Raw genomic sequence first — 922,746 nt, 5'->3', positions numbered from 1 at the left:
ATAAAAGAATGCCTTGCTAGCGGAATGAACAAAACCGCCTGGTGTAGGGAACATGGTATTTCTGATAAGTCATTCTTTTATTGGCAGCGCCGGCTACGTGAAGAGGCTTATATTTCTACAATAGAGTCTTCTTCACCTCCAGCAGTCAAATCTGTAAGTATACCTGCAGACCCATCAGTTGATTTTGTTGAATTAAGGTTACCTGAACAATCCGTCGTATCATCAGCTGCATTCAGGCCAGATGTGATCATTCGAAAGGACTCCTTTTCGATAGAGATTTCAAACACTGCTTCTGCGGAACTTCTAAGCAGGATCGGAGGCCTTTTACATGCTGAATGATGCAACCGGTTTTGACAAGATTTTTATCGCAACAGGATACACCGATTATCCGAGAAGAATTATTATCCGAGAAGATTCTGGTTATTATAGTCAATAGCGATATTCTCAATAATTCTTCTCGAATAATATTTTACTTTCTCTTCAGAAATCCAGGGATATTTGTTTTGGCTTCCTTCACTTTTACATTACTGCCAAACCATTTGTCATTCCATTCTTTAAGTTTCCTATCAACAGAATCCTGCGACATTTCTGCATAAATCTGTGTTGTCTGTACAGATACATGTCCAAGGATATTTTTGATTGTCACAATATCTACTCCCGCTTCTATCAGATGACAGGCTGTACTATGCCTCATGGAATGGGGCGGATAACTGTCCTTAAGGAACATATCTGGATGTTTCTCTTTTGGTAAACGTCAAATCCTACGCCCCTCTGCAAATGTCAAGCACTTTTTTACATTGTTAGGTAAGATGTTTTTTACATCGTATGGTAAGGAGTTTTTTACATACCCTGGTAAGCAGATTTTTACATTGTATGGTAAGTACTTTTTTACATGATCCAGTAAGCAAATTTTTACATCCCTGTTTCTCCCTGCGGGTACAGGTGTTTATTGTATAATAAACCTTAACTTCCTGAGTTTTTTAACCCTCAACGCTAATTGCAGTCATCACTTGTCCCCATCTGGATCATCATAATACCCGAGTTCTATGCGAACGTTTTCCATCATATATCCCAGATCATCTGATACGCCATACCCCAGAGGATCGGCAGTAGATATGAGGTTTTCGAATTCTGTTTCGTGGAGGCTGAAGAAATCCGGATGCAGTTTCGCATAATTCAAAAATTTTTCAGCTGAGGATTCAAGGCTGTTGTAAAATCTTTCCCCATAGTCACCGTATACTGCACTAAGTTCTGCGGCTTCGGCAGCGAAAGCAAGGTGCATCAGAGCCTTCGTTCCTTCATCTACAGTTCTGCTTAGGTAGTCGTTCAGCACACCTTTGCATTCACTCAAAGAAAACTGTTCCTTCCAGAAAACCTTTTCTAATCGTTTCTGCAGACTGGCTATCAATTCATCATTGGATTCCACGCTCCAACAACTGCTTTCGATATCCTTGAAAACTTTAGAAGATTTGAACATTTCAAATAAATGCGCTTCTAATTCATCTCTGGTTAAAGATTTAATTACTTTTTTATACTGCGTTAGTGTCATCATGCTTTTTCTTCCCCTGTCCAATTGTTATGTAACACTCAATCTTCTGACGGCCTATTCCCTTGCAGGAATTCAATGACTTCTGCAAGGGTTTTCTCGCTTTTTGAGAATGCTTCCAGGAGCTGCTTGTTATCCCGCTCCTTCCGTTTCGTCAGAAGCTTTTCCAATTCATCAACTGCCTTATCGTATTTCACTTTTGTTTCGGCCACATTGATCTGAGCTTTCTCTATCTTTTCTTCTAATGTCACAACCCGTCTCGCCATCTTCCTTGAATATTCTGCGGTGGCGGAGCCACCCAATCTCCTGGAATAGAGCCATGGAATCCGTTATCGAGAGCCAATCGTCCGATGGTGGGAGCCATGACCCGTGTCGTGGCTCCCAGTAGGATGATTTAGTTTTTGATCATCCTTTTCCTTTGCCGCATTGAAACATCCCCGTCAATCCGCATGGTATAGGCAGATGGGATGATACGGTCAAGGATGGAATCGGCAAGGGCACTGCCTCCTAATCTTTCATGCCAGCCTTCCGGCATGAACTGGGAACAGAAGATGGTGGAGACCTGGCCGCAGCGGTATTCCATCAGTTCCAACAGATCCCTTTGCTCCTGCTCGGAGGCAGGGATCAAAAGGAATTCATCAAGAATCACAAGTGGAAGCTTTTGAAACTGCTTCATCACTTGATGATATTTTCCCTGTATCCTCGCTGCTTCCAGTTCGCTGAACAGTTCCGGCAGACGGATATATCTAGTCTTATATCCGGATTGGCAGGCGTTGACTCCCAGTGCATTAGCAATAAAGCTTTTGCCGGTACCTGTAGCCCCGATCAGGATGACATTCAGCCCTTGGCGGATGTAGTCATTATCCGCCAGGCTCTCCAGAAGATCCCGGTTCAGGTGCCGGTCCGGCAGATAATCAATGTTTCCAAGAAATGCAGATGAGTCAGAGAACTTCGCGTTCTTGATCAATCTTTTGATATTGTTATTATGCCGGGAATCGTATTCCGCATCAACCAACAGCATGAGACGTTCATGGAAGGACATGGAGCCGTATTCAGCTTCCTGGTCGATCTGTTTTTCATAAGCTTCCGCAAAGGCAGGCAGCCTCATGGACTTTAACTTTTTCACCGTATCATTTTTCATGGCTGCCACCTCCGTAATAAGAAGCCCCACGGACCAGGGCATAGCTTTCGTCATGGATAGCCTCAGAGGATTGGTTTGATGGGCCAGCAACCTTGTCATTGCCAGATTCCAGGATCAGGCGGATATTCTTATAACGCGGGCTGGGGATCCGCTCCAAAGCTGCTTTGCAGGCATGTTCCAATCTTTCCGGAGTATATTTATCAGCCAGTTTCAGGAGAGACAGGCAACCCTTATAAGCCTGCTCTTCGATCCGGTAGGAATCAAAGATCCCCTGGATCACCTGATGGGTTGACTCACCGATACCAGATGCCCACTTAAGGAACCTTGCCTTATCCCATTCACTGTACAGCTGATGGTTGACAGGCATGTGCTCCGGGATCGTGGAATACTGCCCGCGGCGTCCATAAAGACGTTTGTGGCTGCAGATCCGATTCCCTTTGTAATAAACCTCAATGCTGCTCTTGGTGTACCGGACATCCACTTTCTTGCGCACATACTCATAAGGGACCGAATAGTTCTGAAAATCTATGGCAATGTGGTAGTTCAGCTGAACGGTAGCGGATTTCCATTGGGCAAACTCATATGGATATCTGGGAAGCGGCTGTAAAAAGGGAAGTTCCTCTTCCAGAAATACAGAGTGACGGGAACCGTCTTTTTTCTGGAAAGGAGCCTCATTGAACCGATCCAGTTCCTTTCGGATCGCTGCATTCATGGTATGGATGTCAAAAAATTTCCGGTTCCGCAGACGGGCAATGATGTGGGAAGTCAGATTCCCAACACTCCCTTCTACAGCTGCTTTATCACGCGGGGCCAATACCCGGGCGGGAAGCAATGCAGTGTGATAGTGATCCGCAAGCTCCTGGTAAGAGCGGTTTACGACTGGATCCTCGTATTTTCTGTTGCTGAGGATCCCAACCTTCAGATTATCCGGGGTCAGGATCCTGGTGACACCGCCGAAGAACTCATACATAGCGATATGCGCATTGATCCAGTCCTCCTCTTTCATGGTACGGCATGCCTGCGCATAGCAGTACATGTTGAAAGGCAGCGTCGCTACAAACAGATAAACCTTGCTGCTGTTCCCAGAGATCTTATCATAAAGGGGCAGAGCGGTCCCGGCCCAATCGACCATCAGTTTGTCACCAGGTTTATGCTGGATATGCATGGTAAGCTTATTTTTCGAAACATAATCCTGATATAACTTGCAGTATTGGGAGTAGCCGTATGGCGGTTTTCCGGCATCCCGGCAGGTATCAACATACTCCTGCCATAACAGCTTTAATGTTACGCCGCTTTTCAATAATTCCTTATGAATATAAGGAAAATCCGGCGTGACTAATGTTGGGAGCAATGCTTCTTCTGGAAAAAGTGTATTGTGGATTTCCATTTCTTCCATGGATTCCAGTGCATCTTTCGATAACTGGTGATCTGAGGCTGCTTTCGCCACCTTAGCAACCGTATTCCTGGATACGCACAAGGTACTGGCAATGTGCCGTTGGCTATAACCATCCAGCAGCATATGTAAAATTTGTTTTTCTTTGGACATTTGATCGTCCTCCTCTCAAAGTATTACGGATTCATCCGTTAGGATGATTGTATTGCTTCAAGAGGTGGCTCTCAACAGCGGATTGCCCTTATAATTCAGGTGGCTCTATCGTTCGGAATGGATGGCTCTCTGTAACGGATTGAATGGCTCTGAAGCCACGGAATACTCATTCCTGCCCTCCCATATCACAGTGTTTTCATTTGTTCGTTTGCTGCTTTTTCAAACTCCTCAACCTCAATCCTTGCCAGATCTGAACTGATTGCAGCCGCCTGTTTCTGTACATTAGATGCTGTAAGGCCGAAAGCTTTCAGGATCTCTTTTTGTCTGGCAGTAACTGCATAATCCAAACGGTATTCATTATCAGCACCTTTTAGCATCTCTATCTTTTCCAGTTCCTTTATGGCTGCAGGCACTGTCATGAAATTTCTCCTGTGTTCCTGTCGGTCCATTTCGTCTTTCAGACAGGTATATATCTTACTTCGGATAATCGTGGCTACAAACTCTATAAATATCTTTGTATCCATTGACTCATTAGAGTAAACCCGCTCACTCCGCGCCCCGAGATACGATTTATCTCCCCGGAAAAGTTTCTCCGATCCATCCCTGCTCTTATACAGCGTCAGCGCTTCCTCTGCTGTCATCTTATCCGAAGTCACAATCACAAAATAACCACAAAGCTGTATCTCCCGGTTGATTATTTCTGTCTTTTCGATTCCGGACATGAACTTCTCATCTTCCAGGCCTTCATGCCAGTACACCAGATCGAAATATTTAATAAAATCTCCTCTCAGACGAACTGGCAGCCCCATACAGTCTTTTAGTTTCTTTCCCATCTGGTCAATTTTATCTTCAAATTTTTCCCGCTCAGACTGCCTTTTGCTGTCACTATAATAAATATGGAAATACCTCTCTTTTTCATCATCTGCATATAGTTTCCGCCGAACAGTTGTGCCACTGACTTTGTAGGCGCGGATACTGTTTTTCCGATCATCCTCGAAACGTCCTCTTCGCTCCAGTATGATATCGCTGACCAGTTTTTTCATCCCCTTGGCCATGATAACGAAATCATATCCATTATCATCCATGAACCGGATATTTTCCTTGCTAAAATATCCCCGGTCCAGAATAAACCCAACCCGTCTGTACCCATATCCCTTCGCTTTGCCAAGCGTATACTGAAGCTGGGATATGTCTACAATGCTTCCGGGATAAGACTCGTAGAACAAAGGCTCTCTATTATTCCGGTCATAGGCAATGGAATAATTAAAGATTTCTTTCCCCTGGTCATCTTTTGGATGGCCAAACTCTACCAGATCGATGTCGCCGGCCTGGCTGTTTTTGTTTGTGGAATCGTAAGAAATATAGATCCTTTCCCTATGATCTCTCTTCTCGTTCCATTCATTCAAAAACAGAATCCGTTGGTCTGTCGTAGTCCGGCTAAGAAAATCGGACACTTTCGAATCACTGTATATACGCATATCCTCTGTCATCAATGGATGGTTGAAAGCATAATCCGGATAATACTGGGCGGCATTTCCTTCGGTAATGATTGTATAGGCAGCCAGATCCAGAAACAGCCCCGCATCCTTTCCAACGATTCTTGCAAGCATCAGATCCAATCTGTAGTCAGATATGACCTTCCGAATCACAATATAAGCCCCAATACGAAGGCAGCCACTTCGGTATCCCTGTTTCTCTTCCGGCAGGATTTCCTGTGGAAATATCTTTAAGAACTTGTCATTCGGCAACATGAGTGCAGGCTGGCCCGGAATCTGCTTGCCGATACATATCCGTCTCGGTGTGTTATACTTCTTATCTTTCAGATAAATCCGCGCGTATTCATAATAGATATACGTCGTTCCCTTGATTGTCTTCTTCGTGATTTTCCCGTTTGAATCACCTTAACTTCCTGAGTTTTTTAACCCTCAACGCTAATTGCAGTCATCACTTGTCCCCATCTGGATCATCATAATACCCGAGTTCTATGCGAACGTTTTCCATCATATATCCCAGATCATCTGATACGCCATACCCCAGAGGATCGGCAGTAGATATGAGGTTTTCGAATTCTGTTTCGTGGAGGCTGAAGAAATCCGGATGCAGTTTCGCATAATTCAAAAATTTTTCAGCTGAGGATTCAAGGCTGTTGTAAAATCTTTCCCCATAGTCACCGTATACTGCACTAAGTTCTGCGGCTTCGGCAGCGAAAGCAAGGTGCATCAGAGCCTTCGTTCCTTCATCTACAGTTCTGCTTAGGTAGTCGTTCAGCACACCTTTGCATTCACTCAAAGAAAACTGTTCCTTCCAGAAAACCTTTTCTAATCGTTTCTGCAGACTGGCTATCAATTCATCATTGGATTCCACGCTCCAACAACTGCTTTCGATATCCTTGAAAACTTTAGAAGATTTGAACATTTCAAATAAATGCGCTTCTAATTCATCTCTGGTTAAAGATTTAATTACTTTTTTATACTGCGTTAGTGTCATCATGCTTTTTCTTCCCCTGTCCAATTGTTATGTAACACTCAATCTTCTGACGGCCTATTCCCTTGCAGGAATTCAATGACTTCTGCAAGGGTTTTCTCGCTTTTTGAGAATGCTTCCAGGAGCTGCTTGTTATCCCGCTCCTTCCGTTTCGTCAGAAGCTTTTCCAATTCATCAACTGCCTTATCGTATTTCACTTTTGTTTCGGCCACATTGATCTGAGCTTTCTCTATCTTTTCTTCTAATGTCACAACCCGTCTCGCCATCTTCCTTGAATATTCTGCGGTGGCGGAGCCACCCAATCTCCTGGAATAGAGCCATGGAATCCGTTATCGAGAGCCAATCGTCCGATGGTGGGAGCCATGACCCGTGTCGTGGCTCCCAGTAGGATGATTTAGTTTTTGATCATCCTTTTCCTTTGCCGCATTGAAACATCCCCGTCAATCCGCATGGTATAGGCAGATGGGATGATACGGTCAAGGATGGAATCGGCAAGGGCACTGCCTCCTAATCTTTCATGCCAGCCTTCCGGCATGAACTGGGAACAGAAGATGGTGGAGACCTGGCCGCAGCGGTATTCCATCAGTTCCAACAGATCCCTTTGCTCCTGCTCGGAGGCAGGGATCAAAAGGAATTCATCAAGAATCACAAGTGGAAGCTTTTGAAACTGCTTCATCACTTGATGATATTTTCCCTGTATCCTCGCTGCTTCCAGTTCGCTGAACAGTTCCGGCAGACGGATATATCTAGTCTTATATCCGGATTGGCAGGCGTTGACTCCCAGTGCATTAGCAATAAAGCTTTTGCCGGTACCTGTAGCCCCGATCAGGATGACATTCAGCCCTTGGCGGATGTAGTCATTATCCGCCAGGCTCTCCAGAAGATCCCGGTTCAGGTGCCGGTCCGGCAGATAATCAATGTTTCCAAGAAATGCAGATGAGTCAGAGAACTTCGCGTTCTTGATCAATCTTTTGATATTGTTATTATGCCGGGAATCGTATTCCGCATCAACCAACAGCATGAGACGTTCATGGAAGGACATGGAGCCGTATTCAGCTTCCTGGTCGATCTGTTTTTCATAAGCTTCCGCAAAGGCAGGCAGCCTCATGGACTTTAACTTTTTCACCGTATCATTTTTCATGGCTGCCACCTCCGTAATAAGAAGCCCCACGGACCAGGGCATAGCTTTCGTCATGGATAGCCTCAGAGGATTGGTTTGATGGGCCAGCAACCTTGTCATTGCCAGATTCCAGGATCAGGCGGATATTCTTATAACGCGGGCTGGGGATCCGCTCCAAAGCTGCTTTGCAGGCATGTTCCAATCTTTCCGGAGTATATTTATCAGCCAGTTTCAGGAGAGACAGGCAACCCTTATAAGCCTGCTCTTCGATCCGGTAGGAATCAAAGATCCCCTGGATCACCTGATGGGTTGACTCACCGATACCAGATGCCCACTTAAGGAACCTTGCCTTATCCCATTCACTGTACAGCTGATGGTTGACAGGCATGTGCTCCGGGATCGTGGAATACTGCCCGCGGCGTCCATAAAGACGTTTGTGGCTGCAGATCCGATTCCCTTTGTAATAAACCTCAATGCTGCTCTTGGTGTACCGGACATCCACTTTCTTGCGCACATACTCATAAGGGACCGAATAGTTCTGAAAATCTATGGCAATGTGGTAGTTCAGCTGAACGGTAGCGGATTTCCATTGGGCAAACTCATATGGATATCTGGGAAGCGGCTGTAAAAAGGGAAGTTCCTCTTCCAGAAATACAGAGTGACGGGAACCGTCTTTTTTCTGGAAAGGAGCCTCATTGAACCGATCCAGTTCCTTTCGGATCGCTGCATTCATGGTATGGATGTCAAAAAATTTCCGGTTCCGCAGACGGGCAATGATGTGGGAAGTCAGATTCCCAACACTCCCTTCTACAGCTGCTTTATCACGCGGGGCCAATACCCGGGCGGGAAGCAATGCAGTGTGATAGTGATCCGCAAGCTCCTGGTAAGAGCGGTTTACGACTGGATCCTCGTATTTTCTGTTGCTGAGGATCCCAACCTTCAGATTATCCGGGGTCAGGATCCTGGTGACACCGCCGAAGAACTCATACATAGCGATATGCGCATTGATCCAGTCCTCCTCTTTCATGGTACGGCATGCCTGCGCATAGCAGTACATGTTGAAAGGCAGCGTCGCTACAAACAGATAAACCTTGCTGCTGTTCCCAGAGATCTTATCATAAAGGGGCAGAGCGGTCCCGGCCCAATCGACCATCAGTTTGTCACCAGGTTTATGCTGGATATGCATGGTAAGCTTATTTTTCGAAACATAATCCTGATATAACTTGCAGTATTGGGAGTAGCCGTATGGCGGTTTTCCGGCATCCCGGCAGGTATCAACATACTCCTGCCATAACAGCTTTAATGTTACGCCGCTTTTCAATAATTCCTTATGAATATAAGGAAAATCCGGCGTGACTAATGTTGGGAGCAATGCTTCTTCTGGAAAAAGTGTATTGTGGATTTCCATTTCTTCCATGGATTCCAGTGCATCTTTCGATAACTGGTGATCTGAGGCTGCTTTCGCCACCTTAGCAACCGTATTCCTGGATACGCACAAGGTACTGGCAATGTGCCGTTGGCTATAACCATCCAGCAGCATATGTAAAATTTGTTTTTCTTTGGACATTTGATCGTCCTCCTCTCAAAGTATTACGGATTCATCCGTTAGGATGATTGTATTGCTTCAAGAGGTGGCTCTCAACAGCGGATTGCCCTTATAATTCAGGTGGCTCTATCGTTCGGAATGGATGGCTCTCTGTAACGGATTGAATGGCTCTGAAGCCACGGAATACTCATTCCTGCCCTCCCATATCACAGTGTTTTCATTTGTTCGTTTGCTGCTTTTTCAAACTCCTCAACCTCAATCCTTGCCAGATCTGAACTGATTGCAGCCGCCTGTTTCTGTACATTAGATGCTGTAAGGCCGAAAGCTTTCAGGATCTCTTTTTGTCTGGCAGTAACTGCATAATCCAAACGGTATTCATTATCAGCACCTTTTAGCATCTCTATCTTTTCCAGTTCCTTTATGGCTGCAGGCACTGTCATGAAATTTCTCCTGTGTTCCTGTCGGTCCATTTCGTCTTTCAGACAGGTATATATCTTACTTCGGATAATCGTGGCTACAAACTCTATAAATATCTTTGTATCCATTGACTCATTAGAGTAAACCCGCTCACTCCGCGCCCCGAGATACGATTTATCTCCCCGGAAAAGTTTCTCCGATCCATCCCTGCTCTTATACAGCGTCAGCGCTTCCTCTGCTGTCATCTTATCCGAAGTCACAATCACAAAATAACCACAAAGCTGTATCTCCCGGTTGATTATTTCTGTCTTTTCGATTCCGGACATGAACTTCTCATCTTCCAGGCCTTCATGCCAGTACACCAGATCGAAATATTTAATAAAATCTCCTCTCAGACGAACTGGCAGCCCCATACAGTCTTTTAGTTTCTTTCCCATCTGGTCAATTTTATCTTCAAATTTTTCCCGCTCAGACTGCCTTTTGCTGTCACTATAATAAATATGGAAATACCTCTCTTTTTCATCATCTGCATATAGTTTCCGCCGAACAGTTGTGCCACTGACTTTGTAGGCGCGGATACTGTTTTTCCGATCATCCTCGAAACGTCCTCTTCGCTCCAGTATGATATCGCTGACCAGTTTTTTCATCCCCTTGGCCATGATAACGAAATCATATCCATTATCATCCATGAACCGGATATTTTCCTTGCTAAAATATCCCCGGTCCAGAATAAACCCAACCCGTCTGTACCCATATCCCTTCGCTTTGCCAAGCGTATACTGAAGCTGGGATATGTCTACAATGCTTCCGGGATAAGACTCGTAGAACAAAGGCTCTCTATTATTCCGGTCATAGGCAATGGAATAATTAAAGATTTCTTTCCCCTGGTCATCTTTTGGATGGCCAAACTCTACCAGATCGATGTCGCCGGCCTGGCTGTTTTTGTTTGTGGAATCGTAAGAAATATAGATCCTTTCCCTATGATCTCTCTTCTCGTTCCATTCATTCAAAAACAGAATCCGTTGGTCTGTCGTAGTCCGGCTAAGAAAATCGGACACTTTCGAATCACTGTATATACGCATATCCTCTGTCATCAATGGATGGTTGAAAGCATAATCCGGATAATACTGGGCGGCATTTCCTTCGGTAATGATTGTATAGGCAGCCAGATCCAGAAACAGCCCCGCATCCTTTCCAACGATTCTTGCAAGCATCAGATCCAATCTGTAGTCAGATATGACCTTCCGAATCACAATATAAGCCCCAATACGAAGGCAGCCACTTCGGTATCCCTGTTTCTCTTCCGGCAGGATTTCCTGTGGAAATATCTTTAAGAACTTGTCATTCGGCAACATGAGTGCAGGCTGGCCCGGAATCTGCTTGCCGATACATATCCGTCTCGGTGTGTTATACTTCTTATCTTTCAGATAAATCCGCGCGTATTCATAATAGATATACGTCGTTCCCTTGATTGTCTTCTTCGTGATTTTCCCGTTTGAATCAGGTATCTTTATCGTACAGTCCAGGTACATATGGCACTCCATCCGTTTAATATTTGAGGGTTAATTGCCTCTCTTGTATCATGCCATATTTTTCCAAAAAATACAAGTGAAAAATGGGATTTTCCTTGATTTTACAGGCTTTTTTCAGCTTCCCCAATGAGCGCCAATTTATTGAGTGTCAATTTTTTTGGAAGTTCAGAAATCAGGTATCTTTATCGTACAGTCCAGGTACATATGGCACTCCATCCGTTTAATATTTGAGGGTTAATTGCCTCTCTTGTATCATGCCATATTTTTCCAAAAAATACAAGTGAAAAATGGGATTTTCCTTGATTTTACAGGCTTTTTTCAGCTTCCCCAATGAGCGCCAATTTATTGAGTGTCAATTTTTTTGGAAGTTCAGAATAAAATTGGTTCTTCCGCATTTATTAGTATTTATTGCAGATTGTCGGGCTAAACGGACACCTGTGCCATATTCGGCGGACAGTCTGAGACATAATTAGCGGACAAGTAGGGACACATTAACCGGACAATAGATCTTCAGATATAATAAGCGCATCTCCTTAAAATGGAGAAATATTATATCTGGAGGTCCTACTATGGATTACAAAAAAGTACTACGGCTTCACTTTGTGAACCATCTTAGCTGCCGTGAGATTGCCGAAAGCTGCGGCGACTGCAGCAAAACAACCGTAAACGAGTTCCTGAAGCGTTTCAGAGAGAATCCGAAACTCTCATACCCTTTACCGGCAGATGTCACGAATGAATACATTGAGAGTATTCTCTATAAAAAGCCTGGTGTATCAGCGAACCAGCTTCTCTATCGGGATTTTAACAAGGAAGCTGTCTACAAGGCTTTAGCCCGCAAAGGGGAGACCCTGAAACATCTGTGGCAGAAATACAATGCCATAGGTATCGTAGACGGGAAGAAACCTATGAGTTATCGCCAATACTGCAGGCGTTACAGCGAATGGGCTGATTCCAAACAGCTGACCTTCCACATCCAGCGTTATCCCGGTGTCAATCTCGAACTGGACTATGCGGGGAAGCAGCTCTATCTGCATAACCGCCGGAACCCGGATGAGACCATAAAGGTCACGATCTTTATCGCTGCCCTCACCTACAGTGATTACTTTTACGCTGAAGGAATGACCGAATGCGATATCCGGAACTGGATCCGGGTCAACAATAATGCTCTGTCCTATTTTGGCGGCGTGACGCCGACAATCACCCCGGATAATTGCAAAGTAGCAGTTGCCCGGAATAAAGACTGGATCAGCCCTGTCCTGAATAAAGATTTCCAGGCATGGGCAGAACATAACAATACGGTTTTAACCCCTGCCAAAGTGAAATCCCCCCGCTGGAAACCAGTTGTGGAAGGCCACGTAAAGATCATTACCATGCACATCCTCATGGATATGGAAGATATGGTCTTTTATTCGCTGGATGATTTAAACCGTGTCCTGATGGAAAAGGTGGATGCCGAGAATCGGAAGCCTTTTGAGGGGCTCACCTATTCCCGGTACGATCTCTTTACGACAGAAGAGAAGGAGACTCTCCTGCCTCTTCCGCCCAGTCGTTTTGAATATCTTGAACGAAAGACTGTTAAAGTAGCACAAGATTTCTCCTTCACCTTCGACAAGGTCCATTATAGCATGCCCCGGAAATATCTGCGACAGGAACTTGAGATCCGGGCAGGGGAAAAAGAAATCTATGTCTATAACAAACACGGCGACTTCATCCGGACGCATAAGCGGAGCTACACACCGAAAGACTGGGTGATCATCCCCTCGGACATGCCTGCCGAATACAAAGACTATGGCTATTGGACGGTGCCTTATTTTCAACAGAAAGCATCTGCTATCGGACCCAGCACCCGTGCTTTGATCGATGCAGTCATTCGAAAATACGCTTATCCGGTGCAGTCATTCCGAAGCTGCTTTGGTATTCTGCGGTATGCGGAGAAGTACTCGCCGGAAGCCCTGGAACGCTGCTGTAAAGACGCCGTTTTAGCTGGGAGATGCAACTATTCCTATATCTGTAACACAATCTCAACTTACCATAAAGAGCCGCTGCAAAGTACAATGCCACAGAGCAGTCCCAACGAAGATGCTGCAACAGCCGTATCCGGCGCCTACAAAGATGATGACAGCAAGTATTCCCTTAAGAACCTGCTGAAGCGTCAGGAAACGGAGGCAGGCAATGAAGAATAAGACTACTGATATCTATGAGATGTTGGACACACTATCCCTGCCGGTAGCCGCCCAGCGTTTCGCAGAACTGTCTAAAAGTCCTGAATTCGGCAGCTATACCGCTTTGCAGTTTATCCGTGAGGTTCTGGAACCTCAGTACATAGAAACACTCAACAACAGGTTTGAAACAAATCTGCGGCTCAGCAGCCTGATCAATAAAGGTGCTTTGGCCGAGAATCTGAAAACCGGCAACGGACGCATCTACAATGATGCCACCGTTGAACAGATCCTGAAATTTCATTTCGCTGAGAACCGGCAGAACGTCGGGATCTATGGAGTCACCGGTGCCGGCAAGTCTTATTTCCTGTCTGCCTGTTGTGTGGAAGCATGCAGACGTAATTACCGTTGTAAGTTCGTAGACTATAGTGACCTGCTGGACGAACTGATCGTCCTCAACCGCCAGGAAGACCTGAACAAGTATCGTAAGAGGATCAGGTACTATGCACGGATCCAGCTGCTGTTCATTGATGATTTTGCCATAAGCAGGTATTCAGAAGAAGGGATCAAGATCCTGTATCATCTCATAAAACTTCGGGATGACCTTGGCACCTCCACACTCTTCAGCTGTCAGTATTCTCCAGATGAGTGGGGAAATCAGCTGAGTGACGAAAAGGAATGCTACGGTAAGCTTGACGGGATCAGACGCAGACTAACGACAGGATTTACTGTACTTATTGAGAAAGCATAGCTTTCTTCTGGAACACCGATCAATACTGATCAGTGGGGCGGAGTACCCTCTGCCCTGCTGATATCCCAGGCTGTCCGTTTAATATGGCCCGGACTGTCCGGGAAATGCGGCCCTGCTGTCCGCAGAAAGTGGCTGTTTGCACCATTTGAAAAAGGGACACTTTTCCTCTTCTGCGGCAAGCGGTCCGACCGCTGTAAAGGACTGCTCTGGATGGGGACGGGATTTCTGCTTTTGTATAAAAGATTCGAAAACGGGCGGATGTCCTGGCCAAGGAATACACAGGAGGCAGCCGATCTTACGGAGGAGCAGTTCCATTACCTGATGATGGGGCTTAACCCGCTGGATCTCAGGGTGAAAGAGGTGGCGCCCGAAAAAATATATTGAACTGATTGTGCAAAACAGAGAAATTTTTCTTCTCTTTTATCCGCCTGAAAATCAGTGTTCCAGAGGCGTAGAAGGTATCTCCTAGTGCAGCAGCAGAGCCTGGCAGCGATACTTCCGGGGACAGGCAAAGTTTGAGAATCCTATATTTTACAGGCGGCCAGTCCAAAGCTGGACATGCCAGAAAACAGGGCAAAATGACGGATTGCCTTTCTTCCGTGATTGGCGCAAGTGCGCACTTTCTGGTATACTTTTTTACAGGAAAGGCGGTCGTCAGTATGTGTCAGAAATTTACACCCGAACAACTGAAAAACATGGATATGGAGACAAAAGACAGTGTCATTTTTCAGATGCAGGACCGTCTGGATAAGCTGGAGCATGATTATGAAAATCTGATCGAGCAGATCCGCCTGGCAAACCAGCAGCGTTTCGGACGGCATACAGAAAAACTGGACGAGATTGCAGGACAGCTCTCCTTTTTTAACGAAGCGGAAGCGAACTGCGCGGAAGACGCGCCAGAGCCAACAATAGAGGAAACCATCTGTCTGGAACTGAAACCTGTACGCCGCGCAAAGAAAAAAGGACAGAAAGAGGAAGACCTGAAGGAGTTCCCGCAGGAAGAAATCCCCCATGATGTTCCGGAGGAGGAATTGATCAAAACCTTTGGTGAAAGTAATTATAAAAGCATGCCGGATGAGGTTTACTGGCAGCTGCGGTTCGAACCTGCGAAGTGGATCGCAGAGAAACATATCGTAAAGGTATATGTTGGTACAGATGGACTCCATCAGGATGAATTCCTGCGGGGAGACCATCCTTCCACTTTGTTTAGAGGGAGTATTGCCACCCCTTCTCTGGAAGCGGCGATCATCAATGCGAAGTACGTGAACAGTAATCCCCTGGATCGTATTTCCAGAGATTTTCAGACAAATGGGCTTCAGTTATCGAAACAGACCATGTCAAACTGGACGGTCTGGACAGCGGAACGATATTTCCAGCCGGTATACGACTGGATGAAAAAACGTCAGCTGGAAGTTCATGTCAACCAGTGTGATGAAACAACGGTAGAAGTGATCCATGACGGCAGACCTGCAGGCAGTAAAAGCTATATGTGGGTGCATCTCACCGGTGAACTCAGTCCAGGTCCAAAGATTGTTGCGTACGAGTACCAGAAGACCAGGCACAGCAGCCATCCCAAAGAGTATTATAAAGACTTCAAAGGAGTCCTGATGACGGATGGACTGGAACAATACCATAAGCTGGCAAGGGAACTGGAAGGGGTGACCAATGCGAACTGCATGGCGCATGCGAGGCGTCATTTTGCCAATGCGATCAAGGCGATCGGGAAAGGCAATGAAGAAGCCATCCGATCTTCCATTGCGTATAAAGCACTGGTAAGGATCGGGGCGATCTATAAGCTGGAGGGAGCCTTAAAAGGACTGACTGCGGAAGAACGCCTGAAGGAACGGCAGGCCTCAATCAAGCCATTGGTTGAGGAATATTTCGCGTGGGTCAGAGAGATCTGTTCTGACCAGACGGTCCTCCCGAAGGGAGAAACTGCAAAAGGATTGAATTACAGCCTGAATCAGGAAGAATATCTGAAAGTATTTCTTACGGATGGGGAAGTGCCGATCGATGATTCGGCCAGTGAGCGCGCGCTGCGGAATTTTACAGTTGGCCGGAAAAACTGGGTGACGATCAATACAGTCAGAGGTGCGCAGGCAAGTGCGGTCATTTACAGCATCACGGAGACAGCCCGGGCGAATAACCTGAATGTTTATTATTATATCCGGTATCTGCTGACAGAGCTGATAAAGCGAAAAGATAAAGACGGAAATATAGATGAAGCAATGTTGGAGTCGATCATGCCATGGTCGAAAGAACTTCCAGCAGAATGTTACAGCAAGCGCCGCCAATGAACAGCGGCGCATGACTTATGAGGGGCGTAGGATTTGACGTTTACGAATAACCTGAATCCCTTCCGCTATCTGGAATACGTCCTGACTGTGATGAAGGACCATCAGGAAGATACGGATTACCGTTTTATGGAAGATCTGCTTCCATGGTCAGGGCAGCTGCAGGAAATCTGCCGGAGCAAAACAAAAACAACAAATGTATAAACCGGCCGCCGGGAACGGCGGTCAAAAAATACGCTGGTACTTATGATTTACCGTATATGATTGAATACAAGACACCGGCTGAATGCTACTATCCGGCAATGTTGTTGCCCTATGTAGCTTAGCATATATGGGAACTGGAGTATTTCAACATCCTACTCCTGTTCCCCGTAACTTATCCACCATATCAGTTCATTATAAAAATCTTAGATTTTTGTCTTGACAACTGAGCTACTATACCCGTCCGGTAGACCACATGTAACTCTTATTATTCGCTGGACGCCCATTCTTCGTATACGGGGACTGGGGATTTACCGTGTACGATTGATGTGGTACAATGATTGCATATATTTACGTAAAAATAACAGGATTTTGCCTGAAATTTCTCTTTTCAAATCATATACTATATATAGCCAAATGTGTGTTTGCGCAGAAGTTTATGCTGATAAAAGAGATTTCTACAAAAAATACTGTAGATATAGAGATAAAATACAAAAGGATAAAGGTTGTATTTCAATGAAGAGAATTTATTATGTTACAGCGAATCCTCAAAAAGTGAAGGAAGTAAAACAGATTTTTGAACTACACGGTATGGATTATGAGGTGATTCAATTTGAAAAAGAAATTTTAGAAGTACAAAGTTTAGAAAAAAAAGATGTTTTACGAGATAAAATTAAACAGGCGTATCGAGAACTTCAGCGTCCGCTTATAACTGATATTACGTCCATCTATTTAGAGAAATTAAGAGAATTACCCGGCTCCTTATCTTCGGTTTTTTTTGAAGTTATGGGAAATGAGGTCATTATAAAATATTTTAAGGGGAGCAGAGCAAAAGTTTCTACCAGCTTGGCGTATTGTGATGGGAAAAATATTTACTATTTTTTCAGCAATGAAATTCACGGAGAAATTGTAGAAAAGAAGACAAAGGAAAAAGGATTTGGCTGGGATCAGATTTTCCGACCGGATGGCTATGACGATACATTTGCTGATCTTGATGAAGAAGAAAAAAATACAATTTCTATGAGAGCTGATGCTATAAAGCAATTAATTCAACATTTGAAAAAAAAGCCTCTTCCAGAATCTTCGGACGATGAGTATAAAAAAAATATCTCTAAAATAGTAGACCAAATAGTCGAAAAAAGACTGGTATTGTTTTTGGGAGCAGGTGTGTCAGCTGCTGCGGCAGGCTTACCGTTCTGGAGAAAGTTAGTTGAAGAAATGGGGCAAGAGTTGACTTATGACGAAGAAGTTTTTTTGAATTCAGATGATTATTTGATGTTAGCTGAATTTTTTAAACTGAATAAAGGCATCAATGTTTTCACAGAACTTATGAAAAGAAAGTGGAAAGTTGACGATGAGATCCTTAAAAATAACCAGATTTATTCAAATATACGCAGATTGAATCTGCCTGTTATCTATACTACAAATTTTGATAATTGTTTTGAAAGAAGTCAAAATTTAGATGATATATATCCAAGATATGAAACGGTTTTTGATTTGGATAGTTTTATAACAAGAGATGATAAATTAGGTAGATACATGAAGTTTCACGGTGATATTGATCACGATAATACAATTGTACTGTCGGAGGAACAATATTATGAGAGAATGGATTTCAATTCTTTTATGGATATCTGTTTGCAGTCAGATATAATGGGAAGAAGTGTATTGTTTTTGGGATATAGCCTTAGTGATATCAATATAAAACTTTTGCTTTACAGAATCAGGCGGACGATGAAAGACCAGAAGGTACCGGAATCTTATATTTTTGTTGACAAACCAGATGATATACGGTCTCGAGTTCTAGCACAAACAAAAGGTATAAGAACGGTATTGTCTCCAATGACGAATAGAAAAGAAAGTTTGAATAAGTTTTTGCAAGATTTAGTAGAGGAGTTGGAGAAAAGAAAAAATGAATAATATTATTATTGTATATGAGTCTGTAAAACAGGCGCTGGCACTCTGGTTGGAGCTGTTTTTTCATCTATGTGGTATTGAAGTTGGTCTTTATGCTTTAAATAAACCAAAAAAACAAAAGAAAAAAGAATGTAAATATCTATATTTAGGGACAGAGCGATGGATAAATTTTATAGAGGGTATTGACAATACTAAAGATGTTTTTGTGATGAAACTTAAGGATTGTGGTGAGTTGGATCATAATACTTTATGTATTGACAGTTTAAAAAAATATTCTAATTATAATTTGGAAATTTTGTACTCCTTGATTGATGTCCTTTACGATTCGGATATTGTTTTGAAAGAAATAGCTCGAGAATATAATTGGACAGATCTATTAGCTGCACATATTTATCATCAATGTATATATAAAGATCCTCAATTACTTGAGCAAGCCTATGAAATATATAAGCTTGCCCTGTACAAGGTAATGAAAAACGATATTATTAAAAACGATAAATTTCACTCGTGGTATATCGAACTATTTATTAAATGGAGAATGAACGATGTCAACCAAAAATTAAAGCAGCCCTGTGATTATAAGCTGAGCCAGCAGGCTGAAAAATTATTTGCTGAATATGGTGAGTATTCCGCAGTAGGAAATTTATGTGCAGATATTATTGGCGGGGAGTATTATTCTACTTCGTTTATGTCTTTATATTGTGATTTTAATGCAGCTAATGACTATCAATTAGTCTATGAACTTGGTAAGTATTTTTGGAAAACCAGGGAATATGAAAAGGCGGAAAACTGCTATATAGCATCCTATAGAAAGAATCAATATTTTTTCAGGCCCTTATATAAATTGGCTAAGTTGTGTGAAAAAAGAGAAGAGATAGGTCAGGCATTTGATTTATATGACAGAATAATAGAAATGTTGGAGTATAGAAAAGACAGAGGCAGACTTACACCATTGGAGGCGGAGTATTTATACAAATCTTATTTGAGCAAGGGATTGATATGGAGCCGGATACTAAAGAATCCTAAATTGGTGGAAAAATATAATGAGAGGATGAATGAGGTTATGTGGTTCGCTCAAAAAAATAATCGGTTCTTTGATGATTTAGAAAAATTTATTACAATAAAAGATCAATCAAAATTAAAAGATTTAATGAAGGGCAGATTGTCAAATATAATAGATTGTCAAAAATAGGATAATGAAAAAGGGATGAGAAAAATGACAGAAGATAAAAAAATAGTAAAATTGGGATATGCATATGGGGTGCGTTACGAAGCGGTAGATAGTTTCGAAAATTCTGTATTTAGTGAAGAGTATTCAAAAGCCAGTTTTGCTGTTCGTGAAATAGTGGAGAGAAATCACCAGTTAAATGAGGACTATAAAAAGAGCGGAACAGAATACAGAAATAGACAACAGATCTGTAATGTCCTGGCTTTTGTAGGGAGGCGGGGATCTGGAAAGACATCGGCAATGCTTTCGTATCTGGAATATCTTAAAGACTATTATAAGCTAATATCCAGAGCAGAAATAGATGAGTATCGTGTTACTGATAAAGATGATGAAAAGGTCATGTTTACAGGGCTTGAGTATATAGATGCGGCTTTGCTGGAACAGGATGAAGATTTGCTGGAGCTGGTTCTGGTAAAGATGCTCAAAAAATTTATGGAGTTGGATCAGGAAGCAGCCCTTGAGAGAAGAAATGATTATGATTATAAAAAACGTGAACTTTATCGCTGTTTCAATAATGTGTATGCCGGTCTTAAAAATTTGAATAATAAATCGGACATTTTCAGACAGGATGGCGGCATTTCATTGGATCCTTTAAAGAAGCTGTCTTTTAGTCAGAATATAAAAGAGGCATTTCAGAAATTAGTAAGTCAGTATTTGGATATAATGCAGTATTCTGAGATCATGGATCAGACATATCCGCAGAACAGATATCTTGTTATTACCATTGATGATATGGATATGAATGCATCGAAAGGTTTCGATATGCTGGAAAAGATCCAGCGGTATTTTATGATACCAAATGTAATAGTATTGCTTGCTATTGATTACGAACAAATGGAAAGAGTCTGCCAAAAACATTTTGTAAATGAATATTCAATAAAATGTCCGAGCGAAGATGCTGAAGAAATATATCAAAGAAGCATGCGACTTGGAACGGAATACCTGGAAAAAATCATTCCTTTGGGAAAGAAAGTTTTTATGCCAGGGATAAAGAATCGAACAGGGATTATATATGATGAAATAAAATATGCATATAATGAGGACGAACAAGGGGAAGGTTTTACAGGGAAAGACCTGATATTAAGAAATATGTATAATAAATTGGGGCTTTGTGTAGATCCGATTAGTGAAGAAATACATTACTTAGAGCCATCAACATTGCGGATGATAAATGCAATTACAAAGGATCTTCATGATCTGCCGGATATCTTACAGTTTGAAGGAAAGGATCTGGATGACAATAAGAGAAGAGAATTAAGAGGAAACTATACATGGTTTTGGAATGAGATATTAAATAAATATTTGCAGAAGCCCTTAAATAAACAGGAAAAGCATCTTATAGAGAGGATAGGAGAAATATCTTTTAAAGACAAGAATCAGTATGTAATTGATTTTTGTAGTTCTCAATTACATTTGTTAGGGAATTCGCTGGTGAGATACGGAGATTTTGGTTGCATGTTATATATGCTTCATTTGTATGAAAAAGAAAGCCGGGAGAACAGGGGATTTACAAACTGGATTAAAGCATATTATTCTATGCTGTTATCACGTCTTTTTGTTTTACAGAAATATGAAAAAGATAAATCGGAAAGATGGAATAAATATATTGATTATATTTTGCATGGAGAAGTACTCGGGCCATGGGAATCCGAAATATTTCCTAAATTTATGTCTGAGAACATGGGCGTCCCGTTGGATATTGGAAGGTTTGAACTTAAGTGTGGAAGTGGTTATGTATTTACTAATGATTATATAATAGAAAATCAAACTGAAGACAACGAAAAGGACAATAAGAAATATTTTAGGGATATTCAGATGCTTATATTTATGTTTTGTAATGCAGATGAGGATACAGAGCAATATATAAATATTCTACCAACTGAATCTGCTAATACAACCGGTTCAAAGCAGTCGATTAAAATTCAATTATTTAATTGTGATAAGTCCTTTAGCGTTTCAAGTTTCTTTTTTAACTGTATAAAATATGATAGAATTTTTGCCAAGATTGAAAAAGAATTGAAAGAAAAAGACTATTTAAAATATAGTGTTCGAAAAGAATTTGATGATTGGAAAGATAAGTATAATACTACAATGGCATTCCCGTTCAATAACATTGAATTGTTGATGAACTTGGCGCAAGACCTTGAAATTAAAAGGGATACTTCAATTTATGGGGATGAAGAAAAGATTAAAGTGCCAATTAAGTCATATTTAAATGTGATTGAGAAAAAGTTACAAGACGTTGATGAGTATTATAAAAATAACTTGAAAGTGGAAAAAAAATGTGGTTATACGGAAATTTTTCGAGAGTGTCCTGTAGTTGATTGGTTGAAAAATGTGGTAGAAAGAGATTCTGCGCCAGATCAGGATTCTTCTGCTTTAATAAGCGTATATAAAGTTGCAATTTCTCAGAATGAGATGGGGGAAGTAGATACTTCCTTTCAATAAATTAGGTATTATGGAGAATATAGCATATGGATAATATTAGAAAAATGTTGAGCATAATGTTGGGGAAAATACCGCCTAAAGCCATATTGACAAATAAACTTACATACGATGATTTCAGTGAGGAGTCATTTGTGAGATTGTCTACATATTATGCAAATGACTATTCTAATACGGAGTTACATAATCTATATTCTTGTTTGCGAGACGAGTATGAACGGCAGACAAACTGGCTGGAAGGAAAGGCGTATAGGCAAATATCGCATAAAATGAACGTGTTTCATGTTGTACGTGTTTTTGCTATGCATGTGCTAATTGAATATGATGGGATTCCTGTTTGTCGTTATGAGAATCTTTTGAGATGGAGAATGACATCTCATGAATTGGATGAGGATATATTTACTACTTCTTTTCTGGCTTATAATGATCTGCATCATTTTAGAAAGAGAGAGCAATTTTATTGGAGACCGGTTATAGGACATAATAATGCATATTTGAATCGTATTCTGGGACAAGGGATGGCAGAAAACCATTTTCACTTAAAAGGTTCAGCTCCCCAGTTTCCACTCTCGTGGATTAACCTTATGAATGACGTGACAAATAAAGAATTTTTTAAAAAACTGAAAAAGTATGAAAAAGAGCGTTTAGTAAGCCGTTATCAGACCGAATATTCAGATGATACGCTTGTTATTTATTGGTGGAAAGCAGCACTCTTGAGATGTTTTCTTTATGCAAAACTTACGGGAAAATTCCTGGATATTAAGGATCATTATGTATATCCGAATGAGGTTATCTATAAAATGAGTGAGGCACTGATTCGGGCAAATGGATACGAAGATAAGGAGACACTTCTAAGAGATCTTGGTCACAGACGTTATAATCTAAAACAGCTTAAAATGTTTTTTGAACAAAGGATATTTTATGAATTGTATGATCAATTTACTGAAAGAGTGGTTCAGAGGCTGCTGGAATCGTCAGAAGATGATATTGAATTTTATCTTGCAAATTTACAAAGACAGATCAGAGAATTCCAAATAGATGATTTGTTTTCAAGAGAAGACAATGCATCTTTGGATTATGCATTGAATGCATTGAGAAAAAGGGGGAGAGAATCATCTGTAAGCGGATGTAACGAAATTTTAGGAGGGGAAAGATGGTTCCTTTATACCATGTTCAGAGAAATATTTTCTTATTCAACAACGTATGAGAAATATAAAAATTGGTTCTATGCTTATTTGGTAATAAAAATTTATATTCGCTCGGAATTGATACAGGTGAATCATAATATTGGATTTGATAATTTCTTGAATTATCAAAATAGGAAAGAAGATTTTGTGGAAGATACTAAAATGGAAGATATATATCTTCAAATGGCAGTGAGGGATACTGTGGAGAACCAACCGATTCGCTTTTTGGAGGCAAGAGTATCGCCGAGAAAGACGGCTAAAGAAGATGCTGATTATATAACTAGACTTGATAATAAAATTAATGCAAAGGATAGGAATAAATACTTTTATGTATTCCATTTTGTCAAAGAGAAAGACGAAAAGGCGGAAAATCTCCCAGATGGGGACATACAATACCGGCATTATAAATTTAGAAAAAAAATAAAAAGTCAGGCCATAGCCATAGCTGAATTGCGAAAAAATAATTATGAGGTGGCGAGACGAATTCACGGTATTGATGCCTGCTCAGCAGAAATCCCTTGCAGGCCAGAAGTTTTTGGTCAGGTATATAGATATTTAAAAAATCATGAAGTCTTTTTTGAGGCACAGGGCGAAAAAGAACAATATTATTTGGAAATGGAGGAAAATGATAATATAGAAAAGCTGCCGCGCCTAAGGACTACATATCATGTAGGAGAGGATTGTGAAGATATAATTGATGGACTAAGAGCGATAGACGAGGTTATTCGATTTTGTAATTTGGAGCGGGGAGATCGAATTGGGCATGGTTTAGTACTTGGAGAAGACATTGTAGAATGGTATAGACGGCGAAATTACATTGTAAGTTTATCGAAGCAGAACTATCTGGATAATATTGTTTGGTTATATTATCAGATACAAAAATTTGGTCTGGTAGAATATGAAGACGTGGCAGTGCTTCTGGAAAAAACATATGAGGAATTATTTCAAGAAATTTATGGGGCGAATTTAAATGAACCTTTTATGAATGAGGTGATTCATAACGCAAGGCAATATTTCAGAGAGTATGTTGTGTCTCGTAAAGATGAGTTTGTTGATGCGTACAGGGATGGATTTTATGTTTATGGTCGGGGAAATTATAAATTCCATATATCTACATATTACAACTCCTGGAAACTAAGAGGAGATGATCCGGAGTGTTATGAAAATGGTTTTTTTATGCATAAAGATTTTGAAGATTCTTTATGGAATTATTATGCTGTAAATGCGGAAGATACAGATGAATTTGACATCAGGTATAATCCAGAGTGTACTTATTTGTATTTTATGTACCATTATAATAAAAGAGCAAGAAAAATCGGCGAAGAAGATATTGAAGTAAAAGTAAGTACAAGATTAGTTCAGTGTTTAGAACAAGTTCAACAAAGGTTATTGGAATATATTGCTCAGAAGGGAATTGGAATAGAGACAAATCCATCTTCCAATTATTTAATCGGCAGTTTTAAGAGGTATGATAGCCATCCGATTATCAAGTTTTATAATAAAAGCTTAGAAAATGACCAGAAAAAGATTGCTATGTGTCCTCAAGCACTAGTCTCAATAAATACAGATGATCAAGGAGTGTTTTCTACATATCTTGAAAATGAGTATGCATTACTAGCTTTAGCATTGGAAAAGAAAAAGGATCAAAACGGAAATCCTATGTATAATAGAAGTAAAATTTATCAGTGGATAGATGAAATTAGAGAGATGGGAATTTATCAAGGGTTTATAGGAGAAATGGAATCTCATCGTAGTGAATTAAATAATGAAAGTAAACTGGATTTTCCAATCTAATTCTACAAAAATATAGAAAATACTGTAGTTACCAGATTATGGGATGGTCATTATACGGAAATAAGATTCGGTCTTGATCCACGACCACGGGAAATCGATCCATATATCAACGAACTGGAAACTGTCAGAAGCGGGCTTGGCAGGATAATGACAGTGACCCTGTTGCTAAGCCGGTTTGAACTGAGTGATCAACTGCGTTTTGAGGCCTGGAAGTATCATGATGAGGAACATGTGAAAACTTCTACGGTGATGGACTGTCTGTCATCAGAAGAGTTTATTTGTACAGCGATACGGGAGGCAAGGCAGAGAGGCTTTTGAGCGCCATTCAGAAGGACACGGATACAGAAGAATGCTTGTGATCGAGGCTCATTCATCAGAGATAGAAATATTGGTTGAAAACCGGAAAAATCAGAAAACAGCAGCGTGAAAGCCTGGGAGCTGCGCTATGTCACCAGCGTCGGAAAGGAGTGTGGGGAGATGAGAAAAAAACTTCCCATTGGAATTGAAAATTTTAAGGAATTCTCATCTGAAGACTTTTACTATGTAGATAAAACTTTGTTTATCAAAGAGTTGTTACAGAACTGGGGAAAGGTAAATTTGTTTACCCGTCCCAGACGCTTTGGCAAGTCCCTCAATATGAGCATGCTGAAATGTTTTTTTGAGGCAGGGAAAGATCCGGCATTGTTTAATGGACTGAAGATCATGCAGGAAAAAGAACTGTGTGAAAAATACATGGGGAAGTTCCCTGTGATTTCCATCAGTCTGAAAAGCGTGGATGGTTTAAATTATGAGTCAGCGTCTGCAGCATTACGGACGGTGATCGGGAATGAGGCCGGAAGATTCCGCTTTTTAAAGGACAGTGACAGATTGACGAATGACGAAAAAGAGGCCTATGCACAGCTGACAGAGGTTGGTTCATCACAAGGCGGAATTTACACGATGACAGAAAAAATGGCAGAAGCAAGTCTTCAGACACTTTCTCGCCTTTTAGCCAGGCATTATGGCCAGAAAACTATCCTGCTGATCGACGAGTATGATGTCCCGCTGGACAAGGCATTCCAGGGCGGATATTATGATGAGATGGTATCTCTCATCCGCAATCTGTTTGGAAATGCGCTGAAGACGAATGACAGCCTGTACTTTGCTGTACTTACCGGGTGTCTCAGGATCTCAAAGGAAAGCATTTTCACAGGGCTGAATAATTTAAACGTAATGACCATGTCAGATCCCTATTTCTGCGATAGTTTTGGATTCACAGAAGATGAGGTGACAGAACTTTTGGATTATTACGGACTGGATAATTTCCATGACACCGTACGGGATTGGTATGATGGGTATCGTTTTGGAGATACATCTGTGTACTGTCCGTGGGACGTTATAAAGTATGTCCAGATCCTGCTGAAAGATAAGAGCGCTGAACCAGAGAATTACTGGGCCAACACCAGCGGGAATGATCTGATCCGGCGGCTGCTGAAGAAAGCGAACCAAAGCACAAAAAATGACATCGAGTGTCTGATCAATGGTGGAACGATCACAAAAACAATCCGTCAGGAACTGACTTACCGGGAGATAGAGGATTCCATTGATAATATCTGGAGCGTCCTTTATTCCACCGGGTACCTGACATGCCGCAGGAGAGTACCTGGAAAGAAGATGGAGCTGGCATTGCCGAACCGGGAGGTAAGGGATCTGTTTATCGATCTGGTAAAGGACTGGTTTGAAGAAATGACTCAGGCAGACCATGGAAGAATCAGCCGCTTCTGCGCGGCATTCCCGGATGGTGATACGGATACGATCCAGGAAATGCTTGGAGATTATTTGTGGGATTCCATCAGTGTGCGGGACACGGCTGTGCGGAAAAATATGAAGGAAAACTTCTATCATGGGATGCTGCTCGGGCTTTTGCAGAACCAGGACAGTTGGCTGGTAAAGTCCAACGCGGAGACCGGTGAGGGTTACAGCAACATCTCTATCCAGACGCCGGACAGAGTGGGGATTGTGATCGAACTGAAATATGCGGATGATGGGAATCTGGAAGCGGCATGCCGGGAAGCACTCAGGCAGATTGAGGAAAAGAAATACGCGGAAGGTCTGAAACGTTGCGGCATGAAGAGGCTCATTAAATATGGGATCGCATTTTGCGAGAAAGAATGCCTGGTGGTGATGGCGTAGAAGGCTGGACTGTTATGGGTACAGATAAGCAATATATATTTGGGAAGAGATGGGAAAGAGAATATAGAAAATATCTTTATAATAGAGACTCAAAATGAAAAATTAAAACTATAAGGGGGAATAGTCTTTAAAATATTGACCAATGAAATGCGTTAGCATATAATACAATCAAAGAAAATGAGTCATGGAGGTGACATGATGCAGGATATTGATATTGTAGTTGCTAATAACATCATTGAGCAGATGAAAAAGAATAATACGAAGCAGATCGATCTGGCAAATGCAATTCATGTATCGAAACAGATTATGAGCAAAATGTTGAATGGAACCAGGTTGATCAGTATTGCTGAACTTCATAAAATTGCAGATTTTTTTCATATTACAATGGATGATTTATTAAAAACTCCAACAGAGTCAACAGAGATAGATGTTATGAGGGCTTTTATGGGGAAAGTTGGCTCAGAAGAGGCCAGAGAGGCATTGCGCACAGCGGATAAACTGGCAGATATGATTATCTTTCATGCCAATGTGCGGGAAAATGCAAAAGTTATGTCTGAAAAATGGGAGATGTAAGAGTGGCTTTACTATTTGATAGTATTTTATACAAAGCAGATGCAAAAAGATTTGAACAGATCAGGGAGATTTCCGCGGGATTTTCCAGTTATTATATCGGTCAGAACATTATCCAGGATGATATTTTTGCTGTGATCGAGAACTATGCGCGGACAAAGGAAATGCCTTTAGAATGGCTGCGTTTCCCGATCCGTGATCCGGAATTATGTGCTTGTACTTTTATCCGCAGCGGGCGTATTTTTGTTATGATGAATTCCGGTATTCCAATGTCTAAACAAATTTTCGCAGCAGCACATGAATTATATCATATACGCTGTTTTTTGGAAGAGGATAATCCTGAGTTGATAAAAAGAGGATCTATTTTAAAGGCTGCCACGATCGATGCTGGAGCTACGGAAGAGGAAGAAATGGAAGCGAATGCATTTGCCGGTATCCTTCTGGTGCCGGTAGATGCACTTGAACAGCAGATCAGGATTTATCAGATCAATAAGGAAGCAATAGAAATGAATGATATCCTCACACTTATGGACATTTTTGCGGTCCCCTATAAGGCAATGGTGCTTCGCCTGTTGGAAGAAAAGATAATTTCTGATGATCAGGCGAGAAAAATGACAGCTGTTCCTTTTTCTAAAGTAAAAAAACTTATACAAATGACAGGCAAAGCAAAGCGATGGGATATGATTCCGTCAGGCTATGAAAAATTTGGGAATCTTGTAGAAAATCTCACGATCAATACAGAACAAGAAGCTCTGCCTAAAAGCAGATTGGATAGCGATTGGAAGGAACTGGAAAGAATCAAAGAGTTATATGGGATTAAGTGAGAAACTATGGCAGACCAACAGAAATATGCGGTTTTGAATGATATCTATGAGGGACGTTATTATGCCAGAAAAGATGGAGACTTACAAAAAATTATATAAAAAACTTAAAAGATGAAAAGGAGACTATAAACTATGAGTACAATTTTCAAAGACAAAACCCTTCTGATCACCGGTGGTACCGGCTCTTTTGGAAACGCAGTCCTTAACCGTTTCCTTGACACTGATATCGGTGAGATCCGCATCTTCTCCCGTGACGAGAAGAAGCAGGATGATATGCGTCATGAATATCAGGTGAAATATCCGGAAGCAAGCAACAAGATCAAGTTTTACATAGGAGACGTCCGCGATCTCCAGTCGGTAAAGAATGCGATGTACGGTGTGGATTATATTTTTCATGCGGCTGCGCTGAAGCAGGTACCGTCCTGCGAGTTTTTCCCAATCGAAGCGGTGAAGACAAACGTACTGGGCACAGAGAATGTGCTGACTGCTGCGATTGAAGCCGGAGTTAAAAAGGTAATCTGCCTTTCTACGGATAAAGCTGCTTATCCGGTCAATGCCATGGGAACTTCCAAGGCGATGATGGAAAAAGTTATCGTGGCAAAATCCCGTACTGTCTCCCCGGAGAAGACGAGTATCTGCTGTACCCGTTATGGTAATGTTATGTGTTCCAGAGGATCTGTGATCCCGCTCTGGATCGAGCAGATCAAGAGCGGCAATCCGATCACTGTGACAGAGCCGAGCATGACTCGTTTTATCATGAGTCTGGAAGAAGCGGTGGAGCTGGTAGTATTCGCATTCCAGAATGCTGAATCAGGGGATATTATGGTACAGAAGGCTCCTGCATGTACGATCGAGGTACAGGCGCAGGCGGTGAAAGAGCTGTTCCACTCGGATGATGAGATCAAGGTGATCGGTATCCGCCACGGGGAGAAGATGTACGAGACTCTCCTTACGAACGAGGAATGCGCGAATGCGGTTGATATGGGCAATTTCTATCGTGTGCCCTGCGACAAGAGAGATCTGAATTACGATAAGTATTTCAAAGACGGAGACGTAGAGAGAAATCCGCTGACAGAGTTTAATTCCAATAATACAGAACTCCTGGATGTGGAGCAGGTGAAAGAGAAGCTGCTGAGTCTGAAGTATATCAGGGATGAACTGGAAGAGTGGAAAGAAAAAAATGATCAATAGATCGAATAGATCTTGCAAATTAAGATAACGAGAGGTACATTCCATGAAAATACTTATTACCGGAGCTGCCGGCTTCGTAGGGAAAAATCTTACAGCCGCCCTGGAGAATATCCGGGATGGCAAAGACAGGGTACATAAGATCAAAGGGCTGGACAAGCCGTCAGACCTTGTAATCTATAAATATGATATCAGTTCTTCACCAGAAGATCTGGATACATACTGCCGTGAGGCGGATTTTGTATTTAATCTGGCAGGCGTGAACCGCCCGAAAGATCCGGAAGAATTCATGAAAGGTAATTTCGGATTCGGATCTAAACTTCTGGAGACTTTAAAAAAATACGGCAACAAAGCGCCTGTCATGCTGTCCAGCAGCATCCAGGCGAGCCTGGAAGGCCGCTATGCAGGCAGTGAATATGGGAAGAGCAAGCTTGCCGGGGAAGAACTTTTCAGAAAATACAGCGAAGAGACGGGAGCAAAAGTGCTGATCTACCGTTTCCCGAATCTGTTTGGCAAGTGGTGCCGTCCGAATTACAATTCAGCAGTGGCAACGTTCAGCAATAATATTGCAAACGGCCTGCCGATCACGGTAAATGACCGGGAGACGGAGCTGGAGCTGCTTTATATCGATGACCTGATCGAGGAGATGATCCTGGCACTGAATGGCGAAGAACATCGGTGCAGCCAGACGCTGCCGGATGGCGGGGTGAGAGAATTCTGTTTCTGCCCGGTGACGTTTAAGGTGACGCTGGGACAGATCGTGGATCTTCTGTATAGCTTTAAAGAAAGCAGATCAGACCTTTCTGTGCCGGATATGAGCGATGGATTTACGAAGCGCCTGTATGCAAATTATCTGTCATATCTGCCGGCAGATGGATTTTCGTATAAACTGAAGATGAATAAGGATGACAGAGGCAGTTTTACAGAAATCCTGCGGACCGCAGACCGCGGACAGGTATCGGTCAATATCAGCAAACCTGGTATTACCAAGGGACAGCACTGGCATCATACGAAGAATGAGAAGTTTGTCGTTGTTTCGGGGAAAGGGCTGATCCAGCTCCGGAAGGTAGGGACAGATGAAAATGGAGAGCCTTACCCTGTTATCAATTATGAGGTGAGCGGAGACGAGATCACGGTTGTGGAGATGATCCCGGGGTATACGCATAATATTATCAATCTTTCAGACACAGAAGACCTGGTCACTGTAATGTGGGCGAACGAGCCTTTTGACCCGGAGCACCCGGATACTTTTGGCGAGCCTGTGTGAGATAAAAATGTGGATGAAAGACAGCAGGAGGAGTTATGAGAACAGATTATTCAGAAATCAAATTTAAAGATATCGGAAGACTGAAGCTTCTGATCATTGTGGGAACGAGACCGGAGATCATCCGCCTCGGTGCGGTGATCAATAAATGCAGGAAATATTTCGACACGATCCTCGCGCATACGGGACAGAATTATGATTATAATCTGAACGGAGTTTTTTTCCGCGACCTTAAACTGGACGACCCGGAAGTATATATGGACGCAGTCGGGGATGACCTGGGGGCAACGGTCGGGAATATCATCAATGCTTCTTATAAGCTGATGGTGCAGACAAGGCCGGACGCGCTGCTCATACTGGGGGATACGAATTCATGCCTTTCCGCGATCCCGGCGAAGAGACTGCATATCCCGATCTTCCATATGGAGGCAGGAAACCGCTGTAAGGACGAGTGCCTGCCGGAGGAGACGAACCGCAGGATCGTGGACATTATCTCTGATGTAAATCTGGCATATTCGGAACATGCCCGCAAGTATCTGCATGAGTGCGGCCTGCCGAAGGAAAGAGTATACGTGACAGGCTCACCGATGGCAGAAGTGCTGCATCAGAATCTCGATGAGATCCGCCAGTCAGATATCCTGGAAAGGCTTGACCTGGAACCGGGAGGATATATCCTGCTGTCTGCACACCGTGAAGAAAATATTGATACAGAGAAGAATTTCCTGTCTTTATTTAATGCGATCAATAAGATGGCGGAGAAGTATGATATGCCGATCCTGTATTCCTGCCATCCGCGTTCGAAAAAGCGGCTGGAGCAGTCTGGCTTTGAGCTGGACAAAAGGGTCATGCAGCACGAACCTCTTGGATTCCATGATTACAATCATCTGCAGATGAATGCTTTTGCAGTTGTATCGGATTCGGGTACGCTCCCGGAGGAGAGTTCATTCTTTACCTCTATCGGGAATCCATTCCCGGCAGTATGTATCCGGACGTCCACAGAGCGGCCGGAAGCTCTTGACAAGGCGTGCTTTATCCTGGCTGGGATCGATGAGAAGTCATTGATCCAGGCGGTGGAGACAGCGGTGGAGATGAATGAGAACGGGGATTACGGAATCCCGGTGCCGGATTATGTGGAAGAGAATGTGAGCACCAAGGTCGTGAAGATCATCCAGAGTTATACAGGGGTGGTTGATAAGATGGTTTGGAGGAAATAGGGCCGAAAAGATAGTCATTTTTCCAGAAGAACAGCATATAAATTAATAATATAAGTTTTAGGAGTTTATAGATGCTGCATGCTTTTGGTGTGAAAAATTACTATAATCTGAATATGGCAGCCCCAGTAGTTTTGCAGAAGGGAGTCTCATTTATATATGGAATATGCGGCTCAGGGAAAACTAATTTATGCAGGGCGTTGGGAGATATTATAGAGTTTTGCCCTGACAGCAGAGGGAAAAAAAGCCCACGGTTTTATTATCATTTTTCCAGTCAGGGATTTGATCTGATTTATGAGTATGACAGAGACCACAGGGGACAGGTGGGACATGCTTCTGTTGTGATACCGCAGTTTGGATTTTCGTTTCAATGTGCTGATGTACTCTATGAGGCGATGGATATTTTTCGGGTATGCCGCACATACGAGAAAAGAACAGCTGTATACAACGTTATTTGCATGTTTGAAGAGTATCTTTTTCGTGAATTTAGGGTTATCATACCGGAATGTAAAGCAGCACTGCAGGAAAATTTATATAAAGATGTTCTGAAAACAAAAGAGATTGATATAGAAAAAATGATCATGAAAGAGCCGGAGAATATGACGCTCATTGTCGATGATCTTGAATATAATGGAATGCTGAATCCTGAGATGCTGATAGATGCTATTTTATCCTTCCGGCATCAGGCAATCGTAGCTGTCAGAAAAAGTAAGTGGATCAATGATATATATGGAAATCTGGGACAGTACTATTTTATGAAAAATGGTAATCTGCTGCCGGCTTCTGATTGTCTGGAGAAAGAACTACGGTCAGTAGAGCAGCTGAAAAATTTGTTTGTAAAAGGATATTTTGATGAGGAATAAAAGTTTATAACAAAGTGCTGTATTTTTTTTACGGCAACTGTTGTAAACTTTTTTTTTATATTGTAAGATAAAAATAATATATGGATACTAATAAAAAATATATTAATGCTGTGAAGGGATGTCAGAATATGCTGAGAAAATTTACACTAAAAAACTTTAAGAATTTTAAAGATGAACTGGTTCTGGATCTGTCAAAGGTAAATAATTATGAATTCAGTACAAAAGCAATCCGCAATAAAATAGTAAAAACAGCGCTTATTTATGGCGAAAACGCAAGCGGAAAGAGTAATCTTGGCTATGGACTGTTTGATATTATTCTGCATCTTACAGATAAAGAAAAAAACTTAAACTTTTATCGATTGTATGGGAACCTTGAAAAAAAGAATGCTGTGACGGAGTTTTGCTATGAATTTGAGTTTGAAGAGGGAACTCTGAAGTATCAATATAAAAAACAGTCTGCTCAGGAATTATTGGAGGAGAAAATATGGATCAATAAAGAGCTTTTGTTATGGTATGACTTTAGCAGCCATGAAGGAAATGTACTGTTGAAAGGCGCACAGACATTAAATACAGATCTTACGGAAAAGAACATTTCTTTTGTAAAATACGTTTTTAATAATACTGTTCTGGAAAAAAATAGTACAAATTTGATCTTTATAAAATTCATGAAGTTTGTTGATGACATGCTCTGGTTCAGCTCTTTGGAAAAGAATGATTATCAGGGATATCTGACGGGATCAGAGAAGCTTGCACAGGGGATCATCGAACGGGGGCGTGTAAAACAGTTCCAGGAATTTTTGGACAGATTAGGGATACATTACGAATTGGTTGCTAAAGAAATAGAGGGAGAAAAGCAGCTATACTGTAGATTTGGAGATCGGGAAGTCAATTTTTATAGTATTGCTTCACGGGGAACATGCTCATTGATCCTTTTTTATTATTGGCTGATACAACTTGAAAATGTTTCTCTTGTTTTTATTGATGAATTTGATGCTTTTTATCATGATAATCTTGCATTAGCAGTTGTTAATGAATTGTTGAGCCTTCCAAATACTCAGAGTATTTTAACAACACATAATACAGATATAATGACAAATGATCTGCTGAGGCCTGACTGCTATTTAAGGATCCAAAATGGCGGGATCAAATCATTTAGCGAAGCAACACCAAAGGAATTAAGAAAAGCACATAATTTACAGAAGATGTATAATGCAGGAGCATTTGATGACTAAAAAATACATAGCAATTATTTATGAAGGCGAGAAAACCGAACGTCAGTTAGTTAATAATCTTAATCATACATTTTTCGACAATATATCGGAGTTGGTCCCGATTATGTTTCCGGCCGGCGAAAATATCTATATGCTCTGGAAGCAGCTGAAAAAAGATGAATTTCAAACGGATCTGATAGAAGTGGTACGAGAGTATAATGCTGAAGCTGCAAAAGTACTAAAAGGATATCAGAGAAATGATTTTATGGAGATTTATCTGTTTTTTGATTATGACGGACATCAGGATAATCTGAGCGGGTCTGAAGAGAGTGTTGGTGACATATTGGAGGAAATGCTGGAGACATTTTCGGAAGAAACAGATTTAGGGAAACTCTATATTAATTATCCTATGGTGGAGTCACTTCGGGATAATAACCCACCGAAAGAAGAGTTGTGTTATCGGAATTGTACGATCAATCTCGCGGATATCAAAGATTATAAACGATCAGTTCATGATATGCGGATATATCAGGATTTTCGTAAACTGGATCGCAGAAAGTGGTATGAATTATGTATCAATGCGGCCTGTAAAGTCAATTGTATAATTTACAATACTTATTGTGTCCCTCAACGAGAGAAGTTTATAAATGAGATGGGACAGGTCAGGTTATACCATATGCAGAAAGAGAAATATGTGCCGTTTGGGAAAATTGCGGTTATAAACAGTATTCCATTGTTCCTTCTGGAATATTTTAAGAAGGAATTTTGGAATGAGATATTTGACTGTCAGAGCACTTAGTGAGGGGCAGAAGACCGCTGGCGAAGCCGATGCATGACAGTGATCTCCAGATCACAGAAGAAAGGAACACTATCTGGATCTGGCGAAAAAGATGCAGTCACAGTACATAGATCCGTATATTATTCTTTTCAGCAGGACGCAAACGTTATAGAAAGCAGCAAAATGTTTTAATCAGTTACTTGAGGAAAAAGATGTTTTATGAAAGAAGATAGGGTAAAACAGTTAAAAACTTTGAGAGATGACGAGAAGTACATTTTTGAGCTTATCAATGATGTGCAGAACGAAAAACTGAAGAAAAGAATTGCCCATGAGTTGTACACATACGCAACCAGAGCAAAAAAGTATAAATATTTATTTAAAGGCTGTATGATGATCGGGCTGTTTTTTCCTGTGCTTGCATCGGCGCTTCAAATGTGTCAAAGTGATGCTGCCGGGGCAGCGGCTGTTTTATTGATGGGCTGTGTTACCGCGGCAACGGGTCTGACCAATGGGCTGAAATATCGTGAGAAGTGGGAGCATTACAGGATGTATTGCGAGGAGATGAAAAGGGAGATCATTTACTGTCAATGTGAGATTGGGAAATATGAAAATGCGGATGAACCGGAGAAACTTCTGGCAGAAGAGCTGGAAAAAATGACAGGGAAGGAAACGAACGAATGGGAAAAGATCAAACCGATATTTCCGTCTTCAACGCAAGTGAAAAATGATAGAAAAGAAAGCTGATTGTAATGGTATTCCATCTGCATTATAATACAAATGCATAGAGAAGACCGTATAAGAAGACAGTATAGCATGACAGCCTGATCGCCGGTCACCCCATGCCACTGCCATTGGAGAGGAGTGTGGAAAAAGTGAGAAAAAAGCTCCCTGTAGGGATTGAAAATTTTGAAGAGTTTTTTTCAGAAGATTTCTACTACGTAGATAAAACCCTGTTTATCAGGGAACTCTTGCTAAACTGGGGCAAAGTGAATCTGTTTACCCGTCCCAGACGTTTTGGAAAAAGCCTAAATATGAGCATGCTGAAATGCTTTTTTGAAGTAGGGGCTGATCCGGCGCTTTTTGACGGTTTAAAGATCATGCAGGAAAAGGAACTATGTGAGAAATATATGGAAAAATTCCCTGTGATCTCTATCAGCCTGAAAAGTGTGGATGGACTGAGTTTTGAGTCGGCATCGGTAGCATTGCGGACACTGATCGGGGATGCAGCAAGACGATTTGATTTCTTAAGGAACAGCGCTAATCTATCTGATGATGACAAAGACGCTTATGCACAATTGACAGAGGTAGGACGTGCACAGGGTGGACTCTATACCATGACAGAAGGTATGGCGGCAGCAAGTTTGAAAATGCTTTCGCAGCTTCTTGAAAAGCATTATGGGCAGAAGGTCATTCTTCTGATCGATGAATATGATGTTCCTTTGGATAAGGCATTCCAGAGTGGATATTATGATGAGATGTTAAATCTCATCCGTAACTTGTTGGGAAATGCACTGAAGACGAATGAGAGTCTATACTTTGCTGTACTTACCGGGTGTCTCAGGATTTCTAAAGAAAGTATCTTCACGGGGCTGAACAACCTGAAAGTCCACACGATTTCTGATGTCCGGTATGATGAGTACTTCGGTTTTACCAATTCGGATGTGGATGAGCTGTTGGAATTCTATGGATTGTCTTCTTACAAAGGTGTGATCCGGGACTGGTATGATGGGTATCGTTTTGGAGATACGGACGTATATTGTCCCTGGGATGTGATCAATTACTGCGATGAGTTGCTGGCAGATCCGGACGCAGAGCCGGAAAACTACTGGGCTAATACCAGCGGGAACGATCTGATCCGACGCCTGCTGAAGAAAGCGGATCAAAGCACAAAAAATGATGTCGAGTGTCTGATCAACGGCGGATCAGTCACAAAAACTATCCGTCAGGAACTGACTTACCGGGAGATAGAGGATTCCATTGATAATATCTGGAGCGTCCTTTATTCCACCGGGTACCTGACATGCCGCAGGAGAGTGCCTGGAAAGAAGATGGAGCTGGTATTGCCGAACCGGGAGGTAAGGGATCTGTTCATTGACCTGATTAAAGACTGGTTTCAGGAAATAACACGGGCAGATTCAACCAGGATCAACCGCTTTTGTACGGCTTTCCTGGAGGGGGATGTGTCCATGATCCAGGAGATGCTCAGCGATTATCTGTGGGATTCCATCAGTGTGAGGGACACAGCCGTGCGCAGGAACATGAAGGAAAACTTTTATCATGGGATGCTCCTTGGGCTTCTGCGCAGCCAGGGGAGCTGGCTGGTCAAGTCCAATGCGGAGACCGGGGAAGGATACAGCGACATCTCTATCCAGACACCGGACCGGGTCGGGATGGTGATCGAACTGAAATATGCGGATAATGGGAACCTGGAAGCGGCCTGCCGGGAAGCACTCAGGCAGATTGAAGAAAAGAAATACGCGGAAGGCCTGAAGCGCCGCGGCATGAAGAAGATCATTAAATATGGGATCGCATTCTGCGAGAAAGAATGTATGGTCGTGATGGCATAGCATGACAGCCTGATCGCTGGTCATTTCGTGTCACTGTCATCTGAAAGGAGCGTGGAGAAAGTGAAGAAGAAACTTCCCATTGGCATCGATGGATTTGAAAAGATCATGACGAATGATTTTTATTATGCAGACAAAACTCTGTTTATTAAGGAACTGCTGCAAAACTGGGGAGAGGTAAACTTATTTACGCGTCCAAGACGCTTTGGAAAAAGCCTGAATATGAGCATGCTGAAATGCTTTTTTGAGGTAGGGGCTGATCCGGCGCTTTTTGACGGTTTAAAGATCATGCAGGAAAAAGAACTGTGTGAGAAATATATGGGAAAATTCCCTGTGATCTCCATCAGCCTGAAAAGTGTGGATGGACGTGACTTTGAGTCTGCTTCAGCGGCATTGCGGACGATCATCGGGAATGAAGCCGCAAGATTCCGGTTTTTAAACAGCAGTGACAGATTGACTGATGATGAAAAAGAATCCTATGCACAGCTGACAGAGGTAGGGGCGTCACAAGGCGGGATTTATACGATGACGGAGAAAGTAGCAGCGGCCAGCCTGAAAACCCTTTCTCAGCTTCTGTCCAGGCATTTTGGACAAAAAGTCATTCTTCTGATCGATGAATATGATGTTCCTTTGGATAAGGCATTTCAGAGTGGATATTATGATGAGATGTTATCGCTCATGCGAAATGTGCTTGGAAATGCCCTGAAGACGAATGACAGCCTGTATTTCGCTGTACTTACCGGATGCCTCAGGATTTCTAAAGAAAGTATCTTCACGGGGCTGAACAACCTGAAAGTCCACACGATTTCTGATGTTCGGTATGATGAGTACTTCGGTTTTACCAATTCGGATGTGGATGAGCTGTTGGAATTTTATGGATTGTCTTCTTACAAAGGTGTGATCCGGGACTGGTATGATGGGTATCGTTTTGGAGATACGGACGTATATTGTCCCTGGGATGTGATCAATTACTGCGATGAGCTGATGGCAGATCCGGACGCTGAGCCGGAAAACTACTGGGCCAATACCAGCGGGAACGATCTGATCCGACGCCTGCTGAAGAAAGCGGACCAAAGCACAAAAAATGATGTCGAGTGTCTGATCAACGGAGGAACGGTCACAAAAACTATCCGTCAGGAACTGACTTACCGGGAGATAGAGGATTCCATTGATAATATCTGGAGTGTCCTTTATTCCACCGGGTACCTGACATGCCGCAGGAGAGTGCCTGGAAAGAAGATGGAGCTGGCATTGCCGAACCGGGAGGTAAGGGATCTGTTCATTGACCTGATAAAAGACTGGTTTCAGGAAATAACGCGGGCAGATTCAACCAGGATCAACCGCTTTTGTACGGCTTTCCTGGAGGAGGATGTGTCCATGATCCAGGAGATGCTCAGCGATTATCTGTGGGACTCCATCAGCGTGCGGGATACGGCAGTGCGAAGGAATATGAAAGAAAACTTCTATCATGGTATGCTCCTTGGGCTTCTGCGCAGCCAGGGGAGCTGGCTGGTCAAGTCCAATGCGGAGACCGGGGAAGGATACAGCGACATCTCTATTCAGACACCGGACCGGGTCGGGATGGTGATCGAACTGAAATATGCGGATGATGGGAACCTGGAAGCGGCATGCAGGGAAGCACTCAGGCAGATTGAAGAAAAGAAATACGCGGAAGGCCTGAAGCGCTGCGGCATGAAGAAGATCATTAAATATGGGATCGCGTTTTGTGGGAAAGCATGTATGGTCATGATGGCATAAGGACAAGTATAACAGGTTTGAAGCAGAATTGGATAAGGCGGATAAGAGGTGTGTGATGAGTAAAACATATTCAATGAAAGTATATCCGGCTGGCAGAGGCCGTGATGTTTACAGAAATATCGAAATCTGCGGGGATGAATCGTTGGACCGGTTGTGTGGGATTATTCTGGAAGCCTTTGATTTTATTGATGAGCATCTGTATGAATTCTGCATGGACAACCATATGTATAGTGAAGATACGTATCAGTCAAATCCAGAGGGAGGTGAACCGTCAACAGATATAGCTATTGATAAGATCGGACTTTATAAAGGGCAGAAATTTTCGCTTCATTATGACTTTGGAGATGATTGGATGTTCACCATTACAGTATCCAGAATCAGTGAGGCAGGAGAGCGTTTCGCGCCACGTATAGTCAAGTCCAAAGGGTATATTCAGCAGTATCCAGATTTTGATGAAGAGGACTGGGACAAGGAATAAACTAAATGGCGAAATAATCGTACACGGTAAAGAATTAGTATCGGTATCAGCAATATGCCTGCTTAGATTGCATGGGCAAGCTTGATTGCCCCGCAGCGTAACGGTAAAATGGATGCATAACAGGTGCGTTGTATCTTTTGATGGGATTACAGAGTAATGTTGTGCTTATTCCACTGACACCGGAAAGGAGCGTGGAGAAAGTGAAGAAGAAACTTCCCATTGGCATCGATGGATTTGAAAAGATCATGACGAATGATTTTTATTATGCAGACAAAACCCTGTTTATTAAGGAACTATTGCAAAACTGGGGAGAGGTAAACTTATTTACGCGTCCAAGACGCTTTGGGAAAAGCCTGAATATGAGCATGCTGAAATGCTTTTTTGAAGTAGGGGCTGATCCGGCGCTTTTTGACGGTTTAAAGATCATGCAGGAAAAGGAACTGTGTGAGAAATATATGGGAAAATTCCCTGTGATCTCCATCAGCCTGAAAGATGTGGATGGACGGGACTTTGAGTCTGCTTCAGCGGCATTGCGGACTATCATCGGGAATGAAGCCGCAAGATTCCGGCTTTTAAACAGCAGTGACAGATTGACTGATGATGAAAAAGAAGCCTATGCACAGCTGACAGAGGTAGGGTCGTCACAAGGTGGGATTTATACGATGACGGAGAAAGTAGCAGCGGCCAGCCTGAAAACCCTTTCTCAGCTTCTGTCCAGGCATTTTGGACAAAAAGTCATTCTTCTGATCGATGAATATGATGTTCCTTTGGATAAGGCATTTCAGAGTGGATATTATGATGAGATGTTATCGCTCATGCGAAATATGCTTGGAAATGCCCTGAAGACGAATGACAGCCTGTATTTCGCTGTACTTACGGGATGCCTCAGGATTTCAAAGGAAAGCATTTTCACAGGGCTGAATAATTTAAACGTAATGACCATGTTAGAGCCTTATTTCTGCGATAGTTTTGGATTTACAGAAGATGAGGTGACAGAACTTTTGGATTATTACGGACTGGGTAATTTCCATGACACCGTACGGGAGTGGTATGATGGGTATCGTTTTGGAGATACATCTGTGTACTGTCCATGGGATGTTATAAAGTATGTCCAGATCCTGCTGAAAGATAAGAGCGCTGAACCAGAGAATTACTGGGCCAATACCAGCGGGAACGATCTGATCCGACGGCTGCTGAAGAAAGCGGATCAAAGCACAAAAAATGATGTCGAGTGTCTGATCAACGGCGGATCAGTCACAAAAACTATCCGTCAGGAACTGACTTACCGGGAGATAGAGGATTCCATTGATAATATCTGGAGCGTCCTTTATTCCACCGGGTACCTGACATGCCGCAGGAGAGTGCCTGGAAAGAAGATGGAGCTGGCATTGCCGAACCGGGAGGTAAGGGATCTGTTCATTGACCTGATAAAAGACTGGTTTCAGGAAATAACACGGGCAGATTCAACCAGGATCAACCGCTTCTGCGCGGCTTTCCTGGAGGGTGATGTGTCCATGATCCAGGAGATGCTCAGCGATTATCTGTGGGATTCCATCAGTGTGCGGGATACAGCCGTGCGGAGAAATATGAAAGAAAACTTCTATCATGGTATGCTCCTTGGGCTTCTGCGCAGCCAAGGGAGCTGGCTGGTCAAGTCCAATGCGGAGAGCGGGGAAGGATACAGCGACATCTCTATCCAGACACCGGACCGGGTCGGGATGGTGATTGAACTGAAATATGCGGATGATGGGAACCTGGAAGCGGCATGCAGGCAAGCGCTCAGGCAGATTGAAGAAAAGAAATACGCGGAAGGCCTGAAGCGCCGCAGCATGAAGAAGATTATTAAATATGGGATTGCATTCTGTGAGAAAGAATGTATGGTCGTGATGGCATAAGGCAAGTATATAATATAAAAGCATAATACATGCGTTTAGTGAAAGCCCTGAAAACGCAAAATCGTGACACAATGCTGAAACGATTGTGTCACGATTGATATTAGCCCTTCTTAAATGTCATGTTCTCTGCGATCTAACTTCCTGATAATGCGTTCCAACTCCGCATCATATTTTTCGTTTTGTATGGCTTGATAATCTGAGCTGAATTTCCAACAGTTAAATATAAATCCCCAGTTATTAAGCAGCGTTAGTGCGTCAATCAAAAAATTTTCATCAGAAAATGGCTTTAAGATATCAACGATTTTTTGGTCGGCAAAAAAATTATGGACGATCCAGATCATCAAAAGTGAGAAGACGATAAGCAATACAGCCCGCTTGCAGAATAATACAACAAAGGATAAGATATATTCTCTGTATATATCTTGCCTTTGGGCAGGTTGGTTAGGATCGTTCGAAGCAGAGTTTTTATCACAGGCCTCTAAAGAGGAACTCTGCCTGTTTCGTAATAAGGCGGTAAATAAAGTACTCTTTATTAAAAAAATATTTATAATTTTTTTGACACGAGCTTTATGTATAAATAGTAGCGTAATAAGTAATATAGCAACTAAAGACAGGATAATTTTAACCTCTTTTACAAAGAAGAAAAGGCAGCAAAAGACAGTAGTAAAGAAAAGAAGGTTTGCTGTATCATCCAGTATTTTTCTCCTTAAAGGGCGCTCGGATATTTTGCCATGCTGGGCATTCATTGTGGCCATTACAGTTATTAGAATAAGAAAAATAATGATAATAAAAACCATATAGATCATTTGTCTGTACTCCTCTCTGTTTTTTCGTCTTCTTCCTCCTCTTCATCAACAAAAGGAATAAAATTCATTGCTATTTCTGCTGTACTGTTTCGCAGATAGAGCTCAACCCGATATCGTAAGACACATATATAGTCGTCCAGGCCGCAGATGGTATTAGCAGAGGATGCAGGTGAATCTTTCGAAATACCATGATAGTTTCGCTTCAGTAATTCGAAATCCCGTGGACTGAGCAATTGCAGATACCCGAGCTGCTGAAGAATAGATACAATAGGGACGATATCTTCAGTGTCTTTTAAATCGCTGTATTTTGCATAGAGACCATATCCCCATTGGCTGGTCCAGGGACTATTCTGGAACTTCTGTAAAAATTTGTGAATAATACTTTTTATTTCATTTACATATTCAATACAAGCTTTTTTGAATGAAGCTTTTCCTTTATAGGGTAACAACTTATTATCTATTCCCTTCCCGAGAAGTGAAACAAATATGATTGAAAACAGATGATCTTCATTGTCGATTTCCCGGTTGGTTTTTGAGTCCAAAAGAGGCAGGGGGCGTGAATTCCCTAATACGCCCAAAATTAGGGTAAGCCCGTCGACCAGAGCAGCCAGGATAAGGACTCCGATTACTTTGCTCCGATATTGCGGATCGAAAATATATATTACTGCCTGCAAATTGGGATCACCATAAGCGTTAAGGGCTGTCCTGGCAGTGTTCAGCTTTGTAAGGCTGATGTCTTTTGCGTTTAAAGTGTCTGCCAGGCGGGTCAGTTTGAGATAATTTTCCTCTACAATATCTTTTTTCTCATTTAAATATGACAGCGCTTGTTCAGCGGAGCTGTCTGCTTTCAGCCAATGGACAAACTTTTCTGCAAGAGAACCTAGTGAAAGCGTATTATTTTCTTCAACTGATTCAGGCACTGCGAGATCATCAGTTGCATCTTTTAGTTCGGTATAGAGTTTATATTTATTTCGGAGCTCTTCTATATATGTATCAGAAATCTGATCCGGTTCTTGATATGTATCAGAAGTAGAGCTCAGAGTGTTTAAAGTTTTATTTAAAGCATTATAGTTTAGAATGAGCTTTGTAATGTTTGCACTTACATCAGAAGATAAAGCTGCATTTTCATCAGAACTATGGATATAATCAATTATCTGTTCCGGTGTAAGGTTCCCTCGGGCATCAGAAAGAGAATTCCGTTCATTTGTAATCTGGTTTTTAAGCCTGGTTAATTCAGGAATATTTTCAGCAGCGGCAGTTCCGGCAGGGCCGATTCCTGTGCTAGATGTAGTATTTCCAAAGTAATCAGTATAAGTGGTGGATGTTATAGCAGCATTAAGGATATCCTCATTACTTCTGATCTGTTTATCAAGGCTGGAAGATTGTGAATCGGCAGCGGAGATTAAAGAATCAGCCTTAATGAGGAGATTCTGGGCTGCTTGGTTTATCTCTTCTTCTGTAGAATTTTTTTCTAAAAGCTGATCTTTTACGGTTTCGGCTGCAGATACATATTCATTATATGTTTTTTCATATTCGTTTTCAGGCGGTAGAGTGCTGACCGCTAATCCGGTATAGGAAAATGTGGCAGAAATCAAGCAGAAAAGAACCATTAAAAAACCCGTAGCTCTTTTTCTGCGCTCTGTCTGTGAATACCTGTTAGTAAAGACAAAGAATGCAACCTGAATAGCAATTGTAAAAGCAGCCGGAGCAAAAGGCATGATATTCCCCAAGTAGTATTTTGCCCCTGCAAATGTTGTGAAAAAGGAGATTAATTGAAGGCAAAATAATATAAAGAGAACTGTTTTTCTCCCTAAATAGTACTTAATAAAAGGACTTCCGGCATAAGAAGCTTTACGGATGATCTTACTGTAAATTGAGACCATACGGCGCTCTTCGAAAGATTTTTTTACATCATTAACAACAGTTGCTATTTTTGATAAAATACGCATTTTTCATACCTCCTTCCAAATTACAAGCATAGTTTACAAAAAATGACATGATAAAAAAATAGTGGGAAAAAAGTGGGAAAAAGTTCATCAAATAGTTGAAAATCACAGCACATTATAGGCAGATAAAACAAGGGGATTGTATAAAATTGACAAATAACTTGCGCGTATTGCAAATTTTTACTATACTTGGGTGTGGAAGGGGGATGATCCAATGAGTAATATGACCAAAAAGAAAAAAGAATTAAATCAGATAATCAATAAGCGGGTGGGGGAAAATTTGGGAAAATTGCTGCAACAGAATCAGATATCACAAACAGAGTTCCCAGATAAATTAAGAGAACTGGAATGGGAATATACATTGGATCGGACTGCTATAAATAAGTTGATTAATGATCCTGACGACAGTAATCTTTCAATACCATTTCTGATTGAGTGTGCAGATTATTTTCATACTACTGTTGACTTCCTTATAGCAGATAACAGTAAAGCGGCGTATAGAGAACAAAACAGCATAGAGCAAAGAATGCCGCGAAAAGCGGAAAGCTCAGTTATAGCAGGAAAAGAGAGTAAGGAACTGCTGATAGAAAATCCAAGCTCAGTATTTTTCAAAAATTATTTAAATACCTATTTTTGCTATTATTATTCTACGATTTCAGATGAGCATAAAGAGGAGAACCCGATATTTGAAGGAGAACTCAGTTTATACGAAGAAGGCGAACGGTGTGGATGTACATTAAAGGTAGATACAAAAAAATATAGAAGTAATGGGGAAAAGTTTTATAAAACTTATATTGGAAATGCCGTGATCTGTATGGCGAGCCAGACAATCCATTGTTCAATGTGTGATTATGAAATAGGAGAGTACTGTGATCTTATTTTCAGATATTCTCAATTGAATAGCGCAAAGCAGGCATGTAGAATGGCAGAGGTCTTATCGACTTCCTCAGGACCCGATAAGAGATATCCCGTTATTCATAGAATGCTTTTAAGTATAGACAGAATTATGGAAGAGGATTACGAGCTTATTAAATCGCAGCTGTGTTTGAATAATTCGGAAATCCTCATTAGTAAAGAAAAACTTGATTCATTAAAAGATTATTCGGAAGAATACGCATCTGTTATAAAAGAGATAGAGAGTATAGGGGGAAAAGAAATCTACTTTGTAAATGAGGGAATGATAAATGAGATAGTGAAAAAGTATATGCCGGGCAAGGAAGAAGAATTTACAAATGATCTGCGTAAATGTGCGAAATCCTATCGATATAATAAAGTCAGTAAAGGAGTAGATACAAATTTATGGAATATACTGCATCGAGCAGGCTATTATAAGGAAATTACGGATGGGCAGGCATAGAAAATGGGGAATATTTTACAGGAGGAGCTTTTATAAGCTCCTCCAAAATCTTTTCCCTATTATCGAAATCCCCACTCCCAATGACGATAGTCGATCCGTATAGCCAGAGCCAATCCATCATCTGTCTTCATCATATATATTCTTTACACCTCATAAAGTTCCTCATATGTAACATACTCATTTTCCGGATCAGTCGATAAAATGTTGCTGATTTCATGAGCTGTCACCAGACTGCTCTCATGAGTTGTCTTTAAGTTGCTAAGTTTACTGTCACCGTGATGGTTGATGTATGGGCCGTCCGGAATTCGGACGGCACCTTCTCTATCCGGTTACGGTTCCAAGCATTTCGTGTTCCACTACATACTTGACCATATAATCATCGACGAGCCGCTTTTGCTGTTGGAACGCATACATAAGCGATTTTTCGCATACCCGGTTGATCATTCTCGGAATCCCGGCTGAAGCCTTATGGATTTCGTCCATTGCTTTGGTGGTAAAGATCTCCTGGCTGCATTCCGCATAATCCATGTGGCTTTTGACATACTTCTCCGTCTCTGCCCGGTCTAGATGCGGAAGTGTACAGTACATATCGATCCGCTGGCGGATTGCTGCGTACCGTTGAAGTTTCAGCTTGTTATCCCACAGTTCTGTCTGCCCTACGAGCACGACGGCCATGGGACTTACAGAATCGAACCTGTAGTTCAGAAGGAAACGGAATTCCTCCAGTGTTTCTTTCTCCAGCAGGTGCGCCTCATCCAGAACGCATACCACCTTTTTATGCTGGACACCGTGGATGATCTCGATCTGCTGTTGGAGCTGACGTTTGGAATCGCCACGGTAGAACCGTGCTTCCAGCCCCAGCTGGTCCAGCATCCCTTTATAAAACCACCGTGGGGTCAGCTTGGAATCAGAAAGATACAGGATGATATATTCTTCCCTCGGAAGTTCCGAATAAAACCTGCGGATCAGAGTGGATTTTCCACAGCCGGGATCCGCTGTTACGACCGCAAACATCTGCCGGTCTGCTACATAGCAGAGCCTGCCGAGCGTTTCCCGGAAAGCGTCAGACTCATAGAGTTTTTCTGCTGGGATGTCACGTACAAAAGGTGTATTGGTCATCCCGAAGAATGATTCATACATTGTGATCCGCCTCCTTCCGGTAAGAAGCAAACGAGATCGCGTCTGCCCGCTGGCGGGTCGATTCCGAATGTTTCTTTTCCAGCGCATCAAGGAAGCGCGAGGTTGTCGGAGTCTGTTCCTGCATTGCAGCAGGAAGTGTTGGGTTCTTATCACAGAACTCGCCGATCCTGACCGGCTGTGCGGGAAACGGCTCGTATCCCGGATAACTTACCGTAATAGTTTCCGGAGCCGCAGGATCATAGGAGATCTCAACCTTATATCCGATCAGAGCCGGTTTCGTTTCATACTTTCTGCCCCTGAAACTGATGCAGGCGCCCTTGTCTACTTTACGTATCTCATGGTGCAGAAATGCTTCGGATACAACAGAGACATCCAGATAGGTCAGAGGACGGCTGTCACGGTTCCATTCCTGAAGGGGAGTGATCCCTGATTCCGGGACTGCCGCACCAAGGCTTTCGTAGTATTCGCTGATCCCTTCATGGGGTTTTTGGTGATAGTACGCATCAAGGAACACGGCCCACAGCCGGTTCAGCTCTTCCAGGGTTTTGATGTTTTTTAGTTTTGCCTCCCGGTTAAACATATCCACTACCTGATGGAACTTTTCAATCTTCCCTTTGCTTTTGCCGCTCCGCGGTTTTGCATGGAGAACCCGGATCCCCAGTCTTGAAAGAGAGAGCCTGATCTGCCTGGCGATATATTGGGAACCGTTATCAAAGTAGCAGGCGTCAAACTTTCCGTATCGGAGGATCGCCTGGCGGAACGTATCCTCAACAATGGCTTCCTCCTGACTGTCATAGAACCGGGAAGCCAGCAGGAGGCGGGAATGGTCATCGATTGCAGAGGAAAGATACGTCTGTACTCTGGCGCCATTTTTCCCGATCGGAAGTTTGGGACCGTACTTGATATCCCCCTGTACCAGCATCATACGGTGCGGTTTGCAGAAACGTTTGGAAGAACTCCCCCGCGCATCGCGGTACATCTGCATCTGTTCCCTTCCGTAACCAGCCCGGTACAGGTGCCGTTCCAGAGTGGAGCGTTTCAGGACTCCCGGTGCAGCATAGCCTTCCAGTTCCAGTATGCAGATGATCTGTGCAACAGACCGCTCCGGGACTTCCTTACGGAGCTGGATTGCCTGCTCAAGCAGAAGATCAAAGTTTTCCGGAAGTTTCTGTGAACGGCGTTTTTCGCGTGTGGCTGGTTTTAAGCCGGCAAACTGTCCTTCACGGTAGGCTTTTTCATAGCGGTAGATGGACCGGACGGAAATATCATTGGCCTGAGCAATCTGTTTCCGGAGCCGCAGCCTCTTTGCATCGTCAAGATCTTCCCGGAGCAGCGGCGCGATCAGCTGGAATCGGGAAAGAGCTTCCTGTTCCTGCCATTGTTTGATTCTGTTTGTATTGGTATTCATATATAGTGACCTCCTTCTGAGACCACTATACCTGCCAGCTCTGTGACAGACGAATCAAAACAGGTGCATAACATCACCACGGTACAGCAGGTAAAAAACCGCCGCTGTTGTAGATGATACGGAGGATACGCTCCAGCCAGTCCTGATGTGTTTGGCGTATGGTATCGAGCAGTGACGCGTGAGAGAAAAGAAGTTCTTCTCCCAATCCAAGTATCCGGTATCCGGCATTACGCAGGAATCCTTCAATATTTACGAGGTTCATCTGGAACCACTGGAGCCATCGCAACATGGTCTGCAAGGAAGGAAAGTCTTCGGAATCAGCATCCTCCGATGTTATGATCCCGTCGATCACGCCGGAGATCACCTCGGCTTCATAATGCTTGTGGGGTACAAGACAATCAGGAAGCTCATTGTGATACCGATGACATTCCGTGCAGCGGAGCCTGCGGATCATAAGATACTCTTTCACGCCGCCTTCCTTCTTCCGGATACGTAGTCTGGTATCGCGATACTTCAAAGTACCGCCACAGACGGGGCAGACAGGGGTGTCATCACTGCTCATAACAAAAAACACCGGAGTCCGCCTTGTAGGTCAGTGTGTATTCTGATATAATAACCATGGTTTTTATAACCGGGTCTCAGAGTACACGACTTTCCAGGGAGGGTGCTCTGAGACTTTTTCTTTCTGTAGTCTTATGACAGTATACAGAGCAATCCGCTGACAGGCAAGTAGATCATAAATATGCTATTTTAAGAAATCAACAACAATATATTAGTATATTTGAAATCGAATTACAAATGAGGAAGGAGAACGAAATATGGACACTGACCAAAGTAAAGTTATCGCCCAAATAAAAGAAAACTATGCGAGTTTGGAAAAAGGGATTGTAAATCAGCTCTATTTTGAAGCTGAACATGGAGCAACGATCGGACATTACCGAGAAAAAATATGGGCAGAGATGTTTAAACGTATCGTGCCGAAAAAATTCGTTGTCGAACAGTCTGTATTTCTTATTGATTCGAGGGGAAAAGTATCAAATGAAGTAGATCTGGCGATTTTTGATGAGCTGTATACTCCTTATATTTTTAGATACTATGATCTGAAATTTATCCCTCTTGAAGCAGTGGCTGTCGTCGTAGAATGCAAAAGTACATCGTTAAATAAAGAAAATCTCGAAAGCTGGGCAGAAAGTATTTCTGAACTGAAAACATCATCAGCTCAGAAGTCATTTGTACGGCTGGCAAATAATCTTGCTTACAAACCTGTAGAAACACAGCCGGCAACGCGTCCTCTCCGTGTACTGTGCTGCCTGAATGAGCAAAAGGGACTGCCGACAGCGGCAGATACGAAGTTCGATGTAGTTGTTAGGGCGCTCAAGGAAGAGAGAAAACTGGATGTCAAGTGGGATGAAGAAAAGAAAGACCTGTATGACTGGTATCTGTGTCTGAATCAGGCAAATGGCAGAGAGCGGGAAGGAATAAAGGGGGCAGAGGAAGCAGAAGCACATGATCTGGATGAGTATATAATATACAGAACAGGAAACAATGGCTCTGGTAAAGAAGAACTTTCCCTGATGTCGTTCAATTTCCAGCTGAATCAGATCCTCATGCTGATCAACAATCCGATGCTGTTCCCGCATTTGGATTATGTGGAAATGTTTAACGGATCCAGGCGGAAGGAGGGCTCAGACAGTGAATAAATATATATCAGCTCTTTCAGTGGACAAAGTTCAGACATTTCTGACAGAAGTGATACACTCTCATACCCAGGAGAAAGAGTCGGAAGAGGCGACGCTTAAGAGCATTATCAATTCGTCTGATCAGATTGCAGGAAAATTTTTTGAGGATATATATGAAAGATTTCCTGAGGCAAAGGCAAACACACTGATGAAGTGTTCCGGCGTATTTATATTCAGCAGCGGCCAGACGGAGGAAGCGCTGGAGGAAGCGCTGAACGATTTGTTTGTAAAATATTACAGAGAATCACAGGGACAGAAAATTCTGAGATGGGTTTATTTCCCTTTCGAAGGATTAGATGAGATTTCTGCTATCCAAAAAGCGAAAAAACAACTGAAACAAGCGCAGACTCTGAACCATATCATTGAAAAGAATCAAGAACTGCTTTTCCGGTTTGATGATGGAATAAAAGCTGAGGTCAGCAATTATACCGAGGAAAGGATCAAGAAAGAGTTCCCGGTATTCGTGAGAGATGTGAATACCCTCAGGATAGAAAAGGAAGATGAGTCCCGTTTTCGCATTGCTGTCATAAAAGCGGATCTGGATAGAATGGGGGACATGTTCCGGGGGATCGACCGATATGAGAAGTACAGCAGAATCAGTGAGATCCTCAACAGTGAGATCTGCCTGGAAGGTCTGCACGAAGCTGCGAAACAGTTTAAGCCTGAGGGCAGGGAAGGGTGGCTCTTTCCTCTGTATATCGCAGGGGATGATATTTTCTTTGCGGTGGCAGCGGAAGATATGCTCAGAGGTGTAAATGTCTGCAGACAATTGATGCAGAATGTAAACCGGAAAATTGAGGAAAGTGGGAGTTGTGATGAAAAACTGGGGATGAGCCTCGGGGTGGAAATCACATTTAACAAAGAGCCGATACGCTACTATATGGAGCGGGTTGAGAGACAGCTTAAAAATGCAAAGGCTCAGGATCCGCCGGCAATACTCAGGAAGTTTTTGAACATGCGGATCTCTGTTGGAGATCTGACATTTTTTGATATTGACTATAACAAAATGAAGGCGTATCGGGAGAGTTTGAAAAATGACAGGGAGAACGGTAAGCAAAAAAAGCTGGAACTTGACTGTCAGATGCAGAATAAGCCCATATGGAACTACTTTATCAGTGATGTGAAATTCCTGAACCGTGTGAGGACAGCTGGCGGGACCTGCAGTGAATTGCTCGGGAGACCGAATTTCTTTTATACATTATTAGAAGACGTTACTGATGAGGAGATAGAGAACGATAAGGTAAAGTATATCAATCATGTCCTTTACCGCCTGGAACCCAGGTATTTTGAACATTCCGATGACGAATTGAGCCAGGCTGAGCTTGTGCTGAATGCCAGCCTGATCAGGCAGCTGTATGAAAGAGAGGAAAGCGGGTTCAGACTGGTGCTGGAAAGTGAAAATAGGAAGCGCTTTGAGACATATCTCCGGCTGATGATACTTTTCAGTGACATCCGCTTTCAATTATTTAAAACGGATACGGAGAAACATGTTGAAAAAAGAAAGCCCATTCCTGAAGCTTATAAGAGCAAAAAGGCGGAAATCCGACGGCTCCTGTTTGCCAAACCGCGCGAGTATCTCTACACCACCTGCCTGTATGCCCGGTCAAAAGAATTGACAAGTTTGTTCGTAAAAAAAGTATCTGAAGGGCGTAAATCCGGTTATCAGAAAGTTTCTCTTGAGCGTTCGTCATTTTTTAAGATGAAATCTGTGCTTTGCGAAAATGTGCCTTGTGAAAAGACGGCAGAAATCATAGAACTGCATAATCCACTTGAAAAAGAGAAGATCGATGAGATCATTAAAAAGCGAAAAGCTGAAAAAAAGCTCCCGAACAGGCTTTATTTTGACAAACAGAAAATGATAAAAACAGTAAAGAAAAGCAGTGCGTGGACACCTGATTATGTGGATTCCCTGATGCTGTTTTACAGCTATAATGAAATGTTCATGAAGATGAAAAAGTAAGTTGATATATAGGAGGAGTCAGCTATGGGATGTATTCTGAAAATACATATTAAAACGCTTTCAAATCTTTTTATCGGAGGCGCTCCGAAATCTTTTGAGATCGGAGGGATCGATCAGTGGACGGCAGCGGATGAGGACGGCTTTCCGTGTATTCCGGCATCGTCTCTGAAAGGAGCGCTGCGGGCGATCGTGAGCAGAGATACAAGTGAAAAGGCGGCGGAGATTGCGGAATGGTACAGGGAGTATTTGAGGAGAGAAAAAGAATCAGTCTGTGCGAGGGTGCTCAGTCTTGATAAACAGAAGAAGGAAGGTATGGAACGCTTTGAAAGAAGATATGACAGCGCCATAGAAAATGCATCAGCTTCCTATCTGTTTGGCATCCGGGAATTTAATGACACGCCAAAATTGTTTTTTAATGATCTGCGGGTGACAGACAGGAATCAGGAACCGAAGAAATATTTCTCCATCGATGCCAAGACTGCAATCGATAGTAATGGTTTGGAACCGAAATCTAATCCCAGAACTTATAAAGCGGTAAAAACAGGTGTGGAATTCGAAGGCGCGATTGAATTTTACGGATTCGCAGAGGATGAGAATTTTATTGAGACAAGCAAAGCTTACATTATGGATAATCTGGAGAAATTTAATTCGGGGATCTATCGGCTGGGAAATTCGAAAAGCCGCGGATACGGAAGAATATCAGTGACGTTTCCTGACTGGGACGGAGGGCGGACAGAGTGAAGAATTATAAAATTATACTAAGGTCATCAGGCACAGTCACCCAGCTGCCGGACTCTCAGAAAATATTCGGGGCGATGGTGACAGAATTATCCAGGATGCAGGGCGGGGAAGCCGCTGCGGAATTTGTGCGGAAAGTTTATAACAGGGAGGCTCATCTGGCTCTGTCAAACTTGTTCCCGCTGGGATTTCTCCCGGTCCCCCAGGACTATATTATGGAAAAGCTTGCAGAGCGAGTTTCAGAGGAGAAAAAGCCGGAGGAGAATCTGAAAAAATTGCGTGCGCAGATCAGGGAAAGAGCCTATATCAGAGAAGAAAAGTTAAACTTCATTTTGAAAAAACCGAGTGCATGCTGTTCTGTCTATCCCTATATCCGGGAAGTTTCCGGGCAGCAGCTCAGGGCGTCCCTGGAACGTGGCGGTTGGGGAATAGAAGATCTGGAGAAAAAGTTATTTACAGTGCCTGTAACTATTCTGCAGGAGATAAGCAGAGACGATGAGAGTGAAAGCAGAGGGCGGACAGTTTCAGAATTTTGTTTTTATCTTCAGGGAGACAGCGGCCAGACGGTGGAGCCTCTTGTCAGTACTGCCGAACAAATGAAGAGAACATGCAGGCCTCTGATATTGGGGAAAAGAGCTTCCCAGGGATTAAATAAGTATTATGTCGATGAAATCATGTGTATGGAAGAAGAACTTGCCGATTCTGATAAGGGGGTGTATTTAAATTTGGGAATGCTGCTCCCGGATCAGATTGACTATAAAAAATCCTGCCTGAAGCTGTTTACTTCTGAGAGAAAACCATTCTCGATGCCGGGCGGATGGAATCAGACCTATCCCAGGTGGTTTATCAGTTTTATCAGCTGCGGCAGTGTAGTTGCCCTGAAAAATGGGATTGAGCATGCGGGCAGATGTATATGGTCAAAATTTGGAGAAGACAAGAATCTCGTATTTGGAAATGCGTTTTTGTATCCGATTAATTTGTGAGGAAGAAAATCATGAAAAAGATTACATATACTATGAAGTTTTTGTCAAGTACGATCGTGTCGCCCCGCGCGGGACAGGCCTTCTATCATGGCATCGATACATTCTGCAGGGAGCCGGTGCTCTGTCCGTCTGATCCGAAGGGGGCAAAAACGGTAAAAGTCGTCTATCCTTTTTATCAGTACGGCATGTATGAAAAATATGATCCGGATCACGCAGAGTATTATCTCCCGGGAAGTTCTGTAAAAGGGGCGCTGCTGCAGAAGAATGATAAAAAGATCCATATTATGGCGGATGATATTCCTGTTGCCAGGGAGCAGATTGTGCTGAAAAATCTTGAAAAAGCCCAGTATGTCAGTGACTATAATGAAGCTGATTTTAAGCTGTTTTTTGACAATGTCGGTGTGGAAATGCTGAAAGCAGGCAGTGTACTCAGCGGAGACTTGTACCTGAAAGACGGTACAGCGTTTGAGGAAATCCTGGAGGATGCAAACAGCGCGGCAACGGCAAAAATCAGTCAGATGTGCAGGTATCTTGAAACGCTTATGAAAAATGAGTACAAGAGTGTAGAATTTAAAAAAGAATTGAAACAGATGTTGGAAAAACTTTATTCTCTGGAGAAAAGGAAAAGTATCATTCTTATTGGCGGCTATAAAGGACTTCTGCATTCCATTCTGCTGAAGGCTGACAGGAAGACAAAGAAGCGGCACGAAAACAGCGAGAAAGGACGAGGGATATTTCTCGATCGTGAGACAGACCTTCCCCATGGGCTTGCGAGTATTCGATGCGAGAGTGAAGTGCAGATTTTGTGAAAAGACAGGAGAATTCTATGGAATATATCGCGCATCTCAATGAAGAACGCACACAGACACTGAAAGACCATTTATGCGGAACGGCTGAACTCGCTGGGTATTTTGCCGGCCGGTTCGGCAAAGCGGATTGGGGCTATGCGTGCGGCATGCTCCATGATATCGGGAAGTACTCCCTTGCATTTCAGGATAAAATCAAGAATAACAGCAACAGGCAGGTGGACCATTCGACAGCCGGAGCGAAAGCATGTTTTGAAAAGGGCGGGATGTACAGTTTTATGAGTTACTGCATTGCCGGACACCATTCCGGGCTCCCGGATTACGGCAGCTCATCGGATCCGGGGAATGCCCCTACGCTGCAAGGCAGGAAAAAGAAGCATATAGAGGATTGCGGTGCATATAAGAGTGAGATCCATATTCCAGAGATAAAGACACTGCCGTTTGATCCCCAAAATTCCCCTGACCCGGATTTTTCTTTGAGCGTATTTATCCGGATGCTGTATTCCTGTCTGGTGGACGCTGATTTCCTGGATACAGAATATTTTATGAAAGAAGGGCGGACGCAGCGGGAGACAGGAGAAGAACCGTCTGTCCTTTTGGAAAAACTGAAAAAACATGTCGCGGGCTGGCTTTTGAATGAAGACACGGAAACAGTAAACGGGAGGAGAACGGAGATCCTAAGGCACTGCTTTGAATGGGGACACAAAGAAAGAGGAATCTTTCAGCTTACCGTGCCCACAGGCGGAGGAAAAACAATCGCGTCACTGGCATTCGCTCTGCAGCATGCAGTGGAAAACCAGATGGACCGCGTTATTTATGTGATCCCATATACGAGCATCATTGAGCAGAATGCAGCGGTATTCCGCAAGATCCTTGGAGAGCAGAATGTTCTGGAAAATCACTATAATGTGGATTACGAAAGCACGGAAGAATTAATGCCGATGCAGCTGGCGTCGGAAAACTGGGACAAGCCGGTAGTGGTGACGACAAATGTACAGTTTTTTGAATCGCTATTCGCAAATAAATCATCCAAATGCAGAAAGTTACATAACATCGCCAACAGCGTTATTATCTTCGATGAGGCGCAGATGCTTCCGACAGACTATCTGAAGCCGTGCATCGCGGTGATGGAAGAACTGGCTGCAAATTTCGGCTCCAGTATTGTACTATGCACAGCTACACAGCCCGCTCTGTCTCCCTTTTTTCAGAGGGAGATGCCGGTTACAGAGCTGTGCCCGAGAGTGGAGGAGCAGTTCCGCTTTTTTGAAAGGGTGACATTTCAAAATGTCGGAACTATATCAGAAGACGAATTGATAGAAAAGCTGCAAAAGGAAGAACAGGCGCTCTGTATCGTCAATACGAAGAAGAGAGCGCAGAGGCTCTATCAGAAAATGAAGGGCGAAGGGGTATTCCATCTGTCTACGGCAATGTATCCGAAACACAGGAGAAGAGTCCTGGACAAGATCAGACGGCTGGTGAAGGATGGGAAGAGATGTATCCTGATCTCCACAAGCCTTGTGGAGGCGGGGGTAGACCTGGATTTCTGCACCGTGTACAGACAGCTGGCAGGAGTGGATTCTATGATACAGGCAGCAGGCAGATGCAACAGAGAGGGGAAGAGGGCTGCGCAAGACAGCTTTGCTTATCTGTTTCAGTTTGAGGAGAAAGAATATGTCCCGGGACAGCAGCTTCAGATCGATGTGTCGAAAATGCTGCTTTCAGAGGGAGAGGATATCTCATCGCTGCACGGGATAGAGAAATATTTTGAAGCGCTGTACCATTTCCGTGGCGAGAGTCTGGATAAAAAGAAGATCTTTGAGGAGTTCAAAGACAAAAGATATAACTTTGCCAAAGCGGCGAAAGAGTTTAAACTGATCGAAGAAAATACACTGACTGTTTTCATCAGCAGGGAGGAAGATGCGGAAGAGCTGCTCTGGCAGATAAAACATCAGGGATATACAAAGTCGGGAATGAGAAAAGCAGGACAGTATTGCGTTCAGTTATATGAGAATGATATCGAAAAGCTCCGGGGAGCGGGAATGCTCCGACAGGTTCCTGGAGGAATCGAAAACTTTTATGAGCTTGTCGACAGCGGGCAGTATTCGGAAGAGATGGGGCTGGATCTTGGGATTGAGTCGGGGATAGCGGTAGTGATGTGAGCAGAAATGAGAAAGGCAGGAAGAGATAAAGTATGATCATATACCATGGAAGCAGACAAATTGTAGAATATCCTGAAATAAGAAAAGCAAAATACAACAAAGACTTTTATTTCGGGTTTTATTGCACCAGGTTTGAAGAACAGGCTAAAAGATGGGCGTCACGCTATGGTGCAGATGGATATCTGAATAAATATGAATATATACCGGACGAAAAGCTCAACTGTAAAGTATTTGAAAATATGACAGAAGAATGGCTTGATTTTATCGTGGCATGCCGCAGCGGAAAACCTCATAGATACGATATAGTAGAAGGACCGATGGCAGACGATACAATTTATAATTATGTACAGAACTATATGGATGGGAAAATCTCAAGGGCGGCATTCTGGGAACTGGCAAAGTTTAAATATCCAACGCATCAGATCAGTTTTCATACGGTTTCAGCACTTGATACATTGAAATTTGTTAGAAGTGAGGTTGTATATGGGGACAAAGAATAACAATGCACTTTTTTATACATGCAGCCTGATCGAATATATCGGCCGCAGGATGAAGCGGACAAGATGTGAAGTTACAGATTATATGGGAAAGAATAGGATCAAGAGGATTTATGAGTATGCAGATGTCTTTCACTGTGAACCAATAGAAAAGACCGCGGACGAATTTATTGAAGAAACGAATATGACAGAAGGAAGTTTTGACAATGTAAAGGAATGCCGTTATACCGTTCCCGGATATTGGGATATCGGAGAAGTATATGAGCGGTTGATTGAAGATGTCTGTGAGGATGAGAAGGTAATAGATGGTATATGGGAGATATACCATTCCTGGATTGACGGGCAGATCTCAGATTATAATACGGACTTTTATTATCAGCCGAGAGATTATATTGCAGAATGCTATAGGAAAGGAGTGGTCTTATAAATGAAACAGAGGAAGGAGGTCGAGCAATGGGAGTAGGTGTCAAGGTCAGGGTGTGGGGAAATTACGCGCTCTTTTCACGGCCGGAAATGAAGGTCGAAAGATGCTCCTACGACGTTATGACGCCCTCGGCGGCGCGGGGGATCCTGGAGGCAGTCTACTGGCATCCGGGCATGAGATGGGTGATCGATAAGATCCATGTGGTCAATCCGGTCCGATTCACAAGCGTGCGCCGGAATGAGGTGAAGAGCAAGATCCTGGCGGGGAATGTGCTCCAGGCCTATAACGGGAAAAAAGATCCCAGGTCACTGTACATAAGCACCAAAGCGGAGATCGTCCAGAGGGCGTCGCTCCTGCTGCGGGACGTAGAGTATGTGATCGAAGCGCATTTCGAGATGACAGAAGAGGCGAATGAGACAGACAATCCGGGGAAATTCAAGGACATTATCATGCGGCGGTTAAGAAGAGGAGAATGTTTCCATATGCCGTATTTCGGATGCAGGGAGTTCCCGGCGAATTTCTGCCTGTGCGAAGAGGGAGAAATCCGGACTGCGTATGACGATGTAGAGGAGAAAGACCTGGGCTTTATGCTTTTTGACATGGATTACTCGGACAGGAATAACATCCAGCCCATGTTTTTCCGGGCTGTGATGAAGCGGGGAGTCCTGGATCTGAGAGACTGTGAGGTGATACGATGATCTTACAGGCATTGGTAAAGCATTATGAAAATCTGGAAAAGCAAGGGGAAGTGGATCAGGAGGGCTGGTGCAAGGCGAAGGTTTCTTATGGCGTCAATCTGTCAAAAGACGGCAGGGTCCTGGGAATCCTCACTTTGAAACAGGAAGAGGATAGAGGAAAAAAGAAAGTACTGGTTCCTCAGCAGATCAAAGTGCCGGAGATGGTGACACGTTCATCAGGGGTTTCGGCAAATTTTCTGTGTGACAATTCAAAATATATTCTCGGCATTGACGCGGAAGGCCCGAACCAAAGAGTGATTGAATGCTTTAGAGCGGCAAAGGAAAGGCATCTGTCACTGCTGCGGGAGACAGAAGGCGAGATGGCGCAGGCGGTCCGATCCTTTTTTGAGACGTGGGAACCGGAGAAAGCATCAGAATGTATTGAGATTAAGGAACGATGGGAAGAGGTCACGGACGGAGGCAACCTGATCTTCTGTATGGGGATGCATTACGCACAGGATGATCCGTTTATACAGGCATCCTGGGAACGCGCAAGAACTGTATCTTCAGAAGGCGGACAGACAGGGGTCTGTCTTGTGACCGGAAAAGAGGCAGAGATCTCCAGGATCCATAAAACGATCAAAGGGGTTCCGGGAGCCCAGTCCAGCGGCGCAGCCCTTGTTTCGTTTAACGCTCCGGCTTTTGAATCTTATGGGAAAGAGCAGAGTTATAACGCGCCTGTCGGACGGTATGCGGAGTTTGCCTATACGACGGCTCTGAATTATCTGCTCGGGCAGAGGGACTATACATTTCAGTTGGGAGATTCCATGATCGTATTCTGGGCGGAAAGCGGAAAGGAAGAATATCAGACGGCGTTTTTCGAAGCCGCAGATCCAAAGCCTGACAATCAGGAAGAGATAAAGGGGATGTTTGAAAACCTGAAAAAGGACAGACCGTTCCATACAGGCGACGTCGTCCTGGACCCGGATCAGAGGTTTTATATCCTTTCTCTTGCGCCGAATGCGGCGCGGCTGTCCGTGCGGTTTTTCTACCAGGATTCCTTTGGGAATATATTGAAAAACCTGGCGGCGCATTATGAGAGAATGTCGATCGTTAAGCCGTCCTGGGAGAACCGCGAGCTTATGGGAATCCGGGATATGCTTGCGGAGACCGTGAATCAGAATTCTAAAGATAAGTCGCCGGTTCCGAATATGGCGGCGCTGGTGCTTCAGGCAATCCTGTCGGGAGCCGGATATCCGGCGAGCCTTTATACAGATGTCCTGATCCGGATCCGGGCAGAGCAGGGCAGGGTTACCTGGGGCAGGGCAGGGATCATCAAAGCTTATCTGATACGAAATGCGAACTGGAAGGAAGGAGAGAGTTATATGGGACTGAAAGAAGAGAGCAGAGATACAGCATATGTGCTTGGAAGGCTGTTTTCCGTATTAGAGTCGATCCAGATGGACGCGAACCCGGGGATTAAGGCGACGATCCGCGACCGGTATTTTAATTCCGCGTGCGCGACGCCGGCATCGATCTTCCCGGTGCTTGTGAAATTGAAAAACAGCCATATGAAAAAACTGGAGCGGGAGAAAGGCAGTGCAAAAGGCTATTACGAGAAGTTGCTGACGGAAATCATGGAAAAGCTGGATGAATACCCGAGACGGCTGACGCTGGAGGAACAGGGGAAATTCATTCTGGGATATTATCACCAGGTGCAGAAAAAATACGAAAAACGGGAGGAAATGTAGATGAGCGAAGTGATCAAAAACAGGTATGAATTTGTTGTGCTGTTCGACGTAGAGAATGGAAATCCGAACGGAGATCCTGATGCGGGAAATATGCCGAGGATCGATCCTGAGAGCGGACTCGGGCTTGTTACGGATGTGTGCTTAAAGCGCAAGATCAGGAATTATGTGGAGACGGTAAAAGAAGACGCGGAAGGCTTCCAGATCTATATCAAGGAAGACGTACCGCTCAACAGAAGCGACCGGGAAGCGTGCAGAAGTCTCGGGATCGAGGAGACGGAAGACAAAAAGGTGACGGAAGCGCTGAAGAAATTAAAGAAAAGCGATCCGGATACAGACCTTAAATTAAAAGATTATATGTGCGGCAATTTCTATGATATCCGTACCTTTGGTGCGGTCATGACGACATTTGTAAAAGCCTCTTTAAACTGTGGGCAGGTCAGAGGACCGGTGCAGATCGGATTTGCAAGGAGCATTGACCCGGTCATCAGCCAGGAAGTGACGATTACAAGAGTGGCGATCACCACTGAGAAAGACGCAGAAAACAAGAGCACCGAGATGGGAAGAAAGAGTATTGTTCCTTATGGATTATACCGGGCGGAGGGATATGTATCAGCAAACCTTGCGCGGAAGGTGACCGGCTTTTCGGAGGAGGACCTGGAGCTTCTGTGGGAAGCGATCATCAATATGTTTGAAAATGACCATTCGGCTGCAAGGGGAAAAATGGCTGTCCGGGAACTGATCGTATTCAAACACAGCAAAGAGCTCGGTGACTGTCCGGCGTATAAATTATTTGACGCTGTGGAAGTAAAGAGAAATGAAGGCGTGGAATATCCGAGAAAGTATCAGGACTACACGGTGGAAATACATGAGGAGAAGATACCGGATTCAGTTGAAGTGAAAAGGATGGTATGATGGAATATTCGGAAGATGATTATCTGATGATCTCGGGAATCCAGCATTTCAAATTCTGCCGGAGACAGTGGGCGCTGATCCATATAGAGCAGCAGTGGGCGGAGAATGTGCATACGGTTACAGGCGAGCTGATGCATAAGAAAGTGCATGATCCGTCACTTAGAGAAAAACGAAAGGATGTTATCACTGCCAGAGCCCTGCCAGTCTCATCCAGGGAGCTGGGGATCAGCGGCGAGTGCGACCTGGTGGAGTTCCATAAATGTGAGGATGGGATAAAGCTGCATGGCCACAGAGGGCTGTATTCGATCTATCCGGTGGAATATAAAAAGGGGAAACCGAAACTGTCGGAGGAGGATAAGCTTCAGCTTGCGGCACAGGCGATGTGCCTGGAAGAAATGTTTTCTGCGCAGGTGCCGGAGGGAGCGATATTTTACGGCGAGACGAGACGGCGTGAATCTGTGGAGATCACAGAAGAACTCCGCAGAGAGGTGAAAGATATGTTCCAGGAGATGCATGGGTATTATTCCAGAAAGTATACGCCGAAAGTGAAGTACAGCAAATCGTGCAATGCGTGTTCTCTCAAAGATATCTGTCTGCCGAAACTCGGGAAAACAGTCTCCGTGAAGACATATATTGATCAGATGCTGAAGGAGGAAGATGAATGAAAAAACTGCTGAATACACTGTATGTTACTTCTGAAAACAGTTATCTGTCTCTGGATGGGGAAAATATAGTTGTCCTGGAGGAGCAGAAAGAATTGGGCAGGATACCGCTGCATAATCTGGAAGGGATCGTTTCCTTCGGCTACCGCGGGACAAGCCCTGCGCTGATGGGAGCCTGCGCGGAGCGGAATATTTCTCTATGTTACCTTACGCCTCAGGGAAAATTTCTGGCCCGTGTTTCCGGAAGGATTAAAGGAAATGTGATATTAAGAGAACAGCAGTATGCGAGTAAAAACGATGAAAAGATCAGCCTGGAAATCGCAAGAAACTGTATACTGGGCAAGGTATATAATGCCAGATGGGTCCTGGAACGGGCTGTGAGGGATCATTCGATGCAGATTGATGCAGAACGGGTAAAAAATGCATCCGCTTTTCTGAAAGAAGCTTTGGAACGGATCCGCAGCGCGGAATCGAAAGAACAGCTCAGAGGCTACGAGGGCGAGGCTGCCAGCATTTATTTCGGCGTGTTCGATGAACTGATCCTTCAGCAGAAAAAGGATTTCGCATTCAGGGGACGGAATAAGCGCCCGCCTCTTGATAACGTGAATGCGCTCCTGTCGTTTGTCTATACCCTGCTGACAAACAGTATTACTTCAGCTCTGGAAAGTGTGGGGCTGGATCCCTATGTGGGATATCTTCACACGGACCGTCCGGGCAGGGCGTCTCTGTCGCTGGATCTGATCGAGGAACTGAGAGCAATCCTTGCCGACCGGTTTGTACTTACGCTGATCAATAAGAAGATCATCAGCGGGAAGAATTTCTCTGTGAAGGAAAACGGGGCGGTACTGATGAATGATGAACTGCGGAAAAAAGTGCTTGGAGAATGGCAGAATAAGAAAAAGGAAATCATTACCCACCCCTATCTGAAGGAAAAAGTGGAGTGGGGGATGGTGCCCTATGTACAGGCAATGCTCCTCGCCAGATATTTAAGAGGCGATCTGGACGGTTATCCTGTATTCCTGTGGAAGTGAGGTGGCGGAATGCTTGTGCTGATCACATATGATGTGAATACAGAGACCGCGGCGGGAAGGAAACGGCTGCGGAAAGTCGCAAAGCAGTGCGTAAATTATGGAAGAAGAGTGCAAAATTCTGTTTTTGAATGCATTTTGGACAATGCCCAGTGCGTTACCTTGAAAGCAATATTGGCAGATATTATTGATGAGAGTGTTGACAGCCTGAGATTCTATTATTTGGGAAATAAGTATCAGACAAAAGTGGAACATATGGGTGTTGACCGTGGAATTGCAGTGGATGATACGTTGATTTTGTGATAATATAAGAGTGCGAATAGGAAGCGGACATAAAAATGCCGGGGGATTCGCACTCTTAAATGTGCACAAACGGCGTGTTTTGTAGACGAAGAGGGGATGAAAAAAGGGGAAATTTAAGTATTTGAAATGATAATTTGTCGATTTCTGCTGAAAATGAGGAAGAATTTTTGGCTGAAATTGCGGTCGCTCCCTGCATAGGGGGCGTGGATTGAAACAATAAGAGTCATCGACAATGACGGCATCGATCAAGTCGCTCCCTGCATAGGGGGCGTGGATTGAAACGCCTTGAGGATGCAGACGCTGGCAGTCGTTCCGTACGTCGCTCCCTGCATAGGGGGCGTGGATTGAAACAAGTTTCAGCAAGCCTTCCGGCGTCAGCCAATATGTCGCTCCCTGCATAGGGGGCGTGGATTGAAACTATATTACACCTTTTAAGGTGTTTTGTCAACACTGTCGCTCCCTGCATAGGGGGCGTGGATTGAAACAAATGAAAAAGAAAACGCCTGAGCAAGAATTAAAGGTCGCTCCCTGCATAGGGGGCGTGGATTGAAACACACAGAAATCATATTAAATTTTACACAAAACTGTCGCTCCCTGCATAGGGGGCGTGGATTGAAACTGTGTATGACATGGGATATGATCGCGTGGGGTGTAGTCGCTCCCTGCATAGGGGGCGTGGATTGAAACCAAGTACGTTTTCAAGCAGGCTCACGGGGATAATCGTCGCTCCCTGCATAGGGGGCGTGGATTGAAACTCCCCATGTGTGGTACTGATTCGCTGGCAGTTCAAGTCGCTCCCTGCATAGGGGGCGTGGATTGAAACGCCAGATACTTAATAACTTTATTCTCCCGGCTGTCGGTCGCTCCCTGCATAGGGGGCGTGGATTGAAACGATGATGAAGTACTCGGGCAGGTCCGCAATAATGTCGCTCCCTGCATAGGGGGCGTGGATTGAAACGATTGTAGCGTTATACTTAACTCCTGCCGCTACGTCGCTCCCTGCATAGGGGGCGTGGATTGAAACCCGTTATACTCAAACATGTCTTACCTCCTACGCTGATGTCGCTCCCTGCATAGGGGGCGTGGATTGAAACAATATGAGATATCGCTCGGCAGGGTAGATATACATGTCGCTCCCTGCATAGGGGGCGTGGATTGAAACACAGGTATCCAGTCGGCTTGGAATGGCCTGACCGGGTCGCTCCCTGCATAGGGGGCGTGGATTGAAACCAGACCATAGGCAAAATACGTTTTAAGCGATGTAGTCGCTCCCTGCATAGGGGGCGTGGATTGAAACAAGATTACTCGGAACTGGATGCCGTCGGCTTTCTGTCGCTCCCTGCATAGGGGGCGTGGATTGAAACCTGTCTGTCCGTCCAGTAAGACATCTTCGGTTAGTCGCTCCCTGCATAGGGGGCGTGGATTGAAACAGAAAGTTCTCAACAAGCTTAATACGCTCGATGGTCGCTCCCTGCATAGGGGGCGTGGATTGAAACGGACTGATATCCGCATTTTTGATCAAGTATTACGGTCGCTCCCTGCATAGGGGGCGTGGATTGAAACCCCTCTTTTTCTTCAATCTCAAGAACTGTTTGGAGTCGCTCCCTGCATAGGGGGCGTGGATTGAAACAGAAGAATTTGTATGTGAAAGTGATGAATGCATTGTCGCTCCCTGCATAGGGGGCGTGGATTGAAACAGGTTGGTTCCAGTATTTCCGGAAACTGTTGCTTGTCGCTCCCTGCATAGGGGGCGTGGATTGAAACTATGGGACGCTTCAGGAGTTTCAAGATAAAGTCCGTCGCTCCCTGCATAGGGGGCGTGGATTGAAACACAGAATAACCGTTCATTTCAAGATACTTTTTGCGTCGCTCCCTGCATAGGGGGCGTGGATTGAAACAGCCAGTGGGTAGGGTTCTCCGGGTTGCAGGCTCGTCGCTCCCTGCATAGGGGGCGTGGATTGAAACACTACGAATGGGTGTTCGAGGTGAGCTGATGGCAGTCGCTCCCTGCATAGGGGGCGTGGATTGAAACAATCTTATCTATGTTTCGATAGATTCCGTCTGCCGTCGCTCCCTGCATAGGGGGCGTGGATTGAAACCTTGAGTAGTATAGCAGAGGACGTGTCCAAAAAAAGTCGCTCCCTGCATAGGGGGCGTGGATTGAAACATATTGTTCCATGCCTGCGACACGGAATTTTTCAGTCGCTCCCTGCATAGGGGGCGTGGATTGAAACGTCCCACACGAAGTACAAAAATTTGATTTCGCATGGTCGCTCCCTGCATAGGGGGCGTGGATTGAAACATTATTTGGCGATATGGCGACTTCAATGGGAATATCTGTCGCTCCCTGCATAGGGGGCGTGGATTGAAACGCATACATGAATGAGGGCGGTAGAGGCGAACTTAGTCGCTCCCTGCATAGGGGGCGTGGATTGAAACATTTGTCTTCCTCTCTTTCCCCTGTTCTGAAACACGTCGCTCCCTGCATAGGGGGCGTGGATTGAAACTTCATCCGGCGTGGCGATTTCCGCATCCGGGATACCGTCGCTCCCTGCATAGGGGGCGTGGATTGAAACAGGTGGATCAGGTCCAGGGAGTAGAGTTTGTGATGTCGCTCCCTGCATAGGGGGCGTGGATTGAAACGTCGAAGGCTGACTTCTCCTGTTCGGTCTGATCAGTCGCTCCCTGCATAGGGGGCGTGGATTGAAACATCTGCGATCCGTGAATAGTCATCCTCGCTCTCTGGTCGCTCCCTGCATAGGGGGCGTGGATTGAAACTATGGAATTGAATATTATTTCACTCGTACAGACGAAGTCGCTCCCTGCATAGGGGGCGTGGATTGAAACCTCATACGCTTGCCGAAAGTCCTCACAGGGCTCGGTCGCTCCCTGCATAGGGGGCGTGGATTGAAACATATTTCCCTTTCGCCATCAGGCTCACCTCGCTTCCGTCGCTCCCTGCATAGGGGGCGTGGATTGAAACCGTAGTTGAGTCCTTGCTGTGACAGCCGTCTCAGGTCGCTCCCTGCATAGGGGGCGTGGATTGAAACGTTTGTAGCAACTGCGATTCTGTGGAATGGGATCGTGTCGCTCCCTGCATAGGGGGCGTGGATTGAAACCGACAACGGCATTGTAGCCATCAATGATTGGTGCTGTCGCTCCCTGCATAGGGGGCGTGGATTGAAACTGCTTTCTTCGCCCTGTACTCAGCTTTTTCTTCGTCGCTCCCTGCATAGGGGGCGTGGATTGAAACATCAATTCGGATGAAGACCTGTCAGAGTGCTTCAAGTCGCTCCCTGCATAGGGGGCGTGGATTGAAACACAACGGACACGGTGGCAACATCGTCGCTGTCAGTCGCTCCCTGCATAGGGGGCGTGGATTGAAACCCACGTGTATTTAGATACGGATCTGGCGCTAGTGGTCGCTCCCTGCATAGGGGGCGTGGATTGAAACATTTACAAGGATTAGAACCACCAGAAATGGTGAGTCGCTCCCTGCATAGGGGGCGTGGATTGAAACAAACTCTACAGGGAAATCTGACAGCAACCGTGTAGTCGCTCCCTGCATAGGGGGCGTGGATTGAAACGTCTTTATAGCAGCTATATCTGCACTGTTAGCTGCGTCGCTCCCTGCATAGGGGGCGTGGATTGAAACAAGATAACACAGCACCTCATAATATGACTGTTTGTTGTCGCTCCCTGCATAGGGGGCGTGGATTGAAACCTCGTCTGTTGATGCAATTGCTATAGGTGTTCGTTGTCGCTCCCTGCATAGGGGGCGTGGATTGAAACCGTGCTGAAATATAGAAGCGGAAGCACGGGCGAGTCGCTCCCTGCATAGGGGGCGTGGATTGAAACAATACGAGATATCGCCCGGCAGGGTAGATATACAAGTCGCTCCCTGCATAGGGGGCGTGGATTGAAACCACCTGAACCCGGATAAGTGCGCGAAGAAGCCGGGTCGCTCCCTGCATAGGGGGCGTGGATTGAAACCCTGATGAAGCAGGAAGAAAACAAGGCAATCTGCCGTCGCTCCCTGCATAGGGGGCGTGGATTGAAACAGTGGTACATGGTCATAGCATCTCAGCTCTGTGGTCGCTCCCTGCATAGGGGGCGTGGATTGAAACGGCATGGACTATGTGGAGAAATTCCTCGGCGCGGACGTCGCTCCCTGCATAGGGGGCGTGGATTGAAACCTCTGCAATGCAGTGAATCGCTACGGAATATACATCGTCGCTCCCTGCATAGGGGGCGTGGATTGAAACAATTCAATTTGCGTAGACGCTACGGTCAAGATGGTGTCGCTCCCTGCATAGGGGGCGTGGATTGAAACGCAATCCCGATATCCTACAATAATTTCCCGGACTGTCGCTCCCTGCATAGGGGGCGTGGATTGAAACATCGAGCACGCTATCAAGGTCGTACCTGTAACAGTCGCTCCCTGCATAGGGGGCGTGGATTGAAACACTCTGAGTCAATCCCAAAGCTTTACGAAGCTCCGTCGCTCCCTGCATAGGGGGCGTGGATTGAAACAACAGAGAGGTGGACAGAATATGACCACATTCGAAGTCGCTCCCTGCATAGGGGGCGTGGATTGAAACTCTTTTACCGCAGCTTCTACGATGCGTTGAAAAACGTCGCTCCCTGCATAGGGGGCGTGGATTGAAACGACAATATTCCTAACAGAGTAACCGATTACTATTTGTCGCTCCCTGCATAGGGGGCGTGGATTGAAACACCTCCAAATCTGCATAAAAAGCGGTTCTAATTCGTCGCTCCCTGCATAGGGGGCGTGGATTGAAACGTGAGATACGCCGCCAGCTCCGCAAAGTCCTCGGTCGCTCCCTGCATAGGGGGCGTGGATTGAAACCCGGTATGCTCCCGTATACATGGTAGTACATTCCCGTCGCTCCCTGCATAGGGGGCGTGGATTGAAACAAACCGATGTGATGCAGCCGATGCTTCAGGATTTGTCGCTCCCTGCATAGGGGGCGTGGATTGAAACTGATATCTTCCTCATGCGTCTTGCGAATTTTCTCGATGTCGCTCCCTGCATAGGGGGCGTGGATTGAAACAGGATATACGCTCCATCCCCAAAGATGCCCTGATGGTCGCTCCCTGCATAGGGGGCGTGGATTGAAACGCCTGATAATTTGTGATCATGGTGTTGTGTGACTGGTCGCTCCCTGCATAGGGGGCGTGGATTGAAACTTCCAGCGGTACGACTAGTACGATTAACTCTAGCGGGTCGCTCCCTGCATAGGGGGCGTGGATTGAAACCACCGTGGTTCACTCCTTTCACAGAACAGGGTCAGTCGCTCCCTGCATAGGGGGCGTGGATTGAAACGATATCCCAGTATCGGTACGACTGCCGGATCCCTGTCGCTCCCTGCATAGGGGGCGTGGATTGAAACAAAGATCATTACTTGACGTGCTATATAATCGGGGGAGTCGCTCCCTGCATAGGGGGCGTGGATTGAAACACAAAAACCTCTTGACTTTTGCATATCGGTATATTGTCGCTCCCTGCATAGGGGGCTTGGATTGAAACCATATCAACGACGGTTTCACTGTTGACGAGTTGAACCGTCGCTCCCTGCATAGGGGGCGTGGATTGAAACTTTCGACGGATTAAATCCGCCTTCTTCTGCCCGTTGTCGCTCCCTGCATAGGGGGCGTGGATTGAAACATCTTAAAATTAAGTATACTGCTGAAAAGCTAATGGTCGCTCTCTGCATAGGGGGCGTGGATTGAAACTGTATAATCTCTAGTTGAACGTATGTCGTCTTCTGTCGCTCCCTGCATAGGGGGCGTGGATTGAAACATCCGTATCACTTGCAGGGATCGGGCGTGTATGGTCGCTCCCTGCATAGGGGGCGTGGATTGAAACACAAAAACCTCTTGACTTTTGCATATCGGTATATTGTCGCTCCCTGCATAGGGGGCTTGGATTGAAACCATATCAACGACGGTTTCACTGTTGACGAGTTGAACCGTCGCTCCCTGCATAGGGGGCGTGGATTGAAACGGTATCAAATGGCACATAAAGCTCATTTGCGTATGTCGCTCCCTGCATAGGGGGCGTGGATTGAAACGTCAACGAGCGTCCGGCGATGTTACCCTGAGGCGGTCGCTCCCTGCATAGGGGGCGTGGATTGAAACCTCGTGTATTTGAGCAGTCTGTTGAGTCTCTTACAGTCGCTCCCTGCATAGGGGGCGTGGATTGAAACATCATTCAGGAGATAACCCTCTGGCGCTTTTGTCGTCGCTCCCTGCATAGGGGGCGTGGATTGAAACGCCCTGGCCATCCCCGGGATGCCCAGCGTTACTTTTGTCGCTCCCTGCCGTGGGAGTATGGATTGAAACCATATACTATGAATCGATACGTAATAGCAAAAAAGACCTTATCGTGAATTCTTTTCAAAGAATAGTGGACTTCCAGAGGTATACATATCGAAAGTGTAGGAATGTGTTCATAAATGAAAAAGAATTATATGGAGGGGCGAAGCGTTTTGAATCAGATTATGGCATGTCATCATCATTCCGCCGGCTTTGTAAAGGGAAGCTGATATAGGAGCAGGCCATTATATTGTTAAGGCATGAGCACCTGAAATACGGATTGATGAATAAGATAGACATGCTATATGATGAAGCGTATGAGCTGGCACAGCGTAAGTATAATTATAAGACGGCTCTGGAAAAATTCAAAAAGAAGAATGGATTGTAGAATGGAAGTGAGTGTGTGGTAAGAATTGAAAAGTTGGAGATGACGGATTCGGCAGCAAGGTATAAATATTACCCAGAAAATTCTGATGGTAGTGGAATTGTTGCACTAAATAGGAATACAGGGTAGAGAATCTTAGAAGAATCTCTCGCAGGTTATGGCAATATTTAGGCAGCACATGCACTTCGCCAGATAGAAGAATATCAAAGGAATGGGAAGTCCCAGGAAAAAGATACAATTGTATGGTACTGATACCACCAATCAGAAATGGCTGGTGGCATTTTTACGCATATTTTTAGGAAAAGTATAAGAATAAATGATTTGGGGTCTGTCGTTCTCTGTATGAAAGCATGGATTGAAACAGAAGAATTTCCCGTGGGCGTGCTTATCTGAGGATAGTGTTTCTCTCAACAAGGAACGGGAGAAACACCATGAGGAATTAAGAAAGCGGGGAAGCCCTTTGATCCATCCAAAAGATTAGGAGCCTCCCTGTTGCGTGTTCAGCAGAAAGCAGGATATAATGTATCGGGAAGAAGCCACATCAGCTCAGAATATTATTAATAGAGGTAATGTCAATAACAAATTTATTGACTATGTTTTATTCTATTTATAAGAAATCCGATCATGGGGGAGGAAGGGAATGAATAAAGTTCTGGATTACTTTTCAATAGAAGGTGCAGTAGGAGGCAGCCAGGAATGGTTCAGGAATGTAGTCATGTATATTGGGGGATGCGCTGCTGCCACAGCATGTGACTGTTGTATTTATCTGGCACTGCACCGGGGACTGACGAAGCTTTACCCATATGATGTTCATAAGCTGACGAAAAAAGATTATATTAATTTTTCTATGAAAATGAAGCCCTTTCTAAAACCCAGAGTAAATGGGGTGAATAAACTTTGGATGTTTACGGAAGGGCTTGGAAACTATCTGTCTGATGTGGGTGAGCAGCATATCTCTATGGAAGAATTTCCCGGATCAGAAGACCTGCGGGCAGCGGAAGAATTTATCAGACAGCATATTAACAGCGGATATCCCGTACCTTATCTTTTGCTGAAACATAAAAATGAATACTTCAAAGACTTTGTGTGGCACTGGTTTCTGTGTTATGGTTATGAAGAGAAAGCGGATGGTATGTGGATCAGAGTCGCAACTTATGGCAGGTCGCATTCATTATTGCTCAGGGATTTATGGATGACCGGATATGAAGAAAAGGGAGGATTAATAGGTCTGAAATCTTTCGATGTTTGTAAAAAGAATTGCGGCTGATATTGAGTATGCCTGTGCAAATAAAAGAAAGATCAGTATAATAATTTGGGAAATAAACCCGCTGCAGGGTTCAGCGACAGCTGTTTTATTGAATGAGGAGAAAGAAGCATGGTGCGTTTACACGGAAATGCTCCGTACAAATACGTCCTGGTCCATGGCGGACCCGGGGCTGTTGGATCGCTGAGAGGATTTGCGGAAGAATTGAGCAGATCATCTAAGGAAGGCGTTGTGGAAGCAATCCAGTCAAAATACTCGATCGATGGACTGATCGAAGAGTTATACTGTCAGATCAGGGAAAACTGTACGGACAGGGTTTTCCTGATCGGACATTCCTGGGGTGCGTGGCTGTCGGTGCTGACGGCTGAGCGGTATCCGGAAGTTGTGGAAGCCATGACCCTGGTTGGCTGCCCTCCTCTGGAAGAGGAGGATGTCCCGGAGATCATCTCCCGCAGACTTAAGAACCTGCAGGGAGAGGCGCGGGAAGTATTCCAAAGGCTGTTGGATAACAGAGCGGATGACGAGGATATGAAGAGACTTCCGGCAGTGTTGGAGCAGGCAGATAACTACTGCATTGATAAGAAAAACATATACAGCATGGGAAAAACAGACGGAAAAATGTATAACAGTGTATGGAATGAAGCTGAAAAACTCCGGGCTGACGGGAAGTTGCCGGAGTCATTTAAAAAAGCAGGAAATGCAGGGAGCAGGATCTGCCTGATACAAGGGGCATGTGATCCGCATCCGGCAGACGGAGTCATACGCCCCCTGGAGAAAAACCATGTTAAATGCGAAGCTTATATTTTAGATCAATGCGGGCACAGCCCGTTCATGGAAAAGTATGCCAGAGAAGAGTTTTATGAGATAATACGAAAGATATGCAAAAAGCGGTAAGTCCAAAACGGATTTACCGCTTTTTGCCCGGCGGGTATATGTTATGTTTACCTGGCTGCATGGACCTGCAGGCGCAGCGCAGACAGGATAAGCCGCTATTTACGTTTCTTATGGTACGCTTCGCTGACGCCGAGCACCGCGGCGAACAGCACTGCCGCGGAGGGCCAGATGATCCATGTGCGGTGCCATTCCATTGTGTGGAAACTCCAGCCGAGGTAAACTGCTGTGACGATACACCAGTACACCGTGGTAATGATTTCGTTTCTTTTGTCGGCTAATTTCTTGTCACGGCTGTAATCGCCCTCTTCGAGGAGCTTCTGGAAGGAGCCGAAGATCACGCAGGTGCGGACCAGAAAAAATGCGCCCGCTGATACAATGACCAGACAGAAGATGACCCCGAAGATCGCAAGCATCCCTTCTTCGTCCAGGACGCCCAGCACAAATACGGGGACTGCGCTGAGGATGCAGAGCACTACGCCGATGACAAGGGAGATGCCGTGGGATGGCTCATATCCTTTTTTGCGCTTTTCTACCACACCTGTCACACCGTAGGCGAGTTCGATCGGTTCTTTTTCCAGATACTCAAAACGCTCCGTCTTCCTCGCATACCAGATGAAAATCGATACTGCCGCAGCGACCATTACCAAGAGTACGGTAAAGCCGGCTGCCACAGCCAGAGCCTCCGGGAGAATATATCCGCCCTCTTCGTCGGAAAGCCCGCCGAGGAGGATCATGAGGATCGGTGAAAGGATACACAGAGAAACCCCTGCCGCGACTTTCGCCGCCATATCTTGTGTGATATCCATAAATGTATTTGCTTCTTCCAGAGATACTGTCCTTATATCGCCGCTGCTGTCCGCATCCGGGATCGTGTCCGGTGCGGCGTACGTTATGGCTTCTTCGTCCGGCCCGTCGGAATCCTTAAGGAGATAATCCGTGCTGACGCCGAAAATTTCACTCATTTTCAGGATCTTATCAAGATCCGGGATCGAGGATGCGCTCTCCCATTTGGAGACAGACTGCCTTGATACGCCGAGCTGTCCGGCAAGTTCTTCCTGGGACCATCCGTTCTTTTTTCTTAATTCTGCTATTTTATCTGCTAAGATCATCTGTTTTCCCTCCTGCATTTGTAATTGGTCTGTCCGTATGCGCAGTACGTTTCAGTGATTTCAGCATAACAGAACCAGTGGGCGCATGCTACCAAGCGGGCTTGAAAATTTGTCAACCGGCGGTTGCGGACGCGGTTTTTCAAGATTTTTTCGGAGCTTTTGCGGTAATTAAAATCTGATAAGCAAGAATAAAATTTCTATAAAAACTTTCCAGTAACACTCGCGGAGGATTCCCGGATTTCTTCCGGCGTCCCTGCCGCGATGATCCTTCCGCCGGCCTCCCCGCCGCCGGGGCCCATGTCGATCACATAGTCAGCGTCCCGTATCACATCCAGATCGTGCTCGATAACGATCACTGTAGCGCCGCTGCCGATCAGCGTCCGGAAGACGCTCATGAGTGTCTGCACATCCAGCGGGTGCAGGCCGATGGTGGGCTCGTCGAAGACAAACACAGAGTCAGACTGTGCCTTCCCCATCTCACTTGCCAGCTTCAGGCGCTGCGCCTCGCCGCCGGAGAGGCTGGGCGTCTCTTCCCCGAGCGTCAGGTATCCCAGTCCCAGGTCCTGAAGGACCTGCAGGCGCTGGCTGACAGTCTTCAGGTGTCCGCACGCTTTCAGCGCGGAGCTGACGTCCATTGCCATCAGTTCCGGCAGGGACCAGGAGGAGGCTTCTTTGTTCTTTTTATCGACATACTTGATCCGCTGTGCGTCTTTGGAGTAACGTGACCCCCGGCATTCGGTGCAGGTGATCTTTACATCAGGCAGGAACTGTACGTCCAGGCTGATCACGCCCGTGCCGTCGCAGACCGGGCAGCGCAGCTTCCCAGTGTTGTAGGAGAAATCCCCGGCTTTGAAGCCCAGCTCCTTTGCGTCCTGCGTCCGGGCAAAGAGTTTCCTCAGCTCATCGTGCACATTGGCGTAGGTGGCGACAGTGGAGCGGACATTGATGCCGATGGGAGTGGCGTCGATGAGCTTTACCTGACGGATTCCTTCCGCCTCGATGGAGCGGACGTGCTCCGGCAGCTTCTTCCCGTTTATCAGAGCCTGCAGGCCGGGGATCAGGGTCTCCAGGATCAGCGTTGTCTTGCCGGAGCCGGATACGCCTGTGACTGCGGTCAGCTTCCCCTTGGGGATCTCTGCGTCTAATGGCTTCACAGTGTGGATCGGTCCGGTGGAGAGACAGATCCGGCCCTCGGAAAATAATTGTTCCGATGTTCTTTTTGCGACATCCGGATGCCTCTCACATCTCCCTCGGATCTCGGGAAAAATCGTGGAAGAACTCCCGGAAGACCTGAAAGAGCCGGAGAGAAACGGGCCGATCCGGGAATCCTTATTCCTGCAGATCTCATCGACCGTGCCCTCCGCGATCACATGTCCGCCGTCAGCGCCGGCTCCAGGGCCCATCTCAATGATCCAGTCAGCCTCTGAGAGGATCTGAGTGTCATGGTCCACAAGGATCACGGAGTTGCCGTCCGCGATCAGATCATGCATGACGCCGGTCAGCCCTGCAATATTCGATGGATGCAGGCCGATGGACGGCTCATCCAGCACGTACAGGACGCCGGTCGTCCGGTTGCGGACAGCGCGGGCAAGCTGCATTCTCTGCCTCTCGCCGGTGGAGAGTGTGGAGGATGCCCGGTCCAGAGTCAGATAGCCCAGTCCCAGGTCGAGGAGACGCTTCGCCGCGGTCTGGAAAGAGGCGCAGATGCTTTCCGCCATGGGGCGCATCTCTTCCGGGAGAGAAGCGGGGACGCCGCGGACCCATTCCGCCAGGTCAGAGAGCGTCATCCGGCATGCTTCATCCAGAGAGATGCCCATCAGCTTCGGCGCACGCGCCGACTCGGACAGGCGGGAGCCGCCGCAGTCCGGGCAGACGTCTTCTTTCAGAAATTTTTCGACGCGTTTCATGCCCTTTTCGTCTTTTACTTTGGAAAGAGCGTTTTCTACGGTGTACACGGCATTATAATAAGTGAAATCAAGTTCGCCTGCCTGGTTGGATTTTTTTGCTTTGTAGAAGATATGCTTTTTCTCCGCGGGACCGTTGTATACGATCTCTTTTTCCTCTTCGGTCAGTTCGCGGAAGGGCACATCCGTGCGCACTCCCATCGCCCGGCAGACATCTGTCATCAGGGACCACATCAGAGAGTTCCAGGGAGCGACGGCGCCCTCGTCGATGGTGAGCGACTCGTCGGGCACAAGGGTAGAGCGGTCTACTGTGCGGACAGTCCCCGTGCCGTCGCAGGTGCGGCAGGCGCCCTGGCTGTTGAAGGCGAGTTCTTCTGCGGACGGAGCATAAAAGTGAGCGCCGCATTCCGGGCAGATCAGCTCCTGACCCGCCGCGACAGCAAGTGTGGGCGCGTGATAGTGCCCATTCGGGCACCGGTGGCTGGCAAGCCGGGAGTACATGAGGCGGAGACTGTTGAGGAGCTCGGTCCCTGTGCCGAATGTACTGCGGATGCCGGGGACTCCCGGGCGCTGATGGAGGGCAAGGGCAGCGGGGACATACAGAACGTCGTCCACGTCAGCCTTCGCAGCCTGGGTCATGCGCCGCCTTGTATAGGTGGAGAGGGAGTCCAGATATCTTCGGGAACCTTCCGCGTAGAGGACACCCAGGGCGAGGGAAGATTTGCCGGAGCCGGATACACCGGCGATGCCGACGATCTTCCCGAGCGGGATGTCCACGTCAATGTTTTTCAGATTGTGGACCCGCGCGCCGCGGATCAGCATTTTATCGATCATATACGGTCCTTTCACAGAGCGATGGAATTGCTCCCTCCGGCGCATGTATAGTAGGCTTTGTTTTCCTCGGGCTTTACATAGATGCGGAGATCCTTCGGGTCCATCTCTTCTGCTTCGCATTTCTCCAGGATCAGTTCCTTCAGCTCTGGCATGCTGTATTCGCGGTCCTGATACTGAAGGTACAGCGTACAGTTCAGTTCGGTGCGTTTTGTTTTTGTACCTGCAGTTTTACGCGTTGTTTTGGCTGTTTGTTTTTTCATGAGAAATACCCCTTCTTTTCATATTTTAAATTCTTCGGGCAGGATGCCCTTCCATATTATATACTGCGCCGGATGAGAAGTCAAAAAAAGCGGCGGATCGGTGTTGACCGAAAAGGAAGAAAGTTTCCTGAAAGTTGATTTTTCCCGGGCAAAATTAAGCGCGGCTCCATTGTAATCCGCAGGCGGCCGTCGTACAATACCATCAAAAGTACATGCTTCCGATAAAACAGGTTACGAGTTCTGCTCGTACTCAGGAACAGTGTTGGAAATTGAAAACAGGTAAGGACAGAGAAATCCAAAGGAGTACAGAGAAATGAACGCTGTTGAATTACACAATCTATCAAAAACTTATCCCGGCGGGAAGCAGGCGGTCCGGGACGTCAGCCTGTCTTTGGAACCGGGGGAGGTGTTCGGATTCCTTGGGCCTAACGGGGCGGGGAAGACGACGACGGTGAAACTGCTGAACGGGATGCTCACGCCCACAGAGGGGACCTGCCGGGTGCTGGGCGCGGACCCGGCGCGGGAGCCGGAAAAGGTACATGCAGTCTCAGGAGTCGTCACGGAGCATGCCCGGATGTATGATAACCTGACCGGGATGCAGAACCTTATTTTCTATGCAGAACTTTTCGGGCTCCCTGCGGACGAGGCGGCAGGGCGCGCGGAAGCGCTGCTGCGGGAGATGGAGCTTGAGGAAGCGAAGGACCGGAAGCTGGCGGCGTGGTCCACGGGCATGCGGCAGAGGCTTTCCCTTGCCCGCGCCCTGATCCACGGCCCGAAGATCCTGTTCCTCGACGAGCCGACTTCCGGGCTTGATCCGGAGAGCGCCCAGAATGTCAACCGCATGATCCGGGAGATGGCAAGGAACAGCGGGATCACTGTGTTCCTCTGCACACATCAGCTTCGGTATGCACAGGAAATCTGTACCCGCTACGGGCTGATAGAAGAGGGGCAGCTCCTGGCGTCAGGGACGCTGGATGAACTGCGCGCGGAGACATTTTCCAGGATCACACTTCAGATCCGCGCGGGCAGCATGCCGCCGGGAATGGGATTCCGCCGGACCGGCGCTCTGGAATACGAGACTTCGATCCGCTCCGAAGAGGAGATACCGGAGATCGTCCGCCGTATCGCGGCAGCCGGAGGGGATATTTATAAGGTGGAGGCAAAACAGCCGGACCTGGAAGAAATTTATTTCGCGCTGACCGCGCCGGGAAGGGAGAGACTGCAATGAAAAATGCGGAAAAAGCAATCATCAAAAAAGATATCAGGGGAATTACGTCGAACAAGAGACTTTTTATCCCCCTCTGGATCGTTCCCCTGATGATGACAGTGGTCCTTCCATCCATTTTTATCTGTGCGGTGCATTTCGCCACGGACGACCCGGACGTTATGTCCCTTCTGGAACTTCTGCCGGAGTCTGCCCGCACAGGGAACGTTGAGCTGGTCATTGCAGGGATGATCTTTAACAATATCCTCCCTGCGTTCTTCCTGATGATCCCGATCATGGCAGCTTCGATCATGGCGGCAAGTGCATTTGTGGGAGAGAAAGAAAAATACACGCTGGAGACGCTTTTGTACTGCCCGCTGTCCGTGAAGGAAATCTTCCGGGCAAAGGTGCTGTCATCCTTTCTGCTGAGCATGTTTGTGTCTCTTGTTTCGTTCGCGGTGATGCTGGCGGTCCTGGAACTGGAAGCGGTCTTCCTGATGGGACACCCTCTTATCCCGGGGGTGGGCTGGGCGATCGTCCTGTTCCTGCTCTCTCCGGCAGTCTCGCTGATCGCGGTGACCCTGATCGTGAGAAATTCCGCAAAGGCACAGAGCGTGGAAGAATCCCAGCAGAGCGCGGTATTCCTCATCATACCGGTGATCCTTCTGGTGGTGGGACAGTTCGCGGGCGTAATGCTCCTGAATGTGTGGATACTGCTGGGACTGGGCGTGCTGTGCGCGGCGCTGGCATGGATGCTGCTCCAGCGGGCAGTGAGGCGCTTTACTTATGAAATGCTGCTGAAATAATGAGAGTGGGCGGGGACTGCGGCGAAAGCGCGAGTCCTGAAGAAAATGCCCCGGACGGCTGTGGGAGATATGCAGGCGGTCCGGGGCATTCCCTGTATGGGCATGGTTCACAGAGCAGCGCCCGGCAGCTCTCTGTGAGGCATTTTTTCTGTGACGGGGCAGGAGAACTGTGGTATGATATCTTTCGGAAACTGCCGAAGAGAAAATAAAGTGAGGATCGACAGGAGGAAGAGTTATGCCGAATGCAGTTGTTACATTAAAGAAAGGCGCGGGGCGCACATTAAAGCAGGGCGGTCCCTGGATCTATGATAATGAAGTGGAAAGTATTATGGGGAGCTTTACGGAGGGGGATATCGTGCTCGTCCATGATTTTGACGGGTATCCCCTGGGACGGGGATTTGTCAACCGCAATTCGAAGCTGACCGTCCGTATGATGACAAGAGACCGGGATACCGAGGTGGACGAGTCTTTTCTCCGCATGCGGGTGAAGAATGCGTGGGAGTACAGGAAGAAGGTCATGGATGATATCTCGAGCTGCCGCGTGATCTTCGGGGAGGCGGACTTTCTGCCCGGGCTTGTGGTGGATAAGTTCGCGGACGTGCTGGTCGTGGAATCCCTGGCGCTTGGGATCGACCGGTTCAAGGGGATGATCGTTGATATCCTGAAGGAGCTGATGGAGGCGGACGGCATCCATATCCGCGGCGTGTACGAGCGGAGTGACGCGAAGGTGCGCGAGCAGGAGGGCATGGAGCGCATCAAGGGCTTTATCGGCGAACCGTTTGACACGAAGGTGGAGATCGTGGAGAACGGCGTGCGCTACTACGTGGACGTAAAAGACGGACAGAAGACGGGATTCTTCCTGGATCAGAAATATAACCGCCGGGCAGCGGCGAAACTGTGCAGAGGCGCGCGGGTGCTGGACTGCTTTACCCACACCGGCTCTTTTGCCCTCAATGCCGGGCTGGCCGGGGCGGAGCATGTGCTTGGCGTGGATGCTTCAGAGCTGGGCGTGGCCCAGGCGCGGGAGAATGCGGCGCTGAACGGCCTTTCCGACCGGGTGGAATTTATCTGCGAGGATGTGTTCGACCTGCTCCCGAGACTGGAAAAGCAGGGGGAGAAGTTCGATGTGGTGATCCTGGACCCGCCCGCGTTTACCAAGTCCAGAAGCTCGATCAAAAAAGCGGTGAAAGGATACCGGGAGATCAATCTGCGTGGCATGAAGCTGGTAAAGGATGGCGGTTATCTGGCGACCTGCTCCTGCTCGCATTTCATGGATCAGGAGCTTTTCACTAAGACCATCGGGCAGGCTGCGCAGAATGTGCATAAGCGGCTGCGGCAGGTGGAGTTCCGGACACAGGCGCCGGATCATCCGATCCTGTGGGGAGCCGGGGATTCATATTATTTGAAGTTTTATATCTTCCAGGTGTGTGAGGAGAAGTAGGAGAGAACAAAAACCGAGCACACTCGATTTTTTTATTGCTATCCCCTGTCCCCCTGTGATATAATCGAAGTAATGTCAACAATAAGATAAAGAAATGGAAGGAATGAGTATGAGCTTTATATCTTATTTAATCAATGGATTGAGCCTTGGAAGCGTCTATGCGATCATTGCCCTCGGATATACCATGGTATACGGTATCGCAAAGATGCTGAACTTCGCTCACGGTGATGTCATCATGATCGGCGCATATGTGGCGCTTATCTCTATGACCCAGGCGGGTATGTCGCCGATCATCGCAATACTGATCGCGGTCGGTGTATGTACGCTGCTCGGTGTGGTGATCGAGAGGATCGCCTACAAGCCGCTGCGAAATGCGTCGTCATCACTGGCAGTGCTGATCACTGCCATCGGTGTGAGCTACCTGCTCCAGAATGTGGCGCTTCTTGTATTTGGCGCGAATGCACAGACGTTCCCATCTGTGATCAAATGGAAAGGACTGTCGCTGGCAGGCGGAAAGCTGAATATTTCCGGGGAGACGGTCGTGACTATCGTTGTCTGCCTGATTATCATGGCAGTGCTGATCACATTCGTGCAGAAGTCAAAGCCCGGACAGGCGATGCGCGCTGTCTCCGAGGATAAAGGCGCAGCACAGCTCATGGGGATCAATGTGAACGGAACGATCGCCCTTACTTTCGCGATCGGCTCCGCGCTGGCGGCTGTGGCCGGAGTCCTGTTATGCTCCGCTTATCCGAGCCTGACGCCTTACACAGGCGCCCTGCCCGGTATCAAAGCGTTTGTTGCCGCAGTATTCGGCGGGATCGGCTCGATCCCGGGAGCGTTTATCGGAGGGCTTCTCCTCGGAGTGATCGAGATTTTCGGAAGGGCATATATCTCCTCTCAGATGGCGGACGCGATCGTGTTTGCTGTCCTGATCATTGTGCTGCTTGTAAAGCCTACCGGACTTTTAGGTAAGAAGATTCAGGAGAAAGTGTAGGTGGATGATATGCAGAAGACGATGAAAAATAAAATCAGTACTATGAACAAAAATACGAGAAAGAATCTGCTCACCTACGCAATTGTCATCGTGGCATTTGCAGTCATGCAGACGCTTATCAGTACGGGCAGCGTATCCAGCCTGCTGGAAGGGCTGATGGTGCCGATCTGTATTTATGTGATCCTTGCTGTTTCGCTGAACCTGGTGGTCGGTATCCTGGGCGAGCTGAGTCTGGGGCATGCGGGCTTTATGTGCGTGGGCGCGTTCGCCAGCGCGTTCTTTTCGAAATGCATGCGGGACGTGATCACAGTTGACATTGTCCGCTTCCTTCTGGCGCTCCTGATCGGTATCGTGGTGGCGGCAGTGTTTGGCATCCTGATCGGCATCCCGGTACTCCGCCTGAAAGGGGATTATCTGGCGATCGTTACGCTTGCTTTCGGTGAGATCATCAAGAACCTGGTCAATGTCCTGTATATCGGAAAAGATGAGAATGGTTTCCACTTCTCCACAAAGGATGTGATGGCGCTGGACATGGAGCCGGACGGTACGGTGATCGTGAACGGGCCGCAGGGGATCACGGGAACGCCCAAAGACGCCACCTTCCTGATCGGATTTATTCTGATCCTGATCACTCTGTTTATCGTGCTCAATCTGATCAATTCCAGGGATGGCCGCGCGATCATGTCGATCCGTGACAACCGGATCGCAGCAGAGTCGATCGGTATCAATGTGACGAAATATAAACTGATGGCATTTACAGTTTCAGCAGCGCTTGCAGGCGCGGCGGGTGTACTCTATGCGCATAACCTGTCTACCCTGACAGCGAATACAAACAACTTCGGATACAACCAGTCGATCATGATCCTCGTATTCGTCGTGCTGGGCGGTATCGGAAATATCAGGGGATCCATCATCGCAGCGACGATCCTGACCATGCTTCCGGAACTTCTCAGAGGCCTGCCGGTATCAGATTACCGCATGCTCGTCTATGCGATCGTGCTGATCGTTATGATGCTCTTTAACTGGGCGCCAAAGGCGATCGAGTGGAGAGAGCGTTATCTCAGATTCGGAAGAAAGAAAAAGGAGGCTGTGCAATAATGGCATTACTGGATGTAAAAAATCTCGGCATTTCATTTGGCGGTCTCCGCGCGGTGAATGCATTTGATATTTCAATCGAAAAAGAAGAGCTGTACGGCCTGATCGGGCCGAACGGGGCGGGAAAGACAACGGTCTTTAACCTGCTGACCGGAGTGTATAAGCCGGACAGCGGGAAAGTCATCCTGGATGGTCAGGATATTACCGGAAAGAAGACCATTGATATAAGTAAGGCGGGAATTGCCAGGACATTCCAGAATATCCGTCTCTTTAAGAAACTGAGCGTGCTGGATAATGTAAAGGCAGGACTCCACAATAAACATCATTATTCCACGCTGGAAGGGATCCTGCGTCTGCCGGGATACCGCAGGGTAGAGCGGGAGATGGATGAGAAGGCAATGGAACTGCTCAAAGTGTTTGACCTGGAAAAGTACGCGCACGTAGACGCGGCGAACCTTCCGTACGGTCAGCAGAGAAGGCTGGAGATCGCGAGAGCCCTGGCGACAGAGCCAAAGCTTCTTCTGCTGGACGAGCCGGCGGCCGGCATGAACCCAAATGAGACGGGCGAGCTGATGGATATGATCCGTTTCGTCCGTGAGGAATTCCATATGACGATCCTTCTGATCGAGCATGATATGAAACTGGTAAGCGGCATCTGTGAGAGACTGACCGTGCTGAATTTCGGAGAGGTGCTCTCTCAGGGCAGGACATCGGATGTCTTAAATGATCCGCAGGTCATCACTGCATATCTTGGAGAATAGGAGGAGACGTGAATTATGGCAATGCTTGAAGTAAAAGATCTTGAAGTATATTACGGTGTGATCCAGGCGATCAAAGGCATCTCCTTCCATGTCGATAAAGGGGAAGTCATCGCCCTGATCGGAGCCAACGGCGCGGGCAAGACAACGACCCTGCACACAGTGACAGGGCTGATCTCGCCGAAAAACGGACACGTACTGTTCGAGGGAAAAGACATCACAAAAGTGCCGGCGCACAAGATCGTGTCCATGGGAATGGCGCATGTGCCGGAGGGGCGGCGTGTGTTCGCGGAACTGAGTGTGTATGAAAACCTGAAGATGGGCGCATATACAAGAAAAGATAAAAATGAGATCGAGGAGAGCCTGAAAAATGTCTATAAGCGTTTCCCACGTCTGGAAGAGAGAAAGAACCAGATGGCCGGGACGCTCAGCGGCGGCGAGCAGCAGATGCTCGCGATGGGGCGGGCGCTCATGTCAAAGCCGAAGATCATCCTCATGGATGAGCCTTCTATGGGACTTTCTCCGATCATGGTGAATGAGATCTTTGACATTATCCGTTCGGTGAGCGAGAGCGGCACCACGGTGCTCCTCGTTGAGCAGAATGCAAAGAAAGCGCTCGCCATTGCGGACCGCGCGTATGTCCTGGAGACTGGAAAGATCGTTCTCGAAGGGAAGGCAAAAGACCTTCTTGAAGATGATTCTATTAAGAAAGCTTATCTCGGAGAATAAAGGAGGCGTGTCCCTATGAAAAATATTGTGATCACTATCTCAAGGCAGTACGGGAGCGGCGGGAAGACGATCGGCGCGATGCTTGCCCATGAACTGGGGATCAACTGCTACAGCCGCGAGATCCTGCGCATGGCGTCAGAGGACAGCGGGATCAATGAAAGACTTTTCGGCATGTCTGACGAAAAGATCCGCCGTGCCGGCTGGTTCCGGCTCCTGAGCCGGCCTTATGAGGGCGAACTGCTCCCGCCGGAGGACAAAGGCTTTACGTCTGATGACAATCTCTTTAATTATCAGGCTAAGATCATCAAGGACCTGGCGGCAAAAGAATCCTGTGTCATCATCGGAAGATGCGCGGACTATGTGCTGAAGGATTATCCGAATGTGATGAGCGTGTTTATCCATGCGGACAGGAAGTTCTGTCTGGACCGCGCTATGGAGCGCCACAGCATGACTGAGAAAGAAATGGAAAAGTACATCCAGAGGATCGATGAGTACAGGAGCGATTTCTACCGCTATCACACAGGTCATGAGTGGGCGGACGCAAGGAATTACGATCTCTGCCTGGACAGCGGAAAGCTGGGATTCGAGAAATGCGTGGAAGAGATCAGATCCTATATGAAAATACGCTTTGAGGAGTAGAGGAGCTGGACTTTCAGGGGAACTTGCCGATCGGATAAACGTCCGAAAACCGGAAGGCTCCCCTGCTGCATAAATGCAGATTTAATCGTCCCGGAAGTGATCCCGCAGTTTTTCTACCGCGCTCTTCTCGATCCGTGAGACGTAAGAGCGGGAAATCCCTAACTGTCTGGCGATTTCCCGCTGGGTGTATTCTTCTCCGTTATAAAGACCATACCGCATTTTTAAAACGAGCTTTTCTCTCGGGGAAAGCTCGTTTTCGACTTTTTCGTAGAGTTTCTGGATGTTTTCTTTGAGATAGATCTTTTCAGGGACATCGGCCTCGTCGGTCTCTATGATGTCATAAAGTTTGATCTCATTCCCCTCCCGGTCTGTTCCTATGGGTTCGTACAGGGAGATTTCTTTTGCAGATTTCTTTTTGGCACGCAGGTGCATGAGGATTTCATTTTCCACACACCGCGATGCGTACGCGGCAAGCCGGTTCCCTTTCTCCGGGTTGAATGTGACGACCGCCTTGATCAGTCCGATCGTCCCGATGGAGAGCAGGTCCTCAGGGTCTTCTTCCAGGTTCTGATATTTTTTGATCACATGGGCCACGAGCCTTAGATTCCGTTCGATGAGGATGTGCTTTGCATTGAGGTCTCCCTCTGTATATCTCTGGATGTAATACTTCTCTTCCGAAGCGGTGAGAGGACTGGGAAATGATTTCAAGACGGCACCTCTTAGCACATTTGATATAGTGTATGAAAAAAGACAAAGGTACGTGCTTTTCCAACTAAAAGAAGGACAGTATATGGGGAAAGCAGTATGGACAGAAAAAGCAGCAGGGACGGGTGAGAAGAGCAAAAGGCGGTTATCTGAAAAAAGAGTATATTAATACCCGCATATCAGGTATAAAGTCGTTCTGCATTGACACTGGCCAGTGTGTGGGCTATTATAGACATACATTCCCGGGGATATCTTTCCCGGTAATCTCACTCCAAAAGAGTGTCTGGCCGTATCGGCCGGAAATCCAGTTATTTATTGAAAAAAGTGGTGTTTTATTCGGTAAATTTACGGAGCAGGGAACTCATAGGAAAGGAGTACAGATGAGTTTCAGTACAATTTTATCCGCTGCCATCGACGGGCTGGGAGTGGAGCTTGTCCGCGTGGAGGCAGATGTATCAAACGGTCTGCCCATGTTCCATATGGTGGGATATCTGTCATCAGAGGTAAAAGAAGCAGGGGAAAGGGTGAGGACTGCGATCCGGAATTCCGGATTCGACTATCCGGCAAAGCGCACAGTCGTTAATCTGTCGCCGGCTACACTGAGGAAAAGAGGAGCCTCCTTTGACCTGCCTATCGCAGTAGCGATACTGGCATCTCTCGGACAGATCCGCCCGGAGGCGGCCGGAGGATATCTGATCACAGGAGAGCTGGGGCTTGACGGGAGAGTGAGGAAAGTACCCGGAGTCCTGCCTGTTGTAATGGAGGGGAAGAAAAAAGGCATAACCCGGTTTATCGTACCGGCAGAGAACAGATCGGAAGGTTCTCTGGTGAAAGGTGCAGACGTGATCGGTGTGGGGAACCTGGAGGAGGTTGTCAGCATCCTTTCAGGAGGCAGGCGGCCGGAGAACAGGAAAGAGACAGGTGTTAGAGACGAATGGGGAGAAGAGATCCCGGATTTTGCAGATATCAGGGGACAGGAAAATGTAAAGCGAGCGGCGGAGATAGCTGTGGCGGGAGGACATAATCTTCTGATGATCGGTCCTCCGGGGAGCGGAAAATCTATGACCGCGAAATGCATTGCGGGGATCCTGCCGCCGCTGGATATGGAGGAAAGCCTGGAGATCACTAAGATATACAGTGTTTTGGGGATGCTGGATGAGAAGGAACCGCTTATACGCAGAAGGCCTTTCCGCGAAGTGCACCACACAGCAACCAGAGCAGCCCTGATCGGAGGCGGGATAGTCCCGCGACCGGGTGAGATCAGCCTGGCGCATGGAGGAGTCCTTTTTCTGGATGAACTGCCGGAATTTAGAAAGAGTGTGATCGAAGTCCTCCGGCAGCCTCTGGAAGAAAAGAGCGTACAGATATCAAGGAACTATGGAAATTACAGGTTCCCGGCGGATTTTATGCTGGTGGCGGCGATGAACCCGTGCCCGTGCGGATGCTATCCGGATATGAAAAAGTGTACATGCACACCTGCACAGATCCATATGTATTTAAGCAGGGTCAGCCGTCCGTTCCTTGACAGGATCGATCTGTGCGTGGAGGCGCCCAGGGTAGAATACCGGTATCTGGCTGAAGAAAGGAAGGGGGAGTGCTCGGCGGCAATAAGGAAGAGAGTGTGCCAGGCACGCGAAATACAGAAAAGGCGTTATAAAGGGACAAAAATAACGACAAATTCTACGCTTCGGGGAAATGATGTCCAGAAATACTGTGTGCTTGGGGAAAAGGAACACGCGTTGATGGAACAGGTGTTTACAGTAATGGGGCTGACCGCCCGGGCATACCACCGTATTATAAAAACTGCCCGTACGATCGCTGACTTGGAAGGCGAGGAAAAGATCAGGGAACGCCATTTGAAAGAGGCGGTAGGATATCGTGTGGTAGATGAGCGATATTGGCAGAGACAGGAGGTAAGGCTGTGAAATATGAATACTGGCTGGCGGACCTGAATGGGATACCGCTGAGTAAAAAAATACTGCTCAGGAAGTGTGTCAAAGCAGCAGAGGAACTATATTATATGGAAGAAACACAGATGAGGAAATTTGAGTTCTTGGATGAAGGAGAGCGAAATACAATACAGCAGGCGAGGAAACAAGGGGATCCGGGGGCTGAATATGATGCGATGGTAAAAAAGGGGATCAGGTTTGTGCCGTGGTTTTCGGATGAGTATCCGAAGTGCCTGAAGGAGATAGCAGACTATCCATATGCACTCTATGTTAAGGGAAGCCTGCCGGATGAAAAGTCCAGGAGAGCAGCTGTGATAGGTGCGCGCAGATGTACTCCCTATGGTGAAAAGTATGCGGTTGAGTTTGCCCGTACACTGGCAGGCATGGGGGTAGAGATCATCAGTGGAATGGCGAGGGGGATCGACGGGATGGGGCATCGCGGAGCGCTGTTAGGCGGCGGGAGGACTTATGCTGTGCTCGGGTGTGGAGTAGATGTATGTTATCCAAAAGAGCACATTGGGCTGTATGTTGATATCCTTGAGCAGGGCGGAGGGATCCTGTCTGAATTCCCGCCCGGTACAGCGCCTCTGGGCAGGCACTTCCCTGCGCGTAACCGGATCATCAGTGGTCTTGCCGATGCGGTGCTGGTGATGGAGGCGGGGCGGAAAAGCGGTTCTCTTATCACAGTGGATATGGCTCTGGATCAGGGGCGTGATGTGTATGCTCTCCCGGGGCCTGTGAACAGTCCGTTAAGCGATGGCTGCAACCGTCTGATCCGCCAGGGAGCGGGGATCCTGCTGTCTCCTGAGTCGCTCGCGGAAGAGTGGGGGCTGAGCGGAAAAGGCGTACAGCCAGGCGGGAAAGCCTCGGCCAAAAAGGATGGCAAAAATGAAAAAGTGCTTGAAACGAAAGAAAAATTGGTGTATAGTTGTCTCGGTTTGTATCCCAAGGGCGTGGATCAGGTGGCTGCGGAGACAAAGCTGGATATTAAAGATGTCATGGAACTGCTGGTCACTCTGGAATTGGAGGGATACATCAGAGAAATATCGAAAAATCAGTATATCATAGCCCGGTGTTAATGGAGGATTTAGATTTATGGCACATTATCTTGTTATCGTGGAGTCTCCTGCAAAAGTAAAGACGATCAAAAAATTTCTGGGAAGCAGCTATACGGTAGCCGCGTCCCAGGGACATGTGCGTGATCTGCCAAAAAGTTCGCTGGGGATCGACATAGAGCATGATTATGAACCCAAATATATTACGATAAGGGGAAAAGGAGATATCCTTGCCGCGTTGAGGAAGGAAGCCAAAAAGTCTGATAAAGTCTTTCTCGCAACTGACCCTGACCGGGAAGGTGAGGCAATCTCCTGGCATCTTGCGGCGGCGCTGAAGCTGGATAAGAAAAAGATGCGCCGGATCACATTTAATGAGATCACGAAAAATGCGGTCAAGGCGTCTTTGAAAGCGCCGCGTGATATTGATATGAACCTGGTGGACGCCCAGCAGGCGAGGCGTGTGCTTGACCGTATGGTCGGATACCGTATCAGCCCCCTGCTCTGGGCAAAGGTAAAGCGCGGGCTGAGTGCGGGACGTGTGCAGTCAGTCGCCCTGCGCCTGGTAGCAGACAGAGAGGATGAGATCAATGCATTTATCCCGGAAGAATACTGGACGCTGGATGCAGTGCTGAAGATCAAGGGGGAAAAGCGGCCTCTTACGGCAAAGTTCTACGGTACGGATAAGAAAAAAATGACCATCCATTCAGAGGATGAACTGAATGAGATCTTAAAAGCGACGGAGAACGCCGAATTCAGGATCACGGATATCAAAACGAGCGAACGGATCCGCAAGGCACCTTTGCCGTTTACTACCAGTACGCTTCAGCAGGAGGCGGCAAAAGCGCTGAACTTCGGGACACAGAAGACAATGCGTATCGCACAGCAGCTCTATGAGGGGATTGACATCAAAGGAAACGGGACAGTCGGTGTGATCACCTATCTGCGTACAGATTCCACCAGGATCGCGGATGAGGCGGATGCTTCTGCGAGAGAATACATTTCTTCTGTGTATGGAAATGAATATGCAGCGGCGGGGCAGGAGTCGAAAAATGACGGGAAGAAGATACAGGATGCCCATGAGGCGATCCGCCCGACGGATATCAGCAGGACGCCTGCTTCTCTGAAGGAATCTCTCACACGGGATCAGTTCCGTCTCTATCAGCTTATTTGGAAGAGATTTGCTGCGAGCCGTATGGCGCCCGCGCGCTACGAGTCTACATCTGTAAAGATCGGAGCGGGGGAGTACTGCTTTACAGTGTCAGCGTCCAAACTGCTGTTTGAAGGGTTCCGCTCGGTATATACAGAGGCTGACGAGGAGAAGGAAGAGAGCAATGTGCTCGTAGGAGGGCTGAGCATGGATTCTGTGCTCACAAAGGAGAGCCTTGATCCGAAGCAGCATTTTACACAGCCGCCGGCACATTACACTGAGGCGAGCCTTGTAAAGACGATGGAAGAGCTCGGAATCGGACGCCCCAGTACGTACGCGCCTACGATTTCCATTATCCTGGGACGGCGCTATGTGACAAAAGAGGCGAAGAATCTTTATATCACAGAGATCGGAGAGGTCGTCAACAATATAATGAAACAGTCTTTCCCGAGCATTGTTGATGTGAACTTTACGGCAAATATGGAAGGGCTCCTCGATATGGTAGAGGAAGGCAAGGTCGAATGGAAAGAGATTATCCGTAATTTCTATCCGGATCTGGATGAAGCGGTAAAAAAGGCTGAGGAAGAACTGGAAAGCGTAAAGATCGAGGATGAGGTTACAGATGTTATCTGTGAAGAATGCGGCAGGAATATGGTCATTAAATACGGCCCCCACGGAAAATTCCTTGCCTGTCCCGGCTTCCCGGAATGCAGGAACACGAAGCCGTATCTTGAGAAGATCGGAGTGCCCTGCCCGGTCTGCGGCAAGGATGTGGTCGTCCGAAAGACGAAAAAAGGCAGAAAATATTACGGATGTGAGGATAATCCGGAATGTGAATTTATGTCCTGGCAAAAGCCGTCTTCGGAAAAGTGCCCGGAATGCGGCGGATACATGGTGGAAAAAGGAAATAAGCTTGTCTGCGCGAATGAAAAATGTGGGTATGTGACGGGCATCGACCGAAAAAAATAGTAAAACAATGACGAAATTGTATTGCTATTCTGAAAATTGTGTGATAGCATAAATGTGTATATTACTATAAAAGGATTTGTGTATACAATTGCATGTGATGAATGGTATTCGGAGGAAATAATGAGCGTACAACTATTAGACAAAACAAGAAAGATCAATAAGCTGCTTCACAACAATAACTCGAGCAAGGTGGTATTTAATGATATCTGTGCTGTGCTTACCGAGATACTTGATTCTAATGTGCTGGTAGTCAGCAGAAAAGGGAAAATACTCGGAGTGAGCAAATGCCCGTCTGTCAGGGAGATCCATGAACTGATCACGGAGTCCGTCGGCTCACATATCGATGCCATGCTCAATGAGCGGCTTCTGAGCATTCTTTCTACCAAGGAGAATGTAAACCTTGAGACGCTCGGTTTTTCTGCGGATGCGGTCCAGGGATGCCAGGCGATCGTCACTCCGATCGATATTGCGGGGGAAAGGCTTGGAACACTGTTTATTTATAAGCAGGATTCCACATATTCTATTGATGATATTATCCTCAGCGAGTATGGGACCGCGGTTGTCGGGCTGGAGATGCTCCGCTCTGTAAATGAGGAAAACGCAGAAGAAACAAGAAAAGAGCATATCGTGCAGTCTGCGATCAGCACGCTGTCATTCTCAGAGCTGGAAGCGATCATACATATTTTTGATGAACTTGGCGGAACAGAAGGGATACTGGTGGCCAGCAAGGTGGCAGACCGCGTGGGCATCACACGCTCGGTTATTGTCAACGCACTGCGCAAATTTGAGAGTGCGGGCGTGATCGAGTCCCGGTCTTCCGGAATGAAGGGGACTTACATTAAAGTCTTAAATGATTATGTGTTCACAGAACTTGAAAAGATCAGGAAAGAGCGCATGTAGTCTGGAGGGTGACGGCAATGTATGAAGGCAATCCTGTTGACCTGCGGATGGAGAAGACAATTTCCGCAGATGGAATCTTTGATGAGGCGACCAGACAGTGCAGGGTATACAAATATGATCCGGAAGAGGATAATATTTATCTTGAACTGAAAGAAGATGAACTTACAGTAATTTCTCTGGATGCAAAATACCGCTGCTATATCTCTACGCGGACAGAACTCCTTTACTGTACCGGTGTTGTAAAAGAAAGATATTGTAAGGAAGACCGGAAGATATTAAAGTTTCGGATCGAAAATGGGTTCTATAATGTCTATGAAGGCAGAAGGATGACAAAGCGCGCCTGAGCGGCGCGCTTTGTTTTTGTGAAAAAAGTGTGAACGGGGTCAGACCCCTCCGGGTTGAAAATTCTGACAATTTTCCTGGCAGGGGTCAGACCCCGTTCACATTTATAAAAACCTTATAAACCAGGTTGACAAATGGAAATGGGAGTGCTATTTTATATTCATGAGGTTTAGCACTCGTAAGAAATGAGTGCTAACAAAGAAAAGCTTAAGGAGGAATTACAATGAAGTTAGTACCGTTGGGTGACAAAATTGTTTTAAAACAGTTAGAAGCAGAAGAGACAACAAAATCCGGTATCGTACTGCCGGGACAGGCAAAAGAGAAACCGCAGGAAGCAGAAGTTATCGCTGTGGGACCTGGCGGAAATATAGATGGAAAAGAAGTTGTAATGCAGGTGAAACCGGGCGACAAAGTGATTTATTCCAAATATGCAGGAACAGACGTAGAGCTCGACGGTGAGGAATATATCATCGTAAAACAGAACGACATCCTCGCAATCGTAGAGGCATAAAACACTTAGCGAGGTATTTTCGAGCTTAGTGTTTTAGCCGATACTCCGAGCAGAGGCGAGGAGGATCATCCACAGACACTTAGCGAGGTACTTTCGAGCTTAGTGTTTTAGCCGATACTCCGAGCAGAGGCGAGGAGGATCATCCACAGACACTTAGCGAGGTACTTTCGAGCTTAGTGTTTTAGCCGATACTCCGAGCAGAGGCGAGGAGGATCATCCACAGACACTTAGCGAGGCTATTTTGAAACAGACAGTCAAAGAATAATATAAGGAGATGTATTGACATGGCAAAGGAAATCAAATACGGAGCTGAAGCCAGAGCAGCCCTGGAAAAGGGTGTAAATCAGCTGGCGGATACAGTAAAGGTAACACTTGGACCGAAAGGAAGAAATGTGGTTCTCGACAAATCATTTGGCGCACCGCTGATCACAAACGATGGCGTTACGATCGCAAAAGAGATCGAACTGGAGGACGGATTCGAGAATATGGGAGCACAGCTGATCAGAGAAGTCGCTTCCAAGACAAATGATGTAGCCGGAGACGGTACGACAACAGCTACAGTCCTGGCACAGGCTATGGTCCATGAGGGAATGAAGAACCTGGAAGCAGGAGCAAACCCGATCGTCCTGAGAAAAGGTATGAAAAAGGCCACAGATAAGGCTGTTGAAGCGATCCACGCTATGAGCAGCAAAGTAAAAGGCAAAGATCAGATCGCAAGAGTCGCAGCAGTTTCTTCAGGTGATGAGGCTGTAGGAGAGATGGTGGCTGACGCGATGGAGAAAGTCTCCAACGATGGCGTGATCACGATCGAAGAGTCCAAGACAATGCAGACAGAGCTGGATCTGGTAGAAGGTATGCAGTTTGACCGCGGATACATTTCCGCTTATATGGCAACAGATATGGAGAAGATGGAAGCAGTCCTTGATGATCCGTACATCCTGATCACAGACAAGAAAATCTCCAATATCCAGGATATCCTTCCGCTCCTTGAGCAGGTTGTACAGTCAGGGGCAAGGCTGCTGATCATCGCTGAGGATATCGAGGGAGAGGCTCTCACAACACTTATTGTCAACAAGCTGCGCGGAACATTTAATGTAGTAGCAGTAAAGGCTCCGGGATACGGCGACAGAAGAAAAGAAATGCTGCAGGATATCGCGATCCTGACAGGCGGACAGGTGATCTCCGAAGAGCTTGGGCTTGATCTGAAGGAGACGACAATGGATCAGCTCGGACGCGCGAAATCCGTCAAGGTACAGAAAGAGAACACAGTGATCGTTGACGGCTGCGGAGATAAGAGTGCGATCAATGACAGGATTGCCCAGATCAAAAAAGCAATTGAAGAGACGACATCTGACTTTGACAGAGAGAAACTTCAGGAAAGACTTGCAAAACTGGCAGGCGGCGTAGCGGTTATCCGTGTAGGTGCGGCGACAGAGACTGAGATGAAAGAAGCAAAACTCCGCATGGAGGATGCTCTTAATGCAACAAGGGCAGCAGTTGAGGAAGGTATCATCGCAGGCGGCGGTTCCGCATATATCCACGCTGCAAAAGAGGTTGCAAAACTGACAGAGGAACTGGACGGCGATGAGAAGACAGGCGCAAGGATCATCCTGAAAGCCCTGGAGGCTCCGCTTTACCAGATCGCTGCAAATGCAGGACTTGAGGGCGCTGTTATTGTAAACAAAGTAAAAGAATCAGAGCCGGGTATCGGATTTGACGCGTACAAAGAAGAGTATGTGGATATGGTAGAGGAAGGTATCCTCGATCCGGCAAAAGTTACGAGAAGCGCACTTCAGAATGCGACCAGTGTTGCATCAACGCTGCTGACAACAGAGTCCGTTGTATCCACGATCAAAGAGCCTGCTCCGGCAATGCCGGCAGGAGGTGCAGGCGGAATGGGTATGATGTAAGATCTGCTTCAGGTTCCGTGATCTGAGAAAGACATAAAAGGAAGCATGGCTGAAACCGGCCATGCGGCGGAAGATTTAGTCCCGCCGCACGGCCAGTGCCATGCTTCCTTTTTTGAGTCTTTGTCTTTCGCAGGGGGTCCCCCGACAGATCCGGATTTATTAAATTGATCAATATATTAGCAAAACTTATAAATAGGGCTTAAAATAAATCAAGTGAAAAATGAGACTGCCGCCGCCAAAACTGTTGACATACCTTTTGAATTTTTGTAGTATATCAGATAACCATTTACAAAATGCGGATTCAAAAGAAAGAGAGGTCAAAATATGGGAAAGATTATTGGCGAAGGGATTACGTTTGATGATGTGCTGCTTGTTCCGGCTTACTCTGAGGTAATACCGAACGAAGTGGACCTGTCGACTTACCTTACAAAGAAGATCAGACTGAATATTCCGATGATGAGCGCCGGGATGGATACGGTAACAGAACACCGCATGGCGATCGCGATGGCGCGCCAGGGTGGTATCGGTATCATCCATAAGAATATGACGATCGAGGCTCAGGCAGAAGAGGTTGACAAGGTAAAAAGATCTGAGAACGGGGTCATTACAGATCCATTCTATCTCTCACCGGAAAATACTCTGGAGGACGCCAATAACCTGATGGCAAAATTCCGTATCTCAGGAGTGCCGATCACAGAAGGACGCAAGCTGGTCGGGATCATCACGAACCGTGACCTGAAATTTGAAGAAGACTTCTCTAAAAAGATAAAAGAATCAATGACATCCGAAGGGCTGATCACTGCAAAAGAAGGGATCACTCTTGAGGAGGCAAAGAAGATCCTTGCAAAGGCAAGAAAGGAAAAGCTCCCGATCGTGGATGATGAGGGCAACTTAAAAGGACTCATCACGATCAAGGACATTGAGAAGCAGATCAAATACCCTCTGTCGGCAAAAGATTCCCAGGGACGTCTCCTCTGCGGTGCTGCGATCGGTATTACAGCGAACTGCCTGGAGCGCGTGGATGCTCTTGTGAAAGCGAAGGTTGACGTAGTGGTCATGGATTCTGCTCACGGACATTCCGCGAATGTACTGCGTACTGTGCGCATGGTGAAAGAAAAATATCCGGAGCTTCAGGTGATCGCAGGTAATGTGGCGACAGGAGAGGCGACAAGAGCTCTGATCGAGGCAGGAGTGGATGCGGTCAAGGTCGGGATCGGTCCGGGATCCATCTGTACGACACGTGTGGTTGCGGGCATCGGTGTCCCGCAGATCACAGCGGTCATGGACTGCTATGAGGCGGCAAAAGAATATGGTATCCCGATCATCGCGGACGGCGGTATCAAATATTCAGGAGATATGACAAAGGCGATCGCGGCAGGCGCGAATGTATGTATGATGGGAAGTATCTTCGCGGGATGCGATGAGAGCCCGGGAACATTCGAGCTGTACCAGGGAAGAAAGTACAAAGTTTACCGCGGGATGGGATCCATCGCGGCCATGGAAAACGGAAGCAAAGACCGGTATTTCCAGGAAAACGCCAAGAAGCTTGTTCCGGAAGGCGTGGAAGGCCGTGTGGCTTATAAGGGAACTGTAGAAGATACCGTGTTCCAGCTCATGGGCGGCCTGCGTTCCGGTATGGGATACTGTGGCACACATACGATCGAGGAGCTCAAAGCGAACGGCAGATTCATGAAGATTTCCGCTGCATCTTTGAAAGAGAGCCATCCGCATGACATCCACATCACAAAAGAGGCTCCGAACTACAGCGTTGATGAGTAATAGAATAAAACACGTACCAAGTTGTACCCGCAGGCATGTCCTGCGGGTATTTTTCTGCGGTCAGAATTTCAGGCAAACAGAGTATCCTGCCAGAGTTCAGGGCTCTTTTGGAAGGAAAACTTGACAAAATGCGGCAGGAAGGTAAAATGATATGTGTTACTTAGTAATGAAAATGAAAGGAGAAATGCAAGTGAAGGCAAGAAAAATAGCAGGCACTGTTCTCGCGGTCCTTACGGCAGTATTCATGAGCGTTGGGGCGGTAAATGTGCAGACGGTCTCAGCAGCGGATGCAGATCCGGCAGGGAGTGTGGCAAGGGCGAAGGCAAGCACAGAGTCAGTGTGGGAAGAATACCCAACTGTTCAGGCGGCAATTGATTCGCTTGGAGAAAATACAGGAGCAGTGGAACTGTTAGCGAATGTGACAGAGAGCATTGTAATTCCTGAAGAAGCGATCTTTACCCTGAATTTGAACGGCTGCAATATTACAAATGCAGAGGGGCAGGATACGATCACAAATAAAAGTGTAAGCTTTACTGTGATCGGCAGCGGCACGGTCGATAATGTAAGCCATGGAAAAGCGGCGTTCGTAAACGAGCCAGGTGCTTTTGCGATGCTCCAGGGCGGTACATATACACGGAGTGAGGAAAATGGAAGCAGCGCTGAGGAGAGCGGGGGCAATTCTTACTATAATATTGTAAACCACGGCAGGATGACCATTTTTGATGGAGTGACTGTGATGCAGACCGGTGCATTTTCAAGTCTTTTGGAGAACGGCTGGTACAATGGCGCTCAGAATGTATCAAAAGAAGAATCTGTGCTCACCATTGCCGGCGGAACCTTTTCCGGAGGTCTGAATACGATCAAAAATGATGATTATGGCAGCCTGACGATCAATGGCGGCAGTTTTACGAATGTGGCACAGGCGGCTCTCTTAAACTGGAATAAGGCAGAGATCAACGGCGGAACCTTTGAAGCCGGAGAAAATGTGATCCTGAATGGAAAACTGGATGATGAGATGGACCGGGGTGAACTGACGATCAATGGCGGCAAGTTTACCAGTACCTCAGGAAATGCGGTTATCGCACAGATGGGAGGTTCCTCTTCCATCGGTGAGATCGTTGTCGCAGAAGGCATCAAAATCCCGGGGCTGTATTTCGCTGTAACAAAGGATGGAAAAACATTAAATTACACAACCGCGGTGGATGCGGTGGCATCTGTAGGAGACGGAGAGTCTGCGGTGGTCACTCTGTTGGATAATTATGACGGCGGCGGTGTAAAGGTTGAAGGGACAGGAAAGGATATCACGTTTGACCTTGCCGGTTATACATGGACGATAGGTACACCTCTTGTCGGCTCGGCGGGAACTGAGACAAACGCATTCCAGCTCCTGAAAGATAATACGGTGACATTCGGAAACGGTGTTATTACTTCTGATGAAGCCAAGATACTGATCCAGAATTACTGCAACCTTACACTGGACGGGGTTGATGTGTCGCTGACCACACCGGGGACAGGCATGTATGCTGTCTCCAGCAATAATGGAAGTACCGTGGTCAAAGGCGGTTCCACGATCACTGTAAATGACGGGAACTATGCAATGGATTCGTTTACTTTCGGAGATTACGACGGTGGAAACGTATTTATTGAAGACGCTGTGATCAATGGCGACCTGGAGATCGCCAATGGTGGAAAGATGACAGTGGACGGCGGCACAGTCAATGGAAATGTGAAAGTTTATAATTATGATTATGGCGAAGACGAAAATGTGGATGAACAGTCATTTTTTACTGTTAATTCGGGGCTTGTCAACGGAAATGTAGCGACTTCTGAAAAGGGACAGACTTCTATCGCAGGCGGTGAGGTTACAGGCGCGGTGACAGTAAACATTGAGAATGGCGCCGCGGCGACGATTGCAGGCGGTGTTTTCGGAAGCATAGGAGAGAATGTCACGATCGATGCTGCGGAGGTGGCAACGATCACGGATAAGGGAGTTACCAAAACGGTTGTTGGACTTGGCAATATCAATCAGGTGCTGGAAACAGTGAGCGAAAACGCGGTCGTTACGGTCCAGGAGGCTTCTGAGGGAGCGGCTCTGGAAGCGCCGGCCGGCGTGACTGTGAAGAATGAGTCAGGCGCAGCCATCAAAGTAAATGGCGAAGATCTGAAAGCAGGAAGCGAAGCTGTGGCAAAGGCTCCTGAAAGTGAAAAGCCGCAGACAGATCCTGCTGATAAGGATAAAAATAATGGAAAAGCTGAGGGTGCAAAAGCTGTTCAGACAGGGGATTCCTCGAATGTTATGTTGTGGGTAGTTCTCGCGGTGGCAGCAGTGGCAGCGGGCTTCGTAATCCTTTATCTAAAACGCAGACATAAAAAATAAGGAACATGCAGGGAGGGTGCGGATGCACCCTCTTTTTTTACAGTACTGTTTTACGAATGGCGCGGCTGGACTGTTACATTTTACGGACAGGTTATATTTTATGGTTACATTTTGGTTGGTTTACGGGCTTTTTGTGGAGAAATTTTGTGGAGAAATTTCTTGCAAGCCCCTTATTTCTGTGCTATACTACAAACGTTGCAAAAAAACACGCATGCGGATTTTTCTGATGGTGCCCAAGCCGGAAACCCGGACGGTCTCGGAAAAAATAAAACATGCGGAAGTACAAAACCAAATGGAGGAAAGAAACATGAGTGTTATTTCAATGAAACAGCTTTTAGAAGCAGGTGTTCATTTCGGACATCAGACAAGAAGATGGAACCCTAAGATGGCTCCGTACATCTACACAGAGAGAAACGGGATCTACATCATTGACCTGCAGAAATCAGTAGGCATGGTAGACGATGCATATAACGCTGTTTCTGACATCGCTGCTGAGGGCGGCACGATCCTTTTCGTAGGAACAAAGAAGCAGGCTCAGGATGCCATCAGGACAGAGGCAGAGCGCTGCGGTATGTTCTATGTAAACGAGAGATGGCTGGGCGGTATGCTCACAAACTTCAAGACGATCCAGAGCCGTGTAAAACGTCTCAAAGAGATCGAGGCAATGTCAGAGGACGGCACATTCGATGTACTTCCGAAGAAGGAAGTTATCGCTCTGAAAAAAGAGTGGGCTAAGCTTGAGAAGAACCTGGGCGGTATCAAAGAGATGAAGAGACTCCCGGATGCGATCTTCGTAGTTGACCCGAAGAAGGAAAGGATCTGCGTGCAGGAAGCTCATACACTGGGAATCCCGCTGATCGGTATCTGCGATACAAACTGCGATCCGGAAGAGCTTGACTACGTGATCCCGGGCAACGATGATGCGATCAGAGCTGTAAAACTGATCGTTTCCAAGATGGCTGACGCTGTCATCGAGGCGAACCAGGGCGCGACAGATGAGGATTACTATGAGGTAGAGGCGGCAGAAGAGGCAGCAGAGGAAGCTGTAGAGGCTGTTGAAGAGTAAGAGATCCTGAAAAGCTTCAGCCTGACAAAAGGCTGGAGCTTTTGCTTCATCAGGGATGGAGCGGTTATATAAACGATAGATCAATGATTAAACGGAGGAATTTATCATGGCAATCACAGCAGGAATGGTAAAAGAATTAAGAGAGATGACAGGCGCAGGCATGATGGACTGCAAGAAAGCTCTCACAGAGACAAACGGAGATATGGATGCTGCTATCGAGTTCTTAAGAAAGAACGGACAGGCAAAGGCTGAGAAGAAAGCCGGCAGGATCGCAGCAGAGGGTATCGTAAAAGCTGTTGTTAAAGATGACAAGCTTGCAGCGATCGTAGAAGTAAACTCTGAGACAGACTTCGTTGCAAAGAACGATGAGTTCCAGGGATTTGTTGACACTGTTGTAAATCAGATCGCTGATTCTGACGCGGCTGATATGGATGCGTTCATGGCAGAGCCGTGGGCAGCTGACAATTCCAAGACAGTGAAAGATGCGTTGGTAGAGAAGATCGCAGTGATCGGCGAGAACCTGAATATCAGAAGATTTGAGAAAGTCAGCGCTGAGAACGGATGCGTTGTATCCTACATCCACGGCGGCGGACGTATCGGTGTCCTCGTTGCGGCAGATACTGACGTTGTGAACGATGAGATCAAGACATGCTTAAAGAACGTGGCAATGCAGGTTGCTGCTATGTCTCCGAAGTATGTATCACGCGATGAGGTTTCCCAGGACTATCTGGATCACGAGAAGGAGATCCTTCTTGCCCAGGCTAAGAAAGAGAACCCGGAGAAGCCGGACAATATCATCGAGAAGATGATCATCGGACGTCTCAACAAAGAGCTCAAGGAAATCTGCCTTCTGGATCAGGTATACGTTCAGGACAGCGACCTTACAGTTGCAAAATATGTTGACAAGGTGGCAAAAGAGAACGGCGCGAACATGACAGTTAAGAAGTTTGTCCGTTTCGAGACTGGCGAAGGCATCGAGAAGAAGCAGGAGAACTTCGCAGAGGAAGTTGCTGCTCAGATGGCTGGAAACTAAGCCGGATCTTCCGCAGATTTTATAATGAAGAAAACAAGACCCGCAGGTGTATCATAAGCCTGCGGGTCTTTGCGTGTATGCACAGCAGTGCTTTGGGCCGCATCGGATATGCCTGATTGACTTTTTCAGGAAACCGTTATAAAGTGGACGTAAATACGAAGGAAAACCGGGGACATAAATGATGGGAAATATTTATGAAAATTTATTGCAGTTTAAAGGCACATGGCGGGATTATCAGGATAGTGTGCTGACCAATTCTCAGAAGTATCTCGCGGACAGGAAGCTGCATATAGTTGCCGCGCCGGGATCCGGGAAGACAACGCTTGGGATCGAACTGATCCGCCGTCTGGGCGAGCCCTGCCTGGTCCTGTCTCCAAGTATCACCATCCGGCAGCAATGGCTGGAGCGTATAACGGACGGGTTCCTTACAGACAGGTGCAGTCCGGAGACGATCCTTTCCAATGACCTTAAAAATATGAAAATGATCACAGCGGTTACGTATCAGGCTCTGTACAGCGCTGTGAAACATTATGAAGGAGCTCTGGAGGATCAGGAGGAAAGCGGAGAGGAAAGCGCAGGAGATCCGGAGACATCAGAAACTGTGGATTTCCGGGATTTTGATCTCTTTAAAGCTGTAAAAGAGGCGGGAATCCGGACGATCTGTCTGGACGAGGCGCATCACCTGAGGAGCGAATGGTGGAAGGCACTTGAAACATTTATGAAGGAGATGGACGGGGCAACGGTGATCGCCCTGACAGCTACACCGCCATATGACAGTACGCCGAATCAGTGGAAGCGTTATATCGATCTGTGCGGACCTATCGATGAAGAGATCACTACGCCGGAATTGGTGAGGGAAGGAAGCCTGTGCCCTCATGAGGATTATATTTATTTTAACTGGCCGGCGGGAGATGAGCTGAGGGAGATCGAAGAATATCAGAAAAAGACGGCGAAAGCGCGGGATGAGCTGCTGGCAGACCGTGGGTTTGCCCGGATGGTGGCATCCCATAAAGGGCTTGCGGATCCGGAAGGATACAGCGAAAAGTTTTTGGATGATCCGAAATATTTTTCCGCACTCCTGATCTTCTGCCAGGCGCAGGGGATCCCGTTCTCCCCATATCTTAAAGAGCTGATCGGTACCCGGGGAAAACTTCCGGAGCTGAATGACGAGTGGCTGGAGGTCCTCCTGCAGGGCTTCCTGTACGATGATACAGAGTCTTATCAGGTCCTGGAGGAAAAACGGACAGAGCTTCTGGGGAAATTAAAGGAAGCAGGGTGCATTTACAGGAAAAAAGTCTGCCTGACGCATAAGGATGCCATGCAGAAGCTCCTGGCCAGGAGCAGGGGCAAGATGGAAAGTATCGGAAGGATCGCGGAGGCGGAATATGCGAGTATGGGCCGGCGAATGAGGCTGCTGATCCTGTGTGATTATATTAAGAAAGAGAAGCTTTCCGTTATAGGCACGCAGCAGGAAATGACCTCGGAGATCGGCGCGGTGCCCATCTTTGAATTCCTGAGGAGAAAACAGAAGGAGGGGATCCGCCTGGGATGCCTGAGCGGCACTGTGGTCATCATCCCCCTGGATACAGAAGAAAAAATCCTGGGAATGCTGGAAAAGAAGAAGTGTGAAGGAAAACTGATCCCGCTCGGGGATACCGGTTACGGGAAGCTGCAGGTAAAGGGAAAACAGACGCATGTAGTGTCAGCGGTGACAGAACTTTTTGAGCAGGGGGAGATCAATGCTTTGGTTGGGACAAAATCTCTTTTGGGAGAAGGATGGGATGCCCCGTGCATTAATTCTCTGATCCTGGCCACCTATGTGGGCTCTTTCATGCTCAGCAACCAGATGCGGGGAAGGACGATCCGGACAGACCGGAACGATCCGGGAAAAACAGGGAATATCTGGCATCTGGCCTGTATTTTCCCGCAGAAAGAAGGGAAGAAAAAGGACGCGGATTTCTCCGGGGATTATGAGACACTGGCCCGAAGGTTTGACACATTCCTCGGGGTGTCATGGGAGTCCCCGGTGATCGAGAGCGGGATCGGACGGCTGGGCATCCCTGATTTTAATACCCGGGAAGAAATGGAAGAGATCAATGAAAAAATGCTTGCCCGGGCGTCAGACAGAGAGGGACTCCGCAGGCGATGGGCGGATGCGATGAAAGAGATCCGGGGAGAGATGGAAGTACAGCAGACTGAAGATATCCGGGATAGTGAAGCTGCGACAGGCTATTTGTTCGTCCACGCATTAGGACTGGAGATACTCAGCATTATCCTGGCGGTCCTGTCAGTCATGGGAAGAGTTTTTCTGGAAGCGGGATATCTGTCTTCTCCCGGAATTTCGATAGTGCTGTGGGCGGTTACGGTCCTGGCGTCAGCGGGCATTGCCAAATACGGGATCCGGCTCTTTCAGTTCAGTACGCCGGAACGCAGGATGAGGCGGCTCGGACAGGCGGTGGCGGATGCCCTGGCTGAGCTTGGAGAGCTGGAAGACCCGGAACACTGCCGCGTGGAAGTGGAATCTGCGGATGGCATCCTGATCTCAGTCTGGCTTAAAGGCGGGACCATGCGGGATAAGACAGTATTTGCAGCCTGTATGGAAGAAATATGGGGGATCATTGATAATCCAAGGTATCTGCTGATGCGTAAGTCTGCCGGGCGCCGGGGAAAAGAATTCTATGCGGTGCCAGAGATTTTCGGAAGGCAGAAGGAACGGGCGTATACTTTTGAACGGCAGATCCGCAGGGCCATGGGAAGCTTCCAGGTCGTGTATACGCGGACGCCGGAAGGGCGGAAGACTCTGCTGAGGGCGAGGACCAGATCTTTTGTCAACAAAAATCAGTCTGTGCTCAAGGGCCGGAAAGTGGCGAAAGGAAAATATGAATGAGATCCCTGTCCACTGCCCGCAAAGAGGGGGAAAGGAAAGATGATCTGGCCGGAGGTTGGAAAATGGACCATAAACTTGTAATAGATACAGCTGTCCTGGCGGGAGAGATCCTGTTAAAGAGCGGAGCTGAGACGTACCGGGTGGAGGATACGATGAAGCACATCCTGAATACGGGAAATACGGAGACAGCGGAAGCGCTTGTGATGCTGACCGGGATCGTTGCAACAATGGAGGATCCCGGCGTGCAGCCGGTGACCGTGATGCGGAGGGTGGATGACCGGGGGACAAATATTTACCGCATTATCGAAGTCAATGATATTTCCAGGAAGTACTGTTCCGGGAAAATGAGCCTGGAGGCGACATATGCAGCCCTGAAAAATCTGAAGAGAAGGCAGTATTCTACAGCGGTATATAATATAGCGACTGTGCTGGTCCCGATGGGCTTTGCCCCTCTGTGGGGAGGGGGACTTAAGGAGGTCGCTGCCTCGGCTTTTGTAGGAGGGGCGCTGGCGCTCCTGATGACAGCGGGCAAGCGGCTGCGGGCAGGCGGCTTCTTTCTGAATGCAGTCTGCGCAGCGGGGACTACGGCCGCTTCGATCCTGCTCTGCCGTCTGTTTCCGGCGCTGAATGTGGATACGCTGATCATCAGCGGTCTTATGCCGCTCGTGCCCGGGATGGCAGTTACCAATGCGGTCCGTGATACCCTGAGGCATGATTTTATATCTGGAGGAGCCAGGGTGCTGGAAGCGTTTATGACTGCGGCTGCGATCGCGCTTGGCGCAGGCGTTGGGATGCTGCTCATGCAGATGATCGGTCCGGGAGGTGTGTTTTTGTGACTCTGATATTAGGCATTGCGGGAAGCTTTATTGCGATCACAGGATTTGCCGTCCTGCTTGAGACTCCGAAGAAATATGTGCCGCTTGCAGGATTGACAGGTGCCATCGGCGGCTGGATCTATCTGTACTGTACCCAGAAAGAGATGGATGTAGTCCTGGCTTCTTTTCTGTCCGCTCTGGCAATTGCTTTTGTATCTCATGTTTTTGCCCGCGTGTTTAAAGCGCCTGTGACAGTTTTTCTGATCGCGGGGATCCTGCCCACCGTACCCGGGGCGGGGATGTACCGGATCGTATATTATATCATTGAAAATGACCGGGAGATGTGCGGGTATTATCTGTTACAGACGCTGGAGATCGCGGGGATGATCGCGCTGGCGATTTTTATTATGGATACGATATTTCGATTCGGAAAGCCGCTGCGGGAGTGTAATGCTGAGAAAAAATGACCTTTAAAGCAGAAAGTGATAGAAAGTCTCAATTAGCCCAAAGGAGATTGATTGACAGTAGATGGGTGCAGGACTATAATTAGCCGTGGCTAACAGACGGGGAGAGGAAAAAGTGCATAAAAAGAGAAGTTTCTGTATGTGCTTTTTTCAAAATAAGAGGATGGATCATCGTCCTCTTTCTCTTTGTAAAATAGTTAGTTAAAACTAATCACGGAGAAAGAGAGGAAGAAAGAGTGAAAAGATGGAAAACATTTGCTGCGTGTGTCCTCTGTCTCTGCATGATAGCAGCGGGCAGCGGGATATCTATGCAGGAGGTGCATGCGGCGGATGAAAAGGTGCTTGAGATTACTGACAATTATCCGGATCTGGACGGATGGCTTACTGGGATCGGCAGCGCGGACACAGTAAAGATCACGTGTACGGCGGTTGGAGCGGGAGAGACTGTCCTTCCGGCGCAGGTGACGCTGCTCAGCGGATGGGACAAGTCGTTTTTTGGTGATAACGGCCCTGCTACGAGGCAGATTGGCTACAACAGCGGAAGCTTTACATTTGCAGAGGACAGTGATGTGACTGTTCAATATATTGAATTTAATATGCCGGAAAAAAGCATAACTGTCCCGGCAGGAGTGTCGGTCGTGTTTGACAATTGTACTTTCAGCAGTACGATTGTGAACAATGGAACGGCAACTTTCAACGATTGTATATTTTCCAACGGAAAGATCGAGAACAATGGCTCTGCCCAGTACACAGGCGGGACAAAAGAGCCTGAAAATACCGGAACCCCTATTCCCTCCCATATTCCCTTGGGAATGAACCTGACCGGAGATATCTTGGAGGAAGCGGCAGTCGGGACTGAGTATTTCAGCGAGATAGGATACGAAGTGACCGGGACAAATAAAGATTCAGCTCAGATAGCTGCATCTGTGTCTCCGGCAGACTGCGGCATCACTGTGAGGACAGAAGGAACTGCCGGGAAGGGAAGCGTGATCCTGAGTGGAACACCGGTGAAAGCAGGAAATGTAAAAGTGACGCTGACGGCGGAAGCGGATGGAGATACCCCGGTATCAAAGGAACTTTCCCTTGTGATCAATGAGAGAATGGAACTTCGTCTTGATGGCACGCTTGACTGTGTGACAAAGGGCCAGAGCGGATATCAGGAGTATTTGAAAGTGTATGTGAGGACAGCCGATGAAAAAGAAATAGACTACTATGACTATGATTCGGACAGCGCTGAACTGCAGGTGAGGCTTACACCTGAGGGCAGTGGGATGACAGCATATTATCTTTATGACGGTATTGTGGTCTCCGGGACACCGGAGAAAGCCGGAACTTACCAGGTGACAGCCGTATTAAAGGATAAAGGACAGACCGTAGTTTCCAACAGCGCAGAGCTTCGGATTTACAGAGGAGACGAGACCCTGAAAGAACAGTTCGAAGGGCTGGACGAGAATGTGTCTGAATGGGATATGGAGCCGTATGAGATCTGGACCAGTGATAACGCGGTGGTGCCGACAAATCTGGAGACTATCTACGGATCTCATGAATCAGGACTTTACGGGATCATTGGAAATAATAAGTCCGTGGCATCGGATACTTTGGTGATCCCTGCGGGGTGTGATGTGACTTTTGAGAATATTAAGATTTACAGCAGTGTGAAGATCATTGTAGAAAAAGGAGGTTCTCTCACATTGCGGGATTCCGTGGCATATGGTCCGATAGAGGTAAACGGAGGAACCTTTTCCATGGATCATTATGCAGCCATCACAGATACATTGACGCTCAATGACGGTAGTGTTCTCAAAGACGCTCAGGTAATCTCAAATGCGAGATTCCTCACTGACGGCGCGAAGAAAGATGATGTGGGTACAGTTGTGATCATCAACGGAACAGTTACAGCGTCAGGGACGAATTATATAGAAGGAGACTGCGGGAGCGGAGATCTTGCCGGGCAGACAGCTCTCCAGGTAAACGGGACTCTTGTGATACCATCAGGAAGCTCGCTGACAGCAGCCGGAGGAGGTGATGAGACTTATGCTCCCGGGCATACAGGCGGCATCGGCGTCTATTTAAATGGCGGAACGGTTTCCGGCGGCGGGAAACTGGTCGCGATAGGCGGCGTAGGGAACGACGGACCGGGAGGGGACGCAATTGCCGGAAAAGGCAGAATTGAAACAAACGAACTGGAATGCATCGGCGGTGATTCCCAGAAGATCATTGACAGAGAATATGCAGGCGGTGACGCTGTGGGTGAAGAGGTGATCGTTACGACAGCAGATCCGGTGCTCAAAGGAGGAAGCGGAGACCCGGACGGCACTGCGTTCGTCACAATGACAGAAGATCCGGGAGACAGGATCCCGGATGGAAACGGGAATACATCCGGAAGCCGGGAGCCTGGGGAAAATACTGACAGCAGAACAGATGAAGATAAATATGGGGAAAAGGCTGAAGCGGCGGTAAAGACAGGGGATGGAGCAGAGACTCTTTCCTGGTTCCTGACACTTGCCGCGGCGGGAATGGTTTCAGCCGCCCTCTTTGCAGCAAGGCGTAAGATAGGATAGAGAAGAAAAGCAGCATCAGAAGATCCGGAAAGCATTTCTTAAAAATCGCGAGTTGTATTGAATCATGTAATGTTATATAGTTATATCAGATCTGCCAGGAGAAGTGCTGGACGTTTGAAAAGAGGCCGCGGCAGGGGAATGCGAAAGGAGAATTGGAGATGCTGGAACAGCTGAAAAAGGAAGTATACGAGGCAAATATGCTGCTCCCACGATACGGGCTGGTGACTTTTACATGGGGAAATGTAAGCGGGATAGACCGGGAGAACGGTCTTTTCGTCATCAAACCGAGCGGCGTAGAATATGAGAAGCTCACACCGGAGGATATGGTGGTTGTGGATCTTGAGGGGAATAAGGTGGAAGGCAGATATGATCCGTCGTCCGATACACCCACTCACACAGAACTTTATAACCGTTTCCCGCAGATCGGCGGGATCGTGCATACGCATTCTGCCTGGGCGACAAGCTGGGCCCAGGCGGGGCGGGACATCCCGTGCTATGGGACGACTCACGCAGATTATTTTTACGGGGCGATCCCATGTGTGAGGAATCTGACAAAGGAAGAGATCGCTGAAGCGTATGAGAAAAATACGGGCATCGTGATCGCAGATGAGTTTGAGCGGCAGAAGATCGATCACACCGCAGTCCCGGCTGTGCTCTGCCGGAACCACGGGGTTTTTGCCTGGGGGAAAGACGCGGCAGAAGCGGTACACAATGCCGTAGTCACAGAGGAAGTGGCAAAGATGGCGGCGAGGAGCGAATTCCTCAACCCGGATATAAAGCCGGCGCCCCAGGAACTGCAGGATAAGCATTATTACAGAAAGCACGGTGAGAATGCGTATTACGGACAGAGATCCTGAGCAGAAAGACTGTGGCTGGGAATGAATGGATAATTTCGGGAAGCAGACTGAAAATAAAGAATGATCCGTTGAAAACTGATCTTTATGCCTGTATAATAACAAGGGAGCCTGACCGGCTCCCTTTATCAAAACAGCAAAGGAGCAGATAAGAAATGAGTATTCGTATTGGAATCTTAGGTTATGGAAATCTTGGAAGAGGCGTGGAATGCGCGATAAAGCAGAATCCGGATATGGAGCTTGCGGCAGTATTTACCCGCAGGGATCCCGGGGATGTAAAGATCCTGACGGAGAATGTGCCGGTGTGCCGTATTGCGGACGCGGCTGACTGGAAAGAGAAGATCGATGTTATGATCCTGTGCGGCGGGAGCGCCACAGACCTTCCGGTGCAGACGCCGGAGTTTGCGCGCATGTTCAATGTGATCGACAGCTTTGACACACACGCAAGGATCCCGGAGCATTACGCAAACGTGGATGCAGCGGCAAAGGAAGGAAATAAAGTCGGTATCATCTCCGTGGGCTGGGATCCGGGCATGTTCTCACTGAACCGTCTGTATGCGAATGCCATCCTTCCGGAAGGAAAGGATTACACATTCTGGGGGAAGGGCGTAAGCCAGGGACATTCGGACGCGGTCCGCAGGGTAGAAGGCGTAAAGGATGCGAAGCAGTACACGATCCCTGTGGAAGCAGCGCTGGAAGCTGTTAGAAACGGAGAGAACCCGGAACTGACGACAAGAGAAAAGCATACCCGCGAGTGCTTTGTCGTGCTTGAGGAAGGCGCGGATGCGGCAAAGGTTGAGGAAGAGATCAAGACAATGCCAAACTATTTCTCTGATTATGACACAACCGTACATTTCATCAGCGAGGATGAATTAAAGAGAGACCACAGCGGGATCCCGCACGGCGGATTTGTTTTACGGAGCGGAAAGACCGGCTGGGACGGTGAGCACAGCCATCTCATCGAGTACAGCTTAAAGCTGGATTCCAACCCGGAATTTACATCTTCTGTACTCGTGGCATATGCCCGCGCCGCATACAGACTGTCTCAGGAAGGAGTCTCCGGATGCAGGACAGTCTTTGACATCGCTCCGGCATACTTAAGCGCAAAGAGCGGGGAAGAACTCAGGAAGAGTATGCTGTAAGCCTGGATCAGATAACTGAAATAATGCCGCACCGCGGACACGGATCCCTGGACAGATTTCCGGCCTGCGCGCGGCATTACGCATAAATAAGCCATATAGAAGAATAAAGCCAAAGCAGAGGGAAAAAGAAAAAGGAGGCGCTCAGGATGGGAAAAAGAGAAGAGATCGGAGAGAGGATCAAGGCGGGAAAAACAGTGCTCGGGATCGAGTTGGGATCTACGAGGATCAAGGCTGTCCTGATCGATGAGGACAAGTCTCCCATTGCCTCGGGAAGTTACGACTGGGAAAACCAGTATGTGGACCATATCTGGACTTATGATATGGACGAGGTGTGGAAAGGGCTCCAGGGATGTTACAGAGATCTGGTGAAAGATGTACAGGGGAAGTATGGCGTCAGGCTGACCAGTCTGGCGGCTGCCGGCATCAGTGCGATGATGCACGGGTACCTGGCCTTCGATGATAAAGGAGAGCTTCTCGTGCCGTTCCGCACATGGCGTAATACGATCACGGGGGAGGCTTCGGAAAAGCTCTCAGGGCTGTTTTCGTACCATATCCCGCAGCGCTGGAGCATTGCCCATCTGTATCAGGCAGTATTAAACGGAGAGGAGCATGTAAAGGATGTCCGTTTTATCACAACGCTCTCAGGGTATATCCACTGGAAGCTGACCGGACAGAAAGTGCTCGGAAGCGGGGACGCCGCCGGGATGTTCCCCATGAATATTGCTGACAAAGATTATGACAGTGTGATGCTGGATCAGTTTGATGCCCTTGTCGCTGACTATGGGTTCCCCTGGAAGATCCGTGAGCTGCTCCCCAAAGTACTGGTTGCGGGACAGGACGCGGGCTGTCTCACCGAAGAGGGGGCAAAGCTTCTGGATCCGTCAGGAAGCCTTATGCCGGGCATCCCGATGTGCCCGCCGGAAGGGGATGCAGGGACCGGGATGACAGCGACAAACAGTGTGGCGGTAAGGACGGGGAATGTCTCCGCCGGGACGAGCGTGTTTGCCATGGCAGTCCTGGAAAAAGATCTCTCAAAACCATATGAAGAGATCGATCTCGTCACCACCCCGGCAGGGGACCTTGTTGCAATGGTACACTGCAATAACTGCACCTCTGACCTGAATGCCTGGGTCGGCCTGTTCAGAGAATTCGCAGAGGCTTTCGGCATGGACGTGGATATGGATCATCTCTTTGGCGCCCTGTATAATAAAGCACTGGAAGGGGATCCTGACTGCGGCGGGCTGCTCGCGTACAATTATTTTTCGGGCGAGCACATCACAGGTTTTGACGAAGGGCGGCCTCTGTTCGTCCGTTCTCCTGAGAGCCGGTTCAATCTGGCAAACTTTATGAGAGTGCATCTGTATACTTCACTGGGAGCGCTTAAGACCGGCATGGACATCCTGCTCAAAAAAGAAAATGTCACTCTGGACCGCATTATGGGACATGGGGGCTTGTTCAAGACAAAAGGCGTAGGACAGCGGATCCTCGCCGGAGCGATCAACACGCCGGTATATGTCATGGAGACTGCCGGAGAAGGCGGCGCATGGGGGATAGCACTTCTGGCAGATTATCTCGTTCACAGAGAAGACGGAGAGAGCCTGACAGATTATCTTGCGGAGAAAGTCTTCCACGATGCAAAAGGCACGGGGATGGATCCTGTGTCAGAAGATGTGGAGGGGTATGAGAGATTTATGGAAAAATATACCCGGGGACTCGCGGTCGAAAGAGCGGCAGTGGATGCGGGGATATAAATCTGTATTTGTGGGGGAACCGGCCGATGGCTGAACGTCCGAAAACCGCCGGTTTGTTGCAGGACGTTTTCGCAGCGGACGGGGATATGGCTCTGGTTCCGGTTCCGTAATCTGGGAAAGACGTAAAAGGGAGAAAGCATGGCTAAAAGCAATTGTCCGGCGGAAGATTCGGCTCCGCCTCAGGCATCCGCCGGACAATTAACGCCACGCTTCCTCCCTTTAAGTCTTTCCGGCAGATTACTCCAAGTCACCGTCGCCATATCCCCGTCCGCCGCGAAAGGTGCATCAAAGGAGTGGTTTTCTGCGCGCATCCGATCGGCAGGTCCCCGCAGTCAAATGCAGGATTTCGAAAGTTGGATGAAAGGGGAGCTTCTGTGGCGAAACAGGAAGATTTATTAATCGGAAAGGACCGCGGACTTCCGGGAGGGGATTAGCCGTTCGATTTGGCCCAGCAAGCTGTGCCTCTCTGGCTATAGAATTCTGCCAGCTGGGGGAAGGTTATCTTTTGGCTGGAAAATCCTCTTCGTTGTAAGTTTCTCCTGACCAGAGTAGTTTTATCTTTTGCCGGGAAAGTTCTCTTCTCACTGCGTTTTTAAACGCTACATTTGTCGGGGAACCTTCCGTCTTGAGCAAAACCAGAAAACAGCGAAGCGCCTTTTTCGAAAACCTTTCAGCACGGGTGTGTGGGTGACTGAGGTGACTGCGGAGGGGCTTGAAAAAACTTGAAATCCGGGACTATGCGTTGAGATCAGCAGGGGGCTTGTCTGAGGCAACGCCGAGTTGCTCCCTGCTGATCTCTGCTTTTAGCATAATCCCGGATTTCTTAGTTTTTGCTGCCACGGAGCCGAAGCCACCCATACATCCGTGATGAATACGTCTTCGACACAACCGCTTCACTGTTTTCGGACGTTTTACTCTGACAGTGGCTCCCCCACAAATACAGATTTACAGCTTGATGTTTTTGAAAAGATCACCCAGGCTGGTCCCGATATTCTCGCTCTTCGGGATCACTACCTTTTCTTCGGGTTCTTCTTTGACTTCTTCGAGTGCCTTCATGCTCAGGCTTACTTTTCCGTCTTTGACGCCGATGACTTTGACAGTTACTTTGTCGCCCACATTGAGGACATCTGACGGCATTTTCACCCGTTTCTGAGAGATCTGTGATACGTGGACCAGTCCGGACAGACCATTTTCAAGCTTGACGAATGCTCCGTAGTTCTGGAGAGTCTCAACAGTTCCCTCAAGGACTGTGCCGATCTTCAGGTTTGCGATCTGCTCTTCACGCGCTTTTCTTTCCTTTTCTTTCAGGATCTCACGTGCGGAAAGTACGAGGCGGTTGTTCGCCTGGTCCACATCAATGACCTGTACTTCGATGTCTTTGAGCAGATATGTCTCAAGATCTTCGATGTAGGAGAGGGAGAGCTTGGATGCGGGAACAAATCCCCTTAATCCCTCTACCATCGCGATAACGCCTCCGTTGACGACTCCTTCAACTTTTACGGGGAGCACAGTCTTCTTTTCCATATATTCGGCAACCCTGTTCCAGGGATTGGCGTCATCAAAGTGTTCTTCATAATCAGCCATTGTTTCAGTTGTTTCTGTTTCGGCAGTTTCCTCAGCCTGAGCCTGGGATGTTTCCTCTGCCTGCATTGCTTCTTTCATTTCTTCGCTCATTGTACTGCACCTCAACTTACATAGATTTTTCAATGCCCCTAGTATACCATATTTAAGGCGCAAAAAACAACAGCAAGAGTAAGAAGGGTGAAAAATCTGGTTGACTATCCTGTGAAAAGATGGCAAGCTTTAGTAAGGATCAAAAAAGCAGAACACACGGCCTGGCTTTTTACACGGGGTGTTCGGCTGTATTATGGCCGGAGACGCTGCCGGGAATATGGGCGGATGCGCTTCGGGAAAGAAGGAGAAAGATATATGGGAAGAGAAAAAGAAAGAAAAATATATGTTGTAGGTCATAAAAATCCGGATACGGATTCAATATGTTCAGCTATTGTCTATGCAGCGCTTAAGACGAAACTTACAGGCAGGGTGCATGAGCCGCGCCGCGCCGGGCAGCTGAACGAGGAGACACAGTATGTGCTGGAGCGCTTCGGGGTAAAGGTGCCGCGGCTTTTGTCTGACCTGAGAGAGCAGATCAAAGACGTGGAACTTAAGGAAGTAGAAGGTTTAAAGAGCAGTGTTTCGATCAGGACTGCCTGGGAAAAAATGCGGGAGTCCAATATACATACCCTTCCGGTGACAAGGAACGGGAAGCTGGAGGGAGTTATCACGATCGGTGATATCGCGAAGACCTACATGGATGTGTATGACAGCAAGATCCTTGCCAAGGCGCGCACTCAGTACCGGAATATCGCGCGCGCGGTGGACGGTGAAGTGGTGACCGGGAATGAGCACGGCTATTTCCTGAAGGGAAAGGTTGTCATCGCGGCATCCAGCAGGATCCTGATGTCTGACTTTATCAGCAGGGATGACCTTGTGATCATGGGCGACCGGAAGGATGCGCAGAAGTGCGCTGTAGATATGGAAGCGAGCTGTATGGTCGTGTGCCAGAACGCTCCCATATCAGAGGAGATCATACGTCAGGCGGAGGAGAAGCAGATCGTGATCATCCGCACGCCCCTCGATACGTTTACAGCGGCGCAGCATATCAACCAGAGTATTCCTGTGAAATATTTTATGACAAAAGGTAATCTGGTTACCTTTCGGATGAAGGATTATGTGGACGACGTGCAGGAGGTTATGGCAAAGAAGCGTTTCCGCGATTTCCCCGTGGTGGATAATAAAGGGAAATTTGTGGGCCTGCTCTCGAGAAGGCGTATCCTTAATGTAAAGAAAAAACAGGTCATCCTCGTGGACCACAATGAGAGGAGCCAGGCAGTGGACGGTGTGGAAGAGGCGGATGTGCTGGAGATCATCGACCACCACAGGCTGGGACTGAGCATTGAGACAATGGGGCCGGTATTTTTCCGCAACCAGCCGGTGGGATGTACTGCGACGATCGTATACCAGATGTATCAGGAGGAATGTATCCTGGTGGAGCCGGTGCACGCAGCCCTGTTGTGCTCTGCGATCATTTCGGATACCCTGATGTTCCGGTCCCCGACATGTACCCCGCTGGATGAGCAGGCAGCCCGTGCGCTGGCAAAGATCGCGGGAGTGGAAGTGGAGACGCTGGCGCAGGAGATGTTCAATGCGGGAAGCAACTTAAAGGGCAAGAGTGCGGAAGAGATCTGCTTCCTTGACTTCAAACAGTTTACAGTCAATGATACAGTCTTCGGTGTGGGACAGGTGAATTCCATGAGCGGGGATGAGTTAAAAGAGATCAAGGAGATCGTGGAGCCGCATCTTGAGAGGGCACGGCATGGTCATGGCCTGGATATGATCTTCTTTATGCTGACGAATATCATCACAGAGTCCTCTGAACTGCTGTGCTGCGGGCCGGAGGCAAGAGAAAAGATACTGAATGCGTACGACCTGCCGGAAGATACGGAAGAGATCATGCTCAAGGGAGTTGTTTCCAGGAAGAAACAGCTCGTGCCTACGCTGGTCGGCTCGCTGCAGCAGTAAAGTACGGACCGCGAACGGATTTGCCGTGAGCTGCCCGCAGGATCGGAAGACAGACAGCAGCGTTTACAGGAGGGAAACAAAATGGAAAAACAGGTTTGGAAACCGGGAAATATGCTTTATCCGCTTCCGGCGGTCCTGGTCAGTACAGCGGATAAGAGCGGAAATGCAAATATCCTGACCGTAGCGTGGACGGGGACTGTGTGCACTAACCCGGCGATGGTCTATATCTCCGTGCGCCCGGAAAGGCACTCCTACAGGATGATCCGGGAGAGCGGCGAATTTGTGATCAACCTTACGACAGAGGATCTGATCCGTGCGACAGATTACTGCGGGGTGCGGTCAGGGAAAGATGTGGATAAATGGAAAGAATGCGGTCTGACAGAGGCAAAGGCAGTGTCTCTCGGATATGCTCCTGTCATAGCGGAATCCCCGGTCAATATCGAATGCAGGGTAACGGACATCCGGGAACTGGGAAGTCACCATATGTTCCTCGCGGAAGTGACTGCTGTCCAGGTGGATGAGGAGTATATGGATGAGAAAGGCAAATTCGAACTGAACAAAACAGGGCTCCTGGCGTATTCTCATGGGGAATATCTGGGACTTGGGAAGAAACTGGGAAGTTTCGGGTACAGTGTCAGAAAAAAGCCGCCGCTCAAAGAAAAAGAGCGGAGCTGTAAAAAGACGGGGAGTGCTGAAAGAATAGTGCGTGCCGGAAAAACAGGCAGTGCGGGAAAAGCAGGCGGCAAATGGAAAACAGGGAGTAACGGAAAAGCCGGAAAAACCAGAAAGCCTGCATCCGGCGGAAAGGCGGGAAAATAATGCTTGTATTTGAGAATGATTATTCAGAAGGAGCCCATGACAAAGTGTTAAAGCGTCTTCTGGAGACAAACATGGAACAGCTCCCGGGATATGGGACGGATCCCTACTGTGTTTCCGCGGCGGAGAAGATCCGAAAGGCCTGCGGTTGCCCGGAAGCGGAAATCTGTTTTCTCACAGGCGGAACACAGACAAACCAGATCGTCATCAGCACGATGCTGAAGCCCTATGAGGGAGTCATCGCGGCGGAGACGGGCCATGTCAGCTCTCATGAGGCAGGAGCCATAGAATGTTCAGGGCATAAGGTGCTCATGCTTCCCCAGGAGGAGGGGAAGATATCAGCAGATGCCCTGTCTGACTATCTTCACTCATTTTACGAAGATGAGAATCATGAACATATGGTATTCCCGGGAATGGTCTATATTTCCCATCCAACGGAATATGGTACATTGTATACAAAAGGCGAGCTGGCTGAGCTGTCAGCTGTGTGCGCCCAGTACGGGATCCCTCTCTATATGGACGGGGCGAGGCTTGGATATGGCCTTGCAGCGGAGGGGACAGATGTGACTTTGAAAGATGTGGCGGAATACTGTGATGTATTTTATATCGGCGGCACGAAGGTGGGGGCGCTGTGCGGGGAAGCGGTAGTGTTTACAAAGGAGGACATGCCGCCCCGTTTTATGACCATGGTGAAGCAGAGAGGAGCTCTCCTGGCGAAGGGACGGCTTCTGGGAGTCCAGTTTGACGCACTGTTTACGGATGGGCTGTATTTTGAGATCAGCAGGAATGCGGTCGCGGCGGCCAAAAGACTGAAGCAGATCTTAAAGGAGAAAGGGTATAAATTTTACACCGATTCACCGACCAACCAGGTCTTTGTCATACTGGAAAACAGGAAAATGGAACAGTTGAAAAAAGACGTGGTTTTCAGCTTCTGGGAGAAAAAGGATGAAGATCATACGGTAGTCCGGTTTGCCACGAGCTGGGCGACCCGGATGGAAGATGTGGAAAAACTGGCTGCACTCTTGTAGGGTGCAGTTTTTTTGTGCGATATATCTGGCGGACAGCCGTTATGTCCTTGTGAGAAGCTGTCTGTCGGGCAGCGGGCAGACAGCTATCAGATATTCTTTTGAATAGAAATCGGAGCTCCGGGGGAAAATACATAAGGCATACTGTAAATGGAAAGGACGGAGAAAGCTATGGATTATTTAGAGATCGAAAAGGTGACCGGACGGGAGATTATTGATTCCAGGGGGAATCCCACAGTGGAGGCGGAGGTGCGGCTCGCCGACGGGACCGTGGCCAGGGGCGCAGCTCCCAGCGGCGCGTCCACCGGGGAGTTTGAAGCGCTGGAATTACGGGACGGAGATAAAAACAGATTCGGAGGCAAAGGGGTTTCCAAAGCTGTGGGAAATATCAATACAGTGATAAACACTGCCCTTCAGGGGCTGGACGCAGGCGATATCTATGCGGTTGATCAGGCCATGATCCGGGCAGACGGCACGAAGGACAAGTCCGGGCTCGGCGCAAACGCCATCCTTGCCGTATCCATCGCATGCGCGAGAGCGGCTGCGGTTTCTCTTGACCTTCCGCTTTACCGTTTCCTCGGAGGCGTGAACGCGAACCGCCTTCCGGTGCCTATGATGAATATCCTGAATGGCGGAGCACATGCGGCGAATACAGTGGATGTACAGGAATTTATGATCATGCCCGCAGGTGCAGAGAGCTTCGCGGAGGGGCTGAGATGGTGTACGGAGGTATTCCACGCACTGGCGGCACTGCTGAGATCAAAGGGGCTTGCGACAGCAGTCGGGGATGAAGGCGGGTTCGCACCGGATCTGGGAAGCGATGAAGAAGCCATCCAATACATCCTCCAGGCAGTAAAAGACGCAGGATATGAGCCGGGCAAAGATTTTGTCCTTGCCATGGACGCGGCTTCCAGTGAGTGGAAGAGCGGGAAGAAAGGCGAGTATGTGCTCCCGAAATGCGGGAAGAAGTATACATCCGCAGAACTGGTGGGACATTGGAAGTCGCTGGTGGAAAAATATCCGATCTGCTCTATTGAAGACGGCCTGGATGAGGAAGACTGGGAAGGATGGCAGGTTATGACAAAGGAGCTGGGAGACAGAGTACAGCTTGTCGGGGACGATCTGTTCGTGACCAATACAGAACGCCTGAAAAAAGGCATTGACCTGGGATGCGGCAATTCCATCCTGATCAAATTAAATCAGATCGGTACAGTGTCCGAGACGCTGGAAGCGATCAAGATGGCTCACAGGGCGGGATATACCGCGGTGGTTTCCCACCGTTCCGGGGAGACAGAGGATACGACCATCGCGGATCTGGCGGTGGCGGTCAACGCCTGCCAGATCAAGACCGGGGCTCCGAGCAGGAGCGAGCGTGTGGCGAAATACAATCAGCTCATACGGATAGGGGAAGAATTAGGGCCATCAGGAATTTATCCGGGATTTGGGGCGTTTCATGGGAAAACCTTTAAGTAGGAAGAGGCTGCCTGGCTGCCGGAGAGAAACGGCAGCCGGCAGCCTTCTGCATGTTTTCCGCCGGATGAGGAAACGTACAGCTGGTATGGATCATGAACGGATCATGGCAGGGTTAGTGCAAATTATTGTCAGATATAGCAAACTCCGCAAGAATTATAAAAATGACAGCAAAGTGAAAATTGACGGGAAAGGCATTATGCCATATGATGGAGATATAAAACAAACAGGGAGGTAAAAGGCTGTGAAAGAGACCACGAGCGGAAGAGTAACAATACCGACAGATCTGGACGTTGTGCCGGAGACACTGGAACTGATGAAACGGTGGGGGGCCGACGCGATCCGTGACTGCGACGGGACGGATTATCCGGACGAACTGAAAAAAGTCGATGCAAAAGTCTATTCTACATATTACACGACAAGGAAGGATAATGAATGGGCAAAGGCGAACCCGGATGAGATCCAGCAGATGTATATCATGACCCCGTTTTATACGGCGGTGGGGAGCGAGCTGTCCATCCATCTGATGGACCATCTGTACCCGGATATGCTCAAAGTAAATGACAGAGACGATATCACAAGATGGTGGGAAGTGATCGACAGGACGACAGGAGAAGTCGTGCCCGTGTCAAAGTGGGGCTATGACCCGGAGAGCGGGAATGTGACGATAACAGACGCAGAGGAATTCCATGATTATACAGTGAGCTTCCTCGCATACATCATGTGGGACCCGGTACATATGTACAATGCAGTGACAAACGGCTGGACAGATTTTGAAAAGCAGATCACATTCGATGTGCGCCAGCCGAAGACACATAAATATTCCATGGAACGCCTGCGGAAATTCATCAAAGACAATCCGCATGTAGATGTGCTGCGCTATACTACGTTTTTCCATCAGTTCACCCTGATCTTTGACGAGCTTGCCCGTGAGAAATATGTGGACTGGTACGGGTATTCCGCATCCGTAAGCCCGTATATCCTGGAGCAGTTCGAAAAGGAAGTGGGATATAAGTTCCGCCCGGAATTTATCATCGACCAGGGATATATGAACAATACCTACCGTATCCCGTCAAAGGAATTCCGCGATTTCCAGGCATTCCAGAGAAGAGAGGTCGCAAAGTTGGCGAAGGAAATGGTAGACATTACGCATGAGTGCGGCAAAGAGGCAATGATGTTCCTGGGCGACCACTGGATCGGCATGGAGCCGTTCATGGATGAGTTCAAGACCATCGGGCTGGACGCAGTCGTCGGGAGCGTGGGAAACGGAGCGACTCTCAGACTGATCAGCGATATCGAAGGAGTCAGGTATACAGAGGGACGTTTCCTTCCGTACTTCTTCCCGGATACCTTCCACGAGGGCGGAGATCCGGTCAAAGAAGCAAAGATCAACTGGGTGACAGCGAGAAGGGCGATCCTCAGGAAGCCCATCGACAGGATCGGATACGGCGGTTACCTGAAGCTTGCGATGCAGTTCCCGGAATTCATCGACTATGTTGAGAGTGTGTGCAATGAGTTCAGGACACTGTATGACAATATCAAAGGCACGACTCCGTACTGCATCAAAAAAGTCGCAGTCCTCAACTGCTGGGGCAAGATGCGCGCATGGGGGAACCATATGGTGCACCACGCAATCTACTACAAACAGAACTACTCCTACGCAGGGGTCATCGAGGCGCTGAGCGGCGCGCCGTTTGACGTGAAGTTCATCAGCTTTGACGATATCAGGGAGAACCCGGATATCCTGAACGACATCGATGTGATCCTGAACGTGGGCGATGCGGATACCGCTTACACAGGCGGGGACAACTGGACAGACGAGAAGATCATCACTGCTGTGAAGAGGTTCATCTACAACGGCGGCGGGTTTATCGGGGTCGGAGAGCCGGCTGCGCACCAGTATGAGGGACATTTCTTTCAGCTTGCGACTGTGATGGGCGTGGAGAAAGAGACAGGGTTTACCCTGAATGTAGATAAGTATAACTGGGACGAGCACGATCATTTTATCAAAGCGGACTGCACAAAGGACATTGATTTCGGAGAGGGCAAGAAGAACATCTATGCACTTGACGGGACAGAAATCCTCGTACAGCGCGACCAGGAAGTGCAGATGGCTGTCCGCAGCTTCGGGGACGGGCGCTGCGTCTATATCAGCGGGCTTCCCTACAGCTTTGAGAACAGCCGTATCCTGTACCGCTCCATCATCTGGGCTTCCCATGATGAGGAAGAGCTGCACAAGTGGTTCAGCACGAACTACAATGTGGAAGTACATGCCTATGTGAAAAACGGGAAATACTGTGTGGTCAATAATACATACGAACCGCAGAGCACCACAGTCTACAGGGGCGACGGATCCAGCTTTGACCTGGACCTTGCTGCCAACGAGATCATCTGGTACGAGATCTGACCGGTCCGGGAACCGGTCAGTCCTCCGCGTGGGACTGCCGGTATTTGATCGGAGTGATGCCGTAATACTTCCGGAACGTCTGCGAGAAATAGGACTGTGAGGAAAACCCGGTCGAGGACGCGATGTCAGAGATCGAGAAATCTGTGTCCTTTAAAAGCTGGCAGGCGGTTTCCATACGGCGCTGGTTCAGGTACTGTATGGGTGAGAGCCCGGTGAATTTAGCAAAAGAATGCGCCATGTAATACTTGTTCATGTGAGTCAGGCGTGTGAGTGTGTCGAGGGTAATGTGTTCGGCATAATTCGCGTCCAGATATTCCTTGATCACGGCGCATTCTTTTGACATTCTTGCAGAACTGATCGGGATCGGTATGAGCTGCTGCGACCGGATGAGCATGACGACCAGGATCTCCAGAAGGTTCTGGCAGACCATGTCAGAGCCGTAGCTCTCAGTCTTTACTTCCCGGTAGATCTGCCCGATCAGATCCCCCACGGAGGGCTGGCAGTCAAAATTAGAGAATACCTTCACAGAACCGGGATCATCCATAGACTGGAAGGCAATGCCGTCGAGGCCCAGCGCGTAATATTTCAGAGGCGTATTCGGACCGGACCGCTCGGTGTGCTCCAGGTACGGAGGGATGACCAAGAGATCCCCTGCTTTGATCTTCAGGGTCTCGTCGCGCAGGAGAAATTTGCCCGCTCCTTCCAGCACATAAAATAATTCGGTAAAATGATGGGTATGAAAAACACTTGACCAGTCTTTGTCATCTATACACAGGGAGATCGATAAAAGTCGTATATCTATCTGGGGTATAGGGGAATCCTGTATTGAATAATGTCTGTGGCTCATAACATCTCCTCCTTGCTGTCTCTTTCGCTTCGCCGTTCTGCCCTTTGCGGGCCAGCCGGCCTGCAGTTCTGATCTTAATTCTATTATAAAGGAAAAAATCTCAAAGACAAGAATTATAAAACGGTATTTTAAATTTGCGGATTAGATATTGTGCACAATTATTTTTGGTATTTATCCACAAAATAAGATGTATTAGCGGTCTGAGCCGCTTCTTTTTTTAGGTAATAAAACAAAATAGCAATATTTATAAAAGAAAAACCAATATCCATATGGAAAAAAAGCACAAAGTGTTATAGAATGAAACCACGCAGTAAATAAAAGGAGGTAAAAGATATGAAAAAGGATTTACTGAAAAGATTTCTGGCTGTAACGATGGTATCCGCTATGGCTGTCGGGAGTCTTGCTGCATGCGGCAGCGGCGGCGATGACTCAGATGGGGGAAAAGACGACAGCGGCAGCGGTGATGTCCTGAAGGTAGCAGCTTTCGAAGGCGGTAACGGCGCTGACATCTGGGAGAAGATCGTAGCAGCGTTCGAGGAGGAGACAGGAGCGGAAGTGGAACTGACTCTTTCTTCCGAGCTGGACACAGTGCTTACAAGAGATATCCAGAATGGCGATATACCGGACATTGTTTATTACAATTTGGGACAGCAGAGCGGGTTTACAGAGACTATGCTGAAGGAAAACGCGGTCGCTGATATCTCAGATGTTTTTGAGGGCGAACTCGCTGACAAGATGCTGGATGGCATCCTCGACGGAACAGCGGCTCAGCCGTACGGCGACGGAAAGATCTATCTGGCTCCGATCTTCTATACTCAGACAGGTTTCTGGTACAATGCGACTCTTGTAGGAGAGGGTAAACAGTACGCGCTCCCGACTACATGGGACGAGTTCTTCGCACTCGGACAGCAGGCGAAGGCTGACGGACGTTCACTCTTTACATATCCGCAGTCAGGATACTTTGACGCTACGATCTATGCGATGCTCGCACAGGCAGGCGGAACAGATTTCTACAACAAAGCGCTCAGCTATGACGCAAACACATGGTCATCTGAAGAAGGAAGAAAAGTGCTTGACACAGTAGCACAGCTCGTATCTTCTGACAACATCTTTGCTGATACAGTATCCAACGCGAACACAGACGGTGGGTTTAAGATCAACCAGCAGGCTGTTATCGACGGCGATGCGCTCTTCATGCCGAACGGAAGCTGGGTAGTAGGCGAGATGGCAAACTCCACACCGGCTGACTTCGAGTGGGGCGTGATGGGTGTTCCGAAGTGGAGCGCTGATGAGAGCCAGGCTGTTTACACATTTACAGAGCAGATGTGGATACCGTCAGATGCAGAAAACATCGACCTTGCAAAAGAGTTTATCAAATTTATGTATTCTGATACAGTTGTAGACCTCTGCCTTGCAAACAAGACAACAAACGCTGAGACAGGCGAAGAGTCTGACGCTCCGATCGTTGTTCCGGTCAAGGGTGCGGCTGACAAGCTTCCGGAAGGCGTTATCAAGACAAGCTTCCAGACAGGTGATGATGTTGTTGCTGTAACAGGTACATGGGCAACAACAGCTCCGATCGAAGGACTTGACATGAAAGGTTCTGTATACGGTGTTATCGATTCCATCAGCACAGGCAACATGACTGTTGACGAGTGGCAGTCACAGCTTGAGGAGGTATGGGAGAAGTGCGCAGGAGCTCTTGAGTAAAAGTAATTGATTTATTTGAAACGCTGAAAGAAACGGTGAGTGTCACAGCTCACCGTTTTTAAAAAGGAAGGAGGAACAGTATGAATAGAAAACGGTCGCAGGGACGGTTCGTCTTTTTCTGTATAGCGCCGGCTGCCATACTGGTTACGCTTTTCATATTTATTCCTACCATTAACGTGTTCAGGATGTCCCTGTACCGAATGGGGGGGATCACAAATAGAAAAGAGTTTGTGGGACTCAATAACTTTAAGACATTAATGGGAGATACAAATTTCCTTCAGGCAATGCAGAACTCGATCGCGATCATCGTGCTGGTGACATTGTGCACGATTTTTTTTGCGATCATGTTCGGTGCGATCCTGCACCGCGGCAAGTTTAAAGGGAAAAATTTCTTCCGCATCATTTTCTATATCCCTAATATTTTGAGTATTGTCGTTATCGCCGGTATTTTCGGCGCTATCTACAATCCGAGCACGGGTCTGCTGAATACATTCCTGGATGCCATCGGCCTGGGATTTTTGAAACAACAGTGGATGGGAGACCAGAATATCGTACTGTATTCGATCATCTTTGCCCTGATCTGGCAGGCGATCGGTTACTATATGGTTATGTATATGGCGAGTATGGCGGCGATCCCGGAAGATCTCTATGAAGCGGCGTCCCTCGACGGGGCTACGGAGCTTCAGATGTTTTTCCAGGTAACCCTGCCTCTGATCTGGAGCAATATCCGTACAACACTTACGTTCTACATTATCAGTACGATCAACTTAAGCTTCCTTTTCGTACAGGTGATGTCGAACGGCGGACCGAACGGGCATTCAGAAGTGTTCCTGAACTACATGTACTCTCAGGCATACGGATCAAGTGTGTACGGCTACGGTATGGCGATCGGTGTTGTGGTCTTTATCTTCTCCTTTGCACTTGCGGCTATTGTAAATAAGATCACTGACAGAGAAGTACTCGAATTTTAGAAGGGAGGATGTGGATCGAATGAAAAAGGAGAATACAGTATCCAAGATCATATTTAAAGTGATCATCTATATCGCCCTCATTGCAATGACTATTTCTATAATCGTTCCAGTGCTCTGGGTCTTTATGGCAAGCTTTAAGAGAAATGCAGAGTTTATCGGAAAGGGCACAAATCCGTGGGCTCTTCCGGAACAGCTCCAGTGGCAGAACTACGTGACAGCGTTTGTCGATGCGGAAATGGGAGAGTTTTTCCTCAACTCTGTTATCGTGACAGCGCTCGCGCTGATACTTCTGCTGGTGATCGCGCTGCCTGCAGCGTACGCTCTGTCCAGGTTTGATTTCAAAGGGAAAAAGATCCTGAATGTTGCGTTTATGGCTGGTTTGTTTGTTAATATCAACTATATCGTAGTGCCGATCTTCCTGATGCTCAGCGGGGCGAACAGGATGCTTGGGGTTGACTTTTTCCTGGACAACCGCTTTATCCTGGCTCTCATTTATGCATCGAGCTCCCTGTCTTTCTCTATCTATCTTCTGAGCGGGTATTTTAAGACGCTGCCCAAAGGATTTGAGGAAGCGGCATATATCGATGGATGCGGATATTTCAAGACCATGGTCAGCATTATGATACCGATGGCAAAGCCAAGTATCCTGACGGTGATCCTGTTCCAGTTCCTGTCATTCTGGAACGAATATATCATAGCATTTACTGTAATGAATGAGCACAATACTCTGGCTGTCGGACTGAAGAACCTGATGGCAGTGGAGAGGACGGCTACCAATTACGGGATCATGTATGCAGGTCTTGTGATCGTTATGATACCGGTCCTTGTTCTGTATATCTGTGTCCAGAAGCAGCTTACAAAGGGTATGACCTTAGGCGGATTGAAAGGTTAGGAGGGGAAAGAGAATGAGCAATGTTATCAGAAATATCATTATGTTGGTTGTGTTTATTGTCTGCCTCGCCCTGATCGTTGCAGGTCAGAAAAATATCAGTGCCATGGGACTGGCTATGGAGCTGATCGGGCTTGTAGGTTTGCTGACGCTTTTATTCCTGTACAACCGGAAATATAAATAGCATCAGAAAAAGGGCCTCTGCAAAGCGGATGGATCATCTGCCGGAGCGGAGGCTCTGTTTTTATGCAGAAAAAAGAAAGGGGCTGTCGGTTAATACCGATTTTTGACTCCTGACAAACAAGACGGAGACAATCCCGAAGAATATGGACATTTTTTAATCCATAATTCTGTCGGAGATTGCCTCCGTCTTTTTGCAAGCGCTATTTTAGGGCGCAATAACCCCTTGGCTGGATTTTTCAGAGCACTCCTTTGGTTAAGCCGCTTCCTGCTCCTTTTTCCCTTCAAATTTTTCGATTTCCTGATGTAAAAACCGATGATATTTCATGATGTTCCGCCCTATGGCATACAGCATGAACTCTTTATATACTTTCTCTTTCGAACGGTAGTTAAAACGACGGAAGTTTTCGTTCTCTTTGATATCTCCAAAGTGACCCTCTGTCTGGATCGACCGTGTCTGACGTTTCAGGATCCCTTCTTCACTCTGGATATTCGTGTTGGACTCCTCCCTCAGTTCTTCCCAGCGTTCATTGATCTTCATGACCTTGTTCTGGTCCGGATTCTTTTCGGGATTGTATTTATAAAGACATTTCGATTTATATTCACATTCACTGCAGTCCGCACAGCCGTATACCTCTACTGTCTGTGTGTAGCCGTCCTGTTCTTTGCTTTCTGTCCGGATATGGTGCAGTTCTCTTCCGTCATGGCAGATATAATAGTGCTCATTCTCAAAAACGGCGTATGTCATGTTGTAATACTTCCCGATGTCTTCTTTGTATGCCCGTGTCTTCCTCTTCTCATGGTCCTGCAGCTTGATGAAGCTGCGGATCCTGTTCTCTTTCAGATACAGCAGGTTCTTTTCACTGCAGTAGCCGCTGTCGGCAGTGACTGCCTCCAGCTTATCCCCAAACGCTTTCCTGTGTTTTTCCAGAACTGGGATCAGCGTGTTGTAGTCTGTCCGGTCATTGCTTACATATCCGTGGACAATAAAGTAATTTTCTACTGCGATCTGGACGTTATAGGCAGGTTTTAACTGCCCGTTCATCATATGGTCCTCTTTCATCCGCATGAATGTCGCTTCCAGATCTGTCTTAGAATAGCTGTTGCGGTCTTTCCCCATGATCTTAAAGCATTCTTTATACTCCATCAGGCGCTTTCCGCATTCTTCCAGTCCCTCATAAAGTTTCTGGATCTCCGGCTTACGCATTCCCTTCCCGAAAACAAACTCAATCCCTTCTCCCTCTGCAATCCGCATCAGGTTCTTCTGCAGTTTCCGGATTTCAAGCGGGGAACAATGATCGATCTCGATTATGGTATTATTAGGGATCTTCTTATGCTTTGTCAGTTTCCGCTCCCTGTTCTTTTGGATGATCTTCCTGACTTTGTCCATCCCCTCAATCACAAACATATGTGCATCCCCAAGGTCATATTTCGGGCCATACCCATTGTCCAGCAGGAAAGCGTTGTACTTTGTATAAAGGGCATCAATCGTATCCAGCAGGCCTGCAAGATGGTAATTCAGGCTGCCCCGCCAGACAAAGGTATATCTGTTGGCATTTGCCTCCAGTTTCGTTCCATCGATATAAAGTTCTTTCAGTGTAAGAAACCCTTCTTTTTCCAGGCGGCGCATGAACTGGTAATTCAATTCATCCAGGACTTCCCCTGTGAGCTTTTTGCCTTTAAAATCGTAAAAAACATCCCTTTGAGGCTTCTGCCCTTTCGTCAGCCAGATAAAAGCAAGGTCTCTCTGGCACAGATCAACAATCCGGTCAACGGCCCGGACTCCGCGCATGTTTGCGTAGGTAACGACAGCATACAGCATGATTGGGTTAAACCCGGTTCTTCCCTTGTTTGGATAACAGGCCAGCAGGCCTGAAAAATCTAATTCCTCCATCACTTTTTTCAGGGTATAGACTGGATCGTCATCGGGTAGACTCAATTCGAAGAAACTGAAGTTAATTTTCTGTTGCCCAATTTCAAAAAAGTCGTTATAATAATCTTGTTTTTGCATAGTTCCATTATAACATGGAACGGAGAGAAAGATGGTTGTCGTTAGCCATCTTTTTCTCTTTTTACAGGATAAATTTCAGGGGCAGTTGTGACTCATGCGAGTCACAACTGCCCCTGTTTTGGACTATCTATTTCCCGACAGCCCCTTTCTGAGCTGTGGCCGATATAGATATATTGTGTGATCCGATATGCCTGCCTTATGGCATGGATGCCGTTTCCAGAGTAGGCGGATACGGCCGGCCGGTGATAAGTTTTTCCCCGTCAGTAAAGCCTTCTTTCCGGTCTTTCAGGGACTGGATCAGATACCCTCTCAGCTGGCTGATCCTCGCCTGGCAGCCGGGCTCGGCTGCAAGGTCAGTGAGTTCGTGGGGATCTGCTGAAAGATCAAAGTACTGTTCCTGTCCTGTTTCCGGATACCAGATATATTTGTCATGCTCCGTGACGATCCAGTGGTTGGAAAAATCGCCGTAGGAGTGTTCTCCGTGGAGCCAGCCGCGGACAGTCTCTCCTGTGTCTGCCGCAAGGGGAAGGAGGCTTTTCCCGTCCACGGAATCAGGGATTTCCGCCCCTGCGATATCAAGGAGAGTCGGCATGATATCCCGCAGCTCGGCAACGCTGTGGCAGCGCTGACCGCTCTTTACAGTGATGCCTGTGCCGCTGCCTGCCCGGAAGAGCAGGGGGATCCGGCAGCTCCCCTCATAGGGACGGGATTTGCGGAACATATGGTGGTCGCACAGCTCTTCCCCGTGGTCAGAGGTAAAGAGGATCACAGTATCTTCGTAGATCTCATGTTCGATCAGCCCCATGATGAGCCGTCCGATCTGATGGTCAAGATGGGTGATGCAAGCGTAATAGCCGATCTGTGCCTGCCTCATAAGCTCCGGATCGGCCGGACCGGTTTTGGAGTCAAAGATTCTGCCGTCTCTTTTTAAGTATTCATCGGTTTCCCAGGAACCGACGAATGGCGGACGCAGATCTTTCCCGCTGTACAGGTCAAAATAGTGCTGGGGAGCGTCAAAAGGCGGATGAGGTCTCAGGTATGACGCCATCAGGAAAAACGGCTGCCTCGGGTCGCGCCGCCTCAGAAAATCCAGCGACCGGTCTGTCACCCAATTGGTCGGATGATATTTTTCTTCGTGGGTCCAGGGACGGGCGACCCAGCTGTTGCAGTCGATCCCGGTATCTGTCACATCCGCGGAGGCGCCGAGCTGATCTTTCAGCCAGTAGAAATAGTCGTCCGCGTAAAACTGGGATTCACGGTATGGGACGCTGCCGTACCGGGCGGAGTGCAGATATCCGTCATGCAGTTCTACATTGTGGAAACCAAGGTAATTGCGGAGCGGATGGACATGCATCTTCCCTACGCACTGCGTATAATAACCGGCTTTTGAGAGCTCGCCTGCAAGCGTATGCTCATAGTTCCACGGGACTCCGTCCTCGTACCCTACACGTCCGTGATGGCTCTGTTCCATGCCCGTGTGCAGCGCAGCGCGGGCTGCGATGCAGCTGGGACACGCGCTGTAGGCGCGGTCAAACATGACCCCTGTTGAGGCGAGGGTGTCAAGATACGGTGTCTTTACATCGGGATGCCCTGCATAGCCCAGGCAGTCGCCGCGCAGCTGATCTGTCATGATCAGGATGATATTTGGTTTTTTGTCCATAAACTTTTTCTCCTTAAAGGTAGATGATCGTGAGAGCAGTACATCGGTGTAAGCTCTGTATCCACCATAATACAAATACGGATGAAAAGCAAGCGTTTACGGAGATAAGGCGCAAAGACGGGAAGACGGGAAAAGTGTGTGGCAGAAAGGACGAAAATAATGTAAGATAGAATCACAGTGACAAAGGAGAAGGGAGAAAAGTTATGGGAATGGTAATTGTTTTTTTTGCAGTGAGTATTTTATCCTCCATTGCCGGGTCCATCTGCGGGATCGGGGGAGGAGTTATCATCAAGCCTGTGCTGGATGCGACAGGCATCATGAGCGTGAGCGCCATCAGTTTCCTGTCAGGATGTACAGTCCTTGCCATGTCTGTGGTGTCTGTATATAAAAATGTACGGTCAAAGGCAGCGAAGCTCGACCTGCGCATCGCCACCGGGCTGGCAGTGGGGGCTGCTGCGGGCGGAGTGATCGGGAAGACGATGTTCCAGTCTCTCAAAGCGGCAGTCGGGAACGAAGCGGTAGTCGGGATGACGCAGGCAATTGTCCTGATCGCGGTAACTCTTGGTACACTGATCTACACGGTATTTAAGCACAGGATCAGGACGAAAACATATACGCAGATCTGGCTCTGTGTTGTCATCGGCATCCTGCTGGGAGTGATGTCCAGTTTCCTCGGTATTGGGGGCGGACCGATCAACCTGGTAGTGCTTGCGTATTTCTTTTCCATGAGCACAAAGGAGGCGGCACTGAGCTCCCTGTATATTATCATGTTTTCGCAGATCACAAGCCTGATCCAGACCTGTGCCACAGGGAGCGTCCCGAAGGTGAGCGCCGCATACCTTGCCGCTATGGTAGTCGGCGGGATACTTGGCGGGACACTCGGCAGCAAGGTCAATAAAAAGATCAGCGAAGAAGGGGTCAACAAACTGTTTATCGCCCTGATGGCAGTGATCATCGGCATCAACATATATAATGCCGTAAAATTCGGCATGGCGTGACGGTCAGCGGGCAGACATGGAAAACTCTGCGCTGAACCGGGCGTCTTCGCCGTATATGGGCTCCAGCACTGCAGAACCATAGCTGTCAAAGACGAGATCATATCCTTCGTAGTTAAAATCGCACTCCACCGAGATCCCGGCATCGGCAAAGCTGAAATCTTCGAAATAGTCCCCATGTTCCCGGATGCGGGAGAAGATCTCCTCCGGTGTATCCGGCTGGATCGAGTAGCTGTCCTGGGCGCAGATATAGGAGACAGCGGCAAGCGCCATGATCTCTCCGTAGGACGAGATCCTGACATTCTCGTTTTCCACGGAATAGGAAAAGCGGATGCCGGTTATGATGCCGTCCTTTTCTGTGAATTGAAATTCAGGCAGCGGCGCGTAGTCTCCGTCCTGATTGATATATGGAGTGCCCGGTTTCTTCGTCCATCTCGCATGAGCGTCCAGATAAAGGGCGGAATCAGGGATCCCCGCGAGACCGGATGTGATGGAAGGGGGCAGGTTCAGCTGGCGCTCAATGCCGAAGAATTCCTGGGTGTCATTAAAGTTTTCGCAGAATTCTACTACTGTGAGATCTCCTGTATTGTCCGGGATCGCTGCGTACTGGTTCAGCGTGTCTTCTAATATGAGTGAGAAAGGGAGAAGCGCGATCGCAGCGCAGATCCCCAGAGGGAGCCTGCCTTTGTTCAGGCTCAGTACAGAGTCTTCTTCCCAGTATAATATTTCTTCGTTTGTGCATGCCTTATAAGATCTGTACATGCACACGAGCCAGTAGACCGGTATGTGGAATCCGTAGCCTTTCCAAAGTACATCCCACGTACGGTGGAGCGCTTCCCGGTAAGGAAGCCTCTTCCCGCCGAGGGCTGCCACCTTCAGTCCGAAACAGAACTTGCCGGGGGTAGTCCCGGTAAATGTCAGGAACAAAGGCTCGACAAGCAGGACAATAAGGTTTGTTATAAACAGGCTGCCGACCGTGCTCAGGATCAAAAAGGTGACCGATGTGTCTAAAGAGAAACTGTCACCGATATTGACGCCGATCACAAGAGTCAGAAAGGCGCTCCAGAGCAGACTGTACAGCGTAAGGTCGATCTCCCGGGCAAAGAACCGGCGCCACGGAGCGGTCACCTTTGGGACAGTGTCTTTCTCAAGCTCCGGGGGCGCGCTGCCCTGCGGCATATCCATCATGTCGAGATAATACTGTGCGTCAAATGTGTCATAAGCCGCATGGTCGCGGCACATCTGCTCGCATACATTCAGGCACTGGCTCAGTCTGTTCTGCTCTTCTTTTAAATAACTTAGATGTTTTAAAAGCACATCTCCAAGATCCTTTTCCCCGTTTCCGGCTGCACGGATATCATCAAGGCTCAAATGAAGAGTCCGCAGAAGCCGGATCCTCTTCAGCGTTTCAAGGTCCTTTTCTGTATAATTCCGGTACCCGTTTGTATCCCTTGCTGGAGTCAGGAGTCCCTGCGACTCATAGAAGCGGATATTGGCGCGGGTCATTCCTGAAAGGTCTTCGATTTCTTTGATCGTCATAGCAAAATCCTCCCTGCGGAATTATTTTATCTGTGCCGAGTATAAGGTGTCAACAGGATTTACAGTCAAGAGAAACCTTAACGTTTTTGTAAAAAGTGAGAAAAAACCCGGATCGCGGTGATCATAAAAATGTATATAAAAAGTGTATGTCTTGAAAAACAGGGCTGTTTATCATACAATGGAACAGGAAATGAGCGGGAAGGCGGACAGGAAGCTGCCGGACGCGAGCATATAAGATTTCAGCAGGAGGAAAGATAAAATGAAGAAACCGGTTTTAGTCATCATGGCGGCAGGAATGGGAAGCAGATACGGCGGTCTGAAACAGATCGACCCGGTGGACAGGGAAGGGCATATCATTATGGACTTCTCAATTTATGACGCAAAGCGCGCAGGATTTGAAAAGGTTGTTTTTATCATTAAAAAGGAAAATGAAGCAGACTTTAAAGAGGCTGTCGGCAGGCGGATCGAAAAAGTAATGGAAGTGGCATATGTCTTCCAGGAGCTTACAAATATCCCGGAAGGATTTGAGATCCCGGAGGGGCGTGTGAAGCCGTGGGGCACAGCCCATGCGGTCTTAAGCGCTATCGATGAGATCGACGGACCGTTCGCGGTCATCAACGCGGATGATTATTACGGGCGCCATGCGTTCCAGACGATTTATGATTACCTTACCACTCACGAGGATGATAATAAATACCGCTACACAATGGTCGGCTACCGGCTGAAAAATACCGTGACAGACAACGGGCATGTCGCAAGGGGAGTATGCGGGCTGAATGCGGAAAACGAGCTTGTCAGCGTAACGGAGCGCACGCGTATCGAAAAGAGGAACGGGGGCATCGAATATTCTGAGGACGACGGCCGGACATGGACAGAGATTGACGGGGATACTCTTGTATCCATGAATATGTGGGGATTCACACACAGTATATTGGATGAGATCAAAGCGGGCTTCCCGGCATTCCTTGAGAAAGGGCTCAAAGAGAATCCTCTGAAATGCGAGTATTTCCTTCCGGCAGTAGTCAGCGGGCTTCTCGAGGAAGGTCGGGCGACGGTAAAGGTGCTGGAATCAGAGGATAAATGGTACGGCGTCACATACAAAGAAGATAAGCCGGTTGTTGTAGCGGCTGTACAGTCATTAAAAGACGCGGGGCTGTATCCGCAGGAACTGTGGGGAGAGGCGTAGGAAAGAACAGAAAGCGTGCAACATTTTTACCATAAGATGAACTAAAAATATAAAGAATTTCCGAAAGCTCCGTGCTATAATGTGCACAGAAAGAAACAAAGAGACCGCTGTGTACGGCGGGGGCCACAGAATCAGTGAAGGAGGAAAACAATATGTCCATCTTAGTAACCGGAGGCGCCGGATTCATCGGAAGCCATACATGTGTAGAACTTTTAAATGCAGGGTATGACGTTGCAGTCGTTGACAATCTGTATAACGCGTCAGAGAAAGCGCTCGATAGAGTAAAGCAGATCACAGGGAAGGACCTGAGATTCTATAAGGTAGACATCCGTGACAAAGAAGGGTTAAACGAAGTGTTTGACAAAGAGGATGTGGAGTCCGTGATCCACTTTGCAGGGCTTAAGGCAGTGGGAGAGTCTGTGCGGAAACCGCTTGAATATTATGAAAATAATATCGGCGGCACGATCACTCTCTGCGACGTGATGAGAGATCATGGCGTGAAGAACATTATCTTCAGCTCATCCGCCACAGTATATGGAGATCCGGCATTCATCCCGATCACAGAGGAGTGCCCGAAAGGCACATGCACGAATCCATATGGATGGACGAAATGGATGCTGGAGCAGATCCTGACAGACCTGCACACAGCAGACCCTGAGTGGAATGTAGTCCTTCTCCGCTACTTCAACCCGATCGGGGCGCACAAGAGCGGACTGATCGGCGAGGACCCGAAGGGGATCCCGAACAACCTGATGCCGTATATCACACAGGTCGCGATCGGTAAACTTCCGTGCCTGGGTGTATTCGGTGATGATTATGATACACATGACGGGACAGGAGTCCGCGATTATATCCATGTGGTAGACCTTGCCATCGGACACGTGCGCGCGGTGGAAAAACTGAAAGAAAAAGCGGGAGTATCTGTGTACAACCTCGGTACAGGAAACGGGTATTCCGTACTGGATATGGTAAAAGCATTCAGCAAAGCGTGTGGGAAAGAGATCCCGTATGAGATCAAGCCGCGCCGCGCGGGCGACATCGCGACATGCTACTGTGATGCTTCAAAAGCAAAAGAAGAACTCCACTGGACAGCAGAGCGCGGTCTGGATGAAATGTGTGAAGATTCCTGGAGATGGCAGAGCCAGAATCCGAACGGATATGCGGATTAAATCTGTATTTGCGGGGGAACCTTCCTGCTGACTGAACATCCGAAAACCGTCGGTTTGTTGCAGGACGTTTTCGCGGCGGACGGGGATATGGCTCAGGTTCCGGTTCCGTAATCTGGGAAAGACGTAAAAAGAATGGGATACGGCTAAGGACAATTTCAAAGCGGAAGATTCGCCTGCGGCTCAGGCATCCGCTTTGAAATTAACGCCGCATCCCATTCTTTTAAGTCTTTCCGGCAGATTACTCCAAGTCACCGTCGCCATATCCCCGCGCTGAATACGTCTTCGATACATCTGCTTCACTGTTTTCGTACGTTTTGCCAACAGGATGGCTCCCCCACAAATACAGATTTTACCCGCTTAATTGTTCCAACGGCCGTATCTGATACCCCATTTTCTCCCATTCCCCGATCAGTTCATCTAATATCTCAGCATTGGTATCGGATGTGCTGTGGAGCAGCACGACTGCTCCTGGATGGATGCGCCCCAGCAGTTTATCGAATGCCTCTTCTTTTGTGGGCTGGTCATCATCATACCAGTCTACATACGCAAGGCTCCAGAAAAAGGTTTTATAGCCCAGTTCTTTTGCCATCTGCAGGTTTGTCTCGCTGAATTTCCCCTGAGGAGGGCGGTAGTATTTGGTCATTTCTTTTCCGGTCACTTCTTTGTAGGCGCGTTCCACGTCCTCTAATTCTTTCCGGAAGGAATCCATGGACGCGATCTGAGACATATCAGGGTGGTGCCATGTGTGATTTCCCACGGTGTGGCCTTCATCGCACATTCTTCTGACCAGCTCAGGCTCGGATCCTATGTACGTCCCGACCACGAAAAAGGTGGCGGATACGTCATGCTTTTTTAAGGCGTCAAGTATTTTCCCGGTATTGCCGTTCTCATATCCGCAGTCAAAGGTCAGGTAAAGGACTTTTTCATCCGTGTCCTGTGCATACCAGGCATCATATTGTGCCAGCTCTTCAAAGGTAGCGTTGGCGACGGGCGGCTGTCCGTCTTCCTGGAAGCTCAGACCCCAGCTGCCTTCTGCTGAAGCTGGGATGGAGCCTGTGTCAGTATGCGTTTCGGCGGTGGAGGTGCGGAGCTGTCCGCTGAGGAAACCGAGCCCTGTCCCGAACGTGTAAGAGGCAAGGAAGAGCAGGAGACAGAGAGCGGTCTTTTTTGTGAGGATCCTGCTGTTTAGAAAGGGACGGATCTTGCGTTTGAAAAAACAGTTCATATCAGATATTCCTTTACAGCATGGGATTCATAAATATTATATGAGGTGAAACGCCCGAAATACCGTGAGCTGGAGGAAAATCCGCACAAAAAATCCAGAAAAAGATTGACAAGATCCGGGAACAGTTGATAATAGAAGTGTAGAAGAGTTCATGCCGGAGCAGCAGAGGACAGCAGGGGAGCTGTCCCGGACATATGAAAACAAAATCAGAGACCGTATTTGCGGAAGAAATGTACTGCGGTGCTTTTTCCGTGAACGCGGTCTTTCTGATGAAAGACAAAGAAAACGGCATAGAAAAAGACATAGAAAACAGCAGGATGGAGAAGAGAATGGAAAAAGCGGTTTTATTTTTTGATATAGACGGGACTTTGCTGAGCGAAGTTACAAAGGAGATACCGGACAGTGCGGTTGAAGCGCTCCGGAGAGCGAAGGATGCGGGGCATCTCCTGTTCATCAATACAGGGAGGACTGTGTGCAGCATCCCGGCAGAAATCCGGCGCCTTCCCTTTGACGGGTATCTGTGCGGGTGCGGGACGTGCATTGTTTACCATGATGAGATATTGTTCCAGCGTTCTCTTTCCCGGGAACGCGGGAGAGCGGTCATTGAGAAAATGTTTGAATGCAGTCTCGGTGGAGTGGCAGAAGGTCCGGAAGACGTGTATTTTCCGGAGCGCATCAGCCGTTTCGATAAGCTGGAGACAACGAGGCGCTACTTCCGGGCGAAAGGCATGGGGATCGAATGTTCCATGGAGCGGGGAGACTTTATCTATGATAAGCTGTTTATCTATGCGGATGGGAAGAGCGACCTGGGATCATTCCTTGCATTTATCGATGAGGATATGGAGGCAATGGACAGGGGCGGAAATGCTTACGAAGTCATCCAGAAAGGGTATTCCAAGGCGACAGCATGTGAGTTTATCGTAGAGAAACTCGGTTTTACAAAGGACCAGGCGTATGTATTCGGGGACAGCAGCAATGACCTTGCGATGTTTGAATACGCGGATCATGCAGTGGCAATGGGAGAACATGCGGAGGTGTTGGAACCATATACAGAATATGTGACAAAGACAGTAGAGGAAGACGGGATTTTCCATGCGATGAGACATTACGGACTGATATAAAACCAGTGAGTTTCAGGAAGAGAGGCAGAAGAGATGAAGATTTTTGCATATAATTACAGAGAATTTGACGAGGCGGAATATTTTCAGAAATTTTCAAAGGAGTACGGGGTGGAGCTCGGCATCTGCACGGACGCCCCGACTCTGGAAAATGCGCATCTGGCAGAGGGGTATGAATATGTGACGATCATTACGTCAAAGATCGACAGGGAACTGATGAAGAAGTTCCATGACATCGGAGTAAAGATGATCTCTACCCGGACGATCGGGTATGACCATGTGGATATCGAGGCGGCAAAGGAGTTTGGCATCCATGTGAGCAATGTTTCTTATTCCCCGGAATGCGTGGCGGATTATACGGTCATGCTGATGCTGATGTCTGTCCGAAAGATGAAGCGGATCATGCAGAGAGGGGAGATCAATGATTTTTCCCTTCCGGGCATCCAGGGAAGAGAACTCCCGAATCTGACTGTCGGTGTGCTGGGGACCGGCCGGATCGGACAGGCGGTGATCCGCGACCTGTCAGGCTTTGGGTGTAAGCTCTATGCTTATGATAAATATGAGAATGATGCTGTGAAAGAGCACGCACAGTACGCAGACCTGGATACGATCTACAGAGAGTGCGACCTGATCACACTGCATATGCCTCTGACGGAGGATAATTTCCATCTGATCGGAAGAGAGGCGTTCGGCAGGATGAAAGACGGAGTCGTCATTGTCAATACGGCAAGGGGCGGGCTGATCGATACAAAAGCGCTGATAGAGGCGATCGAATCCGGAAAAGTCGGAGCAGCAGGGCTGGATGTGATCGAAGATGAGTTCGGCATGTACTACTATGACAGGAAATCAGACGTGCTCAGCAAGCGCGACCTGTATATCCTCAGAGGGTTCCCGAATGTGATCGTTACCCCTCACATGGCGTTTTATACAGACCAGGCGGTAAGCGATATGGTGAAGCATTCCATAGAAAGCTGCATCCTGCGGGAAGAAGGGAAGGAAGATCCCTGGGCGGTCGTGTGAGACAGGATAAATGTTAAGACGATGAGGCAGTAATTTTGTCAGCAGCGACAGGATTCTTCTTTTTTCTTTCACACAGAGTGCTATACTGTGGCAGATCACAGTAGTACGTGCGGTGTGTCTGCCTTTGGTATTCCAGTCTGTGCAGGCGCCGCCTGGAAAGAAGGAGGAAGGATATGACAAAGAGGAGGATCATTCTCATCGCGGCGGTGATCGCTGTCCTTGTCGCTGCAGCCGCGGCGGGAGCGTATCTGTATATGAACCGGTTTGACGCAGGAGAATATGTGCAGGCAGTGCTGGATGTGTCTTACAGGAATAAGACGGACAAGTATGTGGAGATCACAGGAGTCTCAGAGAAAGAGGCGGAGCAGATCTTCGAGGATAATCTGGACGCTACGATGAAAGGTTTTGAGACGTCGGACATGCCGGAAGAGCTCCTGCCGAAATACAGGGAACTGTTCAGCGAGCTTGCGAAGAGTGTCAGTTATACAGTGGGAGAGCCGGTGCGCGGAGAAAACAATGTCTACAGTGTAACTGTTAAAGTCAAGCCGGTCACGCTGTTCCCCGATACATATGCGGCATTTCAGGAAAAGGCGCAGGCGTATGCCGATCAGGTGACTGACAGTGTGATGAATGGCGCTGAGATGCCGACAGATGAAGAGATGCAGAGAGAAATCTACCAGATCTATTATGATGTGCTCAAAGGCCAGATGGATGCAGGGATGCTCTATGGGGAAGCAGAGGATGCTGTCCTCCATGTCACCAAAGAAGGCGGAGCGGATTTTGAGATTGATAAGGAAGATATGGATAAGCTGGATTCCATGCTGATCGAGGATGCCGGGGGAGAATAAAGGACAGATGATATAATGTAACGGTTCAGCCATCGGGCTGAACTGTTACGACATTATAATAACATGGGGATGGAAAGGTTGAAATGTACACTATTGACATAGTGTACATTTTTAGTATAATGGGGGAATAAAGGAGATGATTGAAATGCTGATGGAAAATGCTACAAATGTCAGAAAAGAATGGAGCTCAGTCGTAGATTCTGTTATGCATGACAAACCGAAACTGATCAAACGGACAAGAGACAGGATGTGGCTCTCTAACCTTGAAACCATGAAGGAGATCCTCGATATATATATATTTACAGCAGAAAAGTATACAGAATCAGACGGCTCAGTAACTTTATCATTAAATGAGATCGATCTGGTGGAAAATGCACCATCGGAAGCGGAAGCCAGATTATGTATGGGACAGGCTATTATGGAATATGCGATGGAATATTATGATGAATATCAGCTTTACAGCAAGGCGCCGAACCGAAAAGGGCATGTTCCTTATGTGTTTAAGGCATTGATAACGGATGATCCCAAAAAACTGGGAGAGGACATCGTATGCCAAGATGGAAAGAACTAAAGAGGTTTTGCGAAAGAGACGGATGGGAGTTGTACAAGGACACGGACCATTACTTTTACAGAAAGATCGATGATGACGGGAGTGTGCGGCGTACAAAGGTATCAAAGGGGAGCGGAGAGATCCATCCGGCTATGTGGAAGATGATCTTGAAAAAGCAGCTCAGGGTCAGTCAGGAATATTTTAATAAAAAGATATAAATATATAGTAGAAGGCATCACCATGGAAGCGACTCCGTGGAGATGCCTTTTGAAATATATTTACAGAAGCTTTATCTCATTCAGCGGCCAGTACCGGAGCACTGCCTTGCCCAGTATCTCATCCTCTGAGACGAAGGTATTTTCCCAGTAGCGGGAGTCCCTGGAATTGTTCCGGTTGTCGCCCATGACGAAGTAGCAGCCTTCCGGCACGGTGTAAGGACCGAAGCTTCCTTCCATGGGTTCTTTGATATCCACATCTTCGAGCGGGGTGTCAGAACCATTGATATAAATGTTCCCGTCATGGATCTCTACGGTCTCTCCGGGGAGCCCGATGATCCGCTTGATAAAGAGCTGGCTCTCATCATCCGGATATTTGAAGATGATGATATCGAACCGTTTTGGATCGCTGAATTTGTAGGCAAGCCGGTTCCCGAATACCCGGTCGCCGGTCATGATCGTATTTTCCATGGATCCGGAAGGGATCTGTGCGTTTACAATCACAAAGGTATCGATCAGAAACGCCAGGATGACTGCGCCGATGATGACAAGCACCCACTGGAACAGTTCTTTCCCGACCGAAGTCTTTTCCTCTGTATCAGCCTGTATATCCTGTTTATGTGCCATGTGGATCCATCCTTTCGTATCAGTAAATTTCAGTAAATTCAGGGTCAGCATACAGAAACCCCTGTATGCTGACCCTGCTATTATAACAGATGCTTTGGGAAATGTACATGTATAAGTATCATCCCGTCCTCATATTCTGCGTCAATGCTGCCGCCCATCTGTTCCGTCAGCGCCCGGGCGATGGAGAGCCCGAGCCCGGTTGATCCTGAGGAGGCGGTCTCCACTGTGTAGAAGCGGTCGAAGAGACGCCCCACCTGTATCTCGTCCAGTTTTTCCGCGTGATTGGAGAAGGTGATCCTTCCGTTTTCTTCCAGAGTGATCTCAAGGTCCCCGTCGCTGTACTTGACAGCGTTGCTGATGATATTGCCAAAGATGCGGGACAGCGCATTGCGGTTGAGCATCCGTTTTACTTTGACATCCGGCATGGTGACTGAAGGAGTGATATGGCCCGCTTTCAGAGAAGTGTATATTGCGGACAGGCTTTCTTCCAAAGCGCTGTTCAGGATCACCGGTTCACTTGGCGTGCCGTCTGAGACAGAAGTGAATACGGAATACCGGAACAGCTCCTCTGTGAGCTGCTTCATGATCTCCGTGCGTCCCCGGATGATCTTCAGATATCTTTTCGAGTTTTCACCCTGCTCTTCTTTGTCCAGCATATCCAGATAACCGCAGACCGCAGTGAGAGGGGTCCTCAGGTCATGGGAGATGTTGGTGACGGCATTTTTCAGCTCGGCGTCGCCCTGCTGATACCGATGCCTGTCATTTATAAGTTTCTTCAGCTCTTTATTAATGGTATAAGCAAGGTTTCTCATATGCCTGTCCCGGCTGGAAAGATCGATCAGCACATTGCTGTCCGACGTGAGGCGGTCAGAAAAGGCGTCCGAGATCTCATCTGCTGATTTTTTCAGCAGATGGATCTTAAGTGTAAGCAGGATGACGATCGTAATGAGAATGCCGGTCAGGCAGCATAGCCAGAATACCATGTTACAACTCCTTTTTATGTTCGGATCCTGCAGCCGGAATGGAATATTGCGGCTGCTACTTTATATCTCTTTTGCGAAACAGGAAAATCCCGATCCCTGTCGCTGCGGCTGTGATTCCCGCGGAATAGGCGGACATGAGAAGGAATGGTGATCCCTGGTCGCCGCGGGTGAGGATGACAGACTGCCCGGTGGGCAGGAATCCATCCAGAAATTCGTAGATCTGCCGCTGGGTGCCGCGCAGATAGCCCGGGTTCGGCACGTCTCTGGTACTTGTGACAGAGCCGTCCCCGGCGAGGGCGGTGACTTCCTGGTACGTCTCAGGTTCGCTCAGCCTGGCGGATATATAGATAGACGCCACAAAGAGCAGGCATACCGAGAGGATCGTGACCACCGCTGTTACCGCTTTGTTCTGGCAGAGCATCCCCACGAGAGTGCACAGGGATGTGAAAGCCAGCGTCATGATGAAGCTGCACAGAAACATGCTGACGATATACCGGAAATCCGCGGTTTCCATCCCGCACAGAGGAATTCCCGCCGCGGCTGCCGGGAGCAGGTAGGCAAGGCACATAAAGAGTCCTGCCGCAGAACAGGTGATCAGGTTGGAAAAGTAGATCGCTGCCCTGGAGTGCCCGATGATGAGTTTGTTGCGTATCGTGCCGTCGCTGTACTCTGTCCCCACGAAAAGGCTGACAAAGGCAGCTGTCAGAAAACCGATGACCATGGCATATATAGAAAGCATGGAGTGCAGCGCAGGGGACCGGGAAAAATACTGCTGTGTGGAGATATATTCCATGATCTTCATATAGAGACCAAACACAGCCATACCGATGATGCGGTACTGTTCCTTTAAATTGTCTTCCGCAGTCATATCCAGGTAGATGGAAGGCGTTTCAACCACAGCGCCCATTCTCCGGCGGCTTTTCGTGATGCCGGGATCCGTATTTTTTGCCCCGTATAATGTATAGCTGCCGGACGTTGGCTCCTGCAGCCCGCATATGAGGCGGATGAAAGTTGTCTTTCCCGCGCCGTTTTTCCCTACAAATCCATAGATAGAGCCTTTCGGCACATGGATGGAGAAGCTGTCCAGGGCCTTGAAGTGCCTGTACTGCTTGCCCAGAGATTCTGCTGTCAGAATATACTCCATAAATAAAACCTCCTGTAATAATGTTTACAAGGATGATCCTACCAGGCAGGGGTTAAGAAAGCGGTAAAGAAAAAGGTAAAGAAACAGTTAAGATATTTCCTTAACGTATTTCCTCGTTCAACTTAAATCCAATCCCCCAGACAGCTTCGATATAGTCGTTTCCGTCAACCGCTTTCAGCTTTCTCCGCAGATTGCTGACATGTACTTTCAGAGAGCTCTCTGTACAGTCGGGAGTATCTTCGCTGATCCTGTCCAGTAACAGAGCCTCTGTGCCCGAGTAGGCCCTTGCAGTCCGGTATCCTTCTTCTGTCAGTATCTCTGCAAGCATATCTCCGATGTAAACATCATCATCAACGATGAGGATCGTACTCATAACTTTTTGCCTCCGTTAACATGTCAATCCTTGGGCCGCCGAAGCGGGCCATCTCTATTGTAACAGGAGCAGGGGAAAATTCAAGAAAACATAAAAACCGGTCAGCAGACAGGATATGGGGAATGCTTCTCAGATAAAAGACAAACTATCCATGAACAATCCATAAAATGGATAAAAATGGATTTATAATGGATAAAAGTGGTTGAAATATGGATAAAAACATGTTATCTTTGTTTTAGAAAGAAGACAGGAACTTACAGAAAGGAAGGGGAGAGAGGCAATGACGATCAAGGAAATGCAGGAGCGGAAAAGAGAGCTGGGATATACATATGCACAGATCGCGGAACTGTCCGGCATTCCTGCCGGAACCGTGCAGAAAGTCCTGGGAGGGATCACATTGACTCCCAGATATGAGACTCTCATGGCTCTGGAAAAAGTACTTGGCAGTGATACTGCTGACAGCTGGCCGGGGATGGTGCGGGAAGCGCAAAGCGTATATGGGGTGAAGCGGCAGGGGATGTATGACCTGGATGATTACTATGCCCTTCCTGACGACGTCAGGGCGGAGCTGATCGATGGGGTGATCTATGACATGACTGCGCCGACATCGGTCCATCAGATCATCGGAGGATATATCCACAGTAAACTGCTGCAGCATGTGCTGGGGAAGGGCGGAAAATGTATCCCCATGATCTCGCCTCTTGATGTTCAGCTGGACTGCGATAATAAGACAATGGTCCAGCCGGACGTGGTCATCGTATGCGACAGGGATAAGATCATTGAGCGCTGCGTGTACGGGGCCCCGGACTTTATCATTGAAGTGCTCTCAAAGTCAACGAAGAAGAAGGATTCTGTGATCAAGCTGAACAAGTATCTGAATGCGGGCGTCAGGGAGTATTGGATGATCGATCCCGCAAGAAAGACGGTCATTGTCTATGATTTTGAACATGATGAATATCCGGTGCTCTACAGGTTTGATGCGAAAGTTCCTGTAGGGATATGGGGCGGTGAGCTGGAAATCGATTTTGCGGAAGTGTATGAACAGGTACGCTTCCTGTATGAGAGGAAACAGTAAGAAAGACACAGAATTTTCACTTTTGTGAATGAAAAATAAACAATTCTAAAATAAGTGATAAAATCACTGACAAGTCTGAATACTTCTGCTAAAATCCACACTGTAACACACAGAAGGATTTTTCAGGAGGAGAAACAATGAGAATGGAAGTTTATTATAGAATGATCAACAGTGGAGCCGGAAAGAAATTAAAGGAGATCTTAAACGGTCTCATCCCGGGGCTGATCCCGGAACCTGTCCCGGTGAGAGTACCGGTCAGGAGACCGGAGCAGGGCGGTAAGCGCCGCTGACGCTGAAATTTGACACAGGCGGCTCCGGGGTGGGAAGACTCATAAGATAATAAGGGGATTTAAGGAGGGGACGCTGTGAAGAAGAGCGTGATAAGGATGTTTGATAAAAAATACAGGGTCTGGACGGCAGGCGCAGTGCTCTGTCTTTCGGCGGCATTGACTGCGTGCGGCGCAGCTGACGGGACATGGACGGGCACAGCGGGAGTCCCGGACCCTGCCGTTCAGGCAGAGTCCGCGGATACGATTGCGGAAGTGCCGGAATACGATGGCGTGCCCTATGTGGAGATCAATGACAATGAGCCGGAATTTACAGAAGCAGAGCTGACTACAGAATCGTATGAGGAATACAGTGAGCTGGATCCCCTCGGAAGGTGCGGAACTGCAGAGGCATGCATTGGCGAAGACCTGATGCCGGACGGAGAACGGGAAGACATCAGCGAGGTGGAACCTACCGGATGGGAGAACAGAGAATACGACATCGTGGACGGCGGCTATGTGTATAACCGCTGTCATCTCATCGGTTTTCAGCTCTCCGGGGAAAATGCGAATGAGGAAAATCTCATTACCGGGACAAGGTATATGAATACAGAGGGGATGCTTCCGTTCGAAAATATGGTGGCAGAGTATGTTCAGGAAACGGACAATCATGTGATGTACAGGGTCACCCCGGTGTTTGAGGGAGATGACCTGGTGGCTTCCGGGGTGCAGATGGAGGCGGAGTCCGTGGAAGACGGCGGTGCGGGCATCTGTTTTAATATCTATGTCTACAATGTGCAGCCTGAGATCATCATCGACTACTCGACAGGTGCCAACTGGGCAGACACAGACAGCGGGAATGAAAAAACTGCTGATATCAGCGCAGCGGATGACAGCGATGCTGAAAACGGAGAAGATCAGGAGCCGAAGGAACAGACCTATATCCTGAATAAAAATACGAAGAAATTCCATAAGCCGGAGTGCTCCAGCGTGGATGATATCAAAGCGGAAAACAAGAGTGGATTTACCGGGACAAGAGAGGAGCTGATCGAAGATGGATTTGATCCGTGCGGGAAATGCAGGCCGTAGGGGATGGGCCTGGGCTGTTTTGCTTACATTGGTTTTTGTTATGGGCGTATTTTCCGGCTGCGGAAAGCAGGGGCCGGACATTGATCTGGCAGATATCGATATATCTGAGATCGATAAGATCGAGCATACGGGAACTACAGGCGGAAAAGACGGAGGATTTTCATATACTTTTTCGGAAGATGAAGCCAGCGGTTTTATAGAGCTGTTGGCTCAGGTGGAGCTCGGCAGTGCTGTGGACGAAAAGGAAGCGCTGACAAGCGGGGCGGTGTCTTATTACACGATCTATTTTACAGACGGAGAAATGCTGACGATCAGCCCGGGGCGATATTTTAAGGTTGGAGATACATATTATGAGTTCAGGAATTATGATGAATTGTGGGACAGGTTTATAGAATTCAACAGCCTATCTGAACTCTTTTCTGTTTAATTCGTATCCGTCCTTAAAATATCCCTTGTTAGAAAATAATGCTTTTGGTAAAATAAATTAGGCGCTGCTAGAAAAACGGTAGGCGGTTAGTCCTTCGACAGAGGGACTGAACCCTCTGATTACATAGAAATCTCTGTAAAGAGAAATCTGCGGAAAGGAGGGCAAACTTATGAGCGATTTTGAAATGCTCTCCCTCGTACTGATGATACTTAGTATTATTGTTACGATTCTGATTGCATACATAAATCACACAAAAAAGTAACCGCCCTCGCCAAAGGTATACGGTTACTTTTTGTAACTAAATGACTTTTGGACTAACCGCTTATCGGTAGTGCCTTTTCTATTATTATTCTAGCAAAGAGAATTTGTGTTGTCAAATACGGATTGAGATTAAAGAATATTTACAGGGCTATTATAAATCAAAAGACATTATCATCTGGATAGTGTGTCATAATATCTTCAACGTTACACTCCAAAATAATACACAACTTGTCGTACTTTTTTATTTCATGCTGTTACAGTATTTGTATTTACAGAGGAGAGCAGTTATAAAAAAAGAATTATTATTTCAGCAACAAAACAACGAAAAATAAAGAAAAGCAGATTGAAAATGCTATCTCATTTTAGGAATGATTCCTGTTTGACTACATAGGAATTTTTCAAAAAATGAAAAACGCCGGAGCCCTTGAACAATCAAGGCTTCCGGCACTTCCTGGAGCAGGGGATGAGAGAATCGAACTCCCACCAAAGGTTTTGGAGACCCCTATCATACCATTTGACCAATCCCCTGTATCGCGACCTGTTATCTGCAAGCCACTCGTTCAGTATACTTGGGGATGTGAGATTTGTCAAGTGTTTTCTTTTCTGAATTTGTAAGTATTTTATAGTATTGAAAAGCAATTGATAACAGGATTATCGTGAATTCATTTGTTTTAGTAATAGTAAGACATAGAAATTAAATATTAGATTTTCATAATATAAAGCGCTATACTTGTCAATGGAGGTTGTACATTATGGAAAGAGAAGGATTTTTAGAATATCTGCGCCGGGGCAATCCTGTCACAGGCAGGTCAGAGATGCATTTACTGATGCATGAACTTGCAGCGGAAGCCCTGAAGGAGACAGCAGAGCTCAATGGATCATACCATGAACCGGAAGAGATGAGACGGCTGTTTTCAAAAATCATAGGAAAACCGGTTGATGATTCATTTTCCATGTTTCCGCCTTTTTATACGGAGTGCGGGAAAAATATTTACTTAGGAAAGAATGTATTTATCAACTGCGGATGCCATTTCCAGGATCACGGAGGGATATATATAGGGGATAATGTGCTGATCGGTTCTTATGTAGTATTTGCCACGATCAATCACGGGCAGAGGCCTGATGACCGGAGCAGTAATTATCCGCTGCCGATCCATATAGGAAACGGCGTGTGGATCGGTTCCCACGCGACAATCCTTCCGGGAGTAACTGTGGGCGACAATGCGGTCATCGCCGCAGGTGCTGTGGTAAACAAGGACGTTCCAAAAGGAGCTGTAGTCGGTGGAGTCCCGGCAAAAGTGATCAAATATATCGATCGTGAAAAGTGATGCTGAGAGCAGGGGAAGAGGAGAGATTTTGCTCCTCTGTCCTTGCTGTTTTTTTGCCGTCCTGATATAATGGTCTTCGATGCGGGACAGTCTGTCCGATAAAAATGAACGAGATGAACAGGAGGAAAATTATGGCAGATTATGTGATCACCACGGATTCTAATTCAGACGTTCTGCCTGAATTCATTAAAGAGAACGATCTTACAGTCATTCCCCAGTATTACGCGTTTGGCGATACGGTTTACGGGGATGAACTGAATATGGAGCCCCATGAATTTTATGAGACGATGAGGACCGGTGAGCTGCCGAAGTCCATGGCAAACAATCCGGCAGTGATCCGGGAGCGTTTTGAGAAGATCCTGAAAGAAGGAAAAGATATCCTGCATATTGCATTTTCCAGCGCGCTGAGTGGGAGCTGTAACAATGTCATGATGACGGCAAACGAGCTTATGGAAGACTATCCAGACCGCAGGATCGTTGTATTCGATTCCCTGAACGCGTCGCTCGGGGAGGGTGTATCTGTCTATCGCGCGGTGGAGCTCTGGAAAGCAGGAAAGACGATGGACGAGGTATATGATGTGCTCATGGAAGAGCGCGAGCATGTCAATGTGTCATTTACAGTAAATGACCTGAACCACCTTCAGAGGGGAGGGAGGGTCTCAAAGACTACGGCTGTGGTGGGCAGCCTTGTAAACATCAAGCCCATCCTGGCCGTGACTTCCACAGGAGAGCTGAAGTCCGACGGTACGGTGCGCGGACGCAAGAAATCACTTAAAACTCTGGTGAGCCGAATGGAGGCATCCCTGGACCTGGACCATTATGGAAAAGACAGGCTGGTGTGCGTGCTCCACGGTGACTGCTATGATGAGGCAAAGAGTGTGGCAGATATGGTGAAAGAGCTTGGTTTTACAAATGTCATCATCAATGATGTAAGCCCGAGTATCGGGACACATGCAGGACCGGGAGTGGTAGGGCTGGTGTCCTATGGGAAGAAACGCTAAGATTATGAAATCTGTATTTGCGGGGGAGCCAGCTGATTGGCTAAATGGACGAAAACAGTGAAGCGCGGTTATAGAAGACGTATTCAGCTCGATGATATGGCTGGCCTCGGCTCCGCTCCATGAGGCAAGTATAACTACAAAATCCGGAACTATGCTAAAAGCAGAAACTGGCAGGCGGCAACTCGGCTTCGCCTCAGACAATCCCCCCTGCCAGTTTCAACGCATAGTTCCGGATTTTTAGTTATACTAAGCTTCATTCCGAAGTCGCCTCAACCACCCATATCCCCGCGCTGAAAGGTGTTCGAAAAAGGCGCTTCGCTGTTTTCTGGTTTTGCTCAAGACGGAAGGCTCCCCCACAAATACAGATTAAATGCCGCTATTCCGCCGGTTCTACGCTCCGTGGACTGGGGTCATCAGCGCGTGTATTGCAAAACCCCAGGCCTTGGGATAAGATGTATGAAAAATCCGGAAAACGGAAATTTTTCGATACCTATGTCAGGAAGAGGAAAATACATCAGAGGAGGCAGCAGGATGGAAAACAGGACTGGGCAGTTTATTTCAGAAAGAAGAAAAGCAATAGGGCTGACGCAGAAGGAGCTGGCGGAACGGCTCGGAGTGACGAATAAGGCTGTGTCAAAGTGGGAGACCGGCGGCGGGATGCCGGACGTCAGTATGCTGAAGAAGTTAAGCGAGATACTGGAAGTCAGCGTGGATGAGCTGCTCGCCGGGGAGTATGCAGAGGAAAGAAAAGGAATCTCCCTGCACAAGCCGGAGCCGGAAATGAGAGCGCCGGGGATGATGAGCGGAAACATGGAGCATTGTGAGAGCCCCTGCCCGGGAAAACACCCGGGACAAAAGCTTGTGAGGCGGATCCTGGCGGGGCTGCTTTTCCTTCCCCTGGTGCTGACTGTGTGCATGCATGCGGCCTATCTGTATGTAAGCAGACAGAGCACGTTTGAGTACATCATTGACTGGCTTCCGTACCTGTTTTTCGGGATCAGCATCCTGATGGCTGCCTGCGGACTCTGTCTTCTTCTGCGGAATAAAAAACAGCGCATCCTGTGCGTGGGGATCGTAGCGGTTGTATTGGTCCTTCTGCTGTCGGCAGGGATCTGTACTGCTGTCCGGCCGGAGGCGAGGAAGAGCATCCTGAGCATTTCGCCGGACGGGCATATGACGGTGCTGAAGTATGAGAGAAGCACAGGCAGGGTGACTACTTATCAGAACCAGATCCTCTGGTTTGCCCGGATGTCCGATGCGTTTCCCTATACAGCCGAGGCGGATATGAAACTGCAGTGGCTGGCGGATGACGCCTGCGCGGTGACTTACCAGTCCCCGGATGACGGACAGGTCCATCAGTATGTCATGACCTACGGAGACAGGGGGAGCGGTATCACTACCTATTATGTCTACAATGTTGTACAGGGCGGATGGAGCGCGGAAGGGAAGAACACCGCGGGATGGGAGCTGACCACCGGCCCGGAGGGGATTACTGTGGTATCGCCGTCAGATGGAGAGCAGGTCTATGAAGTGGATGACTGCGTACAGTTCGGGACACTTGCCATCGCTCTCTGCGAGAACGGGCTTCCTCAGTGGACCCTTGTGCTTTTGGACGACTGTGTGGTGGGAGATGTTACAGATGTAGTGGAATCCGGCACGATAGCCCTTTGCAAGGTGACAATGGAAAAATCAGCGCCAATATATTTTACACGGACAGCTATGCCGGACGGGGCGGATATGGAGAGCGCGGAGACGCCGTCAAAAGAGGAAAACGGGGAAGCGCTCCGGGACAGGATGAAGCAGACACTCAGAGAAGATCCTGCGCTCAGCCGGTATGAGTCGGATGCTTATGGCGGCATCAGGGTTGTGACAGATGAGGAGGACATATTCTGGATCGCGAGATGCGGGCTGGAGGAGCGGTATAAGCTTCTGGCGGTGAACGGCGTGGATGTGGACTGCCAGATTCTCCATATGGAACTTCTGGCAGGGGACAGTTATGACTGCGCGGTCAGAGTCAAAGAGAAGATTACTTATGGCAGCGATTCCGGCGGCGGGGAGACTTCCACATCGGAGATGGAGACTACGTTCCGGATCATGAAGGGCGAGGGGGCGTATCTGCTCGCCTGGGTGGGCTTTGATACGGATCCCGCGGTGGGGCTGGATGCCCCGGCAATGGCAATGGAACGGGATACGGCGGGGAATGAGGATTACCATTTCTTCGTGCCCGGGGAAGAAGCATATTAGAATAGAACAGTGTGGTCGGAAAATGAGATCCACAGTGTATCAGTCAGAGCAGATACGGGAGGACAGCGATGGAAGAGATGACAAGACGGCCGGATTTTATCTGTGATCCGGTCCCGGGAAATTTCCGGCAGAGATTTGAGGGGAGAAAAGGGAAAAACCGAAGCCTGACAGTTTTGATCGTGGTACTGTTTCTTTTTGCAGTCAGTGTGCTTGACGCCATACTTTTTGCGGCGGGTCCGGATGGGGATCGGTATGCAGCTCTCGGAGGGAGCAGGGGATATGCGTTTTTGACTGCACTGCTCAAAGGGGTGCTCAGCACTGCGATCTTTACGATACTGCCGCTGGCGGGAGCGGTTAAGTGGCACAGCAGCATGACAGGGAAACTGTATGCAGCGAAGATCAGAAAGTATGAAACAGGGTGGTTTGCAGGGTTTTTTGCAGCGGACTGCCTGGTGACGGAAGATAAAAAGGGACACCGGAGCACCTGGTACTATAATGACATTGTGTCCGTGGAGGAGGAAGAGGGGATCAGCCTGGTACTCTCCGGGCAGGAAGCTTCGGAGGACGCAGCGCACAGGCAGAGAGAAATCCATGGAGACTATCTGGATTATGTGAAAAACAGTACTTCCTTTTACTATACAGAGACCAGACTGTGGGTCATCGGGGCATGCGCGGCTTACCTGATCCGCTGCGCGCTGTCAGGCAGCGGCGGCCTCTCCAGGATAGCAGGGATCAGATCCGCAGGATCCTGGAAGGACAGGGGTATTTTGTGATCGGACGGATCTATCTGTCAAAGAAAAGCCTGACAGAGGAAGAGACCGGGCAGGTGCGGGCGCTCTGCCAGAAATATGCGGGAAGAAAATACACTTATGTGGAAATGGAACCTCAGAAAGCGGGGGAAATCTTTCGGACATTCCTGCCGTTGTTGTGCTTTGGGTTCTTTACGGCAGCAGTCACGGCCGTAGAAAACGGAGTAGATTTTTATCAGGAGGATGGAAGGAACACTGACACGTGGAGTAACGGTATGTGGAGCACGGACAGAGGAAACGCAGCCGGAAGCGGGACAGACGGTACAGATGCAGACAGTAAGACGGCCGGGAAGGCAGCAGACGGGGCGGATCGTTCGGACGGGGCGGCCGGCTTTGGGGAACAGGGCAGCAGGGAGCCGGTCTACGTGACCACGCCGGACAAGGCAGCGCTTCATCTGCCAATGAGCACGGAGAGCTGGGGAACGGGACGACGGAAGCAGATATCACGGCAAAGGGATTTTACCGCGAGGTGGAGGTAGCGCGGGATGTCTGCCATGTATCCCTTGGAAAAGAATTTATGGTCTATCTGACGGACGGCGGGGTGCTGATGGGGACGGGGAATCTCCCGGCAGCAGGCGCTTGCTGTGTGGCTGTGGAGCTGATGAGTGATGTACAGTATGTAAAATGCAGTCCTTACGGGATGATCGTCCTGAAAGCGGATGGGACTGTCTGGTGCGCGGGGCGTCTGTGCGATGGGGATGGAAATGTGATCCGGGAATATGATGGATTTGAGCAGGTCATGGATCATGCGGTTTACGCAGATGCCGGAGAGAGCACTATGGCAGTGATCCGCAGTGACGGTTCGCTCTGGATGTGGGGTGACAACAGCAGCCAGCAGTGCGGAGTGGACAGCCATGTGGCAGAGAACTTTACCGAACCGACCCAGGTGAGGGAAAATGTGCGGATGGTATGGCTGGACAGGCTGGCGTTTTATGATGAACAGGAATACCAGGGATATCTGAGCGTTGCTTCGGCACCCACAGATATGGATACTTATCATACATTCCGGACATATGTCCTGCAGGATGACGGGCAGGTCTATGCCTGCGGACAGGAGGGGACATTCGTGAAGGTCACGGTGGTCGAAGGATAAGGAAGGATAAGAAAAAAGCAGCGGCGGCCCGCCGGGGGAACATTCTCCCGGCGGAGACCACGCTGCTTTTCTATTGTGGATTTTCGCAGGATCGCAGATTCTTACAGGATCCCAGATTTTATAGGGTTACAGCTTTTTACAGAAGGCCAAAGTCTTTCATCGCCTTCTCAAGCTGCTCTCTGTGCGCGGGCTCGATCTCTGTCAGCGGGGCTCTCAGCGGTCCCACTTCTTTGCCCATCAGGTTCAGGGCAGCTTTGACCGGGATCGGATTGACCTCGCAGAAGAGTGCGTCGCACATCGGAAGAGCGTCGAGCTGCATCTTGCAGCTGCCTTCTACATCTCCGGAAAGATATCTGTAGACCATGTCATGCACATAAGCAGGCGCCACATTGGACAGGACGGAGATCACGCCGATGCCGCCCAGGGACAGCAGCGGTACGACCTGGTCGTCATTTCCGGAGTACAGGTCGATATTTCCGTCGCAGAGATGCATGATCTGCGCCACTGCACCGATATTTCCGGAAGCCTCTTTTACGCCTACGATATTGTCAACATTTTTTACGAGCTGCGCCAGTGTCTTCGGCTGGATATTGCAGCCGGTGCGGCTCGGTACGTTATAGAGGATCGCAGGGAGCTTTACCTCGCGGCAGATCTGTGTGTAGTGTGCGATCAGACCGTTCTGAGTCGCTTTGTTATAGTAAGGAGTCACGAGCAGGAGTCCGTCAGCCCCGTCTTTTTCCGCTTCTTTGGAGAGTTCGACTGCTGTCCTTGTGCAGTTGGAGCCGGTGCCCGCGATGACCGGGATCCTGTGGTTTACCCGCTCAACAGTGAAGCGGATCGCTTCGCTGTGTTCAGCTTCGGTCATGGTAGCGGACTCGCCGGTGGTGCCGCAGATGATGATGGCGTCCGTGCCTCCGGCGATCTGCTCTTCGAGCATCTCATCCAGTTTGTCATAGTTGATCTCCAGGTTTTCTTTCATAGGAGTAACGATCGCTACGCCTGCGCCCTTAAAAATTGCCATTCTTTCTTCCTCCTCTTGATAATGGAATATAGTAAACAATAAAAGAAACGGCAAGATGCGCCGTCTCGAAATATACACACTGTATATCAGATAGCTCTCCATCCTGCGATGACAGTCATGCCGTTATTCACGCCATGCCCAGGGACAAAGCTCCAGGCGCTTTCTCCCTTCGGCATCTTCCCCTTTCAGGCGGCTTCTCATGTGCCTGGCACATCCGCCGTCTTACTTATGAAAAATGCGACCTCTATCTCCGTTTCTATATTTAAAAAAATCATAACACCGGCAGGGAAAGCTGTCAACTGTTTTGGCGGGAACAGAGAAGAAAAAGGTGCCCTATCCTTTGACAATACGCGCGGTTTGTGGTAAGATTAGACCGCTGAAAGTGTGAATGACCGGAACCTCATTTGCACTTTTTTTACGCAGTTTTGCGAGAGACACAATTTTGACTGACATTACGGGATCTGCCGGGGATAACTGCGCGGCAGAGTTGAGAAAGGAGAGCCATTGTGCTTACGATCAGTAATTATGTAAAAGCAAAGACGCTGGAGGAGGCGTATGAGCTGAATCAGGCGCGAAGCAGCCGTGTTATGGGAGGCATGATGTGGATGCGCCTGGGGAATGCGAAGGTCAAGACAGTGATCGATCTGTCGGGATTAGGGCTGGATCAGATCGAGGAATCGGACAATGTGATCAAGATCGGCGCCATGTGCACCCTGCGGCAGATCGAAGAGTGTGAAGCGCTCAGAGAGATGTACGGCGATGGGATCGCAGAGTCAGTACGGCATATCGTGGGAGTACAGTTTCGGAACCAGGCGACCGTGGGAGGGAGCATCTACGGAAGATTCGGATTTTCGGATGTGCTGACCGCGTTCCTGGCGCTGGATACATTTGTGGAGCTGTATGACGGAGGGACGATCCGCCTTTCTGAATTTGTCAACAGGAAGCCGGATAAGGATATCCTGCTCTCAGTGATCGTGAGAAAAAGCAAGAGAAAGTTCCGCTATGAGTCCATCCGGCAGACGAAGACGGATTTCCCTGTGATCGCCTGCTCTGTGGTCACGGGTATGGTGCATGGGAAAGAGACCTGGTATTTTTCTGTCGGCGCAAGGCCGATGAAGGCGGCTCTTTTGGAGAAGCAGTGGGAGATCCCGGCGGACGCGTCTGAGGATATGATCGCGGATTATGCGCGCCAGGCGGCGTCGGAGTTTACATATGGGACAAATATGAGAGGAAGCGCAGAGTACAGGCGGCATCTGGCAGAGGTCCTGATCCGCCGTGAGATGGCTTCGATCCTGGCGGAGGGAAAATAGATGGAGATACAGTTTGTTTTAAATCAGAAACAGGTGACAGCCGAGGCAGCTGCGGATACAGTCCTTCTGGATGTCCTGCGCGGACTCGGGTGCAAGAGTGTGAAATGTGGGTGCGAGACGACGAACTGCGGGCTGTGCACGGTCTGGATCGATGGGAAATCCCGTCTGTCCTGCTCCGTGCTGGCGGTGTCTGTCGAGGGACATGAGGTGACAACATTGGAAGGCGTTGAGAAGGAAGCTGCGGAGTTCGGCGCATTTCTTGCAGGGGAAGGAGCAGAGCAGTGCGGGTTCTGTTCCCCGGGCTTCATTATGAATGTGCTGGCAATGTTCCGGGAACTGGAAGATCCGGGGATCGACCAGATCAAGGAGTACCTGGCGGGAAATCTGTGCCGGTGCACCGGGTACATGGGACAGCTCCGGGCTATTCAGAAATACATGCAGGCAAAAGCAGAGGAAAATAACAGTCAACAGGGAGAGGAGGCTGGAGCGAGATGACGGAGATGAAGACAGGGAAGCTACGTATCGTGAACAGGCCGGTGTCCAAAGTGGACGCACATGCCCTTGTGACCGGGAAGGCGGTTTATACAAACGATCTTGCGCCTTCAGACTGCCTGATCGTGAAAGTGCTCAGGAGCCCTCATGCCCATGCGCTGATCAGGGAGATCAATACCGCGAGGGCAGAAGCGGTTCCCGGGATCGAGTGTATCCTTACCTATAAGGACTGTCCGGACAAGCGCTTTACAATGGCAGGGCAGACCTATCCGGAGCCCAGCCCTTACGACAGGCTGATCCTTGACCAGAGGGTGCGTTTCGTGGGCGACGCGGCGGCGATCATTGCCGGGACGTCGGAAGAAGCCGTGAAAAAAGCGATGAAACTGATCAAAGTAAAATATGAAGTCCTGGAGCCGGTGCTGGATTTCCGCACCGCGAAAGACAACCCGATCCTTGTCCATCCCGAGGACAACTGGAAAAGCCTCTGCCCGGTGGGCGCTGACAATAAGCGGAACCTGTGCGCCCATGAAGTGAGCGGGAGCGGAGATATCGATGCGGTACTGGATTCCTGCGATTATGTGATCGACAGGGTATATCATACAAAGGCAAACCAGCAGGCAATGATGGAGACTTTCCGCACCTATACTTATCTGGATACTTACGGAAGGCTGAACGTGGTGTCATCCACCCAGGTGCCTTTCCATGTCCGCCGCATCCTCGCGAATGCCCTTGATATCCCGAAATATAAAGTGCGTGTGGTCAAACCGAGGATCGGGGGAGGTTTCGGTGCAAAGCAGACTTCCGTATCAGAAGTCTATCCGGCGATCGTGACCTGGAAGACTGGGAAACCGGCGAAGATCATTTATACAAGAGAAGAATCACTGATCGCGTCCTCTCCGCGCCACGAGATGGAGATGCATGTCCGCCTCGGGGCTGACAAAGAGGGCAATATCAGAGGGATCGACCTGTATACGCTTTCCAACACAGGTGCTTTCGGGGAGCACGGACCGACGACTGTCGGCCTTTCCGGGCATAAATCCATCCCACTCTACGGCAAGGCGGAAGCATTCCGGTTCACCTATGACGTCGTGTACACAAATGTGATGTCCGCAGGGGCATACCGCGGCTATGGAGCGACGCAGGGGATCTTTGCCGTGGAATCCGCGGTCAATGAACTGGCCCAGGTGCTGGGGATGGATCCCACGGTGCTGCGTGAGAAAAATATGGTCCGGGAAGGACAGGTCATGCCGGCATATTACGGGGAGACCGCCCAGAGCTGTGCCCTGGACCGCTGCCTGGAGCGTGCGAAAGAGATGATCGGATGGGATGAGAAATACCCGTGCCGGGATATGGGCAACGGCAAAGTCCGTGGAGTCGGCGTTGCCATGGCAATGCAGGGCTCAGGCATCTCCGGCGTGGACACAGGCTCTGTTGCGATCAAAGTAAATGACGACGGCTTTTACAGCCTGATGATCGGAGCGACGGACATGGGAACCGGCTGCGATACCATCCTCTCGCAGATGGCGGCGGAATGCCTGGACTGTGATCTGGAAGACATCATCGTGTCCGGGGTGGATACGGATACATCCCCGTATGACTGCGGATCCTACGCGTCCAGTACGACTTATGTGACGGGAATGGCAGTCGTGAAGACATGCGAGACGCTCAGCAGGAAGATCTGTGAGCGGGGCGCGGAATATCTCGGATGTTCTCCTGCTGATGTTGAGTTTGACGGGCAGAAAGTGACGGATCTAAAGACCGGGGAGTCCATCTCCAGAAAAGAGATCGGAAACCGTGTCATGTGCAGCAGCAATCAGCCCCTGTCCGCGAATGAAGCCTTCTCCTCGCCCACATCCCCGCCGCCTTTTATGGCAGGTATTGCGGAAGTGGAGATCGATAAGGAAACAGGAGTGGTAGAGATGATCGATTACGCGGCGGTCGTAGACTGCGGCACTGTCGTGAATCCGAATCTGGCCCGCGTGCAGACCGAGGGCGGGATCGCCCAGGGGATCGGGATGGCGCTTTATGAAGATATCGTATACAACTCAAAAGGAAAGAATTACAGCAATTCCTTTATGCAGTATAAGATCCCCAGCAGGCTCGACGTGGGAAATATCCGGGTGGAGTTTGAGAGTAGCTACGAGCCCACAGGTCCGTTCGGAGCAAAATCCATCGGCGAGATCGTGATCAATACGCCGTCGCCGGCAATATCAAACGCGATCCAGAACGCAGTGGGAGTGATCATAAGAGAATTGCCCATGACGGCGGAGAAAATATATCGGGGAATGCAGAGATAAATCTGGATTTGCGGGGGAGCCACTGTCAGAGTAAAACGTCCGAAAGCAGTGAAGCGGATGTGTCGAAGACGTATTCAGCACGGGTGTGTGGGTGGCTTCGGCTCCGGGGCTCCGGGGCAGCAAAAACTAAGAAATCCGGGACTATGCTAAAAGCAGAGATCAGCAGGGAGCAACTCGGCGTTGCCTCAGACAAGCCCCCTGCTGATCTCAACGCATAGTCCCGGATTTTAAGTTTTTTCAAGCCTCTCCGCAGTCACCTCAGACACCCACACACCCGCGCTGAAAGGTTTTCGAAAAAGGCGCTTCGCTGTTTTCTGGTTTTGTTCAAGATGGAAGGTTCCCCGACAAATGTAGCGTTTAAAAACGTAGCGAGAAGGGAACTTTCCCGGCAAAAGATAAAACTACTCTGGTCAGGAGAAACTTACAACGAAGAGGATTTTCCAGCCAAAAGATAACCTTCCCCCAGCTGGCAGAATTCTATAGTCAGAGAGGCACAGCTTGCTGGGCCAAATCGAACGGCTAATCCCCTCCCGGAAGTCCGCGGCACCTTACGTTCTGGATAAATTTCTGTTTCGTCGTTGAAGCTCCCATCTCGTCCCCGTTTCGAAATCCTGCATTTGCCTGCGGGGACCTTCCGAGCGGATGCGCGCAGAAAACCGCTCCTTTGATGCACCTTTCGCGGCGGGCGGGGATATGGCGACGGTGACTTGGAGTAATCTGATGGAAAGACTTAAAGGGAGAAAGCGTGGCGTTAATTGTCCGGCGGATGCCTGAGGCGGAGCCGAATCTTCCGCCGGACAATTGCTTTTAGCCATGCTTTCTCCCTTTTACGTCTTTCCCGGATTACGGAACCGGAACCCGAGCCATATCCCCGCCCGCCGCGAAAACCTTCTGCAACAAATCAACGGTTTTCGGACGTTCAGCCATCGGCCGGCTCCCCCACAAATACAGATTTTTATTTTGTAAGGAGCATCATGATCTCGTTGCTTCTCTGTACAAAGGCGGTCATTTCTTCCGGGCTCAGCGGCTTATGCGCCAGCATTGCCAGGTCGTAGAGCTGCTTGCAGATGATCGGGACATTTTTGCTGCGTTTGTGCTCGACGAGGAACTGTACAAGCGGGTGGTTTGCGTTCAGGACCAGTGTTGCCTGGCTTCCGAACATGGATGGATCCATGCCGCCCATGCCGTACATCTTCATCATTTCCGCCATACGGCGTTCCTGTTCGGACAGGACTGCCATGGAAGCGACTTTATCATCTTTGAGTTTTTCAACTTTTACGTTAAGCTTATCGTTGCCCAGTTCTTTGCGGAAGATTTCCACAAGGCTGTCGGCCGTCTTCTGGAAGGATTCCTTCTCATCCTCTGCCACTTCGTCTTTCAGAGACTCATGGACGTCCGCATCGATGCGCAGGAACTGGATGTCAGGATGCTTCTGCTCCAGATAGGTCACAAATGCGGAGTCAATGTTGTGTGTCAGGATGATCGCATCCTGTCCCTGTGACTTGAACATATTGATGTACTGGCTCTGCTGTACCTCGTCTGTTACATAATAGATGCTGGTCTTTTCTTCCTCTTTTTCGCTGGCGTCAGAAGTCTTGTCATCTGTCTGGGCGTCTCCGCTGCCGGATCCTGTCTGCGGTGCGGTGCTGTCTGTCTTTTCGCCGTCAGATGCACCTTCTGCGGTTTCGCCGTCAGCCTCAGTTTCACCTTTGCTTTCTTTAATGATGTCGTCCAGGGTCAGATATTTGTGGTCCAGATTCTTGTAGATCATGGAATCTTTCATCTTTTCTCCGAACTTCTCATCCTTCAGGCAGCCGAATTTGATGAATGGGCTGATGTCGTCCCAGTATTTTTCATAATTCTCGCGGTCTGTTTTGAACATCCCTGTCAGCTTGTCCGCAACCTTTTTGGAGATGTAATCCGCCACTTTATTGACAAATCCGTCGTTCTGGAGAGCGCTCCTGGAGACGTTGAGCGGCAGGTCCGGGCAGTCGATGACTCCCTTTAATACCATAAGGAACTCCGGGATCACTTCTTTGATGTTATCTGCGATAAACACCTGGTTATTATACAGTTTGATCGTTCCTTCAATGGACTCATACTCTGTGTTGATCTTCGGGAAATAGAGGATTCCCTTTAAGTTGAACGGATAATCCATATTCAGGTGGATCCAGAACAGAGGCTCTTTGTAGTCCATGAATACCTTGCGGTAGAAGTCGATATATTCTTCTTTTGTACATTCGCTCGGATTCTTGCCCCACAGCGGATGGATATCATTGATGGGCACCGGACGCTTTACGATCTTTACTTTTTTCTTTGGCTCAGCCTTTTCGGATTTCTCCCCGCTGTTATCGGAAGATGAGCTCCCGGCGGAGCTGTCGTCAGCGGCGGGCGCTTCCTCGATGTGCTCGATCACTGTATCCGTATCGAGCAGGTCTTCCTCGTTGATCGTCTCATATTCCGGCTCAGCATTTGCCTTGGACAGGAAAATCTCTACCGGCATGAAGGAGCAGTATTTCTCCAGGACTTCCCTTGCGCGGTATTCATTTGCAAAGGCAAGGCTGTCTTCATTCAGGAACAGAGTGATCTCAGTCCCCACGGTCGTCTTGCTGCCGTCCTGCATCTCATACTCTGTACCGCCCTGGCTTGCCCAGTGTACCGGGACCGCGCCTTCTTTATAGGAAAGAGTGTCGATCTGTACCTCATCTGCGACCATAAATGCGGAATAAAATCCGAGACCGAAATGTCCGATCATATCATCCTCTGTGGTCTTGTCTTTATATTTTTCGAGGAACTGGGTCGCACCCGAAAATGCGATCTGTGTGATATATTCCTCTACTTCGTCTGCTGTCATGCCGAGGCCATTGTCGATGAATTTCATGGTCTTATCTTCCGGGCTGACGATCACTTCGATCTTCGGCTTATAGCCTTCGGGAAGTTCATATTCTCCCATCATGTCCAGCTTTTTTAATTTTGTGATCGCGTCGCATCCGTTGGATACCATCTCGCGCACAAAGATATCATGGTCTGAATATACCCATTTTTTTATGATCGGAAATATATTCTCACTGTCAATAGATAAGTTTCCTTTTTTAACTGCCATATTGAACACTCCTTTTCAGATTTGCCCCGCAGGCCGGGATACGGGTGGCCGCAGGGGTGGATTTTTATCTAAATGACATTCTAGTACAGCAAAAATTAAAAGTCAATAGAAAATCAGCACTCTTTTAAAGTGAGTGCTAACAACAGAGCGAGATTTTGGATTGATGAAATCAGTAAAACAGAGTATAATTGGCAGTGTTTTTTTTAATCGTTTCGGAACAGGCGGGACACGGGAGAAGATCAGGAGGACAGGGCATGCAATATGTATTACTGGGGATGGCGATCGTATTCGAGATCATCGCGACGACTCTGCTGAAGGCATCGGAAGGATTTTCAAAACTTATTCCGGCAGCGGGGTGTGTTGTCTTTTACATCCTTTGTTTTTATTCGTTTTCAAAAGCCCTGCTTAAGATCGACCTGGGGGTGGCTTATGCTACCTGGTGCGCAGGTGGGATCGTTGCCACGACGGTCATCGCAGCTGTCGTATTCGGGCAGAAGCTGAACACTGTCGGAGTGATCGCAGTGGTGATGATCGTAGTGGGATGCGTTATATTAAATCTTTACGGGACTTCCGGCCATTAAGAAAACACACCTTGTTGCAGGAAGCTGATCCGGAAAAGCCAGATACCGGGAGTGGAGAGGGAGCGTGTTATGGATAAGAATATGGATAAGAATATGGATAAGAAGAAGTTGAAAGCGCCATCCGTGTGTTTTGACCTGCCCGACAGCTATGAGGAGCTATGCAGGGTCGATCTTCAGAAGGACGGGAGTCTTGCGGTCCTTGTCAATATACTGGCTCTTGTTATTTTTCTCGCAGGAGGCGTGATCGGACATCAATTTGTCCCGATCCATACATTTTACAGTATGTCTGATGGGATGCTCCTGTATTTTGTACGGCTTGCCGCAGCGTGCGCCGGAGTGATCCTGTATGTTTTTCTCCATGAATCTGTTCATGGGATATTTATTAAACATTACAGTGGACGGAAAGCACAGTATGGTTTTACAGGTCTGTATGCCTATGCAGGAAGCGAGGCTTATTTTAATAAAAGGCAGTATCTTGTGATCGCCCTTGCGCCCATAGTGATATGGGGGATAGTTCTGACCGTATTCCTCATTTTTGTTCCTGAAAGTTGGTTCTGGGCTGTTTATTTTATCCAGCTTATAAATCTTTCGGGAGCAGCAGGGGATCTGTACGTAGTATGGAAGTTTTCCGGGATGCGGAGAGATATCCTGATACGGGACAGCGGAACCGATATGACTGTTTATGCGCCGGTGCAGGAAGCAGATATAGGACAGGGCAGCAGATAAAAAATAATCAGGAGGTTATGACTATGGAGCAATTTGAAGCAAGAAAAGCAGAAACTGATGAACAGATCCGGGAGATCGCGGATCTCGCGAATGAGATCTGGAACGAACATTTTACTCCCATTATCGGGAAGGAGCAGGTGGAATATATGGTAGAGAAATTTCAGTCCTACCCGGCCCTGAAAGAGCAGATCTCAGAGGGGTATGAGTATTACCAGATCCTCCATGACGGAGAATTCTGCGGATATACCGGCATCCATCCGGGAGAGGATAACCGGCTTTTCCTGAGCAAGCTCTACATAAAAAAAGAAAGCAGGGGGCGGCATCTGGCCACAGAGACATTCGGTTTCTTAAAGGATCTCTGCCGGGAACGCGGCTATTCCGCGGTCTGGCTCACCTGCAATAAGCATAATGACAATTCGCTCGGCGTATACCGGCATCTGGGGTTTGAGACGATCGATACACAGGAAGCGGATATCGGCGGCGGGTTCATTATGGATGATTTTATCATGGAATATAAGGTATCATAAAAAGTGCAAGGGGTCAGACCCCTCTTCAATGGGGTCTGACCCCTTGCACTTTTTATTTTCTGTTTACGATTATGATACCTGTGCTAACAAGTACAAGAGCAATCAGATTTTTCAATTCCAGTACCTGTTCCCCGAGGAGAAGCCCGGACAGGGCCACCCCGAAAATAGGGATGGTGAATGTAAAGACTGCGACTTTTCCGACCGGGTTATATTTCATCAGGATGGTCCAGATGCTGAAAGCGGCGGTCGATAAAAGTGCCATATAGATCAGGAGAGCCACACTTTTTGCAGTGAAGCCTCCCACATGCCCGCCCATTGCGAATCCGATGATGACCAGGAGATCGCCGCCCATCAGGGTCTGATAAGCAGTGATGGCCATGGGGCTTTCCTCGTCTGAGATCATCTTGAGCAGTACCATGCTGATCCCATATACGACCGTGCATATGAGGATCATCCCTTCTCCCTTCAGCGAGAAACCGCTTCCCCATGCGCCGGGGGACAGGTTGACAGCGACCACTCCCGCAAGCCCGAGAATGCATCCGACTGTTTTCTTCCATGTCATCTTCTCAGATTTCAGCATGAAATGTGAGGCGATGATCGCGACGAATCCCTGAGAGGCATTGATGATCGAGCTCTTGGCGCCGGTGGCGTAGGCGAGCCCGATATAGAAGCATACGTACTGCACGGTTGTCTGCAGGAGCCCCTGACGGAATACGTGCCATACGGAAGACCGCTTTATGGTCAGGAATCTGCGCTCCACAGCGCATCCGATCACAAAGGTAAGGATGCCGGACAAAAAGAACCGGTATCCTGCAAATAAGATCTGACTTCCTGTTCCCTCGATATCCATCCACGCGTATCCCAGTTTGATACAGGGAAACGCGCTCCCCCACAGTGCACAGCACAGAAGGGCGAGCGCGCATACAGCAGCCGGTTTTTGTATCTTTCCAGCCATAGTCCTGTTTTCTCCTTTTTATACAGTGCTTTAGACAGTTTCCGGTTCAGCGTACTCCACGCCGAAGAGTTCTGCAGTAACCTTTTTTATTACCTGAGGTTCAAGAGGACGGTCGCTGTAATCTGTTGCAGTTTCTGCGATCCTGTTTACAACATCCATGCCTTCTGTGATCTTTCCGAATGCTGCGTATGCTCCGTCAAGGTGCGGCGCTTTCTCATGCATGATAAAAAACTGACTTCCCGCGGAATCCGGGTGCATTGCCCTGGCCATGGAGAGTACGCCCGGGTCATGCGCAAGATCGTTTCGGAAGCCGTTCTGGGAGAATTCTCCTTTGATCGAGTATCCCGGGCCGCCCATGCCGTTCCCGTCCGGGCATCCGCCCTGGATCATAAAACCGCGGATCACACGGTGGAACGTCAGTCCGTCATAAAACCCCTTTTTGACCAGGGAAATGAAATTGTTCACTGTGTTCGGTGCGATCTCAGGATAGAGCTCAGCTTTCATGATATCGCCGTTTTCCATTTCAAATGTAATGATTGGGTTTGCCATGTCCATATACCTCTTTTCATGTGTTTTCATATTAGTTAAATATGTTCTTAAATATGTTCCCTGCGGGCGGAAGGACTGACTGTCCGCAGGCACAACGCTATTGTAGCGGATTTGGGTGCGCACGTCAATCGGTCAGAACCTGTATCAGAGCCCCGGTCTTTCAGGGCATTGGGTGCGTATTATCACAAATGTACATTTTTTTCTCTCTTTTTTAGTTACTCGTGACATTGTCCATTTCTGCCCGGAGAAGTATACTGATTCCAGATTCAAAGAGAAACATTTTTTAAGGAGGCAATATAACAATGGCAAGTTTATCACTTGAAGGCATTCAGAAAATTTACCCGAACGGATTCCATGCTGTAAAGGATTTCAACCTCGAGATTGCTGACAAAGAGTTCATCATCTTTGTAGGACCTTCCGGATGTGGAAAATCTACAACACTTCGTATGGTCGCAGGTCTGGAGGATATCTCCGGCGGTACACTTAAGATTGACGGAAAGGTTATGAACGATGTAGAGCCGAAGGACCGTGATATCGCAATGGTATTCCAGAACTATGCTCTGTATCCGCACATGACAGTATATGATAACATGGCATTCGGTCTGAAACTCCGCAAAGTTCCGAAGGATGAGATCGACAGAAAGGTAAAAGAGGCAGCAAGGATCCTTGACCTTGACAAACTGCTTGACCGTAAACCGAAGGCTCTTTCCGGTGGACAGAGACAGCGTGTTGCTATGGGACGTGCGATCGTGCGTAACCCGAAGGTCTTCCTGATGGACGAGCCGCTGTCCAACCTGGATGCAAAGCTGAGAGTCCAGATGCGTATCGAGATTTCCAAGCTTCATGAGAACCTGGGTGCTACGATCATCTACGTAACACATGACCAGACAGAGGCTATGACACTTGGTACAAGGATCGTTGTTATGAAAGACGGTGTCGTACAGCAGGTTGATACACCGCAGAACCTTTACAATACACCGTGCAATCTGTTCGTTGCAGGATTCATCGGATCTCCGCAGATGAACTTCCTTGATGCTGTATGCAATGTAAAGGGTGATGACGTTACACTTACGATCGGCGAACATGTGCTGAAAGTTCCGGGATCCAAGAAGAAAGCGCTCATCGATGGAGGATACAACGGAAAGACAGTTGTTCTCGGAATCCGTCCTGAGGATGTACATGATTCAGAGGCATTTATCAGCAACTCTCCGGACAGCGTTATTACATCTACGATCAAAGTATACGAGCTGCTCGGCGCAGAAGTATTCCTGTACTTCGATGTAGCAGGTACTCAGATGACAGCACGTGTTAACCCGCGTACAACACTGAGAACAGGCGACAAGGCTGTATTCGCACTCGACATGGAGAAGATCCACATCTTTGACAAAGAGACAGAGTTGACGATTACGAACTAATACTATAAAATTGGAATAGCAGCGAAGCGGTCGCTGAGATGCTATTCATGGCTGGACGGTCTTTGCCGACAGCCGCCGCTTATCGGATATATTATGGGGGCTGCACTTTTTACCTGGTGCGGCCCCTTTTTAACAGCGAGGAAAAAAGATGGATCATACACAGGAGCTGCAGAAAGCGCTGCAGGAGTTAAGACGTATTACAGGCATTGGCCTCGATGTGCAGGCAGAGTCGGAAGAGGAGACTGAGCAGGCGGTTGCGCAGATCCGGTGCCTGTGCACAGCGTATAAAGAAAAATATAATAAGACGGATTTCCTTCAGAGTCTGCTGACCGGAGGGATCCCTTCGTATGATATCCATGACCGCGCCTCACGGCTTCATATCAATGTGGACGAACGGCGCGTGCTTTTTCTCCTTGAGACAAAAAAAATGGATGAGACTGTGACTGAAATACTGAAAAGCCTGTTCCCGTCACAGACAAAGACCTATCTTGTCCCGGTCTCTGAAAAAGCGGCTGCTATCCTCCGGCCCATGAGGGCAGCAGAAACTGCTGACAATGTCAGGGCGATCGCAAGGACCATAGTGGATACGATGAATACGGAGGCTCTCGCACATGTCCGTCTGGCGTACAGCTCCATTATCGGGACGCTGTCGGATCTTCCCGCTGCTTTTCAGGAGGCAAGCCTGGCTCTGAAAGTCGGCAAGCTTTTTTATTCAGAACAGACGGTTTTCCCGTATAATGAGCTCGGGATCGGGAGGCTTATCTACCGCCTTCCGTTTCCTCTGTGTGAAAATTTCCTGAAAGAGATCTTCGGGGAGGAAATCCCCGAATCATTTGATGAGGATACGACTGCCACGATCAACCGGTTTTTTCAGAACAATCTCAATATCGCAGAGACTTCGCGGCAGCTCCACATGCACAGGAATACGCTCATCTACCGTCTGGAGCAGATACAGAAGCGGACGGGACTTGATCTCCGTCTCTTCGAAGATGCCATGACCTTTAAGGTCGCTACAATGGTAATAAATTATTTACATGCAGAAAGGAACCAGTAAATTATGAATGACGCATTATACGAACTGATCGTAGCCCGCAGACCAAAGCCGTATGACCTTCCCGTGAGGATCCTTGTGATCCTTGTGATCGTAGCGATTGCAGTGATTGGGATGCCTTTCTTTGGTTTTTTGTCTTTTGTGGTAGCAGTGTTAGCTGCGATACTTGCATATTACTTTATTTTTCCAAGGCTGAATGTGGAGTATGAATATATGCTCCTGAACCATGACCTGCAGATCGATGTGATCTACAACCGGGAAAAAAGGAAGAAACTGAAAAGCTTTGATATCCAGACAGCAGAGATCATCGCTCCAAAAGGTTCACCCCGGCTGAATTCTTTTAAGCCAGACAAGGTGCTTGATTACAGCTCGGGAAACCCTTCCGCAAAGGTGTATGCGATCATCATCTCCCTGGACCAGAACAGTGCGTGTGTCTATATCGAACCGGATGAGAAAATGCTGGATCATATGAAACACTGGATGGGGATGAAACTTTATCAGGATTAAATCTGTATTTGCGGGGAGCCGGCTGATCAGCTGAACGTCCGAAAACCACCGATGTGATCTATGGCTTATCCCCGCCTGCCGCGAAAGGCGCGTCAAAGGGGTGGTTTTCTGAGTGCATCCGATCGGAAGGTCCCCGCAGGCAAATGCAAGTTTCTGATGGCTCGTCCACAAATCCGGATTTTTAACACATACAGTCCGGAAAGAATCCTGCATCTGTGGGATAGACATAACTTTCTCCGATCTCTTTCAGGAGTACGACATTCAGATGCCCGTTCAGGTTCTTCTTGTCCAGCTTGACAGCTTCAGTCAGATCGGACATGGGCAGTCCGCAGGAAGAGGGCAGTCCATAGATTTCCAGTGCTTTTTTGATCTTTTCTGCGCATCCCGGCGCTGTCAGCCCTTTTTCTTCTGCGATCTTTGTGATCTGGTACATGCCGATCCCTACCGCTTCTCCGTGACTCTCCCTCTCATAATGATAATACTGTTCAATAGTGTGGGCAAGGGTATGCCCGAAGTTCAGGAGCATGCGCTCGCCGGTGTCGAACTGGTCAGCCTCAACGACCATCCGTTTGATATCCACGCACATGGCTATGATCTCAGTGAGTTCAGGTTTCAGATCCTCAAAAGAGTCATGAGCGCAGAGTCGGTCAAAAAGTGAGCTGTCTTTGATGCATCCGTATTTGATGACTTCCCCCATGCCGTCGCTGATGAAGTGCGGCGGGAGTGTGTCCAGGACGTCAGGGTCAATGAGCACAAGTTTCGGATGATAGAATGCGCCCACAAGGTTTTTCCCCTGGGGCAGGTCAACCGCGACCTTACCTCCTACCGAGGAGTCTACCTGAGCCAGCAGGGAGGTTGGGATCTGGACCAGCTTCACCCCGCGGAGGAAGCTGGCAGCGGCGAATCCTGCCAGGTCGCCGATCACACCGCCGCCCAGAGCGATCACAAGGTCACTGCGGGATATTTTGGCAGTGAGCAGGGCGCTGTAAATCTCAGGGAGTGTCTGAAAGCTTTTTGTGGGTTCCCCGTGGGGGAGGACAAGGGAATGGCAGTCATACCCGCAGGCGTTCAGAGAGGAGATGAGAGATTCTCCGTACAGGGGGAAAACATTGTCGTCAGATATGACCATGATCTTTTTCCCGCTGAAACACTTGGAGATATATTCTTCCGCTCTGGCAAGAATACCATTTTCAATGTAGATCGGATAACTGTTTTTATCTAAATTAACTGTTAATTCCATAAGTTGTATCTCCTTTATAGACAAGTTTGGTAAAAGGGGTCAGACCCCTGTTCAGAGGGGTCTGACCCCTTTTAGGAAAATTTACAGAATTTTTCCTACAACTTCTGCGATCTGTTTTACCTGAGTGAGCAGTGTATCGTATTTTTCCGGTTTCAGAGACTGGGCTCCGTCGCACAGCGCGCACTCCGGGTTGTTGTGGACTTCTACCATGAGTCCGTCCGCACCGGCGGCGACAGCTGCTTTTGCCATAGGTTCTACGAGCCACCATTTTCCTCCGGCATGGCTTGGGTCGATAACTACCGGGAGGTGGGTCTTTTTGTGGAGGACCGGGATACTCTGAAGATCCAGGGTGTTTCTTGTGTATGTCTCAAAGGTACGGATCCCGCGCTCGCAGAGGATGACGTTCTCGTTTCCGGCAGCCATGATATATTCTGCGGACATGATCCATTCTTCGTAGGTGGCGTTTAATCCGCGTTTGAGAAGGATGGGGCGGTCCACCTGGCCGAGCTGTTTCAGGAGATCGAAGTTCTGCATGTTGCGCGCGCCGATCTGGATCAGGTCTACTTTTTCATTGAAGACGTCAAGATACTGTGTTGACATAAGCTCCGTTACGATAGGAAGCCCGACCTCTTCTTTTACTTTGCAGAGGATATCCAGCCCTTCCAGACCGAGACCCTGGAAAGAATACGGACTTGTCCGCGGCTTGAATGCGCCGCCGCGCAGGAGATTGGCGCCGGAAGCTTTGGCTGCTTTGGCAATCTCGAGCACCTGCTCGAAAGATTCCACGGAGCAGGGGCCTGCGATGAGTCCCATATGCCCGCCGCCGATCTTGACGCCGGATACATCGATCACGGAATCCTCAGGATGGAAAGCGCGGTTTGCCAGTTTGTACGGCTCCTGTACATGCATGACTTTGTCAACGCTGCTGTCTACCTCGAAAAGCCTCGGGTCGATCAGTGTCGTATCGCCGATACATCCGATGATGGTCATCTCTGTACCGCGTACAACGTGAGTGTCAAGGCCCCTGTTTTTAATGAGGTTTTCAACACGGGTGATATTCTCTTCTGTGGTGTGTGGTTTAAGTACAATGATCATAGATGATTTCCTCCGGTTTCATTCTCTGCTGTATGCCGGTCCTGTGAATTATGCCTGTCAAAAGGCATATTGTCTGTTAACGCGGTATACTGGTGCTTTATTTGTAAAAAATGATATAATAGGAATTGATAATAAAATATCAAAACAACTTCACACTGTAAAATTTTAGCTGTTTAAAGTGTGAAAACATAAGTATCATAAAACATCACTATAGAAATGTCAACTGATTTTTAGGAGAAATCAGGTTTCCTTTTTATGCAGAACTCTTTGCGCAGAACAGGTTGCACATTCCGGTCTGTGATGGTATCTTATTTAAGCTGGTCCCAAAAGATCAGGGCGGCAAAATTATATGACAGCAAGATCAGCTGAAAAACAGAAAGGCGGAATATAATTATGAAAATCATCAGACAGATTGGGATCATCTTTCTTGTGTGCTGGCTGAGCGAGGTGATAGAGAGGCTCCTGCCTTTTACATTTCCGGCGAGCGTGATTGGTATGGCGCTGCTGCTCGCATGCCTGCTCACCGGTGTGCTGAAGATCAGGCATATCCAGGAAAAAGCAGATTTCCTGCTGGAGAATATGGCGTTTTTCTTTATACCGGCAGGAGTGAGTATTATCAATTATTTTGACGTGCTGAAAAGTTCAGCGGTGCAGCTTATCATTATCTGTGTGGTCTCCACGGTGGTCACATTCGCAGTGACAGCCTGGAGTGTGAGGTTGACCGTGCGCTGCATGGTGCTGGCTGGCAGCGGCGGCACCGGGAGCGGATCGAAGGCGGAAGATGCGCGGAAACAGGGAGAATCCGCGACAGGCGGAAAGGAAAAGGAGGGAAAGGGCATTGAGTGAGATATTTGCTTCCCCATATTTTGGCGTTGCGCTCAGCGTGATCACATTCTGGATCGGTGTAAAGCTCCAGCGCAGGCTGAAGACACCGGTATGCAACCCGCTGATCGTTGCGATCGTACTGACGTCAGGCGTGCTCCTGATCTTTCGGATCCCGTATGAATCTTATAATGAAGGCGGAGAGATCATCAATATGTTCCTTGCTCCGGCGACGGCATGTCTTGCAGTGGCGATCTATACAAAGATTGAAATGCTGAAGCAGTACTGGCTGCCGATCGCAGTCGGCTGCACAGCGGGATCGGCAGCTTCCATGCTGAGTGTGTACGGACTCTGCCGCCTGTTCGGACTTGACGGGAGCCTGACCGTATCGCTACTGCCGAAATCTGTGACCACACCGATCGCGGTCAGCATCGCGGAGCCTGCGGGAGGCATGGTGCCCATTACGGTAGTGGCTGTGATCGGCACGGGAATCCTGGGCAGCATCATCGCGCCTGTTCTGATCAGGATCTTCCGGGTCACTGACCCCGTGGCAGCGGGGCTCGCGATCGGAGCGTCCAGCCATGCCGTCGGTACGTCAAAGGCCATCGAGCTGGGCGAGGTGGAAGGAGCAATGAGTGGACTTGCAATCGGCATCTGCGGTATCATTACCGTGCTGATCTCCATGGCAGTCCTGTGATACCAGAAAAATAAGGAAGTGAAAAGATTGAAAAAAGATACCTCTTATACGATCAGAAGAGTACAGCGCCTGCCGGTCATCCTTATCGGAGAAGGGCTTCTCGTAGGGGCGGTGGGCGGACTGATCGTGATGCTATACCGGATCGCTCTTACATATGCAGGGAAGTGGCTCGGGGAGATCCTGGACTTTATCAGGGGTTATCCTCTGCGGATCGCGGGATGGTTCCTCGTGCTGGCGATTTTTGCCGTGATCGTGGGGATACTGGTAAAATGGGTGCCCATGATCTCGGGAAGCGGGATCCCCCAGGTAGAGGGGGAGATCCTGGGGAAACTTTCCCAGGACTGGAAAAAGGTGCTCCCGGCAAAGTTTTTCGGCGGTTTCTTATGCCTCCTGGGCGGTCTGTCCCTTGGACGGGAAGGACCGTCCATCCAGCTCGGGGCGATGAGCGGACAGGGGATATCCAGGCTTCTGGACCGGGGGAAGACGGAGGAGAGATACCTGATGACATGCGGGGCAAGCGCGGGGCTTGCGGCGGCGTTCCATGCGCCCCTGGCTGGGATGATGTTCGCGTTCGAGGAGATCCACAAGGGATTTTCTGTCGGGCTGATGGTATCTGTGATGACTGCCTCAGTGACAGCGGATTATATCTGTTCCCATATCATGGGGCTGGACCCTGTGTTTCAGTTTGAGCTGGAGCATGTGCTCCCCCAGGACCATTACTGGCTGCTTTTGATCCTCGGAGTGCTGCTCGGAGTGATGGGCGCGCTGTATAATAAAGTCATGCTGAAGGCGCAGGATCTTTACAAAAAGCCAAAGCGGCTCAATGAGACGGGAAGGCTGCTGATCGCTTTTTTTGCAGCAGGGATCATGGGGCTGGTGATGCCGTCTGTTCTCGGGAGCGGCGGGGACCTGATCGTGGACCTGACAGCGGGAGAGATGGCGATCGGGCTTGTGGCGCTTACCTTTGTGGTAAAATTTCTCTTCTCTGCCGTGAGCTTTGGCTCCGGGGCGCCGGGCGGCATCTTCTTTCCGCTCCTCGTGCTGGGCGCCCTTCTGGGCGGGATCTTTGCCATGGCAGGCGTAGAAGTGTTTGGGATGGATCCTGTGTATGTGAATAACTTTGTGCTTCTGTCAATGGCAGGCTTTTTTACAGCCATCGTGCGGGCTCCGATCACGGGGATCATCCTGCTCTTTGAGATGTCCGGTTCTGTGAGCCAGATGCTCTCCCTTGCGATCGTATCTGTGGCGGCATACATAACAGCATCGCTTCTCCGGTCCGAGCCGATCTATGAGAGCCTGCTCAGGCGGATCATGCCTGACCGGAAGCCCCAGAGTGGGAAAGAGTCCTATGCCGGCGGACAGAAAGTGCTGAGCGAGTTTGTGATCATGAGCGGGTCTGTGCTGGAGGACAGGACCGTCATGGAGATCACATGGCCGAACAACTGCCTTCTGGTGGCGCTGGAGAGGGAAGGCAGAGAGATGATCCCCCGGGGAAAGACAAAGCTCCAGGCAGGGGATAAGCTGACCGTGATGACAGATGAACGGGACGCAGGATATATACATGACAAAATGGAAAACTTATGTTATACTTCATTTTAGGTCAGCGGGAGCAGAGAAACGCAGATCCCGCACAGAGAAATCAAAGGAGCAGACACAATGAAAAGAGTATTACTAAAGCTGAGCGGGGAAGCGCTCGCGGGAGATAAGAAGACCGGATTTGACGAGGCGACCTGCATCGGAGTCGCGGAGCAGGTGAAGAAGCTGGTCGATGACGGGATCCAGGTGGCGATCGTGACCGGCGGCGGCAATTTCTGGAGAGGAAGGACAAGCGAGACCATCGACCGGACAAAGGCAGACCAGATCGGGATGCTGGCAACAGTGATGAACTGTATCTATGTATCAGATATCTTCCGCCATGTGGGGATGAAGACCGAGGTATTTACCCCGTTCGTGTGCGGCGCCTTTACAACCCTGTTTTCCAAGGACGCGGCAGTGGAAGCGCTGGAGGCGGGAAAGGTGATCTTCTTTGCAGGCGGCACGGGACATCCGTATTTCTCCACGGATACAGGGGCTGTCTTAAGAGCGATCGAGATCGAGGCGGACGCCATGCTTCTGGCAAAGGCGATCGACGGTATCTATGACAGCGATCCCAAGGTGAACCCGGAGGCAGTGAAGTATGATGAAATCTCCATCCAGGAAGTGATCGATAAGAAGCTGGCGGCAGTGGACCTGACAGCGTCCATCATGTGCCTGGAGAATAAGATGCCCATGCTCGTGTTCGGGCTGAACGAAGAGAACAGCATCGTGGAGACAATGAGCGGTAATTTTACAGGAACGAAAGTTACAGTTTAAACTATAAAATAAATATCCAGGAGGGCTTGAAGCATGAATGAAAAAGTGGCAGCATATGACGTGAAGATGACAAAAACGATCAACAACCTTGACAGCGAACTGGCGACGATCCGCGCAGGGCGCGCCAACCCCCATGTTCTGGACAAGCTGACCGTAGATTACTACGGAGCTCCGACACCGATCCAGCAGGTGGCGAATGTGTCCGTGCCGGAGGCGCGCATGATCCAGATCCAGCCGTGGGAGAAGAGCCTGTTAAAACAGATCGAGAAGGCGATCCTTACATCGGATATCGGCATCAACCCGACAAATGACGGGGCGTCCATCCGCCTTGTGTTCCCGGAGCTTACGGAAGAGCGGAGAAAGGAACTGGCAAAGGACGTGAAGAAAAAAGGCGAGGCGGCAAAGGTGGCTGTCCGCAATATCCGCCGCGACGGCAATGTCGCTTTTAAGAAATTGAAAGGGACAGAGATCTCAGAGGACGGGATCAAGGATCTGGAGGATGAGCTTCAGAAGATCACAGATAAGTATATCGAAAAGATCGACAAGATGGTTGAGGCAAAATCCAAAGAGATCATGACTGTGTAAGTAGTATCATACAAGGCATCAGGCAGGAAAAGGGGGCTTTGAAACGGAAGGCTCCCTTTTGTTTGACACTGCCGTGATAAAGGGAGAGGGAAGACTATGAAAGTACCACAGCATATCGCGATCATACTGGACGGCAATGGCAGATGGGCGAAAGCCAAAGGCATGCCGAGGAATTACGGGCATGCCCAGGGGAGCAAGAATGTGGAGCGCATCTGCGAGGAAGCGTGGAGGATGGGGATCAAATACCTGACTGTCTACGCGTTTTCCACGGAGAACTGGAGCCGCCCGGAGGGCGAGGTGGCGGCGCTTATGACGCTGCTGCGCAATTACATGAAGACCTGCCTTAAGACAGCGGCGAAAAATGACATGAAGATCCGCGTGATCGGGGACATCGAGCCGCTGGATGAGGATATTAAGAACAGGATACGGGAACTTGAGGCGGCCACGGTCAACAACGGCGGGCTGAATTTCACCATTGCCCTTAATTACGGGAGCCGGGACGAGATGACGCGCGCTGCGAGGAAAATGGCGAAAGACTGCGCGGAAGGAAAACTGGATCCTGAACAGATCGATGAGTCGGTGTTTGAGTCCTATCTGGATACACACGGCATCCCGGATCCGGATCTGATGATCCGCACCAGTGGGGAGCAGAGGCTGTCCAATTACCTGCTCTGGCAGCTCGCTTATTCGGAGTTTTATTTTACAGATGTGCCGTGGCCGGACTTTACGAAGGAAGAGCTGGCTAAGGCGATCGAGGAATATAATCACAGACACAGAAGATTCGGCGGTGTAGAGGAGGCGTAAAAAAGATGTTTAAGACACGGCTGTTAAGCGGGATACTTTTAGTGATCATTGCTCTTGTCACAGTGATCACAGGCGGGCCTCTCCTCTTTGGGGTGCTGCTTCTGATCAGCCTGATCGGAATGACAGAGCTGTATAAAGTGTTTGGTATCGAGAAAAAGCCTCCGGGGATCGTGGGTTACCTTTTCGCAGTGCTGTATTACGGGCTGCTGTATTTTGAACCTCAGCTTCCGGGCGAGAAGCTGACATGGTTTATGCTGCTGTTTATGGCATATCTGATCTGCCAGATGGGCGTGCTTGTGTTCGATTATCCGAAATATAATACGCAGCAGATATTTGCCGCGTTTTTCGGCGTGTTTTATGTGGCAGTGATGCTTTCTTATATTTATCAGACCAGGCTCCTTGAAGGAGGCATATTTACGGTCTGGCTGGTGTTTATCTGCGCGTGGGGATGCGATACATGTGCCTACTGTGTGGGAAAGCTCATCGGGAAGCATAAGATGGCGCCGGTCTTAAGCCCCAAAAAATCTGTGGAAGGCGGGATCGGAGGCATTGCTGGCGCAGCGCTCATCGGGGTGCTCTATGCCCTTGCCATCAACCACTGGGGCGGCGCGGGAGCTGACATCGTCCAGTACGCGGTCATCGGAGGGGCAGGCGGAGCAATCTCCCAGATCGGCGACCTGGCGGCATCAGCCATCAAGCGCTATCACAATATCAAAGATTACGGGAAGCTGATACCCGGACACGGAGGGATCCTGGACAGGTTCGACAGTGTCATCTTCACCGCGCCCATCATATACTATCTTGCAGTGCTCCTTTGAGAGAGAATGACAGGATGCATGATGTATCCTGCAAAGCTTTGAGACCGCGGTCAGAGAAATGAGGTAAGAATAATATGAAAAAGATAGCTGTTCTCGGGTCTACCGGGTCCATCGGGACACAGACCCTTGAGATCGTAAGGACAAACAAAGATATCCAGGTGACAGCCCTGGCAGCAGGGAGCAATATTGAACTTCTCGAGGCGCAGATCCGGGAATTCAGCCCGAAACTTGCCGCTGTATGGGATGAGGAAAAAGCAGCGGAGCTTAAGAGCAGGGTACGGGATCTGGATGTGCGTGTGTTTTCCGGGATGGACGGGCTCCTTGCCGTGGCGGCGGAGCCGGAAGCGGAGATTTTGGTGACTGCCATTGTGGGGATGATCGGCATCCTGCCCACGATCGAGGCGATCAAAGCCGGGAAGGATATCGCGCTTGCGAATAAAGAGACTCTTGTAACGGCAGGGCATATCATCATGCCCCTTGCGAGAGAAAATCACGTATCCATCCTGCCTGTGGACAGCGAGCACAGCGCCATCTTCCAGTCGCTCCAGGGAGGCCAGGAAAAGGCGCTGCACAAGATCCTCCTGACTGCGTCCGGCGGCCCCTTCCGCGGAAAGAAGAGGGAAGAGCTGGCAGATATCCAGGTGGAGGACGCACTGAAGCACCCGAACTGGACGATGGGGCGGAAGATCACTATCGATTCCTCCACCATGGTCAACAAAGGACTGGAAGTGATTGAGGCAAAATGGCTCTTTGACGTGAGTGTGGACCAGATCCAGGTCGTGGTACAGCCGCAGAGCATTATCCATTCCATGGTAGAATACGAGGACGGGGCAGTGATCGCACAGCTGGGTACGCCGGATATGAAGCTGCCCATCCAGTATGCCCTCTATTACCCTGAGAGAAGGTATCTCCCGGGAGAACGTCTGGATTTCAGTACTCTTTCCGAGATTACTTTTGAACAGCCGGATATGGAGACTTTTTATGGCCTGAGGCTGGCTTACCGGGCGGGCAGGGAAGGCGGCACGCTGCCGACCGTGTTCAATGCGGCGAATGAGCGTGCGGTGGCACTCTTCCTTGACCGGAAGATCGGTTACCTTCAGATTCCTGAGATCATACAGGAATGCATGGAAGCGCACGTGAATATCCTGTGCCCGGATGTGGAAACGATACTAAAGACAGAGCAGGAAACATATGAATTTATTAAAAACAGGTGGTAATACATGGGTATAATCATAGCGATCCTACTATTTAGTTTTATTATAATCTTTCATGAGCTCGGACATTTCCTCCTGGCGAAAAAAAACGGCATCCGGGTGGATGAGTTCTCCCTCGGCCTTGGGCCGACACTGTTCGGAAAGAAGTTCGGGGAGACGTATTTTTGTGTAAAACTGCTCCCCTTCGGCGGAGCGTGCATGATGGGGGAAGACGATGTGGAAGACACGTCCCCGGACAGCTTTAACAGCAAGTCCGTGTGGGCGAGGATGTCTGTCATCGCGGGAGGCCCGGCGTTCAATCTGATCCTTGCATGGATCTTCTGTATGATCCTCATCGGAGTGACGGGTTACCGGCCGCCGGTCGTGGCGGAGGTGCTGGAAGGATCTTCCGCCCAGGAGCAGGGGATGCAGGCGGGAGATGTCATAAAGGAGATCAACGGTCGCAATGTCCATATCTGGGATGACATGAACCTCTATACTTTGACACATGCGGGAGATGTTCCTTTTGAGATCGTGTACGAAAGAGACGGAAAAGAATATACTGCTGAGGTGGAGCCGAGAGTGCTGGATGAAAGCGGGTCAAAGCTCCTGGGAGTCGTCAGCGGGGAGATCGAGAAGCCGGGGATACTGGGAACGATGCAGTATGGATTCTACCAGCTGGAATACTGGGTGCACTATACTGTGGACAGCCTGCGTATGCTCGTGACAGGACAGGCGGGGCTTCAAGATCTGTCCGGTCCCGTAGGTATCGTGAACGTGGTAAACGATGTGTATGAAACAGCGGCTCCGGCAGGAACGGCGGCGATCGCCCTGAGCATGCTGAACTTCGGGACGCTCCTGACTGCAAACCTGGGGATCATGAATCTCCTGCCGCTGCCGGCGCTGGACGGCGGGCGGCTCGTGTTCCTGATCATCGAGGCGATCCGGAAGAAAAGAGTGCCGCCGGAGAAGGAAGGAATGGTGCATTTCGCGGGATTCGCGGCGCTGATGATCCTGATGGTCATTGTGATGTATAATGATATTATGAAATTGTTCTGAGAGACGGAAATTATTGAGGAGACTGCTGCATGAAGTTTGTGCGGCAGTCTTTTTGCTGAAAAAGAACCTGGTTCTAAATCTTTTGCATCTATTATATAATTAAAAAGATTATAGGCAGATGCAGGAGAGATCAATGGCACATATAAGAGCAATGCAGGAAGCATCAGAGAAAGGAAAACTCCAGATCAACGTAACCTCTACCGTGGACGGACGTCCCATAGCGGACGCCAGTATATCCATATCTTATACCGGCGTCCCTGAGAATATGCTGGAACGTGTAGAGACCAATCCTTCCGGGCAGACAGAGGTGCTGGAGCTTGATGCCCCGCCCGAGGAATGGAGCCTGGACCCGGATAATGAAAGGCAGCCTTACTCGGAGTACACTCTGGATATCAGCGCTCCGGGATTCGAGCCGGTGAGTATCGCCGGGGCAGAGATACTGGCAAATGTAAAAGCCATACAGAACGTCAGGATGAGACCGAGCGATGTGGGCAGGGAAGAGGAAGAAGTATTCGTCATCCCTGCCCATACTTTGTATGCGGAGTATCCGCCGAAGATCGCGGAAGATGAGATCAAACCCGTAAATGAGACCGGGGAGATCGTCTTAAGCCGGGTCGTCGTGCCGGAATACATCGTGGTGCATGACGGTTCGCCCCGCGATACGACAGCCATGGATTATTATGTCAAATATAAAGATTACATTAAGAATGTGGCGTCCAGCGAAATTTACGCGACATGGCCTGCGAATACCATACGGGCGAACGTGCTTGCCATCATGTCGTTCACTCTGAACCGGGTGTACACAGAGTGGTACCGGAACCGGGGATATGACTTTACGATCACTTCTTCGACAGCTTTTGATCACAAATGGATCCCGGAACGCAATATTTATGATACAATATCCGTGATCGTGGATGAGCTGTTTGCGGACTATCTTTCAAGGCCGAATGTGCGGCAGCCCATCCTGACCCAGTACTGTGACGGCAGGCGGGTCACATGCCCGAACTGGATGACTCAGTGGGGGTCAAAAGAACTGGGAGACCAGGGCTACTCGCCGATCGAGATCCTCCGGTATTTCTACGGAGATGATATGTATATCAATACTGCGGAAGAAATCTCGGGCATACCGGCATCCTGGCCGGGGTATACTCTGGAAGAAGGTTCCAGCGGGGAAAAGGTCCGGCAGATGCAGGAACAGCTCAACGTGATCGCCGGGGCATATCCCGCCCTGCCGAAGATCACTGCTGACGGGATCTACGGACCAGCGACAGAACAGGCGGTGAGAGAGTTCCAGTCCGTTTTCGGGCTTCCGGCGACTGGAAAAGTGGATTATCCTACATGGTATAAGATTTCCGAGATCTATGTCGGAGTGTCCCGGATCGCAGAGCTTACCTGAGACTGGGACAGAGATCGGATAAATGGTCCTTTGCGGCTGACGGAGAGAGGAGAGACATGGCTGACAGAAGAAGGAGACGGAGAAGAAAACGGACAGGGGCAGCAGGATGCCTCTGTGCCCTGGCGCTCCTTACGGGAGTGGGAGCCCTGGCGGCGTACGCAGTGCCCTGGGCCGGGGCAGAGCTGGGCGGGATGTTAAAGCGAGCAGCGGGAAAAGCGGTGGAGGAGACAGTGAATGCAGTCTCAGAGCAGGGGGCAGATTTCCCGGAACTTACCGTGACCATCGAGGAGGTAGAGGGGGATTTCTATTACCAGCAGCTCACAGAGGAGGAGCAGACGGTTTACAGAGAACTGCTCCAGGGGGTGCAGGATATGGAAGAATGTATCCTGCTCCATGCGGGGCGGGAAGACCACCCGGAAAAAGTGTATGAGTATCTCCTGTATGACCGGGCGGAACTGTTCTGGTGCGACGGCAGTTCAAAAATGACGGTCTATGACAGTTATACCGAATTTTATCCGGGTTATTCCTGTACGGAGGAGAGCCGAAGCCAGAGGCAGGCAGAGATCGATGCCGCGGCGGGGGAATGTCTGTCGGGCGTGGATGCGGGGGCAGCGGAATATGACAGGATCAAATACGTATTTGAGTATATCGTAAATACGGTTGACTATGATGAAAACGCTCCGGATAACCAGAATATCTACAGCGCCCTCGTGGGAGAACGTTCCGTCTGCGCCGGGTATTCAAGGGCAGCCCAGTATCTTCTGGGCAGGCTGGGGGTCAGGGCGATCTATGTGGTCGGCACTGTCGAAGGACAGGGCGCCCATGCATGGAACATCGTCAGCTGCGGCGGGGAGTATTACCAGATGGATGTGACCTTCGGGGATCCGGTCTTTTATTCCGCGGAGAGTGGGGAAAGGCTGCCGGAGAATGTGATCAATTATGACTACCTGTGCTGTACGGATGCAGAGATCTCAGTGGATCATGTACAGAACGGCGAAGTCATGTACCCGGCATGCAGCCAGGATGACCTGAATTATTACCGTCTGGAGGGGACGTATTATGACGCTTACGATCCTCAGCTTCTGCTGAATGCAATGAATGAGAGCATTTATGCAGGGGAGCCGATGTTCGTGTGCAAATTCCGGGATCATGCAGTGTACAGTGAGGCAAAGGAGGGAATGGTCAATGATCTGTTTCCAAAGGCGGCACGGACGGTGGCAGCCGTATACGGTCTGCAGAACGTCAGGTATACTTACATCGAGAGCGGAGAGCACTGCCGGATAACGGTAATTTGGGAGACAGAGCAGTGAGTTTTCTGCTCCGTGAGTATTTTGGGTGGGGAAAGCAAGGTCACTTTCGTCACCCGAAATTATTTTCATCCTGTTCCTCCCTGTATCTTTTGCCGCCCTATGAAATATAGGAACTACGGGAAAAAGCCGGGTGATATAATAAGGGCGTATGATAGAATTTCAGGGAGGTATACGTCGATGAAAATGAAACATGCAGTCAGCCTGCTGTCAGCGTTCTTTATCGCATCTGCACTTGCGGCGCCGGTAAATGCCGCTGAGGCAGATCTATGGACAGCCGATGCAGTGATATCAGACCGGGCGGGAGATGTGAATCCTGCAATAACGCCTGTTGCGGAACTGCCGGAGGAATATATCAGAGAGGCGATGAGCGGTCCGTACGCGACAGGAGTCTATGTTGAGGTGCTGCAGTCGGTGGAATCTGTGCCGGCTGATATCCTGGATCTGGTGAGCGAGAATGGGGGTATACTCAGTGTGGCAGTGTATGAAAATGCCGCGGATAAATATCCTCTGTATATATGGGGGATCAGAGGGGGGTACAGCAGCGGTAAAGAAGCTGATTTTAAACTGAAAGTATCTGTTGATGTGCCTGAGATAAAGCAGGGGGCAGCCGGAGTGATCGGCGACGGCAGCGTGGCATTTGCAACAGTATCCATGGCTCATGCCGGAGAATTGCCTGAGAATGCAGAACTGTCAATTCCGATCCCGGATGCGGAAAAATATGGGGTGCAGAATGTTTATTTTTATGACCATGACCGGGGCAGGATCACGGACCGCATCGGTTTTGCATTGACCACGGATACAGATTATGCCGGGTGGTGCACGATCAGAGGGCTCAGTGCAGGAGTGGATGCAGGAGACTATATCCTGACGCCTGCTGATCTGGATTATGATACAAAGATCTATTCGGATATCAGTGAAGCTGAGGAAAGGATAAAGAGAGACCTGCGATCGGATGAGCAGGCAGTAAATATCCGTATGGGATATTACCACGGAAATGAGTACAAGCTGTCTGCGGAGACACTCAATGCTGTGCGTGAGAGCGGTAAGGATCTGCATATCACATTCCCGGGAGTGGAGGCTTCAGCTACATATATGTGGACTTTCCACGGAAGTGAGATGGGAGAGGTAACGGCTCCGGTCGATCTGATCGTGAGGTTCCCGGTCAGCGGGGATGTTGTAGAGGCAGTGAACGGGAAGATTACGAATGATGCCGGAACGCTGATGCTTGATTTCCAGCACAGCGGGCCGCTGCCGTCAGGAACGGATTTTTCAACGCTTGCGTTTGCCTTTGATAATGCAGATCTGTCACAGAACGGATATTATTATTACTATGACGAAGGGGCGGGAACACTTCAGTGTTCAGGAAAAACACAATGGTATACGGAGATGGATCCGTCGGCTCCTAATGGGGAGAGCCTGTTTGTAAGACTGGAGGACATGACACACTGCTCTTACTACGTAGTCACGGATAAGCTGGCGGAGGGACCGGATGTGGATAATACGATCCCTGAGAGACCTGATCCGGAGAAACCGGCGGAGCCTGGGCAGGAAGACCCGCAGGATCCCGCGGATCCATCCGGCGGAGACGGGAATGATACGGAGCTGACCGGCGGGGATCAGGCTGGCGGAAACAGTGCCGTAAACGCAGGGACGCCGTCTCCGAAAACCGGTGACGGCAGTGAAATGCCGCTGATCCTGTACAGCATTGCCTTATCAGGTGCTGCCGCAGGGATATTGGTTTTAAAGAAACGTTGCGTGAGATGAGAAAGTCTGCGCTGCAAAAGCAGAAATGAAAAATGGGTATCTTTCCTCAGGAAGGATACCCATTTAATAATTCCGGAAGATATGTCTGACTTCCTGGAAATTTTTCAGCCCAAGTTTGTGAAAGATGCTTGTTTTCTGATTGGCGATCGTTTTTGGGGAGGAGAGAAGATCATTCGGGGCGCCAAGCAGGATTTCCAATACTTTACGCTCCGCCTGAGTGAGGGAAGAAAGGATTAGTTCCCGGATCAGGATCTTCTGAGGAGTATCCCCCAGCCAGGTATCCCGGATAAAATCATGCAGGTAAGGCATCTGTCCGGGGAAAACACATCCGGAGGCAAAAGTCTGCGTGCCTGCCTGTATGACTGCTGTCCTGTCCCGCGAGCGGCTGACCAGGAGAAGCTGCGCACAGGTATGCAGACGGAGCTGCCTGCCCGTGGGGATGACAGATAAGCCGTTGTCCTCTGTATCCGTTTCCAGGAGGATGATATCCGGAGCCTGCTTTACGGAAAGCTCGCAGATGTCCCGGGGACTGGACGGGGAGTATGCAAGATAAGACGTATCGTTCTGCCCCAGGACCGGGGATATATTTTCCCTGAGTTCATGTGTCCTGTACAGTGTAAGGACTCTGGGGCTGCTTTTCTGTCGGTTTTTCTGTTCCAAACTGTTTTCCTCCGTGTAAACATGCTGCTGTCCTGCGTACGGCATGTCTTTCGGCAGGACAGCTCGGTATGGATAATATATCAGACTACACCGGGCTTCCTGGAAAAGTTTTTTCCGTCAGCGTTGTTAAAAAAATAACAATATTTTTTATTGAAATATAAACGCGGTTGTAGTATAATCTTTACAATTTGAGAACGAGGGCGCTCTGGATCAAAAGACTCCAAGAGTGCCTTTGCTATGTAACGGCACAGCCGGAAAAGGCTGGTTTTCAGATTGCTGGCTATTGATCTATACGAAGGGAAAGGGTGAACAGATGAAGGCGTTTCTAATATTAGAAGACGGTACAGTATTTACAGGGACGAGTATCGGCTCGACGCGTGACTGTATCAGCGAGATTGTTTTTAATACTTCTATGACAGGTTATCTGGAGGTGCTGACAGACCCGTCCTACGCGGGACAGGCGGTCGTGATGACCTATCCTCTGATCGGCAATTACGGGATCACGCCGGACATGGAGTCAAAGAAGGCATGGCCGGACGGATATATCGTGAGAGAGCTGTCCAGGATGCCCAGCAATTTCCGCTGTGAAGGCACGATCCAGGAGTTCCTTGAAGAACAGGATATCCCGGGGGTCGCGGGGATCGATACCCGCGCGCTGACAAAGATCCTGAGGGAGAAGGGTACCATGAACGGCATGATCACTACAAATGAGGATTATGATCTGGATGAGATCCTGCCGAAGCTGAAGGCATACACAGTGGGGGATGTTGTCTCCAAAGTGACATGCGAAGAGAAATATGTCCTCGAAGGAACCGGGAAGAAAGTCGCACTCCTTGACCTTGGCGCAAAGAATAATATCGCGAAATCTTTAAATCAACGTGGCTGCGAAGTGACTGTATATCCGGCCCACACAACCGCGGAAGAGATCATTTCATCCAATCCTGACGGTATCATGCTCTCCAACGGACCCGGGGATCCGGCGGACTGCACATCCATTATCGAAGAAATCAGAAAACTCTACAACACAGACATCCCGATCTTCGCCATCTGCCTCGGACACCAGCTCATGGCGCTTGCTACGGGTGCGTCCACGCACAAGCTGAAATACGGACACCGCGGCGGGAACCATCCGGTCAAAGACTTGAAGACCGGCAGGGTGTATATCTCATCCCAGAACCACGGCTATGTGGTGGATGAGGAAAGCATCGATCCGGCAGTGGCTGTGCCGGCGTTCAGGAATGTAAACGACGGGACCAACGAGGGGCTTGCCTATGTGGGCAAGAACATTTTCACCGTGCAGTTCCATCCGGAGGCATGCCCCGGACCGCAGGATTCCGGATACCTGTTTGACAGATTCATTGAGATGATGGGAGGAGCGAGATAATGCCAAGAGATTTGAGTATAAAGAAAGTACTGGTCATCGGTTCCGGTCCGATCGTCATCGGGCAGGCAGCAGAGTTCGACTACGCCGGGACACAGGCGTGCCGTTCCCTGAAGGAGGAAGGGCTTGAGGTCGTTCTTTTGAACTCCAACCCGGCGACCATCATGACGGATAAGGACATCGCGGACCGCGTCTATATCGAGCCGCTGACCGTAGAGGTGGTAGAGCAGCTCATCTTAAAGGAGAAGCCGGACAGCGTGCTCCCGACCCTGGGAGGACAGGCAGGACTGAATCTTGCCATGGAGCTGGAGGAGGCTGGCTTCCTGAAGGCAAACGGCGTGCGCCTCATCGGGACCACATCCGAGACGATCAAGAAGGCGGAGGACCGTCTGGAGTTCAAGGCGACCATGGAGAAGATCGGCGAGCCGGTGGCAGCGTCCCTTGTCGTGGAAAATGTGGACGACGGCCTTGCGTTCGCGAACAAGATCGGCTACCCGGTCGTGCTCCGTCCGGCGTACACCCTGGGAGGAAGCGGCGGCGGTATCGCCCATGATTCCCATCAGCTGGTGGAGATCCTGGAGAACGGCCTGAGGCTTTCCCGCGTGGGCCAGGTGCTCGTAGAGCGCTGCATCGCGGGATGGAAAGAGATCGAGTACGAGGTGATGCGTGACAGCGCGGGCAACTGCATCACAGTTTGTAATATGGAGAATATCGACCCCGTGGGCGTGCACACAGGAGACTCCATCGTTGTGGCTCCGTCCCAGACGCTGGGCGACAAGGAGTACCAGATGCTCCGTACTTCCGCGCTGAACATCATCAGCGAGCTGAATATCACCGGAGGATGCAACGTGCAGTACGCGCTGAACCCGGATTCCTTTGAATACTGCGTCATCGAGGTAAACCCCCGTGTCAGCCGTTCTTCCGCGCTGGCGTCCAAGGCGACAGGATACCCGATCGCAAAGGTGGCTGCGAAGATCGCCCTCGGCTATACCCTGGATGAGATCAAGAACGCCATCACACAGAAGACCTACGCAAGCTTCGAGCCCATGCTGGACTATGTGGTCGTCAAGATGCCGAGGCTGCCCTTTGACAAGTTCATCAGCGCAAAGAGGACGCTGACGACACAGATGAAGGCAACCGGAGAGGTCATGAGCATCTGCAACAACTTCGAGGGAGCGCTCATGAAAGCGATCCGCTCTCTGGAGCAGCATGTGGACAGCCTGATGTCCTATGACTTCACAGAACTCTCAAAAGAGGATCTGATGGAGCAGCTCTCGATCGTGGACGACATGCGCATCTGGAGGATCGCGGAGGCGGTCCGCAGGGGCATCGATTACGATACTATCTTCAAGATTACGAAGATCGACCGCTGGTTTATCGATAAGATCGCTATCATCGTGGAGATGGAGAACGCGTTGAAAAACGAAGAACTTACGCCGGAGCTTCTGCGCGAGGCGAAACGGATCGAGTTCCCGGACAATGTGATCGCCCGCCTGACAGGGAAGAGCGAGAGGGAGATCCACGATATGCGCCACGAGAACGGTATTGTGGCGGCGTACAAGATCGTTGACACCTGCGCGGCAGAGTTCGCGGCAGAGACGCCGTATTATTACTCTGTATACGGAAGCGAGAACGAGGTGGAGGAGACTTCCGGAAAGAAGAAGGTGCTCGTCCTCGGCTCCGGACCGATCCGCATCGGACAGGGGATCGAGTTCGACTTCTGTTCCGTACACTGTACCTGGGCGTTCTCAAAAGAAGGGTACGAGACGATCATCGTCAACAACAACCCGGAGACCGTAAGTACGGACTTCGACATTGCGGACAAGCTGTACTTCGAGCCTCTCACGCCGGAAGACGTGGAGAGCATCGTTGACATCGAGAAGCCGGACGGCGCTGTGGTACAGTTCGGCGGACAGACAGCGATCAAGCTGACAGAGGCACTCATGAAGATGGGCGTGCCGATCCTCGGAACTTCCGCGGAGAACGTGGATAAGGCGGAGGACAGAGAGCTCTTCGACGAGATCCTGGAAGAGTGCGAGATCCCGCGCCCGACCGGAGGAACTGTATTTACCGCAGAGGAAGCAAAGGAAGTGGCGAACCGTCTCGGCTATCCGGTGCTGGTACGCCCGTCCTACGTGCTGGGCGGACAGGGCATGCAGATCGCCATCAATGACAATGACATCGACCAGTTCATCGGCATCATCAACCGGATCGCACAGGATCACCCGATCCTGGTAGACAAGTACCTGCAGGGCAAGGAGATCGAGGTGGATGCGGTGTGCGACGGAACAGATATCCTGATCCCGGGTATCATGGAGCACATCGAGCGTGCGGGGATCCACTCCGGAGACAGTATCTCCGTTTACCCGGCGCAGAGCCTGACAGAGGGCGCCAAGGCGAAGATCGCGGAGTACACGAGACGTCTTGCAAAATCGCTCCATGTCGTAGGTATGATCAACATCCAGTTCATCGTCTGCGGCGAGGACGACGTATATGTGATCGAGGTCAACCCGCGTTCCAGCCGTACTGTGCCGTACATCAGCAAGGTGACAGGCATCCCGATCGTGCCGCTGGCGACACAGGTCATCATCGGAAAGAAGATCCGGGAACTGGGATACACACCGGGACTTCAGCCGGAGGCAGACTATGTGGCAGTCAAGATGCCGGTATTCTCCTTTGAGAAGATCCGCGGCGCTGACATCAGCCTGGGACCTGAGATGAAGTCCACAGGAGAATGCCTCGGTATCGCGAAGACCTTTGACGAGGCGCTCTACAAAGCATTCCTGGGCGCAGGCATCAAGCTGCCGAAGTTCAAGAACATGATCATGACCGTCCGCGACGAGGACCAGCCGGAGGCAGTGGAGATCGGACGCAGGTTTGAGGCCATCGGCTACCACATCTTCGCTACCAGCGGAACAGCGCGCGCGCTGAACGCGGCGGGCGTGAAGGCAACCCCGGTCCGCAAGATCGAGCAGGAGTCGCCGAATCTTCTCGACCTGATCCTGGGACACAAGATCGACCTTGTCATCGACATCCCGGCACAGGGAGCAGAGCACTCCAAGGACGGATTCGTCATCCGCAGAAATGCCATCGAGACAGGCGTGAACGTGCTGACTGCCATTGATACGGCAGAGGCGCTTATCACAAGTCTTGAAAATACAGATATAAAGAAACTCACACTGATCGATATCGCGACGGTGTAGTGAGAAAATAATCCAACAGGGACCAGAGTATCTCTTCCGAGCGAAAACGCTCTAAAAAGACACTCTGGTTCCTGTTGCTTTTGTTAATGATTTTTGTATATGGCACATATACTTGACGTATGACAAGTAGGTGTGCTATCCTTTTTTAAAGGATGTGAGGATCAATGATAAAGAAGATTATTTCAGATATACAGGATATGACATATCTGGACTGGACCCGAATACGAAACTCATCTGGTACGGCAGGCAGTTTCCTGAAAGCGTATTATGAGTTAAATGGTAAAAAGATATACTATAAGCTGTCCAACTATGATTCATATAAAGGAATTGTAGGATGCGAGTGTGTCAATGAACTGATAGCTGACAGGCTTTTATCTGTACTGGGCATCGAACATCTTTCCTATCAGCTGATACATGCAAAAGTAAAAGTTTTTGACAGGGAATATATCACATGGCTGTGTGCATCAGAAGATTTTAAAAAAGCAGGAGAGAGCAAGATCGCGTTGGATATTTATTATCAGCTGGAAAGAAAAGAGGGAGAGTCTCCGCTTGAGTTCTGTATACGAATGGGATGGGAAGATTATATTTATGAAATGCTGGCAGTTGATTTCCTGATTTTAAACAGGGACAGACATGGGGCAAATATAGAAGTCCTCAGGGACAGAAGAAATAAAACAATCCGGCTGGCGCCATTGTTCGATCACGGTCTGTCATTCTTTTTCAGTTCCCGCAGCATGGAAGACATACAAAAAACAGATGTGATGGAGGATAAACCGGTGCAGTGCTTTGTCGGAGGGAATTCTGCAAAAGATAATCTGGAGCTGATCCCCTGTGATCATATGCCTAAACTTCGCTCTCTGCATCCGTCAGATAAACTGTTTATTTTGGAAGGGTTGGATAAAGTGCTGCCGAAAGAATATCTGAATAAGATATGGGAAATGATCAGGAGGCGATGGGAATATTATGAAAGCTTTTGCAATCAAAGATGACACGGTTTCTAAGAGCAGAGAGCTTGCGTATCTGCTTTATTATGAAATGCCGAGGATGTTTTTTATCGAAATTTCAGAACAGACTACCGAGTGGGAGGCGCCCCTGCTCCTGTCTTCATTTGTTAAGGATGGGAAGTATACAGTGGACGCATACTGGAGTAGAAAATGGGTGCAGCAGAGGATCGTGCCGCCGGATCGGCAGAATCTGGGGGAGATACTGCGGAAAAATGGGTTGAAAGAATATGATGAATTCAGTCTGCTGGAACTGTCAGGAGGGAAGTGCGCGCAGGACGAATGCTATATCGAACCTGTCAGCGAAGATGAAGTTTATGAGAAAATGCAGGACCGCTTTGGGAAAAAAGTGAAAAATGCAGTGCCTCTGGAAAATTACGACATCCTGCTTTTTTTTGAAAATGATATGGTTAAAAAATGTAGTTTGACAGAAACTCTGTCAGAAAAAAAGGATTTTCTGCCTCTCCGAAATAATCCCGATGTATTTGACAGGGTGAAAGTCCTCCCGGGAGGACAGGGGATCTGCTGGGGAGAAACACTGACTATATCCAATGAAGAACTGTATCAGATGGGAGAACAGATCCCGCTCACACCGGATGACTTTAACATCTATATCGAGCATGAAGTGATCTCAACGGCAGAGGCGGCGGAAAGGCTGAATTGTACCCGGCAGAACATTGAGGATCTGATCCGCAGAAATAAGCTGCATCCCGTAAAAACTATGTTGAAAAGCAAGCTTTTCCTTAATTCAGAGGTGGAACGCAGAAAGTGGAAATAGATTCTTACAAAAATTGTCGGAAACTGCAGTAAGGACTGCCAAGACGACGAAAGGATTGCCCGGAGCTTTACTTATCAGAAGAGAAGGAGCGCTGTTCCATAGATGAATGTCAATCTATGAACAGCGCTCCCTGCTGTATCTGTTTTGCCGTTATCATTTCCTGTCCGAAACAGACGGATAAGCCCTTATGACTGTTTCTGGTTCTTCAGTTCCTGCATTTTCATGGCGCGCACCTTCAGCGGCAGTCCGAAAAGGTTGATGAATCCGTCTGCGTCGTGGTGGTCATAGAGGTCGCCTGTCGTGAAGCTTGCCAGAGACTCGCTGTACAGAGAGTACGGGGAAGTTTCGCCTGCACGGATGATGTTTCCTTTGTACAGTTTGAACTTCACTTCGCCGGTCACATACTGCTGAGTCACGTCCATAAATGCCTGGATCGCCTCGCGCAGCGGTGTGAACCATTTTCCTTCATACACGATCTGTGCGAATTTATTTCCAAGGTCTTTCTTTACTTCATATGTCGCGCGGTCGAGCACCAGCTCTTCCAGCTGCTGATGCGCTTCCATAAGGATCGTTCCGCCCGGTGTCTCGTACACGCCGCGGGATTTCATGCCTACGACACGGTTTTCCACGATATCAATGATGCCGATGCCGTGTTTTCCGCCAAGGGCGTTCAGCTCTTTGATGATGTCGGATACTTTCATTTCTTTGCCGTTTACACTCTTCGGCACACCTGCCTCGAATGTCATGGTCACATATTCCCCTTTATCCGGCGCTTTTTCCGGTGTCACACCGAGCACGAGCAGGTCATCGTAATTCGGCTCGTTTGCCGGATCCTCCAGCTCCAGGCCTTCGTGGCTGATGTGCCACAGGTTGCGGTCGCGGCTGTAGCTGTGCTGTGCGTCGAACGGAAGGTCAATGCCGTGCTGGCGGCAGTACTCGATCTCATCCTCGCGGGACTGCATGGTCCACACGTCTGTCATCCTCCAGGGAGCGATGATCTTGATATCCGGAGCGAGCGCTTTGATGCCCAGCTCAAAGCGGATCTGGTCATTTCCTTTTCCTGTCGCGCCGTGGCAGATCGCGACAGCGCCTTCCTTGCGGGCTACCTCGACAAGCTTCTTCGCGATGGCCGGACGCGCCATGGATGTGCCGAGAAGGTATTTGTTCTCATAGACAGCCCCTGCCTTGACACATGGTACAATGTAGTTGTCGCAGAAATCATCCACGATATTTTCGATATATAATTTGGAAGCTCCTGAAAGCTTGGCCCTCTCATCAAGGCCGTCCAGTTCCTCCCCCTGTCCGCAGTCGATGCAGCAGCACACGACATCATAGCCGAATGTCTCTTTCAGCCACGGGATAATGGCAGTTGTGTCAAGACCGCCTGAATACGCTAATACCACTTTTTCTTTACTCATATCAAATGCCTCCTGAATGTATTTTTATTCGCTTTTCAGTTCCGCCGGGCGGGGCTGAAAACATATGTCACTGCCGTTTTTCACAAGCTAGAACATACTATACACCAAAATTTATAATTATGCAAGAGAAAACTGATAAAAAAGAATAGTATGCATAATATCACATAAAAATGCATAAAAAATCATTTTTCCTGTAAGAAAATGCATAAAATTTCAATGGGGGATCAGCGGAATACCGGGAAAGAACACCGGGAAGCTGCGCCACATAGACTGATATCAGAGCAGGGGAACAATAGCCGGCCTGCTGAAAAATCGAAACAAAGATCAGGAAGGGAAAGAATGGAATGATATCAGTCAGTCTTTGTATGATCGTCAGGGATGAAGAAGAAGTGCTTGGGCGCTGCCTGGAAAGCGTAAAAAGCACTGCTGATGAAATGATCATCGTGGATACCGGTTCGCAGGACAGGACGAAAGAGGTCGCAGCGCAGTATACGGATAAGATCTATGACTTTGAATGGAAGGAAGATTTTTCGGCAGCGAGGAATTTTTCTCTGTCAAAAGGAACAAAGGATTACCTGATGTGGCTTGATGCAGATGATATCCTGCCCGAAGAGAGTGCGGCGGCGATGTTGGAACTTAAACAGAAACTGCCGTGCGATACGGATGTTGTTATGATGCCATATGCTGTAGCGTTTGATGCCAGTGGAAAAAGCACATTCACATATGACAGAGAGCGGCTTGTGAAAAACAATGGCGCCTTTCTCTTCCGGGGACGCGTCCATGAAGTGATCCCGCCTGCCGGGAATATATATTATTCGGATGTGCTGATCGAGCACAGAAAGATCGGGTCCGGGGATGGGGACAGGAACCTTCGGATCTATCAGGACATGGAGAAAAAAGGAGAATACTTTGACAGCCGTTCCCTCTATTATTATGGAAGAGAACTTTTGTCCCACAGAGAATATGAAAAAGGCGCACAGGTACTACGGTCATTTTTGGACCGCCCGGACGGATGGGTGGAAAATCAGATCGATGCGACCCGGCAGATGGCATACTGCTTTTACGGAACAGGAGAGGAGGGCAGAGCGCTCGGTGCACTGCTGGAGGGGCTGGCATATGATGTGCCGAGGGGAGAGACCTGCTGTGACCTGGGAAGACATTTCATGGACAGGGGACAGTATGAGCAGGCGGCCTACTGGTACAGGCAGGCGCTTAGTGCAAAGAAGGCGGAACGGTCCGGGGCATTTATAACAGAAGACTGCTATGGCTACCTTCCCGCGATCTCGCTGTGTGTCTGCTATGACAGACTTGGAGAATACGGGTTGGCAGAAGAGTATAATGAGCTGGCTGAAACGTTCTCTCCCGGTTCGGATTACTGCCGTGTGAACAGGGAGTATTTCCGTAGGAGAAGATCAGACGGACAAAAAAGGGATCCTAACATACATTAATTATGAAAGGAGGTTGGCAATTATGATATGGTTCAGAAAAAAACAAAAAGATAACAAAGATGATTACGAAGTGCACGGGCAGTCCTCGTGCTGTCACAGGGATGATAACTGCGACCGGGAAAGATGCGGATGGAATCCTTTTGGATGCCAGAGACCCTGCCCGCCAGCACCGTGCTGCTGTACCGGTCCGACGGGGGCGACCGGTGCAACAGGTCCAACGGGCACAACCGGTCCAATGGGTCCGACTGGCCTGACAGGAGCAACTGGGGCAACAGGACCGACCGGCCCGACGGGCCCAACCGGTCCGGGGAGCGGAGCAACCGGCCCAACTGGCCCCACGGGCGCGACAGGTCCAACGGGTCCAACAGGTCCGACTGGTCCGAGTGGAGCGACCGGCCCAACCGGCCCGACCGGTCCCAGCGGAGCAACAGGTCCAACCGGCCCGAACGGTCCCAGCGGAGCAACAGGTCCAACAGGAGCGACCGGTCCAACCGGCCCGACCGGTCCAACCGGCCCGACAGGCCCGAGTGGAGCAACAGGTCCAACAGGTCCGACCGGCCCGAGCGGAGCAACCGGCCCGAGTGGAGCGACAGGCCCAACCGGTCCGACTGGTCCGAGTGGGGCAACCGGCCCGAGCGGAGCAACCGGTCCCAGTGGAGCAACAGGTCCTTCTGCATCGGAGCAGCAGGCCAGCTACCTGGCGGCGTATTCCACGCCATCCCAGACCGGGACGACAGGCACAGCTCTGATCTTTGACAGAAATGCTTCGTCAGGCGGGACTGATGTGACGCATTCCCAGAATACTCCGCAGGTCACGATCCAGACTCCGGGAACGTACGAGGTGTCTTTCCATGGGAATATAGGCCCGGTGAGCACATCAAGGCTTCCGTTTACGGTTTCCCTCTATCTTCAGCAGCAGGGGACTACCGTGCCGGGCACTTTGATCCAGCATACGTTCCAGGCGGCGACAGATTCGGCGGGCGTGGCATTCTCTCAGATCATTTCGGTGACTTCGGTCCCGGCAGTCCTTCAGGTGACCGGGCAGGGCGGGAACTTTTTCTACGGAGGTATCAATCTGACAGTGCAGAAGATCGGCGGCGCATCGGTATCCTGAGATGTGCCTGATATTATGGAAGCGGGCAGGCGGGATCTTTTCCTGCCTGCCTGAATTATATGGAAGTAAAAAGAATAGTATATATAAGGAAAGATCTGACGGATCAAGGCAGCGATGTAATGCAAAGGCGCCGATATGGCGGAAATTGTTACTTTTGTGGGAAAGTAGTAAATTTTACCTGTATTTTTTATTAAAATTATATAACCAAAAATGCAAAGGGATGCATAAAAAGTGCAAACTAAACGGTTCGAAATTTGGTATAATAGCATCTGTAAGCAGATTACTTTCCGTAATATTTACGGAAGGGGCTTGTTAAGACAGCATGAGGAAAGGGCTTTGACACCTGTCCGATAATTGCTAAATACCTAAAGAAAGGGGGATGAGAACATGCCAGATATTAGATTGACAAGGATCGACAATCGTCTGATTCACGGTCAGGTGGCGACACAGTGGTGCGGCGTTGTAGGCGCTAATCTTCTGCTTGTTGCGAATGATGCGGTTGCAGCGGATGAATTCCGCCAGAGCCTGATGAATATGGCTGCGCCTGCATACGCGCAGACAAGATTCTTCACCATTCAGAAAACAATCGATATCATCCACAAAGCTTCTCCGAATCAGCATATTGCGATTATCTGCGAATCACCACAGGATGTGCTTAAGCTTGTTGAGGGCGGGGTTCCGATCAAGAAAGTAAATATCGGTAATATGCACATGGCTGATGGCAAACGTCAGGTTGCAACTTCGGTTGCAGTGAATGACGATGATGTTGCAACTTTCAAAAAGCTGCAGGATCTCGGTGTGGAACTTGAGATCAAGAGAGTTCCGGACACGCCGGCAGAAAGTGTCGACAAATTATTTAAGTAATTAACAGGTTTTATCGGTTAAATGGAAAGGAGTAAATATGGAGATTTCAATTATCCAGGCAATACTGGTCTTCGTGGTAGCATTTATCATGGGAATCGACCAGTTCAGCTTCTTAGAGTCTCTGTACCAGCCAATCGTTACCTGCCCGATCATCGGTGCTATCCTTGGTAACTTTGAGCTTGGTATCGTAGTTGGTGGTGCTTACCAGCTGATCCAGATCGGCTCCATGCCGATCGGTGGTGCTCAGCCGCCGAACGCAATCCTCGGTGGTATCATGGCAACGATCTTCGCAGTATCTCTTAACATGGAGGCAACTGCTGACGGCGTTGGCGCAGCACTTGGTCTTGCAATTCCGTTCGCAGTATTTGGACAGTACGCTGTTACTCTGACATTTACATTTATGTCAGGTATGATGGCTAAAGCTGACAAATATGCAGAGGAAGCTAATGTAAAAGGTATCCGCAACCTGAACTTCCTTGAGATGGGCGTTCTGGGATGTCTGTTTGGTATCCTGGCAGTTGCTGGTCTCTATGGCGGTTCTGCACTCGGTGAGACACTTCAGCAGTTCTCCTATGACTTCTCATGGGTAATGGCTGGTCTGGACGCAGCAGGCGGCGCTATGAAGTTCGTCGGATTCGCGATCCTGATGAAAGTTATGATGTCCAACGAGATGTGGGGATTCCTTCTGGCAGGTTTCGTTATGGCACTGCTCTGCAGCGCAAATGCGACAACTTCCGGAGCAACTCTGATCCTGTGTGCATTCGTAGGTGTGGCTATCGCCCTCTATGATTTCAACACACAGACAAAGATCAAACAGAATGCAGGCGCAGGCGCAGGATATGTAGGAGGTGACTCGGATGGCATATAATATTCCAGATAAATATCAGGATTTAACTCCGGCACCGAAGCTGGACAACAAAACATTAAATAAGATGGTATGGCTGTCCTGTTTCTTACAGGCATCCTTCAACTATGAAAGAATGCAGGCTTGTGGATGGCTCTGGGGCATCCTTCCGGGTCTTCAGAAAATACATACAAACAAAGAAGACCTGAAGGCTTCTATGGCTCACAACCTGGATTTCCTGAACACTCACCCGTTCCTTGTAACATTCGTAATGGGTATTGTTCTCTCCCTGGAGCAGAACAAAGCTGATACACAGACGATCCGTTCCGTACGTATTTCTGCGGCAGGTCCTCTCGGCGGTATCGGTGACGCTCTGTTCTGGCTGACACTTGTTCCGATCACAGCTGGTCTTACAGCGAACATGGCTATGGAAGGACAGATCATTGGTGCGATCCTCTTCCTGATCATCTTCAACGTAGTTCAGTTTGTAGTACGTTTCGGACTTATGTACTGGGCCTACGGACTTGGAACAAAAGCTGTTACTCTTCTTACATCTAATGCAAAAGAGTTTACACGTGCAGCAAGCATCCTTGGTATCTTCGTAGTTGGTGGTCTTATCGCAAACTATGGAGCTACAACTGTCCGCCTGATCATTGGCGAGACACAGATCAATATCCAGAGCCTGCTTGACGGCGTACTGCCGAAGCTGATCCCGCTCCTGATCACACTTGGTATCTATGTGCTGATCAAGAAGGGCTGGACACCGGTTAGATGTATCATCCTTATCCTTGTAGTAGGTATCGTAGGATGTGCGTTCGGTATCTGGACAGGTAACTCCCAGGCTATGGACGCTGACGGAAATACACTTCCGGGTGGATATACACCGCTTGTTGAGTGGTATGAGTATCCGGTGCCGGAGGAAGCTGCTGAATAACAGCGGTTATTAAAACAAATATGATTCCAGCGCGTTTCGCGCCGGAGGAATGAGGGGAGGGATCCAGATCCCCCCCTCATATTAATCTAGAGAGAAATCAGGTGGCTGTTTGAATCCGATAACAATTTTTATAGTAGTAGTGGCGTTTGCCGCATATCTTATATTTCAGGGCATTAAAAATTTCCAGCTCCACAATCTGAACGAAAGTCTCAGGAAGCGGGACAGCGAGACTGTGGAACGGATCGCTGATATGGGAATGACCCGCAGGCTCCTCGGCGAATATGTGTGTGATCTTTATAAGCTGCGTGTTTTTTACGTGACGAAAGAAGAGGATAAGTTTGAAAAGCTTTTAAAACATATGCTGAAGGCTGAAAAATACCGTCCTGATGACAGGGAGAGTTTCCTGGAAACGTATTTCCACACATTCCTGATCAAGGGAAACCGAAAATACGCGGACTGGATCCTTGAAGCGATCAGAAAGACAGGAAATCAGAAATTTATCCGTTACAGTGAAGAATCTTATGCGGTGATGCTGGATAAGAGGAGCGATCTGATCGACAAAATGGAAGAGGATATCAATTCCAAGCTTTATTACGGATTTGCGCTGGGCGTAGTTCTGTTTATGGTTGCAAAACAGTATTCCTATCTGGGAGACGACAGAAATGCACTCGAGTATATGAGGAGTGCGAAAGCATGTTTTCATCCAAAGGCAGTTTATATGCCTGTTGTTGACAGATATCTGGAAGAAGCAGAGGCGTAATATACGTACATGCCTTGCAGATGCAGGCGTTAAACATGTTTAGAACAGGAGAGAGATTATGATTGGATTATTAGTTACAGGACATGCAAATTTTGGTACAGGCATTACAAGCTCCGTGAACCTGATCGCAGGCGAGCAGGAGGCATATCAGGCAGTTGATTTTCTGCCGACATACAGCACAGAAGATCTCACACGTGAGATAACAAAAGCGCTCGATGAATTAAAGGAATGTGAAGGGGTCATCATTTTTACAGACCTTATGGGAGGAACCCCGTTCAATGTTTCCGCACAGATCGGACATGGAAAGGATAACATCCGTATCGTTGCAGGCACGAACCTTCCTATGCTGGTTGAGATCGTGATGTCACGCAAATTTATGGATAACCTGGACGAACTGGTAGATTCCGTACTGGAGACGGGAAAAGAGCAGGTGACAAAATACGAATTCAAGCAGGTAGTTCAGGAAGCGTCAGACGACGGGATCTAAAACTGGCTGCATACTATAAATGTATGAAAACTGAGTTTCAGCCGGCGCAAGAGCCGGCATGGAGCAGCGCATCTGCCGGATGCGTGATAAAGCCGTTACGCGGCAATGAAAAAATGAAAGGGGAAAAACAATGAGTACAATCTTTAATATCACAGAAGATAAGATGAAAGACACATTCTCAACATTTACGCTGACTGAGATCTATCAGCAGCCAGCAACATGGAAAAAGACATGCGCTCAGATCAGAGAGCACAAAGATGAGATCAGGAAGTTTATCGATCAGGTGATCACATGCGATGACTTTGATGTAATCCTGACAGGCGCCGGCACCAGCGAGTTCGTTGGGAACGCACTGTTCCCGCATCTGGCAGGACTTCTGGACCATAAGGCAAAATCCTACGGGACAACAGATATCGTTGCTACACCGGAGGCTTATCTCTCCCGTACAAAGCCGACTCTTCTGATCAGCTTCGGACGTTCCGGAAATTCACCGGAGTCTGTCGGCGCTGTGGATGCTGCCGAGGCTGTGTGCGACAATGTATACCATCTGTTTGTGACATGCAATAAGAACGGAGCACTCTCCAAACGTGCTGCTACAACAGAGAACTGCTACGCGATCAACCTGACAGACGAGACACATGACCAGAGCTTTGCAATGACATCAAGCTATTCCAATATGTATCTGGCGACTCTTCTGTGCTTCCACCTGGATGAACTCGATGAGACTATTGCAAAAGTGGACAAGATCATCGCAGCTGGACAGGCATTCCTTGATGATCAGTACGGCGTGGCGCAGAAGATCGTTGACGAGTATGATTTCCAGCGTATCGTTTACCTTGGAAGCAATACTCTGAAAGGCACATCCCAGGAGTCTGCACTCAAGATGCTTGAGCTGACAGCAGGACGCGTTGTTACAATGTATGATACTCCGATGGGATTCCGTCACGGACCGAAGTCCATCGTGGATGACACAACTCTCACAGTCGTATACCTCAGCGATGACCCGTATACAAGACAGTACGAGATGGATCTGGTTAAGGAAATGAGCGGACAGCGCAAAGGCAATAAGATTGTTGTTGTTATGAGCAGCCAGGACGATGCTGCTGCAGCTCTCGCAGATTACTCCGTAGTATACGGACTGGACGGAGAGAACGAGAATATCCTGCTCGGACTGGATTATATCCTGTTTGCCCAGACTCTGGCAGTGCTGAAATCACTGTCACTTGGCATCACACCGGACAATCCGTGCCCGACAGGCGAGGTAAACAGAGTGGTCCAGGGAGTTACCCTGTATCCGTATACAAGAAAATAAGACTTACGGAAAAGGGAGGGTGCCTCAAAGCTGTTTTGAGGCACCTTCGGCAAGGAGGATAAATTACAGCTATGAACAATGTAACTGTCATTATATGGACCTGCATAACAGTCGCTGTCCTGCTCGGGATCTGCGCGCTTGTCCTGCTCTTTATTTCGTCAAGGAATATGAAGAAGAACAGAGAGGCAATGAGGGATCTCCAGGGCGCGATAAAAGTAGGGGCGAGGATTTTGTTTGCAGGTGGGATTTACGGAAAGATCGTCAGGATCAAGAATGATGTGATCGATGTAGAAGTGAATAAAAGTACTGTGATCCAGATCTCACGCTACAGCATCCAGAATGTGATTTCCGAGTAACAGACGGCATTCAGGTCCGGGATGTTCAGACCTGATGCTCATTCTGTTGTTTGTTCTGGTTTTCTGCTATTTTTTTTGCATATGCGCTCGGCGTGGTGTTGAAATACTTTTTGAACAGCCGGGAAAAATAGTGGATGGAACTAAAGCCCAGCATGTATGCGGTCTCGCTGATCGTATACTGGCTCTGCCGGATCAGCTCCTTGCTTTTCTGGAGCTTGATGTTGAGCAGATAATTTTTGGGCGAGGTATTCAGATGAGTTTTGAACAGCGCCTGAAGCGAGGAGCGCGAGATGTAAAACTCATGGCATATTTCCTCGATAGTGATCGGCTCGGTGATCCTTTTGTTCATATAAGAAAGGATTTCTGAGAGCAGATCGTTTCTTGCAGAATTGTTGTCTGCAAAGAGTGTCTTGTGGCTGATCGACTCATAGAACTGCATCAGCAGCAGGAGCGCTTCCTGGAGATAGCATTCCATGAGAGTCTTTGTATAGTATGAATTTTCCCCGCTTTCGATGAGGAGCTTCCAGAGGATCTGCTGGAGTTCGCTCGTACAGTGGAACGTATTGTTCAGGATATGCAGGGTTTTACGCTGGTTTAACTCAAAAACAGCGGTCAGGTAGGAGCAGTTCTCTCTGATATCCAGAACTGCGCGGTCTGAACGGTATATGATCAGGTCGTGAGGCTGGAGAGAATATCTGCCGGAGGACAGTTCCACATGCATTGAGCCTTCATATATGTAAAGCAGTTCATAAGACCTGTGCACAGGTTTGATGATCTGGCAGGGCTTTGAGTGTTTGGTAAACCAGCAGTCGAGTATCCTGCGCACGTGGAGCGGGACAGATACAGGCTGATAGGTATACGGGGATGGGAGAGGTACTGTCTGCGGCTGTACATGGGGCGATGCCAATGTCCATGTCAAAGGGGTCGTCTGTGGGATCAGGTTGAAGTAGATCCCGGGTTTCAGCTTTATGTAATGCCGGACCGGAAATGGCTTCAGGTCTGCCATGTCAGGTGAATCTGAGACAAGGATCAGCGCGACTCCCAGAGGGCACTCGATATACACCTCGCTTGAAAATACAAACAGCTGAGTCAGTTTTTTTGAAGGAGAAGAAATCTCCTGACGTATCAGATTATGCTTCTGCACATCTACTGGCTCATCATAAAAAGATCCATATGATTTGAAAGTACTGTCATTTGTTTGTTTATTTGTCATACTTGTTCCCTCGTGATGCATAAAAGCATTTGTACTTTTTAAATTATATTACATGTTTTTTTAAAAATCAAGATACGGGATTTTACTGATCCCGGCAATAGGCAGGAGGTATTGTTATGATCATTCAGAGTAAAAAGGTATGGTTTGCGGACCAGTTTGTGGAAGCTCAGGTTGAAGTAAAAGACGGGAAAATCGTTGATATCTGTGAGTATGGGACAAAGCCGGTGGATCAGGATTACGGGAACAGCTGGATCCTTCCGGGATTTATCGATATCCACTGCCACGGGGCTTATGGATTTGATACAAATGATGCGGAAGAAGAGGGACTGCGCTATTGGGTAAAGAATATTGTCAACGAGGGTGTGACAGCGCTCCTTGCGACTACGATCACTCAGAGTGAGGAAGTGCTCACCAATGCGCTGAAAAATGTGGCAAAGGTAGTGAACGGCGGATATGAAGGTGCGGAGATCCTGGGAGTGCATTTTGAGGGACCTTATCTTGACATGAAGTATAAGGGAGCTCAGCCGGAACAGTATATCGTTAAGCCGACGATCGAACAGTTTAAGAAATATCAGGAAGCGGCAAACGGGCTGATCAGGTATATCACAATGGCAACAGAGACAGACGAAGATTTCGCTCTGACACGTTACTGCTCAGAGCACGGCGTGGTAGTCAGCATCGGACACTCTGCGGCTACGAGCAAGCAGGCGGTCCAGGCATTTGCCCACGGTGCGAGATCCATGACACATGTATATAATGGAATGACACCGTTCAACCACAGGGCAAACGGTCTTGTGGGCGCAGCATACCGCATGAAGAGCATGTACGGCGAGATCATCTGCGACGGCAACCACTCTACACCTGCCGCGCTGCGTATGTTCTTTGACGCAAAGGGACCGCACTATGGCATCATGGTCAGCGATGCACTGATGGCTAAGGGATCTCCGGCGGGATCGAAATTCATCTTCGGCGGAAACGAGATCGAGATTTACGAAGACGGAAGCGCGCACCTGACATCATCCAAGGGGCTGGCAGGATCTACGCTGAACATCAACAAAGGTCTCCGCATCCTGATCGAGGAGGCTCTTGTGCCGATCGATACTGCGATCAACTCCTGTACGAAGAACCCGGCGGCATGCCTGCGCATTGACGACAGAAAAGGCTCTATCAAAGTCGGGCTGGATGCAGACCTTGTAGTTCTTGACCGCGATTACAATGTGCTCCAGACATACTGCATGGGCAAGGCGATGCTTGAAAAATAAACAGACTAAACGAAAGATGTGGTTAGAGAGATGAGTAAGAAAAAAGGGGCTAAACCGGTGGAGAAGATCCGCCTGTCAGGCAGAAATATTTATACGGACAAAAAAGGGCGCGTCATATTCTATGACATGATCACAAAGAAAGGGTATCTGGTAGATAAGAAGAGTGAGAACTCGGCAGTATTTTTTAAGAACCGGTTTGTTGTGATCCTGTTTGCGGCGATCCTCTTTGGAGCGACATTTTTAACAGTTCTCCAGGCAGTGATCGCGTGGGCGGTCATGATGGCTCTGGCAGAGTTTTCTTTCAGGATGGTTTTCCTGAAAAAGCTGGAACCTGTCACGGACGTGGACTTTGAGCGGCGTGTTTCCGCGCTCCGGTACATTATCGAGAATAAGGAGAAAGGGCGGATCATCGCGCTGATCATCCTTTACTTCCTGTTCTCCGTGCTGGTGCTGCTGAATGCGTACACAGAAGATTATTCCACGAAGCTGTGGGTGTTCAGCGGGTGCCTGGCAGTGGTAGGAGTTTACTTCGGGGTGCTTCATATCGTTGCCCTGATCAAAATGAAAAAATAATTGAATTGGGGACGTAGTAAAATCGGATTTTACTACGTCCCCAATTAAGTTTCAGGGTGTCCCTGAATCGATTTAGGCCTGTCCCTCAGAACCGCATACGCTGATCTTCTGTTTTACAAGCTCAGTTACATGCTGCATTCCGACCGTGCCGTATTTCTTCGGATCGAATGCATCCGGGTTTTCTTTGAGATATTCTTTCACGCCGTCGCTGTATGCGATACGAAGCTCTGTCGCGAAGTTTACCTTGCAGATCCCGCGCCTGATGGACTCGCGTACCGCATCGTCCGGCACGCCGGAAGCGCCGTGGAGCACGAGCGGGATGGATACGACCTCGCGGATCTCGCTCAGTCTGTCAAGATCCAGTTTCGGGATCCCTTTGTAGATGCCGTGTGCTGTACCGATGGCAACTGCCAGGGAAGTAACGCCCGTGCGCTCTGCGAATTCCTTTGCCTGCTGCGGGTCTGTGTAAGGATTCTCATCTCCGCCGTCCAGGTCGTCTTCTTTTCCGCCGACTTTTCCGAGCTCAGCCTCAACGCTGATGCCGGACGGAGCGCATGCTGCCGCAACGCGGCTTGTGAGGGCGATGTTATCCTCGAAGGACTCGTGGGATCCGTCGATCATGATGGATGTGTATCCTGTGCGGAGTGCCTGCATAGCCAGCTCAAAGCTGCTGCCGTGGTCAAGGTGCATCGCAACCGGGACGCTCGCGCGCTCAGCCGCTGTCTTTACCATAGCGAGATAATAGTCAAGACCCGCATATTTTACAGTGGAAGGCGTTGTCTGCATGATGACCGGAGAATTCATCTCCTCGGCAGCTTTGATGACTGCCATGACCATTTCCATGTTTTCCACATTGAAAGCGCCGACTGCGTAGTGGCCTTCCTGTGCCTTTTTTAACATTTCGTTTGTTGTAACTAATGGCATAAGATCTACCTCATTTCTTTATAGATTTTTACAGTTGTTCCTGCCCTGCGCCTGAGAATACAGGCCGGCTACGTTCTCAGTATAGCACAGAACAGCCCATGCTGTCTCTCTATTTTGCACTTTCTTAAAAAATGCAAACGATTCTTTAATAAATCCAAAGTACACCCTGTCCGAAAGTGCTACGATGAAAACAAAAAAAGGAGAAATTACAATGCGTCAGAATCCACTGAAAAAAATTGTAGAGCTGCAGAAGCAGGGAAAAAGCGTGGGTATTTACTCTGTGTGCAGCGCAAATGGTTATGTAATTGAGGCGGCATTAAAGAGGGGAATGTCAGATGGTTCCTGTGTGCTGATCGAGAGCACGGCGAACCAGTGTGACCAGAACGGAGGGTATACCGGCATGACACCGGCTGACTTCAGGAAATTTGTCCTTGATATTGCTGAGAAGAACGGATTTGACAAGGACAGGCTCTTCCTTGGCGGAGACCATCTGGGACCGCTGACATTTGCCGGAAAGGACGAGGCGGAAGCCATGGCGGATGCAGAAGAGCTGATCCGCTGCTATGTGGGCGCTGGATTTACAAAGATCCATATCGACACCAGCATGAAGGTAAACAGCGACGATCCGGATGTGCGCCTGTCAGATGAGATCATCGCGGGCCGCGGCGCAAGGCTGGCGCAGGTCGCTGAGGAGACTTACAAAGAGCTCCTTACAAGAGAACCGGATGCTATCCCGCCGGTCTATATCATTGGAAGCGAAGTGCCGATCCCGGGCGGCGCAGTCGGAAGCGAGGACAACGGGGTCCAGGTGACAAAGGTCGAGGACTTTAAAAACACAGTGGCAGCGTTTGAGAAGGCATTTGCAGAGGCAGGACTTGGCGATGAGGTCTGGGACCGTGTGATCGGAGTCGTCGTACAGCCGGGTGTGGAAGAGAAAGACAGCGGATGCACGGAGTATGACCGCGAGAAGGCAAAAGACCTGATGGCATCGATCAAAGACTTCCCGAGCCTTGTGTTCGAGGGACATTCTACGGATTACCAGACAAAGATCAAACTGCGCGAACTGGTCGAGGATGGAGTCGGCATCCTGAAAGTAGGGCCGGGCCTTACGTTCGCGATGCGCGAGGCGATGTTTGCTCTGGAAAATATCGAGAAAGAGCTGCTCTATGGTACAGAGGTGGAGCTGAGCCGTTTCGCGGAAGTGCTGGACGAGGAGATGTTAAAGAACGACAAGAACTGGAAGAAACATTACCAGGGCACAGAGCTGGAGGTGCGCCTGAAGAGGAAATATTCCTTCTCAGACCGCTGCAGATATTATATGCCTGTGCCGGCAGTGGAGGCAGCGGCAGACCGTCTGCTCACAAACCTGCGCACGCACGGCATCCCGCTGAACCTTCTGAGCCAGTTCATGCCGATCCAGTATACAAAGGTACGTGAAGGGCTGCTTGAAAACGATCCTGTTGCCCTGATCGAAGACAGGATCACGAACACGATCGATGAGTATCTGTATGCGACACATCAGAGAGAACTGATGTAAACGGCAAAATGCAAAGAAAGTCAGATCCAGTATAGAAAAATATAAAAAAGAAGAGACAATCTTATGTAAGATCAGCGGCCTGGCCGCCTGGATCTTCGGAGATTGTCTTTTTTTGTTAGAGAAAAGGATAAATACTGGAATTGACGGATGCGGGACGTTATAATCAGGATAGAAAGAGATAGATTGGATTTCAGGTACAGAGGCGGAAAAAAGTTGAACAATTCCGGACAAAGGTACGGTATAGTTAAATCATATGTGTTCTGGGAGGTGCGGACCGTGAAGCAAAAGAATATAACAGCGCAGGAGTCGGGGGCAGTGGAAGCGCTTCTGGCTGGAAATGCCGGTCTCTGGAGCTTTTCCCGTCTGCTTTTCCAGGTCTATACAGGGGAGCAGCCGCTGGTTGTCTTCCTCACTGAGCGGCTGACGGAATATGAAGGCGGGAAGGACCGCGAAAAGACTGCAAGGAAAGTGCGCAACTGGCTGCATGACCGCAATCTTCCCCAAAACAGGGAAGAAGCGTTTAAGATCTGTTTCGCCCTGGGACTAAATGAAGAGCAGGCGGAGGAGCTTCTCGGCATGACTGTGGAGAGCGGGATCCATTACCGTGATCCGGATGAACTGGTGTATGCATACTGCCTGCGGAAAGGGATCGGATATATGCAGGCTGTGCGGATGAAAGAGAGGCTGTGCGGCCCGCCTTTTCTTAAACAGATTTCATCAGAGGAGACGATGCCGGAGGAGGGACAGCCGCTGAATCTGACCGGATATGTGAGGCGGAAGTTCAGGAGCGTGGAAACAGAGGAAGAACTGACACGGTTCCTGGAATCATCTGCGGCCAGGTTCGGCCGCTACCACAATACCGCCTACCGCAAATTCTGCCGGATGCTGGACTGTCTCATACGGCCGGAGACGTCAGAGAGCGGGATGCCGCAGGAACACAGTTACAGCATAAGAAAGGCAGTGGAGGAATATCTGCGCATGGGGATCCCCTACGAGAAACGGTCATCAGGCTATACGTGGGTGCACCGGGAGATCAAGAGGCACTGGCCGTCTGCGAAATCAATTTACTTGATGCGCACCAGAAAAACAGATGTGGACCGGAAGACACTCCTGCTTTTATATATCGCAACGGAAGGAGACCATGAGATGCAGACCGAAGAGATGAAGCCGGTCGAGGAACATCACAGAAGGATGGACCTGATGCTCTCGGAGTGCGGGATGCCCCGGCTCAACGGAGATAAACCGTTTGATTATCTGGTCCTGCAGGCTGTCCGGGGCGGAGAGGAAGATGAATTTATCAGCCTGAAAATGGAGCGGATGATCCGGAAAATGTTCAGCGAGGACGGCATGGAAGAGGAAAGATAAACGGAGGAAAACGGAAATGAAGAAGGACGATATGGATAATCGGATCAGACTTCCGGAGGGATACAGGATCTCACATGGCGGAAGGAGTTACACGATCAGCAGATACGTGAGTGCGGGCGGCAATTCGATCGTATATCAGGCCTGGTATCAGGACAGTCTGATGCCGGAAAAGACCCATCAGGTTCTCATCAAAGAACTGTATCCTTACGACCCGGCGGGGCGCATTACACGTAGGGAAAACATGTGTCTGGAGATAGGGCCGGGAGCGGAAAAATTATATGGTGACCACAAGAAGAGCTATCTCCTGGGAAACAGGGTGCACCTTACGCTTGCCACGGAGGGGAAAGGCGGGATCGCAGATAATCTGGATTCCTTTGAGGAGAACGGAACTGTCTATACGGTCCTCACAGCCAGAAAAGGACAGGTCCTGGCGGAGATGCTGAAAGAGAAAAGATACTTTCCCAGTCTGGAAGATACGGTAAAGTGCATCCGCGGGCTTCTCAATATCCTGGAACTTTTCCATGAACACCGGCTGCTGCATCTGGATGTGAGCCCGGATAATATTTTTATCCTGGATCCCCGGGAAAAGGGCGCCTTTCCAACCGAACTGCTCCTGCTCGATTTTAACAGTGTCTACTCCATGGATGACCAGACGACGTATCTGGGAGATTATTATCCGGGAAAGCCGGGGTATATGGCGCCGGAGGCGGTGCTTTCCAGGACCGGGGAAATGGGACCGTGGACCGATCTGTATTCCGTGGCCGCAGTCTGGTATACCATGCTCTGTGACGGAAAGACACCGGAAGATATGGAGATTTCCAACGAAAAGGAACTGGTGTCTCCCTACTCGCGGCTCCTGCTCCACGAGAAGGAAGTGGCAGCGGAACAGGTCAACCGCATCCTGAACCGGGGCCTGCGCATTATGCCTTCGGACCGGTATCCGTCCATCAGAGATATGCGGGCAGACATCCAGGAATTGAGCGATATCCTGACCGGTGCAGTCCGGATCCCTGTCTTCCGGACCCCGTCTGCCGGAAACAGAAAAAGACCTGCCGCAGGCATCTGGGCAGCCGGAGCGGTCCTGCTTGCATGTGCCGCGTTTTTCGGAGGCAGGCTGAGCCTTACTGCGGAAAAGGGCGGTTCAGCAGCATCCGGGGAGACAGATGTTGTAACGACAGAAAATACAAAGCTTGACCTTTATCAATTTCCGCTGGAGACGGATGATTCCGTCGTGCTTACCCAGCAGGATGTCCGTTATCCTCTGGTGGACAACCGCATGGACGTCCAGGTACAGACTTCAACGGCGGTCCGGATCATGCTCAGGGATTATGAACACAGCAGGGATACCTCGGAAGTGATCGACACGTATTCGCTGTTTACGTTTTATACAGGGGAAGGCGACAAGCGGGGATGGCAGAATGCTGACCTGACCTATGATTTTTTCTATACAGAAGATAATACGCTCCACATGGAGCTGCCGTTCCAGGATCCTAACCATTTCAATCTGGATTATGTGGGAGTGATCTTCCAGAACTTTAATTACGATGAAAGTGAACTGATCCTGGATATCACCAGGTGCACTCTGGTCGACGGGGCGGGTAATTCCTACGAGATGACGGAACTGCTGGGGAGTCATCTGCTCTTTTTTGATGAGGAACGCTGGCAGCAGAATATGATCACGACTGAAAACAGGAAGTATGTTGAGACTTTTGACGATATACGGGGAGGCAGGCTGATCGTGGACGCCCGGGCCTGCTATCTGGATCCTGTCCTGGAGGTGACATGGACCAGCGATAACCCGGATATCGCCACAGTGGACGAGCGGGGAAGAGTGCAGGGGCTGCGGCAGGGGACCGCCACACTGACCGCTACGGTCAGGGATAAGAACACAGGCGAGGAGCGGAGCACCCAGATGCTGGTAAATGTCATATCCAAACTGTAAAAGTGATCTGCTTTGTGGATCTGAGCGGAAAGAAGTTGAAAAAGATATAATCCGCGTATGGTATGCTTGCCGTGAGACTAGCGGCGGGAAAAACCTGCTGCGGAAAGGTGGAAAAAATAAAACGATGAAAAACTGGAAAATGAGAATCGGTGCGCTGGCTCTGGCGGCTGCCATGGCGGCAGTCCCATGCATTGGCGCGGCGGCAGCAGAACCGGAGAGACAGTCTGCATCCCCGGCGGCAGCGGAAACTGGGAGACAGTCCACGGAACCGGCGGCAGGATCAAAGACAGATGCCCGGACTGATGAGAAAGGCCTGTATGTAGGCCTGTCAAATGGCACTGGGATTTATGAGGATGATCTGATCCGGATGGTTGAGGGCGCGTCAGGAAGCCTGACTGTGGAATTCATGAACAGGGCTGACGTTCCTGCAAGTGTCCTCAAAAAAGCAAAAGAACAGAATGTAAAACTGGTCTTTGAGATCTTCACACCTGGATTTGACGCGGCAATGTTCAACAGCAGATGGGTGTTTGAACCGTCCTATTTGTACTGGGAGCCGGATCAGGAATACTATCCGCTCGGGATCAGCCTGGATCTGGTAGGGAACCCGGAGTACCACTCTCTTCATCCTGATGCTGGCTCCAATCCGTTCAGCAGCATAGTCAGAAACGACGGAGTGGAGTGGGCGCTCTATGATCTTTATTCAGCAGAAGGCTGTGAGGGTTCTGCGTTCCCAGGCTTTTCTTATGTAGAGGTCGCGCACTGGGGTGAATTCGACGGATTACAGCAGATGCCCGTGTATTCCGTGTACTCATATAATGAGACCGGCGGCACGATTACCAACAGCGGTTATGGGGCGAAAGGGGATGACGCGGCTGTGTCTGATTCCATTGTCTGGTCTACAGTCCGCATATATAATCCGTACCAGGGCGCGAACTATGCGGTCCTGTCGGACGAACACAATTTTCTCCCGGTAGAAGAGATTGAAGAACAGATAAAAGACCCGGATATCGCTGCGGTAGACATCCAAATGGGTTCCTGTTACCTGGATGAGCAGTATGTACTGCCGGCGGAGACGCTGGATCAGCTCCGAGACAGCGGAAAAACGATGTCCCTGACATCGCCGGGAGTTGAATCGCAGCCTACATATTCCTGGTTCTTTGACGGAACTGAGATCACTGACACAATGGATATGGATCTGCATGTTCAATTTTATTACAGTCCGTATAATGTCCAGGATCTTTGGCTGCCTGCAATACTCGAGGATCTTCCTGAGGACGTTCCGTCCATACTGTTCGATTTTACCCACAGCGGGCCGGTCCCGGGCGGAACCGAAGTCAGCCTGACTGCTTCGACGGAATTTGCACAGGAGGGACATCTGTACTATGTAAATGAATCAGACGGAACCTTTGAATATGCCGGTGAGGTCTCCGCAGAAATGGAGAATGAATATTTCTGTACGCTGACTGTCTCAGGGATCACCCACTGCTCCTATTACCTTGTGTCTTCACAGAAGCTGACAGGCAGCAATGTGGTCGAGCCTGAGGATCCGTCAACCCCGGAGGGCCAGGAGCCGCCGGAAGGCCAGGAAAAACCGGAAGGTCAGGAACCGCCGGAAGACCAGGAGAAGCCGGAAGACCAGGATAAGCCGCAGGAGCAGAATGAGGCTCAGGCACAGGCGGGTAAGATCCAGGGCAGCGCGGTGAAGACGGGAGATAAAGGAGCTGTGTTCCCGGCAGTAATGGCGGCAGGGGTCTCAATTGCCGCGGCAGCCTGGGCGATACGCCGAAAAATGGTGAGATAAAAAGCGAAACGAAAAACTACAGAAAGAAAGTGTAACAGTAACAGGCACCAGATCACGAATAAGATCCGGTGCCTGCTGTTTTCAGGCCTGAAATTCCAGGTGATCCGATGCTCCCAAAGCCCGGCCGGGAAATCAGGAGAACCATTCCTTCATCGTCTGCAGGACTTTGACCAGTTCTTCCTCCCGGATCACATAGGGGACCATTGCATACATATAATCCAGGAACGGGCGGCTGAACACGCCGTGTTCATAAGCAAACTGCTGATATCCCCTGATAGTGTCAGGATCATATACTTCTATGCATACGCAGGCGCCCATGATCCGGATCTCCTTAATGCGCGGGTCGGAGAAACCTTCCATTTCACGCCGGGTGATCTCTTCGATCCTGCGGATCTTAGACATATAGTCCTGTTTTTCAAATAATTCTATGGATTTCAATGCCACGCTGCAGACCAGGGCGTTGCCCATAAAGGTAGGCCCGTGCATCAGGGCGTGGGAGGGATCGCCATCATAAAAGCCCTCGTATACTTTTCGGTTTGCAACTGTCACGGCATGTCCGATATATCCGCCGGTCAGAGCTTTGCCGAGGACAAGGATATCCGGCAGGACCAGATCCGCGGCAAAGCGGTTTCCGGTACGTCCGAATCCTGTGGCAACTTCGTCGAATACAAGGAGCACACCGTATTGGTCGCAAAGTTCGCGCGCGCGTTCCAGGAAGGAGACGCCGTACATCCTCATACCGCCCGCACCCTGCAGCAGAGGCTCGACGATAAAACAGTTCAGGCGGTCGTGGTACTGTGCAAAAGCCTGTTCCAGGGCGACTTCCACAGCAACGCTGCCGGAGTCAGAGAAAAAGCAGTGATCCAGATCTCCCGGAAGCCAGCTTTGGAGCTTTTGATACAGAACGGATACCGTGTAAGAGGTGTAGAGGACGGAAAAGCGGCTCTTGAGGCGCTGGAAAAAGAGTATGCGGATCTGATCATCTCAGATATCATGATGCCGGTCATGGACGGGTACGAACTGGTGCGCGCTCTCCGGGAAGCGGGGAACCAGACGCCGGTGCTCATGATCACCGCAAAGGATGCTTTTGATGACATGCGCAAAGGATTTCTCTCAGGCACGGACGATTACATGGTAAAACCCATCAATGTCAATGAAATGGTTTTGTGGGTGGGGGCGCTGCTGCGCCGTGCGCAGATGATCAATGAGCAGAAACTGGTCTTAGGCGGCACGGAACTGCTCCTGGATTCGCTGACCGTGGTCACGGAAAAGGATTCCTGTGTACTGCCGCAGAAGGAGTTCATGATCTTATATAAGATGGCGTCTTCCCCAGGGCGTACATTTACCAGGCAGCAGATCATGGATGACATCTGGGGGTACGAGGCGGAAAGCGATACCTATACCGTGGACGTCCATATCGGGAGACTCCGGGAGCGCTTCCGGGATAATCAGGACTTTCGGATCGTGACTATCCAGGGCGTGGGGTACAAGGTGGTGAAACTGTGAAAAAAACAGGGAAAGGGAAATGGAATTACAGCCTGGATTTTTATTTCTTTTAATGAGCAAAGTCGCTCAGGGGGATTTCACAGTAAAACTGGAAACCAGCAGCAAACTCAGCGAGATACGGAAACTGTACGGGGATTTTAACCTGATGGTCAGAGAGCTGGCGGCTACAGAGACGCTTCAGATGGATTTTGTATCCAATGTTTCCCATGAATTTAAGACGCCCATCAGCGCCATAGACGGATAGGCAGAGTATACGGACAAGATCGTATACAATGTGAGACGGCTGTCCGGCCTGGTCAGCAATATCCTTCTGCTTTCCAGAATCGAGAATCAGGCGATCCTCTCCAGGAAGGAGAAGTTCCGGCTGGACGAACAGATCCGGCAGGCAATCCTGGCTCTGGAGACAAAGTGGACGGAAAAGGAAATCAATCTGGAAGCGGAATTAGAGACAGTTGCTTACACCGGAAATGAGCCGCTCCTTCTGCATGTCTGGCTGAATCTCATTGACAATGCCGTGAAATTCAGCCCAAAGGGAGGAAGCATACGGATCCGCCTGACCGCTTCGGAGCAAAATATCCTTGTTTCCGTGCGGGATCATGGATGCGGGATCGCGGAGCCGGATCTGAAACGGATTTTTGATAAATTTTATCAGACCGACACTGCTCACAAGGAAGAAGGGAACGGGCTTGGCCTAGCGCTGGCACAGAGGATCCTGCTGATCCATCAGGGAAGGATCGAAGTGGAAAACTGCCGGACAGGAGGATGCCGTTTCTCTGTGATCCTTCCGGTGGTAAAGGAAAGTGAAAAATAATCCTTATTTTGAATCTCTTTACTTCTGGCAGGCAGGACAGTAAACGCTGCTCCTGCCGCTAATGACGGTACGAACAAGCGTTGTACCGCAGTTTTGGCATGGCTCCCCGCCATGCCCGTACACCTGCAGGAAAGGAGTATTGCGATAGTCCTGCCCTTTGCCCTGCAGATATTCTTCCGGTGAGATCCGGTTTTTCTCTATAAAATAAGACAGACATTTCGGAATTTCCGCGGCAAGGCGCTGCCATTCTTCCTCTGTCAGGCTGTTTGCCGGGCGGGCAGGTCTGATCTTTGCCCGAAACAGGATTTCATCGGAGTAAATATTGCCGATCCCGGCAATTACGCTCTGGTCGAGCAGACATTCTTTGATCGCCTTTTTTCGTCTCCCCAGTTTATCCTGCAGATATTCAGCACCGAATTTTTAGTCAAAGGGCTCCAATCCCAATTTGCCGATTCCGCTGTATGTATCTTCTTCGCCGTTTTGGATCAGCCAGAAGCGCCCGAAGCGGCGGGTATCGGAAAAGTGCAGTTCAGTCCCACTATCCAGCCGCAGAATCATATGGGTATGTTTTTCCATCGGGTGGTCGGGCGGCGCGGCAAGCAGGCAGCCTGTCATGCGCAGATGCAGGATGATCCGGCTGTCGTTTTTCAGATGTTGCCGCCAGAAAGATATTTTCGATCACACACCAGATGGTGGCAAAAGGATTCAGTTTGGAAACATATTCGCCGTTTAAGCCCTTTGACCGGAATACAGGGATAATGACATAGGGCGCTTCTTTCAGCATGGTATACTGCTTCGTAAAATTCCATCCTTCAATCCTCCGTTTCTCTGTTGATCAGCTCTGCCAGATTTTTTGTAAATGTCCGTGAGAGGGCGATGAGCTGTTCCTGCTCCTTTGGCGTAAACATAGACATGGCCGTGTCTTCTGCCCATGTGATGTGGCGGACGACTTTTAAGAACAATCCGAAATTTTACATTGCGACATGGAAACAGGATGTATTATACTTAAGGGAGAGAAAATGGATAAAACAAAACTACAATGGCATCCGGCATTTGGCGCCGCGCTGCGTATCACGCTGCAGGATGAGATGCAGTATCTGGAGATGCATGAAGAACACTTGTTGAGCAAAAAGCCTCTGCAGATGGATATACTTATTATCAAAAAACTTCAGGAAGTTCAGATAAAGAAGACGATCGGGCGGGTCTTCAGGAAACATAATATCATAGAGTACAAATCGCCTGACGACAGCCTGAGCGTGAATGATTTTTACAAAGTATACGGCTATGCCTGTATTTATCAGTCCAACACAGACAGGATTAAAGAGATCGATCCGGAAGAACTGACTCTCACCTTTGTGTGCAGCCATTATCCGAGAGAATTACTGAAACATCTGGAAAATGTCAGGGGAATGCATGCAGAGTATCAGGGAGCCGGAATCTATTATATCACGGGAGATCCCATCCTCATGCAGCTTCTGATTACGCCTGAACTGTCAGACGGGGAGAATTACTGGATCCAAAGCATGAGGACTGATCTTCGCGCAGGCGAAGAGATACGGAAACTGATGAGAGAATATGAGAAACACAGAAAATCGAAAGATTATGCTGCTGTGATGAATCTGATCACAAGGGCAAACTGGGAACAGATGGAGGTGGAAAAGAAGATGTGTGATGCATTAAACGAACTTTTTGCGGAAGAGCTGAAAGAAGCGGACAGCAGAGGAAGAACAGAAGGAATGAAACAGGGAAAACGTGAAATGATCTTTGCATTTTTAAAGGCAGGTGTGGATATTAAGACGATCAAAGAAGCAAGCGGTTTAAATGAGGGGGAGATCGAATTGATCCGCAGAGAGATGGAGCAGAGCTAAAGATCTACCGGAATAATAAAATATAAAGACTCCGCCTTTCAGGAATCCTAAACCATACAGGGATACCTGAAAGGCGGAGTTTTGTTATGTCACCGGAAATATCAACAAATGTTGAGGTTCTGTTGAAGTTTAGTTGAAGTTACGAAGTTATCATAGATGTATCAGAAATGAAAAGAAATAAATCGAATCAAAGATTACAGAGGGAAACTGTAACGATCAAGGAGTAAAGATGGACAGTTTAATAAAGTGTATCTGTTATCTGGCAATCTTAGGAATATCTTGATGTTTGTGATATAGAGGAACCCTATTCTGTTGCAGATTACCAAAAAGCAGCATACGAAGTGATCGATCAGATTTTACAGAGAGGACATATTCCTTTTCTTGTCGGCGGGACCGGGCTTTATATTTCTTCAGTAGTGCGTGGATATGACTTTCAGGAGGAAACGATAGATCCAGCATATCGGAATGAGCTGGAGAAAAAATCACTGGAAGAACTTCAGGATATGCTTTCGGACGAGGCAAAAACGTTTTTAGGTGAAAATAATTCTGACAGAAACAATAAGAGACGGCTGATCAGACTATTGGAAAAGACTAGGAACGGAGAAAAACTGACAGCACAGAATTCTCCCCGATATAAAGCACTGCAGCTTGGCGTTACATGGGAAAAAAGTATTTTACATCGCAGAATTGATGAAAGGCTGAAGCAGAGGCTGGATCAGGGGATGATCGATGAAGTACAGTGCTATCTGGCGGCAGGTAATTCCCCGGAATATCTATATCGTCTCGGGCTGGAATACCGCTATGTAGCGGACTATCTGGATGGAAAATATCCTTCGTTTGAAGAGTTTTATGATCATTTGTCACAGGCCATTAAGCGGTTTGCAAAAAGACAGATGACCTGGTTTAGAAGAGATACGGCGATCCACTGGCTCGATATGGAACGGGAATACTTTGAGCAGGCGTGTAAATTATTAGATCGCTTTTTGAAAAAATAGTATGCATCGATGAGAACCGCATTGCGCCTCCTTTCCAAACGTAGTAAGATGGTACTACAGATGGAAAGGGGGCTTTTTGTATGGAATGGACGCCGCTGCCGATAGGCGTTGACAATTTTGAAAAATTAAGGGACAGAGGATATTACTATGTAGATAAGACACTGTTCATCAAAGATCTCATTGACATGCACGGGGAAGTCAACCTTTTCACCCGCCCGAGACGCTTTGGGAAGACGCTGAATATGAGCATGCTGAGATATTTTTACGAGATATCTGACGAGGACCGCTCCCGTCTGTTTGCAGGGACTAAGATCATGGATGCAGGGGAAAAATATATCGAAGAGATGGGACAGTATCCCGTGATCTCCCTGTCGCTGAAATCTATGAAACAGGCAAGCTATAAATCCGCATTTTATTGTCTGAAAGAAGATATCTCAAGAGAATTTAACCGGCACCGCAATCTGTCAGAGGGGATTGAAACCGAGGAGATCCGGCTGAAATATCATCGCTTTGCAGCAGGTACAGCGGAAGATGACGAATATCTCACAGCATTAAAATTTCTCTCAGAATGCCTGTACTTTTTTTACGGACGCAAGACAGTCATCCTGATCGATGAGTATGATGTGCCATTGGAAAATGCGTATTTCAACGGCTTTTATGACAGGATGGCGGTGCTGATCCGTTCGCTGTTCGAGTCGGCGCTGAAGACAAATGATACGCTGGAATTTGCCGTAGTGACAGGCTGTCTGAGGATCAGCAAGGAATCTATTTTTACTGGATTAAATAATCTGAACGTTGTCTCGATCATGGATACAACTTACGCGGAACATTTCGGATTTACTCAAAGTGAAGTGGATCAGATATTGAAACATTATGGCCTTGAGAAGAATCACAGTGCGGTTAAAACATGGTATGACGGATATCAGTTTGGGGATACAGAGGTGTATAATCCGTGGAGTGTTATCAGCTATGTGAATTCCTGTTATAAAGATAAAAATGCACTGCTGAAGCCTTACTGGTCCAATACCAGCTCCAACAGCATTGTGCGCACACTCGTGGAGCGGGCGGACCTTTCGGTAAAGCAGGAGATCGAAGCCCTGATCGAGGGAAAGACCATCACCAAGCCAATCCACGAGGATATCACTTACGACGACATGGATTCTACCCAGGACAATCTCTGGAATTTTCTGTTCTTCACCGGCTATCTGAAGAAGATCAGCGAGCATCAGGATGGTGAGGAGATCCTTGTGGAGATGGCGATCCCAAACAGCGAGGTGCGTTATATCTATAAAAACACTGTTCTGCGCTGGTTTGAGGAAAAGACGAAGAAGAAAGAACTCTCACCGCTCTATGAGAGTATCCTTGACGGTGACCGGGAGAAAATGGCTGAGATCCTCTCAGAAAATCTGATGGAGACGATCAGCTTTTATGACTATCAGGAGAGCTACTATCATGGATTCCTGGCAGGGATGCTGAAAAATATCGGGAACTACATCGTACTCTCCAACCGGGAATCCGGCAACGGAAGGCCGGATATCGTGCTGAAATACCCCAGCGTCCGCGGTAAGGCGGTTATCCTCGAGATCAAGGTGGCCCGCACGTACCAGGAGCTGGAAAGCAAGTGTGACGAGGCGCTCCGGCAGATCGACGAGCAGAAGTATGAGGAGGCTCTGAGGCAGGAAGGGTATTCCAATATCCTGAAGTACGGGATCGCCTTCTACAGAAAAGAGTGCATGGTAAAATAACTGTATCAGGAGCGGTCGGGCGGATTCCTGCGGTACTGCATGGGAGTCACTCCGAGCTGCTTTTTAAAGACAGTCTGGAAATGGCTCTGGGAAGAATACCCGAGATAAACACTGATCTCTCTTAAAGATTTGTCCGTATAACGGAGGAGGCGCTGCGCTTCCTCTGTTTTTTTGATACGGATAAAGTCCGACAGGGGGATGCCTGTTTCCTCGTGGAATTTCCTGGACAGCCATGTCCGGCTGAAGTGCAGTTTTTCTGCAATTTTTTCTGTGGAGACAGGGTCCGACAGGTGGTGGCGCACATACTCAGCCACAGCCGCTGCCAGGGCGGAGGAATTCCCGTGGAGTTTAAGGTTTGACACCTGTGAGGTAAAGTCCAGGACCATGTGATACTGGAGGTTTATGATCCGGTCCGGTGTCTGCAGGAGCTCGCATTTCCGGATATAGGCGTCGCTCAGGGAAAACGCGTCCTCCACGTCCATCCCGCCCCGGACCGCCGCCCGGGATGCGAGAGTGGCTGTCACGATCAGCGTATTTTTGACCTGGCGGAGCTGATCGGGAGCTATGCTGCCGGGACGTACCGCAGGAGCATCCTTCAGCCATTCATCCAGTGCGCCGACGTCGCCTTTTTCGATCAGATCCAGAAGTGTCTGCTCGGTCCTGTAAGTGTTGTGTACTTCCTGGGCAGCAGGGTCAAGGAGATCCTGATCATATCTGTGCTCCGCATGTTCCCTGCCGAGCTGGGCATTGTACATCTGCTGTTCATCTTCGCGGATCGTCAGGTCTGTGATCTCAAGCATTTCTTCATTTAAGAAAAAGTTTACCGACAGGAGCATCTGCAGCAGGCTTTCCAGCGGCAGGGAGATGACCGCTCTCATGCCGGAGACGAAAGCATCCGTTTCTTCGGACGGCACCCCGGCGAGGAAAGCGAGCTCCCGGAGTTCCTGGACCCTTGCGGAGGTCAGCCTGGTTGGCCCGGAAATGATGCTGTAATCTTCATAATTTACGATCCCGTAGGAATAGAAAAACTGGGCGGTGTAGTAACCGATGTGGGAGCGGATGTCCAGGATCTCGTCTTCGCACAGGCAGATGGGATCTACAGGCAGCCACACGACAGAGTGGGAAAAGATGAGGCTCCTGTTTTTGTAGATGCGGATCGGCACGCCGGAAAGATTCCCGATCATCGTGCAGATATAGCGGAGTGTTTCCTCGGTTTTCCGGTTATCAGACATGGCAGTTCCCTCCTTTTTAACCTCATGCGCAAAGTTCTTTGAAATCCGTATTATCAGACACAATTATACAAAAGAAAATACAGATATGCAAGATAAGTGTATGCCCATGTGATAAGATTGATGATAGATCACTGTCAGTATTTTACAGATCAGATCACCACGGATAGTTTACCAAAATTTACAAAAATACAGGTCAAGAGGATGGATGTATGGATATTGAAAAACTGATCGGGAAAATGACTACAGAAGAGAAGGCGGCTCTTGTGTCGGGCACGGATTTTATGTACACGAATCCCATCCCGCGCCTCGGGATCCCTTCTCTGTGTATGGCGGACGGGCCTCACGGTCTGCGGAAACAGACAGGAGAGCAGGACAACGGCATCGCCCAGAGTGAACCGGCAACAGCGTTCCCCACGGCTGTGACAGCCGCTTCGTCATGGAACCCGGAGACTGCGCGCAGGATCGGGCGGGCCATCGGGGAAGAGTGCAGATATTATGGCGTGCATGTCCTTCTCGGACCCGGAGTGAACATCAAGAGGAATCCGCTGTGCGGCCGGAATTTTGAGTATTTTTCCGAGGATCCGCTCCTGGCAGGCTCCATGGGCACGGCGGAGGTCCAGGGTGTGCAGTCCCAGGGAGTGGGCGTATCTGTGAAGCATTTCGCTTTGAACAACAGTGAAAACTATCGGTTTATGGGCAACAGCATCGTGGACGAGCGCGCTGCAAGGGAGATCTACCTGAAAGCCTTTGAACAGATCGTTAAGGAGACGGCTCCGGCGTCCATGATGTGTGCCTACAATCAGATCAACGGGACGTACTGTTCGGAAAACAGATGGCTTTTGACGAAGGTGCTTCGGAAAGAGTGGGGATTTGACGGCGTTGTCATGACAGACTGGGGAGCTATGCACAACCGGGTGAAAAGCCTGAAAGCAGGACTGGACCTGGAGATGCCGGGGGACACTGCCATCTGCAGGCGGTGGATCCTGGACGCTGTCAGGGAGGGGAAGCTGTCCATGGATGTTCTGGATCAGGCAGTAAGGAATATCCTGAAATGGGTCAGCAGGTATACAGGGACAGAAAAAGCAGAGTCCGTGGACTGGGAAGCACACCATGCACTGGCGGCCCGGGCGGCGGAGGATTCGGCAGTGCTCCTGAAAAACAACGGGATTCTTCCGTTGAAAGAAGGGGAAAAGATCCTTGTCGCAGGAGAGCTCTTTGAGAAAATGCGCTATCAGGGAGCCGGGAGCTCCATGATCCATCCCACCCGGGTCACAACGGTGAAAGATGCCTTTGAAGAGAGGCAACTTTCTTATGAATATGTTCCGGGGTACAGGGTGAACAGCACTGCAGCGGACTTTGGGCTGGTCAGGGAGGCTGTGGAGCGCGCTGAGGGATATGATACAGTGCTGGTATTTGCCGGGCTTACGGACGATGTGGAGAGCGAGGGCTGTGACCGGGCGGATATGCGCCTGCCGGAGAACCAGCTGGAGCTGATCCGGGCGCTTGCAGAGACCGGGAAGAAGACCGCGGTCGTGCTCTTTGGCGGCTCGGCTGTGGAACTTCCGTTTGCGGATCAGGTGCAGGCGATCCTGCACATGTTCCTTCCGGGGCAGAACGGAGGTACTGCCGCAGTGCGGCTGCTATACGGGGATGCCAATCCTTCCGGCCGTCTGGCGGAGACATGGCCCGTCTCGTATGAGGATGTTCCGTTTTCCGGATCGTTCGGAAAGGAGATCCGCGAGATATACAGGGAAAGTGTGTATGTGGGGTACCGCTATTATCTGACAGCAGGGAAGAGGGTGCGGTTTCCTTTTGGATACGGCCTGTCCTACACGACATTCGACTACAGAGAGATGCAGGTCGAAGAGACAGAAGAGGGGTTCCGGGTCACCTGCATGGTGGAGAATACGGGGCTGCGGGACGGCGCTGAGGTCGTACAGCTCTATGTCAGTGCTCCACGCACCCGGATTTTCAAGCCGGAGAAAGAACTGAGGGCATTCCGGAAAGTCTACGTCAAAGCCGGGGAGAGTGTGCAGGTTACACTTGCGGTAAAGACGGATGATCTGCGGTACTATCATACCGGGAAGAAGAGATGGATCCTGGAGCCCGGGAAGTATGGATTCCAGCTCTGCCGGGACTGCTGTACAGTGATGCTTTCGGAGACGGTATCCCTTGCAGGGGAAGAGGCAGATCCTCCTTACAGCCCGGAAGCGGAGGAAATCTACGGGCACGCGGATCTGGAAAAAGTGACGGATGAGGTATTTACCGGGATGAGCGGTGTGACGGTCCCACAGCCGCTGCCGTCCCGGCCTGTGACTCTGGAATCCAGGTTTACGGACCTGAACCAGTCGTTTTTCGGCAGGATCCTCTTCCGCGCTGTGCTGAGTGTTGCGGAGAAGCAGAGGAAAGAGGCGGAGCGTATGCCGGAGGGAACGGACAAAGACAATAAACGCAAAGGCGCGGTATTCTTAAAGAGGATCCTGGAGTCCAATTCCCTGATCAGTATGTCCATGTCAGCGGGCAGGTCCATGCCCTACCATTTCGCCTGCGGCTTCCGGGAACTGGCGAACGGACATCTGCTGCGGGGGATCCGGTATTTCCTCTCCCCGGTGAGAGTGCCGGAACTGCCGAAGAATCAGACAGAAAAGAAAAAAGATGAAAGGAAATGAGGCTAATGAGAGAGATCACGATAAAGAAACTTCCGGCTTCGCGCATCCGGACAGAGCATATTTCCCGGAAGGAGAAGTGGCTGGGCTATCTGGCGGGACCGAGCGGTGCCCTTTTGCTCAATGCGGTCCTTGCCACTTATCTGAACGTATTTTACACAGACGTACTGAAGCTGACCGGGGTCTGGGGCGGCGCCTTCCTGATGGTGTTCCCGATCGTCTCCAAAATTATTGATGCTGTTACCAATGTGATCATGGGGAGGATCATTGACCACACGAGGTCAAAAGAAGGCAAAGCGCGTCCCTGGCTGCTCCTGTCGGCGATCCTGATGCCAGTCACAGCGATCCTGCTGTTTACCGTGCCGGGCGCCGCGGAGCATGGGGGTCGTGCTGACCGGGCAGTTTATCAAGAATATCGGCGGCCTGCCGTCTGCCTATGTGTTTATGGCACTCTTTGCGGATGTGCTGGATCATATTGAGTGGAAATACGGGTTCCGCTGCGACGGGATCTCCACATCCGTCAATACCATAATCGCCACAGTCTGTGTGGGGATCAGTGCAGGGATCCTGAATCTCTGCCTGTCCCTGTCCGGATATATTGCCCCGGAATACGACGCTCTTACAAATACTACGGTAGGATTTGTGCAGAATGCTGCCACGCAGAATGTGTTTATTTTCTTTTTCGTAGGGCTGGAAGTTATCACAGCAGTGCTCATGGTCATCCTTCTGAAATTTTTAAATGTTGAGAAAGACATCGAAAGAGAGCAGGCGGAGATCAGGGCAAGGAAAGAGAACGGAGGAAAATGATGAGAGCAGTAAATCTAAAGACAGAATATCTGAGAGATCCGATGGGGATCGATATTGTAGAGCCGCGTCTGTTCTGGAACTGCGGGGGCGGGACCGTGCAGAATGCATACCAGATCGTATGCAGGGATGACAGCGGCCGGATCCTGTGGGATACAGGGAAGGTGTCAGGAAGCAGCATGAGGGCTGTCTATTCCGGCAGTCCGCTGAAAAGCCGTACCCGTGTGCTCTGGAAGGTACGCCTGTGGGATGAGACGGACAGTCAGGGCGGATGGTCTGATGAGGCTTCGTTTGAGATCGGCCTTCTGTCCCCTTCGGATTGGAAGGCATCCTGGATCACCGGGGATTATAAGGCGGATCCGAAGAAAAGATATCCGGCAGACTGCTTCCGGAAACGCTTTGCATGCAGAGGCGCAGTGAAAGCCAGGCTCTACGCCTCTGCATGCGGAGTATATGAGGGCTGTATAAATGGCAGGAAGGCAGGAAATTTTGTCCTTGCCCCGGGAGTCACGGACTATAAGAAGCGCATCCAGTACCAGACGTATGATGTGACGGAACTGCTGAAAGACGGAGAAAATGAGCTGACTTTCCAGCTGGCGGACGGCTGGTACAGGGGAAGCACAGGCGCATGGGGCCTGCGGAACCAGTACGGCACAGAAACAAAACTGCTGGCGCAGCTGGAGCTGACCTTCCCGGACGGATCCGGGGAGACTATTGCATCAGACGGAAGCTGGGAATGGTCTTCTGACGGGCCCATCCGGTTTGCGGACAACAAGGACGGGGAGATCGTGGATGCAGGCAGGGAGCCTTCTTATTCCGGAAAGGCGAGAGTGACGTCCTGCGGCGTGGTCCCGTCTGCTTCGGACAATGTGCCGGTCACGGAGCATGAGCAGTTCACCCCGGTCCGGACAAAGACGCCGTCCGGAAAACTTCTCCTTGATTTCGGGCAGAATATGGCAGGTTATATCCGTTTTTCCTTCCGGGCGGAGCGGACCGGGAAAATGATCCTGAGATTCGGGGAGATGCTGGATGAAAATGGCGAACTGACACAGAAAAATATCCAGTGCAGCAGCAGAAAGAAGACAACACCTCTTCAGAGGATCATATACAGGTGCAGGAAAGGGCTCAATGTGTACAAGACCAGGTTTGCCGTGTTTGGGTTCCGCTACTGTGAGGTCAGTGCGGACGATCTTTCGGATCTGGAAGATGCGGAGTTCACAGCTGTGGCTGTTTACTCGGACCTGCGGCGGACGGGATTTTTCAAAAGCTCAAACGCCCTGCTCGATCAGTTCGTGGAGAGCACGGTCTGGTCGGCCAGGAGCAATTTCCTGGATATCCCGACAGACTGTCCGACCCGGGAGCGGCACGGCTGGACAGGCGATGCCCAGATCTTCTTTGACACAGCGGGCTGGCTGTTCGACTGCGCTGCGTTTTTCAGAAAATACGTGCAGGATATGTACGACTGGCAGAGAAAGGACGGATGCCTCCCTCAGATCGTCCCGGAGGGCGGAGTGGATTTTTATATGGATGCCATGAACGGATCCGTGGGGTGGGCGGACGCAGGTATCCTGATCCCCTATCGGTTCTGGAAGAGGTACGGGGACCGCTCCATACTGGAGAAATATTATAAGGGGATGAAGAAGTATGCCCGGTTCATGATAAAGCGCTGCGGGAAGCATACTCTTCTGTCGAAGCCTCTGCGGATCCCGCACGGGTACAGGAAGTACGCGGTCAATGCGGGGCAGTCCTACGGCGAGTGGGCGGAGCCCGCGGACGTCCATCCGAATAAATGGACGGACATGGTACTGCCGCACCCGGAGGTATCTACCGCATATACCAGTTTTGTCATGGGGCACATGGCGGAGATCGCGGCGGAGCTGGGGGAAGAGGCGGATTCTGACCTTTACAGGGAATATGCGCGGCAGGTGCGCAGATCCTATCAGGCGATCCGCAGCCTGCCTGAGTTTACCCTGGATACAGACCGGCAGGCAATGCTGGTGCGTCCTCTGTATATGGGACTTCTGGATACGGAAGGCAGGAAATATGCGCAGGAGCGCCTGGTGAAGGCGCTGGATCATTACGGATGGAGGCTGGGGACGGGATTCCTCTCTACTCCGCTGATCCTGGATGTGCTCTCGGAGATCGATATCGGATATGCCTACCGTCTGCTGGAAAACGAAGAGATGCCAGGCTGGCTCTTCATGCCGAAGCACGGCGCCACGACCATCTGGGAGTCGTGGGAGGGGACAGAGGCGCAGAACGGGATCGCGTCCCTGAACCATTATTCCAAGGGAACGGTGTGCGCGTGGCTGTTTGAGACCATGTGCGGGATCCGGATCGACGGGGAGAACCACTTCCTGCTCAGTCCGAAGCCGGGCGGCAGCTTTACCTATGCGGGCGCATCTTACGACAGTATATACGGAACTGTAGCCTGCCGGTGGGAGCGCAGTGATGCGGGTGTGAGATATACGGCCGAGATACCGCCGAATACGTCTGCCCGTGTCGAACTTCCGGGGATGGAACCATTTGAGGTAAAGGCGGGAAAATATGAGTGGATGGCGGAGACTGAGAAAATGACTCAGAAAAAATAGCCGCAAAGTGACAAAATCACTGTTCTATCCATATGAAATATGATATCCTCTCCTCACAGGCATGAGACTATAATGGAGAATGACATGCCGGAATAAGCAGTGCGTGAGGAAAAGGAGAATTCGCATATGGGATTTACGATCGAGACGGGAATATCAGCAGTTACTGTTTTCATACAGGGGCTTTTAAGCTTCTTTTCGCCCTGTGTGCTGCCGCTGGTGCCGCTGTACCTCGGGTACCTGGCAGGCGGGCTGAACGTGGGGACGGGCGGCGGCGCCGTCCAGGCCGGAGACCCTGGGGCAGGTCCTGCCGGGCCGGGGAAGAGAGAACGCCTGAAGCTGTTTATCCGCGTGCTGTTTTTTACGCTCGGGATCAGCGGAGCGTTCTTCGTGCTGGGGATGGGCGCGTCGGCGGCGGGCAGCTTCTTCAATGACAACCGGATGCTCTTCGCCCGCATCGGAGGAGTGCTCGTCATCCTGTTCGGGCTGTACCAGCTGGGTGTCTTCGGGAGCTCAAAAGTCCTCGGCTCGGAACACCGGCTCCCGCTCAGGCTGGAGAAGATGACAATGTCCCCGGTAACGGCACTGATCATGGGTTTCGCTTTCAGCTTCGCCTGGACTCCCTGTGTAGGTCCGGTACTGACCAGCGTGCTCCTGATGGCCGGGAGCGCGGAGACCGGGGCAAAGGGATTCCTGCTGATCGGAGTATATACGCTCGGCTTTATCCTGCCCTTCCTGGCGGCAGGGATATTCACGGCAGGCCTTCTGGCATGGTTTAAGAAACATATGAAGATCGTCAGGTATACGGTAAAAGTGGGCGGCGTGCTCATGATCCTGATGGGGCTTCTGATGTTTACGGGGAAAATGAATGACATTACAGGATATCTGTCTTCTGTGTCACAGAGCAGTACCGGGACAGATGCCGATGACAGTGACAGCGGAAAAGAAGATCCCGCAGACGGTGAAGGCAGCGGAGATGCCCGGGACAGCGGCTCAGAGGATGACGGCGCAGAGGATGACGGCAGTCCAGAGGGCGGAAGCAACGCTCAGGACGGCGGGGACACCGCGGACAGCGATGATGGGACGGATGCGGATCAGACAGTCCGGGCGTATGAGTTTGAGATGGAAGACCAGTTCGGGAATGTGCACAGGCTGGATGACTACAAAGGGAAGGTCATATTCCTGAATTTCTGGGCGACGTGGTGCGGACCGTGCAGGAATGAGATGCCCGAGATCCAGAAGCTGTATGAGGAATATGCAGCCCAGGGGGAGAATGCCGAAGTGGCTGTCATCGGCGTGGCAGGACCCGGCATGGGCGGAGAAGGATCAAGAGAAGAGATCACTGCATTTATGGAAGAAAACGGCTATACGTACCCGGTGCTCATGGATGAGACAGGAGAGATGTTCAGCTATTATGGGATCTCAGCATTTCCGACGACGTTCATGATCGACAGAGAGGGAAATGTATACGGATATGTGAGCGGCCAGCTTACGGAGGATATTATGAGGAGCATTATTGACCAGACTTTGGAGGGCGGCGCTTAAAGCCCAGTCCAAAGCAGACGCCCAGGGAGAGGATAGCACCCTGGGCGTCCTGCTTTTTCGCTTCTTCCTGAAACATTACAATGCCTGAAAACGGCGTTTGAAAGCGGGCGGGGCTTGCCGGGGGACGGCTGTCATGGTATGCTTTCAAAGTACAGATAAAAAGGCGGAGGTCATATGGTCACAATAGAGAATCAATGTTTTTCGGTTTCACAGATATGCAGGTCCGGGCAGTGTTTCCGCCTCGATCCGGCAGGAGACGGGAGTTATGAGCTGATCGCAGGAGAGAGGTTCCTTAAGATCAGTGCGGACGGCGCAGAGGCATCGGGGAAGACGGTCCTGTACTGCTCCCGGGAAGAGTATGAGTCTTTCTGGAAGGAATATTTTGATATGGATACCAGTTATGAGAAGTATCTGGCAGGGATCGATCCGGAAGACGAGTATCTGCGGGCAGCAGCACAGTTCGGCAGCGGGATCCGCATTTTAAAGCAGGATGTGTGGGAGATGATCATCACTTTTATCCTGTCCCAGCAGAACAATATCCCCAGGATCAAAGGGCTGATCCAGGCAGTCAGCGGGAAATACGGGAAGAAGATAGAGACAGAAGACGGCAGGATGTACAATGCATTTCCCACTCCTGATGAGCTGTCATCGGCTGCGGAAGAAGAACTCCGGGCGCTGAAGCTGGGATACCGCAGCAGGTATATCTGCGGCACAGCGCGCATGATCGCGTCGGGGGAAGTAGATCTGGAACAGGTGAAAAAGATGGATTATCTGACGGCGAGAGCGGAACTGATGAGGCTTCCCGGGATCGGCGGCAAGGTGGCGGACTGCATCTGCCTGTTTGCCCTGCACCATATGGATGCGTTTCCTGTGGACACACATATACAGAAAGTGCTTGACGCGAGGTACGGCGGGAAGTTCCCGTTTGAGAAATACAGGGGATGCGCAGGGGTGATGCAGCAGTACATATTTTATTATGACCTGAACAATAATGGCAAAGGCTGAGTGAAAGGAGAAGAGCAGATGAAGGTACTTGTAGTAGTGGATATGCAGAATGATTTTATCGACGGAGCTCTCGGGACAAAAGAGGCGGAGGCTATCGTGCCGGGCGTTGTGGAGATGATCCGGGGGTTTGACGGGAAGGTGATCGCCACAAGGGATACGCACGGGGAGGATTATCTGGACAGTGAGGAGGGCAGGCATCTGCCGGTGCCGCACTGCATAAAAGGGACAGAAGGCTGGGAGATCCGCCGGGAAGTGATGGAAGCCCTGGATGAAAAACAGGGATGTCTGCTGATAGACAAACCGTCGTTCGGAAGCGTGGAGCTCGGGGAATCTGTAAAAAATCTGGAAGGGGCGGAAGGATCTGTGGAAGAGATCACTCTGGCCGGGCTGTGCACGGATATCTGTGTGATCTCCAATGCCCTTCTCCTGAAAGCATGCTGTCCGGAAGTCCCCATACGGGTGGCGGCATCGTGCTGCGCTGGGGTGACGCCGCAGAGCCACAGCCAGGCGCTGGAAGCGATGAAGGTGTGCCAGATAGAAGTCTTCTGATGTCTGGCGGATTGTAAAAGACAGGACAGAGTGATAAAATACAGACAGTGACAGATTTAAAGGAGGGTTTGCTATGGATAAGAAAGTGTTTCGCAGAGTCAGAAGCAGGGGCTAAAGTATTCGGCGGGGCGGAGGCCGCTTCCGGAGTGGCAGCCCATGCAAAGAAGATCAAAGCGGAAGGAGCTGCATACTGCGACTGCCCGGCGTGTGCTGCTGTAGAGAAGATCCTGGAGAAGAAAGAAGAGATCCTGGCATAAAACATACGGCGGAATGGGACAGAAATACTTGAAATCGATACATTTAAGATTGATACAGGAGATGAGATCATGGAATCAACATTAAAAGATCTGAAAGAGAGAAGGAGCATCCGCGCGTATAAACCGGAGCAGATCAAAGAGGAAGAGCTTCAGAAGATCCTCGAGGCAGGAACTTACGCGCCTACCGGGATGGGGATGCAGTCTCCGAAGATCATTGTAGTGCAGGATAAGGAGACAAGAGATTATCTCTCGAAACTCAATGCCAGAGTGATGGACGATGAGGAGTCGGATCCGTTTTACGGAGCGCCTACTGTCCTGGTGGTGCTGGCTTCAAAGGAACGCCCCACCTGTGTGGAGGACGGCGCTCTCGTCATGGGAAATCTGATGAATGCCGCTTACGCAGTGGGAGTGGGCTCCTGCTGGATCCACAGGGCGAGAGAGGTATTTGGCTCTGAAGAGGGGAAGGCGCTTCTTAAGAAATGGGGCGTCGAAGGCGATTATATCGGCGTCGGACACTGCATCCTCGGTTACCCTGCGGATGGCGCAGTTCCTGAGGCAAAGCCGAGGAAAGACGATTACATCGTATACGTGAGGTAAGGAGATGTCAGGGATCATCTGTGTGGGCCTGGGCGGGGCCCTGGGAGCAGTGCTCCGGTATGGGCTCAGCCTGCTTCCTTATAAAGGGGATTTCCCGGTCCTTACCTTTGTGACAAATGTGCTGGGAGCGTTACTGATCGGATGTATCGCAGGCATGGCTGCGAGAAAGGATCTGCCTGCGGACCTGGTCCTTTTCCTTAAGACCGGAGTGTGTGGAGGATTTACGACATTTTCCACATTTTCGCTGGAAGCGTACACCCTGCTCGGGAAAGGACACTATGGGATGGCGTTTACATATATGTGTGCGAGCGTCATCTTCTGCCTTGCCGGTGTTATGGGCGGGATGTACATGGCGGAGAAAATCGGATGAACTGTTACTGCTAATAATTTCTTAAGAATTTTCTGTACCGAAATTTGTGGCGGCAATTACCGAACAATGGTACAATAGGGGGCAGGATGAGTGCCTGTGCGTCAGACAGATACAACAGGAGAAGAGACTGTGCAGGCCAGGAGAAAGGAGACCGGAAAATGGAATCATATATGCAGATGCTCACAGATTGCGCGAAGAAAGCTGCCGTCGAGGCGGCTAAGATGGGAACGGCAGATAAGAACAGAGGGCTGCTTGCAGTTGCGGATGAACTGACCGCGCAGCAGGATATGATACTGGAAGAAAATGCAAAAGACCTGGAAGCGGCGAAGGAGAAAGGAATCAAGCAGTCTCTGATCGACCGGCTCGCCCTCTCTGAGAAACGGATCGCTGATATGGCGGAAGGACTCAGGCAGATCGCAGCCCTGGACGACCCGGTGGGCGAAGTGCTGTATATGAAGACGAGACCCAACGGACTGAGGATCGGGAAAAAGAGAGTCCCCCTGGGTGTGGTCGGGATCATTTATGAGTCCCGCCCCAATGTGACGGCGGATGCCTTCGGACTCTGCTTTAAGACCGGGAATGCTGCGATCCTCCGCGGAGGCAGCGATGCGATCCATTCCAATCAGGCCATCGTGCGCGCCATCAAATCCGGACTGCGCAAGGAAAAACTCTGCCAGGATGTAGTCCTGCTCGTGGAGGATACGAGCCGCGAGGTTGCCGGTGAGATGATGAAGATGCACGGCGGCATTGATGTGCTCATCCCCAGAGGCGGCGCAGGATTGATCGCGAATGTGGTGGAGAACAGCACAGTTCCGGTGATCGAGACGGGTACAGGCAACTGTCATGTCTATGTGGACGCATCGGCAGATATCCGCATGGCGGCAGACATCGTGGAAAATGCAAAGACCCAGAGACTGGGAGTATGCAATGCCTGCGAGTCTCTGGTTGTCCACAGTGAGATCGCGCCGGAAGCCCTTCCACAGATTGTGGAGAGGCTGAAGGCTCATGATGTGGAAATCAGGGGCGACGAGAGGGCAAGGGCGATCAGTGAAGAGATCATCCCCGCTTCGGAAGAAGACTGGGGGACAGAATATCTGGACGCCATTATTTCAGTGAAGATCGTGGACTCCATTGACGAGGCGATCGCCCATATCAACAAATATAATACCGGACATTCAGAGTCCATTATCACGAATGATTATAACAATGCCCTGAAGTTCCAGGATGAGATCGATGCAGCGGCAGTGTATGTGAACGCATCTACCAGGTTTACGGACGGGTTTGAGTTCGGATTCGGCGCGGAGATCGGGATCAGCACCCAGAAGCTCCACGCGAGAGGGCCCATGGGGCTGGAGGCACTGACAACGACGAAATATGTGATTTTTGGAAACGGTCAGATACGGAAATAGAAGATTTCCCTGTTTACAGTATATTGACTACGAACATTGTATATACTATAATATAAGTACAGAATACTGTACGTGAAAGAGGTGATATCTTTGTTGGCAGTAAATTATACAGAACTTCGCGGGAATATGAAAGAGTGTATGGATAAGGTTTCTGATGACTATGAGACTCTTATCATAACGCGAAAGAAAAACAGGAATATTGTAATGATTTCTGAAGAAACTTATAATAATATGCTTGAAAATATGCATTTGCTTGGAAATGAAGCAAATTACAGGTGGCTGATGGAGTCAAAGAGACAGCTGGAGAACGGGCAGGCGGAAGTCAGGAAATTGATCGAGGTCGAAACGGATGAATAAAATATTTACGGTTAATGGCTGGAAAGATTATATTTACTGGCAGACCGAGGACAGAAGGACTTTGAAGAAAATTAATTCTCTGATTGAAGATATCTGCCGAAATGGAAACTCAGGAATTGGAAAGCCGGAGCCGTTGACCGGAGATCTGTCAGGGTACTGGAGCAGGAGGATCAATGATAAAGACAGACTGGTCTATAAAATAGATGAATATAATGTCTATATATTATCATGCAGATTCCATTATTCTGATAAATAATTATAAAAAAGTTCAGGCGGAGCAACAGAATTTTTTCTGCTGCTCCGCCGAACTTTTTATAAAAATTGCCAGAAGCCTCTATCATCGTCCGCCAGCCAGCCATCTGCGGTATATGTGGTAACCTCCCAGGGCGGAGAATAGGCTCAGGCGCATCATTCGGAAAACGCATAACTCGACGGCTGGACTGTTATCAGAAATGTGAAATAAATAGAAAAATACGCTTGCATAATATGCATAAAAGTTGTATTATTATGCAAGCACTCTTACTAAATATTTTCATGAAATGCTTTACTTCCTATTAAATGAGGTATATCATAGGAAACTGTGATACGCATGCTACATGCAGGACAGTAATACCAGAAAGGAAAAAAGACTATGATCAGAGTTGGGATCATCGGGGCTACCGGCTATGCAGGCGGCGAGCTCGTAAGGATATTATCAGGACATAAAGATGCAGAGATCAAATGGTACGGCTCCCGGAGCTATATCGATCAGAAATACGCAGATGTATACAGGAATATGTTTCAGATCGTGGACGCGGTCTGCATGGACGACAATATGGAGGAACTCGCTTCCCAGGTGGACGTGATCTTTACCGCGACGCCTCAGGGGCTGTGCGCCTCCCTTGTAAATGAAGACATCCTCTCAAAGACAAAGATCATAGACTTAAGCGCGGATTTCCGCCTGAAAGATGTAAAGGTCTATGAGGAGTGGTACAAGATCGAGCATAAGGCGCCTCAGTTTATAGAAGAAGCAGTGTACGGCCTGTGCGAGGTGAACCGGGAGAGCGTAAAAGGCGCAAGGCTGGTGGCAAATCCGGGATGCTATACGACCTGTTCCATCCTCACTGCATATCCTCTTGCAAAGGAGGGGATCATCGATATGGATACCCTCATTATTGATGCAAAATCCGGCACATCCGGCGCGGGAAGAGGGGCAAAGGTCCAGAACCTGTTCTGTGAGGTCAATGAGAATATGAAGGCATACGGTGTGGCGTCCCACAGGCACACTCCGGAGATCGAGGAGCAGCTCGGCTATGCTGCGGGGAAACCGATGGTCTTGAGCTTTACGCCACATCTTGTTCCCATGAACCGGGGCATCCTGGCTACAGAGTATGCAAAGCTGACCAGGGATGTGAGCTGGGAAGATGTAAAGGCAGTGTATGATAAATATTACGGAAACGAAAAATTCATCCGCGTGCTGGACAGGGACGTCTGCCCGGAGACAAAATGGGTAGAGGGCAGCAATTACGTGGACATCGGATTTAAGATCGACCCGCGGACGAACCGCATCATCATGATGGGCGCCATTGACAACCTGGTCAAAGGCGCGGCGGGACAGGCAGTGCAGAACATGAACCTGATGTTCGGCTTAAAGGAGAGCGAGGGGCTGGAGCTCGTGCCCATGTTCCCGTAAAGCGCCGGGCAGCAGGCGGCAGGACCGGCTGTAGAGAGCAGGGCAGCATTGCAGCGATAAAGTCAGAAAAGGAATGGATACTATGATACGAGTGATGACAATAGACGATTATGACGGGGTGTACGCCCTCTGGAAGAAGATCCGCGGGTTCGGCATCCGCAGCATCGATGATTCCCGGGACGGGGTGGACCGTTTCCTGAAGCGCAACCCTACCACCAGCGTGGTCGCAGAAAAGGACGGGAAGATCGTGGGGAGCATCCTCTGCGGGCACGACGGCAGGAGAGGATGCCTGTACCATGTGTGCGTGGATGAGGCGTACCGAAGGCACGGCATCGGCAGGGCGATGGTCGTATTTGCCATGAAGGCGCTCAAAGAGGAGAAGATCAACAAGGTGTCCCTGATCGCGTTTACGAAAAATGATATCGGAAATGCATTCTGGAATACCATTGGCTGGACAGAGCGCCTGGACCTGAATTATTACGATTTCACTCTGAATGAAGAGAATATCACTGCATTTAATGAACAGTAGTGATAAATGAAGAGCAGAAATAAATGAACAACAGAAATAGATGAACAGCAGAAATAGATGTACAGCAGAAATAGATGAACAGCAGATATCTGGCAGGCAGATAAAGGAGATGGGCATATGAGCATAAAAATGATCGATGGCGGAGTCACCGCCGCAAAGGGATTTCAGGCGGCAGCCGCGGCTGCGGGCATCAAGTACCAGGGCAGGACGGACATGGCGCTGATCTACAGCGAAAAGCCATGCAAGGCGGCAGGGACATTTACCACGAATGTGGTGAAAGCGGCGCCCGTGAAATGGGACCGGGCTGTGGTGGAGAGCAAAAAGAAGCCCCAGGCAGTGGTGGTCAATTCCGGGATCGCCAATGCGTGCACCGGCGAAGAGGGCATGAGATACTGCCGGGAGACCGCGGATGAGGCGGCTGAGATACTGGGGATCGAGAGGGACAGTGTGCTTGTGGGATCCACCGGGGTCATCGGCATGCAGCTTCCCATGGACAGAGTGCGGGCGGGCATCGCAGTGCTCGCGGCGGCGAAAAAGCCGGATCTGGCGAGCGGCACAGCGGCGGCGCAGGCGATCATGACCACGGATACGAGGAAAAAAGAAGCAGCCGTGACATTTGAGATCGGAGAGAAGACTGTGACCATCGGCGGCATGGCAAAGGGGTCAGGGATGATCCATCCGAATATGTGCACTATGCTCTCCTTTATCACAACGGACGCAAAGATCTCAAAAAAGGCGCTCCAGAAGGCGCTGAGCGAAGATGTGGAAGACACTTATAACATGATCTCCGTGGACGGGGATACTTCCACCAATGACACGGTGCTCCTGCTGGCAAACGGGATGGCGGGCAATGAGAAGATCCGCGTCGGCACCCCGGAGTACGAGACCTTCAAAGAGGCGCTCCACTGTGTCAACGAAACACTGGCAAAGATGATGGCAGGGGACGGCGAGGGGGCGACCGCCCTTTTCGAGGCAAAGATCATCGGGGCAAAGACAAAGGAACAGGCAAAGACGCTGGCAAAATCCATCGTCTGCTCCAACCTGACGAAAACGGCCATCGCGGGCCATGACGCCAACTGGGGACGCATCCTCTGCGCGATGGGATACTCGGGGGCGGAGTTTGACCCGGAGAAGGTAGACCTGTACTTTGAGAGTGCTGCCGGGAAACTGAAGATCATCGAGAATGGCACAGCCACGGATTACAGCGAGGAGAAGGCGACGGAGATCCTCTCCCGGCCGGAGGTGACCGCGGTCGCGGACATCAAAGAAGGAAATGAGGAAGCAGCGGCATGGGGCTGCGACCTGACACACGGATATATTGAGATCAACGCAGATTACAGAAGCTGATAGGCAGGAGGGTATTATGAACGAAAATATGCAGAAATACCTGGACAAGGCACAGGTGCTCATCGAGGCCCTGCCCTATATCCAGCGCTTTAACAGAAAGATCATTGTAGTGAAATACGGCGGCAGCGCCATGGTAGATGAGAGCTTAAAGGAGCGGGTGATCCAGGATGTGACTCTCCTGAAGCTCTGCGGTTTCAAGCCCATCATCGTGCACGGCGGCGGCAAGGAGATCAGCAAGTGGGTCGGAAAGGTCGGCATGGAGCCGAAATTCATCAACGGGCTTCGCGTGACAGATGAGGAGACCATGGAAGTGGCTGAGATGGTGCTTGGCAGGGTGAATAAAAGCCTGGTGCAGCTTGTGGAGAGCCTGGGCGTGCGCGCCATCGGCATCAGCGGAAAAGACGGGGCGCTCCTGAAGGTGGAGAAAAAATATTCTGACGGCCAGGATATCGGATATGTGGGCGAGATCAAAGAAGTGAACGCCCAGATCCTCTATGATCTCCTGGAGAAAGATTTCCTCCCGATCGTCTGCCCGGTAGGACTGGACGACGAGTACAATACATATAATATCAATGCGGACGATGCGGCATGCGCCATCGCCCGCGCCATGAAAGCGGAGAAGCTGGCGTTCCTGACGGATATCGAGGGTGTGTACAAGGATCCGGACGACCCGTCCACCCTGATCTCCGAGCTCGAGGTGGCTGAGGCGAAGAAGCTGATGGCTGACGGCTATATCGGCGGCGGCATGCTGCCCAAGCTCCAGAACTGTATCGACGCCATCGAGAATGGCGTGTCCAGGGTCCATATCCTGGACGGGCGTATCCCCCACTGTCTCCTCCTTGAGATCTTTACGAACAAGGGGATCGGGACAGCCATATTGAACAGTCAGGAAAGCAGGTATTATCATGGTGAATGAAAAGATCAAAGCAGCGGAAGAAAATCTGATCCACGTATACAACCGTTTCCCCATCGCGCTTGACCACGGCGAGGGGATGTACGTGTATGACACAGAGGGAAAAGAGTATCTGGACTTTGCGGCAGGGTTTGCCGTGACAGGGCTGGGATACGATAACAAAGAACTGAATGAGGCGTTAAAGGCGCAGATCGACAAACTGTACCATATATCAAACCTTTACTATCACGAGAGCTGCGGCGAGGCTGCGCGTGAGCTGAACCGGATTTCCGGCATGGACCGGGTATTCTTTACCAACAGCGGGAGCGAGGCGAACGAGGGCGCCCTCAAGGCGGCGAGACGCTACGCGTACACAAAAGGCACAGGCAGGTATGAGTTTATCGCCATGGAGCATTCCTTCCACGGCAGGAGCTTCGGCGCAGTGTCCGTCACAGGGCACGGGCCGTACAGGGAGCCTTTCGAGCCGCTGGTGCCTGGGGTGAAGTTCGCGAAATTTAACGACCTGGACAGTGTGGAGGCGCTTGTCAGCGACAAGACCTGCGCGATCATCCTGGAACCCCTCCAGGGCGAGGGCGGGATCAACCTTGCCACACAGGAATTTATGGAAGGAATCCGCAGGATCTGCGATGAGAATGACATCCTCATGATCTGCGATGAAGTCCAGTGCGGCATGGGGCGTACGGGGACCATGTTCGCATGGCAGGGATTCGGCGTGAAGCCGGACATCCTGACCATGGCAAAGGCGATCGGGAACGGCATCCCTGTGGGCGCATTCGCCATGACAGAGCGGGTGGCGGAATATTCCCTGAAACCCGGGGACCACGGGGCAACCTACGGCGGGAACCCGCTGGCATGCACCGCGGTAAAGACGGTGATCAAGATTTTTGAGCGGGACGATATCGTGGGGCACGTCAATCAAGTGGCACCGTATCTCACGAAGCGCCTGGACGAGCTTGTGGAAGAGATGGACTGCGTCACAGAGCGCAAAGGCAAGGGACTGATGCAGGGCATCGTGGTCACGAAGCCGCTTGCGGAAGTCAACCGGAAAGCCATCGAAGAAGGGCTTCTGATCATCCAGGCGGAAGGGAATGTATTCCGTTTTGTGCCGCCGCTGATCGTGGAGGAGAAGCACATCGATGAGATGATCGGGAAGATGAAGCGGGCGTTGTCTTAACCAGGAGAGACACACAGCGGCACAGCAATGCAGACACACTGTGGAACAAGACAGGAATAAGAAACCGGCCAGGGGACATACTAAGGGAAAAGCAGGCATAAACTGCATGGAGGTATGGAACATGGCTGGTTTTTTTATTGCCCTGATCTCCGGGGCGCTTATGAGCATACAGGGAGTATTTAACACACAGGTTACGAAGACAACCGGAGTGTGGGTCAGCAACGGCTGGGTGCAGATCACGGCGTTCGCGGTCTGTCTGGCGGCATGGCTGTTTACCGGGCGGGACAGCGTCTCTGCCATCGCAAAGGTAGAGCCAAAGTATATGCTGCTGGGCGGGGCGATCGGAGCTGTGATCACATGGACTGTGATCAAGAGCGTTGCGGCGCTGGGACCTGCGAAGTCCGCGCTCCTCATTGTCATCGCCCAGCTCGCGGTATCGTATCTCATCCAGCTCTTCGGGATGTTCGGCATGGACAGAGAGCCGTTCTCCTGGCGGAAACTGGGCGGGCTCCTTGTGGCAGTGATCGGGATCGCGGTATTCCAGTGGGAGTAGGATATGCAGGGGGGTATCGCAGATACAGATATATGTAATAAATCTGTAACAACCTGTTAATACCGTAACAAAGAATTAATTGTCTATTGTAATTTTGATAAAAATTCGTTACAATGTTACTGTCCGGCATAAAAGGGGTATCTCTCCCGGTCTGGGAACTGTGGAGAAAAATATGCATGACAGAATGAAAAAAATGAAGGCAGTATGGCTCCCGATCCTGGCAGCGGCTCTCGTGTCTGCGGGATGTTCCGATAAGGATGGAGAGAGCCTGGAAGAGCTGTCAGTCTCTGCTGAGAGCGAGACGGAAGAAGAGGGAGCTGTCCCGCAGGAAGAACAGGAGCCTGCGGAGACGGTCTATGTCTATGTGTGCGGGGCAGTGAATGCTCCCGGGGTATATGAATTAAAAAAGGACGCCCGTGTATTTGAAGCGATCACTCTCGCCGGCGGCATGACGGCGGAGGCGGCGCCTGAGGCAGTCAGCCAGGCGAGGACCGTGGCGGACGGGGAACAGATCTATGTCCCCACAGTCCGGGAGGTTCAGATGCAGGGCTCCGGGGTTGAAGATATCGTAACCGGAAATGCGGACGTAAGCGGGAAAGTAAATATTAATACAGCCGGAAAAGAGGAACTCATGACCCTGACAGGGATCGGTGAGGCAAAGGCTCAGAGCATCCTGGACTACCGTGAGGAGCACGGTAAGTTCGGGAGCATTGAGGACCTGATGCTGATCGAGGGAATCAAAGAGGGAGTATTTAATAAAATAAAAGAAGACATAACGATATGAGACAGGAGTCAGGTAGTGGAGTATGAGTAAGAAGATATTGGTGGTAGACGATGAAAAACTGATCGTAAAAGGGATCCGGTTCAGCCTGGAGCAGGAAGGCATGGAAGTGGACTGTGCCTATGACGGCGAGGAAGCGCTGGAGTGCGCAAGGAACTGCGAGTATGACCTGGTGCTTTTAGATGTCATGCTGCCGAAACTGGACGGGTTCCAGGTATGCCAGCAGATCAGGGAGTTTTCCGATATGCCGGTCGTGATGCTGACAGCGAAAAGTGAAGATATGGACAAGATCCTGGGGCTGGAGTACGGCGCGGACGACTATATCACCAAGCCGTTCAATATCCTCGAGGTGAAGGCGAGGATCAAGGCGATCATGCGGCGCACTTCGAAGAAGAAGGAGCCTGCGGGAAGCCCGGTGCTCATCAAGGGCAACATGAAGATCGACTGCGAGAGCCGCCGCGTGTTCATCGGGGAGAGGGAGATCAACCTCACGGCAAAAGAATTTGACGTGCTGGAGCTGCTTGCCATGAACCCGAACAAAGTGTACAGCAGGGAAAACCTTTTGAACCTTGTGTGGGGATATGATTATCCGGGAGATGCAAGGACAGTCGATGTGCATATCCGGCGCCTGCGGGAGAAGATCGAGATGAACCCGAGCGAACCGAAATATGTACATACAAAGTGGGGAGTGGGTTATTATTTCCAGGGTTAAACGTCAGTTTACATTCAGAGACAAGATCTTTAAAAATATGCGGTTCCGTTTTATCCTGTCCGCCATGCTGGCAGGGCTCCTGCCATGCCTGGCGGCTCTTTTCGGGATCGTGAAATTCTATGAGTCGCGCGCGGTGGAGCTTCGCACCGCGGAAATCCAGAACCAGTGCACCATACTGTGCAACCAGCTGAATAATTACGGGTATCTGTCAGATACGTCCTCTGAGGTCATCAATAGCAGCCTCACCCAGCTGACTAATATTTATAACGGTCGGGTCATGGTCATCGATAAAGACCTCAGGGTGGTCAAGGATACATACAGCCTGGATGAGGGCAAGACGGATGTGTCGGAAAATGTCGTCCGCTGTATGAAAGGCGAGAGGACAAATTTTTATGACAGGACCAACCATTATATCGAGGTGACTTCCCCCATTGTGGAGAGCGGAGGAGAGAAAGTGCTCGGTGTGATGCTTGCCAGTGTGTCCACAGATAATATCGAGACGACAAAGCAGGTGCTGTATACCCACGGCGGAGTGATCGTGGGGATCGCCATGATCCTCCTTGCCATGCTCAGCGTGTTCCTGGCAGACCGGATGGTGCGGCCTATCCACAAGATCACAGGGGCCATCGAAAACGTGACAGAAGGGTACAGCGACGATGTGCTCCATGTGGATACATTTACAGAGACAAGGCAGCTGAGCGAAGCGTTTAATAAAATGCTCGGCAGGCTGAAGATCCTGGACGAGTCCAGGGAAGAGTTCGTATCCAATGTGTCCCATGAGCTGAAGACGCCCATGACTTCCATGAAGGTCCTGGCGGATTCTCTCCTGGAGCAGGACAATGTGCCAGTGGAGATGTACCAGGAGTTCATGCAGGATATCGCGAAGGAGATCGACCGGGAGAACCAGATCATCACAGACCTGCTCTCTCTTGTGAAGATGGACCGGTCAGGCCAGACGATGAACATCCGGACCATGAATATCAATGATCTGCTGGAACAGATCCTGAAACGGTTAAAGCCGATCGCGGAGAAGAAAAATGTAGAGATGGTCATGGAAACCTTCCGGCCTGTGAACGCGGAGATCGATGAGACAAAATTTACCCTTGCCGTATCAAACCTTGTGGAAAATGCCATTAAATATAACCATGAGAACGGATGGGTCCATGTCTCCCTGAATGCGGACCACAAGTATTTTTATGTGAAGGTGGAGGACTCGGGGATCGGGATCCCGGAGCAGGACCAGGCGAATATATTTGAGAGGTTCTACCGGGTGGACAAGTCCCATTCCCGGGAGATCGGCGGGACAGGGCTTGGGCTTGCCATCGCAAGGAATGCGGTCCTCGTGCACCGCGGCTCCATCAAAGTATACAGCAATGAGGGAGAGGGGACTACATTCACAGTCCGGATCCCTCTGATCTACGTGGCAGCATAGGGGGTGTGAGGATGAAGAGGAAAATAAAGCTTTTGGCCGTCTGTCTCTGTATGTCTGCGCTGGCTGTGTCCTGTGGGAAACGCACGGATGTGGGAAAAGAAGATCCGTATATCTACTGTCTGAATGAAGACAGGACGGGGCTTGCAAAGGTTTCTTTTGATTTCCCGGAAGGGGAGGCGGAAGAGGTCGCAGAGGCAGTCCTGGAGGAACTGAAAAAGCCCTCGGAAGAGATCGAGTATACTGCCCCCATCCCCGCAGAGGTGGAAGTCCGGGAGTGCGAATTGAGAGGGAGTATCCTGGATGTGGATTTCAACAGCGCTTATCTTGAAATGGGGGCGCTGGAGGAAAAGCTGGTGAGGGCGGCGGTCGTCCAGTCCCTGGTCCTGATCGACGGGGTCAATGCAGTCTCATTCACTGTGGACGGAGAAATGCTGGAGGACAGCTCAGGGTTCCCTGTGGGGCTGATGAATGAGGACGATTTTGTGGAAAATACCGGCTCATCGCCCACTGCGTATCAGACGGATACCCTGACTCTGTATTTCGCGGATAAAGAAGGGAAGAGGCTCGTCCCGCAGAAAGTCGATGTGAGGTACAGCAGCAATGTATCCCGGGAGAAACTGATCGTGGAGAAGCTCATGCAGGGACCCTCCGGGAGCGGTGTTTATCCGACGGTCAACCCGGATGCCAACCTTTTGAGCGTAACGATCAAGGACGGGATCTGTTACGTGAATTTTGACAGTACGTTTCTTACAGGGGCTTATGACGTGCTGCCGGAAGTGACAGTGTATTCGATCGTGAATTCTCTGGTCGGGGGAACAGAGGCACAGAAAGTGCAGATCACGATCAACGGGGAAACGGATGCAAAGTATATGGAGACAGTGGATCTGTCCCAGCCTCTTGAGGCAAAAGAAGAACTGGTCGCAGCCGAAGAAGAATAAAGATCAATGAAAAAGCGGCCGCTTTGTATGGTATGCGCCCTTTTTGTGGCGGTACAGGCGATAAGAGTGTGTTTTTTCGGCGCGGGGGCAGAGGCTTCCGCGCTGGAGGACGCGCTCAACCAGAGTATGCCTTCAGCCGGGATCACGCTGGAAGGCACTGTATCTAAGATTGAAGAAAAATCAAAAGTGACAGCAGTCTGTCTAAAGGACAATGCTGTATCTGTTTCAGATCAGAATATTCAGGAACCAACCGTCATGGCCTATGTCAGGCCGGAACAGACAGAAAAAAGCGAAGAACATATCCGTATCGGGAACAGGATCCGGATAACCGGGGAGGCCGCTGTGTTTGACAGCGCGCGCAATCCGGGAAATTTCGACCAGCGCGCTTACTACGCAAGGCAGGGGATCCATGTCCTTGTGTGGGCGGACAAACTGGAAGTGATCTCCCGGGAGACAGACCGGACAGCCCAGTTCCTATCTGAGGTACGCTGCGCGTGGAAGGATATTCTGGTGAAACATCTGGGAGATTACTACGGTGGGACGATGAGCGCTGTCCTTCTGGGGGACAAGGCAGGTCTGGATGCAGAGATGAAGAAGATGTATCAGAAGAACGGGATCGGGCACCTGCTTGCCATATCAGGACTCCATATGTCCTTTATCGGTATGGGGATCTACGGACTGCTCAGGAAGACCGGGCTTGGCTTCATTCCTGCCGGCATCGCAGGAGGGGCGGTCCTTATCCTTTATACGATGATGATCGGGGCGGGAGTCTCCAGTCTGCGGGCGCTTATCATGTTTCTTATCCGTGTCGGGGCGGATATGACAGGGAGAGACTATGATCTGGCGACAAGTCTGTCGGCGGCAGCGGCGGTACTCTGCGCCCGGCAGCCGCTGTATGTGACGGACGCGGGATTTCTCCTCTCCTTTGGGGCAATCCTGGGACTGGTCCTGCTCAGTCCGGTGTTTGGGGAAATGTTCAGATCAGAGAAGCTGGAAGCAGCCGCAGGGCGGAAGAAAGGCGGGAGGACCGGATGGGCAAAAGGAAAGGGCGGGCGGCATATGATCAGGCGGTATCTCTGTGGAAAGATATTTGCAGCGGGACGATGGCTTTTAACCGGTCTTGTGTCCAGCCTGGCGGTGAATGTCCTGCTTCTCGGCCCGGTGCTGTATTTCTATTTTGAGATCCCGCCTTACTCTGTGCTGCTGAATCTCTTCGTGATCCCGGTCATGCCCGTGGCAATGGCATCCGGCATCATCGGGTCTGTGCTGACGCTTATGTCTGACAGCCTGGGCGGAGCAGTGCTCCAGGCGAGCAAAGCAGTGCTCTGGATGTACGACTGCCTCTGCGGTGCTGCGGGAGCGCTCCCGGGAAGCCGGTTTGTGACAGGAAAACCGGATATTGCCTGGCTGGCCGGATATTATGCGGTACTGGGGATCCTCTGCGGGATTTTTTATTATCTCCGCCAGAAATCAGAAGATGGCAGGAAAGGCGGCGTCTTTCGTATTCCCGGCATCCTGCTCGTAGTGTGCGCTGTGGGGATGGCGGCAGCCTGCCGTCTGGGCTGTAAAAGTGAAGAAGGGATCCGGGCAGCAGTGCTGGATGTGGGACAGGGGGATTGCATCTATATAAGAGGAGACCAGGAGGATTATCTCGTGGACGGCGGCAGCAGTGATGTGTCCTCAGCGGGGATATACCGGATCGAGCCGTATCTTCTGGCGAATGCTGTGGATACTCTGGATTATGTATTTGCCACACACGGGGACGAGGACCATATCAATGGGATCAGGGAGCTTCTCGAAAACCAGGACCTGGGAGTCCGCATCAGGAATCTCGTACTGCCTTCAGAGGGATATCTTGATGAGAAACTGCTGGAACTGGCAGAGACAGCAAGGAAAAATGGAACAAGGACAGCAGTCATGAGGGCAGGAGATAAGATCACGGAAAAAACCGGAAAGACCGAATTGAAATGTCTGGGTCCCGTGGAGGGCACAAAACTAGAACCCGGAAACGAAGCGTCGCTGGTCCTGGAACTGACGTACGGAGAGTTTTGCATGCTCCTCACCGGGGATGTGGAAGGAAAGGGTGAGGAATCCCTTTATAAAGAAGGAAAACTCCCGCAATGCGACGTGCTCAAAGCAGCGCATCACGGATCATGCGATTCCACTACAGCGGAATTTCTCAAAGCAGCCCAGCCGAAAGTCGCTGTGATCTCCGCGGGCGTGGACAACCGGTACGGGCATCCGCATGAAGAGACTTTGGAGCGGCTGAGGGAAGCGGGATGCAGTGTGTATTCTACCCAGGAGAATGGTACTCTCACTGTCCGGACAGATGGACAGAAAGTGAAGCTGTCCGGATATGTGCGGAAAAAATCTTAAGTATGATGCAGCCGGAAAGAGCAGCAGTCCAGACGAACCATTCGGAAACCCGCACAGCTTGATGGCTGGACTGTTGCCGGAAAGATGATCAAATTGAGATTTGGGTCTTCCTTTTTATGCATAGCTCTGCTATAATCCTGTCTTTGACAGTTATTGGAAGAAAAAATCGCTGTATCCCTTGTGTTTACCGGGGTGCAGCGATTTTTTCCGTTGTTTCGAACTATAGTAATTTATTCCTTCCCTTTGCTTTTTTTCTGGATTGTTCTCATTTTACTTTTAGTTATGAATTGGTAGTCTGTCCGGAAACCGCAGGCTTCATGAAGGTCATCAGTAATCTTTTCCCGCCGATACAGCGGGATGAATCCCTGCTCCTGTATCCCGGCGAAATTCATTCCTTTTAGGGTATCCAGCAATTCTTCACAGGTATATTTTGAATCCAGTTTTTTCTCAAGATAACGGTAGACGGTTAATGCGAGGAAACAGATCAGGAAATGTGCCTTGATCCGGTTCTCTTCCCGTAAATAGATCGGTCTTGCAGAAAAATCTGTTTTCATGATCCGGAAGCATTCCTCGATCTGCCACCTCCCCTCACTTACTTTTAAAATATCACCGACCTCATCATCCAAAAGATCCGTGCATACTGCATAGAGCCCATCATACTGCGCCTCTTCCGCAATCTTATCCTCATCCAGATACTGTTTGATATCCGCAGCCTCCCCATCTTTTGTAACAGCCTTCTTTCCGATAAAACGCGCCGGGTCATTCGGATTCTTACGGTTCCTTTTCGCTTTTCCCGAATCCAGCATTTTTTGTGCCCGTTCCACCTGTGTATCACGGATGGATTTCTGATACAGGGCATACTTTGGAGAATAAGTGATGATCAAGCGTTGGTGCAGTTTCTTAGTGGTATATGGTTCATCCTTGTAATAAAGCCCTTTGTCATCTTCCGGAAGTTTCGTGATATCGACAGGCTCGTCATCGGAGACCCGTTTAAACCCCTGCGGGCTCAGCGCCCATTCTTTTTCTTCTTTCTTCAGCTTTTTGATCGACTGGGTTACGATATAAGCCCTTTCCCCCATATGGTTGTATTCCCGGATGGATTCCGAACCCAGCCCGGCATCGCTGCAATAAATGAATTTCTGGCATCCGAAATCACTAAGCACTTTCTTCTCCAGTGGCTTCAGCGATGTCTGCTCGTTTGCATTTCCCGGGAAGAGAGAAAACGCAAGGGGGATCCCATCCCCGTCCATGAAAAGTCCCATTTGGATGATCGGGTTCGGTCTGTGTTCCTTCCCCTTCCCATATTTCTTGCTGCCGTCTTCCTGTTCAATCTCAAAATAATAATTCGTGCAGTCGTAATAAAGGATCTTATCATTCCTTTGACCCATGAAATGGCTGTTTTTATAGACCTCCGCCTGGATCAGGTCACATTCAGCCCCGAGGACATCCAGCGCACGGTATACATCGTGAAGTTTGTAGGATGGTTTTTCTAAAAACTCTAATGCGGTCTTGTAAGAAGCACGTTTGCTGCAAGGCTCCAGGATCCTTGCGTAGATCAAATCGGAAAGGATTGCGTTGATGTCATATTTAAACTTATATTTTTGTTTTAACTTCCGGCAGATCTTATTCATCTGCATCTGATAATAGATCGATTGGAGAAAAAGGTAGCCGCCCCGGTAAAAGACCTGCTTGCCATAGTCTAACTGCCTGTCTGCGTGAAAGGGGATCAACACTGTTTTGGCTTCTTTTTCCTTTTTATATTTTTCGGTTTCTATTTTCACTTCATTCTTTGCCCAAGTAAGAACATCATCTCTTGTCGGGCCGTGCTCGACTAAAAGCTGTTCTAAAGTTCCCAGCTTGCGGACAATCATAGAAGAAGTACTGCCATTTGCTTTTACGAAAGATTTGCAGATATAAAATGACTCTGCGTTTTTTGATTTTGATATGTGAAGATTCATAGCTGATCCCTCCTTATCCCTTATTATATCATACAATAACATAAAATAACATATATAAAAACTAAAAAATTGACACAAAAAAAGCAGGTTTTATGCGGCCTGCAAGGTATTTTTCTATTATTAAACTGTCAAACTCCCGGGAAACCCGCACAGCTTGATGGCTGGACTGTTGCCGGAAAGATGATCAAATTGAGATTTGGGTCTTCCTTTTTATGCATAGCTCTGCTATAATATAGAAGCTGTGTTTAAATAAAGAATATACACGGCAGCAAATGAGGAGACGTATCGAAGTGGTCATAACGGGGCGCACTCGAAATGCGTTTGCCCTCCGGGGCACGAGGGTTCGAATCCCTCCGTCTCCGTTTCTATCCCATGTTTTTGCTTGTTTTAGTGCGGGCGGGAGCATGGGATATTTTTGATTTGGGAAGGTGAGAAAAGTGGGACCATTGGACAATGAGTTTTTTGAAGAATATAAAAGATTAGATCGGCTTTGTTCTGATATGTATTCCAGCAAAAACGGAGTCAGCAGATATATCGAGGATATGGAAAGTCGATCCTGCAGAGGGGCAGACTCGATTCTTTCCTGGAATACGGATTATAAGCTGTTAAAACATCTGCGCTGGATAAGAAACAGGATCGCACATGATACAGATGACTATCAAATAAGTAGCGAATCTGATTTAAAGAATATGCGGAATTTTTATGAACGTATTTTTTCAGGGCAGGATCCGATTGCATTGTTGGAAAAAAGTAATGCTGATGGAGGCTGTCGGGAAGAGGAGGTACAAGCGCTAAAAGATCAAAAAAATATGCAATATAGTCATAACCCGAATAAGCAAAAATCTTTTGCCAATGGTTGTTTAGTTAGAGTTGCTGTTATTGCTCTTGTATTTATTGCGGTCGGAGTAGTAGCTGCGATTGCTTTTTTGCTAACATTCTGATAAAGGCTGTTAAGTCCTTGCAAGCCTTATTCCGAAGTTACGTCAACCACCCATATCCCTGCCTGCCGCGAAAACGTCCTGCATCAAACTACGGTTTTCAGACGTTTACCCAATCTCCGGCTCCCCAGCAAATACAGATTTAACTCTTTTGGCGTTGATTTTTCTCCCTCTTCTGCCTAAAATATAGTTATCATGTTTTAAGAAAAGAGGTCATCATTATGGATATAAAGAAAGCAACACTTGTTTTGGAGGGAGGAGCTACAAGAGGTGTCTTTACCTCCGGAGCACTGGATTATCTTATGGAGAAGGATGTGTACCTGTCCCATGTGATCGGTGTGTCTGCCGGCGCGTGCAATGCGGTGGACTATGTGTCCAGGCAGCCAGGAAGGACAAGGGACTGTATGATACCGCAGGACAAGAGCGGGAATTATTATTACGGACTGAGGGATTTTGTAAAAGAGCGCAGCGTGATGAATATGGATCTGATCTTTGACAAATATCCGAATGAAATTATTCCTTTTGACTTTGATACATATTTTCATTCGGAGATAAAGTGCGAGCTGGTGACGACCAACTGCCTGACAGGGAAAGCGGAGTATATGGATGACAGGCAGGATAAGAGCCGGCTTATGAAGATCTGCCGGGCTTCCTGCAGTATGCCTCTCCTCACGCCGATCGTGAATGTGGATGAGACGCCTTATCTGGACGGCGGGCTGGCAGATTCCGTGCCTTTGAAGAGAGCGCAGGAGACGGGGAATGATAAGATCGTGGTCATCCTGACAAAAAACGAGGGATACAGGAAGAAAGTCGTATCCCCTGCAATGCAGAGGGTATATAAGAAGGCATACAAATCCTATCCGAATCTGGTACGGACCATATTCAGGAGAAGCTTTGAATATAATAAGATGATGAACCATATCGACCAGCTGGAAAAGAGGGGCGAGATCTTTGTCCTGAGACCGCAGGTCAAGCCGGTGTCAAGGCTGGAAAAAAACAAGGAAACACTCTACGCTTTTTATGAGCACGGGTACCATTATATGGAGAGAAGATTTGACGATCTGATGGAATATCTGGAGAAATGATCTCAGAGAGCGGAAGAGATGAAGCGGCGGGCTGGAATTGGGATGAGAAGCGGGCAGGAGAGCGCAGAAGAAAGGAGAGGAGACAGCGGTATGGCAAAGCCTGAGATACTTGATTATACGCAGAACAGGGAACTGTCGTGGCTCAGATTTAACCAGAGAGTGCTGGAAGAGGCAAGGGACGAGAGTGTCCCTCTTATGGAACGGATGAAGTTTGTTGCCATATTTACGAGTAATCTGGACGAGTTTTTTATGATCCGGGTGGGCAGCCTGTATGATATGGCTGCTGTGGATAATAAAAAGCTGGACATACGGTCCGGCATGACCCCGGAGCAGCAGCTGGATGCGATCTACCGGGCAGTGGCCCCGCTGTATAAGGAGCGGGATAAGACTTATGCGGAGATCAAGAAACAGCTCCAGCCATACGGTGTGTGCGGACTGGATATCAGGGATCTGGAGCAGCAGGAAAAAAAGTATGTGAAAAAATATTTTAAAGAACAGATCCTTCCGGTACTTTCTCCCCAGATCGTGGACGCGAACCATCCGTTCCCGCATCTTTTGAACAAGGAAATCTATGTGGTGGCGAATCTGAAAATGAACGGGCATGACATGACCGGGATCGTGCCTGTCCCGCAGTATATATCGGATATCCTGTATCTCCCGGGGCATGACATCCGTTATATCCGAATGGAAAAGGTGATCATGGAGTACCTGGAGCTTGTGTTTGACAAGTACGAGGTGTCGGATAAAAATTATATCTGTGTGACAAGGAATGCGGATGTATCTCCTGATGATGAGGCGTTTGAGGACCATGAAGATTTCCGGTTCATCATGAAAGAGACCCTTCACAAAAGGCGCAGGATGGCGGTGGTCCGCCTGGAGACCGCAGCCCCTCTGGGGAAAGAGATGGAAAAATATTTCTGCAGCCGGTTTAAGATCACGCCGAAATGTATTTTCCGGACAAAGATGCCCATGAAGCTCGGGTTTATCTTTTCCATCGCGGATAAGCTCCCGGAGCCTATGAAGAGAGCGCTGACGTATGAGCCGTTTACGCCGCAGCCATCGGCGTCTCTTACGGACGGGAGTGTGATGGAGCAGGTAAAGAAAAAAGATGTCCTGCTCGCCTATCCGTATGAAAGCATGGATCCATTCCTTCAGCTGATCAGAGAAGCTGCGTCAGACCCGGATGTGATGACCATTAAGATCACGATCTACCGGCTGGCAAAGAAGGCCCGTCTGGTGGAATATCTCTGTGCCGCGGCAGAAAACGGCAAGGAAGTGACAGTGCTCATCGAGCTGAGGGCGCGCTTTGACGAGCAGAACAATATCGAGTGGTCAGAGCGGATGGAGGAGGCAGGATGCCGCGTGATCTACGGGATCGAGGGATATAAGGTCCACTCTAAGATCTGCCTGGTCACATACAGGAATAAAAATGAGATCCGCTATATCACCCAGATCGGGACGGGGAATTACAATGAAAAAACGGCGAAGATGTACACGGATTACTCCCTTATGACATCGGACCAGGAGATCGGGGAAGATGCGGCGGTGTTTTTCAAAAATATGTCTATCGGAAATCTGGATGGGGTGTACCGCCATCTGATCGTGTCTCCCACAAGCCTCAAGCAGAAAGTGCTCGCCCTGATGGACGGGGAGATCGCAAAAGGAGAGCGCGGACGCATTGTCATGAAAATGAACTCTGTGACAGATATGGATTTTATCCGCAAGACAGCGGAAGCCTGCCAGGCCGGGGTGCGTGTAGACCTTCTCGTGCGCGGCATATGCTGTATCCTGCCGGGGATACCGGGAAGGACAGAGAACCTGCGGGTGACGAGTATCGTGGGGCGGTATCTGGAGCACCCGAGAGTGTTCATATTCGGCGCCGGGGCGGACGCGAAGGTCTATATCGGTTCTGCGGACATGATGACGCGCAACACGGAAAAGCGGGTGGAAGTGGCATGCCCGGTCTATGACGAAGGGATCAGGAGACGCCTCATGCATGATCTGAAGGTCATGCTGTCAGACAATGTGAAGGCAAGGCAGATGGACAGCGACGGCACATACAGAAAGAAAAGCCAGGAAGGAGCCCCGGTGAACGCCCAGGAGACATTTATGCGAGAAGCGCTCAGCGCGAACAGGGCTTCCGCGGCCGCAGAGAAAAAGGAAAAGCGTTCCCTTCTGGCAAGAGTGTTCGGCGTATTCTGGAAGAAGAAAAAATAGGGAAAAACAGTCAGGAAAAATAACCTGCCGCCGGGTCATGGCCTTATGGACAGACAGGCAGATCAAGGGTATAATTGATACAGATGTTTTTAAAAACGGAAGGATGCCTTATCCGGTCAGGAGACGGCAGGCACAAAACAGGATTTTCAGGAGGAAAGCAAAATGCAGAAACAGGAAGCGACAGGATTCGGAGTGACATCAGACGGAAAGGAAGCCCATCTCTACACTCTGGAGAACAAAAACGGGATGAAAGCATGCGTGTCAGATTACGGCGCGGTCCTGGTGGATCTTTTCGTCCCTGACAAAGAGGGGAAGATGCGCGACGTGGTACTCGGATACGGGGATGCGGCAGGATATGAAAAAGGCGATGCTGCCATTGGGGCTGTGGTAGGAAGGAGCGCCAACCGCATCGGCGGGGCAGGGTTTGACCTGAACGGCGTGCACTATGACCTGGCGAAAAACGACAATGGGAAAAACAGCCTCCACAGCGGCCCGGATTATTATCACAAACGTTTCTGGGAAGTGGAGGAATATGATGCCGGACATATCTCGCTTCTGCTCCACAGCCCGGACGGTGACCAGGGGTATCCGGGAGCCCTGGATATGCATGTGACGTACACTCTGGATGACGACAATACGCTTACCATCCACTACGAGGCAGTGCCGGACCAGGATACAGTCATTAATATGACAAACCACAGCTATTTCAACCTGAACGGACATGACAGCGGATCTGTGCTGGATCATAAGGTGACATTAAACGCAGACTATTTTACCCCGGCTGACGCGGAGTCTATCCCCACAGGGGAGATCCGCGGAGTGGAAGGCACTCCTATGGACTTCCGGGCAGGAAGAGTGCTCGGCGACGATATCGACGCGGATTATGAGCCTCTCCGTTTCGGCAGCGGATATGACCACAACTGGGTGTTGAAAAATGAGGGCAGATTTGATAAAGTAGCAGAAGCAGTATCAGATAAGAGCGGGATCGTGATGGAAGTATACACAGACCTTCCGGGTGTCCAGATCTATACGGCGAATTTCCTGGACAATGAGCCGGGGAAAGAGGGCGCATCCTATATGAGGAGAGGCGCAGTGTGCTTTGAGACGCAGTATTATCCGGACTCTGTACACCATGAAAACTTCCCGCAGCCGGTCTGCAGAAAGGGTGAGAAATACGACACCCGCACAGCATACCGTTTTCTGACACGTGAATAAAGCGGACAGACGAGAAGGCTGCAGGTCCACTCTTTTTACATAACATAGTAGGGAGTGGACCTGCGGCGTCTCTTGTCCGGGAAAAGGACAGATCAGACTACATCATATGGCAAAAGCAGTATATATCGCGGAGAAGCCCAGTGTGGCGCAGGAATTCGCAAAAGCATTAAAACTGAACACAAAACGAAGGGACGGCTACCTCGAATCAGATGAGGCGGTCATCACATGGTGCGTAGGCCACCTGGTTACTATGAGTTACCCGGAGGAATATGACCCGGCGCTGAAAAAGTGGACTCTCCAGACTCTCCCGTTCATTCCGGAAGAATTTAAGTACGAGGTGATCCCGGGAGTGGCGAAACAGTTTCAGACTGTAAGTTCGATCCTGAACAGGGAGGATGTGGATACGATCTATGTGTGCACAGACTCGGGAAGGGAAGGGGAGTATATCTACCGCCTGGTGGAGCAGGAGGCCCATGTGACCGGGAAGAAGCGGCGCAGGGTCTGGATCGATTCCCAGACAGAGGAGGAGATCCTAAGGGGCATCCGGGAGGCGAAAGACCTGTCGGAGTACGATAATCTCAGCGCCTCGGCCTATTTAAGGGCAAAAGAGGATTACCTGATGGGCATCAATTTTTCCCGGCTCCTGACGCTGAAATACGGGAACAGTATCTCGGATTATCTCCACAAAAAATACGCGGTCATCTCCGTCGGCCGGGTCATGACATGTGTGCTGGGCATGGTCGTGCGCAGGGAGAGGGAGATCCGGGAATTTGTAAAAACCCCGTTCTACCGGGTGGTCAGCACAGTGGACGCCCAGGGGCACTCCTTTGAAGGAGAGTGGCGCGCGGTCAGAGGATCCCGGTATTTTGAATCCTTTGACCTATATAAAGAAAATGGGTTTAAGGAAAAGAAAAAGGCAGAGGAACTGATCGCTTATCTTACAGAAGAACAGCCTGTGCAATGTGTCATAGAATCTGTGGAAAAGAAGAAGGAGAAAAAGAATCCCCCGCTCTTATATAATCTGGCGGAGCTCCAGAACGACTGTTCCAAGCGCTTCAAGATCAGCCCGGATGAGACGCTGCGGATCATCCAGGAACTCTATGAGAAGAAGCTGGTGACTTATCCGAGGACAGACGCCAGAGTCCTGTCCACCGCAGTGGCAAAGGAGATCAGCAGGAATCTGAACGGCCTGTCCAAATATCCGATGGCCGCGCCGTATCTGAAGGACATCCTGGGCTTCGGGTCACACAAAGGCCTGGCAAAGACCCGGTATGTCAATGACAAACAGATCACGGACCATTATGCCATCATCCCCACAGGGCAGGGGCTTGGGGCTCTCAACTCTCTGCAGTCTGTGTCCCACAAAGTATATGACCTGATCGTGAGGAGATTTCTGAGTATTTTCTATCCGCCGGCAGTGTATCAGAAGGTGGCCATCGTCTCGAAGATCCGGGGCGAGAGCTTTTTCTCAAGCTTTAAGGTGCTGGCGGAAGAGGGTTACCTGAAAGTGGCGGGTATCCCCCAGGGCAGGAAGCAGGCGCAGGGAAGCTCTCAGGATCCCCGGACGCCGGAGCCCGGGGAGGAAGGTACGCAGGAGACTGGCGCAGAAAAGGACAGCGGGGAAAGCGCAGACCAGAACCTGGATACAGCACTGTTTGAAGTGATAAAGACGCTGAAAAAAGGGACGGTCCTCCCTGTGAAGTCGTTAGAGATCAAGGAGGGGGAGACCTCCCCGCCGAAGAGATACAATTCCGGTTCCATTATCCTTGCAATGGAAAATGCAGGACAGCTCATCGAGGACGAGGAGCTGAGGGCGCAGATCAAGGGCAGCGGCATCGGTACCAGCGCCACAAGGGCGGAGATCCTGAAGAAGCTGATACATATCCAGTATCTTGCCCTGAATAAAAAGACGCAGATCATCACACCGACCCTCCAGGGGGAGATGGTGTATGATGTGGTGGATCATTCCATCCGCCCGCTCCTGAACCCGGAGCTCACTGCAAGCTGGGAGAAGGGGCTTACCTATGTGGCAGAGGGGAGTATCACGCCGGATGAATACATGAAGAAGCTGGATGATTTTATCACCAGGAGGACTGTCGGCGTAAAAGGAATGAATAACCAGTATCAGCTAAGAGCCTGCTATGACAGAGCGGCAGGTTTTTATAAAAAGGCCGGAAGCGGCAGAAAAGGAGAAAAATAAATGGAAGCATTGACAGTAAAAGAACTCTACACACTGGATCAGACGATCGCAAAGGATATTTTTGAAGGCGTGACTTACCCGTGGGAAGTCCTGCCGAAGATCAGCAGCTTCATCGTAGAGCTTGGAAACACGCTGAGCAGCGATGAGTACGAGAAGCGAGGGGAGAATGTGTGGGTCGCAAGATCTGCAAAGGTGGCTCCCACCGCATACATCAATGGCCCTGCGATCATCGGAAAGGATGCGGAGGTCCGCCACTGTGCGTTTATCCGCGGCAATGCCATCGTCGGAGAGGGCGCTGTGGTCGGTAATTCCACGGAGCTTAAGAATGTGATCCTCTTTAATAAAGTACAGGTGCCGCACTACAATTACGTGGGAGATTCCATCCTCGGATATAAATCCCACATGGGCGCGGGCTCTATTACGTCAAATGTAAAATCTGACAAAAAACTGGTCGTTGTCAAGACGCCGGAAGGAAATATCGAGACAGGCATGAAGAAGTTCGGCGCCATGCTGGGAGATGAAGTGGAAGTCGGATGCGGAAGCGTGCTCAATCCGGGAACTGTTGTGGGAAGCCACAGCAATATTTATCCGCTCTCCTCTGTCCGCGGGTTTGTCCCGGGGAACAGCATCTACAAGAAGCAGGGCGAAGTTGTAGAGAAGAGGGCGGACTGATGAGAAAGATCGGGTTTATCGGAGTTGGGATCATGGGAAGATCCATGGTCCGCAATCTCATGAAGGAGGGATATGAAGTCCATATTTACGCGCGCACAAAGGCAAAAGTAGAAGATGTGATCAGCGAGGGGGCTGTGTTCCATGATTCGATCGCGGAGTGCGTGAAGGACAGGGATGCTGTCATCACCATCGTAGGGTTCCCCCAGGATGTGGAAGAAGTGTATTTTGACAGCGGAAATATCCTTGACAGCGCATCGCCCGGGACTTATCTGATCGATATGACGACCACAAGCCCTATGCTGGCAGAGAAAATCTGTGAGGAGGGCACGAAGAGAGGCTTCCATGTGCTGGACGCGCCTGTGACCGGAGGGGATACAGGGGCAAAAGAGGGAACACTTTCCATCCTCGTGGGCGGTGAGCGCCAGGACTATGAAGCATGCCATCCTCTTTTTGAGGCGATGGGGACGAATATCAATTATGAGGGTAAGGCAGGCAGCGGGCAGCACTGTAAGCTGGCAAACCAGATCATGATCGCAGGAACTCTCTCGGGAGTGTGTGAAGCCCTCACTTATGCGAAAGAGAAGGGGCTTGACCCGGATACATTTATGAAGTCCGTTGCCACCGGGGCGGCGGGCAGCAGGCAGCTCGATCTCTACGGGCCAAAGATCATTGCAGGGGATTATGCGCCGGGATTTTTTATGAAGCATTTCATAAAGGATATGAAGCTGGCCCTCATCGAGGCGAACAAAAGCGGCATCGACCTGGGGGTTCTGAGCCAGGTGCTGGCAAACTGCGAGGAGCTTGAGGCGGAAGGATGCGGTGAGCTCGGGACACAGGCGCTCATGAAATTTTATGATGAAGAGCACCGTTACAGCGGTGAAGAAGAGTAAATAAGATATCTATTGACAAACGGAAAAGAGTCTCGTATTATTGTACTAAATCAACAGTACAGTGGTGCGGGGCTTTTTTCTCTCCGCACAGACAGGAGGCAGTATGTTAGAGATACAGGGCTTGAGCAAATCATATGGAAAAAATCTGGCGGTGGATGAAGTCAGCTTTACTGTCCCGGACGGGCAGGTGGGCATCCTCCTCGGGCCGAACGGCGCGGGAAAATCCACGATCATAAAAAGTATCGCGGGGCTGCTCAGATACAAAGGCACGATCCTTATTGACGGGATCCCTGCGAGAAGGCTTGAAGCGAAGAGGATCTTTGCCTACGTGCCGGAAATCCCGAATATGTTTGAGGCGCTCACTGTGAGGGAACATATCGAATATGTCAGGATGGCATACAGCAGCGATATTACGGACGAAGAGATCGAGGAGATCCTGAAGGAATTCGAGATGGATGACAAGCAGGATAAGCTGGGGAATGAGCTGTCAAAAGGGATGATGCAGAAGGTGAGCATCTGCTGTGCCCTCGCTGTGAAGCCGAAGGTGATCCTCCTGGATGAGCCTATGGTAGGTCTTGACCCGGCGGCGATCAGGATGCTCAAAGAGGTGGTCCTGCGCCTGAGGGATCAGGGCGTGACGGTCCTGATCAGCACACATATGCTGGAGATGGTGGAAGAACTCTGGGATGTGATGTTTGTGATGGAAAAGGGACGCATCATCGGTTCCTATACAAAATCCGACGCAGAGGGAAGAGACCTGGATGATCTCTTCTTCGCTATGACAGGTGGTGAGAAGCAATGAGAGCGCTGATGTATCTTACCAGACGCAGCCTGGTGAATAATCTGAAAAAGGCAGTACAGAAACCCTCGACCCTGATCGCGCTGATCTTTGCCATCGGATACGGGATCTTCATCGTGGTCTCCCTGGGCAGCCTGGCTGTGAGTATCCGTATGGATTCCGTGAGAGGGCTTCTGATCATTATTACAGCATGGTGTATTTATGCTACTCTCGGGAACTTTATGGCATATTCTTCCAGGAAAGGGATCCTGTTCAAACCTGCCCACGCGCACTTTGTATTTACAGCTCCCATCAGTCCCAAGGTGGTGCTCCTGAACTCGGCCTGGATGAATTACGTGCTGTCCGTGGTACTGTGGGTCGTCCTTGCCATCGGAGGACTGACTGTATTCCAGGTGGCACCGTGGAAAGTGCTTTTGCTCATCCTCGCCGGAGGAGTGATGGAACTGGCTTTGGAAATTTCGGTCATGGTATTCCTGTATACGAATGACCGCCTGCCGGAGAAACTGATGAAAGGGATCCGCACGTTCATCAAGGTGTTCCTCATCGGTTTTACTCTCCTGGTCGTACTGTACTTCAGGAAGAACGGGATGACCGTGGGATCAGCGTCCGCGTTTGTTGACTGGGATGTGCTCCAGATGATCCCGGTGATCGGATGGCAGATCGCCGCGTACCGCCTGATCCTGCTCGGGCCGACCCTGCTCAATGTAATCTGTTCCTGCCTCTATGCGGCATCAGTGATCGTGTCAGTGGCAGCTGTGAGCCGTATGCAGTGCAGCGGGGGATATTATGAGGAAGCGGCAAAATTTGCGGACGATTATGCAGAGATAAAGAAGAGGCAGAAAAACGGCGAGACAGTCTTCGGCATCAGCGGGAAGAAGAGAAAATTCCGGCAGGTGCGCGAGCGCATCAGCGCAAAAGGCGCAAAGGCGATCTTTTACAGACAGCTCCTGGAATATAAAAAAGAGAAATTCTTCATTTTTTCAAAAGTCACACTGATCGCTGTGGTCATTGCGTTTTTCCTCTGCTATACGCTGAGGGATGCCGCGATGGAGACCGGAGTGGCTGAATTTTTCCTGCTGGGAGTCATTGCCTACATGTCGATCGTGATGAGCGGGTATCTCGGGAAATGGGAAAATGAGCTGAAAAACCCCTATCTGTATCTGATACCGGACACCCCGATGAAGAAGCTGTGGTACGCGACTCTGATGGAGCATGTCAAAGCCCTTGTGGACGGGTGCATCATCTGTATCCCCGTAGGGATCTTCTGGCATGTGGAGCCTGTGTATGTGGTGTTCTGCATCCTGATCTATGCTGTGCTCCAGGCGGACCGGCTGTATACAAAGGTGATCGCCCAGTGCCTGGTGGGAGAGATCTTCGGGAAGACCGGGCAGGACGTGCTGAGGATGTGTGTCCAGTTCGCTCTCCTGGGAATGGGAGCTGGAGTAGCGGTCATTGTCGGGATCTTTATCAATACCGGGCTGATCTTCCCGATCCTTCTGGTGTACAGTGTGATGGTCACCGCTGCGATGGGATTCCTGGCATCACTCAGGTTTGAAACGATGGAACAGTTTGTCTGAAAAGGGCAGTATGGTGCAGGGACGGGATCAGCCCTGTTCCAGAGAATGGCCGGTATCGAAACAGGCCGGAAGAATACCGGAAAAATACTGGAAAGAATAGTAGGAAAATAAGTTGACACGGGCGGTAAGCCCGTGTTATCCTATGAGCAGTTGCTTTAATGCTTTAAAGCGTTGCGCTTTAAAGCGAGTTAGCAAACGGGGAAGTCTGGCTGCACAGGCAATGGGGCAGTGGATGGAGAGGAAAGAAAAACAGAAAGATGAGGAAAAAGAAATGGGGATCAAACTTGTATTACTTGTAATATTCTTTGCCATAATGGTCGGGGTGGGCATCTATTCCAGACGCCATACTGCCAGTGTGGACGGGTTTGTGCTCGGGGGAAGGTCTGTAGGACCCTGGCTCACTGCGTTCGCATACGGTACGTCCTATTTTTCGGCGGTTGTATTCGTCGGATATGCAGGGCAGTTCGGATGGAAATACGGGATCGCAAGCACATGGATCGGCATTGGGAACGCTGTGCTGGGAAGCCTGCTTGCCTGGGTCGTACTGGGGCGCAGGACCAAGGTCATGACACAGCACCTCGGATCCAGGACGATGCCGGATTTCTTCGGACAGAGATATGACAGCAAGGCGCTGAAGGTCACAGCATCTGTGATCGTGTTCGTATTCCTGATCCCGTATACAGCGTCCGTGTACAACGGGCTTTCCAGGCTGTTTGAGATGGCATTTAACATCCCGTATACATGGTGTGTGATCGTGATGGCGGCATTTACGGCGATTTATGTCATACTGGGCGGATATATGGCAACAGCGATCAATGATTTTATCCAGGGGATCATCATGCTGATCGGGGTCGTGGCAGTAGTGGCCGCAGTGCTGAGCGGTCAGGGCGGATTTATGAACGCGATCTCTGAGATGTCTCAGATTCCAAGCGATGTGGCAGTGACACAGGGACAGCCGGGCGCGTTTACCTCTTTCTTCGGCCCGGATCCCATAAACCTTCTCGGAGTTGTGATCCTCACTTCCCTGGGAACATGGGGACTGCCTCAGATGATCGGAAAGTTCTATGCCATCAAGGATGAGAAATCCATTAACACAGGTACTGTGATCTCCACGCTTTTTGCTGTTGTCGTATCAGGGGGATGCTATTTCCTCGGCGGATTCGGACGGCTTTTCGACGGTCCGGAGATCTACGACAAGGCGACAGGGGCAGTTGTATACGACAGCATTATCCCGCATATGCTCTCAGCCCTGCCGGACATCCTGATCGGGATCGTGGTCGTACTTGTCCTCTCGGCATCCATGTCCACGCTGTCATCGCTGGTGCTGACATCCAGTTCTACTCTGACACTGGATCTTCTGAAGGACAATGTGATGAAAAACATGACAGAAAAGAAGCAGATCATCACCATGCAGGCGCTGATCGTGTTCTTCATCGTGATATCCGTTGTCATCGCACTTGACCCGCCTACATTTATCGCGCAGCTCATGGGGATCTCCTGGGGAGCGCTGGCAGGAGCCTTCCTGGCGCCGTTCCTCTACGGGCTGTACTGGAAGGGCGTGACCCGGGCAGGCGTGTGGGCAGGGTTCATCGCAGGAGTGGGGCTGACTGTGTCCAATATGTTTATCGGATACATCGAATCCCCGATCAACGCGGGCGCAGCGGCAATGGTAGCAGGTCTCATCGTAGTGCCGGTGGTCAGCCTGATCACGCCGAAGCTGAAGAAAGAAAAAGTACAGGAAGTGTTCGAGTGCTATGAAGAAAAGGTGACCATCACGAAGAAACATTCCCTGCAGGAGTAAATCTGTAATTTGCGGGGGAGCCGGACGTTTTACTCTAACAGCGGCTCCCCCGCAAATACAGATTTACAGTACGAGGGATGGCGCGGCATATGTGCGCGCCGCCATTTCCTGGTCGAGCAGGTACAGGCTCTTCGGATCGGATCCGAACAGTTCCATCTTTTTGATCAGGTCGTTCGCGTTTGTCTCTTCCTCGCCCTGTTCTTTGACGAACCAGTCAAGGAACTGCATGGTGCGGAAGTCTTTTACTTCATAGGCTGTTCCGTAGATATTGTTGATGAGGCCAGTCACATAGCGCTCATGCTTCAGCCCGGCGTTCAGGACATCGATATGTTTTTCCGCTGAGAACTCCGGCTTCCCGATCGCTTCGAATGTGATCTTGGCATCATTGTTCTGCATGTACTGCACGAAAAGCATTGCGTGATCTCTTTCTTCCTGTGCCTGGATCAGATACCAGTTTGAAAATCCGTTAAGACCTTCCTCAGAAAAATAGTTTGAAAATGCAAGATACAGATAAGCAGAATAAAACTCCTTATTGACCTGTGTGTTTAAAAGTTCAGCAACTTTTTCATTTAACATATGTATGGACTCCTTTCGTGTATTTGCTTGATCCTTATACAGTATAAGCCTGCCGGGAGAGAAAAACAATGGTTATGTTTGGGAAAAAATACCTGAAAGGGTCTTGTGTTTTCGGGGAACAGCTATATAATAAAGATATGGATAATTCCTAGTATTTAACTAGGAATTATCTGAAATCTGATAAAGGAGGAGTAAACATATGGTAAATATACAGAAAGCAGCAGTCATAGGATGCGGGTTCGTGGGTTCTACGATCGCATATACGCTCATGCAGAAAGGAGTGTTTTCAGAGATGGTCCTGCTGGATGCTGACCATCCGAAGGCAGAGGGGGAGGCTATGGATATCAGCCATGGCCTGCCGTTTTCCCATGCAATGGATATTTATGCGGGAACCTATGAGGATATTGCAGATGCATCTGTGGTGATCATCACTGCGGGGGCTAACCAGAAACCAGGCGAGACGAGACTGGATCTGGTACACAAAAACGCGAAGATCATGCAGTCCGTCATCTCAGAGATCAAGAGGGTGAAGTGTGAAGGAATCCTTCTTATTGTTTCTAACCCTGTGGATATCCTGACACAGGTGGCACTGAAAGAATCAGGTTTCCCAAAGGAGAGGGTCATCGGTTCCGGGACAGTGCTGGATACTGCAAGGCTGAAATATCTGATCAGTGAGAAACTGAATGTGGACAGCAGAAATGTGCATGCGTTTATCGCGGGTGAGCACGGGGACAGCGAACTGGCTGTATGGAGTTGTGCGAATATTTATGGGATAGGCCTGGAAGAGTTTGCACGCATGAAAGGATACAAAGACTTTTATAAAGAGAAGGAGGAAATCTACCACGCGGTTCGGGACAGTGCCTATGAGATCATTGAGCGTAAGGGTGCGACTTACTATGGCATCGGGATGGCTGCCGCAAAGATCGCGGAGGCGATCGTAAGAGACAGCCATACAGTGGCGCCGGTTTCGGTTTCACTCAATGGAGAGTACGGACTGTCCGGCTTATGCCTGAGCATACCGGCAGTAATAGGAAAAGGCGGGGCAGAGCAGGTACTGGAGATTAATTTCGATGAGGAAGAGACAAAGAAATTAAGAGGATCAGCGGAAGAGCTGAAGAGTGTATTGAAAGAAATCGGACTCGAATGAGCGGAGACGGATATGATAAAAACCGGCAGGGGAAGGACTGCCGGTTTTGTTTTGGGGTCAGCTTTGTTTTGGGATCAGAAAATATATTTTTATGACTGATCGTTATTTGATATGCCTTTTGATCGCTTCAAAGCTTTCGGAGCTGATCACATGTTCGATCCTGCATGCATCCTCTGCTGCGACTTCCGGGTTAACTCCCAGTCTCTCCAACCATGAGGAGAGAAGTGTGTGCCGCTCATAGATCCGGTCCGCGATCTCCTGCCCTGATGGAGTGAGAGTGATATACCCTTCCGGGGAGACGGTGATGTTTCCGTTTTCCCGGAGTTTTTTCATTGCCACACTGACACTGGATTTTTTGAAATTCAGTTCTGCGGCAATATCGACAGAACGTACGACCGGACGCTTCTTGCTTAAGATCAGGATTGTTTCCAGATAATTTTCAGCTGATTCATTCGTATGCATGTTGTCCACCTCGCTCGTAAGATTCGTACGCATTACTCTCTTAAAAGAGGGTAACATCTTTAACAAGTATAACACAACCGGATTTTGTGGGCAAATGAATATTTCTGAAAATAATATTTCCCAAGTTATTGACAAAAAACAAAAGTTAGTTTAAACTATCAATGGTTAGAAGTGTGACTGAGAGATGGGCGTGTTTGCCCTGTCTCCAGCAGTATGGCGAAAGGACTGGTTGATATGAATCTACTGGATGCCAGGGAAGGCGAAGAGTATATTGTAAAAAACATCGTGACAGATGATGAAGAACTGGAAGCGTTTTTATTTTCGCTGGGATGTTACAGCGGCGAGCCGATCACGGTTGTTTCACGTGTGAGGGGAGGCTGTGTTGTCTCTATTAAAGACGGCAGATACAATATTGATACTGATCTAGCGAAAGCTATTTCAATATAAAATAAAAATAGTAATCTGACTGCTATTTTTTTTGCACAAAGGTTAGTATATTCTAATCGGAATGAAGGAGGATTTGTAAGATGAGAATCGCTTTTGCAGGAAATCCGAACAGCGGCAAAACAACCATGTATAATGCACTGACAGGCAGAAACGAGCGTGTCGGAAACTGGGCTGGTGTTACGGTAGAGCGGAAGGAGAGCCTGATCAGAAAGGCTTATTACGACGGTGGGGAGGAACTGACCGCGGTAGATCTCCCGGGAGCTTACTCCATGTCTCCGTTTACATCGGAGGAGAGCATTACCAGCAGTTATGTGAAGCATGAAAATCCGGATGCGATCGTCAATATCGTAGATGCGGCGAATTTAAGCCGGAGCCTGTTTTTTACCACACAGCTCCTTGAACTTGGGATCCCGGTAGTGGTCGCCCTGAATAAGAGTGACCTTACGGATAAGAAGCAGACAAAGATCGATGTCAGGCTCCTGGCTGAAAAGCTGGGATGCCCGGTCATAAGGACGGTGTCTACTTCCTCAGGACATGAGGGACTCAAAGAGGTGGTCGCCCAGGCGGCAGCTCTAAAAGGGAAAACCCAGAAAGCACCCTATGTGCAGGAAGATATTGACCTGAAAGACAAAAAAGCGGTAGAAGCTGCGGACAGGAAACGTTTTGAGTTTGTCAATGGGATCGTGAAGCAGGTCGAAAAGAGAAAGGTGTTTACAAAGGATAAGAATTTCCAGGACAAGATCGACAGTATCATTACCCATAAGATCATCGGTATCCCGATCTTTGCGGCGGTTATCTTCCTTGTTTTTTACATATCGCAGACAACGCTGGGAACCTGGATTGCAGACTGGCTGGTAGGCTGGATTGAAACCTTCCAGGGCTGGGTCGGAGGTCTGATGGAAAACGCCAACCCACTGCTGTATGCTCTTCTCGTTGACGGCATTATCGGCGGTGTCGGCGCGGTAGTCGGCTTCCTTCCGCTCGTAATGGTGATGTACTTCCTCATTGCCCTTCTGGAAGACTGCGGTTATATGGCCCGCGCGACAGTCGTACTGGATCCGATCTTTAAGAGAGTCGGGCTGTCAGGAAAATCCGTGATCCCGATGGTCATCGGAACAGGATGCGCGATCCCGGGCGTTATGGCTTCCCGTACGATCCGCAATGAAAGAGAAAGAAGAACAACCGCGATGCTTACGCCATTTATGCCGTGCGGAGCAAAAATTCCGGTCATTGCATTATTTGCAGGAGCATTTTTTGCCGATGCGTGGTGGGTTTCTGCTACAATGTATCTGGTAGGTATTGTACTTGTCCTTTTAGGGGCGCTGCTTGTGAAGAGGATCACAGGTCAGAAATACCGCAAATCCTTCTTTATCATCGAGCTCCCGGAATATAAGCTCCCGAGCCTGAAGAGAGCGTGTGTGTCCATGCTTGAGAGAGGAAAAGCGTATATCATCAAAGCAGGAACGATCATCCTTGTGTGCAACACAGTCGTACAGATCATGCAGACGTTTAACTGGCATTTCCAGCTCGTGGAAGAAGGAGCGGAGAGCACTTCGATCCTTGCAAGCATCGCGCATCCGTTTGCGATCCTGTTCATTCCACTCGGATTCGGTGTATGGCAGCTTGCGGCGGCAGCGATCACAGGTTTTATCGCAAAGGAAAACGTGGTAGGTACTCTGGCGGTTGTCTACGGAGTTACAAACCTGATCGATACAGATGAGCTGGCGCTTGTTGGAAGCGGAAGTGAAGTGGCTACAGTTATGGCGCTCACAAAGGCAGCGGCCCTCGCATACCTGATGTTTAATCTGTATACACCGCCGTGCTTTGCGGCACTCGGAGCGATGAACTCGGAGATGAAGAGCGGAAAATGGCTGTTCGGCGGTATCTGCCTGCAGCTTGCAACCGGATATACAGTAGCATTCTTTGTATACCAGATCGGAACTCTGATCACCACAGGCGCTCTTGGTACAGCGTTTGTACCGGGACTGATCGCAGTCCTTGTATTTGCGGCGATCATCGTGTGGAGGATACGCAAGTCTGATAAAGAATTCGCGGCAGAATACAGCCTGCATGCAGCATAAGAAGAAATCATAAACAAGCCGACGGCGGACAAAAGGATCATTTTGTCTGCCGCCTGTTGCCGGATATAGAAAGGACGTGGTTTGTTATGGCAGACATTATTGTGATCATGATCCTGGCGCTCCTGATCGGAAGCGCGGCGGCATACATGATCAGGGCGAAGAAGAATGGCGTGAAGTGCATCGGGTGTCCCGCCGGGGGCAGCTGCCCTGGCAGCGGGAAGATCCCGAAAAAGAAGCTGGCCGGCCGTGTGGTCAGCCGGAGGACAATGAAGATATCGGGAATGAACTGTGCCCACTGTGTGATGGATGTGACGAAGATCCTGAACCAGATCGACGGTGTGAGCGCAGTAGTCAGTCTCTCAAAGGGCAGCGCCCGCATTTCCTGTGACAGAGAGATCGGGGATGAGATCCTTCGGAATGCAGTGGAAAAGGCAGGATACCATGTGGCAAGTATTACATAGTGTGCGCGGGCCTGCTCCTTTCCACTGTGATACAGGATCAGGAATTCTTCCATTTATAGATCCTGACTGAGGCAAAGCGGCTGAGCACCAGCATCACTGCTCCGGCAAGCAGCAGGCAGAGTATCAGTACAGGGCTGAGACTGAAGACCGCCTCAATACCTACCAGAACAGTGGATGCTCCGTATACAGCAGCGATCAGGATTGTTACGCCGATGAAAAAGACGGTTCCCCACCGTCTGCCGAGAAGGAAATAACCTACATATATGAGAGAGAGGAAGATCAGGGAGATGCTGATCCCGACGCCCCATATGCGCAGCGCTTCCGACAGAGAGACCGTATGGTGGACATATACCTGGATCATGGCGCACATCAGGGCGAACAGGTTGCAGACTGCAGCAGAACAGAGCCCGAGGATATACTTTGCAGTCACGATCTGCGCCATTGACACGGGAAATGTGGCCAGAAGCCTGGTGAAATTTGCTCTTTCTTCCTGCTCTGTCGGATATTCCAGGGCACAGCCGCCGATCAGAGGCAGGATGATCATCGAAAACAGGATATAATAATATTCGGAACGGACCAGGAATCCGACCGGTATGGTGAGCAGGCCGGCGAATATGTAGGCGGCCGCATTTTTCGGAATACAGAAATTGTCATATAAATCTTTCAGAATGATCCCTTTCATCGTATCTTTTCTCCTTTGATATAAAACAGCATGATATCTTCGATCGAGGCATTTTCAATGTGGATGTCAGAGAAAACGCGCTTAAGCTTCTGCTTGTTGGTAACCAGCACGCGGTAGCTGTACGCCTCCTTCTTATAAGCCGCGATGTCATCCGGGCTTAAGGCGTCAAAGAGCTGTCTGCCGCAGTTGATGATGCCGTAGTTATTCTGCAGGTCGTCATATGTCCTGACGAACAACAGCTTCCCTTCGTGAATGTAGGCAATATAATCCGCGATCTTATCCAGGTCACTTGTGATGTGGGAGGACATGAGGACCGCCCGGTCTTCCTCCTCAGTGAATTCCCTGAGGATATCAAGGATCTCATTGCGCACGACCGGATCCAGCCCGCTTGTCGCCTCGTCGAGGATGAGCAGCTTCGGATCGTGGCTTAATGCGGCTGCGAACTCTAATTTTACCCGCATGCCGGTAGAAAACTTTTTCAGCCGTTTCTTCGGAGGGAGCCCGAAGCGCTCCAGATAATCAAGATATTTCTGCTGATCCCAGTTTTTGTAGATCATGGAGAGCATTTTCCCGGCAAAGATGGGCGTAAAGTCCAGGTCATAGTGGGAATCGCTGAAAATGACGGCGATATCTTCTTTTATGAGTGTTTCCTGCGTCCTCAGGTCGCGCCCCAGGATGGTCACCTGATCGTACTGTGAGTCTGTGATATTGAGAAGGGCGTTGATGAAGGTGGATTTCCCTGCCCCGTTTTCCCCGATCAGTCCCATCACTGTCCCGCAGGGCAGGTCAAGAGAGATATTGTCCAGTTTGAAATCTTTGTATGTTTTTGACAGGTTTTTTACCTGTATCGCGTAATCCATAGGTCACTCCTCCGTGTAAATGACTTCCAGTGTATTTTTCAGATCATCAAGGGAGAGGCCGTTTTCCCTTCCAAGCGCCGCGGCGTCGGAGAGCAGCTTCTCCACCCTGCGCAGATTCTCTTCCCGGATAAAATCCTGGTTCTGCGCGGAGACAAAGGTCCCTTTGGCAGGGACTGTGACGATAAAGCCGTCCCGCGCCAGGTCGTCATACGCCCTCTGGGTCGTGATGACGCTCACATGCAGGTCTTTGGCGAGCCTGCGCATAGAAGGCATAGGCTCGCCCGGTTTCAGCTCCCCTTTCATGATCATCTCTTTGATCTGCGAAGTGATCTGCTCGTAGATAGGGCGGTCACTCGCATTGCTTAAAATAATTTCCATATATCCGCATCACCTCACAACATGTATTTTATTTACCGCTCGAACCCGTTCTTCCGGTAGAGCGCCAGGAAGACGGCGACAGATACGAGGAACTCCGCGGCAAGGACAAGGATGCCTTTTAGATCTGCCGCCGGCAGGGCATTGCCGATATTTGCGATGGCGTTAAAGATGATCCCGGTAAACAGAAGTCCTGAAATCTTTTCCAATGTCCCGCTGAACCCGGAGAACATGGGAATCATCATTAAGATGAGGAGAGCGGGAGTTGTGATCGTACCCGCGGACATCTGTGTTTTTGCAAAGATACCGAAGATCATGCCGATGACCGCGCTGATGGCGGAGCATGCCACTGTGATCGCGAGATAAGGGATCCACTGGGACAGCCCCATGTCAAATCCGGCGATAAATGCGCAGAGCACATTCACAACTGTGGACATCAGGACGACAGGGATCAGGCTCCCCAGGAAAAACTCCAGCCCGTTTACAGAGGACGTCATGAGCGTGCGGAGCGTATTTTTTTCTTTTTCTTCCGCAAGGGCAGCTGCCGTACAGTAGACGCCTACCATCATGAGGTTCATGAGCACGCCCAGGGCAAGGGCATAGGCGCTCATATCAAAGGCGCCTTTTGTGACTGCCCCGTAGATCGTTTTCATAAGGAAAGTAAACCCAAGAGAAAAGATGGGCATAATGATAAAGTTCTTGCTGAACAGCGCTTTTCCTTTTACTTCCATGATCGCGGCAAGTTTCCGCAGATGTACTGGTTTCATTTTCATTGTAATTCCCTCCCTGTCACTTCTAAGAATACTGTCTCCAGCGTGGGTTCGCAGGAGTGGAGCGTCTCGATCCGGCCGCTGGCCATCCAGGACGCGATCTTTTCCGCTGCCTGAGAATTCTGCTCTAAGAGATGCCTGGTCCCGTCCGTGAGCTGGACACGGTACTTTTTGTTCCGGTTATATTTCAGGCAGATCTCTTCCGGTGAGCCGTACTCCACGATAACACCCTCGTTTAAAAGAGCTACATGGTCGCACAGTTTCGTCGCTTCCTCCATGTTGTGGGTGGTGAGGAAGATGGACATGCCCTCGTCCCTCAACTCCATCAAAAGCTTATGCACCTCAAGCGCTGTGGACGGGTCCAGGCCGCTTGTCGGTTCATCGAGGAAGAGCACCTTCGGCCTGTGGAGGATCGCCCTGGCGAGGATCAGCCTCTGTGTCTGTCCTTTGGACAGCTTTGACGCAGGCTTTTTGCGGTGCTCATAGAGGCCGATCCGTTTCAGGAGAGGATCGATCTCCCTGAGGGGAACATTCAGGAGACGTGCGAAATATTTCAGGTTGTCATATACGCTCATCCTCTCATAGACGCCGCTGACGTCCGTGACGATGCCGATCTGCTCATAGATCCTTTCATCGATATGGTCACAGGGGATGCCGAGCACTTCCGCCTCCCCGGAAGTGGGGCGGAGCTGTCCGGTCAGGATCTTGATGGTCGTGGTCTTGCCTGCTCCGCTGGGGCCCAGGAAACCAAGGATCTCGCCTTTCCCGAGTTCTGCGTTTACATCCTTCAGCACAAAGTCTTTGCTGAACTTTTTGGAAAGATGCCGTATGGATATATAATGCTGATTCATCTGATTCACTCCTTTGTGATTACTGTACTTATCTGACAAGTACAGATTAACATAAACTGTAGTAACTGTCAATATCAAATATATACAGTTGTGAAAAATCAAGAGAGGAAGATGTTTTTGGACAGAGCCACAGAGAAAGCAGGCGCGGCGGAGTATAGAAAAGCATCAGGCAGCACATCCTAGAGACAGGTGTGGCGGAAATGCAGGGAGGCGCGGCATATGAGAAAACTTTATCAGAGACTGGCGCTTGTCCTCGGGATGTCAGCGGTCATGACTGTGCTGATCTTTACGGTCAGCCTGTACGGCCGCAGCCGAGCGGAGAACATCCATTACTTACGCCAGCTCCTGGATGGGGTAGAGGAGAATCTTTCCCATAACTCCGAAGATTACAGGGAGAGGCTGGAGCTTCTGGAAGAAGACTATTTAAAGAGAGCCAGGGCGGCAGAGTATATCCTGTCATCCGGCCCCGGACTGGTCTCCGAAGAGGAGCTTCAGATCATAAAAGAGCTCATGGAAGTCCGCGCGGTCACTGTCATCGGAAATTCCGGCGAAATCCTGATGAGCACCGAAGACCGGACGGGGGATGAGAGCGAGGAATCTGTCTTCCATGTGACGGTAAAGGCTCAGTCTGACCGCTTCGCAGCGGTCCGGGTGGACGCGGATCCCGGCAGGCTTGGGCTGATGGACCGGGAAGACCTGATGCGCTCCACACTCCGGCAGGCGACGACAGAGCACCGGACAGGGATCATGGCAGTGGACCCAGAGACCGGGGAGATCATCGGGTTTACGAGGAATAATGCCCAGGATTTTGAACTGGCAGGCATTGATACGGCTTCTGAGTTTTTGGGCCTGCTGGAGTCCATGGCGGACAGAAGGGCTGCTGTCCTGCGGGTGAATGAAGTGTATCAGAGGGTCCTCGTGAGGGAGACGGAGGGGTATTATCTGGTCGCTTTTTCCGCGTTGGATACAGTGTTCGCGGATATGACATGGTCTTTCTGGGAGGGGCTCATCGGCATCGGGGCTGTCAGTACCGCGGCGATCCTGCTCGTGCGCTATTATCTGAAAAAATACCTGTTCCGGCATTTTGAGACTGTGAAGGAAGACATCAGCAGGGTCCTGGCGGGAGCGGCGGGCTCAGGGGCCGCGGATGCCGGGATACCTGAGGTGCAGGCATTTGTGGCCGCCATATCAGAACTGGAGAAGGGATATCTGGATCAGGCAGAAGGGATGCACCGGATGAAGGATGAGCTGTCCCGGGCAAGGACAGAGGCAGAGCGGGATAAGCTTACCGGGCTCTATAACAGGAGAGGGATGGAGAAGCGGGTGGAAATATTCCTGAAGCAGGAGACCCCTGCGGGGACCTTTGTACTCTTTGACCTTGACAATTTTAAAAGGGTTAATGATTCAGAGGGGCATCCTGAGGGCGACCGGGTGCTGGAGAGGTTCGCGGCATGTCTGAGAGAGTGTTTCCGAAAGGATGACAGTCTGGGACGGCTTGGCGGTGATGAGTTTGCAGCGCTGATCTCAGGACCGGTTCCCGATGAGAGGCTGGAGGAAATTTTCTGTGCGGTAATGTCCGGTGTCAGGGAGGGGCTCGAAACATATTATAAGAAATACGGAGTTTCGGTCAGCATCGGGGCTGTCCCCATAGACGGTAAGGTGCGGACATATAAAGGGCTGTACAAGTGTGCGGACACCGCCCTCTATATCGCGAAATATCTTGGAAAGGACCGCTGTTATATCAATAAAGAAAAAATATCCTGCATGAAGAAGGAATGCATCAGATGCCGGGAGGACTGTCCGAGGAGCAGGCTGCTGGATCTTAAGAGCAGGGAAGAGTGACGGGAAATGAAAGAGTGTGAGACCATGAAGAACTGGATCATTATCCCGGCGCTGGAGCCGGGGGACGGATTGTGCGCATATATCACGGAGTTACAGCAGAGAATCTGCGCTTCTGTCCTGGTGGTGGACGATGGGTCCGGAGACGCCAGCAGACATATATTTGGCAGGATTGAGGAGATGAAAGGCTGCACTGTCCTGCGGCATGAGAAAAACCGGGGAAAGGGAAGAGCGCTGAAGACTGCGTTCGCTTACGTGGAGGAGCAGACAGGGAAGAGAAGCCGTATCATCTGCGTGGACTGCGATGGGCAGCACTCTCCGGAAGATGTGGAGCATATCCTCGGACTGGCAGCAGTGGAACCGGGGACGCTTATTCTCGGGGTGAGAGATTTTTCAGAAAAAGGAGTGCCGTTCCGGTCTCTTTTCGGGAACCGGGCTGTCTCGTTCCTTTTCTGGCTTGTGTGCGGGGAGTGGCTCAGGGATACTCAGACAGGACTCCGCGCGTTTGACGGGAGTCTTCTGAATCTGATGCGGGAGATACCGGGAGAGCGGTTTGAGTATGAGACACAGATGCTGGTCTCCTGCGCGAAAAACGGAGTGCCTATCGTGGACAGGCCGATACGGACAATCTATGAAGACGGAAACACGGGCTCCCATTTCCGCCCGTTCAGGGACAGTGCCAGTGTCCTCAAAGCGCTTTTCTCTTTGCGCTGAGCCGCTTTGTCACGGTGACGCCGCTGTGGAAGATTTTCTGCGATACAGCCCTGTTCTTCGCGTCATACAGGATCCAGAAGAACTGGGTGTTCGCCGGAGATAAAAGTGACCGATGTATGGACAGGGAGAGGGAGGAGAAAGATGGAGCCTGATAAGAAGAGAAACCGTATTTTTGTGCTGGCGATCTGTTTTTTTTCGATCTATCTGATCTGGAGAGTGTTTGGGACAATTCCATGGACAGATGGAGTATTTCAGGCCGCGGCCGGAATCCTTCTGGTTCTGGCGGAGATCATTACCACACTGGGCATGTTTGAACTTATGATAAGCCGCATGAAGGCGAAAAAGGTCATCCGTGACCTGCCGGATGTGCCGGGAGAACAGTTCCCGGATGTGGACGTGTTCATCGCCACTCACAACGAACCTGCGGAGCTTTTGTACAAGACGGTGAATGCATGTACATTCCTGGAATATCCGGATAAGGGAAAGGTCCATATCTATCTCTGCGACGACGGCTGCAGGCGGGAGGCGGAAGAGCTGGCACAGCGGCTGGGAGTGGGCTATCTGGGGCTTTCGGATAACCGGCATGCAAAGTCAGGCAATTATAACAATGCGCTTGCCCATACATTCTCCCCTCTGATCGCTACGTTTGACGCGGATATGATACCGAGGAGGGAGTTCCTGATGAAGACCGTACCGTATTTTCTCGATCCCGAAGTAAAGATGGGGCTGGTGCAGACGCCTCAGAGCTTTTACAACCAGGATCTGTTCCAGTTTAACCTTTTCTCGGAAAAAGATATCCCCAATGAGCAGGATTTCTTTTCGAGGGAAGTCAATGTCATGCGGAATGCGTCCAATTCCGCGGCGTATACCGGCAGCAATACGGTGATCCTGCGCAGCGCCCTTGAGGAGATCGGAGGTTTCCCGTACGGGACGGTCACAGAGGACTTTGAGACAAGCCTCCGGCTCCAGAAGGCGGGGTATATCACCTATGCATCCACAGAGGTCCTGGCGGCAGGGCTCTCCACCACGACGGTGGAAAGCATGATCCGGCAGCGGGTCCGCTGGGCGCGCGGAGTGATCCAGAGCATCCAGAATACGAACGCCATATTCACAAGGGAACTTCCCGCGGCAGGCCGTCTTGCCTATCTGAACGCTTACCTGTACTGGTGGTCATTCCTCTGCCGGATGATCTTTATCCTGTCGCCTGTCCTGTTCGCCCTGTTTGGCTTCCGGCTGGTGGAATGCGGGTTCTGGGAGCTGCTGGCCTTCTGGCTTCCCTCTCACCTGCTGTATGGTATCTCCGTGCGGTATCTGAGCACCAATGTGAGGAATATGAGGTGGAGCCAGATCATTGATACGATCCTTGCACCCTACCTGATCCTTCCGGTGTTTCTGGAATCCATCGGGATCCATCAGCACAGATTCAGGGTGACGGACAAAAAGAAGAGAAAGGGCAGGACGGCTTCCCTGCGTTTCCTGATCCCTCACGGGATCCTTCTGGCGCTCACACTGGCGTCGCTGATCAGGTTCTCGTACGGAAAATACGGCATGGCGCTCGTATACAGCAGCGTCATCCTGTTCTGGCTGTGCTATAACCTGACCGGGCTTGTCTACGCGGTGTTTTTTATGCTGGGAAGAGAGGCAAAGAGGAAAAGTGAACGGATCCGGGCAGAGGTGCCGGTTCGGATCCGGGCAGGGAAGACGGAAACGGCGGGAATGAAGGGAATGACAGTGGATGTGTCAGAGGAGGGGATCGCCTTCCGTTTATCAGGCGGAGAAAATGTGGAGGCAGAAGAGGAGGAACATTCTCCTGTGTTTAAAGGCGGAGAAAAATTCCGCATCCGCGTTCTGACGGAACATTACAGGGCAGAGCTCGACGCGGAGCTTGCCTACTCGAAGCAGGATGAAAAAGGCAGGATCTATGCGGCTTCGGTCATGCCGCTCACTGAAGCGGATAAGAGGAACTGGCTCCAGATCATCCATGACAGAGAGCATTCCCTGCCCCGGGAGCTCGATCCGTGGAGGACCGTCTACGATGATGTGCGCCAGAATATCTTCCTGAGGCGGAAAGGAGAAGGAGTTTGGAAGAGATAAGATCAGTCGTGAAAGCAGCAGTGTTTGTCCTGTCTGTCTGGGGCTGTGGATTTGCCGTACACAGAGTCCTGAAGATCCATGCTTATTTTACGCCTGTTTTTACAATGGCAGGGATCAGCCTCATACTCTATGCAGGAGGGCTTTTCGGGGCGCTCAGGCCCGCTGCTTACCTGGTCCTGGCAGGCGGACTGGCAGGCTCTGCTTATTTTTTCTGCCTTCTGCTCCGGAGAAAGACAGGGATACACATGCCGGGATTTTTCGGCGTCTGCTTCGGCGCTGTGGCTCTCGTCTTTGCAGGCCTGATCCTGCATCTGAAGCTTCTTCACTATGATAACTTCTCCCACTGGGCGGTCATGGTGAAATATCTCCTGTCAGCACACCGCTTTCCGGGACTGGATACAGAGATGGTCACATTCCTGGATTACCCGCCGGGCAGCAGTGTGTTCATCTATTATGTCTGCCTGTTTCTCGGCAGGTCCCAGGGAGTGATGCTGCTTGCGCACAATGCCCTGATCTTTGCGTGTTTCCTGGCAGTGTTCGGCGTCGTGGAGGAGAGGAGGAGATTTCTTTTATATTCGTTTCTCGCAATGGGGTGCTCCATGCTGTCTTACCTGAACCTGACGATCCGGATCAACAATCTGCTTGTTGATTTTCTCCTCCCTCTCCTTGCCATGGCATCCATTGCCTGTTCGTACCGGTACCGACGGCAGAGATGGCGGGCGTCCCTTCTGTCCGGGGTGATACTGGGATACCTGGGGATCGTAAAGAATACAGGCCTGATCTTCGCGGCGTTTGCCTTTGTCCCATATCTGAGGAATGTCTTCTCCCGTTTCACACGGAGACCACTGGGAGAACGTGAAGGAGAGGGCGCCCGGCCCGGGTCAAAGGGGACAGGATGGACGGCAGCGCTCCTGACGGCGGCTGCCGCTGTCCTGCCTTATCTCCTGTGGCAGTACCATTTAGAGACCGCGCTCGCAGGATATGAGGGGAAATTCAGCCTGAGCGCGGCAGGCGGAAATCCCGGATCTGTCACCGCGGACGCTGGTATGTACGGTGTGATCGCAGGGCGTTTTGTGAGGGAGGCGCTGGACCTCTCGGTGCGCGCGGCCCAGGTCTTCCTGCTTTGTAATCTCGCTGCGGCAGGGGCAGTGGTTTTCGCGCGACTGCACCTGAAACGGAGATGGGGGCTTTTGCGGACGCTGCTCCTGGGGGATGCGATGACTGTGGGATACTATGCGGGGATCCTTGGACTGTACCTGTTTTCCATGCCGGAAGAAGAGGCGCTGCGCCTTGCCGGTTTTGAGAGATATGCGTGCAGCATTATGGTGTTGTTTGCGGGGCTTCTGTTTATGAGAGCGGTCGTCGATATGGAGCATTCCTTTGCCGTGGATATCGATGAGGCGGGGGCTTACCGGGCATATTCTTCTCCGGCTGCGAAGCGGCGTTATCAGTATGGAGTGCTGGTTACCTTTGTCGTGGCGCTGAATTTCATATTTTCCGAATATAACGGGCTGGCAGCAGTGCAGAGGGAGTACGGAAATTCCCTGCCGGGAAAAGCAGAAAAGATCATGGGGGACAGGTGGTATCCGGGCGGAACGGAAGATCAGAGGAGATACCTTGTGGCGGTGACTGACAAAGGCGGCCAGGTGACATACGGTGAGGCAGAGTATGTGAGCAGGTATTTTCTGTATGCCCCGGATGTGGACGTTACAGATCACCTGGATGAAGAGACGGTAAGAACTGCCGCCGGGGAGTACGAATTCATTGTGATCCTCGAGCCGGAAGCAGTAAGTGACAGGGTGACAGAGCTGTATGGCGGTATGTTCCGGGCGCCGGGGATTTATCCAGCCGCTGTACCAGATATCGTGCAATAAGATATCCTGAAATAAAAAGAAAATACCCGCGGGAGCGCTCCGGGTGTTGGGCGGTCTAACGCGGGTATTTTTTGCATTTGATTTTTTAAAATCGATTTTACAGATGATCATTCAGCCGAAGGAGCAAACTCCTGGGATACGATCACTGCCCCCGTACTGTCTAAGTAGCGCACTACTACGACAGGATTGTCGATCTCCACTGCAAGCGGGATCGTGGAAGCGATGGACTCAAAGGTGGATGCCTGTGAGTCGAGACTTGACTGGAGGGCAGCAGCATCAAGGCTTGCCGCTACGTTCGGGTCGGTGATAGTAAAATTGTATACCAGCTTGTTATCCTCAGCGGTAATATCAGCAGTCAGGCCTGTGCCTTCCAGAGAAGCGATCTGGCTGTCTAACTGCTCCTGCATCAGATCAGAATTGATAAAATCCTCGAGGGTTGCATATTTGCCGGAAGCAGGGAGGTCAGAAGCATCCTCTTCATTTTCGGCCGCAGGTTCTTCCGGCTCTTCCGCTTCATCTTTCGCTGTATCCTCTTCCTCGACAGCATCGGGCTCAGGCTTATCAGACTTCCCGCAGGCAGTGAAGGCAAGTGCAAACGTTGCGACACACATAACAAGTAACATTTTTCGAATCAGATTTTTCATAATCATTGTCCCTCCTCATTCATATTGTCTGTCAGTATCTTACCACATTTGCCGGATTCAGTCGAGTAAAATAAAGTAAAATGTCATTTTGCAGATCAGGGACGGGGCGCTTTGGCCTTGCATATGAGCTGTGTCATCGTACCCATGGGGCAGTAAACGCACCATGACCGTGGCTTAAACAGCACCATTGTCACAAGGCCGAGCACAGTGGAAGTAAGCATGACACTGTAAAACCCGAAGGCAAACTGGGCGACGCCGGGGGAGAAGAGGGTCCCATGGTATGCCCAGTGCCACGGCAGCCTGAAAGTCCACAGCAGAGTGACCGCCTCCTTCAGTTCTCCGGCGCCGGAAAACACAAGCCACGTGTTCCAGAGCATGACAAAGAACATCGCGAAGAAAAATACGAGGAAGCCGTAACGGAAATACTTTGACCGCATCCACGCCGGGACATCCTTCCTGCGCGAAAGCCCGAACCTGCCGCCGATCAGGGAGAAGAGCTGCCCGCGGCCGCAGTATTTGTTGCAGTAAGCCTTGTTCCCTTTTACGACAGATATGATCAGCGGGATGAAAAAGCACAGCAGTCCCAGCCAGGCGAACAGGATGTTGAAAAATCCGAGGATCAGGTAGGTAAGGGAAAGGATCCACAGATAGTCATACCATTTCTTTTTTGTCTTCATATGCTGACCACCTCCAGACTGATGACGCTGGCAGGGCATTCTTTTACGCATTTCCCGCAGCCTACGCACAATTCTCTGTCCACTTCGGCAAATATCCCCCTTGGGACCGCAACAGCGCCCCGCGGGCATACTTTGATGCAGCACCCGCAGGCAACGCATTGCTCAGTGTTGATCTTAGCTTTTCTTTGTTGTTTCGGCATAGATAATCCTCCTGTATGTTGTGAGGAAAGTATACAGGAAAAGATATGCCGCGGTCTGTAACTTAATCACAAAGCCGGCATGGAGATAATATAAATTTTGAGAATAAATATCAAAATACACTTGCTGTTTTCCGCTGTATAGTGTATGATATCTAAAGAGTTAGATATAACTAACGAGTGAGATCCAGTCAAAAACAGGCACAGTTATCTTCATTATCATCAGGAGGTTCTATATGAGTGTTGTGATCATAGGCGGCCATGACAGAATGGTATGTCAGTATAAGCAGATCTGCAGACGGTTCAACTGCAAGGCAAAAGTATTCACCCAGATGTCCGCAAGCCTGGGCAAGCAGATCGGAAGCCCGGACCTGATCGTACTTTTTACGAACACCGTATCCCACAAAATGGTCCGCTGCGCGGTGGAAGAGGCAGGCAGGTGCAACGCAGATGTGGTAAGGTGCCACACGAGCAGTAAAAATGCACTGGAAGAAATTCTGGTGAATAAGTGTGGGTAATCTGTATTTGTGCGGGGAGCCAGTTTGTTGGATAAACGGCCGAAAACAGTGAAGCACAGATATCGAAGACGTATTCAGCGCGGGGATATGGCTGGCATCGGCTCCGCTCCATGAGGCAGGAAAAACTACGAAATCAGGGAACACGCTAAAACCAGGGATCAGAAGAGAGGAACTCGGCTCCGCCTCAGACACCCTCTCTTCTGATCCCAACGCGTGTCCCCTGATTTCTACTTTTTCCAAGCCTCATTCCGAAGTCACCTCAACCACCCATATCCCCGCGCTGAAAGATGTTCGGAAAAAGCGCTTCGCTGTTTTCTGGTTTCCTCAAGCCGGAAGGTCCCCCGACAAATGCAGCGTTTACAAACGCAGCGGAAGGGGGACTTCTCCGGGAAAAGGTAACCCATCCCCAGCCGGCAGAAACATACCACGGACGGAAACCTCTCCGCCAAAAAATAAAATCCCCCTTTCTGGCAGAATTCTATCACAAGAGAGGCCCAGCTTGCTGGGCCAAATCGAACGGCTAATCCCCTCCCGGAAGTCCGCAGCACCTTCCGTTTGGTAAATCTTCCTGTTTCGCCGCTGAAGCTCCCCTCTCGCCCCGTTTCCAAATCCTGCATTTGCCTGCGGGGACCTTCCGATCGGATGCGCGCAGAAAACCGTTCTCCTTTGATGCACCTTTCGCGGCGGACGGGGATATGGCGACGGTGACTTGGAGTAATCTGATGGAAAGACTTAAAAGAATGGGATGCGGCGTTAATTTCAAAGCGGATGCCTGAGCCGCAGGCGAATCTTCCGCTTTGAAATTGTCCTTAGCCGTATCCCATTCTTTTTACGTCTTTCCCGGATTACGGAACCGGAACCCGAGCCATATCCCCGCCCGCCGCGAAAACGTCTTAAATCACCGACGGTTTTCGGACGTTATATTCACAAGGAAGGCTCCCCCACAAATACAGATTGCCAGTCTTGTCAGGAGGATGGATTGTATTTATAATATATATCTGTGTGCAGCGGAAGATCAGCAAGTCAGGAGGGGGTATACATATGAGACAGTCAGCGGTGTACAGGACATTTTTTTATTTGCTGGGACTTTTGTTTCTGGCGCTGGGACTTACCCTGAATACAAAGGCAGGGCTTGGCGTATCGGCGATCATTTCTGTGTCCAGCAGTATTTCCGAGGTGTTCGGATACAGCTTTGGGAATACGACGCTGGGGCTGTACTCAGTGTTTATCGTGCTGGAGATCATCCTGCATACGGTCCGGGACAGGAGATATGAGAAGGAGACAGCGCAGGCATTGAAAAATGCGGGACGGAAGAACCGCAGGCTGGTGCTTTTGATGGACATTCTGCAGCTCCCGCTGAGTATTGTCTTTACCCGTGTCCTGAATGTCTTTTCGGCGGTGATCCCGGATCTTTCCTCCGGCGGAAAGAGTACGCCGGGAGAGATGGCGGTGAGGGTGGCTGTCCTCCTGACTGCGATCGCGTTTACAGGGATCGGGGCTGCGATGTCTCTGGATATGAGGATCATCCCGAATCCGGGAGACGGGATCGTGCAGGCTATCGCGGACTGTGTCCGCAAAGAAGTCGGGTTTACGAAAAACTGTGTGGATGTGGTGAATATCCTGATCAGTACATTTATCGGACTGTTTTTTGCCGGTCACCTGGCGGGCGTGGGGATCGGTACGATCCTGGCAGTGATCGGCGTGGGAAGAGTGATCTCTGTGTTTAACCGCCTGTTTTATGAAAAAATGAACCGGCTGGCGTGTGTGGAAGTGTAGCTGCTGCCAGAGAAGCATGATATTGCCGGCAGAAGAATAATACCGGCAGAAGAAAAATAATGCCGGTAGAAGAAAAGGAAAGAGGAACGTATGAAACGGAATGTAGATTTGAAGGAAATATCAGACGGCAGGCTGTATTCTTTCGGGGATATGGTCAGGGCGGACTGCCGTGACTGCGAAGGGTGCTCTGAGTGCTGCCGCGGTATGGGCAGTTCCATCATCCTTGACCCCATGGATGTGTGGAGACTGCAGAAAGGGATAAAAAAAGGGTTCCAGGCGCTTCTGGAAGAAGGTAAGATTGAGCTCAATATGGCGGACGGGATGATCCTTCCCAATCTGAAAATGGATGCAGAGCGGGAGGCCTGCCCGTTCCTGGACGGTCAGGGGCGGTGTTCCGTACATGACTGCCGTCCGGGGCTGTGCCGCCTTTTCCCTCTGGGACGGTATTATGAAGAAAATGGCTTCAGGTATTTTATCCAGATCCACGAATGCCGGAAACAGGATAGAGGCAAGATAAAGATCAAAAAGTGGCTGGGCATCCCCAACCTGAAGGGGTATGAAAATTACATCCTGGAATGGCACGGCTTCCTGAACCAGTGTGAAGATGCGCTGGAAACATTGAGCGAAGAAAATGTAAGGATCCTGGAGCTGTATGTGCTCCGCAGGTTTTTCGAGACCGCATACATGGCGGCGGATGAAAATGGATTTTATGAAGAGTTTTCCGCAAGGATGGAAGAAGTAAAAGAGAAGTTCGGATTTAAATGATAATCAAATAAAAATTAATGATAAACATTAAATAAATATTGACAAAAATAAATTCTTCATGATACGATGCAGATAAGAAGAAAGGCATCCAAAGGAAACGAAAGGAGCGGACAAACTGTCTGTAAGAAAGGGGATGGTATCATGAAGGATGAAAAGACGATCATGAAAGAGCGGTGCGATTTTTTGAGAACCGGGTTTGCTGTTGTATTCTGGGCAGTTGCAGCGTTTTGGCTCCTGCTCCTGATATCAGGGATATGGCTGGCATTCCAGCCGGCGTCAGATTTTTCCGCCGTCCTGACAGATACTCCGGCAGGTATGCAGGGAATGATATATTTTTCGGGATTAAAAGAGGGATTCATGGCGTATTGGCTGTCAGAGATGCGCTTTGATCCGGGCATCCTGAATGAGGCGGCGGGGCAGATGCCGAAATATGTATACCTGGCAGAGCAATTCAGCAATACGGCAGCCGGCATAGGGGGAGTGCTTTTCCTGTGGTATTTAAAGGAAGTATTCCGCAATATCAAGAAGTTTGATACACCGTTCATAAAAGAAAACAGCAGGGCGATCTTCCGGATGGGGATTGCTGTGATGATTTTCCTGGCTGTCAGAGAAAATCTTTTTCCCTTCCTTGCTTTTATCAAGGGGATCGGAGCCCAGGGATCTGATATTCTCAACATATACTGGTTTATCCCCGGTTCTGTTTTTTTCTGCCTTTCCGCAGTCTTTGAATATGGCCGGGTCTTACAGCAGGAATCGGACGAGACATTGTGAGGTGAAAGGATATGTCGATTATTTTACGGCTTGACCGTGTGATGGCGGATCGGAAGATGTCTTTGAAAGAGCTGGCGGAAAGAGTGGAGATATCGAATGTAAACCTGTCCAATCTGAAGACGGGGAAGGTGAGGGCAATCCGGTTTTCCACCCTGGACGCGATCTGCCGGGAGCTTCACTGCCAGCCCGGGGATATCCTGGAATATGTGGACGATGAAGAAGAGGAAGAAAAGAAATAAAAGAAGATGTAAATGGAGCGGAAACTCTGTTTACATCTTTTTTTGCAGCCAGGTGATCCGCAGGCAATGCTTCGCCCGGCGGATCTGGAATCATTATGCATCATCCATTATGCATCATCCGGCAGATCCAGATAAATTTGGATCTGGTAAATTCGGATTGACACTTTTATAAAGGGAAGTATATAATCATATTATACAATTGTCTAATATGATAAGAAAGGGGGTGCCAACGTGAAGCGGCTTCCTGATGCGGAACTGGAATTGATGATGATCATATGGGATTCCGAGCAGCCGGTTTCCAGGGCTGACATAGAGAAAAAGATGAAAGGCGGGCGGTCCGTCCTTCCGAGCACTGTGCTGACGCTTCTTTCCCGGCTGGAGAAGCGGGGATTTGTAAGGCGCGAAAAGAGAGGAAAGATCAATTACTACTATTCGCTTGCAGATAAGCAGGAATATCTGAAAGAAGAAGGGAAGAGCGTCCTGGACCGGATGTTCGGAAATTCACTGACCAATTTTGTTGCGGCTTTGTATGATGGCGAAGATATGGACGAAGAGGAGATCAAAAGTCTCCAGTCCTTTATCGACAGCCAGACGGAGGAGAAAAAATGAAGGAATATCTGATCTATCTGGCAGTGATGTCACTGGCCGCGGACCTGGTGATCCTGTGCGCCTGCCTCATACCCGGGCGGTTTTCGGGTAAGACCGGATATGGATGGAGAAAGATCCTGTGGGTGGTCGTGGCGGTACGCCTGCTGGTCCCGGTCCAGACGATCAGTTCCATGGCGCCGGTTTCTTTTGTTCCCTTTCATATCCCGATCGCGGTAAGTGGAGAGGAGGCATCTTCCCGGTCCGAAGAAAATGTTGAGGGAGAGCCGGAAGCAGAGCTTTCCGGTACTGATGATGCGAGGCAGCCGGAGCAGGAGGCGCAGCTGGATGATACGTTACGGTCAGAGCATGCGACTCAGTCGGATGATGCGTTACAGTCAGGGCATGCAATGCAGTCTGGCAATACATTACAGCCGGGGCAAGGGGCGCAGACCGGGAATACCGCCCGGAGCGGCAGCAGTGAGACAGAGACACCCGGCGGGACTGCGGGAATAGATGCTGCAGTCCCGGACAACGGATCGGGAAATCTGAGCCTGGCTTCCTGCGCAGCAGATGTGGACTGGCACTTTCTGTTTTTGTTTGTCTGGCTGACAGGGGCAGCCGGGATCCTCGGTATCCGCTCGGTCCAGTATCAGATCTTAAAGAAAAAAGCAGTCGGATCCTCTGTCCCGTGCCGGGATGCGGGGATCAAATCTATGATCCGTTCCATATGCGCGGAGCAGTCTGTAAAAGGAAAGATCAGCGTCAGGCTCAGCCGGGAGATAAAGACGCCCATGCTTTTTGGGTATTACAGGCCGGTCATCATCCTTCCCCACAGGAAATATCATGAAGACGAAGCGGAAATGATCTTAAGGCATGAGATCCAGCATTTTAAAAACCGGGATCTGTGGTATAAGTTCCTGATCATGTTCGTATGTGATCTGTACTGGTTCAATCCGATCCTGAGATTTATGAAGAAGGCGGCATACCAGGACATTGAGTGCATCTGTGATGAAAAGGTCGTGCGGGAGCTTGATCTGAAGGGAAAAAAGATTTATGCATCCACGATTTTAGAGACTGCTGCGCGGGGAAAGAGTGAAGTTGTGTTCGGCACACATTTTTCACGGGGAAAGCGTTCCGTGGAAGTGCGGATCCGAAACATTTTTACCAGAAAGAACAAATGGGGATATGTGTTCTTTGCTGTCCTGGCGCTCGCTGTCATAGGAGGAACCTGTCTGTGGAATGTCAGGGAAAATGAAAGCTCTCAGACACAGGACGGCAGGCGGAAACAGGTTTTACATTGACAGCGGATCCGTTTTGTGGGGATTCGGCAGCAATGATTATGGACAGCTCGGCAACGGGCAGAGAGACGAACTGGGCGTCTTTTATTCCGAACCGATCCGCATTGCGTCGGACGTTGTCTCAGTGGATATGTCAATGAACGGGTATTTCTGCATCTACCTCACCTCAGACGGTAAGCTGTACGGGATGGGAGCGGATATCGATCATATTTTGGGAGAGGATTCAGATCCTGAAGGCAGTCCTGAAGTAATGATAGGGCAGGAGACATTCCCGGCAGTAACAAGCCCGGTCCTGATCGAAGAAAATGTGGCATATGCGAGGACAGGCGGAAAGTGTATCGTATACCTGAAAAATGACGGGAGTGTCTGGTGGCAGGGGAGATACGAAGATATCTCTTATTCGGGAATCGTGGTAGAACAGAGGGAGGAAGGACTGCAAACAGAAGAATCGTGGAGAATGCGTGCTGTAAGCCCGCAAAAACTTCTGGACAACTGTATCTATGTGACCACCGGCGGTGAAAACGGGGCAGCGATCAGTGTCAACGGGGAACTCTATACCTGGGGGTGGAATATCATGGGACAGTGCGGTACCCCTGTGTCTGACGATGCTTTTGTAAGAGAGCCGGTGAAAGTACTGGATAACGTGCAGATGGTATGGTCAGGCAGGATGTGTTTCAACAGCCCGGAGCAGGAGATCCCGGAAATATGGCATTATAATACCCTGTATTGCTTTACTGTGTTTGCCAGGCTGAAAGACGGCACGTTCATGGCAGCAGGAGAAGGGGCAGGAGACAAGGAGATCAGAAATCTCATCGGAGGCGGGGATTTATCATCAGAAGTGATCTATCGGTATTCGGATACGTTTGTTCCAATCCAGATAGAATAAATCTGTATTTGCGGGGGGAGCTGACCGAGTGGTTAAACGTCCGAAAACAGTGAAGCGTAGGAATCGAAGACGTATTCAGCGCGGGTGTGTGGGTGCCTGAGGTGACTGCGGAGAGAAATCCTGCATTTGACTGCGGGGACCTTCCGATCGGATGCGCGCAGAAAACCGCGCCCTTTGATGCGCCTTTCGCGGCGGACGGGGATATGGCGACGGTGACTTGGAGTAATCTGATGGAAAGACTTAAAGGAATGGGATGCGGCGTTAATTTCAAAGCGGATGCCTGAGCCGCAGGCGAATCTTCCGCTTTGAAATTGTCCTTAGCCGTATCCCATTCTTTTTACGTCTTTCCCGGATTACGGAACCGGAACCTGAGCCATATCCCCGTCCGCCGCGAAACCCTACTCAATCACATCGGCGGTTTTCGGACGCTATATTTACAAGGAAGGCTCCCCCGCAAATCCAGATTTCCAGATTTATAGTACCTGTATGAACCTCCGGAATTTCTCCATCCCGTCCTCCGTGCACTTATACACTCCTGCATCTTCCAGCACCTGGCAGAAGACTTTCCCGACTTCCTGCTCCAGGATGTGTCTGATATTGTCTGCGTTGACGTCGGTATATGCGGGCAGGAATTCATCCACCCAGTCGGCATGTTTCGTGATCTGCTCATTGCTGCGGATATCTTTTCCTTCCAGGATGTATTCTTCCAGGAGTTCCATCTCGCCTTTTAAGCGGGCGGGAAGGACTGCAAGCCCCATGACCTCGATCAGCCCGATGTTCTCCTTTTTGATGTGGTGGAGTTTTGCATGGGGGTGGTATACTCCGAGAGGATGTTCCTCTGTGGTAATGTTGTTGCGCAGCGTCAGGTCCAGTTCATACATGCCGTCTTTCATGCGCGCGATCGGTGTGATCGTATTGTGCGGCACGCCGTCTGTCTCGGCGAAGATGAATGCATCTTCATCTGTATAGGAGCGCCATGCCTTCAGGATATGATCCGCCAGGTCGATGATGCGCTCTGTGTCTTCCCCGCGGAGGCGGATGACAGAGAGCGGCCATTTTACGATGCCTGCTGATACGTCCTCATAGCCTTTTACAGTAAACTCTTCGATGACAGGAGCTTTCGCCATGGCGAAGGTATAGTTCCCGCCCTGGAAGTGGTCGTGGCTCAGGATCGAGCCGCCCACGATCGGCAGGTCTGCGTTGGAGCCCAGGAAATAGTGGGGGAAGAGTTTGATAAAGTCAAACAGCTTCGCAAAGGCGTTCCGGTCGATCTTCATGGGGATGTGTTCCCCGTTAAATACGATGCAGTGCTCGTTGTAATATACATACGGAGAATACTGGAATCCCCATTTCTTTCCCTGGATGGTGATGGGGATGATGCGGTGGTTCTCCCTTGCCGGGTGGTCCAGGCGTCCCGCATATCCTTCGTTTTCCATGCAGAGCTGGCATTTCGGGTAGGAGGAGGACTTCGCCTTGCCTGCCGCGGCGATGGCTTTTGGATCTTTCTCCGGCTTGGAGAGGTTGATCGTGATGTCCAGAGTCCCGTACTTTGTATCTACCGTCCATTTGCGGTCCCTTTTGATGCGGTAACGGCGTATGTAGTCGCTGTCCTGGCTTAATTTGTAATAATAATCTGTCGCAGTCTCAGGGGATGTCTCGTATTTTTCCCAGAACTCGCTCTGGATCTGCGCCGGACGGGGCACGAGACAGTTCATGAGCTTTGTGTCAAAGAGATCCCGGTATCCGATGCTGTCTTCGATGATGCCCCTTCTGACTGCCTCGTCGAGCAGGTCTTTCAGCACATCTTCCAGAACGATATTGTCAAGATCGCAGGAGACATCCTCGTAGTTGTCTTCTTTAAAAAGATCGAGCAGAAGATTGGTGGTATAGATCCTCTCTGTCTCCGGGGTCAGACCTGTGTTGATCCCGTACTGTACCAGTTTTTTGATAGATTCATAAATCATAATGGCTTTCCTCCAAGATATTGTTTCGCCGTGACCGGCGCATCAGCGCAGTCACGGCGGGATATTACATAGAATGAACAGTTTCCGGCCGACAGTTTTTGGCCGCAGGCTGTCCGGATCAGTCGAGACGGGAAGCGCCCGCGCCGATATCTACGGTATAGAATTCAGCCTCATGCCCGACTTTTTCTTTATATGTCTTTCCGATGCTGTCGATAAATGTGTCAACAGAGTCGTTCTTTACGATGCTGACTGTGCAGCCGCCGAATCCGCCGCCGGTGATACGGGATCCGATCACGCCCGGGATCGCCCATGCAAGGTCCACCAGGATGTCGATCTCCTCGCAGGATACTTCATAGTCATCGCGCAGGGAGATGTGGGACTGGTTCATCAGCTGTCCGAACTTCGTGATGTCTCCGGCTTTGAGCGCTGCCACTGCATCGATCGTGCGCTGGTTCTCGTATACAGCATGTTTTGCGCGTTTTAACTGGATCGGATCTTTGATCAGGTCTTTGTTGGCCTCGAATTCTTCCGGTGTCAGGTCTCCCAGGGAATTGATGTCCAGCTTCGTCTTGAGGGCTGCGAGAGCGTCCGTGCACTCCTGGCGCCTGTCATTGTAAGCGGAGTCTACAAGGCTGTGTTTTACCTTGCTGTTTGTGATGATGATCTTTGCGTCGTCAAGTTTGATGGGCGCATACTCGAATTTCAGCGTGTTTGTGTCAAGGAAGATCGCGTTGTCTTTCTTTCCGTTGGCGCTGGCGAACTGATCCATAATGCCGCAGTTGCAGCCGTTGAAATTATTTTCAGAATACTGTCCGATCAGGGCCAGGTCTGTCATTGTCAGATCCGTGATGCCGAACAGGTCTGTGAGGATGACTCCCGTGAGCACCTCGAGGGATGCGGAGGAGGAGAGTCCGGCTCCGTTCGGGATATTTCCCCAGATGACCATGTCAAAACCGCTGTCAATGGGATGGCCTTTTTCAGCAAAAGCCCATACGACACCGAAGGGATAATTCGCCCAGTTGTATTCCGGCTTGTTTGTCATGTCGTCGAGGGAAGTCTCGACTACGCCGAATGTATCCAGGTTCATGGAATAAAAATGCATTTTGCGGTCGTCTCTTTTCCTTGCCGCCGCGTAGGTGCCCATAGTAAGCGCGCAGGGGAATACATGCCCGCCGTTATAGTCAGTGTGCTCTCCGATCAGGTTTACGCGTCCCGGTGCGAAATAAAAGTGCGCGCCCTCTGAACTGCCGAAAAGTTCTGCAAATTTGTCAAAAAGCTTTTGTTTCATCTGATGATCCTCCTCAGTTTGAAAATAATATTTTTGATTCGCGGTGTAATCTGTTTTCAGTATAGCCCACAAAGGGGGCTCCGTCTATAAAAAATGTTTGCAAGTTTATGTAAAAATGTTGCAATGGATAAAACTGTGAGCCTATAATATGTGTGATGTGCCGGGTGAAAAGGCGGGAAGGAGGACAGAGATGCAGGATACGTACAAACATTCATATAAAATAGGAGAAAATCTGTTGAATTCGCTTTCGGTCTATAATGTGGGATACCAGAAATGCGAACCCGAATACCAGTGGGGCCCCGGGGTCAGGGACCATTACTGTATCCACCATATCCTGTCGGGCAGCGGGTACTATTCCACCGGGAAAGTGTCCTGCCGGCTCAGCGAAGGAGATACATTTATCCTGTATCCCGGAGTGGAGCTCGAGTACCGGGCGGACCGGGATGAGCCGTGGGAGTATGCCTGGGCGGGATTCATGGGGGCGGACGCGGCGTCCATCATCCGCAATACGGGGTTCAGCCGGGAGACGCCTTACATCCTGAAAGGCAAGGTCCCGGTGGAGGAGATCCGGGACGGGCTGGAGCGTATTTACAGCATGAAAGGGAATACCTACGAGGCTTCCGTTGCCATGACCGGGCAGCTTTACAGCCTGCTCGCCCTGTTCATGCACTATTCGGACCGGGAGGATCAGGAGAAGGATATCCGCCTTACTTATGTGGAGAAGGCGGAGAGCTATATCGGAACGAACTATTCCTATCCCATTACCGTGGAGGATATCGCGGATTATGTCGGGATCAGCCGGAGCCACCTTTTCCGGTCTTTCCAGAATTACGTGAGGAAATCGCCGAAAGAGTATCTGACGGAATACCGGATCAAGCAGGCGTGCCACCTGCTGAAGGAGACCTCGCTGTCTGTGTCTGCCATAGCCTATTCCGTCGGATTTGCGAATAACCTGTATTTTTCAAAAGCATTTAAGAAGCAGAAAGGCATCGGACCGTCGGAATACCGGAAAAAGCATATGCCCGCGGACGGATGAACTGCGGACGGATGAACTGCGGACGGATGAGCTGCGGCGGGATGGACTGTCTTCCCGGGATCACCGGGCGCCCGCCGTGGAATGTGGACGGGATTTCTTTCATAACCTGTATCAGAATGAGTCAACAGACCGGGGAGAAGGACAGGATGGGAGAAAGACATGGCGAAAAACAGGAGAGGTGAGATCAGTGGAGCCGGTGAGATCAGGAGATGGATGCAGGCCCTGGCGCTGACCGCGGTGCTCATGGCATACCCGGTATCCGCTCTCTGGGAGAGGGAAGAGGCCGGGGCGGAAGTTCAGGAAGAGGTGCAGGCGGAAGTGCGGGAAGAGATACAGACAGAGGCGCAGGAAGAGGCGCAGGAGGGAACTTCCGGGGTGCGCCCGAGGGTTGCCCTGACGTTTGATGACGGGCCCAGCCCGGAATATACGCCCCTCCTTCTTGACGGGCTCCGGGAGCGGGAGGTCAGGGCGTCTTTTTTCGTCATCGGCTCGAACATCGAGAAAGAGGGCGGGGAGGAGATCATCCGGCGGATGCATGAGGAAGGGCATCTGATCGGGAACCATACCTGGCATCATGTGGATCTCTCCGGCCTGAGTACAGAAGATGCGTGGAGAGAGCTGGAGATGACGGACAGCCGGATCCGGGAGATCACAGGGGAGGAGACGGATCTGGTGCGCCCGCCCTTCGGCGAGTTCCCGCAGGGGCTGGAAGAGCCGGATAAGCTGTATGTGAAATGGACGGTGGATTCCAGGGACTGGGTGACAAAGGATACGCAGGAGATCGTGAGAAAGGTAGTGACGGATACAGAAGAAAATGATATCATTCTCATGCACGACTGTTATGGAACATCCGTGGAGGCGGCGCTTCAGATCATCGATATCCTCAGCGAGAGAGGGTACGAGTTTGTCACAGTTGACCGGCTCCTTTTAGATTAGAACAGGGCGCGCGCGGCTCATGGGGCACGTACGGCTCAGGAATACAGGTAAGGAGAAAGAGATGATAAATGAATTTTCCAGGACAGAACTTCTGATCGGGGCGGAAGCAGAGAAGCGGCTCCGCTCTGCCTCGGTGATGGTGTTCGGCGTGGGCGGCGTGGGCTCCCACTGCATTGAAGCGCTTGCCCGGTGCGGCGTGGGGAAGCTGACGCTGATCGACAACGACCGGGTGTCGCTTACGAATATTAACCGGCAGTCCATCGCGTACCACAGTACGGTGGGAAGGTATAAGACAGAGGTCATGAAAGAACGGATCCGGGATATCTGCCCGGATATCTGTGTGGATACGCATGAGATGTTTGTCCTCCCGGATAATATTGACGCCCTGTTCGGCCAGATCGGGAAGCCGGACTATATCATTGATGCCATCGATACAGTGAGCGCCAAGATCGCCCTTGTGGAGCTGGCACAGAGAGAGAATATCCCGGTCATCAGCAGCATGGGCACAGGGAATAAGCTGCACCCGGAGATGTTCCGCATCGCGGACCTGTCGGAGACGCGTGTGTGTCCTCTGTGCCGGGTGATGAGAAAAGAGCTGAAAAACCGGGGGATCCTGCATTTGAAGGTGCTGTATTCGGAAGAAAAGCCAGTGGACACAGCCGGGCGCGCCACAGGGGAGGATCCGGGCGCGAGGCGGTCTGTGCCCGGCAGTATCTCCTTCGTCCCGCCGGCGGCAGGGCTGATCATCGCGGGCGAAGTGATCCGCACTCTGGCCGGGATATGATACAGGTTCGGATATTTCGGATATAAGGAGGAAGCCATGGATTTATTTGACTATATGAGAGAAAAGGAACAGGAGAAGGAGTCTCCCCTTGCATCCAGGATGCGTCCGTCAACGCTCGAGGAAGTGGTGGGGCAGCAGCATATCATCGGCAGGGACAAGCTCCTCTACCGGGCGATCAAGGCAGACAAGCTGAGTTCTGTCATTTTTTACGGGCCGCCGGGGACGGGGAAGACAACCCTTGCCAAGGTGATCGCCAATACGACCAGCGCGGAATTTAAACAGATCAACGCCACAGTAGCAGGGAAGAAGGACATGGAGGAGGTCGTGCGCCAGGCGAAGGATCTCCAGGGAATGTACGGGAAAAAGACGATCCTCTTTATTGATGAGATCCACCGTTTTAACAAAGGACAGCAGGATTATCTCCTTCCCTTTGTGGAGGACGGGACAGTGATCCTGATCGGCGCTACGACCGAGAATCCGTATTTTGAAGTCAACGGGGCTCTTCTTTCCAGGTCCAGTGTCTTTGAATTAAAACCTCTGGAAAAAGAAGATATCAAGACACTGCTCAGGCGGGCAGTTAATGACACGGACAAAGGGATGGGGAGTTTCCATGCCGCGATCGACGACGATGCATTGGAGTTCCTGGCGGATCTGTCCGGCGGCGACGCCAGAAATGCGCTGAACGCGATCGAGCTGGGGGTGCTGACTACGGAGCGCAGCGAAGACGGGATCATCCACATTACATTGGAAGTGGCGTCGGAATGCATCCAGAAGCGCGCCGTGAATTATGATAAGCGGGGGGACAATCACTATGACATCATTTCCGCGTTTATCAAGAGCATGAGGGGCTCAGACCCGGATGCAGCGGTCTATTATCTTGCCAAGATGCTCTATGCAGGCGAGGATGTGAAATTCATCGCCCGGCGCATCATGATCTGTGCCTCCGAGGATGTGGGAAATGCAGACCCCATGGCGCTCACAGTGGCAGTGTCCGCAGCCCAGGCAGTGGAGCGCATCGGTATGCCGGAGTCCCAGATCATCCTCTCCCAGGCGGTGACCTATGTGGCCTGCGCGCCAAAGAGCAATTCCGCGGTCAATGCCATCACTGCGGCAAACGATGCGGTCCGGCGGTACCAGACTTCCGTGCCGTCCCATTTAAGGGACGCGCATTACAAGGGAGCACAGAAGCTGGGACACGGCATCGGATATAAGTATGCCCACGACTATCCCGGGCACTATGTGGACCAGCAGTATCTGCCGGATGAAATAAAAGACGCCAGGTTCTATGAACCCGGCGATCTCGGTTATGAAAAAAATATCAAAGAATATCTTCGGAAGATCCGCGGCTCTGTAAAAGAATGATCTGTCAGAGCCCGGGATCCTGCCTGAGATCCTGTGTTACAGCAGATTGGCAAGCAGCTGCGCATAGATCTGCTGGCTGTTCAGGTCCCAGCGGTTTGCGATAGCTTCGGCCTCAGTCTCGGTCGGGACCGTGAGTTTCAGATCGATGAGGCTGGAGCCGTTTTCTACGATCTGGCACCGCACTTCATATTCTTTGTTTGTGTTGAGGTAGTAGTCTGACTTGACTGCTACCTCTTCCTTTAAGTCATACTGCTTTTCCTTCAGAAAATCATCGATATCCTTTCGGATGGCAGAAGAAATCTTATTGCTGAAATAATGGATCGTCTCCGCGCCGTTCTCGGTCAGATGGTACAGCGTACGGTTGTGGGTCGTCTCCGGTCGGATCAGCCCGGAGGAAGCCAGCTCGGAGAGCGCTTCCTGGAGTTTGAAATACGAAGTATAGCCTTTGTCGAGCACAAACTCCGAGATCTGGGAGGTGGTGAGAGGGAAGTCTACCTTGTTCAGCATATATAAGATGATCAGTTTATACAGTGTAAATGTCTCAGCCATAGTACTCCTTTCCCTGCCATAGATCGTTTTCTTTCAGATACTGGTTCAGCCGGTTCAGCACCGTGCGTTTGGCGCCCGTCCAGAGCGGCGCGATGAGGAGGTCTTTCGGTCCGTCACCGGTCAGCCGGTGTACGGCGATATCCGGTCTCAGGCGGGCAATGCACCGTCCCAGGATCCGGATATACTCTTCCATGTCCGGGGTGTGGAACGGATGGTCCCGGTAGATCCCTGCCAGATCCGTCCCCTCCAGGACGTGCAGGAGCTGGAGCTTGATCCCCTGGATATCCCGGCTGTTCAGATAGTCGACCGTCTCAAGCATTCGGTCCTCCGTCTCTCCGGGGAGAAAGAGGATCACATGGACGATCACTGTGATGCCCAGCCTGCGGAGATCAGCCACCGCTCTGTCAAACACGTCCAGGCTATAACCGCGGCGGATGAAACGGGCGGTCTCTTCATGGATCGTCTGGAGCCCCAGCTCGACCCACACAGGCTTGATCCGGTTCAGCCGCTCCAGGAGCTCCAGGACGTCACTGCCCAGGCAGTCCGGACGGGTGGCGATGGAGAGCGCCCTGACGTCCGGGTCCTGTATGGCTTCCGTGAAGATCTTCTCCAGATAGCTGACAGGCGCATAGGTGTTTGTAAACGCCTGGAAATATGCGATGTAAGAATGCACGGGACGCTTTGCCAGCAGGGCTTTTTTCCCTTCGGCGAGCTGCTCTGTCACGGAGAGGGCGGCATTCCCGGCAAAATCGCCGGAGCCTTTTGCACTGCAGAAGATGCAGCCCCCTGTCCCGATGTGTCCGTCCCGGTTCGGGCAGGACATCCCGCCGTTCAGCGTGATCTTGTATACCTTTTCCCCAAATGTCTCCCTGAGGCAGCAGTCCAGGGAATAGTAACGCCTTCCGCCCCAGCGGCCAAGATCTGCCTGTGTCAACGGATCAGATCCTTTACAGCCTGGCTTACGGTGTCCGCAACGCGCGGGTCGAACGGCTGCGGGAGGATGTTGTCCTCATTTAATTCCTCGTCAGATATCAGCCCTGCGATCGCTTCTGCTGCGGCAAGCTTCATCTCTTCTGTGATCTGGGATGCGCGTCCCTCCAGCGCTCCCTTGAAGATGCCCGGGAATGCGACTACGTTGTTGACCTGGTTCGGGAAGTCAGAGCGCCCGGTCCCTACGACCTTCGCTCCGGCTGCTTTTGCAAGGTCAGGCATGATCTCCGGCACCGGATTGGACAGGGCGAAGAGGATCGCGTCCTGATTCATGGAAGCGACCATTTCCTCTGTGACCACACCGGGAGCGGATACGCCGACAAAGATGTCCGCGCCCTTCAGAGCGTCCGCGAGCGTGCCCTTCAGGTCTTCCGGGTTTGTGACCTGGGCGATCTCTTCCTTCACCGGAGTCAGGTTGTCCGCTGAGCGGGAGATGATGCCCTTGCTGTCGCACAATATAATATGGGAGAACCCATAGGTGAGGAGGAGTTTGGCGATGGCGATGCCCGCGCTTCCTGCGCCGTTGATCACTACGCGGCAGTCCTCTTTTTTCTTTCCGGTCACTTTCAGCGCATTGATGATACCTGCAAGGACGACGATGGCTGTCCCGTGCTGGTCATCGTGGAATACCGGGATATTGAGGAGCTCTTTTAACCGTGTCTCGATCTCAAAGCATCTGGGAGCGGAGATATCCTCCAGGTTGATCCCGCCGAAAGCAGGAGCGATATTGACCACTGTGCGGATGATCTCCTCCGTGTCCTGTGTGTCCAGGCAGATCGGCACAGCGTTCACGCCGCCGAATTCTTTGAAGAGTACAGCTTTTCCTTCCATAACGGGCATAGCGGCGAGGGCGCCGATATTTCCGAGCCCGAGTACAGCGCTTCCGTCGGATACAACGGCAACGGTGTTTGCTTTGATCGTATATTTGTAAGCAGCTTCCGGATCCTCTGCGATCACTTTGCACGGCTCCGCAACTCCGGGAGTGTAGGCAATGGCAAGGTCCTCACGTGTGTCCACATGGGCTTTTGCCGTTGTCTCCAGTTTTCCGTTCCACTCCTCGTGCATTTTAAGGGCTTTTTCACTGTTGTTTGACATATTGATTACCTCTTTCATTTTCTGCTGTTTTGTAGATGCCAGTCCGCGCGGGTGCTGCTGTCCGCGCAGCAACGTTTGGACTGGGACTATCATATCACTTTCTACCCTGACTTGACAAGGGCAGGTGTGAAATGTATAATAGTTGCATATTTAATGCACTTTATCGATTTGAAGTCGATTCCGACGAAAATTCCCGAAGCATTTAAAAACATAAGGACAACGAAAAACAGATCATTTTATTAATGTAAGAAAGGAAAAGGATATGACAAGAGAAAAGTATGAGTCACTCCCGCTGGCAACGCTGAAAGAGCTTGCAAAGGCAAGGAAAATGAGAGGTGTTTCCACATTGAAGAAAAGTGAGCTGATCGACGCCATGCTCGCGCTCGACGCGAAGGAGGAGCAGGCGGAGGCTGCCTCAGAGGCAAAGGAAGAGGTCCGCGAGGAAATGAAAGAGAAGAAATCCGAGACGGATATCGAGCAGCTCGACAGCGGAAATACAGCAAACGGCATACTGGAGGTCATGCAGGACGGTTTCGGCTTCATCCGCAGCGACAACTATCTGCCCGGGGAGAATGATGTCTACGTATCTCCGGCTCAGATCCGGAGATTCGGGCTGAAGACCGGAGATATCCTGACCGGGAATACAAGGGTAAAGACCCAGGGAGAGAAATTCAGCGCCCTTCTGTATGTCTCCACGATCAACGGCCTGCGCCCGGCAGAGGCGATGAAGAGAAAGAATTTTGAGGACCTGACCCCTATTTTCCCGAACCAGAGGATCCGGCTGGAAAATCCGGGGAGCAGCACGGCCATGAGGATCATGGATCTGGTATCCCCGATCGGAAAGGGACAGAGAGGTATGATCGTTTCCCCGCCGAAGGCAGGAAAGACGACTCTGTTAAAAGAGGTCGCGCTCTCTGTGCAGAAAACAGAGCCGAATATGCATCTCCTCATCCTCCTGATCGATGAGCGGCCGGAGGAAGTGACAGATATCAAAGAAGCGATCTCAGGACCCAATGTGGAAGTCATCCATTCTACGTTCGACGAGCTGCCGGAGCACCACAAACGTGTGTCAGAGATGGTGATCGCGAGGGCAAAACGTCTCGTAGAGCACGGGAAAGACGTTATGATCCTTCTCGACAGCATCACAAGGCTCTCCCGCGCGTACAACCTGATCGTGCCGCCGTCCGGCAGGACGCTCTCAGGCGGTCTCGACCCTGCAGCGCTCTACAGCCCGAAGCGTTTCTTCGGAGCGGCAAGAAATATGCGGGAGGGCGGCAGCCTGACCATCCTTGCGACAGCCCTTGTGGATACGGGAAGCAAGATGGATGATGTCGTGTACGAGGAGTTCAAGGGGACGGGAAATATGGAGCTCATCCTGGACCGCAAGCTTCAGGAAAAGAGAGTGTTCCCTGCGATCGACATCCCGAAATCCGGCACGAGGAGAGAGGACCTGCTCTTAAATAAGGAAGAGCAGGAAGCGATCTATATCATGCGCCGGGCCATGAACGGTATGAAGTCAGAGGAAGCAGTGGACAATCTGCTCAATATGTTCACCCGCACAAAGACAAACGCAGAGCTTGTCCGTCAGGTGGTCAGACAGAAGTTTATCTAAAAAACAGTTGCAAAAGAAAATACTTTATGATACAATTTAAAAGCTGTTTAGAGACTATAATAGTATTTTAAAATAGAGAGGTGAAAATCATGCGCGAAGGAATCCATCCGGAATATCATCAGGCAACAGTGACCTGCAACTGCGGCAACACTTTTGTGACAGGTTCCACAAAGGAAAACATCCACGTTGAAATCTGCTCCAAGTGCCATCCGTTCTACACAGGACAGCAGAAGGCAGCACAGGCACGCGGCCGTGTTGACAAGTTCAACAAAAAATACGGTATTAAATAAGAAGAAAAGACAGAGCAGGCTGAGGTGGGAGCATCTCAGCCTGTTTTATTAAGATGACCAGGAGGCATTATGAAATCATCGAACATAGGCGGGCAGGCGGTCCTGGAAGGCATCATGATGAGGAACGGCGGGAAGTACTCTGTAGCAGTGCGGAAGTCTGATGGAGAGATCGCGGTGGACGTGCAGGATTACCACAGCATCATACCGTGGCGGACGCCCCTTAAGATCCCGTTCATCAGAGGGATCTTTAATTTTCTGGACTCCCTCGTGCTCGGCATGCGGACGCTGATGTATTCCGCCAGTTTTTTCGAGGAAGAAGAAGGGGAAGAGCTCACGGAAGCCGAGGCTGCAAAACAGGAGAAGCAGGAAAAAGTGATCATGTATGTGACCATGGCAGTGGCGATCGTCATTGCGGTGGCGCTTTTTATGGTGCTCCCCTATTTCCTCAGCAGTTTTGTGGAGAAACATACATCGTCCAGGGCGGCGATGACGATATTTGAAGGAGTGATCCGGGTGGCGATCTTCCTTCTGTACATTTTTTTCATATCCAGGACAAAGGATATCAGGCGGACATTCATGTACCACGGCGCGGAGCACAAGTGTATCAACTGCATCGAGCATGGGCTGGAGCTGAACGTTGAGAATGTCAGGAAGAGTTCCAAACAGCACAAGCGCTGCGGGACCAGCTTCCTTTTCTTTGTTATGATCGTGAGTATCATTTTCTGTTTCTTTATCACCACGGATTCCCAGATCCTGCGCGTCGTGATCAGGATCGCCCTGTTTCCTCTGATCGCGGGCGTGTCTTATGAGATCATCCGGCTGGCGGGGAACAGCGACAATTTTCTCGTAAACCTGCTGAGCAGGCCCGGAATGTGGGTCCAGAACATGACCACAAAGGAGCCTGACGACAGTATGATCGAAGTCGGGATCCGGGCGGTGGAAGAAGTGTTCGACTGGCGGACCTGGCAGAAGGAGAACCTGGGATGATGGAATGCGTGAACCGGGACAGAGAGGCCCTCGGGCATGAGGCAGAGAAAGAGACGCTCAAAGCTGCATACACCCTGGGGAGAGAGAGGCTCAGGCGGGCAGGTGTGCCGGAAGCGGACCTGGATGCCTGGTATCTCCTGGAGTATGTGACGGGGCTTGGCCGCGCGTCGTATCTAATGGAACCGGACCGGGAGATGACAGAGCAGCAGAGCTCGCGGTATGAGGAGTGTATCTCAAAGAGAGAGCAGCGGGTGCCGCTCCAGCATATCACCGGGGAACAGGAGTTTATGGGGCTGACCTTCCGGGTGGATGAGAATGTCCTCATTCCCCGGCAGGATACGGAGATCCTTGTGGAACAGGCGCTGGAGATATTAAAGAAGGGACAGCTCCCCCGGAGCGGCGGGAAGCTGCATATCCTGGATCTGTGTACAGGCTCCGGCTGTATCCTGCTCAGCGTCCTGCACTATGCAGACAAGTGTGATACGGGAAGGTATAATGCAGGACAGTGCGATACGGGAAGGTGTGATCCGGGAAAGCGCGATGCGGGAGATCCGGCAGGTATGCCAGAGGAAATTGAAGGCACAGGGGCGGACATTTCGGAAAAGGCGCTCTCCATTGCGGGGCAGAATGCTGATGCACTGGGGATCAGGGCCAAGTTCATCCGCGGAGACCTGTTTGAAAATATCCGGGGAAAGTACGGGATGATCCTTTCCAATCCGCCCTATATCCGCAGCGCGGAGATCGACGCGCTCCAGGAAGAGGTACGCCTGCACGATCCCCGGGAAGCGCTGGACGGGAGAGAGGACGGCCTGTATTTCTACCGGCGCATTACAGACGAGGCGAGGGAACATCTGCTCCCCGGAGGCTGGCTGATCTTTGAGATCGGATACGACCAGGCGGAGGATGTCAGCGGGATGATGCGCAGCGCCGGGTATACGGAAGTCCGGGTAAAAAAAGACCTGGCAGGGCTTGACCGGGTCGTGTATGGAAGATATAGTTAGATAATGTATAGTTTGATAGAAAAGGACAAAGGAAAATGTTTGACAGATTAGATGATCTATTGGTTCGCTATGAAGAAGTGATGGGAGAGCTGGCAGAGCCGGGAGCGGCGGATGACCAGCAGAGATTCCGCAGATTGATGAAGGAGCAGAGCGACCTTGCGCCCATCGTGGAAGCGTACAATGAGTATAAAAAATGTAAGCAGAATATCGATGACAGCCTTGCTATGCTGGAGGAAGAATCTGATGAGGAAATGCGCGAGCTGGCAAAGGAAGAGCTGAATGAGTCCAGGAAGCGTGTGGAGGAACTGGAGCAGGAGCTGAAGATCCTTCTCCTTCCCAAAGACCCGAATGACGACAAGAATGTTATCGTTGAGATCCGGGCAGGCGCCGGCGGCGATGAGGCGGCTCTTTTTGCGGCTGAGATCTACCGCATGTATGTACACTATGCGGACAGCCGTCACTGGAAGACAGAGCTGATCTCCCTGAATGAAAATGGCATCGGCGGTTTCAAGGAGTGCGTGTTCATGATCACGGGACAGGGAGCGTACTCCAGGCTGAAATACGAAAGCGGCGTGCACCGTGTACAGCGTGTGCCTGAGACGGAGAGCGGCGGGAGGATCCACACATCCACTGTGACCGTGGCGATCATGCCGGAGGCAGAGGAAGTGGATATCGTGATCGACGAGAAAGATATCCGCATCGACGTGATGCGCGCGTCCGGCAACGGCGGCCAGTGTGTCAATACGACGGATTCCGCTGTGCGCCTGACCCATTTCCCGACGGGTATCGTGATCTACAGCCAGACGGAGAAGTCCCAGCTCCAGAATAAGGAGAAGGCGTTCCGGCTGCTGAGATCCAAGCTGTATGACCTGGAGCTCGAGAAGCAGCAGGCGTCTGAGGCAGAGGCGAGAAGAAGCCAGATCGGGACAGGAGACCGCTCGGAAAAGATCCGTACTTACAACTTCCCGCAGGGACGTGTGACAGACCACAGGATCAAGCTGACGCTGCACAAGCTGGACTCTATATTAAACGGGGATCTGGATGAGATCATTGACAGCCTGATCGCGGCGGACCAGACAGCGAAACTGGCGAAGATGGAGGACTGATAAGATATGACAGAACCAGTATTTAAGAGACCGGAGCTGGAAGATAAGGAGATCATTTCATCATACTTCGCAAAATCGCCCAGCAGGAGCTGCGAGCGTACGTTTGTGAATGTGTATCTCTGGTCCAGACATTATAAAGTAAAATACGCTGTGATAGAAGATGCTCTTGTATTTAAGAGTGAAGATGACGGGCTGGCGTTCGCCTATCCGGCAGGCGAGCCGGAGAATGTCAGGAAAGCGCTGGAATTCCTGATGGGATATACAAAGGAAAAAGGCTGCCCGTTTGTCCTGTACAATGTGACCCCGGAGATGTTTGAACAGCTTGGATCCTGGTATCCGGACAGATTCAGCATCGGATATGACCGGGATATAGCGGATTATGTCTATGAGACGGAGAAGCTTGCCACGCTGGCAGGGAAAAAGCTCCACGGAAAGCGGAACCACATCAATAAGTTTAAGACGCTGTACCCGGACTGGACATATGAAGCTTTAAGCGACGATAATGTGGAGGACTGTTTCCAGATGGCACTCAAATGGCGGAACCAGAATGGGTGCGAGGAGGATCTGGAGAAGAATGCGGAGATGTGTGTGACGCTCAATTCCCTGCGCCTTTACAAGGAGCTGGGATTAAAGGGAGGCGTCCTGAAGATCGGAGAGCGCATCGTAGCGTTTACAGTAGGCGAGCCGCTGAGCCCGGATACATTCGTGGTCCACATCGAGAAGGCGTTCCCTGATGTGGAGGGCGCTTATCCTATGATCAACCAGCAGTTCGTACAGCATGAGTGTATGGATTACAAATATGTGAACAGAGAAGAAGACACCGGAGCGGAAGGGCTCAGGAAGGCGAAACTTTCATACAGGCCGGTGTTCCTGGAAGAAAAGGGCGTTGTAAAAGAAAAGGAGTGACAGAAGATGATTTCAAAGAAAATGGAAAACATGGTGGCAAACAGTTCAGCGATCCGCGCGATGTTCGAGGAGGGGAACCGCCTCGCGAAGATCTACGGCGCGGAGAATGTATTTGATTTCAGCCTCGGCAACCCGAATGTGCCGGCGCCGGAAGCTGTGAAGAAGGCGATCATCGACCTTCTCAATGAGGAGGATCCGGTGGTGCTCCACGGATATACGAACAGCAATGCAGGTTATGAGGATGTGCGCCAGGCAGTGGCAGAGTCCCTGAACGGACGGTTCGGGACAAGTTTCGCTGCCCGCAATATCACGATGACAGTGGGAGCGGCAGGCGGCCTGAATGTGATCCTCAAAGCGCTCCTGAACCCGGGGGATGAAGTGATCGTGTTCGCTCCTTATTTCGGAGAGTACAGAAGCTATGTGAACAACTATGACGGAGTGATCGTGGAGATCTCCCCGGATACAGCGACATTCCAGCCGAAGCTGGATGAGTTTGAGGCAAAGATCACACCGAAGACAAGGGCAGTGATCGTGAATACGCCGAACAATCCGACAGGTGTTGTGTACTCAGAAGAAACCATCAAAAAGATGGCTGCCATTATGGAAAATAAACAGAAGGAATACAACACAGATATTTACCTGATCTCGGACGAGCCGTACAGAGAGCTTGCGTACGATGGCATAGAAGTGCCGTATCTGACAAAATACTACGCAAATACTGTCGTGGGATATTCCTACAGCAAATCCCTCTCTCTCCCGGGCGAGCGTATCGGATACCTTGTCATCCCGGACGAGGCGGCTGACAGCGAGAACCTGATCTCTGCAGCAAATGTGGCTACCCGCATCCTCGGATTCGTAAATGCGCCGACTCTCCAGCAGAAGGTCGTGAAGGCGTGCCTGAATGAGAAGACAGACATCTCTTTCTATGACAGGAACAGAGAGACCCTTTATAACGGGCTGAAAGAACTGGGATTTGAGTGCATCAAGCCGGAAGGGGCGTTCTACCTGTTCGTGAAATCCCCTGTAGCGGACGAGAAGGAATTCTGCGCGGCGGCGAAGAAGTATAATATCCTCCTTGTGCCGGGAAGCTCTTTCGGATGCCCGGGGTATGTGAGGATCGCATACTGTGTGGCATATGAGACCATCGTGAATTCCCTGCCGAAATTTAAAGAACTGGCGGCAGAGTATAAAAAATAACTGGCGGCAGAGCATAAATAGGAGCGCGGAAAGCGAGAAGGCGGAAAACGAGAAAACGGCAAGCGAGAAGACCGAGAAGAGACAGATAGAAACGGGAGACAGGAGAGAAAAGACATGGCAGTCAGAGCAGAACTTTTAAAGAATATACGGAGCGTGGAACCTTATGTGCCCGGGGAGCAGCCGCAGGAAAAGGTGGTCAAGCTGAATACAAACGAGAATCCCTATCCGCCTGCGCCAGGGGTGCAGGCAGCGCTGGATTCCCTTGATCCGGCGGATTTCCGCCTGTACCCGGACCCGACGTCCAGCGAGCTGGTGCGCTCCCTGGCGGATTACTACGGAGTGGGCGAAGACCAGGTGTTTGTGGGAGTGGGGTCGGACGATGTACTCTCCCTTTGTTTCCTGACATTTTTCAATTCAGAGAAGCCGGTCCTGTTCCCGGACATTACATATTCCTTCTATAAAGTCTGGGCGGAACTGTACCGGATCCCGTATGAGTGCCCGGCGCTTGACGGAGATTTCAGGATCGTAAAGGAAGATTATTACCGGGAAAACGGCGGGATCATATTCCCCAACCCGAACGCGCCGACCGCGATCTATGAGGAACTGGATTTTATCGAGGATATCCTGGAGCATAACCGGGATTCCATCGTGATCGTGGATGAGGCGTATGTGGACTTTGCGGGGAGATCCGCGATGGAGCTGATCGGGAAATACGACAACCTGATCGTGACCCAGACATTTTCCAAGGCCCGGAGCATGGCGGGCATGAGGATCGGATATGCCATTTCAAATCCGGATCTGATCCGCTGCCTGAATGATGTGAAGTATTCTTTCAACTCCTACACCATGAGCCGCGCCGCCCTCGTGTGCGGAGCCGCGGCGGTGGAGGACCGCGCTTATTTTGAGGACAGCGTGTGCAGGATAAAGGAGACAAGAGAACGGACAAAGAAAGAACTCGCAGAGCTTGGATTTGAGTTTACGGATTCAAAGGCAAACTTCCTGTTCGCGCGCCATCCCCGCTATGACGGCGGGCAGCTCTTCCGGGAACTGCGGGATGCGGATATCTATGTGCGCCACTGGGACGATGAAAGGATCGGACAGTATCTCAGGATCACCGTGGGCACGGACGAAGAGATGGAGATCCTGCTTAAGTTCCTTAAGGAACGGCTGTCCCAATAGGTAAATCAGTATTTGTAGGGGAACTTCTTCGACAAAAGGTGCCCTCCTCCCCAGCCGGCAGAAACATACAACTAGAGACGAACTTTTCCGCCAAAAGATAAAATTCCCCCTAGCAGGCAGAATTCTATCACAAGAGAGGCGCAGCTCGCTGGGCCAAATCGAACGGCTAATCCTCTTCCGGAAGTCCGCCGGATCTCCCGGTGGAGAAAAATTTCCGCTTTGCCGCTGAAGCTCCCTTTTCGTTCCGTTTCGAGATTCTGCATTTGACTGCGGGGACCTTCCGATCGGATGCGCGCAGAAAACCGTTCCCCTTTGATGCACCTTTCGCGGCGGACGGGGATATGGCGACGGTGACTTGGAGTAATCTGATGGAAAGACTTAAAAGAATGGGATGCGGCGTTAATTTCAAAGCGGATGCCTGAGCCGCAGGCGAATCTTCCGCTTTGGAATTGTCCTTAGCCGTATCCCATTCTTTTTACGTCTTTCCCGGATTACGGAACCGGAACCCGAGCCATATCCCCGTCCGCCGCGAAAACGTCCTGCAGCAAACCGGCGGTTTTCGGACGTCACATTTACAAGGAAGGCACCCCCACAAATACAGATCTTACTCTACTTTGACCCGGCTGTTGAACTTATCCAGCGCCAGCGCGCAGACGATACCGACCGCGATGCAGATCAGGTTGACGATAGCTGAACCTGCGGTGAGGAAGCTCTGGACCGGGATGATCATGACGGTTGCCGCGATCACAATGCCCACAATGCCGTGGAAGGCGATGGAATAGTAATTGTCAAACAGTGCGTTGATCGCCTTGGCGAGCAGGATGACTGTCACCAGTGCCCCGATCCCGCCCGGGATGAGCACTCCCATGTCAAAGTGTCCGATCCCGTCCACGAACGGCGTGTAAAGACCGAGGGGCATCAGCAGTGTGGAAAAGCTCATGCCGGGAGCGATCACGCTCAGGGCGAGGCAGAATCCGCAGAACAGATACCAGAAAAAGTTCGGCGCGATCTCAACGGATGTCATCTGAAGTCCGATGAGCAGTGCGAAAATAACACACATGCATACGACAAGAGAGATCCAGGAGCCTTTTGTCCTGCCCTGCTCGCCTGCTTCGCGGAACAGGGAGGGCAGCATGCCCCCGATCAGGCCGATGAAGAGGCAGACAGACGGATCCGGGTACTTGTTGAGGAAGAAGGCAAGGATATTTGCCACGCCCAGGAAACCGATGACGCCGCCGATGAATACGGGGATCAGTTTCGGCACATGAGTCCGGAAATTTTTAAACGGATTGGATAACAGTTCCATGATCGGCTTGTAGATGCCGAAGATCACACCCAGCACGCCTCCGGATATGCCGGGCAGGACCGCCCCGAGCCCGATCAGCGCGCCCTGTATGACGCGGAACAGAAACTGCAGTGGGTTAAAATTGCTGCTTGGCTTTTTGTCCATATGTTTGTAAATCCTTTCTTTTCTTCATATACTTATTTTACAGACCATAGTATTTATACTATTTTTCTGCGGTTTTTGCAAGTAAAATGCAGTTCCTGCATCTGCGGGGGGAGGGGATCCGTCCCTTTTGGAGCGTTGACATCACACAGCGAAATCCGTATAATGAAAGACAGAAAAAAGGAAGGAAACAGCTTATGATCTACGAGAATAATGAAGAAAAAAGAAATACTCTCTGGAGAACGGTCCTGACTGTCTCTTCGGTGATCATTATCATCATATTGATCTTTTTTATCGTAAAGCTTTTTACCGGCAATCCCCTGGAAGGGAGCTGGGTCAGCGAGGACAGCGGCGCGGTGCTTGAGATCGGTGATGACGGGGCAGTGACACTGACCGGCGGTACAGACGGGGAAGAGGAAGAGGCTGCCCCCATGTCGTATACCGTGGATACAAAAAATAAGATATTTACTGTATATACGGATTCTGCTTATGCGGAAGGCGTTCTGTCAGGATCCTATGATTACAATATCGAGAAGGATACCCTGACGCTGACAGAGCGTGAGTACGGGGATCAGATGGTCTTTACAAGAAAGTAGGCAGACAAAGAGTTGATCAGAGAGGAGTTCCGTTCGGCGGGACTCCTCTGCTATCCTGAAGGAGAAGCAGATAGAAGGAAAGGAAGAGAGAAGAAAGAAGATGGAAGGAGGAAAAGATGATGTACAGGAACCAGACAAAGGAGATTTCCATCGGCGGCGTAAAGATCGGAGGGGATAACCCGGTGGCGATCCAGTCCATGACAAATACCAGGACAGAAGATGTGGAAGCGACAGTGGCTCAGATATTGAAGCTGGAGGCAGCGGGATGTGAGATCATCCGCTGTGCTGTGCCCACAATGGAGGCGGCGGAAGCTCTCCGCGGGATCAGGAGCAGGATCCATATCCCCCTCGTGGCGGACATCCATTTTGACTACAGGCTCGCCATAGCGGCGATCGAGAACGGGGCGGACAAGATCCGCATCAATCCCGGGAATATCGGTTCGGAAGAGAAGGTGAAAGCGGTTGTTGACAAGGCGAAAGAATACAATGTGCCGATCCGGGTCGGAGTGAACAGCGGCTCTCTGGAAAAGCATCTGCTGGAGAAATACGGCGGCGTCACCGCGGAGGGGATCGTGGAGAGCGCGCTGGATAAGGTGCACATGATCGAAAGGATGGGATATGACAACCTGGTCGTGAGCATCAAATCCTCAGATGTGATGATGTGCGTGAAGGCGCATGAGCTGATCGCGAAGGAGTGCCCGTACCCGCTCCATGTAGGTATCACGGAGTCCGGGACCGTGTACTCCGGCAATGTGAAATCTTCCGTGGGCCTGGGGATCATCCTGTATGAGGGCATCGGTAATACGATCCGCGTCTCCCTGACCGGGGACCCGGCGGAAGAGATCCGCACAGCGAAACTGATCCTCAGGACGCTGGGCCTGAGAAAAGGCGGGATCGAGGTCGTGTCATGCCCGACATGCGGGAGGACGAAGATCGATCTCATCAGCCTTGCCAATGAGGTAGAGAAAATGGTGCAGGACATTCCCCTTGACAATATTAAGGTGGCTGTCATGGGCTGCGTGGTGAACGGCCCCGGCGAGGCGAAGGAAGCGGACATCGGCATTGCCGGCGGCATCGGCGAAGGACTGCTCATCAAGAAGGGCGAGATCGTAAAAAAGGTAAAGGAAGAAGAGCTGCTTGAGACGCTGAGGCAGGAGCTTCTGAACTGGGAGAGATAAGGTTGGAGCAGGTGAAGAACGATAAGGTATTTTTTCATGTATTCCCGACACTGAAGGCAGAGGATGATATACAGATCCTGTTCGCAGATGTGGAGGTTAAGAAGATCACGACGAATTCGCGCCGTGATTTTCTTCATGTGCATATTTTCAGCAGGCATCTGATCCAGAAGAAGCAGATCTGGCAGATGGAGCAGAGGATCAAGGACCAGCTCTTTGCGAAAACCCCGGTGAGCATCCGGATCATAGAAGAATACGCGCTGTCAGGCCAGTATACGCCGGAGGCGCTGATGGACGAATACCGGGAAAGCATGATCCTGGAGCTGAGGGAAACCAGCGTGCTCGCTGCCAGCATGTTCGCGCAGGCGGAGATCCATTATGAGGAAGGCAGTGTAGTCTGCCTGGAGCTTCTGGATACGATCGTATCAGAAGGGCGCAGGGAGGAGATCCTGGCTTATCTGGAAAAGATGTTTGCAGAACGCTTCCGTATGAAAGCGGATATCCGCATCTCTTACCGGGAGCCTTCCGGCACAGGGAGCCGGGAGTATGACGAGCAGAGGATCCAGCAGGAGATCAATGCCATTTTCGAGCGCCGGGCACGGCAGAGGGGCGAGACGCCGGCAGCGGAACAGACGAAAACACCGGGAGAAGGAGCGCACTCAGACGGGAAAGAGAAGACTCCCGCCGCTCCATCCGCCGGGCACGGCAGCAGCGCAGGGGCTGGAAAAGGACAGACGCGCAGTGCAGGCGCTTCGGAAAAAGGAAAGAAAGGGTTCGGCAAGGGCGGATTTAAGAAAAAAGATTTCTACCGCCCGGTCAAGACAGGAGACGATCCGAACCTGATCTACGGAAGGAACTTTGACGATGAGCCCATCACCCTGGATCAGGTGGTCACAGAGATGGGAGAGATCACCTTCCACGGGAAGATCATCAGCTTTGAGACAAGAGAGATCCGCAATGAAAAGACGATCATCATCTTTTCGGTCACAGATTTTACGGATACGATCACTGTGAAAATGTTCGCCCGCAATGACCAGCTCCCGGAAATCCTGGGAGAACTCAAAAAAGGCGCTTTCGTCAAGATCAAAGGCGTCACCACCATCGACAAATTTGACGGAGAGCTGACCATCGGTTCCATCGCGGGGATAAAGAAGATCGGGGATTTTACAGTGTCAAGGAAGGATCTCAGCCCGCTGAAAAGGGTAGAGCTCCACTGCCATACGAAGATGAGTGATATGGACGGCGTGTCTGATGTGAAAAATATCGTAAAGCGCGCCCATGACTGGGGACATCCTGCCATCGCCATCACAGACCACGGGGTGGCGCAGGCATTCCCGGAGGCGAATCATTACATAGAGACACTGGATAAAGACGATCCGTTTAAGATCCTTTACGGTGTGGAAGGATACGTGGTGGACGACCTGACAGAGATCGCGGTCAATGCGGGGGAACAGTCCCTGGACGACACGTATATCGTGTTTGATATCGAGACCACGGGCTTCAGCTCGATCCGCGACAGGATCATCGAGATCGGAGCGGTCAAAGTGGTGAACGGGGAGATCGTGGACCGGTTCAGCACCTTTGTGAACCCGGAGCGCCCGATCCCATTTGAGATCACAAACCTGACCAGTATCACGGATGAGATGGTCATGGATTCCCCGAATATTGAGACCGTGCTCCCTCAGTTCCTTGAATTCGTGGGGGATGGCGTGCTGGTAGCCCACAATGCGGGGTTCGACGTGGGGTTTATCGGGCAGAACTGCCGGAACCTCGGGCTGGATGACCGGTTTGTCTATGTGGACACTGTGGCGCTGGCGAGAGTGCTCCTGCCCACTCTGTCCAAGTATAAACTGAATATCGTGGCAAAGGCTCTGAATATCTCGCTGGAAAACCATCACCGGGCAGTGGATGACGCCGGGGCGACGGCGGAGATCTTCGTGAAATTCGTAGAAATGCTGAAAAAAGACCATATTACCACCTTAAAAGAAGTGAACCGGTATGGCGACCGCAATGTCAATGCGATCCGCAAGATGCCGACCCACCATATCATTATCCTGGCGAAGAATGATATCGGGAGATATAACCTGTACCAGCTCATTACAGAGTCTCATCTGACCTATTATGCGAGGAGGCCCAGGATCCCGAAGAGCCTGCTCAATGAGCACAGGGAAGGGCTTCTGATCGGAAGCGCCTGCGAGGCGGGCGAGCTGTACCAGGCGGTGCTTGAGAAGCGCTCTTCCGAACAGATCGCCACATTGGCTGATTTTTACGATTATTATGAGATCCAGCCCCTGGGGAATAACCGGTTCATGATCGAGAGCGACCGCACGCCGGATGTAACTTCAGACGAGGATCTGCGAAATATCAACCGGGAGATCGTGGAACTGGGAGAAAAATTCGGAAAACCCGTTGTGGCGACATGCGACGTACATTTCCTCGATCCAGAGGATGAGGTTTACCGCCGTATCATTATGGCCGGAAAAGGGTTTGACGATGCAGACACACAGCCGCCCCTCTTTCTCAGGACAACGGAGGAGATGCTGGAGGAGTTCTCCTACCTGGGCGCGGCAAAAGCGCGGGAGATCGTGATCGACAATCCGGTGAAGATCGCCCGGATGGTGGAAAAGATCTCCCCGGTCAATCCGAATAAGTGCCCGCCGGTCATCGAAAATTCGGATCAGGAGCTGAGAAATATCTGTTATCGAAAGGCGCACGAAATGTATGGGGAAGATCTCCCGGTGCAGGTGTCGTCACGCCTGGAAAAGGAGCTGAATTCCATCATCTCCAACGGATATGCGGTCATGTATATCATCGCCCAGAAGCTTGTGTGGAAGTCGAATGCGGACGGATATCTGGTAGGTTCGAGGGGATCTGTCGGCTCGTCCTTTGTGGCCACCATGGCGGGGATCACGGAAGTGAATCCGCTGAGCCCGCATTATTACTGCAGCAAATGCCATTACAGTGACTTTGAATCAGATGAGGTGAGGGCGTTCGCCGGGGGCTGCGGCTTTGATATGCCGGATAAGAACTGCCCGGTGTGCGGGGAACCGCTTGTAAAAGCCGGTTTTGATATCCCGTTTGAGACATTCCTCGGGTTTAAGGGGGACAAGGAGCCGGATATCGACCTGAACTTCTCCGGGGACTATCAGGCAAAGGCCCACAAATATACGGAAGTGCTCTTCGGCGAGGGGCATACGTTTAAGGCGGGGACGATCGGCACCCTGGCGGATAAGACTGCGTACGGCTTTGTGAAGAATTATTACGAAGAGCATGAGCAGAGAAAGCGCAGGTGCGAGATCGAGCGCATCACAGAAGGGTGCACGGGGATCCGGCGCAGCACGGGGCAGCATCCGGGAGGTATCGTCGTACTTCCCCACGGACACAGCATCAATGAGTTTACGCCGGTGCAGCACCCTGCCAATGATATGGAGTGCGGGATCATTACGACCCACTTTGACTATCACTCCATCGACCACAACCTTCTGAAGCTGGACATCCTGGGACACGATGATCCGACGATGATCCGTACTCTGGAGGATTATATCACGTCAGACGCCATGGAAAATGAATATAATGCGGAGCATCCTTTTGTGGCCACGGAGATCCCGCTGGACGACGATAAGGTGATCGAGCTCTTCCACGGCACGGACGTACTGGGGATCAAGCCGGAGGATATCGACGGCTGTAAGCTGGGCTGCCTTGGCATCCCGGAGTTCGGGACAGATTTTGTTATCCAGATGGTGGAAGATACGAAGCCCCAGACTCTTTCTGACCTGATCCGTATCTCCGGACTGTCCCACGGGACGAACGTGTGGCTCGGCAACGCGCAGGAGCTGGTAAAGTCCGGTAAGGCGACTATTTCTACCGCGATCTGTACACGAGATGATATCATGATCTACCTGATCAACAAAGGGGTGGAGAGTGCCCTTGCCTTTACGATCATGGAGAGCGTGCGAAAGGGAAAAGGGCTGAAGCCGGAATGGGAAGAGGCGATGAAAGCCCAGGATGTGCCGGACTGGTATATCTGGTCGTGTAAGAAGATCAGCTACATGTTCCCGAAGGCGCATGCGGCGGCATACGTGATGATGGCTTACCGCATCGCTTACTGTAAGATCAATTATCCCCTTGCCTACTACGCGGCGTATTTCAGTATCCGCGCGGATGCGTTCTCCTATGAGATCATGTGCCAGGGGAAAGAAAAACTGAATTACTACATCCAGGACTATAAAAAGCGGAGCGACAGCCTGAGCAAGAAAGAGCAGGACGTCATGAAGGATATGAAGATCGTCCAGGAGATGTACGCGAGAGGCTTTGAGTTTACCCCCATCGATATCTACCGCGCAAAGGCGAAGATGTTCCAGATCGTGGACGGGAAGCTCATGCCTTCTCTGGCAAGTATCGAAGGGATGGGCGACAAGGCTGCCGAGGCGGTGGAGGAGGCTTCCAAAGATGGGCCGTATCTGTCGCTGGATGACTTCCGGCAGAGGACCAAGGTCAGCAAGACGGTCATCGACCTGATGGCAGACCTGGGGCTGTTCGGCAATCTGCCCCAGAGCAACCAGATCTCGCTGTTTGACTTTGTGTGAGACGGAGGACACGGCCCGGGCGGCCGGAAAGTGCAGCGCATGCAGGCAGGATGATAAGACAGATGAGACAGATGAGGCGGGACAGATGTGAAATCATGCGTAGACGAAGCGGCGGAAGCTGTGCTATAATGGCAGAAATATGTTTTTTGCAGCAGAAAATAATTAATGGAGGAGAATCAGAATGTACGACTTTGACGAAATCAGGAACGCAGACCCAGAGATCGCAGATGTGATCAAAGCAGAGATGGAGAGACAGAATTCCCATATCGAGCTGATCGCGTCCGAGAACTGGGTGAGTAAGGCAGTGATGGCAGCGATGGGAAGCCCGCTTACGAATAAGTATGCAGAAGGCTATCCGGGGAAAAGATACTACGGCGGATGCCAGTGCGTGGATATGGCGGAAGACCTGGCGAGAGAGCGCGCGAAGGAGCTGTTCGGCTGCGAGTATGTAAATGTCCAGCCGCATTCCGGCGCCCAGGCGAACATGGCAGTGTTTTTCGCGATGCTCGAGCCGGGCGACACCTTTATGGGCATGAACCTGGATCACGGCGGCCACCTGACACACGGTTCACCGGTCAATATGTCCGGGAAGTATTTCAATGTCGTACCGTATGGCGTCAATGACGAAGGTGTGATCGATTATGACAATGTGCTGAAGATCGCGAAGGAGTGCAGGCCGAAACTGATCGTTGCCGGCGCCAGCGCTTACGCGCGCACGATCGACTTTAAGCGTTTCCGCGAGATCGCAGACGAAGTCGGCGCGTATCTGATGGTGGATATGGCCCATATCGCGGGGCTCGTGGCAGCAGGGCTCCATCCCAGCCCGATCCCGTACGCTCATGTGACGACAACGACCACGCATAAGACACTGAGAGGTCCGCGCGGGGGCATGATCCTCTCCAGCAATGAAATGAATGAGAAGTTCAACTTTAACAAAGCCGTATTCCCGGGCATCCAGGGAGGACCTCTGATGCATGTGATCGCTGCAAAGGCTGTCTGCTTCAAGGAGGCACTCCAGCCGGAGTTCAAAGAATACCAGGCACAGGTCGTGAAAAATGCAAAAGCGCTCTGCGAAGGGCTGAAAAAACGCGGGGTCAGGATCGTATCCGGCGACACGGACAACCATCTCATGCTCGTGGACCTGACTGAAAAAAATGTCAGCGGCAAAGAGCTTGAGAAACGTCTTGACGACGCGCATATCACCTGCAATAAAAATACGATCCCGAACGATCCCCGTTCTCCGTTTGTCACAAGCGGCGTAAGGCTTGGCACGCCCGCAGTGACGACAAGAGGGATGAAAGAGGACGACATGGACAAGATCGCTGAGATCATCGCAATGGTGATCGACGGGGAGGAGAATGTAGAGGCCGCAAGGAAGATGGCGGCAGAACTCACGGAGAAATATCCTCTCTGCTAGAAACCTGGATTTGGTAATATGACGAATGATATGACGGAGGGGAAGATCATCCCTCAGCTTACCGGATTTACGATCCCGCTCATACTGGGCAATCTGTTCCAGCTTACGTACAATGCGGCGGATTCCGTGATCGTGGGAAAGTTTGTAGGAGATGACGCGCTGGCGGCAGTGGGGACTGCGGGACCGGTCATGAATATGGTGATCCTGTTTATCAGCGGTATGTGCATGGGTGCGGGGATCCTGATGAGCACCCAGTACGGGGCAAAGAAATACGCGCAGCTGGAGCGGCAGGTCAGTACAGCGATGATCGGCGGGCTTGGTTTTTCTGCGGTGGTCACAGTCCTTCTGCTGGTCTTTGCCCATCCTTTGCTCGCTCTCCTTCAGGTGCCGCAGGACATTATCGGTCCTGCGGCTGTGTATCTGCGGATCATCTTCGGCGGGCTGATCTTTACCTTTATATACAATTTCTTTTCCAATACGCTCAGGGCTCTGGGGGACAGCCGTGCCCCTCTGATCTTCCTGATCATCAGCGCCGCGCTCAATGTAGTCCTGGATCTGGTCTTTGTCCTGACGCTTGGATGGGGCGTGCCCGGAAGCGCTCTGGCGACTGTGCTCAGCGAAGCGCTCTGCTGTCTGTTCTGCCTGGGTTATATCAGGAAGAAGGTGCCCCTGCTCTGTCTGGGGAAAAAGTGGAGAGTATTCGACAGGGCCGTGCTGGGACGGACGTTCTCATACGGCATCACGAGCGCACTCCAGCAGATGTGCGTCCAGCTCGGCAAGATCTGCGTCCAGACGATCGTGAATGTGCAGGGCGTGGCTTTTATCGCGGCGTTTACCGCGATCAACCGGGTAGATGATTTTGCCATGACGCCCCAGCAGAATATCGCCCACGCTTCCACTACGTTTATGGCACAGAACCGGGGCGCAGGGAAGATCCGCAGGATGAAGCAGGGATTTTACTGCACGATCCTGCTGGAGACGGTATACACGGCTGTGGTGCTGGCGCTTGTGTTCCTGTTTTCCAGGCAGATCATGGAGCTGTTTGTGGGGAATGACTCGGAAGAGGTCGTGACCCTGGGAGCTGCCTACCTGAAACTGATCGCGCTCATGTATGTGATGCCAGAGGCCACAAATATCATCCAGGGCTTTTTCCGCGGGCTGGGCGATCTGAAAGTGACATTGGTCAGTACGATACTGAATATGTCGGCAAGATTTTTGTCCGCATGGATCATGATCCATATCATGCATGGCGGCTTTGACCGGCTTGCATGGGCGAATTTTTTCGGCTGGGTCGCTATGCTGGCATTCCAGATCCCCATGATCGTGTGCCGGTGGAAGAAGGTTTTCAGAGAGGGATGACATCCGGTAAGGGATGATATCCAGTAAGGGCTCCATAAGGGATAGAAATCACAGCTTGACATGGAAAATTACTGAGAGTATGATTTTTAAGGGAAGTAGATTTTAAGAAGGGAAATTATATAAATATATTTCTGAAAGTGAGGAACCGGTAATGGCAAATGACCATGGAGAACAGATCAGGATCGTACAGGAGACCGTAGCGGGAAAGGAGATCACTTTTGCGCATGTGATGGGCGGCCCGGCTCCGATCATATACCAGAAGCTCGGGCTGAACCCTCAGCTTGATTATGGCTCGTCAGCGATCGGCATTATGAATATGACTCCGCCGGAATCGGCAGTGATCGCGTCGGATATCGCGGTCAAGAGCGGAAATGTATACCTCGGGTTTGCGGACCGTTTTACGGGAACACTGATCATTACCGGAGAGATCTCAGATGTGACATCAGCTCTCACAGAAGTTGTAGAGTATTTCCGCGACAGCCTTGGATATGTGGTGTGCAGGATTACAAAGAGATAGGAAGTGCGCTATGGCTCGTATGACAAAGGAGGAACTGCTGGAGAAGCTGTTCCACGATGACTATGAACACCTGAAGGGGAAAAAACTCCGCATGACCCGGGTGAGGGTGCCCGGCAAGGAAGTATGCCTCGCGCATATCATAACGCCTTCTGACACCAGGATCTATCAGAACCTGGCTCTGCATATCGGCGTCCATGAAGGGGAAGACCACACAGGGGAATCCATCGGCATGATCCGCTTTACCCCATGGGAGGCCGTGGTGGTAGCGGCGGATGTTGCGGTGAAGAGCGCCCATGTACAGATCGGGTTCATGGACCGCTTCTGCGGTTCTCTGATCATCACAGGCGGGCTCGCCGAAGTCCAGACAGCAGTGGAAGAGGTCGTCCGCTTTTTTAGAGACACATTGGGATTCCCTGTCTGTGAGATCCACAAAAGCTGAGAGAATGCAGGTTAAGGTGATGAGATGAAAAAGATATTTCTTATGGGGAGGAGCGAAGCGGGGAAAACATCCCTGACGCAGGCGCTTAAGGGCGAGGAGCTCCATTATGTAAAGACCCAGTATACGAATACAGCGGATGATACCATTGATTCGCCGGGCGAGTATGCCGAATCCAAACGGTTCAGCGTTGGTCTCGCCTGCTTTTCTTTTGAGGCGGACGTGGTGGCGATCGTCCAGGCGGCGGACGAACCGTTCAACCTGTTCGGGGAGAACAGCAGATGTTTTATCCAGCGGCCGCTCATCGGCATTATCACAAAGGTGGATTCTCCTTACGCGAATATACCTATGGTAAGGCAGTGGCTCGTCAATGCGGGATGCGAACGCATTTTTATGGTGAATAACGTTACAAGGGAAGGGGTCGATGAACTGATGGAGTATCTGAAGGACGACCTTCCCCATCTGACGATCGAACAGGCGGAGTTTAAACAGAGCCTCGGGTTAAATGAGTGGGATCCGCTGCCGGAAGGCGTGGATTATCCGGAAGGGATCCGCAGATTTGAAGATAAAATACAACAATGACCGATATATGCAAGTCCCCGGACAGGTTGCGGCAAAGAGTAACGTGTCCGGGGTTTGTTTATGTATACGCGTTTATGTATATGCGGCGGATGGGTGCGGGGAACAGGATTTCATTTATGGGGAAGCTGTGGTATAATCCGGTGTAAAGCTATGTAAAAACTGAGCGGAGATGTAGGGATGAATTTTTTTGATTATATACGCAATGAGTCTTTTTTCAGACCGCTGAACCTGAAGTACCGGCGGGTTTATTATGACTGTATCCAGATCCTGATCGATAAGGCAAAGGAACTGCCGGTCCTCTATGAGTCGGATGCAAAGGACAGCCTTACCCTTTATCTGAGGAACGCGGGCATAAAAGAAGAAGGGGAAGATGCGGATGAGGGCGGGGGAGAACTGCGCCCGCCGGAGATCTTAGCCCTGTTCCGCGAGTGCGGGTGGCTGATGCCCAGGGAGATCGGACGCAGCGGGGAATACGTTGTCAATCTATCGACAGACTGCCGCAGGATCATGGATTTCCTGCGGAAGATCTCAGAGAGAAAAGGGGAAGGGATGATGTCAAACCGCATCTTTTCCATGTATGAGATCATGAAGTCAGCCTTTGACGAGGACTCGCTCCGGAAAGAACGGCCATATACGAATATCCTTGTCCCTCTGCTGGACAATGAGACAGAGCTGAAAAACGAGCTGACAGACTTAAAAGACAGTATTTCCAACATTATGAAAGCGGTGGTCGTCTTCCAGGATATGAACAGCTTCGGCCAGTATATCATGAAGGACGAGATGCTGGACCGGTTTTTCCATGAGTATTTCTTCATCAAAAATAACGGGCTCATCCCCGCACAGATTTCTTTTATCAAGAACAGGCTGCGCATGCTCAGACAGGGGGAGATCTTTGAGCGCATGATCGTGGAATGCGCGGGGAGATTTCAGATGTCCATGGAGGAAGCGGAGGAAAAGATCGAGCATTACTTCGCGGAGCTGCAGTATTTCCTGAGTGTGGAATATGAAGAAAATATGGAACTGATCGATACCCGCATCAATAATTATTATAACCTTGCAAACACCCGCATCATGCTGATGGCGGGCAACGGGATCCGGCTGGAGGCGGTTTTGAATGACTTCCTGAATGCCATGCCGGAACTGGAAGAGGAGAAGCAGGATGAGGCGATGGAACGGCTCTGCGGATGTACGAGGATCATCAACCAGAAATATGTCGGATACAGATCCTTTGAGAAGAAAAAGCGGCTGAAAAATGAAGGAGAGAACATCGGGCTCTCCGGCGAGGAACTGTCAGAAGAAGAGAAGCTCGCCCAGACAGAAGAACTGTTCCGGAAAGCTCCCAACCGGTATTCCGTGGAAAAGGTCAGCGGTTTTATGGATGTCCAGATGGAGGGGCAGGAGAAAATCAGTATAAAAGAGAAACCAGTGCGGACGAAAGAGGAAGCTCTCATGTATACGGCTGCCATGTTGTATGCGGGGAACGGGGAGTTCCCGTATCAGGTGCAGATCACGGACGAAGAGGTGGAAAAAGAGGTCGCGGATATGAGCAATGTCGTGATTTCCAGAAAATAGAAGCCGGAAAAGGCATAGAAGAGGGAAAACAGGATGAGTGATTTTAGCTTTATGGATAAAATGAAAGACGAGGACGCGTACTTATTTAAACGCTGTATCCGCAGGCTGCTGGATTCTACGTTTATCGTGGCGGACAGGGATGAGAGGCTGTATGAATTTATTTCCGCCGAGGGCAATCAGTATGATATCAATGTCTATCTCGGCGCCATCGGGTACAAAGTCGTGGTGGAGGACCGCATGAAGGTCGCCATGCTCCAGCAGGCGGATGAAGATGTGGATACGGTCGGCCTGAAAAGGATCAGCCTTTACCGGTTTAACCAGAAAGAGATCCGGCTGCTCCTGGTGGTCTGGATGCTGTTCCTGGAACGGATGGGCTATGCGGAGCCGGTATTTGTGACAGTGGGGGATATCATGGACAAATGCGCACTCTATCAGATTGCGCTCACCCCGGCGGAGATCAGGGGAGCATACCGTGTTTTCAAGAGGTTCAGCCTGATCGATTATAATGATGATGACATCACAAAAGAAGACGGCGTCATCAGGCTGTACCCTTCCCTTCAGTTTTGCATGGACATCGGGCAGCTGAAGCAGGTCGTGGCAGATTATGTCCCGGATCTGTCCGGAGAAGAGACTGATCCGGGAGAAGGGGAAAACCCGGAGGATGGAACAGGGGCAGAGGGACTGCCCGGAGAGGAACCGGAGGGAGAAGAGGCAGATGAGTAAGACAGTTTTGCGCAATATACGGCTGGTCAACTGGTACGGCTTTACAAATACTACGATCCCGGTATCGGAGAACCTGACTCTGATCTCAGGGGAAAATGAGTGCGGCAAGTCTACGATACTGGATGCGGTGAAATACGCGTATACAGGAGACACACAGTTTAATAAGGCTACAAGCGGCTATAATACAGGGGTGGGCAAGAGGAATCTTGTGTCGTACACACGGTGCCTGGTGGACGCCAGCTCAGGGATCTATGCCCGGCCGGCGGAAAAGATCCCCGCGGTTTACACCCATATCGCTCTGGAATATTACGACCAGATCAATGAAAATCCATTCATACTGGGCGTGATCATCGAGACCGCCGTAACGGATATCCGAGGGAATTACTGGTATGCTTTTGACGGGAAGACTCTGGAGGAGATCGACTATGTGTATGAAGAAAATTCCATACTCAAACCATACGATGCGTCAGGATTCCAGAAAAGGTACGGGGTGCAGCTGAAAAATAAAAAAGACGGGATCACTCTGTTCATGCAGATGACCGGACTGAAGCTCGCCTGGCAGGATGTGCCAAAGTACCAGAGAAAGCTGAGAAATATCATGGCATACAATCCTGCCGCGAAGATCCAGGAATTTATCAAAGAGTCTGTCCTGGAAGAGCACAATGTAAATTTTGACAAGCTCAAAGACGCGAAGCAGAATATTGAAAAGGTCAATCAGACACTGGAGCAGATCGACCAGGAGCTCCGGGATCTGGATGCGATCTTAAAGGATTTTGACGAACATGACAGAAGGGCGCTCCGTCTCCGGATCGATGATATCAAGCTCAAATACAAAAATGTAGTCACTTACCGGGCAAAGCGCGGGGAGGCCGAGGAAACAGTAAACAGGAACCGGACTGCGTGCGATTCCCTGGAGAAGAGGATCCGGGAGGAGAGCGGAGAGATCGAAGAGATCGAAATGTATTATACGGAGGCAAAAAGCGCTCTCAGGGAGATGGATGTATCCAAGGCGATCCTGGCGTCGGAGCAGCTTGTGAGGAATTATGAGCAGCAGCTCGAAGCCCTGGAGAAAGAAAAGGAAGCCCTGGAAGCCTTCCAGAGGAAGGTGCGCCAGATCCTGGAGAGGATGAGGGAAGCTGGGAAAGAGCTGCCGGATAACGGTATGTCAGAGAAGCTGACGGCAAAAACCGTGGAAGCAGCAGAAAAGAAGGCGTATATCGAGGATCTGAAGCATGCGCTCCAGACATGCAGGGACAACATCCTGGCGGAAAAAGGCGCCGCGGATGCAGAACTGAGCCGTGTCCAGAGAGAATGTACAGAGCAGGTCAGCATCATAGAGACCTGTGAGAAAAATAAAGCAGACTTTTCCTACGCGAAAGAGCAGACAGAACTGATCCGTGAGATCAACCGGGAGTTTTCCAAAAGAGGAATCCGGGAAGAAGCGCATATGGCGTGCGAATATGTGGCTGGATTAGAGGACGAAGAGTGGCGGGACGCGATCGAGGCGTTCCTCGGTATCCACAGATATGCGGTAGTCGTAGATCCGGCGTTCTTTGATATCGCAAATGAGGTCATGGACCGGTCATCCCACCGCTATGTGGAACTGGTAAATACGAAACGGCTGATGGAAAAGGAAATCCGATGCAGGGAGGATTCTGTCTATCATTTCCTGCAGATACGGAACGAAGCCGCGGCAAAGTATTTTATGTTCTGGCTGGGCGGGATCCATGCAGTCGAGAAAAAGGATGTGCCGAAGTATGACAACGCCATGTCAAAAGAGGGGAAACTTAGCCGCAATATGGCAGTCACTTATATTAATACGAAAAAAATCAGAAGCTACTGTCTCGGCAGCGAAGCTATCGAGCTGAATAAGAGAAAGGCAGAGCGCAGGCTTCAGGAACTCGAGGACAGAGAGAAGGAACTGCTGAAATTCCGGAATGACCAGAGAGACAAGGCGGAGTTTCTGCAGGAGGGGCTCAATGGGTTCCGGGAATATGACCTGAATGCACACAGCGAGGCGGCCAGGATCACCGCAGAACTGGAGAAAGAAAGGGCACGCTGGCAGGAACTGATCGAGGCGCAGAGAGACAATGCCGAGTTTGCCGCGCTTTCCGAACGGGTCAGCATCCTTGAAAAGCAGCTCAGAGAAAAGAAAAAAGTACGGGACAGCCATCAGAAAGAAAAAGTAGTCCTGGAGGCAGAAGCAGAGACAAAAGAAAATGAGATACGCGAGTACCGGGCAAAGGAAGAAGAAGCCGGAAAGCAGATAGAAGAGGAACGGGCACGGTCCAGGAGCGTGGTGGAAACAGCTGTAAGAGAGTACGACCGTTTCCTTAGCGGGGAGGATAAAGAAGGCGGACTGATGCAGCCGTCCACAAAAGAGCGGTCTGCCCGCAGGGTGCGTGAGCTTGCCGCAATGATCCTCGCCTCCCAGCAGTCTTATAATAACCGGAAGCAGGATATGGACAGGCTGCCTGTGGGGTTGGAGTATGAGAGCGTATATCAGAAAAGGCGCGGCAAGATCTGGATCGACGATCTCCAGGGCATCCAGCAGAAATTAAAAGAGCAGACGCTGAAGTACGAGCGGATCTTTAAGAGAGAGTTTGTGCTCAATATTTACGAAGCGGCAAAGAGCGCCAGGAGCGATATCGCGGATATCAACAAAGAGCTGCGCAAGCTCCGCTTCTCCACAAAATATCAGTTCGATGTAAAGATGCTCAGCGACAGTTCGGATTACGCGAAGATCCTGCGGTATGCAGAGTACCTTCAGGAGAGCAATGACATGGGGGACGGACAGATCATCCTGGCAGCAGTATCAGGCTATGACAGTGATGAAGTGGAGTCAAGGGAAAAAGAGATCAAAGATATCATCAACAAGATCATTGAAAAAAATGATATGACCGAGATGAGGCGGTTCGCAGATTACCGCAATTATATGAGCTATGAGATCATCATCAATAATGACGAGGTGAAAGACGGAAAATTATCCAAACAGGTGGGGTATAATTCCGGTGCCGGGACCCAGATCCCGTATACGCTCATCCTGTCAGCGGCACTGTCCATGCTTTACAATGTCAGGGTCAATTCGGTCCGGCTTCTCTTTATCGATGAGCCTTTTGAAAAGATGAGCGACCACAATATAAAGCTCATGCTGGATTTCTTTAAAAATCAGGACTTCCAGGTCATCTTCTGCGCTCCGCCAAACAAACTGGAATCCATAGGGAATGAGTGCGGCGTGATCATACCGGTGCTGAAGATCAGCAATGACAACATGCAGATCGGAAAGGTAAAGTTCCATGAACAGTAAAGACTATGTCAGAGAGATCCTGGACCAGCTCATGAAGAAATATCAGAACCGCGCGCCCAGGCGCGAAGGCATGAAGTCCCAGAGAAGGGTCATGCTCAAGCCGTCGGCGCTCTACCGCCATTATGCGGACAATAATGCGGATATATCAGTCAAGCAGGAAATCCATGAAGCTGTGGACAAGCTGCTGGATCTGGGAATGGTGACGGCAGATTATCTGAAATTCAGCACAGATATCGAAAAAATCTGTCTCTGTGAAGAAAAAGCAGAGGAGATTTACCGCTATCTGGAAGAAGAGTACGGCGATATCCCCCAGGGGAGGCTCAGGCAGCAGGCGGAGAGCCTGCTGGAAAAGTACGGTGTGGGAGAAAATAGCAGCGGGATCAGAGGGTGTGCCTGGGAAACCAGCGGACACAGCGATGAAACCAGCGGACGCAGCGATGAAACCAGTGGCACAGAGGCAGGCAGCCTGGTCACACCATACATCTGCGATGTCCGGCTGATGCTTGAAAAGCCGGGGTATTGTCCAGACCCGGAACGGATCGGGGCGAATCTGAAAATGCTGAGGTTCATGGAAGAGAACAGAGAGAAGCTTTATGTGAAGGAAGCTTCCATGCTCGTATACGGGGATTCCAAATGGTTTGAAGAGCATAATTATGACGAGATATGCAGTATTGCAAGGCAGGCGCTCGGGATGCCGCAGGAGGAAGACGAGAGGAATGACGCCGTGCTGGTGCGGTTTGGCATCTATCCAACGGAACAGGAGATATTTATCAAAGGAGACTGGATACTGGAGTGGAAAGACCATGTGGTCCGCACGGCCGGGATGAAAGGCGGGATCGCGGTTTTGTCGGGCGACATACAGGATCTTGTAAAGATCAGAGTCGGATCCCCGCGCCTGATGACAGTGGAAAACAAGACTTCCTATCAGCGGATGCAGCCGGAGGGTACTGCGCTTGTCTATCTGGGCGGTTTCGCGGTGCGGTACCAGGTCCGCTTTCTGGAAAAAGTGCTGCATGATAACCCGGAGCTTGAATGCCTGCATTTCGGTGATATCGATGTGGGCGGTTTCCTGATACACAGACATCTGTGCCGTGCTGTCAGCGCCCGTTTTAACCTGTACCGCATGGGGATCCGGGAACTGGAGGATCCCAGGTTTAAGCCCTGCCGTAAAAAGCTGACAGAGAACGACAGGAGCAGGATGAAAAGGCTGATGGAGGAAGAGGAGTACAGGGAAGTGCTTGCGTATATGGATGAGCATGATGTGAAACTGGAACAGGAGATCATCAGTTATTATGAGGAGCGGGAGCAGAGGGAGAACAGGAGATATTGATATGAATAATGAAAAAGTTTATGGCATGAGGTTCGGCAAAGTCTATCCACTTCTGGTCAGTAAGGCAGAAAAAAAGGGGCGTACATTGGACGAAGTGACCCAGGTCATCACCTGGCTGACGGGATACACTACGGAAGAAATTGAAAAGGCAGCGGCAGGTTCTGTGACATACGGCGACTTTTTTCGTAATGCCCCGCAATTAAATCCAAACCGGAAGATGATTACTGGCGTTGTATGTGGTGTGCGTGTAGAGGCAGTTGAAGAACCACTGATGCGGGAGATCCGCTATCTTGATAAACTCATCGATGAACTGGCCAAAGGCAAAGCAATGGAGAAAATATTACGTGGGCAGGAGTAAACCTGTAAAAAAGCTATAAAAGCTGATGGAACACCTTATTCATTTTGATGCAGTCATTGAACATGTGAAATAATACGATTACTCCGATCTGAAGGAAATAGGCGAGGCAGCCGGGGAATATCTAATGGCGGCATGACAACAATATAAAGAAGAAATGATAAAAAAGTACAGATGTGCACCCGAACATTTGTGCTTTTTTTACTCTTCATCCTATATACTTTTATCATTATCTTTGTTATAATGTCCGAAAAGGGCAGAAAAAGGTCGGAGGTTTTTCGAGGTGTTCTGCCCGTTAAGGTTATCTTGTGCTATTTAGTCCTCAAAAAAAGCGGTTTGTGACTTTTGCCTTTCTGGATTCGTAATGGTGTCCTATAAGGCTATTATTTTGACATTTTCGTTACGAATGATTTTTTTGAGGGTGGCTGATATTGAACGTTACAGGAAAACTGTCACTGGCAGTTTTCCTGTATGCACGGCATCAAAAGTCACAAAGGAGCACCCTCCGGGTATACCATTATGCCCTGAAAAGATGGGCAAAGCTAAGGAGAAGATTTTGCTATGGATAAATTCGTTTTAAAGGCCCCGTATCAGCCCACAGGCGATCAGCCGCAGGCAATCGAGGCGCTTGTAAAAGGGTTCAAGGAAGGCAATCAATGCCAGACTTTACTGGGGGTTACGGGTTCTGGAAAGACTTTCACGATGGCCAACGTGATCCAGGCATTGAACAAGCCAACGCTGGTCATCGCCCACAATAAAACACTGGCTGCTCAGTTGTACGGAGAATTCAAGGAGATGTTCCCTGATAACGCAGTGGAGTACTTCGTCTCCTAGTGTGCTGGAGCCGGAAAATGGGGGATATCTGGTGTTATTTGACTCTGATTTGTCCATATTTTGTGGGGGAAAACAGGACGGAATAGACTGGATGATATTATGTGGACAAAATAATTTTGTGACTTTTTACAGGGAAAATTCGTAATGAGTAGAACTGGATATATAGCAGATAAAGAGGTGAGTATGGATGCAGCAATCGAATTTGTTAATGTATACTACAGAAGATGGTTTGACAAAAATTGAGGCGACTTTTGTAAATGATACGGTATGGCTTTCTATGGAACAGATGGCAGAATTGTTTCAAAGAGACAGAAGTGTTATAGGAAAGCATATACGAAATATTTTTAAAGAGGGAGAATTGAAAAAAGAATCAGTATGGGCAAAATTTGCCCATACTGCAGATGATGGAAAAACATATCAGGTGGATTACTATAATCTGGATGTGATTATATCTGTAGGATATAGAGTAAAATCTTTGCGTGGTACTCAGTTTAGAATATGGGCAACGAATATTTTGAAAGAATATATGAAAAAAGGTTTTGCTTTAGATGATGACCGTTTAAAACGCTTGGGTGGTGGAAATTATTTTGACGAATTATTAGAACGTATTCGTGATATCCGGTCATCAGAAAAGGTTTTCTGGCGGAAAGTGTTGGAGATTTACGCAACGAGTATTGATTATGATCCAAGAGCTGAAAGTTCTATTCTTTTCTTTAAACAGGTACAGAACAAGATGCATTGGGCGGCACATAAGCATACAGCTGCAGAAGTGATATATCAAAGAGCGGATGCTGAGAAGGAACATATGGGATTAACTTCCTGGCAGGGAAAATCGATAAAACGGACAGATGTAGAAGTTGCAAAAAATTATTTGAATAAGGATGAATTAGACGCATTAAATAAAATTGTTACTGCTTATTTGGATATTGCGGAAGTACATGCACTAAACCATGAGCCTATGTATATGAAAGACTGGCTGGAAACCATAGATGATTATTTGAAAATGACAAGAAGAGATATACTTAAGACTAAAGGGACTGTTACACATAAACAAGCATTAGAAAAGGCACATAGTGAATATGAAAAATATAAGAAAAAAGAAGAAAATAGAATCTCCGTAGTAGAACAACATTTTATTGAGAGTATTAGTAAATTAGAAAAGTTAAAATAAAAAGGTTAGTTTATCAGTGGTAAAGGAGAAGATTATGAGCATAGCTATTGTAAAACCTGAAGAGATAAAGAACGAAATAATGTCATTTTTTAAGAATAAGAGTATTATACCAATTGTAGGTGCTGGATTGACATGTGGTATAAAGAGTAAAAACGGGCAAGTTCCATCAGGACAATTGTATAAGGAACATATGATTGAGGCGTTAGTAGAGAGCAATAAGTTTACTGACGAAGAAAAAGAAGAGTTTCAGCTGGAGAGTTTTTCAAATATATGTGACTATTATGAGGATGATACTATTGTTTTGGGCGAAAAAAGGGTGGATTTTTGGAAAAAGAATTTTTATAGAATAAATATGGGACAGGATTATAGAAAACAGTTTTTAGATATTGATTGGCCGTATATATATTCTTTAAATATTGATGATGCAATAGAAAATAGTAGTGTATATTCAAAAGTAATATTGCCAAACAGGGAGTTCAGAAGTGAGCTTTTGAATGAGGAAAAATGTGTAATTAAACTACATGGAGATGTGAACGAACTTGTTACATATAAAGTGGCAGATAAAGTTTTTTCTTCAAAAGAGTATGCTTTAAGCATAGAAAGGAATGCCACTATATTGGGCATGCTGAGAAATGATTTTCGAAATCAAAACATACTTTTTATAGGTTGTAGTTTAGATGATGAGATGGATTTGAAAAGTATTGATTCTTTGCCGGTTGATTATCGGAATAAAGATAATTTAAGTAAGACAATTATCTTTGTTAAAGGACAACCAGGTCAAAAAATGATTTCAAAATATAAAACTTATGGAATAACAGATGTTGTGTGTTTCGACGAATATACTGAAATGTATTCTTATTTATATGAAACATGGCAAGAATCTCTTCAAGTACAAGATAGTGAACTTGATTTTTATACAGGTATACCAATAAAAAATATTCCCGCCACTGAAATCAATTCTAATTGGGAGTTTTTCTTTTGGGGAAAAAGTTTGTTTGATAATAAATTACGGGAAATGAAATCGCCCTATTTTTTTGTCAGACGAAATATCTCGTATGTAATTTGTAGGAACTTGAGTAAAAACAAAGTACATTTGATATATGGCGCTCGACTTTCGGGTAAAACATACTGCTTGGCGGAATTATTCCAATCAATTAAAGATCGCCCGGTATACTATTTTGACGGACGATCTAGATTATCACAACGGGCACTAAGTTTATTGATGGAAAAGGCAAATATCGTAGTGCTTTTTGATGTGGGGGCTTTATCAAAAGAACAATTTGAAATTGTTTTGCAAGATGCAAAATCAATAAATATGAATGGCAATAATTTTATTGTTTGTTTAAATAATAATGACAGTGATACCTTGGGAGTAGTAAAGTGGAAATTAAGACAAGGATTTATTGATGATAATGACATAATTTCATATGAAGTGCATAATAAATTTGATAATAATCAAGGAACAAATGAAATAGATGAGATTAATAGTAAATACCCCAAATTGCACTTGCCTCCATACAAAAAAGAGCGGACATTGGTTGACCAGATTATGTATGCAGAAGATGTACTGAATGTAAAATCCAGATATTCTAATAATCATATTGTGATTAGTAATGAAAAGCAATTAGCTTTGTTGATTTTGCTTGCTATAAAAGAAAAAATGTATTCACTTGAAGTCGAGAAGTACGGATTAGATGTTGAAATAATTGAGGCAATTAAAAGATATAATCCTTTGATTGAGCGGATAGAGGTAAGAGTTGCGGAAAAGGAAAATAGTGATTTATCAAATGTAAAATATGTCTTAAATTCTAAATATTGGTTACGGAGAGAATTGGGGGAATTTGCTCGAGAAATAAGTAATGAAGAATTTGTGGCAAAAGCATATTATTATATAATCGAGTGTGTAAAAAGATACAGTAAGGGAGATGAAAATAGGCAAAGAGAAACCTGCAGAGATTTGGTTCGTTTTGATGTAATGAATGATATTTTTTTAGATAGATATAAAGGGAATATAGGTTTAATAGTATGCATTTATACAAAACTACATACTTTATTGGCCGAAGACTTTAATTTTTTACACCAAAATGCCAAATGTTATCTTAACTATTTTTATTATACGAAAAACATAAATGATAAGAGGAAATATTTAGCAGAAGCAAACAAATTGGCTATTGTATCGCATGAAATGGTTGAGAAAAAACTTAATGAAACATATAATGAAAAATTAAGTATATCATTAGCGCATGTAAAATTTACAAATGCTATAATTTATAGTGAATTGTGCCGTCAAAATGAATATAAAAATATTGAATATATAGAAAAGGCGATAGAGTTAATCTTAGAGGCATGGGAATCACCGTATAATGACAAAGAAAGAAAGCGAGATGTAAAAGAACGTTCAAGTAGAGGAATCACACGATTCATTAATGAGTTAACAGAAAAAGTAGATATACAATTGCTTCCGAAAATAAGTAGGGATCAATACGAGGAGATACTAGGAATATACATTAATGGAAGATTATAAGTCATAAAGAAAAAGTATTTAGATAATGAATTGTGTACTTAAATTATATTGAAATATCAAAAATACTAAAAGACTCCCTTCCGAGTATACCATTATGCTCTGAAAATATGGGGAAACTAAGGAGTGGATTTTACATGGATCACTTTGAACTAGTATCAGAATACGCCCCCACCGGCGATCAGCCCCAGGCGATCGCCGACCTTGTCAAAGGCTTCAAGGAAGGCAACCAGTGCCAGACGCTTCTCGGCGTCACTGGTTCCGGAAAGACTTTTACTATGGCAAATGTCATCCAGCAACTGAATAAACCGACGCTGATCATCGCCCACAACAAGACCCTGGCGGCCCAGCTCTATGGCGAGTTTAAGGAATTCTTCCCGAACAATGCAGTGGAGTATTTTGTCTCCTACTATGACTACTACCAGCCCGAAGCCTACGTCCCCTCCTCGGATACCTACATCGCCAAGGACTCCTCCATCAACGATGAGATCGACAAGCTCCGTCTCTCCGCCACCATGGCGCTGACCGAACGCCGCGATGTCATCATCGTTGCCAGTGTATCCTGTATCTACGGTCTGGGAAACCCGGTGGACTATCAGAACATGGTGATCTCCCTGCGCCCGGGCATGATCAAGGACAGGGATGAAGTGATGGCGAAGCTGATCGAGATCCAGTATGACCGGAACGACATGGATTTCCACCGCGGAACATTCCGCGTGCGCGGAGATGTGCTGGAAATCATCCCCGCATACGAGAGCGAGACAGCAGTGCGGATCGAGTTTTTTGGAGATGAGGTGGACCGGATCACGGAGATCGACATCCTGACCGGCGAGATCAAGGATGAGTTAAAGCATGTGGCAATCTTCCCGGCGTCCCACTATGTGGTGGATAAAGAGAATATCAAGCGCGCGGTGCATGATATCGAGGAAGAACTGGACGAGCGCGTGAAGGAATTCAAGCGTCAGGACAAGCTCCTGGAAGCGCAGCGCATCGCGGAGCGGACGAACTTTGATATAGAAATGCTCAAAGAGACGGGATTCTGTTCCGGGATCGAGAACTATTCCCGGCATCTGGCAGGGCTTGCGCCGGGGCAGCCGCCGTACACGCTGATCGATTACTTCCCGGATGATTTTATCATGATGATCGATGAGTCCCACAAGACGATCCCGCAGATCGGAGGGATGTACCATGGGGACCAGTCCCGGAAGACTACGCTGGTGGATTACGGTTTCCGACTCCCGTCGGCGAAGGACAACCGCCCCTTGAATTTTGAAGAATTTGAGAGTAAGATAAATCAGGTCTTGTTTGTATCCGCTACGCCCGGTCCATATGAGGAAGATCATGAGCTGCTGCGCGCAGAGCAGGTGATCCGCCCGACGGGGCTGCTCGATCCGGAAGTTTCCGTGCGCCCGGTGGAAGGACAGATCGACGACCTGATCGGCGAGATCAACAAAGAGGTGGCGAAAAAGAATAAGATCCTTGTGACCACGCTGACCAAACGCATGGCAGAGGACCTGACCGATTATATGCGCGAGGTGGGCATCCGGGTGAAATATCTCCACTCCGATGTAGATACGCTTGAGCGCACAGAGATCATCCGGGATATGAGGCTGGATGTTTTCGATGTGCTGGTGGGCATCAATCTTCTGAGGGAAGGTCTGGACATTCCGGAGATCACACTTGTGGCGATCCTGGATGCAGACAAAGAGGGCTTCCTGCGCTCGGAGACATCGCTGATCCAGACTATCGGCCGCGCGGCGAGAAATGCGGAGGGACATGTTATCATGTACGCGGATACGATCACAGAGTCCATGCAGATGGCGATCGATGAGACGAAGCGCCGCCGCGAGATCCAGATGAAATACAATGAAGAGCATGGGATCACTCCACAGACGATCAAAAAATCTGTCCGCGACCTGATCAGTATTTCGAAGAAGGTGGCGGCAGAGGAGATGCGCCTGGAGAAGGATCCGGAGTCCATGAGCGCGAAGGAACTGGAAAAACTCATCGCGGACATGACCAAGCAGATGAAGAAAGCAGCTGCGGAGCTGAACTTCGAGGCAGCCGCGGAGCTGCGTGACAAGCTGGTAGAGCTGAAAAAAGCGCTCAATGATATAGAACATTAGGAAGGAAACAGAGAAGATACATGGGAACAAAGATGGATGCCCGGCAGTATATCAGGATCCGGGGCGCGAATGAGAACAACCTGAAGAATATAGACGTGGATATCCCGCGCGATGAGCTGGTCGTGCTGACGGGGCTGAGCGGATCGGGAAAGTCCTCCCTTGCGTTTGACACGATCTATGCGGAGGGGCAGAGGCGGTATATGGAGTCCCTGTCCTCTTACGCCCGGCAGTTCCTGGGGCAGATGGAGAAGCCGGATGTAGAGAGCATTGAAGGGCTGTCGCCTGCGATCTCCATTGACCAGAAATCAACGAACCACAATCCCCGTTCCACGGTAGGAACTGTGACAGAAATCTACGACTATTTCCGCCTCCTTTATGCCAGGGTCGGGATCCCGCACTGCCCGAAATGCGGGCGGGAGATCGTGAAGCAGACTGTGGACCAGATGGTGGATCAGATCATGTCTCTGCCGGAGCGGACGAAGATCCAGCTCCTCGCGCCTGTGGTGAGGGGGCGCAAGGGAACCCACGCGAAGCTGCTGGAAAAGGCGAAGCGCAGCGGGTACGTCCGCGTGCGCATCGACGGGAATATGTACGAACTGTCCGAGGATATCGCGCTGGACAAGAATATCAAACATAATATCGAGATCATCGTGGACCGCCTGGTCGTAAAACCGGGCATTGAGAAACGTCTGACAGACTCTGTGGAGAATGTGCTGCACCTGGCGGAAGGACTTCTGGTGGTGGATGTGATCGACGGGGAACCGATGAATTTCAGCCAGAGCTTTTCCTGCCCGGACTGCGGGATCAGCATCGAGGAGATCGAGCCGAGGAGTTTTTCCTTCAACAATCCCTTCGGCGCCTGCCCGGAGTGTTTCGGACTTGGATATAAGATGGAGTTTTCCGAGGAGCTGATGATCCCGGACCCGTCCCTTTCTATTAATCAGGGTGCGATCGCAGTGCTGGGATGGCAGTCCTGTACGGATAAGAACAGTTTTACCCGGGCGATCCTGGACGCGCTCTGCAGGGAATACGGGTTTGACCTGGACACGCCGTTTGAGAAATATCCGAAAAAGATCCATGATGTCCTCATCCACGGGACAAACGGAAAGTCTGTGAAGGTGTTCTATAAAGGGCAGCGGGGAGAGGGCGTGTATGACGTTGCCTTTGAAGGAATCATCAAAAATGTGGAGCGCCGTTACCGGGAGACCAGCTCGGAGACAATGAAAGCGGAGTATGAGACGTTCATGAACATCACCCCCTGCTCCGCCTGCAAAGGACAGAGGCTGAAACCGGGAGCCCTTGCGGTCACGGTCGGCGGGAAGAATATCGCGGAGGTGACTGCTCTGTCTGTCGAGAAGCTCCAGCAGTTAATGGACGGGCTGGAACTTTCCGAGACGCAGATGCTGATCGGAGGACAGATCTTAAAAGAAATCAGGGCAAGGATCAAATTTCTGATGGATGTGGGGCTGGATTACCTGACGCTTGCCCGCGCCACGGGGACGCTTTCCGGCGGTGAGGCGCAGCGGATCCGGCTTGCGACCCAGATCGGTTCCGGGCTGGTCGGAGTGGCCTATATCCTGGACGAGCCCAGCATCGGGCTCCACCAGCGGGACAATGACAAGCTGCTCGCTACTCTGAAGCATCTCCGGGATCTCGGCAATACGCTGATCGTGGTAGAACATGACGAGGATACCATGCTGGCGGCGGATTACATCGTGGATATCGGTCCGGGGGCCGGAGAGCACGGCGGGGAAGTCGTAGCTGTGGGAAATGCGGAAGAGATCATGAAAAATAAAAACTCCATTACAGGGGCATACTTATCAGGCAAGATCAGGATCCCGGTGCCGGAGGAGCGTAAAAAGCCTACGGGCTGGCTGAAAGTGGTCGGGGCAAGGGAAAATAACCTGAAAAATATAGACGTAGATTTCCCGCTCGGCGTGATGACCTGCGTGACCGGTGTATCCGGGTCCGGGAAGAGCTCCCTTGTAAATGAGATCCTGTACAAGAAGCTGGCCCATGACCTGAACCACGCCCGGGCCATCCCGGGAAAGCATAAGAAGATCCTCGGACTTGACCAGGTGGATAAGGTCATTGCCATCGACCAGTCGCCCATCGGACGGACGCCAAGGTCCAACCCTGCGACCTATACCGGCGTGTTTGACCTGATCCGGGATCTGTTCGCGGCGACTCCCGACGCTAAGGCAAGGGGATATAAGAAGGGCAGGTTCAGCTTTAATGTCAAAGGCGGGCGCTGTGAAGCCTGCGCCGGGGACGGGATCTTAAAGATTGAGATGCATTTCCTCCCGGATGTGTACGTACCCTGTGAGGTGTGCGGGGGAAAACGATATAACAGAGAGACTCTGGAAGTCAAATATAAAGGCAAGACAATTTATGATGTGCTGAACATGACGGTCGAGGAGGCTCTGGAGTTCTTTGACCATGTCCCCAGCATCCGCAGGAAGATGGAGACGCTGAATGATGTGGGGCTTTCCTATATCCGGCTGGGGCAGCCGTCTACGGAGCTGTCCGGAGGCGAGGCCCAGAGGATCAAGCTGGCCAGCGAGCTGAGCAAGAGGAGCACCGGAAAGACGGTATATATCCTGGACGAGCCTACGACAGGCCTGCATTTTGCGGACGTACACAAGCTGACAGAGATTTTGAGAAGGCTGTCCGGTGACGGGAATACTGTGATCGTCATCGAACACAATCTGGATGTGATCAAGACTGCGGACTATATCATCGACATCGGACCGGAGGGCGGAGACCGGGGTGGAACGGTAGTTGCCTGCGGCACTCCGGAGGAAGTGGCGCGGAATGAAAAATCCTATACAGGGAAATATATAGATGCTATGCTGAAGAAGCAGTAACAGTTCAGCTGCGCCATTCGGAAAACCGCACTGACGTGCTGATCGCGGCTTCCGCCGCTGTTTTCTTCATTGGCGGGCGCTCAGCCCGATGGATGAACTGCTGCAAAAAAATGAAAAAGGTCTTTCCATTTTCTGTAAAGTCGATTATACTGGTTATGCGGACAGACAGCAGAGAGGGAAGCTGTCTGATTCCGTTTTACAGGGAAAAGATGAGAACCCGCCGGGGAGAAAAGATACACGGGAAAGAGTATGAAGATTTAGAAGGGAGAATTGAATATGTCGGTAGATATCGGGATCGATCTGGGAACCGCAAGCGTGCTGGTCTATGTGCGCGGCAAGGGTGTAGTGCTGAAAGAGCCATCTGTGGTCGCCTTTGACCGGGATACGAATGTGATAAAAGCCATCGGCGAGGAAGCCCGGATGATGCTGGGGCGGACGCCGGGCAATATCGTTGCGGTCCGGCCGCTCAGGCAGGGGGTTATCTCAGATTATACAGTGACCGAGAAGATGATCAAGTATTTTGTCCAGAAGGCACTTGGGAAGCGCACGTTTAAAAAGCCCCGTATCAGCATCTGCGTGCCGAGCGGCGTGACGGAAGTAGAGAAGAAAGCCGTGGAAGAGGCCACATTCGCGGCAGGGGCGAGGGAAGTCCATCTGATCGAGGAGCCGGTGGCAGCGGCGATCGGAGCAGGGATCGACATCGCGAAGCCATGTGGGAACATGATCGTGGATATCGGCGGCGGGACCGCGGATATCGCGGTGATCTCCCTGGGAGGCACGGTAGTGAATACCTCGATCAAAGTGGCGGGAGACGATTTTGACGAGGCGATCGTCCGCTATATGCGCAAGAAACATAATCTTCTGATCGGAGAGCGGACGGCAGAAGATATCAAGATCAAGATCGGGACAACATATCCTCTTGTGGAGGAGGAGACGATGGAAGTCAGGGGAAGGAACCTTGTGACCGGGCTGCCGAAGACGGTGACAGTGACTTCATCTGAGACAGAGGAAGCTTTGAGGGAAGCGACCAGTCAGATCGTGGAGGCGGTCATTTCTGTCCTCGAGCAGACGCCGCCGGAACTGTCTGCGGATATCCTGGACCGGGGGATCGTCCTGACAGGCGGAGGCGCAATGCTCCGTGGCCTGGAGGAGCTGATCGAGGAGAAGACCGGGATCAATACCATGACTGCGGAGGATCCGATGAAGGTCGTGGCGATCGGGACAGGCCAGTTTGTGGAGTTTATGAGCGGCAGAAAAGACTTCTGATACAGAGAAACAGACAGAAACTCCGGGCACGGGAGAGCGGACAGGAACTTCTGGATCAGGAGCAGAGACGGAAAAGTTGAGTGTGTGATCGACAGGGATGTGGGCTATTTAGCAGAGCTGGATAGCGCATCCCTGTTCTGATGTAATGCGGCAGGAAGAGAAGGTAAGAAGGGAAGGCAATGGAGACAGTCACAGGATATGTGGGGCACATCGTGTTTCGGAATGAAGAAAACGGATATACGGTCTTTCATCTGGAAAACGATGACGGGGAAGTGACCTGCGTCGGGAATTTTAATTTTATCAATGAAGGAGAAATGCTGGAGCTGATAGGTGAGTTTGTGAACCACAATGTATACGGCACACAGCTCAAAGTGTCATCCCATGTGGTGAAAGAACCTGAGGACCTGGTGTCTATCGAGAGATATCTCGGCTCAGGTGCGGTCAAAGGCGTGGGGGCTGCCCTTGCAGGGAGGATCGTAAAGAAATTTAAAGAGGACACCTTCCGGATCATCGAAGAGGAGCCGGAGCGCCTGGCGGAAGTCAAAGGGATCAGCGAGCGCAAGGCAAGAGAGATCGCAGAGCAGGTGGAAGAGAAGAAGGACATGCGCAAGGCGATGATCTATCTCCAGAAATATGGGATCTCCACCAGACTTGCCGCGAAGATATACCAGTATTACGGTATGCGTGTATACAAAGTTCTGGAAGAGAACCCTTACCAGCTGGCAGATAATATAGAGGGTGTGGGATTTAAGACGGCTGACGAGATCGCCGCGCGCATCGGGATACATACGGATTCTGATTACCGGATCAAGAGCGGGCTTTTCTATACGCTGCAGCAGGCTGTGGGAGAGGGGCACATCTATCTCCCGGAGGAAGTGCTCGTCCGCCGGGCAGGCGAGCTGCTCGGCGTGGAGATACAGGATATCAGCAAACATGTGATGGACCTGTGCATTGAGAAAAAGACTGTGATGAAAGAAGGCGAGGACGGGATCAGGATCTATCCTGCTCACTATTACTATCTGGAGCTGAATACGGCGAAAATGCTCCATGACCTGAATATTGACTGCGAAATGCCGGAAGATATGATGGAGCGGAGACTGAGGAAGGTGGAAGAGACCGAGCAGATCGAGCTGGACGCGATGCAGCATAAGGCGGTGATCGAATCCATCAAGCACGGGCTCCTCGTCCTGACCGGAGGCCCCGGTACCGGAAAAACGACCACCATCAATACGATGATCCGCTTTTTTGACAGCGAGGGCATGAGCATCCTGCTGGCTGCTCCCACCGGACGCGCGGCGAAGCGCATGACCGAAGCCACGGGCTATGAGGCGCAGACTATCCACCGGCTCCTGGAAGTAAATGTAAATCCGGAGGAGACGGACAGTGTGGGCGGATTTATGCGGAACCGTCAGAATCCCCTGGAAGCGGACGTGATCATCATTGACGAGATGTCCATGGTGGATCTGCCTCTGATGCACGCCCTGCTCTCGGCAGTCGTGCCGGGGACGAGGCTGGTGCTGGTCGGGGATGTGGACCAGCTTCCCTCGGTGGGGCCGGGAAGTGTGCTGAAAGACATTATCACCTCGGAGTGCTTCCCTGTGGTGACCCTGACCCGGATCTTCCGCCAGGCAGGGGAGAGCGATATTGTGGTGAACGCGCATAAGATCAATGCCGGGGAGCCGGTAGTCCTCGACAATAAAAGCCGGGACTTCTTCTTCCTGCGGCGCCAGGATGCGGATACGATCATCGGGGTGGCTATTATGCTCATCCAGAAGAAGCTGCCCAGGTATGTGGGCGCCCAGCCCAGTGAGATCCAGGTCATGACTCCTACGCGGAAGGGGCTCCTGGGAGTCGAACGGCTGAACACGATCCTTCAGCGTTACCTGAATCCCCAGGATCCGAAGAAAGCGGAGCAGGAGATCAACGGCCGTCTGTTCCGGGAAGGGGATAAGGTCATGCAGATCAAGAACAATTACCAGCTGGAGTGGGAGGTTACGACGAAGTTTGGCCTTACTGTGGACAAAGGCGTGGGCGTGTTCAACGGAGATATGGGTGTGATCAGGGAGATAAACCAGTACACAGAGAACATAGAGGTAGAGTTTGACGAGGGGCGCAGGGTGAAGTATGGATTTGACGCAGTGGAAGAGCTGGAGCTTGCCTATGCCATTACCGTGCATAAGTCTCAGGGAAGCGAATATCCGGCGGTGATCATCCCGCTCCTCCAGGGCCCAAGGCTTCTCTACAACCGAAACCTGCTGTATACAGCGGTGACAAGGGCGAAAAAGTGCCTTACTATCATAGGGAGTGATACAGTATTTCAGGAAATGATACAAAACAAAAACGAGCAGGCAAGGTATACGAGCCTGGCGGAGAGGATACGGGAATTCCGAGAACGTATTTAAATATAGAGGGGCAGATAGAGGGGCAGAGGCAGAAGAGCGGCGTGGGAAAACTGCCGGGCAGCCTGGCAGGCAGGCTCCTGGATCTTCTCTATCCGCCGGTATGCCCGTTCTGCGGGAAGCTGTCCTCAGAAGGGATCTGCGCGGCATGCAGGAAGAAGATCATCTGTGTCAGCGAGCCACGGTGCATGCACTGCGGCAAGCCTCTCAGGGATGAGACGCAGGAGTACTGCCAGACCTGCGCGCGCCGGAGGTCCGCCATTGACCAGGGAAGAGGGCTGTGGCTCCATGCGGATCCCGTATCCGGCGCTGTCTACCGTTTTAAATACAAGAATAAGAGGAGCTGGGGAAGGATCTTTGCCGGTGAGCTTGCGCGGCAGTACGGGGGCCAGATCCGGGACTGGGGGATCGATGAGATCATCCCCATCCCGCTTCATGCGTCCAGAAAACGGCAGAGAGGGTTCAATCAGTCAGAAGTGATCGCGAGGGAGCTCTCAGACCTGACCGGGATACCATGCCGGACGGATGTTCTCTTCCGTATCAGGAAAACCGTACCCCAGAAGAAGCTGGGCCCGGACGGCAGAGCAGCCAATCTCCAGGGGGCTTTCGCAGTGTCCCGGAGATGGGATGCGTGCGGAAAAGCTCTTCTCATAGACGATATCTATACAACGGGCGCAACGGTTGAAAAAGCGGCAAAAATGCTCAAAAAAGCGGGATGCCGAAATGTCTACTTTTTGACCATAAGCATTGGACAAGGCCTCTGACTGTATGATATACTAAAACATAATGGACTGAATTTAAGAAGAAGCTAAGTACATAGGAAGGACGTGTAAAAGCGTTATGCTGGATAAGAGAAAGATACGCCTGATGACGAAGGCCGCGGTTTATGAAAAAGAGTACGGCGAGGAAGATTTTAAGATCACTGGTTATTATAAGAAAGACTATGCCAGCCTGAATACATGGATCACCCTGATCTGGATCACAGCAGGGTATGTCCTGCTCGGCGGGATCCTCTTTCTCTGTTTCGGGGAGTCTCTCCTGGAAGGGATCACTATCATGCGTCTGATCTTCCTGGTGGCAGTCGCGCTGGCGCTCTATCTGGTGCTTGTGATCCTGTATGGCATTGGAGCGGGGAATTTTTATTCCAAAAAGCATATCCGCGCCAAGCAGAGGGTAAAGAAATATTTACGGGATATAACGCGCCTTGAAAAAATGAGTAAGAAAAAGGAGATATACAGATCATGAGTACATTATTAGTCTGGAGAGAAAAACTGCAGAGACTCTATGCATCATATTCAGTCTATATACTGAAAGGGATCCAGTTCCTGTTGGGACTCCTTCTTTTTGGGCTGATCAATTATAACATTGGGTTCATGAAGATGGCATCATCCGTGTTCTGTACGGTCGGGCTGTCCGTGATCTGTACTTTTCTCCCGATGATCATTATGGTAATGGCGGCAACTGTGCTGATACTGGTGCATTTTTATGCGCTGTCGCTGCCGATCGCGCTCGTATCCGCGGTTATTTTCCTCCTGATGTATATTTTTTATTTCAGGTTCACACCGAAAAAGGCATGGCTGGTCCTGATCGCGGCCCTGGCGTTCGGGCTGAAGATCCCCTTTGTGATCCCGGTCGCTTTCGGGCTTATGGGGACTCCGGTCTGGATCGTGCCGGCGGCGTGCGGCGTGATATCTTATTATATGGTAGATTTTGTAAAAGGATCCGCGGCAGCATTAAAGAGTGCGGACGCGGACGGTATTGCGGCAAGCCTTACCGGCTTTACAAAGCAGGTGCTCGGGAACAAAGAAATGTGGCTTATGATCATGGCAGTAGTGATCGGGATCCTCGTAGTGAATGTAGTCCGCAGCCGCGCTGTCAGCAATGCGTGGAAGATCGCTTCCGCATCAGGTTCTGTGGTCTGCCTGGTTGTTGCGGCGGCGGGGAATGTAGTGCTGGAAGGGCATATTTCTTATGTGTCCATCGCGGCGAGTGCAGTGCTTGGCATCATATTGGGCTTAGTGCTGGAATTCCTTTTCTTCTCGGTGGATTATTCGCGGACTGAGAATATCCAGTTTGAGGACGATGAATACTACTATTATGTGAAGGCCATCCCAAAGGTCGGAGTATCTGCGCCGGAGAAACAGGTAAAGCATATTACAGAAGATACAGGAAGCAGCAACAGAAATACAGAGGACATTCTCCTAACAAGGAGCCTGAGCAAAGAATTAGGCATTGATAAGGAGAAGACCGAGTAAGCGAGGCGGTGGCACAGTATGTTAGGCTGGATGAGAAATTTCATCGACAATTATACACATGGTATGTATTTCCCAAAGATCCAGATAATGGATATCATTGAGATCCTGATCATTACGGTGATCGTGTACGAGATCATGCTGTGGATCAAGAATACAAAGGCATGGATGCTCCTCCGGGGGATCATCATGCTGGGCGTTTTTATCCTTGTGGCATGGATCTTTCAGATGCATACGATCCTCTTCCTTGCGGCACAGTCCATCAATGTGCTGGCGATAGCGGCAGTGGTCGTATTCCAGCCGGAGCTGAGGCGCGCGCTGGAGAAACTGGGAGAGAAGAATATACTCAACAGCATTAACCCGTTTGACAAGAACAGGGATAACGAGCGCTTTTCAGACGAGACAGCGGACAGCATCGTCCGGGCATGCTATGAGATGGGAAGTGTGTGTACAGGAGCACTGATCGTGGTAGAGCAGGCGATCCGGCTCAATGAGTATGAGATGACAGGCATTGAACTTGACTGTAAAGTGTCGTCCCAGGTGCTGATCAATATCTTCGAGCACAACACTCCGCTCCATGACGGCGCTGTGATCATCCGCGGCGACAGGATCACATCAGCTACCTGTTACCTGCCGCTCTCGGATAATATGTCGATCAGCAAAGATCTGGGGACGCGCCACAGAGCTGCGCTTGGCATGAGTGAAGTGTGTGATGCGCTCGTGATCGTCGTCTCTGAGGAGACAGGGTTAGTCTCCGCTGCTATGGGCGGCAGGCTCACCCGCGGGATCAAACGCGAAGAATTAAGGGAAATGCTGAGCCAGATTCAGTATAGGAAGTCTGAACAGAAGAGATTTACTATACGGAAAGGATGGCGCAGAAGATGAAGAAATATAAGCTTACAACGAATTTGGGATTAAAGGTCATTGCATTCATCTTTGCTGTATTTCTCTGGTTCATAGTAGTAAATTTTGACAATCCGGTAGGGAGCAGCACATTCCGGGATATCCCGGTGCAGATCCTGAACGATGATATTATAACATCTGCCGGGGAAGTATACCAGGTAGAGGGGGACAGGACAGTCACCGTCGTGGTTTATGCGACCCGTGAAGTGCGTCAGAAGCTCACCAGCGATAACATCGTGGCTACAGCGGATATCAAACAGATCGACTCAACCGGAAGGCTCGTGCCCATAGAAGTCACGATAAACGGATTCAGCGGAGAATCCGTTACCGCAGAAGCCATTCCCAGGAATCTCACGATCCAGAGAGAAAAATCAGGAAAGAAAGTCATGTCCCTGACAGTAGATACAGAGGGAGTAAAACTGGCGGACGGATATATTTTGGGGGATGCCTCTGTGGAACCTGACCAGGTTACCATAACCGGAGCGGAGTCAGTCCTTGACCAGGTTGACCGGGCAGTGGCGCAGGTCGATGAAGTAGAAGGCGTCTCAGAAGATTCTGTCCTTCCCGCATCGCTTGTCCTGTATGACGCAAACGGAAATGAGCTGAACCAGACACAGATGAGTAATAATCTGGGAGAAGAAGGACTTTCGGTTTCCGTGGAAGTGATGAAGGTAAAAGGGATCCCGGTTGTTTTCGATGTGGAGGGATCACCGGCAGAAGGATATAAATACAGCGGCTGTGTCAGCACCCCGGAGAGCGTCCAGGTATGCGGGAAGAGCGAAGATATCGACAAGATAAGCGAGATTGATGTTCCGGCATCTGTGGTCGATATCAGTGGAGCTTCCGAGCCGATCGAGATGTCAGTAGATATTACGCCTTATCTTCCGGAGGGCGTAGAGCTGGTAGATGAGAATTCGGGAAATGTCAAAGTTACTGTTAAGATCGAGCAGGAAGGTACGCTCTCCATTGATTTTATGGTGAGCTCCATAAGGATCAACAATCTGGCGGAGAACCTGCAGGTGAGCTATGAACCGGATGCGGAGATAACCTTCCGGTTTACAGGGGATGAAGATCTGCTTGACACGCTGGACATCAGCAATGCGGTTTCGGTAGATCTGAGCGATTACGACAGACCGGGCACTTATGACGTCCCTGTAAAAGTGAATCTTCCCGCAGGGATCAGCCAGGACGGACAGGTGACGGTACAGCTTACCCTGGCGGAAAAAGCATCGGAAGGAGATCAGGGCAGCCAGGGCGGAGAAGAATAGAAAAAGGCTGCATGAGATATTATCAGACGCTTATATGAAAAGATGATAAGGAGAGGATACGGATGGTAAAGGGGAAAGTCAGGATCAAGAATCCGACAGGCCTTCATCTCAGGCCGGCAGGACTGTTCTGTAAGACAGCGATGCAGTTTGACTGCAAGATCACAGTCCTGAAAAAGACCAGGCATGAAGACGTGACGGCAAATGCAAAGAGCGTGCTCAGCGTGCTCGGTTCCTGCATTAAGAGTGGAGATGAGATAGAGATCATATGTGAAGGATCGGATGAAGAAGATGCCCTCGGCACAATGGTACAGCTTGTAGAAGACGGGCTCGGAGAGTGAGATCAGACCATAGGGCATGCGGAGACAGAAAGAGACAAGGTGTTCCTGAGAAAAGGAGGAGAGGATTATGTCAAAAGCAGCACTTGTGATCATGGCGGCCGGCATCGGCAGCCGGTTTGGAGGCGGGATCAAGCAGCTCGCGCCAGTAGGTCCGGGCGGCGAGATCATCATGGATTATTCTGTCCATGACGCTCTGGAAGCAGGGTTCGATAAGATCGTTTTCGTGATCAGAAAGGACCTGGAGAAAGACTTTAAGGAAGTGATCGGAAAACGGATAGAGAAGCAGGCAGATGTGGACTACGTCTATCAGGAGCTGGATGATATCCCGGAAAAATATCAGACAAAGTTCTCTGGCAGGACAAAGCCGTGGGGGACCGGGCAGGCGATCCTCTGCTGTAAAGATGTGGTTGATACCCCGTTCCTGGTGATCAATGCGGATGATTATTATGGGAAGAGCGCTTTCCGTGAAGCTTATGATTATTTGACAACGATACCGGATACTGGTAAAATACAGATTTGTATGGTCAGTTTTGTATTAAAAAATACGCTGAGTGACAATGGCGGAGTGACAAGAGGACTCTGTAAGGTTGACGGACAGGGGATGCTGACAGGTATCGTGGAAACCCATAATATAGAAAAAGACGGCGGGCAGGCTGTGCTCCGTGAAGCGGGCAAAGTAAAGCTGCTGGATGCAGAAACTCCGGTATCCATGAATATGTGGGGGCTGACCCCGGCGTTTTTTGAGATCCTGGGATCCGGGTTTGAACGTTTCCTGGACGATACCGCTGCGGAAGACTTGAAGGCAGAGTATCTGCTCCCGACAATCATCGGAGATCTCCTCGCATCGGGAAAGATCAGTGTAAAAGTCCTCAAGTCGGAAGACCAGTGGTTCGGCGTGACATACAAAGAGGACAGGGAGACTGTGGTGGATGCGGTGAGAAAACTGGTGGAGAGCGGCGTCTATCCATCCCCTCTTTATAAGTGATGAGCACGCAGGTGCAGCGGAAAGCCAGGCACTTATGCGAAAGATAAGAAAGAAAAGGATTTTTAGATAATGGCTACTAGACACGGCACATCCGAAAGGACCGGACAAAAGAACAGACAAAGGGGAAAAGGCAGTGCGCGTCCCAAAAAGAATGGGTTTGGAAATTTCTGCCTTGTACTCCAGGCGTTAGTCAGCCTGGCATTTATGGGAGTTGTCATCCTTCTGGACATGCTCCCGCTGAAATATCTGGGACTTGCAGCGATGGTCCTCTTTTTCCTGTGGTGCATCACATTTGTGTCGCAGGCCGCAAGGAAAAAGAGAGGGATACCGGGGAAGCTGTACAGTCTGCTGATGGTCGCTGTGCTCGCTTTGGGGACATATTACGTTGCGAAGACGAATGATATGTTTGCAATGATAACAAGCGGAGGGACTAAAGTAGACAGTATGGTCGTAGCCGTATTGTCAGACGATCCGGCGGAGACGCTGGAAGAGGCATCAGAATATGTATATGGCGTTCAGTTTGAGCAGGGCGCGGATAATATGCAGGCAGCTGTTCTGGATATTGAGGATCAGCTTGGCGTTAACGACCTGAATATGACAGAATACGGATCCGTCCAGGAACAGGCCGAGGCTCTGGTGTCGGGAGAGGTACAGGCGATCATATATAACCAGTCGTATACCGAATTGATGGACGAGGCAGTAGAAGGGTATAGTGACCAGATCAAAATCCTGTACAGGCATGAGATAGAGACAAAGCTTGACTTCGGAGGCTCAGAGGAAGACGACAGCCTCACAAAGGCGCCGTTTACCGTATATATCAGCGGTCTTGATGTATATGGAGACGACAGAGATGAGGAGGGAAGGGATTCGGCACGGAGCGATGTGAACATTATCGCAGTTGTGAATCCTACGACATACCAGATCCTTCTTGTGACTACCCCGAGAGATTATTTTGTCCCCATACCGGGTATTTCAGACGGGATGAATGATAAACTGACCCATGCAGGGACATATGGCATAGACGCTTCTATGGCAACGCTCGGGGAATTATATGAGACAGATATTAATTATTATGTGCGGCTGAACTTTACTTCATTGATCGAGATCGTAGATATTCTCGGCGGAGTAGATGTGTATTCGGATTATGCGTTTAACACGGGATGGGAATCCGGATATGAAATGGCGGTTTCGGAAGGATACAATCATTTCAACGGACAGCAGGCACTGGCGTTCTGCCGTGAACGCCACAACCTGGTCGACGGCGATAACCAGAGGGGACGGAACCAGCAGGCGGTGATCACAGCTATGCTGAAGAAAGTATTATCCCCGACGATGTTATTGAAAGCAGGAAGCATACTTGACCAGGTGGGAGAAGGAGTCGAGACAAATATATCACAGGGTCAGCTGAATTCGCTTGTGAAGTATCAGCTCAGCACAGGTGCGGAGTGGACGATCCAATCTGTGGCTGCGACGGGCTTTGATGGTGAGGATTATCCTTATTCTATGCCGAATGATCTGGTATATGTGATCTATCCGGATGAGATGGTAGTGGATGAGATCATCCACCTGACAAATGTGGTAGAAGAGGGAAGGACCCTTACGGAAGGGGAACAATTGAATTAGGCTAAAGTGCAGATGAGGGCGGAAATGATGGAAAGGTCGTTTCTGCCCTTTGAGAATATGGCAGACACATAATGGATACATGTACGCATTATTCAAAAAGATGGAGGAGGATCCCGCTATGATGAAATGGGAAAAACTATTATTATCAAAACCCCAGGAAGAAAGAGAAAAAGAGCCGGAAAATGGGCGGATTATCCGATAAGTGAGTTTGAAAAGGATTATAAAAGTATAATATCCAGTGCTGCATTTCGCAGGCTTCAGGATAAAACACAGGTATTTCCATTGGATAAAAGCGATTTTGTCCGCACAAGACTGACTCATTCAATAGAAGTTTCTACGCTTGCCAAACAGCTGGGCACGATGGTGACCCAGAATACAAAAGGTTATCTCAAAGACGATTTTGATGTCAAAGCAGATATGGATCCGGAAGAGCGGAAAAAGAAGATGAAGATCGTGTCATCTATCCCGGAAGTGCTTTCCTGTGCCGGGCTGCTGCATGATCTGGGAAATCCTCCATTTGGACATTTCGGGGAAATCGTTATACGAGACTGGTTTGTCAACGAATGCAGGAAGGACAGCTTTGAATATAAGGGAAAGAAAATACGGGATTTCCTGTCAGAAAGATGCCTTAAGGATCTTTGCAATTTCGAAGGAAATGCACAGGCACTCAGGATATTATCTAAGATCCGGCATGAACCGGAAGGCTATGACATCAATCTTTCATATGCTGTGATCAATACGCTTGTGAAATATCCGGTGGATTCGGAACATATAGAGAGTGAGAGCAAGGACATACGAAAACATAAACTGGGCTATTTTCAGGCAGAAGAAAAGATGTTTCAGAATATATGTTCGGATACCGGCACGGAGATGGAAGATGGCTCTTATGCCCGCCATCCTTTGACATTCCTTTTGGAAGCGGCGGATGACATCGCTTATGCAACTTCGGATCTGGAAGATGCTTTAAAGAAGAATATGTTTACTGCGGATCAATTCGTAGGATATTTCGAAAAATGCATAGAGAAACTGCCGGCTGGTAAAGAAAAGAATAAAACAAAAGAACTTTTGGAAAATCTTAAAGAACGATTAAATGGGATTGCCGTACGGAGCAGAGAAAAAGAGCTTATTGCATTCCAGAAATGGGCGGTATATGCGAGAGGCTGGCTGATGTATGTTGTTGCGTATAGTTTTTCGAAAAATTATGATGCGATAATGAATGGTACATATGATAAGGATATGTTTGAGGAAGGCTTCCATAAATATTCGATCAGCATACTGAAAGGTGCTATGGGAGAGTTTGTCTTTGATTCTCCTGGTATATTAAAGCTTGAACTTTCTGCGCAGAAGATCATAACAGGGCTGATGGATGATTTTATTTATGCAGTCCTTTATTGGGGAGAAGAAGATAAAGATCATAAGTTGACAAAGAGTCAGAAGAAATTTATCAATATTATTTCGGAAAATTATAAGAATGACTATTTGAACTGCCGTGGAGAAGATGAAGCTGAAAATTTGTATCTGCGCTTTCTGATGGTTACTGATTTTATAAGTGGGATGACAGATTCGTATGCAAAAAATCTGTATCGGGAGCTTAATGGGATTGATTAGAAAAATAACTGAGAAAAATTCCTTGAATTTCCGTAAACTATAATGAAAAAATGAATATATCTTCCCAAAGTACTAATCTTCCAAATTTTCAAGAAATTCAGAATGGCAGTACTGAAAATAGAGGCACTTGAATAAGCCCCGCCGAAATCGGGCTTTGGGAGAACTATTGAAAATCCAATTAGAGAACTGGATAAAATTCAAAATAAATACTATAGTCAACCGTTTTGGAAGTTTGCCCAGACAAAGGATCCTCAGCATCCGAGCTGTATCACGTATACAAATCGGATGATGCTGGGGACTTTGTATTATAAAGGAATCGTCGGGATTGACAGTATGCAGGAGATGCCGGAGCAGTTTAACGACGAGGCGGTTTCGAAAAATTTGCCCGTGTTTATGGGGGAAACCAAGGGAATACGTTTCCCATCATATAACAGAGAAGAAATATTTTGAAAGGCTGAATCCTATGGAGTTGGAAGAGATCAAGCAGGACCTGGTCTACCAGATGATCAGGAGACGGTGTTTTGAAGAGGCAAGATATAAGAAGAGATGGCTTGTCATAGTAGATGGAACGTAGCTTTATTGCGGACAAAGGAAAGTGAATGAGCATTGCCTGGAACGGTGCTGCAATAAGGGGACAGACAAAGAAATCACCCTGTACCACAGAGATGTGCTGGAGGTGAAGATCTTTTTTGGCGAAAAATTAGTAGCCAGCATCGGGAGCAAATTTATTGAGAATAACGGGGAAGACCGTAGGCGGCAGGAAACAATGAGCGCAAAGGAAATCAAGCAGGATTGCGAGACAAAAGCTTTTAAACGGCTGGCAGAGCGTATCAAAAAGCGGTTTCCACGTCTGCCTGTTTTTTGTCAAGTACTTTTCCCTGAAAAAAGCGTCGGAATTCCCTTTTTTCAGCAAGGGATTTTCCCTGCCTTCAGCGGGCATTATGCATCCCTGCGCATGAGGGCGTGCTCCATTCGGTAGCTTTTCCCCTCGAAGATCAATAAATGTCCGTGATGGACAAGCCGGTCGATCATTGCAGCGGCCATCTGGTCATCCGTAAAGATCCCTCCCCATTTTGAGAATTCCAGATTGGTTGTCAGGATCAGGCTCTTGCTCTCATAGCTGTCAGATATAACACGGAACAGCAGCTGGGATCCGTCCTTATCGACTGGTACATATCCCCATTCATCCAGTATGAGCAGGTCAAGGCTGCGGAGATCCCGCAGAAGGCGCTCCAGCGTCCCGTTTTTCCGCGATTCCGCAAGCCTCAGCACAAGTTCTGTTACGGTATAAAACTTCGTCTTGTAACCGAGATTGCAGGCCTTTACGCCGGCTGCGATTGCCATATGGGTTTTACCGATGCCCACTGGACCGTAAAGCACAAGATTCTTTTTCCCCGGGACAAACTCAAGGGTTTCCAGTTCCTCCCTGCTGAATGCAGGGGGAAATTTTACGCAGTGATAGCTGTACCCCTCAAAGGTCTTATAGGTTGGGAACCCGGCCCGTTTAATCAGACGTTTTCGTCGGTTTTCATCCCGGAGAGTCAATTCCGCCTGCAGCAGTTCCAGAATAAACTCCAGCTGCTTCTGCGTCCCTTTTTCCCGGCAGATCTCTGAAATCCTGCCCGAAAGGAAGAGCTGCCGGCTTGCTCCAAGGATCTGTGTACAGAAATCCTCTTTCATCTTCGGTGTCATCATGAAACAGTGTCTCCTTCCTTCAGAAACATATCATCATATACTGCAAGGGATGGGCCTGCCTCCGGCGGTGTATAAATGCCATATCCGGTAATCCTTGCGGCAAGCACGGAAGCATCACAGATGTTAATACTGCCTCTTGTACAGGCCATCTCCATAGCGCTGGCCGCTGCTTGAAAGCCGTACTGGCTGGTCAGCTCATTCATGATCCGGAGGCAGTCCTTCAGTTTCTCTTTCGGCTGGGCATCCATGTAAGCCCTTAAAGCATCCGGTGTTTCGCGGCGCAGCCCGCTGTTTCCCCATGCTCCGGAGTTTTTCATCAGGACAGCCAGCGTGGTACTGTAATCGCTGATATCCGTGCGGTTATCTCCGTAAGCGCGCCGGTGAGTCGTGACGACCTGTCCGCCTTCTGTAAGAATGTCAACGGTATGGGCACGAATTCCCACCAGCACCTGTTTGTTTGCGTTTTCCGGCCTGGTAGAATAGAAATGCTTTCCATCCATACAGACTTTGCCGAAACCATCCGCTTTCAGCCATTCATATCGGCAGACATCGAACCGTTTTGGCGGCAGCATCAGGAGGGCTTTCCTGTCTTCTTCAAACAATTCCCGGATAGGGATCTGTTTCTTATAATGGAGTTCGGAAGCTTTCTTTTCATGGCGGGCAAGCAGCTTCCGGTTGTACTTCTCTATCTCATTGAAATGCGGGACCGGAACAAACAGGTTCGCACGGTTATAATCAACCTTGCGCTCCACATTCCCTTTTTCCCAGCCGGAATAGGGGTTGCAGAAGCGCACCCGGAAGTGATAATGGGCTCGGAAACGGGAGAAAAGTTCTGATTCATGGATCGCATCGCCAATCCGCCGCCCGACACCGGTTGCATTGTCAAAGATCAGTAACGGCGGTACGCCGCCGATAAATTCAAAGATATCCTGCAGGCCCTGGCAGACACACTCCGCAGTTTCTCCGCCGAATACCTGGCTGTATCCATCATTGCTGTAAGGGAACGACACGGTCAGATATTTCTTGCGGCAGAGCTTCCCGGCCTCATAAAAGTCAGCTTCCCCAAAATCAACTTGTGCAGGTCCGGGATCCCAGATCAGTTCCAGGTTTGCTTTCTCCGTTTGGATGGAACGGCATTTCTTCATGTAGCGTTGGACAATGCTGTAACTCCCGGTATAGCCATGTTCCTCCACGAGACGCTCATAGACTCTCTGAGCGGTATGGTGCTGCTTTCGCCAATGTTTCTTGTCTTCGTCCAGCCACTCCTGGATGATGGGCTTGAAGGGATCCAGTTTGGATGGCTTCTCCTGGATAACGGGTGGCTGCGGTGAGAAATCATCCTGCGCAAGATACTTGCGTATCGTTTTGGGATCAGCACCTGTTTTTTTAGAGATTTCACTGATCCGGTATCCACAATTGCTCAAGTCTTTGATATGATTGATTTGGGACATAGTGAGCATCTTCCTTTCCTCCTTTATCTTTGGTGGTGCTTAGATAAAGGATAAATATAATGTAAAGGGGAATCAATATGTCCCGCTTTATTTAGGGAATTTCCCTTGCTTTTTTCAGGGAATTCTGACGCTTTTTTTCGGTAAATTTAGTGTATCATAAACAGTCTGCCGATCCTGTTGCTAGTGGATAGCCTGTATGCATCGAAACTGGTCGTGGATCTGTGCCGGGAATATAAGTGGGAGTTCCTGATCCGTTATAAAAAGGGGAGTATTCCGAGCATGTATTAAGATATCAGGAAGATACGGATGCGGAGAGCACGAAATTCCAGTGACTTACCAGCATAAGGATTACCAAAGGGAATGCGGAAAAGATGGTGGAAATAGAGAGAAATAGATGGGAAATAGAGAATGAAGGATTCAATCGTCAGAAAAACTGGCAGGGAAGTATTGCCCATATATGCAGTTGGAATGACCGGGTGAAGAAGAACCATTATCTGATGGTACAGATCTCTGATTTGATAGTCAGCTTTGGATGGCAACTAACAAAAGAAGATATATTCTCAGTTGATGATTATACACAGCCATACAACTGAGATAAGTATAGCAAAGGAAGTGATGCCTGCCAAGAGGAAAAAGAACTGAATTATCCACAAAACAGACCCAAAACAGATAGATTCGGCCAACAGACTTTTGGAAGTGGATAAAATCAAGAGAAAAATAAAAAGTGTGGATAACTTATTTTTTTCTGAGAGATTCACTGACATGTGGCAGGTAAAAATTTTTTTAGCGTTCAAAACTGCTCAAGAATTGAAAATCTTGATTTAGGCTTATAAAACTGGTATTATTAAATTTATGCAATGAAATTGTAAACAAGAGGTAATTCATGAGTAATGGAAAATTAATACATTTATTGAAACGGATTCTGTTTTGCATAGCAAATGTTCTTTTTGTCTTTTTTCTTATCTTTTCTGCTTTAGTGTGTATGAGTATCTTATGGATGTTCGATACATGGCCAAATCTGTCAATGGAAGAGCTTGTATATCAATTGCAAGCATCATTTGAAGGGACAAGCAGAGGAATGGTCGGAGATTACTTGCTTTTTTCTATGCCGGTCGTTGTAATTGTTTTTGTTGTGGCAATGGTTACTGTAACTATTTTAAGAAAAAAAAAGAAAATATATCGTGGAATTATTGCTATTTCAATACTGGTTTCTGTGGTGGCCCTTGTCGGAGAATGCTATTTGGTGTGGAACCGATTGGATGTTAGGGATTATGTGGAAGGAAATAATACATATTCAACTTTTATAGATACAAATTATGTTGATCCTTCTGAAATAGAGTTGGTTTTTCCAACTGAAAAAAGAAATTTGATTTATATTTTTTTAGAATCTATGGAAGTTACTTATGCGGATGAAGAAAATGGCGGTGCATTTGATGATAATTATATACCGGAATTAGCTGAACTGGCTGTTTTGAATGAAGATTTTTCCGGTAATAGTCAAAGTCTTAATGGTGGGAGTAGCCTTTATTCTACAACATGGACGGCGGCGGCAATGTTTGCCCAGACAGCGGGTCTTCCACTTTCTTTGCCAATAGATGGAAACTCTATGGATACACAGGAAAGCTTTTTGCCCGGAATAACTACATTAGGTGATGTGTTAGAAAAGCAAGGTTATAATCAAACACTTATGATAGGATCAGCCGGGAATTTTGGTGGGCGTAGTCTGTATTTTAGCGAACATGGGGACTATTCTATTAAAGATTATTATTATTATCAAGAACTTGGAAAATATCCCGAGGATTATTGGGTATGGTGGGGGTTTGAAGATAATAAACTTTTTGAATATGCTAAAGAAGAACTAATTGAATTGAGTTCTCAGTCAGAACCGTTCAATCTTACTCTTTTAACAGCTGATACTCATTTTGAAGATGGATATACTTGTGAGTTATGCGGTTCAGAATATGGTGACAATATATATGCAAATGTGCTTTCTTGTTCAAGTCGGCAAGTTAGTGAGTTCGTTGAATGGATCCAGCAGCAGGAGTTTTATGAAAATACAACGATTGTGATATCGGGAGACCATCTTACCATGGACAGTGACTTTTGTGAACAGGTAGATGACAGTTACGAACGTAAGGTTTATACGACATACATTAATTCAGCTGTACAGCCCGAGAATCCCGAGGGAAGAAGGGAGTATTCTACGTTTGATAATTTCCCGACAACCCTTGCCAGTATCGGAGTAGAGATAGTGGGAAACCGTTTGGGATTGGGAACAAATTTGTTTTCGGACGAAAAAACTCTTGTGGAATTGTATGGTGTAGATCAAATAAACAGTGAGTTAAAGAAACGCTCTGAACTAATGGATGAGTTTACATCAACTATAGATGAAGATAGTCCCAGTTTAAAAATCAGAGAAGGGCGAGCGCCTGTCGCAAATGTTGTAACAGAATCGTATGGTCCTTTTAATGAGGAAATAAGAATAATAGTCAGTGATTTTGAGAATATTGACAATGGTATTATGATGATCACAGCAGCTGTGTGGACAGCGGAAGATCAAAGTGATTTGCAATGGGTTCAGGCAATTGAACAGGAAGATGGCACATATATAGCTGAAGTGTTTCTTTCAGGGTTAGCGTCTGTAGGAGACGAATATTATGTTGAGGTATATCTGACAGATGTGAGTGGAGTGCAATATTACATTTCGAGTGCGACAGGATATATACAATAAGGATATATTTTACTGGATAGAGAGGAATGAGAAAGATGGTAAAAAAATATTTAAAAATAGGAGTGTGTTTGACTGCAATATTGGTATGCGAGGCGGGTGGACCTGTATTTGCTGCTTCTGATAGTTTGAAGTACGATAAAGTTGAAATCAGTGCTGAACTGCTCCAGGGAAATAATGCGGGAGGGGAGAAAGCAGACGAGGAAATAGAATTTGTTAAAGGTTGGAATGGAGAAATAGATAAGAATAATAAGTGCTATTTAGATGAATTTGGAAATCAGCTTGTGGGTTTGCAGAATATCGATGGAAAGACATATTATTTCGACACAGGGGGAATAGTTCAAACAGGCTGGCAGGATGTAGAAGGGCAGTTCTTCTATTTTTCTCCGGAAACGGGAGAACGCTATGAGTCTGGAAGTTTTACCATTGATGGAGAACAGTGGTGCTTTGATGAGTACGGTGCAGTCGTGAATATATCGGTTCAGACTGAAAATGACAATGTATATAAACACCAGGATATTTGTATTGTAGAGAATAGAGCTGTTAGCGAAATAGTAGAGAGCACCGCTGGCAACCAAGAGTCGGAAGCAATATATACAGGGTGGTATTTAGCTGATGAAGGCTGGTACTATTATGATTCGGATGGGAGTAAATGTGTCGGTTGGAAATTGATTGGTCAGTTTTGGTACTATTTTGATGAGAATGGGTTAATGATCAGCGGTGAAAAAAAGGATATTGCTGGTGGAATTTATTATTTCGGTGAATCAGGAAATATGCTGACAGGCTGGATCAATCTCCCAGAGGGGTGGTACTGGGCAGATGAATATGGAAGGCTTCAGACTGGCTGGAGACAAATAGGTATTTTTACATATTACTTTGATAATAGTACAGCTACTTTCGGATTGATGGCAGCAAATTGTGAAAAGATGATAGACGGTAAAATGTATTACTTTGGCGAATCGGGAAATATGTTGACTGGTTGGATAAAACAGCCAGAAGGCTGGTACTGGGCAGATGAATATGGAAGACTTGTTTCGGGATGGCAGGATATAGGAATATTCCGCTACTATTTTGAAGAAGAGGGCTCAGAATATCCGTTCCTAATGCTTGCCAACTGTACTAAAGTTATTGATGGGGTAGAATATGTTTTTACAGAGAGCGGTGCATTGAGAACAGGCTGGGTATATGATCATGGGGATTATTACTATTATATTAATAACCAGGTTCAGACCGGCTGGCTACAAATAAATGGGACATGGTACTATCTTGACCCTGATAATTCAGGGAAAATGATTTATTCCCAATGGTTTTTAATAGATAATGAGTATTATTATTTCCATGCCAGTGGAGCAATGGAAAAAGGATGGCTCTGGTTATCTGGGGGCTGGTATTATCTGTCAGAATATGGACGAATGGTTACAGGATGGCAGCTGATAGGAAATGATTGGTATTATTTTTATAAACAAAATGATCCCTATGGCGGAATATGGGGACATATGGCTGTAAATACCGAGATTGATGGTTATAAGATTGGAAGCGATGGTAAGATGATCAATCAGGCTATTGAAGAGATAAGGAAGTATGAAGGATATCCGTATCTTTGGGGAGGGGCATCTCCGGCAGGTTGGGATTGTGCAGGATTTGTACAATGGATTTATGGAAATATTTTTGGATATGAAATTCCAAGAACCACAGGCGAGCAATATTCTGTTGCAAGCCGAGTTGATGTATCAGATATGTCAGCTTGGCAGGAAGGTGATCTGGTCTTCTTTTCTGACGGCAGTATATCCCATGTGGGAATATATTTAGGTAATGGTGAAATGATACATGCTTTAAATGAGAAATATAATACAAGAATAGACAATGTGTTTGCATATGACGCATGGGATACAGGATTATATTTGCATTCTGTTGGTAGAATTTTATAGAGTTTTGTAAGTTGATGGCTGACAAATGCGGAAATGCTCATTCCTGGTGCTTAGAAGATGGAATGGAATGAACAAATTAGCAAGATGGTATTTAGAAAATCGGAGGAACTGGTAAGGTTATCCGTTGAAATAAAAGCAATATATTGTTATCATGTAGCTATGAGATAACCGAAACAAAAAGGTTCAGGAGGGCGAGATTATGAACAAGAGGTTGAAATTTTCCGCATTTTTAGTGGTTTTAGGCTTAACAGTGTTAATGCTGTATGGTTGTGGAGAGGGAGAAAAGCCTGCAAAGCAGGAAAAGCAGGTGGAACAGGAGGAGAAGAATGAGCAGAAGGAAGATCCTGATAAGACAGAGGAAGTACAAAACGTTCAGGATACAGAGAAAGATATGGAAACTTCTTCGGGAGACTCCCAGCAGACCAGAAACGTCCGCGTTTACTATGTGGATGAGCAGAGTGGCCAAGTGACTGGAAAAAATGTGGAGATTAAAAATGAAAATGATATTTGGGCTGCACTGCAGGAGAATGCAATACTCACACCCGACTGTCATCTTTTAAGCATGACGCTGAATGAAGCTGAGAAAAAAATAGATTTGGATTTTGATTCGGCAACAGGAGAGCGGATAAGGAGTATGGGCACAACAGGTGAAATACAGATTATTGGATGTATTATCAATACCTATCTGGAAGCATATGATTGTGACGGAATTAAGCTTACAGAAGAAGGAAATCCACTGCAAACGTCACATGGGGCAACTTATGAGGGATATAGTGGTGTTATGTCTTTTTAATTCAATATGAAGCAAATGATATAAAAAGGAGCAGAAAATCATGACAAACAAATTGATAAGGGTAATAGCTGTAATAATGTTATCTGCAATGTTCGTGAGTAGTATTCCAATGCAGACAGTATATGGAATGGAGACAGATGAAAATGGGAAATCCATGACAGGAGTACAGCAGGGTGAACTACAGATTGGGAATTCGACGCTGAATGTTGACGAAGGAGAACTGGATACAGATTTAGAGGAAGGCGAATCCATGACAGAGGAATCAATGTCTGAAATAGCTGATTCAGAAAGTTCAGGGGATGAAAACAGTCAGGTACAGCCTGCGGGTGAAGAGAATGAGCCACCGCAGATAAATACAGATAGTCTGCCACAGGAAACGGAGAGCATATGTCTTGGAGATGTTAATTATGTATATATTGAAAATCCTTTTTTAAAAACACCAGATACGCAGCGTATTGTTTTCTCTTTTGACAGGGAGATTACAGGAGCAGATATGGTAACTCTTTTAGTTGCTGATGAATCTGGCAACCAGGAAGAATGGGATTTGTCTAAGCAGGTAGGAGGGTTGTATCTTTTTGAAAAGGATTATACAGGAGAAGCTTTTTCAGGATTGTATAAAGCTGTAAGTCTGAGCCTGAGCAACCAGAATGAAGAAAAAATAATAATACTTGACGATATAGATGTGGAGGCTGAATTTGGCGTCAATCAAGAATATGATGGATTTGATGAGTTAAAACCAATTGGCGGAACACCAGCGCAAAATGAGTTATCACAGGTTGAAACTTCAGTTGTGAGCATTGATGAAAATGGAGTGCCGGAGGCGCAGAACAGTATTTCGGATGCACTGAATGCTGTCAGCACGGAAAATGGCTCTGCGAATATTAGTACGTTTAGTGCCGGGACCGGAGAAAGAGCGCAGTCAGCTCGTACGGGTAATATTGTTGTTGCGCTTGATCCGGGGCATGATGCTAATGATGCCGGAGCACAGGGATATGGTCTTCGTGAAGAAGTGTTGACATTAAAAATAGCTCAGTATTGTAAGGCTGAACTGGAACAGTATGCAGGAGTCAGTGTATATATGACCAGGACTGGGCTTAGCTGTCCATATAATTGCACTAATGCAGGTGAGTGTATCAAGCAGAGAGCTCAGGCAGCTGCCGCAGCAGGGGCGGAAATATTTGTGAGCTTTCATTTAAATTCATCTGTATCATCGGCGGCAAATGGAGCCGAGGTTATTGTGCCTAATTATAATTGGAAATATGAAGTGGGGGCGCAGGGGTATGCACTTGCAGAAAAGATTCTTGAAGAACTTACAGCCTTGGGACTCAGTAACCGAGGAATTTACAGTAAAGATACCACTGTTAATGAGTACTATCCGGATGGTAGTTTATCAGATTATTTTTCGGTTATGATTTATAACAAGGAAAATAATATACCAGGAATTATTGTAGAACACGCTTTTATTTCTAACAGTGGAGATGTTAACCGTTTTCTGACGACAGAAGAAGGATTGAAGGAACTTGGAGTTGCGGATGCAACAGGAATTGCTAAGTATCTGGGGCTGTTAAAAGGACAGTGGATGGAGGAGAACGGCAAATGGAAGTGGGTTTGGGCTGACGGTACGCCTTCTCCTAAGAATCAGTGGCTTTATGTTTTAGGGTCATGGTACTGGATGGATGAGGATGGATATCGCTTATCAGATTGCTGGAAAACAATAGGGGGCCAGCGTTATTATTTTGACAATGACGGGAAAATGGCGATTGGCTGGCGTTTCCTAAATGATGAATGGTATTATTTTTTGAATTCAGGCAGAGCGTCTGTAGGCTGGCAACAGATAGGTGGATATTGGTACTGGTTTGCGGAAGATGGGAAAATGCTGACCGGATGGCAGAAGATAGGGGAATATTGGTATTATTTCCATGAAGCCGGTCGGATGCTGACGGGCTGGCAGGAGATAGGAGGAAATACATATTATTTTCTTGGAGCCGGTCGCATGGTGACGGGTACTGTAACAATTGATGGAAAGATATATGAATTTAATAAAGATGGTGTATTAGAAAAAGAGCTCATACCGGGATGGTTGTTGGAAGGTGGCACATATTATTGGATAAATGAAGATGGAAGCAAGGCAGTAGGCTGGAAACAGATAGGAGCTTACTGGTACTGGTTTGCAGAGGATGGGAAAATGCTGACAGGCTGGAAGCAAATAGGCACATATCGATATTATTTTCATGAAGCAGGGAGAATGCTGACGGGTTGGCAGGAGATAGAGGGAAATACATACTATTTTCTGGAAGCAGGACGTATGGCGACAGGCACGATAATCATTGAAGGGGAAATGTACGAGTTTGCCCAGAATGGAGCGTTAATAAAAGAAATTGTACCGGGGTGGCTTCTGGAAGACGGTATATATTATTGGATAAATGAAGATGGAAGCAAGGCAGTAGGCTGGAAGCAGATAGGGGCTTACTGGTACTGGTTTGCAGAGGATGGAAAAATGCTGATCGGCTGGCAGCAAATAGGCACATATCGATATTATTTCCATGAAGCAGGGAGAATGCTGACGGGTTGGCAGGAGATAGATGGGAATATGTACTATTTTCTGGAGGCAGGACGTATGGTGACAGGAGTTGTCACAATAGATGGACAAACGTATGTGTTTGGATCTGATGGTGCTTTGATAGAAGCATCGCAAGGCTGGCATCTGATAGGGAATACATATTACTATATAAAAACTGATGGGAGTAGGGCTACAGGCTGGGCATCAATCGGGGGATACTGGTATTGGTTTTCCGAAAATGGTGAGATGCAGACAGGATGGCAGTCAATAGGTGGTGTCTGGTACTATTTCCATGAAGCGGGTCGGATGCTGACAGGATGGCAGATGATCAGCGGAACATGGGTATATTTTGATGAGTACGGTCACTGGATAAAAAGTGGAGTGACTGCTATAACTGGAGCGGGCAATAAGACAAAAGAAGAAATGATTTCTTTTTATGAAAAGAGCGGTTTTGATTATCCCTCGGTAGCTCTAGGCAAGGGCGGCGCCCCTACGCTGGAATCGTTTGTGCAGATGTACATTGAAGAGGCAGAAGCTGAGGGTATAAGATCGGATGTCGCTTTTGCTCAGTCTATGCTTGAAACAGGATATCTGCAATATGGCGGAGATGTGCAGATTGAACAATTCAATTTTGCCGGGATAGGTGCTGTGGGCGGTGGAGAAAGTGGAGCAAGCTTTGCGGACGTTCGCACCGGGATTAGAGCGCATATTCAGCATCTGAAAGCATATGCGAATTCTGAGTCTCTTAAAAATGCATGTGTAGATCCACGGTTTTCTTATGTTGCAAGAGGGTCTTCACCATATGTTGAATGGCTTGGAATAAAGGAAAATCCAGAAGGATGTGGATGGGCAACGGCAAAGAATTACGGGTTCACGATAGCGACAATGCTGGAAAGAATGTAATGAGATAAGAGGAAGCGAGATTACAATGGAAACAAGAAAAGTTATAGTACCGACTGGTTATATGGGATCTGGGTCCTCGGCTATCACGGATCTTTTAGATGGACTGGAAGACTTCGATGTAAGCAGAAGTACTTTCGAATTTGTATTTTTACATTGCCCTAATGGCGTTTTTGATTTGGAAGACAAACTGCTCAGGGGAAATAACGCTGTCAGAAGTGATGAAGCGCTGCATAGTTTTTATAAAACTATGCGGCAATTGTATGATAAAAAATATTGGTGGGTTGGGCATTATAATGAATATATAGGTTCGGGATTTTGGGATGCGACAGAAACATATGTCAGGGAACTTACGGAGTTTTCTCCAGAATATTATTGGTATTATCAAGAAAACACTATTCCGAGAATGGTGCCGCGATTGTTTTTTAATAAGATTTTAAGGCATTTGCCAAATGGTGATAAATTTATCAAAAAACCTTTGACGTATGCACCCATGTGGATTTCGTATGTTGATCCGAAAACGTTTTATAATGTGTCAAAAAAATATATATATACTATTTTTGATATAATGGGAAAATGTGATAAAAATATCGTACTTGACCAGCTATTGCTCCCATTTAATTTACACAGGTTTTCGAATTATTTTGATGATGCTGTGGAAGTTTTTGTAGTAGAACGTGATCCGCGGGACGTGTTTATTGCGAATAAATACTATTGGAGTTCAGCAAATGAACCTGTTCCATACCCTAAAGAAGTTAATGAATTTTGTCGTTTTTATAAGAAGTTGAGACAAATAGAAAAAAGAACAGAGCATCCGCAAATTCATAGGATACATTTTGAAGACTTAATTTATAATTATTCAGATACAGTTAGTAAGGTGTTTAAGATACTAGGAGTTAAAGGTGATGCAAAAAAAACAAAATTTGATCCCTCTCGTTCGATTTATAATACGCAGCTGTTTTTGAAAGAGCAAAAATATGAACAAGAATGTACGGTGATTGCAAATCAACTTAAAGAATATCTGTATCATTTCCCATACAGGATTTTACACAAGGAAAATGAAGTTTTTTGATCCGATGTAAATAAAATAAAGTCATTTAACCTGATGAAAAAAAGTTGTAATATTTGTAATAATTTGTTATAATAGTCTGCAATGTTATTATGTGTAGAGGTGTAAAATGAATCGTGGCGAACTTGATCAGTTTAAAAGAGTATTAAGAGCTTTTGCAGCTTTACTCCTTATAATAGGAATGGCAATACTTTTTTTGTTTGTATGGAAAGAGTACTATAATTTGCGGGTCGTATTTCCTTTCTATTATAAAGGGCATTGGTTGATCGTTGTAGTTTATGCAATATTTGTAGCAATATTTTTTTACATCTATGGCGGATTGAAATTTGGTTACCTGACGTATTCCAGTATTGTTTTATCTCAAGTGTTAGCAATAATCTGTGCTAATATTTTAACATATTTAGAGATCGTACTCCTGTCAGCAAAATTTGTGGGAATTTATCCTTTGATAGTGATGACAGCGATACAGATTGTGGTTATATTTATATGGACTGCTTTCATTTCGGTAAGCTTTATAAAGATATTTCCACCAAGAAGATTGTTGGTGTTATATGAGGAATACAATCCAAGTCTGATGGCGTATAAGATAAAGAGAAGGAATGACAGGTATAAAATAGAGGGCTATATCAATATCAAGGAAACTGAAGAAGAGGATCTGCACGAAACAATTCGTAAGTACGATGCCGTCCTGATATATGATGTGCATTCTATTGAGAGAAATAAAATATTAAAGTTTTGTTATTCGGAGTCCATTCGGGTTTATGTTACACCAAAGTTATCAGATATTTTGATTAGGAGTTCCGAGACGATAGATTTGTTTGATACACCTTTGTTTTTAATGAGAAATAGTGGTATTTCTTTCGAACAAAGATTGATAAAACGTATTATGGATATTATTATATCCCTGGTGGTATTAGTAATTACATCTCCAATCATGCTACTTGTTGCAGTTGCTATTAAGCTTTATGATGGTGGACCCGTATTTTTTATACAGGAAAGATGTACAAAAGACGGGAAGGTTTTTAAGATCCATAAGTTCAGAAGTATGATTGTTGATGCAGAAAAAGAGGGAAAAGCGATCCCTGCAACTGAAAATGATCCTCGAATCACACCGGTTGGCAGGTTTATCAGAAAGACAAGGATTGACGAGCTTCCCCAGATGATCGATATTTTGCAGGGAAATATGAGTGTGGTGGGTCCAAGACCTGAGAGAGTGGAACATGTGAAAGCATATACAAAAGAGATCCCTGAATTTTCCTATCGGTTGAAGGTAAAGGGTGGTTTGACAGGGTACGCGCAGATTTACGGAAAATATAATACAACAGCATACGATAAACTTAAGCTCGATCTTATGTATATCCAAAATTATTCTGTACTGATGGATGTCAGGTTAATCTTTATGACTATAAAGATTATGCTTTTAAAAGAGAGTACAGAAGGTTTTGATGAAGAAATATCACGTAATATTGGGGATAGAGGAAGTGAAAATTAGCAGAGAAATAGTAGAGGGCTTGGATAAAAACTGAGTCATTCTACTTTTTTCTGGTTTATGATAGAAAAGAGGGTGTTATGAAAGAGTATTTTGACAGGTTATATAGAAAAGGATTTGAACAGTTTATAGAAGAGATGGAATACTCTCTGGAAAATGAAAAAAAGTGCTTTATCGTTACGGCAAATCCTGAAACATTTATGATCGGGGAAAAGGATCGGGTTATGGAGGAGATTCTGCTGAATCAGAACGTATCTGTTGTTCCTGATGGGATCGGAATCGTGAAAGCAGCTCAGATGCTGGATTATAATATTACAGACCGCATTACAGGAATTGATATAGCATATAAATTGTTAGAATTTGGTCACAAAATGGAGAAAAAGATTTATTTGTTCGGTTCCAGACAGGATGTGGTTGATGATATGAAAGAAGTTCTTGGGAAGACCTATCCGAAGCTTAAAATTGTCGGTTCACAAAATGGCTATGTTGAAGATAAAGATGCTGTTTTTTCTGATATTAAAGCGAAACGTCCTGATATTGTACTTGTGGCTTTGGGGATACCATTACAGGAAAAATTAATCTATAGGCATTTGGATGAATTTGATAAAGGAATCTTTGTTGGAGTTGGCGGGTCTTTTGATGTCATCAGTGGACATAAAAAAAGGGCGCCTCGCATCTTTATCAAGCTCAAGTTGGAGTGGTTATATAGAATTGTTCTGGAGCCTCAAAGGTTAAAAAGATTTTATGAAAGTAATATAAAGTTTATATTCAGGATTAGGAGGTATAAATAATTGATAAAGGTAATGACGATATTTGGGACAAGACCAGAGACCATAAAAATGGCGCCTTTGGTCAAGGAACTGAAGGCGAGAAAGAATATAAAAACAGTAGTATGTGTGACAGCACAGCACAGACAGATGCTGGATCAGGTATTGAATGCATTTAATATCATTCCGGACTATGATCTGGATATCATGAAGCAGGGACAGACTCTCTCTGATATTACAACACGTGTTCTGAAAGGACTTGAAAAAGTTATTGAAGAGGTAAAACCAGATCTTGTTCTTGTACATGGTGATACAACAACGACATTTGCCGGAGCTCTGGCGGCTTTTTATCATCAGATTCCAATAGGGCATGTGGAGGCCGGATTAAGAACATATAATAAATATTCTCCCTATCCGGAAGAAATAAACAGGCAGTTTGTAGGGATTGTAGCGGATTTGAACTTCGCTCCGACAGAAAAAAGTAAACAGAATCTGTTGAATGAAGGGAAAAAGCCAGAAAGTATTTATGTTACAGGGAACACAGCGATAGATGCCTTGAAAACAACAGTCAGAGAAGAGTTCTCAGATGAAATAACTGAATGGGCACAAGGATCCAGATTACTTGTACTAACTGCTCATAGAAGAGAAAATCTGGGAGAACCAATGCGGCATATGTTTAAGGCGATTAAGCGCATTATAGATAAATATGACGATATTAAAATGGTTTATCCTGTTCACTTAAATCCAATAGTAGTTGAAACAGCAAATGAAATTTTTGGGGATTGTAAAAGAGTAAAATTAGTAAAACCGCTGGAGGTTGTAGAGTTTCACAATCTTTTGAATAAGTCTTATCTGATTTTAACGGACAGTGGCGGAATACAGGAAGAAGCTCCGTCTTTGGGGAAACCTGTAATAGTTTTACGGGATACTACGGAAAGACCTGAAGGAATTGAAGCGGGTACTTTGAAACTTGCGGGCACGGAGGAAGAGGCAATTTATGAGATTCTTGAAGAACTCTTAAATGATAAACAGGCATATCAGAAAATGAGCATGGCTTCCAATCCATATGGTGACGGAACAGCTAGTGTAAAGATTGTTGATGCTATTGAAAAATTTTTTTGTGGTGAAAATAAATGATATTAGTCAGTATTATCGTACCGGTATATAATACAGAAAAGTATTTGGAAAAATGTATTAAAAGTTTGATTGATCAGACACTTCAAAATATAGAAATTATTGCTATTGATGATGGATCAAAAGATCAAAGCGGAGTGCTATTAGATCAGTTTCAAATCGAATATCCAGAGAAAATCAGAGTTTTTCACCAGCAAAATTCAGGGATAAGTGCTGTCAGAAATCGTGGTATATCACTTGCCAGAGGAAAGTATATTGCTTTTGTTGACAGCGATGACAGTGTTGCTCCCAGATATTGTGAACTGTTGGTATCAAAAATAGAAGAAGACGGTCTGGACATGGCTGTGTGTGATTATTTTGAAGTACGCGGAAATAATTTGAAAAAGATTGCTATGCCCTCAGTAGGAGAGGCTACTGTATATGAAAGATCGGAATTGCTTTTCTACATTAATACGAGCCCATGGAATAAGCTATACGATGTGGATTTTTTAAGAAGCAATCAGATAGAATTCCCGTTGAATTTGAAGTATGAAGATACTGCATTTGTCCATCAAATATTGGCAAAAGGGGCTAAGATTGGATGTACCAATATACCTCTTGTATATTACGTTATCCATGCCAAGAGTGAATCGACAGTGGTAAAAAAGAATATATTTGACATTTTTGATATTTTGGATATCGTTCAGGATGCATATCGAAAAATGCCGGATGAATGCTACGAAAAAGTGTATGACTATTTAGAATACTTTATTATAAATAGAATTACAGTATATAATCTGCAGCAAGTTTATCAAGAGGTAACGGGATTGGGAGAAGAGTTTATTTCTTGCGGTTTTAAATATCTTGCAGACAATTTTCCAAAGTGGCGTCAAAATAAGTATTTTAATAAGTATAATGGTTTAGTCAAGAGAATAATAAAAAAACATATTTGGATTACAAAAACAATTGTTAAGATCATAAAAATATTTAACAGTAGAGGTGCAGCATGAAAGAAATGATCAAAAAAAACTGGTTGCTTGTTTTAGTGGTTGCTCAGCCTATATTGGATATTATTGCGTATTTTCAATATGACAATTTATTTGGAAGTATGGCAGGATATATCCGTCTTCTTATAATGTTCGCCATACCTTTGGCAGTATTACTTCTTAAACGGAAATTAAGTTTTGGAATCTTAATGGGAGTAATAGGACTATATTGTCTTTTACATGTCGCTTCATGTTATATTAATGGATATGCTAATCTTTTTTCCGATGTTTCCTATTTGCTTAGAGTAATACAGATGCCAGTATTGGCAATTTCGTTTTGCTTTCTTTTTGACAAAGAAACATATAAAGAGCAGATTGTAAAAGGTTTTGTTATTAATTATATCGTGATTGTGATAAGTATTATTCTGGCGTTTATTACAAAAACAGGAGACTATACTTATAGGGATTATGAAATTGGATATACGGGATGGTTTGCAAATGCGAATTCACAAAGTATCATTCTTATCTCTATGGCTCCATTTGTAATTTATTATGCTATAAAGAAGAAAAATAAGGTGGGAATCATCTTGGCAATGTTTGCGGTTCCGATAGTTTTGCTGTCTAATGGTACAACTGCAGGATATTTAGCAATCTTTGTCATATTTGGCGGTTTTTTCGCTTTTTATGTAGTAGATTTCTTCATGAAAAAGAGGCAGAGAAAGAGGATTCAGCCCGCTATGATCATTGGGGCTCTTGTCATTATGATATTTTCGGGTGTTGTCTATCCTTTGACGCCGAAATATGCGATGGATACTTATGATAATGGAAAAAGAGAAGAAGAAAACGAAAAGTTAAATCAGAAAAAAAATAAAATCGGTCAAGGACACGAGATTACCCTTGAAGAGATCCTCGCGGATCCGGAAGCTAAGCAGATGCTTATCGATACTTATAAGGATGAACTTAATCCTGACCTTGTAGAAAAGTTTGGAGTGGAAAGAGTTTTAGAAGAATATGGATGGTGGCCGGACTCATATACGCTTGCCGATGTAAGATTGCAGAAGAGAATTAATGCCAAATTGATATGGGAAGACAGTAATATGCTTACAAAGTTCTTTGGAATAGAGTTTACTGAAATGGAAGATTATGATCTGGAGAACGACTATCCGGCGATTTATTACTATTATGGATATATCGGATTCGGGTTGTATGTGATTTTCCTTGCATATTTCTTAATTCTGATTATTAAAACATTGATAAAGAATTTTAAGGGATCATTTTTCTTTTTTAATTTTATATTGGCTGTTACCTATGTATTGCAGTTGGGATTGGCACAGTTTTCAGGGGCAATTCTGAGAAGACCGAATGCTTCGATATATATGTCGCTCATAATTGCTTTGATTTTTTATCAGTGCGGAAAGATAGAAAAACAAAGTAAGGATAAAGTAAAGAAAGTGGGAAAAAATGGGCAGAATACAGTACTTTCTGAAAAAAATTTTTAATCGGGAAATTATAATGTACCTGGTTTTTGGCGTGTTGACAACAGTTGTGAATTACGGAGTGTTTATAATAGGAGTCAATATTTCCGGGACAGAAAAAGCTCTTCTTGTAAATTTGTATGCATTTATAGCAGCAACACTGTTTGCATTTATTACAAATCGCCTGTTTGTTTTTCAAAAGCAGTTGGTTTGTGTGAAAATTATAATAGAAGAAATGATTAAGTTTTTTGCTGCCCGCATATTTTCACTTGGAATCGAACAGTTAGGCCTGTTGCTTGCAATCAAATATTTGGATGCCGAAAAAATCGATGTGTGTGGGATCAGTACTGTTTATATATGGAAAGTGGTGTTATCTTTCCTGGCAGTTCTTTTAAATTATTTTGCAAGTAAGTATATTGTGTTTAGGAAAAGGAACGAAGGATAATGAAAATATTATTGATTATTCCTGCTTATAATGAGGAGTGTAATATTGTAAGGACGGTGCAGAGTGTAGAGGCTATAAGGTCAGAAAAAAGGAATCGTGGATATATATTAGATTATATTGTGATTAATGACGGATCTCTTGATAACACAGAAGAGATTTGCCGGGATAATAATATTAAGTGTATTAATTTGTTTCAAAATCTTGGCATAGGTGGAGCGGTGCAGACAGGATATATTTATGCCTGCATTGCGAACTATGATATAGCAATACAATTTGACGGCGATGGGCAACATGATATAAATTCTCTGGATAAGCTGATTGCTCCAATTATAGAGGGAAAGGCAGATTTTGTTGTCGGATCCAGATTTGTTAAACCCAGGAAGTTGGATGATAATTTTCAATCTACCTTTATGAGAAGGGTTGGGATAAGGTATCTCTCCTTTTTGTTAAATCTTTTTGCTGGAATAAAAGTCAAGGATGTTACTTCGGGCTACAGAGCTGCTAATAGGCATGTGTTAGAAATGTTTGCCAACGATTATCCAGTCGATTATCCAGAACCAGAATCCCTTGTGATGTTAGCCAAAAATTCAGTCAGGATTTCGGAAGTCGGTGTAAACATGTTTGAGAGAGCCGAGGGGAAATCTTCCATACGGGCCTGGAAGTCAGTTTATTATATGATAAAAGTGTCATTAGCAATTGTATGTAGAGCTTTTCAAAAAAGCAATAATAAAAAGTGAGGGATGAGAGATGTCATTGGTCTTAAGAATCGAAATGCTGGTTGTTGCTATTTTGTTTGTCGTGCTGGTTATTAAAGTTATCAATAGGAAAAAGCTGCGTTTACAGTATTCATTGGTGTGGCTTTTAATCTCAGCCGGAATCATGTTATTTGCACTTTTACCGGATGTAGTTATCGGCTTGTCTGGGGTAATGGGAGTAGAGGTCCCTTCGAATTTCTTATATATGATTGCCTTGATAGTATTGCTGATAATTACGTTTTACCTTACTATGATAGTATCAAAACAGTCTGAAGAAATTAAGCGATTGATTCAAATGACTTCAATTGAAAAATATTTGTCAGAGGAGCGCAAAAATAGTAATGAAACAAAGAAATAAGGCTGCCAATAAGTGCATTGATCTTATAAGAGAGTATAAGTGGATTATTTTGGTTTGTATTGCGTTGTTTTTGGAAAGAGTCTGTGCGGCATATTTTTTGGGATTCTCATACAATATCAACAGTGACGATCTTTCATATGTAAAAAGTGGTATAGAATTTGCCAATACGGGACGCATAACAATGCACGGTGTATTATCAGCGCAGATTATGCCTGGGATGCCGGTGCTGATCGGTTTCTTCTCACTTTTTTGTGGGGAAGGCGAGGCGCTCTGGATTGTGCTAAAAATTGTCTGGGCGTTGATGGGAGCAATAACAGCTTTCTATATTTATAAATCTGTTTTGATTTTTGCACCCAAAATATTTGCAGTTATTTCTGCTCTGCCTCTTTTTTTGATCAATTATGTGTGGATGGATAATCTTATTCTTACGGAAACTCCTTTTATGCTTTTTTTATCGATGCTGATTTATGCAACGTTGATGATGGGAAAAAAACAGGAGAATAAGTATTTTTGGTTATGCGTTGTAACATATATGCTTGCACTTATGTTTAAGGCCAATATTGCTATTTATCCTCTTTTTGCAATGGCATACCTGTTAGCGGTGAAGTATGGGCTTGTAAGATTAATAAAGCAAGGACTTATTTTAGGTTTGGTAATTTTATGTTTTGTTGTTCCCTGGAGTATTAGAAACTATATTTATTATGATGCTTTTATTCCTTTGACTTGGGGATCTGGTAATCCTCTTTTACTTGGAACTTATCAGGGGACGGGGTATCCTCTGGACGAGGAATTGGATTATAAAACGAATGTTGAAAATGTTGTAAAAGAAGAATATAAACAATATTACGATTCGGATGGAAAGATTAAAGAGGATTATCTTGAAAAATATGTTTCGCTTGAGGCGGATGGTATCAAGGCGCGTTATAGGATGGCGGAATGGTTTGAACGTAATCCGGGGAGCATGATTTATTCTTATTTGATAAGTAAGCCTTTGGATATGATCAATGGGGTGTTTTATTGGAATGAAATATTTGATATACATGTCGGCGGATTAGTGGTTTTGAAAAAAATTAATTGTATATTATGTATTTTATTAATCCCGCTTAGCCTTCTGCTGAAAAAGGATAGAGCTGAAGTTCTTTATCTGGCAGGGACATATGCAGGGAATATTATTTTATATGCTGTTTATTTTGCATTAAACAGATATTCTGAGACCCTGATGCCATTCCGATATATCGGGATGGGTATATCTCTGTATTTTAGTATGTTATTTGCGGAACGAGTATACAAATCTATAAAGAAGAGTGGAGTGAAAGGGAAGCTAGATGAGTAAAGTTTATATAACCAGTCTGCATTTAATGCATGGCGGAGTTGAAATGGCAATTACTCTATTGGCTAATGCGTTGGTCAAAAGAGGGTTCGATGTAGAAATATTATGTATATATAATCTCGGACAACCAGCATATTCGATTGATGAAAAGGTTAAGATCACTTATCTTAGTGCCATGCACCCTAACAGGGAAGAATTTTACAGGGCTATTAAAACGAGAAATATTCCTTTAATAATTCGGGAAGGGATATATTCTGTAAAGGTTCTGTATTTGAAAAAGAAAGTAATGGCAGATGCAATAAAACAGATAGAGAAAGGTGTTATTATTTCTACCCGGAACGAGCATTCTGTATTACTGTCTAAATATGGAAGGAAAGGAGTTGAGAAGATAGCCCAGCTTCATCATGATCACAAATTTGAAAAACGATTAATAAATGATTTTAGGAAAAAATATACCAATATAGATTATTTTGTTTTACTGACAGATAGATTAAAAGATGAGGTTAAGGTCATGATGAAGGATAATACACATACCAAGTGTGTTGTTATTCCAAATTTTCTTGCTGATATGAATGAAATTGGGGATTTACAGCGTAAAAGGCAAGTACTTGCTGTGGGTCGCCTTCATGAAGTGAAAGGATTTGAACGTTTGATTAAAATCTGGAAAAGATTTGATGCTAAAGACGGAACGGTGTTAAAAATAATCGGAGATGGACAGGAAAAGGAATCTTTACAGCATTTGATTGATAAGTATGGCTTGCAGGAAAAAGTGATTATGACAGGAGAATTAAGCCATGAAAAGGTAATGGAAGAAATGCATCAGTCATTATGTTATGCGATGACTTCTTATTCCGAGGCGTTTCCATTTGTTTTAATTGAAGCTATGGCTGCCGGTCTTCCAGTAGTGGCTTATGATGTGCGAGTGGGACCGGCAGCGATTGTTCAAAACAGTGAAAATGGTTTCTTAATCCCTGATGGAAATGAAGAACTGTTTATTGATAAACTGAGAAGTTTATGTCAGAATGATAAATTAAGGGAAAAGATGTCGGAAAGCGCTGTTCAAAGAAGCAGAGAATTTTCTGAAGACAGTGTTATGAAAAAATGGTTAGATATATTGAGGATAGAGTGAGTATGAAATTAAGTGTAATAGTGCCTGTTTACAATGTAGAACCTTATTTGAGAAAGTGTCTAGAATCTTTGGCAAATCAGACTTTGGAGGATATGGAAGTCATAGTCGTAAATGATGGGTCTCCTGATGGATCTCAAAAAATTATTGATGAGTTTACGGCAGATTATCCTAAGAGAGTTATTGGTTTGATAAAAGAAAATGGCGGACAGGCAAGTGCCAGGAATCTGGCATTGCAGTATGCAAAAGGGCAGTATATAGGTTTTGTTGATGGTGATGACTGGGTTGATACGGAGATGTTTGAGACCATGTACAATAAAGCCTTATCAGAACAGGCGGATATTGTAATCTGTAATACAATGGATCATTATGATGACCATATCGTTTATCATCGACAGTCGGATGTGGGGAAATTACGTAAATGTGGATCGGTCTGCAATAAAATATTTCGGAAGGATATGATCGGTTCGGTCCGATTCCCGGAAGGTCTCTGGTATGAAGACTTATGTTTTGGAGTAAAACTCCTTATGCAGACAGAGAAAATTGCATATTGTGAAGAACATTTTTATCATGCTTTAAACCGCCAGGGTTCAACAATGAATAATAATAATTCTAAGAAGAATCTTGACATGCTTACTGTTATGACTGATATAGTAGATTATATGCATGAACATAACTTAGATGACAAATACGGTTATGATCTTGAATATATGATGATAGAGCATATACTGATTACTTCAATTAACCGTGTTTCCGAACAGAAAAATCCTGATAAGGAGAAAATTATAAGAGAATTGCGGAATTATGTTTTGAAATATTATCCTAATTTTCAGAGCGACAAAGCATTTAAGGAGTTCAAAAAGAACCAGAGGATCATCGCAGTTTTGAATGGATATGGTCTCCATAATCTCTCTAAAATCTTATTGTTTATAAAAAAGAAAATCTCAAGAGGATAGCCATTAAGGAGAAAAGTTTTGAAATCATCTTTAGCTAAAAATGCCATTTATAAAGTTATCTTAAATGTATTCAATTTATTAGTTCCATTATTTGTAGGACCGTACGTTGCGGGATTGCTTACTCCTGAATTGTATGGGGTATATAATCGCGTATATGCTGAATTTCAGGTGTTTTTCATTGTTGGAGCATTTGGAATTTATAATTATGGTGTCAGGGAAATCAGTAAAGTAAGAAATGATAAAAAAAGATTTGGCAGCATTTTTACAAGTCTTTTTGTGATAGGAATACTTTCTAATCTGCTTGTTACTATATTTTATATTGGATATATAATCTTACGAGGGAATGGGATTGATCAGTACGTATATCTTGTGATGATTATCCAGATGGTTTCGAACGTATTTTATATAGAATTTGTGAATGAAGCGGTAGAAAATTATCGATTTATAGCAATTAAAACTATTTTGATCAGAATCCTTTATCTGATTTCTATTTTTGCTTTTGTAAGAAAACCTACTGATGTTATCATATACTCAGTAGTAGTCAGCATGACTGTTTTGTTAAATAATCTTGCAAGTTTCTTTTACTTAAAAAGGCAGTATAAATTTGATTTTACAAATGTAAAAATATTGTGTCACATTATGCCGCTTATCGTTAACCTTATTTTTACAAATGTAGAATTATTATATGGACAACTAGACAAGGTACTTTTAGGCGCTTTTGTCAGTGATATAGCTGTGACAGAATATACTTTGCCCACTACCCTGGCAGGCATGCTATCGACAATACCTTTATCACTGATTACAGTTGCCATCCCCAGACTGTCAAAATATATAGGTGAAAATGACAGAGAGAGCTATATTAATACATTAAAAAGTACCTGTCGGACATATATGGCAATTTTAATACCTATGTCCTTTGGAGTAATGGTACTGGCAAAAGAGATTATGTGGCTGTATTCTAAGGATGTTTATACTTATACATATCCTGTTTTAATATGCGCGGCTCTTTCGCGGATAGTTTTTGGATATCAGTCTATCATGACTTACTTGGTAATGTATGTAAACAGTATGGAAAAAAAATTGACGGTGTTATTGTTTCAGGGAGGAGTAATAAATTGTATTCTAAATTTTTCCCTGATTTTGGTTGGAAATTTTTCGGCATTAAGTGCCTTGATAACGACAATGATTGCTGTTCTTGTTTTTATTTTTCTTTCCTTGCGATATGCTAAAAACAATTTGGATTTAAAAGGTATATTTATAACTAAAGAAATTATCGGATATTTTATAATAGGGATTTGCTTTATTCCTATATCTATTGGTGTTAATTTATTACGCTTGGGTTATATATGGAATATAGTAATTGAAATAGTTCTTTGTGTAGGACTTTATGGTTTTTATATGATTTATACAAAAGATCCATTGCTAGATGTAGTGTTCAGAAAATTTAGAATGTAAGTGAAAAGAAATTTTTTAGATAAGATAAGGCCGCCCAAAAGAGGACGGCCTTACTTTATAGATCTTTTTCTTTTTTTTCAGCTAGGAATGATCGTGCATCTTTGATAAAACTGGCAGTGATCAGAACTATAATAGCTCCGATAGGGAAGGCCGCTATAATACTCACTGATTGTAGGTTGCTCATAGAGCTTTCTGAGAATACAAGCGCAATCGGAAGCAGGATCAATAGAATACACCACATTAACTGAATCAGCATATGAGGAGATTCCTTTTCTCCCAGTCGATGGTAACTGTAACAAGATCCGATCAAGGCTATTGAATCGAATGAGGTTGCATAAAAAGCTATCATGGTAATGAGCAAAAGTACTAATACGACTGGAGCAGCCGGCAGAGTCCGTATGATAGCAATGATCACATCATAAAGGTTATTTCCGTTTTCTTGATACTGAGCAAGAAAATCAACAGCTCCGGAAACCTGTTTCCCCAGTGAATAATTACCAAGGATTATGAAACTTATCACAGTTGACCCGACGCCAAATGCGTAACCACCGAGTATTGTCTGGCGAACCGTGCGCCCTCTTGAAATGTTGCCAATGAAAAATGGGGCTGCTACACACCATACCATCCAGTACGCCCAATAGAAAATAGTCCAGTTTTGAGGAAACGATGTTGTGCGCTGAGGATCCGTATATGTAGCGAGTTCAAAAAAGTTCTGTAGCATTCTTCCTAAAGAAGAAAATCCGGTCTCAATGATGTATCTGGCTTCTCCTCCAAATATCAGCACAAAAGCCAGCAGAGCAAAAAACAGATAAACACATGATTTTGCCAAAAGGCTAATCCCTTTAAAACCATGAAGCAAGGAGTAGGTATATACGATACATGTAATGATCAGGATTATGATTGTAAGTACTGTAGAATCAAAATTTGTATGGAAGAGCTCGTTGATGGCACTTGTCATAAGTGGAGTGGCGAGACTGAATGTAGTTGCAGTCCCGGCTAACAGGGCGAAAACGGCCACCAAATCTATCAGTCTTCCCAAAAACCCGTCAGTATGTTTTCCTAAAATAGGACGGCATGCTTCGGAGTATTTTTGGCGTTCGCGTTTGCGAACATGGAGCATAAATCCAAAGGCTACGGCTAATACTAAATAGAATCCCCATGGAATCAGGCTCCAATGGAAAACAGGATATACGCTTGCCCAATCCTGAATGCTTCCCAGTTCGGCAATGTGTGGATCAGATGCATATAGTATCCATTCGGAAAATGAGTAAAACAGGATATCTGCAGCAAGTCCGGCGGTAAACATCATGGAACCCCATGTGAAGAAAGAGTATTTTGGCTTTTCGTTTTGTCCGCCTAGTACAATGTTTCCATATTTGGATGTTGCGACAAAGATTGATATAAGAAATACTCCTAATCCAATAACAAGATAATAGGTTCCAAAAGTATCTCCCAAAAAGAATCGTATCTGGCTTAAAATAGCGTTAGATTGTTCCGGCATGAAGAAAAAAAGAATGCACAGTATAATAATAATAGTAAGTGGCAGAAGAGTGATCATCCAATCCACTTTTTTCTTTGCAACAGATTCAGAAGAATTTGAGTTTGTAGTCATTTTACAGCCCTCCGTGAATATATTTTTTATAGTGGTTGTCTATTTGTGCTAATTCGTATATACTGTCTATTTCAGTAACATCTTTACGAGTCATTTCCTGAATTCCAAGATGGTAATCTTCTGGATGACAAAAAAGTGCTATGTCATCCCAATAGATTTGCTGATTTTTTTTGAGTTCAAATTCTAACTCTAAATGTTTTTTTAATTTTCTGCCATCTTGTGCAGTCCAACGAGAAATGCTATAAAGCTGCCAGCCTCCTTTTCCGCCGGATCTGCTGCATGATTTGACGACTCCATTTTCAACAGTGAGTAGCCATTCGTCTGTATCTGTATCTGTCCAGACGCAGTTGTAACTAGAACGTTCAAATTCGGATTGAAGGATAGAGTCGTTATATATTATTTGATCACCGTCCAAAATAAGTGCATCTTCGATATGATCCCGGGCCATATACAGAGAAGAAATATTATTACAGGTGTTATAGAAAGGATTTTCAATGACTTTAACTCCCGGATATTCCTCTTCCAGACTATAGAATTTCTCTTTCATATAGCCGACGACTATATATATTTCAAAAATATTGTTATTGTTTAATCCTTGTATAACAGAATCAATCATCCGAATTCCGTTTACCTTTATCAATGGTTTTGGTGTTTCAAGTGTTACAGGCTGCATCCGTTTTCCAATACCGGCCGCCATGACAATAGCTCTTTTTACTGTGTGCATAATTATTTTTGCCTCAACTTTCTTTGCCTAATTCCTTTTGAACGATTCTGTAATAGTCTTTTGCATAGCGATATTGTTGCAAAGAATATTTGCCGAAATCTACTCCGAGATTTCTTTTGTATTCACACCAGTTGCTCCAAAGAAGTCCGCAGACTGCCACATAGCAGTATATTTTAATCCGAGTTGAATCGGGGCAGTCATTTTTGAAATAAAATTGTATCGTCTGATCAATCTGGGCTCTATTGTAAAAAGAATAAATACAGAACATGGCAATATCCACATGAGGATCCTGCATCCCGGCATATTCCCAATCAATCAGCCTGATTGTTTCCTGTTGGTCAGAACCTGTTGAAAAAAGGAAATTATCAGGAACAGCATCTATATGAGTAAGTGTTTTTTTTTTGGGCTGCAAATCGATATATGGCTTTAGTGACATTACATGAGCCTTTGTTTGGTGATAATCTCTATAGATTGAATTCTTTCCGTTCCAGAGACTTTCATAAAATTCAATCTGGTCAAACAAGTTAAAGTCATGATTCACTTGCAAGTTCATTTCATGAAATGAACGTAATTTCGTCATACATTTTTTGACATCAATCATATTAAGTGGATCGCATACTCGGGTGTTTTCAATAAATTCAGTGATCTTATATCCATTTTCAGGGTTAATATATATGATATTGTCACAAATGTGTTTGTTGTTGATTTTTTGATATACATTGGCTTCTTGCTTGCGATTGATCAACTTATCTGTCCCTTCTCCGGGGATACGCATGATGTATTTGCGACCATTACAGTTAAAAAGGAAAGAACGGTTTGTCATCCCCTTTTTTAATACAGTAATCCTTGTTATAGCTTCTGGAGTTGTATTCAATGCTTTAGAAGCAGTTTCGATCGCATCTGATTTTAGTTGATTGGAATTACTGTCCAGTTCTCTGAGTTGCTCATAAGTATTGATTTCTACTGCAACATCGGCGGGAACTAGTTTAGCCGGAATGATCATTTTGTTTTTTGCGTATAGTGATTCTTCCCAGAAAGCACCGTCATATCTTTGATCGGATGCGAGCTGATGAATCCGTTCATTAACGTAAGCTGCATCCTTTTTTACAAGGTAAGTAATGCCGAGCATTGTATTTCCTTCGCCACTTCCAGTTACTGTAACAAGTTCCATTTTCCGATTGACTCGTACAGAACTGTCGCTACTCAAATGATCGCTGACCATATACCAGGAATACAGTTCGTGTTGATTGAAAGGGTTCTCAGCACACCAAATATCACACGGTATGATATAGGAATTTCCAAGGTATTTTGCTGCCAGTTTTATAGAGTGCAGATTGTTTTTGGTTGCATATTCAGTGTTTACAATTAGCCTCACTCCATACAAATCAATCAGATATTCATATTGTTCTTTCATGAAGCCCACAATTACATATATATCGGAAACGCCTACTTCATGAAGCTGTTTGATCAGTCGCTCGATTAAGGGTTCACCGTGAATTTCCAATAGTCCTTTTGGAGTTTCGGTATTAATCGGAACCATACGCATTCCAAACCCGGCGGCAAGAATGATAGCAGTTTTGGGTGACTTTACACTTACTTCCTGTATTGCCTTGTCAGTAGGAGTCATGTCTGTATTGAGGTATCCGGTGTCTATTAGCGATTTAACAGAACGGTTTACAATTCCGAGAGAATGCCCGGATGTCTGGGATAGAATCCGCTGATTTTCATAAGGTTTTGAAATAATTGCGTTCAAGATATCACATTCTTGAATGTTCATGATTAACCACCTCTTTATTTTTGTGAACAAAACTATTATATATAATATTATAGGAAGTGTCAATATGAAAATGTAATTCTGAGAATGTAATTCTTGAGTATTAAATATACGAATTGATTGAAGATTTGATGAGGTTATTGTAATATAAATATTGCTGGAAAAAGAACGTATTTCAGAGATTATATTTTAAATAACGGTTGGAAGAAAGGATGTCTTGTTTGATGAAGGAAAGAAATATTAATCTTGATTTAATCAGATGTGTAGCCGCGATTTTTGTGATTTCAGTACATTTCTGTCTTAATTCAGGGTTTTATGAATTGACATGTTCGGGAATGAGAATGCTGATTATGTGTATTTTACGTACTGCGTTTATAACCTGTGTGCCATTATTTTTGATGTTGACAGGTTACCTTATGAACAAAAAAGAATTGACTATATCGTATTATAAGGGAATAAAAAGAACTTACTGCATATATGTTCTGGTATGTATCTGTTGCCTTTTGTTCAATGTAATCTATGAAAAAGAGAACATGGGAATAAAAAAGATGATTTTAAGCATATTAGACTTTAGTGCAGATTCTTATGCATGGTATATTGAGATGTATATAGGATTATTTTTGATTATTCCGTTTCTTAATATGCAGATTGTCGGGCTAAACGGACACCTGTGCCATATTCGGCGGACAGTCTGAGACATAATTAGCGGACAAGTAGGGACACATTAACCGGACAATAGATCTTCAGATATAATAAGCGCATCTCCTTAAAATGGAGAAATATTATATCTGGAGGTCCTACTATGGATTACAAAAAAGTACTACGGCTTCACTTTGTGAACCATCTTAGCTGCCGTGAGATTGCCGAAAGCTGCGGCGACTGCAGCAAAACAACCGTAAACGAGTTCCTGAAGCGTTTCAGAGAGAATCCGAAACTCTCATACCCTTTACCGGCAGATGTCACGAATGAATACATTGAGAGTATTCTCTATAAAAAGCCTGGTGTATCAGCGAACCAGCTTCTCTATCGGGATTTTAACAAGGAAGCTGTCTACAAGGCTTTAGCCCGCAAAGGGGAGACCCTGAAACATCTGTGGCAGAAATACAATGCCATAGGTATCGTAGACGGGAAGAAACCTATGAGTTATCGCCAATACTGCAGGCGTTACAGCGAATGGGCTGATTCCAAACAGCTGACCTTCCACATCCAGCGTTATCCCGGTGTCAATCTCGAACTGGACTATGCGGGGAAGCAGCTCTATCTGCATAACCGCCGGAACCCGGATGAGACCATAAAGGTCACGATCTTTATCGCTGCCCTCACCTACAGTGATTACTTTTACGCTGAAGGAATGACCGAATGCGATATCCGGAACTGGATCCGGGTCAACAATAATGCTCTGTCCTATTTTGGCGGCGTGACGCCGACAATCACCCCGGATAATTGCAAAGTAGCAGTTGCCCGGAATAAAGACTGGATCAGCCCTGTCCTGAATAAAGATTTCCAGGCATGGGCAGAACATAACAATACGGTTTTAACCCCTGCCAAAGTGAAATCCCCCCGCTGGAAACCAGTTGTGGAAGGCCACGTAAAGATCATTACCATGCACATCCTCATGGATATGGAAGATATGGTCTTTTATTCGCTGGATGATTTAAACCGTGTCCTGATGGAAAAGGTGGATGCCGAGAATCGGAAGCCTTTTGAGGGGCTCACCTATTCCCGGTACGATCTCTTTACGACAGAAGAGAAGGAGACTCTCCTGCCTCTTCCGCCCAGTCGTTTTGAATATCTTGAACGAAAGACTGTTAAAGTAGCACAAGATTTCTCCTTCACCTTCGACAAGGTCCATTATAGCATGCCCCGGAAATATCTGCGACAGGAACTTGAGATCCGGGCAGGGGAAAAAGAAATCTATGTCTATAACAAACACGGCGACTTCATCCGGACGCATAAGCGGAGCTACACACCGAAAGACTGGGTGATCATCCCCTCGGACATGCCTGCCGAATACAAAGACTATGGCTATTGGACGGTGCCTTATTTTCAACAGAAAGCATCTGCTATCGGACCCAGCACCCGTGCTTTGATCGATGCAGTCATTCGAAAATACGCTTATCCGGTGCAGTCATTCCGAAGCTGCTTTGGTATTCTGCGGTATGCGGAGAAGTACTCGCCGGAAGCCCTGGAACGCTGCTGTAAAGACGCCGTTTTAGCTGGGAGATGCAACTATTCCTATATCTGTAACACAATCTCAACTTACCATAAAGAGCCGCTGCAAAGTACAATGCCACAGAGCAGTCCCAACGAAGATGCTGCAACAGCCGTATCCGGCGCCTACAAAGATGATGACAGCAAGTATTCCCTTAAGAACCTGCTGAAGCGTCAGGAAACGGAGGCAGGCAATGAAGAATAAGACTACTGATATCTATGAGATGTTGGACACACTATCCCTGCCGGTAGCCGCCCAGCGTTTCGCAGAACTGTCTAAAAGTCCTGAATTCGGCAGCTATACCGCTTTGCAGTTTATCCGTGAGGTTCTGGAACCTCAGTACATAGAAACACTCAACAACAGGTTTGAAACAAATCTGCGGCTCAGCAGCCTGATCAATAAAGGTGCTTTGGCCGAGAATCTGAAAACCGGCAACGGACGCATCTACAATGATGCCACCGTTGAACAGATCCTGAAATTTCATTTCGCTGAGAACCGGCAGAACGTCGGGATCTATGGAGTCACCGGTGCCGGCAAGTCTTATTTCCTGTCTGCCTGTTGTGTGGAAGCATGCAGACGTAATTACCGTTGTAAGTTCGTAGACTATAGTGACCTGCTGGACGAACTGATCGTCCTCAACCGCCAGGAAGACCTGAACAAGTATCGTAAGAGGATCAGGTACTATGCACGGATCCAGCTGCTGTTCATTGATGATTTTGCCATAAGCAGGTATTCAGAAGAAGGGATCAAGATCCTGTATCATCTCATAAAACTTCGGGATGACCTTGGCACCTCCACACTCTTCAGCTGTCAGTATTCTCCAGATGAGTGGGGAAATCAGCTGAGTGACGAAAAGGAATGCTACGGTAAGCTTGACGGGATCAGACGCAGACTAACGACAGGATTTACTGTACTTATTGAGAAAGCATAGCTTTCTTCTGGAACACCGATCAATACTGATCAGTGGGGCGGAGTACCCTCTGCCCTGCTGATATCCCAGGCTGTCCGTTTAATATGGCCCGGACTGTCCGGGAAATGCGGCCCTGCTGTCCGCAGAAAGTGGCTGTTTGCACTTAATATATTGTGGAACAATTTAAATGACGTAGGAAGGAAATGGTTAATCATAACACTGTTAGGATTAACCGCTCTTCCGAGTCTGCTAAATTGCTGGGATCTTTTGTCTCTTGGTGATCAAACAAGAGTGTATAGTGCGATTGTACCGGATTATTGGGAAACTTTATATCCCATTACATATTATTTTTTAGGAGCATATCTGAAAGAGGAAACGAAAAAAATTTTTCTTTTAAAAGAAAGCATTATTCTTCTTGGTCTGATGATTGTATTTGGACTGTTTAATTATTACCGAAGTTATGATGGGACGTATGAGTGGATAGGCTACAATAGTTTTTGGGGCGTACAGGCTATAATAATATCTGTTTTGATTTTCCGAGTATTAATGGCAGCCCCTATGATAAAAGCTCCAAATATAGTTAAGAAAGGGATTTTGAAGATATCGGAATTGTCTCTGGGAATTTACCTTGCATCAGCTATATCAGATAAGATCATATATCCCCTAATGGCAGAAAAGGTGACAGATACAGTGCGGAGAATAGATATATTTCCGGTTGTTGTGCTTAGTTCATTTGTAATAGCGTTGATATTTGCAATTCTTGTTAATATAGTCTATATACTTTTAGCAAAAGCGGTACAAGGATTAGTAAAAAGATGTCACCAATTAGAACCAATGTCAGATAGTTAGAGAATATGGTGTAAGATCATAATGAGGGGCATAATGAGTTTTGGAAAATTTCTTTAAAAAGGTAGTGGGATATGATATAATTTTTTATATATTATATGATTTGATAATTCGTGTAATACAAACAGATAAGGAGGACAGAAGCGGTGAAATGATAGGTACTAGTGATAAAATATATAATATATAGCATGGAATTTACGAGGTGAGAGAAGTGAAAAAGCGTTTTATTCAAAAGATAGTTGCCATTTCCCTTATATTGACAATGCAGGCAACACCATTATGTTATGCTGCTGAATCTGAAACGGATTGGCAAGGGGGAGCTTCAACACAATTATCAGAAGAAGGAGAACATTTAGAAAACATAGTTCAGCAGGATGAGACTGTGACGCAGGAAGAAGTGGAAGATGCAAATTTTCCAGAGACAGATGTCGCAGATATATCGGAAGAAACAAATGCTTCTGTAAATACAGAAAGCTCTGAGAATTTAGATATTTATGAAAGCACGGATAATGTTGGCGAGGCTGAAACTGCGGAAAAGAAAGTGGTTGCTGAAGAGACGGGGACTGTCGGCTGGTATCGTCAGGGAGATGAATATTATTATTATGATGAGCCCGGCATTAAGGCTTATGGATGGAGAGCAATCGGTGGGGTATGGTATTATTTTGATCAGGAAAATGTAGAGAAACCGGGAATTATGCTAGCGTCTACCAAGCGGGTAATAGCAGGTCAGACCTACTTTTTTGGTGCAAATGGAGCGATGCGCAAAGGGTGGATAAGAGAATCTGAAGGCTGGTACTATGCGAGGGACAATGGAGCTATGGCAACTGGCTGGCTACTCTTGGGAAATACATGGTATTATTTGGATGAGGCGAATGAAGAATATCCAGGTTTGATGGTAGAGAATTGTAAAAAAATCATTGGAAATGCAACGTATTTCTTTTATCCATCAGGAGCAATGTATACTGGCTGGGTATTAAGACCAGAAGGCTGGTATTATGCGAAGGACAACGGAGCTATGGCTACTGGCTGGTTGTTGCTGGGAAATACATGGTATTATTTGGATAGGGCAAATGAAGTATATCCGGGCCTAATGGTAGCAAATTGTAAGAAAATCATTGGAAATGCTACATATTTCTTTTATCCATCAGGAGCAATGCGCACAGGCTGGATTAAAGATGCAGAAGGATATTATTACGGCGACAAAAATGGTTCCACAGGGTGGAAATATGTAGGAAATGCTTGGTATTATCTGGATGGGGCAAATGAAGAATATCCAGGTCTGATGGTAGAGAATTGTAAAAAAACCATTGGAAATGCAACGTATTTCTTTTATCCATCAGGGGCAATGTATACTGGCTGGGTGTTAAGACCGGAAGGGTGGTATTATACAAATAATAGTGGAGCAATGCTCACTGGTTGGCAGTGGATCGGAACTGATTGGTACTATTTAGATGCAGCCAATGAGGAGTATCCGGGTTTGATGATAGCTAACTGTAAAAAAGAGATTAATGGCAATACATATTACTTTAATCCTAGCGGTTCTATGAAAACAGGTTGGCTTCGTGATGGGGAGAACTGGTACTATATTAATATTTACGGGCTATTTGCATCTGGATGGAATTATGTAGGCTCCGATTGGTATTATCTGGATCCATCTAATGGAAACAAGATGTTGAGCAATGGATGGTATGTAATAAATGGAGCAAAGTACTATTTGAATGTCAGTGGTTCAATGGCGAAGGAGTGGTTGCTGCTAGGCGATGAATGGTATTATCTGGGTGCAGATGGTTCTATGAAAACGGGCTGGCAGTTGGTGAATGGACGCTGGTATTATATGTATAAGGCAAATGATCCGTATGGCGGAAAAGAAGGTGTTATGGCCAAGAATACAGTAATCGACGGTTATGAGCTTTCAGATACAGGTGCTATGTATAATGAAACTGAACTGGCAGCAAGAAATGTGTTGAATAGCATTGGCTGGGATTTGCGAGCAGCATTTAACTGGTCTGCCGGTCTGACCTATTATCAAATGACGGCAGATCCATCCCCCGGAAGCGAATGGTTTGCAAATTATGGATTCCAGAATAGAAGAGGAAACTGTTATGTTATGGCGGCCACATTCTGTTATATGGCGCGTATGCTTGGATACGAGGCGCATCAGATGGCTGGCTATGTTCCGACAATAAGTGGAGGCATGACCCCTCATTCATGGTGTGAAGTTGTTATTGGGGGAACAACCTATGTATTTGATCCAGATTTTACATATGAAACAGGGAGAAATGGTTATCAGATTACATATGGAACATCAGGAACATGGGTATATTCTAGTTATTATAGAATGAATTAAAAGAAAGAGGAATGAATAAATGATAAAGAAATTATTATTAATTATAAGTATGATTTTTATTCTGGGAGTTAGTATGCTTCTTGGAGGCTGTGGGAATAATCAGAGCGATTCTGATGCAAACAAACAGGTGGAAAAACCAGAAGAAGTATTGAAAAATATTGGGACTGAGGCAGAAGGTGAAAATATATATAAAGTAGTTCTGGAAAATAAGACAGGGAAAAATATTGTCGGTTTTTCAATTAAAGATTCGTCTATGGCAGAGTTCCCCGTCAACATGTTAGAAACGGAAGATGTTTTTGCAGACCAGCAAAAGAGAAATCTTTATTATGATTCAACGAGTGCGAAAGAGATGGGGGGAGACCAGGCGGTAGAGGCTGAGGAAGATGCGAAAGTATTACAACCACAAATAGATATACAGTTGACCTTTGACGATCAGTCCGTTTTGGTTTTGTCAGCATTCCCGTTTGGTGATGTGGAAGAAGCGCAGATTTATCTGGAAGATGAAGTTGCATTTATTCAATATGAATCTTTGGCTAACAATGAAATGATTAGTACTAAGGAGGCTGAATTGACTATTAAGGCAGAGAAAGAGGCGGCGGCTCAGGCAGAAGCAGAAGCGGCGGCAGCAGCACAGGCTCAGGCGGAAGCAGAAGCGGCGGCAGCAGCACAGGCTCAGGCAGAAGCGGAAGCAGCGGCAGCAGCACAGGCCCAGGCGGAAGCAGAGGCAGCGGCTCAGGCAGAAGCAGCACGTCAGCAAGCAGCGCAACAGCAAGCCCCTAGCAATCAAAGCGACGGATGCGTAAATGGTGGCCTGGTATATTAGCGGATGATATTCCCGTTAGATACGTTGTTTTGCTAGGGTGTGAAGATTTGTGAAAGGATTGTATTAGAAAATTGAATCAAGCAGAAAGAATAAATAGTTTTTCTTATATACGGGCGATTGCATGCATTGCTATTATTGTACTCCATACATTTGCTTCCGCATCAATTCTTTTTGGGAATCAAATCGGAGTTCTGACAAATGCATGGTCTAGAGCAATATCTAATGTACTAATGTGGACTGTTCCGTGCTTTGTTATGACAACGGGAGCACTTCTTTTGGAAGAAAGTAGAAAGCTGACTTACGAAAAACTTTTTAAAAAATATATTTTGAGGATATTAGCTGCGTTGGTTATATTTACTATGGTTTTCCGCGGATTCGATATGATAATGGATGGGGAGCAGGTCGGGATAGGCATATTGCTTAGCTGGATATATGAATTGTTTACTGGGACGAGCTGGTCTCATTTATGGTATCTATATTTGTTAATTGGCTTGTATTTTATGATGCCTTTTTATAGAAAAATTGCTCAATTTAGTGAAAAATTTGATATTAGATACTTACTGATTATATATGTAGTGTTTGTTTCAGTGCTTCCGCTAACAAATCTTATTAATTTGAGAAGCGGTTTTTATATTCACGTGTCAACGATTTACCCTTTTTATCTATTTTGTGGATATGCGATACATAAAGGAATAATAAAAGTGAATCAGTGGCTGGCTGTTGCAGCTGTGTTTTTCAGTTCTTGCCTAATTGTCGTACTTACTATAATTAGATGGACGGATAGTATAGATGTAATGGAGCAGTTGTGGGGGTATTCGTCCATTTTTGTAGTAGTGCAAGCAGTTGGTATTTTTGCATTATTTGATAAAATTAAAGTAAAAGGGAGCGGTTTGATTCATAAATTTTTATTAAATATTGATCGTTGTTCTTTTGGGATTTATTTAATTCATATGATTTTTATTAGATGGATTCTTAGATATATGAGTTTTAATCCATATAAGTGTAATGAGATCATAAATTTCTTTTTGTTAATTATAGGAATATTTATAATATCTTACTTTTGTACGTGGATTCTAAAGAAAATACCTATCTTGAAAAATATATTATAAAGAATTAACCTTCCGTTGGATTAAATGTATCGAACCATCTAATTTTATTGTGTTTATGGAAAGTTTTATAGACTACATAATAAGGGAAATCTATGTAATAGAGCCTAATGTGCCTCTAAATTATCGGAATATGTGGCTCACATTCTCTGGAATGGTGACTCTTTAATTGGGGCACAAAAATGATGGGGATATTTTGAGTTTTTGGTAAGCTCTAAAAAGTTTTCATTACAATAATATGTATTGGCTGTATAGCGCGTTTGGCCCTTTTATTATTTGAATGAATATAGAGAAGCCACTAGCGATGAAAGTACATATTTCAATAGTGCGATTGCTTTTTCGACCAGTGCAGAATTGAATCGCAGATATTTAGTAGCATTCTCATATTTGTTTCCTTACATTGCACTATTAGGCTCTGTAATGAAAATTTCGGGCACAAGTATTTATGTGGCAATAATTTTAAATATTGCTTTAGATATTATAGGTGCCGGAGCAGCTTTCTTTTTCGGTTTAAAATTGTTTGGAGATTATAAAATGGGACGGCTTCTATTATACATTTGGCTGCTTAATCCGTTTCAAGTGGTGTGGTGTATGAGAGCAATGCCTATTATTGTCGTCAATACGGTTCTTATGCTTTGCCTCTGCATATGGTCATGCATGATTCAAGAAATTTTATTGAAGCGATATGTTGTATTGAGTGTGATTTTGAGTATTTTTATAGGAAGAGGAAATGCCTTCAGACCTATTTTTGTTATATTAAGGAAACAAATATTGACGCAAACAGTTTGAAAAAAACTACTGGAAATAATCCATAACACTATAGGGACTTTTGGAAATACGCAAAAATTTCTTGAATCCAGTCATACTTTGTTGTACTATGAAAAAAGTGTATAAAATTCTTATTTAGGTGATAAAAATGTCAAAAAACGTAAGACGCCGGGGGCGCAGGCGCGCGCGTGCGAAAAAAGGGAACTGGTTCACACGGATGAAGATGTGGCAGCGGGTGTTGCTTATTACAGCATGCGTTATTCTTTGCGCCGTTTTCGGGGCTGTGGCGTATGTATATGCAAAGTGGAGTAAGATCGACACGCAGGATATTAAGGCAGAAGACATCGTGATCAATGAAGAAGTAAAGATGAATAAAGAGGTTGATCTTGGAGACGGCTATACAAATGTCGCTCTTTTTGGAGTTGATTCCCGTGATGGAAATCTCGGAGAGGGAAACCGCACAGACTGTATCATCGTTGCAAGTCTGAATAACGAGACAAAGGAAATCAAGATGGTGTCTGTATATCGTGATACTTTGCTTGATCTGTCCGAAGGTACCTATCAGAAGTGTAATGCAGCATACAGTTATGGCGGACCAGTCCTTGCGATCAACATGCTGAATATGAATCTTGATTTAGACATTCAGGATTATGTGACAGTGGATTTCGGAGCCATTGCCGATGCGATTGATTTATTGGGCGGAGTGGAGATTGAGGTGACTGAGGAAGAACTGCCTTATATTAATCAGTATATACCGGAGACAGCGAATTCGGCAGGAAAAGCGGCAAATTACTTATCAAGTGCCGGGCTTCAGACCCTTGATGGTACCCAGGCAACCACCTACGCCCGTATCCGTTCCACCGCAGGAGGCGACTTTACCCGTACGGAACGGCAGCGCCTCGTGATCGAGAAGATGTTCGAGAAGGCAAAGAGTGCTGATCTGGGGACTTTAAATGCGATCATCGATAAGGTCTTCCCCCAGGTTTCCACCAGCTTCACCCTTCAGGAGATCCTGACATATGCGACGGCATACAGTGAATACAAACTTGTTGGAAATATGGGATTCCCGCAGGATAATTATACGGATCTTGTTTCAGGTCTGGGGAGTATCGTAGTCCCGGATGACCTTGTATCCAATGTGACAAAGCTTCACGAGTTTTTGTTCGGTACGACGGGGTATACTCCATCGTCTACTGTGCAGACTGTAAACAGCAACATTGCTTACACAGTAAGCTCAGCCCAGTCATCCGGCGGGACATATGACGACGGCAGCGGTACTTATTACGATGACAGCTACTATGATGACGGGTCTGCTGACTACTCGGGCGGAGATGCATATGTTCCGTCAGAACCATCCGGCGGAGATGGAACAGGAGGCGGTACAGATCCGGGTACAGGCGGCGGTACCACGGATCCGGGCGGCGGAACGGACCCCGGCGCTGGCGGTGGCACTGATCCGGGCTCTGGCGGCGGTACGGATCCCGGCAGCGGCGGCAGTACTGATCCTGGTACGGGAGGCGGTACGGACTCCGGTACAGGGACAGAGGCCGGCGGACAGTAATCACTGGACTTTTCTGCGCGGAGCGTGTATGATAGTAGGCAGTGGACAGACAGGCGGAAGCCGTGCTGTCCGTATCAAATATTATTCATAATACAGAAGAGGTAAATTATATGAAAGCATTAAAGAAATTAGCGGGTCTGGTCCTTGCGCTGTGCCTGATGGTCCCGGCATTCGGGACGGCTGTGTTCGCGGCAGATGGCGTGTTGATGTTCTCGGATCCTTCCACAAAGGTAGGGGAGAATGTGGGCGTGGACCTCGTCGTACAGAGCAGCGGCGGTACCGTGGGAAGCGTAAATGTGACGATGAGTTATGATGCGTCTGTGCTGGAGTTTGTCAGCGGCGACGGCTTTTCAGCTGACGGATCGGGGACTCTGACTTATACAGGGACAGGCAGTGGGAATGAGCTGAGGACAACAGTGACTTTCCGCGCTCTCCAGGCGACGGAGACCACACTTTCTGTGAGCAGCAGTTCTGCGACTCTGTCTTCGGGAGAGACGTTAAACCTGGAACAGGGTTCATCTGCGATCTCCATCGCAGCGGCGGATGACGGCACAACGAGCGTGGCGCCGACAGCGGCAGCAGAAACACCGGAAGCAGGATCTGACACGGGGGTCACCGTGACTGTGAACGGGACAGATTATCATTTCTCTGAGGCTTTTACTACAACAGATATCCCGGAGGGATATTCTGAGACTACGATGACATTTAATGGAGAGGAAAGGAAATTTGTCGTAAATGATGCAGGAGTATATCTGGGGTATCTGACTGATGGATCCGGGACAGGGAGCTTTTTCCTGTTTGACACGGAGGATGCGACATTTGCTCCTTTTGCCCAGCTGACGATCTCTGATACGACATCCATTATCCCTCTGGACAAACCGGATGAAGTGGATCTTCCGGATAATTATCAGGAGTCTGAGCTTACTGTCCAGGATCAGGTCTTCCCGATCTGGTCTGATCCGTCTGCATCTGACAGATATTATCTGATCTATGCGCTGAATACACGTACAGGGCAGGAGGATCTGTACCAGTACGATTCTGAAGATGGGACATATCAGTACTTTGAGGTACCGGCACCGGCAGAAGAGGAAGAGGCGGCTCCGGCGCTTCCCGGGGCGGCAGGCGCGTTTATCAGCGAGCATATCCTTCCTATCCTCGCGGCGGGGATCGCGGTATGTCTCCTGCTCCTTATACTGATGATCATTTTTGCGGTCAAACTCGTCCACCGCAATCAGGAACTGGATGACCTGTATGATGAGTATGATATCCCCTTTGATGATGAAGAGGAAGATACAAAGAAGGAAAATAAAAAGAAAAAGCCGGGAAAGAAGGCTTCTGCAGATGAAGCGGAAGAGGATGAGTATATTGATGATGAGATCGGGTACGATGAGGATGAAGACGAGTATGAGGATGACTACGACGAAGAGCCCGATGACGATGGATATGATGATTACGACGATGAGTATGGATATGATGATGACGGAGCTTTAGATCCTGAGTATGACGATGGATACGAAGATGAGGATATCTATGAGGACGATGATATCTATACAGATGATAAGAAGTCCGGAAAGAACCGCAGAGGGAAAGCAGGGAAGCAGAAAAAAGATCCAGATGATTATGACATCAATTTCATAGACCTGTAAAAGGCAGTGGACAGAGAGGCAAAGAAAGCCCGGATGATGTGAAATGTCAGCCGGGGGTTCGGAGCCTCTCTTTTTCAAGTTTTGTTAAAGGATTGAACACATTTTTATCACAAACCAAAGCTATGATATAACCGTAAAAAGAAAAAACTAAGAGAGAAAGCAGGTAATCTTATGGATAATCAATATAACTATTACAATTCAAATGATGATCTGAACAGTAACTATCAGTATGGCGGTCCCCGGCCCGGCGGGTACAATGGGGAACAGCCTGAGCAGCAAAAACCCCGCAAAGAGAAAAAACCGCATAAAAATCTTGTGAAGGCGGCTGCTGTGACAGGATTTGCGATCCTGTTCGGTGTGGTATCCAGCGCGGTATTCCTCACTACAAACCTTGTCGGACAGAAGATCCTGGGACTGGGGGACTACGGTAAGACCACGACAGCATCCTCTGACAAGATCAGCAGCGGGACGTCGCTCTCTACTTCGTCCAGCGTCGTGACATCGGATGTGTCGGATGTAGTGGAGAAGGTAATGCCGTCCATTGTCTCCATCACGAGCATGTCAGTCCAGGAAGTGCAGAGTTTCTTTGGCGGCACATATGAACAGACGAATGAAGGAGCAGGGACAGGCATCATCATCGGAAAGAATGACTCAGAGCTGCTGATCGTTACGAATAATCATGTCGTTGAGGGCAGCGATACCCTTACAGTTACATTTGACGACCAGTCCAGTGTCGAGGCGAATATCAAAGGCACAGACGCCACTTATGATGTGGCTGTGATCGCTGTCGCGCTGGATCAGATCTCAGACGATACTATGGATGCGATCTCAGTTGCTACACTTGGGGATTCTACGAAACTTCAGATCGGCGAGCCTGCGATCGCCATCGGCAATGCCCTCGGATACGGACAGTCTGTCACAACAGGCGTGATCAGCGCGCTTGACCGTTCTGTTTCCACTACAGATACACAGACCGGGGAAACTCAGGAGAGCGGGGCAAAACTGATCCAGACAGATGCGGCGATCAATCCGGGCAACAGCGGCGGCGCTCTTGTGAACGTCAACGGTGAAGTGATCGGTATCAATTCTGCGAAACTGACAGGGGAAAGCGTGGAAGGCATCGGATACGCGATCCCGATCAGCGATGTGTCTGACCTGATCCAGAATCTGATGAACCAGGAGACGAAGACAAAAGTGCCGGAGAATGAACGCGGGCTGCTCGGCATCACAGGCATGAGCGTGTCGGATGCATTTTCACAGCAGATCGATGTCCCGGCAGGGGTCTATGTAATGGAGGTCAGCCAGGGCAGCGGCGCGGACAAAGCGGGCATGACAAAGGGTTCTATCATTACAGCGATCAATGGAAGCTCTATTGACAGTATGGAGGCGCTCCAGGAACAGCTTCAGTATTATGCAAAGGGTGAGACGGTCAGCCTTACGATCCTGGTCCCGCAGTCAAACGGAGAGTATGATGAACAGGGGCTTGATGTGACGCTTGGATAAACTGTAAGTTTGGCAGATGAGCGGGATCATCAGAAAAAATCATATTAGTGTGAAGTAACAAACGATACTTATGTAAAATGCCTGTTCCGGCATAAGCAGGGACAGGCATTTTTTTAAATGTTGTGTTATAAACAGTGAATGCCGCTATTTGTCAAACTCCGGGTTGAACGCATAGAAGTTCCTGCTGTCCAGTTTCTCCTGGACGATCCTCAGGCTTTCTCCGAAACGCTGATAGTGCACGATCTCGCGCTGCCTTAAGAATCGGATCGGGTCGGCGACTTCCGGGTCTTTGACAAGCCGCAGGATATTGTCATAGGTGGTCCTTGCCTTTTGCTCGGCGGCAAGGTCCTCGTTCAAGTCAGTGATGGGATCTCCCTTGGACTGGAACACGGTCGCTGTCCACGGCATGCCGCTGGCCGCCTGGGGCCAGAGCGCCAGAGTGTGGTCTACATAGTACTTATCGAATCCGGAGCGCTCGATCTCTTCCGGGGTCAGATCCTTTGTGAGCTGGTAGACGATGGCGCAGATCATTTCCATGTGGGCGAGTTCTTCCGTACCAATATCCGTCAGCGTCCCCGTCACTTCCTTATACGGCATCGTATATCTCTGCGACAGATACCGCATAGACGCGGCGAGTTCTCCGTCCGGTCCTCCGAACTGAGAGATGATGATCTGTGCGATCTTCGGGTTCGTCTGGGTGATCTTCACCGGATACTGCAGTCTTTTTTCATAATTCCACATAAATCAGCATCCTCCTTCCTGCCACGGCCATGGCTCGTTGACCCAGGTCCAGCGCTCGGCGCAGGATTCCTCAGCGGTATCGACGGTCAGCGGCCCGTAAGCGGCGGCATATTCCTTCAGGGCATGATCACGTTTGCGGCTCATCTCGCGGAAATACGCAAGAGCTTCCCTGTCGCAGGGATGGGTATCCAGGTACAATTTTACTTCATCCACTGCGAAGCTGACCTGGTTGATGTGGTCCATGAGCTGACGGCGGTTCATGACGCTCCCGCCGGAGTGCGGCGCCATATCATTCATTCTGCGCATGGTACTGCTGTTTGGCATTGTATTCATATTCATCTGCGGCAGCCTCCTTTCCCCAGGAAGGGTTTATCCAGTTCCTGAAAAAGTGTTCCGCTTCTGAGGGCTTTGCACGGTTCGTAGATGTCCTGCCATTTCTGCCATTTGACATAAGCCATTGCGAGAGGAATGTCAGATGGGAAAAAATCATGTGTGTCCGGGCATCCGTCCATCCGGCAGGCGCAGGACGGGGCCGGAGCGGATGCCATGGGACGGCGCATATAGCGCATATTTTGACAATTTGCCATTGTTGGCGGCTCCTTTCATAGGTGGTAACTCACTATTATATTATGGAAAGGGCGTTGAGATGTGAAAAGAGACTGCTGCTGCGAACAGTAACAAGCGGCTGAAAAGAGAACAGGACATCAGAAAAAATTTCTTTACATTTGCCGGCAAATTATATATAATGTATGAGTCGGCGGGGTGTGGCTCAGTTTGGTTAGAGCGCACGGCTGGGGGCCGTGAGGTCGCAGGTTCGAATCCTGTCACCCCGATTGGTACAGAAACTATAATTTTTTATCAGACGCAGAGCATGGCAATAAGGGATCAGATCAGGTAAAAAGACTTACCGAAACTGGTTCCTTATCTATTATTATGAGTGTAGTTGCTCATCCGGGTGGACTGGATCCGGGCTGTGGGCTGCGGGAGTGAAAAGGAGAGCTTAATATGTGTGGATTCGCAGGGTTTGTGGGCGAAGTGGAAGACAGAGAACAGGTGCTGGTGAATATGATGAATACGATCATTCACCGGGGGCCGGACAGTGAAGGAAAGTATGTCGATGAGGACGCGGCGCTGGGATTCCGGCGCCTGAGCATTATCGACCTTTCGTCTGTGGGCGACCAGCCGTTATATAATGAAGACAGGAGCCTGGTGCTTGTATTTAACGGGGAAATCTATAATTATCAGGAACTCAGGGAGGAGCTGGCAGCGGCAGGGCATGTTTTCGTGTCCAATACAGATTCCGAGACACTGGTCCATGGATTTGAGGAGTGGGGCGAGAGACTGGTGGACAGGCTGCGCGGGATGTACGCTTTCGCAATCTGGGACAAGAAGAGGAAGCGCCTTTTCGCGGCAAGGGATATCTTTGGCATTAAGCCCCTCTACTATGCGCAGATGAACGGGACGCTCATGTTCGCCTCAGAGATCAAGGCGTTTATGGAGCATCCGAAGTTTGACAAGATCTTTAATGAGGATGCTCTTGGAAATTATCTCTCTTTCCAGTTCGTGCCTACGAATGAGACATTTTTTAAAGGTGTGTTCTGTCTCCAGCCGGGACATTATTTCACCTATGAAAATGGAGAGATGAAGATCACACGGTATTTTGAGCCGGATTTCACCGGGGATAATACGAAATCCTTTGAGGAGGTCGTTGACGAGGTGGAAGCGGTCATGAAGGAATCCGTGGAGAAGCATAAGATCAGTGACGTGGAGGTCGCGTCCTATCTGTCGAGCGGAGTGGATTCCAGCTATCTGACCTGGCTCGGACAGGTGGACCATACGTTTACCGTCGGATTTGACGAGGGACAGTACAGCGAGATACAGGATGCAAAAGAGTTCGCGGCGAGTATCAACATGGAGAATGACGCGAAAGTCATCACCCCGGACGAGTACTGGGACAAGCTGTCGGATATCCAGTACTATATGGATGAGCCGGTGGCGGACCCGGCTGCCATCGCACTGTATTTTTTGAGCGAGGAAGCTTCTAAGAAAGTGAAAGTCGTCCTCTCCGGCGAGGGCTCGGATGAGCTTTTCGGCGGATACAATATTTACTGTGAACCTCTGGAACACACGGCTTTTAATAAGATCCCCTTCGGGATCCGGCGCCTGCTGGGCAGATTCGCGGAGTACTGTCTCCCGCGCGGGATGAAAGGCAGGGGATTCCTCATGCGCCACGGCAGGACGCTGGAGGAGCGCTATTTTGCCAACGCTACAAACATTTTCACAGAGCGGGAGGCAAATAAGATCTTAAAGAAGGGATGCAGACCGGGCATCCAGGATGTGACCCGTCCGCTGTATGAGCGTGTGAAGGATAAAGACCCGGTGACAAAGATGCAGTATGTTGACCTGCATCTCTGGCTGGTCCATGATATCCTCATGAAGGGAGATAAGATGGGCATGGCGAATTCCCTGGAAGTCAGAGTGCCCTTCCTGGATAAGAAGGTGCTGGAGCTGGCGGAGACGCTTCCCCTTGACTATAAGGTAAGGGCTCCGAGGACAAAGGTGGCTCTCCGGGCGGCGGCGGAAAGACATATCCGCAGCAAGACTGCTGAGAAAAAGAAGCTCGGGTTCCCGATCCCCATCAGAGTATGGCTGAGGGAAGAGAAGTATTATAACAGGGTCAGAGCGATGTTCGCGACCAGCGCGGCGAAAAAGTTCTTTAATACGGATCTGCTCATGAAGATGCTGGACGACCACCGTGAAGGAAAGAATACAAATGAGAAGACAGACGACAGCAGGAAGATCTGGGCAGTGTATATTTTCCTTGTGTGGTATGACAGATTTTTTGAACACGGCAAACCGGTGCATCCGGCGATGAATACGAGACAGGTGATAATATGAGAAGCAGGACTGTCAGACCGATCAAAAATCGAGGGCAGGACAAAAAAAGCAGAAAGAAAGGCAGCCCGCGGCTCGGGGACACACAGCCCATGAGAGCCGTGGGACAGAGGGAAAGTTCCTCTTCCCTTTCAGATACGAAGCCAATGCGGCCGGTAAGTATACGCTCGGGCTATGAAAGTTATCAGAGGGCCATTGACAGGCGGCGTCAGGTGATCCGTACTCCCAAGCCGGTGCCGGAGTACAGTCCCCGCAGGCAGGCTGCCGGACCGGAAAGTGTCCGGCGCACAGGAGATATGGGACATACAGGGCAGCGGCGGCAGGCGGCGCGCCCGGCGAGAACGCCGAAACGCACCGGTCTGGCGGCAGTGATCGCGAAAAGCCGGAGCAGGGCTGCGGTAAAGGAACAGTATTTTGATTTTGACCTTCTGATGGTGATCGTATTCCTGATGTGTTTCGGACTTGTCATGCTTTACAGCACGAGTGCGTATGAGGCGCAGGCGGATTTCGGGAATGATATGTATTATTTTTCAAAGCAGGCGCTGATCGCGGCGGCAGGCGTGGCGGGCATGTTTATTGTATCCAAGATCGACTATCATTTTTACGGTGCGTTTGCCTTTGAGATCTATATATTCTCGATTTTCCTGATGGCGCTTGTGCAGACCCCTCTGGGTGTGACGGTAAACGGGGCGAGGCGGTGGATCGGCCTTCCGGGAAATATGACGGTCCAGCCGGCGGAGATCACGAAGATCGCGGTCATCCTTTTTATCTCTTATGAACTGTGCCGTCTCGGGAAAAAAGCGTATACCATGGAAGGGATCATCCGCGTCTTTGTGCTGGGAGCGGTGGCGTCGGGAGGCGTCCTCTTCCTGACGGACAACCTGAGTACGGCGATCATCGTAATGGCGATCACCTGCATCCTGATCTTTGTGATCCATCCGAAGACAAAGCCGTTCCTGGCGGTCATCGGAGTGGGAGTGGTTGTGGCTGCCATTGGCATTGCAGTCCTGGCTGTGACAGCGGAAAACAGCGACAATTTCCGCCTTCAGAGGATCATCTCCTGGCTGAATCCGGAGGCTACCATGGATGATGGAAGCTATCAGGTCATGCAGGGACTGTATGCCATCGGAAGCGGAGGATTTTTCGGAAAAGGGCTTGGGAACAGCACGCAGAAGCTGGGAGTGATCCCGGAGGCCCAGAATGATATGATCCTTGTGGTCATCTGCGAGGAACTGGGAGTATTCGGAGCGATCCTGATCCTGATCTTGTTCGGGCTCCTTCTGTACCGCCTGATGTTTATCGCCAAAAACGCGCCGGATCTTTACGGTTCGCTGATCGCGACCGGGATCTTCGCTCATATCGCGCTGCAGGTGATCTTAAATATCGCGGTGGTCACGGGCCTGCTCCCGACCACAGGCATTACGCTCCCGTTCATCAGTTACGGGGGGACTGCGATCCTGTTCCTGATGGCGGAGATGGGGATCGCGCTGGGGATTTCCAGGAGGATCCGCCTGGAGGGTGAATAAACGGACGGATTATGATGTTTGCCCGCAACAGCTGCTCAAAGGAATTTCGCGGGAAGTTCGCTCACAGGAATTTCACAGGAAAGACTTTCCTTCCGGGAAAATATATGGTATATTTAAATCTGGTATTAAAAACTACATATACTGGAAATGTAAAATACACATTGTGTTCCTGGAGGAGAGATTATGGATTATAAGATCATTGTAGACAGCTGCGGTGAGCTGACACACAAGATGAAGGAGAGCGGCATTTACACGAGCGCGCCTTTGAGCATGCAGGTGGACGGGGATGTGGTCATGGATGATGAGACTTTTGACCAGGCGGATTTCCTGCGCCGGGTGGCGGCGAGTCCGGAGTGCCCGAAGTCATCCTGCCCTTCACCGGAAAAATACATGGAACTGTACAGCGGGGAAGAGCGGAGAGTGTATGTGGTCACCCTTTCCTCTGAGCTGAGCGGGTCATATAACAGCGCACAGCTTGCGGCTAAGCTCTGGAAAGAGGAGCACGGAGAGGACGGCAGGCAGATCCATGTCTTTAATTCCAGGTCAGCGTCTGTCGGGGAAACCCTGATCGCCTGCAAGGTCAGAGAGTGCGAAGAGCAGGGGATGACATTTGAGGAGACAGTCAGTGAGACGGAGGCTTATATTGAAGGGCAGCATACGTATTTTGTCCTGGAAAACCTTGATACACTGCGCAAGAACGGACGGCTCACGGGGATCAGATCTTTTGTGGCCAGCGCGCTCAATATCAAACCAGTAATGGGTTCGACTCCCCAGGGGACGATCTGCCAGCTTGGGCAGGCCAGGGGGGTGAAGCGGGCGCTGGTTAAAATGACTGAGCAGATCGTGCGTGACGGGAAACGGACAAAAGAAAAGGTACTCGCGATCGCGCACTGCAACTGTCCTGAAAGGGCGCGAGAGGTAGAGAGGATGATCCTTGATAAGATCCATGTAAGGGACAGCTTTATCGTGGATACAGCCGGTATCAGTACCATGTATGCAAATGACGGCGGAATAATTGTTGTGCTCTGACGCAGAATGTGATAAACTGTCAATATCTGAGTGAAACACGGAAAGGAGCATATGTGATATGAGCCAGGAAAAGGTGGACCGTTATAAACAGGAGAAGGCCAACAGAAAACAGCTCATGCGGAAGCAGAGGATGATGGGGATCATCCGCAAGGGAGTCCTTACGATCGCAGCGCTTGCTCTGGTCGGATGGCTGGGGTACTCGGCTTACGATATGTATGAGTCCGGCAAAGAGAGGGTTGTGGCGGAAGTGAATTATGATTCTGTCACAGATTATCTGAACAGCCTTTCTGCTGAGACCGAAGCTGAATAAGCTGGTCCGGGCGGCAGATCCTGATGAAAGTGGGAAACCGCCCCACCTCATAATAAATTTCATGATTTTCAGTAAAAAACACAACATGTAGGGTGATGGATGAATTCCATCCTCTACATGTTCTTTTTTTGCCCTGAAAACCGCGGTTTTCAGCCGTATTTACGGCTTTCGGGAGTCACAAAAAAATCAAAAAAAGGGGTTGAAAAAGGGGGAGTGGTGGTTTAGAATGGAGTCAAGTGGTAAAGAGTGGTGGCTAGTGGTACAAAGTGGGGAGCGATGTGGAGGCTCACATTAAGAGAAAGGATTCCAGATGTTATTAGGAGAGTTTAACCATAGCATTGATGAAAAAGGACGACTCATCATTCCGGCGAAACTCAGGGATGATCTGGGCGACAGCTTCGTCATATGTAACGGGCTGGAGGGATGCCTCTTTGTTTACTCTCAGGAAGAATGGAATAAATTTGTTGCCGAGCTTGAGACCTTACCACGCATGAACAAGGATGCCAGGATCTTTAAACGTTATTTCTTCGGAAGCGCTTCGGAGGGCAGCTTCGACAAGCAGGGGAGAGTTCTTGTCCCGCCGTCGCTCCGCAAGGCTGCGCATCTGGAGAAGGATGTTGTCCTGGTGGGAGTCCAGGACAGAGTTGAGATCTGGGACAAGGCGCTTTGGGAAGAGCGCAGCCAGGTGAGCGAAGAAGACCTGGATGCCATCGCAGAGCGTATGGAATCCATAGGGATCAGGATCTGATAAGGAGGAGACCATGGCATTCGAACATGTATCCGTACTGCTGCACGAGACAGTGGACGGGCTTAATGTCAGACCGGACGGCACATACGTGGACGCCACGCTGGGCGGAGGCGGACATGCCTTTGAAGTGTGCAGCCGGTTAGGTGACAAGGGGAGATTTATAGGAATAGACCAGGATGCGGACGCTATAAAAGCGGCGTCAGAGCGGCTGGCAGGCTTCGGGGAGAAGGTCACGATAATCAGGAGCAATTACCGTGATATGAAGCCGCAGCTCCAAGCAATAGGAGTTGACAAGGTGGACGGGATCGTCCTGGACCTGGGGGTGTCATCGTATCAGCTTGATACTGCCGAGAGAGGATTTTCATACCGGGCGGATGCACCGCTTGATATGAGGATGGACCAGAGGCAGAAGATGACGGCAAGGGACATTGTCAACGGATACAGCGAGGCGGAACTTTACCGCGTGATCCGCGACTACGGGGAAGACAGATTTGCAAAAAATATCGCAAAGCATATCGTCGCAGAGCGCGCGAAGGGACCGGTCGAGACAACAGGACAGCTGAATGAGATCATACGGCACGCCATACCGATGAAGATCCAGAAGACTTCGGGGCATCCGTCAAAGCGGACGTTCCAGGCGATCCGGATCGAACTGAACCACGAGCTGGACGTGCTCAGGGATTCGCTGGATGATATGATCGACATGCTAAATCCAGGGGGACGGATCTGTATCATTACATTTCATTCGCTGGAGGACAGGATCGTGAAGAGCGCATTTCGCAAGAACGAAAATCCATGTACCTGTCCGAGCCACTTCCCGGTATGTGTCTGTGGGAAGACCTCAAAGGGAAAAGTGGTCACAAGGAAGCCGATCCTTCCGACAGAGGAGGAGATGGAGTCCAACAGCCGTTCAAAAAGCGCGAAACTGAGGATATTTGAACGTGCATAGCAGGGAGTAGTTTAAAATATTTATTTTCCGACGGGAAGGGGAGAGCCCGGAGGAGAAAAAACAGGAAAGGGGCATTGCGTTATGGCAGCAGGATACAGGACATACGATCAGAGAACAACGGGGCGCAGGGGAAATGAACGCAGCCAGTTCTATGTGTATGGCAATGCTGTACGCCAGGCGGAACCTCTTCCGAAGCGGATGTCGGGAGCGCATCCGGAGCAGCCGGAGCAGCACAGGCCGATGAGCAGGCAGGTGGCGAAGAACAGACACCGCGCAAAGAGCATCAGCCCCGCATACGCAGTATTCCTGGCGGTGGCAGCAGTATGTGCTGTAATGGTATGCATGGTATATTTAAGCCTTCAGTCAGAAGTTGTCAGCAGGTCGGAGAAGGTGACTGCAATGCAGGAACAGCTCGCAGACCTGACAGAGGCGAATGACACGGCTTATAATGCGGCGGCGGATTCTGTGAATCTCGTGACCGTGCGCGACCGTGCGATGAATGAACTGGGAATGGTTCCTGAGAATGAAGGCGCTGTCGTGGAGTATGACAGGCCGTCAGAGGAGTATGTGAAGCAGTACAGTGACATTCCCGAGAGCGGAGTGCTCGCGAAGTCGAGCGACGCATCAGAATAAGGAAAAATGATATGGCAGGAAGAAAAAGAAAAAAGAGCAGATTTGGATTTTTGACAAAAAAATTCCCGCTCAGGATGCAACGGAAGCTGGTAATGCTATTTATGGCAGTGATACTGGCTTTTGTTGTTCTTATAGGCAGGATCACATATATCAATGTAACCAAAGGGAGTAAATATACAAAGGCAGTCCTGGACCAGCAGATCTATGACAGCCGGGTGATCGCTTTTAAGCGCGGGGATATCGTGGACCGCAACGGCACAAAGATAGCGACCAGCGAGCGTGTGTACAATGTGATACTTGATGTAAAGATGCTGACGGATAAAGAGGAGTATCTGGAACCTACCAAGGAAGTACTCAGCGAGTGCTTCGGTATCGACGGAAGCGTGGTAGACGGGCTGGTCAAAGAGGATCCGGACAGCCAGTATGAGATCCTCGCACAGGGCGTGGACTATGAGACTGCGCAGAAATTTAATGAGATCGACGAGGATGATGAAAAATACCCGAATGTGGTGGGCGTCTGGCTGGAGGATGACTATACGAGGACTTACCCTTACGGAAGCCTGGCAAGTGATGTCGTGGGGTTTACCTATGCGGGGAATAATGGGGCGATCGGCATTGAAAATGCGTATAATGACGTTCTGAACGGGACTGACGGGCGTGAATACGGGTATTTTGACTCAGAGTCTTCTGTGGAAAGAACCGTGAAGCCGGCGAAGAATGGAAATACAGTAGTGTCAACGATCGATGTGACTCTCCAGAATATCGTAGAGCAGGCGATCCTGGAGTTTAACCAGGAACATGCCGGAGATGGTGAGCTTGGCAGCAAGAACACCGCTGTCATCATCATGAACCCGAATACAGGGGAGATCCTGGCAGAGGCATCGTACCCCAATTTTGACCTGAACGAGCCGAGAAACTGGTCCCAGGTATACCCGGAAGAGGCCTGGGCAGCGAAGACACAGGAAGTGGCGGAAGATTATACAGAGCAGGGCCGCACACCTGGATGGGATGAACTGTCAGACGAAGAGAAAGAGGCTGAGGTGCTGAACGACCTCTGGCGTAATTTCTGTGTCAGCGATGCATATGAACCCGGATCTGTGGCAAAACCGTTTACCGTGGCAGCGGGGCTGGAGACAGGGACGCTCACCGGGAACGAGACGTATTACTGCGGAGGCTCAAAGAATGTGATGGGATGGGAGATCGGCTGCCATTACCGGGCAGGGCACGGGACAGAAACGATCCAGGACGCGATCGCGAATTCCTGTAATGTTGCCCTCATGGACATGGCGTCAGCGATCGGGGTGGATAACTTCACCAGGTACCAGCATATTTTCGGGTTCGGAGAGTATACGGGGATCGACCTTCCGGGGGAGGCATATACGGCCGGGCTCCTGTATACTGCGGAGAATATGACGGATGTGGATCTTGCCAGCAACTCATTCGGACAGAATTTTAATGTGACCATGACGCAGATGGCTGCGGCGTTCGCTTCCCTGATCAACGGGGGATATTACTATGAACCTCATGTGGTAAAGCAGATCCAGGATGAAAACGGCAACGTGATCGAGACAAAGGATCCGGTCCTTCTGCGGAAGACGATATCATCTGATACCTCTAAGATGCTGAAAACCTATCTGAAAGCGACCATGGACTACGGGACAGGGCAGAGGGCGCAGGTAGAAGGCTATGATATCGGTGCGAAAACAGGGACCGCGGAAAAGCTTCCCCGCGGAAATGGCAAATACCTTCTTTCTTATATGGGCTATGCGCCCCAGGAAAACCCGGAGGTGCTTGTCTATGTAGTGATCGATGAGGCAAGGAACGACTCTGCCGGAGACAGCAGTCTGGTACTGGGGTTGAGCAAAAAGATCATGGAGGAGGCATTTCCGTATCTTGGCATCACAACGATCGCGGAGAGCGGTGAGAATGTCAAGACAGAAGGACAGAATTTCGGCGATACAGAGTACACGGATTACGACGAGGATTACGAGGATACCTACGATAATCCGGACGGTGCTTATATCGATGAAAATTACAGCCCGGACCTGGACGACTGGGCTTCCGGGGAGACGGCGGAATAGCGGAAACGCGAATAACCATGCAGAAGATGTAATAAGCTGTAACAACATCTTTTGCATGGTTTTTATAATATGAAGAAAAATAAGACATACAATAAAAAGAAGATCATGGTTGTCTTTCTGTGTGCTGCCCTGATCCTTGCCGCCCTGATCGGAAGGCTGGTCTATCTGATGATCTTTGACGCGGACTATTATCAGGAACTGGCCCAGGATCTCCACGAACGGGAGCGTGAGATCAAGGCCGCAAGGGGAGAGATCGTGGACCGGAATGGCGTGGTGCTGGCAACGAACCGCACAGTATGTACGATCTCTGTCATCCACAGCCAGGTGGAAGAGCCGGAGGAAGTCATCTCTGTATTGAGCCGGGAACTGGAACTGGACGAGGCGGAGGTCAGGAAAAAGGTGGAAAAGGTATCTTCCATGGAGAAGATTAAAACGAACGTGGATAAGGAAGTGGGAGACCGTATCCGCGGCTATGACCTTGCCGGAGTGAAGGTGGATGAGGATTATAAACGCTATTATCCTTATGATGAGCTTGCCTCCCGAGTCCTGGGCTTTACGGGCGGGGATAATCAGGGGATCATCGGCCTGGAAGTGAAATATGAGGAGTATCTGAAAGGGATAAACGGCACGATCCTCACAGTGACAGACGCGAGGGGAGTGGAGCTGGAAGGTGTGGCTGAGGACCGGATCGAGCCCGTGCCAGGCGAGACGCTGCAGGTCAGCCTGGACTATAATATCCAGTCCTACTGCCAGCAGGCGGCAGAGAAAGTGATGGAGGAGAAACAGGCAGAGGCAGTGTCCATCCTTCTGATGAACCCGCAGAACGGTGAGATCTACGCGATGGTCAATGTCCCGGAGTTTAACCTGAACGAGCCCTATGAGCTGAATACAGGGGCAGATGAGGCATCCCTGACCGATGAGGAACTCCAGGATGAACTGAACCAGATGTGGAGGAATCGCTGTATCAACGATACTTATGAGCCGGGGTCTGTGTTTAAGATCATTACTTCTTCCGCGTGCCTGGAAGAGGGGGTGGTGTCCCTTGACGATACGTTTTTCTGCCCGGGCTACCGGATCGTAGAGGACAGGAAGATCCGGTGCCACAAGGTGGGCGGGCATGGGCAGGAGACCTTTGTCCAGGGGATCCAGAATTCCTGCAACCCGGTGTTCATGGATATCGGGCTCAGGCTGGGCGCGGGACGGTTCTATGATTATTTTGAAGAGTTCGGGCTGATGAAGCTAACCAATATCGACCTGCCGGGGGAGGCGGGGACGATCATGCACCGGAAGGAGGACATTGGCACCGTGGAGCTGGCGACCATGACGTTTGGCCAGTCTTTTCAGGTCACGCCGATCCAGATGGCAGTGACGGTCAGCTCGATCGTAAACGGGGGGAACAGAGTGACTCCCCATGTGGGGACAGCAGTCCTTGACAGAGATGGAAATGTGGTAGAAGAGTTTGATCATGAAGTGGAGTCCGGCATAGTCTCAGAAGAGACATCCGAGACCATGCGGATGCTGCTGGAGAGCGTGGTGGCGGAAGGATCGGGGAAAAATGCATATCTGGAAGGATATTCCATCGGGGGAAAGACAGCGACGTCGCAGACGCTTCCCAGGAGCGCCAATAAGTATATCGCCTCTTTCCTTGGCTTTGCGCCGGCGGATGACCCTCAGATCCTGGGCATGGTCATCATCCATGACCCTCAGGGCGTTTACTACGGCGGGACCATCGCGGCGCCGGTGCTCAGGAGCATTTATGATAACGTGCTCCCGTATCTCGGGATTGAAAAAAAGTAAGCCATGGTTTATACTAAACAGGTTAAGAAACGAAAGAGATGAAGAGGTGGATTTATGAGCAGTCATGTAGTGATACCGGTACTGATATCCTTTGCGGTCAGCCTTGTGCTGGGACCGGTTGTCATTCCTTTTTTGCGGAAACTGAAGATGAAGCAGACTGAGCGCGTGGAGGGCGTGCAGTCTCATTTAAAGAAAGCAGGTACGCCGACTATGGGCGGCATTATGATCCTGATCTCTGTGATCGTGACATCCCTGTTTTATGTGAAAGATTATCCGAAGATCGTCCCGGTGCTGTTCCTGACGGTCGCATTCGGGCTGATCGGATTCCTGGACGACTACCTTAAGGTGGTGCTGAAGCGTTCTGACGGCCTGATGCCTATGCAGAAGATGGCGCTCCAGATCGTGGTCACAGCGGTCTTTGCCTTCTATCTGGTTAGAGTTGCAGAAATTCCGCTGACCATGCTGGTGCCGTTTTCTGATGGGTATTACCTGGATCTCGGCTGGGTGGCGTATCCGGTCCTGTTTGTCGCTGTGATCGGTACGGTCAACGGGACGAATTTCACAGACGGGCTGGACGGCCTTGCTTCCAGCGTGACCGTGCTGGTGGCAACGTTCTTTACTGTGGTGGCGATCGGCACGAAGAGTGGTATCGAGCCGGTTACCTGCGCGGTCGTGGGGGCTCTGCTCGGGTTCCTGCTTTTCAATGTATATCCGGCGAGCGTATTTATGGGTGACACCGGATCCCTTGCGCTGGGCGGCTTCGTGGCAGGGACTGCATACATGCTCCAGATGCCGCTGTTTATCATTATCGTCGGGTTTATTTACCTGGTAGAAGTGGCTTCTGTCATCATCCAGGTCACATATTTTAAAAAGACAGGCGGGAAGAGGATCTTTAAGATGGCTCCGATCCATCACCATTTTGAGCTGTGCGGATGGTCGGAGACAAGAGTTGTCGCTGTGTTTTCCATAATCACGGCGCTCCTCTGCCTGATCGCATTAATGGGGGTATAGCACGATGGAGATGAAAGGGAAAAAAGTACTTGTATTTGGATCCGGCATCAGCGGGGAAGCGGCAGCCGGACTTCTCCTGAGAGAAGGCGCTCAGGTGGTCCTGTATGACGGGAATGAGAAGCTGGATGCGGCAGAGATAAAAACGAAGATCCAGGAGAGCCTGGCAGGAACAGGCTCCGTGGACGGGAAGCCGTCAGGGCAGGATGCTGCCGGCGGCGCGGACTCTGCGGATCTCAGCGTGGTGCTGGGAGAGTTCCCGGAAGAGCTTCTGGGCGGATTGTCCCTGACAGTGATGAGCCCGGGCGTACCGACGGACCTTCCGGTCGTGGACCGGATGAGAGAGGCGGGGATCCCTGTGTGGGGAGAGATCGAGCTCGCTTATGTACTCGGAAAAGGAGATGTCCTCGCCATTACCGGGACAAACGGGAAGACGACCACAACAGCTCTCCTCGGACAGATCATGGGGAACTGGAAGGAGAGCACCTTTGTGGTGGGAAATATCGGGAATCCGTATACCAGTATTGTGCCGGAGACAAGAGAGGACTCTGTGATCGTAGCGGAGATGAGCAGTTTCCAGCTCGAGACGGTACATACTTTCCGCCCGAGGGTGAGCGCGATCCTGAATATCACTCCGGACCACCTGAACCGCCATCATACGATGGAAGCATATATTGCGGCAAAGGAGCGGATCGCGGAGAATCAGACAGCGGACGATGTGTGTGTGCTGAATTATGAGGATGATGTCCTCCGGGAATTCGGCGGAAAGATCTCCGCGGATGTTCTATATTTCAGCAGCCGGCGTAAACTTAAAAGAGGCGTGTATCTGGACGGGACCACGATCATCTGCAATGTGGACGGGGAGATCCCGGTGTGCGACGTCAGCGAGCTCCAGATCCTGGGCACTCATAATCATGAGAATGCCATGGCAGCAGTGGCTATGGCGTATGCGTACGGCGTCCCGATGGATGTGATACGCAGGACATTAAAGGAATTTGCCGGGGTAGAGCACCGGATCGAGTTCGTGGCGGAGAAGAACGGAGTCGCCTACTACAATGACTCCAAGGGCACGAACCCGGATGCGGCGATACGCGGGATCCGGGCGATGAACCGCCCGACAGTGCTGATCGGCGGCGGCTATGATAAGCAGTCATCTTATGACGAATGGATCCAGGCATTTGACGGGAAGGTAAAGAAGCTGGTCCTGATCGGGGCGACCCGGGAAAAGATCGCTGAGACTGCGGCAAGGCTTGGATTTACGGACGTTGTGCTGGCAGATACGTTTGAGGAAGCTTTTGAGAAATGTGTAGGATATGCACAGCCCGGGGATGCAGTGCTCCTTTCGCCTGCATGCGCGAGCTGGGGAATGTTTAAGAATTACGAAGAACGCGGAGATAAATTCAAAGAACTAGTAAAACAGTTGTAGGGAGTGGAGTTTATTGGAGCGTTCCAAAAGGAAGAGGCGGTATGATGAGACGCTGGCAGCGGTGATCCTGATCCTTGTGGCAGTCGGACTTGTGGTGCTTTACAGCACCAGCGCCTACAATGGCAGGATAAAATTCCATGATCCCCTGTATTATGTGAAAAAGCAGGGATTTGCCACACTGATCGGCCTTTTGGGCATGATCGTCATCGCGCAGATCGACTATCATAAGTGGATACCCCTTGCGATTCCTGGATACCTGGCAGCGATCGCCCTGTCTGTGGCTGTGATGCTGTTCGGAGATGAGTATAACGGGTCCAAAAGATGGCTGTCTTTGGGCCCTTTTTCTTTTCAGCCCTCGGAGTTCGCGAAGGTGGCGGTCATCCTCTTCCTTGCATGGCTGGTAAGCAGAAATGTCCGGCGGATGCACAGGTTCAGGACGCTGATCCTCATGATGCTGCCCGTGCTGCCTGTGGTCGGGCTGGTGGGCGCCAGCAACTTAAGCACTGCGATCATCATACTCGGGATCGCGGTCGTGCTCGTCTTTGTGGCAAGCCCGAAGTACTCACAGTTTATCTGGATGGGGAGCGCGGGAGCGGCTTTTATGGCCGTGTTCCTCGCCATGGAGAGCTACCGCCTGGAGAGGATCGCGATCTGGCAGCATCCGGAAAAATACGAAAAAGGCTATCAGACGCTCCAGGGGCTTTATGCCATCGGCAGCGGCGGACTCTTTGGCCGAGGTTTGGGGAACAGCGTGCAGAAGCTGGGGTTCCTTCCTGAGGCCCAGAATGACATGATCTTTTCCATCATCTGCGAGGAGCTGGGGCTTGTCGGGGCAGGGATCATCATCCTGCTGTTCCTGATCCTGATCTGGCGGCTGTTTGTGATCGCCACAAGGACACCGGATCTCCTGGGAGCGCTCATTGCCACAGGAGCCATGGCGCACATGATGATCCAGGTCATCCTGAACATCGCCGTTGTGACAAATTCCATCCCCAACACAGGGATCACACTCCCGTTCATCAGCTATGGAGGAACATCCGTCATGTTTCTCCTCATGGAAATGGGACTTGTCCTAAGCGTATCAAGTCTGGTAGAATGAAATAACCAGTTCAGCCATATGTAACTCCGCACACACAAACCATGCTCGCATGGTTTTGTGCGCGGAGTTACATATGGGGTGAGCGCCTGCTCATGAGCAAAACAGCGGCGGAAGCCGCAGTAAGCACGAAGTGCGGTTTTGCGAATGGCGCGGCTGAACGGAAGGACGCGGCAGGAAGCGGCGGAAGCCGCAGTAAGCACGAAGTGCGGTTTTGCGAATGGCGCGGCTGAACGGAAGGACGCGGCAGGAAGCGGCGGAAGCCGCAGTAAGCACGAAGTGCGGTTTTGCGAATGGCGCGGCTGAACGGGTAAAGGAGGCATTTGGATGAAGAGAAGAAAGCACAAAAAGAGAAGGGTATGGCTGATCGTAGTCTCGGTCATCGCCGGGCTTGCTGTCCTTGCGGCTGTGGCTGTATTTTTGTTCCGGACCCGTTCCTTTGTGGTGGAAGGCAATTCATATTATGGTGAGAATACGATAACGACATGGATACAGAATGACAGGTTTTCTGTGAATACACTGTATATCATGGCAAAATATAATCTCACGGACGCGGATCTGCCGTCCGGGGTGGAGAGTATGAAGATCTCCCTGAAAAATCCGTGGACAGTCAGGGTAAAAGTGACAGAAAAGGAAATGGCAGGATATGTTGACTATGAGGGGGCATATCTGTATTTTGACGATTCGGGGGTCGCATCTCTGAGGACGAATAAACTGATCGAAGGGACTCCTTATATTGAGAACCTGACATTTGATGCGTCGAAAGTAAAGATAGGGGAAGAGCTTCCTGTTGAAGATGACACCATTTTTGGAAAAATCGTTGAAGTTTCAAAAAATCTGAAAAAATGTGATCTTACACCGGACAAAATGTCATGCACAGACGGGAATGTCCAGGTTTATTTTGGGATCGTAGAAGTGCTCCTGGGCAGCGGCAATTATGAAGAAAAGCTGCAGCAGGTGCCGCCGATCCTGGCAAAACTTGCGGAGTTGTACCCGGATACCGCGGGAACTCTGCACCTTGAGAACTACGATCCGGAGTCAGAATCTATCCGGTTCGTGCCTTCAGCCTGACAGAACATCAGCTAAGAAAAAGGCATTCGCCAATCGTATAAAAATATCAGAAAAATAAGAAAAATCTATTGATTATTTAAAGAAAAGACTTTATTATATATTTATTGGATTCTATCGTTCAATAAAAGGGATGTATAAGAAATTAATAAGACGACAAAGGAGGAAATACTCTTGTTAGAAATTAAAACCAACGAATCAGAAGCGGCTGCAAGAATTATTGTTGTCGGAGTCGGCGGCGGCGGTAATAACGCTGTGAACCGCATGATCGATGAACAGATCGCAGGCGTGGAATTTATCGCAGTGAATACAGATAAGCAGGCACTGCAGCTTTGCAAGGCGCCGACACTGATGCAGATCGGCGAGAAGCTTACCAAAGGTCTTGGCGCAGGAGCGCAGCCGGAAGTAGGAGAGAAAGCGGCAGAGGAAAGTTCAGAAGAGATCTCGGCAGCGCTCAAGGGAGCGGACATGGTGTTCGTTACCTGCGGTATGGGAGGCGGTACAGGTACAGGAGCAGCTCCGGTCATCGCACGTATCGCGAAAGAGCAGGGTGCCCTGACAGTCGGAGTTGTGACAAAGCCGTTCCGTTTCGAGTCCAAGACGAGGATGCAGAACGCTTTGACAGGAATCGATAAATTAAAAGAAAATGTTGATACGATCATCGTGATCCCGAATGATAAGCTTCTTGAAGTCGTAGACAGACGCACAACGATGCCGGAGGCTCTCAAGAAGGCAGACGAGGTACTCCAGCAGGGTATCCAGGGTATCACAGACCTGATCAATGTTCCGTCCCTGATCAACCTCGACTTCGCTGATATCCAGACGGTTATGAAGGACAAGGGTATCGCTCACATCGGTATCGGTTCCGGACGCGGCGATGACAAAGCTCTTGAGGCGGTCAAAGAGGCTGTCGCAAGTCCGCTGCTCGAGACAACGATCCAGGGCGCATCCAATGTCATTGTCAATGTATCCGGTGATATCACACTTATGGATGCATCTGACGCAGCTGATTACGTACAGGAGCTGGCAGGAGAGAGCGCAAGCATTATCTTCGGTGCAATGTACGATGACACGAAGTCAGACGAATGTACGATCACTGTTATCGCTACAGGCTTACATAATGTAGGCGGCAGTGCTTCTAAGCTGAAAGCAAGGCTGGAAGGGCAGCAGAAGGTCGGATCGATCCTTCCGTCAGGGGATTCCCCGGTAAGGAGCCGTCTCGACAGCGAGAGCAGGACTGCGTCCAGGACACAGGGAGGCACAATGCCTACACTGCAGCCGAGGACCCCGTCCAGCACGGTAAAAGAACAGTCCATCAAGATCCCGGATTTCTTTAAGAAATAAGGGGACATGCTTAGTAAAATACAGATTCATAAAAACAGATGTCACAGGATCGTGACGTCTGTTTTTTTCTGTCGAATTATATTTCTTCACGTCCGTCACCATCTGACAAATTTCAACGGTTCAGAGAGATATAATGATACCCGGATTGATTTCCAGGGGAAGAAGGTGGAGGATGTATTATGAGCTGTACATAGATGTGTTTTTTCTGGAAAATCTCATGATGGACAGCCTGATCCTCCTGGCCCTTGACTATATCCTGAAATGCGGGAGCACACGGGGACGCCTTTTTCTCTGTGCCGCGCTGGGAAGTCTGCTCACCTGTGCAGTGGTCGCTGTCCCGCTGCCGGGTCTGGCAAAGCTTTTTTTGTTTCATGTCTGCATTAACAGTGTGATGCTGCTTACAGGATTGAAAATAAGGAGTGTCCCACAGTTTGTGAAAGCGTTTATCCTGCTCTATGTTGTATCGGTATTTATGGGCGGGATCATGCAGATCCTCCGCCCGTACATGCGTGTGGCCAGCCTGTTTTACTGTGCCGCCTTTGGATCTTATCTTCTGCTGATGCGGATGTGGAAGCTTCTTTCTCATATGGCGGAGCATCAGGGAACGATCCTGGAGGTGACTCTATATACGTCCAAAGGAGAAAAAACAGCAAGAGCACTGTGGGATACAGGAAACAGCCTGAGGGATTTTGTTACGGATGACCCTGTAAATATCCTGGATCCGGGAATCCTCCGAGAAATTACAGAGCTTCCTGAAGCAGAAAAGGGGTTCCATCTGATCCCTTACCGCTGTGTAGGGGGAGATCAGGTCATGAAGGTATTCCGGATCGAAAAAATGTGCGTGCACGCAGGCAGAGACGGAGGGGACAGATGGGTACAGAAGCCTCTGTTTGGTGTCGGGGAGGAAAGACTTTCCCAAAATAAAGAGTATGAGATCATCCTGAATCCGGGGATACTCTCATAGAAATCAAATAGAGGAGGGAATAAGATGATCATAAAAGTAGCTGTCCCGCAGCAGTTCAAACTGCGGGTCATACCGGATATCAAAAACCTGTTGTTCGGGGGTGGCAGGGAGATCCATTATATAGGAGGCACAGAAGTGCTCCCGCCGCCCCTCGAAGGAGCCCACGAGAGGGAAATGATCCAGGATCTCGGGACAGAGCGGGCGGAGGAGGCAAAAAAGACCCTGATCGAACACAATCTCCGTCTGGTCGTATACATAGCAAAAAAATTTGACAATACCGGGGTCGGCGTGGAGGACCTGATCTCGATCGGGACCATAGGACTGATCAAAGCGATCAATACCTTCAATCCTACAAAAAAGATCAAGCTCGCGACCTATGCGTCCCGCTGTATTGAAAATGAGATCCTGATGTATCTGAGGAGAAACAGCAAGACAAAGATGGAAGTGTCGATCGATGAACCCCTCAATGTAGACTGGGACGGCAATGAGCTCCTTCTCTCAGATATCCTGGGAACAGAAGAGGATACCATATACCGGGATCTGGAAAACGAGGCGGAGCGCAAGCTTCTGATCCGCGCCCTGAATAAGCTGAGCAGCCGGGAGAAGATGATCGTGCGGATGCGCTTCGGGCTGGATGACCCGGAGGGACATGAAAAGACACAGAAAGAAGTAGCGGATATGCTCGGGATCTCACAGTCGTATATATCCAGGCTGGAGAAAAAGATCATGCAGAGACTCAAAAGAGAGATGGTACGCTATGAGTGAGAAATCTGTATTTGCGGGGGAGGCTCCCCCGCAAATACAGATTTACATATTATAATAATGGGCGTATACGCCTCCTTTTGCGAGCAGGCTTTCATGTGTCCCCCGCTCTGCGATCCCGTCTTCGGTGATGACGATGATCTCGTCAGCGCCCCGGATCGTGGAAAGCCTGTGGGCAATGGTGATGGTCGTCCGGTCTTTGGAGAGCTCTTCCAGGCTCTGCTGGATCCAGCGCTCACTCTCGTTGTCAAGAGCGCTTGTCGCCTCATCCAGGATCAGGATGGGCGGGTTTTTCAGGAAGACGCGGGCAATGGAGATGCGCTGCTTCTGTCCCCCTGAGAGGCGTGCGCCGCGTTCTCCCACATAGGTGTCATATCCGTCCGGGAGTTCCCGGATAAAATCGTGGATATTGGCGCGTTTTGCCGCCTCGATGATCTCGTCCATGGAAGCGCCGGGTTTTCCGTAGGCGATGTTGTCCCGGATCGTACCCGCAAAGAGATACACATCCTGCTGGACCATGCCGATCTGGCTTCGGAGGCTTTTCAGCGTCAGGGTGCGCACATCTTTTCCGTCGATGGTGATCTTTCCGCCGGTCACATCGTAGAACCGGGGAAGAAGAGAGCAGATCGTTGTCTTCCCGCTTCCGGACGGGCCTACCAGGGCGATGGATTTCCCGGCAGGGATCTCGATGGATACATGGGACAGGACCGGGGTGTCGTCGTCGCTGTAATGGAAGGATACGTCTTCATAGCAGACCCTTCCTTTTACATTTTCCAGAGGCCGGGCGTCAGGGGCATCCTCGATTTCCGGCTCTGTCTCCATGACGTCCAGGAAGCGGCGGAATCCGGCAAGGCCTTTCTGCATCATTTCAATGAGCTCTACGAGGATCTGGATCGGGCTGATGAAGATGCCGATATAAAGGGCGTACATGGCGAGATCCTCTGCATTCATGAGACCTCTGGCGATCAGGTACCCGCCGAATACCAGTGTGACAAGATACATCATACCCTGGAAGAAAAGGTTCCATCCCATAAAACTGCCCATGCAGTTGTAGTTGTTTTTCTTTGAGATCAGGAATGCATGGTTGCTCTTTTTGAATTTTTCCCTCTCAATCTCCTCGTTGGCAAAAGACTGGACTACGCGGATGCCTGCCAGCGTATCCTGGAGACTGGAATTTACATCCCCGATCTTACGGCGGTTTTCCATAAATGTCTCCTGCATCCGCTGGTTCTGGCGGAAGGAGAAGACGAACATACAGAGCACCAGTGCGACGAGTGGAAGGGCAAGCCTCCAGTTGATCAGGAAGAGGAAGACAAAGGAGCCGGCGATCTTTACCACGGAGATGAACAGGTTTTCCGGGCCGTGGTGCGCGAACTCAGCGATGTCAAACAGGTCGGACACGAGCTTGCTCATCATCTGGCCGGAATTGTTCCGGCTGTAATAGGAGAAAGACAGCTTTTCATAGTGGTCAAACAGCTGCTGGCGCATATCCCTCTCCATGTGGGCGCCCATCATGTGTCCCTGGTAGCTCACATAGTATTTGCACAGGCTCTGGATAACGTACATGATCAGAAGTCCTGCCGCGAGGAGGGGCAGAGCGCTCAGGATGGCAGCGCTGTCCTTTGTGAAAAGCGTGTTTGTCATGGTGCGCAGGATCTGAGGATATGCCAGATCCACTAAACTGATGAAAGCGGCGCAGATCAGGTCAATAAAAAAGACCGTCTTATACGGCGCGTAATAGCTGATAAATTTTCTGAGTGTGTGCATGAAAACTCTCCTTTCTTAATGACAACAACAATATTAGCACAGGATTTTCTGCTTGACAAGAATGCCGGGTGTGTAATAAGGTAGGGACTGATGCAAACAGGGGAGAAGAACGGGAGAGAACATATGAAGATTTATCTTGCCCCACTGGAGGGGATCACAGGGTGGATATTCCGCAGCGCGGTCCATGAGTGCTTCGGAGGTTTTGACAAATATTTCGTGCCCTTTATCAGGCCGAACCAGATGGGACATTTCAGCGCCAGGGAGAAGAAGGATATCCTCCCGGAGCATAATAAGGGGATGAGGACAGTGCCTCAGATCCTTACCAACAGGGCGGATGACTTTCTCCGCACGGCTGAGAAGCTGAAAGACTTCGGGTATGAGGAGGTCAACCTGAACCTGGGGTGTCCGTCAAAGACTGTGGTGACAAAGGGGCGGGGCGCCGGATTTCTCGCTGATCCTGAGAGCCTGGACCGGTTCCTGGGAGAGATCTTTGACAGATGCCCCATCAGAATCTCGCTCAAGACAAGGCTTGGCATGGAAGATGCGTCTGAGTTTGCTGCTCTGATGGAGATCTATAACAAGTATCCGGCGGAAGAGCTGATCATCCATCCGAGAGTACAGAAGGATTTCTATAAAAATACACCGGATCTTGGGGCATTTGCCGCAGCAGCGGACAGCAGCAGGAATCCGGTATGTTATAACGGCGATATTTTCTCCGTGGATGACTATGAGCGGTTGAAAAAGCGTTTCCCGGAGACAGACCGGGTCATGACGGGACGGGGCGTCCTGAAGGACCCGGCCCTTGGGAGAAGGCTCCGGGGCGGGAGAGGAGCGGACAAGGCGGAGCTGCGCCGGTTCCATGATCTTCTGTATGCAGGATACTGTGAGGAAATGTCAGGGGACAGGACGATCCTGTATAAGATGAAAGAGCTGTGGACGTACCTTGCCCCATTGTTCACTGATTCGAAAAAATATGCGAAGAAGATCAAAAAAGCAGAGAAATGTGCTGTGTATGAACAGATCATAGATGAATTATTTTCAGAGACAGAAGTTTAGCCATGAGGGAAACCTCATGGCTGAAAGTATTTCTGCCGAAAGGGCAGGCTGTGCTATGCTGACTTCCTGCTGATTTTTTCTATGCCTGCTCTTTCTGCTGCTCCTGCTGTCTTTTCAGGGCAGCTTCCACAAACCCTTTGAACAGCGGGTGCGGCCGGTTCGGTCTGGATTTCAGTTCAGGATGCGCCTGGGTGGCGATAAACCACGGGTGGGACGGGATCTCGATCATCTCGACAATGCGGTTGTCAGGAGAGAGGCCGCACAGTGACATGCCGTGGCTTTCCAGATCTTCTCGGTAGTCGTTGTTTACCTCATATCTGTGGCGGTGGCGTTCGCTGATCTCCTTTTTCCCGTACAGGCGGGCAGCCAGGGATCCGTCCTTTAATACACACGGATAGGCGCCGAGGCGGAGCGTGCCTCCGATATCTTCCACGCCGATCTGATCCTCCATGATGTGGATGACCGGGTGGGTCGTGTCAGGCTTTAATTCCATGCTGTGCGCGTCATTGTAGCCGATCACATCCTGTGCGAATTCTACGATCGCAAGCTGCATCCCGAGGCATAGGCCGAGGAAGGGGACGCCGTGGATGCGGGCATAGCGGATCGCTTCGATCTTGCCGTCGATCCCGCGGTGGCCGAACCCACCGGGGACGAGGATGCCGCTTACATCGGAGAAGATCTCATCTGCGTTTTCCGCAGTTACTTTTTCAGAATCCACCCATTTGATGTTTACCGTTGTGTGGGAATAGATCCCACCGTGTTTCAGCGCTTCCACGACACTGATATAGGCATCGTGGAGCTGGATGTATTTCCCTACAAGGGCGACCGTCACTTCCTGCGTCGGATGTTTCAGCTTGTCAACCATCTCAGTCCAGTCTTTCAGGTCCGGTTCCGGGCAGTCCAGATGGAGGCACTCGCAGACAACCTGCGCCAGACGTTCCTTTTCCATTGCGAGAGGAGCTTCGTACAGGTATTCCACATCGAGGTTCTGGAGCACATGGCTTGCGGGAAGGTTGCAGAACAGGGAAATCTTGTCCTTCATGTCAGAGGTCAGCGGATACTCGGAGCGGCATACGATGATATCCGGCTGGATGCCCATGCTCTGGAGTTCTTTTACGCTTGCCTGGGTCGGTTTCGTCTTCATCTCCTGTGATGCGCGGAGATAGGGGATGAGCGTCACGTGGATGAGGATGACATTTTCCCGCCCTTTTTCGTGCTGGAACTGGCGGATGGATTCAAGGAAAGGCTGGCTTTCGATATCTCCGACAGTGCCGCCCACCTCGATGATGGCGATCTCCGTATCCTCCGCGGCGGGATTGCGGTAGAAGCGGCTTTTGATCTCATTGGTAATGTGTGGGATGACCTGGACCGTGCCCCCGCCAAAGTCTCCGCGCCGTTCTTTCTGGAGCACAGACCAGTAGATCTTCCCGGTCGTGACGTTGGAATTCTTTGTCAGGCTCTCGTCGATGAAACGCTCATAGTGTCCCAGGTCCAGGTCTGTCTCAGCCCCGTCGTCTGTGACGAACACTTCCCCGTGCTGGACCGGGTTCATTGTGCCAGGGTCGATATTGATGTAAGGGTCGAACTTCTGCATGGTCACTGTGTATCCCCTTGCCTTCAAAAGACGTCCCAGGGAAGCGGCTGTGATCCCTTTCCCCAGTCCGGATACAACGCCGCCTGTTACAAATACATATTTTACTGCCATTGTACATGCCTCCTGTGTGATATTATTGAAACTTTCCCTTAAAAAAGAGTACAGCCTGACTATGGGAAGGAAGCCGCTCCGTTGCGGTCCCGTGTCCCATGATAGTCAGACTGTAATATGACTTAAAAAAATACTTTATTAGTATACACCTGAAAACAGGAAAATACAATCTTTTTTAAAAGATCGTGTGCTCGTACACTGCCTCGCATGTGAGCTGTACGCCCAGCTTCTTGAAGATCTTGATATCAACATCCGAGAGCATGACCGAAGTGTGCGCCTGGCAGCCGTCCAGCTTCGGGAGCTGGGAGAGGGCGAGCCTTGCGTCCGGGTTTGCAGCCGCGCTGGCAGAGAGCGCGATCAGCACTTCGTCCGTGTGCAGGCGCGGGTTTTTGCTCTTTAAGTAATCGACTTTCAGCTTCTGGATCGGCTCGATGGACTCCGGTGAAATGATGTGGAGACCATGATCCAGTCCGGCCAGCTCCTTTAATACATTGAGGAGAAGGGCAGCGGAGGCGCCGAGCAGGTTTGTTGTCTTGCCGGTGATGATCCTTCCGTCTTCAAGCTCCAGGGCAGCGGCAGGACCGCCGGTCTCTCTGGCGCGCTCAAGTGCTTTGACAGCCACGGCGCGGTCAGCGACCGTGATCCCTGCCATGTTCATGAGCAGTTCGATCTTCTGCGCTTCCTTGTCAGATGCGTCTCCTTTAACGAGAGAATTCAGAGCCGCGTAATAACGGCGGATGATCTCCTGTTTTGAAGCTGCCCGGCATGCCTCATCGTCACAGATACAGTTCCCGGCCATGTTTACGCCCATGTCCGTCGGGGATTTGTACGGGCTCTCGCCGTAGATCTTCTCAAAGATCGTATTGAGGACAGGGAAGATCTCAACGTCCCTGTTGTAGTTGACCGTTGTCTCACCGTATGCTTCCAGATGGAAGGGGTCGATCATATTTACGTCATTCAGATCCGCTGTCGCCGCTTCATAGGCAAGGTTGACCGGGTGCTTGAGCGGGAGGTTCCAGATGGGGAATGTCTCAAATTTCGCATAGCCCGCGTGGATCCCTCTTTTGTGCTCGTGGTAGAGCTGTGAGAGACAGGTCGCCATCTTTCCGCTTCCCGGGCCCGGTGCAGTCACGATCACAAGCGGACGGGTCGTGCGGATATAGTCATTTTTCCCGTATCCCTCATCGCTGATGATGAGAGGGACATTTGAAGGATACCCGGGGATCACATAGTGCAGATACACCGGGATATCCAGCTTCTCCAGCCTGTTTTTGAACAGGAGCGCGCTTTCCTGGCCGGAAAACTGGGTGATCGTCACGCTTCCCACATAGAGCCCCTGCTCCCGGTAGGTGTCGATCAGGCGGAGCACGTCTGTGTCATAAGTGATACCAAGATCTCCGCGGATCTTATTCTTCTCGATATCTTTCGCGCTGATCACGATCACGATCTCCGCCTGGGCGCTCAGCTCTTTTAAAAGGCGCAGCTTGCTGTCCGGTGCAAAGCCCGGGAGCACACGGGACGCGTGATAGTCGTCGAACAGTTTGCCGCCGAATTCGAGGTAAAGTTTGTTGTCGAATTTGTTGATCCGGCTGCGGATGTGCTCGGACTGCATTTTCAGGTACTTTTCATTGTCAAAACCGATTCTCATTTTCCATTCCCCACTTATCTAGTTTCTCTGTTTGGTATATATGACAGGCCTCGGGGCGGACCCGCCGGATGGCAAGGTATGCTCACCGCACAGCAGACCGCCGGGAGGACATATTTCGTACCCAGTATACTATAAAAAGTCATGGTTTTACAATATTTTCATAATGTTTTTATTGATTTATGCAAAACCTGTACTTATAATGGTAATAGCTGATTTTAGGAGGAAAAGAATGGATAACCAGAATAATAAGAATAATCCTAAAAATAACCGGCAGGGCTGGGGAGTCATCCTCATTACAACCCTGCTGGTCACTTTTATGGTATTGGGATTTTATTCTCTGATGCGCGGCACAGGTCCTGAGGAGATCAGTTATGATAAATTCCTGGAGCTGGTCGACGATAAAAAGGTAGAAGAAGTCAGGCTGGGCAGCAGCCGTATCTACATCGTCCTTACCGATGAGGCAAGGATCGAGGAGGCGAAGGAACGGGCGGAGAAACAGCAGCAGAACGGCGGGATCCAGGGGATGATGGGTCAGTTCCAGGATCAGTTCCTCAGCCAGTTCCAGAACCAGGAGCAGAGCCAGAGCCGGGAAGACGAGGATGATGATACAGAGAAATCTCCGGATTATTATACGGGATATGTCGATGACTATACGCTGGCGCAGAAACTCGATGACGCCGGAGTGGAATTTAAGGGCGAGGTCCCGGATACGATGGGGCAGATGTTCTTCGAACTGTTCGTGACGATCCTTCTGCCCCTGGGACTGACGGCGCTTCTGCTGTTTTATGTCATGAAGCGGATGACAAAGGGAAGCGGCATGATGGGCATCGGAAAGAGCAATGCCAAGATGTATATGGAGAAGGAGACCGGCGTGACCTTCCAGGATGTGGCCGGGGAGGATGAGGCAAAGGAGTCCCTGCAGGAAGTGGTCGATTTCCTGCACAATCCGGGCAAATACAGCGGCATCGGTGCAAAGCTGCCCAAGGGGGCGCTCCTCGTGGGACCGCCGGGAACCGGAAAGACGCTGCTCGCAAAGGCGGTGGCAGGTGAGGCGAAGGTACCGTTCTTCTCTCTGTCCGGTTCCGCGTTTGTAGAGATGTATGTGGGTGTGGGCGCTTCCCGTGTGCGAGACCTGTTCAAGCAGGCGCAGCAGATGGCGCCGTGCATCGTATTCATCGATGAGATCGATGCCATCGGAAAGACCCGTGACACGGCAATGGGCGGCAATGACGAGAGGGAACAGACTCTGAACCAGCTCCTTGCCGAGATGGACGGATTTGATACAAACAAAGGGCTTCTCATCCTGGCGGCGACGAACCGTCCGGAGATCCTGGACCCGGCCCTTCTGAGACCGGGGCGGTTTGACCGTCGGATCATCGTGGATAAGCCGGATCTGAAGGGGCGTATCGACATTCTGAAAGTACATGCAAAAGATGTACGCATGGATGAAAGCGTGGACCTTGAGGCCATTGCACTTGCCACATCCGGAGCGGTTGGTTCTGATCTGGCAAATATGATCAATGAGGCAGCCATCAACGCGGTAAAACACGGGCGCCAGGTGGTAAGCCAGAAAGATCTCTTCGAGGCAGTGGAAGTCGTCCTTGTGGGAAAAGAGAAAAAAGACCGTATCATGAGCAAAGAGGAGAGGCGGATCGTCTCCTATCACGAGGTCGGACACGCCCTTGTGACGGCGCTCCAGAAAAATACAGAACCAGTCCAGAAGATTACGATCGTGCCGAGGACAATGGGCGCTCTGGGGTATGTGATGCAGACTCCGGAGGAAGAGAAGTTCTTAAATACGAAGAAAGAGCTGGAGGCAATGATCGTAGTCGCCCTGGGAGGACGCGCGGCGGAAGAGCTCGTGTTCGACACGGTGACCACGGGCGCTGCAAATGATATCGAGCAGGCCACAAAGATTGCCCGCGCTATGATCACCCAGTACGGGATGTCAGACCGTTTCGGCCTGATGGGGCTTGAGTCCATCCAGAATAAATACCTGGACGGAAGGGCAGTGTTAAACTGCGGCGAGGCAACAGCAGGAGAGATCGACGAAGAGGTCATGAAGATGCTGAAAGCCGCTTACGCAGAGGCTAAGAGACTGCTCGGAGAAAACAGAGAAGCCCTGGATAAGATCGCAGCCTTCCTGATCGAAAAAGAGACGATCACAGGCAAAGAATTCATGAAGATATTCCGCGAGGTAAAAGGAATACCCGAGCCGGAAGAAAACGAAACAGAAAAAACCGGAGAAAAAGAAGGACGGATCTCAATGAAGCAAGAATGAGATCTGGAAAAACTACGAAATCAGGGAACATGCTAAAATCAGGGATCAGAAGAGAGGAACTCGGCTTCGCCTCAGACACCCATCTCTTCTGATCCCAACGCATGTCCCCTGATTTCTACTTTTTCCAGGTCTCATTCCGAAGTCGCCTCAACCACCCGTCTCCCCGCCCGCCGCGAAAACGTCCTGAATTATATCGACGGTTTTCGGACTTTATATTTACAAGGAAGGCTCCCCTGCAAATCCAGATTATGCCGTTTTGATGCTTCCGTTATGTATGCTATACTATGTGCAGCTGGGTATTTACCAGAGATCTGTATATGAAACAGGAGGGGAATAAGTTGATCAGAATTCTTACAGTTGAGGATGAGAGGGCAATCTCCAATCTGATCCGGATGAGCCTGGAAAAAGCAGGGTATTCCTGCACTTGTGCGTATGACGGGGCGGAGGCGGCTGAATTGCTGGAGCACAGCAGATTTGACCTGATCCTTCTGGATATCATGCTCCCGGAGATTGACGGGTTTGAGCTGATGGAGTACATCCGGCCGACGGAGATCCCGGTTATCTTCATTACAGCGAAAGCCCGGGTGGAAGATAAAGTAAAGGGGCTGCGGCTGGGCGCAGAGGATTATATCGTCAAGCCGTTTGATACCGCGGAACTGCTGGCGCGGGTGGATGTAGTGCTCCGCCGTTATCACAAGGATCAGGCTGTGTTTGAAGCAGGCGGGCTTGTGATCGATACATGTTCCATGCAGGTGAAAAAAGACGGAAAAGAGATAAAGCTGACGAAAAAGGAATATGACCTCCTGCTCCTTTTTGTGCAGAATCCGGGAAGAGCGCTATACCGCGATACGATCTATGAGCATGTGTGGGGCGGGGAATACCAGTTCGGGAGCAAAACGGTTGACCTGCATGTCCAGCGGCTCCGCAGGAAGACAGGATGGGATGGTATCTTAAAGGCTGTGAATAAGGTGGGGTACAGGCTGGAGGTGTAGGATGAAATTCCGGGTAAAGTTTACGCTGTGCATGATCGGCCTGATGTCAGTCCTGTTCGGCATAGGGGGAAGCCTGCTTCTGAATGTTTCCTTTGACCGGGCGGTTGACAGGGAGAGGGAAGAATTATACAGCGTTTACCAGATGGTTTCGGGGACGCTCCGGGTGATAGGAGAGATCAATGGAAGCCTGACCTGTGAGGATATATCGGATACAATATTTAAAACCACGGGACAGGATGAGGGGTTATGGGAAATGATCCGGTTCAGGGAGGACGGGGAGCGGCTGATCTATGAGGACGGCGACACAAGCCTTACTGTATCCGGACAGATGCCGGAGAAAGGGACCTGTGACATCCGCCGGCAGACGCAGGGGGAAAGAGAGCTCCTTTTTTTGTCCGGAGCGCTCCTGACAGATGCGGGGAAAGTGCGCCTTGATATGGCGAGGGACGTGACAGAGCTTTATGAGGAGCGCCAGGGCTGGCACCGCATTTATCAGGGAGTATTTATCCTGATGGTGATCCTGTGCGCGCTGATGTCATACAGTACGGCCCTGCTCCTGACAGGAAATCTGGAAAAGCTTTCAGGCACGGTGAGAAAGATCGCAGATGGAGATCTGTCCAGCAGGGCAGATACAGGTTCGGGAGATGAGTTCGGGCAGCTTGGGATGGATTTTAACAGGATGGCAGACCACCTTGAGGAAACGATCCGGGGACTGAACGACGAGGTGGAGAGACAGGAACGGTTTATCGGAGATTTTTCCCATGAGCTGAAGACGCCAATGACATCGATCATCGGATACGGGGATCTGATCCGAAGCGGGATGCTGGATGGGAGCGAAGCGGCAGAGGCAGGAGATTATATTGTAAGTGAAGGGAAAAGGCTGGAAATCCTGTCGATGAAGCTGCTGGATATGATCATGGCAAAAAACAGGCCGCCTGTATTTGTAAGGACATCACCGGCGGAACTGGTCAGGCGGCTGGCGGAAAAGACAGCGTCTGCATACGGGGAAAGAGGGATCGCCCTGGATGTCAGGACAGAGCAGGGGGAACTCCTGCTGGAGCCGGACCTGGTCTACTGCCTGCTCCGGAATCTCGTGGAAAACGCTGCCAATGCGATGCCGGATACCGGAGGAGATATCCGTATCACAGAGAGGGTACGGGACGGGAAATGTTTTATATTCGTAAGGGATAATGGGAGAGGCATCCCGGAAGATTCCCTGGCGCACCTGACGGAAGCGTTTTACCGGGTGGACAGATCGCGGTCGCGCAGGGCAGGAGGAGCCGGGCTGGGGCTTTCTCTGTGCCGGGAGATCGCAGAAGCCCACGGGGGATGTATCCGTTTTAAGAGCAGGCTGGGAAAAGGTACAGTGGTGATGGCTGTATTGAAAGGAGAGAGAAATGAACAACCGGGATAAGATCTTTCCGGCTGTCGTGCTGTTCCTCACAGTGGCAGGATTTTTCCTCCCCGGGATGACAGCATGCCTGTCAGATATGAAAACAGGACAGGAGACGGTCTCAGTCAGGGATGAGGAAAGAGAGATCCCTCTGGCAGGCGGGGAAAGCGTTTTTGACATTTTAGGGGCTGCCGGAAAGCTGAAAGAATCCGTGACGCTCAGGAGCGGGGATGCTATGGACGAAAAAAGTGCGGAAACAGAGTCCGCAGAGATCCTGGGGATGCTGGCCCGGTACGGGCTGGCAGAACAGCCGGGACAGGGACAGTGGCTGATCACACCGGTGCTGGTGTCCGATATCGAAGGAAGGGAAGCGTCAAGAGTGTTCTGGGACTGTGTGTGGTATCTGGAATCCCGGGAGACAGATCCTTACAAGATAGAACTCTACCTTGATGATGAGAGCGGGTATCTGATGTCATTTACAGTCTATCCCGGGCGGGGACATCCGGGGGAAAACCCGGAAGCGACAGTGGAAAGTATGAAAGCATTCCTGAATGAGTATTATCCTCTTTCGGGAGAAACGGGATTTCAATATCAGGAGACGCTGTCAGGAAATGAATTTATCTTTACAGTCTCAGAGGGCGGAGACAGCACTTATGGTTTCCGGTTCCTGATTATGGAAAACGGGCAGATCGTTTTTAATATGTAGTGTATAATGCTGTTCTGAGGGTTTCTGATGCTGTTTTGATGGGTTTCTGATGCTGAAAATATGAGAGCTTCGTTTAAAATGGTCTGTGCGGGCAGATTGCGGCGCAGATTGTGATAAGCGGAGATAAATGCCATATGGAACAGAAGAACATTCAGAAAAAATCAGACAGGCGGAAAAAGATGATCGTGGGATCAGCAGTGGCGGCAGGGATACTGGCAGGAGCATACTTTGGCATGGCAATCTATTTCTGTTTTCATTTCCTTCCGGGGACAAGGATAAATGGGATGGACTGCTCAATGAAAACAGCCGAAGGATTCCAGCATGAACTGGAAAAATCAGTGGAAGATTATACGCTGACGGTCACTGCCCCCGGGGCGCTGGAACAGCCTGAGGTGTGCGGGGGAAATGAGGGAAGAACAGAGTCGGCAGAAAGCGGGCAGGGCGGAGAAAAAGCAGGATACAGCCGTGTCATAAGCGGAAGGGAGATCGACCTGGAACTTGCCTCTGAGGATCAGGCTCAGAGTATACTGGAGAAGCAGGATGTACTGGCATGGCCGTCCGCGTTTTTCAGAGAGACAGAAAAAGAAGCAGTGTTTTCCGTTGCTTACAATGAGCTGAAACTGGAACAGCGGATCAGGGAACTGGATCTCATACCTTCCGGTTCAACGGAAGCGGTGTCAGCACATCCGGTATTTGACGGCGGAGCGTTTGTCATTCAGCCGGAGGTTTACGGAGTGCTGTCTGATAAAACAGAAAAGAAGATCAGGCAGTGTATCGCAGACCTGACGCCGGAACTGGACCTGATGGAAGAACAATGCCTGCAGATCCCGGATTTTTCCTCAGATTCTCCTGAGGTGGAAAAGGCATGTGAAGCCATGAATCAATACTGCAAGGCCAGGATCGTCTACACGATGGGCCAGGAAGTGACAGTAGACGCGGAGCTTATTTCGGGCTGGCTGACCTGCGATGGAGACATGAACGTCAGTCTGAACGAGGAGGCAGTGGGAGAATGGGTAAACAGTTTTGCAGAGCAGTCTGATACGCTGGGCAAGGCGAGGAGTATCACTTCCCCTTCCGGGAAGACCGCAGAGGTCTCTGGCGGCACATACGGCTGGGTGATCGATACGGCGGCAGAGACCGCGGCCCTGACAGAAAATATAAAAAAGGCAGAGAGTGTATCGAGGGAACCTGCTTACAGGCAGAGGGCAGCATCCCGGTCTGCCCAGGACTGGGGCGTTACCTATGTGGAAGTGGACCTTACGGCACAGTATATGTGGTATGTAAAAGACGGTTCAGTACAGTTTGAGAGCGATGTGGTGACAGGGGAACCGGTGAACGGGATGGAGACTCCGCAGGGGGTGTACAGCATACTCTATACACAGAGAGACGCAGTCCTTATCGGAGAGACTGACCCAAAGACCGGAGAACCCATATATCGGACAAAGGTGAGATATTGGATGCCATTCACCCAGCAGGGGCACGGTTTCCACGATGCAGACTGGCAGAGCGCGTTCGGCGGGAACGTTTACACCTATTCCGGATCGCACGGATGCGTCAACATGCCCGTAGATAAGGCGGGAGAGCTGTACAGTATGCTGGAAACAGGGACACCGGTGGTCATACACTATTAAATCTGTATTTGTGGGGAAACTTCTGTCAGAGTAAAACGTCCGAAAACATCGAAGCGCGGCTATAGAAGACGTATTCAGCACGGGTGTGTGGGTGGCTTCGGCTCCGGGGCTCCGTGGCAGCAAAAACTAAGAAATCCGGGACTATGCTAAAGGCAGAAAGCAGCAGGGAGCAACTCGCCTTTGGCTCAGACAAGCCCCCTGCTGCTTTCAACGCATAGTTCCGGATTTCAAGTTTTTTCAAGCCCCTCCGCAGTCACCTCAGACACCCACACACCCGTGCTGAAGGGTTTTCGAAAAGGCGCTTCGCTGTTTTCTGGTTTACTCAAGACGGAAGGTCCCTCGACAAATGCAGCATTTCAAAACGCGGCGAGAAGGGAACTCTCCCGGCAAAAGGCAACCCATCTCCCGAAAGTCTACAGTATCTTCCGTCTTGGATAAATTCCTGTTCCGCCGCTGAAGCTCCCCTCTGACCCACCTTTTGAAATCCTGCATTTGCCTGCGGGGACCTTCCGATCGGATGTGCGCAGAAAACCGCTCCTTTGATGCACCTTTCGCGGCGGACGGGGATATGGCGACGGTGACTTGGAGTAATCTGATGGAAAGACTTAAAAGAATGGGATGCGGCGTTAATTTCAAAGCGGATGCCTGAGCCGCAGGCGAATCTTCCGCTTTGGAATTGTCCTTAGCCGTATCCCATTCTTTTTACGTCTTTCCCAGATTACGGAACCGGAACCTGAGCCATATCCCCGTCCGCCGCGAAAACGTCTTGAATCATACCGATGGTTTTCGGACGTTTAACCAATCGGTCGGCTCCCCCACAAATACAGATTTCTCGATTGATTTTTGATTTTGAAAACCGTATAATTATCTGCATGGAAAACACAAATTTTGATATACAGGAAGAATTGAAAAAACTCCCGGCCAGACCCGGGGTATACATTATGCATGACGAGAAGGACCACATTATCTATGTGGGCAAGGCGATCAGCCTGAAGAACCGTGTGAGGCAGTATTTTCAGAGCAGCCGGAACAAGGGCGTCAAGATCGAGCAGATGGTGACCCATATCCGGCGGTTTGAGTATATTGTGACGGATTCGGAGCTGGAGGCGCTGGTGCTGGAGTGCAACCTGATCAAGGAGCACCACCCCAAATACAATACCATGCTCATGGATGACAAGACCTATCCGTTTATCAAGGTGACGACCAATGAGCCCTTCCCCAGAGTGATGTTATCCAGGAAGATGAAGAAGGACAAGGCACGGTATTTCGGGCCATATACGAGCGCCCAGGCGGTGCGGGACACTATCGACCTGATCCACAAGCTGTACCATGTGAGAAGCTGTAACAGGAGCCTGCCCAGGGATATCGGGAAGGAGCGGCCCTGCCTTAACTATCATATAAAGCAGTGCGACGCCCCGTGCCAGGGGTATATTTCCCAGGAGGAATACAGGAAATCCATCGACGAGGTGATCCGGTTCCTGAACGGGAATTATGACGGCATTTTAAAAGAGCTGGAGGAGAAGATGAACGCCGCGTCCGAGGCGCTTGAATTTGAGCGGGCGATCGAGTACCGGGAGCTGCTGAACAGTGTGAAGAAGGTGGCGCAGAAGCAGAAGATCACGGATTCCAGCGGAGAGGACAGGGATGTGCTCGCCGTGGCGTCGGGAGAGGAGGACGCGGTGGTCCAGGTGTTCTTTATCCGGGGCGGCCGGCTGATCGGACGCGACCATTTCTATCTGCGGATCTCGAAAGGCGATACTCCTTCGGAAATCCTTGACAGCTTTATCAAGCAGTATTACGCGGGGACTCCTTATATCCCGGGAGAACTGATGCTCCAGGAAGAAGTGGAAGACCGGGAGCTCCTTGAGACATGGCTTACTTCCAAAAAAGGACAGAAAGTGTCGCTCCGGATCCCCAAGAAAGGGACAAAGGAGAAACTGGTGGAACTGGCGGCTGAAAATGCCAGGCTGGTGCTCAGCAAGGATAAAGAGCGGCTGAAGCGGGAAGAAGGGCGCACGATCGGAGCGGTGAAAGAGATTGCTGCCCTGCTGGATCTGGGTGAGGTCACCCGCATGGAAGCTTATGACATTTCAAATACAAATGGCTTTGAGTCAGTGGGCTCGATGATCGTCTACGAGAGAGGAAAGCCAAAACGCAATGATTACCGCAAGTTTAAGATCCGCGGGATCAAGGGAGCGGACGACTACGGCAGCATGAGAGAAGTGCTGACCAGGCGGTTTACCCATGGGCTCAGGGAGCGGGAAGAGAACGCGGAGCTGGGGAAATTTACCGTTTTTCCTGACCTGATCCTCATGGATGGAGGAAAGGGGCAGGTCAATGTGGCTCTCCAGGTGCTGGATGAACTGCATCTGGACATCCCGGTGTGCGGCATGGTGAAGGATGACCACCACCGTACGAGAGGGCTGTACTACCAGAATGTGGAGATCCCTATTGACCGGTCTTCGGAGGCATTCCGCCTGATCACGAGGATACAGGATGAAGCGCACCGGTTTGCCATCGAGTATCACAGGCAGCTCAGGAGCAAAGGCCAGGTGCATTCGATCCTGGACGACATCGAGGGGATCGGACCGGCGCGGAGGAAGGCGCTTATGCGCCATTATCTCAGCCTGGACGCGGTCAGGGAGGCGAGCGTGGAAGAACTGGCGAAAATTCCTTCCATGAATGAAAAAGCCGCTGAATCAGTATACAAGTTTCTGCATTAATATGTTATGATAGAAAAAGGTGATGGGCGCAGGAACTGCAAGGGAATGTGCCCGGACAGGAAATGAAAGATAAAGGAGAAGATTATGGGACACGGGATCAGATTAAGCGAAATTGTGGAAAAGATGGATTTGAAGAATCTCACTCCCGAGGTGGATACGAGCGAGACAGAGGTGCATATCCCTGATGTAAACCGCCCGGCCCTGCAGTTGGCGGGATTCTTTGATCATTTTGATTCAAACCGGGTGCAGATCATAGGGAATGTGGAATACACATATGTGCAGACCCTTACGGATGAGCGCAGAAGAGAGATCTATGGCAGGCTTCTGCAGCATCCGATCCCCTGTATCGTATTCTGCAGGGATATGCAGCCGGAAGAGGAATTCCTCGAACTGGCCAGGAAACATGGGGTTCCTGTTTACAAGACCGCGAAGCAGACCTCTGATTTTACGGCGGAGATCATCCGCTGGATGAACGTCAGGCTGGCGCCCTGCATTTCGATCCACGGCGTGCTTGTGGATGTGTACGGTGTGGGCGTCCTGATCATGGGAGAGAGCGGGATCGGAAAGAGTGAGGCAGCCCTGGAGCTGATCAAGAGAGGGCACCGTCTTGTGACGGATGATGTGGTAGAGATCCGGAAGGTGAGCGATGAGACGCTTGTAGGTTCTGCGCCGGATATCACAAAGCATTTTATCGAGCTGCGCGGCATCGGCATCGTGGATGTGAAATCCATGTTCGGTGTGCAGAGCGTCAGGGAGACGCAGAACATCGATCTGGTCATTACCCTGGAGGACTGGAGCAGGGATAAAGAGTATGACAGGCTGGGCCTGGAAGAAGAATATACGGAATTCCTCGGGAACAAGGTCGTATGCCACAGCATCCCGATCCGCCCGGGAAGGAACCTGGCGATCATCGTAGAGTCAGCGGCCGTAAACCACAGGCAGAAACAGATGGGGTACAATGCGGCACAGGAGCTTTACAAGAGAGTACAGGAGAATCTTGCGAAGAAGATGAAATAAAAAAGCAGTGGAAAAGCCACGGGAAGGAGAGAAAAAAGCTATGAAATATTGTTTCGGAGTAGATGTCGGGGGAACAACAGTGAAGATGGGACTCTTCGAAGAAAACGGGACGATCGTGGACAAATGGGAGATCACAACAGATACGTCAGAGGAAGGAAAGTCGATCCTTCCGAATATTGCTGCTTCCATAGCGAAAAAGACCGAGGAGCACCAGCTTGCCAAAGAAGATATCGTGGGAGTCGGAGTCGGCGTCCCCGCGCCGGTGACAGCGGACGGAGTTGTCAATGGAAGTGCGAATCTCGGATGGAAATATAAGGAGGTCAAGCGGGAGCTGGAAGAGCTTACCGGACTTAAGGCTGAGATCGGAAATGACGCCAATGTCGCTGCACTCGGTGAGATGTGGAAAGGCGGCGGCGCGGGAGAAAAAAATATGATCATGGTGACTCTGGGCACAGGAGTCGGCGGAGGCGTGATCATTGACGGGAAGATGCTCGTGGGACAGAACGGCGCAGGCGGGGAGATCGGACATCTCTGTGTGAACTATGAGGAGACGGACCGTTGCGGATGCGGAAACAGAGGCTGTCTCGAGCAGTATGCGTCAGCCACAGGGATCGTACGTCTTGCAAAGCAGAAGCTGGGGCAGGAGATGAGGCCGACCATCCTGAACAAAGAGGACGTGACAGCAAAGGATGTATTTGACGCCGTAAAAGCAGGGGATGAAGTTGCAAAAGAGATCGCAGTGACGTTTGGAAGATACCTGGGATATGGACTTGCCAATCTCGCGGCAGTGGCGGATCCGGCGGTGTTTGTCATCGGCGGCGGCGTGTCAAAGGCAGGAGAGGTGCTGATCCCCTACATCAGAGAGCCATATATGGAGAGAGCGTTTTTCGCGGATAAAAAAGTGAAATTTGTCCTCGCAGAGCTGGGCAATGACGCAGGGATCTGCGGCGCGGCAAAACTCGTACTGGACGCATAAGAGACTGGATGCATAAGAGAGTATGCAGGAATGAGATGCAAAAGAAAAAGCAGTGAAACCAAATGGTTTCCTGCTTTTTCTTTTACCTTTGCCGTGGAGATCAGGCATCAGGGGGAAGGTGGCGTGGTGGTCTCGCCAGAGCCGCCGCCATCAGAGCCGCCACCGCCAGAACCGCCTTCGCCGGAGCCGCCGCCTTCTCCGCCGCTTCCGCCGCCGGAGCCGCCTTCATCGGAACCGCCGCCATCAATGGAAGGGGTGTCCGGAGTATCGGGAGTATCCGGAGTATCTGTACCGCCTCCGTTATTGCGGTCAGTGTTATCCTCGTCGTCCTCCGGTTCTTCCGGTTCCACAGACCTGTGGCCGGGGCAGCTTTCCTTCACCACGGTCTCCTTATCAAAGTATTCCGTGAGCGACGGGCATCCGCTTACCGCAAGCTTTCCTGTCTGTGTACAGATCGTTCTCTGGACTACGGAAGACGGGATTGTAAAGTCTTTATACTCAAGCCCTTCGTGGATGCGCTGCATGATATTCCTCCAGATGACCATATGCCATGACTGGCTCATATTTTCCATGTGTTTGTTCGCATCATACCCGCCCCATACAGAAGCAGTGTAGTACGGAGTGTATGCGGAGAGCCAGAGGTCTGTACTGTTCTCTGTCGTACCGGTCTTTCCTGCAACAGGCATATTGCTCAGTCTTGCAGTTGTACCGGTTCCTTTTGTGATAACATCTTCCATGGCGCTTGTCAGCAGATAAGCGGTGGAGTCTTTGATCACTTCGTGTGTCTCAGGCTCCGTGTTGTCGATCAACACATTCCCGTCATGGTCCAGGATCTCCGTATAGAGGATCGGCTCCGTGTACACACCGCCGTTCGCGATCGCCGCATATGCGGCTGTCATCTCGATATTGTAAACACCGCGGGTGATACCGCCGAGGGCTGTAGACTGTGCGACGTCTGACATGCCCGGATAATCCGGATCGTTGTTTACCAGTGTGGTAAAACCGAATTTCTGGAGATACTGATAACCTTTTTCAAGCCCTACGGTCTCTGTCAGCGTGCGCACCGCGCAGACATTCATGGAGTGCTCGATCGCATAACGCACTCTCGCCTGGCCGATATATTTGCCGTCCCAGTTGTTGACCTGCTGTCCGCTGGCATAACGGTATGGCTCATCCTTGATCGTTGTGGCAAGCGTCATGCCGCATTCATTCAGACCCGGCGCATAAGTAGAGAGGATCTTGAAGCATGAACCGGGCTGCCTTGTAGAATCCGTCGCCCTGTTCAGCGAGAGGCTTGTAGTCTTTGTACCGCGTCCGCCTACGATCGCTTTGACTTGTCCTGTATACTGATCCATGACAACGACAGAAGTCTGAGGCTGGAGAGTCACTGTCAGGTTTTCATCTACGATATCTCCGGCTTCGGTATTGATACCGAGTGTGCTCTTGTATTCTTCGACCATGGCCCTCGCCTCTTCTTCAGAACTGAAGACGAGCGGGTTGGAGTCACCATAAGTATTGCTGATGTAAGCAGCGAGAGTTTCCGTATAATAATTTTCCGCTGTGCCGTCCGCGCGGTGGATCGTCAGGGCATATTCTACGCCGTATTCAGTCATTGGATAGAGAGACTCATCCGCGACTACCTCGTCACAGATCTGCTGGATGGCGAGATCCTGGGTGGACTTGATGGTCAGGCCGTTGCTGTAAAGCTGGTTGTAGGCCTGAGTTTCGGTATATCCTTTTTCCACCATAAGGTCATTGATCACATCCTCGATCATGGCGTCAGTAAAGTAGGAATACGGTGTCGTATCTTCTGTGATCGCCGCGGTCTGCAGGATCCTGTCGTAAACAGCGTCTGCCGCTGCCTCGTCATACTCGGTCTGGTCAATGTAGTCCTGCTCCAGCATCTTGTTGAGGACCTCTTCCCGCCTTTTGGCATTCTCATCAGGGTTCGTCACCGGATCATACTTTGTCGGGTTCTGCGTGATCGCCGCGATGACAGCACACTCTGAGAGCGTCAGGTCAGCTACGTCTTTGTTAAAATATCTTGTGGAAGCCGTCTGCACGCCGAGACAACCCTGCCCTAAGTTGATCGTATTCATATAAGCTTCAAGGATCTCGTCCTTGCTCATCTCTTTTTCAAAGGCAATCGCTAGATACTGTTCCTGGAGCTTGCGCTCGACACGGTCAAAGAGCGTGTTTTCGTTGACAAAATCCGGAAAAATATTATTTTTGATCACTTGCTGGGTGATCGTGCTGGCTCCCTCGGTGAAATCAAAGCCATTGGCAATGCCCACAAGGCCGGCGCGGATGATACCCTGGATATCGATGCCGTTATGTTCGTAGAAACGCTCGTCCTCGATCGCCACAAATGCATGCGGAAGATAATCCGAATTTGCCGTGATCTCCTCGTAAGTCTTGTACACACGGTTGGAGTCGGAATCCTTCAGCGTATCGATCACAGTCCCGTTCTGGTCCACAATGGTGGTTGTAAATCCCTTGGGCTTGATATCGTCCGCTGAAACGGCCGGAGAATCATCAATGATCTTTTTGACAAAGATCGCTCCTCCGATGACACCGATAACTGCCAGAAGGAGAATACAGATGATCAGGGCCTTAAAAAAACGGACGCCCACACGTTTCTGTTTCATCTTCTTTTTTGAAGAAATATTTTTCTTTCGCCTGGAAAGATTTCTTTTCCCATAATTCACGAATCACATCCTCCTTTTCAACTCTTATGATTATATCAAATATCATGTTTCAAATAAAGAAAAAAATAAAATCTTCATATTTTCTTAGGAATATTTAGAATTGTAAAATGTCGGTGACAGCGGTTTATATTGTGCATTTTCAGTCAGTCTGGTATAGTAGTATCAGTTTGGAAGGGGCGCGCCGCGCCGCCGGAGGAGGTCGCAATGGATTTTTACCGTACAATATATAAGGAAGGTACCGGTGAGATCGTGGAAAAGAAATCCCGGTTTATCGCAGAGGCATATCCTGTCACAGGAGAGGAGGAGGCGTTTGCGCATCTGGAGGAAGTAAAAAAGCGGTACTGGGATGCAAGGCACCACTGCTGGGCATATGTAACCGGGAGGAACCCCGGGAAGGAGCGTATGAGTGACGACGGGGAGCCGGCGGGGACTGCCGGGAAACCGATACTGGAAGTGATACGCGGCAGGGAGCTGACAGATATCTTTATCGTGGTCACCAGATATTTCGGCGGGACGCTGCTGGGGACAGGAGGGCTTGTAAGGGCATACACTTCGGCTGCCGTTGAGGCGCTTGCGCACACTGAGATTATAACCAGGATACATGGTTTTAAACTGAAGGTCACCACGGACTACACCGGGCTGGGGAAGATCCAGTATATTTTGGGTCAGAGAGGGCTCGCGGTGCTGGACACTTTATACACAGACCGGGTGGAGATCACTGTGCTCGTCCCGGACGGGGAAAAGGAGGCGCTGGGGAAAGCGCTCATGGAAGGCACGAACGGGCAGGCGCGGATGGAAGAGCTGGAAAGCTGCTGGTTCGCGGAGACAGCGGAGGGGCTTCTGCTGGACTGAGATAAAACTGTACTGAGGCAAAACAAAATATAAAAGCCTTAAACCGGGATCCCGCCTGAGCGGGTCATTGGTTTAAGGCTTTTGATTACTTTACTGTTTTATGGCCTTACGTGAGATCCTGCAAGTAGTTGATCTTGTAAGTACCTTATGAAAATTCCGGCTCGATCAGCCCGAAGGAGCCGTCTTTTCTCTTGTATACGACATTGACTTCCTCGGTATCCGCATTGGAGAAGACGAAGAAGCTGTGGCCGAGCAGTTCCATCTGGAGACACGCGTCTTCCGGGAACATCGGCTTGACGCCGAATTTCTTTGTGCGGACGATGCGGATCTCGTCGTTTTCCGGAGAGTCCTCTTCGGACTCGATGAATTCGGTCCGGATACTTCCGGAAGGAGCAGCGCCTGTGGGATGTCCCTGGCTCTTTGCAACCAGCTTGTTCTTGTATTTTCGGAGCTGGCGCTCAATGACCTCCTCCACGAGATCGATGGATACGTACATATCATTGCTTGTCTGCTCAGAGCGGACGATATTGCCCTTGACAGGGATCGTCACCTCAATCTTCTGACGTCCTTTCTCCACGCTGAGTGTTACGATGATTTCTGTTTCAGGAGTGAAGTACCTTTCAAGTTTTCCTAATTTCTGTTCAATTGCATCTTTGAGTCCCTGGGTTACCTCAATGTTCTTTCCGCTGATGATAAAATTCATGCTGTTCAACTCCTTTTTGTCAATATTTAACATAAACTTATGAAAAATATTTGTTTATATTATGTAAATATTATAACACGGAACAGCGTCAATGTATAGAACGAATCACTTCGATCCGGGTAATTTTTCCATCTTTGATCTTGGCGATGCGCAGTCCCAGGTCTGCAAAATATACGCAGGCTCCGGTGCCGATCTCTGTGCCTTCTTCCTCCATCCTGTGCATGAGTACGTCAAGGAGTGTGTCATCCTCGTCCGAGCAGGGGATATTCATCCGGAACAGCCGGTTGATCTGGCGGACCTTCTGCGTCGCGCGGAACACAGTCTTGTCCGTCTCATCAAAAGAGGAGAAGAGGAACTTCCTCGTGGCGAACAGGATGGCTATGGCGATCACGCCCAGCAGGCTGTTCACCGGTGAAGAATGGTCGATGATGATCTGCCTTGCGATGGCAAACATCAAAACCTCAAACACTGTGAGCGGCGTGTGCAGATAGAGCATGCGGATCAGCTCCACACCGATGATCAGGTTAAAGCATGCGGTGAGCAGGTCATCGTAGTTCGGGTAAGTGCTGGCGTCTGTCAGTTCCCCCATGGAGAAGCCGAGCTTTATGGTCATGATGATAATGCCGCAGGCGAGCAGGGCCGCGATCACGAACTCCAGTATCTTTGTAAGGTATTTCAGAAAAAGATGTGCGTATTTCTGCATATGCGTCCTCCTTATAAGGGCGCCCCGCGTTTCCCTGAAAATGAAGGAGAGCGCGGGTGCGGCATCCCGGATCTTTATTTCATATTACTCCGTTTGCGCAGCCTGGAGTCAAGGATCTTTTTGCGGATGCGCAGTGACTTTGGAGTGACCTCCAGAAGCTCGTCTGTGTCGATAAAGTCCAGCGCCTGCTCAAGGCTTAAGATCCTGGGCGGTGTGAGGCGGAGCGCCTCGTCCGCGCTGGAGGAGCGGGTGTTGGTCAGATGCTTTGTCTTGCAGACATTGAGCTCGATATCCTCAGCCTTGCCGTTCTGGCCGATGACCATGCCCGCGTATACCTTTTCCCCGGGCCCTATGAACAGTGTACCACGCTCCTGGGCGCTGTACAATCCGTAAGTTACGGATTCGCCGGTCTCAAATGCGATGAGGGAGCCCTGTTTGCGGTACTGGATATCGCCCTTGTAAGGCGCGTAACCGTCGAAGCTGGTGTTCAGGATCCCGTTTCCCTTTGTATCAGTGAGGAATTCTCCGCGGTAGCCGATCAGACCTCTGGACGGGATGGAGAATTCCAGACGGGTGTACCCCCCGTTTGACACGCCCATATTGCGGAGCTCGCCTTTTCTCTGGCCGAGCTTTTCGATCACAACGCCTGTGAATTCGTCCGGCACATCAATGTATGCGATTTCCATGGGCTCCAGTTTCTTCCCGCTTTCATCGGTGTGGTAGAGTACCTCAGCCTTGCTCACCGCGAACTCGTAGCCCTCGCGGCGCATGTTCTCGATGAGTACGGACAGGTGGAGCTCGCCTCTGCCGGATACTTTGAAGCTGTCCGTGTTCTCCATCTCTTCCACACGGAGACTGACGTCTGTGTTCAGCTCGCGGAACAGACGGTCGCGCAGGTGGCGGGAGGTCACGTATTTTCCTTCCTGGCCTGCAAATGGACTGTCATTGACAATGAACTGCATGGCGATCGTCGGCTCAGAGATCTTCTGGAAGGGGATCGCTTCCGGATTTTCCGGGGAGCAGAGCGTATCTCCGATGGAGATGTCCGAGATCCCGGAGATGGCAACGATGGAGCCGATGGTCGCCTCTTTTACCTCTACTTTGTTTAATCCGTCAAACTCATAGAGACGGCTGATCTTTACTTTTTCCTGTTTGTCCGGATCATGGTGGTTGACGAGCACCATGTCCTGGTTGACAGCGATGGTCCCGTTGTCCACCTTCCCGATGCCGATGCGTCCGACGTACTCATTGTAGTCAATGGTGCTGATGAGGACCTGTGTGGGCGCTTCCGGGTCGCCCTCAGGAGCGGGGATATAGTCAAGGATCGTCTCAAAGAGGGGCTTCATGTCCCGCTCTTCATCCGTGAGGTCGAGCACAGCGACGCCTGCTTTTGCGGATGCGTATACGAACGGGCATTCCAGCTGTTCGTCGGATGCCCCGAGGTCGATGAAGAGTTCCAGCACTTCGTCGATCACTTCGTCCGGCCGCGCTTCCGGGCGGTCGATCTTGTTGATGCACACAATGACCGGGAGACTTAATTCCAGCGCTTTCCTCAGGACGAATTTCGTCTGGGGCATGGCTCCCTCAAAAGCGTCCACCACGAGGATGACCCCGTTTACCATTTTAAGCACACGCTCAACCTCTCCGCCGAAGTCCGCATGGCCCGGGGTGTCGATGATATTGATCTTCACGCCCTTATAGTGGACGGCAGTGTTCTTGGAGAGGATCGTGATCCCGCGCTCTCTTTCGATATCGTTGGAGTCCATGACACGCTCCGCCACTTCCTGGTTCTCGCGGAACACGCCGCTCTGCTTTAACAGCTCGTCGACCAGGGTCGTCTTGCCATGGTCAACATGGGCAATGATCGCGATATTTCTTACATCTTCACGTTTTGTCTTCATAATATTTCGCACTCTTTCCTTAATATATGTCATTTTTCATAACTGCAACTCCCTTATTCTATCACAAAAAATTTATTTTACAAGACCGCGCGGCAATATCTGATGCCAGACCGGGTGACAATATCTGATGTCGAAGGGAGGGCAGATTTTGTCGTACGATTCACGGGGCGGAGAGGTTCTGCCGGGATGTACTGCCGCATACATTTAGTAGTGACTCAAAAATACCGAAAAGAGGAAGGGAGAGCTACAGATTATGTCAGATAAGATCATTGAGAACAATCAGGTAACAGTCATTGGGATGGTGGTGTCGGAATTTACATACAGCCACGAAGTGTTCGGAGAGGGATTCTACATGGTAGATATCCTGGTAAGGAGACTGAGCAGTTCAAATGACAGGATACCCGTGATGGTGTCGGAGCGGCTGATCGATGTGACACAGGATTACCGGGGAAAATGCATCATGGTGTCCGGCCAGTTCCGGTCGTACAACCGGCACGAGGAACAGAAGAACAGGCTGGTGCTGTCCGTGTTTGCCCGGGAGATCGAGTTCATTGACGAAGAGCCGGACGGGGCGAGGACGAACCACATCCTCCTGGAAGGGTACATGTGCAAACGCCCGGTGTACCGAAAGACCCCTCTGGGGCGCGAGATCGCGGATCTTTTGCTGGCGGTGAACCGGCCGTACGGAAAGTCCGACTATATCCCGTGCATCTGCTGGGGACGGAATGCCAGATATGCTTCCGGGTTCGACGTGGGCGAGCATGTGCGCATCCTGGGGCGGATCCAGAGCCGGGAATATGTGAAGAAGCTGTCTGAGACGGAGACAGAGACACGGACAGCCTATGAGGTGTCCGTGAGCAAGCTGGAGTGTATGGATGAATGAATGGCAGGAGCGGCTGCAGCAGGTGTCACAGTTCGGCCGCACAGTTCAGAAGACCTTGCTGATGTGCTGACCGCGGCTGACCGGTTATCAGTGTGTTTGTTAAAAGGATATCATATGTTGAGATGGAGTCTCAAATGTGATATCCTTTTTATATGGTCCGCGGCAGCGGACGGCGCGCGGGGCGCCGGACGGATGCCCGGATGACGATCAAGAGACCAGGAGGATGGATGCTATGATAAAGATGATGATGCATGGATGCAACGGTAAGATGGGAAGGATGATCACGGAGATCGTCAGAGGGGACGACAATGCGGTGATCGCTGCCGGAGTGGATACATATACAGAGGCGCCGAATGATTACCCGGTATTTGACTCCATTGAGAAATGTGATGTGGACGTGGATGTTGTGATCGATTTTTCCACGGCAAAGGCAGTGGACGGGCTTTTGGACTACTGTACGGAAAAGGGGCTTCCGCTGGTACTCTGCACGACGGGGCTTTCGGAGGAGCAGCTTAAGAAAGTGGCTGAGGCGTCAGAGAAGATCGCGGTCCTGAAATCCGCCAACATGTCCCTTGGGATCAACCTGTTCCTGAAACTGTTAAAAGACGCGGCAAAGGTGCTGGCGCCGTCGGGGTATGACATCGAGCTGGTGGAGCGCCACCACAACCAGAAGCTGGACGCGCCCAGCGGAACGGCTCTGGCGCTGGCGGATTCTGTGAATGAAGCGCTTGGAAATGAGTATCATTATGTGTATGACAGGAGCCAGGTGCGCCAGAAGAGAGAGAAGAAGGAGATCGGCATCAGTGCCGTGCGCGGCGGGACGATCGTGGGTGAGCATGAGGTGATCTTTGCCGGAACGGACGAGGTGATCGAGTTTAAGCACACGGCTTATTCCAGAGGCGTGTTTGCGAAAGGAGCTGTTGAGGCTGGTAAATTCCTGGCGGGCAAAGAAGCCGGGATGTATGATATGGGAGATGTGATCGGCCTGTAAAAGCTGGAATGAAACAGAGAAGGCTGATCTGCATCGGAGGAAGAGTATGAAAGATTTAGAGACCAGATACCTGGAACGGCTGTCAGACCTGTATCCGACTATCGCGGCCGCTTCCACGGAGATCATCAACCTGCAGTCCATCCTGAACCTTCCGAAAGGGACTGAGAATTTCCTCACGGACGTCCATGGGGAGTATGAGGCGTTTTCCCATGTGCTGAAGAATGGCTCAGGATCCGTGCGGCGGAAGATCGAGGATGTGTTCGGGAACCGCATGAGCGACAGGGACAAGCGGTCCCTTGCCACGCTGATCTATTATCCGAAGGCGAAGATGGACCTGATCCGGCAGGAAGAGCCGAATATGGAGGACTGGTACCGGGTCCATCTGTATCTGCTCATCGAGGTGAGCAAGCGGGCGGCGAGCAAATATACCAGGTCAAAGGTCAGAAAAGCGCTGCCGAAGGATTTTGCCTATGTGATCGAGGAACTGATCACGGAGAAGGCAGAGGTCAGCGACAAAGAATCCTATTATAATGAGATCATTTCCACGATCATCAGGATCGGCAGGGCGGAAGAATTTATCTGCGCGATCTCGGAGCTGATCCAGAGACTTGTGGTAGACCACCTGCATATCGTGGGCGATATCTATGACCGCGGGCCGGGGCCGCATATCATCATGGATAAACTGGTGGATTACCATTCTGTGGATATCCAGTGGGGGAATCATGATGTGGCATGGATGGGCGCGGCTGCCGGGCAGAGAGGATGTATCGCCAATGTGGTGCGCATCTGCGCGCGGTACGGAAACCTGGACATTCTGGAAGACGGTTACGGGATCAATCTGCTCCCGCTGGCGGCATTTGCCATGCGTGTATATAAGGACGACCCGTGTACCTGCTTTAGGCTGAAGGCGCCTGACAGGCCGGATTCTGAAGAGATGCAGATGAACCTGAGGATCCACAAGGCGATCTCCATTATCCAGTTTAAGCTGGAAGGGCAGATCATCCGCCGGCAGAAATCTTTCCATCTCGAGGAAAGGGCACTCCTGCACAGGATCGATTATGAGAAGGGGACGATTACCCTGAACGGGAAAGAATATCAGCTGCTCGACACGAATTTCCCCACGGTTGATCCTGCGGATCCCTACGCGCTCAGCGCGGAAGAGGAAGAGATCATGGACCGGCTGGAGCGGGCGTTCGAGAACTGCGGGAAGCTCCAGCAGCATATGAGGTTCCTTCTGGCAAAAGGCGGATTATATAAGGTATATAATGACAATCTTCTGTACCACGGGTGCGTGCCCCTGACAGAGGACGGCGAGCTGAAAGAAGTCGAAGTGTACGGGAAGAAGTACAGGGGAAAAGAACTGTATGACGTTCTGGACGCTTATGTCAGAAAAGGGTTTTTCGCCCTGGATGAGAAAGAGCGCCAGGACGGGAAAGACATCATGTGGTATATCTGGCTCCACCCGGATTCCCCGCTGTTCGGAAAGAACAGGATGGCGACTTTTGAGAGGTATTTCCTCGCGGAGCCGGAAACTCATTTGGAAAAGAAAAACCCGTATTACGACCTGATCGAGAATGAAGAGGTCATTGACCGTATCATGAGGGAGTTCGGCCTGGATCCCGGGAACTCGCATATCGTGAACGGGCACGTGCCGGTCAGGCGGAAGGATGGGGAGAGCCCGATCAAATGCGGCGGCAAAGTGCTGGTCATTGACGGGGGATTTTCAAAGGCATATCAGAAACAGACAGGGATCGCAGGATATACGCTCATCTACAATTCCTACGGGATCCGTCTGGTAGCGCTGGAGCCTTTTGAATCTACGGAAGCCGCGATCAAAAAAGAGATCGATATCCACTCCGAGACAATGGTAGTCACCAGAGTGAGAGACCGATGTCTGGTGGGCGATACCGATGCGGGAAGGGAGATGAAGGAACAGATCCGGGACCTGGAGCGTCTCCTGACGGCATACAGAAACGGCGAGATCACAGAGAAGATATAGAAAAGCGAGGCAGAAATGGAAAAAGAACAGCAGTTATCAACAGAAGAAACTATATCAGAACCGCTTAAGATCTATCTGCGGGAGATCGGGCAGATCCCGCTCCTCTCAGAAGAGGAAGAAAAAGAGCTTGGGAAAAGAATTGCAGCCGGCGATGTGTCGGCGCGCCGGAGGCTCGAGGAGGGGAATCTCCGTCTCGTCGTCTCCCTTGCAAAGCACTATACCGGTCGGGGCGTCCAGCTCATGGACCTGATCCAGGAAGGAAATATGGGGCTGATGCGCGCAGCGGAGAAGTATGACCATACAAAGGAAAACCGGTTCTCCACTTACGCGGCATGGTGGATCAAAGAGGCAATGCAGCGCGCGATCGACCAGCAGTCCAGGGAGATCCGCGTGCCGGTCCATGTGGCGGAAAATATGAAAAAAGTGCAGAAGGTATCCAAAGAGCTGCAGCAGGAGCTTGGAAGGGACGCCACTCCGAAAGAGATTGCGGAAAAGATGGGAGACCGCACAGAGGAGGATGTAAAAAATATCCTGACTTATCTGCAGAACCCGGTATCACTGGAGACCCCTGTCGGCGAGGACGGGGAGGACAGCCTGGGAGACCTGGTGGAAGACCGGTCAGAGGCAACGCCCGAGGAAGCGATGGATATCCTTGTGCGCAAGGAAGAAGTAAAGGAGCTGCTCGAGACGCTCAGCGACAGAGAGAGCCAGGTGATCCGGCTGAGATACGGGCTGGAAGACAGCAGGACACACACCCTGGAAGAGATCGGCGAGATGCTGGGAGTGACCCGGGAGCGCGTGCGCCAGATCGAGGCGCGCGCCATGGAAAAACTGCGGAAAAAAGCAAAATAAAAATCTCCCTGTGCATAAATATTGAAAAAGTGCAGATAGTAGAGTTACAACAATATTTATGGAAAGGGAGACAATCTTATGAAGAAAATGAAAAAACTTCTTGTGCTCATGACCTGTGCTTTTGTGCTGCTCGGAAGTGCTGCGTGCAGCAGCAGGGACGATGCTGACAATGGGGCGGACCAGTCCGCGGCGGATGATACTGCCGCAGATAAGGATAAGACAGACAGCGGCATGGATGATGACAACAGGGACAATGCGGATACAGATGACCGGACAATGAATGATGCTACTGAGGGAGACGGTATCCTGGATGACGCTGTACATGATGTGACAGACGGCGTGGATGATGTGACGGATGACGTTACGGACGGCGTGGACAAGGCGGCGGACGAGCTGACGGATGACAATGGGGCCCGGGAAGACATGCAGGATATGCGGTAATGGAAAAATAAAGGAAAGAACAGGAAGCCCTTCCGGAACGGCGGACGTCCCGGGAGAGGACAGGCAGCTGCCGCGGCGCGGGGGTCCCCGCGATCCAGCGGCAGCGGGCATGTCAGGGGATGCGGCGCCGGACAGGCATTGCAGGATAGAAAAAGGGAAAAGGAGATCGCGGACCATGAGGTTCAGGCCATGTATTGACATACATAACGGAAAAGTAAAACAGATCGTCGGGGGAAGCCTGCGGGACGAGGGGGACAGTGCCAGCACGAATTTTTCGTCGGAGCTGGGAGCAGACCATTATGCCCGGATGTACCGGAAAGACGGGCTGAAAGGCGGGCATATCATCATGCTGAACCATGCGGGGTCCGGGTATTATGAGGCCACCAGGCAGCAGGCACTCTCAGCGCTGGCCGCCTATCCCGGGGGGATGCAGATCGGCGGAGGGATCACGGCGGAAAATGCGGCAGGATACCTGGAGTCTGGCGCGAGCCATGTGATCGTTACATCTTATGTCTTCCGGGACGGGAGCTTCTGCCGGGAAAACATGGAAAAGCTCGTCTCCGAGGCCGGCAGGGAGCACATTGTCCTTGACTTAAGCTGCAGGAAAAGAGACGGGGCTTATTATATCGTGACAGACCGCTGGCAGAAATTTACGGAAGAATGCCTTGACTTCCAGACCCTTACAGAGCTGTCGGGGTACTGTGATGAGTTCCTGATCCACGGGGTGGATGTGGAAGGCAGGCGTGCCGGGATGGAGGAAGAGCTCGTACATATGCTGGGGGAATGGGACGGCGTGCCTGTGACCTATGCAGGCGGGATCGGCAGGACGGAAGATCTGGAACGGTTCCGGGAGCTGAGCGGCGGCAGGCTGGATTTTACCATCGGAAGCGCACTGGACCTGTTCGGAGGGGATATCCCGTATGACATGGTGAGAAGATATGGTTCCTGTTGACCTGGAACAGACAGTTCAGCTGTATCATTCGGGAAACTGCACAGTCTGACGGCTGAACTGCTGCGCTGATTTTGTTAACGATTTATGAATTGGTTGAATTACCCATCGGTTAGTGTTAGAATGGAGAACAGAGCGGCGCCGGCATTTCGCTCCGGCGCTAGATTTATACAAGGAGTTAATTGCGGAATATGGGCATTATAGAGAAGATTTTTGGGACCCACAGCCAGAACGAACTGAAGAGGATCTATCCGATCGTTGACAGGATCGAGGCGATGGAGCCGGAGATGAAAGCGCTGTCAGATGAAGAACTCAGAGGAAAGACAAGAGAGTTCAAGCAGCGTCTGGCAGAGGGGGAGACACTGGATGACATTCTCCCGGAAGCGTACGCTGTCGTGCGCGAGGCTGCATTCCGGAGCCTGGGCATGCGTCATTACAGAGTACAGATCATCGGCGGTATCATCCTTCACCAGGGGCGTATCGCGGAGATGAAGACTGGAGAAGGAAAGACACTCGTGTCTACGCTCCCGGCTTACCTGAACGCACTGGAAGGAAAGGGCGTAAATATCGTTACTGTCAATGATTATCTGGCGAAGCGTGACGCTGAGTGGATGGGAAAGGTGCATGAATTCCTCGGGCTGACCGTGGGCGTGGTCTTAAACGGCATGGACAATAAAGAGCGCCGTGAGGCTTATGCCTGCGATATTACTTATGTGACCAACAATGAGCTGGGATTCGACTATCTGCGTGACAACATGGTCATCTACAAAGAACAGCTCGTGCAGAGAGGGCTTCACTTTGCCATCATCGATGAGGTGGATTCTGTATTGATCGATGAGGCGAGGACGCCTCTGATCATTTCCGGGCAGAGCGGGAAATCTACGAAGCTCTATGAAGCCTGCGATATCCTTGCCCGCCAGCTTGAGAGAGGCGAGGCGAGCGGCGAATTCTCCAAGATGAACGCCATCATGGGCGAGGACATTGAGGAGACAGGAGATTTCATTGTAAATGAGAAGGAAAAGGCGATCAACCTGACGGAAGACGGAGTGAGAAAGGTCGAGCAGTTCTTCCATATCGATAATCTCGCAGACCCGGAGAACCTGGAGATCCAGCACAATATCATCCTTGCCCTGAGGGCACACAACCTGATGTTCAAAGATCAGGACTATGTGGTCACACCTGAGGGTGAGGTCATGATCGTCGATGAGTTTACAGGACGTATCATGCCGGGACGCCGTTATTCCGACGGTCTCCATCAGGCGATCGAGGCGAAGGAGCATGTGCAGGTGCGCAGGGAGAGCAAGACCCTGGCAACGATCACATTCCAGAACCTGTTCAATAAATTTGAGAAGAAGAGCGGCATGACTGGTACTGCCCTTACCGAGGAAAAAGAGTTCCGCGACATCTACGGCATGGACGTTGTCGAGATCCCGACCAATGTCCCGGTACAGAGAGTGGACCTGGAAGACGCGGTCTACAAGACGAAAAAAGAAAAATACAAAGCAGTCATCGAGGAAGTAAAGAGGGCGCATGCCACAGGACAGCCTGTCCTGGTCGGCACGATCACGATCGAAGTGTCAGAGCTCCTCAGCAGCATGCTCAAAAAGGAAGGCATCAAACATAACGTGCTGAATGCCAAATACCACGAGCAGGAGGCTGCGATCGTCGCTGACGCCGGACTCCACGGCGCGGTCACCATTGCCACCAACATGGCAGGACGTGGTACGGATATCAAGCTGGACGACGATGCAAGGGCAGCAGGCGGTCTGAAGATCATCGGTACAGAGCGCCACGAGTCAAGGCGTATCGATAACCAGTTAAGAGGACGTTCCGGACGTCAGGGAGATCCCGGAGAGTCCAGGTTCTACATCTCACTGGAGGATGACCTGCTCCGGCTGTTCGGCTCCGAGCGCCTCATGGGAGTTTTCAATGCCCTGGGCGTAAAAGACGGCGAGCAGATCGAGCACAAAATGCTTTCCAATGCCATTGAGACAGCGCAGAAGAAGCTGGAGATCAACAACTTCGGCATCCGTAAGAATCTGCTTGAGTATGACCAGGTCATGAACGAGCAGAGAGAGATCATCTACGGCGAGAGACGCCGTGTGCTTGACGGCGAGAGCATGCGCGATACGATCTACAATATGATCACAGAGTATGTGGAAAATGTCACGGACCGTTTCGCTTCGCCAGAGGCGGATCCGGAAGAGTGGGATATCAAAGGTCTGGATGTGAATCTCCACAATGTGATCCCCATGATGGAACTCCCGTCTGCAAAAGAGTGCCAGGGGATGCGCCAGAAAGAGCTGAAACATCTCTTAAAAGAGCGCGCTGTGAAGGCATATGAGGCGAAGGAAGGGGAATTCCCGGAGGCAGAGCAGATCCGTGAGATCGAGCGTGTCGTCCTTCTGAAAGTCATTGATGCGAGATGGATGGACCACATTGACGATATGGACCAGCTCCGCCAGGGGATCGGTCTCCAGGCATACGGGCAGAGAGATCCGCTTGTGGAATACAAGATGACAGGATACAATATGTTCGGTGAGATGACGAACATGATCGCAGAGACCACGATCCGCACCCTGTTCAATATCCGTGTTGAGCAGAAGGTAGAGAGAGAGGAAGTCGCCAAGGTGACCGGAACGAACAAGGACGACACGTCTGTGCGCGCTCCGAAGAAACGCGAGGAAAAGAAGATCTATCCGAACGATCCGTGCCCGTGCGGAAGCGGAAAGAAATACAAACAGTGCTGCGGCCGCAAGCCCCTTGGTGCAGGCAAGGCGTAAGCAGCAGTTCATGCCTTGCCCGTGCAGGGGGTAAGGCATATTGACAGAAAAAATATGAAAGAGGTGAATAAGGTGGTTTTATTAGATGAATTAAAGTCAAGACTGACAGCCTATGAAGAACCGCTGAAAGATCTGAGGGATTCACTTTGACCTGGCGTCAAAGAAGTTAAGAGTAGAAGAGCTCCAGAAGCGTCTGGAGGAGCCGGGATTCTGGGATGACCCGGAAGTCTCCCAGCAGGTCATGAAGGAACTGAAAGGCCTGCAGGACTCGGTAAAAGAGATCGAGAAACTGTATTCAGACTATGAGGATATGCTCCTGCTCATCGAGATGAGCGAGGAGGAGCCGGACGAGGAAACCGTGCAGGAGATCGAAGAGGAACTCAACGGATTTGAAGAAAAATTCGAAGAGCTTCGGATCAGTACACTCCTTACGGGACCCTATGACCGCGACAATGCGATCGTGACGCTCCACGCAGGGGCGGGCGGCACGGAATCCTGCGACTGGGCGGGCATGCTGTACCGCATGTACACCCGCTGGGCTGAGAAAAAAGGATACGATGTGGAAGTCCTGGACTACCTGGAAGGGGATGTGGCAGGGATCAAAGGTGTGACCTTTGAAGTGAAAGGGGAGAATGCCTACGGGTATCTCCGCTCGGAGAAAGGGGTGCACCGGCTTGTGCGTATCTCCCCGTTCAACGCGGCGGGCAAGCGCCAGACATCGTTTGCGTCCTGTGATGTGATCCCGGATATCGAGGAGGATATCGACATCGAGATCAATGACGACGATCTGAAGATCGACACGTACCGCTCCAGCGGCGCCGGCGGGCAGCATATCAATAAGACTTCGTCCGCGGTCCGCATCACCCATCTCCCGACGGGGATCGTGGTGCAGTGCCAGAATGAGCGCTCCCAGCATATGAACAAGGATAAGGCAATGCAGATGCTCAGATCCAAGCTGTATCTTATGAAGCAGCAGGAGCAGGCGGAGAAAATGTCCGACATCCGCGGTGAGGTGCGGGATATCAACTTTGGAAACCAGATCCGTTCCTATGTGATGCAGCCGTACACGCTGGTGAAAGACCACAGGACGAATGCGGAAGTCAGCAATGTGAACGGAGTGATGGATGGAAATATCGATCCGTTCATCAACGCATATCTGAGCGCAAATACACAGCAGGCGCCCGAGCAGTGACCCGGGAGCCTGTTTCGGCTACTATAAAGAAAGTACAGAAAGGAAAAGAGAGCAATGGTAAATATAGCAGTAATGGGATATGGTACAGTAGGGTCAGGAGTGGTCGAGGTCATCAAAACCAACGGTGATATCATCAACCAGAGGGCAGGAGATGAGATCAATATCAAATATGTGCTCGACATCAGAGATTTCCCGGGAGACCCGATCCAGGAGAAGATCGTCCATGACATCGATGTGATCATCAATGACCCGGAGATTAAGATCGTAGTGGAAGTTATGGGAGGGATCGAGCCTGCCTATACTTTTGTAAAGCGCTGCCTGGAAGCGGGGAAAAGCGTTGCCACATCCAACAAGGCTCTTGTCGCGAAGCACGGGGCTGAGCTGCTCTCCATTGCAAGGGAAAGAGAACTGAACTTCCTTTTTGAGGCCAGTGTCGGAGGCGGTATCCCGATCATCCGTGCCCTCAATTCCAGCCTGACAGCTGACCGGATCGAGGAGATCACAGGGATCCTGAACGGGACGACCAACTATATGCTCAGCAAGATGTTCTATGAGGGCGCTGACTATGACGAGGTCCTGAAGGAGGCGCAGGACAACGGGTACGCAGAGCGCAACCCGGAGGCGGATGTAGAAGGCTACGACGCATGCCGCAAGATCGCCATCCTCTCATCCCTGATCTCGGGACAGCAGGTGGACTTTGAGGATATCTATACAGAAGGCATCACAAAGATCGCAAAAGAAGATATGCTTTATGCAAAGAAGATGGGCATGACGATCAAGCTGCTGGCGTCCAGTAAGCGCTGCGGAAGCTGTCTCTCAGCCATTGTAGCTCCGGCTCTCCTGAAAAAGGGACACCCGCTTTACAGTGTGGACGATGTGTTCAATGCAGTTTTCGTCAACGGAAATGTACTGGGCGACGCGATGTTCTACGGAAGCGGGGCAGGCAAGCTGCCCACGGCCAGCGCGGTCGTAGCGGATGTGGTGGATGCGGCGAAGCATCTCCACAGAAATATCATGACCATGTGGAAGAGCGAGAAGCTGGAGCTCCAGCCGGTCGGGGATACAAGCAGGAAGTTCTTTGTGCGCATGTCAGGTGACGCAGAGGCGCGCAGAGACGAGGTTGAGAAACTGTTCGGCGAGGTTAAGATCCTGACAGTGGACGGCGTGGAAGGCGAGTTCGGCTTTGTGACCGGAGTGATGACAGAGGGCGAGTATGCCGGAAAGGCAGCTCAGGCAGAAGGGATCCTGCATATGATCCGCATTGAAGAGTAAGGAAAGAGGCTGGACTGAACATGAAATATATTGTGATCTTATGTGACGGAATGGCGGACGAACCGCTGGAAGAACTGGATGGACGCACCCCGCTGGAAGCGGCGCGGACAGTGAACATGGACCGCCTGGCAGCGGATTCGGAGATCGGGATGGTCCGCACTGTCCCGGAAGGCATGGCTCCCGGGAGCGATACGGCAAACCTGTCGGTGATCGGCTATGACCCGAGGAAATATTATTCCGGCCGTTCTCCTCTGGAAGCCCTGAGCATCGGGGCGGAAATGGGGGAGAATGACGTGTCCTTCCGGTGCAATCTTGTCACTCTTTCCGAAGAGGAAGACTGGTATGAGGACAGAGTGATCCTGGACCACAGCTCCGGAGAGATCCCGACAGAAGAGGCGGCTGCCCTTGTGGAAGCGCTCAGGGAGGGGCTCGGAAGAGAGGGCTATACTTTTTACGTGGGGACCAGTTACCGGCACCTTCTCATCCAGAAAGATGGGAAAGTAACAGACCTGACGCCGCCCCATGATATCCTGACGAAACGGATCGGGGAATATCTGCCCGAAGATCCTGTGCTCCGGGAGATGATGGTCAGGAGCTATGAGATCCTGAAAGACCATCCCGTCAATGTAAAGCGGCGCGCGGAAGGGAAAAATCCCGCCAACTCCGCCTGGTTCTGGGGAGCAGGCACGCGCCCTGCACTGCCTTCCTTTGAGGAGAAAACCGGGGTGAAAGGCGCCATGATCTCAGCGGTGGATCTGCTGAAAGGGATCGCGGCAGGCTCCGGGATGCACAATATCATCGTGGAAGGCGCAAACGGCGGGCTCCATACGAATTATGCGGGAAAAGCCCGGGCAGCGGTGAAAGCCCTGACTGAGGACGGCTATGATTTTGTCTATGTACATATCGAAGCCCCGGATGAGATGGGGCACCAGGGAAGCGCGGAAGATAAGATCAAAGCCATAGAATATATTGACGATCAGGTGATCGGCCCTGTGGCGGATGCGCTCCGCGGAGCAGGGGTTGATTTCAGGATGCTGATCCTTCCGGATCACCCGACTCCGGTGAGGGTGCGCACCCATACATCAGACCCGGTGCCGTACCTGCTGTATGACAGCACAAAGGCGCAGGAAGGATGCAGTGTGTACAGTGAGAAAACAGGCCGGGAGAGCGGAAAGATGCTGGAAGAAGGGTACCGGCTGATCGATCATCTTTTAAATCTGGATCTGCCGGGGCTCCGTGGCAGCAAAAACTAAGAAATCCGGGACTATGCTAAAGACAGGGATCAGCAGGGCGCAACTCGGCGTTGCCTCAGACAAGCCCCCTGCTGATCTCAACGCATAGTCCCGGATTTCAAGTTTTTTCAAGCCCCTCCGCAGTCACCTCACCCACCTTTTGAAATCCTGCATTTGCCTGCGGGGACCTTCCGATCGGATGCGCGCAGAAAACCGGCCCCTTTGATGCGCCATATCCCCGCCCGCCGCGAAAACGTCCTGCATCAAACCGACGGTTTTCGGACGTTCAGCCATTGGCAGGCTCCCCCACAAATACAGATTTACAATAATTGTTCGAAGGTGTCATAGAATGTGGGATATGATACATCCACACATTTGCTGTCCAGTATTTTTGTGGTTCCCTCAGCGACCAGAGCTGCGATGCTGAATGCCATTGCGATGCGGTGGTCCAGGAGGGTGTGGATGGAAGCTCCTCTGAGCTTTCCGCCGGTGATGATCATTCCGTCAGCGGTGGGGGTGACATTGCATCCCATTGCCTTTAAATTGTCCGTGACAGTTTCGATGCGGTCAGTTTCTTTTACTTTAAGCTCTGCGGCGTCTTTTATGACGGTCGTTCCTTCTGCGACAGCAGCCATGACTGCGATCACAGGTATTTCGTCTATCAGGGCCGGGATGATATCCCCTTCGATGGTGATGCCGTGCAGGGAACTCGTTTCCACAAGGATGTCTGCGATCTTTTCGCCGCCTTCTGTACGTTCGTTGAGGAGCGTGATATTGCCGCCCATATCTTCACACACTTTCAGGATCCCGGCGCGGGTCGGATTGATCCCAACATTTTCGATCAGGATCTCAGAGTCCGGGACGATGAGGCCTGCCGCGATGAAATAAGCGGCGGAGGAAATATCCCCGGGCACTGTGATCTTCTGGCCGTACAGTCCGCTGCAGGGGCGTATGGAAGCTGTGGCTTTTGTGCTGTCCAGCGCATGGGTCGTGCGGATATCCGCGCCGAATTCCCGGAGCATCAGCTCAGTATGGTTGCGGGAGAGGGATGGCTCTGTGACAGAGGTTTCCCCGTCCGCGTACAGTCCCGCGAGAAGGATGCATGACTTAACCTGCGCGGATGCCACAGGTGAGTCATAGTGGATGCCGTGGAGACTGGAAGGCGTGATGCGTAAGGGAGCGCAGCCGTTCCCGGGGATGCTCGATATATGGGCTCCCATCCGGGTGAGTGGATCTATGATGCGCTTCATGGGGCGGGAGTTGAGGGATTCATCGCCGGAAAGCCTGGACTCAAAGGGCTGGCCGGCAAGGATGCCGGAGAGGAGGCGGGTCGTTGTGCCGCTGTTGCCTGCATCCAGGATGCTGTCAGGGGCGGAAAGCCCGTGAAGGCCTTTTCCGTGTACGATGACAGAGGCGTCCTTTTCTTCGATCTCGATCCCAAGCGAGCGGAAGCACCGGATCGTGGCGAGACAGTCCGCGCCTTCAAGAAAATTGCGGACTTCTGTTATGCCGTCTGCGATAGAGCCGAACATGATACATCTGTGTGAAATCGATTTGTCTCCCGGGACAGCGACTCTTCCTTTCAGCCCGGTAATGCTGCATAATTCCATATTTAAATCCTCTTTCTGTAATTTATCTTAAATTTCTGGTAAAATCCGGTTTCGGTATCTGGCCTGATCAGGTCTCATATACCACATAGCGGTATTTCTGGAGAAGCGCGGCAGCTTTTGCCGAGGCGTCCTCTTCGTAAAATTCGATCCGCAGCACACCTTCTTCAAATTCCCTGTTGTGTATGATACCGATATTTTTGATATTGATATTGTTGCTGGCAAGGATCGTGGCGATCGTAGCAATCCCTCCCGCCTCGTCGATAATGTCGCAGTAGATGGCGAACTGCTTCTTGATCGGGCCGGCGGAGCTGTTGGGCATGGAGTCCCGGTAGTCCCTGGAAGATTCGAACATCGAGTACAGAGCGCCTTCGTCTCCGAGATCCACTGCCTGTCTCGCGCGTTCAAGGGCATGAATGTAACCTGCAAGGATATGTGAGATATTCCGGCTGTTTTTCAGGCAGATCTGCTGCCACATGACAGGAGAGGAGGACGCGATCCTCGTGATGTCTTTAAAGCCTCCTGCCGCAAGTGCTTTCATCAGGCCGTCTTCTGTGTCCGTGTCGTGCACAAAATTCACCAGGGAAGCGGCAATGATATGCGGGAGATGGCTGATCGTCCCGGTTATCAGATCGTGTTCCTTATAGTCAAGGACAATGGGGATCGCCTTCAGAGAGGAGACGAATTGCCGGTATCCCTCTACTTTTTCTTCCGGTACTTTTGCAGAAGGAGTCAGGATATAGTAAGCGTTCTCGATCAGGTGCGCTTTGGAGTTCGCGAAACCGCTTTTTTCTGACCCCGCCATAGGGTGCCCGCCGATGAAACATTCCTCCATGCCGAGTGAGATGATCTCTTCATGGATGGAAGTCTTGACGCTCCCCACGTCTGTCAATATGCAGTCCTTTCCGACCAGCTCTTTAAGTTGGGAGAGATAAGCAGTATTGCAGGAGACAGGGGCGCACAGGAAAATGTAGCTGCATCCTTTGAAATTGTCGTCAATAGACGAGCATGCGGTGTCTATGGTCCCCTCCTGTACGGCAAGGGCAAGGCTCTCCCTGCTTTTGTCAAATGCGATCAGTTCGCAGCCCGGATAGTATTTCCGGATCGCTTTGGCGATGGAGCCTCCGATGAGCCCCAGCCCGATAAACCCTGCTTTTGTTGCTGCCATATATGTCATCCTTTCCGTTTCCTGTAATAGAGCCATTTTAGCACGTTGCATCATAAAAGTAAACGGAAGAAACGCCTTCCGGCGCACCCCGGGCGATGGAAAGGGCCATCTGCCTGTCAAAATGCAAGTTATATGTGAAAAATACATAAAATAGTTGTAATTTCCAAAAGATTTTAGTACAATATATCCATGGCGTGCATGCGGGAAAGATTTAAGCGTATGCATAATAACTACATATCAAGGAGGCAGCAGCATGAAGGTTTACAGAACGGACGAAATCAGGAACGTGGTATTGCTCGGACATGGCGGGAGCGGAAAGACAAGTCTTGTCGAGGCAATGCTTTATGTATCGGGCGCCACGAACCGTATGGGAAAAGTCACAGAGTCCAACACAGTCAGTGATTTTGATAAAGAGGAGCAGAAACGCGGATTTTCCATCAGCACAAGCCTGATCCCCATCGAGTGGGAAAAAGCGAAGATCAATATCCTTGATACGCCGGGATACTTTGACTTTGTAGGCGAGGTGGAAGAAGCGGTCAGCGCGGCTGACGCTGCGGTCATCGTCGTATCCGGCAAGGCTGGCGTTCAGGTCGGCACGGAGAAGGCATGGGAGCTGTGCGATAAGTATAATCTCCCGAGAATGATCTATGTGACAGAAATGGATGTGGACGATGCCAGCTTCCGCCAGGTAGTAGAAGACCTGACAGCGAAATACGGCAAGAAGATCGCGCCGCATTTCCAGCCGATCCGCGAGAATGAAAAACTGGTCGGGTATATCAATGTCATTAAAAATGCGGGCCGCAGGTACACAGGCATCGGCCAGAGGGAAGAGTGCGAGATCCCGGATTACTGTAAGCCGAACCTCCAGATCCTCAGGGATTCCCTGATGGAAGCTGTCGCTGAGACGAGCGAAGAATTTATGGAGAGATATTTCAACGGCGAGGAATTCTCTATCGAAGAGATCCGGGCCGCAATGCGCACGGAAGTGATGGACGGGGATATCGTCCCTGTGGCAATGGGATCCAACGTGCAGGCCCAGGGCGTTGCGAATCTCCTGTCCGACATCGTAAGGTTCTTCCCGAGCCCGGACAAGAGGACATGCGCGGGCATCAACCGCAGGACGAATGAGATCTTTGAGGCTAACTATGATTTCGCAAAGGCGAAGACAGCGTACGTGTTCAAGACCATGGTGGATCCGTTTATCGGAAAATATTCCTTTGTAAAGGTGTGCTCCGGAGTGCTCAAAGGGGATGACATCCTTTACAATGCGGATACAGAGGCAGAGGAGAAGCCGGGCAAGCTGTATACGATGTGCGGGAATAAGCCGTCAGAAGTATCCGAACTGTTTGCCGGGGATATCGGAGCCATCGCGAAGCTCGCAAATACAAGGACAGGGGATACGCTCTCCACGAAGGCAACCCCGGTATCCTATGCAAAGACGGATTACTCCGTGCCTTATACATACATGAGATACCGCGTAAAGAATAAAGGGGATGAGGACAAAGTCTCCCAGGCTCTTGCAAGGATGACCGCAGAGGATGTGACGCTCAAGTCGGTTAATGACAGCGAGAACCGTCAGACACTGCTCTACGGCATGGGAGACCAGCATCTTGAGATCGCGGCGAGCAAGCTGGCGGCAAGGTACAAAGTAGAGATCGTTCTGGAAACTCCGAAAGTTGCTTTCCGCGAAACGATCCGCAAGAACTCGGATGTGGATATGAAATATAAGAAACAGACGGGCGGCCACGGACAGTACGGACATGTCAAGATGAAATTTGAGCCTTCCCATGATCTGGACACGCCGTATATTTTTGAGGAGTGCGTAGTTGGCGGTGCTGTTCCGAAGAACTATTTCCCGGCAGTGGAAAAGGGACTCCAGGAATCCGTGGTGAAAGGACCTCTCGCCGGATACCCGGTAGTCGGAGTGAAAGCGATCCTCTACGATGGATCCTACCATCCGGTAGACTCTTCGGAGATGGCGTTCAAGACTGCTACAAGCCAGGCGTTTAAGAAAGGATTCATGGAGGCTTCGCCCGTCCTGCTCGAGCCGATCGCTTCCATCAAGGTGACAGTGCCGGATGATTACACCGGCGATGTGATGGGCGACCTGAACAAGAGGCGCGGAAGAGTGCTCGGCATGACTCCGGTAGCGGGCGGCAAGCAGGTGATCGAGGCGGATATCCCGATGACAGGACTGTTCGGCTACTGCACAGTGCTCCGCTCCATGACAGGCGGACGCGGGACTTATGAATATCAGTTCGCAAGATATGAGCAGGCTCCGTCGGATGTACAGGAGAAAGAGATCGCTGCAAGGGCATCGGAAGAATAAGGATCAGATCAAAAGAAAAGGATAAAGGGACGGCCCGGGAGAAAACGCAGATAGCGTTTTCTCCCGGGTCGTTTCAGGCGCTGCACATATGAGAAAGATATGGGGGCTCTGTGGACAGTGATGATGCCGGTGTCTGTGGCCGATATCTGTTCCCACCGCCGGCGATGCTGCTCCTTGTGCTCCATGGATAAAGATGCTATAATTGCCGTATTATTTATGGATCAGGGATGCCCGGATACTGACGGAGCTGCCCTGAAAGTCCGCGCCTTTGGAGTGCGCGGAGGAAAGGAAAGAAAATGAAAAAAATCAGAACAAAACTGCTGCTCATCCTTCTGGTCATTGCGGCGCTTGGGATCTATTACTATGCGGCCCTTCCGCCGGTCAACATCCATTCGACGGAATTCTGGGTGTTCCTGTTCGTACTGGGCATCCTGGCCGCACTGATCTTTATCAAAAAGAAAAACCTGAACAGGTATGAGCTGAAAGAGTCAAAGGGGCTGAAAGTGATACTCGGTGTGGTTGCCCTTATCGTGATCGTATATCTCGTGGGGGCGCTTTTGTCATCGCCGATCGTAAATGCGAAAAAGTACCAGCAGTTGATGACCGTAGAGACAAGAGAGTTCACAACGGATATCGAAGAGCTGTCCTTTGACCAGATCCCTCTTCTCGACAAAGATTCCGCAGAGCTTTTGGGTGACAGGAAGATGGGGAGCATGGTGGATATGGTGTCGCAGTTCGAGGTGGACAGCCTGTATTCGCAGATCAATTACCAGGACCGCCCGGTCAGGGTGTCCCCGCTGAAATATGCGAGCCTGATCAAATGGTTTACGAACCAGGGAGAGGGGATCCCGGCGTATATTAAGATCGATATGGCGACACAGGACACAGAGCTTGTAAAGCTGGATGAAGGGATGAAATATACGACGAGCGACCATTTTAACAGAAATATCTACCGTCATCTGCGATTTAAATATCCGACGTATATTTTTAATGATCTCAGTTTTGAGGTGGATGAGGAGGGCATACCGTACTGGATCTGCCCGGTGAAGAAGTTTAACATCGGCCTCTTCGGCGGAGAGACGATCGGGCGCGTAGTGCTGTGCAATGCCATTACCGGCGAGACTCAGGATTATGCGATCGAAGATGCGCCCCAGTGGATCGACCGCGCGTATTCCGCGGATCTCCTCGTCCAGCTGTATGATTATTACGGGACACTGAAGCACGGGTTTTTCAACAGTGTGCTCGGCCAGAAGGACTGCCTGCACACAACGGACGGATATAATTACCTTGCGATCAATGACGATGTGTGGGTCTATACGGGAGTTACATCGATCACAGGCGACCAGTCCAATGTGGGATTTGTGCTCATGAACCAGCGGACCATGGAGACGCGGTTCTATGAGGTTGAAGGGGCAACGGAGGCATCGGCGATGTCGTCCGCTGAAGGGCAGGTGCAGAATCTCCATTATACGGCGACCTTCCCCCTGCTCCTTAATATTTCCGGGGAACCCACGTATTTTATAGCCCTGAAAGATGACGCGGGGCTGGTGAAGAAATATGCCATGGTAAATGTGCAGAAATACCAGATCGTAGCGATCGGGGATACGGTGAGCGAGTGTGAGGAAAATTACAGCACACTGATGTACGAAAACGGGATCAAGGAGACGCCGGAGGATACCCGGGATATAGAGACTATCACTGCGCGGATCACAAAGATCGCACAGGGTGTTGTGGATGGAAATTCCCATTACTATATCATGGTGGAAGGCTCGGATGCGATCTTTGATATACCGGTAGTAGATTTCATCGATATCATCCGGTATGATGTGGGGGATGAAATCACCATTGAATATAAAGAAGGCGAGAAGAGCAATACCGTCCTGTCTGTGAATGGGACAGAGAGGGAGCCTTCAGAAGGATCTGAACAGTAAGGCGCCGGAAGGACAGGAAGGAAAAATATAAGGCAGAAAGAAAAAAGGAAGTGGGCCGATCCGGGCCGCGCTTCCTTTTTCAGGCAAAAGCCTGTTCTGTGCTAAAAAAGTTTTCCCCTGGGTCAGCAGATCACATTGCAGTCATGGGAATCTATACCGGGAATATCTTTCTTCTCCGCGCTGACGCTGAGATAGAAATCGATATTGTTTTCAGTGGAAATCTTGTTCAATTTCTGAAGGAAAGCTGCAAGGCTTTCGAGGGTGATGTTTGCCTGTTTTAATACGCTGTCGATAAAGACTGCTTCGATATCATGGTTGCCGGCTGCCATGCCGTAAAGGAAGCCTACGAATTCTTCGAGTGTAAGGATATCTGGATAATCTGCCATACGGATCACGCGGATGTTAAAGTCCACAGTGTATGTATCCTTCGGGCTCTTTTTGATCAATACCACATTTCCGTTAGATGTCTTGACCTTTTCATTTGCAAGGTCGATCATTTTTTGTGTCTTTCCACTGCCTCTTGGACCTGTTACTAAATTTACCATGGCGAATCTCTCCTTTATGTAATTATTGTTTGAGACTTTCACCTCTCAAATGTTAAACCCATTATACACCATATTTATGTAGGGAACAACTAAAAAATAGATAAAAAATCAAAATTTTTTGAGCAATCTGCCCATAACGTATGCGGAAATAAGAAATACTGTAGATCATACGGGGGAAGAATGATACTGTTAGCCGGCGAAACTGTTGACAAATTCTTTTGGGAATGCATATGATAGGATACCGATAAAAATTATCGGCACATTCGAATACCGAAACGGAGGGACAATATGAACCAGAATACTTTGCTTGGGATATTGATACCATTTGCCGGGACAGCGCTTGGGGCGGCAATGGTATTTTTTATGAAAAAGGAAATGGACAGACGACTGGAAAAGCTGCTGCTTGGATTCGCTTCCGGCGTGATGATGGCGGCATCCGTCTGGTCACTTCTGATACCTGCCATAGACATGGCGGAGCAGGAGGGGGGCGCCGCATGGTTTCCGCCCGCTGTGGGATTCCTGCTGGGAATGGGATTCCTGCTTGTCCTCGATACACTGACCCCGCACCTGCACTATACGGAAGAGAAACCAGAGGGCGTTCCCGCCCATTTAAAAAAAACGACCATGCTTGTCCTTGCGGTCACCCTGCATAATATCCCGGAAGGGATGGCAGTCGGTGTGACTTTTGCGGGCGTGCTTGCGGATAACGCGATGATGACCCTTGCGGGAGCTTTCGCCCTTTCCATTGGGATCGCGATCCAGAACTTCCCTGAGGGAGCGATTATTTCCATGCCACTTAAAAGCCAGGGATTGTCAAAGAAGCGGTCGTTTGTGTACGGCGCTCTGTCCGGGATCGTGGAGCCGATCGCCGCGCTTATTACGATCCTGCTGACCGGGCTTGTCGTGCCGCTGCTCCCGTATCTGCTGTCATTCGCGGCAGGGGCGATGATCTATGTTGTGGTAGAAGAACTGATCCCGGAAGCACAGACAGGCGAGCATTCCAATATCAGCACCGTGGGGGTGGCAGTGGGGTTTGTGATCATGATGGTGCTGGATGTGGCCTTGGGATAGGAAATCTGGATTTGTGGGGGAGCCGTCCTGTTGGCAAAACGTCCGAAAACAGTGAAGCGCGGATGTCGAGGACGTATTCAGCGCGGGGATATGGCTGGCATCGGCTCCGCTCCATGAGGCAGGAAAAACTACGAAATCAGGGAACACGCTAAAACCAGGGATCAGAAGAGAGGAACTCGGCTCCGCCTCAGACACCCTCTCTTCTGATCCCAACGCGTGTCCCCTGATTTCTACTTTTTCCAAGCCTCATTCCGAAGTCACCTCAACCACCCATATCCCCGTCCGCCGCGAAAACGTCCTGCATCAAACCGGCGGTTTTCGGACGGTATATTTGAAGGAAGGCTCCCCCACAAATACAGATTTACTTCTCGTGTACCTGGATATCCCCGGATTCTGCGTTGAATTCGATGGTTTTCTCCCGGCCGCCGTCTGATGTGAAGGTCATTTCCCCGGTGCCTGGCGAGGAGAGCCTGCCGGGGATGTCATCGGAGAGTGTGATCTTTCCGAATTCGGTCACAAGGTCATAGGCGTAATCCTGCGCATCGCTGAGCACGAATACGGTATCCCCGAATTTGTTTACCCCGGTCAGTGTCTCGAGGCCGCTGGCTGCAAAATAGAGGCTGCCGGATTCTATGGTCAGGTCTGCCGAGCGGACTGTCATGCCCTGCAGCGACGCGTCTCCGTATTCGGCGGTGAGTACCAGAGTGCCGATGGCGGTGTCCTGGGTTTCGATACTGCCGGAAGCGGCGGTGATCTCTGTGTCAGTGAAGCTGCATCCTTTTACGCTCAGATTTCCGTAATCCAGACCGATCTCCGAGGTATCGGCGGTGATATTCTCCATGTCAAGATTTCCGAAATCCAGATAAATGTCGGCTTTGTCTGTGTGAATGTTTTTCATGTCCAGGTCTCCGTACCCCAGGTTCAGAGTGAGTGTGTCTGCGGTAAAACTGCTGATATCCATGCTGCCGAAATCGCTCCTGATCTCAACGTCGGAGCAGTCGGTGCCTTCCGGGAGATACAGGCGGACTACGGAGTCAGAAAAGGTGGACAGGGATCCGATATCGAGGAAGATCCCGCCGGACAGGATCCCTTTCTGGGTAACGGTAAGGGTATCGCCGGAAACGCCCCACAGAGGTTCTGCGCCGGTTCCGTCCAGAGTGTATTCCAGGTAGGCGGATCCATCCTCAGACGGCAGGAATTCGATGTCAGCCTCAGAAGTGATGTCGATCTTTATGCTGGAAAAGTCATCCAGCTTTGTCTTTTTCAGGATGTACGGCCTGGTTTCGGAGGAGGCGGAGCGGATGCCGTCCCGGGTGATCTGGACGCCGAACCAGCCGCCGGCAGCGATCCCTGCCGCTGCGGCGAGGATGCCCGCGCCCATGCAGCAGGCGGAGATGATCAGGATATTCCTAGTTGTTTTTTTCATGGTTCTTCCTCCCTTTTGTCATTTTCCCGAGAGATACGGATACTTTTCTGATGCACCATTTAAATAGGAGGACCGATCCGTATACAAGGAGGATCCCGATCCCGCCGGCAAAGAGCCCCAGGCCGATGTTGCACAGACCGTCGCCCACGGAGCGGAAGAGTACCGCGATCCCGCCGAAGAGGCAGAGGATCCCGGAAGCGATAAACGCGATAGCCGAGACTGCCACAGCAAACAAAACGATCCCTGCGCAGAGAAGAAGGACTGCCAGAACGATCAGTGTGCAGAGGGCAAAGGGGACGGTGACCGGAGCTGCGCACAGGGCGAGCACCGCGATCCAGAGGGTGGACAGGCCGCGTTTTACGGTTTTGGGTTTTTCTTTGATATTCTGGGCGGCCAGATCCATGATCAGTTCTTTTGCCGCTTCTTCCGGGCTGCCAAGATCGGAGACTGCCTGCTGTTCGTTTTCCGGTCCTGCTTCTGCGAAATATTCTTCAAAATACTCGATCGCCCTGTCATAGTCCTCCTTTGGAAGACGGCGCAGGCTGCGGGCAAGTATTTTCATGTATTCGGTTTTAGTCATTTGAGTTCCCTCCTTTTACAATGTCGTCAATAATGAATTTGTACTCTTCCCATTCTTTTAGGAGCTCTGCCTGCCGCTGCCTTCCTTCCGGGGTGATCCGGTAGTATTTGCGGTTGCGTCCCTGGTACTGCTGGTCATAGGTCACAACGAAACGGCTTTCCTGGAGCCGTTTCAGGATCGGGTAGAGGGCGGAATCTTTTGTGCTGGATGCCCTTTTGATGATCTGGCTGATCTGATAGCCATACGCATCGCCCTCAGCGATGACGGACAGTACGAGGAAGTCCATCATGGGAGCGTTCAGTGTAAACGTCATAACATCATTCCTCTCATATGTTGATCTGAAATATATATTTTATTTATGTATATTATATTTTGTATAATATATAATGTCAATACTTATCAGGATATTTTTCCGAATGAAGCGGATGAACTGTTATATTTTCAGGTGTTACATTTTCAAAGAAATATAAATCACGGGAATCTTGCCAGCAAACTGAAAAAAATGTATCATGGACTGAGAATATTTTCTGTTTGTCAGCAAGGACAGGTTTTCAAAGGAGACTGCTTTATGTATAAGATCTATATTGTAGAAGACGATGCGACTATTGCACGGACACTGAAGGAGCATCTGGAAAAATGGGATTACCAGGTGCAGTGCGCAAAAGATTTCCGCAATATCACAGAGGAGTTCGCGAGATTTTCGCCGGAGCTGGTCCTTATGGACATCCTTCTTCCTTTTTATAACGGATATCACTGGTGCACGCAGATCCGGAAGATATCCAGGGTCCCTATTTTATTCCTCTCATCCGCAGGGGACAATATGAACATCGTGATGGCGATGAACATGGGAGGGGACGATTTCGTGGAGAAGCCATTTGACCTGAACGTGCTGACCGCGAAGATCCAGGCCATGCTCCGCCGGGCGTATTCTTTTCAGGGCAGGGTCAGCCTGATCGAGCACGCCGGAGTGATCCTGAACCTGGATGATACCTGCGTAAGCTATAAGGGGAAGAAGATGGAGCTGACCAAAAATGATTTCAGGATCATGCAGGTGCTCATGGAGAACGCAGGGCGGGTCGTGAAGCGGGAGGAGCTGATGCAGAGGCTCTGGGAGAGCGATGAATTTATCGATGACAATACCCTGACCGTGAATGTGACGAGGCTGCGCAGAAAATTAGAAGAGATCGGGATCACGGACCTGATCAGGACGAAAAAGGGAAGCGGGTATCTGATACAATGACACATTTGATCACCACTTATCTGAAAAAGAACAGGAAACCAATCTTATTTTATGTTGTTTTCCTGGCCATGTTTTATCTTGTGCTGTATCTCTACGGAGTGCGCGCGGACGCTCTGGGATATGCGGTATTTTTGTCCCTGGTCACATTTACCGCGCTCGGTATTTTTGACTTCTGGCGCTATCAGGCAAGGATCAAGGCCATAGGGGAGGCGTTCCGCAATATGCCCTATGAGCTGGGAAGCCTGCCGGCGCCTCTGGACATTCCCGAGGAAAAGTACCAGGAAGAGGTGCGGACGCTGGGGGAGCGGTTTGTGGCACAGGAAAATGAAGCCCGCAGGAGCAGGCAGGAGATGATCGACTTTTACAGCCTGTGGGCGCACCAGATCAAGACGCCCCTGGCGGCGCTGGACCTGCTCCTCCAGTCCGCGGAAGCGCGGGAGGATGCTGCCCAAGCCAACCCCGGGGATGCAGGAGAGCCTGCCAGAGAGTCTGGCGGAAAGTCTGATGGAGAGCCTGGAGGGGACCGAAGCGCCAGGACCTTCCAGGAGATGCGCATGGAGCTTTTTAAGACCGGGCAGTATGTGGATATGGTGCTGTCCTATCTGCGCGCGGAGGATCTGTCGTCGGATCTGCTCCTGAAGGAATACTCGCTGGATGAGATCGTGCGGCAGGCGGTCCGCAAATATTCGGGCATGTTTATCCTCAAGAAGATCCGACTGGAATACGAGCCCTGTAAGGAGACGGTCCTGACGGATGAGAAATGGCTTCTCTTTGTGCTGGAGCAGCTTTTGTCAAACGCCCTGAAATATACGGACAAGGGTTCCATCCGGATCCGCATGGAGCCGGGTAACCATGGAGTTCTTCTGATCGAGGATACCGGGATCGGGATCCAGGCGGAGGATCTGCCCCGGGTGTTTGAGAAAGGCTTTACCGGGTACAACGGGAGACAGGATAAGAAATCCACGGGCATCGGGCTGTACCTGTGCCGGATGATCTGCGGGAAGCTGAACCATACCATTGAGATCACGTCTGAACCGGGAAAGGGCACGGCAGTGCGCCTCGATCTCTCGAGAAAAGAGATGCGGCATGAGTAGGCAGTGCGGAAAGTGACAGAAATGTAAGGATAGAGGGAGGAATGTAAGGCAGGCTTATGGAAAGCTGCCTTCTGTCTTTTTATAATAGGACCATAATAAAAGACAGGGAGGAGATCAAAGATGACACTGCTTGAAGTGAAAAACCTGAAAAAAATATATACCACAAGATTCGGCGCAAGCCAGGTGCAGGCGCTCTCAGATGTAAGCTTTTCTGTGGAGAAGGGAGAGTATGTGGCGATCATGGGGGAGAGCGGGTCCGGGAAGACTACGCTGCTCAATATCCTTGCCGCGCTCGACAAACCTTCCGGGGGCACGGTCCTGCTGAACGGCAGGGACATGAAGGGGATCAAAGACAGCGAGCTGGCTGCATTCCGCAGGAAGAACCTGGGATTTGTCTTTCAGGAGTTTAACCTGCTGGATACATTCTCCATTGAAGATAATATCTACCTGCCCCTTGTCCTTGCGGGAGAAAACTACGGGCAGATGAAGGAAAAGCTGGACCGCATCGCAGGCAGGCTCGGGCTTACGGGACTTCTGAAGAAGTTTCCCTACGAAGTCTCAGGCGGGCAGAAACAGAGGGCGGCAGTGGCAAGGGCTCTGATCACGCGCCCTCAGCTTATCCTGGCGGATGAGCCGACCGGGGCGCTGGATTCCCGTTCGTCAGATGAGCTGATGAAGCTGTTTTCACAGGTCAACCGGGAGGGGCAGACGATCCTCATGGTGACGCACAGTGTCAAGGCGGCCAGCAGCGCGGGCAGAGTGCTCTTTATCCGCGACGGCCAGGTGTATCACCAGATCTACCGGGGGAATCTGACGGACGAGGAGATGTACCAGAAGATCGCTGCTACGCTGACAGTCCTGGCGACAGGAGGTGAGGTGCGTGAATAAGGTATTTTATCCAAAGCTTGCTTTTCTGAACCTGAAGAAAAACCATAAGACCTATGTGCCCTACCTGTTTACATGTATCCTGACTGTTATGCTCTTTTATGCCCTCAGCGCGATCGGCATGAACAGCGGGATGGAGCAGATAAGAGGGGGAACATCGATCGGTACGGTTATGGAGTGGGTGACAGCGCTTACAGGAGGTTTCTCGCTGATCTTTCTGTTCTACACGAACAGTTTCCTCATCAAACAGAGGAAAAAAGAGCTGGGGCTTTACCAGGTGATGGGCATGGATAAGAAAAACCTGAGCCTGATGATGCTCTGGGAGACGCTGATCACCGCGGTGGTCAGCCTGGGAGCGGGACTTCTTCTCGGCCTGGCGCTTGGGAAGCTTCTGTTTCTTATTTTCCTGAAGATCATACATTTCCCTGTGCCGCTGGATTTTGCGGTGGAGCCGGAAGCGCTCTTACAGACAGTCCGGCTGTTCCTGGCAGTATTTCTTATCAACCTTCTCTGGAATCTGTTCCGGGTGGCGCGTTCCGGGATCACGGAGCTGGTAGGGGCCTCCCGGGCGGGGGAAAAAGAACCACGGGGCAAATGGCTCCTGGCGCTCCTTGGGCTGGCGTCGCTTGGCAGCGGTTATTATATCGCCCAGACAGCGGATTCGCCGCTGAAAGCAGTGAATGTGTTCTTTTTGGCGGTGATCTTCGTCGTCATCGGGACGTATCTGCTTTTTATGACAGGCAGTATCGTGCTCTTAAAGGCGCTCAAAAAGAATAAAAACTATTATTATAAGGCAAAGCATTTTACGGCTGTGTCCGGGATGCTCTACCGGATGAAGCAGAATGCGGCGGGGCTTGCCAATATCTGTATCATGAGCACGGTCGTGATCGTAGTGCTGTCTGTATGTGTCTGCCTCTATGCCGGGATCGAAGACTCTATGAAGAACCAGTTCCCGAAGGATGTGTCCGTAGGCATTCCCGACGGCTCGGACGAGGCCAGGACAGAGGCTTCACGCCTGATCCGGGAGACCGCAGAGGAGACCGGGGTAAAAGTGACGGGAGAGCTTGGGTACCGGTCCTTCCTGCTCCCGTGTATGCTCAGGGGCGATACGGCGATGTTCGGCAATGCGATGGACTATGGGGATGAGGAAGGCTTTACCGACTCGTACCGCGGCATGGTTTTGATCCCTCTGGAAGATTATAACGCAGTGACCGGCGGGGATGAGACTCTCCAACAGGGGGAGGCGCTGATCTACGCGCCGGAGGATGAGTATGCATATGACACGATCCTTCTGGGCGATGTCCCGTACACGGTGAAAAAAGTGCTGGATAATGTGTCTCTTGTGGCAGATGGCACGATGTCCAGTGTAGTGGGGATGTTCTATGTGATCCTTCCGGATGTAAACTCCGTGGATTCGCTGGCGCAGGAGTACGGATTCTCTTCCGAAGAGCTGAATCATGCGGGATATGATGCATGGTTTGACCTGGAAGGGGACGCCGGGGATAAGGAAAATATGGTCAGGCTGCTCGGGGAAAAGCTTGCGGAGGAGAACCCTGGTTCCTATGTCCAGTATAAAGAAGACTACCGGCAGTCTACCTATGTAATGAACGGAGGAGCCCTGTTTATGGGGATCTTTGTAGGAGCTCTCTTCCTCATATCTACAGTGCTGGTCATCTACTACAAGCAGATCTCAGAGGGGTATGACGACAGGGAGAACTTCCAGCTCATGCAGAAAGTGGGCATGGACAGAAGAGAAGTGCGGCGGACCATCCGCAGCCAGATCCTGGCAGTATTTTTCCTGCCTCTTCTGGGAGCCTTTCTCCATGTGGCGTTCGCCTTCCGAGTGATGACCATGCTGCTGGCGGTCATGTATGTGCTGAATGTGCCCCTTTTCCTTGCATGTACTGCAGGAGTAACGGCAGTGTTTACGCTGTTCTATGTGGTCGTGTATCTTCTGACATCCAGGGAATACTACCGCATTGTGCGCTAAATATAAACCGTTCAGCCTGCGCGGTCCGGGAAAACGCACTAACTAACCTGCCGGTACAGGGAGAGCAGAACGAGGAGATCTTTGGCGATGCTCTTGGTACATCAGCGGACAGCATGGATCATCTGAAGGAGATCAGTGCTTTTGTGCCGGAGACGCCGGAGACTCCCCTCACTGTATCTGTACAGGAAAAACGGCTGGAACCGTATACGTCCCTGTCAGGACAGGGACTGCCTATACCGGGGAGAGCTGGGAGAGGGGCAGCGATCCGAAAGCAGTCCTTTCAGAAGATATGCCGGGGTTCCTTGAAGACTGCCTGATGCTGCCGGGAGGGCTGGACCGTCTGGAAGAATTGTGTAAATACTGGGATACAAGTTCAGATGAAGCAGTGGGAAGGCAGATCGATGAGACGTTTGAAGCGATGGCTGTCTACGACACTGCTCCCGGATCTGTGCCGGAAGAATCTGCGTTTGAACAGGCAGAGGACGGCACATGGGAGGCACAGGTCGAAGGCAGCATGGGGCATGCGTGGTGCCAGGTGTATGAGGGTGCGGACAGAGGCTGGGTAAATAAAGAACACACGCCGGCAGCCCCGGGAAACGGGAGTGCGGCGGAACCGATCCGGGAACCGGCGTCAGGGCAGGAGACTGCGGACTCGGCAGAGGGAAACGGACTTCCCGCGATGTATGGAGGCGCTGTAAAGCTGGCGGGGCTGGCCCGGAGAACCGCTTCCCGCCCGGAGAACAGGAGAAAGAGCCGGGTAAAGAAAGAGAATGTGGACGTTTTTGGAGAAGAAGGGCTGGAACTGCTGAAAAAGGAGTGCCCGGAGGTCAGTTCAGAGGAGTGGGACTGGTTTTATGAGCAGGCAATGCGGGCTCTTTATTATCATCCGGACGATGGCAGCAAGGCGCGGGAGAGGGCACTGCGTCTGTATGGGAAGTGCGCGGACGCTGTCCTGGAGCAGATGACGGCAGGCAGACGCCTGCTCTGCCGGTATATATACGATATTTCTCAGGGGAACGGGAAAAGTGTGGAAAAAGAGAAAAAATGACGACAGGGAGAGGAAAAGATGATACGCAGATTTACGGAAAATGACAGAGAAACATATATTGAGATGGCAGGGGAATTCTACCACTCGGATGCAGTGCTCCACCCGATCCCGGATGAGTATTTCGCAAGGACTGTGGAAGAGGCGCTCCGGTCGGACTCCTATGCGGAGATTTTTTTGTTCGAGTGCGGCGGAGAGACGGCAGGGTATGGCCTGACCGCGAAAACCTTTTCCCAGGAAGCGGGAGGATATGTATGGTGGATCGAGGAAATTTATATCCGGGAAAAGTTCCGCTCCCGCGGACTGGGCAGGGAATTTTTCCGCTATCTGGAAGAAGAGAAAGGCAGGGATGTCACCCGCCTGCGCCTGGAAGTGGAGGCAGACAATACGCGGGCTGTCTCTCTCTATGAAAGGCTTGGGTATGAGGTGCTGGATTATGTGCAGATGGTGAAGGATGAGACAAAATAAGTATATTGCATACTTGTATACAATGCATGGGAAATTCTTTGAATACACCGTTGCAAGAACCTGTCGAACAATGCTATAATCCAAAGTAGCGTACTTTTGCCTTCGGGCAGGAGAAGAATTGTGAGTAGGTGACTGATTTGAAGAATAAGATCAAGCGATTTGCCAAAGGGGATTTCCACATCCCGCAGCCGGAGATCATCTTCCCGGAGACGCGGATCATCATGCGTGTCGGCGAGGGAGAAAAATACAGGGGGAGCTTTTCGCTCCAGAACCAGGGGGAGGGGACCATCCGCGGACTGGTCTATCCCTCCTCTTACCGTGTCCACTGCGACGAGCAGGGGTTTGACGGCAATCCGGTCAATATCTATTATACATATGACGGCAGCGGCCTGATGCCGGGGCATGTGGAGCACGGCAAATTCACGATCGTCTGCAACGGCGGGGAATATGACGTGGCGTTTACCGCTATCATCGAGAAACCTTTTGTGATGACAGGCTATGGCAAGATCCAGAGCCTGGAGGATTTTAAGAAGCTGTCTTTCCGGGATGCGGCTGAGGCGGTGAAACTGTTCCGCTCCAGGGATTTCTACGAGATCCTGAAGTATGAGGACAGGCGGATCCAGGCGCTCTATGACAATATGCGGAAGTGGGAGCTGGACCAGCAGGCACTGGAAGAATTCCTCGTGGGCTGCAAGCAGAAGGAGAAGATCTTCCTGACCCTGGAGGAAGAGAGCAGGGCGTTTATCTCTCTGACAGAGGCGCGGAAAGAGACGTTTACGATCAAGAAAAATACATGGGGATATCTGGAGATCGATGTGCGCACGGAGGGGGAGTTCCTGTCCGTGGAACACACGAAAGTTACTACAGAAGAGTTTATCGGAAACTCTTACCGGCTGGAGTATTTCCTGGATGTGGACAAACTCCATCAGGGAAGCAATTTCGGCAGGATCATCCTGGAGTCCCCTTATGAGACGCTGACCTATGAGGTCGTGGTGGAAAAGGATGTAAAGAGGGATGAGGAGCATCGCGCCAATGACCGTGAGTTCGCGGGGATCATCCGCAACTACCTGAAATATGAGAGCGGGAAGATGGAGCTCTCTGACTGGGTGCAGGAGGCGGTAAGGAGGATCAGCCATCTGCGGGATATGGATCCGAGAAATGAATTCTACCTGCTTTTCCATGCGCATATCTGCCTGATCGGGGGGCAGACGGACGAGGCAAAGTGGCTCCTCGAGTCCTACAATTATAACCGGTTTGCCATCGGCAAAGATGTGGAGCTCAGCTCGTATTATCTCTACCTGACTACATTCCTGTCCAGCGACACGATCGGACAGCGGAAGGTGGCGGAGGAGCTGTCCAGGACTTTTATGAAACACCCGGACAGCTGGAAGATCCTCTGCATGCTCGTGGAGGTAGACCCGGAATACAAGATCTACAGTGAGAGGCTGCGCGCTCTGGAGAAGCAGTTCTATGAAGAAAAATCCCACAGCATCTGGTTCTATCTCCAGGCGTTCAAGTGTTTCCGGGATAAGAGCTCGTCGCTTAAAAAGCTGGGAGAATTCGAGGTGCGCGTGCTCCTTTTTGCAGTGAAGCATAAGCTGATGACGCGGGAACTGGCTCTTTATACCGCGAACCTGGCGAGCCAGATGAAGGTGTTTGACCGCCATCTCTATGATGTCCTTGTGCTTTCGTATAAGATCTACCACGAATCAATGATCCTGACATCCATCTGTACCCTGCTCATCAAGGGAAACTGTGTGGACAGAGAGTATTTTAAATGGTATCAGAAGGCGGTTGAAGCTGAACTGAAGATCGCGCAGCTCTACGAGTACTATATGGCCTCTGTCGTGCCGTCACAGTTCCACAAATCTCTGCCCAGGTCTGTGTACCTGTATTTCATGCACGGCAATAACCTGGACTACCACAAATGTGCATTCCTGTACTCCAACCTGATCACTTATGAGGATGAGTCCAGCGAGATCTATGCCCATTACCGGGATGAGATGGAGGCGTTTGCGTGGAACCAGCTCGACCGCAGGAATGTGGACGAACAGCTCCGCATTATTTACAAGCGTTTTGTGGTCGAATCCGCGATGAACCCGGAGAGGGTGAAGGCGCTGTACGATGTGTGCCATGCCTACTGGATCACAACGAAAGTGCCGAATATGAAGTATATCCATGTGATCGCGGAGGATGGGACGATCACACAGAAGGCGCCGTATACGGAGAACGGAGCCCGCGTATTCCTGTATGCAAAGACAGACCGGCTCGTCTGGGAGGCGAAAGACGGGCGGCATTATACGGATTCCATCCCTTATGAGAGCAAACGGCTTTTCTATGAGCTCCGCTACATGGATATGTGCAGAAAATATATCAATGGCCTGCGGCGGAACCGTGAGGAAGAAGAGACCCAGGAACTGACTCTGGACGTAGTCCGCGAAAAAGGGCTGGAGAATTATACAGAGGATGAGATGCTCGGGCTGTGCAGCAGGACGATCCGGGAGAATAATTACGAGAATGACGACTTCCTGACTTATGTGTGCTTTGAACTGTTTAAGAAACAGCAGTATGACAAAGTGATCCTGACTTACCTGGCAAATTATTACTGTGGGGCGACTCCGGATATGAAGATGCTCTGGAGAGAGGCGCGGGATTATGAGGTGCACACCCACAAGCTGGCAGAGCGGATCCTCACGCAGATGCTGTTCTCGGAAGAACTGTTCCAGGAGGCGCAGATCTTTGAGCAGTATTACGCGGAAGGAGCGTATTTCCGGCTCCAGGAGGCGTATCTTGCCTATGTTTCCAGGGAGTATGTGGTGGAAGAGCGCAAGATCGGCAGGAGTGTGATCGATATCATCTGCAGGGAATATGAGAAAGGCGAGAATACCATCGATATCTGTAAGATCGCGGTGCTCAAATATTATTCGGGAAGAGAGTATAACGCGCAGACCCGCAAGACTTTGAAAAAATTCCTTCAGGAACTGTGCGGGAAACAGATTTATTTCCCGTTCTTCCTTTCTTATGAAAAGGACTGGCTGATCGAGCTGCAGCTCTGGGACAAGACACTGATCGAGTACAAAGGGCAGAAGGGCAGCAGGGTCATGCTCTATTACCAGCTCCAGAAAGGCGGAGAGGAGCAGGCGGATTATTCCACGGAGGTGCTGACTCCGATGTATGAAAACCTCTATGTGAAGAAATTCGTTCTTTTTGCCAATGAGAAATTGAAATACTATTTTAAAGAGACCATAGACGGTAATTCCTACCGCAGCGATAAAGAGTCCTGCGTGCGGGAGACAGAGCCCGGAGAGCAGGGCAGGTACGGAAGGCTCAATGACATCCTCATGGAGACCGGCAGCAGGGAGCGACGGAAGAAGATGCAGGAATATGCTCTGGAGGATGCGGCGGCGAATCATATGTTCACACAGGAATAAGGAGGGTGTCTTTCCATGGGACAAGGCAGTATCATCGGTTATGAAATAAATGAAAAGACATGCCAGATCAGTTTTTATAATGACCAGGAGCTGGAACCGGATACACTGGAAGTGGATTCGGACAATTACCAGATCCCGCTGATCATCGGGAAGCTGAGGGATACATGGGCGTACGGCAAGGAGGCGAAGCGGCTTGTTACGATCAAGGAAGGGTTCACTGTGACAAGGCTTTTGAGCAAGAGCCTTGCCGGGGACAAGATCGAATTCGGCGAGGAGACATATGATGCAGTCTGGCTTCTCTCCCAGTTTATCCAGATGTCGCTCCAGCTCTTCCCGGAGATCGAGGGGATCGTGTTCACTGTGCCCGCTCTTACGGAGGAGCTGGCGCAGATGCTCCGTGGGATCGCGGTGCGCATGAATATCGACAAGAGGCATATCTTTATCCAGGATTATAAGGAGAGTTTCTGCAATTACCTGTTTTACCAGCCCAAGGAATTGTGGCAGTACGACGCGGCGCTCTTCTGCTGTGACCGCAATGAGATCCGGGCGTATATGCTGAGGCGTCTGCGGCCGGGCCTGGGCGGGGGCAAGACTACCTTTGTCACAGTGGACGAGGTGGCGAGCGCACACATGAAGGAGCTGGCGGCAGTCTACCCTGTGCTGAATGAAGACAAAGCAAAAGAAGCGGATGCCATGTTCTGCAAGTTTATTGAGAGTGTGTTCGACAAGCGGATCGTATCATCAGTATTCCTTACAGGAGAGGGCTTTGAAAATAACTGGTATCCCAAAGCTCTCCGGGTGCTCTGTAACGGCCGGCGGGCATTTATCGGGAATAATCTGTACAGCAAGGGCGCCTGCTATACCGCGTACCGGAAGCTGTTCATGCATATCGAGAACCCGGTCTATCTGTCGGATGATAAGCTGACAGACCAGATCACGGTGAACATGCGGGTGGACGGACAGGAGATGTGGTATCCGATCGTTTCCTGGGGAGCGCACTGGTATGAGTCCAACAACCAGTGGGAAGTCCTCATGGAGAATGTGGAGGATATTGAATTCCACATCGAATCACTGATCCAGGGGAATGTGAGGACAGAGAAGATCTCTCTTGAGAAATTCCCGAGGCGCGCGGAGTATTCTATGAGGCTCCAGATCGAGACACTGTTCCTGGACGAGAAGACATGTAAGATCACAGTGCGTGACGCGGGATTCGGAGATTTTTTCCCGCCCACGGACTTCCATGAGGAAAAGATCATACATTTAGGAGGCAATGATGGGAAATTTAATTCTTTGTCATGACAGACATGCAGCGCATCCATATGAGATCACGAGGATCCACAGCAGGATCTTTACGATCGAGGAGCTGTGCTACTATCTGTGCAACAATCTTTATCTGATCGATTATACGATCATGAACGAACAGCTCTGTGACTGGCTTGACGAAGAACTGGGCATGGAGGAGCTGGCGGGAGCGCTCAGGGATGTGCTGCGCCTGCGCGGCTCGGTGGAAAAGTTCGTGCTGACGATCCTCAAGGCCTCACGCATATACCGGGAGCCGGAGATGATCCGCATCCAGAACGTGCTGGAGCACCTGAAAAATCAGAAGGACATCGAACGCCAGAAGTTCAAGGGAGACAACCTGTTGGAGAGCGGGGAGCTGGAGGAGGCGATCCTTGTATACCAGGCGATCCTGAACCAGGAGAAGGATGAGACTGTGGACGATAAGTTCTACGGCAGGATCTACGCGGGGCTGGGCGCGGCATATGGAAGACTTTTCCTCTATCAGGAGGCGGCGCGAATGTATGACAGGGCTTACCAGATGTGCGGGGACAAAGCTCTGCTGAAGCCTTATCTGTATGCGTCTTATAAATATATGTCACTGGAAGAATACCATATCCTGATCACGAAGAATGAAGAGTATATGGAGATCAACGCCCAGATGCGGCGGGAGCTGGACGAGATCAGGAGAAGCATGCCGGCGGAGGTGGACGCGTCTCTGATCGAGAAATGGAAGAGACAGCACAGGAGAAGCCATGCATAATGTGTTTGACACAGTCTTCCCCCTGTGTTAGAATGCAAGGGTAACTTTACCGTGGTACAGTGACTCATTGGTAGAGAAAAAAAGCAAGAAGCCGGGTTTCCCGGCGAGGGAGGATATCATCATGAAGAGAAAAGTATTGAGCGTGCTGCTCTGCGCAGGCCTTGTTGTTTCTATGATGGCAGGATGCGGTTCGAAGGAAGATTCCGGTCAGGGATCCGAGGCAACGGATATGGAATATGTCAAAGACAAGGGAACCCTTGTCGTGGGTATTACGAACTTTGAACCCATGGATTATAAGGATGAGAGCGGCGAGTGGATCGGCTTTGACGCGGATCTGGCAAAGGCGTTTGCGGAAAGCCTTGGCGTTGATGTGGAATTCGTTGAGATCGACTGGGACAACAAGATCCTCGAGCTGGACGGAAAGACGATCGACTGCGTGTGGAACGGGATGACCCTCACGCCGGAAGTGACAAGTTCCATGGACTGTACAGACGCTTATCTGGCGAATGCGCAGGTTGTCGTAGTTCCGTCTGATGTGGCGGACCAGTATCAGGATGAGGACAGCCTTGCTGACTTAAACTTTGCCGCTGAGGCGGGAAGCGCCGGAGAGGCGGAGCTTGAGGCAAGAGGGCTTAATGTCACACCTGTGACCGCACAGGCTGACGCGCTGATGGAAGTAGCGGCTGGTACATCTGACGCAGCAGTCATCGACCTGCTGATGGCAGCTGCAATGATCGGTGAGGGCACGAGCTATGAAGACCTTACATATACAGTGCACCTGAGCAGCGAGGAGTATGGCGTAGGCTTCCGCAAGGAATCTGACCTGAAAGAGGAACTCAACAAATTCTTCGATACATGCTATGAGGACGGCACGATCCAGGAGCTTGCAGAGACATACGGCGTCCAGGATATGCTGGTCACAGAGTAAGAAATAAAAAGACAGTTTTACGGACGGAGTTATGCCATGACATTTGCAGAACAGTTTCCTATTGTTATACAGGCGCTGAACACGGGATTTTTACAGACCTTAAAGCTGTTTTTCGTGACCCTTCTGGGAGCGATCCCGCTGGGGCTCATCATTTCCTTTGGGTCCATGTCCCGGTTTAAGCCGTTAAGCTATTTCACAAAGATCATTGTATGGATCATCAGGGGGACCCCTCTGATGATCCAGCTTTTGATCATTTATTTCATGCCTGGGCTCATGGGCAACAATATCTGGGGCGGCGGTGAGAGCGGACGCTTTCTCGCGGCTTCCATTGCGTTCATCTTTAACTATGCCTGCTATTTTTCGGAGATCTACCGCGGAGGGATCCAGGGAGTGCCGAAGGGGCAGGAAGAGGCAGGGCTTGTGCTGGGCATGACGAAGAGCCAGATCTTCTTTAAGATCAAGCTCCTTCAGATGGTAAAAAGGATCGTGCCTCCGATGTCAAACGAGATCATCACGCTGGTAAAGGATACCTCGCTTTCCCGCATCATCTCTCTCCAGGAAGTCATTTTCGCGGGTCAGTCCTTTATGAAAGGAAATATGGGGATCGCGGGCGTGATCTGGCCTTTGTTCTTTACGGCAGTGTACTATCTGATCTTTAACGGCATCCTGACTGTCCTTCTGGGACGGCTTGAGAAAAAACTGGAGTATTTCAGATAGGAGGCGGGACATATGGCGATTTTGGAAGTACAGCATGTAAGCAAGAGTTTCGGACATACGGAAGTATTAAAAGATATCAGTTTTTCGCTGGAAAAAGGAAAGGTGCTCTCCCTGATCGGATCTTCGGGAAGCGGCAAGACAACCCTCCTGCGGTGCCTGAATTTCCTTGAGAGACCGGACGGTGGTGTGATCCGTGTGAACGGAGAGACGCTGTTCGACGCAGGGGACCGGGCGACGATGCAGGAGAGCGAGATCAGGAGGAAGAGGCTCCATTTCGGGCTGGTGTTCCAGTCTTTCAATCTGTTCCCCCAGTATACGGCTCTCCAGAATGTCATGCTGGCAAAGGAACTCCTGGAGAAGGAGAAGCCGGACTATAAAGCGGGGAAAAAGGAGATCCACGCACAGATCGAGGCGGAGGCAAGGACTCTCCTGGACCAGATGGGTCTGTCAGACCGGGTGGATAATTATCCCCACCAGCTCTCCGGCGGACAGTGCCAGAGAGTGGCTATCGCCAGGGCGCTGGCGCTGAAGCCGGATATCCTCTGCTTTGACGAGCCGACCTCAGCGCTCGATCCGGAGCTGACAGGGGAAGTGCTCAAGGTGATCAAAGGACTGGCGGATCAGGAGACGACGATGATCATCGTGACCCATGAGATGGCATTTGCCAGGGATGTGTCCAGCCAGGTGATCTTTATGGACGGCGGCTGCATCATGGAGCAGGGCACTCCGGCGGAAGTGTTTGAGGATCCGAAGGAAGAGCGCACAAAACAGTTTTTATCACGTTTTACAAATCAATAAGGAGCGGGATCTAAATGACAGCATATGAACATATTACCACAGGAACAGGAGAGGAATGTGGGGTCTTTGGAGCCTATGACATGGATGGACGCGACGTTGCTGCGTCCATCTATTATGGGCTTTTCGCCCTCCAGCACAGAGGGCAGGAGAGCTGCGGCATCGCAGTGACTGATACATTCGGACAGAGAAAAGTGCTTTCAAGGAAAGGGCTCGGGCTCGTCAATGAAGTCTTTGACGAGGAGGAGCTGGCAAAGCTGAAAGGCAATCTTGGAGTGGGCCACGTCCGCTACTCTACGGCGGGCGGCACAAGGGTGGAGAATGCCCAGCCCCTTGTCATCAATTATGTAAAAGGGACCCTTGCCATCGCGCACAACGGGAATCTGGTCAATGCAGTGGAACTGCGGCATGAGCTGGAATACACGGGCGCCATCTTCCAGACGACCATCGATTCTGAGGTGATCGCCTACCACATCGCGCGGGAGCGGCTGAACACAAAGACCGCGGAGGAAGCGGTGAAAAATGCCATGAAAAAGATCCGGGGCGCCTATGCCCTTGTAGTGAGCAGTCCCCGCAAAATGATCGGGGCCAGGGATCCGTTCGGCCTGAAGCCGCTCTGTATCGGGAAAAGAGAGAATACCTATTTCCTGGCATCCGAGAGCTGCGCTATCGCGGCTGTGGATGCGGAGTTCGTAAGGGATGTGCAGCCCGGGGAGATCGTGACGATCACAAAAGACGGGATCGCCTCGGATATGAGTATGGCGCTCCCGGAGGAACAGCATGCGAGATGCATTTTTGAGTACATCTACTTCGCGCGAACGGACAGCACCATCGACGGGGTGAACGTCTATCACGCGCGCATCCTGGCGGGGAAAGCGCTGGCGGAATCTTATCCGGTGGACGCGGATCTGGTGGTGGGTGTGCCGGATTCCGGGCTGGTGGCTGCGAAAGGGTATTCCGAGCGGTCGGGCATCCCTTACGGAATGGCATTCCACAAGAACAGTTACGTGGGAAGGACATTTATCAAGCCAAAGCAGAGCGACCGGGAGTCCAGCGTGAAGATCAAGCTGAACGTGATCCCGGAGGTCGTAAAAGGGAAGCGGATCGTCATGGTGGACGACTCCATCGTCAGGGGGACTACCTGCGCGAATATCATCAAGATGCTGAAAAATGCCGGGGCCACGGAAGTCCACGTCCGGATCAGCTCCCCGCCGTTCCTGCACCCGTGCTATTTCGGTACGGATGTGCCGTCGGATGAACAGCTGATCGCCCATTCCCACACGCCGGAAGAGATCAGGAAGATGATCGGCGCGGATTCCCTCGGGTATATGGAAGTCGCGAAGCTGAAAGATATGGTGGGAGACCTGAACTACTGCGATGCCTGCTTTACGGGGGATTACCCCATGGAAGTCCCGGGGCGCGACATCAGCCACGCTTTCGAGCAGATGTAAGGCAGGGAAAAACAGTCCACCTGCGCCGTTCGGAAAACCGCACAGCCTGATGGCTGAGCTGTTGCATGGCAAGAAAGTGTTGCCTGATGGTCGCGGGGATGTTACTATAAAAGGCGGACAGATCCCGGCAGATGCGCGGGATGGGGCCGGAAAAGGACCGGCACGCCTGGCAGACACAGGGATCAGGATAAGTATATGAGGATAAAGGAGATCAGGAATATGTCAAATGACCGTTATGTAAGCCCTCTTTCCGAGCGCTACGCAAGCAGGGAGATGCAGTATATCTTTTCACCGGACAAGAAGTTCCGCACATGGAGAAGACTGTGGATCGCGCTTGCGGAGACGGAGAAGGAGCTTGGGCTCAATATCACAGACGAACAGATCGAAGAGCTTAAAAGCCACGCGGATGATATCAATTACGATGTGGCGCGTGAGAGGGAAAAAGTCGTGCGCCATGACGTAATGTCACATGTCTATGCTTACGGCGTGCAGTGCCCGAAAGCGAAAGGGATCATCCATCTGGGAGCCACATCCTGCTATGTAGGGGATAACACAGACATTATCATTATGTCTGAGGCTCTGAAGCTGGTGCGCAAAAAGCTGGTCAATGTGATCGCGGAGCTGGCGAAATTCGCAGAAGAGCAGAAGTCCCAGCCAACCCTTGCGTTTACCCATTTCCAGCCGGCCCAGCCGACGACGGTAGGCAAGAGGGCGACCCTGTGGATGCAGGAATTTGCCATGGACCTGGAGGATCTGGACTATGTGCTCGGCAGCTTGAAGCTCCTGGGATCAAAGGGGACGACAGGCACCCAGGCAAGCTTCCTGGAGCTTTTCGACGGCGACCAGGAGAAGATCGACAGGATCGATCCCATGATCGCGGAAAAGATGGGCTTCAAGGCGTGCTACCCGGTATCCGGGCAGACATATTCCAGAAAAGTGGATACAAGGGTGCTGAACATCCTTGCCGGGATCGCGGCAAGCGCTCACAAGTTTTCAAATGATATCCGGCTGCTCCAGCACTTAAAAGAAGTGGAGGAGCCTTTTGAGAAGACCCAGATCGGTTCATCCGCCATGGCATATAAGAGGAATCCGATGCGCAGCGAGCGTATCGCATCCCTGTCCCGCTATGTGATGATCGACGCACTGAACCCGGCGGTCACATCCGCGACCCAGTGGTTCGAGAGGACGCTGGACGACTCCGCGAACAAGAGGCTCAGCGTGCCGGAGGGATTCCTCGCCATCGACGGGATCCTGGATCTGTGCCTGAACGTGGTGGACGGGCTTGTGGTTTACCCGAAGGTGATCGAGAAGCGCCTGATGTCTGAGCTTCCGTTTATGGCGACCGAGAATATCATGATGGATGCGGTAAAGGCAGGAGGCGACCGCCAGGAGCTCCACGAGAGGATCCGGGAGCTTTCCATGGAAGCCGGAAAGAACGTAAAAGAAAAAGGCCTGGAAAATAACCTCCTGGAGCTGATCGCTGCGGACCCGGCGTTCAACTTAAGCCTGGAAGACCTGAAAAAGACCATGGATCCCGCAAAATACGTAGGACGCGCAAAGGAACAGGTGGATGCGTACCTGAACAATGTCATCTATCCGCTGCTCAGGGAAAATGAGGACGAACTGGGGATGAAGGCGGAGATCAACGTCTAGTACAGGCGGAAAATTTCAGAAAAAGCGCAAAGGAATGTTGCAGGGGATTGCGGCATTCCTTTTTCTCTGATACCTTATCCTGAGAAAATCAATGGAAAATTTTTCCAGTGTGTAAGTTGTGGTGCAGAAAGGAAAGGGATCAAAATGGAGTGGTGTGAAAAGATTTACGGGGAGTGGAGATCAGCAGAAGGGCTCCGCAGGCTGGAACGTACTGCGGCTGTCTTCATCCTGCTCCTGCTTGCTGTTATCGGCATAAAAGACGGGTACGCCGGATTCCCGGTAATGGAGGGAGAATATTCTGCTGATCCGGAAGCAGGCGCGGCAGGAAGCGCTCTGTCAGGAGACAGGACAGCGCTGCCGGATATGATCCCGGCAGCCGTGCCAGGAGCAGATGGAATCCTGTCCTCGGTTATGGGAAATGTGTTTGAGAGTATTCCCGGAGAACTTCCGGTGGAACCGGAAAAAGATGTGACAGCTGAAGCCGGGACAGCAGAGGTCCTGACAGAGGCCCTGATCCCGGAAGAACAAAATCCGTCAGTGCCGGAGATGTCCCTTCCGGAGACAGCAGTCCCTGTCCTGCCGGAGGAGGGGACAGCGCCGGATGTCCCTGCAGAAGGCCTCCCTGCAGAAGACCTGCCGTCAGAAAGTATTCCGGAAGAGAGTGTGCCGGAAAACAGCCCTGAAAATATTAATGGATTTCTTGTAGATACAGAGGGGATGATCTGCGGGATCGCAGACACGGGCGTGATATCGGAAGGATATCTTGTCCTTCCCGCCGAAGGATGTTCAGGTATCAGGACATCAGCTTTTGCAGATGTCCCGGAACTGATCACAGAGATTTATATTCCCGGGAATATCACTCGGATCGAAGAGGGAGCATTTGCATGTCTCCGGAGCCTGGAATGGCTGGAGGCAGAAGGATCGGACACCTGTTTTACAGAAGACGGTGTATTGTTCTCAGAAAACGGAACCTGTATCCTAGGATTTCCGTCTGCGAGGACAGGCAGCTATAAGGTGCCGGACAGAGTAACCAGATTCGCGGCGGATGTATTTGCAGGAGCGCAGATCGAGACTCTGGACGCTGTTGGATGCAGCCTGACAGATACAGGGAACCTGCCGTCATCCATCCGGCTGCTCCAGTCCGGGGACCTGGCAGGCTGATTTTAGTGAGATATGCGGAAACACACTGTTTTCAGGCATCAGTTGTTTGTTGAAGAATCCTCCGACATGTTCTATAATACCATGTATAGGAACACGCAGTGCCGGACATGATGCGGCAGAAGGGAGGGAACTTTATGAGAGAGAAAAATATACTCCAGATACTCAGGGACAGCAGATATACAGTCGTGCTGACCGGCTCGGGGATGATGGTGGAGAGCGGGTATCCGCTCCTGCGCGACGGGGATGAATCCTACGAGATCGAGAAGAAATACGGCTATTCATTTGAAGAGATCTTCAGCAGCGGATTTTATTCCGCACGCAAAGAGCTGTTCTTTCGCTTTTATAAAGAGGTCATCCTGAAAGCGGCGGAGGTCCCGCCGGGAAAAGGCTTCCTTATGCTGAAAAAGCTCCAGGACCACGGCCTGGTGGACGCGGTCATCACCCGCCGCATCGCGGGGCTGGAAGACCGGGCGGGATGCCGGAATGTGATAAATATGAAGGGCACGGTCTTTGACAATGTGTGCCCGTCCTGCGGAAGGCATTACCCGGCGGAATATGTCAGGGATTCAAAGGGTGTTCCTCTGTGTGAACAGTGCCTTGTCGCCCTGCGCCCGCAGGTATGCCTGATCGGCGAGATGATCGACAATGGCATCATGACACGCGCGGCAGGCGAGGTGGAGAAGGCGGATGTGCTCCTTGTGCTCGGGGCAAGCCTGAATACGCCTCTGTGCAGCCAGATGCTGCAGTATTATTCGGGCACGAACCTGATCCTTGTGACAGGGTCAGAGCACTACACGGACCAGAGAGCGGATTTCATCGTATACGGAAGATGTGATGATTTCCTTGAACGCCTGGCGGAGGAGTGCGAAAATTAAAATACAGACCAGGATTGGAGAAAAAAGATGAGTAACAAAGTAAGGACGAGATTTGCTCCCAGCCCGACAGGGCGCATGCATGTGGGAAATTTAAGGACAGCGCTCTACGCGTATCTGATCGCAAAGCACGAGGGAGGAGACTTCATCCTCCGTGTGGAGGATACGGACCAGGAGCGCTTCGTAGAGGGAGCGTTGGATATCATATACAGAACCCTGGAGAAGACCGGGCTGAAGCATGATGAGGGCCCGGACAAAGACGGAGGTTACGGCCCCTATGTACAGAGCGAGAGGCAGGCTTCCGGGCTGTACCTGAAGTATGCGAAACAGCTTGTGGAGCAGGGCGATGCATATTACTGCTTCTGCGACAAAGAGCGCCTGGAATCGCTGAAAACTTCTGTGTCGGATGACGGCACGGATATTGTTGTCTATGACAAGCACTGCCTGGGACTGAGCAGGGAAGAGGTCGAGGCAAACCTGGCGGCGGGAAAGCCGTGGGTCATCCGCCTGAATGTCCCGAATGAGGGAGAGACGACTTTCCATGACGAGATCTACGGGGATATCACAGTGCCCAACAATGAGCTGGATGACATGATCCTGATCAAGTCGGACGGGTTCCCGACATACAATTTCGCGAACGTGATCGATGACCATCTGATGGGGATCACTCACGTGGTGAGAGGAAATGAATACTTATCCTCCGCGCCGAAGTACAACCGTCTCTACGAGGCCTTCGGATGGGAGATCCCGGTGTATGTGCACTGCCCGCTCATCACGGATGAAAACCACAAGAAGCTGAGCAAGCGCTGCGGCCATTCCTCCTATGAGGACCTGATCGACCAGGGGTATGTGTCAGAAGCAGTGGTCAACTATGTGGCGCTGCTGGGCTGGTGTCCGTCCGACAACAGGGAGATCTTCTCTCTGGAAGAGCTGGTGGAGGCGTTTGATTACCGCCATATGAGCAAGTCCCCGGCAGTCTTTGACACAGTGAAGCTGAAATGGATGAACGGCGAATATTTAAAGGCAATGGACTTTGACCGGTTCTATGAGCTGGCAGAGCCCTATATCCGCAGCACGGTCACAAAAGATTATGACCTGAAGAAGATCGCAGCGCTCGTCAAGACGAGGATCGAAATCCTCCCGGACATCTGCGCTCAGATCGACTTCTTCGAGGAGCTGCCGGAATATGACAGTGAGCTTTACAGACACAAAAAGATGAAGACAGACCCGGAGAAAGGGCTTGCCCTTCTCGAAGAGGTGCTGCCGCTGCTGGAAGCTCAGGACGACTACAGCAATGACGCGCTCTTTGAGATGCTCAAAGCGTTTGCGGGAGAGAAGGAGTATAAGATCGGCTATGTAATGTGGCCGCTGCGCACCGCTGTCTCAGGCAAACAGAACACTCCGGGAGGCGCCACAGAGCTGATGGAAGTGTTCGGAAAAGAAGAGTCCCTGCGCAGGATCCGGGAAGGGATCGCAAAGCTCAGCCGGGAGATCCGGGAAGCGTAGAAAAGGCGGAAGGACAGGGACAGCAGATACAGACAGAAAGGAAACAGATGGGATTTAACCAGGCTCAGAAAAGAGCGGTCACTCACGGGGCGGGGCCCTGCCAGGTTCTGGCGGGCCCCGGCTCGGGGAAGACGCTTACAATTGTAAACAGGATCCGGTATCTGATCGAAGAATGCCACATAAGGCCAGAAGAAATTCTGGTCGTTACTTTTACCCGTTTTGCGGCGGCGGAGATGAAGGAAAGGCTCTGCAGCCTGATGGGGAGAAGGGAGATCCCGGTGACAGCGGGGACGTTCCACGGGATCTATTACGGCATCCTGAAGTGGGCGTACCGGTTCGGACCGCAGAATATCCTGTCAGAAGAGGAAAAGTACCAGCTCCTGCGCCCGATCGTGGGCAGACAGGAGCTGGAGCCGTCTGACGAGGAAGATTTCCTCAGGGACATCGCGGAGGAGATCGGACGGGTCAAAAATAACAGGACCGATATCTCGGAATTTGTCTCGTCCAAGTGCGGCGCTGAGACATTCCGTGACATATACAGGGAATACGAAAAGGAGAGGAAAGCGCTGCGGAAGATCGATTTTGACGATATGCTCGTCGTCTGCTATGAGCTCTTCGCTTCCAGGCCTGATGTGCTCGCCATGTGGCAGAAGAGGTTCCGCTATATCCTGGTAGACGAATTCCAGGATATCAACCGGGTGCAGTACGATGTGCTCCGGATGCTGGCGTTCCCGGAGAATAATCTGTTCGTGGTGGGGGACGACGACCAGGCGATCTACGGCTTCCGGGGAGCTGACCCGGAGATCATGTTCCGCTTCGGGAAGGATTATCCGGGGGCAGAGCAGATCCTGCTGGATGTGAACTACCGGTCTACATCCAATATCGTCAGCAATTCCCTGAAAGTCATCGGCAATAATCTGAAGCGGTTTGACAAAAAGATCGAGACAGTGAGAGATAAGGGGGATTTCCTGCATGTACAGGAGTTAAAGGATCCCAATGAGGAAGCGCAGTATGTGGCGGATGTGATCGAGAAGCGGGTGGAGAGCGGCGTCCCGGCAGAGGATATGGCTGTGCTTTTCCGGATCCATACGGACGCGCGTCCTGTGGCGGAAGAGCTGATCCGCCGGAAGATGCCCTTCCAGATGAGGGAGCATCTGCCGAATCTTTACGATCACTTTATCGCAAAGGATATCCAGGCCTATTTCCGCCTGGCTATGGGACAGATCAGCAGGGGAGACCTGCTGCGCGTCATGAACCGGCCCAAGCGCTATATCGGGCGGGACAGCCTTTCCGGCGGCGCGGCGTCCTTTGAGGAGATCCGAAATTTTTACTGCGACAAAGACTGGATGATGGACCGGATCGACCAGTTCGAGTGGGACGTGAAGATGCTCGCCCGCATGGCGCCGTACGCGGCGATCCAGTATGTGAGGAAACGGATCGGGTACGATGATTTCCTGAAAGATTATGCGTACACAAATAAGATCGAACGCTCTGCCCTGAATGAAGTGCTGGCTGAGATCGGGGAAGCGGCGCGCCCGTACGCCACCATTGAAGAATGGTTCACGCACATCGGGGAATATACGGAGGCGCTGAAAAAGAAGGAGAGGGCGAAAGAGGCGTCCCGGGAAGGGGTGCGTCTGATGACCCTGCACGCGGCAAAGGGACTGGAGTTCGATACGGTGCTCCTGATCGGGGCGAATGAGGGCAGGATGCCCTATAAGAAGGCAGTGAGCGAGAAGGCGGAGGAGGAAGAGCGGCGGCTCTTTTATGTGGGCATGACCCGCGCCAAAAATGTGCTCAAGATCTGTTATGTAAAAGAAAAAAACGGGAAAGAGACAGCTCCTTCCCGCTTTGTAGATGAACTTTTGGATGAGGACTGAGGCTACTCGATGTCATCCAGGTCGATGTCGCCGAAATCCTGTTCCTCCATCCAGTCGTTGAACGCTTCGGAAACACGCTCAAACTCCTCATCCTCAAGGATGTTTTCAAGTCCCGGCTCTTCGTCTTCCCCATTGTCGATAAAGCGGTAGAGGTATACCTGGCCGTCGTCGCTGTCCCCGTTTTCATCAAGGGGAAGGAGGGCGATATACTCTCTGCCGTCCGATTCAAAGATCGTCAGGACAGCGCATTCCAGTTCTTCATCGTTTTCCAGTGTCAGTGTTACTGTGAGTGATTCATTTTCGTTCATATGTGCTTCTCCTTTAAGTCTGCCGCAGCAGTATCGTACCATGATGGTATCAGAAAGAAATCGAAAAAGCAAGAGATAAGATTATTGACATTCCTCCGAAACACGATAGAATGAAAGAGTGAATGACAATAAGACCAGGACAGAGAGGAAGAAAGATGAAGAAAAAAGGGCTCATGCTCATGCTTATGGCAGTGTTTGCCGTTATTTTTATATCCGGGTGCAAGCAGAATGTAGGCTCACCCGAGGACAATGCCGTCGTGGAAGAGACAGAGGAAGATCCGGAAGAGGAAGGGGAGAAGATGCTCTTCGGATACAGCTGCCCGGATCTGTCCAATCCCTTCTATCAGGTGTTGAAAGACTCGATCGCAACAGAGCTGGAAAACAGGGGAGACCCGATACTGGTGCGGGATGCACAGACGGATCCTGCCCTGCAGGCGTCGCAGATCCAGGAGATGATCGATGCACAGGTTGACCTGGTGTTCTTATGTCCGGTGGACCCGGAGCAGATCACCGGATCGCTGGAAGCGCTGAAAGAGGCGGATATCCCGGTGATCAATCTGGATGTGCGGGTGGATGAACAGGACCTGACAGACGCGTTTATCGGCTCAGATGAGGAAAACGCGGGAAAGGTCTGCGGGGAGAACCTGACAGAGAGGAAGCCTGACGGGGGAAAACTGGTGATCGTCGAAAGTCCGCAGAATGCCGCGGTCAATGCCCGGATCACAGGGTTTGAGGAGAAGATCAGGAATAAAGGCTTTGAAGTCGTCAGGAGGATCGATGCCGGCGGCACAGAGACCGGGGTACAGGCGGAGATGGCTGCTGTCCTGGCGGAAGACCCTCAGATCGGTGCAGTGATGTGCGGGGATGACCGGATGGCGCTGCAGGTGCTCCAGGCACTCAGCGACGCCGGGCGCAGTGATATCCTGGTGTACAGCGTGGGAGGCTCGCCGGAGGTGAAGAGTGCGATGGCAGATCCGGAAAGCCCCATGGCAGGCGTCGGGGCCCAGTCCCCCATTAATATGGGGAAGACCGCGGTCAGGACAGCGGTATCTCTCCTTGACGGGGGCGCGTATGAAGAAGAGGTCAGCGTGGAGACATTTTTTATCAATCGGGATAATCTTGAGATGTATGGAACTGACGGATGGCAGTAGGAAAGGAACAGACTATGGAGAAGACAACAGGAAGGCCACAGCCGTTCGGAGCGGCAGTAGAACAGGACAGGATCAATTTTTCCGTGCAGGTCCCCAGGGGGAAGGAGTGCGCGCTCCTTCTGTACCGGAAGGGGAAGACCCGGCCGGAGGCACGTTTTGAGATGCCGGAAGAAGAAGGCGTGGGGGAAGTGAGGTTCCTCGCTGTACAGGGCATTGATGCGGAAAAATATGAGTATAATTTCGAGATCAACGGAGAGGTGACGATCGACCCTTATGTAAGGGAACTCACCGGGAAAAAGGTGTTCGGGCAGGAGCGGGACCTGGATGCCCATGAGATCCGTGGGAAACTCGTCTCCCGGGAGTATGACTGGGGAGATGACAGGAGACTCCATCTGCGCTGGGATGAGGTGGTGGCATACAGTCTCCATGTGCGCGGGTTTACAAAGCACAGTTCATCGAAGGTGCGGCATAAAGGCACGTATCAGGGGGTGGCCGAGAAGCTTCCGTATCTGAAAGAACTGGGGATCAACCAGATCCAGTGTATGCCTGTCTACGAGTTCGAGGACTGTAAAAAGGGAAAGATCAATTACTGGGGATATGGGCCCGCCTATTATTTTGCCCCAAAGGAGGCGTATGCCGCAGGGGATTCCGCGGTAAAGGAATTAAAGGACATGGTCCGCGCGTGCCACAGGGAAGGGATCGAGGTAGTGCTGGAGATGCCTTTTACAGAGGGGATCCCGGTCCAGACAGTGCTGGAGTGCCTCCGCTTTTATATGCTGGAATACCATGTGGACGGGTTTGTGGTCAATCCCTATACCGTCCCCTGGGAGATCCTCTGTGCGGATCCGTTTTTGAAGGAGATCAAGCTGATGCGCAAGGACGATGCGTTCCAGAATGTGATGCGCCGTTTCCTCAAGGGCGATGAGAATATGGTCAATGACGTGATGTGGGCTTTGTACCGCAATTCCGCTGTGGACGGGAAGTTTAACTATATTACGGCGCAGACCGGATTTACACTCTGGGATCTTGTCTCATATGACAGCAAGCACAATGAGGCAAACGGAGAAAACAATACGGACGGACCGGATTATAATTACAGCTGGAACTGCGGGGCAGAGGGACCCAGCCGGAAGCGGGCGGTCATGGCGCTCCGGAAAAACCAGGTAGTGAACGCGTTTTTCCTTCTCCTGACTGCGCAGGGGACTCCCTGCATCCTCGCGGGGGATGAGTTCTACAATACGCAGAAAGGGAATAACAATGTCTACTGCCAGGACAATGAGACGGGATGGGTGGACTGGAGCAGGCTTAAGACGGATCCGTCTCTGTTTGAGTTTGTAAAAGGCCTGATCGCCCTGCGGAAATCGCACCCTTGCCTGCACCGTGAGGAGGAGCTCAAAGGGCTGGACCGCACGGCGTGCGGTGTGCCGGATGTATCCTACCACGGAGAGAGCGCATGGCAGGTGAAAAACGATGTATCCAGCCGTCAGCTCGGAGTACTCTACTCCGGCACGGGAGCCGGGGACCAGGAGTGCTTCATCGCCTATAACATGCACTGGATCCCCCATACGTTTGCTCTCCCGTCTCCGGGGAAGGACAGAGGCTGGAAGCTTGCCGCTGATACACAGCGCGGGATACTCAGTGAGCCTGCGGCGTTGGAAGATCAGAAGGCGATTGAATTAAAAGAAAGAAGTATCGTGTTCCTGACGGGGACAGAGACGGAAAAGAAGCCAGATAAAGGAAAAGGGCGGAAAAAGCCATGAGAGCTCTGAGGCATTTTTGCACGATCACAAAACACAAATTTCTTGTGATGAAAGAGTGTTTCCGGGTAGGGCTTTACAGGCAGGGGCTTCTCCATGACCTTTCGAAATACAGCTGGACAGAATTCCGTGTCGGATGCAGGTATTATCAGGGAAACCGAAGCCCTAACAATGCGGAGCGGGAAGACAGAGGGTATTCTTCCGCGTGGCTGCACCACAAAGGGAGGAATAAGCACCATTATGAGTACTGGATCGACTACAGCCTGGACGGGACCGGGCTCCTGACGGGGATGAAGATGCCTGTCAGGTATGTAGTGGAAATGTTCCTCGACCGGATCGCGGCAAGCAAGGTATACAAGGGAAGCCAGTACAAAGACAGTGACCCTCTGGAATACTATGCGAACGGGAAAGCGGGGGAGCTGATGCACCCGGAGACCCGGGAGCTGCTGGAAAAGCTGCTCCACATGCTCGCTGAGCAGGGAGAAGAGACAACGTATCAGTATATCAGGAGAGAAGTGCTGAAGAAACGCAGATGAACCCGGAATCTCACCGCCGGAATGTCCCAGGATGTCATGAAAGGGCTCATAAAGGAGCTGATCCCGGGAGCATGGGCCGGCGGTTTTCTGTGCCGGCTTCTGTCTATTTGGATTATGAGTTTATTCAGGATAATAAAGCTGGGAATCCTGGATGTCCGTCAGTACGTATGCCAGGAATCTTTTCGCCAGGTATTTCGCCATGGGAAGGTTCATATCCAGATAGTTGCCGCAGTCACGTGCTGAGGCACCGGGGATCTCCCCTTCGAAGCCTGCGATAAAGGCGAACATTTCCTTCATGAGCGGGACGATGTCAGCGGAACTATAATTCCCGGCAAGGAGAAGATAAAAGCCCGTCCGGCATCCCATGGGACCGAAATAGATGACACGGTCTCTGTAAGCCTCATGATTGCGCAGGAAAGTAGCGCCGAGATGTTCGATCGTGTGGACTTCTGCTGTGTTCATGACCGGCTCGTCATTGGGGCTGGTCATGCGGATATCAAATGTCGTGATGACCGTATCGCTGACAGGATCCTTTCTGGAGACATAGATCCCGGGAACGAGCCGGATATGGTCGATCGTAAAGCTGGTGATCTTATTCATTTCAGTATCATTCCTTTCTGTCAGGGAACAGTTCCCTGGAAGTACAGGTTTCATTATAGACTCAGGAAGAGAAAAACACAAGGATGCAAAGGAGAAAATGCTATGAGGCTGTATATTGTCCGACACGGAGAAACGGACTGGAACAGGATACACAGAGTGCAGGGGCGTACGGATATCCCGCTGAATGATTACGGCAGGCATCTCGCGCGCGAGACTGCTGAGGGGATGAAGGATATCAGGATCGACCTGGGGTATACAAGCCCGCTTCTGAGGGCAAAGGAGACGGCTCAGATCATACTTGGGGACCGGGATGTCCCGCTCTATGAGGACAGCCGGATCGAGGAGCTGTCATTTGGAAGTTACGAAGGAATGAGGGCTGCAGGAGGGGAAAAGGATGCGCAGAGCGAGGCGTTTAACCGCTTTTTTACTGACACAGCGAACTATATCCCGCCTCGGGATGCGGAGACAGTCCCGCAGCTCTATGAGCGGACAGGGGATTTCCTCGCGGAGATATGCGCAAGAGAGGATCTCCGGGACAAAAGCGTCCTCGTATCCACCCATGGGGCCGCGATGACAGCGCTCTTAAACCGGATCAGGGGGAATCTTTCGGTATCGGAGTTCTGGCGGGATGAGGTCCCGCCGAACTGCTCGGTCACAGAAGTGGAGATCAGGGATGCTAAGCCCCAGATCATCCGGGAAGGCGTGATCTATTATAAAGAAAAAGTGAAAAAATGGAAGACAGTGTGAGCTGGCGGGGGTGTCAGCGGCAGAGGAGAGAAGGATGAAGACAGTTACAGTCAGGAAGATAGAGATCGGAGCAGGCAGACCGAAGATCTGTGTGCCCATTGCAGAAAGGGAAGAAGAGGAGATCCTGTCCGCGGCAAGGGAGATAAGGACTTCCCCGGCGGATATGGTGGAATGGCGTGCGGACTGGTTTGACGGGATCTCTGACCCGGAGAGGACCAGGGGGGTGCTGGAAAGGCTGAGGAATACCCTGGGAGAGATCCCTCTCCTGTTTACCTTCCGCACATCAGGAGAAGGAGGGGAGAAGGAGATCGATGTCCCTGCCTATGTCAGTTTAAACGAAAGCGCCGCCCGCTCTGGCATGGCGGATCTGGTTGATGTGGAAGCTTTTACAGAGAGCGGTGCTGCGGAAGAGATCATCGGAGAAGCCCATTCAGCCGGGGTAAAGGTCATTGCATCAAACCATGATTTCCATCAGACCCCATCCCGGGAGGAGATCATATCCCGTCTTGTGAAAATGCAGGATATGGGAGCGGATATCGCCAAGATCGCGGTCATGCCGCAGAGCAGGAAGGATGTGCTGACGCTGCTTGCAGCCACGGAGGAGATGGTGTCAGGACACGCACAGATCCCGGTCATTACCATGTCAATGGGAGCGCTTGGCGCGATCAGCCGCGTCTGCGGGGAAGTCTTCGGCTCTGCGGTGACATTTGGGGCTGTGGGCAGAGGCTCCGCTCCGGGGCAGCTGGGAGCTGGAGAACTGGGGACGGTGCTCTCGATCCTGCATAACAGATAGACAGCAGATAAAAAGGAAAAACACAAAACAAAGTCATCATCTGGAGGATTGCTTTAGGTGGTGATTTTTTATTTTTGTATTGCAATATACCCCGACAGGGTATATAATATCTCTTGAAGAGAAAATACCCATATGGGGTTTATATGAAAAAGTACAGGAGGAGATCAGCATGGAAGATACAAACAACGTCTGTCCCGGATGCAGCCACAAGACAAAAGAGCGTTCGGAGAAAGAGAAAAGGAGTATGATCAACCGCTTAAGCCGCATCGAAGGCCAGGTGCGCGGGATCCGGAAGATGGTAGAGAACGACGCATACTGCCCAGATATCCTTATCCAGGTATCCGCGGTCAATGCCGCTCTCAACAGTTTTAACAAAGTGCTCCTCGCGGAACACATCCGCACCTGTGTGACAGAGGATATCCGGGAGGGAAAGGAAGAGACTATAGATGAGCTGGTCGTAGTCCTCCAGAAATTGATGAAATAGGAGTGATGTTTATGGAACAATACAATGTAACAGGCATGAGCTGCGCGGCGTGCAGCGCCCGGGTGGAAAAAGCAGTATCCAAAGTTCCGGGCGTGACCTCCTGCTCGGTGAGCCTGCTGACCAATTCCATGGGAGTGGAGGGTACGGCGGACCCTGCCCAGGTCATCGCCGCCGTGGAGGAGGCGGGATACGGCGCCACTGAGAAAGGCGCGGGAGCACAGGAGGGGGCACAGGTGAAGGCGTCTTCTGTCTCCGCGGCTGAGGATTCCCTGAAAGACCGGGAGACGCCCAAAATGAAACGGCGCTTGATCGCGTCCCTCTGTTTCCTGGTCCCGCTGATGTATTTCTCGATGGGCCATATGATGTGGGGCTGGCCCGTGCCCTCGTTCCTGGAGGGCAACCATGTGGCGATGGGGCTGATCCAGCTCCTGCTCACGACCGCGGTCATGGTGGTCAACCAGAAATTCTTTATCAGTGGCTTCAAGGGCCTGATCCACCGCGCCCCCAATATGGACACCCTCGTTGCGCTCGGCGCGGGGGCATCCTACGGATACAGCCTGTACGCGCTCTTTGCGATGACAGACGCGCAGATGCGGGGCGACGCGGCAGGAGTCATGTCCTATATGCATGAGTTTTACTTTGAATCAGCGGCAATGATCCTGACGCTGATCACAGTGGGGAAAATGCTGGAGGCGCGCTCCAAAGGAAAGACAACAGACGCCCTGAAAAGCCTGATGAAGCTGGCGCCGAAGATGGCTACAGTAATAAGGGACGGCACGGAAGAGACTGTGTCCATCGACCAGGTGAGGAAAGGGGACGTCTTTGTGGTGAGGCCGGGGGAGAATATCCCCGTGGACGGTGTGATCCTGGAAGGGCACAGCGCGGTGAATGAATCCGCTCTCACCGGCGAGAGTATCCCCGTGGATAAGGATGCAGGGGACGCGGTCTCCGCTGCCACGCTGAACCAGTCCGGCTTCCTCCGCTGTGAGGCGACCAGGGTGGGAGAGGATACGACCCTCTCCCAGATCATCCAGATGGTGAGCGATGCCGCGGCGACCAAAGCGCCCATCGCGAAAGTGGCGGACCGGGTGTCAGGCGTGTTCGTGCCTGCGGTCATCGGGATCGCGCTGGTGACGATCCTCGTGTGGCTGATCGCGGGACAGACGATCGGCTTCGCACTGGCAAGAGGGATCTCGGTCCTCGTCATAAGCTGTCCCTGCGCCCTCGGGCTTGCCACACCCGTGGCGATCATGGTAGGGAACGGGATGGGCGCGAAGAACGGGATCATGTTTAAGACCGCTGTTTCCCTTGAAGAGACGGGAAAGACCCAGATCGTGGCCCTGGATAAGACAGGGACCATCACCAGCGGGGAGCCGAAGGTGACGGATATGATCCCGGCGGACGGGGTGACAGAGGAAGAACTGCTCGCATATGCGTATGCCCTTGAGAAGAAGAGCGAGCATCCGCTGGCCCGGGCTGTTATCGCAAAAGCGGAGCAAGAGAACGCTGACCGTGCTCAGGAGACAGAAGATTTCCATGCAGTTCCCGGGAACGGACTGACAGGTACTCTTGCCGGTGAGAAGCTTGCCGGAGGGAATTTAAGTTTTATCAGCAGGAATGCTGTGATCCCGGATGAGGCGGGAAAGCGGGCCGAGGAGCTCGCGGCGGAGGGGAAGACCCCGCTGTTCTTCAGCCGGGACGGCAGGTTCATCGGCATGATCGCTGTGGCGGATGTGATCAAGGAGGACAGTCCGAGAGCGGTGAAGGAGCTCCGGGATATGGGGATCCATGTGGTCATGCTCACCGGGGACAATGAGAGGACGGCAAAAGCGATCGGCGCTCAGGCCGGCGTGGACGAGGTCATTGCAGGTGTCCTCCCGGACGGTAAGGAGAGCGTGATACGTTCCCTGAAGAAGAAGGGAAGGGTCGCCATGGTCGGAGACGGGATCAATGACGCTCCGGCTCTTACCAGGGCGGATATAGGGATTGCCATAGGTGCCGGGACAGACATCGCGATCGATGCGGCGGATGTGGTCCTTATGAAGAGCCGTCTGAGCGATGTGCCTGCGGCGATCAGGCTGAGCCGCGCCACTCTCAGAAATATCCACGAGAATCTGTTCTGGGCATTTTTCTATAATGTGATCGGCATCCCGCTGGCAGCAGGCGTCTGGATCCCGCTGTTTGGATGGCAGTTAAACCCCATGTTCGGCGCCGCGGCGATGAGCCTTTCCAGTTTCTGTGTGGTCAGCAATGCGCTGCGTCTCAACTGGTTTAAGATGTATGATTCCGGGAGAGATAAAAAAATAAAAGCAAATAATAAAAACAAGGAGGAGACAACAATGACAAAAACAATGAAGATCGAAGGTATGATGTGCGGGCACTGTGAGGCAAGGGTGAAAAAGGTACTGGAAGCCCTGCCGGAGGTGGATGCGGCGGAAGTGAGCCATGAGGCCGGGACAGCTGTCGTCACGATGAACGCGGAGGTCAGTGACGATGTCCTGAAAAAGGCAGTGGAGGATCAGGATTACAAGGTGCTGGCGATCCAGTGATCAACAGTTTGATATGACTTTGTGCGGCAGCCGGTGCGGGAGTTCCCCGCCGGACTGCCGCTTTTGGTGTGCCACAAAATGTATTGACTTATACAGAGGCAGAATGTAAAATAGTTACGGAAAGGCTGTCCGCATACACAGAAGATCCGGACAGCGTTTTTTAACTTATAAGCAGGCTCCGGGGAAATCCCGGGCGATGACAAGAGAAGGAGGAATATTATGAAGAAGAGGATTGTCAGCGTATTTTTGTGCGCAGCTATGGCAGTCACCCTGATGGCAGGGTGCGGAGCTCCGGCTGCGGAGACTGGCGGAAATGAGGATGGGGGCTCTTCCACAGCAGCTTCCGAAGGGATCCCGAAGGATGAGATCAAGGTGGGATTCGTGCACATCTCAGACCCGAGTGATATGGGATACACATACAATCAGGATCTGGGAACACAGGAGATGCAGGAGAAACTTGGATTAAGCGATGACCAGATCATTAACAAATATAATGTGGCAGAAGACGCGTCATGCGATACGGCTTTAAGAGAGCTGGTGGACGCAGGCTGCAATATCATTTTTGCGACAAGCTTCGGTTTTGAGGATTATGTAGTGGAAGTGGCGAGAGAGTACCCGGACGTACAGTTCTGCCATGCGACAGGATATCAGGCTGCGGATGCAGGCCTTGACAACTTCCACAACTATTTCGCATCGATCTACGAGGGACGTTATCTCGCGGGGATCGCGGCAGGTATGAAGACAGAGACGAACAAGCTGGGCTATGTGGCTGCATACCCGTTTGCTGAGGTCATCAGCGGATACACAGCATTCTATCTCGGCGCGAAGAGCGTAAACCCGGACGTGACGATGGAGATCATGTATACCAACTCCTGGAATGACCCGACAGTCGAGTCCCAGGTGGCAAAAGCTCTGATCGACCGCGGATGCGATGTGATCTCACAGCACTCTGACTCCACAGCTCCGGCTACGACAGCAGAGGACAACGGAGTATGGCAGGTTGGTTACAACAATGATATGATCGAGGCTGCTCCGAACGCATCCCTGATCTCCCCGCGTATCGACTGGGGGATCTATGTGACAGAGGCCGTACAGGCGATGATCGACGGCGAGGAGATCCCGACTGACTGGTGCAAGGGCCTTGCGGACGGCGCTGTCTATCTGTCACCGCTGAACGAGAATATCGCGGCAGAGGGGACACAGGAAGCCATCGACGAGGCGGCTGAGAAGATCAAATCCGGCGAACTCCATGTATTCGCAGGCCCGCTCAAGGGTGTGAGCCCGGAGGGCGAAGAGTACGAGGTGCCGGAAGGTGAGTACTACCACGAGCAGGAAGAGGCTTCCGCTCCGTCCTGGCTGTATATCGTAGACGGATGTACAGTTGTCGAATAAGGTCTGAAAAACAAAATAAAAAGAATGTGACAGAGCCGTCTTCGGACGGCTTTGTTCATATCAGGTATCTGATGCAGAGCTGAGAATACACGAGAAGAGAAGGAGGATGAGAGCTTGAGTGTGGGAGCTGAGTATGCGGTAAAAATGCATCATGTGACAAAGACGTTCGGGAAAGTGACCGCGAACAAAGACGTCAACCTTGAACTGAGGACAGGAGAGATCCTTGCTCTCCTCGGGGAAAACGGAAGCGGGAAGACGACGCTGATGAACATGCTGTCAGGGATCTATTTCCCGGACCACGGAGAGATCTATGTGAAGGGGAAAGAGGTGACGATCCGTTCGCCGAAAGATTCCTTTGCTCTGGGGATCGGGATGATCCACCAGCACTTTAAACTGGTGGACGTCCTGACAGCAGCGGAAAATATCGTGCTGGGACTGGACGGAAAAGTGACCGTAAACCGCAGGGAGATCAATAAAAAGGTAGGGGAACTGGCGCAGAAATACGGATTTGACCTGGATCCTTCCAAAAAGGTCTACAATATGTCTGTCTCAGAAAAGCAGACAGTGGAGATCTTAAAGGTGCTCTATAAAGGAGCGGATATCCTGATCCTGGACGAGCCTACGGCAGTGCTGACCCCGCAGGAGACGGAACGCCTCTTTACCGTGCTGCGGAATATGAAAAAGGACGGGAAATCGATCATCATCATCACCCATAAGCTCAACGAAGTGCTGGCGATCTCTGACCGGGTGGCGATCCTCCGAAAAGGAGAGTATATCGGTGTGGTCAACACAGCGGAGACAGACCGGGCACAGCTCACGGAGATGATGGTCGGGCGTCCGATCAGCCTGGAGATCGACAGGCCTCAGGTGGAGCGCGGAGAGAAACGGCTCCAGGTGATCGATCTGACCTGTCTGAACGGAGACGGGGTGAAGGCGCTGGACAATGTATCTTTTGAGGCTTACGGCGGTGAGATCCTGGGCATCGCAGGCATCGCGGGAAGCGGCCAGAGGGAACTGTGCGAGACGATCGCCGGGCTGTATCCTTCGATCGGAGGCTCTGTGCTCTATTCGGGAGAGCATGACGGCGTACCAGTGCAGGAGCGTATCCTCGGACTGAAGCCGGATGAGATCGTAAAGAAGGGGATCTCCATGGCATTCGTCCCGGAGGACAGGCTCGGCATGGGACTTGTGGCGGGAATGGACATGACGGACAATGTGATGCTGCGGAGTTACAAGTCAAATAAAGGTATTTTTGTAGACCGCAAGGCTCCCAGGGAGCTGGCGGAAAAGCTGATCGAAGAGCTGGAGATCGTGACTCCCGGGGTGGATACCCCTGTGGGCAGGCTTTCCGGAGGAAATGTGCAGAAGGTCCTTCTGGGAAGGGAAATCGCATGTCAGCCGTCCGTGCTGATCGTGGCTTATCCGGTGCGAGGACTGGATATCAACTCCTCCTACCGGATCTATGACCTGCTCAATGAACAGAAGAAAAAAGGCGTTGCAGTCATCTTTATCGGAGAGGATCTGGATGTGCTCATGCAGCTTTCCGACCGCATCATGGTCATGTGCGGCGGGAAGGTGAGCGGCATCGTGGATCCGCGGAAAGTGACGAAAGAGGATATCGGACTGATGATGATCCACGCAGAGGGAGCACAGGCTTCCGGGGGCAATGCCGGTGATAAGGACAAGGAGGTGACAGCATGAGCGCGCATACACATACAGCACAGGCAAAAGAGCCTCTTCTGAGAATGGTCAGGAGAGATGCGGTATCCAGCCGGAAATCCTGGGGGATCCGCGCGGCGGCATTTCTCCTCTCGCTTGTGACAGGCGGGATCGTGATCCTGATGCTTGGGCACAACCCGGTCTCAGTATATGTTTCCATGGTAAAAGGAGCCTGGGGATCAAAGACCGTGATCTACGAGACGGTGAAGATCGCGATCCCCCTGCTGATCACAGCTATCGGCATCTCGTTCGCTTTTAAGATGAAATTCTGGAATATCGGCGGCGAGGGACAGATCCTTGTGGGAGCAGTCGCGGCAGGAGCGTTCGGGCTCTTTACCGCCCACATTTTCCCGAAGCTCCCGCTGGTCCTTCTCATGATGCTGGCAGCCATTGTAGCGGGAGGCCTGTACGGGCTCCTTCCGGCTGTGTGCAAGGCGAAATGGGGGACGAATGAGACTCTGTTTACCCTGATGCTCAATTATATCGCCCTTGCGTTTATCAAGTACCTGATGAACGGCCCTTGGAAAGCGCCGGGCAGCAGCTATCCGAAGATCGCGATGCTGGTGCCGGGGGCGAGGCTTACAAAGGTACTGGGTGTGCACTGGGGCTGGATCCTGGCCCTGATCCTTGTCGTTGCGGCTTATATCTATTTTAATAAGACAAAGCAGGGCTATGAGATCGCTGTGGTCGGCGAGAGCAATAACACTGCCCGCTATGCCGGGATCAATGTGGGGAAGGTTTTCCGGAGAACAATGTTCATATCCGGAGCGCTCTGCGGCCTGGTCGGTATGCTCCAGTTCGCGGGCTCTGACTATACGATCACAGAGGGGACTGCAGGCGGAGTGGGCTTCACTGCGATCACTGTGGCATGGCTGGCGAAGATGAATCCATACGGCATGCTGGTGGTATCCGTGTTCATCGCGATGCTGGAGAGAGGATCCAATGCGATCCAGACACAGTTTAAGATCCCTGCGTCCGCGTCGGATCTGCTCATCGGCATCATTTTGTTCTTTATGCTTGGATGTGAGTTCTTTATCTCATACAGGCTGATCGGAAGAGGAAAGGAGGAGCATCATGCTTAATACATTAAATGGTCTGTTTATCGCGGCAGTGCTGGCGGGGACGCCTCTTCTGCTCGGAGCGCTTGGAGAGATCCTGACCGAGAAGTCGGGAAACTTAAACCTCGGCGTGGAAGGTATGATGTTCATGGGCGCCATCACAGGGCTTGCCGGCTCCTATTATTATGAGCAGGCAGTGATCAGCGCGAGAGGAAATCCGAACGGAGTCCTCTCAGCGGCGATCGCTCTCCTGACTTCCTTCCTGGCAGGCGCGGGCGGGGCGCTGATCTACAGCTTCCTGACCATCACCCTGAGGGCGAACCAGAATGTGACCGGACTGACGCTGACCATCTTCGGCACGGGCTTCGGGAATTTCTTCGGCGAGTACATCGGCCAGAAAGCCGGCGGGTATGTTGCAGTCTCAGAGACGACAAAAAAAGCGTTCTCCGGCCTGCATATCCCGGGACTTTCCGATATCCCAGTGATCGGACCGCTCCTCTTTGAGTATAACTGGCTTGTATATTTTGCCATCATCGTGGCTGTGGTCATGGCTTGGTTCTTTAACCGCTCCCGTGTGGGACTGAACCTGCGGGCGGTAGGCGAGGATCCGGCGACCGCGGATGCGGCCGGGATCAATACGACGCTTTACAAGTACCTGGCAACGGTCATCGGAGGCGGTATCTGCGGGATCGGCGGTATGTACATGAGTATGGTGACTACTTCCGGCGTGTGGGTACACGACTGCGTCAGCGGTTACGGATGGCTCGCGGTGGCGCTCGTTATCTTTGCGACATGGAGCCCGGCAAGGGGGATGATCGTAGCGCTGATCTTCGGCGGGCTGACGATCATGCGCATGTATGTCAACATCCCCGGGCTTCCGGCGCAGATCTACGATATGTTCCCGTATATCGCAACGATCCTCGTGCTCGTGATCACAAGCATGAGGCAGAGCAGGGAGCACGCTCAGCCAAAGAGCTGCGGACTCAACTACTTCCGGGAAGAAAGATAGGAAAATGTGTATTTGTGGGGGAGCCTGTGGTTGAGTATATCGGACGAAAACCGGTCCCCTTTGATGCTTCTTTCGCGGCGGGCAGGGATATGGCGACGGTGACTTGGAGTAATCTGATGGAAAGACTTAAAAGAATGGGATGCGGCGTTAATTTCAAAGCGGATGCCTGAGCCGCAGGCGAATCTTCCGCTTTGAAATTGTCCTTAGCCGTATCCCATTCTTTTTATGTCTTTCCCGGATTACGGAACCGGAACCTGAGCCATATCCCTGCCCGCCGCGAAAACGTCTTAAATTATATCGACGGTTTTCGGACGTTTCGCCGACAGAACGGCTCCCCCACAAATACAGATTGAATCTTTTGGGAAGAAAGAGCTGTATCTTTTGAAAAAGGATGGTACAATAGAAGAAAAGTGAAAAGGGCGGGTGAGACTATGAAGCTTACTTTTATCGGAGCTGCCCATGAAGTTACGGGAAGCTGTCATTTTCTCCAGGCGGCGGGGAAAAATATCCTGATCGACTGCGGTATGGAGCAGGGACCGGATCTGTATGAGAATCCGGGGCTGCCGATCCCGGCGAAGGATGTGGACTATGTGTTCCTTACCCACGCGCACATCGACCACTCGGGGATGCTGCCAAGGCTTGCGAAGGAAGGGTTTAAGGGACAGATCTTCGCCACGTTTGCGACTGTGGACCTGTGCAACATTATGCTGCGTGACAGCGCGCACATCCAGGAATTTGAGGCGGAGTGGCGGAACCGGAAAGGAAAGAGGGCCGGACAGCCGGAGTACGAGCCGGTGTATGTGATGCAGGACGCCCTGGATGCCATCGAGCTGCTCGTGCCGTGCCAGTACGGGGAGAGGATCACGATCTGCGACGGGATCCAGATCCGGTTTACGGATGTGGGACATCTGCTCGGGTCGGCAAGCATCGAGGTCTGGGCGGAAGAGGATGGAGTCACAAAGAAGATCGTATTTTCCGGGGATGTGGGAAATCTGGACCAGCCCATCATCAAGGATCCGACCTATACGGACGCGGCAGACTATGTGGTGGTGGAGTCTACTTATGGCAACCGGATCCACACAGCGGAGAAGCCGGACTATATCGGTGAGTTTACGAGGATCATCAAAGAGACGTTCGACCGGGGCGGAAATGTGGTAATCCCGTCGTTCGCAGTGGGCAGGACCCAGGAAATGCTGTATTTTATCCGTGAGATCAAGGAAAAGAACCTGCTCCCGGAATATGCGGATTTTGATGTATACCTGGACAGCCCGCTTGCCATTGAGGCGACAAAGGTATTTACCATGAACATGAGGGACTGCTTTGACGAGGAGGCCATGGCGCTGGTCAATTCGGGAGTGAATCCCCTGGTATTCCCGGGGCTTCATACATCGACCACAAGTGATGACTCAAAGATGATCAATTTTATCGAAAAGCCGAAGGTGATCATATCCGCCTCGGGAATGTGCGATGCAGGGCGTATCCGCCATCATCTGAAGCACAATCTCTGGAGGCCGGAATGTACGGTGCTCTTTGTGGGATATCAGGCGAACGGCACCCTGGGACGCAGGCTCCTCGAAGGCGAGAAGAATATCAAACTCTTCGGCGAGCCCATCGAGGTACACGCCAGGATCGAGAGCCTCCACGGTGTCAGCGGGCATGCGGACATGAACGGCCTGCTGAAATGGATCGGAGCCTTCCGGACGCCTGTTGAGCGCGTGTTCGTGGTCCACGGCGAGGACACCGTGACCGAAGAATTCGCGCAGACGATCACAGAGAAATTCGGATACAGTACATGGGCTCCGTACCCCTGCTGCGAGGCTGATCTTCTGACGAACCAGATCCTCAATGAAGGCGTGAAGATCCCGGTGAAGGCGAAGAAACCTGCGCAGCGCAGGGCGGACAATGCATTCGACCGTCTGGTGGCGGCAGGAAAGCGGCTGCTGGACATTATTTACAGAAATGAAGGACTCTCCAATAAGGACAAAGCAAAATTTGAAGCTCAGATCAATAATCTTTCCGATAAGTGGGATGACTGAGCCGGATATCGCGCTGACGCGTTTGTCAAGGACTAAAACTTTATAAAATTTTCCTGCTCCCGGAATATCTTTCCGCCCGGGTGAGAATCATTCTAAGTAGAAAATGCTTAGGAGGATTCTTGGGATGATGGTGAACAAGGTTGAACTTTGCGGAGTGAATACATCGAAGCTCCCGCTTTTAAAAGAAGAGGAAAAGGCAGAGCTCTTCGAGAGGATCAAAGCCGGGGACGAGGAAGCCCGGGAGCAGTATATCAAAGGAAATCTCCGGCTGGTACTGAGTGTGATCAAACGGTTCGAGAGCAGCAGTGAGAATGCGGATGACCTGTTCCAGATCGGCTGTGTCGGGCTGATGAAAGCTGTGGATCATTTTGACCCGACAAGGCTTGTGAAGTTTTCCACCTATGCGGTGCCCATGATTATCGGGGAGATCCGGAGATATCTCAGGGACAACAGCCCCATGCGGGTCAGCAGGTCGCTGAGGGATACCGCGTACAAAGCGATCTACGCAAAGGAAGGATATATCCGGCAGCACATGAAGGAACCTACGGTACAGGAGATCGCGGATGAGATCGGGATCTCAAAGGAAGACGTGGTCTACGCACTGGACGCGATCCAGATGCCGGCCAGCCTGCACGAGCCTGTGTACAGCGACGGCGGGGACACACTGTACGTGATGGACCAGGTGAGCGATAAGAAAAATAAAGAAGAAAACTGGGTGGAAGAGCTCTCCCTGGAAGCAGCCATGGAAAGGCTCAATGAGAGGGAGAGGTATATCATTACCCTGAGGTTCTTTGAGGGAAAGACGCAGATGGAAGTGGCGGAGCAGATCAATATCTCCCAGGCGCAGGTGAGCCGCCTGGAGAAAAATGCCCTGAAGATCATGAGAAAGTATCTCCTCGGGGACTGAAGCCGGCCCGCAGATATCTTATCATCTGAAAAGCCGCACAGAAGAATGCGGAAGAGAAAACAGACAACAAAAGAGAAGACAGACGAAAGGAAGAGCAGTACAATGGATTATAAAGCATGCATATTTGACCTGGACGGTACTTTGACGGATACACTGGATTCCCTGACATTTTCGGTCAATGAGACGATGAAGGAGATTGGATTCCCCGGTATTACGCAGGAGCAGTGCAGGCAGTTCGTGGGAAACGGGGCAAAAGTGCTGATCGAAAAGACGCTTCTGGCGGGCGGGGATGAAACGCTGAGCCGTTTTGACGAGGCGTTCGCCGCTTACGGGCGTATCTTTGATGCGAACTGCACTTACCGCGTGACGCCCTATCAGGGGATCCCGGAGCTCTTGAAGGCTCTGAGGGAAAGGGGGCTCAGGCTGGGTGTCCTGTCCAATAAGCCGGACCGCCAGGCAGTACATGTGGTGGAGACGATCTTTGGCAGGGGTGTTTTCGATACCGTGAGGGGACAGAGAGACGGCGTGCCGCGAAAGCCGGACCCGGCGGCAGCCCTGGCTATGGCGGAAGCATTCGGCGCGGCTCCTGGGGAGACAGTCTATATCGGAGATTCTGAGGTGGACGCGGCGACCGGGAGAGCGGCGGGCATGGAGACCGTGCTCGTATCCTGGGGGTTCCGCCCAAGGGAAGTACTGGAGAAGGCCGGCGAAGGGCGGGCAAAGATCGTGGACTCTGCGGAGGAGATACTTAAGATGATCGATGAGAGGAGGAAGGTACATGAGTGATTACAGCGAGATCTGCCTGAAGACATTTCTGAAAGACCAGGGAAAGCTTTTTGACGAACCGGTGGCTGAAAATCTGGAAGAGGCAGAGGCTTTTCTGGAGGACTGCATGGCAGTCGTGGCGGATTCCCTGGAAGAGGTGAGGGAATATTTTGAGGAAGAGGGAGTGGACGTGGATGGAATGACTCCGGAAGATCTGGAGGAAGCTTCCGAGGTGTTCCCTCTCCCGGATGGGAAATATCTGATCGTGGAAGGATGACCGTGCATCCGTTTCCTTAAGATGTGCAGAGAGGACGGAGAAAGGCCGCAGTTTATTTGACTGCGGCTTTTCCTGCGGCTTCTTTTATGGCGTCCAGTATGATCTGGGATGTATAAGGCGCATCTTCAGACAGGGAGATATCGTCTAAGGATTGTGTCTCATACACCTGCTCGGCGATATCTTCTATGGCGGGCTGTATGAGCGGGAACATGGTGGTCACGGTCTCATCCAGGTTGGAGAAGCGGATGGAATTGATCCGCGTGCTGTCCACGGCCACTTCTACCTCCAGGTTTGTGTTGTTTAATGTAAGTGTGGATGTATAGATCCCCGGAGTATACTGCTTCCCCGTATCCGCGCTGCCTGCGTCTCTGTCAGGACGGAACATGATGAACAGAAGGATGATGAGCAGGATCCCAAGTGCCGCAAAGATGGCAGTGTAGATGATCTCCTTCATGTGCAGGACAACGATTTTTGTTCTGGAACTCATAGAGTTACCTCCCGGTCGATCCGGCTGCCGCTTCCGCGGCGGTCCGTTTTTTATAAGTGTATGACCGAAAAAAGGAAAATATTCATAGCCTCTGCGTGACAAACAGGGAAGGATGCTGTAAAATAGCTTGTGCGGCAGAGGCGGGCGCTGGCATAAATTCCGTATAAATGCAGAAGAGAGCCCGCAGGCTGAAAAAGACAGGAAGGAAGAATTGCAGAAATGTTTATCATAGCAGGACTGGGGAACCCTGACAGACAGTATGAGGGCACAAGGCACAATGCTGGCTTTGATGTAATAGACCGGATCGCGGAGAAATACAATATAGCAGTGGACACAAAGAAACACAGAGCCTGTATCGGGAAAGGGATCATAGGCGGACAGAAGGTGCTCCTGGCAAAACCGCAGACATATATGAATCTGAGCGGGGAGAGCATACGCAGCCTTGTGGATTATTACAAGATCGATGAGGAGAATGAGCTTCTTGTGGTCTATGACGATATCAGCCTGGATGTGGGGCAGCTCCGCATCCGCGCCAAAGGGAGCGCGGGCGGCCACAACGGGATTAAAAATATCATTGCCCATCTCGGCACCCAGGTTTTCCCGCGGATCAAAGTGGGAGTGGGAGAAAAGCCGAAAGGATACGACCTTGCAGACTATGTGCTCGGGCATTTCTCAAAGGCGGAGAGAGAGCGGATGGAGGAAGGGTATGACAATGCGGTCCGGGCGGCGGAGATGATCGTGACCGGACAGCTGAATGAAGCGATGAATGAATTTAACCGGAAAAAGAAAGAATAGAGGGAAGAGATAAAACGATGCAGGCTTTACTGGAACCGCTGGCAGAACTTGCGGATTATCAGGAACTATTACGTGACAGGAAAAAAGGAAACGGCATCATACAGGTGGCAGGGTGTACGAATACCCAGAAGACCCATCTGATGTATGCGCTTGGCGATGGCTTTGAGTACAGGGTCATCGCTTTTTCCAGTGAGGAAAAGGCGAAGAAGGCGTATGAAGAGTACAGGCTGTTTACGGATGACGTCTGCCTGTACCCTGCCAGGGACCTGCTCTTTTACTATGCGGATATCAAAGGGAAAGTGCTGACGGACCAGAGGATGCAGGTGCTCAGGGCGCTGATCGAGAAAAAAGAAGGAGAGTCTGTCACTGTGATCACGACCATGGACGCCTTTCTGGACGGCCTGCCCCATCCCGGGGAGATCCGCGGGGCGCGGATCTGCGCGGCGGGCGGGGATACGATCGACCTGACAGAGTTTGAGGCGCGGCTGGCGTCCATGGGATACGAGCGGGAGAGCCAGATCGAGGGCCCCGGACAGTTCGCCGTGAGGGGCGGGATCGTGGATGTGTTCCCTCTGACTGAGGAGCTGCCCGTGCGGATCGAGCTCTGGGGGGATGAGATCGATTCCATCCGCAGCTTTGACGTCGAGAGCCAGCGCTCAGTGGAGAATTTAAGTGAAGTTACGATCTATCCGGCGTCGGAGAACTGGGCGGACGGGCTGGAGACGGTCTCTTTCCTGGAGTATTTCCCGAAGGAGAAGAGCCTCCTTTTTCTGGATGAGCCGCAGCGCCTCCAGGAGATGGCGGAAGAAGTGGAGCAGGAGTATTTCCACAGCCGGGAGAGCCGGGCTGAGGCGGGGATGGAAGAGACGCAGGAAGAGCGGCTCAGAGTGTTCCAGACAAAGGACATCATCGGCAGGATGAATGGATACAGCGGCATCGGCACCACGACTCTGGAGTCCAGGTGCGGGATGTTCCGGGTAAGGAAGGTATACAGCATCCAGGCCAAAGGAGTGAATCCGTACAACAACAGCTTTGAACTCCTGACCCGTGACCTGAAGCGGCTGAAACGGGAAGGATACCGGGTTGTCCTTCTGTCCGCCTCCAGGACAAGGGCAAAGCGCCTGGCAGAGGATCTAAGGGATTATGACCTGAGCAGCTTTTACAGCGATGATATGGAGCGGACCGTAAAGCCGGGGGAGATCATGGTTTCCTGCGGCTATGCGGCGGAGGGGTACGAGTACCCCATGCTGAAATTTATGGTCATCTCTGAGACGGACATCTTCGGAAGGAAGAAAAAGAAAAAGCGGCGCAGGAAGTATGAGGGACAGAAGATCCAGGATTTCGCGGAGCTCAAGCCCGGCGATTATGTGGTCCATGAAAACCACGGGATCGGCGTCTACCAGGGGATCGAGAAGATCGAGGTGGATAAGGTCGTAAAGGATTATATGAAGATCTCCTATGCAGAGGGGGGCGTTCTCTACATCCCGGTGGCGCAGATGGACCTGATCCAGAAGTATGCCGGGGCGGATGCGAAAAAGCCCCGGCTCAACAAGCTGGGGACTGTCCAGTGGGGAAAGACAAAGAGCCAGGTGAAGAAGGCCGTGCAGAGCGTCGCGGAAGATCTGGTGAAGCTGTACGCGTCGCGCCAGCGCTCGGAAGGCTTTGTCTACGGGCCGGATACGGTCTGGCAGAAGGAATTCGAGGAGATGTTCCCCTTTGAGGAGACAGAAGACCAGATGCAGGCCATCGAAGATACGAAACATGACATGGAGAGCACGAAGATCATGGACCGGCTCATCTGCGGGGACGTGGGCTACGGCAAGACAGAGATTGCGATCCGGGCCGCCTTTAAGGCGGTCCAGGAGGGCAAGCAGGTGGTATACCTTGTGCCCACTACGATCCTGGCGCAGCAGCACTACAATACCTTTGTGCAGAGGCTTAAGGACTTCCCGGTCAGGATCGACCTGCTCTGCAGGTTCCGGACCGCTGCCCAGCAGAAAAAGACCGTGGAAGACCTGAAAAAAGGGATGGTGGACATTGTCATCGGCACGCACCGCGTGCTGTCAAAGGATGTGTGCTTTAAGGACCTGGGGCTTCTGATCATTGACGAGGAACAGCGCTTCGGAGTGGCTCACAAAGAGAAGATTAAGAAATTAAAGGAAAATATCGATGTGCTCACCCTGACAGCCACCCCCATCCCGAGGACGCTCCACATGAGCCTGATCGGGATCCGCGACATGAGCGTCCTGGAGGAGGCGCCCCATGACCGGATGCCCATCCAGACTTATGTCATGGAGTACAATGACGAGATGGTCCGGGAGGCAGTCACCCGGGAGCTGGCAAGAGGCGGCCAGGTGTACTATGTGTACAACCGGGTCACGGATATCGCGGATGTGGCGGTGAAGATCCAGCAGCTCGTGCCTGAGGCAAATGTGGCGTTTGCCCACGGACAGATGAAGGAGCGGGAGCTGGAGGATATCATGTATGATTTCATCAACGGCGACATCGATGTCCTTGTCTCTACCACGATCATTGAGACCGGGCTTGACATCTCCAATGCAAATACCATGATCATCCAGGACGCGGACCGGTTCGGGCTCTCCCAGCTCTATCAGCTCAGGGGGCGTGTGGGTCGGTCGAACCGGATGGCGTACGCCTTCCTTCTGTACCGCAGGGATAAGCTCTTAAAAGAAGTGGCGGAGAAGCGCCTTGCCGCGATCAGGGAATTTACCGACCTGGGATCCGGCATCAAGATCGCCATGCGGGACCTGGAGATCCGCGGCGCGGGCAACCTGCTGGGAGAAGCGCAGAGCGGGCACATGGAGGCAGTGGGGTATGACCTCTACTGCAAGATGCTCAACGAGGCAGTGGCAAAGCTCAAGGGCGGAGAAGTGGAAGAGAGCTTCAACACGTCCGTGGACCTGAACATCGATGCATATATCCCGGAATCCTATATTAAGAATGAATACCAGAAACTGGATGTCTACAAGCGGATCGCTGCCATCGAGACAGAAGAAGATATGGATGATATGATGGAAGAACTGATCGACCGCTTCGGGGATATCCCGAAGAAGGTACAGCAGCTTCTGCATATCGCGGCGCTCAAAGGACTGGCCCACTCGGCTTATGTCACCGCGGTGGAGCAGAAGGGGGAAGAATTTAAGTTCACCATGTATGAGAAGGCGAAGATCGACCCCCGGAAGATCCCTGCCCTCCTGCAGTCATACAGGAACAGCCTTGTGTTTAAGACGGAGGAACCGCCTTATTTCCTGTACAGGAAGACAGGCAGGAGCGGGAAGGAGAAAGGGGAAGATATCCTGGCGCTCCTGCGGAAGATCCTGGAGGATATCCGGTCCCTGCATACGTAGGCATCTGGTTATTGTGAACGGTAACGGTGTATGCGCAGGTTTGTAAACATTTTGTGATTCAGGCTTGTTAGTTTTATAAAAACACGATATAATGTATCAGTGTATGCGGGATAAGTACAGGTAAAAGAACGAAAGATGCCCGCCCTGACATCCCGGGATACTGCGGGAGCAGGAAACAGAGAGAAAAGAGGAGGCTGGTTATGGTACAGTTTGGGAAAAAGGCGGCGGTCCTGACAGCGGCAGGCGTGTTTGCGGCAATGTCTGTGACAGGATGCAGCGGCTCTATCGATACAGAGGCTGTTGTGGCAACAGTGGGGGATGAGGACATTACCCTTGGAGTGGCGAATTTTTATGCGAGGATGATGCAGGGACAGTACGAGACCTATTATGCAGGTATGATGGGCACGACTGCGGAGGAGATGTGGGCCCAGGACGCAGGGGATGATAAGACGTATGAGGAGTCCATGAAAGACAGCATCCTTGAGAGCCTGGAAAATATGTATATCATTTCCCAGCATGCGGCGGACTACGAGGTTACCCTGTCTGAGGATGAGCAGAAAGCGATCGAAGACGCGGCGGCAAAATTCAGTGAAGATAATACAGAGGATGCGAAAGAGATTGTTTCCGGGTACCAGAAACACATTGAGAAATTCCTTGAGCTCTCTACGATCCAGAATAAGATGGACAGTAAGATGAGAGAGGGCGTGGACGAGGAAGTGTCTGATGAAGAAGCGGCGCAGAAGAGTATGGATTATGTGTACTTCTCCTACACCTCAACAGATGATTCCGGCAATTCCACAGAACTGACGGACGAGGAGAAAGAGACGCTCAGGACATCCGCTCAGTCTCTCGTTGACAGAGTGAAGGGCGGCGAGGATATGGCAGCAGTTGCCGGGGAGCTGGGTGTGGAAGTGCAGACAGCCACATTTGATTCTGAGAGCACGACTCCGAATGAGGATCTTGTGGCAGCGGCGGACACGCTCGCAGCGGAAGGCGATGTGACGGATGTTGTGGAGACGGATTCCGGGCTCTATGTGGCGAAGCTGACCAGCCTGCTCGACCGAGAGGCCACGGATCAGGAGAAAACGAATATCATCGAGCAGAGAAAACAGGAACAGTATGATTCCCTTCTCGAAGAGTGGAGAGATGCAGCTGATATCAAAGTCAATGAAAAAGTATGGAAGAAAGTAGACTTTGATGAAACCGGAGTGACGATCATCACATCTGAGGAAGAAACGTCTGATGACGGAACGACGGATGATGGCAGCACTGCGGATGACGGATCAGCAGACGCTGCTGCTGACAGCGGGGCAGCAGATGACGCAGCCGCTGAAGACGGGAGCGGGGATGCTGCGGAATAAAGAGGTAGAATAGATGAAAGGCTTTTTGCTGATATCAGAAATCGGCAGAAAGCCTCATTTTTTATGGCAAAAAAGACGGATTAAAACAGAAAAGAGGAAGAAAACAATTTTTGGGGCAGTATGCTATAATAGACTTGGATGTTTGGATACAGAAAGGCTCTGGCTCTCTCTTGTAAACCAGGGGAAAAATCTGCACGGGCGGTCATTAAGAACAACCGGGATAACGTGTTTGCGGTCGAAGAACTTTCGATGGAGAGCGGGACGGCAGAAAAAGCCGGGAAACTGGAAGAGGAGCGGGTACTGCAATTCCATCCTTATCAGAGCAGGTATTTGTGTTTCAAACCGACAGATGAGAAAAAGACACAGGAAAAATCTGAAGAAAGGGCTGAATCCCCGGCAGGAAAGAAACGTGTAGTGATCTCTTCGGAACAACCGTTTCAGGTCAGCCTGTCAGGGAAGAATGTATTCCGGCTCGCAAAATTTGATGTTTCAAGAGACGGGGAGAACTGGTATCAGACGGAACCTATGACTCTGATCGAACAGGCAGCGGCGGTCCCGCTTCTTGAGAAAGAGGATTATAAGTACGAGAGCACTTTCGGTACACCAAAACATATCCATATGGATTTCCCGCTGTCCCTGACCTACCGCACTGCGTTTGAGGTAGAAGCTATGCCGGAACAGGTAGAACTCCTGCTGGACAGACGGGCGATAACAGGAAGCTGGGAAATGAAGATCAACGGACATAAAGTAGACAGGGAACAGTTTTACCATCGCTTTATCAATGACGAAAATAACCGCCTCGCGGACATAACTGCCTGTGTGAAACAAGGGAAAAACCTGTTGGAATTACAGGTTACGGCATATAAAGAGTCGGACGGGCTGAGAGATCCGGTGTATCTGCTGGGGGATTTCGGAGTGAGCGAAGAGCACACGCTGACCGTACGGCCTGAGGAGGCACTGTTTGACATCCATTATATAAAAGGATTTCCCTATTACAGCGGGAAAATGACTCTGAGGCAGAAGATCGTGCTCCACCCGGAGGAGCTGGCGGATGAAAGCATCCTCTCCTTTGATTTCGGCGATACATGTCCGGACTGCCTGGAAGTAAGGTTAAACGGGGAATCTCTGGGGGTACGCGCCTTTACTCCATACCAGTGGATCTGTCCGAAAGAATGTGTCAGACAGGGAGAGAATCAGATCGAGATCGTGAGGACGAATACACTGGCCAATATGCTGGACGGCACTTATTTTGACTATGAAAAACACAGGCTGGTACAGATATAGGATGGAATAAGGTATTTAAAAAGAGGGTATCATCTGATCTGATGATGCCCTCTTTCATCTCTTAATGTAAACTGAAAGGTCAGATATACTCGCACTTCTCAAAGTAATGCATCAGGATATCCGCGCAGTTCTCCACGCCCAGCTCGGAGGTGTCCATGATCATGTGGTAATCATTCACATCTCCCCATGTCTTGCCGGTATGCTCATAATAATAGGAGGCTCTCTCCTCGTCAGTTTTCTCCACTTTTTCCTTCGCCTCATCATAGGACAGGTTATCCTTGCCCATGATCCGGCGGATGCGGTCTTCTTTGTCCGCGCATACGAAGATGTTCAGTACATTCATCCTGTCCTTAAGGATATCGGAAGCGCATCTCCCGAGGATGATGCAGGGCTTCTCCGCCAGTTTGCGGATGGCTTCCGCCTCGCTTTCATACATGTGGTCGTGAAGCTGTTCCTCGATGTACGCCTTGTCGTATACAGGGATATCGAGACGCTCGGAAAGTTCTTTTGCGATGATGCTTGCTCCGGTTCCGAAACGTCTGCTCATGGTGATCACTAATTTCATAAGAACTCCTCCTTCGTAAATTACAATGTAAGATAACTGCTATTATAACACTTCTTCCGCGATTTGTCCTGCCAGAGATGTGATTTCTTCCATCTGGGGATCTTTTACAGCGGATTTGATGGTGACTGCTCCGTCCAGGAGACGCATATTCTTCATCTCGCCGATCTTGGCGGAGATCAGCTTGGTGGACTGGGGAGCCCAGGTGCCGTTCCCCAGGACTGCCACTGTGCGGTTCTGCAGCGCCAGCGCCTTCATGTCCTCCAGGTAATTGTCCATGAGCGGGTAGATGCCATTGTTGTAAGTGGGCGCCGCCAGGACGATATGGCTGTATTTGAAGCTGTCGGAGATCAGCTCGGATACATGGGTCTTGGAGATGTTGTGCATCCTGATATTTTTTACGCCTGCCTCAGCGAGGGCTGCGGCGAAGATCTCAGCCATGTTCTCTGTGTTCCCGTACATGGAAGCGTAGGCGATCATAACACCCTTCTCCTCCGGCTCATATCTGCTCCAGATATCATATTTCCCGATGATGTAGTCCAGGTCCGTGCGCCAGATCGGTCCGTGGAGCGGGCAGATGACGCTGATATCAAGCCCGGAAGCTTTTTTCAGCACGTTCTGCACCTGCATGCCGTATTTGCCGACGATATTTGTATAGTAGCGGCGAGCCTCGTCCAGCCACTCCCTGTCAAAATCAAGCTCATCGTTGAAGATATTGCCGTTCAGGGCGCCAAAGGTCCCGAAGGCGTCAGCGGAGAAGAGGACTTTGTCCGTCTCATCATAAGTCATCATCGCCTCCGGCCAGTGCACCATGGGAGCCATGACGAAGTGGAGAGTGTGCTTCCCGGAAGAGAAGGTATCCCCTTCCTTTACGGTGACTGTCCTGCCGTCCAGGTCAAAGTCAAAGAACTGGCTGATCATGGGGAAGGTCTTGGCATTCCCGATGAGCTTCATATCCGGATAGCGCAGGACCAGTTCTTCGATCATAGCGCAGTGGTCCGGCTCCATGTGGTTCACTACGAGATAATCCAGGGCGCGCCCGTCCAGTACGGCTTTTACGTTCTCAAGGAACTGGCGGCCAATGGAATAGTCCGCGGAGTCAAAGAGAACAGTCTTCTCATCAAGGAGCAGATAGGAATTGTAAGAGACTCCCTTTGTGAGAGGGAAGATGTTTTCGAAGAGCTCCAGTCTCCGGTCGCTGCCGCCGACCCAGTACAGATCCTCAGTTACTTTTCTAAAACAATGCATGATAATTCCTCCTTATGTAACGGCCGCATCCGGCGCGGCCAGACAAAATCTTAAGACGTATCTATTCTAACATAAAAGCAGAAATTCGCAATATGCCAGAGGCGCCTGAAATGTATTTATTTGAGAGCAGAGGCCAAAAAAGAGGACAAATTGAAGCTGAAGCGGCAAAGATTCTGTGGTAATATAGTGATGGATGGTTTTAGATAAGAAGAAAGGCGGAAAGAAACATGTTATTTGTATGCTACCCGAAATGCAGCACATGCATGAAAGCGAAGAAATGGCTGGAGGAGAAAGGACTGGAGTATGAGCTGCGCGATATCAAGACGGACAATCCCACAGCAGAAGAACTCAAAGAATGGCATCAGAAGAGCGGACTGCCGCTGAAGCGCTTCTTTAACACAAGCGGGAACCTGTATAAAGAGATGAAATTAAAGGACAGGCTCCCTGATATGGGAGAGGAAGAGCAGTTTGCCCTCCTTGCCTCGGACGGTATGCTCGTAAAGCGACCCATCCTTGTGGACGGAGAAAAAGTCCTGGTCGGATTCAGGGAAAAAGAATGGGAAGAAAAACTGATTTAGCACTTTAACTTGAAAAAGCAATGTGGTATACTGGTAGCAGTTCTGCCGCGAAGCGGCATATTGAAGGAGGTATACACAATGATATGGGCAAAGGAAGAGACTCTGCCGAGAGATGAGATCGAAGCCATACAGTTCGCGAAGCTGAAGGGCACGGTCCGCTATATCTATGACAGAGTAAAGCCTTACCGTGAGAAAATGGATGCGGCAGGGATAAAGCCGGAGGACATCCGCTCACTGGATGACCTTAAGAAACTGCCGTTTACATACAAGGCGGATTTCAGGGACAACTACCCGGACGGGCTGTTCGCGGTGGACAAAAAGGAAATCGTGCGCTACCATGCAAGTTCCGGCACGACAGGCAAGCCGACGGTCGTGGGGTACACGAGGAATGACCTGGATATGTGGCTGAACAATGTGGCAAGGATCGCCTGTATGGGCGGCGCGACAGCGGACGATGTGGCGCAGATCTCGTTCGGGTACGGCACATTCACAGGAGCGCTGGGGCTCCACGGGGGACTTGAGAAGATCGGGGCGTCCGTGATCCCGATGTCTTCAGGGAATACGAACAAGCAGATCATGTTCTTACAGGATATGGGAGTGACCCTTCTCGTGGCCACACCGTCCTACGCCCTGCACCTGGGCGAGGAGATCCGCAAAAGAGGCATCGACCCGGCGAAAGACTTAAAGCTCCACATCGGGCTGTTCGGCGGCGAGGGCATGACCGAGCCCATGCGTGACGAGATGCACAAGGTCTGGGGAGACCAGTTCATCTGCACCCAGAACTACGGCATGAGCGAGCTGTGCGGGCCGGGTGTGGCAGGAGAGTGTACGGAGCTGTGCGGCATGCATGTCAATGAGGACTGGTTCATCCCGGAGGTCATTGACCCGGAGACAGAAGAAGTGCTCCCGCCGGGAGAGCTGGGAGAACTGGTGGTGACCTGCCTCGGCAAGGAAGCCCTGCCCCTGGTCAGATACCGGACCGGCGACCTGACGCGGCTGATGTATGAGCCGTGCAGATGCGGACGCACCACATGCAGGATCGAGAATATCTCCGGGCGCGCGGACGACATGCTCGTGATTCGCGGCGTCAATGTATTCCCGACCCAGATCGAGGAAGTGCTCTTAAAGATCGAAGAGATCGGACCGCACTATGAGATCCTCGTGGAGAGGAAGAACAGGCTGGATGTCATGACGATCACCGTAGAGCTGATCGATGACAGGCTGCTCGACAGCTACGGAAAGCTGAGCGAGCTGGAAGCCAGGATCCAGAGAGCCCTGAAGGCACAGTTAGGGCTTGCGACCCAGATCCGCCTGGTAGCCCCGAATTCGCTGAAGCGGTTTGAGGGCAAGGCAAAGAGAGTGACAGATTTACGAAAGGATGGACTGTAAAATGGGAGAAAGAGTGATCATGCTGGGCAACGAAGCGATCGCCCGCGGAGCATACGAGGCAGGGGTAAAAGTATCCTCTGCATATCCGGGGACGCCCAGCACGGAGATTAGTGAATACCTTGTCCAGTACAGGGACGATGTATATGAGGAGTGGGCGCCGAATGAGAAAGTGGCGACTGAGGTTGCCGTAGGCGCGAGCCTTTCCGGAGTGCGCTCCATGGCGTGTATGAAGCATGTGGGGCTAAATGTGGCGGCTGACCCGCTGTATTCCGTATCCTATATGGGAGTGAACGGAGGGCTTGTCATCGTGGTGGCAGACGATCCGGGACTGTACAGCTCCCAGAACGAGCAGGATACAAGGATGGTGGCAAGGGCAGCCCAGATCCCGGTGATCGAGCCGTCGGACAGCGCGGAGGCAAAGGAGTTCTTTAAGGCTGCTTTTGAGCTGAGCGAGAAATTTGACCGTCCGTTCATCTTCCGCACGACGACGAGACTGGCGCACTCTCAGGGACTGGTGGAGCTGTGTGAACGTGTGGAGCCGGAGGATAAGCCTTATGAGAAAAATGTGACAAAGAATGTCATGATGCCGGGCAACGCGAAGATCCGCCATATCGAGATCGAGAAGCGCAACCTGGAACTGGCGGAAGCTGCCAATACGCTGCCCATCAATGTGGTGGAAATGAACGATACAAAGATCGGCGTCATCACCAGCGGTATCCCGTACCAGTATGTAAAAGAGGCGATGCCGGAAGCGTCCGTGCTGAAACTGGGCATGGTGAACCCGCTTCCGAGAAAACTGATCGAAGATTTCGCGTCAAAGGTTGACACATTATATATTGTAGAGGAACTCGATCCGGTGATCGAGGAGCAGGTGAAGTCCTGGGGCATCGAGTGTACAGGAAAGGAAATCCTCACTGTCCAGGGCGAGTACAGCGCCAACATGCTCAGAGAAGCGATCCTGAAGCAGGACCTGGGCCTCAAAGAGCCGGCAAAGGCGCCGGGAAGGCCGCCGATCCTCTGTCCGGGATGTCCGCACAGGAGCGTATTCTATGTGCTGAACAAGCTCAAAATGCACGCGGCAGGAGATATCGGCTGCTATACACTGGGCGCAGTGGCGCCGCTGAGCGTGATCGATACGACCATGTGCATGGGCTCCAGCATCTCCACCCTGCACGGGATGGAGAAGGCAAAGGGCAAAGACTACATAAAGAACTGGGTGGCAGTGATCGGGGATTCCACATTTATGCACACAGGCGTGAATTCCCTGATGAATATGGTATACAACAATGCCACGGGAACCGTTATCATCATGGATAACTCAACCACAGGAATGACCGGGCACCAGGACCACGCGGCCACAGGAAAGACGCTCCAGGGAGATCCGACCTACGCGATCAATATCCAGGCGCTCTGCCGCGCTATCGGCGTGAAGAATGTGTATGAGATCAATGCATTCGACCTGCCGCTCCTGGAGAAGACGATCAAAGAGGAAAATGAAAAGGACGAGGTGTCTGTCATCATCACAAAGACGCCCTGCGTGCTTCTTGATAAGCGCAAAAAACCGCTTTATACCGCCCATGCGGATAAATGCAAAAAGTGTGGCATGTGCATGAAGCCCGGATGTCCGGCAATGACAAAGAACCCGGACGGTACGATCCGCATCGATGATACGATGTGCACGGGCTGCGGGCTGTGTGAACAGCTCTGTAAATTTGATGCCATCGAGCTTGTAAAGGAGGGAGAATAGTCATGGCAGTAAAGAATATTATGATCGTCGGTGTGGGCGGTCAGGGAACTCTCCTCACAAGCCGTATCTTAGGAGGCCTGACGATCGCGGGAGGCTATGATGTAAAGCTGTCCGAGGTACACGGGATGGCGCAGAGGGGCGGAAGCGTTGTGACCTTTGTGCGCTACGGCGACAAGGTGGCAGAGCCCATCGTGGAAGAGGGGCAGGCTGACGTGATCATCGCGTTTGAGAGGCTGGAGGCCCTCAGGTACGCGCATTTCCTGAAAAAAGACGGGGTGCTCATCGTCAATGACTGGCGGATCGACCCCATGCCGGTCGTCATCGGCGCGGCGCAGTATCCGAAAAATATACTGGAAGATCTGGAAAAAGATCATAAAGTCTATAAGGTAAATGCCACAGAAGAGTCAAAGAAGCTGGGGAATCCCCGTGTGTTCAACCTGATCGTGCTGGGGATCGCCGCGCAGCATATGGACTTTACAAAAGAGCAGTGGTATGAGGTGATCGAAAAGACAGTGCCTCCGAAGACAGTGGAGATCAATAAAAAAGCATTTGACGTAGGTTACGGCATCGCGCAGTAACTTCGGTCAGACAGAAAACAGTTTGTGATGAAGGGCGGTGATAGTAATGATCAGGCAGATATCAGTATTTGTGGAAAATCAGCCGGGGAGCATGATGAACGTGACCTCTGTCCTCACAGAGGAGCATGTAAACATCCGCGCGATCTCAACGTTCGACACGCCGGAGTTCGGCATCATGCGCCTTGTAGTCGATGATCCTGTCCGGGCAAAGGAGAGCCTCACAAAGAGAGGATTTGTGACCAGAGTCAGCGATGTGATCGGGGCGGAACTCCAGGACGAGAAGGGCAACTTAAACCAGATGCTCAAGATCCTCGCAGACGGACAGATCAATGTGAACTATATTTATTCTTTTGTGATCCGCGAAGGGAAAGCTCCTGTCATGGTATTTCATACGGACGATTTTGAGAGAGCGGAAAATGTCCTCCGGGCTGCCGAAGTAAAGCTCGTAGAGGAAGAAGAACTATAAGGATATCAAAGGAGAAATAAGAAAATGGCGGCAGTATCATTAGAAAACTGGGTAGAGCGGATCAGGGATCCGAAGATCGAATGCATGAGCAGGGATGAGATGGCGGACCTCCAGAGCCGGCGTCTCGTGGATGTGGTAAAGAGAGTATACGACAATGTGCCATTCTACCGCAGGAAGATGCAGCAGAGAGGCGTGGAGCCGGGGGATATCCGGTCCATCGAGGATATCGGGAAACTTCCGTTTACTACAAAGGAAGACTTGAGGGATAATTATCCGTTCGGGCTTCTTGCGATCCCGAAGAAAGACGTGGTGCGTGTGCAGGGAACCTCCGGAACGACGGGAAAACTTACGATCGCACCGTACTCCCGGAAAGATGTAGATGTATGGGGAGAATGCGTGGCAAGAGGCCTGACGATGGCGGGACTTACGGAGGAAGATATCATCCATGTCTGCTACGGGTACGGACTCTTTACCGGAGGACTGGGACTTGACTACGGCGCGAAAGCGCTGGGCGCGATGGCGATCCCCATGTCAGCGGGCAACACGAAGCGCCAGATGATGTGCATGGAAGACCTGGGCGCCACTGCGTTCGCGTGCACTCCTTCTTACGCGCTGTATCTTGCGGAGTCCATCCAGGAGGCAGGGCTTGTTGACCATATGAAGTTAAAGGCAGGCATCCACGGGGCGGAGCCCTGGACAGAGGAGATGCGCAAGAAGATCGAGAGCATCCTCCACATCAACTGCTTCGATATCTACGGGCTGTGCGAGATAACCGGACCGGGCGTAGCGCAGGACTGCATCCACAAGGCAGGGCTTCATGTGCATCACGACTATTTCTATCCGGAAGTGCTCGATCCGGCGACGCATGAGCGCTGCGCGGACGGCGAGACCGGAGAACTGGTATTCACAACGCTGGCGAAGGAGGCGATGCCTCTGATCCGCTACCGCACGAAGGACCTGACCAGCATTGACCACAGTACCTGTGAGTGCGGGCGTACACTTCCGAGGATCTCCAAGTTCACCGGAAGGACAGACGACATGAAAGTCATCCGCGGCGTCAATGTATTCCCGACCCAGGTGGAGACAGCGCTCCTGTCCATGGGCGGCGTGGTAGCGCCTCACTATCTGATGATCGTTGACAGAGAGGACAATATGGACGTCCTGACCGTTATGGTGGAAGTGGATGAGAGCGTATTCTCTGACGAGATCCGTAAGCTGGACGCGCTGCGCAATAAGATCGCAGCTACACTTAAGACCGCGCTCGGCGTCTCAGTGAGAGTGAAGCTGGTAGAGCCGAAGTCGATCCAGAGAAGCGAGGGCAAGGCTGTCCGCGTGATCGACAACAGAAATCTGAAATAAGAGAGGGAGGTAGAAGTTATGGGAATCACGATCCAACAGTTATCGGTATTTTTGGAAAACCGTGAAGGAAGGCTGGACGAAGTGCTCTCTGTCCTTGCGGGGAATGACGTGAACATCGTCGCTCTCAGCCTGGCGGACACGACAGAGTACGGCATGCTCCGCATGATCGTATCCGATCCGAACAAAGGAAAAGCGGTCCTGAAAGAAAACGGCATCACAGCCATGCTCACAGATGTGGTCGCGCTCCGGGTGCCCCATGAGACAGGGTCTTTAAGCCGCGCCATGCACCAGATCGTGGAGGGCGAGGTGAACATTGAATACATGTACGCATTCGCCAACGGCGAGGATGCTTCTGCTGTCCTCAAATGCGATGACCCTGCAAGGGTAGTGGATATCCTGAGGGGAAGCGGATTTGATGTGTGGGAAGCTTCGGAGGCGTACGTGTCCAATATAAAGAACGCATTGTAGAGGACATATTGCAAAGAGCGTATCGTAAAGAACAGCGTTTTCCCTGTCAGACATCCGTAACAGGTTAGAACAATAAAAACAGAGCTGCCGTATCAGAGGTCAGGAACGATCCAAACCAATGATACGGCAGCTCTGTTTTTTAATCGCATTTCTCAGTATAGCTTTTTAATAATAAATCAAGTCTGTTTATATATTAAAAGGTACATTAAAAAATCTGATTAAAGTTTTACTACATTTGTTGCCTGCGGTCCCTTAGCGCCTTCTGTCACTTCGAATTCAACAGCCTGGCCTTCCTCCAGAGTTTTGAACCCATCCATTACGAGTCCTGAGTAGTGGACGAAGATGTCGTTTCCCTCAGAATCAGAGATGAATCCATAGCCCTTCTGGTTGTTAAACCATTTCACTGTACCTGTCATTGTGCTGCCCTCCATTTAAGAAAAATAAATAAGTTTCTGCACTGTCCCGTAAAGGAACAATACTGGCTCAGTGTAGCATGTTTACCAATAAAAGTCAACGGATTTCTATGCTGTTCCATAAAATTATACAAAAAATGGCGGGTGCTTGTATTCAGGGCATCCGTCCTTTAAAATGAGGACAGAATGCATATGAAATGAGGGATCAGTATGAAGGTATCAACAAAGGGAAGATACGCTCTGGAGATTGCCGCGGACCTTGCGATGCACTCCGACAGTGAGCACAGGGAGAGCCTGAAAAATATTGCCCGCCGCCGGGGTCTGTCCGAAAAATATCTGGAGAGGATCGTGAAAATGCTCAGCAGGGCCGGGATTATATCCTCCGCGAGAGGCGTCCGCGGCGGCTACTGTCTGGCAAAGGACGCGCGGGAGATCACCCTGCTGGAAATCCTGGAGGCATCTGAGGGGGAGCTCGCGCCTGTGCCGTGCCTGACCCGGGAGACAGACTGCGGCATAGAGTGCGGCCAATGCCCTACAAGAGAGGTGTGGGGAGAGATGTGGGAGATCATAAAAAAGACCGCGGGGGAAGTCACGGTGGCGGATCTGCAATCACAGGCTCCCTCGCAAATACAGATTTAAATTATATTGACATGGCAGGTTTTTGATGATATAACTATGCTGTAAAATACATATTAAAAGAGTAGGAATTAGGAGGGGATACGCGGATGAGGCTGTCTACAAAAGGAAGATACGGACTGCGTGCACTGGTGGACCTTGCCGCGCATGAAGAGGGAGAGGCGGTCTCCCTCGCCAGGACTGCGCAGAGGCAGAAGCTGTCCCTGAATTATCTGGAGCAGGTATTCGGGATGCTCCGCAGGGCGGGGATCGTAGCCGGAGTTAAGGGCTCTAACGGAGGGTTCAGGCTCACCCGGGATATGGATGAGATTACAGTAAAAGAAGTACTGGAAGCTCTGGAAGGAGAGTTCTCCATTGCGGAAGATGCCGGTGAGGATACACAAGACCCGGTCAGAAATGCGCTCAGAGAGCTTCTCTGGGATGAGATCGACAGGAGAGTCGATCAGTTCCTTCAGGAGAAGACCCTGGGCAGTCTGGTCAGAGAGTACCGCAGGAATCTGGAAAAAGACGCGGCAATGGACAGTATCTGAGAGGAGAGCCCTGTCAGTACATATCAAAAAGGTCGCAGAGAAGAACGGAAAGGAAGGCAACAGAATGAAAAGAGACTTAAAATTTGAAACACTGCAGCTGCATTCAGGACAGGAGACGCCGGATCCGGCGACTGATGCCAGAGCTGTGCCGATCTATCAGACAACGTCATATGTTTTTCGCGACTGTCAGCATGCGGCGGCCAGGTTCAGCCTGGAAGAATCAGGGAATATATATGGAAGGCTGACCAATCCTACCCAGGAAGTGTTTGAAAAGCGCATTGCTGCGCTTGAGGGCGGGAGCGCGGCCCTTGCGGTTGCATCCGGAGCTGCGGCGGTCACATATACCTTCCAGAATCTCGCGAAGGCGGGAGACCATATCGTTGCTTCAAAGTACATTTACGGCGGTTCCTATAATCTTCTCGAACATACGCTGAGAGATCAGGGGATCGAGACGACATTTGTAGATCCGGATGAGGAAGGGAGCTTTGAGGCGGCGATCCGGGATAATACAAAGGCGGTATTTATTGAGTCGATCGGGAACCCGAATGCAAACCTTGTGGACATCCGGAGGATTGCAGAGACTGCCCATGCCCATGGGATCGCGCTTGTTGTGGACAATACTTTTGCCACGCCGTACTTGCTCCGGCCTTTTGAACATGGGGCTGATATTGTCGTACATTCTGCCACAAAGTTTATCGGCGGGCACGGGACAGCGCTGGGCGGTGTGATCATAGAGAGCGGGACGACAGACTGGAAGGCATACGGAAGATACCCTCAGATCACAGAGCCTGATCCGAGCTACCACGGAGTATCCTTCGCAGATGCAGCCGGACCGGCGGCGTTTGTGACAAGGATCCGGGCAGTGCTTTTGAGAGATATGGGGGCTGCGGTGGCACCTCTCCATGCGTTCCTTTTCCTTCAGGGACTTGAGACTCTCTCTCTGAGAGTGGAGCGGCATATTGAAAATACGGAGAAGGTGGTGGGATTCCTGAAAGACCATCCCGGGGTGTCCGGGGTGAACCATCCGTCGCTCCCTGACAGCCCGTATCACAGCCTCTATGAGAAGTATTTCCCGAAAGGGGGAGCATCGATATTTACATTTGAGATCAACGGGAGTGAAGAGGATACAAAGCGGTTTATTGACAGGCTTGAGATCTTTTCCCTGCTGGCAAATGTGGCTGACGTGAAATCCCTGGTCATCCATCCTGCAAGCACCACTCATTCCCAGATGACGCCAGACGAGCTGGCAGCATCCGGGATCCGTCCGAATACAGTGAGAGTATCCATTGGTACGGAACACATTGACGATATCCTCTGGGACCTCGGACAGGCACTTGAAGCGGTGTGATGTACAGTGCGGCATACAGGCATGCGGATACATATGGAAACATTTCATATTTTTTGGGATTGAAGTGAAAAATAGAAAGAAAAGACAGAAAGGAAGAGTAAGATGAAAGTATACCAGAGCGTAACAGAACTGATCGGGAAGACTCCTCTCCTGGAAGTGAAAAATATTGAAAGAGAAAAAGGGCTGAAGGCAAAAGTGCTTGTCAAGCTGGAATATTTTAATCCGGCGGGAAGCGTAAAGGACCGCGCCGCCCTCAGTATGATCGAGGAGGCGGAGAGGACGGGAAGGATACAGCCGGGAGCCACGATCATTGAGCCGACCAGCGGAAACACGGGGATCGGCCTCGCCAGCGTGGCTGCATCGAGAGGGTATAAGGCGGTCTTTGTCATGCCGGAGACCATGAGTATAGAGAGAAGGAAGCTCCTGCTCGGATATGGCGCAAAGATCGTGCTCACAGAAGGCGCAAAAGGCATGAAGGGAGCCATTGAGAAGGCAGCGGAACTGGAAAAAGAGACCGAGAATGCAGTGGTGCTCGGACAGTTTGTAAATCCGGCGAATCCGGATGCGCACTACCGGACGACCGGACCTGAGATATGGGAAGATACGGAAGGGACAGTAGATATTTTTGTCGCCGGAGCAGGGACCGGCGGAACGGTGACAGGCGTGGGCCGTTATCTGAAAGAAAAGAGATCAGATGTCAGGGTCATCGCAGTGGAGCCGGCAGCCTCTCCGGTCCTCTCGGGCGGAAATCCGGGTCCCCATGGCCTGCAGGGGATCGGAGCGGGATTTGTGCCCGATATCCTGGATACAACGGTGTATGACACTGTCAGCCAGGTGACAGAAGAGGAAGCGTATGAAGCTGCAAGGCTCCTGGCATCATCGGAGGGAGTCCTTGTGGGGATCACGTCAGGCGCGGCGCTGCACACCGCAGTCCGGGAAGCAGGGAAGCCGGAAAACGAGGGGAAAACGATCGTTGCGCTCCTGCCGGATACGGGAGAGAGATATCTGTCTACCCCATTGTTTGAGTAGCGCCGGATCACCGCCCCGGTTTCCGCCAGATCCTCGTGTGCCGCCCCTGCCGGAAAACTCTGTTAAATAGTGCAACAAATTGCTGTTTCCCGCTGAAACAGCAATTGAAAATTCAGAGGATGTGGTATATACTGATAACAGAATTATGAAGTCAAAGGAGGACAAACAGTTATGAAAGAATTCAAATACGTGGTGACAGATCCGGAGGGAATCCACGCAAGACCGGCGGGCATCCTTGTGAAGCAGGCGGCAGGATATCAGTCAACTGTCAAGATCACAAAAGGCGAGAAGACAGCAGACGCAAAGAGGATCTTTGGCGTTATGGGACTGGGTGTTAAGACCGGGGAAGAAGTTACGATCACCGTAGAAGGAGCAGACGAAGATACAGCGGTCGCAGAATTAGAGGCATTCTTCAAAGAGAATTTATAATTAGATTAAGGAGAAGCAGGCCATGATTACGATAAGCGGTAAAAGTGTATTCGGCGGCGTATCTATCGGAAAGCTCATGTTTTATAAGAGAAGCGAGAAGACAATCAAGAGAACGCACGTCGATGATGTAGATGCAGAGTGGAAGAGATTCCAGGATGCAAAGGATACGGCAGTATCCCAGCTGAAAGGGCTGTACGACAAAGCGATCGAGGATGTGGGCGAGGCGAATGCCATGATCTTTGAGATCCACCAGATGATGCTTGAGGATCTGGATTATCTCGAGTCCATCGAGAATATCATCCGCACCCAGGAGGTAAATGCGGAGTTTGCCGTGGCTACGACAGCGGACAATTTCGCGCAGATGTTCGCGGCGATGGATGACGCTTATATGCAGGGACGCGCGGCGGACGTAAAGGATGTGTCCGAGCGTGTGCTGGATATCCTGTGCGGCGTTGACGCGGGGATGAAAGAGATGACAGAACCCTGCATTATCGCGGCTGACGATCTGGCGCCGAGCGAGACAGTACAGCTTGACAAAGATAAAGTACTTGGATTTGCGACAATGTATGGGTCATCCAATTCCCATACCGCGATCCTTGCCCGTACGATGAATATTCCTGCCATAATCGGCATGGGCGAGGCCCTTCTGCCGGAGTATGACGGCAAGATGGCGGCGATCGACGGCTTTACAGGCACTCTTTATATCGAGCCTGACGAAGAGACGATGAAAGAGATGCAGGAAAAACGGGCGAAAGACCTGGAGCAGAAGGCGCTCCTGGAGCAGCTCAAAGGCAAGGAGAATGTGACAAAGAGCGGCCAGAAGATCAACGTATACGCAAATATCGGAAATGTATCTGACCTTGGCGCAGTACTTAAGAATGATGCCGGCGGCATCGGTCTTTTCAGAAGCGAATTCCTTTATCTGGAAAACACAGACTTCCCGACCGAAGACCAGCAGTTCTCTGTGTACAAGCAGGTTGCAGAGAGCATGGCAGGAAAGAAGGTCATCATCCGTACACTGGATATCGGTGCGGACAAGCAGGTGGATTACTTCGGGCTTGACAAAGAGGACAATCCGGCGCTCGGCTACCGTGCGATCCGTATCTGCCTGACAAGGCCGGAAATCTTCAAGACACAGCTCCGCGCCCTGTACCGTGCGGCGGTTTACGGGAATATCTCCATTATGTTCCCGATGATCATTTCTGTGAGCGAAGTGCGGAAGATCAAAGAAATTATCGCTGAGGTGAAGGAAGAGCTCAGGAGCGAGGGGATCCCGTTCAAGGAAGATGTGGAGCTTGGCATCATGATCGAGACTCCGGCTTCTGTAATGGTTAGCCGTGAGCTGGCGAAGGAAGTTGACTTCTTCAGCGTTGGTACAAATGACCTGACCCAGTATACTCTGGCAATCGACCGTCAGAATTCCAAGCTGGATCCGTTCTATGACCCGCATCACCCGGCAGTGCTCGCCATGATCAAGATGGCGGCTGACAATGCCCATGCAGAGGGTAAATGGATCGGGATCTGCGGAGAGCTCGGCGCTGACCTTGAGCTCACGGAAGAGTTCCTGAAAATGGGACTGGACGAGCTGTCAGTTTCCCCGGCAATGGTCCTTCCGCTGAGGAAACGGATCAGAGAGTGTGAATAAATCTGGATTTGTGGGGGCCTTCCTTGTAGATATAACGTCCGAAAACCGTTGATGTGATGCGGGACGTTTTCGCGGCGGACGGGGATATGGCTCAGGTTTCGGTTCCGTAATCTGGGAAAGACATAAAAAGAATGGGATACGGCTAAGGACAATTTCAAAGCGGAAGATTCGCCTGCGGCTCAGGCATCCGCTTTGAAATTAACGCCGCATCCCATTCTTTTAAGTCTTTCCGGCAGATTACTCCAAGTCACCGTCGCCATATCCCCGTCCGCCGCGAAAGGCGCATCAAAGGAGCGGTTTTCTGCGCGCATCCGATCGGAAGGTCCCCGCAGGCAAATGCAGGATTTCGAAACGAGGGTGAAAGGGGAGCTTCGGCGGCGAAACAAGAAGTTTTACCAATCGGAAGGGACCGCGGACTTCCGGGAGAGTTCCCTTCTCACTACGTTTTTAAACGCTGCATTTGTCGGGGACCTTCCGTCTTGAGCAAAACCAGAAAACAGCGAAGCGCCTTTTTCGAAAACCTTTCAGCACGGGTGTGTGGGTGACTGAGGTGACTGCGGAGGGGCTTGAAAAAACTTGAAATCCGGAACTATGCGTTGAAAGCAGCAGGGGGCTTGTCTGAGCCAAAGGCGAGTTGCTCCCTGCTGCTTTCTGCCTTTAGCATAGTCCCGGATTTCTTAGTTTTTGCTGCCACGGAGCCCCGGAGCCGAAGCCACCCACACCCCCCGTGCTGAATACGTCTTCTATAACCTCGCTTCGCTGTTTTCGGACGTTTAACCAATCGGTCGGCTCCCCCACAAATACAGAATTTACCTCTTGTAATTACCGAACATATGTGCTATCATACTGAAAAGAACAGATGTTCGATAAAGAAAAGGGGTGGGTCGCGATGCGGGACAGGGTCATGAAGGAGATGTCTCTCTACGAAAAACTAAACATTCTGTCTGATGCGGCAAAGTATGATGTTTCCTGTTCTTCCAGCGGGGTGGAGCGCCGGGGAGACGGGACCGGGATGGGAAACTGCCGGAAAGCCGGGATATGCCACAGCTTTTCTTCGGATGGCAGGTGTATTTCTCTTCTGAAGATTTTATTTACCAATGAGTGTATCTATGACTGCAAATACTGTATCAACCGCTCTTCCAATGATGTGGTGAGGACTTCTTTTACGCCCGAAGAAATATGCACTCTGACAATGGAGTTTTACCGGAGAAACTATATTGAAGGACTTTTTTTAAGTTCAGGCATATTAAAAAGTCCTGACTATACGATGGAGTTGATCTATGCTGCCTTATACAGGCTCCGTCATGTATGCAATTTTCAGGGGTATATTCATGTGAAGGCGATCCCCGGGGCGGATGAGCGGCTGATCAGGATGACAGGATTCCTGGCTGACAGGATGAGCGTGAATATGGAGCTCCCTACGGCAGAGAGCCTGCGGCTCCTCGCACCGCATAAGTCGAGGAAAAATATCCTTGCTCCTATGAGGTTTGTCCAGGAGAAGATGAAGGAGAACCAGCAGGAGATTATGCTGTACCGGAGCGCGCCGCGGTTTGTGCCTGCGGGGCAGAGCACGCAGATGATCATAGGAGCTACGCCGGAGACAGATTATCAGATCCTCAGAGTGACAGAAGACCTGTATAAAAAGTTCGATCTGAAGCGTGTATTTTTCTCGGCGTTTGTCCCTGTCAATGAGGACAAAGACCTTCCGTCGATCCGGGATCAGGGACCGCCTCTGCTCAGGGAGCACAGACTGTATCAGGCGGACTGGCTGCTGAGGTTTTATCATTTTGAGGCAGAAGAGCTTTTGGATGAGGAAAATCAGAACTTTAATGTGTATCTGGATCCCAAATGCTGCTGGGCGCTCCGGCATCTGGAGTCCTTTCCGGTAGAGATCAACCGGGCGGACTATTATACGCTTCTCCGGGTGCCCGGGATCGGTTACAAATCGGCTGGACGCATCGTGAAAGCGCGGAGATGGGGATGCATTGGCTTTGAGGACTTGAAGAAAATGGGGGTCGTGCTCAAGAGAGCCCTGTATTTTATCACCTGCAGCGGGAAGATGATGTATCCGGTGAGAATGGACGAAGATACGATCACAAGAAATCTGCTCAATACAAAAGAGCGTCTTCCCGAAGGGGCAGACGGCATGACATTCAGGCAGCTCTCTCTGTTTGACGATATGGGTTTAGGCGGGGTGAATACAGGATGAGACAGATTTATGTATGTACGGATACGATAACCGGACTGTACTCAGCACTCCATGATGCATGGAAAGACTGCCGGGACGGAGATGCCGGGATTGAAATCCGGGGGAAAATGCAGCAGCAGCTTTTCTGCGAATACCAGACGGTGGAAGAGTGTGAACAGAAAGCAGCACGTCTGGAACGGATGATCAAACGCTATCTGGGTTATAACGCATACTGGGATATTTATCATGCGCTGCTGTCCGAAGATGGGGAGAAGGGGACAGCTGTATTCCGGACAATGCAGGAATCCAGGAGGATAAGGGACAGCCGCAGGATCATGGATCACCTGGGGGATCCTGATGTGGCGAAAGTGTTTGCCCTGAGCCGGAGTGTGTCCAATGAAGCGCATATATATGAAGAGTTTATCCGTTTCAGGGAATTGGAAAATGGGATCCTCTTTTCAGAGATAACGCCAAAGTCTCAGATCCTCACCTGCGTGGCGGATCATTTTACTGATCGATTCCCTCTTGAAAACTGGATGATATATGATAAGACGCACTGTGTCTTCCTGATCCATAAAGCAGGAGAAAAGTGGGGACTTGTGTGGGGAGAGCAGCTTGACAGAGAAGCGGCAGACAGAGTCTCAAAAAAGGAGAAGGAATATGAACAGTTGTGGAAGGGCTTTTTTGAGTCTGTGGCGATCGCAGAGAGAAAAAACCTGAAGTGCCAGCAGAATCATCTGCCGCTCCGATACAGGGAGAAAATGACGGAAATGACTGACTGTACCTGAGCTTCAGGCTCCGGAACAGAAAAACGGATGCGGGGATCCGCCGCTTGCACAAAATGGGAAATCAGATTATGATAGAAACATCATGATGAAAAGGCGGAGTCATACAGTTGGAAGAAGAAATGAAGATCGTCCGCATTTCTGTGCGTAATCTCGTGGAATTTATCCTGCGGGAAGGGGATATTGACAACCGAAGCACCGGCGGGCCGGATAAAGAAGCCATGCTTATGGGAGGCAGACTGCACCGAAAGATCCAGAGGAGCATGGGACCGGAGTATCACGCAGAGGTCAGTATGAAGATGCTGATCCCGTGTGGGGAGTTTGCGATACAGGTGGAAGGGCGCGCGGACGGCATTATCATAAAAGAAAAGCGCAAAAGATCCGACAGGAGTAAGCAGAGCCCTTCTGCTCCGGCAGATCAGGATCCGAATGTGACAGTGGATGAGATCAAAGGAGTCCTCAGAGAACTGTCACGTATTGAGCGCCCGGTAAATGTCCACCTGGCGCAGGCAAAGTGCTATGCATATATTTACGCACAGCAGCATGATCTCGACCGGGTTGGAGTGCAGATGACATACTGCAATCTGGACACAGAGGAGATCAAGAGGTTTTCCGAGGCATATACCAGGCAGGAGCTGAAAACCTGGTTTGAAGATCTGGTCAGCCGATATGAAAAATGGGCGAGATTCCAGATCGAATGGGAACAGGAAAGAAACCGTTCGATCCACGGTCTGGAGTTCCCCTTTCCCTATCGGGCAGGACAGAGGGATGTGGCGGCAGCAGTTTACCGCACGATCCTGAGAAAGAAGAAGCTGTTCATACAGGCGCCAACCGGAGTGGGGAAGACGATATCCACAGTCTTTCCCGCAGTCAAAGCTGTCGGAGAGGGGCTGGGAGAAAAGATTTTTTATCTGACAGCAAAGACGATCACCCGCACTGTGGCTGAACAGGCGTTTCACACTCTCAGAGAAAAAGGCCTCAGGATGAAGGTCATAACACTGACAGCGAAGGAGAAGATCTGTTTCTGTGAAGAAACTGTATGTAATCCGGAAGCATGTCCTTATGCGAAGGGACATTTTGACCGTGTGAATGACGCTGTGTTCGACCTGATCACAAGCGGGAACGAGATCACACGGAAGGCGGTGGAAGAGCAGGCGCGGACTTACAGAGTCTGTCCCTTTGAAATGGCTCTGGACATTTCGGTATGGGTAGATGCGGTGATCTGTGATTATAACTATGTATTTGATCCCAATGCACATCTGAAGCGCTTTTTTTCAGAAGGCGGCAGCAGGGACTACATCTTTTTGATCGATGAAGCCCACAACCTGGTCGAACGGGGCAGGGAGATGTACAGTGCTGAGCTCTATAAGGAGGATTTTCTGGAACTGAAAAGAGCAGTCCGCACAGACGCCCCTGCTCTGGCAGGAAAGCTGGAAGCCGTCAATAAACTGTTCCTTACATTGAAAAGGGAATGCGAGGATTATCAGATCCTGCCCGGCGTATCCCATATCACGCTGAAGCTGATGAACCTGCTGACAGAGATGGAAGCCTATCTGGAGAGGACAGTGGACGAAAAAAAGCGGGAGATGGTTCTGGATCTGTATTTCCAGGTGCGTTCCTTTGTAAATATCCATGATATAATGGACGAAAATTATGTGATCTACTGCGAACTTAAAGACGACGGCAGATTTATGGTCAGGCTTTTCTGCGTGAATCCGGCAGTGAATCTCCAGTCCTATCTTGAGTATGGTGTGGCAGCGGTCCTCTTTTCCGCGACACTTCTCCCGCTCCATTATTATAAGAAGCTTCTTTCGGTAGAAACAGATGATTATGCGATCTATGCGGAGTCGTCATTCCCGAGGGAAAACCGCCTTCTTCTCGTGGGAACAGACGTGAGTACGCGGTATACGATGCGGAGCGCTTCCATGTACAGCCGGATCGCGGGATATATCGCCGGAGCGGCTGCCGGGAAAAGAGGGAATTATATGGCTTTCTTTCCGTCTTATAAGATGATGCAGGATGTATACGAGTGCTTTCTCAGTCGGGCCGGAGAAATTGATTCGGTGATCCAGTCCCCGAATATGAGTGAACTGGAAAGGGAAGAGTTTTTGTCTTTGTTTGAGAAAAGCAGGGAAAGGAGTTTTGTCGGTTTCTGCGTCATGGGCGGGATTTTTTCAGAAGGCATCGATCTGACAGAGGACAGGCTGATCGGAGCGGTCATCGTGGGGACAGGGCTCCCGCAGGTATGTAATGACAGGGAGATCGTGAGGAAATATTTTGAAGAACACGGGATGGTGGGATTTGACTATGCATATCTATATCCGGGGATGAATAAGGTACTCCAGTCTGCCGGGCGTGTCATCCGTACGGAGAGGGACAGAGGGCTTATCCTTCTCCTGGATGATCGGTTTCAGCAGAGGAAGTACAGAGAAGCTTTTCCGAGGGAATGGGAAGGGATCCGTATATGCAGTGCGGGATCCCTGCCTGCTTACCTGGAAGAATTCTGGAAATAGCTGAGGAATTCCATGGATGCCCTTGAGAGGGGGATGTGTTCATTATAGGCGATAGCAAGTTCACGCTCAGGAAGTTCTTCTTTGGTCTGGATCTGGAAAATCTCATCTCCCTTTGCGCTGATGCAGTAGTCCGGGACGAACGCGATCCCAAGTCCGATCCGTGCCAGGTCGATCAGCAGGTCATTGCTCGTCAGCTCGATCTCCGGCACAAGGTCCAGCTGATGCTGCTGGAAAACCTGATGGAGGAATTCGTTGGTCGTACTGTTTTTGTCCAGCATCAGGATGGGATAGCGCAGGAGCTGTGCAAAGGATAATGTCTGTCCTTTCAGCTCGGAAAAGGTATTACCTGCGATAAACACGTCACGGAATTTTTTGATACGGACCGCGGAAGCGGAAGCTCCCAGATGATTGTTAGGGTAGTTGACGACAATGAGATCCACCAGGCCGTTCTGAAGGAGCTGCGCACATTTCATGGAAGTCTGGTTGATGACTTTGATATGTGCGCCGGGGAATGCCTTGTGGAAGCGCTCCAGGTAAGGGATGAGAAAATAGCGGCAGATCGTGTCGCTTGCCCCGATGCGGATCTGACCGCCTGTGGAAGCGGCGTCCAGGAGCTGAGTTTCGCCTTTATGGATCAGGTTCATGGCGGGCTCGATGTGGCGCATCAGGATCTCTCCCTCAGGAGTGAGCTGAACTTTTTTTGTACTTCTGATAAACAAGGTCTGGTCCAGCTTGCGTTCAAGTGTCTTTATTGACTGGCTGACAGCAGACTGAGAGATAAACAGGCGTTTGGACGCCTCCGAAAAGTTCAGAGTCGAAGCAACGTGGTAGAATACTTTATAGAGTTCATAATTAATATCGATCATTATTAGACCTCCTAATAAATACTGGTTGTATTATAAGATAAATGAAAGAAAAATACAATAATATCTGGAAAGGACCACGACGTCATGGAAAAAGGCATTACGGAAAAAACAAAAAATCCGGCTAAACAGAGTCATGCAGTGATAAAGCTGCAATGGCTGGCAGGAGTGATCTTTGCTTTTGCAGTCATAGCTGCAGTGCTGATCACCAGCTTTGAGATCGCGATGTATTCGGATTTCAGTGTATATCAGAAAGAGTATGAAAAGTATGATGTCCTCTCAGAACTGGATATGACAATGGATGATGTGATGTATGTAACGCGCGAGATGATGTCGTACCTGAGGGGCGGCAGGGATACTTTGTCTGTTGTGACGACAGTAGAGGGAAAAGAGCAGGATTTCTTTAATGAGCAGGACAGATTCCATATGGGAGAAGTCAGAGATCTGTTCATTGGCGGGTTGAATATCCGGACCGGCTCATGTATTGCAGCTGTGCTGTGTCTGGTGTTTCTCCTTGTGACAAGGGCGGATATCAGGAAGATCATCCCGAGATCCTATCAGGCTGCCCTCGGTGTATCGGCGGCTGCGGCAGCTTTTATCGGAATTGCCTCGGTCATTGATTTTAATGCGGTGTTTGTCCGGTTCCATCATATCTTTTTTGACAACGATCAGTGGATCTTTGATCCTGCGACAGATTATATGATCCGTATGCTGCCTGAGGGACTGTTCTATGATTTTGTCATACGCATTGGCGGGATCTTTCTGGGAATCCTTGCGGTTCTTCTTGTGGCAAGCCTGATACCCGGGTATTTGAGGAAGGAAAAGAAAAGTGATTAGCCTTGCTTATCATAAAGTTTAATTATATTAATTGTACTAATGATGTAAATTATGGTACGATACATGCAGAGGCTAACAGCAGAAGTCTGTATGTCCATAACATACAGCATAATGTAAAGGAGACAGTATATGAGTAATGTAAAGCGTGTGTTTGTGGAAAAGAAACCGGAATTTGCCGTTGCGGCAAAGGCATTACGGCATGAGATCCGCCATTACCTCGGCATCCGCAGTGTAAGCGGAGTAAGGGTCCTGATCAGGTATGACGTGGAGGATCTTTCTGATGAGACATTTGAGAAGGCGTGCAGGGGCGTATTCGCAGAACCGCCTGTGGATATCCTCTATAAAGAGACGTTCCCGATGAGGGAAGAGGACCACAGCTTTTCTGTGGAGTATCTTCCGGGACAGTTCGACCAGAGGGCGGATTCCGCAGAGCAGTGTGTCCGCTTTATCAGGGAGGATGAGATCCCTGTGATCCGCACTGCCACCACGTACGTGATCGAAGGGGACATTACGGAGGAAGAGTTTGCGGCGATCCGCAGCCACTGCATCAATCCGGTGGATTCAAGGGAAGCTCAGGAGGAAAAGCCGGAGACACTGGTCACTGTGTTTGAGGAGCCGGAGGATATCAAAGTATTTGACGGATTTCAGGATATGCCGGAGGATGAGCTGAAGGAGCTTTACGGTTCATTGGGGCTTGCCATGACATTTAAGGATTTCCAGCATATCCAGAACTACTATAGAAATGAGGAGCACAGAGATCCGACTATGACGGAGATTCGTGTTCTTGACACTTACTGGTCTGATCACTGCCGTCATACGACATTTTCTACAGAGCTGAAGGACGTAGTCTTTGACGAAGGCGATTACAGAAAACCGATCGAAGATACTTACAGAGAATACTTAAAAGACCACAGCGAGATCTTTGCGGGCAGGGAGGATAAGTTCGTCTGCCTGATGGATCTTGCGCTCATGGCGATGCGCAGGCTTAAGAGGGAGGGCAAACTCCAGGATCAGGAGGAATCTGATGAGATCAATGCGTGCAGCATTGTAGTGCCGATCAAAGTGGACGGTGTGGAAGAAGAGTGGCTGATCAACTTTAAGAATGAGACACATAACCACCCCACGGAGATCGAACCGTTCGGAGGCGCTGCCACCTGTCTTGGCGGTGCGATCCGCGACCCGCTTTCAGGACGGACCTATGTTTATCAGGCAATGCGCGTAACCGGGGCCGCAGACCCGACTGTTTCCGTGAAGGATACGCTTAAGGGCAAGCTGCCTCAGAAGAAACTGGTCCGTGAGGCGGCGCACGGGTACAGTTCTTACGGAAACCAGATCGGCCTGGCGACCGGGCTTGTGAAAGAGATCTACCATCCGGATTATGTGGCAAAGCGCATGGAGATCGGCGCTGTTTTGGGAGCGGCCCCGAGACGCGCGGTCATCCGTGAAAGTTCAGATCCGGGCGATATCATCATCCTTCTGGGCGGAAGGACAGGCCGTGACGGGTGCGGTGGAGCGACCGGTTCTTCCAAGGTACACACAGAAGAGTCGATCGAGACATGCGGCGCGGAGGTACAGAAGGGAAATCCGCCTACGGAACGCAAGATCCAGAGGCTGTTCCGAAGAGAGGAAGTCAGCCGTCTGATCAAGAAGTGCAATGACTTCGGAGCCGGCGGAGTGTCCGTGGCGATCGGAGAGCTGGCGGACGGGCTCCGCGTAGAATTGGATAAAGTGCCGAAGAAATATGCCGGTCTGGACGGGACTGAGATCGCGATCTCAGAATCCCAGGAGAGAATGGCAGTGGTGGTTGATCCGAAAGACGTGGAAGAGTTCATGGCATATGCAAGGGAAGAAAACCTGGAGGCAACGGAAGTCGCTGTAGTGACAGAGGAGCCCAGGCTTGTGCTCATCTGGAGAGGAAAAGAGATCGTCAATCTGTCCAGAAGGTTCCTTGATACCAACGGGGCGCATCAGGAGACCAGCGTGGAGGTGGAGATGCCGGAGCGCGCGGGAAGCCTGTTCACCAGGAAAGAGGTTCATGATGTGAAGGCTGCATGGCTTGAGACACTGAGTGATCTGAACGTATGCTCACAGAAAGGCCTTGTGGAAATGTTCGATGGCTCCATTGGCGCAGGGTCTGTGTTTATGCCCCATGGAGGGAAATATCAGCTTACAGAGACGCAGGCAATGGTGGCGAAGGTGCCGGTCATGGCAGGAAAGACCGACAGCGTGTCCATGATGAGCTATGGATTCGACCCGTATCTGTCGAGCTGGAGCCCGTATCACGGGGCTGTGTACGCGGTGACTGAGTCTGTGGCAAAGATCGTTGCGGCAGGCGGAGACTACCGGAAGATCCGTTTTACCTTCCAGGAATATTTCCGCCGTATGACAGAAGATCCGAAGAGATGGAGCCAGCCTTTTGCAGCACTGCTGGGCGCCTATGCGGCTCAGATCGGTTTCGGGCTTCCGTCTATCGGAGGAAAGGACAGTATGTCCGGGACATTCCAGGATATCGATGTGCCGCCGACCCTTGTATCCTTTGCCGTGGACATGGCTGTGGAGAAAGATATCATTACTCCGGAGCTGAAGAAACCGGGCAATAAGCTCGTATGGCTGAGGATCGACAGAGATGGATATGACCTTCCGGTATACGGACAGGTCATGGATCAGTACGGGAAGTTTACGGAAGATATAAGAGCCGGCCGGATCGTATCCGCCTATGCGCTTGACCGCCATGGTGTGATCGCGGCGGTGAGCAAGATGGCGTTTGGGAACCATATGGGTGTGAAGATCGAACACAATATGGATGAGAGGGACCTGTTCGCGCCGGCATTCGGGGATATCATCGCTGAGGTGAAAGACGGAGAGGTTGGCAATCTTCAGATCACGTATACAGTGATCGGTGAAGTGACAGACCGGGATGGCTTTGAATATGGCAGTGTCCATATCGGTATGGACGAGGCGCTGGCCGCATGGACAGGAAAACTGGAAGGTGTGTTCGCGACGAAGTCTTCGGAGAGTGCGGAAACTCCTGTGGAGGAGAATCTGTACAATGCTTCTGATATCCATATCTGCAGCCATAAGATCGGACAGCCCACAGTCTTTATACCGGTATTCCCGGGTACGAACTGTGAGTACGACAGTGCGAAGGCATTTGAGCGCGCGGGCGCGAGAGTGATCACAAAAGTATTCCGCAACCTGGATGCTGAGGATATCCGTTCCTCTGTGGAGGAATTCAGCAGAGCGATCGCCCAGGCGCAGATGATCATGTTCCCGGGCGGGTTCAGTGCGGGTGACGAGCCGGACGGATCGGCGAAGTTCTTTGCAACTGCATTCCAGAATGCAAAGATCAAAGAAGAGGTCGAGAAGCTTTTAAATGAAAGGGACGGACTTGCCCTCGGTATCTGCAACGGCTTCCAGGCTCTGATCAAGCTTGGGCTCGTGCCTTACGGAAAGATCGTGGGACAGGCGGAGGATGCCCCGACACTGACCTATAATACGATCGGGCGCCATATCTCAAAGATGGTATACACAAAGGTAGTGACAAATAAATCTCCATGGCTTCAGGAAGCGGAGCTTGGCGGCGTGTACACAAACCCGGCATCACATGGAGAGGGACGTTTTGTGGCGAATGATGAGTGGATTGAACGCTTATTTGCCAACGGACAGGTGGCAACGCAGTACTGTGATCCGAAAGGCAATATGAGTATGGATGAAGAGTGGAATGTAAACGGCTCCTACCGTGCGATCGAGGGGATCACTAGCCCGGACGGCCGTGTACTTGGGAAGATGGCGCACTCAGAGCGGCGCGGTGATTCCGTGGCAGTCAATATTTATGGTGAACAGGATATGAAGATCTTTGAATCAGGAGTTAAATATTTCAGATAATCTGCGGGATGGATGGAGTTATATAGAGCCCCCCGCGGGAACGGGAAATAAGGGTACCTGCCGGACTGAAGCTTTACTTACAGCAGTCCGGCGGGTATTTTTTAATCTGTGTCTGAAATATCAGTTTTTTAACAGTACACTTTTTTCACATTTTCGAGTCTGGCAGACATGTTTCTGAGAAGAAGGTCAGCCAGTGTGAGGGCGGTCATTGATTCTACAACGACGACTGCCCTCGGTACAATGACAGGGTCATGCCTGCCGAGGACTTTGATCTCGGTATTTTCGTGATCAATGTTTACAGTAGGCTGTGTCTGTGCGATGGATGCTGTGGGTTTTACGGCTGCTCTGAGGACAAGGCGGGAACCATCGCTCATCCCACCGAGTATCCCGCCTGCGTGGTTGGTTTTTTTGAGGACCACACCATCCTGTGAGAAAAACGGGTCATTATTTTTACTCCCTGTGGATCGTGAAGCGCAGAAACCATCTCCGATCTCCACTCCTTTTACAGCTCCGATGGACATGACGGCGTGTGCGAGGAGAGCGTCCAGTTTATCAAAGACAGGTTCGCCCAGACCTGCCGGAAGACCTTCTGCAACGCATTCAATGATTCCGCCGCAGGAATCACATTCTGCCATCAGGGAGGAGATATATTCCCCCGCATTTGCGGCAGTGTGATTGTTCGGCATATAGAGTGGGTTTTCCGTGATCTCTGACATATGGTAATCTTCTTCCGGGACAGAGTAAGGTCCGATGGACTTTGTATATGCCTGCACACGGATGCCCAGCTCTTTCAAAAGGAGTGAAGCGACAGCGCCTCCCGCTACCCTTCCTATTGTCTCACGGCCTGATGAGCGGCCGCCTCCCCGGTAGTCGCGGAAGCCATATTTTTCCGTAAACGGATAGTCTGCATGTCCGGGGCGGAATAATGATGCTATATTCCCGTAATCCCTGGAACGCTGGTCCTCGTTGCGTACAATGAGAGAAATTGGCGTGCCGGTCGTTTTTCCCTCAAAAACGCCGGAAAGGATCTCAGCCGAATCAGATTCATTTCTTTTTGTAGTATATTTGCTCTGTCCGGGTTTTCTCCTGTCGAGGAAACTCTGGATATCATCCTCAGAGATCGGGATGCCAGCGGGACAGCCGTCGATCACGACTCCAATCCCCGGACCGTGGGACTCTCCCCATGTAGTGATGCGAAATATTGAGCCAAAAGATGAACCGCTCATAGATAAACTCCTTTCTATTCCAGTATGGAATGAGACATTTTTAACATATACAGTGTACTTCTCTTTGGAAGATCAGGTACAAAAACATTTTCATTATATAGGACATCTGTGGAAATTGACAAGAAAAATACAGTCTTTTTTCCTGTTATCGTGTCTGACTTTTGAAAAAAAGAGATGGAAAGAACGAGGAAATGTAACAGTTTAACAGTTTTTAACAGATTTTAAGTTTTTGTGAATGGACAATAATTTTCTGTACTTTTTTTTATAAACGTACTATAATGTTGCCGTAATATTGTATAAGGAAAGAGATGGGAAGGCTGATGAGCAGAAAGAAAAGAAAAAAACAGTCAGATACACATCAGGGAGATATAGAAATCCTCAGTGAGGAAGGGTTTGAGGATGCCGGGGAAGAGGCGGACGATGCAGCTGACGTATTGGAAACGGACCAGGCTGAGGATACTGCGGGAAAAGAACGCGGTGAAGAGGACCCGGTAGAAAGCAATGAAGATCCGGCAGAAGGTGAGGGGGATCCGGCGGAAGACGAGGAAGATCCGGCGGAAGACGAGGAAGATCCGGCGGAAGACGAGGGAGATCCTGAAGAGGACCTTGTGTATGTGGATCAGGAGGAAGAAGTGGAGAACGGGGAGAAAAAAAGAAAAAGGAGAAGAAGGCGAAGAGCTGCGAGAAAAGCAAACAAAGAAAACAAAGAGAAAAAAGGCCTGGGGAAAAAGCCCTGGATCATCGCAGGGAGCATTGCAGGCGGATTGATCGTGATCTATCTCGGGATTTCTGCATTCTTTATCGGACATTTTTTTATAAACACTACGATAAATGGCAAGGACTTCTCCGGCAGATCGGTAGCAGATGTCGAGGAATACCTCAAAGAGCAGGTTAAAGATTATGAGCTTGAACTGATCGAACTGGACAATGCGTCAGATGTGATCAAAGGGGCAGATATTTCCCTGGTTTACAGAGAAGATTCCAGTGTAGAGGACGAGCTGAAAAAGCAGAATCCGGTCTTATGGATCACTTCGCTTTTTTCAAAGACCAGCCAGAATGTCAGTATCAAAGTAGATTATGATGAAAATGCGCTTGAAGATAAGATACAGTCTGTTAAGGCGGTCACACAGGAGCAGACGGAACCTGCTTCAGCATATCCGAAGTTTGATGGAAATTCATTTGTAGTAGAACCTGAGGTTTATGGGACTGCGGTCAATATGGAAGTCCTCACCGAAAAGATCAAAGAACATATCACGGAGTTTGAGCCGACACTGGATATGCTTGAGGAGGAGTGCTACAAGCTGCCGAAATATACCGCTGAATCGCCGGAGGTGCAGGAAGCATGCGACACGATGAATCAGTACTGCAAGGCGAGTATTACGTATCCCATGACGGAAAATGTCGTAGTAGATAAAAATCTGATCTCTACATGGCTGACATACGATGAAAATATGCAGGTGACATTTAATGAAGATGCAGTCAGGGAGTGGATGGCGACTTTTGGAGCAACGTACGACACTGTGGGAGCGACAAGGACGATCACCTCGCCCAACGGCAAGACAGTTGAAGTTTCCGGCGGGACGTATGGATGGTCGATCGATGAGGAGACAGAGGCACAGAATCTGATCAACAGTATCAAGAATGGCGAGGTGGCAACAAGGGAGCCAGCTTATGCCCAGACAGCGGCATCGCATTCCGCGCAGGACTGGGGGACTACATTTATCGAGGTGGATCTTTCTGCCCAGCATATGTGGTATATCGTGGACGGATCCGTTGCGTTCCAGGCGGATGTGGTCACAGGGCTGCCCACACCGGACCGGGCGACTCCGTCAGGGGTATACTCTATACTTTATACGGAAAGAAATGCTACCCTGGTAGGGGAGAAAGACCCGGCGACAGGGGAACCGATCTATCGGACTCCGGTGGCTTACTGGATGCCGTTTACCTGGCAGGGGCACGGGTTCCATGACGCTACATGGCAGCCCGGATTTGGAGGGAGCCTGTATCAGAGCCTTGGTTCGCACGGCTGTGTGAACATGTCATACGGTGACGCGGGCACACTGTTCGGAATGATCAGCGCCGGGACTCCGGTCGTCCTTCATTACTGATGGGACTGTATATGGAAAACGAATACGAGGTTGACAGGAATGTATGAACTGCTGAAAAAAGACGGCAAGGCAAAACGCGGGCGTTTTCATACCGTACACGGGACGATCGAAACGCCGGTATTTATGAATGTGGGGACAGCGGCCGCTATCAAGGGGGCTGTGTCCACAGACGACTTAAGACAGATCAAGACACAGGTAGAGCTTTCAAATACATATCATCTCCATGTGAGGCCCGGAGATAAGATCGTAAAGAAACTGGGCGGACTGCACCGTTTTATGAACTGGGACAGGCCGATCCTCACAGATTCAGGCGGGTTCCAGGTATTCTCCCTGGCGTCTCTGCGGAAGATCAAAGAAGAGGGAGTGCATTTCCATTCCCATGTTGACGGCAGGAAGATCTTCATGGGACCTGAGGAGAGTATGCAGATACAGTCTAATCTCGGTTCCACGATCGCAATGGCCTTTGATGAGTGCCCGTCCAGTGTGGCGGAAAAGAAATATATTGCGGATTCTGTGGAGCGTACGACACGCTGGCTGAAACGGTGCAAAGCTGAGATGGCAAGACTGAACTCTCTGCCAGATACGGTCAATCCCCATCAACTCCTGTTTGGGATCAACCAGGGCGGGATCTACGAGGATATCCGCATCGCGCATGCCCGGCAGATCACAGAGCTGGATCTGGATGGTTATGCGGTGGGCGGCCTTGCCGTTGGTGAGAGCCATGAGGATATGTACCGCATCCTGGATGCGGTCGTTCCGCATCTGCCGGAGAATAAGCCTACTTATCTGATGGGGGTTGGGACTCCGGCGAATATCCTGGAAGCAGTGGACCGCGGGGTTGACTTCTTTGACTGCGTCTACCCGACCCGGAACGGAAGGCATGGGCATGTGTATACGGACCAGGGTAAGTTAAATCTTTTCAATGCAAAATACGAACTGGACGACAGACCGATCGAGGAAGGCTGCGGATGTCCCGCGTGCAGGAGCTACAGCCGCGCCTATATCCGGCATCTTCTCAAAGCAAAGGAAATGCTTGGCATGAGGCTGTGCGTGCTTCATAATCTGTATTTTTACAATTCAATGATGGAAGAGATCAGAGACGCTATTGATGCGGGAGAATACAAGGCTTATAAAAAGCGGAAGCTGGAAGGGATGCTTCGGGGAAATTCCTGAAATGCCTCTTGAAGATTGTCTTATTTTTGTGTATAGTAATCTTATTGCGTAATGAAAGTTAGGAGGAAATCTGATTATGGGTGAATTGTTAATGATGGTCATCTGGATCGCGGTAATGTTCGGAGTAATGTGGCTCCTGCTCATGCGTCCTCAGAAAAAAGAGCAGAAGAGGATCCAGGCAATGCTCGCATCCATGGAAGTCGGGGACACAGCTCTGACAACAAGCGGATTCTACGGAGTGATCATTGATATTACAGAGGATGATGTGATCGTGGAGTTCGGGAATAATAAAAACTGCCGTATCCCGATGCAGAAAGCTGCGATCGCTCAGATTGAAAAACCGAACGCAGAATAAAGGATACGTCGGTAAATATGGTTACAGCCGGAAGGGAAGCCTTCCGGTTTTTTTATGAGAAATCTGCCGGCTTTTTTATGAGAGATTACGGGTGTAAATTTTTTGAATGTGATTACTAAATTACAAAAAAGTGAATATTGTTATATTCCGGTCGCAAATGTACAAGACAGGCAGGGCAGAAGCCGGTATAATCTCCTGTGATAATATCATTGTGAGTGGCAGCGTAAGATCATGCCATTCAGGAAAAGGAGGAGAGAAACCGTGCATTTTAAGAACAAAGCCGGCAGAAAGGATGGCGGGGATGATATGCTCCGTCTGTATTATGATGAGCCTGCGCCCATTACCGGGATCGACAATCCGTCACGGGACACGGACACAGGGTTTGAGGAGTATTCCCTTCCGCTGGGATGCGGATATATGGGGGTCAATGTGTGGGGCGGGACAGAGACAGAGTCCATCTATGTCACTGAGAACAGCCTTGCGAATCCATATCAGAAGAATGACGGCAACTCAGATACGAGCAACCGTACCGGGCTGAACCTGCTCGCAAAGACATGGATCGATTTCGGCCATGAGGAGGAGAACGTGTCCGATTACAGCAGGGACCTGGTGCTTGACGATGCGACAGCGCATGTGAGCTATGAGTATGACGGGGTCACCTATTCCAGGGAATATTTCACCAGCTATCCGGATAAGGTCATGGCAGTGAAACTGGACGCATCTGAGAAAGGGGCGCTCAGCTTTACCCTGCGGCCGGAAGCACCATTCCTGTGCGATTATTATATCGAGCCGGGAGACGGTATGGGAAAGACCGGACAGGTAGAGGCATCGGTGGATGAAGAAGGAACGGAAGGGACGATCGTGCTTTCCGGAACTATGGAATACTATCAGATCAATTATGAAGGGCAGTACCGGGTGCTTCCCCAGGGCGGGACCATGGAGGCTGTCGAAGACGGGGACGGGAACGGGCAGATACGCGTGGAAGGCGCGGACAGTGCGGTCATCCTGCTTGCGGTCGGGACAAACTATGAGATGACTTCCGAGACGTTCCTTAACTCTGTGAAAGAGAAGCTTGACCCGGACAGCTATCCCCACGAGAAAGTGACAGGATATCTGGACGAGGCGGAAAAATATGGCTATGAGGAGCTCAGGGAGCGCCATGTGGAGGATTACCAGACCTATTATTCCAGAGTGAACCTGGATATCGGCGGAGAGGATGAAGGAAAGACGACAGACCAGCTCCTGAGCGAATACAAGAAGGGCACATACAGCCCGTATCTTGAGGAACTGTTCTTCCAGTACGGGCGGTATCTGCTGATCGCATCCTCAAGGGAAGGATGCCTCCCGGCCAATCTCCAGGGCATCTGGAATGCCTACGAGGATACTCCGTGGAGCGGCGGATACTGGCACAATATCAATGTGCAGATGAATTACTGGCCGGCATTTGTCACGAATATGCCGGAACTGTTCCAGTCGTACGCTGATTTTAACGAGGCGTTCAGGAAGCAGGCGGAAGGCAACGCGGATTCTTATCTGGCTGCCACAGGCTCTGAGCTGAAGGCTCCGGATGGAACAGGGGAAAACGGATGGGCGATCGGCACCGGCGTTTACCCGTATACTGCAGGAGCGCCCAGTGCGGGAGGCCATTCCGGACCGGGGACCGGGGCGTTCACCAGCATGCTTTTCTGGGACTGGTATGATTTTACAAGGGATGAGGAAATCCTGGAAGAGCATACCTATCCGGCTGTGGCAGGGATGGCAAAGTTCCTCTCCAAGAGCCTGACCGAGCAGGATGGGAAATATCTGATCTCCCCGTCCGCTTCGCCGGAGAACGCGAATAACAAGCAGACTGTGGGATGTGCTTTTGACCAGCAGATGACATGGGAAAACCATAATAATCTGATCAAGGCAGCAGAACTTCTCCGAAAAGAAGACGATTCGATCGTACAGACCGCAAAGGAACAGATCGATAAACTGGATCCGGTCAATGTAGGTTATTCGGGACAGGTGAAAGAATACCGGGAAGAAAATTACTACGGCGAGTTCGGCGAGGCCCAGCACCGCCATATCTCACAGCTTGTGGGACTCTATCCGGGAACATCGATCAGCCATAACACGCCGGCATGGCTGGATGCGGCAAAAGTTTCTCTGGAAAAGCGCGGGCTCGGCTCCACAGGATGGTCGATCGCCCACAGGCTCTGCGCATGGGCGAGGATCGGCGATGGAGATGTCTGCTATCAGGAGCTCCAGCAGCTTTTGAAGACAAAGATCATGGATAATCTCTGGGATACCCATCCGCCGTTCCAGATCGACGGGAACTTCGGGGCTACCGCCGGCATCGGGGAAATGCTCCTCCAGAGCCATGAAGGCTATATCTCTCCACTGGCAGCCCTTCCATCCGCGTGGGCAGACGGAAGCTATGAGGGACTGCTGGCGCGCGGGAATTTCGTCGTGGACGCAGAGTGGACAGACGGGACTGCGACAGAATTCCAGATCACGTCACAGTCAGGCGGAACCTGTACCGTAGATTATCCGGGACTCGCAGAAGCGGATGTAAAGACCGCTGACGGCGACGCTGTGGCAGTGAAGACAGAAGGCCAGGACAGGATCTCCTTTGAGACGGAGAAAGACCAGACTTATGTGATCTCAGGCATCCCTGTGGTCAGGGATCCCCAGGCTCCGGCAGAACTGAGGGCGGAAAGCACAGAAGGCGGTATGGCCCTGACATGGGGCGAGAGCGGGGACGCGGTCAGCTACCGGGTATATGAAGCGGTGAATGACGCATCGGATTATACGCTCGTAGCGGAAGACATCAGGGATACAGAATATCTCTATGAAGCGGCGGACATGGCGGAGTTGAGGGCGGAAGACCGCGTGACCATGCGTGTGACAGCGGTGGATGCCGATGGGAGGGAAAGCGAAGGCACTACCATGCAGATCCTTCCGATCACGGCTCCTGAGAGTGTGACCGGATACGCTGTGTCTGACACTACGGTCCAGCTTGTCATCAGCGAAGTGGACGGGGCGGACAGCTATGTGGTCTACAAACAGGATGGAGACGAGTGGGAGAGACTGTACCAGACAGAGTATTCCACTGTTTATGTAGAAAAGGAAGAAGGAGCAGCCTATGCGGTGAGCGCAGTCGGAGACGGAAGGGAGAGCGGCATGACAGAGGCTGTGATCCGGGATTCTGCCGAACTGGATAATATCCTGCTGGGCAAGACCGTGAAAGTCACAAGCGGCCAGACGATCCATTCAAGCTATCCGGCAGAACTGGCTGTAAACGGGAAAACAGATCCCACTGACAGCAGCGACCGTATTGCCCTCAACGGAGATAAAAAAGGCTCCTGGACAATGGAGATCGACCTGGAAGGGGCTTATACCCTGAAAACACTTTCTATCGTTGAGTGGAAAAACGGCGAGGGAAAGACCCGCTCAAAGAATACAACGGTGGAGATCCAGGATCCGGAAGGAGAATGGGAGACTGTACAGAGCGGATTTGCCTGCGTATGCGGCGGTACAAAAACAGTTGATATGAAGCAGAAAGAGGCTGTGAAGATCCGCATTACCTTTGACAACCAGGGCGATCCGGCAAAATATGCAAGTATCACTGAGGTGATGTGCTCCGCGGTCATGCCGGAACAGGCGGATAAGCTGGAACTTTTCCGGGAACTGCAGGAAATCTCAGGGCTTGACCTGGACCAGTATGTATTGAGCGCTGAGAGGAGAGAACTCCAGGAGGCGCGGGAAGAAGGCACGGCACTCCTTCAGGATATAACTGCCGGACAGGATGCTGTGGATGCGTCTGCGCAGCGGATCAAAGAGGCAAGGGAGAAGTTCCTTGAAAGCGGGGCGGAGAAAAACATCATGCTCCGCCAGAAGATCGAGGCGGGCAGCGCACCCCAGAATGAGTCGAAATACCCGGTCGAAGCGATGGTAGACGGAGACAGTACGACACGCTATGCGGGAGATGACAGACAGAATACGCTTACCGTCACAGTCGAACTGGACGGCACATACAGGATCGATACGCTTTACGTCCAGGAATTCCTTGAAAAGAACGACGGATACAAAACGCGGGGGGATGAGACAACGATCGAAGCGCTCTGCGGAGGCGAGTGGGTCACGCTGGTCGACAAAAAGGCGCTCAAATCCGAACCGGACCAGGACGGACAGTCTCAGGGAACCAATATCTTTGAACTTAAGGAGCCGGTCAATGCGGACGCGCTGCGCTATCAGTTTAAAAATACAGACGCTTCAAAGAGGATCACGCTCTATGAGCTCCAGGCATCAGGGGTACGTATACCGTCTGTGGCCGGAGTGGATGAGCCTGCCGGGATCACGGTAAAAGAAGGGACTGCGTTCAGCGAGCTGGCCCTTCCGAAAGAGGTTACGGTGACATTGGATGATGGGACGTCAAGACAGCTGCCGGCAGAATGGTCAGAAGAAGGATATGACAAAGATACGCCGGGAGAGTATACATTGACCGGGGCACTCACACTGGGAGACGATATCCTGAATCCTCAGGGCATGACCGCGTCACTGACTGTGACTGTGGTTTCCACCGTGTGGGAACGTCTGGACGCCGCGATCATTAGCGCCCAGTCAAAGGATCCGGAAGATTATACGGAAGAGAGCTGGTCCGCAGTGCAGGAAGCACTGGATGCAGCACTCAAAGTGAAAGACGCGGCGGATGCGGACGACCAGGCGGCGGAAGAGGCGGCGGATGCGCTGGAACAGGCAATAGAGGATCTCGTGAGGGACGTGGACAGGACCAGGCTGGAAAGCAGTATCAGCGGTCTGGAAAAACGGACAGAGATCAAAGAACTGGAAGATCTGGTCAGCCAGGCAGAAAAGCTGGATCCGTCACTCTATACCGAGGACAGCTGGAATGCCATGACAGCCGAGCTGAATAAAGCCAGGGCGGTCCTTATATCTGCGGATGAGGACAGTGTAAAAGAAGCAGTGAGTGGCTTAAAGGCAGCTGTGGAAGCGCTCGAGAAAGCGGACCAGCCGCAGCAGCCGGATACAGGCGGTGCCGGAGATGAGGGTAATACCGGGGACGGCAGCGGCACAGCCAGCAGCGGTGGCTCTGGTACATCCCAGGACGGCGGCGCCGGCAGCGGGCAGCAGGCTGCGGTCCGGACCGGGGATCCCGTACGCGCGGGATGGCTCCTGGCACTGACGGGAACTGCGTTTGCAGCGGCAGCAGGGGCACTGGTATGGAAAAAAAGAAACAGGTAACAGAGAAAAGGTAATACAGGGAAAAAGCGAAATATAGCAGACCGGCAGATGCGCCGGGGTCTGCGCCGGCAGCGGCAGAAGAAAACGGGGGAAATCTCCCGGCAGCCGCCAGGGCGCGGATCCCGGCGCTCTTATATTTTAGAGCGCCCTCTATTTTTATGCCTGAACTACTTGAAACAAGCGGGGAAATGCGGTATGATTAGTAGTAACATTTTGACTTAGAAGGGAAGAAAAACTATGGAAATGAAGATCGGAGTGATAAAGGGGGATGGGATCGGCCCTGAGATCGTGGACGAGGCGATGAAAGTCCTCGACAAGGTCGCAGAGGTATACGGCCATTCCCTTTCTTATACACAGCTTCTCATGGGCGGGGCGTCTATTGATGTGAACGGAGTGCCCCTTACGGATGAGACTCTGGAAGCGGCGAAAGCCAGCGACGCGGTATTGATGGGATCCATCGGCGGAGACGCGAAGACTTCCCCATGGTATCAGTTAGAGCCGTCCAAAAGGCCTGAGGCAGGGCTTTTGCAGCTCAGAAAAGGGCTGAACCTGTTCGCAAACTTAAGACCCGCGGTGCTCTATGAAGAATTAAAAGGCGCGTGTCCCCTGAAAGAAGAGATCGCGGACCGAGGATTTGACATGATGATTATGAGAGAGCTGACCGGAGGACTCTATTTCGGAAAGCGCAGCACCCGGGAGGAGGACGGAGTGCTTGTGGCGAGAGATGAGCTTACATACAGTGAGACAGAGATCCGCAGGATCGCGAAGCGCGGCTTTGATATCGCCATGAAGAGAAAGAAAAAGGTGACCAGCGTGGATAAGGCAAATGTCCTTGACTCTTCCCGGCTCTGGAGGAAGATCGTAGAGGAAGTAGCAGCGGATTACCCGGAAGTTGCGTTAGAGCATATGCTGGTTGACAACTGTGCAATGCAGCTTGTGAAAGATCCGGCACAGTTTGACGTGATCCTGACCGAGAATATGTTCGGGGACATTCTTTCAGATGAGGCAAGTATGGTGACCGGCTCCATCGGGATGCTTGCAAGCGCCAGTCTGAATGACACAAAGTTCGGTCTGTATGAGCCCAGCGGCGGTTCTGCGCCGGATATCGCGGGCAAGGGAATCGCAAACCCGATCGCGACCATCCTGTCGGCAGCGATGATGCTGAGATACTCCTTTGATCTTGACAGGGAGGCAGATGCAGTTGAGAAGGCGGTAGGGATGGTATTGAAAGACGGGTATCGGACCATTGATATCATGTCAGAAGGAAAGAAACAGATCGGTACAAAAGAGATGGGTGACCGGATCTGCACATATATCGGAAAGTGAGGTTTGACAGATGAGAAGTGACACAGTGACAAAGGGCGTCCAGCAGGCGCCGCACAGATCGTTGTTTAATGCGCTTGGGATGACCCAGGAAGAACTGGAGAGACCGCTGATCGGAGTGGTCAGCTCCTACAATGAGATCGTCCCGGGGCATATGAACCTGGATAAGATCACTGAGGCAGTGAAGATGGGAGTTGCAATGGCGGGCGGCACGCCGATCATGGTGCCGGCGATTGCCGTCTGCGACGGCATTGCAATGGGACATATCGGGATGAAATATTCTCTTGTGACGAGAGACCTGATCGCAGATTCTACGGAAGCACTGGCAATGGCGCATCAGTTTGACGGGCTTGTCATGATCCCTAACTGTGATAAGAACGTGCCGGGCCTGCTCATGGCAGCAGCGCGCGTAAATATTCCGACCATCTTCGTCAGCGGAGGTCCCATGCTTGCGGGACATGTAAAAGGCGGAAAAACAAGCCTTTCCAGTATGTTTGAGGCTGTGGGAGCCCACGCTGCCGGGAAGATTACGGATGAAGATCTCTGCGAGTATGAGAATAAGGCATGCCCTACCTGCGGTTCCTGCTCTGGCATGTATACAGCGAACAGTATGAACTGCCTGACAGAGGCGCTGGGAATGGGACTTCGCGGAAACGGTACGATCCCGGCAGTCTATTCGGCAAGACTGCAGCTTGCAAAACATGCGGGCATGCAGGTCATGGAGCTGGTAAGGAAGAATATCCGCCCGCGAGATATCATGACAGAGGATGCAATCCTCAACGCGCTGACCGTGGACATGGCGCTTGGCTGCTCCACAAACAGCATGCTCCATCTCCCGGCGATCGCCCATGAGATCGGAATGGATTTTGAGATCGATTTTGCAAATACGATCAGCGAGAAAACACCGAATCTCTGCCATCTGGCACCGGCAGGACACACATATATCGAAGATCTCAATGAGGCCGGCGGTGTGTATGCGGTGATGAATGAGCTGAATAAGAAGGGGCTTCTTAATACAGACTGCATGACAGTCACAGGAAAGACGATCGGAGAGAATATCGCAGGATGTGAAAATAAAAATCCGGAAGTCATAAGACCCATCGACAACCCCTATTCAGAGACTGGCGGACTTGCTGTACTGAAAGGAAATCTGGCTCCTGACGGCAGCGTGGTGAAGCGTTCTGCTGTATGTGACGAGATGCTCGTCCATGAGGGACCTGCAAGGATCTTTGAGAGCGACGAGGAAGCGACAGAGGCGATCAAGTCAGGAAAAATCAATCCAGGAGATGTGATTGTGATTCGCTATGAAGGACCTAAGGGAGGACCCGGCATGAGGGAAATGCTGAATCCTACCTCGGCGATCGCGGGATATGGACTGGGTTCCACGGTCGCGCTGATCACGGATGGCAGATTCAGCGGCGCTTCCAGGGGAGCGTCCATCGGACATGTGTCTCCCGAAGCGGCAGTAGGAGGCCCTATTGCTTTGGTGGAAGAAGGAGACATTATTAAGATTAATATCCCAGAGCTGAAGCTGGAGCTGGATATTTCAGATGAGGAGATGGCGGCCAGAAAGGCAAAATGGCAGCCAAGAGAACCAAAGGTGAAGACAGGATATCTCGCTCGCTATGCATCCATGGTAACATCAGGAAACAGAGGAGCGATCCTGGAGATCCCGAAAGGAAATTAAGGGCCTGCGGAACAGATCATATATCCGGCAGGAATGAGAGATACAGAAAAGAGGATACAGCATGCAGTTAAACGGAGCAGAGATCGTAATCGAATGTTTAAAAGAACAGGGAGTGGACACCGTATTCGGCTATCCGGGCGGCGCCATCCTGAATGTGTATGACGAGCTGTATAAACACAGGGATGAGATCCGCCACATCCTCACATCCCATGAGCAGGGCGCGGCGCACGCGGCGGACGGGTACGCGCGGGCAACGGGCAAAGTCGGCGTCTGTCTGGCGACCAGCGGGCCCGGGGCGACGAACCTGGTGACCGGGATCGCCACCGCGTACATGGATTCTATCCCCATCGTGGCCATCACCTGTAATGTAGGGGTGTCGCTCCTGGGGAAAGACAGTTTCCAGGAGATCGATATCGCAGGGATCACAATGCCCATCACAAAGTACAGTTTCATCGTAAAAGATGTGACAAAGCTGGCGGATACGATCCGCAAGGCGTTCCGCATCGCGCGGACGGGAAGGCCCGGTCCTGTGCTCGTGGACATCCCGAAGGACATCACGGCAGCGGTCACAGAGTACCAGAAAGAAGAACTCGGGAAATATATTCCCGACCAGTCTCATATGAATGAAGAAGAGGTCGCGCGCGCCCTTGCGATGCTCGAGGCTTCGGAAAAACCGTATGTCTTTGTGGGCGGCGGCGCAGTGACTTCCGGGGCCAGCGGAGAGCTGAAAGAATTCGTGGAAAAGCTGGATGCGCCGGTCACGGATTCCCTGATGGGGAAAGGCGCATTCCCGGGAACGGATCCGCGGTATACGGGAATGCTGGGAATGCACGGTACAAAGGCCTCTAACTACGGGGTCAGCGAATGCGACCTTCTCGTAGTCATTGGGGCGAGGTTCAGCGACCGTGTGACAGGAAACACGGCGACATTCGCCAAAAACGCGAAGATCCTGCAGATCGATATCGACCCCGCGGAGATCAATAAAAATATCATTGTCACAGAGGAGCTGATCGGGGATGTGAAAGAGGTGCTCAGGGCGCTCAACAGGCGCCTGAAGCAGCAGTCCCATCCGGAATGGATGGAGCAGATCCGTTCATATAAAGAAAAGTATCCTCTGAAATACCATCCGGACGCGCTGACAGGGCCCTTTATCGTAGAAGAGATCTACCGGCAGACAAAGGGAGATGCACTGATCGTCACAGAAGTAGGACAGCATCAGATGTGGGCGGCGCAGTTCTACAAATATACAAAGCCGAGGACTCTTCTGACATCCGGCGGCCTGGGCACGATGGGCTACGGCCTGGGGGCTTCCCTGGGGGCGAAGACAGGCTGCCCGGATAAGACAGTCGTCAATATCGCGGGAGACGGATGCTTCCGCATGAATATGAACGAGATTGCCACCGCGGTAAGGCATAATATCCCGGTCATTGAGGTCGTGGTCAATAACCATGTGCTCGGGATGGTCCGCCAGTGGCAGGACCTCTTCTATGACGAGAGATATTCTGCGACCGTGCTCAGAGATAAGGTGGATTTTGTGAAACTGGCGGAAGCCATGGGAGCGGAAGGGATCCGCGCGGAATCCCAGGATGAGTTCCGGGAGGCTTTTGCCAAGGCGCTGACCCTGAACAGGCCGGTCGTCATTGACTGCCAGATCGACAGCGATGATAAAGTATGGCCGATGGTGGCGCCGGGAGCGGCGATCAGCGACGCTTTTGATGAGGAAGACATGGGGAAATGACCCTGTACGAAACTGCAGGATCAGCCATGCTGATAGAAAAGAGGAAAACAGGAGGTAAGGAAAATGAGCAGAGTGTATAACTTTTCAGCGGGACCGGCAGTGCTGCCGGAGGAGGTGCTGAAGGAAGCAGCAGCGGAGATGCTGGACTATAACGGGACAGGGATGTCTGTGATGGAGATGAGCCACCGTTCCAAAGCATTCGAGGAGATCATCACCACAGCAGAGCAGGACTTAAGGGACCTGATGGGGATCCCGGACAACTATAAAGTGCTGTTCCTCCAGGGCGGGGCTTCCCAGCAGTTTGCCATGATCCCGATGAACCTGATGAAGAACCGTGTGGCGGACTATATCATCACCGGACAGTGGGCGAAGAAGGCTGCAAAAGAAGCGGAAAAATACGGAAAGGTAAACCGTATCGCATCTTCCGAGGATAAGACGTTCTCCTATATCCCGGACTGCTCAGACCTTCCGGTATCTGAGGATGCGGATTATGTCTATATCTGTGAGAACAATACGATCTACGGCACGAAGTTCAAAGAGCTGCCGGATACAAAGGGAAAGACACTTGTGGCGGACGTATCTTCCTGCTTCCTGTCTGAGCCTGTGGACGTGACAAAATACGGCGTCATCTACGGCGGAGTCCAGAAGAATATCGGACCGGCAGGCGTTGTCATCGTGATCATCCGCGAGGACCTGATCACGGAAGACGTGCTTCCGGGAACGCCGACTATGCTTACCTACAAGACGCATGCAGACGCAAAATCTCTCTATAATACACCGCCGGCATACGGGATCTATATCTGCGGCAAAGTGTTCAAATGGATCAAAGCCCAGGGCGGCCTTGAGGCTATGAAAGAGAAAAACGAGAAAAAGGCAAAAGTCCTCTATGATTTCCTGGATCAGAGCAGGCTGTTCAAAGGGACTGTGGAGAAAAAGGACCGCTCCCTTATGAACGTTCCTTTTGTGACAGGGGACGCGGACCTGGATGCAAAATTCGTCAAAGAGGCAAAGGCAGCAGGCCTTGAGAACTTAAAAGGACACAGAAGCGTGGGAGGAATGCGCGCCAGCATTTACAATGCAATGCCGTATGAGGGCGTTGTGGCACTTGTTGAGTTTATGAAGAAGTTTGAAGAGGAGAATCAGTAAAATGTTCAAATATCACTGCCTGAATCCGATCGCCAAAGTGGGACTGGATCAACTGGATGAAAATTATGTAAACACAGAGAACGCAGAGGAGGCGGATGCCATCCTCGTCAGAAGCGCGAAGATGCATGAGATGGAGTTCTCTGAGAACCTGAAAGTGATCGCGCGCGCGGGAGCCGGGGTCAACAATATCCCTCTGGACCGCTGCGCAGAAGACGGGATCGTGGTCTTTAATACTCCGGGAGCGAATGCAAATGGAGTAAAAGAGCTGGTGATCGCAGGAATGCTCCTGGCTGCCCGCGATATCATCGGCGGCATCAACTGGGTGCAGGAGTACGAGGAGGACGGCGACATCGCCAAGATCACGGAGAAGAAGAAAAAGGCTTTCGCAGGGACAGAGATCGAGGGCAAGAAGCTCGGCGTCATCGGCCTTGGCGCCATCGGCGTGCTGGTCGCGAACGCGGCTGTGCACCTGGGGATGGAAGTATACGGCTATGACCCGTATGTATCCGTGGACTCTGCGTGGAGACTGTCCCGCAGCATCTACCATGCAAAGACCGTGGATGAGATCTACAAAGAATGTGATTATATTACGATCCATGTACCGGCGCTGGAGGATACAAAGGGCATGATCGACAGGAATGCCATCAGCCTGATGAAAAAGGGCGTGGTCATCCTGAACTTTGCCCGCGACGTGCTGGTGAACCAGGAAGACATCGTGGACGCTCTTGTATCCGAGAAAGTGCGCTGCTATGTGACTGATTTCCCGACAAAGGAGATCGTGGGCGTCAAAGGAGCTATCGTCATCCCCCATCTGGGCGCATCCACGGAAGAATCTGAGGACAACTGCGCAAAGATGGCAGCGGCGGAAGTGAAGGATTTCCTGGAAAACGGAAATATCACACACTCCGTCAACTTCCCGGACTGCGATATGGGAGCAAAGGGAGAGGGGCCGAGGATCACGATCCTCCACAAAAACATCCCGAATATGCTGGGGCAGTTTACAGGCCTGATGGCAGAGAAAGGGATCAATATTTCCCTCATGACAAACAAGAGCCGGAAAGAGTATGCATACACAATGATGGATGTGGATGCAGAGGTGCCGTCAGAAGTAGAAGAACAGCTCGCAGGCATCGACGGCGTGCTTAAAGTGAGGATCCTTTAAAATAAGCTGGAGCGGACAGAAGGAAAAAACTGAGAATTCAAAAAGCTGGATTTCCAATGGCGGAACACGCTGGGGGATCCGGCTTTTTTTGCGCGATACGCCGGAGAGCGGCGCCTGTGCCTGTGCGGGAAGACCTTTGCTCCTGTACAGACCGCAGGGAAATAAAGATATGGATTGACAAATGTTGTATAAGTGTATACAATTATACAAAATCGAGAAGCTAAGATCTATCCGGGAAATACAGGACCGGAAAGGGCATCGAATATGGAGGAGGCAGATACGATGCAGGACAGGAAAGTATTTATGAACAAGCACACAAATCTTCTGGAGCTGGAGGAGCATATGTTCCCCCTTGTAGATGTGGACACGCCGAATGTGTTCCGCAATCTGTTCCGTTATGATGAGATACCGAAGATCGCGTTTAACGACAGGATCGTGCCGCACAACATGCCGGATGAGATCTGGATCACGGACACGACCTTCCGCGACGGGCAGCAGTCAAGGGCTCCGTATACAACAGAGCAGATCGTCACGATCTATGATCATCTGCACCGTCTGGGAGGACCGAAGGGGAAGATCCGGCAGAGCGAGTTTTTCCTCTACAGCAAAAAGGACAGGGACGCGGTGTACAAATGCCTGGAGAAGGGGTATCAGTTCCCGGAAGTGACCAGCTGGATCCGCGCGAGCAAAAAGGATTTCCAGCTTGTAAAGGATATCGGGCTGAAAGAGACGGGCATCCTTGTGAGCTGTTCGGATTACCATATTTTCTATAAGCTGAAAATGACGAGAAAGCAGGCGCTGGAGCACTATCTTTCTGTTGTGCGCGAGTGTATGGAGACCGGAGTGCGCCCGAGATGCCATCTGGAGGATATCACACGCTCGGATATCTATGGGTTTGTGATCCCGTTCTGCGTGGAGCTGATGAAGCTCATGGAAGAATACAAGATTCCGGTCAAGATCCGTGTCTGCGATACAATGGGCTTTGGCGTGAATTTCCCGGGGGCAGTGATCCCGAGATCCATCCCGGGCATCATCTACGGCCTGATGACACACGCCGGTGTGCCGAGCGAGCTGATCGAGTTCCACGGGCACAATGACTTTTACAAGGCGGTCAACAACTCCACGACGGCCTGGCTGTACGGGGCATGCGGCGTGAACTGCTCCCTGTTCGGTATCGGAGAGCGCACCGGAAATACTCCGCTGGAGGCAATGGTATTTGAGTACGCGCAGCTCAGGGGCACTCTTGATGGGATGGACACGACCGTGATCACAGAGCTTGCGGAATACTACGAAAAAGAGATCGGATACCATATCCCCTCCCGCACTCCGTTCGTGGGCAGGAATTTCAATGTGACAAGGGCAGGGATCCACGCGGACGGCATGCTGAAAAACGAGGAGATCTACAATATATTCGACACGGATAAATTCCTGAACCGTCCGGCGCTTGTCTCTGTGTCCAACACCTCCGGAGCGGCTGGCATCGCTTACTGGATCAACGCGTACTATAAGCTGGCAGGCGAACGCCAGGTAGACAAGAACTCAGAGCTTGTGCGCAGGCTGAAAGACTGGGTGGACAAAGAATATGAGGACGGGCGCGTTACAGTCTTGACAGATGAAGAATTAGTTGCGAAAATAGACAGTGTGTGTGACGAGCTGCACATAACATTATGACCGGCCGGTCTTGGCAGCAGGAGGACTGAAAATGGAAGAGTATCAGGACCATTCCCTGGGCGGGCGTGTCTTCCACAAGATACGGGGAGACATCCTGAACGGGAAATACAAGGAAAATGATGAGCTCAGGGAAAACACCATCGGAAAAGAGCTGGGAGTGAGCCGCACTCCTGTCAGGGAAGCACTGCGGCAGCTGGAACTGGAAGGGCTGGTGACCATCATCCCGAACAGGGGGGCATATGTGACCGGGATCTCCCACAAGGATATCTGGGATATCTACATGATCCGGTCCATGCTGGAAGGGCTGTGTGCCCGCTGGGCTGTGGAGCATATCACGGATGCACAGCTGGATGAACTGGAGGAAACGATCCTTCTCTCGGAGTTCCAGATGAAGAAAGAGAGCGGTTTCAGCGCAGAGCAGGTCACGGCGCTGGACGGCAGGTTCCACTCCGTCCTGTATGAAGCTTCCGGCAGCAGGATCCTGAGTCATGTCCTTGCGGACTTCCACAATTATGTGCAGACAGCCAGGCTGTCGTCTGTGGTGTCAGAGGACCGGGCGAGAAAATCTATCCGTGAACACCGTCAGATCCTGCGCGCGATCAGGGACAGGGATGCTGAGATGGCGGAACAGCTTGCCAATGAGCATATCATGCATGTGATGCAGAATCTGAAAAAGCAGGGATACGAACAGGAGTAAGATCCCGCGCCGGCGGGACAGCTGTGGGAAACCGATGTAAAAAGGAAGATCGATCCAATAGAAATAAGAATCAGGAGGACACCTACAATGGAAAAAATCAAAATGACCACACCCCTCGTAGAGATGGACGGGGACGAGATGACAAGGATTCTCTGGAAGATGATCAAGGATGAGCTCCTCATCCCGTACATTGACCTGAAGACAGAGTATTATGACCTGGGACTGGAGCACAGAAATGAAACAGACGACCAGGTGACCGTGGACTCTGCCCTTGCTACAAAGAAATATAAAGTCGCAGTAAAATGCGCGACCATCACTCCCAATGCAGCCCGCATGGATGAGTATGACCTGAAAGAAATGTGGAAGAGCCCCAACGGAACGATCCGCGCGATCCTGGATGGAACGGTATTCCGCGCTCCCATCGTAGTGAAAGGCATTGAGCCGTGCGTGAAAAACTGGAAGAAGCCGATCACCATCGCAAGACATGCATACGGTGATGTGTATAAAGGATCTGAGATGAAGATCCCGGGAGCGGGCAAGGTAGAGCTTGTCTATACGGCAGAGGACGGCACACAGACAAAAGAGCTGGTACATAACTTTGACGGGCCGGGCATCGTACAGGGGATGCACAACCTGAATAAATCCATCGAGAGTTTTGCGAGAAGCTGCTTCTCCTACGCTCTGGACACAAAGCAGGATCTCTGGTTTGCCACAAAAGATACGATCTCCAAGAAATATGACCATACATTTAAAGATATCTTCCAGGAGATCTATGACGCAGAATTTGACGAGAAGTTCAAAGCAGCAGGCATCGAGTATTTCTATACACTGATCGACGACGCGGTTGCCCGCGTGATGAAGTCAGAGGGCGGCTATATCTGGGCATGCAAGAACTATGACGGAGATGTGATGAGCGATATGGTATCCTCCGCATTCGGTTCTCTTGCCATGATGACTTCTGTGCTCGTATCTCCGGAGGGATATTATGAGTACGAGGCGGCACACGGGACCGTGCAGCGCCATTACTACAAACACTTAAAAGGCGAGGAGACATCCACAAACTCTGTGGCAACGATCTTCGCATGGACAGGAGCGCTCAGGAAGCGCGGCGAGCTGGACGGAAATCAGGAACTGATGGAATTCGCAGACCGCCTGGAAAAAGCAACCATTGATACGATCGAGGCAGGCGAGATGACAAAAGACCTGGCGCTGATCACCACGATCGAAAATCCGACAGTGCTCAACAGCGAAGGATTTATCAAAGCGATCGCAAAGCGGCTGTAAATCTGTACCTGCGGGGGACCAACCGATAGAGAAATGTCCGAAAACCGTCGGTTTGATGCAGGACGTTTTCGCGTCGGTCAGGGATATGGCTCAGGTTCCGGTTCCGTAATCTGGGAAAGACGTAAAAAGAATGGGATACGGCTAAGGACAATTTCAAAGCGGAAGATTCGCCTGCGGCTCAGGCATCCGCTTTGAAATTAACGCCGCATCCCATTCTTTTAAGTCTTTCCAACAGATTACTCCAAGTCACCGTCGCCATATCCCTGCCCGACGCGAAAGGCGCATCAAAGGGGCGGTTTTCTGCGTACATCCGATCGGAAGGGCTCCCCCACAAATCCTGATTTACTGTATAAAAAACTCTCTTTTTTCGGATACTAGTCCTGACGGATCATTGAGGAGGTATATACAGATGGAAGACAGAGCATCCCAGGAGGATTCACAGAAGGAGAGGAACGAGGAGAATACGGAGATCAGGGAGATGGGCACGCTGGATCTGGGAAACGGGCACTCCAGGCACGGGATACAGCTCCTGACGATCATCGGCGAGATCGAGGGGCATGAGGCGGTATCGGGAAATACGAAGGCCACGAAGTATGAGCATCTCCTGCCCAGGCTTGCTGAGGCGGAGGAGGATGACCGGACAGAGGGCGTGCTCATTCTTTTGAACACGCTGGGCGGGGATGTGGAAGCAGGGCTGGCGATCGCGGAGATGATCGCATCTCTGAGCAAACCCACGGTTTCTCTTGTGCTGGGCGGCAGCCATTCGATCGGCGGGCCTCTGGCAGTGTCAGCGGATTATTCCTTTATCGTGCCGACGGGGACGATGATCGTGCATCCCGTGCGGTCTACAGGAATGTTCATCGGGGTAATCCAGAGTTACCGCAATATGGAGAAGACACAGGACCGTATCGCCCGGTTTATCTCATCCCATTCCCGGATATCCCAGGAGAGGCTGCTGGAGCTGATGTTGGATTCTACCCAGCTTGTAAAAGATGTGGGCACAATGCTGGAAGGGGAGGAAGCGGTGAGAGAGGGGCTGATCGACGAAGTGGGCGGGATCAGCCAGGCGTTTGCCAAGCTGCACGAGCTGATCGAGGAGAAAAAAATAATGACATGATTTTCAAATGATGCTATACTAAATAGAGTATGTTTAATTATCAAGGGGGAATTGTATGGCTGCCAGACAGACAAAACGCAGGAAAAGCACAAAGAGCAGGCCAAAGAAAGACCAGCAGAATACAGAGATCCGGGGAGAGATCATCTTACTCGCCATGCTGGCAGTATGTATCCTTCTGGTGCTGAGCAATTTCGGGCTTGGGGGGACTGCAGGGGAGGCGGTCTCATCAGTTTTGTTCGGGCTTTTTGGATTTATGGCATATTTGCTGCCCTTTGCCCTGTTTGGACTTACTGCGTTTCTGATATCCAACAGAGGGAATACACATGCTTATGTAAAGATTGCGGCGGGAGCTGTACTGATCCTGCTGCTTTCCGCTATACTGGAGCTGATCTTTCACTCCTATACACCGGGAGCTTCTCTGCTTTCCTATTACAGAGAGTCCAGCAGGTACCACAATGCCGGAGGGCTGGCAGGGGGATGTATCATCAGTCTGCTCTGTCCTCTCATCGGAGAGATCGGGACATATGTGGTCCTGTTCGTACTTTCCGTGATCTGTGTGATCCTGATCACGGAGAAGACCCTTCTGGCGCCTCTCGGACGCCAGAGCAAAAAGGCATATGAAGAGGCAAGGAAAAAGCACCAGGAGACAGCGGTGATCCGGGCGCGCCAGCGGGAAGAAGCGCGGGAAAGAGCCGCGGAGAAAGCTGAGCAGGGGACGGCAGGCGGGAAGAGAAAAGACCGGAAAGTATCCGGTGTCTCTTTTGCGACGACGCTTGCGCCGGAACAGCCGGAGCCGCAGGAGACAAAGAAAGTAAGAAGGGGAAAGAGACGTTCGCCGGAGATTTATGAGATCACGCCGGACGATATGGAGGACAGCGCACAGACCGGCCAGGGCGGATCCTTTATGGACAGTTTTGTGATCAACCGCGCGGACAGTCCGGGGCAGGATATGCCGGATCCCTTTGCGTCTCCGTCTGACCGGGGAAACAGCGGTCAGGAAAGCCTGGGAGAGACAGCGGCCGCGCATGCGGACAGCGGACCGGCGGAGGCCGGAGAAGGGCCGGGCGCGGAAGCGGCAGACGCGGAAGCCGGCACCAGGAGAAGACGCAGCCGCAGCAGGGCAGAAGATACGGCTGAAGTGGCGGCGGAGACAGAGAAAGTCGCGGCCGCGGCGGAGATGGGGCAGGAAAAGCAACTGCCAGTGTACCATACGCCGCCTCTCTCTCTGCTGAAAAGAGGAAAGAAGACGGGAGGAGACTCGGACGCGCATCTGCGGGCGACAGCTCTGAAACTGGAGCAGACGCTCCAGAACTTTGGGGTGGGCGTGCATGTGACAAACGCAAGCTGCGGACCTTCTGTCACGAGATATGAGCTCCAGCCGGACCAGGGCGTGAAAGTGAGCAAGATCGTGGGTCTGGCAGATGATATCAAACTGAACCTGGCAGTGGCGGACCTGAGGATCGAGGCGCCCATCCCGGGAAAGGCTGCCGTTGGCATCGAGGTGCCCAACAGCGAGAACACGGCGGTCATGCTGAGAGATCTCCTGGAATCAGCAGAATTCAGGAACAGCAGATCCCCGATCACCTTTGCGGTCGGCAAGGATATCGCCGGCAAAGTGGTCGTGGCGGATATAGCAAAGATGCCCCATCTCCTTGTCGCGGGGGCGACGGGATCGGGAAAATCTGTGTGCATCAACACGCTGATCATGAGCATTATCTACAAATCGGACCCGGATGAAGTGAAGCTGATCCTGGTGGACCCGAAGGTTGTGGAGCTGAGTGTCTACAATGGGATCCCGCACCTGATGATCCCGGTAGTCACAGATCCGAAAAAAGCAGCCGGCGCGCTGAACTGGGCTGTGGCAGAGATGGAGAAGCGGTACAAGCTGTTCGCGGAATATAATGTGAGAGACCTGAAAGGGTTTAATGCCAGAGTTGAAAAAGGTGAGACCGGGGAGGAGATAAAGAAAAAGCTTCCTCAGATCGTGATCATCATCGATGAGCTTGCGGACCTGATGATGGTTGCCCCGGGAGAAGTAGAGGGCGCGATCTGCCGGCTGGCACAGCTTGCCAGGGCAGCAGGGCTGCATCTGATCCTCGCCACACAGAGACCATCGGTCAATGTGATCACTGGACTGATCAAGGCGAATATGCCGTCCAGGATCGCCTTTTCCGTATCATCAGGAGTGGATTCCAGGACGATCATTGATATGAACGGCGCAGAGAAACTGCTCGGGAAAGGTGACATGCTCTTTTACCCGTCCGGTTATCCGAAGCCGGTGCGTGTCCAGGGGTCTTTTGTCTCTGATAAGGAAGTCCAGGATGTGGTAGATTACCTTATCAATAAGAACGGGAATGCATCTTATAATGATGAGCTGGAAGAGCATATGAATTCCAATATTCCGGCTGATGGGGCGGCAGCGCCGTCCGAAGCCGGCGATGACAGAGATACATATTTTGTTGATGCGGGGAAACTGATCATTGACAAGGAAAAGGCGTCCATCGGCATGCTCCAGAGGATGTTCAAGATCGGGTTCAACCGCGCGGCGCGTATCATGGACCAGCTTGCAGAAGCGGGAGTGGTAGGCCCGGAGGAGGGCACAAAGCCCAGAAAAGTACTGATGACAAAGGAAGAATTTGAAGAGTATCTTCAGAACCAGTAAATACACAGCGTCATAGGATAAATTGATGCACAGAAGAAAGGCGCAGAGGAGGAAAAAAATGAAGACAGACATTCAGATCGCTCAGGAAGCAAAAATGGAACATATCCGGGACGTGGCGGCGCGTGCGGGTATCATGGAAGATGAACTGGAGTTTTACGGGAAATATAAGGCAAAGCTTTCCGATGAACTCTGGGACCGGATCAAAGACAGGGAGGACGGGAAGCTTGTCCTTGTGACTGCGATCAACCCGACGCCTGCCGGGGAGGGAAAGACAACGACCTCGATCGGGCTGGGCCAGGCGATGGCAAAGCTCGGGAAAAATGCAATGCTTGCCCTGAGAGAGCCTTCTCTCGGACCGTGCTTCGGGATCAAGGGCGGCGCTGCCGGCGGCGGCTACGCGCAGGTAGTCCCCATGGAGGACCTCAATCTCCATTTTACAGGAGATTTCCATGCGATCACCTCTGCAAACAATCTTCTCGCGGCAATGCTTGACAACCATATCCAGCAGGGCAACAGTCTCGGCATCGATCCGAGGCAGGTTGTCTGGAAACGCTGCCTGGATATGAATGACCGCGTCCTCAGGAATATTGTCGTGGGCCTGGGAAATAAAATGGATGGCATGGTAAGAGAGGATCATTTCGTGATCACTGTCGCATCCGAGATCATGGCGATCCTCTGCCTGGCAGATGACCTGGCTGACCTGAAGAAGAGACTGGGGAAGATCATTGTCGCGTACAACTTCGACGGAGAGCCGGTGACAGCGGATGACCTGAAAGCGACAGGCGCTATGGCAGCGCTCTTAAAGGACGCTGTGAAACCGAATCTTATCCAGACGCTGGAGCACACACCGGCGCTCGTGCACGGCGGCCCCTTCGCCAATATCGCCCACGGATGCAACAGCGTGCGGGCGACGAAGATGGCTCTCAAACTGAGTGATATCGCCATCACGGAAGCCGGATTCGGGGCGGACCTGGGCGCAGAAAAATTCTTTGACATCAAGTGCCGCATGGCAGGGCTGAAACCGAATGCCGTGGTACTGGTTGCAACTGTGCGCGCTTTGAAGTATAATGGAGGCGTTGCAAAGGCTGATCTTGCGGAAGAAAATCTGGACGCCCTTGCAAAAGGGATCGCAAATCTTGAGAAACATATTGAGAATATACAGAAGTACGGAGTCCCTGTGATCGTAACTCTGAATTCCTTTGTCACGGATACAGAGGCGGAAAATGAATTTATCCGCAGGTTCTGCGAAGAGCGCGGGTGTGAGTTTGCACTTTCGGAAGTGTGGGAAAAAGGCGGAGAGGGCGGTATCGCCCTTGCTGAGAAGGTGCTTGAGACGCTTGAGAGGAAGGCGTCAGAGTTCCATACACTTTACGCAGACGATCTGCCGATCAAAGAGAAGATCGAGACTGTGGCAAAAGAGATCTACGGAGCAAAAGGCGTTGTCTATGAACCGGCGGCGGAAAAACAGATCGCAAAGATCGAATCCCTCGGGTTTGGCAATGTCCCGGTCTGTATGGCAAAGAACCAGTATTCTCTGTCAGACGATGCGAAGAAACTGGGAAGGCCGGAAGGGTTTGACATCCATATCCGTGAAGTGTATGTAAATGCCGGGGCCGGGTTTGTGGTCGCTCTTACAGGCGCGATCATGACAATGCCGGGACTTCCGAAAGTACCTGCGGCGAACGGGATCGATGTGACAGATGACGGAAAGATCACAGGGCTGTTTTAAACGATAAAGGGGAGATACAGATGCCACAGATAATCGATGGAAAAAAGATTTCACAGCAGATCAAGGATGAATTAAAAGCAGAAGTGACGGAGCTGGCGGCAAAGGGCAGGCATGCCTGCCTTGCAGTCATCCAGGTGGGGAACGACCCCGCCTCTTCTGTCTATGTAAATAATAAGAAAAAGGCGTGTGCCTACATCGGCATTGGATCCAGGTCGTATGAGCTTCCGGAGGAGACGACAGAAGAGGAACTCGTCCGCCTGGTAGAGGAGTTAAATGAGGATGACAGTGTAAACGGGATCCTCGTCCAGCTCCCTCTTCCGGCACAGATCGATGAGGACCGGATCATCCGGACCATTTCGCCGGACAAAGATGTGGATGGGTTCCACCCGGTAAGCGTGGGAAGGCTCTGGATCGGCGAGAAAGGGTTCCTGTCCTGCACACCGGCCGGGATCATCCAGCTTTTGAAAAGATCCGGGATCTCCATAGAAGGGAAAGAATGCGTGGTCATCGGGAGAAGCAATATCGTAGGGAAACCGATGGCAGCGCTCCTGCTCCGTGAAAACGGGACCGTGACTGTGGCGCACTCCCGCACCAGAGATCTGAAAGAGGTTACACGCCGTGCGGATATCCTGATCGTGGCGATCGGGAAAGAGCGGTTTATCACGAAAGACTATGTAAAAGAAGGCGCGGTCGTCATTGATGTGGGCATGCACAGGGATGCGCAGAACCATCTCTGCGGAGATGTGGATTTCGCAGATGTGGAATCCGTTACATCCGCGATCACTCCTGTGCCGGGAGGAGTCGGCCCCATGACGATCGCCATGCTGATGAATAACTGTGTGGAGACGATCCGTACTCAGGAGGAAAGACCATGATATGCAGACATTGCGGAGCAGCTATCCCCGATGATCAGATGGTATGTCCCCGGTGCGGTGCGGAGGTCCAGATCGTGCCGGACTATAATCCCCTGGATGATGTCCTTGCAAGGGAAGTAAAGGGGTCTGTAGAAGGCGCGACCAGGCAGATACAGACGGATGACATCAGACGGTACAGAAGAGGCGGCAGAGACCAGAATGTAAACGCGACCCGCGTGCTCAGCCAGGACGAGATGGACCGGATCCGGAAGGACCGGAGATACGGGGGACGGCAGACAGACCCGGGGCGCAGGAACACAGACGAGCTGCGCAGGCAGCGGCAGACTGACGGAAACGCCCAGCAACCGAGACAGGGGACAGGCGAGATGCGCCGTTCCCGCCAGAATACAGATGATCTGCGCCGTTCCCGCCAGAACACAGCGGAGTTAAAGCGGCAGCGGCAGCAGAAGCGGCTCGAGGCGGCGAAGAGAAAGCGGAGGAATCTTCTGATCACTCTGTTTGTGATCCTTGCCCTGATCGTTGCCGGTGTGGTCATTGTGTATCAGAATTCGTATACCGGAATGATCCGGAAGGGTTACAATGCGATCCAGAGCCGGGACTATACTGCGGCGGAACGGTATTTTGAGCGGGCGATCATAAAGGATAAATCCCGCCCGGAAGCTTATGTCGGACAGGCGGAGATCTATATCGACCAGGATGACCTGGACAGTGCGGAAGAGGTGTTCCAGGACGCGATCCAGACCCAGCCGTCGAACGTGAAACTATATCAGGCTGCGATCGATTTCTATATGGATACGGAACAGGCTGCAAAGATTTCTGAGCTGCTCCAGGATTGTGAAGACGAGACAGTGCTCGATGCAGTGGCAGACTATATTTCTTCCGCGCCGGAATTCAGCCCGGAAGAGGGAACCTTTGAAGAAGTACAGGAGATCACGCTCACCTCAGAGACGGGAGGAGATATTTATTACACACTGGACGGCTCAGATCCGTCGGCAGAGAGCGGCACAAAATATACGGAGCCGATCCTGCTGCAGGATGAGGGTGAGTTCGAGATCCGCGCAGTCGCTGTGAATGCCAGGGGGATCCCCAGCGTGGTGTCTTCCGGCACATATGTGATCCAGTTCCCGATCGTAGATGCCCCTGCTGTAACACCGTCTACGGGGCAGTACAGCCAGCCCCAGCAGATCACGATCACGGTCCCGGACGGTTATACGGCTTACTATACGATGGACGGTACAACTCCGACTGCTTCATCGACCCGGTATACCGGTCCGGTCATGATGCCGGAGAATGCCCAGACGATCTTTATGGCGGTCCTGGTGAACGATAATAACGGAAAAACGACAGAAGCCACTACGAGGAATTACATTACTCTCTCAGAGTGACGTGAAAAATAGGATACAGCCCTGTTATTGGTAAAGATTTGTAACAGTTCAGCCCGCGCCATTCGGAAAACCGCACTGCGTGCTTACTGCGGCTGCGCCGCTGTTTTCCTCATAAACGGGCGCTCAGCTCATCGGACTGCCCGCTCGAAAAATCATGCGAGCATGATTTTCTCTCCCGCGCAGCCCGATGGCTGAACTGATGCGAAAATTTAGCTAAATTTAACAATAACAGGGTTGTTTTTCATGTAAAAAAGAGTTATAATGACTGCGTTAAAAAAATAACAATACATAAAGGAGATGCTGGAAATGAGCAGATTTTGTTTACCAAGAGACATTTACCATGGAAAAGGATGCCTTGAAGAGTTGAAAAACCTTAAAGGAAAAAAGGCGATCCTCGTCGTTGGCGGTGGCTCCATGAAGCGTCAGGGATTCCTTGACCGCGCTGTGAACTATCTGAAAGAAGCAGGCATGGAAGTTCAGTTATTCGAAGGCGTTGAGCCGGACCCGTCAGTTGAGACTGTTATGAAAGGCGCGGAAGCGATGCGCGCGTTTGAGCCGGACTGGATCGTAGCTATGGGAGGCGGTTCCCCGATCGATGCGGCGAAAGCGATGTGGGCGTTCTATGAGTACCCGGAAACAACTTTCGAGGAGCTGTGCACACCGTTTAACTTCCCGGAGCTCAGGACAAAGGCAAAATTTGCAGCAATCCCGTCTACATCAGGTACAGCGACAGAGGTTACTGCATTCTCAGTGATCACAAACTATCAGACAGGCGTGAAATATCCGCTTGCTGACTTCAATATCACACCCGATGTCGCGATCGTTGACCCGGACCTTGTATCAGGGCTCCCGGTAAAACAGGTGGCTTACACAGGCATGGATGCTCTGACACACGCGATCGAGGCGTATGTATCCACACTGAACGGGCCGTTCACAGACCCGCTGGCGCTCCAGGCGATCGAGATGGTCCTGGATTACCTGCCGGCTTCCTACAACTGCAATATGGAGGCAAGAGAGCAGATGCACTACGCACAGTGCCTTGCGGGAATGGCATTCTCCAACGCGCTGCTTGGTATCGTACACTCCATGGCGCACAAGACAGGGGCAGCATTCTCCACAGGACATATCCCGCACGGATGCGCAAATGCGATCTATCTTCCGTACGTTATCCAGTATAACGCGAAAGATCCGGTGGCAGCAAAGCGCTACGCTGAGATCGCCCGCAGGATGGGGCTTCCGGGAACATCTGAGAAGGCTCTCATCAACAGCCTTGTCGAGAAGATCAATGAGTTCAATGTAAAACTCAATATCCCGAAGACACTGAAAGACTTTGGTATCAATGAGGACGAATTCAAAGAAAAGATCTCCAAGATCGCTGAGCTGGCAGTAGGAGACGCATGTACAGGGTCCAACCCGCGTGCGATCGATCCGGCTACAATGGAGAAGCTGTTCACATGTACATATTACGGAACAGAGGTTGACTTCTAAAAAGCCAACAGCAAAGTCAGATGGAGATAAAATGTTCGGATATCTACATCGGTAATATCTGAAAAATATATAAGGCCGGGATGGTGAGGCTGCAAGCTGGGCGGCCTGCCGTGTCGGTCTTATTTATTTTGCTTGCCATCCCGCACAATTTAGCGTATTATAGTGAAAGAGTGATTTTTGACGAGGAGGAAGACCATGTATCAGATAATGAAAGCAGAAAAACTGGCGGACAAGATCTTTCTGATGGATGTGCATGCGCCGCGTGTGGCACAGCACTGTGAGCCCGGGCAGTTTGTTATCGTAAAAATAGATGAGAAGGGCGAGCGTATCCCCCTGACCATCTGTGACTATGACAGAGAGGCAGGGACGATCACCATTGTGGTGCAGGAAGTGGGAGCTTCCACAACAAAGATGGGAGCGCTCAAAGAAGGGGATTATTTCCGTGACTTTACAGGACCGCTCGGATGTGCTTCCGAGTTTGTCCATGAGGATATAGAGGCGCTGAAGAAGAAAAAGATGCTGTTCGTTGCAGGCGGCGTGGGCGCGGCTCCGGTGTATCCGCAGGTAAAATGGCTGCATGAGCGCGGCATTGACGCGGATGTGATCGTGGGCGCGAAGACAAAGGATATGCTGATCCTTGAGGATGAGATGAAGGCTGTCGCCGGCAATTACTATCCGTGTACAGACGACGGTACATACGGACATGCCGGTATGGTCACCACTATGGTTGAAGAACTTGTGAATAATGGGAATCAATACGATGTCTGCGTTGCCATTGGACCGATGATCATGATGAAGTTCGTCTGTCTGCTTACGAAGAAACTGGAGATCCCCACGATCGTCAGTATGAACCCGATCATGGTGGACGGGACAGGGATGTGCGGTGCATGCCGTCTCCAGGTAGGCGATGAGATCAAATTCGCCTGTGTGGACGGCCCGGAATTCGACGGCCATCTCGTGGATTTTGACCAGGCGATGAAGAGAAGCCAGATGTACAAGACAGCGGAAGGCCGTGCGATGCTCAAGCTCCAGGAAGGGGATACGCACCACGGCGGATGCGGACATTGCGGAGGTGACGAATAATGGCTGATATGTTAAAGAAAGTTCCTGTCAGAGAGCAGGATCCCAAAGTACGCGCGACAAATTTTGATGAGGTCTGCCTCGGGTATGATCTGGAAGAGGCGATGGAAGAGGCAGCGAGATGCCTCAACTGCAAGAATGCAAAATGTATCCAGGGCTGTCCGGTTTCGATCGACATCCCGGCGTTCATCCATGAAGTAAAGGAAGGAAATATCGAGGAAGCGTACAAAGTGATCGGAAGATCCAGCGCGCTCCCGGCAATCTGCGGACGTGTCTGCCCGCAGGAGTCCCAGTGCGAAGGAAAATGTATCCGCGGCATTAAGGGCGAGCCGGTGTCCATCGGAAAACTGGAGAGATTTGTGGCTGACTATGCACTTGAGAATGACATCAAGCCTGTCGGCGCGGAGACAAAGAACGGACATAAAGTGGCTGTGATCGGTTCCGGCCCGTCCGGTCTTACCTGTGCGGGCGACCTGGCGAAGATGGGATACGATGTGACTGTATTTGAGGCGCTCCATGAGCTCGGCGGGGTGCTTGTATACGGGATCCCGGAGTTCCGTCTCCCGAAACAGAAGGTTGTCGCAAAAGAGATCGAGAAAGTAAAAGAGCTTGGCGTTAAATTTGAGACAAACGTTGTGATCGGAAAATCCACGACCATTGACCAGCTCATGGAAGATGAAGGATTTGAAGCTGTGTTTATCGGTTCGGGAGCAGGCCTTCCGATGTTTATGGGCATCCCGGGGGAGAATGCGAATGAAGTATTTTCCGCAAATGAATACCTGACGAGAAGCAATCTGATGAAGGCATTTGACGATTCTTACGATACCCCGATCGCTGCAGGAAAGAAAGTCGCAGTCGTGGGCGGAGGAAATGTCGCTATGGATGCTGCCAGGACGGCGTTGCGTCTCGGCGCGGACGTACATATCGTGTACAGAAGAAGCGAGGCAGAGCTCCCGGCCAGAGTAGAAGAGGTACATCACGCAAAAGAGGAAGGCGTGATCTTTGACCTTCTGACAAATCCGAAAAAGATCAACGTGGATGAAAACGGAAATATCACAAGCATGACTGTCATTAAGATGGAGCTTGGCGAGCCGGATGCATCCGGAAGAAGACGTCCGGTAGAGATCCCGGGGTCTGAGTATGATATCGAAGTGGATACAGTCATCATGTCTCTTGGAACATCGCCGAACCCGCTGATTTCTTCCACCACAAAGGGGCTGGAGACAAACCGCAGGAAATGTATCGTCGCGGATGAGGAGAACGGACAGACTTCAAAAGAAGGCGTGTTCGCAGGCGGCGACGCGGTTACCGGAGCGGCTACGGTCATCCTTGCCATGGGCGCAGGAAAAGCCGGAGCAAAGGGCATTGACGAATATCTGAAGAATAAAGAGAAATAATAAAATAAAGAAATAATAAGCAGAGGCCGGCCGGGACAGAATCCGGCTGACAGTAATCGAGATGACAGAAGGCTTCCGTCCTGGAGATCAGGCCGGAAGCCTTTTTCGCAGGAGAGTGGAATGGTAGAGGAGATCAGAGAAAAGTTATACGCATTATCAGAGGAAGATTATAAAGAGTTTAATCAAAAACTTCTCCCGGGAGTGGAACATGTCATGGGGATCAGGATCCCTGCCCTGAGAAAACTTGCAAAGGAAATCACCAAAGCAGATTACCGGACCTATCTCGAAGAGGCTGAGGAAAAGATCGGTGCAGATTCCATCCATGAGGAGATCATGCTCCTGGGGCTTGTGATCGGATATGGGAAAATGGATCTTGCAGAGCGCAGAAAATACCTGGATGGATTCGTGCCCAGGATCGGAAACTGGGCGGTCTGCGACAGCTGCGTGACAAGTTATAAGTTTATGAGAAAGGATCCGGACTACTGGTTTGACTATCTGAAAACATATAGAGACAGCAGAGAAGAATTCCGGCTCCGTTTTATGATCGTTGCCATGATGTCCCATTTTGTGGATGAAGGACATATCGATGAGATCCTCGGGATATGCGACGGACTCCATCATGACGGGTATTACGCGAAAATGGGAGTGGCGTGGACGATCCAGGTCTGCTACGTAAAATTCCCGGAACAGACAAGGCGGCTATTAGAAAATAATCATATGGACGACTTCACACACAATAAAGCGATCCAGAAAATACGGGAGTCGTACAGGGTGAGCAGGGAAGAAAAAGAAGAACTGGCAAAACTAAAACGATAAGAACTGTATTTGCGGGGGAACCGGGACCAGAGCCATATCCCTGTCCGCCGCGAAAACGTCTTTGAATATATCGAAGGTTTTCGGACGTTTCGCCAATCACCTGGCTCCCCCGCAAATACAGATTTCACACTTTTAGGATCCCCTGCCTATATTCGTTCAAAAACGCTGTCTTGTATTTATCGGTCACCACGGACATATACAGATTGGATGCCAGGATATCGTTGCGGAGCATTTTCTGCCCGATGGCCGGCAGCTCTCCACTCTCGGACAGTTTCGCCAGCAGCGGGAGCGGGCTTTCTTTTGCGACCCGGCTGATGAGTTTTGCGCTGTCTTTACGGTAACCGAGCAGGCGGGCATAGAAGTGGAAGCCATTGTTCATGTATTCAGCCACTTCGCTCTTCTTTAATCCGAGCATGATGTGCAGGAGAGCGCGGTTAATGCGTGTCTGCGTGATCTCCCTGGTCTTCAGGAGTTCGGCAAATTGCTTGTAATTCATGTAATTGTCAAGCTGGGCGCAGATGCGGTTCGCCAGCTCTTCGGATACATCCTGGTAACGGACCAGGCTGCCGGGTGTCTTGTTGAGAAGCTTGTATTTTAAGATGAGGGACAGGTCGTTTTGATAGACCGGGTACTGTACTCTGTGGAAATCTTCGAGAAGTTCCAGACAGCAGGACGGCACCTGGTCTTCCAGCTCGCTCAGGATATTCTCGAAGGAGGTGTTTTCAAAAGTGCCTCCGGCCGGGTCTGTGCGCAGGGAAGACCCGGAGTATGCGAGTAGTGAGCGGATAGCGGAGGCAGAGCTGAGGTGTCCGGGCGAGAGAGCCTGGTCGTGGTAGTGTGCCCCCTCTCTCTGGATCGTAAAGGGGACCATGCGGCTGTCCAGTCTTTTCAGGGATTTGAGATATTCGATCCCGAGGATGTTGTTCGGATCATCCAACAGGGCCGCATATGCAGGTACCCGCGTGTACTCCAGCATGGCTTCATGCCTGGCGGTGGGGAAGGACGCCCCCTTTTTCAGGCTCTTTTTCAGAAGGCTGCGGTAGTCGTCAGGTTCCCGGGTGAGGATGTCTGCCACATGTGACAGGGCGTCCAGGTCATTGCACTCGCTGCCAAAGCAGACGGCGTCCACGATCCCCAGGCTGTCAAGCAGGGAGACTGCCCCCATGGCAAAGTATTCCGCGCTGCCTGTGGCATAGCAGACGGGGAGCTCGAAAACTGCGGAAGCCCCGCATTTCAGCGCCATCTCAGTGCGCAGTCTCTTGGGCATGAACGCGGGGACGCCGCGCTGTACGTAATCGCCGCTCATAATGACGATGGCGGCATCCGCTCCCGTGATCCGCTTCGCTTCGCGTATGTGGTGAAGATGTCCATTGTGAAAGGGATTATATTCTGTGATCAGGCCGACAATTTTCATAAGAATCTCCTTGTATATCAATTTCTACCATATTATACTATAAAAAGATGGATTCTTACAGGGAAATCTCAGACAGAGAAAAAAGGCCCGGCGTCATGCCGGACAGAAGAGAAAGACAGGAGAGTGCGGCATGGATCAGGAAAATCGTCTGGATGTGGAGCAGATCATTGAACTGCTGGAAATACATGATTTTAAAAAATTAAAAGAAGAGCTGGAGACATTGCATCCTGTGGATATCGTGGAATGCCTGGAAGAACTTGACAAGAAACAGCGCACTCTTGTATTCCGCCTGCTTGCAAAGGAGGAAGCGGCGGAAGTGTTCACGGACATGAACAGCGAGATGCGCGAGGACCTGATCAATGCACTGACGGATTCCGAGCTGGAAGAAGTCATGGAAGAGATGTACGTTGACGATACGGTTGACGTCCTGGAAGAGATGCCTGCAAATGTGGTGGACCGTCTGCTCGCGGCGACAGATGAGGACACGCGGCAGAAGATCAACAGCCTCCTCCAGTATCCGGAGGACAGTGCGGGCAGTATCATGAATATCGAATACATCAGCCTGCGCAGGGAGATGACAGTAGCGGATGCGATCTTAAAGATCCGTCAGGTCGGCATCAACAAAGAGACGATCTATACATGTTACGTCACAGAGAAGAAAAAGCTGATCGGGATGGTGGATGTCAAGGACCTGCTCACAGCCGGCGAATCCCGCCTGATCGGAGATATCATGGATGAAAATGTGCTCTACGCCAGGACTCTGGACGACCAGGAGCACGTGGCAAATATGATCAATAAATACGGTCTTGTGGCGATCCCCATCATTGACCATGAGGACTGCCTGGTCGGGATCGTTACTGTAGACGATGCGATGCTCGTCCTCCAGGATGAGACGACAGAAGATATCAGCATCATGGCCGGCGTCAGCCCGAACGAAGATTCCTATTTTGAGACTTCTGTGTTCCAGCAGGCGAAAAACCGTACGCCATGGCTCATGCTCCTTATGCTTTCCGCGACGGTGACAGGGGAGATCCTTGGGTATTATGAGAATGCGATGGCAGCGATGCCTGTCCTGATCACGTTCATCCCCATGCTCATGGGGACGGGCGGTAACTGCGGGTCACAGAGCTCAACCCTTGTCATCCGCGGGCTGGCTGTGGGAGAGATTGAATTTTCGGATATTTTTAAGGTGATATTCAAAGAGATCAGAGTGGCGCTTATCGTGGGCACTCTCCTTGCTGTTGTCAACGGGATCAGGATCTGCATCATGTATGACAGAAATCTGATGCTCGCCGTGGCGCTCGGCGTGACGATGATCGCGGTCGTGGCGATGGCGAAGTGTATCGGCTGCATCCTTCCGCTCGTGGCGAAGAAGATCGGGCTTGACCCGGCGATCATGGCAGCGCCTCTGATCACGACGATCCTCGATACCTGCACGATCCTCGTGTACTTTAATATCGTTACAGCAGTGTTTCAAATATGAGATTGTTATTTTTGTGACAATCATATAAACTCAGACTGAGAAAATAATTGATTGTACTTAAAAATGCACATAAAATCCCTTGTATACAAAAAACCTTTGCGTTATAATAAAACCGCATGTGATAAAAAATGAAAGGTGGCTTTTTAATCATGGGATTTATTGATGAAATCAAGGCAAGGGCGAAAGCGGATAAGAAGACGATCGTTCTTCCCGAGACAGAGGACGAAAGAACTTATAAGGCTGCGGAGACAGTCTTAAAAGAGGGGATCGCGGACCTGATCCTTGTCGGAAGCAAAGAGGAGATCGAGAAGAATAAAGGTACATATGACATTTCCGGGGCAGCGATCGTGGATCCGGCTACAAGCGATAAGACAGAGAGCTATATCGCGAAACTGGTCGAGCTGAGACAGAAAAAGGGGATGACAGAGGAGAAGGCGAGAGAGCTCCTTCTCAATAACTACCTGTACTACGGCGTTATGATGGTAAAGATGGGCGATGCAGACGGGATGGTATCCGGGGCATGCCACTCCACAGCAGATACACTCCGCCCGTGCCTTCAGATCCTGAAGACAAAACCGGGCACAAAGCTTGTTTCCGCATTCTTCCTCATGGTCGTTCCGGACTGTGATATGGGCGCAAACGGGACATTTATCTTCGGAGATGCAGGACTGGAGCAGAATCCGGATCCGGAAAAACTGGCATATATCGCACTTTCTTCCGCAGAGTCCTTTAAGACTCTGACAGGAAAAGAGCCGATCGTGGCAATGCTTTCCCACTCTACAAAGGGAAGCGCAAAACACCCGGATGTAGACAAGGTGGTTGAGGCGACACGCCTTGCGCATGAATTCGCTCCGGATCTGAAACTGGATGGAGAGCTCCAGCTTGACGCGGCGATCGTTCCCGAAGTGGGCGCTTCCAAGGCGCCGGGCAGCGAAGTCGCAGGACATGCGAACGTACTGATCTTCCCGGATCTGGATGCGGGAAATATCGGATATAAGCTGGTCCAGAGACTCGGAAAGGCAGAGGCTTACGGACCGCTGACCCAGGGGATCGCGGCGCCGGTCAACGACCTGTCACGCGGATGCAGCGCAGAGGATATCGTGGGCGTAGTAGCGATCACATCTGTGCAGGCTCAGGCAATGGAATAATGCAGGGTGGAAATCCTGAAAAATAATAAAACGTTTGGGAGGAAAGAAAATGAACGTATTAGTAATCAACTGTGGAAGCTCTTCACTGAAATTCCAGCTCATCAATGCAGAGTCTGAGGAAGTGCTGGCAAAGGGCCTCTGTGAGAGGATCGGGATCGACGGCAGACTGACGTACCAGCCGGAAGGCGGAGAAAAAGAAAAATCGGACAAGCCGATGCCCACACATACAGAGGCGATCCAGTATGTCATCGAGGCGCTGACAAATCCGGAGACAGGCGTTGTGAAAGATCTGCACGAGATCGGCGCAGTCGGACACCGCGTGGTACACGGAGGAGAGAAATTCGCTTCCTCAGTCATCATCACAGATGAAGTGAAGAAGGCTGTGACAGAGTGCAATGAGCTGGCGCCGCTCCACAATCCGGCAAACCTCATCGGCGTGGAGGCATGTGAGAAACTCATGCCGGGCACACCGATGGCCGCAGTATTTGACACAGCTTTCCACCAGACGATGCCGGAGAAGGCTTACATGTACGGCCTTCCGTATGAGTACTATGACAAATATAAAATAAGACGCTACGGCTTCCACGGCACAAGCCACAGCTATGTATCGAAAAAAGCGGCTGAGGTTATGGAGAGACCGTACGAAGATCTCAAGACGATCGTGTGCCATCTCGGGAACGGATCCAGCGTGACAGCTGTCATGAACGGAAAATCCGTTGATACTTCCATGGGACTGACTCCGCTGGAGGGACTTGTGATGGGAACCCGCTCCGGAGATATCGATCCGGCGATCATGGAGTTCATCGCCCAGAAAGAGGGACTTGACATTGCGGGAGTGATGAATGTCCTCAACAAAAAGTCCGGTGTGTTCGGTCTTTCAGGCGGCCTGTCAAGCGATTTCCGCGACCTGACAGACGCAATGAACGCAGGCGATAAAAAAGCAAAGATCGCAATGGATGTATTCTCATATAAAGTTGCAAAATACATCGGTTCCTATGTGGCTGCAATGAATGGCGTGGACGATATCGTGTTCACAGCAGGAATCGGTGAGAATGATGATTACGTAAGGGAGCAGGTGTGCAGCTATCTCGGCTATCTCGGAGTTGATTTTGACAAAGAGAAAAATGACGGGCTGAGAGGAACACAGGCTGAGCTCACAAAACCAGGCTCAAAGGTAAGAGTGTTTGTGATCCCGACAAATGAGGAGCTCGCGATCGCAAGAGAGACACTGGCGCTTTTGAAATAAGAGGCGCTGCTTGGATCAGGGTTTGGGACAGGACAGGGATGCCCCAGAAATGGGGCGGAACCTGTCCGTCTTTATGTGTGCTGCCGGACACTCGCAATGGGCGGGAAACCGGCTGCCAGATATTTTGGAAATCATAGTTGACAAACAGGATTTCCATGATATAATAGACAAGGTATGAATAGGAGTAATAACTATGTTAATTAACCTATCAGACGTTTTGTCAGACCAGCATAAGACAGTTGAAGAGACTGTGCCGTTCACAATGGAGACGATCCGGATGAAGTCCGGGGAATATCCTGTCGTGAGCAGCGGGCCGGTCCGTGTCAGGGTAGAGCATGTCAAAGGGAAGGAGCTGCTGATCCATGCGGCGGCCAGACTTGTGGCAGTGATCCCGTGTGACAGGTGCCTGGAAGATGTCAGGCATGAGTTTGTACTGGACAGTACAAAGCATGTGGACGTAGGTCTCTCCGACGCAGAACTGACAGAGGAGCTGGATGAATCAAACTTTATAGACGGATATCATCTTGACGTGGACAAATTGCTCTATAATGAGATTTTGTCGGGATGGCCTGAAAAAGTACTTTGCAGGGAAGACTGTAAAGGTCTGTGCAAGGTATGCGGCCAGAACCTGAATACGGGGTCCTGCGACTGTGAAGAACCGGGACTTGATCCTAGGATGTCAGTTGTCCGTGACTTATTTAAGAATTTTAAGGAGGTGTAACCTATGTCAATCTGTCCAAAGAATAAATCTTCAAAAGCAAGAAGAGATAAGAGAAGAGCTAACTGGAAGATGAGCGCTCCGAACCTTGTGAAATGCAGCAAGTGCGGCGAGCTCATGATGCCTCACCGTGTATGCAAGGCCTGCGGCTCATACAACAAGCGTGAGATCATTTCCGTTGACTGATTTTTAATAAGGAAAAAGGACGTAAAAACTTTGCGTTTTGCGTCTTTTTTTTGTTGATTTTTATAATGTTTTCCAGTAGAATATTTTCAGTAGCGTTAGGAGGAAGGAAAATGTCTGATATTACGAGAGTAGCGCTCGATGCGATGGGCGGCGATAACGCGCCGGCCGAGATCGTGAAGGGTGCTGTAGAGGCGGTTCAGCAGAGGAAGGATATCCAGGTGCTGCTGACAGGCCGGGAAAACGTGATAAAGGAAGAGCTGGCAAAGTATACTTACCCTGCCGGACAGATCCGGATCATAAACGCGACAGAGGTGATCGAGACAGCGGAGCCGCCGGTGAAGGCGATCCGCGGGAAGAAGGATTCCTCTATCGTAGTCGCGATGAAGCTTGTGAAGGACGGAGAGGCAGACGCTTTCGTTTCAGCCGGAAGTACGGGCGCGGTTCTTGTTGGAGGCCAGGTGCTCGTGGGCAGGATCAAAGGCGTGGAGAGACCGCCGCTTGCTCCGCTGTTTCCCACACTGAAAGGCGTGTCCCTGCTGATCGACTGCGGGGCTAATGTAGACGCCAGGCCTTCCCACCTTGTCCAGTTTGCCAAGATGGGATCCATCTATATGGAGAGCGTCATGGGGAAAAAGAATCCCACGGTGGGCATCGTAAATATCGGTGCGGAGGAAGAAAAAGGAAACGCACTTGTCAAAGAGACATTCCCGCTCCTGAAAGCTTGTAAGGATATTAATTTCGTCGGAAGCGTGGAAGCGAGGGAGATCCCCTACGGCAATGTAGATGTGATCGTATGCGAAGCTTTTGTGGGAAATGTGATCCTTAAACTCTACGAAGGCGTGGGCGGAACCCTGATAAAGAAGATCAAATCAGGTATGATGTCAAGCCTGCGCAGCAAGATCGGGGCGCTTCTCGTAAAGCCCGCCCTGAAAGCGACAATGAAAGACTTTGACGCCAGCGAATACGGCGGCGCGCCGATGCTCGGGCTCAAAGGGCTGGTCGTGAAGACACACGGAAGTTCCACTTCCAAAGAGGTGTGTAATTCGATTATCCAGTGCGTCACATTTAAAGAGCAGAAAATAAATGAAAAGATAAAAGCAGCTATCCAGGAGACGCAGGACGAAGAAAAAGCAAGTGAATGAAGTTAAGGAGGAGTTAGTTATGGAATTTGAAAAACTTCAGGAGATCATCGCGGATGTCCTCAATGTACAGAAAGATGAGATCAGGCCGGAGACTACATTTGTAGACGATCTGGGCGCGGATTCACTGGACATTTTCCAGATCATCATGGGGATCGAGGAAGAGTTTGATATCGAGATCGACAATGAAGAGGCAGAGAAGATCGTAACAGTGCAGGATGCGGTAGACCAGATCAAAAAAGCAGTGGAATAACCAAAGGATCATTGAATGAAAAAGCCCCTGTGGGCTTTTTCGTTTTCATAGAGGAATGAACAGATGAATAAAAGATTAAGAGAACTGGAACAGAAGATCGGTTATAAATTCCGGGATTTCTCGCTTCTTGAGCGGGCTATGATGCACAGTTCCTACACGAATGAACGCCATCTGCCGAAATACCAGTGCAATGAGCGGCTGGAATTTCTGGGCGACGCGGTGCTGGAACTGGTATCGAGCGAGTTCCTTTTTAAAGGATCGCCGAAGATGCCGGAGGGAGAACTGACAAAGACGAGGGCAAGCATGGTATGCGAGCCGTCCCTGGCGCTCTGTGCAAGAGACATTGACCTGGGAAGTTATCTTCTCCTGGGAAAAGGTGAGGAGGCGACAGGCGGAAGGATGAGGGATTCCGTTACGTCAGACGCTATGGAGGCGCTGATCGGAGCGGTGTATCTGGATGGTGGTTTTACTAGTGCAAAAGAGTTTATCCACAGATTTGTGCTGACAGACCTGGAAGATAAAAAGCTCTTTTATGATAGTAAAACTATCCTCCAGGAGATGGTGCAGGCGGAAAAGATGGGAGAGATCACCTACCGGCTTGTCGGGACAGAGGGGCCTGACCACAATAAGTCCTTCCACACGGAAGTCCTGATCGGGGACAAGGTGTCAGGAAAAGGTGCGGGCAGGAGTAAGAAAGCGTCAGAGCAGCAGGCTGCGTATGAGGCGATCCTGCGCCTCCGGAGACAAAGATAGGGCAGGTGTTGTATGTATTTAAAAAACATTGAAGTACAGGGATTTAAATCCTTTGCAAATAAGATAAGATTCGATTTCCACAACGGGATCACCGGCATCGTAGGCCCTAACGGAAGCGGAAAGAGCAATGTGGCTGACGCCGTGCGCTGGGTCCTGGGCGAGCAGAGAGTGAAGCAGCTGCGCGGAGGAAGCATGCAGGATGTGATCTTCTCCGGTACGGAAAACAGGAAGCCATTAAGCTATGCATCCGTCGCGATCACCCTGGACAACTCGGACCACAAGCTCCCGGTTGATTACGAGGAAGTCACAGTGACCCGCAAATTGTACCGGTCCGGAGAGAGCGAGTACCTGATCAACGGAGCGGCATGCCGCCTGAAGGATATCAATGAGATGTTCTACGACACCGGGATCGGGAAGGAAGGATATTCCATTATCGGCCAGGGGCAGATCGATAAGATCTTAAGCGGAAAGCCGGAGGAAAGAAGGGAACTTTTTGACGAGGCCGCAGGTATCGTCAAGTTTAAGCGCAGGAAGAATCTCTCGGTCAAAAAATTGGAAGAGGAGAGGATGAACCTGACCAGGGTCAATGACATCCTCCAGGAGCTGGAAAAGCAGCTCGGGCCTCTGGAAAAGCAGTCTGAGACCGCAAAGGAATATCTTAAGAAAAAAGAAGAATTAAAGACATATGATATCAACATGTTCCTTCTCGAGGAAGAGCGGATCCGGGAGCGGATGAAAGAGGTGGAAGAGAAGTATGGGATCGCCTCATCCGAGATGGAGGATTCCAACCGGCGCTACGAAGAGATGAAGGCCGAGTATGAGGCGATCGAGGAAGAGGTCGAGCAGATCGACCTTGCCATTGAGACGGCGAAAAACCAGCTCAATGAGACAAACCTCCTGAAACAGCAGCTCGAGGGACAGATCAATGTCTTGAAGGAGCAGATCAATGCGGTCCGCATGAATGACGAGCACTATGACAACCGTTCGAATGCGGTCCGCATCGAGATCGAGACAAGACAGGAGCAGAAAGCTTCTCTTGAACAGGAAAAGCAGGAGGTACAGGAAAAGCTGGATCAGGCTTCCGCCCAGGACAGTGAGGCAAAGCAAAAGCTGATCGAGGTCCAGAGCCGGATCGCGGAGCATACCGCGGAGATCGAGGGCAGAAAGCAGGAGATCATGGATATCCTCGGGAACCGGGCTTCCACAAAAGCGAAGATCCAGCACTATGACACGACGAGAGAGCAGATCGCCGCGCGCAGGGCAGCTCTGTCGCGGAGTATCCTGGAAGTGTCCTCAGAGCAGGAGAGACAGGCAGGACTCCTCAGACAGTATGAAGAAGAACTGAGCAGCGTACAGGAAACGATCGCCGGATATAACCAGAGGATCTCTGAGACTGAGCAGACCATCGCCAGGCTCCAGAAAGAGCTGAATGAAAAACAGGAAAAACTGCGGATCGGCCAGACCGCTTATCACAGGGAATCTTCCCGCCTGGAATCGCTGAAAAATATTACAGAGCGCTATGACGGCTACGGCAATAGTATCCGCCGGGTAATGTCCAACAAGGACAGGGAAAAAGGCCTCATCGGCGTTGTGGCGGATATCATCAAAGTGGAGAAAGAATATGAAATCGCCATTGAGACTGCGCTGGGCGGGAGCATCCAGAATATTGTCACGGACAATGAAGATACGGCAAAGCGGATGATCGCCTTCCTGAAGAAAAACAAGTACGGACGCGCCACCTTCCTTCCCCTTACCAGTATGAAGGGCAGTTATGGGCTTAAGAATGAAGAGGCGCTGAGGGAGAAGGGCGTGATCGGGCTAGCCAATACTCTGGTCCATGTGGAGCCTCAGTTTGAAGGGCTCGCGGCTCAGCTCCTTGGAAGGACGATCGTAGTGCGGACCATTGACGACGGGATCGCTATTGCCAGGAAATACCGGCAGACACTGCGGCTTGTCACTCTGGAAGGAGAGCTGATCAATCCGGGCGGATCCATGACAGGAGGCGCGTTTAAGAATTCCGGCAACCTGCTGAGCAGACGCAGGGAGATCGAGGAATTTGAGAAGACGGTGGCCATGCTCAAGTCAGATATGGACGCCATGGAAAAGGACGTCAGCCGGGTAAAAGCGGAGCGCGGGACATGCTATAACGCGATCGATGAGATCCAGCAGGAACTCAGAAAGGCGTCAGTGCTCGAGAATACTGCGAAGATGAATGTGGAACAGACGCGCGTCCGCATGGAAGAAGGAAAACAGCGCCTGGACGGGTATGCCTCTGAGCAGAAGAGATTGGAGGAAGAACTGCAGCAGATCCGGGACAATGAAGAGTCGATCCAGATGGAGCTGGAGACATCGGAGAACCTGGAGCAGGATTTAAACGCGAGGATCGAAGAACTGCAGAAGACCCTGGATGAGGAGAAGCAGGCGGAGAGCCTCCAGTTGAAAAAGTCGGAGGAAGTCCACCTCGCACTTGCCGCACTGGAGCAGCAGAATGTATTTATCCTGGAAAATATTTCCCGTATCGATGAGGAGACAGGGAAGTTCGAGGCGGAATTAAGGGAACTGGATTCCAACAAGGATCATGCCTCAGAAGAGATCCGGGAAAAAGAAGAGAAGATAAGAGAACTTAAGCGTACGATCGAGGATTCCAAAGAGCTGTTCGATGAGATCGGGAAAGAAATCAGGGAGCAGACAGAGAAGAGAGAGGGCCTGAACCAGAAGCACAAAGAGTTTATCCGGATGAGGGAAGAACTGGCAAAGCATATCTCGGCCCTGGATAAGGAATGTTTCCGCCTGAACAGCCAGAGAGAATCATACGAAGCCGCTTCGGAGAAGCAGATGAATTATATGTGGGAGGAATATGAGCTTACATATAATCACGCCATGGAGTTAAGGGATAAGAACCTGACAGACCTTGCATACATGAAACGGCAGATCCAGACACTGAAAAATGAGATCCGCAAACTTGGCACTGTGAATGTAAATGCCATTGAGGATTATAAAAATGTGTCTGAGAGATATGAGTTCCTGAAAGGACAGCATGACGACCTGGTCGAGGCGGAGGCAACACTCGTGCAGATCATCGAGGAGCTGGACGCTGCCATGAGGAAGCAGTTCGCCGAGCAGTTCGCCCGGATCGCCGAAGAGTTCAACAGTGTGTTTAAACAGCTCTTCGGCGGAGGAAAAGGGACGCTGGAGCTGATGGAGGACGAGGATATCCTGGAGGCGGGCATCCGTATCATCGCCCAGCCGCCGGGAAAGAAGCTGCAGAACATGATGCAGCTCTCGGGAGGAGAGAAGGCTCTGACCGCGATCGCCCTTCTGTTTGCGATCCAGAACTTAAAGCCGTCTCCTTTCTGTCTTCTGGATGAGATCGAGGCGGCTCTGGATGACAATAATGTGACCAGGTTCGCGCAGTATCTGCATAAACTGACAGAGAATACCCAGTTCATCGTCATCACCCACAGAAGAGGGACGATGACAGCGGCGGACCGCCTGTACGGGATCACCATGCAGGAAAAAGGAGTGTCCACGCTCGTGTCTGTGGATCTGCTGGAAAACGAACTGGATAAATAAAAACTGGAAAAATAAAAATCGGGAGAGAGATCAGAATGGGAGAAAAACAAGGTTTTTTTAAACGTCTTGTCGCAGGCCTGACCAAGACAAGGGACAATATCGTATCCGGGATGGACAGTATTTTCCACGGATTTTCCAGGATTGACGAGGACTTCTACGAGGAACTGGAAGAAACGCTGATCATGGGTGACCTGGGAGTCCACGCGACTATGGAGATCCTGGACGACCTGAGGGAAAAGGTACGCGCGCAGCATCTGAAAGAGCCCATTGAGTGCAGGCAGCTGCTGATCGACAGCATCAAAGAGCAGATGGACGTCGGCGAGACAGCGTATGAATTTGAAGACCGCACGTCAGTCGTATTCGTGATCGGCGTGAACGGAGTGGGCAAGACAACCACCATCGGAAAGCTTGCGGGCAAACTGAAAGACCAGGGGAAGAAAGTGGTGATCGCCGCTGCGGATACTTTCCGCGCCGCCGCAGGCGAACAGCTGAAGGAGTGGGCGAACCGCGCGGGTGTGGACATGATCGGCGGACAGGAAGGCGCGGATCCGGCGTCTGTGATCTATGACGCTGTGGCTGCCGCAAAGGCGCGCAAAGCGGATGTCCTTCTGTGCGATACGGCCGGCCGGCTCCACAATAAGAAGAACCTGATGGAAGAGCTGAAAAAGATCAACCGGGTGATCGACAGGGAGTACCCGGAGGCATTCCGGGAGACTCTGGTCGTGCTGGACGCTACGACCGGGCAGAATGCGCTCGCACAGGCGAAAGAATTTAACGAGGCGACAGATATCACAGGCGTCATCCTGACGAAGATGGACGGAACGGCAAAGGGCGGCATCGCGGTTGCCATACAGGCGGAACTGGGGATCCCGGTAAAATATATCGGAGTGGGGGAGACCATTGACGATCTCCAGAAGTTCGATGCAGATGAATTCGTAAACGCACTGTTCTATCGGGAGGAAGACGCACGGGAAACAGAGGAATAAAGGCTTGGCCATTGACCAGAAAGAAGGAAGCGAAAATGATGACTTTGGAAAAATTTGAGGAAGCAAGTGAACTGGTGAAGAAAGTGACGAACCCCACGAAGCTGATATACAGCGATTATCTCAGCGAAGCCAGCGGGGCGAAGGTCTATCTGAAACCTGAGAATATGCAGCACACAGGCGCGTATAAGATCCGGGGCGCCTATTATAAGATCAGCACCCTCACCGAGGAAGAGAGAAAAAAAGGCCTGATCACTGCGTCAGCGGGGAACCATGCCCAGGGAGTCGCATTCGCGGCGAAGCAGTTCGGATGTAAGGCTGTCATCGTCATGCCGACGGTCACGCCTCTGATCAAGGTGAACCGGACAAAGAGCTACGGCGCGGAAGTAGTGCTCTATGGAGATGTGTATGACGATGCTTATGAGTATGCCTGCCAGCTGGCGGAAAAAGAAGGGTATACGTTCGTCCATCCTTTTAATGACCTGGACGTGGCAACAGGACAGGGAACCATCGCCATGGAGATCGTCCAGGAGCTTCCCACAGTGGATTATATCCTGATCCCGATCGGGGGCGGCGGCCTCATCTCCGGGGTATCGACCCTGACGAAAATGCTCAATCCGAAGATCAAAGTGATCGGAGTGGAGCCCGCGGAGGCAGCCAGCATGACCGCAGCTGTGCATGCAGGAGAAGTGGTGGAACTTGAGAGCGCAAACACGATCGCAGACGGGACCGCTGTCAAGGCAGTGGGGGATCTGGTACTCCCCTATGTGCAGGAAAATGTAGACGATATCCTGTTAGTGGAGGATGATGAGCTAATCGGCGCGTTCCTGGATATGGTGGAAAACCATAAGATGATCGTGGAAAATTCCGGTCTTCTCTCCGTGGCGGCGCTGAAGCAGCTTGACTGCAAAGGGAAAAAAGTTGTCTGCATCTTAAGCGGAGGAAACATGGATGTGATCACCATGTCATCGATCGTCCAGCACGGACTGATCCAGAGAGACCGGATCTTCTCCGTATCCGTCCTTCTCCCGGATAAGCCGGGCGAGCTGGTGCAGGTCGCGAAGACCATCGCGGACGAGCAGGGCAATGTCATCAAGCTGGAGCATAACCAGTTCGTGAGCACAAACAGAAATGCAGCCGTGGAGCTGAGGATCACGATGGAGGCGTTCGGAACTGAGCATAAGAACAGGATACTGGACGCACTGGAAAAGAAAGGATTCCGTCCGAAACTGATCAGTGCGAAGCTGTACTGATCCGGGAGATCCCCGGGGAAAAGACAGGATCCTCAGGGATGAAAACTTGTTCAATACAGGAAAGGAGCTGTGTATGGAGAGAAGGATTCCAAGGGCGGGGGATATTTACAGACATTTTAAAGGGAGAAAGTACAAAATCCTGCATATCGCGACTTGTACGGAGACAGGGGAAGATATGGTCATCTTCGAGACTGCGGAAGGGGCGCATAAAGTCTATGCAAGCGCTCTGGAGGCTTTTCTGAGCCCTCTGGATACCGGGAGATATCCGCAGGCAGAACAGAAATACCGTTTTGAACTGTGCCGGGATCTCAGAGAGGGCCCTGCGGCAGAGCTGAGGCGCCAGGGGAGCACCACTGCCCTTATCCTGAAATTCCTGGAGCTGGAGGATAACGGAGACCGCCTGCAGTTCCTTCAGCGCCATCAGACCGAGATCGACGGGCGGTTCCTCACGGCAGCGGCGGAGAGCCTGGAATTCGCAGAGAACGGGGAATCTGTGGAAGAGAGGCTGGCAGCGCTGATGCGGTTCCTGAGGACAAAAATGAAATATGAAGGACACAGATTACGGTAGAAATCTGTATTTGTGTGTGTGGGGGGGGAGCCTTCCTTGTGGATATAACGTCCGAAAACCGTTAATCTGATTGAGGATGTTTCCGCGGCGGACGGGGATATGGCTCAGGTTCCGGTTCAGTAATCCGGGAAAGACGTAAAAGGGAGAAAGCATGGCTAAAAGCAATTGTCCGGCGGAAGATTCGGCTCCGCCTCAGGCATCCGCCGGACAATTAACGCCACGCTTCCTCCCTTTAAGTCTTTCCATCAGATTACTCCAAGTCACCGTCGCCATATCCCCGTCCGCCGCGAAAGGCGCGTCAAAGGGTCGGTTTTCTACATGCATCTGATCGGAAGGCTCCCCCTTAAATACAGATTTATATCTTCTCGCCCCGCGCCCGTTTTTCGAGCAGTGCATGGATCTTATCTGTCGGGTTCAGTACCGCTCCGATCGTGACGTCATGATTCAGGGAATCAATGATGAGCGCCAGGAATTTGCTCATATCCGCCTGTACGAAGTATGGTTTTTCGTAGAGCTCCGGCGGAAGATAAGTCAGGTTTGTGGTAATGACTTTACTGATGTATCCTTTTTCATAGTATTCGTCGAATTTTTCCAGGCCGTCTGTGAACAGCCCGAAAGTCGTACACACGAAGACGCGTCCCACATTGCGGCTTTTCAGCTGCTTTGCGACATCCAGCATGCTTCCGCCCGAGGAGATCATATCATCGACAATGATGACATCCTTGCCCTGTACGTCATCCCCGAGGAACTCGTGGGCAACGATGGGATTCTTTCCGTTTATGATCGTGGAGTAATCGCGCCTTTTATAGAACATTCCCATATCCACGCCGAGGACGTTTGAGAAGTACACCGCGCGGTGCATCGCCCCCTCGTCCGGGCTGATGATCATAAGGTGGTCTTTGTCCGGGATCAGGTCAGGGACAGCGCGGAAGAGCGCTTTCATGAACTGATACGGCGGATTGAAACTGTCGAATCCGCTCAGCGGGATCGAGTTCTGGACGCGCGGGTCGTGAGCGTCAAATGTGATGATATTGGTAACTCCCATATCTGTCAGCTCCTGGAGCGCAAGGGCGCAGTCAAGGGACTCCCTCTTTGTGCGCTTGTGCTGGCGGCTCTCATACAGGAACGGCATGATCACATTGATCCGGTGTGCCTTCCCCGTAGCGGCGGAGATGATCCTTTTCAGGTCCTGGAAATGGTCATCCGGCGACATATGGTTTAAATGCCCGCTCACACTGTAAGTCAGGCTGTAGTTGCACACATCTGTCATGATGAACAGGTCCGTGCCGCGGATCGTCTCCCTGAGGACACCTTTTGCCTCACCTGTCCCGAATCGGGGACAGCAGCAGTCCACCAGGTAATTGTTGGATCTGTAATTGACATACAGGGACGATTCGGATGCTTCGCTGATCGTGTTCTCGCGGAAGGAAACGATGTAATCATTGACCTTCTGCCCCAGTTCCCGGCAGCTCTCCATCGCAACGATCTTAAGCGGGGCAACCGGAAGAGTTTTTTCTAAGAGTTCGATATTAGACATGTTTTTCTCCTGTTGATAAAAAGATGATCAAAAATTTACATATCATTTATACCATCTTTTTCCGTGAAATTCAAGTTCACCGTATAAAATGTATGCTTTGCGGGGAGCGGGAATTATGCTATACTGGATAAGACTGGGGAGAGAGGGGAGGTTTTGCCTCTTTCTCCGCATAAAGAGACGGGGATAAGGAGTCTTGGGATATATGAAGAAACATGAACATATCGTGTCCGGCGTAGTGCCGGGCAGTATTGCGGAAGAGCTGGAGATCGGGGCAGGGGACAGGCTCCTTGCGGTCGACGGGCATGAGATCGAGGATATCTTTGATTATCAGTTTTACACGGAGGATGAAGAAATCGTTCTCCTCATCGAGAAGCCGGACGGGGAACAGTGGGAGCTGGAGATCGAGAAAGAGGCGGACGAGGACCTGGGGATCCGGTTCGGGCAGGGGCTCATGGACGAGTACCGCTCCTGCTGTAATAAGTGTATCTTCTGCTTTATTGACCAGATGCCCGAGGGGATGAGGGATACTCTGTATTTCAAGGATGATGATTCACGGCTGTCCTTTCTCCAGGGGAATTATGTGACGCTCACGAATATGAGCGATCATGATATCGAGAGGATCATCCGCTACCGGCTGGAGCCGATCAATATCTCCTTCCAGACGACGAACCCGGAGCTCCGGTGCCGGATGCTGCACAACCGTTTTGCGGGCGATGCGCTTAAGAAGGTGGACATGCTCTACCAGGGCGGGATCGAGATGAACGGTCAGATCGTTCTTTGCAAAGGGGTAAACGACGGGGAAGAGCTGGAGCGCTCGATCCGGGACCTGACTTCCTATCTCCCGCTCCTGAAGAGTGTGTCCGTCGTTCCGGTGGGACTTACGAAATTCCGCAGCGGGCTGTACCCTCTGGAGCCGTTTACAAAGGAAGACGCAAAAGAAGTCCTGGGCGTCATCCACAGATGGCAGGAAAAGATTTACCAGGAATACGGACTCCACTTTATCCACGCAGGAGATGAGTGGTATCTCCTGGCGGGAGAGGAGGTGCCCGGGGAGGAGCGGTATGACGGGTATCTCCAGCTGGAAAACGGTGTCGGGATGCTCAGACTCCTTTTCCAGGAGTTCTCAGAGGGGTATGAAGCCCTCGAAGGTGACGGCAGGGCGGAAGAGCTTTCCATCGCGACCGGGAAACTGGCTTATCCGTATCTCTGTAAGATGGCAGAGAAGATCACGGAGAAATTCCCGGATGTACACATCCATGTATACTGCATCCGCAATGATTTCTTCGGGGAGAGGATCACCGTATCCGGGCTGATCACGGGACAGGACCTTATGGCACAGTTAAAGGGCATGGAGCTGGGGAGCCGGCTTCTTATTCCCTGTAATATGCTGAAGACAGACGAGGATGTGTTCCTGGATGACTTCACCGTGGAACAGGTATCTGATGCTTTACAAGTCCCGGTCCATATTGTAAAATCAAGCGGGCAGGATCTGATCGACAGTATATTGTGCACAGACAGGAAACAGCCTGTGAACGGGGATAGTCTGTAGGTCGATCCTATTTCAAGAGTAATTTTAGAAGAGAAAGGCTGAATAAAATGAGCAAACCAGTAGTGGCCATCGTGGGACGTCCGAACGTGGGAAAGTCAACCCTCTTTAACGTACTGGCAGGAGAAAAGATCGCCATCGTGAAAGATACGCCGGGAGTGACCCGGGACAGGATCTATGCGGATGTAACGTGGCTGGACAAAGAATTCACACTGATCGACACAGGAGGCATTGAGCCGGACAGCAAGGATATCATCCTTTCGCAGATGAGGGAGCAGGCGCAGATCGCTATTGACACAGCGGATGTGATCATATTTATCACCGATGTGAGGCAGGGACTTGTGGACGCGGATTCAAAAGTGGCGGATATGCTGAGAAGGTCCGGGAAGCCGGTTGTCCTTGTAGTGAATAAAGTAGATAATTTCGATAAGTTTATGCCGGATGTGTACGAGTTCTATAATCTGGGCATCGGGGATCCGGTGCCGGTATCCGCGGCATCCAGGCTTGGACTCGGAGATATGCTCGATATCGTGTCAGGGTATTTCCCGGAGGGGAGTGCGCAGGAAGAGGAGGATGACAGGCCCCGGATCGCCATCGTGGGAAAACCGAATGTGGGCAAATCCTCGATCGTCAACCGCCTCCTGGGAGAGAACCGGGTCATTGTCTCTGATGTGGCAGGAACAACGCGAGACGCTATTGACACGGAGATCGTGCACAACGGGAAAGAATATATCTTCATTGACACTGCCGGGCTGCGCAGAAAGAACAAGATCAAAGAAGAGCTGGAGCGGTACAGCATTATCCGTACTGTCACTGCTGTGGAGAGGGCGGATGTTGTCCTCATGGTCATCGACGCCACGGAAGGGGTGACGGAACAGGACGCGAAGATCGCGGGGATCGCGCATGAGAGAGGCAAGGGCATTATCATCGTCGTAAATAAGTGGGATGCCATCGAGAAGAATGACCGCACCATGCGGGAGTATGAGAGTGATATCCGCCAGGTGCTTTCTTTCATGCCGTATGCAGAGATCATGTATGTGTCTGCCCTGACCGGACAGAGGCTTGCGAAACTCTATGACATGATCGATATGGTCATCGAGAACCAGACGCTGCGCATCGCTACGGGAGTGCTCAATGAGATCATGACAGAGGCAGTGGCAATGCAGCAGCCCCCGTCAGACAAGGGAAAGAGGCTGAAACTTTACTATATCACCCAGGTTTCCGTGAAGCCGCCGACGTTTGTGATCTTTGTAAATGACAAAGAACTGATGCATTTTTCATACACGAGATACCTGGAGAATAAGATCCGGGAAGCATTCGGCTTCCGCGGGACTTCACTGAAGTTCTTTATCAGGGAGAGAAAGGAAAAGGAGCAGTAAAGTTATGGAACGATTGATCTGTCTTGCGGTGGGGTATGTGTGCGGCCTGTTTCAGACCGGCTATCTTGTCGGAAAGATGAACCATATGGATATCAGGAAAAAGGGCAGCGGAAATGCAGGGACGACAAATGCCCTCAGAGTGCTTGGCTGGAAGGCTGGCGCCATGACGTTTTTCGGGGATGTGCTGAAATGTGTGGCAGCGTTCCTGATCACGTATTTTATGTACCGGGGGAGCGATATGCTGCCTCTGCTCGCCATGTATGCGGGCGCGGGGGTGACTCTCGGGCATAATTTCCCGTTTTATATGAATTTCAAAGGCGGGAAGGGGATCGCTGTGATGGCGGGGCTTGTAGTCGTCAACAGTTTCTGGGATCTGCCGGCGAGCCTACTGCTGATCCCGGTCACCCTGGCGTTCTTCCTCGTCCCGGTTGCGGTGACCAGATACATATCCGTCGGTTCCCTTGCAGCTTATACGGCCTTTCTGATCGAGATGGTCATCATCGGGCAGATGGGGTGGTTCCGGATGGACGCTGCCAGATGTTATGAGCTCTATGCAGTGCTGTTCTTCCTGACTGCGCTGGCATGGTTCAGGCACAGGGCAAATCTGGGGCGGCTGGCAAAAGGTACGGAGAATAAATTCGGGGCAAAGAAAAAAGAATAACAGGGAAAGGAGCAATATATCATGGCAAAGGTAGGTGTGCTTGGCGCCGGAAGCTGGGGCACGGCGCTGTCAGTCCTTCTTCACGATAACGGTCATCAGGTGACGATCTGGTCGATCGACGGGAATGAAGTGAAGATGCTGGACGAAAAGAGAGAACATGAGCTGAAGCTGCCGGGCGTGAAGCTGGCAGAGGATATGGTCATTACCGGGGATCTGGAGACAGCGGTACGGGGAAAGGATTTTCTCGTATTAGCAGTCCCGTCTCCCTTCACGCGGGAAACTGCGCGGAAGATGAAGCCCTATGTGGCAGACGGGCAGATCATTGTGGATGTGGCAAAGGGGATCGAGGAATCTACCCTCATGACGCTTTCCCGTCAGATCGAGGAAGAGATCCCTCAGGCGGATGTGGCTGTCCTCTCCGGGCCGAGCCATGCAGAGGAAGTGGGGCGCAAGCTGCCGACGACGTGTGTGATCGGCGCGAAGACACGGAAAACTGCAGAGTATCTCCAGTCCATGTTTATCAGCCGTGTGTTCCGCGTGTATACAAGCCCCGATATCCTCGGGATCGAGCTCGGCGGATCCCTGAAAAATGTGATCGCTCTGGCAGCAGGCATCGCTGACGGCCTGGGCTATGGGGACAATACAAAAGCAGCGCTCATTACCAGAGGGATCGCGGAGATCTCCAGGCTGGGAGTAAAGATGGGCGGAAAGATCGAGAGCTTTACCGGCCTGACCGGCATCGGAGACCTGATCGTGACCTGTGCCAGCGTACACAGCCGCAACCGAAAAGCCGGCTATCTGATCGGACAGGGCAAATCTGTCCAGGAAGCGATGGACGAGGTCCAGATGGTGGTGGAAGGCGTGTATTCCGCCAAGGCAGCGGCAAAGCTTGCAAAGAAATATGATGTGTCCATGCCGATCGTGGAGGAAGTGAACAAGGTCCTCTTCGAAGGGAAATCCCCGGCTCAGGCTGTGGATGACCTGATGCAGAGAGAGTCCCGCAGTGAGAACCGCTCCCTCACATGGGACGAGCAGGAGTCCTGATCAGGTAGAGCAACCTTTATTGATACGGAACGGAAATCTCTGTACGGAACGGAAATCCCTGTACGGGAAGAAAAAGTCATACCCCCTTTTGTGTCTGCATACATTGTAACAGCAGAACAAGGGGGTATTTTTATGGATCCATTTCAGGTATACAGAGATATGAAAGCACGCACAAACGGAGAAATCTATATCGGAGTTGTCGGTCCGGTGCGGACAGGCAAATCCACGTTCATCAAGCGCTTCATGGACCTGCTTGTCCTCCCGAATATGACCGATGAACATGCAAGGGCAAGGACACAGGATGAGCTTCCCCAGTCCGCCTCCGGCACGACGATCATGACCACAGAGCCCAAATTCGTGCCCAAAGAAGCGGCGGCAGTAAAGCTGTCAGAGGATGTGGAAGTCAGGATCCGTCTGATCGACTGCGTGGGTTATATGGTGGAGGGCGCGTCAGGGCACACGGAAAATGAGGAAGAGCGCCAGGTAAGGACGCCCTGGTTTGAATATGAGATCCCTTTTACGAAAGCAGCTGCGATCGGCACGCAGAAGGTCATCCACGATCATGCGACGATCGGATTTGTCGTGACCACAGACGGCAGTGTGACCGGTCTCCCGAGAGAAAATTATATACTGGCGGAGGAGAAAACAATCAAAGAACTCCAGTCCATCGGGAAGCCGTTCCTGATCCTTCTGAACTGCCAGAAGCCATATACGGATGAGGCAAAAGCATTAAAGGAAGAGATGGAAAAGAAATACGGCGCGTCCGTGGTCCCGGTCAACTGCGAACAGCTGAAAACAGAAGACATCCATGAGATCATGAGGCAGGTGCTCTTTGAGTTCCCGATCACGGAGGTGGAATTCTATGTGCCAAAATGGGTGGAGATGCTGTCCAGGGAGCACAGGATCAAACAGGATCTTTTAAACTGTGTCCGCGCGGTAATGGAGGAGATGGATGACGTGCGCAGCATTGCTTCCCGTACCCTGGAGGCTGACAGTCCGTACATAGACAGCATCCAGGTGGACCAGATCGAAATGGACACGGGAAAGGTCCGGATCCGGGTGGGATTTGAGCAGAAATATTATTATGAAGTACTCAGCGAACTTACCGGCGCGGATATCAAAGGCGAATATGAGCTGATCTCCACGGTAAAAGAACTGGCTTCGATGAGAGATGAACTGAGCCGCCTCAAAGACGCGTTCACGGACGTAAAAATGAAAGGATACGGCGTGGTCAGCCCGTCCAGGGAGGATATCCGGCTGGAAGAGCCTGTGATCATCAAGCAGGGAAGCAAGTACGGGGTAAAGATCCGCTCCGAAGCACCCTCGATCCATATGATCCGCGCGAATATCGAGACAGAGATCGCCCCCATCGTCGGGAGCGAACAGCAGGCGGAAGACCTGGTACAGTATATCAGGAAAGAGAGCGAGACACCGGAAGGGGTGTGGGGAACGAATATCTTCGGGAAATCCGTGGAAGACCTCGTTATGGACGGAATGAAAAATAAAATTGCCATGATCAACGATGAAAGCCAGGTAAAACTGCAGGATTCTATGCAGAAGATCGTGAACGACTCCAATGGGGGGATGGTGTGCATCATCATATGAAATCTGGATTTGCGGGGGAGCCGCTGCCAGCCATCTCCCCGCGCTGAGGCGCTTTCGAAAAGGCGCTCCGCTGTTTTCTGGTTTAGCTCAAGACAGAAGGACTCCCCCGGAAGTCCACGGTCCCTTCCGATTGGTAAAATTTCTTGTTTTGCCGTTAAAGCTCCCCTCTCACCTGCCTTTCGAAATCCCGCATTTGACTGCGGGGATCTTCCGATCGGATGAACGTAGAAAACCGCCCCTTTGATGTGTCTTTCGCGGCGGGCAGGGATATGGCGACGGTGACTTGGAGTAATCTGTTGGAAAGACTTAAAAGAATGGGATGCGGCGTTAATTTCAAAGCGGATGCCTGAGCCGCAGGCGAATCTTCCGCTTTGGAATTGTCCTTAGCCGTATCCCATTCTTTTTATGTCTTTCCCAGATTACGGAACCGGAACCTGAGCCATATCCCTGCCCGCCGTGAAAACGTTCTCGATTATATCGACGGTTTTCGGACGTTATATTTACAAGGAAGGCTCCCCGGCAAATCCAGATTTAGACTTCCTGCAGTCCGGAGATATCGCTGTCGATGACGAGGGAGTAGTTGGTGTAATACACCACGAACCCGGGTTTGCCGCCCTTTGGTTTTTTTACATGTTTTTTCTCCACATAGTCGATCTCGACTTTTTCGCTGCCTCTCATGCTGGAGTAGTATGCCGCCAGGCGTCCGGCTTCTTCGAATGTGCGGTCCGGCAGTTCTTCTCCGTTTGTCTTCACGATGACATGGGAGCCGGGAGCCTGCTTTGCGTGGAACCACCAGTCATCCCCGGAGGCAAAGTGAAAGGTCAGCTCTTCATTCTGGAGATTGTTTTTCCCCACATAGATATGATAGCCGTCGCTGGAAATATAGTGGAGAGGCGTGTTTTTGACCTTCACTTTTTTGCGGACGGTTTTCCGTTTGATATATCCGGATCCGGCGAGCTCTTCTTTGATCCCTGCGAGGTCGTCTTCTGTAAGGGCAATGTCAAGGGATGTCTGGATGGATTCCAGATAAGTGATATCGTCCTTTGTCTCCCGGCATAATTCGGACAACGCCTCAAAAGTCCTTTTCTGCTTGTTATATTTTGCAAAATAGCGCTGGGCGTTTTCCTGGGGCGTCTTTGTCGGATCCAGAGGGATGGTGACCATTTCGTTTGTATAGTAGTTGAGCGCTTCCATCTGTCTGGCGCCTTCAGCTACGTTGTAGCCGTAGGTGTTGATGAGTTCTCCGTATATCTTATATTTATCCCGCCCTTCGGTGTCTTTGAGCTGGCGGAGCTGGAGATCGTATTTTTTCCGGTTCCGCTCCAGCGCGGTCTGCACGATGTGGCGCAGGTCCGCTGATTTCTGGCGGATGCGGGTGAGCTGGCTTCGGGTCGAATAGTATGTCCGGAGCACTTCGGATATGGACGGGTATTCCTGCTTTGTATATCCGGAAAAGTGAGAGAGGGGGAGCGCTGAGAACTCCCTGGGCTCACGGCCGTCATAGTAGATGGCAGGGGAAAAGGCCTCTTCCTTTACCGCTGAGAGGTAGATCTCAAACTGGGTGTACAGATGGAAGAGGACGTCTTCTGAGTATTCTTTTGCAGGGACGGAAGAATCCAGCCCTGCGAGGAAGCAGATCTCTTCCGCGGTGACCGGGCTGATGCCGGTAAAGCTTGTGTAAAGCGCTTTTGAGACAGGGACAGGCTTTCCTGTCAGCAGGGCGGAAAAGTCTGCCCTGGATACGGTCAGCGGGTCAGCCTTGTGCATGGTGTCCGGGATAAAGTACTCCCTTCCCGGGAGAACTTCGCGCACAGAACTCATCTGGGCGGAGACATGCTTGATGCTGTCAATGATCTTCCCATCTTCAGTACAGAAGATGATGTTGCTGTGTTTTCCCATGATCTCCACGATCAGGAGCTTCCGGCAGAGGTCACCGAGCTCGTTGAGGTGTTCGATGGTAAACCGGATGATGCGCTCCAGTTTCGGCTGCGAGATATCTGTGATGCGTCCGCTCCCGATATGCTTCCTGAGGAGCATGCAGAAGTTGGGCGCGGACATGGGTGCCGGCTTATTCGTGTCCGTCAGATACACCAGGGGGAGAGAAGCGTCCGCACAGATCAGCAGGCGCTTCTGCCCTTCCTGCGTCTTGACAGTGATCAAAAGCTCGTCCGGCTCAGGCTGGACGATGCGGGCGATCCTTCCGTTTAATAATTCTTTTCTTAATTCGTGGACAAGGTCTGCCACGACGATTCCGTCAAATGCCATAGATTAAATCCTCATTTCATATCACAGATCAACCCTGCGCAGCAGGGCGAAGCGGAGAAGCCGCTTCGGATTGCATGAACGAGCAATCATTATACCACGTGCGCAGGAAAGGAAGCGCCGCGCAGCGGGCGAAGCGGAGAAGCCGCTTCGGATTGCACGAACGTGCAATCATTATACCACGGTTTATCCCCCGAAAAAAGTCCTCATTACGGTTTCGATTTTTAACACTGTTTTTACAAATATTAACCTGCGCTTGATGCAGAGAGTGCTCAATTCCGCTATAGTTTTGCATAGTAACTGCTGTCAGGGGCTCGGAGCGGCAAGATAAGCAAGGACCGGTCTGAGTCTCGTATTATTTTTTAAACAGGGAGAAACTGAGATGAAAAGAAAAGAATTGTACCGCAGATGTCTTGCCGCGGTCCTGGGAACAGCTGTCGCAGCCGGAGCTTTTGCGTCCCCGGTCCGTGCGGCGGGGCTGCAGGCGGCTCCGGCGGCGGAAACAGCGCCGGGCACCCCGCTGATGCTCACAGAGCTCGTGCCGGATACGGATAACGAGAACGGAGCGGATGCATACGAATATTTTGAGATCACCAATGTAAGCGACCGGGCGGTAAGCCTGGATCAGTACCAGATCATTTATAATGTGACGGATCTATGGGAGCCGGACCAGGATGGGATCGTTATAGAGTCCGGGCAGTCCCTTCTGCTCTGGATCATTAACGATGGAAACCGGGAACTGACGGCGGATGATTTTAACAGGTATTATACGGAGAAGACCGGCGCAGAGCAGAGTTTTGAGATCGGTAAGGATCTTGCTACAGTGCACAGTGACGGAATGCATAACAGCAAGGAGCGCCAGATGTCCATATGTACAAACACGGGCATCGAATTAAACCGGGTGCGGTACAATGATGGGGATATAAAAGAAGTAAAGGCAAACAAAGGTATCACATTTGCCTATAATCCGGCTGATGTGGAAATGGTGCGCATCGCCTATGACAGCGCTCTGACGCCGGGCAGCATGACGGAAGAGCAAAAGCCTGAGGGAGTCTATGCGTTCGCCCAGAGCAGCATTGACCCGGAGCTTTCCTTCGCGGAGGTTCAGCATAAAGGCGAGGCGTGGACGCTGGAGATCATACCCAACAGCGCGAATACAGTGACAGACGCAAAAATATATCTCAAACCCGACAAAACAGAGGAATACGCGGCTTATGACCTGAAATACAGCGGGGATAAGCTTGTATTCGAACTTCCGTACGACCAGACAGGCGACTGGACGGGCTTTACATTTTACGCGGAACTGACAGACGGGATCTCTGTGGCTGCCACACAGGAGAGCGCTGTCGCAATTGGGAGGACAGATGTGGACAAGAGCAGCCTTCCGGCTGTGCTTATTACGGAGATCATGCCGGATTCCTCCAATGTGGACGGATCCGACGGTTATGAATTTATTGAGCTGTATAACAACTCTGACCAGAGGATCAACCTGAAAGACTATAAGATCTACTATAATTACCCGGACCAGGGAGACGCAAGCGACGTCTTGTGGGGAAGCATTGACGACGATATCTGGGTGGGATCCAAGGCTGCGGCCGTATTCTGGATCAAAAACGGCCCGAATGACAGCTATACAGCGGAACAGTTCAATGAGAAGTTCGGGACATCCCTTGTGATGGGAGAGAATCTGTTCGAGATCCATTCCGGAGGAATGGCAAACGGAAGCCCCAGGGCGCTCCGCGTGACGACAAGTGTGGGGGATGAAGTTGATTTCGTCTCCTACAATATGGAAGCCGGCGTGGACGACACCTATGCGGACAAATCCATCAAATACATGTTCAGCAGCAGTACAATGACGAGCGCTATCGCCGACAATCAGGCGGATCCGGATCCGGGTGTTGTGAAGGAAGAGGACCGTCCGGAGGGAGCGGAACTGACCGTGCCGCAGACCGCGCCGTCAGTGACAGACCAGACGCCCGCGCAGTTTGAAAATGAGAACGGGCTGGCGTTCCGTGTGAATGCCGTGGCCGACGGGACGTCGATCAAGACCGTCAAGCTGGCATTCAAAGACAATACTTCGGAAGAATACGAGATCTATAACCTGACAAGAGGTACAGAAGAAGATACGTTTGAGAAAGTGATCGCTGCCATTGACCTGACCGGAAAGAAAAGCTATGAGTATTACTTTGAGGTCAGCGACGGCTTCCAGACTGTCCGCACAGAGACAGGGACTACGGTTTCTGTCAGCGGAGAACAGGAAGAAATCCGGCTGAATGTGGCGGACGGCGACATCCTCGTAGGACAGCAGGATCTTATTGTCACAGGTGAGAGTGTGACTCTGGACGGAACGGCCCTGGAAGGCGGAGTCCCGTCTGTCGAGAAAAGCGCGAAGATTGTTTTTGACGTGAGCCAGACAGATGTATTCTTTAAGAATGCGGTGGCGATCGGAGACCATGTGCTCGGTATTTTTGACGACGGTACATATGAGAACTGGGCGACAGTGAGCTATGACGTGGATCCGTCCTGGTTTACAAAGGGCGAGACGATACAGATCGATATCCATGCGGGCAACAAGGCCAACGCGCTGGAGCACAATGAGGAAAATAACGATGATTTTGTCGTGAAGAACATCCGCCTGATCATGCCTGACGGCACGACGCTGCGCGCGGACGGGTATGAAGATCCGGAAGAGGTCATCAATATGGGAGATTCCAGTGGAAAGACAGAGATCTTAAAGGCTGTGTTCACACCGCGGGAGGAGACTTTCAGCAGCATCCGTTTTACGATCGACACGGCGGCATATGCAGACGGAAGCCATACGCTGACGGTCCTGAAAGGGCAGGATGAAAAGACCGTGTCCTTCCGTATTGACAATACGGCGCCGGAGATCACGACAAATATGCTGGAGCAGGAGTACCACGGGACATTTACGATTGAAGCGGAAGCTTCGGATGCCGTGGCAGGACTTCAGAGCCTTACGGCGCAGCTCGACGGCGGGTACATCGAACTCCCGTATGAGGCGCGCAGCCTGGAGATGGAGGCGGGCGGACATGAGCTTGTCCTGACCGCGAGAGACACAAAAGGAAATACAAGTACAAAAACGGTCGTGTTTACTACGCCGGCAGAGGACGCTGAGATTGGAATGGACATCACTCCGGAGCCCGGAAGCACGGTGGAAGAGGATCCGGTCTTCTCCGTCCGGGTCACAGACCCCACTTCCGATACCATGGATGTGGCTTTTAAATACGGAGAGCGCTATGTGCTGGGAGACAGCAATATTGCCGTGAGCAGCGGGATCAGCAGCCAGGCCGGATCAAACCAGAATGTGTTTGACGGCACGGACGCCAACGGATTCCCTTATGAGCAGTTCGACATCACAGTTGGGGAAAATGTCAGCGAGAATGCTTCGATCGAGGTGAAATGGGAAGGACAGACGAACAGCGCGAAGACAAAGATGTACGTCTATAACACTGTCACAGGAGTGTGGGAGGAGACCGCGGCAGAGCGGTCCGAAGAAGAAGGCGCAGCAGAGCTTGCAGCCCTGATCCCTCTGAAGGATCATCTGTCCGGACAGAAGGTACAGGTCATGGTACAGGCGGGCGAGGGATATACTCCGACCCAGTATGCGCCGGGAACGCCTGCGCTGACTCCGGTTTATGAGACGACGCCGACATCCAATGAGAGTGATCAGGACCGCGGCACTTATGATTTCACATTTGCGATCGAAAGTGATACGCAGTATTATAACGAGGATACGCCTGACAATCCGGAGGCGATCGGAAAGTACGAGTCCCAGCTTGCGATCCATGACTGGCTGATCTCCAACAGAGGCAGGATGAATATCCAGTATCTCTTCCACAACGGAGACCTGATCGATGATGAGCCTATGGCCTCCCAGTGGGAGAACGCGGACGCGGCGTACAGGATGCTCGATGAGGCAGGATTCCCGTACGGGGTCCTTGCCGGCAACCATGATGTGGGACATAAGACAGAAGATTACAATAACTTCAGCAAATATTTCGGAGAGTGGCGGTATGCGTCTGATCCGTGGTATGAAGGAAGCTACAAGGACAATAAAGGGCATTACGACCTGATCTCTGTGGGCGGCATTGATTTTATCATGGTCTACATGGGATGGGGCATCGGCGATGAAGAGATCCGGTGGATGAACGATGTGCTTGCGCAGTACCCGGAGAGAAAAGCAATCCTGAATTTCCATGAATACCTGCTGGCAAGCGGCGGTCTCGGGGAAGAGCCTCAGAGAGTGTACAACGAAGTCGTGTCTGTGAACCCGAATGTGTGCATGGTATTTTCCGGGCATTATCACAACGCGCAGACGGTGGTCAAAGAATTTGACGACAATAAGGACGGAGTAAATGACAGAAAAGTCTATGAGATGCTGTTCGACTACCAGGGACTGACAGAGGGCGGCATGGGGTATATCCGCCTGATGCACTTTGATATAGAGGGACAGCAGATCCATTTCCGCACCTATTCGCCGGAGCTCAATGATTATAACGCAAAGGACACCGTGGCGGGAGCGGATACTTCGATCGCGGGAGAAGAAGACTTCACGGTCAGCTTCGCTGATCTGGGGATCGTGCCGGCAAAGAAGACGCTGGAGGTATCTTCCCTTGACGTCAATGTATACGGCGATGAGCTGATCGGAGCCGCAGAAGGCGTGGACAGCGGGGAACGCGCGGAATATACAATGAAAGACGCGCAGGATGGCACGTTCGGCTGGTATGCGGAAGTAACGGACGAGTACGGCGGGCTTTCCAGGACAAACGTGAACTATGTGACAGTAAAGAAAGACCGGACCGCACCGGTGATCACGCTTCCGGAAAAGACAGAGATCCATGTGGGCGATGTGTTTGACCCGATGGAAGGAGTGACCGCGGTGGACGGCAAAGACGGAGATCTCACCGGGGCTGTACAGGTGATGGGTTCTGTGGACACCTCGAGAGAGGGAACTTATACGCTGACTTACCAGGTAAGCGATAAGGCAGGAAATACAGCTGTGGCAGAGCGGACGGTTGTTGTGCTGGCAGAAGAAACTCCGGGAACGGACGCCGCAGTGATCGAGATGATCCAGAACGCGCCGGAAGGCGGCAGGGTTCCGATCACAGCCGAGGGAGAAAACCCGGTGATCAGCAGTGAGATACTGGCGGCGGCGTCAGGGAAAGACGTGGATCTGGTGATCACGACAACGGAAGGCGCAGTGATCACGCTCAACGGGAAAGAGATCACAGATGTATCGGATTTCGGCGTAAAGCTTGAGATCTATACCGTGGACAGAAAAATCTGCGTGGCGTTCGTAAATGCAGTGAAGCTTCCCGGAAAGCTGACGGTGGCATTTGAAGAGGAAAATGTATTCGGCCTGACGCAGACCGGCGTGAAGACGGAACTGACTGCCGAGACAGCAAAAGGCAGCGCGTCGGCAGCTGCGGTCCTTCTTGAAAACGGCAGGGTATCCGTCGAGTATACGACCGCTGACGCTGTGAAGGCTGAGCTTTCCTGGCAAAAGAATACGGGCGCGGATCCGGACAAAAACACAGGGACGCCGGACAAGGGCAGTGACAGTTCCGATAGAAAGAATGCGCCAAGGACAGGTGAAAGCGCTCCGCTCGGTACAGGTGCGGGAGTCCTGGCTGTGTCAGCGGCAGCAGGCGCAGCGCTGATCATACTGAAAAGAAAGAAAAATGTGATCTGGTAAAAATATGACAGTGTAATACAAAATTTGCGGCAGGCGCAGAATGCGGAAGCAGGAATGCGGCCTGCCGCAGTTTTTTTCAGGCGGCGGTTAGGTGTGAACAGTATCCAGCCGGGATTTTTCGAAAATATCCTCTTTCGAAAATGGTTGACCCTGTATGCCTGCCGGGAGTATAATGGAACTCACAGTTTGACCTGCTGCTGACTGCAGCAGCAGGTTTTAAAGGAACTGAAAATCAGATAACAGAGGATGAGAACATGATCAAGAGCATGACCGGATTCGGCAGATGTGAGATACAGAAAGGATCCAGAAAATTTACAGTAGAGTTAAAGAGTGTGAACCACCGCTATCTTGATGTGAATATCCGGATGCCAAAGAAGCTGAATTTCTTCGAGACCGCGATCCGGACACTTTTAAAATCATACGCAAACAGGGGAAAGGTGGATATTTTCATTACTTATGAAGATCTCTCCCAGTCCCAGGTATCCGTAAAGTATAACGCGGCCCTCGCGGCGGAGTACCTGAGATATCTCCGTCAGATGGAAGAGGAGTTCGGACTCGAAAATGACGTCCGTGTCTCCACGCTTTCCCGCTATCCCGAAGTGTTTACCATGGAGGAGCAGAGCGAGGATGAAGAGGAATTGTGGAATGGCCTGAAGGAAGCTCTGGAAGGTGCCTTCGGGCAGTTTGTGGAGACGAGGAAGGCAGAGGGTGAGAACCTGAAAAAAGATATCCTCTCCAAACTGGATTTCCTGGAGACAGAGATCGTCTTCGTGGAGGAGCGCTCACCGCAGATCGTGGCGGAATACCGGGCGAAGCTGGAAGAGAAGATGAAAGAGCTCCTGGCGGATACCCAGATCGAGGACAGCCGGATCGCGGCGGAGGTGATCCTGTTCGCGGACAAGATCTGCACGGATGAGGAAGTCGTCCGGCTGAAGAGCCATATCCAGCATATGAGGGCGACGCTGGAAGAGAAGGAAGGGATCGGGCGCAAGCTGGACTTTATCGCCCAGGAGATGAACCGGGAGGCAAACACCATCCTATCCAAGGCAAATGACCTGGAGGTGTCCAACCACGCCATTACCCTGAAGACAGAGATCGAGAAGATCCGTGAGCAGATCCAGAATATCGAGTGACAGCGGGAGGGGAAAGAGTCATGAACAAAAAAGGAATTTTGATCGTTGTTTCCGGTTTTTCCGGATCCGGGAAGGGGACGCTGATGAAGGAGCTGCTCTCCAGATACCCGGATACATATGCCCTGTCCATCTCAGCGACAACGCGCTCGCCGAGGGAAGGCGAGGAACACGGGCGGGAATATTTTTTCATTTCCAAAGAGGAATTTGAAAAAATGATTGCCAAAGAGGAACTGATAGAGTATGCTAGATACGTGGAAAATTACTATGGCACTCCGCGGGAGTATGTGGAGCAGAAGCTGGATGAGGGGAAGGACGTGATCCTGGAGATCGAGATCCAGGGCGCCCTGAAAGTCAAAAAGGCTTTCCCGGATACCCTGCTTTTGTTTGTCACGCCGCCCAGCGCCACAGAGCTGAAAGAACGCCTCGTGGGCAGAGGGACAGAGACAATGGACGTGATCAAGTCCAGGCTGGACCGTGCCTGTGAAGAGGCGGAAGGTATGGACAGTTACGATTATCTGATCGTCAACGATGACCTGGAGACCTGCGTGGAGGAAATGCACGAGATCATCCGGGGAGAACACCACAGAAGCTTCCGGAATGAAGCATTTATGAAAGAGATAAAAGAAGATCTGGAGAGATTGAAAGGAGAAGATTAAATATGCTGCATCCATCTTATACGGATTTGATGAAAGTGGTCAACAAAGATGTGGAAGAAGGGGAATCCAAGATCGTAAACAGCCGTTATTCGATCGTGATGGCAACTTCCAAACGCGCGCGCCAGCTGATCGCCGGCGACCTTCCGCTCGTTGACGCGAAAGAGGGAGAGAAACCACTCTCCATCGCCATTGAGGAGCTCAACGAAGGCAAATTGAAGATCATGGCTGAGAATGCAGAAGAAGAGTAAGAAAACAGCGGGCAGATGCACATGTGGTATCTGCCTTTTTTCTGACAGACTGAAAACGGAGGAATTTATCACACTATGAAGATACTATTTATCTCCCTTGGCTGCGACAAAAATCTCGTTGACACGGAAGTCATGCTGGGGCTTCTGGCGTCCCGCGGCTATGAGATGACAGACGATGAGACACAGGCGGATATCATTGTGATCAATACGTGCTGCTTCATCCACGACGCCAAGGAGGAGAGCATCCAGAATATCCTTGAGATGGCAGAATATAAAAAATCCGGCCGGGCAAAAGCGCTCATCGTGACCGGATGCCTCGCCCAGAGGTACCGGCAGGAGATCCTGGACGAGATCCCCGAGGTGGACGAGGTGCTGGGCACCACTGCTTACGATAAGATCCTGGACGCTGTGGACGCCGCTCTTGCCGGGAAACAGGAAGTGATGCTCTCAGATATCGACGCGCTCCCGCTTCCGGACACAAAGCGGCTCGTAACGACAGGAGGGCATTTTGCCTATCTCAAGATTGCGGAGGGATGCGATAAGCACTGTACCTACTGCATCATCCCGAAGATCCGGGGAAATTTCCGCAGCGTTCCCATGGAGCGTCTGGTAAAAGAAGCGGAAGGACTGGCGGAGCAGGGAGTGAAAGAGCTGATCCTTGTCGCTCAGGAGACCACCCTCTACGGGAAGGACCTGTACGGGGAAAAGTCGCTCCATGTGCTGCTCAGGGAGCTCGCGAAGATCAGCGGTATCCGGTGGATCCGCATCCTTTACTGCTATCCGGAGGAGATCACGGACGAGCTCATACAGGTTATGAAGGAGGAACCAAAGGTCTGCCATTATCTGGACCTGCCGATCCAGCACGCAAATGATGAGATCCTGAAGAGAATGGGGCGCAGGACGTCCAAACAGGAGCTCGTGGATATCATCGGGAAATTAAGGAGAGAGATCCCGGATATCTGCCTGCGGACCACGCTCATCACCGGGTTCCCGGGAGAGACGAAAGAACAGCATGAGGAGCTGATGGATTTTGTGGATGAGATGGAATTTGACCGTCTGGGCGTGTTCACTTATTCGCCGGAAGAAGATACCCCGGCTGCCGTGATGCCGGACCAGATCGACGAGGAGGTCAAGGAGGCGCGCCAGGCAGAGCTCATGGAGCTCCAGCAGGACATCGCCTTTGACAATGCCCAGGACATGGTCGGCAGGGAAGTGCTGGTGATGATCGAAGGGAAAGTGGCGGATGAGAATGCTTATGTGGGGAGGACTTACAGGGACGCCCCGAATGTAGACGGACTGATCTTTATCAATACGGACGAGGAACTGCTCTCAGGAGACTTCGCGCGGGTGAAGGTGACAGGGGCAGTGGATTATGATCTGATAGGAGAATTATTATGAATCTACCAAACAAGCTGACAGTTTTGAGAATTATCATGGTACCGTTTTTTGTGTTTTTCATGCTCACGGATGTGGGAGGCGCGGCGAATAAGTGGATCGCGCTGGCGCTTTTTGTGATCGCCAGCCTGACGGATATGCTGGACGGGAAGATCGCCAGGAGGTATCATCTGGTGACGAATTTCGGCAAGTTTATGGATCCGCTGGCGGACAAGCTGCTCGTCTGCTCCGCCATGATCTGCCTGATCCCTTCGGGGAAGCTGGACGCGGCTATTGTCATCGTGATCATAGCCAGAGAGTTTATCATCAGCGGATTCCGTCTCGTGGCTTCTGACGCGGGCATTGTGATCGCGGCGAGCTGGTGGGGCAAGTTCAAGACCGTGTTCCAGATGGCGATGATCATCGTGCTCATCGCGGATCCCGGCGGTGTGTTTGACCTGATCGGCACGATCCTGATCTGGGCCGCTGTCGCACTGACGGTCATCTCTCTGATCGACTATGTGTGGAAGAACCGCCAGGTGCTCACACAGGGCGGGATGTAGGGCGCAGATTTAAAATGCAGGAAACAGGCACGAACGGGAGTCCCATCCTGTTTTGCATAAAACTGCCTCAGGGCAGAAGAGTTACAACGAGGAGGTAATAAGAAATGAGTCAGTTAGAAGAGTTGGGATTTGTGTTAAAGCATGTCGGGATCAACTGTGAGAACGAAGACGAGGCATGTTCCGTGGCACAGAAATTCGAGGAGATCTTCGGGTTTACGAAGAAAGTGGGCAACAGCTCCGTGTTCGCCGGGACAGAGGTTGAGGCGATGAAGACGCCGTATCTCGGGAAGCACGGCCACATTGCGGTGGGGACCACGGATGTGGACAAAGCGGTAGAGTATTTAAAGAGCCAGGGCGTTGAGTTCAACATGGATTCCGCAAAGGTAAAAGACGGAAAAACAACGGCGATCTACCTGAAAGACGAGATCGGCGGGTTCGCGGTGCATCTTGTAAAAAAATAGTAGCAGTTGCGATTGACGAATAATGTAAATTATGCGAAAATAACTCATATATGGTACAGATGGATTTCCCGCGGCAGGCGCGGAGGATCTGTGCCGCACAGACAGTCCGTGTTTCAGCGGTTTATGAACAGGACTGTTGGTTTTTGTGCGGAATCATGTGCTGTATGTAGAAGAAAATCATACATATTGAAAGGAGTTTTAACATGATTTATTCACATGAAGTAGAAATGATGTGTCCGGTGGCTCAGGGCGCGAATCACGGACCGGCTCCGATCCCGGAAGAAGCGAAATGGGTACAGGCTAAGGAGATCAAGGACATTTCCGGTTTTACACACGGCGTTGGCTGGTGTGCACCGCAGCAGGGAGCATGCAAACTGACACTGAACGTAAAAGAGGGCGTTATCCAGGAAGCACTGGTAGAGACACTTGGATGTTCAGGAATGACTCATTCCGCAGCGATGGCATCTGAGATCCTTCCGGGCAAGACGATCTTAGAGGCACTGAACACAGACCTTGTCTGTGATGCGATCAATACAGCAATGAGAGAGCTCTTCCTTCAGATCGTATACGGAAGGACACAGAGCGCATTCTCCGAGGACGGACTTGCGATCGGCGCTGGTCTGGAAGACCTTGGAAAGGGACTCCGCTCTCAGGTAGGTACAATGTACGGCACACTTGCAAAAGGTCCTCGTTACCTTGAGATGGCTGAGGGATATGTAACAGGTATCGCTCTGGATGAGAATGATGAGATCATCGGATACCAGTTCGTAAACCTCGGAAAAATGACAGACTTCATCAAGAACGGCGATACACCGAATGATGCATGGGAGAAGGCAAAAGGACAGTACGGCCGTGTTGACGATGCAGCGAAGATCATCGATCCGCGCAAAGAGTAATACACAGGCGGAACGGCGCTTTTAGTAATCTCAACAAAGGTAAATAAATCAGGAGGATATATAAATGGCTTTATTTGAATCATATGAAAGAAGAATTGATAAAATCAATGAAGTTTTAAACAGCTATGGCATCGCTTCTCTTGAAGAGGCTGAGAAGATCACAAAGGATGCCGGACTGGATGTTTACAACCAGATCAAAGGCATTCAGCCGATCTGCTTTGAGAACGCATGCTGGGCATACATCACAGGCGCAGCGATCGCGATCAAGAAAGAGTGCAGGAACGCGGCAGACGCGGCGGCAGCGATCGGAGAAGGCCTTCAGGCTTTCTGTATCCCGGGATCTGTTGCTGACCAGCGTAAAGTAGGTCTTGGACACGGAAACCTCGGAAAGATGCTCCTGGAAGAGTCCACAGACTGCTTCTGCTTCCTGGCAGGACATGAGTCATTCGCAGCGGCAGAGGGTGCGATCGGTATCGCTGAGAAGGCGAACAAAGTCCGCAAGAAACCGCTCCGTGTTATCCTGAACGGTCTTGGAAAAGACGCTGCAAAGATCATCTCCAGGATCAACGGATTTACATACGTTCAGACAGAGTATGACTACTATACAGGAGAGCTGAAAGAAGTATCCCGCACAGCTTACTCTGACGGACTCCGCTCCAAAGTAAACTGCTACGGAGCAAACGATGTACGTGAAGGCGTTGCCATCATGTGGAAGGAAGGCGTTGACGTTTCCATCACAGGTAACTCCACGAACCCGACACGTTTCCAGCACCCGGTTGCAGGTACATACAAGAAAGAATGCGTAGAGGCAGGAAAGAAATACTTCTCTGTTGCATCAGGCGGCGGCACAGGACGTACGCTCCACCCGGACAACATGGCAGCAGGACCGGCTTCCTACGGTATGACAGATACAATGGGCCGTATGCACTCTGACGCACAGTTTGCAGGATCCTCATCCGTACCGGCTCACGTTGAGATGATGGGTCTGATCGGTGCAGGAAACAACCCGATGGTCGGTATGACTGTTGCTGTTGCAGTTTCCATTGAGGAAGCGGCAAAGGCAGGCAAGTTCTAAGAGGAACTGTACGGAAGAAACAGATAGAAATTAAATGGAACAGGAGTGGCTCTGCATATCAGTGCGGGTCACTCCTTTCGTTCTAACCGTAAAAAGAAAGCAGGGAGAGATCAGACATGAAGGTATTATTGGTCAACGGAAGCCCTCATGCGAAAGGCAATACTTATATTGCCCTGCATGAGATGGAGAAAGTATTTGAGCAGGAAGGGATCGAGACAGAGATCCTGCATATCGGGAACCAGGCTGTGAGAGGATGCATTGCGTGCGGCTCCTGCGCCAAAAACGGGAAATGCGTCTTTGAGGATGCGGTGAATGAGGCTGCCCCGAAGTTTGAAGAGTGCGATGGGATCGTGCTGGGAAGCCCGGTGTATTACGCGTCCGCCAATGCGACTCTGTCAGCGTTCCTGGACCGGCTGTTTTACAGCACTCATTTTGACAAAACGATGAAAGTGGGAGCCTGTGTGGCGGCGGCGAGAAGAGGCGGCCTGACAGCTACCTATGACGAGCTGAACAAGTATTTTACGATCTCAGGCATGCCGGTGGCGTCCGGGCAGTACTGGAACGGCATCCACGGAGCGGCGCAGGGCGAGGCGGAACAGGATCTGGAAGGGCTCCAGATGATGAGGACACTTGCCAAAAATATGACGTTCCTGATGAAGAGCATCGCGCTTGGGAAGGAAGCGTACGGGCTGCCGGAGAAAGAGCCGGCGTGCAAGACGAATTTCATACGGTAGGCAGATCCGGCAGCCTGCATGAAAGATGAAAGGAGAGACAGGATATGAGGAAGATCAGTTTGTGATCGAATTATAAGAGGAAACAGCAATGAGAGAGATGGAATTTACGATCGAGGATACAGAGGCGCTCAAGCCCGGGATGGAAGTAAATGTGACGGAAGGCGTCCTGCCGTCATCTTACTATTATATGATCGAGCATGCTCTCGGTATGAGCGCGAATTTCAAACAGGCGGAGCGCCTTAAGACAAGAAGGGGGACTGTGAAGGAATTAAAAGAGACTCCGCAGTTCCACATTGCAGTGCTTGAATTTGATGAGTAGGGCGCTGCGCGGGATGAAAAGGGCGGCGCCGCGCAGATAACAGAAAATCTGATAAAAAGGAGAGAAAAGCAATATGGGAAAGACGACAAAAAAACTGACCCTGTCCGCCATGTTCCTGGCGATCGGGATGGTCCTGCCGTTTTTGACAGGTCAGATCCCCCAGGTCGGGAATATGATGCTTCCGATGCATATCCCGGTGCTCCTGTGCGGGCTGATCTGCGGATGGCAGTATGGGGCAGTGCTCGGTTTCATCCTTCCTCTGGTGCGGTATCTGGTCTTCGGGATGCCGGTACTTTTCCCCACAGGGACCGCCATGGCATTTGAACTCATGACTTACGGGCTGGTGATCGGGCTGATATACTCGTTTTCGCGATGGAAATGTATCATTTCCCTTTACCGTGCTCTGATCGGAGCCATGATAGCAGGGCGCATCGTGTGGGCAGCAGCGCAGATGATCCTGCTTGGAGTGTCCGGAGGTACCTTTACGATGAAAATGTTCCTGGCAGGCGCGTTTTTTAACGCAGTGCCCGGGATCATCATACAGCTGGTCCTGATCCCGACAGTTATGGTGGCGCTCGGCAGGACAGGGCTTGTACATTTCCACACGCACAGGAAAGAAGAAGCTGCTGAGTAAAAATGATCGGATCATATAAAGGCCTTACTGATCTTCAGAAATAAAGCTGAGGATCAGTAAGGTCTTTTCGTTCATAACAGGGAGAAATTTCCCGGTAATGACCAGATAACAGTTGATAAATACAGAACTAAATGTTATAGTATGAATAATACTAATAACAAATCAAAAAATATTTCGCACAAGGCAGGGGAGGCAGGCCGGATGAGCCAAAACGTACCTGAAGAATTTGTCAATAAAAATCTGTGGGAAATGTTCAGGAAAAGATTTAAGAGCCACACTACGGAAGCGTCATACTGGTCGGATATCATGGAATTCTGCCGTTTCTGCGGGAAAAAAGCCGAAGATACGGAGAAAGGGGACGCAGACCGCTATTATGCCTATATGAAAGAGCGGGCGGAGAGTGGGAAAATAAGCCCGCTTACTGTGACAAAGAAGTTCCGGGAGCTTCATTCCTTTTTTAAATTTGCGGAAGAAGAGGCCGGGCATGACGCGGTGTACAGGGACTGGTTTTACCCCTATCTCAAAAATATGGAAAAGGAAAAAGGACTTGCAAGATCCATTCCCGTGGAGGATATGGACGCTCTTCTGAAAGCTGCGGCAGACGACCTGGCAGCTTATACGATGCTGACCCTTATGTACCGGGCCGGGCTTTCCTCTACGGAGATCACAGAGCTGAACGGCCCAGATGATCTCGTACTGTACGGGGAGGATGGATACGTCCTGATCCCGGAGAGGAGAGAGCCGTGCTATATCCCTCCGGATGCGTGGGCGATACTGATGGAGTATCTGGATCAGAGGGAAGTGCATCCAAGCCTTTTCTATAACAGGAGCGGAAGACGGCTGAATACGATGTACATCAGCCGTATGATGAAAAAATACTGTCAGAAAGCCGGGATCAGCCAGTACAGTGCTGAGGCGGTAAGGAACTGCTGCGCGTTTAACCTGTTTTCCTATGGGGCGACTCCGGGGCAGGTGGCAGAGCAGATGGGGCGGACGCAGCAGCAGATCCGTAGATACAAAGGGGTAAGTTACCGGGGAAACCTTAGAAGAAAGGCGGATGAGCTGGTGAAGATACGGATCGAGAGCCCGCGGTGATGCACTGCCATTAATCTGACAAGTATTAACGTTTAACCTGACAAGTACTAGTGTGCGAGATCTAATGCGAGAAATATCTGCGCACAAGGCAGGATACTACACCAGCGGCGCAGAATCCGAAGAGCATATTGTGCATAGAGCCGTAGACTTCCAGCGCGCCTTTCAGTCCGTACAGGATCTCCGGTGTCTCCGGCAGGAAACGGTACAGAAGAAAAGCGAGATAGGACGAGGCAAAAACAAGCAGAAAGGAGACAAGCCCCCGTCCGGTATCTTCTTTTCGATATCCCAGTTCATCCCTCACGCGCACTCTTGTCATGGACCAGAGCAGCGCAATAAATTCAAAGAGCAGGAAGATCGCTGCCACACAGAGATAGGCTGCCAGTGTCATGGAGATCTTCCGTGTGCGGACAGACTCCAGGATATCACCATAGGGCGTGCTTGCCCTCCAGAATGTATAGGTCACATAGGCTGCTGTCGCCAGGAACAGGACCGCGGTAAGACAGCGGATGAGGGCGGCAGCGGCGCGGGACAGTGCCCGGCCTCCTCTGCGGATGGGGGCTGCGAGTGGCACACCTCTTCTGCTCCTCCGCCGGGCGGAGAGGGGAGCTTCCTCATCCCTGTCCTCATATGAGCTGTCATCTCCATAGCGGTCCTCGTATATGCTGTCCGCCTCATAGCTGTTCTCATTTTCGCGGCGGAATGTCCCGTGATCTGCGCGGCGGGCCGGACTGCGCCTGCTGCTGTATGAGTCAGGGACATCCTCCCAGCCGTCTTCATAAGTCACTTCAAAATCATCATCAAATATATCTGAAAAATCTGTTTCATGTTTCATGTTCTTTCCTCGCTTTCCGAAAAAACTTCCCTTATGTTATAACTTTTTCTTATTCAGTACAAGGTTTCATTTCAAAATTTCAAAAAGATTTTATACATCTTACAAAAGTGTAAGCCAGTCAGGGAGAATTGTAAGCTGTCTGAATGGAAGCATCCTTACGGATTCTGTTACCATAAATATGCAGACAGGAAACAGAGATTCACTGACAGTAGGAGGAAATAGAAAATGAAGCAGAAAAAAGACAGACGGATGTGCAGGGCGCTAAGCTGGGTCCTTCTTGCGCTTCTGGTGATGATCATAGTGCCGATCGGAGCGCTGATGTTTGTGATATCCGGACTCTGGTCCGCGGCAGACAGAGCCCTGCTCAGATTTAACAGATAGCTCTCTCTTTTTACATTATTTCACAAATCTTTTCAAAATCTTAAGAATTAACTTGCGGTTATCTTAAGAAGGCTTTTTTACAATAAGACCGTAAAGACAGGAGTTACTGCGGGAGAGTGCTTCCGCGGACAGATACAAGGAGATAAAGGAAAGAGGAGGGCTTATCTGTGAAATACATTACATTTGCAGTTCCGTGTTACAATTCGGAAAATTATATGAGGCGGTGCGTGGATACGCTCCTGGAAGGAGGAAGGGATGTGGAGATCATCCTCGTCAATGACGGCTCCACGGACAGGACGGCTGAGATCGCGGATGAATATCAGCTAAAGTATCCTGACATCGTGCGGGCGGTTCATAAGGAAAACGGCGGCCACGGCTCCGGGGTAAACAAAGGTCTGGAACTGGCGCGGGGGATCTATTATAAAGTGGTGGATTCCGATGACTGGCTGGATAGGGAGGCGTACCTGAAACTCCTTAAGAAGATAAAAGATTTCTGCGCGGACGGAAACAGGGATTCCGGGCAGGAGATACCGGATCTTTTTGTATGTAATTATGTGTACGACCATCTGGATGAGGGGAAGAGCCGCGTGATGGATTACCGGAATATCTTCCCGAAGGAAGAAATGTGCACATGGAATGATATCGGGCGGTTTAAGCCGTCCCAGTACCTGATCATGCACTCGCTGATGTTCCGCACGGACGTCCTGAGAAGATCCGGCGTGAAGCTGCCCGAGCATACGTTTTATGTTGACAATCTGTTTTCTTATCAGCCGCTTCCGTATGTGGAGAGCATCTGTTATATGGATCTGGATCTGTACCACTATTATCTTGGGCGCGAGGACCAGTCAGTCAATGAAAAAGTGCTCATGAAACGGATCGACCAGCAGATCCGTGTGACAGATCTGGTGGCAAAAAGCGTGGATCTTCAGGCTGTGAAGGAGAAGTATCCGAAACTGGCGGTCTATATGACCCGGAATATCTCTGTCATGCTGTCTATTTCATCCATCCATCTTCTCCTGATCAGGACAGCGGAGGCGGAGCAGAAGAGAAAAGACATGTGGAACAGTATCAAAGCATACAATGCAGCGCTTTATTACCGGCTGAGATACTCTACACTGAGCGGCCTGACATACCTGCCGGGGAAACTGGGAGGCAAACTGACGGTCGGAGGTTACCGGTTCGCCCGGAAGATCTATCAGTTCCAGTAGGAAGATCTGTCAGTTCCAGTAGGAGGAGCTGTCAGTCCCAGTCAGAGGAGCTGTCAGTCCGGCAGGAAGAGCTGTCAGTTCCGGCAGAAAGATAGATACAGAAGAGGGAGGCATACATACTTATGGCACAGATCTATATCGCCTTTGTCGATACCCCGGGTTTTTTCGCGGGGATCATCCGCAGGACCATCCGGCAGAAATATATCCATGTGGCAGTGGGACTGGATCCTTATCTTGAAGAGGCGTACAGCATCGGGCGGAGACACCCTTCCATCCCGCTGATCGCGGGCTTCGAGAAGGAAGATAAGAGGAAGATCCTGCGGGCATTCCCGGATGCGGATTATATGGTGTGCAGCATGGAGTGCACGGCAGAGCAGAAAAAATATATAGAGAACGAGTTAAGGAAAGCCATGAAAAGAAGGTTCCGATATCACTACGCAGTGCTGGGACTGCCGTTCATCCTGATGAACAGGCCGTTTTACCAGAAGGATCACTATACCTGTTCTTCCTACATCGCCAGGCTTCTGGAAGAGGCGGGCGTCTGCAGATGGGGGAAACATTTTTCTCTCGTCACGCCGAAGGATTTCTACGAGTACAGGGATAAGCAGAAGATATTTGAGGGAAGCTTAAGAGAACTGGCGGATGCGGTAAGGAAGGAGCCGGAACTGAAAAGACTCCCGGTATTCCATCTCGCCCGTCCGGCATTTGCCGGTACAGCGTATATAAAGCCCGCATATCAGAATATGCGGAATAGGGGGGACAGAACATGAGTGCCAGAAAAAGGGCTCTTCAGATCGGGCTCTTCCTTGTGATCATGCTGATGACTTTTTATGCGCTCTTCAGCGGGCGAAACCTGTCGGAGATCGCTCATGCCGTGGCAGAGATGTCGCCGCTGTACCTGATCCCGGCGGTGGGGCTTGCGGTGTTTTTCGTGTGCGCGGAAGGCTATATGATCTGGTATCTCCTGCGGTCTATGAAAGCACATAAGAGCGGCGGGAAAGGCAGTTCCCTGTTCCGGTGCATCCAGTACTCCTTCATCGGGTTTTTCTATTCGGGGATCACTCCGTCCGCTTCCGGCGGCCAGCCCGTACAGCTTTACTACATGAATAAGGATGGGAACCGGGGCTCTGACAGCACGGTCGTGCTCATGACCGTGGCAGTGGCGTACAAATTCGTGCTGGTAGTCATGGGATTCGGGATCCTGCTCTTATGGTTTCATCCCCTTACCGGAGAAATGGGGAAATATTTTCCGCTTTATCTCCTGGGACTGTCGCTGAATGTGATCCTTGTGATCATTATCCTGGGAGTCATGCTGTTCCCGAAAGTGATCTTAAAGGCAGCCATGCTCTTTGAAGGGCTTCTGATCCGCATGAAAATATGGAAACCCTCAGACAAGCGGGAAGGGAAGATCCGGGAATTTATCGACAGCTACGGGAATGCAGTGACCTGGCTGAAAGCGCATAAAGGGAAGCTGGCGTTTATCATTTTTGTGACATTCCTGCAGAGGTGCAGCGTGTTTGTGCTCACTTATATGGTATACCTTGGATTCGGGCTGGAGGGGACTTCCGCCATGAAGGTGATCCTTCTCCAGGCGTCGGTGTACATCGCGGTGGATATGCTTCCGCTGCCCGGAGCGCAGGGGATCACAGAGCTGATGTACCAGGCGGTGTTCGCCCATGTATTTACCGGGATGTACCTGATCCCGTCCATGCTGGTGAGCCGGGGGATCAATTTCTATTTCCTGCTCGTGGTGAGCCTGGTCACAGTGATCGCCGTCCGGATAGGGGATAAGAGAAGCCGTGCCAGGGCGTGAGGGCTGGATCCTGGTCTGAAACAGAGGATCTGAAAAGAATTTCAGTATCATAGGAAAAATATAGGAAATTGCCTGGTAAAATATTCTTTCAAAAAAGGCAGGAAGAGAAGGGATGCGATATGGGACAGAGGATTCTGGTCGCGGATGATGAGGAAGGGATCGTACTTCTTTTGAAGGATTATTTTGAGCTCCAGGGATATGAGGTGATCACAGCCGGAGGCGGGATGGAGGCGCTTGACAGGATCCGGTGCGGTCCGGATATGAGGATCTATGAAAACGTCCGGGGATATGACGCATCCGGCGACAGTTCGATCGTGGCAGAGCATGTCCGCCGGATCAGGAATAAGATCGCAGAATATACGGATCAGGAAGTGATCCGCACGGTATGGGGAGTGGGGTATCAGTGGATTGGATCGACGAAAAGATAGGACAGATCAGGCATCGGATACAGGATCTTTCTGTAAAATGGGCGCTGGCAGCATATTTGCTGCTGGCCTTTTTTGCTGCGTTTGTCTGCTCCTGGCTCATACAGCAGCTCTGCATCAGCCGGTGCAATGAGATCCTGTACCCTTACGGAGTGGATGTATACAGGGAGAGGATCGCCGGGAATATCTATTATTCCGGGACAGAGGCGGCGATGTACCTGCTTTCTGATGGAGAGCGCGTGGAGATCCGGCTTTTGCAGCTCCTGTCAAATGCAGCGCCGTGGATCCTTACCGGCTGCGGGGCAGTCTGTGCGGCTGTCCTCTTTTACAGGATGCGGCTCAGGCGTCCGTGCGAGATCCTGAAAAACGGCGCGGCGGAGATGGGGAGAAAGAATCTGGATTTTGAGATTTCCTATGACAGCAGGGACGAGATGGGAGAGCTGTGCCGGACCTTTGAACGGATGCGCAGAGAAGTGGTCGCGGACCGGGAAGAGTTGTGGCGGAGGATCGAGGATCAGAAAGAGATCAATGCCGCGTTTGCCCATGATATGCGCACCCCTCTGACGGTGCTGCGGGGATATCCAGATCCTGTGCGGGGAAGGAAAAGACATGCACGGGGATCAGAAAGATACGGCAGAAGACTCGTTATGGCTGGATGGATCGCTGTTCCTGGAAGTGCTGGAAAATCTGCTTTCCAATGCACTGCGCTATGCGAAAAGCAGAGTGGAGATCACACTGGATCATAAGAGAGAGACAGAAATGCTTTTCCTGTATGTACATGACGACGGGCCGGGGTTCGATGAAAAAGAAAGTCAGTCACGGAACCGTATTTCCGCGGGAGCCGGGAAGCGGCGGCAGACGGCGGAGGACAAGGCAGCGGATACGGAAACGGATATAAAAGCGGGCATTTCGGCATCGGGCTGCATATCTGCCGTGTGATCGCCGAAAGGCACGGAGGCGTCCTGAATGTGGCCAACGGCATGGACGGAGGGGCTTTTGTGAGTGTTTCATTTTTCTGCGGAAAGTCTTAAATCTTTGTAGAAGGAAAATAGGATTTATATCTGGAAATCACAAACGTGCAGTTCAGGCATAATGCATGGCAGCATCTCCTGCTCAGCGCCCTGCTGCTCGCGGTGTCTCCCCTTGTGCTTGGCATCTCCAATCTGGATGCATCGCAGAGCGCAAAGGTGCTGGAGACTTATGTGGCGCTGGTGGGGATCCTGCTCAGCCTTCTTTTCTCGGCTCTCCTCACCCTGATATTCCTGTTGGTGATGAGAGCGGGAGACTGCGAGATGGAGCCGGTGAAATATTATTTCGGGACAATGGCAGAGGTCATCGCCTTTGGAGGCCTGGGGGCTTTGCCTACGCAGTCAGCGACAATCTCATCGTGGGATACATGATCCCGCTTGGATACTATGTGGCAGGCATAAGCGCGGGGTACAGATATATGAAAAAGCTTTACCCCTTCGGTATGCTGACGGACTACGAGACAAAATACTGGATCCTGGGTGCGGGGATCGTGCTGATGGTGTGCGGAGTGGTGGTGTTTCGGAGACGGAGATGAGAAATCGATCCCCGGTATTTTTTTTGCAGATTCCTAAATTTTATAGGAAATGCAGAGATGCTGTATACAAAGATACATAATTAAGATAAACTGAAAAAGAAAATATGTGAAAAATGAACAAAATCAGAGAGTGACAGAAGGAGGGAGAAACGGTATGCCGATGAATATCCTGATTTTTCTGATCATCTGGCTTATGGGGTTTTTCATCCTGGCGGGGGTGCTCTATTTTATTTCCAGACATAATCTCTGGTTCCGTAAATATGGACTTACCCTGTTCATGGGACTCCTTGTCATGGGATTTACGGTTTACTTCACAGGATATTTCTTTGGGAATATATCTGGCGGGAGCAGTCTGCTCCATGCTATTGGAAGTGCATTTCTTGCATTATTCAGTTCAGGCAGGATCATGGTGATGGAGCTTGACATCGGAGAGACAGGATCTCTTTACATGAATGAACTGTACCGCATGATCTATGGTATTGTGATGTTCGCAGCGATGGTCATGTTGGCAGCGATGGTACTGGCAAACATCGGCGGGGGAATCCTCGGCAGGATCCGGCTGATATTCATAAAGGCAGTCGGAACGCGGAAAAATCTCTATTTTTTCTACGGACTTAACCGGGATACTGTGGAACTGGTGTCGGATATCCATAGAAAAGATCCCAGCGGCACGCTGTTTCTTTTAAGTATAAGGGATGAGGAATATCGGGAAGAAAAAGAACGCCGGGATCTGGAGAATGAAGCCTTCCAGTCGGGAGCGTTCAAAATCGTATTTAATCCGGAGAGAAGCCTGCGCTTCCTCATACGGGCGGCACAAAAATGTAAAGGGGAGACACATGTACTCTGCATGAAGCAGGAACGATGGAAAAATGAGTTATTGGTCCGGCGTCTCTGCGAAGAAGCTGAAAAAACGGATCGGCTTCATCTCTATGCCTTTTACGAAAACGAAAAGAGCGGGAAGATATCAGAGGACGAGGTATACAGAAAATCAGATGTCCACTGGACGCAGCCGGAGGAGCTGGCGGCAAGGGGGCTTCTGCTGTCACCGGATTTCCTGAAGATTTTTCCTGATGAGAGATGTGCAGAAGGCAGGATTGACAGCGAACTTCGTCTTGCTATCGCAGGATACTCCGCAGCAAACGAGGTGCTGTGCAGGTATTTGATCTGCGGTGTCCAGGCTGCCGGTCTCCGCCTGCGGATCCAGTTTTTGGGAACAGCAGAAGAAATGCGGAAAGAGACTGCCTTCTTTTTTCGGGCAAATCCTATGCTTTCCCTTGCCGCGGAGATGGACCTGACCGGTATAGAGCCGGGCTCAGAGGATTATTATCATTATCTTCTGGATGAAAAGGAATGTCCTCACGCTGTCTTTTTCATTGGAAAATATATGGATGAAAATGTGGGATCTGCGCTTAAGACTGCTGAATTTCTCGAAAGAAACGGTAAAAGCCTTACAATGTTTGTAAAAGCAGAGAGCGCAGGGGTGGATCGGTGTGTGCTTGAGCGCTCCGGGGTGGTGGTATTCGGCTGCCGTGAACAGGTCTGCAGTTATGATGTCCTGATCGGGGAAAAGTTGGATGCTATCGCCAGATCAGTTCATATGTACTATCAGAGATTTTACGGCGTAGACGGAGATGTACATATCCTGTGGAGTCAGGCAGGAGTTTATGAAAAAATGTCAAGCAGGGCACTGGCTTTGAATATCCGGTGGAAGGCGAGATGTGCAGGATTCGACCTGATACCGGGAAGACCGGACGGAAGTTATGAGAAAGTGGCAGCGGCTGATAAAAGGCTGATGGAGAATCTATCTATTGGCGAGCATAGAAGATGGCAGGCATATCTGGTCACTGAAGGATGGAAGAGTGCAAGACCGGAAGAACTGCCGGCGGGAAAGAATAAAGACATAATAACAAGGCGTCACGCATGTCTGGTCCCCTGGGAGAAGCTGCCGGAAGTAAGCGGTTTTTACGGAATTGATTACCAATATCTGGACCGGATTTTTGTCTGTTCGCTGGAGAAGATCGCAGGGGAAGCCGGTTACGCATTAAAAAGAAGGAGGCGTGAGAATGAGAGTGGTTAATCCAAAAGACTATTATCATCCGCAGGATCGTAAAGCCCTGCGGGAACTGCAGCAGATCCCGGGATTTTCAGCAGTGCTGAAGGCATTTATGAAGGCGTTCAGCGAGAATATGATCCAGGGTATGAATATGTCAAATAAGGTCCGGATCACGGACAGGCAGCTTCCGGAACTTTACCGTCTCTTACCGCCGCTGTGCGAGACACTGGGGATTGCTGAGCCGGAGTTCTACCTGGAACTCAATCCGGTAGCAAATGCCTATACGATGGGGGACAGCATCATTTCCATCACGGTCACATCAGGTCTGATCGAACTGATGGATGAGAAACAGCTGACTGCAGTGATTGCCCATGAGTGCGGGCATATTGCCTGCAGACATGTGCTCTATCATACGATGGCAGATGTAGTGCTTGGAGCAGGCAGTGCGGTACTGGGAGGAAATCTGCTCACAGCAGGTCTTCAGCTTGCCTTTTTTCACTGGCAGAGGTGCAGTGAGCTGAGCTGTGACCGGGCTGCCGCTATCTGTATGGACGGTTATGAGACAGTGGCTGAAGTGATGGCGCTTCTGGCGTCGGGAAGCGCGGAACTGGCGAAAAGGATCGATATGGATCTGTATATGGAGCAGGCAGAGGAATATCGGGATTTTATGAACGATTCCGGGTGGAACAAGATGCTTCAGTATTATGCGCTGATGAGCCAGAGCCATCCGTTTCTGTCTGTCCGTGCCCTGGAAGTCAGAGAATGGTGCGGATCAGACTTATTTAAAAGCATCATGGATTACAAGTATGAGCGCGGATCCAGGCTGGTAACCCGGAAAGGGCTGTGCCCCGGATGCGGGCGGGAAACAATGGAAGAATGGGAATTCTGCAGATACTGCGGACACAGACTGCGGGGAAAGGAGCAATCATGAGATTATTTGACGGGCAGACAGGATATCTGAAACTTGACGAGATCGTACAGGAGAGACCGACTTTCAAAAAAGCCATGGAAGATGGGAAGGTGACAGACACGGAGATGAAGGAACAGGCGGAACTGGTACTCGCACTTTTAAAAGAACTTGAGGAGCGCCTGTCCGATGAAGAGGAAAAACTGATGACGGACGCGCTGTGTGAACTGGCGGTACTGTACGAGATGAATGCATTCAGAGAAGAGCAGGAGGGATGAAGGATGGGCACTTTTAATACAACAAAATTTATTTCCACAGAGCTTACGGATTTTTCTGAAATCATAGAGAATGTGGGAACCAGACTTGCCGGAGAAGGATACACGTTTACCAAAGAGAGCGGCGCTGTGGGGGATTATTTTAGTGTAACAAAGGGCGGGATCTTCAAATCGGTACTTGGAATGAAGACTGCGCTGAACGTAGAGCTGACTCAGATGCACGGAGGCGTCAGCGTGTCAGCGAAGGTCGGAATGTTCGGACAGCAGGTGATACCTACTATGATCACACTCTTTGTGGCGTGGCCGGTAATACTGACGCAGATTGGCGGGATGGTGGAACAGTCAAAACTTGATGAGAAGGTGATCGGGATGTTGGAAGAGGAGATCCGCAGAGAAGAAAAGGAGAAGGTATCTGCTGCGGATATTTCTCAGAATCCGCAAGGCGGATCAGCGGAACCGGGAACATTCTGTACTTCATGCGGAGCAAAGCTTTCCGCCGGAGCGCGGTTCTGCAGTTCATGCGGCAGTCCGGTACAGTGAGCCGGGAAAGACCATGACAGATATCTGATGTGGCGGGAGATGTATGGTGGAAAAAGAGACGGAGAAGCTTAGTGATAATATGTGGAAAGATCTGGAACAGATCGCAGAAAATGTACATAACGCATGGGCACAGGAGCGGTTGCGGCAGGGGTGGAGATACGGAAGTATATATGACAGGACGGATAAGACACATCCATCGCTGATCCCTTATGGAGATCTGACAGAACTGGAAAAACAGGTGGACAGGGAAACAGCCCTGCAGGTGATCCGCAGCCTGATCCGCCTGGGATACCGGATCGAGAAGGAATGAAAGATGAGGTAGACAGTATGGATGAGAGGACAGAAAGAGAATACAGATACGATGCATTTATATCTTACCGCCATCTGCCCCTTGATATGGCAGTGGCGGTAAAACTGCAGTCACTTCTGGAGACATACCGTCCGCCGAAGAACCTGACCGGCCTGAAGAGAAACAGGATAAAAAGAGTGTTCCGGGATCAGAGTGAACTGCCGACAAGCGGAGATCTGGGAAGTGACATACGGCAGGCGCTTCTGGATTCCCGCTACCTGATCGTAGTCTGTTCGGAAGAGACGAAAAATTCTCTGTGGTGTATGGAGGAGATCCGTATGTTCAAAGAGGCTCACCACGGGCACACGGATCATATTCTCCCGCTGCTTGTCTCGGGGGAACCTTCAGAAGTATTTCCGGTGGAACTGCTCTGGGAGCGGAAGCGGACAGAAGTGTCCGCCGAGACCCTTACGCAGGAAGAATGGGTGAGGATAGAGCCTCTGAGTGCAGATGTGCGGGCAAAAAGCAGGAAGGAGAGCCTGAAAAAGCTCCGTATGGAATTTTTAAGGATTGCCGCGCCTCTTCTCGGCTGCAGTTTTGACGGACTCTATCAGCGGCATCAGAAAAGGCGGCGGCGCAGGATAATGGCAGCGGCGGGAGGAAGCGCGGCGATTATCCTGTCAGTTCTTATGATCGTATCTGTCTTTGCATATAGGACGTGGGTGTCAGAGGGGAATTACCGGGAGATGCTCGCCGGGGAATATATCCGTGAGGCCGGTGAATATGCGCTGGAAGGTGATATCCAGCATGCGCTGCTCTACTATACGGAAGCGCTGTCGGCAGATCCGGGAGCAGATTCCGCGTCTGCCGGGGCGGCGCTCCTTCTGCAGGAGTATCTTTGGCCGGTAAAGTCAGGGGAAGTAGATGGAACACTCCGGGAAGACCAGATAATTTCCCGGGAAGATCCTGATCCCGGCCGTGGGACATTACTGTCTGAGCATGGCGGCGTTTTTCAGACATTTTTGTCGGGGGATACTCTTACCTTTTATGATTCTGCGTCCGGAAAATCTTATCGGACGGAAAAGCCTTCAGAATATAGCCGGGGATGTGAACCGGATGAATATGACCTTGAGATTTATGACGTATCAGCTGTCATGTATGCGGGAAATCGGGCAGCTGTGGCATATGGAGGTCTTATACATATCTATGAACTCACAGAGGAGGGAGAAGCACTGGAGACAGCCAGGGCGGATCTGGCAGATGTCTTTCCGGAAGATGCGGGGAAAGGATCTATTTCTCTTTCAACCAGGATATGGCTTTCTGAAGATGGCTCTGTACTAATAGCGAGTACGGGCGCACACGCGGCAGTTTATGAAACAGAAGATCTTACTCTGCGGGCATCTGTCCGGCAGCTTTTTTATGGATTGTCTGATGCTGCGGTAAGCCTGGATAATCGGTTTTTTCTGTTGGCTTACAGTAATATGTATGCTTTGGATTACAGAAATCCGGGGAGCTATTTTCAGGTTTATGATATGGAAGGAAACTGTGTGTTTGCTTCGAAGGAACGTTCTGGAGAAGCAATTCGGGGAGCCGTATTCCATCCTGAGGACAGCTCTCGGGTCATCGTGTGGGACAGGGAGAATGTCCGGTATTGGAACTGGGAGAACGGGAAGCAGGAAGCTGCTCCGATATGTGTCTCTTCTGTCGCGTCTGCGGCGTTTTCCGAAGGGGAAAGAATTCTCATAGATAACGGAGCGGGAACTGTGTCTGAATATCAGTACGCGTCTCTGGACTCTGCGTATACAGGAAACGGCTCTGCGCGTCAGGACAATATGGGAACAGAAGGAAATGTGAGCAGTCCTGTCATTATGGAGAACGGAATGTCTCTGGTGCTTGAGTATGGCAGCCTCTGTCTTCTGGACGAGGACGGAGAGACAGCAGATACCGTTGAGATCGCTGACCCGGTGGCAGGAGAAATGGTATGGTCTCCTCAGCAAAAACAGGTATATGTGTATAACCGTTATCAGCCCTTCCTTGTCTGTGCGGCTGTGGATACGGGCGAAGGAACGCTTGGAATGCCGGAGGAGCTTGATATCCGCGGGATTCCGGCGGCATCCTTTTGGTTTGAGCCGGGGCTTACGGTAATCGGGACAGGGGAAGGAAACTTGCTTGTTTATGACGGTACAGACGTTCCGGTTTGGGAGATCCTCCCCGAACATACGGGGAAAACAGAACTGATCTGTTCGGATAGAGAAGGGACATATCTCGCTGTGGCTGTCACCACGATCTTGGAGGAAGCAGGACAGGGCGCATTTTCAGAAAAGGGGAGCATAGAGCTTTATGATCTGGAGAATGGGATCCTGACAGCTTCTTTTGAAGAACAGGATGTTATTGATACGTTAGCATTTGATGAGAACGGAGCGCTTCTGTGGAGCTGCGGGGATATACAGGCCTCACGGCAGATCCGGATGCCAGCGGCAGATGAAACAGCGATGCAGTTCCTCAGAGAACTGTGCTGTTTAGACCTGGAGAGAGAAAACGTGATCATCTGCAAAGATCCGGGACCTTCCGGATTTACTATGGGAAGCTGGGATGAGAACTTTGCCGGATGGACAGTACGGGAAATCCAGGAAGAGCAGGATCCAGATGATGATCAGGAAGCAGGCGCCGAAAGCGGTACATTTACAGAGCGAGCTGCGGAACTTCATGAAGCAGAGGATTATGGCACAGAAGAATGGTTTTCAAGGTGTGACAGCCTCTGGCAGGAAATGCTGGACGGTACGCAGGATTTTACTGTAATCGAGATGGATTACTTTTACAGAGACTGCCGGATTGCAGCGATGGGAGCGATGGAAGAGAGGCTGATGCCCTGCCTGGAGGCATATATCACCCTTTTAGAGCAATGCCTGCTGGAAGCAGAAGAGGGGGAGCCTATCTATACTGAGCTGAATACAAATTTCCTTGATACTTTTGACCAGACTTTACTGGCGGATGAAGCACTTGTAAAGGCGTACCGAAGTCTGGGTTCTGCCTCTCTGGATGATGTGGATTTCAGTGTGGTTGAAAGGATCGTTGATGATCCCTATAATCTGGAGGCTTCGGATGAACTGATGGAATACTGTTCGGCGTTGGAGATGCTTGTTACGGCGGATCTTTTCGAGAGCGGAACCTCGGAGTATATGGATGATCTTCTTTTAGCGGGACAATTTCCCTATATGAGTACAGTGACCGCCTGGGCAGAGATCACTCAGTCTCTGCTTTCTGGAGATGCGGAAAATGCGGCTGCAAAGGCAGATGAAACAATTGCAGAATTAATAGAGATTGGCGCGCAGGAGAATGTGATCGAAAGCACAGTTACTGGCTGGATGACTTCTGCGGGCGCGCTTTCCTGGCGGGAGCAGATTGATGAAACTGTATTGAATGAATTCCTTGAGAATATTTCTGCGGACTGCGGGATTGAAGTTACTGCGGTGACAACAGAGGCACAGGCAGCCGGACTTCAGGTCAAAGACCTGATCATTGGAGTGAGGGGAAAACGGATCGCAGGAGAAAACCATTTTTCCAGACTGTTGGATCAGGAGCAGGACAGATGGATCGAAGTCATGCGGGACGGAGTGGTAATCAGGCTCAATCTGCCGGCAGACACAGGATTTTCCGGGAAAATGACTGTGAGAACGGATGGCTGAATGACAGGAGAGAGAAAGGATCATGACAGAGGACCGTTATATTGCATTTATCAGCTACAGGCATAAGAAACTTGACGCTGCGGTTGCGAAAAGACTGCATCGGCTGCTGGAACATTACCGCGTACCGGTGCGGTTACGGAAAAATGGAGAGAAGAGGCTTGGAAAAGTGTTCCGTGATGAGGATGAACTGCCTATTTCCAGTGATCTTAATTCCGATATTTATACCGCCCTGGACAGATCTGATTTTTTGATCGTAATCTGTACACCGGAGACGCCAAAGTCCATGTGGGTAAGAAGAGAGATCGAGTATTTCCGGGAGCATCATGACGGAAGCCATATTCTTGCCGTACTTGCGGATGGGACGCCGGAAGAGTCTTTTCCAGATCTGCTGACACACCAGCGCAATCCGGATGATGGATCAGTGCGGGAGGTGGAGCCGCTTGCGGCAAATATTTCAGGGGATAATGCGGCGGCTGTCCTGCGAAAATTACAAAATGAATTTATCCGTCTTGCAGCAGCAATACTGAGATGTCCATATGATGCTCTGTGGCAGCGCGAGAGAAGATACCGTCAGCAGAGAATATCAGTTGTGCTGGGCGGAACCGCAGTGATCGCTGCTGCATTTGCAGGAATGCTTGTGAAAAAGAATGCGGACATAGAGGAACAGTACCGGCGTTCACAGGAAAATGAGTCCTATGCGCTTGCTCTGCTAAGTGAGCAGTACCTTGCGGACGGGGATCGATATTCTGCGGTGGAAAGCGCACTGGCAGCACTGCCGCAGGGGAAAGATGATAGTCGTCCGCCGTCTGCTGGGGCTGAGTATGCCCTGAGCAATGCCCTCTATGCATACTGTGACAGCGCAATGCGCGTGGACTGCATGATCCATCAGGATACACCGATTACCGATATGGTCGTGTCTTCAGACGGCAGTCTGGCTGTCACTGTTGATGAATTCGGATTCGTGAGAGGATACAATGGAAAAAACGGCGGCTGCTTATGGGAGCATATGCTGGAGGATGTGGAAGGAAAACAGGGAGTGCTCTTTCTTCCTGAAAACGGCAGCAAGGTTTTTTGTGACAGCTTTTCGGAAATGGTTCTTCTTGATACAAAGACGGGAGCAGAGAAGCAGCGTATTGACTATGAACAGATTTCCTCCGCTGAAAAAGCAGTCTCGGCAGACGGGGAAATGATAGCTGTGTATGAACAGTATAAAGCAGACGGGGAAGTGGAAGAAGATGAAAAGATCAGTTTCTATTCTTCTTCCACTGGCAGTATTCTGGCACAGACAGAGAATATGGAGCTGACTGATGAAGGGACTTCTCTCTCCGACGTTTGTTTTTCTCCGGATGGGCGCTTTTGTCGCCGTTATATCTTATGGGAGAACATGCAGCTGTCTGTTTTTATGATACCTGCGCAGTTTATTTTAATTTTCATACGGGAGAAGCTAAGCTCGTACACAATCTGCCGGTCCCTGTGTTGAGCGCATACTGGAAAGACGGAAGAGAATTGGATTTCCGGGTGGTTATGGAAAATGGAAGCTGCGGTACTCTTAGCATCGGTTTACTTGAATTTGAGTATGGGTATGGAGATTCCTGGACAAGCGGTATCAACCTGAACTATGCTTTGTCATGCGGAGGTCTGGAAGGAGAATTTGTATTCGGGATCCCGGATGATGACAGAAGCAATGTGGTTATATTGAGAAAAACAGGGGATAAGAATTATATGGATCCGATGACGGATGAAAATGAAGAAAGATCTTCTGATTATATCCATTGCTGGGACCGGATGTATCCGTTCCCCTCAGGAGATATTATCCTTGCGGCGGATCTGTATGGTGATGTGCTGTGGTTTTTGGATGCTTCCACACTTGTTCCAAGATCATCGGCAGAGGTGCCGGAAGAATATAATGATATCAGAGGAATGGAGTTTTTTGGTTTTTCTGCTGATGAGCAGAAACTGATCTTCAGTGAGTCGGTCTATGACATAGGAAATGACCGATTTTACAGATACGAAGATCTGGATGAGCATGGCGGTCTCCATATGTGTACGGCTCCGAAAGCGGCGGGCAGCCCTGTGTTCTCAGCAGACATTGACTTGGACGAGGATTATACCTATGTTCTGTCATGGTGGGTAGATGGAGAAAAGAAAAAAAGTACGGCTCTCCCTTATGAAGGGAGTATTTATGGGATTGATCGGGATGACCCCAAAAACGTAAGTCTTCATATTGGCGCAAATGGCTGTGCTGTTGTAACTTTGTACGAAAGTATAGGCGGAAAGGAATTAACCGGATATGCGGTTTTTTCTCTGGAGAAGGAAGAATGGCGCTTTATTGAAAGCCATTGCAGAGAGGAGATGAGTCCTGCTGTATGTGTTGGTGAAGTCAGGTCGTGGATCGCTTCGCTGGAACCTGATGGTTGCCTGAGGATTTATAATACGGAGAGTGGAAAAACAGAGCAGGAGATTGAGTCAGATATCCCTGCGGAGATGGTCAGTGAGATCCGGTTTGCCGTAGATGACCGTTATATACTAATGTGGGATAATACCTATACTGTTTCAATATATAATACAGAAAATGGGGAAAAGGAAGGCAGTATCCGTCTGCAGGGAGCAGGCGGGGAGTCGGAATTTGCCGTGCTTGAAGAGAGTGGAGGACAAACCATGTATTTGTGGGATCTTACAGGCGAAACACAGGGAGTAAGAATATCCATGGAGGAATGGACCCAGACAGCAGCGATTCCTGGGATGAGAACCTATCTGCCCGATACAAAAAAGATCATAAAGTCTGATATGGAAAGTGATCAGATCCGCGTTTATCCGGCATATACATTGGAAGATTTGATAAAAAAGGGGAGGGAACTGACAGAAGACAATCATTCCTGACCTTCTTAGCCGAGCGGCTTAATTATTGACTTAAAACAGTAATTTAGCCGTTCGGCTTTGTTTTTTTCTCCGTTTCATCCGTTATACTTTACAGAAAGCTTTCAGACCAATTTTATTACCCTGTTTTACAGAAAGGAATTGCACGTGTTTCACTACAGATCACCAGACCGGATCATTTATGACGAAGAATATACGGACAGGCTGATCCGGGAGAATTACGCGGATATCTACGCGTACTGCTTCCGGCACCTGGGGCACAGGGAGACTGCCGAGGATCTCACCCAGGAGACATTCCTCAGATTCCTAAGGAATGTGGAGCGCTACCGGGAATACGGGAAAATCAAAAACTATCTGTATGTGGTCGCCGGAAATGTGATCCGGGATCATTACAGGAATCAGAAGGAAATTCCCGTTGAGCAGGAGCTTCGTGCAGAGCGGGATCCGAAGCCGGACATGGCTGTGGAGCATGCCGCGGAGCGGGTCGGGGTGAGGGAAGCGCTTGCCGCTTTAGAGTCCCCGGACAGGGAGATCGTGATCCTGCGGTATTATCAGGAACTGAAGATCAGAGATATTGCAGCTGTGATGCGCATGCCGGCGTCCACGGTGCGCTACCGGCTGAAGGCGGCGGAAAAAGAGCTGCGGCGCAGGCTTGAAAAAGGAGGCGGAACAGAATGGACAGAAAACTGAAGCAAAAACTGGATCAATATACGGTCCCCGGTCACAGTGAAAAAGCGCTGGAGGAGACGATATACAGAGCGCGGGAGCTGACGGCATGGATCAGCCGCACAGGCGATGAGAGGATGACAATGGGGCAGTTCTTTTTTGACCAGTGCCGATTCGTCCGTCCCCATACATGGCTGCTGAAAGCAGGGCTGGCCCTGCTCATGGCTGTATGGCTGCCGGGGAGTATCACCGGATCGGAAATCTGGTTCTGGACAGTGGTTTCCCTTGCCGGGCCGCTCCTGTGCCTGATCAATGCAAATGATCTTGGCGGCTTTTTCCAGCCGGGTATCATAGAGATCCAGATGACGGCAAAATATTCGCTCCGGCATGCGTTCCTGGCGCGCCTGACTCTGTTCGGAGTGATCGATGCGATCGTGATCGGCGCTGTGTCAGCAGTGATGACCGCCTGCGGCACAGCGGCGGCATGGCAGGTGCTCCTGTACAGTACGGTCCCTTATCTTCTGATGTGCACGGGATGCATGGTGATCTTCCAGAAGGTCAGGGAAGAGAGCACGCTGTTTTGCTGCGCGGCATGGGCGGTGCTGCTTGCCGGTGGACTTCTGGCTTCGCAGTCCATGGGATGGCAGATTTATGACGCAGAGACAGCGTCCGCCTGGCTTCTCGCAGGGGCCGCGGCTATGGCGGTGGCAGTCTGGCAGACAGCAAAACTGATAAAATATATGGGAGGAAATGTGGATGAGATTAACATTGGAACGATTGTCTAAGCAATTTAAAAACCGGATCGCAGTGGAGAATGTAAACGCAGAACTGACCGAGGGGATCTATGGATTCCTCGGCGCGAACGGAGCGGGGAAGACGACGCTGATGCAGATGATCTGCGGGATCGTGGCCCCCACGTCCGGGGAGGTAAAGCTCAATGGTAAAAATGTAACAGAGATGGGAGAACAGTTCCGGGACCTGCTGGGATACCTGCCCCAGGAGTTCGGCTACACGCCCGGGTTTACGGCGGAGGACTTTATGCTCTATATCGCTTCGGTCAAAGGGCTGGATCCGCGGTATGCAAGGAGAAGGACAAGGGAACTGATGAAACTTGTCAGCCTGGAAGGGGACATGAAGCGGAAGATCCGCACCTTTTCGGGCGGGATGAAGCGCAGGCTCGGGATCGCCCAGGCACTGTTAAATGACCCGAAGATCCTGATCATGGACGAGCCAACCGCGGGGCTTGACCCGAAGGAACGGGCGTATTTCCGAAATGTGATCGCAGAGATGGCGCAGGATAAGATCATCATTATCTCCACGCATATCGTCTCCGATATCGAGTATATCTCCGACCAAGTGATCCTCATGAAGAAAGGGCGCTTCATCCTCCAGGGGACGACAGAAGAACTGACCGCTGAGGCAGAGGGCATGGTCTGGTCCTGCCAGGTACCTGTCCGGGAATGGGCTGCCTTTGAAAACAGCCATACAGTCGTAAATTCCAGAAATCTGGGAGAGCTGGTGGAGGCGAGAGTGATCAGCCCGGAACGGCCCTGCGCGGATGCGGAGCAGGCGGAGCCGACTCTGGAGGATCTTTATCTGAAATGCTTTTCCGATGAGCTGGGAATGCTGGAACAGAGCAGCGGGAAGAAAAGGAGGGGACGATCATGAAGAGAATGATATGGTATGAGTGGAAACGGATCTGGGGCAGCCGGCTGACACAGTTCGCGGTGCTCGGGTGCGCCCTGTTCCTGGCGTTCAGCGTATTCTCAAATATCCGCCTGATCTTTGAGACAGATGCAGACGGACAGAAAGTGACCGGCCTGGAGGCAGTGCAGGTCCAGAAGGAAAACCGGAAGGAAGTGACGCTGGATCAGGAGACCGTGGACGCGGTCGTGGACGAATACCTGGCATATACAGAGGATCCGGCGACTGCTTCGGACGACAGGGATCTTGCGTACTTATCAGAAGAGATGTATGTGAAATGGTATCTTCCCAATCTGCCGGTCCTGCATCTGATCGATGGAGCGTACCGCGCTTATCCGGAACAAAGGAATGATCCCATGAGAGACGTGTTCCTGCAGAGCCGGGGGAAAGATTTCAGCGAGGCGAGAAAAGAGCGTGTGTGGGAAAACCTGGAGAATGCGGTAAGCCTGGGCGAGATCACAGAGGAAGAGGCGGACTGGTGGGATACGAAGGATGACGCTGTGGGGGAAATGTCATACGTATATAACCGGGCATGGTGGGAGATCATCAACAGTGCGTCCCTGACCATACTGGTCATGCTTGTGGTCTGTATCGGGACAGCGCCTGTATTTGCAGGCGAGTATCAGTCAAAATGTGATTCCCTGCTGCTGAGCATGAGATACGGGAAGAGCAGGCTGATCCTGGCGAAGCTTACGTCTTCCTTCCTCTTTACCACAGTCGTGTACTGGGGTTGCATGGGGCTGTTCACGGGGATCTATCTGGCGGTGCTTGGCACGGACGGATGGAACCTTCCGGTCCAGGCGCTCGGGGAGAATGTTTCGATCAGCTATGATCTGACCTCCATCCAGGCGTGCGGGCTGGTCCTTGCCATGGGGTATGTACTGACACTGGGACTTGCCGGCGTGGTCCTGCTCCTGTCATCCCTTATGAAAAATCCGTACGGCGTGGTGATCACTTCCGTCCTGTTCCTGTGCGTGCCGCTTTTCCTGTCGCTGAACGAAGGCGGCTATGTGTGGAAGCATCTGCTCGGGCTTTTGCCGGAGAAGATCGCGGACTTCGGGTTCTGGTCGTACATGGTTTACAGGATCGGAGGGCTGACTGTGACATGGCCTGCTGCCGCAATGATCGTCAACGGAGTGTGCGCGGTGCTGCTGTCCGGACTGGCGTACGGCTTCTTCCGCAGGCACCAGGTGAATAAGTAGGGCGGACAGCGGGCGTAAGAGCAGGCAGTTAAGGAAACAGGCATCAGGCGGATGGCTGAAATGTTCTTGACAACTCCTTATAAACTCTTCAAAATATCTTTGTGGAACGGTACGAGGCCACAGAAGGGTTTGTAAGGAGTTTTATTTTATGAATATCATCAATATCGAACATATCAGCAAGATCTACGGCGAAAAGACTATATACGAAGACGCCTCTTTCGGCATCCAGCAGGGGGATAAGATCGGCATCGTAGGGATCAACGGTACGGGAAAATCTACCCTGCTCAGGATGATAGCAGGGGAGGAGACGCCCGATGAGGGTCAGATCATCAGGCAGAACGGGCTTAAGATTGCCTATATCCCGCAGAATCCTGTATTTCCGGAAGGTGAGGATATCCGCTCCTATGCCTTGTCTGAAAGAAATGGGGAGGACTGGCAGGTGGAGAGCAATCTGACGGAGCTTGGGATCACGGACCTGGACCAGGAGATCGCACATCTCTCCGGCGGACAGAAGCGAAAGGTGGTCCTGGCAAAGACTCTTGCCGGGGATTTTGACGTGCTTCTCCTGGATGAGCCCACGAACCATCTGGACGGGGAGATGATCACCTGGCTGGAGGAGTATCTGCGGGGATACAGGGGGACCATCCTCATGGTGACCCATGACCGGTATTTCCTGGACCGCGTGACGAACCGGATCCTGGAGATCAGCCGCGGGAAGATGTACGGGTATGACGCGGATTATTCCGGGTTCCTCGAGCTGAAAGCGGCAAGGGAAGAGATGGAGCTTGCCTCTGAGCGGAAGCGCCAGAGTATCCTGAGGATGGAGCTGGAGTGGGCGAAGCGCGGGTGCCGAGCCAGATCCACGAAGCAGAGGGCAAGGCTGGAGCGGCTGGAAGCGCTGAAAAACGGAAAAGCGCCCGCACAGGACCAGACCGTGGAGCTGGGCTCTGTGGAGACCCGGATGGGGAAGAAGACCATCGAGCTCCATCATGTGAGCAAGCGCTATGGGGACAAGAAGATCCTGGAGGATTACAGTTATATCGTGCTGAAAAACCAGAGGCTTGGGATCATCGGACCGAACGGGTGCGGGAAGTCCACGGTCATGAAGCTGATCGCCGGGCTGGAGGAGCCGGATTCCGGGAAGATCGAGATCGGGGAGACGGTCCGGATCGGATATTTCGCGCAGGAAGAGCAGCATATGGACGACGGCCAGCGGGTCATTGATTATGTAAAGGACATCGCAGAATATATCACGACCACAGACGGGAAGATCAGCGCCTCCTCCCTGCTGGAGCGCTTCCTGTTCACGCCGGATATGCAGTACGCTCCCATCGGCAAGCTCTCGGGCGGGGAGAAGCGGCGCCTTTATCTCCTGGGCGTCCTGGCGGAGAATGCCAATGTACTCCTGCTGGATGAGCCGGGAAACAATCTGGACATCCCGACACTGACGATCCTGGAAGATTATCTGAACTCCTTCTCCGGGATCGTGATCGCCGTCTCCCATGACCGCTATTTCCTGGACAATATCGCGGACCGGATCCTGGAACTGGACGGGGAAGGGCATGTGACCCAGTACGAGGGCGGATATACGGACTATCTGGAAGCAAAGACACGAAAAATGGCATCCGCTGTATCCGCTGACGGTACGGGGGACGCCGGCGCAGCGGGAAGATCCCGGCAGAAAGGTGATCCGGCGCAGAAAGGGAGCGCGCCGGGTGATACATCGGAAACTGCGAAAAAAAGCGGAAAGAGCTGGAAACAGGACCAGCCCCAGAAACTGAAATTTTCTTATAAAGAGCAGAGGGAGTACGAGACCATTGACGACGACATTGCCGCGATCGAAGCAAAGCTTGAGACGATCGGGCGGCAGATCGAGGCGAACGCCACCAATTCCGTAAAGCTTAAGGAACTGCTGGAAGAGCAGGAAAAGACACAGGGAGAACTGGATGAAAAGATGGAGCGGTGGGTGTACCTGAACGATCTGGCAGAGAAGATCGCGGAACAGGGGTGACCGGGGGATGGAAAGTTCCTGCTGCAAAATTGCGAATAACTTCTTGACAAAGAAACACACAGTTGATAATATTATTAAAGACAAAACAGATTGCACTCTGTTTTTTGGATGAGAAAGGGAGAAGACGATGAGAAAGCAGGTATTTTCTTTGCTCGTAGACAATAATCCCGGCGTATTGAGCCGCATATCAGGGCTGTTCAGCCGCCGCGGATACAGCATCGACAGCATCACTGCCGGTATGACAGCAGATCCGAGATTTACGAGGATCACGGTTGTATCATCCGGGGACGAGCTGATCCTGTCCCAGATCGAGAAGCAGGTCAGAAAGCTCGAGGATGTGGTAGATATCAAGGTACTGAAGGACGGGGAATCCGTGTACAGAGAGCTGATCATGGTGAAGCTCCGCGCCAATGCCGCGCAGAGAGGTGAGATCATCTCCGTGGCGGACATCTTCCGCGCGAAGATCGTGGATGTGGAGGAAGATTCCCTGATCGTGGAGCTTACCGGGACACAGAGCAAGCTGGAAGCGTTTCTGAATCTCCTGAAAGGGTATGAGATCCTGGAACTCGCAAGGACAGGGATCACGGGGCTTTCCAGGGGAAGCAGCGATGTGGCTTACCTTTAAGCATCGGATCTACATACCGGGAAGCAGTCCGGCAGGCACTTAGCCAGGAGAAGCCGGAAGGCCTGTAAGACAGGTAGTAAGAGGGCAGAACCTTTCACTATACATACACTGCCGGAGGGACCGGCAGATCTATCGCCGGAAGAGCCGGCAGAGTTTAATGATTTTAGGAGGAATGCAAAATGGCAGCAAAAATTTATTATCAGGAAGATTGTAACCTTTCCCTTCTGGAAGGAAAGACCATCGCGATCATCGGCTACGGCAGCCAGGGACATGCGCATGCGCTGAACTTAAAAGAATCAGGATGCAATGTCATCATCGGTCTCTATGAGGGAAGCAGATCCTGGGCAAAAGCTGAGGCACAGGGATTTAAGGTATATACAGCGGCAGAGGCTGCAAAGCAGGCAGACATCATCATGATCCTGATCAATGACGAGAAACAGGCTGCATTATATAAGAATGATATCGAGCCGAACCTGGAAGAAGGCAACATGCTTATGTTTGCCCACGGATTTAACATTCATTTCGGACAGATCGTGCCGCCGGCAAATGTTGACGTTACGATGATCGCTCCGAAGGCTCCGGGACATACAGTAAGAAGCGAGTATCAGGCTGGAAAAGGAACACCGTGTCTGGTAGCGGTAGAGCAGGATTACACAGGAAAAGCGCTTGACAAGGCTCTGGCATACGGTCTTGCCATCGGCGGAGCAAGGGCTGGTATCCTTGAGACAACATTCCGCACAGAGACAGAGACAGACCTCTTCGGTGAGCAGGCAGTCCTCTGCGGCGGCGTATGCGCTCTGATGCAGGCTGGTTTCGAGACTCTGGTAGAGGCAGGATATGATCCGAGGAACGCTTACTTTGAGTGTATCCACGAGATGAAGCTGATCGTGGATCTGATCTATCAGTCCGGATTTGCAGGAATGAGATACTCCATCTCCAACACTGCAGAGTACGGCGATTACATCACAGGACCGAAGATCATCACAGAGGATACAAAGAAAGCGATGAAGAAGATCCTTTCCGATATCCAGGATGGTACATTCGCAAAAGACTTCCTGCTCGACATGTCAGAGGCAGGCGGACAGGCTCACTTCCGCGCGATGAGAAAGCTTGCTGCCGAGCATCCGTCAGAGAAGATCGGAGAAGAGATCCGCAAGCTGTACAGCTGGAGCGATGAGGATAAACTGATCAATAACTAATGAAATAAGATACTGCTCCCGGGAAGGGACAGAGGATATGTGCGAACAGATGCCCGCCGGCGTTCCTGCCGGGCGGGCATCTGTTCATCTGTTATGGAAAGGGGAGAAACAGAGGAATGGCTGACAGCGGAAATGCCAATGATTTCAGCAAGGGGAGCATTGCCCGGAATATCATGGATCTTGCCGTGCCTATGACACTGGCGCAGCTGATCAATGTGATGTACAGCATCGTTGACCGGATCTATATCGGGCATCTCCCGCAGGCGTCCGCACAGGCGCTGACAGGGATCGGGCTGTGCCTGCCCATCATCACGATCATCACAGCCTTTGCCAATTTCTTCGGCATGGGCGGGGCGCCTCTGTGTTCGATCGCAAGAGGCGGGCATGAGGAGAAGCGGGCGGAGAAGGTGATGGGAAATTCTTTTACCATGCTCCTGATCTCGGGTGCGGTCCTGATGGCAGTCTGTCTGCTCTTTAAAGAACCGCTCCTGTACCTTTTCGGCGCCAGTGAAGCAACTTATCCGTATGCGGACCAGTATATCACAGTCTATATCTGCGGCACTCTGTTTGTCATGACCAGCCTGGGCATGAATAATTTCATCAATGCCCAGGGATTTGGGAAGACGGGCATGTTGACAGTGCTGCTTGGCGCGGTGATGAATATCATCCTGGATCCTGTTTTCATCTTCGGCCTGGGAATGGGCGTGAGAGGGGCAGCGGCAGCGACGATCCTCTCGCAGGGGGCGTCCGCCCTCTGGGTCTTCCGTTTCCTGACAGGGAAGAAAGCGCTGCTCAAACTGAGCGGGAAATCGATGAAGCTGGAAGCGGGACTGGTCAAAGAGATCACGCTCCTGGGGACCTCCGGTTTCGTCATGTCTGTGACGAACGGGACCGTCCAGATCGTGTGCAACGCAGTGCTCGCCCGACATGGAGGCGACCTGTATGTGGGGATCATGACTGTCATCAATTCCGTACGCGAGATCATTACCATGCCTGTCACCGGCCTGACTTCCGGGGCACAGCCTGTCATCGGGTATAATTACGGGGCAGGGTGTTATGGAAGAGTGAAGTCTGCGATCAAGTTTATGAGCATCGGCTGTATCGTGTTTTCTCTGGCGGTCTGGGCGGTGCTGTTTTTCGAACCCAGATTTTTCCTGCATCTGTTTACGCAGGAGACAGAGCTGATCGAGGCGGGGATCCCGGCGATGCGGATCTATTTCTGCGGGATCTTCATGATGGCGCTGCAGTTTGCCGGTCAGTCTACTTATGTGGCGCTGAACCGTCCGAAACAGGCAGTATTTTTCTCCCTGTTCCGCAAAGTCATCATCGTAGTGCCGCTGACCCTGCTCCTGCCGCTGATCGGCGGGCTGGGGACAAACGGCGTGTTCCTCGCGGAACCGGTCTCAAATATAGTGGGCGGCACGGCAAGTTTTGTCACCATGCTGATCACCGTATGGCCCGGGCTGAAAGAAAACAGGACATAAATATTTCAGAATATACTGCATGCTGCTCCCTGATGTGATAAAATATTTCCAGAGATAACTGAACGGATACAAATACAGAAGGGAGCGAAGAGTATGGATGAACGATTTGTGGACCTGAGGTCAACGAAAAACCCGAAAGCACGTATCAAGATGCTGAGCGGGCATTTTGCGACAAAGAATTCGCATGTGAACACGTACATAGATATGTCTACCGTCAAGACCCGCCATAACAACGCGCGGGAGACCGCCAGGACTCTTGCGGAAGAGTATCTGACAAATACAATGGTGGACACGATCGTCTGCCTGAAAAACACAGAAGTGATCGGGGCATTTATGGCAGAGACTCTCGCAGACAGCTCCAATATGTCCATGAGCGCGGGAAACAATATCTCTGTCGTTACCCCGGAGTTCGACTTCACGGGACAGATCCTTTTCCGGGAGAACAGCCAGAGGATGATCGAAGGGAAACAGGTGCTCATCCTCACGGATTCCATGGCGACCGGCACACTGACCATGCAGGCGATCGAATCCGTCCTGTATTACAGAGGCAGGGTGTGCGGGATCTGCGCGGTATTCAGCGCGATCTCAAAAGTAGCGGGAGTAGAAGTAAAGACGATCTTCACCAGCTCAGATCTCCCGGATTACCATGTATACAGCGCGCATCAGTGTCCTATCTGCGATGCGGGAGTGAGGCTGGACGGGATCGTGAACAGCTTTGGGTATGCGAAATTGTAAAAAAGGGGTCAGACCCCTTGCACAAATTATATTGCGAAATTAAAAAGGTCAAAAAAAGAGACATCCGCCTGACGGTGCGGATGTCTCTTTTTTTACTCTTTTCTATCAAATAAGAAGCAAATTAAGCAATGCCGTTAACAGCTTTTGACAGACGGGAGATTTTTCTGGAAACAGTCTTTTTGTGGTAAACACCCTTGCTTCCTGCTTTGGAAATCTCAACGATCGCTGCGTGCAGCGCTGTCTTAGCAGCCTCTGCGTCCTTCTGAGCAATAGCAGCGTCAACTTTCTTTACAGCTGTTTTTACTTTAGACTTGATTGCTTTGTTTCTTGCAGCCTTTGTCTCGTTTACTAAAATTCTTTTTTTAGCAGACTTAATGTTAGCCAATCTGTACACCTCCAAATATAACATGAAATTCAAATGTAGATCATGTGTCCCAGCAGATTCGGACACGGACGCTCCGCTGAAACATACTCACTTATTTTATGCTAACAGGAAAGGGTTGTCAATACATATTTTAAGAAATATTGAGAAAACTGCTATTATCAGTAACATTCGTATACCATACATGAAAGCGAGGATGAGAGATGCTGCGCAATTACAGTGTGAGGACGGATCTGGCCCTGGAGGAAAAAGAGAGGTTCGAGTCAGATCATGTGGAGATCCCCGGGGTCATATTAAAAGAAGAATATGACGAGGAGAGGGAAATGAGGCTTACCCGTGTGGAGATAGAGACAGAGAACGGCGCAAAAGCAATGGGGAAACCGACAGGGACATACCTGACGCTGGAGACGCCGGATCTTGCTCTCCCGGACGATGAGACGCATATGGAGATCGCGTCCGAGCTGTGCGGACTGATCCGGGAGCTGATCGATAAAAATATCCGTGAGGAAAGAAAAGGGGAAGACGACCTTTCTGTCCTTGTGGTGGGGCTTGGGAACCGGGAGGTGACCCCGGACGCCCTGGGGCCTTATGTGGCGGACCATCTCGCCGTGAACCGCCATGTCGTGAAAGAATACGGGAAATATGCCATGGGCATGGAACACGCAAATATGATCAGCGCTATTGTACCCGGGGTGATGGGACAGACCGGTATGGAGAGTTCGGAGATCGTCAGGGGCATTGTTAATGAAACCCACCCGGATATCGTCATCGCGGTGGATGCCCTTGCGGCCCGCAGCAGCAGGAGACTGAACCGGACGGTACAGATCGCGGACACAGGGATCCATCCGGGCTCAGGCGTGGGGAACCACAGGATCGGCATGACGGAAGAGTCACTGGGCGTCCCGGTGATCGGCATCGGCGTCCCGACAGTTGTGGACGCGGCGACGATCGTAAACGACACGATGGAAAATTTCATCCAGGCGCTGGAATCTTCGGAATCACTGAAGGGAGTGGGGCGAGAGCTCCGCGCCTGCAATGCGGGAGAAAAGCAGGAATTCGTAAGGGAGCTGATCTCTCCCCATCTGAACGGGATGTTCATGACTCCAAAGGACGTGGACGAGCTGATCCACCATATCAGCCACACTCTTTCCGAAGCGATCAATATGCTTTTCACATAAGCGTCATAAGTCATAACAGGAAGAGCCCGGGCATAAAATTGCAGAAGTAAAGACAGGAAAGGGATGCCTTTTAGATATGGAAGATATATGGACAAAGAGACCCGGGCAGACAAAGGCAGCCGCGCCCATCCTGCTCCTGGCCGCGTGCGCGCTGTGGATCGCTGCGGGAGGGAGCAGGGGAAGCTGGCGGTATGATTTCCAGAATCAGATCCTGGCGGGCGCCGAAGAGATGTACATGCCGGGGCTTGCCTTCCTGAACCGGGCCCAGGACAAGGGCGCCCGGGAGTGGGTCAGAGAAAAAGCCCTCGCCTGGCTCCCTCTTGTGAGTTATGCGGAGGATCATGCTGTGAGCAGCCCTGCGATCGAGGATGAGGAAACACTGGCAAAGATACTGGACGCGCAGGCAAATGACGAAAACGCAGTGGATGAAAACGGAAATCTTGTCGGAGAGCCGGAGCCGGCGGAAGCCGCTGCCCAGCCGGCTGCGCCGACCGTTGACATGTCCATCGAGAAGCTGAGGGATTTCGACTATCTTCTCAGCAATTTCTATACAGTGGACAGTTCTACCATGATCGGTCCTGAGCAGTTAAACGCGGATGACTTATTGAGCAGGAGCATGAAGATCGACAATACCACAGGCGGACCGAAGGTGATCATCTTCCATACACATTCCCAGGAAGAATTCGTGGATTCCACACCAGGGGACCCTGCGACCAGTATCGTGGGCATGGGGGATTATCTGACAGAACTCTTAAATGAAAAGGGGATTGAGACGATCCACGACACCGGGGTGTATGACATCATCAACGGACAGCTGGACAGGAGCAATGCGTATGAAAACGCCGAGGCTTCCGTGCGCCCGCTCATAGAGGCAAATCCTACTCTGGAGGTGGCGATCGACCTGCACAGGGACGGCGTGGCGGAAGGGACGCATCTGGTGACGGAGATCAATGGGAAACCCACGGCGAAGATCATGTATTTCAACGGTCTGAGCCGGACCCGCACCAACGGGGACATTGATTATCTGTATAACCCATACATACAGGATAACCTGGCTTTTTCCCTGCAGATGCAGCTCGCTTCGGAAAGTCTGTATCCGGGATTTGTCCGGCATATCTATCTGAGGGCATACCGGTACAATCTGCATCTGCTGCCCAAGTCCCTTCTCGTGGAAGCAGGGGCGCAGACGAATACAGTGGCAGAGATGCGCAACGCCATGGAGGTGCTGGCAGATACCCTGGCGCATGTGATCCTGGAGTGACACAGTCCGGCTGTGAGGCCGGGCTGTCTCTATCTGTCACTACATCTGGTGGGGAGACGATATTTTTTGTTTGCAAATCACAAGGACTGGTGGTATAGTATCAAATGGCATGTCCTGCGCTTATGCAGGGCATTTGAGAGAAACGATATTCCGCCGGCAGCGGAAATAAAGAAGGAGAATGTAAATGGCAGGCAACAATACATACGATGCAGGCAGTATCGCGGTGCTGGAAGGACTGGAGGCAGTCAGGAAGCGTCCCGGCATGTATATTGGAAGTGTATCGACCAAAGGATTAAACCACCTGATCTACGAGATCGTGGACAACTCTGTGGACGAGCATCTGGCGGGATACTGTTCGGAGATCCATGTGACACTGGAAAAGGACGGTTCCGCCACAGTCACGGACAACGGGCGCGGCATCCCGGTGGATATGCACCAGAAAGGAGTGTCCGCGGCGAGGCTCGTGTTCACCACGCTGCATGCGGGAGGTAAATTTGACGATTCCGCGTACAAGACAAGCGGCGGTCTGCACGGCGTGGGTTCCTCTGTCGTGAATGCACTTTCTACCTATATGGATGTGAAGATCAGCAGGGACGGATATATCCACCATGACAGATATGAACGGGGCGTCCCGGTGATCGAACTGGAGGACGGCCTGCTGCCGAAGATCGGGAAGTCGAGAAAAACAGGGACTACGATCAATTTCCTGCCGGACGACACGATCTTTGAGAAGACGAAGTTCCGGGCCGAAGAGGTGAAAAGCCGTCTCCATGAAACCGCATACTTAAATCCCGAGCTGACGATCATTTTCGACGATAAGCGGCTGGATGAGCCGGAGCATGTGGTCTATCACGAGCCGGAGGGGATCATCGGATTTATCCGCGACCTGAACAAGAAAAAAGAGGCACTGCATGAACCTGTTTATTTCAAAGGAGAGTCCGACGGCATCGAGGTGGAGGCGGCACTGCAGTATGTCAATGAATTCCACGAGAATGTGCTGGGCTTCTGCAATAATATCTATAATGCAGAGGGAGGCACCCATCTGACCGGATTCAAGACGACATTCACCACGGTCATGAACCAGTACGCAAGGGAGCTGGGCATATTAAAGGAGAAGGATGCAAACTTCACCGGAGCGGACATCCGCAACGGCATGACTGCCATCGTGTCCATCAAGCATCCGGATCCCAGGTTCGAGGGACAGACAAAAACAAAGCTGGACAACCCTGACGCGGCAAAAGCCGTGGGAAAGGTGACCGGCGAGGAAATCGTGCGCTATTTTGACCGGAATCTCGACACGCTGAAAACGGTGCTCTCCAGCGCGGAAAAGGCGGCAAAGATCCGGAAGACTGAGGAAAAGGCAAAGACCAACCTGCTCACCAAACAGAAATACTCCTTTGACAGCAACGGAAAACTGGCAAACTGCGAGAGCCGCGATCCGAAAAAATGCGAGATCTTCATCGTGGAGGGAGATTCCGCCGGCGGCTCGGCAAAGACGGCGAGAGACCGTAATTTCCAGGCGATCCTCCCCATCCGCGGAAAGATCCTGAACGTGGAGAAGGCAAGCATTGACAAGATCCTTGCCAATGCGGAGATCAAGACCATGATCAATGCGTTCGGGTGCGGGTTCTCGGAAGGCTATGGAAATGACTTTGACATCAGCAAATTAAGGTACGACAAGATCATCATCATGGCGGATGCGGACGTGGACGGAGCCCATATCTCCACCCTGCTCCTCACCCTGTTCTACCGTTTCATGCCGGAGCTGATCTACGAAGGGCATGTGTATATCGCCATGCCGCCCCTCTACAAGGCGATGCCGAAGAGCGGGGAGGAAGAATACCTCTACGATGACAAAGCTCTGGAAAAATACCGGAAGACCCACAAAGGGCCGTTCACCCTCCAGAGATACAAAGGTCTCGGCGAGATGGACGCGGAACAGCTCTGGGAGACCACGCTCGACCCGGAAAGGCGGCTTCTCAAGCTGGTAGAGATCGAGGACGCAAGGATGGCTTCCAGTGTGACAGAGATGCTCATGGGCACGGAAGTGCCGCCCAGGCGTGCATTTATCTATGAGAATGCGACAGAGGCAGAGCTGGACATCTGATCCGTGCCGCCGGACACAGTCCCGGCTGTAAGTCAGGATCCCACAGTGATGAAGGAGAATAAGGAATGAACAGTGAATCACAGATCATAAGGACCGAGTACTCAGACCTTATGAAAAAATCATATATCGATTACGCCATGAGCGTGATCATCGCCCGCGCCCTGCCGGATGTAAGGGACGGGCTCAAGCCTGTCCAGCGGCGCACTCTCTACGACATGTACGAGCTGGGCATCCGCTATGACAAACCATACCGCAAATGCGCCCGCATCGTGGGAGACACCATGGGTAAATACCATCCCCACGGGGACAGCTCCATCTATGAGGCGCTGGTGGTCATGGCGCAGGATTTCAAGAAGGGACAGACCCTTGTGGACGGCCACGGCAACTTCGGCTCCATCGAAGGAGACGGGGCGGCGGCCATGCGTTACACCGAGGCAAGGCTGACAAAATTTACCCAGGAAGTGTGTCTTGCGGATCTGGACAAAGACGTCATAGACTTCGGACCAAACTTTGACGAGACGGAGAAAGAGCCCCTTGTCCTGCCCATGCGTGTGCCGAACCTGCTCGTAAACGGCGCGGAAGGGATCGCGGTCGGTATGGCGACAAGCATCCCCACCCACAACCTGGGCGAGGTCATCGACGCGGTCAAGGCGTACATGAAAAACGACGAGATCAGTACAAGACAGCTCATGAAGTACATCAAAGGCCCGGATTTCCCCACCGGGGGCATCGTGGTAAATAAGGATGACCTTCTGGATATCTACGAGACCGGCCAGGGCAAGATCAAGATCCGGGGCAAGGTCGAGGTGGAAGAATTAAAAGGCGGGAAAAAGCAGCTCGTCATCAGCGAGATCCCGTACACCATGATCGGGACCGGCATCGGCAAGTTCTTAAACGACGTGGCGAATCTGGTGGAGACAAAGAAGACCACGGATATCGTAGACATCTCCAACCAGTCCTCAAAAGAGGGGATCCGCATTGTCCTCGAGTTAAAGCGAGGGGCGGACGCGGAGAACTTAAAGAACATGCTCTACAAGAAGACCCGTCTGGAAGATACCTTCGGCGTCAATATGCTGGCTGTGGCGGACGGACGCCCGGAGACACTGGGGCTGAAGAAGATCATTGAGCACCACGTGGACTTCCAGTTCGAGCTGGCGACCCGCAAATATAAGACGCTCCTTGCGAAAGAACAGGAGAAGAGCGAGGTCCAGGAAGGACTGATCAAAGCCTGCGATGTGATCGATCTGATCATCGAGATCCTGAGGGGAAGCAAGTCTGTCAAGGACGCACGCGCCTGCCTTGTAAACGGCGTGACGGACAATATTACGTTCAAGTCCAGGATCTCAAAGAAGATGGCAGCCCTGCTGAGGTTTACCGAGCGCCAGGCGACCGCCATCCTGGAGATGCGCCTGTACCGCCTGATCGGGCTGGAGATCCAGGCGCTCATCGCGGAGCATGAGCAGACTCTCAAAAATATCGCGAGGTATGAGGATATCCTGAACAATTACGACTCCATGGCAGGCGTGATCATGGAAGAGCTGGATGCCTTCAAGAAGGAGTACGCGCGGAAGAGGCGCACAGTCGTCGAGAACGCGGAAGAGGCTGTCTTCGAGGAGAAGAAGATCGAAGAGCAGGAAGTGGTATTTCTCATGGACCGCTTCGGGTATGCAAAGACTGTGGACCTGTCTGTGTACGAGAGAAATAAGGAAGCAGCGGACAGTGAGAACAAATACATCGTCCACTGTATGAATACCGGGAAGCTCTGCATCTTTACGGACACCGGGAAGATGCATCAGGTCAAGGTGCTGGACGTGCCCTACGGCAGGTTCCGCGACAAGGGGACGCCGATCGACAATGTGAGCAATTACTCTACCAGCGAGGAGCAGATCGTCATGGTCTGCGATGCGGAGCAGATGCGTTTCGCGAACCTTCTCTTCGCCACCGCTCAGGGAATGATCAAGAAGGTTGAGGGAACAGAGTTCCAGGTGTCAAAACGGACCATCGCGGCGACAAAGCTCCAGGAAGAGGACTCTCTGATCGCTGTGAAAGTGGTCAATGACAGCCAGAACATCGTGCTCCAGACAAAGAACGGATATTTCCTGCGGTTCCCGGCTGAGGAAGTGCCGGTCAAGAAGAAGGCGGCGGTAGGCGTGCGCGGCATCCGCCTCCAGAAGAAGGATGAACTGGAGAACGTCTATCTCTTTGAGGAAGGCACAGAGACGAAGATCCTCTATGGGGAGAAAGAAGTCACGCTGAACCGGCTGAAAGCGGCGAAACGGGACGGAGCCGGGACGAAGTACCGGGGGTAGAATACTAAAAAATATATATGGGATCAGGAAAGGCATGTCTGGAAACAGAGATGCCTTTTTGGAATCATAAATACGATAAGTATTAGAAGATTGATTTGGACAAAATGTATAATTAATGTATCGAATAACGATTTATTATTGACATAATAGCTAATTTATTATATGCTTAATCTAGTATTTGTGGTGTTTCGGACTCAGGACTTAAAAGTTAGGGGGAAGAGACTATGAAGAAAAAAACCTTGTTGAAGCTGAGCGGGAAAGCAAGAGTAACGTGCCTGGCATTGTTGGGAGTGTTCTTTGTGGGAGGAGCTGCACAGACAGTATTTGCAGTTGGCAATATAACAGATTCATTTTATGTATATGAATCGACTGGAAATACGTGGTATCAGACTGAGCCCAGAGCCAAAAGGGATTATACCTCGTGCTATGTGTATCACAAAGGAAATATCCCGGCGTATTTTTCTGTATATAGTGATAATGCGAATTTTACATATGGTGCACGTGAATATTATGTCGGTGTCGGAGAAGTGAGATATATTCCCAATCTGGTAAAAGAAAGTGGAAAGGCAGAGTGCTTTTTGTTGATACATCCAGCAGAAAATGTTCCGGCTACAATTTACGGCTATTGGAGCCCTGACAGTGTTTAAAATATTAGTACAATAATCTATATTATGTGATTTATAATTGGCTGCTCCGTTGCCCCGGGGCAGCCAATTAGCAAAAGGAAGTTAGAATGAGAAAAACAGCAGTTACAATTATAGTGTTATTTGCAACGTGTGTTATCGCTTTGATCTGTATCCTCTATTTCAGAGGAAACGGACAGGACAAAGACGCCCCGACTTTTGAGGAAGTGACGGATACCGACGGTATAAATACTGGCATTCCAATCCAGGACGGGGAGCCGGATGAGGCTTCCGAGGATCTTGCAGAACATTTGACGGAGTACCTGGATCATGAGGTGGATGCAAGATATGTCGTGTCAACGGGGGATACGATCCGCAATCTCCCATTTGCCTACACTGTGGACTCCTGGCAATTGACGAAACAAAATCCGGGGGACTATCAGTTGAACGAGTATCCTGAGGTAGAGTATGACGAGAATAAGAATATACTGAACGACTATTCTTATGTCGTGGCGGATATCACAGTGGAGAATCTTCAGGACAGAGAAGTGACGCAGCATATATGGGGGTTCATCAGACTGCAGATGCGGGGCGCGGAGAAGTCATGCACCGGCGAAGTGAGCGATATTGTCAATTTGGAGACCAATGAGCTGAAACCAATAACAAAGAATACATATAAGGAGACTTTTGCGGCTAATGAGATAAGAAAAGAACGGCTGATATATGTTGTGCCGGATGATCTTCTCCCTTATTGTGATGGGTTTTACCTGCGGATCGAACATACGGGCGGATCGGACAGCACGCTCAATAAACTCGATGCGGAAGTGCGTCGCTGGATCATTTTAAATTAAAGTGCAGCGGCTTCAGCCGCTTATACAGGAGAGAATATGAAGGACATTTTAAAAATAGAGTTAAAACGCGCATTTACAAGCAAAGGCATGCTGCTGGCGGTTTTGATCGGCTGCGTATTATCGGCCGCACAGGTGATCGGGGATCAGATCCCTGTTTACCTCAGAAATGAGGCTATGGATTTCGCAAAGTGGCCGATAGTTCAGCCGGCCGTTGTTTCAGAGACCTGGATAGCGGGAAACGGCGGAAATATAGAGGGATTTATCTATTTCCTTCTGGTGCCGGTCTTTGCGATGCTGCCTTTCGGTACATCTTACTTTACGGATGGAGACAGCGGTTTCCTCAAAAATATTTATACCCGCTGCGGCAGAAAAGGCTTTTTGCAGGCAAAGTATTTTTCGGCTTTTATTTCCGGAGGAGCAGCGGTCGCGATCCCGCTTTTCCTGAATCTGCTTTGCTGTATGACGCTGGTTCCGGATCTTCAGCCGTCAACAATCTACACCCGGAGCATGATTACGCCGGCCCATCTGTTCAGCAGTATATTTTTTACACATCCTTTGCTTTATATTTTGATCTTTCTGTTGATCGATTTTGTGATCGGCGGGATCTTTGCCTGTCTGACACTGGCAGTCAGTTTCCTGTCGGACTATAAGATCGTGATCGCAGTGATCCCGTTTTTCATCCAGTTGATCATTCATGTGGGATGCAGCCTTCTTGGGGTATGGGATTACTCCATTGTATATATGGGACGAGCCGGCTGCGGGATCATTAATCCATGGGTTTTCCTGATCTATCTGGCAGTCGGGCTGCTGGCTTCCTGGTTTATTTTCACACGCAAAGGAGAACGGGAAGATGTTTTCTGATATAAAATGGCATATCCGGAGCGTCCTTGACGGAATGCGAAAGGAGCAGCGCCTGTCGGCGCTGGTCTTTGCGTGGACCGTGTTCTGCGCTTACTGGAGCTGCCATGGGCAATATGAATCTTATCTGCAGCTTTATCATGTGAGACTTTGTGCGGCAGATGAATTGATCATGTTCCAGGGACACTGGAACTTTGGTATTATGCTGCTGCCGGTCTTTACTTTTTTTGTCATGAAATCCAGCAGAGAAAGTCTGAACATCCAGCAGCTGCTGCGGTACAGAAGCCGGAAAAAGATGTTCCGCAAGCAGATCCGGGAAGGGATCATATATGCATTTATAATTACAACGGTCATGCTGGCGGTAGAGACGGTGTTTGCCCGGGCAATGACGGAAAGCTTCATTAACTGGGATCAGATCGACAGCCTGTACTATTCGATGACAGGAGGAGTAGAAGAGGTAAGCTTTCCCATGGTCCTGGGGATGATTTTTGTGATGTACCTTGTGAAGTTTGTGCAGATCCTTATATTTATGGAAGCGCTGTTCTGGTGCCCCAAATATATGCCGGCTCTGTGGATCCTGCTCATACTGCTGGCAGCTATATCTTCCTGGAGATTCGATGGGTATTATCAGTTTTTTTCAGTCCAGACAGCGTCATGGGACTCCCCTGTGAAAATGGGAGGAGCTTTTCTCCTGGGGATTCTTGTAATCCTGGCAGAGTATTCTGTGGGAGTGCGTTTTATCAGAAAAATAGATTTATACGGAGAAATGAATACGGGGGAATAGAACTATGTTTTTAGAAATAGAAAATATCAGCAAGCAGATCGGCGCGGAAGAGGTTTTAAAGAATATCACGATTTCCATGGACCGGGGAAGGGTCTACGGGCTCCAGGGAAAGAACGGGTGCGGTAAATCTATGCTTATGAGAGTGATATGCGGGCTTGTGCTTCCTACCTCGGGGAAAGTCGTGATCAATGGAGAAGAATTGGGGAAAGAGATCTCATTTCCGAAAAGCATTGGCGTCCTGATCGAAAAGCCCGGGTTCCTGAACTCGTATACTGGTTTTCAAAATCTGGAGGTGCTGGCATCTATTAAGAAGGTCATCGGCCGGGAAGAAATCATCAATGCGGTCAAAAGAGTCGGTCTGGAAGATGTGATGGACAAAAAGTACAGGACCTATTCGCTCGGAATGAAACAGAAGCTTGGTATCGCGGCAGCGGTTATGGAGAAGCCGGACATTGTCATATTGGACGAGCCGGCAAATGCGCTGGACGAAAAGAGCGAGAAACGGTTGTGGGAGATCATAAAAGAAGAAAAGGAGCGGGGGGCATTGGTGATCATCTCCTGCCATACATCTGAACTGCTGGAAGAAGCGGCTGATGAGATTTACAGGATGGATCTGGGAGAGATCAAAGAGCATATTGCAGGATAGGAGACGCATATGAAAAAGAGAGTGACAGCAGTCGTACTGGTTGTAATACTGGCTGCTATTTTTACAGCAGGGTATCTCCGGATCAACCGGAAATATCCGGCGCCGTCCATAGAGCGGACGAAGGCCGGGCAGGAAGTGGAGATCCGGGACGGAGTCTTTCTTACCGTGACGGGATGGGAGATACTATCAGAAGAAGAACGGGAAGCGCTCTATGAGAAGCGAGGGGAAGAGCCCTTCCTGGATGCGGAACTCAGAGAAGTTTCTGTTACTCTGGAAAATAGGACAGATGAGTCGATACAGTGTGACCTGACAGCACTGAACCTGGAGACATTCGGGTATTCTGCGTCGATCAACAGTCTTCTCGGGAGCACGGACATGGAGAAATATGGTTCTGCGGTACCGCAGCTTGAACCGGGGCAGAAGATAGAGACTTCATATCTTTTTGAGATTTTGAAATATCAGTTTACAGACCGGCAGTGGAAAGAGATCGACAGCCGGGAATTTTGGCTGACATTTTCGTCATATCCGGTAAAGTCGATTTTGGAATTATAGAAAACAGGGGGATAATGTGAGGAAGATTAAAAAGGCTATGTCGGTGCCGCATATTTGGATGTATCTGGTTCCGTTGTGCATTGTACTGATCTCGTGCCGTTTTTTTCAGATAAATATCCAGGCGCTGGAGCAGATGCGCGGAGAAGAGATCGGGCTGTCCGTGGCGGATTATGTGGTTGAGTTTTATAAAGGAGAACTGCCGTATGAGAGGTCTGCGCAGCAGCCATTTAATATTCCGGCATTGTGGTCCCTGTATTTCATCTATTTTTTCGCGGTCACGGGTAAGAGGATCAGCAGCAGCTTCTCTAAGTACCAGCAGCAGATCCTGCTGCGGAAAAAGACAAGGGGACATTGGTGGATGTCATGCATGGGCGGTATTTTTCTGGAATCAGCCGTATTTCTTGCGGTTTCTTTTCTGGGCTTCCTTATATTCGGCATTTTTTCAGGCGCTGAGATAAACGGGAACAATACAGAACTCCAATGGGAATACAATGGATTGATGCTGAAGGAGATAAACACAGCGGGGCTTGTCATGGGACTGGCGGTTCTGTCTCTTGTCGTCATGAATACCATTGCATCTGTTCAGTGTGTGCTGTCCGTCATGATCAATGCTGTGGCAGGATTTATTGTGCCAGTGGCGGTACTGGCGGGTTCCGCGTTTTTTCGATTGCCGCTATTGATTTTTAATTACCTGATGCTGCTCCGCTATGAACGCTTTGCCGGGAGCGGCGTGAATGCAGCGCAGTGTCTGGCGGTATGTATACCGCTGACAGCTGTCATGCTTTATACCGGGGGCAGGATCATTAAGAAGAAAGATTTTTTCTGATTTGGGCAAATTTAGGTAAATTCGGCTAAATGTCTTGCACTATGGGAAAATAAGTGTTATACTGACAGACAGTTACATAAAGATTCCGGCAGAAGAGTGGACGAAAGTTCACTCTTCTTTGTTGGTGTGGGAAACTCCGAGAGGGGTGTGCCATTATGCCGTTGAAAGCATGGCAGTAAACAGGGAAAGGAAGTATAGTGTGTCGAAGAGAGAAGAGTACGAACAGAAAACAGAAGAACTGTTAGAGCCGATCGTCTCAGCTCTGGGCTTTGAGCTGGTGGATGTGGAGTATGTCAAGGAGGGCGGGACCTGGTACCTGCGCGCGTATATCGACAAGCCCGGCGGCATCACAGTGGATGACTGCGAGGCGGTCAGCAGGCAGTTCTCAGATATTTTGGATGAGAAGGATTACATCCCGGATTCCTATGTGTTTGAAGTGAGTTCCCCGGGACTCGGGAGACCGCTTAAGAAGGAAAAGGATTTTAAGAGGAGCCTGGGCGAAGAGGTGGAGATCCGCACATACCGGGTGATCGACCGGCAGAAGGAATTCACCGGCATATTGAAGGCATATGATGAAAATACTGTTACCATCGCATATGAAGATGATACGGAACAGACATTTGAGAGGGCGGACATCGGCCTGATCCGTCTGGCTTTGGATTTTTAATATTAGGAGGAAGGAAAAAATGAACACAGAGTTAATGGAAGCATTGACGATCCTTGAGAAAGAGAAGAACATCAGCAGAGATGTGATGATGGATGCCATCGAGAATTCACTGATCAGCGCCTGCAAGAACCATTTCGGCACAGCGGAGAATATCAAGGTCATCATGGACAGGGAGACATGCGATTACGCAGTGTACGCGGAGAAGAAAGTCGTTGAGGAAGTGACAGAGCCTGCGCTGGAGATCAGTCTTGAAGATGCGGAGAAGATCGATTCCGCGCTCCAGATCGGAGATGTGGCTCAGATCCCGGTACAGTCCAAAGAATTCGGGCGCATCGCCACACAGAATGCGAAGAACCTGATCCTCCAGAAGATCCGCGAGGAAGAGAGAAAAGTCGTATTTGACCAGTATTTTGAGAAAGAGAAGGATATCGTCACCGGTATCGTCCAGCGCTATGTAGGGAAAAATATCAGCATCAACCTTGGAAGGGCTGACGCAATGCTCACGGAGAATGAGCAGGTAAAAGGCGAGGTGTTTAAGCCCACAGAACGCATCAAACTGTACGTGGTGGAAGTCAAGAACACGCCGAAGGGACCGAAGATCCTCGTATCCCGCACGCACCCGGAGCTGGTGAAGCGTCTGTTCGAGGCGGAGGTCGCTGAGGTGAGGGAAGGCATCGTGGAGATCAAGAGCATTGCCCGCGAGGCCGGGTCCCGTACAAAGATGGCAGTGTGGTCCAATGACCCGAACGTAGATCCGGTCGGCGCCTGCGTCGGCATGAACGGTTCCAGGGTCAATGCGGTAGTCCAGGAGCTGCGCGGGGAAAAGATCGATATCATCAACTGGGATGAGAACCCGGCGCTTCTGATCGAAAACGCGCTGAGCCCGGCGAAGGTCATTTCCGTAATGGCTGACCCGGAGGAAAAAGTGGCGAGCGTGATCGTGCCGGATTACCAGCTTTCCCTTGCGATCGGAAAAGAAGGGCAGAACGCAAGACTGGCGGCGCGCCTTACCGGATATAAGATCGATATCAAGAGCGAGACTCAGGCGATCGAGGCGGGAGACCTTCCGGAGAATTACATGGAGCAGATGGGACTCATGGGTGAGGAAGGCTACACCGGCGACTACGAGGACGAGTACGCTGGTGACGGCGCATACGACGGCTATGATGAAGATTACGATGATTATGATGACAGCGGATATGACGGGGACTACGAGGGGGCGGACGGACAGGATGATCCGGACGGGATCGAGTTCGTCGAGACAGAGAACTAAGCAAGAGTCTGAAGGAGTGGAATCATTTGGCAGTAAAGAAAAAGATCCCGATGAGAAAATGTGTGGGCTGCGGTGAGATGAAGCCGAAGAAAGAGCTGATGCGGATCCTGCGCACAGAGGAAGGCAGCTTTGTCGTAGACGCAGAAGGGAAGAAAAACGGGCGCGGCGCGTATCTGTGCAGGTCCGTGGAATGTTTCCGGAAGGCGGCAAAGAGCAAAGGGCTGGAGCGCTCCTTTAAACAGGAGATCCCCCAGGAGGTATATGAGAGACTGGAAAAGGAGATGGGCGAGATTGGCGAATAGAGATAAGGTCCTGTCCCTGATCGGACTCTCGATGAAGGCTGGGAGATGCACGAGCGGCGAGATGATGACAGAGAATGAGACAAAGGCAGGAAAAGCAAAGCTCGTGATCGTGGCGTCTGACGCATCGGAGAACACAAAAAAGAAATTTCGGGATATGTGTAAATTTTACAGAGTTCCAATTTGTTTTTACGGAGATAAAGATACCTTAGGGCATGCAATGGGAAAAGAATTCCGTGCATCTCTGGCGATATTGGACGAAGGATTTGCAGACGGGATTCTAAAAGAGCTTAAAAACCGAGAGGATATTGCATATAGGAGGTAGTTGAAATATGACAAAAATGAGGGTACATGAGCTTGCGAAAGAGCTCGGGATAGATAATAAGGAACTCATTGAGATCCTGCAGAAGAAAAATGTAGAGGTGAAAAATCATATGAGTTCCCTGGAAGACAGCGTGGCGGAAGAAATCCGCAGAGAGCATTCCGGGAATAAAGCGGCGAAACAGGAGCTGAAAAAGGAAGAAGAGTCAAAGACAGACAGTGTGAAAGCAGAGTCTGCTGATGCAAAGGAGGCGGCGCCGAAGAAGAAAAATCTGGCCTTTGTCATCCGTCCCCAGAATTCCCGTGACAGCCGCCGTATCCAGGGCAGCCGTCCGGCACAGCAGCATCCTGCGCGTCAGGGACAGCCGGGCAGCCGTCCGGCGCAGGGAGCACGCCCGGGACAGCCGGGGAACCGTCCGGCACAGGGAGTCCGCCCGGGACAGCCAGGAACACGTCCGGCACAGGGAGCGCGTCCCGCGGGCGAGGGACGTCCGGCAGGAGAGCGTCCGGTACGCCCGGAGAGAGCAGTGCAGAGCGGAACACGTCCGGCTGCCGGTGCGCGCCCGGCAGGAGAGGAGCGTCCGGCGGGAGAGAGCAGGCTGTCAGGAGACCGTCCGGTACGTGCGGAGCGTCCGGCTCAGGGCACACGCCCGTCCGGCGAGGGCAGACCGGTCGGAGACCGCCCGGCGCGGACAGACAGACCGCAGGGAGACCGTCCGGCACGCGCAGACAGACCGGCCGGAGACCGTCCTGTCCGTTCGGAACGCGCGGGACAGGGAAGGACTGCGGGAGAAGGCCGTTCGTCAGGAGACCGGACAGCACGCTCCGACAGGCCGGGACGCTCTGACAGGCCCCAGGGAGGCCGCTCTTTCGGCGATGGAAGAGGGCGCTCTGACAGAGGGGACAGAGGTGAAAGAGGCGGCCGGGACCAGAGGCCGAACGGATCCGGACCGCGCGGCGACCGCAGGGATTCCCGCAGGGACGATGTGGGCGCACCGATGGTAGAGCAGCAGAAGAGCCAGAGAAATAAGGCAAAAGATAAAGAGCGCGACAACAGGAAGAAAGAATACAGAGACGAGGCGTTCGACGGCAAAGGCAAGAAGGGCAGAAAGCAGAAACAGGTGGCAGAGGCGAAGAAGCCGCAGCAGAAGCAGGAGGAGAAGAAAGAGGAGAAGATCAAACAGATCGTGATCCCGGAAGTCCTGACGATCAAAGAGCTTGCGGATAAGATGAAGGTCGTGCCGTCTGTGATCGTGAAGAAGCTCTTCATGCAGGGCAAAGTCGTGACAGTGAACCAGGAGATCGACTTTGATACAGCAGAGGAGATCGCAATGGAATTTGAGGTCCTCTGCGAGAAAGAGGAAGTCGTGGATGTGATCGAAGAGCTCTTAAAAGAGGATGAGGAAGACGAAAGCACTATGGTGAAACGTCCTCCGGTCGTCTGTGTCATGGGCCATGTCGACCACGGCAAGACCTCTCTCCTGGATGCGATCCGCCACTCCAACGTAACTGACCGCGAGGCAGGCGGCATCACTCAGCATATCGGCGCTTATGTGGTGGAAGTCAATGGAGAGAAGATCACTTTCCTGGATACGCCGGGACATGAGGCGTTCACCGCAATGCGTATGCGCGGTGCAAACTCCACGGATATCGCGATCCTCGTAGTGGCTGCGGACGACGGCGTGATGCCGCAGACCGTGGAGGCGATCAACCACGCGAAAGCGGCAGGGGTCGAGATCATCGTAGCGATCAACAAGATCGATAAGCCCAGCGCGAATATCGAGCGCGTGAAACAGGAGCTGACAGAGTATGAGCTGATCCCGGAAGACTGGGGCGGAAGCACGATCTTTGTCCCCGTGTCCGCGCACACAAAAGAAGGGATCCCGGAGCTGCTTGAGATGATCCTCCTGACAGCGGAAGTGATGGAGCTTAAGGCTAACCCGAACCGCGCGGCAAGAGGTCTTGTGATCGAGGCAGAGCTGGATAAAGGAAAAGGTTCTGTCGCAACAGTTCTCGTACAGAAGGGAACACTCCACGTAGGAGACGCCATCGCAGCGGGAAGCGCGCACGGACGTGTCCGCGCGATGATGGACGATAAGGGAAGGCGTGTCAAAGAGGCAGGTCCGTCACAGCCGGTGGAGATCCTCGGTCTGAATGACGTGCCGAATGCCGGTGAGGTGTTTGTGGGATGCGATTCAGAGAAGGAAGCGAGAAACTTCGCGGAGACCTTTATCGCACAGAATAAGGTGAAGCTCCTGGATGAGACGAAGTCCAGGATGTCCCTTGACGATCTGTTCAGCCAGATCCAGGAAGGTAACTTAAAAGAGCTCAATATCGTCGTAAAGGCAGATGTGCAGGGCTCTGTAGAGGCGCTCAAGCAGAGCCTCTTAAAGCTGTCCAACGATGAAGTCGTTGTAAAGGTGATCCACGGAGGCGTAGGCGCGATCAACGAATCCGACGTGATCCTGGCGTCTGCTTCCAATGCCATCATCATCGGCTTCAATGTCCGCCCGGATGCGACTGCTAAAGACATCGCGGACAGAGAGGGCGTGGACCTGAGGCTTTACAGAGTCATCTACAATGCCATCGAGGATGTGGAGGCAGCCATGAAGGGCATGCTCGATCCGGTCTTTGAGGAGAAGGTACTGGGACACGCGGAAGTGCGCCAGACATTCAAGGCGTCAGGCGTGGGAACGATCGCAGGTGCATATGTCAAAGACGGTATCTTCGAGAGAAACTGTTCTGTCCGCCTGATCCGCGACGGTATCGTCGTATTCGACGGACCGCTGGCATCCCTGAAGAGATTCAAGGACGATGTGAAGGAAGTAAGAGCCGGATATGAGTGCGGCTTTGTATTTGAGAATTATAATGACATCAAAGAAGGCGACGAGGTCGAGGCTTACAAGATGGTCGAGACTGAGAGAAAGTAAGCCTGTTTCAGAGAGAAGGAGCAGCAATGAGAAAAAACAGTATCAAAAACACACGAGTAAATGCTGAGGTCCAGAGAGAGCTGAGCAATATCCTGCGCGGAGGGATCAAAGACCCCAGGGTGGCGCCGATGACGTCCGTGGTTGCTGTCGAAGTGGCTCCGGATTTAAAGACATGTAAGGCATATATCAGTGTCCTGGGAGATGAGAAGGCACAGCAGGATACATTGAAAGGGCTCCAAAGCGCGGAGGGGTATATCCGCCGCGAGCTGGCGCGCACGGTCAATATGCGCAACACCCCGGAGATCCGGTTTATCCTGGACCAGTCCATTGAATATGGAGTGAATATCAGCAGAAAGATCGATGAAGTGACAGGGAATTCAGAGAATGGAGCTGAAGATTAATATGACGATTGTATTAAAAGATATCTTAAAAGACAAGCGCAGCGTCGCACTGGGCGGGCATGTCCGCCCGGACGGCGACTGTGTCGGATCCTGTATGGGACTGTACCTTTACCTGAAAGAACAGTTCCCGCACATCCATACGGATGTCTATCTGGAAGATGTGCCGGAGGCATACCGCATGATCAGCGGGACGGATGAAGTAAAGACACAGATCCCTGACGGGGCGGAGCCGTATGATCTTTTTATCTGCCTGGACTGCGGGGACACAAAGCGCCTGGGCTTTTCGGAGCCTTTATTTGAGGCTGCGGCAGAGACATTGTGCATTGACCATCATATCAGCAATGAGGCGTTTGCAGACCACAATTATATTGTCCCTGACGCCAGTTCCACATCAGAGCTGGTCTTTCGGCTGACTGAGAAAGAAAAGATCAGCAAAGCAGTGGCGGAAGCACTCTACATGGGAATCGTGCACGATACCGGTGTGTTCCAGTATTCCTGCACCTCCCCGGAGACCATGGAGATTGCGGCGGAGCTGATGCGCAAAGGCATCAACGGCAGTGAGATCATTGAGAAGACATACTATGAGAAAACGTACATCCAGAATCAGATCCTGGGGCGCGCTCTTCTGGAGAGCATGCTTATCATGGATAAGCGCTGTATCGTCTCTGTGATCCGACAGCGTTCCATGCGGTTCTTCCATGCGCAGCCGTCTGACCTGGAGGGGATCGTAAGCCAGCTCCGCCAGACAAAGGGCGTGGAAGCAGCAATCTTTCTCCATGAGATCGAGCCGCAGAAGTTCAAGGTCAGCCTGCGCTCAAAGGGCGCGGTGGATGTCAGCGTGATCGCGAAGCATTTTGGCGGCGGCGGGCATGTGCGCGCGGCAGGAGTGACGATGAGCGGATCCAGCCACGATGTGATCAACAATATCACAGCCAGGATCGCGCTGCAGCTCGACCACAGCGGCGCCGTATCACCGCAGGAATAGAGAAGTGACAGGATGAGAAGAAATGATCAACGGTATTCTGAATATTTATAAAGAAAAAGGATGGACTTCCCACGATGTTGTCGCCCGTCTGAGGGGCATCGTGGGACAGAAGAAGATCGGACATACAGGCACCCTCGATCCCGATGCGGAGGGGGTGCTTCCTGTCTGTCTGGGCAGGGCGACAAAGGTCTGCGACCTGCTCACGGATAAGGACAAGACTTACGAGACGGTCCTGCTCCTCGGGAAAACGACAGACACACAGGACATCACGGGCACTGTCCTGGCCGAACAGCAGACAGCGGGCATCACAAAAGAGGATGTGCTGGCCTGTATCCGGAGTTTTGTCGGGGAATACGACCAGATCCCGCCCATGTATTCCGCACTGAAAGTGGGCGGAAAGAAGCTTTATGAACTGGCAAGGGAAGGAAAGACCGTGGAGCGCAAAAGCCGGAAAGTCCTCATCCATGATATCCGGGTGGAAGAACTCTGTCTCCCGAGAGTGCGCATGGAAGTGGACTGTTCCAAAGGGACTTATATCCGCACGCTCTGCCATGATATCGGAGAGAAACTGGGCGTGGGAGGATGCATGGAGTCGCTTCTCCGCACCCGCGTGGGAAGATTCCGTCTGGAAGAGAGCCTGCGGCTGGCAGATGTGGAGGATCATGTGAAGGATGGGGATCTGTCACAGATCCTTCTTCCCCTGGACAGCGTATTTTCTGAACTGAGACAGGTGATATTAAAGGATGGGGCGGCTTCTCTCGGATATAACGGAAATCCTTTCTGCCTGAAGCATGTCATACGGCAGCCGGGCAAAGCGGAACCTGCCGGAGCCCCGGAACAGAAAAGCTGCGCCGCGGGACCCGCAGACGGGGAAAGATTCCGCGTATATGACAGCAGGGATCGGTTCATTGGCATCTATCGGTACGAGGGAAAACGGGGGCAGTTCCGGCTGGAAAAGATGTTCCTTGATCCCGATGGACTGAGCGCAGGTAAAACAGAGAAAAAGGACAGATGAGGCAGACATGAAATATATAACAGGGATCGGATCTTATCACGGAACAAAAAAGACAGCGGTAACTATGGGGAAGTTTGACGGGCTCCACAGGGGCCATCAGAAACTGGTGGATAAAATAAGGAGCTATGCCACCGATGAATGTGACAGTGTGCTCTGCGCTTTTGACATGCACAGGGATGCGATCATGACGAACCGGGAGCGCAGGGAGCATCTGGAGGGGAAGATCGACTGGCTGATCGACTGTCCGTTTACAGAGACTCTCAGGAATATGGAGGCGGAAGACTTTATCCGGGACATCCTGTGCGCAGGACTAAACGCCGCCCATATCGTCGTGGGCAGGGACTTTGTCTTCGGGCATAATAAGCGCGGAAGCGTGGAGATGCTGGAAAGATATGCCCCCCGATACGGCTATACCGTGGATGTAGTGGAAAAAGAGCGGTACGGGGATATGATCATCAGCAGCACCTATATCCGGGACGCCCTCGCACAGGGGGACGTCCGGCTCGCGGAGCAGCTCCTGGGCTATCCCTACGAACTCACCGGGCCTGTCCGCCACGGGAAACAGCTCGGGCGTACGCTGGGGTTCCCGACGATGAATGTGGAGCCGGAAGCGCAGAAGATCCTCCCCAGGTACGGAGTCTACGCCTGCCGGGTGAAGATCGACGGAGAGTGGTATAACGGCGTGGGAAACGCCGGGGTCAAGCCCACGGTCACGGATGAGCGCAGGAGGCTTTTTGAAGTATATGTCTATGGATATGAGGGAGACGCCTACGGCAAAGAAGTGACGGTCCGGTTCTGCGGGTTTGAGCGCCCGGAGGTGAAATTCGGCTCTGTGGAAGAGCTGAGAGAGCAGGTCATGAAGGACATGCAGTACGGCATCGATTTCTTTAAAGATCGAAGCTGAAAAAACTGACATACAGACTGGCATACAGTCAGGTAAAATTTTCTTTACAACCACAGTGTGCTGTGCTATACTAGCTGAGGTTACACAATCAGCCGGCGTTCGGTGATCGGAAAACTCCAGCCATCGCTTAATGCCAGGCGGTTACCAGAGTATATTTAAGGAGGAGACAAAGCATGATCGCAAAAGACAAGAAACAGGCAATCATCAAAGAGTATGGAAGAAGCGAGGGTGACACAGGTTCACCGGAGGTACAGGTAGCGATCCTGACAGCAAGGATCAACGAGCTCACAGAACACTTCAAGGCTAATCCGAAGGATCACCACTCAAGAAGAGGACTTCTTAAGATGGTAGGTCAGAGAAGAGGACTTCTTGCATACCTTAAGAAAGTAGATATCGAGAGATATCGTTCACTGATCGAGAGACTCGGACTTAGAAAATAATCCGGGATCTGGTAAGAAACCGAATGAAAAAAGCGCTGGCTGCAGATGGATTTTTCCATGCAGCCGGCGCTTTTTTTGGCGTTTTTTTGATCTATGGCCTGTCGCGGAACACCGCCTCACGGTCTGTCCAGATACCGGTTCTTATATTCCGTGGCAGTCATTTGATAATACTTTTTGAACGCTGCGTGAAAATGGTTCGGGCAGGAGTACCCCAGCCTGGATGCGATCTCAGAGACGGAGAGACTGCCCTCCTTTAAAAAGGTCGCAGCAGCCGCCATCCTCGCCTCGGTCCGTTTCTGAGTGAAATTCTGCCCGTAACGGTCGAATAAGATCCTGCTTGTCTGGCGGGTGCTTAAACCCAGTCTCCGGGACAGTTCTTCGAGCGTGATCGTATCGTACTCCAGAAGGAAACTGTCCTCGATCAGGATATAGGCTTTGATCAGCGGGATCGGGATCGAGGTGATCGCGGCTTTGGATGCAGGCTTATAGTTGCGCAGCACCTTGACCATGAACTGGATAAACAGCGCTTCCAGCATCAGGGCTCCGCCCGGTTTCGGGTCAAAGATCTCCCGGCGGATCTGTTCCAGAGTGACCGGGAGATCCGCATGGTCAGTCCCGTACCAGAAAGGGTAATTTAAAAACAGATCCATGATATTTTCCTGGTCCGTATTTTTTCTGCGCTGCCTGGTGTGTGTTTCTTCGATCCTCAGATAAATGCAGTATTCATAAGTGGGATCGGAAGGGTCGGGATACTGCTGATGTTCGATATGGGGTCCGGTCGTATACAGGACATTGGGATACAGTGCATAAGACTTCTGGCTGCTGATCAGCGTCCCCTTTCCCTGGGGGATATAGTGGAGCTCATAGCTGTTGGAGCTGTGGGAATGGGACGGGGTGTTCCAGGTCTGGCATTCATAAGTAAACTTCAGGATCGTGATCATGTATTTCCCAATCGAGAAGGTAATGTTCAGGTTGTCATTTTTCATGGGAGATGCTCCTCTCAAAGTACGCTTATCGGACACGGATATGCCATAATTGTCTGATTTTGATGTGTCTTCATCGTACCACAGGCGATATAATGAAAGCAAGATTGAGAGAAAAATATGGTCAGAAGGAGGAGTTATATGATCATTGATGCACATGCACATTTATGGAACACTCAGGCAGGCCGTGTGAACGGAAAACCGGTGATCCCGCTTACCGGCGGGAAGAGCGATTTCGGCGGCGAGCTGAGACAGATGATGCCGCCGTATATGCTTGACGGCCGCAATACCGTGGAAATGCTGATGGCAAATATGGATTACGCCCGGGTCAGCGGCTGTGTGATCACACAGGAATATATAGACGGCAGTCAGGACAGCTATCTCCTGGAGTGTAAGGAGAAATACCCGGACCGGATGAGGATCACCTGCCTGTACGAGGAGAAACCGATCGCGGACGAGTGGATGTCCCGGTTTGACGGTGTAAAGATCTGCGGGGGCAGGCTGGAAAATCAAGGCCTTCTTGCCCATGAGGAAGTCTTCGCACAGGCGGAGCGTCTGGGAAAATTCATCGCCATTGACATGGCAGACGGGGACGCCCAGACAGACGCCATGGAGGAGCTGATCGTAAGACACCCGGATCTGCGCATCGCGGTGGGACATTTCGGAATGGTCACAGTGGACGGCTGGGAAAAGCAGATCGCCCTTGCAAAGCATAAAAATGTCTATATCGAGAGCGGCGGCATCACATGGCTCTTCCACAGTGAGTTCTATCCGTACCCGTCGGCAGTAAAGGCGATCCGCACTGCCATCGATATCTGCGGCATAGACAAACTGATGTGGGGCAGCGACTACCCGAGGACAATGACAGCGATCACTTATGACATGAGCAAGGATTTCGTGGAGAAGACAACAGAGCTGTCAGAAGAGGAAAAGAGAAAATTCCTGGGTGAAAACGCAGAGAAGTTTTACGGATTCCCGGAACTGGCAGTCTCGGATAAGATAATCAACATGGTGGAATGACCCGGAACTATAGATTAGGAGGATTTAACATGATCGTAAAAGGTACATATTTTCAGAACAGTGAAGACAGGCCTCTTGTATACGGGGATGTGGAGATCCACAATATCCCGAGGAGAAGGCTCAGAGGAGAGGAAGAGAAGGAAGGGATCCTGGCGGAAAGCGTGCTGGTCGGCTTCTGCGGGACAGACCATACGCTGATGGAGATGGGACGCAGAGGTGAGTTGGATGCCAAATTCCCGCCGGGATGTGACCGCCTGATCAACGGACACGAAGGCGTGGTGTGGGTGCCGTCGGAGAACCGCTTTGCCATTGTCCTGATCCGCGGGGGAAACAGCTATGACCCCACCAGGTATACAGAGGAAGAGGATTATTTTGAGTACGGATGCGACCAGGCGGACGGCCTGTTCTCAGATATGGATTATTACAATCCAGACATGCTCCTGAAGATCCCGGATGGATATGTAAAGGACGGTAAGATCGCCCTTTCCCTGGCAAAAAAACTGGTATTCAGCGATCCCTATGCCTGCATGATCTTCCAGAGAGAGCGCATGGAAGATCTTGGCGAGGCGCACAACTTCCGGGTAAAGATGGCGCAGTACAAATGCTCGGAGACAGAGGCGCGTGAGATCGCGAGAAAAGAGACATTCCAGAGGGTATGCGTCTTCGGCCTTGGCACCACGGGGATGTTCATCGGAGACCTGATCCGACAGAAATATCCGGAGGCAAAGATCGTCTTTGTTGCGAGGAGCGATGAGGACAGCCCGAAGGTTTCTTTTGCCCTGAAGCAGGCAAAGGCAGATTATGTGAAGAGCAATTTTGACACAAAAGAAGAACTGGCGAAAGCGATCATGGATAAGCTGGGCGGCACGGCTACCGTGTTCATCGGATCCAGCGGCGCGGGGATTGAGCAGGAGATCGCGTTTCAGTACGGCGTGCTGGGATGCAATGGGATCTATAATTCCTTCTCCTTAGGCCCGGTGGTCTCCTTTGACACCATGCCCTTCGGCTTTAAGAACCAGGTGATCTTCGGCTCCATCAACTTCCGCCAGGACCATATGGAGGAGGCAATCCGTATCCTTGAGAAGAGCTGCTATGACGAGATCGTGGAACTCATCGATAAAGGCGAGTTTACCGAAGATCCCATCGGAGCTTATGAAAATAAGATCTATTCCAAGAGCGCGCCCATGAAGACCGCGGTCATCTGGAACGAAAAATATATCGACGCAGACCGCTGAGCGGAGAGCCCAGGCGGCTGAAAAAGAAAACGGATCATGGAAAACAGATCATAAAAAACAGGAGGAAGTACCGTGAAAGCAATCTATATCACAGAACCCGGACATGTGGAGATCCGGGAGATCGAAAAACCGGTAAGGAAACCGGGGGAAGCTCTTTTAAAGATCCTCTACGGGGGGATCTGCGGGAGCGACCTGGGATCATACAGGGGGACATTCGCATATTTTGATTATCCCCGCATCCCGGGACATGAGTTCAGCGCAGAGATCGTGGAAGTCGATGAGAATGAGTACGGGCTGAAAAAAGGAATGATCGTTACATGCAACCCCTACTTTAACTGCGGCAGCTGCTACAGCTGCGGGAGAGGGATCGTCAATGCGTGCATGGACAATCAGACTATGGGATGCCAGAGGGACGGCGCCTTCTGCGAATACATCACGATGCCGCTGGAGAGGATCTATGACGGCAAAGGACTGGATCCGAAACTGCTGGCAGCCATAGAGCCGTTCTGCATCAGCTATCACGGCGTGCAGAGAGCCGGGATCAAAAAAGGCGACAAAGTCCTTGTCGTCGGAGCGGGCACCATCGGCGTGCTGGCGGGCTGTGCTGCAAAGGCACTGGGCGGAGAAGTCTATATGTGCGATGTGGCGGAGAAGAAACTGCGCTATGCCATGGACAATTTCGGATTTGACGGCATGATCCTGAATGAGTCCCCTGAGGCGCTGGAAAAAGCGGTGGCAGACATCACCGGACAGATCGATATCCGCGGCAATGTAAATGCCTACGGTTTTGACGTGTGCATCGAGGCGGTCGGCCTGCCGTCCACATTCCAGAACTGCATCGACGCCGCAGCATTCGGTGGCAAAGTCGTGCTGATCGGCGTGGGCAAGAAGAATCTGGACTTTAACTTTACGCTGATCCAGAAGAAAGAACTGAATGTATTCGGGAGCCGCAATGCCTTAAAGAAGGATTTCGTCGAGCTGATCGATCTGGTAAATGAGGGCCGGGCGGACCTGGGCAGGGTGATCACAAACATGTATCCTGCGGACAAGGCTGCCGAGGCGTTTGCCGAGTTTGATAAAAACGGGGCGGAAATGCTGAAAGTCGTTCTTGATTTTACCGGCTTTTGACCAGAGCAGATTTTGATATGAGGATTTGACAGAAGAAAGGTGAAAAGAACAATGGAGCTTTTAAATTATGAGGTGCTTAAGAAACCCGGTTACGAGGGATATATTTTAGAGTCAGCGCCGGAGAAGGTGATGCAGTTCGGCGAAGGGAATTTCCTGCGCGCGTTTGTTGACTACTGGTTTGACATGGCCAACGAAAAGGCGGGATGGAACGGAAAGTGCGTGCTCGTACAGCCCATCCCCCAGGGACTGACCGATATGATCAACGCTCAGGAAGGGCTCTACACCCTCTATCTGCGCGGCAGGGAAAACGGGGAAAAAGTGGACAGAAAGCGCGTGATCTCTTCTGTTTCCCGCTGTGTCAATCCGTATGAAAAAGAAGGATTCGACGCGATGATGGAGCTGGCAGTGTCCGACGATCTGGAGTACATTGTTTCCAACACAACAGAGGCAGGGATCGTCTATGACCCGGAGTGCCGAATGGAAGATCAGCCGTGCAGCTCATTCCCGGGGAAACTGACACAGGTGCTGTACGCAAGGTATAAAGCGGAAAAGAGCGGGCTTGTGATCCTTTCCTGCGAGCTCATCGACAACAACGGAAAAGAACTGTTAAAATGCGTGGAGCAGTACATCAGCCAGTGGGGACTGGAAGAGGGCTTCCGGAAATATGTCTCCGAAGACTGTACATTCTGCTCGACACTGGTGGACCGCATCGTTCCCGGCCGGATCAAGGACGCTGAGGAGGCGGAGAAGCTGGAAAAGGAGAATGGATACAGGGATCAGCTTCTCGACGTGGGCGAAGTGTTCGGTGTGTGGAATATCGAAGGCCCGCAGTGGCTGGAGGAAAAGCTTCCCTTTAAAAAAGCAGGGGTAAACTGCATCGTCGTGCCGGATGTGACCCCTTACAAGAAGAGAAAGGTAAGGATCTTAAACGGCGCCCACACGGGATTTGTCCTGGGAGCTTACCTGGGCGGGTTTGACATTGTACGAGACTGCATGGCGGATGACACAGTCCGCGGGTTCATGAACCATATGCTCTACGAGGAGATCATCCCAACCCTGCCGCTGGACAGGAAGGACCTGATGGAATTTGCCGGCGCGGTGCAGGACCGCTTCAACAATCCGTTCGTGGATCACGAGCTGATGAGCATCTCCCTGAACTCGACTTCCAAGTGGCGGGCAAGGAATCTGCCCAGCCTGCTGGACTACATCGATCTGGAAGGGAAGATCCCGACCTGCCTGGCCATGAGCTTTGCGGCGTATATCGCATTTTATACAAATGACATCCAGGAGTTAAACGACAAAGGCCTGGTCTGCCGCCGGGCGAAAGGAAACACCTATGTGTGCTCGGATGACCGCTGGGTTCTGGAGTTTTACTGGGATCACAGAAATGACTCTGCAGAAGATCTGGTCCATGCGGTGATGACAGATGAGCAGATGTGGGGTCAGGATCTGACACAGATCGTCGGGTTTGAAAAACTTACAGCCGATAATCTGAAGCTGATCCGGGAGAAAGGCGCGCTGGCTGCCTTTGCATCCTGCCTGTAACAGCGTGTCTGTCGAAAGGACGGCACAGTAAATTCCCGAGGAAATACCAGACCGGATATCGGATAAAAAATATGGAACTGCCGTTAAAACCGTGGATGGCGCCGGGCTGCCGGGGAAATGCACCGGGCCCGCCCGCGCCATTCGAAAAATTTTAACGGCAGTTCTTTTTTATTGCCTAACAAAAAGGCATATGCTATAATATATAAGATTGCGGACGGCTTAAGAGTACCCGAGACCACTGAAAAGCATATCAGCATCCGGGCTGATGTTTTTTTCAGTAGTTTCGGTGACATCTGTCCGCGAAAGAAAACGAGTAAATAAAGGAGAACAACATGTACAAAAAGTATGAAATGGAACTCGCCGGCAGGACGCTGCGCGTCGATGTTGGCAGAGTGGCAAAGCAGGCGAACGGCGCTGTGCTCATGCACTATGGCGATACGACAGTGCTCTGTACTGCGACGGCATCAGAGAAACCAAGAGACGGGATCGATTTCTTCCCGTTAAGCGTTGAGTACAATGAGAGACTCTACGCGGTAGGAAAGATCCCGGGCGGCTTCAATAAAAGAGAGGGGAAGGCTTCTGAGAACGCGATCCTGACGGACCGTGTCATCGACCGCCCGATGCGCCCTCTTTTCCCGAAAGATTACAGAAACGACGTGACTCTGGAAAACCTGGTCATGTCCGTGGAGCAGGACTGCAGCCCCGAGCTGACAGCGATGCTTGGCGCTTCCATCGCCACAAGTATTTCCGACATCCCGTTTGACGGACCGATCTCCACGACTCAGGTAGGCCTGGTGGACGGAGAGTTCGTCTTCAATCCGACAGCGGCTCAGAGAGAGGCGTCTGACCTGGCGCTGACCGTGGCTTCCACAAAGGAGAAGGTCATCATGATCGAGGCGGGTGCAAATGAGGTACCTGAGGACAAGATGATCGAGGCGATCTTTGCGGCTCATGAACTGAACCAGAAAGTGATCGCATTCTTTGACACCATCGTCGCGGAATGCGGAAAGCCGAAACACAGCTACGAGAGCTGCGCGGTACCGCAGGAGCTGTTCGACGCCATCAAAGAGATCGTCCCGCCGTCAGCAATGGAGGAAGCGGTCTTCACGGATGACAAGCAGACAAGGGAAGAGAATATCCGCCAGATCACGGAAAAACTGGAAGAGGCATTCGCAGACAAAGAAGAGTGGCTGGAAGTTCTGGGCGAGGCTGTTTACCAGTATCAGAAAAAGACTGTAAGAAAGATGATCTTAAAAGACCACAAGCGTCCGGACGGACGTGCCATCGATGAGATCCGTCCGCTTGCCGCAGAGGTGGACCTGATCCCGAGAGTACACGGATCCGCTATGTTTACGAGAGGGCAGACACAGATCTGTACTGTGACCACACTGGCACCTCTGTCCGAGGCGCAGAGACTGGACGGGCTGGATGAGTCTGAGACATCGAAGAGATATATGCACCACTATAATTTCCCGTCCTACTCCGTAGGTGAGACAAAGCCGTCGAGAGGACCGGGACGCCGTGAGATCGGACACGGGGCGCTTGCTGAGAGAGCACTCCTTCCGGTACTTCCGAGCGAGTCAGAGTTCCCGTATGCGATCCGTACTGTATCTGAGACATTTGAGTCCAACGGATCCACTTCACAGGCAAGTGTGTGCGCGTCCAGTATGTCCCTTATGACAGCAGGCGTGCCGATCAGATCCGCAGTGGCCGGTATCTCCGCAGGTCTGGTGACAGGGGATACAGATGATGATTACCTGGTACTCACAGATATCCAGGGACTGGAAGATTTCTTCGGAGATATGGACTTCAAGGTCGCAGGTACACATAAAGGGATCACAGCAATTCAGATGGATATCAAGATCCACGGACTGACAAGACCGATCATCGAAGAAGCGATCGCTGCGACGAAGAAGGCAAGGACTTATATTATCGACGAGGTCATGAACAAGGCGATCGCAGAGCCGAGGCCGGAAGTCGGACCGTACGCGCCGAAGATCATCCAGATGCAGATCGATCCGCAGAAGATCGGCGATGTAGTCGGACAGAGAGGAAAGACGATCAACGCGATCATCGATATGACCGGCGTGAAGATCGACATCGAGGATGACGGTTCCGTATCCATCTGCGGCACAGAGAAAGAAGGCATGGATAAGGCTGCCAGGCTGATCCATACGATCGTCACAGATTTTGAGGCGGGACAGGTATTCGAAGGAAAGGTCGTAAGCATCAAAGATTTCGGCGCATTCCTCGAGTTCGCTCCGGGCAAGGAAGGTCTGGTACACATCTCCAAGATCGCGAAGAAGAGAGTGGACAAGGTCGAGGATGTGCTCAAACTGGGCGATGTAGTGAAGGCTGTATGCCTGGGCAAGGATAAGATGGGTCGGTTCAGCTTCAGCATCCGCGATGTGGCTGAGTAAAATAACAAAAGAAAACAAGATAGCGTTTTTGCGTGAAATATTTTTTAGCTTGTCTTGGTCACTTTAATAATAAGGAAAGCCTACTTCCGATATAGTTTGGAAATTAGGCTTTCTTTTTATTGAACCAATACAGCAAGGAAACAGGCCGGGACATAAAGATTACCGCCTACTATGACGGCATGGAACTGATCGAGAAATATGACACGACCGTTGACCTGATTTTCCTTGATATTCGCATGAAGTTGGTAAATGGGCTTCATGCTGCCGAACGCATCCGGCAGATGGATGAACGTGTGGGAATTATTTTCCTGACCACACTCACGCAGTACGGGCTTGAAGGGTATAAGTATCAGGCGACCAACTATATCATCAAGCCCTTAAAGTATGCCCGGCTGAAATCGGAACTGAATAAATTCGTGGAGCGCAGTCAGAAAGAAGAAAATCCTTTTCTGGTAATTGCCAACGATACGGGAAAATACAAGGCCCCTTTGAAATCCATCCGTTACATTGAAACCTACAACCGCATTCTGATGTTCCACACCGAACAGGAAAATATCGTCTGCTACAAGAGCATGAAAGAAATGGAACAGGAGCTTTGCGACAAAAACTTTGCGCGCTGTCATACCAGCTATATAGTCAATCTGTTTTATGTGAAAGGCATTAAAAAGCTGGACATTGAGTTGATTTCAGGCGAGATTATTCCCATCAGCCAACCTAAGCGTAAAGAGTTTATGGAGCGTTTGGCCGACTATTGGGGGGATATGCTATGATTTTTTTCTTTGATATGCTCACATTTATTTTTTCGTGGGCTTACAGAGCTGTATTTTTCTGGTCCTTGCATACCTTTATTCCTCTAAGAAGGGGACTGCCATTCAGGATACTGGCATTTTGGCATCATCTATGTTTACAGGCGTTGTTGTGTATCTAAATTATTTACCCAATATTTTATTGCCGTTGTGTGAATTTTCCCTATATATGATAATCTTCCATCAAGGAAAGCTTGCAGAAAAGATTATGGCTGTCTTGATTTTTTATCCCGTTATGATTTCTGTAAATTTTCTGATGCAAAATATTTTTAGTCAGATATTTTTTCATGTAACTGGTGCGCCAGGCGATTTTGGATATGGGTGGACAGAAACAGAATGGATGTTTAGTTCAATTTTGTATGCACTTTCACGTATGATACGACTTCTAGTGTGGATTGGCGTCAGTCTACTTTTAAAGACTTCGCTGCGGCAGATGCGAATTAGTTTGCCAATGAAGCTGCAGTTGATTGTTGTTTTGATCATAGCAGTTCCTACAGTGGCCTGTTTTACAACGATTTATTTTATAACGGATCAGCCCGCCATTGTATATCCACTGTGCGTAGTAGTAATGTTTTCAAACCTAAGCTGTATTTTGCTTGTGGAGTATCTGCATAAAAGTACGCAGGAGATGTATCATGCACAGAAGTTAAAAATGCAACAGAACTACTATGAAGCAAAATTAAAAAATGAAGAACGTATACGTTCCATTTACCATGATATGAAAAACCACCTGCTTGTAATGGAAAGCAGGCAAAACACAGAAGAAACACGCCAGATGGCGGAAACGCTGCGCTCTCAAATTGCAGACTATGAGGATTATGTGCATACGGGAAATGAATTTCTGGACATCATTCTGAAAGATAAGGCGGTAAAGGCCCGCGAAAAACAGATTGATTTTTCCGCTATGGCTGACTTTCACGGGATCGACTTCATGGAGCCGCTGGACATCAGCACCATTTTCGGCAATGCTATTGACAACGCAATAGAGGCCAGCGAAAATCTGCCGGAGTACAAGCGCCTGATTACTGTCAAGGCCGAGCGTGTTCGAAATATGCTGCTTATCACCATAGAAAACAATACGTCGCCGAGGAACCCTCTCACCGAGGGAACCACAAAGAAAGACCGCTTTGTGCATGGCTTTGGTATTCCTAACATTAAAAAAGCCGTAGAAAAATACAGCGGCCAGTGCAACTTCCAACAGAAAGAAAGAGTTTACCGGCTGAAAATCCTGATCCCATGCCCCTAATTGAATAATAAATTGAACGACGCCGTTTCTTCGTGAAGCGGCGTTATTTTCTTCCACTTTTTTCGGATGGGCTTTAGTTTTTTCATCGTCAATATTAGATTACGCATTTTCCATTGTGCATTTCTTTTGCCCGGATATAATGAAAGCAAATCCAGGAAATAAGGAGGAAATTTATGATAAATAATACCGTTTTGCAAGCTCGTGGCTTAAAAAAATATTATGGTAAAGGTGAAACACAAGTGCGTGCTTTGGATGGAGTAGATTTGGATATTGAGCGGGGCAAGTTTACTGCCATTATCGGCACTTCTGGCTCTGGAAAGTCTACCCTATTGAATATGTTGAGCGGTTTGGATACCCCAACGGAAGGAAGCATCAGAGTGGGCGAAACTGAACTTGCCACGCTAAACAGCGAACAGGCCACTATCTTTCGCCGCAGACAGATTGGCTTCATCTTCCAAAATTATAATCTGGTGCCTGTACTTAGCGTGTGGGAGAATATCATTTTACCTATTTCACTGGATGGACAAAAGCCGGACAAGAAATTTATTATGGAGATCATTAATCTGCTAGGGTTAGAAAAGAAGCTGGACAGCCTGCCTAACACCCTTTCCGGTGGGCAACAGCAACGGGTTGCCATCGCGCGAGCATTGGCCAGCAAGCCTTCCATCATCTTGGCTGACGAACCCACTGGTAACTTGGACAGCAAGACCAGTGATGATGTGATCGGTTTATTGAAAATGACCAGCCGGGAATTTAACCAGACTATCATGATGATCACCCACAATCCAGAGATTGCTGCACTGGCGGACTGTGTAATTCATATTGAGGATGGCAGGATTGTTGAGTAAGGCAGTGAAATATGGAAATTGATTACCATTTTAGTGAGTTTATCATGTGTCCAGTATAATAACCTTTACTGATCGCTTGATGACAGATGGAGTAAAAATGAATGAATATAGGCTGAAAATCAGGGGAGAAATAGATTTTATTATTATATCTCCGAAGGCGCTTTCTTCCCTGATCTTTCAAATCCAAAACAGTCCGGAACGTGAAGTTGCGATAAACATCGAGGATATCATACCGCCGGGATTTACTGAATATCTATTGCGGGTTATCAATACCAATCGCTTCACCAATGAACGGTTCCGCTATCATTACATTTTAGAAAATCCTGTCACAAAAAAAGGACTATATGAAATTTTGCGGCAGCAACTTTCCAACGCAGACATAGAGAAGTCCCCCTGCTTTCAGACCATACGCCTGACTGATACTTTCCGAGGCGATGTGGAATTGGATATGGAGTGCAACGAACCATTTTTCTGGGCCTGCAAAGATACAACAGCAAAGTTTGTTTACACGTTCCCGGATGGACGAGAGGAAACACTGGTGATTGAATATTGAATATCTTCCATCTGCCGGACAACGAAAAAGAAAAGCCGTCTGCCTTGTGCGGATCGGCCTTTTCTGCACTTTACGGGGAAAATCAAAAGAAAGACGCTTATATCAATTCTCTGGTGATGTATAACGAAGTTGGCCCGGACAGCCAGATACATTCCTACACCGACGCGGATATGAAGATACAAGTGCAGATGAAGATTGTGGACGTATTACAGAACAAATGGAGAAAGCTGATATGATATCCACAAGGTTATTTATTTTTCTACATCTGTCGAAGGGAATCTGTTATAATGAATCTGTAAAAACATCATTACAAAAAATTGTTTTAAAGAACATGTAAATAATATGAACAGGGATTATAAGAAAGAACGTGGGAGGATACTGAGATGAAAAGAAAGATCAGACCGGCGGAGGAAGAGATCAGCGGAGTGATACCTATATTTGTATTTGCGGCCGTGTGGTACTCGGTCCTGATCCGAAGTATCGCAGCGGCAGGTTTTGATCCGTTTCTGCTGGTCTTTCTTGCGGCGGGTCTGCTCATGCCGTACACTGCGGTCAATAATGTGCGAAGAGCGCTGTTTTACCGGCGCCAGAGAGCGGAAGCAGTGGCGCTGGGCGATGTATCCCAGGGGCGGATCACAGGTATCGCAAGGCAGGATGTGCCATATACGACAGGAGAGCACAATAGGCTCAGGTACCGCAGATATTATTTCCTTCAGGTGGAAATGTATGACCCTGCGACCGGAGCAGCAAGTACGATCCAAAGCCAGGGATACCGGATACCTGTCCACCGGTATCTTGCCTCTGACCGGGTCAGCGTCTATACGGACAGGAGCGGATGGAAACACTACATAGAGGACTTTCAGCTGAAAGAGCACAGAAGAGATCCGGATATCTTCAACATGCCCAGGGAATTTGAGGAATTTCACATGGGCGGAGAGCTGTTTGGAAAAATAATCTTTCTATTCGCTGCCATTCTGATACTGATCAAGCTGCTGATGAGATAGGAGATAAGATATGGAGCAGATGACATTATTTGGGAACAACAGGGCGATGACGCCTCTGGCGAGCAGGCTGCGCCCGGACACACTGGAAGGATTTGTGGGGCAGGAGCACCTGCTGGGCCCGGGGAAAATGTTGAGGCAGCTCATCGAGCGTGACCAGATCTCGTCTATGATCTTCTGGGGACCGCCCGGCGTGGGAAAGACCACCCTTGCCAGCATCATTGCGGGGAGGACGAAGTCAGAGTTCATCAACTTCAGTGCTGTGACCAGCGGCATTAAAGAGATCCGTGCGGTCATGGACCGGGCGGAGCAGAGCCGGAGAGTGGGCCTGCGCACCGTACTCTTTGTGGATGAGATCCACCGGTTCAATAAGGCACAGCAGGATGCCTTCCTTCCGTATGTGGAGAAAGGAAGTATTATCCTGATCGGGGCGACCACAGAGAACCCGTCTTTTGAGATCAATGCAGCGCTCTTATCCCGCTGCCGGGTGTTTGTGCTGAAGGCACTGGAGGAAAAGGACCTGGTCCGCCTGCTTGAAAATGCGCTGAAAGATCCAAAAGGATTCGGAAATCAAGATGTAACGATATCCGGGGAACATATAAAAGCAATCGCCGCATTCGCCAACGGAGACGCCAGGACCGCACTGAATACACTGGAAATGGCAGTGTTAAACGGCGAGATCGGCGCGGAAGGGATCACGGTGACAACGGAAGTGCTGTCCCAGTGTATCAGCAGGAAATCTCTTTTATATGATAAGTCCGGAGAGGAACACTATAATCTGATCTCCGCTCTTCACAAATCCATGAGGAACAGTGACCCTGACGCGGCAGTCTACTGGATGATGCGTATGCTGGAAGGCGGTGAAAACCCACTGTATATCGCGCGCAGGCTGATCCGGTTCGCCAGCGAGGATGTGGGCATGGCGGACAGCCGGGCTCTGCAGGTTGCCGTGGCAGCTTATCAGGCGTGCCATTTCCTGGGGATGCCTGAATGCGATGTCCATCTGACCCACGCGGTCGTGTATCTGTCTATGGCGCCCAAATCGAACGCCCTTTACAGAGCGTGCGAGGAATGTAAGCGGGACGTCAGGGATCGGAACGCAGAGCCAGTGCCCATGCAGATCAGGAACGCGCCGACAGGGCTGATGAAAGAGCTGGGATATGGGAAAGGCTATGAATATGCACATGACACAGAGGAAAAGCTGACCCACATGCAGTGTATGCCGGATGGGTTAAAAGACAGGACCTACTATCATCCGACTATGGAAGGGGAGGAAAAGAAAACAGCGGAAAGACTTGCTGAGATCAGACGTTTTCGAGAAGAAACGTAAGAGATTTCCACTTATAAAATAATGCCGGGATGTCCAGACTATGTATGAAACCATTTTCCACTCATGGGAAGGATGGGATTACAGAAAAATGAAAAAGAGGATACTTACTGTGAAACGACTGAGTGAATACTTATTTCTGGGAACTCTCGGCGGGATCCTGTATTATACATTTGAAGTGATATTCCGGGGATTTTCCCACTGGTCCATGTTCCTGCTCGGCGGATTCTGCCTTGTGTTTTTCGCCCAGCAGGGGATGTGGACCGGGTGGGACGCGCCTCTCTGGAAACAGGTTGGCTGGTGCGTGATCTTTGTCACGGCGTGCGAGTTTATCACCGGGATCATCGTAAATAAAATAATGGGCTGGGCAGTGTGGGATTACACGGACCAGCCCTTTCAGCTGATGGGGCAGATCTGCCTGCCCTTTGCCGTTATCTTTTCCGGTCTTTGCGTGCTTGGCATCTTTCTCAGCAGTTATCTCCTGCATTTTCTGTACGGGGAGAAACTGCCGCATTTCCACGTGCTGTAAAAAGCATGACCAGGATCGCGATGGTCAGCACGATGGTCACGGACAGTCCGCCTTCGGCTCCGAAAGAACCTCCGTTCCAGAGTGAACGGGACGGATCAGAAGTGGAGGAGAAAAGAGAGCAGGACATCTCAAGGCCGCTCACCTCCATGCCGAATACATTTCCCTGGACAAAATTCCATACCGTATGCATGGCGCCCGCTCCCCAGATATTGCCTGTCCTCAGGAAATACAGCGAGAATACCACACCCGCCAGCAGAAGGTTGATGATCGCCAGCAGGGAGATCCCGGGGTTAAAAATATGGAGCAGTGAGAACACGGCGGAATTCAGGAAAACTGCCGCGGCTGCCCGGTATCTCCGCCCCAGGGACACCATAAAATATCCCCGGCAGAGCACTTCTTCCCCCATCCCCTGGACGCCGAATCCGAGCAGGAACAGCAGGAAGAGGACCGGCGAAAATCCGGAAGAAATCCCGTCGATGGTCATGGATCCTGTCAGGACGTTGATGAGGACAGCTCCGCAGAAGAGCAGAAGCCCGGTCCCTGCGCCTGCAAGATACTGGGTGAATGCCTTTTTGCGCACAAATCCCATGGATGCGGCGGTCCGCTTCTGGAGAAAAATACAGAAAAGCACCGTGATAAGGATCATAGCTGCATTGGCGAACAGCGTAACGATCATAATAGGATCTGAATCCAGGAGTGAGTCCATCAGTGCTTCTGCCTGCCGCAGATCTCCGCTGGCAAACTGTTTCAGGATAGTGCTGTCAGCCAGGACCGCAGCCACGCCTCCTATGATCACGATAATGCTTGCCGCCATGGATGAGATCATGTAAACGAGAAAAAATATCAGAAGTTCGATAAACCAGTTCTGTCCCTTCTGCCTGTCTGCCGCCTGCTTTATGTGAGGCGGGAATGTCGGAAATTGAATCATTATAATGTCCTCCTGTTTATGTGATATCACCAATGTAACACGGATCCTCTGAAAATTCTATGTATATTTTATTGAGATTTATTTAATATGGTCCGCCATACTTTGCTCCCTTTCCTTTCCGTCCTTTTCGGTTGAACAGATTTCTCAAAAATGCTATAATACATCCGCAGAAATTTTTACCTGCGCACATGTATGCCAAGACTGGATAAGAATGTGCGCACATACAGCAAAGGAGTACAAACGTGGCAGAATTAACACCAATGATGAAGCAGTACATGGAGACGAAAGCCCAGTACCAGGACTGCATCCTCTTTTATAGATTAGGAGATTTTTACGAGATGTTCTTTGACGATGCGCTGACTGCATCAAGAGAACTGGAGATCACGCTGACCGGAAAAAACTGCGGGCAGGAAGAGAGGGCACCCATGTGCGGTGTCCCTTATCATGCTGTGGAAAGCTATCTGAATAAACTGGTGTCAAAAGGATATAAAGTAGCGATCTGCGAACAGGTGGAAGACCCGAAGACGGCAAAAGGGATCGTAAAGCGTGATGTGGTGCGCATTGTCACGCCGGGAACGAATCTGGATACCCAGGCGCTTGATGAGACGAGAAACAATTATATAATGTGCATCGTTTATATTGCAGACCGCTATGGGGTGTCTGTATCTGATATCACGACAGGAGATTATTTCGTGACAGAGATCCCGGACAGCGCGAAGCTCATGGATGAGATCTACCGTTTCTCCCCGTCGGAGATCATATGCAATGAAGCCTTTTATATGAGCGGCATGGACCTGGATGGGATGAAGGACAGGCTGGGGATCACGATCTATTCTCTGGATTCCTGGTACTTTGACGACGATGTGTGCCGCCAGAAACTTCTGGAGCACTTTCAGGTAACATCCTTTGCAGGGCTGGGGCTGGCAGACTATGACTGCGGGATCATCAGCGCGGGCGCGCTCCTGCAGTATCTTCTGGAGACGCAGAAAAACTCTCTGTCCAACCTGACACACATCACCCCTTACGCCGCGGGAAAATACATGATGCTGGACAGCTCTACAAGACGGAACCTGGAGCTGTGCGAGACGCTGCGCGAGAAGCAGAAGAGAGGTTCCCTTCTCTGGGTGCTGGATAAGACGAAGACCGCCATGGGGGCAAGGACGCTGCGAAAATATGTGGAGCAGCCTCTGATCGATAAAAATGAGATCGAGAAACGGCTGGATGCTGTGGCAGAGCTGAAGGACAGCGCCATCTCCAGGGAGGAGATCCGCGAGTACCTCTCCCCGGTCTATGACCTGGAGAGGCTGATCACAAGGATCGCATACGGGACCGCAAATCCGAGAGACCTGACCGCGTTCCGCAGTTCTCTCGAAATGCTCCCGCATATCCGCTATATCCTGGAAGAAATGCAGTCAGAGCTTCTGAAAAATATCCATGATGATATGGATCCGCTGGAAGATCTCTGCACACTGGTAAAAGACGCGATCCGCGAGGAACCGCCCATAGCCATGAAAGAGGGCAATATCATCCGGGACGGCTACAATGAAGAAGTAGACAAGCTCCGCCGGGCGAAGTCAGACGGCAAGGAATGGCTGGCGAAGCTGGAAAACGACGAGAAGGAAAAGACGGGGATCAAAAATCTCCGCATCAAATATAATAAAGTGTTCGGGTATTATCTGGAAGTCACCAATTCCTATAAGGACATGGTGCCGGACTACTATACGCGCAAGCAGACACTGGCCAACGCCGAGCGTTACATTACCCCGGAATTAAAAGAGCTGGAGGATATGATCCTGGGCGCGGAGGATAAGCTCTATGCGCTGGAATATGAGATCTACAGCCAGGTCAGGGACACCATCGCCGGGGAGATCGAGCGGATCCAGAAGACCGCGAAGGCAGTGGCAGCCCTGGACGCGTTTGCTTCCCTTGCCGTTGTGGCAGAGCGGAATAATTATACCCGTCCGAAGATCAATGAGAAAGGGATCATAGATATTAAAGACGGGCGCCATCCGGTGGTGGAGCGGATGATCCCCAATGATATGTTTATCGCAAATGATACGTATCTGGACGATAAAAAACACCGGATCTCTATCATCACCGGGCCAAACATGGCCGGGAAATCCACGTACATGCGGCAGACCGCGCTGATCGCTTTGATGGCACAGATCGGTTCCTTCGTTCCGGCGAAAAGCGCGAACATCGGCCTGTCTGACAGGATCTTCACGAGGGTAGGCGCGTCAGACGACCTGGCATCCGGCCAGAGTACCTTTATGGTAGAGATGACGGAAGTGGCGAACATCTTAAGGAACGCGACCTCGAAGAGCCTTCTGATCCTGGATGAGATCGGAAGGGGGACGAGCACGTTCGACGGACTTTCCATCGCGTGGGCTGTGGTGGAGTATATCAGCGACAGCCGTCTGCTTGGAGCGAAGACCCTTTTTGCGACCCATTACCATGAGTTGACCGAACTGGAGGGCAAGATCAGCAATGTCAACAATTACTGCATCGCAGTCAAGGAAAAGGGCGATGACATCGTATTCCTGCGCAAGATCGTAAAAGGCGGCGCGGACAAAAGCTACGGCATCCAGGTGGCAAAGCTGGCAGGAGTGCCGGACCTGGTGATCGAGCGCGCGAAAGAGATCGTTGAGGAATTAAGTGATGAGGATGTGACCGCAAAGGTCAGCGAGATCGCGGTCAGGGAGCGCAGTGAAAAGAAGCGGCCAAAAGTGAAGAAATATGATGAAGTGGACATTGCGCAGATGTCGCTGTTTGATACAGTGAAAGACGACGATGTCCTCGAGGAGCTGAAAAACCTTGACGTAGGGAATATGACGCCGATCGACGCGCTGAATACGATATACAGACTTCAGAATAAGCTGAAGAACAGATGGTAAAAGAGAGGAGATTGATATGCCCCACATTCAGGTATTGGATCAGGTGACGATTGATAAGATCGCGGCGGGCGAGGTTATCGAGCGCCCGGCTTCTATTGTAAAAGAACTGGTGGAAAATGCCATCGACGCCGGGGCGGATTCCGTGACAGTGGAGATCCGGGACGGCGGCATTGACTTTATCCGCGTGACAGACAACGGCTGCGGCATCCCCCACGATGAGGTGAGGAGCGCTTTCCTGCGCCACTCTACGAGCAAGATCCGCAGCGTGGAAGACCTGATGCACATCAGCTCTCTGGGCTTCCGCGGCGAGGCGCTCTCGAGTATCGCGGCAGTGACGCGCACAGAGCTGATCACAAAGACCGGGGACTGCGAGTTCGGGACAAGGTATGTGATCGAAGGCGGAAAGGAAGTCTCCTTAGAGGAGACCGGCGCGCCCAATGGAACGACGTTTCTTGTGCACCAGCTCTTTTACAATGTGCCTGCAAGGCGGAAGTTCTTAAAGACACCCATGACAGAAGCAGGGCATGTCCAGGACCTGCTCATGCACCTGGCGCTGTCCCATCCGGAAGTGGCGTTTCTCTTTAAAAACAATAACCAGGAGAAGCTAAGGACTTCGGGAAACGGAAAATTAAAAGACGTGATCTATAACATATACGGGCGTGACATTGCGGCCAATCTGCTGGACATTGATTATGAAAAATCGGGTCTGAGGATCACGGGCTACCTCGGGAAACCGGTCATCACGAGAGGAAACAGGAACTTTGAAAATTTCTTTGTGAACGGCAGGTACGTAAAAAGTCCTATGATCTCAAAATCTCTGGAGGATGCATACAAAGACTTTACCATGCAGCATAAATTTCCTTTTGCAGTCCTCCATTTCCATGTGGACGGGGAGACGATCGACGTCAATGTCCATCCCACCAAGATGGAACTGCGCTTCCAGAGACAGCAGGACGTGTACAACACGGTCTTTGAGGGCGTGCACCGCAGGCTGCTGGAACCGGAGCTGATCCAGAGAGCGGAAGTGCCGGAACCGGTACAGCCGGAAGGCCCCGGGAAGGCTGCACAGGAAAGGGCGGGACAGAAAGAGAGCCCCTTCCTGCTGCGCCCGAGAAATACGGCTGCTGATGCCTTTGTATCTGCGGATGTAAAGCCGGGAGCTGCACCTCTTCCTGCGCCGGAAGCTGTACAGCCTCCAGCGCAGGAAGAGGTGCATGATGAGGATTACTTTATCCGGAAGATGAGGGAGAGGGTCACTGCCTACCATGAGAGGATGTCCTCCGCGGAGGTGGCGGACCGAAGCGGGATCTACCGCCCGGAAACACAGGCGGACAGGATCCGGGAGACTGTAAGATACGGCGCGGAGAAAGTCCGGACACCGGGAGACGTTCAGGCGCCGGAGAAGGAAGAGAAAGTACATCAGGAAGCCTGCCCGGCAGAGCTAAAACCAGAGGAAACCCCGGTTCCCAAAGAGGAAGCACCATCTGAGGCGCCTCAGAAACCCCAACAGCTTGATCTTTTTGAGGAGAATTTCTTAAAACGGGATGTCCGCGCGGAATACAGGCTGATCGGACAGGTGTTTGACACATACTGGCTCGTGCAGTTTCAGGACAGCCTGTACATTATAGACCAGCATGCAGCCCATGAGAGGGTGCTTTATGAGCGCACGCTCAAAGGGATGAAGACAAGGGAGTTTACTTCCCAGTATTTAAGTCCGCCGATCATATTGACGCTCTCCATGCAGGAGGCAAGGCTTCTGGAGGAACATATGGACCGGTTCACACGGATCGGGTTTGAGATCGAGCCCTTTGGCCCCGAAGAGTATGCAGTGCGCGCAGTGCCGGACAATCTGTTCGGCATCGCGAAAAAAGAACTGCTGATGGAGATGATCGATGACCTGTCGGACGGGCTGAATACGTCCATGACGCCGGATCTGATCGACGAGAAAGTAGCGTCCATGTCCTGCAAAGCCGCTGTGAAAGGAAACAACAGGCTTTCCGCCCAGGAGGTTGACGCTCTGATCGGGGAGCTGCTCACCCTGGACAATCCGTACCATTGTCCCCATGGCAGGCCGACCATTATCGCAATGACAAAAAAAGAACTGGAAAAGAAATTTAAGAGGATCGTATAATGAAAAGACCACTGATCATACTTGCAGGCCCTACCGCTGTGGGAAAGACCGCCGCGTCCATACGCCTGGCAAAAGCCATTGGCGCGGAGATCATCTCCGCGGATTCCATGCAGGTATACCGCCATATGGATATCGGCTCGGCAAAGATCCGGCAGGAAGAGATGGAGGGAGTGCCCCACTATCTGATCGATGTGCTGGAACCGGAGGAAGAGTTTAACGTGGTACGCTTCCAGCAGATGGCGAAAGCAGCTGCTGAGGAGATCTATGCGAAAGGGAAGATCCCTCTTGTGGCAGGGGGGACCGGATTTTATATCCAGGCGCTCCTCTATGATATTGATTTTACGGAGAATGACGGAGACACATCATACCGCCGCTCTCTGGAAAAAACATCGGAAGAAAAGGGTGGGGAATATCTCCACGCCATGCTGCGGGAAGCGGATCCGAAAGCAGCGGAAGAAATCCACCCGCACAATATCAAGCGCATGATCCGGGCCCTGGAATTCCACCATCAGACCGGCGGGAAGATTTCCGAACATAATGAGGCGGAGCGGGAAAAGAGCTCGCCTTATGATTTCGCTTACTTTGTCCTGACGGACGAGAGGAGCCGGCTGTATGAGCGGATCGACAGGAGAGTGGACAAGATGATGGAAGAAGGGCTTCTCGAAGAAGTGCGGTATCTGAAGGAGCGCGGAGTGAAGAGAGAGTCCACTGCCATGCAGGGGCTTGGCTACAAGGAACTTTACGCTTATCTTGACGGGGAATGCACGCTGGAGGAGGCGGTGCGCATCATCAAAAGAGACACCCGCCATTTCGCAAAGCGGCAGCTCACCTGGTTTAAGCGGGAGCGGGACGTCATATGGGCGGATAAGTCTGTCATCGGGCAGTCCGACGACGCCGTCGTGGAATTTATGAGAAAAGAACTGAAGAACAGAGGGATAATAAAATGAACCAGACAGAATCACAATCTATGTACCAGAAGCTCGGCATTTCCGAAGAAGTCTGGAAGTACGGGCAGAAGACGGAAGAGAGCTTAAAGGAGCGTTTCCGCGGATTTGACGAGACAGCAGAATATAACCAGCTCAAGGTCATCCATGCAATGCAGGAGAACCGGGTGAGCGAAGGCTGCTTTAACTATGTCAGCGGATACGGGTACAATGACCAGGGAAGGGATACGCTGGAACAGGTCTATGCCTCAGCCTTCCACACAGAAGCAGCACTTGTCCGCCCGCAGATCACCTGCGGCACACACGCGCTGGCTCTTGCCCTTGCGGCAAACCTGCGTCCCGGGGACGAGCTTCTCTCCCCGGTGGGAAAACCGTATGATACTTTGGAGGAAGTGATCGGGATCCGGCCGTCCAAAGGTTCCCTTGCCGAGTACGGGATCACTTACCGGCAGGTGGAGCTTCTGGAAGACGGATATTTCGACTATCCTGCGATCGAGGCAGCGTTAAATGAGAGGACAAAACTTGTGACTATCCAGCGCTCCAAGGGATATCAGACCCGTCCCAGCTATTCCGTAGAAAAGATCGGGGAATTGATCGCATTTATCAAGGAGAGACGCCCGGATGTGATCTGCATGGTAGATAACTGCTACGGAGAGTTTGTGGAACGGATCGAGCCCAGCGATGTGGGAGCGGACATGATCGTTGGCTCTCTGATCAAAAACCCGGGCGGCGGCCTTGCCCCGATCGGCGGTTACATCGCGGGAAAAGAAGAGCTGATCGAGAACTGCGCGTACAGGCTTACTTCCCCCGGACTCGGCAAAGAGGTGGGCGCTTCCCTGGGAGTGATGCAGTCCTTTTACCAGGGATTTTTCCTCGCCCCGACTGTGGTGTGCGGCGCGCTCAAAGGAGCGGTGTTCGCGGCAAATATCTATGAGAAGCTGGGATATCCGGTGGTGCCGGACGGAAAAGAGTCCCGCCATGACATCATCCAGGCAGTGACACTGGGCTCGCCGGAGGGCGTGGTCGCGTTCTGCAAAGGTATCCAGGCAGCGGCCCCTGTGGACAGCTATGTGTCCCCTGAGCCGTGGGCAATGCCCGGCTATGACAGCGATGTGATCATGGCAGCCGGAGCCTTTGTCCAGGGATCATCTATCGAGCTGTCCGCGGACGGACCGATCAAACCGCCGTATGCCGTGTATTTTCAGGGCGGACTTACATGGACGCATGCGAAGCTGGGGATACTGAAATCCCTGCAGAGTATGATCGACGCAGGAGTGGTCTCAATGGACAGGATACGCGAACTTTTATAAGCCGGCTTATGGCAGAACAGGCAGTAAAGCGACATTTAAAAGCGATGGAGGGAAGAGAGATGAGAACAGTCGCAGTGATCGGCGGGGGTGCGTCAGGGATGATGGCTGCTGTGACAGCGGCATCAGAAGGAGCCCGCGTTATCATCCTGGAACATAAAGACAGGATCGGGAAGAAGATCCTGTCCACAGGAAACGGAAGATGCAATTTTACAAATACACATCAGGAACCGCTGTGCTATCACTCGGAAGACCCTTTGTTCCCGTGGGGGATCATCGAAAAATTTGACGCTCAGAAAGCAATCTCTTTTTTTCTTCAGCTTGGGATCTACTCAAAAAACCGGAACGGATATCTCTATCCCAATTCCGACCAGGCGTCCGCAGTGCTTGACGCGTTCCGGATGGAACTGGAGCGTCTGCATGTGGAGATCCGGACAGGAGTTGATATCCGGGAGATCCTTCCCGGGAAAAAGGGCTTTACGATCCGCTCAGATCATGAAAATATCCGCGCGGACCGTGTGATCCTCTGTACCGGATCCAGGGCGGCGCCTGCAACCGGATCCGACGGGTCAGGCTATGACCTTGCCAAGCGTCTGGGACATAGGCTGATCCCGGTACTTCCCGCACTGGTCCAGCTCCGGTGTGAAGGGAGTTTCTTTAAAGCGGTGGCAGGCGTGCGGGCAAACGGCAGTGTCTCTGTCTGGTTTGAGGGAGAGTGCATCGCGACGGATACAGGCGAGATCCAGCTCACGGATTACGGTATCTCAGGGATCCCTGTATTCCAGGTGAGCCGGTATGCCGCAAAGCTCCTGTACGAGAAAAAAGAAGTGACGGCTGTGCTGGACTTTATGCCGGACTTTACAGAAGAACAGACCAGGGCATTCCTGAGCGCCAGGGCAAAGACGCGTCCTGAGAAATCCGCGGATATGTTCCTGATCGGCCTCTTTCACAAGAAACTGTCCGACCTGTGGATCAAGCTTTCCCGCATCCCGCGAGAGCAGAATGCAGGAACTTTGACAGAAGATGAGATTAGCAGGCTCGTACAACTGATCAAGCACTTTGAAGTCCCGGTAAAGGCGACGAACTCCTATGAGCAGGCGCAGGTGTGCTGCGGCGGGATCGATACCGCGGAGGTGGATCCTGAGACACTGGAATCCAGATATGTGCCCGGACTGTATTTTGCCGGAGAGATCCTGGACGTGGACGGGATGTGCGGAGGGTATAATCTCCAGTGGGCGTGGGCCAGCGGACATGTGGCTGGGGAAGCGGCTACCGTTGGGGAGTAACAGCGGACATCCTGAAAAGAGCGAAATAAAATAACGTGATAAAGAGAAAATGAAGACCCGAGAGAGCTAGGCCTGCACCTTAGCTTGCCGGGTCTTTCTTACTCATACCAGTAATAAAAAAACGATTGATGCAACTTTTTATTTCTGATCTTTGTATATATAGTAAATAGATGGGAAATGGAGGTGAAGTCACTTGAGTAATTGTTATAACGAGACTGAACTGATCAGCCGGATCCAAAAAGGTGATGAATCAGCATTGGTAATCATTATTTCGGAATATAACTCCTATGTGGCAAATTTTGAGGAACAGGAGGCTTAAAAATGATCCGCATCGCCGAAGAGAGTGATTCAGGAGAATTACTTGATATATATGCTTATTATGTGGAGAGGACTGCCATCACATTTGAATACGAAGTTCCTTCAATAAAAGAATTCAGGGGACGCATTCAGAAAATTTTGAGAAGGTATCCTTATCTTGTATCTGAAAGAGACGGCAGGATCGCAGGGTACGCATATGCAGGCCCCTTTAAGGAGCGGAGAGCTTACGACTGGTCGGTGGAAACGACGATCTACATAGCAAAAGATGTCAGAGGACAGGGGATCGGAAGAGAACTTTATACGGCGCTGGAGTATGCTCTGACGCTTCAGAATGTGATCAATCTGAATGCCTGTGTCGCGTACCCTGACCCGGAAGATGAATATCTGACAAGAAACAGTGTGCAGTTTCATGAACATATGGGATATCACGTGGCAGGAAGATTCCACAAATGCGGATATAAATTCGGTCGCTGGTATGACATAGTATGGCTTGAGAAATGCATTTCTTCCCATCCGGACAGACCGTTGGAAACCAGGTGTTTTGACGAGATCAAAAGGGAGTTTGCAGAAAGGTATGGTAAGGGCTGGCTTGAATGAAAAAAATAACGATCAGTTTATTACTTATTTTGTTGTTTATAGGAATTGGTATTTGGTGTAAATGTTCTAGGCAAACAATGGAGAAAGTAGATGGCGGATGGTCAGCATGCAGGTTTGAAAAAGGAACTATACTGGAGATAAAAGATGAAACGAGCATAATCGTGAATGTAGACAGTCCCTCGTGGCTTTACAATAAGGTTTTAGTTTTGCACTATAAAGATGGTTATGAATGGGATGATTTAAAAGTAGGACAGAAGATTAAGTTCTATTTCCCAGAAGTGTAAGCCAAGATGACGTGGAACTTGATGTGTACAGAACCGATATAATAGAATAATTTGCATAGTATGGGGCTGTCGGGAAATGGAAAGTCCAAAACAGGGGCAGATGTGACTCGCATAAGTCATGCCTGTCCCTGAAATTTATCCTGTAAAAAGACCCCAAAATAAAAAACAGCTCCCGGACGGCGAAAAATTACTGCCATCCGGGAGCTGCGTTCATCTGTTCTACTCAGACAGATACCATCCCCACATATAGAGGATCGGGAGGATCAGATTGAACACATAGGTGAACATAAACCCGACTGTGACTGTAGATATGGCGATGTTTGCCAGAATGCTGATACAGTAGATAACGCCAATGATCAGGACAGATTTTTTAGAGCGGTACATCACGCCCATGATCCCGGCTGCAAGCTCGATGACGGTCAGGACTAATGAAAATACGTAGTCGACTGCTGACAGCGGGGCGGCCCCATATGCTTCGAGATAAGGCTCCAGCATACCGGACATGGCAATGGTCGCAAGTGTGCCCAGAAGCCCGAGTGCACTGAGTACGATGATGATAATGGATACGACATTCAGAAGTTTGCTTTTTCTTTTCATTATGAATCCTCCTCATAAATTAAATGATAATATTGGTTCAGCCGCAGTCGGCTGAAATCTATAAGCAGCGGCTCGTTTATATGCGCCGCAGTGCTTCGATCGGGCTCAGGCGCGCGGCTTTCCGCGCGGGATAGATACCGAAGACGATCCCCACTCCGCAGGAGAAGAGCGTCGCGATGATCACTGCCGGGAGTGAGAGAGAAGCGTGGATCCCGCCGATCTCAAGCGCACTGATCAGTGCCGTGAGACCTCCGCCGAGCAGGATCCCTATGACTCCGCCCATGCCGGAGATAATGGCGGACTCACAGAGAAACTGGGCGATAATGGATCCGGTCCTGGCGCCCAGCGCTTTGCGGATACCGATCTCCCGGGTCCGCTCTGTCACGGAGACGAGCATGATGTTCATGACGCCGATACCGCCCACGATGAGAGAGATGGCTGCCACGAGCGCCACAAAGGCTGTCACCCCGTCCATGACAGCGCCAAGCATATCTGACAGGTTCATCGGTTTCTGCTGCATGAAAGGATTGTCGCCCAGATCCTGATGCCGGGAGTTTAAGAGCTTTACAGCGGATGATGCCACGCGGCCCGCTGACTCTGTATCCCGGGCGGTGATCGATACCGAAGAAAACCCTTCAATGGGAGTCCCGAAAGACTCAGCCAGCGTGTAGGGGACTTCAATGGAGATCGTCTCTCCCAGGCCCATTGCCTGATACGTCTGTTCCACTTCCAGCATATCATCGGATGTCTCCCGGATCCCCGTGATCATGACCTCTTCGATGCCGCTGTCAATGGCAAGTTCAAAGCTCATACCCACGACATTCGTATTCCCGAACAGATAGAGAGCAGTCAGCTCGTCAATGACACAGACCGGGTTCCCGCCGGCCAGATCCATATCTGTGAAATAGGAGCCTTTTACAAGAGGAGATGTGTACTGGGCGTGCTCATAATCTGGAGTAGTCATTGTCACATAGGCGTCAAAAGTCCCTTTGCGGGTCGTGCATTTCCCCGCGTACATGGAAGATGCAGTTATGCTCTCGATCGAATCACCCATAGCTGTTTCCAGATAAGAGATGTCGTCCCCTGTGATGATCTGTGTGTCAGTCACTTCCTCTGTGTTTGCCTGGACGGTCACAGTGTTTGTCTGCTCGTTCGCCGCGTCTACAACATCGCTTTTCAGACCATTTCCTATGGAAACGATGGTCACAACAGAAGAAATGCCGATGATGATCCCAAGCATGGTCAGGAAGGAACGGCCCTTATTGGAGCGGATATTATCCAGCGCCATTTTGATATATTCAAGAAATTGTCCCATCTATCTTTCCTCCCGGCTGGTTATTCCGCCGCCGCTTCCTTTGCGGCAGCCTTCATGCCCGGCTTGATATCCGCGTTGAAATCATTGATGACTATGTCTCCCACGTCAAGTCCTTCCCTGATCTCTGTCTCTGTGGAAGAGGAGATCCCGAGGGTGACCGGTTTTTCTTTTACGATACCGTTTTCGATCACATAGACAAAGTCACCGTCAGTTGAGGCATTGACTGCCTCAGTTGGGATGACGACCACATTTTTTGCCTCGGCAACTGTCATCTTGATCTTTGCGGTAGCGCCGATGCAGATGTTTTCATCCGGGTCCTCGATGTGGATGCGGGCGCCGATGACAGGGACTCCCTTTGCGTTGGGGACAGCGATCTTGTCAACTCCGTCAAGCGTTCCTTTGTATGTATGGTCTGCAAGCGTTACTGTTACCTCGCAGCCGGGCTTCATCTTATCATAATCATCAGGGGAAACCTCGATCTTCACACGGACGCTGTCTGTACCCGCGATGGTAAAGAGGGCAGCTCCCTGTGCCGCGCTGTTAGACTGAAGGATGTCAACCGATGCGATGACACCGTTCATGTCTGCTTTCATGCCTTCTTTTCCTTTTGCCAGAAGTTCCTCCGGGGTCAGGGCGGCAAGCTCCGCCAGATTGTCGCTGATATCCAGGTTATTGAGTTCGGCGGAAGTCATCCCTGTCTCAGGGACCGCAGCACCGGCAGCCTGGTATGCTGCCTGCCATTCGGCATATTTTGCCTCATATTGAGCCAGGAGGTCGGCATATCCCGCGTCATCTGCCGGGGGAACGCCGAGCGCGTCCAGAGAATCCTGCGCCTGGGCGAGGAGTGCTTCTGTGTCAGACTTTGACTGTAATGCGGCGTTATAATCCTCTGTATCTTTTATGATCTGTTTCTGGACCGGATCCGGATCTTCTGCTGCAAGCGCCTCATTGATCTCTACCTGCCGTCCGGTATAACCTCTCTCATAGGATGAGATCACTGCATCTGCTGAAGCTATGGCTTCATTATAGGATGTGATCTGCGCCTGGAGAGCCTGGACCTTCGGGGCGTTCTGAGCGGCCTGCTGTGCCGCTGCCTGCTGATTCGCCTGATACTGGGCATAGGCGGAATCGACCTGGGATACAAGGGAATTCACTTCGCCTGCAAGTGCGTTCGCCTGTGCCGCTGCCTGCGCGGACGCTGCATTTGCCGCGTCAATCGTCCTGGCGTTCTGAGCCCTTGCGGCGATGGAATTATTGAGGCTGGACTGGAGTGTAAGCTGTGCCTGCTGGTTGTTCCGCTCCAGATCCGTTGTGTCAAATGTTACGAGCAGATCTCCCGCTTTTACCGTCTGGCCGACGACTGCCCTGCATTCTTTGATGGGAGCTGTGACAGGAGAGTAGTAGGTCTTTGTATTCTCGCTCTCGACCGTACCGGTGGAATTGTATACTTCCTTTACTGTGCCTTTCTCAGCTTTTACCACATTGAGCGGAGTTCCCACAGAGTCCTCCGTCTTTCCTCCGGCAAAAAGAGAAAGGAACCATGCCAGGAGAAGGACGGCCGCCAGGACAGGGAAGATCACCCATGCGGGCAGTTTTTTCTTTGCGGATACTGCGCCGGACGTACTGCCGGCATCCGTTGTATTCAGCGGATCATGTGCTGCTGACGCACTTTCTTTGAGATGAGTATTTTTCTTATTGGAAAACATATCAGGAATCCTCCATTTTTTCTTTCTTATTTCCCGGATCGGATAAAGCTTTATTCTTATAATCTGCCTCCACTCGGCCGTCCAGGATCCTTATGACACGATCCGCCTGCCGGGCGATGTCGTCGTCATGCGTGATCACGATCACCGTGCGGCCGCTCCTGTGGAGCTCTTTTAAAATATCCATGATATCCGCAGTGGAGCGGCTGTCCAGATTTCCTGTGGGCTCGTCGGCGAGAATGACAGGCGGCTGCGCTGCGATCGCTCTTGCCACGGCGACTCTCTGCTGCTGTCCGCCGGAGAGTTCTCCGGGCTTATGGCGGAGCCGCTTCCCCAGACCGACCCGTTCCAGCGCCTGGACTGCGGTCCGTCTCCGCCTCTGCCTGCCCATCCCCCGGTAGATAAGGGGGAGTTCCACATTGCCGACTGCGTCCAGGCTGGGGATCAGGTTAAATCCCTGGAAGATAAACCCGATCTTCTGATTGCGGATATCCGACAGCTCATTATCCGACAGGCGGGAAACGTCTCTTCCGTCCAGATAATAGTGACCGGACGTGGGGGTATCCAGGCAGCCAAGCATGTTCATAAGCGTGGACTTCCCGGAGCCGGAATGTCCGACGATCGCCGCGAATTCGCCCCGCCGGATCTCAAGAGAGACTCCGTCCAGGGCACGCACCTCGTTTTCGCCGGGGTTATAGATCTTATGTATATCCTCGACTCTGATCAGTGGTTCCATAAAATGTCTCCTATCATAAAATCAATATATTGTATTAATTGAGTAATACATTAATACGAAGGGTTCAAAAAGTCAAGCCTTATTGCTTTTCTGTATTGTTTTTTATTGACCAAATCAGAAGATAGCAGTAAGATATCCAATGCAGAAAATGTTACGAGACCTAAGGAGATGGACAGAAATTGAAGACAAATAAATATGAAATAGACATGTGCAACGGATCGATCATGGATAAGCTGATCTCGTTTTCTCTGCCGCTGATGGTATCGAGTATCCTCCAGCTGATGTTCAATGCCGTGGATATCATTGTTGTCGGCCGGTTCAGCGGAAGCCAGGCGCTAGCTGCCGTAGGGTCTACCACAGCGCTGATCAATATATTTACGAATCTGTTTATCGGCATCTCTCTGGGAGCGAACGTCCTTGCGGCAAGATATTTCGCGGCAGGGCGGGAGAAAGAAATGTCAGAAGCCGTACATACAGCGATAACGCTTGCCCTGATCAGCGGGGTCATGATGGCGTTTGTCGGGGTGGGCGCGTCCAGGCTTGCCCTTGGACTGATGGATACTCCTGCGGATGTCATCGACCAGTCTGTCACCTATATGCGCATCTATTTTATGGGAATGCCGTTTTTTATGCTTTATAACTATGGTGCAGCTGTTTTGCGTGCGGTAGGCGATACAAAACGGCCGCTGGCCTTCCTTATCATCGCAGGCCTTGCCAATGTAGTGCTGGACCTGACCCTGGTCATCGTGATCCCTCTCGGGGTTGCGGGCGTGGCCATCGGCACAGTTGCTTCCCAGATGATCTCCAGCATTCTTGTTATACGCTGCCTTTATAAATCCGAGGGGAGCTATCAGCTGAGATTCTCAAAGCTTTCCATAAAATGGACTTATCTGAAGCGGATCTTCCAGGTGGGGATACCGGCGGGCATACAGAGCACGGTGATCAATTTTTCCAACGCGATGCTCCAGTCTTCCGTCAACTCGTTCGGCTCGACTGCGATGGCAGGATATACAGCGGCAAATAATATACTTGGATTCCTGTACGTTGCCGTGAATGCGGTCACACAGGCGTGCATGAGTTTTACGAGCCAGAACTACAGCGTGGGGAAACAGAAGAGGATGGACAGAGTATTCGTGGACTGCATGATCCTGTCCACTGCGGTATCCGCTGTCCTCGGAGTCGGGGCATATGTATTCGGCTCCCAGGTGCTCAGGATCTATACAGCTGATGCAGACGTGATCCAATGCGGACTGGAGATCCTGTCGATCACTACAGTGCCGTATTTCCTGTGCGGCATCATGGACCTGATCCCGGGCGCCCTGCGGGGAATGGGACGCTCGGCTGTGCCTATGATCCTCTCTGTGATCGGGACCGTGGGGACAAGAGTCCTGTGGATCTATGGATTTTTTCCGCAGCACAGGTCGCTGCATTTTCTTTTTATCTCTTATCCGGGGTCGTGGATCGCGACGATCCTCATGCAGGCAGTCTGCTTCTTCTTTGTACGGAGAAGCTGTGCCAGACAGTTGAAAAAAGCCGCTCAGGCTGAAATGATATGATAACATTATATATAGAATAGATCAGATTGGAGGAATCATAACATGAAAGAGTACACGTTAGAATTATGCGGAGTAAAAAGGGTCCTTCCTTTTATCCCCATTGACGGAGAAAAGGCATTTGCCAGCTTCGTAGTCATCGGGGATACGGAGATGGTAAATGCCTGTGCCCCTGTGCTGGCTGAACGGATCGGTGCAGTAGATGCGGTCGTCACAGCAGAGGCAAAAGGGATCGCGCTGGCATATGAGATCAGCAGGATCCTTGGCCTGAAGGAATTTATCGTAGCCCGGAAAAGCACGAAGAACTATATGAAGAATACAGTCAGCGCTTCCGTACATTCGATTACGACATCCGGAGAACAGAATTTATATCTTGACGGCACAGACGTGGAAAAAATACGCGGGAAAAATGTCTGTCTGCTGGATGATGTGATATCGACAGGCGAATCGCTTCTGGCTCTGGAAGCGCTGATGAAAAATGCAGGCGCTTCCGTGGTGAAAAAAGCTGCGATACTGGCAGAGGGAGACGCTGCTTCGAGGGATGATATCATTTTTCTGCAGAAACTGCCGCTTTTTAACAGGACAGGAGAAGGGGAATACGAGGCACTTTGAGATTGAAAAAGGAGGGATTCTGTGCTCAGGATCACACAGCTGAAGCTCCCTGTGGGACACACAGAGGAACAGCTCAGGAAGAAGCTTCTTAAGACCGTGCATATCAAAGAGAGCGGGCTTAAGGAGTATACGATAAAAAAGCGCTCGCTTGACGCGCGGAAGAAACCGGAACTGTATTATGTCTATACGGTTGATCTTTCCGCGGCTGACGAGGGGGCCATCCTCCGCCGCCTAAAAGGGAAGGTGCAGAAGGCGGAAGAAAAGACTTACCGTGCGCCGGAACATGGGACAGCTCCTCTTTCCGGCAGGGCTGCCGTGATCGGGAGCGGACCGGCAGGACTCTTCTGTGCGTACCTGCTTGCAAAAGAAGGGTACCATCCTCTTGTCATCGAGCGGGGCGCCCCGGTCGATAAGCGCCGGGAAGATGTCAGGAAGTTCTGGGAGACCGGCAGGCTTGACACTGTGTCCAACGTCCAGTTCGGAGAGGGCGGCGCAGGGACATTTTCTGACGGCAAACTGAACACCCTGGTAAAAGACCCTGCCGGAAGGAACCGCTTCGTACTGGAGACATTCGTAAACTTCGGCGCGCCTGAGGATATCCTGTGGGAACAGAAGCCCCATATCGGGACTGACATCCTGATCCGCGTGGTAGAAGCCATGAGAAATGAGATCATACGCCTCGGCGGAGAATTCCGTTTTTACAGCCAGGTGACGGATATCCTGGCTGAGGAGAACTGCCTTGTCATAAACGGTTCTGAGACGGTAAAGACCGGCGCGGCAGTCCTGGCGGTGGGCCACAGTGCGCGGGATACCTTTCAGATGTTATATGAAAAAGGCATATGCATGGAATCCAAATCATTTGCAGTGGGAGTCCGCATCGAACATCCCCAGCAGATGATCGATCAGTCTGCCTACGGCAGAACGGACAGAGGGAGTCTCCCGGCTGCTTCCTATAAGCTGGCGGAGAAGCTTGAAAACGGCAGAGGCGTCTATACATTCTGTATGTGCCCCGGCGGATATGTGGTCAATGCCTCTTCGGAAGAGGGGCTCCTGGCGGTCAATGGGATGAGCTACCATGGACGTGCCGGGAAAAATGCGAACAGCGCAGTCATTGTCACAGTGACAAAAGAAGATTACGGATCAGGCCATCCGCTTGCAGGAGTGGAGTTCCAGCGCATGCTTGAAAAACGGGCGTGGGAAGAAGGAAAAGGCAGTATCCCGGTACAGAGATTTGCAGATTTCTGTACCGGGCAGAAATCCACCGGTTTCGGAAAGATCACACCAGGCATGAAAGGCGCTTTCACATTCGGCAATGTGAGAGATATCTTTCCGGATGAGCTGGCAGCTTCCCTGGAATCGGGCATCCGCGGCATGGACAGAAAGATCCATGGCTTTGCAGATGATGATGCTCTCCTGTCAGGAGTGGAGAGCAGGACCTCATCGCCGGTCCGCATCGTGCGGGGAGATGACCTTACGGCGTCAGTCCCGTGGATCTATCCGTGCGGCGAGGGCGCGGGATATGCCGGCGGGATCACGTCAGCGGCAATGGACGGATTAAAAGTGGCAGAGGCAGTGATAAAGAAATTTGCGGCAAATGATTCACAGAAATTTAATCACTGATGCCTATACACGTTTTTTAAATTGTGCTAAAATAAATCGTTGTATTGTATCATCGCGCTGATCACAGGATCAAGATATGGGAAAAAACAATACGATCAAAGATATGTATCAGGAAGACCGTCCCTATGAAAAATGTGAGCGCTTCGGAGCGGAAAACCTTACGGATGCGGAGCTTCTTGCGGTCCTGCTCAGGACCGGGACGCAGGGGGAGAATTCTCTCCAGCTTGCGCACAGGCTGATCGAGTCTGACTGTTCAGGAAGAGGGATCCTGAACATCCACCGCTGGACCTTTGACCAGCTTATGCGCATCAAAGGCATCGGAAGAGTCAAGGCGGTCCAGATCCTCTGCCTGTCAGAGCTGGCAAAACGCATGGCGAAATCCTCTGCCATGGACAGGCTGGATTTTTCGGATCCGAAGACTGTTGCCCGGTATTACATGGAGGATATGCGGCATAAGGAGAGAGAAGTGATAAAGCTCCTTCTTTTAAATACGAAGGCAAAGCTGATCGGGGAATGTGTGATATCCGTGGGCACGGTCGATGCGGCGCTGGTCTCTCCGAGGGATCTTTTTATAGAAGCGCTCCAGAGGAATGCGTCAGCGATCATCCTTCTCCACAATCATCCCAGCGGTGACCCTTCACCGAGCAGGGAAGACGAACGGATCACCAGGAGGATTTACGAGGCAGGGGCACTGCTTGGGATCGAGCTGCTCGATCATATCATCATAGGGGACAATTGTTTTATCAGTCTGAAGGAGCAGGGGCTTTTTCAGTAGTTTTTGTACAGGGGAGCTATTTATAAGGGGAGACAGAAATGCTGGGGAATGTATATGGGCTTGATCTCGGGACATATGAGATCAAGATATTTGATAAAAAGAAAGACCGCATCTGGCGGGAAAAAGATTCCATAGCGATGAAGAAGAAACGCTATGTCTACGCAGTGGGGAATGAGGCGTACGAAATGTTCGAGAAGGCGCCCGATGACATCCAGGTCATTTTTCCCATGAAAAACGGAGTCATAGCGCATTTCGACGACATGCAGTATCTTCTCGGCACACTTCTCGGGAGCGAGCGGCGTTTCGGGCGCGGGGATGAGTATGTTATAGCTGTGCCAACAGATGTAACGGAAGTCGAGAAAAAAGCGTTCTATGACCTGGTCTATCACTCGCAGGCAAGGGCGCGGTCTGTGCGTATCGTGGAACGGGGACTTGTGGATGCACTGGGGTCCGGGATCGATGTGATCGCTGAAAAAGGGATCTTTGTAGCCAATTTCGGCGGTGGGACGACGGAACTTTCTGTCCTGTCCGAGGGCGGAATGGTATTGAACAGGCTGATGAAGATCGGCGGAGAAGATTTTGATGCAGCCATTGCATCCCTGGTCCGCAGAAATCAGGATTTCCTGATAGGCAGGCTGACAGCCGAGCGCCTGAGACGGGAATTCGGTGTGTTCGACCAGAGTACGGACTCCGCGATCACCGTATCCGGCAGGGACCTGATCTCAGGAGTGCCCTCCCAGACGACGGTATCGATCAGCCTCGTGCGCGCCGCTATGAAAGAACTGCTGGAGGAATGTGTCCGGGCGATCAAAGCGATGATCGACAGGACCCCGCCCAATGTAAGGCACGGGATCAGGGAGAAAGGGATCTGCCTGACCGGCGGCATGGCAAATCTCCGGGGACTTTCTACATACCTGAGAGAAAGCACGGGGCTTCCCGTGATGACGATGGATGAGCCGGAACTGTGCGCAGTCAGAGGGCTCCGCAGGATCCTTTCGGACCGTACGTATTATAACAGGCTCACATATTCCATGATGGATGAAGATTACAGGTGGTTAAGATGAAAAAAAAGAATCATACATCGCATATAAACAGATATATCCTGCTCGGCCTGTCCGCTTTCTGTGTACTCATGATGCTTCTGTCATCATTCTCGGACAAAGTCGGCGGACCGTTCAAAGCGCTCGCGAATGTCACAGTCATCCCGCTGCAGCAGGGGATCAATCAGATCGGCGGCTGGATGGGCGATATGAAGGATAATTTTTCGACGCTCAAGCAGCTTCAGGCTGAGAACGAAAAGCTCCAGGAACAGGTGGATGCCCTGACGACAGAAAACAACTATCTCCAGGAAGAGAGCTACGAATACGAACGTCTCCAGGAGCTTTACAAGCTGGATCAGAATTATGCGGACTATGAGAAGACAGCAGCGCATGTTATCGGGAAGGATTCCGGGAACTGGTTCAGCAATTTTACGATCGATAAAGGAAGCCGTGACGGGATCGCTGTGGACATGAACGTGCTCGCAGGGAGCGGGCTGGTCGGTATCGTGACGGAAGTAGGCCCCACCTGGGCAAGAGTCCGTTCCATTATCGATGATGCGAATAACGTAAGCGGCATGGTCCTGTCCACGTCCGATACATGTATCGTGAGCGGAGATCTTTCCCTCATGAATACAGGGCAGATTTCGTTTGATCAGATGGAAAATAATGACAATACAGTTTCCGTCGGTGACCAGATCGTCACATCGTATATCAGTGACAAATATCTGCAGGGCATCCTGATCGGCTCAGTCAGCGAGATCAATGTAGATTCCAACAACCTGACCCGCTCAGGCTATATTACGCCGGCAGTAGACTTCCGCAACATCCAGGAAGTCCTGGTCATCACAACGACAAAGGCGGAACTCACCGGGGAAGATCAGGCGGAGTAGAGGAGAGATCGATATGAAATTAATAAGGGTGAGGCGGATCGCTGTCACAGCGGCTGCCATACTTATCGCATATGTCCTGCAGTGCGCTGTCTTTCCGGCGCTTGCGGTTGCCAATATCAAACCGAACCTGATGCTGATCATCACCGCTTCCTTCGGGTTTATGAGAGGACCCAGAGAGGGGATGTTCGTGGGGATCGCGTCAGGGCTTCTCATTGATATCCAACACGGGGATATGATCGGGTTCTATGCCCTGATCTACCTTCTCGCGGGATACGCCAGCGGCATCTTCAAGCAGATGTTTTTTGATGAAGATATTAAACTTCCGATCGCACTGATCGCCGTCAGCGACCTGGTATATGGGATCGTCATTTATTTCCTTAAGTTCCTTCTCAGGAGCGATTTCGATTTCCTCTATTATCTGAACCAGATCATCATCCCGGAGGCGATCTACACTGTTGCGGTCACACTTGTCGTGTATCCGCTGCTCTTATTTATCAACCACAAACTGGAAGCAGAAGAGAAAAGGAGTGCAAGTAAATTTGTTTAGAGAAATCATTGACCGGATAAAAGAGGCGATCGACTATATCCTCCAGTCCAGGCTGGTAGTGCTGATCGTTGTGTTCTGTCTCTCTTCCTCAGTGCTGGTCGGGCGGCTTTTCTATCTCCAGATCGTAAAAGGAGAAGATTATCTTGAAAATTATGAGCTCCAGATCAGAAGGACTAAGGATATCCCGGCGACAAGGGGAAATATTTTTGACCGCAACGGTGAGCTCATCGCTTACAATGAGCTTGCTTATTCCGTCACGATCGAGGACAGGATCCCAACAGATACGGATGCTGATGACAAGAATAAAATCTTAAATGGGATCCTGGATAAAGTCCTGAGGATCGTTGAGGAAAACGGAGATTCTGTCATCGACAGTTTCGGGATCATCCTTGATTCTGCAGGAGAGTATCAGTTCGCTGAGACGAATGAGACGCTGAGGCTGCGTTTTGTGGCTGATGTTTACGGTGAGCCGTTTGTGGATGATCTGACTGACGATGAGCGTGAGCAGTCTGCGGGAGAGATCATGCACCATCTCTGCTCAAAACGATATGGGCTGGATGATAAAAACAATGACCCGGCATATATCCTGAAAATGGTCAATATGCGTTACGCCATGGGGCTTAACAGCTACCAGCAGTACCTTGCCACTACGCTGGCATCCGACGTAAGTCCGGAGACTGCGGCTGCGATCATGGAGAACCAGGATTCGCTGACAGGGGTGGATATCTCGGAAGATTCTCTGAGAAGATATCCCGATGGGGAATACTTTGCTTCCATCATCGGGTATACTGGAAAGATCTCCCAGGAGGAATACGACGCTCTTGACAAAGATGAGAAGAAACGGTATTCACTTTCAGATATCGTAGGTAAATCAGGCCTTGAGCAGACCTTTGACAGTGTGCTCAAAGGAGAGAAGGGAAAACAGACTTTTTACGTGGATAATCTCGGCAAGGTAACGGAGGTCGTCAGCACGACAGACCCGAAGGCAGGGAATGATGTGTATCTTACCATCGACAAAAATCTGCAGATCACAGCTTATAAACTTCTCGAGGAAAAGCTGGCGGGGATTGTCCTGAGTAAGCTTACGAATGTGCTGGATTATGATCCCTCTGTTGCATCGGACACAAAGGAGATCATCATCCCGGTCGGAGATTCCTACAATGCGTTTATCGCGAACGGGATCATTGATCTGGATCATTTTGGAAGCCAGGATGCAGGCTCGGCAGAGCAGGCTGTGTATTCAGCGTTTACATCGAAGAGGGAGGCTGTCCTGAGCGAACTGACATCCCAGTTTAACGACCCTCAGGCTCCTGCATACAGAGATCTGTCAGAAGAGATGCAGGCTTATATGGATTATATCTGTGACACAGTCCTGAAAGAATATACCGGGCTCCTGCTGTCAGATGAGATCGATCCACAGGATGAAACACAGATCGCGTGGGCAAAAGATGAGACGATCAGTCTGTACACATATTTAAATTATGCGATATCCCAGAACTGGGTGGACACGACAAAGCTCGGCGACAGCGCTTACTCCAGCTCTGAAGAGATCTATCAGGAACTTGTCTCTTACCTGGAAGATTATTTGGGAGAAGACAGCGAATTCGACAAACTTCTCTACAAATATCTTATAAAATCAGGGGGTATCACGGGAGCGCAGATCTGTGCCATCACCTACGAGCAGGGTGTTCTCCCGATGGATGAGAACGCTTACTACGGGCTCCTGAACGGGACGGTGGATGCATACAGCTGGCTTTACAACAAGATCGAGACACTGGAGATCACTCCGGGACAGCTTGCGCTCGAACCGTGTTCGGGCGGCATCGTAGTGACAGATCCAAATTCCGGAGATGTGCTCGCATGCGTCTCTTATCCGGGATATGACAATAACCGGCTGGCAAATACAATGGATTCTGCATATTATAATAAGCTGAATACAGGACTGGCAAGGATCTTTTACAACAGAGCCACGCAGGAACTGACAGCGCCCGGTTCCACATATAAGATGGTTTCCGCCACAGCAGGGCTTGAGGAGGGAGTCATTAACACCGGGACTTCGATCTACTGCGGCGGGATCTTTGACACAGTCACGCCAAGCCCAACCTGCTGGATCTATCCCGGCGGGCATGGATCCCTGAATGTCGTCCAGGCGATCCAGCATTCCTGCAATATTTTCTTTTATCAGGTCGGGTATGACCTGAGCCTCGATGCAGAGGGCAATTACGACAGTGACCTCGGTACGGACAAGCTTGCGAAATACGCGGAAATGTTCGGACTGGGCGAGACATCCGGTCTGGAGATACCGGAGGCGGAACCGCATATATCGGACGAATATTCGATCCAGTCTGCCATCGGGCAGGGCAATAACAACTATACGGTCAGCCAGCTTAACCGCTATGTGACCGCGGTCGCAAATAACGGTACGGTTTATGACCTTACACTTGTTGATAAGACAACAGATGCCAATGGAAAACTGATCAAAGATTATGAGGCGGCGGTAGACCATACGATAGACGGGTTAAGCCAGACTACATGGGATGCGCTCCATACCGGTATGGAGCAGGTAGTGGCGAGCACAGCTTCATTTAACGGGCTAGACTTTACGATGGCAGGGAAGACGGGTACAGCTCAGCACAATGAGCTGCATGCGGACCATGTCCTTTTCGTGGGATACGCACCGGCTGAAGCTCCGGAGATATCGATCGCGGTCCGTATTACGTACGGATATAATTCGGGTTATTCCGCTGAGATCGGCAGGGATATCGCAAAAGTATATTTTAACCGGGATGCAGCGCAGGAAGTAGTTACAGGGAGCGCGGCGGACCTGGGGACAGGCATTGCCGGCGATTAAAGAGATGGGGGATGACAGATGGGCAGGCTGGTGACGATTAGGAGCAGCCGTTACGGGCTGGATATCGAACTGGATCCGGAAGCGGATTTTGACGTCCTGCTCAGGACCCTCTCCGACAAATTTAAAGCTTCCGCCCGCTTTTTTAAGGATGCGAGGATGGCGTTAAGCTTCAGCGGGCGTACACTGACCCGCACTGAGGAAGACGCGGTCCTTGAGATCATAAATGATAACACGCAGATCGATATCTTATGTGTTGTCGAACAGAATGATAAAAACGAGCCAATGTACAGAAGCATAGTGGAACATGCCCTGACAGACATGAGTAAAAAAGACGGGCAGTTTTACAGAGGAACCCTGGGAAAAAGAGAGATACTGGAATCAGATTCCAGTGTTGTGATCCTGGGGGATGTGGAGCCGGGTGCACGCGTCGTGGCCAGGGGCAGTGTCGTTATCGTCGGCGCCCTTTATGGTTCGGTCCGGGCAGGCGCAGCCGGCGACAGGGATGCTTTTGTCGTTGCTCTTTCCATGCAGCCGAAGCAGCTCTGTATCGGGGATATCGAGGCCAGGCGCCAGCTCATCTATCAGGAGAGCCTGAGTATCAAAGGCCCGAAGATCGCGGTTGTGGACGGCAGCCGCATCTATCTGGATCCTCTTGTGGATTGAATGTCAGAATGTAAAGTAGGAGGAATAGCAGCATGGGAGAAGTTATCGTCATTACATCAGGAAAAGGCGGGGTCGGAAAGACAACGACAACAGCAAATATCGGGATCGGGTTATCTGAGCTTGATAAAAAGGTCATTGTGATCGACACAGATCTCGGACTTCGGAACCTGGACGTTGTCATGGGGCTGGAGAACCGTATCGTATACAATATCGTGGATGTCATTGAAGGCAGCTGCCGGTTGAAGCAGGCTCTGATCAAAGACAAGAGATTCCCTGAGCTCTATCTGCTCCCTTCCGCACAGACCAAGGATAAGACCAGTGTTTCGCCGGAACAGATGAAAAAGCTCATAGAAGATATCAGAAATGATTTTGATTTTATCCTGCTGGACTGCCCGGCAGGGATCGAGCAGGGATTCCAGAATGCGATCGCAGGGGCTGACCGCTCGATCGTTGTTACAACTCCGGAGGTGTCCGCGATCCGTGACGCGGACCGTATCATTGGTCTTTTGGAGGCTTCGGGGATACGGAGGAATGACCTTCTCATCAACCGTCTCAGGATCGATATGGTGAGGAGAGGGGATATGATGTCAGTGGACGATGTCACGGAGATACTTGCAGTGGATCTGCTCGGAGTGATCCCGGATGACGAACAGGTCGTCATCGCTACAAACCAGGGAGAGCCTGTGGTTGGCGAGGACTGCCTTGCTGGAAAAGCGTACATGGATATATGCCGGAGACTCACGGGTGAAGAAATCCCTGTTGACGATTTTTCCAGGCCGGAAGGCTTTTTCGAGAAGATCAGCAGCCTGTTCCACAGGAATTAGGAGGGCTGCATATGAGTGTACATTCTGTTTCCGTTGCAAAAGAAAGGCTGAAAAACCTGCTCGTATCAGACCGGATGCAGTGTACGCCGGAGACAGTGTGCAGGCTGGAGGGCGACCTGTATCATACGGTATCCAAATATGTAGAGGTGAGGCGGGAAGATTTTGATGTAACAGTCACACGGACAGATATACATATAAAATACATGGGAGAAAAGAATTGAAGCGTCTATTAAAAAAATTAAATCTTCATTACAGCTTAAAAGATTATAAATTCAGCCTGGTCATCCTGGTACTCATTCTTTCGGTCTTTGGAGTTTTCATGGTCAGGAGCGCAAGGCCGGATTTTATGAACAATCAGATCATGGGTGTGATCCTGGGACTTGCCGCCATGGCAGTGATCTCCCTGATCGATTATAAATGGATACTGAACCTGTACTGGCCTCTCTACGCGGTCAATCTGATCCTGCTCGCGGCCATCTGGATCCCGGGCCTGGGCGTGAACGTAAATGGGGCGACCCGGTGGCTGAATCTCGGTTTTATCCAGTTCCAGCCCTCGGACATGACGAAGATCCTCATGATCCTGTTCTTTGCCAGGTTTTTGTCAGACAGGGAACAAAACATAAATACGCCAAAAGTGATCCTGCAGGCAGTAGGGCTGATCGCACCCTCTCTGCTCATGATCCATGAGCAGCCAAACCTTTCGACGACAATCTGTATCGCGGCCCTGTTCTGCGTACTGCTTTTCCTTGCGGGACTGAGCTATAAATTCGTGGGCGCCGTGCTTGCGGTCACAGTGCCTCTGGCTGCTCTTTTCCTGTTTATCGCCGTCCAGCCCAACCAGCCTATCCTGCAGGATTATCAGCAGGAACGTATCCTTGCCTGGCTGGAACCGGAAAAATACGCTGACGATGAGTCGTATCAGCAGCTGAATTCCGTCATGGCGATCGGCTCGGGACAACTCTCAGGAAAGGGGTATAACAATGATGAGACGAACTCCGTAAAGAACGGGAATTTCGTCCTGGAGCCACAGACAGACTTTATTTTCGCCATAATCGGTGAAGAATTAGGATTTGTGGGTTGTTGTGCGGTCATATTTTTGATATTATTGATTGTGGTAGATTGTATTTTGATCGGCTTGAAGGCTAAAGATACAGGAGGGCGCATTATCTGCGGCGGAATGGCCGCGCTGATAGGGATCCAGAGCTTCATCAATATCAGCGTGGCGACATTGATCCTTCCCAATACGGGACTGTCGCTTCCCTTCGTAAGCTACGGACTGACTTCTGTTGTATGCTTTTTTATGGGAATCGGTTTCGTACTGAATGTCGGCTTGCAGCCTAACAAATATCAGTGAGGAGAGGATCGATTATGAACATTGGACTGATCGCACATGATGCGAAGAAGAAACTGATGCAGAATTTCTGTATCGCTTACCGGGGCATACTGAGCAAACATGACCTGTATGCTACGGAGACAACCGGGATGCTCGTAGAGAGCGTCACAAATCTGAGCATCCACAAATTCCTTCCGGGGCACGTCGGCGGTAAGCAGCAGCTTGGGTCCCAGATCGAGCACAATAATATTGACCTGCTCATCTTTTTCCGGGATCCGCTCACTCCCCGTTCTCATGAACCGGACGTAAACGATATCGTAAAACTGTGTGATATATACAATATCCCGATCGCAACCAATATTGCGACCGCAGAAGCGCTTATACTTGCACTGGACAGGGGAGATTTAGACTGGCGTGAGATGTACAAATAACAAACGGATGGCATATAAAAAAAGACAGCGCAGGAGAAGAAGGCGCCAGGCAGTGGCGGCTGCGGTGATGATCGTATTTGTCCTTCTGATCGGCGCCGGCGCGGCAGGAGGTTTTTATCTCTGGGACCAGTCCCGGGATTATATCGGCGCGTATGAAAAGTCCACGTATAATAAAGCTCTTTACCAGGGAGGATTGTTTGCACAGGATTTATGCGTCACATCGGGGGAAGTATCTCTGGATGGATTCCAGCCCGACAGTTCACTGCACGCGGCCGGGCTGTTCAACCTGGGAGAGGAGCAGGTCGTCTGTGGATACAGGCTGTTCGACCAGCTCTATCCGGCGAGCACTACAAAGACGATGACCGCATACCTTGCACTGAAATATGGGAATCCTGATGATCTGGTGACTGTCAGTGCACATGCCACAGATTTTAACTGGGATGAATCTGTGGCGGGGCTTGTCACAGGAGACAGCCTGACTTTATATGATCTCATATGCGGCCTGATGCTCTGTTCCGGGAATGACTGCGGGACAGCGATCGCGGAACATATTTCGGGGAGCGAAGAGGCGTTTGCTGAGCTGATGAACACAGAGGCTGCCAGGCTTGGAGCAACGGGGACTCATTTTGTCAATCCTCATGGGCTCCATGATGATGACCATTATACTACAGCGTATGACCTGTACCTTATTTTCAATGCAGCATGTAAGGATCAGCGCTTTATGGATATTATTTCCATGTCTTCCTATACAGCAGAGATCACCGGGGCTGACGGGACTGTAAGGACAGCGTCCTGGGCTCCGACAAATTATTATTCTGCCGGTCTGGCAGCGCCTCCGGAAGGGGTGCGTGTGATCGGCGGTAAGACCGGCACAACTGACCAGGCGGGCAACTGTGTGATCCTCTATGACGAAAACACAGGGGGAACGCCATATATTTCAGTGATCATGGGGGCATCGGACAAGACTCTTTTATATGATCAGATGAACCAGTTGTTCTCAGCGGGAATGACCGGAGTGTAAGAAAAAGCCTTCCATACTTCTGGGACCCAGAAGCAGGAAGGCTTTTTGCATACAGCATAAATATTTTCTATACATGTTACTCTGACATCCCTCTGACCCTTCCGAAGAAACTGATCAGATACAGTCCGCACAGACCTACCACAGTATATACGATCCTTGACAGCCAGCTTAAATTTCCAAAAAGGAAGGCTACCAGATCGAATCGGAAGATGCCGACAAGCAGCCAGTTGATGGCGCCGATGATCACAAGTGTCAGGGCTGTGTAATCAAACCATTTCATGTTATTTCCTCCTTTACCATCTCAATATTTCTATTATTCCCGCAAATGCTGGAAATATACATCAAAAAATGATATACTGATTTAGTTATAGATCAGAGGAGGTGTTATCCACTTTGTCATCCGTGGCACCAAAGGGAAATCATTCCATTGACATAAAGAAATTCAGGGCAAGGAGAGAGATGAACCTTGGCATTTTTCTGTTTGCGATCGTGTTCATCTATCTGCTCGTCACAGTGATCATGTATTTTACAGGGGATACGATTTCTGTGTATGAAGTACGTGAGGGGAGCATTGTAAATGATAATTCTTATACCGGCCTTGTTCTGAGGCAGGAAGAGGCTGTCAGTGCTGAGACCGGCGGGTATATCAGTTATTATCAGAACGGGAACAGCAAGGTAAAGACAGGGATGCCGGTATATGCCATGTCTGCGCAGAAGCTTGATACAGAGACCGCATCAGCCGGCGCTGATGATACGGCGGCGTCCCCGGTTTCCCTGAACCCTGAAGTCCAGGCTGGGATGATCTATCAGATGCAGGATTTTAATGAAAATTATGATCCTGCAGATTTTTCGGCGGTATATTCTCTGAAAAATGAGATTACAGCCGCCCTGCAGGATACGTTCAGCGCAACGCGAACAGAGCAGCTTGCAACAGTCATCTCTGCGAGCGGCCTTGAAGTTTCTACTTATACTGCACCGCGTGACGGCATTATTGCATTAACTGTGGACGGTCTGGAGTCTCTTACGAAAGATACATTTACCGCAGAGGATTTTGACCGTACAGCATACGAGAGCAAGGCCCTTGAGGACCAGATGAAGATTTCATCAGGAAGTCCGGTATACCGGCTGATCACAAGCGAAGACTGGTCTGTTATCGTACAGCTTGACCGTGAGACAGCAGAGCAGTTTAAAGAAGAGATATCTGCTGCAAACACACCTGCCGGAGAGGATGCTGTTCCTATCGATGAAAACAAGAGCATGAGCGTAAAAGTACGTATAGATAAGGACAGTGAAACTATGTGGGCGGACTTTTCCATCCTGTCAAGAGATGGGAAATATTACGGGTGCCTTGATCTTGATAATTCGATGATCCGGTATGCGGAAGAGCGCTATCTTAATATCGAACTGATCCTGGAAGACGAAAGCGGGCTTAAGATCCCCAGATCTTCTGTTGTGGAAGAAAAATTTTATGTTTTGCCGGAAGAATATATCACATCCGGCGGAAACAGCTCCTCAGACGGAGTCATGGTACGGCAGGAAGGCGGGAGCGCGGTGTTCCGGCCGGTGAATATCTATGACTCTTCTGAAGACGGAGAAGTATGCGTCAGCAGAGAAGATCTCAGCGAGGGTGATATCCTGATCAAGCCGGAATCGAGCGATACTTATACCGTGGGAAAGACCCGCTCTCTGCAGGGAGTTTACAATATCAATAAGGGATATGCCGTCTTTAAAAAAGTGGATATCCTGTGTGAAAATGACGAATATTATATCGTCAGGGAAGGAGACAGTTACGGATTATCCAATTATGACCATATCGTTCAGGAAGGTTCCAGCGTGAGCCCGGAGGAAGTAGTATTCCAATAGTTCAATAGTTTTTCTTTGAAATAAAGGAGGAGATAAAAATGCTCAGGGAAAATCTTCAGGAAGTAGAAGAGAGGATACAGGAAGCATGCCGGCGGGCAGGAAGGGACCGCAGCGAGGTGACGCTGGTCGCGGTCAGCAAAACAAAACCTGTCGCCATACTGCAGGAAGCGTATGACCTGGGAGTACGTGTTTTCGGAGAAAACAAGGTCCAGGAGATCCGTGAAAAATATGAGGCACTGCCAAAAGATATTGAATGGCATATGATCGGACATCTTCAGACAAACAAGGTAAAATATATTGTTGATAAAGTCAGGCTGATCCACTCCGTTGATTCACTCAGGCTGGCGGAAGTCATCGAAAAGGAGGCTGAAAAGCATAATAGGATCGTTGATATCCTGTTGGAAGTAAATGTAGCAGAGGAGGAGAGCAAGTTCGGCCTGAAGATGCCAGAAGTTATTCCCATGGCGGAAAAAGTCGTACAGCTTCCACATATCAGGCTGCGCGGGTTGATGACAATTGCGCCTTTTGTTGAAAATCCAGAAAAAAATCGTGCAATTTTCGCAAATTTACATGATTTATATGTTGACATAAAGGAAAAAAACATTGATAATGGTACTGTGAGCATACTTTCTATGGGGATGACCAATGATTACGAAGTTGCGGTCGAAGAGGGAGCGACAATGGTCCGGGTCGGAACGGGGATCTTTGGTGCCAGGGATTACAGTATCTGATGCTGTTCTGCTCTGGATGAAAGTATGAAATAAAGAAATTGCGCACAGGACAGGATGCGCAAGATAGGAGTGTAAAGATGGGTGTATTTGATAAATTTCTGGACATCATGAAATTAAATGATGAGGACGATTACGAAGACGATTTCTATGATGATGATGAGTATTTTGATGACGAGGAGTCTTATAAAGAAAAACCTCATCGGCGTTCTCTGTTCGGAAAGAAAAATACCAAAGAAGACAATTTTGATGATTTTGATATGGAGGAAGAGGAAAAATTCCAACCTTCCACAAGTAATAAAGTTACACCGATGAGACATCCGGCAGCCAGGAAGAGCGGCAATATGGAAGTTTGTGTCGTGAAGCCTTCTTCTGTGGATGATTCCAGGGAGATTACTGAGACACTGCTCTCAGGACGCACTGTGATCCTGAATCTTGAGGGAATGGATCTGGAGATTGCTCAGCGCATTATTGATTTTATCTCCGGAGCTACTTTCGCGATCAACGGAAATCTCCAGAAGATTTCTAATTACATATTCCTTGTCACACCTACAAATGTAGATATCTCAGGAGATCTCCAGGATCTGCTCGGCGGCTCCATGGAGACACCAAGCATGAGAGGAAGATATTGATCTGCCATGCAGGATACACATGAAAAAGATGCCCTTCTGCTGGAGAAGCGATTTATCGAGCTTTCCAGGACTGCATACCAGAGGGATATCATAACTTACTCAGATTTTCTGAATCTAAGCGAACAGAATATTTTACATACACTGCCAAAAGACAAACTGTTTACACGGATCGTGTCTTTTGGCGGGTATGAAACAGCAGAGCGTCAGATGGCGGCATTTATCCCTGATGCTCTTTATTTGCGTTGGGGAAAAAAGGATATCACACCAGAGGATATCGACTATCCTTTTTGCGCCCTGAAAATATCTCCTCTGAATAAAAAATTTGCGGAAGAGCTGAGCCACCGTGATTATCTGGGAGCTGTCCTCAATCTGGGGATCGAACGCTCCAGGACCGGTGATATCCTCGTTGACAGAGATGGGGCGCTGATCTTCGCCCACAGAGATATGGCAGGAGTGATCTCCAGAGAGCTTACCAGGGTCCGGCACACATCTGTCCGTGCAGATGAACTCCCTGTCAGCGAAATTTCTTATGAACCTGCCTGTGAAGAGGTCAGAGGGACTGTTGCATCTGTGCGGCTGGACAGCCTGCTTGCACTTGCTTTTTCTTCGTCGCGCACACGGCTTACCGGCCTGATCGAAGGGGCAAAAGTCTATGTGAATGGCCGGCTGGTGACGAGTAATGGTTATCAGCTGTCGGAAGGGGATGTGGTATCAGTACGCGGCATGGGAAAGTTCCGTTTTGAAAGCTCCGGCTCACGCACCCGGAAAAACCGGATCACAGTCGTGATCTGCAGATATGTATGAATACAAAGTTGATTTTTATGAATACAAAGCTGATTTTAAGGATGGATGACAGATATGACAGAACAGACAAAAGACAGGAAGAAGATCTCAGGCGCGGGCTGTTTATTCGCTCTGATCGGATTTGCAGCTGCGCTCTTTTTTGACCAGCTTACAAAATATATAGCAGTATTAAAGCTAAAAGGTCAGCCCCCTTATATCCTGATAGACGGCATTTTTGAGCTCCGTTATCTCGAAAACAGAGGGGCTGCTTTTGGGATGATGCAGGATATGAGAGTTGTCCTCGCGGCAGGTGCGCTGTTGGTATGCGGAGCTGTCATATATCTTTACCTGCGTATGCCGGAAAACCGGAGATATCTTCCCCTGCGCATCTGTGCGGTGCTTTTGTGTGCCGGGGCAGTGGGAAATATGATCGACCGGGTACGCCTCGGATATGTGATCGACTTCTTTTATTTCCGTCTGATCGATTTCCCGATCTTTAATGTGGCGGACTGTTATGTTGTGGCTGCCTGTATCGTATTTGCACTTCTTGTCCTGTTTTATTACAGAGAGGAAGATGATTTCAGTTTCCTGAGCAGAAAGAAAGGATAGGAGGCGGATATGCAGGAATTATTTCTTACAGCAGAGGATCAAGGGGAAAGGATCGACAGATTTTTAAGCGGGGATCTTGAGGATGTTTCCCGTTCTTATATCCAGAAACTCATAAAAGATGGAGCTGTCCTTGTAAACGGGGATCCTGTCAGGGCAAATTATAAGGTGTGTGCAGGAGACAAGATCCGTGTAGAGATCCCGGATCCGGAGCCGGTGGATATCCTCCCGGAAGATATCCCTTTGGATATCCTGTATGAAGATGAGGATATCCTTGTGGTAAACAAACCCAAAGGGATGGTCGTACACCCTGCTCCCGGACACTACAGCCACACACTGGTAAATGCGGTCCTCTATCACTGCGGCAGCCGGCTTTCAGGGATCAACGGGGTGCTCCGCCCGGGGATCGTCCACCGGATCGATATGGACACAACAGGTTCCCTTCTCGTCTGCAAAAATGACCGTGCGCACCAGATCCTTGCAGAAGAGCTCAAAGAGCATCATATCACACGGCGGTATCACGCTGTGGTCATTGGCAATCTGAAAGAAGATACAGGCACAGTCAATGCGCCGATCGGGCGCCACCCGACAGACCGTAAAAAAATGAGTACAAAAGCGCCAAACGGCAGGAGGGCTGTCACACATTACCGGGTTTTAGAGAGGTTTGGCGGGTATACTTATATCGAATGTGAACTAGAGACCGGGCGTACCCACCAGATCCGCGTGCACATGGCAGGTATCGGACATCCCATTCTTGGAGACAGTGTGTACGGTCCCGCAAAATGTCCGTTTAAACTGGAGGGACAGACACTGCATGCAAAGATACTCGGCATCACACATCCTTCGACTGGAAAATATATGGAGTTTGATGCCCCTCTTCCGGATTATTTTACAGCACTTCTTGAAAAGCTGCGCAACAGATCTTAGAAATTTTATTTTCTGATTGTAATACACGCTGTTTTTAGCTATAATAGTCATATAAGGAGTGAATGAGTGTATATTTTTTATGCAAATTCACAATTATCTGACGTAAAGGAGAGTGGCTCATCATGAAAACAAATACGATCATTACAATTGGAAGAGAATATGGCAGTGCAGGAAGGGAGATCGGCTATAAAGTCGCTGAAGCATTTGACATTAAATTATACGATAAAGAAATGCTCGCACGCGCTGCAAAAGAAAGCGGTATCTGTGAAGAAATCTTCCAGTCCCACGACGAAAAGCCGACGAATAGTTTTCTTTATTCCCTCGTCATGGATACATATTCAATGGGATATTCAGGAAATTCATATACAGATATGCCGATCAATCACAAAGTCTTTCTCGCTCAGTTCGATGCGATCAAAAAGATCGCCGATGAAGGTCCGTGTATCCTGGTCGGACGATGTGCAGACTATGCACTGGAATCTTACCCAAATGTTGTCAGTGTCTTTATACATGCTGATATGCAGTCACGCATCAGAAGGATAGCAAGGTTATATGACCTGACTGACGCAAAGGCCAAGGATTTGATCGTAAAGACTGATAAAAAGAGAGCCAGCTACTATAATTATTATACAAACAAAAAGTGGTCGGATGCTGAAAGCTATGAATTATGCCTGACCAGTTCAGAGCTTGGGATCGAGGGGACGGCACAGGCGATCATCGATTATGTAACCCTGAAAGAAAAGATCGGAAAAGAAAGCCGAAAGATCTGAATCCATCGAATAAACAGGGACCTGACATTTCCCGGAATACGGATTCCCGGCATACAGAAAATGTCTTTCTGTATGCCGGGAATCTTTCTGCCTTAATCCCTGCCTGTCAATCGTCTCCTGACAGGTGGCATTCTGTCAGGAGGTCTTTCTTCGCTCATGCACAGTGCGTTCCGGCCATCCGGATATATTGCCGGTGAGGATCGCGTGGAACATCCTTTCGCGGACACCGGGGTGTTCTGTATTGAGCTGTTTTAAAAGTTCTTTCGCATACTGTCTCTTTGTATGGCCGTCTACCGGGCACTTGCTTTTTACGACCGGCAGGTCATATTTATTCTTAAAACCGATCACGTCCATCTCATCTACATACATAAGAGGACGGATCACAGTCAGATCCATGCGGTCCAGATAAGTCCTGGGAGAGAAGGAATGGAACCTTCCTTCAAATATCAGGGAGAGGAGCATGGTCTCGATGATATCATCCTTGTGATGCGCGTATGCCACCTTATTACATCCCATTTCCTTGATAGCCTGGTTCAGGGCGCCTTTGCGCATTTTGGCGCAGAGAGAGCAGGGATTGCTTTCCTTACGCACATTGAAAAGAATGTCATAGATATCCGACCGGACGATCTTATACGGAACTTCCATCTCACGGCAGAGATCCTGGATAGGCGTAAGATCAAAATCCTCAAATCCGAGATCCACTGTAATAGCGCTCAGCTGAAATTTCTGCGGATAGAACCTCTGAAGTCCATGGAGAGCGTAAAGGAGAGTAAGGCTGTCCTTCCCTCCGGAGATCCCGACCGCGATATGGTCCCCATCCTGGATCATATTGTATTCATCAACTGCCTTGCGGGCATAACTCAACAAACGTTGTAACTGCATATTATTTATACCTCCCTTAATTTGACAGCTCCGGCTGCCTGTCTGCGGCGGTTCTCATCGATCGCTGCATAGTGCTTTTTCGTTGTGTTGACGTCCTTATGTCCAAGGACGTCCGCGACAAGATAGATATCCCCTGTCTCTTTGTAAAGGGCAGTGCCGTATGTGCTTCTGAGTTTATGTGGGGTGATCTTTTTATTGGGAGTCACTTCCCGGGCATATTTTCGGACCATGTTCTCAACAGCCTGGACCCCCATACGCCGGCGCTGCGTGGAAAGAAAAAGGGCATTTTCATGTCCGGGCAGAGGAATGGTGTTTTTCCTGGTTGTATAGAGATAAGATTTAAGTGCATTCTCCACCTCTTCGCCAAAATACACGACCATTTCATTTCCACCCTTGCGCGTCACCTTGATCCCATTGTTTTTGAAGTCAACATCCTGTATATCCAGCCCGACACATTCAGATACACGGATCCCTGTCCCAAGCAGAAGTGTCAGGATAGCCAGGTCACGGTTTTTTGTTTTCTCAAAATACGCTTTTCTCTGTCCTGTAAGATCATCGCCGCCATGATCCACATAGTCAAGCAATTTGGCGACCTCATCAGCATCAAGGCGGATGATCGCCTTCTCATGGAGTTTTGGCATATCTACAAGGAGAGTCGGATTTTTCGCGATTGCCTGTCTTTTATAGAAATATCCGTAAAAACTTCGGAGTGCAGACATTTTACGCGCAAGGCCTTTTTCCGTGTTTGTGATCTGCTTATTATCCTCATTTTCATAGACCTTCAGATATTCCTGATATTCCTCGATATCGACCGGCTCCAGTTTTTCGAGATCTGAAAGGGTAAACCGGTCCATAGTGTAATCCTTATAGAGCGGATTATTTTCTATAAGAAAATGAAAAAAAACGCGGATGTCATAGGCATAGGAAATACGCGTCCTGGCTGAAGTGGTCGGCTCCACGGCCCGGAAATAATCTCTGGCAAAAGGAGGAAGCGTCTTCAGGACAGCGCGCAGCCTCAAAGTATTATCGATATATTTCTGTTCATGATATGTTTTTGTCTCCGGATAATTGTCTGTATTCCCCATATTAAAAACCCCTTTGTTGATCTGACTGATCCTTGTATATTATAGCTGATATATGTTTTTTTGTCCATATCTTTTGGAAAAATCAGTATTTGTCGTATAGATTGATATCACTATCCTAACAGCTCGATTTCTGTACGCACGCAAGCAGCCGGAATATTGGCGTCCTTCTGGAGACCAATATCCCGGCTGCTTTGGAGTGTATTATTTATATCAATACATAGGGATGTATATTGATACCGATATTATAAAACGGATCTTTTTCTGTTGATCCGGCTTTGAAAGTTCCTGCCAGTTTCAATTATGGAAGGAACTCTGTATCATTATATGCGATCATCAGATACTGGCCGGCCTGTATATCGTCCGAATCAAGATTGTTCATCTCTTTCAATACCTGCACATATTCCTGTACAGAATCGTATTCGGATGTCATCGTGCTTTCTGCGATATCCCAGAGTGTGTCTCCCGGCTGGATCTCAATGCTTTTGTAATATTTGTAAACTGTATCCGTATCATCCGTATCCTCATGCGCTGAAACAAAAAATGAGCCGTATAATACGCATATGAGTAAAACCATGAAAACACCTGCTGACAGACTGAAGATTCTCTTTTTCATTGTACTGTTGGATACTTTTTTGTTCATCTTTGCTTCTCCCCTTTTGTGCGCGGTTTAAGTTGCATTTTTAAAATTGTATACCAGTATACATCAATCCGAACATTTATTCACTGCAAACATCTGTTCTATATCCGTATTATAATCCAGGAACACATGTTTGTCAACAGAAAATCGAACATATTTTCGTAAACAAATGTTTGCTTTTTCTTTATGAGTATGGTACTATAGTAACTAGAAAAAATATCGGAGGAAGTTATGGCACAGGGTAAAATAAGTAAAAAACAGCAGGAAATTCTTGAATACATTAAAAACCAGATCCTACAGAGAGGATTCCCGCCGGCCGTCCGTGAAATCTGCGAGGCAGTGAACTTAAAGTCAACTTCATCAGTCCACTCCCATCTTGAGACACTGGAAAAGAACGGATATATCCGGCGCGATCCGACGAAGCCCAGGGCGATCGAGATCCTGGATGATACGTTTAATCTTACGCGGCGCGAGATGGTCAATGTCCCGATCATCGGTCAGGTGGCTGCCGGGCAGCCGATCCTTGCAGAGGAAAACATTGAGGACTATTTTCCTTTCCCGGCTGAACGGATGCCGAATAAGCAGACATTCCTGCTGAAAGTCAAAGGGGAAAGCATGATCAACGCAGGGATACTCGATGGCGACTATGTCCTTGTCGAACAGGATGCCACTGCTTCCAACGGCGATATGGTGGTCGCTCTTGTGGAAGACAGTGCAACAGTGAAGACATTCTATAAGGAAGAAGGCGTATTCAGGCTCCAGCCGGAAAATGACTTTATGGATCCGATCATTGTGAAAGAAGTTTCGATCCTCGGGAAAGTGATCGGGGTGATGAGATTTTTCAAATAGTTACAGGCGATGCAAAAAGCAGCAGCATTCTTTACCGTTCTGATAAAGAATACTGCTGCTTTTTTAATATCGTCTGTCTTTCCTGCTTTTTACAGTTCTTCCACTGAGATATCCTTCCCGTCCTTCCAGATCCTCTCCAGATCATAAAACAGACGGTTTTCCCTGTCAAACACATGGACAATGATATCGCCGAAATCGAGCAGCACCCAGCTCCCGGACGCCTGGCCTTCTCTCTGCTTCAGCGGATACCCCGCCTTGTGGAGCTCTTCTTCCACGTTGTCTACAAGAGCATTCACCTGGCTGTCACTGTTTCCGTTTGCGATGATAAAGTAGTCTGCCAGCACGGAGATTCCTGTGATATCAATGATCTTGATATCTTCTCCTTTTTTGTCGCTGAGCGCATTGTACGCAATGCGCGCCATTTCTTTTGACTGGTCCATTTCCTTCCTCCTCTCTTCTGTCATTTATAAAATTTACATGTACTTACTTTGTATATGATCACTTATAAAATTCGTATGTGCTCACTGTCATCGGGTCTACCGATTTTCCGCCGTCCTTCAGATAGCGGACGGTACGCCCGGCAGACAGGCATACTGCCCTGTCAATGTCCTGGAAAACGATCCCTCGTATCTCTGAAAGCCCCGGTATTTCCCTGCGGTTCGGCTCGATATAGTCTGCGATATAGATGATCTTCTCCAGCATGCTCATCCCCGGGCGGCCGGTGGTATGATAAGTGACAGCGTCAAGTATCTCCCGGTCTTTGATCCCGTATTCATGCTCCGCCAGATATGCTCCCAGTCTTGCATGGATAAGCGCCGGCATTTCCAGTTCAGATCTTGTCAGGTCTATGCCGTATCTGCCGCAGAGCCTGATCTGCTCTTCCGCGGGGCAGTATTTCCCACAGTCATGGAGAAGACCTGCGGTCAGCGCCTTCTGGATATCAGCGCCGTAGCACATGGCGAGCGACGCAGCGGTATACATTACACCCACTGTGTGCTCGAACCGTTCTTTTTTCAGTTTCTTTTTCAGTTCTTTCCTGATCTCAGCCAGCCTCTCAGTCATATCTGTTCATCCCTTTTCCCTTACATTCTCTGTCTGTACAGCTCATGTTCCGCAATATATCCGGCCACCTGGTCCGGCACCATATAGCGCGCGCTGAGGCCTCTTGACGCCCTCCTTCGGATCACAGTGGAGGAGATCTCTACGAGAGGCGCCCGCAGAAGCTCGATCCGTGCCCCGTAACGGCTGCTCAGATAGTCGATCTGATCGTGCATGCTCTGCACATCCTTATCATCGCGCATGGCAGCCAGGATCGTGCATGTGGGGAAGATTTCCTGGAAATTTCTCCATTCTTCGATGGCAAACAGCGAGTCCGCCCCTAAGATGAAATAGAAATCATCCTCAGGATATCTCCTGTTAAATTCCCGCATCGTACTGTAAGTGTATGAATGTTCTTCCGTCTCTGCCTCATAAAGGCAGACTTTGAAATACGGCACGTCACTCACCGCCAGCTTTACCATTTCTATCCGATGGTGCAGGGCTTCCTCTGTATACTCTGTCTTCTTATGGGGAGGATTCCCGTTCGGCATGAACCAGATCTCGTCCAATCCGAATTCTTCATAGGCAAATTCTCCGAGAAGGAGATGCCCGATATGGACAGGGTCAAAGGTACCTCCCATGATTCCGATCTTCATACGCGGTTCTTCTCCTTCACTTCCTATAAGGGGAGATTGATCTTCTTTTTGTCGTCCTTTCCCTCACGGTACAGCACGATCTTTTTCCCGATGACCTGCACCACCTGCGAGCGTGTGCGCTCTGCAATGATCTCAGCCAGTTCTCTCGGATCATCCGCGCAGTTTTTAAGGACACTGATCTTGACCAGCTCTCTTGCTTCCAGCGCTTCCGAGATTGCTTCCGTCAGCCCGGGCGTCATGCTGGATTTCCCTACCTGGAAGATGGGATCCATGGTCATCGCAAGGCTTTTCAAATATGCTCTCTGTTTTGTCGTCATTTTATGCTCCTTATTACTTATAATAATCAAACTGAAGCCCGTACATCCTCACTGTGTCGCCTTCCTGGATGCCTTTCGCCTCAAGCTCATCCAAAATGCCTGTCTCTTTTAAGAACTTCTGGAAGAAGGCAAATCCCTTCTCCGAGTCAAGATTCGTATATCCGAGCATCTTTTCGATCTTCGGGCCTTCCACGACATACACGCCGTCTTCTACTTCGACACTGTACGGGAGTTCCTCGTAGATCAGCTCGTCCTCCGGGAAATATTCCTGCTCAAAAATGACCGGAGGCGTGTCGATCTTATCGAGCTGGGAACTCACATAATAGAGAAGCTCAGAGACGCCCTGTCCCGTCGCCCCGGATATTGCGAATACTTTGATCCCTTTCGGTTCAAACTCCTGTCTCAGACGTTCCACAGGATCATCATCCGGATCATAGATCAGATCCGTCTTATTTGCCGCGATGACCTGGGGACGCTCTGCGATCTCAGGATTATAAGCCTTTAACTCTTCATTGATCTTATAGATGTCTTCGACCGGATCTCTTCCCTCTGACCCTGCCGCGTCAACTACATGGATCATAAGCTTTGTGCGCTCAATGTGGCGGAGGAACTCATGCCCCAGCCCCACGCCTTCGGAAGCGCCCTCGATCAGCCCCGGGATATCAGCCATCACAAACCCTTTTGCCCCATCCAGGTCTACAACGCCGAGATTTGGGCTCAGAGTCGTGAAATGATAGTTGGCGATCTTTGGTTCTGCGTTCGTCACTCTGGAAAGAAGGGTTGATTTTCCCACATTCGGGAAACCGATCAGGCCTACGTCCGCGATCACCTTCAGCTCCAGCCTGACCTCCAGTTCTTTTGCAGGCTGACCCGGCTGTGCATATTTCGGCACCTGCATCGTGGCAGTGGCAAAGTGCTGGTTGCCGAGCCCGCCTTTTCCGCCCTTTAACACGACCTGTCTGCGGTTGTCCCCGGACATATCGGCAATGACTTTCCCTGTGACCGCCTCCTTGATGACAGTCCCTTCCGGCACATAGAGCACCAGGTCTTTGCCGTCTTTCCCGTGGCATCTCCTCTTTCCGCCGGGCTCACCGTCCCCGGCAGCATACTTCCTTTTGTGGCGGTAATCAGAAAGTGTGTTCAGCCCTTCATCCACCTCAAAGATCAGGTCTCCGCCGCGTCCGCCGTCTCCGCCGTCCGGTCCGCCGTTCGGGACGTACAGCTCCCTGCGGAAACTGCAGTGCCCGTCTCCGCCCTTGCCGGAACGGATGTAGATTTTCGCTCTGTCTGCAAACATAATAACTCCTTTTCCTGTAGGTCTATAAGTTCCTGCTGGTTTACAAAAGCCCCAGACATTAGTCTGGGGCCTGATCCTGCCTGTTATGCGAGTGAAAATATTTTCCAGCCTGTTATTCAGCTACCGGATAGATAGAAACCTGTTTCTTGTCTCTGCCTTTTCTCTCATATCTGACTACACCGTCTACCAGTGCGAACAGAGTGTCATCACCGCCGCGTCCAACGTTCACGCCCGGATGGATCTTTGTCCCGCGCTGTCTGTAAAGGATGTTGCCAGCTTTTACAAACTGTCCGTCCGCTCTCTTCGCGCCCAGTCTCTTGGACTCGGAATCACGGCCGTTCTTTGTAGAACCAACTCCCTTTTTATGAGCAAAAAACTGAAGATTCATTTTCATCATGGTACTCACACCTCCTTGAAGATAATGTCAATGTATGATTCGTATTCGCTGTTCTCTTCTATCTCTTCCAGACCAAAGATCATGGAATCAAGAAGAAGTGAGGCATCGTGCGACGGGACCTGCGAGAAGCGGAATGAGATCTCACCGCTCTCCTCGTCAGAGACACAGCTCGTCTCATCATCAGTAAAACGTTCAATTGAATTGACCGCATTGATGACAAGCGCTGAGACTGCCGCACATACAATGTCCTTTCCTGGATCATCGTATTCCGCGTGCCCTGACATGTCAAATCCTGTATACTCATGCCTGCTGGTCCTGTAAATGGTTACCCTGATCATACGGACAGATCTTAAGCGTTGATCTTGTCGATCTTCACAGCTGTGTACTGCTGTCTGTGTCCGTTTTTCTTATGGTATCCAGTTTTTCTCTTATACTTGTAAACGATGACTTTTTTGCCTTTGCCGTCGCCGATCACGGAAGCTGTAACTGTTGCACCTTCAACAGTCGGAGTTCCAACGACGAGCTTGTCATTGTTTACTGCGAGCACCTGGTCAAATGTATAAGTCTCTCCAGCTTCAACACCAAGTTTTTCTACTTTAATGATATCGCCTTCAGCTACTTTGTACTGTTTACCACCTGTTGCTATAATCGCGTACATATGGCACCTCCTATTATCATTACTCGCCAATTACGGTGTCTGCATGAGCAGAACTTAAACCTCATTGTGCGGCATACTGTTATAGTATAGCATACACATTTCCGGAACGTCAATAGGAATCCGGCAAATTTTTCAGCTTTTCGTAGCAGTATTCTATAATACTCTTTCTCGTGATGATCCCGATGAATTTATTCTGGTCGTCCACTACGGGCACAAAGTTCTGGTTCATCGCCTTTTGGATCAGGTCTTCCATGTCCGAGTCCGCGGACACGGCTTCGTAGTCTGCTTTTCTCGGGAAATCCTGGATAAAGATATTCTCCGCTTCCTTCAGGTTCAGGTTTGTATAGCGCTTGATCCCCCAGAGAAGGTCTCCCTCTGTGATCGTCCCCACGTACTCTCCCTCTTTGTTCAGCATGGGGATGGACGCGTATTTGTGGTACTCCATCGTCTCGAGCACCTGACGGAGCGTGCCATGGTCATATACGTATGCTGTCTCACTCTTTGGGTTCAAAAAGAACAGGATGTTCATTTTTATCTGCTGTCCGCCTTTCCTTAAATCTGAGTCAGAACAAAAATCTCATACAGCGCACGGATCGCATTTTTGAAATCCTCGTGTTTCACGCCGACGATGATATTGAGCTCGCTGGAGCCCTGGTCGATCATCTTTACATTAATGTGCGCGTGCGCCAGCGCTGAGAAGATACGCCCGGCAGTACCGCGGGTTGACTTCATGCCGCGGCCGACTACAGCCACGAGAGCCAGATCGGATTCCAGCTCAATGTGGTCCGGGTGGACCGCTCTCTGGATGTCAGAGAGGATCTTCTGTTCTTTCTCTTCAAATGAATTTTTATTTACAAAGATCGTCATCGTATCGATCCCTGACGGCATATGCTCGATAGACACGCCATTGTCCTCAAACACCTGGAGCACCTTGCGGCAGAATCCGATCTCTGAGTTCATCATTGCCTTCTCAATGGTAATGGAAGCAAATCCGTCCGTGCCCGCGATCCCGGTGATCGTGTACTTCGGCTGACGGCATGTGCTCTCTACGATAAGCGTCCCCTTATCCTCCGGCGCGTTTGTATTCCGGATATTGATCGGGATGCCTGCCTTCCTCACCGGGAAGATCGCGTCTTCGTGGAGAACGCTTGCTCCCATGTAAGAAAGCTCTCTCAGCTCTTTGTAAGTGATCGTCTCGATGGATTTCGGATTCTTTACGATGCGGGGATCTGCGATGAGGAAGCCGGATACGTCAGTCCAGTTCTCATACAGGTCTGCATGTACGGCAAGCGCCACAAGGGATCCTGTGATATCAGAACCGCCGCGGGAAAATGTCACCACAGTCCCGTCCGCCCTCGCCCCGTAAAAGCCGGGGACAACCGCCGCGTCCATATCTTTCAGTTTTGCCGAGAGCAGTTCATCTGTCACCTCGGCGTTAAAAGAACCGTCATCGTTAAAGCGGACGACTTCCGCAGCATCGACAAACTCAAATCCGAGATAGGATGACATGATCTTTCCGTTCAGGAATTCTCCTCTGGAAGCAGCGTAATCCACTCCTGCTTTATTCTGGAAATTTTCGCGGATGACCTCGAAGTCCTGATCCAGGGAGCAGTCCAGGTTCAGTCCGTCAATGATCTCCTGGTATCTTGCCTTGATATCAGCAAGCTGTCCTGAAAAGTCCTCTCCCTTTACGGCTGACTCATAGCAGGCATACAGCATATCCGTTACCTTTGTATCACTGGAAAAACGCTTGCCGGGAGCAGAAGGGACGACATAACGCCGGTTCTCATCGTCGTGGATGATCGCCCCCACCTTTTTAAACTGATCAGCGCTTGCCAGGGAGCTTCCGCCAAACTTAACTACTTTCTTCATTCTTTTTCTTCCTCCAAATGCCGAACTTTTATCGTAATGTACTCCGGCGCCGGTCCGGCGCACTCTCGGTACAATATTATAACGCTTCCCTGCGGGCTTGTAAATGATAATTTTCCTCTTCATAAAGCGGCCTGCGGACTTTCCTGCGGGTGACTTCCACGAGTCCGAGAGGCGTGATATCCACAAGCGATGTCTGGATCGGATCCTTTGCAAGATGAAAGCGGAATTCATGGAGCAGCTGACGCGTATGTTCCTCTGATCCCATATTGATAAAATCAATGATAATGATCCCGGACAGGTTCCTCAGACGGATCTGCCTCGCCGCCTCTCTCGCGGCCTCCATGTTTACCTTCATGGCCCCTTCCTCGCTTTGTGCCCTGCTTCCTGCTTTTGCGGCTGTCTTACCCGAATTCACATCAATGACGGTCAGAGCTTCCGTAGGCTGGATGATAAGATATCCTCCTGTCTTAAGCCAGGCGCGCTCCCTCAGCGCTTTTTCCAGGATCGTCTGCGTACTGTACAGCTTGTCCAGAGGGAAAGACGGATCATCGTAGAGCTTTAAAAGAGACAGTTTATCCGGAAGTTCAGCCCGGAAATAAGATTGTATCCTTGTATACAATCCCTTGTCTCCTATGATGATCTCCTTCATCCCTTCCATATAGACATTTTTCAGATCCAGGATATAGGAAGGCAGCGCTGATTTCAGGCAGGAAAAGCATTTTCTTGTGGCTGCCGTCTGAAAGAGGGATTCGTATTCTTCTCTGAGAGAGCTGATCTCATCGAGCACATCCTGGAACGGGACGTCTTTGGCATTCGTACGGACAATGATCCCGTATCTGTCGTTCTGGAGACAGCTCAGCTTTTCCTTATATTCATCCTTCAGGCTTTTCGGGATCTTGGAAGATACACCGATCCTGGTATTGCCATGGGTCAGGACAGCATATCTCCCGGTAAAGCTGATGTTCCCTGTCACGGTGGGTGCTTTCGTCCTGACTGCTTCCCGGCTGATCTGGACGACAAGTTCATCCCCGATGCAGAGTGCTTTTTTCCCTGACTTATGAGTGAAGAAAGAGGTTCCTGTATCCTTCATATCATAATAGCAGTTCACACCTTTTTCGATCTCTATAAATGCCGCGCCGATATTCGGGACAATATTTTTCACTTTGCCCACATAGACGTCGCCCAGCCTGTGGCTGCCGGCTCCCCGGTCTTCTTCCGGTGCGCTGTGGATCTCAACGATCTCCCCGTCTTCCAGGAAAAAAGTCCGTATCCTGTTGTCGCGTTTTTCGATCAGGATCTTCCGTTCCAATCTCATTCTTCCTTTCTCTGCTGTTCCTTTGTCTGCTGTTCCCGGATATTACACTGTCATCTCATGCCCCAGTGATTCCAGGGATACAAGGTTTCTCTTTCCGTCTTCTCCCATATCTGCGTACATCTCAAGTCTGTGGTAGGCAAACGAGACAGCCCCTTCCGGGACTGCGCTCTCAGAGAGAAATGTCTCCATCACAAGATCCGGCTTTAAATTTTCCGCGCTTCCAGCTGCAAGCTGCAGAAAGACGCTCTCTCCCCTTATCTCCCACCTGTATATCAGCGGGCGGATGTCAACTTCCCTCTCGCTGCGCTTTGTCTGTTTGATGACGCGGATTTCCTTCTGCCCCATAAAATCTGAAAATCTCTCTTTCCAGTTTTCCGGAAGTGTGCCTTCTTTTACAGAGACAAGATAGTCTGCCCCCGCAAGGATCGTCATCCCTGTCATCTTCTTCTCATCCGGGATCTGACGGATACTGAGCACCTCGATCCCTTCCACACATTCTTCATTCATCCGCTTTACAGCTTCCTGACTGTCCACCGGGGCTGTCAGCTCGATATCCAGATATTCTCCATCGCTTGTCAGACCGATCCCCAGCGGGCTGGCGAAAGACATGATCATATGGGGGCTGTACCCTCCTGTAAATGCGATGGGAATATCCGTCCTCCTCATAAGCTTCTGGAAAAAGCGCATGACATCCAGGTGCCCGATAAAGCGGAGGACACCATATTTCCTGAATTTAATTCTTGCCTTCATAGCAGACACCTCCTCCGAACGACGCAGCTCCGCAGCCGGAGCACTGCATCCGGCAGTTTGGCGTGACCTCGCCTTTCATTGCCTTTTCCCACTCTCTGCGCAGGAATCTCCGGCTCACGCCGATATCGATAAAATCCCACGGGAAGAGCTCGTCATCCCCGCGCTGCCTTAAATTATAAAAATCAATATCCACTCCGGTGTTTTCAAACGCCTGCATCCAGAGGTCATTGCGGAAGCATTCAGTCCATGAATCAAAGAGACAGCCGAGCCGGTAAGCCTCCTCGACCACACGGCCGACTTTTCGGTCGCCCCTTGCCATAACCCCTTCCAGGACCGTAGTCTGGGCGTCATGCCAGTTATATTTCAGGCTCTTGCGGTTCAGCTGCGCCTGGAATTCCTCTTTGACGACAGAGGCGCGTCTTGTATACTCTTCAGCAGATAACATGGACGCCCACTGGAAGGGAGTAAAAGGCTTGGGCACAAAGAAAGCGGAGCTTGCCGTGATCTGGCATTTCCCGTTTCTCTGCTCTTTCGGGATCTCGTAATACCTGCGCGCCACCCGATCGGACAGACGGGCGATCTCCCCCATATCCTCCTCCGTCTCCGTAGGAAGTCCCAGCATAAAATAGAGCTTCACCTTGTTCCATCCGCCTTCAAATGCCTGGCCAGCCCCTTCCAGGATATCCTCCTCAGTAAGCCCCTTGTTGATCACGTCCCTCATCCTCTGGGAGCCGGCTTCCGGGGCAAAGGTAAGGCTGCTTTTCCTGATATCCTGGACGCGGCTCATGACATCCAGAGAAAAGGCGTCGATGCGCAGGGACGGGAGCGAGATATTGATCCCCTTATCCTTAAACTCATCGATCAGAAAGGTCACAAGTTCCTTTAAATCTGAGTAGTCGCTGGAGCTCAGGGAGCTCAGGGAGATCTCTTCATGCCCGGTAGTTTTCAACATCGTACGGGCATATTCCTTAAGCTTTTCCACATTCCGCTCCCTCGTAGGGCGGTAGATCATCCCTGCCTGGCAGAAACGGCATCCGCGGATGCAGCCGCGCTGGATCTCGAGCACGACTCTGTCCTGGGTTGCCTTGATAAAAGGCACGACCGGCTTCATTGGATACGGGCTGTCCGTCACTTCCATGACAGCCTGTTTCTTTATCTTTTCAGGAGCGTGCGCGTTATTGGGAGTAAACGACAGGAGCGTGCCGTCTTCCCGGTAGGCGGCGTCATAAAACTGCGGCACATAGAGGCCTTCGATCTCAGCGGCTCTTTCCAGGAATTCCTTCCGGCTTTTCCCGGATCCTTTCCACTCTTTATAGGCATCCAGCAGCTCGTCATAAACCGTCTCTCCCTCTCCGATATAGAAGAGATCAAAGAACTCCGCAAGAGGCTCAGGGTTATAGGCGCACGGCCCGCCGCCGATCACAATGGGATCTGAGTCCGTCCGTTCTGCCGCGTGGAGAGGGATATGGCTCAGTTCCAGGATCTGAAGGATGTTTGTATAGCACATCTCAAACTGGATCGTAATGCCAAGGAAGTCAAAATCCTTTACCGGATCCTGGGACTCCAGGGCAAAGAGGGGGATCTTCTTCTCCCGCATCACCTTATCCAGATCAACCCACGGGGAGTAGACCCTCTCACACCAGACGTCATCCCTGCGGTTAAACATATCGTACAGGATCTGGATGCCCAGGTGGGACATGCCGATCTCATATACGTCCGGGAAGCACATGGCAAAGCGGATGTCCACCTTGTCTCTGTCCTTCATCACAGAATTCACCTCACCGCCGATATAGCGCGCCGGTTTTTCGATATTCAGCAGTATCTCGTCGCTTAAAGCTAATTTTCTCATACTTTACCTCATTTTATTTTTTCCCAGATTTCTTCGTCAAACCTGCGGTCCTTATAATAGTAAGGCCTGTCCGCTTCGGTGATCTCCCGGATCACCCGGCAGGGATTTCCCGCCGCGCAGACATTGGCGGGAATGTCCTTTGTCACAACGCTTCCCGCTCCGATCACAGCATTGTCCCCGATCGTGACGCCCGGAAGGATCACGCAGCTTCCGCCGATCCATACATTGTTTCCGATCGTTACAGGGATCCCGTACTCATATCCGGAATTCCTGCTGTCAGGATGGATGGGATGGCCTGCTGTATAGATGGATACATTCGGCCCAAACATCACATTATTTCCGATCCGGATCTTCGCCACATCCAGCATGACGCACCCGGTATTTGCATAGAAATTTCCCCCCAGGATGATATGTGTCCCATACTCGCAATGGAATGGCGGCTCAAAGTATACATTTTCACCGTGGACGATACCCGCCTCATCCAGGAATTTTCTCCCGGCTTCCGGGTCAAAGGGCATGACCGTATTATATTGTCTGACCGCCTTCTTTGCAGTCAGCTGTTCTTCTATGACACTGGCATCAGAAAAGTATGCCATCTCGTGGTCTCTTCGGTATCTGTTATCCATATTCTCCTCCTCAGCCAAATCTGTTCGTTCTATTTTACACCGACTTTCCAAAGAAAACAACAAAAAAGTGACCTCTGTCATACATCATTTATAACAGAGGCCATATGGTGTTTATTCCCTGTACTTTCTTCTTTTCTGCTCTCTTTTCCTGTGCCCTCTTTCTATTCTCCCGGGCTTTGTTTTTACAGGATCTTTGCTTCTGAGCCTGCCAACACCGGGATCCTTCCGCCTCTTCCAAGCTATGGCTGACAGAGTCAGCAGGACAAGGAGCGCGAGCCCCGCAAGGACTGAGGCTGCATATTCTTTTACCCATCCCGACAGCGGATTCCCGCCTCCCACTGCTTCCCGCACACTTTCGGCTTCCTCATAGGGGATACGGACGCCGCGCACGAGCAGTCTGTGCGTATTCACGGCATAAGGTGTGCATGTAAGCAGTGTCACAAGATCCTGTCCATTGACAACGCGCAGGATATCTAATTCGTCTGGTTTTACGACATTGATCTGATCCACCTGATAAGCGTGTGTTTCATTCAGGATATGGATGAAAAAAACATCCCCGATCTCCAGCTCATCAAGGTCAGAGAAAAGCTTTGCGGAGGGAAGCCCTCGATGTGCACTGATAACAGAATGAGTCCCTTCTCCTCCGATCGGAAGGCTGGATGCTTCCAGATGTCCCGCGCCTTTTCGCAGTGCCTCCTCGCCCGTGCCGTGATAGATGGGAAGGTTCACATCGATATCCGGGATCTCCACATAGCCCATGATCCCCTCTTCATTATAATCGAGCACCTTCTGGTATGCCGGAGAAATCACATATTTCCCGTCCTGCAGGAACGGGTCATGGAATTCATCCTCCGCAAGATTTTTATTATATTCCTGCGCCCGTGCTTTTTGTTCTGACAGATCCTGCGGCTCCATGGAACTGACGTCCCGCTGATAATCTCTGACCGCTTCTGCCTGACGTCTCTCAGCAAGATAATTGCTCACAGCCGGATAGACAAAGATCCCGGCACCCGTTATGAATATCAAAACGGATGCCAGGATGAGCACAGGGTTTATCCTTGATCTTTTTTTACGTCTGTGCATCTGAAATAAACCCTTTTGATATTATTATTTAACTAATGGCTCTTTCTGCGCGATACCGTGACAACGAGGATCACAGCTCCCGACATGAGCAAAAGCCCAAATATGGTAAAGAGTGCTGTGCCGACCCCTCCGGTCACGGGAAGGACACCCGGCTTTGTATTGACCACCGTTGTTTCAAAGGTACCGTTTGAATCATTATTTAAATCATTATTTAAGATGCCGTCCGGAGCTGCTGGTGCTCCTGAATTATCCTTATTATCGGCAAGTGTGATCACGGTTTTCGGATCCGCCGGAAGTTCGTAGCCGTCAGGAGCTTTTGTCTCGACGAGAGTATAGGTGCCGAGATCAAGCCCTTTGATCATGATAAGACCATTCTTATCAGTAACTAATGTCTCAGATGCCTTAGCATCTTCCTCCTCTGTGAGCAGGAGCCTGTATACACTGCCATCTTTTACGAATTTAAGAGTTTTATCCCCCTGTTTCAGATTAAATTCGGCGCCGGGGAGTTTCGTATCACCATTGTCAGTTTTTGTAACCTGGATCCCGTATGTATAGACTCTCTCCTCATCCGGGATTTCACGGTATCCGTTCTCGGTGTACGGATTATTGTTGTAGATGAGATACGCTTTATTGTCCAGTTTATTATCTGTAGTTGCATCCACCTTGACAACAGCTTTTTCATTTACTGTCGCGCTGTACTCGACGATCACTTTTTCAGTCGTCAAGATTGAGTAATCACCGATAAAGGATCTTACAAAAGATGGATCAGTTTCTTCGTCAGGCTGACTTTCATCTGATGCAAACGAATCCCTTTCGAAATAATCGGTAAGTTCTTCGCCTCTAATATACCCCTCTTCAGATTCTTCAGAAACGACATATTTGTAAATTCTTACGCTGTCCTCAGAATCAGTAAATGTAAGCCCTTCGCTCAGATAATCCGCGATGATAAATTTCTTGTCAACCGCATTTTCAGGGTAATCCGGCACATCGACAACCAGTGTATAATTTACGGTCTGTCCGATCGCATAGGTATAGTCCTTTACAGATTTCTCAATATCCGGCTCCTTTGACTTCATGTATACATTGATCGACTGCCCTGCAGGAACCCATTTTTTGTCTTCTTTATCATAGGCCGGATATACTGATGCAAATCCCGGCGAATAGATCCTTACTCCTCCTTCTACAAGGAACAGATAAGCGCCAAGCGGGACATCTGTCAATGTGATTTCTTTGTCGTCTCCTCCCGGTGTGTAATCAGCAAGTTCGTATTCTTTGAAAGGCGCTAAATCAATTGCGTTGTCCGTCTTTCTGATGGCATTTGCCAGTTGATCAACGAAAGCTTTGATATCATCGCCATTGTCGGTCAGCTTAAGGAAAGCATCTGTCACAGCGTTGCCATTATCTTTATCAATATAGACCTCAAAATTCGTGCTTACCCAGGGAGCTACACTGTCATCCCATTTAAACACAGGGGACTGCGGCTGATGGCTGTCGTCATTGACATTGACATTGATCACCTTATAGGCATAAAGTTTACCTACCCCTTTCTCAATCCTAGGGTCATCTGTCTTGACTGTCTCGATCCCGGAAATTGTAATGTTTCCGGCAGATTCCAATGTAAGGTCGTCTCCCTCCGCTGCCGCTGTCATACCTGTTGAAAAAGCCATGATAAATGCCAGGCAAACAGCTAAGATACTTGTTACTACATTTTTCTTTACTCGTTTCATGATATCCTCCTTTTTAACTTATGAAACTATTGAGTATTCTTTATCTTTTTATTTCTTACGGCAAAGCCGCAAAGGATACATGCGGCTCCCATGAGCAGTATTCCGCCAAACATGAATGTCCGATTCCCCGGGCCTCCCATTGTCGGCAGATCTGACACCGGCTGGTTCGGGATATAATAATGATTTCCATATGCATCCTCCGGGATCATATCCGACTGGGAAACAGAAACTTCATCTCCATCCTGCCGTACATATAAAAATCCCAGTTTGCCTTTATCCGACTCAGACTTCGCGTCTGCAGTGACCTTCCAGTATCCTGGCAGTGACGCATAGCCGTCCGGCGTCTTTGTCTCCTTCATGATGTATTGTCCGCTGTCCAGATTTTCAAAGCAGACAATACCGGTTTCCTGATCAGACACTGCTGTGCGGTGGTATACATCCTCCTCAGAGTAATTCCAGTCCTCATCTGCCCGATAGAGGGTGAATTCTGCTCCGGCAAGTCCTTTACATGCTTCCCCGGAAGGATCACCGTCTGTTTTTGTAAAGGAAAAGCTGACTTTCTTCGGATCTTCCGCTTTCAGTTCGCCAGTCTGGAGATAGACCGGCTGTACCCCCAGCGGACCGTATACCTTCGTGTGGTCCCGGTCCCCATTGATAAAGGCTTCCGCGTCAGAGACAGGATCCGAAGTACCGGAAGCATGAAATATCGTGCTTTTTTCCTTCCCCTCACTGTCATACCAGAATACGGTTACAGATTGAAGCTGCATATCATCCCTGCCCGGCGTCAGGTTGATCTCAACAGGCGCCTCCGCGTCTGTGTAGAGAGATTTTTCAAAAGAGAGCTTTGCCTGTCCGTCATTGACCACTTCTTCTGTGCTGTCTCCGCTGACCGTAAACTCGATCGGCCCGCTCCCTGCGCTGCCCTCTCCAGCCACTTCCCTTAACTGATACACTCCATCCGGCAGGCCGTTTATACGGAAGCTGCCGGTATCATCTGTCTCATAGTATCTCCCTGTATCATTGTTATAAAGCTTAAAACCGCCGTCATCCTGCTGCTGGTACAGTTGATAACTTAAAGAGCCCTCCTCAAACGGGTTTTTAAACACCAGATCTGTCAGTGTCGTGCCTCCGCTGATCTCTACGTCAGCACTGCCCACTTCAAACATAAGGGGCGTTGTGTCGAGCTCATAATCTTCCGGAGCCGCTGTCTCAATAAAACAGTACCAACCCGGAGACAGTTCTTTTTCTATGGTAAACTTTCCATTTTCATCTGTTTCACATAGCTCACCAGACAGACTCTCTGCGATCATTTCCTGATCCTGGTTGTATGCGATACTGCTCTCGCTCTCAGGATCACCAGTTATAGTTACAGTATCTGTATCTTTATTATAGATAAGATTACCATCCGCGTCCGTCTTCATCTTGAAGAGAGTATATCCTGCGCCCGCCACCGGGGTTCCCTCTGAATTGAGCTCGGTCTTTTCAAAACTGACTGACATTTTTGAGACCGCTGGTTCGGGAACGATGCTATATAATACGCGGAGCGCCTGGAAAACACGTACGGATACTGTACTTGCGCTTGTATTTATATTTTCCTTTCCGCCTCCAGACGGCACATTTTCCGCTGTCGTATACCATTTAACCTGATTTTCTTCAAGCTCGCCTCCTGTGCCCATCTGGATAGAGGCATTAAAATAAACTTTCCCGGTTTTTTCTACATTCTGAAGAGTAATAAATCCGCTCGAATTCTCATCCCCCTCTGAGTACACAAAGCCTGCGTTATCTCCAAGTGACTCTATCCCATCAGCACCTGTATTCGTATATTTGATCGGGATCCCCCCTAATCTGATCAGAGGCATATCGAAAACAAAATCCCTGGGCCATGTCACACCGTCTGATTGTTTGACTACTAAAAAAGGATTCCTGTCATATTGTGTATCCCCGGTTGCAAAAGTGGGATTGACTGTGATCCTCCCAAGCATATAATTCGGGAAATCATCGATCGGGTTCTTTGAAAAATTGAACTCCACATTTCGAAAAGGCTCTCCAAACCATTTCTGCCGTGCATCCTCCAGATCTGTAAATTCACCGGATCCGAGAATATCTTCATCCAAACTATTGATATCCATCGGCATGAGGCTTGTGATCCGATTGTACGAAACATCGATCTTCTCCGCGTGCCGCAGCCATATAATCCCCGTGATATCCGTGATCAGTTCTTCTTCCGGTTTCCTTTCGTCAGTAATATTCACAATGCTGGATACACTGGCAGATTCTTCGTCGACTATAAATGAACTTGCAAAAAGATCCATCATTTTTTGCATCTCACGAGATGCCTCTTCCCGCGAATCAAAACACTTCGGAGACTGCATTGATATCCATTCGCCATCGGCCGAGCTTTTGTACCTGAACTCATATATATACCCCATCTCTTTCTTATATCCGCTGGCATATATTTCCCCGGTGAAATCCTGGAGCACGGCTTTATAAAGTTCTTCCCCTGTCAGCTCACCATACTCCGGATGGGCTTCATCTCCATAAGTCCCCAGCTGTCCTGCCACCCTCAGCGAACGGTATACCTCTCTCCTGAAATTGATATCAGGTATGAGAGTTTCCAGCTGGCTCATAGCTTTTTCTTCATCAAGGCTGATACATGTATCTTCTCTGGAAGCATCTTCAAGTTCAGCCATACGGAAAACAGAGACAACCTCCGCCCCATCGGCTTCTGCCGTCTCCTCCGCCGCACTGGTACAGATTTCCGTATTTTCAGCTTCTGCCGCTGATACGGAAAATCCGGAGATCACAACCATAAACAAGAGAAGGACCACGATACTCCCCTGTATCTTTTTCCATTTCTTCCTGCTCATTGCACTAACCTTTCTAAATGCCGGGACCTGATGTCCTGCATTTCCAAAAATCACATCTATTATATACTTTTATCCCCGTATTTACAACAGCTATAGGTAAATATTTAGTTAAAAGTATCTTTAATTGTTAATAATAGTCAAATATAATTACAAAAAGCAGGTGACGCTTATAATGTTGATAGATTACAGATTACTTGGAGACCGGATCAGACAGCAGCGCCGGAATAAAGGAAGGACTCAGGAAAATTTTGCTGAATACCTGAATGTTTCAGTCGGATATATCAGTCAGATCGAGCGAGGCATAACCAGAGTCAGTCTGGAGAGGCTTGTAGATATTTCGCACTATTTAGACTGCAGTATATCCTTGCTTTTAGACGGTACGGATATAACTGAAAGAAATTATCTGGAAAGCGAATTTAACGAGCTGTTTCAGCAGTTGTCAAACAGCGAGAAAAAGACTGTAACACTGCTTCTCAAAGAATATATCAGGAGCAAAAACAGCACGGCTCCATAGAGCCGCACTGTTCATAAATGATTCCACACTTCTGTGAGGATTTCTGTATCCATGTCTTTTCTGATCTGGTCTGTGATCGATGTACTGTTTACCTCCGCTACTCCGGCATCGCTTTGATCCATGTACACAAAGCAGATAAAACAAAAAATGCCTATCACCAGGCGGAGGTAGAAACTTCCTCCTGCCTTCTCCTTCCGGTCACTTTCCTGCTGATACAGATCATGATAGATCCTGCCGTATCTCGGATGAACAGCGGGAATCTCTCTTTGCTCATCGTACAGCCGCTTTGTCTGTTTAAGGAGCTCCCTGCGGCGGATTTCCGGATCATTCATATATCACTCTCTCCCTTCCAAGCGATTTTTCCGTTGCATAAACAAAAGACAGAGACAAAGGGTACTGTCAGCTACAATATCCTATGTCTCTGTCTCTTTTATTAGAACCGGGCATCCTCTGCCTGGCAGCTGTCCTATCTGGTCCCCTGTATTTCAGTTATCTGTCCGCGAGCTCATTCGTGATATCCTCCCACGTCACGCCGCGCTCCACCATGAGCACCATCGCGTGATAAAGGAAGTCTGAGATCTCGTATTTGATCTCTTCCGGATTAGGGTTCTTTGCTGCGATCACGATCTCCGTAGCTTCTTCTCCCACTTTTTTAAGGATCTTGTCCAGACCTTTGTCAAACAGATAATTCGTGTAGGATCCTTCTTTCGGATTCCGCCTGCGGTCCATGATCGTATCATAGACGGATTCGAATACCTGGAGGGGATTCTTTGCGTCATGGTCCGTACCTACGATCGTCGTGTAGAAACACGAGCGGTTTCCCGTATGGCATGCCGCCCCGATCTGTTCTACCTTTGCGAGGAGAGTATCTCTGTCACAGTCCGCCGCCAGGGAGCGCACGTACTGATAGTGCCCGGACGTCTCGCCTTTTACCCACTGGCACTGCCTGCTCCTGCTGTAATAGGTCATGCGCCCTGTCTTGACAGTATGGTCGAATGCCTCTTCATTCATATACGCCATCATCAGGACTTCATTTGTCTTATAGTCCTGTACGATGACCGGGATCAGCCCCTGCTCGTTCAGTTTAAACTCAGAAAACTCCATTACGCTCTCAAAGGAAGTCATCTGGATCCCCGCATCTGAGCAGATTTCCTTAAATGCATTAAAATCCATGTCCAGGCTGCTGACAAACATGCCTGATACCCCTTTTACGCCGTCTGATTTCAGGATGCGCAGGATCTCCGACTGCTCCATCGTATCTGTGAGGACTACGCAGGGAACGTCTGTCACATTGATGACAGAATCCAGGTCCAGCCTGTGCATAAATACGATCTCTGTGCTGTACTCCTCGATCAGGTGCTGCTGTTTGAACAGAGCGTCAAAATCATTGAGGGATACTGCGATCCTCTCTTTCCCGAAGCGCTTTGACACTTCCTCGATCAGATCGATGGAGAGCCGTTTGGAAAAATTCAGGACCGCTCTCTTCGCCCCGGCGTAAAGCAGCTTCTTTACATCCTCTGTCCGTCTGATATTTCCTCCCGCGATCATCGGGATGCTGATGACACGGCTGATCTTCCGGATCAGGTCAATGGATTCGTCGTGCTCTTCATCGCTGTTTGAGAGGTCAAATACGATCAGCTCGTCAGCCCCTTTTTCGCTGTATTGTTTCGCCAGTTCAATGACATCGTCAGCCATGACCGACCTGTCGTCAAACCATTTTACTGCCTTCCCGCCGTCGATAAATATACACGGGGTCAGTCTTTTATAGCTCATGTATCTCTTCTCCTTTTTTCTCCATTCTCAGAGGGTCCCTTTTGTGGACCACACCCCCTGGATCCGGGGTTCCGGGGATACTGCCATGTCGAGCGCCTTTCCAAACGCCTTAAACATTGCCTCCGCCATATGGTGGTTATTTCCTTTTTCCATGATCTTCACATGCAGGTTCATAGCCGCGCTGTATGAGACGGCATAAAAAAACTCCCGCACCATTTCCGTGTCCATTGTCCCCAGAGCGGGCACGGTAAAATCCGCATCATATTTCAGATAAGGACGTCCGGAGAGGTCCACTGCGCACAGAGCCAGCGTCTCATCCATGGGGAGGATAAAATATCCGTACCGCCTGATCCCTGCCTTGTCTCCCAGGGCATCCGCGATCGCCTGCCCCAGCACGATCCCCGTGTCCTCTATGGTATGGTGGCTGTCCACTTCCACATCCCCTTTCACCTGTACATCCAGGTCAAAGAGCCCGTGGCGCGCGAACCCGTCCAGCATATGATCAAAAAACGGGATCCCTGTGTCGATCTTATTTAAGCCCTGTCCGTCAAGATCGATCGTAAGGCTGATATCTGTCTCTTTTGTCTTTCTTATACAGCTTCCGATCCGCTGTCCCATCTTATCTCTCCTCCTGTCCGTTCTTATCCTGTGCATCCTTTCCGTCAAAACGCACTTTGATGGAATTCGCATGGGCAGTCAGATGCTCCGCTTCTGCAAACTGCTCGATGTCCCTGTGGATCTTCTCCAATGCATCCCGCGAATAGGATATGATGCTCGATTTCTTGATAAAATCATCAACGGACAGCGGTGAGAAGAATTTTGCTGTCCCGTTTGTCGGCAGGACATGGTTCGGTCCGGCAAAATAATCTCCCAGCGGCTCGCTTGAATATTTCCCGATAAAGATCGCGCCGGCATTGCGGATCTTTGTCATCACCTCAAAGGGATCTGCTGTCATGATCTCCAGATGCTCGGACGCGATCTCATTCGCCGCGCCGATCGCATCTCCCAGCGTCTCCGCCACAAGGATATGTCCGTAGTTATCCAGTGATTTCTGTATGATCTCCCCTCTGGAAAGCTGGCTGATAAAAGTGTCTGTCCAGTCGGATACTTTTTCTGCAAGTTCCATGCTTGTGGTCACGAGGATCGCACTCGCCAGTTCGTCGTGCTCTGCCTGGGAGAGCAGGTCAGCAGCCACACAGCGGGGATCTGCCGTCTCATCTGCCAGGACAAGGATCTCGCTGGGCCCTGCGATGGAGTCAATGCTGACATGGCCGTACACCGCTTTCTTTGCCAGAGCCACATAGATATTGCCCGGGCCCACGATCATATCCACCTTCGGGATGCTCTCCGTGCCGTAAGCCAGCGCTGCGACCGCCTGCGCCCCGCCGGCTTTATATACTTTGTCCGCTCCCGCTTCTTTTGCAGCGACGAGAGTCGTGGGCGTCACCTTCCCGTCCTTTCCCGGGGGTGTCACCATGATGATCTCATCCACGCCTGCCACCTTCGCTGGCATGATGTTCATGAGCACAGACGAGGGATATGCCGCCTTCCCCCCGGGCACATAGACTCCGACTTTTGCCAGAGCTGTTACCTTCTGTCCAAGGATCGTGCCGTCCGGCCTGCTGTCAAACCAGCTGTACTGCATCTGTTTCTCATGGTAAGAACGGATATTGACAAGCGCCTTCCTGATCACTTCGATCAGGCCGGGATCCACCTTGTCATACGCCTCCCTGATCTCCTCCTCGGTCACGAGGATGTTTGACGCGCTGATCTCCGCTCCGTCAAATTTCTTCGTGTATTCGAACAGCGCCTCATCCCCGCGCTCTTTTACCGCGTCAAGGATCACGCGCACGCTTTCTTCATATTTTCCGTAACTGTTGGGGCTGCGCTTTAACAGGTCCTCCAGCAGGTTTTTCTTTGTATTCTGGTCAAGTCTCTCTATCCGCATAATTTCCTCCTGACTTACTTTTCTCTGAGTAAAGCCCGCAGATCTGTGATCAGCTTTTTGATCCGTTCATTCTCCATGCGCATGCTCACCGGATTGACGATCATGCGCGCAGAAAGAGGGCACACTTCCTCAAGGACTACGAGCCCGTTTTCCTTCAGGGTAGAGCCTGTCTCCACGATGTCCACGATCACCTCGGACAGTCCGACGATCGGCGCGAGCTCGATGGAGCCGTTCATCTTAATGATCTCCACAGTCTGATGCTTTTTATTATAGAAATAGTCTTTTGCGATCTTCGGATATTTCGTTGCGACACGGATCAGTTCCCTGTGCTGCAGAAGCTCCGCAGCATCCTCATAGCCGCAGACACACATCCGGCATTTCCCAAAGCCCAGGTCAAGCACCTCGTGCACTTTCCTGCCTTCTTCTATGATCGTGTCCTTTCCGACGACTCCGATATCCGCCGCCCCGTATTCCACATAGGTAGGGACATCCGGTCCCTTTGCAAGGAAGAATCGCAGCTTCAGTTCCTCGTTCGTAAAGATCAGTTTCCTGGAATCTTTGTCCTTCATCTCCTCGCATGTGATGCCGAGTCTTTCCAGCATATCGAGAGTCTTGCTGGCGAGGCGCCCCTTTGTGAGGGCAAATGTCAAATATCTCATAAATCATGCTCTCCTTTAATCCACACCCGGTATCTTTACCAGTTTTTCGTCTCCTGTCCGCAGGTTTACCATCTCGATCTTCTGGTCGTCTCTCAGATAGAGCATAGCAGCGGCAGAGGTACGCTTTGCGTAATTTTCATAGATTTCCCGCTCTTCCTCAGGTTCCCGCTTTACCAGCTCGATGTTCCGCCCTTTTCTGCGGAAGCTGCACGCAAGGGCAACCGCCTGCTCCTCTGTTGCCTCTGTATAGACGATGAGATTGCGGTGGATGGTCTCCACGGGAATCTTCTGCCTGCCGAGGGCACCCATGAGTTCGTCCAGGAGGATCGCAAAACCGATGGACGGGGTGTCTTTTCCGAACTTCTCCAGAAGATGGTCATACCGTCCGCCCCTGACCACCGCGTCTCCTGTGCCGAAAGTGTACGCACGGAAAATGATGCCTGTGTAGTAGCCGTAATTCCCGATCATGCTCAGGTCAAAGGTAATATGGTCGTCCGCACCGTAAAGCCTGAGGAGACGGAAGATCTGCTGGAGCCGCGTGACCGCAAGTCTCGCATCCAGATCCGGCGCAGCGATCATCGCCTGTTCCAGCACCTCCGGCCCGCCTGTGAGTTCCGGGAGGAGACGGAATGCCTCTTTTACGCTTTCTTTTACTTCATGCGCATCCAGGATCTCCTCGATCCCGAAGAAATTCCGGTTTGTGATCAGCGCACGGATCTCTCTGCTCTCCTCTTCCCCCAGCCCGGCTGCTTTCAGGAGGCTGCGGATAAAGTCCACATGCCCGAGGCTGATCTGGAATTCCTGAAGCCCGATCTGTTTCAGGCTGTCCGCCACCATTGCCAGCATCTCTGCATCCGCTTCCACAGAGTCCAGCCCGATCAGCTCCGCGCCGAGCTGTGTATTCTCCTTTAACCTTCCCTGGTAACTGGAATGATTGATAAAGGTATTCCCCGCATAGCAGAGGCGGATGGGCATATCCTCTGACTCAAACAGAGTCGCGGCAGCCCTCGCCACTGACGGCGTGATATCCGGGCGCAGCGCCAGGATATTGCCTTCGCGGTCAAAAAATTTATAGAGCTCCTGGGTCGAGGTGGATCCGATCTCCTTTCGGAAGACCTCGTAATATTCAAACGTCGGAGTCTGTATATCCTGATATCCGTACAGATGCAGTACTTTGCTGAGTTTTCTCTGGAGTGCAAGTTTGGTCTCACATTCTTTGTTGTAGATATCCCGGACGCCTTCCGGGGTATGAAGTTTCTGTTCCATAAAGCGCTCCTTTCACTTTACCGTGCTAACACGTTAAAATACTCTTGTAATTATACGGATTTTACTGATGTCTGTCAATCCCTGAGATCCAGGTCTTTCTGGATATAGTCAAGGTACGGGACAAAGTAGCCGTTCTTAAGCTGCATGGACCAGTCCGGCTCCAGTTCGTCATATCGGAAGCTCTTCCGCCCTCCCTGCATGCCCCGGTCCCAGAATTTTTTTATCTGGCTGTACCTCATATAATACAGCTCATCCCGTTCTGTATAGTAGATAAGCAGGAAAGATACACCGCCCTGCCGCTCAAATTTTCCCATAAAATCAATCTGATGCTCATGCACGTTCTGGAGAGGGAACGTATCCGCGCGGCACTCTTTGGCGTCAAAGCAGACCGGGATCCCCTGCACTGCCCCGATATAATCTACGGTACTGATCTTGTCAAAATATGCCAGCGTGATGTGTCTGCTCTCCTGGTCGATCTTTACCGGCGTGATGGGCGTCGGTATTTTCTGCACCAGCGCCAGCCCCAGCTCACCGTATCTCTCATTTGTGTGGTTGATAAACTCTTCCAGCGTGGACCCTCTTAAGCCTCTGGAACTCCATGTCGCCATACTAGATCACTCCTTTGTCCTCACAGATTTTCCGGAACAGGGAAGGCAGCGGGGCTTTGATCTCTTTCCCCGAGATCCCGGAAAGGGCGCCGCCGCACTCAGGGACGCAGAGCCTGTATGAATGGAGAAGCTGGCCGGACAGCCCGTATTGTCCTTTCAGCTTATCATTAAAAGCCCGGTCCCCGTACTTATAGTCCCCGGCGATGGGATGTCCCTGGGATGCGAGATGGGCTCGGATCTGATGGGTCTTGCCCGTGATCAGATGGACCTCCAGCAGAGTAACTCCTGCCCTGGATGCGAGCGGGTGGTACTCTGTCTCGATCACAGACGCGTCTTTCTCTTTTTCCTTTTTGACGGATACGGTATTCCTTTTCCTGTCTTTTGTCAGATAACCTCTGATCCGGCAGCCTTCCGTCACCTCTCCTTTCACAAGACAGAGATAATATTTCTGAATGCTCCGTTCCCGGAACATTTCGCCGAGCGCCTGGAGCGCCGGGAGCGTCTTCCCCGCCGCGACGATGCCGCTTGTATTCCGGTCCAGGCGGTTGCACACCGATGGGCGGAATGTCTGAAGCTCCTCTTCTGTGATCTGACCGCTCTCCAGCAGATAGACGGTCAGGTGCTCTACGAGAGAAACATCGCCTGGCGCTGCTTTCTGGGACAACATGCCCGCGGGCTTGTTTATAAAGATCGTATGCCTGTCCTCATATAATATGTCAAGCTCTGCCCCTCTTCTGCTCTGCGCCGCCAGATAATGATCCGCGGTCCTGCTCTGCGAGAACTTACCGATGGTGTCGTCTGAAAGGAAGAGCTTCACAGTATCCCCGGCGGAGAGCATCTCATTCCCCGATGCCTTTTTCCCGTTCAATGTGATATTCTTTTTTCGGAGCATCTTGTACAGGAAACTCTTTGGCGCCTTGTCCATATATTTCCCCAGGAATTTATCCAGGCGCTGTCCTGCCTCATTTGAGCCGATGCACAGTTCTTTCATAACCAGCCTCTTTCCGCTACATGGAAATATTCAGGATGATCCCCCGGATCCCTTCTTCTCTTTCCTTTGTGTCTGCTTTTTCTACTGCCGCGATATTGTCCAGCCCTTCGGCCCTTGTGATAAAGGGCTTATATTCATTCAGCACGCGGACAGCAAGTCCTGTATAACCGTTTTGTTTCAGCATGGCTTTGATATGGTCAGAGACCATTTTCAGGTCTACCTTTTTATAATGGGTATACCCGAAGATATTGCTTCCCGAGATCACGATGCAGTCCACGGGCATGATCTTCTCCTCACTTGTGATGACCAGGTCATAGCAGACGGTAAGGTGAGTTGTCTTACTTTTGATCTCGTCCGCCATATCCCGCCCGATGGAAGGGTACGGGAACCTGGCGATCACTCCCACGAGCGCTTTGCCCGCCGGAAGACAGCCCAGGATCGCCACCACGGTAAGCAGGTTCAGCCTTGTCCCGGTCTGGGAATATCCGAGAAAGAATACTGCAGCAACAATGCCGAAATAGATAACTGTCCTTATGATCTCTACCTTTTTCTTGTGATCCAGATAACCTGGAGTACCTTTTTCTACTCTTTTCATTTTGTAACGAACTCCTCTGCCTTAAGTATCAAACTGTGGGGCAGCAGTTTTGCCCCGAGGCGCGCGGCTTTCATCCCCGCGCCGTATACGGAAACCGAGCGTTTTCTGCGGCTGTCTGTAAGCGCCTTTCGGACTACCTCTTTCGCTCCGGCAAGCGTCAGTTTCTTCAGCGGGTCTGTCAGTTCCCCGCTGACGGAGAAAAATTCCGTGTCCACAGGTCCCGGGCACACTGCGGTCACATAAATCCCGGAGTGCCGCAGCTCGGAGCCGAGCGCCCTGGAAAAGCTCAGGACATAAGCTTTTGTCGCCGCATACACGGCGAATCCGTTCTGCGGGCAGAACGCCGCGGCAGACGCCAGGTTAATGATCCGGCTTCCCCTGCTCATCCACGGCAGTGTCATCTGCGTCATGCGCGTAAGGGCGCGGCAGTTCAGGTCGACCATGTCGGTCTGGATCTTCTTCCCCTCGCCGGCGATATCGGTAAAGCTGCCGCTTTTCCCGAATCCGGCGGAATTGACCAGCATCCTCACATCCGGACAGAACGCTTTCAGGGAGCGGTAGTATTCCTTATACACCTGCTTTTTCAGCAGATCCCCCTCAAAGACCCTGACAGGTACGCGGCACTGCTTCTTTAACGCCTCCAGACGTTCTTTTCTCCTTGCGATCACCCAGATCTCATCCAGGTTTTTATAAAAATATCCCAGCTGGCGGGCGAACTCTTTCCCCATTCCCGAGGATGCGCCTGTCACTACTGCGATCCGTATCTGTTTTTTCATATTCCGCCTCATTTCTTTTTGTGGACATTCCGTATCGTCTTTTTCTTTCTTTTCCGGTCCGGGCGGCCGGCGGCCCGGCTTCGGGCGGAAGGATCCACGTATCCAGCTTTATTCCGCGGACGGATCAGGCACTTCGGCCCGTATCCGATCAGGTCGGTCCTGCCTGCTTTTTTCAAAGCCTCTTCCACAAGATCATATAGCTTTGGGTCCCGGTACTGGATCAGCGCCCTCTGCATAGCCTTCTCATGAGGGCTTCTCGGCACATAGACCGGCTTCATGGTCCGCGGGTCCAGTCCTGTATAGTACATGCAGGTAGAGAGGGTGGACGGTGTGGGATAAAAATCCTGCACCTGCTCCGGCATATAGCCGAGATCCCGGCAGTATTCCGCCAGCTCTACTGCCTCTTTGAGCGTGGAACCGGGATGGGAGGACATCAGGTATGGGACAAGATACTGCTTTTTCCCAAGCCGGTCATTCATCTTCTGGAACTGGCGTGTGAATTCTTCGTATACGCGGTTCTGAGGTTTCCCCATAAGGGAGAGCACCTGGTCTGACACATGCTCCGGCGCCACCTTGAGCTGTCCGCTCACATGGTACTCGCACAGCTCACGCAGGAAATCCTTCTTCCGGTCAGCAAGCAGATAGTCAAACCGGATGCCTGACCGGATGAACACTTTTTTCACGCCGGGCACATTCCGCAGTTTCTTCAAAAGGGACACATAATCACTGTGGTCCGCGTCCAGGTTTTTACATGGAGCCGGGAACAGGCACTGGCGGTCCCGGCAGACGCCGTGCTCCATCTGTTTTTGGCAGGACGGATGGCGGAAATTCGCGGTGGGCCCGCCCACGTCATGGATGTATCCTTTGAAATCTTTTTCTCCTGTGATCATCTCCGCCTCTTCCAGGAGAGAATCATGGCTCCTGGTCTGGACGATCCGCCCCTGATGGAAGGTCAGGGCACAGAAGCTGCATCCGCCGAAACAGCCTCTGCTGCTGATCAGGCTGAAACGGATCTCCGATATGGCAGGCACGCCGCCCTTTTCCTCATAGGACGGGTGATACGTCCTTGTATACGGAAGGGCGTAAACATCGTCCATCTCCATCGTAGAGAGAGGTTTTGCCGGCGGATTCTGCACCACATATAAATGATCTGAGTAAGGCTCTGCCAGCTGTTTTCCGTTGAAAGCGTCCGTATTCCTATACTGCGTATAAAAGCTTCTCGCATAGTTTTCTTTATCCTGCTTCAGCTCCTCATAGGACGGGAGGAATTCTGCGCCGCGGATCCGCTCACGGTCTCTGACCTTGACCACTGTCCCGTCGATGTAAGTCAGCTCCTCCACGGGGATCCCTGCATCCAGCGCTTCCGCGATCTCAATGATCGAGCGCTCGCCCATGCCGTAGGAGATGATATCCGCCCCGGAATCCAGGAGGATCGACCGCTTTAATGAATCCGACCAGTAGTCATAATGGGCGAGCCTTCGAAGGCTTGCTTCGATCCCGCCCAGGATGACCGGTATCTCTTTATAGGACTGGCGGATCAGATTTCCGTATACCGTACAGGCATGATCCGGGCGCTTCCCCATCTCTCCGCCCGGCGTGTAGGCGTCCGTCTTCCGGCGTTTCTTTGAGACCGAATAGTGGTTTACCATGGAGTCCATATTGCCGGATGACACGAGGAAGCCGAGACGGGGTTCCCCAAAGATGCGGATACTCGCGGGATCCCTCCAGTCCGGCTGGGAGATGATGCCTACCCGGTACCCTCTCGACTCCAGGAGACGGCTTATGATGGCATGCCCAAAGGAAGGATGGTCCACGTACGCATCACCGATCACATAGGCGAAATCGACCTGGTCCCATCCTCTCTCTTCCATATCAGCCCTGCTTATGGGCAAAAATCTGTCATTCATTCCATAACCCCGCATTTTTCGTAAGATTCATCCATGATCTCATAGAAGTCACGGATAAAATAGTCTGCCAGCCGCTTTTTCTCCCTCTCGTATTTTCTTGAAAAAGCATCATCAACGGCACATACTTCCATGCCCGCGTTCTTTCCGGCCAGGATCCCGTTTGGCACATCTTCGAACACAAGGCATGCTCCGGGATCGACTCCCAGATCCCCAGCCACTTTCAGATACATATCCGGGGCCGGCTTCCCTGCGCTCACCTCATCGGACGTACAGACGGAGTCAAAATACGCGTTCAGGCCGCGCGCATCCAGGGCTGCCTGTGCGATCCTGCGGTCATTGCTCGTAGCGATGCCGAGCCGCACGCCCTTTCTTTTCATCTCATCCAGGAATTCCACTGCCCCCGGCTTTGGAAATACTTTTGTCGCATACAGGCTGACCGTCATCTCCCGCCACTCCTGCATCACCTGCTCCACGGTCTGGTCCAGTGTATGGAAGGTGTCGACAAAATACTGAGCAGTCTCCACATAGCTCATCCCTTCGATATCCTTATGGAATGTCTCAGGCTCTGTCAGCCCATACTTCTCCATATAGATCCGGTCCACTTCCGTCCAGATCCACATGGAATCCACCAGGGAACCGTCCATATCAAAAATGACAGCTTTCTTTCCTTTTAACATAATTTCTTTACCTCTTCTTCTGTCAGCCTGCGGTATTCTCCCGGGGCCAGGCCCTCATCGAGTGCAAGGCTTCCCATGCTGAGCCGTTTCAGATAAACGACCTCTTTTCCCACTGCCCGGAACATCCTCTTTACCTGATGGAAGCGCCCCTCCCGGAGCGTGACCCGGACCTCAGAAGTTTCCCCCGCGTCCAGGATCTCCAGTTCTGCCGGGAGTGCGGGCCTATCGTCTCCGATATCCATCCCCCGGGCAAACGCCTCTCTGTCCTCATCCGTCACCCGCCCGCGGATCCGTGCGTAATACACCTTGTCCACGTGCTTTCGCGGCGATAAAAGCCGATGCGCCAGCTCCCCGTCATTTGTAATGAGGAGAAGTCCCTCTGTGTCTTTATCCAGCCTTCCCACGGGGAAGAGATCCCCCCGGCGGGCTGCCGGCATCCCCTGCTCACTGCCGTCCCGGCTGAGCAGGTCGATCACAGTCTTTTCTCTTTTATCTTCCGTAGCTGAGACGACACCGGCAGGCTTGTTCAGCATAAAATACTCGTATTCCGCATACACGGCCGGCTCATCCTTCCAGCATACACGATCCTTCTCTGTATCGACCTTTGTCTCCGGCTTACGGATAACCTGGCCGTTCAGGGTCACATTTCCTTTTGCAAGTTCTTTTTTCACCTGGCTTCTGGTTCCATATCCCATCTCAGCCAGGAATTTATCAAGCCGTATGATCATAAGGACTGCCACCGCCATCCCGGGAGATACTTATTTTTCAGAGTCTGGTTTCCCAGCTTTCCAAACCCCAGGGGATACCCGTCCACACAGACCAGATACCATCCCTTCTCCCCGGGCTGCGTCAGATCCTCCACATCAAGAGTCTCCCCTTTTAAGTATTTGACCACCCTCTCGTCAGAGACAGGGAGATCGAGGATATGAGCATACTCTTCTTTTTTCAGGTTCATGGCAAAAGCCTGGCTCGGCTCAAACCGCTTTTTCTTCAGCTCCCCGAGAAGGAGCCCTGTCCTTAAGAACCGGATCCCTTTCAGCGGCGGCACTCCTTCCGGCATATAGTAGACCTTGTCCCCGCGGATATCGATCCTTGCCGGATCCATCGGGCGGTCCACATCAGCAAGGAATTCCTCCAGCTCTGCGGGAAGGCTTTTCTTTTTCCCGCCTGCTTCCTGATACTGCACCGGTCTCACTGCTTCTGCGGAGCCTTTCCTCAGCAGGGCCAGGAAATGCCCCTCCCCTTTCATCCGGTGCGGGAAGATGCGGACAGTCTTCCTGAGGCGCTCGTCTTTTGACTCAACCGTCTCTGGCATTCCTTCGGCAAATCCCCCGTAGCCTTCGATCTCACACACCTCAAACTGAGGATACTCGTTCAGGAGATATTCGATCGTCTGCTCATTTTCCTCCGGGGAAAACGTACAGGTCGAGTACAGCAGCATCCCGCCCTCCCGGAGCATCTCAGCCGCCTGGGTGATAATGCTCCTCTGGATCTTCGAGAAATAGTCCGGTCCATGCTCCTCCCAGGCCCGGATCATCTTCCGGTCCTTCCGGAACATCCCCTCACCCGAGCATGGGGCATCGATCAGGATCTTGTCAAAATATCCTTTAAAATAAGGGACCAGCCTGCCCGGCTCCTCACTCAGGACAAGGACATTGCCGATGCCGAACAGTTCCAGGTTCTTAAGCAGCCCTTTTGCCCTTGAACTGCTCAGGTCATTGGCGGCAAGCACTCCTGTCCCGTTGAGCTTTGCCCCCAGTTCCGTGGCTTTGCCTCCCGGCGCCGCGCACACGTCCAACACCCGGTCTCCCGGCTCCACCGGCAGGCGGTCAGCCGGGGTCATGGCGCTTGGCTCCTGGAGATAATACAGACCTGCAAAATAATACGGATGCTTCGCGGGCTGGCAGTTTTCGCCATCATAATAAAACCCGTTCCTGATCCAGGGAACAGGTTCCAGCGCCCACGGCGCTATCTTTAAAAAATCTTCTGTTGAGATCTTCGCTGTATTTACACGGAGCCCGTAATGACGCGGTTCGTCAAAGCATTTCTCATACTCGTCATATTCCCCGCCGAGAAGGGCTCTCATCTTTTGTTCAAATTCTGCCGGAAGGCCGTTCATATTTTTTCCTCCATAGCCGGTCTGCACCGGCGGTTACTGCATATTCATCCAGACATTATATCACGTTTTTCCTGTGCGCGGAACCCCCTGATACGAAGTGTTACCCGGCGCGGCATCCTGCATTTTATCCGAAATTTCCGCTTATTTTCTGTCCTTCTACGTATAAAAGCGCGGGGTAGGGGTTTACGCTGATCTCCTGTCCGCCCTCATAGAGATAGATCCCCACATGGAGATGGACCGGGAACTTTCCTCTCGTGCCCTCTTCCGTGCCATATCCGGTATCCCCCATAAAGCCGAGAAGCTCCCCGGCTTCTATGCGATCCCCTTCCCGGATATCCGAATAGGAATCCAGATGCGCATAGTAAAAATAAGCGCCATGAGGAGCCCGTATCCCCAGACGCCATCCGCCCAGCTCCAGCCAGCCCTTGCTTTCCACGATCCCGTCCGTCATACTGACTACAGGGAAAACCCCGGGTTCGTTCACAGAAGGCATGATATCCGTGCCTTCATGCCCTCTCTCGCCTCCGTAAGAACGGTCAAACATCCAGGAATCCTCAAAGGAAACTGTCAGCCCCTTCCTATCCGCTGACCCGGCAACCGGGAAATACTCAAGGTCATCCCATACCGCCTGGCACGCAGAGAGATACGTTCCCCAGCCTTTCGCCCTCTCCCAGCGCTTTCTGGCGGCAGCCGTCTTCTCCGCTGTAAGCGAAAATGATTCCTGGCCGAATCCGCTCTCCAGCCAGTATACCGCAAGCGTCTCCCCGGGAGCTTCGATCTTCCTGAGCTCTTCCATTGCATCCCCCGAGACCTTCTGCCTGCGGAATCCATCTGATATCAGGATCTCTTCTGAAAGCCTGCTTTTCTCACTGACGTATTTCAGGCGGGGGATCCAGATCCCGGTGAAAAATACAAGGAGAAACAGCAGGATACTATATCGGGCCATCTTTTCAGCAGATTTTTTCAAAAATCCTCTCCTTTGACAGATCCAGGCTATATCACACTATATGATCCCCGCATAAGGATCATGCTTCTGTCATATATCTGAAATGACCGCGCAGGATCTATCTGGAAATGACCGTACAGGTTATATCCGAAATGACCGTACAGGGAGGAGGGGATCCGGATAAAAACACATTCTGCAAAGCAGTATTTCCCGGGCATCCTGATATTTTTGCTTTTCACCGCCATGCTCTTTTCTCCCCGCGAAGTTTTTTCCGGCGCTGAGGACGGGCTCCTCCTCTGGTTCAACACCGTGTTCCCCACATTATTTCCGTTCATGCTGGTCTCCGGGCTGATGATGGCAGGCGGAGGTCTGGACGTCATTTCCGGGATCTTCGGCAAAGCGCTCGGCAGGATCTTTGCAGTCTCGGGCAGCGGAGCCTTTGCCGTGCTGACCGGATTTCTCTGCGGTTATCCAATGGGAGCAAAAGCGGCCGCGGATCTGCTGCTCTCCGGCAGGATCACAAAAAACGAGGGCCAGTATCTGCTCTCATTCTGCAACAATACAAGCCCTGCATTTATTATAAATTTTGTCGTGTGGAAGACACTGGGCCGGGAAAATCTGCTGGCCCCCAGTCTCATCATCCTTTTCGGCGTGCCGGTCTTTCTGAGTTTCTTCTTCCGCAGGCTCTACCTGAAAGGACAGAGATCTTTCCGGGCCCCCAAGGATTCCCGCGATATCCCTGGCCGCGCTTTTGACTTCTCTGTCTTCGACTCCTGTATGATGGATAGTTTCGGAGCGATCGTTAAAGTGGGCGGATATATCATCGCTTTCTCGATCCTGCTCTCTCTGTGCCGGGATATGGGGAACCTTCCCGCTGCAAATTATCTTCTCCCCTCACTGGAGATCACGAACGGCGTGGTCATGCTCCGTGAGAACATCCGTGACTTCAGGATCTGTTATCCTCTCATCATGGGGCTGACCTCATTCGGAGGATTCTGCTCTGTCGCACAGACTGAGTGCATGCTCGGGGGAACCGGGATCCCCATCCTGCCCTATCTCGCACAAAAGCTGGCTGCCGCTGCGGCAGCCAGCTTCCTGGCATATCTCTATATAACGTTTTTTCAGATCATCCCGTCCTGACCGTAGCTGTCGGGATCCTCCTCCGGGATATCCAGCTCCGCACGGTTGGAGCGGACAGTGTCATAGCACTCCTGAAGGGAATTGATCAGTCCGTCGTATTTTGTCGTGTAACTGTCAAGCGTGTGCCCGATGATACTCTCCGCATTGGCGAGCAGGTCGTCCGTATACTGGATCGCCCCGATCCGGATCTCATTGGCGTCCCTCGTCGCATTATCGATGATCTCCTGAGCCTGCGCTGTCGCCTGGGTGACGATCTCATTTGCCTGCGCGTACGCCTGCTGCATGATCTCATGCTCGCTGACCAGCTCTGTCGTCTGGACCTGAGCCTCCTCGATCATAGCGTCCGCTTTTGCCTGGGCGTCCGCGAGGATCGCATCCCTGTTGGCAATGATCTTCTGATAGCGCTTGATCTCGTCCGGGGTCTTCATACGGAGCTCCCTCAACAGCTCATCCAGGTGCTCCTTATTTACAATGATCTTTGTCGTGGACAACGGCTGGAACTTACAGTCACGGTCGATGTACTCTTCGATTTCTTCGATAATCTGCTCGATACGGCTGCTCATTTGTTACACTCTCCTTTTGTATTCATCTTTTTTCTAAGCTCCACAGCAACTGCTTCCGGCACAAACTGTGACAGATCTCCCCCAAAAGCAGCGATCTCCCTCACTGTGGTGGAACTCAAATACGAATATTCAATACTGGTCGTCAAAAACATAGTCTCAACATTTGGTTCCAGTTTATGGTTGGTCTGAGACATCTGGAGCTCATACTCAAAGTCTGTGATCGCCCTCAGTCCCCTTATGATCAGATCCGCTTCCATCCTTGAAGCGAAATCGACCAGCAGACCGTGGAACGGCACGATACTGACATTCTCCAGATCTTTCGTCACTTCCTTTAACATTTTAACACGTTCTTCCACAGAAAACAACGGCATTTTCGCTTTATTGCACAACACTCCGACAATGAGTTCGTCCACCAGTTTGGAAGATCTGCGGATGATATCAAGATGTCCGTATGTAACCGGGTCAAAGCTGCCCGGATAGATTGCTTTTAACATATTTCTTCCTTTCCCGCCTTTTCGATAAAGACATGTTTATTTGTCTTATACACCTTTTCCCTGATCACCGTCAGGCCCAGGTCATCCACGTAGGAAAAGTCCGTATCCCGGGAAGCTTCCACGATGATAACCGTATCCTCGTATACAAGCCTGGAATCTGACAGATACTCCAGGACTTTTCTCTCCAGCCCACGGTCATAAGGCGGATCCATAAAGATAAAATCAAAGATCTTATCCCCTTCCAGGCGGTAAAGCGCATCCATTACATCCGTGGTCACTGTCATCGCCCTGGAAGCAAGCCGTGTAAACTTAAGGTTCTCCTTAATGCATGCCATAGCCTTTGGGTTATTTTCTACAAAGACCGCTTCTTTCGCCCCCCTGCTGAGCGCTTCGATCCCGATCCCGCCGCTTCCGCTGAAAAGGTCAAGAAAAATACTGTCGAATATGGAAGGGCTGATGATGTTGAATAATGTCTCCTTGATCCTGTCCGTGGTGGGCCTTGTATCCATTCCGTCCAGAGTCTTCAGCCTTAAGCTCCTCGCGCTCCCCGCGATCACTCTCATAACCGGCACCCCGCTTTCCCAGGCTCTGCAGTTTTTTCTGCAAGATCAAAAAACTGTCAGATTCCTGTAAACTGTAAGGAAAATTTTATCAGAAAAAAGCGCCCAGGTCAATCCCGGGCGCTTTTCTCTTCTGCATTCGGAAAATCCGGATGTTATTTTCCTGCCATCTGTTTTTCCTGCTGCTCGATCATTTTCTTGACCATATAACCGCCGACAGATCCATTCTGCTTGGAAGTGAGGTCACCGTTGTATCCGTCAGATAACGGTACCCCCAGCTCATTGGCCACTTCGTACTTGAATTTGTCCAGAGCGCCCTTTGCCTCAGGCACTGCTGCTCTGTTAGATGAACGACTTGCCATGATCAATTTCCTCCTTTTGCATTTTCGCGGCTCTATCAGCCGCGTCTTGTGTTTTGCAACAGATCATTCCGGCTGCATCTGTATGTAACCTTCTGTTCTTCTGCAGCCGGTCATCATACATCTGCTTTCGGTTTGTTTTCTGTTACGATGTTAGTATATGGAGGACAGCAGGTTTTAAACTGGAAATTCGTAACAGTTCTTTTTGTTTTATCTGTCGTTTGCTTTTAAAATATAAATCCTGGAATCGAAATCACAGCTCTGGAGCCCTTCATTCTCCCCGGAGGATCCGTCCGTTGTGATCAGGCCAAGATACATCAGCTCGTCTCCGTAATGCATCCCGGCAGCAGCCTCATGCACAGACGGTCCTTCCACGTAAGAGCCCTGTACCTCCACGTGATATTCCAGCCCAGGATCCAGCCCTTGCAGGCGCAGCCTCGTGTAGGGCATATTGACTCCCACCAGGGTGCGGTACCATCCGACCAGTGCCTCCCTGCGGTCACCGCTGACTACCATCCATGCGGCTGTATTTCCGTCAAACGGACTCTGGAGACGGTAAAATGTGCCAAACTGGATCAGCCGCCTGTATTTCTTCATAAAGCAGACCTGCTCTTTCACCTGAGCCTGTTCTCCCTCCGAGAGCAGATTCAGGTTGAGTTCATAGCCAAACGTGCCGAAATATGCGGTATTCGCCCGCGTGCGCAGCGGTGTGCTGCGGTTGAGCTGATGGTTGGGAGCTATGGATACATGGCTTCCCATGCTGCTGATGGGATAACAGTAAGAAGTTCCGTACTGGATCTTCACCCGCTCCACTGCATCCGTATCATCGCTGGTCCATGCCTGGGGCGCATAATAGAGCATCCCCGGGTCGAACCGTCCGCCGCCGCTTGCGCAGGATTCAAAGAGCACATGCGGGAACCGCTCTGTAAGTTTCTCGTACAGGTCATAAACGCCGAGGATATAACGGTGGTATACTTCTCCCTGGCGGTCCGCCGGCAGTGCTGCGCTGTAACATTCCGTAATGCTCCGGTTCATATCCCATTTGACATAGGAGACCTTTGCCCCCGAAAGGATCTTCTCCATCATCCCGAAGATATGATCCACAACTTCCCGCCTGGAAAAATCAAGCACATACTGATATCTTCCATGTGACCTGCGGTATCCCGGCGCTGAGAGGATCCAGTCCGGATGCGCCCTGTAAAGGTCTGAATCCGGATTTACCATCTCCGGCTCAAACCAGAGCCCGAACTTCATCCCCATGTCTTCCATGCGCTGTGCAAGGCCCGCGATTCCGTCCGGAAGGCGCTCCGAATTTGCGATCCAGTCGCCAAGCCCGGAGTGCTCGCTGCTGCGCCGTCCGAACCATCCGTCGTCCAGGACAAAGAGCTCCACACCGCACTCTCTTGCTTTCTCCGCAATCTCCAGGAGTTTGTCTTCTGTAAAATCAAAATAAGTAGCTTCCCAGTTATTGATCAGGATGGGGCGCTCCCTGTCTCTCCAGTACCCTCTTGCCAGCCGTTTCCGGTACAGTCGGTGGAACGTCTGGCTTAAATGGTTCAGCCCTCTGTCCGTGTACACGATCACTGCCTCCGGCGTCTGGAATTCTCCGCCGGGCTCCAGTTTCCATTCAAAGCCGTGGGGATGGATCCCCATCAGGATCCGGGTCGTATCGTAAGTGTCCACCTCTGCCTGCGCGAGAAAATTCCCGCTGTATACGAGGCTGAACCCCACGGCCTCACCCTGTGATCCGTCCGCTGGCGGCCGCTTCAGGATAAGGAACGGATTGTGGTTGTGGGACGAATGCCCGCGCAGGCTTCCCACTGACTGGATCCCCTGCTCCAGTCGTCTCACTTTCGGCTGGCGCTCCCTTGCCCATGCGCCGGAAAACTGGATCCAGTCATACCCGCTGTCAGGCAGGTCCAGGCACAGGCTCATAGCTGTCGTCAGCCGCAGATTTTGTTCTCCCCGATTGAGGAACCGGGCGCTGCGCGCAATGATCCCGCCTTTGGCGAACACCGTGTACATCAGCTCCAGCCTGAGCCCTGCCCTCTCATCTTCCAGCCCGATGACCAGAGTCTCCGCCTCATCCTCTTTCTCCGTATAAGTGGCCGGGAGTCCGGGGAGCTTCGGCTTTCCGGGCTCCACCCGGTAATCGCGGAAGCAGAACTCTGACACCCGGTTCCCGTTCTCCTGGATCACCTCCGCGGCGGGCATACGGTAGTCGGTTGCCCCGAAGACTCCATATTCCTGTTTGATGTGCTCCATGGAATATGCTTTGTCTGTGTCAAAGACACAGGAAGCCATGGGCCGGCCGATCGTCTCCAGAAGATAGGAAAAATCCTCCCGGTCCCGGATCCGTTTCCCGAAATAGAGCTGACCCATCTGGCCGTTTGGCAGTACGGTCATAATGTAACTGATCTCCTGATTGCAGAGATGAAATGTGTCTTTCTTATTGTTTATGATAATTCCCATAAAAAATCAGCCTCCTGTGCCTATAAATATACTATCTGTTTCTGCGTCTGACAAGAGCGCCGGGCATCCGGACATCCACCTGCTTTGCCATTCAGATAACTGACAGGCTGTATGTCCCCGGGCCGCTCACAGACAGTTCCCTTTCATCCTTGTTCAAATAAATCCTTGTCGTAAATGTCATCTCGCCGCCATTGATAAATACTTCTATGACTGAACTGTCCGCCAGGACCGTCAGTTCCCGGATCGGACCGGACAGCCGCCCGATCCGCCGACCTCTTCCGCCGCCGCACTCTGACGGGCGTCCGTCCCTGTCCAGGAAGGAGATTTCTGCCAGATCATCCTGCGCCCGGATGTTCAGGGCATTGCCCTCTTTCCCGAAGCGGATCTCCTGTGCTCCCCCTGCGATGCCGCTGACTTCCAGGAGCACCGTCCGGCCGGACCAGCCGCAGATCCCATCTCCTTTCATCTCGTTCGGATCCGGGCTCTGCCAGTCGAGACTTTTCAGCTCCCTGACCGGGGCCTGGAAGACCTTTCCGTCTTTTACCGTCAGTTCCCTCGGCAGTGTCAGGCAGTGCTGCCAGCCGTTGGCCACGGAAAGATTCCGGTGCGTCTTCTCCGTGTCCGGCAGTCCGGCCCAGCCGATCAGGATCCGGCGTCCATCCTCGGACAGGAAAGTCTGTGGGGCGTAGAAATCTCTTCCCGAGAACAGAGACCTCATGATGAACAGCATCCTCTACGAGTACCTCTATCTTCTGGCAAGTAAATTTCCGCGGAAATATATCCCGCCAAAAGAAAAAAAGATCACCTATGTGGAAGAAGCGCTGCGCTATATCGAGAGCAACTACTCCCAGTCAGTCAATATCCAGGTCATCGCAGACTATCTGAATATCGAACGGACCTACCTGTACCGGCTCTTTAAAGACATCACCGGAAGCTCACCGCAGGAATATCTCCTGGACTACCGGATCCGTCGCGCCTGCTCACTGCTCGCGGAAACCGAACTTCCAGTCAGCGATATCGCCCGGTCCGTGGGATACGAAGACGCACTCTATTTTTCCCGGTTGTTTAAGCAAAAGAAAGGGCGGACTCCTACCCAGTACCGCAGAGAAAAAGTGTGAAAAATTTGTGAACGGGGTCAGACCCCGATGGCGAAAATTGTCAGAATTTTCTCCCCATCGGGGTCTGACCCCGTTCACACTTTCTTCACAATTATAATGTCGTCTCCAGCATGATCTCCTGTATCCTGCTGTCTATATGTTTTTTCAGTCCCGCGTGGACCGGCTTTTCCAATCCCGGGTCGTCTGCCAGTATCTTTCCTGCCTCTTCGGCCGCAGATTTCAGTACCTTCGCATCCTGGAACACATCCGCGATCTTAAAGTCCAGGATCCCGCTCTGCCGGATGCCGAACAGGTCCCCCGGTCCTCTGAGCCGCAGATCCTCGCCGGCAATGAAGAACCCGTCATTGGAATGGTTCAGGATTTCCAGCCGTTCTTTTGTCTCTTCGGACTTTGACGCGGACATAAAAATACAGTAGGACTGATGCTTTCCACGTCCCACGCGGCCGCGGAGCTGATGGAGCTGAGCCAGCCCGAATCGCTCGGCATTTTCGATCATGATGACCGTCGCGTTCGGCACATCGATGCCCACCTCCACTACCGTTGTGGACACAAGCACCTGGATCTCATTTTTCCCGAACGCCTCCATGATCTCGTCTTTTTCCTGCTGCTTCATTTTCCCGTGAAGGCATCCGACCCGGATGCCGCTTCCCAATTCTTCCGCAAGCATCTGCGAGTAATCCAGTACATTTTCCGCCTCCAGGCTCTCGCTCTCCTCCACCATGGGGCAGATCACATAGCACTGTCTTCCCATGGACACCTGTTTTCTCATAAATGAATATGCCTTTTCCCGGTAGCTGGTATCCACCACGCAATTCCTGATCGGCAGGCGGTCCTTTGGCATCTCATCGATCACGGATATATCCAGGTCGCCGTAAAGGATGATCGCCAGGGTCCGCGGGATCGGCGTGGCGCTCATCACTAAAATATGCGGCATCGTCCCCTTCCCGGCGAGGGCTTCCCTCTGCCGGACGCCGAACCGGTGCTGCTCGTCCGTTACGACCAGAGCCAGATCACGGTAGACGGCCTTCTCCTGGATCAGTGCATGCGTCCCGATGACAATGGACGCCTCCCCGCTCCGGATGCGCTCATACGCCCCGCGCTTCTGCGCCGCAGTCATGGAGCCGGTGAGAAGCTCTGCCTTTAAGGGAATCTCATATTTCTCCAGCATCCCGGATATATTCTCATAATGCTGCCGCGCCAGGACTTCTGTGGGCGCCATGAGAGCCCCCTGGTATCCGTTCAGTCCCGCCAGAAGGAGCGCCAGAAAAGCAACCACCGTCTTCCCGGATCCCACATCCCCCTGGACAAGCCGGGACATCACAAAGGATCCCTGCATATCTGCTTTGATCTCTTCCCACACTTTCATCTGCGCGCCGGTCAGCCGGTAGGGAAGCGCGTCAAGGAACTGACCGATCTTCTCCTGGTCTGCGAAATGAAATCGGTTTTCCGCCCGGTTCCCGGCCTCTTTCATGCGCCTCAGGGAGAGGATAAATACCAGGAACTCCTCGAACACGAACCGCTCCCTTGCCGCCGCAAAATGCTCCTTGTCCTCCGGGAAATGCATGTTCCTGACCGCCTCTTTATATGGCGGGAAATGATACTTCACGCTCATCTCCGGGGGAAGGATATCCATTTTATCATCCGCGCATTCAAGTGCCTGCCGGACTGCCTTGATGACTGCATTATTGGTCAGCCCTGCTGTCAGCGGATAGACCGGCTGCATGGTGTGGAGCTTTTCCTCATACTTTGACGCCGGGTAGTAAACCTCCGGGTGCTCCATCACAAGACCGTCCCTGCGTCTGACCACCCGTCCACGCAGGATGAGTATCCCGCCTTTTGACAGAGTGTTCCTGAGGAACGGCATACGGAACCATATGACTTTTATCGTGCCTGTCAGGTCCTTCAGATAGAGCGTTGTGATCTGGACGCGCTGGCTCCCTGATACCTGGATGCGCCCGAACACAGAGCCTGCCACCGTGCACACTCTCCCTTCCACTGCCTCACTGACAGGAACCGGGTCTTCAAAGATCTCAAATCCCCGCGGATAATACCGGATCAGATCACCGACAGTCTTTACGCCCACATGCCGGAACAGTTTTTCTGTTTTCTCTCCTACCCCTTTGATAGCGCCGATGCCCTGTCTTTCTCTCATACTGCATTGTCTCCTTTTTATTTTCTATCCATATCCAGACACAGGATAAACCATGCGCAGGAAAGGCCAGACATACGAGAAGGCGTCCTCCCTGACGGAAGAACGCCTGGTCTTCTCATATGATCTTTAATAAAATGGCCCTGATCTCATGACTTTCATCACTCTGTAACATTCATCACTCAACAGAAAGCACGTAATAGTAGATCGGCTGGCCGCCCATGTGCACATCCACATCCACATCCGGATAGAGTGCTTCCACATCCTGCGCGAACTTTTCCGCGTCCTCAGCGAGGACATCCTGTCCGTAATAAAGGCTGATCAGCTCCGAATCGTCATCCACGAGCTGCGCGAGCATCTCTTTGGCCGTCTCTTCCACGGACTGCCCCACTGAGAGGATGCCTGCATCCCCGATCCCCATGATATCGCCCTCATGGATCTCTTTGTCGTCAATGTGCGTGTCCCTGACTGCATAGGTCACCTGCCCGGTCTTTACATTCTTTACAGCCTCCAGCATTGCGTCCATATTTGTGTCCACGTCAGCCTCCGGCATAAAGCTGATGACCGCTGTGATCCCCTGCGGGACCGTCTTTGTCGGGATCACGATGATATCCTTGTCCTTGGTAAGGGACTGCGCCTGGTTTGCCGCCAGGATAATGTTCTTGTTATTCGGAAGGATAAAGATGTGGTCCGCATTCACCTCATCGATCGCTGTCAGCATGTCGTCCGTACTCGGGTTCATCGTCTGGCCGCCTTCGATGATATAGTCAACGCCAAGCTCGCGGAAGATCTCGTTCATTCCTTCCCCGATGGAAACTGCGATAAATCCGACCGGCTTCCTCGGCTCTTTTTTCTTCTTCTGAGCAGCCGCTTCCGCCTGCTGTGCAGCTACTTTCTCAGCATCGCGGATCAGCTTCTCCTGGTGCTCTTCTCTCATATTGTCGATCTTCATGTGGGAGAGCTGTCCGTAAGTGAGCGCCTTCTGGATCGCAAGTCCCGGGTCGTTCGTATGCACATGGATCTTCACGATATCGTCATCCGCGACACATACGATGGAATCCCCGATCGACTCAAGATACGCTTTAAACTCCGCCTCGTCTTTTGCCGTGAATTCCTTTTCCGTCATAATAATAAATTCTGTACAGTATCCGAATTTAATATCCGCCTCAGCCTGCTGTCCCGGCCTGACCATCTTTGGTCCGGATCCCGCCTCGATCGCCGCATAGTCGATCTCCTTGCCGAGGAATGCGTCATAAGCGCCCCGGAGAACTTCCAGAAGTCCCTGTCCGCCGGAATCGACGACTCCCGCTTCCTTCAGCACAGGCAGCATCTCAGGTGTCTGTGCGAGGACCTCTTCCGCATGGCGGATCACTTCCGGGAGAAAGACCTCCAGATCCTCTGTCGTCTCCGCCAGCTCAGCCGCCTTCTGGGCAACACCCTTTGCCACGGTGAGGATCGTGCCCTCTTTCGGTTTCATGACTGCTTTGTACGCAGTAGCAGCCGCCCGGTCACATGCCTTGGCGAGGATCGCGGTGTCGATCTCATCATGCTCCCGGATCTCTTTTGTAAATCCACGGAGAAGCTGTGAGAGGATGACGCCGGAATTTCCCCTTGCGCCCCTCAGCGAACCGGATGAGATCGCTTTTGCCATGGAAACCATATCCGGCTTATCTAACGCCTGCACTTCTTTTGCGGCTGACATGATCGTCAATGTCATATTCGTCCCCGTATCCCCGTCCGGCACAGGGAAAACGTTCAATTCATTGATGAATTCCTTTTTTGCATCCAGATTCGCCGCTCCGGCAAGGAACATCTTCCGAAGCATCTCCGTATTTATCGTTCTTACAGCCACGCCAATATCCTCCTTAATCTATCACTCTCACACCTTCTACGAAGATGTTGATCTTTTCTACCGTCATGCCGGTGAATTCTTCAACCTTATATTTTACATTACTCATAAGATTGTCAGAAACGGAAAGGATATTCACGCCATATGCCACGATGACATGAAAATTCAGGGTAAGGGCGTTCTCGTCGGAAATCTCCACCTTGATCCCATGGGTCAGGCTCTCTCTCTTTAACAGCCGTACCAGACCGTCTTTCATGTTCACGGCTGCCATTCCGACAATGCCGAAACACTCAACTGCAACGGAGCCGGCATATTTGGCGATCACCTCGGGATTGACCGTAATGATCCCAAGATCTGTGCTCATACTTCCCTTCATCATGTATACCTCCATTTTCAAAGGATTTTTTCCATAAATAACATGATTATTATACTATCCATTCCTTAATTTTACAATATACATTCGTTTTTTTTAAAAAATACTTGCAATAAGAAATTCTTTCTGCTAGAATAACTGTGTTGTGAGTCTATATGACCAGTTCAGATTGTTAGGAGGTGCAGTCATGGCTAAATGTGCTATTTGTGAAAAGGGTGCTCATTTTGGTAACAATGTAAGCCACTCTCATAGAAAGACACCGAAAATGTGGAAATCAAATGTGAAGTCCGTCAAAGTAAAAACAGAAGGCGGCTCCAAGAGAATGTATGTATGTACATCCTGTCTGAAATCCGGACGCGTTGAGCGCGCTTAATTTCAGGATTTCTTTGAGATCACACAGAAGCTTTAAAATGACACGGAATCGGGAACGGGAAGCGGAATGCTTCCCGTTCTTTTCATTCTTATATCATGCGATCAAAAAAGTCCTTCATTTTATCCGATCAGATAATACACTGCCGAAAACGGCGCCAGTTCCAGTTCAAATATACTATTTTCAGACCTAGTCCTCTCTATATCCTCTTCTTTTGCAGAGATCTTATTCCCGCTCGAAAAGATCTCCTTTAGTTTCTCTGCCCCGGCGATCTTCAGGCGCAGTCCTGTCTGTTCCGCCCCGGAAAAATTAAAGACTGCGGCGATCCGCTCTTTTTCCGCTTTCCTTTCAAACGCATACACGCACTGATCCTCAGTGCCGCATTCCAGCCACCGGAATCCCGCCTCATCATAATCCTTCTCCCAGAAGGCGGGATGCTCCAGATAAAAGCGGTTCAGCGCTTTCATAAAGCAGTAAAAATCCCGGTGGGCAGGATATTCCAGCAGCCCCCAGTCCTGTTCCCTCGTCTCATCCCACTCCCGGAAATGTCCGATCTCATTTCCCATAAAGTTTAATTTCTTGCCCGGGTGTGCGTACATATACATATAAAAAGCCCTTGCCTGCGGGAATTTCATCTCATACTCCCCGAACATCTTCTGGAGGATCGTCGCCTTGCCGTGGACGACCTCATCGTGGGAAAGAGGCAGCAGATATCTCTCCCCGTAAAAATAAGCCATGGAGAAAGTCAGCTTATTGTAGTCCCGTCCCCGGTACAGCGGATCTGTCCGGAAATATTCCAGAGTGTCATTCATCCAGCCCATATCCCATTTATAGTCAAATCCAAGCCCGCCTTTCTCCGGCAGCTCTGTCACCCCCGGGAAACTCGTGGAGTCCTCCGCCGCCAGAATGACTGACGGATGGCGCTCCTTTAATCCCCGGTTCATATTTTTCAGAAATTCCACTGCATTTGAATTGACTCCCCTGGCAGGATCTCCCTGCCAGTAGATGGCGCGGCTGACCGCATCCATGCGCAGCCCGTCCATGTGGAATTCCGTGAGCCAGTATTCTGCCGCTGACTGCAGGAAACTGCGCACTTCTCCTCTGGAATGCATGAAATTACAGCTCCCCCATTCACTCTGGCCCACCGCGGCATGTGGATACTCGTACAGCGCGGTCCCGTCATAATTTGCCAGCGCATATCCGTCCACGGCAAAATGGACGGGCACAAAATCCAGGATGATGCCGATCTCATTCTGATGGCATGCGTCCACAAACGCCCTGAGCTGATCCGCTGTCCCATACCTGGAGGTGGGGCTGAAAAATCCGGTTCCCTGATACCCCCACGACTCATCGCTCGGGTATTCGCACAGAGGCATGATCTCCAGATAATTATATCCACTTTCTTTCAGGTACGGGATCAGGATATCCGCCATCTCCTCATAATCATACCATGCATCCGGCTCCTCGGACGGCTTACGGAATGAGCCGAAATGAAGTTCATAAATATTCAGGGGTTCCTTTTTTCTGTCTGTCCGCTTCTTCATCCATGCGCTGTCCCTGAACTTATAGTTCCTGAGATCACGGATCACGGAAGCATTTCCCGGGCGCAGCTCCATACCGTATCCGTAAGGATCACAGTGGTCGATAAACTGTCCCTTCTTATCATAGATGCGGTACTTATACCTCATCCCCGGCTCAGCAGTGCCAGCCGACACTTCCCAGAAGTTGCCGTCATGGATCTTCTCCATGGGGATCTCCTCCCATTCACTGAACTCACCGATCAGAGAGACACGGGATGCCGCTGGGGCAAATGTGCGGAACACAGTGCCGCTGCCCGTCACATGCGCGCCGAGATATTGGTACGCGTCAAAACACTTTCCTGTATAAAAGCTGTAAAAATCCATAACCTTCCCTCCACTTAATCGACAACAGTTGGTTTTTATCGTATAATCATCTTATCGGACTACACAGCAGATGTCTACCGACGATATCTGTAATCTGTCGGAAATCCAACGCTATGTATCAATCAGTCGGTTATATTTTGGGAGGAAATCATGGATCTGAGAATCGAGAAAACAAAAAAGGCGATACGGAATGCTTTTATTGAACTTAGGACAAATAAACCATTGGAAAAGATCACAGTGAAAGAGCTGTGCGCTCTTGCCTGTATCAATAAATCGACTTTTTACTCCCATTATGAGGATATCTATGCCCTTTCAGAAGCAATGGAGCAGGAAACAGTCGCATCCATCATCAGCGGTATCGATCATCTGAAAGACTATACATTTGAAAATTCAGATGTGTTCAGTCGGGAGCTCTGCCTTGCATTCATGTCACAGATCTCCCTGATCAGGATCCTGTTTTCCGGGAAAGAACAGAACCACTTTGGGAACCGCCTGGACTGCGAGCTCAAAAAGGTGATCTTCCGAAAGTATCCCCAGTACCGACACGACACGGAGAAAAACATCCTGTTCTCCTACTGTATCCAGGGAGCGTACCACGCATATCTGAACAATCCCGAAGCAGACACACAGACCCTTGTCGAGACGATCGGCAGGATCACACAGCTCCTGCGCCCCATGGTCCGGGAAGATGAAGGATAAGGAAAAGGGAATCCTTCTCAGAATTCCCTCCGCGGCCTGTAGCCCGGAGCATTGCCGCTGTCTTCATCAATGTCATTTGCCACATACACCCATCCGCCGTCTCTTTCCCTCATGGTCACCCTGTGCCGGAAAGCACAGTCATCTCCCGCCACGATCAGGATCCCTTCCACGTACAGGGTCAAGGTCCCGTCCTGATCTTCCACGCATCGGACAACCTCAGGGAATGGCTGCACCTGTCTCACCCGGTTCCAGGCATTGACCGGCTCCCATGGATAGACTCCCGCTGCCGCGTCATAGCGCGCATATTTTTCAAGTTGTTCTACAGAAATGTCAAAATATGTCAGGACGACTTCTTCAAACTGCGCTTTCGGGATACCTCCCGCCGCTGCCTCTTCATCCAGCTTTTCTCCGTATTTCATCTCATAGAGGAACTCATACAGATCATTAAACTCGATCCGGTCCATGCTGCCGGCATCCCAGTCTGTGAGGAACAGATTGTTGCAGAAATAGCTGACCGGAAGGATATATCGGTCACACATCTCCCTGCATTTTTCATCCAGCGGCAGTATCCGGAAAAAGCTGTGCATATCCATCTCCTGATTCTTTGACAATGCCTTTTCCCAGATCAGCCATCCCTTCTCCGTATATTCCCAGTCGTATACTCTGAATTTTTCCAGCTGGCGGATCTGAAGATCCATATCATCATTATAGGCGGCATTTGCATATGTAACGGTCAGCTCCCGATCCTCCGCAGACAACTGGAAATATCTGAAATATCCGCTTGTCGTGATCTCATAAAACTCAGTTTGTGAAGACTCTCCCTCCGCTGCGTCTCTCAAGGCCTGATCCACCTCCTCATAGTTGAGCATATTATGATCATAACTTCCGCAGGTCACAGCCCACCCCTGCTCTGCCGCTGTCTCTGTCATAGTGTGTACTGTCTCTTCATCAAGTACAATATTCGAAGACCCGCCTTTGTCTGCACGGATATAAATATCTTTACACAGGGCGCCAAGTTCTGACATCCGATTTCTGACACTCTGTTTTTCATCACTCTCTATATCGATATCATCTGTCTCATAGTCATCCTCTGTCTTCCTCCCGTCAGACATTTTGCTGTCCGCATACCCGGACTCTTCCGAGAGTTTCTCCGTATGATCCCTGCTTCCGCTTCTGTCCGCCGCTGCACAGCCGGACAGAAAAGCAAGGCAGATCAGAACAGTCACGCTCTTGAATATACTTTTCTTCATAATTCTCTTTTAGTCCTCGCTTTTCATATATCTCACATATGTAGTATTTATTATTATGGATATTTTTTCTGAACCTGTCAATATAATTATTGACCTTCTCTATCCCCTCATTTATAATTACTACATAAGTAAGATTAAGGAGCGGTAAAAATGGAAAGATTACCTCAGATTTCTGAAGCGGAATACGAGATCATGAAGATCATATGGGCGGACTCTCCGATCAGCACCAATGAAGTGTGCGAAAAGGCGCCCAAATCTCACAACTGGAGCAATAAAACCATACACACGCTGTTATCCCGTCTGACAGCGAAACATGTCATCGCCTACGAACAGCGGGGACGTATGTACTATTATTATCCGATCGTTTCACAGAAAAAATATCTATCCCAGGAAAACCGCCATTTTCTGGACCGGTTCTATAACGGTGAAGCACCGACATTATTGTCTTCACTGCTGTCCGGTTCTGAGATATCCGACGCGGATCTTGAAAAAATGTACCATATGCTCGACTCAAAATTAAACGGAGGTGAGAAGGATTGACATTTTCCATACGTTTTTTATTGAGCAATGTTGTTATATCTGCACTGTTAGGAGTTTTATTAGTATTTAAACGTATTTCAAAAAGATATTGTACTGCTTCCAGCCAGTATCGGATCTGGTATATCTTCATGGCCGCGCTCTTTCTTCCTTTTGTGCCTCATGATTACATCCGGGCGGATCAGCTTCTGATGAGAATACAGAGGCTCCTGGAGACAAATTCAGCAGCCGCGGTAAATCCTTCTTCCGGGACAGCAGGCGCCGCCACCGTTTCACCCCTTGGAGTTTCCGACCTTGCAGTCTCGGCGGACAGCACAGTGGTATCTTTCCTGACCGTTTGTCTGAGTGCGGTCTGGGCCGCCGGCTGTATTGTAACAACACTGTATTTCCTCTACAATATTTATAAGATTTACATGATCCAAAAATCCGCTTACCATATCACAGCCGAAAATGAGCCGGAACTGTACAGAGAATATGTCTCCTGCATGGATGAGCTGAATATAAAACACAGTGTGCCTTTATATGCATCGTGCAGTATCTCCAGTCCAGTGTCATACGGGCTGATCCGTCCGAAGGTCATAATCCCGCAGGATATGGACATCGAACTTTCGGCACAGGATCTGCATTATATTTTCCTGCATGAACTGCAGCATTACAAACATAAGGACGCTGTTTTAAACTATATGAGCTGTATATTCCAGATCCTCTACTGGTTCAATCCGTTCATATGGTATGGCTTCCGTATCATGCGCAAAGACCGTGAGATTGCATGTGACTACTCTGTGATCCGGACTGTCGGGAGAGAGCATGCCGCCGACTATGGCTATACTCTGATCCGGTACGCGGAAACGCTGCGCCGGAACGTATTTCTCTCTCCTCTTTCCCGACTGGGCGGTGAGAAAAAGGTCATCGTACAGCGGATCAGGGAAATCGCGGATTACAGATCCGAAAGTCCTCTCCGAAAATTCAGGGGCATCTGCGTTTTGCTGTTGTCCACGATGGTAGTATATACTGCAAGCCCGTTTTTGACAGCCAATGCTTCCACGGACAGCACATATCATTTTATCGGAGAAAATACAGAGTCGATTGATCTGTCCTCTTATTTTAACGGAAAGAACGGCTCCTTTGTTTTGTATGATACGGCAAAGGATCATTATATGATCTACAATGAAGATCTGAGTACACAGCGCGTGTCGCCGGATTCCACCTTTAAGATATACAGCGGGCTGTTTGCCCTGGAAGAAGGCATTATCTCAGCGGATTCCAATGAGCGAGCATGGGACGGAACCTTATACTCCATTGACTCATGGAACCAGGACCAGACACTTGCCACTGCAATGCAGAACTCAGCGAACTGGTATTTCCAGGAACTGGACGAACAGACAGGCTATCCTGCACTGCGCGGCTATTACACAAAGATCGGATATGGGAACTGCGATCTGTCCGGTGGAATAGACGATTACTGGGCAGAATCCACATTGAAGATTTCCCCGGCAGAACAGGTGATCCTCCTGTCAGATTTTCTCCGCAACAAATGGGGATTTGATCCCGAGAATATCCAGGCTGTAAAGGATGCGTTATTCATATCCAACACGGATATAGGGACTCTTTACGGTAAAACCGGCACAGGATCAAGAAACGGCAGAAATACGAACGGCTGGTTTGTGGGCTTTCTCGAAACGGATGAAAATGTCTATTGTTTTGCCTTAAACATGCAGGACTCGGGAGGCGCTTCCGGAAGCGCTGCTTCCGAAGCCGCTGTAAGTATACTGCATGATCTGCTGTAATGTGATTTTTCTGTGTATAGTGTAAAAGAAAGCAAAGCCAGGGTACGGTTTCTTCGGGAACTGCCCCTGGCTTTTAAACGTCTTTTCAGCTGCGCATAGGAATCTTTTTAGTAATCGGCAAGTATCTGCAGGGCAATCTCCCTCGCTTTTACAGCGGATAGATCCGCGCCGTTCGTCCTGCCAAGGTACACACAATAATAAATCCTGCTCTCCCCCTGGTCTGCAAATCCCGTAAACCAGCAGTCGACTGTAGTATTCCCTTCCGCCCCCTGTCCGGTCTTCCCATAAACAGCGAGCCCCGGCTCACTCTGCCCGGACACCAGCATGACTTCTTTTAACTTGTCCTGGGTTCCTTTTGAATATTCGGAATCGCTGCCAAAGATCCGTTCCATGACTTCTGTCTGTTCTTTGGGAGAGATCCTGAGCGATGATTCGATCCAGAAACCAGTCAACGCCCTGTTATCGTCATTCGTGTTCTGACGCCCTTCCCAGTCGTATATATCACGGTTTCCGTACTGCAGCCTGTCTAACTCTTCCTGCATCAGCTCTGTTCCAATTTCGTCAATGACCTGCCGGAAATACCAGACACAGGAAGTCCGAAATGCATCTTCGAATCCAATATCCCTGTTCCAGTCCTCATTCCAAAAGATCTCACCGCTCCATGGGCGCACTGAATCTTCAGGCACTATGATCCCATTCTCCAGGCCGATCAGGGATGATATGATCTTAAACGTAGAACAAGGGGAACGCTGCGTCAGGGCTGTTTCCTGATTGTATATCTGATACCGATTCTCAGACGGGTCATATATCACAGCCGCTCCGTTTAGCCCTTCAAAATACGCTGAATAGTCAACTTCTTCGATCACTGGTTCCGCCTCTGTGCCCTTTTTCTCCTGCTGCGACAACGCTGTTATCACTTCTGATCCGGCTGGAGCAGTGATGCCGGATTTCCGGCCGTCCGCCCCCTGCCCGCCGGGATATTCCTCTGATTTTCCTGCACAGCCGCCGGATACCGCGGCTGCTATGAGGCAGAGAAATAACAAAACAGAAATGGAACTTTTATTCATTCTTCTCATACAGTTCTCCCTTCAATGTATAATAAGTCTCAAATATCTCTCTTCCGCACGCAACGGCATTGCCCGCCTCATAACCATTTGTGATCCTGACAGCCGCCGCGATCTCCGGCACATCTGCCGGTGCAAATCCGATGAACAGGCTGTGGTCCGGTCTTGTCTTTATCTCCTGCGCGGTTCCGGATTTTCCTGCGGCAGTGATCGGAAAATCATTAAAAATCTGTGTGGACTGGATATACCATTCCATTCCGATGTGCACTGTATCCCATACTTCAGGAGCTAAGTCGATCTGGCTCTCTATTTCCGGCTCATTCTCTGCCCCGTCGATCTGATCGATCAATGTCAGAGCAAAGCTGGTGCCTCTGTTGCCCAACGTTGTCGCATACCTCGCCAGCTGGACAGTGGAAAAGTTATTTGTTCCCTGGCCGATTGCTGAGGGGATGGCATAGCTGTCTGTCACCTGCGGGCTGCTCTCAGGCAGTTCTATGCCGCTTTTCTTATCCAGGTCGAATAATCCGGCGTACTCCTGTAAAACGGCAAGCGCCTGTTCATCAGAATACATTCCGTCCTCCCCCATTCCCAGGCGGTACGAGATCTCGCACAGATAATCATTACAGGAATTCTGAAGGGCAGACGCAGCGCCGGACACAGAGCCGTGACCTGCCTCATGCCAGCATTTCAAGGGCGGGTCTACTTTGTCAAACACGCCGTCGCAGACAACGGCTGTCCCTGCATTGATTGCCCCTTCTTCCATCCCGGCAATCACTGTGACCGGCTTGAATGTAGATCCCGGCGCGGAGAGCTGCTGCGTGGCCCTGTTATACAGGGGAAGAGATGCTTTGTTATAAATGCGGTAATAATATTCCTCATCCATCTGACCTGCAAACCTGTTGTTATCATACCCCGGATAGCTGACACATGCCAGCACTTCTCCTGTCTTCGTATCCGTGACCACCGCCGAGCCGGAACAAGGATCAAGCGCCAGATCTGCCGGAGTGATCTCCAGTTTGTCTATTTTCCTGAGCACCAGCTCATGTGTGGAAATGCCGCCATGTTGCCAGCTCTCAAAATCTCCGTCCGCCTTGTCAGCAGCCCCCTGATCGTATAGGATCATACAGATCTGTTCCGGCAGGATCTTATCTTCCAGGACCAGATATTTGTAGATCAGCTCATCAAACGTAGCATGGTCCTGAAGCACATCTTCCAAATACTCTTCCATCCCGGATTTCCCGACTATGGAGTTCACTGTATAGCCCTTTTCTTCACTCTCCTCCAGATCTTCCGCGCTGACGGGTCCTGTATAGCCCAGAACCGGTGCACATGCTTCGCCTCCTTCGTATACACGGATGCTGCCTTCCCTGACGTCCACGCCGGACAGATCACTTTCCATGACAGCCGCCGCAGTCTCCGGAGACACATCCCTTGCCGCAGTGACAGAAAGGTATTTCTGATAAGTCTGCAAGAACAGGGCATAACGCATGCTTACAATGTCCAGAACCTCTTTCTTCTGGAATTCCTCCGGGAGTCCGTACGCTTCCCTTTCCTTCTCAGTATACTCTTTATCCGCCTGTGAATACACACAGAATTTATCTGCCAGATATGCAACAACATCTTCCGCATCAGCTGCCTGCTCTTCCTCTGTCAGATCTTCGATCTGAGATCTCCCATACACATCAGCTTTGAACCGGTCAAGCTGGAAACCGTCGGCTGTAAATTCATAATTCCCGTTCTTATCCAGCCGGATCTGAAGCGCGTTTTCCATGGAATCACCGTGCTTCTCCAAGAGCGTTATCAGCTGATAGATCTTTCCGTTCAGATCCAGCTCTCTCTCCCTCTCCGAAGCATAACTCCCCTGATCTTCTATGGTGACAGACCACGCCAGTTTATTGACTGCAAGTGGCTTCCCATTCCTGTCATAAATATTCCCTCTGGTCCCGGGCAGGGTGATCTCCCTCTTGATCCTCAGATTAAATTTTTCCGTATATTTTTCGCCGTTCACGATCTGAAGGAAGAACAACCTTCCGATCAGTACCATGAACAGTATCGTCAATACTGCGAGCAGTACAATACTTCTTGCAGCTTCTTTTTTAAACTTATTCATTGACCCCTCTTTATCCTACAAATGTAGGATATTATCGTAAAAAAATTTATATTAAACCATACAGTGTAAACGCGTCATATACATGATATGGTTCTGTACTGTGATCCCCGTCTGCTTTTGCGGTAACCGCGATATACTCGTCCCCTCTCACCAATGCCATTGTCGCCAGACACAGCCCTGCCTGGTCAGTGTATCCTGTTTTGCCGCCCTTGATCTCTCCTTCCTCCAGAGTCCAGTCATCCCTGAGACTGAACATGCTGCTCTGGAAAACGAAGCCATCCAGGTGCTTCGGCGTTGGAAGCACTGCGTATGCCTTTGTACAGAAGATCTCCCGAAAGATATCATTTCCCAGCGCATACTGTAACAGCAGGCTTATATCCTTTACAGTGGAATACTGTCTGTCATCATGCAGTCCCGTTGCATTCACATAATGTGTTTCCTTCATTCCCAATTGTTCTGCTTTTTCATTCATCAGCTCCACGAACTTTTCCTCTGAACCTGCTGCGCACTCGGCTAAAGCCGACGAACATTCTCCGCCGGAGGGAAGCATGCTCCCATACAGCAGATCAATTACTCTCGCCTCTTCTCCGGGTAAAAATCCTGCCATAGACGCTTCCTGAACATACAATTCATTATATCTTTCCGGGCTGATGACTACAGTTTCCTCAAGATCCTCTATATGTTCAATGGCAATTATACAGGTCATAATCTTTGTCAGCGACGCCGGGAAGATCCGTTCATTCTGATTAAACTGTGTCATCACCTTCCCGTCCTTCAGCCTGACAACAATCCCCGCTTCACTGTAAATCTCAGTCAGATCCGGTTTTATCACCTGTTCAGCAGCTTCAATCGTCAAAGGCTTTGCCATCTCCGCCTGTGTCTCAACTGTCTTGCGATCCTCTCCCAAATCCCGCCATACCGCGCCCCCGATCAGTATAGAAAATAGAATCAGAAGGCAGCAGACCGAAATCCACATTCCTTTTGCATTTCGTTTTTTCTTCTTCTCGTTCTTCTTCTCATATCTCTTTTCAATTTAAATTAAAATACCCAGTATCATTGAAATTTTATTTATATGTCCACTTTTCATTTTAGTTTTTGATAGCAAATATTAATCCTACATATGTAATACTTTAAATATACTACACATGTAGGATTAATATGTCAAGATATGAATTATGATTTGTATGCAGCCTTTTTAAATTCTGCATCTTTCACAAAGACTGCCAACCGGAAAATCACCTCCGTAATTCCGGCAGTCCTCCCGCCGCCAGACCGTCAAAATCCCATACTTCTTCACTCCAGCCCAGCGTCTCTAAATAAAATGCCTTTTCCGCTGCCTGCTGCTGTGATACCGGGAAGATCCGGTCAGCATTCGTTTCATTGATATTGCTCTGGCTGTCCGAACTGTCCAGCTCATACGCGCTGCTTGCGGTTCCAAGAACATTCCACCCGGAAATGCGGTTTGCATTCGCTCCGGTGCTTAAGCTTACGGAGCTCTCAACCGTGACGTTCCCATTCTGCGGTCCTCCGATCAGACCTCCGTTTCCGGTTCGGTCTGGTGCCGTGATCTCTATTTTAGCAATACAGTTCCTTATGATCCCGTTTCCGAGCCATCCTGTCATGCCGCCGATCCGGGTGCCCATTGGATGCCGTATCGTTCCTTCGATCTCTCCTGTGACCACGCAGTCTGACAGGATCGTCCCGTCGAACTGCCCGGCGATCCCGCCGATGGTGTCGCTTGCTTTGATGGAAATATTTTCAGCGCTTATTCGTTTTACCGTACTTCCTGATATCAGTCCCGCAAGTCCTCCGACCTGATTGGTATTATTTTTAATGGTCAGGTTTCTTACCTGCACATTCTCGATCACAGAATTCTTTATTTCATTGGCAAGCGCCCCTTTCTGAGCATTCGATGTCAGAGTTATGCCTTCAATGACAAGATCAGACACCTGCGCCCCGTCCAGTTTTTCAAAAAGAACAGCGTTCAGACCGGACAGGGTAAATCCGTTTCCGTCAAGTTCTCCCGAAAATGTGCCCGGCACTGCAAAGCCGCCTGCCGCAGCGCCGCTTAAATCAATATCCGCTTCCAGGATATATTTCTTTTTCAACGCCGCGGGAGATTCGCCGATGGCAAGGAGTTCTTCCGGTGTCGTGATCTTTTTTTCTCCGATAGTCACGGTCATATCCCCATACTCATAGTAGCCCTCGTTTTTCGTCCTCACCAGCGGAAGAGACATATCAGCGCCCTCCACGCATACATTTCCAAGGGTCACCTTCTTTGTTTTTACTGCCAGCAGCGCCTGTGCGTCCGCCTCGTAAGACGGATCCTGAATCGTCAGATCCTTCACGAGTCCATACTGAAGATCTCCAAACAACGGGTACTGTATTCCGGTCAGTTTCTTTCCGTTTCCGTCCAGAACCCCTATGAACCTGCCCGGGATATAACTTCCGCCGGACGCAGTGATCCTGCTGAAATCAATATCATTTTCAAGCCTGTAATACCCGTACGGGTTCTGCTCTGCATGTCGGATCAGCTCCTCCGCCGTGGCAACCGTGACCACGTTCGGGCTTTTATAAATGCTTCCGTCACTGAAATCCCCTGTCACACGTTTCACCATGCCATAAAGCATTCTCTTTGTCTCAATGCATGCAGAACGGTTTCCGCCTGCCGCATCCTGTTCAAACGCCGCTTTAAACTGCTCTATTACTGTATCTGGATTAAAATATGGGATCTGTGCCAGTTTCTCCTCTACGGCCCGGTAACGTCCCAGCTTGTACTCCTTCCATGTAATATCCGGATTTCCGGTGATCTTTTGCAGAGCATCCAGGTCATTTTCACTGAGACCGGACATATAGATCATATAACCTTTCTCATAACCGGCGAGCCCCAGCATTTCCTGCCCCAGCCTTTTAAAGGAATGGGTATCCGGCGATCCGTCATCGTTATGGGACTGATACCAGTTCATGGTGTAGAACGACTCAAAACCGTAGCTTCCATCTGTCGCCGTTCCTACCCTTTCCGGATAGGATGCCGCGTTCCGGACAGAAATCCGGTTTTCCCAGAGATCCTTCATATTCTTCAGATCCATTGCGGCAAATTCTTCTGCAGTCAGTTCTTTATACACCGTAGACATGGATGATGTCCCGCCCGGGGTATGTTCTGCCTGCACCGCCACCGCTGCCTGCTGCTGCGGAGTGAGTTTGAGGAATGCCTGCGCCGCCAGATAATCCAGCACATAGCCAGTTTCAAACATCTCGCGGTAATAACTGTGGATCTTTTCTTTTGAATTGATCCTCTCATAACTGAAATTGTTGGTCATTTCGGTTCCGATGTCCATATTCTTTGAGATATTGAATACCATCGCGCCGTCCCGCATTTCCTGGGCAATATTTCCGTCTGCATGTGCTTCGGCCCCGGTACCGTTCCTTCTCCCTGTCCCGCCATAAAAGTATCTGCCATCCTGATTATGGGCGGTCTCATGACTGAAAGTAAAGAATGTATAATCGCTGGTGCCGAGCGCTTCAGACCACATCCAGATCACAATCCTTCCGTCTGCCACGGCGGCGCTGCCGTTCAGGGCATTCAACATTTCATTTGCCTCGTAAACCCATTTCATGACCGGATCTCTCGTCTGCCCTTTTTCCTGTGCGCCTGCGGATGCCGCATTACTCTCCGGAAAGCTTAAGCGTGTATCATACTGAATATTTACAAAACTGTTCAGCTGCTTTTCCGCGCCATCCATCCACTGTGAGGATACCCCGTAAAAAATCCCCATCTTCTCGGCATAAGCTTCCGCTGTCCGGCGCATCCGCTCGAGTTCCTGTCCGTCTTTATTCAGATAGTCCGGATATCGGTTCATGCTGCCGATAATGAACTGGGACGGAACAGAGATCAGGTACATATCCTCCTGCGGCGCCGTAAGAATATGAAGGACAATGCTCTTTCTTCCATCTTCAAGTCCGCTTAAATTGTCCCACATCCGATACCGGATCTTCCCTTCATCGCCCTGTGCTTCCTTTTCAACAAGAAGTCCGTCAAAGCTGTCTGCAAACCAGTCATTGGCATCGCTGTACCCTGCTATACTGCCTGCAAGCCCGCCAAGAAAATCTGTCAGCGGTTTCCCTGTATAATTTTTCAGCACATTGTTATAGAAGTTAATTGTCCTGTTCGTGTCACGCTGCCCGTTTCCCGCAGACAGCAGATGGCTTGTAAGGGCTTCAGCTGTCATGCCATCCGCCAGCATTTCTCCGTTAAAAAACATCAGATCACTTAAGAGGACCCCTGCGTAATCGATGCGGTACCACTTATCGTAGTAATTATAAGCATAAAGCATCCGCTTCAGCATCTCTTCGTCCCGCATACGCTCTGCCGCAAGCGCCCGGACCGCCGGATTATTACAGTAGGTCGGATATTGATCCCCTGATGCGAAAAGCCTGTACAGCAGATCTTCCATCCTGCCGTTTACGCTTTCGTTATAGTAGTCTGTATACAGACGGCTCTCTTCCTCCGGCGTCAGCGCCCCCATGTCGGCCGCATAGTCATATGCTGACGCCATTTGCGCTGTTTCTGCCAGAAACGCCGCATCGATATCTGATGCATAATTGTGGAACTGGTACTTTAATTCCAGCCCATCCACCTGATAAACGGCTGCCAGCCCTCCGACAAGTTTGTCAAATGTGACCGGGTATTCCTCCATTGTTCCGTCATCGAACACGACGCGGATCTTTTCAACTTCGCCCGGATTATCCCTTCGTATGCCGGATATAATGGAATTGTCCGCGTTCAAAGGAAGGACGAAATCAACGATTTTGGCGGCAAACAGGTCTTCATCCGACAGAAGGTTTCCGTATTCCACCCACATGCGAGTATCAGCCAGAGGCATCATTTTCGCCATATTTGAATAAGCCTTCTCACGTTCAGGGCGGTACTTTTCATGTTTCAGCACATTGGTGTAATTTGGTATCCCGTAGTTATTTTCTTCCATGGGAGCGTCTTTTAGGGAAGGGAGCTTTTCATATGCAAGCCCGTCCAGTTCCCAGATGCCGTCATCAAATCCGAGCGTGTCTGTATAGAATTTTTTGTCATAGACAGCATCAGTCTCTTTCACATTGTCCTGATTATCTTCTGTAATATTTGAAATACTGTCAGAGCCCGAGAACTCATATACTTCCGTTACATCATCCAGGACGTCAAATCCGGCAATCCTGTATCCTGCGCCGCTGCTCATGCTCAGGCTGTACCTGATATCAGGAGCTCCTGTATTGGGGCCGCCTATGATGCCGCCATTTCCTTTCAGGGCGGGAGCAATGATCTGCGCCCGGGTATAGCAGCGGCTGATCCTTCCTCCGCCGTGCCATCCGCTGATTCCGCCGGTCCTTGCTCCCAGTGAAGGATGGTCATAAGTTCCCTGGACCTTTCCGGTCACATAACAGTTCTCGATCAGGGAACCGGATTCTGTTTTGCCGGCGATCCCTCCGACTGCCACGAGACCTTTTACAGAAACATTCACGGATGCACTCTTTCTGATCGTGGAATTTACAAGCCTTCCCGTAAATGTGCCCAGCCCGTCAACGCCGTTTGATATGGAAGAATCTGTAATAAATACATTCTCGATCACGCTTCCGTTCTGGATGACATTTGCCAAGATACCGCTTCTTGAGACTGTAACTGCCGCGTCCTCGATCACCAGATCATGAATGCGGGCCCCGCTTAAGGTTCCAAAAAGAGAGGTCGGGAGGTTATAGATGGTATGTCCGTTTCCATCCAGTTCGCCTGTAAATGTACCTGCCACCGCGGCAGCATCCGTAGAAACGCCTGACGCATCCAGATCTTCTGTGAGTTCATGCCGCCCTTTCGGATCTGCCGCCATCCGGCGGAACAGCTCTTCCGCGCTTCGGATCAGCGGATGTTCTCCGTCGTCGTCCCTGTACACCAGAGGAAACGCATACCCTGCATTTTTCGTTCCGTCTGTTTCGTAGCTTACCAGATCGTTCTGATCCAGTTCCGCATATACCCTGCCGGTATCTTCATCCTGCCAAAAGCTGCGGATGCCGGCATAAAAGTCTGGCATGCTCTCCATTTCGATGAACGCATAATAATTCTCCGCGTCGTCCGGAAGCCCGCCTGTAATGTCCAGTACATCCACCTCTCCCGGCGTGTCGTCTCCGGCATAATAAAGCGTGGCATCTGTAATGTCTTTCAGTTCAATCGCGTCTTTAGACACTGTGATATTCTCTGCATAAAGCACCTCGTCTTTAAACTCATTAGACTTGTCATCCAGTGTATTTGTATCTCTGTCATAGTCCGCAGTTATAGTCACAACATAGTTCTCTTTTATGGAAAGAGGTGCGGATACCTTGTTTTCTCCTAAAGAAATGCTCTCCCTTAAAAGGACGGAGCCGTCTTTCTCTGCAATCTGTACTACGGCACCCTGAAGCGCGCTGTCTTTGTCCGCAAGTTTGAACCGGACTTCCAGCTCATCCTGAGATGTCCTGCTCCAGGTAAACTCACTGACTGCCGGCGTGTCTTTCAAGACTTCCACAGTTGTTTCATCGCTGACTCTGACAGTTGTCCCGTCCGCAAATACAGCCTGTGAAAGGGAAAAGGCATGAACTCCTGCCTCTTCCGGCGCCGTTGCTTCCACCTCCCAGATTCCTGACTGCCCGGACCGGACCGCAAGTTCTCTGTTGTTGACCACAAGAGCTGATATTTCCGCATCTACATTGTGGGAAAGCTCATAGTAAAGATTTACACTGCCTCCTTTCTCCACATAAGATCTGTCTGTCCGGCTGCCGGCGATAAGAATCCGCGGCTTGGCGGCAATTGTCTTCTCTGCCAGCACTTTTTGCCGTTCTGTCTCTGTCTTGTCAGCAGTCAGATCGCAGTCCGCCTTGATCCGTACTGTGTACGCCGCTGTAAGTCCGGTATCTGCCAGCGGGATTTCTTTGTCAAATACCTTTTTCTTCTGGTCATCTTCCGGCAGATCACTTTCTTTAAATTCCATCTCTGCCACAGTCTGTCCCGCAGAATTCTGGATCTCCGCCTTATGTCCCGACAGGGCGCTGTCAGGGTCTGACAGATGGAACTTCACCCGGAACACCCCGTTCTCTGTATCTTCCTGTATTTCCAGCCCTTCTGCTTCTGGAAGAGCTTTCAGGATCATGACATCTACCGCCTGATCTGCCCCCAGATCGAAGGTTTTCCCATTAGAAAGAATCAGTTTCTCAGCCCGGATCTGCGCCTCTCCATGTTCTGCAAATCCGTCCAGCATCACATAATATTCTTCTGCCTCCCCATTTTCAGTCCGGCTCACCGGATAAGAGACACCGTTCACAATGAGCTGCTCAGGCTCATACACCGTACTGTTTCCGGTCTCAAAGGCGAGCATCACAGGCTGATTCCGGCTGAACCGGTCTGTCTGAACCCCGTCAGCGGTTTTCACCTTCATACTGCCAAAACGGAACTGATAATCTATGTTAAGCTGTATTTCTTTGCTTACTGAAAATGTTCCTGTATGATCTTCTTCTACTTCCAGTTCATCCGAATCCCTGTTATATGCTGCTGTGATGTGAATGTCATAGGCAGTCCCCTCTTCCAGATCCAGGGTGAATTCGTTCTTCCCTGCCCGGAGGTCTTTTTCCATGAAAAGACTGCTGTCAGACTGTCTGACCACTTTCATTTGTGACATTGACAGAGCAGAATCGTCGTCTTTCAGGACAAAAGACACTTTCATCTGCGCTGCATCTGTCATCTCCTCTGCATGAAAATCCATAACCTCAGGCGCGCTTTTCAACACATCGATCTGTTCAGTATAGTCTACAGACACTTCCTGCCCGTTATCAAGGATGGCTTTTGTAATGTGGTACTCCTTTACCCCGGACCGGTCTCCTGTGTCCGCCGTCACAGTATATACTTGGCTGTCCTCCCGGCGTGCCGCCTCATACTCAGTGCCGTTGATGATCACAGACTCGATTGTGGCCTCACAAGGATCTTCCATTCCGCAGGAGACTTCCGCATAGAAGTTTAATTCTGCCTGTTCCTGCTTCTCATAGTAAAACCGCTCCATAGCAGAAGATATATGTACCTCATAGTCTGCTTTCTTCTCGATCCTGCGGATCAGCATAGACAAGTCTGTGACGGTCAGCTTTCCGTCAGAATTCATATCTGCTCTTTTCTGCCCATCCTTGTCCAGAATCTTCAGTGCGATCAAATGTTTCTGCAGTAACTCTACATCTGAATAATCTATGTTTCCGTCATCGTTCAGATCACTCTTCCCGGCATAAGCGGATACGCTTCCGAGAATAGCGGCGGATGTCAGACCGCACACAAGAACACCCGTCAGAATTTTCTTCCCGCCCGGGGACCTTTCCTTCTTTTTCTCCGCATCCTTTTTTCTTCTGAAAATAAACAAAAGCACAGCAATCAGAAAGGCTGCGATAAGTATTACAGGAAATATCACATTCCCAATCCACGGATCTCCTGTGCGGACAGGACCAAGTTCCAGTTCCTGCGTTTCTGTTTCCGCTTCTCCCGGTGTTTCCACTGTAATCGAATCGATCTTAAGGAAACCGTCTGCCGGATACAGATCTTCTTTTCCTTCTGAAACAGAGAGATCCTTTACCGTAATCAAGGCTTCTTTTGCAGGGATTGACTCCTTTGCTTTCAGACGGAGGCTGAACACCGCTTCGTCTTCCATGCTTCCAGCCCGGTTGATAAGTACAAATTGTCCGTTATCCGGGTTGTAATACAGCCGCTCCCAGGAATTCAACGCTGCAAAATCTTCCCCATCCGCCTTCTCAAAAACATCCGAGTCAAATTCCAGCGTTCCCTTGAAAGCGTTCACGCCTTCCCTGATCTCCTCATATCCCTTAAGGGCAAATGTAAGGGTAATCTCCTGCCCTTTTCTCACGGCAGTATCATCTGTCAGGATTTCCATTCCCTGCACGCCTGCCGCAGTCACGTCAATGCTTCCCAATAAGAGTCCGCATATGGTAATAAATGCCGCAAGCAAGGCTCTTACTCTTCTCATAGTCTGATTCATTCCTTTCAAAAGATTTGTCGTTATATGACCAGACTGATTTTACTTGTTTTGCAAATGTGGAACAATATGAGATTTCTGGAAATTCAAAAGCAGCCTCGTTGAACGTGGCTGCCTAAATGTTGATAATATAGATATTCGTTTAGAAATTCAGCAGCAGAACAGCTTGTATCCTGCCACAAGGAAGACGATCGTGAGGATCACGCCCCAGACCAGATTCGGAAGGAGCATCATGATAAACATCCCCAGCGCCATCCAAAATAACGCGAAACCACATACCTTTTTCATGACATCACTTCCGAAAAGTCTGTTTCTTTATTTTATGCATTTTATTTCCTGTTTATGACCGTGTAATAAATTTCCTATGACTCCTCATCAGAGTCCAGGATATCCATCACATCTTTCTCTGTCATTTTGTCCTCTTTCTTTGTCGTAAACCGGTCGACCACATCCGGTACCATATCGAGAATTTTTGTTATCGTATCCTGATTTTTGATATTTACCAGTCTTGTCTTTCCATCCTGAATGACAATGACCGCGCTTGGCGACATCTTGCCGCCGATTCCCCCCATGCCTTTTTCTTTCTTTTCAGCGGAAAATGCTCCAGCTCCGATCCCGAATGACACGTCAACAAGGGGAAGGATAATAGTCCCGTTAATGTGGATGGCATCCCCTACTACTGTCTTGGATGATACGACACCATCCATACCCCTGAACAGAGATTCCAGTGTTGTCTTAAAATCATTTTTTCCCTCAGCCATTTCTTTTTCCTCCTCAAATAAGACTGTATACTTTTTTCTAATCTTCAGCCCGGATGCTCCTTAATTTCATTTTCAGCCGCTTTATTTACACAGCGATCCCGGATGCTGTTTAAAGTTTAAATTTTCTGATATGCCTGTATGTTGTTCTCACATTTTTATCCAACAGCAGACGCAGGGCAAAAGATACAGCGTGCAGAGCCCGTATCCTGCCTTTTACATATACCCTCCCCCGAAGGATCTTGCGTTCGAAATCAGGGCGGATCTCTGCATACTCTCCGATAAACGGATAGATCATACTGATCAAAGCGAGTACATAGCCGGTCACAGCCGGATCTGTAAATCCGAATTCTGCGCACACATCTGCTTTCCGGGGACGAAGCGTCTTCAGGAAACGCCTCAGTTCCCGTATGACTTTAAAGAATGCGCTTTTATGCACCTCATTCTGGATAAATGCTGTCAGACGCTCTTTTTTCTTTACCAATGACCTTATATTATCACAGATCTTCTGAAATGTATATTTTATCTTTTCCCAAAATTCCTTTAATCTTTCATATAGAGAATGCTTTTGCTTAGTTTTCCGTATGTCAGTCTTTTTTTTCGTTTTGCTGTGCTCTGCCTTTACGCCCGCAGAGCCGGAATCAGCCTTCTCTTCTGTTTGAGCTTCCGGCTGCTTTTCTAACGTCTCTTCTGCACGAGCTTCCGGCATTTTCTCCGGCTTTCCGAAAGAATCCGGAACAGACTCCATTTCGTCTGTGTCATCTTCTTTCTCCATGCCGCTTCCGAACTTTTTCCACCCTGCCCTCATTCGCCAGGTAAACCTGCCATCTTCGTAATATAACTCTCCGGATAACAGATGCAGCAGCCAATGAAACTTCAGCCTTCCCTGCATACTTTCCAGCGTATCTTTCCCCGATACCTCCAGCATATACCCGGCAGGGGCGAGAAGGACAATGGCAACGGCAATGATAATAAGCCCAAAGATGCCCAGTATCAGTAATCCCAGTATTTTCAAGATAAGGAGAATGATATGTAACATCTACCGCCCCGCCTTTTCATATTCTTTCTGCCGGTCCAGTATAAACCGCCGGATATCAGCGCCGCCTGTTTCCCGGTATACATGATCCGCGATCCTCGTTGTGATAGCGAGCGCTTCGTCATACCCCGCTGCGATCCCCACGACAAACAGGCCGCTATCCCTGTACACACGCTGTTTTAAAAGCATACTGGAGAAAAACTCCAGATGGTTCTGTTCCCCCTGTGACAGCGCGATCACATACACCTGGGGCTGGAGCCTGTTCTGCCTCAGCTTTTTTATGATTTTTTCCTTTTTTTCCTGCCAGCATTCACTGACACAGAGGTCACAGTAAATTTTCACCTGCATAGCTGTCCTCTTCGATCGTCTTGCTTTTATGCTCCTTTGGTCCTTCATACTGCCTTTCCCGTCACATGATCGCGTCACATGGCCGCATCTGTTCCTCAGCTGTAATACGAATCAAGGATCTCCCCGGCGATATTGACTGCCTTGCCCCCGGCGCTTCCGTCAGAGCCTTCCGTGATCACGCTGATGACCAGCTCCGGATTATCTACATTCGTAAATCCCACAAACCAGGAATGCGTCTTCTCTCCGTCCACAAGGCTGTACTCTGCTGTGCCTGTCTTCCCGGCCACAGTGTAGCTGCGTCCGCTCAGGACAGAGCCGGTCCCTTCACTGACCACCGCAGTCATATACTCTTTGAGCTGTGCGGCTTCCTCAGAAGTCATAAGCCTCCGGTAGCTTTTCGGCACATTCCTGCGCACTTCAGTACCTGTATAATTTGTCACCTGCTCTACAAGGTAGGGCTCCATGAGCGTCCCGCCATTCGCCACTGCCTGAGTGATCAGCGCCATATGATAAGGACTGACCGTTGTCCTGCCCTGTCCCATCGCTGTCATCATAACCTCTGAGACCGGCGCCCCCTCATCGAGGACAAAAGAGCTCTTCGTGTAGTCCAGGACGCCCGGCAGTGCGGAATTAAAGAGCAGATCCTCTGCTGTCTCTTTGTATTTCGCCAGGTCCAGTGACAGCCCGATATTTGCAAAAGAAGAGTTGCACGAGTTGGCAAACGAACTCCTCAAGTCTTCAAAGCCGTGGACTGTATTGTTAAAACAGGGGATCGTCGTATCGTCCACTGTGATAGATCCTGTACAGTCGTAAGTATAAGACGGATAATCACTGTTCTGCCGCATGTAAGCCAGCGTGGTGATGATCTTAAACACAGATCCGGGTGCGTAAGACCCATTTGTGGCACGGTTCAGAAGTGGGCTGTTCTCCTCATCTGTATTCAGAGTCTCCCAGTCAGCGGCAAGATTGTTGGGATCATAGTCCGGCTTTGACACCATAGTAAGGATCTTTCCCGTATCCGCTTCCAGGACCACGACTGCGCCTTTGTTATCCCCGAGCGCGTCATACGCCGCCTGCTGGAGATCCGCATCCAGAGTAGTTACGACCGTATCCCCCTGGTTCTTCGTCCCGTTAAACTCATTCTGTATCTTCTCCACAAAAAATGCATTCGACGTAAGGAGCTCAAAATTCTCCACTGATTCCAGCCCGGTCTTGCCAAGCTCTGTATCGCTGTACCCGATCACATGGGCAAACAGGGATCCGTAAGGATAGACCCTCGTCTCTGTGCCGTCTTCCGCCACGTCTGTCTGCGCGAGCACATTGCCGTTCCTGTCAGTGATATCCCCGCGGACTACTTTCTTCGCGAACGCGTCCTGCCTCTGGTTATACGGGCTGTTGACAAATGTATCCGCCCGCGCGATCGTGAAATAGACCAGATATCCCATGAGCGCGATGAACAGGATCACAAAGAAATACGTGATCCATGCAAACTCCTTATTTCGCGCGCGCTCGCGGCTTTTTACGCGTCCTCTGCCTGGGGACTTCCTCGAATCTCGGTTCGTTCTCCGCCGCTTTTCGGGGCGCTGTTCTTCCCATGCCATTTCTTGACTTCCTTTCTTTCTTAAGCTTCTCCTGTTCCAACTTCTCTTCTTCGTCTTCCCTCAGTATATACAGCCCCTGTATGATCCCGAACATGATCATCGTACTTAATACAGAGCTTCCGCCGTAGCTGACAAAGGGAAGGGTCATTCCCGTTGACGGGATAAATTTTGTCACGCCCCCGATCTGGAGGAATACCTGGAAAATGTAACATGTCCCGAGTCCGAGAGCGACCAGCTTATAGAAATAATTGTGCAGTTCCATTGCAATATTTAAAAACATTACATAACAGCTCACGCAGATCAGTATGAGACAGAGCGCGTAAATCACTCCCATCTCCTCCGTAATAGCTGAGAAGATAAAATCTGTCTCTGATACGGGGATCGTATCCGGCTGTCCCTGGAACAGGCCGGTGCCGAACCAGCTTCCCGTGCCGATGGCAAACAGTGACTGTGCCACCTGATACCCGCTGTCCCCGTAAGATGCGATAGGATCCTGCCACGCCTCCACCCTCACCTGGATGTGGGCGAAGAGATGATATCCAGCCACAGCGGCCAGAGCGCCTGCCCCAAGCCCCGCGATGGCATATAACGGCTGTCTTGTCGCCACATACAGCATGACCAGATACACCACGAAAAAGATGAGCGCAGCTCCCAGATCCGTCGATAAAACCAGGATCAGCACATGGGCCGCAGCAATCGCGGTGGTAATGACTACATTTTTAAATTCCTTTGACTTGTTCAGACTCGCCGCCACGAAAAAGACAAACAGGATCTTTACAAATTCTGAGGGTTGGATATTGAACCCGAAGATCTCAAACCCCAGCTTCGCTCCGCCTGACGTCTGGGCGAATACAGCTACCACGAGAAGGGCAGCTCCGCCCACTCCGGCATAGACATACGTCCACCTGTCCAGAAAGGTCAGCTTCCGGATAAGCACCGGGACGATCAGCCCGAACGTCACCCCGAGCACGACAAAGATCAGCTGTCTGATCGCTGTGCCGTAAGGAGAGTCATTGTCAGAAGACAGCCTTGTGATCATGATCATGCCCGCAGTTATGAGCATACACATATTATTAACGACCAGCCGGGATACATTCGGATAGATCAGATTGTACAAAAGGATCACTCCGAGCAGCACGATCCCCAGCGCTGCGTAAATAAACAGGATCCGTATATCCTCTGTGGCAAGGAACATCGTAAAGAATGCCACAAACTGGAGCAGGAACAAAAGTACATCCTGCCGGATCAGCACCCGCTTCTCTTCATCCTCGTAATTTCTCGCAAAGATCGAGAAACAGGAAAATGTATATGCAGCCATCAGGATGATGATCAGATATTTTGATAATTGTATGATAATATTTACCATGTTACCCCCTGTTATGATACCCCGCGCCTGAAATGTCCCTGGGTATATTCAAAATCCGGTGCTGAAGGTGAGCCCCCGCCAAGGAAAGCCTCCGTCACCAGATCCAGGATCTTCCCGGCCTGTTCCCCTGTCTCGATGCTGAACTGGATCCTGAGCATCCCCGGAGCCAGCCGGCGGATCTCTTCCTTCTGCATCCCGAGATACAGAGGCAGGGTATTATAGATGACATTGTAACAGTAATCGCACTGGTTCTTTACCGGGAACCGGCTGCCCAGCCTGTCCGTGAGGAATGTCAGCCCCGGGCTGTGCGTACACCTTCCCGCCGTCTTTGCAATACACTGGGCCGAGATCATGACCGGGAGATAGCCGTAGACAGTCAGCTCCGCTCCTCTGATCCCCAGTTCCCCGAGTTCCCTGGCATTTAATTCCTCCGGCGCGCTGAACCCGGAAACGCCGAGCCTGTTCCAGAACGCTTTCCCGCATCGGTTAAACACATATAGATTATGGTCCAGATCGGTCTTTTTGTCAAACCCCTCTTCTTCCAGCAGCTGATACTGTTCATAATTCCGGATCAGCACACCGTCCGCCCCCAGTATATCGACTTTTCTGAGCAGTTCCGCCCCTCTGTCATCTCCCGGCTCTTCCCTGCGGAAGATCCATGGCAGTGCGGCAAAAAGCTCGATGCCCGCATCCCTGATATCCTGTACCGCTTTTTTCACTTCTTTGGATCTTTCTGTCTTCTCTGCAAGTGCCAGATCCGCATAAACGCGGCGGAAGAGCTCAGGCGCCTGGACAACTGCGTCCCTTACCGCCTGGAGCTGCTCTTCTGTCTCTGCCAGGACAGAAAAAAGCGGGGACCACTCTCCGTCCGCTCCCCTGTCAGGCAGATCCGGGGCAGCCTTCCTGACTGCCGCTGTCCGGGACTGATCAGCTATGACCGCTTTTTTCAGCCCCTCCAGCGCAGCTCTTCGCAGGGTATTGATCTGCTGGACAGACATAAAAACTCCTTCGTCCATATGGATATCCAGCTCCCGGAAACAGAACTCTGTATTCCCTGTCTTCATGATCTGTGCGCGGACTCTCTCTTCGTCAAGAGGTCGGTTCTGAGCTTTCTGGACCGCTCCGTCTGACTTCGCCGTATACGAGACAGCATTTCTTGCCGCCCCCGCCTGGTTTCCTGACATGCACCAGACCGTGAATCCGGCAGGCTCTGACATCTTCAGGACCAGCCGCCCGCAGATTTCCCTCTGGGTCGTTTTCTCAACACAGGTCTCGCGGAGATTTCGGATCAGCGTCTCATTCCTCATCCGTTTCAAAACCGTTCCCGGCGCCAGGCGCGTCCCTTTCTGGACGAGGAAGGACAGGGTTCCGCCCGCTCTCACTTCACTGCCGGCAGTATAATTTCCTTTGCCGCCTGTAATATCGACCACGTCACCCGGGCGGATATCCGTGAGCGCTGTGCAGCGGAGTTCCCGTCCTTTCTGTGAGCGGACTTTCAGCGCCGGGACCCCTGTATGGCTGGGACGGTCCAGAGCCATCATCTCCCGCCCGTTATGTTTCTTATAATACCCTTCTGAAAAGCCGCCCCTGTTATACAGGTCCATGAGCATTTCCCGGTCTTCAGGAAGCACTTTGAATCCGTCGCGCCCCTTTTCCAGATAAAGGTCCGTATATTTCCGGTACATGGATGTGACCCCTGCCACATACTCTGGCTTTTTCATGCGCCCTTCGATCTTAAAGGAATCGATCCCCGCATCCACAAGGTCCGGTATGATCTCCAGGGTACAGATATCTTTTGGGCTCAGGTAATACTTCTTTTTCCCGTCCACAGAGTACGGCAGCCTGCACGGCTGGGCGCACTGTCCCCTGTTGCCGCTCCTGCCCCCGATCATACTGCTCAAAAGGCACTGCCCGGAATAACAGTAGCAGAGCGCTCCGTGGACAAAGCACTCGATCTCCAGCCCGGTCTCCTCCCGGATCTGCCGGATCTCCCCAAGAGAGAGCTCCCGCGCCGGCACCACCCGTGTGACGCCCTGCTTTTCCAGGAATCTTGCCCCGTAGGATCCGGTCACTGTCATCTGCGTACTTGCATGGAGATCCATCCCCGGAAAAACTTCTCTCATATACTCGACCACACCGGCATCCTGTACGATGACCGCGTCCAGCCCGGCCTCATAGAGCGGCTCCAGATAATCGTAGAGATCAGCGATCTCATGGTCCTTTAGCAGTGTATTGACTGTCAGATAAAACTTCTTCCCGAAAAGATGCGCCTCCCCCACTGCCCGGACAAGCTCTTCCTGTGTGAAATTGTCTGCGAACGCCCTCGCGCCGAACCTTGGGCCTCCGGCATACACCGCATCCGCGCCTGCGCCGAGCGCTGCCCGGAAGGACTCATAAGAGCCCGCCGGGGCAAGGATCTCGACCGTCCTTTTCTGAGCGCAGTCCCCTGCTGTACATATCCTGTCCCTTTCTGCCATATCTGTGCTGATCCTTTCCGACAAAATATTTCTGTAATGAAATGGGCTGTCTATCCTGACAGCCCTCTTTCGTCATTTTCGTGTTGCTTTTTTACAGCCGCATCGCCAGCGGTTACCTTCTCCGGTTTTTCATCTCGGTTTCCAGTTTTACGATCTGCATCTGGAGATCATTGTTCTCCTCTTTCATCTTTGCAAGCTCTTTCTCCGCGTTTTCCAGTTTGATCTGTGCGGAGATCAGTTCATGCTTCAGATCGTACATTTCCTTATCCTTCAGTTCGATATCACTCTCAAGGGAATCTCCCTGTTTCTTAGCCTTAAAATAATCGTCTGCGATATTCAGGGCGAGAAGTACATTCCTTGTGTCAGCGCTCTGCTTCCTGTATCCCTCGCTGTTCGCGCACTCTGTGATCTTGTGGTTCAGATAGGAGGATACTTTCTGCAGGTACTCTTCACCTTCAAATCCACTCAGAGTATATACCTTTCCCCCGATCAATACTTCTGTAAAATGTTTTGCTGAACTCATAGCTTCCTCCTCGCGTTTCTTACCTGTCTATTATAAACGATTTACCGGCAAAAACCAACAGTTTTTTCGATATTCCGCCGAAAGCATATTTACTCCGGCCGGGGCAGGGGGATCCCGAGATGGGTGTACGCCAGATCCGTCACGACTCTGCCCCGCGGCGTCCGCTGGATAAATCCGTTCTTCAGCAGATACGGCTCATACACATCCTCCAGTGTCCCCGCGTCCTCAGAAATCGCGGCCGCAAGGGTATCCAGCCCCACCGGGCCGCCCTGGAATTTTTCGATCATCGTGAGAAGGATGCTCCTGTCGATATGATCAAGCCCGTATTTGTCAACATCGAGAAGATCCAGCGCATAGTCTGCCACTTTCTTTGTGATCTTTCCGTCGTATTTTACCTGGGCGAAATCGCGCACTCTCTTTAAGAGGCGGTTTGCCAGCCTCGGCGTGCCGCGCGACCTGCGCGCAAGCTCCAGGGCCCCCTCTTCTTCGATCTCCACATCCAGCACCTTCGCTGACCTTAAGATGATTGTCATCAACTCCTCATCCGTATAAAATTCCAGCCTGTTCACCACGCCAAACCGGTCTCTTAACGGAGCTGTCAGCATGCCGGCGCGTGTCGTCGCCCCGACCAGTGTGAATTTCGGCAGATTCAGCCGGATCGACCGGGCGCCCGCGCCCTTTCCGATCATAATATCGATCGCATAATCTTCCATGGCAGGATAAAGCACCTCTTCAACCTGACGGTTCAGGCGGTGGATCTCATCCACAAAGAGGACGTCATGTTCCTGGAGACTGTTCAGGATCGCCGCCATCTCCCCGGGCTTCTCGATTGCCGGTCCGGAGGTCACTTTCATATGCACGCCCATCTCATTGGCGATGATCCCGGCAAGAGTCGTCTTTCCCAGTCCCGGGGGGCCGTAAAACAGTACATGATCCAGAGCCTCGTTCCTCGCCTTTGCCGCTTCGATATAGACCTTGAGCGTCTGTTTTGCCTTCTCCTGTCCGATATATTCTGTCAAAAGCTGAGGGCGCAGCTCGCCCTCGATCTTAATATCCTCTTCCAGATTTTCTGTTGTAATGATCCGTTTTCCCATGGTTGTATCCGCATTCCCTTCATCAGGTTAAAAAAGATATTTCAAAGCCTCTTTCAAGATATCCTCCGCTGTCGAGCATCCCGGGGATGCTTTCTTCACAGCGCGCAGGCTCTCCGAGCTGCCGTATCCCAGGGCGACCAGCGCCTGGACTGCCTCTGACTGCATGTCGCTGTCCGCGGACAGAGCGGCCGCCCCGCCTTCATCTCCGTGGGCGGCATGTTCCAGCATCTCCTCGATATCCACCTTATCCCTCAGCTCGACGATCAGCTTTTCCGCTGTCTTCTTTCCGATCCCGGGAGCGGCTGAAATCGCCTTTGCGTCCCCGGACATGATGGCAAACCGGAGCTCGTCCGGGCTCATGCTCGAGAGGATATTCAGCCCGCCTTTCGGCCCGATGCCGCTCACGCCGATGACCAGCTTAAAGATCTCCAGGTCATCCCGTGTCAGGAATCCGAAGAGCTGCATGGCGTCTTCCTTTACATTCAGATAGGTATGCAGCTTCACTGTACTCCCGATCTCCGGGAGCCGCGCCATCGACTGCTGCGGCATATACACGCCGTATCCTATCCCGCCTACATCTATGACCGCCTTCTGTTCTTCTATGGCTGCCAGTTCACCTTTTACATATGAGATCATTTTATTTTCTTCCTTTTCTCAAATTAATCCGTATCCATATCTTTGCGCATACAAAAGAGGCCTGTCAGACAAGTGTGACATTATTGATGCGTCTGAGCACTTCCCTGCACACAATGCCGATCAGGGTTCCCGTGACCACTCCGGCGACAAGAAGCGCCGGCAGATAATAACCGACCTGGTACGTCTCTACGACGATCATCGCCACAATAAGTTGGCCAATATTGTGGCTCACTCCCCCCGCGATACCCACACCGACTACACTAAAAGAGCTCCTGAGTTTTAGACACTCCATAGCGGCTAGGCTTAAAACAGCGCCTGCCAGGCCGTACAGGATACCGAACAGATTCCCGAAGAGAAAGCCCGCCAGGACCACTCGCGTCACGGATAAGAGCAGCGCTTCCTTAAAACCTGTCTTATACAGGACGATCACGATCACAAGATTTGCAAGCCCGAGCTTTGCGCCCGGAATGCCGAAATTAACCGGTATCAGCGTCTCAACATAGCTGAAGATCAGCGCGAGCGCTGTAAATACCCCGAAATAAGTAGCTCTGTTCTTCAATCCTCTTCCCTTTCCAACACAACCGGATAACAGCGCCAAACAGCAGCGCGGAGGCCGTCCCCTTGCAGGTCTCTACCGGGCAATGCCGTCCACTTCTCCGGATTCCCCGTTTTCGATCGAAACAACGACCTGGTTCGGCAGACAGATAATGCTCTCTCCATCCCTGCTGATACTCCGATGGTTTACACAGACCTGATCCGGGCAGTCAGCCCAGTCCATCCGCACAGCCCCGCCGCTGATCTCAAGGCGGTTCGTCTCATTGATCTCCACAGTCCGGTCTTCTCCCAGACTGTAAGTGCCGTACAGATCGCCGTCAACCGAAATGCTGACAACAGCCTGTTCCCCTGACTTTCCCAACCTCTGGAAACAAAACAAAATGGCAGCCGCTGCCAGAATGCCCGCCGCCAGAAACCAGTCATTTCTCTTCATACTTCTACCTCTTCGCTTCCAATATCATAGCACATAGATTTTTATTATGCAACCACATGTTCGATTCGGTTTGCAGGTACAGGTAACAGTTATATGCTTGTACTGTGCCGGAAAACCGGCTATAATACGCTCAGGATTTCAACCTGTTTTCGGGTGTACGGGAGGAGTATACAGTGTCACGGATAAAATACAGTACCATCGCCAGAGTACGTTTTACATCACTTTTTCTACTATTCGCATACATCGTCTCATCATGCGCAGGATGCAGCTCGCCCCTTGAGTCAGAATCCCTGAAAATGACAGGGACTTATTTTGATACCGTCGTTCAGGTGGAAGCCTGGGGCGCTGACCGGGAGATCCTTGACCGCTGCGAAGAGCTCTGCGCATACTATGAAAACCTCCTCAGCCCATCCATCGAGGAAAGCGAGATCTATAAGATCAACCAGTCGCACGGCCTGCCTGTGTCTGTCTCTGATGAAACTGCCGGACTGCTGCGCCTCGGCATACACTATGGTGAGCTTTCCGGCGGGAAATTTGACATTACGATAGCGTCCGCTTCCGAACTCTGGGATTTCACAGGCAACAGCAGCGGCACGGTCCCGGATCCCTCAGCATTGGAAGAAGCGGTCAGCCATATTGATTACCGCTGTATAAAAATAGAAGGAAACACGGTCACCCTGACTGACCCTGAGGCAAAGATCGACCTGGGCGGCATTGCAAAAGGCTATATTGCCGACCAACTCAAAGAGTATCTCACCAGCGCGGGAGTCCGCCACGCGCTGATCAACCTGGGCGGAAATGTCCTGACCCTCGGCGGGCGCTATGACGGCTCAGACTTCCGCATCGGCATACAGAAACCTTTTTCCGAAGACGGGACCATACTGGGGACTGTATCCGTATCCGACAGCTCTGTTGTATCATCAGGAGATTACGAACGGTATTTCAAGAAAGACGGCGCCATCTACCATCACATCCTGGATCCTGACACCGGATATCCTGTGCAGAACGACCTGGATCAGGTAACGATCATCTCCGACCGGTCTGTGGACGGAGATGCCCTGAGCACAGCCTGCTATGTACTTGGCCTGGAAGATGGGATGGAGCTCGTCCGCAGCATGGAAGGGATCGAAGCCGTCTTTGTGACAAAAGACGGGGAGCTGCATACAAGCAGCTCCCGGATCGATCTCGCATTATAAATCTGCCCGGATGACCTTTCTCGGGCACTTCTCCGTGCACACACCGCAGTTCATACATTTTTCCACATCGATATGTGCCAGGAAATTCTGGACTGTGATCGCAGCCGCCCCGCAGTTTTTCTCGCAGAGCCGGCACCCGATACATCCCGCCTGGCATACATCCATGAGCGTCCTTCCCTTTTCATTGGAATTGCACTGGACAAATGTCCTCTGCTTATAAGGGATCAGCTCGATCAGATGCTTCGGACAAGCGGAGACACATTTCCCGCATGCCTTACATGACTCTCTGTCCACGACAGCAATCCCGTCTGCTATATGGATCGCGTCAAAGGAACACGCCTCCACGCATGTGCCGTATCCGAGGCAGCCATAATCACATCCCTTTGCCCCGCCGTCCTGCATCTGGCTTGCCATGACACAGTCCCGGATCCCATAATATTCATATTCTGTTCCCGCTTTCTCGCACGTTCCCGAACACTTCACAAAGGCGGTCATGCGCTCCTTCGCAGCAGCGTCCACCCCCATGATCTTCCCGATCTTCTCAGCCACCGGCGCGCCGCCTACCGGACATCCGCCTACTTCGGCTTCGCCTTTCACGATCGCCGCGGCCAGGCCGGAACAGCCTGCATAGCCGCAGCCGCCGCAGTTATTTCCCGGAAGGGCTTCCAGGACAGCCTCTTCTCTTTCGTCCACATCCACTGCGAACTTCTTTCCCGAGATACCGAGGAAAACTCCGATGAACAGTCCCGTGCCGCCTACGATCACAGCTGCTAATATGATCCCTGTTATGCTCATTTTCCCTTCCTCCTATATCAGTCCTGAGAACCCGAAGAACGCGATCGCCATCAGACCTGCTGTCACCAGCACGATCGGCGTCCCCCGGAACGACTCCGGCACATCGTTATGTTCCGTCTTCTCACGGATGCCCGCCATAAGTACGATGGATACGAGGAATCCCACAGCTGTTGCAAACCCGTTTACCACCCCTGTCAGGATATCATACCCTTCCTGCACATTGGTCAGCGCGACTCCGAGCACCGCGCAGTTCGTTGTGATCAGCGGGAGATACACCCCCAGAGCATTGTAGAGGGGCGGCATGGATTTCTTCAGGAACATCTCCACAAACTGCACAAGGGCAGCGATCACGAGGATAAAGACGATCGTATTCAGGTACTCCAGCTCCCCGCCCATGATGTTCGGATTGCCGAGGATGAACTTGTAGATCAGCCCGGTCACAAAGGAGGCAATGGTGATGACAAACACGACCGCGCCGCCCATTCCGGCCGCTGTCTTTACATTTTTGGAAACGCCCAGGAACGGGCATATCCCAAGGAACTGACTGAGCACAACATTATTGACAAACGCCGAGCCCACAGCGATCAATAGTAATTCCTGCATTTACGCCCCCTCCTCTTCTTTCTTTGTATCTGATACCAGGTGTCCGCCGCAGATGCCCCTGCCCGCACAGGATGCACAGCCTTCACCGCAGCCCGCAGCCTGCGGCGCCTCATTTCCTTTTTTTGCGAGATGATGTTTTATTTTATTCTGGAGAGCCACAAGGCATGCCAGCACAAAAAAGGCTCCCGGCGCCAGGATAAAGATTGTCAGCGGCTCATAGGAATCCGGCATGACCTGTTTCCCGAAGATCTGTCCTGCCCCGATCAGTTCCCTGACGATACCGATACAGGTCAGGCCGACTGTAAATCCCAGTCCCATCCCGATCCCGTCAAAAACAGACGGAAGCACAGGATTCTTAGAAGCATAGCTCTCCGCCCTTCCCAGGATGATGCAGTTTACCACGATCAGCGGGATATAAAGCCCGAGGGAATCATACAGCCCCGGCACAAATCCCTCGAGAAGGAAATCAACGATCGTCACGAAGGAAGCCACGACCACGATAAACGCGGGCATACGCACCGAATCCGGGATGATCTTTCTCAGTATGGATATCAGCATATTTGACATAATGAGCACCGCCGTAGTAGACAGCCCCATCCCGATCCCATTTATGGCGGAAGTCGTGACTGCCAGTGTGGGACACATACCGAGCATGAGCACAAAAGTCGGGTTTTCTTTGACAAGCCCGTTAAAGATACGCTCTGTACATTTATTCAATGACACCGCCTCCTAACTCATTCTGATAATAAACAAGCGCCGCGTCCACTGCGTTCGTGACAGCATTAGTGGTGATGGTAGCGCCGCTGATCGCATCGATCATATCATCGCCGCTCTCGCCGGACTTCGTATAGGTAAATTTCTCCACCTTCTTACCTTTGAACTGGTCTTTAAAATCCGCCTCAGCCGCTTTCATCCCGAGACCTGCGGTCTCGCTGATCGACAGCATCTCAATGCCGGTCACCGTACCGTCGGCGGCAATGCCGACAGAGATTTCGATGTCGCCGGCATAACCCTCATGGGAAATGACATTCACCACATACCCCACAGTCTCTCCGCTGCCGTCCTTCCCGGTGACAGCGCCTGAGATCTCATCGGGATCATAACCGTTTTCCCGGAGCAGTTCTCCCGCTTTTTCCGCGTCATACCCCTCGTACTCCTCAAAAGAAGCAGCGTCAGGGAGAACTGAGCGGAACGCCTCCTGCCTTGTATTTTCCTGCGCGGTGGCAATGGGTTCCTTTGTGATATCATATACCAGTCCCAGCAGCAGTCCGGATACCACTGTGATCACTGTCAGGATCAGCGTATTCTTTATAATCTTATCCATTACTTCTCTCCCCCTTTCCCAAACGGTCTCGGAAGAGTAGCCTTCTCGATCAGGGGCACGAGCAGATTGCTGATGATGATCGCGTAGGAAACGCCTTCCGCTGAGCCGCCGAAGAGACGGAACAATCCGGTCAGCAGCCCCATGCAGATCCCGTATATGATCTTTCCGCTGCCGGTAATCGGCGAGGTGACATAATCCGTGGCCATGAACCACGCTCCCAGCATCAGACCGCCGCCGCACAGATGGGCGGTTATGTACTGCGTGTCAAAGCCGTGTCCCCCGAAGATCGTAATAAATATGACAAAAGATATGATATAGGAACCGGGGATCTTCAGGTCGATCACGCCCATGAGCAGAAGGAACATTGCCCCGATCATGATGGCGATGACCGAGGTCTCCCCGATCGTCCCGCGGATATTTCCCACCAGCATATCCATTGTATTTACCGCCTGACCTGCTTTCAGCTCCGCCAGCGGCGTGGGGCCTGTAACGCCGTCATACACAAAATAAGTCATCCGGCCCGCGAAACAGATCAGCAGGAAGCAGCGCGCCGCAAGGGCGGGATTCATAAAATTCTGTCCCAGTCCTCCGAAAAGCTGTTTCACGACAACGATCGCAAACACAGCTCCCAGCGCGCCCATCCACCACGGGAGAGTAGGCGGAAGATTAAGGGCAAGCAGAAGGCCTGTAACTACTGCGCTGAGATCATTGACCGTAACCGGCTTCTTCATCAGTTTCTCATAGATGTATTCTGACAGGACGGCCGCAGCTGTCGTGACCACGACCAGGATCCATGCATCCTCATGCCGGAAATTCCAGATCCCGAACACGGTCGCCGGCAGAAGTGCGATCACGACCATGAGCATAATATTGCCGGTACTGATCCGGTCGCGGATATGCGGCGAAGATGATACATTAAAATTCTCGTTCAATACTCCGTCTCCTCTCTTATTTCTTTCTCTTATTTGCCAGCGCAGTCCTGCGCATGGATCCGATCGCCTGCTTCAGCGGCCTTTTCGCCGGGCACACATAGCTGCACGACCCGCACTCCACACATTCCAGCCCGTTCATTGCCACAAATCCGTCCTCATCATGCCGCAGTGCAAGGTCAGCCAGCCTGGACGGTATGATCCTGCTCGGACAGACCTCTACGCATCTTGCACAGTTAATGCACGCTGTCTCCTGTGCTTTCGCCACAGCGTCTTCCTTAAAGGCGAGCAGAGCGGAAGACGTTTTTGTCACAGGCGCATCTGCAGTCACCATGGCAAAACCCATCATCGGTCCGCCAGAGATCAGTTTTCGAGGCGGAACGATAAATCCGCCGGCTGCTTTGATCAGCTCCTCATGGCTGATACCCAGCGGCACTAAGAAATTGCCCGGAGCCGCGATATCATCCCCGCTCACTGTCACCACGCGTTCCGTCAGGGGCCTTCCCTCTGCAACAGCATAATGGATATTGATCAATGTCTCTACATTGTCAACAATGCACCCTACATCTGCCGGAAGCATGGAAGAATTAACCGCACGCTTTGTCACCGCGTAGATCAGCTGCCGCTCTGCGCCCTGCGGATACTTTGCCACAAGCCTTTCCACACTCATCCGAGGCTCATCTGAAACGGCGGATCTCAGCTTTTCAATGCAGTCTTTTTTATTATCCTCCACCGCAAAGATACCTTTTGCATTCGGAAACAGTGATAATACAACCCGCATTCCGCTTATCAATTCTTCTGTATTTTCCAGCATCCTGCGGTAATCCGCGGTGATATACGGCTCGCATTCCGCGCAGTTGGCAATGATATGATCGATCTTTTCCGGCTCTTTGGGCGAAAGCTTTACTCTCGTCGGAAATCCGGCCCCGCCCATGCCCACGATGCCAGATTCTCCGATCCTGTCAAGGATTTCCCCACGTGTCATTTCAGAAAGCGGCTTCACAGTCTCATATCCTATCTCCTCATAACTGCCGTCATTCTCGATCACGATACACTCTGTCTTTGTCCCGGATGGACTGAATCTCTGTTCCAGCCCTTTGACAGTGCCGGAGACCGAGGCATGGACAGGAGCAGACACATACCCGCTCGCCGCGGCGATCATCTGTCCTTTTAACACACGGTCCCCCTTTTTTACCAACGGATTAGCCGGGGCCCCGATATGCTGAGACAGCGGATATACCAGTTCCCCTTCCGGCAGGAGACGCCGGATCGGCTGGTCTTTCGAAAACCGCTTCCCGTCATCCGGATGTATCCCGCCCTTAAATGTCAGAAGTCCCATTCTTCCCTTCCTTTCTCCGCGGATGATCCGCTAAAGCAATTAAAGTGATCTATGAACCAATTTATAAACATTATATTAAACTGTTCTTCTAAAATCCAGAGATCCTACAGTAAAAATCATGTATCATCCGGATACATCATGCTATTTTCCAGATGGATCGTCCATTTTTTAACAAAAAAACAGAGCGATACATATGCTATATCGCCCTGTGATCTTCGTTAATAAAGATATTATTCTTCCTCAGCAGTCTCTTCCGCCGGCTCGGCAGCTTCAGCTTCTTCTGTCTGCTCAGACTGAAGAGCTTTCATGCTTAAGCTGATCTTCTTCTCCGCCTCATTGAGGTCAACGATCTTCGCAGTGATCTCCTGTCCGATAGAAAGTACATCAGACGGCTTATCAACATGCTCTCTTGCGATCTGGGATACATGAAGCAGTGCATCTACCCCCGGAGCAAGTTCAACAAATGCGCCGAAATCTGTCATTCTGGCAACTTTGCCTGTGATAACTTTTCCAACCGCGAAATCCTCTGCTGCGTTCACCCACGGATTTGTCTCCGGGAACTTCAGGCTGAGCGCGATCTTTGTATCATGGATATCTTTTACGAGAACTGTCAGTTTGTCGCCAACATGGAATACTTTCTTCGGATTGTCAACCCTTCCCCATGACATCTCTGAAATGTGGAGCAGGCCGTCAACGCCGCCGAGGTCAACAAATGCACCGAAATCTGTTACATTCTTAACAGTTCCTTCGATCCTGTCGCCGATCTGGAGTCTTGCGAAAAGCTCTTTCTGCTTCTCTGCACGCTCAGCTACGAGGAGCTGTCTCCTGTCACCGATCACGCGGTTTCTTCTCGGATTGAACTCGCTGATCACGAACTCGATCTCCTGGCCTTCATATTTGCTGAGATCCTTCTCATAGGAATCAGATACAAGGCTCGCCGGGATAAATACTCTGACCTCATCGACTGTCGCGCAGATACCGCCGCCAAGGATCTGTGTAACTGTTGCCTTGAGGACTTCTTTATTCTCATAAGCCTCGCGCAGTCTCTCATTTCCTTTCTCAGCGGCAAGTCTCTTGTATGTAAGAAGGACCTGTCCTTCGCCGTCATTCACTTTCAGAACTTTGACTGTCATTGTGTCGCCAACGGAAACGACTGTTGTCAGGTCGATGGACTGATCGTTGGAATATTCATTCTTTGTGATAATACCGTCAGCCTTATAGCCGATGTTCAGGATGATCTCATCCGACTTTACATCGATAACAGTACCCTCAACTACCTCCCCGTTGTGAATTGTTTTGAATGACTCGTCTAACATCTGTTCAAAAGATAACTCTGACATTATTTTGAACCTCCTCAATTATATTGTTGGGCGTGGATGCCCCTGCTGTAATACCTACTGTTTCCACTGACCCTAATTGATTCAAATTCAAATCGTCAAGTGTCTGAATATAGTACGTATTGTTACATGCCATCCGGCAAATTTCAAATAACTTCTGGGTATTGGAACTATGTTTGTCGCCAATAACTATCATAGCATCCACCGATTCTGCGATGCTTTTTGCCTCTGTCTGGCGTTCTTTTGTAGCATTGCAGATTGTATTTAAAACACTTACATCATAACTCTTTTTCTTGATAATTTCAACTAAATCTTTAAATTTATTGTAATTAAATGTCGTCTGTGAAACCACGCATATCTTTTCATTTTTTTCGAATCCAATACTCTGGGCACTTTCCATATCACAGATGACAGTAACCCTGTCGCCTGCCCAGCCCCTGATCCCCTGTACTTCGGGATGCGCGGGATTGCCTATGATAACAATATGTGCTCCGGCAGCGCTTTCCCTGTTTACAATATCGTGGATCTTCTTTACAAACGGACATGTTGCATCTACAATGCGTATTCCTCTGGCAGCCATCTTATCATAGATCCTCTTTTCCACTCCGTGGGACCGGATAATGACTGTCCCGCCGGAGAGCCTGTCCAGTTCGTCTTCCGAACGGAGCACGACGACCCCTTTGCTCTCCATATCCTTCACCACTTCTTCGTTATGGATGATCGGACCATATGTGTAGATCTTATCATCACAGGAATCCAGCTGCTCATAAACCGTATCCACGGCACGCTTTACACCGAAACAAAATCCGGCTGTCTTTGCCTTGATCACCTTCATCTTCTGGAATCTCCTTTATTTACAGTAAGAGCAGATCTTATCCACCACTTCCTGTATCGTCATATCTGAACTGTCCACGAGCACTGCATCCTCTGCCTGTTTCAGCGGCGCGATCTCTCTTGTCATATCGCGCTCGTCGCGTTCCCTGATATCATGCGCGATAGATTCCAGATCACATGCCTCACCCTTTTCTCTCAGCTCATCATATCTGCGCTTTGCCCTTGTCTCCACGCTCGCAGTGAGATAGATCTTTACATCCGCATCCGGAAGGATATTCGTCCCGATATCTCTGCCATCCATGATCACATCCTGTGTCCTCGCAAGACTGCGCTGGAGTTCGAGAAGCTTTTCCCGCACCGCGGGGATCGCCGATGTCCTGGAAGCCATGTTGCCGACCTCTTCTGTGCGGAGCATGGATGTCACATTCTCTCCGTTCAGATAAACCTGCTGGATCCCGTCCTCATATCCGATCGTCACTTCCGCATCTCTGCAGGCAGCTGCCACTGCTTCTTTATCATCCGCGCTGACTCCCTTTTTCAGGAAATGGATCGCAAGTCCTCTGTACATGGCTCCGGTATCTACATATATATAACCCTTTTCTTTTGCGACCAGCTTTGCGATCGTGCTCTTTCCGGCGCCGGCCGGTCCGTCGATTGCTACGTTATAACCCATAATGTCCTCCTCATATAAAACTAAATCCAGTATACCCCGGGAGAGACTGATGCACAAGGAATTTATGCATTCAGCCCTGCCAGATATCCCGTGCTCCACGCGATCTGGAGATTATAACCTCCGGTCACAGCATCCAGATCAAGCACCTCCCCGGCAAAATAGAGCCCATTGACAAGTTTTGACTCCATGGTCCCCGGATCGATTTCTTTTACAGACACGCCGCCTTTTGTGATGATCGCCTCATTATATCCCCGCATGCCTGTGAGAGTCATGCTGAAATCTTTGATCAGGCGCACAAAATGCAGGCGTTCTTCTTTTGTGACCTCATTTACTTTTTTGTCTTCCTGGATGCCGGAGAGTTCAACGATCACTGGTTTCAATTTTGAAGGAAAGAGACTGTCGACCGCATTTTTGAACTGCCGGTTATGGTTCGCTTCAAATTCCCGCAGCATCCTTTTATCCAGCTGTTCTTCCGTAAGTGCGGGTTTCAGATCGATATGGAGTGTCAGAGGATGTTCTCTCAGCTTTTTCCCGACGATACTGCTGGCGCTCAATATCACAGGGCCGGTCACTCCGTAATGAGTAAAGAGCATTTCTCCGAACTCTTCATACAGTTTTTTCTTTCCGTCAGTGATCCGTATCTCAACGTTACGCAGGGACAGTCCCATTAATTCTCTGGCATACCACTCTTTTACTTCCATCGGGACCAGCGCCGGGGAAAGGTCTGCCACTTTATGCCCGCACTCTCTCGCAAACCGATATCCGTCTCCTGTAGAACCGGTGGAAGGATACGAGATCCCTCCCGTCGCGATGATGACTGCGTCAGCATGCAATTCTTTTCCGGAAGAGAGGCGGACTCCTGTCACCCTGCCGTCTTCTGCAAGGATTTTCTCTGCTTCCGCCCTCAGTCTGATCTCGACCCCGAGCCGTTTCATTTCCTGTTCCAGTGCCCGGATCACATCAGAAGAATGGTCGGATTCGGGAAAAACTCTGCCGCCTCTCTCCACTTTTGTCTTCACACCCAGCTCCTCAAAAAAATCTATGACCTGATCATTTGTCATGCTGTAAAAGCTGCTGTACAGAAATTTCGGGTTGCTGACCACCGCGGAAAAGAGGTCCTCAATATCCGCGGCATTTGTGATATTGCACCTCCCTTTACCTGTAATGAACAGCTTCTTTCCCAGTTTTTCATTCTTCTCGATCAAAAGGACTTTCTTTCCGTTCCGGGCCGCGGTGACCGCTGCCATCATTCCTGCCGCACCGCCGCCCACCACAAGGATCTTATTCATCTGCCCGGGCTTCCTTTCCATCTTTCTTTCCTTTTTCCTGTTCTCCTGCAGTCCCGTCTGCCTTTTCCATCCCATTTACAGAAAACGGACCGCTCACCGGATTCAGCTCATCGCCGCTGTACACCTGGTATTCCCCCCAGAGCTGCTCCAGTGTTTCCAGTGTTGAGACAACCTCTTTCTGCTTTTTCATGCACAGTGCAACGACAAGGGCATTGATCACACTCAAAGGCGCGACAAGGGAGTCCACGATAGACGCCATGTCGCTGCGCGCGATCAGGTTGCAGGAAGAATACAGGTTCATGGGAGAATGGATGCTGTCTGTCAGTGTGATCACCTTCGCCTTCCGGTTGCTGGCAAATTCCAGAGCCTTTAAGGCACGCATGGAATATCTGGGGAAACTGATCCCAATGATCACGTCTTTCTCATTAATGCGTATCAGCTGCTCAAATATCTCGCTGGAACTGTTCGTGGCCACTGTTGTTACGTTTTCACAGATCAGATTCAGATAAAATCCGAGAAATGAAGCCAGCGGAGCGCAGCTCCTGATCCCGATCACGTAAATCCGTTTTGCGCTAAGGATTGTATCAATGGCAAGATCAAACGCCTTGTGGTCGATCACAGAAAGGGTCTGTTTGATCTTCTCGATATCCGAATGCAGGACAGTCTCCAGTATCTCGCTCTGGCTGATCCGACCATACGTGACCTCCATCCTCTGGATCGAATTCAGCTTATTCCTCACCAGTTCTTCCAAAGCCTTCTGAAATCCCGGGTACCCCTTGTATCCGAGCTGGATGGCAAAACGGACGACCGTAGACTCGCTGACCCCTACGGTCTCTCCCAGCTTCGCCGCTGTCAGGAATACCGCTTTATCATAGTTTTTACATACATAATCTGCCAGCCTGCGCTGTCCTTTACTCATTTTTGCATACTTTTCTTCAATCCTGAGGATCAATTCATTTGTCGTATTTTCTGCTGTTTCCATACTGTTATATTCTATCCTTTATTTTAATTGCCCGCCGGATCTTTCCCGGCTCTATCAATATTTCTTACGCATAACATCCCACAGGGAAATCTCAGACAGGTCTTGTATATTTTTTTAGCCATATCTTTTCCTCTTCACTCAGATAAGGTGCGACAACTCCAAAGACTTTCTTATGATAATCATTGAGCATGTTCCGCTCTTCTTCCGTCATCTGCTCCGGCAGCAGAGCATCAAGATCAATGGGAACAAAAGTCAGCGGTTCAAAGTGCATGAACTGCCCGTATCCATTCTTTTCGTCCTCGCACACGAGAAGCTCATTCTCAAGACGGATACCGTGGGATCCTTCTATATAAATCCCCGGTTCATCTGTGATCACCATATTCCTTTCCAGGACCGGCGCCGGCGTCTTTCCCTCTTTCCAGCGGAAATTCACAGGCGGTTCATGTACATTGAGAAGGTACCCCACTCCGTGTCCTGTCCCATGATTAAAATTCATCCGCTTCTTCCAGTACACCTCCCGCGCGATGCAGTCCAGGTTTGCTCCGCTGCACCCGTGAAGAAACACTGTGTTCATCAGCCGGAGCATTGCCCGGGCAGTCAGAGTAAAATCTTCTTTTTCCCTCTGGGAGACTTCTCCCAGAGCCACTGTCCGCGTGATATCCGTTGACCCTTCCATATAATGGCCCCCGGTGTCTGTCAGCAGAAGCTTTCCCTCGACGAGAACAGCATTCGACTCTTCTGAAGCACTGTAATGCACGATCGCGCCGTGCTCCGCAAAAGCACTGATCGGCTCAAAACTCGCCTCCAGGTATCCTCCCTGCTCCCTGCGAAAATCCTCCAGCTTTTCGGCCGCGGATATCTCCGTGATCTCCTGTTTTCCGATATTCTTTTTCAGCCAGTACATAAATCTGGTATGAGCCACCGCGTCTTTTATGTGCGCTTTTTTAGTATTTTCGATCTCCGTATCGTTTTTCATGCATTTCATCAGGACTTCAGGGTTTTCTGCTTCCCTGACCTCTATATTTTCCGGGAGCCTTCTGTACAGCGCATAATTCACCCTGTCCGGATCGAGCATGACGCAGGATGAGGCTGGAAGTGCTGAAACCGCCTCCCGGATCTCATCATACGGGCGTATCCGGATGCCGTTTCCCGTAAGCGCCGCCTTCATCTCTGAAGAGAACTTTTCCTCATCCGCAAAAAGTATCCCGCTATCCATGTACAAGATCAGATAACTTAAGACCAGGGGACAGTACGCGATATCATTCCCCCGGATATTGAGCAGCCAGGCAATGTCGTCCAGGCTTGTCAGGAGATGGATATCCGCCCCGAGTTCCTCCATTTTTCCGCGCACGCGTCCCAGCTTCGACGCAACGCCTTCTCCTGTATATTTTTCATCAAGGGCAAACGCCTTTTCTTCCGGCATCCGGGGTCTGTCCTCCCAGATCCGCCCGACAAGGTCGAGCTCACAGGAAACTGTCCCGCTCTTTAAAGCAGCCAGGTCTTCATAGTGCTTTCCTTCTCCGATACCCACAGTCCTTCCGTCAAAACCGATAACACCGTTTTCCGGAAGTTCTTTTTTCAAAAAAGCTTCGATCGTATCACATTCCGGCTCCCCGATCCTGCAGAGGACAATCCCGCTCCCCTTCAGCTCGTTTTCTGCCTGTATAAAGTATCTGCCGTCCGTCCACAGGCAGGCTTTGTCTCTTGTAAATACAGCGGTACCTGCCGAGCCGGTAAATCCTGTCATATATTGGCGTGTCTTAAAATAACTGCCCACATACTCACTTTGATGATAATCCGCCGAAGGGACGATCCAGATATCGATCCCTTCCCTCTCCATCTCGCCGCGCAGGGCAGCGATCCTGTCCGTAACTTGCATCAGGAATCCTCCCGTCATAGAAAAATTCATTTACTCTCTGTTTTCAAATCTTATATATAATAACACCAAACATCTTCTTGTACAAATAGAAAATGAGGACCAATCCTCTCAGGGATCAGTCCTCTCATTTTAAACCTGCTTTTACTATTTATCGGATCATACCGGATAGGCGCCATTCTCGGTGTCCGCCACCGTTGCGTCGACCTTTGTCTGCTGTGCCTGTCTGTATTTGAAGAAATCTACAGCTACCTGCGGGAAGAGTGCGTATGTCAGCACATCCTCATCCTGCTGGATCCACTGCTCACACTCTTTGCGGAGCGTATCCAGCTCGTTCGGGATGAGATCCGCCGGACGGCACGTAATGATCTCCGCGTTTTCCCCGAGAATCTTCTTCTGCAGATCCGGGTTTACCGGTTTTACTGTCGCGCCGTATTTTCCTGCAAGGATATCTTTTGTCTCCTTTGTCGCCACCTTATAGCGCTCGCCCATCAGGACGTTGAGCACTGCCTGCGTTCCCACTATCTGTGAAGACGGTGTGACAAGCGGCGGCTCGCCCAGGTCTTTGCGCACACGCGGAACTTCCTCCAGCACATCATAAAATCTGTCCTCAGCTCCCTGCTCTTTCAGCTGGGATGTCAGGTTTGAGAGCATACCGCCCGGCACCTGATAAAGGAGAGTCTTGATATTTACGCCCAGGTTCTTCGGATTTAACAGGCCGCTCTCAAGCGCGTCGTCACGGATCGAACGGAAGTAATCCGCGATCTCGGAGAGAAGTTGCTGATCCAGTCCTGTATCATACGGAGTTCCCTTGAAGGTCTCCACCATAACCTCTGTCGCCGGCTGGGATGTGCCAAGCGCAAACGGTGACATTGCTGTATCAATGATATCCGCGCCTGCCTCAACAGCCTTCATATATGTCATGGAAGCAACACCGGACGTATAGTGAGTATGCATCTCGATCGGGATATCAACCGCTTCTTTCAGCGCTGTCACAAGCTCTGTCGCCTGATACGGGCAGAGAAGACCTGCCATATCCTTTACACAGATAGAATTTGCGCCCATATCTTCGATCCGTTTTGCGAGATCCACCCAGTAGTCCAGTGTATACGCATCGCCGAGTGTATAGGACATTGCCACCTGTGCATGTGCCTTTTCTTTATTTGCCGCTGTAACTGCTGTCTGAAGATTACGGATATCATTCAGGCAGTCAAAGATGCGGATGATATCAATGCCGTTTGCCACGGATTTCTGCACGAAATACTCAACCACGTCATCCGCATACGGGCGGTAGCCAAGGATATTCTGTCCGCGGAAAAGCATCTGAAGCTTTGTATTTTTGAAGCCGTCGCGGAACTTTCTCAGTCTCTCCCACGGATCCTCTTTGAGGAAACGCAGGGATGCGTCAAATGTAGCGCCACCCCAGCACTCTACTGCGTGGTATCCCACTTTGTCCATCTTGTCGATGATCGGGAGCATCTGCTCTGTTGTCATCCTTGTAGCGATCAGTGACTGATGAGCATCTCGCAGGATCGTTTCTGTAATCTTAACTGGTTTCTTTTCCATTTCTGCCATTTCTCTGTCCTCCAAATCTATTACTTAACGCCAAAGATCGCCATGAATGTCCCGGCAACGACCGCAGTACCTATGACGCCGGCCACATTCGGTCCCATCGCATGCATCAGAAGGAAGTTCGTAGGATCAGCCTCAGCACCCACCTTCTGGGAGACACGTGCCGCCATAGGCACGGCTGACACGCCCGCCGAGCCGATCAGCGGATTTACCTTGCCGCCGGACGCCCAGCACATAAGCTTTCCGAACACGACTCCGGCTGCTGTACCAAAAGCAAATGCGATCAGGCCGAGGATCACGATCTTGATCGTATCCATGTTCAGGAAGGCCTCCGCACTTGTCGTAGCGCCTACGGATGTTCCGAGCAGGATCACGACGATATACATCAGGACATTTGCCGCGGTATCTGTAAGCTGTCTTACCACGCCGCACTCTTTGAACAGGTTTCCGAGCATGAGCATTCCAACCAGCGGAGCTGTCGTCGGCAGGATCACGCAGACAACGATCGTGATGATGATCGGGAAGAGGATCCTCTCCAGCTTGGATACCGGACGGAGCTGCTCCATTTTGATCTTGCGCTCTTTCTCTGTGGTAAGGAGCTTCATGATCGGCGGCTGGATGATCGGCACGAGCGACATGTAAGAGTACGCTGCCACTGCGATCGGTCCTAAGATCGCCGTCTGCTGCAGCTTACCTGCAAGGAAGATAGATGTCGGTCCGTCAGCTCCGCCGATGATGGCAATCGCTGCCGCTGCCTTGTCCGAGAATCCCATAGCCATGGCTCCCAGATAGGCCGAAAAGATACCGAACTGCGCAGCCGCTCCGAGAAGGAAGCTCTTCGGGTTCGCGATCAGCGGACCGAAATCTGTCATCGCCCCGACTCCGAGGAAGATCAGAGACGGAAGGATCGACCATTCATCAAGCAGATAGAAGTAATACAGAAGTCCGCCTGTCCCGTTAGACGCTTCTTCCGGCGCGATCATAATATCCGGATAGATATTTACCAGAAGCATACCAAAGGCGATCGGGACAAGCAGAAGAGGCTCAAAGCCGTGCTTGATCGCCAGATAGAGGAAGAGGCAGGCAACGCCGATCATGATGAGGTTCCCCACCGTCAGGTTCATGAAGGCAGTCTGCTCTACCAGATTCCCCATTGTATTTATTATATATTCCATTTGTCAAACCTCCTGGTGAGTAACTAGTTTAATGTAGCGAGTACTGCTCCTGCCTCAATGGCGTCGCCTACTGCCACATCAATGCTGGCAATGGTTCCCGCTTCCGGGGCAACGACCGGGATCTCCATCTTCATCGCTTCGATGATCACGACAGTGTCTCCCGCCTGCACGCTCTGTCCCACTGCTGTCGGGATCTGGTATACCTTCCCCGCTGCTCCGGCTTTTACCTGGATCCTTCCGGCTCCTGCCGCTTTCGGCGCTGCCGCCGGAGCCGGTGCAGGTGCCTTCGGCGCTGCCGGTGCTTTCGGTGCCGCAGCTGCAGCCGGCGCTGCGCCTGCGCCCTTCTCTTCCACTGTCACATCATAGACGTTTCCATTTACTGTAATCGTATAATTTTTCATTTTGCAATCCTCCTGCTCATTAATTCCATTTATTTGATTTTCTTCTCCTGATCGATCTTACCACAAAACCATCCGGGGACGTGCCCTCAGACGCCGCGACTGCCGCCGCGATCACTGCCGCCAGCTCTGTATCGTCTGTCACATCATCCTCGATCTCCGGGACCGCTGCCGGAACAGCTGCCGCCTGCGGTGCTTCCACTGCCGGAGCCGGACTCTTCCGGAATTTTTTCTCGAGTACCGGAATATATTTCAAAAGCCAGATGATAAATGACAGGAAGATCAGTACGACAAATGTCGTTCCCATACCGAGCACGGTATTCAATCCTGCTTTCTGCAGGATCTCACCGGTTGTGTAAGACGCACTCACTGTAAGGCTTCCCATATTTCCTTTGTCATCAAAAGCAAACTCCAGTGTTGCATCCCGGTCTGCGAAATTGCCTTCCGTAGTCAGGACCGGTCCGTCATTTGTCATTTCCATCGTATATTCGCCCCGGTCAACGAATGTGCCGCATTCCTCCATACCGGCGTTCCACGCATCGATCATTCCGAGAAAACTCTCTCCTGTGACCGGTACTCCTGTGTTGAGCAGAGTCAGATCAAGTTCCAGTTCTGACATATCCTGAAAACTCTCCATCTGTTCCTCGGTCATGGCGCTGAAATTCTGTATGATAAAGTCAGCATACTGCTCGAGCTCTGCCTGGTCATATTCTGTCGTCTCAGACTTGCTGCACCCTGTGAATAAGCTAAGCGTCAGGATGAGGACAAGTCCCAATAAACTGATTTTTTTCTTCACTTCGCCTCACCTCACTAAACCGTCCCGTGTTTTTTATCCGGACGGTCCTCTCTCTTTGTGAACAGCATCTCAAAAGCGCCGATCACATATTTTCTCGTATCAGCAGGTTCGATGATCGCATCCACATATCCTCTTCTTGCCGCTGCTTTCGGGCTGGACTGCAGTTCTTTATACTCTGCCGCTTTTTCTTTCTGAACTGCGGCATCTGCATCCGCATACATGATCCTGGCCGCCAGTTCCGGATCCATCATGCCGATCTCGGCTTCCGGCCATGCATAGACCATATCTGCACCAATGGACTTGCTGTTCATCGCCACATAAGCGCTTCCATATGCCTTGCCAGTGATCACATTCACCTTCGGCACTGTCGCATTGGCAAATGTATATGTCATCCTCGCAACCGCTCTTGCCATATTCTTTTCAGACTCGACCGTAGCCGCAAATCCGGCAACATTTGTCAGCGTAAGCACCGGGATCGAAAATGCGTCGCAGAAATTCACAAAATCGATCGCTTTCTTACATCCGTCAACCGTGAGCGCACAGTCGAAGGAAGCCTCTTCACTTCCGTCTGCGCCATAAGCCTTCGTGCGGTTAGCGACAGCTCCTACTGTCATACCATTCAGGCGGATAAAACCAGTTACCATCTCTTTTGCGTAATCTTTTTTCATTTCAAAGAAGATCTGATCATCCGCGATCCGTGACAGGGCAACCGCCGCGTCTTCTGCCGCAGCTGCGATATCTGTGCATACGCGGTTCAGATCATCTGTACATTCCTCATAGGAAAGGTCGTCCTCATAATTTGCAGGGATCATGCATACAAGAGAACGGATCTGCCCGAGGATTTCCGCCTCAGTACCGATGCTGTCAACCAGTCCTGCTGTCGCGCTCTGGTACTGTGCACTGGAAGTGTCGCATCTGGAAATCTCATTTCCCTCCAGAGCATTCGGAGAATTCACAAAAAGTTTTCCCTCTTTTTCTTCCATAAATGTAAAGTCAGCCAGACCGGGAACTACCGCAAGACCTCCTCCGCACATACCAAAGATCGCAGCGATCTGCGGGACCACTCCTGAAGCCATTGTCTGCTTGTAATAAAGTCCTCCGAACGCGTCCAGCGCGTCCGTAGCCTCCTGAAGCCTTAAGCCTGCACAGTCGATCAGACCTATCACCGGAGCCCCCATCTTCATTGCCATATCATAGATGTTCGCGATCTTCTTCGCGTGCATCTCCCCGATTGCCCCATTGAGAACGGCGGCATCCTGGCTGTATACATATACAAGGTTGCCGTCGATCACTCCATATCCGGTAATGACGCCGTCTGATGGAGTCTCTTTTTCCTGCAGGTTGAAATCCGTACTTCTGGCAGTAACAGCACCGCCGATCTCAACAAAACTGCCCTCATCAAGCAATGTGGCAATTCGTCTGCTTGCTGAGTTTTCTGTTGCATTGTAGCTCATAATCTAGCCCTCCATATTAAAAAATTTGTTTAAAATAAACCAAAATTTCTGCCTATTTTAGTATATATCAGCCTTATGGGAATTTCAATTCAAAAATGAACATATCTGACAATATTTTCACATAATAAAATCTGTATTTAAGAGGGGAAGCCTGATGATCAGCTCCCCCTCAAATACAGATTTCACTTTCGATTTCGGTACTGTACGGGTGTGATGTTGTACATTTTCTTAAACACCCTGTTAAAATGTTCTACATTCTGATATCCCACAGACTCAGCGATGCTCTCAACAGTAGCGCTGCTTCCTTTGAGCATTGCCCTTGCTTTTTTCATGCGGATCTTCTTTAAGATATCACCGAATGTCATGCCGGATTTCTCCTTGATGTATTTGGAGAGATACGGTTTGGAGAGGAAAAATTTCTCCGAGAGGTCGTCAAGTGTCACATCCTTATAGTTCGCGTAGATGTAGTTTGTGATCTCCAGGAGCCTTTCATCCTTTCCCCCCTGTGATTCTGCGATCTCTTTGATCTTATTTACAGCCACTACGAGGGCTTCTATGGAAGCTTTGATGATATCGGCATCGATCCCGACGCCCCAGTAACGCTTTTTATTGCAGATCACACCCACATAAGCCACAGCTCTTGAGGAAGAACCTTTCGTCAGGGAATGCTCCTCATAAAACGCCAGTTCATAGCTGATATCAAAGTAATGTTTGATCGCATTGCTCACTGCGTCCAGGCGTCCGTTTCCGACACCAGTGATCCTGCGGTCATTTCCGTTATGGTGGATCACCGCGTCAGCGATGATGCCGTCCTCCTGTTTGAAGTGGCACTCATCCACAGTAAATACTGGTTTTGTATTAATGTAATTGTCCTCAAAGATATGATATACCCAGTCCGGAGTAAGCTCTTTATGCGCTTTGTCTGACACGTCCTTGACCAGGTATCCGACTTCCTCTTTCATCTTCTCCGGAAGGCTGATGCCGAAGCTCTGCTTCAGGATGTAGTTTACGCCGCCTTTCCCGGACTGGCTGTTGATACGGATGACATCGGAATCGTATCTCCTTCCCACGTCCTGCGGATCGATCGGAAGATAGGGCACGGTCCATGTCTTGCAGTCGTGCTCCTCTCTCCATGCCATTCCCTTGGCGATGGCATCCTGGTGGGAGCCGGAAAATGCAGTGAATACGAGTTCTCCTGCATAGGGCTGGCGCGGGGAGACTTTCATCCTCGTCACGCGCTCATATACTTCACAGATGTCGCTCATATTGGAGAAGTCCAGTTTCGGGTCAACGCCCTGGGAGAACATATTCATGGCAAGTGTGATGATATCCACATTTCCTGTGCGTTCCCCGTTCCCAAACAGAGTTCCCTCGATCCGGTCCGCCCCGGCAAGGATCCCCAGCTCTGCATCGCTGATGCCGGACCCTCTGTCATTGTGCGGGTGGAGAGAAAGGATCACATTCTCTCTGTGGAGAAGATGTTTATTGAAATATTCCACCTGGCTTGCAAATACGTGCGGCATCGCGTTCTCAACGGTTGTCGGAAGGTTGATGATCGCCTTGTTCTCTTCCGTCGGTTTCCAGATATCAAGGACTGCGTTGCATACCTCAAGGGCATAGTCTACTTCCGTGCCCTGGAAGCTCTCCGGGCTGTACTCGAATGTAAAGTTGCCGTCGGTTTCTTCCGCCAGTTTTTTCAGGAGCGCTGCGCCGTCCGTGGCGATCTTCTTTACCTGCTCTTTATCCTTGCGGAATACCTGCTCCCTCTGCGCCACTGACGTGGAATTATATACATGGATGATCGCATGCGGAGCGCCTTTCACTGCCTCAAATGTCCTCTTGATAATATGCTCCCTCGCCTGGGTGAGCACCTGGATCGTCACATCGTCCGGGATCATGTTCTGCTCGATCAGAGCGCGGAGAAACTGATACTCTGTCTCAGATGCAGCCGGGAAACCGACCTCGATCACTTTAAATCCGACGTCTACGAGGAGCTGGAAGAATTCCAGTTTTTCATCCAGGCTCATAGGTTCGATCAGCGCCTGGTTGCCGTCGCGCAGATCCACGCTGCACCAGATAGGCGGTTTGTCAATAGCGTCTTTTTTCACCCAGTCATAGCACGGCTCGGGCGGCATAAAATAAGTCTTTTCGTATTTCTTCCAGTTTTCCATTTTTGTACGTCTCCTTATATTTAATCAATTTTATTGCTTTATTTTATCCTCACTTATCCTACCATAGCTTTCACCTATATACCAGTGGCAAAATTAATCATTTCTATTGATCTATTTTATCCTCGCTTCATTTCTGACCTGTTTTCTCACCTTATCTGCCGAGAAACTGATGCGCAATATAGGACAGGCATACAGAAAAACTCCGCTTTCCAACACTTTCCGAGGCAAAGACCGGATATACAGCCAGGATCCTGCCATCCATTGTGTAGATCAATTCTCCCAGCCGGTCCCCTTCTTTGACCGGAGCCTGGATTTTTTCCGGCAGGCGCAGTTCCTCTTCCACTTCCTCTGACTGCTTCATCAGCAGCTTCTGAGTCCCTCCTCCCGTCCTCAGTCCGGCTTCCGCAGGTTCTTTCCCGGGAAAGCCCCCGTTATAGCCATTTTCTACTTTCACTGTATTCTGAGGAAGCGCAGGGCTGATCTCTCTGTAAAAATAATTTTCAATGCCATAGGTCATCAGCTTCTTTGTATCGGACCACTTATACCCTTTATTATTCGGCCAGCCGCATGCCAGAAGGGATACGATAAACGTCCGGCCGTCTCTCTGCAGCGCTCCCACATAGCAGTAACCCGCATCCGCAGTGAACCCTGTCTTTCCCGTCAGCGCTCCTTCCATCATTTTCAGGAAGGTATTATGATTATTGCACGTATAATTTCCGTTCCCGTCACAGTCTGAAAAAGTATAACTTTCCTTCCTGGTAATCTCGAGGAATCCGTCCCGTTCCGGCGAATCTGTGATGCAGTATTTCATAATGCGCGCCAGATCCTCCGCAGTGGTATGGTGGACGCCTTTTTCATCCTCCGCATCCAGTCCGTTCGGCGTGATAAAATAGGTGGCATCGCATCCGATCTCTTCTGCCTTCCGGTTCATCATATCCGCGAATCCCTGCACGCTGCCCGCGATATGTTCCGCGACAGCGACCGCTGAGTCGTTATGCGACTCCAGCATCAGTGAGTACAGAAGGTCTTTCAGGCGGAATCTCTGCCCGCTTTTCATCCCCAGCTTTACCTCCGGCTGGGAAGCAGCCTCTTCGCTTACAGTTACAGTCTCCGTCAGATCTCCCTCTTCCAGCACGAGGATACAGGTCATGATCTTCGTCGTGCTCGCCATCGGCATCTCCTCCTGACCGTTTTTTGCAAATAAAATACGCCCTGATCCTGCATCCATAAGGACTGCTGAACGGGCGTACAATTCGGACGGTTTTATCTCAGCACCACTGACATTTTCCGCTTCCTGCGCCTGCGCGGTACAGCGTACAGAAACAGCGGCTGATATGTATGCCATAAGGCATAAAGCGAGACATAAGACCGTTTTTATTCTGTTTTTCATTATAAACATACAGGATACCTCTTCATCCCGTCTTATTTTCACTATATGTATCCGCCTGCACGGATAGAACATCAGCGTATCCGCGGATACCGCCCGGCTTAAACGCAGCCTGACATCGGGATATCCGGGGTATGATATCCAAAGTCAGATATCCAGAAGTCAGATATCCAGCTTGAGCTGTGCTTCATCCTCAGCTTCCTCTTTAAAATGCTCGATCTGCTCCTGGTCGAGCACAGGGAGCTCGTCCAGGGAATGCACGCTGAACCGCCTTAAGAATTCCTCTGTCGTCCCAAAGAGCAGCGGGCGTCCCGGCGCATCAAGCCGTCCTGTCTCCTCAACGAGCCCATATTCTACCAGCTTATTCACTGCATGGTCGGATTTCACCCCGCGGATCTTCTCGATCTCCAGCTTCGTCACCGGCTGCTTATACGCAATGATCGACAACGTCTCCAACAGGACATCCGTGAGCACATAGCGCTTCGGCTGTTTTGCAACACGGATCAGGTATTCATACATCTCCTTTTTCGTACAGAGCTGATAGGCATTATCCAGCTCGATAATGCGGATGCCCCTGTCAGCCGCCTCGTATTTATCCATCATGTTGTGGATCAGCTTTCTCGTTGTCTCTTCGTCATGCCCGATCGCTGACGCCAGCTTTTCAAGCTCCACGGAATCTCCCATCGTAAAAAGGATCGCCTCAATGGCGCTCTGCAGCTTCTCAATCTCCATCTGTATCCCCTGTCCTTTCAATCATGATCTCACCACAGGTATCCTCCTGCTCTACACGTATGTTCCCCTGCTTCATCATCTCAAGGATCGCAAGGAAAGTAACGACTATATGCATCCTGCTGTGCTGTTTTTCCAGAAGCTGGCGGAAGCTGAATCTCTTATGGTCCTTCAGGTAGCTGTGGATATAGGTGAATTTATCTGAGAGGGTCACTTCTTCCTTCTCGATCTTTCCAAACTTACTCCTCACCGGGTCAATCTTTTCCACCTGCCGCTTCATTACGTCCTGAAAGATCTCATTCAGCCGGACCAGAGTAAGATCCCCCAGAAGCCGGTCAAGGTCTACCGGCTCTACATACTCCTGCACCTCTGCAGGGATCGTAGGCTTTTTGTACAGGACATAGTCCGCATCCAGCTGCCGGTCTTTCAGCTCATTTGCCATATACTTGTACATCTTGTACTGAAGGAGCTGTTCGACCAGTTCCTGGCGCGGGTCCTCTTCCTCGCCTTCTTCCGTAACTTCCTTTGGAAGGAGCATGCGGCATTTAATGTCCAGAAGCGTCGCCGCCATGACAAGGAACTCGCTCATGACATTCAGGTCTTCTCTCTGCATGTTTCGGATGTATTCCATGTATTGATTCGTGATCTCGACGATTGGAATATCATAGATATCTATTTTATTTTTATCGATCAGATGAAGCAGAAGATCCAGGGGACCTTCAAATACTTCCAGTTTCACCGGTATTCCCATGCGTTCTCTCCGAATAGTGTTTTTAAAAGATACCAATATTGTATTATAAGGGAATCCAACAGCTTTTACAATCTTTTTCCTGCCGCTGTCTTCTCTTCGGCTGTCTTAACTTTACTCATTGATCCCCGCCGAGCTGTATTGAGATCAGCTCAGGCGTATTAAAGAGACGGATATTCAGTGTATGCGTGCCCAATCCCCTGCTTACGATCACAGTCTGGCTTCCTTTCCGGGTCATTTCTCCCGAATACCTGGGGAACAAGAATCCCTGGGGAGTGACGATCCCGCCGATCCCCGGCACTCGTATCAGCCCTCCGTGCAGATGTCCTGATAGTACCATATCAGCGCCCCACTCCAGATAGGCGTCCATATATGCAGGGTTATGCGCCAGAAGGATGGTATATGTATCTGCTGATGCCGGAAACCCGAAATGTCCCTCGATATCACTTGCCGTGATCCTGTCTTTCCTGAATTTTTTATAGGTAGAGGACGGCAGCTCCAGGCCGCAGATCTGCAGAGACACATCCCCCAGCTCAACGCGGATCCGCGAATCCTCGAGGAAATGCACTCCTCGTTTTTCCAGAATATTTTTGTAAACTCTGTATGCATCCCCATAGGTCTCTATATCTTCCTTCATCCTCAGCTCATGGTTGCCATTGGCATAAACCGTAGGGCAGATCGCCGGAAGCTGTTCCACAAAATGCAGCGCGGTTTCATATGGTGCTCCTGCTTTTCCCACAAGCATGTCCCCGCCGATCAGGATCAGATCCGGTTCCTCGTCCCTTATACTCCGGAGCAGCCTCTCATTTTCATTTCCGTAAGTACAGTTATGAAGGTCGCTCAGAAAAAGGATCTTCACATTCCTGAGGATCCCCGCCAGCTTTTCCGCGGGCACTTTATACCGTGTCACCCGGAAGCAATGCGTCTCTCTGTATATTTCTGCCGCGGCAGCGGCTGCTGCCAGGAGCAGGATGATAACCACAGCTCCTGCTTTTGCATAGTCCATATTTCTTCCTCCACGAAAGGGAACTGTCTGACACAGCAGGCAGTTCCCGGTTTGCCTATCTATTATAGACCAGGAGAGCGCATAAGGACAAGTGCGTTTTTACATCGTCACTCACAGTTTCCGCACCAGCCGTCTCAGCACGAGCCTGTCAAATGCTTTTTTCAGATAGTCCGGGAATCCGGCTTTCTCCACATCTTCCCCGGCCGTAAGTTCCATTCTTCCGATCTCACTGCCGTCGATAGAATATACGATATAGCCCACAGCATCTCCTTTCTTTACCGGTGCGGAAAGATCCTTGCTCACCTCCGTCTTTTTCTCCACCTCTGCCAGATTTGCCCCTGTCATATCCAGATAGGAAAACGTCCCCGAACGCTCCACGCTGACATTTCCCGCGACTCCGCCCTTCACATCCACGCTCTTCACGGCAGGTGCGCTGTCATCTGTATAGAGCTGGCACTTTCCGAACCCGTGATTTAAGAGTTTGACCGCGTCTGCGAACCGCTCTTTTGAAGTTTTCGCTCCCATGATCACTGCGATCATCTCGATCCCGTTTTTCTTCCCTGTCGCTGAAACACAGAACTTCGCCTCGCCTGTGGATCCGGTCTTAAGCCCCGTAGCATACTCATACTGACGGACCAGCTTATTCGTGTTCGCAAGCCCGAACTCTGATGCGCCTTTGCTTGTATTGTGGGTGATATTTTCCATCCAGATCATCGAATAGTCGTGGACCTGTGGATATTTCGTGATCAGCTCCCGTGACATAAGAGCAATATCCCTCGCGCTCGTCACGTGTCCTTCCGCATCCAGGCCGTTGCAGTTCACAAAGTTCGTGTTGTCCATCTCCAGCCCTTTGGCCCGCTCATTCATCTTCCGGACAAACTCCTCCTCGCTTCCGCATATGTATTCAGCCATTGCCACACAGGCGTCATTCGCGCTCGCCACTGCGATACATTTGAGCATCGTATCCACGGTCTGGGTCTCCCCCGGCTCCAGAAAAACCTGGGACCCACCCATGGACGCCGCGTACTCTGATGTTGTCACCTCATCCTCGAGATGGATGCTCCCCGCCTCCAGCGCGTCAAAAATAAGCAGCATGGTCATGACTTTCGTCACACTTGCCGGAGGGCGAGCTATATCCGCATCTTTCTCATAGATCACAGTGCCCGTGGAAGCTTCCATGAGCACGGCGGACGGAGCACTGATCTCTATCTGCGCCTGCGGTTCTTCCGCTTTCTGCTCTTCTGTTTTCTGTTCTTCTGCCTGCTCTCCGTCTTCCTGCTGTCCTTCCTCCTGCTGCGGGTGATCTGTCTGCTCTCCTTCCTCTGCCAGACTCTCAACCGGAAGGCAGATGCACGACAGCGCCAGTGCGATCCCCAGGACTAATGTCTGGATCCGTTTTATCGCCAAACGACTCATTCCAAAACCTCTTTCAAGATTCGTCTGTTAAAAATATAAGCGGACAGTACGGGAATTATTCATATTTTGCCTGGGAACAATTGACTTTTCAGAACCCCCGGCGTATATTAGTCACGGGAGTTATAAATCGTCAATTTAATAAGGAGGTCATCCATGATAGTGCGCACTTATTATGATATTTTAGGTGTTTCAAGAGATGCGACATTCGAAGAGATCACGACCGCCAAGAATGCATTGGCTAAGATCTATCATCCCGATGCAAATGTACATAAAGATATCGATACCACTGCCCTGATGCAGGAGATCCTGGAAGCTTACCGGGTGCTCTCTGATCCCGAAAAGCGCAAAGAATACAACCGGGATACATTCGGCGAGACAGACCGTGTGTTCCGTACTTTCAAAGTAGGACCCGAAGATGGCGAAGAGGAGGAAAAGACATCCTTTGTCACCTACTGGAACACAGTCAACCAGCTCAATGACGTCCTGAAAAAGAGCCTTCGCCTGATGGAGCGCGAAGCCCATAAAAAAACTCTTCCCCAGCGGATTTTCACGAAGATCGGGAAAGCCCAGAAAAAGGAAGAGACCTTCCGCGGCAGACAGATCGCAGAACTGTCTATGAAAGCTGTCCAGTACATCACAGTCATGAAGATGTCCGGCATCCCCATGGAATACTGGAACCCGGACGCCATGAACTGGGTCCTGATCCGCTGGGGGCAGAAGCAGTCCGCGGATTACCGGGTACTGTTTTCACGCTATGACGCCTTTGTGGAAGAGACAAAATCCGGCACGGAAAGGCTCCGTCTCAAGAACCAGAACCGTCAGTTCCATCACAACTTAAAAAAACTGCTCTCCTACGCTTTAGAGGCGTAGAAGGCAGTCATTCAGGAGGGCTTCGCAGCCCTCTTTCACATCTCTGTAAGTATCGTCAAAATTCCCCGTATACCATGGATCGGCAATATCCTGGCCCTTTCGGTCCGTAAAATCCAGAAGCTTATATACCTTGTGATCCGGATCATTATTTCCGATGATGCGGTTGATATTCCGGATATTCCAGGAATCCATGCCAATGATGTAATCAAACTTGTCATACTCTTCCCGGCACATCTGGCGCGCCCGATGATCCCCGCAGAGAATGCCCACTTCTTTTAATTTCCGGCGCGTGCCGTGATGGACCGGATTGCCGATCTCCTCGCGGCTGGTGGCGGCGGAGTCGATGTGGAAAGAATCGGAAAGGTTCATCTTGTTGACCATATCTTTCATAACATATTCAGCCATTGTTGAGCGGCAGATGTTGCCGTGGCAAATAAAAAGTATTTTTATCATTGTTTTGTTTCTCCTTGTTTTGCCCCGGAATGCCATGTTTTGCAAGGGTTTCTGGGATTATGGTAAAATGCTCTGAAATTACAGATTGTGGCAAATCAGAGCAGAATTAGGCATGTTATTACTACCTGTTAGTAGTAAAATTGGTAGTAAAAGATTATGCCTTACTACTAAGCATTTTTTCATTCTCCCAGACATCTCTTCTAATATTGCTTCCATCCGGGCACTGTTCTAAACACTGACCTAAAGCTTGGTAATGATCTATATAATAGCATTCTCTCGAAGCCATAAACTGAATATCTTTATAATAGTTTTCATAATTAAACATTATTTGTTCAATCACTCGTACTTCTATTCTTTTATGCTTATCATTTAGTGCCTCAATCACCTTATCATTTTGTAATAATCCTTTTCTAAGTTTAACAAAATGTGCATCATCGCCTGTCAAAAATCTTTTATAGATATTGACTGTTCTTCCTACATATGCACAATATTCCGTCTGCTGTTTATTATCAATAATGAAAATACCATATATCCCTCTATTTTTTGTACCATCTATAATTCCTCTTTCAAAAACAATCTTGTTATTTCCAAGAGTGTCTATCCATTTTAACGTAAGATTTTTATTATCCATAGAATTCCTCTTTATTTAATACTAAAATGAAAATTGTACTGTGTGCATCCCTTACGGTAATTTTATCGTGAGAATCAAGCATAATTTATAAATATCTCACCATTACAACATGTCTTTCTTTATAAAAAAAATTTGTACAGAGTTAACTTCCTTATCACAATTTAACAAATAAGTTATACTGCAACATATTTATATTTATGATAACGCAAAATAGAGTTTTCTAAACAATCACTATCCATATGAAGTTCCCCAACCTTATCTTTATTTATTATAACTTCAATTGATGTAATTCCATCAAAATGTTGACCAATTGTTTTAGAAGGTGACAACATTATTTCAATATCACTATCATTCTCAAATTTTATATCTTCTACCCAATATTTCTTAATATGTATGCCATCACTGTCAAACTCTGCATAAAGTACAATGTCTTGTTTATTCTCGCACTCTCCCATAGCATGCCCATCAACTACCATTTTCCCTACATGGTATCTATTACAAACAGGCTCTGAGTTTTTTAACACAAAATCAACGCTCTCCATCACATCAATATATAATCCAATAAAATTTTCATAATATCCAATCAATTCACTTGTACTTTTTGACTTATATATATTACCACGATACTTAAAATCAGGAATCCGTATATCTCTTTGTCCAGAAATTACATCCGCAAATGATGAACCTCCATATAAGTCAAGTGTATGTTTTCCATAATTATATACAGAACGTATATAGCAAACAATCTCATTCTCCCATAATTTTTCTACATAGCTATTTATCTGTGGCATTTTTTCTAATTTTCTATGCATATTTCCTTCAGTAACGGCTTTCTGTTTCAGTCCTAAATTAAGTGACGCATTAATATATTGCAACAAACAATCTAGTGAATTTGAAATATGCGATACCCACTCCAATGTCAATTTGTTCAAAATTGTATGAGCATTGTAATTCCATCCCAATACCTCTACGCTATTATAAAACGGATTTTTTTCACCCTCACTAATATTCTTTTTCCCTATGTCTTCATAAAGTTTTGCAGTAATGATGGCATAGTTTAAGTATAATTGTGATGAATATAAAAACTGACGTGCATCTAAGACACATTTTTCTCTCAAAAAATTTTCATATTCTTTTCCTTGATAGTATTTCATTTTGTCTGTATATTCTTGTTTCATTAAAATACATCCTTGTCTTAAATTTAATATAAACATTATATCGTCATTTTCACTTCTTTTCCATAGAAAAAACGCCCCAGCCTAAGCCCCGTTTTCCGTCGTAGTACTAGGAAAATTCCGTCGTTTTTATTTTCCCACTTTGTTCATCCATTCCTCTGAGCTTCGATTTTTCCCATTTTTACGGTAAATTTTCAATGCCCCTTTTAGGGCTGTTAGCGTATAATTATTATTGGCAAAAATAGGAATTATTCCTAAATAAAAAGGGAAGCAGAGAAAATCCCCACTTCCCAATCATACAGTTTTTCTTTATGATGTTGTTGTCCGGCAAATTAAATGATGCTCTATCAGGCAGATTATTTTATGCCGATTTCGGCTCCCATGGGGGGAACAGTCACTTTAAAAATGGCTGTTTCTGCGAATTGTTTTCCTAAAAGAAAAACATCCGCAAATTAATTGCGGATGCCTTTTCAGCCAAGCGTGCTGTCGTTGATCGCCTGCATGACAATGTCGGATGTAATGCGGCCTGCAGATTGGCTGTGTCCAATCACAAGTGAGGCATTGCAGAGCTTGCTGATCACACGGGCTGTCCCATCGGAAGCGTTCAGGATCGCTTCAATTGCTGCATCGTCAAAAACAGAGTCTGTACAGCCTGCTTTTTTCAGTTTCCACTCAATGTAAGCGCGCCCCTCTTCCTTTGAGTACCCTTCAATGTTGTAGTTCATAATGATACGCTGGCGGAGTGGCTCATGGATGGACAGCTGGAGCGTATTGTTCAGCTGGGGCAGCCCAACCAGAAGGATCACTGCCCGGTCCCGGGAATCCATCTCAAAGTTGAACAGGATCTTCAGATCGTTCAGGACGGCGTTCTTGATATAGTTCGCCTCATCAATGATGATCACAGGGGTTTTCCGTTTGTCCAGGGCAAGGCGGTTGATCTCCTCTTGAATGATATGGAAGTTTTCTGTTTTACGGTAGGAAGCCTGCGCACCAAGGGATACGGCAAGATTACGGTAGAAATCATTTACCGTAACCGTGGAGAGGCTGGTATAGATCACTTTGTATAAGGAAGGATTCAGCCCGGCAGACCAGGAACGTACCAGTGTTGTTTTCCCACGGCCGGGGGCGCCGGTAAGAAGGCCGAAGCCTTTCGTCTTTGCGAGGTAATCCAGCCGGAACTTCGCTTCCGTATATTCAGTACCCTCAAAAAGGATCTCTTTGGAATTCTTTAAAAATGGGTTGAATTCAAGTCCGTAACGCGCAGTAAGCTCCATCAGTCCTCACCTCCTGCCAGCCGTACTTTGTCACGTTTTACAAAGGAGTTGTCCTGTTTGTTGAGGAGGTGGATCGGCGTAAGGGAACCATCGTGTTTTTTGTCAAGTACTTTTCCCTGAAAAAAGCGTCGGAATTCCCTTTTTTCAGCAAGGGATTTTCCCTGCCTTCAGCGGGCATTATGCATCCCTGCGCATGAGGGCGTGCTCCATTCGGTAGCTTTTCCCCTCGAAGATCAATAAATGTCCGTGATGGACAAGCCGGTCGATCATTGCAGCGGCCATCTGGTCATCCGTAAAGATCCCTCCCCATTTTGAGAATTCCAGATTGGTTGTCAGGATCAGGCTCTTGCTCTCATAGCTGTCAGATATAACACGGAACAGCAGCTGGGATCCGTCCTTATCGACTGGTACATATCCCCATTCATCCAGTATGAGCAGGTCAAGGCTGCGGAGATCCCGCAGAAGGCGCTCCAGCGTCCCGTTTTTCCGCGATTCCGCAAGCCTCAGCACAAGTTCTGTTACGGTATAAAACTTCGTCTTGTAACCGAGATTGCAGGCCTTTACGCCGGCTGCGATTGCCATATGGGTTTTACCGATGCCCACTGGACCGTAAAGCACAAGATTCTTTTTCCCCGGGACAAACTCAAGGGTTTCCAGTTCCTCCCTGCTGAATGCAGGGGGAAATTTTACGCAGTGATAGCTGTACCCCTCAAAGGTCTTATAGGTTGGGAACCCGGCCCGTTTAATCAGACGTTTTCGTCGGTTTTCATCCCGGAGAGTCAATTCCGCCTGCAGCAGTTCCAGAATAAACTCCAGCTGCTTCTGCGTCCCTTTTTCCCGGCAGATCTCTGAAATCCTGCCCGAAAGGAAGAGCTGCCGGCTTGCTCCAAGGATCTGTGTACAGAAATCCTCTTTCATCTTCGGTGTCATCATGAAACAGTGTCTCCTTCCTTCAGAAACATATCATCATATACTGCAAGGGATGGGCCTGCCTCCGGCGGTGTATAAATGCCATATCCGGTAATCCTTGCGGCAAGCACGGAAGCATCACAGATGTTAATACTGCCTCTTGTACAGGCCATCTCCATAGCGCTGGCCGCTGCTTGAAAGCCGTACTGGCTGGTCAGCTCATTCATGATCCGGAGGCAGTCCTTCAGTTTCTCTTTCGGCTGGGCATCCATGTAAGCCCTTAAAGCATCCGGTGTTTCGCGGCGCAGCCCGCTGTTTCCCCATGCTCCGGAGTTTTTCATCAGGACAGCCAGCGTGGTACTGTAATCGCTGATATCCGTGCGGTTATCTCCGTAAGCGCGCCGGTGAGTCGTGACGACCTGTCCGCCTTCTGTAAGAATGTCAACGGTATGGGCACGAATTCCCACCAGCACCTGTTTGTTTGCGTTTTCCGGCCTGGTAGAATAGAAATGCTTTCCATCCATACAGACTTTGCCGAAACCATCCGCTTTCAGCCATTCATATCGGCAGACATCGAACCGTTTTGGCGGCAGCATCAGGAGGGCTTTCCTGTCTTCTTCAAACAATTCCCGGATAGGGATCTGTTTCTTATAATGGAGTTCGGAAGCTTTCTTTTCATGGCGGGCAAGCAGCTTCCGGTTGTACTTCTCTATCTCATTGAAATGCGGGACCGGAACAAACAGGTTCGCACGGTTATAATCAACCTTGCGCTCCACATTCCCTTTTTCCCAGCCGGAATAGGGGTTGCAGAAGCGCACCCGGAAGTGATAATGGGCTCGGAAACGGGAGAAAAGTTCTGATTCATGGATCGCATCGCCAATCCGCCGCCCGACACCGGTTGCATTGTCAAAGATCAGTAACGGCGGTACGCCGCCGATAAATTCAAAGATATCCTGCAGGCCCTGGCAGACACACTCCGCAGTTTCTCCGCCGAATACCTGGCTGTATCCATCATTGCTGTAAGGGAACGACACGGTCAGATATTTCTTGCGGCAGAGCTTCCCGGCCTCATAAAAGTCAGCTTCCCCAAAATCAACTTGTGCAGGTCCGGGATCCCAGATCAGTTCCAGGTTTGCTTTCTCCGTTTGGATGGAACGGCATTTCTTCATGTAGCGTTGGACAATGCTGTAACTCCCGGTATAGCCATGTTCCTCCACGAGACGCTCATAGACTCTCTGAGCGGTATGGTGCTGCTTTCGCCAATGTTTCTTGTCTTCGTCCAGCCACTCCTGGATGATGGGCTTGAAGGGATCCAGTTTGGATGGCTTCTCCTGGATAACGGGTGGCTGCGGTGAGAAATCATCCTGCGCAAGATACTTGCGTATCGTTTTGGGATCAGCACCTGTTTTTTTAGAGATTTCACTGATCCGGTATCCACAATTGCTCAAGTCTTTGATATGATTGATTTGGGACATAGTGAGCATCTTCCTTTCCTCCTTTATCTTTGGTGGTGCTTAGATAAAGGATAAATATAATGTAAAGGGGAATCAATATGTCCCGCTTTATTTAGGGAATTTCCCTTGCTTTTTTCAGGGAATTCTGACGCTTTTTTTCGGTAAATTTAGTGTATCATAAACACCATCGGCCTCCACAACAAAGATATCTTTCATGTCCGGCGTATAACGCAGGGTGATGCGCTGCTTTGCAAAACGGTAATCGACCTCATACTCTGTCTGGTCGATCACGATGACCGAGTCCGCCGATACCCTGCGTTCGATCTCAAGAAGGAAAGAGGATTCGATCTGTTCATCCGGCAGGCGGCGGATCAATTCCGGCTCCTGAAAGAAGCGTTCCTGCGGGGAGATCCCTTTCAGGGAGGAATGGGGCCTCTGGTTATAGCTTCTGACATAGGCCAGCAGGCTGCCCCGGAGCTCTTCGAGTGTGTGGAAGTCCCTCATATCCAGGGATGCCATCCATTGGTCCTTCAGGGTACGGAACCACCGTTCGATCTTGCCTTTATTATGTAAAGATTTACATAACAAAGGTTATGTAAAGACTTCATTTATGTAAAGAAATGTGGGCTCAGCCCAGTGTTTACACGGAACTGAGCTTAAATTTCTTTACATAAAAAAACAAATATGAGACCATATTTATCCAAACTATTTCAAGGAGGTACCGATAAATATGGTAACAAATTTTGAAGAACTGGTTGCCTTATGTGATGAAGAATTGCAGCATAGGGAATACGAGTCGAATTATTATGTAAGGATAACCGCACAGTGGAATGCCTTACGGGAATGGCTGAAAAGCAAAGAGATTTCTGAATTCAGTGAAGCCATCGGCAAGCAATACTGCGATGAGATATTTGGCACGCATCTCATGCCAAAACGCGCGCCTGCTCATTTTAGGGAAAAACTGCGTGCTGTCCGCATGTTGATCTCTTACCAGCGGAATGGCGATTTTGAATTTCGCTGCCCAAGTGTTGAATATACTTTTCATGGAGAGATTGGTTTGGCAGCATTAAGATATCTGGATTATTGTAGGGATGAACTTATGCTTGCAGAGAAAACAATTGAAAATAAAAGGGTATATCTGTATAACTTCTGCAGGTTCATGAACGGGAAAGGGATGAAATATGAAGATCTTTCGATTGAAAAAACAGAATGTTTCTTTTCATCCATGAATTATTCCCTTGCCTCAAGACATAATGCCGCGCGCACCATAAAACTTTTCCTTCAATTCGTTTATGATGAAGGAACATCATCAAAAGATTGCTCTGTTTTTATCCTTCCTGATAACTATAAGAAGGATTGCAAACTGCCAACAACATATGAAGAAGATGAAATCAGGGAATTGATCGCTTCTGTAGAAAGAGCATCACCTATCGGGAAAAGAGACTATCTGATCCTGCTTCTCGCTACAGAATACGGATGGCGTGCAAAAGATATCACCCGTTTTTCTTTTGATGACATTGACTGGGATAAGAATGTCATACATTTCGTCCAACATAAAACGGATGTATCGGTAGAGTTCCCTCTTTTGGCTACAGTAGGGAATGCGATCATAGATTATCTGAAACATGCAAGACCTGCCACAGATGCTCCGGAGATCATTGTATCCATGGAGAATGTCAATAAAGGAAAGCCCTTGTCTTCCCCGACAATCCATTCCGTTGTTACCAAGTATATGAAGCGCGCCGGAATAAAAAACTGGCAGAATAAGAAGCATGGGCCCCATGCCATGCGACACAGCCTGGCGACAAACCTCCTGAAAAAGAATGTCGCCATGCCGGTCATAAGCACTGTTATGGGGCATCAACGGACAGCGACCACGGGTTATTATATATCCGTAGACTATGATAAGCTGAAACAGTGTGCCCTTCCAATGCCTGTGCTTCGCTCTCCATTCTACAGCAAGGAGGGCAGATATGGCAAGATATGAGTTTAGATCTGTTTTCGCAGATGAAATCAAAAACTATATAAATGATAAAACAGAAGCTGGCTTTGATGGTGACAACTTCAGACGCAACCTCATAGGATTTGACCGTTTCTGCGTAGAACAGAGGATAATGGAGCCAGTATTTAGCACCTTCCATGCATCCAGATGGCTTGAGCAGCGAAAGAACGAGTCCCACACAACGCATTATTTAAGGATAAATTCCAGCAAACAGTTTCTGAAATACCTGAGCATAAAAGGTTATGATGTTTTTGTAGTACGCGATATAAAATACAAAGGGACAGATTTTGAGCCACATATTTATACAGATGCCGAATCTGAACGATATTTCATGGCAGTTGACAGTTATACAAGCGGAATGAACCGTAAAGACGCCATCCAATACCCTGTACTGTTCCGAATCCTTTACTGCTGTGGAACCAGAATTAATGAAACTCTCGGAATCCGTAAGAAGGATGTGGATCTTGATAAAGGTATCCTCCTTCTGAATGAGACAAAAAACGATAAACAGCGCTATGTTGTTGTGGGGGATGATCTCAAGGCTCTTTTAAATGAATACGCAGACAAATGCTTTTACCTTCTGAATGATACCGATTACATTTTTACGAATGCAAATGGAGGCAGACTTGATCAGAAAAGCATTTACGAAAAGCATCGGGACTTTCTGTTCCGAGCCGGTATTCCCTACATAGGGTGATATTGTCAAGATTAGTTGACACATTTATTTCAAGGATATCACTGACTATGCTACCAGTTCCAAATCCTCATAATACTGTCTGCGTTTTATCATGGGAGGCAGCCCGCCATTGGCAGAGCAGATCCTCCGGTTATTCCAGTAGCTGAGGAAGTATCTCCAAATGAGCGCCTTTAATTCCTCTACCGTCATCTGCCTTGTGTCATAGCGGTCATAAAGGAGCTCTGTCTTCATTCTGGCCCACATACTCTCACAGCGTGCATTATCATGGCAGCGTCCTCCTGCACTGTTCATGCTTTGGTGGATGTGGTGCTCCCGGATGGTCTGGCGGTAAGACTCACTGGTATACTGTGTCCCACGGTCACTGTGGATGATCGCTCCTTCCAATGCGGGATATGCAGTCAGGGCATTTTCCAGTGTTTGGATACACAGATCTGCTTTCATGTTTGTCCCCATTGACAGACCGAGGACGCTAAGATCAAAGCAGTCGAAAATCGCAGATACATACAGTTTCCCATTGCGCGCCGGGATCTCCGTGATATCTGTAATACATTTTTCTAATGGGGCATCTGAATGGAAATCCCGCTTCAACAGATCATCCGATTTCATGGCTTCCCGGTCTGCCTTTGTAAGTCCATTCGGCTTTCTCTTTGGCCGATGGCTCAGGCCGATCTGATCCATAACCCGGTATACGGTCCGTTCACTGGGTATATGTACGCCCTCCGGCTGCTTCAGCAACAGCGCCTGATACATCCGGATCCGTCCATAAGTATCGTTACATTCATCCTCACTGATGATTTCTTTCATGGCATCCGCCAGATCCTGGTACTTCCATGGACGGTCTTTGTTTGCGAGATATTTATAGAAGCCCTGCCGGCTGATACCAAGCATCCGGCAATAAAATGAAATTTTTCCGGTAATCCTGCCGTCCTCTGTTTTAAAAGCGAGAAAGATCATTCTCTGGTTTTTGCTGACTTCCGACGGCTGGCGGCGAAAAAAGCGCTGGCTTCCTCCAGAAATTCATTTTCTTCCTTCAGGCGGCGGATTTCTTTATCCTGCTCCTTCACCCGCTTACGCAGCATGGTAATTTCTTCTGACAGGCTCATTGCACTGGCAGGGGTATGGGAACCTTCCCCAACATCCAGCTTACCAGCTCTTACAGCTTTCAGCCATGTATGGATGGTTCCTTCAGGGATTCCTAATTCTTTAGCAGCCTTAGCGCCGCCGATTTCTTTGGCAAGTTTCACTGCCTGTACTTTGTATTCATGGTCATATTTACGTGCCACTTTGAATACCTCCTTATTCTCTTGGTTTTATTATGAAATCCTTGAGAATAAGCTGTCAACTTTTTTTATACCACACCAGGGGATGGCAATGGGCCAAGAATCCATGACTGGAGACACCATATGGCTGTATATTCCTTTAAGCAGATGACGGATTCCGGGCTGGATATGTATGTTGCGCTGCCTATACTGTCAACTTATTTAGGTCACAAAACAATTTTTGCCACGGAAAAGTATGTAAGGCTGACCTTGCAGCTTTTCCCTTACATCGAGGAAAAATTTCATTCCACGGTTGACAGGATATTTGGTAAGATAACGAAAGAAGGTGCTGATGATGAAAACAACTGATTTTGCAGTACATCTTAGCAGATATTTTACCCGTTATCTTCCGAATGAAAATGGCAGTTCTCCCCAAACCATAGATACTTATAGGAATGCTTTTGTTCTTTACCTCGAATACATGGAATCCATATGCGGAATAAAGCCTGAAAAGATATCTGTCATGGATTATACAAGGGAATCCATACTTGGCTTTCTGAAATGGCTTGAGGAATGCAGAAAAAACAGCCCGGCCACACGTAATTACAGACTTGCCGCAATGAAGGGATTTGTTCATTACCTAAAATATGAACTGCCGGATTACATGGAGGAATACCAGCGGATACTCGGGATCCCGTTAAAAAAAACAGAACAAAAAGAGATTTCCTACATGAAGACGGAAGGCGTTGAACTTTTAGTCGGTCAGATAGACATGAATGCCACGAATGGCTTGAGAGATTATGTAATGTTACTGCTCCTTTATACAACCGGCGTACGTGTGTCAGAACTGATAAATATAAAAGTAAAGGACATTTCACTGACTGAGCCGTACACTATAAGGATCCACGGCAAAGGGAATAAAGGCAGGTATGTCCCACTGATGAAAACGGCTGTTCCACACATACAGAAATATATCTCCTGTATGAAATATGATACCGAGGCACGCTTTGAGGAATATCTTTTCAAAAGTCATATGAATTCACAGTTTACAAGACAAGGTGTCAATTATGTGCTGAAGAAATATGGGATGAAAGCCAGACAGAAAGAGCCAACACTGATACCAGATGACCTCACAGCACACAAAATGCGGCATACTGCTGCGATGGAGCTCATTACATCAGGAGTTGATCTGATGTATATAAGGGATCTGCTCGGACATTCCAGCGTTATGACTACCGAAATCTACGCAAGAACGGATGCGAAACTGAAAAGAAAAGCAATCGAAGCTGCAAGCAAAGAAATCCTTCCAAAAGAAGAAGCAAAATGGGAATCTGATACCAATCTGAAAGAATGGCTCAAAAGCTTTAATAAGCGGTAAATTTATGTAAAGAAATTTAAGCTCAGTTCCGTGTAAACACTGGGCTGAGCCCACATTTCTTTACATAAATGAAGTCTTTACATAAGCTTTCATCTCGCATCCCATGTGGGTAATGGTTAATTTATAGGTGTGTACAAATTTTAGATTTCTGGATTTCTTAAAGTATAACTCTAATAACTATTAGCGAACTATATCCTTTGAAATAATCTCTCCATTTTCAATATTTACTAAAAATCGTCTTCCGAAAAAATTAATTGCTCTACAATTGCCATCTAATATGTCCACCCCCACATATGGACTTCTGGCAGTTCCACCAATGGCAACTGGGGCCGGTTTTATGCTCCAAAGTAATTGGAAATCTAGAGTATAGCAATATACATTATCATATCCATCATCTTCATCAGTTTCAAACACTATAACTACTTTCCCTTTTCCATTCCTCCGCCCGATCCAGGTACTGACTGGAGAAATACTTCTTCTGGTAAACCTAATTCTTCTTTTCTTTCAACTGTCCTTTGGCTTCCTTTAAACGCTCTATCTTCTCAACCTGGAAACCTTTAGCGAAGGTCCATAAAATGCTTCGGCTTAGGCGGATTTCCCCTGACAAGGTAAATCTGACACCTAAGCTGATTCGCTTTAACCACTAAATAACAATCTACTATCTTACAAAAAAGGGGGCTTGTCCCTCTATTGCACTTTTACCTAAGCCCGAATTAGCTAAAACCATATCCAATAATTTTCCATTTAAAAAAGGCTGGCATATCTGACCTATTAATGGAAATAGTTGTTGTGGAGAAATTTTTGAATCTAAAACAAGTAAATAACTGGATTCTTTGCCTCGTACCATCCAAAGCAAATATGCTTTATCTACATTTTGCATTTTTACAAAATACTCTTTAAGTTTATTTACCATATCAGTGGGGTACTCTTTGGGTATCCCCAGCATGACCGATTCGCCTTTTTGAATAATCTGTTCATTTTTTCTTGTATTAGTCAACATTTGTCTATCCAAAACAATATTTTGTCCATAAGGATTTATGACCATCCCTTGATACGGTGAATCATTTTTTATTATAATGCCTTGATAATCTTCATATGACAAAATCAATGTTTGTTGATCATGGTTCTGTTTCCATTTCTTTAATTCTTCCCAGTCTGTAAACGCCATCAAAAAATGTTCACTTTGTTCATTGTCTATGCTCAATAAAGTAATACTGGTCCCTTCCCCTAGTACAATTTTATAATTTTCCTTTTGCGATATTTTTCCAATTTCCATATTTATAGGACATAAAAACTCAGCTTTGAAAACTTCATCCCAAAATAGTTCTTCCTTTTTATTTCCTTGCTTTATTTCTTCAATGGCATTCACTAAATTAGGATTAGTAATTGGTTTATTGATATCCATGTTAGCTATTTCCTTTCCGTATAGTCATCCGCACTAAGTTTTTTAACAGAACCTTGTGCCGGAAAATCAGGGTAAATAAATTCCCATAATACACCACATTCAAGACATTTGTACCACTTGTCTGCATACCACTTCATTTCCTTTCCATTAGTACTATACCCAATATAATACGGTCTTTCCACAGGGATTTCAACAAATAATCCTTTTTTTACCTGTTCTTCAAAAAAGTTTTTCAATTCTTCAAATTGTTCCCAAGAATTAATTTTTACCCCCATTCTTTCATTACAATCACATTTTCTCATTGAAACCACCCCATTTCTACTATAGGAATATAAACTTGATTTCCACCTCCAGGCAATGTTCCTATCACATTTCCAAGACTATCATATATATTTTGTGGTGCAGCTATACCTTCATAAATTGTTGTTCCTTGGGGAACAACTACTCTTGTTACATTTTCTGCAGTATTCCCCCATGCTGGATTTAAAGCCAAATCAAGTTGTGACTGTAGTCCACCACCTTGCGGTGTCGTTGACATGTAAGAGCCAACTTCTTTTGCATTTCCTCCGCTTACTCTATACATCACCGTATCTTCTGTTAATACTCTCTCTGTATATGTAGCACCATTAAAAGAATTCGCTACTTCTTCATTTAATGGTCCTGGATTGGCTGGAGAGTATTTTACTCCCTGCTTTATCTGCGTCCTTATCCCGTCTACTTCGTCCGCTCCCGCTTCCAGCACCACATTCCCTGCGCTGTCTTTAAACACATATTTCCCGGCTGTCAGCGACACCGTCACTCCTGCTCCCACGCTCAGCATCAGCGTGATCGGCAGCGGGAGCCCCAGTTCCTCTCCCATTTTTCCCACAGCATACGCTGTCCCATTGGAAATCAGATCTGTCGCAATGATCCTCCCTCCCGTCTCCAGCGCTTCCCTGCTGAACAGCTTCGCCACCCCGCTTGCCTTGATCCCGATAAACAGGGTCACAACGTCTACTACGGCAAAGACCCCTTTCAGTCCTCTCTCAAAGTCTGTCAGGTCCTCCCCTGTTATCATATCATACCCGGTACACATCTCGATCAGCGGTTTTATGATCGTCACGTCCAGTATCGCGGAGATCAGTTCCTGCAGGGGCTTATCCATCTTATTGTCAAATTCCCCCTTGGTATTCAGATACGTCAGATATTCCTCCAGGGTGACTTCTTTCCCAGTCTCGTCTTTCAGGTTATCCTTTATCTTATCATACTCCACCGCAAACAGGTTCGTAAAATCGGAAAATTCTTTGGGCATCCCGATCAGGTCCCCATGACCGGCATTATCGTTCAGGCTGGTCAGCCCCAGGAAATCTTTCATCGTAAGGCTGACAGCCTGGGCGTCATACTCCATGATCTGTCCATACGCGTCATGGATCTTGTAATGCCGTTTCAGCCCCAGCGTATTCTCCGTTGAGTAGTCCTCCATCCGGATCCGGCTCAGCTGCTCTGTGGCTTCATTCTGGAACCCCCGGTACAGCGGCTGGTCGATCTGCGCGTCGATCTCGCTCATCAGCGTGGAGATATAAGCGTTCAGCAGCCCCATACCTAACGCCGTTTTCTGAATGTTCTCTGCCTGGCTCTGATATCCCAGTCCTTCCATCCCTGCTTCCAGCAGGAGTTCATCCATTTCCTTTAGATAGTTATCCACGTTTTCCAGCTTGTATTGATAACCATGAGGCATACAATACGGTTCCTTCTCTTCCCATTGTACTGCCATTACTTTTTTTACTTCTTCCGCGCTCATTCCCCTGTTACCTGTATCCCTTCCTGCCCCATCAGCCATGCTGCCATAGCAGCATCGCTCTGGTACATGCTCTCATAAGTGTGATATACATAGGAGGCGCCTTTTGCATAGAATTCACACAGACGGCTGATATGCTCATACAGCTGTTTAAAATAGTTCACCATACTTTCTGTTGCCTCTCCTTTGTATGCTCCCTCCACTCTCTCGCTCATCCCGGAGAGCACCTCCAGCGCATTCAGCACCTGTGCGGCCACGTCTGTCAGTTCGGACATATAATCCAAAAGCTCAACTCCTACGATCAGATTTTCATCCATTTATATCTTCCCTCCTCAGACCCAGATCACTCATCAGGCGCATCCTCACAGTTCGCGCACTGATCTTCCTCTGAAACTGTCCGCTCAGATCATACTTATATCCGGTTTCTCCTCTCCAACAGTAGACCTCTTCCCTCTCCGGTTCGTTTTTCCTATATATCCCGGTGATCAGCAGCCCATCTCCATAGGCGCCCAGACTCTCTGTCCACTCTTCATAGAGAAGTTTCTCAAGGATGATAGGGCATTTCGTATCCTGGCTGCGGAGAAACTCATGCCGTTTCAACAAGGCAAACATCACAATCCCACTGTCCGCTGAGAACACTTCGTAACCGTCTGACATTTTTGCGACACAGATCACCCTTCTTTTCGTTGATACAGAAAGCATCAGGTGGTTCAGTACCATATGCCTTTCGCTGTTTCTGTACTGTTCCCATAACAGCAGCAGAGCGATTCCTTTTGGAGTAAACTTTTTCTCATCATCCAGAATCCCTTTTTTCCGGAGGGACAGCACGACTTCTTTCTTGTACTCCTCCATCTTGCTTTCTTCTGGATATTTACAGATGATTCCGAAAGGCGTCCTCCCTTTTGTAACGCTGTTTATAAACAGCATTTCACCCTCACTAAGTCTCATGTTTTTCCTCCGTTATATTTTCCCTAAGTCCTCATATTCCTTCCAGTTTGTATAAAATTCCTCCAGAGATTTCATCAGTTCTTCCAGATGCTCAATGCCTTTAGGCAGCGGCGCGTCTTCCCCATGGATAAATGCTTTATGATACTGCATCAGAAGGTCTAAAAATGCTGCCATTGTTTTCTGGGAGTTGCCGCTCCATTTCCCATCGTAATCGATCTCGTTTTTCACTGTCTCCGCTTTCGTGTACGCCGCTTTTAAATACTCCTCTACCGTTTTCAGATCCTCTCCAATAGTTTTCATATTTGCGCCGTCACAGTAAAATTCAGTCACCATTCTTTTTCTCCTCTTTTTTCGCCCACAGTTCATTTCTAAGTGCTGTTTCCTCAGCGGAAACACACCCTTGCCAATACGTCAGATTATTTTGTGCCGCTGAGAGTCTGTCCCTGGCAGTTGACAGCGCCGTCTCCATCTTTGTCAGAACCCCTTCGTTTCTTTCGTTCCAGACATCCTCCTTTTCAGCGTAATACCGGGACATTTCTCCTTCTGCTGAACTGGGATTCTTTGCGTAGGACTGGCAGATTTGAGTTCCATGAGCCGTTGCTTCATCAAATTCCGCCTGACATTTGGATATCTTTTCATTCAACTTGTCCACGAGCTTCTGATATTTGTCCACATTCTTTTCCGCATCAGTATAGTTGGTCAGATCAATCCAAAAGTAGCGTAATTCATTCCATATATCCCCAATTCCCATGACAATATTCCTCCTCTCTTATGGTAAGTTAATAAAAAATCGGAAGCAGACCTATAAACTATATTTATTTATAGGACTACTTCCGAAGCCAAAATACAGCAGATCGGAATCCCGAGAGATTCCCCTGAATGGCTCTTGCTTTACAAGATCCGGATGATCACAGAATGGGCGATAATCCGATCCATCATCTGTCAATTATAAATGATCTCCTCTTGAACCCGTGTTCTTTCTGCGGACAATCATATAAACTGCTATTGCCAGGATGAGAACAACCGGAATCGCAAATATAACGCCAGGAATCCCTGTTCCATCTGATGCCGCAAGATTACTTCCTGTATTCGATACGCCTGTCACTCCATTTTTATCAGAGGTGCTCTCCGCTTTGACTACTGTCAGATCATTTGTCGCCAGCGGATTTGCCATAAAACGATACGTGAGGATATTTTCCTGTGTTCCCAGCCTCGTATATGGAAGGATGCCTTCTATCTCATCCAGCATCACTTTGTTTTGCTCATAGGTAGACTGTTTTAAAGCTTTTGCATTTGCAAGATTCGTATCCAGCTTGTCATTAGATGCCTTTTGAGCCGTTTCAATGCTTTCTGCCTGCTTCTGCGTATTCTCTGTTGAGGCTTTGTAAACTTCAGTTACATACTCCTCATACTGCTCATTTTGATTTCCTATCCTTTCCTGTATACCCCGCTGATTCTCTGACAGAGAACGGTGAAGGCCTCCAAGCATCTGTATGTCCAGATATTCCTCCGGATTAAAGTCCTGGATTTTTTCACTCAAGACGTTTTTCGCATCCAGTAAGCTTGTATAAGCAGTACCAAACGTGTTAAGGTCAGTTCTCACCTGCTCATCTTTCCCCTTCAGCATTTCTATTGTTCTGCTAATGGTTTCCTTCCCTCTGTATACCGGGTTGAAGTATCGATCAAATCGTCCATTGCCCGTGTAATGCTTTCTGCGCTGATATCTCCCAGTTTGACATCCGAAAGGTTAGGTGCCTGAGGCATGTCTTTAAACATGTAAGTATCAACTGTCAATACAGTCAGCTGTATATCCTCCTGTGAATCTGGCACTTCTTCAAGTGTGGGTTCGCTAATAATAGCTTCCAAATCCGCTTTTACTTCCTCTTCTGATTTTTCCGGGAATCTCACTGGGTTAAGAGAGGTTAATGAATCATACAGATCCTTTACTGTCTTGATCAACTCCCTATTTATAACATATTTAGCATAATATTCCTGCAATTTACTATTTGCATACTGAATCCGGGCGCTCTCCAGATAGTCCAGCTTCTGATCTACGTCTGCTTTTGTATACAGTTCATAGTAATTGTGGATGACTTCTGCCTCCATGTCTGGATCCACCACTGTTTCTGTTTCCTTGGGATCACCCAGGGCTGCTATTGTTTTCTGATAATCCTGACTTGTCTTCTCAACCTTTTTATTATAATCTTCCTGATCAATTTTAAGTGTGTCAAATTGAGAGATTCCCGCAGTTAATGTTTGCAAATCACCACTTACAGAATTTTTGATAGTTTCAAACTCGTCTTTTTCTTGCTGGTCAACTGTATCATCAATCTCCGGAAGCGTCATCGGACTCCCATGGTTTTGCATCAAAGTGTTATATGCACTTTGGATTCCATTCTCACCGTTAACTTTATCTTCTAAATTTACAGAACTGGTCTTAACCTCTTCAAAACTTAGCAGTCCCTGATCCCATGCCGTCTGATATGTATCATCTATCTGTGTCAGGATTTCATCACTTTCCTCATATGCAGGCTCCAGATCCAAAACATCAATGTTCTTTTCTACCGTTGTAAGTTCCGGAAGCTGTATTGTCTCCCGAAGATCATCTCCCCTGATTTCACTCAAAGCAGTTAAATCTCTGGAATCGTTGTTTTTGATCGTTGAGGCTGAATCCTGTACTTTGTGTACTTCAGATAATACAGAGGATAAATACACTTCGCTGATACCGCTGCTCAAAGTAGTGTACGCGTCTCCCACGGAATAAATTGCCTGTGCCTGCGCTTCCCGTGTAAGATTTTGGGAAATGGCGTATTCAAGGACCGCCTTTTGCGGCGAGCTGTTTATGGATTCCACTGCTGATGAAAAGGTTCCCGGCAGAATCAGATAAGCACTATATTTTCCATTCTCGATCCCTTGTTTTGGGCTTCAATTCCAGTCACTTCATAACTAATATCCAATGTTCCCAGCAATGACTGGCTGTAGCTTACAGTCTGATCGTTTTTCTTGACACCTTCATCCATATTTACAATGGCGATCAAATCTGTATCATACATTTTTTCTTCTGTTGTATCCTGGTGCTCTGAGTCAACAGACTTAGCCTCTGCTGTGGTAGTCTGAGTCCCCATATAGTAACTCCCGCCAAGACAACAGCCGATGGCTAATGCGCTTAAAACAATTTTTACTATCCTATTTTTCACACGGATTTCCTCCCTTTTTTATTCCTGAAGCAAAGTTGTCTTCCTTTGATTCCTTTCAAGTAAATGTTGTATATTCTATGTGATAACTGTGCCCCAATATAAAATAGCAGGGGCCTTCTCCTGTTATATTCTACACTATCAGACTTTTTATGGCAATATTTTCCAGTTCAGTTTTTATCCTACTAAAATGAATTTTAAGCTCCACCTTTCCTTAGACTGGTAGAGTTTACTCCTATGCGCAGTGGTCGGAAAGGGGATGTGGAAAATACCCACATAATGCTACGGATGATACTTCCGAGGGATCCAGTTTTGAATTTCTTACACAATAGGATCTGAACCTGATCGTCAGCCATATCGATTCAACTCCAAGGCGGAGTCTCGGTGGACGTACGCCATATGATGTTGACCTGGAAAGCTTTGGGGAAAGTACCTTAAAAGCGCATCAGATTAAGCAGATTACCCCAGATGAGGTCAATCTGACACCTGAGCTCATGCGCTTTAACTACTAATAACAATCTCAGAAAAAACTGCGGTTGGAATGGAAGTAAACTTTTCACATTTTTCAAATATAACTGGTAGAATTAAGTCTATCACACTGAATTCCAGCGGTCCGTTTTCCATGCCCAAAACATGATTTTTTTATGAGAAGTCGTTCTTATGTATGTGCCAAATATTCTAACGGATTTCCTGATCCATTGGATTCTCTTATATTCGTAGTCGAAAGAGATATTTATATTTGGACTGTTTCACTATAATTATGGAGGATAGGTTATGGCAGGCACTCGCAAAGCCCATGTTGCGACACCGGAACAGCTCAGGCTGATCAATGAATGACGTCAGAGCGATATGACGGACGCTGACTGGTGCCATAAAAACAACATTGGCGGTAGTCATATTGATCGTTTCCCCTTATTATTTTATCCTTTATTGAACCTCAAAATTTACAAGCCCATATTTCTTATATCCATCGCCGACTAATTCAATTTTCATTGTTGTTGCTCCTGCCACCTGAATCTCAATCGGTGTAAGCGGTGTTTCTGCATCAATAGTAAATTCTCCGCTTTCATTATCATTCAGATATACACGCAGCATTCCATCAATAATAGAAGACTCATCGATCCGCCCTGCATCAAATTTAACGCTCTGATATTCCCCATCCAAGTTGAGTAGAATAAATGGGGTCCACCCCCACAATTGAATCGCATCTGTATATCCTTTTCCTCCAATTTTCAGTTCCCCTGTATTATTGGAAGAATTGTATTTTTCATACCCATCTCCGTCATAAATTGCTTCAAAAAAGTCCTTTTTTGTCGTTTCCATTTTTATACTTCTTTGCTGATTACTTTCAAGACTTGCTTGAAGTTTTTCATTATCTTCAACCAATTCCTCATTGTCTTTTTTTATCTGTTCATAATCATCAGCTGTTATGATTTCCTGTCCTCCAGATTCACCTGTAATTACAATCGTATTATTGTTTGTGTTATTATTTGTATTGTAATTTGTATTAAATGTATTCGTAATCCATGCACCCCCAACCATGCCCGCAATAATTCCATTTTCCTCCTTTGTAAATAGGCACAATATCATTCCCTTGTATAAGGCCATTCTGTCTGTTTACAAAATACAGTACAAAGTTCAAAATCGAACCAATAACGCCCTCTTATATGACAAGGTAATACCTTCTTTTCATAAAAACACATATCCATCCAACCGTTCAAAGGCCTCCACGATCCTTGACTTCGGTGACGCCAGATTCATCCGGATATGGCAGGGTCCGCCGAACGCTCTCCCGTCCTGCCAGCCGACTCCCACCTTCCATCCGTCTCTCAACAGGTCATCGATGGACTTTCCGCTTTTCCTGCAGTACTCCGTACAGTCAAGGAAGAGCATGTATGTTCCCTGGGGCTCCGCCACGTCTGCGCCGGTAAAGTGTTTCCGGATAAAATCTACGGCAAAGCGGGCGTTTCCCTCCAGCACGGCCCGCAGTTCTTCCAGCCACTCATACCCTTCCGGCTGATACGCCCCGATCAGGGCGTGCATGGAGAGGACATTCATCTCATTATAGTGTGTTGCACGGGCATGTCCGCAGATCCGGTCTCTCAGATAACTGCTGTAGATGACGTGAAAGCTGCCGATCAGACCGGCAAGGTTGAATGTCTTGCTCGGCGCGTAGGCTGCCGCCACATGCTCTCTCGCCCAGTCATTCGTCATCTGGGTCGGGATATGTCGATGCCCAGCAAAGGTAAGATCCGCCCAGATCTCATCGCTGATCACATAGCAGTCGTTTGCCTCATACACCTCCATCGCCCGCTCCAGCTCCCAGCGCTCCCATACGCGGCCGGTGGGGTTGTGCGGGGAACAGAAGATGGCAAGGTGGATGTGGTTCTCTTTCAGCTTCCGATCCATGTCTTCATAGTCCATCCGCCAGATCCCGCCGCTGTCTTTTTTCAGCGGACTGTGCACGGATACCCGCCCAAGCCCCTCGATATCCTCCCGGAATCCGAGGTAAAACGGGCTGTGAAGAAGGATCTTATCTCCGGGTTCCGAGAGCACCTGGACGGCGCTCGTCACAAAGCCGTGCACTCCGTTCTCATAACCGATATTCTCTTTCTTAAGCCCGGTCACGCCGAAATGATGTTCCTGCCACCGGATGATGGAATCATAATATTCCTCAGACGGGCGGAAATATCCAAACGCAGGGTGCCGCACTCTCTTCATTATGGCTTCCGTGACGGACGGACAGGTGGGAAAATTCATGTCTGCCACCCACATGGGGATAAAATCAAATCCTTCCATGGGCTTCTCCGGCTCGCTGCCCCATACCTTCTCTCCTACGCTGTCTATGGCAAGAGCGTCCCTGCCCCTGCGGTCCATGATCGATGTAAAATCGTACTTCATAAAATGCCTCCAATCTTTCTGCACTGTTATAGAAAAAGCGCAGCTGCTTCATTCATATTAGCAAAAAATGAAGTGCCTGTACATCCCCTTGCCTCTTTCTGATCCGCACTCTAATCCCACAGACTGAAAAAACATTCTTTCAGCATGTCCATCTCCTCATCCTTTGATGTATTCCGATATGCTTCTATCTTTTTCTCCTCCGCAAAATATCGATCAGTTATTTCTTTGTATACCGGCAGTTCATCCATAAAGTGCATGGTTCCCCCTCCGCCGCGTTTACGGTTCTCTTCTAATTCCTTTTCTGTCTGTAATTTTTCGCCCAGGAAACCGTATTTTTCTGTAAATTCCTTATGCGCTTTCGAGTATTCTTCTTCATAAGGATTCTGTCTGGTACATGTATATTCATTCGATTCTCTCCACAGAAAGATCATGCGGTCTAAGAGCTTATCCCATTCTTCGTGACAGGTATCATTGACTAAGATCCCGTCTTCATTCGTATAATTTTCGCCCAGGAAACCGGGCGAACCGTGCCGCTCATTCCGCAGATCCTGCAGCATATCCGGGATCAGGTTCTGCAGATACCGGCACATATTCCATTTGTCGCAGTCCGCGTATCCACGGGCAATGCGCTGCAGGCTCCAACGGCAGCACTTTCTGAAGTATTTGATCCTTGCTATGATTTTATTCTTTTCTCCCAGTCCGCATATCAGGACCCCCTCTTTGTTCCAGATGTTGTTAGCAGACTCTGCTTTTTTCCCTTTTCATTACTGTTCTCCCGTGTAGAGAAAAAGCCGCGGCATACACCGCAGCCGTTCTTCTAAATGATATTGCCCACATTACAGCCATGAGGTTCATCCCCGGCCAATCAGTTCAACACCTTAACCTGTCCCATGGATTTCAGCACGTTTATCTTTTCACTCATAAAAACTCCTCCCTTAAAACGATTCCTGATCTTTATAAGAATCATTTTAAGGGAGGACACTGCATTTGTCATTGAACTTGTAGTATAAAAGTTCTACGCTGCTTTGTGTTCCAACAGCCTGTCGTGATGTGCCTGCAGGCGTTTCACACGGGCGTTCTGTCTGTCCGCCGTTTTATAGTCATACTGCCTGTTTCCGCACAGCATCTCATCTACCGGGAGCTGAAACAATTCACTCAGTGCATACAGGTTATCAATGGTCGGCATACTGATCCCGTTCAGCCAGTGGTAAACGCTCTGGATGCTGCCAAGCCCCAGATACTGCTGGACGTCTTTCACGGACAGCGCGCGCTCATCCATGATCCTGCGCAGACGGATCCCGTTTTTCTTTTTATCAATCACAGGGAACAAAATCCTCATCACCCTTCCAGTACTTCAACAAGCTCGATCCTGAAGTTCAGCTCTTTTCCAGCCATCTCATGGTTCGCATCGAATGTGATCATCTTCTCGTCCTTCTCCACGACTTTGACCGGGAACGGCTGCCCGAACTGGTTGGACAGATAGACCTGCTGTCCCGCCTCAAGCTCCTCAGAGCCCGGGAGCTGCGCGATCTCGACAGAAAAGACAGCGCTGGGGTCCGGCATGCCGTAAGCTTCTTCCGGCATCAGGTGCACATCCACTGCCTGTCCCACTTCCATGTCCGCTACGGCTTTGTCAAAACCCAGGATCATCTGCCCGGCGCCGCACACAAATTCTAACGGCTCCCCGCGGTCGTAGGAAGAATCAAACTGGGTCCCGTCATTGAAGGTTCCCCTGTAATGGGCGCGGCAGGTTTTTCCTACATTGCGTCCGGTAAATGCGGGTCTGGAGCCGCATCCCCCGCCGCAGCTACTTCCGCACCCGGAACCGCAGGAATGCCCCTCATCGTGGCTGCCGCAGCCGTGTCCCTCTTCATGGTCACCGCAGCTGTGCCCGTCCTCGTGATGGTGATGGTCACAGTTTGCGCCGGTGGACACCAGCTCGCCTTTCAGGTAGGCTTCCACCGCCTGGTCTGCATCCCCCTCGGCGCCTGCGCACACCTCGACCCCTGCCTCTGCGAGAGCCGTCTGGGCTCCGCCGCCAAGACCGCCGCAGATCAGCACGTCCACAGCCTGATCGGCAAGCAGACCTGCCAGCGCGCCATGTCCGACCCCGTTGGAACCGATCACTTCGCTGGAGACCACCTTGTTGTCCTCTACTTCATACACCTTAAACTGCTCTGTCCTTCCAAAATGCTGAAAAATGTTTCCATTATCATATGTTACAGCTATTTTCATCTCTTTAACTCTCCTGTCTCATATAGTTCTTCTTTATCCATTATGAATATTCTGCTGATAATGTCAATACCGGATTTGTTGACAAACAGAATCCCAACTGCTAATATTTTCAGGAAATACATTATAATAAGAAACGCTGTAACTACACAGGAAAGGGTCTGTTCAAATGAACCCTCTAAAAAGAATCTGCTGCAGGACCTTTCAGACAGGCTTAAAGATCACCCTGCCGTTACTGCCCTACCGGAAACCGAAGGTCGTCGGCAGCGCAAAGACCCTGCCGGAAGTCATTCAGAAAAGAAATGCAGCAAAGTCCTGATCATCACGGATGCCGGGAGCAGGAAACTGGGACTGACCCGCCGCCTGGAAAAGTCTCTGGCGGGCGCAGACATTCCATATTTCATTTATTCTACCCTGTCCCCGTCCTTATGGGCGCGTCGGAGCTGGAGCGGTTCTGCTACATGCTGATGCCTGAGCCAGGTGAAGAAAACGGAAATGAAGACCCCAGGGAAAGGAGCAGACGAAGATGACGGAACAGGAAATTAAAGATATTGTCACAAGGCAGAGGAAATATTTTCAGACCGGAGCCACGCTCCCGGTCAGCAGCCGCCTTACGGCGCTTCAGAAGCTCTATCGCGCCATCTCCGGCCATGAAGCAGAAATTCATGACGCGCTGAAAAAGGATCTCGGGAAAAGCGGGTTTGAGAGCTATATGTGCGAGACCGGCATGGTCTTAGAGGAGATCAGCTACATGCTGAAGCACACGCCGAAATTCGCACGGGAGCAGCGGGTGCGCACGCCGCTGGCGCAGTTCCATTCCCGCAGCTATAAGAAACCGTCGCCCTACGGCGTGACGCTGATCATGAGCCCTTGGAACTATCCGTTCATGCTGACCCTCTCCCCGCTTGTCGACGCGCTTGCCGCGGGGAATACGGTGGTCGTAAAGCCCAGCGCTTATTCGCCCCACACAAGCGAGGTGCTCCGGCTCATCCTGTCCGAGTGCTTTGAACCCCAGTATGTGGCTGTGGTGACCGGCGGACGCGCGGAGAACACCTGCCTTCTGCACGAGCATTTTGACTACATCTTCTTCACCGGCAGCCAGAACGTGGGAAAGGAAGTCATGCGGAACGCCGCCGAATATCTCACGCCTGTCACCCTGGAACTGGGCGGAAAGAGCCCCTGCATCGTGGACCAGACCGCAGATATCAAGCTTGCGGCAAAAAGGATCGTCTTCGGGAAATACTTAAACTGCGGGCAGACCTGCGTGGCTCCGGACTATGTGTACTGCCACCGCTCTGTGAAAGATAAGCTGATCAAGGAAGTTCAGAAGCAGATCCGCAGACAGTATGGGAAACAGCCGCTTTGCAATTCCGATTACGGAAAGATCATCAACGAAAAGCATTTTGACCGGATCCTCGGCCTGATCGATGAGAAGAAAGTCGTCCACGGCGGAGGTTCTGACCGGAGTACACTCCGCATCGAACCCACGGTCATGGACAATGCGTCCTTCTCCGACGCTGTCATGCAGGAAGAGATTTTCGGGCCGGTCATGCCTGTCCTTACATTCGACAGCCTGGACGAAGCTATCCGGCGGATCAACTCCATACCTCATCCGCTGGCGCTGTACCTCTTCACCTCAGATAAAAAGGCTGCAAGAAAAGTGACGGCGCGCTGCGGCTTCGGCGGCGGATGCATCAATGATACCATCATCCACCTCGCCACCTCGGAGATGGGCTTCGGCGGCTTTGGTGAGAGCGGCATGGGCGCGTACCATGGCAAGACCGGATTTGACACCTTCACCCACTATAAGAGCATTGTGGACAAGAAGACATGGATCGACCTGCCGATGCGGTATCAGCCCTATCGGAAACGAAATGAAAAGATGGTGCGGTTTTTCCTGAAATAATAAGCAGGAGCCGGCGCACGGGAATGATATTGATACGATTCCCTGTGCGCCGGCTCCTGCTTCTATGTTGTGATTAATACGCTCTCTCAGTTGTGATTAATATGCTCCTCAAATGTCCCGAACACTTTCTGCTCCCCGTCTCTTACCATGACCTGTCCTTTTGCGATCACAGTATCAAGTTCCAGCGTGTCCTCTTTCAGCAGACAGATGTCCGCGTCGAATCCTTCTTTGATCCGTCCTTTTCGATCCAGCTTCAGGATGGCCGCCGGGTTGGATGTGATGCCTTTGACCGCGGTTTCAAGCGGAATGCCTTCCTTCTGCACGCACTCCCGCACTTCTTTCAGCAGGCAGGACGCCTTCCCGATGCCGATGCCCTGGAACTCGCCCTTCTCGTTAAAGACAGGAAGGCTTCCCTGACCGTCGGAAGAGATGGTGAAGCGGTCGCTTGAGATGCCTCTGTCAAGAAGCATGCGGATTCCCCGGCATACGCGCACCTCATCGCAGATTGTCTCCCAGTAGTCGATGTCCTCATTTCCGGTAAAATCAATGGTGCCGCCCTCTGCTGCAAAGTCCAGACACTCCTCGAACAGCGCCGCGTTGCGGTTCACATGGGTGGGCAGGAACTGGGACGCAGGGATCTCCGTCTCGCGGACCACCCGGCGGATCAGGTCGAGCCTGCGCTCACTGTCTCCCAGATGGACATTCACGATCCCTGCCTTCCCCGAGAGCATCCCCGCCACTCTGGCGTCCGCCGCGATCCGTGCGAACTCCTCAAAAGTAGGCTGGGATGAACGGTGGTCAGAGATTGCCACCTCTCCCACACCGATCACCTTGTCCAGCATCATGATATCCTTCATCAGGCTGTCCGTCAGTGTGCGCACCGGCACCTGGTAGGAGCCCGCGTAAGTGTATGTGGTGACTCCTTCATTTTCCAGGGCGTGCGCTTTTGCCAGCAGGGCGGTCATATCCCTGCCCACGCCGTCCGTTCCGATGCAGCCCACCACCGTGGTGATGCCGTTTCGGATCAGGTCGCCAAGAGCAGCTTCAGGCGTCCGTGTGTGGAAACCGCCCTCGCCGCCTCCGCCCAGGATATGCTCGTGGCTGTCGATAAATCCCGGCACAGCAGCCATGCCGCTGCCGTTGATCTCCTGCACCTCAAGACAGCCGCCGAAATCCGCCCGCAGATCCTCTCCGACCGCGGCAATGCGGTCCCCCAGTATAAGAATGTCCTTCACTCCGGCATATTCCGGCTGATAGACTTTCGTGTTTCTGATGATCGTAACCATTGATTTCTCTCCTTATGCCTCAATCTGTTTTTCTGATCTCAATCCATTTCTCCGTGTGTCAAAGCAGTCCGGCCGGCGCCACTTAGAACGCCGGCCGAAGTTATTTTCTGTTTTTCTACTGGAAATTAATCGCAACCGCAATGGCGATAAAGATTGTTCCCATCACGAAGAAGAATGCCTGCATCTTGATCTGGAACTTCGCCCATTTGCCCCACTCGATCCTTGCCACGCCGAGCACACCGATCAAGCTTGCCGACACCGGGGTAAATGCGTCCACAAATCCCGCGCCCAGCTGGTAAGCCAGAACCGCGATCTGCCGGGACACGCCCACCAGGTCTGAGAGCGGCGCCATGATCGGCATGGTCAGGGCCGCCTGTCCGGAGTTGGACGTCACGACCAGGTTGAACAGGCTCTGGAAGATGTACATAAACCATGCTCCCAGGAATGCCGGAACGCCGTCAAGCACATTTCCGATGCCGTACAGAATTGTGTTCAGCACAGACGGAACGTCCGCGTCAGAACCGCCCAGTACGAGAAGGATTCCCTTCGCCATACCAACGACAACCGCCGTGCCTGCCAGGTCTGCGATACCGCCCTGGAATGCGGAAGCCATGCCGTTAATGGTCATGCCGTTCAGCTTGAAGATGATCGCGATCACACCTGCCACGAATCCCATGACAAAGAACTGGGACGCGATCTCCGGGATATAGAATCCGCGCTGGGTAACGCCCCAGATGATCCAGATCAGGACAGCCAGCATTTCCAGAAGGATCAGCTTGTGTCCCAGGTTGAACTCCCGCTCTTCGTCTGTCACCGTATCCATGCGGCTGCGGAAGTAAGCGTCTCCCGCATATACCACAGATTTCTGCGGCGTCTTGCGCACGCCCTCCGCGTAAACCATCATGAAAGCGGCTGCCGCAAGTGTCACGACTACCCACATGACCAGACGGAAGGTCGCTCCGGAAAGGACCGGTACTCCCGCGATTCCCTGCGCCACTGCAACAGAGAATGGGCTCATCCATGACACGGCATTTCCCACCTGGGAGGCCACATAGGTCACGGTCACCGCTACGATGGAGTCATACCCCAGTGCGATCACAAAGGGCACCATGATCATGGCAAAGGGGATACACTCTTCCGCCATGCCGAAGGTCGCCCCGCCCAGTGAGAACAGGATAAAGAGCAGCGGCAGAGCCAGACGCTCCAGTCCCTTTGTCTTTCTGATGAACGCATAGATACCCGCGTCGATGGCTCCCGTTTTCATAATGATACCGAAGGAACCGCCGATCACAAGGATCAGCGCGCATAAACCGACTGCGGAGCCGGAACGGTCGCCGGTCACAAGTCCCTCGAACACATAGTTCATAAATCCGAAACCGCCGAAGTCCTGGGTTCCCCAGATTCCCGCTGTCTTGTGGAGCTTTTCGCTCGTATCATAGAAATCCTCGCCGTACAGGCTGTACATCTCATCGTCACTGATGCCGACCGCGTCTAGGTCTGCCTGGGTCCACGTGGAAGAATCCGTTTCCATCAGTGCGGAGAGCGCCTCGGGGTCCACTTCCATCTCGTCCATCAGTTCCTGATCCTTGCTGATATCAGCAAGCGCATCCGCCACAAAATCCGTGTCCAGGTTATAGCTGTAGCGGAACGTATCCGCCATGAGGACCGTCCTTGTAGCTGTCTCGCCGTTGGCGTCCTGATACTCGATCTCGTGGGTGCTGAATTTTCCCGCCGGGATCAGAAATGTCAGAAGCCAGCAGGCAACCACTACGAAAAAGATAATCGCATAAGTATGGGGCGTCTTCAGCTTCGTAAAGTCCTTTCTTGCTGAAGGAACACGCCCCTTTTTGTTTTTTCCAAACATTGCACTTGTCTCCTCCCTTTAAATATGCATTTTTTATTGTAACCTAATGCATAAAAATACACAATATAAAATTTACAGGAATCGACAAGATTTTATAGCCCAACAGTTCAGCCATCAGGCTGTGCGGGCGAGAAAAACATGCCTGCATGGTTTTTCGACCGGGCAGCCTGATGAGCTGAGCGCCCGTTAATGAGGAAAACAGCGGCGGCAGCCGCAGTAAGCACGTCAGTGCGGTTTTCCGAATGGCGCGGCTGAACTGTTAAAGTGTTTTTGCATGATTTTATGCAAATGTCATGAACCATTCCACTGTCTGCGGGTCATAATGTGAGAAGAACAAACTCTTCCCTGTATCCAGAGCCCGGATCTTCTGCATCTCTTCTTCTGTCAGTGCGAAATCGAAGATCTGGAAGTTCTCTTCCATCCGCTCCCTGTGCACAGACTTCGGGATTGCCACGACGCCGCTCTGAATGAGAAAACGCAGCGCGGTCTGTGCGGCCGTCTTCCCATATCGCTTCCCAATCTCAACGAGCGCCGGATTCCGGAAGAAATCATTTTTCCCTTCTGCAAACGGTCCCCAGGACTCGATCTGGACACCGCGGGCTTTCAGATACTTCCGCGCTGTTTCCTGCTGCTGGAATACATGTGTCTCGATCTGGTTGACCGAGGGCTTGATCTCCGCGAAATGATAAAGATCGATCAGACGGTCCGGATAGAAGTTTGACACTCCGATCGCCCTGACCTTTCCCTCTCTGTACGCTTCTTCCATGGCACGGTAAGTCCCGTAATAGTCTCCGAACGGCTGGTGGATCAAAAGAAGGTCCAGATAGGATGTCTGAAGTTTTTTTAATGATTCTTCTATGGATGCCTTTGCTCTCTCATATCCGGCATTGCTGATCCATACTTTTGTAGTTAGGAAAAACTCTTCTCTCGGCAGGCCGCTCTTTGCCAGCGCGCTCCCTACACCTTCCTCGTTTCCGTACGCCTGCGCCGTGTCAATACTCCGGTATCCCACACTCACGGCATCAAGCACACAGCGCTCTGTCTCTTCCGGCGGAGTCTGGTACACTCCATAACCGAGCAGGGGCATTTTCACCCCGTTATTCAATTCTACATATTCCATCTGTCATACCTCCTGCTATTCAAGATCTTTCATATTATTTTACAGCAATTTCACTTTTAACTCTCTGCTACTGGTTTTATTTTACTTTTTTATATGGAAAATGTACAATAAGAATACAGGAATACAGATTTCATATCATGAATACTGAGAATAAATACCGAGCCATATGGATCTTGGACAGATCCGACGGAAGACAAGGAGGTTATTATGTTTACATTAGAAGAACTGGAACAATTCGCCGCATTTGCGGAATCCGGCACGCTCTCTCAGGCTGCTGAAAAGCTTCATATCTCGCAGCCTACGATCACGCGGACCATGCAGCATCTGGAAGAGAGCTTCAAAGTCCCCCTGTTCGTCCGCGGGAAGAACCGGATCTCTCTGAACGAGACCGGACGCTTTGCCGTGGAGCAGGCGCGACGTGTCCTCGACGCAGCGGACTCTGCCCTGAAGCAGGTGCAGGATTACGACCGGAGCCTGCGCACTATCACAGTCAGCTCCTGCGCCCCGGCGCCTCTGTGGTATGTGCTTCCCGCCCTCTCATCCGCTTTTCCGGCCATGACTATTGCATCCTCCCTGAAAGATTCCGACAGCGTATGGGAAGATCTTTCTTCTGACCTGTGCAGGATCGCTGTCCTTCCTCACGAGAGCCGGGACGACCGTTTCCTATCGTTTCCGTTCCTCAGGGAGCGCCTGTTCATCTGCGTCCCTCCGTCCCATGCACTCGCCGGGAAAACTTCTGTCACATTCCGCGACCTGAACGGATTTAATTTTCTCCTCAAGTCAGAGATTGGCTTCTGGGACGGGATGTGTCGGGAGAAAATGCCGGCCTCACATTTTCTCGTGCAGAACGATGAGTTTGAATTTAACGAACTGGTCCGCAGCTCTTCCCTGCCCTGCTTCGCCACAGATCTCGCAGATGATCCTGACGGGCTTCTCTCCGGACGCGTCCTCGTCCCTCTCACGGACCCGGAAGCTGATGTGACCTATCACCTTGCCTGCCGTAAGGAAAACAGGGATTACCTGATTATTTTAAGAGAACGGCTCCCACAGTCTCAGGGAAGCACCGGCGCAGGACGGAAATTCAGATAGTCGCCGGACACCAGCATATATCTGATCCCGTGAAATTCTCCGCGGATACTGTCCCCGAAGCGGCTCTCCCCGTGACAGTGGGAATAGACAACCGCGGAAACGCCGTACTCCTCCGCAATCTCCGTAAACGGCGAAGTCTCTTCCAGAATATTCGTCGGCGGATAGTGGAGGAACATGATGAATTTCCGGTACCCTGCCTCCGACGCCTTGCGGAAAGACTCTCTGAGCCGCCCCATCTCCCGCTCCACCAGTTTTTCCGCCCGGGCTTCTTTCTGTTCATCCCACCCGGTGATATTCCCCCACCGGTCCAGATAGAACGGACCTTCAAAAGTAAAGCCCTTTGTCCCCACCAGGGCATAGTCCTCATATGCCGCAAAATTATTCTGCAGGAAAAACAGCCTGTCCTTATACTCCTCGTTCAGACGCTCTGTCTTCTTCGCGTCCCAGAACATGTCGTGGTTTCCACGGAGCAGGATCTTCCGCCCCGGCAGCCGCTCGATGAAGGCGAGGTCCTCCCTGCACTCAGGCAGCTTTCTCCCCCAGGAGTGGTCGCCTGTGAGCACAAGTGTGTCGTCCGGCTTTACGATCCGGTTTACATATTTTTCAATCTTTTTCTCGTGGCGCTTCCATACGCTTCCGAAGATGTCCATGGACTTGTCGGACTGGAAGCTTAAGTGGAGATCGCCGAGGGCGTAGAGGGACATGGGGTGCTCCTTTCTTTCAGCATCAAACCTGTTTTTTCTCAATCATGCAGCGCTTTTTGAAGAAAGCAATTCCGTAACAGAAAACCTGATCGTAATCATCCTCGAACTCTTTTGCATACATTTTCTCATCAATCTGCTGGATCGCTCTTTCGCAGTCATTGTGCAGTGTCTCCAGTGACCTGGCATACTTTGCTTCAAAAACTGCCACTCGTCCGTCAACTGAATCGTAAACGACGATGTCGCTTCTGCCCTCTCCATGTTCTTTGTTGGATTCAACCGTATATCCTGCCCCTGCAAAAATTCCCGCAAGAAATGCATGATAAAAATCTTCTTTATAGTCATGGTAACTGATCGTTTTGCGGAGCAGGCGATTCATCTCTTTGGTCAGACTCTCACTGTCGCCGTTCCAGACAGCCTCAAACAGTGCTTTTCGGTCCCATGTCTTTGCACTGTCGTCAAACCATTTTATAACTGTCGATTCGAAAATCTCCCTGATCTCAAGATTCGGTATCATCAGCGCAGTCTCGTTTTCGCGTATTGGAAGAGACAGCTCGTTTTCCCTTACCCCTGTCAGGTACCCTGTCAGATACAGGATGCTCCACAGATTGTCTTCCGAAGAATGCAGATAGTCGTAAGTCAGATTTTCTTCGACATTTTGAACGATATATCCTCCTGAAAGCAGGGTTTCCAGCTTCATTGAAATACTGCTTCCGGCATAGTCTATAAAAGAACGGATGATCGCATTATCGCTGGTATTTTTCCAGTAACCGGACGGCTTCGCCTGTGGGTCAAGCTGAAGATCGTGTACATAATTCATCACATCCCACGGACAGTAAACATCGAAATCTCCGAATCGGTATCCATCATACCATTTCTTTATATCCTCTTTCTTCTCTGTCAGCCCGGCGTCATGCAGGATTTTTTCCACTTCTTTCTGCGTAAAGCCAAAATATTCATTCAGTCTTGTAGAAGAAACCGTATCGGAAACAAAGTTATTTGTACCGGTAAAGATACTTTCCTTTGCAATCTTCAGGCACCCGGTAATAATCGCAAACCGGAGCGAAGGATTATCCTTCAGCGCAGTAATCATCATAGACCGGATGACTTCAAGCATCTCATCATAATATCCCTGGCTGCTGGCTTTTGCCAGAGGCACATCATATTCATCCAACAGAAGGATAGCCGGCTTATTGTAGTATTCAGATAAAAGCTGCAGTATCAGCTGGATTGACCGTCGGACTTCGATTTCTCCTGCCGTGCGCTGTCTGATCTGGTCGAACAGTCTTTTCTCTTCTTCACTGATCCGCTCACTGCTCAACAGGAAATCATATCTTTTATACAGATCAGCTATCTCATATTTTAACTGCCCATAGGCACTGGAAAACGTCAGCCCATCTACATTTTTAAAAGTCAGAAAGACTGTCGGATACTGATTCATCCATGAACTGCACACTTCTGCGTCCCCGGATACTTCCAGACCGTCAAAAAGGGCTCTGCTGTTCCGGGTAATATCAAAAAAGCTGGAAAGCATGCTCATAGCAAGAGTTTTTCCAAATCGCCTGGGACGGGTGATCAGTGTCACCTTGGTTGCTGCTGTCTCCAGAAGTTCGCTGACCAAGGCGGACTTGTCAATATAGTAATAATTATTTTGGCGTATTTCTGAAAAATCAGAAATACCGATCGGGATATTTAATCTTGTCATATCGTTATACTCCTGGTAAATACAGATGATTCCATTCTCACTAAATAAACTTTCGTCACATCATGAGTAAGCCAGACTCCGTTGGCAGAACGGTAAAAGCAAAATCCATCCCGGTACATCTGACCGCTTTTTACTTCATAGACGATTGGTCTGCCGTGACGCTTTCCCACGGCAACCGCTGTCTCTATGTCCGGCGAGAGATGCACATACATGCGGCTGCCCGACTTTAGCCCTGTTTTCTCGATCGAAGCAGTATATTTTTCCGCGGTTCCATGCCAGAGCAGATCCGGCGGTTCTATCGGCTGAAGTTCCAGATCGACCTGAACAGAATGCCCCTGGTTTGCCCGGATCTTCGCCCCGTCTTCGCTGAATGAGTATCTCTGCTTCTTGTCTGTTCTGACAATCTCCTCAAGTATTTCCCTGTTAAAATTTTTCTTCTGTGCGATCCCTGCGATCAGTTCATCGACATCAGCCCAGCCGTGTGCGTCCAGGCTGATCCCGAGCACTTCGGGATGATGCCGCAGGATGAGGCTCAGATATCTGCTTAATCTGTCATAACTCATGTTCTCCAACACCTTATTCCTTTTCATAATTTTCTCCGGGCTACATTTTCAGTTTCTCATAATAATTTTTCAGATCTTGCAACATCTGTTCCTCTACTCTCCGAAAATCATCTTCTTCCAGTCGGGAGAACAGCGCATGGTTCATGGATATCACGTCCAGGTCTTCTGAATGATACAGGAATCTCTTCCGCTCAAACTTTTCAAACGGATTTGTCATCATGTTTCTCTTGATCAGTTTCCGGTCTTTCAGTGTAGTCTTATTATAAGGGCAGGAGGGTCTGTCCACCGGTAGTCCTTTCTTGATCCGTTCGCTGTAAAAATTGATATAATCTGTAAGCACATCCTCGATCCGGGCATCACCGATGGAATTCATATTCTTCAGGAACGAAAGCAGGAATGGCATCTTATAAGAAAGAGAATAATCTCTTTCCCCCAGAAAATCAAAGAAATCCTGTTTAATTGTCTCATCGGTATGTATGGGAATGTTCAGTTCCTGACGTATCTTCATCACATCCTCCGGGCTGAACAGATATACTTTCTTGCTTCCGAATAGATAAGTGACTGAAGGCTTAATCTTTCCTTTCTTTCCCCAGCTCGTGATCGTTCCGGTACTGACGTAATACTCTCTCGCCAGTTGTTCCTGGCTCATGTAATTTCCATATTTGTCCTCAAAATTTGTAATATCGATTTCTGTAATGCGTTCGATCCGTTCCCGGAATCCGTCGATCTCTATAAGCTCTCCCAGCTGATAATCTCTGCGCGTAATATCTCCGAACGGAACGTACATTGCGTTCTGGAAAATACTGTGCATTGTGCATGGGCGCACCATTGCGCCGTACTCATCCACAACATCTATTACAAATACGCTTTTCTTAACGTCTGTCTTCCGCAGTCCTCTGCCGATCTGCTGCAGGTAGAGAACTTTTGACAGCATAGGTCTTGCCATGACAAGTATCCCCAACTCCGGATAATCCCATCCCTCTGAAATCATATTGCAGGCGCATAGAAAACGGATTTTCTTCTCCCGGAAATCTGCCATAACCTGCTCCGGCTTCCTGGTCTGCCCGGTATAGGCTTTTGCCGTGATCCCTTCGGCATTCAGGAGACGTTCCATTTCCGCCGCATGCTTTGTGTTGACACAAAAAATAATCCCCTGACGCTCTGCCATTGTTCCGTCACAGAAATAGTCTTTAAGCACCTGGACGATCAGTTCGTTTCTCGAGTTCACGCGAATGCTTTTTTCGAGATCCGCATTCACATAATCTTTTCCGTTAAATCTGACATGACTCAGATCAATATTCGTCTCCAGGCGATAAACATTTGCCCGGGCAACGATTCCTTTTCCCATTGCATCAACCAGGGAAAGGCTTGTCTTGTAACTTCCGAAAATACTCTCCAGCTTCTTCCTGTCCGGTCTTTGATCTGTTGCTGTCAGTCCCACCATAAATTCCGGCGTAAAATACTGGATTACTTGTTTCAGCATCGGCGCAACGGCATGATGTGCCTCATCGATCACGATATAATGATACTCATCCTGTCGATTTTTCGTATAATTTCTCACCATATACGCATAAGTGTGGACTTCAATATTATCTTTATATTCTCTCAGGGAATCCTCGATTCTCTGGTGCCAGTCGTGAATAATATTCGTATTCGGCGCCAGTATCAGTGCCCTGAAATCCGTTCTCCCAGCTGCAAACTTTTTGATATCCTCTTCAATAATCTTAGATTTTCCGCTTGCTGTTGGAAAAATGATCAGAAAAGCATGAATCCCTTCCGCACGTTTTTCTTCCATATCTTGGAGAGTCGTAAGCTGATGGTCGTACAGCTTCACTTTTCTGTCCAGTGTAAGTCCATTTTCCCTGAATCGTCCGGTATCCTTTCCGAAATAAGTCCGAATATCATCTTCGATCCTGTTTTCAAATATTAAGTCTTCGGTAGAAAAACGGGAGAGCTTAATTCCCCACTGGATACATGTATTCTGCTTGCGGAGCTGTCTGCGGTACTGCTCTATTCCGATAATCTGTGGATGATGATAACTCACGCCGTTTTCTTCCACAGCAATTCCGCCGTCTTCTGTCCGCACAAAATAGTCCAGAAAATAATTTCTTCCATCCGCATCCGCGATTCCATACTCTTTTGCAAGATATTTCAGTGCGTTACTGCCGTATACATTCGTGAAATTCTGTTCAAAGCGGAACTCCAACGGCGATGCTTCCGCACTGTCTTCTCTGTTTGGAACCCGTAAGACAAAGTCCACACTTTTCTGTGTCCCATTTATGACATGATCAATCTGATCACAGTCCTCTGCCAGAAATCGAAACACCTTATCATACCGATGCATATATTCATTCTGCTTATCCGTGATCAGTGTATACGGAAAAATATCTTCTTCTGGATCACGTCGGCAGATATCCTCATCGATAATAACCGCCGTCCGCCCCGAAATATAAAAAGTACTTTTCCCACCGTTAGGATAATGAACTATTTCTTTCTCAGAAAAAGATTCAGCCATTTTTCTTCTCCCCGTCCCGGACGCACATCAGAAGTGATCCACTGCTCCTCAATCTCAAAATCAGGAGCCTTTTCCAAAAGCCCAGCCAGTTTTTCTTCTGTCATATCCGTAAAATACCGTCCGTTCCTCTCCCCTTCTTCCGTCCCGTACTTAAACGAAGTATAAAGCAGCCCTCTGTCCTTCAGCGCGCGTGCAATCTTTTCCAGCACTGTAATCAGATCATCGTATGTAAGATGCAGGATCGATGAACACGCCCAGACAGCATCATATCTGTCTGTATCCTGCAGCTCCTGGAAAAGCATGCATTTCACTTCAATCCCTGTGTATTCTCCGGCCAGGCGGCACAACTCTACAGAGCCGTCTATAGCTTCCACACGATAGCCCTGGTCAAGAAAATAACGGGTGTCACGACCAGATCCGCAGCCGAAGTCCAGGATGAAAGCCCCGGCAGGGAGTTTGTCCAGGAATTTGTTCTGGATGGCAGTGAAGTCTACATTGAGAGTGGATTGGGTGAAGGATTGGGCGTGGGTGTTGTAGTATGTTAGTGTTTTAAATATAGTCATAAAGCCCCTTAATAATAGTATATAAACTTACTTTCTAATCACTTTATTGTTCCGATACTTTTAAATACCCAGCTTCAATGGAATGTTCAAGACACGATGATCGTCCATTTAATAAACTCCCCATAATTTTTAAGCAATATTTTGCCCTAGATGCAGATAAATACAATAAATTGTATGCCGAATATTTCACAAAATGTTGTGATATATCGTTAGTTCCTATTGTCTGTGGAACACGACCTTCATCTACTCCCAGTAAAATTACAGCTTGAAATTCCAGACCATTAATAGAATATGGCGAAGTAAGTATAAATTCATTTTCTGGAACACTACAGTAGTCATCAACAAATCTTATTTTCTTTTTGATACGTTCAGATACTATTTTTGCCCCCTCTGCAGATGCTAATTGAGATACAAATGAAATAATAGCTATTTCCCTTTTTTTGCACTGCAAACTTCTCATTAATTCATCCAATTGGGTGCCTAATGCCGTCAGCATTGCATCATCATTTTTAAACATGTATAATCTCGGTGTATCCTGAGCCTTCTTTTCTTCTTGCATTGTAAAATTATTTTGTGCTGTATCATACGGATTCACAAATGATTTTTGAAACATAAGTACCCCTGAAGCCGCAATAGACGCACAAAAATTAGCAATTTGAGGACTATTTCTAAATACCGTATGATATTTCTTTTTTTCAATTTTTCCAAATGCGTTTTCTATATAATCATTTGTAGTATTCCCTCTGTCACCTATAGCTTGACAGTAGTCTAGCGCAAAACATATAGGAATATCCTTTTTATTATAATCTTTGGTCAAAAAGTGAAATACACTTTGTTCATTTATATTAAACAAATGCATCTCATCTACAAAAATGTAATCATACCCCTCTTCAAATCTTAAACGTCTCCAAACCGGTGCATTCATTCTCGATAAAGTTTCTAAAATAACATCATCTACATCAAAATTATTATAAGTATTCAAAATCTTTTGATATTCCGTAAATAAACGGAAAATAAATTCTTTATCTGTCTTACTTTCACATAATAATCCGTTTTGAATTGACGGTAATTCAATATATTTTTCTAATGTACAGTCTGTTCTTCCTTTAATTTGTATACTAAATTCATGTTGTAAAATCGAACAGACACTCTGTATAGAACCTTCTGTTAAATCAGAAAAAACCTCTTGAATATTATTTGATAGTAATGGTAAATATGTATTTATAGTATAATTATTCTTTGCTTCTTCCAAAACTTGCTGAATTAATTGTAATTGATAGCTTTTTGCATTTCCTGCATCATAGTCTAAAACTGATGTACTTTCTATTTCCGAAAATTTCTCACAAAATTCTAAAAGAGTCGTAAATCTAATAGTTTGTTTACTTGAAGGATCCATAAAACTTGTACCCAAAGGATAGTTACTAAAAATCTCTTTTCCTTGTTCACAAGTTGATACACTGTGAGAAAAAAATATAATTCGGTATGGCTGCTTTTTTTCTTTATAAGAAACAAGAAGTCTGTAAGCCCTCATTAATAAAGATAAAGTCTTACCGGTTCCCGCTGCCCCGTCAATTCTTAAAGGCCGATCTAAATTATCATAATCAACAATATATTTTTGAGATTCTGTAAGATTTTTATATTGGGTTCTATAATTCCAATATGCAAAGTTGTCTTTTCTCTCCAATTTTCCCCCCACAGTCTGTCCTAATGCTGATGTTGAATCAGTATTAGTATATGTTTCTGTAACAGGAAATAGTCCTTGTATTTGATACCTTTTCGCAATATATTCTTCCCCTGCTTTTGCTAAAATTGAAGTATCAACTTTTTCTTCGCCATGGGGATCTTCAGAACTATACTTATATGCTAACAGAGGAAAACAGATATTCCTTTTCATCAAACGATCAACATTATTTGATCTTTCTATTACAAGTCTCCGTCGATCTGGAATTACAAACGGAAACACTATTGACTTTGTCTGATTTATTCGTTCTGACGAAGAAAAGGGTTGCCTATTCCAAATCTTTAAAGCCGTTCTAAAAACTTTTTGCATTACAATAAGCAAGTTTGCCGGATTACTTTCCTCCGATAAGATGTTACATGTTGTCAAGTCTACGCAGAAAATTCTATCTCCCTTTTCTGTCTGATCCGAATCAGTTTTCTTACCTACAAAAAGTATTCCATCTTTAGTATATTCAATATAAACATCTTCAAGTATTTCTGAATTTCCTTTTCCACAAATATGTTGTACCAATCTCATTCCTTGATTATACTCAACACTTTGCAAAGTACTCCTACTTACTATAAGTGAAATTGCTCGTTGATCAAAAAGTAAATATTTTATCACAGTTTTTCCATCCTTTCTACATTTGATTTATTAACTCTTTATAATCATGTTCGTTAGTTCCGTCAACACCTATTCTAATAAAATCATTGGAAAATCTTTGCATAAGGAGTTCACACCAAGGAGAACGAACCACTCCCTCTATTTCTACAAAATCATCGCAATTCTCAAGCCAATAAGTTTTAGTTAATCTTTCCTGTTCACTAGTATCCATCTCAGAAAGTATCTGAAAATCTATTCCTGGACTTTTTAAACATTTTGCATCATACATTGACAGTATTCCAATTTCCTGCAAATCAACAATAAGTCCATCATTTCCTATTTCACTATTTTCGTATACTCTTTTAGGCAAGAAAAAATAGTGATTAATATGCCCCTTAACAATTTTATCTAAAAATTTAACCGCAGGTGAAGAATTTGTTTTAACAAATTTTCTTCTACTATCAAAATTTAAAGGACCCACATACTGATATATTTCAGTAAAACTACCTATTAAATTTGCTCTCTTTTTCTCATTTTTTTCATTCTTTTCAAGAACTATTACAGCTGTTTCATAAGGCATTGTCAAAAGAAGGTCAAAATTAATTTTGTACTTTTTATTACTATTTTTAAAGTTTTTCTTTTTGTCCTCAAGCACTTTACTATAGACTTCATTAAAACCATTTTCGGTACAAAACCATTCTCTCGCATTTACAGCAGTTAAATAGTATAATTTTGATATTTTATCATTTGATATATCACATCTTGCCGAAATAATAATTGCATAACACATCTTCTCTGGATATTTTTCGGAACGCATACCATAAATAACGGTTCCTTGATCAATATAATTCATATGTACTCCTCTATATCAATGTAGTAATAATTTAAATATATAATAAATCCACATCACCGCTCTTTTTTAATTGATGTCTCTTTTTAAACGCATATAATACCTACGCTTTAAACTAAATTCTGTATCCACTCTCATACGCTCATGATATCAACTTTCTTAGGTTAACATATCTACAACTCTTTTTCAGTCGTCGACATTTAAAATTCCACGTCATCGATTAGACCATCATTTTCTCTTTTTTCTCTTATCCTCTCCCCAGCATCTTCTCCGTCTTCTGATCCCGTCTTCCCTTATAATACTTCTCAATCACCTTCGTAAATACTCCGCCTCTCCCCTCTGCAGCCTCAAACAGTGTCATGCACGAAAGCAGCTTCAGGTCATCCGGGCTTCCGAACACCTGATGGGGATCATCGGTCTTCAGTTCCAGCAGAGCCCTGCTGATTGTCCTCAAATTTCCACCCAGATACGGGTCATTCAGGAAATCCTCCGCTTCCTTCAGATCTTTTATCCCGTAATACTCTGACATGCTGCTGAATCCAAGCCCGCAAAGCTGCGGGAAGATATACCACATCCAGTGGCTCTCTTTACGTCCATTCCGAATTTCCGCCAGCGCGGTGTCAAAGTCCATTTTCTGCGCATCTGTAAATCTCTGCAGTCCGCTCATCGCATCCGCCTCCATATCTCTGAAATATCCTGAAACCAAACTCCCGCCTTTACAGCCCGTTATTATAGATGTCATTGATCACCGCCTGGGCATGCTCCATCTCTTTCTTCCGCATAATCTCATCCCTGTCGCTTAAGATTGCCAGCATCTCATCCACCAGATCCTCGAGTCTCGGGTTTGTCACACGGTAGAGATACCCGATCATCCTTGTGGCGGTGTAATCCGTGTTCATATTTTTATACGCGATCTCCGCGCAGAACTCCTTCGGATAGCCCCTCTCCAGCAGAAGCCTGTACAGTTCGTCCGTTCTCTCTGACGCCATCTTCTCACACCTTTACTTTCTCGAACCGGTATTTCTGCCGGATGTCCGGATACTTTTCCCTGTCCACCCCGCTCATGAACATGGCGTAGGGTCTTGCGCACACCTTGAACGGCGCGTAGAGCGCCTGGTAGATGACCAGCCGCTCCCCGGTTTCCGTGTGGTGGGCGAAGGCAAGCACTTTATACAGATATTCCGAGGTGTCGGCGGACACCCACTCCCTCTTAAAATGCTGCACAATATCGCCAACACAGATATCCCTTTTCAACTCTTCCTCTTCTGTCTCCGGTTCGGGTTCTGTGTCCAGCTCCTGATACTCTCCTTTGTCCAGAGAGACCGGAACGCCGGATTTCCCCGTGATATGTACGCCGCCGTACCATGTCCCCCGGATCTCAAAAATATCTCCGACCTCGTACTCGGAGCTGTATTCATCGTTTTTCTTTATAATCCTGATCCTGCTCATTTCATCACACCTCTTACCGCAAGAATCTTTTCATCAATCAACTGCACACCTGTTCCGGATGCATCCCCGGGTTTATTTCAGGAAAGCAGCGCTCTCACCATCGCCCCGTCAAATGTCACGGACTCCACATGATCCACCTCGATCTGGTACAGCGCATTCGCCGCGATGTGCTCTGCCGCCTGCTCCAGGTCGCGGATTCCGCTTGTGTTTCTGTGCAGGTCAATGACCGCGTCCAGCCCGTCCGGAGTCAGGGTACACTCCTTCTCCTGCATGCCGATCCGTTTCAGCACTTTCGGGAGCGCGTATTTGGAGAAGATGACCTTCTTTTCTTCCGCAGTGTAGTCCGGGATTTCGATCACCGCAAACCTGGACATGAGCGGCGCGCTGATCTGATCCTTGTCATTGGCAGTGGCGATGGGGTACACGCCTACTGTGGGGATCATACACTCGATATAATTGTCGGTAAATCCAAGGTTGTCCAGCAGGGTCAGCAGTACGTCCGCCGGATTGCCGTTTCCTTTTCCCGCGGCCGCCTTGTCCAGCTCATTGATGATAAACACAAGGTTGGACTCGCCCGCCATGGAGAATGCCTCCATGATGATGCCCGGCTTTGCGTTTGCATAGATCCGGGAGCTTCCGGTAAGCTGCTCCGGGTCGTTGATGGAACTCATGTCCAGGGTCGTCCACGGCAGCTTTAAAATCCGCGCCACTGCGTAGGCGATCTGAGACTTTCCCGTACCTGCAGGACCGATCAGGAGAAGCCCGTAAGCCGGCAGGGTATGGGTGCGGTTGATCTGGATGATAGTCTCAATGATCCTCTGCTTCACAGATTCCATGCCGTACAGCTCTTCGTCCAGTATCCGGCGCGCCTCGTCAGGGTCCACCGGCGGGAAATAATTTCCCTTCCACTGGATATTCATCATGATAGACAGCGCGCGCTGGGCGTGGCGGCGCTCTTCTGCGGACACCTCATGTGAGCGCGCCACCGCAAGATTTCGCCGCGCCCAGAGGCGGATATTGTCCGGCAGTGTCCTTCCCGCACAGGTCATGAAATCCGTAATGCTCTGGATGCTTGTCAGCTTCATGCTGTCGCCGGTCTCCTCCTCGTCCTCATCCGGCACTTCTTCGGAGGGCGCGTCGCTGGAGAGAAGACGCTCGATCATGAACTGGAGAAATCCGTCCTCCGCGGAGAGCTTCACCCCGCCGCCGAAAGCGATTTCGCGGATTTTATACACCGCATACTCATTGCCGCGCGCCGCGCCGGAGAGGCGCACATTGATGTGGTTCTCCCCCATCCATTTCAGCAGGCTTACGAACCGGGCGTCGATCCGCAGGATATCCGCGCTGACCGCGCCGTCCTCCCCCTGGAACTCAAAAGCTGTCCGACGGATCGGGTTTGTGAACACACCATTGGAATGGTGTTTCAGCTCCCCGGCGCTGTTGTCAAGGACGAGAAGCGGATGTTCCGCGGACGCTTCGGGCTCATTTGTATAGAAAACCGTATAGGTGCAGACAGGCTCTTTGGAACCTGCCGGAGAATTATTAAAATCATAAACTGGCATAATCTGACTCCTTCATATATCATTCCGTAAATTTCTTCTGGCGCAGCAGTTCGTCCACTGCCGCCTACCGTACCAGTTTACCATAAAATGCCTCAGATACAAAGCTAAAACAGGCTCATCTGTTCATATTCCGCTTCCCGTTCCAGAAGTACGGGCGTTTTGTGCAGGATTTCTCTTTCGACTTGTTCCACTCCCAGAATCCCTTTGCCGGGATCACGCATCTCCTGTGCAGGACACTCTCCCGGAAAGTACGGCGCTCTGCGGCGGTTTCCGCTCTGGCGTTGATCAGGAGACCTCTGCCGTCAAACCGCGGGAAGCCCCATAGCATCCGCTCCGCCTCCAGATGACGTTCCCTTTCCATGATCACCGTGGCTTTCTGCGACGGGAAGACAGCCCCAATTCTTCCTGCAGCTCCGTAAAATGCCTCTGCATCCATCTTCCGCTCCGCTTCCCGCGCCATATTCCGGTTCATTTTTCTCGCCATATTCTGATCCATTTTCCGCGCCATATTCTGATCCGATTTTTCCTGAAATCTCTGATCCAGCTTCAGCACCAGCCGCCGGATCTCCTTCGCTGTTTCCTCATCCACATAATACCGCCCGCACATGATCTTCTCCGTTCCCTCCCGCTTAAATGTTCTTTTGTATATATTTTTCTCATTTATATTTTTCTTATTGATCTCTCTCTTATTATTCTACCCCTAGATAACAGGTCTGTCACTCACGTTCCGCTCTCCCAGCTTAATTTCCACTGGTTTTCTTCTGCATAATAATACAGACGGAAAAGGTATTCCTGCCCCTGCGCCACTGTGCTGCACCGGTACTCATGGATGGGGATGCCGCAGTAATACTTCTTCTCCCTCGTCTGCACATGGATCTGCCCGACGCTGCGGATCATCCCCTCGTCGTCCTCATATTTGATCATCTTCGGCATTGCTGTCCCGGTGCTCGTAAACCACACTCCGCAGGCGACCTCACGCAGGTTCTCCCTCTTCAGTTTTCCTTCATCCGGCTTCCGGGCATTTGTCCCGATCCCCATGCTCATTTTTGCTCACCTCTGTACTGTCTGTATTTCCCCGCTGTAAGTGTCGTGTTCCCTTCCTTTTATGATACCCTGATCTTTGTATAGTCCACTGACCGTTTCTCCCGGGAAATCCCGCCGCTCATATGATCGATGGGACATTCTGTAAACGCCGCCCGCTTCACGGAGTCGATGCCGTACCTTCTGCGGATCTGGTCCACAGCAGCGTCTCTTTTCTTAAGCTTCTCATAATCCGTCTCGTCGAACAGATCCATCTGCCTCATATCCACACCGTCCCGGATGCGGCTCGTGTGGAGCCCGAGATGCCGGATAGGCGCGCCGTCCCACAGCTCATCAAAAAGCCTGCAGGCATACTTGTGTATTTCCGACGTAATGTCCGTGGCGTTTTTCAGTATCATCTGATGACTCTTATAACTAAAATCAGAGGACTTGATCCCGACTGCGATCACTTCCGCCCTCACCTGCGCCTCCCGCAGCCGGGTCCCCACGGTCTCCGCCAGCGCCAGAAGGACCAGCTTTGCCGTGGAAGCGTCTGTCACATCGAAGGCAATGGTCGTCGAATTGCCGTATCCTTTATTCGCCGGCGGTTCCGACTGGACGACCGACACATCCATCCCGTTTGCAAACGCCCATATCACCTCGCCGTGCTTCTTCAGGTGCAGTTTCAGGAGCGCCGGGTCCGCATGGGCCAGTTCTCCCACAGTCCGGATGCCAAGCCGGAACAGCTTATCTGCGGTCGCCCGCCCTGCGAAAAACAGGTCGATGACAGGAAGCCCCCACATTTTCTCCGGTATCTCTTCCTTCCACAGAGTGTGGACCCGGTCCGGCTTGCGGAAGTCGGACGCCATCTTTGCCAGCAGTTTATTTTCCGAGATCCCGATATTAACTGTAAATCCAAGCGTATCCCGGATCTGATTCTTGATCCGCTCGGCAGCGCTCTTAGCGCCGCCCCACAGCCCTTCTGTCCCGCTCATGTCCACGAATGCCTCGTCCACGGAATACTGTTCTACATCCGGCGAGTACTGTCTCAGAATGTCCATAAACGCAGCCGAACATTTCTCATACAGCCCGTAATTGGGCGGGACAAGGATCAGATCCGGGCACTTTCTCCGCGCCTCCACGATCGTTTCGCCGGTCCGGATACCATACCGCTTTGCCGGGATCGATTTCGCCAGGATGATCCCGTGCCGCAGCGCCGCGTCCCCGCCTACTGCGGAGACCTGCTCACGCAGATCTGTGTGCCCGCCCAGGTGATGAAGTCGGTACACTGCTTCCCAGCTCAAGTATGCCGAATTAACATCAACGTGAAAAATCACTCGCTTTTTCTTTTTCAAACTTTTGTTCGCCTCCTCTGCGTTTATTATGGGGGAACAAATGTTTGCGGGTCAAGAGGATTGTTTTTCCAGTCCGGCGGTTAGGGAGGGAACTGTAACGTCCGGCTAACTGATGATTAAAACTTTTCGTATCAAATTCTTGAATCAAAATAGCCAATATGCTATATTGTAAATATAAAAGGAGCAACCGCCCACAAGGGGTTGACCTCGAAAGAATAACTTTATAGAATCGCCACCCTTTCGCTCGCCAAAGTTTCGGGGTGGTCTTTCTATGCTTACAACATTACTTCATGTTCGCGAAAACGAATGTCAGCAATGCCAGAATGAACGAACAAAACGCGGGACTTTGTTTTACTGCGGTTTTCGCGGCGTAAATGTGCAGACACCCGCGCTCCCAGTTCGTCAATAGAAAAAGGTTTTACAATATAATCGTCCCCGCCAGCACCAAAGCCTTTGATTTTGTCGCTGTCATCTGCATTCGCTGTTAAAAACAGGATGGGGCAGGAAATAAAATTGCGTATGCTCTTACATAGTGAAAGACCATCTATATCCGGCATATTGATGTCGAGTAAGATGATATCCGGCTGTTTTTCTAATTTCTGTAATGCTTCTTTTCCTCCGGCGGCAGTAATTACATGATAGCCTTCAAGAGAAAAATATCGTTTCAGCATATCTAGGATTTCAATTTCATCATCTATTACCATGACTGTCTGTGTCATTTCAACACCTCCAGAAATGATTTTAGCAATCATTTTTCAAATCTCTATCAAATTTCCGCGTTTTTAGGTCTCAGCCAAATTGTTACCATTTTTATCGCGCCGGGAATATAGTTCGCGGTGCAATAATAGTTTGCCCGACGAGGGACACTGCCAATTTTTGTCTTGCTGGCGATATAATAAATATCGTAGTAGTCCTTCATTCGGCTGGAGAACTCCATCAGGCTCAAAATAGTTTTCAGCCGTGCAAGCACGGAAGCAGCGATATCAGCCATTGAGCAATTATAGCGAGCCTAAAAAATGTGGGCAGTGGTTCTCCTGGTATCCTCATTGGCAAGATTGTTGTATATCCGCTTCCTTCACCGTCCCATCTTCATCATACGTCACAAGAAGAATCCTATTTTCATCCAGCACCCACATTTCCTGTTCTGAACTGACCTTCTCATCAGGCCTATCCCACACCGTAACAAGCTGAGCTCTTTTATAGCCTTTCAGTTCCTGCAGATCTTCCGCCTGCAGGGATTCCTATCAGGGAACGCCGCATGATCTTCTCTGCCATCTTCTGCTGATCCGGCCTTCTTGACAGATATGCGGGAAGAAACAAAACACTTCCCTTTAACTGATCTGCCACCTCACATGGCTTCCCTCTTCGTCCTTTCTCACGATAAGCTGATCCTCGATCTCCTGCTTCAGCTCTGTCACATGGGAGATGATCCCGATCAGCCTGGAGCCGCCCGCCATCTCCTGGAGCACCCGGACCGCCTTGTCCCGGGAGTGCTCATCCAGCGAGCCAAAGCCTTCGTCTATGAACATCATGTCCAGATTGACCGACGCCGCGCTCTCCTGGATCTGATCCGCCATGCCGAGCGCCAGGCACAGAGCCGCCATAAAGGACTCCCCGCCGGAGAGGGTGCGCACTTCCCGCTCCTTCCCGGTCACCGTAGAGTAGACCATCAGGTCAAGCCCCCGGTTCTTTCCTTTTCCCGCCTTGTCAATGTCAAACATCCGCAGTTCAAACTGCCCTGCCGACATTTCGTCAAAACGGCGGTTCGCCGCATAGAGTATCCGCTCCAGATAGCAGCGCTGCACATAAGTCTCGATGTCCATGCGGCTTCCGGTCACGTTTCCGGAGAGCAGGTTGTACAGCTCGTCCAGCCTCCTGTGCTCTTCCATGATCTTCCCCCGCTCTTCCATGACCGGTTTCAGCGACTCATACACCGCAACGTCTGTTTTGTAATAATTTCTGACTTCTTCCAGATGCGCCCTCGCGTCCTTCATCTCGTTCTCCGCCGTTTCCGCCGCCTGTTTCAAATCCTCCGGCACAGGGCGCTCCTGTCCTTCGGCCGCGGCTTTTGCGGCATCCCGTCTGCTCACGGCGGCTGTTTTCCGTTTCTGCCATGCATCCGCCTGTCCCTGCAGTGTCTCCGCATCATCACGGGTATAGCTTTCCGTCAGTTCCTTCCACTCTGCCTCGGAAAGATCTTTTTCTTCCATGACCGCTTCGTAGCTGTCTTTTCTTTGGATGCACTCTTTCTCCTGCAAAGGAAGTTCTGACCGGTACCGGCTGATCAGCGCCTCTGCCTTCGCTCTGGCAGACTCCGCTTTCTGCGCTTTTTCTTCCACGGCTCCGGAAACGGATTCTGCCTTCTTCCGCCTCTCTTCCGCACCGGCAAGCTCTGCCCGCGCCTCTGCCTCGCTCTGATAATCCCGTGAGGATTCCAGATGCTTAAACTCTGCCTGCTTTGCGGCAAATGCAGTCTTTGCGTCCACCGCTTTCCGGGCTGCCTCTTCTGCCGCTGTTTTCTGCGCCGCCTTTTTCTCCCCGATCCCGAGCAGATATCCCCGGAGCTCTTTCAGAGTCTTCAGATCTTCTGCCAGCCGGCCGCCTTCCCTGTCAAGAGACTTCTTCCATACGCCCAGCATTTCTTCCGCCTGTCCCAGCGTCTTCGCTTCTCCGAACGCCTGGAGTTCCTCGTTTGCCGGAAGAGTTTCGCTTAGCTTTTGGCGCAGCCTGAGCAGCTCTTCCCGGAGGCTCTTCTCCTTTTCTTCCAGAAGGGCTGTCGCTGCCTGCGCGGCTGACGCCGCCTTCTCCTGCTCCTGCCTTAAGCGTCCCACTTCGCGCTCCGCCGCATCCAGCGCTTCCCGGCTGAGATCCCTGTGTTCCTCTTTGATCTCACAGGGACGGGGGTGATCCAGAGAGCCGCAGACAGGACAAGGTTCTCCCGGGCGGAGCTGTTCTCTGGCAATCAGCCCTGCCTGTTCATTGAGGAAGATACGCCTCGCTGTCTCATATTCCTGATCCTTCGTCTCATAGATGCTGCTTGTCCCGGCAAAATCGTGTCTTGCCCGGTCCGCTGTATTCCTCTGCGCCTGCACCTCTTTGGCGGAAGTTTTCGCCGCTTCGATATCTTTTCCCAGCGCTTCTGCCTTTGCACATTCCGCCTGCCAGCGTTCCTGCCGGATTTCTGCCTGGGCGAGAGATTCCGCCTGGCTTCTCCACTGACGCTCGTTTTCCTCAAGAGCCTGCATCTTTTTCTGTGCGTCATCCGCCTCCCGCTCTACACGGCGGCATGCTTCCTGTGCAAGGGAAACTTCTTTTTCTGCCTGCCGGAGCCTGCTGAAAATATCCAGAGACTTCTGCACTCTCTCGGATACCTGCGTGAACTTCTGGATCTCCAGTGCAAGCTCTTCTTTCGCCGACTCTGCCTCTCCCTGCGCTGCCCGGCATGTCTCTGTAAGAACTGGAAGCGCCGCCTCCTGCTCTGCAAGGTTTTTCCCCGTGTTCTCCAAAGTCCGGGCTGCATCCAGATACCGTTCATATACCGAGCGGATCTCATACGCCCTGCTGATCTTCCGTGCTTTCTCTTCTGCTGTCCGGATCCCGGCTTCTTCCGCCGCGCACCGGGCGAGTTCCTGCTCCGCCTGTTCCAGCTCTTCGAACCGCTTTAAAAGCTGCAGTCCTGCGGTATGGGCGTCTCTCTTTTTCAGATAGTTCCGCTCCGCCCCATCGTATTCCTTCTGCGCCTGGCCGCAGCGTTCTTTTAACACTTCGCAGAGGCGTTCTAGTCCGTCCAGCAGCCGTTCCATGTCCGCCGCGGAAAGCCGGTCCGAGGAAACGATACGCTTCTTCAGGCCATTCAGCTCTTCCGCCTGCTCATCGTCTTCCGGCACATCGATATGCGAGACCTCGGTCTGGCACACCGTGCGGATCTGTCCCATCTCCTGCTGTTTCTCCCTTCTCCGCTTCCCCAGCTCTTCCACGATCTTTGCGTACAGCTCTGTGTGGAAGAGTTTGCGGAAGATGAGCTTTTTGTCGTCGGATTTTGCCCGCAGAAGCTCCATGAACTCTCCCTGTGCGATCATGGCGACCTGCATGAACTGGCTCTTCGTCAGCCCCACGATCTCTTCCAGCTTCCTGTCCGTCTCTTTCTGCGGGTACTCTGTCCCGTCCGGCATGGTGAGCGACACGCTCTCGCTCTCTTCCTTTACCCCTGTCCCGCGCTTCAGCGGCCGGACATGCCTTGGCACCCGTCGGACCGTGTACTTTTCCCTGTACTTTTCCGCATATGCTTCCGCATTTGTTTTCGTGTCTTCTCCTCTGCCGTCTCCCGCTCCCTCTGCGAAGACCAGCTCCACGTAAGGCTCTGTCCCGGCGTCGACATACTGGCTCTGGAGCTCTGTCCCGTTCTTCTTGTTCATCCCGGAGCTTGCCTCCCCGTAGAGAGCGAATACAATAGCGTCAAATATGGTCGTCTTTCCAGCCCCTGTGTCCCCGGTGATCAGGAAAAGGTTCTGGTTCGTCTGTTCAAAATCAATGACCGTCCGCTTCCCGTAGGAACCGAACGCCTGCATAGTCAGTCTGAGCGGCCTCATTCCTGCATCACCTCCTGTACCGTGTTGATCACATCCCGCAGGAGCGCTTTTTCCTCCTCATCCGGCTCATTTAGAAAGGCGCAGCACAATTCAAAGGGATCCAGCTCCTCCTGAACCGCGTACGTCCTCCCATAGTCCGCCCTGCGCATCGTCTCCCTGCGGATCTCAAGAAGGTTCGGGAACGCGCTGCGTATCCGATCCTGCATGTCAAGCACATCCAGATCCACCTTGTCTGTCAGGATCACGGTTGCATAATCCCCGCACGCCTGTCCCAGCACTTCCTCAAACTCTCCCCGGATCACGCGCACCTGCCGGAGCGGCTCCAGGGGAAGGACCGTTGTCTTCCTGTCTCCCTTTTTCCCCAGTTCCACCATGACGATCCCCTTCTGCTGTCCCGCCTCGCTGACAGAGCATGCAAGGGGCGTGCCGCAGTAGCGGATGAACTCGCTGCCCGCTTTCATCGGCTTATGGATGTGTCCCAGCGCCGCATAGTCAAACTGCTCCAGGATCTCCGCGCTTACCTGGTCGATATTTCCCACAGTCCGTATCTCCGAGTCCATGCGCTCCACGTCCTCCGCATGTGTCCCCGCGGGAAGGTAGAACTGATGGCTGACGATCACATTCCGCCGGGAAAGGTCGATCTCCTCGCGCCCGATCAGGCGGCGCAGCGTCTCGTCATAGGACAGATTATTGCCGTTCTCATCTACTCCGGTGAGCTGTTTTACCATGGACGGCCGGACAAAGGGCAGCAGATAAAAGTTTACTGGGCCGCACTCATCTTCCAGTGTCACTCTCTCGATCTGCTCTCCTTCCGCCCGCGGCGGCTGGCCGATCATGTACACGTTCTGCCGCGAGAGCACGCTGCGGAAACAGTTGATCCTGGGACCGCTGTCATGGTTTCCGGCGATCATCATCACCGCGGTGTCCGGCAGTGCGGCATTGAGCCCTGCAATAAAGCGGTCAAACACTTCCACCGCCTCCGCGGACGGCACCGCCTTGTCGTAGATATCTCCCGCTATGACCACTGCCTGCGGCTGTTCCCGGACCGCGAGATCCGTGATCTGCCGTAAAATATATTCCTGATCTTCCCGAAGATCCCGGTTAAAGAGCTTCAGGCCGATGTGCAGGTCTGAAAGATGAAAAAACTTCATCCGGATGTCCTCCTTATCTGTTCCTCTTATTTATCACCTATAGATAACCTTCAGCCGTATGTATGCATTTGCCATTCTGTCCGTGCCGCACGCCTGGTCCTAAAGGAACAGAAGCGCTGCGGACGCCGTTCCCTGAAAATCCGGCACACCGCATATTTCACGATATCGACCGCAGCGTGGGCAGCGGCAAACGCCAGGACATACCGCAGTTTCATCCCGTGCAGGAAAAGGAAAATCAAAAGCCATGAACCCGCGCCGTAGATCAGGCAGTGGCAGATCGTCCAGGAGAACTGCCCCTGCTTTTTGTCCGCCATTTTCTGCGTCTGAAAATAAAAGTCTCCAAGCAGGTGCACACACAACAGCACTGTAAAAACTGATTTAATCATCCCTTATCTCTCCAAGTATCTTCGCCGCGTTTCTCAGCGCGCTTTCATAGGTGTAGTAACTTCCCGCCGCCAGTGTCTTCTGGACGGTCGACTGGGTGATCTCCAGCCTGCCGGCTGTGTTCTGCTGGCCGTCCCCATGGAGGAGCATATCCCATATGACCTCTCTCTGACGGTCTGTCCAGCCGCTCTCCACCACATACATCAGGTCAAAGACCGTGTTCAGCAGTATCTCTTTGTCCCGCAGTTTCTCATCCATCTTAAGGCAGAGCTCCGCCAATACCGGCCGGTTCTTCTTCTCCCGCTCCTTCAAAAGCTCCACTGCCTCGCGCGCCCGGTAATACCCCGGACCGTCCGCGCCCAGCGCCATTTCTGTCTTGATGTCCGTCGTGATCTGCCCGAATCCGATCCCAAAGCGCAGACGCACAGGGTACATCTCCATCCGGATCTCATTGATCATGTCCAGGACTGCTTTCCCGCTGCACAAAAGCCCCTGAAACTCGTCTCCCAGCGTGATCAGGAACCTGGACACGATCTCCTCTTTATAATTTTCGTTCAGCCTCTCCAGCACTTCCCGGAGACGGAGCTGTACTTCTTTTCTGTTTTCCAGAAGCCTGGAATCTTTGATGTCGCCGATGACAGCGACAAAAGAATGTATTGTATTTGAATGATCCATATTGTTCCCTCCATATTTAAAGTATATAGACGAAAATATGAATAAATTTCTTTTCTATCTGCCATATGGATTCCTGATCACAGTTCGCAAGCTTTCACATCTGTCCCGCTCATCCGTTTCATTAATCCCACCAGATATTTCTGTCCTTCCTCCGTATAAAGGAACACCTCATAAGGATTTCCGTTCGAGCTGATCCTCTCCTCCGCCCGGATCCCGGCTTCGCGCCCCTTCTCTGTCAGGAATTTCCTTGTATAGCCATTCTGGAACTTCTGCTCCAGACAGCCCTCTTCCAGCAGGCTCTCTGTAAGCTGTTTGATCGTCAGCCGTTTCATCAGCTTCTCGTCTCTTAATTCATTGATCTGTGCGACGAAATCGCTGATCGTGGTCTCCGGCACATACCGGATCCCGGCAAGGATCTCTTCTGTGAGACAGAACGGTGACTTTTTCCCTTTTATCTTCTTTTCTGTCAGGGGCGTCTCCCCGCTTCCGTTCACGCTGTCCTCGTTCTCGATGCGGTTGTCACTCTCACGAACCGGTCCCCAGACCTCTCTGTCTCCTCCGGTAACGGAACGGATCTTTTCCAGAAAGAGCCCGCCGTACTGTTCCAGCTTCTTAGCCCCCATTCCATGAACATCCAGCATTTCTCCTTCGTTCAGGGGCAGTTTGACACACATATCCCGCAGAGTCTTATCCGACGCCACCACATACGGAGGTACGGACCTCTCTCTTGCCAGTTCCATACGGAACCTGCGCAGCTCTTCAAAGAGCTCTCTTCCCTTTTCCGTCAGTTCTTCTGTCTGCGCAGAACGCTTTCCTGCTCCGCTCAGCCCCGGACCCTTTTTCTCTTCTTCTTTTTTATAGCGGATGATAAACGGAGTCCCCTCGTCCAGGAGCTGCCCGGATTTCTCCGTCAGCTTCAAAAGGGAATATTTATCCTGTGTCTGCCGCAGATACCCCTGCTCCAGCATGGCGCGTATCACTTCTTTTATCATCGTCTGCCCCAGTTTATTCTGCTTTCCGTAGACCGTGCTCTGATCCATCCGGTAATTCCGGATCTTCGCGGTATTCTCCCCAAGCAGCGTCCCCGCGATCACATTCATGCCGAAACGCTGTCCGCAGGACCGGACGCACCGGACCACATCCGCCGCTGCCTCCGAAGCATCCATCTCATCGAATTCTTCCAGGCAGTTGGAGCAGTTTCCGCACGATTCTTCTGCATTCTCCCCGAAGTAGTTCAGTATGTATGCCCTGAGACATTTTGCAGTCGTGCAGTAGCCTTCCATCTTCCGCAGGCGCTCCATGTCCTGGGCCTGGATCATCCGCAGTTCTTCCACTGTGTATTCCCTGTAATCCTCCTTGCTCTCCAGGAGCATACGGTTGATCACCGTATCCTGGGGCGAATAATACAGGATACACTCCGCGGGCTCGCCGTCGCGTCCTGCTCTGCCCGCTTCCTGATAGTAATTCTCCATGCTCTGGGGCATGTTGTAATGAAGGACGTACCGCACATTTGACTTGTCGATCCCCATTCCAAATGCATTGGTGGCGATCATCACTTTTACCCGGTCATAGATGAAATCCTCCTGACTGGTCCGCCGTGCTTCCGCGCCCATTCCTGCATGGTATCTTCCCACAGAAAATCCTGCGTTTTCCAGATCGATATACAGCTCGTCCACACCTTTCCTTGTGGCGCAGTAGACGATCCCGCTGTCTTCCCTGTGGTTTTCCAGATATGCCCGGATCCGCTCTTTCTTATCCTTTGCCTTCTGCACTTCAAAGTACAGATTCTCCCGGTCAAAGCCAGCCACTGTCTCATACGGATGCTCAAGCTGCAGCGAGGAAAGGATATCCTCCCGCACCCGCTCCGTGGCTGTGGCTGTAAAAGCAGAGACGACCGGCCGCAGGGGAAGCTGGCGGATAAAGGAAAGGATCCTCACATAGCTGGGCCGGAAGTCCTGTCCCCACTGGGAGATGCAGTGGGCTTCATCCACTGTGACCATGGAGATCTCCGTATGACAGGCGAAATCAAGAAACCGGGGCGTCTCCAGCCGCTCCGGCGCTACATAGATGATCTTATACCTGCCCGCCTTCGCCAGTTCCAGCGCTTTTGCAGTCTGGTTTTCTGTCAGGGAGCTGTTGATGTAAGCCGCATGGATCCCCGCCTCGTTCAGCGCCTTGACCTGGTCCATCATCAGGGAGATCAGGGGCGATACGACCACCGTGATCCCGGGCATCAGAAGGGCGGGCAGCTGATAGCAAAGAGACTTTCCCGCGCCGGTGGGCATCACGGCAAGCACATCCTCCCCTGCAAGGATATGGTCAATGATCTCTTCCTGTCCCGGGCGGAAGGAGTCATAGCCGAAATAAGTTTTCAATGTCTGCTTTTTCATTTTCTCACTCCAGGTTTGCCATAAATAATTCGTAAAAGTCATCTTCCCCGGCGATCATGGGGGAGTTCTCCCCGCCGCCGTTTGTACTCCGCTTCATCGCCGCGTGAAACTCCTCTCCCGCGCACACGAGCTCCATCTCATAGATCTCATACCCAAGCTCCCGGCACACCCGGCAGAACGCGCTGAGAGGATCCCTTTCACTCTTTGTGGAAAGAAGCTTTTCTCTGACATCGGGCTCGCGCAGCGCCCGGTTCTGTAATTCATCCAGCATGTCGATAATATTTGCCATTCCATTCTCCTTTCTCTGATCCTCACCCGGCGAGCTGCCGGTCAGGACCAAACCTGTAAGCATCCTGTCAAAAAATCAGTCAACTTTTCTTAGACAATGACTTTCTCCCTCTTCCTGCTGCGATATACACCACTCCCGCCAGCGGCATCGTCGCCATCAGCACCGGATAAAACCACCCGATATCCAGCCCTCCGTACAGCGCCCCGCCGATCACCGGGCCCAGCGTCATCCCAAGGTCAAGGCCGATATAATAGGTACTGTTGGCCAGTCCCCTCTTCTCTTTCCCCGCAAGCAGGATCGCAGTGGACTGGCACACAGAGCTCATGATCCCGTACCCGCCTGCGAGGAAGCACGAGGCAAGAAGCATGACCGCATTATTTTTCATTACAGTCAGGAGCAGGATCGCCAAAAGTTCACTCAGCGCACTTGCGATCAGAAAAACATAAAAAGGCAGCTTGTCAAACAGATTGCGCAGTGACAGGCGCAGCACGATCAGCACGACCGCATATGCCGGAAAAAACAGGCTCACCGAGACATCCAGGCCCCTGACCTCCGCGTAAGTCACGAGAAATGACTGAGTCGCGCAGTACGGGATCGCAAACAGCATGATGATCAGCGCGATCGGGACCACCCTGACATCGATCAGCTCCAGCCGCCTTTTCTTTTTTTCAGCGGCAGGTTCTGCAGCATCAGCGCCTTCCATTCCTCCGTTTTCCGGCTCCCCCTTGTCGCCGATAAACTGGATCACAACAATGACCGCTGTCGAAAATACAAGGGCGATGACAAAGGATACCCGGTAACCGAATGCCTGATAGGCGCTCACCCCGATCGCCGGCGCGACAGCCATGGCAAGGGCGTTCATAGTCCCGTAGAAGCCCATCCCGGAACCGATCTTCTCTTTTGGCAGCATATTGGACATCCAGGTTGCCATACACACTGAGCAGCAGGCGAATCCGAATCCGTTAATGATCCTCGCAATGATGACAACAATTTCATTTGGCGCGAAAATGTAACCCACACATGCTGCTGTCATAAATACTGCCCCTATAAACGAGAGCTTATATTTACTGATCCTGTCCGCCAGATTCCCCGCGACCGGACGGCAGAATAAGGACACAAGATTCATCAGTCCCCCGACCAGCCCCATAAGAGCGGCCGAGGCGCAGATGCTCTCCGTAAATCCTGTGATCAGCGGCGTCACCAGCATGGGGCTCGTCATATAGAAAAAGGTGGCTGCCAGCACAAGGATAATATCTTTGGAATATACTTTCTGTCTCATGGATAATCACCCTTCCTCTTCTATCCTATTCTTTTCCCGAATTTTTCTTTTATCCCATGTTTCTCGGTTTTCTCCCCATCTCCCAGAACGCTACCGCACTTGCCGCAGCCACATTCAGAGAATCCACGCCGTGGGACATGGGGATTTTGACTGTATAGTCGCTCAGTGCGATCGTCCTGTCACTGAGTCCTTCTCCTTCTGTCCCGAGTATAACCGCAAGTTTTTCCACATCTCCCAGTCTCCTGTCGTCGATATCCACTGACTCGTCGTGGAGCGCCATAGATGCGGTCTTAAATCCCAGCTCTTTTAAATATCTCATTCCCTCATCCGGCCATAACCCGGACTCCTGTTCCCGGAGAAATGTCCACGGGATCTGGAACACAGTCCCCATGCTCACGCGCGCTGCCCTGCGGTACAGAGGATTGCTGCATCCGGGCGTGAGGAGCACTGCGTCCATATTGAGCGCCGCGGCAGAGCGGATGACCGCGCCTACATTGGTCGGGTTCATCACATTTTCCAGCACAGCGATGCGTCCCGCGCCGGAGCAGATCTCCGCCGCGCCGGGAAGTTCTTTTCTCCGCATCGCACAGAGCATCCCCCGCGTCAGTTTATATCCCGTGAGCTGCGCCAGCACATCAAACTCCGCCGTATAGACCGGGACATCCGGACATCTCTCCAGGACCGGCTTTGCCTCTCCCTCTATCTGCCTCTGCTCCACAAGAAAAGAGGCCGGCTCATATCCCGCATCCAGCGCCCTGCCGATCACTTTCGGGCTTTCCGCGATAAACATCCCTTCCTGCGGATTGTCTTTATTCAATAGCTGTGCCTCTGTCAGCCGGGCATAAACATCCAGCTCGGGCGCATGAAAATCTTTGATCTCTATTATTTTATTCTCCATCCTTTATCTTCTTTCTCACTCATCATTTTCCCAGACAATGATATACCCTCCCGCCCGCAAATACAAGGGGCACGGATACAGGAAATTTATCTCCCGTATGCTCTTTAAAATATCCGCAGACCTGTTTATAATAGTGTTCTGTACGAAAGGAGTTATCTGAACATGCAGTATACAGTACCTCATTATTATAAAGGATTCACATGCATCGCCGGGGAATGTCCGGACACATGCTGTGCGGGATGGCAGATCCAGATCGATCCGTTCTCCCTGAAAAAATACAGAAAGAACAACGGCCCTCTTGGAAACCGCCTGAAAAACGAGATCAACTGGAAAGAAGGATGCTTCCGCCAGTATGCCGGAAGATGCGCATTCCTGAATGAAAACAACCTCTGCGACCTTTATCTGGAGGGTGGCGGCCAGCGGGCGTTCTGCCGGACCTGCCGCACCTATCCGAGACATATCGAAGAATTCGAGGGACTGCGGGAGATCTCGCTCTCCCTCTCCTGCCCGGCTGCCGCGGATCTGATCTTAAACTGCGGTGAGCCTGTCCGTCTTCTACATGCGGAGGATGAGAAAGAGGATGAACCGTATGAAGACTTTGACTTTTTCCTGTTCACCAAACTGGAAGACGCCCGCAGCCTGATCCTGCGCATCCTCCAGGACCGGGCACATCCTTTCCGTATCCGTGCAGCGGCAGCTCTCGCCCTCTCCCATGACCTCCAGCAGCGGATCGACAAAAACGCGCTCTGCGAAGCGGACAGCCTGTTTGACAGATATTCTTCTCCCGGCATGTGGACCTGGTTCGGATCCCGCCTCTCATCTCTGGAGCACGGGGAAGGCCATGCAGAAAGGAGACGCGTGGCAGAGAACGCCCTCTTTTCTATCCTTGACCGCCTGGAGGTGCTCCGGGATGACTGGATGCCTTACCTTGTGGATGCACGCAGGACACTAAAAAACGCCCCTGCCTTACAAAAAGAGGAGGAACGTTCTTTTTCAGACCTGTTCACCGAACAGACGGCAGAACAGCTTCTTGTCTATTTTGTATTTACTTATTTCTGCGGCGCAGTGTACAATGCGGATGCCTATGGGAAGATGAAATTCTCATTCGCAGGCATGATCCTCATCCGCGAGCTTGTGCGGGCGGAATGGCTCCAAAACCCGGATATCACAAGGGAAACCATCCTGCGCACGGCATGCCGGTACGCCCGGGAAGTAGAGCATTCAGACAAGAACAAATTTCTCATGGAAGAGCTGCTTGCCGATGAGGGGCGCTTCGGGCTGGAGAACCTTTTCTCCCTGCTCCTGCCCTGACCCGCTCTTCCTTCCGCCTGATGCCGCCTGACACTGTACAGTCCGTATCGTCTATTTTGACACTATACTATCGTCCATTTTTGCACTATACAGTCCGTGTCGTCCACTTGGAGCAGTCCCACACCTCATGCACGATATCCCGGTAAAATTCCGGTTCGTGGCAGATAAGGAGCACGGTCCCCCGGTACTCATCAAGCGCCTGCTTCAGTGCTTCTTTAGCGTCTGTATCCAGGTGGTTCGTGGGCTCGTCCAGCATAAGTACATTGGTCTCCTTATTGATCAGCTTGCACAGGCGCACCTTTGCCTGCTCTCCGCCGCTCAAGACCCGCACCTGGCTCTCGATGTGCTTGGTCGTGAGCCCGCATTTTGCCAGGGCGGACCGGACTTCGTACTGTGTAAATGACGGAAACTCATTCCAGATCTCCTCAATGCAGGTCGATGTGTTCTTTCCGTCTCCCTCCTGCTCGAAATATCCCACCGAAATATTCTGCCCCAGCTCACAAGTCCCTTTCAAAGGTTTTACAAGTCCCAGGATACTGCGGATGAGCGTGGTCTTTCCGATCCCGTTGGCTCCGGTCAGGGCAATCTTCTGCCCCCGCTCCAGGGACAGGTTCAGCGGACTTGACAGGGGCTCGTCATAACCGATCACAAAATCCTTTGTCTCAAAGATATATTTTCCCGGCGTCTGACCCATCTTAAAATGAAATTCCGGCTTCGGGCGCTCCGCCGCAAGCTCGATCACATCCATCTTGTCCAGCTTCTTCTGCCTGGACATCGCCATATTTCTCGTGGAGACACGCGCCTTATTCCTTGCCACAAAATCTTTAAGCTGGCTGATCTCCTGCTGCTGTCTTTTGTACGCTGCCTCGAGCTGCGCCTTCTTCACCTCATACACTCTCTGAAAATCATCATAATTTCCAACATATCGGTCCAGGCTCTGATTTTCCATGTGGTAGATGATGTTCACCACATCATTTAAGAATGGGATATCATGAGAGATCAGGACAAAGGCATTCTCGTACTCTGTCAGATACCGTTTCAGCCAGCTGATATGCTCTTCATCCAGGTAATTCGTAGGCTCGTCCAGAAGAAGGATATCCGGCTTCTCCAGGAGCAGCTTCCCGAGAAGGATGCGGGTGCGCTGTCCTCCGCTTAAGTCCGTCACATCCCGGTCCAGCCCCAGGTCCAGAAGCCCCAGCGCCCGGGCAACCTCTTCCACCTTTGCGTCGATCACATAGAAATCATGCATGGTCAGGGTATCCTGGATCGTCCCAAGCTCTTCCATCATGTTCTCCATCTCATCCGGGTCCGCATCTCCCAGCCGGTCGCAGATCCCGTTCATTTTCTCCTCCAGCTCAAACAGCCAGGAGAACGCTGATTTCAGTGCATCCCGAACTGTCATCCCTTTCTCCAGCACCGCGTGCTGATCCAGATAGCCGACACGGACATTCTTCGCCCACTCGATCTTTCCCGCGTCAGGCTCTGTCTTTCCGGTCACGATCTTAAAAAAGGTTGATTTTCCCTCGCCGTTTGCGCCGACCAGACCGATATGCTCGCCTCTCAGCAGACGAAAAGACACATCTTCAAAGATCGCCCGGTCCCCAAAACCATGTGACAAGTGTTCCACATTTAATATGCTCATTTCAAATAAACTCCTTTATCCCGCGCGCCTGACAGTTTTCATATACTTCTGCCGGCGTTTTTCCCAGAGTTGTATTATATATGGAAATCCCTGTTTATTCAACTGATTTTGAAGCGCCATTATTTTTTCTTGACTTTTTTTGACAGTGTATGATAGAATCATCCGGCAGCAAAAATTGGTCTAATTGGAAACGTACATTCTCCGAATGATGAACGAACAACACAATTTTCTGTTATTCTATCATCATTACGGAGGTTTTTTATGCCAAAAATAAAATTTCAGGAAATCATTTTTACGGTACTCATGGTATTTGTAATGGTCTATGTCATGATCTGCTACAACATTGCTCTTAATATCGGAGGGATGCAGAACCATGTATTTACAGATGCCTTCCACGAACTTGTCATCATGGCTCCGATCGCTTTTGTGCTTGACTTTTTCTTCGTAGGCATGATCGCGAAAAGGACTGCTTTCCGTCTCGTTGATCCTGCGAAAGAAAATCCATTCCATCTGATCCTTACGATCTCAGCGGTATCCGTGGCATGGATGTGCCCGCTCATGAGCCTTGCAGCCACGATCCTCTTTAAAGACAGCGGAAGCCAGATCATTGCGGTATGGCTCCAGACAACAGTGATGAATTTTCCGATGGCATTTTTCTGGCAGATATTTTTTGCAGGCCCTCTGGTGAGATTTATATTCCGCCTGATATTCGGCAGGACCCCATCCCGGGAGCCCTCTGAGGCATAGCAGATCAAAAGTCAAAAACGCCCTGTCGGTCCTGTCAGAGACCTGTCAAGGCGTTTTTTCTATTGCAGCGCTTTTTAGCCCTGCCGTTATCCGGTCTTACTCTTCTGTATTTCTTCCACGGAGCTTCAGATAATAAAATCTCATCTTCTCCACCAGCACGGTCAGATACCGCAGTACCGGCTCCGTGGCAATGGCAAACACAACGAACAGCATCACACATTCCATAGTCATGCCCGTGATCGCGAACAGATCTTTCAGGAAGATGCTGCAGAACAGAAGTCCCGCGATACATCCGGCCAGGATCCCCACACGGATCTTATTCATCGGAGCGCTGATCTTATACAGGATCATAAATCCTACGATCGCCAGCAGCATGGTCGCCGCGGTGGAGATGTCCGTTGAGTCCACGCCGAAGGTACGCCCGAAGACGACCAGAGCGCCCACTGCCAGTGCGTCTGTCACCGCTGCCGGGAGCGCTTTCAGGAATACATTCGTAAGGAAATGTCCTTTGATGATATTCTTATTCGGCTCCAGGGCCAGGAAAAACGCCGGGACGCCGATAGTGAACATACTGATCAGCGAGATCTGCGACGGCTCCAACGGGTAGGTAAACATAAATACCAGAGAGATCAGGCTCAGCAGGAAGGAAAAGATATTCTTCACGAGAAACAGGCTTGCCGAGCGCTGGATATTGTTGACTACCCTTCTCCCTTCCAGCACGACCTGTGGCATACAGGAGAAATCCGACTCCAGCAGCACGAGCTGGGACGCCTGGGCTGCCGCCTCGCTCCCTGAAGCCATGGCGATACTGCAGTCCGCGTCTTTGAGCGCCAGCACGTCGTTGACGCCGTCCCCGGTCATCGCCACCGTATGTCCTGCGTCCTTGAGGATGCGCACGAATTTTCTCTTCTGGTTCGGAGTAACACGCCCGAACACTGTGTTTTTCAATACAGCCTCCCGCAGTTCTTCCTCTGTCTCCAACTCAGAGGCATCCACATATCTGTCTGCGTTTTCTATCCCGGCCTGCTTCGCTACATTTGACACGGTCACCGGGTTATCCCCTGAGATGACTTTCACTTCCACTCCCTGCTCCGCAAAGTATTCGAAAGTCTCCTGCGCAGCCTCGCGGATCGGGTTTGCCAGCATCACAAATCCCAGAGGCACAATAGCATGGTCCAGCGGTTTCCCGTCGATCTCTCCGTCATAAGTCCCGAATGCCAGGACGCGGGCCCCTGTGGACGCATGTTCTGTGATCTCTTCCGCATATTCTCCGTACTTCTCTTTCAGCACGAACTCCGGCGCTCCCAGCACATAGGCCCCATCCGAAAATGTCACGCTGCTGTATTTTGTGGCAGAGGAAAATCCGGTCTTCGAGAGTGCCGTCCGCCCTGAATTCTCTGTGAAATACTCTTTCACCGCTGCCATGGTGATATTATCCTTTGTCATGGCAGCCGCAAAATCCCCGATCAGCACCCGCAGCGGCTCCATCTTCTCTTCATCATACTCATCCGTCTCAGACACTGCCTGGACCTTCATCGTATTCTCCGTGATCGTCCCGGTCTTGTCCACACAGAGCACATCCACGCGGGCCAGGGTTTCGATGCACTTCATATCATGCAGGAGCACCTTTTTCTGCGCCAGCCGGACCGCGCTCACCGCAAGGGCCACGCTCGCCAGGAGATAAAGCCCCTCCGGGATCATACCGATCACCGCCGCGATCATGGATGTCACGCTGTCCCGGAAGCCGTCGTGCTGGATAAAGAACGCCTGGGAGAACAGTACAAGCCCGATGGGAATGATCGCCACGCCCACACATTTTACCAGTTTGTCCAGAGAGCGGATCATCTCGGACTGCTCTCCCTCCTGCATTTCCTTCGCCTGGAGCGTCAGCCTGGAGATATAGGAATCTTCTCCCACCTTGTCCAGCCTTGCGTGGCACTGCCCGGAGACGATAAAGCTCCCGGACATCAGCTTGTCTCCTCTGCGCTTTGTGATCTCGTCCGCCTCTCCCGTGAGCAGGGACTCATTGACCTGTACCTCCCCCGCTGAGACGACGGCGTCCGCACAGACCTGATTTCCTGCCTTAAAGATCACGATGTCATCCAGCACCAGTTCTTCCGCATCGATCACGGACCGCTTCCCGTCACGCACCACAGCCGCCCGGGGCGCATTGAGCATTGTCAGCTTGTCGAGCACCTGCTTTGCGCGGATTTCCTGTATGATACCGATCATGGTATTGGCAATAATGACCGGCAGGAATGTCAGATCCCGGAAGGAGCCGACCAGGCAGAGCAGCACCGCCAGCACGGCAAAGATCAGGTTAAAATATGTAAATACATTTTCGTGGATGATCTCCTTCGTCGTCCTGGAAGGCGGTTCCACCGCGCGGTTGACCCAGCCGTGCAGGCGGTGTTCCTGCACCTGACGGCTGGTCAGTCCCTCCCGGTAGTCCGGCTCATACCTGGTCGTCGGTATCCGCCTGTCCCTTCTCGTCTCCCTCTCTGCTGTCCTCTTCGTTCTTCCTGCCATTTCTGTCAAAACCCCTTTTTCTTTCTGTATCCCTCAGCCGGTCACGCTTCTGCTCACGCCTCTGTCTCCCGGCCGTTATCTGTCTCAATATACGCCTTCCGGCTCAATATATTCATAAATTCTTCGCCGGTGATGGTCTCTTTCTCATAGAGATATTTTGCCAGCGCGTGCAGTTTGCCGATATTGTCCTTCAGCAGCTGCATTGCCTTGTCGTAAGACCTTTTCACAGTATCCACAACCATATCGTCGATCTCCGCCGCTGTCTCCGGAGAACAGCTCAGGCTGCTGTCTCCGCCCAGGTACGGGTTGGACTGTGTCTCCAGAGCCACCATGCCGAACTTATCACTCATGCCGTAACGCGTGATCATCGCGCGGGACAGCTTTGTCGCCTGCTCGATATCATTGGATGCCCCAGTAGTGATGGAGTGGAAGATCAGCTCCTCCGCGCACCGTCCTCCGGTCAGAGTGGCCACCTTATTCTCCAGCTCTTCTTTGGACATCAGGTTCTTCTCATCTTCCTCCACCTGCATAGTGTATCCCAGAGCCCCCGACGTACGCGGGATGATCGTAATCTTTGTCACAGGCGCGGAATTGGTCTGGAGTGCCGCCACGAGCGCATGCCCGATCTCATGGTAGGACACGATCAGCTTCTCTTTGTTGGAGAGTACGCGGTTCTTCTTCTGGTATCCTGCGATGACTGTCTCAATGCTTTCTTCCAGGTCAGCCTGGGTGACGAACTTCCGGTTCTCCCGCACCGCCCTGAGGGCCGCCTCATTTACCATATTGGCCAGCTCCGCGCCGGAAGCGCCGGAAGCCGCTCTTGCGATGGCATTAAAGTCCACATTATCGCTTAAGCGCACCTTGCGGGCATGGACTTTCAGGATCTCTTCCCTGCCCTTCAAGTCCGGAAGCTCTACCGGGATCCTCCGGTCGAATCTTCCCGGACGCAGGAGCGCCGGGTCCAGGCTGTCCGGGCGGTTGGTCGCCGCCAGGATGACTACGCCCTTGGAAGCGTCAAAGCCGTCCATCTCCGTCAGGAGCTGGTTCAGCGTCTGCTCGCGCTCGTCATTTCCGGAAAATCCCTGTCCGTCTCTTTTCTTTCCGATCGTATCGATCTCATCGATAAAGACGATACACGGCGCTTTCTCGTTCGCCTGCTTGAAGAGGTCGCGCACCTTGGACGCACCCATGCCGACGAACATCTCTACGAACTCTGATCCCGAGATCGAGAAGAATGGCACATGCGCCTCGCCAGCCACTGCCTTTGCCAGCAGAGTCTTACCGGTTCCCGGCGGTCCCACCAGCAGCGCTCCCTTCGGGCACACAGCTCCGATCTCCTGGTATTTCTGCGGATTGTGGAGGAAATCAACGATCTCCGTCAGAAGCTCTTTCGCCTCATCCTCACCCGCCACATCGTTAAATGTAATGCCCGTGGTGGACTGCACATAGACTTTTGCATTGCTCTTCCCGAACTGCATGAACGGATTCCCTGCGCCTCCGCCGCCCATCTTCTTCATGAGCTGCCTTGCCAGGAGCTGTCCCAGCCCCCAGAAGATCAGAAGCGGCACGACCCAGCTTAAAATAAAGCTCAGGAGCGGGTTCATCGGCTCCTGCGCTACTCTGCCGAATTCACATCCGGCATCATCCAGACGGTTGACCAGGTCCGGATCCTCAAATGTCGTAGTTTCATAATAATTCGGAGACGCTTCCTTATCCGTAAAATAGATGCTGTCCCCGTCCAGTTCCACTGTTGAGACTTTGCGCTCCTCCACCATATTGAGGAACGTTCCGTAGTCCACTTCTTTCACATTTCTTCCCGAGATCGTCGGGACGAGAAGGAAATTAAGCAGAAACAGGACTGCCAGCGCGATCAGATAATAAAAGATCAGCGGCTTTTTCGGTTTCTGTACTTGTTTCATCTGCATCCTCCTTTTTCATTTCCATGTATACATGTGCTGCTGCCCTCATATTTTCCATACATATCAGATCAGCGCCGGCACACGAAAGGAGCAGCGCGCTCCCCCCGTCTTCCGGCGCTGTAAAAATCATTCTTATCTGTTCTTCTTAAACAGCAGGCGGATCCCTTTCATGATCTGGATGATCGGGATATTGGCTGCCGCAAGTCCGTATACGATAAAGAGCTGTCCGACCGTAAGCGTCTGTACTTTAAATACATTGTGCAGGCCCGGGATCATGACAACGCCTGTGATCAGCACGATGCCAAGCAGGAACGCTCCGATGAGCCATTTATTGTTGACCACTTTCTTTGTAAATACGACCGGACGGTCGGACTTACAGTTAAATCCGTGGAACAGCCTTGCAGAGCAAAGTGTCGCAAATGCCATCGTCATTCCCAGCAGTTCGTTTTCGCCGTGGTAGCCGATCATGAATGCGATCATTGTCGTCACCGCGATAGAGAGTCCTTCTGTACCGATCTTGATCAGGAAATCCTTTGTCAGGATGGACTCATTCATCGGCCTTGGCTTCTCTTTCATCACATCTTTTGATCCTGGCTCCAGTCCCAGGGCGATCGCCGGGAGACTGTCTGTCAGCAGGTTGATAAAGAGCAGATGCACCGGTGCGAACGGAACCGGCAGCGCCATGATGGACGCGTACAGGACCGCCAGGATCGCGCCGAAGTTTCCGGACAGAAGGAACTGGATGGAGCTCTTGATATTCCGATAGATATTCCTTCCGTTCTCCACTGCCTTCACGATCGTTGCAAAGTTATCATCCGTGAGGACCATGGCCGCGGCGTCCTTGGAGACCTCGCTTCCTGTGATCCCCATAGCGACACCGATATCCGCCTGCTTCAGCGCAGGGGCATCATTGACGCCATCCCCGGTCATGGACACGATATTGCCTTTTTCCTGCCATGCGCGGACGATACGGATCTTATGCTCCGGCGAAACACGCGCGTACACAGAAATCCCTTCCACGAAATCTTTCAGCTCTTCGTCTGACATCTTATCAATCACAGCGCCCTCGCAGGCCTCGGATTCATCTTCCAGGATACCGATCCTCTTCGCGATCGCCGCCGCAGTCACTTTGTGGTCTCCGGTGATCATGATCGGCCGGATCCCTGCGCTCTTACACTCTTCAACTGCAGCTTTTGACTCAACCCTCGGCGGATCCATCATCGCGATCAGCCCGAGGAATGTCAGGTCATACTCATCGTCAAGCGTCAGTTCCAGCTCATCTGACACTACCTTGTATGCAAATGCCAGGACACGGAGCCCCTGTCTTGAGAATGCCTGGTTCTGGTCCTCGATATTCTTCCTGTCCTGCGCGGTCATCGGACGGATCTCCGATCCAATCTGGATCTTGTCCATCCTGTCTAAAAGGACGTCCACAGCGCCCTTCACGATCATTGTCGGGACGCCTTCCATCGTGTGCTTTGTGGACATCAGTTTGCGGTCGCTGTCGAACGGGTTCTCGCTCTCACGGGGATATTTTGCCCTCACAGCTTCCGGGTCAAGCCCAAGGCGGCTTCCCAGGTTGATCAGCGCTGTCTCTGTCGGATCGCCGATCTCCACGCCGTCTGTGATCTTAGAATCGTTGCAGAGCATACTTCCGATGAGCAGCCTGCTCTGGGACGGGTCATTCAGATCAATGCCGTCTGCCTTGATGCAGTCCTCATCCACATAATAATCTTCCACAGTCATCTTGTTCTGCGTCAGCGTTCCCGTCTTATCCGAACAGATGACAGACACGCTCCCCAGACCTTCCACTGCCTGGAGCTTTCTCATGATCGCATGTTCCCTCGCCATCTTCTGTGTGCCGAAGGAAAGGACGATCGTAACGATAGAACTCAGCGCCTCCGGGATCGCCGCAACCGCCAGTGCCACTGCAAAGAGGAATGCGTCGCCGATATTGTCTCCTCTGAAAATACTCACTCCGAAGAGGATCGCACAGAACACCAGGATCAGGATCGACAGCTTCTGTCCGAACTGATCTAAGTTGACCTGGAGAGGCGTCCTCTTCTCTGATGTCGTCTTCAAGAGGCTTGCGATCTTGCCCACCTCTGTGTCCATTCCGATGCCTGTCACAACAAAAGAACCTCTTCCGTATGTCACAAAGCTGCCCGAATAGACCATGTTCAGCCTGTCTCCCAGCGGGACCTCATCCGCCTGGATCGCATCGATATTCTTCTCCACGCCGAGGCTCTCCCCGGTCAGCGCGCTCTCATCCACCTTCAGGCTGGCGCACTCGATCAGGCGTCCGTCTGCCGGGATATAGTCGCCGGCATCCAGCATAACGATATCTCCCACCGTCACTTCTGAAGACGGGATCTGTACCACATTTCCATTCCTTAATACTTTTGCCTCCGGGCCGGAGAGCTTCTTCAGGCTCGCAAGAGACTGCTCTGCCTTCACAGTCTGCACGGTGCCAAGGATCGCGTTCATCGTGATCACGATCAGGATAACCGCCGCGCTTTCGATATCTCCCATAAAGCCGGAAGCGATCGCCGCAATGATAAGGATAATCACAAGGAAATCCTTATACTGCTCCAGGAAGATCTGAAGGATCGTCTTCTTCTTTCCTTCCACCAGCTCATTCGGGCCATACTTTTCCTGGTTCGCCCTTACCTGTTCCTCTGTGAGCGGCTCTGTCGATCCATTGACCGATTTAAGCGTTTCCTCACTGGTCATTTGAAAATAATGTTTCATGTAATCCTCCTCTTCGTCCGATGTGAAATAAAAAATGAGACTCCTATTGCACACCGTTGTTATGTAATGCAATAAAAGTCTCACTGTTTAATCGCGATACGGATGAAATGCTCATCGTACTGACGTCATCGCAAACGCTTGAATCAAGCGCCAGTTACTCCCTTTTACCAAGTAATAATATAATGGAAATCCGAGGTACTGTCAACGCTTTTTACGCTTTTTACGCTTTTTTCACAAATACAGAATTTCCTCTCCATTTTACTTTTCCCCTGTGCTAAACTGTGCATATAGATCCTCATATGACCGTCTTAATTTAAAAGGAAGGGTGCTTTATGAAATTTCAGGGTAAAATAGCAATCTGGTTCTGGTTTATGATCATTGCGGGTAATGTTGTTTTTTTATATGCTTTTTTATATTCGATTCTTTTTGAAGAAGACTCAGTCGGCGCGATGATCATGGGGATTGTTCTTTTTAATCTTATCTGCATCCCGATCGTCGCGAGGAATTATGTTATCGTATCCGAAATCTCTGTCACAGTCTACTTTGGATTTCTAAAGGAATCTATCATGCTACGCGATATCACAGAGGTCAGACGGACACACGATATCATCGCTTCTACCGCTGCTTCTCTTGACCGTATATCCATAAATGGAAGATGGAGTGGACTTATGTGTGCCGTAAAAGACAAAGAAGGATTTTTTAAGGAATTAAAAAGAAAGAATCCAAATATCAAGATGTACATATGAAAAGCAGGATATCCTCGCGGATATCCTGCTCAAAGTGCACTTATTAATTATATTTACGTTTTCTAGCAGCTTCAGATTTTTTCTTACGTCTTACGCTTGGCTTCTCGTAGTGTTCCCTTTTGCGGATCTCCTGCTGAATGCCAGCTTTAGCACAGTTTCTTTTGAATCTGCGTAAAGCGCTGTCTAACGTCTCGTTTTCTTTAACGATTACATTTGACATAGTCTCACACCTTACCTCCCCTCCAGCCTTGTATTGTGCATAATACGACTGTTCGGGTATTTTCTTGCACTAACAAAGATTATATCATATTTTTTTCTTCCGTCAACTGTTTTCCTCAGAAAAACTTATAAAACACATGAAACAACGCATGAAACCATGAAAAGCTCATGGATTGCAGCGCTTTCCTGGCATTTCCCCGGTCATAACCGAAGTGCAGCGGAGAAACAGCGAGTTCCCCGATCAGTTGATCTGGCCTTCCAGCACCTCAGCCGCTTTTTCCAGGGCATCCGGGATCCCTGCCGGATTCTTGCCGCCTGCCTGCGCCATATTCGAGCGTCCGCCGCCGCCACCGCCGACGCATCCGGCGATGCCTTTCACCAGGTTGCCCGCATGTGCGCCCTTCTTCATCGCCCCGTCTGTGGCGGTCGCCATAAGGCTGACTTTGCCGTCATTTCCGGAAGCGAGCACGACTACACCGTCTCCCAGCTTTTCTTTGAGCTGGTCGCCCAGGTCGCGCAGCCCGTTCATGTCAACGCCGTCGATCTGCGCTGCGAGGAGTTTCACACCCTTCACTTCTTTCACCTGGTCCATCACATCTCCGGCAGCTTCCTGAGCCATCTTGCTCTTTAAGCTTTCAATCTCGCTGTGGAACGATTTATTTTCTGCCAGCATATGGCTGATCTTATCGCTGAGATTGTCCGGTGTCGCTTTCAGGAGATGAGCGGCTGCTTTCAGTTTCTCTTCGATATCCGCATAATACTTCATCAGGCCCTCAGAGGTCAGCGCCTCGATCCTGCGCACACCTGCCGCAACGCCGGTCTCGGAAATGATCTTGAACGCCATGATCTCAGAAGTATTCTTCACATGAGTCCCGCCGCAGAATTCGATGGAAAAATCTCCCATATTGACTACGCGTACGATATCGCCATATTTCTCGCCAAACAGAGCCTGCGCCCCGGTCTTCTTCGCCTCCTCGATGGGCATGTTCTTCACGATGACCGGAAGCCCGTTGGAGATCTGTTCGTTTACCATATCCTCCACCTTTTTCAGCTCTTCCGCTGTCATCGCAGAAAAATGTGTAAAGTCAAAGCGCAGCCTGTCCTCGTTGACGCTGGAACCTGCCTGCTCCACATGGGTTCCGAGAACGGTGCGGAGAGCCTTCTGGAGAAGGTGGGTCGCGCTGTGGTTTCTCGCGGAGAGCGCGCGCTTCTTTGCATCGACTTCCAGAGAAACCTTATCTCCCACTTTGATCATGCCTTTTGTCATCACACCGATATGGCCAATCTTTCCTCCGAGCAGCTTAACGGTATCCTCTACTTTAAACTCACCTTCCGCGGTGCGGATATACCCTGTGTCAGCCTCCTGACCGCCGCTCGCCGCATAGAACGGTGTCTCATTTACAAACACAGTGCCCTTCTGCCCTTCGGAGAGCGCGTCTGTGAGCTCGTCCTCCGTGGTGAGTACGGTTACGTCAGACTCCCATGTCAGGTTGTCATATCCGACAAAGGTGCTTGTAACACTGGGATCAATGGATTCATATACTGTCACGTCAGCGCCCATGTAGTTCGTCACTTCACGCGCGTTTCTCGCAGTCGTCCTCTGGACTTCCATGGAAGCCTTAAAGCCTTCTTCATCCACATCCATTCCCTTTTCTTCCAGGATCTCTTTTGTCAGATCCAGCGGGAACCCATAAGTATCATAGAGACGGAACGCATCATCACCGTTCAGTGTCTTCTCACCCTTTGCCTCCATGTCTGCGATCATATCAGAGAGGATGCCAAGGCCCTGGTCAATGGTCTTGTTGAACTGTTCTTCCTCTTTTGTGATCACTTTGAGGATGAACTCTTTCTTTTCTTCCAGCTCCGGATATCCGTCCTTAGAGCCTTCGATCACAGTCTGAGCCAGTTCCGGGAGAAAACCTTTGTGGATGCCCAGAAGCCTTCCGTGACGGCATGCGCGTCTTAAGAGACGGCGCAGCACATAGCCCCTTCCCTCATTGGACGGCATGATCCCGTCAGAGATCATAAACGTCACGGAACGGATATGGTCTGTGATCACGCGGATGGATACGTCATTGTTATAATCTTTTCCATATTCTTTTCCGGCAAGCTCGCATACATGGTCGCGGAGAGCTTTGAGCGTATCCACGTCAAAAATAGAATCCACGTCCTGGACCACAGATGCCAGACGTTCCAGACCCATTCCTGTATCAATGTTTTTCTGCTCGAGCTCGCTGTAGTTGCCATTTCCGTCATTGTCGAACTGGGTGAACACGTCATTCCAGATCTCCATATAACGGTCGCAGTCGCATCCTACAGTGCAGTCCGGCCTGCCGCATCCGTATTTTTCTCCCCTATCGTAATATACCTCAGAGCACGGACCGCACGGACCGGAGCCATGCTCCCAGAAATTATCTTCTTTTCCGAATTTAAAGATACGCTCCGCCGGGATGCCTATCTTTTTATTCCAGATCTCAAACGCCTCGTCATCATCCACATATACGGACGGATACAGTCGGTCCGGATCCAGGCCTACTACCTCTGTGAGGAACTCCCATGTCCACTGGATCGCTTCCTCCTTGAAATAGTCTCCGAAAGAAAAGTTCCCGAGCATCTCAAAGAATGTACCGTGGCGCGCGGTCTTTCCCACGTTTTCGATATCGCCTGTGCGGATACATTTCTGGCAGGTAGTCACACGCTTCCTCGGCGGGATCTCCTGACCTGTAAAATATGGTTTTAACGGCGCCATTCCTGAATTGATGAGCAGAAGGCTCTTGTCATTGTGCGGCACCAGGGAAAAGCTCTTCAGTGCAAGGTGTCCCTTACTCTCAAAGAACTCAAGAAACATTTTTCTAAGCTGGTTTACTCCATATGGCTGCATTGCTATAATCCTCCTCTTTCGCTCCAAAAAGCCTGTTTTATAATATATCACAGCAGGATATATTTGTAAAGCGGGCGCCCTGAAAAGAGCGCCCGCCCGAAATTATCCCACAAAGCCGGAACATGACATTATTTTTATCAGCATCGGATATCTCATCCGTCTGTTTCAGCCAATTCTATTTCAGCTCGATCTCCTCAAGCTCCTTCGGCGGGATCGGCTTGCTGGAATTCTTTACAAATGTCGCAAGGTTCTTCTTCGCCTTTGCCACAGGGATGTTTGTGCCCGCGCCGGCGATACATCCGCCCGGACAGCCCATGCCCTCGATCAGGCAGCCGTTCATCCTTCCGGCCTTTGCGAGAGCAAGGATCTTCTTGCACTCTGCCAGGCCTTCCGCATGCTCGATATTGACCTGCACATCCGGATAATATGCATTGATACATTTCTCGATCGCCTCAGCCACGCCTCCTGCGCAGCCGTAGCCGCGCCCGGCCCCTGTCGCGTCATGGAACGATGACTCTGCTTCATATTTCGTAAGGTCAATGCCCTTTGCATCGAACATTGCCTGCATTTCCTCAAAGGTCACGACAAAGTCCACATCACTCCGGACAGACCTTCGGGATGCCTCCAGCTTCTTTGACGCGCACGGCCCGATAAATACAACCTTTGCGTTCGGATGCTCCTGTTTGATCGTCCTTGCCGTCGCCACCATCGGCGTCAGCTCCTGAGAGATCTCATCGATCACATCCGGGAAATATTTTTTAGCCAGGACCGCCCAGGACGGACAGCAGGATGTGAGCAGGAACGGAAGCTCCCCTGTCACCACCTTGTCCACATAGTGATGAGCCTCAGCGATCGCCCCGATGTCCGCCCCCAGCGCCACTTCGTAGACCTCGGAGAAGCCTAATTCCCTCAGGGCTGCCTTGATATTCCTCGGAGTGATGTTGTCTCCGAACTGGCCGACAAATGCAGGAGCGATCTCCGCAACAACCTCCTCGCCTTCCGACAGAGCCCTCGCGAGCTGGAAGATCTGCGATTTATCTGAGATCGCGCCGAACGGGCAGCTCACCATGCACATCCCGCAGGAGACGCATTTATCATTATCGATAAACGCACGCCCGTATTTGTCTGATACAATGGCATTTACGCCGCACGCCTTCTGGCACGGTCTTTCTTTCTTTGCGATGGCGTCATACGGACAGACTGACTTACATCTTCCGCACTTGATACACTTGTCCTGATCGATGAATGAGCGTCCGTTCACCATGGAGATCGCGCCCTTCGGGCAGACCTCCTGGCACGGATGCGCGAGACACCCTTTACAGACATTGCTCACCTCGTATTTATTTTCCTCGCAGCTCTCGCATGCAGAAGGGATCACCTGCATCAGCGGCGGCTCATAATATTTCTCCGAGATATTGCTCGCCTCCACTCCCGCGGTAAGATGGACCGGCTTGTTCTCCGGGCGCAGGGAAAGCCCCATTGCAAGGCGGAGCCTTTCCCTCACGATCGCCCGTGAACGGTATGTGCTCTCACGGTACTTTTCCGTATCATCATTCACGATCTCGTAAGGGATAGATTCCATATCGTCAAGAAGCGTATCCGCATCTGCCTTAAATCCCAGCTTTGCCACTTCCGTAAAAACTCTCCTGCGGATCGCCCTCACCGTTGTGTGTAATCCTCTCATATTTAACTCCATATCGTTCTGCTCCTCCTGATCTGCTCTGTTTTTTCCGTCCGCCCGGTCATCTCCCGGCTGGTGCCCATAATTCTTCCTTATCTGTCTTCCTTATATTTCTTATCTGTGCATGGAGAAGGACTCCTCGTCATAATTGCTCAGGTTGGAATAAATCCCTCTGTCATCTGCTTTTTTGATGAGAGCGTCTCTTGATTTTCTCGCCAGCATCTGATCCTTAAAGGAGCTCGGTCCTCCGACGCATCCTCCTTCACATGCCATGCCCTCGATAAAGTCTTCCGGCAGTCTTCCCACCTTCATAAGGAGAAGGGCCTTCTTACATTCTGCCGCGCCGTTCGCTTTATATACCTTCACATCGATATCATTGCCGGATTCTTTCAGGCTCTCCTGCACAGCCGCTGCCACGCCGCCGGAATTTCCGAAACGCTTTCCAAATACAGACGCCTCCTGGTATGTATCCTCCACCGGCTCCAGCGCCACATCCTTCGCACGCATCATAGCGCGCACCTCGCTGTAAGTCAGCACATAGTCTGCATTGCCCTCGATCTTCTGGTCCACCACCTCAGATTTCTTTGCAAGGCACGGTCCGATAAATACAGTCACAGCATCCGGATCCTTCGCCTTGATCAGACGGGATACCGCGCACATCGGGGAAACCGTCGTGGAGACCGCGTCGCTCAGTTCAGGGAAGTGCCTGCGCACCATGTTTACAAATGCCGGACAGCAGGATGTTACCTTCTTCTTTCCTTCCTCGTGAGCCTCTCTCCACTCTTCCGCCTCATATTTCGCTGTCAGGTCTCCGCCGAGCCCTACTTCTACAAACTCTGTAAATCCAAGCTCAAGCATTGCCTTTCTCCAGCTTGCCATAGTGATCTCCTCGCCGAACTGCCCTTCTGTGGCAGGAGCCAGCATTGCGTACACTTTCTTGTTGGATTTGAGCGCTTTGATCACGTCCACGATCCATGTCTTTGAACCGATCGCACCGAACGGACAGCTGTGGATACATTTCCCGCAGCGGATACATTTCTCCTCATCAATCACGGAGATGCCGTACTCGTCATAAGAGATCGCATCGACCGGGCAGCTGAATTTACACGGTCTTTTCAGATATGCGATGGCATTGTACGGACAGGCTTCCGCACATTTCCCACACTCTTTACATTTTGCCGGATCGATGTGCGTGCGGGTGCGTCCCGGCTCGATCGCCCCGAATTTACATGCGTTGATACATGCCTTTCCGATACAGTTCTGGCAGTTCTCTGTCACGATGTAACTGGAGATCGGACAGTCCTCACACGCTGAACTTATGACCTGGATCACATTTCCGTCATCTGTGATGCCCGGCACTTTTCCTTCCGCGAGGCGCACCCTCTGTCTGATGATCTCTCTTTCCTTGTAGATACAGCAGCGGAACTGTGCTGTCGGTCCCGGGATAAGCTTCAGCGGGATCTCATCCTTCCTCTCTTCCAGCTCCCCGGCAAAAGCCAGTCTTGCCACTGCCTCCAGGACATCATGTTTGATCTTGATCACATTTGCGTCTGCGTACCTCAAAATATTCCCTCCTAACAACTATCTTCCTCTTTGTTAAAGCACATGCCATGACGCATGCCTTTCCTGCCCTTAATGATACCATGTATACGGCAAATTTCCCAGATATATTTTTAACAATCCCCTGTATTATTTTCAGAACAATACAGGGGATCATATACTGCATATTTATACATTTTCAGGAAACTCTGTCCTGTGATCAGATGCCGAACACTTCCTGGGCATAATGGACAGACTGCATCGCGTCCTTCCCGTAGAAATCCGCTCCGATCATGTCCGCATATTCCTGGTTGAGCACTGCGCCGCCGACCATCACGCGGCATCCCGGCGCTTTTTCCCTGAGCTGGCGGATCGTCTCTTCCATACTGACCACGGTGGTCGTCATCAGAGCACTCAGCCCCACGAGCGGCGCCTGGTGTTCCAGGACTGTGTCCACGATCTTTTCCGGCGGCACGTCCTTCCCCAGGTCGATCACGTCAAAACTGTAATTTTCCAAAAGCACTTTCACGATATTCTTTCCGATATCATGGATATCTCCTTTTACTGTTGCAATAACAATCGTGCCTTTCTTCTCCTGGACTTCTCCGCTTTTATCCATCTTTTCTTTCAGGACCGCAAACGCGCTCTTCGCCGCTTCCGCGCTCATGAGGAGCTGGGGCAGGAACACTGTCCCGTTTTCAAACCCGTCCCCCACCCGGTTGAGCGCAGGGATCAGTTCTTCATTGATAATATCAAGAGGCGCCTTTTCCTCTGACATACGCTGGGTGATCATATGTGCGTCATCCCTGAGGCCTTTTTCGATCGCAGCGGCCAGGCCCATCCCGGCCGCATGTTCCGCAGTGCCGGGATTCCCGCTGTTCCCTGTTCCCTGTGCGGCTGCCGCCGCAGGATTCCCGGCGGAAGCAGCGCTGTATCTGGCGATGTAGCGTCCGCAGTTCTCATCCAGAGCCATCAGCGCATGATATGCATACCATGCCTTCATCATATCCTCTGAGGACGGGTTGATGATCCCTGCGCTCAGTCCGTTCATCATTGCCATCGTATAGAAAGCAGAATTGATGACAGGGCGGCTCGGAAGACCGAAGGAGATATTGGATACTCCAAGCACAGTGTTTACCTTCACTTCATCCCTCAGACGGCGCAGTGTCTCGAGCGTCACTATCGCGCCCTCCGGCTCGGAGCTGACCGTCATGGCAAGGGCATCAATCACGATATCTTTCTTTTTGATCCCGTATTTCGCCGCCTCAGCTATGATCTTCTCAGCGATGCGGATGCGTCCCTCCGCGTCAGCCGGTATCCCGCCTTCATCCAGTGTAAGCCCGATGACCACGCCGCCGTATTTCCGGATCAGAGGAAATACGCTGTCCATGGACTCCTGCTTCCCACTGACAGAATTGACCATCGCTTTTCCGTTATAAATACGCAGTGCCCGTTCCATTGCCTCTGTATCTACAGTATCAATCTGAAGAGGCAGATTGACTACGCTCTGGATCTCCTGCACAGCCTCTTCCATCAATGCCGGTTCGTCGATATCCGGAAGCCCCACATTCACATCCAGGATGTGCGCCCCGTTGTCCTGCTGTGTGATCGCTTCTCTCAGGATATAATCCAGGTCATGCTCCTTGAGCGCCTGCTTAAACCGCTTCTTCCCGGTCGGGTTGATCCTCTCCCCGATGATCTTAGATCCGCATTTCTCGCCGGGCTGATTCCCGAGGAATACACTTTTCCCGTAAGATGACACGACCGTATACTCTTTTTCTGTGACCGGCAGCGGCTGCTGTCCCCGGCAGGCTTCTCTCATCGCACGGATATGCTCCGGCGTAGTGCCGCAGCACCCGCCGATCACGGATGCGCCCATCTCTGTGATCTGTCGCATCAGCCCCGCAAATTTCTCCGGCATTACATCATAACATGTCTTTCCATCCCTCTGCTGGGGAAGACCTGCGTTCGGCTTCACGATCACGGGCAGAGAAGAATACCGGAGCATCTCCTCCAGCACAGGGAGCATCTGCTCCGGTCCCATACCGCAGTTGATCCCCAGGGCATCCACCCGCAGACCTTCCAGAAGGGCCACAACAGAGGAGACATCCGCTCCGGTAAGGAGCTTGCGCCGTTCATCAAAAATAGCGGTGGCAAACACCGGAAGCGAAGTATTTTCTTTTGCCGCCAGCACAGCTGCTTTCAGCTCGTAAGTATCGCTCATAGTCTCGATATGGATCAGGTCAGCTCCTGCCTGCTCCCCCATGACCATCACTTCCCTGAACGCCTCGTATGCTGTCTCAAAATCCAGGTCTCCCATGGGTTTTAAAAGCTTTCCTGTAGGTCCCACGTCGAGGGCAGTATAGATCTCTCTGCCGGCGCCCGCTTCCCGGACCGCTTCTTTCACATGTCCCACTGCCGCTTCCACGATCTCTTTTAATGAACACCGCTCATCGTGGAATTTCAGCGCATTCGCGCCAAATGTATTTGTGAGTACAATGTCGCTCCCTGCCTCGATGTAGCGCCTGTGGATCTCCCTGATCACTGCCGGGTGTTCCACATTCCAGGTCTCCGGCAGTTCCCCGGGGGCAAGCCCTCTCTCCTGGAGCAGGGTTCCCATCCCGCCGTCAAAATATAAAAGTTCCTTTCCAAGTCTGTCTCTGAGCATATATCTGTCCTTTCTGCTGTCATCTTTCATCGTCTGTACTCGCAGTCCTTCTTCCCGCATGCCTCGCACCCCTGAACGGGACATCTCTCCTTTACCGGGCTTGCACCGATCAACGCGGTGACTGATTTTGTCGGCGTCATCATACAGCTGTCCGTCATAGTCAGCCCGATCGTCTTAGCGCAGTCCAGCATCCGCATGAGCGGCTCCTGGTATCGGATGTCAAAGTCCCCGTATCCGGGACTGAACCTCGGGCGCAGATAGAGTCCCTCTTTCTCCAGCTCCGCGCCGATCTTAAGCTGCTCTTCATCGCAGTATTCTTCCAGGAGCGCCGCTGCACATGCCTGGAGGATCACAGCCCTCGCCATATCTGTCAGGGACACGCGCCGGATCAGCCTGTCCACTCCCGCTCCAAGGGTAGCCCCAAAGAGTACTGCTTTTGTACATCCTTTCAGATTCCTGCCCAGGCTGGTGCTCCTGATTTCCATATTCCCTATTATGATCCTGCCGTCCTCTGTCTGTGCTGCATCAAAAATACGGCAGACCGACTTCGGCGCCGCTGTCCGCCCTAATTCTGCGAACGCGTCCTCGATCAGCGCCAAAGTCCTCTCATCTGCCGCATTTCTTCCATATCCCAGATACCGGACGGCTTCCTTTATCCGTCTCTCCATATTGTTTCCCTAAGCCTTTATGATCTCAGACAGATTGCCCATGATCGCTGCTGCAACATCCGGCTTATTCATTGTATAAATATGGATATTCTTTACCCCGTTTGCGAGCAGGTCAATGATCTGGTCCGTAGCATACGCGATCCCCGCCTGTTTCATCGCTGCCGGAGAACCGCCGAAGCGGTCCAGCATCGCCAGGAATCTTCTGGGGAACACTGTGCCCGAGAGCTCCTGGCTCCGTTTCATCTGCGTGGCGCTGGTGATCGGCATGATGCCCGGCAGCACCGGGACAGTGATGCCTGCCTCTCTGATCCTGTAGAGGAAATTATAGTGGATATCATTGTCAAAAAACATCTGAGTCGTCAGGAAATCCACTCCGCAGTCCACCTTCTGTTTCAGATAGCGGATGTCATCCTCCTTGTGTTCATTCTCCACATGGCCTTCCGGATAACATGCCGCGCCGATACAGAAATCGCCATGCTTTCTGATCTCTTCGACAAGTTCGCTCGCATAGCGGAAGCGGTCTGCATCGGGAAATGCCATCCCCGCCGGGATATCCCCGCGCAGGGCAAGGATATTCTCGATGCCGTGCGCCTTTAAGTCATCGATCACCCTGCGCACCTCTTCCTTTGTTGACGAGGCGCATGTCAGATGCGCCAGGCTCAGCAGGTGCAGGTCATCTTTGATATGGGAAGCGATCTTTGCCGTATTTTTGCTCGTACCGCCGCCCGCACCGTATGTAACGCTGATAAACGCCGGGTTCAATCCCGCCATGGCGTCTACCGCTGCGATTACTTTGTCAAATCCCTCATCCGTCTTCGGCGGGAATACTTCAAATGAAATGTGTATGCTGTCTTCTCTCAGTCTGTCGATTATCTTCATCCGGTAAAAATTCTCCTGTCATCTGTTGTATCGTTTATTCGCCGATCATTTCCCTGTAGAGCTCTTCATACTGTCCTGCGGAATTCTTCCATGAGAAGTCCTGGCTCATAGCGCGCTCCACGATCTTATTCCAGTCTCTCTTCCTGTCGTAATAGATCCTCTCGGCATAACGGACAGTGTTCAGCATCTCATGTGCATTGTAATTGCAGAAGCTGAATCCTGTTCCGGTCTTTTCGTATTCATTGTACGGCTGTACAGTATCTTTCAGTCCGCCTGTCTCCCTCACGATCGGCAGTGTGCCGTACCTCAGGCTCATAAGCTGGCTCAGCCCGCATGGCTCGAACAGGGACGGCATCAGGAAGGCATCGCAGGATGCATAGATCCTGTGCGAGAGCTCATCCGAATAATAGATGTTTGCTGATACCCTTCCGCCGTATTTCCATGCAAAATGGCGGAACATATTTTCATATTTCACATCACCTGTCCCGAGTACAACGATCTGCACTGCGTCCTGGCAGAGTTCATCCATGATATAGTCTACCAGGTCAAATCCCTTCTGGTCTGTCAGCCTTGACACCATACCGATCAGCATGACCTTTGAGTCTACATTCAGCCCCAGTTCTTCCTGGAGTGAGGTCTTATTGACCGGTTTATTCTTCCTGAAATTCTCAATGTTAAAGTTCTTTGCGATCCTCCAGTCAGTCTCCGGGTTCCAGTCCGTGTAATCCAGACCGTTGACGATCCCGCGCAGGTCATTGGCTCTTGCAGACATCAGTCCGTCCAGCCCTTCGCCGTAGAACGGCGTCTTGATCTCGTCCGCATAGCTGCGGCTCACGGTTGTCACCTTATCCGCATAGACGATACCGCCCTTCAGCAGATTTGCATCTTTATATGCCTCCATCTTGTCAGGAACGAAATAGTATTCCGGAAGGCCTGTGATGCCTCTCACTGTCTTTGTATCCCATACGCCCTGGAATTTCAGGTTATGTATGGTCATCACAGTTTTGATCCCGCGGTAGTACTCTCCGAGATAGCGGAAATTGTCCAGGTATACCGGGACCAGCCCTGTCTGCCAGTCGTGGCAGTGGATCAGGTCCGGGCGGAATCCGATCACCGGAAGGATACTCAGGACTGCCTTTGAAAAGAATGCGAATTTCTCAATATCCCACTTCGGGTCACTGTCATACGGAGCAAAGCCGCTGAAATAATGCTCATTGTCGATAAAGTAGAACGTGATGTCATTTAACACAGTCTTCAGCACTCCGACATACTGGTTCTGTCCTGCGATATCCATATAAAAATGAGTCACATACTCCAGCTTTTCCTTCCATTCCTGCTTCATACATGTGTAATTGGGGATCACCACGCGCACGTCATATCTCTCTTTGTCAAATTCCTTCGGAAGGGAACCGACAACATCCGCGAGACCGCCGGTCTTGATAAAAGGCACACACTCTGAAGAAGCAAATAAAATGTTTTTCATAACTTCGATCCTCCATCTTTGCATTGATCGCCGTAAGGCTTTTTACTTACTGTATATTATACCTTATTTCCTGCATATTGCAACGGTAACCTTTTTTCATCCGGCAGCCGTTATCAGCCCGCCTTTCCCCCATGCCTGTATTCCAGCTGGATCGTGTCCGCGATCAGGGCGATGAACTCGGAATTCGTCGGCTTTCCCTTCCCCGTGCTCACAGTGTATCCGAACAGTTCGTCAAGGGTATCCAGCTTTCCCCTGCTCCATGCGACCTCGATCGCATGCCGGATCGCCCGCTCCACACGGCTGGATGTGGTCTGGTATTTCTTCGCCACTGTCGGATAGAGGATCTTTGTGATGGCATTTAACACATCCATGTCGTTCACCGCCATGATGATCGCGTCGCGCAGATAGTGGTAACCCTTGATATGCGCCGGGATCCCGATCTCATGCAGCATATTGGTCACTCTGTTTTCCAGGCTGCCCTCCTGCGTATTTCCCACTGTCCTGCTCTCCTCTTTTCTGTCACATCCCCGGAACATTTTCCTCACTGATTTTATCTTCTCCAGAAGCATTTCATTATTGAACGGCTTCATGACATAGTAATTCGCGCCTTTGTTAAAGGCATCTTCTGTGATCCTTTCCTGCCCTACCGCCGTAACTACGATAAAGTAAGGCCGCTTATCGACTGACTGTGTCTGGCTGACCTGCTCCATCACAGTCAGTCCGTCCATTTTCGGCATGATCAGATCGAGAAGGACAACATCAGGCTGTCTGTCTTTGATGATCTGACACATCTCCTCACCATTTTTTGCCTTGCCGACCAGATCCAGATCTTTGTCAGTGCTGATGATATCCCCGAGCATATCGAGGATCTTCTGGTTATCGTCGGCTATGGCAACACTCAAATGTTCCATCCTCTTCTCTCCTTTAGATCTGAGAAGTATTCCTGGAAACGCCACCTGCTTATTATATCTTGTGTCAGATTGCGGAATCAAGGAGATTTTGTAGCACTAATTCGACACAGTTTTCGACATTTCAGATTATTCGACCTGGTCCAGCATGTTCTCTATAAATATGCCATAACCCATTGTCGAATCCTGCACGAACACATGAGTGACCGCTCCGATCAGCTTCCCGTTCTGTATGATCGGGCTTCCGCTCATCCCCTGGATGATCCCTCCCGTCTTTTCAAGCAGTTCCGGGTCTGTCACCTGGATGACCAGTCCTTTGTTGATCTCTGTTCCGGACATGTCGATATCTGTCACCCGGATCTCATATTCTTTTAATTCATTGTCGATGAAGCACCGGACCGTTGCGGGACCTGTCACGATCTCATCTTTGCCGGCAGTCTCGATGGGGATCTGCTCTTCAAACAGCTCGTCGATCCGGTCAATGGTCCCATAGATGCCTGCCTCTGTATTTTTGTCAATGGTCCCTAGCACATTATAATTGTTATACACGATGATCCCTTCCATGCTTCCCGGTGATCCGTCAGCGCCTCGGATTATATCCTGTATGCTGGTCCGGTATACCGTGCCGTCCGCGATCGACATGAGCACGCTTGTGTCGGTATCGTGGATGCCGTGGCCGAGCGCCCCGAACCTGCTCTGCTCCGTGAGGAAGGTCACTGTCCCAAGCCCCTGCACATTATCCCTCACCCAGATCCCGAGCCGGTATTCATCCGGCGCGTACTCCACAGGGTTGATCTTAATATCCATCGTCTCATCCCCACGGCGGACCGTCAGGATGACCCTGTCCCCTGAAATCTCTGCCACAGCCTCCAGGAGCTCCTTTTTCCCGCTGACCTCCCGGTGATCCACTGCGGTGATATAATCGCCCGAGCGCACCAGATTTCCCGCGGGCTCATATATCTTTCCATCGACGCCTTCGATCTGTTCCGTATTGAGCACCATTACCCCATCCGTCTCCATATAGATGCCCACCGGCATCCCGCCCAGGAGCACCGTATCGCTGCCCGCTGCGCCTGTGCTGGCTTCCGTCTGCTGCAGCGGGATTTCTCCTGCATTTTCCCATACGCGGTTCCAGCCCAGGACCAGCGCCGGGACCGCAGCGATCAGCAGCAGGGACAGAAAGATCCTGTATTTCCGGCTTTCCACCACACTTTCACTTCCTTTCTGCTATGAAGATAAACATTCTTTCTTCCTGCTATGAAGATAAACATCCTTTCTCCGGTAAGAAAAAAGAAACGGATACCTGCGCCGTATCCGTTCCTAGTATGTGTGGGTTTCCGCCTTTTCACACTGGTATTATATTTCACTCTTTGCCAATTCTTTCATCTCTCTCGCGCTTTCCACGATGTGCTCTGTCACGCTCGCCCCGCCGAGCAGCCTTGCCAGCTCGCCGACAGATGCCTCCTCATCCAGGAGATGGATGCGGGTCTGCACGGAATGACCTTCCGCTTCTTTTCTGATCACAAAATGCACATCCGCTGCCGCGGCGATCTGCGGCAGATGGGTAATGCAGATCACCTGCCGGCTTTTCCCGATCAGTCGGAGCTTTTCCGCCACCTTTCCGGCTGTGATGCCGGAGATCCCCGCATCGATCTCATCGAAGATCAGTGTGGGCGTATCTTCCTCATCCGCCAGGACAGCCTTCAGCGCCAGCATGATACGGGAAAGCTCACCGCCAGACGCGATATTGCCCAGAGCCTTCATTGGTTCTCCCGGATTCACGGCGAGATAAAACTCTGCCTCATCCCTTCCGTTTGTACTGAAATGCCCGCTGTCCGCAACGCGGAGTTCCAGCCTTGTATCCATGAAATTAAGCTCTGCCATCTGCTCCCGGATCGCATCCGCAAATTCAGAAGCGTATTTCCTGCGTATCCCGCTCAGCCTGTCTGTCACATCCTGCACATCCGCCAGGGCACGCTCTTTTTCTTCCCGGATCTTCTCCATGTATGAATCATAATCTGTCAGTTCTTCTATTCTTTTCTTTTTTTCCTCGCAGTATGCGAGGATCTCACTGACAGAATTTCCATATTTTGCCTTTAGATGATTTATAAGATTCAGCCGTTCCTCAGTCTCTTTGAATTCATCCTCAGAAAATTCAAAGCTTTTCGCATACTCGGAGAGTTCCCGGTTAAAATCATTGAGCAGGCTGTCGGCATCCAGGAGCTGGCTGTACAGCTGCGCCCCTGTCTCATCGAATTCCGCCGCATCCTGAAAAGCGCGGATCGCCCGGCTTAAGCAGTCGCTGGCATTGCCGGCAGCGTCCTCACATGTATAGCGGTACGTCTCTCCCACTGCTTCCGTGATCTTCCTGCTCTCTGTCATCCTTCGGTAAAGCTCCTCGAGTTCTTCATCCTCCCCGGGCGCGGGAGCAGCCTCCTCGATCTCATTTACTTCGAATTCTGCAAGGGAGAGCTCCCGTCTCCGCCCTTCCTCATCCAGGGAACACGCTTCCTCCTGCCTGCAGATCTCCTGATATCTGCGGTAGCATTCCCTCATCTCCTCCTTCACCGGCCGGATCTCTTCCCCGGCGTACAGATCGAGCAGGGCGAGATGGTTCTTCCTGTTCAGGAGGGTCTGGTTGTCATGCTGTCCGTGGATATCGATCAGCATGCTGGCGGCATCTCTGAGCGTGGACATGCTCACGGTCTCTCCGTTGATCCTGCTTAAGCTCCTGCCCTGCATCAGCCTGCGGCTCAGAGTGACCATATTTCCTTCCGGAAAGATATCCAGAGCTTCCAGCCTTTTTTTCAGTTTTTCATCGTCCACGGCAAAGGTCAGCTCCACGAGCCCGCTGTCTGTGCCGTTCCTCAGCATATCCGCGCTGTACTTCGCCCCCAGGGCAAGCCCCACGGAACCTAAGAGGATCGATTTCCCCGCCCCGGTCTCTCCGGTAAGGATATTGAGCCCGGGTCCGAAATCCACTTCTGTCTCATCGATCAGAGCCAGGTTTTTTACATGAAGGTTCTGCAACATACTGACACCTATTCTCCTTTTGAAATGATCTTCCTGATCTTGTCCATGACAGCCACTGTATCCTCCACGGTGCGGATCGCGCACATGATCGTGTCATCCCCCGCGATGCAGCCCACGACTTCATTCCACTTCATGGAATCCACAGCGACCGCCACCGCCATCGCCATCCCGGACACCGTCTTGATCACCAGGATATTCTGCGCCATATCCATGGACACATAGCCGTCTCTGAGCACCCGGATATATTTTTCGCTCATTTCCGGCTCTTCCTGCCGGTGCACGACATACTTCTGTTTTCCCGCGCCCACGGACACTTTCGTCAGTTTCAGATCCCGGATATCCCTGGACACCGTCGCCTGGGTCACTTTGAACCCTGCCTTGTTCAGGTATTCCGCAAGCTCCTCCTGAGTCTCGATATCATATTGGCTGATCAGTTCAATGATCTTTGCATGCCGGCTGATTTTCATTTTTTTAATTTCCTTTCATCTTTTTGCGCATGGTCTTCATAAAACTCTCTCTGCTCAGCTTGATCAGCTTTGCCTTCTGCCCTGCGCGCCTGATACAGACCCTCTCCCCTGTGACAAGAGTCGTCTGCTCCGCCCCGTCAAAGCAGAGGGATACCTGTTCCTGCCTGCCGTAACGCCCCTCGCAGACTTCCACCTCGATAAGGTCGTCCGCGGAGAGCACCACACTGCTTGTATTCAGCGCATGGGAACAGATCGGAGTGATCACGATCATCTGCGCCGTGGGCTCCACGACCGGTCCTCCGGCAGAGAGGTTGTATCCCGTACTGCCTGTGGGAGTCGACAGAATGACGCCGTCAGCCTGGTACGTATTGAGCAGAGCGCCGTTCACATAGATATTGAAGCTGACGATCCGGACCTTTCCTTCCCGCGCCAGGACAATATCATTCATGGCAATGTCTTTCCTTGCCCCCCGGAAAGAACCTTCCAGCATCATGCGCTCCTCGATCTCCGGCTGCCCTTCAAAAAGCCGGTCCAGCGCTTCCCGGAAGTCTTTCAGCTCCACATCCGCCAGATAGCCCAAAGTCCCCAGATTGATGCCGAGGAGAGGGAGGCTGTGTTCCCCCAGGTCCCGGACCGCCCGGATCAGCGTCCCGTCGCCCCCGAGTACAAGCCCGCACTGTGCTTCCTCTGGGACCGTTCCTGGTATGATATGCCCTTCCCCGTCCTTTTCTGACAGGAAGCACCTCTTCCCGTGGTCCTCGATATACTGCCGGATCTCATTGGTGATCGCGTAATCTTTATCCTTGAGTTTATTCGTTATGATATAAAAGCAGTCCATGTCACACCTCTTGATGTCTACTTTGCAAGCTCTTCAAAAGCCCGGTCCACTACCGCATCCGGGTCGATCCCTCTGTTTTCCCCCTCAGCTCCGCCGGATTTTTTCAGATGGATCAGGTATTCGATATTTCCCTCAGGCCCTTTGATCGGAGAGAAGTCCAGGGCACATAAGTCAAACCCGATACTCTGCGCATGATCCATCACCTTGCGGATCACTTCCCGGTGGGTGCTCTTTTCCCTGACCACGCCCTTTTTGCCGACCTTCTCCCTGCCTGCCTCGAACTGGGGCTTGATCAGAGCTACGATCTCCCCGTCCGCCTTCAGGTAATCCCGGATCGGGGTCAGCACTTTCGTAAGGGAGATAAAGGATACGTCAATAGACGAAAAATCCACAGGCTCTCCGATGTCCTCCGGTGTCACATAGCGGATATTCGTCTTTTCCATACATACCACCCTGGGATCATTGCGCAGCTTCCAGTCCAGCTGCCCTCTCCCCACATCAATGGCAAAGACCTTCTTCGCGCCGTTCTGGAGCATACAGTCTGTAAATCCTCCGGTAGAAGATCCGACGTCCGTGCACACACAGTCCTTTACATCCACGTCAAAATTGGCAAGAGCCTTTTCCAGCTTCAGCCCGCCCCTGCTCACATAGGGCAGGACATGTCCTCTGACTTCGATGCTCACTTCCGGGGGAAATGTGCTTCCGGCTTTATCTTCTCTCTGTCCATCCACAAAGACATTTCCCGCCATAATGACAGCCTTTGCCTTTTCTCTTGATTCTGCAAGATTTCTCTTTACAAGCAGTACATCCAAACGTTCTTTCATGTCAATTTCCTTTTTCGTTATTTTCCATAAGCCTCAGATAATCTGTGACCACCTGCTTCACGACAGTTTCCCTGTCCAGACCGGTCTCTTTTCTGAGCACTTCTACATTCCCGTGTTCCACATACTCATCCGGGATCCCGATATTACGGACATGTACATCCAGAGCCGCGCGTAAGACATAGTCCATGACCTGTTCTCCGAATCCGCCAGTGAGCACGTTTTCCTCGATCGTCACGAACAGGGAATGGTCTTTTGCAAGCTCTTCCAAAAGTTCTGTATCCAGCGGTTTGACAAAACGGGCGTTGATCAGGCTGCAGCTGTACCCGGTCTCTTTCAGGCTGCGGCGCACGCTGTCCGCCAGCTCCGCCATATGTCCCACAAAGATGACCGCAATGTCTTCCTCCTCATAGAGGACTTCGCTTTTCCCGTACTCGATAGGCGCCCTGAACTGCCTCATCCCTTCATAAGCCGCTCCTCTGGGATACCGGACAGCAACAGGATGCTGAAAATCTACGGCGAACCGCAGCATATCTGCCATTTCCCATCGGTTCTTCGGAGAAATGACCGTCATGTTCGGTATCATTGTCAGAAAAGAAAGGTCGAACACTCCCTGGTGCGTCTCGCCGTCGCTTCCCACGAGTCCCGCGCGGTCCACCGCGATCACGACCGGCAGGTCCTGGAGACAGACATCATGTAGTGTCTGGTCGTACGCCCTCTGCAAGAAGGAAGAATACACGGCAAACACTGGTTTCATTCCTCCTGCGGCAAGCCCTGCCGCAAATGTCATGGCATGTTCCTCCGCGATCCCCACGTCAAAAAACCTCTGGGGGAAATGCTTCGCAAAAGAAGCAAGCCCTGTGCCGTCCGCCATTGCCGCTGTGATCGCCACTACCTTATCGTCCCGTCTTCCAATATCGGTCAGGACCTTGGAGAATACCTGGGTATAAGTGTCCGGGCCGCCGGAAGCTTTCGGCTCTCCGGTCTCTATATCAAACGGACCGGGGCCGTGGAACTTCGCGGGGTCTTTCTCAGCCGGCGCATAGCCTTTTCCCTTCTTTGTGATCACATGGACAAGGACCGCATGGTCCACCCGCTTCGCCTCATTGAAAACTTTCAGAAGTTTGCGGATATCATGGCCGTCCACCGGTCCCAGATAGGTGATGTCCATATCCTCAAAAAACATCCCCGGTACAAGGAGCTGCTTGATCCCGCTCTTTGTCTTACGGATCTGGCTCACAATGCGGTCGCCTCTGCCCGGGATCCTCTTCAGCGTATCCTCCACTCCCTTTTTCAAGTCTGTGTATGCCTGTGCGGTCCTCAGCCCGCTTAAGTACTTTGACATCCCGCCCACATTCTCTGAGATCGACATATTATTGTCATTGAGCACGATAATGAAATTGCTCTTCAGCCTGGAAGCATTGTTGAGCGCTTCGTACGCCATACCGCCTGTGAGCGAGCCGTCACCGATCACAGACACCACGCTGTGGTCCTGTCCCAAAAGCTCTCTCGCTGCCACATAGCCCAGGCCCGCAGAGATCGAAGTAGAACTATGGCCTGTGTCAAACGCATCGCAGGGGCTCTCCTTCCTCTTCGGAAACCCGCTCATGCCGCCATATTTGCGCAGATCGTCAAATCCGTCCTTTCTCCCGGTGAGCAGCTTATGCGTGTAGGACTGATGTCCCACATCCCAGATCAGCTTATCCTCCGGGAAGTCCAGCGTCAGATGGAGTGCCATCGTCAGCTCCACCACGCCCAGGTTGGAGGCAAGATGCCCCCCTGTCCGGCTGATCTTCTCGATCAGGAACTGCCGGATCTCGCCGGCAAGCTCCTTTAACTGCCCTTCATCCAGTTTTTTTATGTCATTTTCCTTACGGATCATCTCAAGTACCATTGTGATCCCCCTTATTTTTCCCTGTATACGAGGCTTTTCAGGAGCTCTTCGAGGAATCCGCCGTCCGGCTGTATCGTGCGCAGAGCGCGGACTGCCTCTTCCGTCATGCGTGAGACCTCCTGTTTAGATCCCTCCAGTCCTTTCCAGGTCACATAGGTTGTCTTCTCGTTCTTTTCATCGCTGTGCACCGGTTTGCCCAGTACTTCCGTGGTGCTCGTGACATCCAGGATATCGTCCTGGATCTGGAATGCCAGCCCGATCCCCCGGGCGATCTGCTCCATCTTCTCCGTATCCTCAGCGCCCGCGCCAGCCAGCACAGCTCCGATCATCATAGATGATTCGATCAGTGCGCTCGTCTTCAGCCGGTAGATAAAATCAAGCATGTCCCCTGTCAGGATGTGTCCGGACTCCTTCACATCCACGACCTGGCCTCCGATCATGCCATAAATCCCGGCTTTTCCTGCCAGTATCTTAAGCGCCTGTCCGATGCGCCCGCTCTCTTCCGGAGCGATATCAAAAGCGCGGCAGGCAGTCTCAAAGGCGTAGTTCAAAAGCGCGTCTCCGGCCAGGATCCCCATGTCCTCTCCGTACACTACATGAGTCGTCTTCCTTCCCCTGCGGTACTCATCATTATCCATCGCCGGAAGGTCGTCATGGACCAGCGAATATGTGTGGATCATCTCGATCGCGGCCATAAAGGGCTCTATGATCTCCCCCTCTCCACCGAACAGGGCATAAGACTCCTTCATCAGCATAGGGCGGAGCCGCTTCCCGCCTGCCATAAGGCTGTACTCCATCGCCTCCATGATGATCTTCTGATATCCTTCCTGACGGGGAAGATACTTCTTTAATATATTTTCTATCGATCCGATACGGTTCTGATATTCTTCTTTAAAATTCATGCGTCTCTCCATCCTCATCCAGAATGAGCACTTTCTTTTCCACCTCATCGATGGATCTGCTGCACTCTTTTAAAAGCCCCATGCCTTTGTTATACAGATCAAAGGAGCGCTCCAGAGAGATCCCGTCTTCTTCCATCTCCCCGATCACGCCTTCAAGCTGTGCGAACATTTCTTCCAGGCTGGGCTTTTCTTCCTGCTGCCCTTCTTTCACATCTGCTGTTGTCATGTCTCCTGCCTCCACGTTATTTCTCCTCCCTGCGCCTCTCTTCGCCGGACATCTCTCTGCCCGGGTAGGATAATGGCTCTGCCGCCAGTACCTGAGCCCGTATTTTCCCGTCGGTCACATAAATATCAAGGCACTGCCCCTGTTCAGCCTGTGCGATGCTCTTTACGTTTTTCCCGTCTTCGCTCTGGACATAAGAATACCCCTGGCTGAGCTTCAGAAGCGGCGAGAGCCCTTTCATCTTTTCAACGCACAGCGCCAGCCTGTGCTGCTCTCTCGTCAGTCTCTCTGTCATGAGCGCACGGATCTTAGTATCCAGATCCGCCGCGTACTGACGGCTCTCATTCAGCCTCTGGCGCGGATGGGCAAGCTTCAGCCGGAGAGCCGCGTGCTCCAGGATCTTCCGACGTGTCTCTGTCTCAAGCCGTATCGTCCGCCGAAGCGCTTCCCGGTAAGCCAGGAGCCGCTCTCTCACTTCCCTGACATCATATACCGCCAGCTCGGCGGCGGCAGAGGGGGTGGGAGCGCGCATGTCAGCCACAAAATCCGCGATCGTTGTGTCAGTCTCATGTCCCACTGCTGAAATGATCGGAACCGTACAGTCAAAAATAGCCCGCGCCACCGTCTCCTCATTGAACGCCCACAGATCCTCGATGCTCCCGCCGCCGCGGCCGACAATGATCACATCCACCTGCTTTTTCTCCAGGGCACGTATCCCCTGCGCCACGCTCTGAGCCGCGCCATCTCCCTGGACCTGGGCCGGATACAGGATCAGCTGCACATAAGGATTGCGCCTGCCCGCGATATTGATGATATCCCGGACCGCAGCCCCGGTGGGAGCGGTAACGATACCCACAGTGCTCACATACCTGGGGATCGGCTGCTTGTACTCGGTAGCAAACATCCCCATCTCCGAGAGTTCCTTCTTCAACGCCTCAAAACGTTCGTAAAGCGCGCCCACTCCATCTCGCACGATCTCCCTTGCGTAGAGCTGGTATTTCCCGTCTCTCTCATAGACGCTCACTGCCCCGAGGACGATCACCTGCTGCCCGTCCTGCAGCCGAAAGGAGAGTCCAGCCCTCGATCCCGCGAACATTACGCATGCGATGGTGCCTGACTCGTCTTTCAGGGAAAAATAGATATGTCCTGATGTGTGGTATTTACAGTTAGAGATTTCTCCCTTTACATAGATCCGGCTCAGCATGAAATCCTGGGTGAACATATTCTTGATATAAGAATTGACCTGCTTCACCGTATAGACGTTTTTCATCCTCAGGACTCCTGTTTCGCAAGTTTTCCGAGGATCCCGTTTACAAATGACGAACTGCTCTCACCGCCGAAACGCTTTGCCAGTTCTACTGCCTCATTGATCGCGACACCGTCCGGGATATCCTCATCCCATTTCATCTCATAGACTGCCAGCCTTAAGATCGTCAGGTCGACCTTATTCATCCGGGCGGTCTTCCATCCCTTTGCATTCTCATTCAGGAGCGCATCGATCTCCGGGAGATGGCTGACCACAGCCTCGTATTTTTCCCGGATATAATTTATCTCTTTATCACCCGCGTCATCCAGTGTCTCAAAATAATATTTCAGGTGATCCGGCATGTCCGCGGGATCATTAAATTCGATCTGGAACAGCATCTTAAAAATGTGTTCTCTCAGTTCTGTCCTAACCATACTGTTTCCTTTCTTCTATTAGTAACGGAAGTAACATTTCTGCTGAGGCGCTCCATGCTTACAGAAAAAGGATGTCTTACGACATCCTTTATCACGCAAAGGCAGTCTGCCCCGCAGGACGGCTTAATCCTGCTTCTCCATCTCAACACCTGCCACTTTGATATTGACGTCAGCCACTTCAAGCCCTGTCATATTCTCCACAGCATTCTTCACTTTTTCCTGCACCTTGCCCGTCACATCCATGATATTGTAATTATATTTCAGGTTCAGCGCAAGCGATACAGTGACAACGCCTTCAAGGACATCCACTTTTACGCCTTTGGACAGGTTCTTGATCCCCAGCTTTCCGATCACTTCATTTGTGATATTTCCTGCCATGGATGCAACGCCCTCAACCTCTGTCGCCGCAAGCGCCGCGATGATCGCCACAACCTCATCCGCGATCTTCACTTCTCCGAGACTTGCGTCGTTCTGTATGGTATATGTGTTTCTCTCGTCCTTTGCCATATTCAAAACCTCCCGTTTTGTCTGATCTCTTTCCCCATTATAACAAATATCCCGGTGTTTGCAAAGAAAAAGTTCTGCCCTGCTCCCCCGCACGGGTCCTGGCAGATCCTGATCGGACCAGGACCGGTTCCGGCTCCTGATGTCTCCTGCTGTCCCTTTTATCGTCCGAACTCTGACAGCAGCAGTCCTTCGTTACGCTCCTGGGTCATGCGGATGCTCCACTCATGCACAAAGAGAAGGAGCGGCCTGTCTTTCAGGTCTTTGATCTTCTTCATATCCGAGGTTCCGCTGATGCGGTCCAGATCGATGCCCTCATTCTCGATCCAACGGATATGCTCATACGGAAGGTTCTCCAGGATGATCTCTACATTATATTCATTTTTCAGACGGTATTTCAGCACATCGAACTGGAGCACACCGACAACGCCCACGATGATCTCTTCCATACCGGTATTGTATTCCTGGAAGATCTGGATCGCACCTTCCTGGGCAATCTGGTTGATGCCCTTGACGAACTGTTTTCTCTTCATCGTATCTACCTGGCGCACTCGGGCGAAATGCTCCGGCGCAAAGGTGGGTATCCCTTCGTAAGCAAACTTCTCCTTCGATGTGGTCAGCGTATCGCCGATCGAGAAGATGCCCGGATCAAAGACGCCGATGATATCGCCCCCGTACGCTTTGTCTATGATCTTCCTCTCGCTCGCCATCATCTGCTGTGGCTGGGAAAGGCGCACATCCTTGCCGCCCTGGACATGGTACACGGTCATCCCCGCGTCGAACTCGCCGGAACAGATCCTCATAAACGCGATCCTGTCTCTGTGGGCTTTGTTCATATTCGCCTGGATCTTAAATACAAAAGCTGAAAAATCCGGCTCTGTCATCGGATCGATCATCCCGTGGTCAGACATCCTCGGAAGCGGTGATGTCGTCATCGCCAGGAAATGCTGGAGAAAGGTCTCAACGCCGAAATTTGTCAGCGCGGATCCGAAAAATACCGGTGAGAGTTCTCCTTTATCAACCAGTTCCTGGTCGAACTCAGCGGACGCTCCGTCAAGAAGCTCGATCTCTTCATTGAGAGTCACCTTTGCCTCTGTGCCGATAAGCCAGTCTACCTCCGGATTATTGATATCCACTTTCTTTACTTCCCCGATGGAAGTCCCCTTCCTTGTATCAGAAAAAAGCTCCACTTCCTTTTTCTGCCGGTCATAGACGCCTTTGAACGCCTTTCCCGATCCGATGGGCCAGTTCACCGGGCAGGTCGGGATCCCCAGCTCCTTCTCGATGTCGTCCAGAAGGTCAAAGGTATCCTTTGCATCCCGGTCCATCTTATTGATAAACGTAAAGATCGGGATGTGACGCATGGCGCAGACTTTGAACAGCTTCCTCGTCTGTGCCTCCACTCCCTTGGACGCATCGATGACCATGACCGCGGAGTCCGCCGCCATCAGAGTGCGGTACGTATCCTCCGAAAAGTCCTGATGCCCCGGCGTATCCAGGATATTGATACAGTATCCGCCGTAATTAAACTGGAGCACTGAAGATGTGACCGAAATACCTCTCTCTTTTTCGATCTCCATCCAGTCTGAGACCGCGTGCTTTGCCGTTGCCTTCCCTTTTACGGAACCCGCTGTGTTGATGACGCCGCCGTAGAGAAGGAATTTCTCTGTCAGGGTCGTCTTGCCGGCATCCGGGTGGGAGATGATGGCAAAGGTCCGTCTCTTCTTGATCTCGCTTTTCATATCAGACATTCTTTTACCTCTATTCTATATGATCTGAATCTTCCTTTTCGAAAAAGCATCCGGGCTTATCATTCCCAATGATAAAAGCGCCGATGCACATCGACGCTATTATACTCGCTTTTTATATGACGCGCAATATGAAATTGTACTGGATAGAACATGGACTGTCTTTGAATTTTGTTTTTCGTTTCATCAGAGAAAGCTCACTCGTGTATCGGCGTGATCACGATATTTTCCGGCGCGATCTCCGTCTTCCTTGTCACGATATCCTCGATCTGCGCCCGGTTGGCGTCTGTGAGCTCTTCCGCCTTAACGACCACATCCGCTGAATCCGCGTCAAGGCTTACCACTGCCTCAGAGAATCCTTTCGACGCCATAAGCGTCTCGATCGCCGCCTCCTGCTCCGCGATCTGGGTCATCTGTACCATCTGATCCACTGCGGACTGCTTTTCCGCATCACTTAGATTCGTATTGTCGATGATTCCCTGGAGCGTCTCCTTATTCTGGGCGCGCACCTGCTCTCTTGTAACCTTTGCCTGCGCTACGGTCGTCTCCGCGCCGCCGCTTGTCAGCACTGCTTCCCCAGGCGTGCCCTCCACCTCAGAGTCATTGCTCTCAATGTCCTCTGTCCCTGTCTCCAGATCCTCCTGCGAAATATCCAGAAGCTCCTGATTCGCCAGGTCTGCGTTCGCCTCTTCCGTGCCGTCCGCGGAATCACCGAACAGCTTTCCGGAATAGTTGAGATATCCGGCGACTGCGATCATGACCGCAAGCGTTGCGATAATGATCTGGTTTTTCTTAAATAATCGTTTCACACTGATGATCCTCCTTCTATGTATTAAGCCCGTTTCATTATTTTAATCTTATGCGCCTCCACTCCGAATAATGCCTGGACCGCCTCAGTAATATTCTGCGCGACCACTGCGTTGTCTCCGCCATCCGCGATCACTACCACCCCCTCCACTTCCGGAGCCAGCTCTTTGCTCACATAGGGTGTGGACGTTCCGTCTGCTGCCTGCTCATAGATGCTCGTCTTGTCTGATGACTGGTCCTCCACGCTCCTTGTGCCCCCGCCCGAGTCCGCCTCGTCCGTGGACTGGCTGGAGCTTGACTGGTCTTTCTCAATAATCTTCTGCCCGTCCGACTTCAGTGTGATCATCACCGTGACTTCCCCGACCCCTTCCACATCCTCCAGGACCCGGGCAGTCTTCTCCTCCAGATATTTCTCATACTCCCCGTTATCCCGGATATCAGACGAGAGAACCTGTTCTGTATCTTCTGTTTTCTGATCCGGGCTGCTTCCTGACTGCTCAGGGACAGGGAATACGATAACAAGGAGGAGTATCCCCGCCAGCAGGATAAGGAGGAGCTGGTTTTTCTTCGGCAGCTTCTCGCCTGTGCGAAGTCCCGAGAGCCACTGCTTCCATTTTTCACTTCCCAATCTCTATCTCCTCCACTTCGATCATCCCCTCATTTTGGACATCGTCCTGAACACTATCCTGGCTGCCCGCCTCACCGCTATCCTGACTTCCATTCCAAATTTTCTCTCCATCTGCCACACTGCTCTCCCCTGTCTCATCCTCTTCCTCCGGATCCGTTCCGAGGAAATCAAAAATCCCAGACTGCTCATAGAGTTCCTCAGCCTGCTCGATCTCCCGGCGCTCCATCTCATACTCTTTTCCTTTGTACAGTGTCCGGAATGTCCCTTCCATTCCCGCCAGCCGGAGCAAAGGGGACGAGAGCATCAGGATCAGCACCAGACCGGAAAAGAACCGGATATATTTTCCGTAATCCTTCCCGGGTATGGCGTGCATCACAGCCGCCATCACGATCAGATAGACCGAGATATCCTGTATCCATCCGTAAATCTCTTCCAGCATACCTTTCCCCCTCAGCGTGAACCGCTCCTCTGCTTTAATCCCTCTTCAGTGTTGGTCTCTCCTCTGCGATAAATCAGCAGCAGAAGTCCGTGTCTCTTTTGTCCTGCTCAGGATGTTGATGCTGCGACGACCGCGATCGTCAGCAGGAACAAAAGCCCCACTGTAAAAATGACTCTGACCAGGAGTTCATACCCCTCGCTGACTCCGCTGATACACGCAGTGATCCTTTTGTCAGATACCGGCTGCACAAGAGCCGCCGCCACCTTATACATCAATGCCATCAGCGCCAGCTGTACGATCGGGCCGAGACAGATGAGGACCGCGATGACTGCCCCTGCCATCCCGATACCGTTCTTTATCAGGACCGCTGTCCCCAAAAAGATCTCCGCGGCTCCGCCCATCGCATTCCCCACCCAGGGCAGCGCTTCCGCGGTCCTGGTAAGCGCGCTTCTTTTCAGCGTATCTATGGCAGGAGCCAGAAGCCCCTGTACGACATTTACTCCGATCACACACGCCAGCAGTGTTTTCAGGATCCACGCCACCACCTTGTGCATCAGTTCTGCGGACTCTGAGAGAAAATCCTCCCCCGTCAGATTGCCCAGGACGCGGATCATGATATAAATGTGGATGACCGGCAGCACAAACCGGATGATCACAAGCTCCACTACATAGATAAGCAAAAGGATCACATTATAAAAGAATACAGATGTGACACTCCCAGAGGCAAACGCCACAGCCAGGAAATAACTGGGGCAGAGGACGCGCATGAATTCTACCACAGAGTCCAGCCGCCCCTCCAGTCCCTGCGCGGCTGTCTGAAAGGACGTCAGGCAGAGCGTGATCAGGAGCATGTACAGTACATAAAAACTGATATCCGATATCTGACGGTTCTGAAACGCTCCCGAAAAGTTGCTGAATACTGCCGCCGCAATGGCTATGAGCAGTATATAGACCAGATTGTGCCAGTTATACCTGAACTCATAGGAGACCACATCCGACAGGAAATCCAGGAGTACGCCTCCCGCTTCCTCCGCATCCCCTGACATAAGCGCTGTCACTACATCCCCAAACTCGATCTTTTCATCCGGGAACATTTCCTGCAGGCTTTGCTCGATCTCATCAAAGTCAAATTCCGAGAGGATCGCCTCCTCGATCTTCTCCTGGACTGCATCCCCGTCTCCTTCTCCGCTTTTTTGCTCCTCCGCATTCACGATCCTCGTTCCCAGTCCGAACACAAGAAGGACGAGGAAGATCGTAAACAGGAACTGCCTTTTCCCGCCGCTCATGATAAAAACTCCCGGATCGTCTCAAGAAGAGCCAGAAGCACAGGCATCCCGAGAGCCAGTATCGTCAGCTTCCCGAATATTTCAATCTGTCCCGCTATCGTCTGGTATCCCGCATCTCTGCAGATGCCTGATGAAAACTCCGCGATATAAGTAATACCGATCATTTTCAACATGGTGGCAAGGTAGCCGGCATCCATATCGATATAGGAAGCGATCTGTCCCACTGTACTTATAAATACTCCCAGCCTGTCCACGATAAACGAAAACAGGACAATACTTACCGCCACACTGACATAGATCCCATACTCGGCCTTTCCGCTTTTGAGCTGTATGGCAAGGACCGCTCCGATGACCCCGATGATCCCCACCTGGATCATGCTCATTCTGCCACCTCCTCATTTCAGTGTCCCTGTTCCTGACGTCTCTTACGCTGCGTTCTCTCAAAGCGCGAAGAGCTGGCGTATCGACAGGAAGAGGTCATATATATACGGCAGGATCCATGACAGCACAAGGATCAGCCCGGCAAGGCTTGCCAGAAATGCCTGCTCTTCCCTGCCGCTGTGCTTAAGCACCTGGCTTAATATGGATACAAGGATCCCCACTGCCGCGATCTTAAAAATCAGACTTATATTCATGCTCCCTCCACACTCAGAGCAGGATCACAATGAGAAAAACACCGCTCATCACACCCAGACAGCCTCCCACTCTTATCTTTGAAGCCAGCCCCTCTCTCAGCTTTTCGATCTCCAGGTCCACCTTGTTCAGGTACATCTGGAGCGCATGGTCCAGCGTATCTTTCTCCAGGCTTCCAAGAAATGTCCCTGGTTCTTTTACCAGGATCGAATGTTCATATTTCAGGTTCAGCTCCCCGAGATATCTGTCCACGCATCGGTTCCACATCCGCGCAAATCCATACTCGTCTCTCTTCTCCATCTCCGCCGCTGTCCGGATAAGCCACCGGTCATAAGGCTCTTTTACTCTCCTTGCCACCTCTGAAAAAATCTCCGGCAGCGGCGCATGGGTGTAGGCGATCTCACCTTTGATCAGACTCATCACATAGCGGAAATACAGAAGCCTCCCCAGATACCTCTTCAATTCTTTTCCATATACATATCCCGCTCCCCCTGTCGCTGTCAGGATCAGCAGTCCCCCTATCACTCTCTGCACAGCACGCTCCCCCGCTCATCATAGACTCCCCGGATCTCCCCGGGCCTTTCCCCGTTTCCCAGCACCACATACCGCTCAAACATCCTTCTCCTGATCAGCTCTCCGAGTACCGGTTTCTTTGTCGCCTCATCCATATCCAGCCCGTGTACACTGGCGATCAGTTTGCACCCGCACTGCATGGCATATTCGATCGCATGGATATCCTCGCTTGTACCGATCTCATCCACCGCGATCACCTGCGGCGACATAGAACGGATCAGCATGATCATGCCTTCTGCTTTCGGACAGCAGTCCAGGATGTCCGTTCTCGTGCCCAGGTGGTTCTGGGCGATCCCCAGATAACAGCCGCCCAGCTCTGAGCGCTCATCCACCACCCCGACAGAACAGCCTTTCACATACTGGTTGCCGTCCGAGATCTGCCGGATCAGATCCCGGATCAGGGTCGTCTTCCCACAGCACGGCGGCGAGATGATCAGAGTATGGCATACCTGCATATTCTTCGTGATATACGGGAGGAGTCTGTCCGCGCACCCGAGCACCTCATGGGATACACGGATGTTGACGGATGATATGTACTGGATATTTTTCACCTTGTCTTTTTCCATGATCACTTTTCCTGCCACTCCTACTCTGTGCCCTCCTTCCACTGTCAGGAAACCCTGCCTTAATTCATTTTCATATGCATAGAGGGAGTAATGGCTGATATACTCCATTGTCTCCCTCATCTCTTCCTTAGTAACGATATGCGGCTGTCCCTCTTCCGGCAGGACAGTTTCCCTGTTTCCGCGCAGGACCCGGAGCGGCTGCCCCGTCCGGAGCCGGATCTCCTGGAGCCCGGAAACATCCGGGACATCCCTCTCCACGATCCTGCGCACATTCTTAGCCAGAATATTCAGTATCTGTGCTTTTCTATCCCTTCTTTCCATCTTGTCCACCTCTTTACACAATATATGTACGGGGCAGCAAAATATTCCTTAAATCTGTATTTGTGGGGAGCCGGCTGATCAAGTAAATCGGACGAAAACAGTGAAACGCAGGGATGGAAGACGTATTCAGCGCGGGGATATGGCGGCGGTGACTTGGAGTAATCTGCCGGAAAGACTTAAAGGGAGAAAGCGTGGCGTTAATTGTCCGGCGGATGCCTGAGGCGGAGCCGAATCTTCCGCCGGACAATTGCTTTTAGCCATGCTTTCTCCCTTTTACGTCTTTCCCAGATTACGGAACCGGAACCTGAGCCATATCCCCGCCCGCCGCGAAAACGTCTGCATTAAACCCACGGTTTTCGGACGGCATATTTACAAGGAAGGCTCCCCCTCAAATACAGATCTGCCTCCCGATGTAGTAGAACCCCCTGCACTCATCCAAACTGACCTCCACCAGTTTCCCGATGAGGGACTCATCCCCCGGGAAGTGTACGAGCAGGTTATTACTCAGCCGTCCTGTCATGAGCTTCGGATCATGCTCATTTACGGATTCCACGAGCACAGTCTGCACGCTTCCCTGATGGACGGCGCACATTTCCCCGGCGATCCTCTGCACTTCCGCCAGGAGGCGGTCAAAACGATCCTTCACCACGTCCGCGGGGACCTGGTCTTCCATCGCCGCCGCAGGAGTCCCGGTCCGTTTGGAGTAAATAAAGGTAAAGGCACTGTCATACCGCACCTGCCGCACCACATCCAGAGTCTCCTGGAAATCTTCCTCTGTCTCTCCCGGAAATCCCACGATGATATCCGTGGTCAGGGAGATGTCCGGCACTGCCGCCCGGATCTTTCTGACCAGCTCCAGATAGTGTTCTTTTGTATATCTGCGGTTCATCTTCTCCAGGATCCGCGTGCTCCCTGACTGGACAGGGAGATGGAGATGACGGCAGATCTTCTTTGACTGTCCCATTACTTCGATCAGTTCGTCCGAGAGGTCCTTTGGATGAGAAGTCATGAAACGGATCCTTTCCAGGCCGTCTATCTTCTCGATCTCCTTTAACAGCTGGGCAAATGTCATCGGCTCTTCCAGAGTCTTGCCGTAAGAGTTGACATTCTGGCCCAGGAGCATGACCTCCACCACGCCGTCAGCGACAAGCCGCTCGATCTCACGGATGATCGCTTTCGGGTCACGGCTCCTCTCACGCCCCCTTACATAAGGTACGATACAGTAGCTGCAGAAATTATTGCAGCCAAACATGATGTTGACCCCGGATTTAAACGGATACTTTCTCTCGCTCGGAAGGTCCTCCACGATCTTGTCCGTATCTTTCCAGATGTCGATGACCATGCGCCCGGACTCCATGCGCGTGGCGAGAAGCTCTGCAAATTTATAAATATTGTGGGTCCCAAAGATGAGGTCGATAAACCGATAGCTCTTCTTCAGCTTTTCCACAACTTCCGGCTCCTGCATCATGCAGCCGCACAGAGCAATCATCATATGCGGGTTTTTCTTCTTGATATGGCCGAGCTGTCCAAGTCTTCCGTACACACGCTGATTTGCATTTTCGCGCACAGTGCACGTATTGTAGATGACAAAATCTGCTTTTTCTTCGTCTGTCTCTTCTATGTACCCGATCTGTTCCAGTATGCCGACAAGTTTTTCAGAATCTCTCGCATTCATCTGGCACCCAAAGGTGGTGACGCAGAAAGTAAGCTGCCGCCCGGCAGCCTCTTTCATTTTTTCCAGATCCTTCCTTGCCCTTTCGATAAAATAGTATTGTCTTTCCGGCTCAGATACAGGGATCTCCAGTTCCCTCTCGGCCAGACTCATTCTGCTGTTCTCCATATTTCTCTCCATACCTGCATTTCTGTTATCCATCCGTTATACAAACTGGTTCCGCTTCGCATCGTATGTATAATCGATCGCGGCCAGCTTCGCTGAAAGCTCATCCCTGTCGATCTGCATGTCGTCACAGAGTACATCCAGAGACGGATAAAAATCTCTCAACTTTGTATTGACCACTCCCAGAAGTATCACCGGGTCTCCGGGCAATCCTGACAGCATCTGATCAGCTCCTTTTCTGTAATAATATAATCTGCCCGCACATCATGCGCTTCCGCCGGGACTTTTTCCACGCACTGCGCGTCAAATGCCAGCGCAGCCTTTATACAGCGTTCATTTCCTTCCAAATATGTATCGTAAAAGCCGCCCCCGTAACCAATCCTCGCACCGGATCTGTCAAACGCGGCGCCAGGCAGGATGACCAGCGTCTCTTCATCCGGCAGAGGCGCCTTTGCGCACCACGGTCCGGGCTCCGGGATATTCCACGCTCCCGGTCTTAAGTCCGCCCGGCTCTTTATGAAAAAGAATTCCATTCCTCTCCTGCCGACCACTCTCGGAGCCGCCACGCGCTTTCCCTGTCTGAGTGATCCTTCTATGATCTGCGCCGTACCGGCCTCATCGCGGAATGACGCGTAGCAGTAGATGCAGCGCGCGTTCTTATAGAAATCCGCCTGCATCAGCCGCTCCGCGATCACTGCTTCCGCGGCCCTGCGCTCCGCCTTGCTGATCTCTGCGCGGACCGCAAGGATCTGTTTTCTAATTTCCTCTTTTGTTTCCATATTTCTCACCAAGATTTATGACTGTGCCGTCTTTTTCTTCAATATCAATATTATTGAGCTGCCCCCTGAGATTCCGCTTCACCGCCTCCAGATATTCTGCCCGGAGCAGTTTCTGCTCCTGGCGCTCTGACTCTGTGAGCCCTTCTGCTTTTGATTTCCTGTACAGTTCATTGATCCTTTGTATCTTCTGTGCGTCCATGGCTTTTCCTCTCTGTCTGATCTTACATCCCATATTTACATCCGGCACGCCGTACCCCCGGAGCGCCGTTCTTTTCAACGCTGTGTATTATACACTATTTATCTGTCCCCGTCCAGACGGACTCTCTTCAACAGGATTTCCAAACTCATCCAGAGCTGGATAGCCGCGCCCGTCCTGAGCTGCATATCCGGACTCTACCCGAATGAGGTCACATTCTTCAGCTGGAATAGTTTTCCAGGAAGGCGTACAGTTCCTTTACTGTCCCTACATACTTTCCTTCCGCAACCTCCTGCTGGACTTCTTCAGGCAGGTCTGTCACAGGGATTTCCGTAAACTCGTAGATCGTACTCCGGTCAGCCAGATAAACGCACACAAATCCCTGGAGCTCGCACAGGTAGAATCCTTCCTTCTCTGCGTCAGGGTTCTCCACCTTTTCCCCCTCAGCTGCGATACTCTCTGCGCCTGATACCTCATCTCTGGCCTGGGCTTTCTGTCTGTCTATGACATGGTCATAGGTAAGCTGATATCCTGCTGCCAGAAGCATACCCAGGATCAGAAATGCTGCAAAAAAGCCGATAATGTATCTGGATTTCATAGTCTCCACTCCTTTTTCATACATTATTGGCTTTTTTTGCATATTTTATACAATGTTCACTTATTTCACGCCGCTGATATCCGACCGCCTTGTTTTCGCAGCCTTACCGACAGGAGTCTTTCATTCGCGTTCCTGCCATTCGTGTCTGCACCTTACTCTGCCGGCATAAGCCGGAGCTTCCTGCTCAGACGCAGCAGCCTTGCCCCCATCGGCAGCGCTTCGATATCCGCATCCGACAGAGTCCCGATCTTAAGCACCACTGCCACATATACGAGCATTGCTATGATGATCGCGATAATGGTCGGGATCCAGCGCCCCCCGATCAGATGATCCAGGCCAAAGTACACCCCGTAAGCCACGATGCCCATGACAGCCGAAGCAATGAGCGGTTTCACAAATGTATCCATAATATTCATCCTGAAACCGCATACCTTATGTACTTTCCTCTGGTTCAGCCAGCACATGCACGCCGCAAAGACGATATTCCCTGCCGCCAGGGCGTATACATTCATTTTGAACGCTGTCATCATGAGCACAAACGCGATCAGATGGACCACCAGGGCGATGCAGGCATTCTTCGCCGGGCTGGATATATGGTTCAGCCCGTGCAGGATCGAGTTCGATATGGATGACCATGCGTACAGCACTACAACAACAGATCCAAGCATGAGCAGATATGCCGGTGTTTTGCTGGCGTCATTGTAGAGAAGCACCATAAGCGGAGATGCCAGCACGAGAAAACCGACGCCGCACGGGATCGTGATCACCATCGTAAGCCGGAGCGTCTGGTCAATCTTCTCATGCACCAGTTTCCTGGATCTTGTAGCCACCGCCGCGGTCAGGCTTGGCACCACGGATGAGCAGAGCGCCCACGGGATCGAGAGAGGCACATTGACCAGGGTATCATACTTGCCCGAGTAGATCCCCTGGAGAGCCATATACTCTTCTTCCACATATCCCTGCGCATCCATGATATGGTTAAAGATCGTAAGGTCAAGGATCTGATTGATATTATAGATTGCCGTACTAAACAGGATCGGCACAGCCGTAAGCACCAGCACCTTCAGGATATGGCGGTAGCTGTCCTCCTTCCCGGAACGGTCTGTCCGGTACTGCCGGTTCATCTTCCCCCGGTACGCCCAGACCACAAAGAACAGGAAGATCAGAGCGATCAGAGCGCCCAGCACGGTTCCTAGGGTAGCCCCTGCCGCGCCGTACGCAGGACCCAGGAGTTCTTCCCCTGCCTTTTCTCCTGCCCGTGTGCCCATATCAACAAAAATGCCTGCCCCGGCGATACTGATCACTGCGCGGATCAGCTGCTCGATGATCTGGGACACCGCAGTCGGCATCATCGAGCCAAGCCCCTGGAAATACCCCCGGATCACCGCCATGACAGCGACCAGGAAAAGTCCCGGCGCCAGCATCTTGAGAGCATATACGCTTAAAGGGGATTTCATCGCATACACGGAGATCGCGTCAGCCCCGAAAAAGACTGCCGCCGTGATAACGATGCCCACTACGACCGCAAACAGCATGGAGCAGCGGAATACACGGACAGAATTGCGCTTCTGCCCTGCCGCCAGCCTGGCAGACACCAGCTTGGACACCGCAGTCGGCAGGCTCAGAGAGGATACCATAAGCGCCATGGCATAGATCTGATATGCGTATCCGTAAAAACCGTTTCCCGCATCCCCGAGTATATTTGCAAGAGGGATCCTGTATATAACACCTATGACTTTTGTAAGTACAGTCGCCACGGCAAGGATCGCGCCCTGTGCGATAAAATCATCATTCTGGGCGGATTGTATTCTCGTCTTTCGTGCATCTGCCATTTCTGTTTCCTCCAGCTTTTTCTGCTTCAAAGATTTTCTGCCGGGCCCTCTACCGCGGGATCCCTGCCTTTTCCATAATTTCCCGCTGCCTGTCCTCCATGACTTTCCGCTCCTCCTCGTCCATGTGGTCGTAACCAAGAAGATGGAGCATACTGTGGGCGATCAGGAAGGCGTACTCTCTTCTTACTGAATGTCCGTACTCTTCTGCCTGGGCGATGACCCTGTCCTTTGAGATCACGATGTCCCCAAGCATCAGTTCGCCGGTTCCCGGGTCAAAAGCGTCTGCGCTCTCCTCGATCCCGCTCAGATCCCCGGGTATCTCATATTCTATCATCGGGAAAGAGAGCACATCCGTTGGCCGGTCGATGTGGCGGTGTTCCCGGTTCATTTCGTGGATCGCCTCGTCATCTGTGAGCAGAAGGTTCACTTCTGCCTCATACGGGCACTCTTCACAGTCAAGCGCTGTCTCTACGATAAGCTCCGCTGTCTCCTTAACGTCAAAAGGAAGAACGACACTTCCTTCTTCTTCAATATACAGGGTCATACATTTCTCCTCCTGCCGCCCTTTCCTCTTCCGGCGCTCTTTCTCTCACTCTTTTTCTCGTACTCTTCATACGCCTTGACGATCCTCTGTACGAGCGGATGGCGGACCACATCCTTGCTCGTCAGCGTACAGATGCTGATCCCTTCCAGATCCTTCACGACCTTCACTGCAACATCCAGGCCGGAAACCGCCCCCGAAGGCAGGTCCTTCTGGGTGGAATCCCCGGTGATCACGACCTTGGAGCCAAATCCGATCCTGGTCAGGAACATCTTCATCTGGGCTGGCGTCGTGTTCTGTGCCTCGTCAAGAATGATAAATGCATTGTCAAGGGTACGTCCTCTCATATAGGCGAGGGGCGCCACCTCGATCAGCCCTTTTTCTGAATTTTTGATAAAGCTCTCCGCTCCCATGATCTGATAAAGCGCATCATAGAGCGGACGCAGATAGGGATCGATCTTGCTCTGGAGATCCCCCGGGAGAAATCCCAGCTTTTCCCCCGCCTCGATCGCAGGACGGGTCAGGATGATGCGGCTCACTTCGTTTCTCTTAAAGGCAGTGATCGCCATTGCCATCGCGAGGTAGGTCTTGCCGGTCCCCGCCGGTCCGAGCCCGAATGTGATCATCTCACTGCGGATGGCATCCACGTATTTTTTCTGCCCCAATGTCTTTGGCTTGATCGGCTTTCCCTGCAGGGTATGGCAGATCAGATCCCGGTCGATCTCTACGATCCCCTCTTCCTGGTCATCAAAGACAAGGGAGATCGCGTAATCCACATTCTGCTCTGTGATGGTATTTCCCCGCTTTGATAATTCCATCAGCTGGGTAAGCACGCGGAGCACCTTTTCCGCTGCCGCGCTCTCCCCCACGATCTTTGTGCTCCCATCCCTCGCGATCAGAGTAACATGGAACGTTCTCTCAAGCTTCTTTGCATATGCGTCAAACTGTCCGAACACGTTTGCCTCATGTTCAGCCGGTATATCAATCATCAGTTCCGACAGACTCATCCGTTTCTTTCCTTTCGACTGTTAATATTTCTGTATCCGACTCCTCAGTGATCCTCTCATTCAAAAAAAGCGTGCCCGAGGCAGTGGCAGAATTTTCATATAGATGTATTTTAACATCATTTCCCCTTATTTGAACACCTTTTTCCTCCAAATCTTCACAAAACCGTTTAAAATCCAGGCTCAAAAGCTGTCTCGCCTCTTCTTCGGTATATTTCCTTTTCACGAGAGAATAGGACTTTACTGACCTCATCCCATAGGAAAAAGGCAGATAAAAATTTTCTCCCAGCCTGATCTGCGTCTCCTCTGTCACTCTCTCACTGTGTTCATATTTATTCCTGATGCTTCCAACTGATACCGTCCAGTCAGCCAGACGGAGAAAGGGCTGGTATTTCTTCTTTCCGTCATAGACCTTCTCCTGATATGTCAGGTCAAGGGTGTCCGTGTACTCTATCTGCGTGTCCGCAAATACATCTGCATCTGAGCTGTGATACTGATAGCCGATGACTTCCTGGCTGTCATTTACTACTTCCACTCTTCCCAGGACCAGGATATCTCCTTTTTTCACGGCATCTCCCACATGCACCTGAGGAACTCCGGACCTTGTCACGATCTCTGTGATCACGCCGTCAGCAGAGGCGATCAGATCCACCGGCTTTTCCTCTCCGGCAGACGTCTCTTCCTCCGGGAAGGTATCCTCATTTTCCTTGACCTGGATCTTCAGCCTGCTGCCGTCAATAGACGCAGACACCCAAACGATATCATTATATTCCTTTCGTATAGCTTTTACAATACCCGGGCAGTCTACCCGGCTGCGCAGCATGGCCGGGGCGACTCCCTCTGACTCCAGGAACTCTGCCAGCGTTGTATCCGGGTATCTCACATTCCCCTCAAAATGGATATCCCAGATAAAAAGAGAATATCCCCGCAGAAGCACTGCGCATAAAAAAAGCCCTGCAAAAAAAAGCTTTCTCTTCCGGTAGCGTGCAAGAAAAAACGGGAAGCCATACCTGCCTTCAAGCGTGACCTTTGTGTGCGTTTTCCTGACAAGGGGCTTTAATTTCCGAAAATCCGAAATACTCATATACATCCCGTAACCTTTTCCCGTGGGTTCCAGTCCCCAGATAAAAAGCTGGTGAAAACAGCACATATTCAGGAAACGCTCCGGGGAATACCCTGCCACGCAGAGCCTGACATATCCTCTCAGCCAGCGGACAAACGAACGGATCACTCTCTGTTCCTCCCATCGATAAATTCAAGTGTCTGGATCTTCCCCGTGACCTTCATCTCATCGTTTGTGTAATATTCGATCTGAAGCCTTCTGCCTGTCAGTCGGATCTGTCCGCCCTTTGTCTGCACGCGGACAAGGCTGTCTGTATATTCCGTGATCCCGCGGTAATTTTCGATACACACCTCAAAATCACCAAGCATGGTGACCACCGACGCTCCCATCACCACATCTTTTGGCATACTTGCAGCCGATGCGAGTCTCTCCCTGATCTGTTCTCTCTCCATAGAAAAATGCCACACATACGCCTTTTATAGTCAGTATATGTGCGGCATGTCATGTTCTATTCATTTATCAGGATCAGTAATCCAGGCAGGCTCTCTCCATCACAAAAGGACGCACATATGTGTCAGCCACAGCCACATGCGCCGGATGGCTGCCATATACCTCGATGTCCTCCGCCTTCTCCAGAGTGCTCACGAGAGCAATATCATGGGTGCTGGACGCGAGAGGCTCATCTACAAACTCCATTGTCAGAAGCCCCGGGACTTTCCCCACCAGCGCGGACAGATTTTCCTTCATCGCCGCCTTGATCTCCGGCTTCTTCTCTTCCTCTACTTCTGGTCTGAATTTCCACATAACGATATGATGTACCATTGATGATCCCTCCACTTCAATTTTATCTTTTTTTATTTATCCTATTTCTGCTTTGCTTTCCGTTCCTTTGCAGTGAATTTTCCCATCTCAATGCAAAAAACTTCTGTGCGCTCCAGCATAGCCGGACTGAACTCAATCTCCGCACCGGGAGCCATATGCTCCATGATCTTTGTGAGCCCATATACCTTTTCCTGCTCATCTGCCGCCCTGCGCACCTTACCGTTCCCCATGATGCTTCGGTAAGAATAGGAATAGCTGCATGTATAATCTCCTGTAATGATCCCATGGCGGCAGTCCATCTCCACAGCTACGTCCGGGCACAAGTCAAACGCATCCGCTTTCCTGCCCTCCCCCGCGCCGTGTATAAAAAGAGTCAGCGCCTGTCCACTCTCTTTTTCATAGAATTCATATCCGAAATTCACCGGGACAATGAACATCCCTTCCTCATCCCGGGTCCCGAGCCTGACTACGCTGCATTCCTCCAGGATTTCTCTGATGATCTCCGGATCACGGATCTCTCTTTTGTAAAGACGCATCTCTCTCACCGGGGTATCCTCCTTTCATCGACAAACATCCCTAAAACTTCTTCCATGTATCCCTCACAAAGAGGAGCAAAAGCGGGAAGATCTCCAGGCGTCCCGCCAGCATATCAAAGATCAGGACCAGTTTCGCCCCGTTGGAAAACAGTCCGAAATTCCCCATGGGTCCCACCAGTTCCAGACCGGGGCCGATATTATTCAGTGCGGAAGCCACTGCTGTAAAATTCGTGATCAGGTCATTCCCGTCAAAGGCCACCAGAAGGACGGAGAAAGAGAAGATAAGCACATACGCGATCAAAAACACATTTGTGGCGCGCACAGTCTCATGCTCAAGGGTATGCCCGTCCATCTTCAGCTTTTTCAGGCTCCTCGGATGGAGAAAAGTATGCAATTCCTTTTTTATCGTCTTGACCAGGATCACAAGGCGCGACACCTTGATCCCGCCGCCGGTGCTGCCGGCGCACGCCCCGATAAACATCAGGAGGACCAGTATCGTCCTCGGCACTTCCGGCCACAGGTTAAAGTCTGTACTCGCATACCCGGTGGTGGTTATGATCGACCCTACCTGGAATGCAGCATGGCGGGCCGCTTCACCGACAGATCCGTACATACCCCTGACGGACAGAGTGATCAGAGCGATCGATGCCAGTATGATCAGAAGGTACCAGCGCACCTCTTCCATGGAAAACGCCTGTTTCACCTTTCTCCTCAGGAGAAGGAAATAGGCGCTGAAATTCACGCCGAACAAAATCATAAATACAGTGACCACGATCTGCAGATATGGCGAATATCCTGCCATACTGTCATTTTTAATCCCAAATCCTCCGGTCCCGGCTGTGCCGAACGTGATCGTCAGCGCGTCAAACAGAGGCATCTTCCCGATCAGAAGGAACACGACCTCCAGCACAGTCATTGCCAGATAAATGATATAGAGTATTTTCGCAGTGGACTGGACCGTGGGCACAAGCTTGCTCACCGAGGGTCCCGGACTTTCCGCCTTCATCAGATTGATATGGGAGCCGCCGCCCGTCATATGGAGCATGGACAGCAGGAATACAAGAACACCCATACCGCCGATCCAGTGTGTAAAGCTCCGCCAGAACAGGACAGACTTCGACACAGCCTCCACATCCGACAGAACACTGGAGCCGGTCGTCGTAAACCCGGAAACCGTCTCAAACATCGCATCGATGGGATTCGTGATCGTTCCCGTGATCAGGAAGGGGAGACTGCCCATCACACTCATGATGATCCAGCTCAGGGCGACAGCCACAAACCCCTCTTTTACATAGAACACCCTGTTCTCCGGCTTTTTCCGCATGATCAGGAAGCCCAGCAGAAGGCAGAGTGCCGCTGTAATGACAAAGGACCAGCCTTCTCTCTCCTGATAGATCACCGCTACGATACACGGGAGCACCATGAGCACAGCCACAAACACAAGGACATAACCAATAATACGTTTTACGATTGAAAAATTCATCTCATCCCCCTCACTTCTATCTTACCTTCCGGATATCAGTGAGGTCTTTCAGCCCTCTCACAGTAGTAACAACAATAACCGAATCTCCCGGCTGTATGACATCCTGCCCTCTGGGGATATGGACGACACCGCCCCGGTAGATGCATGCGATCAGGAGATTATCTTTCAGTTTCAGTTCAGACAGCGGGATCCCCGTCACCGCGGAACGGTCTCTCACGGCAAATTCCAGAGCTTCAGCCTGCCCGTCCAGTATATGGTACAGCGTCTCCACATTACTTCCGATGGAATTGCTCATCGCCCTGACATACTGAAGGATATAATCCGCGGTCAGGTATTTGGGATGGACCACGCTTCCGAGATCCAGCCCGTCCACAATATCATCGAACGCGAGACGGTTTACCTTTGTCACCAGTTTCGCGCGGGAAACTTTTTTCGCGAACAGGCTCAGAAGGATATTCTCCTCATCCAGATTCGTCAGGGTCACGAACGCCTCCGCATTCGGCAGCCCTTCTTCCATGAGCAGCTTTTTGTCCGTGCCGTCCCCGTTTATCACAGTGACAGACGGGAGCAGTTCGCTCAGCTCCTCACATCTGGCGCGGTCTGTCTCGATCAGGCTCACCCGTATCCTCATATCGGAAAGTGCTGCTGCAAGATAATAGCCCAGGGTGCCGCCGCCCACGATCAGCGCATTCCTGACCTGGTGGGTCTGGACTCCGATCTTTTTAAAGAACAGGTTTGAATTCTTCGGTGAAGCGATAATTGAGACAAGATCCATATCCTCAAGCACGAAATCACCAGAGGGGATAAAGACATGCCCCTCTCTCTCCACGCCGCAGATCAGGATATCGCATCTCAGCTTATCCATGATATCCGCTACAGACAGGCCGCTCAGCTTAAATTCCGGCAGAAGCTTAAATTTCAGCAGCTCTACCCTTCCCTTGGAAAATGTATCCCTCTTGATGGCTGAAGGGAAACGCAGGAGCCTGGATATCTCCATGGCAGCCGCGAACTCAGGGTTAATGATCATCGATATCCCAAGCTTCTTCCTGAGGAAATGGACTTCCCGGTGGTAGACCGGATTCCTCACGCGCGCGATCGTATGGCACTGGCTTACCTTCTTTGCGATCTGACAGCACAGAAGGTTCAGCTCATCCGACCCGGTCACCGCGATCAGGATGTCCGCCTCCTCCACTCCCGCTTCGGAAAGTATCTGTATACTCGCTCCATTCCCGCAGCTTCCCATGATATCAATACTCTCGCATATCTGCTGGATCTTCTGGGGATTCTTATCGATCACGGTCAGCTCATGATCCTCTTCGCACAGTTCTTCCGCCAGGGTGCTGCCGACTTTTCCGCACCCGATAATAATAATCTTCATAGTTCCTCCACTCTGTCTCTCTGATCCTCTTCATCTCAAATATAAATAAAACAAAATCTGTGCCCTGACAATCTCCTCAGGGCAATAGAACTATTATAGCACTAATCCCTATATTTACAAGCAGGAGTTTCTGCTGTGTTTCCGCTGTGCTGTTCTGCTGTATTATCCGCTTGTTCTGCCGCCAGAGCCGCTGCGGCAGTCCGGTCACAGAAATGTCCTGTAGTCTTCATAATTTTTCGCCAGAAGCTCCGGTGTATTCAGCCCGTACGGACATTTCTCCATACACTTCCCGCAGTGGAGACACCCTTCTATTTTCTTCATCTTCTCCTGCCACTCTTCTGAGAGCCATCCCGCCTGCGGCGCTCTCCGAAGCATCAGGCTCATTCTTGCGCAGTTGTTGATCTCAATCCCCGCCGGACAGGGCATGCAGTAGCCGCATCCACGGCAGAAGTCCCCGGAGAGCTGACCCCTGTCTAGACGGCCTCCTTTTTCGTAATACGCTGGATCGGCAGCGCCCCGAATCCATTCTTGTTTACTTCAAGTTCTGTTTTTCCTAAGATGACCTTATCCATTTTCTGTACCTCTCTGTCTGTTCTGTCCGTATTCCGTTTTACCGCCCGGCTGCCGGATTTTCTTCTCTTCCCGGCCCCGACGCCTTAAAAGCCCATCTCACTCATTTCGTCCTGGATGGAGGCTTCGCAGGAGCGCATCGCCAGGATCGTCTTCTCAAACAGCTCATTCAGCTCCCAGCCCAGTCTTTCCGCCCCGGTCTTTATCACATCCCGTGAACACCCTGCCGCGAAACGCTTGTCCTTGAACTTCTTCTTTACACTGGACACTTCCATATCCATCACGCTTTTCGACGGGCGCATCAGCGCGGCTGCCCAGATCAGCCCGGTCAGCTCGTCTGCCGCAAAAAGCACCTTTTCCATCTCATGCACCGGCTCTTTGTCGCTGCATATGCCATACCCATGGGAACAGACCGTATAGATCATATCCTCTCCCACGCCGCCTTTTTCAAGAAGCTCCGGGGCTTTCTGACAGTGTTCCTCCGGGTACATCTCAAAATCGATGTCGTGGAGAAGGCCGCTGATCGCCCAGTAATCCGCCTCATCGCCGTATCCCAGCTCGTCCGCATACCAGCGCATCACTCCTTCTACGGTAAGCGCGTGCTGGATGTGGAAAGCCTCCTTATTGTAAGTCCTCAGTAATTCAAGTGCCTGTTCTCTTGTGATCTTGCTTGTTCTCATTTTCTGTCATTCCTCCTAAGACTTCATTTTCTGTTGCTTTTTCCCTCTTCCCAACGGATTTCAACGTTTTTCCCGCAGTGCGCCAGTCCGACATAGAGCACTTCTCCCGTGATCCCAGCATCGTATTTTTTCTCTTTTACCTGACAGATTGCTCCTGATGCAAGTTCTCCCAGATCCTGCTCTGTATTTTTACTGTATTTAAACTCCAGGATCAGGCTGGGGTACCCCGGCTTCTTTGAATAAAGTATAAGATCTGCACGCCCGTCACCGCTCTCACGGTTGCTCTCCACCTTATACGCGCGCTGCATGAACGCGCACATCCCAAGCATCATCATATGATAGCTGTTTTCGCTTTTCAGATCATGATACGAGGGAAGCTTCAGCAGGATCTGCCGGTAATCTTCGGCGAAATCTTCCATCTCGCCTTTCTGCAGATGATACAGCATCCTGCTGATCTGTTCTTCTTCTACCTGCAGATAATATGAGGTCAATTCCCTGAACGCTTTCCACACCTCCTGGTTCGGCACACGGAGGCGGTATCTGTTTTCGTCTGTTTTTTCAGTAATGGTCAGCATCCCCGCATTGATCAGGAGCCCCCACAGAGCGGCATCTCCCGGCTTTTCATAATACGCGGCGGAAAGTTCCACCTCAGCCTCTACCATTCCCTGCCCGATCAGCCTGTCATAATCTTCTGCAAAAGACCTTCCTCTCTCTCCAAGAGCATCCTTAAGGATACTGTTCTCACTCGTATTGACCCAATACGACTGTAGTTCTCTTCGGGCCGCATAACAGGAGACGGACCATGGATTATATACGTCAGCCTTACCGATCCGGTATCCGTCATACATCTCTCTTACAGCCGCTGTAAATCCTATGCCGCAGTAGGCAAGAAGCTCTTTCACTTCATCTTCTGTAAATCCGAAACAGTCGTCATAGTCCGGGTCTGCTATGGTACATACGATCAGGTTGTTTAACCCGGAAAAAATATTTCCCTTTGCAACCCGCTGGATCCCTGTCAGCACGGCTTTCTCCAGCGACCTGCTGCCCTTTAAAGCTGAGCTGAGCATTCCCGCGAGGATCCCGCGCACCTGACCGTAATATCCGCCGGAGTTAGCTGCGATGAAAGGCGTATCATACTCGTCGATCAGAAGGTAAACCTTTTTATTGTAATAGATTTCCAAAACCTGGCATAAGTCAGCGATCGCATGGGTGAGACAGCCTGCCTTTGCTTCCGGAGCGCTGTTCTGACATAAGCAGAGATAATTCTCTTCAAATACTCTTTTCTGTTCTGCAGTCAGTCTCCCCTCGTCTATGATCGGGGAATACCGTGCATATTCTCCCCGGAGCGCCGCTGCAAGCTGCTGTATCATCTCATGAGGCGTATCCCCTCTGACATTCAGGAAAGAAAGAAAAACAACAGGATATTGATTGATCTCGTCTATCACTTCACTCCTGCTGATCTTTGTACCTTCAAAAAGTGCTTTGGAATCTTTCGTGCAGTCTAAAAATTCTGCGAGCATAGACATATTCAACGTCTTCCCGAAACGTCTCGGGCGGGTGATCAGCGTCACCTGATACCATGAATCCAGAAAATGCTCGACAAACTGTGTCTTATCGACATAATATGCATTCCGTTCCCGTAAATATCGGAAATCCTGGGCGCCGATCAGCAGCTTTCTCTTGCTCCGCCTTGGGGATTTTTCTTTTTCAGTGCGGTAAGGAGCTGTCGGTTCACATACCATATCTGCATATCCCCTGCAGGGATTTTTATAAGTTCCAGTCTCTGGCTCCCTCTGTCTTCCGAAGAGTTCATCCAGAGTACAATTCAAGATATCACTGATGCGCTCCAGCGTTTCAAAGTCAGGAGAACGGTTGCCGCTCTCATAATTTGCGTAAGTAGAACGGGATATTCCCAGCTTATTGGCTAATTCAGCCTGCGTATAACCACGCTGCTTTCGGAATACAGTCAGATATTTATGAAATCCTGTTTTCATATTGAGACACTCCCTTTCTGCTTTTTCTTAATTATACCTCGCAGTGTTTCAATATGCAACACAAAAATTGCAGCCATCAGTCCGATGATACGTTGTTGAGCTCAAATGCTGTTTTCAATAAGCTCATAAAAATCATCCCCGTCTCCTGAAACTGCTCACGGCCTCACCGCATATTTTATGACATGATCTTTCTTATTCTCAAACACATCATACGCATCCATGATCTCATCCAGCCCGCAGCGGTGTGTGATGAGGAAGCTGGAATCCAGTTTTCCGCATGCAGTCAGATCCATGATCTCCTGACAGAAACTCCCGTCCACGCCGCCTGTCTTGAAAACAAGGTTCTTCCCGTACATATCCGGCAGGGGAAGCACCTGTGGTTCTTCATACATCGCAACGATCACCTCGACAGCATTGGGCCTTGCGATCTTCCATGCAGTCTGGAACGTATCCTTCCCGCCCGCGACTTCAAAAACAGTGTCAGCGCCCCGTCCGTCTGTCACTTCCCGGATCACCTGTTCCGGATCATCCCTGCCCGGGACAAGCGTGATGTCAGCCAGCCCTTTTTCCTTTGCAAGCGCCAGCCTGTATTCATCCGTGTCGATAGCGATGATCCTCGCCGGAGTATACAGACGTGCGCACATCATGGTGCACAGCCCGGTGGGCCCCGCGCCGATCACTGCCACCGTATCCGCGGGCCTGATTTCCCCGATCTTTGCCGCCCAGTATCCTGTGGAAAGGATGTCTCCGTTAAAGAGCGCCTGCTCATCAGTCACATGGTCCGGTATGACTGTCAGTCCGTTATCCGCAAAGGGGATCCTGGCATACTCAGCCTGTCCCCCATCGATGCGGCAGCCAAGCGCCCAGCCCCCGTGTTCGTCCGTACAGTTATTTACAAAGCCGCGTCTGCAGAAAAAACATTCTCCGCAGAAAGTCTCTACATTCACCGCCACCCGGTCCCCGGGCTTTACCTTCTTTACAGCGCTCCCGGTCTCCACGACCCTTCCCACAAACTCATGCCCCAGGACCGTGCCCGGGACAGCCTTTGGCACGGCGCCGTGCTTAATGTGGATGTCACTGGAACAGATTGTTGTCAGCGTCACCTGCACGATCGCATCCTTTTCATCCCGCAGCGCCGGCATGGGGCGCTCCTCCAGAACGATCTGTCCGTTTCCCTTATATACAACTGCTTTCATACGCATTTCCTTCCTGTAATGTCAATCCTTCCTGAGCATCAGACAGCATCTGATGCAGCCACCGCCTCTTCCAGCTCTTTTTCGAGCTGACTCTGGACGCGGACACTCTCTTCCTGTCTACTGCACAGGTTTTGAAGGATCTTCTGTATCTGTGTGCAGGTCTGGTCCACTTTCTCTCTCGATTCATTGATCCTGGTACGCACCAGCCAGTCTGTAAACAGGTTGTCAAAAAAATAGTCCGCAAAGCAGAGGGCGCTGCTGATCTCTGTATTCACATCGCCGTGCAGTTCTTCCGTGACGTCCGCCAGCTCTGTCCTGAAACTGTGCAGTGCGAGCTGGAGCTGATCGGTCATTCCTTTTGCTTTTCCTATCGCATCGTACTTGATCATATCCGACAAAATGCCGCCCCCGATGATATCAACGGTGCTCCAGCTCTTAGCTTCGTCCAGATGATTCTTGATTTCAACTGTAATGTCCTGCGCTCTTCTCCCTGCGCGGACTGCTTCTTCCAGTTCCTTCTGCCTTGACTTCTGAAACCCGATCTTTTCCTCGATACCCATGATCCTGACCGCATCCGGCGAACTTGTTTTCTTTATCTCTTCTTTTTTCTCCTCGATGAGCGCTTCATATCTTCTTCCGCATCCGATGAGATCAGAAAGCTGATCCCTGCATCGTTCGATCTCCTCATTGACGGAGAGAAGCTCCTTTTCCGCAGTATCATACCTGACCGCTGCCGCATAGGCTTCCTGCTCCTCTTTTGACAGTTTTTCTCCCATCTTTCCTGTCACTTTGTAATAGAATGCCGTAAGGTTCCTGCTGTTCAGCCGGTCCACATCCTCCTGCTCATCCTTCATGATCCGCCTCAGCTCATCCGTCTTTTCCGCCAGTTCTTCCTGCTGGCGCTTCAATTCCGCCAGCTTTGCTTCCAGCCGTTTTTCCTCCATCATCTCCTCCTGGAGACGCTGTAATTCCGTGTTGTAAACCTTCATTCGAATCTCCTCATTTTCACGATCATTCTTATGATCACTTCCCGGTCATTTATTTTCAGACTGTCTGCCCATGCTGTCTGCCATCAGGATCCCGATCACGGTTTTCGCGTCGTCGATCTCGCCTGACTTCACACGCTCTGCCGCCTCTTTGAGAGGCACCCACTCTTTCTCAATGTCCGCTTCCTCATTTTCCCTTTTAAACTCAGGCACATCCTTCAAACCCTTTGCCAGATAAACATAGGTCTTCTCTGTCGTCCAGCCTGCAGAGTTCAGGAACAGCGTCAAAAGCTGAATTGAGGACGCTTCTGTGTCTGTCTCCTCTCTGAGCTCCCGCAGAGCAGTCTCCTCCGGTTTCTCTCCTTCCACATCCATGCGCCCTGCCGGGATTTCCCATACCGGGCGTCCCATGGGATGGCGGTACTGCCGGATCAGCAGGATACGTCCCCTGTCATCCATTGCCACAATCCCCACAGCATCACTTGCGACGGCTGTTTCGCGGATGAATGTATTTCCATCCCCGCGGGTCAGCTTGTCACGCCGGATGGATACGATCTTCCCCGCATATTCTGTCCTGCTCTCTAACACTTTTGGAATAATCATACAAAACCTCCCATTTTTATCCGATGGACCTTGTCTCTGTCAACCAATAATTATAAGTCATTATATCACTCTGTCTTTTCCATGTCATTTCTTTTTACCACTTATTCTTTTTACCACTTATGCCTTATGATCAACCGCTTATCGAAAATCTATTGAAAGCAATATGTGCTTTTCATATAATGACATCACAGAAGGGAGGAGATCAAAATGCAGGTTGAGATAAAAATGGACGATTCATATACAGAGCCCAAAATAATCCTGTTGACAGCCACCATGACAAAAGAGGTCAATATGATATTAAACAAACTGTCAGAAAATCCTCCGCAAGTCATTTCCGGCTGCAGGAATGGGAAAATCGAAGTAATTGAGCAGGAAGATCTGATCAGGGTCTACGCGAACTCAGGAAAAGTATTCGCTGTTACAGATAAAGGCGAATATACGATACGTCTCCGGCTGTATGAAATCGAAGAACGCCTGGATCCAGATCAATTTGTCCGCATATCAAATTCGGAAATTATCCATTTAAAAAAAGTCAATAACTTTGATTTAAGTTTTACCGGCACGATCTGTGTCGAATTAGCAAACAGCACGACAACTTATGTTTCAAGACGATATGTTTCAAAAATCAAAAAAATATTAGGGATCTGAGGTGATAACATGAAAAAAAAGATTGTTTTACGCAGTATGTTAGGTTTTCCGCTGGGGCTGGCACTGGGATATCTGATAACGATACTTATTTCCCTTATATATGCAGATGGGTCTTATTCTCCATGCATGCCGGAATTAGCTGTTATAATGGGAAATGAGATCAATGCTGTATTGCTGCAGGCGCTTTTATGCGGTATATTAGGCTCTGGATTCGGAGCCTGCTCTGTAATATGGGAAATAGAGACCTGGGGGATCGTGAAACAGACTGGAATTTACTTTTCAATTATTTCCGTACTCATGCTGCCGACGGCTTATGTTTCGTATTGGATGGAACACAGCCTGCAAGGTATTTTAAGCTATTTTGGCATTTTTCTTTTAATATTTGCCGCAGTGTGGCTCGTACAATATATGGCCGCCATGCACAATGTCAAAAAACTGAACGAAACATTGATCAAAAGGCGGGATGCCGGCAGGGAATAGCAAGGGGGATCCCCTGCTATATTGACCATACCGGGATACCACTGTATAATGAAAAACGCATAAGAGCGGCGGGTTCCTCACCCTGCCGCTCCAAAAAACATTGTAAAAGGAGATATTTTTATGCGCCGCGCGAATACACCATTTAACGGAAAACAGTTCATATTAAACCAAAATACAGGAGAGATCCATGACCTTGACCGCGAAACGCTGCTCTGCTGCATCGACAAAATAGATGCAGAGCATATATTTGCCTGCGATACCTATGCGGAAGCTGTATTATTTTCATCCGTGATCGGAGTCAAAAGGAACGGATGCCCTCATTGTATGCCGGAACGGCACCGGGACTGATCTGCTGCTGGCAGTATCCCCTTGTGCCCAAGCAGCCTGATCTCATCCTGCAGCTCCACCAAAAACCTGCCCGCATGCGCGCCGTCCATCTGCGTGTGATGGAACTGGAAAGAAAGGGGCAGATAATACCGAAACCATTTCTTTTTGTATCTGCCCCATATAATGAACGGATTATTGAATATACCGCTGTTCATACCGACAGCCCCGTCAATTTCCGTATCTATAATGGCAGATGTCCCGATGACCATACTGTTCTCGGATAAATCCCTGTCCGTACAGCTTTCGGCAGTCTGCGCCGTATATTTCAGGTAATGCCTGTTGAATCTGTTCAGGTCAGAATCATACCGGAGATCACAGGAGCTGACTTCGCCCTCTTTATTTTTCACGATCGTATTGACCGCTATGGTGTCATACTGTATGAGTTTATCGCCCACCGGGAGGATATAAAACTCCTTAACCTTTACAGCGGCCCTGCCGATACAGTAGTCCATCAGCATATTGAATTTCAGCTTTCTTTTCCTGCTTATCCTTATTAGATTGGTCACATCAAAGGTCTTGAAAAAAGTTACCATCGGATTGGGCGCTTTCATCCACAGCTCATACGCCGCAGCCCGTTTCGTATCTTTGGGGTCAACTTCTTTTGGCATAATATCCTCCGTTTACTCTGCTTTCCGGTTACTCTGCTTTCCGGATCGGGTGGCGCACGACTGTTTTCAGCCTGCTCACATCACATCTTCTCGGATCGCTCAGATAAATTTCATGATGGTATCTTGTGTCTGTAATATCGAGCTCGTACCCGTTTTCTTTCATATACTCATGCATAAGATCAACAGTGGCCGGCTCATCGTCATATGAGCCGATGTGCATACACTGGACACACAGCCCTTCATCATAAGGGAAAAACTCCACTTTGGAAAAATCCTGCTTTTTCTTTTTTTCCGCTTCCTGTACCGCCCACGCGAAATCTTCTTTCGTCACAAAGTCAGGCAGACGGATCATAGAGACAAAATGCATATCCTCTTTTCTGGCGTAATCAAGCCCCTGTGTGTTCTCCTGCCACCAGAGTCCCTCAAGGGGCGGTACGACATACTCAAAGAAACCTTCAATCTTATGCGCTCCCTTGTAACTCATCTTTATGGTAAAGGCAATGCCGTACAGCAAACCGATCGATGTTTTATATTCTCCGTTTTCCTCGTTGGGATTGCCTTTTCCGCGGACTGCTATGTAGTTCATTTTCGGGATTTCTATAATGCCGGGCTTATTCTTCGGCATATAAAATTCTTTGTATTCTTTCTTGTAATCAAAAGCCATTGCTGCTCCTTACTTATATAGTTCTCCGTATTCTCTAATGTTTTACTTATGCTCCATACTAGTAACTTATGATTTCCTGTGCAACGCCTTAAATATGATCATTCCAACCAACATGCCAGCTGCCGATACAACAAAATACCAGATCGCATGCATAAATGCTGTTCCATTGTAGTAAAGAAATACAGATGGCAAAAAGACCGCTGCCGCTGCAGCCGGATAAAAGTATTTTATTTTGTTTTTGGAAATACTGCCAAGTAAAACGGACAGTATCAATGTTACCAATAGAATCAAAACAACCATTCCCATACCATCGGTTGGTCCGGCAAACAGCGGTGAAATGTAAAACATAAAAAGCTGTATACAAAAGATTATAATTTCTACAATATACTTTTTCATAGGCGCCTCTCCTATAATACTGCCCCCTCAGTGAAATCATTTCACAATCAGAGACTGCTCATTTCTTCTTTTTTCGGTCTTTGAGCTGTCAGCTCCTCATACATAGTTCTCCATAACGTTTCTAAATGAGGCTTAATGAAAATTAACAATAACAGGCTTGTTTTCATTCGTCCAAAAATAAATTCAGTATTCTCCCATTCTAAAGATTTGAGGCATTCTCAAAGCCCCCTTCCTTAGAAAATTCAATAATAAGATGAGCAGTTGATCTTATTATCTCTTCGAATTGCTTAATCTCTTCTTCCGAAAAATGATAAATATCTTCCCATGTGTAATCGGGAAGCCAGCATGCAGCATGTTTAAATCCATATTATTCATCTGGTCTCTCAATATACACTTTTACTCTTCCATCATTCTGCATATCAGAATGAACAATTTCTGTCTCATCACTCAATGTCATAAATGGATACATCATATCATCACTCCTCCCTGCTTCTTATACGCTATGTATAGTTTATATTATATCCCATTAAGAATATTTTCAAATGAGGATTTGTCTGCTTAACAAACTGGAATTTATTGCACCGTGTCTAAAATCAACTGGTTGAATCTTTTTGCAAACATCGGCGGAATATTGTGAGCAGCCTTATCCCATATCTCACACCGACAATTCGGATTGATCTCAGCCATTCGTTTGACGCTGTCCATTACTTCTTTTGGTTCTTTTCCTCCGGCCAACGCAATAATAGGAATTGGCACTTTGGCAAAGTCCGGTTCGCTTTCAAATGTTATGCCATTATTCACGGAATTACGAATAGTATCAATCTTAACATTCTGCATCTGATGAACAAATTTTTTTCTCGGCTCTCTGGGAAGTCCATTCATCATGCCTATGATATTACAAAGCCACTTTTTCTTGAATGAAGCAAATTGCTTTTCATTCATTTTCATAACTTCCGCTAATGAAGATTCCGTTTTGTTCAGCCACGGACTGACGATTATGGCAGAATAAAATAATTCCGGATATTCCGATACGAGCTTGAAAGCAAGTTGCGCACCCAATGAAAATCCCACCAGTAAAACTTTTTTGTTGAGGCTTCTTATCATGTTTACAAGTTCGGCACAACACGTATCCGTGTAAAAGATTCTGCCCGCTTCATCTCCAAATCCCATGATATGGGGTACGATAATGTGAAAAGAATTAGCGAGCGAATATTGCCTACCATAGCAATGCACAAAATTTGCTCCATGCAGCATCACTATAATGCTATTGTTTTCCTTCCCATATTCTTCAAGCTTCAATTTGTGTTTCCTCCGTCAAATTCCGATCTGTCGGCCTAATTCTACTTCATTATACCATTCGTTTATTTCACTGTCATTGTCTTTCTTACCCATACGAAAAGAGAGCGGAACATCATCTGTCCACTCCTTTCTAAAATACTCCACATGATTCATTACTTCATACCATATTACAACCAAATGCAAAAAACCGCATTTACTTGTGGTATGGTTCTCCATAACATATCAAAGTGCGGTTTATATATTTAATATTCTATGCTATTCGTTCTTTACTTTTTTTCAACTCGTGCAAATATAAAGGATCGATATCAATGCACTCGTTTACATTCCTTCCTCCAGCCACATCCCATGCCAACGTTCCATTTAAAACCACACATTTATTCATAAAAATATGATATTCCTTTATTCGATCAAAAATATTAGGAGACAAATCTTTTTCTGCATGGCAGCATACAATTTTCCCATCATCAAAATATACATCCACAGTATAATCTTCGTATGGTATTACCTGAACCACAGTTGGAATATATTCTAACATTACAGCACCTCCTTCATATTTAAACCAAAGGATTGATTCTGTTTAACGGTTTTCCATCCTTTGCAAGTTCCCAGTTTTGCATTAATTCATCCTGATGGATTACACACCATGCCAACACAAGTTTCAGTTGCCTTGATGGCAATGCTCCCTGCAAAACACAGGCATCATTTATATCGATCAAAGCCTTTTTCCCATTATACTCCACATGAAAGTGGGGTGGATTATGGTCATCATAATACATAGTAATCCTTATTCCATAAAACAAAGCAATTTCTGGCATACATATACCTCCACCTTAACAGCTCACTTCTTTAAACTTACACACGATTAACTTTATTATAGCTTAGACATCATATTGTGTACAGATAAATTAGGATTTGCCCAGGGTTGTTTCATGAACTATTCATGAGCAGCACTACCTTTTATAATCTTATTATTACATCCCCATATCGTTTCTGGTAAGCTGATCACGTAAAAAAACGCAAACTATCTCTCTATCTCTTTACAAGACTTTTTTTCAGAGGTATTCTCTATATATAGTCAATACAGACTGGCTATGCCTTGAAATACATACTGTTCTCGCAAGGTGGCATTGTCACAAAAGCAGTCCATCATTTCTGTCATTATATTTGTCAGACCTGTCTCGTACATTGCCAGGCGCAGGATGTTGTATGCAAATTTTCTGATGAGCGACAGATTGTTTCGGGACTTTTTGGCTGGCGAGCGATCTTCCCTGAATGTGTCGTCCAGTACATGATGGAGCCGGTTCTCTATTGACCAGTGCATTCTTTTTATGCTTCCCAGTTCCTCTGCCGTGAGGATAAGGTCTGAGATCAGTGCCGTACACTGGATGTCTTTTCCAATTCCCTCTTCAGCAGAAGGAACTGGGACTCTTCTTGAGCCTTTTTTCAAAAACTCTTCTTTTGTCGGAGTGATATCATTCCCCTGGCTGTCTTTTTCAACAGGAATCCTCACCTGCTTGATCCGCCCAATGCTCTGAACGTATGTCCATTCTTTTTGTTTTTTCGTCAGATTTAATGCATTATTACATATCTGGCAAGTCCTGTACTCATTTCTGTCCCGATTTTTTTCCATCTGATTGATCTCTTCATATTTCCCAAGATAATCCTGCATAACAGGATCTGGAGTTTCACTTTTTCCTTTTTTCTCTGCTTCTTCTTCCAGTTTATCCAGGAACGTATGGATCTCCTCATAAGCGTCTGGCTGATTTTTCTTTACTGTAAATACAAAATGCCCTTCCTGTTCATGTATCTGTTCCATGATTGCTGTCTGTGTCCCAATCGCATCAATCGTTATAACACTCCCTCTGATATCCAGAAGTTTCAACAATTCCGGAATCACCGTAATCTCATTCGTCTTTGAATCGACCGGAAGCTGTGCAAGTATCAACCCTCGAACCGTTTCCACTACATTCAACAGCATCGGTGCTGTCCCGCTTTTCGTCTTTTCCGCTGCGCCGCGTAATGCTTTCCCATCAATAGCGAGATGGGTATTCTTCGAGTCCACGATCTCACCGATCCATTCCATAAAAGCATACAAGGCTAATTCCTCATCAATCCCAGACAGCATCCGGGTAATGGTGGAAGGCGAGGCAATCCCGTAGTTCAATTTCATATGTTTCCGCAGTTCTTCCAGGTGGTTTCTACACCATTTCAGGCTCCTGCGGATCGTCGTCCTGCCACAAAGAACTCCGAGAGTGACACATACCAGCATTTCTGCAAGGTCATGTTTTTTCTCTCTGTCGCACCGGTAATCCGGAATCTGCCTGAAATAATGGATCAGCTTTTCTGTCACAAATGTTCTTTCAGCACATTTCCAGCACCACTTGTATTTTCTCCAGAAGTTTCCGCTGCTCCTCACTCACTTTCGAAATGATTTCTGTTTTATCCAGGCACACTAAATAGATTGTCTCTAACTGATGTAATTCTTCCAATCCAATGCCCCATTTTTTATGGATCCTACGGGAAAGTGAGGATATCTGAGCTGCAAACTGATAATGGAAATCCGATTCCTTTTTTATCATCCGTGTTTTCTGGATATAAGAGGTCGGAGACTGTTTTAAGAGAATGATGGCAAGTACATCCTTCCAATCATCCCCCAATGGTTTTTTCCAATCATCCGGACACAACTCCCAGACAGCTTTCGAAAATCCGTATTCCCATACTTCTGCGTCTGTTAAAGATATTTTTCTTTTATTACTTTGTATGACTCCTTCCGGAGTAATCACGCCGATATATGTATCGACTGGCTGCGGATACTTTTTCCCTTTCACACGTCGGGATGTCCTTTTATAGAGATAATACGAATCTCCTTTTTTCTTCACAGTAGTTCCCTTTGTCCGATACTTCTGAACCCAATCCGGATACTTTTTCTCAGTTACTGGCATAATGTCCTCCTCTCTGTATAGGTGGAGTATACCTATACTATATAGACATTATACCTCTACAGGAATAAAAAGTCGAGAGTTATACGCGTATTTGTATAACACGTATAACCCCCGATAAAATCCAATCTTCTTATATTTTTAAAAATCTTTCATGAAACAACCCTG

Annotated in this window: 821 protein-coding genes, 3 tRNA genes, 8 pseudogenes, 1 CRISPR repeat array and 1 riboswitch (1 of these 834 only partly in view); of the genes and pseudogenes, 525 read left to right on the top strand and 307 right to left on the bottom strand. The window is 50.0% G+C overall.

Going from position 1 to position 922,746, the window contains the following annotated elements; all coding sequences use genetic code 11:
- Positions 1–339, top strand: the 3' portion of a protein-coding gene (gene tnpA, locus B5G27_RS04130) for an IS66 family insertion sequence element accessory protein TnpA (RefSeq protein WP_054352605.1). The gene continues 48 nt to the left of window position 1, outside the view; the window shows 339 of its 387 coding nt (coding positions 49–387); its start codon lies off the left edge, out of view; the stop codon is at positions 337–339.
- A 130-nt stretch (positions 340–469) separates the two neighbouring features.
- On the opposite strand, the gene B5G27_RS04125 is transcribed toward tnpA, so the two are convergent.
- From B5G27_RS04125 to B5G27_RS04075, 11 genes are all read right to left on the bottom strand, one after another.
- Positions 470–727 carry a tyrosine-type recombinase/integrase gene (locus tag B5G27_RS04125; protein WP_087177674.1) on the bottom strand — a complete coding sequence of 86 codons (258 nt, stop codon included), beginning with the start codon at positions 725–727 and terminating at the stop codon, positions 470–472.
- Between the two features lie 279 nt (positions 728–1,006).
- Complete coding sequence (locus tag B5G27_RS04120) at positions 1,007–1,552, bottom strand: hypothetical protein (protein ID WP_087177672.1); 546 nt, start codon at positions 1,550–1,552, stop codon at positions 1,007–1,009.
- Positions 1,553–1,587: 35 nt separating this feature from the next.
- Complete coding sequence (locus tag B5G27_RS04115) at positions 1,588–1,812, bottom strand: hypothetical protein (protein WP_162611184.1); 225 nt, start codon at positions 1,810–1,812, stop codon at positions 1,588–1,590.
- 128 nt (positions 1,813–1,940) lie between these two features.
- Entirely contained in the window at positions 1,941–2,687 is a 747-nt protein-coding gene (gene istB / locus B5G27_RS04110) for an IS21-like element helper ATPase IstB (RefSeq protein ID WP_087177670.1), read from the bottom strand.
- Positions 2,677–4,233 carry an IS21 family transposase gene (gene istA, locus B5G27_RS04105; protein ID WP_087177669.1) on the bottom strand — a complete coding sequence of 519 codons (1,557 nt, stop codon included), beginning with the start codon at positions 4,231–4,233 and terminating at the stop codon, positions 2,677–2,679. Before istA (B5G27_RS04105) ends, istB (B5G27_RS04110) begins: the two co-directional genes overlap by 11 nt.
- Positions 4,234–4,418: 185 nt before the next feature.
- On the bottom strand, positions 4,419–6,116 hold the full coding sequence (locus B5G27_RS04100) for an IS1634 family transposase (protein WP_087177673.1): 1,698 nt from the start codon (positions 6,114–6,116) through the stop codon (positions 4,419–4,421).
- A gap of 61 nt (positions 6,117–6,177) precedes the next feature.
- Positions 6,178–6,723: a hypothetical protein gene (locus B5G27_RS04095; protein WP_087177672.1), complete on the bottom strand. Its 546-nt coding sequence runs from the start codon at positions 6,721–6,723 to the stop codon at positions 6,178–6,180.
- 35 nt (positions 6,724–6,758) lie between these two features.
- Complete coding sequence (locus tag B5G27_RS04090) at positions 6,759–6,983, bottom strand: hypothetical protein (RefSeq protein ID WP_162611184.1); 225 nt, start codon at positions 6,981–6,983, stop codon at positions 6,759–6,761.
- Positions 6,984–7,111: 128 nt separating this feature from the next.
- The gene (gene istB, locus B5G27_RS04085; protein WP_087177670.1) at positions 7,112–7,858 is read right to left on the bottom strand and encodes an IS21-like element helper ATPase IstB; all 747 of its coding nucleotides are present in this window, start codon (positions 7,856–7,858) and stop codon (positions 7,112–7,114) included.
- Positions 7,848–9,404, bottom strand: a complete 1,557-nt coding sequence (gene istA, locus B5G27_RS04080; protein ID WP_087177669.1) for an IS21 family transposase — start codon at positions 9,402–9,404, stop codon at positions 7,848–7,850. The genes istB (B5G27_RS04085) and istA (B5G27_RS04080) overlap by 11 nt, the downstream gene beginning before the upstream one ends.
- Before the next feature lie 185 nt (positions 9,405–9,589).
- A complete protein-coding gene (locus B5G27_RS04075; RefSeq protein WP_087177758.1) occupies positions 9,590–11,332 on the bottom strand; it encodes an IS1634 family transposase in 1,743 nt (580 codons plus the stop codon).
- Between the two features lie 569 nt (positions 11,333–11,901).
- Here B5G27_RS04075 and istA (B5G27_RS04070) point away from each other — a divergent pair.
- From istA (B5G27_RS04070) to B5G27_RS03965, 23 genes are all read left to right on the top strand, one after another.
- The gene (istA, locus tag B5G27_RS04070; RefSeq protein WP_087177396.1) at positions 11,902–13,515 is read left to right on the top strand and encodes an IS21 family transposase; all 1,614 of its coding nucleotides are present in this window, start codon (positions 11,902–11,904) and stop codon (positions 13,513–13,515) included.
- Positions 13,505–14,242, top strand: coding sequence for an ATP-binding protein (locus B5G27_RS04065; protein WP_087150789.1), 738 nt, complete (start codon positions 13,505–13,507; stop codon positions 14,240–14,242). Before istA (B5G27_RS04070) ends, B5G27_RS04065 begins: the two co-directional genes overlap by 11 nt.
- Positions 14,243–14,260: 18 nt before the next feature.
- Positions 14,261–14,626, top strand: a complete 366-nt coding sequence (gene tnpB, locus B5G27_RS04060; RefSeq protein WP_143449638.1) for an IS66 family insertion sequence element accessory protein TnpB — start codon at positions 14,261–14,263, stop codon at positions 14,624–14,626.
- 275 nt (positions 14,627–14,901) lie between these two features.
- A complete protein-coding gene (gene tnpC / locus B5G27_RS04055; RefSeq protein ID WP_087177757.1) occupies positions 14,902–16,539 on the top strand; it encodes an IS66 family transposase in 1,638 nt (545 codons plus the stop codon).
- A 33-nt stretch (positions 16,540–16,572) separates the two neighbouring features.
- Complete coding sequence (locus tag B5G27_RS15780) at positions 16,573–16,740, top strand: transposase domain-containing protein (protein WP_242958211.1); 168 nt, start codon at positions 16,573–16,575, stop codon at positions 16,738–16,740.
- A 513-nt stretch (positions 16,741–17,253) separates the two neighbouring features.
- Entirely contained in the window at positions 17,254–18,657 is a 1,404-nt protein-coding gene (locus B5G27_RS04050) for a non-canonical purine NTP pyrophosphatase (protein ID WP_162611183.1), read from the top strand.
- Complete coding sequence (locus B5G27_RS04045; RefSeq protein WP_087177666.1) at positions 18,650–19,846, top strand: tetratricopeptide repeat protein; 1,197 nt, start codon at positions 18,650–18,652, stop codon at positions 19,844–19,846. Before B5G27_RS04050 ends, B5G27_RS04045 begins: the two co-directional genes overlap by 8 nt.
- Positions 19,847–19,870: 24 nt before the next feature.
- Complete coding sequence (locus B5G27_RS04040; protein ID WP_162611182.1) at positions 19,871–22,330, top strand: P-loop NTPase fold protein; 2,460 nt, start codon at positions 19,871–19,873, stop codon at positions 22,328–22,330.
- A gap of 26 nt (positions 22,331–22,356) precedes the next feature.
- The gene (locus B5G27_RS04035; protein WP_087177664.1) at positions 22,357–25,308 is read left to right on the top strand and encodes a hypothetical protein; all 2,952 of its coding nucleotides are present in this window, start codon (positions 22,357–22,359) and stop codon (positions 25,306–25,308) included.
- A 477-nt stretch (positions 25,309–25,785) separates the two neighbouring features.
- Entirely contained in the window at positions 25,786–27,480 is a 1,695-nt protein-coding gene (locus B5G27_RS04030) for an AAA family ATPase (protein ID WP_087177756.1), read from the top strand.
- A 195-nt stretch (positions 27,481–27,675) separates the two neighbouring features.
- Positions 27,676–28,053 (top strand): helix-turn-helix domain-containing protein, encoded by a 378-nt coding sequence (locus tag B5G27_RS04025; RefSeq protein ID WP_242958209.1) that lies wholly within the window; start codon positions 27,676–27,678, stop codon positions 28,051–28,053.
- Between the two features lie 2 nt (positions 28,054–28,055).
- Positions 28,056–28,874, top strand: a complete 819-nt coding sequence (locus tag B5G27_RS04020; RefSeq protein WP_162611181.1) for an ImmA/IrrE family metallo-endopeptidase — start codon at positions 28,056–28,058, stop codon at positions 28,872–28,874.
- A gap of 132 nt (positions 28,875–29,006) precedes the next feature.
- Complete coding sequence (locus tag B5G27_RS04015) at positions 29,007–30,065, top strand: nucleoside-diphosphate sugar epimerase/dehydratase (protein WP_087177661.1); 1,059 nt, start codon at positions 29,007–29,009, stop codon at positions 30,063–30,065.
- A gap of 43 nt (positions 30,066–30,108) precedes the next feature.
- Positions 30,109–31,329 (top strand): capsular polysaccharide biosynthesis protein CapF, encoded by a 1,221-nt coding sequence (locus tag B5G27_RS04010; RefSeq protein WP_087177660.1) that lies wholly within the window; start codon positions 30,109–30,111, stop codon positions 31,327–31,329.
- A gap of 35 nt (positions 31,330–31,364) precedes the next feature.
- Positions 31,365–32,540, top strand: coding sequence for a non-hydrolyzing UDP-N-acetylglucosamine 2-epimerase (wecB, locus tag B5G27_RS04005; protein ID WP_087177659.1), 1,176 nt, complete (start codon positions 31,365–31,367; stop codon positions 32,538–32,540).
- Between the two features lie 572 nt (positions 32,541–33,112).
- Positions 33,113–33,400, top strand: coding sequence for a hypothetical protein (locus tag B5G27_RS15775; RefSeq protein ID WP_143449636.1), 288 nt, complete (start codon positions 33,113–33,115; stop codon positions 33,398–33,400).
- Between the two features lie 128 nt (positions 33,401–33,528).
- Complete coding sequence (locus B5G27_RS03995) at positions 33,529–34,632, top strand: AAA family ATPase (RefSeq protein ID WP_087177755.1); 1,104 nt, start codon at positions 33,529–33,531, stop codon at positions 34,630–34,632.
- Positions 34,625–35,410 (top strand): hypothetical protein, encoded by a 786-nt coding sequence (locus B5G27_RS03990; RefSeq protein ID WP_087177657.1) that lies wholly within the window; start codon positions 34,625–34,627, stop codon positions 35,408–35,410. The genes B5G27_RS03995 and B5G27_RS03990 overlap by 8 nt, the downstream gene beginning before the upstream one ends.
- Positions 35,411–35,608: 198 nt before the next feature.
- The gene (locus B5G27_RS03985) at positions 35,609–36,133 is read left to right on the top strand and encodes a DUF4231 domain-containing protein (RefSeq protein WP_087177656.1); all 525 of its coding nucleotides are present in this window, start codon (positions 35,609–35,611) and stop codon (positions 36,131–36,133) included.
- Positions 36,134–36,261: 128 nt separating this feature from the next.
- Positions 36,262–37,956: an AAA family ATPase gene (locus tag B5G27_RS03980; protein WP_442911425.1), complete on the top strand. Its 1,695-nt coding sequence runs from the start codon at positions 36,262–36,264 to the stop codon at positions 37,954–37,956.
- A 105-nt stretch (positions 37,957–38,061) separates the two neighbouring features.
- Positions 38,062–39,711: an AAA family ATPase gene (locus B5G27_RS03975; RefSeq protein WP_242958225.1), complete on the top strand. Its 1,650-nt coding sequence runs from the start codon at positions 38,062–38,064 to the stop codon at positions 39,709–39,711.
- Between the two features lie 55 nt (positions 39,712–39,766).
- The gene (locus tag B5G27_RS03970) at positions 39,767–40,189 is read left to right on the top strand and encodes an IS1096 element passenger TnpR family protein (RefSeq protein ID WP_087177653.1); all 423 of its coding nucleotides are present in this window, start codon (positions 39,767–39,769) and stop codon (positions 40,187–40,189) included.
- Positions 40,190–40,389: 200 nt separating this feature from the next.
- Positions 40,390–42,084, top strand: coding sequence for an AAA family ATPase (locus tag B5G27_RS03965; RefSeq protein WP_275533021.1), 1,695 nt, complete (start codon positions 40,390–40,392; stop codon positions 42,082–42,084).
- 110 nt (positions 42,085–42,194) lie between these two features.
- On the opposite strand, the gene B5G27_RS03960 is transcribed toward B5G27_RS03965, so the two are convergent.
- On the bottom strand, positions 42,195–42,890 hold the full coding sequence (locus B5G27_RS03960; protein WP_087177651.1) for a hypothetical protein: 696 nt from the start codon (positions 42,888–42,890) through the stop codon (positions 42,195–42,197).
- Positions 42,887–44,839 carry a hypothetical protein gene (locus B5G27_RS03955; protein ID WP_087177650.1) on the bottom strand — a complete coding sequence of 651 codons (1,953 nt, stop codon included), beginning with the start codon at positions 44,837–44,839 and terminating at the stop codon, positions 42,887–42,889. The genes B5G27_RS03960 and B5G27_RS03955 overlap by 4 nt, the downstream gene beginning before the upstream one ends.
- A 211-nt stretch (positions 44,840–45,050) precedes the next feature.
- Between B5G27_RS03955 and B5G27_RS03950 the strand changes: the two genes are divergently transcribed.
- A complete protein-coding gene (locus tag B5G27_RS03950; protein ID WP_087177649.1) occupies positions 45,051–46,193 on the top strand; it encodes a hypothetical protein in 1,143 nt (380 codons plus the stop codon).
- Between the two features lie 321 nt (positions 46,194–46,514).
- Here B5G27_RS03950 and B5G27_RS03945 read toward each other — a convergent pair whose 3' ends face one another.
- The 3 genes from B5G27_RS03945 to B5G27_RS03935 all read right to left on the bottom strand — a co-directional run bounded on the left by B5G27_RS03945 (position 46,515) and on the right by B5G27_RS03935 (position 49,303).
- Positions 46,515–47,333 carry an ExeA family protein gene (locus tag B5G27_RS03945; protein ID WP_087177648.1) on the bottom strand — a complete coding sequence of 273 codons (819 nt, stop codon included), beginning with the start codon at positions 47,331–47,333 and terminating at the stop codon, positions 46,515–46,517.
- Complete coding sequence (locus B5G27_RS03940) at positions 47,326–48,741, bottom strand: DDE-type integrase/transposase/recombinase (RefSeq protein WP_087177647.1); 1,416 nt, start codon at positions 48,739–48,741, stop codon at positions 47,326–47,328. The genes B5G27_RS03945 and B5G27_RS03940 overlap by 8 nt, the downstream gene beginning before the upstream one ends.
- A gap of 73 nt (positions 48,742–48,814) precedes the next feature.
- Complete coding sequence (locus B5G27_RS03935; RefSeq protein WP_275533020.1) at positions 48,815–49,303, bottom strand: DUF6431 domain-containing protein; 489 nt, start codon at positions 49,301–49,303, stop codon at positions 48,815–48,817.
- Positions 49,304–49,559: 256 nt separating this feature from the next.
- Between B5G27_RS03935 and B5G27_RS03930 the strand changes: the two genes are divergently transcribed.
- The 17 genes from B5G27_RS03930 to B5G27_RS03855 all read left to right on the top strand — a co-directional run bounded on the left by B5G27_RS03930 (position 49,560) and on the right by B5G27_RS03855 (position 72,262).
- Positions 49,560–50,441 (top strand): DUF6602 domain-containing protein, encoded by an 882-nt coding sequence (locus B5G27_RS03930; RefSeq protein ID WP_087177645.1) that lies wholly within the window; start codon positions 49,560–49,562, stop codon positions 50,439–50,441.
- Positions 50,434–52,440 carry a Cas10/Cmr2 second palm domain-containing protein gene (locus B5G27_RS03925; RefSeq protein ID WP_087177644.1) on the top strand — a complete coding sequence of 669 codons (2,007 nt, stop codon included), beginning with the start codon at positions 50,434–50,436 and terminating at the stop codon, positions 52,438–52,440. Before B5G27_RS03930 ends, B5G27_RS03925 begins: the two co-directional genes overlap by 8 nt.
- Positions 52,441–52,464: 24 nt before the next feature.
- Entirely contained in the window at positions 52,465–53,181 is a 717-nt protein-coding gene (locus tag B5G27_RS03920) for an RAMP superfamily CRISPR-associated protein (RefSeq protein ID WP_087177643.1), read from the top strand.
- On the top strand, positions 53,178–54,161 hold the full coding sequence (locus tag B5G27_RS03915; RefSeq protein ID WP_087177642.1) for a hypothetical protein: 984 nt from the start codon (positions 53,178–53,180) through the stop codon (positions 54,159–54,161). Before B5G27_RS03920 ends, B5G27_RS03915 begins: the two co-directional genes overlap by 4 nt.
- A gap of 11 nt (positions 54,162–54,172) precedes the next feature.
- Positions 54,173–54,970: a hypothetical protein gene (locus B5G27_RS03910; RefSeq protein ID WP_087177641.1), complete on the top strand. Its 798-nt coding sequence runs from the start codon at positions 54,173–54,175 to the stop codon at positions 54,968–54,970.
- Positions 54,971–54,987: 17 nt separating this feature from the next.
- Entirely contained in the window at positions 54,988–57,126 is a 2,139-nt protein-coding gene (locus tag B5G27_RS03905) for a CRISPR-associated helicase/endonuclease Cas3 (RefSeq protein ID WP_087177640.1), read from the top strand.
- Between the two features lie 32 nt (positions 57,127–57,158).
- Positions 57,159–57,626, top strand: a complete 468-nt coding sequence (locus B5G27_RS03900) for a DUF3990 domain-containing protein (protein WP_087177639.1) — start codon at positions 57,159–57,161, stop codon at positions 57,624–57,626.
- A complete protein-coding gene (locus B5G27_RS03895) occupies positions 57,610–58,050 on the top strand; it encodes a hypothetical protein (protein ID WP_087177638.1) in 441 nt (146 codons plus the stop codon). Before B5G27_RS03900 ends, B5G27_RS03895 begins: the two co-directional genes overlap by 17 nt.
- Before the next feature lie 26 nt (positions 58,051–58,076).
- Positions 58,077–58,745: a type I-C CRISPR-associated protein Cas5c gene (cas5c, locus tag B5G27_RS03890; protein ID WP_087177637.1), complete on the top strand. Its 669-nt coding sequence runs from the start codon at positions 58,077–58,079 to the stop codon at positions 58,743–58,745.
- The gene (gene cas8c, locus B5G27_RS03885; protein WP_087177636.1) at positions 58,742–60,475 is read left to right on the top strand and encodes a type I-C CRISPR-associated protein Cas8c/Csd1; all 1,734 of its coding nucleotides are present in this window, start codon (positions 58,742–58,744) and stop codon (positions 60,473–60,475) included. Before cas5c ends, cas8c begins: the two co-directional genes overlap by 4 nt.
- Positions 60,476–61,387: a type I-C CRISPR-associated protein Cas7/Csd2 gene (cas7c, locus tag B5G27_RS03880; protein WP_087177635.1), complete on the top strand. Its 912-nt coding sequence runs from the start codon at positions 60,476–60,478 to the stop codon at positions 61,385–61,387. It begins immediately after the preceding gene.
- Positions 61,387–62,052, top strand: a complete 666-nt coding sequence (gene cas4 / locus B5G27_RS03875) for a CRISPR-associated protein Cas4 (protein WP_087177754.1) — start codon at positions 61,387–61,389, stop codon at positions 62,050–62,052. Before cas7c ends, cas4 begins: the two co-directional genes overlap by 1 nt.
- Complete coding sequence (cas1c, locus tag B5G27_RS03870) at positions 62,049–63,080, top strand: type I-C CRISPR-associated endonuclease Cas1c (RefSeq protein WP_087177634.1); 1,032 nt, start codon at positions 62,049–62,051, stop codon at positions 63,078–63,080. Before cas4 ends, cas1c begins: the two co-directional genes overlap by 4 nt.
- Positions 63,081–63,089: 9 nt before the next feature.
- The gene (cas2, locus tag B5G27_RS03865) at positions 63,090–63,380 is read left to right on the top strand and encodes a CRISPR-associated endonuclease Cas2 (protein WP_087177633.1); all 291 of its coding nucleotides are present in this window, start codon (positions 63,090–63,092) and stop codon (positions 63,378–63,380) included.
- Positions 63,381–63,562: 182 nt separating this feature from the next.
- A CRISPR array of direct repeats spans positions 63,563–69,746; the repeat unit is 33 nt; unit sequence GTCGCTCCCTGCATAGGGGGCGTGGATTGAAAC.
- 223 nt (positions 69,747–69,969) lie between these two features.
- A complete protein-coding gene (locus B5G27_RS15950; protein ID WP_162611180.1) occupies positions 69,970–70,107 on the top strand; it encodes a hypothetical protein in 138 nt (45 codons plus the stop codon).
- A gap of 637 nt (positions 70,108–70,744) precedes the next feature.
- Positions 70,745–71,371: a hypothetical protein gene (locus B5G27_RS03860; protein WP_087177632.1), complete on the top strand. Its 627-nt coding sequence runs from the start codon at positions 70,745–70,747 to the stop codon at positions 71,369–71,371.
- A gap of 108 nt (positions 71,372–71,479) precedes the next feature.
- On the top strand, positions 71,480–72,262 hold the full coding sequence (locus B5G27_RS03855) for an alpha/beta fold hydrolase (protein WP_087177631.1): 783 nt from the start codon (positions 71,480–71,482) through the stop codon (positions 72,260–72,262).
- A 95-nt stretch (positions 72,263–72,357) separates the two neighbouring features.
- On the opposite strand, the gene B5G27_RS03850 is transcribed toward B5G27_RS03855, so the two are convergent.
- From B5G27_RS03850 to B5G27_RS03840, 3 genes are all read right to left on the bottom strand, one after another.
- A complete protein-coding gene (locus B5G27_RS03850) occupies positions 72,358–73,371 on the bottom strand; it encodes a helix-turn-helix domain-containing protein (protein WP_087177630.1) in 1,014 nt (337 codons plus the stop codon).
- A gap of 197 nt (positions 73,372–73,568) precedes the next feature.
- Positions 73,569–76,109 (bottom strand): ATP-binding cassette domain-containing protein, encoded by a 2,541-nt coding sequence (locus B5G27_RS03845; RefSeq protein ID WP_087177753.1) that lies wholly within the window; start codon positions 76,107–76,109, stop codon positions 73,569–73,571.
- A gap of 11 nt (positions 76,110–76,120) precedes the next feature.
- Positions 76,121–76,369: a DUF6465 family protein gene (locus tag B5G27_RS03840; protein ID WP_087177629.1), complete on the bottom strand. Its 249-nt coding sequence runs from the start codon at positions 76,367–76,369 to the stop codon at positions 76,121–76,123.
- Positions 76,370–76,682: 313 nt separating this feature from the next.
- On the opposite strand from B5G27_RS03840, the gene B5G27_RS03835 reads away from it, so the two are divergent.
- The 8 genes from B5G27_RS03835 (at position 76,683) to B5G27_RS03795 (ending at position 84,035) form a co-directional block, all read left to right on the top strand.
- Positions 76,683–77,597, top strand: coding sequence for an ABC transporter ATP-binding protein (locus B5G27_RS03835; RefSeq protein ID WP_087177628.1), 915 nt, complete (start codon positions 76,683–76,685; stop codon positions 77,595–77,597).
- Positions 77,594–78,379, top strand: coding sequence for an ABC transporter permease (locus B5G27_RS03830; protein ID WP_087177627.1), 786 nt, complete (start codon positions 77,594–77,596; stop codon positions 78,377–78,379). Before B5G27_RS03835 ends, B5G27_RS03830 begins: the two co-directional genes overlap by 4 nt.
- Positions 78,380–78,614: 235 nt before the next feature.
- Entirely contained in the window at positions 78,615–79,820 is a 1,206-nt protein-coding gene (locus B5G27_RS03820; protein ID WP_087177625.1) for a class I SAM-dependent rRNA methyltransferase, read from the top strand.
- 109 nt (positions 79,821–79,929) lie between these two features.
- The gene (locus tag B5G27_RS03815; RefSeq protein ID WP_087177624.1) at positions 79,930–80,814 is read left to right on the top strand and encodes a branched-chain amino acid ABC transporter permease; all 885 of its coding nucleotides are present in this window, start codon (positions 79,930–79,932) and stop codon (positions 80,812–80,814) included.
- 9 nt (positions 80,815–80,823) lie between these two features.
- Positions 80,824–81,912, top strand: a complete 1,089-nt coding sequence (locus B5G27_RS03810; protein WP_242958223.1) for a branched-chain amino acid ABC transporter permease — start codon at positions 80,824–80,826, stop codon at positions 81,910–81,912.
- On the top strand, positions 81,912–82,670 hold the full coding sequence (locus B5G27_RS03805) for an ABC transporter ATP-binding protein (protein WP_087177623.1): 759 nt from the start codon (positions 81,912–81,914) through the stop codon (positions 82,668–82,670). Before B5G27_RS03810 ends, B5G27_RS03805 begins: the two co-directional genes overlap by 1 nt.
- Positions 82,671–82,685: 15 nt before the next feature.
- Entirely contained in the window at positions 82,686–83,396 is a 711-nt protein-coding gene (locus B5G27_RS03800; protein WP_087177622.1) for an ABC transporter ATP-binding protein, read from the top strand.
- 15 nt (positions 83,397–83,411) lie between these two features.
- Positions 83,412–84,035 carry a cytidylate kinase-like family protein gene (locus B5G27_RS03795; RefSeq protein ID WP_087177621.1) on the top strand — a complete coding sequence of 208 codons (624 nt, stop codon included), beginning with the start codon at positions 83,412–83,414 and terminating at the stop codon, positions 84,033–84,035.
- Positions 84,036–84,116: 81 nt separating this feature from the next.
- Here the strand turns inward: B5G27_RS03795 and sigK are convergent, their stop codons facing one another.
- A complete protein-coding gene (sigK, locus tag B5G27_RS03790) occupies positions 84,117–84,743 on the bottom strand; it encodes an RNA polymerase sporulation sigma factor SigK (protein WP_087177620.1) in 627 nt (208 codons plus the stop codon).
- 377 nt (positions 84,744–85,120) lie between these two features.
- On the opposite strand from sigK, the gene B5G27_RS03785 reads away from it, so the two are divergent.
- The 18 genes from B5G27_RS03785 (at position 85,121) to B5G27_RS03700 (ending at position 110,252) form a co-directional block, all read left to right on the top strand.
- Positions 85,121–86,665, top strand: a complete 1,545-nt coding sequence (locus B5G27_RS03785; protein WP_087177619.1) for a YifB family Mg chelatase-like AAA ATPase — start codon at positions 85,121–85,123, stop codon at positions 86,663–86,665.
- A complete protein-coding gene (dprA, locus tag B5G27_RS03780; RefSeq protein WP_087177618.1) occupies positions 86,662–87,768 on the top strand; it encodes a DNA-processing protein DprA in 1,107 nt (368 codons plus the stop codon). Before B5G27_RS03785 ends, dprA begins: the two co-directional genes overlap by 4 nt.
- A 16-nt stretch (positions 87,769–87,784) precedes the next feature.
- Positions 87,785–89,860 (top strand): type I DNA topoisomerase, encoded by a 2,076-nt coding sequence (gene topA, locus B5G27_RS03775; protein WP_087177617.1) that lies wholly within the window; start codon positions 87,785–87,787, stop codon positions 89,858–89,860.
- 120 nt (positions 89,861–89,980) lie between these two features.
- Positions 89,981–90,760, top strand: coding sequence for a GTP-sensing pleiotropic transcriptional regulator CodY (gene codY / locus B5G27_RS03770; RefSeq protein ID WP_087177616.1), 780 nt, complete (start codon positions 89,981–89,983; stop codon positions 90,758–90,760).
- Positions 90,761–90,777: 17 nt separating this feature from the next.
- The gene (locus B5G27_RS03765; RefSeq protein WP_087177615.1) at positions 90,778–91,104 is read left to right on the top strand and encodes a hypothetical protein; all 327 of its coding nucleotides are present in this window, start codon (positions 90,778–90,780) and stop codon (positions 91,102–91,104) included.
- A gap of 221 nt (positions 91,105–91,325) precedes the next feature.
- Positions 91,326–91,613, top strand: coding sequence for a co-chaperone GroES (locus B5G27_RS03760; protein WP_087177614.1), 288 nt, complete (start codon positions 91,326–91,328; stop codon positions 91,611–91,613).
- 284 nt (positions 91,614–91,897) lie between these two features.
- Positions 91,898–93,523, top strand: a complete 1,626-nt coding sequence (groL, locus tag B5G27_RS03755; protein WP_087177613.1) for a chaperonin GroEL — start codon at positions 91,898–91,900, stop codon at positions 93,521–93,523.
- A gap of 324 nt (positions 93,524–93,847) precedes the next feature.
- A complete protein-coding gene (gene guaB / locus B5G27_RS03750) occupies positions 93,848–95,302 on the top strand; it encodes an IMP dehydrogenase (protein WP_087177612.1) in 1,455 nt (484 codons plus the stop codon).
- Between the two features lie 190 nt (positions 95,303–95,492).
- Positions 95,493–97,679, top strand: coding sequence for a hypothetical protein (locus B5G27_RS03745; RefSeq protein WP_087177611.1), 2,187 nt, complete (start codon positions 95,493–95,495; stop codon positions 97,677–97,679).
- 307 nt (positions 97,680–97,986) lie between these two features.
- The gene (gene rpsB / locus B5G27_RS03740) at positions 97,987–98,745 is read left to right on the top strand and encodes a 30S ribosomal protein S2 (protein ID WP_087177610.1); all 759 of its coding nucleotides are present in this window, start codon (positions 97,987–97,989) and stop codon (positions 98,743–98,745) included.
- Between the two features lie 106 nt (positions 98,746–98,851).
- Positions 98,852–99,778 (top strand): translation elongation factor Ts, encoded by a 927-nt coding sequence (gene tsf / locus B5G27_RS03735; protein WP_087177609.1) that lies wholly within the window; start codon positions 98,852–98,854, stop codon positions 99,776–99,778.
- A 178-nt stretch (positions 99,779–99,956) separates the two neighbouring features.
- Complete coding sequence (locus B5G27_RS03730; RefSeq protein ID WP_087177608.1) at positions 99,957–102,665, top strand: DEAD/DEAH box helicase family protein; 2,709 nt, start codon at positions 99,957–99,959, stop codon at positions 102,663–102,665.
- A gap of 62 nt (positions 102,666–102,727) precedes the next feature.
- Positions 102,728–103,501 (top strand): threonine/serine exporter family protein, encoded by a 774-nt coding sequence (locus B5G27_RS03725; RefSeq protein ID WP_087177751.1) that lies wholly within the window; start codon positions 102,728–102,730, stop codon positions 103,499–103,501.
- Positions 103,498–103,947, top strand: coding sequence for a threonine/serine exporter family protein (locus B5G27_RS03720; protein WP_087177607.1), 450 nt, complete (start codon positions 103,498–103,500; stop codon positions 103,945–103,947). The genes B5G27_RS03725 and B5G27_RS03720 overlap by 4 nt, the downstream gene beginning before the upstream one ends.
- A gap of 233 nt (positions 103,948–104,180) precedes the next feature.
- Entirely contained in the window at positions 104,181–106,505 is a 2,325-nt protein-coding gene (locus tag B5G27_RS03715; RefSeq protein WP_087177606.1) for a hypothetical protein, read from the top strand.
- A 158-nt stretch (positions 106,506–106,663) separates the two neighbouring features.
- On the top strand, positions 106,664–107,362 hold the full coding sequence (locus B5G27_RS03710; protein ID WP_087177605.1) for an L-ribulose-5-phosphate 4-epimerase: 699 nt from the start codon (positions 106,664–106,666) through the stop codon (positions 107,360–107,362).
- 152 nt (positions 107,363–107,514) lie between these two features.
- On the top strand, positions 107,515–108,501 hold the full coding sequence (locus tag B5G27_RS03705; protein ID WP_087177604.1) for a diaminopimelate dehydrogenase: 987 nt from the start codon (positions 107,515–107,517) through the stop codon (positions 108,499–108,501).
- Positions 108,502–108,647: 146 nt separating this feature from the next.
- Complete coding sequence (locus B5G27_RS03700) at positions 108,648–110,252, top strand: xylulokinase (protein WP_087177603.1); 1,605 nt, start codon at positions 108,648–108,650, stop codon at positions 110,250–110,252.
- A 179-nt stretch (positions 110,253–110,431) separates the two neighbouring features.
- Here B5G27_RS03700 and B5G27_RS16560 read toward each other — a convergent pair whose 3' ends face one another.
- Positions 110,432–110,563 (bottom strand): hypothetical protein, encoded by a 132-nt coding sequence (locus B5G27_RS16560; RefSeq protein ID WP_275533018.1) that lies wholly within the window; start codon positions 110,561–110,563, stop codon positions 110,432–110,434.
- A 634-nt stretch (positions 110,564–111,197) separates the two neighbouring features.
- Complete coding sequence (locus B5G27_RS03690; protein WP_087177601.1) at positions 111,198–111,926, bottom strand: S1 RNA-binding domain-containing protein; 729 nt, start codon at positions 111,924–111,926, stop codon at positions 111,198–111,200.
- A gap of 255 nt (positions 111,927–112,181) precedes the next feature.
- On the opposite strand from B5G27_RS03690, the gene B5G27_RS03685 reads away from it, so the two are divergent.
- The 5 genes from B5G27_RS03685 (at position 112,182) to gnpA (ending at position 119,552) form a co-directional block, all read left to right on the top strand.
- Entirely contained in the window at positions 112,182–113,834 is a 1,653-nt protein-coding gene (locus B5G27_RS03685; protein ID WP_087177750.1) for a putative manganese-dependent inorganic diphosphatase, read from the top strand.
- Between the two features lie 81 nt (positions 113,835–113,915).
- Positions 113,916–114,653 (top strand): flavin reductase family protein, encoded by a 738-nt coding sequence (locus tag B5G27_RS03680; protein ID WP_087177600.1) that lies wholly within the window; start codon positions 113,916–113,918, stop codon positions 114,651–114,653.
- The gene (locus tag B5G27_RS03675) at positions 114,653–115,678 is read left to right on the top strand and encodes a threonine aldolase family protein (RefSeq protein ID WP_087177599.1); all 1,026 of its coding nucleotides are present in this window, start codon (positions 114,653–114,655) and stop codon (positions 115,676–115,678) included. The genes B5G27_RS03680 and B5G27_RS03675 overlap by 1 nt, the downstream gene beginning before the upstream one ends.
- A gap of 168 nt (positions 115,679–115,846) precedes the next feature.
- Positions 115,847–117,148 (top strand): phosphopyruvate hydratase, encoded by a 1,302-nt coding sequence (eno, locus tag B5G27_RS03670; protein ID WP_087177598.1) that lies wholly within the window; start codon positions 115,847–115,849, stop codon positions 117,146–117,148.
- 241 nt (positions 117,149–117,389) lie between these two features.
- Positions 117,390–119,552, top strand: coding sequence for a 1,3-beta-galactosyl-N-acetylhexosamine phosphorylase (gene gnpA / locus B5G27_RS03665; protein ID WP_087177597.1), 2,163 nt, complete (start codon positions 117,390–117,392; stop codon positions 119,550–119,552).
- 16 nt (positions 119,553–119,568) lie between these two features.
- Here gnpA and B5G27_RS03660 read toward each other — a convergent pair whose 3' ends face one another.
- Positions 119,569–120,399 (bottom strand): AraC family transcriptional regulator, encoded by an 831-nt coding sequence (locus B5G27_RS03660; RefSeq protein ID WP_087177596.1) that lies wholly within the window; start codon positions 120,397–120,399, stop codon positions 119,569–119,571.
- A gap of 333 nt (positions 120,400–120,732) precedes the next feature.
- Between B5G27_RS03660 and B5G27_RS03655 the strand changes: the two genes are divergently transcribed.
- The 4 genes from B5G27_RS03655 to B5G27_RS16125 all read left to right on the top strand — a co-directional run bounded on the left by B5G27_RS03655 (position 120,733) and on the right by B5G27_RS16125 (position 124,153).
- Complete coding sequence (locus tag B5G27_RS03655; RefSeq protein ID WP_087177595.1) at positions 120,733–122,109, top strand: carbohydrate ABC transporter substrate-binding protein; 1,377 nt, start codon at positions 120,733–120,735, stop codon at positions 122,107–122,109.
- Positions 122,110–122,189: 80 nt separating this feature from the next.
- Complete coding sequence (locus tag B5G27_RS03650) at positions 122,190–123,080, top strand: carbohydrate ABC transporter permease (RefSeq protein ID WP_087177594.1); 891 nt, start codon at positions 122,190–122,192, stop codon at positions 123,078–123,080.
- 19 nt (positions 123,081–123,099) lie between these two features.
- The gene (locus B5G27_RS03645) at positions 123,100–123,972 is read left to right on the top strand and encodes a carbohydrate ABC transporter permease (RefSeq protein WP_087177593.1); all 873 of its coding nucleotides are present in this window, start codon (positions 123,100–123,102) and stop codon (positions 123,970–123,972) included.
- A gap of 13 nt (positions 123,973–123,985) precedes the next feature.
- Positions 123,986–124,153 carry a DUF6903 family protein gene (locus B5G27_RS16125; RefSeq protein ID WP_164488435.1) on the top strand — a complete coding sequence of 56 codons (168 nt, stop codon included), beginning with the start codon at positions 123,986–123,988 and terminating at the stop codon, positions 124,151–124,153.
- A 252-nt stretch (positions 124,154–124,405) separates the two neighbouring features.
- On the opposite strand, the gene B5G27_RS03640 is transcribed toward B5G27_RS16125, so the two are convergent.
- On the bottom strand, positions 124,406–126,160 hold the full coding sequence (locus B5G27_RS03640) for an IS1182 family transposase (protein WP_087177592.1): 1,755 nt from the start codon (positions 126,158–126,160) through the stop codon (positions 124,406–124,408).
- A 196-nt stretch (positions 126,161–126,356) separates the two neighbouring features.
- Positions 126,357–127,820 carry an arylsulfatase gene (locus B5G27_RS03635; protein ID WP_087177591.1) on the bottom strand — a complete coding sequence of 488 codons (1,464 nt, stop codon included), beginning with the start codon at positions 127,818–127,820 and terminating at the stop codon, positions 126,357–126,359.
- Positions 127,821–128,029: 209 nt separating this feature from the next.
- Between B5G27_RS03635 and B5G27_RS03630 the strand changes: the two genes are divergently transcribed.
- The gene (locus tag B5G27_RS03630) at positions 128,030–128,818 is read left to right on the top strand and encodes a sulfite exporter TauE/SafE family protein (protein WP_087177749.1); all 789 of its coding nucleotides are present in this window, start codon (positions 128,030–128,032) and stop codon (positions 128,816–128,818) included.
- Between the two features lie 3 nt (positions 128,819–128,821).
- Here the strand turns inward: B5G27_RS03630 and B5G27_RS03625 are convergent, their stop codons facing one another.
- Positions 128,822–130,354, bottom strand: coding sequence for a MerR family transcriptional regulator (locus B5G27_RS03625; protein ID WP_087177590.1), 1,533 nt, complete (start codon positions 130,352–130,354; stop codon positions 128,822–128,824).
- Positions 130,355–130,613: 259 nt separating this feature from the next.
- On the opposite strand from B5G27_RS03625, the gene B5G27_RS03620 reads away from it, so the two are divergent.
- Positions 130,614–131,540, top strand: coding sequence for a nucleotidyltransferase family protein (locus B5G27_RS03620; protein ID WP_087177589.1), 927 nt, complete (start codon positions 130,614–130,616; stop codon positions 131,538–131,540).
- A 152-nt stretch (positions 131,541–131,692) separates the two neighbouring features.
- Positions 131,693–132,709 carry a UDP-glucose 4-epimerase GalE gene (gene galE, locus B5G27_RS03615; RefSeq protein ID WP_087177588.1) on the top strand — a complete coding sequence of 339 codons (1,017 nt, stop codon included), beginning with the start codon at positions 131,693–131,695 and terminating at the stop codon, positions 132,707–132,709.
- A 180-nt stretch (positions 132,710–132,889) separates the two neighbouring features.
- Here the strand turns inward: galE and B5G27_RS15945 are convergent, their stop codons facing one another.
- Both B5G27_RS15945 and pdaA read right to left on the bottom strand, forming a co-directional pair.
- Entirely contained in the window at positions 132,890–133,030 is a 141-nt protein-coding gene (locus tag B5G27_RS15945; protein WP_162611179.1) for a hypothetical protein, read from the bottom strand.
- Positions 133,031–133,058: 28 nt separating this feature from the next.
- Positions 133,059–133,934 carry a delta-lactam-biosynthetic de-N-acetylase gene (gene pdaA / locus B5G27_RS03610; protein WP_087177587.1) on the bottom strand — a complete coding sequence of 292 codons (876 nt, stop codon included), beginning with the start codon at positions 133,932–133,934 and terminating at the stop codon, positions 133,059–133,061.
- A gap of 329 nt (positions 133,935–134,263) precedes the next feature.
- Here pdaA and B5G27_RS03605 point away from each other — a divergent pair, with 329 nt between their 5' ends.
- The 5 genes from B5G27_RS03605 to B5G27_RS03585 all read left to right on the top strand — a co-directional run bounded on the left by B5G27_RS03605 (position 134,264) and on the right by B5G27_RS03585 (position 137,688).
- Positions 134,264–135,055 carry a Cof-type HAD-IIB family hydrolase gene (locus B5G27_RS03605; protein WP_087177748.1) on the top strand — a complete coding sequence of 264 codons (792 nt, stop codon included), beginning with the start codon at positions 134,264–134,266 and terminating at the stop codon, positions 135,053–135,055.
- Between the two features lie 33 nt (positions 135,056–135,088).
- Complete coding sequence (locus tag B5G27_RS03600) at positions 135,089–136,072, top strand: D-isomer specific 2-hydroxyacid dehydrogenase family protein (protein WP_087177586.1); 984 nt, start codon at positions 135,089–135,091, stop codon at positions 136,070–136,072.
- A 173-nt stretch (positions 136,073–136,245) separates the two neighbouring features.
- Entirely contained in the window at positions 136,246–136,920 is a 675-nt protein-coding gene (locus B5G27_RS03595; protein ID WP_087177585.1) for a hypothetical protein, read from the top strand.
- 145 nt (positions 136,921–137,065) lie between these two features.
- Complete coding sequence (locus B5G27_RS03590) at positions 137,066–137,491, top strand: hypothetical protein (RefSeq protein WP_162611178.1); 426 nt, start codon at positions 137,066–137,068, stop codon at positions 137,489–137,491.
- The gene (locus B5G27_RS03585; RefSeq protein ID WP_087177583.1) at positions 137,470–137,688 is read left to right on the top strand and encodes a hypothetical protein; all 219 of its coding nucleotides are present in this window, start codon (positions 137,470–137,472) and stop codon (positions 137,686–137,688) included. Before B5G27_RS03590 ends, B5G27_RS03585 begins: the two co-directional genes overlap by 22 nt.
- A 60-nt stretch (positions 137,689–137,748) precedes the next feature.
- On the opposite strand, the gene lepB is transcribed toward B5G27_RS03585, so the two are convergent.
- The 4 genes and pseudogenes from lepB to B5G27_RS17005 all read right to left on the bottom strand — a co-directional run.
- A complete protein-coding gene (gene lepB / locus B5G27_RS03580; protein WP_087177747.1) occupies positions 137,749–138,312 on the bottom strand; it encodes a signal peptidase I in 564 nt (187 codons plus the stop codon).
- 80 nt (positions 138,313–138,392) lie between these two features.
- A complete protein-coding gene (locus B5G27_RS03575; RefSeq protein WP_087177582.1) occupies positions 138,393–139,295 on the bottom strand; it encodes a sensor histidine kinase in 903 nt (300 codons plus the stop codon).
- Positions 139,296–139,350: 55 nt separating this feature from the next.
- Entirely contained in the window at positions 139,351–140,439 is a 1,089-nt protein-coding gene (locus B5G27_RS15940; protein ID WP_162611177.1) for an ABC transporter permease subunit, read from the bottom strand.
- A 100-nt stretch (positions 140,440–140,539) separates the two neighbouring features.
- Positions 140,540–140,707 (bottom strand): annotated as a pseudogene (locus B5G27_RS17005) (helix-turn-helix domain-containing protein); the annotation flags it as partial.
- 385 nt (positions 140,708–141,092) lie between these two features.
- On the opposite strand from B5G27_RS17005, the gene B5G27_RS03560 reads away from it, so the two are divergent.
- From B5G27_RS03560 to B5G27_RS03550, 4 genes are all read left to right on the top strand, one after another.
- Positions 141,093–141,887 (top strand): Uma2 family endonuclease, encoded by a 795-nt coding sequence (locus tag B5G27_RS03560; protein WP_087177580.1) that lies wholly within the window; start codon positions 141,093–141,095, stop codon positions 141,885–141,887.
- Between the two features lie 137 nt (positions 141,888–142,024).
- The gene (locus tag B5G27_RS15935) at positions 142,025–142,177 is read left to right on the top strand and encodes a hypothetical protein (protein ID WP_162611176.1); all 153 of its coding nucleotides are present in this window, start codon (positions 142,025–142,027) and stop codon (positions 142,175–142,177) included.
- 96 nt (positions 142,178–142,273) lie between these two features.
- Complete coding sequence (locus B5G27_RS03555) at positions 142,274–143,242, top strand: DNA/RNA non-specific endonuclease (RefSeq protein WP_087177746.1); 969 nt, start codon at positions 142,274–142,276, stop codon at positions 143,240–143,242.
- Complete coding sequence (locus B5G27_RS03550) at positions 143,208–143,669, top strand: hypothetical protein (protein ID WP_087177579.1); 462 nt, start codon at positions 143,208–143,210, stop codon at positions 143,667–143,669. The genes B5G27_RS03555 and B5G27_RS03550 overlap by 35 nt, the downstream gene beginning before the upstream one ends.
- Positions 143,670–144,387: 718 nt before the next feature.
- Here the strand turns inward: B5G27_RS03550 and B5G27_RS03540 are convergent.
- Positions 144,388–144,458, bottom strand: a tRNA-Trp gene (locus B5G27_RS03540).
- A gap of 224 nt (positions 144,459–144,682) precedes the next feature.
- Between B5G27_RS03540 and B5G27_RS03535 the strand changes: the two genes are divergently transcribed.
- The 6 genes from B5G27_RS03535 (at position 144,683) to B5G27_RS03510 (ending at position 150,405) form a co-directional block, all read left to right on the top strand.
- Entirely contained in the window at positions 144,683–145,258 is a 576-nt protein-coding gene (locus tag B5G27_RS03535) for a DapH/DapD/GlmU-related protein (protein WP_087177578.1), read from the top strand.
- A gap of 131 nt (positions 145,259–145,389) precedes the next feature.
- Positions 145,390–146,259 (top strand): DegV family protein, encoded by an 870-nt coding sequence (locus B5G27_RS03530; protein WP_087177577.1) that lies wholly within the window; start codon positions 145,390–145,392, stop codon positions 146,257–146,259.
- A 531-nt stretch (positions 146,260–146,790) separates the two neighbouring features.
- Positions 146,791–148,503, top strand: a complete 1,713-nt coding sequence (locus B5G27_RS03525) for a helix-turn-helix domain-containing protein (RefSeq protein ID WP_087177745.1) — start codon at positions 146,791–146,793, stop codon at positions 148,501–148,503.
- A 68-nt stretch (positions 148,504–148,571) separates the two neighbouring features.
- Positions 148,572–149,276, top strand: coding sequence for a hypothetical protein (locus B5G27_RS03520; protein WP_087177576.1), 705 nt, complete (start codon positions 148,572–148,574; stop codon positions 149,274–149,276).
- The gene (locus B5G27_RS03515) at positions 149,273–149,791 is read left to right on the top strand and encodes a hypothetical protein (protein ID WP_087177575.1); all 519 of its coding nucleotides are present in this window, start codon (positions 149,273–149,275) and stop codon (positions 149,789–149,791) included. The genes B5G27_RS03520 and B5G27_RS03515 overlap by 4 nt, the downstream gene beginning before the upstream one ends.
- Positions 149,792–149,829: 38 nt before the next feature.
- Positions 149,830–150,405 (top strand): hypothetical protein, encoded by a 576-nt coding sequence (locus B5G27_RS03510; RefSeq protein WP_143449634.1) that lies wholly within the window; start codon positions 149,830–149,832, stop codon positions 150,403–150,405.
- 136 nt (positions 150,406–150,541) lie between these two features.
- Here the strand turns inward: B5G27_RS03510 and dapA are convergent, their stop codons facing one another.
- Positions 150,542–151,426 (bottom strand): 4-hydroxy-tetrahydrodipicolinate synthase, encoded by an 885-nt coding sequence (gene dapA, locus B5G27_RS03505; protein WP_087177573.1) that lies wholly within the window; start codon positions 151,424–151,426, stop codon positions 150,542–150,544.
- An 83-nt stretch (positions 151,427–151,509) separates the two neighbouring features.
- Positions 151,510–151,681: riboswitch (Lysine riboswitch) on the bottom strand.
- Positions 151,682–151,932: 251 nt separating this feature from the next.
- Between dapA and B5G27_RS03500 the strand changes: the two genes are divergently transcribed.
- From B5G27_RS03500 to B5G27_RS16555, 4 genes are all read left to right on the top strand, one after another.
- Complete coding sequence (locus B5G27_RS03500) at positions 151,933–152,736, top strand: FAD binding domain-containing protein (protein ID WP_087177572.1); 804 nt, start codon at positions 151,933–151,935, stop codon at positions 152,734–152,736.
- Entirely contained in the window at positions 152,737–153,231 is a 495-nt protein-coding gene (locus B5G27_RS03495) for a (2Fe-2S)-binding protein (RefSeq protein ID WP_087177571.1), read from the top strand. It begins immediately after the preceding gene.
- 5 nt (positions 153,232–153,236) lie between these two features.
- Positions 153,237–155,525, top strand: a complete 2,289-nt coding sequence (locus B5G27_RS03490) for a xanthine dehydrogenase family protein molybdopterin-binding subunit (RefSeq protein WP_087177744.1) — start codon at positions 153,237–153,239, stop codon at positions 155,523–155,525.
- A 642-nt stretch (positions 155,526–156,167) separates the two neighbouring features.
- The gene (locus B5G27_RS16555; protein WP_275533017.1) at positions 156,168–156,299 is read left to right on the top strand and encodes a hypothetical protein; all 132 of its coding nucleotides are present in this window, start codon (positions 156,168–156,170) and stop codon (positions 156,297–156,299) included.
- Positions 156,300–156,480: 181 nt separating this feature from the next.
- Here B5G27_RS16555 and htpG read toward each other — a convergent pair whose 3' ends face one another.
- Positions 156,481–158,628, bottom strand: a complete 2,148-nt coding sequence (htpG, locus tag B5G27_RS03480; protein ID WP_087177569.1) for a molecular chaperone HtpG — start codon at positions 158,626–158,628, stop codon at positions 156,481–156,483.
- Positions 158,629–158,882: 254 nt separating this feature from the next.
- On the opposite strand from htpG, the gene B5G27_RS03475 reads away from it, so the two are divergent.
- From B5G27_RS03475 to B5G27_RS03465, 3 genes are all read left to right on the top strand, one after another.
- The gene (locus tag B5G27_RS03475; protein WP_087177568.1) at positions 158,883–159,209 is read left to right on the top strand and encodes a DMT family transporter; all 327 of its coding nucleotides are present in this window, start codon (positions 158,883–158,885) and stop codon (positions 159,207–159,209) included.
- Between the two features lie 69 nt (positions 159,210–159,278).
- The gene (locus tag B5G27_RS03470; protein ID WP_087177567.1) at positions 159,279–159,935 is read left to right on the top strand and encodes a DUF3267 domain-containing protein; all 657 of its coding nucleotides are present in this window, start codon (positions 159,279–159,281) and stop codon (positions 159,933–159,935) included.
- A 23-nt stretch (positions 159,936–159,958) separates the two neighbouring features.
- A complete protein-coding gene (locus tag B5G27_RS03465; RefSeq protein ID WP_087177566.1) occupies positions 159,959–160,462 on the top strand; it encodes a GNAT family N-acetyltransferase in 504 nt (167 codons plus the stop codon).
- A 52-nt stretch (positions 160,463–160,514) separates the two neighbouring features.
- Here the strand turns inward: B5G27_RS03465 and B5G27_RS03460 are convergent, their stop codons facing one another.
- Positions 160,515–161,417, bottom strand: coding sequence for a DMT family transporter (locus B5G27_RS03460; RefSeq protein WP_087177565.1), 903 nt, complete (start codon positions 161,415–161,417; stop codon positions 160,515–160,517).
- A 30-nt stretch (positions 161,418–161,447) separates the two neighbouring features.
- Entirely contained in the window at positions 161,448–161,966 is a 519-nt protein-coding gene (locus B5G27_RS03455) for a peptidylprolyl isomerase (protein WP_087177564.1), read from the bottom strand.
- Between the two features lie 302 nt (positions 161,967–162,268).
- Here B5G27_RS03455 and B5G27_RS03450 point away from each other — a divergent pair, with 302 nt between their 5' ends.
- From B5G27_RS03450 to B5G27_RS03440, 3 genes are all read left to right on the top strand, one after another.
- A complete protein-coding gene (locus tag B5G27_RS03450; RefSeq protein ID WP_087177563.1) occupies positions 162,269–163,381 on the top strand; it encodes an ABC transporter ATP-binding protein in 1,113 nt (370 codons plus the stop codon).
- 148 nt (positions 163,382–163,529) lie between these two features.
- On the top strand, positions 163,530–164,435 hold the full coding sequence (locus tag B5G27_RS03445) for a PucR family transcriptional regulator (RefSeq protein WP_087177562.1): 906 nt from the start codon (positions 163,530–163,532) through the stop codon (positions 164,433–164,435).
- 3 nt (positions 164,436–164,438) lie between these two features.
- Positions 164,439–164,939, top strand: coding sequence for a DUF6106 family protein (locus B5G27_RS03440; protein ID WP_087177561.1), 501 nt, complete (start codon positions 164,439–164,441; stop codon positions 164,937–164,939).
- A gap of 181 nt (positions 164,940–165,120) precedes the next feature.
- On the opposite strand, the gene aroB is transcribed toward B5G27_RS03440, so the two are convergent.
- Together aroB and aroF are read right to left on the bottom strand one after the other, a co-directional pair.
- Entirely contained in the window at positions 165,121–166,179 is a 1,059-nt protein-coding gene (aroB, locus tag B5G27_RS03435) for a 3-dehydroquinate synthase (protein WP_087177560.1), read from the bottom strand.
- An 81-nt stretch (positions 166,180–166,260) separates the two neighbouring features.
- Complete coding sequence (aroF, locus tag B5G27_RS03430) at positions 166,261–167,274, bottom strand: 3-deoxy-7-phosphoheptulonate synthase (RefSeq protein WP_087177559.1); 1,014 nt, start codon at positions 167,272–167,274, stop codon at positions 166,261–166,263.
- A gap of 393 nt (positions 167,275–167,667) precedes the next feature.
- Between aroF and B5G27_RS03425 the strand changes: the two genes are divergently transcribed.
- From B5G27_RS03425 to B5G27_RS03370, 12 genes are all read left to right on the top strand, one after another.
- Positions 167,668–168,120, top strand: coding sequence for a CidA/LrgA family protein (locus B5G27_RS03425; RefSeq protein WP_087177558.1), 453 nt, complete (start codon positions 167,668–167,670; stop codon positions 168,118–168,120).
- Complete coding sequence (locus B5G27_RS03420) at positions 168,113–168,793, top strand: LrgB family protein (protein ID WP_087177557.1); 681 nt, start codon at positions 168,113–168,115, stop codon at positions 168,791–168,793. Before B5G27_RS03425 ends, B5G27_RS03420 begins: the two co-directional genes overlap by 8 nt.
- Positions 168,794–168,820: 27 nt before the next feature.
- Entirely contained in the window at positions 168,821–170,392 is a 1,572-nt protein-coding gene (locus tag B5G27_RS03415) for a ClC family H(+)/Cl(-) exchange transporter (RefSeq protein WP_087177556.1), read from the top strand.
- Positions 170,393–170,449: 57 nt separating this feature from the next.
- On the top strand, positions 170,450–171,145 hold the full coding sequence (gene pyrH, locus B5G27_RS03410; protein WP_087177555.1) for a UMP kinase: 696 nt from the start codon (positions 170,450–170,452) through the stop codon (positions 171,143–171,145).
- Between the two features lie 33 nt (positions 171,146–171,178).
- Complete coding sequence (gene frr, locus B5G27_RS03405; protein ID WP_087177554.1) at positions 171,179–171,730, top strand: ribosome recycling factor; 552 nt, start codon at positions 171,179–171,181, stop codon at positions 171,728–171,730.
- Positions 171,731–171,826: 96 nt separating this feature from the next.
- Positions 171,827–172,534, top strand: coding sequence for an isoprenyl transferase (locus B5G27_RS03400; RefSeq protein WP_087177553.1), 708 nt, complete (start codon positions 171,827–171,829; stop codon positions 172,532–172,534).
- 5 nt (positions 172,535–172,539) lie between these two features.
- The gene (locus tag B5G27_RS03395; protein ID WP_087177552.1) at positions 172,540–173,352 is read left to right on the top strand and encodes a phosphatidate cytidylyltransferase; all 813 of its coding nucleotides are present in this window, start codon (positions 172,540–172,542) and stop codon (positions 173,350–173,352) included.
- A gap of 74 nt (positions 173,353–173,426) precedes the next feature.
- The gene (gene dxr, locus B5G27_RS03390) at positions 173,427–174,569 is read left to right on the top strand and encodes a 1-deoxy-D-xylulose-5-phosphate reductoisomerase (protein ID WP_087177551.1); all 1,143 of its coding nucleotides are present in this window, start codon (positions 173,427–173,429) and stop codon (positions 174,567–174,569) included.
- Positions 174,570–174,572: 3 nt separating this feature from the next.
- Positions 174,573–175,604: an RIP metalloprotease RseP gene (gene rseP / locus B5G27_RS03385; RefSeq protein ID WP_087177550.1), complete on the top strand. Its 1,032-nt coding sequence runs from the start codon at positions 174,573–174,575 to the stop codon at positions 175,602–175,604.
- A 133-nt stretch (positions 175,605–175,737) separates the two neighbouring features.
- On the top strand, positions 175,738–177,000 hold the full coding sequence (locus tag B5G27_RS03380) for a peptidoglycan-binding protein (protein WP_087177549.1): 1,263 nt from the start codon (positions 175,738–175,740) through the stop codon (positions 176,998–177,000).
- A gap of 56 nt (positions 177,001–177,056) precedes the next feature.
- Positions 177,057–178,310 carry a transglutaminase domain-containing protein gene (locus B5G27_RS03375; RefSeq protein ID WP_087177548.1) on the top strand — a complete coding sequence of 418 codons (1,254 nt, stop codon included), beginning with the start codon at positions 177,057–177,059 and terminating at the stop codon, positions 178,308–178,310.
- A gap of 177 nt (positions 178,311–178,487) precedes the next feature.
- A complete protein-coding gene (locus B5G27_RS03370) occupies positions 178,488–180,074 on the top strand; it encodes a hypothetical protein (protein ID WP_087177547.1) in 1,587 nt (528 codons plus the stop codon).
- Positions 180,075–180,137: 63 nt separating this feature from the next.
- Here the strand turns inward: B5G27_RS03370 and B5G27_RS03365 are convergent, their stop codons facing one another.
- The gene (locus tag B5G27_RS03365) at positions 180,138–180,734 is read right to left on the bottom strand and encodes a response regulator transcription factor (RefSeq protein ID WP_087177546.1); all 597 of its coding nucleotides are present in this window, start codon (positions 180,732–180,734) and stop codon (positions 180,138–180,140) included.
- 313 nt (positions 180,735–181,047) lie between these two features.
- Here B5G27_RS03365 and B5G27_RS03360 point away from each other — a divergent pair, with 313 nt between their 5' ends.
- From B5G27_RS03360 to B5G27_RS03345, 4 genes are all read left to right on the top strand, one after another.
- Positions 181,048–182,118, top strand: coding sequence for a carbamoyl phosphate synthase small subunit (locus B5G27_RS03360; protein WP_087177743.1), 1,071 nt, complete (start codon positions 181,048–181,050; stop codon positions 182,116–182,118).
- The gene (gene carB, locus B5G27_RS03355) at positions 182,118–185,318 is read left to right on the top strand and encodes a carbamoyl-phosphate synthase large subunit (RefSeq protein ID WP_087177545.1); all 3,201 of its coding nucleotides are present in this window, start codon (positions 182,118–182,120) and stop codon (positions 185,316–185,318) included. The genes B5G27_RS03360 and carB overlap by 1 nt, the downstream gene beginning before the upstream one ends.
- A gap of 164 nt (positions 185,319–185,482) precedes the next feature.
- Complete coding sequence (locus B5G27_RS03350) at positions 185,483–186,307, top strand: hypothetical protein (RefSeq protein ID WP_087177544.1); 825 nt, start codon at positions 185,483–185,485, stop codon at positions 186,305–186,307.
- Entirely contained in the window at positions 186,282–187,097 is an 816-nt protein-coding gene (locus B5G27_RS03345) for a DUF2442 domain-containing protein (RefSeq protein ID WP_087177543.1), read from the top strand. Before B5G27_RS03350 ends, B5G27_RS03345 begins: the two co-directional genes overlap by 26 nt.
- A gap of 185 nt (positions 187,098–187,282) precedes the next feature.
- Here B5G27_RS03345 and B5G27_RS03340 read toward each other — a convergent pair whose 3' ends face one another.
- On the bottom strand, positions 187,283–188,515 hold the full coding sequence (locus tag B5G27_RS03340; protein ID WP_087177542.1) for an argininosuccinate synthase: 1,233 nt from the start codon (positions 188,513–188,515) through the stop codon (positions 187,283–187,285).
- Between the two features lie 344 nt (positions 188,516–188,859).
- Here B5G27_RS03340 and B5G27_RS03335 point away from each other — a divergent pair, with 344 nt between their 5' ends.
- The 9 genes from B5G27_RS03335 (at position 188,860) to yajC (B5G27_RS03295) (ending at position 196,634) form a co-directional block, all read left to right on the top strand.
- Positions 188,860–189,963, top strand: coding sequence for a tetratricopeptide repeat-containing glycosyltransferase family 2 protein (locus B5G27_RS03335; RefSeq protein WP_087177541.1), 1,104 nt, complete (start codon positions 188,860–188,862; stop codon positions 189,961–189,963).
- 784 nt (positions 189,964–190,747) lie between these two features.
- Positions 190,748–191,077 (top strand): hypothetical protein, encoded by a 330-nt coding sequence (locus tag B5G27_RS15930; RefSeq protein ID WP_162611149.1) that lies wholly within the window; start codon positions 190,748–190,750, stop codon positions 191,075–191,077.
- Between the two features lie 387 nt (positions 191,078–191,464).
- Entirely contained in the window at positions 191,465–191,941 is a 477-nt protein-coding gene (gene agaV / locus B5G27_RS03325) for a PTS N-acetylgalactosamine transporter subunit IIB (RefSeq protein WP_087177540.1), read from the top strand.
- A gap of 37 nt (positions 191,942–191,978) precedes the next feature.
- Positions 191,979–192,809 carry a PTS mannose/fructose/sorbose/N-acetylgalactosamine transporter subunit IIC gene (locus B5G27_RS03320; RefSeq protein ID WP_087177539.1) on the top strand — a complete coding sequence of 277 codons (831 nt, stop codon included), beginning with the start codon at positions 191,979–191,981 and terminating at the stop codon, positions 192,807–192,809.
- On the top strand, positions 192,799–193,719 hold the full coding sequence (locus B5G27_RS03315; RefSeq protein ID WP_087177538.1) for a PTS system mannose/fructose/sorbose family transporter subunit IID: 921 nt from the start codon (positions 192,799–192,801) through the stop codon (positions 193,717–193,719). The genes B5G27_RS03320 and B5G27_RS03315 overlap by 11 nt, the downstream gene beginning before the upstream one ends.
- Before the next feature lie 109 nt (positions 193,720–193,828).
- The gene (locus tag B5G27_RS03310; protein WP_087177537.1) at positions 193,829–194,479 is read left to right on the top strand and encodes a hypothetical protein; all 651 of its coding nucleotides are present in this window, start codon (positions 193,829–193,831) and stop codon (positions 194,477–194,479) included.
- A 58-nt stretch (positions 194,480–194,537) separates the two neighbouring features.
- Positions 194,538–194,966, top strand: coding sequence for a PTS galactosamine/N-acetylgalactosamine transporter subunit IIA (gene agaF, locus B5G27_RS03305; protein ID WP_087177536.1), 429 nt, complete (start codon positions 194,538–194,540; stop codon positions 194,964–194,966).
- A gap of 130 nt (positions 194,967–195,096) precedes the next feature.
- Entirely contained in the window at positions 195,097–196,278 is a 1,182-nt protein-coding gene (locus tag B5G27_RS03300) for an SIS domain-containing protein (protein ID WP_087177535.1), read from the top strand.
- 71 nt (positions 196,279–196,349) lie between these two features.
- Entirely contained in the window at positions 196,350–196,634 is a 285-nt protein-coding gene (gene yajC / locus B5G27_RS03295; protein ID WP_087177534.1) for a preprotein translocase subunit YajC, read from the top strand.
- A gap of 25 nt (positions 196,635–196,659) precedes the next feature.
- On the opposite strand, the gene B5G27_RS03290 is transcribed toward yajC (B5G27_RS03295), so the two are convergent.
- Positions 196,660–197,847 (bottom strand): helix-turn-helix transcriptional regulator, encoded by a 1,188-nt coding sequence (locus B5G27_RS03290; protein WP_087177533.1) that lies wholly within the window; start codon positions 197,845–197,847, stop codon positions 196,660–196,662.
- Between the two features lie 116 nt (positions 197,848–197,963).
- On the opposite strand from B5G27_RS03290, the gene nagA reads away from it, so the two are divergent.
- Entirely contained in the window at positions 197,964–199,109 is a 1,146-nt protein-coding gene (gene nagA, locus B5G27_RS03285; protein ID WP_087177532.1) for an N-acetylglucosamine-6-phosphate deacetylase, read from the top strand.
- Between the two features lie 30 nt (positions 199,110–199,139).
- Complete coding sequence (locus B5G27_RS03280) at positions 199,140–199,682, top strand: hypothetical protein (RefSeq protein ID WP_087177531.1); 543 nt, start codon at positions 199,140–199,142, stop codon at positions 199,680–199,682.
- Positions 199,683–199,754: 72 nt separating this feature from the next.
- Here B5G27_RS03280 and fba read toward each other — a convergent pair whose 3' ends face one another.
- The gene (gene fba / locus B5G27_RS03275) at positions 199,755–200,606 is read right to left on the bottom strand and encodes a class II fructose-1,6-bisphosphate aldolase (protein WP_087177530.1); all 852 of its coding nucleotides are present in this window, start codon (positions 200,604–200,606) and stop codon (positions 199,755–199,757) included.
- 211 nt (positions 200,607–200,817) lie between these two features.
- Between fba and B5G27_RS03270 the strand changes: the two genes are divergently transcribed.
- The 4 genes from B5G27_RS03270 to B5G27_RS03255 all read left to right on the top strand — a co-directional run bounded on the left by B5G27_RS03270 (position 200,818) and on the right by B5G27_RS03255 (position 207,251).
- Entirely contained in the window at positions 200,818–202,143 is a 1,326-nt protein-coding gene (locus tag B5G27_RS03270; protein ID WP_087177529.1) for a class II D-tagatose-bisphosphate aldolase, non-catalytic subunit, read from the top strand.
- A 276-nt stretch (positions 202,144–202,419) separates the two neighbouring features.
- Positions 202,420–203,508: a hypothetical protein gene (locus B5G27_RS03265; protein ID WP_143449633.1), complete on the top strand. Its 1,089-nt coding sequence runs from the start codon at positions 202,420–202,422 to the stop codon at positions 203,506–203,508.
- 16 nt (positions 203,509–203,524) lie between these two features.
- A complete protein-coding gene (locus B5G27_RS16310; RefSeq protein WP_087177527.1) occupies positions 203,525–205,450 on the top strand; it encodes a protein kinase domain-containing protein in 1,926 nt (641 codons plus the stop codon).
- Between the two features lie 124 nt (positions 205,451–205,574).
- Positions 205,575–207,251 (top strand): hypothetical protein, encoded by a 1,677-nt coding sequence (locus B5G27_RS03255; RefSeq protein ID WP_143449632.1) that lies wholly within the window; start codon positions 205,575–205,577, stop codon positions 207,249–207,251.
- A 132-nt stretch (positions 207,252–207,383) separates the two neighbouring features.
- Here the strand turns inward: B5G27_RS03255 and B5G27_RS16305 are convergent, their stop codons facing one another.
- Positions 207,384–207,989: an aminotransferase class III-fold pyridoxal phosphate-dependent enzyme gene (locus tag B5G27_RS16305; protein WP_330398960.1), complete on the bottom strand. Its 606-nt coding sequence runs from the start codon at positions 207,987–207,989 to the stop codon at positions 207,384–207,386.
- 120 nt (positions 207,990–208,109) lie between these two features.
- Here B5G27_RS16305 and B5G27_RS03245 point away from each other — a divergent pair, with 120 nt between their 5' ends.
- Genes B5G27_RS03245 through B5G27_RS03235 form a run of 3 tightly spaced genes read left to right on the top strand, consistent with a single transcriptional unit; the run spans position 208,110 to position 209,568 of the window.
- The gene (locus B5G27_RS03245) at positions 208,110–208,757 is read left to right on the top strand and encodes a response regulator transcription factor (protein WP_143449644.1); all 648 of its coding nucleotides are present in this window, start codon (positions 208,110–208,112) and stop codon (positions 208,755–208,757) included.
- A 19-nt stretch (positions 208,758–208,776) separates the two neighbouring features.
- Positions 208,777–209,001: a hypothetical protein gene (locus tag B5G27_RS03240; protein WP_087177524.1), complete on the top strand. Its 225-nt coding sequence runs from the start codon at positions 208,777–208,779 to the stop codon at positions 208,999–209,001.
- Positions 209,002–209,031: 30 nt separating this feature from the next.
- The gene (locus B5G27_RS03235) at positions 209,032–209,568 is read left to right on the top strand and encodes a sensor histidine kinase (RefSeq protein ID WP_162611173.1); all 537 of its coding nucleotides are present in this window, start codon (positions 209,032–209,034) and stop codon (positions 209,566–209,568) included.
- A gap of 18 nt (positions 209,569–209,586) precedes the next feature.
- Here B5G27_RS03235 and B5G27_RS17000 read toward each other — a convergent pair whose 3' ends face one another.
- The 4 genes and pseudogenes from B5G27_RS17000 to B5G27_RS15920 all read right to left on the bottom strand — a co-directional run bounded on the left by B5G27_RS17000 (position 209,587) and on the right by B5G27_RS15920 (position 210,352).
- Entirely contained in the window at positions 209,587–209,691 is a 105-nt protein-coding gene (locus tag B5G27_RS17000) for a zinc finger domain-containing protein (RefSeq protein ID WP_442911423.1), read from the bottom strand.
- Positions 209,692–209,769: 78 nt separating this feature from the next.
- Positions 209,770–209,973 (bottom strand): annotated as a pseudogene (locus tag B5G27_RS16995) (hypothetical protein); the annotation flags it as partial.
- 15 nt (positions 209,974–209,988) lie between these two features.
- On the bottom strand, positions 209,989–210,183 hold the full coding sequence (locus B5G27_RS16990; RefSeq protein ID WP_087177522.1) for a DNA-formamidopyrimidine glycosylase family protein: 195 nt from the start codon (positions 210,181–210,183) through the stop codon (positions 209,989–209,991).
- Complete coding sequence (locus B5G27_RS15920; protein ID WP_162611147.1) at positions 210,107–210,352, bottom strand: hypothetical protein; 246 nt, start codon at positions 210,350–210,352, stop codon at positions 210,107–210,109. Before B5G27_RS15920 ends, B5G27_RS16990 begins: the two co-directional genes overlap by 77 nt.
- A gap of 235 nt (positions 210,353–210,587) precedes the next feature.
- On the opposite strand from B5G27_RS15920, the gene B5G27_RS03215 reads away from it, so the two are divergent.
- The 3 genes and pseudogenes from B5G27_RS03215 (at position 210,588) to B5G27_RS03205 (ending at position 214,176) form a co-directional block, all read left to right on the top strand.
- A complete protein-coding gene (locus B5G27_RS03215; protein WP_087177521.1) occupies positions 210,588–211,436 on the top strand; it encodes a hypothetical protein in 849 nt (282 codons plus the stop codon).
- Between the two features lie 290 nt (positions 211,437–211,726).
- Positions 211,727–212,431, top strand: a pseudogene (locus tag B5G27_RS03210) (tRNA (adenosine(37)-N6)-dimethylallyltransferase); the annotation flags it as partial.
- Positions 212,432–212,511: 80 nt separating this feature from the next.
- A complete protein-coding gene (locus B5G27_RS03205) occupies positions 212,512–214,176 on the top strand; it encodes an AAA family ATPase (RefSeq protein WP_087177519.1) in 1,665 nt (554 codons plus the stop codon).
- Between the two features lie 5 nt (positions 214,177–214,181).
- Here B5G27_RS03205 and B5G27_RS03200 read toward each other — a convergent pair whose 3' ends face one another.
- A complete protein-coding gene (locus B5G27_RS03200; RefSeq protein ID WP_087177518.1) occupies positions 214,182–215,408 on the bottom strand; it encodes a helix-turn-helix domain-containing protein in 1,227 nt (408 codons plus the stop codon).
- A 209-nt stretch (positions 215,409–215,617) separates the two neighbouring features.
- Here B5G27_RS03200 and B5G27_RS03195 point away from each other — a divergent pair, with 209 nt between their 5' ends.
- The 24 genes and pseudogenes from B5G27_RS03195 (at position 215,618) to B5G27_RS03080 (ending at position 239,982) form a co-directional block, all read left to right on the top strand.
- Entirely contained in the window at positions 215,618–218,077 is a 2,460-nt protein-coding gene (locus tag B5G27_RS03195) for a glycoside hydrolase family 3 C-terminal domain-containing protein (RefSeq protein WP_087177517.1), read from the top strand.
- A 5-nt stretch (positions 218,078–218,082) separates the two neighbouring features.
- A complete protein-coding gene (locus B5G27_RS03190; protein ID WP_162611172.1) occupies positions 218,083–218,553 on the top strand; it encodes an MFS transporter in 471 nt (156 codons plus the stop codon).
- Positions 218,453–218,881, top strand: a complete 429-nt coding sequence (locus tag B5G27_RS03185; RefSeq protein ID WP_087177515.1) for an MFS transporter — start codon at positions 218,453–218,455, stop codon at positions 218,879–218,881. Before B5G27_RS03190 ends, B5G27_RS03185 begins: the two co-directional genes overlap by 101 nt.
- Complete coding sequence (locus tag B5G27_RS03180) at positions 218,878–221,469, top strand: alpha-L-rhamnosidase (RefSeq protein ID WP_206608967.1); 2,592 nt, start codon at positions 218,878–218,880, stop codon at positions 221,467–221,469. Before B5G27_RS03185 ends, B5G27_RS03180 begins: the two co-directional genes overlap by 4 nt.
- 126 nt (positions 221,470–221,595) lie before the next feature.
- Positions 221,596–223,011 (top strand): cytochrome c biogenesis protein/redoxin, encoded by a 1,416-nt coding sequence (locus tag B5G27_RS03175; protein WP_087177513.1) that lies wholly within the window; start codon positions 221,596–221,598, stop codon positions 223,009–223,011.
- Between the two features lie 174 nt (positions 223,012–223,185).
- The gene (locus B5G27_RS03170; protein WP_087177512.1) at positions 223,186–224,016 is read left to right on the top strand and encodes a DNA-3-methyladenine glycosylase family protein; all 831 of its coding nucleotides are present in this window, start codon (positions 223,186–223,188) and stop codon (positions 224,014–224,016) included.
- An 18-nt stretch (positions 224,017–224,034) separates the two neighbouring features.
- Positions 224,035–224,565: a cysteine hydrolase family protein gene (locus tag B5G27_RS03165; RefSeq protein WP_087177511.1), complete on the top strand. Its 531-nt coding sequence runs from the start codon at positions 224,035–224,037 to the stop codon at positions 224,563–224,565.
- Between the two features lie 89 nt (positions 224,566–224,654).
- Positions 224,655–224,822, top strand: a pseudogene (locus B5G27_RS03160) (molecular chaperone Hsp90); the annotation flags it as partial.
- 69 nt (positions 224,823–224,891) lie between these two features.
- Positions 224,892–225,419, top strand: a complete 528-nt coding sequence (locus B5G27_RS03155; protein ID WP_087177510.1) for a nitroreductase — start codon at positions 224,892–224,894, stop codon at positions 225,417–225,419.
- Between the two features lie 4 nt (positions 225,420–225,423).
- Complete coding sequence (crcB, locus tag B5G27_RS03150; RefSeq protein WP_087177509.1) at positions 225,424–225,789, top strand: fluoride efflux transporter CrcB; 366 nt, start codon at positions 225,424–225,426, stop codon at positions 225,787–225,789.
- Positions 225,790–225,947: 158 nt separating this feature from the next.
- Positions 225,948–227,198 (top strand): glutamate-5-semialdehyde dehydrogenase, encoded by a 1,251-nt coding sequence (locus B5G27_RS03145; RefSeq protein ID WP_087177740.1) that lies wholly within the window; start codon positions 225,948–225,950, stop codon positions 227,196–227,198.
- A 90-nt stretch (positions 227,199–227,288) separates the two neighbouring features.
- Positions 227,289–227,555: a type II toxin-antitoxin system Phd/YefM family antitoxin gene (locus B5G27_RS03140; RefSeq protein WP_087177508.1), complete on the top strand. Its 267-nt coding sequence runs from the start codon at positions 227,289–227,291 to the stop codon at positions 227,553–227,555.
- The gene (locus B5G27_RS03135; RefSeq protein WP_087177507.1) at positions 227,548–227,811 is read left to right on the top strand and encodes a Txe/YoeB family addiction module toxin; all 264 of its coding nucleotides are present in this window, start codon (positions 227,548–227,550) and stop codon (positions 227,809–227,811) included. Before B5G27_RS03140 ends, B5G27_RS03135 begins: the two co-directional genes overlap by 8 nt.
- 375 nt (positions 227,812–228,186) lie before the next feature.
- Entirely contained in the window at positions 228,187–229,227 is a 1,041-nt protein-coding gene (argC, locus tag B5G27_RS03130) for an N-acetyl-gamma-glutamyl-phosphate reductase (RefSeq protein WP_087177506.1), read from the top strand.
- A gap of 82 nt (positions 229,228–229,309) precedes the next feature.
- Positions 229,310–229,756 (top strand): GNAT family N-acetyltransferase, encoded by a 447-nt coding sequence (locus tag B5G27_RS03125; protein WP_087177505.1) that lies wholly within the window; start codon positions 229,310–229,312, stop codon positions 229,754–229,756.
- A gap of 123 nt (positions 229,757–229,879) precedes the next feature.
- Positions 229,880–231,103 carry a bifunctional glutamate N-acetyltransferase/amino-acid acetyltransferase ArgJ gene (argJ, locus tag B5G27_RS03120; protein WP_087177739.1) on the top strand — a complete coding sequence of 408 codons (1,224 nt, stop codon included), beginning with the start codon at positions 229,880–229,882 and terminating at the stop codon, positions 231,101–231,103.
- A gap of 16 nt (positions 231,104–231,119) precedes the next feature.
- Complete coding sequence (argB, locus tag B5G27_RS03115) at positions 231,120–232,019, top strand: acetylglutamate kinase (RefSeq protein ID WP_087177504.1); 900 nt, start codon at positions 231,120–231,122, stop codon at positions 232,017–232,019.
- Positions 232,009–233,190 carry an aspartate aminotransferase family protein gene (locus tag B5G27_RS03110; protein ID WP_164488434.1) on the top strand — a complete coding sequence of 394 codons (1,182 nt, stop codon included), beginning with the start codon at positions 232,009–232,011 and terminating at the stop codon, positions 233,188–233,190. The genes argB and B5G27_RS03110 overlap by 11 nt, the downstream gene beginning before the upstream one ends.
- A gap of 121 nt (positions 233,191–233,311) precedes the next feature.
- A complete protein-coding gene (locus B5G27_RS03105; protein WP_087177737.1) occupies positions 233,312–233,743 on the top strand; it encodes a DMT family transporter in 432 nt (143 codons plus the stop codon).
- A 172-nt stretch (positions 233,744–233,915) separates the two neighbouring features.
- Positions 233,916–234,527, top strand: a complete 612-nt coding sequence (locus tag B5G27_RS03100; RefSeq protein ID WP_087177503.1) for a ComEA family DNA-binding protein — start codon at positions 233,916–233,918, stop codon at positions 234,525–234,527.
- 22 nt (positions 234,528–234,549) lie between these two features.
- On the top strand, positions 234,550–235,236 hold the full coding sequence (locus B5G27_RS03095; protein WP_087177502.1) for a response regulator transcription factor: 687 nt from the start codon (positions 234,550–234,552) through the stop codon (positions 235,234–235,236).
- Positions 235,193–236,668, top strand: a complete 1,476-nt coding sequence (locus tag B5G27_RS03090) for a sensor histidine kinase (protein WP_087177501.1) — start codon at positions 235,193–235,195, stop codon at positions 236,666–236,668. The genes B5G27_RS03095 and B5G27_RS03090 overlap by 44 nt, the downstream gene beginning before the upstream one ends.
- Positions 236,669–236,679: 11 nt before the next feature.
- Positions 236,680–237,606 (top strand): GerMN domain-containing protein, encoded by a 927-nt coding sequence (locus B5G27_RS03085; protein WP_087177500.1) that lies wholly within the window; start codon positions 236,680–236,682, stop codon positions 237,604–237,606.
- Positions 237,607–237,612: 6 nt separating this feature from the next.
- The gene (locus B5G27_RS03080; RefSeq protein ID WP_087177499.1) at positions 237,613–239,982 is read left to right on the top strand and encodes a DNA internalization-related competence protein ComEC/Rec2; all 2,370 of its coding nucleotides are present in this window, start codon (positions 237,613–237,615) and stop codon (positions 239,980–239,982) included.
- Between the two features lie 230 nt (positions 239,983–240,212).
- Here B5G27_RS03080 and B5G27_RS03075 read toward each other — a convergent pair whose 3' ends face one another.
- Entirely contained in the window at positions 240,213–241,940 is a 1,728-nt protein-coding gene (locus B5G27_RS03075) for an IS1634 family transposase (RefSeq protein ID WP_087177498.1), read from the bottom strand.
- A 276-nt stretch (positions 241,941–242,216) separates the two neighbouring features.
- Here B5G27_RS03075 and B5G27_RS03070 point away from each other — a divergent pair.
- From B5G27_RS03070 to B5G27_RS03020, 11 genes are all read left to right on the top strand, one after another.
- A tRNA-Ser gene (locus B5G27_RS03070) sits at positions 242,217–242,302 on the top strand.
- A gap of 75 nt (positions 242,303–242,377) precedes the next feature.
- Positions 242,378–242,881 carry a DUF6548 family protein gene (locus tag B5G27_RS03065; RefSeq protein WP_087177497.1) on the top strand — a complete coding sequence of 168 codons (504 nt, stop codon included), beginning with the start codon at positions 242,378–242,380 and terminating at the stop codon, positions 242,879–242,881.
- 218 nt (positions 242,882–243,099) lie between these two features.
- A complete protein-coding gene (locus B5G27_RS03060; protein ID WP_087177496.1) occupies positions 243,100–243,963 on the top strand; it encodes a patatin-like phospholipase family protein in 864 nt (287 codons plus the stop codon).
- 90 nt (positions 243,964–244,053) lie between these two features.
- A complete protein-coding gene (gene ppk1, locus B5G27_RS03055) occupies positions 244,054–246,180 on the top strand; it encodes a polyphosphate kinase 1 (RefSeq protein ID WP_087177495.1) in 2,127 nt (708 codons plus the stop codon).
- A gap of 162 nt (positions 246,181–246,342) precedes the next feature.
- On the top strand, positions 246,343–247,395 hold the full coding sequence (locus tag B5G27_RS03050; RefSeq protein ID WP_087177494.1) for an aldose epimerase family protein: 1,053 nt from the start codon (positions 246,343–246,345) through the stop codon (positions 247,393–247,395).
- A 106-nt stretch (positions 247,396–247,501) separates the two neighbouring features.
- Positions 247,502–249,595 carry a DNA topoisomerase gene (locus tag B5G27_RS03045; RefSeq protein ID WP_087177493.1) on the top strand — a complete coding sequence of 698 codons (2,094 nt, stop codon included), beginning with the start codon at positions 247,502–247,504 and terminating at the stop codon, positions 249,593–249,595.
- Positions 249,596–250,267 (top strand): acyltransferase, encoded by a 672-nt coding sequence (locus B5G27_RS03040; RefSeq protein ID WP_087177492.1) that lies wholly within the window; start codon positions 249,596–249,598, stop codon positions 250,265–250,267.
- Positions 250,267–251,157 (top strand): NAD(P)-dependent oxidoreductase, encoded by an 891-nt coding sequence (locus B5G27_RS03035; RefSeq protein WP_087177491.1) that lies wholly within the window; start codon positions 250,267–250,269, stop codon positions 251,155–251,157. Before B5G27_RS03040 ends, B5G27_RS03035 begins: the two co-directional genes overlap by 1 nt.
- 103 nt (positions 251,158–251,260) lie before the next feature.
- Positions 251,261–251,959: an ABC transporter ATP-binding protein gene (locus B5G27_RS03030; protein ID WP_087177490.1), complete on the top strand. Its 699-nt coding sequence runs from the start codon at positions 251,261–251,263 to the stop codon at positions 251,957–251,959.
- Positions 251,956–253,533 (top strand): putative ABC exporter domain-containing protein, encoded by a 1,578-nt coding sequence (locus B5G27_RS03025; RefSeq protein ID WP_087177489.1) that lies wholly within the window; start codon positions 251,956–251,958, stop codon positions 253,531–253,533. The genes B5G27_RS03030 and B5G27_RS03025 overlap by 4 nt, the downstream gene beginning before the upstream one ends.
- Positions 253,534–253,804: 271 nt before the next feature.
- On the top strand, positions 253,805–255,334 hold the full coding sequence (locus B5G27_RS03020) for a sodium:solute symporter family transporter (protein WP_087177736.1): 1,530 nt from the start codon (positions 253,805–253,807) through the stop codon (positions 255,332–255,334).
- A 63-nt stretch (positions 255,335–255,397) separates the two neighbouring features.
- Here the strand turns inward: B5G27_RS03020 and B5G27_RS03015 are convergent, their stop codons facing one another.
- Positions 255,398–255,910, bottom strand: coding sequence for a ferritin (locus B5G27_RS03015; RefSeq protein WP_087177488.1), 513 nt, complete (start codon positions 255,908–255,910; stop codon positions 255,398–255,400).
- Positions 255,911–256,109: 199 nt separating this feature from the next.
- Between B5G27_RS03015 and B5G27_RS03010 the strand changes: the two genes are divergently transcribed.
- The gene (locus tag B5G27_RS03010) at positions 256,110–257,057 is read left to right on the top strand and encodes an L-lactate dehydrogenase (protein WP_087177487.1); all 948 of its coding nucleotides are present in this window, start codon (positions 256,110–256,112) and stop codon (positions 257,055–257,057) included.
- Between the two features lie 102 nt (positions 257,058–257,159).
- Here the strand turns inward: B5G27_RS03010 and B5G27_RS03005 are convergent, their stop codons facing one another.
- The gene (locus B5G27_RS03005) at positions 257,160–257,519 is read right to left on the bottom strand and encodes a metal-dependent transcriptional regulator (protein ID WP_087177735.1); all 360 of its coding nucleotides are present in this window, start codon (positions 257,517–257,519) and stop codon (positions 257,160–257,162) included.
- A gap of 234 nt (positions 257,520–257,753) precedes the next feature.
- Here B5G27_RS03005 and B5G27_RS03000 point away from each other — a divergent pair, with 234 nt between their 5' ends.
- From B5G27_RS03000 to B5G27_RS02990, 3 genes are all read left to right on the top strand, one after another.
- A complete protein-coding gene (locus tag B5G27_RS03000; protein WP_087177734.1) occupies positions 257,754–257,966 on the top strand; it encodes a FeoA family protein in 213 nt (70 codons plus the stop codon).
- Positions 257,967–258,046: 80 nt separating this feature from the next.
- Entirely contained in the window at positions 258,047–260,047 is a 2,001-nt protein-coding gene (gene feoB, locus B5G27_RS02995; RefSeq protein ID WP_087177486.1) for a ferrous iron transport protein B, read from the top strand.
- Positions 260,048–260,133: 86 nt separating this feature from the next.
- Positions 260,134–260,508 carry a heavy-metal-associated domain-containing protein gene (locus B5G27_RS02990; RefSeq protein ID WP_087177485.1) on the top strand — a complete coding sequence of 125 codons (375 nt, stop codon included), beginning with the start codon at positions 260,134–260,136 and terminating at the stop codon, positions 260,506–260,508.
- Positions 260,509–260,545: 37 nt separating this feature from the next.
- Here the strand turns inward: B5G27_RS02990 and B5G27_RS02985 are convergent, their stop codons facing one another.
- From B5G27_RS02985 to B5G27_RS02965, 5 genes are read right to left on the bottom strand one after another with little or no spacing between them, the layout of a single operon-like run.
- Entirely contained in the window at positions 260,546–261,190 is a 645-nt protein-coding gene (locus tag B5G27_RS02985) for an ABC-2 transporter permease (RefSeq protein ID WP_087177484.1), read from the bottom strand.
- Positions 261,187–262,050 carry an ABC transporter ATP-binding protein gene (locus B5G27_RS02980; protein WP_087177483.1) on the bottom strand — a complete coding sequence of 288 codons (864 nt, stop codon included), beginning with the start codon at positions 262,048–262,050 and terminating at the stop codon, positions 261,187–261,189. Before B5G27_RS02980 ends, B5G27_RS02985 begins: the two co-directional genes overlap by 4 nt.
- A gap of 3 nt (positions 262,051–262,053) precedes the next feature.
- Positions 262,054–262,428 carry a GntR family transcriptional regulator gene (locus B5G27_RS02975; protein WP_087177482.1) on the bottom strand — a complete coding sequence of 125 codons (375 nt, stop codon included), beginning with the start codon at positions 262,426–262,428 and terminating at the stop codon, positions 262,054–262,056.
- A gap of 32 nt (positions 262,429–262,460) precedes the next feature.
- Positions 262,461–263,198: an ABC transporter permease gene (locus B5G27_RS02970; RefSeq protein ID WP_087177481.1), complete on the bottom strand. Its 738-nt coding sequence runs from the start codon at positions 263,196–263,198 to the stop codon at positions 262,461–262,463.
- Entirely contained in the window at positions 263,195–264,046 is an 852-nt protein-coding gene (locus tag B5G27_RS02965; protein ID WP_087177480.1) for an ABC transporter ATP-binding protein, read from the bottom strand. Before B5G27_RS02965 ends, B5G27_RS02970 begins: the two co-directional genes overlap by 4 nt.
- 219 nt (positions 264,047–264,265) lie before the next feature.
- Between B5G27_RS02965 and B5G27_RS02960 the strand changes: the two genes are divergently transcribed.
- The 4 genes from B5G27_RS02960 to B5G27_RS02945 all read left to right on the top strand — a co-directional run bounded on the left by B5G27_RS02960 (position 264,266) and on the right by B5G27_RS02945 (position 270,567).
- Positions 264,266–265,888, top strand: coding sequence for a GGDEF domain-containing protein (locus B5G27_RS02960; RefSeq protein ID WP_087177479.1), 1,623 nt, complete (start codon positions 264,266–264,268; stop codon positions 265,886–265,888).
- 6 nt (positions 265,889–265,894) lie between these two features.
- Positions 265,895–266,599 (top strand): glycosyltransferase family 2 protein, encoded by a 705-nt coding sequence (locus tag B5G27_RS02955; protein WP_087177478.1) that lies wholly within the window; start codon positions 265,895–265,897, stop codon positions 266,597–266,599.
- 141 nt (positions 266,600–266,740) lie between these two features.
- On the top strand, positions 266,741–268,693 hold the full coding sequence (locus tag B5G27_RS02950) for a glycosyltransferase family 2 protein (RefSeq protein WP_087177477.1): 1,953 nt from the start codon (positions 266,741–266,743) through the stop codon (positions 268,691–268,693).
- On the top strand, positions 268,681–270,567 hold the full coding sequence (locus B5G27_RS02945) for a hypothetical protein (RefSeq protein WP_087177476.1): 1,887 nt from the start codon (positions 268,681–268,683) through the stop codon (positions 270,565–270,567). Before B5G27_RS02950 ends, B5G27_RS02945 begins: the two co-directional genes overlap by 13 nt.
- Before the next feature lie 107 nt (positions 270,568–270,674).
- Here the strand turns inward: B5G27_RS02945 and B5G27_RS02940 are convergent, their stop codons facing one another.
- From B5G27_RS02940 to B5G27_RS02930, 3 genes are all read right to left on the bottom strand, one after another.
- Entirely contained in the window at positions 270,675–271,211 is a 537-nt protein-coding gene (locus B5G27_RS02940) for a DUF4854 domain-containing protein (RefSeq protein ID WP_087177475.1), read from the bottom strand.
- Positions 271,212–271,306: 95 nt separating this feature from the next.
- The gene (locus B5G27_RS02935; RefSeq protein ID WP_087177474.1) at positions 271,307–271,888 is read right to left on the bottom strand and encodes a 4Fe-4S binding protein; all 582 of its coding nucleotides are present in this window, start codon (positions 271,886–271,888) and stop codon (positions 271,307–271,309) included.
- On the bottom strand, positions 271,885–272,088 hold the full coding sequence (locus B5G27_RS02930) for a 4Fe-4S binding protein (protein ID WP_087177473.1): 204 nt from the start codon (positions 272,086–272,088) through the stop codon (positions 271,885–271,887). Before B5G27_RS02930 ends, B5G27_RS02935 begins: the two co-directional genes overlap by 4 nt.
- A 233-nt stretch (positions 272,089–272,321) precedes the next feature.
- Between B5G27_RS02930 and B5G27_RS02925 the strand changes: the two genes are divergently transcribed.
- From B5G27_RS02925 to B5G27_RS02885, 9 genes are all read left to right on the top strand, one after another.
- Positions 272,322–272,603: a DUF2325 domain-containing protein gene (locus B5G27_RS02925; protein WP_087177472.1), complete on the top strand. Its 282-nt coding sequence runs from the start codon at positions 272,322–272,324 to the stop codon at positions 272,601–272,603.
- A gap of 1,041 nt (positions 272,604–273,644) precedes the next feature.
- Entirely contained in the window at positions 273,645–274,379 is a 735-nt protein-coding gene (locus tag B5G27_RS02920; RefSeq protein WP_087177471.1) for a DUF6198 family protein, read from the top strand.
- Positions 274,380–274,469: 90 nt separating this feature from the next.
- Positions 274,470–275,144, top strand: coding sequence for a YkgJ family cysteine cluster protein (locus tag B5G27_RS02915; RefSeq protein WP_087177470.1), 675 nt, complete (start codon positions 274,470–274,472; stop codon positions 275,142–275,144).
- A gap of 141 nt (positions 275,145–275,285) precedes the next feature.
- Positions 275,286–275,915, top strand: coding sequence for a hypothetical protein (locus B5G27_RS02910; RefSeq protein ID WP_087177469.1), 630 nt, complete (start codon positions 275,286–275,288; stop codon positions 275,913–275,915).
- Positions 275,916–275,926: 11 nt separating this feature from the next.
- Entirely contained in the window at positions 275,927–276,154 is a 228-nt protein-coding gene (locus B5G27_RS02905) for a helix-turn-helix domain-containing protein (RefSeq protein ID WP_087177468.1), read from the top strand.
- A gap of 231 nt (positions 276,155–276,385) precedes the next feature.
- On the top strand, positions 276,386–276,763 hold the full coding sequence (locus B5G27_RS02900; RefSeq protein WP_087177467.1) for a BlaI/MecI/CopY family transcriptional regulator: 378 nt from the start codon (positions 276,386–276,388) through the stop codon (positions 276,761–276,763).
- Complete coding sequence (locus B5G27_RS02895) at positions 276,760–278,043, top strand: M56 family metallopeptidase (protein ID WP_087177466.1); 1,284 nt, start codon at positions 276,760–276,762, stop codon at positions 278,041–278,043. Before B5G27_RS02900 ends, B5G27_RS02895 begins: the two co-directional genes overlap by 4 nt.
- On the top strand, positions 277,982–278,926 hold the full coding sequence (locus B5G27_RS02890; RefSeq protein ID WP_087177465.1) for a hypothetical protein: 945 nt from the start codon (positions 277,982–277,984) through the stop codon (positions 278,924–278,926). The genes B5G27_RS02895 and B5G27_RS02890 overlap by 62 nt, the downstream gene beginning before the upstream one ends.
- A 92-nt stretch (positions 278,927–279,018) precedes the next feature.
- A complete protein-coding gene (locus tag B5G27_RS02885) occupies positions 279,019–279,210 on the top strand; it encodes a hypothetical protein (protein ID WP_087177464.1) in 192 nt (63 codons plus the stop codon).
- A gap of 189 nt (positions 279,211–279,399) precedes the next feature.
- Here the strand turns inward: B5G27_RS02885 and galT are convergent, their stop codons facing one another.
- Together galT and B5G27_RS02875 are read right to left on the bottom strand one after the other, a co-directional pair.
- A complete protein-coding gene (gene galT, locus B5G27_RS02880) occupies positions 279,400–280,890 on the bottom strand; it encodes a UDP-glucose--hexose-1-phosphate uridylyltransferase (protein ID WP_087177463.1) in 1,491 nt (496 codons plus the stop codon).
- Between the two features lie 118 nt (positions 280,891–281,008).
- Positions 281,009–282,178 (bottom strand): galactokinase, encoded by a 1,170-nt coding sequence (locus tag B5G27_RS02875; RefSeq protein WP_087177462.1) that lies wholly within the window; start codon positions 282,176–282,178, stop codon positions 281,009–281,011.
- A gap of 190 nt (positions 282,179–282,368) precedes the next feature.
- Here B5G27_RS02875 and B5G27_RS02870 point away from each other — a divergent pair, with 190 nt between their 5' ends.
- The 4 genes from B5G27_RS02870 to B5G27_RS02850 all read left to right on the top strand — a co-directional run bounded on the left by B5G27_RS02870 (position 282,369) and on the right by B5G27_RS02850 (position 286,296).
- Complete coding sequence (locus tag B5G27_RS02870; protein ID WP_087177461.1) at positions 282,369–283,214, top strand: AraC family transcriptional regulator; 846 nt, start codon at positions 282,369–282,371, stop codon at positions 283,212–283,214.
- A gap of 159 nt (positions 283,215–283,373) precedes the next feature.
- Positions 283,374–284,150, top strand: coding sequence for a polysaccharide deacetylase family protein (locus B5G27_RS02860; protein WP_087177459.1), 777 nt, complete (start codon positions 283,374–283,376; stop codon positions 284,148–284,150).
- 61 nt (positions 284,151–284,211) lie between these two features.
- Positions 284,212–284,934, top strand: a complete 723-nt coding sequence (locus B5G27_RS02855) for a tRNA threonylcarbamoyladenosine dehydratase (RefSeq protein WP_087177458.1) — start codon at positions 284,212–284,214, stop codon at positions 284,932–284,934.
- Positions 284,935–284,970: 36 nt separating this feature from the next.
- Positions 284,971–286,296, top strand: coding sequence for a replication-associated recombination protein A (locus B5G27_RS02850; protein ID WP_087177457.1), 1,326 nt, complete (start codon positions 284,971–284,973; stop codon positions 286,294–286,296).
- A 36-nt stretch (positions 286,297–286,332) separates the two neighbouring features.
- Here the strand turns inward: B5G27_RS02850 and B5G27_RS02845 are convergent, their stop codons facing one another.
- From B5G27_RS02845 to B5G27_RS02835, 3 genes are read right to left on the bottom strand one after another with little or no spacing between them, the layout of a single operon-like run.
- Positions 286,333–286,845, bottom strand: a complete 513-nt coding sequence (locus B5G27_RS02845) for a DUF4364 family protein (RefSeq protein ID WP_087177456.1) — start codon at positions 286,843–286,845, stop codon at positions 286,333–286,335.
- Positions 286,838–287,779 carry a TIGR01212 family radical SAM protein gene (locus B5G27_RS02840; protein WP_087177455.1) on the bottom strand — a complete coding sequence of 314 codons (942 nt, stop codon included), beginning with the start codon at positions 287,777–287,779 and terminating at the stop codon, positions 286,838–286,840. The genes B5G27_RS02845 and B5G27_RS02840 overlap by 8 nt, the downstream gene beginning before the upstream one ends.
- Positions 287,776–288,930: an NAD(P)-dependent malic enzyme gene (locus B5G27_RS02835; protein WP_087177454.1), complete on the bottom strand. Its 1,155-nt coding sequence runs from the start codon at positions 288,928–288,930 to the stop codon at positions 287,776–287,778. Before B5G27_RS02835 ends, B5G27_RS02840 begins: the two co-directional genes overlap by 4 nt.
- Positions 288,931–289,192: 262 nt before the next feature.
- Between B5G27_RS02835 and rho the strand changes: the two genes are divergently transcribed.
- The 9 genes from rho (at position 289,193) to B5G27_RS02790 (ending at position 297,630) form a co-directional block, all read left to right on the top strand.
- Entirely contained in the window at positions 289,193–290,542 is a 1,350-nt protein-coding gene (gene rho / locus B5G27_RS02830; protein ID WP_087177453.1) for a transcription termination factor Rho, read from the top strand.
- An 89-nt stretch (positions 290,543–290,631) separates the two neighbouring features.
- The gene (rpmE, locus tag B5G27_RS02825; protein ID WP_009242226.1) at positions 290,632–290,832 is read left to right on the top strand and encodes a 50S ribosomal protein L31; all 201 of its coding nucleotides are present in this window, start codon (positions 290,632–290,634) and stop codon (positions 290,830–290,832) included.
- A gap of 69 nt (positions 290,833–290,901) precedes the next feature.
- Positions 290,902–291,819 carry a DUF1385 domain-containing protein gene (locus B5G27_RS02820; RefSeq protein WP_087177452.1) on the top strand — a complete coding sequence of 306 codons (918 nt, stop codon included), beginning with the start codon at positions 290,902–290,904 and terminating at the stop codon, positions 291,817–291,819.
- Positions 291,819–292,820 carry a peptide chain release factor N(5)-glutamine methyltransferase gene (gene prmC, locus B5G27_RS02815; RefSeq protein ID WP_087177733.1) on the top strand — a complete coding sequence of 334 codons (1,002 nt, stop codon included), beginning with the start codon at positions 291,819–291,821 and terminating at the stop codon, positions 292,818–292,820. Before B5G27_RS02820 ends, prmC begins: the two co-directional genes overlap by 1 nt.
- Positions 292,821–292,855: 35 nt before the next feature.
- A complete protein-coding gene (gene prfA / locus B5G27_RS02810; RefSeq protein WP_087177451.1) occupies positions 292,856–293,926 on the top strand; it encodes a peptide chain release factor 1 in 1,071 nt (356 codons plus the stop codon).
- Positions 293,927–293,932: 6 nt separating this feature from the next.
- A complete protein-coding gene (locus tag B5G27_RS02805; protein WP_087177450.1) occupies positions 293,933–294,832 on the top strand; it encodes a DUF2156 domain-containing protein in 900 nt (299 codons plus the stop codon).
- 6 nt (positions 294,833–294,838) lie between these two features.
- On the top strand, positions 294,839–296,029 hold the full coding sequence (locus B5G27_RS02800) for a pyridoxal phosphate-dependent aminotransferase (protein ID WP_087177449.1): 1,191 nt from the start codon (positions 294,839–294,841) through the stop codon (positions 296,027–296,029).
- A 114-nt stretch (positions 296,030–296,143) separates the two neighbouring features.
- Positions 296,144–297,208, top strand: a complete 1,065-nt coding sequence (hisC, locus tag B5G27_RS02795) for a histidinol-phosphate transaminase (RefSeq protein WP_087177448.1) — start codon at positions 296,144–296,146, stop codon at positions 297,206–297,208.
- A gap of 200 nt (positions 297,209–297,408) precedes the next feature.
- Positions 297,409–297,630, top strand: a complete 222-nt coding sequence (locus B5G27_RS02790; RefSeq protein WP_087177447.1) for a hypothetical protein — start codon at positions 297,409–297,411, stop codon at positions 297,628–297,630.
- Between the two features lie 182 nt (positions 297,631–297,812).
- Here B5G27_RS02790 and B5G27_RS02785 read toward each other — a convergent pair whose 3' ends face one another.
- Positions 297,813–298,658: a DUF368 domain-containing protein gene (locus B5G27_RS02785; RefSeq protein WP_087177446.1), complete on the bottom strand. Its 846-nt coding sequence runs from the start codon at positions 298,656–298,658 to the stop codon at positions 297,813–297,815.
- Positions 298,659–298,852: 194 nt separating this feature from the next.
- Between B5G27_RS02785 and B5G27_RS02780 the strand changes: the two genes are divergently transcribed.
- The 29 genes and pseudogenes from B5G27_RS02780 (at position 298,853) to B5G27_RS02640 (ending at position 338,771) form a co-directional block, all read left to right on the top strand.
- On the top strand, positions 298,853–299,251 hold the full coding sequence (locus tag B5G27_RS02780; protein WP_087177732.1) for a hypothetical protein: 399 nt from the start codon (positions 298,853–298,855) through the stop codon (positions 299,249–299,251).
- A gap of 116 nt (positions 299,252–299,367) precedes the next feature.
- The gene (ispG, locus tag B5G27_RS02775) at positions 299,368–300,429 is read left to right on the top strand and encodes a flavodoxin-dependent (E)-4-hydroxy-3-methylbut-2-enyl-diphosphate synthase (protein ID WP_275533015.1); all 1,062 of its coding nucleotides are present in this window, start codon (positions 299,368–299,370) and stop codon (positions 300,427–300,429) included.
- 2 nt (positions 300,430–300,431) lie between these two features.
- Positions 300,432–305,012 carry a PolC-type DNA polymerase III gene (locus B5G27_RS02770; RefSeq protein WP_087177444.1) on the top strand — a complete coding sequence of 1,527 codons (4,581 nt, stop codon included), beginning with the start codon at positions 300,432–300,434 and terminating at the stop codon, positions 305,010–305,012.
- A 181-nt stretch (positions 305,013–305,193) separates the two neighbouring features.
- Positions 305,194–306,429, top strand: a complete 1,236-nt coding sequence (glyA, locus tag B5G27_RS02765; protein WP_087177443.1) for a serine hydroxymethyltransferase — start codon at positions 305,194–305,196, stop codon at positions 306,427–306,429.
- A gap of 18 nt (positions 306,430–306,447) precedes the next feature.
- Complete coding sequence (locus B5G27_RS02760) at positions 306,448–307,788, top strand: MATE family efflux transporter (protein ID WP_087177442.1); 1,341 nt, start codon at positions 306,448–306,450, stop codon at positions 307,786–307,788.
- A gap of 151 nt (positions 307,789–307,939) precedes the next feature.
- The gene (locus B5G27_RS02755) at positions 307,940–308,305 is read left to right on the top strand and encodes a BMC domain-containing protein (protein WP_087177441.1); all 366 of its coding nucleotides are present in this window, start codon (positions 307,940–307,942) and stop codon (positions 308,303–308,305) included.
- A gap of 10 nt (positions 308,306–308,315) precedes the next feature.
- Positions 308,316–308,744 (top strand): BMC domain-containing protein, encoded by a 429-nt coding sequence (locus B5G27_RS02750; protein WP_087177440.1) that lies wholly within the window; start codon positions 308,316–308,318, stop codon positions 308,742–308,744.
- 24 nt (positions 308,745–308,768) lie between these two features.
- Entirely contained in the window at positions 308,769–309,323 is a 555-nt protein-coding gene (locus B5G27_RS02745; RefSeq protein WP_087177439.1) for a EutP/PduV family microcompartment system protein, read from the top strand.
- 177 nt (positions 309,324–309,500) lie between these two features.
- Positions 309,501–310,895, top strand: coding sequence for a Wadjet anti-phage system protein JetA family protein (locus B5G27_RS02740; protein ID WP_087177438.1), 1,395 nt, complete (start codon positions 309,501–309,503; stop codon positions 310,893–310,895).
- A 33-nt stretch (positions 310,896–310,928) separates the two neighbouring features.
- Positions 310,929–311,618 carry a DUF4194 domain-containing protein gene (locus tag B5G27_RS02735; RefSeq protein WP_087177437.1) on the top strand — a complete coding sequence of 230 codons (690 nt, stop codon included), beginning with the start codon at positions 310,929–310,931 and terminating at the stop codon, positions 311,616–311,618.
- Positions 311,611–314,925: an SbcC/MukB-like Walker B domain-containing protein gene (locus B5G27_RS02730; RefSeq protein WP_162611170.1), complete on the top strand. Its 3,315-nt coding sequence runs from the start codon at positions 311,611–311,613 to the stop codon at positions 314,923–314,925. Before B5G27_RS02735 ends, B5G27_RS02730 begins: the two co-directional genes overlap by 8 nt.
- Positions 314,915–316,255, top strand: a complete 1,341-nt coding sequence (locus B5G27_RS02725; protein ID WP_087177435.1) for a Wadjet anti-phage system protein JetD domain-containing protein — start codon at positions 314,915–314,917, stop codon at positions 316,253–316,255. The genes B5G27_RS02730 and B5G27_RS02725 overlap by 11 nt, the downstream gene beginning before the upstream one ends.
- 1 nt (position 316,256) lies before the next feature.
- Complete coding sequence (locus B5G27_RS02720; protein WP_087177434.1) at positions 316,257–316,613, top strand: DUF2200 domain-containing protein; 357 nt, start codon at positions 316,257–316,259, stop codon at positions 316,611–316,613.
- Between the two features lie 558 nt (positions 316,614–317,171).
- Positions 317,172–317,441, top strand: a pseudogene (locus B5G27_RS02715) (DEAD/DEAH box helicase family protein); the annotation flags it as partial.
- Between the two features lie 190 nt (positions 317,442–317,631).
- Entirely contained in the window at positions 317,632–318,615 is a 984-nt protein-coding gene (locus B5G27_RS02710) for a virulence RhuM family protein (protein ID WP_087177432.1), read from the top strand.
- A 34-nt stretch (positions 318,616–318,649) separates the two neighbouring features.
- Positions 318,650–321,139, top strand: coding sequence for an SIR2 family protein (locus B5G27_RS02705; protein ID WP_087177431.1), 2,490 nt, complete (start codon positions 318,650–318,652; stop codon positions 321,137–321,139).
- A gap of 134 nt (positions 321,140–321,273) precedes the next feature.
- Positions 321,274–323,262 carry an excinuclease ABC subunit UvrB gene (uvrB, locus tag B5G27_RS02700; protein ID WP_087177430.1) on the top strand — a complete coding sequence of 663 codons (1,989 nt, stop codon included), beginning with the start codon at positions 321,274–321,276 and terminating at the stop codon, positions 323,260–323,262.
- 20 nt (positions 323,263–323,282) lie between these two features.
- Entirely contained in the window at positions 323,283–326,129 is a 2,847-nt protein-coding gene (gene uvrA, locus B5G27_RS02695; protein WP_087177429.1) for an excinuclease ABC subunit UvrA, read from the top strand.
- Positions 326,130–326,405: 276 nt separating this feature from the next.
- Positions 326,406–327,395, top strand: coding sequence for a rod shape-determining protein (locus tag B5G27_RS02690; protein WP_087177428.1), 990 nt, complete (start codon positions 326,406–326,408; stop codon positions 327,393–327,395).
- A 179-nt stretch (positions 327,396–327,574) separates the two neighbouring features.
- Complete coding sequence (gene recD2, locus B5G27_RS02685) at positions 327,575–329,797, top strand: SF1B family DNA helicase RecD2 (protein ID WP_087177427.1); 2,223 nt, start codon at positions 327,575–327,577, stop codon at positions 329,795–329,797.
- A gap of 41 nt (positions 329,798–329,838) precedes the next feature.
- Complete coding sequence (locus B5G27_RS02680; RefSeq protein ID WP_330398953.1) at positions 329,839–330,558, top strand: ComF family protein; 720 nt, start codon at positions 329,839–329,841, stop codon at positions 330,556–330,558.
- 76 nt (positions 330,559–330,634) lie between these two features.
- The gene (locus B5G27_RS02675) at positions 330,635–331,039 is read left to right on the top strand and encodes a hypothetical protein (RefSeq protein ID WP_087177426.1); all 405 of its coding nucleotides are present in this window, start codon (positions 330,635–330,637) and stop codon (positions 331,037–331,039) included.
- Positions 331,036–332,049: a hypothetical protein gene (locus B5G27_RS02670; RefSeq protein ID WP_087177425.1), complete on the top strand. Its 1,014-nt coding sequence runs from the start codon at positions 331,036–331,038 to the stop codon at positions 332,047–332,049. The genes B5G27_RS02675 and B5G27_RS02670 overlap by 4 nt, the downstream gene beginning before the upstream one ends.
- A gap of 18 nt (positions 332,050–332,067) precedes the next feature.
- Positions 332,068–332,931, top strand: a complete 864-nt coding sequence (gene cdaA / locus B5G27_RS02665; RefSeq protein ID WP_087177424.1) for a diadenylate cyclase CdaA — start codon at positions 332,068–332,070, stop codon at positions 332,929–332,931.
- The gene (locus B5G27_RS02660) at positions 332,928–334,217 is read left to right on the top strand and encodes a CdaR family protein (protein WP_206608966.1); all 1,290 of its coding nucleotides are present in this window, start codon (positions 332,928–332,930) and stop codon (positions 334,215–334,217) included. The genes cdaA and B5G27_RS02660 overlap by 4 nt, the downstream gene beginning before the upstream one ends.
- A gap of 62 nt (positions 334,218–334,279) precedes the next feature.
- The gene (locus B5G27_RS02655) at positions 334,280–334,555 is read left to right on the top strand and encodes an HPr family phosphocarrier protein (RefSeq protein WP_087177422.1); all 276 of its coding nucleotides are present in this window, start codon (positions 334,280–334,282) and stop codon (positions 334,553–334,555) included.
- A gap of 67 nt (positions 334,556–334,622) precedes the next feature.
- The gene (locus tag B5G27_RS02650) at positions 334,623–335,540 is read left to right on the top strand and encodes a nucleotidyltransferase family protein (protein WP_087177421.1); all 918 of its coding nucleotides are present in this window, start codon (positions 334,623–334,625) and stop codon (positions 335,538–335,540) included.
- Between the two features lie 69 nt (positions 335,541–335,609).
- The gene (locus tag B5G27_RS02645) at positions 335,610–337,163 is read left to right on the top strand and encodes an LCP family protein (protein ID WP_087177420.1); all 1,554 of its coding nucleotides are present in this window, start codon (positions 335,610–335,612) and stop codon (positions 337,161–337,163) included.
- A 126-nt stretch (positions 337,164–337,289) separates the two neighbouring features.
- Positions 337,290–338,771 (top strand): deoxyguanosinetriphosphate triphosphohydrolase, encoded by a 1,482-nt coding sequence (locus B5G27_RS02640; RefSeq protein WP_242958203.1) that lies wholly within the window; start codon positions 337,290–337,292, stop codon positions 338,769–338,771.
- A gap of 939 nt (positions 338,772–339,710) precedes the next feature.
- Here B5G27_RS02640 and istB (B5G27_RS02630) read toward each other — a convergent pair.
- Both istB (B5G27_RS02630) and istA (B5G27_RS02625) read right to left on the bottom strand, forming a co-directional pair.
- Entirely contained in the window at positions 339,711–340,466 is a 756-nt protein-coding gene (istB, locus tag B5G27_RS02630; protein ID WP_242958187.1) for an IS21-like element helper ATPase IstB, read from the bottom strand.
- Positions 340,463–341,917, bottom strand: a complete 1,455-nt coding sequence (istA, locus tag B5G27_RS02625; RefSeq protein WP_206608963.1) for an IS21 family transposase — start codon at positions 341,915–341,917, stop codon at positions 340,463–340,465. The genes istB (B5G27_RS02630) and istA (B5G27_RS02625) overlap by 4 nt, the downstream gene beginning before the upstream one ends.
- 371 nt (positions 341,918–342,288) lie before the next feature.
- Between istA (B5G27_RS02625) and B5G27_RS02620 the strand changes: the two genes are divergently transcribed.
- From B5G27_RS02620 to B5G27_RS02535, 18 genes are all read left to right on the top strand, one after another.
- Entirely contained in the window at positions 342,289–342,510 is a 222-nt protein-coding gene (locus B5G27_RS02620) for a hypothetical protein (protein WP_087177418.1), read from the top strand.
- A 290-nt stretch (positions 342,511–342,800) separates the two neighbouring features.
- Positions 342,801–344,648, top strand: a complete 1,848-nt coding sequence (locus B5G27_RS02615) for a sulfatase-like hydrolase/transferase (RefSeq protein ID WP_087177417.1) — start codon at positions 342,801–342,803, stop codon at positions 344,646–344,648.
- 26 nt (positions 344,649–344,674) lie between these two features.
- Positions 344,675–346,573: an NlpC/P60 family protein gene (locus tag B5G27_RS02610; protein WP_087177416.1), complete on the top strand. Its 1,899-nt coding sequence runs from the start codon at positions 344,675–344,677 to the stop codon at positions 346,571–346,573.
- 199 nt (positions 346,574–346,772) lie between these two features.
- Positions 346,773–347,366, top strand: a complete 594-nt coding sequence (locus B5G27_RS02605) for a GerMN domain-containing protein (RefSeq protein ID WP_087177415.1) — start codon at positions 346,773–346,775, stop codon at positions 347,364–347,366.
- Between the two features lie 40 nt (positions 347,367–347,406).
- A complete protein-coding gene (locus tag B5G27_RS02600; protein ID WP_087177414.1) occupies positions 347,407–350,829 on the top strand; it encodes an N-acetylmuramoyl-L-alanine amidase in 3,423 nt (1,140 codons plus the stop codon).
- 25 nt (positions 350,830–350,854) lie between these two features.
- On the top strand, positions 350,855–351,898 hold the full coding sequence (locus B5G27_RS02595; protein WP_087177413.1) for a sulfotransferase: 1,044 nt from the start codon (positions 350,855–350,857) through the stop codon (positions 351,896–351,898).
- A 106-nt stretch (positions 351,899–352,004) separates the two neighbouring features.
- On the top strand, positions 352,005–353,387 hold the full coding sequence (locus B5G27_RS02590; RefSeq protein ID WP_087177412.1) for a sugar transferase: 1,383 nt from the start codon (positions 352,005–352,007) through the stop codon (positions 353,385–353,387).
- A gap of 77 nt (positions 353,388–353,464) precedes the next feature.
- Positions 353,465–354,175: a WecB/TagA/CpsF family glycosyltransferase gene (locus tag B5G27_RS02585; RefSeq protein WP_087177411.1), complete on the top strand. Its 711-nt coding sequence runs from the start codon at positions 353,465–353,467 to the stop codon at positions 354,173–354,175.
- Positions 354,176–355,288 (top strand): non-hydrolyzing UDP-N-acetylglucosamine 2-epimerase, encoded by a 1,113-nt coding sequence (wecB, locus tag B5G27_RS02580; protein ID WP_087177410.1) that lies wholly within the window; start codon positions 354,176–354,178, stop codon positions 355,286–355,288.
- Positions 355,285–356,274: a glycosyltransferase family 2 protein gene (locus tag B5G27_RS02575; RefSeq protein ID WP_087177409.1), complete on the top strand. Its 990-nt coding sequence runs from the start codon at positions 355,285–355,287 to the stop codon at positions 356,272–356,274. The genes wecB (B5G27_RS02580) and B5G27_RS02575 overlap by 4 nt, the downstream gene beginning before the upstream one ends.
- Positions 356,271–357,749 (top strand): O-antigen ligase family protein, encoded by a 1,479-nt coding sequence (locus tag B5G27_RS02570; RefSeq protein WP_087177408.1) that lies wholly within the window; start codon positions 356,271–356,273, stop codon positions 357,747–357,749. The genes B5G27_RS02575 and B5G27_RS02570 overlap by 4 nt, the downstream gene beginning before the upstream one ends.
- Complete coding sequence (locus tag B5G27_RS02565) at positions 357,712–358,170, top strand: GtrA family protein (RefSeq protein WP_087177407.1); 459 nt, start codon at positions 357,712–357,714, stop codon at positions 358,168–358,170. Before B5G27_RS02570 ends, B5G27_RS02565 begins: the two co-directional genes overlap by 38 nt.
- The gene (locus B5G27_RS02560) at positions 358,170–358,907 is read left to right on the top strand and encodes a glycosyltransferase family 2 protein (protein ID WP_087177406.1); all 738 of its coding nucleotides are present in this window, start codon (positions 358,170–358,172) and stop codon (positions 358,905–358,907) included. The genes B5G27_RS02565 and B5G27_RS02560 overlap by 1 nt, the downstream gene beginning before the upstream one ends.
- A 10-nt stretch (positions 358,908–358,917) precedes the next feature.
- On the top strand, positions 358,918–359,283 hold the full coding sequence (locus B5G27_RS02555) for a DUF2304 domain-containing protein (protein ID WP_087177405.1): 366 nt from the start codon (positions 358,918–358,920) through the stop codon (positions 359,281–359,283).
- On the top strand, positions 359,267–360,616 hold the full coding sequence (locus B5G27_RS02550) for an ArnT family glycosyltransferase (protein WP_087177404.1): 1,350 nt from the start codon (positions 359,267–359,269) through the stop codon (positions 360,614–360,616). Before B5G27_RS02555 ends, B5G27_RS02550 begins: the two co-directional genes overlap by 17 nt.
- On the top strand, positions 360,609–361,742 hold the full coding sequence (locus B5G27_RS02545) for a glycosyltransferase (protein WP_087177403.1): 1,134 nt from the start codon (positions 360,609–360,611) through the stop codon (positions 361,740–361,742). The genes B5G27_RS02550 and B5G27_RS02545 overlap by 8 nt, the downstream gene beginning before the upstream one ends.
- A gap of 2 nt (positions 361,743–361,744) precedes the next feature.
- Positions 361,745–362,695, top strand: coding sequence for a glycosyltransferase family 2 protein (locus B5G27_RS02540; RefSeq protein WP_087177402.1), 951 nt, complete (start codon positions 361,745–361,747; stop codon positions 362,693–362,695).
- Between the two features lie 18 nt (positions 362,696–362,713).
- Positions 362,714–364,150 carry an oligosaccharide flippase family protein gene (locus B5G27_RS02535; protein ID WP_087177401.1) on the top strand — a complete coding sequence of 479 codons (1,437 nt, stop codon included), beginning with the start codon at positions 362,714–362,716 and terminating at the stop codon, positions 364,148–364,150.
- Positions 364,151–364,205: 55 nt separating this feature from the next.
- On the opposite strand, the gene B5G27_RS02530 is transcribed toward B5G27_RS02535, so the two are convergent.
- From B5G27_RS02530 to B5G27_RS02520, 3 genes are read right to left on the bottom strand one after another with little or no spacing between them, the layout of a single operon-like run.
- Positions 364,206–365,762, bottom strand: coding sequence for a BCCT family transporter (locus B5G27_RS02530; RefSeq protein WP_087177400.1), 1,557 nt, complete (start codon positions 365,760–365,762; stop codon positions 364,206–364,208).
- A 1-nt stretch (position 365,763) separates the two neighbouring features.
- A complete protein-coding gene (locus tag B5G27_RS02525) occupies positions 365,764–366,486 on the bottom strand; it encodes an NTP transferase domain-containing protein (RefSeq protein WP_087177399.1) in 723 nt (240 codons plus the stop codon).
- 13 nt (positions 366,487–366,499) lie between these two features.
- Positions 366,500–368,263 (bottom strand): NTP transferase domain-containing protein, encoded by a 1,764-nt coding sequence (locus B5G27_RS02520; RefSeq protein ID WP_087177398.1) that lies wholly within the window; start codon positions 368,261–368,263, stop codon positions 366,500–366,502.
- 209 nt (positions 368,264–368,472) lie between these two features.
- Here B5G27_RS02520 and B5G27_RS16985 point away from each other — a divergent pair, with 209 nt between their 5' ends.
- The 11 genes from B5G27_RS16985 to B5G27_RS02465 all read left to right on the top strand — a co-directional run bounded on the left by B5G27_RS16985 (position 368,473) and on the right by B5G27_RS02465 (position 381,982).
- Positions 368,473–368,955 carry an acyltransferase family protein gene (locus B5G27_RS16985; protein WP_087177397.1) on the top strand — a complete coding sequence of 161 codons (483 nt, stop codon included), beginning with the start codon at positions 368,473–368,475 and terminating at the stop codon, positions 368,953–368,955.
- Positions 368,956–369,062: 107 nt separating this feature from the next.
- Positions 369,063–370,676: an IS21 family transposase gene (istA, locus tag B5G27_RS02510; RefSeq protein ID WP_087177396.1), complete on the top strand. Its 1,614-nt coding sequence runs from the start codon at positions 369,063–369,065 to the stop codon at positions 370,674–370,676.
- Positions 370,666–371,403 carry an ATP-binding protein gene (locus B5G27_RS02505; RefSeq protein WP_087150789.1) on the top strand — a complete coding sequence of 246 codons (738 nt, stop codon included), beginning with the start codon at positions 370,666–370,668 and terminating at the stop codon, positions 371,401–371,403. The genes istA (B5G27_RS02510) and B5G27_RS02505 overlap by 11 nt, the downstream gene beginning before the upstream one ends.
- Positions 371,404–371,673: 270 nt before the next feature.
- A complete protein-coding gene (locus tag B5G27_RS02500) occupies positions 371,674–372,231 on the top strand; it encodes a hypothetical protein (RefSeq protein ID WP_087177395.1) in 558 nt (185 codons plus the stop codon).
- A gap of 199 nt (positions 372,232–372,430) precedes the next feature.
- The gene (locus B5G27_RS02495) at positions 372,431–374,575 is read left to right on the top strand and encodes a transglutaminase domain-containing protein (RefSeq protein WP_143449631.1); all 2,145 of its coding nucleotides are present in this window, start codon (positions 372,431–372,433) and stop codon (positions 374,573–374,575) included.
- A 19-nt stretch (positions 374,576–374,594) separates the two neighbouring features.
- Entirely contained in the window at positions 374,595–375,398 is an 804-nt protein-coding gene (locus B5G27_RS15915) for a hypothetical protein (protein WP_087177393.1), read from the top strand.
- Between the two features lie 71 nt (positions 375,399–375,469).
- Entirely contained in the window at positions 375,470–376,507 is a 1,038-nt protein-coding gene (locus tag B5G27_RS02485) for an acyltransferase (protein ID WP_162611168.1), read from the top strand.
- A 273-nt stretch (positions 376,508–376,780) separates the two neighbouring features.
- Positions 376,781–377,293, top strand: coding sequence for a hypothetical protein (locus B5G27_RS15765; RefSeq protein ID WP_143449630.1), 513 nt, complete (start codon positions 376,781–376,783; stop codon positions 377,291–377,293).
- A 127-nt stretch (positions 377,294–377,420) separates the two neighbouring features.
- Positions 377,421–378,833, top strand: a complete 1,413-nt coding sequence (locus tag B5G27_RS02475; RefSeq protein ID WP_087177390.1) for an LCP family protein — start codon at positions 377,421–377,423, stop codon at positions 378,831–378,833.
- 110 nt (positions 378,834–378,943) lie between these two features.
- Complete coding sequence (locus tag B5G27_RS02470) at positions 378,944–380,479, top strand: cohesin domain-containing protein (protein ID WP_087177730.1); 1,536 nt, start codon at positions 378,944–378,946, stop codon at positions 380,477–380,479.
- Positions 380,480–380,650: 171 nt separating this feature from the next.
- Complete coding sequence (locus B5G27_RS02465) at positions 380,651–381,982, top strand: S1C family serine protease (protein ID WP_087177389.1); 1,332 nt, start codon at positions 380,651–380,653, stop codon at positions 381,980–381,982.
- Between the two features lie 144 nt (positions 381,983–382,126).
- Here B5G27_RS02465 and B5G27_RS02460 read toward each other — a convergent pair whose 3' ends face one another.
- The 3 genes from B5G27_RS02460 to B5G27_RS02450 form a co-directional block, all read right to left on the bottom strand.
- Positions 382,127–382,723 carry a manganese catalase family protein gene (locus B5G27_RS02460; protein ID WP_087177388.1) on the bottom strand — a complete coding sequence of 199 codons (597 nt, stop codon included), beginning with the start codon at positions 382,721–382,723 and terminating at the stop codon, positions 382,127–382,129.
- Positions 382,724–382,726: 3 nt separating this feature from the next.
- Entirely contained in the window at positions 382,727–382,984 is a 258-nt protein-coding gene (locus B5G27_RS02455) for a spore coat protein CotJB (protein ID WP_087177729.1), read from the bottom strand.
- A gap of 74 nt (positions 382,985–383,058) precedes the next feature.
- The gene (locus tag B5G27_RS02450) at positions 383,059–383,310 is read right to left on the bottom strand and encodes a spore coat associated protein CotJA (RefSeq protein WP_087177387.1); all 252 of its coding nucleotides are present in this window, start codon (positions 383,308–383,310) and stop codon (positions 383,059–383,061) included.
- A gap of 171 nt (positions 383,311–383,481) precedes the next feature.
- Between B5G27_RS02450 and B5G27_RS02445 the strand changes: the two genes are divergently transcribed.
- The 18 genes from B5G27_RS02445 (at position 383,482) to sigE (ending at position 402,362) form a co-directional block, all read left to right on the top strand.
- Positions 383,482–383,556 (top strand) — tRNA-Pro (locus B5G27_RS02445).
- A gap of 172 nt (positions 383,557–383,728) precedes the next feature.
- The gene (gene asnB / locus B5G27_RS02440) at positions 383,729–385,621 is read left to right on the top strand and encodes an asparagine synthase (glutamine-hydrolyzing) (RefSeq protein WP_087177386.1); all 1,893 of its coding nucleotides are present in this window, start codon (positions 383,729–383,731) and stop codon (positions 385,619–385,621) included.
- Positions 385,618–387,144 carry an FtsW/RodA/SpoVE family cell cycle protein gene (locus tag B5G27_RS02435; protein WP_087177385.1) on the top strand — a complete coding sequence of 509 codons (1,527 nt, stop codon included), beginning with the start codon at positions 385,618–385,620 and terminating at the stop codon, positions 387,142–387,144. The genes asnB and B5G27_RS02435 overlap by 4 nt, the downstream gene beginning before the upstream one ends.
- Before the next feature lie 183 nt (positions 387,145–387,327).
- Positions 387,328–388,173, top strand: a complete 846-nt coding sequence (locus B5G27_RS02425; RefSeq protein WP_087177383.1) for a DegV family protein — start codon at positions 387,328–387,330, stop codon at positions 388,171–388,173.
- Between the two features lie 58 nt (positions 388,174–388,231).
- Positions 388,232–388,483 carry a hypothetical protein gene (locus tag B5G27_RS02420; RefSeq protein ID WP_087177382.1) on the top strand — a complete coding sequence of 84 codons (252 nt, stop codon included), beginning with the start codon at positions 388,232–388,234 and terminating at the stop codon, positions 388,481–388,483.
- Positions 388,484–388,793: 310 nt separating this feature from the next.
- Entirely contained in the window at positions 388,794–389,231 is a 438-nt protein-coding gene (mraZ, locus tag B5G27_RS02415) for a division/cell wall cluster transcriptional repressor MraZ (RefSeq protein WP_087152153.1), read from the top strand.
- Positions 389,232–389,244: 13 nt separating this feature from the next.
- Positions 389,245–390,180 (top strand): 16S rRNA (cytosine(1402)-N(4))-methyltransferase RsmH, encoded by a 936-nt coding sequence (gene rsmH / locus B5G27_RS02410; RefSeq protein ID WP_087177381.1) that lies wholly within the window; start codon positions 389,245–389,247, stop codon positions 390,178–390,180.
- Between the two features lie 81 nt (positions 390,181–390,261).
- Positions 390,262–390,813 carry a hypothetical protein gene (locus B5G27_RS02405; protein WP_087177380.1) on the top strand — a complete coding sequence of 184 codons (552 nt, stop codon included), beginning with the start codon at positions 390,262–390,264 and terminating at the stop codon, positions 390,811–390,813.
- Positions 390,814–390,824: 11 nt separating this feature from the next.
- Complete coding sequence (locus tag B5G27_RS02400; protein WP_087177379.1) at positions 390,825–392,894, top strand: peptidoglycan D,D-transpeptidase FtsI family protein; 2,070 nt, start codon at positions 390,825–390,827, stop codon at positions 392,892–392,894.
- Between the two features lie 69 nt (positions 392,895–392,963).
- A complete protein-coding gene (locus B5G27_RS02395; RefSeq protein ID WP_087177728.1) occupies positions 392,964–394,691 on the top strand; it encodes a peptidoglycan D,D-transpeptidase FtsI family protein in 1,728 nt (575 codons plus the stop codon).
- Between the two features lie 54 nt (positions 394,692–394,745).
- Positions 394,746–395,702 (top strand): phospho-N-acetylmuramoyl-pentapeptide-transferase, encoded by a 957-nt coding sequence (mraY, locus tag B5G27_RS02390; RefSeq protein WP_087177378.1) that lies wholly within the window; start codon positions 394,746–394,748, stop codon positions 395,700–395,702.
- Positions 395,703–395,706: 4 nt separating this feature from the next.
- Positions 395,707–397,125: a UDP-N-acetylmuramoyl-L-alanine--D-glutamate ligase gene (murD, locus tag B5G27_RS02385; protein ID WP_087177377.1), complete on the top strand. Its 1,419-nt coding sequence runs from the start codon at positions 395,707–395,709 to the stop codon at positions 397,123–397,125.
- Between the two features lie 13 nt (positions 397,126–397,138).
- Entirely contained in the window at positions 397,139–398,224 is a 1,086-nt protein-coding gene (gene ftsW, locus B5G27_RS02380) for a putative lipid II flippase FtsW (RefSeq protein ID WP_087177376.1), read from the top strand.
- Positions 398,225–398,316: 92 nt separating this feature from the next.
- Entirely contained in the window at positions 398,317–398,454 is a 138-nt protein-coding gene (locus B5G27_RS15910) for a hypothetical protein (protein ID WP_162611167.1), read from the top strand.
- Between the two features lie 94 nt (positions 398,455–398,548).
- On the top strand, positions 398,549–399,292 hold the full coding sequence (locus B5G27_RS02375; RefSeq protein ID WP_087177375.1) for a cell division protein FtsQ/DivIB: 744 nt from the start codon (positions 398,549–398,551) through the stop codon (positions 399,290–399,292).
- Positions 399,293–399,463: 171 nt separating this feature from the next.
- Positions 399,464–400,633: a cell division protein FtsZ gene (gene ftsZ / locus B5G27_RS02370; RefSeq protein WP_087177374.1), complete on the top strand. Its 1,170-nt coding sequence runs from the start codon at positions 399,464–399,466 to the stop codon at positions 400,631–400,633.
- 172 nt (positions 400,634–400,805) lie between these two features.
- Positions 400,806–401,597, top strand: coding sequence for a sigma-E processing peptidase SpoIIGA (locus B5G27_RS02365; RefSeq protein WP_087177373.1), 792 nt, complete (start codon positions 400,806–400,808; stop codon positions 401,595–401,597).
- Positions 401,598–401,621: 24 nt separating this feature from the next.
- Positions 401,622–402,362 carry an RNA polymerase sporulation sigma factor SigE gene (gene sigE / locus B5G27_RS02360; RefSeq protein ID WP_087177372.1) on the top strand — a complete coding sequence of 247 codons (741 nt, stop codon included), beginning with the start codon at positions 401,622–401,624 and terminating at the stop codon, positions 402,360–402,362.
- A 42-nt stretch (positions 402,363–402,404) separates the two neighbouring features.
- On the opposite strand, the gene B5G27_RS02355 is transcribed toward sigE, so the two are convergent.
- Complete coding sequence (locus B5G27_RS02355) at positions 402,405–404,126, bottom strand: ABC transporter ATP-binding protein (protein WP_087177371.1); 1,722 nt, start codon at positions 404,124–404,126, stop codon at positions 402,405–402,407.
- A 123-nt stretch (positions 404,127–404,249) separates the two neighbouring features.
- Here B5G27_RS02355 and B5G27_RS02350 point away from each other — a divergent pair, with 123 nt between their 5' ends.
- The gene (locus tag B5G27_RS02350) at positions 404,250–405,182 is read left to right on the top strand and encodes a tRNA dihydrouridine synthase (protein WP_087177370.1); all 933 of its coding nucleotides are present in this window, start codon (positions 404,250–404,252) and stop codon (positions 405,180–405,182) included.
- 79 nt (positions 405,183–405,261) lie between these two features.
- On the opposite strand, the gene B5G27_RS02345 is transcribed toward B5G27_RS02350, so the two are convergent.
- Both B5G27_RS02345 and B5G27_RS02340 read right to left on the bottom strand, forming a co-directional pair.
- Positions 405,262–406,887, bottom strand: a complete 1,626-nt coding sequence (locus tag B5G27_RS02345) for a CTP synthase (RefSeq protein WP_087177369.1) — start codon at positions 406,885–406,887, stop codon at positions 405,262–405,264.
- A gap of 175 nt (positions 406,888–407,062) precedes the next feature.
- Positions 407,063–408,535, bottom strand: coding sequence for a DUF1846 domain-containing protein (locus B5G27_RS02340; RefSeq protein WP_087177368.1), 1,473 nt, complete (start codon positions 408,533–408,535; stop codon positions 407,063–407,065).
- Positions 408,536–408,764: 229 nt separating this feature from the next.
- On the opposite strand from B5G27_RS02340, the gene ftsH (B5G27_RS02335) reads away from it, so the two are divergent.
- The 9 genes from ftsH (B5G27_RS02335) (at position 408,765) to B5G27_RS02300 (ending at position 420,254) form a co-directional block, all read left to right on the top strand.
- Complete coding sequence (ftsH, locus tag B5G27_RS02335) at positions 408,765–410,816, top strand: ATP-dependent zinc metalloprotease FtsH (protein WP_087177367.1); 2,052 nt, start codon at positions 408,765–408,767, stop codon at positions 410,814–410,816.
- A gap of 338 nt (positions 410,817–411,154) precedes the next feature.
- Positions 411,155–411,808 carry a response regulator transcription factor gene (locus tag B5G27_RS02330; protein WP_087177727.1) on the top strand — a complete coding sequence of 218 codons (654 nt, stop codon included), beginning with the start codon at positions 411,155–411,157 and terminating at the stop codon, positions 411,806–411,808.
- Position 411,809: 1 nt separating this feature from the next.
- Positions 411,810–413,222, top strand: a complete 1,413-nt coding sequence (locus B5G27_RS02325; protein ID WP_087177366.1) for a sensor histidine kinase — start codon at positions 411,810–411,812, stop codon at positions 413,220–413,222.
- Positions 413,206–413,907 (top strand): hypothetical protein, encoded by a 702-nt coding sequence (locus B5G27_RS02320; RefSeq protein WP_087177365.1) that lies wholly within the window; start codon positions 413,206–413,208, stop codon positions 413,905–413,907. The genes B5G27_RS02325 and B5G27_RS02320 overlap by 17 nt, the downstream gene beginning before the upstream one ends.
- 134 nt (positions 413,908–414,041) lie before the next feature.
- Entirely contained in the window at positions 414,042–415,538 is a 1,497-nt protein-coding gene (locus tag B5G27_RS02315; protein WP_087177364.1) for a L,D-transpeptidase family protein, read from the top strand.
- Between the two features lie 517 nt (positions 415,539–416,055).
- Positions 416,056–416,187: a hypothetical protein gene (locus B5G27_RS16550; protein WP_275533014.1), complete on the top strand. Its 132-nt coding sequence runs from the start codon at positions 416,056–416,058 to the stop codon at positions 416,185–416,187.
- 223 nt (positions 416,188–416,410) lie between these two features.
- A complete protein-coding gene (gene uvrC, locus B5G27_RS02310; RefSeq protein WP_087177726.1) occupies positions 416,411–418,261 on the top strand; it encodes an excinuclease ABC subunit UvrC in 1,851 nt (616 codons plus the stop codon).
- A gap of 84 nt (positions 418,262–418,345) precedes the next feature.
- Positions 418,346–419,278, top strand: coding sequence for an HPr(Ser) kinase/phosphatase (gene hprK, locus B5G27_RS02305; protein ID WP_087177363.1), 933 nt, complete (start codon positions 418,346–418,348; stop codon positions 419,276–419,278).
- A gap of 40 nt (positions 419,279–419,318) precedes the next feature.
- On the top strand, positions 419,319–420,254 hold the full coding sequence (locus B5G27_RS02300; RefSeq protein WP_087177362.1) for an ROK family glucokinase: 936 nt from the start codon (positions 419,319–419,321) through the stop codon (positions 420,252–420,254).
- 107 nt (positions 420,255–420,361) lie between these two features.
- Here B5G27_RS02300 and B5G27_RS02295 read toward each other — a convergent pair whose 3' ends face one another.
- On the bottom strand, positions 420,362–422,962 hold the full coding sequence (locus tag B5G27_RS02295) for a transglycosylase domain-containing protein (protein WP_087177361.1): 2,601 nt from the start codon (positions 422,960–422,962) through the stop codon (positions 420,362–420,364).
- Positions 422,963–423,166: 204 nt separating this feature from the next.
- On the opposite strand from B5G27_RS02295, the gene B5G27_RS02290 reads away from it, so the two are divergent.
- Positions 423,167–423,814: a YigZ family protein gene (locus tag B5G27_RS02290; RefSeq protein ID WP_087177360.1), complete on the top strand. Its 648-nt coding sequence runs from the start codon at positions 423,167–423,169 to the stop codon at positions 423,812–423,814.
- Between the two features lie 145 nt (positions 423,815–423,959).
- On the opposite strand, the gene hpf is transcribed toward B5G27_RS02290, so the two are convergent.
- The 3 genes from hpf to typA all read right to left on the bottom strand — a co-directional run bounded on the left by hpf (position 423,960) and on the right by typA (position 427,121).
- Entirely contained in the window at positions 423,960–424,517 is a 558-nt protein-coding gene (gene hpf / locus B5G27_RS02285; RefSeq protein ID WP_087177359.1) for a ribosome hibernation-promoting factor, HPF/YfiA family, read from the bottom strand.
- An 88-nt stretch (positions 424,518–424,605) separates the two neighbouring features.
- The gene (locus B5G27_RS02280; protein ID WP_087177358.1) at positions 424,606–425,220 is read right to left on the bottom strand and encodes a transporter; all 615 of its coding nucleotides are present in this window, start codon (positions 425,218–425,220) and stop codon (positions 424,606–424,608) included.
- Positions 425,221–425,294: 74 nt separating this feature from the next.
- Positions 425,295–427,121: a translational GTPase TypA gene (typA, locus tag B5G27_RS02275; RefSeq protein WP_087177357.1), complete on the bottom strand. Its 1,827-nt coding sequence runs from the start codon at positions 427,119–427,121 to the stop codon at positions 425,295–425,297.
- A 253-nt stretch (positions 427,122–427,374) separates the two neighbouring features.
- Here typA and B5G27_RS02270 point away from each other — a divergent pair, with 253 nt between their 5' ends.
- The 10 genes from B5G27_RS02270 to B5G27_RS02220 all read left to right on the top strand — a co-directional run bounded on the left by B5G27_RS02270 (position 427,375) and on the right by B5G27_RS02220 (position 439,736).
- On the top strand, positions 427,375–428,004 hold the full coding sequence (locus B5G27_RS02270; RefSeq protein WP_087177356.1) for a single-stranded DNA-binding protein: 630 nt from the start codon (positions 427,375–427,377) through the stop codon (positions 428,002–428,004).
- Between the two features lie 232 nt (positions 428,005–428,236).
- A complete protein-coding gene (dapB, locus tag B5G27_RS02260) occupies positions 428,237–428,995 on the top strand; it encodes a 4-hydroxy-tetrahydrodipicolinate reductase (protein WP_087177354.1) in 759 nt (252 codons plus the stop codon).
- Between the two features lie 46 nt (positions 428,996–429,041).
- Positions 429,042–430,994 carry a fructose-1,6-bisphosphatase gene (locus tag B5G27_RS02255; RefSeq protein WP_087177353.1) on the top strand — a complete coding sequence of 651 codons (1,953 nt, stop codon included), beginning with the start codon at positions 429,042–429,044 and terminating at the stop codon, positions 430,992–430,994.
- Between the two features lie 15 nt (positions 430,995–431,009).
- On the top strand, positions 431,010–431,846 hold the full coding sequence (locus tag B5G27_RS02250) for a sigma-70 family RNA polymerase sigma factor (protein WP_087177352.1): 837 nt from the start codon (positions 431,010–431,012) through the stop codon (positions 431,844–431,846).
- Positions 431,847–431,924: 78 nt separating this feature from the next.
- Positions 431,925–432,287 carry a hypothetical protein gene (locus B5G27_RS02245; protein WP_087177351.1) on the top strand — a complete coding sequence of 121 codons (363 nt, stop codon included), beginning with the start codon at positions 431,925–431,927 and terminating at the stop codon, positions 432,285–432,287.
- 175 nt (positions 432,288–432,462) lie between these two features.
- Entirely contained in the window at positions 432,463–433,239 is a 777-nt protein-coding gene (gene hisA / locus B5G27_RS02240; RefSeq protein WP_087177725.1) for a phosphoribosylformimino-5-aminoimidazole carboxamide ribotide isomerase, read from the top strand.
- A gap of 188 nt (positions 433,240–433,427) precedes the next feature.
- Positions 433,428–436,019 (top strand): preprotein translocase subunit SecA, encoded by a 2,592-nt coding sequence (gene secA, locus B5G27_RS02235; protein ID WP_087177350.1) that lies wholly within the window; start codon positions 433,428–433,430, stop codon positions 436,017–436,019.
- A 72-nt stretch (positions 436,020–436,091) separates the two neighbouring features.
- A protein-coding gene (gene prfB, locus B5G27_RS02230) for a peptide chain release factor 2 (protein ID WP_143449629.1) occupies positions 436,092–437,211 on the top strand; the annotation gives its coding sequence in 2 pieces (ribosomal slippage) (positions 436,092–436,166 and positions 436,168–437,211; 1,119 coding nt in all).
- Between the two features lie 54 nt (positions 437,212–437,265).
- Positions 437,266–438,483, top strand: a complete 1,218-nt coding sequence (locus B5G27_RS02225) for a homoserine dehydrogenase (protein WP_087177348.1) — start codon at positions 437,266–437,268, stop codon at positions 438,481–438,483.
- Positions 438,484–438,503: 20 nt separating this feature from the next.
- A complete protein-coding gene (locus B5G27_RS02220; RefSeq protein WP_087177347.1) occupies positions 438,504–439,736 on the top strand; it encodes a cofactor-independent phosphoglycerate mutase in 1,233 nt (410 codons plus the stop codon).
- A 299-nt stretch (positions 439,737–440,035) separates the two neighbouring features.
- Here B5G27_RS02220 and aroA read toward each other — a convergent pair whose 3' ends face one another.
- Both aroA and B5G27_RS02210 read right to left on the bottom strand, forming a co-directional pair.
- Positions 440,036–441,325, bottom strand: a complete 1,290-nt coding sequence (gene aroA / locus B5G27_RS02215) for a 3-phosphoshikimate 1-carboxyvinyltransferase (RefSeq protein ID WP_087177346.1) — start codon at positions 441,323–441,325, stop codon at positions 440,036–440,038.
- A 67-nt stretch (positions 441,326–441,392) separates the two neighbouring features.
- Complete coding sequence (locus B5G27_RS02210; protein ID WP_087177724.1) at positions 441,393–442,490, bottom strand: prephenate dehydrogenase; 1,098 nt, start codon at positions 442,488–442,490, stop codon at positions 441,393–441,395.
- Between the two features lie 253 nt (positions 442,491–442,743).
- On the opposite strand from B5G27_RS02210, the gene B5G27_RS02205 reads away from it, so the two are divergent.
- Positions 442,744–444,819 (top strand): elongation factor G, encoded by a 2,076-nt coding sequence (locus B5G27_RS02205; protein ID WP_087177345.1) that lies wholly within the window; start codon positions 442,744–442,746, stop codon positions 444,817–444,819.
- Between the two features lie 296 nt (positions 444,820–445,115).
- Complete coding sequence (locus B5G27_RS02195) at positions 445,116–446,750, top strand: hypothetical protein (protein WP_087177343.1); 1,635 nt, start codon at positions 445,116–445,118, stop codon at positions 446,748–446,750.
- 122 nt (positions 446,751–446,872) lie between these two features.
- Here B5G27_RS02195 and B5G27_RS02190 read toward each other — a convergent pair whose 3' ends face one another.
- Complete coding sequence (locus B5G27_RS02190) at positions 446,873–447,295, bottom strand: hypothetical protein (protein ID WP_087177342.1); 423 nt, start codon at positions 447,293–447,295, stop codon at positions 446,873–446,875.
- Between the two features lie 288 nt (positions 447,296–447,583).
- Between B5G27_RS02190 and B5G27_RS02185 the strand changes: the two genes are divergently transcribed.
- The gene (locus B5G27_RS02185; protein ID WP_087177341.1) at positions 447,584–448,366 is read left to right on the top strand and encodes a ZIP family metal transporter; all 783 of its coding nucleotides are present in this window, start codon (positions 447,584–447,586) and stop codon (positions 448,364–448,366) included.
- A gap of 361 nt (positions 448,367–448,727) precedes the next feature.
- Here the strand turns inward: B5G27_RS02185 and B5G27_RS02180 are convergent, their stop codons facing one another.
- Genes B5G27_RS02180 through B5G27_RS02170 form a run of 3 tightly spaced genes read right to left on the bottom strand, consistent with a single transcriptional unit; the run spans position 448,728 to position 450,685 of the window.
- The gene (locus B5G27_RS02180; RefSeq protein ID WP_087177340.1) at positions 448,728–449,792 is read right to left on the bottom strand and encodes a DUF4097 family beta strand repeat-containing protein; all 1,065 of its coding nucleotides are present in this window, start codon (positions 449,790–449,792) and stop codon (positions 448,728–448,730) included.
- Positions 449,776–450,372: a DUF1700 domain-containing protein gene (locus B5G27_RS02175; RefSeq protein WP_087177339.1), complete on the bottom strand. Its 597-nt coding sequence runs from the start codon at positions 450,370–450,372 to the stop codon at positions 449,776–449,778. The genes B5G27_RS02180 and B5G27_RS02175 overlap by 17 nt, the downstream gene beginning before the upstream one ends.
- Positions 450,365–450,685: a PadR family transcriptional regulator gene (locus B5G27_RS02170; protein WP_087177338.1), complete on the bottom strand. Its 321-nt coding sequence runs from the start codon at positions 450,683–450,685 to the stop codon at positions 450,365–450,367. The genes B5G27_RS02175 and B5G27_RS02170 overlap by 8 nt, the downstream gene beginning before the upstream one ends.
- Positions 450,686–450,940: 255 nt before the next feature.
- On the opposite strand from B5G27_RS02170, the gene B5G27_RS02165 reads away from it, so the two are divergent.
- From B5G27_RS02165 to B5G27_RS02075, 18 genes are all read left to right on the top strand, one after another.
- Complete coding sequence (locus B5G27_RS02165) at positions 450,941–451,612, top strand: response regulator transcription factor (protein ID WP_087177337.1); 672 nt, start codon at positions 450,941–450,943, stop codon at positions 451,610–451,612.
- The gene (locus B5G27_RS02160; RefSeq protein WP_087177336.1) at positions 451,609–452,706 is read left to right on the top strand and encodes a sensor histidine kinase; all 1,098 of its coding nucleotides are present in this window, start codon (positions 451,609–451,611) and stop codon (positions 452,704–452,706) included. Before B5G27_RS02165 ends, B5G27_RS02160 begins: the two co-directional genes overlap by 4 nt.
- A gap of 120 nt (positions 452,707–452,826) precedes the next feature.
- Positions 452,827–453,594: an ABC transporter ATP-binding protein gene (locus B5G27_RS02155; RefSeq protein WP_087177335.1), complete on the top strand. Its 768-nt coding sequence runs from the start codon at positions 452,827–452,829 to the stop codon at positions 453,592–453,594.
- Positions 453,587–455,581: an ABC transporter permease gene (locus B5G27_RS02150; protein WP_242958201.1), complete on the top strand. Its 1,995-nt coding sequence runs from the start codon at positions 453,587–453,589 to the stop codon at positions 455,579–455,581. Before B5G27_RS02155 ends, B5G27_RS02150 begins: the two co-directional genes overlap by 8 nt.
- A gap of 289 nt (positions 455,582–455,870) precedes the next feature.
- Entirely contained in the window at positions 455,871–456,629 is a 759-nt protein-coding gene (locus B5G27_RS02140; RefSeq protein ID WP_087177333.1) for a hypothetical protein, read from the top strand.
- Positions 456,630–456,647: 18 nt separating this feature from the next.
- The gene (locus B5G27_RS02135) at positions 456,648–457,094 is read left to right on the top strand and encodes a GNAT family N-acetyltransferase (RefSeq protein ID WP_087177332.1); all 447 of its coding nucleotides are present in this window, start codon (positions 456,648–456,650) and stop codon (positions 457,092–457,094) included.
- A gap of 137 nt (positions 457,095–457,231) precedes the next feature.
- Positions 457,232–460,525, top strand: coding sequence for a DUF5717 family protein (locus B5G27_RS02130; protein ID WP_087177331.1), 3,294 nt, complete (start codon positions 457,232–457,234; stop codon positions 460,523–460,525).
- Positions 460,526–460,540: 15 nt separating this feature from the next.
- Positions 460,541–461,824, top strand: coding sequence for a DUF5716 family protein (locus B5G27_RS02125; RefSeq protein WP_087177330.1), 1,284 nt, complete (start codon positions 460,541–460,543; stop codon positions 461,822–461,824).
- Complete coding sequence (locus B5G27_RS02120; protein WP_087177329.1) at positions 461,799–462,566, top strand: hypothetical protein; 768 nt, start codon at positions 461,799–461,801, stop codon at positions 462,564–462,566. The genes B5G27_RS02125 and B5G27_RS02120 overlap by 26 nt, the downstream gene beginning before the upstream one ends.
- A gap of 121 nt (positions 462,567–462,687) precedes the next feature.
- A complete protein-coding gene (locus B5G27_RS02115; RefSeq protein WP_087177328.1) occupies positions 462,688–463,494 on the top strand; it encodes a transporter substrate-binding domain-containing protein in 807 nt (268 codons plus the stop codon).
- 36 nt (positions 463,495–463,530) lie between these two features.
- The gene (locus B5G27_RS02110) at positions 463,531–464,211 is read left to right on the top strand and encodes an amino acid ABC transporter permease (RefSeq protein WP_087177327.1); all 681 of its coding nucleotides are present in this window, start codon (positions 463,531–463,533) and stop codon (positions 464,209–464,211) included.
- A 12-nt stretch (positions 464,212–464,223) separates the two neighbouring features.
- A complete protein-coding gene (locus B5G27_RS02105) occupies positions 464,224–465,009 on the top strand; it encodes an amino acid ABC transporter ATP-binding protein (RefSeq protein WP_087177326.1) in 786 nt (261 codons plus the stop codon).
- 14 nt (positions 465,010–465,023) lie between these two features.
- A complete protein-coding gene (gene purF / locus B5G27_RS02100; RefSeq protein WP_087177325.1) occupies positions 465,024–466,457 on the top strand; it encodes an amidophosphoribosyltransferase in 1,434 nt (477 codons plus the stop codon).
- A 219-nt stretch (positions 466,458–466,676) separates the two neighbouring features.
- Positions 466,677–468,110 (top strand): adenylosuccinate lyase, encoded by a 1,434-nt coding sequence (gene purB, locus B5G27_RS02095; protein ID WP_087177722.1) that lies wholly within the window; start codon positions 466,677–466,679, stop codon positions 468,108–468,110.
- Positions 468,111–468,254: 144 nt separating this feature from the next.
- Positions 468,255–469,271: a leucine-rich repeat domain-containing protein gene (locus tag B5G27_RS02090; protein ID WP_087177324.1), complete on the top strand. Its 1,017-nt coding sequence runs from the start codon at positions 468,255–468,257 to the stop codon at positions 469,269–469,271.
- 134 nt (positions 469,272–469,405) lie between these two features.
- Positions 469,406–470,146: an SIR2 family NAD-dependent protein deacylase gene (locus B5G27_RS02085; RefSeq protein WP_087177323.1), complete on the top strand. Its 741-nt coding sequence runs from the start codon at positions 469,406–469,408 to the stop codon at positions 470,144–470,146.
- Between the two features lie 27 nt (positions 470,147–470,173).
- Positions 470,174–471,649, top strand: coding sequence for a glutamate--tRNA ligase (gene gltX / locus B5G27_RS02080; protein WP_087177322.1), 1,476 nt, complete (start codon positions 470,174–470,176; stop codon positions 471,647–471,649).
- 47 nt (positions 471,650–471,696) lie between these two features.
- A complete protein-coding gene (locus tag B5G27_RS02075) occupies positions 471,697–473,529 on the top strand; it encodes an ATP-dependent helicase (RefSeq protein ID WP_087177321.1) in 1,833 nt (610 codons plus the stop codon).
- Positions 473,530–473,531: 2 nt separating this feature from the next.
- Here the strand turns inward: B5G27_RS02075 and B5G27_RS02070 are convergent, their stop codons facing one another.
- Positions 473,532–473,837, bottom strand: coding sequence for a DUF1292 domain-containing protein (locus B5G27_RS02070; RefSeq protein WP_087177320.1), 306 nt, complete (start codon positions 473,835–473,837; stop codon positions 473,532–473,534).
- A gap of 155 nt (positions 473,838–473,992) precedes the next feature.
- Between B5G27_RS02070 and B5G27_RS02065 the strand changes: the two genes are divergently transcribed.
- Genes B5G27_RS02065 through B5G27_RS02055 form a run of 3 tightly spaced genes read left to right on the top strand, consistent with a single transcriptional unit; the run spans position 473,993 to position 477,281 of the window.
- Complete coding sequence (locus tag B5G27_RS02065; RefSeq protein ID WP_087177319.1) at positions 473,993–474,988, top strand: substrate-binding domain-containing protein; 996 nt, start codon at positions 473,993–473,995, stop codon at positions 474,986–474,988.
- 14 nt (positions 474,989–475,002) lie between these two features.
- Positions 475,003–476,748: an alpha-amylase family glycosyl hydrolase gene (locus tag B5G27_RS02060; RefSeq protein ID WP_087177721.1), complete on the top strand. Its 1,746-nt coding sequence runs from the start codon at positions 475,003–475,005 to the stop codon at positions 476,746–476,748.
- Positions 476,745–477,281, top strand: a complete 537-nt coding sequence (locus tag B5G27_RS02055; RefSeq protein ID WP_087177318.1) for a DUF5662 family protein — start codon at positions 476,745–476,747, stop codon at positions 477,279–477,281. Before B5G27_RS02060 ends, B5G27_RS02055 begins: the two co-directional genes overlap by 4 nt.
- 120 nt (positions 477,282–477,401) lie before the next feature.
- Here the strand turns inward: B5G27_RS02055 and B5G27_RS02050 are convergent, their stop codons facing one another.
- Positions 477,402–477,881 (bottom strand): S-ribosylhomocysteine lyase, encoded by a 480-nt coding sequence (locus B5G27_RS02050; RefSeq protein WP_087177317.1) that lies wholly within the window; start codon positions 477,879–477,881, stop codon positions 477,402–477,404.
- 102 nt (positions 477,882–477,983) lie between these two features.
- Here B5G27_RS02050 and B5G27_RS02045 point away from each other — a divergent pair, with 102 nt between their 5' ends.
- The 13 genes from B5G27_RS02045 to B5G27_RS01990 all read left to right on the top strand — a co-directional run bounded on the left by B5G27_RS02045 (position 477,984) and on the right by B5G27_RS01990 (position 491,617).
- On the top strand, positions 477,984–478,628 hold the full coding sequence (locus B5G27_RS02045; RefSeq protein WP_087177316.1) for a histidine phosphatase family protein: 645 nt from the start codon (positions 477,984–477,986) through the stop codon (positions 478,626–478,628).
- A 34-nt stretch (positions 478,629–478,662) separates the two neighbouring features.
- Positions 478,663–479,421, top strand: a complete 759-nt coding sequence (aroD, locus tag B5G27_RS02040; protein WP_087177315.1) for a type I 3-dehydroquinate dehydratase — start codon at positions 478,663–478,665, stop codon at positions 479,419–479,421.
- A gap of 169 nt (positions 479,422–479,590) precedes the next feature.
- A complete protein-coding gene (locus B5G27_RS02035; protein ID WP_087177314.1) occupies positions 479,591–479,905 on the top strand; it encodes a metal-sensing transcriptional repressor in 315 nt (104 codons plus the stop codon).
- Positions 479,906–479,916: 11 nt separating this feature from the next.
- Positions 479,917–482,454, top strand: coding sequence for a heavy metal translocating P-type ATPase (locus tag B5G27_RS02030; RefSeq protein ID WP_087177313.1), 2,538 nt, complete (start codon positions 479,917–479,919; stop codon positions 482,452–482,454).
- A 219-nt stretch (positions 482,455–482,673) separates the two neighbouring features.
- The gene (locus tag B5G27_RS02025; RefSeq protein WP_087177312.1) at positions 482,674–483,846 is read left to right on the top strand and encodes a BMP family ABC transporter substrate-binding protein; all 1,173 of its coding nucleotides are present in this window, start codon (positions 482,674–482,676) and stop codon (positions 483,844–483,846) included.
- 120 nt (positions 483,847–483,966) lie between these two features.
- Positions 483,967–485,547, top strand: coding sequence for an ABC transporter ATP-binding protein (locus tag B5G27_RS02020; RefSeq protein WP_330398972.1), 1,581 nt, complete (start codon positions 483,967–483,969; stop codon positions 485,545–485,547).
- A complete protein-coding gene (locus B5G27_RS02015) occupies positions 485,544–486,647 on the top strand; it encodes an ABC transporter permease (RefSeq protein ID WP_087177310.1) in 1,104 nt (367 codons plus the stop codon). The genes B5G27_RS02020 and B5G27_RS02015 overlap by 4 nt, the downstream gene beginning before the upstream one ends.
- Positions 486,640–487,632 (top strand): ABC transporter permease, encoded by a 993-nt coding sequence (locus tag B5G27_RS02010; protein WP_087177309.1) that lies wholly within the window; start codon positions 486,640–486,642, stop codon positions 487,630–487,632. The genes B5G27_RS02015 and B5G27_RS02010 overlap by 8 nt, the downstream gene beginning before the upstream one ends.
- Before the next feature lie 26 nt (positions 487,633–487,658).
- Entirely contained in the window at positions 487,659–487,802 is a 144-nt protein-coding gene (locus B5G27_RS15905) for a hypothetical protein (protein WP_162611166.1), read from the top strand.
- Positions 487,803–488,063: 261 nt separating this feature from the next.
- A complete protein-coding gene (locus B5G27_RS02005) occupies positions 488,064–489,668 on the top strand; it encodes an MBL fold metallo-hydrolase RNA specificity domain-containing protein (protein ID WP_087177308.1) in 1,605 nt (534 codons plus the stop codon).
- Between the two features lie 124 nt (positions 489,669–489,792).
- The gene (gene sigG, locus B5G27_RS02000) at positions 489,793–490,575 is read left to right on the top strand and encodes an RNA polymerase sporulation sigma factor SigG (RefSeq protein ID WP_087177307.1); all 783 of its coding nucleotides are present in this window, start codon (positions 489,793–489,795) and stop codon (positions 490,573–490,575) included.
- 102 nt (positions 490,576–490,677) lie between these two features.
- Positions 490,678–491,361 carry an HAD family hydrolase gene (locus B5G27_RS01995; protein ID WP_087177720.1) on the top strand — a complete coding sequence of 228 codons (684 nt, stop codon included), beginning with the start codon at positions 490,678–490,680 and terminating at the stop codon, positions 491,359–491,361.
- A complete protein-coding gene (locus B5G27_RS01990) occupies positions 491,354–491,617 on the top strand; it encodes a glyoxalase (protein WP_087177306.1) in 264 nt (87 codons plus the stop codon). The genes B5G27_RS01995 and B5G27_RS01990 overlap by 8 nt, the downstream gene beginning before the upstream one ends.
- A gap of 52 nt (positions 491,618–491,669) precedes the next feature.
- Here B5G27_RS01990 and B5G27_RS01985 read toward each other — a convergent pair whose 3' ends face one another.
- Entirely contained in the window at positions 491,670–492,104 is a 435-nt protein-coding gene (locus B5G27_RS01985) for a hypothetical protein (RefSeq protein ID WP_087177305.1), read from the bottom strand.
- 219 nt (positions 492,105–492,323) lie between these two features.
- On the opposite strand from B5G27_RS01985, the gene pth reads away from it, so the two are divergent.
- The 4 genes from pth to B5G27_RS01965 all read left to right on the top strand — a co-directional run bounded on the left by pth (position 492,324) and on the right by B5G27_RS01965 (position 498,912).
- A complete protein-coding gene (gene pth / locus B5G27_RS01980; RefSeq protein ID WP_087177304.1) occupies positions 492,324–492,899 on the top strand; it encodes an aminoacyl-tRNA hydrolase in 576 nt (191 codons plus the stop codon).
- Between the two features lie 17 nt (positions 492,900–492,916).
- On the top strand, positions 492,917–496,267 hold the full coding sequence (gene mfd / locus B5G27_RS01975) for a transcription-repair coupling factor (protein WP_087177303.1): 3,351 nt from the start codon (positions 492,917–492,919) through the stop codon (positions 496,265–496,267).
- A 200-nt stretch (positions 496,268–496,467) separates the two neighbouring features.
- The gene (locus tag B5G27_RS01970) at positions 496,468–497,628 is read left to right on the top strand and encodes a peptidyl-prolyl cis-trans isomerase (RefSeq protein ID WP_087177302.1); all 1,161 of its coding nucleotides are present in this window, start codon (positions 496,468–496,470) and stop codon (positions 497,626–497,628) included.
- A 138-nt stretch (positions 497,629–497,766) separates the two neighbouring features.
- Complete coding sequence (locus B5G27_RS01965; RefSeq protein WP_087177301.1) at positions 497,767–498,912, top strand: hypothetical protein; 1,146 nt, start codon at positions 497,767–497,769, stop codon at positions 498,910–498,912.
- Between the two features lie 79 nt (positions 498,913–498,991).
- Here the strand turns inward: B5G27_RS01965 and B5G27_RS01960 are convergent, their stop codons facing one another.
- Positions 498,992–499,477: a cytidylate kinase-like family protein gene (locus B5G27_RS01960; RefSeq protein WP_087177300.1), complete on the bottom strand. Its 486-nt coding sequence runs from the start codon at positions 499,475–499,477 to the stop codon at positions 498,992–498,994.
- Positions 499,478–499,519: 42 nt separating this feature from the next.
- Positions 499,520–500,722 carry an FprA family A-type flavoprotein gene (locus B5G27_RS01955; protein ID WP_087177299.1) on the bottom strand — a complete coding sequence of 401 codons (1,203 nt, stop codon included), beginning with the start codon at positions 500,720–500,722 and terminating at the stop codon, positions 499,520–499,522.
- 227 nt (positions 500,723–500,949) lie between these two features.
- On the opposite strand from B5G27_RS01955, the gene B5G27_RS01950 reads away from it, so the two are divergent.
- The 7 genes from B5G27_RS01950 to B5G27_RS01920 all read left to right on the top strand — a co-directional run bounded on the left by B5G27_RS01950 (position 500,950) and on the right by B5G27_RS01920 (position 507,307).
- Complete coding sequence (locus tag B5G27_RS01950; protein WP_087177298.1) at positions 500,950–501,300, top strand: arsenate reductase family protein; 351 nt, start codon at positions 500,950–500,952, stop codon at positions 501,298–501,300.
- A 78-nt stretch (positions 501,301–501,378) separates the two neighbouring features.
- Positions 501,379–502,689, top strand: a complete 1,311-nt coding sequence (locus B5G27_RS01945; RefSeq protein WP_087177297.1) for a phenylacetate--CoA ligase family protein — start codon at positions 501,379–501,381, stop codon at positions 502,687–502,689.
- 1 nt (position 502,690) lies between these two features.
- Positions 502,691–504,436 carry an indolepyruvate ferredoxin oxidoreductase subunit alpha gene (iorA, locus tag B5G27_RS01940; protein ID WP_087177296.1) on the top strand — a complete coding sequence of 582 codons (1,746 nt, stop codon included), beginning with the start codon at positions 502,691–502,693 and terminating at the stop codon, positions 504,434–504,436.
- A gap of 2 nt (positions 504,437–504,438) precedes the next feature.
- Positions 504,439–505,014, top strand: coding sequence for an indolepyruvate oxidoreductase subunit beta (locus tag B5G27_RS01935; protein ID WP_087177295.1), 576 nt, complete (start codon positions 504,439–504,441; stop codon positions 505,012–505,014).
- A gap of 46 nt (positions 505,015–505,060) precedes the next feature.
- Entirely contained in the window at positions 505,061–505,480 is a 420-nt protein-coding gene (locus tag B5G27_RS01930) for an ACT domain-containing protein (protein WP_087177294.1), read from the top strand.
- 24 nt (positions 505,481–505,504) lie between these two features.
- Positions 505,505–506,839, top strand: a complete 1,335-nt coding sequence (locus B5G27_RS01925) for a phenylacetate--CoA ligase family protein (RefSeq protein WP_087177293.1) — start codon at positions 505,505–505,507, stop codon at positions 506,837–506,839.
- Between the two features lie 18 nt (positions 506,840–506,857).
- Entirely contained in the window at positions 506,858–507,307 is a 450-nt protein-coding gene (locus B5G27_RS01920) for an amino acid-binding protein (protein ID WP_087177292.1), read from the top strand.
- Positions 507,308–507,525: 218 nt separating this feature from the next.
- On the opposite strand, the gene B5G27_RS01915 is transcribed toward B5G27_RS01920, so the two are convergent.
- Positions 507,526–507,723 (bottom strand): cold-shock protein, encoded by a 198-nt coding sequence (locus tag B5G27_RS01915; protein ID WP_009242211.1) that lies wholly within the window; start codon positions 507,721–507,723, stop codon positions 507,526–507,528.
- A 207-nt stretch (positions 507,724–507,930) separates the two neighbouring features.
- On the opposite strand from B5G27_RS01915, the gene B5G27_RS01910 reads away from it, so the two are divergent.
- The 6 genes from B5G27_RS01910 to ptsP all read left to right on the top strand — a co-directional run bounded on the left by B5G27_RS01910 (position 507,931) and on the right by ptsP (position 513,337).
- Positions 507,931–508,359 (top strand): RrF2 family transcriptional regulator, encoded by a 429-nt coding sequence (locus tag B5G27_RS01910; protein ID WP_087177291.1) that lies wholly within the window; start codon positions 507,931–507,933, stop codon positions 508,357–508,359.
- Between the two features lie 86 nt (positions 508,360–508,445).
- Entirely contained in the window at positions 508,446–508,886 is a 441-nt protein-coding gene (locus tag B5G27_RS01905) for an RrF2 family transcriptional regulator (RefSeq protein WP_087177290.1), read from the top strand.
- A 64-nt stretch (positions 508,887–508,950) separates the two neighbouring features.
- Complete coding sequence (locus tag B5G27_RS01900; protein WP_087177289.1) at positions 508,951–510,234, top strand: O-acetylhomoserine aminocarboxypropyltransferase/cysteine synthase family protein; 1,284 nt, start codon at positions 508,951–508,953, stop codon at positions 510,232–510,234.
- 102 nt (positions 510,235–510,336) lie between these two features.
- A complete protein-coding gene (cysK, locus tag B5G27_RS01895) occupies positions 510,337–511,263 on the top strand; it encodes a cysteine synthase A (RefSeq protein WP_087177288.1) in 927 nt (308 codons plus the stop codon).
- Positions 511,264–511,434: 171 nt separating this feature from the next.
- A complete protein-coding gene (locus B5G27_RS01890; protein WP_087177287.1) occupies positions 511,435–511,692 on the top strand; it encodes an HPr family phosphocarrier protein in 258 nt (85 codons plus the stop codon).
- Between the two features lie 22 nt (positions 511,693–511,714).
- A complete protein-coding gene (gene ptsP, locus B5G27_RS01885; protein ID WP_087177286.1) occupies positions 511,715–513,337 on the top strand; it encodes a phosphoenolpyruvate--protein phosphotransferase in 1,623 nt (540 codons plus the stop codon).
- Between the two features lie 179 nt (positions 513,338–513,516).
- Here ptsP and B5G27_RS16545 read toward each other — a convergent pair whose 3' ends face one another.
- Positions 513,517–513,648 carry a hypothetical protein gene (locus B5G27_RS16545; RefSeq protein WP_275533013.1) on the bottom strand — a complete coding sequence of 44 codons (132 nt, stop codon included), beginning with the start codon at positions 513,646–513,648 and terminating at the stop codon, positions 513,517–513,519.
- 548 nt (positions 513,649–514,196) lie between these two features.
- On the opposite strand from B5G27_RS16545, the gene B5G27_RS01880 reads away from it, so the two are divergent.
- The 3 genes from B5G27_RS01880 to B5G27_RS01870 all read left to right on the top strand — a co-directional run bounded on the left by B5G27_RS01880 (position 514,197) and on the right by B5G27_RS01870 (position 518,823).
- Positions 514,197–515,546 (top strand): putative DNA modification/repair radical SAM protein, encoded by a 1,350-nt coding sequence (locus B5G27_RS01880; protein ID WP_330398942.1) that lies wholly within the window; start codon positions 514,197–514,199, stop codon positions 515,544–515,546.
- Positions 515,543–516,313: a TIGR03915 family putative DNA repair protein gene (locus B5G27_RS01875; protein WP_087177284.1), complete on the top strand. Its 771-nt coding sequence runs from the start codon at positions 515,543–515,545 to the stop codon at positions 516,311–516,313. The genes B5G27_RS01880 and B5G27_RS01875 overlap by 4 nt, the downstream gene beginning before the upstream one ends.
- A gap of 119 nt (positions 516,314–516,432) precedes the next feature.
- Positions 516,433–518,823 carry an ATP-dependent DNA helicase gene (locus tag B5G27_RS01870; protein ID WP_087177719.1) on the top strand — a complete coding sequence of 797 codons (2,391 nt, stop codon included), beginning with the start codon at positions 516,433–516,435 and terminating at the stop codon, positions 518,821–518,823.
- Here B5G27_RS01870 and B5G27_RS01865 read toward each other — a convergent pair.
- Positions 518,799–519,689, bottom strand: coding sequence for a LysR family transcriptional regulator (locus B5G27_RS01865; protein WP_087177283.1), 891 nt, complete (start codon positions 519,687–519,689; stop codon positions 518,799–518,801). The genes B5G27_RS01870 and B5G27_RS01865 overlap by 25 nt on opposite strands.
- A gap of 138 nt (positions 519,690–519,827) precedes the next feature.
- Here B5G27_RS01865 and B5G27_RS01860 point away from each other — a divergent pair, with 138 nt between their 5' ends.
- Together B5G27_RS01860 and B5G27_RS01855 are read left to right on the top strand one after the other, a co-directional pair.
- Positions 519,828–520,523 (top strand): TIGR01906 family membrane protein, encoded by a 696-nt coding sequence (locus tag B5G27_RS01860; RefSeq protein WP_242958199.1) that lies wholly within the window; start codon positions 519,828–519,830, stop codon positions 520,521–520,523.
- 129 nt (positions 520,524–520,652) lie between these two features.
- Complete coding sequence (locus tag B5G27_RS01855) at positions 520,653–524,408, top strand: phosphoribosylformylglycinamidine synthase (RefSeq protein ID WP_087177281.1); 3,756 nt, start codon at positions 520,653–520,655, stop codon at positions 524,406–524,408.
- Between the two features lie 128 nt (positions 524,409–524,536).
- Here B5G27_RS01855 and aroC read toward each other — a convergent pair whose 3' ends face one another.
- Positions 524,537–525,634 (bottom strand): chorismate synthase, encoded by a 1,098-nt coding sequence (aroC, locus tag B5G27_RS01850; protein ID WP_087177280.1) that lies wholly within the window; start codon positions 525,632–525,634, stop codon positions 524,537–524,539.
- Positions 525,635–525,954: 320 nt separating this feature from the next.
- On the opposite strand from aroC, the gene B5G27_RS01845 reads away from it, so the two are divergent.
- From B5G27_RS01845 to B5G27_RS01790, 12 genes are all read left to right on the top strand, one after another.
- Complete coding sequence (locus B5G27_RS01845) at positions 525,955–527,742, top strand: L,D-transpeptidase family protein (protein WP_087177718.1); 1,788 nt, start codon at positions 525,955–525,957, stop codon at positions 527,740–527,742.
- Positions 527,743–527,781: 39 nt separating this feature from the next.
- On the top strand, positions 527,782–528,915 hold the full coding sequence (gene tgt, locus B5G27_RS01840) for a tRNA guanosine(34) transglycosylase Tgt (protein WP_087177279.1): 1,134 nt from the start codon (positions 527,782–527,784) through the stop codon (positions 528,913–528,915).
- A gap of 76 nt (positions 528,916–528,991) precedes the next feature.
- Positions 528,992–529,270: a preprotein translocase subunit YajC gene (gene yajC, locus B5G27_RS01835; protein ID WP_087177278.1), complete on the top strand. Its 279-nt coding sequence runs from the start codon at positions 528,992–528,994 to the stop codon at positions 529,268–529,270.
- A gap of 261 nt (positions 529,271–529,531) precedes the next feature.
- Entirely contained in the window at positions 529,532–534,514 is a 4,983-nt protein-coding gene (locus B5G27_RS01830; protein ID WP_162611165.1) for a glycosyl hydrolase family 95 catalytic domain-containing protein, read from the top strand.
- A 237-nt stretch (positions 534,515–534,751) separates the two neighbouring features.
- Positions 534,752–535,840 carry a 3-isopropylmalate dehydrogenase gene (gene leuB / locus B5G27_RS01825; protein WP_087177276.1) on the top strand — a complete coding sequence of 363 codons (1,089 nt, stop codon included), beginning with the start codon at positions 534,752–534,754 and terminating at the stop codon, positions 535,838–535,840.
- A 10-nt stretch (positions 535,841–535,850) separates the two neighbouring features.
- A complete protein-coding gene (ilvD, locus tag B5G27_RS01820) occupies positions 535,851–537,524 on the top strand; it encodes a dihydroxy-acid dehydratase (protein ID WP_087177275.1) in 1,674 nt (557 codons plus the stop codon).
- A gap of 61 nt (positions 537,525–537,585) precedes the next feature.
- Entirely contained in the window at positions 537,586–539,262 is a 1,677-nt protein-coding gene (ilvB, locus tag B5G27_RS01815) for a biosynthetic-type acetolactate synthase large subunit (RefSeq protein WP_087177274.1), read from the top strand.
- Between the two features lie 63 nt (positions 539,263–539,325).
- Positions 539,326–540,408 carry a 3-phosphoserine/phosphohydroxythreonine transaminase gene (gene serC, locus B5G27_RS01810; RefSeq protein WP_087177273.1) on the top strand — a complete coding sequence of 361 codons (1,083 nt, stop codon included), beginning with the start codon at positions 539,326–539,328 and terminating at the stop codon, positions 540,406–540,408.
- A 1-nt stretch (position 540,409) separates the two neighbouring features.
- Positions 540,410–541,570 carry a phosphoglycerate dehydrogenase gene (locus B5G27_RS01805; protein ID WP_087177272.1) on the top strand — a complete coding sequence of 387 codons (1,161 nt, stop codon included), beginning with the start codon at positions 540,410–540,412 and terminating at the stop codon, positions 541,568–541,570.
- 282 nt (positions 541,571–541,852) lie between these two features.
- Positions 541,853–543,241, top strand: a complete 1,389-nt coding sequence (locus B5G27_RS01800) for a 2-isopropylmalate synthase (protein WP_087177271.1) — start codon at positions 541,853–541,855, stop codon at positions 543,239–543,241.
- Between the two features lie 31 nt (positions 543,242–543,272).
- Positions 543,273–543,938 carry a GntR family transcriptional regulator gene (locus B5G27_RS01795; RefSeq protein WP_087177270.1) on the top strand — a complete coding sequence of 222 codons (666 nt, stop codon included), beginning with the start codon at positions 543,273–543,275 and terminating at the stop codon, positions 543,936–543,938.
- An 87-nt stretch (positions 543,939–544,025) separates the two neighbouring features.
- The gene (locus B5G27_RS01790; RefSeq protein ID WP_087177269.1) at positions 544,026–545,222 is read left to right on the top strand and encodes an NADP-dependent isocitrate dehydrogenase; all 1,197 of its coding nucleotides are present in this window, start codon (positions 544,026–544,028) and stop codon (positions 545,220–545,222) included.
- 178 nt (positions 545,223–545,400) lie between these two features.
- Here the strand turns inward: B5G27_RS01790 and B5G27_RS16540 are convergent, their stop codons facing one another.
- Entirely contained in the window at positions 545,401–545,532 is a 132-nt protein-coding gene (locus tag B5G27_RS16540) for a hypothetical protein (RefSeq protein WP_275533012.1), read from the bottom strand.
- Between the two features lie 99 nt (positions 545,533–545,631).
- Here B5G27_RS16540 and B5G27_RS01785 point away from each other — a divergent pair, with 99 nt between their 5' ends.
- From B5G27_RS01785 to B5G27_RS01745, 9 genes are all read left to right on the top strand, one after another.
- A complete protein-coding gene (locus tag B5G27_RS01785; protein ID WP_087177268.1) occupies positions 545,632–546,339 on the top strand; it encodes a ClpP family protease in 708 nt (235 codons plus the stop codon).
- A gap of 55 nt (positions 546,340–546,394) precedes the next feature.
- Positions 546,395–549,001, top strand: a complete 2,607-nt coding sequence (locus B5G27_RS01780; protein ID WP_087177267.1) for an FtsK/SpoIIIE family DNA translocase — start codon at positions 546,395–546,397, stop codon at positions 548,999–549,001.
- A 58-nt stretch (positions 549,002–549,059) separates the two neighbouring features.
- Positions 549,060–550,730: a formate--tetrahydrofolate ligase gene (locus tag B5G27_RS01775; RefSeq protein ID WP_087177266.1), complete on the top strand. Its 1,671-nt coding sequence runs from the start codon at positions 549,060–549,062 to the stop codon at positions 550,728–550,730.
- A gap of 20 nt (positions 550,731–550,750) precedes the next feature.
- Positions 550,751–551,605, top strand: coding sequence for a bifunctional methylenetetrahydrofolate dehydrogenase/methenyltetrahydrofolate cyclohydrolase FolD (gene folD / locus B5G27_RS01770; protein WP_087177265.1), 855 nt, complete (start codon positions 550,751–550,753; stop codon positions 551,603–551,605).
- Complete coding sequence (locus B5G27_RS01765) at positions 551,602–552,990, top strand: chitobiase/beta-hexosaminidase C-terminal domain-containing protein (protein WP_087177264.1); 1,389 nt, start codon at positions 551,602–551,604, stop codon at positions 552,988–552,990. The genes folD and B5G27_RS01765 overlap by 4 nt, the downstream gene beginning before the upstream one ends.
- A 306-nt stretch (positions 552,991–553,296) precedes the next feature.
- Positions 553,297–554,478: an iron-containing alcohol dehydrogenase gene (locus tag B5G27_RS01760; RefSeq protein WP_087177263.1), complete on the top strand. Its 1,182-nt coding sequence runs from the start codon at positions 553,297–553,299 to the stop codon at positions 554,476–554,478.
- 195 nt (positions 554,479–554,673) lie between these two features.
- A complete protein-coding gene (locus tag B5G27_RS01755) occupies positions 554,674–555,561 on the top strand; it encodes a sulfide/dihydroorotate dehydrogenase-like FAD/NAD-binding protein (RefSeq protein ID WP_087177262.1) in 888 nt (295 codons plus the stop codon).
- Complete coding sequence (gene gltA, locus B5G27_RS01750) at positions 555,561–556,955, top strand: NADPH-dependent glutamate synthase (protein ID WP_087177261.1); 1,395 nt, start codon at positions 555,561–555,563, stop codon at positions 556,953–556,955. The genes B5G27_RS01755 and gltA overlap by 1 nt, the downstream gene beginning before the upstream one ends.
- Positions 556,956–557,075: 120 nt before the next feature.
- A complete protein-coding gene (locus tag B5G27_RS01745) occupies positions 557,076–557,771 on the top strand; it encodes a DNA alkylation repair protein (RefSeq protein WP_087177260.1) in 696 nt (231 codons plus the stop codon).
- Positions 557,772–557,895: 124 nt separating this feature from the next.
- On the opposite strand, the gene B5G27_RS01740 is transcribed toward B5G27_RS01745, so the two are convergent.
- Entirely contained in the window at positions 557,896–559,185 is a 1,290-nt protein-coding gene (locus B5G27_RS01740) for a nucleotidyltransferase (RefSeq protein ID WP_087177259.1), read from the bottom strand.
- A 130-nt stretch (positions 559,186–559,315) separates the two neighbouring features.
- On the opposite strand from B5G27_RS01740, the gene mgtE reads away from it, so the two are divergent.
- From mgtE to B5G27_RS01680, 12 genes are all read left to right on the top strand, one after another.
- Positions 559,316–560,668, top strand: coding sequence for a magnesium transporter (gene mgtE, locus B5G27_RS01735; protein WP_206608965.1), 1,353 nt, complete (start codon positions 559,316–559,318; stop codon positions 560,666–560,668).
- A gap of 149 nt (positions 560,669–560,817) precedes the next feature.
- Entirely contained in the window at positions 560,818–561,816 is a 999-nt protein-coding gene (pta, locus tag B5G27_RS01730) for a phosphate acetyltransferase (protein WP_087177258.1), read from the top strand.
- A gap of 49 nt (positions 561,817–561,865) precedes the next feature.
- Positions 561,866–563,062: an acetate kinase gene (locus tag B5G27_RS01725; protein WP_087177257.1), complete on the top strand. Its 1,197-nt coding sequence runs from the start codon at positions 561,866–561,868 to the stop codon at positions 563,060–563,062.
- 193 nt (positions 563,063–563,255) lie between these two features.
- Positions 563,256–563,783, top strand: a complete 528-nt coding sequence (locus B5G27_RS01720; RefSeq protein WP_087177256.1) for a YceD family protein — start codon at positions 563,256–563,258, stop codon at positions 563,781–563,783.
- A gap of 3 nt (positions 563,784–563,786) precedes the next feature.
- Positions 563,787–563,966 carry a 50S ribosomal protein L32 gene (gene rpmF / locus B5G27_RS01715; RefSeq protein WP_087177255.1) on the top strand — a complete coding sequence of 60 codons (180 nt, stop codon included), beginning with the start codon at positions 563,787–563,789 and terminating at the stop codon, positions 563,964–563,966.
- Between the two features lie 110 nt (positions 563,967–564,076).
- Entirely contained in the window at positions 564,077–565,108 is a 1,032-nt protein-coding gene (gene plsX, locus B5G27_RS01710) for a phosphate acyltransferase PlsX (RefSeq protein WP_087177254.1), read from the top strand.
- A gap of 19 nt (positions 565,109–565,127) precedes the next feature.
- Complete coding sequence (acpP, locus tag B5G27_RS01705; protein ID WP_087177253.1) at positions 565,128–565,358, top strand: acyl carrier protein; 231 nt, start codon at positions 565,128–565,130, stop codon at positions 565,356–565,358.
- 63 nt (positions 565,359–565,421) lie between these two features.
- Positions 565,422–566,111: a ribonuclease III gene (gene rnc / locus B5G27_RS01700; protein ID WP_087177252.1), complete on the top strand. Its 690-nt coding sequence runs from the start codon at positions 565,422–565,424 to the stop codon at positions 566,109–566,111.
- 12 nt (positions 566,112–566,123) lie between these two features.
- The gene (gene smc / locus B5G27_RS01695) at positions 566,124–569,684 is read left to right on the top strand and encodes a chromosome segregation protein SMC (protein ID WP_087177251.1); all 3,561 of its coding nucleotides are present in this window, start codon (positions 566,124–566,126) and stop codon (positions 569,682–569,684) included.
- A 35-nt stretch (positions 569,685–569,719) separates the two neighbouring features.
- Positions 569,720–570,670 carry a signal recognition particle-docking protein FtsY gene (gene ftsY, locus B5G27_RS01690; RefSeq protein ID WP_087177250.1) on the top strand — a complete coding sequence of 317 codons (951 nt, stop codon included), beginning with the start codon at positions 569,720–569,722 and terminating at the stop codon, positions 570,668–570,670.
- Positions 570,671–570,705: 35 nt separating this feature from the next.
- Complete coding sequence (ilvA, locus tag B5G27_RS01685) at positions 570,706–571,920, top strand: threonine ammonia-lyase (RefSeq protein WP_087177249.1); 1,215 nt, start codon at positions 570,706–570,708, stop codon at positions 571,918–571,920.
- A 73-nt stretch (positions 571,921–571,993) separates the two neighbouring features.
- Positions 571,994–572,488, top strand: a complete 495-nt coding sequence (locus B5G27_RS01680; RefSeq protein WP_143449628.1) for a DUF1653 domain-containing protein — start codon at positions 571,994–571,996, stop codon at positions 572,486–572,488.
- Between the two features lie 192 nt (positions 572,489–572,680).
- On the opposite strand, the gene B5G27_RS16535 is transcribed toward B5G27_RS01680, so the two are convergent.
- Both B5G27_RS16535 and B5G27_RS01675 read right to left on the bottom strand, forming a co-directional pair.
- A complete protein-coding gene (locus tag B5G27_RS16535; RefSeq protein ID WP_275533011.1) occupies positions 572,681–572,812 on the bottom strand; it encodes a hypothetical protein in 132 nt (43 codons plus the stop codon).
- 31 nt (positions 572,813–572,843) lie between these two features.
- A complete protein-coding gene (locus B5G27_RS01675) occupies positions 572,844–574,025 on the bottom strand; it encodes a ribose-phosphate pyrophosphokinase (protein WP_087177247.1) in 1,182 nt (393 codons plus the stop codon).
- Between the two features lie 202 nt (positions 574,026–574,227).
- Between B5G27_RS01675 and B5G27_RS01670 the strand changes: the two genes are divergently transcribed.
- From B5G27_RS01670 to B5G27_RS16530, 6 genes are all read left to right on the top strand, one after another.
- Positions 574,228–575,574, top strand: a complete 1,347-nt coding sequence (locus tag B5G27_RS01670; protein WP_087177246.1) for a DUF512 domain-containing protein — start codon at positions 574,228–574,230, stop codon at positions 575,572–575,574.
- A gap of 47 nt (positions 575,575–575,621) precedes the next feature.
- Positions 575,622–576,950 carry a ribosome biogenesis GTPase Der gene (gene der / locus B5G27_RS01665; RefSeq protein ID WP_087177245.1) on the top strand — a complete coding sequence of 443 codons (1,329 nt, stop codon included), beginning with the start codon at positions 575,622–575,624 and terminating at the stop codon, positions 576,948–576,950.
- Between the two features lie 4 nt (positions 576,951–576,954).
- Positions 576,955–577,611, top strand: a complete 657-nt coding sequence (locus B5G27_RS01660; protein WP_087177244.1) for a glycerol-3-phosphate acyltransferase — start codon at positions 576,955–576,957, stop codon at positions 577,609–577,611.
- Positions 577,612–577,632: 21 nt separating this feature from the next.
- A complete protein-coding gene (locus B5G27_RS01655) occupies positions 577,633–578,655 on the top strand; it encodes an NAD(P)H-dependent glycerol-3-phosphate dehydrogenase (protein ID WP_087177243.1) in 1,023 nt (340 codons plus the stop codon).
- 132 nt (positions 578,656–578,787) lie between these two features.
- Positions 578,788–580,260, top strand: coding sequence for a stage IV sporulation protein A (gene spoIVA / locus B5G27_RS01650; protein WP_087177242.1), 1,473 nt, complete (start codon positions 578,788–578,790; stop codon positions 580,258–580,260).
- 218 nt (positions 580,261–580,478) lie between these two features.
- Positions 580,479–580,610 carry a hypothetical protein gene (locus B5G27_RS16530; protein WP_275533010.1) on the top strand — a complete coding sequence of 44 codons (132 nt, stop codon included), beginning with the start codon at positions 580,479–580,481 and terminating at the stop codon, positions 580,608–580,610.
- A 181-nt stretch (positions 580,611–580,791) separates the two neighbouring features.
- Here the strand turns inward: B5G27_RS16530 and B5G27_RS01645 are convergent, their stop codons facing one another.
- The gene (locus B5G27_RS01645) at positions 580,792–582,525 is read right to left on the bottom strand and encodes an Rqc2 family fibronectin-binding protein (RefSeq protein ID WP_087177241.1); all 1,734 of its coding nucleotides are present in this window, start codon (positions 582,523–582,525) and stop codon (positions 580,792–580,794) included.
- A gap of 379 nt (positions 582,526–582,904) precedes the next feature.
- On the opposite strand from B5G27_RS01645, the gene B5G27_RS01640 reads away from it, so the two are divergent.
- The 13 genes from B5G27_RS01640 to B5G27_RS01580 all read left to right on the top strand — a co-directional run bounded on the left by B5G27_RS01640 (position 582,905) and on the right by B5G27_RS01580 (position 597,426).
- Positions 582,905–588,238 carry a lamin tail domain-containing protein gene (locus B5G27_RS01640; RefSeq protein ID WP_087177240.1) on the top strand — a complete coding sequence of 1,778 codons (5,334 nt, stop codon included), beginning with the start codon at positions 582,905–582,907 and terminating at the stop codon, positions 588,236–588,238.
- A 254-nt stretch (positions 588,239–588,492) separates the two neighbouring features.
- Positions 588,493–589,371: a YicC/YloC family endoribonuclease gene (locus B5G27_RS01635; protein ID WP_087177239.1), complete on the top strand. Its 879-nt coding sequence runs from the start codon at positions 588,493–588,495 to the stop codon at positions 589,369–589,371.
- Between the two features lie 20 nt (positions 589,372–589,391).
- Positions 589,392–590,027 (top strand): guanylate kinase, encoded by a 636-nt coding sequence (gene gmk, locus B5G27_RS01630; RefSeq protein WP_087177238.1) that lies wholly within the window; start codon positions 589,392–589,394, stop codon positions 590,025–590,027.
- 2 nt (positions 590,028–590,029) lie between these two features.
- Positions 590,030–590,275: a DNA-directed RNA polymerase subunit omega gene (gene rpoZ / locus B5G27_RS01625; RefSeq protein WP_087177237.1), complete on the top strand. Its 246-nt coding sequence runs from the start codon at positions 590,030–590,032 to the stop codon at positions 590,273–590,275.
- 75 nt (positions 590,276–590,350) lie between these two features.
- A complete protein-coding gene (rimO, locus tag B5G27_RS01620; RefSeq protein ID WP_087177236.1) occupies positions 590,351–591,673 on the top strand; it encodes a 30S ribosomal protein S12 methylthiotransferase RimO in 1,323 nt (440 codons plus the stop codon).
- Positions 591,670–592,212 carry a CDP-diacylglycerol--glycerol-3-phosphate 3-phosphatidyltransferase gene (pgsA, locus tag B5G27_RS01615; protein ID WP_087177235.1) on the top strand — a complete coding sequence of 181 codons (543 nt, stop codon included), beginning with the start codon at positions 591,670–591,672 and terminating at the stop codon, positions 592,210–592,212. Before rimO ends, pgsA begins: the two co-directional genes overlap by 4 nt.
- Before the next feature lie 104 nt (positions 592,213–592,316).
- Positions 592,317–592,673, top strand: coding sequence for a VOC family protein (locus tag B5G27_RS01610; protein WP_087177234.1), 357 nt, complete (start codon positions 592,317–592,319; stop codon positions 592,671–592,673).
- Between the two features lie 203 nt (positions 592,674–592,876).
- Positions 592,877–593,569: an iron-sulfur cluster assembly scaffold protein gene (locus B5G27_RS01605; RefSeq protein ID WP_087177233.1), complete on the top strand. Its 693-nt coding sequence runs from the start codon at positions 592,877–592,879 to the stop codon at positions 593,567–593,569.
- 64 nt (positions 593,570–593,633) lie between these two features.
- A complete protein-coding gene (locus B5G27_RS01600) occupies positions 593,634–594,644 on the top strand; it encodes a GGGtGRT protein (RefSeq protein WP_087177232.1) in 1,011 nt (336 codons plus the stop codon).
- Positions 594,645–594,760: 116 nt separating this feature from the next.
- Positions 594,761–595,378, top strand: coding sequence for a flavodoxin family protein (locus B5G27_RS01595; RefSeq protein ID WP_087177231.1), 618 nt, complete (start codon positions 594,761–594,763; stop codon positions 595,376–595,378).
- A gap of 88 nt (positions 595,379–595,466) precedes the next feature.
- On the top strand, positions 595,467–595,697 hold the full coding sequence (locus tag B5G27_RS01590) for a hypothetical protein (RefSeq protein WP_087177230.1): 231 nt from the start codon (positions 595,467–595,469) through the stop codon (positions 595,695–595,697).
- 73 nt (positions 595,698–595,770) lie between these two features.
- Positions 595,771–596,331 (top strand): ECF transporter S component, encoded by a 561-nt coding sequence (locus B5G27_RS01585; RefSeq protein ID WP_087177229.1) that lies wholly within the window; start codon positions 595,771–595,773, stop codon positions 596,329–596,331.
- A 201-nt stretch (positions 596,332–596,532) separates the two neighbouring features.
- A complete protein-coding gene (locus tag B5G27_RS01580; RefSeq protein ID WP_087177228.1) occupies positions 596,533–597,426 on the top strand; it encodes a tyrosine-type recombinase/integrase in 894 nt (297 codons plus the stop codon).
- A gap of 61 nt (positions 597,427–597,487) precedes the next feature.
- Here B5G27_RS01580 and B5G27_RS01575 read toward each other — a convergent pair whose 3' ends face one another.
- Entirely contained in the window at positions 597,488–598,258 is a 771-nt protein-coding gene (locus tag B5G27_RS01575; protein WP_087177227.1) for a hypothetical protein, read from the bottom strand.
- Positions 598,259–598,483: 225 nt separating this feature from the next.
- Between B5G27_RS01575 and B5G27_RS15900 the strand changes: the two genes are divergently transcribed.
- From B5G27_RS15900 to B5G27_RS01455, 25 genes are all read left to right on the top strand, one after another.
- Complete coding sequence (locus tag B5G27_RS15900; RefSeq protein ID WP_162611164.1) at positions 598,484–598,639, top strand: hypothetical protein; 156 nt, start codon at positions 598,484–598,486, stop codon at positions 598,637–598,639.
- 167 nt (positions 598,640–598,806) lie between these two features.
- Positions 598,807–599,847 (top strand): glycosyltransferase family 2 protein, encoded by a 1,041-nt coding sequence (locus B5G27_RS01570; RefSeq protein ID WP_087177226.1) that lies wholly within the window; start codon positions 598,807–598,809, stop codon positions 599,845–599,847.
- A 122-nt stretch (positions 599,848–599,969) separates the two neighbouring features.
- Positions 599,970–600,617, top strand: a complete 648-nt coding sequence (locus B5G27_RS01565; RefSeq protein WP_242958197.1) for a hypothetical protein — start codon at positions 599,970–599,972, stop codon at positions 600,615–600,617.
- A complete protein-coding gene (locus tag B5G27_RS01560; protein ID WP_087177225.1) occupies positions 600,614–601,660 on the top strand; it encodes a lysylphosphatidylglycerol synthase transmembrane domain-containing protein in 1,047 nt (348 codons plus the stop codon). Before B5G27_RS01565 ends, B5G27_RS01560 begins: the two co-directional genes overlap by 4 nt.
- Before the next feature lie 119 nt (positions 601,661–601,779).
- Positions 601,780–602,088, top strand: a complete 309-nt coding sequence (locus B5G27_RS01555; RefSeq protein ID WP_087177224.1) for a response regulator transcription factor — start codon at positions 601,780–601,782, stop codon at positions 602,086–602,088.
- Positions 602,064–602,831, top strand: a complete 768-nt coding sequence (locus B5G27_RS01550; RefSeq protein ID WP_162611163.1) for a HAMP domain-containing protein — start codon at positions 602,064–602,066, stop codon at positions 602,829–602,831. The genes B5G27_RS01555 and B5G27_RS01550 overlap by 25 nt, the downstream gene beginning before the upstream one ends.
- A complete protein-coding gene (locus B5G27_RS15895; RefSeq protein WP_162611162.1) occupies positions 602,809–603,024 on the top strand; it encodes a hypothetical protein in 216 nt (71 codons plus the stop codon). The genes B5G27_RS01550 and B5G27_RS15895 overlap by 23 nt, the downstream gene beginning before the upstream one ends.
- A 137-nt stretch (positions 603,025–603,161) precedes the next feature.
- Positions 603,162–603,485, top strand: coding sequence for a hypothetical protein (locus B5G27_RS01540; RefSeq protein WP_087177221.1), 324 nt, complete (start codon positions 603,162–603,164; stop codon positions 603,483–603,485).
- A gap of 318 nt (positions 603,486–603,803) precedes the next feature.
- Positions 603,804–605,726: a hypothetical protein gene (locus B5G27_RS01535; RefSeq protein ID WP_087177220.1), complete on the top strand. Its 1,923-nt coding sequence runs from the start codon at positions 603,804–603,806 to the stop codon at positions 605,724–605,726.
- Positions 605,713–606,633 (top strand): M48 family metallopeptidase, encoded by a 921-nt coding sequence (locus B5G27_RS01530; protein WP_087177219.1) that lies wholly within the window; start codon positions 605,713–605,715, stop codon positions 606,631–606,633. The genes B5G27_RS01535 and B5G27_RS01530 overlap by 14 nt, the downstream gene beginning before the upstream one ends.
- Positions 606,630–606,887, top strand: a complete 258-nt coding sequence (locus B5G27_RS01525; protein WP_087177218.1) for a hypothetical protein — start codon at positions 606,630–606,632, stop codon at positions 606,885–606,887. Before B5G27_RS01530 ends, B5G27_RS01525 begins: the two co-directional genes overlap by 4 nt.
- A gap of 3 nt (positions 606,888–606,890) precedes the next feature.
- Positions 606,891–607,424 (top strand): zinc ribbon domain-containing protein, encoded by a 534-nt coding sequence (locus B5G27_RS01520; protein WP_087177217.1) that lies wholly within the window; start codon positions 606,891–606,893, stop codon positions 607,422–607,424.
- Positions 607,425–607,467: 43 nt separating this feature from the next.
- A complete protein-coding gene (locus tag B5G27_RS01515) occupies positions 607,468–607,734 on the top strand; it encodes a RyR domain-containing protein (RefSeq protein WP_087177216.1) in 267 nt (88 codons plus the stop codon).
- A gap of 17 nt (positions 607,735–607,751) precedes the next feature.
- Positions 607,752–611,399 carry a TIR domain-containing protein gene (locus B5G27_RS01510; RefSeq protein WP_162611160.1) on the top strand — a complete coding sequence of 1,216 codons (3,648 nt, stop codon included), beginning with the start codon at positions 607,752–607,754 and terminating at the stop codon, positions 611,397–611,399.
- A 22-nt stretch (positions 611,400–611,421) separates the two neighbouring features.
- Positions 611,422–612,879 carry a toll/interleukin-1 receptor domain-containing protein gene (locus B5G27_RS01505; protein ID WP_087177214.1) on the top strand — a complete coding sequence of 486 codons (1,458 nt, stop codon included), beginning with the start codon at positions 611,422–611,424 and terminating at the stop codon, positions 612,877–612,879.
- Positions 612,876–614,279, top strand: a complete 1,404-nt coding sequence (locus B5G27_RS01500) for a hypothetical protein (RefSeq protein WP_087177213.1) — start codon at positions 612,876–612,878, stop codon at positions 614,277–614,279. Before B5G27_RS01505 ends, B5G27_RS01500 begins: the two co-directional genes overlap by 4 nt.
- A 144-nt stretch (positions 614,280–614,423) precedes the next feature.
- Positions 614,424–614,966: an RNA polymerase sigma factor gene (locus tag B5G27_RS01495; protein WP_162611158.1), complete on the top strand. Its 543-nt coding sequence runs from the start codon at positions 614,424–614,426 to the stop codon at positions 614,964–614,966.
- On the top strand, positions 614,951–615,727 hold the full coding sequence (locus B5G27_RS01490) for a hypothetical protein (protein ID WP_087177211.1): 777 nt from the start codon (positions 614,951–614,953) through the stop codon (positions 615,725–615,727). The genes B5G27_RS01495 and B5G27_RS01490 overlap by 16 nt, the downstream gene beginning before the upstream one ends.
- Positions 615,699–616,610 (top strand): ABC transporter ATP-binding protein, encoded by a 912-nt coding sequence (locus B5G27_RS01485; RefSeq protein WP_087177210.1) that lies wholly within the window; start codon positions 615,699–615,701, stop codon positions 616,608–616,610. Before B5G27_RS01490 ends, B5G27_RS01485 begins: the two co-directional genes overlap by 29 nt.
- Positions 616,607–617,848: a hypothetical protein gene (locus tag B5G27_RS01480; RefSeq protein WP_087177209.1), complete on the top strand. Its 1,242-nt coding sequence runs from the start codon at positions 616,607–616,609 to the stop codon at positions 617,846–617,848. The genes B5G27_RS01485 and B5G27_RS01480 overlap by 4 nt, the downstream gene beginning before the upstream one ends.
- 148 nt (positions 617,849–617,996) lie before the next feature.
- A complete protein-coding gene (locus tag B5G27_RS01475; RefSeq protein WP_087177208.1) occupies positions 617,997–619,859 on the top strand; it encodes an ABC-F family ATP-binding cassette domain-containing protein in 1,863 nt (620 codons plus the stop codon).
- A 127-nt stretch (positions 619,860–619,986) separates the two neighbouring features.
- On the top strand, positions 619,987–620,484 hold the full coding sequence (gene ilvN, locus B5G27_RS01470; RefSeq protein ID WP_087177207.1) for an acetolactate synthase small subunit: 498 nt from the start codon (positions 619,987–619,989) through the stop codon (positions 620,482–620,484).
- A 179-nt stretch (positions 620,485–620,663) separates the two neighbouring features.
- Positions 620,664–621,683: a ketol-acid reductoisomerase gene (gene ilvC, locus B5G27_RS01465; RefSeq protein ID WP_087177206.1), complete on the top strand. Its 1,020-nt coding sequence runs from the start codon at positions 620,664–620,666 to the stop codon at positions 621,681–621,683.
- A 116-nt stretch (positions 621,684–621,799) separates the two neighbouring features.
- Positions 621,800–623,167, top strand: a complete 1,368-nt coding sequence (locus B5G27_RS01460) for an MATE family efflux transporter (RefSeq protein WP_087177205.1) — start codon at positions 621,800–621,802, stop codon at positions 623,165–623,167.
- 93 nt (positions 623,168–623,260) lie between these two features.
- Positions 623,261–623,902, top strand: a complete 642-nt coding sequence (locus B5G27_RS01455) for an orotate phosphoribosyltransferase (RefSeq protein ID WP_087177204.1) — start codon at positions 623,261–623,263, stop codon at positions 623,900–623,902.
- A 121-nt stretch (positions 623,903–624,023) separates the two neighbouring features.
- Here B5G27_RS01455 and rpsT read toward each other — a convergent pair whose 3' ends face one another.
- Positions 624,024–624,287, bottom strand: coding sequence for a 30S ribosomal protein S20 (gene rpsT / locus B5G27_RS01450; protein ID WP_087177203.1), 264 nt, complete (start codon positions 624,285–624,287; stop codon positions 624,024–624,026).
- Positions 624,288–624,487: 200 nt separating this feature from the next.
- Between rpsT and gpr the strand changes: the two genes are divergently transcribed.
- From gpr to rpsO, 21 genes are all read left to right on the top strand, one after another.
- Positions 624,488–625,462, top strand: coding sequence for a GPR endopeptidase (gpr, locus tag B5G27_RS01445; RefSeq protein ID WP_087177202.1), 975 nt, complete (start codon positions 624,488–624,490; stop codon positions 625,460–625,462).
- Between the two features lie 76 nt (positions 625,463–625,538).
- Positions 625,539–626,723, top strand: a complete 1,185-nt coding sequence (locus tag B5G27_RS01440) for a stage II sporulation protein P (RefSeq protein ID WP_087177201.1) — start codon at positions 625,539–625,541, stop codon at positions 626,721–626,723.
- 184 nt (positions 626,724–626,907) lie between these two features.
- Positions 626,908–628,830 carry a DNA gyrase/topoisomerase IV subunit B gene (locus B5G27_RS01435; RefSeq protein WP_087177200.1) on the top strand — a complete coding sequence of 641 codons (1,923 nt, stop codon included), beginning with the start codon at positions 626,908–626,910 and terminating at the stop codon, positions 628,828–628,830.
- A 65-nt stretch (positions 628,831–628,895) separates the two neighbouring features.
- Positions 628,896–631,139 carry a DNA gyrase/topoisomerase IV subunit A gene (locus B5G27_RS01430; protein WP_087177199.1) on the top strand — a complete coding sequence of 748 codons (2,244 nt, stop codon included), beginning with the start codon at positions 628,896–628,898 and terminating at the stop codon, positions 631,137–631,139.
- Between the two features lie 224 nt (positions 631,140–631,363).
- Entirely contained in the window at positions 631,364–631,786 is a 423-nt protein-coding gene (locus B5G27_RS01425; RefSeq protein WP_087177198.1) for a DUF2712 domain-containing protein, read from the top strand.
- Positions 631,787–631,872: 86 nt separating this feature from the next.
- Complete coding sequence (locus B5G27_RS01420; protein WP_087177197.1) at positions 631,873–632,613, top strand: hypothetical protein; 741 nt, start codon at positions 631,873–631,875, stop codon at positions 632,611–632,613.
- Between the two features lie 36 nt (positions 632,614–632,649).
- A complete protein-coding gene (locus B5G27_RS01415) occupies positions 632,650–633,474 on the top strand; it encodes a hypothetical protein (protein WP_087177196.1) in 825 nt (274 codons plus the stop codon).
- Complete coding sequence (locus B5G27_RS01410; protein ID WP_087177195.1) at positions 633,464–634,255, top strand: hypothetical protein; 792 nt, start codon at positions 633,464–633,466, stop codon at positions 634,253–634,255. Before B5G27_RS01415 ends, B5G27_RS01410 begins: the two co-directional genes overlap by 11 nt.
- A gap of 4 nt (positions 634,256–634,259) precedes the next feature.
- Positions 634,260–634,901, top strand: a complete 642-nt coding sequence (locus tag B5G27_RS01405; protein WP_087177194.1) for an ABC transporter ATP-binding protein — start codon at positions 634,260–634,262, stop codon at positions 634,899–634,901.
- A 9-nt stretch (positions 634,902–634,910) separates the two neighbouring features.
- Entirely contained in the window at positions 634,911–635,453 is a 543-nt protein-coding gene (locus tag B5G27_RS01400) for a hypothetical protein (protein ID WP_087177193.1), read from the top strand.
- 16 nt (positions 635,454–635,469) lie between these two features.
- Positions 635,470–636,279, top strand: a complete 810-nt coding sequence (locus tag B5G27_RS01395) for a hypothetical protein (RefSeq protein ID WP_143449627.1) — start codon at positions 635,470–635,472, stop codon at positions 636,277–636,279.
- A gap of 199 nt (positions 636,280–636,478) precedes the next feature.
- The gene (rimP, locus tag B5G27_RS01390; protein ID WP_087177191.1) at positions 636,479–636,946 is read left to right on the top strand and encodes a ribosome maturation factor RimP; all 468 of its coding nucleotides are present in this window, start codon (positions 636,479–636,481) and stop codon (positions 636,944–636,946) included.
- Positions 636,947–636,965: 19 nt separating this feature from the next.
- The gene (gene nusA / locus B5G27_RS01385) at positions 636,966–638,219 is read left to right on the top strand and encodes a transcription termination factor NusA (RefSeq protein WP_087177190.1); all 1,254 of its coding nucleotides are present in this window, start codon (positions 636,966–636,968) and stop codon (positions 638,217–638,219) included.
- A gap of 26 nt (positions 638,220–638,245) precedes the next feature.
- On the top strand, positions 638,246–638,521 hold the full coding sequence (gene rnpM / locus B5G27_RS01380; protein ID WP_087177189.1) for an RNase P modulator RnpM: 276 nt from the start codon (positions 638,246–638,248) through the stop codon (positions 638,519–638,521).
- A complete protein-coding gene (locus B5G27_RS01375; protein WP_087177188.1) occupies positions 638,481–638,843 on the top strand; it encodes a L7Ae/L30e/S12e/Gadd45 family ribosomal protein in 363 nt (120 codons plus the stop codon). The genes rnpM and B5G27_RS01375 overlap by 41 nt, the downstream gene beginning before the upstream one ends.
- A 7-nt stretch (positions 638,844–638,850) precedes the next feature.
- Positions 638,851–641,769, top strand: a complete 2,919-nt coding sequence (gene infB / locus B5G27_RS01370; RefSeq protein ID WP_087177187.1) for a translation initiation factor IF-2 — start codon at positions 638,851–638,853, stop codon at positions 641,767–641,769.
- A gap of 26 nt (positions 641,770–641,795) precedes the next feature.
- On the top strand, positions 641,796–642,170 hold the full coding sequence (rbfA, locus tag B5G27_RS01365) for a 30S ribosome-binding factor RbfA (RefSeq protein ID WP_087177186.1): 375 nt from the start codon (positions 641,796–641,798) through the stop codon (positions 642,168–642,170).
- Between the two features lies 1 nt (position 642,171).
- Positions 642,172–643,155, top strand: coding sequence for a DHH family phosphoesterase (locus B5G27_RS01360; RefSeq protein WP_087177716.1), 984 nt, complete (start codon positions 642,172–642,174; stop codon positions 643,153–643,155).
- Positions 643,156–643,177: 22 nt separating this feature from the next.
- Complete coding sequence (truB, locus tag B5G27_RS01355; RefSeq protein ID WP_087177185.1) at positions 643,178–644,170, top strand: tRNA pseudouridine(55) synthase TruB; 993 nt, start codon at positions 643,178–643,180, stop codon at positions 644,168–644,170.
- Between the two features lie 7 nt (positions 644,171–644,177).
- Entirely contained in the window at positions 644,178–645,074 is an 897-nt protein-coding gene (locus B5G27_RS01350) for a bifunctional riboflavin kinase/FAD synthetase (RefSeq protein WP_087177184.1), read from the top strand.
- Positions 645,075–645,247: 173 nt separating this feature from the next.
- The gene (gene rpsO, locus B5G27_RS01345; protein WP_087177183.1) at positions 645,248–645,514 is read left to right on the top strand and encodes a 30S ribosomal protein S15; all 267 of its coding nucleotides are present in this window, start codon (positions 645,248–645,250) and stop codon (positions 645,512–645,514) included.
- 116 nt (positions 645,515–645,630) lie between these two features.
- On the opposite strand, the gene B5G27_RS01340 is transcribed toward rpsO, so the two are convergent.
- Entirely contained in the window at positions 645,631–646,500 is an 870-nt protein-coding gene (locus B5G27_RS01340) for an AraC family transcriptional regulator (protein WP_087177182.1), read from the bottom strand.
- 138 nt (positions 646,501–646,638) lie between these two features.
- On the opposite strand from B5G27_RS01340, the gene B5G27_RS01335 reads away from it, so the two are divergent.
- The 12 genes from B5G27_RS01335 (at position 646,639) to B5G27_RS01275 (ending at position 660,155) form a co-directional block, all read left to right on the top strand.
- Entirely contained in the window at positions 646,639–647,517 is an 879-nt protein-coding gene (locus B5G27_RS01335; protein ID WP_087177181.1) for an amidohydrolase family protein, read from the top strand.
- Between the two features lie 29 nt (positions 647,518–647,546).
- Positions 647,547–648,752 (top strand): hypothetical protein, encoded by a 1,206-nt coding sequence (locus tag B5G27_RS01330; protein ID WP_087177180.1) that lies wholly within the window; start codon positions 647,547–647,549, stop codon positions 648,750–648,752.
- Positions 648,753–648,824: 72 nt separating this feature from the next.
- Positions 648,825–649,880 carry a zinc-binding alcohol dehydrogenase family protein gene (locus B5G27_RS01325; RefSeq protein WP_087177179.1) on the top strand — a complete coding sequence of 352 codons (1,056 nt, stop codon included), beginning with the start codon at positions 648,825–648,827 and terminating at the stop codon, positions 649,878–649,880.
- Between the two features lie 51 nt (positions 649,881–649,931).
- Positions 649,932–651,425, top strand: coding sequence for a tagaturonate reductase (locus tag B5G27_RS01320; RefSeq protein WP_087177178.1), 1,494 nt, complete (start codon positions 649,932–649,934; stop codon positions 651,423–651,425).
- Positions 651,426–651,757: 332 nt separating this feature from the next.
- Positions 651,758–653,845 (top strand): polyribonucleotide nucleotidyltransferase, encoded by a 2,088-nt coding sequence (locus B5G27_RS01315; RefSeq protein ID WP_087177177.1) that lies wholly within the window; start codon positions 651,758–651,760, stop codon positions 653,843–653,845.
- 119 nt (positions 653,846–653,964) lie between these two features.
- Entirely contained in the window at positions 653,965–654,615 is a 651-nt protein-coding gene (locus B5G27_RS01310; protein WP_087177176.1) for a LytR/AlgR family response regulator transcription factor, read from the top strand.
- Between the two features lie 118 nt (positions 654,616–654,733).
- Positions 654,734–655,897, top strand: coding sequence for a sensor histidine kinase (locus B5G27_RS01305; RefSeq protein ID WP_242958195.1), 1,164 nt, complete (start codon positions 654,734–654,736; stop codon positions 655,895–655,897).
- Between the two features lie 173 nt (positions 655,898–656,070).
- A complete protein-coding gene (locus B5G27_RS01300) occupies positions 656,071–656,745 on the top strand; it encodes an ABC transporter ATP-binding protein (protein ID WP_087177174.1) in 675 nt (224 codons plus the stop codon).
- Positions 656,746–656,842: 97 nt separating this feature from the next.
- On the top strand, positions 656,843–657,298 hold the full coding sequence (locus tag B5G27_RS01295; protein ID WP_087177173.1) for a hypothetical protein: 456 nt from the start codon (positions 656,843–656,845) through the stop codon (positions 657,296–657,298).
- Between the two features lie 383 nt (positions 657,299–657,681).
- Complete coding sequence (locus B5G27_RS01285; RefSeq protein ID WP_087177171.1) at positions 657,682–658,302, top strand: hypothetical protein; 621 nt, start codon at positions 657,682–657,684, stop codon at positions 658,300–658,302.
- A 10-nt stretch (positions 658,303–658,312) separates the two neighbouring features.
- Positions 658,313–659,629 (top strand): replication-associated recombination protein A, encoded by a 1,317-nt coding sequence (locus B5G27_RS01280; RefSeq protein WP_087177170.1) that lies wholly within the window; start codon positions 658,313–658,315, stop codon positions 659,627–659,629.
- Between the two features lie 109 nt (positions 659,630–659,738).
- Positions 659,739–660,155 carry a putative ABC transporter permease gene (locus B5G27_RS01275; RefSeq protein WP_442911424.1) on the top strand — a complete coding sequence of 139 codons (417 nt, stop codon included), beginning with the start codon at positions 659,739–659,741 and terminating at the stop codon, positions 660,153–660,155.
- Here B5G27_RS01275 and B5G27_RS01270 read toward each other — a convergent pair.
- The gene (locus tag B5G27_RS01270) at positions 660,094–661,083 is read right to left on the bottom strand and encodes a CPBP family intramembrane glutamic endopeptidase (protein ID WP_087177169.1); all 990 of its coding nucleotides are present in this window, start codon (positions 661,081–661,083) and stop codon (positions 660,094–660,096) included. The two genes, B5G27_RS01275 and B5G27_RS01270, sit on opposite strands and share 62 nt — an antisense overlap.
- Positions 661,084–661,325: 242 nt before the next feature.
- Between B5G27_RS01270 and mutS the strand changes: the two genes are divergently transcribed.
- The 8 genes from mutS to B5G27_RS01235 all read left to right on the top strand — a co-directional run bounded on the left by mutS (position 661,326) and on the right by B5G27_RS01235 (position 670,844).
- A complete protein-coding gene (mutS, locus tag B5G27_RS01265; RefSeq protein ID WP_330398936.1) occupies positions 661,326–663,977 on the top strand; it encodes a DNA mismatch repair protein MutS in 2,652 nt (883 codons plus the stop codon).
- Positions 663,978–663,993: 16 nt separating this feature from the next.
- Positions 663,994–666,108 carry a DNA mismatch repair endonuclease MutL gene (mutL, locus tag B5G27_RS01260; protein WP_087177167.1) on the top strand — a complete coding sequence of 705 codons (2,115 nt, stop codon included), beginning with the start codon at positions 663,994–663,996 and terminating at the stop codon, positions 666,106–666,108.
- Positions 666,108–667,055, top strand: a complete 948-nt coding sequence (gene miaA, locus B5G27_RS01255; protein ID WP_087177166.1) for a tRNA (adenosine(37)-N6)-dimethylallyltransferase MiaA — start codon at positions 666,108–666,110, stop codon at positions 667,053–667,055. Before mutL ends, miaA begins: the two co-directional genes overlap by 1 nt.
- Positions 667,052–668,362: a methionine gamma-lyase family protein gene (locus tag B5G27_RS01250; RefSeq protein ID WP_087177165.1), complete on the top strand. Its 1,311-nt coding sequence runs from the start codon at positions 667,052–667,054 to the stop codon at positions 668,360–668,362. Before miaA ends, B5G27_RS01250 begins: the two co-directional genes overlap by 4 nt.
- A gap of 59 nt (positions 668,363–668,421) precedes the next feature.
- Positions 668,422–669,645 (top strand): NAD(P)/FAD-dependent oxidoreductase, encoded by a 1,224-nt coding sequence (locus B5G27_RS01245; protein WP_087177714.1) that lies wholly within the window; start codon positions 668,422–668,424, stop codon positions 669,643–669,645.
- A 193-nt stretch (positions 669,646–669,838) separates the two neighbouring features.
- Positions 669,839–669,964 (top strand): hypothetical protein, encoded by a 126-nt coding sequence (locus tag B5G27_RS16525; RefSeq protein ID WP_275533009.1) that lies wholly within the window; start codon positions 669,839–669,841, stop codon positions 669,962–669,964.
- Between the two features lie 2 nt (positions 669,965–669,966).
- Complete coding sequence (locus B5G27_RS01240) at positions 669,967–670,560, top strand: GNAT family N-acetyltransferase (RefSeq protein WP_087177164.1); 594 nt, start codon at positions 669,967–669,969, stop codon at positions 670,558–670,560.
- Positions 670,557–670,844 carry a hypothetical protein gene (locus tag B5G27_RS01235; protein ID WP_087177163.1) on the top strand — a complete coding sequence of 96 codons (288 nt, stop codon included), beginning with the start codon at positions 670,557–670,559 and terminating at the stop codon, positions 670,842–670,844. Before B5G27_RS01240 ends, B5G27_RS01235 begins: the two co-directional genes overlap by 4 nt.
- A 219-nt stretch (positions 670,845–671,063) precedes the next feature.
- On the opposite strand, the gene B5G27_RS01230 is transcribed toward B5G27_RS01235, so the two are convergent.
- From B5G27_RS01230 to B5G27_RS01215, 4 genes are all read right to left on the bottom strand, one after another.
- Positions 671,064–671,441, bottom strand: coding sequence for a hypothetical protein (locus B5G27_RS01230; protein WP_087177162.1), 378 nt, complete (start codon positions 671,439–671,441; stop codon positions 671,064–671,066).
- 76 nt (positions 671,442–671,517) lie between these two features.
- On the bottom strand, positions 671,518–672,756 hold the full coding sequence (locus B5G27_RS01225) for an ABC transporter permease (RefSeq protein ID WP_087177161.1): 1,239 nt from the start codon (positions 672,754–672,756) through the stop codon (positions 671,518–671,520).
- Between the two features lie 20 nt (positions 672,757–672,776).
- Positions 672,777–674,462, bottom strand: coding sequence for an efflux RND transporter periplasmic adaptor subunit (locus B5G27_RS01220; RefSeq protein WP_087177160.1), 1,686 nt, complete (start codon positions 674,460–674,462; stop codon positions 672,777–672,779).
- A 1-nt stretch (position 674,463) separates the two neighbouring features.
- Positions 674,464–675,195 (bottom strand): ABC transporter ATP-binding protein, encoded by a 732-nt coding sequence (locus tag B5G27_RS01215; RefSeq protein ID WP_087177159.1) that lies wholly within the window; start codon positions 675,193–675,195, stop codon positions 674,464–674,466.
- Between the two features lie 206 nt (positions 675,196–675,401).
- Between B5G27_RS01215 and B5G27_RS01210 the strand changes: the two genes are divergently transcribed.
- From B5G27_RS01210 to B5G27_RS01145, 14 genes are all read left to right on the top strand, one after another.
- Entirely contained in the window at positions 675,402–676,751 is a 1,350-nt protein-coding gene (locus B5G27_RS01210; RefSeq protein WP_334293383.1) for an MATE family efflux transporter, read from the top strand.
- Between the two features lie 42 nt (positions 676,752–676,793).
- A complete protein-coding gene (locus tag B5G27_RS01205; protein WP_087177158.1) occupies positions 676,794–677,360 on the top strand; it encodes a phosphoribosyltransferase family protein in 567 nt (188 codons plus the stop codon).
- Between the two features lie 21 nt (positions 677,361–677,381).
- The gene (locus tag B5G27_RS01200) at positions 677,382–678,980 is read left to right on the top strand and encodes an NAD(P)/FAD-dependent oxidoreductase (protein ID WP_087177157.1); all 1,599 of its coding nucleotides are present in this window, start codon (positions 677,382–677,384) and stop codon (positions 678,978–678,980) included.
- A 76-nt stretch (positions 678,981–679,056) separates the two neighbouring features.
- The gene (gene radC, locus B5G27_RS01195; protein ID WP_087177156.1) at positions 679,057–679,755 is read left to right on the top strand and encodes a RadC family protein; all 699 of its coding nucleotides are present in this window, start codon (positions 679,057–679,059) and stop codon (positions 679,753–679,755) included.
- A 38-nt stretch (positions 679,756–679,793) separates the two neighbouring features.
- Positions 679,794–680,819 (top strand): rod shape-determining protein, encoded by a 1,026-nt coding sequence (locus B5G27_RS01190; protein ID WP_087177155.1) that lies wholly within the window; start codon positions 679,794–679,796, stop codon positions 680,817–680,819.
- The gene (mreC, locus tag B5G27_RS01185) at positions 680,816–681,685 is read left to right on the top strand and encodes a rod shape-determining protein MreC (RefSeq protein WP_087177154.1); all 870 of its coding nucleotides are present in this window, start codon (positions 680,816–680,818) and stop codon (positions 681,683–681,685) included. Before B5G27_RS01190 ends, mreC begins: the two co-directional genes overlap by 4 nt.
- Before the next feature lie 13 nt (positions 681,686–681,698).
- On the top strand, positions 681,699–682,232 hold the full coding sequence (gene mreD, locus B5G27_RS01180; protein ID WP_087177153.1) for a rod shape-determining protein MreD: 534 nt from the start codon (positions 681,699–681,701) through the stop codon (positions 682,230–682,232).
- A complete protein-coding gene (locus B5G27_RS01175) occupies positions 682,225–685,083 on the top strand; it encodes a penicillin-binding transpeptidase domain-containing protein (protein WP_206608964.1) in 2,859 nt (952 codons plus the stop codon). Before mreD ends, B5G27_RS01175 begins: the two co-directional genes overlap by 8 nt.
- A gap of 18 nt (positions 685,084–685,101) precedes the next feature.
- On the top strand, positions 685,102–685,746 hold the full coding sequence (locus B5G27_RS01170; protein ID WP_087177152.1) for a septum site-determining protein MinC: 645 nt from the start codon (positions 685,102–685,104) through the stop codon (positions 685,744–685,746).
- 32 nt (positions 685,747–685,778) lie between these two features.
- The gene (minD, locus tag B5G27_RS01165) at positions 685,779–686,570 is read left to right on the top strand and encodes a septum site-determining protein MinD (protein ID WP_087177151.1); all 792 of its coding nucleotides are present in this window, start codon (positions 685,779–685,781) and stop codon (positions 686,568–686,570) included.
- An 11-nt stretch (positions 686,571–686,581) separates the two neighbouring features.
- Positions 686,582–686,791 carry a cell division topological specificity factor MinE gene (locus tag B5G27_RS01160; RefSeq protein ID WP_087177150.1) on the top strand — a complete coding sequence of 70 codons (210 nt, stop codon included), beginning with the start codon at positions 686,582–686,584 and terminating at the stop codon, positions 686,789–686,791.
- The gene (locus B5G27_RS01155; protein ID WP_087177149.1) at positions 686,788–687,924 is read left to right on the top strand and encodes an FtsW/RodA/SpoVE family cell cycle protein; all 1,137 of its coding nucleotides are present in this window, start codon (positions 686,788–686,790) and stop codon (positions 687,922–687,924) included. Before B5G27_RS01160 ends, B5G27_RS01155 begins: the two co-directional genes overlap by 4 nt.
- A gap of 14 nt (positions 687,925–687,938) precedes the next feature.
- Positions 687,939–688,334, top strand: coding sequence for a methylglyoxal synthase (locus B5G27_RS01150; RefSeq protein ID WP_087177148.1), 396 nt, complete (start codon positions 687,939–687,941; stop codon positions 688,332–688,334).
- 7 nt (positions 688,335–688,341) lie between these two features.
- Positions 688,342–689,355, top strand: a complete 1,014-nt coding sequence (locus tag B5G27_RS01145; RefSeq protein ID WP_087177711.1) for a D-alanyl-D-alanine carboxypeptidase family protein — start codon at positions 688,342–688,344, stop codon at positions 689,353–689,355.
- Positions 689,356–689,431: 76 nt separating this feature from the next.
- Here B5G27_RS01145 and B5G27_RS01140 read toward each other — a convergent pair whose 3' ends face one another.
- Positions 689,432–689,635, bottom strand: coding sequence for a DUF378 domain-containing protein (locus B5G27_RS01140; protein ID WP_087177147.1), 204 nt, complete (start codon positions 689,633–689,635; stop codon positions 689,432–689,434).
- A gap of 122 nt (positions 689,636–689,757) precedes the next feature.
- Between B5G27_RS01140 and B5G27_RS01135 the strand changes: the two genes are divergently transcribed.
- From B5G27_RS01135 to B5G27_RS01105, 7 genes are all read left to right on the top strand, one after another.
- The gene (locus tag B5G27_RS01135) at positions 689,758–691,218 is read left to right on the top strand and encodes an HlyD family efflux transporter periplasmic adaptor subunit (protein WP_087177710.1); all 1,461 of its coding nucleotides are present in this window, start codon (positions 689,758–689,760) and stop codon (positions 691,216–691,218) included.
- Positions 691,219–691,256: 38 nt separating this feature from the next.
- A complete protein-coding gene (locus tag B5G27_RS01130; RefSeq protein WP_087177146.1) occupies positions 691,257–691,949 on the top strand; it encodes a YggS family pyridoxal phosphate-dependent enzyme in 693 nt (230 codons plus the stop codon).
- A gap of 77 nt (positions 691,950–692,026) precedes the next feature.
- Positions 692,027–692,578, top strand: a complete 552-nt coding sequence (locus tag B5G27_RS01125) for a cell division protein SepF (protein WP_087177145.1) — start codon at positions 692,027–692,029, stop codon at positions 692,576–692,578.
- A gap of 6 nt (positions 692,579–692,584) precedes the next feature.
- Positions 692,585–693,382: a YlmH family RNA-binding protein gene (locus tag B5G27_RS01120; protein ID WP_087177144.1), complete on the top strand. Its 798-nt coding sequence runs from the start codon at positions 692,585–692,587 to the stop codon at positions 693,380–693,382.
- Between the two features lie 54 nt (positions 693,383–693,436).
- Positions 693,437–693,970 (top strand): signal peptidase II, encoded by a 534-nt coding sequence (gene lspA, locus B5G27_RS01115; protein WP_087177709.1) that lies wholly within the window; start codon positions 693,437–693,439, stop codon positions 693,968–693,970.
- A 9-nt stretch (positions 693,971–693,979) separates the two neighbouring features.
- Positions 693,980–694,894, top strand: a complete 915-nt coding sequence (locus B5G27_RS01110; protein ID WP_087177143.1) for an RluA family pseudouridine synthase — start codon at positions 693,980–693,982, stop codon at positions 694,892–694,894.
- A 122-nt stretch (positions 694,895–695,016) separates the two neighbouring features.
- The gene (locus tag B5G27_RS01105; protein ID WP_087177142.1) at positions 695,017–695,664 is read left to right on the top strand and encodes a cytidylate kinase-like family protein; all 648 of its coding nucleotides are present in this window, start codon (positions 695,017–695,019) and stop codon (positions 695,662–695,664) included.
- 135 nt (positions 695,665–695,799) lie between these two features.
- Here B5G27_RS01105 and B5G27_RS01100 read toward each other — a convergent pair whose 3' ends face one another.
- The 3 genes from B5G27_RS01100 to B5G27_RS01090 form a co-directional block, all read right to left on the bottom strand.
- Positions 695,800–696,546, bottom strand: a complete 747-nt coding sequence (locus B5G27_RS01100; protein ID WP_087177141.1) for a tRNA 2-thiocytidine biosynthesis TtcA family protein — start codon at positions 696,544–696,546, stop codon at positions 695,800–695,802.
- 5 nt (positions 696,547–696,551) lie between these two features.
- Positions 696,552–697,631 carry a tyrosine-type recombinase/integrase gene (locus tag B5G27_RS01095; protein WP_087177140.1) on the bottom strand — a complete coding sequence of 360 codons (1,080 nt, stop codon included), beginning with the start codon at positions 697,629–697,631 and terminating at the stop codon, positions 696,552–696,554.
- A 298-nt stretch (positions 697,632–697,929) separates the two neighbouring features.
- Positions 697,930–698,271, bottom strand: a complete 342-nt coding sequence (locus B5G27_RS01090; protein WP_242958194.1) for a LysM peptidoglycan-binding domain-containing protein — start codon at positions 698,269–698,271, stop codon at positions 697,930–697,932.
- 228 nt (positions 698,272–698,499) lie between these two features.
- Between B5G27_RS01090 and lexA the strand changes: the two genes are divergently transcribed.
- Positions 698,500–699,117, top strand: a complete 618-nt coding sequence (gene lexA, locus B5G27_RS01085) for a transcriptional repressor LexA (protein ID WP_087177139.1) — start codon at positions 698,500–698,502, stop codon at positions 699,115–699,117.
- Positions 699,118–699,206: 89 nt separating this feature from the next.
- Here lexA and rsfS read toward each other — a convergent pair whose 3' ends face one another.
- From rsfS to B5G27_RS01000, 17 genes are all read right to left on the bottom strand, one after another.
- On the bottom strand, positions 699,207–699,557 hold the full coding sequence (rsfS, locus tag B5G27_RS01080; protein WP_087177138.1) for a ribosome silencing factor: 351 nt from the start codon (positions 699,555–699,557) through the stop codon (positions 699,207–699,209).
- 58 nt (positions 699,558–699,615) lie between these two features.
- Positions 699,616–700,179, bottom strand: a complete 564-nt coding sequence (gene yqeK, locus B5G27_RS01075) for a bis(5'-nucleosyl)-tetraphosphatase (symmetrical) YqeK (protein ID WP_087177137.1) — start codon at positions 700,177–700,179, stop codon at positions 699,616–699,618.
- 20 nt (positions 700,180–700,199) lie between these two features.
- Positions 700,200–700,811: a nicotinate-nucleotide adenylyltransferase gene (nadD, locus tag B5G27_RS01070; RefSeq protein WP_087177136.1), complete on the bottom strand. Its 612-nt coding sequence runs from the start codon at positions 700,809–700,811 to the stop codon at positions 700,200–700,202.
- A 23-nt stretch (positions 700,812–700,834) separates the two neighbouring features.
- Positions 700,835–701,128: a ribosome assembly RNA-binding protein YhbY gene (gene yhbY / locus B5G27_RS01065; RefSeq protein WP_087177135.1), complete on the bottom strand. Its 294-nt coding sequence runs from the start codon at positions 701,126–701,128 to the stop codon at positions 700,835–700,837.
- 13 nt (positions 701,129–701,141) lie between these two features.
- Positions 701,142–702,425 carry a GTPase ObgE gene (gene obgE, locus B5G27_RS01060; RefSeq protein WP_087177134.1) on the bottom strand — a complete coding sequence of 428 codons (1,284 nt, stop codon included), beginning with the start codon at positions 702,423–702,425 and terminating at the stop codon, positions 701,142–701,144.
- 112 nt (positions 702,426–702,537) lie between these two features.
- Positions 702,538–702,822 carry a 50S ribosomal protein L27 gene (rpmA, locus tag B5G27_RS01055; RefSeq protein ID WP_087177133.1) on the bottom strand — a complete coding sequence of 95 codons (285 nt, stop codon included), beginning with the start codon at positions 702,820–702,822 and terminating at the stop codon, positions 702,538–702,540.
- Positions 702,823–702,827: 5 nt separating this feature from the next.
- Complete coding sequence (locus tag B5G27_RS01050; RefSeq protein ID WP_087177132.1) at positions 702,828–703,160, bottom strand: ribosomal-processing cysteine protease Prp; 333 nt, start codon at positions 703,158–703,160, stop codon at positions 702,828–702,830.
- Between the two features lie 11 nt (positions 703,161–703,171).
- Positions 703,172–703,480 (bottom strand): 50S ribosomal protein L21, encoded by a 309-nt coding sequence (gene rplU, locus B5G27_RS01045; protein ID WP_087177131.1) that lies wholly within the window; start codon positions 703,478–703,480, stop codon positions 703,172–703,174.
- Between the two features lie 109 nt (positions 703,481–703,589).
- A complete protein-coding gene (locus B5G27_RS01040; RefSeq protein ID WP_087177130.1) occupies positions 703,590–704,009 on the bottom strand; it encodes a CBS domain-containing protein in 420 nt (139 codons plus the stop codon).
- A 23-nt stretch (positions 704,010–704,032) separates the two neighbouring features.
- Positions 704,033–705,352: an aspartate kinase gene (locus tag B5G27_RS01035; RefSeq protein WP_087177129.1), complete on the bottom strand. Its 1,320-nt coding sequence runs from the start codon at positions 705,350–705,352 to the stop codon at positions 704,033–704,035.
- A 76-nt stretch (positions 705,353–705,428) separates the two neighbouring features.
- Entirely contained in the window at positions 705,429–706,661 is a 1,233-nt protein-coding gene (locus B5G27_RS01030) for a ribonuclease E/G (protein WP_087177128.1), read from the bottom strand.
- Positions 706,662–706,709: 48 nt separating this feature from the next.
- Positions 706,710–707,417, bottom strand: a complete 708-nt coding sequence (locus B5G27_RS01025; protein ID WP_087177127.1) for a TIGR03936 family radical SAM-associated protein — start codon at positions 707,415–707,417, stop codon at positions 706,710–706,712.
- Positions 707,401–709,266, bottom strand: coding sequence for a TIGR03960 family B12-binding radical SAM protein (locus B5G27_RS01020; RefSeq protein ID WP_087177126.1), 1,866 nt, complete (start codon positions 709,264–709,266; stop codon positions 707,401–707,403). Before B5G27_RS01020 ends, B5G27_RS01025 begins: the two co-directional genes overlap by 17 nt.
- Before the next feature lie 8 nt (positions 709,267–709,274).
- Positions 709,275–709,892, bottom strand: coding sequence for a sugar O-acetyltransferase (locus tag B5G27_RS16840; RefSeq protein ID WP_087177125.1), 618 nt, complete (start codon positions 709,890–709,892; stop codon positions 709,275–709,277).
- A gap of 111 nt (positions 709,893–710,003) precedes the next feature.
- A complete protein-coding gene (locus B5G27_RS01010) occupies positions 710,004–710,975 on the bottom strand; it encodes a class C sortase (RefSeq protein ID WP_087177124.1) in 972 nt (323 codons plus the stop codon).
- A 32-nt stretch (positions 710,976–711,007) separates the two neighbouring features.
- The gene (locus tag B5G27_RS01005) at positions 711,008–712,702 is read right to left on the bottom strand and encodes a SpaH/EbpB family LPXTG-anchored major pilin (protein WP_087177123.1); all 1,695 of its coding nucleotides are present in this window, start codon (positions 712,700–712,702) and stop codon (positions 711,008–711,010) included.
- A 26-nt stretch (positions 712,703–712,728) separates the two neighbouring features.
- Entirely contained in the window at positions 712,729–715,569 is a 2,841-nt protein-coding gene (locus tag B5G27_RS01000) for an MSCRAMM family protein (protein WP_087177122.1), read from the bottom strand.
- A 172-nt stretch (positions 715,570–715,741) separates the two neighbouring features.
- Here B5G27_RS01000 and B5G27_RS16980 point away from each other — a divergent pair, with 172 nt between their 5' ends.
- Complete coding sequence (locus B5G27_RS16980) at positions 715,742–716,083, top strand: helix-turn-helix domain-containing protein (protein WP_087177121.1); 342 nt, start codon at positions 715,742–715,744, stop codon at positions 716,081–716,083.
- Between the two features lie 11 nt (positions 716,084–716,094).
- Here B5G27_RS16980 and B5G27_RS00990 read toward each other — a convergent pair whose 3' ends face one another.
- The 15 genes from B5G27_RS00990 to B5G27_RS00920 form a co-directional block, all read right to left on the bottom strand.
- The gene (locus tag B5G27_RS00990) at positions 716,095–716,415 is read right to left on the bottom strand and encodes a hypothetical protein (RefSeq protein WP_087177120.1); all 321 of its coding nucleotides are present in this window, start codon (positions 716,413–716,415) and stop codon (positions 716,095–716,097) included.
- Between the two features lie 157 nt (positions 716,416–716,572).
- A complete protein-coding gene (gene hisIE / locus B5G27_RS00985; RefSeq protein ID WP_087177119.1) occupies positions 716,573–717,856 on the bottom strand; it encodes a bifunctional phosphoribosyl-AMP cyclohydrolase/phosphoribosyl-ATP diphosphatase HisIE in 1,284 nt (427 codons plus the stop codon).
- 27 nt (positions 717,857–717,883) lie between these two features.
- Positions 717,884–718,474, bottom strand: a complete 591-nt coding sequence (gene hisB, locus B5G27_RS00980; RefSeq protein ID WP_087177118.1) for an imidazoleglycerol-phosphate dehydratase HisB — start codon at positions 718,472–718,474, stop codon at positions 717,884–717,886.
- Between the two features lies 1 nt (position 718,475).
- Entirely contained in the window at positions 718,476–719,804 is a 1,329-nt protein-coding gene (hisD, locus tag B5G27_RS00975) for a histidinol dehydrogenase (protein WP_087177117.1), read from the bottom strand.
- A gap of 14 nt (positions 719,805–719,818) precedes the next feature.
- Positions 719,819–720,463 (bottom strand): ATP phosphoribosyltransferase, encoded by a 645-nt coding sequence (gene hisG / locus B5G27_RS00970; protein ID WP_087177116.1) that lies wholly within the window; start codon positions 720,461–720,463, stop codon positions 719,819–719,821.
- A 15-nt stretch (positions 720,464–720,478) separates the two neighbouring features.
- Positions 720,479–721,729, bottom strand: coding sequence for an ATP phosphoribosyltransferase regulatory subunit (gene hisZ, locus B5G27_RS00965; protein ID WP_087177115.1), 1,251 nt, complete (start codon positions 721,727–721,729; stop codon positions 720,479–720,481).
- Between the two features lie 74 nt (positions 721,730–721,803).
- Entirely contained in the window at positions 721,804–722,337 is a 534-nt protein-coding gene (locus B5G27_RS00960; RefSeq protein ID WP_087177114.1) for a Holliday junction resolvase RecU, read from the bottom strand.
- 1 nt (position 722,338) lies between these two features.
- Entirely contained in the window at positions 722,339–723,328 is a 990-nt protein-coding gene (locus tag B5G27_RS00955) for an RluA family pseudouridine synthase (protein WP_087177113.1), read from the bottom strand.
- A gap of 16 nt (positions 723,329–723,344) precedes the next feature.
- On the bottom strand, positions 723,345–723,923 hold the full coding sequence (locus tag B5G27_RS00950; protein ID WP_087177112.1) for a hypothetical protein: 579 nt from the start codon (positions 723,921–723,923) through the stop codon (positions 723,345–723,347).
- Positions 723,920–724,699, bottom strand: a complete 780-nt coding sequence (locus B5G27_RS00945) for an SDR family NAD(P)-dependent oxidoreductase (protein WP_330398932.1) — start codon at positions 724,697–724,699, stop codon at positions 723,920–723,922. Before B5G27_RS00945 ends, B5G27_RS00950 begins: the two co-directional genes overlap by 4 nt.
- Positions 724,700–724,707: 8 nt before the next feature.
- Positions 724,708–726,606, bottom strand: coding sequence for a YgiQ family radical SAM protein (locus tag B5G27_RS00940; protein WP_087177111.1), 1,899 nt, complete (start codon positions 726,604–726,606; stop codon positions 724,708–724,710).
- Entirely contained in the window at positions 726,603–727,283 is a 681-nt protein-coding gene (locus tag B5G27_RS00935) for an HAD family hydrolase (protein ID WP_087177110.1), read from the bottom strand. Before B5G27_RS00935 ends, B5G27_RS00940 begins: the two co-directional genes overlap by 4 nt.
- Entirely contained in the window at positions 727,277–728,011 is a 735-nt protein-coding gene (locus B5G27_RS00930) for a pseudouridine synthase (protein ID WP_087177706.1), read from the bottom strand. Before B5G27_RS00930 ends, B5G27_RS00935 begins: the two co-directional genes overlap by 7 nt.
- Positions 728,008–729,402: an RsmF rRNA methyltransferase first C-terminal domain-containing protein gene (locus B5G27_RS00925; RefSeq protein ID WP_087177109.1), complete on the bottom strand. Its 1,395-nt coding sequence runs from the start codon at positions 729,400–729,402 to the stop codon at positions 728,008–728,010. The genes B5G27_RS00930 and B5G27_RS00925 overlap by 4 nt, the downstream gene beginning before the upstream one ends.
- Before the next feature lie 124 nt (positions 729,403–729,526).
- Positions 729,527–730,369: a M23 family metallopeptidase gene (locus tag B5G27_RS00920; RefSeq protein WP_242958192.1), complete on the bottom strand. Its 843-nt coding sequence runs from the start codon at positions 730,367–730,369 to the stop codon at positions 729,527–729,529.
- Between the two features lie 207 nt (positions 730,370–730,576).
- Between B5G27_RS00920 and B5G27_RS00910 the strand changes: the two genes are divergently transcribed.
- Complete coding sequence (locus B5G27_RS00910; protein WP_242958191.1) at positions 730,577–731,488, top strand: transporter; 912 nt, start codon at positions 730,577–730,579, stop codon at positions 731,486–731,488.
- Here the strand turns inward: B5G27_RS00910 and B5G27_RS00905 are convergent.
- From B5G27_RS00905 to B5G27_RS00880, 6 genes are all read right to left on the bottom strand, one after another.
- Positions 731,470–732,051: an ATPase gene (locus B5G27_RS00905; protein WP_087177106.1), complete on the bottom strand. Its 582-nt coding sequence runs from the start codon at positions 732,049–732,051 to the stop codon at positions 731,470–731,472. The two genes, B5G27_RS00910 and B5G27_RS00905, sit on opposite strands and share 19 nt — an antisense overlap.
- A complete protein-coding gene (gene coaD / locus B5G27_RS00900) occupies positions 732,048–732,545 on the bottom strand; it encodes a pantetheine-phosphate adenylyltransferase (protein ID WP_087177105.1) in 498 nt (165 codons plus the stop codon). Before coaD ends, B5G27_RS00905 begins: the two co-directional genes overlap by 4 nt.
- Positions 732,539–733,108, bottom strand: coding sequence for a 16S rRNA (guanine(966)-N(2))-methyltransferase RsmD (rsmD, locus tag B5G27_RS00895; protein WP_087177104.1), 570 nt, complete (start codon positions 733,106–733,108; stop codon positions 732,539–732,541). Before rsmD ends, coaD begins: the two co-directional genes overlap by 7 nt.
- A gap of 152 nt (positions 733,109–733,260) precedes the next feature.
- On the bottom strand, positions 733,261–733,467 hold the full coding sequence (locus B5G27_RS00890; protein ID WP_087150429.1) for an alpha/beta-type small acid-soluble spore protein: 207 nt from the start codon (positions 733,465–733,467) through the stop codon (positions 733,261–733,263).
- Positions 733,468–733,674: 207 nt separating this feature from the next.
- Complete coding sequence (locus B5G27_RS00885) at positions 733,675–735,936, bottom strand: alpha-galactosidase (RefSeq protein ID WP_087177103.1); 2,262 nt, start codon at positions 735,934–735,936, stop codon at positions 733,675–733,677.
- A 91-nt stretch (positions 735,937–736,027) separates the two neighbouring features.
- Complete coding sequence (locus tag B5G27_RS00880) at positions 736,028–736,654, bottom strand: GH32 C-terminal domain-containing protein (protein WP_162611155.1); 627 nt, start codon at positions 736,652–736,654, stop codon at positions 736,028–736,030.
- On the opposite strand from B5G27_RS00880, the gene B5G27_RS00875 reads away from it, so the two are divergent.
- Positions 736,653–737,054: a helix-turn-helix domain-containing protein gene (locus B5G27_RS00875; RefSeq protein WP_087177101.1), complete on the top strand. Its 402-nt coding sequence runs from the start codon at positions 736,653–736,655 to the stop codon at positions 737,052–737,054. The two genes, B5G27_RS00880 and B5G27_RS00875, sit on opposite strands and share 2 nt — an antisense overlap.
- A gap of 91 nt (positions 737,055–737,145) precedes the next feature.
- Here B5G27_RS00875 and recG read toward each other — a convergent pair whose 3' ends face one another.
- From recG to B5G27_RS00860, 3 genes are all read right to left on the bottom strand, one after another.
- Positions 737,146–739,206, bottom strand: a complete 2,061-nt coding sequence (recG, locus tag B5G27_RS00870; RefSeq protein ID WP_087177100.1) for an ATP-dependent DNA helicase RecG — start codon at positions 739,204–739,206, stop codon at positions 737,146–737,148.
- 175 nt (positions 739,207–739,381) lie between these two features.
- Entirely contained in the window at positions 739,382–741,055 is a 1,674-nt protein-coding gene (locus B5G27_RS00865) for a DAK2 domain-containing protein (protein ID WP_087177099.1), read from the bottom strand.
- A 13-nt stretch (positions 741,056–741,068) separates the two neighbouring features.
- Positions 741,069–741,428 (bottom strand): Asp23/Gls24 family envelope stress response protein, encoded by a 360-nt coding sequence (locus tag B5G27_RS00860; protein ID WP_178700183.1) that lies wholly within the window; start codon positions 741,426–741,428, stop codon positions 741,069–741,071.
- A 184-nt stretch (positions 741,429–741,612) separates the two neighbouring features.
- On the opposite strand from B5G27_RS00860, the gene rpmB reads away from it, so the two are divergent.
- Positions 741,613–741,798 carry a 50S ribosomal protein L28 gene (rpmB, locus tag B5G27_RS00855; protein WP_087177097.1) on the top strand — a complete coding sequence of 62 codons (186 nt, stop codon included), beginning with the start codon at positions 741,613–741,615 and terminating at the stop codon, positions 741,796–741,798.
- A gap of 119 nt (positions 741,799–741,917) precedes the next feature.
- Here rpmB and glgB read toward each other — a convergent pair whose 3' ends face one another.
- Complete coding sequence (gene glgB, locus B5G27_RS00850) at positions 741,918–743,699, bottom strand: 1,4-alpha-glucan branching protein GlgB (RefSeq protein ID WP_087177096.1); 1,782 nt, start codon at positions 743,697–743,699, stop codon at positions 741,918–741,920.
- A 150-nt stretch (positions 743,700–743,849) separates the two neighbouring features.
- On the opposite strand from glgB, the gene B5G27_RS00845 reads away from it, so the two are divergent.
- Complete coding sequence (locus B5G27_RS00845) at positions 743,850–744,398, top strand: TetR/AcrR family transcriptional regulator (RefSeq protein ID WP_087177095.1); 549 nt, start codon at positions 743,850–743,852, stop codon at positions 744,396–744,398.
- A 17-nt stretch (positions 744,399–744,415) separates the two neighbouring features.
- Here B5G27_RS00845 and B5G27_RS00840 read toward each other — a convergent pair whose 3' ends face one another.
- Positions 744,416–745,648: a DUF6070 family protein gene (locus B5G27_RS00840; RefSeq protein ID WP_087177094.1), complete on the bottom strand. Its 1,233-nt coding sequence runs from the start codon at positions 745,646–745,648 to the stop codon at positions 744,416–744,418.
- A 150-nt stretch (positions 745,649–745,798) separates the two neighbouring features.
- Between B5G27_RS00840 and B5G27_RS00835 the strand changes: the two genes are divergently transcribed.
- Together B5G27_RS00835 and B5G27_RS00830 are read left to right on the top strand one after the other, a co-directional pair.
- Positions 745,799–746,188, top strand: a complete 390-nt coding sequence (locus B5G27_RS00835; RefSeq protein ID WP_087177093.1) for a BlaI/MecI/CopY family transcriptional regulator — start codon at positions 745,799–745,801, stop codon at positions 746,186–746,188.
- Positions 746,185–747,972, top strand: coding sequence for a BlaR1 family beta-lactam sensor/signal transducer (locus B5G27_RS00830; protein ID WP_087177092.1), 1,788 nt, complete (start codon positions 746,185–746,187; stop codon positions 747,970–747,972). Before B5G27_RS00835 ends, B5G27_RS00830 begins: the two co-directional genes overlap by 4 nt.
- 107 nt (positions 747,973–748,079) lie before the next feature.
- Here the strand turns inward: B5G27_RS00830 and B5G27_RS00825 are convergent, their stop codons facing one another.
- The 16 genes from B5G27_RS00825 to B5G27_RS00755 all read right to left on the bottom strand — a co-directional run bounded on the left by B5G27_RS00825 (position 748,080) and on the right by B5G27_RS00755 (position 771,011).
- Entirely contained in the window at positions 748,080–749,048 is a 969-nt protein-coding gene (locus B5G27_RS00825; RefSeq protein WP_191413020.1) for a class D beta-lactamase, read from the bottom strand.
- Positions 749,032–751,146, bottom strand: coding sequence for a peptidoglycan D,D-transpeptidase FtsI family protein (locus B5G27_RS00820; protein WP_143449626.1), 2,115 nt, complete (start codon positions 751,144–751,146; stop codon positions 749,032–749,034). Before B5G27_RS00820 ends, B5G27_RS00825 begins: the two co-directional genes overlap by 17 nt.
- A 46-nt stretch (positions 751,147–751,192) precedes the next feature.
- Positions 751,193–752,014, bottom strand: coding sequence for a D-alanyl-D-alanine carboxypeptidase family protein (locus B5G27_RS00815; RefSeq protein WP_242958189.1), 822 nt, complete (start codon positions 752,012–752,014; stop codon positions 751,193–751,195).
- 367 nt (positions 752,015–752,381) lie between these two features.
- Positions 752,382–760,175 (bottom strand): ZmpA/ZmpB/ZmpC family metallo-endopeptidase-related protein, encoded by a 7,794-nt coding sequence (locus tag B5G27_RS00810; RefSeq protein WP_162611153.1) that lies wholly within the window; start codon positions 760,173–760,175, stop codon positions 752,382–752,384.
- 159 nt (positions 760,176–760,334) lie between these two features.
- Positions 760,335–760,472 (bottom strand): hypothetical protein, encoded by a 138-nt coding sequence (locus tag B5G27_RS16120; RefSeq protein WP_164488433.1) that lies wholly within the window; start codon positions 760,470–760,472, stop codon positions 760,335–760,337.
- 74 nt (positions 760,473–760,546) lie between these two features.
- On the bottom strand, positions 760,547–760,945 hold the full coding sequence (locus B5G27_RS00805) for a GerW family sporulation protein (protein WP_087177088.1): 399 nt from the start codon (positions 760,943–760,945) through the stop codon (positions 760,547–760,549).
- 109 nt (positions 760,946–761,054) lie between these two features.
- On the bottom strand, positions 761,055–761,981 hold the full coding sequence (locus B5G27_RS00800) for a DUF2953 domain-containing protein (RefSeq protein WP_087177087.1): 927 nt from the start codon (positions 761,979–761,981) through the stop codon (positions 761,055–761,057).
- Entirely contained in the window at positions 761,982–762,326 is a 345-nt protein-coding gene (locus tag B5G27_RS00795; RefSeq protein ID WP_087177086.1) for a hypothetical protein, read from the bottom strand.
- 95 nt (positions 762,327–762,421) lie between these two features.
- The gene (locus tag B5G27_RS00790) at positions 762,422–763,771 is read right to left on the bottom strand and encodes a peptidoglycan D,D-transpeptidase FtsI family protein (RefSeq protein WP_087177703.1); all 1,350 of its coding nucleotides are present in this window, start codon (positions 763,769–763,771) and stop codon (positions 762,422–762,424) included.
- Positions 763,772–763,820: 49 nt separating this feature from the next.
- The gene (locus B5G27_RS00785; protein ID WP_087177085.1) at positions 763,821–765,293 is read right to left on the bottom strand and encodes an FtsW/RodA/SpoVE family cell cycle protein; all 1,473 of its coding nucleotides are present in this window, start codon (positions 765,291–765,293) and stop codon (positions 763,821–763,823) included.
- 11 nt (positions 765,294–765,304) lie between these two features.
- Positions 765,305–767,770 carry a peptidase U32 family protein gene (locus B5G27_RS00780; RefSeq protein ID WP_087177702.1) on the bottom strand — a complete coding sequence of 822 codons (2,466 nt, stop codon included), beginning with the start codon at positions 767,768–767,770 and terminating at the stop codon, positions 765,305–765,307.
- Between the two features lie 112 nt (positions 767,771–767,882).
- A complete protein-coding gene (gene zapA / locus B5G27_RS00775; RefSeq protein ID WP_087177084.1) occupies positions 767,883–768,293 on the bottom strand; it encodes a cell division protein ZapA in 411 nt (136 codons plus the stop codon).
- Positions 768,294–768,382: 89 nt separating this feature from the next.
- Entirely contained in the window at positions 768,383–769,387 is a 1,005-nt protein-coding gene (gene ruvB, locus B5G27_RS00770) for a Holliday junction branch migration DNA helicase RuvB (protein ID WP_087177083.1), read from the bottom strand.
- A gap of 27 nt (positions 769,388–769,414) precedes the next feature.
- Positions 769,415–770,023, bottom strand: a complete 609-nt coding sequence (ruvA, locus tag B5G27_RS00765; protein ID WP_087177082.1) for a Holliday junction branch migration protein RuvA — start codon at positions 770,021–770,023, stop codon at positions 769,415–769,417.
- Positions 770,024–770,087: 64 nt separating this feature from the next.
- Positions 770,088–770,582, bottom strand: coding sequence for a Gx transporter family protein (locus B5G27_RS00760; protein WP_087177081.1), 495 nt, complete (start codon positions 770,580–770,582; stop codon positions 770,088–770,090).
- Positions 770,583–770,654: 72 nt separating this feature from the next.
- Positions 770,655–771,011 (bottom strand): NusG domain II-containing protein, encoded by a 357-nt coding sequence (locus B5G27_RS00755; protein ID WP_087177080.1) that lies wholly within the window; start codon positions 771,009–771,011, stop codon positions 770,655–770,657.
- Positions 771,012–771,184: 173 nt separating this feature from the next.
- Here B5G27_RS00755 and B5G27_RS00750 point away from each other — a divergent pair, with 173 nt between their 5' ends.
- Positions 771,185–772,207 (top strand): FAD:protein FMN transferase, encoded by a 1,023-nt coding sequence (locus B5G27_RS00750; RefSeq protein ID WP_087177079.1) that lies wholly within the window; start codon positions 771,185–771,187, stop codon positions 772,205–772,207.
- Here the strand turns inward: B5G27_RS00750 and B5G27_RS00745 are convergent.
- The 23 genes from B5G27_RS00745 to B5G27_RS00635 form a co-directional block, all read right to left on the bottom strand.
- Entirely contained in the window at positions 772,202–773,002 is an 801-nt protein-coding gene (locus B5G27_RS00745; RefSeq protein ID WP_087177078.1) for an RnfABCDGE type electron transport complex subunit B, read from the bottom strand. The two genes, B5G27_RS00750 and B5G27_RS00745, sit on opposite strands and share 6 nt — an antisense overlap.
- Positions 773,003–773,014: 12 nt before the next feature.
- Entirely contained in the window at positions 773,015–773,605 is a 591-nt protein-coding gene (locus B5G27_RS00740; protein WP_087177077.1) for an electron transport complex protein RnfA, read from the bottom strand.
- A complete protein-coding gene (gene rsxE / locus B5G27_RS00735) occupies positions 773,606–774,322 on the bottom strand; it encodes an electron transport complex subunit RsxE (protein ID WP_087177076.1) in 717 nt (238 codons plus the stop codon).
- Positions 774,315–774,929 (bottom strand): RnfABCDGE type electron transport complex subunit G, encoded by a 615-nt coding sequence (locus B5G27_RS00730; protein ID WP_087177075.1) that lies wholly within the window; start codon positions 774,927–774,929, stop codon positions 774,315–774,317. The genes rsxE and B5G27_RS00730 overlap by 8 nt, the downstream gene beginning before the upstream one ends.
- Positions 774,929–775,861: an RnfABCDGE type electron transport complex subunit D gene (locus tag B5G27_RS00725; protein ID WP_087177074.1), complete on the bottom strand. Its 933-nt coding sequence runs from the start codon at positions 775,859–775,861 to the stop codon at positions 774,929–774,931. The genes B5G27_RS00730 and B5G27_RS00725 overlap by 1 nt, the downstream gene beginning before the upstream one ends.
- A 16-nt stretch (positions 775,862–775,877) precedes the next feature.
- On the bottom strand, positions 775,878–777,197 hold the full coding sequence (gene rsxC / locus B5G27_RS00720; RefSeq protein ID WP_087177073.1) for an electron transport complex subunit RsxC: 1,320 nt from the start codon (positions 777,195–777,197) through the stop codon (positions 775,878–775,880).
- A gap of 230 nt (positions 777,198–777,427) precedes the next feature.
- The gene (rpsA, locus tag B5G27_RS00715; RefSeq protein ID WP_087177072.1) at positions 777,428–778,537 is read right to left on the bottom strand and encodes a 30S ribosomal protein S1; all 1,110 of its coding nucleotides are present in this window, start codon (positions 778,535–778,537) and stop codon (positions 777,428–777,430) included.
- On the bottom strand, positions 778,518–779,369 hold the full coding sequence (gene ispH / locus B5G27_RS00710) for a 4-hydroxy-3-methylbut-2-enyl diphosphate reductase (RefSeq protein WP_087177071.1): 852 nt from the start codon (positions 779,367–779,369) through the stop codon (positions 778,518–778,520). The genes rpsA and ispH overlap by 20 nt, the downstream gene beginning before the upstream one ends.
- Positions 779,370–779,384: 15 nt before the next feature.
- Positions 779,385–780,041, bottom strand: coding sequence for a (d)CMP kinase (gene cmk / locus B5G27_RS00705; protein WP_087177070.1), 657 nt, complete (start codon positions 780,039–780,041; stop codon positions 779,385–779,387).
- Positions 780,042–780,103: 62 nt separating this feature from the next.
- Positions 780,104–781,330 carry an NAD(P)/FAD-dependent oxidoreductase gene (locus B5G27_RS00700; protein WP_087177701.1) on the bottom strand — a complete coding sequence of 409 codons (1,227 nt, stop codon included), beginning with the start codon at positions 781,328–781,330 and terminating at the stop codon, positions 780,104–780,106.
- Complete coding sequence (locus B5G27_RS00695) at positions 781,323–782,312, bottom strand: MurR/RpiR family transcriptional regulator (RefSeq protein WP_087177069.1); 990 nt, start codon at positions 782,310–782,312, stop codon at positions 781,323–781,325. Before B5G27_RS00695 ends, B5G27_RS00700 begins: the two co-directional genes overlap by 8 nt.
- 91 nt (positions 782,313–782,403) lie before the next feature.
- A complete protein-coding gene (locus tag B5G27_RS00690; RefSeq protein WP_087177700.1) occupies positions 782,404–784,191 on the bottom strand; it encodes an aminopeptidase P family protein in 1,788 nt (595 codons plus the stop codon).
- Positions 784,192–784,347: 156 nt separating this feature from the next.
- Positions 784,348–785,763, bottom strand: coding sequence for an oxaloacetate decarboxylase subunit alpha (locus B5G27_RS00685; RefSeq protein ID WP_087177068.1), 1,416 nt, complete (start codon positions 785,761–785,763; stop codon positions 784,348–784,350).
- Between the two features lie 20 nt (positions 785,764–785,783).
- Positions 785,784–786,935: a sodium ion-translocating decarboxylase subunit beta gene (locus B5G27_RS00680; protein ID WP_087177067.1), complete on the bottom strand. Its 1,152-nt coding sequence runs from the start codon at positions 786,933–786,935 to the stop codon at positions 785,784–785,786.
- Between the two features lie 23 nt (positions 786,936–786,958).
- Entirely contained in the window at positions 786,959–787,336 is a 378-nt protein-coding gene (locus tag B5G27_RS00675; RefSeq protein WP_087177066.1) for an acetyl-CoA carboxylase biotin carboxyl carrier protein subunit, read from the bottom strand.
- Positions 787,337–787,355: 19 nt separating this feature from the next.
- Positions 787,356–788,129 (bottom strand): OadG family transporter subunit, encoded by a 774-nt coding sequence (locus B5G27_RS00670; RefSeq protein WP_087177065.1) that lies wholly within the window; start codon positions 788,127–788,129, stop codon positions 787,356–787,358.
- 14 nt (positions 788,130–788,143) lie between these two features.
- Positions 788,144–789,583, bottom strand: a complete 1,440-nt coding sequence (locus B5G27_RS00665; RefSeq protein WP_087177064.1) for an acyl-CoA carboxylase subunit beta — start codon at positions 789,581–789,583, stop codon at positions 788,144–788,146.
- A 182-nt stretch (positions 789,584–789,765) separates the two neighbouring features.
- Positions 789,766–791,754 (bottom strand): 2-isopropylmalate synthase, encoded by a 1,989-nt coding sequence (locus B5G27_RS00660; protein ID WP_087177063.1) that lies wholly within the window; start codon positions 791,752–791,754, stop codon positions 789,766–789,768.
- Between the two features lie 151 nt (positions 791,755–791,905).
- The gene (locus B5G27_RS00655) at positions 791,906–793,153 is read right to left on the bottom strand and encodes a D-alanyl-D-alanine carboxypeptidase family protein (protein WP_087177062.1); all 1,248 of its coding nucleotides are present in this window, start codon (positions 793,151–793,153) and stop codon (positions 791,906–791,908) included.
- A gap of 150 nt (positions 793,154–793,303) precedes the next feature.
- Entirely contained in the window at positions 793,304–793,873 is a 570-nt protein-coding gene (scpB, locus tag B5G27_RS00650; protein WP_087177061.1) for an SMC-Scp complex subunit ScpB, read from the bottom strand.
- Positions 793,863–794,621, bottom strand: coding sequence for a segregation/condensation protein A (locus B5G27_RS00645; RefSeq protein WP_087177060.1), 759 nt, complete (start codon positions 794,619–794,621; stop codon positions 793,863–793,865). The genes scpB and B5G27_RS00645 overlap by 11 nt, the downstream gene beginning before the upstream one ends.
- 115 nt (positions 794,622–794,736) lie before the next feature.
- Positions 794,737–795,624 (bottom strand): metallophosphoesterase, encoded by an 888-nt coding sequence (locus B5G27_RS00640; protein WP_087177059.1) that lies wholly within the window; start codon positions 795,622–795,624, stop codon positions 794,737–794,739.
- 111 nt (positions 795,625–795,735) lie between these two features.
- Entirely contained in the window at positions 795,736–797,040 is a 1,305-nt protein-coding gene (locus B5G27_RS00635; RefSeq protein WP_087177058.1) for a D-alanyl-D-alanine carboxypeptidase family protein, read from the bottom strand.
- A gap of 153 nt (positions 797,041–797,193) precedes the next feature.
- Here B5G27_RS00635 and B5G27_RS00630 point away from each other — a divergent pair, with 153 nt between their 5' ends.
- Positions 797,194–797,910 carry a J domain-containing protein gene (locus B5G27_RS00630; RefSeq protein ID WP_087177057.1) on the top strand — a complete coding sequence of 239 codons (717 nt, stop codon included), beginning with the start codon at positions 797,194–797,196 and terminating at the stop codon, positions 797,908–797,910.
- On the opposite strand, the gene B5G27_RS00625 is transcribed toward B5G27_RS00630, so the two are convergent.
- The 7 genes and pseudogenes from B5G27_RS00625 to B5G27_RS00595 all read right to left on the bottom strand — a co-directional run.
- Positions 797,899–798,363 (bottom strand): low molecular weight protein-tyrosine-phosphatase, encoded by a 465-nt coding sequence (locus B5G27_RS00625; protein ID WP_087177056.1) that lies wholly within the window; start codon positions 798,361–798,363, stop codon positions 797,899–797,901. The two genes, B5G27_RS00630 and B5G27_RS00625, sit on opposite strands and share 12 nt — an antisense overlap.
- 154 nt (positions 798,364–798,517) lie before the next feature.
- Positions 798,518–798,994 (bottom strand): hypothetical protein, encoded by a 477-nt coding sequence (locus B5G27_RS00620; RefSeq protein WP_087177055.1) that lies wholly within the window; start codon positions 798,992–798,994, stop codon positions 798,518–798,520.
- A gap of 173 nt (positions 798,995–799,167) precedes the next feature.
- Positions 799,168–800,172 carry a hypothetical protein gene (locus tag B5G27_RS00615; RefSeq protein ID WP_087177054.1) on the bottom strand — a complete coding sequence of 335 codons (1,005 nt, stop codon included), beginning with the start codon at positions 800,170–800,172 and terminating at the stop codon, positions 799,168–799,170.
- Between the two features lie 467 nt (positions 800,173–800,639).
- Positions 800,640–801,443: an ExeA family protein gene (locus B5G27_RS00610; protein WP_087177053.1), complete on the bottom strand. Its 804-nt coding sequence runs from the start codon at positions 801,441–801,443 to the stop codon at positions 800,640–800,642.
- 177 nt (positions 801,444–801,620) lie between these two features.
- Complete coding sequence (istB, locus tag B5G27_RS00605; RefSeq protein ID WP_242958187.1) at positions 801,621–802,376, bottom strand: IS21-like element helper ATPase IstB; 756 nt, start codon at positions 802,374–802,376, stop codon at positions 801,621–801,623.
- Positions 802,373–803,827 (bottom strand): IS21 family transposase, encoded by a 1,455-nt coding sequence (gene istA, locus B5G27_RS00600; protein WP_206608963.1) that lies wholly within the window; start codon positions 803,825–803,827, stop codon positions 802,373–802,375. Before istA (B5G27_RS00600) ends, istB (B5G27_RS00605) begins: the two co-directional genes overlap by 4 nt.
- 114 nt (positions 803,828–803,941) lie before the next feature.
- Positions 803,942–804,370 (bottom strand): annotated as a pseudogene (locus tag B5G27_RS00595) (integrase core domain-containing protein); the annotation flags it as partial.
- 166 nt (positions 804,371–804,536) lie between these two features.
- Between B5G27_RS00595 and B5G27_RS00590 the strand changes: the two are divergent.
- Together B5G27_RS00590 and B5G27_RS00585 are read left to right on the top strand one after the other, a co-directional pair.
- On the top strand, positions 804,537–805,793 hold the full coding sequence (locus B5G27_RS00590; protein ID WP_087177051.1) for a site-specific integrase: 1,257 nt from the start codon (positions 804,537–804,539) through the stop codon (positions 805,791–805,793).
- Positions 805,780–806,505 carry a tyrosine-type recombinase/integrase gene (locus tag B5G27_RS00585; RefSeq protein WP_087177050.1) on the top strand — a complete coding sequence of 242 codons (726 nt, stop codon included), beginning with the start codon at positions 805,780–805,782 and terminating at the stop codon, positions 806,503–806,505. The genes B5G27_RS00590 and B5G27_RS00585 overlap by 14 nt, the downstream gene beginning before the upstream one ends.
- Positions 806,506–806,550: 45 nt before the next feature.
- Here B5G27_RS00585 and B5G27_RS00580 read toward each other — a convergent pair whose 3' ends face one another.
- Together B5G27_RS00580 and B5G27_RS00575 are read right to left on the bottom strand one after the other, a co-directional pair.
- Positions 806,551–807,459 carry an IS3 family transposase gene (locus B5G27_RS00580; protein WP_087177049.1) on the bottom strand — a complete coding sequence of 303 codons (909 nt, stop codon included), beginning with the start codon at positions 807,457–807,459 and terminating at the stop codon, positions 806,551–806,553.
- On the bottom strand, positions 807,456–807,788 hold the full coding sequence (locus B5G27_RS00575) for a transposase (protein WP_072524275.1): 333 nt from the start codon (positions 807,786–807,788) through the stop codon (positions 807,456–807,458). Before B5G27_RS00575 ends, B5G27_RS00580 begins: the two co-directional genes overlap by 4 nt.
- 120 nt (positions 807,789–807,908) lie before the next feature.
- Between B5G27_RS00575 and B5G27_RS00570 the strand changes: the two genes are divergently transcribed.
- Both B5G27_RS00570 and B5G27_RS00565 read left to right on the top strand, forming a co-directional pair.
- Complete coding sequence (locus tag B5G27_RS00570; protein ID WP_087177048.1) at positions 807,909–808,133, top strand: hypothetical protein; 225 nt, start codon at positions 807,909–807,911, stop codon at positions 808,131–808,133.
- Positions 808,117–809,142 (top strand): tyrosine-type recombinase/integrase, encoded by a 1,026-nt coding sequence (locus tag B5G27_RS00565; protein ID WP_242958183.1) that lies wholly within the window; start codon positions 808,117–808,119, stop codon positions 809,140–809,142. The genes B5G27_RS00570 and B5G27_RS00565 overlap by 17 nt, the downstream gene beginning before the upstream one ends.
- 180 nt (positions 809,143–809,322) lie before the next feature.
- On the opposite strand, the gene B5G27_RS15760 is transcribed toward B5G27_RS00565, so the two are convergent.
- The 11 genes from B5G27_RS15760 to B5G27_RS00520 form a co-directional block, all read right to left on the bottom strand.
- The gene (locus B5G27_RS15760; protein ID WP_143449625.1) at positions 809,323–809,556 is read right to left on the bottom strand and encodes a hypothetical protein; all 234 of its coding nucleotides are present in this window, start codon (positions 809,554–809,556) and stop codon (positions 809,323–809,325) included.
- 244 nt (positions 809,557–809,800) lie between these two features.
- A complete protein-coding gene (locus B5G27_RS00560; protein WP_087177046.1) occupies positions 809,801–810,547 on the bottom strand; it encodes an enhanced serine sensitivity protein SseB in 747 nt (248 codons plus the stop codon).
- A gap of 5 nt (positions 810,548–810,552) precedes the next feature.
- Positions 810,553–810,849 (bottom strand): hypothetical protein, encoded by a 297-nt coding sequence (locus B5G27_RS00555; RefSeq protein ID WP_087177045.1) that lies wholly within the window; start codon positions 810,847–810,849, stop codon positions 810,553–810,555.
- Complete coding sequence (locus B5G27_RS00550) at positions 810,846–812,300, bottom strand: pre-toxin TG domain-containing protein (RefSeq protein WP_162611151.1); 1,455 nt, start codon at positions 812,298–812,300, stop codon at positions 810,846–810,848. Before B5G27_RS00550 ends, B5G27_RS00555 begins: the two co-directional genes overlap by 4 nt.
- A 23-nt stretch (positions 812,301–812,323) precedes the next feature.
- Positions 812,324–812,641 (bottom strand): hypothetical protein, encoded by a 318-nt coding sequence (locus B5G27_RS15755; protein ID WP_143449624.1) that lies wholly within the window; start codon positions 812,639–812,641, stop codon positions 812,324–812,326.
- Positions 812,634–813,272, bottom strand: coding sequence for a hypothetical protein (locus B5G27_RS00545; protein ID WP_143449623.1), 639 nt, complete (start codon positions 813,270–813,272; stop codon positions 812,634–812,636). Before B5G27_RS00545 ends, B5G27_RS15755 begins: the two co-directional genes overlap by 8 nt.
- 12 nt (positions 813,273–813,284) lie before the next feature.
- Complete coding sequence (locus B5G27_RS00540; RefSeq protein ID WP_087177042.1) at positions 813,285–813,605, bottom strand: hypothetical protein; 321 nt, start codon at positions 813,603–813,605, stop codon at positions 813,285–813,287.
- Positions 813,595–814,023: a hypothetical protein gene (locus tag B5G27_RS00535; RefSeq protein WP_087177041.1), complete on the bottom strand. Its 429-nt coding sequence runs from the start codon at positions 814,021–814,023 to the stop codon at positions 813,595–813,597. Before B5G27_RS00535 ends, B5G27_RS00540 begins: the two co-directional genes overlap by 11 nt.
- Before the next feature lie 195 nt (positions 814,024–814,218).
- On the bottom strand, positions 814,219–814,899 hold the full coding sequence (locus B5G27_RS00530; RefSeq protein WP_087177040.1) for a hypothetical protein: 681 nt from the start codon (positions 814,897–814,899) through the stop codon (positions 814,219–814,221).
- 2 nt (positions 814,900–814,901) lie between these two features.
- A complete protein-coding gene (locus B5G27_RS00525; RefSeq protein ID WP_143449622.1) occupies positions 814,902–816,008 on the bottom strand; it encodes a hypothetical protein in 1,107 nt (368 codons plus the stop codon).
- 143 nt (positions 816,009–816,151) lie between these two features.
- Positions 816,152–816,469, bottom strand: coding sequence for a hypothetical protein (locus B5G27_RS00520; RefSeq protein ID WP_087177038.1), 318 nt, complete (start codon positions 816,467–816,469; stop codon positions 816,152–816,154).
- A 231-nt stretch (positions 816,470–816,700) separates the two neighbouring features.
- Between B5G27_RS00520 and B5G27_RS16975 the strand changes: the two are divergent.
- Positions 816,701–816,978, top strand: a pseudogene (locus tag B5G27_RS16975) (IS30 family transposase); the annotation flags it as partial.
- A 415-nt stretch (positions 816,979–817,393) separates the two neighbouring features.
- Here B5G27_RS16975 and B5G27_RS00510 read toward each other — a convergent pair.
- The 5 genes from B5G27_RS00510 to B5G27_RS00490 all read right to left on the bottom strand — a co-directional run bounded on the left by B5G27_RS00510 (position 817,394) and on the right by B5G27_RS00490 (position 821,602).
- On the bottom strand, positions 817,394–818,074 hold the full coding sequence (locus B5G27_RS00510; protein WP_087177037.1) for a hypothetical protein: 681 nt from the start codon (positions 818,072–818,074) through the stop codon (positions 817,394–817,396).
- 81 nt (positions 818,075–818,155) lie between these two features.
- The gene (locus B5G27_RS00505; RefSeq protein WP_087177036.1) at positions 818,156–819,367 is read right to left on the bottom strand and encodes a MalY/PatB family protein; all 1,212 of its coding nucleotides are present in this window, start codon (positions 819,365–819,367) and stop codon (positions 818,156–818,158) included.
- Positions 819,368–819,477: 110 nt separating this feature from the next.
- Positions 819,478–819,957, bottom strand: a complete 480-nt coding sequence (locus tag B5G27_RS00500; protein WP_242958181.1) for a hypothetical protein — start codon at positions 819,955–819,957, stop codon at positions 819,478–819,480.
- A gap of 425 nt (positions 819,958–820,382) precedes the next feature.
- Positions 820,383–820,688 carry a helix-turn-helix domain-containing protein gene (locus B5G27_RS00495; protein WP_242958179.1) on the bottom strand — a complete coding sequence of 102 codons (306 nt, stop codon included), beginning with the start codon at positions 820,686–820,688 and terminating at the stop codon, positions 820,383–820,385.
- A gap of 17 nt (positions 820,689–820,705) precedes the next feature.
- On the bottom strand, positions 820,706–821,602 hold the full coding sequence (locus B5G27_RS00490) for an FKBP-type peptidyl-prolyl cis-trans isomerase (RefSeq protein WP_087177033.1): 897 nt from the start codon (positions 821,600–821,602) through the stop codon (positions 820,706–820,708).
- Positions 821,603–822,125: 523 nt separating this feature from the next.
- On the opposite strand from B5G27_RS00490, the gene B5G27_RS00485 reads away from it, so the two are divergent.
- Positions 822,126–823,505 carry an aldehyde dehydrogenase gene (locus tag B5G27_RS00485; RefSeq protein WP_087177032.1) on the top strand — a complete coding sequence of 460 codons (1,380 nt, stop codon included), beginning with the start codon at positions 822,126–822,128 and terminating at the stop codon, positions 823,503–823,505.
- Between the two features lie 86 nt (positions 823,506–823,591).
- On the opposite strand, the gene iadA is transcribed toward B5G27_RS00485, so the two are convergent.
- The 3 genes from iadA to B5G27_RS00470 all read right to left on the bottom strand — a co-directional run bounded on the left by iadA (position 823,592) and on the right by B5G27_RS00470 (position 827,775).
- Positions 823,592–824,791, bottom strand: coding sequence for a beta-aspartyl-peptidase (gene iadA / locus B5G27_RS00480; RefSeq protein ID WP_087177031.1), 1,200 nt, complete (start codon positions 824,789–824,791; stop codon positions 823,592–823,594).
- A gap of 115 nt (positions 824,792–824,906) precedes the next feature.
- Complete coding sequence (yfcC, locus tag B5G27_RS00475) at positions 824,907–826,655, bottom strand: putative basic amino acid antiporter YfcC (RefSeq protein ID WP_087177030.1); 1,749 nt, start codon at positions 826,653–826,655, stop codon at positions 824,907–824,909.
- A gap of 280 nt (positions 826,656–826,935) precedes the next feature.
- A complete protein-coding gene (locus tag B5G27_RS00470) occupies positions 826,936–827,775 on the bottom strand; it encodes an aldo/keto reductase (protein WP_087177029.1) in 840 nt (279 codons plus the stop codon).
- Between the two features lie 207 nt (positions 827,776–827,982).
- Between B5G27_RS00470 and B5G27_RS00465 the strand changes: the two genes are divergently transcribed.
- The gene (locus B5G27_RS00465; RefSeq protein ID WP_087177028.1) at positions 827,983–828,864 is read left to right on the top strand and encodes a LysR family transcriptional regulator; all 882 of its coding nucleotides are present in this window, start codon (positions 827,983–827,985) and stop codon (positions 828,862–828,864) included.
- Here the strand turns inward: B5G27_RS00465 and B5G27_RS00460 are convergent.
- The 23 genes from B5G27_RS00460 to B5G27_RS00345 all read right to left on the bottom strand — a co-directional run bounded on the left by B5G27_RS00460 (position 828,828) and on the right by B5G27_RS00345 (position 855,125).
- The gene (locus tag B5G27_RS00460) at positions 828,828–829,568 is read right to left on the bottom strand and encodes a metallophosphoesterase (RefSeq protein WP_087177027.1); all 741 of its coding nucleotides are present in this window, start codon (positions 829,566–829,568) and stop codon (positions 828,828–828,830) included. The two genes, B5G27_RS00465 and B5G27_RS00460, sit on opposite strands and share 37 nt — an antisense overlap.
- A 22-nt stretch (positions 829,569–829,590) precedes the next feature.
- Positions 829,591–831,270 (bottom strand): AAA family ATPase, encoded by a 1,680-nt coding sequence (locus B5G27_RS00455; protein WP_087177026.1) that lies wholly within the window; start codon positions 831,268–831,270, stop codon positions 829,591–829,593.
- Positions 831,267–831,860 (bottom strand): RNA 2'-phosphotransferase, encoded by a 594-nt coding sequence (locus tag B5G27_RS00450; RefSeq protein ID WP_242958177.1) that lies wholly within the window; start codon positions 831,858–831,860, stop codon positions 831,267–831,269. The genes B5G27_RS00455 and B5G27_RS00450 overlap by 4 nt, the downstream gene beginning before the upstream one ends.
- A 13-nt stretch (positions 831,861–831,873) precedes the next feature.
- Entirely contained in the window at positions 831,874–834,348 is a 2,475-nt protein-coding gene (locus tag B5G27_RS00445) for a DEAD/DEAH box helicase (protein ID WP_087177025.1), read from the bottom strand.
- A complete protein-coding gene (locus B5G27_RS00440) occupies positions 834,318–834,905 on the bottom strand; it encodes a class I SAM-dependent methyltransferase (protein WP_206608969.1) in 588 nt (195 codons plus the stop codon). The genes B5G27_RS00445 and B5G27_RS00440 overlap by 31 nt, the downstream gene beginning before the upstream one ends.
- A 49-nt stretch (positions 834,906–834,954) precedes the next feature.
- Positions 834,955–837,255: a UvrD-helicase domain-containing protein gene (locus B5G27_RS00435; RefSeq protein ID WP_143449621.1), complete on the bottom strand. Its 2,301-nt coding sequence runs from the start codon at positions 837,253–837,255 to the stop codon at positions 834,955–834,957.
- Positions 837,256–837,271: 16 nt separating this feature from the next.
- Positions 837,272–838,087, bottom strand: a complete 816-nt coding sequence (locus B5G27_RS00430; protein WP_087177022.1) for a hypothetical protein — start codon at positions 838,085–838,087, stop codon at positions 837,272–837,274.
- 244 nt (positions 838,088–838,331) lie between these two features.
- On the bottom strand, positions 838,332–838,826 hold the full coding sequence (locus B5G27_RS00425; RefSeq protein WP_242958176.1) for a DUF1810 domain-containing protein: 495 nt from the start codon (positions 838,824–838,826) through the stop codon (positions 838,332–838,334).
- Positions 838,801–839,073 carry a hypothetical protein gene (locus B5G27_RS00420; RefSeq protein WP_087177021.1) on the bottom strand — a complete coding sequence of 91 codons (273 nt, stop codon included), beginning with the start codon at positions 839,071–839,073 and terminating at the stop codon, positions 838,801–838,803. Before B5G27_RS00420 ends, B5G27_RS00425 begins: the two co-directional genes overlap by 26 nt.
- Before the next feature lie 4 nt (positions 839,074–839,077).
- Positions 839,078–839,533 carry a DUF1653 domain-containing protein gene (locus tag B5G27_RS00415; RefSeq protein ID WP_087177020.1) on the bottom strand — a complete coding sequence of 152 codons (456 nt, stop codon included), beginning with the start codon at positions 839,531–839,533 and terminating at the stop codon, positions 839,078–839,080.
- Positions 839,534–839,610: 77 nt separating this feature from the next.
- Positions 839,611–841,095, bottom strand: a complete 1,485-nt coding sequence (locus B5G27_RS00410; RefSeq protein WP_087177019.1) for an AAA family ATPase — start codon at positions 841,093–841,095, stop codon at positions 839,611–839,613.
- Positions 841,096–841,210: 115 nt separating this feature from the next.
- Entirely contained in the window at positions 841,211–841,702 is a 492-nt protein-coding gene (locus B5G27_RS00405; protein ID WP_087177018.1) for an SOS response-associated peptidase family protein, read from the bottom strand.
- Positions 841,703–841,815: 113 nt separating this feature from the next.
- Complete coding sequence (locus B5G27_RS00400; RefSeq protein WP_087177017.1) at positions 841,816–842,139, bottom strand: hypothetical protein; 324 nt, start codon at positions 842,137–842,139, stop codon at positions 841,816–841,818.
- A gap of 59 nt (positions 842,140–842,198) precedes the next feature.
- The gene (locus B5G27_RS00395) at positions 842,199–843,470 is read right to left on the bottom strand and encodes a DNA polymerase Y family protein (protein WP_087177016.1); all 1,272 of its coding nucleotides are present in this window, start codon (positions 843,468–843,470) and stop codon (positions 842,199–842,201) included.
- Positions 843,471–843,745: 275 nt separating this feature from the next.
- The gene (locus B5G27_RS00390; protein WP_242958174.1) at positions 843,746–844,222 is read right to left on the bottom strand and encodes a response regulator transcription factor; all 477 of its coding nucleotides are present in this window, start codon (positions 844,220–844,222) and stop codon (positions 843,746–843,748) included.
- A 579-nt stretch (positions 844,223–844,801) separates the two neighbouring features.
- Complete coding sequence (locus tag B5G27_RS00380; protein WP_087177014.1) at positions 844,802–848,059, bottom strand: AAA family ATPase; 3,258 nt, start codon at positions 848,057–848,059, stop codon at positions 844,802–844,804.
- Positions 848,056–849,210: an exonuclease SbcCD subunit D gene (locus B5G27_RS00375; protein WP_087177013.1), complete on the bottom strand. Its 1,155-nt coding sequence runs from the start codon at positions 849,208–849,210 to the stop codon at positions 848,056–848,058. Before B5G27_RS00375 ends, B5G27_RS00380 begins: the two co-directional genes overlap by 4 nt.
- A 50-nt stretch (positions 849,211–849,260) precedes the next feature.
- A complete protein-coding gene (locus B5G27_RS00370) occupies positions 849,261–849,596 on the bottom strand; it encodes a DUF3307 domain-containing protein (protein WP_087177012.1) in 336 nt (111 codons plus the stop codon).
- Positions 849,589–850,269, bottom strand: a complete 681-nt coding sequence (locus B5G27_RS00365; RefSeq protein ID WP_087177011.1) for a SatD family protein — start codon at positions 850,267–850,269, stop codon at positions 849,589–849,591. Before B5G27_RS00365 ends, B5G27_RS00370 begins: the two co-directional genes overlap by 8 nt.
- Before the next feature lie 77 nt (positions 850,270–850,346).
- A complete protein-coding gene (gene recQ / locus B5G27_RS00360; protein WP_087177010.1) occupies positions 850,347–852,659 on the bottom strand; it encodes a DNA helicase RecQ in 2,313 nt (770 codons plus the stop codon).
- A gap of 4 nt (positions 852,660–852,663) precedes the next feature.
- On the bottom strand, positions 852,664–852,948 hold the full coding sequence (locus tag B5G27_RS00355; protein WP_087177009.1) for a hypothetical protein: 285 nt from the start codon (positions 852,946–852,948) through the stop codon (positions 852,664–852,666).
- 79 nt (positions 852,949–853,027) lie between these two features.
- Positions 853,028–854,227, bottom strand: coding sequence for an MFS transporter (locus B5G27_RS00350; protein WP_087177008.1), 1,200 nt, complete (start codon positions 854,225–854,227; stop codon positions 853,028–853,030).
- 49 nt (positions 854,228–854,276) lie between these two features.
- Complete coding sequence (locus tag B5G27_RS00345; protein ID WP_087177007.1) at positions 854,277–855,125, bottom strand: TrmH family RNA methyltransferase; 849 nt, start codon at positions 855,123–855,125, stop codon at positions 854,277–854,279.
- Between the two features lie 162 nt (positions 855,126–855,287).
- Between B5G27_RS00345 and fliB the strand changes: the two genes are divergently transcribed.
- Complete coding sequence (fliB, locus tag B5G27_RS00340) at positions 855,288–856,436, top strand: flagellin lysine-N-methylase (RefSeq protein ID WP_087177006.1); 1,149 nt, start codon at positions 855,288–855,290, stop codon at positions 856,434–856,436.
- Positions 856,437–856,521: 85 nt separating this feature from the next.
- On the opposite strand, the gene B5G27_RS00335 is transcribed toward fliB, so the two are convergent.
- A complete protein-coding gene (locus B5G27_RS00335; RefSeq protein WP_087177005.1) occupies positions 856,522–858,078 on the bottom strand; it encodes an ABC-F family ATP-binding cassette domain-containing protein in 1,557 nt (518 codons plus the stop codon).
- A 261-nt stretch (positions 858,079–858,339) separates the two neighbouring features.
- On the opposite strand from B5G27_RS00335, the gene B5G27_RS00330 reads away from it, so the two are divergent.
- Positions 858,340–858,825, top strand: coding sequence for a DUF2798 domain-containing protein (locus B5G27_RS00330; protein ID WP_087177004.1), 486 nt, complete (start codon positions 858,340–858,342; stop codon positions 858,823–858,825).
- Between the two features lie 96 nt (positions 858,826–858,921).
- Here B5G27_RS00330 and B5G27_RS00325 read toward each other — a convergent pair whose 3' ends face one another.
- The 3 genes from B5G27_RS00325 to B5G27_RS00315 form a co-directional block, all read right to left on the bottom strand.
- Complete coding sequence (locus tag B5G27_RS00325; protein WP_087177695.1) at positions 858,922–861,354, bottom strand: cation-translocating P-type ATPase; 2,433 nt, start codon at positions 861,352–861,354, stop codon at positions 858,922–858,924.
- Between the two features lie 53 nt (positions 861,355–861,407).
- Entirely contained in the window at positions 861,408–863,273 is a 1,866-nt protein-coding gene (gene ftsH / locus B5G27_RS00320) for an ATP-dependent zinc metalloprotease FtsH (protein WP_087177003.1), read from the bottom strand.
- Between the two features lie 132 nt (positions 863,274–863,405).
- Positions 863,406–866,024 (bottom strand): cation-translocating P-type ATPase, encoded by a 2,619-nt coding sequence (locus tag B5G27_RS00315; protein ID WP_087177002.1) that lies wholly within the window; start codon positions 866,022–866,024, stop codon positions 863,406–863,408.
- Between the two features lie 332 nt (positions 866,025–866,356).
- Between B5G27_RS00315 and B5G27_RS00310 the strand changes: the two genes are divergently transcribed.
- On the top strand, positions 866,357–866,770 hold the full coding sequence (locus B5G27_RS00310; protein ID WP_087177001.1) for a PH domain-containing protein: 414 nt from the start codon (positions 866,357–866,359) through the stop codon (positions 866,768–866,770).
- A 43-nt stretch (positions 866,771–866,813) separates the two neighbouring features.
- Here the strand turns inward: B5G27_RS00310 and rpsU are convergent, their stop codons facing one another.
- The 49 genes and pseudogenes from rpsU to B5G27_RS00065 all read right to left on the bottom strand — a co-directional run bounded on the left by rpsU (position 866,814) and on the right by B5G27_RS00065 (position 915,157).
- Complete coding sequence (gene rpsU / locus B5G27_RS00305; protein WP_004054229.1) at positions 866,814–866,990, bottom strand: 30S ribosomal protein S21; 177 nt, start codon at positions 866,988–866,990, stop codon at positions 866,814–866,816.
- A gap of 240 nt (positions 866,991–867,230) precedes the next feature.
- Positions 867,231–869,870, bottom strand: a complete 2,640-nt coding sequence (gene alaS / locus B5G27_RS00300) for an alanine--tRNA ligase (protein ID WP_087177000.1) — start codon at positions 869,868–869,870, stop codon at positions 867,231–867,233.
- A 175-nt stretch (positions 869,871–870,045) separates the two neighbouring features.
- A complete protein-coding gene (locus tag B5G27_RS00295) occupies positions 870,046–871,554 on the bottom strand; it encodes a 4Fe-4S dicluster domain-containing protein (RefSeq protein WP_087177694.1) in 1,509 nt (502 codons plus the stop codon).
- A 111-nt stretch (positions 871,555–871,665) separates the two neighbouring features.
- On the bottom strand, positions 871,666–873,114 hold the full coding sequence (locus B5G27_RS00290) for a 4Fe-4S dicluster domain-containing protein (protein WP_087176999.1): 1,449 nt from the start codon (positions 873,112–873,114) through the stop codon (positions 871,666–871,668).
- A gap of 196 nt (positions 873,115–873,310) precedes the next feature.
- Positions 873,311–875,758 (bottom strand): homocysteine S-methyltransferase family protein, encoded by a 2,448-nt coding sequence (locus B5G27_RS00285; protein ID WP_087177693.1) that lies wholly within the window; start codon positions 875,756–875,758, stop codon positions 873,311–873,313.
- Between the two features lie 26 nt (positions 875,759–875,784).
- On the bottom strand, positions 875,785–876,426 hold the full coding sequence (locus B5G27_RS00280; RefSeq protein WP_087176998.1) for a vitamin B12 dependent-methionine synthase activation domain-containing protein: 642 nt from the start codon (positions 876,424–876,426) through the stop codon (positions 875,785–875,787).
- A gap of 9 nt (positions 876,427–876,435) precedes the next feature.
- Entirely contained in the window at positions 876,436–877,305 is an 870-nt protein-coding gene (gene metF, locus B5G27_RS00275; RefSeq protein WP_087176997.1) for a methylenetetrahydrofolate reductase [NAD(P)H], read from the bottom strand.
- A gap of 34 nt (positions 877,306–877,339) precedes the next feature.
- Positions 877,340–878,788 carry a glycogen synthase GlgA gene (glgA, locus tag B5G27_RS00270; protein WP_087176996.1) on the bottom strand — a complete coding sequence of 483 codons (1,449 nt, stop codon included), beginning with the start codon at positions 878,786–878,788 and terminating at the stop codon, positions 877,340–877,342.
- A gap of 113 nt (positions 878,789–878,901) precedes the next feature.
- Positions 878,902–879,699: a sporulation transcription factor Spo0A gene (gene spo0A / locus B5G27_RS00265; RefSeq protein WP_087176995.1), complete on the bottom strand. Its 798-nt coding sequence runs from the start codon at positions 879,697–879,699 to the stop codon at positions 878,902–878,904.
- Positions 879,700–879,825: 126 nt separating this feature from the next.
- Positions 879,826–880,902 carry a SpoIVB peptidase gene (gene spoIVB / locus B5G27_RS00260; protein WP_087177692.1) on the bottom strand — a complete coding sequence of 359 codons (1,077 nt, stop codon included), beginning with the start codon at positions 880,900–880,902 and terminating at the stop codon, positions 879,826–879,828.
- A 150-nt stretch (positions 880,903–881,052) separates the two neighbouring features.
- On the bottom strand, positions 881,053–882,729 hold the full coding sequence (gene recN, locus B5G27_RS00255) for a DNA repair protein RecN (RefSeq protein ID WP_087176994.1): 1,677 nt from the start codon (positions 882,727–882,729) through the stop codon (positions 881,053–881,055).
- Positions 882,730–882,737: 8 nt separating this feature from the next.
- Complete coding sequence (gene argR, locus B5G27_RS00250) at positions 882,738–883,196, bottom strand: arginine repressor (RefSeq protein ID WP_087176993.1); 459 nt, start codon at positions 883,194–883,196, stop codon at positions 882,738–882,740.
- A 4-nt stretch (positions 883,197–883,200) separates the two neighbouring features.
- Complete coding sequence (locus tag B5G27_RS00245; protein ID WP_087176992.1) at positions 883,201–884,034, bottom strand: NAD(+)/NADH kinase; 834 nt, start codon at positions 884,032–884,034, stop codon at positions 883,201–883,203.
- Between the two features lie 17 nt (positions 884,035–884,051).
- Positions 884,052–884,858, bottom strand: coding sequence for a TlyA family RNA methyltransferase (locus tag B5G27_RS00240; protein WP_087176991.1), 807 nt, complete (start codon positions 884,856–884,858; stop codon positions 884,052–884,054).
- Between the two features lies 1 nt (position 884,859).
- Complete coding sequence (gene dxs / locus B5G27_RS00235) at positions 884,860–886,749, bottom strand: 1-deoxy-D-xylulose-5-phosphate synthase (protein WP_087176990.1); 1,890 nt, start codon at positions 886,747–886,749, stop codon at positions 884,860–884,862.
- Positions 886,750–886,760: 11 nt separating this feature from the next.
- A complete protein-coding gene (locus B5G27_RS00230; RefSeq protein WP_087176989.1) occupies positions 886,761–887,651 on the bottom strand; it encodes a polyprenyl synthetase family protein in 891 nt (296 codons plus the stop codon).
- Positions 887,641–887,877, bottom strand: a complete 237-nt coding sequence (gene xseB, locus B5G27_RS00225; RefSeq protein ID WP_143449620.1) for an exodeoxyribonuclease VII small subunit — start codon at positions 887,875–887,877, stop codon at positions 887,641–887,643. The genes B5G27_RS00230 and xseB overlap by 11 nt, the downstream gene beginning before the upstream one ends.
- A gap of 16 nt (positions 887,878–887,893) precedes the next feature.
- Positions 887,894–889,144: an exodeoxyribonuclease VII large subunit gene (gene xseA, locus B5G27_RS00220; RefSeq protein ID WP_087176988.1), complete on the bottom strand. Its 1,251-nt coding sequence runs from the start codon at positions 889,142–889,144 to the stop codon at positions 887,894–887,896.
- Between the two features lie 2 nt (positions 889,145–889,146).
- Positions 889,147–889,554, bottom strand: a complete 408-nt coding sequence (gene nusB / locus B5G27_RS00215; RefSeq protein WP_087176987.1) for a transcription antitermination factor NusB — start codon at positions 889,552–889,554, stop codon at positions 889,147–889,149.
- Positions 889,555–889,677: 123 nt separating this feature from the next.
- Positions 889,678–890,061, bottom strand: a complete 384-nt coding sequence (locus tag B5G27_RS00210) for an Asp23/Gls24 family envelope stress response protein (protein WP_087176986.1) — start codon at positions 890,059–890,061, stop codon at positions 889,678–889,680.
- A 158-nt stretch (positions 890,062–890,219) separates the two neighbouring features.
- Positions 890,220–891,809, bottom strand: a complete 1,590-nt coding sequence (locus tag B5G27_RS00205; protein ID WP_087176985.1) for a peptide chain release factor 3 — start codon at positions 891,807–891,809, stop codon at positions 890,220–890,222.
- Between the two features lie 194 nt (positions 891,810–892,003).
- The gene (locus tag B5G27_RS00200) at positions 892,004–892,615 is read right to left on the bottom strand and encodes a SpoIIIAH-like family protein (RefSeq protein ID WP_087176984.1); all 612 of its coding nucleotides are present in this window, start codon (positions 892,613–892,615) and stop codon (positions 892,004–892,006) included.
- A 23-nt stretch (positions 892,616–892,638) separates the two neighbouring features.
- Positions 892,639–893,241: a stage III sporulation protein AG gene (locus B5G27_RS00195; RefSeq protein ID WP_087176983.1), complete on the bottom strand. Its 603-nt coding sequence runs from the start codon at positions 893,239–893,241 to the stop codon at positions 892,639–892,641.
- Positions 893,231–893,680 (bottom strand): stage III sporulation protein AF, encoded by a 450-nt coding sequence (locus B5G27_RS00190; RefSeq protein ID WP_087176982.1) that lies wholly within the window; start codon positions 893,678–893,680, stop codon positions 893,231–893,233. The genes B5G27_RS00195 and B5G27_RS00190 overlap by 11 nt, the downstream gene beginning before the upstream one ends.
- 107 nt (positions 893,681–893,787) lie before the next feature.
- Positions 893,788–894,966 carry a stage III sporulation protein AE gene (locus B5G27_RS00185; protein ID WP_087176981.1) on the bottom strand — a complete coding sequence of 393 codons (1,179 nt, stop codon included), beginning with the start codon at positions 894,964–894,966 and terminating at the stop codon, positions 893,788–893,790.
- Positions 894,963–895,349 (bottom strand): SpoIIIAC/SpoIIIAD family protein, encoded by a 387-nt coding sequence (locus B5G27_RS00180; RefSeq protein ID WP_087176980.1) that lies wholly within the window; start codon positions 895,347–895,349, stop codon positions 894,963–894,965. Before B5G27_RS00180 ends, B5G27_RS00185 begins: the two co-directional genes overlap by 4 nt.
- Positions 895,350–895,406: 57 nt before the next feature.
- The gene (spoIIIAC, locus tag B5G27_RS00175) at positions 895,407–895,601 is read right to left on the bottom strand and encodes a stage III sporulation protein AC (protein ID WP_087176979.1); all 195 of its coding nucleotides are present in this window, start codon (positions 895,599–895,601) and stop codon (positions 895,407–895,409) included.
- Positions 895,602–895,614: 13 nt separating this feature from the next.
- Positions 895,615–896,133, bottom strand: a complete 519-nt coding sequence (locus B5G27_RS00170) for a stage III sporulation protein AB (RefSeq protein WP_087176978.1) — start codon at positions 896,131–896,133, stop codon at positions 895,615–895,617.
- Positions 896,121–897,059 (bottom strand): stage III sporulation protein AA, encoded by a 939-nt coding sequence (gene spoIIIAA, locus B5G27_RS00165; RefSeq protein WP_087176977.1) that lies wholly within the window; start codon positions 897,057–897,059, stop codon positions 896,121–896,123. Before spoIIIAA ends, B5G27_RS00170 begins: the two co-directional genes overlap by 13 nt.
- 388 nt (positions 897,060–897,447) lie before the next feature.
- Positions 897,448–898,899, bottom strand: a complete 1,452-nt coding sequence (gene miaB, locus B5G27_RS00160; protein WP_087177690.1) for a tRNA (N6-isopentenyl adenosine(37)-C2)-methylthiotransferase MiaB — start codon at positions 898,897–898,899, stop codon at positions 897,448–897,450.
- Between the two features lie 36 nt (positions 898,900–898,935).
- Positions 898,936–899,118: a DUF4250 domain-containing protein gene (locus B5G27_RS00155; RefSeq protein ID WP_087176976.1), complete on the bottom strand. Its 183-nt coding sequence runs from the start codon at positions 899,116–899,118 to the stop codon at positions 898,936–898,938.
- Positions 899,088–899,675, bottom strand: a complete 588-nt coding sequence (locus tag B5G27_RS00150; protein WP_087176975.1) for a 5-formyltetrahydrofolate cyclo-ligase — start codon at positions 899,673–899,675, stop codon at positions 899,088–899,090. Before B5G27_RS00150 ends, B5G27_RS00155 begins: the two co-directional genes overlap by 31 nt.
- On the bottom strand, positions 899,653–899,874 hold the full coding sequence (locus B5G27_RS00145) for a DUF896 domain-containing protein (protein WP_087177689.1): 222 nt from the start codon (positions 899,872–899,874) through the stop codon (positions 899,653–899,655). Before B5G27_RS00145 ends, B5G27_RS00150 begins: the two co-directional genes overlap by 23 nt.
- A 217-nt stretch (positions 899,875–900,091) precedes the next feature.
- Entirely contained in the window at positions 900,092–900,469 is a 378-nt protein-coding gene (locus tag B5G27_RS00140; protein WP_087176974.1) for a hypothetical protein, read from the bottom strand.
- A 152-nt stretch (positions 900,470–900,621) separates the two neighbouring features.
- Complete coding sequence (locus B5G27_RS00135; protein WP_087177688.1) at positions 900,622–902,301, bottom strand: putative polysaccharide biosynthesis protein; 1,680 nt, start codon at positions 902,299–902,301, stop codon at positions 900,622–900,624.
- A 49-nt stretch (positions 902,302–902,350) separates the two neighbouring features.
- Positions 902,351–902,845, bottom strand: a complete 495-nt coding sequence (ybeY, locus tag B5G27_RS00130; protein WP_087176973.1) for an rRNA maturation RNase YbeY — start codon at positions 902,843–902,845, stop codon at positions 902,351–902,353.
- Entirely contained in the window at positions 902,842–903,849 is a 1,008-nt protein-coding gene (locus tag B5G27_RS00125; RefSeq protein WP_087176972.1) for a PhoH family protein, read from the bottom strand. The genes ybeY and B5G27_RS00125 overlap by 4 nt, the downstream gene beginning before the upstream one ends.
- Entirely contained in the window at positions 903,824–905,077 is a 1,254-nt protein-coding gene (locus B5G27_RS00120; RefSeq protein ID WP_087176971.1) for a sporulation protein YqfD, read from the bottom strand. The genes B5G27_RS00125 and B5G27_RS00120 overlap by 26 nt, the downstream gene beginning before the upstream one ends.
- Positions 905,074–905,361: a YabP/YqfC family sporulation protein gene (locus B5G27_RS00115; RefSeq protein WP_087176970.1), complete on the bottom strand. Its 288-nt coding sequence runs from the start codon at positions 905,359–905,361 to the stop codon at positions 905,074–905,076. Before B5G27_RS00115 ends, B5G27_RS00120 begins: the two co-directional genes overlap by 4 nt.
- Positions 905,362–905,434: 73 nt before the next feature.
- On the bottom strand, positions 905,435–905,731 hold the full coding sequence (locus tag B5G27_RS00110) for a Dabb family protein (protein ID WP_087176969.1): 297 nt from the start codon (positions 905,729–905,731) through the stop codon (positions 905,435–905,437).
- A gap of 41 nt (positions 905,732–905,772) precedes the next feature.
- Positions 905,773–906,267: a pyridoxamine 5'-phosphate oxidase family protein gene (locus B5G27_RS00105; protein WP_242958214.1), complete on the bottom strand. Its 495-nt coding sequence runs from the start codon at positions 906,265–906,267 to the stop codon at positions 905,773–905,775.
- 40 nt (positions 906,268–906,307) lie between these two features.
- Entirely contained in the window at positions 906,308–907,750 is a 1,443-nt protein-coding gene (locus tag B5G27_RS00100; RefSeq protein ID WP_087176967.1) for a TrkH family potassium uptake protein, read from the bottom strand.
- 16 nt (positions 907,751–907,766) lie between these two features.
- On the bottom strand, positions 907,767–909,128 hold the full coding sequence (gene trkA, locus B5G27_RS00095) for a Trk system potassium transporter TrkA (RefSeq protein WP_087176966.1): 1,362 nt from the start codon (positions 909,126–909,128) through the stop codon (positions 907,767–907,769).
- Positions 909,129–909,332: 204 nt separating this feature from the next.
- A pseudogene (locus B5G27_RS00090) lies at positions 909,333–909,602 on the bottom strand (4Fe-4S dicluster domain-containing protein); the annotation flags it as partial.
- Positions 909,603–909,784: 182 nt separating this feature from the next.
- Positions 909,785–910,378, bottom strand: a complete 594-nt coding sequence (locus B5G27_RS00085) for a hydrolase (RefSeq protein ID WP_087176965.1) — start codon at positions 910,376–910,378, stop codon at positions 909,785–909,787.
- A gap of 23 nt (positions 910,379–910,401) precedes the next feature.
- Positions 910,402–912,372 (bottom strand): AAA family ATPase, encoded by a 1,971-nt coding sequence (locus B5G27_RS00080; protein WP_087176964.1) that lies wholly within the window; start codon positions 912,370–912,372, stop codon positions 910,402–910,404.
- 155 nt (positions 912,373–912,527) lie between these two features.
- The gene (locus B5G27_RS00075) at positions 912,528–913,568 is read right to left on the bottom strand and encodes an alcohol dehydrogenase (RefSeq protein WP_087176963.1); all 1,041 of its coding nucleotides are present in this window, start codon (positions 913,566–913,568) and stop codon (positions 912,528–912,530) included.
- A gap of 38 nt (positions 913,569–913,606) precedes the next feature.
- On the bottom strand, positions 913,607–914,557 hold the full coding sequence (locus tag B5G27_RS00070; protein WP_087176962.1) for a hypothetical protein: 951 nt from the start codon (positions 914,555–914,557) through the stop codon (positions 913,607–913,609).
- A 45-nt stretch (positions 914,558–914,602) separates the two neighbouring features.
- A complete protein-coding gene (locus B5G27_RS00065; protein ID WP_087176961.1) occupies positions 914,603–915,157 on the bottom strand; it encodes an NUDIX domain-containing protein in 555 nt (184 codons plus the stop codon).
- A gap of 207 nt (positions 915,158–915,364) precedes the next feature.
- Between B5G27_RS00065 and B5G27_RS00060 the strand changes: the two genes are divergently transcribed.
- From B5G27_RS00060 to B5G27_RS00050, 3 genes are all read left to right on the top strand, one after another.
- Positions 915,365–915,805, top strand: a complete 441-nt coding sequence (locus B5G27_RS00060) for a LytTR family DNA-binding domain-containing protein (RefSeq protein ID WP_087176960.1) — start codon at positions 915,365–915,367, stop codon at positions 915,803–915,805.
- 9 nt (positions 915,806–915,814) lie between these two features.
- Positions 915,815–916,285 carry a DUF3021 domain-containing protein gene (locus B5G27_RS00055; RefSeq protein ID WP_087176959.1) on the top strand — a complete coding sequence of 157 codons (471 nt, stop codon included), beginning with the start codon at positions 915,815–915,817 and terminating at the stop codon, positions 916,283–916,285.
- A 120-nt stretch (positions 916,286–916,405) separates the two neighbouring features.
- Positions 916,406–916,633 carry a hypothetical protein gene (locus B5G27_RS00050; protein ID WP_087176958.1) on the top strand — a complete coding sequence of 76 codons (228 nt, stop codon included), beginning with the start codon at positions 916,406–916,408 and terminating at the stop codon, positions 916,631–916,633.
- Here B5G27_RS00050 and B5G27_RS00045 read toward each other — a convergent pair.
- From B5G27_RS00045 to B5G27_RS00005, 8 genes are all read right to left on the bottom strand, one after another.
- Positions 916,603–917,280, bottom strand: coding sequence for a CatA-like O-acetyltransferase, family 2 (locus tag B5G27_RS00045; RefSeq protein WP_087176957.1), 678 nt, complete (start codon positions 917,278–917,280; stop codon positions 916,603–916,605). The genes B5G27_RS00050 and B5G27_RS00045 overlap by 31 nt on opposite strands.
- A 28-nt stretch (positions 917,281–917,308) precedes the next feature.
- Entirely contained in the window at positions 917,309–917,944 is a 636-nt protein-coding gene (locus tag B5G27_RS00040; protein WP_087176956.1) for a GyrI-like domain-containing protein, read from the bottom strand.
- A 66-nt stretch (positions 917,945–918,010) separates the two neighbouring features.
- The gene (locus B5G27_RS00035) at positions 918,011–918,340 is read right to left on the bottom strand and encodes a hypothetical protein (RefSeq protein WP_087176955.1); all 330 of its coding nucleotides are present in this window, start codon (positions 918,338–918,340) and stop codon (positions 918,011–918,013) included.
- Between the two features lie 573 nt (positions 918,341–918,913).
- The gene (locus B5G27_RS00025; RefSeq protein ID WP_087176954.1) at positions 918,914–919,639 is read right to left on the bottom strand and encodes an alpha/beta fold hydrolase; all 726 of its coding nucleotides are present in this window, start codon (positions 919,637–919,639) and stop codon (positions 918,914–918,916) included.
- A gap of 250 nt (positions 919,640–919,889) precedes the next feature.
- Positions 919,890–920,174, bottom strand: coding sequence for a DUF2442 domain-containing protein (locus B5G27_RS00020; RefSeq protein WP_087176953.1), 285 nt, complete (start codon positions 920,172–920,174; stop codon positions 919,890–919,892).
- A gap of 19 nt (positions 920,175–920,193) precedes the next feature.
- Positions 920,194–920,454: a DUF4160 domain-containing protein gene (locus B5G27_RS00015; protein WP_087156573.1), complete on the bottom strand. Its 261-nt coding sequence runs from the start codon at positions 920,452–920,454 to the stop codon at positions 920,194–920,196.
- A 260-nt stretch (positions 920,455–920,714) separates the two neighbouring features.
- Positions 920,715–921,989 (bottom strand): ISAs1 family transposase, encoded by a 1,275-nt coding sequence (locus B5G27_RS00010; RefSeq protein ID WP_242958172.1) that lies wholly within the window; start codon positions 921,987–921,989, stop codon positions 920,715–920,717.
- Positions 921,990–921,999: 10 nt separating this feature from the next.
- Positions 922,000–922,581 carry a hypothetical protein gene (locus B5G27_RS00005; RefSeq protein WP_087151332.1) on the bottom strand — a complete coding sequence of 194 codons (582 nt, stop codon included), beginning with the start codon at positions 922,579–922,581 and terminating at the stop codon, positions 922,000–922,002.
- Positions 922,582–922,746: the final 165 nt, after the last annotated feature.

Source organism: Lachnoclostridium sp. An76, from assembly GCF_002161355.1.
Classification (GTDB): domain Bacteria; phylum Bacillota; class Clostridia; order Lachnospirales; family Lachnospiraceae; genus Mediterraneibacter; species Mediterraneibacter caccavium.
This window is presented reverse-complemented; position numbering and strand designations above follow the sequence as displayed.

Coding starts and splice junctions, on each gene's coding strand:
- B5G27_RS04125 (WP_087177674.1), bottom strand. CDS start 727: ATGTTCCTTAAGGACAGTTATCCGCCCCATTCCATGAGGCATAGTACA.
- B5G27_RS04120 (WP_087177672.1), bottom strand. CDS start 1,552: ATGATGACACTAACGCAGTATAAAAAAGTAATTAAATCTTTAACCAGA.
- B5G27_RS04115 (WP_162611184.1), bottom strand. CDS start 1,812: ATGGCGAGACGGGTTGTGACATTAGAAGAAAAGATAGAGAAAGCTCAG.
- istB (WP_087177670.1), bottom strand. CDS start 2,687: ATGAAAAATGATACGGTGAAAAAGTTAAAGTCCATGAGGCTGCCTGCC.
- istA (WP_087177669.1), bottom strand. CDS start 4,233: ATGTCCAAAGAAAAACAAATTTTACATATGCTGCTGGATGGTTATAGC.
- B5G27_RS04095 (WP_087177672.1), bottom strand. CDS start 6,723: ATGATGACACTAACGCAGTATAAAAAAGTAATTAAATCTTTAACCAGA.
- B5G27_RS04090 (WP_162611184.1), bottom strand. CDS start 6,983: ATGGCGAGACGGGTTGTGACATTAGAAGAAAAGATAGAGAAAGCTCAG.
- istB (WP_087177670.1), bottom strand. CDS start 7,858: ATGAAAAATGATACGGTGAAAAAGTTAAAGTCCATGAGGCTGCCTGCC.
- istA (WP_087177669.1), bottom strand. CDS start 9,404: ATGTCCAAAGAAAAACAAATTTTACATATGCTGCTGGATGGTTATAGC.
- B5G27_RS04075 (WP_087177758.1), bottom strand. CDS start 11,332: ATGTACCTGGACTGTACGATAAAGATACCTGATTCAAACGGGAAAATC.
- istA (WP_087177396.1), top strand. CDS start 11,902: ATGGATTACAAAAAAGTACTACGGCTTCACTTTGTGAACCATCTTAGC.
- B5G27_RS04065 (WP_087150789.1), top strand. CDS start 13,505: ATGAAGAATAAGACTACTGATATCTATGAGATGTTGGACACACTATCC.
- tnpC (WP_087177757.1), top strand. CDS start 14,902: ATGTGTCAGAAATTTACACCCGAACAACTGAAAAACATGGATATGGAG.
- B5G27_RS04050 (WP_162611183.1), top strand. CDS start 17,254: ATGAAGAGAATTTATTATGTTACAGCGAATCCTCAAAAAGTGAAGGAA.
- B5G27_RS04045 (WP_087177666.1), top strand. CDS start 18,650: ATGAATAATATTATTATTGTATATGAGTCTGTAAAACAGGCGCTGGCA.
- B5G27_RS04040 (WP_162611182.1), top strand. CDS start 19,871: ATGACAGAAGATAAAAAAATAGTAAAATTGGGATATGCATATGGGGTG.
- B5G27_RS04035 (WP_087177664.1), top strand. CDS start 22,357: ATGGATAATATTAGAAAAATGTTGAGCATAATGTTGGGGAAAATACCG.
- B5G27_RS04030 (WP_087177756.1), top strand. CDS start 25,786: ATGAGAAAAAAACTTCCCATTGGAATTGAAAATTTTAAGGAATTCTCA.
- B5G27_RS04025 (WP_242958209.1), top strand. CDS start 27,676: ATGATGCAGGATATTGATATTGTAGTTGCTAATAACATCATTGAGCAG.
- B5G27_RS04015 (WP_087177661.1), top strand. CDS start 29,007: ATGAGTACAATTTTCAAAGACAAAACCCTTCTGATCACCGGTGGTACC.
- B5G27_RS04010 (WP_087177660.1), top strand. CDS start 30,109: ATGAAAATACTTATTACCGGAGCTGCCGGCTTCGTAGGGAAAAATCTT.
- wecB (WP_087177659.1), top strand. CDS start 31,365: ATGAGAACAGATTATTCAGAAATCAAATTTAAAGATATCGGAAGACTG.
- B5G27_RS15775 (WP_143449636.1), top strand. CDS start 33,113: ATGATCATGAAAGAGCCGGAGAATATGACGCTCATTGTCGATGATCTT.
- B5G27_RS03995 (WP_087177755.1), top strand. CDS start 33,529: ATGCTGAGAAAATTTACACTAAAAAACTTTAAGAATTTTAAAGATGAA.
- B5G27_RS03990 (WP_087177657.1), top strand. CDS start 34,625: ATGACTAAAAAATACATAGCAATTATTTATGAAGGCGAGAAAACCGAA.
- B5G27_RS03985 (WP_087177656.1), top strand. CDS start 35,609: ATGAAAGAAGATAGGGTAAAACAGTTAAAAACTTTGAGAGATGACGAG.
- B5G27_RS03975 (WP_242958225.1), top strand. CDS start 38,062: ATGACGAATGATTTTTATTATGCAGACAAAACTCTGTTTATTAAGGAA.
- B5G27_RS03970 (WP_087177653.1), top strand. CDS start 39,767: ATGAGTAAAACATATTCAATGAAAGTATATCCGGCTGGCAGAGGCCGT.
- B5G27_RS03960 (WP_087177651.1), bottom strand. CDS start 42,890: ATGATCTATATGGTTTTTATTATCATTATTTTTCTTATTCTAATAACT.
- B5G27_RS03955 (WP_087177650.1), bottom strand. CDS start 44,839: ATGCGTATTTTATCAAAAATAGCAACTGTTGTTAATGATGTAAAAAAA.
- B5G27_RS03950 (WP_087177649.1), top strand. CDS start 45,051: ATGAGTAATATGACCAAAAAGAAAAAAGAATTAAATCAGATAATCAAT.
- B5G27_RS03945 (WP_087177648.1), bottom strand. CDS start 47,333: ATGTATGAATCATTCTTCGGGATGACCAATACACCTTTTGTACGTGAC.
- B5G27_RS03940 (WP_087177647.1), bottom strand. CDS start 48,741: ATGAATACCAATACAAACAGAATCAAACAATGGCAGGAACAGGAAGCT.
- B5G27_RS03935 (WP_275533020.1), bottom strand. CDS start 49,303: ATGAGCAGTGATGACACCCCTGTCTGCCCCGTCTGTGGCGGTACTTTG.
- B5G27_RS03930 (WP_087177645.1), top strand. CDS start 49,560: ATGGACACTGACCAAAGTAAAGTTATCGCCCAAATAAAAGAAAACTAT.
- B5G27_RS03920 (WP_087177643.1), top strand. CDS start 52,465: ATGGGATGTATTCTGAAAATACATATTAAAACGCTTTCAAATCTTTTT.
- B5G27_RS03910 (WP_087177641.1), top strand. CDS start 54,173: ATGAAAAAGATTACATATACTATGAAGTTTTTGTCAAGTACGATCGTG.
- B5G27_RS03905 (WP_087177640.1), top strand. CDS start 54,988: ATGGAATATATCGCGCATCTCAATGAAGAACGCACACAGACACTGAAA.
- B5G27_RS03900 (WP_087177639.1), top strand. CDS start 57,159: ATGATCATATACCATGGAAGCAGACAAATTGTAGAATATCCTGAAATA.
- B5G27_RS03895 (WP_087177638.1), top strand. CDS start 57,610: ATGGGGACAAAGAATAACAATGCACTTTTTTATACATGCAGCCTGATC.
- cas5c (WP_087177637.1), top strand. CDS start 58,077: ATGGGAGTAGGTGTCAAGGTCAGGGTGTGGGGAAATTACGCGCTCTTT.
- cas8c (WP_087177636.1), top strand. CDS start 58,742: ATGATCTTACAGGCATTGGTAAAGCATTATGAAAATCTGGAAAAGCAA.
- cas7c (WP_087177635.1), top strand. CDS start 60,476: ATGAGCGAAGTGATCAAAAACAGGTATGAATTTGTTGTGCTGTTCGAC.
- cas4 (WP_087177754.1), top strand. CDS start 61,387: ATGGAATATTCGGAAGATGATTATCTGATGATCTCGGGAATCCAGCAT.
- cas1c (WP_087177634.1), top strand. CDS start 62,049: ATGAAAAAACTGCTGAATACACTGTATGTTACTTCTGAAAACAGTTAT.
- cas2 (WP_087177633.1), top strand. CDS start 63,090: ATGCTTGTGCTGATCACATATGATGTGAATACAGAGACCGCGGCGGGA.
- B5G27_RS03860 (WP_087177632.1), top strand. CDS start 70,745: ATGAATAAAGTTCTGGATTACTTTTCAATAGAAGGTGCAGTAGGAGGC.
- B5G27_RS03855 (WP_087177631.1), top strand. CDS start 71,480: ATGGTGCGTTTACACGGAAATGCTCCGTACAAATACGTCCTGGTCCAT.
- B5G27_RS03850 (WP_087177630.1), bottom strand. CDS start 73,371: ATGATCTTAGCAGATAAAATAGCAGAATTAAGAAAAAAGAACGGATGG.
- B5G27_RS03845 (WP_087177753.1), bottom strand. CDS start 76,109: ATGATCGATAAAATGCTGATCCGCGGCGCGCGGGTCCACAATCTGAAA.
- B5G27_RS03840 (WP_087177629.1), bottom strand. CDS start 76,369: ATGAAAAAACAAACAGCCAAAACAACGCGTAAAACTGCAGGTACAAAA.
- B5G27_RS03835 (WP_087177628.1), top strand. CDS start 76,683: ATGAACGCTGTTGAATTACACAATCTATCAAAAACTTATCCCGGCGGG.
- B5G27_RS03830 (WP_087177627.1), top strand. CDS start 77,594: ATGAAAAATGCGGAAAAAGCAATCATCAAAAAAGATATCAGGGGAATT.
- B5G27_RS03820 (WP_087177625.1), top strand. CDS start 78,615: ATGCCGAATGCAGTTGTTACATTAAAGAAAGGCGCGGGGCGCACATTA.
- B5G27_RS03815 (WP_087177624.1), top strand. CDS start 79,930: ATGAGCTTTATATCTTATTTAATCAATGGATTGAGCCTTGGAAGCGTC.
- B5G27_RS03810 (WP_242958223.1), top strand. CDS start 80,824: ATGCAGAAGACGATGAAAAATAAAATCAGTACTATGAACAAAAATACG.
- B5G27_RS03805 (WP_087177623.1), top strand. CDS start 81,912: ATGGCATTACTGGATGTAAAAAATCTCGGCATTTCATTTGGCGGTCTC.
- B5G27_RS03800 (WP_087177622.1), top strand. CDS start 82,686: ATGGCAATGCTTGAAGTAAAAGATCTTGAAGTATATTACGGTGTGATC.
- B5G27_RS03795 (WP_087177621.1), top strand. CDS start 83,412: ATGAAAAATATTGTGATCACTATCTCAAGGCAGTACGGGAGCGGCGGG.
- B5G27_RS03785 (WP_087177619.1), top strand. CDS start 85,121: ATGAGTTTCAGTACAATTTTATCCGCTGCCATCGACGGGCTGGGAGTG.
- topA (WP_087177617.1), top strand. CDS start 87,785: ATGGCACATTATCTTGTTATCGTGGAGTCTCCTGCAAAAGTAAAGACG.
- codY (WP_087177616.1), top strand. CDS start 89,981: ATGAGCGTACAACTATTAGACAAAACAAGAAAGATCAATAAGCTGCTT.
- B5G27_RS03765 (WP_087177615.1), top strand. CDS start 90,778: ATGTATGAAGGCAATCCTGTTGACCTGCGGATGGAGAAGACAATTTCC.
- B5G27_RS03760 (WP_087177614.1), top strand. CDS start 91,326: ATGAAGTTAGTACCGTTGGGTGACAAAATTGTTTTAAAACAGTTAGAA.
- groL (WP_087177613.1), top strand. CDS start 91,898: ATGGCAAAGGAAATCAAATACGGAGCTGAAGCCAGAGCAGCCCTGGAA.
- guaB (WP_087177612.1), top strand. CDS start 93,848: ATGGGAAAGATTATTGGCGAAGGGATTACGTTTGATGATGTGCTGCTT.
- rpsB (WP_087177610.1), top strand. CDS start 97,987: ATGAGTGTTATTTCAATGAAACAGCTTTTAGAAGCAGGTGTTCATTTC.
- tsf (WP_087177609.1), top strand. CDS start 98,852: ATGGCAATCACAGCAGGAATGGTAAAAGAATTAAGAGAGATGACAGGC.
- B5G27_RS03730 (WP_087177608.1), top strand. CDS start 99,957: ATGATGGGAAATATTTATGAAAATTTATTGCAGTTTAAAGGCACATGG.
- B5G27_RS03725 (WP_087177751.1), top strand. CDS start 102,728: ATGGACCATAAACTTGTAATAGATACAGCTGTCCTGGCGGGAGAGATC.
- B5G27_RS03710 (WP_087177605.1), top strand. CDS start 106,664: ATGCTGGAACAGCTGAAAAAGGAAGTATACGAGGCAAATATGCTGCTC.
- B5G27_RS03705 (WP_087177604.1), top strand. CDS start 107,515: ATGAGTATTCGTATTGGAATCTTAGGTTATGGAAATCTTGGAAGAGGC.
- B5G27_RS03700 (WP_087177603.1), top strand. CDS start 108,648: ATGGGAAAAAGAGAAGAGATCGGAGAGAGGATCAAGGCGGGAAAAACA.
- B5G27_RS16560 (WP_275533018.1), bottom strand. CDS start 110,563: ATGCGCGCAGAAAACCACTCCTTTGATGCACCTTTCGCGGCGGACGGG.
- B5G27_RS03690 (WP_087177601.1), bottom strand. CDS start 111,926: ATGAGCGAAGAAATGAAAGAAGCAATGCAGGCAGAGGAAACATCCCAG.
- B5G27_RS03685 (WP_087177750.1), top strand. CDS start 112,182: ATGGGAAGAGAAAAAGAAAGAAAAATATATGTTGTAGGTCATAAAAAT.
- B5G27_RS03680 (WP_087177600.1), top strand. CDS start 113,916: ATGGAAAAACAGGTTTGGAAACCGGGAAATATGCTTTATCCGCTTCCG.
- B5G27_RS03675 (WP_087177599.1), top strand. CDS start 114,653: ATGCTTGTATTTGAGAATGATTATTCAGAAGGAGCCCATGACAAAGTG.
- eno (WP_087177598.1), top strand. CDS start 115,847: ATGGATTATTTAGAGATCGAAAAGGTGACCGGACGGGAGATTATTGAT.
- B5G27_RS03660 (WP_087177596.1), bottom strand. CDS start 120,399: ATGAGCCACAGACATTATTCAATACAGGATTCCCCTATACCCCAGATA.
- B5G27_RS03655 (WP_087177595.1), top strand. CDS start 120,733: ATGAAAAAGGATTTACTGAAAAGATTTCTGGCTGTAACGATGGTATCC.
- B5G27_RS03650 (WP_087177594.1), top strand. CDS start 122,190: ATGAATAGAAAACGGTCGCAGGGACGGTTCGTCTTTTTCTGTATAGCG.
- B5G27_RS03645 (WP_087177593.1), top strand. CDS start 123,100: ATGAAAAAGGAGAATACAGTATCCAAGATCATATTTAAAGTGATCATC.
- B5G27_RS16125 (WP_164488435.1), top strand. CDS start 123,986: ATGAGCAATGTTATCAGAAATATCATTATGTTGGTTGTGTTTATTGTC.
- B5G27_RS03640 (WP_087177592.1), bottom strand. CDS start 126,160: ATGCAAAAACAAGATTATTATAACGACTTTTTTGAAATTGGGCAACAG.
- B5G27_RS03635 (WP_087177591.1), bottom strand. CDS start 127,820: ATGGACAAAAAACCAAATATCATCCTGATCATGACAGATCAGCTGCGC.
- B5G27_RS03630 (WP_087177749.1), top strand. CDS start 128,030: ATGGTAATTGTTTTTTTTGCAGTGAGTATTTTATCCTCCATTGCCGGG.
- B5G27_RS03625 (WP_087177590.1), bottom strand. CDS start 130,354: ATGACGATCAAAGAAATCGAAGACCTTTCAGGAATGACCCGCGCCAAT.
- B5G27_RS03620 (WP_087177589.1), top strand. CDS start 130,614: ATGAAGAAACCGGTTTTAGTCATCATGGCGGCAGGAATGGGAAGCAGA.
- galE (WP_087177588.1), top strand. CDS start 131,693: ATGTCCATCTTAGTAACCGGAGGCGCCGGATTCATCGGAAGCCATACA.
- pdaA (WP_087177587.1), bottom strand. CDS start 133,934: ATGAACTGTTTTTTCAAACGCAAGATCCGTCCCTTTCTAAACAGCAGG.
- B5G27_RS03605 (WP_087177748.1), top strand. CDS start 134,264: ATGGAAAAAGCGGTTTTATTTTTTGATATAGACGGGACTTTGCTGAGC.
- B5G27_RS03600 (WP_087177586.1), top strand. CDS start 135,089: ATGAAGATTTTTGCATATAATTACAGAGAATTTGACGAGGCGGAATAT.
- B5G27_RS03595 (WP_087177585.1), top strand. CDS start 136,246: ATGACAAAGAGGAGGATCATTCTCATCGCGGCGGTGATCGCTGTCCTT.
- B5G27_RS03590 (WP_162611178.1), top strand. CDS start 137,066: ATGCTGATGGAAAATGCTACAAATGTCAGAAAAGAATGGAGCTCAGTC.
- B5G27_RS03585 (WP_087177583.1), top strand. CDS start 137,470: ATGCCAAGATGGAAAGAACTAAAGAGGTTTTGCGAAAGAGACGGATGG.
- lepB (WP_087177747.1), bottom strand. CDS start 138,312: ATGGCACATAAACAGGATATACAGGCTGATACAGAGGAAAAGACTTCG.
- B5G27_RS03575 (WP_087177582.1), bottom strand. CDS start 139,295: ATGGTATTCTGGCTATGCTGCCTGACCGGCATTCTCATTACGATCGTC.
- B5G27_RS15940 (WP_162611177.1), bottom strand. CDS start 140,439: ATGGAGTATATTCTGACAGCAGAATCTCTGGGCAAGCAGTACAGGCAC.
- B5G27_RS03560 (WP_087177580.1), top strand. CDS start 141,093: ATGACGATCAAGGAAATGCAGGAGCGGAAAAGAGAGCTGGGATATACA.
- B5G27_RS15935 (WP_162611176.1), top strand. CDS start 142,025: ATGAGAATGGAAGTTTATTATAGAATGATCAACAGTGGAGCCGGAAAG.
- B5G27_RS03555 (WP_087177746.1), top strand. CDS start 142,274: ATGTTTGATAAAAAATACAGGGTCTGGACGGCAGGCGCAGTGCTCTGT.
- B5G27_RS03550 (WP_087177579.1), top strand. CDS start 143,208: ATGGATTTGATCCGTGCGGGAAATGCAGGCCGTAGGGGATGGGCCTGG.
- B5G27_RS03535 (WP_087177578.1), top strand. CDS start 144,683: ATGGAAAGAGAAGGATTTTTAGAATATCTGCGCCGGGGCAATCCTGTC.
- B5G27_RS03530 (WP_087177577.1), top strand. CDS start 145,390: ATGGCAGATTATGTGATCACCACGGATTCTAATTCAGACGTTCTGCCT.
- B5G27_RS03525 (WP_087177745.1), top strand. CDS start 146,791: ATGGAAAACAGGACTGGGCAGTTTATTTCAGAAAGAAGAAAAGCAATA.
- B5G27_RS03520 (WP_087177576.1), top strand. CDS start 148,572: ATGGAAGAGATGACAAGACGGCCGGATTTTATCTGTGATCCGGTCCCG.
- B5G27_RS03510 (WP_143449634.1), top strand. CDS start 149,830: ATGGTCTATCTGACGGACGGCGGGGTGCTGATGGGGACGGGGAATCTC.
- dapA (WP_087177573.1), bottom strand. CDS start 151,426: ATGGCAATTTTTAAGGGCGCAGGCGTAGCGATCGTTACTCCTATGAAA.
- B5G27_RS03495 (WP_087177571.1), top strand. CDS start 152,737: ATGGAGATACAGTTTGTTTTAAATCAGAAACAGGTGACAGCCGAGGCA.
- B5G27_RS03490 (WP_087177744.1), top strand. CDS start 153,237: ATGAAGACAGGGAAGCTACGTATCGTGAACAGGCCGGTGTCCAAAGTG.
- B5G27_RS16555 (WP_275533017.1), top strand. CDS start 156,168: ATGCGCGCAGAAAACCGCTCCTTTGATGCACCTTTCGCGGCGGGCGGG.
- htpG (WP_087177569.1), bottom strand. CDS start 158,628: ATGGCAGTTAAAAAAGGAAACTTATCTATTGACAGTGAGAATATATTT.
- B5G27_RS03475 (WP_087177568.1), top strand. CDS start 158,883: ATGCAATATGTATTACTGGGGATGGCGATCGTATTCGAGATCATCGCG.
- B5G27_RS03470 (WP_087177567.1), top strand. CDS start 159,279: ATGGATAAGAATATGGATAAGAATATGGATAAGAAGAAGTTGAAAGCG.
- B5G27_RS03465 (WP_087177566.1), top strand. CDS start 159,959: ATGGAGCAATTTGAAGCAAGAAAAGCAGAAACTGATGAACAGATCCGG.
- B5G27_RS03460 (WP_087177565.1), bottom strand. CDS start 161,417: ATGGCTGGAAAGATACAAAAACCGGCTGCTGTATGCGCGCTCGCCCTT.
- B5G27_RS03455 (WP_087177564.1), bottom strand. CDS start 161,966: ATGGCAAACCCAATCATTACATTTGAAATGGAAAACGGCGATATCATG.
- B5G27_RS03450 (WP_087177563.1), top strand. CDS start 162,269: ATGGCAAGTTTATCACTTGAAGGCATTCAGAAAATTTACCCGAACGGA.
- B5G27_RS03445 (WP_087177562.1), top strand. CDS start 163,530: ATGGATCATACACAGGAGCTGCAGAAAGCGCTGCAGGAGTTAAGACGT.
- B5G27_RS03440 (WP_087177561.1), top strand. CDS start 164,439: ATGAATGACGCATTATACGAACTGATCGTAGCCCGCAGACCAAAGCCG.
- aroB (WP_087177560.1), bottom strand. CDS start 166,179: ATGGAATTAACAGTTAATTTAGATAAAAACAGTTATCCGATCTACATT.
- aroF (WP_087177559.1), bottom strand. CDS start 167,274: ATGATCATTGTACTTAAACCACACACCACAGAAGAGAATATCACCCGT.
- B5G27_RS03425 (WP_087177558.1), top strand. CDS start 167,668: ATGAAAATCATCAGACAGATTGGGATCATCTTTCTTGTGTGCTGGCTG.
- pyrH (WP_087177555.1), top strand. CDS start 170,450: ATGAAAAGAGTATTACTAAAGCTGAGCGGGGAAGCGCTCGCGGGAGAT.
- frr (WP_087177554.1), top strand. CDS start 171,179: ATGAATGAAAAAGTGGCAGCATATGACGTGAAGATGACAAAAACGATC.
- B5G27_RS03400 (WP_087177553.1), top strand. CDS start 171,827: ATGAAAGTACCACAGCATATCGCGATCATACTGGACGGCAATGGCAGA.
- B5G27_RS03395 (WP_087177552.1), top strand. CDS start 172,540: ATGTTTAAGACACGGCTGTTAAGCGGGATACTTTTAGTGATCATTGCT.
- dxr (WP_087177551.1), top strand. CDS start 173,427: ATGAAAAAGATAGCTGTTCTCGGGTCTACCGGGTCCATCGGGACACAG.
- rseP (WP_087177550.1), top strand. CDS start 174,573: ATGGGTATAATCATAGCGATCCTACTATTTAGTTTTATTATAATCTTT.
- B5G27_RS03380 (WP_087177549.1), top strand. CDS start 175,738: ATGGCACATATAAGAGCAATGCAGGAAGCATCAGAGAAAGGAAAACTC.
- B5G27_RS03375 (WP_087177548.1), top strand. CDS start 177,057: ATGGCTGACAGAAGAAGGAGACGGAGAAGAAAACGGACAGGGGCAGCA.
- B5G27_RS03370 (WP_087177547.1), top strand. CDS start 178,488: ATGAAAATGAAACATGCAGTCAGCCTGCTGTCAGCGTTCTTTATCGCA.
- B5G27_RS03360 (WP_087177743.1), top strand. CDS start 181,048: ATGAAGGCGTTTCTAATATTAGAAGACGGTACAGTATTTACAGGGACG.
- carB (WP_087177545.1), top strand. CDS start 182,118: ATGCCAAGAGATTTGAGTATAAAGAAAGTACTGGTCATCGGTTCCGGT.
- B5G27_RS03350 (WP_087177544.1), top strand. CDS start 185,483: ATGATAAAGAAGATTATTTCAGATATACAGGATATGACATATCTGGAC.
- B5G27_RS03345 (WP_087177543.1), top strand. CDS start 186,282: ATGAAAGCTTTTGCAATCAAAGATGACACGGTTTCTAAGAGCAGAGAG.
- B5G27_RS03340 (WP_087177542.1), bottom strand. CDS start 188,515: ATGAGTAAAGAAAAAGTGGTATTAGCGTATTCAGGCGGTCTTGACACA.
- B5G27_RS03335 (WP_087177541.1), top strand. CDS start 188,860: ATGATATCAGTCAGTCTTTGTATGATCGTCAGGGATGAAGAAGAAGTG.
- agaV (WP_087177540.1), top strand. CDS start 191,465: ATGCCAGATATTAGATTGACAAGGATCGACAATCGTCTGATTCACGGT.
- B5G27_RS03320 (WP_087177539.1), top strand. CDS start 191,979: ATGGAGATTTCAATTATCCAGGCAATACTGGTCTTCGTGGTAGCATTT.
- B5G27_RS03315 (WP_087177538.1), top strand. CDS start 192,799: ATGGCATATAATATTCCAGATAAATATCAGGATTTAACTCCGGCACCG.
- agaF (WP_087177536.1), top strand. CDS start 194,538: ATGATTGGATTATTAGTTACAGGACATGCAAATTTTGGTACAGGCATT.
- B5G27_RS03300 (WP_087177535.1), top strand. CDS start 195,097: ATGAGTACAATCTTTAATATCACAGAAGATAAGATGAAAGACACATTC.
- yajC (WP_087177534.1), top strand. CDS start 196,350: ATGAACAATGTAACTGTCATTATATGGACCTGCATAACAGTCGCTGTC.
- B5G27_RS03290 (WP_087177533.1), bottom strand. CDS start 197,847: ATGACAAATAAACAAACAAATGACAGTACTTTCAAATCATATGGATCT.
- nagA (WP_087177532.1), top strand. CDS start 197,964: ATGATCATTCAGAGTAAAAAGGTATGGTTTGCGGACCAGTTTGTGGAA.
- B5G27_RS03280 (WP_087177531.1), top strand. CDS start 199,140: ATGAGTAAGAAAAAAGGGGCTAAACCGGTGGAGAAGATCCGCCTGTCA.
- fba (WP_087177530.1), bottom strand. CDS start 200,606: ATGCCATTAGTTACAACAAACGAAATGTTAAAAAAGGCACAGGAAGGC.
- B5G27_RS03270 (WP_087177529.1), top strand. CDS start 200,818: ATGCGTCAGAATCCACTGAAAAAAATTGTAGAGCTGCAGAAGCAGGGA.
- B5G27_RS16310 (WP_087177527.1), top strand. CDS start 203,525: ATGAAGAAGGACGATATGGATAATCGGATCAGACTTCCGGAGGGATAC.
- B5G27_RS03255 (WP_143449632.1), top strand. CDS start 205,575: ATGAAAAACTGGAAAATGAGAATCGGTGCGCTGGCTCTGGCGGCTGCC.
- B5G27_RS16305 (WP_330398960.1), bottom strand. CDS start 207,989: ATGAGGATGTACGGCGTCTCCTTCCTGGAACGCGCGCGCGAACTTTGC.
- B5G27_RS03240 (WP_087177524.1), top strand. CDS start 208,777: ATGGAATTACAGCCTGGATTTTTATTTCTTTTAATGAGCAAAGTCGCT.
- B5G27_RS16990 (WP_087177522.1), bottom strand. CDS start 210,183: ATGACAGGCTGCCTGCTTGCCGCGCCGCCCGACCACCCGATGGAAAAA.
- B5G27_RS15920 (WP_162611147.1), bottom strand. CDS start 210,352: ATGCTGAAAGAAGCGCCCTATGTCATTATCCCTGTATTCCGGTCAAAG.
- B5G27_RS03215 (WP_087177521.1), top strand. CDS start 210,588: ATGGATAAAACAAAACTACAATGGCATCCGGCATTTGGCGCCGCGCTG.
- B5G27_RS03205 (WP_087177519.1), top strand. CDS start 212,512: ATGGAATGGACGCCGCTGCCGATAGGCGTTGACAATTTTGAAAAATTA.
- B5G27_RS03200 (WP_087177518.1), bottom strand. CDS start 215,408: ATGTCTGATAACCGGAAAACCGAGGAAACACTCCGCTATATCTGCACG.
- B5G27_RS03195 (WP_087177517.1), top strand. CDS start 215,618: ATGGATATTGAAAAACTGATCGGGAAAATGACTACAGAAGAGAAGGCG.
- B5G27_RS03190 (WP_162611172.1), top strand. CDS start 218,083: ATGAGAGAGATCACGATAAAGAAACTTCCGGCTTCGCGCATCCGGACA.
- B5G27_RS03185 (WP_087177515.1), top strand. CDS start 218,453: ATGGGGGTCGTGCTGACCGGGCAGTTTATCAAGAATATCGGCGGCCTG.
- B5G27_RS03180 (WP_206608967.1), top strand. CDS start 218,878: ATGATGAGAGCAGTAAATCTAAAGACAGAATATCTGAGAGATCCGATG.
- B5G27_RS03175 (WP_087177513.1), top strand. CDS start 221,596: ATGGGATTTACGATCGAGACGGGAATATCAGCAGTTACTGTTTTCATA.
- B5G27_RS03170 (WP_087177512.1), top strand. CDS start 223,186: ATGGTCACAATAGAGAATCAATGTTTTTCGGTTTCACAGATATGCAGG.
- B5G27_RS03165 (WP_087177511.1), top strand. CDS start 224,035: ATGAAGGTACTTGTAGTAGTGGATATGCAGAATGATTTTATCGACGGA.
- B5G27_RS03155 (WP_087177510.1), top strand. CDS start 224,892: ATGGAATCAACATTAAAAGATCTGAAAGAGAGAAGGAGCATCCGCGCG.
- crcB (WP_087177509.1), top strand. CDS start 225,424: ATGTCAGGGATCATCTGTGTGGGCCTGGGCGGGGCCCTGGGAGCAGTG.
- B5G27_RS03145 (WP_087177740.1), top strand. CDS start 225,948: ATGGAATCATATATGCAGATGCTCACAGATTGCGCGAAGAAAGCTGCC.
- B5G27_RS03135 (WP_087177507.1), top strand. CDS start 227,548: ATGAATAAAATATTTACGGTTAATGGCTGGAAAGATTATATTTACTGG.
- argC (WP_087177506.1), top strand. CDS start 228,187: ATGATCAGAGTTGGGATCATCGGGGCTACCGGCTATGCAGGCGGCGAG.
- B5G27_RS03125 (WP_087177505.1), top strand. CDS start 229,310: ATGATACGAGTGATGACAATAGACGATTATGACGGGGTGTACGCCCTC.
- argB (WP_087177504.1), top strand. CDS start 231,120: ATGAACGAAAATATGCAGAAATACCTGGACAAGGCACAGGTGCTCATC.
- B5G27_RS03110 (WP_164488434.1), top strand. CDS start 232,009: ATGGTGAATGAAAAGATCAAAGCAGCGGAAGAAAATCTGATCCACGTA.
- B5G27_RS03105 (WP_087177737.1), top strand. CDS start 233,312: ATGGCTGGTTTTTTTATTGCCCTGATCTCCGGGGCGCTTATGAGCATA.
- B5G27_RS03100 (WP_087177503.1), top strand. CDS start 233,916: ATGCATGACAGAATGAAAAAAATGAAGGCAGTATGGCTCCCGATCCTG.
- B5G27_RS03095 (WP_087177502.1), top strand. CDS start 234,550: ATGAGTAAGAAGATATTGGTGGTAGACGATGAAAAACTGATCGTAAAA.
- B5G27_RS03090 (WP_087177501.1), top strand. CDS start 235,193: ATGTACATACAAAGTGGGGAGTGGGTTATTATTTCCAGGGTTAAACGT.
- B5G27_RS03085 (WP_087177500.1), top strand. CDS start 236,680: ATGAAGAGGAAAATAAAGCTTTTGGCCGTCTGTCTCTGTATGTCTGCG.
- B5G27_RS03080 (WP_087177499.1), top strand. CDS start 237,613: ATGAAAAAGCGGCCGCTTTGTATGGTATGCGCCCTTTTTGTGGCGGTA.
- B5G27_RS03075 (WP_087177498.1), bottom strand. CDS start 241,940: ATGAATCTTCACATATCAAAATCAAAAAACGCAGAGTCATTTTATATC.
- B5G27_RS03060 (WP_087177496.1), top strand. CDS start 243,100: ATGGATATAAAGAAAGCAACACTTGTTTTGGAGGGAGGAGCTACAAGA.
- ppk1 (WP_087177495.1), top strand. CDS start 244,054: ATGGCAAAGCCTGAGATACTTGATTATACGCAGAACAGGGAACTGTCG.
- B5G27_RS03050 (WP_087177494.1), top strand. CDS start 246,343: ATGCAGAAACAGGAAGCGACAGGATTCGGAGTGACATCAGACGGAAAG.
- B5G27_RS03045 (WP_087177493.1), top strand. CDS start 247,502: ATGGCAAAAGCAGTATATATCGCGGAGAAGCCCAGTGTGGCGCAGGAA.
- B5G27_RS03040 (WP_087177492.1), top strand. CDS start 249,596: ATGGAAGCATTGACAGTAAAAGAACTCTACACACTGGATCAGACGATC.
- B5G27_RS03035 (WP_087177491.1), top strand. CDS start 250,267: ATGAGAAAGATCGGGTTTATCGGAGTTGGGATCATGGGAAGATCCATG.
- B5G27_RS03030 (WP_087177490.1), top strand. CDS start 251,261: ATGTTAGAGATACAGGGCTTGAGCAAATCATATGGAAAAAATCTGGCG.
- B5G27_RS03025 (WP_087177489.1), top strand. CDS start 251,956: ATGAGAGCGCTGATGTATCTTACCAGACGCAGCCTGGTGAATAATCTG.
- B5G27_RS03020 (WP_087177736.1), top strand. CDS start 253,805: ATGGGGATCAAACTTGTATTACTTGTAATATTCTTTGCCATAATGGTC.
- B5G27_RS03015 (WP_087177488.1), bottom strand. CDS start 255,910: ATGTTAAATGAAAAAGTTGCTGAACTTTTAAACACACAGGTCAATAAG.
- B5G27_RS03010 (WP_087177487.1), top strand. CDS start 256,110: ATGGTAAATATACAGAAAGCAGCAGTCATAGGATGCGGGTTCGTGGGT.
- B5G27_RS03005 (WP_087177735.1), bottom strand. CDS start 257,519: ATGCATACGAATGAATCAGCTGAAAATTATCTGGAAACAATCCTGATC.
- B5G27_RS03000 (WP_087177734.1), top strand. CDS start 257,754: ATGAATCTACTGGATGCCAGGGAAGGCGAAGAGTATATTGTAAAAAAC.
- feoB (WP_087177486.1), top strand. CDS start 258,047: ATGAGAATCGCTTTTGCAGGAAATCCGAACAGCGGCAAAACAACCATG.
- B5G27_RS02990 (WP_087177485.1), top strand. CDS start 260,134: ATGGCAGACATTATTGTGATCATGATCCTGGCGCTCCTGATCGGAAGC.
- B5G27_RS02985 (WP_087177484.1), bottom strand. CDS start 261,190: ATGAAAGGGATCATTCTGAAAGATTTATATGACAATTTCTGTATTCCG.
- B5G27_RS02980 (WP_087177483.1), bottom strand. CDS start 262,050: ATGGATTACGCGATACAGGTAAAAAACCTGTCAAAAACATACAAAGAT.
- B5G27_RS02975 (WP_087177482.1), bottom strand. CDS start 262,428: ATGGAAATTATTTTAAGCAATGCGAGTGACCGCCCTATCTACGAGCAG.
- B5G27_RS02970 (WP_087177481.1), bottom strand. CDS start 263,198: ATGAAAATGAAACCAGTACATCTGCGGAAACTTGCCGCGATCATGGAA.
- B5G27_RS02965 (WP_087177480.1), bottom strand. CDS start 264,046: ATGAATCAGCATTATATATCCATACGGCATCTTTCCAAAAAGTTCAGC.
- B5G27_RS02960 (WP_087177479.1), top strand. CDS start 264,266: ATGAGAAAACTTTATCAGAGACTGGCGCTTGTCCTCGGGATGTCAGCG.
- B5G27_RS02955 (WP_087177478.1), top strand. CDS start 265,895: ATGAAAGAGTGTGAGACCATGAAGAACTGGATCATTATCCCGGCGCTG.
- B5G27_RS02950 (WP_087177477.1), top strand. CDS start 266,741: ATGGAGCCTGATAAGAAGAGAAACCGTATTTTTGTGCTGGCGATCTGT.
- B5G27_RS02940 (WP_087177475.1), bottom strand. CDS start 271,211: ATGAAAAATCTGATTCGAAAAATGTTACTTGTTATGTGTGTCGCAACG.
- B5G27_RS02935 (WP_087177474.1), bottom strand. CDS start 271,888: ATGAAGACAAAAAAGAAATGGTATGACTATCTGTGGATCCTTTCCCTT.
- B5G27_RS02930 (WP_087177473.1), bottom strand. CDS start 272,088: ATGCCGAAACAACAAAGAAAAGCTAAGATCAACACTGAGCAATGCGTT.
- B5G27_RS02925 (WP_087177472.1), top strand. CDS start 272,322: ATGAGTGTTGTGATCATAGGCGGCCATGACAGAATGGTATGTCAGTAT.
- B5G27_RS02920 (WP_087177471.1), top strand. CDS start 273,645: ATGAGACAGTCAGCGGTGTACAGGACATTTTTTTATTTGCTGGGACTT.
- B5G27_RS02915 (WP_087177470.1), top strand. CDS start 274,470: ATGAAACGGAATGTAGATTTGAAGGAAATATCAGACGGCAGGCTGTAT.
- B5G27_RS02910 (WP_087177469.1), top strand. CDS start 275,286: ATGAAGGATGAAAAGACGATCATGAAAGAGCGGTGCGATTTTTTGAGA.
- B5G27_RS02905 (WP_087177468.1), top strand. CDS start 275,927: ATGTCGATTATTTTACGGCTTGACCGTGTGATGGCGGATCGGAAGATG.
- B5G27_RS02895 (WP_087177466.1), top strand. CDS start 276,760: ATGAAGGAATATCTGATCTATCTGGCAGTGATGTCACTGGCCGCGGAC.
- B5G27_RS02890 (WP_087177465.1), top strand. CDS start 277,982: ATGTCAGGGAAAATGAAAGCTCTCAGACACAGGACGGCAGGCGGAAAC.
- galT (WP_087177463.1), bottom strand. CDS start 280,890: ATGATTTATGAATCTATCAAAAAACTGGTACAGTACGGGATCAACACA.
- B5G27_RS02875 (WP_087177462.1), bottom strand. CDS start 282,178: ATGAAACAAAAGCTTTTTGACAAATTTGCAGAACTTTTCGGCAGTTCA.
- B5G27_RS02870 (WP_087177461.1), top strand. CDS start 282,369: ATGCAGGATACGTACAAACATTCATATAAAATAGGAGAAAATCTGTTG.
- B5G27_RS02860 (WP_087177459.1), top strand. CDS start 283,374: ATGGCGAAAAACAGGAGAGGTGAGATCAGTGGAGCCGGTGAGATCAGG.
- B5G27_RS02855 (WP_087177458.1), top strand. CDS start 284,212: ATGATAAATGAATTTTCCAGGACAGAACTTCTGATCGGGGCGGAAGCA.
- B5G27_RS02850 (WP_087177457.1), top strand. CDS start 284,971: ATGGATTTATTTGACTATATGAGAGAAAAGGAACAGGAGAAGGAGTCT.
- B5G27_RS02845 (WP_087177456.1), bottom strand. CDS start 286,845: ATGGCTGAGACATTTACACTGTATAAACTGATCATCTTATATATGCTG.
- B5G27_RS02835 (WP_087177454.1), bottom strand. CDS start 288,930: ATGTCAAACAACAGTGAAAAAGCCCTTAAAATGCACGAGGAGTGGAAC.
- rho (WP_087177453.1), top strand. CDS start 289,193: ATGACAAGAGAAAAGTATGAGTCACTCCCGCTGGCAACGCTGAAAGAG.
- rpmE (WP_009242226.1), top strand. CDS start 290,632: ATGCGCGAAGGAATCCATCCGGAATATCATCAGGCAACAGTGACCTGC.
- B5G27_RS02820 (WP_087177452.1), top strand. CDS start 290,902: ATGAAATCATCGAACATAGGCGGGCAGGCGGTCCTGGAAGGCATCATG.
- prmC (WP_087177733.1), top strand. CDS start 291,819: ATGGAATGCGTGAACCGGGACAGAGAGGCCCTCGGGCATGAGGCAGAG.
- prfA (WP_087177451.1), top strand. CDS start 292,856: ATGTTTGACAGATTAGATGATCTATTGGTTCGCTATGAAGAAGTGATG.
- B5G27_RS02805 (WP_087177450.1), top strand. CDS start 293,933: ATGACAGAACCAGTATTTAAGAGACCGGAGCTGGAAGATAAGGAGATC.
- B5G27_RS02800 (WP_087177449.1), top strand. CDS start 294,839: ATGATTTCAAAGAAAATGGAAAACATGGTGGCAAACAGTTCAGCGATC.
- hisC (WP_087177448.1), top strand. CDS start 296,144: ATGGCAGTCAGAGCAGAACTTTTAAAGAATATACGGAGCGTGGAACCT.
- B5G27_RS02785 (WP_087177446.1), bottom strand. CDS start 298,658: ATGGACAAAAAGCCAAGCAGCAATTTTAACCCACTGCAGTTTCTGTTC.
- B5G27_RS02780 (WP_087177732.1), top strand. CDS start 298,853: ATGATCTACGAGAATAATGAAGAAAAAAGAAATACTCTCTGGAGAACG.
- ispG (WP_275533015.1), top strand. CDS start 299,368: ATGATGTACAGGAACCAGACAAAGGAGATTTCCATCGGCGGCGTAAAG.
- glyA (WP_087177443.1), top strand. CDS start 305,194: ATGTACGACTTTGACGAAATCAGGAACGCAGACCCAGAGATCGCAGAT.
- B5G27_RS02760 (WP_087177442.1), top strand. CDS start 306,448: ATGACGAATGATATGACGGAGGGGAAGATCATCCCTCAGCTTACCGGA.
- B5G27_RS02755 (WP_087177441.1), top strand. CDS start 307,940: ATGGCAAATGACCATGGAGAACAGATCAGGATCGTACAGGAGACCGTA.
- B5G27_RS02750 (WP_087177440.1), top strand. CDS start 308,316: ATGGCTCGTATGACAAAGGAGGAACTGCTGGAGAAGCTGTTCCACGAT.
- B5G27_RS02745 (WP_087177439.1), top strand. CDS start 308,769: ATGAAAAAGATATTTCTTATGGGGAGGAGCGAAGCGGGGAAAACATCC.
- B5G27_RS02740 (WP_087177438.1), top strand. CDS start 309,501: ATGAATTTTTTTGATTATATACGCAATGAGTCTTTTTTCAGACCGCTG.
- B5G27_RS02735 (WP_087177437.1), top strand. CDS start 310,929: ATGAGTGATTTTAGCTTTATGGATAAAATGAAAGACGAGGACGCGTAC.
- B5G27_RS02730 (WP_162611170.1), top strand. CDS start 311,611: ATGAGTAAGACAGTTTTGCGCAATATACGGCTGGTCAACTGGTACGGC.
- B5G27_RS02725 (WP_087177435.1), top strand. CDS start 314,915: ATGAACAGTAAAGACTATGTCAGAGAGATCCTGGACCAGCTCATGAAG.
- B5G27_RS02720 (WP_087177434.1), top strand. CDS start 316,257: ATGAATAATGAAAAAGTTTATGGCATGAGGTTCGGCAAAGTCTATCCA.
- B5G27_RS02710 (WP_087177432.1), top strand. CDS start 317,632: ATGCAGCAATCGAATTTGTTAATGTATACTACAGAAGATGGTTTGACA.
- B5G27_RS02705 (WP_087177431.1), top strand. CDS start 318,650: ATGAGCATAGCTATTGTAAAACCTGAAGAGATAAAGAACGAAATAATG.
- uvrB (WP_087177430.1), top strand. CDS start 321,274: ATGGATCACTTTGAACTAGTATCAGAATACGCCCCCACCGGCGATCAG.
- uvrA (WP_087177429.1), top strand. CDS start 323,283: ATGGGAACAAAGATGGATGCCCGGCAGTATATCAGGATCCGGGGCGCG.
- B5G27_RS02690 (WP_087177428.1), top strand. CDS start 326,406: ATGTCGGTAGATATCGGGATCGATCTGGGAACCGCAAGCGTGCTGGTC.
- recD2 (WP_087177427.1), top strand. CDS start 327,575: ATGGAGACAGTCACAGGATATGTGGGGCACATCGTGTTTCGGAATGAA.
- B5G27_RS02675 (WP_087177426.1), top strand. CDS start 330,635: ATGCTGGATAAGAGAAAGATACGCCTGATGACGAAGGCCGCGGTTTAT.
- B5G27_RS02670 (WP_087177425.1), top strand. CDS start 331,036: ATGAGTACATTATTAGTCTGGAGAGAAAAACTGCAGAGACTCTATGCA.
- cdaA (WP_087177424.1), top strand. CDS start 332,068: ATGTTAGGCTGGATGAGAAATTTCATCGACAATTATACACATGGTATG.
- B5G27_RS02660 (WP_206608966.1), top strand. CDS start 332,928: ATGAAGAAATATAAGCTTACAACGAATTTGGGATTAAAGGTCATTGCA.
- B5G27_RS02655 (WP_087177422.1), top strand. CDS start 334,280: ATGGTAAAGGGGAAAGTCAGGATCAAGAATCCGACAGGCCTTCATCTC.
- B5G27_RS02650 (WP_087177421.1), top strand. CDS start 334,623: ATGTCAAAAGCAGCACTTGTGATCATGGCGGCCGGCATCGGCAGCCGG.
- B5G27_RS02645 (WP_087177420.1), top strand. CDS start 335,610: ATGGCTACTAGACACGGCACATCCGAAAGGACCGGACAAAAGAACAGA.
- B5G27_RS02640 (WP_242958203.1), top strand. CDS start 337,290: ATGGGAAAAACTATTATTATCAAAACCCCAGGAAGAAAGAGAAAAAGA.
- istB (WP_242958187.1), bottom strand. CDS start 340,466: ATGATGACACCGAAGATGAAAGAGGATTTCTGTACACAGATCCTTGGA.
- istA (WP_206608963.1), bottom strand. CDS start 341,917: ATGTCCCAAATCAATCATATCAAAGACTTGAGCAATTGTGGATACCGG.
- B5G27_RS02620 (WP_087177418.1), top strand. CDS start 342,289: ATGGTGGAAATAGAGAGAAATAGATGGGAAATAGAGAATGAAGGATTC.
- B5G27_RS02615 (WP_087177417.1), top strand. CDS start 342,801: ATGAGTAATGGAAAATTAATACATTTATTGAAACGGATTCTGTTTTGC.
- B5G27_RS02610 (WP_087177416.1), top strand. CDS start 344,675: ATGAGAAAGATGGTAAAAAAATATTTAAAAATAGGAGTGTGTTTGACT.
- B5G27_RS02605 (WP_087177415.1), top strand. CDS start 346,773: ATGAACAAGAGGTTGAAATTTTCCGCATTTTTAGTGGTTTTAGGCTTA.
- B5G27_RS02600 (WP_087177414.1), top strand. CDS start 347,407: ATGACAAACAAATTGATAAGGGTAATAGCTGTAATAATGTTATCTGCA.
- B5G27_RS02595 (WP_087177413.1), top strand. CDS start 350,855: ATGGAAACAAGAAAAGTTATAGTACCGACTGGTTATATGGGATCTGGG.
- B5G27_RS02590 (WP_087177412.1), top strand. CDS start 352,005: ATGAATCGTGGCGAACTTGATCAGTTTAAAAGAGTATTAAGAGCTTTT.
- B5G27_RS02585 (WP_087177411.1), top strand. CDS start 353,465: ATGAAAGAGTATTTTGACAGGTTATATAGAAAAGGATTTGAACAGTTT.
- B5G27_RS02575 (WP_087177409.1), top strand. CDS start 355,285: ATGATATTAGTCAGTATTATCGTACCGGTATATAATACAGAAAAGTAT.
- B5G27_RS02570 (WP_087177408.1), top strand. CDS start 356,271: ATGAAAGAAATGATCAAAAAAAACTGGTTGCTTGTTTTAGTGGTTGCT.
- B5G27_RS02565 (WP_087177407.1), top strand. CDS start 357,712: ATGGGCAGAATACAGTACTTTCTGAAAAAAATTTTTAATCGGGAAATT.
- B5G27_RS02560 (WP_087177406.1), top strand. CDS start 358,170: ATGAAAATATTATTGATTATTCCTGCTTATAATGAGGAGTGTAATATT.
- B5G27_RS02555 (WP_087177405.1), top strand. CDS start 358,918: ATGTCATTGGTCTTAAGAATCGAAATGCTGGTTGTTGCTATTTTGTTT.
- B5G27_RS02550 (WP_087177404.1), top strand. CDS start 359,267: ATGAAACAAAGAAATAAGGCTGCCAATAAGTGCATTGATCTTATAAGA.
- B5G27_RS02545 (WP_087177403.1), top strand. CDS start 360,609: ATGAGTAAAGTTTATATAACCAGTCTGCATTTAATGCATGGCGGAGTT.
- B5G27_RS02540 (WP_087177402.1), top strand. CDS start 361,745: ATGAAATTAAGTGTAATAGTGCCTGTTTACAATGTAGAACCTTATTTG.
- B5G27_RS02530 (WP_087177400.1), bottom strand. CDS start 365,762: ATGACTACAAACTCAAATTCTTCTGAATCTGTTGCAAAGAAAAAAGTG.
- B5G27_RS02525 (WP_087177399.1), bottom strand. CDS start 366,486: ATGCACACAGTAAAAAGAGCTATTGTCATGGCGGCCGGTATTGGAAAA.
- B5G27_RS02520 (WP_087177398.1), bottom strand. CDS start 368,263: ATGAACATTCAAGAATGTGATATCTTGAACGCAATTATTTCAAAACCT.
- B5G27_RS16985 (WP_087177397.1), top strand. CDS start 368,473: ATGTCTTGTTTGATGAAGGAAAGAAATATTAATCTTGATTTAATCAGA.
- istA (WP_087177396.1), top strand. CDS start 369,063: ATGGATTACAAAAAAGTACTACGGCTTCACTTTGTGAACCATCTTAGC.
- B5G27_RS02505 (WP_087150789.1), top strand. CDS start 370,666: ATGAAGAATAAGACTACTGATATCTATGAGATGTTGGACACACTATCC.
- B5G27_RS15915 (WP_087177393.1), top strand. CDS start 374,595: ATGATAAAGAAATTATTATTAATTATAAGTATGATTTTTATTCTGGGA.
- B5G27_RS02475 (WP_087177390.1), top strand. CDS start 377,421: ATGTCAAAAAACGTAAGACGCCGGGGGCGCAGGCGCGCGCGTGCGAAA.
- B5G27_RS02470 (WP_087177730.1), top strand. CDS start 378,944: ATGAAAGCATTAAAGAAATTAGCGGGTCTGGTCCTTGCGCTGTGCCTG.
- B5G27_RS02465 (WP_087177389.1), top strand. CDS start 380,651: ATGGATAATCAATATAACTATTACAATTCAAATGATGATCTGAACAGT.
- B5G27_RS02460 (WP_087177388.1), bottom strand. CDS start 382,723: ATGTGGAATTATGAAAAAAGACTGCAGTATCCGGTGAAGATCACCCAG.
- B5G27_RS02455 (WP_087177729.1), bottom strand. CDS start 382,984: ATGAACCGCCGTCAGCTCATGGACCACATCAACCAGGTCAGCTTCGCA.
- B5G27_RS02450 (WP_087177387.1), bottom strand. CDS start 383,310: ATGGCAAATTGTCAAAATATGCGCTATATGCGCCGTCCCATGGCATCC.
- asnB (WP_087177386.1), top strand. CDS start 383,729: ATGTGTGGATTCGCAGGGTTTGTGGGCGAAGTGGAAGACAGAGAACAG.
- B5G27_RS02435 (WP_087177385.1), top strand. CDS start 385,618: ATGAGAAGCAGGACTGTCAGACCGATCAAAAATCGAGGGCAGGACAAA.
- B5G27_RS02425 (WP_087177383.1), top strand. CDS start 387,328: ATGGATTATAAGATCATTGTAGACAGCTGCGGTGAGCTGACACACAAG.
- B5G27_RS02420 (WP_087177382.1), top strand. CDS start 388,232: ATGAGCCAGGAAAAGGTGGACCGTTATAAACAGGAGAAGGCCAACAGA.
- mraZ (WP_087152153.1), top strand. CDS start 388,794: ATGTTATTAGGAGAGTTTAACCATAGCATTGATGAAAAAGGACGACTC.
- rsmH (WP_087177381.1), top strand. CDS start 389,245: ATGGCATTCGAACATGTATCCGTACTGCTGCACGAGACAGTGGACGGG.
- B5G27_RS02405 (WP_087177380.1), top strand. CDS start 390,262: ATGGCAGCAGGATACAGGACATACGATCAGAGAACAACGGGGCGCAGG.
- B5G27_RS02400 (WP_087177379.1), top strand. CDS start 390,825: ATGGCAGGAAGAAAAAGAAAAAAGAGCAGATTTGGATTTTTGACAAAA.
- B5G27_RS02395 (WP_087177728.1), top strand. CDS start 392,964: ATGAAGAAAAATAAGACATACAATAAAAAGAAGATCATGGTTGTCTTT.
- mraY (WP_087177378.1), top strand. CDS start 394,746: ATGAGCAGTCATGTAGTGATACCGGTACTGATATCCTTTGCGGTCAGC.
- murD (WP_087177377.1), top strand. CDS start 395,707: ATGGAGATGAAAGGGAAAAAAGTACTTGTATTTGGATCCGGCATCAGC.
- B5G27_RS15910 (WP_162611167.1), top strand. CDS start 398,317: ATGAGCAAAACAGCGGCGGAAGCCGCAGTAAGCACGAAGTGCGGTTTT.
- B5G27_RS02375 (WP_087177375.1), top strand. CDS start 398,549: ATGAAGAGAAGAAAGCACAAAAAGAGAAGGGTATGGCTGATCGTAGTC.
- B5G27_RS02365 (WP_087177373.1), top strand. CDS start 400,806: ATGTATTATGAGCTGTACATAGATGTGTTTTTTCTGGAAAATCTCATG.
- sigE (WP_087177372.1), top strand. CDS start 401,622: ATGATCATAAAAGTAGCTGTCCCGCAGCAGTTCAAACTGCGGGTCATA.
- B5G27_RS02355 (WP_087177371.1), bottom strand. CDS start 404,126: ATGCACACACTCAGAAAATTTATCAGCTATTACGCGCCGTATAAGACG.
- B5G27_RS02350 (WP_087177370.1), top strand. CDS start 404,250: ATGAAGATTTATCTTGCCCCACTGGAGGGGATCACAGGGTGGATATTC.
- B5G27_RS02345 (WP_087177369.1), bottom strand. CDS start 406,887: ATGGCAGTAAAATATGTATTTGTAACAGGCGGCGTTGTATCCGGACTG.
- B5G27_RS02340 (WP_087177368.1), bottom strand. CDS start 408,535: ATGAGAATCGGTTTTGACAATGAAAAGTACCTGAAAATGCAGTCCGAG.
- ftsH (WP_087177367.1), top strand. CDS start 408,765: ATGGATAACCAGAATAATAAGAATAATCCTAAAAATAACCGGCAGGGC.
- B5G27_RS02325 (WP_087177366.1), top strand. CDS start 411,810: ATGAAATTCCGGGTAAAGTTTACGCTGTGCATGATCGGCCTGATGTCA.
- B5G27_RS02320 (WP_087177365.1), top strand. CDS start 413,206: ATGAACAACCGGGATAAGATCTTTCCGGCTGTCGTGCTGTTCCTCACA.
- B5G27_RS02315 (WP_087177364.1), top strand. CDS start 414,042: ATGGAACAGAAGAACATTCAGAAAAAATCAGACAGGCGGAAAAAGATG.
- B5G27_RS16550 (WP_275533014.1), top strand. CDS start 416,056: ATGTGCGCAGAAAACCGCTCCTTTGATGCACCTTTCGCGGCGGACGGG.
- uvrC (WP_087177726.1), top strand. CDS start 416,411: ATGGAAAACACAAATTTTGATATACAGGAAGAATTGAAAAAACTCCCG.
- hprK (WP_087177363.1), top strand. CDS start 418,346: ATGGGACACGGGATCAGATTAAGCGAAATTGTGGAAAAGATGGATTTG.
- B5G27_RS02300 (WP_087177362.1), top strand. CDS start 419,319: ATGAAATATTGTTTCGGAGTAGATGTCGGGGGAACAACAGTGAAGATG.
- B5G27_RS02290 (WP_087177360.1), top strand. CDS start 423,167: ATGGATTTTTACCGTACAATATATAAGGAAGGTACCGGTGAGATCGTG.
- hpf (WP_087177359.1), bottom strand. CDS start 424,517: ATGAATTTTATCATCAGCGGAAAGAACATTGAGGTAACCCAGGGACTC.
- B5G27_RS02280 (WP_087177358.1), bottom strand. CDS start 425,220: ATGCAGAAATACGCACATCTTTTTCTGAAATACCTTACAAAGATACTG.
- typA (WP_087177357.1), bottom strand. CDS start 427,121: ATGAAGACAAAACGTGAAGATGTAAGAAATATCGCGATCATTGCCCAT.
- B5G27_RS02270 (WP_087177356.1), top strand. CDS start 427,375: ATGTCAGATAAGATCATTGAGAACAATCAGGTAACAGTCATTGGGATG.
- dapB (WP_087177354.1), top strand. CDS start 428,237: ATGATAAAGATGATGATGCATGGATGCAACGGTAAGATGGGAAGGATG.
- B5G27_RS02255 (WP_087177353.1), top strand. CDS start 429,042: ATGAAAGATTTAGAGACCAGATACCTGGAACGGCTGTCAGACCTGTAT.
- B5G27_RS02250 (WP_087177352.1), top strand. CDS start 431,010: ATGGAAAAAGAACAGCAGTTATCAACAGAAGAAACTATATCAGAACCG.
- B5G27_RS02245 (WP_087177351.1), top strand. CDS start 431,925: ATGAAGAAAATGAAAAAACTTCTTGTGCTCATGACCTGTGCTTTTGTG.
- hisA (WP_087177725.1), top strand. CDS start 432,463: ATGAGGTTCAGGCCATGTATTGACATACATAACGGAAAAGTAAAACAG.
- secA (WP_087177350.1), top strand. CDS start 433,428: ATGGGCATTATAGAGAAGATTTTTGGGACCCACAGCCAGAACGAACTG.
- B5G27_RS02225 (WP_087177348.1), top strand. CDS start 437,266: ATGGTAAATATAGCAGTAATGGGATATGGTACAGTAGGGTCAGGAGTG.
- B5G27_RS02220 (WP_087177347.1), top strand. CDS start 438,504: ATGAAATATATTGTGATCTTATGTGACGGAATGGCGGACGAACCGCTG.
- aroA (WP_087177346.1), bottom strand. CDS start 441,325: ATGGAATTATGCAGCATTACCGGGCTGAAAGGAAGAGTCGCTGTCCCG.
- B5G27_RS02210 (WP_087177724.1), bottom strand. CDS start 442,490: ATGGCAGCAACAAAAGCAGGGTTTATCGGGCTGGGGCTCATCGGAGGC.
- B5G27_RS02205 (WP_087177345.1), top strand. CDS start 442,744: ATGAAGGTTTACAGAACGGACGAAATCAGGAACGTGGTATTGCTCGGA.
- B5G27_RS02195 (WP_087177343.1), top strand. CDS start 445,116: ATGAAAAAAATCAGAACAAAACTGCTGCTCATCCTTCTGGTCATTGCG.
- B5G27_RS02190 (WP_087177342.1), bottom strand. CDS start 447,295: ATGGTAAATTTAGTAACAGGTCCAAGAGGCAGTGGAAAGACACAAAAA.
- B5G27_RS02185 (WP_087177341.1), top strand. CDS start 447,584: ATGAACCAGAATACTTTGCTTGGGATATTGATACCATTTGCCGGGACA.
- B5G27_RS02180 (WP_087177340.1), bottom strand. CDS start 449,792: ATGAAAAAAACAACTAGGAATATCCTGATCATCTCCGCCTGCTGCATG.
- B5G27_RS02175 (WP_087177339.1), bottom strand. CDS start 450,372: ATGACTAAAACCGAATACATGAAAATACTTGCCCGCAGCCTGCGCCGT.
- B5G27_RS02170 (WP_087177338.1), bottom strand. CDS start 450,685: ATGACGTTTACACTGAACGCTCCCATGATGGACTTCCTCGTACTGTCC.
- B5G27_RS02165 (WP_087177337.1), top strand. CDS start 450,941: ATGTATAAGATCTATATTGTAGAAGACGATGCGACTATTGCACGGACA.
- B5G27_RS02160 (WP_087177336.1), top strand. CDS start 451,609: ATGACACATTTGATCACCACTTATCTGAAAAAGAACAGGAAACCAATC.
- B5G27_RS02155 (WP_087177335.1), top strand. CDS start 452,827: ATGACACTGCTTGAAGTGAAAAACCTGAAAAAAATATATACCACAAGA.
- B5G27_RS02140 (WP_087177333.1), top strand. CDS start 455,871: ATGCCGGGGTTCCTTGAAGACTGCCTGATGCTGCCGGGAGGGCTGGAC.
- B5G27_RS02135 (WP_087177332.1), top strand. CDS start 456,648: ATGATACGCAGATTTACGGAAAATGACAGAGAAACATATATTGAGATG.
- B5G27_RS02125 (WP_087177330.1), top strand. CDS start 460,541: ATGGGACAAGGCAGTATCATCGGTTATGAAATAAATGAAAAGACATGC.
- B5G27_RS02120 (WP_087177329.1), top strand. CDS start 461,799: ATGGGAAATTTAATTCTTTGTCATGACAGACATGCAGCGCATCCATAT.
- B5G27_RS02115 (WP_087177328.1), top strand. CDS start 462,688: ATGAAGAGAAAAGTATTGAGCGTGCTGCTCTGCGCAGGCCTTGTTGTT.
- B5G27_RS02110 (WP_087177327.1), top strand. CDS start 463,531: ATGACATTTGCAGAACAGTTTCCTATTGTTATACAGGCGCTGAACACG.
- B5G27_RS02105 (WP_087177326.1), top strand. CDS start 464,224: ATGGCGATTTTGGAAGTACAGCATGTAAGCAAGAGTTTCGGACATACG.
- purF (WP_087177325.1), top strand. CDS start 465,024: ATGACAGCATATGAACATATTACCACAGGAACAGGAGAGGAATGTGGG.
- purB (WP_087177722.1), top strand. CDS start 466,677: ATGTCAAATGACCGTTATGTAAGCCCTCTTTCCGAGCGCTACGCAAGC.
- B5G27_RS02090 (WP_087177324.1), top strand. CDS start 468,255: ATGGAGTGGTGTGAAAAGATTTACGGGGAGTGGAGATCAGCAGAAGGG.
- B5G27_RS02085 (WP_087177323.1), top strand. CDS start 469,406: ATGAGAGAGAAAAATATACTCCAGATACTCAGGGACAGCAGATATACA.
- gltX (WP_087177322.1), top strand. CDS start 470,174: ATGAGTAACAAAGTAAGGACGAGATTTGCTCCCAGCCCGACAGGGCGC.
- B5G27_RS02075 (WP_087177321.1), top strand. CDS start 471,697: ATGGGATTTAACCAGGCTCAGAAAAGAGCGGTCACTCACGGGGCGGGG.
- B5G27_RS02070 (WP_087177320.1), bottom strand. CDS start 473,837: ATGAACGAAAATGAATCACTCACAGTAACACTGACACTGGAAAACGAT.
- B5G27_RS02065 (WP_087177319.1), top strand. CDS start 473,993: ATGAAGAAAAAAGGGCTCATGCTCATGCTTATGGCAGTGTTTGCCGTT.
- B5G27_RS02060 (WP_087177721.1), top strand. CDS start 475,003: ATGGAGAAGACAACAGGAAGGCCACAGCCGTTCGGAGCGGCAGTAGAA.
- B5G27_RS02055 (WP_087177318.1), top strand. CDS start 476,745: ATGAGAGCTCTGAGGCATTTTTGCACGATCACAAAACACAAATTTCTT.
- B5G27_RS02050 (WP_087177317.1), bottom strand. CDS start 477,881: ATGAATAAGATCACCAGCTTTACGATCGACCATATCCGGCTCGTTCCC.
- B5G27_RS02045 (WP_087177316.1), top strand. CDS start 477,984: ATGAGGCTGTATATTGTCCGACACGGAGAAACGGACTGGAACAGGATA.
- aroD (WP_087177315.1), top strand. CDS start 478,663: ATGAAGACAGTTACAGTCAGGAAGATAGAGATCGGAGCAGGCAGACCG.
- B5G27_RS02035 (WP_087177314.1), top strand. CDS start 479,591: ATGGAAGATACAAACAACGTCTGTCCCGGATGCAGCCACAAGACAAAA.
- B5G27_RS02030 (WP_087177313.1), top strand. CDS start 479,917: ATGGAACAATACAATGTAACAGGCATGAGCTGCGCGGCGTGCAGCGCC.
- B5G27_RS02025 (WP_087177312.1), top strand. CDS start 482,674: ATGAAGAAGAGGATTGTCAGCGTATTTTTGTGCGCAGCTATGGCAGTC.
- B5G27_RS02015 (WP_087177310.1), top strand. CDS start 485,544: ATGAGCGCGCATACACATACAGCACAGGCAAAAGAGCCTCTTCTGAGA.
- B5G27_RS02010 (WP_087177309.1), top strand. CDS start 486,640: ATGCTTAATACATTAAATGGTCTGTTTATCGCGGCAGTGCTGGCGGGG.
- B5G27_RS02005 (WP_087177308.1), top strand. CDS start 488,064: ATGAAGCTTACTTTTATCGGAGCTGCCCATGAAGTTACGGGAAGCTGT.
- sigG (WP_087177307.1), top strand. CDS start 489,793: ATGATGGTGAACAAGGTTGAACTTTGCGGAGTGAATACATCGAAGCTC.
- B5G27_RS01995 (WP_087177720.1), top strand. CDS start 490,678: ATGGATTATAAAGCATGCATATTTGACCTGGACGGTACTTTGACGGAT.
- B5G27_RS01990 (WP_087177306.1), top strand. CDS start 491,354: ATGAGTGATTACAGCGAGATCTGCCTGAAGACATTTCTGAAAGACCAG.
- B5G27_RS01985 (WP_087177305.1), bottom strand. CDS start 492,104: ATGAGTTCCAGAACAAAAATCGTTGTCCTGCACATGAAGGAGATCATC.
- pth (WP_087177304.1), top strand. CDS start 492,324: ATGTTTATCATAGCAGGACTGGGGAACCCTGACAGACAGTATGAGGGC.
- mfd (WP_087177303.1), top strand. CDS start 492,917: ATGCAGGCTTTACTGGAACCGCTGGCAGAACTTGCGGATTATCAGGAA.
- B5G27_RS01970 (WP_087177302.1), top strand. CDS start 496,468: ATGGTACAGTTTGGGAAAAAGGCGGCGGTCCTGACAGCGGCAGGCGTG.
- B5G27_RS01965 (WP_087177301.1), top strand. CDS start 497,767: ATGTTTGGATACAGAAAGGCTCTGGCTCTCTCTTGTAAACCAGGGGAA.
- B5G27_RS01960 (WP_087177300.1), bottom strand. CDS start 499,477: ATGAAATTAGTGATCACCATGAGCAGACGTTTCGGAACCGGAGCAAGC.
- B5G27_RS01955 (WP_087177299.1), bottom strand. CDS start 500,722: ATGCATTGTTTTAGAAAAGTAACTGAGGATCTGTACTGGGTCGGCGGC.
- B5G27_RS01950 (WP_087177298.1), top strand. CDS start 500,950: ATGTTATTTGTATGCTACCCGAAATGCAGCACATGCATGAAAGCGAAG.
- B5G27_RS01945 (WP_087177297.1), top strand. CDS start 501,379: ATGATATGGGCAAAGGAAGAGACTCTGCCGAGAGATGAGATCGAAGCC.
- iorA (WP_087177296.1), top strand. CDS start 502,691: ATGGGAGAAAGAGTGATCATGCTGGGCAACGAAGCGATCGCCCGCGGA.
- B5G27_RS01935 (WP_087177295.1), top strand. CDS start 504,439: ATGGCAGTAAAGAATATTATGATCGTCGGTGTGGGCGGTCAGGGAACT.
- B5G27_RS01930 (WP_087177294.1), top strand. CDS start 505,061: ATGATCAGGCAGATATCAGTATTTGTGGAAAATCAGCCGGGGAGCATG.
- B5G27_RS01925 (WP_087177293.1), top strand. CDS start 505,505: ATGGCGGCAGTATCATTAGAAAACTGGGTAGAGCGGATCAGGGATCCG.
- B5G27_RS01920 (WP_087177292.1), top strand. CDS start 506,858: ATGGGAATCACGATCCAACAGTTATCGGTATTTTTGGAAAACCGTGAA.
- B5G27_RS01915 (WP_009242211.1), bottom strand. CDS start 507,723: ATGACAGGTACAGTGAAATGGTTTAACAACCAGAAGGGCTATGGATTC.
- B5G27_RS01910 (WP_087177291.1), top strand. CDS start 507,931: ATGAAGGTATCAACAAAGGGAAGATACGCTCTGGAGATTGCCGCGGAC.
- B5G27_RS01905 (WP_087177290.1), top strand. CDS start 508,446: ATGAGGCTGTCTACAAAAGGAAGATACGGACTGCGTGCACTGGTGGAC.
- B5G27_RS01900 (WP_087177289.1), top strand. CDS start 508,951: ATGAAAAGAGACTTAAAATTTGAAACACTGCAGCTGCATTCAGGACAG.
- cysK (WP_087177288.1), top strand. CDS start 510,337: ATGAAAGTATACCAGAGCGTAACAGAACTGATCGGGAAGACTCCTCTC.
- B5G27_RS01890 (WP_087177287.1), top strand. CDS start 511,435: ATGAAAGAATTCAAATACGTGGTGACAGATCCGGAGGGAATCCACGCA.
- ptsP (WP_087177286.1), top strand. CDS start 511,715: ATGATTACGATAAGCGGTAAAAGTGTATTCGGCGGCGTATCTATCGGA.
- B5G27_RS16545 (WP_275533013.1), bottom strand. CDS start 513,648: ATGCGCGCAGAAAACCGCTCCTTTGATGCGCCTTTCGCGGCGGACGGG.
- B5G27_RS01880 (WP_330398942.1), top strand. CDS start 514,197: ATGTTCGATAAAGAAAAGGGGTGGGTCGCGATGCGGGACAGGGTCATG.
- B5G27_RS01875 (WP_087177284.1), top strand. CDS start 515,543: ATGAGACAGATTTATGTATGTACGGATACGATAACCGGACTGTACTCA.
- B5G27_RS01870 (WP_087177719.1), top strand. CDS start 516,433: ATGAAGATCGTCCGCATTTCTGTGCGTAATCTCGTGGAATTTATCCTG.
- B5G27_RS01865 (WP_087177283.1), bottom strand. CDS start 519,689: ATGATCGATATTAATTATGAACTCTATAAAGTATTCTACCACGTTGCT.
- B5G27_RS01855 (WP_087177281.1), top strand. CDS start 520,653: ATGAGTAATGTAAAGCGTGTGTTTGTGGAAAAGAAACCGGAATTTGCC.
- aroC (WP_087177280.1), bottom strand. CDS start 525,634: ATGAGCGGTTCATCTTTTGGCTCAATATTTCGCATCACTACATGGGGA.
- B5G27_RS01845 (WP_087177718.1), top strand. CDS start 525,955: ATGAGCAGAAAGAAAAGAAAAAAACAGTCAGATACACATCAGGGAGAT.
- tgt (WP_087177279.1), top strand. CDS start 527,782: ATGTATGAACTGCTGAAAAAAGACGGCAAGGCAAAACGCGGGCGTTTT.
- yajC (WP_087177278.1), top strand. CDS start 528,992: ATGGGTGAATTGTTAATGATGGTCATCTGGATCGCGGTAATGTTCGGA.
- leuB (WP_087177276.1), top strand. CDS start 534,752: ATGGAAATGAAGATCGGAGTGATAAAGGGGGATGGGATCGGCCCTGAG.
- ilvD (WP_087177275.1), top strand. CDS start 535,851: ATGAGAAGTGACACAGTGACAAAGGGCGTCCAGCAGGCGCCGCACAGA.
- ilvB (WP_087177274.1), top strand. CDS start 537,586: ATGCAGTTAAACGGAGCAGAGATCGTAATCGAATGTTTAAAAGAACAG.
- serC (WP_087177273.1), top strand. CDS start 539,326: ATGAGCAGAGTGTATAACTTTTCAGCGGGACCGGCAGTGCTGCCGGAG.
- B5G27_RS01805 (WP_087177272.1), top strand. CDS start 540,410: ATGTTCAAATATCACTGCCTGAATCCGATCGCCAAAGTGGGACTGGAT.
- B5G27_RS01800 (WP_087177271.1), top strand. CDS start 541,853: ATGCAGGACAGGAAAGTATTTATGAACAAGCACACAAATCTTCTGGAG.
- B5G27_RS01795 (WP_087177270.1), top strand. CDS start 543,273: ATGGAAGAGTATCAGGACCATTCCCTGGGCGGGCGTGTCTTCCACAAG.
- B5G27_RS01790 (WP_087177269.1), top strand. CDS start 544,026: ATGGAAAAAATCAAAATGACCACACCCCTCGTAGAGATGGACGGGGAC.
- B5G27_RS16540 (WP_275533012.1), bottom strand. CDS start 545,532: ATGTACGCAGAAAACCGCCCCTTTGATGCGCCTTTCGCGTCGGGCAGG.
- B5G27_RS01785 (WP_087177268.1), top strand. CDS start 545,632: ATGGAAGACAGAGCATCCCAGGAGGATTCACAGAAGGAGAGGAACGAG.
- B5G27_RS01780 (WP_087177267.1), top strand. CDS start 546,395: ATGGCTGCCAGACAGACAAAACGCAGGAAAAGCACAAAGAGCAGGCCA.
- B5G27_RS01775 (WP_087177266.1), top strand. CDS start 549,060: ATGAAGACAGACATTCAGATCGCTCAGGAAGCAAAAATGGAACATATC.
- folD (WP_087177265.1), top strand. CDS start 550,751: ATGCCACAGATAATCGATGGAAAAAAGATTTCACAGCAGATCAAGGAT.
- B5G27_RS01765 (WP_087177264.1), top strand. CDS start 551,602: ATGATATGCAGACATTGCGGAGCAGCTATCCCCGATGATCAGATGGTA.
- B5G27_RS01760 (WP_087177263.1), top strand. CDS start 553,297: ATGAGCAGATTTTGTTTACCAAGAGACATTTACCATGGAAAAGGATGC.
- B5G27_RS01755 (WP_087177262.1), top strand. CDS start 554,674: ATGTATCAGATAATGAAAGCAGAAAAACTGGCGGACAAGATCTTTCTG.
- gltA (WP_087177261.1), top strand. CDS start 555,561: ATGGCTGATATGTTAAAGAAAGTTCCTGTCAGAGAGCAGGATCCCAAA.
- B5G27_RS01745 (WP_087177260.1), top strand. CDS start 557,076: ATGGTAGAGGAGATCAGAGAAAAGTTATACGCATTATCAGAGGAAGAT.
- B5G27_RS01740 (WP_087177259.1), bottom strand. CDS start 559,185: ATGAAAATTGTCGGCCTGATCACAGAATATAATCCCTTTCACAATGGA.
- mgtE (WP_206608965.1), top strand. CDS start 559,316: ATGGATCAGGAAAATCGTCTGGATGTGGAGCAGATCATTGAACTGCTG.
- pta (WP_087177258.1), top strand. CDS start 560,818: ATGGGATTTATTGATGAAATCAAGGCAAGGGCGAAAGCGGATAAGAAG.
- B5G27_RS01725 (WP_087177257.1), top strand. CDS start 561,866: ATGAACGTATTAGTAATCAACTGTGGAAGCTCTTCACTGAAATTCCAG.
- B5G27_RS01720 (WP_087177256.1), top strand. CDS start 563,256: ATGTTAATTAACCTATCAGACGTTTTGTCAGACCAGCATAAGACAGTT.
- rpmF (WP_087177255.1), top strand. CDS start 563,787: ATGTCAATCTGTCCAAAGAATAAATCTTCAAAAGCAAGAAGAGATAAG.
- plsX (WP_087177254.1), top strand. CDS start 564,077: ATGTCTGATATTACGAGAGTAGCGCTCGATGCGATGGGCGGCGATAAC.
- acpP (WP_087177253.1), top strand. CDS start 565,128: ATGGAATTTGAAAAACTTCAGGAGATCATCGCGGATGTCCTCAATGTA.
- rnc (WP_087177252.1), top strand. CDS start 565,422: ATGAATAAAAGATTAAGAGAACTGGAACAGAAGATCGGTTATAAATTC.
- smc (WP_087177251.1), top strand. CDS start 566,124: ATGTATTTAAAAAACATTGAAGTACAGGGATTTAAATCCTTTGCAAAT.
- ftsY (WP_087177250.1), top strand. CDS start 569,720: ATGGGAGAAAAACAAGGTTTTTTTAAACGTCTTGTCGCAGGCCTGACC.
- ilvA (WP_087177249.1), top strand. CDS start 570,706: ATGATGACTTTGGAAAAATTTGAGGAAGCAAGTGAACTGGTGAAGAAA.
- B5G27_RS01680 (WP_143449628.1), top strand. CDS start 571,994: ATGGAGAGAAGGATTCCAAGGGCGGGGGATATTTACAGACATTTTAAA.
- B5G27_RS16535 (WP_275533011.1), bottom strand. CDS start 572,812: ATGCATGTAGAAAACCGACCCTTTGACGCGCCTTTCGCGGCGGACGGG.
- B5G27_RS01675 (WP_087177247.1), bottom strand. CDS start 574,025: ATGTCTAATATCGAACTCTTAGAAAAAACTCTTCCGGTTGCCCCGCTT.
- B5G27_RS01670 (WP_087177246.1), top strand. CDS start 574,228: ATGAAGAAACATGAACATATCGTGTCCGGCGTAGTGCCGGGCAGTATT.
- der (WP_087177245.1), top strand. CDS start 575,622: ATGAGCAAACCAGTAGTGGCCATCGTGGGACGTCCGAACGTGGGAAAG.
- B5G27_RS01660 (WP_087177244.1), top strand. CDS start 576,955: ATGGAACGATTGATCTGTCTTGCGGTGGGGTATGTGTGCGGCCTGTTT.
- B5G27_RS01655 (WP_087177243.1), top strand. CDS start 577,633: ATGGCAAAGGTAGGTGTGCTTGGCGCCGGAAGCTGGGGCACGGCGCTG.
- spoIVA (WP_087177242.1), top strand. CDS start 578,788: ATGGATCCATTTCAGGTATACAGAGATATGAAAGCACGCACAAACGGA.
- B5G27_RS16530 (WP_275533010.1), top strand. CDS start 580,479: ATGAACGTAGAAAACCGCCCCTTTGATGTGTCTTTCGCGGCGGGCAGG.
- B5G27_RS01645 (WP_087177241.1), bottom strand. CDS start 582,525: ATGGCATTTGACGGAATCGTCGTGGCAGACCTTGTCCACGAATTAAGA.
- B5G27_RS01640 (WP_087177240.1), top strand. CDS start 582,905: ATGAAAAGAAAAGAATTGTACCGCAGATGTCTTGCCGCGGTCCTGGGA.
- B5G27_RS01635 (WP_087177239.1), top strand. CDS start 588,493: ATGATCAAGAGCATGACCGGATTCGGCAGATGTGAGATACAGAAAGGA.
- gmk (WP_087177238.1), top strand. CDS start 589,392: ATGAACAAAAAAGGAATTTTGATCGTTGTTTCCGGTTTTTCCGGATCC.
- rpoZ (WP_087177237.1), top strand. CDS start 590,030: ATGCTGCATCCATCTTATACGGATTTGATGAAAGTGGTCAACAAAGAT.
- rimO (WP_087177236.1), top strand. CDS start 590,351: ATGAAGATACTATTTATCTCCCTTGGCTGCGACAAAAATCTCGTTGAC.
- pgsA (WP_087177235.1), top strand. CDS start 591,670: ATGAATCTACCAAACAAGCTGACAGTTTTGAGAATTATCATGGTACCG.
- B5G27_RS01610 (WP_087177234.1), top strand. CDS start 592,317: ATGAGTCAGTTAGAAGAGTTGGGATTTGTGTTAAAGCATGTCGGGATC.
- B5G27_RS01605 (WP_087177233.1), top strand. CDS start 592,877: ATGATTTATTCACATGAAGTAGAAATGATGTGTCCGGTGGCTCAGGGC.
- B5G27_RS01600 (WP_087177232.1), top strand. CDS start 593,634: ATGGCTTTATTTGAATCATATGAAAGAAGAATTGATAAAATCAATGAA.
- B5G27_RS01595 (WP_087177231.1), top strand. CDS start 594,761: ATGAAGGTATTATTGGTCAACGGAAGCCCTCATGCGAAAGGCAATACT.
- B5G27_RS01590 (WP_087177230.1), top strand. CDS start 595,467: ATGAGAGAGATGGAATTTACGATCGAGGATACAGAGGCGCTCAAGCCC.
- B5G27_RS01585 (WP_087177229.1), top strand. CDS start 595,771: ATGGGAAAGACGACAAAAAAACTGACCCTGTCCGCCATGTTCCTGGCG.
- B5G27_RS01580 (WP_087177228.1), top strand. CDS start 596,533: ATGAGCCAAAACGTACCTGAAGAATTTGTCAATAAAAATCTGTGGGAA.
- B5G27_RS01575 (WP_087177227.1), bottom strand. CDS start 598,258: ATGAAACATGAAACAGATTTTTCAGATATATTTGATGATGATTTTGAA.
- B5G27_RS15900 (WP_162611164.1), top strand. CDS start 598,484: ATGAAGCAGAAAAAAGACAGACGGATGTGCAGGGCGCTAAGCTGGGTC.
- B5G27_RS01565 (WP_242958197.1), top strand. CDS start 599,970: ATGGCACAGATCTATATCGCCTTTGTCGATACCCCGGGTTTTTTCGCG.
- B5G27_RS01560 (WP_087177225.1), top strand. CDS start 600,614: ATGAGTGCCAGAAAAAGGGCTCTTCAGATCGGGCTCTTCCTTGTGATC.
- B5G27_RS01555 (WP_087177224.1), top strand. CDS start 601,780: ATGGGACAGAGGATTCTGGTCGCGGATGATGAGGAAGGGATCGTACTT.
- B5G27_RS01535 (WP_087177220.1), top strand. CDS start 603,804: ATGCCGATGAATATCCTGATTTTTCTGATCATCTGGCTTATGGGGTTT.
- B5G27_RS01530 (WP_087177219.1), top strand. CDS start 605,713: ATGAGAGTGGTTAATCCAAAAGACTATTATCATCCGCAGGATCGTAAA.
- B5G27_RS01525 (WP_087177218.1), top strand. CDS start 606,630: ATGAGATTATTTGACGGGCAGACAGGATATCTGAAACTTGACGAGATC.
- B5G27_RS01520 (WP_087177217.1), top strand. CDS start 606,891: ATGGGCACTTTTAATACAACAAAATTTATTTCCACAGAGCTTACGGAT.
- B5G27_RS01515 (WP_087177216.1), top strand. CDS start 607,468: ATGGTGGAAAAAGAGACGGAGAAGCTTAGTGATAATATGTGGAAAGAT.
- B5G27_RS01510 (WP_162611160.1), top strand. CDS start 607,752: ATGGATGAGAGGACAGAAAGAGAATACAGATACGATGCATTTATATCT.
- B5G27_RS01505 (WP_087177214.1), top strand. CDS start 611,422: ATGACAGAGGACCGTTATATTGCATTTATCAGCTACAGGCATAAGAAA.
- B5G27_RS01490 (WP_087177211.1), top strand. CDS start 614,951: ATGGACAGAAAACTGAAGCAAAAACTGGATCAATATACGGTCCCCGGT.
- B5G27_RS01485 (WP_087177210.1), top strand. CDS start 615,699: ATGAGATTAACATTGGAACGATTGTCTAAGCAATTTAAAAACCGGATC.
- B5G27_RS01480 (WP_087177209.1), top strand. CDS start 616,607: ATGAAGAGAATGATATGGTATGAGTGGAAACGGATCTGGGGCAGCCGG.
- B5G27_RS01475 (WP_087177208.1), top strand. CDS start 617,997: ATGAATATCATCAATATCGAACATATCAGCAAGATCTACGGCGAAAAG.
- ilvN (WP_087177207.1), top strand. CDS start 619,987: ATGAGAAAGCAGGTATTTTCTTTGCTCGTAGACAATAATCCCGGCGTA.
- ilvC (WP_087177206.1), top strand. CDS start 620,664: ATGGCAGCAAAAATTTATTATCAGGAAGATTGTAACCTTTCCCTTCTG.
- B5G27_RS01460 (WP_087177205.1), top strand. CDS start 621,800: ATGGCTGACAGCGGAAATGCCAATGATTTCAGCAAGGGGAGCATTGCC.
- B5G27_RS01455 (WP_087177204.1), top strand. CDS start 623,261: ATGGATGAACGATTTGTGGACCTGAGGTCAACGAAAAACCCGAAAGCA.
- gpr (WP_087177202.1), top strand. CDS start 624,488: ATGCTGCGCAATTACAGTGTGAGGACGGATCTGGCCCTGGAGGAAAAA.
- B5G27_RS01440 (WP_087177201.1), top strand. CDS start 625,539: ATGGAAGATATATGGACAAAGAGACCCGGGCAGACAAAGGCAGCCGCG.
- B5G27_RS01435 (WP_087177200.1), top strand. CDS start 626,908: ATGGCAGGCAACAATACATACGATGCAGGCAGTATCGCGGTGCTGGAA.
- B5G27_RS01430 (WP_087177199.1), top strand. CDS start 628,896: ATGAACAGTGAATCACAGATCATAAGGACCGAGTACTCAGACCTTATG.
- B5G27_RS01425 (WP_087177198.1), top strand. CDS start 631,364: ATGAAGAAAAAAACCTTGTTGAAGCTGAGCGGGAAAGCAAGAGTAACG.
- B5G27_RS01420 (WP_087177197.1), top strand. CDS start 631,873: ATGAGAAAAACAGCAGTTACAATTATAGTGTTATTTGCAACGTGTGTT.
- B5G27_RS01415 (WP_087177196.1), top strand. CDS start 632,650: ATGAAGGACATTTTAAAAATAGAGTTAAAACGCGCATTTACAAGCAAA.
- B5G27_RS01410 (WP_087177195.1), top strand. CDS start 633,464: ATGTTTTCTGATATAAAATGGCATATCCGGAGCGTCCTTGACGGAATG.
- B5G27_RS01405 (WP_087177194.1), top strand. CDS start 634,260: ATGTTTTTAGAAATAGAAAATATCAGCAAGCAGATCGGCGCGGAAGAG.
- B5G27_RS01400 (WP_087177193.1), top strand. CDS start 634,911: ATGAAAAAGAGAGTGACAGCAGTCGTACTGGTTGTAATACTGGCTGCT.
- nusA (WP_087177190.1), top strand. CDS start 636,966: ATGAACACAGAGTTAATGGAAGCATTGACGATCCTTGAGAAAGAGAAG.
- B5G27_RS01375 (WP_087177188.1), top strand. CDS start 638,481: ATGAGAGACTGGAAAAGGAGATGGGCGAGATTGGCGAATAGAGATAAG.
- infB (WP_087177187.1), top strand. CDS start 638,851: ATGACAAAAATGAGGGTACATGAGCTTGCGAAAGAGCTCGGGATAGAT.
- rbfA (WP_087177186.1), top strand. CDS start 641,796: ATGAGAAAAAACAGTATCAAAAACACACGAGTAAATGCTGAGGTCCAG.
- B5G27_RS01360 (WP_087177716.1), top strand. CDS start 642,172: ATGACGATTGTATTAAAAGATATCTTAAAAGACAAGCGCAGCGTCGCA.
- truB (WP_087177185.1), top strand. CDS start 643,178: ATGATCAACGGTATTCTGAATATTTATAAAGAAAAAGGATGGACTTCC.
- B5G27_RS01350 (WP_087177184.1), top strand. CDS start 644,178: ATGAAATATATAACAGGGATCGGATCTTATCACGGAACAAAAAAGACA.
- rpsO (WP_087177183.1), top strand. CDS start 645,248: ATGATCGCAAAAGACAAGAAACAGGCAATCATCAAAGAGTATGGAAGA.
- B5G27_RS01340 (WP_087177182.1), bottom strand. CDS start 646,500: ATGAAAAATGACAACCTGAACATTACCTTCTCGATTGGGAAATACATG.
- B5G27_RS01335 (WP_087177181.1), top strand. CDS start 646,639: ATGATCATTGATGCACATGCACATTTATGGAACACTCAGGCAGGCCGT.
- B5G27_RS01330 (WP_087177180.1), top strand. CDS start 647,547: ATGATCGTAAAAGGTACATATTTTCAGAACAGTGAAGACAGGCCTCTT.
- B5G27_RS01320 (WP_087177178.1), top strand. CDS start 649,932: ATGGAGCTTTTAAATTATGAGGTGCTTAAGAAACCCGGTTACGAGGGA.
- B5G27_RS01315 (WP_087177177.1), top strand. CDS start 651,758: ATGTACAAAAAGTATGAAATGGAACTCGCCGGCAGGACGCTGCGCGTC.
- B5G27_RS01300 (WP_087177174.1), top strand. CDS start 656,071: ATGATAAATAATACCGTTTTGCAAGCTCGTGGCTTAAAAAAATATTAT.
- B5G27_RS01295 (WP_087177173.1), top strand. CDS start 656,843: ATGAATGAATATAGGCTGAAAATCAGGGGAGAAATAGATTTTATTATT.
- B5G27_RS01285 (WP_087177171.1), top strand. CDS start 657,682: ATGAAAAGAAAGATCAGACCGGCGGAGGAAGAGATCAGCGGAGTGATA.
- B5G27_RS01280 (WP_087177170.1), top strand. CDS start 658,313: ATGGAGCAGATGACATTATTTGGGAACAACAGGGCGATGACGCCTCTG.
- B5G27_RS01270 (WP_087177169.1), bottom strand. CDS start 661,083: ATGATTCAATTTCCGACATTCCCGCCTCACATAAAGCAGGCGGCAGAC.
- mutL (WP_087177167.1), top strand. CDS start 663,994: ATGCCCCACATTCAGGTATTGGATCAGGTGACGATTGATAAGATCGCG.
- miaA (WP_087177166.1), top strand. CDS start 666,108: ATGAAAAGACCACTGATCATACTTGCAGGCCCTACCGCTGTGGGAAAG.
- B5G27_RS01250 (WP_087177165.1), top strand. CDS start 667,052: ATGAACCAGACAGAATCACAATCTATGTACCAGAAGCTCGGCATTTCC.
- B5G27_RS01245 (WP_087177714.1), top strand. CDS start 668,422: ATGAGAACAGTCGCAGTGATCGGCGGGGGTGCGTCAGGGATGATGGCT.
- B5G27_RS01240 (WP_087177164.1), top strand. CDS start 669,967: ATGATCCGCATCGCCGAAGAGAGTGATTCAGGAGAATTACTTGATATA.
- B5G27_RS01235 (WP_087177163.1), top strand. CDS start 670,557: ATGAAAAAAATAACGATCAGTTTATTACTTATTTTGTTGTTTATAGGA.
- B5G27_RS01230 (WP_087177162.1), bottom strand. CDS start 671,441: ATGAAAAGAAAAAGCAAACTTCTGAATGTCGTATCCATTATCATCATC.
- B5G27_RS01225 (WP_087177161.1), bottom strand. CDS start 672,756: ATGGGACAATTTCTTGAATATATCAAAATGGCGCTGGATAATATCCGC.
- B5G27_RS01220 (WP_087177160.1), bottom strand. CDS start 674,462: ATGTTTTCCAATAAGAAAAATACTCATCTCAAAGAAAGTGCGTCAGCA.
- B5G27_RS01215 (WP_087177159.1), bottom strand. CDS start 675,195: ATGGAACCACTGATCAGAGTCGAGGATATACATAAGATCTATAACCCC.
- B5G27_RS01210 (WP_334293383.1), top strand. CDS start 675,402: ATGTGCAACGGATCGATCATGGATAAGCTGATCTCGTTTTCTCTGCCG.
- B5G27_RS01205 (WP_087177158.1), top strand. CDS start 676,794: ATGAAAGAGTACACGTTAGAATTATGCGGAGTAAAAAGGGTCCTTCCT.
- radC (WP_087177156.1), top strand. CDS start 679,057: ATGGGAAAAAACAATACGATCAAAGATATGTATCAGGAAGACCGTCCC.
- B5G27_RS01190 (WP_087177155.1), top strand. CDS start 679,794: ATGCTGGGGAATGTATATGGGCTTGATCTCGGGACATATGAGATCAAG.
- mreC (WP_087177154.1), top strand. CDS start 680,816: ATGAAAAAAAAGAATCATACATCGCATATAAACAGATATATCCTGCTC.
- mreD (WP_087177153.1), top strand. CDS start 681,699: ATGAAATTAATAAGGGTGAGGCGGATCGCTGTCACAGCGGCTGCCATA.
- B5G27_RS01170 (WP_087177152.1), top strand. CDS start 685,102: ATGGGCAGGCTGGTGACGATTAGGAGCAGCCGTTACGGGCTGGATATC.
- minD (WP_087177151.1), top strand. CDS start 685,779: ATGGGAGAAGTTATCGTCATTACATCAGGAAAAGGCGGGGTCGGAAAG.
- B5G27_RS01160 (WP_087177150.1), top strand. CDS start 686,582: ATGAGTGTACATTCTGTTTCCGTTGCAAAAGAAAGGCTGAAAAACCTG.
- B5G27_RS01150 (WP_087177148.1), top strand. CDS start 687,939: ATGAACATTGGACTGATCGCACATGATGCGAAGAAGAAACTGATGCAG.
- B5G27_RS01145 (WP_087177711.1), top strand. CDS start 688,342: ATGGCATATAAAAAAAGACAGCGCAGGAGAAGAAGGCGCCAGGCAGTG.
- B5G27_RS01140 (WP_087177147.1), bottom strand. CDS start 689,635: ATGAAATGGTTTGATTACACAGCCCTGACACTTGTGATCATCGGCGCC.
- B5G27_RS01130 (WP_087177146.1), top strand. CDS start 691,257: ATGCTCAGGGAAAATCTTCAGGAAGTAGAAGAGAGGATACAGGAAGCA.
- B5G27_RS01125 (WP_087177145.1), top strand. CDS start 692,027: ATGGGTGTATTTGATAAATTTCTGGACATCATGAAATTAAATGATGAG.
- B5G27_RS01120 (WP_087177144.1), top strand. CDS start 692,585: ATGCAGGATACACATGAAAAAGATGCCCTTCTGCTGGAGAAGCGATTT.
- lspA (WP_087177709.1), top strand. CDS start 693,437: ATGACAGAACAGACAAAAGACAGGAAGAAGATCTCAGGCGCGGGCTGT.
- B5G27_RS01110 (WP_087177143.1), top strand. CDS start 693,980: ATGCAGGAATTATTTCTTACAGCAGAGGATCAAGGGGAAAGGATCGAC.
- B5G27_RS01105 (WP_087177142.1), top strand. CDS start 695,017: ATGAAAACAAATACGATCATTACAATTGGAAGAGAATATGGCAGTGCA.
- B5G27_RS01100 (WP_087177141.1), bottom strand. CDS start 696,546: ATGCAGTTACAACGTTTGTTGAGTTATGCCCGCAAGGCAGTTGATGAA.
- B5G27_RS01095 (WP_087177140.1), bottom strand. CDS start 697,631: ATGGGGAATACAGACAATTATCCGGAGACAAAAACATATCATGAACAG.
- B5G27_RS01090 (WP_242958194.1), bottom strand. CDS start 698,271: ATGAACAAAAAAGTATCCAACAGTACAATGAAAAAGAGAATCTTCAGT.
- lexA (WP_087177139.1), top strand. CDS start 698,500: ATGGCACAGGGTAAAATAAGTAAAAAACAGCAGGAAATTCTTGAATAC.
- rsfS (WP_087177138.1), bottom strand. CDS start 699,557: ATGGACCAGTCAAAAGAAATGGCGCGCATTGCGTACAATGCGCTCAGC.
- yqeK (WP_087177137.1), bottom strand. CDS start 700,179: ATGACTGAGAGGCTGGCTGAGATCAGGAAAGAACTGAAAAAGAAACTG.
- nadD (WP_087177136.1), bottom strand. CDS start 700,811: ATGAAGATCGGAATCATGGGAGGTACCTTTGACCCTGTCCATATCGGG.
- yhbY (WP_087177135.1), bottom strand. CDS start 701,128: ATGACGACAAAACAGAGAGCATATTTGAAAAGCCTTGCGATGACCATG.
- obgE (WP_087177134.1), bottom strand. CDS start 702,425: ATGTTTGCAGACAGAGCGAAAATCTACATCCGTTCCGGCAAGGGCGGA.
- rpmA (WP_087177133.1), bottom strand. CDS start 702,822: ATGATGAAAATGAATCTTCAGTTTTTTGCTCATAAAAAGGGAGTTGGT.
- B5G27_RS01050 (WP_087177132.1), bottom strand. CDS start 703,160: ATGATCAGGGTAACCATTTACAGGACCAGCAGGCATGAGTATACAGGA.
- rplU (WP_087177131.1), bottom strand. CDS start 703,480: ATGTACGCGATTATAGCAACAGGTGGTAAACAGTACAAAGTAGCTGAA.
- B5G27_RS01040 (WP_087177130.1), bottom strand. CDS start 704,009: ATGAACATCCTGTTCTTTTTGAACCCAAAGAGTGAGACAGCATACGTA.
- B5G27_RS01035 (WP_087177129.1), bottom strand. CDS start 705,352: ATGAAGAAAGTAGTTAAGTTTGGCGGAAGCTCCCTGGCAAGCGCTGAT.
- B5G27_RS01025 (WP_087177127.1), bottom strand. CDS start 707,417: ATGAAGGCAAGAATTAAATTCAGGAAATATGGTGTCCTCCGCTTTATC.
- B5G27_RS01020 (WP_087177126.1), bottom strand. CDS start 709,266: ATGAGAAAATTAGCTTTAAGCGACGAGATACTGCTGAATATCGAAAAA.
- B5G27_RS16840 (WP_087177125.1), bottom strand. CDS start 709,892: ATGGATAACAGATACCGAAGAGACCACGAGATGGCATACTTTTCTGAT.
- B5G27_RS01010 (WP_087177124.1), bottom strand. CDS start 710,975: ATGCACAGACGTAAAAAAAGATCAAGGATAAACCCTGTGCTCATCCTG.
- B5G27_RS01005 (WP_087177123.1), bottom strand. CDS start 712,702: ATGAAACGAGTAAAGAAAAATGTAGTAACAAGTATCTTAGCTGTTTGC.
- B5G27_RS01000 (WP_087177122.1), bottom strand. CDS start 715,569: ATGAGCAGGAAGAAATGGAAAAAGATACAGGGGAGTATCGTGGTCCTT.
- B5G27_RS16980 (WP_087177121.1), top strand. CDS start 715,742: ATGTTGATAGATTACAGATTACTTGGAGACCGGATCAGACAGCAGCGC.
- B5G27_RS00990 (WP_087177120.1), bottom strand. CDS start 716,415: ATGAATGATCCGGAAATCCGCCGCAGGGAGCTCCTTAAACAGACAAAG.
- hisIE (WP_087177119.1), bottom strand. CDS start 717,856: ATGAGCTATAAAAGACTGACCCCGTGTATATTTATCGACGGCGGGAAG.
- hisB (WP_087177118.1), bottom strand. CDS start 718,474: ATGGGACAGCGGATCGGAAGCTGTATAAGAAAGACAAAAGAGACAGAT.
- hisD (WP_087177117.1), bottom strand. CDS start 719,804: ATGCGGATAGAGAGACTTGACCAGAATACAAAGAAAAACCTGCTGGAG.
- hisG (WP_087177116.1), bottom strand. CDS start 720,463: ATGAGATATTTGACATTTGCCCTCACAAAGGGGCGCCTCGCCAGCAAG.
- hisZ (WP_087177115.1), bottom strand. CDS start 721,729: ATGGAACAGAAACTTCATACCCCGGAAGGCGTCCGGGATATCTACAAC.
- B5G27_RS00960 (WP_087177114.1), bottom strand. CDS start 722,337: ATGGCGACATGGAGTTCCAGAGGCTTAAGAGGGTCCACGCTGGAAGAG.
- B5G27_RS00955 (WP_087177113.1), bottom strand. CDS start 723,328: ATGAAAGAACTGTGCATCGGCTCAAATGAGGCAGGACAGCGCCTGGAT.
- B5G27_RS00950 (WP_087177112.1), bottom strand. CDS start 723,923: ATGAAAAGAGTAGAAAAAGGTACTCCAGGTTATCTGGATCACAAGAAA.
- B5G27_RS00945 (WP_330398932.1), bottom strand. CDS start 724,699: ATGAAAAAACAGATACGGATCGCAGTAGTGACAGGCGCATCCTCGGGA.
- B5G27_RS00940 (WP_087177111.1), bottom strand. CDS start 726,606: ATGAATGACAGATTTTTGCCCATAAGCAGGGCTGATATGGAAGAGAGA.
- B5G27_RS00935 (WP_087177110.1), bottom strand. CDS start 727,283: ATGTTAAAAGGAAAGAAAGCTGTCATTTTTGATATGGACGGTTCCCTG.
- B5G27_RS00930 (WP_087177706.1), bottom strand. CDS start 728,011: ATGATCATACGGCTTGATAAATTCCTGGCTGAGATGGGATATGGAACC.
- B5G27_RS00925 (WP_087177109.1), bottom strand. CDS start 729,402: ATGAACGGCCTTCCGGCAGAATTTGAACAAAAGATGAGAGCCCTTCTC.
- B5G27_RS00905 (WP_087177106.1), bottom strand. CDS start 732,051: ATGAGCAGCCGTATCGAGCAGATTATCGAAGAAATCGAAGAGTACATC.
- coaD (WP_087177105.1), bottom strand. CDS start 732,545: ATGTTAAAAGCAATCTATCCGGGCAGCTTTGACCCGGTTACATACGGA.
- rsmD (WP_087177104.1), bottom strand. CDS start 733,108: ATGAGAGTGATCGCGGGGAGCGCGAGGAGCTTAAGGCTGAAGACTCTG.
- B5G27_RS00890 (WP_087150429.1), bottom strand. CDS start 733,467: ATGGCAAGTCGTTCATCTAACAGAGCAGCAGTGCCTGAGGCAAAGGGC.
- B5G27_RS00885 (WP_087177103.1), bottom strand. CDS start 735,936: ATGGGAATTATCATAAACAATAAGAAAGACACATTTCATCTCTGCAAT.
- B5G27_RS00875 (WP_087177101.1), top strand. CDS start 736,653: ATGATGAACAGCATCCTCTACGAGTACCTCTATCTTCTGGCAAGTAAA.
- B5G27_RS00880 (WP_162611155.1), bottom strand. CDS start 736,654: ATGAGGTCTCTGTTCTCGGGAAGAGATTTCTACGCCCCACAGACTTTC.
- recG (WP_087177100.1), bottom strand. CDS start 739,206: ATGAGAGAAAGACAGGGCATCGGCGCTATCAAAGGGGTAGGAGAGAAA.
- B5G27_RS00860 (WP_178700183.1), bottom strand. CDS start 741,428: ATGAAGGGAAGTATGAGCACAGATCTTGGGATCATTACGGTCAATCCC.
- rpmB (WP_087177097.1), top strand. CDS start 741,613: ATGGCTAAATGTGCTATTTGTGAAAAGGGTGCTCATTTTGGTAACAAT.
- glgB (WP_087177096.1), bottom strand. CDS start 743,699: ATGGATTTTTACAGCTTTTATACAGGAAAGTGTTTTGACGCGTACCAA.
- B5G27_RS00845 (WP_087177095.1), top strand. CDS start 743,850: ATGGATCTGAGAATCGAGAAAACAAAAAAGGCGATACGGAATGCTTTT.
- B5G27_RS00840 (WP_087177094.1), bottom strand. CDS start 745,648: ATGAAGAAAAGTATATTCAAGAGCGTGACTGTTCTGATCTGCCTTGCT.
- B5G27_RS00835 (WP_087177093.1), top strand. CDS start 745,799: ATGGAAAGATTACCTCAGATTTCTGAAGCGGAATACGAGATCATGAAG.
- B5G27_RS00825 (WP_191413020.1), bottom strand. CDS start 749,048: ATGAGAAGAATGAATAAAAGTTCCATTTCTGTTTTGTTATTTCTCTGC.
- B5G27_RS00820 (WP_143449626.1), bottom strand. CDS start 751,146: ATGAATAAGTTTAAAAAAGAAGCTGCAAGAAGTATTGTACTGCTCGCA.
- B5G27_RS00815 (WP_242958189.1), bottom strand. CDS start 752,014: ATGGCAAAGCCTTTGACGATTGAAGCTGCTGAACAGGTGATAAAACCG.
- B5G27_RS00810 (WP_162611153.1), bottom strand. CDS start 760,175: ATGAGAAGAGTAAGAGCCTTGCTTGCGGCATTTATTACCATATGCGGA.
- B5G27_RS16120 (WP_164488433.1), bottom strand. CDS start 760,472: ATGAAAAAGGTATGTGGTTTCGCGTTATTTTGGATGGCGCTGGGGATG.
- B5G27_RS00805 (WP_087177088.1), bottom strand. CDS start 760,945: ATGGCTGAGGGAAAAAATGATTTTAAGACAACACTGGAATCTCTGTTC.
- B5G27_RS00800 (WP_087177087.1), bottom strand. CDS start 761,981: ATGTTACATATCATTCTCCTTATCTTGAAAATACTGGGATTACTGATA.
- B5G27_RS00795 (WP_087177086.1), bottom strand. CDS start 762,326: ATGCAGGTGAAAATTTACTGTGACCTCTGTGTCAGTGAATGCTGGCAG.
- B5G27_RS00790 (WP_087177703.1), bottom strand. CDS start 763,771: ATGGGATATCTGGTCTATTTCACGATCGCGCGGGCGGATACATTTGTC.
- B5G27_RS00785 (WP_087177085.1), bottom strand. CDS start 765,293: ATGGTAAATATTATCATACAATTATCAAAATATCTGATCATCATCCTG.
- B5G27_RS00780 (WP_087177702.1), bottom strand. CDS start 767,770: ATGGCAGAAAGGGACAGGATATGTACAGCAGGGGACTGCGCTCAGAAA.
- zapA (WP_087177084.1), bottom strand. CDS start 768,293: ATGAGTTCAGCAAAACATTTTACAGAAGTATTGATCGGGGGAAAGGTA.
- ruvB (WP_087177083.1), bottom strand. CDS start 769,387: ATGGGAAAACGGATCATTACAACAGAAAATCTGGAAGAGGATATTAAG.
- ruvA (WP_087177082.1), bottom strand. CDS start 770,023: ATGATCTCATATGTAAAAGGTGAACTGGCAGCCATAGAAGAACAGAAG.
- B5G27_RS00755 (WP_087177080.1), bottom strand. CDS start 771,011: ATGAAGAGAAATGACTGGTTTCTGGCGGCGGGCATTCTGGCAGCGGCT.
- B5G27_RS00745 (WP_087177078.1), bottom strand. CDS start 773,002: ATGAGCATAACAGGGATCATATTAGCAGCTGTGATCGTAGGCGGCACG.
- B5G27_RS00740 (WP_087177077.1), bottom strand. CDS start 773,605: ATGCAGGAATTACTATTGATCGCTGTGGGCTCGGCGTTTGTCAATAAT.
- B5G27_RS00730 (WP_087177075.1), bottom strand. CDS start 774,929: ATGGATAAGATTATAAAGAATACGCTGATCCTGACAGTGATCACAGTG.
- rsxC (WP_087177073.1), bottom strand. CDS start 777,197: ATGGGACTTCTGACATTTAAGGGCGGGATACATCCGGATGACGGGAAG.
- rpsA (WP_087177072.1), bottom strand. CDS start 778,537: ATGTCAGAGTTATCTTTTGAACAGATGTTAGACGAGTCATTCAAAACA.
- ispH (WP_087177071.1), bottom strand. CDS start 779,369: ATGAAGGTGATCAAGGCAAAGACAGCCGGATTTTGTTTCGGTGTAAAG.
- cmk (WP_087177070.1), bottom strand. CDS start 780,041: ATGGGTTATAACGTAGCAATCGACGGACCGGCCGGCGCCGGAAAGAGC.
- B5G27_RS00700 (WP_087177701.1), bottom strand. CDS start 781,330: ATGAATAAGATCCTTGTGGTGGGCGGCGGTGCGGCAGGAATGATGGCA.
- B5G27_RS00695 (WP_087177069.1), bottom strand. CDS start 782,312: ATGGAAACAGCAGAAAATACGACAAATGAATTGATCCTCAGGATTGAA.
- B5G27_RS00690 (WP_087177700.1), bottom strand. CDS start 784,191: ATGCAAGTTACGGACAGGATCGCTGCCCTGCGCGGCGAGATGGAGAGG.
- B5G27_RS00685 (WP_087177068.1), bottom strand. CDS start 785,763: ATGGCAGAAATGGAAAAGAAACCAGTTAAGATTACAGAAACGATCCTG.
- B5G27_RS00680 (WP_087177067.1), bottom strand. CDS start 786,935: ATGGAATATATAATAAATACAATGGGGAATCTGGTAGAGCAGACTGCC.
- B5G27_RS00675 (WP_087177066.1), bottom strand. CDS start 787,336: ATGAAAAATTATACGATTACAGTAAATGGAAACGTCTATGATGTGACA.
- B5G27_RS00665 (WP_087177064.1), bottom strand. CDS start 789,583: ATGAGCTACAATGCAACAGAAAACTCAGCAAGCAGACGAATTGCCACA.
- B5G27_RS00660 (WP_087177063.1), bottom strand. CDS start 791,754: ATGGAAAACTGGAAGAAATACGAAAAGACTTATTTTATGCCGCCCGAG.
- B5G27_RS00655 (WP_087177062.1), bottom strand. CDS start 793,153: ATGTTTATAATGAAAAACAGAATAAAAACGGTCTTATGTCTCGCTTTA.
- scpB (WP_087177061.1), bottom strand. CDS start 793,873: ATGGAGATTGAGAAGCTGCAGAGCGCCATTGAGGCGATCCTTTTTACG.
- B5G27_RS00645 (WP_087177060.1), bottom strand. CDS start 794,621: ATGGGAATACCGGTGAAACTGGAAGTATTTGAAGGTCCCCTGGATCTT.
- B5G27_RS00640 (WP_087177059.1), bottom strand. CDS start 795,624: ATGGACTATGCAAAAGCAGGAGCTGTGGTTATCATCCTGCTCCTGGCA.
- B5G27_RS00635 (WP_087177058.1), bottom strand. CDS start 797,040: ATGAGTCGTTTGGCGATAAAACGGATCCAGACATTAGTCCTGGGGATC.
- B5G27_RS00630 (WP_087177057.1), top strand. CDS start 797,194: ATGATAGTGCGCACTTATTATGATATTTTAGGTGTTTCAAGAGATGCG.
- B5G27_RS00625 (WP_087177056.1), bottom strand. CDS start 798,363: ATGATAAAAATACTTTTTATTTGCCACGGCAACATCTGCCGCTCAACA.
- B5G27_RS00620 (WP_087177055.1), bottom strand. CDS start 798,994: ATGGATAATAAAAATCTTACGTTAAAATGGATAGACACTCTTGGAAAT.
- B5G27_RS00615 (WP_087177054.1), bottom strand. CDS start 800,172: ATGAAACAAGAATATACAGACAAAATGAAATACTATCAAGGAAAAGAA.
- B5G27_RS00610 (WP_087177053.1), bottom strand. CDS start 801,443: ATGGAGCTTACTGCGCGTTACGGACTTGAATTCAACCCATTTTTAAAG.
- istB (WP_242958187.1), bottom strand. CDS start 802,376: ATGATGACACCGAAGATGAAAGAGGATTTCTGTACACAGATCCTTGGA.
- istA (WP_206608963.1), bottom strand. CDS start 803,827: ATGTCCCAAATCAATCATATCAAAGACTTGAGCAATTGTGGATACCGG.
- B5G27_RS00590 (WP_087177051.1), top strand. CDS start 804,537: ATGGTAACAAATTTTGAAGAACTGGTTGCCTTATGTGATGAAGAATTG.
- B5G27_RS00585 (WP_087177050.1), top strand. CDS start 805,780: ATGGCAAGATATGAGTTTAGATCTGTTTTCGCAGATGAAATCAAAAAC.
- B5G27_RS00580 (WP_087177049.1), bottom strand. CDS start 807,459: ATGATCTTTCTCGCTTTTAAAACAGAGGACGGCAGGATTACCGGAAAA.
- B5G27_RS00570 (WP_087177048.1), top strand. CDS start 807,909: ATGGCTGTATATTCCTTTAAGCAGATGACGGATTCCGGGCTGGATATG.
- B5G27_RS00565 (WP_242958183.1), top strand. CDS start 808,117: ATGATGAAAACAACTGATTTTGCAGTACATCTTAGCAGATATTTTACC.
- B5G27_RS00560 (WP_087177046.1), bottom strand. CDS start 810,547: ATGGATATCAATAAACCAATTACTAATCCTAATTTAGTGAATGCCATT.
- B5G27_RS00555 (WP_087177045.1), bottom strand. CDS start 810,849: ATGAGAAAATGTGATTGTAATGAAAGAATGGGGGTAAAAATTAATTCT.
- B5G27_RS00550 (WP_162611151.1), bottom strand. CDS start 812,300: ATGGCAGTACAATGGGAAGAGAAGGAACCGTATTGTATGCCTCATGGT.
- B5G27_RS15755 (WP_143449624.1), bottom strand. CDS start 812,641: ATGGATGAAAATCTGATCGTAGGAGTTGAGCTTTTGGATTATATGTCC.
- B5G27_RS00545 (WP_143449623.1), bottom strand. CDS start 813,272: ATGAGACTTAGTGAGGGTGAAATGCTGTTTATAAACAGCGTTACAAAA.
- B5G27_RS00540 (WP_087177042.1), bottom strand. CDS start 813,605: ATGGTGACTGAATTTTACTGTGACGGCGCAAATATGAAAACTATTGGA.
- B5G27_RS00535 (WP_087177041.1), bottom strand. CDS start 814,023: ATGGGAATTGGGGATATATGGAATGAATTACGCTACTTTTGGATTGAT.
- B5G27_RS00530 (WP_087177040.1), bottom strand. CDS start 814,899: ATGCTGAAGGGGAAAGATGAGCAGGTGAGAACTGACCTTAACACGTTT.
- B5G27_RS00510 (WP_087177037.1), bottom strand. CDS start 818,074: ATGGCCTTATACAAGGGAATGATATTGTGCCTATTTACAAAGGAGGAA.
- B5G27_RS00505 (WP_087177036.1), bottom strand. CDS start 819,367: ATGAAGTACGATTTTACATCGATCATGGACCGCAGGGGCAGGGACGCT.
- B5G27_RS00500 (WP_242958181.1), bottom strand. CDS start 819,957: ATGTGCCGGTATCTGCAGAACCTGATCCCGGATATGCTGCAGGATCTG.
- B5G27_RS00490 (WP_087177033.1), bottom strand. CDS start 821,602: ATGAAAATAGCTGTAACATATGATAATGGAAACATTTTTCAGCATTTT.
- B5G27_RS00485 (WP_087177032.1), top strand. CDS start 822,126: ATGACGGAACAGGAAATTAAAGATATTGTCACAAGGCAGAGGAAATAT.
- iadA (WP_087177031.1), bottom strand. CDS start 824,791: ATGGTTACGATCATCAGAAACACGAAAGTCTATCAGCCGGAATATGCC.
- yfcC (WP_087177030.1), bottom strand. CDS start 826,655: ATGTTTGGAAAAAACAAAAAGGGGCGTGTTCCTTCAGCAAGAAAGGAC.
- B5G27_RS00470 (WP_087177029.1), bottom strand. CDS start 827,775: ATGGAATATGTAGAATTGAATAACGGGGTGAAAATGCCCCTGCTCGGT.
- B5G27_RS00465 (WP_087177028.1), top strand. CDS start 827,983: ATGTTTACATTAGAAGAACTGGAACAATTCGCCGCATTTGCGGAATCC.
- B5G27_RS00460 (WP_087177027.1), bottom strand. CDS start 829,568: ATGTCCCTCTACGCCCTCGGCGATCTCCACTTAAGCTTCCAGTCCGAC.
- B5G27_RS00455 (WP_087177026.1), bottom strand. CDS start 831,270: ATGACAAGATTAAATATCCCGATCGGTATTTCTGATTTTTCAGAAATA.
- B5G27_RS00450 (WP_242958177.1), bottom strand. CDS start 831,860: ATGAAAAGGAATAAGGTGTTGGAGAACATGAGTTATGACAGATTAAGC.
- B5G27_RS00445 (WP_087177025.1), bottom strand. CDS start 834,348: ATGGCTGAATCTTTTTCTGAGAAAGAAATAGTTCATTATCCTAACGGT.
- B5G27_RS00430 (WP_087177022.1), bottom strand. CDS start 838,087: ATGAATTATATTGATCAAGGAACCGTTATTTATGGTATGCGTTCCGAA.
- B5G27_RS00425 (WP_242958176.1), bottom strand. CDS start 838,826: ATGACATCTATAATAACGGGCTGTAAAGGCGGGAGTTTGGTTTCAGGA.
- B5G27_RS00420 (WP_087177021.1), bottom strand. CDS start 839,073: ATGGCGTCAGAGAGAACGGACGAACTGTACAGGCTTCTGCTGGAGAGG.
- B5G27_RS00415 (WP_087177020.1), bottom strand. CDS start 839,533: ATGAGCAGGATCAGGATTATAAAGAAAAACGATGAATACAGCTCCGAG.
- B5G27_RS00410 (WP_087177019.1), bottom strand. CDS start 841,095: ATGCCAGTTTATGATTTTAATAATTCTCCGGCAGGTTCCAAAGAGCCT.
- B5G27_RS00405 (WP_087177018.1), bottom strand. CDS start 841,702: ATGTGCGGGCGGTATTATGTGGATGAGGAAACAGCGAAGGAGATCCGG.
- B5G27_RS00400 (WP_087177017.1), bottom strand. CDS start 842,139: ATGAGCATGGGGATCGGGACAAATGCCCGGAAGCCGGATGAAGGAAAA.
- B5G27_RS00390 (WP_242958174.1), bottom strand. CDS start 844,222: ATGATTGCTAAAATCATTTCTGGAGGTGTTGAAATGACACAGACAGTC.
- B5G27_RS00380 (WP_087177014.1), bottom strand. CDS start 848,059: ATGAGGCCGCTCAGACTGACTATGCAGGCGTTCGGTTCCTACGGGAAG.
- B5G27_RS00375 (WP_087177013.1), bottom strand. CDS start 849,210: ATGAAGTTTTTTCATCTTTCAGACCTGCACATCGGCCTGAAGCTCTTT.
- B5G27_RS00370 (WP_087177012.1), bottom strand. CDS start 849,596: ATGATTAAATCAGTTTTTACAGTGCTGTTGTGTGTGCACCTGCTTGGA.
- B5G27_RS00365 (WP_087177011.1), bottom strand. CDS start 850,269: ATGGATCATTCAAATACAATACATTCTTTTGTCGCTGTCATCGGCGAC.
- recQ (WP_087177010.1), bottom strand. CDS start 852,659: ATGAAAAAGCAGACATTGAAAACTTATTTCGGCTATGACTCCTTCCGC.
- B5G27_RS00355 (WP_087177009.1), bottom strand. CDS start 852,948: ATGGCAAATATTATCGACATGCTGGATGAATTACAGAACCGGGCGCTG.
- B5G27_RS00350 (WP_087177008.1), bottom strand. CDS start 854,227: ATGAGACAGAAAGTATATTCCAAAGATATTATCCTTGTGCTGGCAGCC.
- B5G27_RS00345 (WP_087177007.1), bottom strand. CDS start 855,125: ATGGAGAATAAAATAATAGAGATCAAAGATTTTCATGCGCCCGAGCTG.
- fliB (WP_087177006.1), top strand. CDS start 855,288: ATGCAGTATACAGTACCTCATTATTATAAAGGATTCACATGCATCGCC.
- B5G27_RS00335 (WP_087177005.1), bottom strand. CDS start 858,078: ATGAGCATATTAAATGTGGAACACTTGTCACATGGTTTTGGGGACCGG.
- B5G27_RS00330 (WP_087177004.1), top strand. CDS start 858,340: ATGCCAAAAATAAAATTTCAGGAAATCATTTTTACGGTACTCATGGTA.
- B5G27_RS00325 (WP_087177695.1), bottom strand. CDS start 861,354: ATGGCAGGAAGAACGAAGAGGACAGCAGAGAGGGAGACGAGAAGGGAC.
- ftsH (WP_087177003.1), bottom strand. CDS start 863,273: ATGAAACAAGTACAGAAACCGAAAAAGCCGCTGATCTTTTATTATCTG.
- B5G27_RS00315 (WP_087177002.1), bottom strand. CDS start 866,024: ATGAAACATTATTTTCAAATGACCAGTGAGGAAACGCTTAAATCGGTC.
- B5G27_RS00310 (WP_087177001.1), top strand. CDS start 866,357: ATGAAATTTCAGGGTAAAATAGCAATCTGGTTCTGGTTTATGATCATT.
- rpsU (WP_004054229.1), bottom strand. CDS start 866,990: ATGTCAAATGTAATCGTTAAAGAAAACGAGACGTTAGACAGCGCTTTA.
- alaS (WP_087177000.1), bottom strand. CDS start 869,870: ATGCAGCCATATGGAGTAAACCAGCTTAGAAAAATGTTTCTTGAGTTC.
- B5G27_RS00295 (WP_087177694.1), bottom strand. CDS start 871,554: ATGAGAGGATTACACACAACGGTGAGGGCGATCCGCAGGAGAGTTTTT.
- B5G27_RS00285 (WP_087177693.1), bottom strand. CDS start 875,758: ATGCTCAGAGACAGACTTGGAAAGGAACTTTTATATTTTGACGGCGGG.
- B5G27_RS00280 (WP_087176998.1), bottom strand. CDS start 876,426: ATGGAGAGACGGATAAAGGAAGCCGTCCGGTATCTGGGATATGGAAGA.
- metF (WP_087176997.1), bottom strand. CDS start 877,305: ATGAAGATAATCGACAGACTGAGAGAAGACAGCATACACATTTCATTT.
- glgA (WP_087176996.1), bottom strand. CDS start 878,788: ATGAAAAACATTTTATTTGCTTCTTCAGAGTGTGTGCCTTTTATCAAG.
- spo0A (WP_087176995.1), bottom strand. CDS start 879,699: ATGGAACATTTGAGTGTTGCCATAGCCGACGATAACCAGAAGATCCTC.
- recN (WP_087176994.1), bottom strand. CDS start 882,729: ATGTTGCAGAACCTTCATGTAAAAAACCTGGCTCTGATCGATGAGACA.
- argR (WP_087176993.1), bottom strand. CDS start 883,196: ATGAAAATCAGCCGGCATGCAAAGATCATTGAACTGATCAGCCAATAT.
- B5G27_RS00245 (WP_087176992.1), bottom strand. CDS start 884,034: ATGGACTGCTTTTATATCATAACGAATAAACTCAAGGATAAAGATTAC.
- B5G27_RS00240 (WP_087176991.1), bottom strand. CDS start 884,858: ATGAAAGAACGTTTGGATGTACTGCTTGTAAAGAGAAATCTTGCAGAA.
- dxs (WP_087176990.1), bottom strand. CDS start 886,749: ATGGTACTTGAGATGATCCGTAAGGAAAATGACATAAAAAAACTGGAT.
- B5G27_RS00230 (WP_087176989.1), bottom strand. CDS start 887,651: ATGAATTTTAAAGAAGAATATCAGAACCGTATCGGATCGATAGAAAAT.
- xseB (WP_143449620.1), bottom strand. CDS start 887,877: ATGACAACAGCAGATGTGAAAGAAGGGCAGCAGGAAGAAAAGCCCAGC.
- xseA (WP_087176988.1), bottom strand. CDS start 889,144: ATGAAAAACGTCTATACGGTGAAGCAGGTCAATTCTTATATCAAGAAT.
- nusB (WP_087176987.1), bottom strand. CDS start 889,554: ATGGTTAGGACAGAACTGAGAGAACACATTTTTAAGATGCTGTTCCAG.
- B5G27_RS00210 (WP_087176986.1), bottom strand. CDS start 890,061: ATGGCAAAGGACGAGAGAAACACATATACCATACAGAACGACGCAAGT.
- B5G27_RS00205 (WP_087176985.1), bottom strand. CDS start 891,809: ATGTCTGATATGAAAAGCGAGATCAAGAAGAGACGGACCTTTGCCATC.
- B5G27_RS00190 (WP_087176982.1), bottom strand. CDS start 893,680: ATGCTGGAAGAGATTTACGGATGGATACAGGATATCTCGGTCTATCTG.
- B5G27_RS00185 (WP_087176981.1), bottom strand. CDS start 894,966: ATGAGCGGCGGGAAAAGGCAGTTCCTGTTTACGATCTTCCTCGTCCTT.
- B5G27_RS00180 (WP_087176980.1), bottom strand. CDS start 895,349: ATGAGCATGATCCAGGTGGGGATCATCGGGGTCATCGGAGCGGTCCTT.
- spoIIIAC (WP_087176979.1), bottom strand. CDS start 895,601: ATGAATATAAGTCTGATTTTTAAGATCGCGGCAGTGGGGATCCTTGTA.
- spoIIIAA (WP_087176977.1), bottom strand. CDS start 897,059: ATGGAAAGAAGGGATAGAAAAGCACAGATACTGAATATTCTGGCTAAG.
- miaB (WP_087177690.1), bottom strand. CDS start 898,899: ATGGAGAACAGCAGAATGAGTCTGGCCGAGAGGGAACTGGAGATCCCT.
- B5G27_RS00155 (WP_087176976.1), bottom strand. CDS start 899,118: ATGCTGTCAGGATTGCCCGGAGACCCGGTGATACTTCTGGGAGTGGTC.
- B5G27_RS00150 (WP_087176975.1), bottom strand. CDS start 899,675: ATGGAAACAAAAGAGGAAATTAGAAAACAGATCCTTGCGGTCCGCGCA.
- B5G27_RS00145 (WP_087177689.1), bottom strand. CDS start 899,874: ATGGACGCACAGAAGATACAAAGGATCAATGAACTGTACAGGAAATCA.
- B5G27_RS00140 (WP_087176974.1), bottom strand. CDS start 900,469: ATGAAATCCAGATACATTATCGGCTTTTTTGCAGCATTTCTGATCCTG.
- B5G27_RS00135 (WP_087177688.1), bottom strand. CDS start 902,301: ATGGCAGATGCACGAAAGACGAGAATACAATCCGCCCAGAATGATGAT.
- ybeY (WP_087176973.1), bottom strand. CDS start 902,845: ATGACCCTGTATATTGAAGAAGAAGGAAGTGTCGTTCTTCCTTTTGAC.
- B5G27_RS00125 (WP_087176972.1), bottom strand. CDS start 903,849: ATGAGTCTGTCGGAACTGATGATTGATATACCGGCTGAACATGAGGCA.
- B5G27_RS00115 (WP_087176970.1), bottom strand. CDS start 905,361: ATGGAGAGAGAACAGATCAGGGAGAGACTCGCATCGGCTGCAAGTATG.
- B5G27_RS00110 (WP_087176969.1), bottom strand. CDS start 905,731: ATGGTACATCATATCGTTATGTGGAAATTCAGACCAGAAGTAGAGGAA.
- B5G27_RS00105 (WP_242958214.1), bottom strand. CDS start 906,267: ATGCGTCTTTACAAAAGAGAGATCCGTGATCCGGAGATCATCAGAGAA.
- B5G27_RS00100 (WP_087176967.1), bottom strand. CDS start 907,750: ATGAATTTTTCAATCGTAAAACGTATTATTGGTTATGTCCTTGTGTTT.
- trkA (WP_087176966.1), bottom strand. CDS start 909,128: ATGAAGATTATTATTATCGGGTGCGGAAAAGTCGGCAGCACCCTGGCG.
- B5G27_RS00085 (WP_087176965.1), bottom strand. CDS start 910,378: ATGAGAACAAGCAAGATCACAAGAGAACAGGCACTTGAATTACTGAGG.
- B5G27_RS00080 (WP_087176964.1), bottom strand. CDS start 912,372: ATGAAAACAGGATTTCATAAATATCTGACTGTATTCCGAAAGCAGCGT.
- B5G27_RS00075 (WP_087176963.1), bottom strand. CDS start 913,568: ATGAAAGCAGTTGTATATAAGGGAAACGGACAGATCGTTCTGGAGGAG.
- B5G27_RS00070 (WP_087176962.1), bottom strand. CDS start 914,557: ATGAAGGTTTACAACACGGAATTACAGCGTCTCCAGGAGGAGATGATG.
- B5G27_RS00065 (WP_087176961.1), bottom strand. CDS start 915,157: ATGATTATTCCAAAAGTGTTAGAGAGCAGGACAGAATATGCGGGGAAG.
- B5G27_RS00060 (WP_087176960.1), top strand. CDS start 915,365: ATGCAGGTTGAGATAAAAATGGACGATTCATATACAGAGCCCAAAATA.
- B5G27_RS00055 (WP_087176959.1), top strand. CDS start 915,815: ATGAAAAAAAAGATTGTTTTACGCAGTATGTTAGGTTTTCCGCTGGGG.
- B5G27_RS00050 (WP_087176958.1), top strand. CDS start 916,406: ATGCGCCGCGCGAATACACCATTTAACGGAAAACAGTTCATATTAAAC.
- B5G27_RS00045 (WP_087176957.1), bottom strand. CDS start 917,280: ATGCCAAAAGAAGTTGACCCCAAAGATACGAAACGGGCTGCGGCGTAT.
- B5G27_RS00040 (WP_087176956.1), bottom strand. CDS start 917,944: ATGGCTTTTGATTACAAGAAAGAATACAAAGAATTTTATATGCCGAAG.
- B5G27_RS00035 (WP_087176955.1), bottom strand. CDS start 918,340: ATGAAAAAGTATATTGTAGAAATTATAATCTTTTGTATACAGCTTTTT.
- B5G27_RS00020 (WP_087176953.1), bottom strand. CDS start 920,174: ATGTTAGAATATATTCCAACTGTGGTTCAGGTAATACCATACGAAGAT.
- B5G27_RS00015 (WP_087156573.1), bottom strand. CDS start 920,454: ATGCCAGAAATTGCTTTGTTTTATGGAATAAGGATTACTATGTATTAT.
- B5G27_RS00005 (WP_087151332.1), bottom strand. CDS start 922,581: ATGCCAGTAACTGAGAAAAAGTATCCGGATTGGGTTCAGAAGTATCGG.